The sequence below is a fragment of the Micromonospora inyonensis genome, assembly GCF_900091415.1.
Taxonomy (GTDB): Bacteria; Actinomycetota; Actinomycetes; order Mycobacteriales; family Micromonosporaceae; genus Micromonospora; species Micromonospora inyonensis.
Genome location: NZ_FMHU01000001.1, coordinates 1,755,072 through 2,677,817, shown reverse-complemented (window position 1 = coordinate 2,677,817; position 922,746 = coordinate 1,755,072). Strand labels below are relative to the sequence as shown.

General features: G+C 70.9%; 781 protein-coding genes, 6 tRNA genes, 37 pseudogenes and 1 riboswitch (2 of these 825 running past the window's edge). Of the genes and pseudogenes, 350 read left to right on the top strand and 474 right to left on the bottom strand.

The annotated features are described in order from the left end of the window. The 4 genes and pseudogenes from GA0074694_RS12100 to GA0074694_RS12085 all read right to left on the bottom strand — a co-directional run. Nucleotides 1-72, bottom strand: partial view of an aggregation-promoting factor C-terminal-like domain-containing protein gene (locus GA0074694_RS12100; protein WP_091457106.1) — the 5' end (the start) only. Its footprint begins 624 nt before the window's first position; 72 of the gene's 696 nt are visible here — the first part of the coding sequence; it begins with the start codon at nt 70-72; its stop codon lies off the left edge, out of view. A 276-nt stretch (nt 73-348) separates the two neighbouring features. After that, nucleotides 349-1,755: an RNA 5'-3' helicase PhoH2 gene (gene phoH2, locus GA0074694_RS12095; RefSeq protein ID WP_091457103.1), complete on the bottom strand. Its 1,407-nt coding sequence runs from the start codon at nt 1,753-1,755 to the stop codon at nt 349-351. 579 nt (nt 1,756-2,334) lie between these two features. Continuing rightward, nucleotides 2,335-2,655, bottom strand: a pseudogene (locus GA0074694_RS12090) (hypothetical protein); the annotation flags it as partial. Between the two features lie 37 nt (nt 2,656-2,692). Further along, nucleotides 2,693-3,037, bottom strand: a complete 345-nt coding sequence (locus GA0074694_RS12085) for a hypothetical protein (protein WP_091459030.1) — start codon at nt 3,035-3,037, stop codon at nt 2,693-2,695. 263 nt (nt 3,038-3,300) lie between these two features. Here GA0074694_RS12085 and GA0074694_RS12080 point away from each other — a divergent pair, with 263 nt between their 5' ends. The 3 genes from GA0074694_RS12080 to otsB all read left to right on the top strand — a co-directional run bounded on the left by GA0074694_RS12080 (nt 3,301) and on the right by otsB (nt 5,156). Further along, nucleotides 3,301-3,741 (top strand): helix-turn-helix domain-containing protein, encoded by a 441-nt coding sequence (locus GA0074694_RS12080; protein ID WP_091457097.1) that lies wholly within the window; start codon nt 3,301-3,303, stop codon nt 3,739-3,741. Nucleotides 3,742-3,901: 160 nt separating this feature from the next. Next, nucleotides 3,902-4,255, top strand: a complete 354-nt coding sequence (locus GA0074694_RS12075; RefSeq protein WP_091457093.1) for a hypothetical protein — start codon at nt 3,902-3,904, stop codon at nt 4,253-4,255. Between the two features lie 76 nt (nt 4,256-4,331). Further along, nucleotides 4,332-5,156, top strand: a complete 825-nt coding sequence (otsB, locus tag GA0074694_RS12070; protein WP_091457089.1) for a trehalose-phosphatase — start codon at nt 4,332-4,334, stop codon at nt 5,154-5,156. 111 nt (nt 5,157-5,267) lie between these two features. Here the strand turns inward: otsB and GA0074694_RS32240 are convergent, their stop codons facing one another. The 5 genes from GA0074694_RS32240 to GA0074694_RS12045 all read right to left on the bottom strand — a co-directional run bounded on the left by GA0074694_RS32240 (nt 5,268) and on the right by GA0074694_RS12045 (nt 13,875). Beyond that, nucleotides 5,268-8,792, bottom strand: a complete 3,525-nt coding sequence (locus GA0074694_RS32240; RefSeq protein ID WP_218105675.1) for an RICIN domain-containing protein — start codon at nt 8,790-8,792, stop codon at nt 5,268-5,270. 207 nt (nt 8,793-8,999) lie between these two features. Then, nucleotides 9,000-9,770 (bottom strand): isoprenyl transferase, encoded by a 771-nt coding sequence (locus GA0074694_RS12060; RefSeq protein WP_091459025.1) that lies wholly within the window; start codon nt 9,768-9,770, stop codon nt 9,000-9,002. Nucleotides 9,771-9,816: 46 nt separating this feature from the next. Beyond that, complete coding sequence (locus GA0074694_RS12055) at nt 9,817-10,944, bottom strand: geranylgeranyl reductase family protein (RefSeq protein ID WP_091457086.1); 1,128 nt, start codon at nt 10,942-10,944, stop codon at nt 9,817-9,819. A gap of 54 nt (nt 10,945-10,998) precedes the next feature. After that, nucleotides 10,999-11,856, bottom strand: a complete 858-nt coding sequence (locus tag GA0074694_RS12050) for a hypothetical protein (protein WP_091457082.1) — start codon at nt 11,854-11,856, stop codon at nt 10,999-11,001. Between the two features lie 177 nt (nt 11,857-12,033). Then, on the bottom strand, nt 12,034-13,875 hold the full coding sequence (locus GA0074694_RS12045) for a phosphoenolpyruvate carboxykinase (GTP) (protein WP_091457079.1): 1,842 nt from the start codon (nt 13,873-13,875) through the stop codon (nt 12,034-12,036). Between the two features lie 373 nt (nt 13,876-14,248). Here GA0074694_RS12045 and GA0074694_RS12040 point away from each other — a divergent pair, with 373 nt between their 5' ends. The 4 genes and pseudogenes from GA0074694_RS12040 (at nt 14,249) to GA0074694_RS12025 (ending at nt 17,321) form a co-directional block, all read left to right on the top strand. Beyond that, nucleotides 14,249-14,836: a GtrA family protein gene (locus tag GA0074694_RS12040; protein WP_176737879.1), complete on the top strand. Its 588-nt coding sequence runs from the start codon at nt 14,249-14,251 to the stop codon at nt 14,834-14,836. A 63-nt stretch (nt 14,837-14,899) separates the two neighbouring features. After that, nucleotides 14,900-15,466, top strand: a pseudogene (locus tag GA0074694_RS12035) (GtrA family protein); the annotation flags it as partial. Nucleotides 15,467-15,723: 257 nt separating this feature from the next. Beyond that, complete coding sequence (locus tag GA0074694_RS32235) at nt 15,724-16,623, top strand: MaoC/PaaZ C-terminal domain-containing protein (RefSeq protein ID WP_218105674.1); 900 nt, start codon at nt 15,724-15,726, stop codon at nt 16,621-16,623. Nucleotides 16,624-16,721: 98 nt separating this feature from the next. Next, nucleotides 16,722-17,321 carry a signal peptidase II gene (locus tag GA0074694_RS12025; RefSeq protein ID WP_091457071.1) on the top strand — a complete coding sequence of 200 codons (600 nt, stop codon included), beginning with the start codon at nt 16,722-16,724 and terminating at the stop codon, nt 17,319-17,321. 131 nt (nt 17,322-17,452) lie between these two features. Here the strand turns inward: GA0074694_RS12025 and GA0074694_RS12020 are convergent, their stop codons facing one another. Continuing rightward, the gene (locus GA0074694_RS12020; RefSeq protein WP_091457067.1) at nt 17,453-18,025 is read right to left on the bottom strand and encodes a PH domain-containing protein; all 573 of its coding nucleotides are present in this window, start codon (nt 18,023-18,025) and stop codon (nt 17,453-17,455) included. Between the two features lie 103 nt (nt 18,026-18,128). Beyond that, on the bottom strand, nt 18,129-19,004 hold the full coding sequence (locus tag GA0074694_RS12015) for a biotin--[acetyl-CoA-carboxylase] ligase (RefSeq protein ID WP_091457063.1): 876 nt from the start codon (nt 19,002-19,004) through the stop codon (nt 18,129-18,131). A gap of 111 nt (nt 19,005-19,115) precedes the next feature. Between GA0074694_RS12015 and GA0074694_RS12010 the strand changes: the two genes are divergently transcribed. Further along, complete coding sequence (locus GA0074694_RS12010) at nt 19,116-20,699, top strand: acyl-CoA carboxylase subunit beta (protein WP_091457059.1); 1,584 nt, start codon at nt 19,116-19,118, stop codon at nt 20,697-20,699. Nucleotides 20,700-20,847: 148 nt separating this feature from the next. Here the strand turns inward: GA0074694_RS12010 and GA0074694_RS12005 are convergent, their stop codons facing one another. Both GA0074694_RS12005 and GA0074694_RS12000 read right to left on the bottom strand, forming a co-directional pair. Further along, nucleotides 20,848-21,732 (bottom strand): hypothetical protein, encoded by an 885-nt coding sequence (locus tag GA0074694_RS12005; RefSeq protein ID WP_091457054.1) that lies wholly within the window; start codon nt 21,730-21,732, stop codon nt 20,848-20,850. After that, nucleotides 21,725-22,225, bottom strand: coding sequence for a SigE family RNA polymerase sigma factor (locus GA0074694_RS12000; protein WP_091457051.1), 501 nt, complete (start codon nt 22,223-22,225; stop codon nt 21,725-21,727). The genes GA0074694_RS12005 and GA0074694_RS12000 overlap by 8 nt, the downstream gene beginning before the upstream one ends. 114 nt (nt 22,226-22,339) lie before the next feature. Between GA0074694_RS12000 and GA0074694_RS11995 the strand changes: the two genes are divergently transcribed. After that, nucleotides 22,340-22,810 (top strand): GNAT family N-acetyltransferase, encoded by a 471-nt coding sequence (locus GA0074694_RS11995; protein ID WP_091457047.1) that lies wholly within the window; start codon nt 22,340-22,342, stop codon nt 22,808-22,810. Nucleotides 22,811-22,852: 42 nt separating this feature from the next. Here GA0074694_RS11995 and GA0074694_RS11990 read toward each other — a convergent pair whose 3' ends face one another. Continuing rightward, entirely contained in the window at nt 22,853-23,638 is a 786-nt protein-coding gene (locus GA0074694_RS11990) for a M50 family metallopeptidase (RefSeq protein ID WP_091457043.1), read from the bottom strand. Between the two features lie 177 nt (nt 23,639-23,815). Here GA0074694_RS11990 and GA0074694_RS11985 point away from each other — a divergent pair, with 177 nt between their 5' ends. Beyond that, nucleotides 23,816-24,568 (top strand): GH25 family lysozyme, encoded by a 753-nt coding sequence (locus tag GA0074694_RS11985; RefSeq protein WP_091457039.1) that lies wholly within the window; start codon nt 23,816-23,818, stop codon nt 24,566-24,568. Nucleotides 24,569-24,773: 205 nt separating this feature from the next. On the opposite strand, the gene GA0074694_RS11980 is transcribed toward GA0074694_RS11985, so the two are convergent. Together GA0074694_RS11980 and GA0074694_RS11975 are read right to left on the bottom strand one after the other, a co-directional pair. Further along, the gene (locus tag GA0074694_RS11980) at nt 24,774-25,031 is read right to left on the bottom strand and encodes a hypothetical protein (RefSeq protein ID WP_176737878.1); all 258 of its coding nucleotides are present in this window, start codon (nt 25,029-25,031) and stop codon (nt 24,774-24,776) included. Nucleotides 25,032-25,135: 104 nt separating this feature from the next. Continuing rightward, nucleotides 25,136-27,070 carry a serine/threonine-protein kinase gene (locus tag GA0074694_RS11975; protein WP_091457035.1) on the bottom strand — a complete coding sequence of 645 codons (1,935 nt, stop codon included), beginning with the start codon at nt 27,068-27,070 and terminating at the stop codon, nt 25,136-25,138. Nucleotides 27,071-27,162: 92 nt separating this feature from the next. On the opposite strand from GA0074694_RS11975, the gene GA0074694_RS11970 reads away from it, so the two are divergent. The 5 genes from GA0074694_RS11970 (at nt 27,163) to GA0074694_RS11945 (ending at nt 31,897) form a co-directional block, all read left to right on the top strand. Then, entirely contained in the window at nt 27,163-27,372 is a 210-nt protein-coding gene (locus GA0074694_RS11970; RefSeq protein ID WP_091457032.1) for an acyl-CoA carboxylase subunit epsilon, read from the top strand. Nucleotides 27,373-27,492: 120 nt separating this feature from the next. Then, nucleotides 27,493-27,957, top strand: a complete 465-nt coding sequence (locus tag GA0074694_RS11965; RefSeq protein WP_091457029.1) for a hypothetical protein — start codon at nt 27,493-27,495, stop codon at nt 27,955-27,957. A 1,387-nt stretch (nt 27,958-29,344) separates the two neighbouring features. Beyond that, a complete protein-coding gene (mycP, locus tag GA0074694_RS11955; RefSeq protein WP_091457026.1) occupies nt 29,345-30,460 on the top strand; it encodes a type VII secretion-associated serine protease mycosin in 1,116 nt (371 codons plus the stop codon). Between the two features lie 78 nt (nt 30,461-30,538). Further along, complete coding sequence (locus GA0074694_RS11950; protein WP_091457023.1) at nt 30,539-31,192, top strand: Maf family protein; 654 nt, start codon at nt 30,539-30,541, stop codon at nt 31,190-31,192. A gap of 51 nt (nt 31,193-31,243) precedes the next feature. Further along, nucleotides 31,244-31,897, top strand: coding sequence for an O-methyltransferase (locus GA0074694_RS11945; RefSeq protein WP_091457019.1), 654 nt, complete (start codon nt 31,244-31,246; stop codon nt 31,895-31,897). Between the two features lie 96 nt (nt 31,898-31,993). Here GA0074694_RS11945 and GA0074694_RS11940 read toward each other — a convergent pair whose 3' ends face one another. Both GA0074694_RS11940 and GA0074694_RS11935 read right to left on the bottom strand, forming a co-directional pair. After that, nucleotides 31,994-32,749: an ABC transporter permease gene (locus tag GA0074694_RS11940; RefSeq protein ID WP_091457016.1), complete on the bottom strand. Its 756-nt coding sequence runs from the start codon at nt 32,747-32,749 to the stop codon at nt 31,994-31,996. Nucleotides 32,750-32,767: 18 nt separating this feature from the next. After that, nucleotides 32,768-33,727: an ATP-binding cassette domain-containing protein gene (locus GA0074694_RS11935; protein WP_091457012.1), complete on the bottom strand. Its 960-nt coding sequence runs from the start codon at nt 33,725-33,727 to the stop codon at nt 32,768-32,770. 203 nt (nt 33,728-33,930) lie between these two features. Here GA0074694_RS11935 and GA0074694_RS11930 point away from each other — a divergent pair, with 203 nt between their 5' ends. Beyond that, nucleotides 33,931-35,682, top strand: coding sequence for an acetyl/propionyl/methylcrotonyl-CoA carboxylase subunit alpha (locus GA0074694_RS11930; protein ID WP_091457008.1), 1,752 nt, complete (start codon nt 33,931-33,933; stop codon nt 35,680-35,682). Nucleotides 35,683-35,817: 135 nt separating this feature from the next. Here the strand turns inward: GA0074694_RS11930 and GA0074694_RS11925 are convergent, their stop codons facing one another. Then, a complete protein-coding gene (locus GA0074694_RS11925) occupies nt 35,818-36,714 on the bottom strand; it encodes a LysR family transcriptional regulator ArgP (protein WP_091457004.1) in 897 nt (298 codons plus the stop codon). Between the two features lie 69 nt (nt 36,715-36,783). Here GA0074694_RS11925 and GA0074694_RS11920 point away from each other — a divergent pair, with 69 nt between their 5' ends. From GA0074694_RS11920 to GA0074694_RS34150, 5 genes and pseudogenes are all read left to right on the top strand, one after another. Continuing rightward, complete coding sequence (locus GA0074694_RS11920; RefSeq protein WP_091457000.1) at nt 36,784-37,389, top strand: LysE/ArgO family amino acid transporter; 606 nt, start codon at nt 36,784-36,786, stop codon at nt 37,387-37,389. Between the two features lie 102 nt (nt 37,390-37,491). Next, nucleotides 37,492-38,931 (top strand): GuaB1 family IMP dehydrogenase-related protein, encoded by a 1,440-nt coding sequence (locus GA0074694_RS11915; RefSeq protein ID WP_091459016.1) that lies wholly within the window; start codon nt 37,492-37,494, stop codon nt 38,929-38,931. Nucleotides 38,932-39,074: 143 nt separating this feature from the next. Further along, nucleotides 39,075-39,587 carry a MarR family winged helix-turn-helix transcriptional regulator gene (locus GA0074694_RS11910; protein WP_091456998.1) on the top strand — a complete coding sequence of 171 codons (513 nt, stop codon included), beginning with the start codon at nt 39,075-39,077 and terminating at the stop codon, nt 39,585-39,587. After that, nucleotides 39,581-41,309 (top strand): annotated as a pseudogene (locus GA0074694_RS34155) (ABC transporter ATP-binding protein). The gene GA0074694_RS11910 and the pseudogene GA0074694_RS34155 overlap by 7 nt, the downstream one beginning before the upstream one ends. Nucleotides 41,310-41,347: 38 nt before the next feature. After that, a complete protein-coding gene (locus GA0074694_RS34150; RefSeq protein WP_091456996.1) occupies nt 41,348-43,423 on the top strand; it encodes an ABC transporter ATP-binding protein in 2,076 nt (691 codons plus the stop codon). A 59-nt stretch (nt 43,424-43,482) separates the two neighbouring features. Here GA0074694_RS34150 and thrS read toward each other — a convergent pair whose 3' ends face one another. Beyond that, a complete protein-coding gene (gene thrS / locus GA0074694_RS11895; protein ID WP_091456993.1) occupies nt 43,483-44,682 on the bottom strand; it encodes a threonine--tRNA ligase in 1,200 nt (399 codons plus the stop codon). A 541-nt stretch (nt 44,683-45,223) separates the two neighbouring features. Here thrS and GA0074694_RS11890 point away from each other — a divergent pair. Continuing rightward, entirely contained in the window at nt 45,224-45,907 is a 684-nt protein-coding gene (locus GA0074694_RS11890; RefSeq protein ID WP_091459013.1) for a DedA family protein, read from the top strand. 27 nt (nt 45,908-45,934) lie between these two features. On the opposite strand, the gene GA0074694_RS11885 is transcribed toward GA0074694_RS11890, so the two are convergent. Continuing rightward, nucleotides 45,935-47,338 (bottom strand): NAD(P)H-quinone dehydrogenase, encoded by a 1,404-nt coding sequence (locus GA0074694_RS11885; protein WP_091456989.1) that lies wholly within the window; start codon nt 47,336-47,338, stop codon nt 45,935-45,937. A gap of 107 nt (nt 47,339-47,445) precedes the next feature. On the opposite strand from GA0074694_RS11885, the gene GA0074694_RS11880 reads away from it, so the two are divergent. After that, nucleotides 47,446-47,901, top strand: coding sequence for a gamma-glutamylcyclotransferase (locus GA0074694_RS11880; RefSeq protein WP_091456986.1), 456 nt, complete (start codon nt 47,446-47,448; stop codon nt 47,899-47,901). Nucleotides 47,902-48,008: 107 nt separating this feature from the next. On the opposite strand, the gene GA0074694_RS11875 is transcribed toward GA0074694_RS11880, so the two are convergent. The 3 genes from GA0074694_RS11875 to GA0074694_RS11865 are packed head-to-tail and all read right to left on the bottom strand — an operon-like array spanning nt 48,009 to nt 50,479. Next, nucleotides 48,009-48,779: an SCO6745 family protein gene (locus GA0074694_RS11875; protein WP_091456983.1), complete on the bottom strand. Its 771-nt coding sequence runs from the start codon at nt 48,777-48,779 to the stop codon at nt 48,009-48,011. A 43-nt stretch (nt 48,780-48,822) separates the two neighbouring features. Then, a complete protein-coding gene (locus GA0074694_RS11870; RefSeq protein ID WP_091456979.1) occupies nt 48,823-49,842 on the bottom strand; it encodes a serine/threonine-protein kinase in 1,020 nt (339 codons plus the stop codon). 4 nt (nt 49,843-49,846) lie between these two features. Continuing rightward, complete coding sequence (locus GA0074694_RS11865; protein WP_091456976.1) at nt 49,847-50,479, bottom strand: MBL fold metallo-hydrolase; 633 nt, start codon at nt 50,477-50,479, stop codon at nt 49,847-49,849. A gap of 142 nt (nt 50,480-50,621) precedes the next feature. Here GA0074694_RS11865 and GA0074694_RS11860 point away from each other — a divergent pair, with 142 nt between their 5' ends. Next, nucleotides 50,622-51,761 (top strand): DUF4349 domain-containing protein, encoded by a 1,140-nt coding sequence (locus tag GA0074694_RS11860; RefSeq protein ID WP_091456971.1) that lies wholly within the window; start codon nt 50,622-50,624, stop codon nt 51,759-51,761. Here the strand turns inward: GA0074694_RS11860 and GA0074694_RS11855 are convergent. Next, nucleotides 51,718-52,977 (bottom strand): amidohydrolase, encoded by a 1,260-nt coding sequence (locus GA0074694_RS11855; RefSeq protein WP_091456967.1) that lies wholly within the window; start codon nt 52,975-52,977, stop codon nt 51,718-51,720. The two genes, GA0074694_RS11860 and GA0074694_RS11855, sit on opposite strands and share 44 nt — an antisense overlap. A gap of 560 nt (nt 52,978-53,537) precedes the next feature. Next, nucleotides 53,538-55,121, bottom strand: coding sequence for an acyl-CoA mutase large subunit family protein (locus GA0074694_RS11850; protein WP_091456963.1), 1,584 nt, complete (start codon nt 55,119-55,121; stop codon nt 53,538-53,540). Between the two features lie 208 nt (nt 55,122-55,329). Here GA0074694_RS11850 and GA0074694_RS11845 point away from each other — a divergent pair, with 208 nt between their 5' ends. Both GA0074694_RS11845 and GA0074694_RS11840 read left to right on the top strand, forming a co-directional pair. Then, the gene (locus tag GA0074694_RS11845) at nt 55,330-57,525 is read left to right on the top strand and encodes a protein kinase domain-containing protein (protein WP_091456960.1); all 2,196 of its coding nucleotides are present in this window, start codon (nt 55,330-55,332) and stop codon (nt 57,523-57,525) included. A 47-nt stretch (nt 57,526-57,572) separates the two neighbouring features. After that, on the top strand, nt 57,573-59,246 hold the full coding sequence (locus GA0074694_RS11840) for a phospho-sugar mutase (RefSeq protein ID WP_091456955.1): 1,674 nt from the start codon (nt 57,573-57,575) through the stop codon (nt 59,244-59,246). Nucleotides 59,247-59,322: 76 nt separating this feature from the next. On the opposite strand, the gene GA0074694_RS11835 is transcribed toward GA0074694_RS11840, so the two are convergent. Then, nucleotides 59,323-60,003: a GOLPH3/VPS74 family protein gene (locus GA0074694_RS11835; protein WP_091456951.1), complete on the bottom strand. Its 681-nt coding sequence runs from the start codon at nt 60,001-60,003 to the stop codon at nt 59,323-59,325. 386 nt (nt 60,004-60,389) lie between these two features. Next, on the bottom strand, nt 60,390-61,022 hold the full coding sequence (gene upp / locus GA0074694_RS11830) for a uracil phosphoribosyltransferase (RefSeq protein ID WP_091456947.1): 633 nt from the start codon (nt 61,020-61,022) through the stop codon (nt 60,390-60,392). A gap of 155 nt (nt 61,023-61,177) precedes the next feature. Between upp and deoC the strand changes: the two genes are divergently transcribed. The 9 genes from deoC to cydC all read left to right on the top strand — a co-directional run bounded on the left by deoC (nt 61,178) and on the right by cydC (nt 71,877). After that, nucleotides 61,178-62,137 (top strand): deoxyribose-phosphate aldolase, encoded by a 960-nt coding sequence (deoC, locus tag GA0074694_RS11825; RefSeq protein ID WP_091456943.1) that lies wholly within the window; start codon nt 61,178-61,180, stop codon nt 62,135-62,137. A gap of 5 nt (nt 62,138-62,142) precedes the next feature. After that, entirely contained in the window at nt 62,143-63,573 is a 1,431-nt protein-coding gene (locus GA0074694_RS11820) for an aldehyde dehydrogenase family protein (protein WP_091456940.1), read from the top strand. Then, nucleotides 63,566-64,390 carry an aldehyde dehydrogenase family protein gene (locus GA0074694_RS11815; protein ID WP_091456937.1) on the top strand — a complete coding sequence of 275 codons (825 nt, stop codon included), beginning with the start codon at nt 63,566-63,568 and terminating at the stop codon, nt 64,388-64,390. The genes GA0074694_RS11820 and GA0074694_RS11815 overlap by 8 nt, the downstream gene beginning before the upstream one ends. 105 nt (nt 64,391-64,495) lie before the next feature. Next, nucleotides 64,496-64,948, top strand: a complete 453-nt coding sequence (locus tag GA0074694_RS11810; protein WP_091456934.1) for a BlaI/MecI/CopY family transcriptional regulator — start codon at nt 64,496-64,498, stop codon at nt 64,946-64,948. Nucleotides 64,949-64,958: 10 nt separating this feature from the next. Further along, nucleotides 64,959-65,864 carry a M56 family metallopeptidase gene (locus GA0074694_RS11805; protein WP_091456932.1) on the top strand — a complete coding sequence of 302 codons (906 nt, stop codon included), beginning with the start codon at nt 64,959-64,961 and terminating at the stop codon, nt 65,862-65,864. A gap of 165 nt (nt 65,865-66,029) precedes the next feature. After that, complete coding sequence (locus tag GA0074694_RS11800; protein ID WP_091456929.1) at nt 66,030-67,283, top strand: cytochrome ubiquinol oxidase subunit I; 1,254 nt, start codon at nt 66,030-66,032, stop codon at nt 67,281-67,283. Between the two features lie 10 nt (nt 67,284-67,293). Further along, entirely contained in the window at nt 67,294-68,301 is a 1,008-nt protein-coding gene (locus GA0074694_RS11795; protein ID WP_091456926.1) for a cytochrome d ubiquinol oxidase subunit II, read from the top strand. A 7-nt stretch (nt 68,302-68,308) separates the two neighbouring features. After that, nucleotides 68,309-70,075, top strand: coding sequence for a thiol reductant ABC exporter subunit CydD (cydD, locus tag GA0074694_RS11790; protein ID WP_091456922.1), 1,767 nt, complete (start codon nt 68,309-68,311; stop codon nt 70,073-70,075). Next, on the top strand, nt 70,072-71,877 hold the full coding sequence (gene cydC, locus GA0074694_RS11785) for a thiol reductant ABC exporter subunit CydC (RefSeq protein ID WP_091456919.1): 1,806 nt from the start codon (nt 70,072-70,074) through the stop codon (nt 71,875-71,877). Before cydD ends, cydC begins: the two co-directional genes overlap by 4 nt. A gap of 107 nt (nt 71,878-71,984) precedes the next feature. Here cydC and GA0074694_RS11780 read toward each other — a convergent pair whose 3' ends face one another. Continuing rightward, the gene (locus GA0074694_RS11780; RefSeq protein ID WP_091459010.1) at nt 71,985-72,326 is read right to left on the bottom strand and encodes a PadR family transcriptional regulator; all 342 of its coding nucleotides are present in this window, start codon (nt 72,324-72,326) and stop codon (nt 71,985-71,987) included. Nucleotides 72,327-72,442: 116 nt separating this feature from the next. Between GA0074694_RS11780 and GA0074694_RS11775 the strand changes: the two genes are divergently transcribed. Together GA0074694_RS11775 and GA0074694_RS11770 are read left to right on the top strand one after the other, a co-directional pair. Next, on the top strand, nt 72,443-73,399 hold the full coding sequence (locus GA0074694_RS11775) for a DNA primase (RefSeq protein WP_091456915.1): 957 nt from the start codon (nt 72,443-72,445) through the stop codon (nt 73,397-73,399). A 55-nt stretch (nt 73,400-73,454) separates the two neighbouring features. Next, nucleotides 73,455-75,833 carry a serine/threonine-protein kinase gene (locus GA0074694_RS11770; protein WP_091456912.1) on the top strand — a complete coding sequence of 793 codons (2,379 nt, stop codon included), beginning with the start codon at nt 73,455-73,457 and terminating at the stop codon, nt 75,831-75,833. A 244-nt stretch (nt 75,834-76,077) separates the two neighbouring features. Here the strand turns inward: GA0074694_RS11770 and GA0074694_RS11765 are convergent, their stop codons facing one another. From GA0074694_RS11765 to GA0074694_RS11750, 4 genes are all read right to left on the bottom strand, one after another. Next, nucleotides 76,078-76,674, bottom strand: a complete 597-nt coding sequence (locus GA0074694_RS11765) for a GTP-binding protein (RefSeq protein ID WP_088980735.1) — start codon at nt 76,672-76,674, stop codon at nt 76,078-76,080. Nucleotide 76,675: 1 nt separating this feature from the next. Further along, nucleotides 76,676-77,053 (bottom strand): DUF742 domain-containing protein, encoded by a 378-nt coding sequence (locus GA0074694_RS11760; RefSeq protein WP_088985313.1) that lies wholly within the window; start codon nt 77,051-77,053, stop codon nt 76,676-76,678. Nucleotides 77,054-77,155: 102 nt separating this feature from the next. Then, nucleotides 77,156-77,560 carry a roadblock/LC7 domain-containing protein gene (locus GA0074694_RS11755; protein WP_091456908.1) on the bottom strand — a complete coding sequence of 135 codons (405 nt, stop codon included), beginning with the start codon at nt 77,558-77,560 and terminating at the stop codon, nt 77,156-77,158. Beyond that, a complete protein-coding gene (locus tag GA0074694_RS11750) occupies nt 77,557-80,838 on the bottom strand; it encodes a sensor histidine kinase (RefSeq protein ID WP_091456906.1) in 3,282 nt (1,093 codons plus the stop codon). The genes GA0074694_RS11755 and GA0074694_RS11750 overlap by 4 nt, the downstream gene beginning before the upstream one ends. Before the next feature lie 194 nt (nt 80,839-81,032). Here GA0074694_RS11750 and GA0074694_RS11745 point away from each other — a divergent pair, with 194 nt between their 5' ends. After that, nucleotides 81,033-81,638: a uridine kinase family protein gene (locus GA0074694_RS11745; RefSeq protein ID WP_091456903.1), complete on the top strand. Its 606-nt coding sequence runs from the start codon at nt 81,033-81,035 to the stop codon at nt 81,636-81,638. 35 nt (nt 81,639-81,673) lie between these two features. On the opposite strand, the gene GA0074694_RS11740 is transcribed toward GA0074694_RS11745, so the two are convergent. After that, a complete protein-coding gene (locus tag GA0074694_RS11740; protein ID WP_091456899.1) occupies nt 81,674-82,753 on the bottom strand; it encodes an adenosine deaminase in 1,080 nt (359 codons plus the stop codon). 45 nt (nt 82,754-82,798) lie between these two features. On the opposite strand from GA0074694_RS11740, the gene GA0074694_RS11735 reads away from it, so the two are divergent. Then, on the top strand, nt 82,799-83,743 hold the full coding sequence (locus GA0074694_RS11735) for a putative RNA methyltransferase (protein ID WP_091459008.1): 945 nt from the start codon (nt 82,799-82,801) through the stop codon (nt 83,741-83,743). Between the two features lie 102 nt (nt 83,744-83,845). Here the strand turns inward: GA0074694_RS11735 and GA0074694_RS11730 are convergent, their stop codons facing one another. From GA0074694_RS11730 to GA0074694_RS11720, 3 genes are read right to left on the bottom strand one after another with little or no spacing between them, the layout of a single operon-like run. Then, nucleotides 83,846-84,529, bottom strand: a complete 684-nt coding sequence (locus tag GA0074694_RS11730; protein ID WP_091456897.1) for a DUF4272 domain-containing protein — start codon at nt 84,527-84,529, stop codon at nt 83,846-83,848. A gap of 15 nt (nt 84,530-84,544) precedes the next feature. Then, entirely contained in the window at nt 84,545-85,825 is a 1,281-nt protein-coding gene (locus GA0074694_RS11725; RefSeq protein WP_091456894.1) for a thymidine phosphorylase, read from the bottom strand. After that, nucleotides 85,822-86,547: a cytidine deaminase gene (locus tag GA0074694_RS11720; RefSeq protein WP_091456891.1), complete on the bottom strand. Its 726-nt coding sequence runs from the start codon at nt 86,545-86,547 to the stop codon at nt 85,822-85,824. Before GA0074694_RS11720 ends, GA0074694_RS11725 begins: the two co-directional genes overlap by 4 nt. Before the next feature lie 258 nt (nt 86,548-86,805). Between GA0074694_RS11720 and GA0074694_RS11715 the strand changes: the two genes are divergently transcribed. Next, nucleotides 86,806-88,002 (top strand): MFS transporter, encoded by a 1,197-nt coding sequence (locus GA0074694_RS11715; protein WP_091456888.1) that lies wholly within the window; start codon nt 86,806-86,808, stop codon nt 88,000-88,002. Nucleotides 88,003-88,129: 127 nt separating this feature from the next. On the opposite strand, the gene GA0074694_RS11710 is transcribed toward GA0074694_RS11715, so the two are convergent. The 9 genes from GA0074694_RS11710 to GA0074694_RS11670 all read right to left on the bottom strand — a co-directional run bounded on the left by GA0074694_RS11710 (nt 88,130) and on the right by GA0074694_RS11670 (nt 100,277). Continuing rightward, nucleotides 88,130-89,410: an ABC transporter permease gene (locus tag GA0074694_RS11710; RefSeq protein ID WP_091456885.1), complete on the bottom strand. Its 1,281-nt coding sequence runs from the start codon at nt 89,408-89,410 to the stop codon at nt 88,130-88,132. 59 nt (nt 89,411-89,469) lie between these two features. After that, nucleotides 89,470-90,879: an ABC transporter permease gene (locus GA0074694_RS11705; RefSeq protein ID WP_091456882.1), complete on the bottom strand. Its 1,410-nt coding sequence runs from the start codon at nt 90,877-90,879 to the stop codon at nt 89,470-89,472. Beyond that, on the bottom strand, nt 90,876-92,417 hold the full coding sequence (locus tag GA0074694_RS11700; protein ID WP_342670933.1) for an ABC transporter ATP-binding protein: 1,542 nt from the start codon (nt 92,415-92,417) through the stop codon (nt 90,876-90,878). The genes GA0074694_RS11705 and GA0074694_RS11700 overlap by 4 nt, the downstream gene beginning before the upstream one ends. A 243-nt stretch (nt 92,418-92,660) precedes the next feature. Further along, nucleotides 92,661-93,725, bottom strand: coding sequence for a BMP family lipoprotein (locus GA0074694_RS11695; RefSeq protein ID WP_091456874.1), 1,065 nt, complete (start codon nt 93,723-93,725; stop codon nt 92,661-92,663). Nucleotides 93,726-94,005: 280 nt separating this feature from the next. Beyond that, the gene (locus GA0074694_RS11690; RefSeq protein ID WP_091456870.1) at nt 94,006-94,347 is read right to left on the bottom strand and encodes a hypothetical protein; all 342 of its coding nucleotides are present in this window, start codon (nt 94,345-94,347) and stop codon (nt 94,006-94,008) included. Between the two features lie 141 nt (nt 94,348-94,488). After that, on the bottom strand, nt 94,489-96,342 hold the full coding sequence (locus GA0074694_RS11685) for a glycoside hydrolase family 13 protein (protein WP_091456866.1): 1,854 nt from the start codon (nt 96,340-96,342) through the stop codon (nt 94,489-94,491). A 154-nt stretch (nt 96,343-96,496) separates the two neighbouring features. Then, on the bottom strand, nt 96,497-97,393 hold the full coding sequence (locus GA0074694_RS11680; protein ID WP_091456863.1) for a sugar ABC transporter permease: 897 nt from the start codon (nt 97,391-97,393) through the stop codon (nt 96,497-96,499). Next, nucleotides 97,390-99,024, bottom strand: a complete 1,635-nt coding sequence (locus GA0074694_RS11675; RefSeq protein ID WP_091456860.1) for an ABC transporter permease subunit — start codon at nt 99,022-99,024, stop codon at nt 97,390-97,392. The genes GA0074694_RS11680 and GA0074694_RS11675 overlap by 4 nt, the downstream gene beginning before the upstream one ends. Further along, nucleotides 99,024-100,277, bottom strand: a complete 1,254-nt coding sequence (locus GA0074694_RS11670; protein ID WP_091456857.1) for a sugar ABC transporter substrate-binding protein — start codon at nt 100,275-100,277, stop codon at nt 99,024-99,026. The genes GA0074694_RS11675 and GA0074694_RS11670 overlap by 1 nt, the downstream gene beginning before the upstream one ends. 200 nt (nt 100,278-100,477) lie before the next feature. On the opposite strand from GA0074694_RS11670, the gene GA0074694_RS11665 reads away from it, so the two are divergent. Both GA0074694_RS11665 and GA0074694_RS11660 read left to right on the top strand, forming a co-directional pair. Further along, nucleotides 100,478-101,563 (top strand): LacI family DNA-binding transcriptional regulator, encoded by a 1,086-nt coding sequence (locus tag GA0074694_RS11665; protein ID WP_091456854.1) that lies wholly within the window; start codon nt 100,478-100,480, stop codon nt 101,561-101,563. Nucleotides 101,564-101,717: 154 nt separating this feature from the next. Beyond that, on the top strand, nt 101,718-103,361 hold the full coding sequence (locus GA0074694_RS11660) for a glycoside hydrolase family 13 protein (RefSeq protein WP_091456850.1): 1,644 nt from the start codon (nt 101,718-101,720) through the stop codon (nt 103,359-103,361). Between the two features lie 167 nt (nt 103,362-103,528). On the opposite strand, the gene GA0074694_RS11655 is transcribed toward GA0074694_RS11660, so the two are convergent. Genes GA0074694_RS11655 through GA0074694_RS11630 form a run of 6 tightly spaced genes read right to left on the bottom strand, consistent with a single transcriptional unit; the run spans nt 103,529 to nt 108,524 of the window. After that, nucleotides 103,529-103,987: a hypothetical protein gene (locus tag GA0074694_RS11655; RefSeq protein ID WP_091456846.1), complete on the bottom strand. Its 459-nt coding sequence runs from the start codon at nt 103,985-103,987 to the stop codon at nt 103,529-103,531. A gap of 56 nt (nt 103,988-104,043) precedes the next feature. Then, the gene (locus GA0074694_RS11650) at nt 104,044-104,703 is read right to left on the bottom strand and encodes an SRPBCC family protein (protein WP_091456841.1); all 660 of its coding nucleotides are present in this window, start codon (nt 104,701-104,703) and stop codon (nt 104,044-104,046) included. Between the two features lie 18 nt (nt 104,704-104,721). Then, complete coding sequence (locus GA0074694_RS11645) at nt 104,722-105,660, bottom strand: YihY/virulence factor BrkB family protein (RefSeq protein WP_091456837.1); 939 nt, start codon at nt 105,658-105,660, stop codon at nt 104,722-104,724. A 55-nt stretch (nt 105,661-105,715) separates the two neighbouring features. Then, a complete protein-coding gene (locus GA0074694_RS11640) occupies nt 105,716-106,315 on the bottom strand; it encodes a 2'-5' RNA ligase family protein (RefSeq protein WP_091456834.1) in 600 nt (199 codons plus the stop codon). Between the two features lie 10 nt (nt 106,316-106,325). Next, the gene (gene trpS / locus GA0074694_RS11635; protein WP_091456830.1) at nt 106,326-107,351 is read right to left on the bottom strand and encodes a tryptophan--tRNA ligase; all 1,026 of its coding nucleotides are present in this window, start codon (nt 107,349-107,351) and stop codon (nt 106,326-106,328) included. Between the two features lie 33 nt (nt 107,352-107,384). Next, a complete protein-coding gene (locus GA0074694_RS11630; protein WP_091456827.1) occupies nt 107,385-108,524 on the bottom strand; it encodes a hemolysin family protein in 1,140 nt (379 codons plus the stop codon). A 179-nt stretch (nt 108,525-108,703) separates the two neighbouring features. Between GA0074694_RS11630 and galE the strand changes: the two genes are divergently transcribed. Further along, nucleotides 108,704-109,687, top strand: a complete 984-nt coding sequence (galE, locus tag GA0074694_RS11625) for a UDP-glucose 4-epimerase GalE (RefSeq protein ID WP_091456824.1) — start codon at nt 108,704-108,706, stop codon at nt 109,685-109,687. Then, entirely contained in the window at nt 109,684-110,859 is a 1,176-nt protein-coding gene (gene galK, locus GA0074694_RS11620; RefSeq protein WP_091456820.1) for a galactokinase, read from the top strand. The genes galE and galK overlap by 4 nt, the downstream gene beginning before the upstream one ends. A gap of 141 nt (nt 110,860-111,000) precedes the next feature. Here the strand turns inward: galK and GA0074694_RS11615 are convergent, their stop codons facing one another. The 8 genes from GA0074694_RS11615 to GA0074694_RS11580 form a co-directional block, all read right to left on the bottom strand. Continuing rightward, nucleotides 111,001-112,296: a sulfate adenylyltransferase subunit 1 gene (locus GA0074694_RS11615; RefSeq protein ID WP_091456645.1), complete on the bottom strand. Its 1,296-nt coding sequence runs from the start codon at nt 112,294-112,296 to the stop codon at nt 111,001-111,003. Beyond that, nucleotides 112,296-113,207 carry a sulfate adenylyltransferase subunit CysD gene (gene cysD / locus GA0074694_RS11610; protein WP_091456818.1) on the bottom strand — a complete coding sequence of 304 codons (912 nt, stop codon included), beginning with the start codon at nt 113,205-113,207 and terminating at the stop codon, nt 112,296-112,298. Before cysD (GA0074694_RS11610) ends, GA0074694_RS11615 begins: the two co-directional genes overlap by 1 nt. A 73-nt stretch (nt 113,208-113,280) precedes the next feature. Continuing rightward, a complete protein-coding gene (locus GA0074694_RS11605) occupies nt 113,281-114,120 on the bottom strand; it encodes a 3'(2'),5'-bisphosphate nucleotidase CysQ (RefSeq protein ID WP_091456814.1) in 840 nt (279 codons plus the stop codon). A gap of 80 nt (nt 114,121-114,200) precedes the next feature. Then, complete coding sequence (gene pth, locus GA0074694_RS11600; RefSeq protein WP_091456810.1) at nt 114,201-114,791, bottom strand: aminoacyl-tRNA hydrolase; 591 nt, start codon at nt 114,789-114,791, stop codon at nt 114,201-114,203. A 111-nt stretch (nt 114,792-114,902) separates the two neighbouring features. Then, nucleotides 114,903-115,592, bottom strand: a complete 690-nt coding sequence (locus GA0074694_RS11595; protein WP_091456807.1) for a 50S ribosomal protein L25/general stress protein Ctc — start codon at nt 115,590-115,592, stop codon at nt 114,903-114,905. 312 nt (nt 115,593-115,904) lie between these two features. Further along, on the bottom strand, nt 115,905-116,885 hold the full coding sequence (locus GA0074694_RS11590) for a ribose-phosphate diphosphokinase (RefSeq protein ID WP_091456805.1): 981 nt from the start codon (nt 116,883-116,885) through the stop codon (nt 115,905-115,907). Nucleotides 116,886-116,924: 39 nt separating this feature from the next. Then, nucleotides 116,925-118,451, bottom strand: a complete 1,527-nt coding sequence (glmU, locus tag GA0074694_RS11585; RefSeq protein ID WP_091456802.1) for a bifunctional UDP-N-acetylglucosamine diphosphorylase/glucosamine-1-phosphate N-acetyltransferase GlmU — start codon at nt 118,449-118,451, stop codon at nt 116,925-116,927. Between the two features lie 73 nt (nt 118,452-118,524). Then, nucleotides 118,525-118,595: transfer RNA gene (locus tag GA0074694_RS11580), tRNA-Gln, on the bottom strand. A gap of 400 nt (nt 118,596-118,995) precedes the next feature. Here GA0074694_RS11580 and GA0074694_RS11575 point away from each other — a divergent pair. Further along, nucleotides 118,996-119,682, top strand: a complete 687-nt coding sequence (locus tag GA0074694_RS11575) for a TetR/AcrR family transcriptional regulator (protein ID WP_091456797.1) — start codon at nt 118,996-118,998, stop codon at nt 119,680-119,682. Nucleotides 119,683-119,758: 76 nt separating this feature from the next. On the opposite strand, the gene GA0074694_RS11570 is transcribed toward GA0074694_RS11575, so the two are convergent. The 6 genes from GA0074694_RS11570 to GA0074694_RS11545 all read right to left on the bottom strand — a co-directional run bounded on the left by GA0074694_RS11570 (nt 119,759) and on the right by GA0074694_RS11545 (nt 126,053). Next, entirely contained in the window at nt 119,759-120,229 is a 471-nt protein-coding gene (locus GA0074694_RS11570) for a DUF4383 domain-containing protein (protein ID WP_091456794.1), read from the bottom strand. 97 nt (nt 120,230-120,326) lie between these two features. Next, the gene (locus GA0074694_RS11565) at nt 120,327-120,782 is read right to left on the bottom strand and encodes a DUF4383 domain-containing protein (RefSeq protein ID WP_091456791.1); all 456 of its coding nucleotides are present in this window, start codon (nt 120,780-120,782) and stop codon (nt 120,327-120,329) included. A 112-nt stretch (nt 120,783-120,894) separates the two neighbouring features. Beyond that, on the bottom strand, nt 120,895-122,697 hold the full coding sequence (locus tag GA0074694_RS11560) for an ABC-F family ATP-binding cassette domain-containing protein (RefSeq protein ID WP_091456788.1): 1,803 nt from the start codon (nt 122,695-122,697) through the stop codon (nt 120,895-120,897). A 325-nt stretch (nt 122,698-123,022) separates the two neighbouring features. Then, nucleotides 123,023-123,973 carry a 4-(cytidine 5'-diphospho)-2-C-methyl-D-erythritol kinase gene (locus GA0074694_RS11555; protein WP_091456785.1) on the bottom strand — a complete coding sequence of 317 codons (951 nt, stop codon included), beginning with the start codon at nt 123,971-123,973 and terminating at the stop codon, nt 123,023-123,025. 146 nt (nt 123,974-124,119) lie between these two features. Then, the gene (rsmA, locus tag GA0074694_RS11550; protein WP_091456781.1) at nt 124,120-124,992 is read right to left on the bottom strand and encodes a 16S rRNA (adenine(1518)-N(6)/adenine(1519)-N(6))-dimethyltransferase RsmA; all 873 of its coding nucleotides are present in this window, start codon (nt 124,990-124,992) and stop codon (nt 124,120-124,122) included. 173 nt (nt 124,993-125,165) lie between these two features. Continuing rightward, nucleotides 125,166-126,053 carry a TatD family hydrolase gene (locus GA0074694_RS11545; RefSeq protein WP_091456779.1) on the bottom strand — a complete coding sequence of 296 codons (888 nt, stop codon included), beginning with the start codon at nt 126,051-126,053 and terminating at the stop codon, nt 125,166-125,168. Between the two features lie 95 nt (nt 126,054-126,148). Here GA0074694_RS11545 and GA0074694_RS11540 point away from each other — a divergent pair, with 95 nt between their 5' ends. Together GA0074694_RS11540 and GA0074694_RS11535 are read left to right on the top strand one after the other, a co-directional pair. Then, nucleotides 126,149-127,390: a hypothetical protein gene (locus tag GA0074694_RS11540; protein ID WP_091456775.1), complete on the top strand. Its 1,242-nt coding sequence runs from the start codon at nt 126,149-126,151 to the stop codon at nt 127,388-127,390. Nucleotides 127,391-127,491: 101 nt separating this feature from the next. Continuing rightward, nucleotides 127,492-128,343, top strand: coding sequence for an alpha/beta fold hydrolase (locus GA0074694_RS11535; protein ID WP_091456771.1), 852 nt, complete (start codon nt 127,492-127,494; stop codon nt 128,341-128,343). 107 nt (nt 128,344-128,450) lie between these two features. Here GA0074694_RS11535 and metG read toward each other — a convergent pair whose 3' ends face one another. Genes metG through GA0074694_RS11520 form a run of 3 tightly spaced genes read right to left on the bottom strand, consistent with a single transcriptional unit; the run spans nt 128,451 to nt 132,661 of the window. Beyond that, nucleotides 128,451-130,253 carry a methionine--tRNA ligase gene (metG, locus tag GA0074694_RS11530; protein WP_091459006.1) on the bottom strand — a complete coding sequence of 601 codons (1,803 nt, stop codon included), beginning with the start codon at nt 130,251-130,253 and terminating at the stop codon, nt 128,451-128,453. A 15-nt stretch (nt 130,254-130,268) separates the two neighbouring features. Next, a complete protein-coding gene (locus GA0074694_RS11525; RefSeq protein WP_091456766.1) occupies nt 130,269-132,290 on the bottom strand; it encodes an amylo-alpha-1,6-glucosidase in 2,022 nt (673 codons plus the stop codon). Further along, nucleotides 132,287-132,661, bottom strand: a complete 375-nt coding sequence (locus tag GA0074694_RS11520; protein WP_091456763.1) for an SCP2 sterol-binding domain-containing protein — start codon at nt 132,659-132,661, stop codon at nt 132,287-132,289. The genes GA0074694_RS11525 and GA0074694_RS11520 overlap by 4 nt, the downstream gene beginning before the upstream one ends. Nucleotides 132,662-132,926: 265 nt before the next feature. Here GA0074694_RS11520 and GA0074694_RS11515 point away from each other — a divergent pair, with 265 nt between their 5' ends. Further along, nucleotides 132,927-133,253: a transposase family protein gene (locus tag GA0074694_RS11515; protein WP_176737875.1), complete on the top strand. Its 327-nt coding sequence runs from the start codon at nt 132,927-132,929 to the stop codon at nt 133,251-133,253. Nucleotides 133,254-133,260: 7 nt separating this feature from the next. Here the strand turns inward: GA0074694_RS11515 and GA0074694_RS11510 are convergent, their stop codons facing one another. Together GA0074694_RS11510 and GA0074694_RS11505 are read right to left on the bottom strand one after the other, a co-directional pair. Next, nucleotides 133,261-133,629: an oxamate carbamoyltransferase subunit AllG family protein gene (locus GA0074694_RS11510; RefSeq protein WP_091456760.1), complete on the bottom strand. Its 369-nt coding sequence runs from the start codon at nt 133,627-133,629 to the stop codon at nt 133,261-133,263. A 28-nt stretch (nt 133,630-133,657) separates the two neighbouring features. Then, the gene (locus GA0074694_RS11505; protein ID WP_091456756.1) at nt 133,658-134,545 is read right to left on the bottom strand and encodes an alpha/beta fold hydrolase; all 888 of its coding nucleotides are present in this window, start codon (nt 134,543-134,545) and stop codon (nt 133,658-133,660) included. A gap of 806 nt (nt 134,546-135,351) precedes the next feature. Between GA0074694_RS11505 and GA0074694_RS11495 the strand changes: the two genes are divergently transcribed. The 11 genes and pseudogenes from GA0074694_RS11495 to GA0074694_RS30855 all read left to right on the top strand — a co-directional run bounded on the left by GA0074694_RS11495 (nt 135,352) and on the right by GA0074694_RS30855 (nt 144,593). After that, nucleotides 135,352-136,044 carry a hypothetical protein gene (locus GA0074694_RS11495; protein WP_091459004.1) on the top strand — a complete coding sequence of 231 codons (693 nt, stop codon included), beginning with the start codon at nt 135,352-135,354 and terminating at the stop codon, nt 136,042-136,044. Between the two features lie 92 nt (nt 136,045-136,136). Further along, nucleotides 136,137-137,849, top strand: coding sequence for a dolichyl-phosphate-mannose--protein mannosyltransferase (locus GA0074694_RS11490; protein ID WP_425413591.1), 1,713 nt, complete (start codon nt 136,137-136,139; stop codon nt 137,847-137,849). 496 nt (nt 137,850-138,345) lie between these two features. Then, nucleotides 138,346-138,714 carry a hypothetical protein gene (locus GA0074694_RS32820; protein ID WP_245714758.1) on the top strand — a complete coding sequence of 123 codons (369 nt, stop codon included), beginning with the start codon at nt 138,346-138,348 and terminating at the stop codon, nt 138,712-138,714. A gap of 132 nt (nt 138,715-138,846) precedes the next feature. Beyond that, a complete protein-coding gene (locus GA0074694_RS32815) occupies nt 138,847-138,999 on the top strand; it encodes a hypothetical protein (protein ID WP_245714652.1) in 153 nt (50 codons plus the stop codon). Between the two features lie 249 nt (nt 139,000-139,248). Continuing rightward, nucleotides 139,249-139,911, top strand: a complete 663-nt coding sequence (locus tag GA0074694_RS11480; protein WP_091456748.1) for a 4'-phosphopantetheinyl transferase family protein — start codon at nt 139,249-139,251, stop codon at nt 139,909-139,911. A 547-nt stretch (nt 139,912-140,458) separates the two neighbouring features. Further along, nucleotides 140,459-140,719 (top strand): annotated as a pseudogene (locus tag GA0074694_RS34145) (hypothetical protein); the annotation flags it as partial. A gap of 163 nt (nt 140,720-140,882) precedes the next feature. Further along, nucleotides 140,883-141,269, top strand: coding sequence for a DUF4352 domain-containing protein (locus GA0074694_RS34140; protein WP_425413615.1), 387 nt, complete (start codon nt 140,883-140,885; stop codon nt 141,267-141,269). Nucleotides 141,270-141,573: 304 nt separating this feature from the next. Then, nucleotides 141,574-142,299, top strand: coding sequence for an LPXTG cell wall anchor domain-containing protein (locus GA0074694_RS11470; RefSeq protein WP_091456744.1), 726 nt, complete (start codon nt 141,574-141,576; stop codon nt 142,297-142,299). 255 nt (nt 142,300-142,554) lie between these two features. Next, nucleotides 142,555-142,944, top strand: a complete 390-nt coding sequence (locus GA0074694_RS11460) for a nuclear transport factor 2 family protein (protein WP_245714650.1) — start codon at nt 142,555-142,557, stop codon at nt 142,942-142,944. 37 nt (nt 142,945-142,981) lie between these two features. Further along, nucleotides 142,982-143,683: pseudogene (locus GA0074694_RS34135) on the top strand (phosphopantetheine-binding protein); the annotation flags it as partial. 223 nt (nt 143,684-143,906) lie between these two features. After that, complete coding sequence (locus GA0074694_RS30855; RefSeq protein WP_141714057.1) at nt 143,907-144,593, top strand: alpha/beta fold hydrolase; 687 nt, start codon at nt 143,907-143,909, stop codon at nt 144,591-144,593. 86 nt (nt 144,594-144,679) lie between these two features. Here the strand turns inward: GA0074694_RS30855 and GA0074694_RS32230 are convergent, their stop codons facing one another. From GA0074694_RS32230 to GA0074694_RS11395, 13 genes are all read right to left on the bottom strand, one after another. After that, nucleotides 144,680-145,132 (bottom strand): 3-oxoacyl-[acyl-carrier-protein] synthase III C-terminal domain-containing protein, encoded by a 453-nt coding sequence (locus GA0074694_RS32230; protein WP_218105673.1) that lies wholly within the window; start codon nt 145,130-145,132, stop codon nt 144,680-144,682. Beyond that, the gene (locus tag GA0074694_RS32225) at nt 145,077-145,712 is read right to left on the bottom strand and encodes a beta-ketoacyl-[acyl-carrier-protein] synthase family protein (protein ID WP_218105672.1); all 636 of its coding nucleotides are present in this window, start codon (nt 145,710-145,712) and stop codon (nt 145,077-145,079) included. Before GA0074694_RS32225 ends, GA0074694_RS32230 begins: the two co-directional genes overlap by 56 nt. Beyond that, nucleotides 145,709-146,392, bottom strand: a complete 684-nt coding sequence (locus GA0074694_RS11445) for an alpha/beta fold hydrolase (RefSeq protein WP_218105671.1) — start codon at nt 146,390-146,392, stop codon at nt 145,709-145,711. Before GA0074694_RS11445 ends, GA0074694_RS32225 begins: the two co-directional genes overlap by 4 nt. A 473-nt stretch (nt 146,393-146,865) precedes the next feature. After that, entirely contained in the window at nt 146,866-148,011 is a 1,146-nt protein-coding gene (locus GA0074694_RS11440; protein ID WP_091456733.1) for an RNA polymerase sigma factor, read from the bottom strand. Further along, nucleotides 148,004-148,426 (bottom strand): YciI family protein, encoded by a 423-nt coding sequence (locus GA0074694_RS11435; protein WP_091456729.1) that lies wholly within the window; start codon nt 148,424-148,426, stop codon nt 148,004-148,006. Before GA0074694_RS11435 ends, GA0074694_RS11440 begins: the two co-directional genes overlap by 8 nt. Nucleotides 148,427-148,688: 262 nt before the next feature. Then, nucleotides 148,689-149,162 (bottom strand): hypothetical protein, encoded by a 474-nt coding sequence (locus GA0074694_RS11430; protein WP_141714055.1) that lies wholly within the window; start codon nt 149,160-149,162, stop codon nt 148,689-148,691. A 124-nt stretch (nt 149,163-149,286) separates the two neighbouring features. Then, on the bottom strand, nt 149,287-149,763 hold the full coding sequence (locus GA0074694_RS11425) for a DUF4279 domain-containing protein (protein WP_091456720.1): 477 nt from the start codon (nt 149,761-149,763) through the stop codon (nt 149,287-149,289). Nucleotides 149,764-149,865: 102 nt separating this feature from the next. After that, nucleotides 149,866-149,939 (bottom strand) — tRNA-Ala (locus GA0074694_RS11420). A gap of 278 nt (nt 149,940-150,217) precedes the next feature. Continuing rightward, nucleotides 150,218-151,063 carry a divisome protein SepX/GlpR gene (gene sepX, locus GA0074694_RS11415; protein ID WP_176737874.1) on the bottom strand — a complete coding sequence of 282 codons (846 nt, stop codon included), beginning with the start codon at nt 151,061-151,063 and terminating at the stop codon, nt 150,218-150,220. Between the two features lie 180 nt (nt 151,064-151,243). Beyond that, nucleotides 151,244-151,885 carry a GNAT family N-acetyltransferase gene (locus tag GA0074694_RS11410; RefSeq protein WP_091458996.1) on the bottom strand — a complete coding sequence of 214 codons (642 nt, stop codon included), beginning with the start codon at nt 151,883-151,885 and terminating at the stop codon, nt 151,244-151,246. A 16-nt stretch (nt 151,886-151,901) separates the two neighbouring features. Next, a complete protein-coding gene (locus tag GA0074694_RS11405) occupies nt 151,902-153,218 on the bottom strand; it encodes a molybdopterin molybdotransferase MoeA (protein WP_091456714.1) in 1,317 nt (438 codons plus the stop codon). Next, a complete protein-coding gene (locus GA0074694_RS11400) occupies nt 153,215-154,177 on the bottom strand; it encodes a UTP--glucose-1-phosphate uridylyltransferase (RefSeq protein ID WP_091456710.1) in 963 nt (320 codons plus the stop codon). Before GA0074694_RS11400 ends, GA0074694_RS11405 begins: the two co-directional genes overlap by 4 nt. A gap of 9 nt (nt 154,178-154,186) precedes the next feature. Further along, on the bottom strand, nt 154,187-156,367 hold the full coding sequence (locus tag GA0074694_RS11395; protein ID WP_176737873.1) for a diguanylate cyclase: 2,181 nt from the start codon (nt 156,365-156,367) through the stop codon (nt 154,187-154,189). Nucleotides 156,368-156,450: 83 nt separating this feature from the next. Between GA0074694_RS11395 and GA0074694_RS11390 the strand changes: the two genes are divergently transcribed. The 3 genes from GA0074694_RS11390 to GA0074694_RS11380 all read left to right on the top strand — a co-directional run bounded on the left by GA0074694_RS11390 (nt 156,451) and on the right by GA0074694_RS11380 (nt 158,307). Further along, nucleotides 156,451-157,071, top strand: a complete 621-nt coding sequence (locus tag GA0074694_RS11390) for a 5-formyltetrahydrofolate cyclo-ligase (protein WP_091456707.1) — start codon at nt 156,451-156,453, stop codon at nt 157,069-157,071. Between the two features lie 39 nt (nt 157,072-157,110). Beyond that, nucleotides 157,111-157,551 (top strand): FmdB family zinc ribbon protein, encoded by a 441-nt coding sequence (locus GA0074694_RS11385; RefSeq protein ID WP_245714649.1) that lies wholly within the window; start codon nt 157,111-157,113, stop codon nt 157,549-157,551. A 195-nt stretch (nt 157,552-157,746) separates the two neighbouring features. Then, entirely contained in the window at nt 157,747-158,307 is a 561-nt protein-coding gene (locus GA0074694_RS11380; protein WP_091456704.1) for a flagellar biosynthesis protein FlgA, read from the top strand. Nucleotides 158,308-158,322: 15 nt separating this feature from the next. Here GA0074694_RS11380 and GA0074694_RS11375 read toward each other — a convergent pair whose 3' ends face one another. Then, a complete protein-coding gene (locus tag GA0074694_RS11375) occupies nt 158,323-158,502 on the bottom strand; it encodes a hypothetical protein (protein WP_091456701.1) in 180 nt (59 codons plus the stop codon). A 136-nt stretch (nt 158,503-158,638) separates the two neighbouring features. Between GA0074694_RS11375 and GA0074694_RS11370 the strand changes: the two genes are divergently transcribed. After that, nucleotides 158,639-158,959: a hypothetical protein gene (locus GA0074694_RS11370; protein WP_091456699.1), complete on the top strand. Its 321-nt coding sequence runs from the start codon at nt 158,639-158,641 to the stop codon at nt 158,957-158,959. 4 nt (nt 158,960-158,963) lie between these two features. On the opposite strand, the gene GA0074694_RS11365 is transcribed toward GA0074694_RS11370, so the two are convergent. Next, nucleotides 158,964-159,446 (bottom strand): DUF2231 domain-containing protein, encoded by a 483-nt coding sequence (locus GA0074694_RS11365; protein WP_091456695.1) that lies wholly within the window; start codon nt 159,444-159,446, stop codon nt 158,964-158,966. A 175-nt stretch (nt 159,447-159,621) separates the two neighbouring features. On the opposite strand from GA0074694_RS11365, the gene GA0074694_RS11360 reads away from it, so the two are divergent. Continuing rightward, nucleotides 159,622-160,050, top strand: a complete 429-nt coding sequence (locus tag GA0074694_RS11360; RefSeq protein WP_091458990.1) for a Fur family transcriptional regulator — start codon at nt 159,622-159,624, stop codon at nt 160,048-160,050. A gap of 44 nt (nt 160,051-160,094) precedes the next feature. Next, entirely contained in the window at nt 160,095-160,958 is an 864-nt protein-coding gene (locus GA0074694_RS11355) for an oxygenase MpaB family protein (protein WP_091456692.1), read from the top strand. A gap of 12 nt (nt 160,959-160,970) precedes the next feature. Here the strand turns inward: GA0074694_RS11355 and GA0074694_RS11350 are convergent, their stop codons facing one another. The 10 genes from GA0074694_RS11350 to GA0074694_RS11310 all read right to left on the bottom strand — a co-directional run bounded on the left by GA0074694_RS11350 (nt 160,971) and on the right by GA0074694_RS11310 (nt 168,843). Then, on the bottom strand, nt 160,971-161,810 hold the full coding sequence (locus GA0074694_RS11350; RefSeq protein ID WP_091458988.1) for a RecB family exonuclease: 840 nt from the start codon (nt 161,808-161,810) through the stop codon (nt 160,971-160,973). Nucleotides 161,811-161,951: 141 nt separating this feature from the next. After that, nucleotides 161,952-162,566 carry a MarC family protein gene (locus GA0074694_RS11345; RefSeq protein ID WP_091456688.1) on the bottom strand — a complete coding sequence of 205 codons (615 nt, stop codon included), beginning with the start codon at nt 162,564-162,566 and terminating at the stop codon, nt 161,952-161,954. Nucleotides 162,567-162,606: 40 nt separating this feature from the next. Then, nucleotides 162,607-163,488 carry a PHP domain-containing protein gene (locus tag GA0074694_RS11340; protein ID WP_091456685.1) on the bottom strand — a complete coding sequence of 294 codons (882 nt, stop codon included), beginning with the start codon at nt 163,486-163,488 and terminating at the stop codon, nt 162,607-162,609. Nucleotides 163,489-163,546: 58 nt separating this feature from the next. Next, complete coding sequence (locus GA0074694_RS11335; protein WP_091456682.1) at nt 163,547-164,797, bottom strand: hypothetical protein; 1,251 nt, start codon at nt 164,795-164,797, stop codon at nt 163,547-163,549. Continuing rightward, the gene (locus GA0074694_RS11330; protein ID WP_091456679.1) at nt 164,794-165,570 is read right to left on the bottom strand and encodes a SigE family RNA polymerase sigma factor; all 777 of its coding nucleotides are present in this window, start codon (nt 165,568-165,570) and stop codon (nt 164,794-164,796) included. Before GA0074694_RS11330 ends, GA0074694_RS11335 begins: the two co-directional genes overlap by 4 nt. Before the next feature lie 97 nt (nt 165,571-165,667). Continuing rightward, on the bottom strand, nt 165,668-166,549 hold the full coding sequence (locus GA0074694_RS11325; RefSeq protein ID WP_091456675.1) for a PH domain-containing protein: 882 nt from the start codon (nt 166,547-166,549) through the stop codon (nt 165,668-165,670). 6 nt (nt 166,550-166,555) lie between these two features. After that, on the bottom strand, nt 166,556-166,714 hold the full coding sequence (locus GA0074694_RS31580) for a hypothetical protein (protein ID WP_170107933.1): 159 nt from the start codon (nt 166,712-166,714) through the stop codon (nt 166,556-166,558). Between the two features lie 131 nt (nt 166,715-166,845). Next, nucleotides 166,846-167,541, bottom strand: a complete 696-nt coding sequence (locus tag GA0074694_RS11320; protein ID WP_342670921.1) for a DUF6758 family protein — start codon at nt 167,539-167,541, stop codon at nt 166,846-166,848. A 97-nt stretch (nt 167,542-167,638) separates the two neighbouring features. Next, entirely contained in the window at nt 167,639-168,262 is a 624-nt protein-coding gene (locus tag GA0074694_RS11315; RefSeq protein WP_091456668.1) for a TrmH family RNA methyltransferase, read from the bottom strand. A gap of 32 nt (nt 168,263-168,294) precedes the next feature. Continuing rightward, nucleotides 168,295-168,843 carry a hypothetical protein gene (locus tag GA0074694_RS11310; protein WP_176737871.1) on the bottom strand — a complete coding sequence of 183 codons (549 nt, stop codon included), beginning with the start codon at nt 168,841-168,843 and terminating at the stop codon, nt 168,295-168,297. 563 nt (nt 168,844-169,406) lie between these two features. Here GA0074694_RS11310 and trxA point away from each other — a divergent pair. From trxA to GA0074694_RS11295, 3 genes are all read left to right on the top strand, one after another. Next, nucleotides 169,407-169,769, top strand: a complete 363-nt coding sequence (trxA, locus tag GA0074694_RS11305) for a thioredoxin (protein WP_091456661.1) — start codon at nt 169,407-169,409, stop codon at nt 169,767-169,769. A 139-nt stretch (nt 169,770-169,908) separates the two neighbouring features. Continuing rightward, nucleotides 169,909-170,349, top strand: coding sequence for a hypothetical protein (locus tag GA0074694_RS11300; RefSeq protein WP_091458986.1), 441 nt, complete (start codon nt 169,909-169,911; stop codon nt 170,347-170,349). Continuing rightward, complete coding sequence (locus GA0074694_RS11295) at nt 170,346-171,242, top strand: HTTM domain-containing protein (RefSeq protein ID WP_091458983.1); 897 nt, start codon at nt 170,346-170,348, stop codon at nt 171,240-171,242. Before GA0074694_RS11300 ends, GA0074694_RS11295 begins: the two co-directional genes overlap by 4 nt. 10 nt (nt 171,243-171,252) lie before the next feature. Here GA0074694_RS11295 and GA0074694_RS11290 read toward each other — a convergent pair whose 3' ends face one another. Beyond that, entirely contained in the window at nt 171,253-171,672 is a 420-nt protein-coding gene (locus GA0074694_RS11290) for a thiol-disulfide oxidoreductase DCC family protein (protein WP_091456658.1), read from the bottom strand. A gap of 192 nt (nt 171,673-171,864) precedes the next feature. Between GA0074694_RS11290 and GA0074694_RS11285 the strand changes: the two genes are divergently transcribed. Both GA0074694_RS11285 and GA0074694_RS32805 read left to right on the top strand, forming a co-directional pair. Further along, entirely contained in the window at nt 171,865-172,269 is a 405-nt protein-coding gene (locus GA0074694_RS11285; protein ID WP_091458981.1) for a CoA-binding protein, read from the top strand. Nucleotides 172,270-172,630: 361 nt separating this feature from the next. Beyond that, a complete protein-coding gene (locus tag GA0074694_RS32805) occupies nt 172,631-173,026 on the top strand; it encodes a DUF4190 domain-containing protein (protein WP_091458979.1) in 396 nt (131 codons plus the stop codon). 2 nt (nt 173,027-173,028) lie between these two features. On the opposite strand, the gene GA0074694_RS11275 is transcribed toward GA0074694_RS32805, so the two are convergent. Next, nucleotides 173,029-173,865, bottom strand: coding sequence for an SDR family NAD(P)-dependent oxidoreductase (locus tag GA0074694_RS11275; protein ID WP_377465567.1), 837 nt, complete (start codon nt 173,863-173,865; stop codon nt 173,029-173,031). A gap of 184 nt (nt 173,866-174,049) precedes the next feature. Between GA0074694_RS11275 and GA0074694_RS11270 the strand changes: the two genes are divergently transcribed. After that, nucleotides 174,050-174,580 carry a DUF4190 domain-containing protein gene (locus GA0074694_RS11270; RefSeq protein ID WP_091456651.1) on the top strand — a complete coding sequence of 177 codons (531 nt, stop codon included), beginning with the start codon at nt 174,050-174,052 and terminating at the stop codon, nt 174,578-174,580. 174 nt (nt 174,581-174,754) lie between these two features. Here the strand turns inward: GA0074694_RS11270 and GA0074694_RS11265 are convergent. Then, nucleotides 174,755-175,006 (bottom strand): annotated as a pseudogene (locus GA0074694_RS11265) (aldolase/citrate lyase family protein); the annotation flags it as partial. An 82-nt stretch (nt 175,007-175,088) separates the two neighbouring features. Between GA0074694_RS11265 and GA0074694_RS11260 the strand changes: the two are divergent. Then, a complete protein-coding gene (locus tag GA0074694_RS11260) occupies nt 175,089-175,931 on the top strand; it encodes an SDR family NAD(P)-dependent oxidoreductase (protein WP_176737870.1) in 843 nt (280 codons plus the stop codon). A 144-nt stretch (nt 175,932-176,075) separates the two neighbouring features. On the opposite strand, the gene GA0074694_RS11255 is transcribed toward GA0074694_RS11260, so the two are convergent. The 12 genes from GA0074694_RS11255 to GA0074694_RS11200 all read right to left on the bottom strand — a co-directional run bounded on the left by GA0074694_RS11255 (nt 176,076) and on the right by GA0074694_RS11200 (nt 198,960). Beyond that, entirely contained in the window at nt 176,076-177,371 is a 1,296-nt protein-coding gene (locus GA0074694_RS11255; RefSeq protein ID WP_091456645.1) for a sulfate adenylyltransferase subunit 1, read from the bottom strand. Next, entirely contained in the window at nt 177,371-178,285 is a 915-nt protein-coding gene (gene cysD / locus GA0074694_RS11250) for a sulfate adenylyltransferase subunit CysD (protein WP_091456643.1), read from the bottom strand. The genes GA0074694_RS11255 and cysD (GA0074694_RS11250) overlap by 1 nt, the downstream gene beginning before the upstream one ends. After that, nucleotides 178,282-179,145, bottom strand: a complete 864-nt coding sequence (locus GA0074694_RS11245) for a 3'(2'),5'-bisphosphate nucleotidase CysQ (RefSeq protein ID WP_091458977.1) — start codon at nt 179,143-179,145, stop codon at nt 178,282-178,284. Before GA0074694_RS11245 ends, cysD (GA0074694_RS11250) begins: the two co-directional genes overlap by 4 nt. 38 nt (nt 179,146-179,183) lie before the next feature. Continuing rightward, the gene (locus GA0074694_RS11240) at nt 179,184-180,005 is read right to left on the bottom strand and encodes an ABC transporter permease (protein ID WP_091456640.1); all 822 of its coding nucleotides are present in this window, start codon (nt 180,003-180,005) and stop codon (nt 179,184-179,186) included. Next, nucleotides 180,002-181,123, bottom strand: a complete 1,122-nt coding sequence (locus GA0074694_RS11235; RefSeq protein WP_091456635.1) for an ABC transporter ATP-binding protein — start codon at nt 181,121-181,123, stop codon at nt 180,002-180,004. Before GA0074694_RS11235 ends, GA0074694_RS11240 begins: the two co-directional genes overlap by 4 nt. Before the next feature lie 36 nt (nt 181,124-181,159). Beyond that, nucleotides 181,160-182,245, bottom strand: coding sequence for an extracellular catalytic domain type 1 short-chain-length polyhydroxyalkanoate depolymerase (locus GA0074694_RS11230; RefSeq protein WP_245714648.1), 1,086 nt, complete (start codon nt 182,243-182,245; stop codon nt 181,160-181,162). 131 nt (nt 182,246-182,376) lie between these two features. Continuing rightward, nucleotides 182,377-184,194 (bottom strand): hypothetical protein, encoded by a 1,818-nt coding sequence (locus GA0074694_RS11225; RefSeq protein ID WP_245714647.1) that lies wholly within the window; start codon nt 184,192-184,194, stop codon nt 182,377-182,379. Between the two features lie 82 nt (nt 184,195-184,276). Next, on the bottom strand, nt 184,277-185,236 hold the full coding sequence (locus GA0074694_RS11220) for a sulfotransferase domain-containing protein (protein WP_091456630.1): 960 nt from the start codon (nt 185,234-185,236) through the stop codon (nt 184,277-184,279). A 26-nt stretch (nt 185,237-185,262) separates the two neighbouring features. Then, nucleotides 185,263-186,141, bottom strand: a complete 879-nt coding sequence (locus GA0074694_RS11215; RefSeq protein WP_245714739.1) for an alpha/beta fold hydrolase — start codon at nt 186,139-186,141, stop codon at nt 185,263-185,265. 2 nt (nt 186,142-186,143) lie between these two features. Continuing rightward, on the bottom strand, nt 186,144-186,458 hold the full coding sequence (locus GA0074694_RS11210) for an acyl carrier protein (RefSeq protein ID WP_091456623.1): 315 nt from the start codon (nt 186,456-186,458) through the stop codon (nt 186,144-186,146). A 41-nt stretch (nt 186,459-186,499) separates the two neighbouring features. Further along, a complete protein-coding gene (locus GA0074694_RS11205) occupies nt 186,500-191,305 on the bottom strand; it encodes a type I polyketide synthase (protein ID WP_218105670.1) in 4,806 nt (1,601 codons plus the stop codon). A gap of 5 nt (nt 191,306-191,310) precedes the next feature. Next, nucleotides 191,311-198,960, bottom strand: coding sequence for a type I polyketide synthase (locus GA0074694_RS11200; protein WP_218105669.1), 7,650 nt, complete (start codon nt 198,958-198,960; stop codon nt 191,311-191,313). Nucleotides 198,961-199,784: 824 nt separating this feature from the next. On the opposite strand from GA0074694_RS11200, the gene GA0074694_RS11195 reads away from it, so the two are divergent. Beyond that, nucleotides 199,785-200,708 carry a sulfite exporter TauE/SafE family protein gene (locus GA0074694_RS11195; protein WP_091456620.1) on the top strand — a complete coding sequence of 308 codons (924 nt, stop codon included), beginning with the start codon at nt 199,785-199,787 and terminating at the stop codon, nt 200,706-200,708. A 40-nt stretch (nt 200,709-200,748) separates the two neighbouring features. On the opposite strand, the gene GA0074694_RS11190 is transcribed toward GA0074694_RS11195, so the two are convergent. The 3 genes from GA0074694_RS11190 to GA0074694_RS11180 form a co-directional block, all read right to left on the bottom strand. Then, a complete protein-coding gene (locus GA0074694_RS11190; protein ID WP_091456616.1) occupies nt 200,749-201,693 on the bottom strand; it encodes a DMT family transporter in 945 nt (314 codons plus the stop codon). An 18-nt stretch (nt 201,694-201,711) separates the two neighbouring features. Further along, nucleotides 201,712-202,227, bottom strand: a complete 516-nt coding sequence (locus GA0074694_RS11185; protein ID WP_091456612.1) for a hypothetical protein — start codon at nt 202,225-202,227, stop codon at nt 201,712-201,714. A 114-nt stretch (nt 202,228-202,341) separates the two neighbouring features. Next, nucleotides 202,342-203,211, bottom strand: coding sequence for a PhzF family phenazine biosynthesis protein (locus GA0074694_RS11180; RefSeq protein WP_091456608.1), 870 nt, complete (start codon nt 203,209-203,211; stop codon nt 202,342-202,344). A gap of 33 nt (nt 203,212-203,244) precedes the next feature. Here GA0074694_RS11180 and GA0074694_RS11175 point away from each other — a divergent pair, with 33 nt between their 5' ends. The 3 genes from GA0074694_RS11175 (at nt 203,245) to GA0074694_RS11165 (ending at nt 206,351) form a co-directional block, all read left to right on the top strand. Continuing rightward, entirely contained in the window at nt 203,245-204,555 is a 1,311-nt protein-coding gene (locus tag GA0074694_RS11175) for a magnesium transporter MgtE N-terminal domain-containing protein (protein ID WP_091456605.1), read from the top strand. After that, nucleotides 204,548-205,120: a DUF1003 domain-containing protein gene (locus GA0074694_RS11170; protein WP_091456601.1), complete on the top strand. Its 573-nt coding sequence runs from the start codon at nt 204,548-204,550 to the stop codon at nt 205,118-205,120. The genes GA0074694_RS11175 and GA0074694_RS11170 overlap by 8 nt, the downstream gene beginning before the upstream one ends. An 82-nt stretch (nt 205,121-205,202) precedes the next feature. Continuing rightward, entirely contained in the window at nt 205,203-206,351 is a 1,149-nt protein-coding gene (locus GA0074694_RS11165) for a P-loop NTPase (protein ID WP_091456597.1), read from the top strand. A 44-nt stretch (nt 206,352-206,395) separates the two neighbouring features. Here GA0074694_RS11165 and GA0074694_RS11160 read toward each other — a convergent pair whose 3' ends face one another. From GA0074694_RS11160 to GA0074694_RS31565, 3 genes are all read right to left on the bottom strand, one after another. Then, nucleotides 206,396-206,800, bottom strand: a complete 405-nt coding sequence (locus GA0074694_RS11160; RefSeq protein WP_091456593.1) for a twin-arginine translocase TatA/TatE family subunit — start codon at nt 206,798-206,800, stop codon at nt 206,396-206,398. Between the two features lie 74 nt (nt 206,801-206,874). Beyond that, entirely contained in the window at nt 206,875-208,284 is a 1,410-nt protein-coding gene (locus GA0074694_RS11155; RefSeq protein WP_245714646.1) for a S1C family serine protease, read from the bottom strand. Nucleotides 208,285-208,471: 187 nt separating this feature from the next. Further along, a complete protein-coding gene (locus GA0074694_RS31565; protein ID WP_176737868.1) occupies nt 208,472-208,612 on the bottom strand; it encodes a hypothetical protein in 141 nt (46 codons plus the stop codon). Between GA0074694_RS31565 and GA0074694_RS11145 the strand changes: the two genes are divergently transcribed. Continuing rightward, on the top strand, nt 208,566-209,174 hold the full coding sequence (locus tag GA0074694_RS11145; protein WP_091456587.1) for an O-methyltransferase: 609 nt from the start codon (nt 208,566-208,568) through the stop codon (nt 209,172-209,174). The two genes, GA0074694_RS31565 and GA0074694_RS11145, sit on opposite strands and share 47 nt — an antisense overlap. A gap of 190 nt (nt 209,175-209,364) precedes the next feature. Here GA0074694_RS11145 and GA0074694_RS11140 read toward each other — a convergent pair whose 3' ends face one another. Both GA0074694_RS11140 and GA0074694_RS11135 read right to left on the bottom strand, forming a co-directional pair. Continuing rightward, nucleotides 209,365-210,831 (bottom strand): leucyl aminopeptidase family protein, encoded by a 1,467-nt coding sequence (locus GA0074694_RS11140; RefSeq protein ID WP_091456584.1) that lies wholly within the window; start codon nt 210,829-210,831, stop codon nt 209,365-209,367. A gap of 117 nt (nt 210,832-210,948) precedes the next feature. Beyond that, nucleotides 210,949-211,116, bottom strand: coding sequence for a DUF3117 domain-containing protein (locus GA0074694_RS11135; RefSeq protein ID WP_007455245.1), 168 nt, complete (start codon nt 211,114-211,116; stop codon nt 210,949-210,951). Between the two features lie 191 nt (nt 211,117-211,307). Here GA0074694_RS11135 and GA0074694_RS11130 point away from each other — a divergent pair, with 191 nt between their 5' ends. Both GA0074694_RS11130 and GA0074694_RS11125 read left to right on the top strand, forming a co-directional pair. Continuing rightward, nucleotides 211,308-212,126, top strand: a complete 819-nt coding sequence (locus GA0074694_RS11130) for a PaaX family transcriptional regulator (RefSeq protein WP_091456581.1) — start codon at nt 211,308-211,310, stop codon at nt 212,124-212,126. Between the two features lie 4 nt (nt 212,127-212,130). Then, nucleotides 212,131-212,922 (top strand): enoyl-CoA hydratase-related protein, encoded by a 792-nt coding sequence (locus GA0074694_RS11125; protein WP_091456578.1) that lies wholly within the window; start codon nt 212,131-212,133, stop codon nt 212,920-212,922. Between the two features lie 193 nt (nt 212,923-213,115). Here the strand turns inward: GA0074694_RS11125 and GA0074694_RS11120 are convergent, their stop codons facing one another. The 5 genes from GA0074694_RS11120 to GA0074694_RS11100 form a co-directional block, all read right to left on the bottom strand. Next, nucleotides 213,116-213,709 carry a hypothetical protein gene (locus tag GA0074694_RS11120; protein ID WP_091456575.1) on the bottom strand — a complete coding sequence of 198 codons (594 nt, stop codon included), beginning with the start codon at nt 213,707-213,709 and terminating at the stop codon, nt 213,116-213,118. A 4-nt stretch (nt 213,710-213,713) separates the two neighbouring features. Further along, the gene (locus tag GA0074694_RS11115; protein ID WP_091458967.1) at nt 213,714-214,295 is read right to left on the bottom strand and encodes a DNA-3-methyladenine glycosylase I; all 582 of its coding nucleotides are present in this window, start codon (nt 214,293-214,295) and stop codon (nt 213,714-213,716) included. A gap of 63 nt (nt 214,296-214,358) precedes the next feature. Continuing rightward, entirely contained in the window at nt 214,359-215,219 is an 861-nt protein-coding gene (locus tag GA0074694_RS11110) for an inositol monophosphatase family protein (RefSeq protein WP_218105668.1), read from the bottom strand. Between the two features lie 36 nt (nt 215,220-215,255). Continuing rightward, nucleotides 215,256-216,263, bottom strand: coding sequence for a quinolinate synthase NadA (gene nadA / locus GA0074694_RS11105; RefSeq protein ID WP_091456572.1), 1,008 nt, complete (start codon nt 216,261-216,263; stop codon nt 215,256-215,258). A 317-nt stretch (nt 216,264-216,580) separates the two neighbouring features. Next, nucleotides 216,581-217,504 carry a phosphotransferase enzyme family protein gene (locus GA0074694_RS11100; protein ID WP_218105667.1) on the bottom strand — a complete coding sequence of 308 codons (924 nt, stop codon included), beginning with the start codon at nt 217,502-217,504 and terminating at the stop codon, nt 216,581-216,583. Nucleotides 217,505-218,029: 525 nt separating this feature from the next. Here GA0074694_RS11100 and GA0074694_RS11095 point away from each other — a divergent pair. Genes GA0074694_RS11095 through GA0074694_RS11085 form a run of 3 tightly spaced genes read left to right on the top strand, consistent with a single transcriptional unit; the run spans nt 218,030 to nt 220,797 of the window. Then, nucleotides 218,030-218,458 (top strand): PPOX class F420-dependent oxidoreductase, encoded by a 429-nt coding sequence (locus GA0074694_RS11095; RefSeq protein WP_218105666.1) that lies wholly within the window; start codon nt 218,030-218,032, stop codon nt 218,456-218,458. Between the two features lie 59 nt (nt 218,459-218,517). Further along, a complete protein-coding gene (locus GA0074694_RS11090; RefSeq protein ID WP_176737867.1) occupies nt 218,518-219,249 on the top strand; it encodes an HAD family hydrolase in 732 nt (243 codons plus the stop codon). Between the two features lie 60 nt (nt 219,250-219,309). Beyond that, nucleotides 219,310-220,797, top strand: a complete 1,488-nt coding sequence (locus tag GA0074694_RS11085) for a UbiD family decarboxylase (protein WP_091456566.1) — start codon at nt 219,310-219,312, stop codon at nt 220,795-220,797. 18 nt (nt 220,798-220,815) lie between these two features. Here GA0074694_RS11085 and GA0074694_RS11080 read toward each other — a convergent pair whose 3' ends face one another. Continuing rightward, the gene (locus GA0074694_RS11080) at nt 220,816-221,313 is read right to left on the bottom strand and encodes an SRPBCC family protein (protein ID WP_091456562.1); all 498 of its coding nucleotides are present in this window, start codon (nt 221,311-221,313) and stop codon (nt 220,816-220,818) included. Beyond that, complete coding sequence (locus tag GA0074694_RS11075) at nt 221,310-221,972, bottom strand: DivIVA domain-containing protein (protein ID WP_091456559.1); 663 nt, start codon at nt 221,970-221,972, stop codon at nt 221,310-221,312. Before GA0074694_RS11075 ends, GA0074694_RS11080 begins: the two co-directional genes overlap by 4 nt. A 151-nt stretch (nt 221,973-222,123) precedes the next feature. On the opposite strand from GA0074694_RS11075, the gene folP reads away from it, so the two are divergent. Continuing rightward, complete coding sequence (gene folP / locus GA0074694_RS11070) at nt 222,124-222,993, top strand: dihydropteroate synthase (protein WP_091456556.1); 870 nt, start codon at nt 222,124-222,126, stop codon at nt 222,991-222,993. A gap of 65 nt (nt 222,994-223,058) precedes the next feature. Here folP and ndhC read toward each other — a convergent pair whose 3' ends face one another. Next, nucleotides 223,059-223,436, bottom strand: coding sequence for an NADH-quinone oxidoreductase subunit A (ndhC, locus tag GA0074694_RS11065; protein WP_091456552.1), 378 nt, complete (start codon nt 223,434-223,436; stop codon nt 223,059-223,061). 174 nt (nt 223,437-223,610) lie between these two features. Here ndhC and GA0074694_RS11060 point away from each other — a divergent pair, with 174 nt between their 5' ends. The 3 genes from GA0074694_RS11060 to GA0074694_RS11050 all read left to right on the top strand — a co-directional run bounded on the left by GA0074694_RS11060 (nt 223,611) and on the right by GA0074694_RS11050 (nt 228,161). Continuing rightward, nucleotides 223,611-224,990 carry a hypothetical protein gene (locus tag GA0074694_RS11060; RefSeq protein ID WP_245714645.1) on the top strand — a complete coding sequence of 460 codons (1,380 nt, stop codon included), beginning with the start codon at nt 223,611-223,613 and terminating at the stop codon, nt 224,988-224,990. A 296-nt stretch (nt 224,991-225,286) separates the two neighbouring features. Next, entirely contained in the window at nt 225,287-227,134 is a 1,848-nt protein-coding gene (locus GA0074694_RS11055) for a 2-oxoacid:acceptor oxidoreductase subunit alpha (protein WP_091456547.1), read from the top strand. Then, nucleotides 227,127-228,161 (top strand): 2-oxoacid:ferredoxin oxidoreductase subunit beta, encoded by a 1,035-nt coding sequence (locus GA0074694_RS11050; protein ID WP_091456544.1) that lies wholly within the window; start codon nt 227,127-227,129, stop codon nt 228,159-228,161. The genes GA0074694_RS11055 and GA0074694_RS11050 overlap by 8 nt, the downstream gene beginning before the upstream one ends. An 81-nt stretch (nt 228,162-228,242) precedes the next feature. Here the strand turns inward: GA0074694_RS11050 and GA0074694_RS11045 are convergent, their stop codons facing one another. From GA0074694_RS11045 to GA0074694_RS33620, 6 genes are all read right to left on the bottom strand, one after another. Continuing rightward, complete coding sequence (locus tag GA0074694_RS11045) at nt 228,243-229,412, bottom strand: trypsin-like serine protease (RefSeq protein ID WP_091456542.1); 1,170 nt, start codon at nt 229,410-229,412, stop codon at nt 228,243-228,245. Between the two features lie 61 nt (nt 229,413-229,473). After that, a complete protein-coding gene (locus tag GA0074694_RS11040) occupies nt 229,474-230,364 on the bottom strand; it encodes an IS3 family transposase (protein WP_091455425.1) in 891 nt (296 codons plus the stop codon). Continuing rightward, nucleotides 230,361-230,657 (bottom strand): transposase, encoded by a 297-nt coding sequence (locus tag GA0074694_RS11035; RefSeq protein ID WP_091458880.1) that lies wholly within the window; start codon nt 230,655-230,657, stop codon nt 230,361-230,363. Before GA0074694_RS11035 ends, GA0074694_RS11040 begins: the two co-directional genes overlap by 4 nt. Before the next feature lie 46 nt (nt 230,658-230,703). Then, complete coding sequence (locus GA0074694_RS11030; protein WP_091456538.1) at nt 230,704-231,138, bottom strand: trypsin-like serine protease; 435 nt, start codon at nt 231,136-231,138, stop codon at nt 230,704-230,706. Nucleotides 231,139-231,472: 334 nt separating this feature from the next. After that, nucleotides 231,473-232,486 carry a potassium channel family protein gene (locus tag GA0074694_RS11025; RefSeq protein ID WP_091456535.1) on the bottom strand — a complete coding sequence of 338 codons (1,014 nt, stop codon included), beginning with the start codon at nt 232,484-232,486 and terminating at the stop codon, nt 231,473-231,475. After that, on the bottom strand, nt 232,483-232,614 hold the full coding sequence (locus tag GA0074694_RS33620; RefSeq protein ID WP_281189877.1) for a hypothetical protein: 132 nt from the start codon (nt 232,612-232,614) through the stop codon (nt 232,483-232,485). The genes GA0074694_RS11025 and GA0074694_RS33620 overlap by 4 nt, the downstream gene beginning before the upstream one ends. A 23-nt stretch (nt 232,615-232,637) precedes the next feature. Here GA0074694_RS33620 and GA0074694_RS33915 point away from each other — a divergent pair, with 23 nt between their 5' ends. The 3 genes from GA0074694_RS33915 to GA0074694_RS31560 all read left to right on the top strand — a co-directional run bounded on the left by GA0074694_RS33915 (nt 232,638) and on the right by GA0074694_RS31560 (nt 234,559). Then, nucleotides 232,638-233,198 carry a helix-turn-helix domain-containing protein gene (locus tag GA0074694_RS33915; RefSeq protein ID WP_425413590.1) on the top strand — a complete coding sequence of 187 codons (561 nt, stop codon included), beginning with the start codon at nt 232,638-232,640 and terminating at the stop codon, nt 233,196-233,198. A gap of 157 nt (nt 233,199-233,355) precedes the next feature. After that, entirely contained in the window at nt 233,356-233,934 is a 579-nt protein-coding gene (locus tag GA0074694_RS11015) for an ATP-dependent Clp protease proteolytic subunit (RefSeq protein WP_091456530.1), read from the top strand. A 448-nt stretch (nt 233,935-234,382) separates the two neighbouring features. Continuing rightward, a complete protein-coding gene (locus GA0074694_RS31560; protein WP_176737725.1) occupies nt 234,383-234,559 on the top strand; it encodes a hypothetical protein in 177 nt (58 codons plus the stop codon). Between the two features lie 162 nt (nt 234,560-234,721). On the opposite strand, the gene GA0074694_RS11010 is transcribed toward GA0074694_RS31560, so the two are convergent. From GA0074694_RS11010 to GA0074694_RS10995, 4 genes are all read right to left on the bottom strand, one after another. Then, nucleotides 234,722-236,695, bottom strand: a complete 1,974-nt coding sequence (locus GA0074694_RS11010) for an N-acetylmuramoyl-L-alanine amidase (protein WP_091456526.1) — start codon at nt 236,693-236,695, stop codon at nt 234,722-234,724. A gap of 101 nt (nt 236,696-236,796) precedes the next feature. Then, nucleotides 236,797-236,991, bottom strand: coding sequence for a hypothetical protein (locus tag GA0074694_RS11005; RefSeq protein ID WP_141714054.1), 195 nt, complete (start codon nt 236,989-236,991; stop codon nt 236,797-236,799). A gap of 80 nt (nt 236,992-237,071) precedes the next feature. Beyond that, nucleotides 237,072-238,382 carry an ISAs1 family transposase gene (locus tag GA0074694_RS11000; RefSeq protein WP_091450652.1) on the bottom strand — a complete coding sequence of 437 codons (1,311 nt, stop codon included), beginning with the start codon at nt 238,380-238,382 and terminating at the stop codon, nt 237,072-237,074. Nucleotides 238,383-238,612: 230 nt separating this feature from the next. Then, nucleotides 238,613-239,122, bottom strand: coding sequence for a hypothetical protein (locus GA0074694_RS10995; protein WP_091456519.1), 510 nt, complete (start codon nt 239,120-239,122; stop codon nt 238,613-238,615). A gap of 140 nt (nt 239,123-239,262) precedes the next feature. Here GA0074694_RS10995 and GA0074694_RS10990 point away from each other — a divergent pair, with 140 nt between their 5' ends. Together GA0074694_RS10990 and GA0074694_RS10985 are read left to right on the top strand one after the other, a co-directional pair. Beyond that, entirely contained in the window at nt 239,263-239,883 is a 621-nt protein-coding gene (locus tag GA0074694_RS10990; protein WP_091456516.1) for a YdeI/OmpD-associated family protein, read from the top strand. Between the two features lie 319 nt (nt 239,884-240,202). Then, nucleotides 240,203-240,424, top strand: a complete 222-nt coding sequence (locus GA0074694_RS10985) for a hypothetical protein (protein WP_245714644.1) — start codon at nt 240,203-240,205, stop codon at nt 240,422-240,424. Nucleotides 240,425-240,470: 46 nt separating this feature from the next. On the opposite strand, the gene GA0074694_RS10980 is transcribed toward GA0074694_RS10985, so the two are convergent. The 5 genes from GA0074694_RS10980 to GA0074694_RS10960 form a co-directional block, all read right to left on the bottom strand. After that, on the bottom strand, nt 240,471-242,072 hold the full coding sequence (locus tag GA0074694_RS10980; protein ID WP_218105665.1) for a gamma-glutamyltransferase: 1,602 nt from the start codon (nt 242,070-242,072) through the stop codon (nt 240,471-240,473). A 31-nt stretch (nt 242,073-242,103) separates the two neighbouring features. Next, the gene (locus GA0074694_RS10975; protein ID WP_091456512.1) at nt 242,104-243,801 is read right to left on the bottom strand and encodes a dipeptide ABC transporter ATP-binding protein; all 1,698 of its coding nucleotides are present in this window, start codon (nt 243,799-243,801) and stop codon (nt 242,104-242,106) included. Continuing rightward, nucleotides 243,798-244,646: an ABC transporter permease gene (locus GA0074694_RS10970; RefSeq protein ID WP_176737866.1), complete on the bottom strand. Its 849-nt coding sequence runs from the start codon at nt 244,644-244,646 to the stop codon at nt 243,798-243,800. The genes GA0074694_RS10975 and GA0074694_RS10970 overlap by 4 nt, the downstream gene beginning before the upstream one ends. A gap of 71 nt (nt 244,647-244,717) precedes the next feature. Next, nucleotides 244,718-245,674, bottom strand: a complete 957-nt coding sequence (locus tag GA0074694_RS10965) for an ABC transporter permease (RefSeq protein ID WP_091456504.1) — start codon at nt 245,672-245,674, stop codon at nt 244,718-244,720. A gap of 41 nt (nt 245,675-245,715) precedes the next feature. Continuing rightward, complete coding sequence (locus GA0074694_RS10960; protein ID WP_176737864.1) at nt 245,716-247,323, bottom strand: ABC transporter substrate-binding protein; 1,608 nt, start codon at nt 247,321-247,323, stop codon at nt 245,716-245,718. 168 nt (nt 247,324-247,491) lie between these two features. Here GA0074694_RS10960 and GA0074694_RS30845 point away from each other — a divergent pair, with 168 nt between their 5' ends. Then, nucleotides 247,492-248,814 carry a LacI family DNA-binding transcriptional regulator gene (locus GA0074694_RS30845; RefSeq protein WP_176737863.1) on the top strand — a complete coding sequence of 441 codons (1,323 nt, stop codon included), beginning with the start codon at nt 247,492-247,494 and terminating at the stop codon, nt 248,812-248,814. On the opposite strand, the gene GA0074694_RS10945 is transcribed toward GA0074694_RS30845, so the two are convergent. From GA0074694_RS10945 to GA0074694_RS10930, 4 genes are read right to left on the bottom strand one after another with little or no spacing between them, the layout of a single operon-like run. After that, the gene (locus GA0074694_RS10945; RefSeq protein ID WP_091456492.1) at nt 248,765-250,399 is read right to left on the bottom strand and encodes a hydantoinase B/oxoprolinase family protein; all 1,635 of its coding nucleotides are present in this window, start codon (nt 250,397-250,399) and stop codon (nt 248,765-248,767) included. The genes GA0074694_RS30845 and GA0074694_RS10945 overlap by 50 nt on opposite strands. Continuing rightward, entirely contained in the window at nt 250,396-252,570 is a 2,175-nt protein-coding gene (locus tag GA0074694_RS10940) for a hydantoinase/oxoprolinase family protein (protein WP_218105664.1), read from the bottom strand. Before GA0074694_RS10940 ends, GA0074694_RS10945 begins: the two co-directional genes overlap by 4 nt. After that, nucleotides 252,456-253,325 (bottom strand): PfkB family carbohydrate kinase, encoded by an 870-nt coding sequence (locus GA0074694_RS10935; RefSeq protein ID WP_091456485.1) that lies wholly within the window; start codon nt 253,323-253,325, stop codon nt 252,456-252,458. The genes GA0074694_RS10940 and GA0074694_RS10935 overlap by 115 nt, the downstream gene beginning before the upstream one ends. Before the next feature lie 20 nt (nt 253,326-253,345). Beyond that, complete coding sequence (locus tag GA0074694_RS10930; protein WP_091456482.1) at nt 253,346-254,371, bottom strand: SIS domain-containing protein; 1,026 nt, start codon at nt 254,369-254,371, stop codon at nt 253,346-253,348. Nucleotides 254,372-255,010: 639 nt separating this feature from the next. Here GA0074694_RS10930 and GA0074694_RS10925 point away from each other — a divergent pair. From GA0074694_RS10925 to GA0074694_RS32795, 3 genes are all read left to right on the top strand, one after another. Beyond that, nucleotides 255,011-255,430 carry a hypothetical protein gene (locus GA0074694_RS10925; RefSeq protein ID WP_091456478.1) on the top strand — a complete coding sequence of 140 codons (420 nt, stop codon included), beginning with the start codon at nt 255,011-255,013 and terminating at the stop codon, nt 255,428-255,430. Nucleotides 255,431-255,658: 228 nt separating this feature from the next. Further along, nucleotides 255,659-256,597: a site-specific integrase gene (locus GA0074694_RS32800; RefSeq protein WP_245714643.1), complete on the top strand. Its 939-nt coding sequence runs from the start codon at nt 255,659-255,661 to the stop codon at nt 256,595-256,597. Then, a complete protein-coding gene (locus GA0074694_RS32795) occupies nt 256,582-256,743 on the top strand; it encodes a site-specific integrase (protein ID WP_245714642.1) in 162 nt (53 codons plus the stop codon). Before GA0074694_RS32800 ends, GA0074694_RS32795 begins: the two co-directional genes overlap by 16 nt. Nucleotides 256,744-257,389: 646 nt before the next feature. Here GA0074694_RS32795 and GA0074694_RS10915 read toward each other — a convergent pair. Then, entirely contained in the window at nt 257,390-258,283 is an 894-nt protein-coding gene (locus GA0074694_RS10915) for an IS982 family transposase (RefSeq protein ID WP_091456472.1), read from the bottom strand. Between the two features lie 432 nt (nt 258,284-258,715). On the opposite strand from GA0074694_RS10915, the gene GA0074694_RS10910 reads away from it, so the two are divergent. From GA0074694_RS10910 to GA0074694_RS10890, 5 genes are all read left to right on the top strand, one after another. Beyond that, entirely contained in the window at nt 258,716-259,981 is a 1,266-nt protein-coding gene (locus tag GA0074694_RS10910; protein ID WP_091456469.1) for an ATP-grasp domain-containing protein, read from the top strand. 113 nt (nt 259,982-260,094) lie between these two features. Continuing rightward, complete coding sequence (locus GA0074694_RS10905) at nt 260,095-260,853, top strand: HalD/BesD family halogenase (RefSeq protein WP_091456465.1); 759 nt, start codon at nt 260,095-260,097, stop codon at nt 260,851-260,853. A 241-nt stretch (nt 260,854-261,094) separates the two neighbouring features. After that, nucleotides 261,095-262,240 carry a methyltransferase domain-containing protein gene (locus tag GA0074694_RS10900; RefSeq protein WP_176737862.1) on the top strand — a complete coding sequence of 382 codons (1,146 nt, stop codon included), beginning with the start codon at nt 261,095-261,097 and terminating at the stop codon, nt 262,238-262,240. After that, nucleotides 262,237-263,415: a GNAT family N-acetyltransferase gene (locus GA0074694_RS10895; RefSeq protein WP_091456456.1), complete on the top strand. Its 1,179-nt coding sequence runs from the start codon at nt 262,237-262,239 to the stop codon at nt 263,413-263,415. The genes GA0074694_RS10900 and GA0074694_RS10895 overlap by 4 nt, the downstream gene beginning before the upstream one ends. Beyond that, the gene (locus tag GA0074694_RS10890; protein WP_176737861.1) at nt 263,412-264,671 is read left to right on the top strand and encodes an MFS transporter; all 1,260 of its coding nucleotides are present in this window, start codon (nt 263,412-263,414) and stop codon (nt 264,669-264,671) included. The genes GA0074694_RS10895 and GA0074694_RS10890 overlap by 4 nt, the downstream gene beginning before the upstream one ends. Before the next feature lie 519 nt (nt 264,672-265,190). Here GA0074694_RS10890 and GA0074694_RS10885 read toward each other — a convergent pair. Continuing rightward, nucleotides 265,191-265,266, bottom strand: a tRNA-Arg gene (locus GA0074694_RS10885). A 476-nt stretch (nt 265,267-265,742) separates the two neighbouring features. Here GA0074694_RS10885 and GA0074694_RS10880 point away from each other — a divergent pair. Continuing rightward, nucleotides 265,743-266,132, top strand: a pseudogene (locus GA0074694_RS10880) (IS110 family transposase); the annotation flags it as partial. A gap of 355 nt (nt 266,133-266,487) precedes the next feature. Here the strand turns inward: GA0074694_RS10880 and GA0074694_RS10875 are convergent. The 4 genes and pseudogenes from GA0074694_RS10875 to GA0074694_RS10860 all read right to left on the bottom strand — a co-directional run bounded on the left by GA0074694_RS10875 (nt 266,488) and on the right by GA0074694_RS10860 (nt 268,868). Next, complete coding sequence (locus tag GA0074694_RS10875) at nt 266,488-266,922, bottom strand: transposase (RefSeq protein WP_176737860.1); 435 nt, start codon at nt 266,920-266,922, stop codon at nt 266,488-266,490. Nucleotides 266,923-267,123: 201 nt separating this feature from the next. Continuing rightward, the gene (locus GA0074694_RS32790) at nt 267,124-267,945 is read right to left on the bottom strand and encodes a hypothetical protein (RefSeq protein WP_245714641.1); all 822 of its coding nucleotides are present in this window, start codon (nt 267,943-267,945) and stop codon (nt 267,124-267,126) included. Between the two features lie 199 nt (nt 267,946-268,144). After that, nucleotides 268,145-268,546: pseudogene (locus GA0074694_RS34130) on the bottom strand (competence protein CoiA family protein); the annotation flags it as partial. Nucleotide 268,547: 1 nt separating this feature from the next. Further along, nucleotides 268,548-268,868 (bottom strand): site-specific integrase, encoded by a 321-nt coding sequence (locus GA0074694_RS10860; protein WP_218105707.1) that lies wholly within the window; start codon nt 268,866-268,868, stop codon nt 268,548-268,550. 330 nt (nt 268,869-269,198) lie between these two features. On the opposite strand from GA0074694_RS10860, the gene GA0074694_RS10855 reads away from it, so the two are divergent. Beyond that, a complete protein-coding gene (locus GA0074694_RS10855) occupies nt 269,199-269,705 on the top strand; it encodes a GNAT family N-acetyltransferase (RefSeq protein ID WP_091456444.1) in 507 nt (168 codons plus the stop codon). Between the two features lie 415 nt (nt 269,706-270,120). Here GA0074694_RS10855 and GA0074694_RS10850 read toward each other — a convergent pair. Next, a pseudogene (locus tag GA0074694_RS10850) lies at nt 270,121-270,942 on the bottom strand (IS5 family transposase); the annotation flags it as partial. A gap of 110 nt (nt 270,943-271,052) precedes the next feature. Then, on the bottom strand, nt 271,053-272,489 hold the full coding sequence (locus tag GA0074694_RS10845) for an NF041680 family putative transposase (protein ID WP_091456437.1): 1,437 nt from the start codon (nt 272,487-272,489) through the stop codon (nt 271,053-271,055). Nucleotides 272,490-272,572: 83 nt separating this feature from the next. Here GA0074694_RS10845 and GA0074694_RS33615 point away from each other — a divergent pair. Beyond that, nucleotides 272,573-272,863 (top strand): annotated as a pseudogene (locus GA0074694_RS33615) (transposase); the annotation flags it as partial. A gap of 29 nt (nt 272,864-272,892) precedes the next feature. Continuing rightward, nucleotides 272,893-273,186 (top strand): annotated as a pseudogene (locus tag GA0074694_RS10835) (transposase); the annotation flags it as partial. Between the two features lie 311 nt (nt 273,187-273,497). Here the strand turns inward: GA0074694_RS10835 and GA0074694_RS32785 are convergent. Further along, complete coding sequence (locus GA0074694_RS32785) at nt 273,498-276,041, bottom strand: aminotransferase class III-fold pyridoxal phosphate-dependent enzyme (RefSeq protein ID WP_245714640.1); 2,544 nt, start codon at nt 276,039-276,041, stop codon at nt 273,498-273,500. Nucleotides 276,042-276,313: 272 nt separating this feature from the next. On the opposite strand from GA0074694_RS32785, the gene GA0074694_RS10820 reads away from it, so the two are divergent. Then, a complete protein-coding gene (locus GA0074694_RS10820; RefSeq protein WP_176737859.1) occupies nt 276,314-277,321 on the top strand; it encodes a Gfo/Idh/MocA family protein in 1,008 nt (335 codons plus the stop codon). A 125-nt stretch (nt 277,322-277,446) separates the two neighbouring features. On the opposite strand, the gene GA0074694_RS10815 is transcribed toward GA0074694_RS10820, so the two are convergent. Genes GA0074694_RS10815 through GA0074694_RS10775 form a run of 9 tightly spaced genes read right to left on the bottom strand, consistent with a single transcriptional unit; the run spans nt 277,447 to nt 287,131 of the window. After that, entirely contained in the window at nt 277,447-277,986 is a 540-nt protein-coding gene (locus tag GA0074694_RS10815) for an AAA family ATPase (RefSeq protein WP_141714049.1), read from the bottom strand. A 44-nt stretch (nt 277,987-278,030) separates the two neighbouring features. Then, nucleotides 278,031-278,876 (bottom strand): nucleotidyltransferase domain-containing protein, encoded by an 846-nt coding sequence (locus GA0074694_RS10810; protein ID WP_091456416.1) that lies wholly within the window; start codon nt 278,874-278,876, stop codon nt 278,031-278,033. Between the two features lie 32 nt (nt 278,877-278,908). Beyond that, nucleotides 278,909-280,174: an MFS transporter gene (locus tag GA0074694_RS10805; RefSeq protein WP_176737858.1), complete on the bottom strand. Its 1,266-nt coding sequence runs from the start codon at nt 280,172-280,174 to the stop codon at nt 278,909-278,911. Continuing rightward, nucleotides 280,171-282,081: a maltotransferase domain-containing protein gene (locus GA0074694_RS10800; RefSeq protein ID WP_176737857.1), complete on the bottom strand. Its 1,911-nt coding sequence runs from the start codon at nt 282,079-282,081 to the stop codon at nt 280,171-280,173. Before GA0074694_RS10800 ends, GA0074694_RS10805 begins: the two co-directional genes overlap by 4 nt. Nucleotides 282,082-282,098: 17 nt before the next feature. Then, complete coding sequence (locus tag GA0074694_RS10795; RefSeq protein ID WP_141714047.1) at nt 282,099-283,031, bottom strand: DUF6734 family protein; 933 nt, start codon at nt 283,029-283,031, stop codon at nt 282,099-282,101. Continuing rightward, nucleotides 283,028-283,849 carry a methyltransferase domain-containing protein gene (locus GA0074694_RS10790; RefSeq protein ID WP_091456402.1) on the bottom strand — a complete coding sequence of 274 codons (822 nt, stop codon included), beginning with the start codon at nt 283,847-283,849 and terminating at the stop codon, nt 283,028-283,030. Before GA0074694_RS10790 ends, GA0074694_RS10795 begins: the two co-directional genes overlap by 4 nt. Continuing rightward, nucleotides 283,849-284,997 carry an aminotransferase class V-fold PLP-dependent enzyme gene (locus tag GA0074694_RS10785; RefSeq protein WP_176737856.1) on the bottom strand — a complete coding sequence of 383 codons (1,149 nt, stop codon included), beginning with the start codon at nt 284,995-284,997 and terminating at the stop codon, nt 283,849-283,851. The genes GA0074694_RS10790 and GA0074694_RS10785 overlap by 1 nt, the downstream gene beginning before the upstream one ends. Then, nucleotides 284,994-286,040 carry an NAD-dependent epimerase/dehydratase family protein gene (locus GA0074694_RS10780; RefSeq protein WP_091456393.1) on the bottom strand — a complete coding sequence of 349 codons (1,047 nt, stop codon included), beginning with the start codon at nt 286,038-286,040 and terminating at the stop codon, nt 284,994-284,996. Before GA0074694_RS10780 ends, GA0074694_RS10785 begins: the two co-directional genes overlap by 4 nt. Continuing rightward, complete coding sequence (locus GA0074694_RS10775; RefSeq protein ID WP_176737855.1) at nt 286,037-287,131, bottom strand: NAD-dependent epimerase/dehydratase family protein; 1,095 nt, start codon at nt 287,129-287,131, stop codon at nt 286,037-286,039. Before GA0074694_RS10775 ends, GA0074694_RS10780 begins: the two co-directional genes overlap by 4 nt. Nucleotides 287,132-287,636: 505 nt before the next feature. Here GA0074694_RS10775 and GA0074694_RS10770 point away from each other — a divergent pair. Next, a complete protein-coding gene (locus GA0074694_RS10770) occupies nt 287,637-288,191 on the top strand; it encodes a helix-turn-helix domain-containing protein (protein WP_091456387.1) in 555 nt (184 codons plus the stop codon). Nucleotides 288,192-288,341: 150 nt separating this feature from the next. Here GA0074694_RS10770 and GA0074694_RS10765 read toward each other — a convergent pair whose 3' ends face one another. Next, nucleotides 288,342-289,205 (bottom strand): endonuclease/exonuclease/phosphatase family protein, encoded by an 864-nt coding sequence (locus GA0074694_RS10765; protein ID WP_176737854.1) that lies wholly within the window; start codon nt 289,203-289,205, stop codon nt 288,342-288,344. Between the two features lie 194 nt (nt 289,206-289,399). On the opposite strand from GA0074694_RS10765, the gene GA0074694_RS10760 reads away from it, so the two are divergent. Genes GA0074694_RS10760 through GA0074694_RS10750 form a run of 3 tightly spaced genes read left to right on the top strand, consistent with a single transcriptional unit; the run spans nt 289,400 to nt 292,328 of the window. Further along, nucleotides 289,400-290,116, top strand: a complete 717-nt coding sequence (locus GA0074694_RS10760) for an SDR family oxidoreductase (protein WP_176737853.1) — start codon at nt 289,400-289,402, stop codon at nt 290,114-290,116. Next, nucleotides 290,113-291,066 (top strand): ACP S-malonyltransferase, encoded by a 954-nt coding sequence (locus GA0074694_RS10755; protein ID WP_091456374.1) that lies wholly within the window; start codon nt 290,113-290,115, stop codon nt 291,064-291,066. Before GA0074694_RS10760 ends, GA0074694_RS10755 begins: the two co-directional genes overlap by 4 nt. After that, nucleotides 291,063-292,328 carry a glycosyltransferase gene (locus tag GA0074694_RS10750; protein WP_091456371.1) on the top strand — a complete coding sequence of 422 codons (1,266 nt, stop codon included), beginning with the start codon at nt 291,063-291,065 and terminating at the stop codon, nt 292,326-292,328. The genes GA0074694_RS10755 and GA0074694_RS10750 overlap by 4 nt, the downstream gene beginning before the upstream one ends. Here GA0074694_RS10750 and GA0074694_RS10745 read toward each other — a convergent pair. From GA0074694_RS10745 to GA0074694_RS10720, 7 genes are all read right to left on the bottom strand, one after another. Further along, nucleotides 292,314-293,636 carry a class I adenylate-forming enzyme family protein gene (locus tag GA0074694_RS10745; RefSeq protein ID WP_091456367.1) on the bottom strand — a complete coding sequence of 441 codons (1,323 nt, stop codon included), beginning with the start codon at nt 293,634-293,636 and terminating at the stop codon, nt 292,314-292,316. The genes GA0074694_RS10750 and GA0074694_RS10745 overlap by 15 nt on opposite strands. Then, the gene (locus GA0074694_RS10740) at nt 293,633-294,535 is read right to left on the bottom strand and encodes a hypothetical protein (RefSeq protein ID WP_091456362.1); all 903 of its coding nucleotides are present in this window, start codon (nt 294,533-294,535) and stop codon (nt 293,633-293,635) included. The genes GA0074694_RS10745 and GA0074694_RS10740 overlap by 4 nt, the downstream gene beginning before the upstream one ends. Further along, the gene (locus tag GA0074694_RS10735) at nt 294,532-295,929 is read right to left on the bottom strand and encodes a beta-ketoacyl synthase N-terminal-like domain-containing protein (protein ID WP_176737852.1); all 1,398 of its coding nucleotides are present in this window, start codon (nt 295,927-295,929) and stop codon (nt 294,532-294,534) included. Before GA0074694_RS10735 ends, GA0074694_RS10740 begins: the two co-directional genes overlap by 4 nt. A 169-nt stretch (nt 295,930-296,098) precedes the next feature. Beyond that, nucleotides 296,099-297,034, bottom strand: a complete 936-nt coding sequence (locus tag GA0074694_RS30840; protein ID WP_176737851.1) for a cysteine peptidase family C39 domain-containing protein — start codon at nt 297,032-297,034, stop codon at nt 296,099-296,101. A gap of 88 nt (nt 297,035-297,122) precedes the next feature. Further along, nucleotides 297,123-297,371 (bottom strand): acyl carrier protein, encoded by a 249-nt coding sequence (locus tag GA0074694_RS10730; RefSeq protein WP_091456355.1) that lies wholly within the window; start codon nt 297,369-297,371, stop codon nt 297,123-297,125. Between the two features lies 1 nt (nt 297,372). After that, a complete protein-coding gene (locus GA0074694_RS10725) occupies nt 297,373-298,488 on the bottom strand; it encodes a 3-dehydroquinate synthase II domain-containing protein (protein WP_176737850.1) in 1,116 nt (371 codons plus the stop codon). Further along, nucleotides 298,485-299,450 carry a class I fructose-bisphosphate aldolase gene (locus tag GA0074694_RS10720; protein WP_091456346.1) on the bottom strand — a complete coding sequence of 322 codons (966 nt, stop codon included), beginning with the start codon at nt 299,448-299,450 and terminating at the stop codon, nt 298,485-298,487. Before GA0074694_RS10720 ends, GA0074694_RS10725 begins: the two co-directional genes overlap by 4 nt. Before the next feature lie 486 nt (nt 299,451-299,936). On the opposite strand from GA0074694_RS10720, the gene GA0074694_RS10715 reads away from it, so the two are divergent. Further along, complete coding sequence (locus GA0074694_RS10715) at nt 299,937-300,887, top strand: hypothetical protein (RefSeq protein ID WP_091456343.1); 951 nt, start codon at nt 299,937-299,939, stop codon at nt 300,885-300,887. A gap of 190 nt (nt 300,888-301,077) precedes the next feature. On the opposite strand, the gene GA0074694_RS33610 is transcribed toward GA0074694_RS10715, so the two are convergent. Next, nucleotides 301,078-301,200 carry a hypothetical protein gene (locus tag GA0074694_RS33610; protein ID WP_281189868.1) on the bottom strand — a complete coding sequence of 41 codons (123 nt, stop codon included), beginning with the start codon at nt 301,198-301,200 and terminating at the stop codon, nt 301,078-301,080. Nucleotides 301,201-301,307: 107 nt separating this feature from the next. Beyond that, nucleotides 301,308-302,618 carry an ISAs1 family transposase gene (locus tag GA0074694_RS10710; protein WP_091450652.1) on the bottom strand — a complete coding sequence of 437 codons (1,311 nt, stop codon included), beginning with the start codon at nt 302,616-302,618 and terminating at the stop codon, nt 301,308-301,310. A 502-nt stretch (nt 302,619-303,120) separates the two neighbouring features. On the opposite strand from GA0074694_RS10710, the gene GA0074694_RS10705 reads away from it, so the two are divergent. From GA0074694_RS10705 to GA0074694_RS10695, 3 genes and pseudogenes are all read left to right on the top strand, one after another. Further along, a complete protein-coding gene (locus GA0074694_RS10705) occupies nt 303,121-304,368 on the top strand; it encodes an IS4 family transposase (protein WP_091458950.1) in 1,248 nt (415 codons plus the stop codon). A 328-nt stretch (nt 304,369-304,696) separates the two neighbouring features. Then, complete coding sequence (locus GA0074694_RS10700; RefSeq protein ID WP_141714129.1) at nt 304,697-305,962, top strand: IS701 family transposase; 1,266 nt, start codon at nt 304,697-304,699, stop codon at nt 305,960-305,962. Between the two features lie 215 nt (nt 305,963-306,177). Then, nucleotides 306,178-307,379, top strand: a pseudogene (locus GA0074694_RS10695) (IS256 family transposase). Here GA0074694_RS10695 and GA0074694_RS10690 read toward each other — a convergent pair. The 4 genes from GA0074694_RS10690 to GA0074694_RS10675 all read right to left on the bottom strand — a co-directional run bounded on the left by GA0074694_RS10690 (nt 307,376) and on the right by GA0074694_RS10675 (nt 311,190). After that, the gene (locus tag GA0074694_RS10690; RefSeq protein WP_245714737.1) at nt 307,376-308,335 is read right to left on the bottom strand and encodes an ISAs1 family transposase; all 960 of its coding nucleotides are present in this window, start codon (nt 308,333-308,335) and stop codon (nt 307,376-307,378) included. The pseudogene GA0074694_RS10695 and the gene GA0074694_RS10690 overlap by 4 nt on opposite strands. A gap of 48 nt (nt 308,336-308,383) precedes the next feature. Next, complete coding sequence (locus GA0074694_RS10685) at nt 308,384-309,607, bottom strand: IS110 family RNA-guided transposase (RefSeq protein ID WP_141714041.1); 1,224 nt, start codon at nt 309,605-309,607, stop codon at nt 308,384-308,386. An 89-nt stretch (nt 309,608-309,696) separates the two neighbouring features. After that, the gene (locus GA0074694_RS34125; protein WP_425413589.1) at nt 309,697-310,095 is read right to left on the bottom strand and encodes a transposase family protein; all 399 of its coding nucleotides are present in this window, start codon (nt 310,093-310,095) and stop codon (nt 309,697-309,699) included. 123 nt (nt 310,096-310,218) lie between these two features. Further along, on the bottom strand, nt 310,219-311,190 hold the full coding sequence (locus tag GA0074694_RS10675; protein WP_091456332.1) for a hypothetical protein: 972 nt from the start codon (nt 311,188-311,190) through the stop codon (nt 310,219-310,221). Nucleotides 311,191-311,343: 153 nt separating this feature from the next. Between GA0074694_RS10675 and GA0074694_RS10670 the strand changes: the two genes are divergently transcribed. After that, complete coding sequence (locus GA0074694_RS10670; protein WP_091456330.1) at nt 311,344-312,186, top strand: transposase family protein; 843 nt, start codon at nt 311,344-311,346, stop codon at nt 312,184-312,186. Here the strand turns inward: GA0074694_RS10670 and GA0074694_RS10665 are convergent. The 4 genes from GA0074694_RS10665 to istA (GA0074694_RS10650) all read right to left on the bottom strand — a co-directional run bounded on the left by GA0074694_RS10665 (nt 312,169) and on the right by istA (GA0074694_RS10650) (nt 315,386). Beyond that, the gene (locus GA0074694_RS10665; protein ID WP_091456327.1) at nt 312,169-312,384 is read right to left on the bottom strand and encodes a hypothetical protein; all 216 of its coding nucleotides are present in this window, start codon (nt 312,382-312,384) and stop codon (nt 312,169-312,171) included. The two genes, GA0074694_RS10670 and GA0074694_RS10665, sit on opposite strands and share 18 nt — an antisense overlap. Before the next feature lie 598 nt (nt 312,385-312,982). Then, entirely contained in the window at nt 312,983-313,807 is an 825-nt protein-coding gene (gene istB / locus GA0074694_RS10660) for an IS21-like element helper ATPase IstB (protein WP_091456176.1), read from the bottom strand. Further along, a complete protein-coding gene (locus GA0074694_RS10655) occupies nt 313,807-314,142 on the bottom strand; it encodes a hypothetical protein (RefSeq protein WP_091453986.1) in 336 nt (111 codons plus the stop codon). Before GA0074694_RS10655 ends, istB (GA0074694_RS10660) begins: the two co-directional genes overlap by 1 nt. Continuing rightward, nucleotides 314,142-315,386: an IS21 family transposase gene (istA, locus tag GA0074694_RS10650; protein ID WP_091456172.1), complete on the bottom strand. Its 1,245-nt coding sequence runs from the start codon at nt 315,384-315,386 to the stop codon at nt 314,142-314,144. The genes GA0074694_RS10655 and istA (GA0074694_RS10650) overlap by 1 nt, the downstream gene beginning before the upstream one ends. Nucleotides 315,387-315,792: 406 nt before the next feature. On the opposite strand from istA (GA0074694_RS10650), the gene GA0074694_RS10645 reads away from it, so the two are divergent. The 4 genes from GA0074694_RS10645 to GA0074694_RS10630 are packed head-to-tail and all read left to right on the top strand — an operon-like array spanning nt 315,793 to nt 318,849. Then, nucleotides 315,793-316,770: an NAD-dependent epimerase/dehydratase family protein gene (locus GA0074694_RS10645; protein ID WP_091456320.1), complete on the top strand. Its 978-nt coding sequence runs from the start codon at nt 315,793-315,795 to the stop codon at nt 316,768-316,770. Between the two features lie 52 nt (nt 316,771-316,822). Further along, on the top strand, nt 316,823-317,284 hold the full coding sequence (locus GA0074694_RS10640; RefSeq protein ID WP_091456317.1) for an S-ribosylhomocysteine lyase: 462 nt from the start codon (nt 316,823-316,825) through the stop codon (nt 317,282-317,284). Next, nucleotides 317,277-318,449 carry a sedoheptulose 7-phosphate cyclase gene (locus GA0074694_RS10635; protein WP_091456311.1) on the top strand — a complete coding sequence of 391 codons (1,173 nt, stop codon included), beginning with the start codon at nt 317,277-317,279 and terminating at the stop codon, nt 318,447-318,449. Before GA0074694_RS10640 ends, GA0074694_RS10635 begins: the two co-directional genes overlap by 8 nt. A gap of 52 nt (nt 318,450-318,501) precedes the next feature. Continuing rightward, nucleotides 318,502-318,849 carry a transposase gene (locus tag GA0074694_RS10630; protein WP_091456304.1) on the top strand — a complete coding sequence of 116 codons (348 nt, stop codon included), beginning with the start codon at nt 318,502-318,504 and terminating at the stop codon, nt 318,847-318,849. Between the two features lie 738 nt (nt 318,850-319,587). On the opposite strand, the gene GA0074694_RS10625 is transcribed toward GA0074694_RS10630, so the two are convergent. The 5 genes from GA0074694_RS10625 to GA0074694_RS10605 all read right to left on the bottom strand — a co-directional run bounded on the left by GA0074694_RS10625 (nt 319,588) and on the right by GA0074694_RS10605 (nt 324,485). Then, on the bottom strand, nt 319,588-320,373 hold the full coding sequence (locus GA0074694_RS10625) for a methyltransferase domain-containing protein (RefSeq protein ID WP_091456300.1): 786 nt from the start codon (nt 320,371-320,373) through the stop codon (nt 319,588-319,590). Between the two features lie 138 nt (nt 320,374-320,511). Further along, the gene (locus tag GA0074694_RS10620) at nt 320,512-321,747 is read right to left on the bottom strand and encodes a histidine decarboxylase (protein ID WP_091456296.1); all 1,236 of its coding nucleotides are present in this window, start codon (nt 321,745-321,747) and stop codon (nt 320,512-320,514) included. After that, nucleotides 321,744-322,433, bottom strand: a complete 690-nt coding sequence (locus GA0074694_RS10615) for a hypothetical protein (RefSeq protein WP_245714638.1) — start codon at nt 322,431-322,433, stop codon at nt 321,744-321,746. Before GA0074694_RS10615 ends, GA0074694_RS10620 begins: the two co-directional genes overlap by 4 nt. Nucleotides 322,434-322,746: 313 nt before the next feature. Continuing rightward, the gene (locus tag GA0074694_RS10610; RefSeq protein WP_245714637.1) at nt 322,747-324,210 is read right to left on the bottom strand and encodes an APC family permease; all 1,464 of its coding nucleotides are present in this window, start codon (nt 324,208-324,210) and stop codon (nt 322,747-322,749) included. Continuing rightward, nucleotides 324,207-324,485 (bottom strand): hypothetical protein, encoded by a 279-nt coding sequence (locus GA0074694_RS10605; protein ID WP_141714037.1) that lies wholly within the window; start codon nt 324,483-324,485, stop codon nt 324,207-324,209. The genes GA0074694_RS10610 and GA0074694_RS10605 overlap by 4 nt, the downstream gene beginning before the upstream one ends. A gap of 309 nt (nt 324,486-324,794) precedes the next feature. On the opposite strand from GA0074694_RS10605, the gene GA0074694_RS30830 reads away from it, so the two are divergent. The 9 genes from GA0074694_RS30830 to fxlM (GA0074694_RS10560) all read left to right on the top strand — a co-directional run bounded on the left by GA0074694_RS30830 (nt 324,795) and on the right by fxlM (GA0074694_RS10560) (nt 336,181). Continuing rightward, nucleotides 324,795-326,177 carry a helix-turn-helix transcriptional regulator gene (locus GA0074694_RS30830; RefSeq protein ID WP_483819079.1) on the top strand — a complete coding sequence of 461 codons (1,383 nt, stop codon included), beginning with the start codon at nt 324,795-324,797 and terminating at the stop codon, nt 326,175-326,177. A gap of 10 nt (nt 326,178-326,187) precedes the next feature. Beyond that, complete coding sequence (locus GA0074694_RS10595) at nt 326,188-326,703, top strand: NUDIX domain-containing protein (RefSeq protein WP_091456282.1); 516 nt, start codon at nt 326,188-326,190, stop codon at nt 326,701-326,703. 276 nt (nt 326,704-326,979) lie between these two features. Then, nucleotides 326,980-328,188, top strand: a complete 1,209-nt coding sequence (gene fxlM, locus GA0074694_RS10590; RefSeq protein WP_091456279.1) for a methyltransferase, FxLD system — start codon at nt 326,980-326,982, stop codon at nt 328,186-328,188. A 78-nt stretch (nt 328,189-328,266) separates the two neighbouring features. Then, nucleotides 328,267-328,434 (top strand): FxLD family lanthipeptide, encoded by a 168-nt coding sequence (locus GA0074694_RS10585; RefSeq protein WP_091456276.1) that lies wholly within the window; start codon nt 328,267-328,269, stop codon nt 328,432-328,434. 170 nt (nt 328,435-328,604) lie between these two features. Then, nucleotides 328,605-331,619, top strand: a complete 3,015-nt coding sequence (locus tag GA0074694_RS10580) for a lantibiotic dehydratase (RefSeq protein ID WP_176737849.1) — start codon at nt 328,605-328,607, stop codon at nt 331,617-331,619. After that, nucleotides 331,616-332,836 (top strand): lanthionine synthetase C family protein, encoded by a 1,221-nt coding sequence (locus tag GA0074694_RS10575; RefSeq protein WP_091456270.1) that lies wholly within the window; start codon nt 331,616-331,618, stop codon nt 332,834-332,836. The genes GA0074694_RS10580 and GA0074694_RS10575 overlap by 4 nt, the downstream gene beginning before the upstream one ends. A 16-nt stretch (nt 332,837-332,852) precedes the next feature. Further along, complete coding sequence (locus GA0074694_RS10570; protein WP_091456267.1) at nt 332,853-333,674, top strand: thiopeptide-type bacteriocin biosynthesis protein; 822 nt, start codon at nt 332,853-332,855, stop codon at nt 333,672-333,674. Continuing rightward, the gene (locus GA0074694_RS10565; protein ID WP_091456264.1) at nt 333,671-334,762 is read left to right on the top strand and encodes a hypothetical protein; all 1,092 of its coding nucleotides are present in this window, start codon (nt 333,671-333,673) and stop codon (nt 334,760-334,762) included. Before GA0074694_RS10570 ends, GA0074694_RS10565 begins: the two co-directional genes overlap by 4 nt. Before the next feature lie 213 nt (nt 334,763-334,975). Continuing rightward, complete coding sequence (fxlM, locus tag GA0074694_RS10560; RefSeq protein WP_091456261.1) at nt 334,976-336,181, top strand: methyltransferase, FxLD system; 1,206 nt, start codon at nt 334,976-334,978, stop codon at nt 336,179-336,181. Between the two features lie 289 nt (nt 336,182-336,470). Here fxlM (GA0074694_RS10560) and GA0074694_RS10550 read toward each other — a convergent pair whose 3' ends face one another. From GA0074694_RS10550 to GA0074694_RS10515, 8 genes are all read right to left on the bottom strand, one after another. Continuing rightward, nucleotides 336,471-336,686, bottom strand: a complete 216-nt coding sequence (locus GA0074694_RS10550; protein ID WP_091456254.1) for a hypothetical protein — start codon at nt 336,684-336,686, stop codon at nt 336,471-336,473. A gap of 260 nt (nt 336,687-336,946) precedes the next feature. Further along, nucleotides 336,947-338,410 carry a tyrosine-type recombinase/integrase gene (locus GA0074694_RS10545; protein WP_091456250.1) on the bottom strand — a complete coding sequence of 488 codons (1,464 nt, stop codon included), beginning with the start codon at nt 338,408-338,410 and terminating at the stop codon, nt 336,947-336,949. 202 nt (nt 338,411-338,612) lie between these two features. After that, nucleotides 338,613-338,930: a helix-turn-helix domain-containing protein gene (locus GA0074694_RS10540; RefSeq protein ID WP_245714636.1), complete on the bottom strand. Its 318-nt coding sequence runs from the start codon at nt 338,928-338,930 to the stop codon at nt 338,613-338,615. 227 nt (nt 338,931-339,157) lie between these two features. After that, nucleotides 339,158-340,039 carry a hypothetical protein gene (locus GA0074694_RS10535; protein WP_245714635.1) on the bottom strand — a complete coding sequence of 294 codons (882 nt, stop codon included), beginning with the start codon at nt 340,037-340,039 and terminating at the stop codon, nt 339,158-339,160. After that, the gene (locus tag GA0074694_RS10530) at nt 340,008-340,559 is read right to left on the bottom strand and encodes a DNA cytosine methyltransferase (protein WP_091456246.1); all 552 of its coding nucleotides are present in this window, start codon (nt 340,557-340,559) and stop codon (nt 340,008-340,010) included. The genes GA0074694_RS10535 and GA0074694_RS10530 overlap by 32 nt, the downstream gene beginning before the upstream one ends. Next, nucleotides 340,556-341,422, bottom strand: coding sequence for a hypothetical protein (locus GA0074694_RS10525; RefSeq protein ID WP_091456242.1), 867 nt, complete (start codon nt 341,420-341,422; stop codon nt 340,556-340,558). The genes GA0074694_RS10530 and GA0074694_RS10525 overlap by 4 nt, the downstream gene beginning before the upstream one ends. After that, the gene (locus tag GA0074694_RS10520) at nt 341,419-342,381 is read right to left on the bottom strand and encodes a TRM11 family SAM-dependent methyltransferase (protein ID WP_091456239.1); all 963 of its coding nucleotides are present in this window, start codon (nt 342,379-342,381) and stop codon (nt 341,419-341,421) included. The genes GA0074694_RS10525 and GA0074694_RS10520 overlap by 4 nt, the downstream gene beginning before the upstream one ends. Next, nucleotides 342,365-343,300 carry a hypothetical protein gene (locus GA0074694_RS10515; protein WP_091456235.1) on the bottom strand — a complete coding sequence of 312 codons (936 nt, stop codon included), beginning with the start codon at nt 343,298-343,300 and terminating at the stop codon, nt 342,365-342,367. Before GA0074694_RS10515 ends, GA0074694_RS10520 begins: the two co-directional genes overlap by 17 nt. Before the next feature lie 268 nt (nt 343,301-343,568). Here GA0074694_RS10515 and GA0074694_RS32780 point away from each other — a divergent pair, with 268 nt between their 5' ends. The 7 genes and pseudogenes from GA0074694_RS32780 (at nt 343,569) to GA0074694_RS34455 (ending at nt 351,509) form a co-directional block, all read left to right on the top strand. After that, on the top strand, nt 343,569-343,958 hold the full coding sequence (locus GA0074694_RS32780) for a hypothetical protein (protein ID WP_245714634.1): 390 nt from the start codon (nt 343,569-343,571) through the stop codon (nt 343,956-343,958). After that, complete coding sequence (locus tag GA0074694_RS32215) at nt 343,901-344,332, top strand: TnsA-like heteromeric transposase endonuclease subunit (RefSeq protein WP_218105663.1); 432 nt, start codon at nt 343,901-343,903, stop codon at nt 344,330-344,332. Before GA0074694_RS32780 ends, GA0074694_RS32215 begins: the two co-directional genes overlap by 58 nt. Before the next feature lie 38 nt (nt 344,333-344,370). Further along, complete coding sequence (locus GA0074694_RS10505; RefSeq protein ID WP_218105662.1) at nt 344,371-346,407, top strand: DDE-type integrase/transposase/recombinase; 2,037 nt, start codon at nt 344,371-344,373, stop codon at nt 346,405-346,407. Then, on the top strand, nt 346,404-347,006 hold the full coding sequence (locus GA0074694_RS10500; protein WP_218105661.1) for an AAA family ATPase: 603 nt from the start codon (nt 346,404-346,406) through the stop codon (nt 347,004-347,006). The genes GA0074694_RS10505 and GA0074694_RS10500 overlap by 4 nt, the downstream gene beginning before the upstream one ends. Nucleotides 347,007-347,282: 276 nt before the next feature. After that, nucleotides 347,283-348,287 (top strand): tyrosine-type recombinase/integrase, encoded by a 1,005-nt coding sequence (locus tag GA0074694_RS10495; RefSeq protein WP_218105660.1) that lies wholly within the window; start codon nt 347,283-347,285, stop codon nt 348,285-348,287. Next, nucleotides 348,287-350,284, top strand: a pseudogene (locus tag GA0074694_RS34460) (tyrosine-type recombinase/integrase); the annotation flags it as partial. The gene GA0074694_RS10495 and the pseudogene GA0074694_RS34460, both read left to right, overlap by 1 nt. A 631-nt stretch (nt 350,285-350,915) precedes the next feature. Then, nucleotides 350,916-351,509 carry a DUF6262 family protein gene (locus tag GA0074694_RS34455; protein ID WP_091456218.1) on the top strand — a complete coding sequence of 198 codons (594 nt, stop codon included), beginning with the start codon at nt 350,916-350,918 and terminating at the stop codon, nt 351,507-351,509. 494 nt (nt 351,510-352,003) lie between these two features. On the opposite strand, the gene GA0074694_RS10480 is transcribed toward GA0074694_RS34455, so the two are convergent. Beyond that, nucleotides 352,004-352,582: a DinB family protein gene (locus tag GA0074694_RS10480; protein ID WP_091456214.1), complete on the bottom strand. Its 579-nt coding sequence runs from the start codon at nt 352,580-352,582 to the stop codon at nt 352,004-352,006. Between the two features lie 191 nt (nt 352,583-352,773). Here GA0074694_RS10480 and GA0074694_RS10475 point away from each other — a divergent pair, with 191 nt between their 5' ends. The 5 genes from GA0074694_RS10475 to GA0074694_RS10455 all read left to right on the top strand — a co-directional run bounded on the left by GA0074694_RS10475 (nt 352,774) and on the right by GA0074694_RS10455 (nt 357,502). Continuing rightward, entirely contained in the window at nt 352,774-353,181 is a 408-nt protein-coding gene (locus tag GA0074694_RS10475) for a hypothetical protein (protein ID WP_176737848.1), read from the top strand. Next, complete coding sequence (locus GA0074694_RS10470) at nt 353,178-353,981, top strand: TniQ family protein (RefSeq protein ID WP_091456207.1); 804 nt, start codon at nt 353,178-353,180, stop codon at nt 353,979-353,981. Before GA0074694_RS10475 ends, GA0074694_RS10470 begins: the two co-directional genes overlap by 4 nt. Nucleotides 353,982-354,735: 754 nt before the next feature. Continuing rightward, on the top strand, nt 354,736-355,614 hold the full coding sequence (locus GA0074694_RS10465; protein ID WP_091456203.1) for a hypothetical protein: 879 nt from the start codon (nt 354,736-354,738) through the stop codon (nt 355,612-355,614). 592 nt (nt 355,615-356,206) lie between these two features. Next, a complete protein-coding gene (locus GA0074694_RS10460; RefSeq protein WP_091456199.1) occupies nt 356,207-356,584 on the top strand; it encodes a pilin in 378 nt (125 codons plus the stop codon). Between the two features lie 6 nt (nt 356,585-356,590). Then, nucleotides 356,591-357,502 carry a conjugal transfer protein TrbL family protein gene (locus tag GA0074694_RS10455; RefSeq protein WP_091456196.1) on the top strand — a complete coding sequence of 304 codons (912 nt, stop codon included), beginning with the start codon at nt 356,591-356,593 and terminating at the stop codon, nt 357,500-357,502. Between the two features lie 221 nt (nt 357,503-357,723). Here the strand turns inward: GA0074694_RS10455 and GA0074694_RS10450 are convergent, their stop codons facing one another. From GA0074694_RS10450 to GA0074694_RS10435, 3 genes and pseudogenes are all read right to left on the bottom strand, one after another. Then, complete coding sequence (locus GA0074694_RS10450) at nt 357,724-358,383, bottom strand: DUF6461 domain-containing protein (RefSeq protein ID WP_091456193.1); 660 nt, start codon at nt 358,381-358,383, stop codon at nt 357,724-357,726. A gap of 78 nt (nt 358,384-358,461) precedes the next feature. Then, nucleotides 358,462-359,727, bottom strand: a complete 1,266-nt coding sequence (locus GA0074694_RS30825) for a NucA/NucB deoxyribonuclease domain-containing protein (RefSeq protein ID WP_141714034.1) — start codon at nt 359,725-359,727, stop codon at nt 358,462-358,464. Between the two features lie 378 nt (nt 359,728-360,105). Continuing rightward, nucleotides 360,106-360,445 (bottom strand): annotated as a pseudogene (locus GA0074694_RS10435) (transposase); the annotation flags it as partial. Between the two features lie 360 nt (nt 360,446-360,805). On the opposite strand from GA0074694_RS10435, the gene GA0074694_RS10430 reads away from it, so the two are divergent. The 4 genes from GA0074694_RS10430 to GA0074694_RS10415 all read left to right on the top strand — a co-directional run bounded on the left by GA0074694_RS10430 (nt 360,806) and on the right by GA0074694_RS10415 (nt 366,782). Next, nucleotides 360,806-361,738 (top strand): PrgI family protein, encoded by a 933-nt coding sequence (locus tag GA0074694_RS10430; RefSeq protein ID WP_091456183.1) that lies wholly within the window; start codon nt 360,806-360,808, stop codon nt 361,736-361,738. Then, nucleotides 361,735-363,522, top strand: a complete 1,788-nt coding sequence (locus GA0074694_RS10425; RefSeq protein WP_091456179.1) for a VirB4 family type IV secretion system protein — start codon at nt 361,735-361,737, stop codon at nt 363,520-363,522. The genes GA0074694_RS10430 and GA0074694_RS10425 overlap by 4 nt, the downstream gene beginning before the upstream one ends. A 110-nt stretch (nt 363,523-363,632) precedes the next feature. Further along, a complete protein-coding gene (locus tag GA0074694_RS10420) occupies nt 363,633-366,035 on the top strand; it encodes an ATP-binding protein (RefSeq protein ID WP_245714632.1) in 2,403 nt (800 codons plus the stop codon). 207 nt (nt 366,036-366,242) lie between these two features. Next, nucleotides 366,243-366,782 carry a replication-relaxation family protein gene (locus GA0074694_RS10415; protein ID WP_245714631.1) on the top strand — a complete coding sequence of 180 codons (540 nt, stop codon included), beginning with the start codon at nt 366,243-366,245 and terminating at the stop codon, nt 366,780-366,782. Between the two features lie 29 nt (nt 366,783-366,811). Here GA0074694_RS10415 and istB (GA0074694_RS10410) read toward each other — a convergent pair whose 3' ends face one another. From istB (GA0074694_RS10410) to istA (GA0074694_RS10400), 3 genes are read right to left on the bottom strand one after another with little or no spacing between them, the layout of a single operon-like run. Next, the gene (gene istB, locus GA0074694_RS10410; RefSeq protein ID WP_091456176.1) at nt 366,812-367,636 is read right to left on the bottom strand and encodes an IS21-like element helper ATPase IstB; all 825 of its coding nucleotides are present in this window, start codon (nt 367,634-367,636) and stop codon (nt 366,812-366,814) included. Next, complete coding sequence (locus GA0074694_RS10405; RefSeq protein WP_091453986.1) at nt 367,636-367,971, bottom strand: hypothetical protein; 336 nt, start codon at nt 367,969-367,971, stop codon at nt 367,636-367,638. The genes istB (GA0074694_RS10410) and GA0074694_RS10405 overlap by 1 nt, the downstream gene beginning before the upstream one ends. Further along, nucleotides 367,971-369,215: an IS21 family transposase gene (istA, locus tag GA0074694_RS10400; RefSeq protein WP_091456172.1), complete on the bottom strand. Its 1,245-nt coding sequence runs from the start codon at nt 369,213-369,215 to the stop codon at nt 367,971-367,973. The genes GA0074694_RS10405 and istA (GA0074694_RS10400) overlap by 1 nt, the downstream gene beginning before the upstream one ends. Before the next feature lie 79 nt (nt 369,216-369,294). On the opposite strand from istA (GA0074694_RS10400), the pseudogene GA0074694_RS10395 reads away from it, so the two are divergent. The 22 genes and pseudogenes from GA0074694_RS10395 to GA0074694_RS32745 all read left to right on the top strand — a co-directional run. Continuing rightward, nucleotides 369,295-369,669, top strand: a pseudogene (locus GA0074694_RS10395) (replication-relaxation family protein); the annotation flags it as partial. A 430-nt stretch (nt 369,670-370,099) separates the two neighbouring features. Then, nucleotides 370,100-370,816, top strand: a complete 717-nt coding sequence (locus tag GA0074694_RS10390; protein WP_091456169.1) for a hypothetical protein — start codon at nt 370,100-370,102, stop codon at nt 370,814-370,816. 29 nt (nt 370,817-370,845) lie between these two features. Beyond that, nucleotides 370,846-371,280 (top strand): hypothetical protein, encoded by a 435-nt coding sequence (locus tag GA0074694_RS10385; RefSeq protein ID WP_091456166.1) that lies wholly within the window; start codon nt 370,846-370,848, stop codon nt 371,278-371,280. Between the two features lie 435 nt (nt 371,281-371,715). After that, a complete protein-coding gene (locus GA0074694_RS10380) occupies nt 371,716-372,843 on the top strand; it encodes a hypothetical protein (protein ID WP_091456161.1) in 1,128 nt (375 codons plus the stop codon). Then, nucleotides 372,840-373,181, top strand: coding sequence for a hypothetical protein (locus GA0074694_RS10375; protein WP_091456158.1), 342 nt, complete (start codon nt 372,840-372,842; stop codon nt 373,179-373,181). The genes GA0074694_RS10380 and GA0074694_RS10375 overlap by 4 nt, the downstream gene beginning before the upstream one ends. 220 nt (nt 373,182-373,401) lie before the next feature. Then, nucleotides 373,402-373,617, top strand: a complete 216-nt coding sequence (locus GA0074694_RS10370; protein WP_091456154.1) for an Lsr2 dimerization domain-containing protein — start codon at nt 373,402-373,404, stop codon at nt 373,615-373,617. Nucleotides 373,618-373,738: 121 nt separating this feature from the next. Further along, complete coding sequence (locus GA0074694_RS10365; protein WP_091456150.1) at nt 373,739-374,638, top strand: hypothetical protein; 900 nt, start codon at nt 373,739-373,741, stop codon at nt 374,636-374,638. 91 nt (nt 374,639-374,729) lie between these two features. Next, nucleotides 374,730-375,407 carry a GGDEF domain-containing protein gene (locus GA0074694_RS10360; protein WP_091456147.1) on the top strand — a complete coding sequence of 226 codons (678 nt, stop codon included), beginning with the start codon at nt 374,730-374,732 and terminating at the stop codon, nt 375,405-375,407. 101 nt (nt 375,408-375,508) lie between these two features. Continuing rightward, the gene (locus GA0074694_RS10355; protein ID WP_245714630.1) at nt 375,509-376,102 is read left to right on the top strand and encodes a hypothetical protein; all 594 of its coding nucleotides are present in this window, start codon (nt 375,509-375,511) and stop codon (nt 376,100-376,102) included. Nucleotides 376,103-376,304: 202 nt separating this feature from the next. Further along, the gene (locus GA0074694_RS10350; protein ID WP_091456140.1) at nt 376,305-376,721 is read left to right on the top strand and encodes a hypothetical protein; all 417 of its coding nucleotides are present in this window, start codon (nt 376,305-376,307) and stop codon (nt 376,719-376,721) included. 49 nt (nt 376,722-376,770) lie between these two features. Then, nucleotides 376,771-377,811 carry a hypothetical protein gene (locus tag GA0074694_RS10345; protein ID WP_091456136.1) on the top strand — a complete coding sequence of 347 codons (1,041 nt, stop codon included), beginning with the start codon at nt 376,771-376,773 and terminating at the stop codon, nt 377,809-377,811. Between the two features lie 113 nt (nt 377,812-377,924). Continuing rightward, a complete protein-coding gene (locus tag GA0074694_RS10340) occupies nt 377,925-378,338 on the top strand; it encodes a hypothetical protein (RefSeq protein ID WP_091456134.1) in 414 nt (137 codons plus the stop codon). 127 nt (nt 378,339-378,465) lie between these two features. Then, nucleotides 378,466-379,554, top strand: a pseudogene (locus tag GA0074694_RS32765) (M23 family metallopeptidase); the annotation flags it as partial. Between the two features lie 18 nt (nt 379,555-379,572). Continuing rightward, nucleotides 379,573-380,439, top strand: coding sequence for a TnsA-like heteromeric transposase endonuclease subunit (locus GA0074694_RS32760; protein ID WP_342670931.1), 867 nt, complete (start codon nt 379,573-379,575; stop codon nt 380,437-380,439). After that, nucleotides 380,436-382,412, top strand: coding sequence for a Mu transposase C-terminal domain-containing protein (locus tag GA0074694_RS10325; RefSeq protein WP_091456130.1), 1,977 nt, complete (start codon nt 380,436-380,438; stop codon nt 382,410-382,412). The genes GA0074694_RS32760 and GA0074694_RS10325 overlap by 4 nt, the downstream gene beginning before the upstream one ends. After that, nucleotides 382,409-383,506: a TniB family NTP-binding protein gene (locus GA0074694_RS10320; protein ID WP_091456128.1), complete on the top strand. Its 1,098-nt coding sequence runs from the start codon at nt 382,409-382,411 to the stop codon at nt 383,504-383,506. Before GA0074694_RS10325 ends, GA0074694_RS10320 begins: the two co-directional genes overlap by 4 nt. Beyond that, on the top strand, nt 383,503-386,052 hold the full coding sequence (locus tag GA0074694_RS10315; protein ID WP_091456125.1) for a TniQ family protein: 2,550 nt from the start codon (nt 383,503-383,505) through the stop codon (nt 386,050-386,052). Before GA0074694_RS10320 ends, GA0074694_RS10315 begins: the two co-directional genes overlap by 4 nt. 336 nt (nt 386,053-386,388) lie before the next feature. Then, the gene (locus GA0074694_RS10310) at nt 386,389-387,267 is read left to right on the top strand and encodes a hypothetical protein (RefSeq protein WP_091456122.1); all 879 of its coding nucleotides are present in this window, start codon (nt 386,389-386,391) and stop codon (nt 387,265-387,267) included. Between the two features lie 91 nt (nt 387,268-387,358). Next, complete coding sequence (locus GA0074694_RS10305; protein ID WP_091456118.1) at nt 387,359-388,363, top strand: hypothetical protein; 1,005 nt, start codon at nt 387,359-387,361, stop codon at nt 388,361-388,363. A 360-nt stretch (nt 388,364-388,723) separates the two neighbouring features. Then, entirely contained in the window at nt 388,724-389,824 is a 1,101-nt protein-coding gene (locus GA0074694_RS10300) for an AAA family ATPase (RefSeq protein ID WP_091456115.1), read from the top strand. A gap of 10 nt (nt 389,825-389,834) precedes the next feature. Further along, nucleotides 389,835-391,472: a VWA domain-containing protein gene (locus GA0074694_RS33600; RefSeq protein ID WP_091456112.1), complete on the top strand. Its 1,638-nt coding sequence runs from the start codon at nt 389,835-389,837 to the stop codon at nt 391,470-391,472. Nucleotides 391,473-391,629: 157 nt separating this feature from the next. Further along, nucleotides 391,630-392,706, top strand: coding sequence for an HAD domain-containing protein (locus GA0074694_RS32745; RefSeq protein WP_245714629.1), 1,077 nt, complete (start codon nt 391,630-391,632; stop codon nt 392,704-392,706). Between the two features lie 385 nt (nt 392,707-393,091). Here GA0074694_RS32745 and GA0074694_RS10280 read toward each other — a convergent pair whose 3' ends face one another. The 3 genes from GA0074694_RS10280 to GA0074694_RS10270 all read right to left on the bottom strand — a co-directional run bounded on the left by GA0074694_RS10280 (nt 393,092) and on the right by GA0074694_RS10270 (nt 396,136). Further along, entirely contained in the window at nt 393,092-393,685 is a 594-nt protein-coding gene (locus tag GA0074694_RS10280; RefSeq protein ID WP_141714033.1) for a hypothetical protein, read from the bottom strand. Then, nucleotides 393,682-395,193, bottom strand: a complete 1,512-nt coding sequence (locus GA0074694_RS10275; RefSeq protein WP_091456105.1) for an RNA-directed DNA polymerase — start codon at nt 395,191-395,193, stop codon at nt 393,682-393,684. Before GA0074694_RS10275 ends, GA0074694_RS10280 begins: the two co-directional genes overlap by 4 nt. A gap of 79 nt (nt 395,194-395,272) precedes the next feature. Continuing rightward, complete coding sequence (locus GA0074694_RS10270) at nt 395,273-396,136, bottom strand: IS5 family transposase (RefSeq protein ID WP_091456102.1); 864 nt, start codon at nt 396,134-396,136, stop codon at nt 395,273-395,275. Nucleotides 396,137-396,470: 334 nt separating this feature from the next. Here GA0074694_RS10270 and GA0074694_RS10265 point away from each other — a divergent pair, with 334 nt between their 5' ends. Next, nucleotides 396,471-397,655 carry an ISAs1 family transposase gene (locus GA0074694_RS10265; RefSeq protein ID WP_245714628.1) on the top strand — a complete coding sequence of 395 codons (1,185 nt, stop codon included), beginning with the start codon at nt 396,471-396,473 and terminating at the stop codon, nt 397,653-397,655. A 311-nt stretch (nt 397,656-397,966) separates the two neighbouring features. Here GA0074694_RS10265 and GA0074694_RS10260 read toward each other — a convergent pair whose 3' ends face one another. The 8 genes from GA0074694_RS10260 to GA0074694_RS10225 form a co-directional block, all read right to left on the bottom strand. Continuing rightward, nucleotides 397,967-399,496, bottom strand: coding sequence for a hypothetical protein (locus GA0074694_RS10260; RefSeq protein WP_091456098.1), 1,530 nt, complete (start codon nt 399,494-399,496; stop codon nt 397,967-397,969). Then, entirely contained in the window at nt 399,493-402,444 is a 2,952-nt protein-coding gene (locus GA0074694_RS10255) for a BTAD domain-containing putative transcriptional regulator (protein WP_245714627.1), read from the bottom strand. Before GA0074694_RS10255 ends, GA0074694_RS10260 begins: the two co-directional genes overlap by 4 nt. Nucleotides 402,445-402,709: 265 nt before the next feature. Beyond that, nucleotides 402,710-404,752: an AfsR/SARP family transcriptional regulator gene (locus GA0074694_RS10250; protein WP_091456095.1), complete on the bottom strand. Its 2,043-nt coding sequence runs from the start codon at nt 404,750-404,752 to the stop codon at nt 402,710-402,712. A 25-nt stretch (nt 404,753-404,777) separates the two neighbouring features. Continuing rightward, nucleotides 404,778-406,454 (bottom strand): Hsp70 family protein, encoded by a 1,677-nt coding sequence (locus GA0074694_RS10245; RefSeq protein ID WP_245714626.1) that lies wholly within the window; start codon nt 406,452-406,454, stop codon nt 404,778-404,780. 517 nt (nt 406,455-406,971) lie between these two features. Next, the gene (locus tag GA0074694_RS10240) at nt 406,972-409,869 is read right to left on the bottom strand and encodes a Z1 domain-containing protein (RefSeq protein ID WP_091456088.1); all 2,898 of its coding nucleotides are present in this window, start codon (nt 409,867-409,869) and stop codon (nt 406,972-406,974) included. After that, on the bottom strand, nt 409,866-410,852 hold the full coding sequence (locus GA0074694_RS10235) for a PD-(D/E)XK motif protein (protein WP_141714031.1): 987 nt from the start codon (nt 410,850-410,852) through the stop codon (nt 409,866-409,868). The genes GA0074694_RS10240 and GA0074694_RS10235 overlap by 4 nt, the downstream gene beginning before the upstream one ends. Next, a complete protein-coding gene (locus GA0074694_RS10230) occupies nt 410,849-412,363 on the bottom strand; it encodes an ATP-binding protein (protein ID WP_091456081.1) in 1,515 nt (504 codons plus the stop codon). The genes GA0074694_RS10235 and GA0074694_RS10230 overlap by 4 nt, the downstream gene beginning before the upstream one ends. Nucleotides 412,364-412,394: 31 nt before the next feature. Continuing rightward, on the bottom strand, nt 412,395-414,380 hold the full coding sequence (locus GA0074694_RS10225; RefSeq protein ID WP_091456078.1) for an AIPR family protein: 1,986 nt from the start codon (nt 414,378-414,380) through the stop codon (nt 412,395-412,397). Between the two features lie 524 nt (nt 414,381-414,904). Between GA0074694_RS10225 and GA0074694_RS10220 the strand changes: the two genes are divergently transcribed. Both GA0074694_RS10220 and GA0074694_RS10215 read left to right on the top strand, forming a co-directional pair. Then, entirely contained in the window at nt 414,905-415,309 is a 405-nt protein-coding gene (locus GA0074694_RS10220) for a very short patch repair endonuclease (RefSeq protein WP_091456075.1), read from the top strand. Between the two features lie 44 nt (nt 415,310-415,353). Then, nucleotides 415,354-416,664: an ATP-binding protein gene (locus GA0074694_RS10215; RefSeq protein ID WP_091456072.1), complete on the top strand. Its 1,311-nt coding sequence runs from the start codon at nt 415,354-415,356 to the stop codon at nt 416,662-416,664. A 34-nt stretch (nt 416,665-416,698) separates the two neighbouring features. Here GA0074694_RS10215 and dcm read toward each other — a convergent pair whose 3' ends face one another. Next, nucleotides 416,699-418,597, bottom strand: a complete 1,899-nt coding sequence (gene dcm, locus GA0074694_RS10210) for a DNA cytosine methyltransferase (RefSeq protein ID WP_281189854.1) — start codon at nt 418,595-418,597, stop codon at nt 416,699-416,701. Between the two features lie 658 nt (nt 418,598-419,255). Here dcm and GA0074694_RS10205 point away from each other — a divergent pair. The 4 genes from GA0074694_RS10205 to GA0074694_RS10185 all read left to right on the top strand — a co-directional run bounded on the left by GA0074694_RS10205 (nt 419,256) and on the right by GA0074694_RS10185 (nt 429,842). Beyond that, nucleotides 419,256-423,983, top strand: coding sequence for an N-6 DNA methylase (locus tag GA0074694_RS10205; RefSeq protein WP_091456065.1), 4,728 nt, complete (start codon nt 419,256-419,258; stop codon nt 423,981-423,983). 551 nt (nt 423,984-424,534) lie between these two features. Further along, nucleotides 424,535-425,452, top strand: coding sequence for an IS5 family transposase (locus tag GA0074694_RS10195; protein ID WP_091453098.1), 918 nt, complete (start codon nt 424,535-424,537; stop codon nt 425,450-425,452). A gap of 11 nt (nt 425,453-425,463) precedes the next feature. Further along, on the top strand, nt 425,464-429,243 hold the full coding sequence (locus GA0074694_RS10190) for a PIN domain-containing protein (protein ID WP_091456057.1): 3,780 nt from the start codon (nt 425,464-425,466) through the stop codon (nt 429,241-429,243). A gap of 287 nt (nt 429,244-429,530) precedes the next feature. Beyond that, nucleotides 429,531-429,842 (top strand): hypothetical protein, encoded by a 312-nt coding sequence (locus GA0074694_RS10185; RefSeq protein ID WP_091456053.1) that lies wholly within the window; start codon nt 429,531-429,533, stop codon nt 429,840-429,842. 13 nt (nt 429,843-429,855) lie between these two features. On the opposite strand, the gene GA0074694_RS10180 is transcribed toward GA0074694_RS10185, so the two are convergent. Beyond that, nucleotides 429,856-430,677, bottom strand: a complete 822-nt coding sequence (locus GA0074694_RS10180) for a transposase family protein (protein ID WP_091453025.1) — start codon at nt 430,675-430,677, stop codon at nt 429,856-429,858. Nucleotides 430,678-430,844: 167 nt separating this feature from the next. Between GA0074694_RS10180 and GA0074694_RS10175 the strand changes: the two genes are divergently transcribed. After that, complete coding sequence (locus GA0074694_RS10175) at nt 430,845-431,951, top strand: hypothetical protein (protein WP_141714029.1); 1,107 nt, start codon at nt 430,845-430,847, stop codon at nt 431,949-431,951. A 433-nt stretch (nt 431,952-432,384) separates the two neighbouring features. On the opposite strand, the gene GA0074694_RS30820 is transcribed toward GA0074694_RS10175, so the two are convergent. The 3 genes from GA0074694_RS30820 to GA0074694_RS31550 are packed head-to-tail and all read right to left on the bottom strand — an operon-like array spanning nt 432,385 to nt 435,139. Next, nucleotides 432,385-433,845: an ApeA N-terminal domain 1-containing protein gene (locus GA0074694_RS30820; RefSeq protein ID WP_141714027.1), complete on the bottom strand. Its 1,461-nt coding sequence runs from the start codon at nt 433,843-433,845 to the stop codon at nt 432,385-432,387. A gap of 44 nt (nt 433,846-433,889) precedes the next feature. Next, nucleotides 433,890-434,747, bottom strand: a complete 858-nt coding sequence (locus GA0074694_RS30815; protein ID WP_141714025.1) for a hypothetical protein — start codon at nt 434,745-434,747, stop codon at nt 433,890-433,892. After that, nucleotides 434,744-435,139, bottom strand: a complete 396-nt coding sequence (locus tag GA0074694_RS31550) for a RusA family crossover junction endodeoxyribonuclease (RefSeq protein ID WP_245714624.1) — start codon at nt 435,137-435,139, stop codon at nt 434,744-434,746. Before GA0074694_RS31550 ends, GA0074694_RS30815 begins: the two co-directional genes overlap by 4 nt. A gap of 900 nt (nt 435,140-436,039) precedes the next feature. Here GA0074694_RS31550 and GA0074694_RS10165 point away from each other — a divergent pair. Beyond that, nucleotides 436,040-436,861, top strand: coding sequence for an HARBI1 family protein (locus GA0074694_RS10165; protein WP_091456042.1), 822 nt, complete (start codon nt 436,040-436,042; stop codon nt 436,859-436,861). A gap of 20 nt (nt 436,862-436,881) precedes the next feature. Here the strand turns inward: GA0074694_RS10165 and GA0074694_RS10160 are convergent, their stop codons facing one another. Continuing rightward, the gene (locus GA0074694_RS10160) at nt 436,882-437,913 is read right to left on the bottom strand and encodes an IS110 family transposase (RefSeq protein WP_091456038.1); all 1,032 of its coding nucleotides are present in this window, start codon (nt 437,911-437,913) and stop codon (nt 436,882-436,884) included. Between the two features lie 534 nt (nt 437,914-438,447). On the opposite strand from GA0074694_RS10160, the gene GA0074694_RS31545 reads away from it, so the two are divergent. Then, entirely contained in the window at nt 438,448-439,008 is a 561-nt protein-coding gene (locus GA0074694_RS31545) for a hypothetical protein (protein ID WP_176737845.1), read from the top strand. A gap of 15 nt (nt 439,009-439,023) precedes the next feature. Here the strand turns inward: GA0074694_RS31545 and GA0074694_RS10145 are convergent, their stop codons facing one another. Together GA0074694_RS10145 and GA0074694_RS10140 are read right to left on the bottom strand one after the other, a co-directional pair. Continuing rightward, nucleotides 439,024-440,511, bottom strand: a complete 1,488-nt coding sequence (locus tag GA0074694_RS10145) for an NF041680 family putative transposase (protein ID WP_091456034.1) — start codon at nt 440,509-440,511, stop codon at nt 439,024-439,026. Between the two features lie 112 nt (nt 440,512-440,623). Beyond that, nucleotides 440,624-441,721 (bottom strand): IS630 family transposase, encoded by a 1,098-nt coding sequence (locus tag GA0074694_RS10140; protein WP_091456031.1) that lies wholly within the window; start codon nt 441,719-441,721, stop codon nt 440,624-440,626. Nucleotides 441,722-442,288: 567 nt separating this feature from the next. Here GA0074694_RS10140 and GA0074694_RS10135 point away from each other — a divergent pair. The 3 genes from GA0074694_RS10135 (at nt 442,289) to GA0074694_RS10125 (ending at nt 446,592) form a co-directional block, all read left to right on the top strand. After that, a complete protein-coding gene (locus GA0074694_RS10135) occupies nt 442,289-443,206 on the top strand; it encodes an IS5 family transposase (RefSeq protein ID WP_091456027.1) in 918 nt (305 codons plus the stop codon). 378 nt (nt 443,207-443,584) lie between these two features. After that, on the top strand, nt 443,585-444,997 hold the full coding sequence (gene ltrA / locus GA0074694_RS10130; protein WP_091456023.1) for a group II intron reverse transcriptase/maturase: 1,413 nt from the start codon (nt 443,585-443,587) through the stop codon (nt 444,995-444,997). Between the two features lie 107 nt (nt 444,998-445,104). Then, a complete protein-coding gene (locus tag GA0074694_RS10125; protein WP_091455223.1) occupies nt 445,105-446,592 on the top strand; it encodes an NF041680 family putative transposase in 1,488 nt (495 codons plus the stop codon). A gap of 238 nt (nt 446,593-446,830) precedes the next feature. Here GA0074694_RS10125 and GA0074694_RS10120 read toward each other — a convergent pair whose 3' ends face one another. The 7 genes and pseudogenes from GA0074694_RS10120 to GA0074694_RS10095 all read right to left on the bottom strand — a co-directional run bounded on the left by GA0074694_RS10120 (nt 446,831) and on the right by GA0074694_RS10095 (nt 452,434). Next, nucleotides 446,831-447,310: a hypothetical protein gene (locus GA0074694_RS10120; protein WP_245714623.1), complete on the bottom strand. Its 480-nt coding sequence runs from the start codon at nt 447,308-447,310 to the stop codon at nt 446,831-446,833. A gap of 269 nt (nt 447,311-447,579) precedes the next feature. Next, complete coding sequence (locus tag GA0074694_RS10115) at nt 447,580-448,731, bottom strand: hypothetical protein (protein ID WP_091456020.1); 1,152 nt, start codon at nt 448,729-448,731, stop codon at nt 447,580-447,582. Nucleotides 448,732-448,737: 6 nt separating this feature from the next. Then, nucleotides 448,738-449,016 carry a calcium-binding protein gene (locus tag GA0074694_RS33900; protein WP_218105704.1) on the bottom strand — a complete coding sequence of 93 codons (279 nt, stop codon included), beginning with the start codon at nt 449,014-449,016 and terminating at the stop codon, nt 448,738-448,740. A gap of 78 nt (nt 449,017-449,094) precedes the next feature. Then, nucleotides 449,095-449,802: pseudogene (locus GA0074694_RS32200) on the bottom strand (class I SAM-dependent methyltransferase); the annotation flags it as partial. A gap of 74 nt (nt 449,803-449,876) precedes the next feature. After that, nucleotides 449,877-450,080 carry a cold-shock protein gene (locus GA0074694_RS10105; protein WP_091456013.1) on the bottom strand — a complete coding sequence of 68 codons (204 nt, stop codon included), beginning with the start codon at nt 450,078-450,080 and terminating at the stop codon, nt 449,877-449,879. 192 nt (nt 450,081-450,272) lie between these two features. Further along, nucleotides 450,273-451,700: a DEAD/DEAH box helicase gene (locus GA0074694_RS10100; RefSeq protein WP_091456008.1), complete on the bottom strand. Its 1,428-nt coding sequence runs from the start codon at nt 451,698-451,700 to the stop codon at nt 450,273-450,275. Between the two features lie 554 nt (nt 451,701-452,254). Beyond that, nucleotides 452,255-452,434: a hypothetical protein gene (locus GA0074694_RS10095; protein WP_091456004.1), complete on the bottom strand. Its 180-nt coding sequence runs from the start codon at nt 452,432-452,434 to the stop codon at nt 452,255-452,257. 285 nt (nt 452,435-452,719) lie between these two features. On the opposite strand from GA0074694_RS10095, the gene GA0074694_RS10090 reads away from it, so the two are divergent. Then, a complete protein-coding gene (locus GA0074694_RS10090; RefSeq protein ID WP_091458926.1) occupies nt 452,720-452,938 on the top strand; it encodes a hypothetical protein in 219 nt (72 codons plus the stop codon). A gap of 10 nt (nt 452,939-452,948) precedes the next feature. Here the strand turns inward: GA0074694_RS10090 and GA0074694_RS10085 are convergent, their stop codons facing one another. Together GA0074694_RS10085 and GA0074694_RS10080 are read right to left on the bottom strand one after the other, a co-directional pair. Continuing rightward, complete coding sequence (locus tag GA0074694_RS10085; RefSeq protein ID WP_091456001.1) at nt 452,949-453,251, bottom strand: DUF4193 domain-containing protein; 303 nt, start codon at nt 453,249-453,251, stop codon at nt 452,949-452,951. A gap of 482 nt (nt 453,252-453,733) precedes the next feature. Continuing rightward, on the bottom strand, nt 453,734-453,967 hold the full coding sequence (locus GA0074694_RS10080) for a hypothetical protein (protein ID WP_141714024.1): 234 nt from the start codon (nt 453,965-453,967) through the stop codon (nt 453,734-453,736). 855 nt (nt 453,968-454,822) lie between these two features. On the opposite strand from GA0074694_RS10080, the gene GA0074694_RS10075 reads away from it, so the two are divergent. From GA0074694_RS10075 to GA0074694_RS10060, 3 genes are all read left to right on the top strand, one after another. Continuing rightward, nucleotides 454,823-455,143, top strand: coding sequence for a MerR family transcriptional regulator (locus tag GA0074694_RS10075; protein ID WP_091455994.1), 321 nt, complete (start codon nt 454,823-454,825; stop codon nt 455,141-455,143). 438 nt (nt 455,144-455,581) lie between these two features. After that, nucleotides 455,582-455,785 carry a cold-shock protein gene (locus GA0074694_RS10070; protein ID WP_088983346.1) on the top strand — a complete coding sequence of 68 codons (204 nt, stop codon included), beginning with the start codon at nt 455,582-455,584 and terminating at the stop codon, nt 455,783-455,785. A gap of 784 nt (nt 455,786-456,569) precedes the next feature. After that, nucleotides 456,570-457,799, top strand: a complete 1,230-nt coding sequence (locus GA0074694_RS10060) for an IS110 family RNA-guided transposase (protein ID WP_091455990.1) — start codon at nt 456,570-456,572, stop codon at nt 457,797-457,799. A gap of 81 nt (nt 457,800-457,880) precedes the next feature. Here GA0074694_RS10060 and GA0074694_RS10055 read toward each other — a convergent pair whose 3' ends face one another. The 8 genes from GA0074694_RS10055 to GA0074694_RS10020 form a co-directional block, all read right to left on the bottom strand. Further along, nucleotides 457,881-458,570, bottom strand: a complete 690-nt coding sequence (locus tag GA0074694_RS10055) for a response regulator (protein ID WP_091455985.1) — start codon at nt 458,568-458,570, stop codon at nt 457,881-457,883. Further along, nucleotides 458,567-461,119, bottom strand: coding sequence for a DUF4118 domain-containing protein (locus tag GA0074694_RS10050; RefSeq protein ID WP_091455981.1), 2,553 nt, complete (start codon nt 461,117-461,119; stop codon nt 458,567-458,569). The genes GA0074694_RS10055 and GA0074694_RS10050 overlap by 4 nt, the downstream gene beginning before the upstream one ends. A 134-nt stretch (nt 461,120-461,253) precedes the next feature. Continuing rightward, entirely contained in the window at nt 461,254-462,135 is an 882-nt protein-coding gene (locus GA0074694_RS10045; protein WP_091455977.1) for a potassium-transporting ATPase subunit C, read from the bottom strand. Continuing rightward, nucleotides 462,135-464,324 carry a potassium-transporting ATPase subunit KdpB gene (kdpB, locus tag GA0074694_RS10040; protein ID WP_091455974.1) on the bottom strand — a complete coding sequence of 730 codons (2,190 nt, stop codon included), beginning with the start codon at nt 464,322-464,324 and terminating at the stop codon, nt 462,135-462,137. Before kdpB ends, GA0074694_RS10045 begins: the two co-directional genes overlap by 1 nt. A gap of 20 nt (nt 464,325-464,344) precedes the next feature. After that, nucleotides 464,345-466,000: a potassium-transporting ATPase subunit KdpA gene (gene kdpA / locus GA0074694_RS10035; protein WP_091455970.1), complete on the bottom strand. Its 1,656-nt coding sequence runs from the start codon at nt 465,998-466,000 to the stop codon at nt 464,345-464,347. After that, nucleotides 466,000-466,089 (bottom strand): K(+)-transporting ATPase subunit F, encoded by a 90-nt coding sequence (gene kdpF / locus GA0074694_RS10030; protein ID WP_074475088.1) that lies wholly within the window; start codon nt 466,087-466,089, stop codon nt 466,000-466,002. Before kdpF ends, kdpA begins: the two co-directional genes overlap by 1 nt. Nucleotides 466,090-466,384: 295 nt before the next feature. Next, nucleotides 466,385-467,416 (bottom strand): magnesium and cobalt transport protein CorA, encoded by a 1,032-nt coding sequence (locus GA0074694_RS10025; RefSeq protein WP_245714622.1) that lies wholly within the window; start codon nt 467,414-467,416, stop codon nt 466,385-466,387. 317 nt (nt 467,417-467,733) lie between these two features. Further along, nucleotides 467,734-469,797, bottom strand: coding sequence for an APC family permease (locus GA0074694_RS10020; RefSeq protein ID WP_245714621.1), 2,064 nt, complete (start codon nt 469,795-469,797; stop codon nt 467,734-467,736). A 493-nt stretch (nt 469,798-470,290) separates the two neighbouring features. Here GA0074694_RS10020 and GA0074694_RS10015 point away from each other — a divergent pair, with 493 nt between their 5' ends. Then, nucleotides 470,291-471,247: a KUP/HAK/KT family potassium transporter gene (locus GA0074694_RS10015; RefSeq protein ID WP_218105657.1), complete on the top strand. Its 957-nt coding sequence runs from the start codon at nt 470,291-470,293 to the stop codon at nt 471,245-471,247. Next, a complete protein-coding gene (locus GA0074694_RS10010) occupies nt 471,244-471,630 on the top strand; it encodes a hypothetical protein (RefSeq protein ID WP_091455963.1) in 387 nt (128 codons plus the stop codon). The genes GA0074694_RS10015 and GA0074694_RS10010 overlap by 4 nt, the downstream gene beginning before the upstream one ends. A gap of 57 nt (nt 471,631-471,687) precedes the next feature. On the opposite strand, the gene GA0074694_RS10005 is transcribed toward GA0074694_RS10010, so the two are convergent. Continuing rightward, on the bottom strand, nt 471,688-472,836 hold the full coding sequence (locus GA0074694_RS10005; RefSeq protein WP_091455959.1) for a hypothetical protein: 1,149 nt from the start codon (nt 472,834-472,836) through the stop codon (nt 471,688-471,690). A gap of 6 nt (nt 472,837-472,842) precedes the next feature. Beyond that, the gene (locus GA0074694_RS10000) at nt 472,843-473,154 is read right to left on the bottom strand and encodes a hypothetical protein (protein WP_091455957.1); all 312 of its coding nucleotides are present in this window, start codon (nt 473,152-473,154) and stop codon (nt 472,843-472,845) included. 61 nt (nt 473,155-473,215) lie between these two features. Between GA0074694_RS10000 and GA0074694_RS32740 the strand changes: the two genes are divergently transcribed. The 8 genes and pseudogenes from GA0074694_RS32740 (at nt 473,216) to GA0074694_RS09965 (ending at nt 480,331) form a co-directional block, all read left to right on the top strand. Further along, nucleotides 473,216-474,337 (top strand): TOTE conflict system archaeo-eukaryotic primase domain-containing protein, encoded by a 1,122-nt coding sequence (locus GA0074694_RS32740; protein WP_245714620.1) that lies wholly within the window; start codon nt 473,216-473,218, stop codon nt 474,335-474,337. After that, on the top strand, nt 474,243-475,565 hold the full coding sequence (locus tag GA0074694_RS32735) for a DEAD/DEAH box helicase (protein WP_245714619.1): 1,323 nt from the start codon (nt 474,243-474,245) through the stop codon (nt 475,563-475,565). The genes GA0074694_RS32740 and GA0074694_RS32735 overlap by 95 nt, the downstream gene beginning before the upstream one ends. Nucleotides 475,566-475,588: 23 nt before the next feature. Next, complete coding sequence (locus GA0074694_RS09990; protein WP_176737844.1) at nt 475,589-476,299, top strand: DUF433 domain-containing protein; 711 nt, start codon at nt 475,589-475,591, stop codon at nt 476,297-476,299. Beyond that, nucleotides 476,296-476,736: a PIN-like domain-containing protein gene (locus GA0074694_RS09985; RefSeq protein ID WP_091455948.1), complete on the top strand. Its 441-nt coding sequence runs from the start codon at nt 476,296-476,298 to the stop codon at nt 476,734-476,736. Before GA0074694_RS09990 ends, GA0074694_RS09985 begins: the two co-directional genes overlap by 4 nt. Before the next feature lie 338 nt (nt 476,737-477,074). Then, nucleotides 477,075-477,641 (top strand): hypothetical protein, encoded by a 567-nt coding sequence (locus GA0074694_RS09980; protein WP_091455946.1) that lies wholly within the window; start codon nt 477,075-477,077, stop codon nt 477,639-477,641. Nucleotides 477,642-477,643: 2 nt separating this feature from the next. Next, the gene (locus tag GA0074694_RS09975) at nt 477,644-478,291 is read left to right on the top strand and encodes a nucleotidyl transferase AbiEii/AbiGii toxin family protein (protein ID WP_091455941.1); all 648 of its coding nucleotides are present in this window, start codon (nt 477,644-477,646) and stop codon (nt 478,289-478,291) included. A gap of 572 nt (nt 478,292-478,863) precedes the next feature. Beyond that, entirely contained in the window at nt 478,864-479,142 is a 279-nt protein-coding gene (locus GA0074694_RS31540) for a hypothetical protein (RefSeq protein WP_176737843.1), read from the top strand. Nucleotides 479,143-479,187: 45 nt separating this feature from the next. After that, a pseudogene (locus GA0074694_RS09965) lies at nt 479,188-480,331 on the top strand (IS3 family transposase). 229 nt (nt 480,332-480,560) lie between these two features. On the opposite strand, the gene GA0074694_RS09960 reads toward GA0074694_RS09965, so the two are convergent. From GA0074694_RS09960 to GA0074694_RS32730, 7 genes and pseudogenes are all read right to left on the bottom strand, one after another. Further along, the gene (locus tag GA0074694_RS09960; protein ID WP_141714023.1) at nt 480,561-481,211 is read right to left on the bottom strand and encodes a hypothetical protein; all 651 of its coding nucleotides are present in this window, start codon (nt 481,209-481,211) and stop codon (nt 480,561-480,563) included. 21 nt (nt 481,212-481,232) lie between these two features. Further along, nucleotides 481,233-482,054, bottom strand: a complete 822-nt coding sequence (locus tag GA0074694_RS09955) for a transposase family protein (protein WP_091453025.1) — start codon at nt 482,052-482,054, stop codon at nt 481,233-481,235. A gap of 153 nt (nt 482,055-482,207) precedes the next feature. Further along, entirely contained in the window at nt 482,208-491,510 is a 9,303-nt protein-coding gene (locus GA0074694_RS09950; RefSeq protein ID WP_141714021.1) for a hypothetical protein, read from the bottom strand. Nucleotides 491,511-491,608: 98 nt separating this feature from the next. Then, a pseudogene (locus tag GA0074694_RS09945) lies at nt 491,609-492,103 on the bottom strand (transposase); the annotation flags it as partial. 664 nt (nt 492,104-492,767) lie between these two features. Beyond that, on the bottom strand, nt 492,768-493,589 hold the full coding sequence (locus GA0074694_RS09940) for an HARBI1 family protein (RefSeq protein ID WP_091455926.1): 822 nt from the start codon (nt 493,587-493,589) through the stop codon (nt 492,768-492,770). Nucleotides 493,590-493,728: 139 nt separating this feature from the next. Continuing rightward, a complete protein-coding gene (locus GA0074694_RS09935) occupies nt 493,729-494,112 on the bottom strand; it encodes a transposase family protein (RefSeq protein WP_245714618.1) in 384 nt (127 codons plus the stop codon). Beyond that, the gene (locus tag GA0074694_RS32730; RefSeq protein ID WP_245714617.1) at nt 494,109-494,279 is read right to left on the bottom strand and encodes a hypothetical protein; all 171 of its coding nucleotides are present in this window, start codon (nt 494,277-494,279) and stop codon (nt 494,109-494,111) included. The genes GA0074694_RS09935 and GA0074694_RS32730 overlap by 4 nt, the downstream gene beginning before the upstream one ends. 549 nt (nt 494,280-494,828) lie before the next feature. Between GA0074694_RS32730 and GA0074694_RS09930 the strand changes: the two genes are divergently transcribed. The 8 genes from GA0074694_RS09930 to GA0074694_RS09895 are packed head-to-tail and all read left to right on the top strand — an operon-like array spanning nt 494,829 to nt 507,164. After that, on the top strand, nt 494,829-496,397 hold the full coding sequence (locus GA0074694_RS09930; RefSeq protein ID WP_091455923.1) for a TIGR02677 family protein: 1,569 nt from the start codon (nt 494,829-494,831) through the stop codon (nt 496,395-496,397). Next, on the top strand, nt 496,394-497,794 hold the full coding sequence (locus tag GA0074694_RS09925; RefSeq protein ID WP_091455918.1) for a TIGR02678 family protein: 1,401 nt from the start codon (nt 496,394-496,396) through the stop codon (nt 497,792-497,794). Before GA0074694_RS09930 ends, GA0074694_RS09925 begins: the two co-directional genes overlap by 4 nt. Nucleotides 497,795-497,805: 11 nt before the next feature. Continuing rightward, nucleotides 497,806-501,930 carry a TIGR02680 family protein gene (locus GA0074694_RS09920; protein ID WP_091455915.1) on the top strand — a complete coding sequence of 1,375 codons (4,125 nt, stop codon included), beginning with the start codon at nt 497,806-497,808 and terminating at the stop codon, nt 501,928-501,930. Next, nucleotides 501,927-503,213: a TIGR02679 family protein gene (locus GA0074694_RS09915; RefSeq protein ID WP_091455911.1), complete on the top strand. Its 1,287-nt coding sequence runs from the start codon at nt 501,927-501,929 to the stop codon at nt 503,211-503,213. Before GA0074694_RS09920 ends, GA0074694_RS09915 begins: the two co-directional genes overlap by 4 nt. 24 nt (nt 503,214-503,237) lie before the next feature. Further along, nucleotides 503,238-504,413 (top strand): ABC transporter substrate-binding protein, encoded by a 1,176-nt coding sequence (locus GA0074694_RS09910; RefSeq protein WP_091455908.1) that lies wholly within the window; start codon nt 503,238-503,240, stop codon nt 504,411-504,413. Next, on the top strand, nt 504,410-505,213 hold the full coding sequence (locus GA0074694_RS09905; protein WP_091455905.1) for a class I SAM-dependent methyltransferase: 804 nt from the start codon (nt 504,410-504,412) through the stop codon (nt 505,211-505,213). The genes GA0074694_RS09910 and GA0074694_RS09905 overlap by 4 nt, the downstream gene beginning before the upstream one ends. Beyond that, nucleotides 505,210-506,316 carry a FecCD family ABC transporter permease gene (locus GA0074694_RS09900; RefSeq protein ID WP_091455902.1) on the top strand — a complete coding sequence of 369 codons (1,107 nt, stop codon included), beginning with the start codon at nt 505,210-505,212 and terminating at the stop codon, nt 506,314-506,316. Before GA0074694_RS09905 ends, GA0074694_RS09900 begins: the two co-directional genes overlap by 4 nt. Next, nucleotides 506,313-507,164: an ABC transporter ATP-binding protein gene (locus tag GA0074694_RS09895; RefSeq protein ID WP_218105656.1), complete on the top strand. Its 852-nt coding sequence runs from the start codon at nt 506,313-506,315 to the stop codon at nt 507,162-507,164. Before GA0074694_RS09900 ends, GA0074694_RS09895 begins: the two co-directional genes overlap by 4 nt. Nucleotides 507,165-507,751: 587 nt before the next feature. Here the strand turns inward: GA0074694_RS09895 and GA0074694_RS09890 are convergent. The 3 genes from GA0074694_RS09890 to GA0074694_RS30810 form a co-directional block, all read right to left on the bottom strand. Then, nucleotides 507,752-508,423: a GNAT family N-acetyltransferase gene (locus GA0074694_RS09890; protein WP_176737841.1), complete on the bottom strand. Its 672-nt coding sequence runs from the start codon at nt 508,421-508,423 to the stop codon at nt 507,752-507,754. Between the two features lie 792 nt (nt 508,424-509,215). After that, nucleotides 509,216-509,330: transfer RNA gene (locus tag GA0074694_RS31535), tRNA-Arg, on the bottom strand. Between the two features lie 244 nt (nt 509,331-509,574). Beyond that, nucleotides 509,575-509,784 carry a hypothetical protein gene (locus GA0074694_RS30810; RefSeq protein WP_141714017.1) on the bottom strand — a complete coding sequence of 70 codons (210 nt, stop codon included), beginning with the start codon at nt 509,782-509,784 and terminating at the stop codon, nt 509,575-509,577. A 144-nt stretch (nt 509,785-509,928) separates the two neighbouring features. On the opposite strand from GA0074694_RS30810, the gene GA0074694_RS09880 reads away from it, so the two are divergent. Next, complete coding sequence (locus GA0074694_RS09880; RefSeq protein ID WP_091455895.1) at nt 509,929-511,176, top strand: PP2C family protein-serine/threonine phosphatase; 1,248 nt, start codon at nt 509,929-509,931, stop codon at nt 511,174-511,176. 7 nt (nt 511,177-511,183) lie between these two features. Here GA0074694_RS09880 and GA0074694_RS09875 read toward each other — a convergent pair whose 3' ends face one another. Continuing rightward, nucleotides 511,184-511,534, bottom strand: coding sequence for an STAS domain-containing protein (locus tag GA0074694_RS09875; protein WP_091455891.1), 351 nt, complete (start codon nt 511,532-511,534; stop codon nt 511,184-511,186). 235 nt (nt 511,535-511,769) lie between these two features. Here GA0074694_RS09875 and GA0074694_RS09870 point away from each other — a divergent pair, with 235 nt between their 5' ends. After that, a complete protein-coding gene (locus tag GA0074694_RS09870) occupies nt 511,770-512,192 on the top strand; it encodes an ATP-binding protein (protein WP_091455887.1) in 423 nt (140 codons plus the stop codon). A 207-nt stretch (nt 512,193-512,399) separates the two neighbouring features. Here GA0074694_RS09870 and GA0074694_RS09865 read toward each other — a convergent pair whose 3' ends face one another. Both GA0074694_RS09865 and GA0074694_RS09860 read right to left on the bottom strand, forming a co-directional pair. Beyond that, nucleotides 512,400-513,410, bottom strand: a complete 1,011-nt coding sequence (locus tag GA0074694_RS09865; protein WP_091455884.1) for an alcohol dehydrogenase catalytic domain-containing protein — start codon at nt 513,408-513,410, stop codon at nt 512,400-512,402. 197 nt (nt 513,411-513,607) lie between these two features. After that, nucleotides 513,608-514,357: a DNA-formamidopyrimidine glycosylase family protein gene (locus GA0074694_RS09860; protein ID WP_091455880.1), complete on the bottom strand. Its 750-nt coding sequence runs from the start codon at nt 514,355-514,357 to the stop codon at nt 513,608-513,610. A 114-nt stretch (nt 514,358-514,471) separates the two neighbouring features. Between GA0074694_RS09860 and GA0074694_RS09855 the strand changes: the two genes are divergently transcribed. Further along, nucleotides 514,472-515,548: a spore photoproduct lyase family protein gene (locus GA0074694_RS09855; protein WP_218105655.1), complete on the top strand. Its 1,077-nt coding sequence runs from the start codon at nt 514,472-514,474 to the stop codon at nt 515,546-515,548. A 31-nt stretch (nt 515,549-515,579) separates the two neighbouring features. On the opposite strand, the gene GA0074694_RS09850 is transcribed toward GA0074694_RS09855, so the two are convergent. From GA0074694_RS09850 to GA0074694_RS09835, 4 genes are all read right to left on the bottom strand, one after another. Continuing rightward, entirely contained in the window at nt 515,580-516,293 is a 714-nt protein-coding gene (locus GA0074694_RS09850) for a polyamine aminopropyltransferase (protein WP_091455877.1), read from the bottom strand. Between the two features lie 113 nt (nt 516,294-516,406). After that, nucleotides 516,407-517,684: a serine--tRNA ligase gene (gene serS / locus GA0074694_RS09845; RefSeq protein WP_091455873.1), complete on the bottom strand. Its 1,278-nt coding sequence runs from the start codon at nt 517,682-517,684 to the stop codon at nt 516,407-516,409. A gap of 176 nt (nt 517,685-517,860) precedes the next feature. Beyond that, nucleotides 517,861-518,412: a DUF5872 domain-containing protein gene (locus GA0074694_RS09840; RefSeq protein ID WP_091455870.1), complete on the bottom strand. Its 552-nt coding sequence runs from the start codon at nt 518,410-518,412 to the stop codon at nt 517,861-517,863. A gap of 120 nt (nt 518,413-518,532) precedes the next feature. After that, the gene (locus GA0074694_RS09835; RefSeq protein ID WP_141714015.1) at nt 518,533-519,249 is read right to left on the bottom strand and encodes an RICIN domain-containing protein; all 717 of its coding nucleotides are present in this window, start codon (nt 519,247-519,249) and stop codon (nt 518,533-518,535) included. A 184-nt stretch (nt 519,250-519,433) separates the two neighbouring features. Here GA0074694_RS09835 and GA0074694_RS09830 point away from each other — a divergent pair, with 184 nt between their 5' ends. Then, the gene (locus GA0074694_RS09830) at nt 519,434-519,802 is read left to right on the top strand and encodes a hypothetical protein (RefSeq protein ID WP_091455863.1); all 369 of its coding nucleotides are present in this window, start codon (nt 519,434-519,436) and stop codon (nt 519,800-519,802) included. 54 nt (nt 519,803-519,856) lie between these two features. On the opposite strand, the gene GA0074694_RS09825 is transcribed toward GA0074694_RS09830, so the two are convergent. From GA0074694_RS09825 to GA0074694_RS09805, 4 genes are all read right to left on the bottom strand, one after another. Next, the gene (locus tag GA0074694_RS09825) at nt 519,857-522,736 is read right to left on the bottom strand and encodes a hypothetical protein (RefSeq protein ID WP_245714615.1); all 2,880 of its coding nucleotides are present in this window, start codon (nt 522,734-522,736) and stop codon (nt 519,857-519,859) included. Between the two features lie 3 nt (nt 522,737-522,739). Next, complete coding sequence (locus tag GA0074694_RS09820) at nt 522,740-524,527, bottom strand: HSP90 family protein (protein WP_091455857.1); 1,788 nt, start codon at nt 524,525-524,527, stop codon at nt 522,740-522,742. A gap of 171 nt (nt 524,528-524,698) precedes the next feature. Next, complete coding sequence (locus GA0074694_RS32725) at nt 524,699-526,153, bottom strand: amidohydrolase family protein (protein WP_245714614.1); 1,455 nt, start codon at nt 526,151-526,153, stop codon at nt 524,699-524,701. A 147-nt stretch (nt 526,154-526,300) separates the two neighbouring features. After that, entirely contained in the window at nt 526,301-528,301 is a 2,001-nt protein-coding gene (locus GA0074694_RS09805; protein WP_425413588.1) for an ABC transporter ATP-binding protein, read from the bottom strand. A 500-nt stretch (nt 528,302-528,801) separates the two neighbouring features. Between GA0074694_RS09805 and GA0074694_RS09800 the strand changes: the two genes are divergently transcribed. After that, nucleotides 528,802-529,182 carry a YccF domain-containing protein gene (locus GA0074694_RS09800; RefSeq protein WP_176737840.1) on the top strand — a complete coding sequence of 127 codons (381 nt, stop codon included), beginning with the start codon at nt 528,802-528,804 and terminating at the stop codon, nt 529,180-529,182. Nucleotides 529,183-529,197: 15 nt separating this feature from the next. Here the strand turns inward: GA0074694_RS09800 and mnhG are convergent, their stop codons facing one another. Further along, nucleotides 529,198-529,818 carry a monovalent cation/H(+) antiporter subunit G gene (mnhG, locus tag GA0074694_RS34120; protein ID WP_425413587.1) on the bottom strand — a complete coding sequence of 207 codons (621 nt, stop codon included), beginning with the start codon at nt 529,816-529,818 and terminating at the stop codon, nt 529,198-529,200. 11 nt (nt 529,819-529,829) lie between these two features. Further along, nucleotides 529,830-530,345: a Na+/H+ antiporter subunit E gene (locus tag GA0074694_RS09785; protein WP_091455846.1), complete on the bottom strand. Its 516-nt coding sequence runs from the start codon at nt 530,343-530,345 to the stop codon at nt 529,830-529,832. A gap of 474 nt (nt 530,346-530,819) precedes the next feature. Here GA0074694_RS09785 and GA0074694_RS09780 point away from each other — a divergent pair, with 474 nt between their 5' ends. Continuing rightward, entirely contained in the window at nt 530,820-531,566 is a 747-nt protein-coding gene (locus GA0074694_RS09780) for an SAM-dependent methyltransferase (RefSeq protein WP_091455843.1), read from the top strand. A gap of 37 nt (nt 531,567-531,603) precedes the next feature. Here GA0074694_RS09780 and GA0074694_RS09775 read toward each other — a convergent pair whose 3' ends face one another. The 9 genes from GA0074694_RS09775 to GA0074694_RS09735 all read right to left on the bottom strand — a co-directional run bounded on the left by GA0074694_RS09775 (nt 531,604) and on the right by GA0074694_RS09735 (nt 541,414). Beyond that, a complete protein-coding gene (locus GA0074694_RS09775; protein ID WP_091455839.1) occupies nt 531,604-532,686 on the bottom strand; it encodes a polyprenyl synthetase family protein in 1,083 nt (360 codons plus the stop codon). 406 nt (nt 532,687-533,092) lie between these two features. Next, nucleotides 533,093-534,598 carry an aldehyde dehydrogenase gene (locus GA0074694_RS09770; RefSeq protein WP_091455835.1) on the bottom strand — a complete coding sequence of 502 codons (1,506 nt, stop codon included), beginning with the start codon at nt 534,596-534,598 and terminating at the stop codon, nt 533,093-533,095. After that, nucleotides 534,567-535,403: an inositol monophosphatase family protein gene (locus GA0074694_RS09765; protein WP_176737839.1), complete on the bottom strand. Its 837-nt coding sequence runs from the start codon at nt 535,401-535,403 to the stop codon at nt 534,567-534,569. The genes GA0074694_RS09770 and GA0074694_RS09765 overlap by 32 nt, the downstream gene beginning before the upstream one ends. Continuing rightward, nucleotides 535,394-536,545 carry a phosphotransferase gene (locus tag GA0074694_RS09760; RefSeq protein WP_176737838.1) on the bottom strand — a complete coding sequence of 384 codons (1,152 nt, stop codon included), beginning with the start codon at nt 536,543-536,545 and terminating at the stop codon, nt 535,394-535,396. Before GA0074694_RS09760 ends, GA0074694_RS09765 begins: the two co-directional genes overlap by 10 nt. A gap of 79 nt (nt 536,546-536,624) precedes the next feature. Then, nucleotides 536,625-537,632: an ABC transporter substrate-binding protein gene (locus tag GA0074694_RS09755; RefSeq protein ID WP_091455828.1), complete on the bottom strand. Its 1,008-nt coding sequence runs from the start codon at nt 537,630-537,632 to the stop codon at nt 536,625-536,627. A gap of 8 nt (nt 537,633-537,640) precedes the next feature. Continuing rightward, nucleotides 537,641-538,732 (bottom strand): ABC transporter permease, encoded by a 1,092-nt coding sequence (locus tag GA0074694_RS09750; RefSeq protein WP_176737837.1) that lies wholly within the window; start codon nt 538,730-538,732, stop codon nt 537,641-537,643. Then, entirely contained in the window at nt 538,729-539,493 is a 765-nt protein-coding gene (locus tag GA0074694_RS09745) for an ATP-binding cassette domain-containing protein (protein WP_091455821.1), read from the bottom strand. Before GA0074694_RS09745 ends, GA0074694_RS09750 begins: the two co-directional genes overlap by 4 nt. Beyond that, entirely contained in the window at nt 539,490-540,359 is an 870-nt protein-coding gene (locus GA0074694_RS09740) for a PfkB family carbohydrate kinase (RefSeq protein WP_176737836.1), read from the bottom strand. The genes GA0074694_RS09745 and GA0074694_RS09740 overlap by 4 nt, the downstream gene beginning before the upstream one ends. After that, nucleotides 540,356-541,414: an SIS domain-containing protein gene (locus tag GA0074694_RS09735; RefSeq protein ID WP_176737835.1), complete on the bottom strand. Its 1,059-nt coding sequence runs from the start codon at nt 541,412-541,414 to the stop codon at nt 540,356-540,358. The genes GA0074694_RS09740 and GA0074694_RS09735 overlap by 4 nt, the downstream gene beginning before the upstream one ends. Nucleotides 541,415-541,531: 117 nt before the next feature. Between GA0074694_RS09735 and GA0074694_RS09730 the strand changes: the two genes are divergently transcribed. Continuing rightward, nucleotides 541,532-542,644 carry a LacI family DNA-binding transcriptional regulator gene (locus GA0074694_RS09730; protein ID WP_091455810.1) on the top strand — a complete coding sequence of 371 codons (1,113 nt, stop codon included), beginning with the start codon at nt 541,532-541,534 and terminating at the stop codon, nt 542,642-542,644. Nucleotides 542,645-542,812: 168 nt separating this feature from the next. Here GA0074694_RS09730 and GA0074694_RS09725 read toward each other — a convergent pair whose 3' ends face one another. Both GA0074694_RS09725 and gabT read right to left on the bottom strand, forming a co-directional pair. Continuing rightward, nucleotides 542,813-544,216, bottom strand: coding sequence for an NAD-dependent succinate-semialdehyde dehydrogenase (locus GA0074694_RS09725; RefSeq protein ID WP_091455806.1), 1,404 nt, complete (start codon nt 544,214-544,216; stop codon nt 542,813-542,815). 232 nt (nt 544,217-544,448) lie between these two features. Beyond that, entirely contained in the window at nt 544,449-545,792 is a 1,344-nt protein-coding gene (gabT, locus tag GA0074694_RS09720; protein WP_091458914.1) for a 4-aminobutyrate--2-oxoglutarate transaminase, read from the bottom strand. A 178-nt stretch (nt 545,793-545,970) separates the two neighbouring features. On the opposite strand from gabT, the gene GA0074694_RS09715 reads away from it, so the two are divergent. The 6 genes from GA0074694_RS09715 (at nt 545,971) to GA0074694_RS09695 (ending at nt 552,003) form a co-directional block, all read left to right on the top strand. Then, nucleotides 545,971-546,858: a LysR family transcriptional regulator gene (locus tag GA0074694_RS09715; RefSeq protein WP_091458911.1), complete on the top strand. Its 888-nt coding sequence runs from the start codon at nt 545,971-545,973 to the stop codon at nt 546,856-546,858. After that, on the top strand, nt 546,855-547,001 hold the full coding sequence (locus GA0074694_RS31530; protein ID WP_176737834.1) for a hypothetical protein: 147 nt from the start codon (nt 546,855-546,857) through the stop codon (nt 546,999-547,001). Before GA0074694_RS09715 ends, GA0074694_RS31530 begins: the two co-directional genes overlap by 4 nt. A 56-nt stretch (nt 547,002-547,057) precedes the next feature. Next, complete coding sequence (locus GA0074694_RS09710) at nt 547,058-547,882, top strand: ABC transporter ATP-binding protein (RefSeq protein ID WP_091455801.1); 825 nt, start codon at nt 547,058-547,060, stop codon at nt 547,880-547,882. A 34-nt stretch (nt 547,883-547,916) separates the two neighbouring features. Further along, entirely contained in the window at nt 547,917-548,903 is a 987-nt protein-coding gene (locus GA0074694_RS09705) for an ABC transporter substrate-binding protein (RefSeq protein ID WP_091455797.1), read from the top strand. Continuing rightward, nucleotides 548,900-551,008, top strand: coding sequence for an iron ABC transporter permease (locus GA0074694_RS09700; protein WP_091455792.1), 2,109 nt, complete (start codon nt 548,900-548,902; stop codon nt 551,006-551,008). Before GA0074694_RS09705 ends, GA0074694_RS09700 begins: the two co-directional genes overlap by 4 nt. Before the next feature lie 62 nt (nt 551,009-551,070). Beyond that, a complete protein-coding gene (locus tag GA0074694_RS09695) occupies nt 551,071-552,003 on the top strand; it encodes a siderophore-interacting protein (protein ID WP_091455789.1) in 933 nt (310 codons plus the stop codon). On the opposite strand, the gene GA0074694_RS09690 is transcribed toward GA0074694_RS09695, so the two are convergent. Both GA0074694_RS09690 and GA0074694_RS09685 read right to left on the bottom strand, forming a co-directional pair. Further along, nucleotides 551,973-552,581: a GNAT family N-acetyltransferase gene (locus GA0074694_RS09690; protein ID WP_091455784.1), complete on the bottom strand. Its 609-nt coding sequence runs from the start codon at nt 552,579-552,581 to the stop codon at nt 551,973-551,975. The genes GA0074694_RS09695 and GA0074694_RS09690 overlap by 31 nt on opposite strands. Continuing rightward, the gene (locus tag GA0074694_RS09685) at nt 552,565-554,610 is read right to left on the bottom strand and encodes a penicillin acylase family protein (RefSeq protein ID WP_091455781.1); all 2,046 of its coding nucleotides are present in this window, start codon (nt 554,608-554,610) and stop codon (nt 552,565-552,567) included. The genes GA0074694_RS09690 and GA0074694_RS09685 overlap by 17 nt, the downstream gene beginning before the upstream one ends. A 202-nt stretch (nt 554,611-554,812) precedes the next feature. Between GA0074694_RS09685 and GA0074694_RS09680 the strand changes: the two genes are divergently transcribed. Genes GA0074694_RS09680 through GA0074694_RS30800 form a run of 5 tightly spaced genes read left to right on the top strand, consistent with a single transcriptional unit; the run spans nt 554,813 to nt 560,389 of the window. Then, nucleotides 554,813-556,369 carry a pyridoxal phosphate-dependent decarboxylase family protein gene (locus GA0074694_RS09680; RefSeq protein ID WP_091455776.1) on the top strand — a complete coding sequence of 519 codons (1,557 nt, stop codon included), beginning with the start codon at nt 554,813-554,815 and terminating at the stop codon, nt 556,367-556,369. A gap of 32 nt (nt 556,370-556,401) precedes the next feature. Next, nucleotides 556,402-557,694 (top strand): lysine N(6)-hydroxylase/L-ornithine N(5)-oxygenase family protein, encoded by a 1,293-nt coding sequence (locus GA0074694_RS09675; protein WP_091455773.1) that lies wholly within the window; start codon nt 556,402-556,404, stop codon nt 557,692-557,694. Further along, nucleotides 557,691-558,293 carry a GNAT family N-acetyltransferase gene (locus GA0074694_RS09670; protein WP_091455769.1) on the top strand — a complete coding sequence of 201 codons (603 nt, stop codon included), beginning with the start codon at nt 557,691-557,693 and terminating at the stop codon, nt 558,291-558,293. The genes GA0074694_RS09675 and GA0074694_RS09670 overlap by 4 nt, the downstream gene beginning before the upstream one ends. A 59-nt stretch (nt 558,294-558,352) precedes the next feature. Then, the gene (locus tag GA0074694_RS09665) at nt 558,353-560,149 is read left to right on the top strand and encodes an IucA/IucC family protein (protein WP_245714733.1); all 1,797 of its coding nucleotides are present in this window, start codon (nt 558,353-558,355) and stop codon (nt 560,147-560,149) included. Nucleotides 560,150-560,206: 57 nt separating this feature from the next. Continuing rightward, nucleotides 560,207-560,389 carry a YciI family protein gene (locus tag GA0074694_RS30800; protein ID WP_141714011.1) on the top strand — a complete coding sequence of 61 codons (183 nt, stop codon included), beginning with the start codon at nt 560,207-560,209 and terminating at the stop codon, nt 560,387-560,389. A 25-nt stretch (nt 560,390-560,414) separates the two neighbouring features. On the opposite strand, the gene GA0074694_RS09660 is transcribed toward GA0074694_RS30800, so the two are convergent. Further along, the gene (locus GA0074694_RS09660) at nt 560,415-560,864 is read right to left on the bottom strand and encodes a DUF4383 domain-containing protein (protein WP_091455763.1); all 450 of its coding nucleotides are present in this window, start codon (nt 560,862-560,864) and stop codon (nt 560,415-560,417) included. 193 nt (nt 560,865-561,057) lie between these two features. On the opposite strand from GA0074694_RS09660, the gene GA0074694_RS09655 reads away from it, so the two are divergent. Further along, complete coding sequence (locus tag GA0074694_RS09655) at nt 561,058-562,206, top strand: polysaccharide lyase family 7 protein (RefSeq protein ID WP_091455759.1); 1,149 nt, start codon at nt 561,058-561,060, stop codon at nt 562,204-562,206. Between the two features lie 96 nt (nt 562,207-562,302). On the opposite strand, the gene GA0074694_RS09650 is transcribed toward GA0074694_RS09655, so the two are convergent. Beyond that, entirely contained in the window at nt 562,303-562,902 is a 600-nt protein-coding gene (locus GA0074694_RS09650; protein WP_091455755.1) for a hypothetical protein, read from the bottom strand. Nucleotides 562,903-563,283: 381 nt separating this feature from the next. On the opposite strand from GA0074694_RS09650, the pseudogene GA0074694_RS32720 reads away from it, so the two are divergent. Beyond that, nucleotides 563,284-563,574: pseudogene (locus GA0074694_RS32720) on the top strand (DinB family protein); the annotation flags it as partial. 18 nt (nt 563,575-563,592) lie between these two features. Here GA0074694_RS32720 and GA0074694_RS09640 read toward each other — a convergent pair. The 5 genes from GA0074694_RS09640 to GA0074694_RS09620 all read right to left on the bottom strand — a co-directional run bounded on the left by GA0074694_RS09640 (nt 563,593) and on the right by GA0074694_RS09620 (nt 567,758). After that, complete coding sequence (locus GA0074694_RS09640; protein WP_091458909.1) at nt 563,593-564,027, bottom strand: hypothetical protein; 435 nt, start codon at nt 564,025-564,027, stop codon at nt 563,593-563,595. A 62-nt stretch (nt 564,028-564,089) separates the two neighbouring features. Beyond that, nucleotides 564,090-564,263, bottom strand: a complete 174-nt coding sequence (locus GA0074694_RS09635; RefSeq protein WP_091455747.1) for a CsbD family protein — start codon at nt 564,261-564,263, stop codon at nt 564,090-564,092. Nucleotides 564,264-564,383: 120 nt separating this feature from the next. Then, complete coding sequence (locus tag GA0074694_RS09630; protein WP_091455743.1) at nt 564,384-566,639, bottom strand: heavy metal translocating P-type ATPase; 2,256 nt, start codon at nt 566,637-566,639, stop codon at nt 564,384-564,386. 13 nt (nt 566,640-566,652) lie between these two features. Continuing rightward, nucleotides 566,653-567,552 carry a hypothetical protein gene (locus tag GA0074694_RS09625; RefSeq protein ID WP_091455739.1) on the bottom strand — a complete coding sequence of 300 codons (900 nt, stop codon included), beginning with the start codon at nt 567,550-567,552 and terminating at the stop codon, nt 566,653-566,655. Continuing rightward, entirely contained in the window at nt 567,549-567,758 is a 210-nt protein-coding gene (locus GA0074694_RS09620; protein ID WP_091455734.1) for a heavy-metal-associated domain-containing protein, read from the bottom strand. Before GA0074694_RS09620 ends, GA0074694_RS09625 begins: the two co-directional genes overlap by 4 nt. Nucleotides 567,759-567,848: 90 nt before the next feature. On the opposite strand from GA0074694_RS09620, the gene GA0074694_RS09615 reads away from it, so the two are divergent. The 5 genes and pseudogenes from GA0074694_RS09615 (at nt 567,849) to GA0074694_RS09595 (ending at nt 572,059) form a co-directional block, all read left to right on the top strand. Continuing rightward, nucleotides 567,849-568,145: a metal-sensitive transcriptional regulator gene (locus tag GA0074694_RS09615; protein ID WP_091455731.1), complete on the top strand. Its 297-nt coding sequence runs from the start codon at nt 567,849-567,851 to the stop codon at nt 568,143-568,145. 116 nt (nt 568,146-568,261) lie between these two features. Continuing rightward, on the top strand, nt 568,262-569,104 hold the full coding sequence (locus GA0074694_RS09610) for an IS5 family transposase (protein WP_091453604.1): 843 nt from the start codon (nt 568,262-568,264) through the stop codon (nt 569,102-569,104). A gap of 277 nt (nt 569,105-569,381) precedes the next feature. After that, on the top strand, nt 569,382-570,662 hold the full coding sequence (locus GA0074694_RS09605) for an IS256 family transposase (protein ID WP_091455728.1): 1,281 nt from the start codon (nt 569,382-569,384) through the stop codon (nt 570,660-570,662). 139 nt (nt 570,663-570,801) lie between these two features. Beyond that, nucleotides 570,802-571,643, top strand: a pseudogene (locus tag GA0074694_RS09600) (IS5 family transposase). Then, nucleotides 571,640-572,059, top strand: coding sequence for a hypothetical protein (locus GA0074694_RS09595; protein ID WP_091455724.1), 420 nt, complete (start codon nt 571,640-571,642; stop codon nt 572,057-572,059). Before GA0074694_RS09600 ends, GA0074694_RS09595 begins: the two are co-directional and overlap by 4 nt. Nucleotides 572,060-572,461: 402 nt before the next feature. Here GA0074694_RS09595 and GA0074694_RS09590 read toward each other — a convergent pair. From GA0074694_RS09590 to GA0074694_RS33590, 7 genes and pseudogenes are all read right to left on the bottom strand, one after another. After that, nucleotides 572,462-573,216, bottom strand: a pseudogene (locus GA0074694_RS09590) (IS5 family transposase); the annotation flags it as partial. A 182-nt stretch (nt 573,217-573,398) separates the two neighbouring features. Continuing rightward, nucleotides 573,399-584,555 carry a hypothetical protein gene (locus GA0074694_RS09585; RefSeq protein WP_141714009.1) on the bottom strand — a complete coding sequence of 3,719 codons (11,157 nt, stop codon included), beginning with the start codon at nt 584,553-584,555 and terminating at the stop codon, nt 573,399-573,401. Between the two features lie 340 nt (nt 584,556-584,895). Continuing rightward, a complete protein-coding gene (locus GA0074694_RS34115) occupies nt 584,896-585,363 on the bottom strand; it encodes a DNA cytosine methyltransferase (protein WP_425413586.1) in 468 nt (155 codons plus the stop codon). Nucleotides 585,364-585,383: 20 nt separating this feature from the next. Continuing rightward, nucleotides 585,384-585,575 carry a DUF397 domain-containing protein gene (locus tag GA0074694_RS09575; RefSeq protein WP_091455714.1) on the bottom strand — a complete coding sequence of 64 codons (192 nt, stop codon included), beginning with the start codon at nt 585,573-585,575 and terminating at the stop codon, nt 585,384-585,386. A gap of 235 nt (nt 585,576-585,810) precedes the next feature. Next, nucleotides 585,811-587,208 carry an IS1380 family transposase gene (locus GA0074694_RS09570; protein ID WP_091455710.1) on the bottom strand — a complete coding sequence of 466 codons (1,398 nt, stop codon included), beginning with the start codon at nt 587,206-587,208 and terminating at the stop codon, nt 585,811-585,813. Nucleotides 587,209-587,267: 59 nt separating this feature from the next. Next, on the bottom strand, nt 587,268-587,627 hold the full coding sequence (locus GA0074694_RS33595; RefSeq protein ID WP_281189836.1) for a DUF5753 domain-containing protein: 360 nt from the start codon (nt 587,625-587,627) through the stop codon (nt 587,268-587,270). After that, complete coding sequence (locus GA0074694_RS33590; protein WP_281189835.1) at nt 587,566-588,045, bottom strand: Scr1 family TA system antitoxin-like transcriptional regulator; 480 nt, start codon at nt 588,043-588,045, stop codon at nt 587,566-587,568. The genes GA0074694_RS33595 and GA0074694_RS33590 overlap by 62 nt, the downstream gene beginning before the upstream one ends. A 157-nt stretch (nt 588,046-588,202) precedes the next feature. Between GA0074694_RS33590 and GA0074694_RS09560 the strand changes: the two genes are divergently transcribed. From GA0074694_RS09560 to GA0074694_RS09540, 6 genes and pseudogenes are all read left to right on the top strand, one after another. Next, nucleotides 588,203-588,655: a hypothetical protein gene (locus GA0074694_RS09560; RefSeq protein ID WP_141714008.1), complete on the top strand. Its 453-nt coding sequence runs from the start codon at nt 588,203-588,205 to the stop codon at nt 588,653-588,655. A gap of 126 nt (nt 588,656-588,781) precedes the next feature. Next, nucleotides 588,782-588,853: pseudogene (locus tag GA0074694_RS33585) on the top strand (DivIVA domain-containing protein); the annotation flags it as partial. Nucleotides 588,854-588,865: 12 nt separating this feature from the next. Beyond that, nucleotides 588,866-589,000 (top strand): hypothetical protein, encoded by a 135-nt coding sequence (locus GA0074694_RS33580; protein ID WP_281189834.1) that lies wholly within the window; start codon nt 588,866-588,868, stop codon nt 588,998-589,000. After that, nucleotides 588,997-589,236, top strand: a complete 240-nt coding sequence (locus GA0074694_RS09550; protein WP_091458907.1) for a hypothetical protein — start codon at nt 588,997-588,999, stop codon at nt 589,234-589,236. Before GA0074694_RS33580 ends, GA0074694_RS09550 begins: the two co-directional genes overlap by 4 nt. Nucleotides 589,237-589,395: 159 nt before the next feature. Then, nucleotides 589,396-590,712 (top strand): YibE/F family protein, encoded by a 1,317-nt coding sequence (locus GA0074694_RS09545; protein WP_091455697.1) that lies wholly within the window; start codon nt 589,396-589,398, stop codon nt 590,710-590,712. A 166-nt stretch (nt 590,713-590,878) separates the two neighbouring features. Next, a riboswitch (cyclic di-AMP (ydaO/yuaA leader) is annotated at nt 590,879-591,009 on the top strand. A gap of 4 nt (nt 591,010-591,013) precedes the next feature. Then, a complete protein-coding gene (locus GA0074694_RS09540; RefSeq protein WP_091455694.1) occupies nt 591,014-592,024 on the top strand; it encodes a coiled-coil domain-containing protein in 1,011 nt (336 codons plus the stop codon). 127 nt (nt 592,025-592,151) lie between these two features. Here GA0074694_RS09540 and GA0074694_RS09535 read toward each other — a convergent pair whose 3' ends face one another. Then, complete coding sequence (locus GA0074694_RS09535) at nt 592,152-592,838, bottom strand: carbonic anhydrase (protein ID WP_281189833.1); 687 nt, start codon at nt 592,836-592,838, stop codon at nt 592,152-592,154. Between the two features lie 169 nt (nt 592,839-593,007). On the opposite strand from GA0074694_RS09535, the gene GA0074694_RS09530 reads away from it, so the two are divergent. From GA0074694_RS09530 to GA0074694_RS09505, 6 genes are all read left to right on the top strand, one after another. After that, the gene (locus GA0074694_RS09530) at nt 593,008-593,361 is read left to right on the top strand and encodes a helix-turn-helix transcriptional regulator (protein ID WP_091455688.1); all 354 of its coding nucleotides are present in this window, start codon (nt 593,008-593,010) and stop codon (nt 593,359-593,361) included. 182 nt (nt 593,362-593,543) lie between these two features. Then, nucleotides 593,544-593,921, top strand: coding sequence for a hypothetical protein (locus tag GA0074694_RS09525; protein WP_091455684.1), 378 nt, complete (start codon nt 593,544-593,546; stop codon nt 593,919-593,921). A 156-nt stretch (nt 593,922-594,077) separates the two neighbouring features. Next, on the top strand, nt 594,078-594,863 hold the full coding sequence (locus GA0074694_RS09520) for a hypothetical protein (RefSeq protein WP_091458905.1): 786 nt from the start codon (nt 594,078-594,080) through the stop codon (nt 594,861-594,863). Nucleotides 594,864-594,936: 73 nt separating this feature from the next. Beyond that, the gene (locus tag GA0074694_RS09515) at nt 594,937-595,356 is read left to right on the top strand and encodes a pyridoxamine 5'-phosphate oxidase family protein (protein WP_091455681.1); all 420 of its coding nucleotides are present in this window, start codon (nt 594,937-594,939) and stop codon (nt 595,354-595,356) included. Between the two features lie 230 nt (nt 595,357-595,586). Then, nucleotides 595,587-596,339 carry a C39 family peptidase gene (locus GA0074694_RS09510; RefSeq protein ID WP_245714612.1) on the top strand — a complete coding sequence of 251 codons (753 nt, stop codon included), beginning with the start codon at nt 595,587-595,589 and terminating at the stop codon, nt 596,337-596,339. 188 nt (nt 596,340-596,527) lie between these two features. Then, nucleotides 596,528-597,133 (top strand): hemerythrin domain-containing protein, encoded by a 606-nt coding sequence (locus GA0074694_RS09505; protein ID WP_091455678.1) that lies wholly within the window; start codon nt 596,528-596,530, stop codon nt 597,131-597,133. 107 nt (nt 597,134-597,240) lie between these two features. Here GA0074694_RS09505 and GA0074694_RS09500 read toward each other — a convergent pair whose 3' ends face one another. The 3 genes from GA0074694_RS09500 to GA0074694_RS09490 form a co-directional block, all read right to left on the bottom strand. Beyond that, nucleotides 597,241-597,468 (bottom strand): ferredoxin, encoded by a 228-nt coding sequence (locus tag GA0074694_RS09500; RefSeq protein ID WP_091455674.1) that lies wholly within the window; start codon nt 597,466-597,468, stop codon nt 597,241-597,243. Between the two features lie 16 nt (nt 597,469-597,484). Next, the gene (locus tag GA0074694_RS09495; RefSeq protein WP_176737833.1) at nt 597,485-598,681 is read right to left on the bottom strand and encodes a cytochrome P450; all 1,197 of its coding nucleotides are present in this window, start codon (nt 598,679-598,681) and stop codon (nt 597,485-597,487) included. A gap of 140 nt (nt 598,682-598,821) precedes the next feature. Continuing rightward, nucleotides 598,822-599,004, bottom strand: coding sequence for an antitoxin (locus tag GA0074694_RS09490; RefSeq protein WP_091455669.1), 183 nt, complete (start codon nt 599,002-599,004; stop codon nt 598,822-598,824). A 204-nt stretch (nt 599,005-599,208) separates the two neighbouring features. Here GA0074694_RS09490 and GA0074694_RS09485 point away from each other — a divergent pair, with 204 nt between their 5' ends. Further along, nucleotides 599,209-600,363 (top strand): AI-2E family transporter, encoded by a 1,155-nt coding sequence (locus GA0074694_RS09485; RefSeq protein ID WP_091455665.1) that lies wholly within the window; start codon nt 599,209-599,211, stop codon nt 600,361-600,363. 29 nt (nt 600,364-600,392) lie between these two features. Here GA0074694_RS09485 and GA0074694_RS09480 read toward each other — a convergent pair whose 3' ends face one another. Continuing rightward, on the bottom strand, nt 600,393-601,055 hold the full coding sequence (locus tag GA0074694_RS09480; RefSeq protein WP_091455662.1) for a dienelactone hydrolase family protein: 663 nt from the start codon (nt 601,053-601,055) through the stop codon (nt 600,393-600,395). Between the two features lie 210 nt (nt 601,056-601,265). Next, complete coding sequence (locus tag GA0074694_RS09475; RefSeq protein ID WP_091455658.1) at nt 601,266-602,357, bottom strand: IS630 family transposase; 1,092 nt, start codon at nt 602,355-602,357, stop codon at nt 601,266-601,268. A 461-nt stretch (nt 602,358-602,818) separates the two neighbouring features. On the opposite strand from GA0074694_RS09475, the gene GA0074694_RS09470 reads away from it, so the two are divergent. From GA0074694_RS09470 to GA0074694_RS31525, 3 genes are all read left to right on the top strand, one after another. Then, the gene (locus GA0074694_RS09470) at nt 602,819-617,758 is read left to right on the top strand and encodes a hypothetical protein (protein ID WP_091455654.1); all 14,940 of its coding nucleotides are present in this window, start codon (nt 602,819-602,821) and stop codon (nt 617,756-617,758) included. Further along, entirely contained in the window at nt 617,743-617,931 is a 189-nt protein-coding gene (locus GA0074694_RS30795) for a hypothetical protein (protein WP_141714006.1), read from the top strand. The genes GA0074694_RS09470 and GA0074694_RS30795 overlap by 16 nt, the downstream gene beginning before the upstream one ends. 273 nt (nt 617,932-618,204) lie before the next feature. After that, nucleotides 618,205-618,381 (top strand): hypothetical protein, encoded by a 177-nt coding sequence (locus GA0074694_RS31525; RefSeq protein WP_176737832.1) that lies wholly within the window; start codon nt 618,205-618,207, stop codon nt 618,379-618,381. A gap of 142 nt (nt 618,382-618,523) precedes the next feature. Here GA0074694_RS31525 and GA0074694_RS09465 read toward each other — a convergent pair whose 3' ends face one another. The 9 genes from GA0074694_RS09465 to GA0074694_RS09425 form a co-directional block, all read right to left on the bottom strand. Continuing rightward, nucleotides 618,524-620,896, bottom strand: coding sequence for a glycoside hydrolase family 65 protein (locus tag GA0074694_RS09465; RefSeq protein WP_091455651.1), 2,373 nt, complete (start codon nt 620,894-620,896; stop codon nt 618,524-618,526). Beyond that, the gene (locus GA0074694_RS09460) at nt 620,893-621,645 is read right to left on the bottom strand and encodes a beta-phosphoglucomutase family hydrolase (protein WP_091455647.1); all 753 of its coding nucleotides are present in this window, start codon (nt 621,643-621,645) and stop codon (nt 620,893-620,895) included. Before GA0074694_RS09460 ends, GA0074694_RS09465 begins: the two co-directional genes overlap by 4 nt. Before the next feature lie 96 nt (nt 621,646-621,741). Further along, nucleotides 621,742-622,206, bottom strand: a complete 465-nt coding sequence (locus tag GA0074694_RS09455) for a DUF4442 domain-containing protein (RefSeq protein WP_091455644.1) — start codon at nt 622,204-622,206, stop codon at nt 621,742-621,744. 81 nt (nt 622,207-622,287) lie between these two features. Further along, complete coding sequence (locus tag GA0074694_RS09450) at nt 622,288-623,598, bottom strand: ABC transporter ATP-binding protein (RefSeq protein ID WP_091455642.1); 1,311 nt, start codon at nt 623,596-623,598, stop codon at nt 622,288-622,290. A 139-nt stretch (nt 623,599-623,737) separates the two neighbouring features. Further along, on the bottom strand, nt 623,738-625,966 hold the full coding sequence (locus GA0074694_RS09445) for a bifunctional glycosyltransferase/CDP-glycerol:glycerophosphate glycerophosphotransferase (RefSeq protein ID WP_091455637.1): 2,229 nt from the start codon (nt 625,964-625,966) through the stop codon (nt 623,738-623,740). Between the two features lie 37 nt (nt 625,967-626,003). Next, entirely contained in the window at nt 626,004-627,911 is a 1,908-nt protein-coding gene (locus GA0074694_RS09440) for a DUF5941 domain-containing protein (RefSeq protein ID WP_091455634.1), read from the bottom strand. Further along, a complete protein-coding gene (locus tag GA0074694_RS09435) occupies nt 627,908-628,651 on the bottom strand; it encodes an ABC transporter ATP-binding protein (protein WP_091455631.1) in 744 nt (247 codons plus the stop codon). Before GA0074694_RS09435 ends, GA0074694_RS09440 begins: the two co-directional genes overlap by 4 nt. Nucleotides 628,652-628,692: 41 nt before the next feature. After that, complete coding sequence (locus GA0074694_RS09430; RefSeq protein ID WP_245714611.1) at nt 628,693-629,523, bottom strand: ABC transporter permease; 831 nt, start codon at nt 629,521-629,523, stop codon at nt 628,693-628,695. A gap of 74 nt (nt 629,524-629,597) precedes the next feature. After that, a complete protein-coding gene (locus GA0074694_RS09425) occupies nt 629,598-630,968 on the bottom strand; it encodes an L-serine ammonia-lyase (RefSeq protein ID WP_091458896.1) in 1,371 nt (456 codons plus the stop codon). A gap of 265 nt (nt 630,969-631,233) precedes the next feature. On the opposite strand from GA0074694_RS09425, the gene GA0074694_RS09420 reads away from it, so the two are divergent. Further along, entirely contained in the window at nt 631,234-631,437 is a 204-nt protein-coding gene (locus tag GA0074694_RS09420) for a PspC domain-containing protein (protein ID WP_091455626.1), read from the top strand. Between the two features lie 561 nt (nt 631,438-631,998). Here GA0074694_RS09420 and GA0074694_RS09415 read toward each other — a convergent pair. Continuing rightward, nucleotides 631,999-632,760 carry a DUF4230 domain-containing protein gene (locus GA0074694_RS09415; protein ID WP_091455623.1) on the bottom strand — a complete coding sequence of 254 codons (762 nt, stop codon included), beginning with the start codon at nt 632,758-632,760 and terminating at the stop codon, nt 631,999-632,001. Between the two features lie 123 nt (nt 632,761-632,883). Next, nucleotides 632,884-633,372 carry a MarR family winged helix-turn-helix transcriptional regulator gene (locus tag GA0074694_RS09410; RefSeq protein WP_091455619.1) on the bottom strand — a complete coding sequence of 163 codons (489 nt, stop codon included), beginning with the start codon at nt 633,370-633,372 and terminating at the stop codon, nt 632,884-632,886. Between the two features lie 103 nt (nt 633,373-633,475). Here GA0074694_RS09410 and GA0074694_RS09405 point away from each other — a divergent pair, with 103 nt between their 5' ends. Continuing rightward, nucleotides 633,476-634,111 carry an FMN-dependent NADH-azoreductase gene (locus GA0074694_RS09405; protein WP_091455616.1) on the top strand — a complete coding sequence of 212 codons (636 nt, stop codon included), beginning with the start codon at nt 633,476-633,478 and terminating at the stop codon, nt 634,109-634,111. Between the two features lie 24 nt (nt 634,112-634,135). Here the strand turns inward: GA0074694_RS09405 and GA0074694_RS09400 are convergent, their stop codons facing one another. Further along, nucleotides 634,136-635,356, bottom strand: coding sequence for a helix-turn-helix domain-containing protein (locus tag GA0074694_RS09400; RefSeq protein WP_091455613.1), 1,221 nt, complete (start codon nt 635,354-635,356; stop codon nt 634,136-634,138). 388 nt (nt 635,357-635,744) lie between these two features. On the opposite strand from GA0074694_RS09400, the gene GA0074694_RS09395 reads away from it, so the two are divergent. From GA0074694_RS09395 to GA0074694_RS09385, 3 genes and pseudogenes are all read left to right on the top strand, one after another. After that, nucleotides 635,745-637,112 carry an NsdA family TPR-like regulatory protein gene (locus GA0074694_RS09395; RefSeq protein WP_091455610.1) on the top strand — a complete coding sequence of 456 codons (1,368 nt, stop codon included), beginning with the start codon at nt 635,745-635,747 and terminating at the stop codon, nt 637,110-637,112. A gap of 89 nt (nt 637,113-637,201) precedes the next feature. Beyond that, nucleotides 637,202-637,339 (top strand): annotated as a pseudogene (locus GA0074694_RS33895) (uridine kinase); the annotation flags it as partial. Nucleotides 637,340-637,509: 170 nt separating this feature from the next. Beyond that, on the top strand, nt 637,510-637,968 hold the full coding sequence (locus GA0074694_RS09385; RefSeq protein ID WP_091455607.1) for an NUDIX hydrolase: 459 nt from the start codon (nt 637,510-637,512) through the stop codon (nt 637,966-637,968). Nucleotides 637,969-638,156: 188 nt separating this feature from the next. On the opposite strand, the gene GA0074694_RS09380 is transcribed toward GA0074694_RS09385, so the two are convergent. The 6 genes from GA0074694_RS09380 to pdxH form a co-directional block, all read right to left on the bottom strand. After that, a complete protein-coding gene (locus tag GA0074694_RS09380) occupies nt 638,157-639,317 on the bottom strand; it encodes an acyl-CoA dehydrogenase family protein (RefSeq protein ID WP_091458894.1) in 1,161 nt (386 codons plus the stop codon). Between the two features lie 58 nt (nt 639,318-639,375). Continuing rightward, a complete protein-coding gene (locus GA0074694_RS09375) occupies nt 639,376-639,681 on the bottom strand; it encodes a type II toxin-antitoxin system VapB family antitoxin (protein WP_091455602.1) in 306 nt (101 codons plus the stop codon). A gap of 147 nt (nt 639,682-639,828) precedes the next feature. Beyond that, a complete protein-coding gene (locus GA0074694_RS09370) occupies nt 639,829-640,467 on the bottom strand; it encodes a nitroreductase family protein (RefSeq protein ID WP_091455599.1) in 639 nt (212 codons plus the stop codon). Between the two features lie 67 nt (nt 640,468-640,534). Then, nucleotides 640,535-641,464 (bottom strand): aldose 1-epimerase family protein, encoded by a 930-nt coding sequence (locus tag GA0074694_RS09365; RefSeq protein WP_091455596.1) that lies wholly within the window; start codon nt 641,462-641,464, stop codon nt 640,535-640,537. An 81-nt stretch (nt 641,465-641,545) separates the two neighbouring features. Further along, the gene (locus GA0074694_RS09360; protein WP_245714730.1) at nt 641,546-642,793 is read right to left on the bottom strand and encodes an MFS transporter; all 1,248 of its coding nucleotides are present in this window, start codon (nt 642,791-642,793) and stop codon (nt 641,546-641,548) included. Nucleotides 642,794-642,945: 152 nt separating this feature from the next. Further along, nucleotides 642,946-643,605, bottom strand: a complete 660-nt coding sequence (gene pdxH, locus GA0074694_RS09355) for a pyridoxamine 5'-phosphate oxidase (protein WP_245714610.1) — start codon at nt 643,603-643,605, stop codon at nt 642,946-642,948. 248 nt (nt 643,606-643,853) lie between these two features. Here pdxH and GA0074694_RS09350 point away from each other — a divergent pair, with 248 nt between their 5' ends. From GA0074694_RS09350 to sepH, 3 genes are all read left to right on the top strand, one after another. After that, nucleotides 643,854-644,960 (top strand): citrate synthase 2, encoded by a 1,107-nt coding sequence (locus tag GA0074694_RS09350; protein WP_091455589.1) that lies wholly within the window; start codon nt 643,854-643,856, stop codon nt 644,958-644,960. A gap of 281 nt (nt 644,961-645,241) precedes the next feature. Further along, nucleotides 645,242-646,369, top strand: a complete 1,128-nt coding sequence (serC, locus tag GA0074694_RS09345; protein ID WP_091455585.1) for a phosphoserine transaminase — start codon at nt 645,242-645,244, stop codon at nt 646,367-646,369. Between the two features lie 183 nt (nt 646,370-646,552). Beyond that, on the top strand, nt 646,553-647,626 hold the full coding sequence (sepH, locus tag GA0074694_RS09340) for a septation protein SepH (protein WP_091455582.1): 1,074 nt from the start codon (nt 646,553-646,555) through the stop codon (nt 647,624-647,626). Nucleotides 647,627-647,663: 37 nt separating this feature from the next. Here the strand turns inward: sepH and thpR are convergent, their stop codons facing one another. The 5 genes from thpR to GA0074694_RS09315 form a co-directional block, all read right to left on the bottom strand. Next, nucleotides 647,664-648,227 carry an RNA 2',3'-cyclic phosphodiesterase gene (thpR, locus tag GA0074694_RS09335; RefSeq protein ID WP_091455580.1) on the bottom strand — a complete coding sequence of 188 codons (564 nt, stop codon included), beginning with the start codon at nt 648,225-648,227 and terminating at the stop codon, nt 647,664-647,666. Nucleotides 648,228-648,243: 16 nt separating this feature from the next. Next, nucleotides 648,244-648,753 carry a hypothetical protein gene (locus GA0074694_RS09330; RefSeq protein ID WP_091455577.1) on the bottom strand — a complete coding sequence of 170 codons (510 nt, stop codon included), beginning with the start codon at nt 648,751-648,753 and terminating at the stop codon, nt 648,244-648,246. A gap of 65 nt (nt 648,754-648,818) precedes the next feature. Further along, a complete protein-coding gene (locus tag GA0074694_RS09325) occupies nt 648,819-650,153 on the bottom strand; it encodes an MFS transporter (protein WP_091455573.1) in 1,335 nt (444 codons plus the stop codon). 60 nt (nt 650,154-650,213) lie between these two features. Then, nucleotides 650,214-650,663, bottom strand: a complete 450-nt coding sequence (locus tag GA0074694_RS09320; RefSeq protein ID WP_176737831.1) for a MarR family winged helix-turn-helix transcriptional regulator — start codon at nt 650,661-650,663, stop codon at nt 650,214-650,216. 74 nt (nt 650,664-650,737) lie between these two features. Continuing rightward, on the bottom strand, nt 650,738-652,216 hold the full coding sequence (locus GA0074694_RS09315; protein ID WP_091455566.1) for an NCS2 family permease: 1,479 nt from the start codon (nt 652,214-652,216) through the stop codon (nt 650,738-650,740). Between the two features lie 90 nt (nt 652,217-652,306). Between GA0074694_RS09315 and GA0074694_RS09310 the strand changes: the two genes are divergently transcribed. Then, on the top strand, nt 652,307-652,555 hold the full coding sequence (locus GA0074694_RS09310) for a DUF2530 domain-containing protein (protein WP_091455564.1): 249 nt from the start codon (nt 652,307-652,309) through the stop codon (nt 652,553-652,555). Between the two features lie 49 nt (nt 652,556-652,604). Here the strand turns inward: GA0074694_RS09310 and GA0074694_RS09305 are convergent, their stop codons facing one another. Further along, nucleotides 652,605-653,441, bottom strand: a complete 837-nt coding sequence (locus GA0074694_RS09305; RefSeq protein ID WP_091455560.1) for a DUF3027 domain-containing protein — start codon at nt 653,439-653,441, stop codon at nt 652,605-652,607. Between the two features lie 87 nt (nt 653,442-653,528). Here GA0074694_RS09305 and GA0074694_RS09300 point away from each other — a divergent pair, with 87 nt between their 5' ends. Together GA0074694_RS09300 and GA0074694_RS09295 are read left to right on the top strand one after the other, a co-directional pair. After that, complete coding sequence (locus GA0074694_RS09300; protein WP_091455557.1) at nt 653,529-655,103, top strand: MFS transporter; 1,575 nt, start codon at nt 653,529-653,531, stop codon at nt 655,101-655,103. Next, nucleotides 655,100-655,795, top strand: a complete 696-nt coding sequence (locus GA0074694_RS09295; protein WP_091455554.1) for a futalosine hydrolase — start codon at nt 655,100-655,102, stop codon at nt 655,793-655,795. Before GA0074694_RS09300 ends, GA0074694_RS09295 begins: the two co-directional genes overlap by 4 nt. A gap of 201 nt (nt 655,796-655,996) precedes the next feature. Here the strand turns inward: GA0074694_RS09295 and GA0074694_RS34110 are convergent, their stop codons facing one another. Continuing rightward, entirely contained in the window at nt 655,997-656,356 is a 360-nt protein-coding gene (locus GA0074694_RS34110) for a hypothetical protein (RefSeq protein ID WP_425413614.1), read from the bottom strand. 485 nt (nt 656,357-656,841) lie between these two features. Between GA0074694_RS34110 and GA0074694_RS09285 the strand changes: the two genes are divergently transcribed. Then, nucleotides 656,842-657,729: a 1,4-dihydroxy-6-naphtoate synthase gene (locus GA0074694_RS09285; protein ID WP_091455547.1), complete on the top strand. Its 888-nt coding sequence runs from the start codon at nt 656,842-656,844 to the stop codon at nt 657,727-657,729. On the opposite strand, the gene GA0074694_RS09280 is transcribed toward GA0074694_RS09285, so the two are convergent. Both GA0074694_RS09280 and GA0074694_RS09275 read right to left on the bottom strand, forming a co-directional pair. Continuing rightward, nucleotides 657,690-658,076: a cold-shock protein gene (locus GA0074694_RS09280; RefSeq protein ID WP_091455543.1), complete on the bottom strand. Its 387-nt coding sequence runs from the start codon at nt 658,074-658,076 to the stop codon at nt 657,690-657,692. The genes GA0074694_RS09285 and GA0074694_RS09280 overlap by 40 nt on opposite strands. Nucleotides 658,077-658,112: 36 nt before the next feature. Then, the gene (locus GA0074694_RS09275; protein ID WP_091455539.1) at nt 658,113-658,727 is read right to left on the bottom strand and encodes an HAD family hydrolase; all 615 of its coding nucleotides are present in this window, start codon (nt 658,725-658,727) and stop codon (nt 658,113-658,115) included. 83 nt (nt 658,728-658,810) lie between these two features. Between GA0074694_RS09275 and GA0074694_RS09270 the strand changes: the two genes are divergently transcribed. Continuing rightward, the gene (locus GA0074694_RS09270) at nt 658,811-661,288 is read left to right on the top strand and encodes a helicase-associated domain-containing protein (RefSeq protein WP_091455537.1); all 2,478 of its coding nucleotides are present in this window, start codon (nt 658,811-658,813) and stop codon (nt 661,286-661,288) included. A 4-nt stretch (nt 661,289-661,292) separates the two neighbouring features. Here the strand turns inward: GA0074694_RS09270 and GA0074694_RS09265 are convergent, their stop codons facing one another. Both GA0074694_RS09265 and GA0074694_RS09260 read right to left on the bottom strand, forming a co-directional pair. Then, the gene (locus tag GA0074694_RS09265) at nt 661,293-661,529 is read right to left on the bottom strand and encodes a hypothetical protein (RefSeq protein ID WP_091455534.1); all 237 of its coding nucleotides are present in this window, start codon (nt 661,527-661,529) and stop codon (nt 661,293-661,295) included. An 83-nt stretch (nt 661,530-661,612) separates the two neighbouring features. Continuing rightward, complete coding sequence (locus tag GA0074694_RS09260) at nt 661,613-662,470, bottom strand: L,D-transpeptidase family protein (protein ID WP_091455531.1); 858 nt, start codon at nt 662,468-662,470, stop codon at nt 661,613-661,615. A gap of 167 nt (nt 662,471-662,637) precedes the next feature. On the opposite strand from GA0074694_RS09260, the gene GA0074694_RS09255 reads away from it, so the two are divergent. Beyond that, entirely contained in the window at nt 662,638-664,317 is a 1,680-nt protein-coding gene (locus GA0074694_RS09255) for a DNA repair helicase XPB (RefSeq protein WP_091455528.1), read from the top strand. A 119-nt stretch (nt 664,318-664,436) separates the two neighbouring features. On the opposite strand, the gene GA0074694_RS09250 is transcribed toward GA0074694_RS09255, so the two are convergent. Beyond that, a complete protein-coding gene (locus GA0074694_RS09250; protein ID WP_141714005.1) occupies nt 664,437-665,042 on the bottom strand; it encodes a hypothetical protein in 606 nt (201 codons plus the stop codon). A gap of 158 nt (nt 665,043-665,200) precedes the next feature. Beyond that, a complete protein-coding gene (locus GA0074694_RS09245) occupies nt 665,201-665,422 on the bottom strand; it encodes a winged helix-turn-helix domain-containing protein (protein WP_091455521.1) in 222 nt (73 codons plus the stop codon). A gap of 378 nt (nt 665,423-665,800) precedes the next feature. On the opposite strand from GA0074694_RS09245, the gene GA0074694_RS09240 reads away from it, so the two are divergent. Both GA0074694_RS09240 and GA0074694_RS09235 read left to right on the top strand, forming a co-directional pair. After that, nucleotides 665,801-666,118: a DivIVA domain-containing protein gene (locus GA0074694_RS09240; RefSeq protein ID WP_091455516.1), complete on the top strand. Its 318-nt coding sequence runs from the start codon at nt 665,801-665,803 to the stop codon at nt 666,116-666,118. After that, on the top strand, nt 666,115-666,393 hold the full coding sequence (locus tag GA0074694_RS09235; RefSeq protein WP_091455513.1) for a hypothetical protein: 279 nt from the start codon (nt 666,115-666,117) through the stop codon (nt 666,391-666,393). Before GA0074694_RS09240 ends, GA0074694_RS09235 begins: the two co-directional genes overlap by 4 nt. A 99-nt stretch (nt 666,394-666,492) precedes the next feature. Here GA0074694_RS09235 and GA0074694_RS09230 read toward each other — a convergent pair whose 3' ends face one another. Further along, nucleotides 666,493-666,750, bottom strand: coding sequence for a hypothetical protein (locus GA0074694_RS09230; protein ID WP_091455509.1), 258 nt, complete (start codon nt 666,748-666,750; stop codon nt 666,493-666,495). 604 nt (nt 666,751-667,354) lie between these two features. Here GA0074694_RS09230 and GA0074694_RS09225 point away from each other — a divergent pair. Then, a complete protein-coding gene (locus GA0074694_RS09225) occupies nt 667,355-668,365 on the top strand; it encodes a 3-oxoacyl-ACP synthase III family protein (protein WP_091455505.1) in 1,011 nt (336 codons plus the stop codon). 131 nt (nt 668,366-668,496) lie between these two features. Here GA0074694_RS09225 and ligD (GA0074694_RS09220) read toward each other — a convergent pair whose 3' ends face one another. Both ligD (GA0074694_RS09220) and ligD (GA0074694_RS09215) read right to left on the bottom strand, forming a co-directional pair. Then, nucleotides 668,497-669,411 (bottom strand): non-homologous end-joining DNA ligase, encoded by a 915-nt coding sequence (gene ligD / locus GA0074694_RS09220; RefSeq protein ID WP_091455501.1) that lies wholly within the window; start codon nt 669,409-669,411, stop codon nt 668,497-668,499. Beyond that, nucleotides 669,401-670,345, bottom strand: coding sequence for a non-homologous end-joining DNA ligase (gene ligD / locus GA0074694_RS09215; RefSeq protein ID WP_091455497.1), 945 nt, complete (start codon nt 670,343-670,345; stop codon nt 669,401-669,403). Before ligD (GA0074694_RS09215) ends, ligD (GA0074694_RS09220) begins: the two co-directional genes overlap by 11 nt. Nucleotides 670,346-670,432: 87 nt before the next feature. On the opposite strand from ligD (GA0074694_RS09215), the gene ku reads away from it, so the two are divergent. Further along, a complete protein-coding gene (ku, locus tag GA0074694_RS09210) occupies nt 670,433-671,440 on the top strand; it encodes a non-homologous end joining protein Ku (RefSeq protein ID WP_091455494.1) in 1,008 nt (335 codons plus the stop codon). Between the two features lie 16 nt (nt 671,441-671,456). Here ku and GA0074694_RS09205 read toward each other — a convergent pair whose 3' ends face one another. Then, nucleotides 671,457-671,849: a PPOX class F420-dependent oxidoreductase gene (locus tag GA0074694_RS09205; protein ID WP_091455491.1), complete on the bottom strand. Its 393-nt coding sequence runs from the start codon at nt 671,847-671,849 to the stop codon at nt 671,457-671,459. Nucleotides 671,850-671,999: 150 nt separating this feature from the next. Here GA0074694_RS09205 and GA0074694_RS09200 point away from each other — a divergent pair, with 150 nt between their 5' ends. The 4 genes from GA0074694_RS09200 to GA0074694_RS09185 all read left to right on the top strand — a co-directional run bounded on the left by GA0074694_RS09200 (nt 672,000) and on the right by GA0074694_RS09185 (nt 675,649). Further along, nucleotides 672,000-672,653 carry an FKBP-type peptidyl-prolyl cis-trans isomerase gene (locus GA0074694_RS09200; RefSeq protein WP_091455490.1) on the top strand — a complete coding sequence of 218 codons (654 nt, stop codon included), beginning with the start codon at nt 672,000-672,002 and terminating at the stop codon, nt 672,651-672,653. Between the two features lie 278 nt (nt 672,654-672,931). After that, nucleotides 672,932-673,756, top strand: coding sequence for an SCO6745 family protein (locus GA0074694_RS09195; RefSeq protein WP_091458890.1), 825 nt, complete (start codon nt 672,932-672,934; stop codon nt 673,754-673,756). A 47-nt stretch (nt 673,757-673,803) separates the two neighbouring features. Then, nucleotides 673,804-674,451 (top strand): HAD family hydrolase, encoded by a 648-nt coding sequence (locus GA0074694_RS09190; RefSeq protein ID WP_091455486.1) that lies wholly within the window; start codon nt 673,804-673,806, stop codon nt 674,449-674,451. A 184-nt stretch (nt 674,452-674,635) separates the two neighbouring features. Continuing rightward, nucleotides 674,636-675,649, top strand: a complete 1,014-nt coding sequence (locus GA0074694_RS09185) for an NADPH:quinone reductase (protein WP_091455483.1) — start codon at nt 674,636-674,638, stop codon at nt 675,647-675,649. 203 nt (nt 675,650-675,852) lie between these two features. Here the strand turns inward: GA0074694_RS09185 and GA0074694_RS09180 are convergent, their stop codons facing one another. Then, a complete protein-coding gene (locus tag GA0074694_RS09180; RefSeq protein WP_091455479.1) occupies nt 675,853-677,502 on the bottom strand; it encodes a fatty acid--CoA ligase in 1,650 nt (549 codons plus the stop codon). A 55-nt stretch (nt 677,503-677,557) separates the two neighbouring features. On the opposite strand from GA0074694_RS09180, the gene GA0074694_RS09175 reads away from it, so the two are divergent. The 4 genes and pseudogenes from GA0074694_RS09175 to GA0074694_RS09160 all read left to right on the top strand — a co-directional run. After that, nucleotides 677,558-678,049, top strand: a complete 492-nt coding sequence (locus GA0074694_RS09175) for an NUDIX domain-containing protein (protein ID WP_091455476.1) — start codon at nt 677,558-677,560, stop codon at nt 678,047-678,049. 134 nt (nt 678,050-678,183) lie between these two features. Continuing rightward, complete coding sequence (locus tag GA0074694_RS09170; RefSeq protein ID WP_245714609.1) at nt 678,184-679,479, top strand: MFS transporter; 1,296 nt, start codon at nt 678,184-678,186, stop codon at nt 679,477-679,479. Nucleotides 679,480-679,779: 300 nt separating this feature from the next. Further along, a pseudogene (rfaE2, locus tag GA0074694_RS09165) lies at nt 679,780-681,576 on the top strand (D-glycero-beta-D-manno-heptose 1-phosphate adenylyltransferase); the annotation flags it as partial. A 320-nt stretch (nt 681,577-681,896) separates the two neighbouring features. Then, nucleotides 681,897-682,754 (top strand): annotated as a pseudogene (locus tag GA0074694_RS09160) (glycosyltransferase family 2 protein); the annotation flags it as partial. 187 nt (nt 682,755-682,941) lie between these two features. Here the strand turns inward: GA0074694_RS09160 and GA0074694_RS09155 are convergent. The 3 genes from GA0074694_RS09155 to GA0074694_RS09145 are packed head-to-tail and all read right to left on the bottom strand — an operon-like array spanning nt 682,942 to nt 685,214. Beyond that, nucleotides 682,942-684,054, bottom strand: a complete 1,113-nt coding sequence (locus GA0074694_RS09155; RefSeq protein ID WP_091455472.1) for a glycosyltransferase family 9 protein — start codon at nt 684,052-684,054, stop codon at nt 682,942-682,944. Nucleotides 684,055-684,057: 3 nt separating this feature from the next. Beyond that, nucleotides 684,058-684,711, bottom strand: coding sequence for an Hsp20/alpha crystallin family protein (locus GA0074694_RS09150; RefSeq protein ID WP_091455468.1), 654 nt, complete (start codon nt 684,709-684,711; stop codon nt 684,058-684,060). Then, nucleotides 684,708-685,214, bottom strand: coding sequence for a DUF2231 domain-containing protein (locus GA0074694_RS09145; protein ID WP_091455466.1), 507 nt, complete (start codon nt 685,212-685,214; stop codon nt 684,708-684,710). The genes GA0074694_RS09150 and GA0074694_RS09145 overlap by 4 nt, the downstream gene beginning before the upstream one ends. Before the next feature lie 166 nt (nt 685,215-685,380). Here GA0074694_RS09145 and GA0074694_RS09140 point away from each other — a divergent pair, with 166 nt between their 5' ends. Both GA0074694_RS09140 and GA0074694_RS09135 read left to right on the top strand, forming a co-directional pair. Continuing rightward, nucleotides 685,381-686,037, top strand: coding sequence for a pyridoxamine 5'-phosphate oxidase family protein (locus GA0074694_RS09140; RefSeq protein WP_091455462.1), 657 nt, complete (start codon nt 685,381-685,383; stop codon nt 686,035-686,037). Nucleotides 686,038-686,166: 129 nt separating this feature from the next. Then, nucleotides 686,167-687,339 carry a phospholipase D-like domain-containing protein gene (locus GA0074694_RS09135; protein WP_091458884.1) on the top strand — a complete coding sequence of 391 codons (1,173 nt, stop codon included), beginning with the start codon at nt 686,167-686,169 and terminating at the stop codon, nt 687,337-687,339. Between the two features lie 65 nt (nt 687,340-687,404). Here the strand turns inward: GA0074694_RS09135 and GA0074694_RS09130 are convergent, their stop codons facing one another. After that, nucleotides 687,405-687,776, bottom strand: coding sequence for a DivIVA domain-containing protein (locus tag GA0074694_RS09130; protein ID WP_245714607.1), 372 nt, complete (start codon nt 687,774-687,776; stop codon nt 687,405-687,407). Nucleotides 687,777-688,108: 332 nt separating this feature from the next. Between GA0074694_RS09130 and GA0074694_RS09125 the strand changes: the two genes are divergently transcribed. Next, nucleotides 688,109-688,327 carry a winged helix-turn-helix domain-containing protein gene (locus GA0074694_RS09125; RefSeq protein WP_176737828.1) on the top strand — a complete coding sequence of 73 codons (219 nt, stop codon included), beginning with the start codon at nt 688,109-688,111 and terminating at the stop codon, nt 688,325-688,327. Between the two features lie 162 nt (nt 688,328-688,489). Continuing rightward, nucleotides 688,490-689,223, top strand: a pseudogene (locus GA0074694_RS32190) (class I SAM-dependent methyltransferase). A gap of 38 nt (nt 689,224-689,261) precedes the next feature. On the opposite strand, the gene GA0074694_RS32715 reads toward GA0074694_RS32190, so the two are convergent. After that, entirely contained in the window at nt 689,262-689,528 is a 267-nt protein-coding gene (locus GA0074694_RS32715; protein WP_245714606.1) for a GNAT family N-acetyltransferase, read from the bottom strand. 637 nt (nt 689,529-690,165) lie between these two features. Between GA0074694_RS32715 and GA0074694_RS09110 the strand changes: the two are divergent. Next, a pseudogene (locus GA0074694_RS09110) lies at nt 690,166-691,110 on the top strand (RNA polymerase sigma factor); the annotation flags it as partial. 75 nt (nt 691,111-691,185) lie between these two features. Here the strand turns inward: GA0074694_RS09110 and GA0074694_RS09105 are convergent. Further along, nucleotides 691,186-691,749 (bottom strand): winged helix-turn-helix transcriptional regulator, encoded by a 564-nt coding sequence (locus GA0074694_RS09105; RefSeq protein ID WP_091455453.1) that lies wholly within the window; start codon nt 691,747-691,749, stop codon nt 691,186-691,188. 73 nt (nt 691,750-691,822) lie between these two features. Between GA0074694_RS09105 and GA0074694_RS09100 the strand changes: the two genes are divergently transcribed. Continuing rightward, a complete protein-coding gene (locus tag GA0074694_RS09100; RefSeq protein WP_091455449.1) occupies nt 691,823-692,467 on the top strand; it encodes a dihydrofolate reductase family protein in 645 nt (214 codons plus the stop codon). 133 nt (nt 692,468-692,600) lie between these two features. Beyond that, the gene (locus GA0074694_RS31520; RefSeq protein ID WP_176737827.1) at nt 692,601-692,756 is read left to right on the top strand and encodes a hypothetical protein; all 156 of its coding nucleotides are present in this window, start codon (nt 692,601-692,603) and stop codon (nt 692,754-692,756) included. Between the two features lie 766 nt (nt 692,757-693,522). Here GA0074694_RS31520 and GA0074694_RS09095 read toward each other — a convergent pair. From GA0074694_RS09095 to GA0074694_RS09065, 7 genes and pseudogenes are all read right to left on the bottom strand, one after another. Next, complete coding sequence (locus tag GA0074694_RS09095; protein WP_091455446.1) at nt 693,523-695,097, bottom strand: class I adenylate-forming enzyme family protein; 1,575 nt, start codon at nt 695,095-695,097, stop codon at nt 693,523-693,525. A gap of 378 nt (nt 695,098-695,475) precedes the next feature. Further along, a complete protein-coding gene (locus GA0074694_RS09090; protein WP_091455443.1) occupies nt 695,476-696,339 on the bottom strand; it encodes an alpha/beta fold hydrolase in 864 nt (287 codons plus the stop codon). Next, nucleotides 696,336-703,850 (bottom strand): type I polyketide synthase, encoded by a 7,515-nt coding sequence (locus GA0074694_RS09085; RefSeq protein WP_091455440.1) that lies wholly within the window; start codon nt 703,848-703,850, stop codon nt 696,336-696,338. The genes GA0074694_RS09090 and GA0074694_RS09085 overlap by 4 nt, the downstream gene beginning before the upstream one ends. A 32-nt stretch (nt 703,851-703,882) precedes the next feature. Further along, nucleotides 703,883-704,833 carry a prenyltransferase/squalene oxidase repeat-containing protein gene (locus tag GA0074694_RS09080; protein ID WP_176737826.1) on the bottom strand — a complete coding sequence of 317 codons (951 nt, stop codon included), beginning with the start codon at nt 704,831-704,833 and terminating at the stop codon, nt 703,883-703,885. A gap of 109 nt (nt 704,834-704,942) precedes the next feature. Then, the gene (locus GA0074694_RS09075) at nt 704,943-706,010 is read right to left on the bottom strand and encodes an NAD(P)H-dependent flavin oxidoreductase (protein WP_091455433.1); all 1,068 of its coding nucleotides are present in this window, start codon (nt 706,008-706,010) and stop codon (nt 704,943-704,945) included. Between the two features lie 197 nt (nt 706,011-706,207). Beyond that, nucleotides 706,208-707,281: pseudogene (locus GA0074694_RS09070) on the bottom strand (IS110 family RNA-guided transposase). Nucleotides 707,282-707,858: 577 nt separating this feature from the next. Beyond that, nucleotides 707,859-708,134, bottom strand: a pseudogene (locus GA0074694_RS09065) (transposase family protein); the annotation flags it as partial. Between GA0074694_RS09065 and GA0074694_RS09060 the strand changes: the two are divergent. Further along, nucleotides 708,083-708,514: pseudogene (locus tag GA0074694_RS09060) on the top strand (tyrosine-type recombinase/integrase); the annotation flags it as partial. The pseudogenes GA0074694_RS09065 and GA0074694_RS09060 overlap by 52 nt on opposite strands. Before the next feature lie 139 nt (nt 708,515-708,653). On the opposite strand, the gene GA0074694_RS09055 reads toward GA0074694_RS09060, so the two are convergent. Beyond that, nucleotides 708,654-708,727 (bottom strand) — tRNA-Thr (locus tag GA0074694_RS09055). 147 nt (nt 708,728-708,874) lie between these two features. Between GA0074694_RS09055 and GA0074694_RS09050 the strand changes: the two genes are divergently transcribed. Then, complete coding sequence (locus GA0074694_RS09050) at nt 708,875-710,707, top strand: metallophosphoesterase family protein (RefSeq protein ID WP_091458882.1); 1,833 nt, start codon at nt 708,875-708,877, stop codon at nt 710,705-710,707. A 15-nt stretch (nt 710,708-710,722) separates the two neighbouring features. Here the strand turns inward: GA0074694_RS09050 and GA0074694_RS09045 are convergent. Beyond that, a pseudogene (locus GA0074694_RS09045) lies at nt 710,723-710,926 on the bottom strand (regulatory iron-sulfur-containing complex subunit RicT); the annotation flags it as partial. A gap of 90 nt (nt 710,927-711,016) precedes the next feature. Here GA0074694_RS09045 and GA0074694_RS09040 point away from each other — a divergent pair. Next, on the top strand, nt 711,017-712,564 hold the full coding sequence (locus tag GA0074694_RS09040) for a recombinase family protein (RefSeq protein ID WP_091455429.1): 1,548 nt from the start codon (nt 711,017-711,019) through the stop codon (nt 712,562-712,564). 166 nt (nt 712,565-712,730) lie between these two features. Here GA0074694_RS09040 and GA0074694_RS09035 read toward each other — a convergent pair whose 3' ends face one another. The 4 genes from GA0074694_RS09035 to GA0074694_RS09020 all read right to left on the bottom strand — a co-directional run bounded on the left by GA0074694_RS09035 (nt 712,731) and on the right by GA0074694_RS09020 (nt 715,194). Further along, nucleotides 712,731-713,621: an IS3 family transposase gene (locus GA0074694_RS09035; RefSeq protein ID WP_091455425.1), complete on the bottom strand. Its 891-nt coding sequence runs from the start codon at nt 713,619-713,621 to the stop codon at nt 712,731-712,733. Continuing rightward, nucleotides 713,618-713,914, bottom strand: a complete 297-nt coding sequence (locus tag GA0074694_RS09030; protein WP_091458880.1) for a transposase — start codon at nt 713,912-713,914, stop codon at nt 713,618-713,620. The genes GA0074694_RS09035 and GA0074694_RS09030 overlap by 4 nt, the downstream gene beginning before the upstream one ends. Nucleotides 713,915-714,235: 321 nt before the next feature. Next, nucleotides 714,236-714,430: a DUF397 domain-containing protein gene (locus GA0074694_RS09025; RefSeq protein ID WP_091455422.1), complete on the bottom strand. Its 195-nt coding sequence runs from the start codon at nt 714,428-714,430 to the stop codon at nt 714,236-714,238. Continuing rightward, complete coding sequence (locus tag GA0074694_RS09020; RefSeq protein WP_091455417.1) at nt 714,427-715,194, bottom strand: helix-turn-helix domain-containing protein; 768 nt, start codon at nt 715,192-715,194, stop codon at nt 714,427-714,429. The genes GA0074694_RS09025 and GA0074694_RS09020 overlap by 4 nt, the downstream gene beginning before the upstream one ends. A 161-nt stretch (nt 715,195-715,355) precedes the next feature. Between GA0074694_RS09020 and GA0074694_RS32705 the strand changes: the two genes are divergently transcribed. Continuing rightward, nucleotides 715,356-715,664, top strand: coding sequence for a hypothetical protein (locus tag GA0074694_RS32705; protein ID WP_091455413.1), 309 nt, complete (start codon nt 715,356-715,358; stop codon nt 715,662-715,664). Here GA0074694_RS32705 and GA0074694_RS09010 read toward each other — a convergent pair. The 6 genes from GA0074694_RS09010 to tmk form a co-directional block, all read right to left on the bottom strand. Continuing rightward, nucleotides 715,622-716,476, bottom strand: coding sequence for a PSP1 domain-containing protein (locus GA0074694_RS09010; RefSeq protein ID WP_091455408.1), 855 nt, complete (start codon nt 716,474-716,476; stop codon nt 715,622-715,624). The genes GA0074694_RS32705 and GA0074694_RS09010 overlap by 43 nt on opposite strands. Before the next feature lie 147 nt (nt 716,477-716,623). Continuing rightward, the gene (locus GA0074694_RS09005) at nt 716,624-717,292 is read right to left on the bottom strand and encodes a hypothetical protein (protein WP_091455405.1); all 669 of its coding nucleotides are present in this window, start codon (nt 717,290-717,292) and stop codon (nt 716,624-716,626) included. Next, entirely contained in the window at nt 717,292-717,597 is a 306-nt protein-coding gene (locus GA0074694_RS09000; RefSeq protein ID WP_091455401.1) for a hypothetical protein, read from the bottom strand. Before GA0074694_RS09000 ends, GA0074694_RS09005 begins: the two co-directional genes overlap by 1 nt. Nucleotide 717,598: 1 nt before the next feature. Beyond that, nucleotides 717,599-717,928 carry a YbaB/EbfC family nucleoid-associated protein gene (locus GA0074694_RS08995; RefSeq protein WP_088981034.1) on the bottom strand — a complete coding sequence of 110 codons (330 nt, stop codon included), beginning with the start codon at nt 717,926-717,928 and terminating at the stop codon, nt 717,599-717,601. Nucleotides 717,929-718,066: 138 nt separating this feature from the next. Continuing rightward, the gene (locus GA0074694_RS08990; protein WP_091455396.1) at nt 718,067-719,326 is read right to left on the bottom strand and encodes a DNA polymerase III subunit delta'; all 1,260 of its coding nucleotides are present in this window, start codon (nt 719,324-719,326) and stop codon (nt 718,067-718,069) included. Then, nucleotides 719,326-721,389 carry a dTMP kinase gene (tmk, locus tag GA0074694_RS08985; protein ID WP_091458878.1) on the bottom strand — a complete coding sequence of 688 codons (2,064 nt, stop codon included), beginning with the start codon at nt 721,387-721,389 and terminating at the stop codon, nt 719,326-719,328. Before tmk ends, GA0074694_RS08990 begins: the two co-directional genes overlap by 1 nt. Nucleotides 721,390-721,697: 308 nt before the next feature. Between tmk and GA0074694_RS08980 the strand changes: the two genes are divergently transcribed. Beyond that, complete coding sequence (locus GA0074694_RS08980) at nt 721,698-722,906, top strand: amino acid deaminase/aldolase (protein ID WP_091455393.1); 1,209 nt, start codon at nt 721,698-721,700, stop codon at nt 722,904-722,906. Between the two features lie 11 nt (nt 722,907-722,917). Here the strand turns inward: GA0074694_RS08980 and GA0074694_RS08975 are convergent, their stop codons facing one another. Next, a complete protein-coding gene (locus GA0074694_RS08975) occupies nt 722,918-723,577 on the bottom strand; it encodes a TetR/AcrR family transcriptional regulator (protein WP_245714729.1) in 660 nt (219 codons plus the stop codon). Nucleotides 723,578-723,794: 217 nt separating this feature from the next. Here GA0074694_RS08975 and GA0074694_RS08970 point away from each other — a divergent pair, with 217 nt between their 5' ends. Beyond that, nucleotides 723,795-725,111, top strand: coding sequence for a D-arabinono-1,4-lactone oxidase (locus GA0074694_RS08970; RefSeq protein WP_091455384.1), 1,317 nt, complete (start codon nt 723,795-723,797; stop codon nt 725,109-725,111). Nucleotides 725,112-725,167: 56 nt separating this feature from the next. On the opposite strand, the gene topA is transcribed toward GA0074694_RS08970, so the two are convergent. The 6 genes from topA to GA0074694_RS08940 form a co-directional block, all read right to left on the bottom strand. Then, nucleotides 725,168-727,990, bottom strand: a complete 2,823-nt coding sequence (gene topA / locus GA0074694_RS08965) for a type I DNA topoisomerase (protein WP_091455381.1) — start codon at nt 727,988-727,990, stop codon at nt 725,168-725,170. Nucleotides 727,991-728,413: 423 nt separating this feature from the next. After that, nucleotides 728,414-729,067, bottom strand: coding sequence for a hypothetical protein (locus GA0074694_RS08960; RefSeq protein WP_091455377.1), 654 nt, complete (start codon nt 729,065-729,067; stop codon nt 728,414-728,416). Further along, nucleotides 729,058-729,600: a hypothetical protein gene (locus GA0074694_RS08955; RefSeq protein WP_091455287.1), complete on the bottom strand. Its 543-nt coding sequence runs from the start codon at nt 729,598-729,600 to the stop codon at nt 729,058-729,060. Before GA0074694_RS08955 ends, GA0074694_RS08960 begins: the two co-directional genes overlap by 10 nt. A gap of 154 nt (nt 729,601-729,754) precedes the next feature. Beyond that, the gene (locus GA0074694_RS08950) at nt 729,755-732,118 is read right to left on the bottom strand and encodes a sodium-translocating pyrophosphatase (protein ID WP_091455283.1); all 2,364 of its coding nucleotides are present in this window, start codon (nt 732,116-732,118) and stop codon (nt 729,755-729,757) included. Between the two features lie 370 nt (nt 732,119-732,488). Beyond that, nucleotides 732,489-732,926 carry an ATP-binding protein gene (locus GA0074694_RS08945; protein ID WP_091455280.1) on the bottom strand — a complete coding sequence of 146 codons (438 nt, stop codon included), beginning with the start codon at nt 732,924-732,926 and terminating at the stop codon, nt 732,489-732,491. Further along, complete coding sequence (locus GA0074694_RS08940) at nt 732,923-733,279, bottom strand: STAS domain-containing protein (protein ID WP_091455277.1); 357 nt, start codon at nt 733,277-733,279, stop codon at nt 732,923-732,925. Before GA0074694_RS08940 ends, GA0074694_RS08945 begins: the two co-directional genes overlap by 4 nt. A 141-nt stretch (nt 733,280-733,420) precedes the next feature. Here GA0074694_RS08940 and GA0074694_RS08935 point away from each other — a divergent pair, with 141 nt between their 5' ends. From GA0074694_RS08935 to GA0074694_RS08925, 3 genes are all read left to right on the top strand, one after another. After that, nucleotides 733,421-735,805 (top strand): DEAD/DEAH box helicase, encoded by a 2,385-nt coding sequence (locus tag GA0074694_RS08935; RefSeq protein ID WP_176737825.1) that lies wholly within the window; start codon nt 733,421-733,423, stop codon nt 735,803-735,805. Between the two features lie 56 nt (nt 735,806-735,861). Next, a complete protein-coding gene (locus tag GA0074694_RS08930; protein WP_091455268.1) occupies nt 735,862-736,065 on the top strand; it encodes a hypothetical protein in 204 nt (67 codons plus the stop codon). A 94-nt stretch (nt 736,066-736,159) separates the two neighbouring features. Next, nucleotides 736,160-736,777, top strand: coding sequence for an LURP-one-related family protein (locus tag GA0074694_RS08925; RefSeq protein WP_091458876.1), 618 nt, complete (start codon nt 736,160-736,162; stop codon nt 736,775-736,777). A 79-nt stretch (nt 736,778-736,856) separates the two neighbouring features. Here GA0074694_RS08925 and GA0074694_RS08920 read toward each other — a convergent pair whose 3' ends face one another. The 7 genes from GA0074694_RS08920 to ssd all read right to left on the bottom strand — a co-directional run bounded on the left by GA0074694_RS08920 (nt 736,857) and on the right by ssd (nt 742,140). Further along, entirely contained in the window at nt 736,857-737,234 is a 378-nt protein-coding gene (locus GA0074694_RS08920) for an Rv3654c family TadE-like protein (protein ID WP_091455264.1), read from the bottom strand. 26 nt (nt 737,235-737,260) lie between these two features. Next, on the bottom strand, nt 737,261-737,668 hold the full coding sequence (locus GA0074694_RS08915; protein WP_425413585.1) for a TadE family type IV pilus minor pilin: 408 nt from the start codon (nt 737,666-737,668) through the stop codon (nt 737,261-737,263). Next, entirely contained in the window at nt 737,665-737,820 is a 156-nt protein-coding gene (locus GA0074694_RS08910) for a DUF4244 domain-containing protein (protein WP_172900371.1), read from the bottom strand. The genes GA0074694_RS08915 and GA0074694_RS08910 overlap by 4 nt, the downstream gene beginning before the upstream one ends. Before the next feature lie 36 nt (nt 737,821-737,856). Next, nucleotides 737,857-738,531: a type II secretion system F family protein gene (locus GA0074694_RS08905; RefSeq protein ID WP_091458872.1), complete on the bottom strand. Its 675-nt coding sequence runs from the start codon at nt 738,529-738,531 to the stop codon at nt 737,857-737,859. Between the two features lie 167 nt (nt 738,532-738,698). Next, nucleotides 738,699-739,646 carry a type II secretion system F family protein gene (locus GA0074694_RS32700; protein ID WP_425413613.1) on the bottom strand — a complete coding sequence of 316 codons (948 nt, stop codon included), beginning with the start codon at nt 739,644-739,646 and terminating at the stop codon, nt 738,699-738,701. 149 nt (nt 739,647-739,795) lie between these two features. After that, on the bottom strand, nt 739,796-741,043 hold the full coding sequence (locus GA0074694_RS08895) for a TadA family conjugal transfer-associated ATPase (RefSeq protein ID WP_091455261.1): 1,248 nt from the start codon (nt 741,041-741,043) through the stop codon (nt 739,796-739,798). After that, nucleotides 741,040-742,140, bottom strand: coding sequence for a septum site-determining protein Ssd (gene ssd, locus GA0074694_RS08890; RefSeq protein ID WP_091455258.1), 1,101 nt, complete (start codon nt 742,138-742,140; stop codon nt 741,040-741,042). The genes GA0074694_RS08895 and ssd overlap by 4 nt, the downstream gene beginning before the upstream one ends. Nucleotides 742,141-742,436: 296 nt before the next feature. Here ssd and GA0074694_RS08885 point away from each other — a divergent pair, with 296 nt between their 5' ends. Next, the gene (locus GA0074694_RS08885; protein WP_141714001.1) at nt 742,437-743,090 is read left to right on the top strand and encodes a VHL beta domain-containing protein; all 654 of its coding nucleotides are present in this window, start codon (nt 742,437-742,439) and stop codon (nt 743,088-743,090) included. A 105-nt stretch (nt 743,091-743,195) separates the two neighbouring features. On the opposite strand, the gene GA0074694_RS08880 is transcribed toward GA0074694_RS08885, so the two are convergent. Continuing rightward, nucleotides 743,196-744,029 (bottom strand): alpha/beta fold hydrolase, encoded by an 834-nt coding sequence (locus tag GA0074694_RS08880; protein WP_091455250.1) that lies wholly within the window; start codon nt 744,027-744,029, stop codon nt 743,196-743,198. Between the two features lie 169 nt (nt 744,030-744,198). Between GA0074694_RS08880 and GA0074694_RS08875 the strand changes: the two genes are divergently transcribed. After that, the gene (locus tag GA0074694_RS08875; RefSeq protein ID WP_218105702.1) at nt 744,199-745,191 is read left to right on the top strand and encodes a sigma-70 family RNA polymerase sigma factor; all 993 of its coding nucleotides are present in this window, start codon (nt 744,199-744,201) and stop codon (nt 745,189-745,191) included. 75 nt (nt 745,192-745,266) lie between these two features. Here GA0074694_RS08875 and GA0074694_RS08870 read toward each other — a convergent pair whose 3' ends face one another. Beyond that, nucleotides 745,267-745,548 carry a hypothetical protein gene (locus GA0074694_RS08870; RefSeq protein WP_218105651.1) on the bottom strand — a complete coding sequence of 94 codons (282 nt, stop codon included), beginning with the start codon at nt 745,546-745,548 and terminating at the stop codon, nt 745,267-745,269. A gap of 1,181 nt (nt 745,549-746,729) precedes the next feature. Between GA0074694_RS08870 and GA0074694_RS08865 the strand changes: the two genes are divergently transcribed. Next, a complete protein-coding gene (locus GA0074694_RS08865; protein ID WP_091451445.1) occupies nt 746,730-747,572 on the top strand; it encodes an IS5 family transposase in 843 nt (280 codons plus the stop codon). A 206-nt stretch (nt 747,573-747,778) separates the two neighbouring features. Here the strand turns inward: GA0074694_RS08865 and GA0074694_RS30765 are convergent, their stop codons facing one another. Further along, nucleotides 747,779-748,513: a hypothetical protein gene (locus GA0074694_RS30765; protein WP_141714000.1), complete on the bottom strand. Its 735-nt coding sequence runs from the start codon at nt 748,511-748,513 to the stop codon at nt 747,779-747,781. A gap of 621 nt (nt 748,514-749,134) precedes the next feature. Between GA0074694_RS30765 and GA0074694_RS30760 the strand changes: the two genes are divergently transcribed. Next, entirely contained in the window at nt 749,135-750,148 is a 1,014-nt protein-coding gene (locus GA0074694_RS30760) for a DUF6414 family protein (RefSeq protein ID WP_141713998.1), read from the top strand. A 295-nt stretch (nt 750,149-750,443) separates the two neighbouring features. Here the strand turns inward: GA0074694_RS30760 and GA0074694_RS31515 are convergent, their stop codons facing one another. The 4 genes from GA0074694_RS31515 to GA0074694_RS08850 form a co-directional block, all read right to left on the bottom strand. Then, a complete protein-coding gene (locus GA0074694_RS31515; RefSeq protein ID WP_176737824.1) occupies nt 750,444-750,614 on the bottom strand; it encodes a hypothetical protein in 171 nt (56 codons plus the stop codon). Between the two features lie 377 nt (nt 750,615-750,991). Then, nucleotides 750,992-751,354: a hypothetical protein gene (locus tag GA0074694_RS08860; RefSeq protein WP_141713996.1), complete on the bottom strand. Its 363-nt coding sequence runs from the start codon at nt 751,352-751,354 to the stop codon at nt 750,992-750,994. A 70-nt stretch (nt 751,355-751,424) separates the two neighbouring features. Then, nucleotides 751,425-751,970, bottom strand: a complete 546-nt coding sequence (locus GA0074694_RS08855) for a GNAT family N-acetyltransferase (RefSeq protein ID WP_091455244.1) — start codon at nt 751,968-751,970, stop codon at nt 751,425-751,427. A 15-nt stretch (nt 751,971-751,985) separates the two neighbouring features. Further along, nucleotides 751,986-753,302, bottom strand: coding sequence for an NsdA family TPR-like regulatory protein (locus GA0074694_RS08850; RefSeq protein ID WP_245714604.1), 1,317 nt, complete (start codon nt 753,300-753,302; stop codon nt 751,986-751,988). A 647-nt stretch (nt 753,303-753,949) separates the two neighbouring features. On the opposite strand from GA0074694_RS08850, the gene GA0074694_RS08845 reads away from it, so the two are divergent. The 8 genes and pseudogenes from GA0074694_RS08845 (at nt 753,950) to GA0074694_RS08810 (ending at nt 759,499) form a co-directional block, all read left to right on the top strand. Then, entirely contained in the window at nt 753,950-754,258 is a 309-nt protein-coding gene (locus GA0074694_RS08845) for a hypothetical protein (RefSeq protein WP_176737823.1), read from the top strand. Between the two features lie 20 nt (nt 754,259-754,278). Next, nucleotides 754,279-754,560 (top strand): DivIVA domain-containing protein, encoded by a 282-nt coding sequence (locus tag GA0074694_RS08840; RefSeq protein ID WP_091455239.1) that lies wholly within the window; start codon nt 754,279-754,281, stop codon nt 754,558-754,560. A 64-nt stretch (nt 754,561-754,624) separates the two neighbouring features. Beyond that, nucleotides 754,625-755,353 carry a GntR family transcriptional regulator gene (locus tag GA0074694_RS08835; protein WP_091455236.1) on the top strand — a complete coding sequence of 243 codons (729 nt, stop codon included), beginning with the start codon at nt 754,625-754,627 and terminating at the stop codon, nt 755,351-755,353. 113 nt (nt 755,354-755,466) lie between these two features. Further along, nucleotides 755,467-755,900, top strand: a pseudogene (locus tag GA0074694_RS08830) (hypothetical protein). A 98-nt stretch (nt 755,901-755,998) separates the two neighbouring features. Further along, nucleotides 755,999-756,298, top strand: a complete 300-nt coding sequence (locus tag GA0074694_RS08825) for a hypothetical protein (protein ID WP_245714603.1) — start codon at nt 755,999-756,001, stop codon at nt 756,296-756,298. Further along, nucleotides 756,289-757,719, top strand: coding sequence for an FtsK/SpoIIIE domain-containing protein (locus GA0074694_RS08820; protein ID WP_091455226.1), 1,431 nt, complete (start codon nt 756,289-756,291; stop codon nt 757,717-757,719). The genes GA0074694_RS08825 and GA0074694_RS08820 overlap by 10 nt, the downstream gene beginning before the upstream one ends. Next, nucleotides 757,716-757,901, top strand: a pseudogene (locus GA0074694_RS08815) (DUF2637 domain-containing protein); the annotation flags it as partial. The gene GA0074694_RS08820 and the pseudogene GA0074694_RS08815, both read left to right, overlap by 4 nt. Before the next feature lie 110 nt (nt 757,902-758,011). Further along, nucleotides 758,012-759,499: an NF041680 family putative transposase gene (locus tag GA0074694_RS08810; protein ID WP_091455223.1), complete on the top strand. Its 1,488-nt coding sequence runs from the start codon at nt 758,012-758,014 to the stop codon at nt 759,497-759,499. Between the two features lie 20 nt (nt 759,500-759,519). Here GA0074694_RS08810 and GA0074694_RS08805 read toward each other — a convergent pair whose 3' ends face one another. Further along, nucleotides 759,520-760,437 carry an IS5 family transposase gene (locus tag GA0074694_RS08805; protein WP_091453098.1) on the bottom strand — a complete coding sequence of 306 codons (918 nt, stop codon included), beginning with the start codon at nt 760,435-760,437 and terminating at the stop codon, nt 759,520-759,522. Nucleotides 760,438-760,565: 128 nt separating this feature from the next. Between GA0074694_RS08805 and GA0074694_RS08800 the strand changes: the two are divergent. From GA0074694_RS08800 to GA0074694_RS08785, 4 genes and pseudogenes are all read left to right on the top strand, one after another. Then, nucleotides 760,566-761,069, top strand: a pseudogene (locus GA0074694_RS08800) (DUF2637 domain-containing protein); the annotation flags it as partial. Next, nucleotides 761,066-761,926, top strand: a pseudogene (locus GA0074694_RS33890) (replication initiator); the annotation flags it as partial. The pseudogenes GA0074694_RS08800 and GA0074694_RS33890, both read left to right, overlap by 4 nt. Beyond that, on the top strand, nt 761,905-763,071 hold the full coding sequence (locus GA0074694_RS08790) for a tyrosine-type recombinase/integrase (protein ID WP_342670929.1): 1,167 nt from the start codon (nt 761,905-761,907) through the stop codon (nt 763,069-763,071). The pseudogene GA0074694_RS33890 and the gene GA0074694_RS08790, both read left to right, overlap by 22 nt. Nucleotides 763,072-763,132: 61 nt before the next feature. Further along, nucleotides 763,133-763,936, top strand: a complete 804-nt coding sequence (locus tag GA0074694_RS08785) for an HAD family hydrolase (RefSeq protein WP_091455220.1) — start codon at nt 763,133-763,135, stop codon at nt 763,934-763,936. A 68-nt stretch (nt 763,937-764,004) separates the two neighbouring features. Here the strand turns inward: GA0074694_RS08785 and GA0074694_RS08780 are convergent, their stop codons facing one another. Continuing rightward, complete coding sequence (locus tag GA0074694_RS08780; protein ID WP_091455216.1) at nt 764,005-764,751, bottom strand: Fic family protein; 747 nt, start codon at nt 764,749-764,751, stop codon at nt 764,005-764,007. Nucleotides 764,752-765,026: 275 nt separating this feature from the next. Between GA0074694_RS08780 and acs the strand changes: the two genes are divergently transcribed. From acs to GA0074694_RS08755, 5 genes are all read left to right on the top strand, one after another. Next, a complete protein-coding gene (acs, locus tag GA0074694_RS08775) occupies nt 765,027-766,991 on the top strand; it encodes an acetate--CoA ligase (protein WP_091455212.1) in 1,965 nt (654 codons plus the stop codon). A 343-nt stretch (nt 766,992-767,334) separates the two neighbouring features. After that, nucleotides 767,335-770,127, top strand: coding sequence for an immune inhibitor A domain-containing protein (locus tag GA0074694_RS08770; protein ID WP_091455209.1), 2,793 nt, complete (start codon nt 767,335-767,337; stop codon nt 770,125-770,127). A gap of 408 nt (nt 770,128-770,535) precedes the next feature. Continuing rightward, nucleotides 770,536-771,618 carry an immune inhibitor A domain-containing protein gene (locus GA0074694_RS08765; protein WP_091455205.1) on the top strand — a complete coding sequence of 361 codons (1,083 nt, stop codon included), beginning with the start codon at nt 770,536-770,538 and terminating at the stop codon, nt 771,616-771,618. Nucleotides 771,619-771,868: 250 nt separating this feature from the next. Next, nucleotides 771,869-774,259 (top strand): immune inhibitor A domain-containing protein, encoded by a 2,391-nt coding sequence (locus GA0074694_RS08760; protein WP_091455201.1) that lies wholly within the window; start codon nt 771,869-771,871, stop codon nt 774,257-774,259. Between the two features lie 122 nt (nt 774,260-774,381). Next, nucleotides 774,382-775,314, top strand: coding sequence for an alpha/beta fold hydrolase (locus tag GA0074694_RS08755; RefSeq protein WP_091455198.1), 933 nt, complete (start codon nt 774,382-774,384; stop codon nt 775,312-775,314). A gap of 17 nt (nt 775,315-775,331) precedes the next feature. Here GA0074694_RS08755 and GA0074694_RS08750 read toward each other — a convergent pair whose 3' ends face one another. Beyond that, nucleotides 775,332-775,697, bottom strand: a complete 366-nt coding sequence (locus tag GA0074694_RS08750) for a hypothetical protein (RefSeq protein WP_091455195.1) — start codon at nt 775,695-775,697, stop codon at nt 775,332-775,334. Beyond that, nucleotides 775,694-778,159, bottom strand: a complete 2,466-nt coding sequence (locus tag GA0074694_RS08745) for an SseB family protein (protein WP_091458859.1) — start codon at nt 778,157-778,159, stop codon at nt 775,694-775,696. The genes GA0074694_RS08750 and GA0074694_RS08745 overlap by 4 nt, the downstream gene beginning before the upstream one ends. A gap of 152 nt (nt 778,160-778,311) precedes the next feature. Between GA0074694_RS08745 and mycP (GA0074694_RS08740) the strand changes: the two genes are divergently transcribed. Then, entirely contained in the window at nt 778,312-779,502 is a 1,191-nt protein-coding gene (gene mycP / locus GA0074694_RS08740; RefSeq protein ID WP_091455192.1) for a type VII secretion-associated serine protease mycosin, read from the top strand. Between the two features lie 62 nt (nt 779,503-779,564). On the opposite strand, the gene GA0074694_RS08735 is transcribed toward mycP (GA0074694_RS08740), so the two are convergent. After that, the gene (locus GA0074694_RS08735) at nt 779,565-779,858 is read right to left on the bottom strand and encodes a WXG100 family type VII secretion target (protein ID WP_091455188.1); all 294 of its coding nucleotides are present in this window, start codon (nt 779,856-779,858) and stop codon (nt 779,565-779,567) included. 27 nt (nt 779,859-779,885) lie between these two features. Continuing rightward, nucleotides 779,886-780,203, bottom strand: coding sequence for a WXG100 family type VII secretion target (locus GA0074694_RS08730; RefSeq protein WP_091455184.1), 318 nt, complete (start codon nt 780,201-780,203; stop codon nt 779,886-779,888). Nucleotides 780,204-780,454: 251 nt separating this feature from the next. Here GA0074694_RS08730 and eccE point away from each other — a divergent pair, with 251 nt between their 5' ends. The 4 genes from eccE (at nt 780,455) to rarD (ending at nt 784,329) form a co-directional block, all read left to right on the top strand. Continuing rightward, nucleotides 780,455-782,350: a type VII secretion protein EccE gene (gene eccE, locus GA0074694_RS33575; RefSeq protein WP_281189792.1), complete on the top strand. Its 1,896-nt coding sequence runs from the start codon at nt 780,455-780,457 to the stop codon at nt 782,348-782,350. A 97-nt stretch (nt 782,351-782,447) separates the two neighbouring features. Beyond that, nucleotides 782,448-782,825: a phage holin family protein gene (locus GA0074694_RS08720; RefSeq protein WP_091458855.1), complete on the top strand. Its 378-nt coding sequence runs from the start codon at nt 782,448-782,450 to the stop codon at nt 782,823-782,825. An 80-nt stretch (nt 782,826-782,905) separates the two neighbouring features. Beyond that, the gene (locus GA0074694_RS08715; protein ID WP_091455179.1) at nt 782,906-783,349 is read left to right on the top strand and encodes a GNAT family N-acetyltransferase; all 444 of its coding nucleotides are present in this window, start codon (nt 782,906-782,908) and stop codon (nt 783,347-783,349) included. Further along, a complete protein-coding gene (gene rarD, locus GA0074694_RS08710; RefSeq protein ID WP_091455174.1) occupies nt 783,346-784,329 on the top strand; it encodes an EamA family transporter RarD in 984 nt (327 codons plus the stop codon). Before GA0074694_RS08715 ends, rarD begins: the two co-directional genes overlap by 4 nt. Here rarD and GA0074694_RS08705 read toward each other — a convergent pair. Together GA0074694_RS08705 and GA0074694_RS08700 are read right to left on the bottom strand one after the other, a co-directional pair. Further along, the gene (locus GA0074694_RS08705) at nt 784,314-784,997 is read right to left on the bottom strand and encodes an anti-sigma factor family protein (RefSeq protein ID WP_091455170.1); all 684 of its coding nucleotides are present in this window, start codon (nt 784,995-784,997) and stop codon (nt 784,314-784,316) included. The two genes, rarD and GA0074694_RS08705, sit on opposite strands and share 16 nt — an antisense overlap. After that, nucleotides 784,994-785,488 carry a sigma-70 family RNA polymerase sigma factor gene (locus GA0074694_RS08700; RefSeq protein WP_245714727.1) on the bottom strand — a complete coding sequence of 165 codons (495 nt, stop codon included), beginning with the start codon at nt 785,486-785,488 and terminating at the stop codon, nt 784,994-784,996. The genes GA0074694_RS08705 and GA0074694_RS08700 overlap by 4 nt, the downstream gene beginning before the upstream one ends. Nucleotides 785,489-785,710: 222 nt before the next feature. On the opposite strand from GA0074694_RS08700, the gene GA0074694_RS08695 reads away from it, so the two are divergent. Continuing rightward, nucleotides 785,711-787,831 carry a PhoX family protein gene (locus tag GA0074694_RS08695; protein ID WP_091455162.1) on the top strand — a complete coding sequence of 707 codons (2,121 nt, stop codon included), beginning with the start codon at nt 785,711-785,713 and terminating at the stop codon, nt 787,829-787,831. A gap of 115 nt (nt 787,832-787,946) precedes the next feature. Here GA0074694_RS08695 and GA0074694_RS08690 read toward each other — a convergent pair whose 3' ends face one another. Then, on the bottom strand, nt 787,947-788,729 hold the full coding sequence (locus GA0074694_RS08690) for an IclR family transcriptional regulator (protein WP_091455159.1): 783 nt from the start codon (nt 788,727-788,729) through the stop codon (nt 787,947-787,949). 186 nt (nt 788,730-788,915) lie between these two features. Here GA0074694_RS08690 and GA0074694_RS08685 point away from each other — a divergent pair, with 186 nt between their 5' ends. Beyond that, a complete protein-coding gene (locus GA0074694_RS08685) occupies nt 788,916-790,250 on the top strand; it encodes an MFS transporter (RefSeq protein WP_091455156.1) in 1,335 nt (444 codons plus the stop codon). Here the strand turns inward: GA0074694_RS08685 and GA0074694_RS08680 are convergent. From GA0074694_RS08680 to GA0074694_RS08575, 21 genes are all read right to left on the bottom strand, one after another. Continuing rightward, nucleotides 790,176-791,261: a polyprenyl synthetase family protein gene (locus GA0074694_RS08680; protein ID WP_091455152.1), complete on the bottom strand. Its 1,086-nt coding sequence runs from the start codon at nt 791,259-791,261 to the stop codon at nt 790,176-790,178. The genes GA0074694_RS08685 and GA0074694_RS08680 overlap by 75 nt on opposite strands. A 240-nt stretch (nt 791,262-791,501) precedes the next feature. Then, a complete protein-coding gene (gene nuoN, locus GA0074694_RS08670; protein WP_091455144.1) occupies nt 791,502-793,055 on the bottom strand; it encodes an NADH-quinone oxidoreductase subunit NuoN in 1,554 nt (517 codons plus the stop codon). Next, nucleotides 793,052-794,584 carry an NADH-quinone oxidoreductase subunit M gene (locus tag GA0074694_RS08665; protein WP_091455141.1) on the bottom strand — a complete coding sequence of 511 codons (1,533 nt, stop codon included), beginning with the start codon at nt 794,582-794,584 and terminating at the stop codon, nt 793,052-793,054. Before GA0074694_RS08665 ends, nuoN begins: the two co-directional genes overlap by 4 nt. Nucleotides 794,585-794,651: 67 nt before the next feature. After that, nucleotides 794,652-796,577, bottom strand: a complete 1,926-nt coding sequence (gene nuoL / locus GA0074694_RS08660; RefSeq protein WP_091455138.1) for an NADH-quinone oxidoreductase subunit L — start codon at nt 796,575-796,577, stop codon at nt 794,652-794,654. Nucleotides 796,578-796,590: 13 nt separating this feature from the next. After that, on the bottom strand, nt 796,591-796,890 hold the full coding sequence (nuoK, locus tag GA0074694_RS08655; protein WP_088981076.1) for an NADH-quinone oxidoreductase subunit NuoK: 300 nt from the start codon (nt 796,888-796,890) through the stop codon (nt 796,591-796,593). 58 nt (nt 796,891-796,948) lie between these two features. Further along, on the bottom strand, nt 796,949-797,719 hold the full coding sequence (locus GA0074694_RS08650) for an NADH-quinone oxidoreductase subunit J (protein WP_091455135.1): 771 nt from the start codon (nt 797,717-797,719) through the stop codon (nt 796,949-796,951). Next, nucleotides 797,716-798,366 carry an NADH-quinone oxidoreductase subunit NuoI gene (gene nuoI, locus GA0074694_RS08645; RefSeq protein ID WP_091455132.1) on the bottom strand — a complete coding sequence of 217 codons (651 nt, stop codon included), beginning with the start codon at nt 798,364-798,366 and terminating at the stop codon, nt 797,716-797,718. The genes GA0074694_RS08650 and nuoI overlap by 4 nt, the downstream gene beginning before the upstream one ends. A gap of 1 nt (nt 798,367) precedes the next feature. Beyond that, nucleotides 798,368-799,723, bottom strand: coding sequence for an NADH-quinone oxidoreductase subunit NuoH (nuoH, locus tag GA0074694_RS08640; protein ID WP_091455129.1), 1,356 nt, complete (start codon nt 799,721-799,723; stop codon nt 798,368-798,370). Next, nucleotides 799,720-802,233 carry an NADH-quinone oxidoreductase subunit G gene (locus GA0074694_RS08635; protein WP_091455126.1) on the bottom strand — a complete coding sequence of 838 codons (2,514 nt, stop codon included), beginning with the start codon at nt 802,231-802,233 and terminating at the stop codon, nt 799,720-799,722. Before GA0074694_RS08635 ends, nuoH begins: the two co-directional genes overlap by 4 nt. Next, complete coding sequence (gene nuoF, locus GA0074694_RS08630; RefSeq protein ID WP_091455121.1) at nt 802,233-803,549, bottom strand: NADH-quinone oxidoreductase subunit NuoF; 1,317 nt, start codon at nt 803,547-803,549, stop codon at nt 802,233-802,235. The genes GA0074694_RS08635 and nuoF overlap by 1 nt, the downstream gene beginning before the upstream one ends. After that, entirely contained in the window at nt 803,546-804,598 is a 1,053-nt protein-coding gene (gene nuoE, locus GA0074694_RS08625) for an NADH-quinone oxidoreductase subunit NuoE (RefSeq protein WP_091455117.1), read from the bottom strand. The genes nuoF and nuoE overlap by 4 nt, the downstream gene beginning before the upstream one ends. 109 nt (nt 804,599-804,707) lie before the next feature. Then, nucleotides 804,708-806,033 carry an NADH-quinone oxidoreductase subunit D gene (locus GA0074694_RS08620; protein ID WP_091455114.1) on the bottom strand — a complete coding sequence of 442 codons (1,326 nt, stop codon included), beginning with the start codon at nt 806,031-806,033 and terminating at the stop codon, nt 804,708-804,710. Then, complete coding sequence (locus GA0074694_RS08615; protein ID WP_091458854.1) at nt 806,030-806,767, bottom strand: NADH-quinone oxidoreductase subunit C; 738 nt, start codon at nt 806,765-806,767, stop codon at nt 806,030-806,032. Before GA0074694_RS08615 ends, GA0074694_RS08620 begins: the two co-directional genes overlap by 4 nt. A 112-nt stretch (nt 806,768-806,879) precedes the next feature. Continuing rightward, entirely contained in the window at nt 806,880-807,557 is a 678-nt protein-coding gene (locus GA0074694_RS08610; protein ID WP_091455110.1) for a NuoB/complex I 20 kDa subunit family protein, read from the bottom strand. Nucleotides 807,558-807,571: 14 nt separating this feature from the next. Then, complete coding sequence (locus tag GA0074694_RS08605; RefSeq protein ID WP_091455106.1) at nt 807,572-807,937, bottom strand: NADH-quinone oxidoreductase subunit A; 366 nt, start codon at nt 807,935-807,937, stop codon at nt 807,572-807,574. 89 nt (nt 807,938-808,026) lie between these two features. Continuing rightward, a complete protein-coding gene (locus tag GA0074694_RS08600) occupies nt 808,027-809,301 on the bottom strand; it encodes a geranylgeranyl reductase family protein (protein WP_091455103.1) in 1,275 nt (424 codons plus the stop codon). A gap of 136 nt (nt 809,302-809,437) precedes the next feature. Further along, a complete protein-coding gene (locus GA0074694_RS08595; protein WP_091458853.1) occupies nt 809,438-809,668 on the bottom strand; it encodes a hypothetical protein in 231 nt (76 codons plus the stop codon). 60 nt (nt 809,669-809,728) lie between these two features. Further along, the gene (locus tag GA0074694_RS08590; protein WP_091455100.1) at nt 809,729-810,439 is read right to left on the bottom strand and encodes a demethylmenaquinone methyltransferase; all 711 of its coding nucleotides are present in this window, start codon (nt 810,437-810,439) and stop codon (nt 809,729-809,731) included. Between the two features lie 161 nt (nt 810,440-810,600). Continuing rightward, on the bottom strand, nt 810,601-811,794 hold the full coding sequence (locus GA0074694_RS08585; protein WP_091455097.1) for an LPXTG cell wall anchor domain-containing protein: 1,194 nt from the start codon (nt 811,792-811,794) through the stop codon (nt 810,601-810,603). Nucleotides 811,795-812,077: 283 nt separating this feature from the next. Continuing rightward, a complete protein-coding gene (gene mqnC, locus GA0074694_RS08580) occupies nt 812,078-813,268 on the bottom strand; it encodes a cyclic dehypoxanthinyl futalosine synthase (protein WP_091455094.1) in 1,191 nt (396 codons plus the stop codon). A gap of 82 nt (nt 813,269-813,350) precedes the next feature. After that, complete coding sequence (locus tag GA0074694_RS08575) at nt 813,351-813,557, bottom strand: helix-turn-helix domain-containing protein (protein WP_281189787.1); 207 nt, start codon at nt 813,555-813,557, stop codon at nt 813,351-813,353. A gap of 207 nt (nt 813,558-813,764) precedes the next feature. Here GA0074694_RS08575 and GA0074694_RS32690 point away from each other — a divergent pair, with 207 nt between their 5' ends. From GA0074694_RS32690 to GA0074694_RS08560, 4 genes are all read left to right on the top strand, one after another. Further along, on the top strand, nt 813,765-813,971 hold the full coding sequence (locus GA0074694_RS32690) for a hypothetical protein (RefSeq protein ID WP_245714602.1): 207 nt from the start codon (nt 813,765-813,767) through the stop codon (nt 813,969-813,971). Between the two features lie 74 nt (nt 813,972-814,045). Beyond that, nucleotides 814,046-814,258 (top strand): hypothetical protein, encoded by a 213-nt coding sequence (locus tag GA0074694_RS32685; RefSeq protein ID WP_245714601.1) that lies wholly within the window; start codon nt 814,046-814,048, stop codon nt 814,256-814,258. 108 nt (nt 814,259-814,366) lie between these two features. Next, the gene (locus GA0074694_RS32680) at nt 814,367-814,942 is read left to right on the top strand and encodes an ATP-grasp domain-containing protein (protein WP_245714600.1); all 576 of its coding nucleotides are present in this window, start codon (nt 814,367-814,369) and stop codon (nt 814,940-814,942) included. A 214-nt stretch (nt 814,943-815,156) separates the two neighbouring features. Then, nucleotides 815,157-816,074, top strand: a complete 918-nt coding sequence (locus tag GA0074694_RS08560; protein ID WP_245714599.1) for a type IV toxin-antitoxin system AbiEi family antitoxin domain-containing protein — start codon at nt 815,157-815,159, stop codon at nt 816,072-816,074. On the opposite strand, the gene paaE is transcribed toward GA0074694_RS08560, so the two are convergent. Genes paaE through paaA form a run of 5 tightly spaced genes read right to left on the bottom strand, consistent with a single transcriptional unit; the run spans nt 816,062 to nt 819,807 of the window. Then, nucleotides 816,062-817,177: a 1,2-phenylacetyl-CoA epoxidase subunit PaaE gene (gene paaE / locus GA0074694_RS08555; protein ID WP_091455086.1), complete on the bottom strand. Its 1,116-nt coding sequence runs from the start codon at nt 817,175-817,177 to the stop codon at nt 816,062-816,064. The genes GA0074694_RS08560 and paaE overlap by 13 nt on opposite strands. Then, entirely contained in the window at nt 817,174-817,698 is a 525-nt protein-coding gene (paaD, locus tag GA0074694_RS08550; RefSeq protein ID WP_091458849.1) for a 1,2-phenylacetyl-CoA epoxidase subunit PaaD, read from the bottom strand. Before paaD ends, paaE begins: the two co-directional genes overlap by 4 nt. Before the next feature lie 5 nt (nt 817,699-817,703). Then, on the bottom strand, nt 817,704-818,456 hold the full coding sequence (gene paaC, locus GA0074694_RS08545; RefSeq protein WP_091455084.1) for a 1,2-phenylacetyl-CoA epoxidase subunit PaaC: 753 nt from the start codon (nt 818,454-818,456) through the stop codon (nt 817,704-817,706). Then, nucleotides 818,453-818,740 carry a 1,2-phenylacetyl-CoA epoxidase subunit PaaB gene (gene paaB / locus GA0074694_RS08540; protein WP_091455081.1) on the bottom strand — a complete coding sequence of 96 codons (288 nt, stop codon included), beginning with the start codon at nt 818,738-818,740 and terminating at the stop codon, nt 818,453-818,455. Before paaB ends, paaC begins: the two co-directional genes overlap by 4 nt. Then, nucleotides 818,737-819,807 (bottom strand): 1,2-phenylacetyl-CoA epoxidase subunit PaaA, encoded by a 1,071-nt coding sequence (gene paaA / locus GA0074694_RS08535; RefSeq protein ID WP_091455078.1) that lies wholly within the window; start codon nt 819,805-819,807, stop codon nt 818,737-818,739. Before paaA ends, paaB begins: the two co-directional genes overlap by 4 nt. Nucleotides 819,808-820,174: 367 nt before the next feature. On the opposite strand from paaA, the gene GA0074694_RS08530 reads away from it, so the two are divergent. Both GA0074694_RS08530 and GA0074694_RS08525 read left to right on the top strand, forming a co-directional pair. Next, nucleotides 820,175-821,113, top strand: a complete 939-nt coding sequence (locus tag GA0074694_RS08530; RefSeq protein WP_091455076.1) for a hypothetical protein — start codon at nt 820,175-820,177, stop codon at nt 821,111-821,113. Continuing rightward, nucleotides 821,113-822,066, top strand: a complete 954-nt coding sequence (locus GA0074694_RS08525; RefSeq protein ID WP_091455073.1) for a serine hydrolase family protein — start codon at nt 821,113-821,115, stop codon at nt 822,064-822,066. Before GA0074694_RS08530 ends, GA0074694_RS08525 begins: the two co-directional genes overlap by 1 nt. Nucleotides 822,067-822,097: 31 nt before the next feature. On the opposite strand, the gene GA0074694_RS08520 is transcribed toward GA0074694_RS08525, so the two are convergent. Together GA0074694_RS08520 and GA0074694_RS08515 are read right to left on the bottom strand one after the other, a co-directional pair. After that, nucleotides 822,098-822,946: a menaquinone biosynthetic enzyme MqnA/MqnD family protein gene (locus GA0074694_RS08520; protein WP_091455070.1), complete on the bottom strand. Its 849-nt coding sequence runs from the start codon at nt 822,944-822,946 to the stop codon at nt 822,098-822,100. A gap of 33 nt (nt 822,947-822,979) precedes the next feature. Further along, entirely contained in the window at nt 822,980-824,254 is a 1,275-nt protein-coding gene (locus GA0074694_RS08515; protein ID WP_091455067.1) for an MFS transporter, read from the bottom strand. Between the two features lie 205 nt (nt 824,255-824,459). Here GA0074694_RS08515 and GA0074694_RS08510 point away from each other — a divergent pair, with 205 nt between their 5' ends. Further along, a complete protein-coding gene (locus GA0074694_RS08510; RefSeq protein ID WP_091455064.1) occupies nt 824,460-826,502 on the top strand; it encodes a HelD family protein in 2,043 nt (680 codons plus the stop codon). Between the two features lie 151 nt (nt 826,503-826,653). Continuing rightward, complete coding sequence (locus tag GA0074694_RS08505; RefSeq protein ID WP_091455061.1) at nt 826,654-827,418, top strand: VOC family protein; 765 nt, start codon at nt 826,654-826,656, stop codon at nt 827,416-827,418. A 3-nt stretch (nt 827,419-827,421) separates the two neighbouring features. Here GA0074694_RS08505 and GA0074694_RS08500 read toward each other — a convergent pair whose 3' ends face one another. The 4 genes from GA0074694_RS08500 to GA0074694_RS08485 all read right to left on the bottom strand — a co-directional run bounded on the left by GA0074694_RS08500 (nt 827,422) and on the right by GA0074694_RS08485 (nt 832,493). Next, nucleotides 827,422-828,219: an ABC transporter ATP-binding protein gene (locus GA0074694_RS08500; RefSeq protein WP_091458847.1), complete on the bottom strand. Its 798-nt coding sequence runs from the start codon at nt 828,217-828,219 to the stop codon at nt 827,422-827,424. 122 nt (nt 828,220-828,341) lie between these two features. After that, nucleotides 828,342-829,406, bottom strand: a complete 1,065-nt coding sequence (locus tag GA0074694_RS08495; protein ID WP_091455058.1) for a FecCD family ABC transporter permease — start codon at nt 829,404-829,406, stop codon at nt 828,342-828,344. Nucleotides 829,407-829,516: 110 nt separating this feature from the next. Beyond that, nucleotides 829,517-830,455: an ABC transporter substrate-binding protein gene (locus GA0074694_RS08490; RefSeq protein WP_091455056.1), complete on the bottom strand. Its 939-nt coding sequence runs from the start codon at nt 830,453-830,455 to the stop codon at nt 829,517-829,519. Between the two features lie 337 nt (nt 830,456-830,792). Then, nucleotides 830,793-832,493: a M14 family metallopeptidase gene (locus GA0074694_RS08485; protein ID WP_091455053.1), complete on the bottom strand. Its 1,701-nt coding sequence runs from the start codon at nt 832,491-832,493 to the stop codon at nt 830,793-830,795. Nucleotides 832,494-832,708: 215 nt separating this feature from the next. Between GA0074694_RS08485 and GA0074694_RS32675 the strand changes: the two genes are divergently transcribed. Both GA0074694_RS32675 and GA0074694_RS32670 read left to right on the top strand, forming a co-directional pair. After that, the gene (locus GA0074694_RS32675; RefSeq protein ID WP_245714598.1) at nt 832,709-833,347 is read left to right on the top strand and encodes a hypothetical protein; all 639 of its coding nucleotides are present in this window, start codon (nt 832,709-832,711) and stop codon (nt 833,345-833,347) included. Continuing rightward, a complete protein-coding gene (locus GA0074694_RS32670) occupies nt 833,344-834,054 on the top strand; it encodes a C39 family peptidase (RefSeq protein ID WP_245714597.1) in 711 nt (236 codons plus the stop codon). The genes GA0074694_RS32675 and GA0074694_RS32670 overlap by 4 nt, the downstream gene beginning before the upstream one ends. Before the next feature lie 13 nt (nt 834,055-834,067). Here the strand turns inward: GA0074694_RS32670 and GA0074694_RS08475 are convergent, their stop codons facing one another. The 3 genes from GA0074694_RS08475 to mqnE all read right to left on the bottom strand — a co-directional run bounded on the left by GA0074694_RS08475 (nt 834,068) and on the right by mqnE (nt 836,108). Beyond that, nucleotides 834,068-834,376, bottom strand: a complete 309-nt coding sequence (locus GA0074694_RS08475; RefSeq protein WP_091455049.1) for a DUF4229 domain-containing protein — start codon at nt 834,374-834,376, stop codon at nt 834,068-834,070. Nucleotides 834,377-834,448: 72 nt separating this feature from the next. Then, nucleotides 834,449-834,880, bottom strand: coding sequence for a hypothetical protein (locus GA0074694_RS08470; RefSeq protein ID WP_091455046.1), 432 nt, complete (start codon nt 834,878-834,880; stop codon nt 834,449-834,451). Nucleotides 834,881-834,938: 58 nt separating this feature from the next. Continuing rightward, nucleotides 834,939-836,108, bottom strand: coding sequence for an aminofutalosine synthase MqnE (gene mqnE / locus GA0074694_RS08465; protein ID WP_091455042.1), 1,170 nt, complete (start codon nt 836,106-836,108; stop codon nt 834,939-834,941). Nucleotides 836,109-836,337: 229 nt separating this feature from the next. Between mqnE and GA0074694_RS08460 the strand changes: the two genes are divergently transcribed. The 4 genes from GA0074694_RS08460 (at nt 836,338) to GA0074694_RS08445 (ending at nt 842,194) form a co-directional block, all read left to right on the top strand. Beyond that, nucleotides 836,338-837,861: a C40 family peptidase gene (locus GA0074694_RS08460; protein ID WP_091455039.1), complete on the top strand. Its 1,524-nt coding sequence runs from the start codon at nt 836,338-836,340 to the stop codon at nt 837,859-837,861. A gap of 107 nt (nt 837,862-837,968) precedes the next feature. Then, nucleotides 837,969-839,537, top strand: coding sequence for a hypothetical protein (locus GA0074694_RS32665; protein WP_091455036.1), 1,569 nt, complete (start codon nt 837,969-837,971; stop codon nt 839,535-839,537). A gap of 276 nt (nt 839,538-839,813) precedes the next feature. After that, entirely contained in the window at nt 839,814-841,397 is a 1,584-nt protein-coding gene (locus GA0074694_RS08450) for a DEAD/DEAH box helicase (RefSeq protein ID WP_091458845.1), read from the top strand. Between the two features lie 164 nt (nt 841,398-841,561). Then, entirely contained in the window at nt 841,562-842,194 is a 633-nt protein-coding gene (locus GA0074694_RS08445; RefSeq protein WP_245714596.1) for a putative glycolipid-binding domain-containing protein, read from the top strand. On the opposite strand, the gene cds1 is transcribed toward GA0074694_RS08445, so the two are convergent. From cds1 to GA0074694_RS08430, 3 genes are read right to left on the bottom strand one after another with little or no spacing between them, the layout of a single operon-like run. Next, nucleotides 842,191-843,285, bottom strand: a complete 1,095-nt coding sequence (gene cds1 / locus GA0074694_RS08440; protein ID WP_091455033.1) for an L-cysteine desulfhydrase Cds1 — start codon at nt 843,283-843,285, stop codon at nt 842,191-842,193. The two genes, GA0074694_RS08445 and cds1, sit on opposite strands and share 4 nt — an antisense overlap. A 44-nt stretch (nt 843,286-843,329) precedes the next feature. Continuing rightward, nucleotides 843,330-843,671, bottom strand: coding sequence for a hypothetical protein (locus tag GA0074694_RS32660; protein WP_245714595.1), 342 nt, complete (start codon nt 843,669-843,671; stop codon nt 843,330-843,332). A 41-nt stretch (nt 843,672-843,712) separates the two neighbouring features. Then, the gene (locus GA0074694_RS08430; protein ID WP_091455030.1) at nt 843,713-844,171 is read right to left on the bottom strand and encodes an Lrp/AsnC family transcriptional regulator; all 459 of its coding nucleotides are present in this window, start codon (nt 844,169-844,171) and stop codon (nt 843,713-843,715) included. Nucleotides 844,172-844,441: 270 nt separating this feature from the next. On the opposite strand from GA0074694_RS08430, the gene GA0074694_RS08425 reads away from it, so the two are divergent. Then, nucleotides 844,442-844,711: a BldC family transcriptional regulator gene (locus tag GA0074694_RS08425; RefSeq protein ID WP_088981116.1), complete on the top strand. Its 270-nt coding sequence runs from the start codon at nt 844,442-844,444 to the stop codon at nt 844,709-844,711. A 69-nt stretch (nt 844,712-844,780) separates the two neighbouring features. Here GA0074694_RS08425 and GA0074694_RS08420 read toward each other — a convergent pair whose 3' ends face one another. Beyond that, nucleotides 844,781-845,410 carry a UbiX family flavin prenyltransferase gene (locus GA0074694_RS08420; RefSeq protein WP_091455026.1) on the bottom strand — a complete coding sequence of 210 codons (630 nt, stop codon included), beginning with the start codon at nt 845,408-845,410 and terminating at the stop codon, nt 844,781-844,783. 194 nt (nt 845,411-845,604) lie between these two features. On the opposite strand from GA0074694_RS08420, the gene GA0074694_RS08415 reads away from it, so the two are divergent. Then, a complete protein-coding gene (locus GA0074694_RS08415; protein WP_091455023.1) occupies nt 845,605-846,561 on the top strand; it encodes a terpene synthase family protein in 957 nt (318 codons plus the stop codon). Nucleotides 846,562-846,609: 48 nt separating this feature from the next. Here the strand turns inward: GA0074694_RS08415 and mqnP are convergent, their stop codons facing one another. The 9 genes from mqnP to hemL form a co-directional block, all read right to left on the bottom strand. After that, nucleotides 846,610-847,512, bottom strand: a complete 903-nt coding sequence (gene mqnP / locus GA0074694_RS08410; RefSeq protein ID WP_091455019.1) for a menaquinone biosynthesis prenyltransferase MqnP — start codon at nt 847,510-847,512, stop codon at nt 846,610-846,612. After that, entirely contained in the window at nt 847,509-848,972 is a 1,464-nt protein-coding gene (locus tag GA0074694_RS08405) for a menaquinone biosynthesis decarboxylase (RefSeq protein WP_091455014.1), read from the bottom strand. The genes mqnP and GA0074694_RS08405 overlap by 4 nt, the downstream gene beginning before the upstream one ends. A gap of 201 nt (nt 848,973-849,173) precedes the next feature. After that, on the bottom strand, nt 849,174-850,334 hold the full coding sequence (locus tag GA0074694_RS08400; RefSeq protein WP_245714594.1) for an AAA family ATPase: 1,161 nt from the start codon (nt 850,332-850,334) through the stop codon (nt 849,174-849,176). 325 nt (nt 850,335-850,659) lie between these two features. Continuing rightward, nucleotides 850,660-851,664: a c-type cytochrome biogenesis protein CcsB gene (gene ccsB, locus GA0074694_RS08395; RefSeq protein ID WP_091455011.1), complete on the bottom strand. Its 1,005-nt coding sequence runs from the start codon at nt 851,662-851,664 to the stop codon at nt 850,660-850,662. Further along, on the bottom strand, nt 851,664-853,379 hold the full coding sequence (resB, locus tag GA0074694_RS08390) for a cytochrome c biogenesis protein ResB (protein WP_091455007.1): 1,716 nt from the start codon (nt 853,377-853,379) through the stop codon (nt 851,664-851,666). Before resB ends, ccsB begins: the two co-directional genes overlap by 1 nt. Further along, a complete protein-coding gene (locus GA0074694_RS08385) occupies nt 853,379-854,314 on the bottom strand; it encodes a cytochrome c biogenesis CcdA family protein (RefSeq protein WP_091455003.1) in 936 nt (311 codons plus the stop codon). Before GA0074694_RS08385 ends, resB begins: the two co-directional genes overlap by 1 nt. Next, complete coding sequence (locus tag GA0074694_RS08380) at nt 854,314-854,874, bottom strand: TlpA family protein disulfide reductase (protein ID WP_091455000.1); 561 nt, start codon at nt 854,872-854,874, stop codon at nt 854,314-854,316. The genes GA0074694_RS08385 and GA0074694_RS08380 overlap by 1 nt, the downstream gene beginning before the upstream one ends. Beyond that, the gene (locus GA0074694_RS08375) at nt 854,874-855,509 is read right to left on the bottom strand and encodes a histidine phosphatase family protein (protein ID WP_176737933.1); all 636 of its coding nucleotides are present in this window, start codon (nt 855,507-855,509) and stop codon (nt 854,874-854,876) included. The genes GA0074694_RS08380 and GA0074694_RS08375 overlap by 1 nt, the downstream gene beginning before the upstream one ends. Before the next feature lie 20 nt (nt 855,510-855,529). Next, nucleotides 855,530-856,867, bottom strand: coding sequence for a glutamate-1-semialdehyde 2,1-aminomutase (gene hemL / locus GA0074694_RS08370; RefSeq protein WP_091454992.1), 1,338 nt, complete (start codon nt 856,865-856,867; stop codon nt 855,530-855,532). A 157-nt stretch (nt 856,868-857,024) separates the two neighbouring features. Here hemL and GA0074694_RS08365 point away from each other — a divergent pair, with 157 nt between their 5' ends. Then, a complete protein-coding gene (locus GA0074694_RS08365) occupies nt 857,025-857,357 on the top strand; it encodes an STAS domain-containing protein (RefSeq protein WP_091454988.1) in 333 nt (110 codons plus the stop codon). A 3-nt stretch (nt 857,358-857,360) separates the two neighbouring features. Here the strand turns inward: GA0074694_RS08365 and GA0074694_RS08360 are convergent, their stop codons facing one another. Next, nucleotides 857,361-857,918, bottom strand: coding sequence for a response regulator (locus GA0074694_RS08360; RefSeq protein ID WP_091454985.1), 558 nt, complete (start codon nt 857,916-857,918; stop codon nt 857,361-857,363). Then, entirely contained in the window at nt 857,915-862,282 is a 4,368-nt protein-coding gene (locus tag GA0074694_RS08355) for a HAMP domain-containing protein (protein WP_091454982.1), read from the bottom strand. Before GA0074694_RS08355 ends, GA0074694_RS08360 begins: the two co-directional genes overlap by 4 nt. A 238-nt stretch (nt 862,283-862,520) precedes the next feature. On the opposite strand from GA0074694_RS08355, the gene GA0074694_RS08350 reads away from it, so the two are divergent. Then, a complete protein-coding gene (locus GA0074694_RS08350; protein ID WP_091454978.1) occupies nt 862,521-864,611 on the top strand; it encodes a SpoIIE family protein phosphatase in 2,091 nt (696 codons plus the stop codon). A 100-nt stretch (nt 864,612-864,711) separates the two neighbouring features. Here the strand turns inward: GA0074694_RS08350 and GA0074694_RS08345 are convergent, their stop codons facing one another. Then, the gene (locus tag GA0074694_RS08345) at nt 864,712-866,259 is read right to left on the bottom strand and encodes an FAD-binding protein (protein WP_091454974.1); all 1,548 of its coding nucleotides are present in this window, start codon (nt 866,257-866,259) and stop codon (nt 864,712-864,714) included. A gap of 93 nt (nt 866,260-866,352) precedes the next feature. Between GA0074694_RS08345 and GA0074694_RS08340 the strand changes: the two genes are divergently transcribed. Next, nucleotides 866,353-868,452, top strand: coding sequence for a S9 family peptidase (locus tag GA0074694_RS08340; protein WP_091454971.1), 2,100 nt, complete (start codon nt 866,353-866,355; stop codon nt 868,450-868,452). 276 nt (nt 868,453-868,728) lie between these two features. Here GA0074694_RS08340 and GA0074694_RS08335 read toward each other — a convergent pair whose 3' ends face one another. From GA0074694_RS08335 to GA0074694_RS08290, 10 genes are all read right to left on the bottom strand, one after another. Then, entirely contained in the window at nt 868,729-869,682 is a 954-nt protein-coding gene (locus GA0074694_RS08335; RefSeq protein WP_091454967.1) for a threonine ammonia-lyase, read from the bottom strand. Between the two features lie 118 nt (nt 869,683-869,800). Then, entirely contained in the window at nt 869,801-871,951 is a 2,151-nt protein-coding gene (locus GA0074694_RS08330) for a bifunctional polysaccharide deacetylase/glycosyltransferase family 2 protein (protein WP_091454964.1), read from the bottom strand. Between the two features lie 4 nt (nt 871,952-871,955). Beyond that, complete coding sequence (locus tag GA0074694_RS08325; RefSeq protein ID WP_091454962.1) at nt 871,956-872,384, bottom strand: hypothetical protein; 429 nt, start codon at nt 872,382-872,384, stop codon at nt 871,956-871,958. 184 nt (nt 872,385-872,568) lie between these two features. Beyond that, complete coding sequence (locus GA0074694_RS08320) at nt 872,569-873,141, bottom strand: TIGR03086 family metal-binding protein (RefSeq protein ID WP_091454959.1); 573 nt, start codon at nt 873,139-873,141, stop codon at nt 872,569-872,571. 124 nt (nt 873,142-873,265) lie between these two features. Further along, nucleotides 873,266-874,804: a SpoIIE family protein phosphatase gene (locus GA0074694_RS08315; protein ID WP_091454955.1), complete on the bottom strand. Its 1,539-nt coding sequence runs from the start codon at nt 874,802-874,804 to the stop codon at nt 873,266-873,268. Between the two features lie 2 nt (nt 874,805-874,806). Then, nucleotides 874,807-876,177 carry a sensor histidine kinase gene (locus GA0074694_RS08310; RefSeq protein ID WP_091454951.1) on the bottom strand — a complete coding sequence of 457 codons (1,371 nt, stop codon included), beginning with the start codon at nt 876,175-876,177 and terminating at the stop codon, nt 874,807-874,809. Next, nucleotides 876,174-877,184 carry a SpoIIE family protein phosphatase gene (locus tag GA0074694_RS08305; protein WP_091458840.1) on the bottom strand — a complete coding sequence of 337 codons (1,011 nt, stop codon included), beginning with the start codon at nt 877,182-877,184 and terminating at the stop codon, nt 876,174-876,176. Before GA0074694_RS08305 ends, GA0074694_RS08310 begins: the two co-directional genes overlap by 4 nt. Further along, the gene (locus GA0074694_RS08300) at nt 877,181-877,600 is read right to left on the bottom strand and encodes an ATP-binding protein (RefSeq protein WP_091454948.1); all 420 of its coding nucleotides are present in this window, start codon (nt 877,598-877,600) and stop codon (nt 877,181-877,183) included. Before GA0074694_RS08300 ends, GA0074694_RS08305 begins: the two co-directional genes overlap by 4 nt. Continuing rightward, entirely contained in the window at nt 877,597-878,007 is a 411-nt protein-coding gene (locus tag GA0074694_RS08295; RefSeq protein WP_091454942.1) for an STAS domain-containing protein, read from the bottom strand. Before GA0074694_RS08295 ends, GA0074694_RS08300 begins: the two co-directional genes overlap by 4 nt. Beyond that, on the bottom strand, nt 878,007-878,873 hold the full coding sequence (locus GA0074694_RS08290) for an STAS domain-containing protein (RefSeq protein ID WP_091454939.1): 867 nt from the start codon (nt 878,871-878,873) through the stop codon (nt 878,007-878,009). Before GA0074694_RS08290 ends, GA0074694_RS08295 begins: the two co-directional genes overlap by 1 nt. Before the next feature lie 165 nt (nt 878,874-879,038). On the opposite strand from GA0074694_RS08290, the gene GA0074694_RS08285 reads away from it, so the two are divergent. Beyond that, nucleotides 879,039-879,392: an STAS domain-containing protein gene (locus tag GA0074694_RS08285; RefSeq protein WP_091454936.1), complete on the top strand. Its 354-nt coding sequence runs from the start codon at nt 879,039-879,041 to the stop codon at nt 879,390-879,392. 31 nt (nt 879,393-879,423) lie between these two features. Here the strand turns inward: GA0074694_RS08285 and GA0074694_RS08280 are convergent, their stop codons facing one another. Next, nucleotides 879,424-880,734: an MFS transporter gene (locus tag GA0074694_RS08280; RefSeq protein WP_091454933.1), complete on the bottom strand. Its 1,311-nt coding sequence runs from the start codon at nt 880,732-880,734 to the stop codon at nt 879,424-879,426. Between the two features lie 49 nt (nt 880,735-880,783). On the opposite strand from GA0074694_RS08280, the gene GA0074694_RS08275 reads away from it, so the two are divergent. The 4 genes from GA0074694_RS08275 (at nt 880,784) to GA0074694_RS08260 (ending at nt 882,682) form a co-directional block, all read left to right on the top strand. Next, complete coding sequence (locus tag GA0074694_RS08275) at nt 880,784-881,464, top strand: FadR/GntR family transcriptional regulator (protein ID WP_091454930.1); 681 nt, start codon at nt 880,784-880,786, stop codon at nt 881,462-881,464. A gap of 36 nt (nt 881,465-881,500) precedes the next feature. Then, on the top strand, nt 881,501-881,974 hold the full coding sequence (gene mscL / locus GA0074694_RS08270; RefSeq protein ID WP_091454927.1) for a large conductance mechanosensitive channel protein MscL: 474 nt from the start codon (nt 881,501-881,503) through the stop codon (nt 881,972-881,974). Nucleotides 881,975-882,053: 79 nt separating this feature from the next. Next, entirely contained in the window at nt 882,054-882,287 is a 234-nt protein-coding gene (locus GA0074694_RS08265) for a hypothetical protein (protein ID WP_091454923.1), read from the top strand. 29 nt (nt 882,288-882,316) lie between these two features. Continuing rightward, entirely contained in the window at nt 882,317-882,682 is a 366-nt protein-coding gene (locus GA0074694_RS08260) for a hypothetical protein (protein WP_091454920.1), read from the top strand. 47 nt (nt 882,683-882,729) lie between these two features. On the opposite strand, the gene GA0074694_RS08255 is transcribed toward GA0074694_RS08260, so the two are convergent. Further along, nucleotides 882,730-884,001, bottom strand: coding sequence for a benzoate/H(+) symporter BenE family transporter (locus GA0074694_RS08255; protein WP_091454916.1), 1,272 nt, complete (start codon nt 883,999-884,001; stop codon nt 882,730-882,732). 59 nt (nt 884,002-884,060) lie between these two features. Between GA0074694_RS08255 and GA0074694_RS08250 the strand changes: the two genes are divergently transcribed. The 5 genes from GA0074694_RS08250 (at nt 884,061) to GA0074694_RS08230 (ending at nt 888,517) form a co-directional block, all read left to right on the top strand. Continuing rightward, a complete protein-coding gene (locus tag GA0074694_RS08250) occupies nt 884,061-884,645 on the top strand; it encodes a helix-turn-helix domain-containing protein (RefSeq protein WP_091454914.1) in 585 nt (194 codons plus the stop codon). Nucleotides 884,646-884,717: 72 nt separating this feature from the next. Further along, nucleotides 884,718-885,437, top strand: a complete 720-nt coding sequence (locus GA0074694_RS08245; protein WP_091454909.1) for a PP2C family protein-serine/threonine phosphatase — start codon at nt 884,718-884,720, stop codon at nt 885,435-885,437. Between the two features lie 60 nt (nt 885,438-885,497). Next, nucleotides 885,498-886,697: a GNAT family N-acetyltransferase gene (locus GA0074694_RS08240; protein WP_091454905.1), complete on the top strand. Its 1,200-nt coding sequence runs from the start codon at nt 885,498-885,500 to the stop codon at nt 886,695-886,697. A gap of 56 nt (nt 886,698-886,753) precedes the next feature. After that, entirely contained in the window at nt 886,754-887,185 is a 432-nt protein-coding gene (locus GA0074694_RS08235; RefSeq protein WP_091454900.1) for a hypothetical protein, read from the top strand. 234 nt (nt 887,186-887,419) lie between these two features. Then, complete coding sequence (locus GA0074694_RS08230) at nt 887,420-888,517, top strand: ice-binding family protein (RefSeq protein WP_245714593.1); 1,098 nt, start codon at nt 887,420-887,422, stop codon at nt 888,515-888,517. A 97-nt stretch (nt 888,518-888,614) separates the two neighbouring features. Here the strand turns inward: GA0074694_RS08230 and GA0074694_RS08225 are convergent, their stop codons facing one another. Both GA0074694_RS08225 and GA0074694_RS08220 read right to left on the bottom strand, forming a co-directional pair. Continuing rightward, complete coding sequence (locus tag GA0074694_RS08225) at nt 888,615-889,697, bottom strand: NAD-dependent epimerase/dehydratase family protein (protein WP_091454897.1); 1,083 nt, start codon at nt 889,695-889,697, stop codon at nt 888,615-888,617. A 60-nt stretch (nt 889,698-889,757) separates the two neighbouring features. Further along, nucleotides 889,758-890,060: a hypothetical protein gene (locus GA0074694_RS08220; RefSeq protein ID WP_091454894.1), complete on the bottom strand. Its 303-nt coding sequence runs from the start codon at nt 890,058-890,060 to the stop codon at nt 889,758-889,760. A 119-nt stretch (nt 890,061-890,179) separates the two neighbouring features. Here GA0074694_RS08220 and GA0074694_RS08215 point away from each other — a divergent pair. Next, nucleotides 890,180-890,251: transfer RNA gene (locus GA0074694_RS08215), tRNA-Lys, on the top strand. A gap of 685 nt (nt 890,252-890,936) precedes the next feature. Here the strand turns inward: GA0074694_RS08215 and GA0074694_RS08205 are convergent. The 3 genes from GA0074694_RS08205 to GA0074694_RS08195 are packed head-to-tail and all read right to left on the bottom strand — an operon-like array spanning nt 890,937 to nt 896,627. After that, entirely contained in the window at nt 890,937-893,147 is a 2,211-nt protein-coding gene (locus GA0074694_RS08205) for a DEAD/DEAH box helicase (RefSeq protein WP_218105649.1), read from the bottom strand. 4 nt (nt 893,148-893,151) lie between these two features. Next, nucleotides 893,152-894,450 carry an ATP-binding protein gene (locus tag GA0074694_RS08200; protein WP_091454884.1) on the bottom strand — a complete coding sequence of 433 codons (1,299 nt, stop codon included), beginning with the start codon at nt 894,448-894,450 and terminating at the stop codon, nt 893,152-893,154. After that, nucleotides 894,447-896,627, bottom strand: coding sequence for a TerB N-terminal domain-containing protein (locus tag GA0074694_RS08195; protein ID WP_176737820.1), 2,181 nt, complete (start codon nt 896,625-896,627; stop codon nt 894,447-894,449). Before GA0074694_RS08195 ends, GA0074694_RS08200 begins: the two co-directional genes overlap by 4 nt. 61 nt (nt 896,628-896,688) lie before the next feature. On the opposite strand from GA0074694_RS08195, the gene GA0074694_RS08190 reads away from it, so the two are divergent. From GA0074694_RS08190 to GA0074694_RS08170, 5 genes are all read left to right on the top strand, one after another. Continuing rightward, nucleotides 896,689-897,570, top strand: a complete 882-nt coding sequence (locus GA0074694_RS08190) for a hypothetical protein (RefSeq protein ID WP_091454877.1) — start codon at nt 896,689-896,691, stop codon at nt 897,568-897,570. Continuing rightward, nucleotides 897,567-898,544 carry a BREX system ATP-binding domain-containing protein gene (locus GA0074694_RS08185; RefSeq protein ID WP_091454873.1) on the top strand — a complete coding sequence of 326 codons (978 nt, stop codon included), beginning with the start codon at nt 897,567-897,569 and terminating at the stop codon, nt 898,542-898,544. The genes GA0074694_RS08190 and GA0074694_RS08185 overlap by 4 nt, the downstream gene beginning before the upstream one ends. Beyond that, nucleotides 898,544-899,791 (top strand): BREX system ATP-binding domain-containing protein, encoded by a 1,248-nt coding sequence (locus tag GA0074694_RS08180; protein WP_091454870.1) that lies wholly within the window; start codon nt 898,544-898,546, stop codon nt 899,789-899,791. Before GA0074694_RS08185 ends, GA0074694_RS08180 begins: the two co-directional genes overlap by 1 nt. Before the next feature lie 590 nt (nt 899,792-900,381). Continuing rightward, nucleotides 900,382-900,657, top strand: coding sequence for a type II toxin-antitoxin system Phd/YefM family antitoxin (locus tag GA0074694_RS08175; protein WP_091454867.1), 276 nt, complete (start codon nt 900,382-900,384; stop codon nt 900,655-900,657). Continuing rightward, a complete protein-coding gene (locus GA0074694_RS08170) occupies nt 900,654-900,911 on the top strand; it encodes a Txe/YoeB family addiction module toxin (RefSeq protein WP_091454864.1) in 258 nt (85 codons plus the stop codon). Before GA0074694_RS08175 ends, GA0074694_RS08170 begins: the two co-directional genes overlap by 4 nt. 48 nt (nt 900,912-900,959) lie before the next feature. Here GA0074694_RS08170 and GA0074694_RS08165 read toward each other — a convergent pair. Then, a pseudogene (locus GA0074694_RS08165) lies at nt 900,960-901,607 on the bottom strand (site-specific integrase); the annotation flags it as partial. Nucleotides 901,608-901,798: 191 nt separating this feature from the next. Between GA0074694_RS08165 and GA0074694_RS08160 the strand changes: the two are divergent. Further along, the gene (locus GA0074694_RS08160; protein ID WP_141713994.1) at nt 901,799-902,494 is read left to right on the top strand and encodes a hypothetical protein; all 696 of its coding nucleotides are present in this window, start codon (nt 901,799-901,801) and stop codon (nt 902,492-902,494) included. A 691-nt stretch (nt 902,495-903,185) separates the two neighbouring features. On the opposite strand, the gene GA0074694_RS08155 is transcribed toward GA0074694_RS08160, so the two are convergent. The 11 genes from GA0074694_RS08155 to aceB are packed head-to-tail and all read right to left on the bottom strand — an operon-like array spanning nt 903,186 to nt 914,159. Next, entirely contained in the window at nt 903,186-903,923 is a 738-nt protein-coding gene (locus GA0074694_RS08155; RefSeq protein ID WP_091454857.1) for an urease accessory protein UreD, read from the bottom strand. Beyond that, nucleotides 903,923-904,651 (bottom strand): urease accessory protein UreG, encoded by a 729-nt coding sequence (ureG, locus tag GA0074694_RS08150; protein WP_281189769.1) that lies wholly within the window; start codon nt 904,649-904,651, stop codon nt 903,923-903,925. Before ureG ends, GA0074694_RS08155 begins: the two co-directional genes overlap by 1 nt. After that, nucleotides 904,641-905,324, bottom strand: coding sequence for an urease accessory protein UreF (locus tag GA0074694_RS08145; protein WP_176737819.1), 684 nt, complete (start codon nt 905,322-905,324; stop codon nt 904,641-904,643). Before GA0074694_RS08145 ends, ureG begins: the two co-directional genes overlap by 11 nt. 2 nt (nt 905,325-905,326) lie before the next feature. Further along, nucleotides 905,327-907,030: an urease subunit alpha gene (locus GA0074694_RS08140; RefSeq protein WP_091454845.1), complete on the bottom strand. Its 1,704-nt coding sequence runs from the start codon at nt 907,028-907,030 to the stop codon at nt 905,327-905,329. Then, the gene (locus GA0074694_RS08135) at nt 907,027-907,359 is read right to left on the bottom strand and encodes an urease subunit beta (protein ID WP_091454841.1); all 333 of its coding nucleotides are present in this window, start codon (nt 907,357-907,359) and stop codon (nt 907,027-907,029) included. The genes GA0074694_RS08140 and GA0074694_RS08135 overlap by 4 nt, the downstream gene beginning before the upstream one ends. Then, nucleotides 907,356-907,658 carry an urease subunit gamma gene (locus GA0074694_RS08130; protein ID WP_088984062.1) on the bottom strand — a complete coding sequence of 101 codons (303 nt, stop codon included), beginning with the start codon at nt 907,656-907,658 and terminating at the stop codon, nt 907,356-907,358. Before GA0074694_RS08130 ends, GA0074694_RS08135 begins: the two co-directional genes overlap by 4 nt. Continuing rightward, nucleotides 907,639-908,763 carry an allantoicase gene (alc, locus tag GA0074694_RS08125; RefSeq protein ID WP_091454839.1) on the bottom strand — a complete coding sequence of 375 codons (1,125 nt, stop codon included), beginning with the start codon at nt 908,761-908,763 and terminating at the stop codon, nt 907,639-907,641. Before alc ends, GA0074694_RS08130 begins: the two co-directional genes overlap by 20 nt. Beyond that, nucleotides 908,760-910,115: an allantoinase AllB gene (gene allB / locus GA0074694_RS08120; RefSeq protein WP_245714592.1), complete on the bottom strand. Its 1,356-nt coding sequence runs from the start codon at nt 910,113-910,115 to the stop codon at nt 908,760-908,762. Before allB ends, alc begins: the two co-directional genes overlap by 4 nt. Before the next feature lie 40 nt (nt 910,116-910,155). Further along, complete coding sequence (locus tag GA0074694_RS08115) at nt 910,156-911,298, bottom strand: RNA-guided endonuclease InsQ/TnpB family protein (RefSeq protein WP_091454831.1); 1,143 nt, start codon at nt 911,296-911,298, stop codon at nt 910,156-910,158. Between the two features lie 9 nt (nt 911,299-911,307). Then, nucleotides 911,308-912,567: a DUF6986 family protein gene (locus GA0074694_RS08110; RefSeq protein WP_091454828.1), complete on the bottom strand. Its 1,260-nt coding sequence runs from the start codon at nt 912,565-912,567 to the stop codon at nt 911,308-911,310. Then, nucleotides 912,567-914,159, bottom strand: coding sequence for a malate synthase A (aceB, locus tag GA0074694_RS08105; RefSeq protein ID WP_091454823.1), 1,593 nt, complete (start codon nt 914,157-914,159; stop codon nt 912,567-912,569). Before aceB ends, GA0074694_RS08110 begins: the two co-directional genes overlap by 1 nt. 155 nt (nt 914,160-914,314) lie before the next feature. Between aceB and GA0074694_RS08100 the strand changes: the two genes are divergently transcribed. After that, nucleotides 914,315-915,520, top strand: coding sequence for an RNA-guided endonuclease InsQ/TnpB family protein (locus GA0074694_RS08100; RefSeq protein WP_091454819.1), 1,206 nt, complete (start codon nt 914,315-914,317; stop codon nt 915,518-915,520). A gap of 14 nt (nt 915,521-915,534) precedes the next feature. Here GA0074694_RS08100 and GA0074694_RS08095 read toward each other — a convergent pair whose 3' ends face one another. From GA0074694_RS08095 to GA0074694_RS08075, 5 genes are all read right to left on the bottom strand, one after another. Continuing rightward, entirely contained in the window at nt 915,535-916,920 is a 1,386-nt protein-coding gene (locus GA0074694_RS08095) for an 8-oxoguanine deaminase (protein WP_091458836.1), read from the bottom strand. Nucleotides 916,921-916,943: 23 nt separating this feature from the next. Next, nucleotides 916,944-917,798, bottom strand: a complete 855-nt coding sequence (pucL, locus tag GA0074694_RS08090; protein ID WP_091454814.1) for a factor-independent urate hydroxylase — start codon at nt 917,796-917,798, stop codon at nt 916,944-916,946. Between the two features lie 4 nt (nt 917,799-917,802). Next, nucleotides 917,803-918,162 (bottom strand): hydroxyisourate hydrolase, encoded by a 360-nt coding sequence (gene uraH / locus GA0074694_RS08085; protein ID WP_091454811.1) that lies wholly within the window; start codon nt 918,160-918,162, stop codon nt 917,803-917,805. After that, nucleotides 918,149-918,655, bottom strand: coding sequence for a 2-oxo-4-hydroxy-4-carboxy-5-ureidoimidazoline decarboxylase (uraD, locus tag GA0074694_RS08080; protein WP_245714591.1), 507 nt, complete (start codon nt 918,653-918,655; stop codon nt 918,149-918,151). The genes uraH and uraD overlap by 14 nt, the downstream gene beginning before the upstream one ends. Nucleotides 918,656-918,810: 155 nt before the next feature. Continuing rightward, the gene (locus GA0074694_RS08075; protein ID WP_218105648.1) at nt 918,811-920,010 is read right to left on the bottom strand and encodes an RNA-guided endonuclease InsQ/TnpB family protein; all 1,200 of its coding nucleotides are present in this window, start codon (nt 920,008-920,010) and stop codon (nt 918,811-918,813) included. 27 nt (nt 920,011-920,037) lie between these two features. On the opposite strand from GA0074694_RS08075, the gene tnpA reads away from it, so the two are divergent. After that, nucleotides 920,038-920,454 (top strand): IS200/IS605 family transposase, encoded by a 417-nt coding sequence (tnpA, locus tag GA0074694_RS08070; protein ID WP_091454804.1) that lies wholly within the window; start codon nt 920,038-920,040, stop codon nt 920,452-920,454. A gap of 90 nt (nt 920,455-920,544) precedes the next feature. Here the strand turns inward: tnpA and GA0074694_RS08065 are convergent, their stop codons facing one another. Together GA0074694_RS08065 and GA0074694_RS08060 are read right to left on the bottom strand one after the other, a co-directional pair. Next, nucleotides 920,545-921,651: an XdhC family protein gene (locus GA0074694_RS08065; protein ID WP_091454800.1), complete on the bottom strand. Its 1,107-nt coding sequence runs from the start codon at nt 921,649-921,651 to the stop codon at nt 920,545-920,547. After that, complete coding sequence (locus tag GA0074694_RS08060) at nt 921,644-922,270, bottom strand: nucleotidyltransferase family protein (RefSeq protein WP_245714590.1); 627 nt, start codon at nt 922,268-922,270, stop codon at nt 921,644-921,646. Before GA0074694_RS08060 ends, GA0074694_RS08065 begins: the two co-directional genes overlap by 8 nt. A gap of 421 nt (nt 922,271-922,691) precedes the next feature. Between GA0074694_RS08060 and GA0074694_RS08055 the strand changes: the two genes are divergently transcribed. Next, nucleotides 922,692-922,746: the start of an FAD binding domain-containing protein gene (locus GA0074694_RS08055; protein WP_091454793.1), read on the top strand. The gene runs 776 nt beyond the window's last position; the window shows 55 of its 831 coding nt (coding positions 1-55); it begins with the start codon at nt 922,692-922,694; the stop codon falls past the right edge of the window.

Genomic DNA, 922,746 nt, shown 5'->3' with positions numbered 1-922,746 from the left:
GCCGGCGACACCCACGGAGAGCAACGCGACAGCGGCGGTTCGGGCACCCAACCGGCTCCACAGCCGACTCACGAAGAGGTCCCTTCGTCGGGGGCAAGGACACGGCGCGGCCGATCCCGGTCAGCACCGGGCGGACCCGCGCCGTGAGCGCCCCGACCGTGCCGGTCACCGCCGGCACCGTGGGCCGGTGATCCCCGGCCCCTGTGACGAATGATCACCAACGATCTTTCTGGTGCGCGGGCGCTCGTGGGACACCATCGCGCACCGTGGGGCCGTTGGGAAACCACACGCCGCAAATGTGATCTGCACCACTATGCAAATAGTGGCAAAATAGGTTTTACTCGGCAGTCAGCTCGGGATGTCCTCCAACAGGTCCGTCACCACCGCCGCGATCGGCGACCGCTCCGAGCGGCTGAGCGTGACGTGCGCGAACAGGGGATGCCCCTTCAGCGCCTCGATCACTGCGGTCACCCCGTCGTGCCGACCCACCCGGAGGTTGTCCCGCTGGGCGACGTCGTGCGTGAGCACCACCCGGGAGCCCTGGCCGATCCGGGAGAGGACGGTGAGCAGCACCCCCCGCTCCAGCGACTGTGCCTCGTCCACGATGACGAACGCGTCGTGCAGGCTCCGCCCCCGGATGTGGGTCAGCGGCAGCACCTCCAACATGCCCCGGGAGGTGACCTCCTCCAGCACGTTCTCGTGCACCACCGCGCCCAGGGTGTCGAAGACCGCCTGCGCCCAGGGCGACATCTTCTCCGCCTCCGAGCCCGGCAGGTAGCCCAGCTCCTGACCGCCCACGGCGTAGAGCGGCCGGAACACGACCACCTTCTTGTGCCGGCGGCGTTCCATCACCGCCTCCAGGCCCGCGCAGAGGGCCAGGGCGGACTTCCCGGTGCCCGCCCGGCCACCGAGCGAGACGATCCCCACCGACTCGTCGAGGAGCAGGTCCAGGGCGATCCGCTGCTCCGCGGAGCGTCCGCGCAGGCCGAACGCGTCCCGGTCACCCCGGACCAGCCGTACGGTCTTGTCCGGCAGGACCCGGCCCAGGGCCGAGCCGTTGCCCGAGTGCAGCAGCAGACCGGTGTGGCAGGGCAGTCCGGCCGCGCCGTCCAGGTCGAGCGTCTCACCGCCGTACAGCTGGCCGATCTGCTCCTCGGCGACCTCCAGTTCGGCCATGCCCGTCCAGGTCGGGTCGCTCGCCTGGCCGTGCCGGTACTCGTCGGCCCGCAGCCCGACGGCGGCGGCCTTGACCCGCAGCGGCATGTCCTTGCTGACCAGCGTCACCCGCCGCCCCTCGGCGGCCAGGTTGAGCGCCACGGCGAGGATCCGGGCGTCGTTGGACTCGGTCCGGAAGCCGGGCGGGAGGACGTTGTAGTCGGTGTGGTTCAGCTCGACCCGCAGCGTGCCGCCCTCGTCGTTGGCGGACACCGGGTGGTCCAACCGGCCGTGGGTGATCCGCAGCTCGTCGAGCATGCGGAGGGACTGCCGGGCGAACCAGCCGAGTTCCGGATGGTGCCGCTTGCCCTCCAACTCGGAGATCACCACGAGGGGGAGGACCACCTCGTGTTCGGCGAACCGGTGGAACGCCGCAGGGTCGGAGAGCAGGACCGAGGTGTCCAGGACGAAGACCTCTGGTCGGGGCTCCCCGGGCTCGGCGGCGCCCGTCGCCGCACGGCGGCTCCGGGTCGTCCGGCGGGTGTTCGTGGTCGCGGCCGGGGTCTGATCGCCACCGGCGGGGGTACGACGAGTCGTCACAGGCCTGCTCCGACGGATGGGCACCCGCCACCCGCGTTCCGCCTCCTCCGGTGCCCGGGGACACGGGGTCGGATGCGGGCCCCGTGCGCGAGGTCGCAGATCCGGGCTGGCCGGCTGGCCCGGGAGAACCCCGCGCCATGACTAGACGCTAGCGTCGCCGCGCCCGTTCCGGCTAGAGGCGAAGATGGATCTCAATCGAGCAGTGGACGAACATCCTGGTCGGCGACGGGTTCGATGGTCGTGGTCGCCTCCACCGGAGGGGCGACGCGGACCCGTTCGGGCCCGGGTGCCCGGCCCGGCCCGCAGATGGCTGCGGGCACGGTGTCCGGGGACGCCGGCCGGGATGTGTGCCCCCTGCGCGCACCCCGGCCGGCCCCGGCCCCGCGCCCGGTGGGACGCGGGGTCCACGGCGCGTCGCGGGCGACGCTCCGGGTCCGCCGGGCGGCGGTCGTCGTCGGCTCAACCGTGCCGGCTGGCCAGTGTCCCGGTCGGGTACCGTCCGCCGACGGTCACGGTCGACTGGCCCGCGCCGACGGTCACGGTGGGACGGCCGACGCCGACCGCCGCGCCCGGCCGACGCCCTCCGGGGTACGCCCCGGCCGCAGCCCCCCGGGTGGTTCCGGCCGGCGCGAACGCCGATCCGGTGTACGTGGTGCCCGCCCGGGTGACCGGGGCGCCGGACCGGGCGGCGGCACCGGGCGGGACGGCCAGCGCCGAGGCGAGGGCCGCCTGCGCCTCCCGACGCCTCCGGTTCCACGCACCCCGGTCCCCGTCGAAGTAGCCCTGGCGATAGCCGAACCGGTAACCGATCCGGTAGCTGAGCTGGCCGTGCAGCCGTCCGGCCGCATAGCTGGTCGAGCCGAGCAGCAGGACCAGGAACACCGCGAAGAAGGGGCTCATCCGGCGGCTCCGGCGGGGCTCGGGCCGGGACGGGCCATCATCGCTCCTCCGGGGCGGGCGGGGCGGGGTCGACGACGAGCAGCCGGTCCAGGTCGTCGGTGCTGACCTCCTCGACCAGTTCGACGCTGATCCGGCAGCCGTCCACGAGGACTTCCGCCACCGAGGCACGCCGGATCTGGCCCCCGGCGTCGTAGACCCGGACGCTCAGCTCCGGGCAGCCGAGATGGGCACGCCAGGCGTCCCACTCGGTGCGGTCCGCGACGTTCAGCGAGACGTGCCGGCACCCCCGGGCGAGGTAGAGGCGCCACGGGGCACTCAGACCCGCGGCCACCCCCTCCGCCACCAGGCCGAACGCCTGGGCACGGGTTGCGAGTTCGGTCACCACACCCCCCTCGTAGCTGGCGTGGCGGCGTGGCCGGGACGGGTCGCCCCAGACACGCGACACACCGCAAATTGTCCCATAGGCGTGACAGTAGCAGCTTCCGATGTGTTTGGGACCACACTCGATATCACGACTCCCGCCCATGTCACGGCAGTAGCACCGGGATCCGCCCGCCGGGGTCGAATGCGAAGACGGTGTCACATCTACGTGACAAGAGCGCGTCTCACGACGACACGGCGGACGGCTGGCCGTACCGTCGTCGGGTGACCGACCACGCCCACGCGCGCAAGATCGAATTCGCCGCCTTCGTGCGCCGGGCGCTCGACGACGTGCGGGCGACCCGGGCCTGGAGCGGCACCGAGGTGTCCCGCCGGACCGGCATCTCCCGGCAGACCATCAACCGGTGGGTCCGCGGCGACTGGAGCAGCGACCCCGAGGCCGCCCGGGTGGTCTCCTTCTGCGAGGGGCTCGGGCTGGATCCGGCGGCGGCCTTCGCCGTGCTCGGCTGGGACCGGACGGGCCCGTTGCGCCGCCGGCCGGACACCCCGCCGATGGACCCGGACGTCGAGGCGCTGTTGCGCCGCCTGGTCGACCCCGGAGTCTCCGACCTCGAGAAGTTCCACATCCGGGAGACCGTCCGGTACCTCGCCTACCGTCCGCCGCTGCCGGGGAGCGCCCGGAATACGGACAAACGGGCCGGCTAGTTCTCCAGATGGTGAAAAGAACCCCGACTGGTAAATCGCCGTTCCGCATCGGGCGGCAGGTTCGCGCGCTAGCGTCCCCCTAACTGCTTGGGCTCGTCGTCGGCGGGGGGACGGGACAAGGCCGAACCCAGCCCTGCGGGACAGAAGGAGGGGTCTGTCCATGACCCTGAAGTGGTTGGCAGTCCTGGTCGCGACGGTGTCCGTGACACTGTCGGTGACCGGCAACGTGGTGATCGGCGCGATCGACGGCGGGCAGCTCCCTCTGATCGTGAACCTCTTCGCGCTGACCACGGCCGGCACGGCGGTCGTCCTGGCCGTCCTCGCCGACCTCTACGACCGGCTCAACGACCGGCTCACCGCGCTCACCGAGTTCCTGGTGGCCCGGCTCAACGAGATCGAGGCGCACACCGGCGACCGGAACGCCGGTTTCGTCGAGGGCTACCTGCTCAGTCACGACCGGGAGGCCGCGGTGGTGCCGTTCGGGCGGCGGGGACGCGGAGCCGCCGAACGCTGAGCGCCGCCACCGGGCGGAGCGGACGCGCTTCTCGCGACCGCGAATGCACCGCCCTCCTGCGGGTACGCTGACGCGCGTGCCGCCGTTGAATCCGGGCAACCAGGAGCCGCCGACGCCGCTCGACGCCGCCCGTGCCTGGGCCGTGACCGCCGAGCGGGCCGGCGACTACGTGTTCTTCTTCGACTTCGACGGCACTCTCGCCCCGGTCGACGAGGATCCCACCGCGGTCGAGCCCGCTCCGAAGGTCCTCGCCGCGCTCGAGGCGCTCGCGCCCGTCGTTCGTCGGGTCGCGATCGTCTCCGCCCGCCCGGTCGAGTTCCTGCGCGACCACTTCGGCGGGCTTGTCGGTATCGACCTCTACGGCCTCTACGGGTTGGAGCACAGCCACTCCGGCGGCGAGACGGTCACCGAGCCGGCTGCCCTGCCCTGGGTGCCCACCATGGCCGAACTGGCCGATCTGGCCCGTGGTGAACTGCCCCCGGGCACCCTGGTGGAGTTCAAGCGCCTCTCGGTGGCCCTGCACTACCGCACCGCGCCGCATTTGGCCGAGGCGGTGGAGAGCTGGGGCCGGGCCCAGGCCGACCGCCTGGGGCTGCGGGTGCAGGCCGGCCGGATGGTGCTGGAGATCAAGCCCCCGGTCGACCGGGACAAGGGCATGGTGATCGACGAGGCGGTCCGCTCGGCCGCCGGAGCCTGGTACTTCGGCGACGACGTCTCCGACATCAAGGCGTTCACCGCGCTGCGCGCCCGCGCGGCCGCGGATCCCGACTTCGTCGGGGTCTGCGTGGCGGTGGCCAACCAGGAGACCGGGCAGGAGGTCGCCCTCGCCGCCGACCTGACCATCGACTCACCGGCCGCCCTCGGCGACTTCCTCAGCGACGCCGTCACCCGGCTGCGCTGACCCGTCTGCCGGTCACCGGCGCGGGCCGCGCCGACGCTCTCCTTGAGGCCGGAGGGGATCCCCCGCCCCGGGGTGGGCGGAGGATCCCCGGTCAGATGGTCCCGTCGACGGTCAGGCCGGCAGGGTCCACTTCTGGTTCGCCCCGGCGCCGCACGTCCACAGGTGGACGAGGGTGCCGTCGGCGGAGTTGTTGTCGGCCACGGTCAGGCACTTGCCGGACTGCGGGCTGCGCAGGGTGCCGTCGGGGTACGGCTGCCACTGCTGGTGGACGAGTCCGTGACAGGGCCACAGGATGATCGGAGTGCCGTCCGCGGAACCGCCGCCACTGACGTCCAGACACTGGCCCATCGACATGACGGTGCGGTTCGGCATCAGCGCCCAGCCCTGGGGGCCGGAGTTGTCGCAGGTCGAGATCTCGGTCGCCGCGCCGTCGGCGTGCGGGGCCCGGGAGTCCAGGCACTTGCCGGCCAGCCCGGTCACCGCGCCGACCCGGGCGGTGGTTCCCGTCGGCCCGTTCTTGGCCACCGTCTCGGCGATCCGGATGCCCTGCATCAGGTCGTCCACCGCCGGGATGCCCTCGGTGAGGGTCACCTGGTCGGCGATCCGCTCGCTGGCCAGTTCGAGCCGCTGCTTGAGCTGGTTCGACCGGTGGACGACCGCCCAGCTGAGGCAGCGCTCGACCGGGTCCCACCGCTCCGCCCAGTTGCAGGGCGGCAGCAGGTACGGGTCCGGGGTGGTGTCCGGCGGGTCCGCCAGCGGGTTGGGCTCCGGTACGCCGCTCTTCTCCGGCTTCACCACGCACCGGTCGTTCACGACCGTCTCGCAGTAGTTCTTGTAGGCCCGCTCGAAGCCGGCGGTCACCCGCTTCGCCGGGGTGATGCCACCGGAGTGGCCCTCCCGACCGTTGACCACGTTGGCCTCCAACTGCCCCTGGTCGAACGGGATGCGGGTCTGCCCGAAGAGGTGGATGCCGATGGTCTGGTCCTGCTCCAGCGAGCGGGCGAACCCGAGCTTGGTGTACGACTGGAGCAGCAGCGCCGCCCGGGTGAGCTGTTTGTTCAGCTCGTACAGTTCGGTACCCGGCTTCTTCAGGTCCCGGGTCACCTCGTAGTAGTACTGCCCCGCCTGGCCGTAGAGCCAGTCACGGACATTCGTCTTGATCGTCGCGTCGTTCGGAGTCCGGGTACGGCTCACGGTCTGCTCGAAGTCCGCCTTGACCCCGCCCCACTTCTCCGACATGGCCTGGCTGAGGGTGCGCCGCCAGCCCTGCCGGGGGTCGTCCGGCGGGTAGTACTGCTGGATCTTGCCGTACGGGTAGACCTTGCTCCACGTGGAGGCGGTGAGCCACTGGCCGTCCCACCGCTGCCGCAGCTTGAAGGTGATCTCCAGGTCGGCGTAGACCGCGTACGGCTTGTCCCCGTCCGGGTCCGGCGGCTCGGACTCGTTCGCCCAGGCCGGCTCGTAGCAGAGCTGCGCGGGGGTGTCGGGACGCCCGTAGTCGGCCAGCCAGATCTCCTTGGCGTCCTTGCTGACCACGTTGCCGGGCCGGCTCGCCTGGTAGGTGACGCTGGTGGAACACGGCGGGACGGACGTCGGTTCGGTGGTGCTGGCGCCCTCCACGTCCTGGGTGGGCAGGCCGAACATCGTGTAGCCCAGGCGGTGGTTCTGGATCGCGTTCCGCTTCTCGTGCATCTTGCCGAACAGCGTCTCACCCGTGGTCCGGTAGTCGCTGATCAGCTTGATGAACATCGGGTTGAGCTGGTCGGGCTTGTCCCAGCCCTGCGGGGCGCTGAACCGCCGGACGGCCGTCTGGATGGCCCGACCGGACGCGAGGATCTCGTCGGTGGTCAGGTTGACCTGCGCGGCATAGCCCGGGTTCTGCGCCACCATGTGCTTGTAACCCTCGGCGGCGAGCATCCAGTGCTCCACCGCCGGCACCGGTGGCGCCTGCACCCGCACGCCGCCGCTCTCCAGGTACGGCAGGTGCAGGTTGTTCTCCGCGTAGTCGGTCAGGTAGCGGATCGAGCCGTGGTAGCCGAACGCGCCGAGGTTGTTCTCCGGATACTGGTCGCCGAGGCCGGCGGTGAACGGCGCCGCCTTGCTCTGCACGCTCGCCGCCGTGTTCAACGCCTCCACCGTCGCCTTGTACTCGTCCCAGGTCAACGGGGTCTCGGGATACCGGGCGGAGTGACTGACCCGCTGGTTGATCAGGCCCTTGAGCTGGGACACCTGGGTCTCCTGGAGGGACCGGAGGATCGAGCTGCCCCAGAAGTCGACCTGCTGGGTGACCAGCGCGAGCTGCGAGACGACCTTCTTCAGCTCGTCCTGGATCAGCCAGACCTCGGTGAGCAGCCGGTTGAACTGGGCGTCCATCTGGTCGTAGATCTGCACCAGGGCCACCTCGATCCGGTCGAACCGCTCCTTCATCTCGTCGCGGAACTCCCGCAGCTCCATGCGGAGTTCCTTGAGCTCGTCGAGGATCTGCTGGTCGACGGTCGGACCGGTGCCACCGAAGAGGGGCACCAGCGACTGGATGGCACCGAGCACCGCGCCGGCCATGCCGATCCCGCTCGCCGAGAAGAGCGCCGCCTTCAGGCCGTTGGCGGCGAGCGTCGGGAGCCAGTCACTGACCGCGGTGGCGATCTGGACGGCGGCCCGCCCGGTGCCCATCACGATCGCGCCGACCTTCGGGTCGGCGACTCCGACCAGCTTGCCGAAGAGGTCGATCGCACCGGCGGCACCCTCGAGCCACTTCTTGCGTTCCTCGGCCTTCGCCTTCGCCTGCTCCAGTTCGGCCGGGGTCGCCTGCCGCCCGTCCACCGGGAGGGCCGCGTTCATCGCCTCGACGTCCGCGTTGGCGGCGTCGGTCCGTACGTTGATCTCGTTGAGCAGCGCGGTGATCTGCCGGTTGCCCTCGTCCAGATAGTTCTGGAGGTTGTTGGTGTGCTCCAGCAGGGCCTCGACGTTGACGTACGTCGCGATCAGCGGGTCGGCCATCAGCTCGTCGGAGGTCGCGTTCGCCACGACGTTGTACTTCGCGCCGAAGTAGCCGTTCCACGCCGCGGTGAAGGTCGGGTCGATCGCGCCCCGACCGGCCACCTCACCCCAGATCTTGTTCTGGTTCTCGAAGACCTGGTTGATCACCGAGTTGTGGCGCTGCGCGGCGTGGATGTCGTCGAGCGTCTCGCCGAGCGCCTTGATCTCCTTGCCCAGCGTCGACTCGGCCAGCTCCTTGAAGATCGGTGCGGCCACCGCGCCGGACGGGTGCAGCGCCGACAGTTCCAGCAGCTTCACCATGAGCTGGTACGTCGGCCGGGCCAGGTCGTCGGCACCGAGCTGGCTGGTGTACCACTGGTTCATCGACGCCGTGTGCTGCACGAGCTGTTGCGACGTGGCGCCGGGGTGCTGCTGCCGGTAGCCGACCATCGCCGCGCTGAGGAACGTCTGCCGCAGCCCCTCGGCCCCGGTCGCCCGGGACCGCATGTACGCCGCGAACAGCCCCCGCCGCTGCGTGTCCTGGTCGACCACGACCGGACCCGACGCGTACGCCGACGGCGACACCGCGACGTTGCCCACGGCGGCGACCATCACCACCGCCACGACGGCGCAGAGTCTCCCCCACCGACCGGCGAACACGCGTCGCCGTCTCGTTGTCGGTCCTCTTCGGATCATTGCCACTCCTCCCGGTGCCGCCCACGGTCGGACGACGCGAAGGAGGGTCACCGGAGGATCGTCCCGACCGGAAGGGACAGGTGTCCCGGGTGGCCGGGCATGGTCGGAACGCCGACACTTCCGCGGTACGGATCGTTGACCGTTGTCCTGGGACAACGGTCGGACGAGGAGTCAGATGCCGTAGCGGCGTTGCCGGCTCGCGTACGAGCGCAGCGCCCGGAGGAAGTCCACGCGACGGAAGTCGGGCCAGTTCAGCTCGCAGAAGTAGAACTCCGAGTGCGCCGACTGCCAGAGCATGAAACCGGAGAGCCGCTGCTCCCCGCTGGTACGGATGACCAGGTCCGGATCGGGCTGGCCCCGGGTGTAGAGGTGCTCGGCGATGTGCTCGACGTCCAGCACCTCGGCCAGTTCCTCCAGGGTGCCGCCGGACGCCGCGTGTTCCAGCAGCAGCGAGCGGACCGCGTCGGTGATCTCACGCCGGCCGCCGTACCCGACCGCGATGTTGACCTGGGCCCCACCGCAGCGATCCCGGGTGCGCTCCTCGGCGGCCTTCAGCGCGGTGGCCGTCTGCGCCGGGAGCAGGTCGAGCGCGCCGACCATGCGCAACCGCCACGGGTTGCCCTCCTCGGCCAACTCGACCACGAGATCCTCGATGATCTGCAACAGCGGGTCGAGTTCCCGGGCCGGACGACGCAGGTTGTCGGTGGCCAGCAGGTAGAGGGTGACGTGCCCGATGCCGGCCTGGTCGCACCAGCCGAGCACGTCCTTGATCTTGGCGGCGCCGACCCGGTGGCCGTCGTTGGGGTCGACGAAGCCCATTTCCTTGGCCCACCTGCGGTTGCCGTCGCACATCACGCCGACGTGCCGGGGCACCGGCTTGCCCGCGAGGCTCGCCGTCAGTCGACGCTCGTACACCGAATAGAGCAGGTTCCGCAGAGTCATCACCATGCAGCGTAGCGACCCGGTCGGGGAACGGGCACGTCCCACCTCAAACCCGTCCGGCCAGTCCCCACCCGATCATCGTCAGGGTCCGTGCGTCCAGCCGGCCGTCGCCGAGCCCCAGCTCCACCACGGTACGGAAGACCCGGTCGTCGCGGCGGGCCGCGCGGACGGCCCCGTCCACCACCTGTCGCCGCCGGGCCAGCCAGGCCGCCGCCGAGCTGTGGCGCAGGTGGGGGCCGAGACGGCGACGCAGGGTGGCGGCGTACCGGTCGGCGGCCCGGTCCGGGCTGCGGGCCGCCGCCGTCCCGGCCAGCGCGCCGGAGAGCAGCGCGTAGAAGATGCCCTCCCCGGTGAACGGGTTGATCAGCGACAGCGCGTCGCCGGCCAGCGTGACCCGGCCCCGCCCGGCCGGCGGGCGGTAGGTCGACAGCGGCAGGTGGTGGGCCCGCAGGTCGGTCACCGTGGCCGCGTCGGTGCCCGGCAGCAGGACGGCGAGGCGGTCGAGCAGGTGCGCCCGGCTCAACGGCTCGCCGCGCAGCACCTCCCCGTACCCGACGTTCGCCCGGCCGTCCCCGATCGGGAAGGACCACGCGTACGCCGGCCAGCGCGCGGCCGAGGTGACGATGAGCTGCTCCGGCGGGCCGGACCGGGCCGGGGCGTAGCCCCGGATGGCGAGCGCGAGGTGACGTTCCGGATTGATCGGGTGGCCGAGACCACGCCGCACCACCGAGCCGGCCCCGTCCGCACCGACCACCGCCCGCGCGGTGAACGCGTCGTCCAGCAGCACCCGGTCGCCCCGGTCGACGACCCGGCGGACGGTGTGCCGGCGCAGTTCCACACCGGCCGCCACGGCCGCCGCGACCAGTCGGGCGTCGAACACCGTCCGGGGCACCGTGTACGCCGGCCGGGGCAACACCCGGGCCACCGTGTCGCCACCCGGGGCGACCAGGCGCAACGCGGGCAGCGGAGGGTAGCCGGCCACCGCGTCGGCGACGCCGAGCCGGGCGAGCACGTCCAGCGCGTGCGCGGCGATCCCGTCCCCGCACGCCTTGTCCCGGGGGAAGTCGGCCCGGTCCAGCAGCAGCACCCGCGTCCCGGCCCGGCGGGCGGCCAGCGCGGCGGCGGCCCCCGCCGGACCGGCTCCCACCACCGCGACGTCGTACGTCTCGCTCACGCGGCACCACCTCCGCTCCCGTTCCGACCGGCACCACGGCGACGTGCGCCTCGCTCACGCCGCGGCACCGGTCCCGGCCCGACCGCTCCGCCACAGACCGTAGAGGGCGAGGGCACCCGCGGTCACCAGCGGCGCGCCGTCCCGGACCAGACCGTCGACGCCGAGCAGCCACCAGCACAGTGGCAGGTCCACGGCGAGCACGCCGAGGGTCACCGCCACCAGCAGTCCGCGTGCCCAACGCCTGCCCCGCAGGAGGAAGAAGGTGCAGAACAGCACCGCGTAGCTGGTGGCGAAGGCGAAACCGCACCAGGCCAGCACCACGGGTCCGGCGGCGAGCCGGCCGTCCAGGATCGTGCCGGCCGCCACGAACGCGGGGACGAGCATGAGCGGCGTGTACGTGAACGCGGCGACCCGGACGGTGAGCAGCCAGCCGGCGACCGGCGGGCGGCGCGGCGGGGTCTCCCGCCAGGAGATGCCCTGCCGGTCGATGACCAGCCGGCCCCGGTGCCGGGTGAGATGCCCGGCGACCGCCGGGGAGCGGTAGAGCAGCCAGAGCACCGCCAGACAGAGCAGCATCAACAGGCCGAAGCCGAGGATCCCGGGCAGCGGGGGCACTCCCCGCCGGGGCACGACCAGCCGCCCGACCGCGAAGACGGTCGTGACGACGAGGATCAGCCCCAACGGCCGGGCCAGTGTCCGCCCGCTACGGACGTGTCCGGCCAGCAGCACGAAGCCGAACGCGCGCAGCAGCGCCCAGCCGGTCCGCACGGCCAGGCCGAAGCCCCGCTCCGGGGCGTACCACCAGTTGAGCAGGTCGACCGCGACGGTGGCCGCCGCAGTCGCCGCCAGCAGGAGGGTGAGTGCGCGGACGGCGGACGGCCGCCGGACCTCGGTCGGGGCGGCCGTCCTCATGACTGCTGATGATGCCCGCCGCAGCCGCCCCGCACACCTGCCCCGCCGGTTCACGCCCCGCCGCGGCGCTGGTTGTGGCGGTGGTTGGGGTGGTTGGGGTGGTTGGGGTGGTTGCAGGGGTCCCCTGCTCTACACGAGGTGGTAGCAGGGGACCCCTGCTACCACCTCGGCGCACGGTCAGCGCCCCGGCACGGCGTCCAGGCGGGCGCGCAGGGCGTCCAGCTCGGACCAGAGCACGCCCGGCAGCTTGTCACCGAACTTCTCGAACCACTCGTTGATCAGCGGCAGCTCGGCCCGCCACTCCTCCGGGTCGACCTTGAGCGCGATCCGGACGTCCTCCGGGGTCATGTCGAGCCCCTCGACGTCCAACGCGTCCTGGGCCGGGACCATGCCGATCGGGGTCTCGACCGCGTCGGCACGCCCCTCGATCCGCTCGACGATCCACTTGAGCACCCGGGAGTTCTCGCCGAAGCCGGGCCAGAGGAAGTTGCCGTCGGCGTCCTTGCGGAACCAGTTGACGTAGTAGACCTTGGGCAGCTTCGAGGCGTCGCCGTCGGCGCCCTTGCCCATCTCGATCCAGTGCCGGAAGTAGTCCCCGGCGTGGTAGCCGATGAACGGCAGCATCGCCATCGGGTCGCGGCGGACGACGCCGACCGCGCCGGAGGCGGCGGCGGTGGTCTCCGAGGAGAGCGTGGCGCCCAGGTAGACCCCGTGCACCCAGTCCCGCGCCTCGGTGACCAGCGGGATGGTGTCCTTGCGCCGGCCACCGAAGAGGATCGCGTCGATCGGCACGCCGTTCGGGTCGTAGTAGTCCTCGGCCAGGATCGGGCACTGCGTGATCGGCGTGCAGAACCGGCTGTTCGGGTGCGAGGACGGGGTGTCGCTCTGCGGCGTCCAGTCGTTGCCCTTCCAGTCGGTCAGGTGGGCGGGCGGCTCGCCCATCCCCTCCCACCAGATGTCCCCGTCGTCGGTCAGCGCGACGTTGGTGAAGACGGAGTTGCCCCGGTCCAGGGTGCGCATCGCGTTGGCGTTGGTCTTCCAGTCGGTGCCGGGCGCGACGCCGAACAGGCCGTACTCGGGGTTGACCGCGTAGAGGCGACCGTCCGGACCGAACCGCATCCAGGCGATGTCGTCGCCGATCGTCTCGACCTTCCAGCCCGGGATCGTCGGCTCCAGCATGGCCAGGTTGGTCTTGCCGCAGGCGGACGGGAACGCGCCCGCGATGTGGTAGACCTTCCCCTCCGGCGAGGTGATCTTGAGGATCAGCATGTGCTCGGCCAGCCAGCCCTCGTCCCGCCCCATCACGCTGGCGATCCGCAGCGAGTAGCACTTCTTGCCGAGCAGCGAGTTGCCGCCGTAGCCGGAGCCGTAGGACCAAATCTCCCGGGCCTCCGGGAAGTGCGAGATGTACTTGGTCTCGTTGCACGGCCACGGCACGTCCTGCTGGCCGGGCGCGAGCGGCGCGCCGATCGAGTGCAGCGCCTGCACGAAGTCGGCGTCGTCCCCCATCGCCTCGAGGATCTTCGCGCCCATCCGGGTCATGATGCGCATCGAGGCGACCACGTAGGGACTGTCCGTGATCTCCACGCCGAACATGGGATGCTCGGCCTCGAGCGGACCCATGCAGAACGGGATGACGTACATCGTCCGGCCGCGCATGCACCCGCGGTAGAGGTCGGTCATCACCCGCTTCATCTCGGCCGGCGCCATCCAGTTGTTGGTGGGGCCCGCGTCCGCTTCGTCGACGGAGCAGATGAAGGTGCGCTCCTCGACCCGGGCGACGTCGCCGGGATCGGTCCGCGCGTAGAAGGAGTTCGGCTTCTTCTCCGGGTTGAGCCGGATCAAGGTGCCCGCCTCGACCAGTTCGTCGGTGAGGCGACGCCACTCCTCGTCGGAACCGTCCACCCAGACCACGCGGTCGGGAGTGGTCAGTTCCGCGACTTCCCGGACCCAGGCGAGTAGTTTGGCGTGGGACGTCGGGGCCTGATCGATACCCCGAACAGCAGCCGGAGCAACCATGACACATCTCCTTGTGGTCGACGCTGACCGATCTATGGGATGCACGAGTCGTGGCGGGCGCCAAGCGCGTCGCCGTCGTGGAAACCTGGAATTCCGCTCAGCGTAAACCGGGCGGCCCCGAGCGGCAGTGGGACTGGTTGTGAAGAAATGCACAAAGTGCGGCTAACCTGCGGCTTCACGAGCTGATACCCGCTTTCCCGCGCAGTTTCACGCACATTCCCCGGATGACCTTCAACGCACTACGGCAAGCCGGACCCGGCTGCGCGCGGGCGTACGGACACGCCACCACACCACCTCCACCGATCGCGATCCGTCATCTCGTCGTCGACATCACCCTCCGTCACCGTCGGGACCTGTTTACCCGCTGTCGACGTTGCTACCCGTCCGGGAAGCGGCCAGCCGGTACGCTTCCCCCGTGGCTGCGACCGTGACGGGGGACCAACCGGGTACCCCGCATGCCCGCCCGGGTCTGGTGCGGTCGCTGCTCGACCGGTTCGGCCACCTCCTGCGCGAGCTGAGCAAGTTCGCCACGGTCGGCGGCATCGCCTTCCTCATCGACCTGGCGCTCTTCAACCTCTTCACCACCGGTCGGGGGATGGAGCCGGTCACCGCGAAGACGATCTCCACCGTGATCGCGGCAACGATCGCCTTCCTCGGCAACCGGTTCTGGACCTGGCGGCACCGCGAGCGCTCCAACCCGGTCCGCGAGTACGCCCTGTTCTTCCTGTTCAACGGGGTGGGGCTGGGCATCGCGGTGGCCTGCCTCGCCATCAGCCGTTACGGGCTGGGCAGCATCTGGCCGGAGGTCTTCCAGACCACGCTGGCCGACAACATCGCCAGCTTCCTCGTCGGCACGGGCCTCGGCACACTGTTCCGGTTCTGGTCGTACCGACGGTTCGTCTTCGTCGAAGCGGGAACCCGACGGGTTCCACGAGGACCCGACCCAGATTCCCAGGCGTGACCTGGGGCCCATCCCGTCCGGCCGACAGGCCGGGAAGCCACGACCGACCTTAAGGTGTTCCGCATGCGTCTTGTCCGCCTCCTGCCCGAGCGCTGGCAGAAGTTCGTCCACGAGGCGCTCAAATTCGGCATCGTCGGTGGCATCAACACCGTCATCAATTACGCCGTGTTCAACGCACTGGCACTGACCGTATTCGCCGACGGGCAACTGAAGGCCGCGGTCGTCGCGACGATCGTCGCCACCATCACGTCGTACCTGATGAATCGGCACTGGACGTACCGCGACCGGCCGAGATCAGCGATGCGTCGGGAATATGCCCTCTTCTTCCTGTTCAACGCGACCGGGCTGCTCATCGAACTCGGCGTCCTCGCCGCCGCGAAGTATGGCCTCGGCATGACCAGCCTGCTCGCGCTCAACGGGGCGAAGACCGGCGGTGTCGTGCTCGCCACCCTGTTCCGCTTCTGGTCGTACCGGACCTTCGTCTTCCAGCCCGCCCCGGTCACCGAGCCCGCCTCGAAGCGGGACGACCACGAGGCGGTCGCCGAAATGGACCCGGTGGCCGAACTCGCCGAGTCGGTCACCGAACTCGAGGAGGCCCAGCCGGAGCCGACGTCGCCGCCCGAGGTCCGGCCACGGCCGGCGCTGCGACCCCGCTCCCGGGTCACGCCGGGCCCGACCGCGGGCCCCGGTCGGGCGGCCAAGCCACGTCCGGCGGGTGTCGGCGACGGGGCCGCGCCCCGCACGGCGGCCGGGGACGACGCCCGACCCGGTCCCTCCCCGTTCGACCGGCTCAACCCGCTCGACCCCGGGCTCGTCGCGATCGACAGCGAACTGGAAGCCGAACTCGCCGCCGAGCTGCACGCCGCCTCCCGGCGTGCTCCGCGCCGGTGAGCGCCGAGACGGTCCGCTCCGGGACCGGGGCCTCGGCCGAGCTGTTCTTCGAGGACCTGACCCCGGGCCGCTGGTTCGACCTGGGCGTAATCACCGTCGACGGGGACGAGATGGTCGCCTTCGCCCGGCGGTTCGACCCGCAGTGGTACCACGTCGACGAGGAGCTGGCCGGGCAGAGCCACCACGGCGGCCTGATCGCCAGCGGGTTCTTCACGGTCAGCCTCTTCATGCGGGCGTACGTCGACCACGTGCTCTCCCGCGCGGCGGCCGACGCCTCCCCCGGCCTGGAGGAGTTGCGCTGGCTGGCCCCGGCGCGGGCCGGTGACCGCCTCGCGGTGCGCCTCGACGTCGTGGGAAGCAAGCCGTCCACCGCCCGGCCGGGGCTCGGCACCGTCACCCTGACCGGCACGATGCTCCGCCTCGACCCGGACGGACGCCCGGAGTGCGAGGTGCTCCGCACCCGCTTCCGGGGCTGGTTCACCCTGCGTGTCCAGCCCGAGCCCGTCGACGCCACCGAACCCGACGGTGCCGTCGACGGGGACGACCCGCTGCCCGACCGACCGGATCCGGCCGCCACCGGCGCCGGTGCGGATCCGAGCACCGAGGCCACTCCGGATGCCCTGCCCGGACCTGCCCCGGCCTTTGCCGCCCACCCCACCGTGACCCCGACCGGACCGGCCAGCCCAACCGGCCCGACGGCGCCGCCGGTCAACTCGCTGGATGCCCCCACGGCAGTCCTGCCCGGCCCGGTGGTGTCCGCCCCGCCGGCACCCGCGCCGGCCGGGCCGGCGGGCCGGTACGGCCCGGACACCCCCACCGCCGTCATCCCGGCTGCCCGCGAACCCCACGGTCCGCCCGAGCCGTCGTACCGGCTCCATCCGGCCGAGGCCACCTGACGGGGCCCGCGACCCTGGCCGGGTCGACGGCGTCGACGATCGCGCGGCCGCCTGTGACGTGGGCGGCGGGGTCACGACCGCGTGAGAGACTTGCGGGGATGAGCGAGCAATCCGCGACCGACGGGTCGCCCCGGGTCGCCGGTGACGCACCGGCCACCGCGCCCCGGGCGCAACGGTGGACGCGCCGCGCCCCCTGGCTGGCGGGTGGCACGGCACTCGTCGTGGTCGTCACCGACCAGCTCTCCAAGCTCTGGGCCGAGCGCAGCCTCACCCTGGGCGAGCGCATCCCGGTGCTCGGGGACGCGTTGGGCGTCCAGCTCATCTACAACCCGGGCGCGGCCCTGTCGATCGGCGCGGGCTCGACGTGGATCTTCACGATCGCCACGGCCATCGGCGTGGTCGCCGGCCTCTGGTACGCGTGGCGGGTGCGGTCCCGTGCCTGGGCCCTGGCCCTCGGGCTCATCCTCGGCGGGGCGGTCACGCACCTCGGCGACCGGCTCCTGCGGGAGCCGTCGTTCGGGCAGGGTCACGTGGTCGACTTCATCGCGTACTTCGACTGGTTCGTCGGAAACGTGGCCGACATCGCGATCGTCGTCGGCGCGGGCACGTTCCTCGTCCTCACCGCGCGGGGCACCACGATGCGACCGGAGGACACCGGAACGGCGGAGCACACCGTCGTGCCCGGCGTCGAACACTGACCGGCCCGGACCGGGACCGGCGTGGCGGCCGGTCGCCGGTGCCGATGAGGACGTCCCGGTAGTGCTCCAGGACGGCCGCACGGGGTCGCGGTCAGGCCGTGGGGTCGCGGTGTCAGGCCATGGGGTCGCGGTCAGGCCGTGGGGTCGCGCAGCAGTCGGCCGTCCCGCATGTCGGCCATGATGTCCCGCATCTCGCCGTCGCCCAACGAGTGCCGGTCGTGGTGCGCCTCGGCCAACTCGTAGAGCCGGGTCTGCACCTGCTCGACCCGGGGCACGTCGACCAACACCGACTGCCCGCGTTCCCCGGCCGACTCGATGGTCAGCGTCCCGCAGCCGAAGAGCCGCTCGACGAACCGCTGGTTCATCGAGTGGTCGTTGATCCGGCCCAGCGGGATGTCCCGACGGTCCCGGGAGAGGATGCCCTGTTGCAGCAGCACCCGTTCGGTGGTGAAGAGGTAGTGCGTGCTGCGCCAGGTCAGGTACGGCACCAGCGCGAACACCACGGCCAGCACCAGGACGAGCCCGGCGACCAGGTAGAGACCGATCCGGCCGGCCTCACCGTCCGGCAGGAGGATCCCAGCGGCCACCACCGCCGCCACACCCAGCACCAGCACCAGTACGGGCCGGACCAGGGCCTTCCCGTGCGGGTGCAGGTGGAGCACGACCTCCTCGTCCTCGGTGAGGACGTCATCGGGGAACGCCACACGAACCTCCTCGCAGGTACTTCGACGCGCTGACGGTAGCCTGCCGCCGCCCGTACGCGCCGCAAGCCACGGTCGGCGCGGGCGGGTGTCCGTGTGGAGCGGTTCAGCGCAGGTGCAGGACGTCCCCGGCGGCGAGACTCCGCTCGCCCCGCCCGGTGTCGACCAGGAGCTGCCCGTCGGCGTCGATGCCGGTGGCCGTACCGGTCACCTCGTCGCCCGCGGGCAGGAGCACCCGGACCGGACGGCCGACCGTGCCGCAGACGGCCAGGTACGCCTCGCGCAGCCCACTGGCGACCGCGTCGCCCCGGGCGGACCGCCAGCGGTCGTACCAGTCGGCGATCGCGCGGAGCAGGGCACGCAGCAACGGGTCGCGGTCGGTGGCGGCGGCCCCGGCGAGTTGCAGCGAGGTGGCGGGCAGGCCGGTCGGGTTCTCCGGCAACTCGTCGGCGCGGAGCGTCACGTTGAGACCGACGCCGAGCACCACCGCGGACGGCTGGGCGAGCGTGCCACCGGGCACCGTCTCGGCGAGCACCCCGGCACACTTGGCGTCGCCGAGCAGCAGGTCGTTGGGCCACTTCAGCCGGGCGTCCAGCTCGGCCAGCCGGGTCACCGCCTCGACCAGGGCGACCCCGGCGAGCAGCGGCAGCCAGCCGTACCCGGTGGTGGGGACGGGTGACCAGTCACGCTCCGGGACGGCCTCGCCGGGCCGGAGCAGGACGCTGGTCGCGATGCCCGCCCGGGGTGGCGACTGCCAGACCCGGCCGCGCCGGCCGCGTCCGACGGTCTGCCGCTCGGCGACCACCACCAGGCCCTCCGGCTCGCCGGTCCGCGCGGCCTCGGCCACGTCCGCGTTGGTGGAACCGGTCTCCGCGCACAGCTCCAGTCGCCGCCACGGCCCGTGCGGGGCAACCAGCGCGCGCCGCAGCCGGGCCGCGTTCAGCGGCGGTCGGTCCAGGTCGGTGTACGGGGAGCCCGGCATCCCGCCAGCCTACGGCCCCGGCGCCGGTGCCCCGGTGAGCGGACGCGGACGACCGTGCGTGAGGCGAGGCGCACACCGACGCAGCACCTGAACCATCGTTATATTCCCTGGGTGACTACCGAGACCGGGATCAACATCCACACCACCGCCGGCAAGCTGGCGGACCTGGAGCGACGGGTCGACGAGGCGGTGCACGCGGGCTCGGCGCGCGCCGTGGAGAAGCAGCACGCGCGGGGCAAGAAGACCGCCCGGGAGCGAATCGATCTGCTGCTCGACGAGGGTTCCTTCGTCGAGCTGGACGAGTTGGCCCGGCACCGCTCGACCAACTTCGGCCTCGACCGCACCCGCCCGTACGGGGACGGCGTGGTCACCGGGTACGGCACCGTCGACGGCCGGCAGGTCTGCGTCTTCGCGCAGGACTTCACGGTCTTCGGCGGCTCCCTCGGCGAGGTCTTCGGCCAGAAGATCGTCAAGGTGATGGAACTGGCCATGAAGATCGGCTGCCCGGTCGTCGGCATCAACGACTCCGGTGGCGCGCGGATCCAGGAGGGCGTGGTCAGCCTCGGCCTGTACGCCGACATCTTCTTCCGCAACGTCCGGGCGTCCGGGGTGATCCCGCAGATCTCGCTGGTGATGGGGCCGTGCGCGGGCGGCGCGGTCTACTCCCCGGCGCTCACCGACTTCACCGTGATGGTCGACCAGACCTCGCACATGTTCATCACCGGTCCCGACGTGATCAAGACGGTGACCGGTGAGGACGTGGCGATGGAGGAGCTGGGCGGGGCGCGCACCCACAACACCCGCAGCGGCAACGCCCACTACCTGGCCAGCGACGAGGACGACGCGATCGACTACGTCAAGGCGCTGCTGTCGTACCTGCCGGCGAACAACCTCGACGAGCTGCCGGCCTTCCCCGTCGACGCGGACCTGACCGTCACCGAGGAGGACCGGGAACTCGACACGCTGATCCCCGACTCGGCGAACCAGCCGTACGACATCCGCCGGGTTGTCGCGCACGTCCTCGACGACGGGGAGTTCCTGGAGGTCCAGTCCCTCTACGCGCAGAACATCGTGGTCGGCTTCGGCCGGGTCGAAGGGCGGCCGGTCGGCGTGGTCGCCAACCAGCCGGTGCACCTCGCCGGCTGCCTGGACATCGCCGCCTCGGAGAAGGCAGCCCGGTTCGTGCGCACCTGCGACGCGTTCAACATCCCGGTGCTGACGTTCGTCGACGTACCCGGCTTCCTGCCCGGCACCGGTCAGGAGTGGGACGGCATCATCCGCCGGGGCGCGAAGCTGCTCTACGCGTACGCCGAGGCCACCGTCCCGAAGCTCACGGTGATCACCCGCAAGGCGTACGGCGGGGCGTACGACGTGATGGGCTCCAAGCACCTCGGCGCGGACCTGAACTTCGCCTGGCCGACCGCGCAGATCGCGGTGATGGGGGCACAGGGCGCGGTGAACATCCTCTACCGCGCCGAACTGGCCGCCGCCGAGGATCCGGCCGCCGTCCGCGCCGAGAAGATCGCCGAGTACGAGGACACCCTGGCCAACCCGTACATCGCCGCCGAGCGGGGCTACGTCGACGCGGTCATCCCGCCCCGCGAGACGCGCACCCAGATCGTCCGTGGGCTACGCATGCTGCGCACCAAGCGGGAGACCCTCCCGCCGAAGAAGCACGGCAACATCCCGCTGTAGCGGCGGCGCGACTGCGCTGGGGTGGTAGCAGGGGTCCCCTGTTACCGCTTTTTGAGGAGCAGGGGTCCCCTGCTACCACCCCAGCCCACCCCAGCCCACCCCACCCCGCACACCCGGCCAAGCCGGCTGCCCCGGTGCGCGACCCCCGTCAGCAGGGCGGGTTGGCGGCGCGGCACAGTCGGGTGGCGGCGACGCGGGCGAGCCGGGTCAGCTCGTCGTCCGACATGGATTGTCCCGGCATGATCACGGTGACCAGATCGCGCACCCGGACGATCGCCAGGCTCGTCTGCCGGGGCAACCCGCCGAGCGGCTCGCCGGTGGCCCGGTCAAGGGGTTCGGAGACCGAATGGCGCAGCAGCGCCGCCTCGTCGCCGACGAAGTCGCGGTCCGCCAGGACCCACCGGTGCACCGCCTCCCCGGTGACCGTCCGGCCCTGCCAGTCCGTCGGGCCGACCGAACGCCAGGTGGCGCACGGGGCGACGAGCCCTTCCAGGCCGCGGAAGAAGTTCCCGGCCACCTCCGGCGTGACCCGGTGGACGTCCTGGGTGAACAACACGTCGCTGGGCGGATGGTCGTAACCGTCCGGACGGTCCCGCAGGATCGCCTGCGAACGGGACCAGAGCGAGGTCTCCCACCGGGTCGGCAGGCCCTGTGCCGCGCGGCAGGCCGCGAGGCGGTCGTCGAGGCGGATCGACTCGCCGAGGCCCGACGCGGTCAGCGGCAGGTCGGACTGCTCCCGCAGGTCGGTCGGGCGCAACAGCACCTCCGGCGGGATCTCGCCGCGCACCGCCGGGTCCACCATCGGGGTGACCACCAGCGGCGGTACGGCCACCGGGGGCGGTGCGACGCCGTCCGTCGGGCGGAGCACCGCGACGACTCCGACCGTCACCAGCACCAGGGCGACCGCCGCGCCGACCATCTGCCGCCGGGCCCGCCGACGGGCGCGGGCGCGGATCTCCGCCGGCTCCGGCCAGCGTACGGTGGCCAGGTCGACCGCGATCCGGTCGGCCAGGGTGGGCTCGTGCTCACGCATCGGCGGCCTCCTCCAACTCCGGGACGGCGAGCAGTCCGGCGAGCGCGGTACGCCCCCGGGAGAGCCGGGCCTTGACCGTGCCGACCGGGGCGTTGGTCTCCCGGGCGACCTCGGCGACCGGCATGCCGAGCAGGTAGTACAGGGCGAGGGCGGTGCGCTGCTCCTCGGGGAGCCGGCGCAGGGCGGCCACCACCTCGACGGTGTCGGTGTTCGGGGCGGGGACCGTCTCGGTGGCCCCGTGCCGCAGGTACGCCCGGGCGCGACTGCGCAGGCTGCGCCAGCGGCTCACCGCGATCCGGCTGGCGACCACCCGTACCCACGCCTCCGGGTCGTCGTACCGGCCCACGGTGGACCAGCGCTGCCACGCGCGCACGTACGCCTCCTGGACGGCGTCCTGGGCCTCGCCGAGGTCGCCGGTGAGCGCGTAGACGAACCCGAGCAACCGTTGTCGGCTGCCCCGGTAGAACTCGTCGAACCCGTCGACGTCCGACACCTGCTACCTCCCCGTGGCCGCTCGCAGGTGACACGCACCCGGGCAGCGGCACGGTTGCCGTCGACGCCGAAAAATGAGCTGCGCCCGTCGGGGCGTACCGGCACGATGCCGAGCATGCCGACCGCGCGTGTGATCCGCCCGTACCGTCCGGACGACTGGACGGCGATCGCCCGGATCCACGACGCCGCCCGCCTCGACGAACTCCGCCCCACCGTCGGGGTCGCCGCGTTCCTCTCCCTGGCCGACACCGCCGAGGGCGAGGGACTCTTCGACGGGGACGTCTGGGTGGCCGAGCAGTCGGGCGAGGTCGTCGGTTTCGTGGCGTTCGCGGACGACGAGGTCACCTGGCTCTACGTGGACCCGGCCCGGTACCGGCAGGGGCACGGCCGCGCGTTGCTGCGGCACGCCCTGGCGGCGGCGGGAGAACGGCCGGTCGAGACGACCGTCCTGGTCGGCAACGACGGCGCGCTCGCGCTCTACCTCGCCGAGGGGTTCCGGATCGAGGCGACGAAGACCGGCCGCCTCGCGGGCAACGAGGCGTTCGCCGCCACCGGGCACATCATGGTGCGGCCGGGTCCGGCCTGAGCGCCTTCACCGAGCAGCCAGGGCAACCGGTTCGGCCACCGTTCACGGCGTCCCGCCGACGTCGGTGAGCGTCCCGCCGACGTCGGTGAGCGTCCCGCCCACGTCGGCGAGCGCCGGGCCGGCGAGCAGTGCCGCCCCGACCACCAGGGTGAGCAGGTTGGCCAGGGCGAAGAAGGTCACCCAGAGGAACGCCGGGAACGGGGTCAGCCCGGCGAGCTGGTCGGCGTCGGACGCGGGCATCCGGCCCCGGCCGCGCAGCCGTTGCAGTTCCACCACCGGGCGCACCCCGCCGAGCAGCAGGAACCACACCCCGGTGTACGCGAACGCCGCCTGCACCTGCGGCGGGGCGTACCAGGAGACGGCGAGCACCAACCCGCCGGTGACCACCAGCGACACCACGCCGAACGCGTTGCGCACCATCACCAGCATGGCCAGGAGCAGCGCCACCGCGACCCAGAGCAGCAGGGTGATCCGGTTGCCGCCGAGCAGCCAGGCTCCGGCGAGCCCGATCAGCGGCGGGGCGACGTAGCCGGCGAGCAGGGTGAGGATCATCCCCGGGCCGGTGGGTCGCCCGGCCGAGAGGGTGAGGCCGGAGGTGTCCGAATGCAGCCGGATGCCGTGCAGCCGGCGGCCGGTCAGCAGGGCGGCCAGCGCGTGCCCGCCCTCGTGGGCGATGGTGATCGCGTTCCGGGCGATCCGCCAGGGCAGCCGGGTCGACACCACGACCAGTGCGACGGCGGCGGTGGCCAGGACGAGCCACGGTGGCGGGTCGGGTTGCGCGCCGAGGAGCCGGTCCCACAGGCTGCCCAGGCCGTCGATCGGCGTCATGGGCCGGCAGCCTACCGTCCCGGCGCACCTCCGGCCGTCCAGCGGACCGTCATCGGGAACCGGCCGGGTGCCGGACAGCGAGCACCCTCCGGCAAGTCCTTCAACAGGTATTGCTATCTCAGGTGGATTCCTTCAATGATGTTCGTCAATAGACGAACACCCCCGGAGGGAAGCCTCATGTCGCGTACCCGCCTCACCCTGCGCCGATTGGTCGCCACCAGCCTGACCGCACTCGCCACCGCCGCCGTCGGCCTGATCGCCACCACGACCCCGGCCTCCGCCGCGACCGTGGCCGGCGTCGACGTCTCGCACTGGCAGGGCTCGATCAACTGGACCAGCGTCCGCAACTCCGGCATCGAGTTCGCCTATATCAAGGCCACCGAGGGTACGAGCTACAAGGACCCGCAGTTCAACGCGAACTACACCAACTCCTACTACGCGGGCGTGATCCGGGGGGCGTACCACTTCGCCCGGCCGAACATCTCCTCCGGCGCGGTCCAGGCCAACTACCTCGCCAGCAACGGCGGCGCGTGGTCCGCCGACAGCCGTACCCTGCCCGCCGCCCTCGACGTCGAAGGCAATCCCTACAGCGGCGGATACTGCTACGGCCTGAGCACCACCGGCATGCGCAACTGGATCCAGGACTTCCTCAACACCTACCGCTCCCGCACCGGCCGCTACGCCGTCATCTACACCACCACCAGCTGGTGGAACCAGTGCACCGGCAGCTGGACCGGCCCCTGGGGCAACCACCCGCTCTGGATCGCCCGCTGGTCCAGCAGCCCCGGCGCCCTCCCCGCCGGCGCCCCCTTCTGGAGCTTCTGGCAGTACACCGACTCGGGCACCGTCTCCGGCATCAGCGGTGGCGTCGACCGCAACTACTGGAACGGCGACCGCTCCCGCCTGATCGCCCTGGCCAACAACACCTGATCCCGTACCGCGCCCGGCCGGACGGCACCGCACCTCGCGGCCGTCCGGCCGCGCCTTTCCCGATCGGGTACGCCGACGTGGCTCCACCCTTCGGCGTCGACCCGTCGGACATGGTTGGCGGCAGCAGGATCGGCTGTCAACCGGCGGGTGGACAACTGCTCCGACTGCCGCCAGTGTGCTGCGTTCGGTCGTCCGGCTCGCCGCGTCAGGCCTTCTGGCGCCGGGTGACCGGCACGGTGACCGGGACCGAGACCCCGTCAGCGGCGGACACGCCGTCCGGTACGGACGCGCCACGCCGCAGCACCAGCCGCCCGCCCACCACAGCGGCGGCGATGGCCACGACGCTGGCCAGGGCGACCAGCGCCGAGATGCCGACACTCGCGAGGAGCAGGACGGCGTCGCCGAGGGCGACGAGCATCCACAGTGCCACCGAGGACTTCGTGGTCTTCCGTCGGTAACCCATCGGTCGTACCTCCCTTCCGTCGTCACGGATGAGGTACCCCGATCGGCGGGAGGTCATGCGAACGGATGTCGCACCGGCCCGGAATCCCAAGCTCAGCGGGCTGATCAGTCCTGCCGGTCGGGCTTGAATCCCTTCGCGATGAGATCGAACTCGTCGAGGTTCTGCTCCCACTCGCTGGCGGCGACCTCCCACCGGAGGGCGTAGCCCCGGTTGCTGGCGGTCACGAACCCCCGGTTCCGGACGTGGATCCGGGTGCCGTCGCGGGTCTCCAGCCACTCCCAGTCCGCGCAGGTCTTCCAGTAGTCGCACCGCTCGATGCTGAGGTACTGGTAGTCCCGTACGTAGTTCTTGCGGGCCGGCTCGTTGCGCTTCCAGTCCGCGTACGCGTCGGGCTTCGGGTTGGGCGTCCACTGGACGAGCAGTTCGCCCACGCCGTCGGACTGGTCGAAGACGACCGTGTCGCTTCCGGCACTCCGGCGGACCCAGCCCGGTGGCAACGGCAGTTGGAAGCCGTTTGGATCCTTGTGCATCTTCCAGCCGGCCGGCAGCGTCAACCCCGAGGCGCTGGGGCTGGGCGTGGGGCTGGGCGGAGGCGTGGTCGGCGACGCCGGGGCGGACGCGCTGGTCGGCGCGGCGGACGACTGGCCGGTGGGGGCCGTCGTACCGCCGGTCTGCGGACCGGTCGCGTCGTCGCCGGCGTTGCCGAGGAGCATCGGCACGACGAGCACCGCCGCGAGCAGCAACACCGCCACCAGCGCGCCGATCACCAGGTTGCGGCGGCGGTTGTCCGGCGGCGTCGAGGACGGCGGCGGCACGACGGCCCGCCCGGACATCGACGCGGGTGGACTCACCGGGGCCGGCATGACCGACGTCGGATTCTGCGCCGGTGGCGCCACCCGGGTCGGCGGCCCCGCGTCCGCAGGCGGGCCGGCCGGCACCACGGCGGTAGGCCCGGCGTCCGAGGTGGAGGTGACGTTCTCCGGCGCGACCTTCGCCGTCGCGTCGTCCCCCGAGCCGGCCACGTCGGAGGTGGCCTTCACCGTGGCGTCGCTGTCGTTCAGGGCGGCAACACCCGCCGCTGCTGCGGCGGCCGGGGGCACCGAGCGCTCACCGCTCGTCTCACCGGATCGTGGACCGGGCACCGCCGAGGGCCGCGGCTCACGGGGACCGTTCGGCCCCGGCCGGCGTACCCCGTCGAGCAGCGAGATGCCCCGGCTGCGCTTGCCGCCCGCGCGGCGCAGCAGACGTTCGGCCACCTCGGCGTCGATCCGTTCGGCCGGATCCTTGCGGAGCAGTCCGTTGAGGACCGACTTCAGCGGACCGGCGTTCTTCGGCGGCGGCATCGGCTCGGTGGCCAGCGCCGCCAGCGTGGCGATCGCCGACGGCCGGGCGTACGGGGACTTGCCCTCCACGGCCGCGTAGAGCGTCGCGCCCAGCGACCACAGGTCGGCCTCCGGGCCGGCCGTGCCGTCCCGCGCGCGCTCCGGCGCGATGTACGCGGGTGAACCGAGCACCATGCCCGTCCGGGTGACGTTCGGGTCACCGGGGATGGTGGCCAGGCCGAAGTCGGTCAGCACCACCCGGCCGTCGTCGCCGAGCAGCACGTTGCCGGGTTTCACGTCCCGGTGCATCACGCCGGCCTTGTGGGCCGCGTTGAGCGCGCCGAGCACCCCGAGGCCGATCTCGACGGCACGGGCCGGCGACACCGGACCGTCCTCGGCGAGAGTGTCCTGAAGCGACTTCGAGGGGACGTACTCCATGACGATCCACGGGTCGCCGTCGGTACGCAGCACGTCGAAGATGCGCACGACGTTGATGTGGTTCAGTCGGGCGATGGCCCGCGCCTCCCGCAGCGACCGTTCGCGCATCTCCCGACGTTCCTCGTCGGTGAGGCTGGGCGGCGGGACCAGTTCCTTGATCGCCACGTCGCGGTGCAGCACCTCGTCGCGCGCCTTCCAGACCCGACCCATGCCACCCTGACCGAGCGGCGAGATGAGCCGGTATCGGTTGGCGACGAGTTGGGGAAGCGCGTTCGACATTGCCGAGACGGTACCCGGCGCGGCGGACCCTCACACCGCCGGCACGCCACTATGCGGGATAGGTCAACTTGGCGACGCGTACCCTTGACACCATGTCTGCCGACGAGCCGCTGTTCCGGATGGTCCGGGGTGTCCCCACCCCCGAGGAGTTGGCCGCCCTCGTAGGCGCGATCCTCGTCCGGCCACGTCCGGCCACGCCGGCCCCCATCGATCCGTCCACCTGGGCACGTAGCGGCCGACCCCGTACCGCGCCCCTCGTCGCCGGTCCCGGCGCATGGCGCGCGTCCGGCCTGCCCCACTGACGGAACGTATCGACATACTCACTGCAGTGACCTGAGCCACCCCGGTGCGGGGCTGCCCGTCGTCACACCGACCGATTAACCTCACTCAGGGACACCGGGCTGTGACGGGCGGGAGGGCCGATGATCCCTGAGGAAGACCTCGGACCGAAATGGCTGCGCGACTACGGCGACATCGAGGCCGACATCCGCCAGATGCGGGAGTTCGCCACCCGGCTCGAAGCCGAGGTACGCCGTAACTACGCACCCCACCTGGCGTACATCGCGGACGACATGTCGGTGAAGCTGCCCGACCCGTGTGACGCCTTCATCGAGCTGGTGCACTTTCTCACCGCACACCAGCAGGTCCAGCAGGACTCGACGAACCGGGTCTACGACGTGGCCAGCTACACCGGCGGCCTCGCCAACGCCGCCGGCACGATCAGCCAGCGGTACGAGGGCAGCGACGCGTTCGCCCAGGCCCGGGTCCAGGACGTCGAACGGGCGCTGCGCGGGGTGCAGGGGCCGGTACGCGGCGACCAGCCCTCAGGTCCACCCACCGTGCCCGACCCGGCCGGTGCGCCCACCACGCCGGAGGTGCTGCCGTGATCGAACAGGGTGGCGGCCCGACGTCCAACCTGACCAACTGGCACAACATGGACGTGGCCACCATGTGGGCCACCCTTCAGGACCACGGGACGGACAACCACTGGCGGCAGGTCGCCGGCTGGCGCAAGACCAGCGAACTGGCGCTGACGCACCTCAGCCGGCTCCGGGAGTACCGGCGAGGGCTCGCCCAGGCGTGGCCACCGGAGAAGAGCGCCGCCTCGCGGACGTACCTGGCCGAACTGGACCAGCTCATCGACACCGTCCAGCAGACGTACGACGCCGCGGTGGCCAACTACACCGCACTCTCCGCCGCCACGAGCGCCATCGGCAGCACCCGCATCGAACTGAAGAAGATCCATGACCGGTACGCCGAGAAGGTCCGGCTCAAGCAGGCGTACGAAGCGACGCTCGACCAGCGTCCGCTGCACCGGGTCGGACGGTCCACCCCCGCCCGGCCACCGGTCACCGACGCTGAACTGGAGCAGTTGAACGGCCAGGCCCGCTCCCTGATGTACGGCCTCAGCGGCGAACTCCAACAGGCCCAAGCCATGCTCAAACCACCCCCGCCAGTGCCAAAGGGAGTAAGCAAGGACCCTTCAAACCCCGACGTCTACGGCGGAGGGGCACCTCCAACTATCCCGCCGATCGTCCCGGTACCCTTGTCGACCCCCGATTCGGCCAAGCCGGTCAACAGGTCCGCACCTGTGGCACGACCGGCGCCAATGCCGCCCGCGCCCGGCTTAGGCCCGATTCTCGGTGGGGCTGGCCCCAATGTGTTGCCGCCTCAGGCAAATCCGACGATGCCTCCAGTCACGCCTCCGATGCCGCCACTCAACCCGGGCATCAATCCTGGTGCGGTGCCTCTTCCCCCGGTGTCCGCTCCTCCGCCACGGGGTCCTCTGGGCGCGCCGAGCAGGGGCGGTATAGCCGGCCCGGTCAGCAAGCCTCCTGCCGGAGGCCCCGCAGCCGGGCCTCGGCCGCTGCCACCAGGTGGCTTGATCGGCGGGCCGCCGGGAATGGGACTGGGTCAACCTGCTCCCGGAGCACCCACGCCACGCAGGGTGAACCCAATCGGTGGCGTGATCGGCGGCGGTGGTGCGGGCACTGCTCCCAGTGGTGGCGCAGGATCACGGCCCGGCTCCGGGCGTGGACCATCGATCAGCGGCGTGCACGGCATGAGTCCCTTTGGCGGCCCGCCTGGGCTTACCCCGCAAGCGGGCCGACCTGGGCGACGCGAGCCGGACGAGTTTGACCCGCGCCGTTGGGATCCCAACAACCCGTGGGAGACCGCTCAAGGCGTGGACCCAGTAGTCCGACCGCCGGACGAGGAGGGCCCAATTGATCCAGGTCCGGCGATCGGCCTCGACCGGTGAGGACAGCTGCCGCAATGGCGGCACTGGCGGTGGCGGCAACCATCGTCCTGCCAGCCACCCATGCGCACGCAGATCGTATCCGCGACGACCAGTGGCACCTGCGTTTTCTCAATGTGGCCGAGGCGCATCAGATCACCCAGGGTGAGGGCGTAGTGGTCGCGGTCCCAGACACCGGCGTGGACCCACACCCCGACCTTCGCAACAACCTGCTGCCGGGAACGGACATTATCGCGGGCGGCTCCGGTGACGGCCGTCAAGATCCAAATAGCCACGGAACTGGCATGGCTGGCTTAATTGCAGCACATGGTCGAAACAATGCTGATGGCGCTCTAGGCATCGCACCGAAAACGCGAATACTGCCAATCACTTCCACTGCCGCTGACAACCTAAGCAATCCAGACGACTTAGCGGCGGGCATTGAATTCGCCGCGCGATCAGACGCTCAGGTAATCAGCATCTCCACTGGCGGTGGATCAACACTTCGCCTTAGGCAAGCGATCGATGCTGCGCTTGCTGCGGACATTGTTGTGGTTGCTGCTGCGGGCAACCATCCTCAGGACTTCGTCGTGGGGTATCCGGCGCGGCATCCGGGGGTGGTTGCGGTGGGTGGGGTCGATCGGAAGGGGAACCACGCCGCCGTCTCGGTAACCGGGCGGGAGGTCGACGTAGTCGCGCCAGCCACCGACATCTACAGCACCAGCATGGACGGCAAGTACCGCAAGGGCACCGGCACTTCAGACTCGACGGCGATCGTGGCCGGGGCGGTGGCGCTGATCCGGGCACGGTATCCGGACCTCTCGGCGACCGAGGTGGTGCACCGGCTGACCGCCACCGCCGTCGACAAGGGCGCACCGGGCCGGGACGACGAGTACGGATACGGCGTCATCGACCTGGTGGCGGCGCTGACGGCAGACGTACCACCGCTTGGCGCGCAACCGTCGACGGCGAGTGCCTCGGCCGACGCTGCGCCGACCACGACGGCGGCCGGGCCCGGGTCGGATGACGACGGGGTGGTCGGGTGGCTGCTGGCAACGGGCGGCCTGGCGGCACTCGGTGGAGGCGCGGCGTGGGCGCTGGCCGCCCGGCGGCGTCGACGGGACGGCGCGGTGTCCTCAGCCGGGGCCCGCTGACCGGGCGGCGCGGGAACGAGCGGACACTTTCGGTGTGCCGGCGATCTGCCGTTTGTCGGCAGTCGGTACCCTCCCGGCGTGCCGAACCAGACAGTCCGCCTCGTGCTCGCCTCGGCGAGCCCTGCCCGTCGCAAGCTCCTCCAGGCCGCCGGTATCGAACCGGAGGTTCTGGTCAGTGGGGTCGACGAGTCCCAGGAGAAGACCGACCAGCCGGAGGAGTTGTGCCTGACCCTGGCCCGGCTGAAGGCCATGGCGGTGGCCGAGCGGCTACGCCCGGCCGTGGGTGACCGGCCGTTGGTGCTGGGATGCGACTCGGTGCTCGCCTTCGACGGCGAGATCCTCGGCAAGCCCGCCGACGCGGCGGATGCCACCCGCCGGTTGGAGCGGATGCGCGGTAACAGCGGCGTGCTGTACACCGGCCACTGCCTGGTGGACCTCATCATGGAGAGCCGGGTGGAGGCGGTCGCGGCGACGACCGTGCACTTCGCCGACATCAGTGACGAGGAGATCGCCGCGTACGTGGCGACGGGTGAACCGCTGGCGGTGGCCGGCTCGTTCACCATCGACGGTCTGGGCGGGGCGTTCGTGGAGCGGATCGAGGGCGACCCGGGAACGGTGGTGGGTCTCTCCATGCCGCTGCTGCGCAACCTGTTGATCGAGCTGGAGCTGAGTGTCACCGACCTGTGGACGCAGCCCGCGCCGGGCGGTCAGACGGTGCAACCGCTGGGCTGACCGCAGCGGGTCGGGGCGGGTTGGGGTGCGCAGGTCAGCTAGCGTCCGGCCATGAGTGTGAAGTCTCTGCCACTGACCGACGAGTTGCACGAGTACCTGGTCGCGCACGGTTCCCCACCGGACGAGATCGTCCGCGAACTGGTCGAGGAGACCCGGGCCGCGTTACCGGCCGAGGCGCAGATGCAGGTGGCCCCGGAGCAGGCGGCCCTGCTGACCTTCCTGGCCCGTCTGGTGGGCGCGCGGCAGGCGGTGGAGGTGGGCACCTTCACCGGCCTCTCCTCGCTGGCGATCGCCCGGGGCCTGGCCGACGGCGGGCGGTTGACCTGCTTCGACATCTCGGCGGAGTACACGTCGGTGGCCCGACGGTACTGGGCGCGCGCCGGGGTGGACGACCGGATCGAGCTGCGCATCGGCCCGGCCGCCGACGGGCTGCACGACCTGCCGCACGAGCGCTACCTGGACTTCGCGTTCATCGACGCGGACAAGGTCGGCTACCCGGTGTACTGGTCGGAGCTGGTGCCCCGGATGCGTCCCGGCGGGTTGATCGCGGTGGACAACGTGCTGCGTGACGGCCGGGTGCTCGCCCCGCAGGACGAGGCGGACCGGGCGATCGCCGCGTTCAACGACGAGGTGCTGGCGGACGTGCGGGTGGACCTGGTGATGCTGCCGGTCGCCGACGGCCTCACCCTCGCCCGGGTGCGCTGAGACCGTCGGGGCCGCGACCTGCCGTGGAGGTTTGCAGGGGTCCCCTGCTCGACAAAAATGCACTGCAGGGGGCCCCTGCTACCACCAAGCGCGGGGTCAGCGGACGCTGCGGGCGAAGGCGCGGGCCGCCCAGCTGACGGCGAGCACAGTCAGCACGGTGATGATGCCGAGGCCCTGCCAGACCCGGTCGTTGCCGAGGTCACCGGCGAACAGGGCACGGGTGCCCTCGACCGCCCAGGAGAACGGGTTCCACTTGGCGATGCCCTGCAACCAGCCAGGAGCGAAGGTGAGCGGGAGCAGGATGCCGGAGAGCAGCAGCACGGGCTGGGCGACCGTGTTCATCAGTGGGGCGAGCGCCTCCTCGCTGCGCACCAGCAGCGCGACGCCGTAGGAGACCGCCGAGGTCATCAGCGCGATCAGGGCGAGCATCAGGTACGCCAGGAGCAGGTCACCGATGATCACACTGAGCCCGAAGGCCAGGGCCAGCAGTGTGATGAGGACGGCCTGCACGAGCAGCGAGACGACGTCCCGCAGGGACCGGCCGAGCAGCAGGGCGAGGCGGCTGACCGGGGTGACCCGCGAACGTTCGATGACCCCGGCGCGCAGTTCGGCGAGGAGGCCGAAGCCCTGGAACAGGCCGCCGAAGATGGCGAGCAGCACGAGCAGGCCGGGTACGAAGATCTTGTACGCCTCGGCCTGGGTGGGCGCGTTCAGGGCGGGCTTGAGCAGCGGGGCGAACAGGAGCAGGTACATCACCGGCTGGAAGACACCGACGAAGACCCACACCGGGTTGCGGAGCAGCAGTTGGATCTGACGTTGGAAGATCAGCCAGGTGTCGCGGGCGAGTTTCATGTGCGGTCTCCTAGGTGATCAGGACTCGCGCAGCGAGCGGCCGGTCTTGGTGAGGAAGACGTCGTCGAGGCTGGGGCGGTGCAGTTCGATGGAGCGCAGGTCGAGTCCGGCGCCGTCGATCCGGCGGAGGATCTGCGGGATGGTGGTCGCGCCCTCGCCGACCCAGAGGCGCAGGCCGCCCTCGTCGAGGCTTTCCAGCCGGTTGACGTAGACCTCGCCGTTGAAGAGCCGGTACGCGGCCGAGGTGCTGGCCCGGTCGAGTCCGACGACCACCACGTCCCCGGAGATCTCCCGCTTCAGCTCGGCCGGGGTGCCCTCGGCGACGATCTCGCCGTGGTCCATGATCGCGATCCGGTCGCAGAGGGCGTCGGCCTCGTCGAGGTAGTGGGTGGTGATGAAGACGGTCATGCCGTCGCCGCGCAGCCGCCGGATCTCGTCCCACATGTGGGCGCGGCTCTGCGGGTCGAGCCCGGTGGTGGGCTCGTCCAGGAAGACGATCTTCGGTTCGTGGATGATGCCGAGGGCGATCTCGACGCGCCGCCGCTGGCCGCCGGAGTAGGTCTTGCACTTGCGGTCGGCGTACTCGGAGAGCTGGAACGCGGCCAGGGCGCGATCGGTGCGCCGCTGGGCCTCGGCCTTGCCGATGCCGTACATCCGGGCCTGGAGGACGAGTTCCTCCCGGGCCGTCGACTCGTCCCAACTGCTGCCGCCCTGCGGGACGTACCCGATGCGGCGCCGCACCCCGGCGGGGTCGGAGCGCAGGTCGGCACCGGCGATGGTGGCCTCGCCGCCGTCCGGTTCGATGAGGGTGGCGAGCATCCGCAGCGTGGTGGTCTTGCCGGCCCCGTTCGGGCCGAGGAATCCGAAGATCTCCCCTTCGGCGACGTCGAGGTCCACGCCCCGGACCGCGTCGACCGTCCCGGCCTTACGGCCCGCCCGGGATCGGTACGACTTGCGCAGTCCCCTGGTCCTGATCATGCCCTGCTCCCACCCGTTCGTCGGTTTCGTGGTGCCGAAACCGGTTCGGTCCAGTTCAGCAGACCGGATCCGGCCGGGTTACCGGGACACGGGGCGTGGCGACGCACCGGAACAGTGCGGCAGACCACACTTAGCGATCGTTAGGGTCTGTCCGGTGACCGTTACACTCCCCGGCAGTAGCCTCCCGGGAGGAGTCACCGAAGGTGCGCAAGGTACTCATCGCCAACCGAGGCGAGATCGCCGTCCGCGTCATCCGTGCCTGCCGCGACGCCGGCCTGGGCAGCGTCGCCGTCTACGCCGACTCGGATCGGGACGCCCTGCACGCCACCCTCGCCGACGAGGCGTACGCCCTGGGCGGTGACACCGCCGCGGAGACGTACCTGCGCGTCGACAAGCTGATCGAGGTCGCCGCGAAGGCCGGGGCGGACGCGGTCCACCCCGGGTACGGTTTCCTCTCCGAGAACGCCGACTTCGCCCAGGCGGTGATCGACGCGGGCCTGACCTGGATCGGCCCGACCCCGCAGGCGATCCGCGACCTCGGCGACAAGGTGACCGCGCGGCACATCGCCCAACGGGCCGGCGCGCCGCTGGTGCCGGGCACCCCCGACCCGGTGGGCAGCCCGGACGAGGTGATGGCCTTCGCGGTCGACCACGGTCTCCCGGTGGCGATCAAGGCCGCCTTCGGCGGCGGTGGGCGGGGTCTGAAGGTGGCCCGCACCATGGAGGAGATCCCGCAGCTCTTCGAGTCGGCCACCCGGGAGGCGGTCGCCGCGTTCGGTCGGGGCGAGTGCTTCGTGGAGCGGTACCTGGACCAGCCGCGCCACGTCGAGGCGCAGGTTCTCGCCGACCAGCACGGCAACGTCGTCGTGGTGGGTACCCGGGACTGCTCGCTCCAGCGCCGGCACCAGAAGCTGGTCGAGGAGGCCCCCGCCCCGTTCCTCACCGACGCGCAGCGCGCCCAGATCCACTCCTCGGCCAAGGCGATCTGCCGGGAGGCCGGCTACCACGGCGCGGGCACGGTGGAGTACCTGGTCGGCGCGGACGGCACCATCTCCTTCCTGGAGGTCAACACCCGGCTCCAGGTGGAGCATCCGGTGACCGAGGAGACCGCCGGCATCGACCTGGTCCGCGAGCAGTTCCGGATCGCCGACGGCGAGAAGCTGCGGTTCACCGACGACCCGGCGCCGCGCGGGCACTCGATCGAGTTCCGGATCAACGGCGAGGACCCGGGCCGCAGCTTCCTGCCCGCCCCGGGCACGGTGACCGCGCTGCGCCTGCCGTCCGGGCCGGGCGTACGGGTGGACACGGGCATCTCCGCCGGTGACGTGATCGGCGGCAACTTCGACTCGCTGCTGGCCAAGGTGATCATCACCGGTGAGACGCGCACCGAGGCCCTGGAGCGGGCCCGGCGCGCGCTGGACGAAATGGTCGTCGAGGGGATGGCCACCGCGCTGCCGTTCCACCGCCTCGTCGTCCGGGACCCGGCGTTCACCGCTGAGCCGTTCACCGTGCACACCCGGTGGATCGAGACCGAGTTCGACAACACCGTGCCGCCGTTCACCGCCGCCGCCGGCCCCGCCGAGGGTCCGGCCGGGCGCGAGACCGTCGTGGTCGAGGTGGGCGGCAAGCGGCTGGAGGTCACCCTCCCCGCCGGCCTCGGCGCGGGTACGACCACCGCGTCGCCGGCCGCACGGAAGCCGGCCCGTCGCAGCGGTGGGGCGGCGGCCGGCGCGGCGGTCAGCGGTGACACGCTCACCTCTCCGATGCAGGGCACCATCGTCAAGATCGCCGTGGCCGACGGGGACACGGTCGCCGAGGGCGACCTGGTGGTCGTGCTGGAGGCGATGAAGATGGAGCAGCCCCTCCACGCCCACAAGGCCGGCACGGTCAGCGGACTCTCCGCCGACGTCGGCGCGGTGATCACGGCCGGCACTGCCATCTGCACGATCGCCTGACCGTCCGCCGCAGCGTTGTCTGGTGGTAGCAGGGGACCCCTGCTCATCAAAATGCGGTAACAGGGGACCCCTGCTACCACCACAGCCCGAACCACCACAGCCCGAACCACCGCCGCGCCGACGGGCGGGGCACGGTCAGCGGAGCGATTCGGCGGCGACGGCGTGCACGGCGGTGGTGAGCGCGCCCAGCACGGTCGCCTCCAGCCGCCAGTGCTGCCAGTACAGCGGCACGTCCAGGTGCCGGCCGGGGGCGATGTCGACGCACCGGCCTGCGGCCAGGTCGTCCCGGGCGAGCTGTTCGGGCACCAGGCCCCAGCCGAGCCCGAGCCGGACCGCCGCCCCGAACGCCGGCACCGACGGGACGTAGTGCACCGGCGGGTCGAGTCGCTGCCCGGTGACCGTCTCGGCGAAGCGGTGCTGGATCCGGTCCTTGCGGTCGAAGACGACCACCGGTGCCTGCGCCAGCGCCTCCGGGGTGGGTCCGTCGGCGAGGTGCCGGGCGGTGAACGCCGGGGCGGCCAGGGCGAGGTAGCGCATCGCGCCGAGCGGCTGGGACCGGCAGCCCTGCACCGGTTCGCGCTCGGCGGTCACCGCCGCCGTCACCGTGCCGTCGCGGAGCAGCTGCGCGGTGTGTTCCTGGTCGTCCTGACGCAGGTCGAACGAACAGGCCAGGTCCGCGGGCAGCCGGGCCAGGGCGGCCGGGAACCAGGTGGCGAGGGAGTCGGCGTTGACCACCACGGCGACCCGGACCCGGGTACGACCACCGGCCAGCGGTGCCCGCGCCTCGGCCAGCGCCTCCTGTTCGAGCAGGGCGACCTGCCCGGCGAGCCGCAGCAGCGGCTGCCCCGCCGAGGTGGCCCGGCACGGTTTGGCCCGGCGCACCAGGACCTGCCCGACCGCCTCCTCCAACGCCTTGATCCGCTGGCTCACCGCCGACGGGGTGACGTGCAGGAGGGCGGCGGCGGCCTCGAAGCTGCCCTCCCCGATCACGGCGGCGAAGGTGCGGAGGTGGGTCGAGTCGAGACCGCTCATCAGATAATCTTAACCGTGTGCGGAAAGATTAACTGGACTTAAGTGCACGCCGGCTCCTAGCCTCGCTCCGTGTCCACCGCCCTCACCTCCGCCGTCGCCGGGTTCTCCGTCTCCCTCGCGCTGATCGTCGCCATCGGCGCGCAGAACGCGTTCGTCCTCCGCCAGGGGTTGCGGCGGGAGCACGTCGTACCGGTGGTGGTCACCTGCGCCGTGTCCGACGCGCTGCTGATCCTCGCCGGGATCGCCGGCCTGGGTACGGCGGTGGCCAGCCAGCCGGTGCTGCTGAACGTGATCCGGTGGGGCGGGGCGGCGTTCCTGCTCTGCTACGCGGCCCTGGCCGCCCGCCGGGCGGTGCGTCCGGGGCGGCTCGTCCCCACCGAGCGGCCGCCCGCCACGCTCCGGGCGACCGTGCTGGCCTGCCTGGCCTTCACCTACCTGAACCCGCACGTCTACCTCGACACCGTGCTGCTGCTGGGTGGGATCGCCCAGCAGCACGAGCACCGGTGGCTGTTCGGGGTCGGGGCGACGTCCGCCAGCATCGTCTGGTTCACCCTGCTCGGCGCGGGCGCGCACCGGTTCGCGCCGCTGCTCGCCCGTCCCGCCGCGTGGCGGGTGCTGGACGGCGTGATCGCGGTGGTGATGGCCGCGGTGGCGGTGGCGCTGCTGCTGGGGTGAGTGGCCCCGCCGGGGCCGGGGCGGGCCACCGCACGACCCGGCGTGGACCGCCGCCGGTCGGCACCGGCGGCGGAACCGACGGAGAGCAGGAATGATGTCGAGGTGCGGTTCCTTCATGGCGCGGCTCCCGCGCACGACCTGACCTACAACGACGTCTTCATGGCGCCGGCCCGCTCCGACCTGGGCTCCCGCCTCGACGTGGACCTGGCCACCGCCGACGGCACCGGCACCACGATCCCGCTGGTGGTGTCGAACATGACGGCGGTGGCGGGCCGGCGGATGGCCGAGACGGTGGCCCGGAGGGGTGCCGTCGCGGTGATCCCGCAGGACATCCCGCTCGAGGTGGTGGCGACCGTCGTCGCCTGGGTGAAGCAACGGCACCTGGTGCACGACACGGCGATCACGCTCGGCCCCACCGACACCGTCGGTGACGCGATCCACCTGCTGCCGAAGCGGTCGCACGGGGCGGTGGTCGTGGTCGACGCCGACGGCCGACCGGTCGGGGTGGTGACCGAGGCGGACACCGTGGGCGTGGACCGGTTCGCCCAGCTGCGGCACGTGATGTCGACCGAGCTGCACACGGTGCCGGCGGACGCGGACCCGCGTACCGGCTTCGACCGGCTGTCGGCGGGCCGCCGCCGGCTCGCTCCGGTGGTGGACGGCGAGGGCCGCCTGGTCGGCGTACTGACCCGGCAGGGGGCCCTGCGTGCCACCCTCTACCGCCCGGCGGTGGACGATCGGGGACGGCTGCGCATCGCCGCCGCGGTCGGCATCAACGGCGACGTCCGGCGCAAGGCCGCCGCGCTGCTGGAGGCGGGGGTGGACACGCTGGTGGTGGACACCGCCCACGGCCACCAGGAGCGGATGATCACCGCGCTGCGGGCGGTACGCGGACTGGACCCGGCGGTGCCGGTGGCGGCCGGCAACGTGGTCACCGCCGAGGGGGTACGCGACCTGGTCGAGGCGGGGGCCGACATCGTCAAGGTCGGCGTCGGTCCGGGCGCGATGTGCACCACCCGGATGATGACCGGGGTGGGACGTCCGCAGTTCTCCGCCGTGCTCGACTGCGCGAAGGCAGCCCGGGAACTGGGGCGGCACGTGTGGGCCGACGGTGGGGTGCGGCACCCCCGGGACGTGGCGCTGGCGCTGGCCGCCGGGGCGTCCAACGTGATGGTCGGCTCCTGGTTCGCCGGCACCTACGAGTCCCCCGGCGACCTCTACACGGACGCGGACGGCCGGCGGTACAAGGAGAGCTTCGGGATGGCCTCGGCGCGGGCGGTCAGTGCGCGGACGGCCGACGACAGCCCCTTCGACCGGGCCCGCAAGGCGGTCTTCGAGGAGGGCATCTCCTCGGCCCGGATGTACCTGGACCCGAACCGTCCCGGCGTGGAGGACCTGATCGACGAGATCGTCGCCGGGGTGCGCAGCGCGTTCACCTACGCGGGGGCGCGCAACCTGACCGAGTTCCACGAGCGGGCGGTGGTCGGGGTGCAGAGCACGGCGGGCTACACCGAGGGGATGCCGCTGCCGACGAGCTGGTGAACGGTGGCGGACGACCGGCGACCCGCTCGAGTCGGGTGGCGTCGGACCGGTCGGGCCGGCGACGGCGACGGCGACGGCGACGGCGATCGGGCGCGCGGTAATTCCGTTTGGGCCCTGACTGTCAGGGAGCTAAGGTGTCTCCCATGGACCTCCCCGACCTACGGGACGCGCCCCTCGGCCGTCTGCTGGTGGTGGCCGGGCATCTGGTGGCCCAGCGGTGGAACCGCAGGCTCACCGAGGAGTACGGCCTGACCCAGGCCGGCCTGGCCACCCTGATGACCCTCGACCGGCACGGCGCGATGACCCACCGCGCGGTGGCCGAGCGGTGCTTCGTCCGCCCGGCCACCCTGACCGGCATCGTCGACACCCTGGAACGGGACGGGCTGGTCAGCCGGCAGCGGGACGAGACCGACCGTCGGGCGGTACGTCTCGCCATCACCCCCGCCGGCCGGGAGAAGATCGCGGCGCCCGCCGGGCTGGTCGCCACCAACCCGCCGCTGACCTCGGTCGACGCCGACCCGGCCCGGGCCGCCGTGATCCGCGAGTTCCTGCTCGAGGTGATCGGCAGCGGCGACCCACGGGTCGGCGACGGCGAGCCCCGGACCGGCAGCGGCGAGCCGACGGCCGATCCGAGCCCGGGGGGTGCGTCGTGCTGATCCGGCTCCTGCGGCGGCACCTACGCCCGTACGCGCGACCGCTGTCGGCGGTGGTCGTGCTCCAGTTCGTCGGCACGATGGCCTCGCTCTACCTGCCACGCCTCAACGCCGACGTCGTCGACCGGGGCATCGCGCGGGGCGACACCGACCTCATCGTCCGGCTCGGTGGGTGGATGCTGCTGGTCAGCGCGGTCCAGGTCGGCTGTGCGATCGTGGCCGTCCGGTACAGCGCGCTGGCCGCCATGGGCTTCGGCCGGGACGTGCGGGTCGCCGTCTTCCGGCACGTCACCCGCTTCTCCGCCCGCGAGGTGGCCCGGTTCGGCGCGCCGTCCCTGATCACCCGGAACACCAACGACGTGCAGCAGGTGCAGATGCTCGTGCTGGTCGCCGGCTCGATGCTGGTGACCGCACCGATCATGAGCGTCGGCGGGCTGGTGATGGCACTGCGCGAGGACGTCGGGCTCTCCTGGCTGGTGGTGGTCAGCATCCCGGTGGTGACCCTGGCGATCAGCCTGATCACCCGGCGACTCGTGCCGCTCTTCCGGCGGCAGCAGACCCGGATCGACGCGGTCAACCGGGTGCTGCGCGAGCAGATCAGCGGCATCCGCGTGGTGCGGGCCTTCGTCCGCGAGCCGTACGAGACGGAGCGCTTCGCCGCCACGAACGCCGACCTGACCGACACCGCCCTGCGCGCCGGCCGGCTGCTCGCGACGATCTACCCGGTGATCCTGCTGGTGCTCAACGTCTCCAGCGTCGCGGTGCTCTGGTTCGGGGCGCTGCGGGTCGAGGCCGGCCAGATCCAGGTCGGCGCGCTCACCGCGTTCGTCGCCTACCTCACCCAGATGCTGATGGCGGTCATGATGGCCACGCTCACCCTGATGATGGTGCCCCGCGCGGCGGCCTGCGCCGAGCGGATCACCGAGGTCCTCGACACCGAACCGTCGGTGGCCCCGCCCCGGGAGCCGGTCCGCCCCACCGGGGCGTGCGGCGTGGACCTGCGCGACGTGCGCTTCCAGTACCCGGGCGCGGCCGCCCCGGTGCTGCGTGACGTCTCCTTCCGGGTCACCGCCGGCACCACCACCGCGATTGTCGGCAGCACCGGCGCGGGCAAGACCACCCTGGTGTCGCTGATCCCCCGGCTGGTCGACGTGACCGCCGGCGCGGTGCTGGTCGACGGGGTCGACGTCCGGGACCTCGACCCGGAGACGCTGTGGAGCCGGATCGGGCTGGTGCCGCAGCGGCCGTACCTGTTCACCGGGACGGTGGCGAGCAACCTGCGGTACGGCAACCCGGACGCCGACGACGAGGAGCTGTGGGCGGCGCTGGAGATCGCCCAGGCCCGGGAGTTCGTCGCGGCGATGCCGGGTGGGTTGGCCGCCGAGATCACGCAGGGCGGCACCAACGTCTCCGGCGGCCAGCGGCAACGGCTCGCCATCGCCCGCGCGCTGGTCCGCCGCCCCGGGATCTACCTCTTCGACGACTCCTTCTCCGCTCGACCTGGGCACCGACGCGCGGCTGCGCGCGGCGCTGCGCCCCGCCACCCGGGACGCCGCCGTGCTGATCGTGGCGCAGCGGGTCTCCACGGTCGTCGACGCCGACCAGATCGTCGTCCTGGAGGACGGGGCCGTGGTCGGGACCGGCCGCCATGCCGACCTCCTCGACACCTGCCCGACGTACGCGGAGATCGTCTCCTCCCAGCAGACCGTGGGAGCGACGGCGTGAGCGCGCGGGCCGTACCCGGTGAAAAGCGGAAGGGACCGATGGGCGGGGACGAGCGGACGCCACGGCGGCTCCCGCCGGGTGCCCGGCGCGGCGGGCCGATGACCGGCGTGGGCGTACCAGCGGAGAAGCCGCTGAACTTCGGACCGTCGGCCCGCCGGTTGCTCGGCCTGCTCCGGCCGCACCGGGGGCGGCTCGTCGCGGTGGTCGCCCTCGCCGTCGGCGGCGTGGGGCTTAGCGTGGTCGGGCCGCTGATCCTCGGGTACGCCACCGACCTGATCTTCGGTGGGGTACTCAGCCGGCAGGTCCCGGCCGGGCTGACCACCGAGGAGGCTGTCGAGCGGGCACGCGCCGCCGGTGACGACACCCTCGCCGGCATGCTCGCCCGGATGGACGTGGTGCCCGGCGCGGGCATCGACTTCGGCCGGCTCGGACGGGTGCTGCTGCTCGCCCTGGGGCTGTTCCTCCTGGCCAGCCTGCTGACCTGGATGCAGGGGCACCTGCTCACCGCGGTGGTGCAGCGGACGGTGCAGCGGCTGCGCGCCGACGTGGCGGCGAAGCTGCACCGGTTGCCGCTGCCCTACTTCGACCGGCAGCCCCGGGGCGAGCTGCTCAGCCGGGTCACCAACGACATCGACAACGTCGCGCAGAGCCTGCAACAGACGCTGAGCCAACTGCTCACCTCGGTGCTCACCGTGCTCGGGGTGGTGGTGATGATGGTCGTGGTCTCGCCGCTGCTGACCGCGCTCACCCTGCTGGCGGTGCCGGCGTCGGTGCTGGTCACCCGGCAGGTGGCGAAGCGCTCGCAGCGGCAGTTCGTCGCCCAGTGGACGCACACCGGGCAGCTCAACGCCCTGGTCGAGGAGGCGTACACCGGGCACGAGCTGGTCCGGGTCTTCGGCCGCCAGCGCGAGGTCGAGGCGGCCTTCACCGCGAAGAACGAGGAGCTGTACCGGGCCGGCTTCGGTGCCTACTTCGTCTCCGGGATCATCATGCCGTCCCTGATGTTCATCGGGAACCTCGGTTACGTGCTGGTCGCGGTGGTCGGCGGCCTGCGGGTGGCGGCGGGGGCGATGAGCCTGGGCGAGGTGCAGGCGTTCATCCACTACTCGCGGCAGTTCACCCAGCCGCTGACCCAGTTCGCCTCGATGATCAACCTGCTCCAGTCCGGGGTGGCCTCGGCCGAGCGGGTCTTCGCCGTCCTCGACGCGCCCGAGCAGACCCCGGATCCGGTGGCCCGGACCCCGGAGCTGCCGGCCACCGCCCGGCCTCCGGACCTGTCGGCCACCGTCGCTCGGCTTCCGGGGCCCGCCGGGGCGGTGGTGGCCCAACGGACCGGTGGCGCCGGGCGCGTCGCCACCGGCCGGGTCGAGTTCGAGAAGGTCTCCTTCCGGTACGACCCGGACCAGCCACTGATCGAGGAGCTGTCGCTGGTCGCCGAACCGGGGCACACGGTGGCGATCGTCGGGCCGACCGGAGCGGGCAAGACCACCCTGGTCAACCTGGTCCTGCGCTTCTACGAGCTGGACGCCGGCCGGATCACCCTGGACGGGGTGGACGTCACCACGATGCGCCGGGACGAACTGCGCAGCCGCATCGGCATGGTGCTCCAGGACACCTGGCTGTTCGGCGGGACCATCCGGGAGAACATCGCCTACGGCCGGCCGGACGCCGGCGAGGAGGAGATCCTGGCGGCGGCCCGGGCGACCTTCGTGGACCGGTTCGTCCGGAGCCTCCCGGACGGGTACGACACGGTCATCGACTCCGAGGGCGGCAACGTCAGCGCCGGCGAGAAACAGCTGATCACCATCGCGCGGGCCTTCCTCGCCGAGCCGTCGCTGCTCATCCTGGACGAGGCGACCAGCTCGGTGGACACCCGCACCGAGGTGCTGGTGCAGCAGGCGATGGCGGCGCTCCGGTCGGACCGGACCAGCTTCGTCATCGCCCACCGGCTCTCCACCATCCGGGACGCCGACCTGATCCTGATGATGGAGCGGGGCCGGATCGTCGAGCAGGGCACCCACGAGCAGCTGCTCGCCGCCCGGGGCGCCTACCACCGCCTGCACCACGCCCAGTTCTCCGCCCCGCTCCAGGATCCCTCGGCACCGGTGGGGTGACGCCCGCACCGCGGGCCAGGGGCGGCCGGCACGCGGGCGGGAGCGACGGCCGCCGCCGGTCACTCCAGCGGTGGCTGGGCGGCGGCGGTGACCAGGTCGAGGGCGGCCGGGACGGGCAGCGGGTCGAGGAGTCGGCCGTCGCGCTGGCGCAGGCTGACCCGGCCCTCGGCGGCCTCGCGGGGCCCGACCACCGCGACGTACGGGATGCGGCGGCGGGCCGCGTCCCGGATCCGCGCACCGAGGGAGCCGGCCCCGTCCACCTCGGCCCGCAACCCGGCACGGACGCAGTCCCGGGCGAACCCGACCGCCGGGTCGGCCTGCCGGTCGTCCAGCGGGAGCACCACCACCTGCACCGGGGCGTACCAGGCCGGGAACGCGCCCGCGTGCTCCTCGATCAGGTACGCGAAGAGACGTTCCATGCTGCCGACCAGACTCCGGTGCACCATCACCGGTCGACGTCGCGCCCCGCCCGCGTCGACGTACGACAGGTCGAACCGCTCCGGTTTGTCGAAGTCGAGCTGGATGGTGGAGAGGGTGGACTCCCGCCCCGCCGCGTCCCGCACCTGGATGTCGATCTTCGGTCCGTAGAAGGCGGCCTCGCCGGGCGCCTCGGTGTGGTCGATCCCGGCCAGGGCGGCCCGCAGCAGCTCCTCGGCCCGACGCCACTGCTCCTCGTCGCCGACGTACTTCTCCCCCGGCCCGCGCAGCGACAGCCGGAACCCGGCGACCCGTACGCCGAGCGCGGCGTGCGCCGCCCGGATCAGTCCGAGGATCTCCGCGACCTCCGCGCCGACCTGCTCGAGGGCGCAGAAGTTGTGCGCGTCGTTGAGGAAGATCGCCCGGACCCGGGACAGTCCGCCGAGCACCCCGGAGCGTTCCGCCCGGTACATACCGCCCAGTTCGGCGACGCGCAGCGGCAGTTCCCGGTAGGAACGGCCCCGGGCCCGGTAGACCAGGGCGTGGTGCGGGCAGAGCGCCGGGCGCAGGACGAACTCGTCGTCGGCGCTCAGCCGTACCGGCGGGAACATGTCACCGGCGAAGTAGCCGAGGTGCCCGGAGAGCGCGAACAGTTCCCGCCGGCCCAGCGGCGGGGTGTGGACGTGCTGGTAGCCGGCCCGCCGCTCCAACTCCCGGAGGTACTCCTCGACCGCGTGCCGGGCGGCCGCGCCGGCCGGCAGCCAGAGTGGCAGTCCGGCGCCGCTGAGCGGGTCGGAGGCGAAGAGCTCAAGCTCGCGACCGAGCCTGCGGTGGTCGTTCATCGGGTTCTCCTGGTTCGGGTACGGCCCGGGAGCGACCAGCCGGAGCGCGACGAGAAGAGCCCCGGGGCGGATCGCCCCGGGGCCTCGTCGACGCATCAAATCAGCGCGGCGTGCCGGGGTCTCCCGGCGTCGTCGTCACCACCGCGCTGCGCATGCGGCGACGCTACCTGTCCACCCGGCCCGACGCACCCGATTTCACCACTCCCGTCGATCATGGAGTTGTGGTGTGCGATTGGTGATGATCGCGAGGTTTGGGCGGTGCCCCAAGTCCATGATCGACGGGGTGGACCGGGTTGGGCGGGCCGCCGGCACGGGACCTGCCGGCGGCCCGCGAGCGACCCGCTCGTCGGAAACGGGGGACCCGACGCGATCGGACCGCGCTGTCAACGGTACGCGCGCGGCGACCGATCCGCCGACCGTCACGGGACCCCACGACGCCGCCGCTTTCCGTAACCTCTGCGATAGCTCGTCGTTGTACCCGGGTGGCTCCGCCGGTGGTGGGGGTCACCACCGGCCGGGGCTGTCCGTGGTGACGCGGCACATGCCGTCAGGCTCGGTACACCCCGATCGGCCGAACCGCGAGGTGGCAGTGGCGCCCGACCTACTCACCGACGTGGCGTCACCCGCGTGGGCCTACCTGATCCTGCTCGGGCTCCTGGCGGTGGACGCCTTCGTCCCGGTCGTCCCGACGCAGGCCGTCATGATCACGGGCGGCGCGTTGACCGTGTACGGCGAACTGAGCCTGCCCCTGATCATCGGGATCGGCGCGACCGGGGTGTTCGTCGGCGACCTGGCCTGCTATCTGCTGGGCCGGCGGACGCCGGAGCGGGTGGTACCCCGCCAGCGACGGCCGGGCCGGGCCCGACGCGCCGCCGGTCGGTTCACCCAGGGGCTGCGCCGCCCCGGGCCCCTGGTCATCCTGCTCTGCCGGTTCGTACCGGGCGGACGGATGGCGGCCTGCTTCTCCGCCGGCCGCAGCCGCTACCCGTACCGGCTCTTCGTCTGCTACGAAGCGGTCGCCGCGCTGGGTTGGGCCACGTACGGCGGACTCGTCGGCCACCTGGGCGGCGCGGCGCTGACCCGGTCGGCCTGGCTGCTGGCGCTGATCGCGGCCGGGGCGGCGGCGGGGTTCGCGGCGGCCGGCTGGGCGTTGAACCGGGTCGCCGCCCGGCAGGCACGCCCGGACGGAGAGCAGGAGCCGGTCGGGGCTCCCGGCGTCGGCTGAGTGGTCACGCCGGGAGCCCGGCGGCGCTCACTCCAGCTCGTGCAGCATCAGCTGCCGGGCCGCCTCCGCGATCGAACCGGACAGCGACGGGTAGATGGTGAAGGTCTGCGCCAGCTCGTTGACCGTCAGGTTGTTCTCCACGGCCATGGTGATCGGCAGGATCAGCTCGCTCGCCTTCGGCGCGACGACCACCCCGCCGACCACCTGACCGCTGGCGGGCCGGCAGAACAGCTTGACGAACCCGTCGTTCAGGCCGGCCATCTTGGCGCGCGGGTTGCCGGCGAGCGGCAGCATCACCTGCCGGGCGGGCACCTTGCCGGCGTCCACCTCGTTCTGCGACACCCCGACGGTGGCCAGCTCCGGGTCGGTGAAGACGTTCGCCGAGACGGTCCGCAGACGCAGCGGCCGGACCGCCTCGCCGAGCGCGTGCCACATGGCGATCCGCCCCTGCATCGCGGCGACGCTGGCCAGCGGGAGCAGCCCGGTGCAGTCACCGGCGGCGTAGATGCCGGGCACGCTGGTGCGGGAGACCCGGTCGACGGTGACGTACCCGCCCTGGGCGAGCTGGACGCCGTACTCGGCCAGGCCGAGGCCGGCGGTGTTCGGCACCGAGCCGACCGCGATCAGCGCGTGCGAGCCGTCCACGACGCGCCCGTCGGAGAGCTGGACCTCGACGCCGCCGCCGGTCCGACGGACCGCCTCGGCGCGGGAGTTGTTGAGGATGGTCATGCCCCGGGAGCGGAAGACCCGCTCGATGGCCATGGCCGCATCGGCGTCCTCGTGCGGCATGACCCGGTCCCGGCTGGAGACCAGGGTGACCTCGACGCCCATCGCCAGGTACGCGCTGGCGAACTCGGCACCGGTCACGCCGGAGCCGACCACGATCAGGTGTTCGGGCAGCTCGGGGAGGTCGTAGACCTGCCGCCAGGTGAGGATGCGCTCGCCGTCGGACACGGCGGTGGGGAGCTGGCGCGGGGTGGCGCCGGTGGCGATCAGCACGGTCGACGCGGCGATCGAGTACTCCGGTTCGCCGTCGGCCGGGGTGACCACTACCCGGTGGGTGTGCCCGAGGGTGTCCTCACCGAGCCGGGCACGGCCCTCGACGACGTGCACCCCGGCCTTGACCAGCTTGGTGTTAATGTCGGCGGACTGCGCCAGGGCGAGCCGCTTGACCCGCTCGTGGACGGCCTGCGCGTCGACGGTGACCGCCTCCAGGCCGTCCGAGTCCACTCCGAACTCCTCGGTGTCCCGGTAACCGGTGACCACCTCGGAACTGGCGATGAAGGTCTTCGACGGGACGCAGTCCCAGAGCACGCAGGCACCGCCGGCCCCCTCGGCCTCCACCACGGTGACATCGGCGTCCAACTGGGCGGCGACCAACGCCGCCTCGTACCCCGCCGGCCCTCCGCCGATGATCACGATCCGGCTCACAGCGCCCGCCCTCCGTCGCTTCCCATGATGGTTTTCTTCACTCCAGACTGCCCGACACGCACCGTTCGTATTCTCCCCCGCCCGTCCGCCGGGCTATCGTCATCGCTGTGCGTCATTACGCCGCCTACGGCTCAAACCTGGATCCCGCCCGGATGCGCGCCTACTGCCCGCACTCGCCGATGGTCGGCGTCGGCTGGCTGGAGGGCTGGCGACTCACCTTCGCCGGTGAGGGCGTCATCGGCTGGGAGGGCGCGGTCAGCACCGTCGTCGAGTCCCCCGGCGACCGGGTGTTCGTGGCGCTCTACGACATCCACCCGTACGACGCCGCCCAGCTCGACGAGATCGAGGGGGTGACCGCCGGCACGTACCGGAAGCTGCACGTACGGGTCTCGACCCTGGACGGCGACGTGACCGCCGGGATCTACGTCTTCGCCGGGTACGAGGGCGGGCTCCCCACCGCGTGGTACCTCTCGGAGATCGCCAACGCGGCCGAGAAGGCGGGTGCGCCCGACGACTACGTCAAGGAGCTGCGGTCCCGGCCCACCGGCACCGCGTCCGCGTAGCACGTCCGACACCCCCTCAGTCTGCGCTCGTCGCCGCCGGCCCGACCGACCGACCCCGCTTCCCGCCGGACGGCGCACCCGGGAAGCACCCGACGAGTGGGGAAACGTCACGCCACTGCGCCGGGCCCGGGTCGGTCGCTGGCGGCGTTCACCCGCTGGTGGAGGGCGGTGAGCAGGTCGACCAGCTCGATCCGCTCCGCCGCCCCCAGCGCCCGGAAGGCGGAGGAGACCAGCACGTCGGTCGCGGCCTCCGCCCAGAGCCGCCGCCGCACCAGCGGACCCACCGGCGGGTACGGCCGGGGCCAACCGCCGGCCATCGCCCCGGCCTCCCCCTCCGTGCCGGCGAGCACCGCCTCCAACGGGGTCATCCCACTGACCCGGACGGCGAGCAGGTACGCGCCGAGGTACAGCTCCCGCAGCAGGTGCAGTCCCACCGCGACCCGGGCGCCCGGCGCGTCGTCCGGCACCGGCATCGCCCGCCAGGCCGCGAAGAGGGGCAGGCCGTGCGCCTCGGCGGCGGTCACCGCCCGGTGCATCAGGTCGGCGAGGCGGGCCGCGCCGGGAGCGTCGTCCAGGTGCTGGCGCCCCCAGCGGCAGCACTCGGCGAGGCCGGCGGCGGCCACCTCGCGCGGGCCGGTCACGCGGGCCGCGGCGTCCCAGCCCTCGGCGACCGCGCCCGGGGCGATGAAGCCCAGGCAGGCGGCGGCGGTCTCCGACCCGACGTCACCGAGCGCGCCGCCCCGGGCGGTGACGTAGAAGGCCCAGCCGGAGATGCCGAGCAGCCGCGCCCGGCGGCGGGTGGTGGGGCACTGGGTGTACGCCTCCCCCAGCTCGACCACGATCACCCTGCTCGCCGCGGCGGCCTGTTCCGGCGTCATCCGGCCCGTCCACGACGGGTCACCAACCGTACGTCCATCCGGTTTAGTGTGCCGTGTCGGCACCCGGGTCCGCAGTCCCCTCTTCGGCGAGAAGCGCCTCCCACGCCCCCTCGATCTCACCGGCGTGCCGCCGGGCCGCGCTGGCGGCCCGTTCGGCGGCTCGCCGGGCCAGCTTGCGCCGGCTCACCTCCTGCTCGGCGCCGGCCCGTCGGCGTTCGACCTCGGCCAGCTCGGCCTCGATCGCGGCGAGCGTGTCGGCGGCGTCGCGTTCGGCCCCCGTCGCGCCGGTCAACTCCGCCTCGGCCCGGTCCTGGTCGGTCCGCGCCCTGGCCAGCTCCCGTTCCAGCGCCCGCCGCCGCTTCGCCCGTTCGGCCCGCTCGGCCCGTTCGGCCTCCCTGGCCCGTGCCGCCCGGTCGGCTTCCCCGGCCGACGCCGCCCGGTCGGCCTTCCCGGCCGACGCCGCCCGGTCGGCCTCCCGGGTCCGGCCGGTCCGCTTCGCCGGTGCCCCCGGGGCCGGACGCCCGCCACCCGACGGTTCCCCGGCACCGCCGGTGACCAGCCGGAGCTGCGGCCGGGGCACCTCGCCGAACCCGGCGTAGCTGGCGGCCCGGAGCAGCCGGCCGGAGCGGACCTGGGCGGCCACCTGCGGGTCGGCGAGCGCGGCGTTCAGCGTCGCCTCGACCTCGGCCAGTGGCAAGCGGTTGGCCGGAGGTGCGTCCTCGGTGTCGGCGGCCAGCGTCCGGGCCTCGGCCACCAGGGCGGCGACCACCGCGCGCCGCTGGGCGGAGAGTTCCCGCAGTTTCGGCCCCCGCAGGTCACGCTGCGCCGCCCGGAGCGCCTCGGCCAGCTCCCCCAGGCCGGCCACCAGCGCGGGACGGCGGAGGGCGAGCAGGTTGACCAGCCACGCCGCCACGGTGGGGCGACGCAGCTTCGCGATCTCCCGGGCGGTCGCCGGGTCGCCGGTCCGGCGCGCCTCAACCACGGCGGCGTCCCGGGCGGCCACGAACCGGTCCGGCGGCGTGCCGTAGAGCTGCTCGATCAGGTCGCGGGAGGGGCCGGGCATCGGCTCAGACGTCGATCCGGGTGCCCGGCGTCAACCGTTGGTAGTCGACGGTGGAGAGCCGCCGGAAGTTGCCCTCCAACACGGCGAGCCCGTTGGCGTTGAGCAGCCCGTCGTGCAGGGCGTAGGCCCGACGTGGCGCTACCGCCCGGAGGAAGTCCAGGGACTCGGAGAACTTCGCCCACGGTGCGTGGATCGGCAGGAAGAGGGTGTCGACCGGCGCGTCGTCCGGGGCGACCAGGGCGTCACCGGGGTGGTAGACCGTCTCGTCGACCAGGTATCCGAGGTTGTCCACCACCGGGATGTCCGGGTGGATCACGGCGTGCCGTCCGCCGTAGGCGCGGACCGGGATGCCGGCGGCGGTGAACGACTGCCCCGGCTCGACCGGGCTCAGCACGTCGGGCAGGCCGTCCACGGTGGTGGCCAGCGACGCCGGCCCGTACAGGGTGAACGGGCGCCGGTCGAGCTGGCGGGTCAGCGCCGCCACGTCCACGTGGTCCGGGTGCTGATGGGTGATCAGCACCGCGTCCACCCCGTCGAGCGCCTCGGCGGTCTCGCTGAACGTTCCGGGGTCGATGACGAGCACTGCCCCGTCGTGCTCGACCCGGACGCAGGAGTGGCCGTACTTGGTCAGTCGCATTCGTGACTCCTCGACAACCAAATTGTGATCTCTTCAGCGCAGTTTGCCGGAACGGAGACGGCACCGCGCCCCGTCTGATCGATCGCCTCGGCGGATGCAGTCAGCACATCAGACGGCCGGGGTCACAGGATCGGAGATAAAAATGGTGAATATCGGACGGCGGCGGCGGTGGGGCGTTCCGCTGGTGACCCTGGGCCTGGTGGCAGTGGTCGCCGTGGGCGGGTGCTCCGCCGACAGGGACAGCAGCAGCGCGCCGGCCGCGGACAGCGCGGCCGGGGGCGCACCCGCACCGGAGGCGGCGGAGCGGGGGGACACCGGCGCGAAGGACACGCCGGGCGGCGCTGGCGGCGTGGACCTGCGGGTGGACCAGCGCGCCATCATCTACACCGGGTCAGTGCGGGTGCAGGTCAAGGACGTGGACCAGGCTGCCCGGGACACGATCGCGCTGGTCACCGCAGCCGGCGGTTTCGTCGGCGGGGACGAGCGGCGCGGGGTCGACGAGTTCGCCCGCGCCAACCTGGAGCTGCGGGTGCCGGCAGAGCGGTTCACCGGGGTGGTCGACGGGATCGCCAAGCTGGGTGAGCAGCAGTGGCGGGAGGTCCGGACCGAGGACGTCACCGAGGAGACGGTCGACCTGGACGCCCGGATCATCACCCAGCGGGCCCGGGTGGAGAGCGCCCGCCGGCTGCTGGCCCGGGCCTCCTCGATCAGCGATCTCGTGTCGCTGGAGAACGAACTGGGCCGACGGGAGGCCGACCTCGCCTCGCTGGAGGCGAAGAAGCGCCGGCTGGCCGACCTCACCGCGCTCTCCACGATCAACGTCTCGCTCTCCACCGAGAAGGGCAGCCGCACCAGCGACGAGCGGGAGGAGACCGGTTTCCTGGCCGGGCTCGCCGCCGGCTGGCGGACCTTCCTGGACTCGGTGACGGTCCTGGTCACCGTGCTCGGCGCACTGCTGCCCTGGCTGGTCGTGCTCGCCGTACCGGTGGTGCTGGTCTGGCGGGCGGTGCGCAGGCGGCGCAGGCGGCGGGCCGCGCAGGTCGTTTCCGGCGCTCCGGCCTACCCGATGATGCCCGCTCCGGTGCACGCCGGGGTCGGTGCCGCCCCACGGCCGGCGACGCCCGCCCAGCGGTCGGCCGGGGGCGGCACGCCGCCGGGCGGGAGCGGTAACCTGGCGCAGCCGGCGACGCCCGCACCGCCGTCGGCCGGGAGCGGTACGCCGCCGTCGGCGGGTGGGGTCAGCGAGCCTCCGCCAGCGCCCGGAGCGCGGTCTGCACCATGAGCCGGACGCCGACCGCGATGGCGCGCTCGTCCACGTCGAACGACGGGCGGTGCAGGTCGAGGCTGGGCCCGGACCGGCCGACCCCGAGCCGGGCCAGCGCGCCGGGGACGTACTCCAGGTACCAGGAGAAGTCCTCGCCGCCCATGCTCTGCGGGGTCTCGGCGACCCCGTCGGGACCGAGCGCGGTGATCGTGGCGGCGGTGAGCACCTGGATCGCCCGCGCGTCGTTGCTGACCGGCGGGCGGCCCCGCAGGTACTCCAGGTCGACCGTGGCGCCGGTGGGGGCGAGGACGTCCCGGACCACCTGGGCGACGATCTTCGGCGCCTCCTCCCAGGCCTCCCGGGTCATCGCGCGCAGGGTGCCGGAGGCGACCGCCTCGGACGGGATGACGTTGTAGCGGGTGCCGGCCGTGGCCTGACCGAACACCAGCAGCAGGCCACTGTTGGCCGGCACCCGGCGGCTGACCAGCGCCGGGACCTCGGTGACCAGTCGGCCGAGGGCGTCGACCATGTCGACGGTGAGGTGCGGCCGGGCGGTGTGACCACCCGGCCCACTCAGCCGGACGGTGACGTTGTCGGCGGCGGCGGTGATCGGGCCCACCCGCAGGCCGATCCTGCCGACCGGCAGGTTGGGGTCGCAGTGCAGGGCGAAGATCTGGGTGACGTCCTCCAGGCCGCCGGCCTCGATGACCTCCAGCGAGCCGCAGGGCAGGATCTCCTCGGCCGGCTGGAAGATCAGCCGGACCCGGCCGGGCAGTTCGCCGAGGTCGGCGAGCTGGGCGAGGAGCATGCCGACCCCGAGCAGGACGGTGGTGTGCACGTCGTGGCCGCAGGCGTGGCAGACGCCGTCGACCGTGGAGCGGTACGGCACGTCCTTCACGTCGGTCAGCGGCAGCGCGTCGATGTCGGCGCGCAACGCGACCACCGGTCCGTCCGGGCGACCCTTGATGTCGCAGATCACCCCGTTGCCCTTGGGTAGCATGCGGGGTTGCAGCCCGGCCAGGGAGAGCTCCCGGGCGATCAGCGCGGCCGTCTCGAACTCCTCGCCGGAGAGTTCCGGGTGCGAGTGGAGGTGCCGACGGGTGGCGATGAGGCCGGGTGTCCGGAGCGCGAGCAGATGGTCGAGCTCGAACGGCAGGGGCTGGGATCCCGGCGGCGCCTCGTGCCAGGACGACGCCAGATGGCTGCCGTTGGGCAGCGTCAACGCACTCGTCACGTCGATTTCTCGATCACTGTGGATGGGATGGGACTCGGACAGCCTAGACCTTCGGCGGTGACGCTGCGCAATTTCATTACGGTGGCCGTCGGGGCGCGGAGCGTCACGAAAGTCCTGGTGGGAGCGCTCGCACACCTGCGGGACAGCAGGTGGATCGCCGTCAAGAGCCTTCATACGCCCCACACCTCCTACACCGTGTAACCGCTTCGGACCGGCGACAACGGCGTCGACCGCCCACCCGTTACTTCCGAATTGTCGCATTGGTCGACCTGGTGGCGGGCGCCTCCGACAACGACCCGACAGCGGACGTCCCGGCATCCGGGGCGGATGGGGCGCACGGAAGATCCCGAAGGTCCCACGACCGGACGTGCGCCCACCGCACAGGCTGTCCGTTCCCGTCCCCCAGGGGATTACCCGCCCGGTCCGGGACACTCACCCACCACGCCCCTTCTCGTCGCGTTCGTGCGCCCGACGTGCCACCGCCGGGTGGCCGGGACCGGGGGCTTTGACGCCCTCTGGCCGTCAGCACTGGGCGGCGGGGAACGGTCGGGGCGGAGGCGTCAGAAACGGTCGCTGGGCCGGTACGTCCCCCAGACCTCGCGCAGCGTCCCACAGACCTCGCCGACCGTGGCCCGGGCCCGCAGCACCTCGCGCATCGGGAGTAGCACGTTCTCCGTACCCGAGGCGGCGGCCCGCAGCTCGGCGAGGGCCCGCTCGACGGCGGCCGAGTCCCGCGAGCGCCGCAGCGTCGCCAGCCGCTCGGCCTGGGCCGCCTCGATCGCCGGGTCCACCCGCAGCGGCTCGTACGGCTCCTCCTCGTCGACCGCGAACCGGTTGAGACCCACCACCACCCGTTCACCGGAGTCGATCTCCTGCGCCATCCGGTACGCGGACTGCTCGATCTCGCGCTTCTGGAACCCGGCCTCGATCGCGTCCACCACCGAGCCGTGGTCGGCGACCCGGGTCATCAGATCGTCGACCGCCGCCTCGATCTCGGCGGTCATCGCCTCCACCACGTACGACCCGGCGAAGGGGTCGACGGTCGCCGTCAGGTCGGTCTCGTACGCCAGCACCTGCTGGGTACGCAGGGCGAGCCGGGCCGCCTTCTCGGTGGGCAGCGCGATGGCCTCGTCGAAGCTGTTGGTGTGCAGCGACTGGGTCCCGCCGAGCACCGCGCCGAGCCCCTGGATCGCCACCCGGACCAGGTTCACCTCGGGCTGCTGGGCGGTGAGCTGCACGCCCGCGGTCTGGGTGTGGAAGCGCAGCATCAGCGACTTCGGGTTCTTCGCGCCGAACTCGTCACGCATCAGCCGGGCCCAGATCCGCCGGGCGGCGCGGAACTTCGCGACCTCCTCCAGCAGGGTCGTGCGGGCCACGAAGAAGAACGACAGCCGGGGGGCGAAGTCGTCCACGGCCAGCCCGGCGGCGATCGCGGCACGGACGTACTCCACCCCGTTGGCCAGGGTGAAGGCGATCTCCTGCACGGGCGTCGCGCCGGCCTCGGCCATGTGGTAGCCGGAGATGGAGATGGTGTTCCACTTCGGCACCTCCGTGCGGCAGTACGCGAAGGTGTCGGCGACCAGCCGCAGCGACGGCTTCGGCGGGAAGATGTACGTGCCCCGGGCGATGTACTCCTTGAGGATGTCGTTCTGGATCGTGCCGTTGAGGTCCGCGCCGGCGACCCCGTTCTCCTCGGCGACGAGCTGGTAGAGCAGGAGCAGCACCGAGCCCGGCGCGTTGATCGTCATCGAGGTGGAGACCTTGTCCAGCGGGATGCCGTCGAACAGCGTCCGCATGTCCTCGATCGAGTCGATCGCCACCCCGACCTTGCCGACCTCGCCGTGCGCGATCGGGTCGTCGGAGTCGTACCCCATCTGGGTGGGCAGGTCGAAGGCGACGGAGAGGCCCATCGTGCCGGCCCGCAGGAGCTGGTGGTAGCGGGCGTTGGACTCGGCGGCGGTGCCGAAGCCGGCGTACTGCCGCATGGTCCACGGTCGCGAGGTGTACATCGTCGGGTACACGCCCCGGGTGTACGGGAACTCGCCCGGCCCGCCGAGACGGGCGTCCAGGTCTGCGGGGAGGTCGTCCGCCGTGTAGACGTCCTTGATCGGGAAGCCGGACTCGCTTGACCGCCGTTCGCTCATCCTGAGGATGGTAGGACGACCGGCTCGACGCAGGGATGAGGGATTGGGCACATCTTGCTCGACGAGGCTCGACGGGCGACGCTGGGACCAGCACATATGGTCGTCGGTGAAAGAACGCCCGCCGCGTCGGCTTTCGCATCGGGTGTCGGAACCCGCAAGATAGGGGGGTTGTGTCCCAGCCCCCTCGATTTACTCCGGTGGCTTTTCTGTGACTCAGATCCCGACGTGGAGCGGCGGACCGGCCAGTCCCCCCAACGGGCGTGCAGCCCCCGGCACCACCATCGGTGGTCGCTACGAGCTGCGCTCCCCGGTGGGCAACGGCGGCATGGGGACGGTCTGGCGGGCCACTGACACACTTCTCCGACGTGACGTGGCGGTCAAGGAGGTCGTCCTCCCGCCGGGCCTGGCGCCCAGCGACCGCGACGCGATGTACGAACGCACACTCCGCGAGGCACGCGCCGCCGCAGCCATCCAGCACCCGGCCGTGGTGCAGGTCTACGACGTGGTCACCGAGGGTGGCCGGCCGTGGATCGTGATGGAGCTGCTCGACGCCCGCAGCCTGGCCGACATGGTCATCGAGGACGGACCGGTCGCCCCACGCGCCGTCGCCAAGATCGGCATCGCGCTGCTCGGCGCGCTGGAGGTGGCGCACGCGATGAGCGTGCTGCACCGGGACGTGAAACCGGCCAACGTGCTGATCTGCACCGACGGCCGCTGCGTGCTCACCGACTTCGGCGTCGCCCGGATGCCCACCGACGTCCAGCTCACCACCCCGGGCATGGTGCTCGGCTCACCGCACTTCATCTCCCCCGAGCGGGCCATGGGGCAGGACTTCGGTCCGCCGAGCGACCTGTTCTCGCTGGGCGTGACCCTCTACACCGCGGTCGAGGGGCGTCCCCCGTTCGACAAGGGCGACCCGATCGAGACCATGCACTCGGTGGTCGAGGACGAGCCGGCCCCGCCGACCCGCAGCGGGCCGCTGACCCGGGTGCTGATGGGGCTGCTGGAGAAGGACCCGGCCCGCCGCTTCGACGTGCACACCTCCCGGGCCATGCTGCGGGAGCTGCTCGCCGGCCCGCTGGCGAGCAACGCGGCGGCGGTCAACTCGGTCACCGACCCGTACGCGGTGGTGCCGGTGCAGCGCCCCGCCACGCCGCACCCGATCCCGGTCGAGGCCGAGGCCGAGGCCGAGGAGCCGAAGCCGACCGGCCAGATCGGCGGCCGGGCCATGCTCGCGCCCGGGGAGTCGCTGACCGACCGGCTCGCCGCACTGCGGCGGGGCGAGACGCCGAAGGCGATCACCCCGGCACCGACCGCCGCGCTGGAGGACACCAGCGCGGACGCGCTCGCCGGACCGCTGCACACCCCGACCGGCGCGATGCCCCCACCCAGCGCCCGCGCCGAGCGGTCGGGCACCACCTACGGCGGCCCGGCGACCGGCGACGCGCCGCCGTCGGTCGTCCGGGAGGACACCTCGCCCACGGTCAACCTCGGACGCGCCTGGGCGAAGGGCGGCTTCGGCGCGGACCCGACGGTCAACCTCGGCCGGCGGACGGAGACGCCCCGCCCGGTGACCTACGGCCGGGCGGCGGACGCCACGCAGCAGGTCCCGGCGGGCGGCTCGCCGGAGTCCACCCAGCGCCTCGGCTCCCCGTACGGGTCCACCTACGGCGCGCCGGCCGGCAACCAGTGGTCGGTGCCGGGCACCGGGCAGCCGTGGGCCGTACCGGCCGCCACCGGGCCGGGCACCACCCCCGCCGCCGACGGCGGTCGGGGTGGCGTGGGAGGGGTGCTGGAGCAGGTCCGTCGCTGGCCGCGCAAGGTCCAGCTCGCCGCCGCCGGTGGGCTGGCCGTGGTGCTGCTGATCGGCCTGGTCGCCGTGTTCAGTGGCGGCGACCAGGAGCCGCCGGCCAACCCGCAGACCCAGCCGAGCGCCTCCGCGCCGGCCGCACCCGCCCTGGAGATGCAGGAGCACTCCGCCCGCGGCATCGCGATGCTGGTGCCCAAGGGCTGGAAGAAGGCCAGCGGCGGCAGCTACACCGACTACACCGACCCGGAGGACAGCGGCCGACGGGTCCGCATCATCACCGAGGACTTCTCCGCCACCTCCACGTCGATGCGGTGGGCGGAGATCGCCGCGGACGGGCTACGGACCCGGAACTCCTGCGCCAAGCCGTACAACCAGCTCGCCATGGACGAGCAGGAGTTGGCCGGCAAGCCCGCCGCCCAGCTCGAGTACACCTGCGGCTCGGGCGAGACCATGCGGCACGGGGTGTGGCGCGGTGTCGCCCACGACGGAAAGGCCTACTCGTTCTACCTGACCGCCAACGACTCCCGCTTCGCGGAGAGCAGGCCGATCTTCGACCAGATGGTGAAGTCGTTCCAACTGACCGACGCCGGCTGAGTCGAGCCGACGGGACGTGGTGATCCGCCGCCGTGCTATCAAGGGGCATGGCGGCGGATCTCATTGACACCATCGACGACCTTCGCGAGCGCGCCCGGCGCTGGCTCGACGACGACCCCGACCCGGCCGGCCGGGAGGAACTCCAGGCCGTGCTCGACCGGCTCCCGGAGAGCGCCCCCGAGCTGGCCGACCGGTTCGCCGGGCCGTTGACCTTCGGCACGGCCGGGCTGCGCGGTCCGCTGCGCGCCGGCCCGAACGGGATGAACCTCGCGGTGGTCACCCAGGCCGCGGCCGGGCTGGTCACCTGGCTCGCCGCCGAGGGCGCCACCGGCCCCCTGGTGATCGGGTACGACGCGCGACGCGGCTCGAAGGAGTTCGCCGAGCGCACCGCGGAGGTCGCCACCGGAGCGGGTCGGCCCGCCATGCTCCTGCCCCGACCGCTGCCCACCCCCGTGCTCGCGTACGCGGTGCGGCACCTCGACGCGGCGGCCGGGGTGATGGTCACCGCCAGTCACAACCCGCCCGAGGACAACGGCTACAAGGTCTACCTCGGCGCGCGGCTCGGCGGGGCCACCGGTGCGGGCGCGCAGATCGTGCCACCGGCCGACCGGGGCATCGAGGCGGCGATCCGGGCGGTCGGCCCGCTGGCCGAGGTGCCGCTCGGCCCACCCGGGCAGGTGCTCGGCGACGACCTGGCCGTCGCGTACGTCCGGCATGCGGTGGAGGTGATCGGCCCGGACGGGCCCCGGAGCCTGAAGGTCGCGTACACGCCCCTGCACGGGGTGGGCGCGGCGGTGCTCACCGCCGCCTTCAGCCGGGCCGGTTTCGGGGTGCCCGGGGTGGTGCCCGAGCAGGCCGAGCCGGACGGCACCTTCCCGACCGTCTCCTTCCCCAATCCCGAGGAGCCGGGCGCGGTGGACCGACTGGTCGCGCTCGCCCGGTCGACCCGGGCGGACCTCGCCATCGCCAACGACCCGGACGCCGACCGGTGCGCCGTGGTGGTTCCGGACGTCGCGGCCGGCGGATGGCGGATGCTGCGCGGTGACGAGGTCGGGGTGCTTCTCGCCGACCATCTGATGCGCCGGGGCGTCCGGGGCCTGTACGCCACCACCATCGTCTCGTCCGCGCTGCTGCGGGCCATGTGTGCCGCCCGCGACCTGCCGTACGACGAGACGCTGACCGGGTTCAAGTGGATCGTCCGGGCCGGCGACGGCAGCGCGCCGCTGGTCTTCGGGTACGAGGAGGCGCTCGGCTACTGCGTCGCGCCGGAGCACGTCCGGGACAAGGACGGCATCACCGCCGCGCTCACCGTCGCCGAACTGGCCGCCGGCCTGAAGGCGGAGGGTCGTACGCTCACCGACCGGCTGGACGAGCTGGCCGCCGAGTTCGGCGTGCACCACACCGACCAGTACGCCGTCCGGGTGACCGACCTGCGGCTGATCGCCGACGCGATGGCCCGGGTCCGGGCCGCCACCCCGACGACGCTGCTCGGCCGTCCGGTCACCGAGACCCGGGACCTGCTCCCCGAGGCCGACGTCGTGATCCTGCGGACCGACACCGCCCGCGTGGTGATCCGCCCCTCGGGCACCGAGCCGAAGCTGAAGGCGTACCTGGAGGTGGTGGCACCGGTCGCGGACGGCGACGTGGCCGCGGCCCGGGAGCGGGCCAGGACCGCCGTCACCGCCCTGCGCACCGAGGTCGCCGCCGCACTCGGCCTGTAGACCGCCCGCGGCCGCCCGCCGGCCGGCTCCGCGGTCACCCCGGGTGGCCGGCGGATCGAGCGGGCGGTCGCCCGGGTCAGGCCCGCTTGCCGAGCGCCTGGTCGACGGCCCGCCCGAGGGCGGCGATGACCAGCGCCACCGAGGGGCGGACAATGGAGTCGTCCATGCCGACGGTGCCGGAGAACCCGGCCCCGCCAGCGATCTCCTCCAACCGGCGGTGGGCGTCGGCGGCGGCGTCCCCGGTCAGCCCGAGGACGGACTCCATCCGCACCGCGCAGACCAGGGTGGCCAGGGCGGCGGTCCGCTCGTCCGGCACCGGACCACCGGTGAGCGCGTCGGCGAGGCGACGTCGGGTGTCCTGCTCCACCGACGGGTCGACCATCGGGTAGCGGTGGACGTGGATGTAACCCAGTTCGGTCTCGTCGACGTCCCGCACCACGCCGCGCCCGCAGAGGTCCCCGAGGATCCGGTCCCGCAGGCCGTGGCGGAGCCGCTGCACCCAGGAGGAGGGGCTGCGGGGGCTGTCGTCGGCGGCGATCCGGGCCAGCACGTCGTCGATGATCGGCTCACCGGTCGGGGACGGGTCGGCCACCACCAGGGAGCCGTCGGAGTAGGCGATCCGGCCGGCGAGGGCGAGTTCCACCAGAACCGCGGCGGCCATGCCGAGGTCCAGGCTGATCCGCGGCATCGTCGCCTTGCCGGTTTCGTCGTCGTAGGCGAGGAGCAGCAGCTCCTCGGCAAGCGCAACACCAGTCATCAACAAATTCCCTTCCGGGGATACTCCGGCTTCCGGCCGGGGAGGAAACGGAACCACTGCGAAGCAGGACAGGGACAGCCAACCACCGCTTGGGCTGTGCCGGTGCGGCACGACCCACGACCGCGACGTCAACGCGGCACGGAACATCCTGGTTGCCGGGCTGGCGGTAACGGCCTGTGGAGCTGGTGTCAGACCTCAATGGGATACCTCCCGGACGGGGCAGTCGGCGACGAAGCAGGAAACCCCTGGGGCGACCCCGAGAATCCCCCGCCTTCAAGCGAGGGAGGATCTCAAGGCCGGAGACGATAGCGGGTTGACGCCGCCTCCCGCACCCGTCTGGCGCGAGCCGTCGCCCGGAATCCCGCTCCGGGCGACGGAACCGCTGGTCAGAAGCGCGGCATGCCGCCGAACTGCCGGTCCCCGGCGTCCCCCAGACCGGGCACGATGAACATCTGGTCGTTGAGCCCGTCGTCGATCGAGGCGGTCACCAGGCGCAGCGGCAGGCCGGACTGCTCCAGCCGGGCGATCCCGGCCGGCGCGGCCAGCACGCAGAGCACGGTGATGTCGGTGCAGCCCCGGTCGGCGAGCAGCCGGCAGCAGTGCTCCAGCGAGCCCCCGGTGGCGAGCATCGGGTCGAGCACCAGCACCGGGAGACCGGCCAGGTCCCGGGGGAGGGACTCCATGTAGGCGCGGGGCTCGTACGTCTCCTCGTCCCGGGCCAGCCCGACGAAGCCCATCGAGGACTCCGGCAGCAGGCCGAGCGCGGCGTCGGCCATCCCCAGACCGGCCCGGAGTACCGGCACCAGCAGCGGCGGGTTGGCCAGCCGGGTGCCCTCGGTGTCGGTGACCGGCGTACTCACCGAGTACTTCTCCACCGGGAAGGAGCGCGCGGCCTCGTACACCAGCATGGTGGTGAGTTCGTGCAGCGCCGCCCGGAACATGGAGGAGTCGGTGCGGGCGTCGCGCATCGCGGTGAGCCGCGACTGGGCGAGCGGATGGTCGATCACGTGTACGTCCACGGTCGTCCAACCTACCGAACGCCTCGCCGACGGGCACCGGCCCCGGCGGAGCCGACCAGCGCTTTCACTGCCGCGTCCGGCCCGCTCCGGCGGTCCGGTCGACGGCGGGCACGTGATCAGGATCACCGATGTCCCGGGTGCGTAGACTTCCCGGCATGACGGCGACAGCGACGTCGGCCCGGTCGGACCTCTCCGAGCTGGGACGATCCGAGACCGCTCTGCGGACCTTCCTGCATGGCCTGCCGGGCGTGGACCAGGTCGGCGCGGAGCAGCGGGCGGCCCAGCTCGGCACCCGCTCCATCAAGACCACGGCCAAGGCCACGGCGATCGACCTGGCGATCCGGATGGTCGACCTGACCACGCTGGAGGGGGCGGACACCCCCGGCAAGGTCCGGGCGCTGGCCGCCAAGGCGCTGCGCCCCGACCCGGCCGACCCGTCCTGCCCGCACGTCGGCGCGGTCTGCGTCTACCCGGCGATGGTCCCGTTCGTGGCCGAGGTGTTGCGGGGCTCCGGGGTGCACCTGGCCAGCGTGGCGACCGCCTTCCCGTCCGGGCAGGCCCCGCTGGAGGTCAAGCTCGCCGACACCCGGGCCGCCGTCGCGGCCGGCGCGGACGAGATCGACATGGTGATCAGCCGGGGCGCGTTCCTGGCCGGTCGGTTCACGGAGGTCTACGACGAGATCGTGGCCACCAAGGAGACGTGCGGCGACGCCCACCTCAAGGTCATCCTGGAGACCGGTGAACTGGTCACCTACGACAACGTGCGCCGGGCCTCCTGGCTGGCGATGATGGCCGGTGCCGACTTCATCAAGACCTCGACCGGCAAGGTGCCTTCGGCGGCCACCCTGCCGGTGACGCTGGTGATGCTGGAGGCGGTCCGCGACTTCCGGGCCGCGACCGGCCGGCAGGTGGGCGTGAAGCCGGCCGGCGGGATCAAGACGACCAAGGACGCCATCAAGTACCTGGTGATGGTCAACGAGACGGTCGGCGCGGACTGGCTCGACCCGGACTGGTTCCGGTTCGGCGCGTCCAGCCTCCTCAACGACCTGCTGATGCAGCGCACCAAGCTGACGACCGGCGTCTACTCCGGTCCCGACTACTTCACCCTGGACTGAGAGCGATGTTCGAATACGCACCCGCCCCCGAGTCCCGCTCGGTGGTGGACATCAAGGCCTCGTACGGGCTCTTCGTCGACGGTGCGTTCGTCGACCCGGCCGACGGCGGCAGCTTCAAGTCGATCAACCCGGCCTCCGAGGAGGTGCTGGCCGAGGTCGCCGAGGGCGGCGCGGCGGACGTGGACCGCGCGGTCCGCGCCGCGCGGAAGGCGTACGAGAAGGTCTGGGGTCCGATGGCGGGCCGGGACCGGGCCAAGTACCTGTTCCGGATCGCCCGGATCATCCAGGAGCGCTCCCGCGAGCTGGCGGTGCTGGAGTCGCTGGACAACGGCAAGCCGATCAGGGAGTCCCGGGACGTCGACCTGCCGCTGGTCGCCGCGCACTTCTTCTACTACGCCGGCTGGGCCGACAAGCTGCCGTACGCGGGTTTCGGCTCCGACCCGAAGCCGCTCGGGGTGGCCGCCCAGGTCATCCCGTGGAACTTCCCGCTGCTCATGCTGGCCTGGAAGATCGCCCCGGCGCTGGCGGCCGGCAACACGGTGGTGCTGAAGCCGGCCGAGACCACCCCGCTCACCGCGCTGGTCTTCGCCGAGATCTGCCAGCAGGCCGACCTGCCGCCCGGCGTGGTCAACATCGTCACCGGCGCCGGCGAGACCGGCCGTGCGCTGGTCGAGCACCCGGGGACCGACAAGGTCGCCTTCACCGGCTCCACCGAGGTCGGCCGGGCCATCGCCCGCGCGGTCGCCGGCACCCGCAAGAAGCTCACCCTGGAGCTGGGCGGCAAGGCGGCGAACATCGTCTTCGACGACGCGCCGGTCGACCAGGCGGTCGAGGGGATCGTCGACGGCATCTTCTTCAACCAGGGGCACGTCTGCTGCGCCGGTTCCCGGCTGCTGCTCCAGGAGTCGGTCGCCGAGCCGGTGCTGGAGTCCCTGAAGCGACGGATGGCGCAACTGCGGGTCGGTGACCCGTTGGACAAGAACACCGACATCGGCGCGATCAACTCGGCCGCCCAGCTCGCCCGGATCACGGAGCTGTCCGAGGCCGGCGCGGCGGAGGGCGCGCAGCGCTGGTCGCCCGCGTGCGAGCTGCCCGAGCGGGGCTTCTGGTTCGCCCCGACGATCTTCACCGGGGTCACCCAGGCGCACCGGATCGCCCGGGAGGAGATTTTCGGCCCGGTGCTCTCCGTGCTGACCTTCCGGACCCCGGCCGAGGCCGTCGAGAAGGCCAACAACACGCCGTACGGGCTCTCCGCCGGCATCTGGACCGAGAAGGGCTCCCGGATCCTCTGGATGGCCGACCGGCTGCGCGCCGGGGTGGTCTGGGCCAACACGTTCAACAAGTTCGACCCGACCTCGCCGTTCGGCGGCTACAAGGAGTCGGGCTACGGTCGCGAGGGCGGCCGGCACGGGCTGGAGGCGTACCTCAATGTCTGAGCGGGTCGCGGTACGCAAGACGTACAAGCTCTTCATCGGCGGGAAGTTCCCCCGCAGCGAGTCGGGACGGTCGTATCCGGTGCAGAACGCCAATGTCGCCCTCTCCTCCCGTAAGGACGTCCGGGACGCGGTGGTCGCCGCCCGTGCCGCGATGAAGGGCTGGTCCGGCGCGACCGCGTACAATCGGGGGCAGATCCTCTACCGGGTCGCCGAGATGCTGGAGGGGCGGCGCGAGCAGTTCGTCGCGCTCGGCGTGCCGGGCGACGAGGTGGACGCGGCCACCGACCGCTGGGTCTGGTACGCCGGCTGGTCCGACAAGCTCCCCCAGGTGTACGGCGGCGCGAACCCGGTCGCCGGGCCGTACTTCAACCTCTCCGCGCCGGAGCCGACCGGCGTGGTGGGCGTGGTGGCCCCGGAGCGGCCGGCGCTGCTCGGCCTGGTCAGCGTGATCGCCCCGGCGATCGTCAGCGGCAACACGGTGGTGGTGCTCGCCTCGCCGACCGAGCCGCTGGCCGCGACCACCCTGGCCGAGGTGCTCGCCACCTCGGATCTCCCGGGCGGCGTGGTCAACCTGCTCACCGGCCGGATCACCGAGACGGCCCCGACGCTCGCCGGTCACATGGACGTCAACGCCCTCGACCTGACCGGTGTCACCGACCCGGAGCTGGCCGCCGACCTGGAGGTCGCGGCCGCGCAGAACCTCAAGCGCGTCCTCCGCCCGGCCCCGGCCGACCACGACTGGTCCGCCGACCCCGGTCTCACCCGCATGACCACCCTCCTGGAGACCAAGACGGTCTGGCACCCCAAGGGGGTGTGACCGCGGTTCTTGCCGTGTGGGTTTCGGTGCGGTCCGCGTGGTGGAGTCGGCTTGCGGGGTGCTGCCCCCGGAAGGGGCTTCTACTACGGGGGGTAGGATTGGCGCGTGACGCGGCTGGGGGACCTTGAACGAGCGGTGATGGACGTGCTGTGGGACGGCGCGTCCGGTGACACCGAGGGCGGGGCGACCGTCCGCGAGGTGGCCGACGCGCTGGCCGCCCGCGAGCTGGCGTACACCACGGTGATGACCGTGCTGGACCGGCTCGCGGGCAAGGGCATGGTGGAACGCGAGCGGGAGGGGCGGGCCTGGCGCTACCGCGCGGCCGCCACCCGCGAGGCGCACATCGCCCAGCTCATGCTCGACGCGCTCGACCTCGGCGGCAGCCGGGACGCGGCGCTGGTGCGCTTCGCCCGGTCGGTCACCGGCACCGAGGCCGACGTGCTCCGGGCCGCGTTGAACGCGCAGGCGGGCCGGGCGACCGGGCCGGGACGCCAGCCGACCGACCCGGTCGACGCGACACGGGAGCCGACGCCGGTCGACAAGAGCCCGGACCGGTAGGGCGCGGGCCGTGGCGTACGCCCTGCACTTCGCCGTGACGGTGCTGGCCTGCTGGCTGACCGCCCAGGTGCTCGCCGCCGCCAGCTGGCCGGGACGCAGTCCCCGGGTGGCCATCCTCTGCTGGCAGGGGGTCGGGCTGGCGCTCGGCCTCTCCGCCATGGGGGTGCCGATCGCCCTCGGGCTGGCGCCGTACGGCCTGCCGACCGGAAGTGCGCTGCTCGCCCTCGCCGACGACCTGGTCCACGACACCCTGCCGCCCGGCCTCGGGGTGTTCCACCTGGCGGGGGTCGGCATCGGGTTCGGCATCGGCACGATGCTGCTGGCCACCACCGTCCGCAGCGTCGTCGGCACGGTACGCGCCCAGCGCCGGCACCGGGACCTGCTCGCCCTGGTCGCCCGGGACGACCCGGCGGTCCCCGGCGCGCTGGTGCTCGACCACCCGTGCGCGGCGGCGTACTGCCTTCCCGGGATGCGACCCCGGGTGGTCGTCAGCGCCGGCACACTCGACCTGCTGGACCGCGCCGAGCTGGCCGCCGTGCTCGCCCACGAGCGGGCGCACGCCCAGGAGCGGCACGATCTGGTGCTGCTGCCGTTCACCGCGCTGTCCCGGGCGCTGCCGTGGTTCGACTGGGTCCGCGCCGCACACGAGCGGGTGGCGCTGCTGGTCGAGATGCGCGCCGACGACAAGGCCCGGCAGGCGCACACCGAGGTCCCGCTGGCGGATGCGCTCCGCCGGTTCGCCGCCGCTGGCAACCGGGTCACCCCCGCCGGCGCGCTCGGGCTCGGTGACCGCGACCTCGATCTGCGGGTACGACGACTGCTGGTCGCGCACCGGCCACCCCGGCTCCTCGGGGCCACCGTGCTCGCCCTGACCACCACGCTGGCCGCGCTGCCGGTCACCCTGTTCCTGAGCTGAACCCCGGCCGGCGTGGCCGCCGGTGGACCCGGTCCGACCCGGTGACGGACGTCGAGCCGCCGGGCGACACGCCGAGAACTACAACTCGTAGTAAAAGATGTGCATAAGTAGGTGATCTACCTGTAGGCTCCCGGGAAAAAGCGACACTCCCCATTGGAGCCGGCCATGGACCCGCTGCTGTTAGCGCGACTCCAGTTCGCCACCACGACGTCGATCCATTTCCTCTTCGTCCTCGTGACACTGGGCCTGATCACGTTACTCGTCTACCTCCAGACGGCGTGGGTTATCACAAAGAAACCGGTCTACGAGCGGATGACCCGCTTCTGGGGCACGCTCTACGTGATCAACTACGTGCTCGGCATCGCCGCCGGCGTGGTCCTGGAGTTCCAGTTCGGGCTGAACTGGAGCGGCCTGTCGAAGTACGTCGGCAACGTCTTCGGCGCGCCGCTGGCGATCGAGACGCTGACCGCGTTCTTCCTGGAGTCCACCTTCCTCGGCATGTGGATCTTCGGCTGGCACCGGCTGCGCCGGGGCGTCCACCTGGCGCTGCTCTGGGGCGTGGCGCTGACCGCGTACGTCTCGGCCTTCTGGATCATGGCCGGCAACGCCTGGATGCAGAACCCGGTCGGGTACGAGATGCGCGACGGCATCGCCCACCTCACCGACTTCTCCGCCCTGGTGACCAACCCGGCCTTCACGATGGCCTTCGTGCACGCCACGCTCGCCGCCCTGGTCACCGGCGGCATCCTGATGGCCTCGATCAGCTCCTGGCACCTGATCCGACGCACGGCCGACTTCGAGCTGTTCCGCAAGTCACTGCGGATCGGCCTGGTCACCGCCGCGGTCACCGTCGGCCCGCTGCTGCACTTCGGCTTCATCCAGCTCGCCGACATGACCCCGCTCCAGCCGACCAAGTACGGCACCCCGGAGCAGAAGGAGGCCAAGATCGCCGAGCTGACCGCCACCTTCGGCCCCGGCGACTACGAAGCGCCGACGGCCTTCCTGCACAGCCTCAGCTTCATGTTCATCATCGGCTTCCTGCTGGCGCTGATCTGCCTCCAGTTCGTGCTGCTCCCCAAGGACCGGCTGATCCGGCTCCGCTTCCCGCTCTGGATCCTGCTGTTCGCCCTGCCGCTGCCGTTCGTCGCGGCCATCCTCGGCTGGCTCGCCCGCGAGATCGGCCGTCAGCCCTGGGCGGTGTACGGGGTGCTCCGGGTGGAGGACGCCGTCTCACCGGTCAGCGGCGGGATGATGCTCACCTCGTTCCTCGGCTTCACCCTGCTGCTCGGCACCCTCGCGGTCATCAACTGGACCCTGATCGCCAAGCACGCCGCCCGGGGTGCCCACGACGACCTAGCCCTCGGCCGCCCGCCCGAGCAGCATCCCGCCGACGACCGTCCCGACCCCGCCTTCGTCTGAGGAGCCGACCGTGGAACTCGCCTGGTACGCCCTCCTGGGCGCCTTCTTCGCCGCCTACCTGGTGCTCGGCGGCTACGACTACGGGACCGGCCTGATGCTCGCCCGGACCGGTGACCCGACCGCCCGGCGGGGCCTGCTCAACGCGGTCGGCCCGTTCTTCCTCGGCAACGAGGTCTGGCTGATCGCCGCCGTCGGCATCCTCTTCGGCGCGTTCCCGATCCTGGAGGGGGAACTCCTCGCCGGCCTCTACCCGGCCTTCGCCGGGGCGCTCACCGGCGTGATCCTGGTCACCGCCGCCGTGCAGTTGCGCAGCCGGCCGGCGGGCGACCGGGCGCGTGCCGCCTGGGACCGGGTCATCGTCGTCGGCTCCGCGCTCGCCGCGCTGGGCTGGGGCGCGGTGCTCGCCGGCATGCTCCAGGGCGTACCGCTGAACGCCGAGGGCAGGGTGGTCGGCATCGGCCACCTCTTCACCCCGTTCGCGCTGGTCGCCGCGGTGACCATGGTGGCGCTGGTGGCCGTGCACGGCGCGGCCTTCCTGGCCCTGCGGCCCCCGACCGACGAGGCCGGGCCGATCACCGCGCTGGGCCGCCGGCTGGTACCGGTGGCGCTGGCCGCGAGCGTCGTCACCACCGCCGTGGGTCTGCTCTCCGACCGGGTACGCGACGCGGCACAGCAGCCGGCTGCCGCGATCGCCATGCCCGTATTGCTGGTGGTGGCCCTGCTGGTGGCCCTGGTCGGGTTCGGCCGCCGGAGCCCCGGCCTGGCCTTCACCGCCACCAGCGCGGCGCTGGCCCTGCCGGTGCTGCTGGTCGGGGCGACCCTCTGGCCCAACGCGCTGTACTCCACGATCGACCCGGCGGCCAGCCTGACCGTCGCCGACGCGGCGGCCAGCGGGCCGACCCTGCGCCTGCTGGGCTGGCTGACGGTGCCGCTTCTGCCGGCCCTACTAGGCTTCCAGGTGATGTTGTGGTGGGTCTTCCGCGGACGGACCGGCGGCAGGGCACCGGTGTACTGGTGATGCATCGGTGAACCGTCGTCCCTTCGACCCGCGTCTGCTGCGCCGGGTCCCCGCGGTCCGGCGTCACCTCGCCGTGCTCGGCGGGCTCGGCGTACTGACCGCGCTCCTGGTCGTCGCCCAGGCCACCGCGCTGGCCGTCCTCCTCGCCACCGCCTTCGACGGGCGGCTGCACCGGGGGGCGCTCGCCGGCCTCGTCGCGGCGGTCGCCGCCCGCGCGGCGGTGGTCTGGGCCCAGGGGACGGTGACGGCACGGGCCGCGGCGACGGTCAAGGCCACCCTCCGCGCCGACCTGCTCGGCGCGGTGGGGCGGCACGGACCGGGCTGGGTGGCCGGGCAACGGGCCGGGCAGCTCGCCACCCTGGCCGGGCGCGGCCTGGACGCCCTGGACGCCTACTTCACCGGTTACCTGCCCCAGCTCGTGCTGAGCGTCACCGTGCCGGTCGCGGTGCTGGCCCGGCTGGTCCTCGCCGACTGGAGTTCGGCGCTGATCGTCCTGGCGACGCTGCCGCTGATCCCGATCTTCGGCGCGCTGCTCGGCTGGCAGGCGCAGGCCGCCACGGAACGGCAGTGGCGTCGCCTCTCCCGCCTCGGCGGGCACTTCCTCGACATGGTGGCCGGGCTGGCCACCCTGCGGGCCTTCGGCCGGGCGCGGGCCCAGGTGGACGTGGTGCGGCGGATGGCCGACGGGCACCGGGTCGCCACCATGCGCACCCTGCGCATCGCCTTCCTCTCCGGGCTGGTGCTGGAGCTGGTCGCCACCCTCTCGGTGGCGCTGGTCGCCGTCCCGGTCGGCGTACGGCTGCTCGGCGGCGGGCTCACCCTCACCACCGCGCTGCTGGTGCTCCTGCTCACCCCGGAGGCGTACCTCCCCCTCCGGGCGGCCGGTGCCCGGTTCCACGCCAGCATGGAGGGGCTGAGCGCACTCAACGACGCCTTCGCCGTGCTGGAGGGGGCGGACGCCACGCCTGAGGCACCGACAGATGAGGCACCGGCCCCCGAGGTGCCGGCTGGTGAGGTGCCTGCCGCCGAGGTGCCTGCAGGGGCCCCCTGTTCGACAAAAAGCGGTAGCAGGGGACCCCTGCTACCACCCCACCCCGGCGAGATCCGGTTCGAGGCGGTCACCGTGGCCTACGAGCGGACCATCGCGCTGCGGGACGTCACGCTGACCGTCCGCCCCGGCGAACGGATCGCCGTCGTCGGGCCGAGCGGGGCCGGCAAGAGCACCCTGATCGGCCTCCTGCTGGGCTTCGTCACCCCGACCAGTGGCCGGGTCACCGTGGACGGCGTCGACCTGTCCACCGTCGACCTGGACGACTGGCGTCGCCGGCTGGCCTGGGTGCCCCAGCGGGCCCACCTGTTCGCCGCCACGCTGGCCGACAACATCCGCCTCGGCGCGCCGGAGACCCGTCCGGGTGCGCTCGCCGCCGCGGTCCGGGCCGCCGCGCTGGACGAGGTGGTCTCCGCGCTGCCCGACGGGCTGGAGACCCGGCTCGGCGAACGCGGCCACGGCCTCTCCAGCGGTCAGCGGCAGCGGGTGGCGCTGGCCCGGGCGTTCCTCCGGGACGCCCCCGTCGTGCTGCTCGACGAGCCCACCGCCCGGCTCGACACCGCCTCGGAGGCCGTGGTGCTGGACGCGACCCGTCGGCTCGTCGCGGGGCGTACCGCTCTGCTGGTGGCACACCGTCCGGCGTTGCTCGCCGACGCCGACCGGATCCTGCGGGTGGTCGACGGGCGGGTCACCGAACTCACCCGGACCGGAGAGGTTGTCGGATGAGCCAGCCGGACGCCGGGTCACCGGACGGATCCGCCACGCCCCTGGCGGGGGTGTCGGGGCGACTGGGGGCCGAACGGGCCGTCCTGCGGCTGGCCCGGCCGTACCTGCGCCGGCTGCTCGGCGCGGGCCTGCTCGCCACCGCCACCGAACTGGCCGCCCTGGCCCTCATGGCCACCGCCACCTGGCTGCTGATGAGCGCCGCCGGCCGGCCGCCCCTGGACCGGCTGACCGTGGCGATCGTCGCGGTCCGGGCGCTCGCGATCGGCCGGGGCGTGCTGCGCTACACCGAACGGCTCGCCGGGCACGACGCGGTGCTCCGCATCGTCACCGACGTGCGCGCCCGGGTCTTCGCCACTCTCGCGGCCCGCCGGCCGACCGCCGAGCAGCGCTCCGGGGACACCCTGAGCCGGCTGGTCTCCGACGTGGACACCGTCCAGGACCTGCTGCTGCGGGTGCTCGTACCGGGAGCGGCGGCGGCCCTGGTGAGCGTGCTCGCGGTCGTCGGGGCGGCGCTGGTGTCCCCGGCAGCGGCCGGCTGGCTCGCGGTGGGTCTGCTGGTGGTCGGCGGCGCGCTGCCGCTGCTGGCCGCGGTGCTGACCCGGCGCGGTGCCGCCGAGGTGGCACCGCTGCGCGGCGCGCTCGCCTCGGACGCGGTGGACCTGACCCACGGTGCCGCCGACCTGGCCGCCTTCGGGGCGACCGGTGCGGCCCTGCGCGCGGCGACCGAGCGGGCCGACCGGCTCGCCCGGTTGGAGCGTCGCCTCGCCACCACCGGCTTCGCGGTGGACGCCCTCGGCGTGCTGGTCGCCGGGGCGACCTGCGCGGCGGTCGTGGTCGCCGCCCTCCGGGCCGACGTCTCCGGGGTGCTGGTCGGAGTCCTCGCGGTGGGCACCCTCGCCGCTGCGGAGGTGACGTCGGCGCTGGTCGGGGCCGCTCGCCAGTGGACCGGGCTGCGGGCCGGGCTGAGCCGGGTCGCCGCGTTGCTGACCGCCCCGACGGATGCCCCGTCGACCGGGGACCGGCCGGTGCCCGGCGCAGCCGGACACCACGTACGCCTCGACCGGGTGAGCGTCCGTTACCGGGACGGTGCCCCACCCGCGCTGGACGGGGTGGACCTCGATCTTTCCGCCGGCCGCCGGGTCGCCGTCGTCGGGCCGAGCGGGGCCGGCAAGAGCACGCTGGCGGCCGTGCTCACCGGCGTGGTGCCACCGGACCGGGGCCGGGTGACCCTGGACGGGGTCGAGCTGTCGGCGTACCAGGCGGAGGAACTGCCCCAGGCCATCGGCGGCCTGTTGGCCGAGGCGCACGTCTTCCACGCCACCGTCCGGGAGAACCTCCTCCTCGGCCGCAGTGGGGCCGACGACGCGGCGCTCGACTCGGCCGCCCGGGCGGCCGGGCTGCTCGACTGGGTACGCGATCAACCGGAGCAGTGGGACACCGTGGTCGGCGAGGACGGCGGGCAGCTCTCCGGCGGCCAGCGGCAGCGGCTGGCGCTGGCCCGGGCGCTGGTGGCCGCGCCGGGTCTGCTGGTGCTGGACGAACCAACCGAGGGACTCGACCCGGTCGCCGCCGACGCGGTGCTCGCCTCGACGCTGGCCGCGGTGCCCGCCGAGCACTCGGTGCTGCTGATCAGCCATCGGCTCAGCGGCCTCGCCGGCTTCGACGAGGTCGTGGTGCTGGACGCCGGCCGGGTGGTACAGCGGGGGCGCCACGACGAGTTGGTGGCGACGCCCGGCTGGTACCGCGACCAGTGGCTGATCCAGGCTGCGGCCGAACAGGGCTACCTGGCCCTGGCCCCCTGACCGAGGGCGGACCGGCGGCGGACCGGCGACACGCCCGGGCCGGGGCAGGCGGTCGCCGGGCCGGTCGGGGTCAGGCCGTCGGCGGTGGCGCGTCCGGGCCGGTCGGGTCAGGCCGTGGCCGGCGGCGGCGCGTCCGGGTCGAGGAACCGCCCGACGGTGGAGCTGAACTCACGCCAGCCGGCCCGCTCGCCAGCCAGCGCCCGCCGCCCCGCGTCGGTGAGCTGGTACGTACGCCGCTCCCGCCCGTTGACGGTGTGCCAGGAGCTGGCCACGTAGCCGGCGCGTTCCAGCCGGCGCAGCGCCGGGTAGGTCGTGCCGGTGGGCAGATCCAGGCTGCCGCCGCTACGGACCCGGAGCGCCTCGATGATCGCGTATCCGTGCAGCGCACCATCCTCGAGCACCGCCAGGAGCAGGGCGTCGAGGTGTCCGTGCAGCGTCTGGCCCTTCACGACACCCACGCTACTGACTGTCCGGGACGTAGCCAACGGGGTGCGGGCACCGGTCCCGCCGGATCGCCCACTAGGGTATGTGCGCAGAGTCACCCGGCGGCACGGACTACCGCCGGGTGGGCAGCCCGAAGCACACGGAGGTCAGCGTGGCCCGCCAGTCGCCCCAACGGCCCGACGCCGACGAGCCCCAGCTCGACGAAGCGACCGCACCGACCGAGCCGGAGGAGGCCGGCGACACCGTCGCCAGTGCCGGCGAGCCGGACCGGTCGCTCTGGGAGGAGCTGCGGATCGCCCCGGTGGAGATCGCGCTGCCGGCCGGTTCCGGCTTCACGCTGCGCGCGTACCGGCCGGCCCGGGAGCTGACCCCCACCGACGTCGCCGAGCGGGACTCCGACGACCCGTTCCTGGCCCGCGGCCGGGAGGTCGTCGAGGAGGATGAGGACGACGAGACCGTCGTGATCCTCGACGAGGAGCTCGCGGATGAGTTCGCCGAGGCCGACGAGGAAGAGAAGAAGGCCGCCCGGAAGGACGACGAGCCCGAGGCGGACGCCGAGGACGAGACCGAGGACGAGGACGCCGCCGGCGACGAGGAGGTGCCCGTCTTCCTCAGCCACCGGGGTCGGCTGCTGTTGTTCAAGACGCCCGAGTCCCTGGTGAGCTTCGTCCGCTCCGGCGCTCCGCACGACATGTCCCAACTGGACAGTTGGGATGAACTGTCCGAACGGGTGGAACCGGCGGACATCGTCCCCCTCGACGAGGACGCCTACGAGCTCGACCTCGTGGTGGAGAACCTGCGCGGCGGGCACGACACCTGGGACGCGACCCTGCTCATCGAGGCCGGCGAGGTGGCCCGCGACCTGGCGTACGCGCTGCGGCTCCCCGCTGTGCTCGACATGCTCTCCGCCGGGTCCAGTCTGGACGACCTGGACGAGGCCCTGCGCGCCACGGTCGGCGGCGGGATCGGGGGCTTCATGGGCCGTCGGCGGCTGAAGAAAATCGGCGCCCAGACCGCCAGCCTGGGGTGGCGGACCATTGTCGGGAAGATCTCTGCGGTCGTGGACTGGCGCGACTGAGCTGTAACAGGGAGCATCAGTCTCTGGCACAGAAACCCGGGAGGAGGACGACGCCGTGGCGCTTGTGCGCGTGTACTGCGGTCTTGCCTCGGCCGACTCAGCAGACCGACCGGCTTCGGCCAGTTCGACGCTGACGTCCGCCGTGGTCGACGACGCAGGCCGGCTGCTCCACGTCTGCGAGATCGGCGACGATCCGGCCGGCTACGCCCGGCTCGTGGCGTTGCTCGTGGAACGGTCAGGCGGCCCGAGCGGTGCGGCGATCGCCGCCGACAGCGACGACCACACGGTCACCTCGCTGCTCAGCGCGGCCGGTCGGCCGCTCGCGATAGCCGACGACGACTCCGTCGACGACTTCGCCGAACGGTTCGCCGACGACGACTCGCTGGAGGAGATGCAGTCGCCGCCGGCGCAGCGCCGGGCGGTCGGGCTGGCCCGCGCGCTCCAGGCCGGCGCGCTCTCCGCGGTCACCCTGCCGGCCCCCCGCGACCTCGCCGGATACAAGCAGGTCCTGGCCGCGCACGCCGCGCTCGCCAACGGCCGGCACACCGCCGCGGTGGCCCTGCGTGAGGTGCTGCGCGAGCTCTATCCGGCCGCCCTGCGCGCCTACCCCGACCCGGCCGAGCCGGTCTCGCTGGCCGTGCTCGACGCCCTCCCGGAGCCCGGCATGCTGGGCGGCACCGTCGCCCGTGGCCGGGACGTCTCGGTCGCCGCGGACGCCATCGTCGCCCACCTGGCCGCCGACGGGGTGGCCGACGCCGACTCGATCAACGACGCGGTGACCGCGCTGCGGGTGGCCATCACCGAGACCCCGCGCCGGGCGGCGGTCAGCCGGGCGCTCACCTCCGCGGTGGCGGAGACGGTACGCCAGGCCGTCGCCGCCGTCCGCGCCTGCGACGCCGGGTGCGACGCCCTCGTCGGGGCGCTCGGTGCCCGGATCAGCGCCCCCACCCCGGTGTCCGGTCGGCGCGCCGCGCCGGTCGACGCCCGCACCGAGGTGGGCACCGGCGGCGGACTCCGCGCCGTCGACCCGGCCCCGCCGCAGCCGACCGGGCGACGTAGCCGGCCGGAACCCGTCGGTGGCGGTCTGCCCACTCCGCCGCGTCCGCTCGGCCCGCCCCCGGTGGCTCCGGCCCCGGTCGCGCCGCCACCCTCCGCGCCAGCTCCGGTCACTCCGGCAGCCTCGGTCAAGCCGCCGGTCAACGGCGCGCCGGGGCGAGGCGACACCCCGGTTCTCCCGGCGGCCCGCCGGGTGGACGGGCCGACGAACCGGCCGGTGTCCGCGCCGCCGCCACCCCCGCCCGGCATCACCCCGATCGCTCCGGCCCAGCGGGGCAACTCGCCGGCCGACGCGGGTGAGCCGTTCCGTCCCACCCTGACCACGGCCGCGATCAACAACGCCCGGGCCGAGCGGCAACGGACCATCATCCCGCCGCGTCCGAAGACCACCGGGGACTCCCCGACCGGCGGGTTCGCGGTCACCGACCTCAGCGTGCCGGTGCCGAACCCGGAGCAGGAGGCACCGCCACCGGGGTCCCGGGCCAACTGGCCACTGGTCAACAACCCGGAGGACCCGGCCGACAGTTCGCCCCGCAACCCGGTCGCGCAGTCCGCCCACGAGCGGGGCGAGCGGCAGATCGACGCGCACACCGACCCGGGGCGCCCGGAGGGCCGGGTCACCCCGCCCTGGCTGGCGGACGACCTGCCCCCGGAGCCACCGATGCTGCGCCTGGTGGAGCAGCAGGTGCCCGGCCAGGCGGACGCGCAGTCGGCCCCTGGCCCCCGGACCGCCCCGCGTACCGAGCGCGGCGGCGACCCCGTCGGCCCGAACGCCGACCGCAACGCCCGCACCGGGTTCGTGGCCCCGGCCGACGACCGGACCGTCGTCAATCCCCCGGCTGCTTCCCGCCCGGAGAACCCGCCGCTGCGGCTGGTGGACCGGAAGGACGCACCCCGTCTCCCCGAGCGGCCCACCGCCGAGCGCCGCCGGCCGCCGGTCTCCGACGAGAACGACGGTGACCTGCTCATCTTCGCCCAGGCCAAGTCCGCCTGGTTCGTCGGGCACTCGGACGACACCGACCTCGAATGGTCCAGCACGGCCGACAGCGGCTGGCAGGCCGCGGAGCAGGCGGCGAAGCCGGTCAAGGGAGACGAGACGCCGGCCGGGCTCCCCCGGCGGGTCCCCCAGGCCAACCTGGTGCCCGGCTCGCCGCTGCGCGAGGAACGTCCGCTGCGGATCGTCCGGGACGCGGCGCGCATCGCCGAGAACACCACCGGCTACTTCCGGGGCTGGCGTCGCGGGCAGGAGATCGGCGGATTCGCGGTGGGCGGTCGGCCGGGTCGTGAGGCCGCCGGTGGCTGGGACTTCACCCGCGACCACGGCGACCGCGACGACGACCGGGAGTACGAGTACCGCTCCGCCGGCCACCGCTCCTGACCCGACCGAGCCGCTTCCGTCCGGCGCGCCCCGCTCCGGCACGTGACGGTGGCTGGTCACGGGCGGCACTTCTGCGGTAGGCCCGCAGCGGTGTCGCCCGGCGGAGGCCGTTGGCGGACCGCCCCGGGGCGGCACGGCGACTCGGCGTACCGGCCCGTTCAAGGCTGCGTGCGCCGTACCGCCACCGAAGACGACGCACCGCCCGGCGCCGGCCGGAGCCGGCACCGGGCGGTGCGTGGGTCGATCAGGCCGGGGCGACCGCGCGCGAGCGCCGCATGGTGAGCACGTACTCGACCAGCGAGATCAGCACGTGCTTGGTCGACTCCCGCTGCCGGGCGTCACAGGCGACCACCGGCACCTCCGGGGAGATCGCCAACGCGTCCCGGACGTCCTGCGGGTCGTGGTACTGCATCCCGTCGAAGCAGTTGATGGCGATCAGGTACGGCAACCGCCGGTGCTCGAAGAAGTCGATGGCCGCGAAGCAGTCGGCCAACCGGCGGGTGTCCACCAGGACCACGGCGCCGATGGCGCCCCGGACCAGTTCGTCCCACATGAACCAGAACCGCGTCTGACCCGGTGTACCGAAGAGGTACAGGATCAGGTCACGGTCGATCGAGATACGACCGAAGTCCATCGCCACCGTGGTCGTCGTCTTGCCCGGCACCTGCCGAGTGTCGTCGACGCCCACACCGGCCGAGGTCATGATCGCCTCGGTGGTCAGTGGCGTGATCTCCGAAACCGAGCCGACCAGCGTCGTCTTGCCAACGCCGAACCCACCGGCGATTACGATCTTCGCCGATGTCACGCGCCCGCTCGACGGAGTCGGCGGCCGGTGCGACATGTCAGAGCCTGCGAAGTCCACTCAGCACCCTCTCCAGCAGTTCAGTGCCCACCGCGTCGTCGGAGTCGTCCAGGATGGTCGGCTCGTGCACCGCGACCAGGCCGTCCGTAGCCATGTCGGCAATGAGCACCCGGGCCACCCCGAGTGGCAGCTGCATCCGCGCCGCGATCTCGGCGAGTGACTGCAGCCGGCCGTCACACAGCGCGGCGATGTACTGGTGCTCCCGGCCCTGACCACCGTTGCCGTTGGCAGCAGTCCGACCGCGCACCGTCGTCTCGACGAGCGCTTCCAGCGCGATGTCGAGGCGGGGACGGGTACGACCGCGGGTGACGGCGTATGGACGGACCAGTGCGCCGGTCGGCTCGTCACGATCGACCATGTCGCCGCTCACCTCCTTCCGCGTACCCGCCACCGACTCGCTGCGGTGGAACCCGTCGACTCATTCGTAGTTGGTCCGCCGACCCTACGGTCAGCGCCCGTGTCAACCCAGCATTCCCGCGGCGGCGCGCGGCTGCGGGGTCAACGCGTCGCCGACCCGGTCGACCAGCAGCGCCATTTCGTACCCGACCTGCCCCACGTCACAGCTCCTGGCAGCGAGCACCGCGAACGACGACCCGTCGGAGATGGACATGAGGAACAGGAAGCCATTGTCCATCTCGACCACTGTCTGGAGCACCGCACCACCCTCGAAGCAGCGAGCCGCTCCCTGGGTGAGGCTGACCAGGCCGGACGAGATCGCCGCCAACTGGTCGGCGCGGTCACGCGGCAGGTCCCGTGACGACGCGAGGAGCAGACCGTCCGCGGAGACGGCGACCGCATGCGCGACGCCGGGCACCCGGTCGGCGAAGTTGGCCAGCAGCCAACCGAGATCCTGCGTAGTTGTCATCCTTCATGCTCCTTCTGCCTGCTCCCGGCCAGTGGGCCTGAGCCAGACTGCGAGGACTGCTGCCTGCCCGGAGCCGCCTCCAGGCCGGACGAGGGGCTGTCCGCGTGGTTGCTTCGGCCGCGTTGCACGCCACGATGGTATGCCGAGAGAAGTCCGCGTACCGCCTCCGGCGTACGGCGTTGCACAGACGTCACCGGCTTCTCGACCCCACCCGGCACGAGCTGCGCCATGGGGACCCGCTTGGGCAGGCCGGTCTGCGTGGTCTCGACCACCGGCACCTCTTTGGCCGCGATGGCGGCACGCCAGCCGTCGTCCGCCGCGGTCTGCCAACCGCCGGTCGGCTGCGGGGTGCGCCGGCCGGCAAGGCTCTCGGCGTACGCGGAACCGTCGCTCCCGTTGGTCGCCGCACCGTTGTCGTGCGACGTGCCTCCGGTGTTCGTTGCCATCGGTGCGTTACCTGTCGTCCCTGCTGGTTTCTGGACAGCCGGACGGCTCCGCTCGACCGCAGCGAACTGCTGCGTCCGGGCGTCGTCAGGGCCCCCGAGGGAGGCCCGGGCACCGCCGGCCGTCTCGTCGTTGACCGATCGCCGGGTGCGGAACCAGGCGGATTCCAGCTCCCGGAAGATCGGCAGTTCCATCGTCTCGTCCGCGTACCGCTGCCGGCCGTGGACCGCCGGAGCGGACGCCGGCTGTCCGGCCGGGGCGGAAGGGCCGTTCGGAGCGGCCGGCGGATCCCCTGCCGAACGCGGCAGCCGGGGCAACTCGGTGGTCATGTCGAGCGCCGCGGCGAGCCGCTCGGGCACGGGTGGGGTGGGTACCTCCCGCTCCGTCCCGGCCACCGGCGGCCAGGCCGGCGGAGCCGGTGCGGCCGGGGCCGGCCGGGGCGGCGGTGCGGACACGGGCGGGGCCGACATCGGCGGACCGGAGACCGGCGGCTGACCGCCCCCGGTGGGCTCCTCGTCAGCGGTCGCGCGGCGCTGCGGCAGCGCGTCCGCCTGCTGCCCGGTGGCCGGACGCGGAGTGAAGGCGTCGCTGCCGTTGGCCCGGACGTCCACACCGGTCAGGTCGGACCATGCGGGCAGCGGCCGGCCGGTGCTGCCCGGCGTGCCGTTGCGCGGCCCGGGCTCGAACGGCCGTCCACCGAGGGTGACCTGGTTGCCGGAGCCTCCGGGGCGCGGTGCCGGTGCCGGCGACGGGGCGTTGCCCAGCGCCGGCAGCGTACCGATGGTGGGCAGCGGGGTGGCCGGAGCGGGGCCGGGGGCGGGCAGCCCCGCCGGCTGCTGCACCCGACCGGAGAGCGTACGCGGCACCAGGACCGAGATGGGCAGGTCTACCTCGGCGACCATGCCCCGCTCGGTGCCGGGCCGCAGCTCGACCCGGACCCCGTGCCGGGCGGCCAGCCGGGCGACCACGACCAGGCCCATCATCCGGGAGACCGCGACGTCCACCTGCGGCGGCGTGGCGAGCCGCTGGTTCAGGTCGGCGAGCTGCTCGGCACTGATGCCGATGCCCCGGTCCTCGACGTAGAGGGAGGCGCGGTCGCCCACCCGGCGGGCCTCCACCATGACCTGGGAGTCCGGCGGGGAGAACGCGGTGGCGTTGTCGAACAGCTCGGCGACCAGGTGGACCAGGTCGTTGACGGCGTGCGCGGCGACCTCGAGGTCCCGGTCGATCACACCGAACTCGATCCGGGTGTAGTGCTCCACCTCGGACTGCGCGGCCCGGAGCACGTCGATCAGGGCGGCCGGCTGCCGCTGTACCCGGGTGGAGTCCGCACCGGCGAGGACCAGGAGGTTCTCGTCGTTGCGGCGCATCCGGGTGGCCAGGTGGTCGAGCTGGAACAGCTCGGCCAGCCGGTCCGGGTCCTCCTCGCCGCGCTCGAGCCGGTCCAGGTGGCCGATCAGCCGGTCGACCAGGATCTGGGACCGGCGGGCCAGGTTGACGAACATGGTCGCGACGGAGGCGCGGAGCGCGGCCTGCTCGGCCGCCGTCCGGACCGCCTCCAGGTGGACGGCGTTGAACGCCTCGGTCACCTGGCCGAACTCGTCCTTGCTGCGCACCGGGAGCGGCTCGGCGATCTGGTTGGCGAGCTGCATCGGGGTGAGCTGACCGGTGACCTTCGGGTCCCGCAGCCGGGCCACCGCATGGGGCAGGCCGTACTGGGCGATGGAGAGCGCGCCCTGCCGCAGGTCACGCAGGGAGCGGGCCATCGACCGGGCCACCAGGTAGGCGAAGAAGATCGCCAACAGCAGCATGCTGAGCAGCAGGCCGGTCTCCAGGAAGACCCGACGCTGCACGTCGGAGCGGAGCTGGTCGGCCAGGCGGACCACGTCGCCGTCGAGCTCGGCCTCGACGGTACGGATCAACTTGGCGTTCGCGACCATCGCGGCGTCCCACTCGTTCGCCCCGAACGGCGCACCGGTCATGCTGTCGGTGGTGTTGCCGTTGATCCAGCCGAGGTAGTTCTCGACCTGGCGCTGGTCCGAGCCGGCGACGGTCTGCTGGTACAGCTCGGACTCGGCCTGGTTGGCGACCGCCTGGAAACTCTGTAGGGCCTGCTGCTGTCCGGTGCCGGTGGCGATGTAGTCGGTGCGGAGCACCGGGCTCATCGAGCCCTGGATCAGCGCCCGGTGCACCACGACCCGGCGGACCGAGAGGAACTCCTTGGCCCGGGCGCTGGCGGCCACGGCGCGCATCCGCTCACTCAGGTCGGTGTCCCCGGCGAGCTGGCTCGCCGAGTCCCGGATGTCCAGCAGGTCGTTGATCAGACCCTCGTAGGACCGGGCCGCGTCGGTGAGCGGGAGCTTGTTGTTGAAGACCTGGCTACGGGTGCCGGGCAGGTCTCCGAGGCCCTGGTCGATCCGGTCGAGGACCTTCTCGAAGTTGTTGGGCAGCCCGTCGAGTCCGGCCCGCTGCCGGGAGTACGGCCCCCGGGCCCGGTCGACCCGCTGGTGCACCTCGGTGTAGGCCTTGTTGTACTGCTCCCGGGTCTGGGCGTTCGCTCCGAGCAGCAGCACCGCGGCGGCCCGCTCGTCCTGGAGGGTGTCGACCAGCTCACCGGAGTAGCCGGTGAGGTTCGCCAGGTCACCCGCGCGGTTTGCGTTGTTCAGCGTGTCCAGGTGATCGATCAGACCGTTGGTGCCGACGACGACTGTGGCGATGATCGGCACGATCATGATGAGGCCGAGCTTCGACCAGATCGGCATGTCGCGAAGCCGACCAGCTGGCCGGCGCATTCGCGACAGGAAGGAGCCCGCCGTCTTTGGTCGTTTGCTCACGTCACCGCCCTCGCGATCTCAGCATCCGCCGCGTTGCTCCGGGCAACGCCCAGCGACCGACCCGACGGGTCGGACCTCCGAGATTCCATCACGCCGCCTCTCAAAGAGAAAGCCCAGGTTGTCCCTCGCCGGGAGTGTGATGAGATGTTGAGACAGTTTGATCGCAGCCCGTCTGGCCGGAGTCACCTACCGTAATGGAAACCCCGCACCGTGTCGTCCTGCTCGCCGGCCCTTCGGGCTCCGGAAAGTCCTACATCGCGCACCGAACCGGACTTCCGGTGCTCTGCCTGGACGATTTCTACAAGAATGGCGACGATCCTACGTTGCCCCGCCGACACGGCCGAATCGACTGGGATTCGCCGCACGCCTGGGATGCCGGGTCCGCCGTGGAAACCATTGCTCGACTGGCTCACGACGGCAAGGCCGAAGTGCCGGTTTATGCGATCGGCGAAGACCGTCGAGTAGCCACCCGGACATTCGATCTCGCCGGGTCGCCATTCTTCGTCGCCGAAGGGATTTTCGCCGCCGAGATCGTCGCCGAATGCCGTGAGCTGGGCCTTCTCGCCGGTGCATACGCTCTTCGCCGGCCGCGTGGCGCGACTTTCGTCCGCCGCCTGAGCCGGGACCTGGCGGAACAGCGCAAGGCACCGCGGGTGCTCCTCCGCCGCGGCCTGACGTTGCTGCGCGAGGAACCCGCGGTGTTGCGCCGGCAGACCGGACTGGGCGCGGAGGCGGCGAAGGCACGGGAGGTGTTGCGGCGGGTGGCCGCGTTGCTCTCCGGCCACCCGCACCAACCCTGAGCCCCACCCGGCCGCCACCGGGCGGGCGGCCGGGCTCAGGAGAGCAGCTTCGCGTACGCCGGCTTGATGACGTCGTCGATGATCCTGAGCCGCTCGTCGAACGGGATGAAGGCGCTCTTCATCGCGTTGATGGTGAACCACTGGAGTTCCTTCCAGCCGTAGCCGAAGGCGTCCACCAGCAGCGCCATCTCCCGCGACATCGAGGTGCCGCTCATCAGTCGGTTGTCGGTGTTGACCGTGACCCGGAACCGCAGGTCGCGCAGGAGGCCGATCGGGTGTTCGCCGATCGACGGCGCGGCACCGGTCTGCACGTTGGACGACGGGCACAGCTCCAGCGGGATCCGCTTGTCCCGCACGTACGCGGCCAGCCGGCCGAGCTGCGGATGGTCGTCGCCGACGGTGATGTCGTCGACGATCCGCACCCCGTGCCCGAGGCGGTCCGCGCCGCACCACTGGATCGCCTGCCAGATCGACGGCAGGCCGAACGCCTCACCGGCGTGGATGGTGAAGTGGAAGTTCTCCCGCTGGAGGTACTCGAAGGCGTCCAGGTGCCGGGTGGGCGGGAAGCCCGCCTCGGCACCGGCGATGTCGAAGCCGACCACGCCGGTGTCCCGGTGCCGGACGGCCAGCTCGGCGATCTCCTGCGACCGGGCGGCGTGCCGCATCGCGGTGAGCAGCGTGCCGACCCGGATCGGGGTGCCGGCACGGGCGGCCAGCTCACTGCCCTCGGCGAAACCGGCGAGCACCGCCTCGACCACCTGGTCGAGGGTGAGGTCCTGCTCCAGGTGCTGCTCGGGTGCGAACCGCACCTCGGCGTAGACCACCCCGTCGGCGGCCAGGTCGAGCGCGCACTCCCGGGCCACCCGGGTCAACGCCGAAGCGGTCTGCATGACCGACACCGTGTGGGCGAAGGTCTCCAGGTAACGCTCCAGTGAGCCGGAGTCCGCCGCCTCGACGAACCACCGGCCCAGCGCCTCCGGGTCGGTGGTGGGCAGCTCGTGGCCCACCTCGGCGGCCAGCTCGACCACCGTCGCCGGCCGCAGGCCGCCGTCGAGGTGATCGTGCAGCAACGCCTTCGGGACCTTGACGATGTCCTCGTATCCGATCGCGACCATGCTCAGACACTAGTCAGCCGCCGCACGGACCGTACGATGGCCTCCGTGGATCCGGAGATCGTCAGCCGGCTGCGCTGTCCGGTCTGCGCCGGGTCGCTCGCGTCGGCCACCGCCGGCACCGCGCAGGCCCTGCGCTGCCCACGCGGCCACAGCTTCGACATCGCCCGCCAGGGGTACGTGAACCTGCTGGCCGGGCGCACCCCGCACACCGGGGACAGTGCCGCGATGGTCGCCGCCCGGGCGGACTTCCTCGCTGCCGGACACTACGACGTGGTCTCGTCGGCGCTCGCCGACGCCGCCGCACGGGCACTGGCCGACCACCGGCCGAGCACCGGAACGCCGACCGACCGGGCGACGCCGACCGACCCGGCCCCGGCTCGGCCGACACCGACCGACACGGTGCCGGCCGGTGGGGCGTACCCGCTGGTGGTGGAGCCGGGGGCGGGCACCGGCCGGCACCTGGCCGCGGTGCTGGCGGCGCTGCCCGACGCCGTGGGCCTGGCGCTCGACGTCTCGAAGCCGGCGTTGCGCCGCGCGGCCCGCGCCCACCCCCGGGCCGGCGCGGCACTCGCCGACACCTGGCAACGGCTTCCGCTGGCTGATGCCTCGGTGGCCGTGCTGGTGAACGTCTTCGCCCCCCGCAACGGGGCGGAGTTCCGCCGCGTCCTCGACCCGACCGGCACGCTGCTGGTGGTCACGCCGGTCGCGGATCATCTGGCCGAACTGGTCGACGCGCTCGACCTGCTGCGGGTGGACCCGGCGAAGGCCGAGCGGGTGGCCGGCAGCCTGGCCGGCCACTTCACCGGGATCGGCACCACGCAACACCGGGCGCGGCTCACGCTGACCCGGTCGGAGGTCGAGACGCTGGTGGGGATGGGGCCGAGCGCCTGGCACACCGAGCCGGCCCGGATCGCCGCGCGGATCGCCGCCCTGGCCGAGCCGGTCACGGTGACCGCCGCCGTCCAGCTGTCCCGCTACCGCCCGGCCTGACCGACGACCGTCCCGAGCGGAACCGTCGACCGCCCCGAGCAGAGAGCCGGACCGGGCGGCCCGAGCAGAGAGCCGGGCGTCCCGGGGAGCCGGTCGGCGGTCTCAGGTGGAGAGGTCGACCTCTTCCCACCCCGGGGGCGGGTCGTGGTACTGGCCGCGCAGCACCACGGCCCACTCCAGCGCCCACCGTCGCTGCCCGATGGAGTGCGAGTCGATCTCCCCCGGCAGCGGCAGCCCTTCCCGCTCCGACTTCAGGTACGCCCAGTCCAGGCAGTAGTGCAGGTCCAGCAGGGCCGCCGCGTCGGCCGGATGCTGCGGGGCGACGAGCAGCCGTCCCCGCCACCTGTCGAAGGTCTCCCCGCCGACGATGTTCGGCAACTTCGCGACCAGGTCCTGGTCGACCGGCAGGGACGGGTCGAGCTGCCTGGTCAGGCCGAGCACCCAGGTCAGCGCGAAGAGGGCGTCGTGGTGCAGGACGAACGACCGGTGGTCGCCCTTGCCGGCGGTGACGAAGTCCCATTCCGGTGGGGTGACCGAGTCCACCAGCCGCGAGGCGAGCAGCCAGCTCATCGCCGCCTCGGTGGACATCCCGAAGCAGCGGGCCAGGATCAGGTGGAGTACGGCGATCCGCGCCTCGACCTCCACGGTCGGCCGCAGCTCGACCTCGTCCCCCGACTCCCACACCAGCGGGAAGTTCTCCGGCGGCAGGGGCAGTCCGAGCCGGCCCAGCTCGTCGAGGCTCGCCTCACGGACGGCCCCCGGATCGGGTACGGGTACGGCGGTCACCTCGGCCCGCCCGCCTCAGGCGATCCGCTCGATCACCAGCGGCGTCGCCGCCGGCGCGGTCGGGGTGATCCGGACCGCCCCCGCCGCCTCGGCCAGCGCGGCCGGGATCCGGCCGGCGTCGGAGGCGCGCAGCTCGTAGAGGGGGTCGCCGGCCCGGACCGGATCGCCGGGGCGCTTGTGCAGCACCACCCCGGCCGGGACGCTGACCGGGTCCTCCTTGCGGGCCCGGCCCGCGCCGAGCCGCCACGCGGCCACCCCGACCGCGTACGCGTCCACGGCCGCGACGAACCCGTCGGCGTCGGCGCGGACCACCTCGACCTCGTCGGCCTTCGGCATCGGGGCGTCCGGGTCACCGCCCTGCGCCCGGACCATCGCCCGCCAGGAGTCCATCGCCCGACCGTTCCGCAGCGCGGCGGCCGGGTCGGCGTCCGGCAGGCCGGCGGCGTCGAGCATCTCCCGGGCCAGGGCCAGGGTCAGCTCGACGACGTCGGCGGGGCCGCCCCCGGCGAGCACCTCCACCGATTCGGTCACCTCGACGGCGTTGCCGACCGCCAGACCGAGCGGGGTGGACATGTCGGTGAGCAGGGCGACGGTCCGCACGCCGTGCGCGCCGCCCAGCTCGACCATGGTGCGGGCCAGCTCGCGGGCGTCGTCGACGGACTTCATGAACGCCCCGGAGCCGACCTTCACGTCGAGCACCAGCGCGCCGGTGCCCTCGGCGATCTTCTTGCTCATGATCGAGCTGGCGATCAGCGGGATGGCCTCGACGGTGCCGGTGACGTCGCGCAGGGCGTAGAGCTTGCGGTCGGCCGGGGCGAGTCCCTCCCCGGCGGCGCAGATCACCGCGCCGACGTCGCGGAGCTGGGCGATGAACTCGTCGTTGCTCAGCGCGGCCCGCCAGCCTGGGATGGACTCCAGCTTGTCGAGGGTGCCTCCGGTGTGTCCCAGGCCCCGCCCGGAGAGCTGCGGCACCGCCGCGCCGCAGGCCGCGACGAGCGGGGTCAGCGGCAGGGTGATCTTGTCACCGACGCCGCCGGTGGAGTGCTTGTCCACCGTGGGCCGGTCGACGGCGGAGAGGTCCAGCCGCTCGCCGCTGGCGATCATCGCGGCCGTCCAGCGGGCGATCTCCGGGGCGGTCATGCCGCGTAGCAGGATCGCCATGGCCAGCGCGGACATCTGCTCGTCGGCCACCAGCCCCCGGGTGTACGCGTCGACCACCCAGTCGATCTGCGCGTCGGAGAGCACCCCGCCGTCCCGCTTGGCGCGGATGACGTCGACTGCCGCGAACCCGCTCATCGCTCTTCTCCTTCGGACTCGCCGGGCCACCGGACCGGGATCTCCACCGGTGGTTCGCCCTCGCCGGCCCAGTAGATGGTGCCGCCCGCGTCGACCACCACCACCCGGGGCGTCCGGGCGAGCCCCCAGGTGATCGCCGCAGCCGGGTCGTCCCAGTTCGGGGCCTCCTCCAGCACGCCGGTCTCGGCGCCGACGTCGTCGCCGGCCGACCGTTCCCAGTACGCCGTCCAGACCTGCTGCCCGGCGTCGAGGTCGGGATGCACGAAGACGGTCCCCCGGCCCCGCCAGGCGGCCAGCCGCTCCGGCACCACCGGCACCGGAGCCTCGCCGACCACCGCCTCCAGGTCGTTCACGTCGAACGCGTGCGGCAGCAGCTCGGCCATCCGCAGCGGGCCGCCCTTCGCCTCGATGAGGCACTCCGGGCCGCCGTGCTCCCAGAGCAGCTGCCGGCACCGGCCGCACGGCATCAGCGGTTCGCCGGTGGCGTCCACGCAGGAGAGGGCGAGCAGCCGCCCGCCACCGGAGGAGTGCAGCGCGGAGACCACCCCGCACTCGGCGCAGAGCACCACGCCGTACGCGGCGTTCTCGACGTTGCAGCCGACCACCACCCGGCCGTCGTCGACCAGGGCGGCGGCCCCGACCGGGAAACGCGAGTAGGGCACGTACGCGTGCCGCATGACCTCGGTGGCGGCGGCACGCAGCCGTTCCCAGTCGATGTCCATGCCCCGGATTCTGCCGTACCCGCCGGTTGACCTGCGGTCGGGTCAGCGGTGGTGCGGTACGGGCGAGCCGGGGTCCGCAACAGTTGACCGTAGGGCAGCGTGCCGGTCCATCTTCTCGGGGGAAGCCGGCCGACGTCACAGAGAAGAGCATCCTCCGAGGGCTCCCACCGCATCTACAGTTGACGACGCCTGTGCCGCTTCGCGTGCGTCTGCGGCTGGATCGGCCGCAAACGCTGGAAGCAGTCGGGAGGCAGAGATATGGGATATCTGGAACTGTTGCGCGCCACGCATGTGTTGCGGCTGCTGACGGGCACCCTGACAGGCAGACTGCCCAGCGCGATGGCGACCCTCGCCATTCCGCTCGCGCTACGTGAGGCGGGTGCCTCGTACGGGTTCGTCGGCATCGCCACCGGAACGTTCGCCATCGCGACCGCAGTTGGTGGCCCACTCCTGGGCCGGGCGGTCGACCACGTCGGGCAGCCGAAGGTGCTCGTTCCCACGGCCGTTCTCGCGGGGATGGGCTTCACGTTGATCGGTGTGGTGCCGGGGAAGCCGGCCTGGGTGCTGGTGGGGGCGGCACTGGCAGGCGTCGCGACGCCCCCGTTGGAGCCGTGCCTGCGGGTGCTCTGGCCGAGGATCCTCCCGGCAGCCCGGCTGGACCGGGCCTACGCCCTGGACGCGGGCGCACAGGAGTTGGTCTTCGTCGGTGCTCCGCTGATGGTCGCGGGCACCGTGGCCGTCACGTTCCCGGCCATGGCGCTGTGGCTGGCGGCTCTGCTCGGCGCGCTCGGTGTACTGATCGTGGTGACCGCGGCACCCTCGCGGGAGTACCGCGCCGAAGAACGTGCCGCACACTGGCTGGGCCCGCTGCGCAGCAGGGGTCTCGTGGTGCTCCTGACCGGCCTCGTCGGCACCGGCGTTGCCATCGGCACCCTGAACGTCCTGGTCATCTTCTATGCCGAGCAGCACCGGCTGCCCGGTGGCGCGGGGACGTTGCTGGCCCTGAACGCCGCAGGCGCACTGGTCGGCGCGCTCGGCTATGGAGCGTTGCGCTGGGAGATGCCCCTGCCGCGCCGTGGCCTTCTGCTGGCTGGCGGGATGACGATCGGCTACGGCCTGCTCATCCTCCTGCCCGCACCGCCCCTGATGGCCGTTCTCATGATCCTTACCGGACTGTTCCTCGCCCCGCTGCTGACCGTGAGCTTCGTCCTGGTGGACCGGCTCGCCCCGCCGGGCACCGTCACCGAGGCGTTCGCCTGGCTGATCACCGTCTTCACCAGTGGCATTGCCCTCGGGGCCGCCGTGGCGGGTGCGGTGATCGAACGGGCTTCCCCGACCTGGGCCGCCGTCGGCGGTGCTCTGGCCACCGTCGGTACCGTCGTCGTCCTGCTCGCCGGACGGAACACGCTGGCCGGTCGGGTCACCGTGCCGGCCACCGACCGGGTGCCGGCGTGATCGCGGCTCCCGTTGCCCGAGGTCGTCCGTCGGCACGGGAAGCGGCCGGCGCGGGACGCCCCGCTGCGGTCGGGGCGGTCGGCCCGGTGCGACGTGCCGCACCGGGCCGAACCGGGAGGGGCTGAGATCAGCCCTTGATGTACGGCTTGCCGTCGGCGGCCGGCGCACGGACCTTGCCGACCAGCCCGGCCACCGCCAGCATGGTCGCCAGGTACGGCAGCATCGCCAGGAACTGGCTGGGGATGATGCTGTTGATCGCGCCGAGGTAGGTGCCGAGCTGGTCGGCGAAGCCGAAGAAGAGCGCGGCGAGCAGCGCCCCGGTCGGGCTCCACCGGCCGAAGATCAGCGCGGCCAGAGCGATGAAGCCCTTACCGCCGATCATGTTCTTGGTGAAGGTGTAGAGCGCCAGGGTGTACGACGCGCCACCGATGCCGGCCACCATCCCGGCCAGGATCACGTTCCGGTACCGCAGCGCCAGCACCTTCACGCCGAGCGTGTCGGCGGCGGTCGGGTGCTCACCCACCGCCCGGGTCCGCAGCCCCCACCGGGTCCGGAACAGCGCGACGTGGATGACCAGGACCAGGACCAGCCCGAGGTAGAGGAAGATGTTGCCCCGGAACAGCGCCGGCCCGATCACCGGGATGTCCTCCAGCACCGGGATCGCCCAGGTGCCGAAGCGCGGCGGCTGGTTGTAGCTCTGGGTGTCGGTCTGCATCAGCCGCTCGTAGAGGAAGCCGGTCAGGCCGAGCGCGAGCAGGTTCAGCACGATGCCGATGACCACCTGGTCGACCAGGTAGCGGATGGCGAAGACGGCCAGCAGCAGCGAGATGAACGCGCCACCGATCGCGGCGGCCACCAGGCCGACCCAGACGCTGCCGGTCATCGTGCCGAACAGGGCACCGGCGAAGGCCCCCATCAGCAACTGGCCCTCGATCGCCACGTTCACCACGCCGGAGCGCTCGCAGAGCACCCCGGCCAGCGCACCGAAGATCAGCGGCAGGGCCAGGATGAAGGTGCCCCGGACGATGTTGACCATCGGCATGAAGTTCTGCCCAGCCGGCGCGGCGGAGACCTGCCAGCAGAGGAACGACGCGACGAAGCCCACCACGCCGACCGCGAGCACGGTGGTGAACCAGCGCTTGGGTACGCCGGCCAGCAGGGCCGCCCCGGCGACGACCGCGAGCACGCCGAAGACGATCGCGCCGATCGTGCCGTCGACGGCCAGCGCCGCGCCCTCGGCGTCCTCGCTGAGCGTGAAGCGCGCCTGCTCGTCGGTGGCGAGCGCGCCGAAGAGGATCGCCGCGAGCAGGCCGAGCGCCAGCAGCACCACGCCGATCTTGCGGTTACGGGTCCAGAAGCCCTCGTGAACGGGGGCGACGGCGACGTCGTCGACAGCCATCGTGGACATCAGCTCGGGTCTCCGTTCACGACTGCGGGACTCGTCGGCTCACTGATCGTGTGCACCGGTCACCAGCCCTTCGCGAGGCTCGTCTGCAACCGGGCGGCGCGGGCGGCCCGGAGCCGGAAGATCGCCTTCACCAGCGCGGGGGCGGCGATGAAGATGACGATCAGCGCCTGGAGCACGGTGACCAGCTCCAGCGAGATGCCGGAGTAGGACTGCATCCGGTTGCCGCCGGCCTGGAGCGCGCCGAACAGCAGCGCGGCCAGCAGCACGCCCCACGGCTTCACCCGGCCGAGCAGCGCCACCAGGATGCCGTCGAAGCCGATCTGGGCCACCACCAGCGGGGTCAGCGCGGCGGCGGTGGTGCCGAGCACCATCTGCGCGCCGCCGAGCCCGGCGAGCGCCCCCGCCAGCGCCATCATCAGCGCGTACGTCTTCCCCACGCCGATGCCGGCGGTGCGGGCGGCGTCCGGGTTGGCGCCGACCGCGCGCAGCTCGAACCCGAAGGTCGAGCGGTTGAGCAGCCAGCCGACGAACCAGGTGGCCGCCACCGCGAGCAGGATGCCGGCGTGCACCCGCAGGTCGGCCCCGAGCAGTCGGGGCAGTTGGGCGGAGCCGTCCACCGAGCGGCTGATCGCGTCGGTGCGCTCCGGGTCCTGGACGCCGTTCTGGACGATGATCCAGGAGAGGAAGTAGACGCCGACGTAGTTGAGCATGATCGTGTTGATCACCTCGTGCGCCCCGGCGCGGGCCTTCAGGATGCCCGGGATGAATCCCCAGATCGCGCCGCCGAGCGCACCGGCGATCACCGCGACGAGCAGGTGCACCACCGGCGGCAGCGGCAGCAGGAAGCCGGTCAGCGCGGCGAGGATGACGCCGATGGTCGCCTGGCCCTGGGCACCGATGTTGAACAGGCCGCCCCGGAAGGCGAGCGCCACCGAGAGGCCGGTGAAGACCAGCGGGGCGGCGTAGGTGAGCGTCTCGGAGATCGGCGCGAAGACCGGCTCCCAGCCGTTGCTGCCGTTCAGCCAGCCGGAGAACGCCTCCGGGTCGAAGACCGAGCCCTTGAAGAGGTTGGCGTAGCCCTCGCTGACCGCTGCCCAGCTCGCGTTGATCGCGTCCGAGGGCCGGGCGGTGATGTAGCTGTAGGTGGCCAGCACCTCCGGGTCGGAGATGATGATCAGGACCGCGCCGACCAGCATCGCCAACACCAGCGCGAGCACCGTCACGGTGACCGTGTTGGCGGCCCAGAGGTTGGCCAGGAAGAGCTGGCCGAGCGAGGGGCGTGCGCCGTCGTCCCCGGGCCGCTTCGCTCCGGCCGGCGTGGTCGTGGCCGGCTGCTTCGTCCCGGCCGGCGTGGTCGTCGCCGTCGGGTCGGCGGCCCGGCCGGTGCCGCCCGCCGCGTCACGGGCGGCCTGCTCCGGGGTCGCCGGCGCCTTGTCCGGGGACCCGGCGTCGGGGTTGGGGTTGGTCATGCCTCGTCCTCGTTCACTGGGCCGTCGGACGCCGGGGTGGCCGTCGCGCCGTCGGTCGTGGCGTCGCCGGACCGGGCATCGGTGCCCGCCTGGTCCGGGGTGATGCCGGCCATCAGCAGGCCGATCTCCTCACGCGGGGTGTCCGGGGGGACGATCCCGATGATCCGCCCCCGGTACATCACCGCGATCCGGTCGGCCAGGCCGATCACCTCGTCCAGTTCGCTGGAAACCACCAGCACGGCGGTGCCGGTGTCCCGCTCCCGGATGATCTGGCTGTGGATGAACTCGATCGAGCCGACGTCCACGCCCCGGGTCGGCTGCGCGGCGATGAAGAGCTTGAGCGGCCGGGAGAACTCCCGGGCCACGATCACCTTCTGCTGGTTGCCGCCGGAGAGCGTGCCGACCGGCGCGTCCGCCGAGGAGGTCCGGATGTCGAACTGCGCGATCCGCTCCCGGGCCGACTTGGCGATGGCGTCCGGCTTCAGCGCCAGGCCGGAGGCGAACGGCGGCTGGTCGTAGAGGTCCAGGACCAGGTTCTCCGCGACGGAGAACTCCTTGACGATGCCGTCGACGCTGCGGTCCTCGGGGACGTAGCCGACCCCGGCGCGGAGCACCTTCTTCGGCGACCAGCCGTCGATCCGCTCCCCGTTCAGCGAGACGCTGCCGGCGAGCACCGGCCGCAGCCCCATGACCGCCTCGACCAGCTCGGTCTGTCCGTTGCCCTGCACACCCGCGACGCCGAGCACCTCGCCCGCGTGGACGGTCAGGTCGACGCCGTCGACCGCCCGGATCTCCCGGTCGTCGTCGACGACCAGCCCGGCGACCTCCAGGACGGGCGCGCCCGGCTGCGCCGGCTCCTTCTGCACGGTCAGGTGCACGCTGCGGCCGACCATCAGCGCGGCCAACTCGTCCCGGCTGGCGCTCGGGGAGGCGGTGCCCACGGTCTTCCCGCGCCGGACCACGGTGATCCGGTCGGCGATCGCCTTGACCTCGCCGAGCTTGTGGGTGATGAAGACGATGGACTTGCCGGCCGCCTTCAGCGACCGCATGACGGTCAGCAGCTCCTCGGTCTCCTGCGGGGTCAGCACCGCGGTCGGCTCGTCGAGGATGAGCAGGTCCACCTCGCGGGTGAGCGCCTTGACGATCTCCACCCGCTGCTGGATGCCGACCGGCAGGTCCTCGACCACCGCGTGCGGGTCGACCCGGAGGTTGTACTTCTCGGAGACCTCGGCGACCTCCCGACTGGCCCGACGCCGGTCGAGGAAGCCGGCGAGCCCGCCGCGCACCTTCTCCGCGCCGAGCATCACGTTCTCGGCCACCGTGAAGACCGGCACGAGCATGAAGTGCTGGTGCACCATGCCGATGCCGGCCGCGATCGCGTCCGACGGCCCCCGCAGCTTGAGCGGCTTCCCGTCGACCAGGATCTCGCCCTCGTCGGGCTGGTAGAGCCCGTAGAGGACGTTCATCAGGGTCGACTTGCCCGCGCCGTTCTCGCCGAGCAGGGCGTGAATCTCTCCAGGCTCCACCGTCAGGTCGATGTGGTCGTTGGCGACCAGATCACCGAACCGCTTGGTGATGCCGCGCAGTTCGAGTCTCAGCGCAACCTCCTGGAGTGCGAGCCGTGGAGCGACCTGGTCGCCACGGGGTGGCCGTCGGCCGCGTGGTGGGGGACGTCGTGCAGATCGGCCGCTCCGGCGGCAGGGATTCGCATCCGTGCCGGCCGGAGCGGCCGTCGTGGTGCGCGACCGCCGGTCACCCCTTCCGCGGTGACCGGCGGCGGGTCACTTCGGCTGGGCCGGCGAGGTGACCTGGACGGTGCCGGCGGAGATGTCGGCCTTGAGCTTGTCCAGCTCGGCCTTCAGCTCGGCCGGGACCTTGCCGTCGAACTCGTGGAACGGGGCGAGCGAGACGCCGTTGTTGGCCAGGGTGCCCAGGTAGCCCGGGGTGGCCACCAGCTTCTCGCCCTTGGCCGCCTTGACGACGGCCTCCTTCACCGCGTCCGGGATGTTCTTCACCACGGTGCTGACGATCGCCGGGCAGTTCGGGGTGCTCTCGCAGCCGTCGACGTCCACCCAGATGGTGTTGTACTTGCCGCCGCTGGCCTGCGCGGCGGCGGTGGTGCCGAGCCCGGCGCCACCGGCGACCGGCATGACGATGTCGGCACCCTGGGCGACCAGGGCGTCCCCGACCTTCTTGCCCTCGTCCTGCTTGACGAAGTCGTTGGTGAACGACCCGTTCTGGGTGGCCTTGTCCCAGCCGAGCGCCTGGACGTTGGCGCTCTTGGTCTTGTTGTAGTGGGCGACACCGTCGACGAAGCCGTCCATGAAGATGGTCACCGGCGGGATCTTCATGCCCCCGTAGGTGCCGACCTTCTTGCTCTTGCTCATCCCCGCCGCAAGGTAACCGGCGAGGAAGCCGGCCTGCGCGGTGTCGAACTGCATCGGGTAGACGTTGGTCTCCGGCACCTTCGCGTCGACGATGCCGAACTGCTGGTTCGGGTTCGCCTTGGCGATCTTCGACGTGGCGGTGCCCATCAGGCCACCGACGGCCAGGATGAAGTCGCACTTCTGGTTGACGTACTGGGTCAGGTTCGGCTCGTAGTCGGCCTCGGCCTTGGACGCCACGTACTTGATGTCGATGTTGCTGTTCTCCGCCTCGGCGGCCTCCAGGCCCTTCCAGGCCGAGGTGTTGAACGACTTGTCGTCGATACCGCCGACGTCGGTCACCATGCAGGCGCTGAACTTCTTGCCACCGTCACCGGCGCCGTCGTTCTCCTCCGGAGCCTCGCCACACGCGGCGGCACCGAGCACCAGCCCACCGACCGCGAGCGCCGAGACGACCCGCATCCCACGCACAGAGCGCAAGACGACTCCCTCCCCATCGCCACCGCGCCAACGGACGGTGACAGTCATCAAGCCGGCCTGCGCCTTGCCGCCGGCGTCTCACGTTACGGACGCGAAGCGTAGCCGCACGCCCTCCCGCCGGCCGACAATCGTGCGCGACTGTTGGGCGGCCGTTACCGCTACGTGACCCTCGCGTGCGGCAGGTCACTCGTCGGGTGCACGGCAACCCGCCGGGCTGTCACTGGACGCCGGCTCCCACGCCGGCGCCCGGCCGCCCGGAGCGTCACCGCCAGAAGACCGCCACCGCCGCGTTGACCAGGGTCAACCCGACGATCGCCAGGAAGTGCCCACGATTGACCGAATCCCGCTTCCGGGAGAAGAAAACCATGACGAAGATGAGCAGCGCGAGCACCAACTTGGTAACAAGCTTCGCCGGGGCGGGCTCGTCGCCGTCCCGGAGCGGGGCGGAGAGGCCCAGCCCGGTCAGCAACTGGACGACCGCCCCCCAGAGCATGGCGGGGTTGATCTTGATCCGCCCGGAGACGAGCTGGGCGACGCTACCCCCGAGCAGCAGCGCGAACCCGATCAGGTGGGCGTAGAGCAGTACGAGCCGGATAGCTTCCACGCCGGACATCCTCCCCTATCAACGACACGTCGTAGTAGCCGCCCCTCGGGCGACTGGTGGTTGCAGGGGACCCTTCCTCGACAAAATGCGGTAGGAGGGGGCCCCTGCATCCACCCCAGCCCGGCGCGGCCGGGTGTCGGCTCAGGTGGTCCGCCAGACCTGGAAGGTCGGGCCGTCGGCGGGGAGGGTGAGGGTGCCGTCGGCGTCGGGGCGCAGGGGCGGCGCGCCGCCGTACACGTTGTCGGCGGGCGGCAGGCCGGTGAGGCGGACCGGACTGCCGGGCGCGCGGCGGGCCAGCACCACGGCCGTGCCGTCGACCGCCTCCCGGGCGAAGACCACGGTGTCGGCGTCGGCGTGCAGCCAGCGCAGGCCACCGTGGCGCAGCGCCGGCTCCGCCCGCCGCAGCGCGATCAACGACCGGTACGTCTCGAACGTCCGGTGGTCCCAGGTCTCCGGCCGGTGCCAGGGCATCGGGGTACGGGAACCCTCCCCGTTCGTCCCGGTGAGTCCCAGCTCGTCCCCGGCGAAGATCATCGGGGTGCCGGGCATGGTGGCGAGCAACCCGGCCGCGACCTCCTGCCGGGCCGCGTCCCCGACCACGGTGCGGATCCGGGCCGAGTCGTGCGAACCGAGCAGCTGCCACGAGTGGGTGTACGACCGCCAGGACACCAGCGACCGGTATGCGTTCATGGTGGCGAGCACGGCGTGGGCGTCGCGCCGCACGACCCCACCGGGGGTGCCGAGGAAGTTCGGCACCGGGTCGTCCCCGGCCCGCAGCCAACTCCACACCGGGTCGGTGAAGCCGACGTAGTTCATCGTCCCGTGCCAGCCGTCGCGGTCCAGGTCGCCGGTGTGGTCGTGACCGTGTTCGGCCATCACCAGCGCGTCCGGGCGGGTGTCGGTGGCCACCGCCCGCAGCAGCGCCGCCACCTCGTGGGTGTACGCGTCGGTGCCCCGCCGGCCGGTCATGTTCGCCACGTCCACCCGCCAGCCGTCCAGCCCGTACGGCGGGCGCAGCCAGCGGCGCAGCAACGAGTCCGGGTCGGTGGCGAACCGGCGGCGCAGCTCGGCACTGCCCCAGTTCAGCTTCGGCAGCGACCGGACCCCGTTCCAGGACTCGTACGACGGCTCCAGATCGCGGCGCGGCGTCAGACGCGCCGAGCTAAAATTGTCGCAGCCGTCGGCGTCGAAGTAGTACAACTCCCGCTCGGGGGCGTGTGCGTCGGCGCGGGCCCGGACGAACCACTCGTGCCCGTCGCCGGTGTGGTTGCTGGTGATGTCGCCGAGCACCCGCCAGCCGCGCGCGTGTACGGCGTCGGCGAGCCGGGCCAGCGCGGCGTCGCCGCCGAGCAGCGGGTCGACGTGGTCGAAGCTGGCCGCGTCGTACCGGTGGTTGGAGCGGGCCGGGAAGACCGGGGTGAGGTAGACGGTGTTCACCCCCAGCCGGTCCAGGTGGTCCAGGTGCCCGGTGATCCCGTCCAGGTCACCGCCGTAGAACTGGTAGGGGGTCTCCGGGCCGCGCCCGACGACCGGGGTGTCCCAGTCGCAGGGGACCGCCCAGTCCGGGGCCGGCCGGGTGGCAGCTCCCGCCGAGCGGGCGAAGCGGTCCGGGAAGATCTGGTAGATCACCGCGTCCCGGGCCCAGGCCGGCGGCGGATCGTACGTGACGAGCTTGAAGTCACCCGCGTCCGGCACGTCGTGGTCGACGTGACCGGCGGCGTTCAGCCAGCGGGTGCCGCGCCGGCCGGTGAGCAGGAACCGGTAGTTGGTGACCGGGTTGCGGACGGAGACGTCGGCCCGCCACCAGACGTCGTCGCCCTCCCGCCGGTCGACGACGGCCTCGGCGAAGCGCGGCTCGCCGTCCGGGGTGGTACGCAGGTGCACCTGGCGTACGTCGGCGTCGGCCGGGACCCGGACGTGGACCGGCACGGTGTCGCCGATATCCGGCGTCTGCTCGGGTACGTAGCGGGCGGATCCGTCGTGGTGCGGCTGCATGCTGGAGCCCTTTCCGGGTGGGGTACGGGGAAAGAACGAGCTGCCCGCCGGGTCGGGTGACCCGACGGGCAGCTCGTGACTGCTCCGGTGTACGTCGTCGCCGACGCCCTTGCCGGTGGGCCGTGGAGGGCGAGCCCTCGACCGCGCGCGGCGGTCAGCCCTTGACCGCTCCGGCGGTGAGGCCGGAGACGATGTAGCGCTGGACGAACTGGAAGACCAGCACCGTCGGGATCGCGGTGAGCAGGGTGCCCGCCGCGAAGATGCCGAAGTTGTTGTTCCGCTCGCCGGCCACCAGACCGAACATGCCCACCGCGAGGGTCTTCGACTCGGCGTCGGTGAGGAACACGTTCGCCATCAGGAACTCGTTGATCGTGCTGATGAAGGCGAGCAGGCCGGTCACCGCCAGGATCGGTGCCACCAGCGGCAGCAGGATCCGGAAGAAGACCTGGGAGTGCGAGGCGCCGTCCATGGTCGCCGACTCGTCCAGCTCCTTGGGGAGCGTGTCGAAGAAGCCCTTCATCAGCCAGGTGTTCACCCCGAGCGCCCCACCGAGGTAGAGCAGGAGCAGGCCCCACGGGGTGTTGAAACCGATCGCGGGCCACAGGTCGGTCACCGTGGTGAAGATCAGGAAGATCGCCACGATCGCCAGGAACTGCGGGAACATCTGGATCAGCAGCAGCGCGAGCAGCCCCGGCCGCCGGCCGGCGAACCGCATCCGGGAGAACGCGTACGCGGCCAGCGCGGAGAGGAAGACCGATACGAAGCTGGCCAGCCCGGCCACCAGCAGAGAGTTGAGGAACCACCGCTCGAAGGCGGTCCGCTCGAACAGGCCGGTGAAGTTCTCGAACGACACGCCCTCGGTGGGCACCAGGTCGGTGGAGCTGAGCGTGCCCAGCGGGTTGAGCGCGGCCGAGAGCACGAACAGGATCGGGAAGAGGCTGAACGCCACCGCGGCCACCCCGACCAGGTGCCGCCAGCCGACCTGGGCGAACCAGCGGCTCCGGCGTCGGCCGGCGGTCCGGTTGGCGACCGGCGCCTGTGCGGATGTCACGAGTACACCTCCTCCTGCTGCCGGGTACGCCGGAAGCTGACCGCCGAGACCACCGCGACGATGGTGAAGATGAAGATCGACACCGCGGCGGCCAGGCCGTACTCCGCACCCTGCGCGCCGAAGGCCAACCGGTAGGTGTAGGTGATCAGCAGGTCGGTGGCACCACTGGTCGGGTTGTCCGCCGGGAACGGCCCACCCTCGGTGGTCAGGTAGATCGCGTTGAAGTTGTTGAAGTTGAACGCGAACGACGAGATCAGCAACGGCGAGAGCGCGACCAGCAGCAGCGGCAGCGTGACCGATCGGAACGACTGCCAGGCCGACGCCCCGTCGACCGAGGTCGCCTCGGTCAGCTCCCGGGGGATGGCCTGCAACGCGCCGGTGGCGACCAGGAACATGTACGGGTAGCCGAGCCAGAGCTGCACCAGGATCACCGCGACCCGGGCCGACCAGTCCTGCCCGAACCAGTCCACGCCGAGCCCGAACAGGTTGTTGATCAGGCCGAAGTCGGTGTTGAACATGTCCCGCCAGACCAGCAGCATCGCGAACGACGGCATGGCGTACGGGAGGATCAGCAGGACCCGGTAGATGTTGGTGCCGCGCATCCGGGGCGAGTGCAGCGCCAACGCGATGGCCATGCCGAGGACGAACGTGAACCCGGTGGAGCCGAGCGCGAAGGCGAAGTTCCAGAGCAGGGTGCCGAAGAACGGCCCGGAGATGTCCGGGTCGGTGAGCACCCGGCTGAAGTTGCGCAGCCCGACGTTCACCTTCCAGCCCTGGGCGAGCCGCTCGCCGTCGGCGGCGACGAACGCGCCGGTATCGGCGTCGGCCGTCCAGGTCTTGCCGCTCTCGGCGTCCCGGATGCAGTCGCAGCCCTTGTCGTACGCCCGGACCGCCTTGCCCTCGTAGGCGCGGGAGAGGCCGGACGAGCGCAGCGCCCCGGAGTCGGTCGGCACCACCAGGGCGGTGATCTCCTCGCTCCGCGCGCTGGCCTGACCGACGTTGAGCACGGTGTAGCCCTCGGCCGCGGTGACCTTGCCACCGGCGGCGACGGTGACGTCCGCGGCGTCCAGTTCCCGCAGGCCGCTCGCGTCACCCGCGGAGACCTTCCCGGTCTGCGGGTCGCTGACCAGGAAGACCAGCGCTCCGGTGGCCGGATCGCCCTGGGTGGCGACGGAGAGGGCGTACTCGCTCGAGCCGGGCACCTGCTTGACCGAGGCGATCTGGATGGCGACGATCGCGGCGTCCTTGGTGCCCCGGTGGCCGTCGCCGAAGTTGGTGAACGCGGTGCTCGCCGTGTAGAGCACCGGGACGATCTGGAACGCGATCAGGAAGAGCGTGCCGGGGACCAGGTACTTGGCCGGGACGTGCCGACGGGTGAGGTAGAGGTAGAACAGGCCGGCGGTGGTCGCCAGCAGCAGGGCCAGTCCGGCCCACCTCTCGGCGTCGATGAGCGGGAAGGCCGCCCAGACCGCGATTCCGGCGGTCAGTCCGAGCAGGATCACCTTCACCGCGAGGCCGGTGAGGGTGATCGGCGCGTCGTGTGACGAGGCGCGGCGCGCGGGCCGGGAGCCCGTGGGCTCCCGGCCCGGGGTCTGTGTGCCAGACCCCGAGCCGGACAGCGAGGTGGTCATTACTTGATCTGGCCGGCGATCGTCTTACCGGCGGCGGTGACGGTCTTCGCCGGGTCGGCGCCACCGATGATGGCGGCCTCGGCCTTGCCGAACGGGTCCCAGATCGCGGCCATGGCCGGGATCGCCGGGAGCACCTGGCCGTTCTTGCCGGCCTCCTGGAACTTGGCCAGGTCCGGGTCGGTCCCCTTGACCTGGTCGAGGGCGGCGGTCAGCGCCGGCGGACGCGGCTCGGCGTTGTAGAGCGCCACGGCCAACTCGGGGGTGCTGACGCGGTTCGCCACGAACTCCTGCGCCAGGGCCTTGTTCTTGCCCTTCGCGGCGACGTAGAACGCCTGCACGCCCACGAACGGCTGGGCCTCCTTGCCACCGGCGAAGCCGGGGACCGGGGAGATGTCGTACTTGATGCCGGCCTTCTTGGCGTCGGTGACGGCCCACGGCCCGGAGACCAGGAAGGCGCACTTCTTGCCGGTGAAGGTGGCGATCGAGTTCTCGCCGGTGATGGAGCGCTTGAGCGCGCCCTCGCCCTTCTCCCCCAGCTTGGCGATCTTCTGGAACGCCGCGATCGACTCCGGCTTGCCGACGCCCAGGTCCTTGGGGTCGTAGTCGCCGTTGGCGGCGGTGCCGAAGAGGTAGCCGCCGGCCGAGGTGTACAGCGGGTAGATGTGGTACGCGTCGCCGTTCTGGCCGGACTGGAGGCAGAGGATCTCGGTGGCCTTCTTCTCGGCCTTGAGCTTCTTGCCGGCGGCGACGAGGTCCTCGATGGTCTTCGGCGCCTCGGGGGCCAGCTCGGTGTTGCGGATCAGCGCCAGATTCTCCATCGCGTACGGGACGCCGTAGAGCTGGCCGTTGAAGGTGACCGCCTTGATGGCGGTCTCGTTGAAGCCGCTCTTCTGCTCGGCGGCGAGCTGCACCGGCTCGATCGCACCGTTCTGGACCATGTTGCCGATCCAGTCGTGCGCGCCGACCACGACGTCCGGGCCACTGCCCTGCTGGGAGGCGGTGACGAAGTTGATCTGGAGGTCCTTGGAGACGGCCTGCACCTCGACGGTGACGCCGTTCTCGGTGCCGAACTTCTCGGCGTAGGGCTTGAGGGCCGCGGCCCGCTTGTCGTCGGCCCAGATCACCAGCTTGCCACCAGAGGCCTTGGCGGACTCCTTCGCGGCCGGCTCGTCGTTGTTGTCGCTGCCGCCGCAGCCGGAGGCGGCGAGCGCCAGCGCGACGGCGGCGACCACACCCGCGGTACGGATGCGCATCGGTACTCCTGTCGTCATGGCAGGCCCGCCGGGGGAAGGGCGGCCCGCCAGGGGGAACGTCGGTAGAATTTGTGTCAACCGGCGCGGTGTGCTGCGCCGCTGCTCTCGCGTGTTGCCGGGACGTTAGCAAGACGTTGCAGACAATGGAAGTGCTTGCAGAGGTGTTCGCAAGAAGTTGCGGTTGAGCTAGAGTGCGGCCCATGCGCGCTCGACTGTCCGACATCGCCCAACAGGCCGAAGTCAGCGAGGCCACGGTGTCGCGGGTGCTCAACGACCGCCCCGGCGTGGCCCCCGAGACCCGGCAGGCTGTGCTGACCGCCCTCGATGTACTCGGTTACGAGCGCCCCGCCCGGCTGCGCAAGCGCAGCGCCGGGCTGGTCGGGCTGGTCGTGCCGGAGCTGGACAACCCGATCTTCCCCGCGTTCGCCCAGACCATCGAGTCCACCCTGGCCCAGAGCGGGTTCACCCCGGTGCTCTGCACCCAGACCCCCGGCGGGGTCACCGAGGACGAGTACGTCGAGATGCTGCTTGACCGGCAGGTCTCCGGGATCGTCTTCGTCTCCGGCCTGCACGCCGACACCGCCGCCAACCACGACCGGTACCGCGCGCTCATCGGCCGGCCGCTGCCGATCGTGATGATCAACGGTTTCGCGCCCGGCATCGCGGCGCCCTTCGTCTCCTGCGACGACCGCGAGGCCACCGAGCTGGCCGTGGCCCACCTGGTCGCCCTCGGGCACCGGCGGATCGGCCTGATCACCGGCCCGGACCGGTTCGTGCCCGTCCAGCGCCGGGTCGCCGGCTACAAGGCCGCCATGCGGCGCCTGGTCGAGCTGGACGAGGCCGAGCTGGAGCCGCTGGCCGAGCTCTCCCTGTTCGGCGTGGAGGGCGGCGAGGCCGCCGCCGCCCGGCTGCTCGACCGGGGCGTGACCGGCATCGTCTGCGGCTCCGACCTGATGGCGCTGGGCGCGATCCGGGCCGCCCGGCAGCGTGGCCTCTCCGTGCCGGCCGACCTCTCCGTGGTCGGCTACGACGACTCCCCGCTGATGGCCTTCACCGACCCGCCGCTGACCACGATGCGGCAACCGGTGGTGGCGATGTCGGTCGCCGCCGTCCGGGCCCTGGTCGACGAGATCAACGGGCACGGCGCCCCGCACTCGGAGTACCTCTTCCGCCCGGAGCTGGTGGTCCGTGGCTCCACCGCGGTCGCGCCGGCCGACACGGCCCGACCCGGCCCGGTCCCGACCCCGCAGCGGCCGGTCCCGCCCGCGCTGGCCGTACCGGCCTGAGAGGGAGCGGCGCCGGGCTCGGGCCCGGCGGGTGGCGACATTTCTTGCGCAAGTCCTGCTTGACTCTTGCAGCGCCGGGCCGGCATTCTGCACGCACACCCGCGCCGGCTCGTCGCGGGTCGCCGTCCCGCGCCAGAGAACGGGGTACGCCACCGTGACCGCCATCCGCCCGACGCCGCCCGCCACCGACCTCGACTGGTGGCGCTCCGCGGTCGTCTACCAGGTCTACGTCCGCAGTTTCGCCGACTCGAACGCCGACGGCGTGGGCGACCTCCAGGGCATCCGGGAACGGCTGCCCTACCTGCGGGACCTGGGAGTGGACGCGCTCTGGCTGACCCCCTTCTACACCTCCCCGATGGTCGACGGTGGCTACGACGTGGCCGACTACCGCGACGTCGACCCGATGTTCGGCACCCTGGCCGACTTCGACAACATGATCACGGATGCGCACGCCCTCGGCCTGCGGATCATCGTGGACCTGGTGCCGAACCACACGTCCGACGCCCATCCCTGGTTCCAGGCCGCCCTCGCCGCCGGCCCCGGCTCCCCCGAGCGGGCGCGCTACCTATTCGCCGAGGGCAGGGGTGAGGACGGCGACCAGCCTCCGAACGACTGGGAGAGCATCTTCGGCGGCCCCGCCTGGACCCGCGTCCCCGACGGCCAGTGGTACCTGCACCTGTTCGACCCGGCCCAGCCCGACCTGAACTGGCGGCATCCCGAGGTCCGCGCCGAGTTCGAGGACATCCTGCGGTTCTGGCTGGACCGGGGCGTGGACGGTTTCCGGATCGACGTGGCGCACGGCATGATCAAGGCCGAAGGGCTGCCGGACGTCGGGTTCAGCACCATGACCACCGGCCAGCGGCAGGTGGAACTGCTCGGCAAGGGGCGGCTCCCCTACTTCGACCAGGACGAGGTGCACGACATCTACCGCTCCTGGCGGCCGATCCTGGACAGCTACCCCGGTGGGCGGATGGCGGTGGCCGAGGCGTGGGCGGAGACCCCGCAGCGACTCGCCCGCTACATCGGCCCGGACGAGCTGCACCAGGCGTTCAGCTTCGACTTCCTCGACGCCACCTGGTCGGCCGACTCGTTCCGCAAGGTGATCGACACCGCGCTCGCCGAGTCGACCATCGTGGGCGCGCCGACCACCTGGGTGCTCTCGAACCACGACAAGAAGCGGCACGTCAGCCGCTACGGCGACGGCGAGGTCGGCCTGCGCCGGGCCCGCGCCGCCACCCTGCTGATGCTTGCCCTGCCCGGCTGCGCGTACGTCTACCAGGGCGAGGAACTGGGCCTGCCGGAGGTGCTCGACCTCCCGGACGAGTTGCGGCAGGACCCGTCGTTCCTGCGCACCGGCCAGAGCCGGGACGGCTGCCGGGTGCCGATCCCGTGGAGCGGCCAACTCGCGCCGTACGGCTTCGGCCCGGAGGGCAGCGAACTGAGCTGGCTGCCGGCCCCCGCCACCTGGGCCGCCCTCTCGGTCGCCGCGCAGACCGGCGTGCCCGGCTCGACGCTGGAGCTCTACCGCACCGCGCTGCGGATCCGGCACGAGCACCCGGCGCTGGCCTCCGTCGACGGCGGGATCACCTGGCGGGAGACCGACCCCGGCGTGCTGGCCTTCAGCCGCCCGGCCGACGACGTCGAGCTGACCTGCGTGGTCAACCTCAGCGGCGCACCGACGCGGATCAGCGGGTACGGCGAGCCGATCGTCGCCAGCGCGCCGCTCACCGACGCGAGTGACGGGTATCTCCTGCCGATCGACGCCGCAGTGTGGTTCGAGCGGCACCTGGTCGGGTAGACCTGAACTCACCTGGTCGTTCGCCGAGCTTCGCGCCGTCGGGCGACTGGGGCAGACGACCCCTTGTGGTGGGGGGTGAGGGCACCGGCGGCCCCGGGGAGGCTTCCCCGGGGCCGCCGGTGTCCGTCCGGGGCTCTCGCGACGACGACCGGTCGGGACCGGTCGCGCTAGCCCTCGGGGCGGCTCTCCGTCCGATCGGTGAGCCGGGCGGCGATCCGCCGGAACCCGGCCCGCAACTGCTCCTCGGTCGGCGGGGTACGCGGCTCGCCGTGCGGCTCCCGGGCCGACGCCTCCTCCAGTTCGTCGTCGATGGTGTCCTCGAAGTCGCCGTACAGGTCGGACTCCTCGATCCGGGCGCTCTCGTCCTCGGCGGCGATCCGCGCCGAGGTGATCTCGCCCCGGATCTCGTCGGCGGAGACCGCCGGCAGCAGCGGCTCGACCACCGCCATCAACTGCTCGTCGGCGACCACCGACTCGGCCAGGGCCAACGCGTGCGGGCGCTCGTACGGCCCACAGACCACCGGCTCCCACTCCTCGGTGTCGCCCAGGGGGCCGAAGGTGATGATCCACGGCAGGCCGAGCATCGGCGAGTCGTCCGGCAGGTCCAACGTCACGAGTGCGCCCACGCGCCCATCATCGTCCCTGCGGCGGGATGATGAGTCCGGTTCGCCCCGATTATCGGCTATGCGGGGTCCAGTTCCCCGTCCGGCACGGCGGCCCGCCACCGGCGCGTCCACTCCGCGCGCAGCCGGTCCAGGCCGGCGTCGTCCAGCCCGTACGCGCTGACCACCAGGCTGACCGGGCCGGCGGCATCGTCGGTCAGCGGGGTCTCCGCCATGGCGGCCAGCAGCCGCCCCTCGGCGTCCACCACGATCCGCTGGAACCGGCTGTCGTGCCACTCCTGCGTCGGCCCGGCCTCGTCGAGGACGGCGAGCAACTGCTTCCCGGTGGCCCCACCGGCCAGCCGCACCGTGCGCCGCTGCCCCGCCGGGCGCCGTTCCAGCAGGTACCGCAGCTGCTCGAAGAAGGTCCGCCAGCCCTCCTCCAGGCCGTCGTACCCGTCGGCCAACTCGCCGTCCAGCGCCCCGGGCATCACCGCCCGCACCCGGGTCCGCTCCCCGTCGGCCTCCGCCTGGAGCTCCTGGCCGGCCTCCAGCGCGATCCGGTCCGGCGGGTACGCCTCGGCGTGGTCGACGAAGATGTGCCGGATCTCCTCGGCCAGTCCCTCGAAGTCCCAGCCGAACCACTGCCCGATCAACTCCGGCTCGGTCAGCGCCGACCAGACCGTCTGTTGGTCGGCCGCCACGACCACCTCGACACGGAACGGCTTCGGCTCGGTCATCTGCGACACCTCTCAGATTCAATCGCTGGTCGGGGGCGCGGAACGGTCCGGGGTGCCGGGCCGGACGCCACCGACCGGAGCGACGACCCTACCCCCGTCGGCCAGATCCAACACCCGTCCCTGCTCACTGGTCGCGGCCAGCGCCGCGCCGAAGAGCACCAACTGGTTGAGCAGGTAGAGGTAGAGCAGCAGCCCGACCGCGCCGGCCACCACCGCGTACGCCGGGTTCCGCTCGGCGCGGACCACGTAGTACCGGCCGACCGTGTTGATCAGGGTGATGCCGACGGCCACCACCAGCACCACCGGCCGCAGCCGGCGGCGGCTCATCCGAAGCCGGGGCACCAGCACCAGCAGAGCACTGGCCAGTACCAGGTTGATCAGGACGCTGAGCAGCGCGCTCACCGTGGTCAGCGCGACCGAGCCGGTGCTGCGCAGCAGCCAGCGCAGCAGGGACTCCAGCGCGTCGACGGCGGCCACCGACACCCCGATCAGCACGAAGAGCGCGACCAGGATGCCCAGGTCCACCAGGCGGCGGACCACCAGGTTGCCCGGCTGCTGGTTGAGGCCGTAGATCAACCGCTGCGACGAACGGATCGACTCCACCCAGCCGATGCCGGTGAACGCCAGGATGACCAGGCCGATCACGCCGACCCCGCCGCTGCTGTCGGCGATCTGCACCGGGTCGAGGAAGGGCAGGTTCTCCCGGAGGAAGTCGGCCGCCGCCCGGCTCACCTCGCGGTTGTCCTCGATGATCGCCCCGAAGACCGCGTAACCGATCAGGGCGAGGGCGAAGGCCGCGAAGAACCCGTAGTAGGCGATGGCCGCCGCGAGCCGCCCGGCGAGCACGTCGTTGTAGCGCATCCCGGCCCGCCAGACGTGGTCGAACGCACGGGACCGGCGTCGCAGCCCGGTGATCCACCGGTCGGCCTCGGTCTCGATCCGCCCGAACACGTTCACACGATCATCCTCGCCGATCCGCGTCCCCGCCGTCGGCCGGTACGCCTGTGCGGGTTCAGCCGCCGAGGCGGAAGTCGCGGCGGGGTCGCCAGCGGATCTGACCGGAGTGTGAGAAGAGGGTGAAGGCCTCCACCTCGAAGATGGCGGAGAAGTCGGCCAGGTCCTCGTAGACCCGGTCCAGCGCCTCCGGCGGCACGTCCTGGGCGACCGTCACATGCGGGTGGTACGGGAAACGGGTCTCCCGGTGCAGTTCGGGGGCGGCGCTGATCGCCTCGGCGAGCAGCTCGCACTCGCTGATCCCGGCGGCCACCGCGACGAAGACCACCTGGGTCACCGGGCGGAAGGTGCCGGTGCCCCGCAGGTGCAGGCTGAACGGCAGGTGCGCGGCGGCCACCTCGGCCAGGTGCGCCTCGACGACCGGCATGGCGTCGACCGGGATCTCGGTCGGCCCGAGCAGTGTCACGTGGGCCGGGATGTGGGCCGCCAGCGGGTCACCGGCCTCCGCCCGCCGACGGGTGAGGAGAGAACCCCACGGCTCCGGAATGTCCACCGCCACGCCGATCTGGGTGGTGGCGGCCGTGCCTGCCGTCGCGCCCCTACGATCCACGCCCCGCGCCACCCCTCCGGTCGCTGACCCGTCCACCGTCGACGTCATGACACCGACGTCACCCGACGCGTACCGGTGGGAAGAACCCGACCCGTTCGTACGCGGCCGCCAGCGTCCGGGCCGCCACCGCGCGGGCCTTCTCGGCACCCTGGGCGAGCAGCTTGTCGAGCTGGGCCGGGTCGTCCAGGTAGCTGCGGGTGCGCTCCTGCACCGGCCGGACGAACTCCACCACCACCTCGCCGAGGTCCTTCTTGAGATCGCCGTAGCCCCGGCCGGCGTACGCGGCGACCAGGTCGTCGATGCTCCGCCCGGTCAGCGCCGAGTAGATGGTCAGCAGGTTGGCGATGCCCGGCTTGGCCTCGGCGTCGAAGACGATCTCCCGGCCGGTGTCGGTGACCGCCGAGCGGATCTTCTTGGCCGAGCGGGCCGGCTCCTCCAGGAGGTTGATGATGCCGGCCGGCGAGGACGACGACTTCGACATCTTCGCGGTCGGGTCCTGAAGGTCGGTGATCTTCGCGGTGTCCCGGACGATGTGCGCCGCCGGCACGGTGAACGTCCGACCGAAGGTGGTGTTGAAACGCTGGGCCAGGTCCCGGGTGAGTTCCAGGTGCTGGCGCTGGTCCTCGCCGACCGGCACCGCGTCCGCCTGGTAGAGCAGGATGTCGGCGGCCTGGAGGATCGGGTACGTGAAGAGGCCGACGCTGGCCCGCTCGCTGCCCTGCTTCTGCGACTTGTCCTTGAACTGGGTCATCCGGCTGGCCTCGCCGAACCCGGTGACGCAGGAGAGGATCCAGGCCAGCTGGGCGTGCTCGGGCACCTGGGACTGGACGAACAGGGCGCAACGCTCCGGGTCCAGCCCGACGGCGAGCAGCTGCGCGGCAGCCGTCCGGCTGCGCTGGCGCAGCGACCTGGCGTCGTGCCCGGCGGTGATGGCGTGCAGGTCGACGACGCAGTAGAAGGCGTCGTGGGTGTCCTGGAGGGCCACCCAGTGCCGTACCGCGCCCAGGTAGTTGCCGAGGTGGAACGAGTCGGCCGTCGGCTGGATGCCGGAGAGGACGCGGGGGCGGGCAGGCACGTCGGACATGCCGGCAATTCTGTCAGTAACACCCGGCGTACGTCATGACGGGCCGGTGGTCGACTTCCCCACCACGGCGGCCGGCGACGGCTGGCGTGCAGGAGCCGGAGGAACGGGAGGCACGGCGGGAGTCGGTGCGGCGGCCGGCTGGTTGACGGCCGGCAGCGTCGGCCGTCCCGCGACCGCCACCCGGGCCACCCGGCGTCCCTCCAGCGCGAGCACCCGCAGCGACCAGCCGGCCGCCGGAGCCGGTTCCGCGACCGGGTGCGTCGTTCCGCCGCCCGGCGACCGGTTCGCGGCGCCGGCCGCGCGTCGGCCGGGCTCGGCGGCCACCGGCACCTCGTCGCCGACGACCGGCAGCCGACCGAGGGCGGCCATCACGTACCCGCCGACCGTCTCGTACGGACCGGTGGGCAGGACCACCCCGGTGCGCTCGGCGAAGTCGGCGAGGTTCAGCCGGCCGTCCACCACGCCGGGGAGGCCGGCGTGCACCGGGTCGGGATCGGTGTCGTACTCGTCGTGGATCTCCCCGATCAGCTCCTCGATCAGGTCCTCCAGGGTGACGATGCCGGCGGTACCGCCGTACTCGTCGACCACCACCGCGAGGTGGTGCCGCTCCCGGCGCATCTCGGTCAGGGCCGCCAGCACCCGCTTGCTGCCGGGGAGGCGCTTCACCTCGCGGGTCAGCTCGCCGACGGTCGTCCGGGGGTCCGGGTCGGGCCGGAGCAGCAGGTCGCGCAGGTGCACGAAGCCGACCACGTCGTCGTGGGTGCCGTCGATCACCGGGTAGCGGGTGTGTGTCTCGGTGCGGGCCAGTTCGGCGGCCTCGGCGACGGTGAGCCGTGCCGAGAGGAAGACCACCTCGGTACGGGGCATCATCACCTCGCGGACCAGGCTCGCCCCGGCCGCCAGCACCTCGTCGATGATCCGGCGCTCGTCGGCGTCGAGGAGGGTGTTGGCGGCGACCAGGTCGCGCAGGTCCGCCTCGCTGATCCGCTCCCGCCCGGCGGTGGGGCCCGCGCCCAGCAGGTGCGTCACCAGCCGGGTCGCCCCGTCCGCGGCCCGGACCACCACCCCGGCCACGGCCCGCGCCACCGGCCCCGGTTCGCGTCGCGGTCGTCCCGTTCGTCGTGACCGTCCCGGCGGTTGTCGCCGGGACCGGGAACCGCCCGTCTCCCGCATACCAGAGATGGTAGACACCCGGCCCCTCAGCGGATCCCCGGTGTTCGACTCTGTTCGACCCTGGAAGTTCATGGTGGAATAGCTCCCGGCGACGGACCGGGCCGCGCACGGCCGTCGGTCGTAGGGTGAGCTACGGAACGCGGCCACCAACCCGAGGTCGCCGTCAGGAGGGGGCCGACGTGAAACTGCTCGTCACCGGGGGGGCCGGCTACATCGGCAGCGTGGTGACCCGGATGCTGCTCGACGCCGGGCACGAGGTGGTCGTCCTGGACGACCTGCGCACCGGTCACCGCGAGGCGCTCGCCCCCGAGGCGACCCACGTCGAGGTCCCGGTGCACGAGGCCGCCCGCGTGCTCACCCCCCGGGCCGGATTCGACGGGGTGCTGCACTTCGCCGCGTTGATCGCCGCCGGGGAGTCCATGGTGCGGCCGGAGCTGTACTGGCACACCAACACCGTCGGCTCGCTCGCGCTGATCGACGCCGTCCGCGCCGCCGGAGTGCCGCGCCTGGTCTTCTCCTCCACGGCCGCCGTCTACGGCAACCCGGTCGAGCTGCCCATCCCGGAGACGGCGGTCAAGGCCCCCACCAACACGTACGGCGCGACCAAGCTCGCCGTCGACATGGCGCTCACCTCCGAGGCGATCGGGCACGACCTGGCGGCGGTCTCACTGCGCTACTTCAACGTCGCCGGGGCCTACCTCCGGGGCGATCTGGCCATCGGCGAACGGCACGACCCGGAGACCCACCTGATCCCGATCGCGTTGGAGGTCGCCGCCGGGCGGCGCGACAAGCTCCAGCTCTTCGGCGACGACTACCCCACCGTCGACGGCACCTGCGTCCGCGACTACATCCACGTCGAGGACCTCGCCCGCGCCCACCTGCTCGCGCTGGACGCGGCGACCCCCGGCCAGCACCGGATCTACAACCTCGGCAACGGCAACGGCTTCACCAACCGGCAGGTCGTCGAGGTGGTCCGTGAGGTCACCGGCCACCGGGTCCCGGTCGAGATCGCCGCGCGCCGCGAGGGCGACCCGGCCGAGCTGGTCGCCTCCTCCCGGCTGGCCCGCGCGGAACTCGGCTGGGTGCCGGAGAAGCCGACCCTGCACGACATGGTCGGCGACGCCTGGGCCTTCTACCGCACGCACATCCTGGAGCGGTCGTGACCACGCACCCCGTCCTCGCCGGTGACGTCGCCGACCGCGCCACCGCCGGCTTCCGGCAGCGGTACGCCACCGAGCCTGCCGGCCGCTGGGCGGCTCCCGGACGGGCCAACCTGATCGGCGAGCACACCGACTACAACGACGGTTTCGTGCTCCCCGTCGCCCTCTCCCTGCGGACCGTGGTGGCCGCCGCCGGGCAGCCCGACGGGGTCTGGACGGTCTGCTCCGAACTGGCCGACGAGTCGGTCGAGTTCACCGCCGACGACCTCGCCCCGGGCCGGGTCACCGGCTGGGGCGCGTACGTCGCCGGGGTGGTCTGGGCGCTGCGCGGGGCGGGGTACGCCGTACCGGGCGCGCGGCTCGCCATCGCCAGCGACGTACCGCTCGGTTCCGGCCTCTCCTCCTCGGCCGCGCTGGAGGCCGCGGTGCTGGCCGCCCTGGTCGACCTCGGCGGGCTGGACCTTCCCGCCGAACGACGGCCCCGGCTGGCCCAGCGGGCCGAGAACGCCTACGTCGGCGCGCCGACCGGGATCATGGACCAGTCCGCCGCGATCCGCTGCCGGGCCGGGCACGCGCTCTTCCTCGACTGCCGCACCGAGGAGGTCGAGCACATCCCGTTCGACCTCGACGCCGCCGGGCTGGCCATGCTGGTCGTCGACAGCCGGGCCCCGCACCGGCACGCCGACGGCGAGTACGCGGCCCGGCGCAGGTCCTGCGAGCAGGCCGCCGGTCTGCTCGGGGTGCCTGCCCTGCGGGACGTACCCGCTGCCGATCTGGACGCGACGCTGGGCCGGCTGCCCGACGACGAGACCCGGCGACGGGTCCGGCACGTGGTCACCGAGGACCAGCGGGTCCTCGACACCGTCGCGCTGCTGCGCGCCGGCCGGGTACGCGACATCGGCCCGCTGCTGACCGGGTCGCACGCCTCGATGCGGGACGACTTCGAGATCACCGTGCCGGAGATCGACCTCGCGGTCGAGGCGGCGCTGGCCGCCGGGGCGCTCGGTGCGCGGATGACCGGGGGCGGCTTCGGCGGCTGTGTGCTGGCGCTGGTGGAGGCGGCCTCGGCCGACACGGTCGCCGCCGCCGTCACGGCCGCGTACGCCGAGCGCGGCTTCGCCGCACCCGGTCACGTCCGGGTGCGGCCCGCCCCAGGTGCCAGCCGACTCGACTGAGGCGCTTGCCGGTACGCCCGCTCATGGTGGGCGCACGGCCGCAGCGCTGCGTGGTAAGTGTCGTGCGCTGTTCGGGTGGTTGCAGGGGGCCCTTCCTACCGGTTTTTGGTGAGGAAGGGCCCCCTGCATCCGGGGTGGGGGTTAGGTGGTTTCGACGATCATGGCGGCGGCGACGGTGCGGTTGGTGGCTTCGTCGATGATGATGAATCCGCCGGTGGTGCGGTTGCGGCGGTATTCGTCGGCGAGGAGTGGCACGGTGGTGCGGAGTCGGACCCGGCCGATCTCGTTGAGTGTCAACTCGGTGGCGGTGTCGTCGCGGTGCAGGGTGTTGATGTCGAGGCGGTAGTGCAGGTCCCGGACGATCGCGCGGGCGGTGCGGGTGGTGTGTTTGATGGTGTACCGGCCGCCGATCTGCAACGGTCGGGTCTCGTCCATCCAGCAGACCATCGCTTCCACATCCTGGGTGGGGGTGGGGGCGTTGTTGGGTCGGCAGATCATGTCGCCGCGGGAAATGTCGATCTCGTCGGTGAGGCGGACGGTGACGGACATGGGTGGGAACGCCTCGGCGACGGGTCCGTCGGCGGTGTCCACGGCTGCGATGCGGGAGGTGAACCCGGACGGTAGGACCATGATCTCGTCGCCGGGTTTGATCACGCCGGAGGCGACCTGCCCGGCGTAGCCGCGGTAGTCGGTGACGGTGGTCGACTGGGGGCGGATGACGTACTGGACGGGGAACCGCACGTCGACGAGGTTGCGGTCGGAGGCGATGTGCACGTGCTCCAGGTGGTGGAGCAGGGAGGGGCCTTCGTACCAGGGGGTGTTCTCGGATCGGGTGACGATGTTGTCGCCCTTGAGCGCGGAGATCGGCACGACCGCGAGGTCGGGGACGTCGAGTTTGGCGGCGAAGGCGGTGAACTCGTCGGCGATCTGGTCGAACACGTCCTGGGACCAGTCGACCAGGTCCATCTTGTTGACGCAGAGCACGAGGTGCGGGACGCGGAGCAGACTGCACAGGAAGGCGTGGCGGCGGGACTGTTCGACCAGGCCCTTACGGGCGTCGACGAGGATCAGGGCCAGGTCGGCGGTCGACGCGCCGGTGACCATGTTCCGGGTGTACTGGATGTGCCCGGGGGTGTCGGCGATGATGAACTTCCGCCGTGGGGTCGCGAAGTACCGGTAGGCGACATCGATCGTGATGCCCTGTTCCCGTTCCGCCCGCAACCCGTCGGTCAACAACGCCAGGTTCGTGTACTCGTCACCCCGCGCCGCCGAAACCGCTTCCACGGCCTCCAACTGATCCGTGAACAACGACTTCGTGTCATACAACAACCGGCCGATCAGCGTCGACTTGCCGTCGTCGACGCTGCCGGCGGTGGCGAAGCGCAACAGGTCCATCGGGCGGGCCGACGTCTCCGGGGCGATCGTCTCGGCACTCATCAGAAGTAGCCCTCCCGCTTGCGGTCCTCCATGGCGGCCTCACTCACCCGGTCGTCCCCCCGGGTCGCACCCCGCTCGGTGACCCGGGTCGCCCCGACCTCCTCGATCACCAACTCCACCGAGTCCGCGTCGGAGCGAACGGCAGCCGTGCACGAGGCGTCGCCGACGGTCCGGTACCGCACCCGCGCCTTGAACCGCTCCTCGCCGGCCCGGGGCTGGATGAACTCGTTCACCGCGTAGAGCATGCCGTCCCGCTCGATCACCTCACGCTCGTGCGCGAAGTAGATCGACGGCAACGCGATCCGCTCCCGAGCGATGTAGTGCCACACATCCAACTCGGTCCAGTTCGACAACGGAAACACCCGAATCGACTCACCCGCATGATGCCGACCGTTGTACAACGACCACAACTCCGGACGCTGATTCTTCGGATCCCACTGCCCGAACTCGTCCCGGAACGAGAACACCCGCTCCTTCGCCCGCGCCTTCTCCTCATCCCGACGCGCCCCACCGAACAACGCATCGAACCGGTGCTTCTCCACCGCGTCCAGCAACACCGGCGTCTGGATCCGGTTCCGGGTGCCGTCCGGGCTCTCCCGGACCAGGCCGCGCTCCAGCGCCTCGGGGACGCTCGCCACGATCAACTGGAGACCCAGCTCGGCGACCCGCTGGTCGCGGTACTCCAGGACCTCGGGGAAGTTGTGGCCGGTGTCGACGTGCATCACCGGGAACGGGATGTTCGCCGGAGCGAACGCCTTCTCCGCCAACCGGAGCATCACGATCGAGTCCTTGCCACCGGAGAAGAGCAGCACCGGCCGCTCCATCTCCGCCACCACCTCACGCATCACGAAGATGCTCTCCGCCTCCAACGCGTCCAGGTGGGAGACGCGGTAGGCCGTAGGGGCGGTCATGACACGGGCCCGCTTCGGGCGGATCGGCTCATGGATTCCAGACCTTTCCGGTCGGACACCTCAGGAAGTCGGGTCAGGCTACCCCGGAATGCCTCTGCAGCGCTGCAAGCAACCGGCTGGCGAGATCCTTGCGACAGACCAGCAGGTCAGGCAGGCGCGGATCCGCCTCGTTGTATTTCAGCGCAGATCCGTCAATCCGGGAAGCGTGCAGTCCGGTGGCCGTCGCCACAGCCACCGGCGCGGCCGAGTCCCACTCGTACTGCCCCCCGGCGTGGATGTACGCATCCACCTCACCAGTCACCACCGCCGCGATCTTCGCCCCCGCCGACCCCATCGGCACCAACTCCGCACCGATGTCCTCGGCCAGGTCGGTCAGGAAGACCGGCGGGCGACTGCGACTGGCCGCCAGCCGCAGCGTCCGTCCGCCCCGCGCGGTCGCGGCCTCCACCGTCATCGGCGGGTACGCGGGCGGTTGGTCGGTACCGAGCACCCGGTGCTGCGCCGGCAGCGCCACCGCCCCGGCGACCAGCCCGTGCGAGGCGGACCCGTTGCGCGCCCAGAGCGCCACGTGCACCGCCCAGTCCGACCGGCCCTCCTCGGAGAACTCCCGGGTCCCGTCCAACGGGTCGATGATCCACACCCGGTCGGCGGTGAGCCGGGAGACCGCGTCCGTCTTCACCTCGGCCGCCCAGGCCAGGCGGGAACCCTCGTCCTCCTCGGAGAGCACCGCGTCCGCCGGGCGCCAACGCGCCAGTTCGGTACGGATCAGATCGTGCGAGATCTTGTCCCCGGCCGCCTTCAACGCGCCCTGGTCGGTGAAGCCCAGCTCGGCCCGGAGGTCCAGCAGGGCCTGCCCGGCCCGTGCCGCCAACCAGCGGGCGAACGCACCGTCGATCATCGGAGGACTGCCCATGCCACACTCCCGCCGTTCGGGCCACGCCAAAGCCGCAGACTACCGGCCGCCGGCACCCCCGTCGGCACGGCCCGCCCGGCTCAGCTGCCGTGATAGGCGTTCTGCGTCCATTCGACGCCCCGGCTGATCACCGACTCGACCGCATCCGCCGCCCGGTCGACCAGGAACTCCAGCTCCTTGCGCTCGACGCTGGAGAAGTCGGACAGGACATAGTCGGCCGGGTCCTGCCGCCCCGGCGGGCGACCGATACCGAAGCGCACCCGGACGTAGTCCTTGGTCCCCAGCGACTTCGTCATGGAACGCAGGCCGTTGTGGCCACCCTCACCGCCACCGCACTTCACCCGCAGCTGGCCGTACCCGATGTCCAGCTCGTCGTGCACGGCGATCACCTGCGCCGGAGGGATCTTGTAGAACTGGGCCAGCGCGGCCACCGGGCCACCGGAGAGGTTCATGTACGTCAGTGGCTTGGCCAGCACGAGCTTCGGCCCGCCGAACCCGAGCCGCCCCTCGGCGGCGTCGGCCATCGCCCGCCGGTGCCGCCCGAACCTGCCACTCACCCGGCTGGCGAGCAGATCAGCCACCATGAAGCCGACGTTGTGCCGGTGACCGGCGTACTCCCGGCCCGGGTTGCCCAGGCCGACCACCAGCCACGGCCGGTCCTCGTCCGTCACGTACCGCCCTCCCGTCCCGACAACCACGGCGGCATTCCGCCGGTTCCGCTGGCCGTGATACGACGACAGGCGCCCCCGAAGCGATCGGGGACGCCTGCCACACGGCTTCGATCAGGCCTCGGTGCGCCCCTCGGCCGGGGTCTCCTCGCCCTCGGCGGCCGGGGTCTCGGCACCCTCGGCCGCCTCACCCTCGGCGACCTCGGCCTCGACGGGCGTCGCCTCGGTCTCGGGCAGGGTCGCCTCGAGCTGCTCGGCGGTCGGCGCGGCGGTCACCGCGGCGACCGACAGCTCCGGGTCGGCGACCAGCTCGACACCGGCCGGCAGCTCGACGTCGGCGGCGGTGACCTGGGTGCCGGCCTCAAGGCCCTCGATGGAGGCCTCCAGGTGATCCGGGACCTTGGTGGCCTCGGCGGTCACCGTGAGGGTGTCGTGGTCGTGCACGATCAGGGTGTCCTTCGCGGCGTCACCGGTCAGCTGCACCGGCACCTCGACGGTGACCTTCTCGCCCCGACGGACCAGCAGCAGGTCGATGTGCTCGAAGGTGTCCTTGATCGGGTCACGCTGGATCGCCTTCGGCAGCGCGAGCACCTGGGTGCCGTCGCTGACCTCGATGGCGAAGAGCTGGTTGGCCCCACCCTTACGGATCGCCGCGGCGAACTCGCGGGCCGGGAGCGCGATGTGCTTGGGCTTCTCGCCGTGGCCGTACAGCACGGCGGGCACCTTGCCGGCCCGGCGGGTACGACGGGCACCACCCTTGCCGAACTCGGTGCGGGGCTCGGCGCTGATCTTTACCTCGGACACGGGGAAACTCCTGAATGCTTTCGCTGCGGCGGCTTTTAGTCGTCTGGCGGTGCTGGGGCGAGGGGCTCGCTGGGGCGCATGCGTCTGAACGACTGCCCGGAGCACCGCGTCGATGACGGTGCCTCCGTGCGGCGCTTCTCAGCAGCCCGCAGGGCACCCTCGCCGTGGCAACCGGACCAGTCTACCCGAGCGCATTCCGGGCTCTTCACCAGTCCCCACACTTCACCGCCCCGCCGGCCCGGGGCCGGCGGGGAACGGTGGCGCGACGTGGGCCGCACCGGCGGCGGGGCCCGCACCCCGCCGCCGCTTTCGTCAGCTCAGCCCACCGAAGAGGGTGGTCACCGACCCGTCGTCGAAGACCTCCCGGATGGCCCGGGCCAGCAGTGGCGCGATCGACAGGACGGTGATCTTGTCGAGCTGCTTCTCCGGCGGCAGCGGCAGCGTGTTGGTCACCACCACCTCGCTGATCGGGCTGTTCTTCAGCCGCTCGGTGGCCGGGTCGGAGAGCAGGGCGTGCGTGGAGGCGACGATGACGTCGGCCGCACCCGACTCGTGGAGGATGTCGGCCGCCTTGGCGATCGTGCCGCCAGTGTCGATCATGTCGTCGACGATCAGGCAGACCCGGCCCTCGACGTCACCGACCACCCGGTTCGCCACCACCTGGTTCGGCTTCATCGGATCCCGGGTCTTGTGGATGAAGGCCAGCGGGCAGCCGCCCAGCCGGTCGGTCCACCGCTCCGCGACGCGCACCCGGCCGGAGTCCGGCGCCACAACGGTCATCGGCCGGCCCGCGTACTTGCGCTCGACGTACTCGGCGAGGATGTCCATCGCGAAGAGGTGGTCCACCGGACCGTCGAAGAACCCCTGGATCTGCGCGGTGTGCAGGTCGACGGTGAGGATCCGGTTCGCCCCCGCCGTCTTGAGCAGGTCGGCGATCAGCCGGGCCGAGATCGGCTCCCGGCCCCGGTGCTTCTTGTCCTGCCGCGCGTACGGGTAGAACGGCAGGACCACGGTGATCCGCTTGGCCGAACCGCGCTTCAGCGCGTCGACCATGATCAGGGTCTCCATGACCCAGGTGTTGACCCCGTGCGTCACGGACTGGACGACGAACGCGTCCGACCCACGTACCGAGTCCTTGTACCGTACGAAGATCTCGCCGTTGGCGAACTCGTACGCGTCGGCGGAAGTCGGCGCGACGCCGAGCACCTCACCGATCTCCCTGGCCAACTCCGGAAACCCTCGTCCAGAGAAGAGCATCATGCTCTTGCGGTTTTCGGCGACGATGCTGCCCATGGCCCGTCTGCTCCCGTGGGTAGAGGTGGTGGTCCGGGACTACTCGGTTGCAGTATCTACCTCGCCGCCGGCCGTCCGAACCGGCTCGGCACCGCCGTGGATTGCCTCACCCTCGCGCGCGCCCGGCCCCTGTCCGGAAGCAGCCTCCGTGGCCCGCCGTGCGGCTTCTGCGGCGGCCGTACCGGCGCGGCGCATGGCCACCCAACCCGTGATGTTGCGCTGCCGCGCCCGGGCCACTCCCATCGCTCCCGGCGGCACGTCCTCCACGATGACCGAGCCGGCGGCGGTGTACGCCCCGTCGCCCACCTCGACCGGGGCGACGAACATGTTGTCCGCTCCGGTCCGGGCGTGGCTGCCGATCACCGTGCGGTGCTTGCTCACCCCGTCGTAGTTCACGAAGACCGTCGCGGCGCCGATGTTGCTCTGCTCGCCGATGGTGGCGTCCCCGACGTAGGTGAGGTGAGGGACCTTGGAGCCGGCCCCGATCTCGGAGTTCTTCACCTCGACGAAGGTGCCCACCTTGGCCTTCTCCGCCAGCTTCGCCGCCGGGCGCAGGTACGCGTACGGGCCGACGCTGGCCCGGGGACCGACCTCGGCGCCCACCGCGTGGCTGCGCACCACCGTCGCCCCCGCGCCGACCACGGTGTCCTCCAGCGTGACGTCCGGCCCGACCAGCGCACCGGCCCCGACCACACTGGCACCCTTGAGCTGGGTGTTCTGGTCGATCACCGCGTCCCGCTCCAGGGTGACCGTCACGTCGATCCAGGTGGTCTCCGGGTCGAGCAGGCTGACACCGGTCCGCATCCAGCTTTCGTTCACCCGGTCCCGCAGCAGCCGGCGCAGCCCGGCCAGCTCGACCCGGTCGTTGCAGCCCAGGGTCTCGACGTGGTCGGCGGCGACGTGCACCGCCACCGGCTCACCGGCCGAGGCGAAGAGCCCGAAGACGTCGGTGAGGTACTCCTCGCCCTGGTCGTTGTCGGTGCAGAGCTTGCCGAGCGCATCCCGCAGCCGCACCACGTCGAAGGCGTAGATGCCGGCGTTGATCTCGCGGATCGCCCGCTCCCCGGGGGTGGCGTCCCGCTCCTCGACGATCCGCTCGAGGCGGCCGGTGGAGTCGCGGACGATCCGCCCGAGGCCGGTCGGGTCGGGCACCTCGGCGGCCAGCACGGTCGCCGCGGCACCCGCGTCCTCGTGCGCCCCGACCAGGGCCGCCACCGTCTCCGGCCGGAGCAACGGCACGTCGCCGTTGATCACGACCACCGTGCCGGTCGCGTCGGGGACCGCCTCCAGGGCGATGCGGACGGCGTGCCCGGTGCCCAATTGCTGGGCCTGGAGGACCGGGGTCGCCTCCGGGGCGACCTCGGCCAGGTGCGCCCGGACCTGGTCCGCACCGTGCCCGACCACGACGACCGTGCGCTCCGCGCGCAGCGGCGCGGCGGCGGTCAGGACGTGGCCGACAAGGGTGCGGCCCAGCAGCGGGTGCAGCACCTTGGGCAATGCCGACTTCATCCGCTTGCCCTCACCAGCGGCGAGCACGACAACGATGCGGGGGTGCGGCTGGGACACGACGAATGCTCCCGTCGGCAGTCGGACAGTCTGCGGCCATGCTAACCACGCATCATCCGCTCATGTGTACAAGCTCCCGGGAGAGGACTCGAACCCCTACAATCAGGACCAAAACCTGACGTCCTGCCATTAGACGACCCGGGAAGGTCTGAAGCGGACAAAAGCCCGCGGCCCGCAACGCTCCCTACACCTTAGCGCCCCGACTCCGGATGCTCATCGCTCATTCCCGCCGATCTTCCGGGCGCGGGTCCCGGGAGGCGCCGTGTACCGGAGCAGACCGCTGCCAAACTGCGCAAACCCGACCGGGGAGCGGTAAACCGATCGATGCCGCCCCACGGGAACCTGGCAGTATTGCCGGGTGACCGAGCGCAGCGGGGGCGAACGCGGGCGGCCCGGGAGCCGCGCCGAGGGGGCGCCCTCCGGGTACGGTCGGTCCTTCCAGGACCGCGATCCGGACCGGCGCCAACGGCGCGAGCAGGTGAACGCGCCCAGCGGGGGCACCGTTCCACGACAGGGCGTCACCGAGCGTCCGCGAGGTGATGACATGGCGAGCGTCCCCGACGGCGACAGCGGTCCGGCCCGACGGCGGGCCGTGCCGCCATCGGCGAAACCGGTGCCCCGGGTACGGATGCCCGCGGCCCAGCGTCGTGAGCAACTCATCTCGATCGCACGGCAGATCTTCGCCGAGCGTGGTTTCGACGCGACCTCGATAGAGGAGGTGGCGGCGAGAGCGAAGGTCTCCAAGCCGGTGGTCTACGAGCACTTCGGCGGCAAGGAGGGCCTCTACGCGGTGGTGGTGGACCGGGAGGTCCGCTCCCTGCTGGACCGGATCACCACGGCGCTGACCGCCGGCCACCCACGGGAGCTGCTGGAGCAGGCGGCCATGGCGCTGCTCAGCTATATCGAGGAGGATGCCAGCGGCTTCCGGGTGCTGGTCCGGGAATCGCCACTGCTCTCCGCCACGGGCAACTTCAGCAGCGTGCTCAACGACGTCGCGCACCAGGTGGAGCACATCCTCGGCGCCGAGTTCAAGAGCCGGGGGTACGACCCGAAGCTGGCGGAGCTGTACTCGCAGGCGCTGGTGGGCATGGTGGCGCTGACCGGCCGCTGGTGGCTGGAGGTGCGCAGGCCACGCAAGGAGACGGTCGCCGCGCACCTGGTCAACCTGGCCTGGAACGGCCTGTCGCACCTGGAGGCGAAGCCGGGGATGATCACCGTGCGCGGTCGGTGAGGCGGGCCGTCGACGGCCCCGTGGTGGGAACGGTGCGTCCGCGTCGCCGCCGCCCGGAGCTGGACCGGCCGCCCGCTCAGCGGGGACCGGTGATGACGTGGTTCCGCTCGCGTCGTTCGCTCTCGGCGTACTCGGGCGGGCCGACCTTGTCGTAGAGGCCGGTGGCGAGGAGCAGCAGCCCGAAGACCATCGAGACGATGACCGTGGACATCGAGAAGTTCAGGATGTTCGCGTCGGTCTGGAGCACGCTCATCATCAACACACCGGTGACCATGAAGACCACCCCGGCCGTGAGGTTCATGTAGTGCCCGAGGTTGCTCCGGCGGGACGCGCCGATCAGCAGCACGATGCCGAAGAGCACCGAGGCCAGCGAGAAGGCCGGGTTGGTGCGTAGCCCGAGGGCCCAGTGGCTGCCCCGGTCGAAGAGGGGCTCGCCCCACGTCTGCACGACGCCCCAGACACCGAAGACCAGGATGTAGAAGCCGACGAGGCCGGCGAAGACCCGGTAGAGCGGGCGCGCCGGATGGTTGACCGGGAAGTGCGGCATGACACCCTCCTCCGAATCCGGGAGCAATCTCTGCGGATTGTCACCCGGAACGGGGGAGGGTGTCCGACGAACCGCCGAGGCCGGTGCCGGAATCGCCTCAGAGCAGCAGCCGGGCCTCCTGCCAGGCCTTCTGGTCCTCCTCGGTGCCGACCTTGCCGTACATGCCGACCATCAGCAGAACCAGGCCGAGGACCATGGTCACGATCACGGTGGCGATGGTGAAGTTGAAGATGTTGACGTCGGTCTGGAGGAAGGCCAGCTCGAAGAGGCTGAGCGCCAACAGCCCGTACGCCGTCCACTGGTTGATCGCGACGTCGCGGTTGCGGCCGAGGGCGGTGCCGGCCAGCACGGCGGCGCCGATCACGATGGTGAGGAGGGAGAATCCGAGATTCGTCCCCTGGCCGAGGACCTTGGTGTCATCCTGGGCGAAGAGCTCGTCGCCCATCGTGGTGACGACACCGAGGACACCGAAGACCACCAGGTACAGACCGGTCAGCCCGCCGATCGCCCGGTAGATCGGCCGCGCGGGGTGGTTGACGGGGGTGTGGGCCATGTCTGAGTCTCCAACGCCGGTCGGTTGAGGGGTTCGTGAGTGATTCTCCCGCATACCGTGTGGTGACGCCGCAACGGACCCCGCCTTTGTGACCGTGGGCGGCCGGACGTGGTCAGCTCTCCGGGATCTCCTCGGCGAGGCCCAGCCACGACTCCTCGGTCCGCTCCCGCTCCGCGCGTACCTCCTTGAGCTGCGCGTCGAGGTCGGCGACCCGGGCGTAGTCGGTGGCGTTCGCGGCGAGCTGGTCGAGCAGAGCGGCCTCCTTCTGCTCCAGCTTGCCGATCTGCCGTTCCAGCCGGGCGAGTTCCTTGCGGGCCTGCCGGGCCTCGGCGGCGGACATACCGGCGGCGGCGGAGGCGGTGGACGTCGTGGCGCTGGTGAGGGCCGGAGCCGGCGCGGCCCGCCCGGCGGCCCGGGCGAGGTACTCGTCGACACCGCCGGGCAGGTGCACCAGACGGCCGTCGCCGAACATCCCGTAGACCACGTCGGTGACCCGTTCGACGAGGTACCGGTCGTGGCTGGCCACGACGATCGTGCCGGGCCAGGAGTCGAGCAGGTCCTCCAGGGCGGCCAGGGTGTCGGTGTCCAGGTCGTTGGTGGGCTCGTCGAAGAGGAGCACGTTCGGCTCGGCGGCGAGCAGGCGGAGCATCTGGAGCCGGCGCCGCTCCCCGCCGGAGAGGTCGCCGACCGGCGTCCAGAGCCGCCGGTCGTCGAAACCGAAGGTCTCGGCGAGCTGGGCGGCGGAGAGTTCCCGGTCGCCGAGCTGCACCCGGCGGGCGACCTCCTCCACGGCCTCCAGCACCCGCAGGTGGCCGGGGAGTTCGGCCAGCTCCTGGGAGAGGAAGGCCGGCCGGACCGTGGAACCGGTGACCAGGCGACCGCCGTCCGGGCGGGTCACCCCGGCGAGCATCCGCAACAGGGTGGTCTTGCCGGCCCCGTTCGCGCCGAGAATGGCGATCCGGTCGCCGGGCCCGACCTGCCAGGTGACGTCGTGCAGGATCTCCTTGGGGCCGGCGTGCAGGTCGACGTGCTCCAGGTCGTACACCTGCTTGCCGAGCCGGGCGGTGGCCAACCGTTGCAGCGACATGGTGTCGCGCGGCGGTGGCACGTCGGCGATCAGCGCGTTGGCGGCGTCGATCCGGAACCGGGGCTTGGAGGTCCGGGCCGGCGGGCCGCGCCGCAGCCAGGCGATCTCCTTGCGGAGCAGGTTCTGCCGGCGGGCCTCGGTGGCGGCGGCGACCCGTTCCCGCTCGGCGCGGGCGAGCGTCCAGGCGGCGAAGCCGCCCTCGTAGGCGCGGACGGTCTGGTCGGCGACCTCCCAGGTGGTGGTGCAGACCGCGTCGAGGAACCAGCGGTCGTGGGTGACCACGACCAGCGCGCCCTTCCGCCCCACGAGATACCTGGCCAGCCAGTCGACGCCGCCGACGTCGAGGTGGTTGGTGGGCTCGTCGAGGATGAGCAGGTCGGACTCCCGGACCAGCAGCGCGGCCAGCGCCACCCGGCGTCGCTCGCCACCGGACATCGGACCGACCGGCTGGTCGAGGCCGAGGTGTGGCATGCCGAGGCCGTCGAGGATGGCCCGGACCCCGGCGTCGCCGGCCCACTCGTGCTCGGCGCCCATGCTCTCGCCGAGCCAGGCGGTGCCGAGGACCACGTCCCGCACGGTAGCGTCCGGGGCGAGCGTCAGGGTCTGCGGCAGCCAGGCGACCCGCAGGTCGCGCCGGTGGGTGACCCGGCCGTCGTCCGGCTCCTCCTGCCGGGTGAGCATCCGCAGCAGGGTGGACTTGCCGGCCCCGTTGAGCCCGACCACGCCGATCCGGTCGGCGTCGTCGAGACCGAGCGAGACGTCGGTGAGCAGTGGCCCGGCGGCGCCGTACCCCTTGGACACCCGGTCCAGGTTGACGATGTTGGCCACTCCCCCACCTTTCATGATCAAGGCGCCCCGGTGCCGGACGGGCACCACGGGACGCCGGCCCCAAGCGTAGCCGCCCCGACCGTCCCGCCCACCGGCCCCGTGCCACGCCGTGCCACGCCGCCCCGCGCCGTGCCGTTCCGCGCCGTGCCCTCCCGCCCCACGCCGTGCCCTGCCGCGCCGCCCTGCCGCGCCGTGCCCTGCCGCGCCATGCCGGCTTCCGCTCCCGCTTGGGGCACGTCGGCGAGACGCGCGGCGTCGTCAGCCCCGGATACCGCAGATCGGGACGCCGGCCGCGGACGGCCGGGGGGAGCGGCAGGCGGTGGGGTCAGCAGATGCGGGCGCCGGCGACCGGGCCGTGGGCGGGACGGGCCTGGCGGCACACCCCGGCGGCGGTCAGCTCCCCGGCCACCCGTTCCGCGTCGTCGGCGTCCTTGGTCAGGAAGACGCAGGTGGGGCCGGAACCGGACACGATGCCGGCGAGCGCGCCGGCCGCCTCCCCGGCCCGGAGCGTGGCGGCCAGCGTCGGCCGCATGGACAGGGCGGCGGCCTGGAGGTCGTTGCCGAGCACGGCGGCGAGCACGGCCGGGTCCCGCTGACGCAGGGCGGCGAGGAGCGCGTCGGTGCTGCCGATCGGACCGGGGGCGTCGCCCGTGTCGCGGAGCCGGTCGAGTTCCCGGTACGCCTCGGGGGTGGAGAGCCCGCCGTCGGCGATCGCCACCACCCAGTGCCAGGAGGTGGGGCGGACCAGCACGGGGCTGACCGCCTCGCCCCGGCCAGTGCCCAGCGCCGTCCCGCCGTGGATGAGGAACGGCACGTCGGAGCCGAGGTCGGCGGCGATCGTGGCGAGCTCGTCGCGGGACAGGCCGGTGCCCCAGAGCGCGTCGCAGGCGACCAGGGTGGCCGCGGCGTCGGCGCTCCCACCGGCCAACCCGCCCGCGAGCGGGATCTGCTTGCGCAGGTGCAGTCGGGCGTGCGCCGGGCAGCCGGTGTGCGCGGCCAGCGCCCGGGCTGCCCGGACCACCAGGTTGGAATCGTCCAGGGCCAGCTCACCGGCGCCCTCGCCCTCCATGGTGAGGGTGAGGGTGTCCCCGCGACGGGCGGTCAGCTCGTCGTGGATCGAGATGGCGTGGTAGACGGTGTTCAGCTCGTGGTAGCCGTCGGCGCGGAGCGGCCCGACCCCGAGATGCAGGTTGATCTTGGCGGGTACCCGGACCCGGACCGGACCACCGGCCCCCTGCTGCTGGTCGTCCTCGTCCGGTCGCCATGCCCCGGTCACGGGGTGACGTCCCGGACGCGCAGGCGGATGTCGAACGGCTCTTCCACGGTCAGCTCCTCGGCGAAGTCGGGGGCCGGCTCGTGGTGGCCCTCGACCAGGTCGTCGGTACCCGGGTCCGCCCGGCGGGGGCGGACTCGCGGGTCAGCCTACTGTGCGGGCGGCGTACCGGCGGGAGCCGACGCGGCGATCGCGGCGAACTGCTCGACGGTGAGCTGCTCGCCCCGGGCGCCGGGGTCCACCCCCGCCGCGGTGAGCGCCGCCGCGGCCCGGTCCGCGCTCCCCGCCCAGCCGGCCAACGCGGCGCGCAGGGTCTTGCGGCGCTGCGCGAACGCCGCGTCCACCACGGCGAAGACCCGCGTCCGGGGTACGTCCGGCCGGGGCGGGTCGTGCCGGGTGAAGGCGACCAAGCCGGAGTCGACGTTCGGGACCGGCCAGAACACGTTCGGCGGGACGCGGCCGGCCGACCGGGCGGACGCGTACCAGGCGAGCTTGACCGAGGGAATGCCGTACACCCGGGAGCCGGGACCGGCGACCAGCCGGTCGGCGACCTCCTTCTGCACCATCACCAGGCCGCTGCGGAGGCTGGGCAGCTCGGCGAGGAGGTGCAGCACCACCGGCACGGCCACGTTGTAGGGCAGGTTGGCCACCAGGGCGGTCGGGGCCGGGTCGGCCAGCTCGGCGGCGGTGACCCGCAGCGCGTCGGCCCGGTGCACGGTGAGCCGGGCGGCGTCCGGCCCGGCGAACCGGGCGGCGGTCTCCGGCAGCGCCCCGGCCAGCGTCGGGTCGATCTCCACGGCGTGCACGTGCGCGGCGGCCGGCAGCAGCCCGAGGGTGAGCGATCCGAGGCCGGGGCCGACCTCCAGGGCCACGTCGTCCGGGGTGAGCCCGGCGGCGGTGACGATCCGGCGCACCGTGTTCGGGTCGTGCACGAAGTTCTGGCCGAGCTTCTTGGTCGGTGCCACGCCCAGCCGGGCGGCCAGATCCCGGATCTCCGCCGGGCCGAGCAGGTCTACGGCCATGGCCCCACACCCTACGTCGCCGCCCGCCGCCCCTCGGCCGGGGTGGTGGGGGAAGGTGGGGGGCAGAGGTGGGCCGGGGCGGGCCGGGGCGGTAGCAGGGGTCCCCTGCTACCGCTTTTTGTCGAGGAAGGGTCCCCTGCAGACACCCGGCACCCCCGCACCGCCCCGTGAACTCACCGCCACGGGCCGAAGACCCGTTCCCCGTTCGCCGACAGGTGCGCGCACAGGTCCGCCAGGTCGGTGCCGGTGGTGGCGGCCAGCGCGCGGACGGTCAGCGGGATCAGGTAGGAGGCGTTGGGCCGCCCCCGGTGCGGCATCGGGGTGAGGTACGGCGCGTCGGTCTCCACCAGCAGCTGCTCCGGCGGGGTCGACGCGGCGGCCTCCCGCAGTGCCCCGGCGCTGGCGAAGGTGACCGTACCGGCGAAGCTGAGCAGGTAGCCCCGGCGTACGCACTCGGCGGCGAAGTCCGCGTCGCCGGAGAAGCAGTGCAGCACCACGGTGTCCGGCGCGCCCTCGTCGTCGAGGACCCGCAGCACGTCGGCGTGCGCGTCCCGGTCGTGGATGACCAGCGGCTTGCCGTACCGCTTGGCGATGGCGACGTGCGCCCGGAAGCTCGCCTCCTGCGCGGCGCGCCCCTCCTGGCCGGTACGGAAGAAGTCCAGTCCGGTCTCGCCGATGCCGCGTACCCGGTCCCGGGCGGCCAGCGCCTCGATCCGCCGCAGCGCCTCGTCCAGGTCGGCCAGGCGGGGGGCCTCGTTGGGGTGCAGGGCGACGGTGGCGACCACCGCCGGGTACCGGACGGCGACCTCGGCCCCCCAGACGGAGGAGTCGACGTCCACGCCGACCTGGACCAGCCGGTCGACGCCCACCCCGGCGGCCACTCCGATCGTCGCCGCGACCGGGTCGTCGGCGGGACCACCGGGCGTGCCGGCCTCGCTGACGGTGATGTCGAGGTGGGTGTGACTGTCCGGGACGGGGTGGGGCAGCGGCTCCGGGGCGGGCGGGAACTCCCCGGCCCGGCGGGCGGCACGCTGACGGCGGGATTCGGTCGGCTCACTCATCGTCGATGAGCATCACACACCATCCGCGACCGCCGTCCCCGACCCGCAATCCACTGTTAATCCCTGCGGTACCCAGGGCCTTTACCGTTCGGCTGGTGACTGCCCCCACCCAGACCGACGACGCCACCCCGGCGCGGGTCGGGCCGCGCGTGACGTACCGGGGCGCGGTGTACCCGGCGGAGCAGATCGCCCGGGGTGCCGCGTACGAGATCTTCAGCGGGGTGGAGCTGCCCGGCTTCGCGTGGGCGCCCCGCCCCGGCGCGCCCCTGCCGTGGCGACGCTTCGTCCACGCGACCGAGGTGACGGCGGTGCAGGATGGACCGGGGCAGGCGGACGAGGAACCGGACGCGCCGCTGCTGGTACCGCTGCACCGGGACCGCACCTGGACGCAGATCCAGCAGCTCACCCAACAGCCGTCCGCCGCCGGGGACCCGGTGCTCGCCACGCTGCGCGCCTCGGCCGTCATCCGTCGGGGCACCCGGATGGTGAAGGTGCTCTCCGCCCGCCAGCTCGCCGGCCACGTACGGGGACTGCTGCCGCACGGCTTCTGCCACCGGGAGCACGACGTGGCGCATCTGCGTACCCCGTCGGCGCTGGCGGTGCTGCGCACCGACGACGGTCCCGCGCCGGACGTGGTGTACGCGCTGCGCTGGCGGGCGGCCGACCCGGCCGACTACGACGCGCCCGCCGGCGGGGCGCACCGGGGACTGGTGGAGCTGGCGGCCGGGGAGCGGGTCGGCGCGGCGGTGCTCGGCACCGGCTTCGCGCCGAGCAGCACCCAGGTGGTCCCGGAGTTCGTCACCCGCGACTTCGCCGACCTGCCGATGCCGGCGAACGCCACCCTGGTCGCCTACCCGGCCGAGGGGGTGGAGGTGGTGCTCTACGCCTACCAGGCCGAGCAGCGGGGCTGGCTGCGGATGGTCGGGCCGCGGTGGCGGCACCTCCTCGCCACGGTGCCGGGCCTCTCCTCCGAGCAGGAGTACGTGCCGATCGCCGAGCCGGCCGCCTCGACCCGGCTGGTCGGCGGCTACGCCGGCAGCGAGTACGAGGCGGTGGCCGACCTGCCCGGGGGGTTCCGGATGCAGGCGTTGACCCGGACCGCCCGGTACCCGGTGGAGTCGGTCGCCCGGCGACTGCGGTACGCCCGCTGGCGCGACGTGGACTGCGTGGTGCTGCGGGAGGAGACGGGCTGGCTGCGGCTGCGGCTGTGCCGGCCGGGACCGGAGGCGGTGGCGGCCACCGGCGCGCAGTGCCACGAGCGGGGCGTCTACGAGGCCTGGGCCCCGGCCACCGAGGTCACCGACGACCGCGTCGTCGACCTGCCGTACCCGCTCTGACGGTCGGGGTGTCCCAGCCCGCCGGAGCGCGGTCGACGGGCATAACCCCCGGCGGTACGGGAAGACGCCGACGTCCGACCGTCCCGTCTCGGGGAGACCACATGCCCTTCGTCACCGTCGACTCGGAGAACTCCGGGCCCATCGACCTCTACTACGAGGACCACGGCACCGGGCAACCGGTGGTGCTCATCCACGGGTTCCCGTTCAACGGCGCCACCTGGGAGAAGCAGACCCTCGCCCTGCTGAACGCCGGCTACCGCGTGATCACGTACGACCGGCGGGGTTTCGGCAATTCCGGCCAGCCCACCAACGGGTACGACTACGACACGTTAGCCGCCGACCTGAAGATGCTGGTGGACCAGCTCGACCTGCGCGACGCGGTGCTGGTGGGGCACTCGATGGGCACCGGTGAGGTCACCCGCTACCTCGGCGCGTACGGGTCGGACCGGGTGAGCCGCGCGGTGCTGCTGGCCCCGCTCGCACCGTTCCTGCTGAAGACGCCGGACAACCCCGAGGGCGTCGAGCAGCAGCTCTTCGACGGCTTCAAGCAGGCGATCGCGGCCGACCGGTTCGCCTTCCTGACCAGCTTCTGCGACAACTTCTTCAACTACCAGCAGAACAGGGGCCGGCTGGTCAGCGAGGAGGCGTACCGGGCGCACTGGCACATCGGCGCGCAGGCGTCGGCGAAGGGCACCCTGGACTGCGTGGACGCCTGGCTGACCGACTTCCGCGCCGACCTGCCCCGGATCGACGTGCCGGTGCTGATCGTGCAGGGCGACGCGGACGCCGTCCTGCCGTTCCCGGTCACCGGGCAGCGGCTGGCCTCGATGCTGCCGGAGAGCACCCTGGTCACGTTGCGCGGCGCGCCGCACGGCATCCCGTGGACCAACGCCGACGAGGTCAACCGCGCCCTGATCGAGTTCATCGGCACCCGCGCCATGGCCCATGCCTGACCCGACCGCCGGACGGCTCGGGGCCGTCGGCGAGCCGCCGAACGGTCCCGGCCCGACGGTGCCCGTGGATCGCCCCCGGGACCCCTGGCCCCGGGGGCGCGTGGCGGTCAGCCGGCGAGGCGGGCCAGTTCCTCGTCGACGATCGACGGGTCGAGCTTGCGGAAGACCGGCTTCGGCGCGGCCAGCGGACGGCCCACCTCCAGCGGTACGGACGCCCAGCGCGTGCCCTGCGTGTAGTCACCGGTCAGCACCGGGTACGCCGGCCCGCCGTCGAGGTCCTCGACCTCGACGATGGACGGCATCGGCGCGTGCACCCCGGTGCCGCCGAGCAGTTCGTGCACCTTCTGCGCGGAGTGCGGCAGGAACGGGGTGAGCAGCGTGTTGGCGTCGCTGACCACCTGGAGGGCGACGTGCAGGATCGTGCCCATCCGGGGCTTGTCGTCCTCGCCCTTCAGCTTCCACGGGGCCTGGTCGGAGAGGTACCGGTTGGCCTCGGCGACCACCTTCATCGCCTCGCCGATGGCCTGCTTCTGCCGGTGCCGGGCGATCAGGTCGCCCACCGTGTCGAAACCGGCCCGCGCCACCGCGAGCAGCGCCTCGTCGGCCCCGGTGAGCCCGGCCGGATCGACGGGCGGGATCGCCCCGAAGTTCTTGGCCGCCATCGAGATGGACCGGTTGACCAGGTTGCCCCAGCCGGCGACCAGCTCGTCGTTGTTCCGGCGGAGGAACTCCGCCCAGGTGAAGTCGGTGTCGTTGCTCTCCGGGCCGGCGACCGCGATGAAGTAACGCAGCGCGTCCGCGTCGTACCGTTCGAGGAAGTCCCGCACGTAGATGACCACCCGGCGGGACGAGGAGAACTTCCGTCCCTCCATGGTCAGGAACTCGCTGGAGACCACCTCGGTGGGAAGGTTGAGCCGCCCCAGCGCGCCGGGTTCGCCGTCCTTCGCCCCCTGGCCGGAGTAGCCGGAGAGCAGCGCCGGCCAGATCACCGAATGGAAGACGATGTTGTCCTTGCCCATGAAGTAGTAGGCGAGGGCATCCCTGCCCTCGGCGTCGGTGGACCACCACTTCCGCCACGCCTCCGGGTCACCGGAGCGCCGGGCCCACTCGATCGAGGCGGAGAGGTAGCCGATGACCGCGTCGAACCAGACGTAGATGCGCTTGTCGGGACGGTCCCGCCAGCCGTCGAGCGGGATCGGCACGCCCCATTCCAGGTCCCGGGTGATGGCCCGGGGCTGGAGGTCGCCGAGCAGGTTCCGGGAGAACCGCAGCACGTTGGGACGCCAGCCCTCCCGGGTGTCCAGCCACTGCCGTAGCACGTCGGCCAGGGCGGGCAGGTCCAGGAAGAAGTGCTCGGTCTCGACGAACTGCGGGGTCTCGCCGTTGATCTTCGACTTGGGGTTGATCAGGTCGACCGGGTCGAGCTGGTTGCCGCAGTTGTCGCACTGGTCGCCCCGGGCGCTGTCGTAGCCGCAGATCGGGCAGGTGCCCTCGATGTACCGGTCGGGGAGGGTCCGCCCGGTGGACGGGGAGATCGCGCCCATGGTGACCTTCGGGACGATGTACCCGTTGCGGTACATCCCCTCGAAGAGTTCCTGCACCACGGCGTAGTGGTTGCGGGTGGTGGTCCGGGTGAAGAGGTCGTACGACAGCCCGAGGCCGTGCAGGTCCTCGACGATCACCCGGTTGTACCGGTCGGCGAGGTCACGGGCGGTGACGCCCTCCGCGTCGGCCTGCACCTGGATCGGCGTGCCGTGCTCGTCGGTGCCGGAGACCATGAGCACGTCGTGGCCGGCCATCCGCATGTACCGGGCGAAGACGTCGGATGGGACGCCGAAACCGGAGACGTGGCCGATGTGGCGCGGGCCGTTGGCGTACGGCCAGGCTACCGCCGCAAGTACGTGACTCATGACCAGCAAGCCTAGCTAGCCCGATGTCGCGCTCGCGTGCCCCCACCGTCCGGGAATGTTGCGCAGCTCGATCCGGCCGATGCTGGTGGGCACTGCCGGTTCGACCAGCAGCCGGTCCCCGTCCGGCTCCAGGCCGAGGATGACGCGCAGTAGCAGCAGCGGGGTACCGGTCGACCAGGCCTGTGGGCTGCAGGCGGTCGGGTACTCGACGGGATAGCGGGTCAGTTCCCGGTCGTAGCCGGCGAATGCCTCAGGCAGCCGGCCGTGGAAGAACTCCGCGGCGTCGATCATGCCCGCGGCGATGCGTCCCGCCTCGGCCCGGAAGCCGTAGCGCCACAGCCCCCAGGCGATGAGCGAGTTGTCGAACGGCCAGACGGTGCCCACGTGGTAGCCGATGGGGTTGTAGCGCCCCTCATCCACGGCCAGCGTCCGCACCCCCCAGCCGGAGAACAGCCGGGGCCCGAGCAGATGCCGCGCGACCGCCTCTGCCCTGGACGGATCGACGATTCCGCTCCAGAGGAGGTGCCCCATGTTCGACGACAGCGAGTCGACCGGCCTGCCGTCGGGATCCAGGCCCAGGGCGTAGAACTCCCTGTCCTCTACCCAGAAGTCGCGGTTGAACCGCGCCCGGAGATCGGCGGCCTCCCGCTCCAGCCGGTCCGCGTATTCCGGGTCGCCCCAGAAGTCACGGGCCAACCGGGCGCCCCGCACCTTCGCGTCGTACGCGTACCCCTGAAGTTCACAGGTCGCGCGAGGAAAGTCCGGCAGGCGCCCGTCGTGGAAGGAGATCGAGTCCCAGGAGTCCTTCCAGCACTGGTTCACGAGGCCGCTCCGCTCGTTTCGGGTCTGGTACCGGATGTAGCCGTCGCCGAGCAGGTCGCCGTACTCGTCGATCCAGTCGAGTGCGGCACGGGCCTCCGGCTCCAACAGTCCGACCAGGTGGCTGTCGCCGCTCCAGCGCTCGTACTCGTCCAGCAGGATCACGAACAGCGGCGTGGCGTCAGCGGTACCGAAGTACGAGGTGTGCGGCTGCTCCTCGAACGCCGCCGACTCCCCGTACCGCCACTCGTGCATGATCTTGCCTGGTTCCTCGTCCCGGAAGTCATACAGCTTGTTGCCCTGCATGCTCGCCATCAGCGTCAGCGTGTTGGCGGCGAGGTCCGGCGTGAACGGCAGGGTCTGCAGGCTGGTGAGGATGCTGTCGCGGCCAAAGATGGTCATGAACCACGGCAGGCCGGCCGCGGGTATGTTGATCGTACCGTGGAGGAGCGGCGTGAGCTGGAGCGCGGCGAGGTCGACCAGACTGCGTCGGTACGACCGCTGTAGCGACTCGTTCTGGCAGGTGAGGTCGGGTGCCCGCGCCAGCCAACGCTCCAACTCCCGGCGCATCTGCCGTCTGGCCGGCGTGGGCTGGCCGTGCATGCTACGGCGAATCTCGCTTCCACGCGTTCCCAGCGTCGCCACGTGCAGCCGGGTCACCCACTTGCCGTGCGGTTGGATGCGGACATCGAAGGTCACCCCGTTTTCGTCGAACGTGCCGGGTACGGTCGACGAGACCAGCGTCTCCCGCCGGAAGGTCTCCCGTTCGTAGCCCAACCGCAGACGCCCGTGCTCGAGCCGGACGTACACGTTGCCCTTCTTGTGCCTCGTATCCTTGATCTCGAACAGGTCGGCGAAGTCGCTCTCGATATCCAACCGGATCATGAGGTCCACCGGCTCACGGCTGTGGTTGAGTACCGTCAGTTGCTCGTCGAGGCTACCGCCGACCGAGCGCTGGCGGATGACCGACACCTTGGCGTCGACGTAGTGGGTCGGTTTGCCCGGGACCAGGAAGAAACGTGTCTCGAAATGCTGCAGATCGTCGACTGACAGCGCCTGGAGGCGCTCGCCGTTGACGCTCAACTCCCACTTCGACAGGAATCGGGTGTCGAACGAGAACAGACCGGTCGGAAACTCCGGAGACGGGGTGATGTCGCCCTGCCTGTCGCTGACCACGAAGGTGTTGCCGTTCAGGATCCTGACCGTGTCCTGGCTCATCGCCGCAGCTCTCCGCGTCGCGCGACCGCTCGCGGATCCCGGGCTCCAGGTGGCCCCGGAAGGACCCGCTGGAAGATGACGAGCATGTACAGCCGGCCCACGAGCTCAACCTCGTTACGCAGCCAGGCCGCGTAGACGTCCGTCTCGCCGCGCACGATGCGCGCGAACAACGCCTCGTCGAGCCGGACGGTGCAGTCAGCGCGGCGGTTTTCCCGGGACACCCTGACGTCCCCCTTCTCGATCGTCATGAGCCAGTGGGTGGTGTGATGATCTCGTACGAGGTCGAAGCGGATCGTGCCCGTGACCTGCTTGAGCCGGTCGTACCTGCGGCGTACGACCCCGGCGAAAAACTCCGCAATGGGATCCGCCATCGATTCCTCCCCTCTCGGCTATCCCGACTAGCGTCCGACACCAGCGGAAGCCAGCCGGCATCCGAGACATCGCATCCAGGACCGAGTGACAGCCTCGCCCCGACCAGGGTGGGTGCGCATCACCCGGGTTGGGTGATATCAGCCGGGGCAGGGCCGCCGACATTCCTTCGCCTCGGCCGGGCTGACACAGAGCGGGGAGCCCACCCGGACGATTGGTGCAGCGATGCCACTCAACAGGTCATCGCGACTTCGGCACCAGTTGCCCGTGAGCTCGGCCGCCGCCCTGAACTGGTCCGCCGCCGAACTCGACCTGCCTACCCTGGCCGATTCCGGCTACGAAAGCGCAGGCCACCGCATCAAGACCCCGGTCAAGCAACCTGCCGACGGCCGCCGGCTCGCACCCGACAACCGCGCCTACAACCGACTACTACGCGGCCTGCGTTGGCAAGGAGAACGCGGCTTCGCGATCCCGACCGGACGCTGGAAAACGCTACGCGATACGACGGTCAGCCCACGCCGCATCGGTGACATCGTCGCCGGGGCCCTGCACCTGACCCACTTCGAGTACAAATACCTACCGGAAAGTCGATGAGATCACTTCAGTGCCCACGAGTCCCTGTCGCCCGGTCCTCGACGACCCAGACCGGCATCGACGCCGAAGTCACACTGGTCACAAATCCGACGCACGCGTGATCGTGGCAAGGCTTGACCACGATCTCCCCAGCGGCCAGAAGCGCGTCAGCCTCCTCGGTGGTCGCAGCCAAACCCTCGTACAAGGCAGCACCGAGGATTGCGCGTCGCTGCCCTCCCTGGTACTCCGACCAGGCATGTGGCGCTATGGTGTGCGTCGTCATGCCGGGCAGCGCATGCAGGGCTGGCACCACGTCAACCAACACCGGGTCCGTAGCGAGCAATTTCGTCACCGCCGCCTGATTGGCCGCAGCGCGTATCTCCGTGAGTCCGGACATCAGAGGAAGACCTTTCAACGCAGCCTGATCAGGACCATCGGCTGACGAAGTCTGTCACGGCCTGGTTCACTTCAGCGGGCTTGGAAGCACTCAGGAAGTGGTGCCCACCCTCGACGATCTCAAGCCGCGCGTCCACCGAATGGGAGAACAGCTTCACTTCCTGCTCTGCGTTCGCGACCGAGTACACCTGATCTGCCGTACCGTGCAGCCACAGCAGAGGTGTGGTCACCTCGTCGAGGCGCCCATACAGTCCATCGCGATCACGCAGGTTGATCGTGCACAGTCGCAGCCGGTGACGACCATCATCGCCCGCGAAGTTGCTGCGGTAGGTGGTCAGCCAGAACGCTCGTTCCTCGCTCGTCAGCCCACCGAGGGCAGCATCGAAGGTGTCGTCAACAAACTGGTCCGGGACAACCCAACTATCATCCACCGGATGCCCGAACTGGTCGATGAAGGGAGTGCAGAACGCAGGCCCGTCCCAGCAGCCGAGGTCCCGACTGCGCTGGCTCTCCCGATCCATGGACGTGCCCAGAGGGATCAGTCCCTGAACGACGTGGGGTGCGAGAAGTGCCATGCGGGTCGCGATCCAGCCGCCCTGAGAGGTTCCGAGGACGAATGCCTTGTCGATCTTGAGCGCCTCCAGGACCTGCAAGTTCGCGACTGCGCTGTCCCAGTAGGTGAAGTGCCGATAGGTAGCCCTGGTTCGGCCGTGGCCATAGGGCTCCAGTGCGAGCAGGTTCATCCTGCTGTTCAGCTCCTCGTCGCTGAACTGTGGGCGGTACAGCTCCGCAGACGTCGTGTAGGAGTTGATCATCACCAGCGTCGGCAGATCCGGGCTGTACGGCTTGGCGAAGGTGGCCCCGACAGTCGAACCACCGAGGTGGGAAATGCCCACGGTCAGTTCAGTCTTGCTCATGTCGGCTTTCCATTCTTCGGGTGAAGGTGATCGGTGGCTCTTCGGGTGAAGGTGATGGGTGGCGGTATGCGACGCCGTAGACGCCAGGCGGGGGACTCAGAATCCGGCTCACACCTGGCGTGCAGCCGTCACTGCTCTGCTTTAGATTAGCTAGTGACCACCGGGAACCGGTCGCGAACCAACAGGCCGGCCCGGGCCGCTCGACCGGTCCGGGCCGGCCGGACGAGCGCCGCACTTCCTGTCCGCTTTGGTCGCCGACACGCGGCCTGAGCTGCGTGTTCGCGGCGACGACTCGGTGTCCAATGAACGTCGTGACTGGCAGAGGAGCCGCCCGCGAGCACGAGCAGCCACCCCCCGGTCGCGTCGACCGCGAGCACGGGGAACCATCCCCCGGCCGCGCCGATCCCGAACCCGGGCTGCCCTTGCCCGAACACGCCGACCACGAGGCCAGCCGCGCTTCTGGAGATCGACATACCCGCCAACCTCATGATCCGCGGAGTCAGGGCGGCGGGCCCCCACGGCCCCGGCCACACCCTCCGGAGGCGCCACCGCCGGACCGGGCCCACACCAGGGTCGTTCCCGAACCGGCGACCAGAACGACGAACGGCGGACCAGCGGTCACCGCCACCGGGCTCGGGACGACGACCAGCGAACGGGAAACCACCTCCGCCGAGGCCGGGACGAAGACCGGCGCGCCGCACGCCACGGGGACCGGGACGGCGACCGGCGGGTCGACGCTGACAGCGGCGACCGGGGTCGAACCCACCACCGGTGCGCCGGTGGGGGCGCTGCCGCACCGGGTACCGATGCGGCAGCACCTCGGCTGGCCGCGGCCGGACGGGCCGGACGAGGGCGGTTCCGGCACCGACGGGAACGACCTCTGGCTACCGATCGAAGAGGTGCACTGGGACGGCACCCCGATCCGGGCCGAGCAGGCGATCGACGACGGATTCGCGGCGTCGGCCGTCCGGGACCGCGCCCGTCGCCGGACGAGACCCCGGGTGGTCCGGCAGCGGGACCCCGTGCCCGGGTTGGCGGGGCTGCTCGGCCTCGGCCTCCTGGCGGCCTTCTTCGCCTGGGTGAGCGCGGAACCGTTTTGGCTGGCCGTGGGGCATGGCACGACCGGCACGGTGGTGGGTGAGTGCACCGGCGGCGGCCTGGCCCAGCGGTGCCGGGGCACCTTCGTCGCCGCCGACGGCCGGTTCGTCGCGCACGGCGTACGCATCGGCGGGCTCGACACCGCCGGCCTGCGGACCGTGACGGCGGTGCCGGCCCGGATGACCGGGCCGGAGGGCGCCACGGCGTACGCGGACCGTGGCGGCACCCTGCACCTGCGCTGGTTACTCGGGTTCGGTCTGGTGGGGGCGTGCGCGGCCGGCATCGTCCGGGTGACCGGTACGGCGGGATTGTCCGGGCAGCGGGCCCGCCGGTGGGCGATCGCAGCGGCCGTCGGCGGACCGCTGCTGGTGACCGTGGGTTTCCTGGTCGCCGCGTTCTGAGCCGTCTCCGGCCACCGGGAATACTCATCGACACACGTCCCGGCAATGGAGACACGGCCTCCACCGGGCACCGGGCGGCCTACGATTCCGTGGTGACCCAGGCGTCGACAGCGCAGAGCGCGAGCGAAGGCCAGCCGGAGAGCGGCCTGGCGGAGCGGACCGACAACTCCGCCATGCGGTCCGCCGCCGTCCCGCCCGACGACGCCGGGGGTGGCCGGCTGCCGGAGGTCGTCCGCCGCCGTCTGGCCACGGTCGACGACCGGCTGGACGGGCGTTCCTGGCTCGCCACGGCCGTGGTGGTGGCGATCGCCGCGATCCTGCGGCTGGTCGGGCTCGGCGACATCAAGGGAAAGATCTTCGACGAGATCTACTATGCGCGGGACGGCTGGGGCCTCGTCGAGCACGGGGTCGAGTGGAACTTCAAGGACAACGCCCCGTCGTACGTGGTCCACCCGCCGCTGGGCAAGTGGCTGATCGGGCTCGGTGAGTGGGCCTTCGGCTACCAGGACACCGAGCACAACATCACGGTGCCGGGCCAGCTGCTGACCACCACCCCGGAGTTCGGCTGGCGGATCTCCGCCGCCGTCGTCGGCACGCTCTCCGTCCTGCTGCTGGTGCGCATCGGCCGACGGATGTTCCGGTCCACCGCGCTCGGCTGCGCCGCCGGCCTGCTGCTCGCCCTGGACGGCTTCCACCTGGTGCTCTCCCGCACCGCCCTGCTCGACATCTTCCTGCTCTTCTTCGTCCTCGCCGCGTTCGGGGCGCTGGTGCTCGACCGGGACGCGCGACGGCGACGGTGGGCCACCGCGCTCGACGCCGGTCTCGACCCGTCCCGCCCCGGCCGCGCCGGCCGACCGCCGTTCACCGTCCCCTGGTGGCGGCTCGCCGCCGGGGTGCTGATCGGGTGCGCGGTCGGGGTCAAGTGGAGCGCCCTCTACTTCGTACCCGTCTTCGCCCTCATGGTGGTCCTGTGGGAGGTCGGGGTCCGCCGGTCGGCGGGGGTCCGCCGGCCGTGGCGGGACGCCCTCCTCGACGAACTGCCCTGGCTGGTGCTCGCCGGGGTGGTGATGGTCCTCGCCTACCTCGCCACCTGGACGGGCTGGTTCCTCTCCGACGACGGTTACTACCGCACCCTGGCGCGCTACCCGAACACCCCCGGGCTGAGCGACACCCCGGTCCTCGGCGCGTTGCAGAACCTCTACACGTACCACCGGGCGGCGTTCGACTTCCACACCGGGCTGAGCACCCCGCACAAGTACCAGTCCTGGCCGTGGCAGTGGCTGCTGCTCGGGCGTCCGGTGGCCTTCCACTGGACGTGCCAGGGCACGTGCGCGGGGACCGCCCCCACCAGCGAGATCCTGCTGCTCGGCACGCCGGTGCTCTGGTGGTCGTTCCTGCCGGCGCTGGCCGCCGTGGTCTGGCTGGGCATCGCCCGGCGGGACTGGCGGGCCGGGGCGATCCTGCTCGGCGCGGCGGGCGGCCTGCTGCCCTGGTTCTGGTTCGCCCTCGACGGGCGGGTGATGTTCTCGTTCTACGCCGCGCCGGCCCTGCCCTTCCTGGTGCTGGCGGTCGTCTACGTGCTCGGGGCGATCATCTCGCCGGCCGGGGCGCGGGCGCCGGCTCCACCGGGGTCGGCCGCCGCGCAGGAGGCGTACGACCGGCGGCTGTTCGGTGGTGTCGTCGCGGGAGGGTACGTGCTGCTGGTGGCAGTCTGTTTCGCGTACTTCCACCCGATCTTCGTAGGCACACTGCTCCCCTACGCCGACTGGTCGGCCCGGATGTGGCTGGACGGTCGCTGGATCTGATCACCGCTGCCCCGAGGTGGTAGCAGGGGGCCCTTGCAGTACAAAAAACACCTGCAGGGGACCCCTGCTACCACCAAGGCGAGCGCGCGGCCCATGCGGAGAAGTGGGCACGGCGCGTGCGGAGAAGGGGCACGGCGAGCGGGTGCCGCGATGCGGACACAGAGAGACGCGCCCCTATCGCCTGCCACGGGGGAAGCGGGCGATTGGGGCGCGCAAGAGAGAGCTTAACCACGTCTGGTTCGCCGACACAACGGGTGCATCCGGTTCAGATTCCCGCCCCACGCCCCGCCCGGCAAATAGTTTACATCCGGCACATAACGGTCCGCGTCCCCGCACGGACGCCGGGACCGCTCCCAGCCACCCCACCATCGCCGCACCTCTATCGACCTTGCGGCAAGATATAGATAAATCTCTCTATCAGTTCCCGCGGTCGGGGAGCCGCCGGCATCTCCGGACACGTCAAATGACGGCAATACCGCGATCAGATGGAGATGTCATGAGTCGTGCCCTTCGTTGGGTCGGCGGCCTGCTCGCCGCCGTCACCGTCGCCTCCCTCGGCCTCACCGCCCCCGCCCAGGCGGCCACCGTGTCGGTGCCGCTGCGCACCCTCATCGCCGACCTGCCGGTGGCCAGCGAGAACCGTACCGGCTACTCGCGGGACCTCTTCCCGCATTGGATCGACGCCGACGGCGACGGCTGCAACACCCGGTACGAGGTGCTGATCGCCGAGGCGACCACCCGTCCGTCCGTCGGTTCCGGCTACACCCTCTCCGGCGGCCGGTGGTACTCCTACTACGACGCCACGTACTGGACCGTCCCGTCCGACCTGGACATCGACCACATGGTGGCGCTCGCCGAGGCGTGAAACTCCGGTGCCCGGAACTGGACCACCTCCCGCCGCCAGTCCTTCGCCAACGACCTGGGCGACGCCCGCTCGCTGGTCGCCGTCACCGACAACGTCAACCAGGCCAAGGGTGACCAGGACCCGACGACCTGGATGCCGACCCACGAGCGGTGCCGGTACGTCGCCGAGTGGGCCGCGGTGAAGACCCGCTGGCGGCTGACCGTCGACACCGCCGAGAAGAGCGCGCTCACCAGCCACGCGAACTCCTGCTCGAACATCCTGATCACGGTGACCCACGCGTTCTGACGCCCCGGTACCTGCTGGACCGGCCGTCGGGCGTCGACGCGCACACCGTCGCCGCCCGGCGGGCCGGCAGCTGACCTCAGCAACGCCACCGGAGGGATCCTCCTGGCGGCGACCGGGGAGGACGGTCGGCACCGGGAAGCGACACGGCCAGGAGCCGGTGGTCGATGGCCGGCCCGGGTCCGCCGGTACGGTGGGACCGGCTCGACGTCGACGCGGCCCGGCTTCGGTCGTACCTGGGAGGGGAGCCTGATGCGTGACCTGCTGCCACCGCCGGTCGCCGTGGTCGTGGCGGGGCCGGCGGACTTCACCGGCGAGTTGCTCGCCGCCGAGCAGGCATGTCTCGGCGAACGCGCGGTGGAGAGCCGCCGGCGTGACTTCACCGCCGGCCGGGTGTGCGCCCGACGGGCCATCGCCGCCCTCGGGCTCGCTCCGGTGCCGGTGCCGTCGGCGGCCGACCGGTCCCCGGTCTGGCCGACGGACGTGGTCGGCACCATCACCCACACGAGGGGCTACTGCGCCGCCGCCGCGGCCCGCGCCGACGAGGTCCGGTCGGTCGGCATGGACGCCGACCAGCACAAGATCCTCGACGCCGGGGTACGCCGGTTGATCCTCCGGCCGGAGGAGGTGGAGCGCTACGAACGGCTGCCGGCCGGCACCTCCTGGCCGGCGCTGATCTTCAGCGCAAAGGAGACCGTCTACAAGGTCTGGCATCCGGTGGTCGGCACCTACCTGGATTTCCAGGACGCGTCGGTCGAGATCGACCCGGACTCCGGTTCCTGGATTGCCCGGATCTCCCCGGCGAAGGTCGAGGCGGCTCGGGAGAAGGTCACCGACCCGCCCAGCGTGATCACCGGACGGTTCACCGTGGACGCCGGCCTGGTCCGCACCGCCGCCGTACTGCCGCACCGCTGACCGGCCCGCCGACGCTCCCACCAATGCAACGTGGGGCGTGCCGGGCGACAGGAGCCCACATCGCGATCAGTGACGGCAACGGCGGAATTCCGGACAAGCAGGGTCGGTCAGGCCACACGAACGACCCGTTCAGCCGACGACCATCACGGCGCGGCAGGGAAGGATGGTTCGGTGCGTCGGCGCGCCCGTGGGAGCACGTCGAGCTTTGACCCTCTGCATCCGGGAGCACCGTGAGTCACCCCCCAGGCCCGCCGCAGGATCCCTTCCCGGGCCCGCCCCAGGATCCGTACCAGCCGGACCCTGATCCGTACGCGTACCCCGATCCGCTGTTCTACCCGGATCCCACCTCCGCGCCACCGCCGCACCCCGGGCCGCCGGGCGCCGGCTCGTCGTACCCGGGGTATCCGCCGGAGCAGAGCACGCCGGTGCCCCCGCACCCGACCAGCGGGGCACCCGACGCGCAGTACCCACCGACCTCCGGTGCCCCCGGTTACCCGCCACCCCACTCGGGAGGGCCCAGCTATCCGCCGCCGACCTCGGGGGCGCCCGGCTATCCGCCACCGAGCTCCGGGGCACCCGGCTATCCGGAAGCACCGGGGCACCCGGCCGCCTCCGGCGTGCCCTATACGCCGGGGCCGACGCCGATGGGGTCCTACCCACCCGGCCCCGCCGGGCCGTACCCCGGCCTGCCCCTGCCGCCGTCGACCGGCTCCGGCGGGAAGAGCGCCGCGCTGATCGTGATCCTCGTCCTGGTCGGCGTCCTCCTGCTCTGCTGCGTCGGTGGGATCGTCCTCGCGCTGCTCGGTGACGACAGCGCCAGCCGGGACACCGGCCTCGGCCGGGCGGCCACGCCGCGGAACTCGTCCGCCCCGCTGGTCCAACCGACCGACGACCGGCCGCTCGGCGCGGCTGCCCCGACCACCGCAGTCCCGCAGCCGAGCAGCAGCGGGAAGGACGGCGAGACCTTCAACATGAAGGTCGGCGACACGCTGGTGATCACCGACGACGAGGGCACCGTCGAGATCACGATCACCCGGTTCACCACCTCGAACAAGGGTTGCCGGTCCTTCGCACCCGACCCGGACGAGGGGCTGTACCTGATCGCCGACGTGACGGTGCGGGTGATCAAGGGCACGGCCTCGGTGAACCCGTTCTACTTCGAGTGGGTGGCCGAGGACGGCAAGACCGCCAACGGACTGGTGGGCGCGCTGTCCGGCTGCGGTACCCCGCTCTCCTCGGGGGTGAACCTGCGCACCGGCAGCAAGCGCAGCGGCACGGTCGTCTTCGACGTGGCCGACCGGAAGGGCGTCGTCGAGTACCAGCACAACTTCGAGGCCGCGGGCTCCTGGAAGCCCTGACACCCTCACCCGACCGGGGCCGGTCCGCCTGTGCGGACCGGCCCCGGTCGCGTCGTCCGTGCCGTACGCGGCGTGGGTGAGACCGGCCAACCGGACGTCCCGGCCGTGGCCGAACGCCCTCGGCAGGTCGTGCGTCCTCCCGCGCGCCCGGTCCGGTACCCGTACGCGTTCGGGGGCTCCGCGGAACAGCCGTCGGTCACCAAAAGAGGTTATAGGCGACCAAGGTAGCAAATCGCCCGATAAGCACCGGTAGCGTTCCTGCTGCACCGCCCGACGAACTCTCGACACGCCCAGGAGACACACGATGCGAACACAGCTGAGCCGCGCCCTCGCGGTGGGGGCGATCGCGGCCGGGCTGCTGCTCTCGACCGGAGCACCCGCAGCAGCCCAGACGACGATCGATATCAACCCGGGCAACGTGCCCTCGAACGCCACCGACTTCCCGCAGAACTGCGACCCGAACCTCGGCGGCGGGCCCTACCCCGGCGAGGACGTCTGGGTGTTCAACCTGCCCGGGGACCCGGAGACCAGCGGCGTCTTCGAGTCGGTGACGGCCACCTTCGACACGCCGGACGGTCCGCTGACCGTCACCATCCCCGACGACGGCGGCGCCATCGTGAACAACATGGGGACGAGCAAGGCGTGGATCCGGGTGCCCGCCGGTGCCACGCTGGTGGAGGCGACCGCCGTCATCTCCGGTATGGCCGACTTCTTCGTGCTCTCGTCCACCTGCGCGGCGCTGCAACCGACGCCGACGCCGACGGCCACGCCCACGCAGCCGCCGACACCGACCCCCACTCCCACCGCGACGCCCACCCAGCCGCCGACACCCACGCCGACGGCCACGCCCACGCAGCCGCCGACACCGACCCCGACGGCCACCTCGTCCGTGCAGCCGACACCCACCAAGACGCACCTGCCGGTCACCGGCGTGTCGAGCAGCTCGACCCTGGTGCCGCTGGTCACCCTCGGTGTGGGGGCGATCCTCATGGGCGCGACACTGCTCGGCCTGCGCCGCCGACGCGGCTGACCCGTCCGGGACGCCTGGTCGCCGGCACGCCCGGCGGTGACGCAACGGTCACCGCCGGGCAGCCGGCGATCCGGCGTGCCGGCCCGACGACCTGCCACGCCTCGTACGGCCCGGTCTCGGAACCCGTCACCGGGTCCAGGTCCTTCTCCCGGTCGCACCCCGGGAACGCCAGGTAGGCCAGGCTGCCGATCATGGAGCGAAAATGAGCAGGGTACGCCTACCCGGACCGCGCCCGACCGTGGAAGGAGCGCTTCGGTGATCGATAAGTCCAGCGTGGTGACCTGGGTCCGGCGCTACGAGCGCGCGTGGCGGAGCGCGGGCACGAACCAGCTCGACGGGCTGTTCACCGCCGACGCCACGTACCGGATGACGCCGTTCGCGCCGCCGCATCGCGGTCTCGACGCCCTCCGCGTCCTGTGGGACGCCGAACGTGCCGGCCCGGACGAGGAGTTCGTGATGGACTTCGACGTCGTCGCGGTCGACGACCCACGGGCGGTGGTGCGGCTGGAGGTGCGCTACGGCCAGCCCGACCCGCAGCACTTCCGCGACCTGTGGATCCTCGACTTCGCTCCCGACGGCCGGTGCCGGGCCTTCGAGGAGTGGCCCTTCCGCTCCGAGCGTCCCGCGTCGCACCCGGCCCCCTGACCGGGCGCCACCTCCGCGACGCGCTGCGTTCCACTCTCCGCAGATGGACCCGATGCTCGCCGCGTTCGCGCACGAGATCGACGGTGTGTCGGCGGCGGCCGGCCGGGTGCCGGTGGTGTCCAACCTGACCGGGCTGCCGCTGGCCGCCCCGGACGCCGGCTACTGGGCGCGGCAGGTGCGCGGCACGGTCCGGTTCCGGGACGGGGTTCGCTGGCTCGCCGCGGCGGGCGCGGGCACCTGGGTGGAGTTCGGGCCGCACGGCGTGCTGACCCCTGCGGTGCGGGACTGCCTGCCGGACAGCGGAGCCGCCCTGCTGGTCCCGACGTTGAGCGCCCGGCGGCCCGAGGTCCGGTCGGTACTGACCGCCGCCGCCGAACTCGACGTGGCCGGAGTCGAACTGGACTGGCCGCAGGTGCTGCGCGGTGACCAGCCCCGCCCGGTGCCGGTACCCACCTACCCGTTCCAGCACCGGCGGTTCTGGCCCGAGGCCCGGCCGGCGGGGCTGGCCAGCGTCGGGCCGTCCTCAGCTGGGCACGGCCCGGCCGAGGACGGCCCCGTACCGGCCACCTCGCTGCCGGACCGGGCGGCGGTGGCGGCGCTCGTCACCGGCCAGGCCGCCGGCGTGCTCGGGCACCCTCCGGGGACGGCGGTTCCCGGCGACCGCCCACTGCTCGAACTCGGCTTCGACTCGATGGGCGCGGTGCACCTGCACCGGCGGTTGGCCCGGGCGACCGGGCTCGACCTGCCGCCCCGCACGCTCGTGGAACACCCGACGCTGGACCGGCTGACCGACCACCTCTGGTCCCGACTCGGCCGGCCGGAACCGACAAGTGGGTCCGGGCCGTTCACCGCGATGCTGCGTACCGCCGCCGACGCGGACGACCTGCCGCGCGCGGTGCGGTGGCTGAGCGACTCCGCCCGCTACCGCCCCAGCTACCACCGCGTCGGAGGGCCCGGCGCCGGTGAGCGTGCTGATCTCCGACGGGACGGCACCCACCCTGGTATGTCTGCCGTCGTTCCTCGCCGGGTCAGGGCCGCACCAGTTCGCCCGGTTCGCGGCGGCCCTGCCGGCCAGGCGGCGGACGACGGCGGTGCAGCTACCCGGTTTCGGCCCCGGGGAACGGCTCCCCCGCGACTGGGACACGCTGATGGACAGCCTGTGTGCCGCCGTCCTGCACGCCGCCGGGGCTGGCGAGTTCCTGCTGGTCGGATACTCGATCGGTGGAGTGCTGGCGCAGGGCGTGGCGGGCCGGCTCGCCGGCACCTCCCGGGCCCCCCGGCGGGCTGGTCATGCTCGACACGTTCGAGCCGGGGCGGGCCGACGGGGCCGACACCTTCGCCTGGGCGATGGACGCGATCCTGGACCTGGATCACGAGTACCTGTCGATCGACGACGACGTGGTGCTCGCGATGGGCGGCTACCTGGGGCGCTGGACGGCTGGACGGCCGAACCGGCCCCGGTGCCGACGCTGCTGGTGCACGCGCAGCCGACCGACGGCTCGGACCGGTGGCCCCGCTGGCAGGTCGCCGGCACGGTGGCCACCGTCGCCGGTGACCACTTCTCGCTGCTCCAGGAGGACGTGAAGGCGACCGCCGCAGCGGTCGACGCGTGGCTGACCGGGCGGGACGGCAGGCCGGACGGTCGGTGACCCCGCCCTGCACGGCTGACGGGGCAGCACGACGGCCGGACCGGCGGTGACCCGCCCGGCCAGCGGGGTCACCGCTCCGGGACGGGTCAGGCCCCGGCCTGCCAGCGGAACGCGGCGGCGGCGGCGAAGTCCCCGGCGTGGGCGAACCCGGCCACGACCACCAGGTCACCGGGACGGACCCGGCCGCCGCGCAGCGCGTGGTCCAGGGTCACCGGCAGCCCCGCGCCGTAGAGGTTGCCGAGAGTGTCGTAGGTGTCCACGTGCCGCTCGGGTGGGATGCCGAGGGCGTCGCGCCAGTTGCGCAGGAAGGTCCGGTTGGGCTGGTTGGTGATGAACACATCAATGTCGTGCACCTGGACGTCGATGTTCTCGCACAGCTCACGGACCACCTCGGGCACCACGCGGTTGCCGAGGTCGAGGGTCTGCTGGGTGCGGGCCGGGTCGAACCGGACGTCGACCTGCCCGGTCCCCGGCTCCCAGTACTTACGGCCCTCGGCAGCGACGCGCAGGTCGGCCGCCGCCGACGGGGTGTTCCGCACGGCGGTCCCGAGCAGTGGTGACCGGTCGTCGGCGGTGAGCGCCGCCACCCCGCAACCGTCGCCCGGCGTACGGGCATGCGGCAGGAGGCGGACCTCCGACTGGCTGAAGACCTGACCGCCGGCGTTCTGCACGTTGGCCAGCAGCGCCGTCCGCGCCTGGCCGGTGGAGATCAGCGCACCGGGCCAGCCGCATCATGTACGCGAACGAGGCGCAGCCGGTGTTGTGCAGGTCGATCGTCCATTCCGGGGCGCAGCCGAGCAGCGCGGCGGTCTCGGCTCCGCACCCGGTGAACAGCTCGTCGGGCACCAGCACGTTGGTGAGCAGGATGTCGATGTCGGTGGCGGCGATCCCGAGGCGCCCGAGCAGCGGCGTCGCCGCCCGGTGGATCATCTCGCTGGCCCGTTGGTCGGGTGCGACGTGGTGGCGCAGCGGGGGCGGCCCGACCAGCGGGCTGTGCAGCATCGGGTCGTCCGGCAGCGGTCCGTCGAAGAAGAAGTCCAGGCCCACCACCTTCTCCGGCAGGTAGGCACCGACCCCCGCGACGCTGACCGCCCGGCCGGCAGTGGACCCGCCGGTCACTGCGTCGCCCGCCCTCGCCGGTCCGCGTCGTCGGTCCGGCGCAGGAACTCGCGCAGCGCGGCGACGAGCGCCTCCGGCCGGTCCTCGGGGATGAGCGCGTACGAGTCGTCGATCTCGACCAGCTCCGCGTCGGGGCACTCGCGGGCCAGGCGACGGCCGTGCTCGACCGGCATGACCCGGTCCTCGGTCGCCCACACGATCAGGGTCGGCCGCTCGAAGGTGACGGCGCGCGTGGCGATGTCGGCGAGCTCCGCCTTGTCGGGGACGCTCAGCACGTACTTGCGCAGGTCGCGGCGGATCGCCGGATCCGTCTGCATCGGCTGTGACCAGCGGGCCATGACGTCACGGGGCACCGGGCGCTTGGCCATCAGGCCGAACGTGGTGGGCAGCCGCTGGAGCAGCCGGAAGCGCAGGGCGGTGGCGGCGAGCAGGAGCCCCCCGGGCAGCTTCGACATCTGGAACAGCGACTTGCCCGGCTGGCCGGGCGGGTAGTTGTCGTACACCTCGCACGAGGACAGCACCAGCCGGCCGACCCGGTCGGCGAGCCCGTCGGCGATGAGCACCTGCGGCCCGCCCCAGTCGTTGGCGACCAGCGCGACGTCACGCAGGTCGAGCGCGTCGAGGAACTCCGCGACCAGCTTCACCATGCCGTGCATGCCGAGGTCGGCGTCGGGGCGCATCGGCCGGCGGTGCCCCCCCGAGCGGCAGGGTCGGGGTGACGCAGCGGTATTCCGGGGCCAGGGCCGGCACCACGTTGCGCCACAGGGAAGCGTCCATCGCCACCCCGTGCAGGAACACGACAACGGGCCCGGCGCCTCCGGTGTCGTCGTAGTCGATGGTGCCCGCGGACAGGGTCACTTCCGGCACGTGGCCTCCTCGGGTCGCGACCGGACCTCCGGCACCGACAGCCCGATGCCCGGCGTCACTCTTCCAACAGCGGCAGAGGGCTGGCGACGTGTCGGAGAACGGGGCGACTTCTGCCGCCAACCGGCCCGATGAAGCATCGCATCCCGCACCCGATCATGCGCGCCGATCGTATCCCGGGCGGGTCGGGCGGGCCACCCGTACCGGCGCGGGTGTTCCTCATTGGAGGGAGCCGTCATTCCCTATTGGAGGACCGCGGGCCGGGCGCCGACGGTCCGAGCGTGTTCCGTCAGCGGCACCGGCGGGCGTTGAGTCGGGCGGCCTGGCGCGTCAGGTGGCCGCGTTCGGCGAGGTTGGGGGCCTTCCGGGCCGCCTCGGCGTACAGTCGTGCCGCCGTCGCCGGGTCGCCGTCGCGCTCGTGCAGGTACGCCGCCACGGCCGCGTGGCGGGGCAGTGAGTCGTCCAGCGCCGCGAGCACCGCCAGCCCGGCACGCGGTCCGTCGGCCTCGCCGACGGCCACCGCGCGGTTGAGCCGGACGACCGGGCTGTCGGTCAGGCGCGCGAGTTCGTCGTACCACTCGACGATCTGCACCCAGTCGGTCTCCTCGGCGGTGGGCGCGTCAGCGTGCAGTGCCGCGATGGCAGCCTGGGCCTGGAACTCGCCCAGCCGGTCGCGGGCCAGGGCCGCCTGCAGGATCTCGACGCCCTCGGCGATCGACGTCGTGTCCCACCGGCCGCGGTCCTGCTGGGCGAGCGGCACCAGACTGCCGTCGGGCGCGGTGCGGGCGGCGCGTCGGGCGTGGTGGAGCAGCATGAGGGCGAGCAGCCCCGCCACCTCGGGGTGGTCGATCGCGGCCGCGAGCTGGCGGGTGAGTCGGATTGCCTCGGCGGCGAGGTCGACGTCGCCGGAGTAGCCCTCGTTGAAGACCAGGTAGAGGACGCGCAGCACGGTGGCGACGTCGCCGGGCTGGTCGAACCGTACGCCGGAGACGGTGCGCTTGGCCCGGCTGATGCGCTGCGCCATGGTCGCCTCGGGCACCAGATAGGCCTGGGCGATCTGGCGGGTGGTCAGCCCCCCGACGGCGCGCAGCGTGAGCGCGACCGCGGACGCCGGTGTCAGCGACGGGTGGGCACACAGGAAGTAGAGCTGGAGCGTGTCGTCCACCGCGGGCGCGGGCCCGGGAGCCGGCTCCTCGTCGACGAGGTCCTCACGGCGGCGACGGGCGGCGTCCGCCCGGGTCGTGTCGAGGAACCGGCGCCAGGCCACGGTGACCAGCCAGCCCGTCGGGTCCCGTGGCGGGTCGGCCGGCCAGGCGCGGACCGCCTCGACCAGCGCGTCCTGCACGGCGTCCTCGGCCGCCGCGAAGTCGGCTCCGCGGCGGACGAGGATGCCGAGCACGCTCGGCGTGAGGCTCCGGAGCAGAGCCTCATCCATGCGCGTGGCACTCCGTGATGGTGGGCGCCGCGCCCAGGAACGGGCGCACCTCGAGCCACTCGTGAATCGGCTTTCCGCCCGCTCCGGGGGCGGCCGACAACTCCCCGGCCAGCTCGATGGCGCGCTCGTAGCTGTCGACGTCGATCACCATCCAGCCGGCGATGAGATCCTTGGTCTCGGCGAACGGGCCGTCGGTGACCGGCGGGCGCCCCTCACCGTCGTACCGGACGAAGGTCCCCTCCGGGGCGAGTGCCTGGCCGTCGACGAACTCGCCGGTCCCCTCGAGCCGGGCCGCGAAGTCGTTCATGTACTGCATGTGCGCCGAGATCTCCTCCGGCGTCCACTGGTCCATCGGTACGTCGTTGACCGCAGCCGGAGCGCCGCGGTAGTGCTTGAGCAGCAGGTACTTGGCCATCGTGGTTCTCCTCGGTGCTGGTGCGACCCATTCTGGTCAGCTTCACCCCAGGGACGGAGCCAGCCACGGTTTCTCGACATCACCGCCCGACATTTCTCGGCCCTCGCCACGGGTCCGGGTGATTCGTCCGCAATGTCCGGTTGAACGGGCGGCGCGAGGGCGGGTGGCCCCGTACTGGCGGCCGACCACCGTCGGCGAGCTGCTGTTCAACTTCTGGGACTGAACAGAAGTGACCTGGGCACACGCACACCGACGCTCGCCCTCAGCCCTGGACCGACGTGCCGGGTCCGGTCGGTTCCCGCCGTGTCCGGCACCGGCTGGCTATCGCGTGGACCAGGCTGGCCACCCAGCCGATCGCGGCAAGCACGCCGGCCACGGCGAGCCCGGTGAAGAGCAGCCAGGTGCCGCCGCCCTGGGCGGCGAAGACACCCCTGCGGGCACCCGTGTCGCGGGCCGCCACCGTGGCCCCCGAGGTCAGGTCGTCCGGCCCGTCGTAGACGATGACGTCGTTACGCGGCGTCCCGCCCCCGTCCGGGACGAAGTCGCCATGCCAGGTGCAGTTGCGGCCGCACGTCTCGTAGCGCGCGATGAAGGTGCCCGCCGTGCCGTCACCGGACTTCGCCTGCCAGGCCGGAGCGACGTCGGGCACGCCGAGGGCCAGCCCGAGGAGGGCGAGGAGAGGAAGCCCGACCCAGAGCAGGAACTTCATCCCCCAGCCAGCTGTCGCATTCGCCACGGGCACACCGTAACGAGACCGGTCCAGCTCTCACGACTCACTGCCCCGCAGCACCGTTCAGTGGTCTCGACGTAGGCTCCGGCTCATCCGGCCTGCTGCGGCTCGTCCGGGTCCGGAGCCAGCCTCATCCGTAGGCGTACTCGTCCACGTCCAGCTCTGCTCGCGTCAGGCGGAGGAACTCCAACACCCGGGCATCCACGTGCCAGCCCAGCAACTGGTGCTGACCGGGGAGCTTCTGCAGGCCTCCCACCCGGCTGGTCAGATCTTCTTCCTCGCCGTCCGGATGCTCGAACACGCGGACGATTTGCAGCATGCTCGCGCCCGGCCCTCCATCGGTGTCGTCCAGCTCGACGGCCAGTTCACCGATGCGTTCCGCGTGACCGAAGAGCCGCTCCACGATCCGGTCGACCTGTTCGTTCACCGTCAGCCCCGCCTTGCGGCACACGACCTTCCATCGGTGCGCGGCGGGCCTCGCAGGGCTGGCCAGACGGCTGCCACGAACGACGATCTCGTCCGGTTCGATGCCGAGCCTCGCGGTCATCTCGGCGGTCGAAACCCGCTTCGAACTCAGCGCGAAGTACGCGTACTGAGAGATGATCACCGGCGGACCCTACCTGCACGAGCACCGACAGCGCTGCCGGGTTACTGCTGTACAAGATCAAAAAGGCCGTCTCCGACTGACGGAAACGGCCTTCGAGCTGGGTGGAGCTGAGGGGATTTGAACCCCTGACCCCCTCGATGCGAACGAGGTGCGCTACCGGTCTGCGCCACAGCCCCTCCGCCGGAGAACCGGCTTCGGTCCCACCCGGCGTTCACCGGGCGGGCCGGCGACAAGGCTAACAGGTTCCCCGCCTCCAGAGCGAATCGCCCCACCCCTCCCCGGCGGGGAGGGGTGGGAGGGGCCGGAAGCTGCCATGATCCCGGACGACGACGCGCACGGGCCGGTGCCCCGTCCGTGCGGGCAGCTCCAAAGGACCGCCTACCCGACCGTCCGCCCGTCCGCCAGACCCGCGTCCCGGCCCGGACCTCTGGGTGGAACGGTCCGCGGAGCGGGATCAGCGGCGGGACTGGTAGGGGCGGCCGCGCAGCCCACCGGTGCGGCGGTAGGAGACCGAGCCGCCCCCGCTGGCCGCCGCCGGCAGGTCGTCGGGGCGGTCCAGGCCCATGGCGGTACGCCGTACCGCCTCGCGCTGGGCCGCCAGGCGGCGCTGCTGCTCCCGGCGGGCGGCCGCGCGGCGGGCCTGTTCCCGGCGCACCTCGGCCTGCCGGGCGGCCAGCCAGGCCGCCTCCCGGGCCCGTGCCCGCCGCCGACGGCGCTCGGCCACCGCCCGCGCCCGCAGGTGGACGACGTACGCGACGAGCAGGGTGCCGGTGACCGAGACACTGATCCAGAACCCGGGGCCGGCCACGACCACCCCGATCAGCTCGACGACGTTGAGCAGCAGCAGCGCGGCCAGCACCCGGCGACGGCGGTAGATCACCGGGGGGTGCTGCCGGCGCGGCGGTCGGCGGCGGGGGCGTCCGGGGGCGGGGGGCACGGCGCGTAGCCGCCCGGAGCGGCGGCCGGAGCCCCGGCCGGGTGAGCCGGCCCGGGGCGTACCCGATCCGGCGGCGGTCGGCGCGACGGCCGACGGACCGGCGGTCGACGCGGAGCGGACGGCGGTGGTCCCGCCCGCGCCGTCCGGACCGAGCGTGACCACCAGGGAACGGGACGGGTTCACCGGGCGGCGTCCGGGCACAGTACGGCGCCGTCGGCGGCGCTGGAGCACCCGCGCCGTCGACTGCGCCCGCTCCGCCACCAGCCGCTCGGTGGCGTCGTACCGACGCACGAGCGCCGGGGCGAGAGCCAGCAGGCCGGCGGCGGCGAGGACGGCGAGGAGCACCGAGGTCGGCACCCTCACCCCTCCCGTCACCGAAGTTCGGACATCCGCGCGCCGGCCGCACGATCTTCGACCGGACATCGCCCGTTCCGCCGATCATGCGGTCACCGCAGCGCTTGCCACAGCTTGCAGTTACTTGAGGTTACGGGCGACCGAGCAGGAAGATTGTGCGCCGCGCCGGATTGTCGACGGTGGGACAGATCATCCGGCGGCGGCGCGTACCCGGTGCCAGCGGGCCAGCAGGCCGCCCTCGGCGGCCACCTCCTCGCTGGTCATCGCGTATCCGATGTGGTCGCGCCACGCACCGTCGATGTGCATGTACCGCTGGTGGTACGCCTCCTCGCGGAAGCCGAGCTTCTCCACCACCCGCCGGGACGGCCCGTTCTCCGGACGGATGTTCACCTCGACCCGGTGTAGCCCACCCGGGCCGAAGGCATGGTCGACGGCGAGCGCCATCGCGGTGGGGATCACCCCGCGCCCGGCCACCCGACTGTCCACCCAGTAGCCGACGTAGCCGGAGCAGAACGCGCGCCGGACGATGTTGCCGATGTTCAGGTGTCCGACCAGGCGCTCGCGCCCGTTCTCGTGCAGGCACACCGCGAAGGGCATCCCCTCACCGACGCGCGCGGACCGGCGCTGGTCACGGTGGACGTAGCGGAACGCGTCGGGTGAGTTCGTCTCGTCCCAGCGGCCGGGCACCGAGGACTCCCAGGGCGCCAGCCAGGCCCGGTTCGCCCGGCGTACCTCCGACCAGGCTGCCGCGTCCGAGCGGCGGTACGGCCGCAGCACCACCGGGCCGTCGGCGAGGACGGCCGGCCAGCCGGGGACGTTGCCGAACAGCATCCCGATCATCGCCCGTTCACCGGCGACGGTCCAGCAGCAGCACGTCCACGGTGGAACCGGCCGCGGCCGTGGTGACCCGCTCGCCGAGGACCATCAGCCCGTTCGCCTCGGCCAGTCCGGAGAGGGTGAACGGACCGCCCGGCAGCGGCTGGACGGTGTAGCCGCCGCCGCGCCGCTCGGCCACGTGCGCGGGGCGGAACTCCCGCAGCCCACCGGGGGACGTGATGGTTTCCAGCAGGTGCGCGCGGACGCTCGGCCGGAACACCGGTTCCGCCCCGGCGAGCAGGTTGATCGCGGGACGGGCCAGCACCTCGAAGCCGATCATCGCGGCACCGGGCTCACCGGGCAGACAGACCACCGGCACCTCCTCGGCTCCGACCGTACCGAATCCGAGGGACGTACCGGGATAGAGGGCGACCTCGGTGAAGGTGACCGGGCCGGCCCGGCCCCCCTCCCGACGGGTGAGGATCCGGCGGACCATGTCGCCCGGCCCGGTGCCGGTGCCGCCGGTGGTGATGATCAGGTCGGCCCGCAGCGTCTGGTCCTCCAGCAGGCCGCGCAGCGCCTCCGGGTCGTCGTCGCAGATGCCCACCCGGTACGCCAGCGCGCCCACCTCCGCGGCGGCGGCCGTCAACGCGTGCGAGTTGGCGTCCACGACCTGCCCGGGCTGGCTGCCCCGGCCCACGTCGACCAGCTCGTCCCCGGTGGCCACGATGACCACCCGGGGGCTGGGGCGGACCACCACGTGCCCGAGCCCGGTGGCGGCGAAGACCGCGACCAGCGCCGGGGAGACGTACGTGCCGGCGCGGGCGAGCAGCGTGCCGGCGGGCAGCTCCTCACCGGCCCGGCGGACCCCGTACCCGCGCTTGGGGACGCGGAAGATCTCGACGGCGGCCATGCCCTGGTCGGTCCACTCCACCGGGACCACCACGTCCGCGCCGGACGGCAGCGGCGCGCCGGCCGCCACCGAGAAGCACGAACCGGGGGTGAGCCGGACCGGCCGCCAGCTGGCCGCGCCGAGGTCACCGACCACGTTCAGCCGGACGGTACGGCCGCTCGGCGATCCGGTGCGGCCCGGGGCGTACCCGACGCCCCGGCCCGCACCGGAACCGATGTCCTCCCAGCGTGCCGCGTACCCGTCGACCGCGGCCTGGTCGAAGGCCGGGTACGAGTGCGGCGCGACGACGTCCTCGGCGAGGACGTTGCCGTACGCCTGGGTGAGGTCGAGGTCGAGCGGAGGCAGCGCGCGTAACCTGCGCAGCACGCTGCCCAGGTAGTCGGCGAGCGGCGTCAACTCGTTCGCGGCCGCCTCGGCGTCGGCCGTCGCGGTCATGTACTAGGACCGCCCGACGCGTCGGAGGCGACGAACTCCCCCAACCACTTGCGGAACTCGTCGCCCAGGTCCTCCCGCTCACTGGCGATCTGCACCACGGTCTGGAGGTAGCCCAGCGGCATGCCGGTGTCGTAGCGGGTGCCCCGGTAGACGATGGCGTGCACCGGTGTGCCCTCGCTGCGCAGCAGCTCCATCGCGTCGGTGAGCTGGATCTCCCCGCCGCTGCCCGGCCCGGTCCGCCGGATCGCGTCGAAGATCGTGCCGGGCAGCACGTACCGGCCGAGGACGGCCAGGTTGCTCGGGGCCTCCTCCGGCTTCGGCTTCTCCACCATGCCGGTCACCCGGACGACCTCGCCGACGTCGGTCAGCTCCGGCTCGGCCGGTTCCACCGAGGCGATGCCGTACCGCTTGGTCTCGGCCGGGTCGACCTCGAAGAAGGCGAGCACGATGCCGCCGGTGCGGGCCTGGAGCTCCAGCATGGCCGGCAGCAGCGGCTCGGACGGCTTGACGAACTCGTCGCCGAGGAGCACCGCGAAGGGTTGGTCGCCGACGTGCGACTCGGCGTACCCGACGGCGTGACCGAGACCGAGCTGCTCGGGCTGCCGGCAGGTGTAGATCTCGGCCAGCTCGCTGGGGCGACGGACGGCGGCCAGCCGCTCCGCGTCCCCCTTCTCCTCCAGCCGTGCCTCCAGGTCGGGTCGGCGGTCGAAGTGGTCGACCATCGAGGTCTTGCCCCGACCGGTGATCAGCAGGACGTCGCCGATCCCGGCCTGGGTGGCCTCCTCGACGATGTACTGCAACACCGGCCGGTCGACCACCGGCAGCAGCTCCTTGGGGACCGCCTTCGTCGCAGGCAGGAACCGGGTGGCCAGACCGGCGGCCGGGATGACGGCCTTGACCGCCCTCGGGCGGCCGGTCGAGGTGGACGCCGTTGAAGGATTCGCTGGTTGCTCCGACATGTCGCGAGACTATCGGCCACGGCTCTGCCGCGGCGGGTGTGGCCCGGAAGACGCGCCGCCGTCGGCCACGTGACGCGTACCTCCCCCGGCACCCGCGCGGGGCATACCGTCCTCGGGTGGGGCCGCTCCCGCCCGGACCGTGATCTCCTCGGCCGTGGGGCGAACCGGCACCGGGGCCACCCGGTACGTGTCCCGGCCGGCCGCCTTCGCCGCGTACAGGGCGGCGTCGGCGGCGTCGAGCACCTGCTGGGCGGTGCTGGCGTGGTCGGGGTAGACGGCGATGCCCACCGACACGGTCACCGGGATCCGCACCGGTCCGGACCCGGGCCCACCGGACCGCGACTCCGTGACGATCGGGCTGTCCCGGACCGCCGCGCCGAGCCGCTCCGCCACGATCGCCGCGCCCCGCGCGTCGGTCTCCGGCAGCAGCAGCACGAACTCCTCGCCGCCCTGCCGGAAGGCCAGGTCCACCTCGCGGATCTCGCCGCGTACCCGGCGGGCGAACTCGACCAGCACGGCGTCGCCGACGGCGTGCCCGTACGTGTCGTTGACCTTCTTGAACAGGTCCAGGTCCAGGGCGAGGACGCTGAGCATCCGGCCGAACCGGCTGGCCCGTTCCACCTCCCGACGGATCGACTCGCGCAGGTAGCGGTAGTTCCAGAGCCCGGTGAGCGGGTCGGTCAGCGAGAGCCGCTGCGCCTCCTCGTGGACCCGGACGTTCTCCACCGCCACCGCCGCGTGCCCGGCGAACGTCCGCAGGGTCACCAGGTCGTCGTCGTCGAACCCGTCGGCGCCGAGCCGGTCGTAGAGGACCAGCACGCCGAGCGTGCCCGGGGCGGCCTCCCCGGTGACAGCGGCCCGCCCGGGGACGTCGGCCGCCGCGCCGGGCGCGGCGAAGGGCACCGCCACGTACGTCCGGCCCGGCTCGCCCGGTGGCGCGTCACCCGGTTCGACCCGGCCGCGCCGGGGCTCGCCGGTGGCCGCCACCGCTCCCACCACGCCACTGCCCACCGGCACCCGCAGTGCGGCTGGCTCCGGGGCTTCGTCGTCGCCGTCCGACCCGGCCAGGCACCGTCCGACGAGGATGTCGTCCTCCTCCACCAGCAGCACCGCGCCGGACCGCGCGCCGGTCGCCGCGATCGCGCTGTGCAGGATGACCCGGAGGATGCGGTCCAGGTCGTGGGTGCTGGCGAGGGTGTCGCCGAGCACGGCGAGGTGGCCGCGCATCTGGTCCCGGCTGCTGGTCAGGGCGGCCACGTAGGACTGGGTCTCCCGGGTCATCCGGTTGAACGTGCCGGCCAGCCGGCCGATCTCGTCGTGGCTGCGCACCGGCACCCGGGCGGTCAGGTCCCCCCGGGCGACCCGGTCGACGGCGTGCGCCAGCTCGGCCAACGGTCGGGTGGTCACCCGGGCCAGCCGCCCCGCGGCGAGCACGGCGAGCAGCCCGGCGAGCAGGGCCGCGGCGACCAGGGCCGCGTGCAGGCCCGGTGACTGGTCGCTCGGGACGGAGAGGAGCAGGGGCAGCGGCTGGCCGGGGACCGGGCCCGCACGACGGACGTACCGCCCGGCACCGGTGCCGGTGACCCGGTCGTCGCCGACCGGGGCGGCGGCGGCCAGCACCTCGTCACGTACCCCGGCCGCCTCGGTGGTCTGCGCGATGCCGGCGTCGCCGGTGAGGAGCGTGATCTCGACGCCGGTGACCGCGGCGAGCCGGGCGACGAAGCCCGGGTCGACGAGCTGGGCGGCGGCGACCCGGCCCAGCATGGCCCCGGCCCGGTCGCGCAGCTCCACCTCGGCGGTGAGCGCCCGGATCGGGCCGTCGAACCGGCGAGGGCCGGCGCAGTCCAGCCAGGGCCGGTCCGGCGCGCCGGGCGTGGTGTAGGCGGTCTCCCCGGTCACGTCGGTGACCAGGACGGCGGCGGCCAGCCCCCGGCTGACCACCTGGGTGGCGGCACCCGCCCGGCCGACCGGGTCCGCGCCGCGCAGCGCCACCGCGTCGGCGGCGGCCCGCAGTTGCTGGCAGAGAGCGTCGACGGAGGTCCGGACGGCCCCGACGGCCAGCCCGAGCCGTTCGGCGGAGCGCCGCTGGTCCACCGTGGCCAGGGTGGTGCCGACGAAGAACGCCCCGAGCAGGACCGGACCGAGCACCACCGTGAGGAAGGCTGCGGTCAACCGCCCGCGTAGCGTCACTCTTCCCCCCGGAAGTCCTACGCCCGATGCTGCGATGCTGACACAGCGGCACCGCGGAACGAGCGTTGCGTCAGGAGTGTTGCGTGACGGATTTTTCTGATGAAGCGGAAGCGACCTCCGGGACGAAGCCCCGGACCCGCGCGGAGCTGCTCGCGCGCCGCCGGGCCCTGGGTGCCGTCGAGCGGGCCGCCGCAGCCGCCGCCGTCGGGGACACGCTGGTCGATCTGGTACGCCGGCTGCGTCCGCGCCGGATGACCGGGTACGTGCCGGTGGGCTCCGAGCCGGGCGGGCCCGACCTGCCGGAGGTGCTGCGCGGGGCGCTCCCGGAAGGGGCGGAGCTGCTGCTGCCGGTGCTCCGGGCGGATCTCGACCTGGACTGGGCCGGGTACGCCGGTCCGGACGCCCTGGTCGCGGCGGGCCGGGGGATGCGGGAGCCGGCCGGTCCCCGGTTGGGGCGGCAGGCGGTGGCCGGGGCGGAACTGGTGGTGGTGCCGGCGCTGGCGGTGGACCGGCGGGGGATCCGGCTCGGTCGGGGCGGCGGGTCGTACGACCGGGCGCTGGCCCGGGTGCCCGCCGGAGCCTGGACGGTCGCCCTGCTGCACGACGGCGAGTTGATCGACCGGCTGCCCGCCGAGCCGCACGACCGGCCGGTCCGGGCGGTGGTCACGCCGACCGGCGGGCTACGGGAGTTGACCACGGCTTGACCACACCGGCTGGACGAACCCGGGTCGGATGACGCACCATTGGCACTCGAACAGGTCGAGTGCCAACAGGCCGTGCCAGATCCGGAGGAGAACGTGCCCACGTACCAGTACGCCTGCACCGCGTGCGGCCACCAGCTCGAGGCGGTGCAGTCCTTCTCTGACGAGCCGTTGACCGAGTGCCCGGCGTGTACGGGTCGGCTGCGCAAGCTGTTCAACTCGGTCGGCATCGTCTTCAAGGGCTCCGGCTTCTACCGCACCGACTCGCGTTCCTCGGGTTCGGACTCGCTGACCGGCGGCAAGGCGGGCAAGTCCGAGTCGTCGTCGAACGGCTCGTCCAGCGGCGACTCCGGCTCGTCGTCCTCGTCGTCCTCGTCGTCCTCCTCGTCCTCGTCGTCCTCCCCCGCCAGCGGCAACGGCTCCGGCAGCTCGTCGGGCAGCTCCTCCACGGCCAAGGCCCCCGCCGCCAGCTCCTCCTCCTGACCGCCTCCGGCACCGGCCCTGCCATAGCAGATCCACTCCCCCGCCGGGCGTCGTCCACAGGCACGCGGGTCGTCCACAGGCGGCCCGCGTCGCCGTCTCCCGCCGCCTAACCTGCTGACCCGGCGCGTTCCCGCGTCGATCCGGCGACGACCGGGGCGGGCCAGCGGATCGCCGCCACGGGTGAGGGAGGCGGGCATGCGCTTCGGCCGTACGGTCGGCGAACGGTCACTGCGTCCGGTCCGGTGGCCGGCCCGGCCCGGTCCGGGCACGCTGCTGCGGGCGGGCCTCGTCGCCGCGCTCCTCGGGCTGGCCGTCACGATCCTTTACACCCCGCCCGGATGCACGCCGGTCCCCGGTGCGGCTCCCCCCGGCACGGCCGCCCCGACCGGCTCCCCGGCCCCGACCGGTACCGACCCGTCCGGCCCGCCGGCGGTGGCAGCCAGGGAAGGGCGCGGGGACCGGACCGGTGGGTCGCTCCCGCTGCCCGACGGCACGGTCGGGGTGCCGGTCCGCCTGGCCGAGCCGGCCGCCCTCGCCGTCGTGGGCCCCGGGAGCCGGGTGGACCTGCTGGCGCTGCCCGCCGCCGGACCGGTCACGACCGTCCTGCTCGCCTCCGGGGCGCTGGTCCTCGACGTGGTCGGCGCGGGCGAACTGGACGGCTCGTCCGCGCTCTACCTGGCGCTCGCACCACCGCAGGCGCAACGGGTGGTGGGGCAACCGGAGGGGAGCCGGTTCGCGGTCGTCGTGCGCGGCTGACCGGCACGGGGGATCTCAGTCCCAGTGCGGCGGGCGCTCGGCGAGCAGCCGGTCGTCGTTGCCGCCGGTGGACTCACCCCAGCCCCGGTCGGTGTCGTCCGTGGTCTGCTCGGGCAGCACCACGAAGTCGTCGCCCAGGTCGACGACGCGGTCGTCGTCGCCGGGCGTGTGCAGCAGCCGATCCTCCGTGCTCACGAGCAGAGCGTAACCGAGCGCGCGGTGGTGCGGCCCGGGACCGGGCGGGACGACCGCCCACGGCGCGGCCCCGCCACGGTCGTCCCGCGCGCCGCGTCCCGGTGCCGCGCGCCGGCTCCCGGTAGCGTCGGACGGCGTGACGACGCCCCACGGTTCCGAGGACGACTACTGGCGTCGGCCGCCGGACGGTGAGCCCGCGCCACCGGCGACCCCGCCGACGGCCGCCCCGCCGGCCAGCGGTTACGCCGGTCCCCCGCCCACCACCGCGCCCCCGCCGGGCTGGCGTCCACCGCTGCACCTGCTACCCCCGCCGCCACGCCGGCTGCCGGGGCAGGACGCGGACGCGCTGGACGCCGCCGAGCAGCGGGCCCAGCGGGTCACCCAGGTCGTGGGAGCGGTGGCCGGGGTGGTGCTGCTGGTGGTGATCTGCCTGCTCTGCTCGCGGGTGCTGTCCTGAGGGGTCAGGCCACGCCGTCCCAGACCGCGCGGGCACCCGTCTCCCCGGTCAGGTAGACGTAGGCCATCGCGAGCACCGCCAGGGCGACCACCACGACCGTCAGCACCACCGGCAGCCAGGACGGCAGTGACCGGGCGCGGGCCCGCCCGCTCGTCACCAGCAGCAACGCGACCGCCGCGACGGCCAGCCCCAGGGTCGCCCGGAACAGCAGGTCGCCGTAACCGGAGTGGGTCTCGACCTGGGAGAGGATCTCCGGCGGGTAGCCACCGTCCCGGAGCATGTTCTCGAACGCCTCGCCGGACTCGGTCGCCACCCAGGCGACCACCGGCGTCACCACGGCGAGCACCCCCACCGCCCAGCCGAGGCGGTCGCGCCACCGGGGCAGCACCCCGTACGCGACGGCGAGCAACGCCAGCAACGGCACGAACACCACGACGGCGTGCACGACCAGGACGTGTACCGGCAACCCTGCGACCGTCTCGAACACCCGCCACCTCCGATGGTTCCGCGCCCGGCAGCGTACGTCGCCCCCGGTCCCGCCCGCATACACGCGTTCCGTGGGGGTCCGGTTCAGCGCCACCTGCGGTGACCTGGGCTGTGGCCGGGGCCACGTGCTCCGGAGGCGGGGCGGCGGCCCCACGGCGGCGTGCTGTGATGTGCTCATGTCCGGTGCCGAGGAACTGCTCAGGTCGAAGGGCCTGCGGGTCACCCGACCCCGGCTCGCCGTCCTCGACGTCCTCGCCGCCGGCGGGCACCTCGATGTCGACGAGATCACCCGGCGGGTCCGTGAGCGGTTGGACTCGGTCTCCACCCAGGCGGTGTACGACGTGCTCGGCGCGCTCTCCCGGGCCGGCCTGTCCCGCCGGATCGAACCGGCCGGCAGCCCCGCCCGGTTCGAGGCACGCGCCGGGGACAACCACCACCACGTGGTCTGCCGTGGCTGCGGCGACATCGCCGACATCGACTGCGCCGTGGGCAGCGCCCCGTGCCTCGACCCGAGCACCGCCCACGGGTTCCAGGTCGACGAGGCGGAGGTCACCTTCTGGGGGCTCTGCCCCGCCTGCCAGGCCCGCCGCCGGGCCGACGTCTGACCCGACGCCGGCCGCCCCGTCCACCGGCGTGGCACTCTTGATCGGTGGAATCCGATGACCTCGGCCTCTTCGGTCCCGACTCGGTGACCTGGAAGGTCCACGGGGAACCCGTCCTGCTCGTCGCCGGCCTGCGTGCGCTCTACCTCCAGGCCCTGCACCCCCGGGCGATGGCCGGGGTGGCGCAGAACAGCAACTACCGCCGGGACTCGTGGGGCCGGCTGCTGCGCACCGCCACCTACGTGGCGACCACGATCTACGGCACCACCGCCGAGGCGGAGGCGGCCGGCCGCCGGCTGCGGAGGCTGCACGCCCGGCTCCGGGCCGTCGACCCGGGCACCGGGGAAGAGTTCCGGATCGACGAGCCCGACCTGCTCCGCTGGGTGCACGTCACCGAGGTCGAGTCGTTCGTCAGCACCGCCCGGCGGGCCGGGCTGTCGTTGACCGACGCCGAGGTGGACGGCTACTACACCGAGCAGCGCCGGACGGCGGCCCTGGTCGGGCTGGACCCGGAGACCGTCCCGGGCACAGCGGCCGAGGTCGACGACTACTACCGGCGGATCCGACCGGAGCTGCGGATGACCCGGGAGGCGGCAGAGACCGCGCTCTTCCTCACCGCTCCGCCGCTACCCGGGAGGTTCAGCCTCCCGGTGCGGCTCGGCCTCACCCTCGGCCCGCCCCGCTGGGCGTATTTCGGCGTCGCCGGTACGGCGCTGGGCCTGCTGCCCGGCTGGGCCCAGCGGCTCTACGGCGGGCTGGGGCTGCCCACCACCGCCCTCTCGGCCGAGGTGGGCCTGCGGGCGTTACGGCTGGCACTGGCCGCCGTTCCCCAGCGTTACCGGGAAGGCCCGCTCCAGCAGGCCGCCAAGGCCCGCGCCGCCCGGCTCGCCGGCCCGGCCGTGCCGGCCTGAGCGGCCCTGCGGTCAGTCCCGTGGGGTTGCCGCCAGGGTCCGTTCCACGGCGGCCCACGGCTCCTGGCCGGGAGCCCGCGCCCCGTCGGGACAGATCCGCCGGAAGTCGCACCAGCCGCAGTGCGTGCCGGGGAGGGTGGGGAACGCCGCGTCGGGGCCGGCCCCGTCGGCGACGGACCGCTCGGCGGCCATGATGTCCCGCGCGGTCTGCTCGGCCCGGTCGACCTGCCGGGCGAGGGACTCGGGGGTGTGCTCGTGGGCGGCGACCGTGCCGGTGGGCAGGTGGTGCAGCTCGACCCGACGGCACGGCCGGCGGAACACCCGCTCGGCGGCGTAGGCGTAGAGCGCCAGCGCCTGCGATCCCCGGGCGTCGTCGGCGTCCAGCCCGGCGCGGCCGGTCTTGTAGTCGACGATGACCAGCTCGGGGCCGTCCGGGCCGGGGCGGGAGTCGATCCGGTCGGCGCGGCCGTTGAGCGCCAGCACGGCGGTCTTCGCCGCCACCGTCCGCTCCACCCCGACCGGCTCGTCGGCCGGGTCGAGGGTGTCGACGTACCCCTCCAGCCAGGACAGCGCCCGCCGGAAGGCGGCCCGCTCCTGCTCGTCGTCGCGGTAGCCGTCGCGGACCCAGGTGCCCTTGAGCAGGGCGGCCAGCGCCTGCGGGTGACGCCGGTCGACGGGGATCGCGTACCAGTTCTTCAGGGCGGTGTGCACGCTCGCGCCGAGGGAGTTGTGCGCCCACGGCGGCCCCTTCGGCGGGGCGGGACGGTCGACGTAGGAGTAGCGGTAGCGACGGGGGCAGTCGGCGTACGCCCCGAGCTTGCTCGGTGTGCAGACGAAGAGCCGCTCCGGCATGCCGGCGAAGCCGAGCTGCTCGGGCTGCCCGGCACGGGGACGGGGCGGGGTGCCTCCGGCGGCGCGGCCGGACCGGTCGGCTGGGGAACGTCGCACTCCGCGATCCTGCCATCCGAGTACGACAGGTAGGTAACCGGCGAGTCAGGTCAGACTGGCGTACTGCGTCACGAACGCGGCGATGGCGTCCGCGATGAGCTGGACGGCGATCGCCGCCAGCAACAGGCCGGCGATCCGGGTGAGCACCTCGATCCCGCCGGGGCGGAGCACCTTGACGATCCCACCGGAGAAGCGGAGCACGACCCAGACGGCGACCATCACCGCGACGATGGCGGCGGCGATGGCGGTGACGTCGGCGGCGCCGTCCGCCTGCTGGACGAAGAGCATCGTCGCCACGATGGCACCCGGTCCGGCCAGCAGCGGGGTGCCCAGCGGCACCAGGGCGATGTTGGTGGTGGACTGTTGGCTGGGGTCGTCCGCCTTGCCGGTGAGCAGTTCCAGCGCGACCAGCACCAGCAGCAGCCCACCGGCGGCCTGGAGGGCCGGCAGGTCCACGTGCAGGTAGTCGAGGAGAGTCTGCCCGGCCACCGCGAAGACCACGATCACGCCGAGGGCCAGCGCCACCGCCTGCCAGGCTGCCCGATGGCGGTCCCGGGCCGACATCGGGCCGGTCAGCGCGAGGAAGATCGGCATCATGCCCGGCGGGTCGGTGATGACCAGCAGGGTCACGAAGACCTCTCCGAACAGCTTGGCGTCCACCTGATCACGGTAGCGACGCCCTGGCCAGGCCGAACGCGGGTCAGCCCGAAGCGACCGGGGTCACCCCGCCGGCCTGCGCGACGATCCGCTCGTACGCCTGCGGACTGGTGGTGTGGGCACCCAGCCGGACGGTCTTGTGCGTGCCGTGGAAGTCCGACGAGCCCGTCACGATCAGGCCGAGCCGGTCCGCGAGGGCCCGGACGTGCTCCCGTTCGGCCGGCGAGTGGTCCTCGTGGTCGGCCTCCAGCCCGGCCAGGCCCGCCCCGGCCAGCTCGACGATCAGCTCGTCCGGCACGATCCGGCCCCGGCGGGTGGCCCGGGGGTGGGCGAAGACCGGCACCCCGCCGGCCGCCCGGACCAGCTCCACCGCCCGGAAGACGTCGATGTCGTCCTTGGCGACCCGGTACCGGCTGCCCAGCCACTGCGGGCCGAACGCCTCGGTGGTGGTCGCCACCAGCCCGGCGCGGATCAGTGCCGCCGCGATGTGCGGGCGGCCTACGGAGCCACCCGCGGCGGCGGTGTGGATCTCCGTCCAGCTCACCTCGATCCCGTCGGCCCGCAACAGCTCGACGATCCGCTCGCCACGGGCCTCCCGGGAGGCCCGGACCCGGGCCAGTTCGGCGGCGAGCGCCGGGAAGTCCGGATCGAACAGGTACGCCAGCAGGTGCAGCGACACCCCGGGCCGCACCCCGTTCCACAGGCAGGAGATCTCCGCGCCCCGGATCAGGGTGAGTCCGGGCGGCAGCGCCCGGCGCGCCGGTTCCCAGCCGGCGGTGGTGTCGTGGTCGGTGATCGCCACGACGTCGAGCCCGGCGTCGGCGGCGGCCCGCACCAGTTCGGCCGGGGTCAGCGTGCCGTCGCTGGCGGTGGAGTGGGTGTGCAGGTCGATCCGGCTCGGGGCGGACGATGGTCGCGGGGTCACGATCCGGACGCTACCGGCTGCGGGAGCCGGGGTGGGCGGTCGGTCGACGGGCTGCGCCTCAGAGCGTCGCCGCGGTGACGAGCGCCGGCCACTGGCCCGCCGGCAGTCCCGGCACCGCCGCCGCGGTGGCCCGCACGGGGTTCCGGTCGGGGTCGAACCGCACCAGTGTCCCGTCGACCGCCGGGTACACGACCTCCTCCGCCACCGCCGGCCACGCCGCCGCACCGGCCACCCCCGGGCCGACGGGGCGGACCACCGGTTTCGCGCCGAACGCCTGCCCCAGGTCGACCAGCAGCGCCGTGCCGTTGGCGGACCGGCTGTCGGCGGCACCGTTCACCAGCAGCCACCGCCCGTCCGGGGAGACCGATCCCGGCCCGTCCCCCAGTGGGGGCACCGTGCACCCCGTGACGGACGCGGCCAGGGCACGGGCCGGGTCGAGCAGAGCCAGGCACTGCTTCTTCGACGCGCCGGTCACCCGGGCGACCAGCCGCCCGTCCGGAAGGCGGCCGTAGACGTCGAGGACGGCCCGGTCCGTACCGACCCGGAACGGGCTGCCGTCGGCCCGCCAGAGCACGAAGCCCGGCCCGTCCGGACGCACCCGCACGAGGACGTCGTCGCCGACGAACCCAACCGGCGTCGCCGACACGGGCACCGTCGTGCGCAGCCCGGGGAGCAGCTGACCGTTGGCGATCGTCGCGACGAGGAGTTCGGTTCCCTCCCGCCAGACGAGCCGCCGGCCGGTCGGGTCCGCCGCCACCGCGTCCGCCCCGGCGAGCAGAACCCGGGACGTGCCGTTCGAACCCACCAGCCAGACCGTCCGGCCGGCCGCGCCGGGCGTGCCGATGAACAGCCAGCCGTCCCCGGTACGCAGTCCGCGCGCGACCGGACCGACCGCGCCGAGATCCGTCCCGCGGCCGTCGACGACCAGGGTGGAGCCGGTGACCAGCGACAGCCCCTCGAAGACCGGCCCGTCGAGCTGCACCGCCGGCACGGCCGACGTGGCGGGCGGTCCGGTCGGGTCGCCGAGCACCACGGTCGGACTGGTGTACCGGGCGGTGCCGGTGCCCAGCTGCGCCATGCCGGTGCTGACCGCCACGGTCGCGACCGCGGCCAGCGCCACCCCGGCCAGGGTCCGTCGGCGTTGGAGCCGCTCGGCACGGCGTACCGCCCGGCCGGCGGGGTCGACCGCGAGCGGCCGGGGCGTGCCGGCCTGGCGGGCCAGGGTCTCCCGCAACGCCTGCTCCAGGTCCTCCCGAGCCACACCGATTGGACGCTGCGGATCGGCGCGCAGGTTGTCGGGACGGTTCACCGGTGTTCCCCGGTCGACGCGGGCAGCCCGGTGGCGAGCACCGGTGGTCGGGCCGGGAGCACCGGTGCCGGCCCGGAAGCGCCGCCGAGGCCCACCGGGGCTGCGCTGTCGGCGACGGGTCGCGGCACCACCGGCCGCACCGGGGTACGCGGCACCGGGCGGGACCGGGCCGCCGGGGCGGGTGCCGCGCTGCCGTCCGGGGCGGGTGCCGCGCTGCCGTCCGGGGCGGGTGCCGCGCTGCCGTCCGGGCTGGTCGCCCCGGCGGACAGGCCGAGGGCGTCCTCGCTGCCGAGCCGGCGGCGCAGCGTGTTCAGGGCCCGGGAGGTCTGGCTCTTCACCGTCCCGACGGAGATGTTCAGCAGGGCCGCCGTCTGCGCCTCGGAGAGGTCCTCGTAGTAGCGGAGCACCAGCACCGCCCGTTGCCGGGCCGGCAGGGCACGCAGGTGCCGCCAGAGCGCGTCGCGGTCGAGCTGCTGCTCGATCTCGTCGGTCGCGGGCCGTTCGGGGAGCACCTCGGTGGGGCGTTCACCGTGCCAGCGCCGACGCCACCAACTCGTCGACGTGTTGACCAGCACCCGCCGGGCGTACGGCTCGACGGCGTCGATCCCACCGTGGCGCTTCCAGGCCAGGTAGGTCTTGGTCAACGCGGTCTGGAGCAGGTCCTCGGCGGTGGCCCAGTCCCCGGCGAGCAGGTAGGCGGTACGCAGCAGGGCTCCGGAGCGGGCCGCGACGAACTCGCGGAACTCCTCTTCCAGGTCGTCCCTGCCGGCCACCACTCACCTCCCGCCCCTCCTGCTGGCAGGCTGCCACGCTCCGGGGGTCGGGTCGAGGGCAGAAAGGTGCGTGTTCCTCCGATGTTCGGACGAAAACCTACGCCCCGTCGTCCGCCTTCGCCTCGTCGGCCTCCTTGCCCAACCGGGCCTCCACCGCCTGCGGCTCGTACATCTCCTCGACCACGCGCAGGTAGAGCTCGTTCGGGTTCGGCAGGTTCTTGATCTCGCGGAGTGCCTGGTCCTGGCCGGCGGACTCCAGCACGAAGGTGCCGTAGTTGAGGGCCCGACCGGTCGGCGTCTGCTCGTACTTCATGTCGGTGACCCGGGCCAGCGGCATCATCGCGACCTTGCGGGTGATGATTCCGTTGACCACCATGACCCGCTTGTTGGTCAGGATGAAGCGGTCGTACCACCAGTCCGCGACCTTCCACGCGACCCAACCCATCACCGCGAACCAGAGCAGCACCGCGATGGTGGTCAACGGGCCGATGTTCCGGTTGGCGAGGGCACCGGAGAGGTAGCCGAGGACGAAGGTCGCGGCCACCCCGATCAGGATCGGGGTGGTGAGGTGGATCCAGTGCCGTTTCCACTCGCCCCGGTACCGCTCGGTGGGGAAGAGGTAGCGGGCGACAAGTGAGCTGGGCTCGTCCTCCAGGGGCAGCACCCGGCGCGGCGCCGAGCCGGCGGCGTCCGCCCGGAGGCCGGCCAGCTCGTCGTCACTGAAGACCGGTGGCTGGTACTCGGCCTCCGGGTCGCGGACCCAGGTGCGGCCCGACCGGGCGTCGTCCGGATAGGGCGGCCCGTCGGCGGGGTAACCGAGGTCGTCCGGATAGGACGCCCGGTCGCCACGCCCGGGGCCGTAACCCGGTGGCCGATCGTCGTCGTCCCCCCGGTACCGGGGGATCGGCTCCGTGTCGCGCTCCCGGCGCTCCCGGTCGGGATCGTCGGGGTCTGGGGGCAGGCCGGAGGGGCTTCCCATCGCGGGTTAGGCGAAGAGGTTGGTGAAGAAGTCGCCGAAGCCCTGCGCAATGTCCATGATGCCGCCGCCGAGCGACTTGAAGACGTCAGCGGCGGAGTTGGGCTGGAACGCGATGAAGAAAATCAAGAACGCGACTCCGGCCCAGGTGAGGACCTTCTTGACCATGACGGGCCATCCTCTCGCGCGGTGCCGGGTCCCATACCGCAGCGGCACCCAGAGTATCAGTCAGGTGTCGTACGGTGAATACTGCGTCTGTTCTCCGACATTCCGGGACACTTGTCAAGCCTCGTCGCTCGTCAAGCCTTCCCGTGCAGGTACGGAGAGGGCGCACCGTACACGAGCTCGGGCGGAGTCCACTCGGTCAGGTCGTGGAGGACGACGTCTTCCGCGAGGAGGTGACCCGCGCTCGCCGGCCAGGCTATCGCATGAAGCCACATTCCCCGAGCCTCGCCGGCGTACGCGCTTCGATCCGGTGAGGAGTCGACGGGCCACAGTGGAGTCGGATGGCCGCCCACCCTGATCTTCGCCGTGGCGACGTGCTCGGGATGACCTGGGCCGGGGTCGGCCAGCGCCTCGGTGAGCCGGGGGCCCGGGTCCGGACCGGGCATGCCGGCGAGGCGGGTGCCGAGCCCCACGCCGGGCTCCTCGGCGACGAAGACCACGTCGGCGGGGCCACCGCCGAGCGGGGCGGGGCCGGCGCAGGCGACCACGGTGGCGCGGACCCCGGTGCGGTCGTCGCCGGCCCAGCCGACCCCGGTCACCGTCCAGCCGGGCGGCAGTGGCCAGGGGGACCAGAGCGGGACGGCCGGGGTCCCCCCGGTCGGCCCGGCCATGATCCGCTCCACCACGCTCGACACGATCTCCGGGCCGATGTGCTCCGGGACGTGCAACGGGGGGACGGGCCCACAGGCCAGACAACGCGACTCCGTGTGCATCAGGTCCGGCCCCCGGACCGGTCCGCCACACCGCGGACAACTCACCGAAACACTCATATCCACACGGTCACCCCGGATCGTCACCCCGTCAAGCGGAGCGGCCTTTTCGGTCACGTCCGGTCCGCCACCTGGTAACGGCTCGGGAAAGCGCAGGTCAGGCCGGTGGCACGTCGGCGTACGCCCGGATCCAGGCGTGCATCGCGATGCCGCTGGCCACACCGGCGTTGATCGACCGGGTCGAGCCATACTGGGCGATCGAGAAAAGCTGGTCACAGGCGGCGCGGGCCGCCTCGGAGAGGCCGGGACCCTCCTGGCCGAAGAGCAGCACGCAACGCCGGGGCAGCGTGGTGGTCTCCAGCGGACAGGACCCGGGCAGGTTGTCGATGCCGACCACGGGCAGGTCCCGCCCGGCCGCCCAGGCGACGAACTCCTCGATCGTCTCGTGGTGCCGGACGTGCTGGTAGCGGTCGGTGACCATCGCGCCGCGCCGGTTCCACCGCCGCCGCCCGACGATGTGCACCTCGGCGGCGAGGAACGCATTGGCGTTTCGCACCACGGTGCCGATGTTGAAGTCGTGCTGCCAGTTCTCGATCGCCACGTGGAAGTCGTGCCGGCGACGGTCCAGATCCTCGACCACGGCCTCCCGCCGCCAGTAGCGGTACCGGTCGACCACGTTGCGCCGGTCGCCCTCGGCGAGCAGCTCCGGGTCGTAGCGGGGGTCGTCGGGCGGATCTCCGGGCCACGGGCCCACACCGACGTCGAGCTGGTCACCGGTCACGCTGGCACAGCGTACGGTGCCCGCCCGGCCCCTCAGCGCAGGCCCAGCGCCGCACCCAGCCGGTCGAGGAAATGCTGGTCGGCCGGGCTGAGCGTGGGCCCGCTGGGAACCGCCCGGCAGACCCGGGCCGCGACCGTCTGCACCCACTGGCGGTACGCCGCCGAGTCGGCCGGGTCGGCCCGGCGCCGGAGCACCCGGGCCGCCGTCCGGCAGTCGGCGAGCAGGTCCGCCGGGTCGGTGGGGGCCGATCGCCCACGGCGACGGCCCTGGCCGGTCCGAGCGGGTGGGGCGGGTTCGTCGTGGCGGGCGTAGATGGTGGCGACCACGGCGCGTACGAGGTCGCTGTCGAAGGCCCGTCCGGCGGCCACCGCCTCCAGGCCGGCGAGCCCGGCGGCGACCCCACGCAGTGGCCGGCCGGGGGCCGGGGCGGTGGCGACGACCACCACCCGACCGGGTAGTCCGGTGAGCAGATCCCACTCCACGGCGGAGTAGACGGCGGTGGTCAGCGGGGCGGCGCGACGGCCGGCGGCGGGCGGCTCTCCGGCGAGGGAGTGGCTCATGGGAACCTCCGGCGTCAGCATATGCCGGCCACCGGGCGACCGGACGCCGGACCACCCTCGGACTCCTCGTGGTAGCGGCCGACCTGGATCCTGAGCACCGTGGTGCGGGCGACGGAGGTCGGCACGGCATGCCTTATCGATAGTTAAGGCAGCTCTGGAAGGGTGCGGACGCAATGAGCGGCGGGGCCCTCCCCGGCACCCGCCGCCCACGCTCTGATGGGAAAGATTCTGCCCCACGTGATGTAACACAGAACAGAGATGCAAGTCACATTTATCTTTTCGTTATCGCACGTAGAGTGACCGAGATCCACCGACGGAGCGATCACCGCAGGTGAAATACCTCCTTGCCAAGGGGGAGTCGATGGAACATCGAACGGGATGATCGCCAATCCCCGTGGGATCGCTCCCATCACGGCTTGTCACGCAAGTGCAGTCTGCAAGTGCAGAAGGCACACCACTCGTTAACAGACGTTTTTCGATCCCCCCGGTGAGCTGCCGAGTTTCGACACCGCACCCACGGGAATTCGGAACGACCCCACCCGGTTCCACCTGACGTACGTAATCCGCGCTGATCGGAGACTCGAATGGCAACCGTTGAGCTGACCACGGCGAACTTCGACGAGGTGACCGGCCGGGACGGCATCGTCCTGGTCGACTTCTGGGCGGAGTGGTGCGGCCCGTGCAAGCGGTTCGCCCCGGTCTTCGAGCGCTCCTCGGAGAAGCACCCGGACATCGTCTTCGGCAAGGTCGACACCGAGGCGCAGCAGGCTCTGGGCGCGCAGTTCGACATTCGGTCGATCCCGACCATCATGGCGATCCGCGACGGGGTGATCGTTTTCGCCCAGCCGGGCGCCCTTCCCGAGTCCGCCCTGGAGAACCTGATCGAGCAGGTCCAGGCGCTCGACATGGCGGACGTCCGCAAGAAGCTGGCCGAGCACCAGCACTGACCCGACGCGCACCGGCTCCGGACGGGCCCGGCCCGTCCGGAGCTGACGCCTGCCCGCGACCTCCTGGCGACACGGACCGCCACGGATGGACGACGGAGGGATCCCCGACGGGCGGAACATTCCGTATCGTCGCGATGCGATGGAGACCTTGACCCCGCAGGGCCGGGCCGTCCGGCTGGGCGTCACCGCGCTCGGCCTCGCACTGCTGCTCGCCGGCACCCTCGTCGGTTCCGACGACCACTTCCCGTTCGGGCCGTTCCGGATGTTCGCCACCACCAACTCGCCGGACGCCCCGGCGCCGGACACCCGGGTCGAGGGGGTCGACGCGACCGGCGCGCTGATCGAACTGGGTCAGGACGCCACCGGCATCCGCCGTGCCGAGATCGAGGGTCAGCGCGGCCGGTACGAGGCCGACCCCGAACTGCTCCGTGAGGTCGCCGACGCGTACGCCGACCGCCACCCGGGCGCGCCCGAGGTGGTCGAGGTCCGCATCGTGGTGCGCTGGCACGGCATCGAGGACGGACGCCCCACCGGTCGGCACGTCGACGAGACGGTGGTCCGGTGGGAGGCGGCCCGATGACCGCCGTCGGCCGGTGGCTGACCGAGGCGGTGCCGCTCGGCCGGATCGCGGCCTTCCGGACCCTGGTCTCCCTCTTCGTCGCCGGTGACCTGGTCTTCTTCACTCCCTGGGTGCGCACCCACGGCAACGTGCCGGGCGAGCTGTACCGACCGCTGTTCGTCAGTCGGCTGCTGCACCTGCCCACCCCCACCGAGTGGCTGATCACCGGGACCTTCTGGACGCTGCTCGTGCTCGCCCTACTGGCCGCGACCGGCCGGGCGCCCCGCCTGCTCGGCTGGTCCGTCTTCGCGCTGTACCTGTACTGGATGATCATCGCGATGAGCTACGGCAAGGTCGACCACGACCGGTTCGGCCTGCTGGTGGCGCTGGCCGTGCTCCCCACCGCGGGTCGGGCCCGGCACGGCGACCCGACCCGCACCGAGGCGGGCGGCTGGGCCCTGCGGGTCACCCAGATCGCCGTGGTCTGCACGTACTTCCTCGCCGCCTGGGCGAAGCTGCGCTTCGGTGGCCCCGACTGGATGACCGGCTCGGTGCTGGCCCGGGCGATCCTGCGGCGGGGTACCGACCTGGCCGACCTGATCGCCCAGGTGCCCTACCTGCTGATCGCCGCACAGTTCGGGATCATGGCCTTCGAGCTGCTCAGTCCGGTGGTCTTCCTGCTGCCCGCGCGCTGGCGTACGGCCATGGTCGGGTTCTTCTACTCGTTCCACGCGGTCACCATGGCGACCATCACCATCTCGTTCGCGCCGCACCTGGTCGCGATGGCCAGCTTCCTGGCACTGGAGCGGGTCCGCCCCCTCGTCCTGCTCCGTCGGCTGGCCCGCCGCGCCGGTGGCGCGACGGCGACCGAGACGTCACCTCCGCGCATGACGACCGGCCCGACCGGACGGTGAACGGTCCCGGTCAGGCGGTGGTGGGCGGGCCGCCCGTCGGCCCGTAGAGCCGTTCCCGGACCTCCTGCGGCAACGAGCAGGCCGCCGTCCCACCGGGCAGGCGGTGCCGGTTCCGGGCCACCCAGCGGTACACCGGCCAGGCGGCGAGGCGGACCGGCGGCAGGCGCAGCACGGCACCGGCCGCCCGCCAGCCGACGGTGCTGGCGCCGAGCAGCCGGGCGATGGCGTCCGGTCCGGCTGCCCGGCCGCCGTCCGCGCCGACCCACTGCACGGCCTCCTCGCACTCGGCGACGGTCAGGCCGAGGGCCGCCAGGTCCGCGAACTGCCAGGGCAGCACCCGGACGTCGGTGGGGATGCGCCGCTCGATGAACTCGGCACACCGGGTGCAGAACGCACAGTCCCCGTCGTAGACGAAGGTCGACCTCTCCATGTGCCCATCCTCCCCGCCCGGGGCTCCCGCCGCGGCACGGGGCTCGCGCCCGGCGGCGGGCATGAAATCGGGGATCTCGTCCGGGCAAAGGGCATCGAGGCACGGTGGCACGGTCCGGCGACGATGCCGCCGGGCCGGGGTCACAACGCGGCCGCCAGGCCGGGTGACGGCCGCCGGGGTTACAGTCGGCTCGTGCGTACTGCCCAGCAAATCCTCGCCGACGCCGCCGTGATCGCCGTCGTGGGCGCGTCCCGTGATCCCCGCAAGGCCGCGCACAGCGTGCCGGCCCAGATGCAGCGGTACGGCTGGCGGATCATCCCGGTCAACCCGACCGCCGACGAGCTGTTCGGTGAGCCGGTGTACCGGTCCCTGGCCGACATCCCCCACCCGGTGGACCTGGTGGACGTCTTCCGTCCGGCCGAGGACGCCGTCGAGGTGGTCCGCGAGGCGGTGGCCATCGGCGCGCCGGCGGTCTGGTTGCAGCTCGGAATCGTCTCGCCCGAGGCCCGCCGGATCGCCGAGGAGGCGGGCATCGACTACGTCGAGGACCGGTGCCTGATCGTCGAACGGGCCGCCGCGGGCCTCAGCCGCCGCTGAACCGGTTGCCCCGTCGAACCACGAGCCGCGGGCCCGAGCCGTTGCCCTGAGGCTCAGAGCCGGTACTCCCGGAGCAGCCCGGGAGATGATCGTCTTCTGGCTCTCCGAGGTGCCCTCGCGATCAGCGGGAACGTGGCCTCCCGCATCAGCCGCTCGATCTCGTCTTCCTGGAGTGGCCACGTCGGAACCGCACTCCGGTCCGGACCATGGGAACGCGCCCCGCACCCCGGACGGCTTCCAGGATCGACCGCTGCACGTCGGTCGGACCGGGGGTCCACACAACCGCTGTGACAAGCTTCACCACGACTGCTAGCGTCCGGCAGGTGAGAACGTTCCGCCCGTGGGCGGCGAGGAGGAAGTCTTGAGTTACCCGCCACCGTCCGATCCGGGTTGGGGCGAGCAGCCGCACAAGGGCGACCAGCCCCACTGGGGCGAGCAGCCACAGCCCTACTGGGGCGGGCAGCCGCCGTACCCGCCGCCGCCTGCCTACGGGCCCTACGGCCCGGCGCCCGCCAGCGGGACCATGAACGTGATGGCGATCCTCTCGCTGGTCTTCGCGTTCGTGTTCGCCCCGGTCGGCATCCTCCTCGGGCACATGGCCCGCCGACAGATCCGGCAGACCCACGAGCAGGGCGAGCAGCTCGCCTTCTGGGGCCTGATCGCGAGCTACGTCATCACCGGGCTGTACCTGCTGTTCTGCTGCGGCTGGCTCAGCCTGGTGGTGTGGGCCGGCGCGAACAGCGGCACCACCACCTGACGTCAGCGGAACTGCGCCTCGCGGACGCTGTTCCCGCCGTCCACCACGAGCATCTGCCCGGTGATGTACGAGGCGGCCGGCGAACAGAGGAAGACGATGGCGGCGGCCACCTCGTCCGGCGTACCGGGCCGGCCGACCGGGGTGCCGAGGCCATGCCGGATCTCCGCCACCGTTGACGCCGCGGTGTGGATGGTGCCCGGGGCGACCGCGTTGACGGTCACCCCGTCAGCGACCATCTCCATGGCCAACGCCCGGGTCAGGCCCACCACCCCCGCCTTGGCCGCCGAGTACGCCGCCTCGGTGGGCAGGGCGTTGACCGCCCCGGCGGTGGCCGCGAGGTTCACTATCCGCCCCCAGCCGCGTTCGGCCATCCCCCCGATGAACGCCCGGCTGCACAGGAACGCGGTGTTCAGGTTCCGGTCGATCTCCGTACGCCACTCGTCGTAGCTGAGCTGGGCCACCGGGCGGAGCACCTCCGGGCTGGCCCGGCTGGCGAGACCGGCGTTGTTGACCAGGACCTCCACCTCGCCGAGCTGGTCGGCGACCGCGTCGGCCAGCGCGCCGACCTCCGCCTCGTCGGTGAGGTCGGCGACGAATCCGGTGGCCCCGAGTTCGCTGGCCCGCTCGTGGATCCGCCGGGTCGTGGAGACGATGGCGACCCGGGCGCCGAGGTCGGTGAGCCGACGTGCCGTGGCGTACCCGATGCCGTCCGGACTGCCGGCGCCGGTCACCAGCGCCACCCGCCCGTCCAGTCGCATGGTCACCGGCTCGGGCAGGGGCACCGGCTCGTCCTGGTCGGTCAGGGCCGCCGCGAGCGCGGCACGGCTCCGCCGGGCCACCCCCGGTCGGCTCACGTCCCGACGGGATCGGCCGGAACGGTCCGCGGCACGCGCGTCAATCGCCATGCCGCGATCCTGCCCGCTCGACGGGGGTCCGGGCAACGCGGCACCACGCGGTGGTCCGCTTTCGCCCCGGGTGACTACCCTGACGGCGCAGCCCGGACTCGACGGAGAAGAAGACCTCATGACATATCCCTCGCCCTCCCAGTGGCAGGACCCGGCCCGGTCGGATCCCTCCTCCGCCCCACCGGTCGACCCGACCCGGTCGATGACCGATCCGCCCGTACCGGCACAGCCGACCGGGCCGGACCCGTACACGCCGGGCCAGCCGGTTCCCGGGTACCCCGTCGCCGACCCGTACGCGGCCGCCGGCTACCCGGCTGGCTACGCCGCTCCGCCGGGCTACCCGGTTCCCCCGGCGGGTTACGCGCCGTACCCGTATCCGCCGGTCCGCCAGACGAACAGCCTCGCCCTGGTGTCGCTGATCCTGTCCGTGATGGGGGTCGCCTCCTGCGTCACGGCTCCGATCGGCGCGATCCTCGGGCACGTCGCCCGGCGGCAGATCCGGGAGCGGGGCGAGGACGGCGACGGTCTGGCGAAGGCCGGGATCATCGTCGGCTGGGTGCTCACCGGTCTCATCGGCCTGGCGATCGTCGCCTACATCGCGCTCATCGTCTTCGCGGTGTCGCAGACGGACACCACGTCCACCTACTGAACCCACGTGGGCTCGGGGACACACGGACCGTACGGGTGCCGGACCGACCGCACCGGACCGGCACCCGGTCCGGCTCGGCGTGGTCGCAGTCGGCCCGGGCCGGCGAGTACACCTCGTTCGCGGCGTCGATCTGGCCCGGGTGCGGCACCCACTGGCCGTCGAAGCCGAGCGCGTCAGAACGTAGTGGTACGTCCACGGGGTGGTCAGGTCGTTGACCCGGACCACGCGGGTCTCGCCGAACCAGTCACCCTCGTTGAGCGCGGCGACGACGTTCTTCCGGCGCGTCCGGCTTGGCCAGCGGGGCGACCGCATCCTCAAGGGCCAGGAAGACCTGGTCGGCCGGGAGGCCCTGGGCCTTGCCCAGCATCTTGACGCCGGAACCGGCACCGCGAGGCAGGACCGGCGGGGACGTCCAACGCCGGCCATCGACTACGCTCCTCGTCCCGCCCGAGGACGGCGGCGGACGTGACGACACGGGGGCCCGGCTACGTCACGGTAACCTCGCGCCATGACGCGGGAGAACGCACCTGGGGAAGATGTCACGCGACGTCGACTGGTGGTGGTGACCGGTGCCAGTTCGGGCATCGGCCTGGCCGCCGCCGTGGCCCTGGCCCGCCGGGGCGACCAGGTGGTGCTGGTCGGCCGCGATCCGGCCCGGCTCACCGCCGCCGGGGAGCGGGTACGGGAGGCGGGCGGGGAACAGCCCGAACTGTTCCGGGCCGACTTCGCGGTGCTGGACGACGTACGCGGGCTCGCCGAGCGGCTGCGTGCCGCGTACGACCGGATCGACGTACTGGCCCACAACGCCGGCGCCATCGTGTTGCAGCCGGTGACCACGATCGACGGGTTCGAACTCTCCATGCAGGCGAACCACCTGGCCCCGTTCCTGCTGAGCAACCTGCTCCGGGACCGGATCGGCCGCATGGTGGTGACCGCCTCCGCGGCACACCGCAGCGGGGCGCTCGACCCGGACGACCTTAACGCCACCCTGCGTCGGTACCAGCCGTTGCGCGCATACGGCACCAGCAAGCAGGCGAACATCCTGTTCACCGCCGAGGCCGCACGCCGGTGGCCGGAGGTGCCGGCGCACTGCTTCCATCCGGGCGTGGTCCGGACCCGCTTCGGCAACGAGAGCCGGCTGGTCGCGTGGGGCATGCGGATGCTGCCGTTCCGGAGCCCGGAGCGGGGCGCGGACACGCTGGTCTGGCTGGCCCACGAGGATCCCGGGCGGCTCGTCGACGGCGGCTACTACGTCGACCGGCGCCCCGGCCGTCCGCGGCCGAAGGCCGCCGACCGCCAACTGGCCGCCCGACTCTGGACGGCCAGTGCTCGGGCGGTCGGCTGCGGCTGAGGCATCGCCGCCGAGGTCGGTCGTCGCGGCCGCAGCGCTGCGTGCTGGGTGTCTGTCGGGGTGTCGTGCGCTGTTCGGGTGGTTGCAGGGGGCCCTTCCTACCGGTTTTTGGTGAGGAAGGGCCCCCTGCATCCGGGGTGGGGGTTAGGTGGTTTCGACGATCATGGCGGCGGCGACGGTGCGGTTGGTGGCTTCGTCGATGATGATGAATCCGCCGGTGGTGCGGTTGCGGCGGTATTCGTCGGCGAGGAGTGGCACGGTGGTGCGGAGTCGGACCCGGCCGATCTCGTTGAGTGTCAACTCGGTGGCGGTGTCGTCGCGGTGCAGGGTGTTGATGTCGAGGCGGTAGTGCAGGTCCCGGACGATCGCGCGGGCGGTGCGGGTGGTGTGTTTGATGGTGTACCGGCCGCCGATCTGCAACGGTCGGGTCTCGTCCATCCAGCAGACCATCGCTTCCACATCCTGGGTGGGGGTGGGGGCGTTGTTGGGTCGGCAGATCATGTCGCCGCGGGAAATGTCGATCTCGTCGGTGAGGCGGACGGTGACGGACATGGGTGGGAACGCCTCGGCGACGGGTCCGTCGGCGGTGTCCACGGCTGCGATGCGGGAGGTGAACCCGGACGGTAGGACCATGATCTCGTCGCCGGGTTTGATCACGCCGGAGGCGACCTGCCCGGCGTAGCCGCGGTAGTCGGTGACGGTGGTCGACTGGGGGCGGATGACGTACTGGACGGGGAACCGCACGTCGACGAGGTTGCGGTCGGAGGCGATGTGCACGTGCTCCAGGTGGTGGAGCAGGGAGGGGCCTTCGTACCAGGGGGTGTTCTCGGATCGGGTGACGATGTTGTCGCCCTTGAGCGCGGAGATCGGCACGACCGCGAGGTCGGGGACGTCGAGTTTGGCGGCGAAGGCGGTGAACTCGTCGGCGATCTGGTCGAACACGTCCTGGGACCAGTCGACCAGGTCCATCTTGTTGACGCAGAGCACGAGGTGCGGGACGCGGAGCAGACTGCACAGGAAGGCGTGGCGGCGGGACTGTTCGACCAGGCCCTTACGGGCGTCGACGAGGATCAGGGCCAGGTCGGCGGTCGACGCGCCGGTGACCATGTTCCGGGTGTACTGGATGTGCCCGGGGGTGTCGGCGATGATGAACTTCCGCCGTGGGGTCGCGAAGTACCGGTAGGCGACATCGATCGTGATGCCCTGTTCCCGTTCCGCCCGCAACCCGTCGGTCAACAACGCCAGGTTCGTGTACTCGTCACCCCGCGCCGCCGAAACCGCTTCCACGGCCTCCAACTGATCCGTGAACAACGACTTCGTGTCATACAACAACCGGCCGATCAGCGTCGACTTGCCGTCGTCGACGCTGCCGGCGGTGGCGAAGCGCAACAGGTCCATCGGGCGGGCCGACGTCTCCGGGGCGATCGTCTCGGCACTCATCAGAAGTAGCCCTCCCGCTTGCGGTCCTCCATGGCGGCCTCACTCACCCGGTCGTCCCCCCGGGTCGCACCCCGCTCGGTGACCCGGGTCGCCCCGACCTCCTCGATCACCAACTCCACCGAGTCCGCGTCGGAGCGAACGGCAGCCGTGCACGAGGCGTCGCCGACGGTCCGGTACCGCACCCGCGCCTTGAACCGCTCCTCGCCGGCCCGGGGCTGGATGAACTCGTTCACCGCGTAGAGCATGCCGTCCCGCTCGATCACCTCACGCTCGTGCGCGAAGTAGATCGACGGCAACGCGATCCGCTCCCGAGCGATGTAGTGCCACACATCCAACTCGGTCCAGTTCGACAACGGAAACACCCGAATCGACTCACCCGCATGATGCCGACCGTTGTACAACGACCACAACTCCGGACGCTGATTCTTCGGATCCCACTGCCCGAACTCGTCCCGGAACGAGAACACCCGCTCCTTCGCCCGCGCCTTCTCCTCATCCCGACGCGCCCCACCGAACAACGCATCGAACCGGTGCTTCTCCACCGCGTCCAGCAACACCGGCGTCTGGATCCGGTTCCGGGTGCCGTCCGCCGGTTCGGTGACCAGGCCCCGGACCAGGGCCTCCGGCACGCTGGCCACGATCAGGTGCAGGCCGAGTTCGTCGACCCGCCGGTCGCGGTACTCCAGGACCTCGGGGAAGTTGTGGCCGGTGTCGACGTGCATCACCGGGAACGGGATGTTCGCCGGAGCGAACGCCTTCTCCGCCAACCGGAGCATCACGATCGAGTCCTTGCCACCGGAGAAGAGCAGCACCGGCCGCTCCATCTCCGCCACCACCTCACGCATCACGAAGATGCTCTCCGCCTCCAACGCGTCCAGGTGGGTCGTCTGGTACAGCGCCGATCCGCTGTTCATCGCTGTTCCTTTCCGAGCAGGGACGTCTCCGGTGCGGCCGTCCCGGCGGCAGCCGTGGACAGCTGTCGGCTCAGGGCCTCCAGCAGCGGCGCGGCCAGTTCCGGGCGGCAGACCAGCAGGTCGGGCAGGCGCGGATCCACCTCGTTGTAGCTCAGCGCGCTGCCGTCGATCCGGCAGGCGTGGAACCCGGCCGTCGTGGCCACCGCCACCGGCGCCGCCGAGTCCCACTCGTACTGCCCCCCGGCGTGGATGTACGAGTCCACCTCACCGGTCACCACCGCCGCGATCTTCGCCCCCGCCGACCCCATCGGCACCAACTCCGCACCGATGTCCTCGGCCAGGTGGGTGAGGAACGCGGGGGGACGGCTCCGGCTCGCCGCCAACCGGATCGGACCGTCGACGCCGGCCCGATCGGTGCGCGGGCGCAGCGGGAACTCCGTGGTCAGCACCTGCCCCTGGGCGGGCAGCCCCACCGCCCCGGCGACCAGCCGGTGCGGGGTGGAGGCGTGCCGGTGCCAGAGCGCCACGTGCACCGCCCAGTCCGACCGGCCCTCCTCGGAGAACTCCCGGGTCCCGTCCAACGGGTCGATGATCCACACCCGGTCGGCGTCCAGCCGGGTCGGCCCTCCACCGGTCGACACCGAGCGGCGGGAGTCGTCGTCCTCCTCGGAGAGCACCGTGTCGGTCGGCCGCCAGCGGGCCAACTCGGCGAGGAGGAACTCGTGGGAGGCCCGGTCGCCGGCCGCCTTCAGCGCGGCCGGGTCCGCGTGGCCGTGCTCGGCACGTACCGCGAGCAGGAGCTCGCCCGCGCGGGCCGCGAGCCAGTGGGCCAGCCCGCCGTCGGACTCCGGTGGATTCATCGACATGTGCGCTCCTCGTACGGGATCGGTGGACGGGGTCACTGGACGGCCCGCCGGGTGAAGGACCGGACGCTGAGCCAGGTCAGGGCGGCGGCCATCCCGGTCAGCGCCAGCAGGCAGACCCAACCCGGCATGTGCGGTACGTCGGGCAGCATCGCGCCCCGCACCCCCTCCGAGACGTACGTCATCGGGTTGAAGGCGGTGACCACCTGGAACCAGCGCATCGACTCCAGCCGGGGCCACGGGTAGTGGATGCAGCCGGTCCAGATGATCGGCGTGACGATGACCGAGAAGGTGACGTTGATCCGCTGGATCGGGAGGATGGTGGAGAGGGTCATCCCGATGCCGCCGCCCACCCACGCGCCGAGCAGGGCCACCAGCAGGGCGGTCGGCAGGCCCTCCAGCCGCCACGGCGCGGAGCCGACCACCAGGGCCCCGAGCGGGTACATCAGCACCGCCGCGAGCAGGCCCCGGATGGTGGCGACCACCAGCTTCCCCACCGCGACCAGGCTGGTGGGAAGCGGGGCGAGCAGCCGGTCCTCGATCTCCATGGTGAAGCCGAACTCCTTCACCAGCGGCAGGGCGGTGCTCTGCAACGCGGTGGTGAGGGCGGCCAGCGCGATCACGCCGGGCAGGAAGAGGTTGGCGAACGACCGTTCGACGATGCCCTGCCCGCCGAGGATCGTGCTGAACACGAAGAGCATGAACAGCGGGGTCATGCCGACCTGGATCAGGATCACCCACAACTCCTTGCCGGTGACCAGCAGGTCACGGCGGAGCAGGGCGAGGAAGACCCGGGCGGCGGGCGGGCGGTCCCGGACCTCGCGGCGTACCGGGGTGGGGGTGTCGAGGGCGGTCACCGCGGATCCCTTCCGGTGAGTTCGATGAAGACGTCCTCCAGGCTCGGCTCGCCGATGTGGATGTCGTTGAGCGTCGCCGACCGTCCGGTGAGCACGGCCAACGCCGGACCGAGCAGCGCGGCGGGGTCGGTGGCCAGGTGGAGGCGTACCCGGATCCGCCCCCCGCCGGCCCCGGCCAGGGTGGCGGTCGACGCGTTGCCGTTGGCCCGCGCGCGGGCGGCGAGCGCGGCCAGTGCGCCCGGTCCCAACGTGGCGAGCGCGGCCCGGCCCGCACCACCCCGACCCGCGCCGGCCGCGCCGACGGGCAGCGGCCGGCGCTCCGCCTTGCGTACGCCGTCCAGCTCGCGCAGCGCGGCGACGACCTCGTCGGCGTCGTCGCGGGCGGTCGGGGTGACCGTGAGGTCCAGGATGGCCTGCCCGGCCAGACCCCGGACCAGGTTCTGCGGGGTGTCCAGGGTGAGCAGCTTGCCGTGGTCCACGATGCCCACCCGGTCGACCAGGTTGGCGGCGTCGTTCATCTGGTGCGTGGTGAGCACGATGGAGACGCCGCGCTCGCGCATCTCCCGGATCCGGCTCCAGATCAGCAGCCGGGTCTGCGGGTCCAGCGCGTTGGTCGGCTCGTCGAGGAAGAGCACCTCGGGCTCGTGCATCCAGGCCCGCGCGATCATCAGCCGCTGCGCCATCCCGCCCGAGTACGCCTCGATCCGCCGGTCCGCGCGCTCGGTTAGGCCGAAACGGTCCAGCAGCACCTTCGCCCGTTCCTCGGCCTCGGCCCGGGGCACCCCGTGGTAGGCGGCGTGGTAGAGCAGGTTCTGCCGGGGGGTCAGTGCGCGGTCGAGGTTGTTGTGCTGGGGCACCACCGCCAGGTTGGCGCGGGCGCCGACCGGGTCCCGGCTGACGTCGACGCCGCCGACCAGGGCCCGGCCGCCGGTGGCCCGGAGCCGCGTGGTGAGGATGCCGATGGTGGTCGACTTTCCGGCCCCGTTCGGCCCGAACAGCCCGAAGGTCTCACCCGGCGCGACGGTGAACGACAGTCCGTCGACGGCGTTGGTCGTGGCCCGGGGGTAGCGCTTGACGAGGTCGACGACCTCGACCGCCGGACCGTCTCTGCTGGGCATGCCTTCTCCTGTTCTCGGTGCGGGTGCCGGTCGGCGTCAGGAGCCGGCCGGTCGGGGGTGCGCGCTGAAGAACTTCCAGATCTCCGCAGTCGCGTCCAACGCGGTCGAGGGGGGTTCGAGGCCGAGAAGCTGCTCGGCGCGGGGGTTCGGCTTCCCGCCCGGCCACTGGTGGCCGGCGTCGGCGATGGTGATCAGGTCGACGGCGCGGCCCTGCGGGCAGGACGTCGTCGACCGGGTCACCGGCCCGTCGGTGCGCTCCGTCGGTGCGGGGCAGTCGTCCACCGCGCGCCACGTCGCCATCAGCTCGGTCAACGGCGGCCCGTCGATCTTCACCGGATTGCGGCCGGTACCGCCGTTGTCACGCTTGCCCGGACCACCCCGGTACGGCATGGTCTCGTCGCGCAGTCCGTGGATGTGCAGCACGCTGACCGGGGCCGGTGACGCGCACTCGCCGGCCAGTGTGGTCGCCACCGCGCCGACCGCGGCGAAGAGGTCGGTGTCGCAGGCCAGCCGGTACGCCAGCAGCCCGCCGTTGGAGATCCCGGTGACATAGGTGCGGGCCGGGTCCACCTGCACCCGGTCGCGGAGGGCGCCGACGAGCGCCTCGATGAAGGCGACGTCGTCGACCCCCTGCCGGGCCGGTTGACCGCAGCAGTGTTCGCTGACCGCCCAGGCCCGCTTCAGTCCGTCCGGGAAGGCGACCACGAAGCCGCCCCGGTCGGCCTCCTCGGTCCAGCCGTACGCCTCCTCGGCCTGCTCGCCGGTGCCGGCCGCGCCGTGCAGCATGACGACCAGCGGCACCGCACCGGTCAGTTGGAGCGAGGCCGGTCGGTACAGCCGGTAGGTGCGCTCCCGGCCGTCGACGGTGAGGGTGTGCTCGCTCGACCCGGCCGGCACGTCGGAGCCGGACGCGCGCCCGGTGGCGCTCGGTGCCGGCGCACCGTCGCCGCCGCGCCGGTCGTCGCCGCCGTTGCCGGTGCACCCGGCGAGGGCGGTCAGTCCGACCAGGGCGACGAGGAGCCCGGCGAGCAGGGACGGGGAGCGGAGCCGGCGGGTGCCGGCGGGGGCACCCGCGGTACGGGAGGTCGTGGCCTCCCGGCAAAGGGCAGTCAAAAGCATCATATGCCCACTTTCACCGGCAAACGTTCGAGGAGTGTTAAGACTTCGCCACGCACCGTGCAAAGTCAGGTCGGGTCGGGCCCCGGCGGTGGGATCTGCGCCGCGCAGCACCGCCGGGACCCGGTCAGGCGTGACTACCAGCGGCGGGTGTCGTACCGGATCAGTTCCCAGCCACCCTCGGGCACGTCGTCGGTCGGGTCGGCCCGCAGGTTCATCGGGTTCGCCATGCCGAGGTAGAGCGTGGCGCCGTCGGTGACCATGTTGCGGATGCCGTAGTTCAGGTAGTTGCCGACGCCGGAGTCGCTGACCAGCTTCGCCGGCTCGTGGGTGGACTCGAAGACCATCAGGTCACCGCCGTAGACCGGCTCCGGCAGGGGCGGCTCCTCGTCGTCGGCCGCCGCTGCCAGCGACGGGCCGCTGAGCGCCTCGGCGGCCGCCTCGACCGACAGGCCGGACATCGCGGCGGCCTCCTGGCTGAGTTCCTTGGCCAGGTAGCTCCAGTCCATCGTGCCGACGTAGAGCTTGCCGCCGGCCACCGCCATCTTCCAGGTGTAGTTCAGGTACGGGTTGCCGAAGCCGGACGCGCCGTAGAGCGGGGTCTGCCCGGTCGAGACCTTCGCCCAGGCACCCGCACCGGCGTTCGCCGCCGGGTCGTACGCGGGCAGCTCGGTCGCCCCGTAGAGCAGTTCGATCTTCTGCTTCGGCTCACCCAGCCGCTTGCCCCGGTAGATGCTGATCGACCGCTGGGTGTTCTGGATCGTCGCCTGCCTCGCCTCGTCGGTGGCCGGCGGGTAGGCCAGCAGGTGCTGCCTCGTCGCCTTCAGCGGCACGTGCATGGTGCCCCAGTAGAGGTACCCACGGAAGGAGACGAGGCCGCCCAGGCCGTAGCCGCCGGCCACCACCGGGTCCGGCTCGTACGTGGAGACGTCCCAGACCTGCTGCCAGCCGTCCGCGTCGTCCGGGGTGAGGCCGGGCGCACCGTTGGCGAGCACCGGGCTCATCCAGACCGCGGCGAGCTTGCTCGGCGGGGCGGGCTCGTCGTCGGCGGCGCTGGCCAGTTCGCCGTCCGAACCGGGCCAGGTGCTGACGACGACCCGGCCGTCGTGGACGGTGATGTCGGCGGCCTGCGCCGGCAGGTTGGCGACGACCTGGAAGTTGAACGGATCGGTCTTGCTGCCGACCCAGCGCAGCACGTGACCGCGCAGCGAACCGTTGGCGCCGACACCGACACCCGCGTACAGCGCGCCCTCGGCCACCGTGAAGTGCCGGATGTTGCCGAACTCGGGGAAGTTCCGCGAGCCCAGGAAGGCCCCGGTGTCGGTGTCGAAGGCGAACATGTTGATGGACTTGCCGATGGCCGGGCCACCGAGCAGGGCCACCCCGCCGAAGCTGCCGGCCGCCCGGATGCCGGTCGTGCTCTTCAACCGGTCCGCGTGTTCCTTCGCGGCACCGGTCACCAGGTCGCTCTTCTCGGTGAGCTGCCTGGTCTCGGTGTCGTAGCTGTAGAGCCGCGGCATCCGGTGGTCACCCAGATATCCCGGTAGCTGCGGGTTGGTCTTGACGATCTGGCTCTCCTGGTACTCGCAGACCCAGTCGTCGTTGAGGACCGGCTCGTTGCTGCCCAGTTGCCGTCCGCTGGTGAGGCAGTTGACGTTCGCGCCGGTGCCGAAGTAGAGGTTCCTTCCGGCCCGGGTCATCCCCCACAGGTAGCCCTGGTTCACCTTGGCCTGCCCGGAGGCGCACGGCGGTCCCGCCGGGTAGGGCTGGCCGACGCCGGCGAAGCACTCGTCCGGTTCGGCCTTCGCGATCACCTGCGGGTTCGGCTTCTGGTGCCGGTCGGCCTCGGCGGTCGGCGCGCCCAGCGCGGTCGCCGGGGCCGTGAACGCGGTCCCGAGCCCCAGTACGGCGACGGCCGCCCAGAGCCGCCGCGAGTGGATCCGGATTGGTTTCACACTGTCTCGCTTTCGTGCAGGGTTATCGGAGACGGTCCGGCCGAGACGGCCGGACCGGGGGCTGGGAGGTCGACGGGCCCGGTCAGCCGACCGGCTGACGGGCACGGGACGGGTCGACGACGCGGTCGGCGACCCGCTCGGCCCACCCCTCGGCGTCGTCGAAGTCGAGGAAGCGACCGAGCCGGCCCAACTCGGCGACCGGATCGGCGACCAGTTCCTCGTACCGCATGGTCAACAGGTGGGCGGGCTTCTGGTCGGCCAGCGCCTGCTCGGCCTGCGCCGCCATGAACGCGCAGAGAGCGACGTAGCGGCGCAGGTTGTGGCCACGCTCGCGGAGCGCGTCGGGGGTCAGCCGGTCCGGCAGGTACTGCTCCAGCTCCTCCGGTACGGCGTCACCCGGCTGCAGCCGGAACGGGTCCAGCCCGCACCGGCCGAGGAACTCCACGCGGATCTGGAGGAGTTGGAACGACGAGTGCCGGCTCATCGACTTCGCGGTGGGCTCCCAGTCCCGGGTCAGGTAGACAATCTTGGCCGCCGGGAAGCCCCGGAGCAGGTACGGGGCCACGTGGCTGGAGCCTCCGGAACGCTCCACCCAGCGCTTCCTGCCGGTCAGCACGGCCAGCAGGTCCAGGAAGTCCTGGTGGTGCCGGGCCACGCTCTGCTCGGGGAAGTCGGGCACCCGGCGGGCCAGCTCGTCGAAGAGGGCGTCCGGGTCGTCGGAGACCTTCGACAGGGTGATCGCCAGGATCCGGGGCAGCTCGGTCATCCGGTCGCCCCACCGGCCGGTGGACGGGTAGTGCAGCTCCTTCGGCGACAGCCCGATCCGGAACAGCGTGGCCAGTTCCGCCTTGGGGCTGGCCAGCACCTCCCAGTACTCCGCCCCGGTGATCACCTCGGCGCTGCGCGCCCAGGGTGCCACCGACATGAAGAACTCCTGGGCGGAGAGCGTGTCCGGCTCCTCCGCGATCAGGTCGGAGAGGAGCGTCGACCCGCACCGTCCACTGCTGATGATGATCGACCGACCGGTGATCGGGGTGTCCATCGGGAGTCCTCCTGCGAGTTGCGTGGTCATGAGGTGGTGGTGTGGTCGACGGCGAGCCCACCCGCGGCGGCGACCCCGGGTCCGGCGGGAGTCCCTCCTCCGACGGGCGGCGGGCACTCGGCGGTCAGCCAGTCGAAGACGTGCCGGCGTACCTGCTCGGGCTGGTCGATCAGGACGGTGTGCTTCTCGTCCGGGAGAACGACCGTGCGGGCCTGGGGAAGCAGCGATCGGACCGCCGGGGCCAGCTCGTGCACGGCGGACCGGCCGCCGTAGACGCAGAGCACCGGGCAGCCGATGGCCGCGAGCTGCTCGCCCGGCGGCAGCGCGCTGGCCGGCAGCTCCTCGGCGAGCGTGGTGCTGGTCAGCATCCGGCGGGTGTCGTCGGCCCGGCGGGCGGCGAGCCGCCCCCGCCGGAGCCCGATCTCGGCCACCGTGCCCTCCCGGGGGAGCCGGTCGACGACCCGGGCGAGGCGGACCTTCACCCGGGCCATCCACTCCTCGATCGGCGGGGCCGACTCGACCGCCACGATCCCGGCGACCCGCTCCGGGTGCCGCGCCGCGTACCCGAAGGCGATCGTGCCGCCGAAGGAGTTGCCGCAGAGCAGCAGCGGACCGGTCACGTCCAGCTCGGTGAGCAGTCCCGCCAGGTCGTCGACGAAGTCGGCGAGGGCGTACCCGGTGGCCGGGCGGTCGCTGCGACCGTGCCCGCGCAGGTCGTACAGGAGCACCGGGAAACCGGCGGTGGCCAGCGGCTCGGCAAGCGTGAAGTACCAGCTCGCCATCGTGTCCGAGGCCATGCCGTGGATCAGCACGGCGGTCGGCATCGGCGCGGAGCCGTCGGCCGGCGGCGGGTGGGGCGGGTCCAGGCGCTGCGTGTGCAGCGTGATCCCGTTCGCCCGGACCATGGTCACCGGGCGGCCACCTCGACCGTGCCGCCGGCCTTCGCGTCGAGCGCGTCGGCGATGTGCGTGACCAGGTGCCCGACGGTCAGGTCGGCGACGTTCTCCAGGTCCAGCTTGGCGACGAAGTGCGCGAAGTTGACGGTGTCCCCGTACCGGGTCTGGAGCCGGCCGGCGAGGGAGACCACGTCGATGCTCTCCATGCCGAGCTCGTCCCGGAAGGTGGTGTCCATGGTGATCTCCTGGTCGGCGACGAAGTCACCGAGCACGGCCTGGATCATCTGGGTGATGTCGGCGAGGACCTTGGCCTGCGTGGCGGACATGGGGTTGCTCCTTCTCGTGTCAGCTGATCGGTGCGCGGGGGTCAGGAACGGGTGCCACCGGGGGCGGTGGCGGGCTCCGGACCCCAGGTCCAGGCCACGACGTACCGCCGGGGCGGCAGGTCGTCGGGGTTGGCGACCTCCCGGTGGCCGACCCGGTAGGTCCGGCCGGCGACCTCGACGGTGAGCGCCTCGTCGGTGGCCGCCCGGACGGCGATCGGGTGCGGGCCGCCGGCCGGGCCGACGCCCTCCGCCTTGCCGACCGTCTCCCGGGCCGCCCGGAACCGGGTCGCCCAGAGCTGGCGTCGCGCGGCGTCCGTGCCGGCCAGCGACTCCAGCAGCGCGGTCTCCGCCGGGTCGAGCACGCAGCCCGCCGGCAGGTCGGCGATCTCCGCGACGTCGATGCCGACGCCCGGTCCACCGATCGGTTCACCGGGGGTACGCGGCTTCGCGATGGCCACGCCGATCTCCTGGCAGTGCGCCAGCGAGACCTCGCAGTCGCGCATGCCCCGACCCTCCCGGCCCTTCACCCAGGGGCGGCCGTCCGGGTCGTTGCCGACGGTCAGCTCGATCGGATAGATGTCGGTGTGCCCGTCCTCCCAGAGGCGGGCCCGGACGGCGTCCTTGGCCGCGATCCGGCCGAGCATCCACTGCTTGCGGGTCTTCGCCGGCTGCCGTTCGTACTCGGCGTTGGCGGCGCCACCGAGGATGCCGCGGGCGGCCATGCCCCGGGTGACCAGGTCCGTCCAGCAGTCGAAGGCCATCGTCCAGCCCTCCGGCTGGAACAGCGACATCGGGTACTTCTCCGGGAAGCGCTCGGCGACCCGGGCCTGCGGATGGCTGTCGAAGCGCCGGTCCACCGCGCCGTTGATCTGCGCCCAGACCCGGCCCTGGTAGCTGAGCTGGGTGTCCGCGACGAGTTGCCCGTCGTCGATGGAGCGGACCCGGGCGACGCACTCGAACGCCCGACCGGCGGGCGGGGGCGGCCCGAAGAACTGGACGTTCCGGAGACCGACCGGCAACGCCACGGTCCGGATCGGCTGGGTGGTGATCAGCCAGTTGCCGATGACCTGGAGCGCGTTGTCCAGCAGCGCACCGGGCGGCACCGGGGCGGTGACGACGCCCCGCACGTGCATGTCACCGATGGCGTGGATCGTGGTGACCCCCTGGAACTGCGGACCGTGGAACATCAGCCGCTCCGCGTACATCTCGTCCGCGGGGAGGGTGGTCGGACGCTCGGTGGCCGGGTCGTGCGTCCAGGGCTGCTCGGTCGGCTCCGGGTAGGCGGTGGCCATCTCGACGGTGGCCCGGGCGTACGAGCCGATCGCGCAGGTGTACCGGTTTGCCCCGGCCTCCCGCACGGTGATCTCGACGTCCTGGGCCGGCTCGGCGATCAACCAGCGGTTGAACTTGGCGTCGTGCACCTCGATCACCCGCTGGCCGGGCAGCAGCTGCTCGGCGGCGTCCATCATGTGCTGGACCAGGGCGGTCGCCGGCACCACCGGCCAGCGGTCCTCGATGTTCGGCCAGTCGTCCGGCTGCACGAAGAAGCAGTGGTCCCGCAGGTACGGCATGGTCTCGATGGAGACCCGCAGGGTGACCCGACCGACCTCCCGGCTGGCGGCCGGTGCCGGGCGGGCGGCCTGCGGGGTGGCCGGCCGCTGTGCGGCGACGGTCGGCGGGGTGGCCCGGACCGGCGTGACCGGACGGGCTCCGGCGACCGGCGGGGTGCCGGGCCGGGGCGGGGTCGGTGCGGTGCCCGGTCGGGGTGCGGCGGCCGGCGCGGTTCCGGCACGGGGGGCGACCGGTGGCGCGACGGACGACCGGGGCGCGGCGGCCGGCGGGGTCGCCGCAGTGGCGGGACGCGGCCCGACGGGCGCGGCCGTGCCACCCGCCTTGGCCAGCACGCTCGCCGTGCCCTGGGCGGTGTCCCGGAGCAGGGCGGCGAGTTCCGCGGCGGCCCGGGAGTGCCCGGCGAGCTGGTTGAGCGCGGCCAGTGCCCCGGCGGTCTCGCCGGTCGCCGCCGGAGCGGCGGGCTGGGCGGCAGCGGCCGGAGCGGCGGCGACCGGGGACCCGTTGCCCGAGGTCGGGAGGCCGAGCAGGCCGGCCGCGTCCTCGCCGAGCCGGACCAGCGGCCCACCCAGGTCGAGCTTGATGGTCGGGCCACGCTTGCCGCTGCCCACGGTGCTCTTCGCCGCCGGGGCGCGGCCGCCCGGGGTGGACAGCACGCGCAGGTCCGGCGACCCGCCCTCCACCCAGAGCGCGGTCGCCACCCGGCGGAGCTGGTTGAGCCCGCTGCGGTGCGAGACGTTGACCGGGATCGCCAGGTGGTCCTTGCCGCGCAGGTTGTCGTCGACGAGCGAGGCGAGCTGCCCGGCGCCGACCTGGAGGAAGACCCGGAAGCCGGCGTCGTACATGTTGGCGACGGTCTGCCGGAACCAGACCGGCTCCATCATGTGCCGGATGAACAGGTGGCGAATCTCGTCGATGTCTTCGGGACACGGCGCGGCCAGGGTGCCCGACCAGATCGGCAGCTGGCTCGGCTGCACCCGCAGCCGGCCCAGCGCGTCGCCGATCGAGCGGAGCCCGTCACCGAAGATCGGGGTGTGGAACGCCGACTTGAAGGGCAGCTTCTGGCAGAAGACGTTCCGCCCGCGCAGCACCTCCACCAGCCGGTCGACCTCGGTCTCCGGCCCGTTGACCACGCACTGCTGGGGCGCGTTGTCGTGCGAGAGCACCACCCCGGGGAAGTCGGACAGCAGAGGCGTGACCTGGTCCGCCGCCGTGGCGGCGGCGGCGAAGACGTACCCGGAGATCTCCACCGACTCGGCGCTGAACATGGCGAGGAACTCGTCCATGCTGGCCCCGTCGGCCTGGCCGCTGACCGCGGCGGCGGTCCACTCGCCGATGCTGTGCCCGGCGACCGCGTCCGGCGTCACGTTCATCCGGCGCAGCGCCTCGTGCAGGATCTTGCCCACCTCGATCAGGCCGGCGCCGTGCTGCCCGAGGTCCGCCATCGACCAGGGGCGGTCCGGCAGGCCGAAGTGGGCGGCCAGGTCGGTGGTCCGGGGCGCGAACTCCGCCTCCAGGCCCGGGAAGACCGAGATGAGCTTGCCGCCACCGGCCAGCAGCGGGTCCGGGGTGAACCAGATGTCCCGGCCGCCCCGCCACGCCTGGCCCCGGGCGACCGTCTTGCGGGCCACGGTCAGCAGCTTGTCGCTGGGGTTGACGATGCCGAGCCGGACGCGTTCGGAGCCGTCGACCGGGCCGGGCACGGCCTGGGCCCGCTCGGCACCGAGCCGGCGTACCGTCGCGTCGTCGGCGGCGAGCAGTTCGGCGAGCGCGGCCGGGGTCGGCGCGGCGAGCCAGAGCACCTGGTCCGGCTCGTCCACCACCACCCTGCCGTCGGCCGTCGCGGTCAGCCCGGACGTCGGCAGAGCGACCCCGGCCGAGTCGGACACCTGCTCGACGATCACGTGGGCGTTGATCCCGCCGAAGCCGAAGGCGTTCACCCCGGCCCGGCGTGGGCCGTCGCTCTCCCAGGGCTGGGCGGAGGTGATCGGCGCGAACCGGGTTCCGGCCATCTCGGCCCGGGGGTTCTCGCAGTGCAGGGTGGGCAGCAGCACGCCCCGGTAGACGGCGAGGGTCGCCTTGATCAGGCCGGCGGCGCCAGCCGCCGGCATGGTGTGGCCGATCATCGACTTCACCGAGCCGATCACCGGCTTCGGACCGCCCCGGTACGCCCCGAAGGTCTGCCCGATGGTGGTCAGCTCGGCCGCGTCGCCGGTGGGGGTGCCGGTGCCGTGCGCCTCCAGCAGGCCCACCGCGTCCGGCGCGGTCGGGTCGAGCCCGGCCGCCGCCCAGGCCCGTTCGATGGCCAGCACCTGACCGGAGACCGCCGGGTTGAACATGCTCGCCGACTTGCCGTCACTGGAGACCCCGCTGCCCCGGATCACCGCGTAGACCCGGTCGCCGTCGCGCACCGCGTCGGCGTACCGCTTGAGCACCACGATGCCGGTGCCCTCGCCGATCAGCAGCCCGTCGGCGTTCGCGTCGAACGGCCGGATCTCGCCCTGCCGGGACAGCGCCCGGAGCTGGTTGAACACCGACCAGAAGCTGATGTCGTGCACGTGGTGCACGCCGCCGGCCAGCACCGCGTCCAACCGGCCGTTCTGGAGCTCGGTGATGCCCTGGTCGACCGCGATCAGCGACGAGGCGCAGGCCGCGTCGATGGTGTACGCCGGACCGCGCAGGTTGAGCCGGTTCGCCACCCGGGAGGCGGCCAGGTTCGGCACCAGGCCGATGGTCCCCTCCGGCTGGTACGGGCCGAGCCGCTCGTCGAACTTCTTGCGCAGCATCTCGAGCCGGGCCGGGTCGACGTCCGGGATCAGTTCCCGGAGGATGCTGATGACCTGGCTGGACATCCGGACCCGCTGGGCGTACCGGGCCTGGGCGGGGCTGAGGATGCCACCCCGGCCCAGGATCACCCCGACCCGCTCCCCCGACGGGAGCCGGTCCGGGCCGCCCGCGTCGTCGATGGCCTTCGCGGCCACCTCGAGCGTGATGAGCTGGTCGGGCTCGATCTCGTGCACCGACGCGGGCATCACGCCGAACTTCAGCGGCTCGAAGGTGGCGTACTCGTCGACGAAGCCGCCCCGCCGGCAGTACATCCGGTCCGCCCGGTGGGCCTGCTCGGGGTCGTAGAACTCCTCGTCCCAGCGGTGCGTCGGGACGTCGGTGATCGCGTCCACCCCGGCGACCAGGTTGTGCCAGTAGCTGTCCAGGTCGCCGGCCCCGGGCATGAGCGCGGCCATCCCGACGATCGCGATCTGCTGATCGGGCTTGGTCACGGCGGTCACCACCCCGACGCGGTGTAGACGACCGAGGTGTCGCCCGGCTCGGCCCAGGCCAGCTCACGGAGCAGGCTGAGCGCGCCCTCCTCCGGGTCGATCAGGCCGATGCCGCGGCGGGCGTACTCCCGGCTCAGCTCGGCGGTGACCATGCCGCCGTGGCCGGCACCCGGGGCCCAGGGGCCCCAGTGGACGGTCAGGCAACGGATGCCGGTGCTGGTGGACCAGCGGGTGCCGATGGTGTCGAGGGCGTCGTTGGCGGCGGCGTAGTCGGACTGGCCCCGGTTGCCGTAGGCGGCGGCGATGCTGCCGAAGAAGACCACGAACTTCGGCTGGTCGGGCAGGTCGTCGAGACCGGCCAGCACGGCCCGGGCCCCGTCGACCTTGACGTCGAAGACCCGGGTGAAGGACGCCGGGTCCTTCTCGGCGATCAGTTTGTCCTCGATGATGCCGGCCGCGTAGACCAGGCCGTCGAGCCGTCCGTGGTGCCGGTGGATGTCGGCGAGCAGCGCCTTCGTCGCGTCCGCGTCCCGTACGTCGAGGGTGTGGTAGCGCACCTCGCCGCCGAGTTCGGTCAGTTCGGCGATGGTCGCCTCGACCTCCCGGCCGGCCAGGATCGCCGACGCCCGGCGCTCGATCTCGGCCGGGGCGCGCAGCCCCTGCCTGACCAGTGCCGCGCGCAGCTCGGTCTTGTCGCGGGCGGCGGCCAGCTCCGCGTCCTCCGGACCCGTCGGCCGCGGGGTACGACCGACCAGCTCGATCCGGCACCGGCCGGCCGAGGCGAGACTGCGGGCGAACCAGGGGGTGATGCCCCGGGCCCCGCCGATCAGCACGACCACCGACTCGTGGCTGAGGCCGAGCGCGGCGACCTCGGCGGCCCCGTCACCGGCCGGGCCGGCACCCCGGGCGGCCAGCGCACCCAGGTCCACCTGGACCAGGTCGGCGACGTACCGCTCGTCGCCGCGCCGGGCGACGACCGGGGGCTTCTCCTCGCCGACGGTCAGCAGCTCGTCGAGGAGCTGCCGGGCCAGGACCTCCGGTTCCCCCTCGGCGTCCAGCTCGACGAAGCGGGCGGTCAGGTCCGGGTACTCCCGGGCGATGGTGCGGAACAGGCCGGGCATGCCGTCGGCGGTGCCACCGGCAGCCGGTGCGCCGGCTCCGATCAGCCACCGCGGGTTGGTCGCCAGAACCCGCTTGACCAGCGGGAACACCGATGGCAGCAGCGGTCCTTCGGTGCGGGTGAGCCCGTCGAGCAGCAGGAACCCGTCGAAGCCCTGGTCGGCCTGCTCGCTGTCGAGGACACCGAGCTGTCCACCCGCGCCGTGCTCACCGAGCAGCTCCGCCAGGTGCGCCCCGACCGCTCCGCCTCCGGTGATCAGGAACTGCTTGCCGGCGAGGAGTTCGGCGGGGTCGCCGAGGGGCGCGGGCCGGACCGACTCCCGGGGCACCAGCCGCTTGGGCGGGATGCCGGGGTTCGCCAGTTCCTCGGCCGCTGCCGGGGCGGCAGCCGGGGTCGGCGCGACCTCGGCCGGGGCGGCCGTGGCGTTCATCTTCTGGTCGAGCCAGGTGACCATGGCGCGGACGGTCCGCGCCTTGACCAGGTCCTCCAGCTCCGACTCGTCACCCTCCACCGCGAGATCCAGACGCTGCGCGACCTCACCGGCCACCTCAGCCCGCTTGATCGAGTCGATCGACAGATCCGCCTCCAGATCCAGATCCAACTCGATCAGATCCACCGGATAACCCGTCCGCTCACTGATCACCGCAAGGATCGCGGCCTGGAAGTCCGCCAACGACGCACCACCCACCGGAGCAGCCGGAGCCGCGACAGCAGGGGCGGCGGGAGCGGCGGCGACCGGCGCGGAGACCGTGACGGTGGCCGACATCTTCGCCTCGAGCCAGGTGACCATGGCGCGGACGGTCCGCGCCTTGACCAGGTCCTCCAGCTCCGACTCGTCACCCTCCACCGCGAGATCCAGACGCTGCGCGACCTCACCGGCCACCTCAGCCCGCTTGATCGAGTCGATCGACAGATCCGCCTCCAGATCCAGATCCAACTCGATCAGATCCACCGGATAACCCGTCCGCTCACTGATCACCGCAAGGATCGCGGCCTGGAAGTCCGCCAACGACGCACCACCGGCCGGAGCAGCCGGACCAGCCGGAGCCGCGACGGCGGGGGCGACGGCGACCGGCGCGGCGGTGCTGCCCATCCGCTGGTCGAGCCAGGTGACCATGGCGCGGACGGTCCGCGCCTTGACCAGGTCCTCCAGCTCCGACTCGTCACCCTCCACCGCGAGATCCAGACGCTGCGCGACCTCACCGGCCACCTCAGCCCGCTTGATCGAGTCGATCGACAGATCCGCCTCCAGATCCAGATCCAACTCGATCAGATCCACCGGATAACCCGTCCGCTCACTGATCACCGCGAGAATCGCGGCCTGGAAGTCCGCCAACGACGGACCGGCCGGGGCGGCCGGGGCGGGTGCCGGCGGGGCGATGGTGGGCGCGGGAGCGTACGTGGCGGTCGCGGCCATCGCGGACCCGCCGTTGGTGGAGACCGCCATCGCCGGAACCGGCGTCGGTTCGGCCGCCGGGACGTACTGCGCCGGGGCGTACTGCGCGGGTGCCGGCTGCGCCGGAGCCAGCGCCGAGCCGTTCGGGTACCCGTCGGTCCGGTGCGGTTCGGCCGGCTGCCAGACCAGGCGACCACCGCTGCCACCGTCGCCACCGTCGCCGAGGAAGGCGAGCATGATGTCCCGCTGCGAGGCGATCATGTCCCGGGTGGTCCGCAGGAACTCGCCGAGCAGCTCGCCCCGGATGTCCTGGACGACGTGCTGCACGGGGGCAGGGGCAGGGGCGTGGGCACCGTTCGAGGGGCTCATCGGCAACTCCTTGACGATTCGGGGAGGGGTCATGCCACCGGGGAGGCAGTCGCCGTTCTGGTCGCGGACGAGCTGCCCGTCGACCGTCCAGATCGGACGGCGGTGCGGCACGGCGTCGCGGCGCGGACCGCCGACCCGTCCGTGGAACAGCCAGTCGGTGCGGATCGGCACGCCGGCGCAGGCGATCTCGCCGACCGAGATGAGGAATCCGCGCAGTCCCTCCGCCGGTCCGCGCTCGGTGGCGACGGCCCGGTAGGGCCGGTCGCCGAGCACCGCCTTCACCAGCTTGCTGAGCACCTGGCCGGGGCCGACCTCGACGAAGGTGCGGGCACCCGCGGCGTACATGGCCTCGATCTGCTCGACGAAGCGGACCGGTTCCCCGATCTGCTCGGCGAGCTGCTGGCGGAGCTGGTCGAGGTTGTCGACGTAGGGGGCGGCGGTCAGGTTGGACCAGACCGGGATGCGCGGCTCGCTGATCCGCCGGTCGGCGAGCACCTCGGCGAAGCGCTCCACCGCACCGGCGACCAGCGGGCTGTGGAAGGCACAGGCCACCGGGATGAGCTTCGCCGAGAGGCGAGCCTCCTTGAGCGCCACCACCGCCGCCTCGACCTTGGCGGTCGGGCCGGAGATGACGATCTGCTTCGGCGCGTTCCGGTTGGCGAGCACCACCTCGCTGGTCAGCCCGGCGCTGGCCAGCACCTGGGCCACCTGCTCGGGCGTGGCACTGACGGCGGCCATGGTGCCCGGGTCCTCGCCGGTCGCGCCGAGGATCGCCGCGGCCCGTTCCCGGCTGAGGTCGAGCAGGGTACGGGCGTCGAACGCACCGGCCACGCAGAGCCCGACGAGTTCGCCGTAGCTGTGCCCACCGGTCATGTCCGGCCGGACGCCGAGGCGGCGCAGCAGGTGGTCGACGGCGAGTCCACCAATACCCAGCACCGGCTGGGCGACCCGGGTGTCGCGGACCCGGTCCTCCTGCCGCCTGCGGCTCTCCTGGTCGAAGGCGGTCGGCGGGAAGAGCAGCTCCGCCGCGTCCCGGTCCAGTTCCAGGTAGTGCCGCAGCTCGGGGAAGGTGACGAACAGTTCGGCGAGCGCACCGGGTCGCTGGCTGCCCTGGCCGGGGAAGAGGAAGGCGACCTTGCCGGGGTCGGCGTCCCCGGTCGGTTGCACCAGACCTCGCGCCGGGTCGTGCTCACCGGCGAGGGCCCGGCGCAGCAGGGTGTCCAGCTCGGCGGTGTCCCGGGCGACGATCGCGACCCGGGTGGGTCCCCGCCGTCCGGCGGCCTCCCCGGCGACCTGGGCGGCCAGTTCGGCCAGCCGGCCCGGGCGGTCCCGGTCGGTGTCGGCGGCGAGCCGGTCTGCCAGCTGCACGATCGCCTGGTGGGCGGCGGCGGAGTCGACGCCGGGGAAACAGAACAGCTCCGCCGGCCAGGTCCGGCGCGCGTGCCGGGGCTCCGGGGCGTCGCCGTACGCGGCGAGCACGGTGTGGAAGTTGGTGCCGCCGAAGCCGAAGGCGCTCACCCCGGCGATCCGCTCCCGCGCCGGGACCGGCCAGGGGCGGGCCTCGGTGTAGAAGGCGAACGGACTCCGCTCCGGATGCCAGGCCGGGTTGGGCCGCTCCAGGTGGATGGTCGGCGGCCGGATGCCGTTGTAGAGGGAGAGGGCCACCTTGATCACGCCGGCCAGGCCGGCGGCGCACTTGGTGTGCCCGATCTGCGACTTCACCGAGCCGAGCGCGCAGCTTCCGGGCTCCGCGCCGGCCTCGGCGAACATCTTCGTGAGCGTCTCCAGCTCGGTCCGGTCGCCGACCACCGTGCCGGTGCCGTGCGCCTCGACCAGGCCGACCTCGCGCGGCGAGACGCCGCTGCGGCGGTACGCCCGGTCCAGGGCCCGGCGCTGCCCGTCCGTCCGGGGCGCGGTGAGGCCGAGGGCGCGTCCGTCGCTGGAGCCGCCGAGGCCCTTGACCACCGCGTAGATTCGGTCGCCGTCCCGCTCGGCGTCGGCGAGCCGCTTCAGCACGATGCAGGTCACGCCCTCGCCGAGGGCGATGCCGTCACCGGTCGAGTCGAACGGGCGGGACCGGCCGGTCGGCGAGAGCGCGTGCGCGGAGGTGAACATCAGGTAGTCGTTGATGCCGTTGTGCAGGTCCGCGCCGCCGCAGATCATCATGTCGCTGTCGCCGCTGAGCAGTTCCTTGCAGGCGGCGTCCATCGCGGCCAGGGACGAGGCGCAGGCCGCGTCGATGGTGTAGTTGGGGCCGCCCAGGTCGAGCCGGTTCGCCACCCGGCCGGCGATCACGTTCGCCAGGACGCCGGGGAAGCTGTCCTCGGTGACCGTCGGGAGCAGCTCCTCCATCTCGGCGGGCACGTCGCCCAGGTACGCCGGGAGCATGGTGCGCAGGGTCTGCGCGTGTCCCATGTCACTGCCGGCCTCCGCGCCGAACACCACGCCGGTGCGGGAGTGGTCGACGCCCGGCGCGTCGTAGGCGTACCCGGCGTCGACCAGCGCCCGGTGGGAGATCTCCAGGGCGAGCAGTTGGGTCGGGTCGATACTGGCCAGGGCGGCCGGGGGGATGCCGTAGCCGATCGCGTCGAAGGGCACCGGCTCGATGAAGCCGCCCCACTTGGAGACGCTGATCCGGCCGGTCTGCCCGGGGCCGACCTCGGGGGCGTAGTAGAGATCGGTGTCCCAGCGCTGCGGGGGCACCTCGCCGACGGCGTCCGCGCCGCTGAGCACCGTACGCCAGAAGCTCTCCAGGTCCGGCGAGCCGGGCAGGATGCAGGCCATCCCGACGATGGCGATGTCCAACGGCGCGGGGGCGTCCTCGACCTCGGCGGGCGGCGCCAGCCGCTCCCGGATCGCGTCGAGGCTGTTCCCGTGGTACTCGCGGGCTCCGGCGCTGACCGAGTCGTGCAGCCCGGCGATGGTGGTCGCGTCGTCGCGCAGCACGACGATCTGCCCGGCCATGAACATGCCCTCGGCGGCCTGCTCGTCCTCGCCGACCGAACGCAGCGTGTCGCCCTCGCGCACGATCCCCTTGCTGGCGATCCGCGCCCGCCCGATGTTGAGCTTCTCCAGCTCCTGCCACGCGTCGCGGCTCTCCATCCCGGACTCGCGCAGCTCCTCGCGGCGCTGGTAGAAGTCGTCGACGAACGGGGTGGGCAGGCACCGGGTGACGTGCCCGGGGGCGGTCTCCAGCAGCGCGGTCCGCTCGGCGGCGATCGCCTCACGCTGGAAGAGCGGCTGGACGGCGTTGTGTTCCACCGCCTCGGCGGTGAAGAGGTACGCGGTGCCCATCAGCACACCGATCCGCGCGCCCCGACGGGCCAGCGGCGACGCCATGGTGGCGACCATCGCGGCCGAGCGGGCGTCGTGGATGCCACCGGCGAAGAACACCTGGAGTGCCGTGGCCGCGTCCGGTTCGGCGTCGAGGTACTCCTCCAGCACCATGAGCTGGGCCTCCCAGAGCGGGAAGCTGGCCCGGGGTCCGGTGTGGCCGCCGCACTCGGCGCCCTCGAAGATGAACCGGCGGGCCCCGGAGCGCAGGAACTGCCGCAGCAGCCCCGGCGACGGGACGTGCAGGAACGTGGTGATCCCCTGCTGCTCCAACGCCTTCGCCTGCGGCGGCCGGCCACCGGCGATGATCGCGCAGGCCGGACGCAGCTCCCGGATGACCTCCAGTTGCGCCTCGCGTATCTCCTCGGGGGCGAAGCCGAGCACGCCGACGCCCCAGGGCCGGTCGCCGAGGCGGGCGGCGGTCTCGGTGAGGATGCGGCGGGTCTGTTTCGCGCCATTGAGGGCGAGCGCGACGAAGGGCATGCCACCGTCCTCGGCGACGGCGGCGGCGAAGCCGGGCTCGTCGCTGACCCGGGTCATCGGCCCCTGGGCGACGGGCACCCGGATGCCGAGGTCCACGGCCAGCGGCGATCCCGGCGCCAGCACCTCACCGGCGGCGTCGTCGGTGGCGGCGTCGAGCATCAGGTCCCGGATGCCCCGGACGGCGGCGGCGGTGTCCGGCCAGCGCTCGGCGAAGACGGAGGCGAGCCAGCCGTCCTGGCCGATCGGCACCAGCTCGGAGGCCTCGTCGTGCGGGCCGCCGCGCCGGATTCCCCGGACGCCGTCGACCAGCACTGTCTCGGAGCCGTCCATCCGCCGGATGGCGGTCCGCACGTCGGTGGGCAGCTCGGACTCGGGCATCAGCGCGAGCTGACTGTCCAGGACGACGCCGGCCGCCCCGCCGACCAGACAGGCGGCCGCGGTGCGGGGGCCGACACCACCGGCGACCCAGACCGGCAGGTCGAGGGTCTCGTCGGCGACGAGCTGCTGGAGCAGGACGAAGGAGCTGAGGTCACTGCCCCGTCCACCGGCCTCCATGCCCCGGGCGATCAGTCCGTGTGCGCCGGCCTCGGCGGCGGCGCGGGCCTCGTCCCGGCTGGTCACCTCGACCAGCACCCGGTAGCGGGGGGCGGTCTCGGCCACGTCCCAGGGCGAGTCCGACGTCAGCACGACCAGGTCGACCCCGTCGGGCGCGATCCGCTCCACCTCGCCCAGGGTGGCCTGGCACCCGGCCGGTACCCGTACCCCGAGCGGCCCGGGCGACCAGGCGACGGCCTGGGCCAGCGCGCGCAGCGCCCAGTCGTCGCCGCCCGCCAGATCCAACACTCCCACCCCACCGCCGACGCGAGCGGCGGCGGCCAGCCGCGGGGCGGGCTCCAGGGCACCGCCGGGATTGACGACCATGACGAGGTCGCGCGTGTACGTTGCAGTACTCATCGGGCTCCCACTTCGTTCGCGAGGGTCTCGCGTTGCGACGGGCTGGATCGGTCAAACCACGAGTGACCAGAACCGAATTTGCATGAATCGATGTTGCGCTCCGTAACAAGCTAGTGGCAGCTTGTTACCGAATGATTAACACGATCCCGGACGTGAAGAAGCCTCGTAATCCCTACCGAGCAGGCGGGATATGCCTCAACCGCTGCCAGGAAGAACCGACGAGAACCGGTCGAGAACCACTGGAGGCGGGGTCGGAGCGGACGGCGAGAGGGTTGTTAATTACTCACGAAACAACTAGCCGACCAGGGCCCCAATGACCGGAAACGTGAGACACATCAATCCGTCTCAATATCTGGACGGGCTCTTGTCAGGGCGACCGGCGGCCGTGGACGATCCCTTTCCGTCCCCCCAGCCGCCATTCCCTATCGAATAGCTCTGACTTACCCGAGAGTGGGGTGAGGAACCCGGACGACCGGATGCCCTGATCAGCCGACCGACATGGCCCGCCACCTGCCGCTTCGGCTGACCGACGACCCGCAGGAGCGCCCCCTGGACGCCGGGACCACCCCTCCCGCCGCCTCCCACCTAGTGATAAGTGGCCCACGCCACAGATCATGCGGCGCCCGATTAAACACTTAACAATCGTTTTTCCCGCCACGTCCGGTGATCGCCGCGTCGCCCTACCGTCGGCGGCCGCCGCACGGGCCGGCAAAGCCCCCGTCACCAGCACGAACGCTCGACCGTCCGGCCCCGAAGGGATTGCCGACGCGCTTGCGTGACGAACCCGCTAACTCTGATTACCTCTTTATGATCGGCGGTTAAAAGTGCGTAAACTCATCCTGCTCGCCCTGGTCGGCTTTGGCGCACAACTTGTTGACGGCAGCCTGGGGATGGCATACGGAGTGACATCCACCACATTGCTTCTCGCCATCAACACCAGTGCTGCCAGCGCGTCCGCGACCGTTCATCTGGCCGAAATCGGCACGACGCTCGTCTCCGGGGCCGCCCACTGGAGATTCGGCAACGTGGACTGGCGGGTGGTGCGCCGGGTCGGCGTACCGGGAGCCCTCGGAGCCTTCCTGGGCGCGACCTTCCTCTCCGGTCTCTCCACCGCCGCGGCCGCCCCGCTCATGTCGCTGATCCTGCTGGCCCTCGGCAGCTACGTGCTGATCCGCTTCACCGTCGCCGGGCTGCCCACCGGACGCGTCGGGCTGCCGCTGCGCAAGCGCTTCCTCGGCCCGCTGGGCCTGGTCGCCGGTTTCGTCGACGCCACCGGCGGTGGCGGTTGGGGCCCGGTCGGCACCCCCGCCATCCTCGCGAGCGGCCGGATGGAGCCGCGCCGCGTGATCGGTTCGATCGACACCAGCGAATTCCTGGTGGCGGTCGCCGCCAGCCTCGGCTTCCTGGTCGGCCTCGGCTCGCAGAACATCGACTACGGCTGGGTGGTCGCGCTGCTGCTCGGCGGCATGGCCGCCGCACCGCTCGCGGCGTGGCTGGTCCGGAAGGTCCCGCCCCGGGTGCTCGGCTCCGCGGTCGGCGGCATGATCATTCTCACCAACGGCCGGACTCTGCTGCGCAGCGAGTGGATCGACGCCCCGGCGGCTGTCCGGTACGTCTGCTACGCCGTCGTGACGGTCACCTGGGCGGCGGCGGTGGTGTGGTCGGTCCGGCAGCATCTCGCCACCCGGGACGCCGCGGCAGCCGCTCCCGCCGAACGGGCCGGGCTGGCCGACGGGGTCAGCTCCTGACCTGGCTCCCGACCGGACAGGACTCGTCGCCCGGGGTCGGTCAGGCCCGCCCAGCGGTGCCCGGCCTGCCGACCCCGGGGCGACGCGGTCGCGCCCGCCCCACCACCACCACGACCGTGCCGACCAGCAGCACGCCCAGACCGGGCAGGGCGAGCGGCTGCGGGAGCTGCCCCAGCCAGAGCCAGCCGATCAACGCCGCGCCCGGCACCTCCAGCAGGATCAGCACGCTCACCGTGGTGGCCGAGACCCGCCGCAACGCGTAGTTGAACATCGAGTGCCCGAGCAGCTGCGCCCCGGCGACCAGCGCGAGGATCACCAGCCAGGTGTCGGTGTCGTATCCGCCGAGCGGTATCCCACCGACCAGGCAGACCACCAGCAGGACGGCGGCGCAGACGCTGTAGCAGATCGTGGTGTAGGTGGTGGTGCTCTGCGTGGCGCGGGCCCGCTCGCCGAGGGCGGTGTAGCCGGCGATGAAGACGGCGCCCGCGATGGCCAGCAGGTCACCGGCGAAGGCCCGACCGGAGACGGCGAAGTCCGCACCGCTGGCCAGCACCGCCCCCAGCACCGCGATGCCGATGCCGACCCACACCGGGCCCGGCAGCCGCCGCCCCTGCCAGCGGGCGATCAGCCCCTGCCAGACCGGCTGGGTGGCGCCCAGCGCGGTCGCGGCGGCGACCGAGGTGAGCTGCGCGCTCGGCATCCAGGTGGCGAAGTGCCCGGCCAGCGCCACCCCGGAGAGCACGCAGTACCAGCCCTCGCGCCGGCCGGCGTCCGACCCCAGGGCCCGGAACTCGGCACGGCGGCGGAGCAGCGCCCACGGCGCGACGACACCGGTGCCGAGCAGGTTCCGCCAGAAGGCGATGGCCAGGGCGGGCGCGGTCGCGAACGCGATGAGCGGCGCCGACGAGGAGACCGCCGCGACGGCCACCACGATCGCCCCGGTGGTCAGCGGATCGAGCGGCGGATGCCGCGGTGACGGGTGCACGGGGAACGGGCCGGCGGGTCAGCGGCGGCGCACCCGGTGCAGACGGAAGGGCTTGCGGGTCCGGCGCACGGCGGGCGTGTCCCGGGGCGGCTCGGCCAGCGAGTCGTCCGGCAGGGCGGACCCGGCGAGCGGCGTCCCCGCCGGCTCCAGCCGGCTCAGCACGCAACCGTCCGCAGCCCACCGACCCACCAGGTCGGTGGCGGAGCCGGACGCGTTCAACCGCTTGCCGGCCACCGCCGGGGCCACCGTGGCCCACAGTTCGCTCTCCGGGTCGACCCGGGAGACCCGCGCCGGGAAGGTCACGATCCGGCCGCCGTGGTCGCCCCGGAGGGTCACCTCGGCCTCCGCCGCCCCAACCAGGTCGGGCGCCGTCTGCTCCCCCGGGCCGCTCACCACGAACAGCGCCCCCTCCAGGGGTACGCACCAGAGCGCGAGCGCAGGGCCGCCCGACACCCGGACCCAGGCCACGGCGGCCTTCTTCGACGCCTCGTCGACCAGGGGCGTGGCCGCCCGCTCCTCCACCTCGTCGCTCACACCGGGAATCCTGCCCTACCCCGGACCCGCCCGCCGGACGGACCTCCCGGCCCCGCACGGCCGACCACACGGGTGGCGACGCCCCGGCGGCTCCGCGTCGGTGCGGGCGGGGGATCAGCCGAGGAAGGGCGGGATGTTGATCTCGCCCCGGGCGACCGGCATCACCTGGCCGCTGACCGTCGCGCCCAGCACGGTTCCGCCGGCCGCGGTGACCGTGCAGGTCAGCACGGACGGGCGGTTCAGCTCGAAGCCCTGCTCGACGGTGTACGACGACCGCCCCTCACCGGGTAGCAGGCCACTGGCGACCAGCCACACGCCCAGGCCGAGAGCGGCCGAGCCGGTGGCCGGGTCCTCGGGCACCCCCATCCCGGGCACGAACACCCGGGAGCGGGCGGTTTGCGTACCGGCGTCCCAGGAGAAGACGCTGACATGCTCCACCCCGTACCGTTCCGCCGCCCTCACGTCGACCCGCGCGCGGGCCAGCGCGTCCGGGCGGACCGGCAGGTAGGGGAACTCCAGCCCGCAGCCGGCCACCCGCGGCGCCGGTCCGGCGTGGTCACTGGCCCGCAGCCCGGCCACCTCCAGCAACGGTTCTACGTCCAGCTCCGGTCCGAGCGTCGGCATCCCGCCGGTCAGCGTGGCGGCCGTCCCGGTCACCTCGACCGGCAGCACCCCCGCCCCGCACTCCTGAGTCACCGCACCGATGTCGAACCAGCCCCGCCGGCACGCGGTCACCGCCGCGCCCACGCTCGGGTGGCCGGCGAAGGGCAGCTCCGCCGCCGGGGTGAAGATCCGGGCCCGGTACGTCGCACCGGCCTGGGTGGCGGGCAGCACGAACACCGTCTCGGAAAGGTTGAACTCCCGCGCGAGCGTCTGCATCTGCTCGGTGGCGAGTCCGTCCGCGCCGAACACCACGGCCAGCGGGTTGCCGGCGAACGGGCGGTCGGTGAAGACGTCCACGATCTCGTAGGCCAAGGTCGACATGTTGATAAACACTAGGCGCATAGGCTGGTCGACGTGAGCACGCCGACCCGGGTCTACATCGCCCGACTCGCCGGAGTGGCCGTATTCGACCCGAACGGCGACCAGGTGGGGCGGGTCCGCGACGCGGTGGCCCGGCTCCGGCCGACCAACCGGCCGCCCGAGGTGGTCGGACTGGTCGCCGAGATGCCGATGCGCCGACGCATCTTCCTCTCCATCAACCGGGTCACCACCCTCGAGGCGGACGCGGTGGTGCTCGGCACCGGGACGCTGAACCTGCGTCGCTTCGAGAAGCGGCCCAACGAGCTGCTGGTCCTCTCCGAGCTGCTCGACCGCCGGGTGGACCTCGACCCCGACGGGCAGTCCGGCACCGTGGTCGACGTGGCGATGGAGTGCACCCGGGGCGGCGAGTGGTCGCTGAGCCGGGTGGCGGTCCGGGAGCAGACCGGCCGGCTCACCCGCCGGGGCCACCTGCACCAACTCGACTGGGACAAGGTGCGGGGGCTCACCGGCTTCGCCGACACCCGGGGGACGGCCAACCTTCTCGCCGTCCTGGAGGACATGCGCCCGGCCGACCTGGCCAACGCCCTCCAGGAACTGCCTGACCTGCGCCGCAACGAGGTGGCCGCGGCCCTGGACAACGAGCGCCTGGCGGACGTGCTCAGCGAGCTGCCCGAGCACGACCAGGTGGAGATCCTCTCCGCCCTCGGCCGGGAACGCGCCGCCGACGTGCTGGAGGAGATGGACCCGGACGACGCGGCCGACCTGCTCAACGAGCTGCCCCCGCCGGAACAGGACGTGCTGCTCGACCTGATGGAACCGGACGAGGCCGACCCGGTGCGCCAGCTGCTCAAGTACACCGCGGGCACGGCGGGCAGCGTGATGACCTCCGAGCCGGTGATCCTCCCGCCGGACGCGACCGTCGCGGAGGCGCTGGCCCGGATCCGGGAGCCGCAGCTCTCCCCCGCCGTGGCGGCGCAGGTCTTCGTCACCCGCGCCCCGATGACCACCCCGACCGGGCGCTACCTGGGGATGGTGCACTTCCAGCGCCTGCTCCGGGAGCCGCCGGCCGACCTGCTCGGCGGGGTGGTGCTCAACGACATCGACCCGCTGCGCGAGACCACCCCGCTGCCGGAGATCACCCGCCGGATGGCGACCTACGACCTGGTCGCCATGCCCGTGGTGGACCGCAACAACCGGCTGGTCGGCGCGGTCACCGTGGACGACGTGCTGGACCACTCCCTGCCCCGGGACTGGCGGGAGCGGGACACGGCCGCGGACCTGCCCGCGGAACCGCTCGCCGGCTCGCCGACCGGGTACCGGCTGACGGACGGTGGGCATGGCTGAGCAACGCCGCCCCGAACGGCTGGACCAGCCGGCGGAGCCCCGCACCGTCAAGCTGCCCCGGTTCGACCCGGAGGCGTTCGGGCGCTGGTCCGAGGGGATCGCCCGGGGCATGGGTACGGCGAACTTCATCGTCTACATGACGGTGGTGATCGCGGCCTGGTTCGGCTGGAACACCCTGGCCCCCGCTGACCTGCGCTTCGACCCGTACACCTTCACCTTCCTCACCCTGATCCTGTCGTTGCAGGCGTCCTACGCGGCCCCGCTGATCCTGCTCGCGCAGAACCGGCAGGCCGACCGGGACCGGGTCTCGCTCGAGGAGGACCGCCGCCGCGCCACCATGCAGAAGGCGGACACCGAGTACCTGGCCCGGGAGATCGCGGCGCTGCGGATCGCCATGGGGGAGGTGGCCACCCGGGACTTCCTCCGCTCCGAGCTGGCCCGGCTGGCCGAGGAGCTGGACGAGGCCCAGCAACGCCGCCACCGGCTGGAACGCCGCCAGCAGGAGAGGCCCGGCCAGCGCCCCGATCCGCTCGACGAGCCCCGGGACGAACCGGACGGATTCTGACCGGCGCACCCGGGCCGCCGACTCGCTCACACCGCCCCCGCGGCCCGTGGTCCCGGACGGACACCGACGTAGCATTGCCGGCATGTCAGCACCCGTCAGCACCGTCTCCGACGCCGTCCAGGCCGCGCTGGCCACCGTCGACGACCCCGAGATCCGCCGGCCCATCACCGACCTCGGCATGGTCCGCTCCGCGGTCGTCGGCGACGACGGCGTCGTCCGGGTCGAGCTGCTGCTCACCGTCGCCGGCTGTCCGCTGAAGGAGAAGCTGCGCAGCGACATCACCGCCGCCGTCGGCGCGGTGCCCGGGGTCACCGGGGTGGAGATCGAGTTCGGCGTGATGAGTCCCGAGCAGCGGCAGTCGCTCCAGGCGAAGCTGCGCGGCGGCGGTTCGGCCGAGGAGCCGGTCATCCCGTTCGCCCAGCCCGGCTCCCGGACCCGGGTGTACGCGGTGGCCAGCGGCAAGGGCGGCGTCGGCAAGTCCAGCGTGACGGTCAACCTGGCCGCGGCGCTCGCCGCCCGGGGGCTCGCCGTCGGCGTGGTCGACGCGGACATCTACGGCCACTCGGTGCCCCGGATGCTCGGCGCGGACGCCCGTCCGACCCGGGTGGAAGACATGATCATGCCGCCCCAGTCGCACGGCGTGAAGGTCATCTCGATCGGCATGTTCACCGCCGGCAACGCCGCCGTGGTGTGGCGCGGCCCGATGCTGCACCGGGCGTTGCAGCAGTTCCTCGCCGACGTCTACTGGGGCGACCTGGACGTCCTCCTGCTCGACCTGCCCCCGGGCACCGGCGACGTGGCGATCTCGCTGGCCCAGTTGCTGCCGAACGCGGAGATCCTGGTGGTCACCACCCCGCAGGCCGCCGCCGCCGAGGTGGCCGAGCGGGCCGGGGCGATCGCCCTCCAGACCCACCAGCGGGTGGTCGGCGTGATCGAGAACATGTCCTGGCTGGAGCTGCCGGACGGTTCCCGGATGGAGGTCTTCGGCGCAGGTGGCGGGGCGACCGTGGCCGAGTCGCTGACCCGCACCATCGGCGCGCAGGTGCCGCTGCTCGGGCAGATCCCCCTCGACACCCGGGTCCGCGAGGCCGGCGACGCCGGCACCCCGATCGTGCTCGCCGAGCCGGCCGCCCCGGCCGCGAAGGCACTGGACGCGGTCGCCGACCGGCTGGCCCTCCGCCGCGAGTCGCTGCTCGGCAAGCCCCTCGGCCTCAAGCCCGCAGGCCGCTGACCGACGCCTCACCCGATCCCCGCCGCGGCGCGGCGCGGCGGGGATCAGGTGGCGTCGCTGTCGAAGCTGCGGGGGCGCGGCGGCGTGGCGGCCGGGGTGCCACCGGATCGCAGGTCCGCCGCCGTGGCCACGTCGTTCAGCTCCTTGTGCACGCCGGTGACGTCGGCACGCAGGTCGTCGTAGATGCCCTGCAACGGCTTCCGGATCACCTGCTCGTCCTCCTCGCTGAGCAGGTGCTTGCGGATGAACGCCTTGGGATGCAGGTCCTCCAGCTGGATGTCGGTGCCCAGTTCCCGGCTCAGGTCGGTGGTGGCGTTGCGGGCCATGTTGCGCAGGTTGCGCACCATCCGCAGGCCGTCGCTGATGACCGTGGGCAGCCGGTCACCGAAGATCAGCAACGCGAGCAGCAGCAGCGCACCGACCTCGAACGCGCCCAGGTTGTCGAACACGCGCAGCCTCCTCCTCGGCGTCTGCGGGCAAGCGTACGCACGCCGGAGGGCTTCCGGGAGGGGGTGGCCGTCGCCTACTTGGCGTCCGCGGCCAACGTCACCGAGGCGGTGTCCAGGGACGACCCACGCCGGTACTCGACCGTCACCACCGAACCGGGGGCGAACTTGCGGACCAGGGCGATCAGGTCGGTCGGCTCGGACAACGGACGCCCGGCGAGCTTGAGGATCACGTCCCCGGCCTTCAGCCCGGCCCCGGCCGCCGGCCCGGAGGGCTCGACCGTGACCAGCCGTACGCCCCCGGTGGCACCGGGGGCGGTGCCCGGTCCGGGCACCTCTGCGCCGATCACCGTACGGCGTGCCTTGCCGGTGCCGATGATGTCCTGGGTGATGCGCTTGGCCTGGTTGATCGGGATGGCGAAGGCGAGGCCGATGTTGCCGGCCTCCTGCCCCTCGGAGACCAGCGACTTGATCGTCGAGTTCACCCCGATGACCCGCCCCGCGCCGTCCACGAGTGGGCCACCGGAGTTGCCGTGGTTGACCGCCGCGTCGGTCTGGATCGCCGCGTAGTAGCGGACCGGTCCGCCCGGCTCACCGGCCCGCATGGTCCGGTCCAGGGCGCTGACGATGCCGGCGGTCACGGTGTTCGCCAGGGAGAGCGGCGAACCGATGGCGAGCACCGGGTCGCCGACCGCGAGGGCGTCCGAGTCGCCGAACTCGACCGGCCGCAGCCCCGTCCGGGCGACCTTGATCACAGCGATGTCGGACTCCGGGTCCTGCCCGACCAGGTTGGCCGGGGCGGACGAGCCGTCGTTGAAGATCACGGTCGCCTTGCCGTTGCCACCGGCGATCACGTGGTCGTTGGTGATCACGTGTCCGTCGGCGCTGGCGATGAAGCCGGAGCCCTCGCTGGTGCCGGCGGCACTGCCGACCCGGACGGTGACCACGCTGGGCAGCACCCGCGCGGCGACCCCGGCCAGGGAGTCCGGCTTGCGCTGGGCGGCCACCGGCGGGTCCTGTGACTGGGCCCCGAGCACCGTCCCGCCCGCGCCGCCGCGCACCGCGAACGCGTAGCCCAGTGCCCCACCGAGGGTGCCGGCGAGCAACGCGGCGACCACGGCGATCAGCAACGCCTGGCGCAGCGCCGGTCGGCGGGGCGTGTCCGGGTCGGTCACCGGTTCGGGTTCCGCCCCCCGCACCGGCGCGGCCGGCAGCACCACGGCGGCGGGTGCCACCGGGTCCCGCCACGGGTCGGCCAGCGCGTCGGACCACCACGGCGAGGTGGCGGCCGTGGTGTGCACACCGCCGACCGGTACGCCCCGGCCGTTCGCCGGTCCGCCGTACCCGCTGCCGTTCGCCGGTCCGCCGTACCCGCCGCCGTTCGCCGGTCCGCCGTACCCGCCGCCCGGTGGCGCTCCCCCGGCCACCGGCGACTGCGGCGGTGCGGGGTTCGCGGCGGGCCGGCGCCAGTCCCAGCCGTCGGTCACGTCGGTGCCTCCCAGTCCGTCCCGAGCCCCGTGCACCGGGGGCGGACCGGCGGCACCGGCCCGGCCGCGACGGACGGGATCACCATCCAGGATTGCACGGATACCCGGCCCCGGGCCGACGGTCGTACCGGGCGTACCCCACACCGACCGACCGCGTGGCTGCGTCCCTCGACCGTCGCCTCTAGGCTCATACGGCGAACCCGCCCCGCTCCACTCCCGCCGCCCCTCGGAGGTGCCCCATCGCCACGGCCGCCAGTTCCGGCAGTTCGACGGCGCAGGCCCTGCAGTTCGCCGAGTCGTACGTCGCCGAGGACCTCGTCCTGCGCACCGCCCGCAGTCTCGCCGAGGAGGTGGGCGTCGACGCGGTGACCACCGGGACCGGCGCCGCCCTGCGGCTGCTCGCCGCCGCCGGCAGCGCCCGGGCGGTGGTGGAGATCGGTACCGGTACCGGGGTGAGCGGCATCTGGTTGCTGCGCGGCATGCGGGCCGACGGCGTGCTCACCACGATCGACGTGGAGGTCGAGCACCAGCGGATCGCCCGCCGGATCTTCGCCGAGGCGGGCTTCCCGGCGGGGCGGACCCGGATCATCACCGGCCGTGCCCTGGACGTCCTGCCCCGCCTCGCCGACGGCGCGTACGACCTGGTGTTCGTCGACGCCGAGGTGACCGGGGTCAGTGCCTGCGTGGACGCCGCGCTGCGACTGCTCCGCCCGGGTGGGGTGCTCGCCGTCAACGGTGCGCTCGCCGGCGGACGAATCGGTGACCCGGCCGCCCGCGACATGGAGACGGTGACCCTGCGCGAGGCCATCAAGGCCCTCCGGGAGTCGGACGAGTGGGTGCCCGCCCTGCTCCCGGTCGGCCACGGCCTGCTGGCCGCCATCCGCTGCTGACCACCCCACCCGCCAAGGCCCTCCACCCACCGCCGGCTGCACCCACCGCCGGCTCCGGACGCCGCCGGCTCGACGCGCCTGCGGCTTCAGGTGCCGCCGGCTTCATGTGCCTGCAGGGGTCCCCTCCTCACCAAAAAAGCGATAGGAAGGGCCCCCTGCAACCACCTCAGACAAACACCTGGGCGACCGCTCAGCCCAGTGTCGCCAGCCAGCGGAGCAGGCCCCGGACGCCCCAACCGGTGGCACCCTTGGCAAGTTCCGCCTTGGCGTCGGACGACCAGGCGGGCGCGGACATGTCGAAGTGCACCCACCGGTCCCGCAGGTCACCGGTGAACTCCCGCAGGTACAGGGCGGCGACCACGGAGCCCGCGCCCCGGTTCGGGGCACTGTAGAAGTCGGCCAGGTCACTGCCGAGGTACTCGACGTAGTCGCCGACCAGCGGCATCCGCCACGACCGCTCGCCCGCCTCGGCGGCGGTGGCGACCAGCGCCTCGGCCAGTTCGTCGTTCTCGGTGTACATCGCGGCGGTCCGCGTACCCAGCGCGATCGAGTTGGCCCCTGTCAGAGTGGCCAGGTCGACCAGCACGTCGGGGGCGAGCCGGTCCACCGCGTACGCGAGCGCGTCGGCGAGCACCAACCGTCCCTCGGCGTCGGAGTTGGTGGACTCGCTGGTCAGCCCGCCGTAGTGGTGGATCACGTCGCCCGGACGGAAGGCCGAGCCGCTGACCATGTTCTCGGCCAGCGGGGCGAGGGCGGTGATCCGGACGGGGAGGCGCAGCGCGGCGGCTCCGAGGGTCGCGGCGACCACGGCGGCGGCTCCCGCCATGTCCTTGCGCATCAGCTTCATGCCGGAGAGCGGCTTGATCGAGATGCCGCCGGTGTCGAAGGTGATCCCCTTGCCGACCAGCACCACGTGGGTCGTCGCGCCGGCCGGGTGCCAGCCCAGCTCGACCAGACGGGGGCCCTTGGCCGAGCCGCCGCCGACGGCGAGGATGCCGCCGAAGCCCGCCTCGGCGAGTTCGTCGGGCTGCCAGACCCGCAGATCCACCTCGGGCAGGTCGGCGGCGAGCCCGGCGACCTGGTCGGCGAACCACTCCGGGTTCTTCACCGACGACGGCATGTTGGTCAGGTCCCGGGCGAAACAGGTCATCCGGGCGGTGGTCCGTCCCGTGTCGAGCGCGGCGTCGTACCGTCCCGGCTCGTCGACCGCGACCTCCAGCTCGGCCAGTGCCGGGCTCGACCCGGCGTCGGTCAGCCGGAACCGGTAGGACGCCAGCAACGCCCCCTCGGCCAGGCCGCGGACCGCCTCCGGCGGCGCGTCGGCCGGCAGGGCGACGGTGACGCTGGTCTCCTCCGCGAGGGCACGGACCAGCGCGGCCCCGGCGGCCCGCCAGCCGGTCTCGTCGCCGTCACCCACGCCCAGCATCAGCAGCCGTACGGGGGTGGCCAGTGGCCGCAGGTGGAGCCGTGTCTCACCGGCGGCCCCGGTCAACGCCGCCGCCGATACCAGGGCGGTGGCCTCCGTGACCAGGTCGTCGGGGAGTGTTACCGCCGTCGGGACCAGCGACGCCGGGGCGTCCGTCCCCTCGACGCTTCGGACAGGTAGGACGAGGGTGTCGAACCGGCCGGGACCGGTCACCAGGCGGATGTCCAGCACGCTTTGCCGTACCTCCAGGGATTCTCAGGACACGAAGAGCCTGAGCCACCGGTGTACCGGTGGCTCAGGTTCTTCCGGACCACCCGGGCGGCGGACGCCGCCCGGGCCACTCCTCCATCAGCCGGCGGCTGCCTTCAACGCGTCACCGAGCGCGTTGGCCTCGTCGGGAGTCATCTCGACGACGAGCCGGCCACCACCCTCCAGCGGAACCCGCATGACGATGCCCCGGCCCTCCTTGGTGACCTCCAGCGGACCGTCGCCCGTCCGCGGCTTCATCGCCGCCATGTTGTCTCCCCTCAGACCTACACCAGGGTCGGTGGGTTGCCCCACAGCCACTACGCGTTAAACCCACCACGCGCGGACGCGCGGTGCTGACCAACGATTTTCCCTGATGAACACCGCCGGACCCAAACCGAAGCAACCTAGATATAACAGCACCTAGCATATCCCGAGATAGCCTGTCACAATGTGCGGTCATGCAGGCACGGTCGGCTCTCTTCGACCTGTACGGCGACCACCTCCGCCCCCGGGGCGGCAGGGCACCGGTCGCCGCCCTGGTCAAACTGCTCGCGCCCCTCGGTATCGCGCCCCCGGCCGTCCGTACCGCGGTCTCCCGGATGGTGCGCCAAGGGTGGCTCGATCCGATCCGGCTCGCCTCCGGACCGGGCTACGCGATAACCCCGAAGGCGGCCCGGCGACTGGACGAGGCCGCGTCCCGGGTCTACCGCACCGCCCGGACCGGCTGGGACGGCCGGTTCGACCTGATCGTGCTCGACGCGCCGAACGGTCGCCGGGAACGGCAGCGACTCGCCACCACCCTACGCTTCCTCGGCTACGGCACCCTCGACGAACAGACCTGGATCGCCACCCGCGCCGCCGAGGACGTCGACGCCGTGCTGGCCGAGGCCGGTGTCCAGTACGAGCGCTTCACCGCCGCCCACGCGGCCGGCACGCCGGGTGCGGTGGCCATGGTCCGTCGCGCCTGGGACCTCGTCGAGATCGGCCAGGCGTACGAGGACTTCGTCACCGAGCAGCGTCCGCTGCTGGCCACGGTCACCGCCCGCAGCGGTGACGAGGAGGCGTACGCGGCACGATTCCGGCTGGTGCACGCGTGGCGTACCTTCCTGTTCAAGGATCCGCAGTTGCCCCCGGCCCTGCTGCCCGAGCGCTGGCCCGGTACCAGCGCCGCCAGTTTCTTCGACCGGCACGCGGCCCGGCTCCGCCCGGCCGCCGACCGGTACGTGGAACAGTGCCTCGACCTGGGCAACCGCGCCGTACGACAGAAGGGTCGTTAGACACGTGACCGAGCCGCTCCTGGTCGACCGCACCGACGCGGTCGTCACCCTGACGCTGAACCGCCCCACGGCCTTGAACGCGCTCGACGTCGCGCTCAAGGAGGCCCTGCGCGACACCCTCGCCGAGCTGGAGACCGACCGGACCTGCCGGGCGGTGGTGCTCGCCGGGGCGGGCGGGCAGTTCAGCGCCGGCCAGGACCTGCGTGAGCACGTGCAGACGCTGGAGTCGACCAAGGGCGACCCGCTGGCGACCGTCGGCGCGCACTACAACCCGATCGCCGCCCGCCTGGCCAACCTGCCCAAGCCGGTGGTCGCGGCGGTACGCGGCATGGCCGCCGGGGCCGGGGCGTCGCTGGCCTTCCTCGCCGACATCCGGATCGGCGGGCCGAAGACCACATTCCTGATGGCCTTCGCCAAGGTGGGGCTGGCCGCCGACACGGGCGCGTCCTGGACGCTGCCCCGGCTGGTCGGGCACGCCAAGGCGGTCGAGCTGCTGATGCTGGCCGAGCCGGTGGGTGCCGAGGAGGCCCGCCAGCTGGGCCTGCTCAACCAGCTCGTGGCGGACGACGAGCAGGTGCTGCCGACCGCCCAGGAACTCGCCGCCCGGCTGGCCGCCGGCCCGACCGTCGCGTACGGGGCGATCAAGCGCCAGCTCTCCATCGCCGACGCGGGCACGCTCGCCGACGCGCTGGCCGCCGAGGCGCAGGCCCAGACGATCTGCGGGGGCACCGCCGACCACCGCGCCGCCACCCGCGCCTTCGTCCGCAAGGAGCAGCCGGTCTACGAGGGGCGCTGAACCGGCCCGGCCGGTCCACCCGGTCCCGTTCCCGCTGGTTCCGCCGGTGCCGTCCGCACCGGCGGAGCGAGCGGGCCGGACGACCACCGGGGTCGGGAAACGCGTCGGTGCTCCTCGCGGTCGGTGCTCCTCGCGGTCGGTGGCCGGGGGTCGCGTGCCGGGAAGCCGGCGGCGTCACCCGCGCCGGAGGACGTCAGTCGTCCTCCTCCGGGTCCTGGTTGGCCTCGGCGCCCAACACGAACGCCTGCATGGCCAGCTCGTCCCCGCTCGGCGAGACGTACGCGGGCAGTTCCCGGGGGCCCAGCTCACGCACGTACGACCAGAAGATCCGCACCGCCTCGGCCGGGCTCGCCGCCTCGATCGGCAGGTCCAGGCTGACCAGCCAGGTCCGCCGGGGCGGCGGTGGCCCGAGCCGGTCGGCCAGGCCGCGCCAGCGGTCGACGGCGAGCGGGGTGACCGGACCGGCGGGCACCAGCCCGTCGACCGGCAACGGATCGTCGAAGACCCGCCGGGTGTACGACACGACCAGCGGCGTCCGCGCACCGTCGGCGTCGGGATCGTCCGGATCCTGCTCGGTCCCCCCACCGGAGGCGACCCGGCCGAGCGCGACCAGCGACGGTGGTTCCCCGTCGACGACCACCGCGACCGGATCGCCGGGAGCCGGGCGAAGGTCGGTCTCCAGTCCGGTCAGCGCCAGCGTGTCGTGGTGGACGAGCCGCTCCGCCTCGTACCGGTCGGCGGGGAGCAGCACGGCCCAGGCGCGGTCGGTGTCGGTCATGTCCGTCATCCCATCACGCCGCCGGGGCGAGGACGACGTGACAGCCGGCGAGGTGGTCGTCGACCATGCCGGTGGCCTGCATCAGGGCGTACGCGGTGGTCGGTCCGACGAAGCGGAAGCCGCGCTTCTTGAGGGCCTTGGCCAGCGCGGTCGACTCCGGCGTCACCGCCGGCACGTCGGCCAGCCGGCCGGGCCGGGTCGACCGGGCGGGCGGGGCGAAGGACCAGAGCAGCGCGGAGAGCCCCGCCGGCAGGTCGAGCGCGGCCCGCGCGTTGGCGATCGCCGCCTCGATCTTGGCACGGTTGCGGACGATGCCCGCGTCACCGAGGAGGCGGGCCACGTCGGCCTCGCCGTAGCCGGCGACGGTGGTGATCCGGAAGTCGTCGAAGGCCCGCCGGAAGGCGTCCCGCTTGCGCAGGATGGTCAGCCAGGAGAGGCCGGACTGGAACGCCTCCAGCGTGATCCGCTCGTAGAGCGCGTCGTCACCGCGCAGCGGCCGGCCCCACTCCCCGTCGTGGTAGGCCGCGTAGTCAGGGGTGCTTGCGCCCCATCCGCAGCGGGCCAGCCCGTCGGCACCGGTCACCAGGTCGTCCACGCCGTCCACGGTAGGTCACCCTGTTCCAGACCATTCCCTCGGCCCGCCGGGCTGTCCCCTCGCTCAGGCGATTCCGCCATCGCGCGCCGAAACGTCCTCAGCCTCGACCGGCCAGTAGCGGGTGCCGCGCACGATTTCGAGAACCGACATCATGGCACCACGCAGTGCCGGGGTAACCGCGATGGCGCACCGTGATCGAGTTGAGTGTGGGCTTCCGTCAGCATCCATGACGACCGCACCTGCCTCACGCGCGATGACGGCGCCAGCCGCGGTGTCCCATGTCCCGTTCCAGATGCTGATGCTGGCATCGAGGGAACCTTCTGCGACGAAGGCCAGCTCGATGGCTGTCGAGCCCAACCGGCGCAGCCCCTGGGTGCGAGTGGTCAACTCGCGATCCAGATCCCGGCACAACAGATCACCGATCTCCGGCTGGGGTCCGCCGTAATCGGTGAGCGCAACCAACGCCGTGGACAGATCGGCCGTCGCGGAAACCTGTAGACGCGCACCGTCGCGATAGGCACCGCCACCGTGCGTGGCCCAGTACCGACGCGCGAGGAACGGGGCTGCGATCACGCCGAGAATCGGGAAGCCGTCGTGCACCAGGCCGAGCGAGATCGAACTCAGCGGCAAATTGTGGCTGAAATTGGTGGTGCCGTCGATGGGGTCGAGCACCCAGTAGGTGTCGGGGTCACCCACTGCGCCGGTCTCCTCGCCGAGAAAGCCGATCCCTGTGACGCTCTGGGACAACGCGGCGTGCACGAGGCGTTCGACGGCGACGTCGACGTCCGTCACGATCTCGTGGGCGTCCTTCTGCCGAACAGCGGTGAAGGGATTCGTCAGGACATAGTCGACCGCCTTGTCGATGGCGTCATGCGCGACCGGCAACAGCGCATCAGGGTCAGGCCGTGGCATGAGCTGGCGCAACTAAGTATCCTTGTCCTTTTCCGGCAGGCGCAGCACTCATTCGCCGCCTCCTGGGGTGCCGATCTCGATCATCCGCTGCACCGAAGCCCGCGCCCGCACCGCGACGTCAGGATCGACATGTACCTCGTCGGTGCCTTCGCGCAGTGCCCGCAGCAGAGCAGCCGGCGTGATCATCTTCATGAACCGGCACGACGCGCGGTCGTTCACGGCGCGGAACTCCACCGACGGGGCGGCCTTACGCAGTTGGTGCAGCATGCCGACCTCGGTAGCGACCAGCACGGTGCCGGCACTGGTCCTACGCGCTGCCTCGACCATGCCGCTGGTGGACAGGATGTGGACCTTCTCCTTCGGCACCACGCCTTCGCCGGCGAGGTACAACGCCGATGTGGCGCATCCACACTCCGGATGGATGTACAGGTCGGCACTCGGGTTCGCCGCCGCGCGCGCGGCGAGTTCCGGACCGTTGATGCCGGCATGGACATGACACTCACCCGCCCACACGTGCACGTTCGCCCGGCCCGTCTCCCGCTTGACGTGGGCGCCGAGGAACTGGTCCGGGCAGAAGAGCACCTCCTGATCCGGTGGGAAGGAGGCGACCACGTCCACCGCGTTGGAGGACGTGCAGCAGATGTCCGTTTCGGCCTTCACCGCAGCGGTGGTGTTGACGTAGGACACCACCGCCGCGCCAGGGTGCTCGCGCTTCCACGCGCGCAGTTGGTCGGCGGTGATCGAGTCGGCCAGCGAGCATCCCGCGCGAGCGTCCGGGATGAGGACGGTCTTCTCCGGCGCCAGGATCTTGGCGGTCTCGGCCATGAAGTGCACACCGCAGAAGACAATGGTCGATGCGTCGCTCGTGGCCGCGATCCGCGACAGGGCAAGGGAGTCGCCGACGTGGTCGGCCACGTCCTGGATCGCCGGCAACTGGTAGTTGTGTGCCAGCAGCACCGCGTCGCGTTCAGCCGCCAGAGCGCGGATCTCCTCCGCCCAGGCATCGTCGGGCTCCACGCCCCCAAGTGGTTCCAAGTTCTCGGCCGGGACAGCCATCGGGCCCTCCTCACATGGAGCGCTCCGCAGTGGAGCGTCCAACGCTCACGGACGCCTGCTCTCGCGGGTGTAGAAGCCTGCCAGCCACTTCCACTCCAGGCATGTTCCGAGAGCTGGTGCTCGCTTGGCCTCCCTGTCGGCCAGCATCGCTGCTGGTCAGTTGTACCGGCGGCCCTGTGACCTGTCAACGAATCCTTTCGCCGTCACGGCGCGGTGACGGACGGTACGGCTGGGCGGCGGTGACGCAGGGCGAGGCTTCCGACGAGACGGCGGTGGCCGAGTTCCGTGAGCGCCAGCACCGGAAGGCCAATCCTGCCTCAGCCGTCCTGGTGCCAGAGGAATGGTGCCCACAGTGCTCGTGAGGAGCCCGTGCGCAACGTCCTGACTCTCTTGACGAGCTCCTGCCCCGCTCTTTCGTCCTGCCCCGCATTCTGCGCGAGCCAGGTGACCATCTCGACTTCGAGGGCATCCGCCATCAGGTCGTAACCAGGCCAGCCGAGCACGTCGAAGCCGTAGCTGTCCGCGAACTCCCGATACTCGCTGACCGAGTGCCATCCGAGCCGGTCGTAGTAGAGCGCGGCGGGTACGAGATCCAACTCGCGCGGCCCCACCGCCACGGTGTCCAGATCGCCCAGCACCGGCCTGCCACGGCGATCCCGGAAGACGTTGCACACATTCGCGTCGCCGTGGACGACACCCGGCCGGAGTGCGAACGTCAGCCCGGTGTACCTGTCCGCCAGACGGTCCAGCAGAGCGCCGATGAACAGCCTGTCCTCGTTGGCCAGCGCCGTCGCGTTCGCGAGACAGCAACGCGCTCGGCGGAACGGGTCCGCACGCGGCAACGTGACGTCGGCAGGCGGTTCCAGGGCATGCAACTGCCGGAGCAGGGACGCCAACTCCGCCGGGGTGCCGTAGCTGATCTCGTCTCCCACCGACTCCCACAGCGTCACGAAGTGGTCGCCGACGCGCAGTGGCTGAGCTATCTCAAGGGGACGAACCGTGGGAACCGACGCCCCGGCCAGCCATCTGGCGACCCTGATCTCTCGCTCGGCCTCGGCCGCGCGCGCGTCCCCCCGCCCGACTCGCGCCACCACAGTTCTCGAGGAAAGCCAGAAAACCGCGTTCTCACCGAGGCGGATCAACTCCCCGCCGGAGATGCTCACGTGATTCGTCGAGCACGCCTCGCGCAGAATCAGCCACGCGCGCTCTGCGTCGAATGAATCGTTCGGGACCCGTGCCATATAACGCCCCTTGTCGGTTCGCCACGCTTCCGCGGTTTCGCCATGCGCACGCGCACCGCGTTGCCGCGAGGGCAACACTCAGGGTCACGTCGACGACGCCGGTAGGCGCGCTGTGTTCAGTACGCATGAAAACGGTAAGGCAGGTGCCCCACCGGGTCGGCACCAATACCCGAGAACCCGACAATGTGCCGTACGCCCCATTGCTCGATAAAAGCTTCGGTCTGGTCGGAAAAATGGAATATCAACACAGTTTATGGTGATCTAGGGCGGAATGCCCGTCGCAGAAGGCGGTGGGCTACCCGGTCCCACGGCCTGGTTCGACCATCAGATGGGAGTTGTCGAGTGTGGATGTTGCCAGCCTGACAACTTTGAGGCACGCTTCTGCTGCCGCACGGGAGCTGACCTGGGCGCAGATGGTCGAGACCGTGGGCGCCTGCCCGGACCTGCGGGTCGCTGCCCACTGCGCTTGACGGCCAGACGGGCACGTTGCCACCCACGCGCACCTAGGGGCACGAGGAGCTTCTCATGGGTGTCACCAGCAGCCTCAAGAACAACAGCCTTACGGTAGTCCCCTCGCATCTGGAAAAGATGGCACGCCTGTTCCGGGCCCCGGTCATCGCGTCGCTTGCCACAGTGAGTCCGGCCGGACAGCCGCAGTCCAGTCCCCTGTGGGTGAAATTCGACGATGGCGAGGTCCTGTTCTCCACAGCGGCGAACCGGCTGAAGGTCCGCTACATGCTGATCAACCCCCGGGTCAGCCTTCTTGCGTGGGATCCGGAGGTCCCGGGTAGCTACATCGAAGTACGCGGCACCGCCTCGATGTCGTCTGAGGGTGCGATGGAGCTGATCGACGAACTGTCGCTCGCCTACCGCGGCACGCACTGGGTTCCCCAACCGGACGAGACGCGGGTCCTGGTTCGGGTGACCCCTACGAAGACCTTCTCGCGGGCCTGACATCCACTCCACAAGGCAACGTCGCCACACGAGGAGGGCTCGTGCGCACGGTAAGAGCAGTGCTGTTTGATGTCGACGACACGCTTATCGACTACGCAGGTGCGGAGCACGACGGGATCGTCAGCTACCTCCGCTCCCTCGGGGTGGAGATCGATATTGACGTTGCGGCGGCCAGATTCGGGGAGCTGCAGGAGTTCCACTTCAACCGCTTCCTCGCCGGCCGGACCGACTATGTGGGGCAGGCGCGCTCGCTCGCGAAGGACATGATCGCCTGGATGAAGGTGCGCTCGACGGGTGATCCGTACCGCTGGTTCCTGGGCTATCGCGAGCGTTACGAAGCGTCGCTGCGGCTTTTCCCCGATGTCCTTGATGGGCTCGCCGCGCTGGGCAACGTGCCCCTGGGGATCGTGAGCAACAGCGACACCGCCTTTTCGCGGGTCAAGCTCCAGCGGGTCGGCCTGCTCTCCCGGTTCAACTGTGTTGTCGGCGTGGACGCGGCGGGCGTGTCGAAACCGCACCCCCGCATCTTCCACACCGGCTGCGCGGCCTTGGGGTACCCACCGGCTGTGACGGCGTATGTGGGCGACAACAGGCTTGGGGACGCAGCTGCTGCCGACGCAGCCGGTCTCCTCGGCGTGTGGGTCAACAGGTCCGGTGCCGGCGGCGGCGGGGTGACCGACCTCCGGCAGCTTGCGGCGACGCTGGAGCTGGATCCCGGCCTGGCCGCAACGGCTCCGCAACGGCAAGATCGGTCGGAGTGGCGGGAACCGCTCACGCCACAGTCCGTTTGACGTCACTGTCGAACAGTTCCGCCCAATTGCCGGAGATTGAGATGATCGGAGAACCCGCCCATGGATGAGCCCCCATTCCCGAAAGACCGCCCCAGGAGCTTTCGTGAATACCTGAGCCGTCTGGATGAGCTTGGAGACCTGCGGGAGATCGAGTGGGAGGTGGACACCGCGTTCGAAATCGGCGCGGTCACACGCCACAGCAGCGAGGTGTGCGCACCGGTTCCGCTGTTCACCAACATTCGCGGACACAGCGGGTTTCGCATGGCGGGGGCGCCCCTCGCTTACAGTTCCTCCGCCGAAACCCGGATGGCCCGGATAGCGATCGCCCTCGGACTGCCTCCGACGACCCCCGGCGAACGCATCGTCGAAGTACTCGCTGCGGCGATGCACCGGGAGCCCATCGCACCGGTTGTCGTGGACGACGCGCCGTGCCATGAGAAGGTGCTGGTCGGCGACGCGGCGGACCTGACGAAACTGCCGAACCCGCTGCTGCATGTCGGAGACGGCGGCCCTTATATCAACACCATCGGCATCTTCGTGGTCGCCAGCCCGGACCGAAAATGGACGAACTGGTCGGTCGCCCGGGCGATGCTGATCGACGGCAAGCGGATGACCGGCATCGTCAGTGCCAGCCAGCACAACAACGTGATCCGTCGGATGTGGCAGCAACGCGGTGAGCCGATGCCGTTCGCACTTGTTCAGGGCCCCGAGCCAAGCGCGATGTTCGTCGGCGGTATGCCGCTGCCCGACGGGGTGGACGAAGCAGGTTTCCTCGGTGGACTGTTCGGCGAGCCGATGAAGACCGTGCGCTGCAAGACCGTGGATCTCGAGGTTCCCGCAGATGCCGAGCTGGTCATCGAGGGCTATTTGGCCAGCGACGAGACATGGCTCGAGGGGCCCACTGGCGAATACCACGGATATCTGCCGAATGTTCGCAGACAGCGCCCCGTTTACCACGTCACCGCGATCACTCACCGGGAGGAGCCGATCCTTCCCGTCGTCTGCGGGGGCAAACCGGTTGACGAGGACCACACGATCTGTGGCCCCGGGGTCGCAGCCGTCCTGCTGGAGGAACTGCGTCGCGTCGACCTGCCAGTCATGTCAGCCTGGGTCGTCCCAGAAAGCGCCTGCACCCTGCTGGCCGTTCGCGTCTCTCCGGACTGGGCGCAGCGCACGGGGTTGACCTCGACCGACCTCGCGCGGCGCATCCTCGACGTCTGCAAGGCTCCGAACGCCGCTCACGCCGGTTGGTGGATCAGCAGGCTGATGGTCGTCGACCACGACATCGACCTCACCGACATGCGCGACCTGCTGTGGGCCTGGTCCACCCGGTGCCATCCGGTCACTGGCCGGGTGGCCGTCATGGACCAGCCGATCCCGGCCGGCGTCGTGTTCTATTCGGACGCCGAACGTAGCGCGGCACGCGGTCCGGTCGAAGTGCTGGACTGCCTACTGCCCATCGGAGACAAAGCGCCGCGCAGCACCGCCTTCTCCGTCAACTTTCCGCCGGACCTGCAGCGGCGGGTGCTGGAGAGGTTGACCGACTGACGTCCGCCGCCTCGTCGGTCAGGGCAGGCGGCCCTGCTCGACGAAGCGGCCGAACTTCCGCAGGGCCCCGGTCAGGCTGACCTTCGAGCCGGGCCAGAGCACCGGCCAGGCGACCCGGCCGGCGGCGCCACCCGGCAGGTGGAACCACTCGTGCCACACCACCTGGGTCCGGTCGCCCCGCATCGGGGTGCAGCGCAGCACGCCGGGGCCGCGCAGCAGCCGCCCGCAGTGCACCACGCCCACCTCGTACGGCGCGTCGACCCGGACCACCCGCATCTCGTCGCGGAGCGCCGCGGGGCCGATCGCGGTGACCGCCTCGATCAGGCTGCCCTCACCGCCGTCCCCCTCGACGACCCGGACCCGGGTGAACGGGATCCACTCCGACTGCCGTTCCCACGCGGTGAAGGCGGAGAAGACCCGCTCGGCAGGCGCGTCGACGATCACCGTCGCGGTGACCTCACCGGCGCCGGGCTGGGCCGCCTCCCGCAGTTCGTCCGAGCCTCCCGGTGCGGTCACGCCGACTCCGACCGTACGGCGACGTCGGGCTGACCGGCCGGGCGACGGTCCGCCCCGGCGTCGCCCGTGCCACCGCTTTCCGCCGTGCCGCCGCTGTCGACGGCGGTGGTGGTCCGGGCAGCGGGGGTGACGGCCTCGGGTGCGATGTCGGGGGCGGCGTCCGCGTCGGGGGCGGCGTCCGCCTCTCCGGTGGGGGCGGCGTCGGTCGTCGGGTGGGTCGGGTCGCCGGCCGCCGGGGTCACCGCACCGGCCGACGCGGCACCGGCGGGGAAGGCGTGGGCGACGGGGGCCGGCGCAGCGGCCAGGGCGGCCAGTCGGGCCTGCCGCAGCGCGTCGGCCTCGGCCGTGCGTCCCTCCCGCAAGGCGGCGACCTCCGCTTCCAGCACCCCGATCAACTCGGACTTGTACCCGATGTCGTAGGCCGCCCGGCGCAACGCCTGGTCGACCTGGTCCATCCGGTACCCACGGAGCGCGGTGTCGAAACGAACCGCGCCGATGTCGGACTCGGCGAGTGGACGGCCGCCGGGCAGCGGGACCCCCCGACCGTCCGGTTCGGCCGGGACCAGGCCCGGATCGCGGCCGGTGACCAGAACCGTCACACCGAACACCAGCGCCGCGACGGTCAACGCCACGACCAGCAGGAGCAGAAGCTGACCCATGCACAGATCGTGGCATGACGATCGCCGTCGGGCGAGCCCCGCACCTCAGCGTGCCGTCGATCGGCCCGGACGGCGGGCCGGGGGCACGCGGTCACGGGCGGACCGGCTAGCGTCGCAGACAGTCGGTCACGGGCGGGGTTCGGGAGGCGGCATGGCCAGGACACTGCGGCTCGGTGCGCGTACGTTCACCCCGGACGAGCTGGTGGTGATGGCGATCGTCAACCGCACGCCGGACTCGTTCTTCGACCGGGGGGCCACGTACGCCGCCGACAGCGCCCTGCGGGCCGTGGAGCGGGCCGTGGGCGAGGGCGCCGAGATCATCGACATCGGTGGGGTGAAGGCCGGCCCCGGCGACGAGGTGGACGTCGCCGAGGAGATCCGCCGTACGGTCGACACGATCGCCGCCGTCCGCGCCGCCTTCCCCGAAGTGGTCATCTCGATCGACACCTGGCGGGCCGAGGTGGCGGTGGAGGCGGTCGCGGCCGGGGCGGACCTGCTCAACGACACCTGGTCCGGCGCGGATCCGGCGCTGGCCCGGGTCGCCGCCGAGACCGGCGCGGGGCTGGTCTGCTCGCACGCCGGCGGGCTGGCGCCACGGACCCGGCCGCACCGGGCGGCTTTCGACGACGTGGTGGCGGACGTGCTGACCACGGTGACCGGGCTCGCCGACCGGGCGGTGGGGCTCGGGGTGCGCACCGACGGGATCCTCATCGACCCGGCGCACGACTTCGGCAAGAACACCCGCCACTCGTTGGAGATCACCCGGCGGCTCGACGAGCTGGCCGGCACCGGGTGGCCACTGCTGGTCGCCCTGTCGAACAAGGACTTCGTCGGGGAGACCCTCGACCTGCCGGTGTCCGAACGGCTGGAGGGGACGCTCGCCGCCACCGCCCTGTCGGCCTGGCTCGGCGCGCGGGTGTTCCGGGCGCACCAGGTGCGGCAGACCCGGCGGGTGCTGGACATGGTGGCCTCGATCCGGGGGGACCGCCCGCCCGTCCTGACCCGACGCGGCCTGGCCTGAGAACCCGGGCCGCCCCGGGCCTGAACCGCACCCCGCCGGCCCGTGCCGGCCCCGGCCGTCGCCGGTCAGCTCCAGCGCAGGATGTTCCGCCGCCAGGCGTAGAGGATGCCGAGCGCGAGCACGGCCACGAAGACGCCCATCTCGGCGACGGTGACCAGACCGAAGCCGGGCCGGTCGAAGACCACCGCCCAGGGGAAGAGGAAGACCGCCTCGACGGCGAAGAGCACGTACAGGTACGCGTAGACGTAGTAGCGGATCTGCATCTGGGCCCAGTCGCCGCCCACCGGGTCGAGGCCGCACTCGTAGCTGGTGCGCTTGCCCGGCGGATCAGCCGGACGGGCAGGCCGTAACACCCGGTTGGCCGAGAACGCCACAACGAAGAAGAGGACGCTCGCGGCCAACAACAGCCCGAGCGTCGCGTACGAGCCCAGGTATCCGCCCACGATCCGACAGCCTACCGGCCGACCACCGGCCCGACCCGTTACGCAACTGTTTCCCCGCGGACCAGTGTCGTACGACAACTGTTACCGAATAATGAACCCTCATCCGCTGTGACCGGAGGAGAGATGACGCGCCCCGACGCACGCCCGGCTGGGCGCCTCCGCGACCGATGGCTGGTGTCCCTGCTGTCGGTCTCGCTGGCTGTCGGCGGGGCCGCCGCGGCGGCGGTGTCCCCGAGCCTGGCCACCGCCACGCCGGTCTCCGCCGGTCAGGCCAATGCCCCGGCCACCGATCCGGCGGGGAACGGCGATCCGGAGCCCCCGACCGACCCGCCCACCCCGACCGAGCCGGTGCCCACCACCGCACCGCCGACCGTCGAGCCGCCGGTCGAGACACCTCCACCGCCGACCACCGGCGCACCGGATCCGCTACCCACCGTAGTCGTCACGTCGGCCGCGCCGCTGCCCACCGCCACCCGGACCCCGACGCCCCGGCCGCCGCTGCCGACCCGGTCCCCGCCGTCGACGCCCGCCCCCGGGCAGCCGGCTCCCGGCCGGCTCGGTGTCCGGGTCACCACCGGGGACGTCCACCTGCCCACCGGCTTCTGGAACGCCGCGAGCACCACGACCACCCTCCAGGTCACCGTGACCAACACCGGCGGGGTGACCGGCCAGGTCGGCCTGGCGTACACCCTGCCGGCGGGGGTCACCGACGCCGGTACGCCAGGGTGCGCCCCGGCCGGGGACCGCGACTACCGGTGCGGTGCGTGGACGACGGCCCCGGGCGCGCGGTTCAGCAGCCTCATCCGGCTCCGGGTCAGCGGGGACGCCTGGCGGCGGATGCCGCTCAGCGGCACGGTCACGGTCACCGCGACCTCCCCGGGCGAGGCCGCCCCGGTAGGCGACGACGAGGGCTTCGCGGTCCTCTTCCCGCCCGGCCCGCCGGTGCCCGGCATCGCGCTGGAGGCCGACGAGCTGGCCTTCGACGTCGACGGCGGGCCGAGTGCGATGGAGGTCCGGCTCGGCAACACCGGCACGGTGGACGCCGCCGGCCTGGTCGAGGTGGTCCTTCCCGACGGGGTGAGCGTCCCCGAACCGCCGGCCGGCTGCGTGTCCCAGCCGACCACCGGGCGTACCCGCTGCGAGGTCGGTGCGGTGCCGGCGGGCCGCACGGCCGTCCTGCGGCTGCCGGTGGCCGCGACGCCGGAGGCGCAGCTGCGGGCACCACTCTCCGGTGGCGTGGTCGGCCAGCTCGACCCGCGCAACGGCCAGAGTCGCCGGGTGCAGATGAGCTTCCGGATCACTGCCGCCGCCGCGCTCGCCACCCCGGTGGCCGGGACACCCCAGCCGACCGGCTCGCAGGGCGTCCTCACCGGTTCGACCAGAGGCTCGGGCCCGGACGGCGGATTGAGTACGGCGCAGCGGACCGCGATCATCCTGATCGTCGTCTCCGGTCTTCTGGTGGTGCTGGCACTGACGCTCGCGACCACCTCGCTGCGCCGGCGGTTGACCGGACCGCCGGGCGGAGCGACCGGCACCGGAGGCGGTCCGAAGTGATCTCCATCGATCAACTGACGGATCCCCGACCGGTGATTTCGATTACGGCCCTAGTCCTAAAACGCCACAAAACCGTACAATTCACTGCGTAGGACGGTCCCATTCGGCGGACCTGCGGCCCGATGGGACCCCCTACCCGACGTAGGCTCCTAGATGTTGAGCGGAGCGGGCCGGGCCGGTTGTCCGGAGGGCCCGCCCCAGCAGTGCGTCCAAGGAGGTCAGGTGGCCGGGCAAGGCGAGGCCAGCATCAGGTTCGGCCGCCCGCGCGACCGGGCCGCGCGAAACGAGGTGCAGGCGTGACCAAGCAGATCCGCCAACTCGACCGGGTGGTGATCCGGTTCGCCGGTGACTCCGGCGACGGCATGCAGCTCACCGGCGACCGGTTCACCTCGGAGACGGCGCAGCTCGGCAACGACATCTCCACGTTGCCGAACTTCCCCGCCGAGATCCGGGCCCCCGCCGGCACCCTGCCCGGAGTCTCCAGCTTCCAGGTCCACTTCGCCGACTACGACATCCTCACCCCGGGTGACGCGCCGAACGTCCTGGTCGCGATGAACCCGGCCGCCCTCAAGGCCAACCTGCACGACCTGCCCCGGGGCGCGGACATCATCGTCAACACCGACGAGTTCACCAAGCGCAACCTGGCCAAGGTCGGCTACCAGACCAACCCGCTGGAGGACGACACCCTCGCCGGCTGGGTGGTGCACCCGGTCGCGCTGACCTCGATGACGGTCGGCGCGCTCGCCGACCAGGCCGTGTCGAAGAAGGACGCCGAGCGGGCCAAGAACATGTTCGCCCTCGGCCTGCTCTCCTGGATGTACTCCCGGCCGTACGACTCCACGCTGCGCTTCCTGGAGCGCAAGTTCGCCAAGCGTCCCGAACTGGTCGCCGCGAACATCGCCGCCTTCAAGGCCGGCTGGAACTTCGGCGAGACCACCGACTCCTTCTCGGTGCGCTACGAGGTCAAGCCGGCGAAGATGCACCCCGGCACCTACCGCAACATCACCGGCAACGCCGCCCTCTCCCTCGGGCTGGTCGCCGCCGGGGTCCGCTCCGGGCTGCCGGTCTTCCTCGGGGCGTACCCGATCACCCCGGCCTCGGACATCCTGCACGAGCTGAGCAAGCACAAGCGCTTCGGCGTGACCACCATGCAGGCCGAGGACGAGATCGCGGCGGTGGGCGCGGCGCTCGGCGCGTCGTACGGCGGTGCCCTCGGCATCACCACCACCAGCGGCCCGGGCGTCGCGCTCAAGAGCGAGACGATCTCCCTGGCGGTGGCGCTGGAGCTGCCCCTGGTGATCGTCGACGTGCAGCGGGCCGGCCCCTCCACCGGCATGCCGACCAAGACCGAGCAGGCCGACCTGAACATGGCCCTCCACGGCCGGCACGGCGAGGCCCCGGTCGCGGTGATCGCCCCGAAGTCGCCCGCGGACTGCTTCCACGCGGCCATCGAGGCGGCCCGGATCGCGCTGACCTACCGCACCCCGGTGCTGCTGCTCTCCGACAACTACGTCGCCAACGGCTCCGAGCCGTGGCTGCTGCCGGAGGTGGACTCCCTGCCCGACCTGCGGGTCGAGTTCGCCACCGAGCCCAACGGCGAGGACGGCAAGAGCTTCCTGCCGTACCTGCGCGACCCGGAGACGATGGCCCGGCCGTGGGCCATCCCGGGCACCCCCGGCCTGGAGCACCGGATCGGCGGGCTGGAGAAGGCCGACAAGACCGGCGACATCTCCTACGACCCGGCCAACCACGACTTCATGGTCCGCACCCGGGCCGCCCGGATCGAGACCATCCCGGTGCCGGAGGTCGAGGTCGAGGACCCGGACGGCGACGCCCGGGTGCTGGTGCTCGGCTGGGGCTCGACGTACGGGCCGATCGGCGCGGCCTGCCGCGGGCTGCGGCAGCGCGGGCACTCCATCGCGCAGGCGCACCTGCGGCACCTCGCCCCGATGCCGGCCAATCTCGGTGAGGTGCTGCGCTCCTACGAGCGCGTGGTCATCCCCGAGATGAACCTCGGCCAGCTCGCCCAGGTGATCCGGGGCCGTTACCTGGTCGACGCGATCGCGTACAACCAGGTCCGGGGCCTGCCGTTCACCGCCGCGGAGCTGGAGACGATGCTGGAAGAGGTCCTGAAGAATGTCTGAGCCCGTCGCCCTCAAGCTCACCGCCAAGGACTTCAAGTCCGACCAGGAGGTGCGCTGGTGCCCCGGCTGCGGTGACTACGCGATCCTCGCCGCGGTGCAGCAGTTCATGCCCGAGCTGAAGATCCCCCGCGAGAACATCGTCTTCGTCTCCGGCATCGGCTGTTCCTCGCGCTTCCCGTACTACATGAACACCTACGGGATGCACTCGATCCACGGCCGGGCCCCGGCGATCGCCACCGGGCTCTCGGTCAGCCGCCCGGACCTGTCGGTCTGGGTGGTGACCGGCGACGGTGACGCCCTCTCCATCGGCGGCAACCACCTCATCCACGCGCTGCGCCGCAACGTCAACCTCAAGATCCTGCTCTTCAACAACCGGATCTACGGGCTGACCAAGGGGCAGTACTCGCCCACCTCCGAGGTCGGCAAGGTCACCAAGTCGACCCCGGCGGGCTCGGCGGACGCGCCGTTCAACCCGATCTCGCTCGCCCTGGGCGCGGAGGCGACCTTCGTCGCCCGCACCATCGACTCCGACCGCAAGCACCTCCAGTCGGTGTTGCGGGCCGCCGCCGAGCACCAGGGCTCGGCGCTGGTGGAGATCTACCAGAACTGCAACATCTTCAACGACGGCGCGTTCGACCCGCTCAAGGAGCCGGACACCCGCGACGACTTCCTGATCCGGCTGGAGCACGGGCAGCCGATCATGTTCGGCAAGGACGACCAGTTCTGCGTGGTGCACCCGCCGGGCGGCTTCGGCCTGGAGGTCCGCAGGACGGACCTCACCCCGGCCGAGCACATCCTGGTGCACGACGCCACCGTCGCCGACCCGGCGTACGCGTTCGCGCTGAGCCGGCTGCCCGGGCTGGACCTGAGCAACACCCCGATCGGCGTGTTCCGCTCGGTCAACCGCCCCACCTACGACAGCGTGGTGCAGACGCAGGTCGCGGAGGCCAGGGCCGCGGTCTCCGAGACGCCGGAGCAGCAGCTCGCCGGTCTCCTCAACAGCGGGGACACCTGGACGATCCTCTGACCCGAACCGCCACCGGCGGCAGAACACGGACCGGGGCCCGCAACCGATCGGTTGCGGGCCCCGGCCGTTCCACCTGCCCGGTCAGAAGACCAGGTTGAAGTAGTCCCAGTCGGTGGAGATGGTCTTGCCCTTCGCGTCGAGCCACTGGCCGTAGCCGTTGGTCGTGTAGATCCGCATCTGGTGGAGGCTGTTGACACCCAGCATGTCCACCATGTTGTCGCCGTCCCAGTCACCCGGGGTGATGATGTTCGTGAAGCCGCCCCAGCCGCTGCCGATCAGGTCGCCCTTCGGGTTGGTCCACCCGCCCGCGCCGTCGGACTGGTACAGCTTCAGCTCACCGACCGAGGTGCGACCGATGATCACCTCACGCCCGTCGCCCTTCCAGGCACCCGGCGTCAGGAACAGGTTGAAGGTGTTCCAGCCGGTGCCGATCAGGACACCCCTCGGGTTCTCCCAGCCGCCCGCACCGTTGCTGGTGTAGCGGACCAACTCGCCGTTGGACCGGCGGACCAGCAGGCTCGGCCGGTTGTTGCCGACCCAGTTGTTGGTCACCATCAGGGCGGTGAAGTTCTGCCAACCGGTGCCGATCAGCTTGGCCCCGCCGACGAACTTGCCCGCGCCGTCGGTGTCGTACCGGTACAGCTCACCGTTCGGCCGCATCGCGAAGATGGACGGCTTGTTGTCGCCGTTCCAGTTGTAGACGCGGAAGATGCGGCTGAAGCCGCTCCAGCCCGAGCTGATCGGGCGGGACATGTAGAAGCCCCCGTACCCGTTGTTGCCGAAGCCGCTGCCGTAGTGCAGCCAGAGGTCGCCGGCGGCGTCCCGGGACATCAGGTCGGTGTGACCGTCACCGGTCCAGTCGGCGTTGATCAGCGGCGGCCGGGTGAAGTCCGCCTTCACCACGTTGACGTAGTTGTTCAGCCGCACGTAGTAGCCGGGGTACACGCCACAGGGCCGGAAGCCCCAGCTGGTCACGCCCACCTGCTTGCCACCGACGACGAGCGGTCCGCCGGAGTCGCCGTTGCAGGTGTCGCTACCCAGGTTCGTCTCGGTGCCGCCCGTGCCGGCACAGATCATCTCGGCCGGGTAGTAGAGGCCCGTGACGTTGCAGTCGGCGTCGGACCGCATCGGGACGGTGGCCTTGCGCAGCCGGCTGTCCGAGAGCGCGTCGTCGGACGACGTCTTGCCGTAGCCGGCGATCACCCCGGTCGTGCCGACCGCGTACGGCACCTGGTCGCCCTGGTTGCCCATCGCGATCGGGGTGTACTCGACGGGCAGGTTTTGTCAATCCCCTGGAAGCGTGGAGGGCTGTTTAAGCTGCCTGAGCCAGGCGGGCTTGGGCGATGAAGCGTTCGTAGTCGATGGGTGACATGCCATCGCAGGCGCTGTGGCGTCGGCGGGTGTTGTAGAAATCGACGATCCAGGTGGCGATCTTGAGTCGGGCTTCGGCGCGGGTGCGGAACCGCTGCCGGTGGATGTACTCGACCTTGATGGTGGAGTTGAACGCCTCCGCGGCGGCGTTGTCCAGGGCGCAGCCGACCCGGCCCATCGATTGCAGGACACCCAGCCGGCGGCAGGCGGTGGCGTATTCGGCGGCGGTGTACTCGCTGCCGCGGTCGCTGTGGAAGATCACTCCGTCCACGGTGCCGCCGCGGGTCGCGGCGGCCATGCTCAGGGTGGCCTGGGTCAGGTCGGCGTCGTGCCGGTCGCCCATGGCGTAGCCGAGCAGCCGGCGGGAGTGCAGATCGATCACCGTGGCCAGGTACAGCTTGCCCTCGTCGGTAACGATCTCGGTGATGTCGCCGCACCACAACACGTCCGGTGCGACGGCGGTGAACTGCCGCCGGACCCGGTCCGGTGCCACCGGCCGTTTGCCCTGCTTGGTGAGGGCGCGTCGGCGGCGCGGGGTGCGTCCGGCCAGACCCAGCCGCGCCATGCGGGCCGCGACGGTGTTGACCGACACCTGCCACCCGTCGGCGTGCAGGTCCTGGGTCACCCGCGGGGAGCCGTAGGTGCCGCCGGAGGCGTCGAACGCTGCCCGGATCGCCTCGTCGAGGGCATCGCGGCGGGCCTGCCGTGCGGTGGGTCGCCGGTCACGCCACTTGTAGAACCACGACTGCGACAGCCCCAGCGCCCGGCAGGTCACCGCGTGCGGCACGGCATGCTCGGTCCTCTGGGCGGCGACGAAGCGGGCCACGGTCACTTCGTCGCCTCCTTGACCCACAGGACCACGGATCGCTTGAGGACATCACGCTCCATCGCCAGCTCAGCGTTTTCCTTACGCAGCCTGGCCAGCTCGGCGCGTTCGTCCTCACCGAGACCACCCGCGGCGGCCTCGCCCCGAGCCCGACGCTCCTGCGCCACCCAGTTCGCCAAAGTGCCGTTGTTGATACCCAGATCCCGAGCGACCTGCGCGATCGGCTTACCCGTCTCCCGCACGATCCGCACGGCGCCCTCACGGAACTCCCGGTCGAACCGTCTCCTCGTTTCAGCCATGACCATCTATCCCCTTAGGTCCGGCCTCCACGCTATCGGGGGAACCTCAGTCGAAGATCTGGTCGTTACCGGCGATGACCCGGGTGGTGCCCGGCCCGTCGGTGACGCAGTGCGCGGCCGTCAGCACCTTGTTGCCGGCGATGATCGTGCCGGTGCAGTAGTACCAGTAGGACTCACCGTCGACCTGGAGGGTGGTGACGATCCCGACGATGTACGGGAACTCCGAGGCACTGGCGAGTTCCCCCTTCACGATGCGGGGTGACGCCGCGCTGCCGGACTGGAACCGGGGTCCCTTGGCGCCCGGCTCGGGGAGCTTCAGCTCGCCCTTTCGCAGGTTCGGCAGCATGTCCAGGCTTCTCTTCCCGGACCCGCCCGCCGCGTCGTACACGCCGTTCCCGGCGGGGGCGGCCTGCGCGACGGTCGCGGGCGCGACAGCCACGACCCCGGCGAGGGCCAGGCCCGCGACGATGCCGGCCGACAACCGCCGTCTGACTCCTGCGGATGTTGCCACTTCAGCCACTGATGGTTTCCCGTCGTTCGATTACGAGGCACTTGGAACAGCTCAGCTGCAATGCCCGACCGGACGGGGAGACGGCGATCGACGCCCGAGCCCGAAGAGCCCCGCGCGAAAGATATTGCCCCCGTCGCCTGAGCCAGTGATGGTGCGTCGACTGCGGTCGATTGTCACACCCGTTGGCGATTCCAAGCCGTCGAACCGTAGCAAGCATCCCAGCGGGGAGAAAGAACCGTAAAGGTAATTCTGCGATCAACCCAAGGGTCTGACCGGGGGACACACCCTCCGGGCCCGGGACCGGTCAGGGTGCGACGGTCGCCTGAGGACGGTCGTCGCGGACGTACACCAGCATGTCGCCGGTCTCGATGAGGGCGCCGGCCTGGTCGGAGAGGGTGACCACCTTGCCCCGGCGGACCAGCGCGATGACCAGCGACTCCAGCTCCCGGGGCGAGCGTCCCACCTCGGCGCGTTCCGCCGAACGCATGGCGAGCGCCATGCCCTGACCGGGGGTGAGCAGGTCCTCGACCACGTCGATCAGGGGTGGCGCGGAGGTGGAGAGGCCGAGCAGCCGGCCGGCGGTGGCGGAGGAGACGATCACGTGGTGCGCGCCGCTCTGCTTGAGCAGCGGGGCGTTCTCGGCCTCCCGGACCGCGGCGATGATCCGGACCTGCCCGGCGGTGAGCTGACGGACGGTCAACGCCACCAGCACGGACGCGTCGTCGCTGTCGGTCGCGATGATCACCGCCTTGGCCGACCGGACGTGCGCCTCGTTGAGCACCGCCGACCGGGTGGCGGACCCCTCGATGGCGACCAGCCCGGCCGAGGTGGCCTGTCGGATCGCCGCGCCGCTGCGCTCCACCACGACGATCCTGGACTTGTCCAAACCGTTCTCCATCAGGGCGGAGATCGCGCTGCGGCCCTTGGTGCCGTAGCCGCAGATGATGACGTGATCCTTCACGGTTCTCCCCCACCGGCTCAGCCGACGGCCGGTCCGGTACTGCTCGGTCAGGACTTCCAGGGTGGTGCCGACCAGGATGATCAGGAAGATCACCCGGGCCGGCGTGACGAAGAGGACATTGATCAGCCGGGCCGAGTCCGAGGCCGGCGTGATGTCGCCGTAGCCGGTGGTGGAGAGCGAGACCACCGCGTAGTAGAAACAGTCGAGGAGGGTCAGGCCGTCCTCGTTGACGTCGCGGTAGCCGTCGCGGTCCAGGTAGACCGCGCCGACCACGGCGAAGACCAGGGCGACGGCGGCGGCCAGCCGCAGGCTGAGCGCACTGAGCGGCCCTCGCCGCTGCGCGGGAAAGTGAATCACCGTCGGGCCCGCCCCGCCTCCGCTGCCGCCTGCACGTGCACAACATAGCCGGTACGCCGCAGGTCGGCCGCCGAGGTGGCCACCGCCAGGTTCTCCCCCGTGGTGCCCACGGTCCGCCCAGGGGCCACCGCAACCGGCGGAAACCGGCACAATGAGCAGGGTCGGAAGCCGCACCACCGACGAGGAGGCCCGGATGTCGTTGCTACGGCGAGTGATCGGCGGGGTCCTGCGCCGGCTTCGCGTCCGGCAGGGCCGCACCCTGCGCGAGGTCGCCGAGGTGGCCGGGGTCTCGGTGCCCTACCTCTCCGAGGTCGAACGGGGGCGCAAGGAGGCCTCGTCGGAGGTGCTCGCGGCGATCTGCCTGGCCCTCGGCATCCGCCTCTCCGACCTGCTCGAGGAGGCCCGCGACGACCTGCGCCGCGTGGAGCCCCGCACCCCGGTCACGCCGCCCCGGGTTCCGACGGGTCGACGGGTCCTGCCGACCGGTCCCCGTCCCGCACCGGCCGCGTCCCGGCCCACCCCGGTCACCCGTCCAGCCGCCGGCGGATCCACCTGTCCGTCGAACCGGGTCCCGAACGCCCGGGCGGCGGTCGGCGGTCGTCCCGCCGTGACCACCGGCACGGGCTCCTTCGGGCGGTCCCGCCGGCCCGTCCGGAGCGGCGTCGGGCAGCACCGCGTCCTGCTCGTCGTCGGTCGCTCACCCCGCTGCTGACCGGCTTCTGCTCTCGGCAGATATGCCGGCGGCAGAAACCCTCGGTCGTCGGGCCGCGTGGACCGCACGCTTGACGGGCCGGTCCACCGGGCGGTGAACGTCGCCCGCCGGCAGGTTCGCGGGGAGGTCCACGGTGACTGTCGGTTACACGGTGCGCATGTTGGAGGTCAACCAGCCGTCCTTCGGTGACCAGGTGTTCGAGCGGCTGCTGCGGGAGCGGATCGTCTTCCTCGGCACCGAGGTGACCGAGGCGTCGGCCAACCAGGTCTGCGCGCAGATCCTGCTGCTCGCCGCCGAGGACGCCGAGCAGGACATCTTCCTCTACATCAACTCACCGGGCGGCTCGGTCAGTGCCGGGCTGGCCATCTACGACACCATGCGCTACGTCAAGAACGACGTGGCCACCCTGGCGCTCGGCTTCGCCGGCTCGATGGGGCAGTTCCTGCTCTGCACCGGGACGCCCGGGAAGCGGTACGCCCTGCCCCACTCGCGGATCATGATGCACCAGCCCTCCGGCGGGTTCGGTGGCACGGCCGCCGACATCACCATCCAGGCCGAGAACATGCTGTTCGTCAAACGCACCATGCAGGAGCTGATCGCCCAGCACAGCGGCCGCTCCCTGGCCGACATCGAGCGCGACTCGGACCGGGACCGCTGGTTCACCGCCGAGCAGGCCCGGGAGTACGGGCTGATCGACCGGGTGCTGGAGCACGCCGCGCAGCTCCCCACGAACTGACCGTTCCCGCCCGGCCGGCACGGGGCGGCCGGGCGGGAACAGGTCCCTCGACTCATCCAGCCCCGCCAGGGGGCGGAGCCTGTACCCGGCAGAGGCGGGTGCAGGCTCGCGGTTTTCCAGGAGTCTTCGCCGCACGTCGCCGTGGGATGTCCGGTCACACCCGGGCCCGATCGCCCGCCGCGACGGCACTCACGCATCCGCTAGGTAGCGGTCACGTTCCGCTGTACGACTGCACGAGGATTCGGCGCGATGCAAGGACTTACGCCGATATTTTCTCAGTGTATTACATCGGACTGTCAGCTACCCGACAGTGAAAACTCGACCCTTGTGATAGCCGCCCAGCAGGAGGATGCTCGAACGGTCGAACGGCACAGCGTCGCCCAAAAAGGCGGCGCCCGGCTGGCACCGGACGCCGCATTCGACTCGACCGCTCGCGACGGAAGGAGTCATGTTGACTGTAGCCCCTCCTGGGCCGGACTTCGAGACGACGGATCCCGACGAGGAGCCCGCTGCCGAACCGGAAGGGCGGCACCGGCTCATCCTGGCGTACATCAAGGCGCTCAGCCCCATCATCGCCGCGATGGTCGCCAGCATCGGAACGTTGGTGACCGTTCTGGCCCGCTGACCGGCAGGCCCCGCGTCCCGTGCCCGGACGGGTGCGAGGCATCCCTCCCCTTTCCCGCGCGGCCGTTCACCGGCCCGGCAGCGCCCCCGACCCGACCACGGGGCGCGCCCGCGCGGCGGAGGGTTCCCGGCCGGACGGCCGGGAACCCTCCGAGCCCCGCAACTACCGGGGCGCGCCCAGAGCCGAAGGCAGGATCTGCACGTCGTCCCGGTTGACGAACATCACCCGGTGACCGAACTGGATCTGCACGTACTGGTTCTCGCCCCGGATCACCGTCCAGTCGCCCGGTGCCGAACCGTCGAACGTGGTCGCCCGGTAGTACTCCCCGGGCAGCACGTTGCCGACGGCGTACCGCTGACCGGCCGAGAGCGTGTACTGCAGGGGCGAGATCGTCTGGTACGGCACGCCCGCCGGGTACGCCGCCTCCTCCGGGTACGCCCGCCCGTAGACCGGGATCGTCGTCTTTCCCGGCTTCGGGGTGGCGACCAGGCCGACGGTCCACTGCGCGGTCGGCGCGTCGGCCGGGTTGTGGAACCACGCCTTCTGCCCGAGGTACCAGATCGCCGTCCAGTCACCCTGCCGGTCCGCGATCGCGTACGTCTGACCGGTCGACGCCCGCGCGCCGTGGTCGGAGATGTGCGTGGTGTTCGGCGTACCGTCCGGGCGCAGGGCGATGTCGTTGACCAGCGGCGCGTCCGGGCTGGGCGCGCTGCGCAGGATCACCGACGACGAACCGCGCGAGGGGCACGGCACCCCGGCGGTGACGCAGCCGGTGAAGGCCGGCCGGTTGGTGGCGAAGTCCGGCTCGATGCGGACCAGCCCGGTCAGCGGGGTACCGGTGTTGATCTCCGGCGCCTTCATCAGCTCGAAGTAGTGGTCCCAGTCCCAGTACGGTCCCGGGTCCCAGTGCATGCCGCGCACGTTCGCCGCGACGGTGCCCGGGATGTTGTCGTGGCCGATGATGTGGTGCCGGTCCATCGGGATGCCGAGCCGCGTCGCGAGGTGCCGCACCAGCTTCGCCGAGGTCCGGTACATCGCCTCGGTGTACCAGGTGCCCTGGGCGGCGAAGCCCTCGTGCTCCAGACCGACGGACTTGGCGTTGACGTACCAGTTGCCGGCGTGCCAGCCGACGTCCTTGGTCTTCACGTGCTGGGCGATGTGCCCGTCGACCGATCGCAGCGAGTAGTGCCAGCTCACGTACGTCGGGTCCTGGACCAGCTTGAGCGTGGTCGCCCAGGTCGCCTCGGTGTCGTGGATGACGATGTACTCGATCTTCTGCCGGTTGGGCCGGTCGGAGAGATCGTGGTTGCCGTAGTCCCCGTTACCGAGATCCTGGTAGGGGGCCGGGATCCACTCGCAGGAGATGTCGTTCGGGCACTCCAGGCCGTCCGGGCGCGCCAGCTCGCGCAGGCCGAGTTTGTCCAGCCAGGACGTCACCGGGACCAGGTCGGCGTGCGGGGTGAGGGTGATCCGCTGGCCGTCGTCGGTGGTCCGGCTCGCGCCCTCGCGGATCGTGCCGTACACCTCGTTGGCGAAGGCGGCCGCGGCGTCCGCGCTGTCCGCGCCGGAGTAGCGGGCCACCGCGCCGTACCAGGCAGCCGGGTCGCTCGTGCTCCCGGTCGGTCCAGCCAGTTCCCGCTGGTACGACGCGAGCAGGGCCGCACCGCCCCGGATGTTGGCCGCCGGCTCGCCGCGCAGCGTCTCCTCGCTGGTGCCGGTGAGCGTCGCGGCGGCGTCGAGGGTCTGGAGAGACTCGGCCGGCGGCGCCTTCTCGGTCGAGTCGACCGGGTGCGCCGGCCGCGAGTCGTCGCCGCGCGGGTCCTCGTCCTCGTCGTGGTGGTGTCCCCCGGGCAGGGACATCACGTACTCGGCGTCGGTCAGGTGCATGGGGCCGTAGCCGCCGCTGGTGCTGGGCGTGCCGGCGTTGGTGTCCCACCGGGACTGCAGGTAGGAGACGCCGAGCAGCACGCTCTCCGGCACTCCGTACTCCGCGGCCGCGGCCGCGTACTGCTGCTGCCGGGTGACGGACGCATCGGCCGCCGCAGGGGTGGTGGTGGGGGGAACGATCGCCGTGGCAGCGGCCACGGCGGCCGCGAGCAGAACGCGTCTGCTCGTCGGGGACGTCACGCTGGGCATCGAGCCTCCAGGTCAAATTGATGACTCCGAGGCTCACCCTTACCTGGCAACCAGTTCGGGTCAATACCCTTCGATGTATCACCTTGCGACGAAAAAAATCTTCAGGGGTGTGCCCTGACGGCCGTCGACGCCGCCGCGCCGATCGACAGCCACCCCGCCCTCGATCGTGCGCCCCGGCCGTGGTGGAGGGCGAACGCCACCCGCACCGCCAGGATCACGGCAGCCAGAGCGAACACCGGCCAGGCCAGCATCAGCAGCACCAGGCCGAGAAAGAGGTGATCCATGACGGTACGCATGACGTCGGTCACCGGACCCGGGCCGGCCCGTCCGCACGGCCCCGGCGTTGTTCTTCTATGCCCGCTTTCATCGTGGTTTGCTAGATGCCGTAGGCGGCGAAGGCGTCGGCGCGGTCGTGGAGGTCGCGGCGGGCGTGGGCGATGTTGACGCGCCCGGCGAGGCGGAAGGTGTTCATGGCCAGGTTGCGCATGGCGGCCAGGTTGCGGGGCGCCGCACTCGTCCTGAGTTGGGAATCGTCCTCGCTGAAGGTGACGTCTCGGATCCAATGCAGACGATTTTCAACAGACCAGTGTCCTCTCGCATAGGCGTTGAGGTGCTGCGGGCTGGCCTGTTCGGCATCGAGGCTGACGATGCCGTAGATGATCTGTTTGCTGGTGCGCACGCCGTCGAGTCCGCCGGTGTCACGGCGGAGCCGGAACACTTGCCGGGCGCCGGGGAACAGCCGGCCGTCACATGGTGCGACGCGGATCGTGCGGCGTTCGGTGCGTCCGTGCCCGCGATCGGAGTCGATGTTCATGCTGCCGGTGAAGACTGTGTCGGTGCCGGACAGCAGCGCCTGGGCGGCCTGCAGGGCGAGCGGCTGATTCCCCTTCAAGATCAGCAGATAGTGGGCGTTCAACGGTCCGGTGATCAGCCGGGCGGTCTTCTTCGTGGTGTGCAGGGCGTCCAGGGTGAGCAGCATGCCGGCCACATCCAACGGGGCGAGCAGATTTTCGGTCACGGTGGTCTCGCCGCGCTTGCCGGCGACCTGGCGCTGGCCCAGGATCACCGCCCGGTCATGCGTGACCGCGGCGACCAGGAACACCTGCCCGGTCTCGGTGCGGGTGCCGTGCAGCAGTTTCCCGTCGATCGCGACCGCGGGCAGCAGCCCGGCCGGTGCGGGGTGGGTCACCGCCCGCGTCGCGGCGCGGCGCTGTTCACGCTCGGCGGGCTCGTCGGTGGCGGTGGGGATCTGCGGGGCCGGGACGTCGCCACGCAGCACGTCGGCCGTGTAGCCGCAGGTCGCCGCGTCGAGAGCGTCGCCGTCGACCGCGGCCAGGACCCGCCGGAAGGTGCGCTCGCTGGGCACCAGATAGCGGCCGGTCAGTGGGTTACGGCGGGCGCCGAGGCGGTGCAACACGTCCTGCGGAGTCCGGGCCGCCCACTGCCGGATCGCGGTCAGGCCGTCGTTACCGACCACGAGGGTGGCGCACGCGGTCAAGACCAGGATCACCAGCAGCGGATGGCGCAACCCACGCGGCCGTCGCGGATCCGGTACCTGAGCCAGCCGTGCCGCCAGCGGGGACACCACCCGCAGCGGATCGGCCGAAACCGCGGCGAGTTCGGCTTCCCACAACGCCAGATCGGCGAGGTGGTCAACAACAGGGTCGATCAGGGAAGATGACGTCACGAGCGCGGCTCCAGCGATGAACTTCGAGGCTAGTCACCCGAAAGATCATCAGGAGCCGCGCTCATCCTGCAACTCGCCCCGTGTCCAGTTCCCCACACGGACATAACCGCTCGATTGGGAACAACGCCGGGGCCGTGGGCCCGTCCGGGGTCTGGGACGGCGTCCGCCACCACTTCCCACGCCTCGGCACGGGCGGGCCCGGCGGCACATCCGCCAGTGTGGACGTCGGCCTACCGATCGTGCCCACGGCGCGGAGCCCAGTCGACATGCCACCCGAGATGCCGTTCGAGCAGCCGGGCGACCGGGTGCGCCCGCCGTTCCCTGCGCTGCTCCCGGGCCGCGCGCTCCACCTCCGTCCGGTAATCCTCGGCGTCGAACCGGAACTCCGGTAGGCCCACCTCCTGCTCGTCGGGATTTCGCCAGCCGCTCCAGACCACGTGGCCGCCCTCGCGACGTACGGTCACGTAGAGGGCCCCACAGCATGCTTCGGTGCACTCCGCCGCAGCCAGTCGCACCTCGTGCGGTTCGACGTCAGCGAGCAGAGACCCGTCCGACCCCAGCAGCTCCCCCGGATCACTGCCGGGCCCCGCCGCGAACGCCTCGGCGAGAACGTCCCGCCCGTCGATCCAGGGCCGGACCTCGACGGCTGCCCCCCGGGTCGGATCGGGAACGACGGTCTCAAGGACAAGGCGCGACATCTCGTACGGCACGACCCGATTGTCGACCTGTGCCTCACGCACCGCATCATCGTTCTTCCGTCGAGCCATCATCGGTGGCCGGTGTCCGGAGCGTTTCCGCGGAGCGGGCGTGCGGTGGCAGCCCGGCGGGTCGGGTTGGCCACAGGCGGCCGCGGGCAACGGCGCAGCGATAGTCTGCCGTGATGGCGAGTGACGAACTTGACGAATTGATCGTCGCGGACGCCGACGCGCTGCGCACGTGGTTGTCGGCCCACCACGTCACGTCGCCCGGCGTCTGGCTCGCCCTGACCAGGAAGGACGGCACCGTCACCACGCTGACCTGGCAGCAGGCGGTCGACGAGGCCCTGTGCTTCGGCTGGATCGACGGGCAGGCCCGCAAACGGGATCAGGAAACCTCCTGGATCCGGTTCACCCCCCGCAGGCCCCGCAGTTCCTGGTCACAACGTAACGTCGCCCACGTGGCCCGGCTGGAAGCCCAGGGGCGAATGCAGCCCGCAGGTCGCGCCGCGGTAGAAGCCGCCAAGGCGGACGGACGGTGGGCAGCCGCGTACGCCCCGCCGTCCGAAGCCGAGGTGCCGGCCGACCTCCTCGCCGCCATCGCCGCCAACCCCGCCGCGCAGGCCATGTTCGACGTACTCACCAAAACCAACCGGTTCGCGCTCATCCACCGCCTCAACGCCCTCAAACGGGCGCAGACCCGCGAGCGGAAGATCGGCGAGTTCGTCGCCATGCTGGCCCGTCACGAGACGATCCACCCGCAGAAGGCCAAGCCGCCGAGCTCGCCGTCATCGACAGCCACATGATTTTCCGCACTCATCTGCCGCCGAGAACACGCGAGCCGCTCGCGGTCTGACCTGATCTGTCCGGTACGCCTGGTCAGCGGTGGGGCCGTGCTGCCCGATCATGACCGCTGCTGACCGTCCGGGACACCGGCTACTGGCACGTGGCTGGCACGGCGGCGCGGTGGGCGCGCGGCTGTCCGGCAGCGTACGGCTTACCGCCCCCGGCCTGTCGGGCCGGGGGCGGCTTGCCGTTTCGCCGGCTCACCGTGTGCCCGGGAGACAGGTTTGCGGTCCTGTCCGTGCGAGAATGGGAGCCGCTGTGCGGTGGAGGAGGTGAGCCGTGACCTCGAGCAACGCCGAGCAGATGCCCGAGTGGCCGACCGCTGAGCACGTGCCGGCGGAGGAGTTGGCCCGGCGGCAGGGTGTCCGGCCGATCGTCTCCGTCGACGACCTTGCCCGGCCGGATCTCTTCGAGTCCGACGACGAGTTGGACGACTTCCTCGCCGACCTGTACGCCCTCCTGCCGGCACGGTGCGGACCCCGGCCAGCGCTCGGCGGGTGATTCGCGGGCGAGTCGTTTGGCGGGAGTTTGCGGGTCATCACCGCAGTCACGCCGCGACGGCCGCCCCCATCCGACGCGGATCGGCACAGGAGCGCATGAGTCCGGATCCGGGATCGATCGTGATGCCGTCGAAGTTGCCGGTCATCGAGTTCCACGGTCCGATCTCGCGCATCCACAGACGATTACGGCTCGCCCACCCTCGAACCTCGTGCCGCACGTTCTCGGCGAAGCCCGATTCGATCGTCGTCCCCGGCACCCAGCCTCGCGACGGATCGTGCGGACGGACACCGAACCGCGGCTCGGCGACACTCTGCTCGATCGTCATCCCGAAGTCCATGAGGTTTACGAGATTCTGCAGCACGCATGCGACGAGCGAGACCGACGGGGAACCGGACACGATCACGGGCCTGCCGTCGCGCAGCACCATACTCGGCGCGAGATAGATCGTCGCTCGCTCCCCCGGCTGCGGCATCACCCGCTGGAAGAACGAACCACCGCCCGCGAGCTGGAACCCCTCGGCGTACAGCCCGTTCACCCACGGCGAGGCCATGTGCGAGTGCGTCAGGGTCGCCACGTTGTGATCGGCGTCCACCACCGAGAGATGGATCGTCCCCGGGGTGGGTGGTGCCGCAGCCACCGGATTCGCGAGCGTGTCGAGCAGTTCGGAGCGCTGACGCCCGTACTCCTTCGACAGCAGCACGTCCATCACGCGCCCGCTGTCACGGAAACGCCGCTCGCGGGGAGCGGCGTAGTACACCGCGTTGTGGGCTGCGATGAGCGCGGACAAGGTCTTCGGAGACTGGCTGGCCGGGCCCAGGGCCGGGAGATCCAGGTTCTCCAGGATGTTGAACGCCTCCACCAACTGCAGTCCGCCGTCGTCCGGCGGCGCCGACCCGATGACCTCGAATCCGCGGTAGCTGCCACGCACGGGCGCGGCCCATTCGGCGCGATACGCCTCGAAGTCGTCCAGTGTGATGACCCCGCCGTCGGAGTCGCTGGCGGCGCAGAACGCCCGGGCGAAGTCCCCGAGGTAGTAGCTCATCCCCTCGTCGCGCAGTCGTTCGAGTGTGCGCGCCACGCGCTCCTGCACCAACGGCTGGCCGGGACCGATGATCGAACCGTCACGGAAGAACATCTCCCGGGACTGTGGATTGCGGCCAAGGTTCTGCCGCGCGTGATACATCTCCCCGAACAGGTACGAGGAGACCGCGAACCCTTCCCGCGCCACGTCGATCGCGGGCTCCAGGAGGCGGCCGATCGACAGGGAGCCGAAGCGCTCATGAGCGGCCAGGAAGGCCGGCCACCACCCCGGAACAGGAACGCCACGAGCACGATGGAGATCGGCTCCGACGAAGTCGGCCAGCTCCGCCAACGGCGCGTTGATGTTCCCCGACAGATAGGATGCCTCTCCCGTGGCGGCCTCGCGGTACACCAGCGAGATGCCGCCGGTGATGGAGGTCATGTGCGGTTCGGTGACCAGCTGTGTGGCCGCGACGGCGAGCGCAGCATCCAGCGCGTTTCCGCCCTCGCGCAGCACCGCCGCCCCCGCCTCGACCGCGATCGGCTCGGAGCTGACGACCATCCCGCGGGTTCCGGTGGCGACCTGCTTGACCCCGTAGCGCCCGGGCGTCGCGTACTCGCTCTTCACGATTGAGACTCCTGTCCCTTCCTGTGCACGCTCACTGCGCCCCAGCGAGTTCGCGACGCCCGCGCTGCACGACCGGGTCCGGAACCGGGATGGCACCGAGCAGCGTTCTGGTGTACTCGTTCTCGGGGTTGTGGATCACCTCGTCGGTGGGTCCGGTCTCGACCACCTGCCCGTCCTTCATCACGAGAACGCGGTCCGAGATGGTCGAGACCACGTAGAGATCGTGGCTGATGAAGATGCAGGCGAAGCCGTGCTCCCGCTGGAGGCGTGCGAGCAGATCCAGAACCTTGACCTGGACGGTGACATCGAGCGCCGACGTCGGCTCGTCCGCGATGAGGACATCGGGCCGGTGCGAGATCGCCCGCGCGATCGCCACCCGCTGCCGTTGCCCGCCCGACAGTTCGTGCCTTCGCCGAACGATCCACGCCGGATCCAGATCCACGTCGACGAGGAGCTCTTCCGCCCGACGGCGGAGCTCGCGCGCGTCGCGTACCTTCCCGCTGCGCCAGAGCGGCTCGGTGACCACCCGCCACAGCGGAAGGCTCGGATCGAGGGACGACGTCGGGTCCTGGAAGACCACGCCGAGCCGGGAGAGCGCACGTCGGCGATCACGTCCGCGCAGCCCGACCATGTCGACTCCGGCGATGGAGACCGACCCTGATGTCGCCGGGGTGAGCCCGAGAATCGACCGGGCGATCGTGGACTTGCCGGAACCTGACTCCCCCACGATCCCCAGCGTCTCGCCGCGGGCCACGGTCAGGTTCGCGTCACGAACAGCGGCTCTGCGACTCTCCTCCGTCCGCCGACGACGAAGACCCGTCCGTCGGTACTCCACGACGAGATCGCGGACCTCCAGCACAGGCGGATCCACGGCACCGGTGCCTGCCGGTGTGGCGGGCTTCTCGGGAGCCCCCGCAGCAGCCGGAGAAGCGGCATCCGCCTCCGAGGTGTGCAGCGCCCGGGCAGCCGAGAGCAGAGACCTCGTGTACTCGTGCGCGGGCCGAGCGAAGATCGAGTACACGTCCCCGGTCTCCACGACCTTGCCGTTACGCATGACGACCACGGAATCGGCGATGTCCGCCACCACGCCCATGTCGTGGGTGACGAAGATCATCGACATCTTCTCGCGCTCGACGAGTTCCCGGAACATCGCGAGCAGGTTGCGCTGCGTCGTCACGTCGAGTGCCGTCGTCGGCTCGTCGGCGATCAGAAGCTTGGGCTCCCACGCGACCGCCCCTGCCGCCATGATCCGCTGCCGCTGCCCGCCCGAGAGCTGGTGCGGATAGCGCCGCAGCAGGTCGTCGTAGCCGCCGAGGCCAACCAGATCGAGAAGCTCCTGCGGACGGCGCTGCCCCCCGCGCGCACCGGTCGCATGCGATCGGATCGCCTCCGTCAGGAAGTCGCCGACGGTGTGCAGGGGGTTCAGCGCCGTCATCGGCTCCTGGTAGACGCACGCGATCTCCGCCCCGCGGTAGCGCCGCATCCCGGCATCCGACACCTCGAGAAGCTCGTCGCCGTCGAAACGGATGGATCCCCGGCGGGTCGCGCCAGGCGGCAACAGGTGCGGGATCGCCATCGCCGTCATCGACTTACCGGCACCGGACTCACCGACGATCGCCACCACTTCGCCCTTGGCCACCGAGAACGATGCCCCTTCGACGATCGACTTCCCCGACACCTCGATGTCGAGGTCTTCGACGGTCAGGAGAATGTCGTCACGTGCGTTCATGCGCCGGCCCCCTGTCCGAACGACATACCGTTGCGGCGTTGCGCGAAGCCCGTGCGGGCCCCGCGCCGAACGCGGGTGACGCCGCGTGGATCGAGGAGGTCCCGCACCCAGTCGGCCACGTATCCGAGCGCGACCAGCAGCACCACGAGCACGATGCTGGGGATGAGCAGCTGCCACGGGCTCTGCATGAAGTACTGCTGCCCGGTGGCGATCATCAGTCCGAGCGAGGGCGACGGCGGGGTGATGCCGAGGCCGAGGAAGCTCAGTCCGGATTCGAGTCCGACCGCGAATGCGAGCGTCAGGAACGCCTGCGCCAGCACCAGCGGTCCGACGCCCCGCAGGAGAGGGCCGCGGATGACCTGCAAGCGCGTTCCGCCGAACAGCTCCGCCGACTCCACGTACAGCGCCCGCCGGAGCGAGAGCACCTCGCCGTAGGTCAACCGGGCGAAGTTCGGGAAGAAGGCCATGGCGCAGACGGCGACGACGGTCAGATCACCGGCACCGTACAGCGCGACGATGAGCATGGCGAAAACGAGGTTCGGGAAGGCCAGGACGATGTCGACCGCGCGCATCATCAGGAGATCGGAAAGGCCCCGGAAATAGGCGGCGAGGATGCCCACGAGGGTGCCGACGACCGCCGCCAGCAAGGTGCCGGCCGCGCAGACGAGGATCTCGGTGCGCAGACCGAGGACCAGCCGGGCGAGTGTGTCCCGACCCAGGTTGTCGGTGCCAAGCACGTGCCCGGGCGTTCCGATCGGCGCGAACGCGTTCTCGATGTCCTGGGTGAGCGGATTGACGCTCGTGACCAGCGGGTAGATGAAGATGAAGCAGAGCACCAGGAACATCGCGCAGGTGGTGACGGCGAGTCCTGGAGTCGATCTGCTCCACAACGATCGGACCGTGCTTTTCATCGCGATCAACCCTCCACCCGGGGGTCCAGGAATCGGTACATGAGGTCGACGAGCAGATTCGTCAGGATGAACACGACGGCGAAGACGATGACGATTCCCTGCACCAGCGGATAGTCACGTCCGTTGATCGCGTTCAGCAGGGTGCTGCCCACACCCGGCCAGTTGAACACCTGCTCCACGAGGACGGTCGCGCCGAGAAGGCCACCCAGCTGTAGTCCTGAGACGGTGACCACCGGGTTGATCGCATTGCGGAACACGTGGCGGCGGAACACCCTGCTCCGCGACAGCCCCATGCCCCGTGCCGTGCGCACCCAGTCCTCGCGCCGCACCGACAGGATCGATGTCCGCGTCACTCGGCCGACGAGGGCGAGGAACCCGAAGGACAGCGCCAGGCTGGGAAGGAACGCGTGGTAGAGGAAGGGCCCGAACCCGTCCTCGGGCGGCTGGTATCCCAGCGATGGGAACCACCCGAGCCTCATTCCGATGAACAGCGAGAGAAAGATGGCGATCACGAACCCGGGCGTCGAGACGGCTACGGAGAGCAGCCCGGACAGCACCCGGTCCAGCACGCTCCCCGGCCAGTTCCCGGAGAGGACGCCGAAGGAGATGCCGACCAGGCATCCGATGACGATCGCGATGACGACCAGGATCGCCGTATTGCCGAACGGCGCCGCGATGATCTCGGACACCGGTGCGGAATACTTGATCGAGTCGCCCAGGTCACCCGTGAGCAGGTCGCCGAGATACGTCACGTACTGCACGAACAGCGGCCGATCGAGGCCGAGCTCCTTCTCCAGGGCGGCGACGGCGGCGGGATTGACTTCCCCGCCACCGGCACCGCCCTGGAGGATGACCGACGCCGGCCCGCCCGGGACCGCGTGCAGGGCCAGGAAGACGGCCGTCACCACACCCCAGACGGTGACAACACCCATTCCGAGACGAACAAGGATGTATCGAATCATTGTGAACCCATTCGACTAGTCAGGGTGCGCCGCCGTGGAGGTCAGTCCGAGAGCTGTACCGTCGCCATGCTGTAGAGCGACGAGTAGACGGTCGGACCGCTGAGCATCTCGAACCCCTTCAGCGCATCCGTGTAGGCGTACGCTGCGGTTCCCATGCCGAAGGTGACGAACGGGACGTCCTGGAGATAGATGTCACCGATCTTCTGGTAGATCGCCTTGCGCTCCGGCCCGTCCGGGGTCTGCGCACCCTTGTCGAGGAGCTGGGCGTACAGGTCCTGGTTGATTCCGGCGGACCTCACGAACGTGGGTCCCCCGATGAACGCCCCGGTCAGGGCAGACGGGTCGCTGATCGCTGCCGGCGGGCCGCCGATCATCAGGTCATAGGAGCCGCTGTTGCCCTTGGCGATCTGGTTCGCGTAGTCGCCGGTCTCGAGTTCGACGGTGATACCGATCTTCTCGAGGTCGCTCTTGACGACCTGGGCGCGCTCCGTGAAACCGAAGTACTGCGAGTTGGTCAGCAGCTTGAGGCTGAACCCGCCGTTCGGATATCCGGCCTCGGCGAGGAGGCTCTTGGCCTTGCCGACATCCTGCGCGAAGTGATTCGCCTGCTTCTCGTCGTAGTACTCGCTGTCCACGGGGATCGGCAGTCCGCCGTTCGCCGTCCCGTAGCCCAGCGTTCCGGCCTGGTTCTGGGCCTTCAGGTCGAGGGCGTAGGCAATGGCCTGCCGCACCTTGGGCACCGCCAGCGGCCCCTTGGTCAGGTTGAACTGGAGTGCGCCGTAGAGCCCGTGGGAGGTGTCGAGCTTGACGCCCTTGGCGTTCTCGAGAGTCTTGTAGTCCGCCGCCGGGACGTAGTCGATGAACTGAACCTGGCCGCTCACGAGCGCCTTCACTCGCGTCTGTGCGTCCGGCATGAAGGTCATCTCGATCTCTTTGAGCTTGACCGAACCGGCGTCGTAGTAGTTCGGGTCGGCCTTGAGCTTGTACGAGACGCCCTTGCGGTACTCCGAGACCATGAACGGCCCCGCCCCGATCGGGGCCCCGTTTGCATCGACGGCATTTTCCGGCACGATCGCCGACAGCGGACTGGCGATCACCTTAGGCAGGGCGGTCTGCGGCTTCTTCAGCGTCAGCACCACGGTCGTTTCGTCCGGAGTGCCGATACTCGCGATGTTCGCGAACGAGGTCTGGTCGGCGGCACCGTTACCGGGAACCGCGAGGTACTCGAAGGTCCTCTTCACGTCTTCGGCGGTCAGCGGATCGCCGTCGGAGAACTTCAGATCGGGGCGAAGAGTGAAAGTGTAGGTGAGGTTGTTATCGGACACCTCATATTTCGACGCCAATGCTGGTACCACTTTGCCGTCGGGGCCGTACGAGAGCAGTCCGCGGCGAACGAGTGTGATCAGCTGCTTGTTCGCGGACCCCTGGTCGACACCGGTCTTGAACCCAGGCGGTTCTGCGGAGAAGCCGATCTTCAGCGTCTGGCTGGCCTCGGTCCCTCTACCGTCCGTCGACCCGCCTTCTGCGGAGCAGCCGGTGAGGCCGACCGCCAGCGCCAGGGTGGCCGCTCCCGCGAGTGCGATGAGCCTCGGGCCACGTCGGAGTGGGGAACCGCTCGCACGCGAGCTTTGAGCCTTGAGATTGATCATATTGAGAGTCCGTCTCTTTAGGGCCCGAGGGCGCGGAGAAGAGAAAGTGACAATGCTGCAAAGCAGGGACGGGGAGGGACACAGCGCGTAGGTCGCATCGTCGCCGTGTCGTTCCACGTCCTGCCTTGGACCTCCTACTGACGTATTCGTCGGATGGGAAGAATCTGTATGTCCAGTGCCGGGTTGGGAACGTTCCACCTCGGCGTCGCCAACACTCTCGCGCATGTTGGGAACGATGTCAAGATTGCCGAGGAAGATTTACCGCACGGTGATATGGCACGAAGCCGCAGGCAGCGCGTCCGCTACGATGCCGTCGATGGAGAGGGGCGACGCATGGCACGCGGAGCAGTGACGATCATCGACGTCGCGCAGGCAGCGGGGGTGTCCAAATCGGCGGCCGCCCGCGTGCTGGCGCGGAATGGTTCGGTCAGCGACAAGACCCGTATGAAGGTCCTCGAGGCCGCGGCACGACTGGGCTACCGGCCGAACCACGTCGCTCGGGCGATGAAGTCGGGCGCGACCAACACGATCGGCATCGTCGTTCCCGACGTAGCTCTCCCCTTCTTCTCGGCGGTGCTGCGCGGCCTGGCGGACACAGCGCGGGCGGCCGGCTTCGAGGTGCTGGTGAGCAACACCGACAACGACGCCGACATCGAGGCGCGTTCGCTGGAGCTGCTGGCCGAGCAGCGCGTCGACGGCGTCGTGATCGCCCCGGTGTTCCAGGAGAACCCGGCGGCGATAGTCCGCCTCGATCGCGAAGGCATGCCGATCGTGCTTCTCGACAGGCGGATGCCCGGACTCGAGCATCTGCCACTGGTGTCGCTCGATCACGTCGACGCCACTGAGCGGGCCATCCGCTCGCTCATCGAGGGCGGCCACCGTCGCATCGCCCTGGTCACCGAGGCGGCTCAGGTGCGCTCGACGCTGGAGAGCCTGACCAGTCGAACCTCGGAGAGTTCCGACCTGTCTCTGTTGCGCCCCTCCGCGCAACGCTTCGTCGGCTATCTGCGTGCACTCCACCGCGCCGGCTTGGAGATCGACGACGAGCTCATCATCCGCTCCGGGTACACGACCGGCGATGCTCAGCAGGCCGTGGAGGCCTTCCTCGACCGCGACACCGGCGCCACCGCCCTACATGCCACCGATGCCGTGCTCAGCTCCGGCGCGTACCGCGGCATCCGCGCCTGCGGCTTCTCGATCCCGGACGACCTGTCGTTCATCGGCTTCGACGACGAGGACTGGACGACGATGGTCCAGCCTGCCGTCACGGTCGTCGAACAGCCTCGTCAGCGCCTGGGGGCCACGGCGACCACAGCGCTCGTCGGCATCATCCGCGGTGGGGCGGCGGAACCGCGCGAGCAGCTGCTCGAGGCCGAGCTGGTCGTGCGGGGCTCCGTCGCCGCCGCCTCCCTCCCGTCCCACACCTTGAGGTGCGAGCCGATCAGGACCGGTGTTTCCGCGCCGTCTCCTTCGACATCCGGCCGTCTCTGACGTCGGCCTCGATCGCAGCATCCGGCCGTGCAGCCGGGTCGCCGTATCCGCCAGCGCCCGCAGTCTCGATCGAGGCCCACTGCCCCGGTTGCAGGACGGTGTAACCGTGATCGATCGGCGTCGCGTCCTCGCTCAGCAGGCACCGGGCTGATGCACCGGGGCCACCGCCGAACACTCCCCACGGCTGCGACTTCTGCCTGCTGGTGTCGAGCCAGAAGTGCACGTCCTCGGCTTCGACGCGGATGCGGCGACGGATGCCCATACCGCCGCGGTACTCGCCCGTACCACCCGAGTCCTCAATGAACTCGTAGGCCTCGACCATGAGCGGGTACTCGGTCTCCAGGCTCTCCACGGGCAGATTGGAGGTGTTCGTCATGTGCACCTGCACACCGTCCAGGCCATCCTTGTTGTAGCGCGCACCGCTGCCACCGCCGATCGTCTCGAGGTAGACGAAGTCGCGGCCGCGGGCCCGGTCGTGACCGGAGAAGTGCACGCCGGTGTTCGCGCCGTTGGACGCACCGGTGACGCGCTCGGGAACGGCGGGCGCGAGCGCCCCCTGGATCAGATCGACGATGCGCTGGCAGGTCTCGCTGCGTCCGTTGACCGCCGCGGGCGCCGAACAGTTGATGATCGAGCCTTCCGGTGCTTCGATCGTCACTGGCCGGTACAGTCCCGCGTTCGGGGCGATGTCCGGGTCGATGAGGGTCTTGATCGTGTAGTACACCGCCGCATACAGCCCGGTCCAGACGACGTTCACGCTGGCGCGTACCTGCGGCGGATTGCCGGCGAAGTCGAAGAGCATCTCGTCGCCGCGGACGACGATGCGCACCCGGAGGGTCAGCTCGTCGTCCAGCTCCGGGCAGTCGAAGCGGTCCTCGAAGAGGTACTCCCCGTCGGGGAACTCGGCGATGGCCGCCCGCGTACGTCGCTCGGTGTAGTCCAGCAGCTCCGCGCCGATCGCGCGTACGACGTCGGCGCCGTGGCGTTCGCACAGCTCGCCGTATCGTGCCACCGCCACCCGCAGCGCTGCCTCCTGCGCGCGCAGGTCTGCGATGCGCTCGTCCGGGACCTGGCAGTTCAACAGGATCAGCTGCAGCAGCTCCTCCTGACGCGCACCCTCGCGCACGAGGTGAACGGGCGGGATGCGGATGGCCTCCTGGAAGATGTGGGCATGTCCGCGATCGCCGAAGTCGGCATGGTGGGCCAGCGTGGCCGCCCAGGCTGTCAGCTCACCCTCGATGAAGATGGGCGTGGCCAGCACGATGTCCGGCAGGTGGGATCCGCCGCCGGTGTAGGGGTCGTTGCCGATGAACACGTCGCCGGGCCGGATCTGCTCCAAGGCGTACCGCTCGCGCAGTGCAGCCACGATGCCCATCAGCGAGCCCAGGTGGAGGGGCGACCCGCCCTCATCCTGAGCGATGGCCTGACCCTCGGCATCGAACAGGCTCGCCGTGCAGTCGCGGCGCTCCTTGATGTTCGGCGAGTACGCCGCCTTCACCAGCGTCTCGCTCATCTCCTCGACGATGGTCGACAGGGCCGAGCCCACGACCTCCACCAGCACGGGGTCCAGCTCTACAGCCGTCATGCCTGGTCTCCGATCTCGACAATCAGATTGCGGTAGGCGTCCACCCGACAGACGTCGGACGGAAGCAGCACGGTCGTGGTGTCCATCTGCTCCACGATCGCGGGGCCGGAGATCACGTCACCCGGGGTGAGGCGTACTCGGTCGTAGACGGGGATGTCGACATAGCCCTCGACGGGATCGAAACAGGTGCTCCGCGTTCCGACCACCGCCTTCGCCGGATCGGATGCCGTGACGTCGTCGCGGCGCACGTCGACGTGGGCCGCAGACCCCGATGCCTCCAGGCGGAAGGTGACGACCTCGACCGGGGCGTCCTCGGAGCGGTACCCGTAGACACGCTCGTGGGCCTCGTGGAAGAGCTCGATGACCGCTTCGGTGCCGTCGGCGGCGAAGCGGTGCCCTTCGGGCAGGTCGACGGCGAGTTCGAAGTTCTGCCCGCGGTAACGCAGATCCATACTGCTGCGCAGCGCGCGTCCCGCCTCGTCGACCTCCTCCGCGACGAACCACTCTGCCGCCCGCGCGGTGAGCTCGTCGAACACCTCGTCGAGCGCCGCCTGCGTCGTCGCGTCGACGGACGTGATCTGGGTTCGCATGAAGTCGGTCTTCACATCCGTCATCAGCAGACCCAGCGCCGACTGCGCCCCGGGGACCTCGGGCACGACGATCGTGCGCATCCCGAGTTCACGCGCCAGACGCGACGCATGCAGGGGCCCCGCGCCGCCGAAGGGGACCAGTGCGTATTCCCGCGGGTCGTATCCGCGCTGCACGCTGACGACGCGGATCGCCCGGGCCATGTTCGCCGTCACGACGCGGAGGATGCCGAGTGCCGTCTCCTCGACGCTGAGCCCGAGCGGGGTCGCCAGTCGCTTCACGGCGGCGATCGACGCCTCGCGGTCGATCTTCATCTGGCCGTTGAGCAGATACTCGGGATTGAGCATCCGCAGCACGACGTTCGCGTCGGTGACCGCGGCTTCGTCGCCGTTGCCGTAGCAGGCGGGCCCGGGGAAGGCTCCGGCGCTCTGTGGGCCGACCCGCAGGTGGCCGCCGCTGTCGATCCAGGCCAGGGATCCGCCTCCGGCACCCACGGTGTGGATGTCGAGCATCGGCGACCGCACCGGCCGACCGTCGAGTTCCATCCCGGCGGTGACCTTGGGCCTGCCCCTCTGGACGAGGGAGATGTCCGATGACGTTCCGCCCATGTCGAACGTGATGATGTCGTCGAACCCGGCTGCCGAGCAGATCTGCGCTGCTCCCACCACACCGGTGCTGGGACCGGAGAGTACGAGCCGAACGGGAAGCGACTCGGCGGTGGAGAACGGAATCACTCCGCCGTTGCTCTGCGTCACGTGCGGCACGGCGGTGAGCCCCCGGTCGGCGAGCACCCCTCGCAGCCGCGCGAGGTAGTTCGCCACCACCGGACCGACGTACGAGTTCGCCACGACCGTCGACAGTCGCTCGTATTCACGGAACTCCGGGAGGACGTCGCTGGAGAGCGAGACGTAGACGCCCGGCATCTCCTCCCGGATGATCTCGCCGATACGCTGCTCGTGATCGGCGTTCAGGTAGCTGTAGAGGAGGCAGACGGCGATGGACTGCACCCCCTCCTCCTTCAGCTCCCGCACGGCGCGGCGCACGTCATCCTCGTCGAGCGGTGTCTCCACGGCACCGGTGTGCCGCACCCGTTCGCTGACCTCCTTGCGCAGGTGCCGGGGCACCTGCGGCGTGGGCTTGTCGGCCTGCGGGTCGTACATGCTGGGGCGGCGGCCGCGCCCGAGTTCGAGCAGGTCGCGGAACCCGCGCGTGGTGATGAGGCCGGTCAGCGCGCCTCGGCCGGTGAGAAGCGCGTTCGTCCCGACAGTCGTGCCGTGCGCGAAATAGCCGACCTCGTCGATCGTGCGGCCGCCGATCTGGTCGAGGATCTCGACGACCCCCTGCAGGATCGCGCGCCCGGGGTCGTCAGGGGTGCTGGACACCTTCCGCACGTGCACGGACCCCGTCTGCTCGTCGAAGGCGCAGACATCCGTGAACGTGCCGCCCGTGTCCACGCCGATGCGCAAGGTCATGCCCTCACCGCTTTCTGATCGTCCTTGCTGTTGTCGTCTGGCGCGTGCTCGGCCCGCACGGCATCCGCGTCGAACGGGATGCCGCGCTCGAATGCGCCGTTGACCTGGCACACCTGCGCCGCCTGCGCACTCGCCGCGACGAGCGTGGAGCGGATGTCACGACCCGCGCCGAGCCCGACGAGCACCCCCGCGATGAAGGCGTCGCCGGCGCCGAGGGTGTCCCGGGCGTTGACCCGGTCCGCCTGCTGATAGCGGATGCCCGCCGACGAGCCGAGCAGCGCACCCCTCGAGCCGAGGGTGACCAGCGCGTACTCGGCGCCGGCGTCGAGGATCCGCCGGACGAGCGCGCGGGCTTCGGGTTCGCCGAGATGGCTGCCCGAGAAGCTCGCGAGGTGTAGGTGCGTCAGGTACGGCTCCGCCTCAGCCAGTTCGAACCTGCTGCCGAAGTCGAAAGAGACCCGGGCGCGCTCGGCGATCTCGGGGACGCGGGGCAGCAGAGAGCCGGCGTACCCGGAATGCACGACGTCGTAGTCGGCCATCGCCGCCAGCTGCGCGTCGTCGAGCTCGAACAGGGCCGTCGTACGATCCGACCGCAGGAAGACCCGGTCGTTGCCGCGCAGCTCGACGTCGGCGGTGGCGTTGGGACCGTGCACGACGCGGGTCAGCGACGTGTCGACGTGCTCTGCCTGCAGGACCCGCAGGATGTGACGGCCGGCCGCGTCGTCGCCGAGGACGCCCAGATAGCCTGTGCGCGCTCCGAGCCGGGCGGCGAAGACGGCCACATTCAACGCGTTGCCGCCCGGGTACAGCATTGCCTGATGCAGATACCGATCGGCGACGTTGTCACCGGCACCGAGGACTCTCATCCGAAGTTCCTGTCCGCCGCTCAGTAGACGATCTTGTACATGTAGCGGCGCTGGGACGTGTCGTGCCCGCGGCGCGCGGCGACATGGTCGAGCACGCGGCGCTCGGCGCTCATCAGGGCGATCACGCTCAGGTCCGGGCGCGCTGCGGCAGGGATGCCGGGAAGGGACAGGGTGGCTGTGTCGACGGCCGCAGAGTTTCGGGTCTGGTTCTCGGCGAAGCGGATGACCCGCTCGCCGAGAGCGCGACTCGCGTCTTCGGCAACAAGCGTGACGACCGTGGTGTCTTCGAGCACCATCTCCAGCGGCCCGTGGAAGAAGTCACCGGCGTTGATGGCGGCCGAGTTCATCCAGCTCATCTCTTGGAAGTAGCACCATGCCATCATCTTCGCCATGCCGTAGGCGGGTCCACCGCCGACGACGTAGCTGAGAGGCGCGTCCGTGGGGGACAGCAGATCGGCCACGCGCTCACCAGCCTCGGCGACTTCGTCCTTCACGGCGCGGAGGGCACCGGGAAGGGCGGGGATGCCGGCGCGCAGTTCGGCAGCCTTCTCCGGAGCGCCGTACGCGTCGAGGAGCGCGACCGCGATCTGCTCGTTGTGCACGAGCTTCGGCTCGGTGATCGAGATGGTGTCGGGGTAGTCGAGATGCACGTCGCCGAGGCGCGAGAGTCCGTTGTCGCCCTGGCGCGAGATGGCGGCGACAAGTGCGCCCTTGCTCTTCGCGAACTCCGCAGCTGCCACCGTCTCGGGCGTGTTACCCGAGTGCGACGCCGCGACGACCAGCGCCTTGCCGTCGAGGCCGATCGGGTTACGCGAGGTGAGCTCCGCGCTGGTGATGCGCTGGGTCACGATGCCGGGAGCGTAGCGATCGAGGAGGTCGAACGCCGGGTAGGTGCCGAAGTGCGAACCTCCGCAGCCGACGAGGTAGACGCGCTCGACGCCCCGCTCCACGGCGCGCTCGACGAGTGCGCGAGCCTTGTTGTCCTGATCGATCGCGTGCTGAACGCACGCCTCGAAGTCGTCGGGGACGGGAATCAGCTCGCTCATCGGTATCGCCTTCTGTACGTCGGATCGTCTGGCCTGAAGAGAAAGTGGAACGTTCCCACTGACGCCTACTCTCCCCCAGTTTGGGAACGGTGTCAACGTCCGTGCCGACCCACGCGTCCCGATCCCGTTTCCCACCGTGATGATCTTCGGCCCGGAGCAGTGGTGCTCGGCAACGTCGACGTGCCCCTGTTCGTCGGTGCCAACGAGCTCGACGGTCGTCCCCTCAACTGACCGTTCGTGAGCTGGGCCGGAACGTCAGTTTGGAAGATCGTTCTCGGCTGTCGTGATCTGTCCGGTACGCCTGGGCAGGGGCCGGGTCGTACTGCCCGATCATGACCGGTGGTGACCCTCCGGGACACCGGCTACTGGCACGGCGGCACGGCGGGCGCGCGGCTGTCCGGCGGTGTGCGGCTCACCCCCCCGGCCTCGGGCCGGGGGGCTTGTTGTGTCTCCGTGCGCCGGGACCCTCGGGGCATCCGATGGCACGCCGCGAAGCGGCGCGGCAGCGATCGCCCCGACATCAACGGCGAGCAGCCACACTCACGATCGTCGCGGCGTTGCGTCGTACGGCACGGGTAGGCAGCTCGGAGGAAAGCCTGCCATGATCACACCCCGAGCCCGCCCAGGAGAAGGGACGCGATGGAGCAGGCGACGGTACGCCGGAACCCACTCAGCCTTCGCCGCATCGCACCCGTCGCGCTGGCCCTGGCTGTGCTCGCATCGTGCGCCGGCCCCATGGTGGTCTGGCGGGCCTACAACATGTGCGACGTCGGAGTGAACGCGACAGCGAACATGTTCGGGCTAGTCCTCGTGGTGCCCGTCCTGCTTCTCACACATGCGGTGGTTCTCAGCCTCGGACACTCGCTACTTAAGAAGTGGGTCGCACCAGGCCGGGCGCACGCCGCATCCGCCGTGCTCCTCAGCCTCGGTGCGGTCGCCGCCGTCTCGTGGGCGTACTTTGTGCTGGCCGGTCTGCCGCTACAGAACGCCCTGTGCCCGGCCGGCGAGCCCCCATGGTGGCCGAACTGGATTCCTCCACGCCACGATGTCTATCCCTGATCTCGCGCCGTAATGTGCCGGGCCGCGTGGCCGATGCCGGCCGGAGGTCGCCAGCAGGCCGGCGCGGGTCGGCCCGGCGGCGCGCTCGCGCGGCGTCCTTGATCGCCGCCACCGGCCTGCCCGACTCGATGGTGGAAAGCAAGGCCGCCGCGTCGTGGCTGGAGTTCGTCCAGGAGTACCTCGACATGAAGTGGCCCGGGGGGCACGGCGGCGAAAGTCCCGGGAAGCATGGTCGACGCCTTGGTCACGGTGACGCCGGTACTGGTACGCGACCAGGCGGGGCGATCATCGGCGGACGAGCTGCGGCGGGTGCTGCGGGATCACCTGCTGCCGCCGGCTCTCGGGGAAGCGGACGTCCCGGCGGAGCTGGGTCCGACGTTGCGGTGGTTGCGGGGGGCTTCGCTTCCGGTGACCGAGGTGGGTGAGCTGGCGACCGTACGGGCCGCCCTGGACCCCTTGGCGCTGCGCCTCGACGGACGGCCGGCGACAACGACCACGGCGCGTCGGAAGCGGTCGGTCTTCTACAACGTGCTTCAGTACGCCGTCGAGCTGGAGGCGCTGGCGTTCAACCCGGTCAACAAAATCCGGGTACGGGCACAGCGGACGACGGTCGCCGAATCAATCGACCGGCGGGTGGTGGTCAACGGTCGCCAGGCGCGGGAGCTGCTGACCGCCGTGTCCTACGCCGGTGAGCGGGGCCGGGTCGGTCGGGGTGAGCGCCTGGTCGCGTTCTTCGGCTGCCTGTACTTCGCCGCGCTGCATCCGAGCGAGGCGCTGGCCCTGCGCGAGCAGGACTGCCACCTGCCGGCAAGCGGCTGGGGCCGCCTGGTGCTGGTCGACAACCGGCCCCAGGCGGGCAAGCGGTGGACCGACAGCGGCGAGGTGCACGACCGGCGCGGGTTGAAGCACCGGGCGGCGGCAGACTCGCGAGTCGTGCCGAGCCCGCCGGAACTGGTGGACATCCTGCGGCGGCACGTCGACCGGTTCGGCGTCGCCGACGCTGGGCGGCTGTTCCGCAGCGCGGGAAGGGCAACGTGGTGGCCGCCTCCACGTACTCGCGGGTGTGGAAGGCCGCACGGAAGCTGGCGCTCACTATGGCTCAGGTGGCGTCGCCGCTCGCCGGTCGGCCGTACGACCTGCGGCACGCGGCGGTGTCGCTCTGGCTGAACTCCGGTGTCCCCGCGACCGACGTCGCGGCCCGCGCCGGGCACTCCGTCGACGTGCCCCTGAAGGTGTACGCGAAGTGCATCGACGGCCAGGAGGTGACCGTCAACCAACGGATCGAGACTGCGCTGCGAGGCTCGGATGCGTAGTCTCGGCGGCGTCCCGGCCAGTCCGAATCTTGGCGGAAGAAGCGGGTCTGACCTGGGAAGACTCCGTCAAGATCAGTCCGTGAATAGTCCGTGGACGGCGACAAACAGCGGCTGCGGGCGGCACACCACTGCACAGATCGACCGATCGACGCGGGAACGAACGCGCTGCTCAGATGACATTCTTACTGATCTTCGAGGTGCCCCCGGCAGGATTCGAACCTGCGACACACGGTTGTCAACCAACGCCCTCAGGAGCTTGCCGTTGATTGTCAATAACCAGCGCTGGCCAGCATGAACGCAGTCAACCACCGACCATCGCTTGTCGTTAGTAGTCAACATCCAGCGGGGGTTTTCGGGGGGTAATCGGGGGCGATATCCCGGTCCCTTGCGGGTCCCGGACCAGACTGATGGCGCAGCTGGTGCCTGCCGGGGGCACGTCACAGTCCTGCGCAGCGCCAGCAGGCACGCTGGCGGTAAAGGGGCGAACAGAGAACCCAGTTCGCCAGCCGAGGGCACAACGAACCGGTCCGGCGTGGTCGTGGGCGGCACGGCGACCGCGGCTGCGGTTGATCGTGCCGGGGACCGCCGCTATCACCCCGCATCAGCGTCGAGCCGGACGTGCTAGACGAGTAGTTCCGAAACCCGGTCAGTGGTCGTAAGCGATCAGTGACCGGGTGACGGGGGCGCCGGTCTTGTTGTTGTGCCAGATCGCGGCGGCCATGGCGAGCAGGCGTTGGGCGACACGGACAGCAACACCGGCGAAGGTCCGTCCGCCGTGTTGTTCCAGGTCAAGCTGACCCTTGAGGGTGTCGTTGACCGACTCGATCAGTTGTCGGACCTTCTTGAGCATCGGCTCGCCGTAGCGGGCCTTCTCCCGCTTGCGCGACGGGCGCAGCAGTTCGATGCCCTGCTCGGCCAACTGCCGCTCGAACGGCTTGGAGGCGAAGCCCTTGTCGCTGATCAGCAGGATCCCGTCGTGCTCGGCGACCACGCCGGCCTCGACGTCCAGCATCGCGGCGAGGACCTCGCGTTCGCCGATCTTCGGGTTGGCCAGGGCCCACAGGATCGGCATGCCGGTCGGGGTGCACACCAGGTAGAGCCGCAGGCCCCAGAAGAAGCGGGAGTGTGAGGCGCAGTAGCCGTATCCGGCCCAGCCGGCCAGGTCGGAGCGTTGCACGGTGGGGCGGGACAAACCGCAGGGTATCGGCGTGGAGTCGACGATCCAGTGGTTGTCGAACCAGAAGTCACTGTCGCGGGCCAGGTCCCGGATCGCCTTCTTGATCAGTGGGAGGGCGGCGCGGAGCCGTTTGTTGTAGCCCGATCGCTGCGGCAGGTAGGGGAACATACCGGCCAGGTGGATACGGGCGTAGCGGATCCAGTGGGCCTCCGAACGGGCACCGAGCAGGACCTGCGCCATGGCCAGGCAGACCAGCTCGGAGTCGGTGAGCAGCGGTGGCCGGCCTCGCCACCGGGGCGTCCGGATGGTGTCGTCGATCTTCACGTAGAGTGCGGTCAAGAGGGTGTCCGAATCTTGCGTCACAACACGATCTTGGACGCCCTCTCTTCATGCCCAGACATCGACCTCCGACATCGGAACTACTCGTCTAGTGGAGATCGAGGCGTGCGCCGTCCTCCACGACGTCCGCTGCGGGAGTTCGGGGGCCGGTACCGGAGACCCTTCTTCTCACGATACAAGACACAGTGAGTGATGCAGTCAACACCCTCATATCGGCGCCCGTCACCGAGAGTGCGCATCGAAAGCCATCACCTCGAATGCCGGATCGATCACCTACTCCGGGTGACAGCACTGGCGATGGTCCGTCACCTCGCGGGGCCGCCACCGACAACCCCCACAACGAACCATCACCAAAAGTGACCGATCCCCGTTCTGAGTAGCCGCGCTGTCAAATGGGGCACACTTTCCGCAGCTCCTTCCTGCTAGCGTACCCATCGCCTCTAGACAACCTGATCTATGAGGCAAGAGCACCGCGTCAAACGGGGGGGGGACATCATGGACACCAGGGGCCTTTGTGTGCTACTGGGTGCCGGAGATCCCTATTATCGCGAGTACGCATTAACGGCACTCGGAGAATTCTGCGATCTCGTACTGGTGGCCCCGCAAGAGCCAGAGTGGGCGACGCCACACATTCACTCATTGGTGCTCGCCGACCCGCGTGATCCATTGGCGACTTTGGCGGCATTACGAGACAGCGGGCCGATGGGCCTGGCCGGTGTGGTGACCTACGACGAGTTCAGCGTGGAGTCGGCCGCCCGGATCGCCGTAGAGTTGGGACTGCGGGGTTCCTCGCCAGCGGCCGCCGCCCGGTGCCGGGACAAGCGGCAGATGCGGGCGGCCTTCGAGGCGGCCGGGGTCGCCTCTCCAGTCAGCGTCGCGGCCACCACACTAGCCGAGGTGACGGCCGCGGCGCAGAGAACCGGTTTTCCGCTGGTCCTCAAGCCAGTCGATCTGGCGGGCAGCATCGGCGTGGTGCTGGTGCGGCAGCCGAACGAGCTGCGTGAGGCGTACCGCAGGTGCCGGGCCTCGGGGCGGGCTGAGTATGGCGCCGTTTCCAACGCGATCTTGGTCGAGGAGTACGTCGAAGGTCCAGAGGTCAGCGTGGAGTCACTGGTCAGGGCCGGTGAGGTGCAGACCGTGGCGATGACTCGCAAGAGGCTGGTGCCACCGCCGTGGTTCGAGGAGTCCGGTCACGTGGTGGTCGGCGGTCCGGTGCCGGAGGAGATCGCGCGGCTGGCCGAGCGGGCACAGCGGGCGCTCGGCATCCAGTGGGGTGCGACGCACACCGAGATCCGGCTGGGCGCGGTCGGCCCCCGGGTGATCGAAGTAGCCGCGCGGCCGGCCGGCGACGTCATCCCGCTGCTGGTGCTCCTCGCTACCGGCGTCGATCTGACTGTCGCTTCGGCGGCCGCCGCGATGGGCCGGCCGGCGCCGGCGGCCCGGGAGCCGGTGGCACCGGCGGCCGCGGTCCGGTTTTTCTCCCCTGGTAAGGACATGGTTTTCCGGTCGGCGTCCAGCGAGGTCGCCGCGGCGGCACCGGAATGGCTGGTGTCGTTTGTGATCGAGGCGGCGGACGGCGATGTTCTGCGCCTGCCACCCCACGGCTTCCTCGATCGTGTCGGATACGCGATAGTGACCGGCGCGAACGAGGCAGAGTGCGAACAACGACTGGACGAGCTGGAACTCTCCCTGCACATCTCAGCCGATCCGTTCGTCGGCTGAATTCAACCTCGGTTCCGAATTCCGAGCGAGCAGGCTCTCGATGATGCGGGCCCGCAAGGCATTTTTAGTGCCCAGAAACGGCCCGGGGCAATGGTTTAGCGGAGGGAAATGCGATGACCTTGACACTCAACGTCAACGACCGGTTGAAGAAGCACTTCGCGGGATTCGCCGGGCAGCTGTCCGACCTCCGCGATCGCTACAAGACCGAGCACTACATCGAAATCGACCCGTTCGTACCGGAAGATCTGCAGGCCGCCGCCCACACCGAGCTCGAGGCTCTCTTCGCGGCGAACGCCCGCCGCCGCGACCTCATCGTCGCCCAGTCCGGCAACACCCCGCGGCGCTACAGCAACATCGACCGAGACGCGATCCACCAGGACGGCGGTATCATTCCGGCGATCTATCGCGCGCCGGCGCTGTACGAGCTGCTGGAGAGCATCGTCGGCGAGCGGGTACTGCCGGTGCCCTACACCCCGGAGGAGTACATCGCGTCGCGGCTGCACGAGCCGAACGACGTGCACGGCTGGCACTGGGACGACTACACATGGGCGATCGTCTGGGTGTTCAAGATGCCCCCGGCCGAGCACGGCGGCAGCCTCGAATACATCAAGGACGCCCCCTGGGACCGGGAGAACCCGCAGCCGGAGAAGCTCGTTGCGCAGGGCCCGGTCTGGACCCGGCACCCGGGCGTCGGCGCAGCGTACCTGCTGAAGGCGGACACCGCGCTGCACCGGGTCAAGCCACTGTCGGTGGCGGACGAGCGAATGATCGTCTGCTACTCGTTCGCCACCGAGGCGGACCTGCAGCGCCCGGTCGACCACTCGTCGATGGCGGCGCTCTATCCAGAGTCGCACGCCAGGCACGAAGACTGAGCGGGTCCCCATGACCGGAACCGGCCTCGCCAGCGCGGCCTTCGCCGCCACGATCGAGCTAGCCCGCTCCCGGCACCTAAACGTCTGGGAGCCATGGCTTCCAGCCGAGGTAGTGCCGCCGGGGGCAAGCCTTCTGCGGCTGTTGCACCTCGGCGTCGAGGTGCCCGCCAGCGCGGTCGACCCGGCCCAGGCCGAGCTGATCGTTCAGCTCGGCCTGGGCCGGCGGGAATCCGACCGACTGGTGGCCGCGTCGTGGGCGGTAACGGCGTTCCGTGGCGTCCTCGCCGCCGGCCACCGGGAGTACGGTTCCGGCACCGGCGACATCCACATCGGCGAGGATTCGCTGCGCTTCGCCTCCGCAGTGCTCGCCGCGGCGCCGCGCGGGCGAGTGCTGGACATCGGCTGCGGATCGGGCCTCGCGAGCATGGCCGCCGCCCGCACCGCCCACCAGGTACACGGGCTCGACGTGCTGCCAGCGGCGGTCGAGGCGTTCAGAATATCGGCGGCTCTCAATTCCGCCGTGGCCGACTGCCGAGCCGAGGTGGGCGACTTTCTCGACCTGGACCGCGGCGACGGGTACGACGCCGTGGTGGCCAACCTGCCCGGAGTGCCAGTACCGGACGGGGTGCCGTACCCGACGGCAGGAGACGGCGGTCCGGACGGGCTGCGGCTGATTCGGGCGCTCTGGCGGTGGTACGCCACCATGAGCACCGCCGACAGCCTGGTCATGCGCTTTCAATGCCCGGGTGGCCCGCGGACGCCGATCGCCGTGACCGAGCTCGCCGGCCTCATGCCACCGGGCTGTGACATCCTCGTCGTTACCGACAGTGCCGTGCCGATGCTGGTGCGCAATGCCATCACCGCGGCACGTGCCTCCACGCTGGACGGTCAGCGCGACGCCGAGGAGATCACCGAGGAGTTGCAGCGGCGCTGCGCGGAGCGGGGCTGGACCCACTACCACTGTTCGACGCTGCGGATCCGACGAAACGGCAGCGGCATACGCGCCCACGTGCCCGCTCCGGACCTGATCGATACGCGGCAGTCGTACCGGGGCACCGGCCGGAGCCTGCCCGTCGAGGAGTTGGCGCTGAAGGTCGGTGCCGAACTGCGGCGGATGCCCGACGAGTTCTGGTCGGTGGCGGGCCTCAGCGCCATCCAGGATGCTTCGGCTCATCTGGAGCGCATATATACTGACCTCGGTCAGGGGGCTACCGAGCGTCAAATCGCATCGTCGCTCTCTGACGCCGGCAAGCCGCTCGATCAGGCGGCGGCGGTGTTGGCGGTCTCGGCAATCACCCGGGTCATGGTCCGGATGTCCCTGCTGATTCCAGTCGTCGGCGTGAACGCACCCGCAGCCGAAGGGCGTAGTGGAATGAGGAGTGCATGAGCGACGGCTGGCAGGTCATTGACTCCATCGATCACGTCGATCCAACGGAATGGAACGAGGTGGTCGACGCAGCAGGGGGTTCCGTCTTCTCCACGGTCGAGTGGCTCAGTGCCTATGAGAAGGAGCCGCCCGCGCCGCTGCACGCCGTCCGCCACCTGGTGTGGCGCGAGAATGGCAAGCTGCGGGCCGTCGCTCCGATGTACTACGCGTCGGAGGACCCGCACTACACCGGCTACGGGCCGGACTACGGATTCGATCACCCGATCCTGCGGGCCCGGATGCTCGTCGGGCACTCGTTCTACTCATACTTCAACGGGATCTGTTCCACGCTGCCGGCCGCCGAGGTCGCGCCCGGACTGGTCGCGACGATGCGCGAGGTCGCCACCGACCTCGGCAGCCCGCTTTACGGCTTTCCCGGCGTGCCGGAGACAGATCCGCTCTGCGACGAACTCGACCGCCTCGGCTTCGTGAGCATCTACACCGAGGCGACCAGCGGGGTGAACTTCGTGGGCACCGCCGAGGCGCATCTAGCCGGTCTCAAGAACAAGGTCCGCCGGGAGTTCGGCCGGCTGCGTCGTCGTTCGGAGCGCCTGGGCGTCACGGTACGCACGGATGTGGACCCCGGATACGTCGATGCGTTCGCAGGGCTCGTGGAGGATGTCTGCGCCCGCCACGGCATCCCTACGATCAATCCGCCCGACAACATCCGCAGCATCTTCCGGCACCTTCGTGAGCAGTTGCACTTCCTGACCATCTGGAAGGACGACGTGCTGCTGGGTGGGTTCATCCTGCTGCACCGCGCTGACACCCTGTACGCGTGGATCGCCGGCCTGAACTACGACTTCCACAAGGCGTACGCCACCTACTACGCGCTCTACGCCAACACGTTGGATCTCGCGGAGCGGCTCAGTGTCCGGCGCATCGAGATGGGCCGCAGCATGTACGGCTTCAAGGTCCGGGTGGGATTCCACCCTCAGCTCCTGGTCTCATGGTTCGACGCGACCGACGACGCCAGCCGGGAGATGCTTACCGGCGGGGCCGAGGCGCTCGAATCGAACTGCCGCACCCGGCAGCGGATCGCGGAGGCGTACGAGGCGGTCGACCTTATCCCCCCGGCGCCCCTGCTCGGCCCGCCCCGGTTTCCCCGTTCACTAGCTCCGGCCATCCACCAGTGACCGCCGCTGACGAGACGCGCCGGAGGCGCCAAGGATTCCTAAGCCGCTGGCGGGTCGCGTTCGCCAGCGGGATCGTGCTCGCCGCCGTGTTCGGAGTGGTGGAAGGCTTTTCCATTTTCTACTCGTCGTTCGTGGTCGATCTCGGGTTGGACCGCGCGCAGGCGTCCGGGATGTTCGCGGGGTACCTGCTCGCCAGCATGGTCGCCGGCCCGTTCGCGGGACGTGTCGTCGGCCACTACGGCGCACGCCGGATCATCTTGATCTTCCTGCCGCTCTTCGCGGCGGCCGTCGCGGCGGCGTCGCTGCCGACCGAGCTGTGGCAGTTCTACCTTCTCTACATGGTGGTGTTGGCGCCAGCGACTACGATGCTCGTCGTGGCCAGCCAGGTGATCATCACCAGCGGCTACGCCGAGGACCGGGGCCGAGCGACCGGAATCGCGTACGCCTGCCTCGGGGTCGGCAACTTCCTGCTCTTCTCGCTGCTCGCCCTCGTTGTTCAGGAGTACGGCTGGCGCGCCGGCTATCTGGTGGCCGGCTGCCTCGCCGCGCTGGGCACGGTCGGCTTTCTCTTCATGGACCAGCCCGGGGCCGCCGGCGCGGTGATCGAGGAGACGCCGACGCCGATGGAACGCGCGACGAACCTGTTCCGTAGTCCGGTGTTCTGGTTAGTCTGCCTCGCCGCCCTGACCGCTAGCGTCACCGACTTCTTCACCTTCCAGACCATCGTGCCATTTCTGACCACCGAGGGGCACGGTGTCGCGATCTCCGGGCTCCTGCTAGGCATGACCGGCCTGAGTTACGCTGGCGGTCAACTGCTCGGCGGCGTGCTCTCCGACCGCACAAACCGGGAGTTGACCGCCACTGTCGGCGCGATCGCCTTCCTCGCGGGTCTCGGCCTACTCTGGATCCTACCGCCGACACCGTTGCTGGTCCTGGCGATTCTTCTGCTCGGCTCCGGGGTTGGCATGATCATTGGAGCCCGGATCGCCGCCGTCGGCGACCTCTTCACCGGTTCCCGCCTCGCTCGGGCAATCGGCTTCTTCCAGGTTGCCAGCGCCATCGGCTCAGCCTTCGCGACCTGGTTTGGTGGCTTCAGTTACTCCGCGACCGGCAGCTACGGGCTGAGCTTTGTGGTCGCCGGCGGGTGTGCGCTGCTCTGGATCGTCATCATCTGGCTCGCGGCCCCCCGACGCGCCGCGGTGCCCCAGGCGGATGCGACCGGGACGCCGGAGGCGGTGCCGATCGGGGGCACCTGAGGTCCTGCCGACCGGGCGACCGGCCGGCAACGCCGCTCTCGCCGACGGGCCGGTTAGCCTGTCCGGGTAGACGCAGTGCCCCTCGCCCTCGCTACCTTTTTCGTGCTCCCCGTCAGCGACTGCCTGGTCACCTGGCCCGGTATGACCGGTTGCCCCTGTCGTTCGCATGATCCGGGGGTTGTCGCCGGGCCTGGTGGCGCCGTCCGACCGCTGATAGGGACCGGGTCGCCTTCCGGTAGATCTCCTCGTAACTTGGGTGCCGGCGGTCGGCACCATACCGGTGACCGGGTCCATGTCCACCCCCTCTTGGCGCCTGTGACGAGACAGGACGTGCCACGGTGAGGCTACGCGGTGTTCCTGGTCCTGGATGTCGGCAAGGGCGAACACCACGCGGTGTGATCTCCATCAAACCCGGGGCTTGACACCCACCGGGTTACCGGGTTTTTCGGGGGACGATTCAAAATCGCATAGATAAGCATCTAGGCCCTGACCGGCTTCCTGCTGGTCAAGGCCTTACGCTGGTGCCCCCGGCAGGATTCGAACCTGCGACACACGGTTTAGGAAACCGATGCTCTATCCCCTGAGCTACGAGGGCGCGAGTGCCCAGTCTAGCGACCTGGCGGTTCACCTGGGGTGGCAGGGAGTGGCCCACGTTCACCCACGTCACCCGCACCCCTGTTCTCCCAGCCCAGGACCACACCCGGAGCACACGAACCCCGGTTTGCGACCGGCAGTCGGCTGCGGTGACCCGCGTTGGCACCGGTTGACCCGGGTTGGCATCCGCTGGAGAGCACACACCGCGCACATCATCCAAGATCATGGGTGTCGCCCGCCCCTTACCTTTTTGATCGTCCCCAGCCGGGGACTCCTCGGTCGCCCGGCCCGGTATGACTTCCTGCCCCTGTCGTACGAATGATCCAGGGGGTGTTGTCGCCGGGTCGGGTGGCGTCGGCGGACCGCTCATAGGGACCCGGCCGCCCCGTCTGGGGTTGGTCTCTTCGTAACGTGGCTGCCGGCAGTCCGACGCCGTTGACTGTGGCCGAGGCGGTGGCGAGGTGTGGAGGCGGGCTGGTGTACGGCGGATACGGCGTCTTCCTGGGCTTGGACGTCTGCAAGGGTGATCACCATGCGGTCGGGTTGGCTCCGGACGGCAAGCGGCTACACGATGCGCCGTTGCCGAACACGGAGGCCCGGCTGCGGCAGCTGTTCGACAAACTCGCCCGCCACGGGACGGTTCTGGTCGTAGTCGACCAACCCGCCTCGATCGGCGCCCTGCCCGTCGCGCTCGCGCGTGCCTGCGGGCACCAGGTGGCCTACCTGCCCGGGCTGGCGATGCGCCGCATCTCTGACCTGCACCCCGGCAGCGCGAAGACCGACGCCCGGGACGCCTACGTCATCGCCGATGCCGCCCGCACCCTGCCCCACACGCTGCGCCGGATCGACACCGGCGACGAGCCCCTGGGACGCACCCGTGGCGGGTGGGTGACCTGCCGGCGTCGTTCGCGGACCTGCCCGGCGGTGCGGGCGATGCGATACATCGTCGACAGGGAGCACCAGTACCGGCCCTCGTCGAGTTCCCGAGCCCAGACCTGCGGAATCGCCAAATCGGCATACACCGCACTGTTCAACACGTCGAGGATGCGGGCCCGCTCGGTGTCCGACAGCGCCGACGGCGGCGGGGTCCGCGGCAGCCACGGCCCGTGCACCGGCCCCAGCCCGCTGCGGCGGCGGTAGTGGGTCGCGCGTGAGGTCCCAGTCAGCTCGCAGCCGCGTTGCACCGCTATCCCCGCCGATCGCAGGTCGGTGAACGCCGTGGTCAGGACCTGCTCGGCGGCGGATCGTTGTCCGCGCTCTCGGAGAGTTCTTCCAAGAGCGCGTGTGCTTTTCCCATGATGTCCAACGCCATCCGGGTCTTCTTCAGATCAGCCTGCAGTTTCTCGTTCTGCCGGCGCAGCTTCTCCACCTCGATCTGCTCAGCCGTCTTCCGAGCCGGCCGCCGCGATCCCGCGGATGAATCCCCGTCGCTACCGCTGCCGGTCAGAGCCCCGGCGTCGCGGGCTCTCGCCCACTCGATCAGATGCGACGAATACAACCCTTCCCGCCGCAACACAGCCGCTTTCTCCCCATGCGGGGCATTCTCATACTCGGCGAGGATCCGCAGCTTGAACTCCGGACTGAACGCCCGCCGCGACGGCCGCGGCGCCGGATCAGACCCACCCGGCACGGGCTGGTCCGCAGAAGATGTCGACACGTACACCAGGATCTCCGATCCCGCCCTCGGTCAGCACCCGACCCCGAGCAACCGCAGGACCGACCAGCGCAGGCCGAAGACCAATACCATCGCGATCACGGCGAAGGCCACAAACACCCTTCTTGCGGGCGCCTCCGATGGCCGGGGCACACCGGCCGCACTCGTTGGTTGTCCCTTCTCGCGGCAGCCGCTGGTGACGGGTCACATGAGCGACATCTGTTCGTGGTCGGGGAGGTCGAAGTGCACGACGCGGGCGGGATCGATGTTGCCAGTGCTGACGAGTTCGTGGGCTTCGCGGGCGTTGCGGACGTAGACAGGCACCACGGGCGGGAGCCTCCCCAGCGAGGCGGGGCTGGGACGGAGGACGCCGTGTAGCCGGCGGCGGACGTAGATGGCGATGCCGTAGGCGCTGTCGACGGTGACGCCCAAGGGGTCGAACTCGACGCCAGTTGCCTCTCTCCCCCATAGCGGCTCGGCCACGGCGTCACGCAGCTGGCCAATCTGCACAGACGACAGCCCCGTCCACCACCGGCCTGCGGCTAACTCTTCCTCACGCTCCTGCCGCAGCCGTTGTTCCTCGGCGGCGCGGGCCTGCTCCTGGCGCCGTCGTTCCTCGGCTTCACGCCGCTGCCGGGCCTGCTCGGCTTCGATCTCCCACTGCCGCCGCTGTTCTGCCCAGCGGGCGGCCTCTCCTGCTGCTCGGATCTGGCGCTGCCGTTCCTGTTCTTGCCGTTGGGCCTCGCGTTGGCGTTCTTCTTCCTGCCGGCGGGCCTCTGCTTCGGCCTGGCGTTGTTGCTCGGCTCGGCGTTCTTGCTCTTCCCGTTGGCGTTTGCGCTCGTCCTGCCGTTGCCGCATCGCCTCGTGCCGGGTCTCGGTGTCGACGTGTCGGCTGGTGGTCCAGATCAGGTTCCGGCGGCGGTGACTCTCGCTGGTGGGGTACCAGATCCGCCGGTACCGGGGGCGGACCCAGTGGGGAATCGTCTGCCCGTGCAGGACCCAACGGATGAAGGCGGTCAGTTGCACGTCTTCGACGGCGACCCAGGTGTTGTGCTTGAAGTAGAAGGCGGCGGGCCCGTCGGCGACGGTCCACGGGCCGGTGATCGCGCGGCTCTTGGACCCGGATCGACGGCACGTCGCCGATCCAGGGCGCTTTCCCGCCGGGGCTGACCCAGCACACGTCGATGCCTTCGGCCCAGTACCGCTCGGTGCGCTCCTGGACGTCCTCGGCGGTAATGGGTGACAGCTGGGCCTCCCAAACGACACGCTGGGTGCCGTCGTGGGATGAGGCGAGCACGTCGGCGCGCCAGGTGCCGTCGGGGGCACGGACCTCCAGTTCGGCGTGCCAGACGGCGGCGCGGATCGCGGTCGCGAGTTCCAACTTGAGCAGGTGATGCTCCAGGGACTCGTTCAGCCAGGCGCAGTCGGCGGGCCGACCGGGGTCGTGGGCGAAGTACCGCAGCTTGCGGGCGGACACCTTGGCGTGCACTCCGTGGCCGCACTCAGCGCAGCGCAGCGCGACCCGGGGCCGGGTCTTGTGCACCTGGTCCCAAGTCAGCCCGCGACCGAGGTCGGGCAGGGTGGCGTCAATGCGGCCGGCCTCAGGGTGGATCGCCGCGAACGCCATGTCACCGGCCCTGCCACGTCCGGCGGCGGGCGGCCGGGTCGGTCGCGGCGAAGTGCGCGGCGACGGCTTCCGGGCCAGGCCGGGCGTAGCGCTCAAGAGAGCGGACGGAGGCGTGTCGGGAACGGGCGAGCTGGATGACGGTGTGGGTTCCGTTCTCGGCTTCATGGGTGAGCATCGCGTGGCGCAGCTGGTGCAGCGTGCAGCCCTGCGTCCGATCGACCGGGCCGGCGAGGGGTCGGGTGGCGTGCTCGAAGATCTCGGCGGCGCGCCGGTAGGACAGCCGTGCCCAGCCGGTGACGGGGCACAGGTCGACGGTGGCCACGGCCCCGGGTCGACTTGCGGCCGGCGAGGATCACCGGTCCATGGGCACGGCAGGCGAGCAGCCAGGGCAGCAGCATGGCGGCACCGGTCTGCCCGAACACCCGTCGTACGATAGCCGTAGTCGTCGCTGCGCCGGGAACGGGAAGCTTCTGGGTCGCGATCAAGAGCTTTCCGAGGTAGGGGTAACGGGCAGGACGGGACCGCAGATGATCATCCGCCGGATGGCTTGCCTTCCTCGCAGTCGCTGATCGGTCGGATGGTGACGCGGTCGAGCAGACCCACACGGCGACGTCGCTGATGAGGGGTGGCGCGCCGCACCTACCCTGGTCTGATGCTGCTACGCAGGTCCAAGCCCGGCGACTACCGACAGATGGCGGACATCCTCTACGGCATGGGCCACGATCAGGAAGGCTGGGACTACCAGTATGCCGCCGAGGGAGGCCCTGAACCGTCCCTGCCGAGCTGGGTGGCCGTCGACGGGGACGAGGTTCTTGGCCTGGTCGAGGGCCGCTTCGACTCAACTTATGACGAGCGCATCGAGCAGCCCGGCCATCCCTTGCCGCACGCGTGGATCTACCTGATTGGTGTCCGCCCCGACGCGCAGCGGAAAGGCGTCGGCACAGCCCTGCTACGCTGCTTTGCCGAGCAGGCAGCCATGGCAGGATGCTCCTTCGTCGCCATGTCGCCTGACCAGAGCGATGGCGACGTTTTCAAGCGAGTGGCCTTCTTCCGGTCCTGTGGTCTCATGCCCTTGGTGGACAGTGATCCTGAAGACGTTCACGGGGCGCCTCTTGCCGAATTGCTGACCCATCTGAGAGAGCTGACCGGCAAAGGCTGAGATGGTGCGACGCCATGCGGGATCGGTTGGTGCTCGGATGTTCGGCACCCTACGAGCACGATCGCGGCTAGTTCAGCATTGCGGCATCGCCACCACCAGCCGCCTTCCCGGACCCGTTGGCTGGAGCGCGCGGACCAGCCGAAACGAAAAGATCTCCGCGTGGACGGAGTGCTTGCAAACGGTTGCGTCCACGGGAGTGGTGTACGACTTGCCCGTGATGGGCGTGTTGCGTAGATAGGAGACGGCCACCGCGTTGATCCTTCAAGACGACCAAGTCAGAGAAGGAGAGAGAACGCGATGGCCGCATCTGAGAGACTGTCGGGTAACCAGACAGCTACACGGCGAGAAGTCGTTCAGCGTTGATGCGTCGGGCGGCTTCGCGGTCGATGGCGTTGTTCCACCGGATCGTCTGTCCGGCCAGGCGTATCGTCATGAGTCGAATCATCGCGACCTTGATCATGGCCTCTGAGTTGACGGTCAGCCGTTCGTAGTCCCGGGCCAGGCGCCGGTTACGGACCAGCCAACCCAGCGTCCTCTCTACCACCCACCGGCGCGGTAGGACCTTGAAGCCCTTGACGTCGTCGTTGCGCTTGACGATCTGCACCAGGATGCCGAGCTGCTCTTTCGCCCAGGTCAGCAGAGTGGAGTCGATGCTGTTGGCGTAGCCGCCGTCGGCCCACACGAGGGCGATGGTGGTGAACGCCTCGGCCAGCCGCGCCAGGATCCGCCGGCCACCGGGACGGTCGTTGACGGAGGCGGAGGTGACCATCACCACCAGGATCAGCCCCATCGTGTCAACGACCAGGTGCCGTTTGCGGCCGGTGGTCTTCTTCCCCATGTCGAACCCACGGCATTCGCCACCCTCACTGGATTTGATCGACTGTGCGTCCAGGACCGCCGCGGACGGCTCTGGCTCACGACCAGCGGCCACCCGCACCCGCCGGCGAAGCTCGTCATGGATCGCATCCCACGTCCCGTTCTTCCGCCACGTCGTGAACCAGCGATGCGCCGCGTCCGGCGGCGCCAGATCGCGAGGCATCATCCGCCACGGACAGCCCGACCGCAGCACATAGAAGATCGAATCCAGGATCAGCCGATCGCCGTACTTGCGGGGCCGGCCGCCTTTACGCAGGTCGCGTACCGGCATCAAGGGCGCGAGGACCGCCCACATCGCATCGGTCAAGCTCGACGGATAGCATGAACGAGCGTCATCCCCGCCACAGTCGCAGTTGCGCACACAACGCGATCATGGCGGGGATGATCCATTTGTCGAGCACTTGACATCGACGTGTCTCGCCGTAACGCAACGCCCCGGACTGGTTACCCGACAGTCTCTGAGCTTGTCGTTTAACCCTTCTGATCTCGTCGTTCGGCGATGGTGAGGGCGCGTTTCACGGTCTTCCCGACGTCGTAGCTGGGTGCGGGCTGTCGGTTCTTCGATCCTCGGGGGCGTCCGGGTCCGGCCTTGCTGGGTTTTGGTGCGCTGGCGGGGTGGGTGGTCTTCGGGTGGATGTGGCGGAATCCGCGGCGGACCCGGGCCGGGGTGAGCCGGTCCGGGTCGGTGGGTCGTTCCCAGGGTCGGCGGAGGTCCTGGGCGAGGCCGCGGGCGAGGCGTAGCTGGGTGTGGCAGGCGATGACCAGCCAGGTCCACCGGTCGGCCGCGTCGGGTGTGCGGATCTTGGGTCGGGTCCAGCCCAGCGTTTGTTTGAGGAGCCGGAAGGTGTGTTCGAGGTCGAATCTGCGCAGGTAGGACTGCCAGCTGCGGTCCACGTCCGCGGCGGTGGCCGCGGTGATGGAGGTCCACAGCCAGACTGGTTTCGGGTGGCGGTCGCCGGGCAGGTGGTCGACCTGCAGCCGGATCAGGGTGCCTTCGATGATCGGCAGGTCGCCTTGGTGGTCGAGCCAGCAGGTGCGGCGGGTCAGCCGGGGGTGGACCCGGTCCCAGGCGGTCGCGGTGGCGGTGCCGTAGCGGGCGGTCTGCGTGGTGGTGACGGTCTGCGGCGCCGGCCAGGTGTCGGGGTCGGCGAGGGCCAGTTCGGGGCCGTGTTTGGGTGGACGGCCCGTCGTGCCTGGTCGGCGTGGGGGTGGTGGCAGTGCCATCACCCGGTCCGAGCGCAGCCGTCCGAGCAGGTCCACGGGCAGGTCGGCGAGGAGGAACGCCAGGCGGGGGATGTCGTAGCCGGCGTCGCACACGATCAGGATCCGCCGATCGCCCGGTGCGTGGTGGCCGGCCGCGATGAGGCGTTGCACGACGGCGCGTAGCTGGTCGGCGGTGACAGCGGCCGCGTCGTCGGCCGGTCCGAGTCGCACCGCGTCGAGGATCGCCGTCCACGAGGTCCGTCCGGCTTCGAGGGCCGCGATGAATGAGTACGGCCAGCCCGGGATCAGCTGCGACTGACTCTTTGCACGGCCGTAGACGTGGCAGAACAGTCGGTCCGGGCTGGTCTGGGCGTCGGAGCGCAGCCACGGGCTGACGTCGACCGCGAGAACGATCCGCCCGTCGGCGGCCCGCGGCACCGGCAGGCCCGCCAAGCTGCGCCGCAGCCGAGCGACGTCGACGCGTCCGCAGTTCAACCCGTCGTACATGCCGCCGTGGCCACGGCGGTGCTCGGGCGCCAGCACCAGATCGACCAGCGACCTGACCGGCCCGTCCGTGCACAGCAGCGCGTCAGTCACCTCGAACAGGGCGTCAGCCCGCGCGGTCAGACAGCGGTAGAACTCGGTCCGGAACGTGGACAGCACCGCTAAAGCCTCGACGCGGGCGGCGTCATCCAGCACACTCATCCTCACGGCCTTGGTGTCGATCGTTGATGTCTCAGCAACATCCATGATCACGCCAAGGCCGCCTGCTGTCCACAGTGCACGGATTGACTCGGAGCCAAACCCGCAGCTCATCGGGCCGGCAGGTTAAACGACAAGCTGAGAGTGCGAACCCTGCCGACCTGCTGCGCGAGCAGATCGAGGGCGCGTCGCCGGACCTGTTGCAGGCGATGGTGAAGACCTTCGCGCAGGCGTTGATGTCCGCCGAAGCGGACGCGATCTGCGGCGCCGGCTACGGACAGCGCAGCGACGAGCGGGTCAACTCCCGCAACTGCCGGCATCGGGAGTGGGACACCCGGGCCGGGACGATCGACCTGGCTACAGATCATGAAAGACATCCCAGGAGCTTGAGTGTCAAAGCAGGGCCCTGGCCAAGACCTGGGTCGACGCCGGCTTCAAGAAGCGCGTGATCGAACACGGCGCCGCCCTCGGCATCGACGTCGAAGTCGTCACCAAAGACCCACAGGTCAGAGGATTCTCCGTGGTCAAACGGCGATGGGTCGTCGAACGCACCCTCGGCTGGATCATGCTCCACCGACGCCTCGCCCGCGACTACGAGGCCCTACCCGGCAACTCCGCCAACATGATCCGCATCGCCATGATCGACAACCTCACCAGACGCCTCACCGACGAAACCACCCCAACCTGGCGAGACACTTAAACGTGCATTACTCACGAAAGACGTGAATCAGACGCCCTCTGAGGTCGACAAGTGGTGGCCCTGACCGTGCAGTGACCTGTCGCATGTGACGAGGGTGTCCCGGTGCTGCAGCGCTCGCCGCAGCACCGGGACACGCACCAAGACCTGCGATGGTCAACAGGGTGGGCGCAACGAGCCCCGATCCGACCATGACACTGCCGTTGCAGAACCAAGGCCGTTCTCGGCCAACGGCTCGTCGTCGCGAAGGGTTGTCGGTGGCGGCCGAGTGACGGCTCACGGCGGTGCGTACCAGCTGCCACAGATCGGCGAGGTCAGCCACGACTCACTGCCGCCTCGGCCGCCATGAACCCGGCCGCCGTGGCATCGAGCAGGGCGGCGATGTCGTCGGCCGTCGTCGTCCCGCTGATGTACCAGTGATGGTTGGGATGAAGGAGGATGCCTCTACGGATCGTCTCCGTGTAGAAGGCGTCCTGAGCCAGCTGCCGGAGCCGCTCGTCCGCGTGGTGGAACCGCATGAACGGCATCTGCGGCACACCCAGCACGTGAGCCTCGACCGCCCCGGCCGCGATCTGCTCCGCGAGCCCGCGTTGCAGCATGGTGCCGAGCGTTTCCACATCCTTCAACACGGATGTGTCCCTCAGCCGGCCGATGGTCGCCACAGCCGCTGCCATCTCGGCACCGTTGATGTGGAATGTCGACCCGATGTGGACGTTAACGACGGTCCGCATGACCTCTTCGCGCCCCACTAGCGCGGAGATCGGGTATCCGTTGGCCATGGCCTTGCTGAAGGTGACGAGGTCGGCCCGTACGCCGTATCTCTCCTGCGCGCCGCCCAGTGCCACCCGGAAGCCCGACCGCATCTCGTCGAGAACGAACAACGCGCCGTTCTCGCGGGCCAGATCGGCAGCGCCCTCGAGAAAGCCCAGAGCCGGAGGCACCTCCTCAAAAGGCATCATGAGCAGGCAGGCGACCTCTCCCGGATAGCGATCGAACTCCAACCGGAGGCTGTCCAGGTCATTGAAGTCGAACGTGCTCACACTCTGGCGAGCCGATTCCGGAACCCCATTCGGCCGGTTGGCGCACCAGTCGTGCCAGCCGTTGTATCCCCACCGGATGACGCGTTCCCGCCCGGTGTGGGCCCGGCTGAGGCGCACCGCCGCGCTGGTGGCGTCGGACCCGCTCTTGAGCAGGAACACGCGCTCGGCGTATGGCACGACATCGGTCAGAAGCTCCGCCAGCTCTACCTGGACTTTCTTACGCAGGGTGATGGCGAAGCCGTCACGGATCTCCCGGACGACGGCCTCGGAGACCACCGGATCGACGTGACCGAGGATGATGGTTCCGCCGGCCAGGAACAAGTCCAGGTAGCGATTGCCGTCGACATCCCAGATGTACGAGCCCTGTGCACGCTCGCCGTACATCGGGTACTCACCCGGCACCATCTGATCGCGCGGGAGCACGTAGCCCGAATATGCCATGGTCGCGTCGACCCGCGCGGCACGGGCCAGCAGCTCCTGGGACCGGGTGAGCGCCAGTGGTGGACTGAGAGAGATCATGGGGAGCCCTCCTGCGTTCGTGTCGGAAGTGGGGGCGGCCACGTCCTCGGCGAAGCACCACCGGCTTGTGCGCGCCACTCGCTTCCACAGCGCCTCCGGATCGCCCGGCCGCTGTGTCCGGTAGCGGCCCAGCCGGTGGTGCACCACGTCCGTGTATTCGTCGAGGGCCGTCCGCAGACGGAGGAAGGAATCGATGGCTGGCTCGTAGACGCTCCGATCGTCCGGCCGGTCGCCCGCATAGCGGTGCGCCGCGAGCAGCAGCCTGCCGAGGTGTCGGGCCCCCGCCGCGGCGCGCCCGGCGGCCGCCGTGACGTCTGGAAACTCCTCGGCCACGGCCACGCTGGTCAGGTAGAGATTGGGCTGGATCTCGCCCAGTGCGACGACATGCAGCCCCCGGGCGAGCGGACCGGTGAGCCCCTGTTTCCTCCACGATTCAGCGAAGCCGGATACCGCCGGCATGTCGGCTGAAAGCCAGTCGGCGCCGGGCGCCAGCAGCGTCTCGCGGAGCGTCTCGGCGGTGTCGCGCGGCGAAGCAAAATGGATAGTGGCGAATCGACAAGCACCGCGCATCAGCTCCGGGGTGACCGCCAGCGGTCGGCGGTAATCGTCAGCGGGCGGCGCGTCGGTGTCGAGCACGACCAGGCGGGTGTCGTTCAAACCGACCGCCAGCACCATATGGTCCAGGAAGTGCCGACGTCCCTCGAACTCGTCGCCCGGCCAGTAGTAGCGGTCCGGCATGAGCAGCACCGGCTGGCCGGATCTGACCAACCGGCGGAACTCGTCCCAGTGCGTGCGGCCGTCCACGGCGTTTCGCCAGGCCAGCCATCCGCTGCGGAACCGACCAGGCTGCCGTCGTCTGCCCGCGAGGTCGACCGGGAGAGCCAAGGCCCGCGCCACCTCGAGTCGGGTCAGCCCGCGCGCCCGCAACACCGCCTCGACGCAGCGCAGCAGGCAGCTCAGGCCGTCGATCGGGCTGCCTTCCCAGCCGAGGGACAACGCGGGGTCGAACACCAGGGGCTGGGGCCGGCGCTCAGCCATGGACCCGGTCGCCGATCGGGGAGGCGAGCTCGCCGGAGCTGTGCCGGTGACCGTCGACGTCGTCATCCTCGAGGCCCGCGTCACGGCACAGCGGCTTGGTGTGGCAGCAACCGCCGTCAGATGTCGGCCGGGCGCGCTGTCGACGAGGTTGCCATTGGCGTCCATCCGGCGGACAGGCGAATCGTCCCGCGCCATCGTGTTGATGGTCGCGCCGCCGGCCTGGCGAGGAATCATGCGAAGCGGCCCCGGCTCGGTCTTCACCAGGCAGCCCCCGGTGGAGGTGGAGCCGACCAGCCTGCCCTCGTCCGGCCCGCGGATCGCCGCAGCGAACTCTGCGATCTACCGCCACGATGTCCTCCCGCAATAGTCGTAGCCTTCCACAGCTTTGCAACGGCTCTGCGCGGGCTCCTTCGCCTGGCATGAACCTGCCATCCCTCGAGGGATGGCACACGGCTTCCGTAGGCTCATCCGCACCGAACGCGGACCCGGGATCAGCCTGGCCCGCTTCGAAACGTCGAGCGTTCGGAGAAGAAATGACGGCAATCGCGGTGCTGGGTACCGGCCGCATGGGTACCGTCCACGCACGCAACCTCCGCGCGGCGGACCCTACGCTTGAACTGGTGTTTTTTGATGTTTCCAGGAACGCGGCGACTGCGTTGTGCGCGCACGTCGCGGGTCGTGTCGCGGATACGCTGGCCGATGCGCTCACCGGAGTGGACGGGGCCGTTGTTGCGACGCCTTCCGATAGTCATTACGACGTGGCGCGGGCCGCGATCTCCCGCGGCATTACCGTCTTCTGCGAGAAGCCGATGGTTATCGGGCTCACCGAAGCCGACAAGATCGTCACATTGGCGGAAAGGTTCGACGTCCAGGTCCAGGTCGGATTCCAGCGCCGGTGCGACCCTGATTACGTGGCCTTGAAGAACGCCGTCCGCAGTCTCCGCCACGGCGACCCGTTGCTGATTCGCGCGGTCGCCGCCGACCGGTGGCCACCGTCGACGGAATTCATGGCGCATTCCGGTGGAATCGTTCGTGACTGTCTGATCCACGACTTGGACGTGGTGCCGTGGATGACGGGGCGCGATGTGAGCTCGGTCTACGCGCAGGGGGCAATCCTCACTGCCGGATCCTACGCGGAGCATGACGACCATGACATGGTGACCGTGGTGCTGACCCTTGACGGCGGCGCGCACGCGGTGTTGACGGCCAGCCGGACGAACCCGCTCGGGTACGACCACCGCATCGAATTCCTGGGCACCGCCGGCACGGCGAGCGTCGGCCTGGACCGTCGAACCCCGATCCGCCGGACCGACGAGGAGTGCCGTCCGGAGACGGTGTACGAGGACTTCAGAGAGCGCTTCGCGGCCGCGTACGCCGCAGAGATGATGGCATTTCTGCGGTTGGTCGCCGGCGACGGCGAAAATCCCTGCCCGGCCCGCGAGGCCCGGAAAGCGCTTGTTCTCGCGGAGGCCGTTGAGCGGTCGATCCGGCTCGGTCGCCCGGTGAATTTGACCGGACCCGTGCGAACATCCGGATTGTGAGTCCGCGCTGGTCGGGCATGTCTGGGAACCCGAAGGCGATTACCGGATCACGCGCGCGAGACGATCGCCGGTCGCAGTAGGCGAGGCCCCATCCGGTGCCGCGCCCGCGACGACGTCGTCCTGAGTCACGCCGAAGATTGATGTGAGATGCGAGCTGTCCTCGACCCGGCGTGGATCTGCCGAACGGTCTCCTCGACGCTCAGCCCGGTGTTGTCGAGCCAGAGTCCGGTCCCGGACAACTCTGCACGGATCTCGTCGGCCAAATGCCGCCACGCGGGCAACACCCTCTTCGTCGTCCTGGCAAGGTCGCGGGCCTCCGCGGTCTCCATCGAGGGACAGAGCACCACCAGGGCGACCTGTTCCGGGGCGAGGAGGCCGAGATACTGATCCAGGCGGCGCCGGTTGGCCACCACGTAGTCGATGACCACCGCGAACGACTCCGCCCGGAACGACCGAGCGAGCATGCACTGATGCCGGATGTTCAAGCCGATCTGCCGCTCGGACTCGGCGTCGGCCTCGGGCCGAGGCGGTACACCACCACTGACGATCATCCGTTGCAGGAGATCGCCCTCGATGTGCACCCCCCGCCCGACGCTTCGTGCCAGGGCCCGCGCGGTGGTGGATTTGCCGGAGCCCGGGATCCCCGTGACGAGCCACAGTGCCATGTCGGTCGCCGGCCTGGGGCCGGGAACGAGGTCGGACGAAGGCGTCACGAGCCTCCGCCAAGCGACATCGTCTCGGCATGGAGGTCGTGCAACAGATCCAGGGCGCCGATCGACGCTTCCGGGGCCGCCGACGTCAGGGCGATCGCCTGGTTGACCCGGGCCACATAGTCGGTGGGAACGAGGGGCATCCCGCCAGCGATTGCCAGGGCCCCCTTCTCGTTGGTCAGGTACTCACCGTTGAGCGCGAAGACTACCTGGTTCAGGCAGGCAATCGAGCGAAACACACAGCCGATCACGTAGGCCGCGTCGCCACGCTTGGCGGCGCTCGTGGCCGTGCCGAGCGCGAAGCCCGCCTCCCAGCCGAACTGGTCGAGGATCGCCCGCCGGAGCGGTTGCGGGTAGGGCCGGGTCAGCGCACGAAGCTCCTCGAGCCGGTGCTGCGGATCGTGTACCAGCTGGTTGTAGGAGACCTCTCCGGCGTAGATGACGGTACAGAAGCCGTGCGGGTGACCGACCTGGTAACAGATCTGCGGCCGCCCTGCGACGCACTCGCGGACCACGTCGTCCACCCGCTCCAGCTCGCGCAGCAGGATGTCGGTCTTGCGCCCGGCGACCTGCAGCCAGGCACCGCCGTTGATCCAGGGGCCCCAGTCGCCATACCCGCCGACGCCTGCTGGTGCGCCGGCGTCGTCCAGTGCGGTGAACACCTCGCGGAGGAGCTGCATGTCCGGCCGCTCGTTCCGATGGTAGTAGAGCCCAACGTCGATGTCGGAGTTGGCGTCCGCAGTGCCCCGCGCGTGGGATCCGCCAAGCGCGATTCCGGCGATCCCCGGTAGATCGGCTACGCCGTCCCGGACCCGGTCCAGCACAATCTTGACGCTCGGTTCCATGCTTCCTCCGATGTCCGTCTCGACGGCGGCCTTCAGGTGTCTACGCCGGCCGATCCTACCGAAGGCTGGGCCAGTCTGCGCCGGTGCAGGACGAAGTAGACCGCTCCGGCCATCAGGCAGACACCAGCGATTGTCATCGTGGCTGAGGCACCCAGACTATCGGCCAGCCCGCCCCAGGCAAGTGAAGCGGTTGCCAGGCCGACCCCCTGCGCGATGAACGTCAACGCGGCAGCCTGCCCTCGTGCGTCCGGCGACGTGGTCTGGACCCGGGCCGTCAACGCCGCGGAGACGATCGCACTCGCGAAGCCGTACAGCACGAGCAGGACGACCAGCCAGGGCACCGCCTGCGCGAGTCCGATCCCACCCACCGTCGCGGCCAGCCCGAACAGCAGGACGGACCGGACGATCCAGCGCCGGTCCCGATCGACGACGACGAAGCCGATCGGACCGGCGAGCACCGACCCGATCGCGGGCACGGACGCCAGCAACGCGTAGGTCTTCATCGACAGCCCGAGGTCGAGGTTGATGAGGACAGGCAGCAGGCGTAGGGGCGCGGTGGCGAACGCGGCGACCACGGCGATCAGCACGATCTCCACTCTTAGCCGCTGTGCCAGGGCGCGTAGCGAGGGTGTCGGTCCGGTCGCGCGCCGGGTCGGCCGGGCTCGGTCGGGGGCGATCCGGATGGCCGCGGCGCATCCCGTGATGACAAGCAGGAAGCTGATCGCGTCGAGCAGGAAGACGGCGGCGGGTCCGCCCACCAGCAGCAGGCCCGCGCCGACGGCAGGCCCCGCGATCCGGCTGATGCGCAACTGGAGTGACTCCATCAGCATCGCCTGCTCCCGGACCTGGTCGGAGACGAGGTCGTTGAACAGCTTGTTCCAGGCCGGTCCGCCAGCCCCAGCCACGACACCGCCCACTGTGGCCAGCAGCAGGAGGACGAGCACGTCCCGGCCACCCGACATCCAGTAGCCGGCTCGCGCCGCTCCCAGCACCGCGAGTACCGTGAGCGAACCGAAGAGCAGCCCCACGGCGCCGTGCCGGTCCACCAGTCGCCCCCCGATCGGAGCGCTCACCAGCGACAGCATTGTGGGCACGGCGATCAGGGCCGTTGTCCAGGCGGCGCTCTGGCTGACCGTCACCACGACCGCCGGCGTCACCGTCGACTCCGCCCAACTACCCACGTTGGACAGAAAAGCGCCGGTCCAGAACACCCAGAACGCTCGGCCGAACGCCAGGGAGCGGCGGCGCTGGCCGGCTGTCTGCTCCGCATCAGCGGCCTGGCCCGCAGCGGCCGTCACGGCTGCTCGTACAGGGTGAGCACGTGTGCGGGACGGACGGCCGGATCGAGGTGCACAGTCTGACGCCCGCTCCAGTCGTACGTCTCACCAGTGAGTTCGTCGTGCGCCCGCAGGCGTGTGCCGTCGCCAAGGCCCAGCTCGGCGAGGTCGAGGGTCACCGTGGCCCGTTGTGCGTTGGCCGGATCAAGGTTGACCACGACCAGCACGATGTCCGCCTCGAACTGCCGGGAGAAGACAAGGATTTGATCGTTGTCCGCCCGTTGCAGCCGCAGCTGGCCACGCGGACCGAGTGCGCTGTGTGCGTGGCGTATGGCGTTGAGTCGGGTCAGCAGTGGTGAGAGCGGCGCCGTCCGGCGGTTGCGGGGCCGGTACTGGTACTTCTCGGAGTCGGCGTACCGATCCTGGCGCGGGCCCCGTGCTCGGCGCTCGGCGAACTCGAACCCCGCGGACATTCCCCAGTTCGGTGATGCCATGCTGGCGATCACCGCCCGCACCCGGAACGCGGGCTCGCCGCCGTCTCGTAGGTAGGGCATCAGATAATCAGGGGTGTTCACAATGAGGTTCGGCCGGAAGAAGGCCGAGCGTTCGCCGTCCAGCCCGGCCAGAAACTCCTCGAGCTCCGCCTTGTCCGTGCGCCACGTGAAGTAGGTGTAACTCTGGCTGAACCCGATCTTCGACAGCCAGTCCTGCACGGTCGGGCGAGTGAGCGCCTCAGCCAGGAACACGACCGCTGGATGCTCGTGTCGCACCTTGTCCATGACGTCCTGCCAGAATCGCAGTGGCTTACCGTGCGGCATGTCCACCCGGAATGCCGCCGCTCCGAGGCCGATCCAGTGATTCAGGATCCTGACCGTTTCTGCCTTGATCTCCTCACTGGCCGGGCCGGTCACATCAAGGGTGACGATGTCCCGGTAGAGGCCGCTGTCGCTTTCCGCGCAGCGCAGGGAGCCGTCCGGCCGTTGGTGGAACCAGTGGGGCCGCTCGCGGACCCAGGGATGGTCGGGCGAGCAGTTGAGGGCGAAGTCCAAGGCCACCCGCAGGCCGAGCGAGCCCGCCCGGTCGACGAAGGCGGCGAAGTCGGCCAGGGAACCCAGGTCGGGATGGGTTGCGAGATGGCCGCCCTCCGCGGAGCCGATCGCCCATGGACTGCCGGGATCACCAGGGGCGGCCACCGGCGCGTTGTCGCGTCCCTTCCGGTTGGTCCGGCCGATCGGATGGATCGGCGCGAGGTAGACGACGTCGAACCCCATCGCCGCCACTTCGGCCAGCGCATCGGCGGCGCTGGCGAAGGTGCCGCTGACCGTGCCGTCCGATCCTTCCGATCGGGGAAACATGGTGTACCAAGCCCCGTGACCGGCGAGCGGCGCCTCGACCAGCAGGGGGTGGCTTCGGCTGAGGACGTCCGCACCACGCAGGCTCTGCGCAGCCGGCTCCAGCGCATCGCACAGCAGCAGCGCCGTTTCGCCGCGTTCACCCCTGCTCGTCGCCCGGTTCACCCGCTCCAGCAGGTCGGTGAGCTGGTCCGTCGGCAGCCCCGCGCGCCCTTCCCGCACCACCTCGGCCAACCAGTCAAGCTCGGTGGTGGGGTCACCGCCGGCGGCCTGCTTGCCCAGCAGTGACCTCCGGCAGGTGGCCAGCGGGTCGATCCACGCCTCGATCCGGAAGGACCAGGGACCGAGTTCGTCCGGCTCGAAGGCCGCGTGCCAACGGTCCATGCCCGCACCGACCGGGTGCATCGGCCGCAGGAGTTGGCGTCCGCTGGGCGCGACGACATGAACAGCGGCGGAGATCGCGGTGGACTCCTGATCAGCGAAGATCGTTGCCTGTACGTCGACTGGGCTGTGCAGCAGTGCCTTGGCGTTCCACCGCCCATCGTCCACGCAGGGTGACACCGCCGCGATGACCACCGGTTCGATCTGTCGGATCATCGGGGGTCGACCTCGGCGAGCACGCGGGCGGCGGCGAAGTACGGCGCCAGAGAGGGGATCCGCCGTAGCCGGGGTATTTCTCCGGGGTAGCGCAGGGCGAGCTCGACCAGAAGGCGGAGGCAGTACGCGTCTCGATGGCGGTGGTAGTTCGCGAGGGACCGCTTGTGATGCCAGGTGTGGTGGAAGTACTTTTCGGGCGACGGCCCGATCCAGACACTGTCTCGGGAGTTCCACATGCCGGGCATGACAGGGGCGACCCGGATGCCCAGCCGCGCCGCCTCTCGCAGCACCAGACGCTGTTCGCAGAACGCCGGGAGCGCGACCGGCGGCAGATCGCCCGGATCCGCGTTCCCGTCCATGAACGACAGCGCGGCGTCCGTGAAGGCCCTGAGGTGGCGCTCGTCTCCGAAGACCGCCACGGCCGTGTTGCAGGCGCGCTCGGGTAGTGGCGGCGCTCCGTCGATGAATCGCTGCGCACCGGGAAGCCGGTCGGCCGCCGGATAGGTGTCGCTGTCGGTCGTTTCCCAGTGGGCAAACAGGAAGTCCGCCGTGCCAAGGGGCAGCGGCTCGCGTAGGAACAGGTCGAGGTCGACCATGGCGACCGGGGCGTCCTCGGCGGCCAGCGCCACGATCTTTCCGCCGGTGTAGTAGATGACCGGGTCGACGGCGACCGGATCCACCGCCTGCAGGCTCGGCCGCACCTCATCGTAGAGGTCGAGCAGGCCGAGCGCGTCCAGGGTGGCGCTGCCGAGGTCGTCGGTGTGCAGCCGAACCGGCCCGTGGAACTCCTGCCACGAGCGCACCGACAGGACCAGCGTCAGCAGCTCGAACGGCGGCGGCGCGAACGTCCCGCCACGGGCCGTCGCAGGCGCCGTCCACAGCACGTGGATCGCGGAAAGGTCGGTGGCTGGCGATACGCCGTCCCTCATGCCTTCACTCCGACGAGATGGATGTGGCGGGCCACCCGGTGCAGCACGGGGTCGTCGGTGACGGCCAGTTCCAGTTCGAGCAGGTCCGCCGGTGTAGGCGGAGCGTCCTCGGTCTCAGGCTGTCCGATCAGGTCACTCAGGACCCGTACGCCGTAGCGGCCGACGACCGTGACGTCACTGTGTGCGAGCTGCTGCTCGACCTCTTCCGAATAGAGCGCCGGGCGGGGAAAGCGGCTGCCGGCCAGGCCGACGACCAGCGAGCGCGACCGCAGTCGTGCCGCGAGTTCCCGTGCCGGTGTGCCGCGTCCCGCCTCCGCGACGAGCTGGCCGTAAATGTTGCTGAAGACCACCGAGACCAGCGAACCGGGGGGCAGCGGACCGACGGAGAGGGCCAGCGCCGCCCGCCAGTCGGGGGTGTATTCGAGAACGTTGTGCAGGCTGAGTCCGGCGAAGTCGGCCGCCGGCGCCATGAGAGCAGCCCAATCGACTGTCCCGGACACCAGCGTGCAGCGGTCCAGCAGGCCGGCCTCTGTCAGCCGCCGCTCGGCGGAGGCGAGCAGATCGGTGGCCGGTTCCACGAGCGTGACGTTTCGGCCGCCCGCTGCCAGGTACGCCGCCAGTTTGCCGTCGCCCGCGCCCACGTCGATCCAGCTGCGGTGGTGCGGGGCGAGGTGGCGGTCCAGGTTCTCGACGATGACCTTGTGGCGGAGCAACTGCCATGGAGCCTCCTCCAAGGCGACGTACTCGTCGGCCCGTCCCTGGAAGTAGTTGTCCGGTATGTCCGGGCGGAAGTGCAGTTCTGTCCGGCGTCCCTGCATCACAGGACCTCCCAAAGTCGGGCCAGGTCGGCGTCGGTTGTGTAGAAGTGCGGTGCCAGACGGACGTGGTCGTGCCCGTCAGGGGCCGCGCGGACCGACACCGCCACCCGGTGGGCCAGCAGGCTCGCGGCCAGCATCGAGGTATCCGTTCCGGGCCGCCGGAAGCTGGTGATTCCACTCCACCGCCTGGCAGGCGCGCCAGGAACGTCGTATCCCCGAGCCAGTAGCCCCTCCACCAGTCCGCGGCGTACGCGGTCCAGCCGCTGGTTCACCGCGTCGATGCCGACCCGGTCGAGCAGGCTGAGAGCGGCGTGCAGCCCGACCAGGCCGAGCATGTTGAGAGAACCCGGCTCGAAGCGACGGGCGCTGTCGGCCAGGGCGGCCTCGCCGACGTAGCGTTTCGGCTCACAGGTGCTGTGCCAGCCGACCAGGGGCGGGCGCATCTCGGCCAGCCGATCGCGGCGGACGTACAGGATGCCCATGCCCTTGGGGGCGAGCAGCCACTTGTGGCCGTCGGCGGCGAGAAAGTCGACCTGGCGCGCGTCGACCGGGGTGACGCCGAGCGTCTGGATCGCGTCCACGGCGACCAGCACACCGCGACGGTGTAGCTCGGCGGCGACCGTTGGCAGGTCGAACACCGGTCGGCCGGTGGCGAAGTTCGCGGTCGACAGCGCGACGAGCCGGGTGCCCGGTCCCACCTCGGCGAGCACTTCGTCGCAACTGATCGGCGTGTTCCGGTAGGGGATCGCGGTGACTCGCACACCCCGATCGCTCAGTCGTCGCCACGGCAGCAGGTTGCTGGGGAAATCGCCGGCCATGACCACCACGTGGTCGCCGGGATGCCAGTCGAACGACTCCGCTACGAGGCTCAGCGATGCTGAGGTCGACGGGGAGAAACAGATCTCGTCGGTGGACACGCCGAGCAGGTTAGCGGCCAACCGTCGGGTGTTCTCTTCCAGGCCGGCGCAGATCATGTCGAACTGGCCGGTATGCTGCGCCCGAGTCAGGTATCCGGTGATCGCCTCGGCGACCGGCCGGGGCAGCGGCGCGACTGCGGCGTGCGCCAGGAAGGCCCATTCCCGAGTAACCGGGAAGTCGCGTCGGCGCAGGTTCTCGTCGTTCAGGTACTGCTCGAGCAGATGGCTCACCGTGGCCATCCGCGGGCGTGGCTCAGCGTCAGGTCGAGCCCCTCGGCGAGCGACACCCGGGCCTGCCAGCCCAGCTCTGTGGCAGCGCGAGTGACGTCGAGCCGCTTGCGTAGCGAGCGCGTTCGGGGTGGCCCGCCGAACGTCGGCTCCCGCCGGACGCCGTCGTACCGTTCGCTCACCATCCGGGCGACGTCGGCGATGCCGGTCGCCGTGCCGGTGCCGAAGTTGTAGCAGGAGCCGGGCGCGATGGCGAGCCGTTCGGCGGCGGCGAGATAGCCCTCGACCATGTCACTGACGTAGAGGAAGTCGAGCTGGGTGGAGCCGTCGTCGCGGTGGCCGAATTCGTACGGCTTCCCGGCGGCCAGGGTACGGATGGCGTGCGGGATGAGCCGCCCCTTGTTCTGGTCTCCGGGGCCGTATGTGTTCATGAACCGGCACACCGAGGCCGGCAGACCGTACGTGCGGGCGTACGCCTGCACGGCCATGTCCGCTGCGATCTTCGAGGCTCCGTACAGGTTCCGACCCACCCGGGCCGGGTCGTCCTCGCGCAGCGCCCGGTCGTCGTGGTGTTCCCCGTAGTAGGCGCCGCTGGACGCGAAGACGAACGAGGCGATCGTTCCCGCCCGGCGGACCGCCTCCAGCAGGATGAAGGTGCCGTTGGCGTTTACGTCCAGGGTCTCGGCCGGCTCGGCGACGCTGAGCGGCACCAGAGGCTGGGCTGCCAGGTGGAAGACGTCCTGGACGCGGTGCGTCGCGATGACCTGCTCGACCGTCGCGGCGTCCCGGATGTCCGCCTGGACGATCGTGACGTGCGGCTCCAGTCCAGCGCGGGACAAGTAGCTCTCCGGTCGCCGTACCCGGTCGAGCACCACCACCGATGCTCCCAGTTCGAGCAGCCGCGCTACAAGGTGGCTGCCGCCGAAGCCGTACCCGCCGGTTACCAGGCACCGTCGGTCCGCCCAGAAGCTGAAGCCGCCGCCCGGTGTGTCTCGCTCCCGCCGTCCATCGGTTTCGTCGCCGAACAACCGCTCCTCGCCGCTCACGCCGTACCCACCTTGGCTGGCGCCGGACGATAGTGTCGCCGACGGGCGAACTCGACCGCCGCAGTCAGCGCAGTGCCGAAGTTCGTCGCCGGCCGGAAGTTGACCCGTTCGGTGAGCTTCGTGCCATCGACACGCTGACGGTTGATCGCGGTGGCACCGGTGATGCCGTCGCGCACGGTGACCCGGAAGCCATTGTCCAGGATCGTCGCAGCCCGGTCCGCGTCAAATGTCGACTCGTGCTCGGCCGCCACCTGTACTAGCTGATGCATCACTTCTGGAGTTCTGAGGCTGGCGCAGCCGGGAACGTTGAAGACGTCTCCGCGGCAGGCTGGCTGTGACGCCGCCAGCAGGAGAGCGCGCACGGCGTCGTCGATATAGAGATAGTCCCGCTCGTGTTGTATCGAATCAAAATACAGCTCCGGCGGGCGTGGTCCGCTGCGGTCGAAGACGTAGGACAACGAACGCGGCACCAGGCGGTACTGGTGATTGTAGTCGTGCGGGCCCAGCAGATTGCACAGCCGAAGAACGACAGTCGATATGCCAAAGGACTGGTTGTAACTCTGGGTGAGAACGTCCGCGCCCAGCTTGGCGGCGTCGTAGATCCCGACACCGCGCAGCGGGCTCTGTTCGGTGTAGCGGTCGCCTTCCAGTTCGCCGTATACCTTGTCGGTGGAGGAGACGATCACCGCCTCCGGCCGTGCCGAGCGGTGCCGGCGCAGCACCTCCAGGAGGTTCACCGTCCCCATGGTGTTCGTGGCGATGGCGTTGATCGGGTGTTCCGCCGCCTTCTCGATCATGGAGTACGCCGCGAGGTGGAAAACCGACTGGTAGGGGCGGTCCAGTAGCACCGCCTCCAACTCCTGGTAGCGGGTCACGTCCCCCTCCCGGACACGCAGCACGTCCGGCCCGGCCGGCAGTTCAGCGAGGAGCGAGGGGCGGGTGGGGCGGCAGTCGGCGTCGAAGACGGTGACACGGGCACCCAGCTCCGTCAACCAGCGGGTCAGGTGACCACCAAGGAAACCGAACCCTCCGGTCACCAGCACCTCCTGCCCTCCGAAGTAGCGGGTGAGCGCCTCAGTCTCCGCTGGCACGCCGGTCTCCCTCCACGTCTGTGGCTGCTTCCGATACAGCTGACAGGATGAGTTGACCGAGTCGGTGGACGGTGGCAGGAACCTGCCGCCAGCGTCTGCGACCCCCGGCGTGGGCGGGGAGGGATGCGCCGGAGTCGCTCGCCGCGTTGGCCGTTCGCGTTGGCCGTCCGTGCGGGGAAGCCGGCGACTGAAGCGTTCCAGTGACAACGGAAGAATGTCGGGACATTGAAGGATGTGCTAGGTTGGCGCTGGTCGTGGCCTCGTCATCGGTTGCGGGTAACCGCCTAGCTGGTTATGTTGGAACGATTCGTCGGCAACAATCCCTCGTGCGGCTATATGCATCAGGATTGGAGGTGACACCACTCAACATTGCTTGAGTATCATGCTGCGCGCAAGTCTATCCAGCGATTGCAATTCACGGGGGAATCAGATGAGGATGAACTTTGTCAATGCGTTGCAGGTCCGACAGGTAATTCATGGCGCTCGGAACGATGTTCATCTCACCATGGTGGGCGGTGACTCGTCACCGGCCACTGGCGTCGACGTGGCCGCGGCGCAGGTCGTCGCCGCAGATGGGGTGAGGGTACGGGTGTACGTGCCGGAGGCAAGGCGGGGAACGGACGGGCTGCCCGAGGCGGAACTGACCCAGTTGGCCCGGGCCGGGGCCGAGATCTGCACCACCCTCAACGAACTGCCGAGGATGACCGTGGTGGACGGCTCGATCCTGCTGTTCGCCTGCGACCGCACGGACTACGGCAACGGCGCCGTCATCGGCCGTGACCTGCCCTTCATCCCACTGCTTGTCAACTTCCTGCAGGCTGAAAGCGGGCGGCCGGACCCGGACACCGAGCGCCACGCCGCTTCCCCGCGCCAGCCCAGCCCGCTGGACCGGGAGGTGCTGCGGCAGCTCATCGCGGGGGTGAAGGACGAGTCCGCGGCCCGGGAGATGGGTCTGGCACTGCGTACCTACCGGCGCGCCGTGGCGCGGGTGATGACCCTGCTCGACGCCCGCAGTCGGTTCCAGGCCGGCTACATGGCCGCCAAGCACGACTGGTTGTGAGCCCGCCATCGCGCATGCGGCCACTCAGCCCTGTGCCGATGGCATGAACCGGCCATCATCCGCTGCACCCGACAAGCGTCCCCTAGCGTGACGAGGCAGGTCCACTCGATCCGGTACTGTCCTGAAAGGCTGGCCCAGGTGAATCTGGCACTAGTACGAAAAAGGTCGTGCCGGTTCGAGGTCGACTGCCACGCCGACGTGGTCCGAGGCGAACAGACCGGTGCCGTCCGGTCGGGTGCCAAGCAGGCAGGCGCTTCCCGGAACCGGCCGCATCCCGTCTTGTCGCCGCAGCAGGACGTAGTCCAGCCGCCAGGTGGGCGTCGGCAGCGGCATGGTGCACGTCTCGACGGCGCCGCCGGCGGCTGGCCACGTGTCGTCGATCCGGCCGTCATCCAGCAACCAGCGGATCTGCCGGCTCGATGCCTGGCAGTTGAGGTCGCCACAGATGAGCAGCGGGACGTCGGTACGGGCGCTGGCAGCCCGCTCGGCAAGTTCCCGGACGCAGGCATCCTTCACGGAATCCGGACCGACCGGCAGGTGGGTCGTCCAGATCGTGGCCACCGCTGTGGCGACCTCCAGCACCACGGGGTACCCACCGAACCCGTCGGCTGCGGCGTCCAGCGCGAATTCGCGTTGCGACTGGATCTGCTGCCGGGTGAGGACGGCTGTGCGGCTGCCGTCACCGAACGTGGAGAGCGCCACCTGATAGCGTTCCCCGCTTCCGCCGATGTCCCGGGCCAGCACGCTGGCCCGGTCTTCGCGGCCTGGCTGCGGGGCCGGCACCTCCTGCAGTGCCACGATGTCTGGACGTGCGTCGCGCAGCGCGGTCGCGAGCAGCGCGCGTCGTCGTCGCCAGATCGTCGACTCGTCGGACTCGGTCAGGACTGGGGAGCCAGGCCGCGCACCGCGCAATTCGCTGCGGTCCTGCCAATAACGGTGTGGTGTCGACGCCCCCCAGATGTTGTACGTCGCCACTCGGATCCCGCGGGCCGAAACCTGTTCCTGTCGAGCCACTCGACCGATTCTAGTGAAGGGTGGAACGGATGGCGCAGCGTGCGCTGCTCACCGGTGCTGGTGGATTCATCGGTAGTGAGGAAACGCAGGAGTTCCACGGACTTCTGCGTCGAATGACGGACCCCGGGTGGCAACGGCTGGACCTGCCTGACCCGAGCCGGCACGGCGGCAGCATGAGGCGGCGCACGGTGTTGGTGACAGGTGCCACAGGCACGATCGGACAGGCCGTCGCGACCCGGATGTGCGACGACCAGACCACTGTCGTGCTGCACTTCCACCGGGACAGGGCCGGGGCGTTGGCGTTACGGGAGAAGCTACTGTCGCGCGCAGCCGACGTGGTGACCGTCCAAGCCGATCTCAGCCAGCCAGAGCGGGTGGAGGCGCTGCTGGACACGGTTGCCGAGCGGACCGGCATGCCGAACGTGGTGGTCAGCAACGCCGCCGTCCTGCGCCCCGCAGCCGTCCACCGCGTCCGGATGGCGGACTGGTCAACGAGCCTGGCGGTCAACCTGACGGCTCCCCTGCTGCTGGCCCGGCGTACGGTGCCCGCGATGGCAGCCCACGGCTGGGGCCGAATGGTCTTCGTCACGTCCGTCGCAGGCCTCGGCGGCTGGCCGTTCCAGAGCGGCTACGCCAGCTCCAAAGCCGGCCTGATCGGTCTGGCCAGGACGATCGCCCGTGAGGTGGGCCGCTTCGGCGTCACCGCGAACGCCGTCGCGCCCGGATACGTGCCGTCGTCGATGAGCGCCACCGGTGGCGACCGGGCGCGGACGGCTGCGCTGGCCGCCACCCCGATGCGGCGGGCCGGCCGCGCCGAGGAGGTCGCCGAGGCGGTCGCCTTTCTCAGTTCGGAGGGTGCCTCGTACATCACCGGCCAGGTGCTTGCCGTGGATGGAGGAGCCAGTCTGTGACACCACAATCCATCGTCGAGCCGTACGCCGTCCTCTTCCCTGGGCAGGGGGCACAGTTCCCGGGCATGGCACAGCGCTGGCACGACGAGGTGCCAGCTGTGCGGAAGCTGTTCAGCGAGGCGGAGGCGCTGGCCGGGCTGCCGCTGCGTGAGCTGCTCCTCACCATGGCGAGGGACGCCCAGGTCAGGACGGACTGGACCCAGCCCTGCGTATTTGTGGCCAGCCTCGCCGGCTGGATTGCGCTGCGGGAACGGCTCGCGCGGACCGGGACGGGACAACCGGCGTACCTGTTGGGACACAGCCTGGGACACTTTACGGCCCTGGTGGCGTCCGGTGCGGTCGATCTCGACGCGGGGCTGCGCCTCGTACGACAGCGGGGAGAAATCATGCACCGGTCCGGCCAGCGCAGTCCTGGCGAGATGCTGACCGTTGTCGGGCTGCCCGCCGACGAGATAGCGGCCATGCTCGAGGGCGAGCACGGACGAAAGGTGTACGTGGCCGCCGTGAATGGCCCGGACCAAGTCGTCCTCTCCGGAGACCGGCCGGGCATCGCCTGGGCCGAGGCGACGGCACTGGCGCGTGGCGCGGCGCGTACGGTGCCGCTGGCTATCGGCATCGCCGCCCACTCGCCGCTGATGGCCGAGGCGCAGACCGAGTTCGCCGCCGAGCTGGCCAATTTGGTGATCCACCCGCCGCGCACGCCGGTGGTGCTGAACACCACCGCCCGTCCCAGTACCGATCCGTCCGCCATACGGGCCGACCTGCAGCTGCACATGTTGGAGCCGGTGCGCTGGTGGGAGTCGATCCGGTCGCTGCGCGACACCGGGGTCCAGCGGTTCGTGGACGTGGGACCGGGACGCACGCTGTGCAAGGTGCTCAGCCGTTACCTGCCGCCGGAGGAACTGCTGGCCAACGACCGTCGAGGTGGACTTGAGGTGCTTGCGAGATGAAGGCCCGCGTCCTGTTCTTTCCCTGGTCCGCTGGAGGCGGCGCCGGCTACACCGGCCGAGGGCTGGCCGCCGCTGGGCGGCTCGGCGACGGGTTCGTGTGCGCCTTCGGGCCGTCGGCTGTGGCGCAGATGGTGGCTGAGGCGGGCTACCCGATAGTGGGCCTCCCTGGTCCGGAGAAGCGACCGGAGCGCGTTCCGGCGTTCCTTCCGTTCGCCAACGTCGAGCGAGTTTACGCGGTCGCCGCCCGGTACTACCGCACCCCGGTCGTCACCGCGCACCTGCGTCGCGACCTCGCCGCGATCGACGAGTTCCGGCCCGACATCGTGGTGACCGACATGCAACCCACGGCGGTCCTCGCGGCCCGGATCCGGGGACTGCCGGTGCTCTCCCTGGCCGACACCGACTTCCTTTCCTCGAATCCCCTCGCCTGGATGCCCTGGAGCGCTGCGGCGCCGAGCGTACTGCTGCCGCATCCCGAGGCGTTGCCGGTGCTCAACGAGGTGGCCGCCGAGCACGGCTTGGCCCCGGTCGGCCATGTGAGCGAGCTGCTCTGGGGCGATCGCGTGCTCGTGCCCAGCGCGCCCGAGGTGGAGCCGCCGGTGCCGCCGCCAGCCGGACACGCCGAGGCGGTGTACGTCGGACCGCTGTACTGGGATCCGCCCGGCGCGCCGTACCAGCCGGTCCGCCGGTCGGGCACCCGCCATGTGTACGTCTCCCTCGGCAGTGGGGCGATGATCGGCGAGCGGGCGTTGCGGGAGGTGCTGGCTGCCCTCGACCGGCCGGGTGTCACGGTCTTTCTGTCCGCAGGCATGCGACCGGCAGCGTGGATGCGTGAGTTCGGCAACGTGGAGGTAGGCGGGTTCACCGGGATCACCGGCCCGATCCGCTGGGCGGACCTGGTGTTCAGCCACGGCGGATACTCGACGGTCATCGCGGCTCTGGCACACGGCCGGCCGCAGCTGGTTCTGCCATCGATGTCCGAGCAGGAGGCCAACGGCCGCGCGTTCCTGGCGGCGCACGGAGCCGGGCTGGTGGCGCGCACCTCCCAGGCAGACCCGGTGACGGGTGCACTCGTCCATCAGCACCGGCACGGTGCGGAGACGACAGACCCCGTGACGCCCGCCGCCGCACTGGCACGTACGGTCGACGAGGCGTTCGCCGAGGAGAGGCTGGCGCACCGGGCGGCTTACGCCCAGGCAGCGCTAGCCAGGGAACAGGCGGCAGCCGACCTGCCGGAACTGTTCCGGTCAATACTGGGATGACGGTGACAACGCGCCCCGCAGGATCTTCCCGGATGAGCTGCGCGGCAGCCGCTCCACGCGCTTCACGACGGTCGGCACCTTGTAGAGGGCCAGCTGCGCGGTGAGGTGGGCGATGAGCGCACGCCGGTCGAACTCGTCCGTCGCCTCCACGAAGGCGCACACGCGGACGGGGCCGCCGCCGGTGGCCAGGCCGACAACCGCGCAGTCGAGGATCGGACCGTACCCCCGGATCGCCTCCTCGACCTCGGTGGCCGAGACCTTGTTACCCGCCACGTTGAGGGCCGTGCCCCGCCGGCCCGACAGCCAGAGTGCGCCCGTGCCGTCCACTCGGCCCAGGTCTCCGGTCGGCTGCCAGCCGGACAGTTCCCGGACGGCCGCCGTGCCGGCTGCGGCAAAGGCGTTGATCAGCCTAGGCGAGGGGCCGGCCACCCGGGCCAGTACTTCACCGGCCTCCGGCTCTTCTCCGGGGCGTACCGCCAGCTCGACGCCGTCGATGGCAGCCCCGACGGAACCGGGCAGACCCACCCGGTCCAGCGTGAGCATACCGAGTTCCGAGGTCCCGTAGTGCTCCCGCAGCGGCCAGCCCACGCCGGCCTGCCAGCTCGCCCGGTCGGTCGCTGGTAGGGCGGAGCCGGCGGAGACGCAGAGCCGGGGCCGACGTGACGTGGGCACCCCCGCCGCCCACCACCGGTACAGCAGCGGGACGGACAGCACCACGCTCACCGGCAGCTCGTCGACCGTCCGAGCCAGGCCGCTGGGACCGATCCTCGGCCCCATTCCCAGGTAGCTGGCGCCGGCGAGCAGGGCGGACACGATTCCACCGCAGACGGCGTAGCTGTGATGTGGGGGCGTGGTGCAGAGCGTCACGTCGTCCTCGTCGAGATCGAGAGCATGGCTGAAGCTGGCGGCGTTGGAGATCACTGTCGCCCAGGGGCGCTCGACGCACTTGCGGCGGCCGCCGACCCCCGACGTGGTCAGTCCCAGCCCGGACGTGGCGCTACTCTCGTCTACCGCAAGGAACGCGGCACGCACCGATGCGTGTTCGGCATCCGGACCGGCCGCGTCGAGCAGCAGCAACGACACCCCGGCCAGCTCCGCAGCGGCCACCTCCACCGCGACCTCCACCGCGTCGCCCGCCAGGACAGCCGCCCTGGGACGGGCACCGGCCGAGGCCCGATGGGCCGCCGCCCGGGCGTCCACCCGACGGGCAAGCTCCGCGTATGTCAGTCGGTCATGACTGGTCAGCACCGCCAGCCGGTCCGGACGGGCGGCGGCGACCTGTTCGATCCGGTCGCGCAGTGTGGTCATGCCAGCAGCACCGCCGTCCAGCCCGACGCCTGGGACCTGCTGAGGGCCAGCACCGCGCCGGACGGTGCGGTGCCGACCGCTGCCGCGACCGCACGCAACGGCGCGGTGACCGGGGTGACGGCGTTCGTCGCCACCACCTCCACGTCGCCGAAGGCGGCCAGTAGATCGTCGTCTGGCTCGGTGGCGGTCTGCACCCGTGACAGTGGTCGCGTGGTGGCATCGGCGAATTGACGTACCGCGTCCAGGTTGGCCAGCCGGCGTGCCAGCCGGATCGTAGGACCTGACGCTTCGGCGCCGCTGTCGAGCAGCAGAGCTACTGCTTCACCGGTCGAATCGTCGGCCGCCACACCGAGCGCGGCGAGCGCGGCGGCGGCGAAGCCGGTCACCGCGTCGTATGCCGTGACCAAGCAACGGCTCGTCCGGCCGCTGGAAAGCCGCCGAAGGGCATGCGCGAGTGCCTGACCGCCCGCGTCGAGGCCGAGCAACGTGCTGCCGGCCCCGCTGAGGCCGTGCGTCTTCGCCGCCAGCGACGTCGGCGCGTGTGGGGAGTAGTAGGCGAAGGACTCGGGGTCCAGCCAGCGGGGCCCCGCCTCGGCGAGCTGCTCGTGCATCACCTCGGCGACGTGGGCCATCCCGTAACAGGTGCCAGTCACGATCTCGGTGGCGTCGTTTGCGACGCGGCCCTCGGGCGGGACGGCGAGGGGCTGGCCCTCGTCGGGTGCTCGCGGCGCCAACGCCGCACCGACGGCGTCGGAGAGGCGCTGCGCGACCTCCCGGGTGAAGGCGGGTTGCGCCGGCCAGCCTTCGGCCCCGCGCCGCCGCGCATCCCGATAGGGGGTCAGGTCCCATGACACCGCGCCGACACCCGCCAGTCGGATCGGTGGCCCGGAGAAAGTCATGCGGCCTCCCAGATCAACGCGGTGTTGACGCCGCCGAGCCCACACGAGATCGACAGCGCGTAGCGGCCGGTGACGGCGCGCGGGGACGTGACGATGTCCAGTTCGGACCAGGCCGGGTCCAGCGGGGTGCCGGCGGTGGTGGGAGTGACCGTGCCGTGCTCCAGGCAGAGCAGGCACACGAGGGACTCGATCACGCCAGCTGCTCCCTGACAGTGCCAGAGCAGCCCCTTGGAGCTGTTCAGGGGCGTGTGCGGCAGTCGGTCCCCGAAGACCGAGCGCAACGCCTGGATTTCCGCCGTATCCCCCAGTCGGGTGCCTGGGCCGTGTGTGTTGACGAAGGCTACGTCCGTGACGTCGATGGCTGCCTCGGCGAGTGCCCTGCGGACCGCCAGCTCGATGCCGGCCGACTCCGGAGCCACCAAGTTGGTGGTCCAGCTGCTCGCCCCGTACCCGGCCAGCCGGCCCGATGGGGCGCCGGCTGGCCCGGCCTGGCTTACGCCGCCACGCAGCAGGATGGCCGCCGCGGCCTCCGACACCCCGATCCCTTTGCGGTCCCGACTGAACGGCCGGCACCCGTCGGTGGCGAGCGTACGCAGCGCGGCTAGGCCGTGGAACGCGCTGGCCGAAACGGAGTCGACACCCACCACCAGCACCTGCTCCGCCTCCCCCGCACGCAGCAACTCCTGGGCGTGCCCCAGGGCCACCGCCCCCGAGGCCGACGCGCTGCCCACGGTGGTGGCGCCGCCGCCGACACGCAGGGACTGCGCCGCACGGTCGGCGACGGTGGCCACCAGCGCATCCCCGCATGGACGTTTCCTGTCGAGGGCGTCGCCGAGTGCGTTGCCGCCGGTGTCGGTCGTGCCAACCACAAGGTGGACCGTCCGCCGGTCGGTGTCGTCGAGACCGACCAGGGCCTGTTCGGCGACGGCGACGAGGAGCTCCATGAGCCGGTCCGGCGCGGTCAGCCGGTCCGATGGCGCTCCGGGCACCGCCCCGACTCGGTACCGGCGAGACGTCGGATAGGGCGCGTCGACCCGATGCGCGCGCTCGGTGAGCAACGCGTCCCACAGCTCTTCGACGCTGCGCCCAGTGGGCGCGACCACCCCCGTCCCAACCACCATGATCTCGTCCGTTGCGGGAACCTCGATCGGTCGACCGGTCAGCGCGGCTGCAAGTGAGGCAATGGACACGTTCGGGGCGAGGACCACCTCGTCTTCGATGGTGACTCCGTAGCGGTGCTGCAGGTCCGCCGCGAGGGAGATCAGCGTCACCGAGTCGACACCCAGGAGGGCCAGCGGCTCGTCCTCGGCGATCAGCCGGGGATCGTCGATGCCGGAGACTCGGCCCATGAGTACCTCGCGGACCAGCGCGGCCGCGTCCGCACGCTCCGTCACGGCTGGCCGCCTCCCCAGGCCGCCCGGCCGGGTTCGCCGTACACCGGGCGCTCCTCGTCGACGAGACGGCGCCAGGATGGAACGTGGCCAGCGCAGGCGAGGTCCGCGATGCCCGCCGCAGCGCGGCTCGGCAGCCGTCGAGATGCGACCAGGCCTGATGCAAGGTCCGTCACGTCGTCTCCTCCGTTGCCTCGGGTGCGGCCACCTCGTCGGCGAAGCACCATGCCTGCATCCTGATGACCCGCTGGCGGAGCCGGTCGTCGCGGACGTGTCCCACCGGGGCGGCATCCACCTCGCCGACCTCCCGCTGCAGTAGGCCACAGAGGTTCCGTAGGGCCGCCTCCGTGTCGAGGTACGTTCCCAGAACGGGCCGGTAGACCGTGGCGTCGTCGGCGTCGGGTGCGTAGCGGTGGGCCCCGAGCAGCAGTTCGCCGAGCGACTGTGCGCGGTCGGCGGCTGCCGTGGCCGCAGCCGCCACCGCCAGGAACGCCTCCGCCACGGCAGCGCCGGTGAGGAACAGATTGGGCTGAAGCTCGCCGAGAACCAGCACGTGCAGAGCTCGGGCGAGTGGCCCGGTGATGCCCTCGACCCGCCACCCCTCGCCAAACTCAGCCACCGCGGGAAGGTCGGCCACCAGCCAGCGTGCCGTGGGCTCGAGCAGGGTGAGCCGCAGCGTCTCGGCGGTGTCGACCGGCCGCTCGAAGTGCGCGGTGGCGAAACGGCAGGCGCTGCGTACGACAGCGGGCGTGACCGGGACGACCCGCGTGTAATGGCCCTTGGCCGGAGCGTTGGTGTCCAGCACGACCAGACAATCGTCGTCCGCAGCAACGACCAATACCATGTGGTCCAGGAAGTGTTGTCGTCCCTCGAACTCGTCCCCTGGCCAGTAGTAACGGTCCGGCATCAGAATGACCGGCGTTCCGGCACGGACCAGAGCGGTCAGTTCTGACCAGTGCTTGCGACCGTCGGCGGTGTTTCGCCAGAGAAGGTGGCCACTGCGGTATGCGCCGGACGATCGCCGTCCGCCGGTGAGGTCGACGGGCAGCGCGAGCGCTCGGGCCACCTCGTGCCGGTTGAATCCCTGCGCCCGCAGGACGGCCTCCACGCACCGCAGTAGGCAGCTAAGCCCGTCGAGGGGTCCGGACCGCCAGCCCAGGGAAGCGGCCGGTTCGAATACCGGGCGGACGACCAGCTCACCCACGAAGCCGGACCTCGATCATGACGGCCAGATCACGGACGGTCTCGTACCTCTCGTAGTCGAAGTCGCTGTCGGCGAAATCGACGTCGTGTTCGCGTTCGAAGGTCGACAGGATGTAGGCCATGTCGATCGAGTCGATGCCGAGGTCACTGATGCGTCGATCGGCGGTGACGGACGGAGCGAACGCGTCGGTGCGGTCGGTGAGTAGGGTGATCAGCCGGTCGAGAGGACTCGATTGCGACATGTCAATGCTCCAAAATTGATTCGGACACGGAGATGCCGACGTGTCTGCCTGGAGTGTCAAGCCGAGCCATCAGGCGGTCTCCCGGCTTGATGTCGGTGCAGTTGCGGACCTTGCCATCGGCGTCGAAGAGCCGGACGTGCCAGTCGTCCTGCACCATCGCATTGATGAATGTGTCCTCAACTCGGCATCGCAGCAGCCTCAGGGGTCGTACTTCGTTCTTTATCCGACCCACCACGACCGGCCGCGCGGTGCCGCTCGTGGAGACCGCGAGCGCCGTTTCGCCAGCCCGCAGATCGGTGATGTACGCCGTTCGTCCGTTGGGGGCCCACACGTAGGAATGCACGCCGCCGGCGTTGACCCGAAAGGGCCGCAGGTTCATGTACGGCAGGTGGTGGACCTCCGCGCAGACGAGCAGCGCACCAGCGGAGGTCGAGCCGACGAGCATGCCCTCGTTCTCTTCGAACGTCGCGGCGGCGTCGACGCAGCCCCGCATCCCCATACCGATCGAGCGACTCTCGACCACCTCGGCGTCGACCAGCTCCAACCGGTCCGTGCGTCGCTCGGCGAACGTCCGGGCCAACTGGTCGATCTCGGCGATGGTGGACACCGGCAGTAGCACCGCGTGCGGGCCGTGTTCGAGTACGCCCATGGTGACCAGGGCGTCGTTGGCGGACGAGATGTTCTTCACCACCACCGTGCGCCGGGACTGGGCCTCGGCGATGAGCAACTCCAGCGGGATGTTGGTGGCGTCGGCGAAGTTCAACATGACCACGTCGGCGAGGTCCAGCGTCCGCACCGCGTCCCGGAGCCCATCCGCGTCGTCGATGTCGATCCACACACCCCGCGACCACCGGCCGGGAAGACGGCCGAGGGTGACGCCGGGGGCGCTTACGACGGTCAGTGGCCGCTCCGGGTCCAGGTCGTCGAGTTGCCCGGTCTCGTCGACCATGACCATCGTCCGGACCCGTTCGGGCAAGTGGTCGGCCGGCAGTTGGGCGGGGCGGAGCAGGACACCGCTGACGGGCGTATGGAGCACCTGGGTCAGTCGCGCGGGCAGATCGCCGTCGAGGTGACGCAGATCGCACCAGACGGGAATGCTCTTCAGGCTCTCGGTCATCGATGCTCCCCGCTTCCGTCGTGGACGGCGGCACGCAGCTGTGCCAACGCCTGCCCTGGGTCGTGGTGTTGGAAGATGTTGCGTCCGACACATGTGCCGGCGGCACCGACGGACATGGCGTCCTTGACCATCGATGGCACCGCCTCCCACTGGTCCGCCTGCTCACCCCCGGCGACCACGACGGGTGCGAAGCAACCGGTGACCACCTCTTCGAAAGAGTCGGGGGTCCCGGTCCACGGCACCTTGACGATGTCGCTGCCCAACTCGGCGGCGACCCGCGCAGCGTGCGCGACCTTCGCGGGTTCCGCAGTCGGATCCACGCCATGGACGTAGGTCATCGCGAGCACTGGCATACCCCACTCCGCGCAGGCGTCGACGACTCGCGCGAGTTCCGTCAGCATCGTCAGTTCTTCTGGGGCGCCGAAGGTGACCTGCACGGAGACGGCGTCGGCACCGAGCCGGACCGCCTCGACCACAGTGCTGCTCGGCACCTTGACATGCCCCCGGCCGGACAACGAGGTTCCCACGGAGAGGTGCATCACTAGGCCGATCCGTTCGCTGAGCTCGACGGGCACCCGGCGAATAACTCCCCGGTGCGCGATCACCGCTGTCGGCGCGCCTTCAAGAAGGACCGGCAGTGCCTGGTCGATGTCGGTGAGACCACGTATCGGACCCAGCGTGACCGGCTGGTCGATCGGCAGGAGCACGGTCCGACCGGACCGGGTCGGCAGCAGCCTTTGGAGCCGGCGTTCCCGGCCGTTTACCACCACATCTGCTCCCCGGCGTTGGAATCCACTGTCGATGGCTACTTTTGCGCGGTGAGAGCCCGGGGCAGTGCCGCCTGGCAAGAACCTGCCAGGCGCAGCGCCTCGAATACCCGCCGTCAATACGGTCGGCTGTATGAAGCCGAGTGACGCGCCGACGCGAGAGTCCGTACACGGCTGCGGGACATGATCGATCATGGGAACTCCGTCGGCTGTTCACCCGTCCGGGCTACCGCATTCGACCACGAGCTACCACGGCCGGAACACTTGGAGCGGTCCGGTGGGATCGCCGCGGACTGCCTGATCCACGGCTTGGACGCCGTCCGTGGCTGACCGGGCGAGACATAGCGGAGGCGTACGTCGACGGCACGGTCCATACGGCGCGGACGTGCCCCGCCCTCGGCGGCTACGCGGTCACGCCCAGCCCCTGCTCACCGACCGAGTGCACGGCATGCCAAGCGCGACAGCGAGGCAGTCGACTGCGCCCTGACGAACGCTGCACGGCGCCGGTGGGGTGTACGCCCGATGGCCATCGCGCGGGCCGATCGACGGCCGAGTTCGCAGACCGGACAACGACGGGGGACGTTGATGACAGGGAATGTTCGGCGAGTGCCGGCGGTTCATGCTTACTGGTCGGCTCCGCGGCAGGACGACACCGCCGTCGCCAGGGCTTCCGGCAGGTGGATGCCGCCGATCGAGGAGATCGTCACGGCAGTGCACAGCGCGCTGTCGTGGCGCCGTTTCCACGGTCCGGTGACGCTGTACGCCGACACGTCGACCGCGCGCTACTTCCACGACCACGGGCTGGCAGACATCTACGACTCGATCAGGACCAGCGAGGTCGACGGGATCGACACTAGCCGTTTTTCTCCGACCGTGTACTTCTCACTGCCGAAGATCGTCGCACTGCGGCACAGCGCGGCACCGGTCGCGATCCTGGACCTGGATTTCTTCCTACGGGGACCGATCCGTCCGCCGGGAGACCGCGAGTTCGTCTTCGCGCACCACGAGACCTTGGACCGTCGGATCTATCCGAGGTTCACCGACCTGACCAACCCCCACAACCTGCAATTTCCGGGCTGGCGAGACGATCTGCCCGCCTGCAACATGGCATTCGCGGCTTTCGGTAGTCAGGCGCACCTCGACGCGTACACCGAGTCCGCTCTGGCTTACGCCGAGGACAACGCCGCGCCGGGCGACCTTCACCCGGTGGCCCGCGTGACCTTTGCGGAACAGCGCTTGGTCGCGTATTGGGCGGACCGGCTCGGGCTGACCATGCGGCCGTTGACCGCCTCGACGTGGGACGTCGGTGCGGGAAAGTGGACCCGGGGCGAACCCGACGCGATGTTCCACCACACCTGGCACGCGAAGCGACTGCTCGACCCGTCGGGCCGTGACCGACTGCGTGCACGGCTGGTCCAGGAGTTGCTCGACCGGTTTCCGGACGCGGCCCGTCTGCTGGCCGGGGTGCCCGAACTCGGGCCGTTCCTTCGTAGGCAATCGCCACGATCGGCCACGGCCGGGACCGTACCGCCCGCAACTCCAGACACGCATCCAACGACGCCACACCGAAGTGCGCGACAAGATCAGCAGCCGTACGCTGCCGAAACCTCGCCGCCAACGGCGACAACCTGACGGGAAACCCAGCCCACCTGTGTGGACTTCTCCCTGAGTCGTGGACACCCCGAGACTGGACGTTGGTCCCGAGGAAGGGGTGCCCCCTGTTGGGGCGTCCGCACGTTCTCCGACGGCTCGGATGCGGGCATGGCCACGGTTGACGGCCCCACCACACAACCCGTGACCAGCACCGTCACGATGGAGGGGCTCAGTTCCCGAGCTGTGCGCGGAAGCGCTCCTCGTCGGCCTTCTTGCGGTTCTTGACGACTTCCACCGCGTTGATCTGCGGATCGTTTCTGTCGAAGACCGCCTTCTTTCCGTCGGGGCTCACGAGCAGCGGTACCGTGGCGCCGACCGCGCCCCCGAGGGTGTGGGAGTCCTCCGGGACCTCGCACGGCCCCGGCGTTGTTCTTCTATGCCCGCTTTCATCGTGGTTTGCTAGATGCCGTAGGCGGCGAAGGCGTCGGCGCGGTCGTGGAGGTCGCGGCGGGCGTGGGCGATGTTGACGCGCCCGGCGAGGCGGAAGGTGTTCATGGCCAGGTTGCGCATGGCGGCCAGGTTGCGGGGCGCCGCACTCGTCCTGAGTTGGGAATCGTCCTCGCTGAAGGTGACGTCTCGGATCCAATGCAGACGATTTTCAACAGACCAGTGTCCTCTCGCATAGGCGTTGAGGTGCTGCGGGCTGGCCTGTTCGGCATCGAGGCTGACGATGCCGTAGATGATCTGTTTGCTGGTGCGCACGCCGTCGAGTCCGCCGGTGTCACGGCGGAGCCGGAACACTTGCCGGGCGCCGGGGAACAGCCGGCCGTCACATGGTGCGACGCGGATCGTGCGGCGTTCGGTGCGTCCGTGCCCGCGATCGGAGTCGATGTTCATGCTGCCGGTGAAGACTGTGTCGGTGCCGGACAGCAGCGCCTGGGCGGCCTGCAGGGCGAGCGGCTGATTCCCCTTCAAGATCAGCAGATAGTGGGCGTTCAACGGTCCGGTGATCAGCCGGGCGGTCTTCTTCGTGGTGTGCAGGGCGTCCAGGGTGAGCAGCATGCCGGCCACATCCAACGGGGCGAGCAGATTTTCGGTCACGGTGGTCTCGCCGCGCTTGCCGGCGACCTGGCGCTGGCCCAGGATCACCGCCCGGTCATGCGTGACCGCGGCGACCAGGAACACCTGCCCGGTCTCGGTGCGGGTGCCGTGCAGCAGTTTCCCGTCGATCGCGACCGCGGGCAGCAGCCCGGCCGGTGCGGGGTGGGTCACCGCCCGCGTCGCGGCGCGGCGCTGTTCACGCTCGGCGGGCTCGTCGGTGGCGGTGGGGATCTGCGGGGCCGGGACGTCGCCACGCAGCACGTCGGCCGTGTAGCCGCAGGTCGCCGCGTCGAGAGCGTCGCCGTCGACCGCGGCCAGGACCCGCCGGAAGGTGCGCTCGCTGGGCACCAGATAGCGGCCGGTCAGTGGGTTACGGCGGGCGCCGAGGCGGTGCAACACGTCCTGCGGAGTCCGGGCCGCCCACTGCCGGATCGCGGTCAGGCCGTCGTTACCGACCACGAGGGTGGCGCACGCGGTCAAGACCAGGATCACCAGCAGCGGATGGCGCAACCCACGCGGCCGTCGCGGATCCGGTACCTGAGCCAGCCGTGCCGCCAGCGGGGACACCACCCGCAGCGGATCGGCCGAAACCGCGGCGAGTTCGGCTTCCCACAACGCCAGATCGGCGAGGTGGTCAACAACAGGGTCGATCAGGGAAGATGACGTCACGAGCGCGGCTCCAGCGATGAACTTCGAGGCTAGTCACCCGAAAGATCATCAGGAGCCGCGCTCATCCTGCAACTCGCCCCGTGTCCAGTTCCCCACACGGACATAACCGCTCGATTGGGAACAACGCCGGGGCCGTGCGGGACCTCGAGCTTGGTTTTCTGTCCGTTCGGCCCCGCGAACTGGACGATGTAGGCCCACTTCACGTCCGAGTTCCGGACGCTGGGGAGCGGGACTGCGTAGATTTCCGTGTTTGACCTGGGTGTGGTCCGTTGGACAGGACGTCGATCCTGTCCGGGAAGGACCACGTTATGGCAGACAAGAAGAACGCTGCTCAGCTTCCGCAACCGACGGCGGCAGAGATGGAGTTCGCTCAGCAGTTGGTCGAGCGGGCCAAGGCCCAATGCCACGTAGCCTAATTTGATCATGGGGTTGGACTGGGTCTTTGTGGATGGTCGGCGTGGTGGCGTGACCGGCAGGTCGGGTGCTGGTGTGCTTGCCGGTCATGTCCGAGACGGTGGCGGTGACGGCGGATCAGGTGTCGTTGGGGGTGCTGGTGTCCGCGGTGCCGCGGGATGCGGTGGACGCGGCGGTGGCCCGGTTTGGGGTTGGGGCCAAGCGGTCGGATGGGAAGCTTCCGCCGCATGTGGTGGCCTATCTGACGATGGCGTTGTGCCTGTTCGGTGAGGATGACTACGAAGAGGTCGCCACGAAGGTCACCGGGGCGTTGACCCGGTTCGGCTGCTGGGACGCCGCTTGGTCGGTGCCGACCGCGTCGGGGATCAGCCAGGCGCGGCAGCGGCTGGGCGCGCCGGTCATGGAGGAGATCTTCGAGTCGGTGGTGCAGCCGGTGGGCACGACTGATACGCGGGGGGCGTGGCTGCGGCGGTGGCGAGTCCTTGCTATTGACGGCTTCGATGTGGACCTGCCGGACACGCCGGGTAACGCCGCCGAGTTTGGCTACGCCGGCTCGGGGGGCAACCGGTCGGCGTATCCGAAGGCGCGGGTGGTGGCGTTGGCCGAGTGCGGCACGCACGCGTTCCTGGCCGGGGAGGTGTCCGGCTATGGCACCGGGGAGCAGACATTGGCGATGCGGCTGTACCCGCGGCTGCGCCGCGATGAGCTGCTGACCGCCGACCGGGGGTTCTACTCCTTCGACGCCTGGTCTGCTGCGGCGGGCACCGGGGCGGCGTTGCTGTGGCGGGCGCCGACCGGGCTGCGGCTGCCGGTCGTGCGGGTGCTGGCCGACGGCACGTATGTGTCCGTGGTGATCAACCCGAAGATCCGCGGCGCCCGCCGGGACCGCGTCGTCGCCGCTGCCCGCGCTGGGCAGGATCTGGCCCCTGAGCTGGCGTATCTGGTACGAGTGGTCGAGTACGACGTGCCCGACCGCGACGGCAACGGCACCGGCGAGCTGATCGTGCTGCTGACCACCGTCCTCGACCCGGCCGAGGCCCACGCGGACGAGCTGGCCGAGGCCTACCACCTGCGCTGGGAAGAAGAGACCAGCAACGACCAGCTCAAGACGCACCTACGCGGCCCGGGCCGTCTGCTGCGCTCAAGGCTGCCGGAGCTGGCCTACCAGGAAATCTGGGCCTGGCTGATCGTCCACCACGCCCTCGCCGCGTTGATCACCCGCGCGGCCGAGGCCGCCGACCTCGACCCCGACCGGATCAGCTTCACCCGCGCGCTGCGAATCGCCCGCCGTACCGCCACCGGGACGGCGGGCATTCCCCCCTGGAGACTGGACTGACCACCTGCCCCACGCACTCGCCGAGCTGGGCCGCAAGCCGCTACCGCCCCGCCGGCACCGCAGCTGCCCCCGGGCGGTCAAACGAGCCCGCCACAACAGCTACCGCGTCAAGAAACACCACGAACCGGCCAGCATCCGCCACGACGGCCCAGCGACCATCCGGTTCTAGTACGGCAGCCGCCGTTTGAGATGTTGCTGGTGAGGCGCGGTGGACGTGAGGCGGCCACCGCGTGATCGTCTGTGCGTTGTGGACACAACTTCAGATCTTGCGGTGGCCGCGTGCCACAGCGTAGCTGTTGGTCGGTGGGATCGGGTGCTGGCCGAGGTGCTGGGCTGCTTCGCGGGCCGGTTCGGGCGGGTGGAGCCGCGTCGTGCGGCGGGGCAGTTCGTGACGGGGCTGCTGGCCGACATCGAGGTCAAGACGTGTTGGCAGTTGGCTGAGCAGGCCGGGCATTCCCGGCCGGATGCGATGCAGCGACTGTTGTACCGGGCGGTGTGGGACGCCGACGCCGTCCGCAACGACCTGCGGCAGTTGATCACCTCCCGGTTCGGTGGGCCGGACGCGGTCCTGGTCGTTGACGACACCGGGGACCTGAAGAAGGGCGTGCACACGGTCGGGGTGCAGCGGCAGTACACCGGCACGGCGGGGCGGGTCGAGAACAGCCAGGTCGGGGTGTTCCTCGGCTACGCCGGCGTCGATGGGCACACGCTGATCGACCGGCGGGTGTATCTGCCGGTGTCGTGGACCGAGGACCGGGACCGTTGCCAAGCCGCCGGCGTGCCCGACGAGATTGAGTTCGCCACCAAGCCGGAGCTGGCCGCCGAGATGATCACCGCCGCACTGGCCGCCGGAGTGCCGGCGGGCTGGGCCACCGCGGACGAGGCTTACGGCAACAGCGCCACCTTCCGCGCTGGCCTGCGCGACCACGAGATCGGCTACGTCTTGGCGGTGTCCCGCAGCCACCTGGTACCGCTCGACGGCGGTAAGACCCGGGTCCGCGTCGACTGGATCGCCGCTGACCTACCGGACTCGGCGTGGCAGCGCCGCTCAGCCGGCGCCGGGTCGAAAGGGCCGCGTCTCTACGACTGGGCCTGGCTCGATGACGTGTGCACCGATGCCGACCCCGACGACGGCGGCCGACACAGCCTCCTGATCCGCCGCAACACCAGCACCGGTGAGCTGGCCTTCTACCGCTGCTGGACCCCCAGGCCAGCCACCCTCGCCCAACTCGTGCGGGTCGCCGGCATCCGCTGGACCATCGAAGAAGCCTTCCAGGCCGCCAAGGGCCAGGTCGGCCTGGACCAGCACCAGGTCCGCCGCTGGGACTCCTGGCACCGCTTCACCACCCTCGCCCTGGCCGCCCTCGCCGTCCTGGCCATCTGCGCCGCCGACGCCACCCACGACGAGCCCAGCGACACCGGGCTGATCAAGCTGACCGTCAACGAGGTCCGCCGCCTGACCAACGCCTGCATCATCCGTCCGATCATCGACCTCGCCCACCGTTTGCACTGGTCAGGCTGGCGACGCCGCCATCAAGCCCGAGCCCGGCGAGCCCACTACACACGCCGCCTCAACCTGGAACTTCAGCCATGATCCCGAACGGCGGCTGCCGTACTAGGGCCTCAAACCCCCACCACCGGCGGACCCGCCCGCCGCCACCAGCCAGAAAGGACTACCAGAAACACCCGGCCAGACCCGCCCAGCCAGCCGGCGTCAACACCACAGCCCGGACACGCTGACCCGCCCGCCGCACCACACCCGCCGGAAGCCCGTCCGGGCACAAACGACCAGCACAACAACATGATCAAATTAGGCTACGTGGCATTGGGCCAAGGCCGACGGGGTGTCCCTGGTCGGGCCGGGTGGGCTCCTCGCGGGAATCACCCGCACCGTGCTCGAGTCAGCCCTCGATGCCGAGTTGGATGCTCACCTCGACGGGGCTGGTGTCGACGAGCAGTCCGGTCGGCGGGCCAACGTCCGTAACGGGCATGGGGCGAAGACGGTGCAGACCGAGGTCGGCCCGGTGCGGATCCAGGTGCCCCGGGACCGGGCCGGGTCGTTCACCCCGCGGATCGTGCCGAAGCACGCCCGCCGTCTGGATGGGTTCAACGAGGCGATCCTGTCGCTGTACGCGAAAGGTCTGACGACCGGGGAGATCTCCGCTCATCTCGCCGACGTGTACGACGCCGACGTGTCCCGGGAGTTGATCAGCAGGGTCACCGACAGCGTCGTGGACGAGATGGAGGCCTGGCGGCAACGGCCCCTCGACAGGATCTATCCGGTGGTGTTCATCGACGCCCTGGTGATGAAGATCCGGCAGGGGCAGGTCGCGAACCGGCCCGTCTACGTCGTGGTCGGCATCAGCCTCGACGGGGAACGTGACGTCCTCGGTATGTGGGCCGGCACCGGCGGGGAAGGCGCCAAGCAGTGGGCCGGCTACCTCACCGAACTACGCAACCGGGGTGTCGAGGACGTGTTCATGGTCTGCTCCGACGGGCTCAAGGGCATGACCGACGCGATCGAACAGGTCTGGCCACAGGCGGTGCACCAGCAGTGCGTCGTCCACTTGGTGCGGGCCAGCCTGCGCTACACCAACCGCAAGGACTGGCAGAAGATCACCCCGGCGTTGCGGGAGATCTACACCGCCCCCACCGTCGCGGCTGCGGAGGCCCGCTTCGAGGCGTTCGCTACCGAGTTCGGCGACCAGTACCCGGCCGTGATCCGGCTCTGGCGAACGTCCTGGCCGCAGTTCGTCCCGTTCCTCGACTACGACCACGAGGTCCGCAAAGTCCTCTACACCACCAACATCATCGAGAGCCTGAACGCCCGGTTCCGGCAAGCCGCCCGCCGGCGCGGGCACTTCCCGACCGAGCAGGCCGCGATGAAGGTCCTCTACCTCGTCGTCCAGCAGAAACGCCGGGGTGGTGGGAGCATCACCGGCCGGGTCTACGGTTGGGCCAAGGCCCTCAACGCCCTGATCCTCGCCTACGGCGACCGGATCACCATCTAACAACCTCGATCACACCACAGGCCCAAACACGGAAATCGACACACTCCCGGTAACCCCCTACTGGTCACGGCCTGGATGAGGTCGTCTGGTCGGCGGTCGGCGCGTCGGGTGGCGCGGGCGATGTTGGCGTCGTCGTTGACGCGGTGGTAACCGATCGCGGTGTTACGTAGGGTTGCCATGATGGCGGGTCCGGTGCCGGTCCGGGCCTGGTGAAGATCCTCACGGAATGTCATGTCTCTGACGTGATGCACCTGATTCTCGATCAACCATTCTGGTCTGGCCCATGTTTGCAGGTCGGCGGGCTGGGCGTCGGCGGCGGGCAGTGACACGACCAGGTACGCGGTTTCGCGGCTGGTCTTGCCGCTGGTGGTGCGGGTGCGGGTGATCCGGACGGCCTGAGCGGCGTGCGGGAAGCTGATGCCGCCGGGAGTCTGCAGCGTGACGGCTTTGACGGTGCGGGTCTCGGGTCGGCCGTGTCTGCGGTCGCGGGTCTGGTCCCCGATCGGGATCTGCGCCCAAGGCAGTGCCTTGACCTGCCGGAACAGGGTGGGCTGGTTGGCCTTGGCAGGCAGTAGCAGGTGCGCGCCGCGGGCGGTGATCTGCTGAGCGTGCCCGGTCTGGGTGTGCAACGCGTCGGCGACGAAGACCACCCCGGCCAGGCTGCCCAGCACGGCCTCGACCGCGTCCAGCAGCGGGCCGAAGGCAGGGATTTCATTCGATTTCGCGGCCACGGTGACCTGCGCGAGGACGATGCCGGTGCTGGTGTCCAGCGCGGACAGCAGGTGCACCTGCCCGCCGTCGGGCCGGCGGGCGCCGCGCAGCGTCTTGCCGTCGATGGCGATCACGGTTCGGTACCGGTGCGGCCGGGAGGCCACCGGCTTCACCCGGGTCAGTAGCCAGCCGGCCAGGACCGTGGCGAGCAGGCCGTCGTCCAGCCTGGTCAGCAGCCGCCACACCGTGGTCCCGGCCGACACGCCCCGGGGGGGGTGTCCCTATGGGTTTCGTCAAGCGGGGACGGGCGTGCTTGGGCGGGGTTGGTAGGGGATCTTGTCGCGGAGCATGGCGAACAGGACGTCGCAGCGGCGTCGGGCGAGGCAGATGAGGGCGGCGTTGTGGCGTTTGCCTTCGGCGCGTTTGCGGTCGTAGTAGGCGCGGCTGACCGGATCGGCGAGGGCGGCGAACGCGGCGAGGAAGAAGGCTCGTTTGAGCTGCTTGTTGCCGCCGCGGGGTGGGTGTTCGCCGCGGATGCTGCTGCCGGATCGTCGGGTCACTGGGGCGAGGCCGGCGTAGGCGGCGAGGTGCCCGGGGGTGGCGAAGGCGGTGCCGTCGCCGACTTCGAGCAGGATCCGGGCGGCGGTCCTGACTCCGATGCCGGGCATCGAGGTCAGGACCGGGGCGAGAGGGTGCGCATCAAGCATCCCTTCGACCTCGCCGGCGACCTGGTCGCGCTGGCGCAGGACGTCGCGGAGGCTGTCGGCGAGGCGGGGCAGGATCGTTTCCGCAGCCTGCGTGCCGGGGACGGTGACGGTCTGTTCGTCGAGTGCGCTCATGACCTGCTCGACCAGCCGGTCGGCCAGGCGAGGGGCGTGGGGCCCGGCGATGGACAGCAGTTTGCGGCGGCCAGCCCTGCGTAGCCCTGCTGGTCCGCCGCACCGGGACAGCAGCTCCAGCACGGCCTTGTGCTGCACTTTCGGCCCCAGCACTCGTTCCAGGGCAGGATGGATCTGAGTCAGCAGCCCACGGATCCGGTTCGAGATCCGGGTGGCCTCGCCGGCTAGATCGTCATCGAAGCCGACCAGGACTTCCAACTCGGCCAGGGCCTCGTCGCCGACGTCGACCCGCCGCAGCGTATGCGGAAGGGTCCGGGCGGCGTCGGCGATGACGTAGGCATCACGGGCGTCGGTCTTCGCCGTGCCCGGGTGCAGGTCAGCGATGCGACGCATGGCCAGGCCGGGCAGGTAGGCCACCTGATGACCGCGGGCCCGAGCGACCGCGATCGGCAGGGCGCCGATCGAGGCGGGCTGGTCGACCACCACCAGAACCCGGCCGTGCCGGGCGAGTTTGTCGAACAACTGCCGCAGCCGAGCCTCCGTGTTCGGTAACGCCGCGTCATGCAGCCGCTTGCCGCCCGGAGCCAAACCGACCGCGTGGTGATCACCCTTGCCGACGTCCAAGCCGAGGTAGACGCCGTATCCGTCGTTCACCAGACCCGCCTCCACGCATCGCATCGTGGCCTCGGCCGCAGTCAGGGCGTCGGACTGCCGGCAGCCACGTTACGAAGAGACCTACCCCAACAGAGCGGGTGGCCGTGTCCCTATCAGCGGTCCGCCGACGCCACCCGACCCGGCGACAACACCCCCCGGATCATCAACGACAGGGGCAGGAAGTCATACCGGGCCGGGCGACCGAGGAGTCCCCGGCTGGGGACGATCAAAAAGGTAACGGGGGGGAAACCCAGCCGGACCTGTGCCGGCTCGTCCAGGTCGTACAGCCAATCGGTGATCGCGGCGAACGACGACGCCCCGGCCAGGACCGCGCACACCGCGACCGTCAGCAGCGCGGCCAGGGGGTAACGCACGCCGCGCGGGTTCCGCGGGTCCGGAATCGCGGACAACGCAGCCAGCAGCCCACGGCGTTCACCGTCGGTGACCGGCGCGGGGAGGACACCGCTGCCGGGGGTTGTCACGGTCAGTACGGGAATGAGGGATGATGCCATTGCGGGTGAGGTCTCTTCTGGTGTCGTGAAGCGTCGAGAACTCCATGATCATCTTCGAGGTCTCACCCGCCTCACTCGCCTCCACAGAGGGCACTCACCCGCTGAAACCCCAGCTCACACACCTTACCCTCGAGTACGCAACGGCCCTGAGTGTGCGGCCCCGCGGGCTCGCTCCAGCACGTCCAGCCACTGACGCATCAGGTGGGAGATCTGATGCATGAATCCGCGAATCTCGTGATCCCAGTGCGGGCCCGACATGTGCTCCACGGCGTCCTGCATCTGGTACGAAAGAGACCGATATGCCTCCGCGTAGGTCGAGCCGTTCAGATCGCAGCCCTTCAGCCAATCCAGGAGGTCGTCGAGAATCGCAATCGCGGACATTTCCTGCCGCAGGTCGTCGATCAGGTAATGAACGTTGCGCTTGTGATCGGCAAGCGGAGAGCCGAACCGGATGCCGTGCCCGAGATGCCGCGCACACGCCTGGACGAAGTAGCCGCTAAAAATGTCCGCGTATCGGTCGACCTTCTGCCCTCGATAGTAATAACCCATCCGGGGAAAATAGTAAGCCGGCAGGGTGTCCCGGTGGAGCGCCGTGTTCTGCGAATTGATCGGAGCCCAGGTGCGCGACCCGAGCACCGCCTCCTTACGCCGCAACGCACGAGAGGTCGGCCCGATCGCCATCCTGGTAATGGCATCCACATCGGGATCACCGAGCCACAGCCCCGCATTCACCCGGACGTCGACCGTCGCCACCTGCTCGACCACCTCACAGACGCGCCGATGCTGGTAGGGGAACCCCCGCGGATAAACGGCCAGCGGTGCGATGTCGAGTTGGTCACAAGGGTTCCACCAGCCGCTCGCGGTGTCGATGGTCAGGTATCGTCGAGGACCGGCGGTCACGACGAGATGTTCGGTGAAGAATTCGGGGCCTACGGGGAAGTTGTCGTCGTCGACGCTGATCACCAGATCGGCGTCCCCCATCCAGGAGAGCAGATAGCCGACGTTCCTGCGGTTGTCCGAGTCATAGGGGATCAGGCCGGGCGCACCAAGCCGGTGCAGCAGAGCGTCCTGTTCGGCGATCGTCGGGCTGAGCACGTCGAGCCCTTCACTGAGGTGATCTCAGCAACGCATAAGGGTTGATTGGCGCGACACGGTCGAAGGCGGCGAGTCGGGCGGCAGTGGATACAGGCGTGGAGCCATCGATAGACAGGTTCTTGCGACAGATCCACGTCTTCGAGAGGGCTCCACGTGATTGCCTATCGTGCCATGGTCGACGTCCCGAGGGAACTCGTGCAGCACGTGGCGCGTCTGCTGTACGCGCAGCGCCGGGCCTGCGGCACCCGTCGGGGCGCGCGGGCGTTGACCTGCTTCTACCAGGCCCTGATGGTGCTGGTCTGGTTCCGCAAGGGTGAGGACATGACCCTCCTGGCCGCCGGGTTCGGCATCTCCCGGGCGACCGCCTACCGCTACCGCGACGAGGGCGTCACGGTCCTTGCCGCCCAGGCGAGCGATCTGCACACCGCGCTGCGTCGGGCCGCCGCCGACGGCTGGTCGCACGTGATCCTCGACGGCAAGCTGTTCGACTGCGACCGGGTCACCGAGACGACCCTGTCGGTCAAGGGTGAGGTGATCGACGCCTGGTTCTCCGGAAAGCACCGCGACTTCGGCGCGAACATCCAAGCCGTCATGCGCCCGGACGGGCTGCCAATCTGGACATCGGCGGCGATGCCGGGGCATCTGCACGACACCAGTTGCGCCCGCGACCGGGGCGTCACCGCCGCCCTGAACTGGTCCGCCGCCGAGCTGGGCCTGCCCGCTCTGGCCGACTCCGGCTACGAAGGCGCAGGCCACGGCATCAAGACCCCCGTCAAGCAACCCGCCGACGGCCACCACCTCGCGCCCGACAACCGTGCATACAACAGACTGCTACGCGGCCTGCGTTGGCAGGGAGAACGCGGCTTCGCCATCCTCATCGGACGCTGGAAGACGCTACGCCACACGACCATCAGCCCACGACGAATCGGCGACATCATCGCAGCCGCGCTACACCTGACCCATTTCGAATACAAATACCTACCGCAAGGTTGTTGAGATCACTTCACTACGCGCCCTCTCGCAGACCTCGAGGAATTCCGGCGGTGTCTTCCGGTCGGGGATTACGATGAACCGCACCCGGATGGGACCGTCCTGCCGTACGACAAGGTCACTGTAGGACTTGAAGAAGGCCTCAGCGTCACCAATCGTCGTCATCACCACATCGATGCCGCGTGGCGTATCGGTCGCCGCCATCGGTGAGACCCTCCTTCATGTCATACATCGTAGAATTCTTTGCGCCTGCAAGTGCGTGGCCGTCGGCATATTCCGAAGACCACCGGTGGTGACGCAGACGAGATCGGGCTTGACTTCGGGCGTTCTGGGGCGGTGACGTACAACGGCTCGAGGCCAGGACGCCCCTGCCGGTTTCCGGCATGGGTTTCTGTTGCTCCCGCAGGCGGTAGCGCTCGTGCCAAACAGGACGGGACCGAGGTGCGGCGATCCCAGACCAGCTCTGCCGCGAGCTCACCTCGCGTGAGCCGACCTGGTCTCCCTACAAGGGTGCTGATACCGGCGATGGCTGACAGCCGAGCGCACGGGCTGACATCCGGAAACACCTCACCACCTCCGCCTCATAGCACCCGTCCCCCGGCCGACGTTAGAGGGGGGCAAGGTGTCCGTCACGACACTTGGCCATTTCCTGCCATGCGACCCCACCGGATCGGTCGAAGCAGGTTGACCGGACGGCGGGGTAGCCCGTGTGAACCGGCCACCGGCGTCAAGACGACCCATCTGTCAACGACATTCGAAATTTGACCCTTTAGCGGCGGCCGAAATTTGACCCCCTGGTTGTTCATCGGTCGTCGTCGTTGGTGGCTGCGGGGACGCGGCCGAGGTCGCGGTCTTTGAGGCGGTAGCTGTCTCCTTTCAGGCTGATGACTTCGGCGTGGTGGACGAGGCGGTCGATCATGGCGGCGGCGACGGTGTCGTCGCCGAAGACCTCGCCCCAGCGGCCGAAGGGTTTGTTCGAGGTGACGATGAGGCTGGCGCGTTCGTAGCGGGCGGAGACGAGTTGGAAGAACAGGTTCGCGGCTTCGGGTTCGAACGGGATGTAGCCGACCTCATCGATAATTATCAGTGGGATGCGGCCGAGTTTGGTGATCTCGTCCTGTAGTCGGCCGGCGTTGTGCGCGGTAGCCAGTCGGGCGACCCATTCGGCGGCGGTGGCGAACGCGACGCGGTGGCCGGCTTGGCAGGCACGGATGCCCAGGCCGGTGGCGAGGTGGGTCTTGCCGGTGCCGGGAGGGCCGAGGAACACCACGTTGTCTCGGGCGGCGACGAAGTCGAGGGTGCCCAAGTGGGCGAGGAGGTCGCGTTTCAACGAGCGCTGGTGGTCGAAGTCGAACTCTTCCAGGGCCTTCCGGGCGGGGAAGCGGGCGGCGCGGATGCGGCCCTCACCGCCGTGGGACTCCCGGGCGGCGACCTCACGGTGGAGGCAGGCGGCCAGGAATTCCTCGTGTGTCCAGTTCTCGGTGCGGGCGCGGTCGGCCAGTCGGGTGACGGCGTCACGCAGGGTCGGCGCCTTGAGCGCGCGGGTCAGGTAGGCGATCTCGGCGGTGGTGTCCCGGCTGGTCGGCGTGCCGGTGCGGCCGGGGTGGGTGGTGGTCTTGGTGGGCATCAGGCCATCGCCTGTCGCGTGGCCGGTTCGACGTCGGCGATGGTCCAGACGTGGACCGGGTGGCCGGCGATGGTGCCGTGGGCCTCGATCCACGTGTGCGGGCCGCCGGCGCGGCGCTGCACCGGCGTCGACAACGCGTGGGCGTAGGCGGCCACGACCGCCGCCCGGGCCGCTTCGGTGCCGGTGCGGGCCGGGACCTGGATGTCGATGTCGATGTCGGCCACGGTCACCGACACGCGTTGCGCGCCGACGGCGTCCATCAACGCGGCGGTGGCCAGCAAGGACGCGGCGGCGGTCAGCGCACTCGCCTGCGCCGCCGTGGTGGTGGGGGTCATCAGGCCACCTCCGCCAGGTCGTCGCCGCTGGTGCCGAGGATCCGGTCGTAGTCGGCCAGGTCCCGACACGCGACCTGGGCCGCGGCGCGGCCTCGGGGCCGGTCTTGATACGCCTGCCGCATCACCGCGGCCGCCTTCGTGTGCTCGGGGTCGGTGATGGTCTGCTGCCGGGCCCAGCACCGCTCGTGCTCGCCGACCAGAACACCGGAGCGCAGGACGCGCACGGTGTGCAGATCGGCGGTGACCTCGACCCGGTGCCCCACGGCGTTCGGGTGCACCGAGTAGTCGCAGCTGTCGAGCCGGACGTAGTGGTCACGTCCGAGTCGTACCGTGTGCCGCCAGCCGATCGCCGTGGCCTCGATCGGCGGCAACGCGCCCATCGCGGCCCGGTCCGCGCCGATCCGATCGGCCGGCGCCGCCGCATCGAGTGCCCGCTTCGGCCGGGTGTTGGCCAGGGCGATCCAATCAGCCAACTGGATGTTGAAATCGGCCACGCTGGCGAACCGGCGTCCGGGCAGGAAGGAGGTCTCCAGATAGCCGTTGGCACGCTCGACCAGGCCCTTGGACTCCGGATCCCGCGGGCGCAGGATCCGCACCCTGGTGCCCACCATCCCGCGTAGCACGCTGAACTGCGCGGTGAGTTTGGGCTGCGCGCCACCGTAGCGGCCCACCCCGGACTCGTTGTCCCACACCAACTCCCGCGGCACCCCACCCAGCTGACCCAACACCGCCCACTGCCCCAGGACCAGATCCTCCGCGGACCGCGTCGGGATCGTCGTCGCGCACAACCAGCGGGAATAGCCCGACACCATCACCAGCACCGGCGGGGTGGCCACCTGCCCGAACCCCAACGGAACCGGCGCCGGCGGGAACCACAGATCACACTGCGCCCGCTCGCCAGGCCCGTAGACAGTGCGCGAAGCCGGATCAACCGGCGCATACACCGGCCGCAACTCACGGACCCGTTCCTTGAGCACCGTCAACGACCGCGTCCAACCGATACGCTCCGCGATCACCGTCGCCGGCATGTCCGGAAACTCCTTCAACAACGCCCGGATCCGCGGCTCGGCCGCGTCCACGATCGAGCCCTTCGCCGCCCGCACGTACTTCGGCGGCTGCACCGACCGAACCGCGCTACGGACCGTGTTACGCGACAGCCCGAGCCTGCGTGCGATCGCCTTGATCGGCATCTGCTCGGCCAGGTAGAGCCGGCGGATTTCCGCCCAATCCTCCACTTTGATCACCCTCCATGTCTTAACTCAAGATCACTGAAGGGGGTCAGTTTTGACCCGTCGACACAGGGTCATTTTTCACGCGTCGTCGACACCATCAGACGCGCGGCTGTTCGCCGGCACACAGCACGATCCTCCGCCTTCTCCGGGGGCCGCCTCGTTCTTTGCGCTTGCCACAGCTGACGCGGAACTTCGCCCGCTGACGGCCCATTCAGCACGTCGGCCGGGCCCCAGGAATCCGGCGCACGCGCCGAGGAGCTTCCGACTCATACTACGTGCGCGACGGCCAGGTAAAGCAATGGCATCTTCCTGCCATCGGTTTCCGGCCGGGCGGTTGGCAGGTTACTGCCACCCGACGTCCACAGCACACAACCTTTTCCTAGATTCCTGCCAATGCATTGCGGCGAGGAGCGGGTACATGTCTGGAGCTGATGTCATAGTTACCGGTGCCGGTGGCTTCATCGGCGGTCACCTTGTGCAGGCCCTGATTGCGGAGGGACGAAGAGTCCGCGCGGTCGATCGGAAGCCCCTGTCCGCGTGGCACCAGGTACACGGACGCGCGGATAACATGGTCCGCGACCTGTCGACCCTGGAATCCTGCCAGGAAATCCTGTCCGGCGGGGCGCAGGAGGTGTACAACCTCGCCGCCGACATGGGAGGAATGGGATTCATCGAGTCACACAAGGCGTACTGCATGCTGTCTGTCCTGATCAACACACACATGCTCATGGCCGCCCGCGACAACAAGGCGGAGCGGTTCTTCTTCTCCTCGTCCGCATGTGTCTACCCGGCGGACAAACAACGCGACACCGAGGTCGTCCCCTTGCGCGAGGAGGACGCCTACCCGGCTATGGCCGAGGACGGGTACGGCTGGGAGAAGCTGTTCAGCGAACGAATGACCCGCCATTTCCGGGAAGATTTCGGATTGTCGACCCGGGTGGGTCGCTACCATAACGTCTACGGGCCCAAGGGCTCCTGGTGCGGCGGACGGGAAAAGGTGCCCGCTGCGGCCTGCCGGAAGGTCGCGGTCGCCGCGCTCGCCGGCGGCCAGGAGGTGGAGATCTGGGGCGACGGCAGGCAGATGCGGTCATTCATGCACGTTGACGATTGCGTCACTGGATCCATCGCTCTCACCCGCAGCGACTACGCTGATCCGCTGAACATCGGCAGTTCCGAGGCGGTCAGCATCAACGATCTCTACCGCCTGATTCAGGAAATCGCTGGCACGAGGTTGCGGGTCCGGCACGTCCCGGGCCCTCTCGGCGTCCGGGGCCGCAACAGCGACAACGCCCTGATCCACAAGGAACTCGGGTGGGAGCCGTCCATCAGGCTGGCAGAGGGTCTCGAATCGACTTATCGATGGATCTACGACCAGGTCAAGGCGCAACTCGGCTGACGCCCGGACCACCACACACCTGACAACCTGTTGCGACCTGTGAGGAACGGACATGGCAGACATAGATCACCGATACATGGCTCCCCCGTTCCTGCGGGTCATGGAGCGACGACGCGGCCGGCACGGCGACGAAACGCTGCTCTGGGATCTTCGCGTCGCACAGCCGAACGTCAGCAGCATGGCGATGCCTGCGATTCACTCGGTCGAGCATTTCCTATCGACCCGGCTGCGAGCCAACTCGGACAACATCCTCGCCGTCGCGCCGATGGGATGCCAGACGGGGTTCTACATCGTTACCGTCAACCTGACGGACCGCGAACAGCTTTCCGCCCTCCTTGCGGACGCGCTCGCCGAGGTGCTGACCTCGCGTGAGGTGCCGTTAGCGGACAACGTCAACTGCGGCTGGGCCCTCAACCACAGCCTGACCGGCGCTCAGGAGATCGCCGAATGGCTCCTGAGACACCGGGCGCGATGGCACATCCCGGGCGTTCTCGAGGAGGACGGCCGTGCCTGAGTCCGGTCTGCCCACGGGACTCCGCCCCGAACACTCCGGACCCGATCCCGAGTTGGAGCGGAGCGAGCCGATCGCCAACTGGGTGATGATGGATGATGAACCGCGCTCATACGTCATCAGGCGGACAGCGAACGTGTTCGACACCGCCAATCCCGACCTCGCGGCCGGCGGGCGACTGCCGGGCCGCCGATTCGTCATCGTCGACAGTGGAGTCGAGCGTCATCGACGCGAACTGGATAACTACTTCGCTTTCCACGGCCTGAAGGCCGAGTTCCTCTTCCTGCCCGGCGGTGAGGCGTGCAAGGAGATGGACACCGCGCTGAAAATCATCGACGGGTTCGAGCGCTTCGACCTGGACCGACGGGAAGAGCCGGTGATCGCCATCGGTGGTGGGGCGGTGCTCGATGTGGCTGGCTTCGCCACGAGCATTTACCGTAGGGGGGTTCCGCTGATCAGGGTGCCGACGACTCTGTTGGCATACGTCGACGCCTCCATCGGAATCAAGACCGCGATCAACTTCATGGGTCGCAAGAACCTGGTTGGCACCTTCACTGCCCCGAGCGCGGTCCTGCTGGACCACACGCTCCTGAACTCCCTTCCTCCCGCAGAGGTGGCCAGCGGCCTGGGCGAGATCCTGAAACTAGGTCTCGGGTGCGACGCGCAAATATTCACTTTGCTCGAACAGCAGGTCGACGCCCTGCGCCGCGGAGCGCTCGACACCGACGACGTCCAGGCGCTGCTGCGACGGGCCATCGAAGTGATGCTGAGCGAACTCCGACCGAACCTGCGCGAGGCCAACCTCGCCCGGGCCGTCGACCTCGGTCATACCTTCTCCCAGGCGTTCGAAATGAACGTGACCAGCGGCCCGCTGCGGCACGGTGAGGCGGTCGCCCTGGATCTGAACCTGTCAGCCGTCATCTCGAACCGGCGTGGGCTGTTGTCGTCCGAGCAGCTGGGCAGGTTCCTCCGACTGAGCCGGCGGCTCGGCCTGCCGACGGCGATTCCACCAATCGGCCCAGGAAGACTCTGGGAGTCGGTGCGAGAACGCACTCGTCACCGGGCCGGACGCCAGCGCATTCCGCTACCGCCGAGAATCGGGGAGTGCATCTTCATTGACGACCTCACGCCCGACGAGCTGGCTGCCGCAGCAGACGCCCTGGAATGACACACGTTGCGACGCGAGCAACGGCACATCGGTGTGAGCTACCCCCGCTTTCATGGAGCTTCTTGATCATGGTCTGATGGCCGTGGGGAGGAAGTCGTCCGTGGCAGCACCGAAGAAGTACCCCGACGAGCTACGTCAACGCGCTGTGCGCTTGTATCGCGAGTCGGACCCGAAGCCGGTGATCCGGCGCCTGGCCGAGCAGTTGGGCGTGCATCACGAGGCGTTGCGGAACTGGATCCGGCAGGCCGAGGCCGACGCGGGTGAGCGCATTGATCGGCCCACCAGCGAGATGGCCGAGGAGAACCGCCGGCTGCGCAGGGAAGTCGCCGAGTTGCGGCGGGCGAATGAGATCCTGAAGGCGGCGAGCGCGTATTTCGCGGCGGAGCGGTGCGCCACGTAGCGCTGATTGATCGAGGAGGGTGAGAGACCTTCCCGCCGGGCTGTCGCAGCGGCCCGGTCGAAGCCTGAGGGCAGCCTGACCTGCGCAATGGGGGGGTGGCAAGCGGCCCTGACAAAGGCGGGACGTGCCGGGACTGCCAGACGGTGCGGGTTCGTCGAGGCGAGGCCAGAAGGTGTAACGCGAGTGAACCAGTGTCTGACGCTCCGTAACAGCGAAGTCGGCTCCAATCTGGTGGATACGGGCCGGTGAGCAGCGCACGACCCCGAGGCTTCGGCCGCCGGGGTGGACTCCGAAGCCGTTTAGTTCCGCCACGGTGAAGGCCTGCGGCGTAGCCGTGGCGATGCTGCCGGAGTAGAGCTGGGCATCTCCCTGGCTGATCGATCATTTGGTGAACGTGGGAACCGACCGGCGTCCGCCGGGTTTCCGTCCTTCCAGGGCGGGGCCGGGCAGGTGTGTTGCCGCTGATGGGTGACCGGTTGGGGCGGAGGCCTCGTAGTAGTCGCGGGCGTGACGACCCGCCGCCGGGGTCCGGGAGAGCCGGACACAGGGCGAAGGGGGCCAGCAAGTCAGGCAGGGCGGATGCTGGAATGCCAGGAGGGATGTCGCCGGTGCGCGATCGTCGGGGTGTCGACCGGCACGGCGGGGCGGATCGGGATCGTCGTCAGCGGTGGAAGTAGCAACAGGGTCTCCGGAGCAGGTGCGGGGTATGCGGTGTCGTGGCCCGCCCGTCTGGTCGGGTTAGTGGGGTTTGCGGGCGGTGGTGGACGCGAACTGGTAGCCGCGTACGAGCACGGCGGGGTCGGTCATGAGTTCGGCGAACCGGTCCAGGTCCTGGTGGGACAGGCCTTCGCGGAGGAGCTTGTGGTGCAGTTGGTGGGCGTTGTCGGCGAGCAGGCGGCAGCCCGGGCTGCCGCCGGTCCACGTTTCCGCGATCCATCGGGTTCGTGTCTGCTCGAAGCCGTTGCCGAGGAGGATGCCGGGGGTTTTGTCGCCCCAGTGCAGGTCGACGCCGTGGGCGGAGAGCACGTCGAGGATGGCGTGCGCGACGTGGATGATCAGGTCGGTGTCGGCGCTGCGGGGTGCGTGGGCGGCGACGGGGGCGTAGACGATCTCCCCGAGGACGAGCCATCCGCCGGGCCGCAGCGCGGTGATCATCTGGTTGAGCAGGGCGTGTCTGTTGGGCAGGTGTTCCAGCACGCAGCGGGCGGTGGCCACGTCGATGCTGCCGGGCGTGACCGGGAGAGGCTCGGCGCGCAGGTCGCGTTGGTAGACGTCCAGGACGCCGGTGGGGTCGAGCAGGCGGGTGTCGATGTCGACGGCCATGACCTTCCCGGTCGGACCCACCAGGTCACACAGGCGGCGGGCGATGGATCCGGCTCCGGCACCGACCTCCAGGGCGGCCTGCCCGGCGGCGATCTCCAGGCAGGCCAGCTCGTCGACGGTGATCGGATCGAGGATCTCCTGCAATGGGTGCAGGTGGTCGATGTGGTTGCGGAACTGGTAACGGCTGCTACCGGTGGTCATCGGGAATACTCCTTCGGTCGTAGGCGGCCGGATGTCGCAGGGCAGGGCAATGCGGCCAGGCGAGAGCGGTAGAAGGTGACGGTGGGTTATCGGGGCAGCCCTCGATCGGCATCGGGAAGGCGCCGGAAGACGAACCCGTCAGTGCCCAGGGGCGCTGGTGGGCGATTCGGGCGAGAGCCGGGGCCGTGGGATCGGTCTCGGCGGTGCGGTGGCGGCGATGTCGGCGACGAAGGCGTCGATCTGGCCGCGGGTGATGCCGGGCATGCAGATGATGTGGCTGGTGTCGCCGTCGGTGGCGAGCAGCCACTTCTTGCGTACGGGTTCGGGTGGGGTGGGCAGGACGACGGTGAAGGCGTGGGGGTGCCGCCAGGCGGGCCATCCGGCGGCGGTGAGTTGGTAGACGGTGTAGGCGGCGAGGGTTCGGGCTTCGCTGGCACGCCAGCGGTGTCCTTCGCGTCCGTGGGTGGCGATGGCGTGCCAGAGCAGTGCGGCGGCCAGGCCGCAGCGGGAGCCGGTGATCGTGGTGTCGACGGTGTCGGTGTAGGCGACGTGGCTGCCATGGGTGCGGACGCTGTCGCGGATGAGTGCGACCCCGCACGGGGTCGGCGCGCCGAGGAACTTGTGACCCGATATCGCGATGCTGCCGATGCCGCCGGCGTCGTCGAAGCGCAGCCGGCCGTCGAGGGCGAGCGGGATACCGGACAGGGCGGCGTCGATGTGCAGGTGCCCGGCAACGCCGTGTTCGTTGAGGACACCTTGGATGCGGGTGCTGTCGTCCACCGCCTCGGTGAGGGTGGTGCCGGCGGTGGCCACCACGATGGCGGGCCACCGCCGACGCTTGCGGACCTGCCCGGCCAGATGCGCGTAGTCCATCTCCCCGTCCGGACGGGCGCCGATGAGCACACCGCGCGCCCCGAGGATCTTCACCGCCTTGGGGATCGAGTAGTGCGCGGCGGTCGAGTAGTAGATCCGTGCGGTCGGATGGCGGCGGTGGGCGGCGTGCAGGGCGGACAGGTTGCCCTCGGTGCCGCCGGTGGTGACGTAGCCCCACCTGTCGTCGGCGGGCATGGCCAGGATGTCGGCGACCCAGGCGATGACGGCACGCTCCAGGGCCCGCGTGTGAGTACCCGCGCCCGGATCCTGCGGGTCGCCGATGTTGTTCCACAACCGTCCGCCGAGGCGGGCCATGACCTCGGTCTGGTCGACGTCCACGGCCCCGGGGAAGCCGATGCTCGTCGCCGCCGCGGCGTCGGCCTCGCGCGTCAGGTGGTCGAGGACGGCGGTGACGTCGATCGGCGCCTGGTTGAGATCCGCGGCATCGGCGAGGCTGAGGGCCGGAGTCTGGGTCGGGGTCGGGGTCGGGGTCGGGGTCACGCTGGTCGTCCGGCGAGCAGGTGGGTGGCGAGGATGGTGTTCAGTGCGATGAGCCGCCGCCACACCGCCCGGGTTTCGTCGTCGCCCTGCTCGGTCAGGTTGGCGTAGGGGTTGTGGTAGGTGATGCGTTCCGGGTCGAGGGGCTTGTTGCAGCGGATCCCGGTGTCGCCCAGGCGGGCGTCGGGGTCGCGGTCGATGTGCAGGGCGGTGCCGTCGACCATCACCGCGTAGCACTGGCCCTTCAGGTGGAAGGCCGACATGTAGCGGCCGTCGACAGCCGCTTCGCGTAGCGTCGCGGCGACCTCGTACCAGCGGCCGCGATCGGAGTCGAGGATGCTGACACCGACACCGACGTAGGTGGCGCCGGCTGGCAGGGTCATATCCCCGCCGTTGACCATCGAGCCCCGGGGTCCGAGAGGGCTCCAGGCACGCCCGAGAGCGGCGATGTTGTCCGCCGCGACGTCCGTCAGGTCGCCGAGCAGCCTGGGTAGGTCGTCGGAGTCCGGTGACTGCGGCCAAGTACGAGTGGCGGTGTACAGCTTGTAGCCGTGCGGCTCGGCCGGAGCGTCGCAGGTGAAGAACAGCATCACGGCGTGTGGGCTGACCGCGTCGCGCCGGCCGAACGCCTGGTCGGCCGCGATCAGGTGGCTGATGTTGGCCCGCTTGCACCGATACGCGATCTGCATCCGCAGATCAGCCTGACGGCGCACCCTCGCCGACGGCCCGTCATCGACATGCCTGGCCCCACCCGGGGCCAGGGGCGGACTCGCACTCGGGGGCAGAGGCGGGGGAACAGCCGCGGCTGGGGGCCGCTGGTGCTCGACAGGAACCCGGGCAGCTCCGTACGCCGGCGGTGGTACGTAAGCCGAAGGCGTCTGCCGGACAGCGGGTGACACCGCCGACGGGTTGGTCGGCCGCCAGGCGGGGTCCAGGGGATCGACACCGTAGTGCCCGCCAGGTGAGGGCATGGCAGCACGCGCTCTGGTCATCGCTCCCGCCTCAGATCGAAATGCTCATCGCGTCGGGCACGGCATGGGTTGCCGGGGTGCCACGGCCGATACCCGCGTAGACCTCAGGCCGCGACCGCCGCAGACTCGCCGCCCACACCCCACCGATGACAGCCGTCGCCGCGAGGATCACGGGCAGCAGGAACGGATACCGCGTACCCGGCGCCGCACCGAGCAGCGAACCGACGTTGCCGACCATCAGGGCCAGCACCACCAGCCCGCCGAGGACCCCCAGCACGGGCGCGAGCCGCCACTCCCACACCCCCGGCCGGAGCCCGCGCACGCTGGCCGGCGCCCGCAGCGCGGCCACCGACGCGGCCAGCAGCAGAGACAACAGCCCCATCGCACCCAACGTCGACAGCCACGTGAACACCACCGACATCGGGTCAGCGCCGACGAGCGCGAACCCGCCCACCACCACCGTGGCGACACCGGTCTGCGTCAGCGACCCGCCGCGCGGCGCGCGCACCCGGATGCCGCCGCTGGCCCGCGCCAGCCGGGCGGGCAGGACACCTTCGCGGGCCATCGCGAATACATACCGCGCGATCACCGCGTGGAACGCCAGCATGCAGGTGACCGCGGCGGCGGCCAGCATCAGCTCACCGAGAACGCTCCACCCGGCGCCGAGACGGTCCAGAAGCGAGAACGGCAACCCTCCCACTGGATCCGCAGCCACCCCGGCAACGGACCGCGGACCGACCGCCACCCCCATCGCCCACGCCGCGACCGCATACACCCCGCCCAGCATGAGCAGGCCGCCGACCGTGGCCCCGCTGACCGACCTGCGGTCGATGGCCTCCTCGACGAACGAACCCACCCCGTCGACGCCCATGAACGCCGCCACACAGAAGGCAACCGCGCCGCCAAGGCCACCGACCGCCAGCCCCGAGGCGTCGAAACCCTCCCAGGACAACCCACCGTCCGCCGGCTGCCCGACACCGGCCACCACGAACGCCGCCACGATCAGCAGCGACACCACCAGCACCACGACCAGAACCCGGGTGGCCAACGCGATCGCCCGCACACCCAACACCCCGACCACCGCCAGAGCGAGGCCCGCCCACACCCACCAACTGCCGCCGAGATGCGCGGCGACCGTCGCCCCGAACAGCCCGTACAAGCTGATCTGAATCGCGTTGTAGGCCACCAGGGCGACCAGGCCGGCGGCGACACCCCAACCACGACCCAGACCCCTCGCCAGAATGCCGTAGTAGGCCGCCGGATGCCCGACCTGACGCGCCATCGCCGCGTACCCGGTCGCCAACAGCGCCACCACCCCCGCCACCAGCAGGAACATCAACGGCAGCGCCACCACCTCCGTGGTCGCGTAGACCCCGACGATGCCACCGGCCAGCACCACCATCGGCGCCGACGCCGCCGCCCCGAACACCCACAACCCGAACGGCGTCAACGTCCGCCGCGCCAAACCCACCTGCTGCACACGCGTCGACCTCACCGCCACTCCCCCACCCTCGGAGAGTCCGGGCACGACACCATCCGACAGCCGTCCACCGGATGCCGGTTCACGTCGACGGCATTGGCGGCCACCAGATACACGGCCGCCGGCCGCATCGGACCGGTGCGCCAGTAGCCCTGGTCACGGTCGAGCCGACGCTGCGCGATCGCGGCGTCGGGCGTGAACCCGAACAGGTCATGAGCACCGCTCGACCACTCCCGCCGAACCGCGTACCCCCACGCGTAGGCGTCCGACGTCACGCCTCCCGCGTCCATGACGGCGGCACCAGCACGCGCGACGGTCAACTCCGCCGGCGACCACCGTCCGGCATTGAGACATCGCGGTGGAGACGCGGTGAGAAAACGCGTAGTCAGAGTCAGCATGAAGGGTTACCTCCTTGATAGCAGGGTGTCGGAGCGAGTACGGGCTCCTATACGCCGCAGACACCCAGCAAAGCCGACACCGCAAACGCGCGGCAGGGTGACCGCACAGGACGGGCGAGACTCTGGGGGACAAGGAGTGACGGGGGGTGACGCACTGCTTGCGTCAGCGCCCGCCGTAAGACATGTTGATGTCGGCAGTACATGTCGACCGAGCACCAAGTGAGGATTCCTATGCGACCACTGCGGCAGGTCCGCCAAGAACGGGGGTGGTCAAGGGCGCGTCTTGCGCATGAACTCGAACGGCGGGCTGAAGGTCTCCATACGCTCGCCAAACGGGTGAGTTTGGTGCGAATGATTTCCGCTTGGGAAAGCGGCGAACGTGACCCATCCGAACCATATCGGTCACTCCTGTGCGCAGCGTACCGTCGTAGCGCCGAGGAGCTGGGGCTAGGGGGCGAGGTCAACCGTTACCGGTCGGACATCGGCTTGACCTACAGCCCCTCCTTACACGAAACTGTCCTGACACTCCGCGGTCTGGCACACCTTGACGAAATAAAACACACCGCGGTCACCCACGGGAAATACATGCCCGAGGCGCTCAATTCCGCTTGTCTTGACTGGCTGTTCGGAGACGCCGTCAACGATCTCCCTCAACTTGAGATCAAGTCAGTAACGTCGCATGATGTGGACGAGATACGAGCAATGACACGTGCGTTCGATGGGCTTGACCGGAGTTTCGGCGGAGAGCATTGCCGAATGCTTGCGGTCCGATACCTTCAGGACCGCGCAATCCCCATGCTTAGGGCACCGAAACCTGCCAGGATCGAACGGGAAATGTTCGACGTCGCAGCCATCCTCTGTGAACTCATCGGGTGGATGGCATACGACACGTCTCGGCATTCACTTGCGCAGCGCTACTTCACTCAAGCGCTGCGCCTTGCTGAGGCGGCAGGCAATCGCGCCTATGCCGCCTACGTCATCGCAAGCATGGCAGACCAAGCCCTATACCTTGCACGCCCTGGTCAAGCACTCCGACTTGCTCAAGTCGCCGGAAACATCAGCAATCGGGTGGGCGTGCCGGTCGTGACCACCGAAGCTCTCATGCTCGAAGCGCGTGCCCATGCCGTCCAAGGCGATGCGCAGGCATGCAGGGCAGCCCTCGAGAGGGCTGAGAGGAGCTTCCATCGAGGAAGACCGGAGATCGCACCGGAGTGGGCCAGCCACTGGGATGACAAGCTCTTCGCTAGCCATGTCGGCACCTGCTGGCTTGAACTGGGCGAACTGAACGCAGCGCGCACTTTCATGGGAACCGCCTGGGACAGGGAGGAGAAGCAGGGGCGCCGCTACGTCTATGCCGCCTCCCAACTGGCTCATGTAGCGCTGCTTCAGGGCGAGATCGAAGAAGCTGCCAGCCTCGCCACAACAGCAGTCCAGTCGGCTCGAGGGCTCACGTCTCATCGATCGAAAAGTCATCTCACTGCACTGCGAAAGCAACTGCTTCCGCATGCGCAGGTCGCTTATGTGCGGGAATTCGAGCAGAAGACCCAGGCCCTAGAAGGAAGGCGAAGTAGCTTACTGCAGTAAGCTACGCACTGTGACGTTCGATGATGATCTCTGCGCCGAGGGCGCGCCAGAGCCCGAGTTCAACCCAGGCATTGCCGAACGGATTCCCAAGAAGCGGGTCGCTGGAGGGGCATTGATCCGCGACCACGCTGAGCGAATCCTGTTCGTGACCCCTGGATACAAGCCATTTCTTGAGATTCCAGGTGGAGTAGCCGAGTCGAACGAGTCGCCTCTTGCCGCCTGCCGCAGAGAGGTTCGGGAGGAGATAGGGCTAGATCTCGCAATCAGCAAGCTTCTGGTAGTCGACTGGATGCCAGCGCACGGAGTCTGGACCGACGGCGTGATGTTTATTTTTGACGGCGGGCAGCTCAACGAAAGCCAGTCGGCCACACTCAAGATCGAAGACCCCGAACTCACTGGATTTCGCTTTCTCACACTTGAAGAATCGACCCCCTTCCTGCGCCCATCAATGGTCCGGAGGATTGCTTCAGCCTTGGCCGCCCTGAATGACGGAAGCCCTCGGTACGCAGAGTTCGGACGCACCTAACGGAAAACTCAGGACGGGGTCAGCCTCGTCGCATGAACTTAATTCACTGCAAAGCGCCTCAGCGATTGCCGGCCACGCTTGGGCGCTGGAGCCAGATTCCTGCTGACGCCGCTGTCATGCGCAGGCGCACGGTGTGGTCGCGATCTCCTGGCCCAGGAGCAGCTGACGCTGGCCTCAGCCGCAGCCCCGCTGGGACAGGTTGCAACAACCTAATAGGCCAGACCAATAGGGCGAAGCGGGATGTGAGTCCGGCAGCCCTTGACCCGAAGGATTCCGATGACACTGCAGGTCGACGACGCCATCACCTTGCGCCGGGCCATGGTGGCCACGCTGCGCGACGAGGGTCTGATCACCACCGACAGCGTCGCTGCGGCTATGAACGCGGTGCCCCGCCACGACTTCGCACCCGGTGAACCGCTGGAGAAGGTCTATCAGACCAGCACCACCCTGGTTCCGAAGCTCGACGCTCGGGGACGGCAGACCAGCGTGGTCTCGGCCTCGCACATTCAGGCCATTCAGCTCGAACAGGCCGAGGTGCGGCCGGGCATGAACGTGCTGGAGATCGGCTCAGGCGGATACAACGCCGCCCTGATCGCGGAGATTGTCGGGCCGACCGGCTCGGTGACGACCGTGGACATCGATGCCGACATCGTTGACCGTGCCCGCGCGGGCCTGCGCCGGGCCGGCTACGAGCAGGTCAACGTCGTGCTCGCCGACGCCGAGCACGGCGTGGCGCAGCACGCGCCGTACGACCGGATCATCGTCACGGTCGGGGCGTGGGATATCCCGCCCGCCTGGCTCGACCAGCTCACCCCAGACGGCCGGATCGTCGTGCCGCTGCGTTTCGCCGGGATAACCCGGCTCATCGCCTTCGATCGCGCCCCTGACGATCCGGTGCTGACGGCCAGCAACTACCGGCTCGGCTCGTTCGTGCCGATGCAGGGCGACGGCGCCGCCGACGAGCAACTGATCCCCATCACCCCCGACGTCGGACTGCGCCTCGATCAGAACAGCCCTCTCACCTTCGATGTGCCGGCGCTCCGCAGGGCGCTCAACACCACGCCGGCGGAGAGCTGGTCGGGCACGCCGTTCGACATGCCCGACGAGCTGGAGCTGTTCCTGCTGACCAACGGGCCGGAACTGCCCATGCTGCACGCCGCGCAGGCTGCCGTCGATCAGAGCGTGGTGAACCGCACGGTGCGTATCGGCACCCCGGCGTTGGTGCGTGGCGGCACGTTCGCCTATCGGATCAAGCGGGAGAACCCGCAGATGGTCAGCGGCTTCGAGACCGGTGTCATCGCCCACGGACCGGAGGCTGAGCAGGTCGGTAGCGAGCTGCTCGACATGATCCGTGCTTGGGCGGGCGGCTATTACCGGCGCGGCGCTGCCCACATCGCCTACCGCCCGAACACGGCCGACACCAGCGGCTTGACCGGGTGGCACACCACCAAGCGACACGGCGTTCTCGCTGTCGCCTGGCTCTAGAAGCTTCGGCGCTGACCTCGGCGGCCCACGCCGGGGAAGTGCCGGGGAAGCCCTATCACCCGAAACAGGGAGGTTGTCATGACCCAGCTCGCCACGGTCCAGCCCGACATCGTCGAAGGCGGCACCCTGGACGACTTCGATCTCGACATCGAGTTCATCGAGGCCGGCGGCACCGTCGAGCACATCATCAAGATGACCCAGGACAACTGCGGCACCACCTGTGAGTCAGCCTGCACCAGCTGCTGAGCAGTCGCATCCGCTGGTGGCTCGTGCTCATGACCAGGCCGGTCCAGGTGGGCAGGCACTGAGAACGAGCCATCGAAATCGGGTCAGGAGTGTCCGGCCTGGGAGACATGCTCTCGAGGTCGGGCACTCCTCACCCGCAGACAGATGATCACGCCGTGGGGAGGCTGGGTGTGTATCGCAGCGTGAACGACGCCTTGATGCTCCGGGCGGCCGTACTTCGCCCCGGCCAGCTCGGCGCATGGCCTGACCTGACCAGCAGCGACGCGGCGGCCAGTTGGCGGCCGTGGCTTGCCGAGACGTTGACCATTGCGGGATTCGGAGCGGCCTTGGCCCACGCGTCACCGGAACTCGCCGAACGAGCCACCACCGCCGTCAGCGGGAGCGTGTCGCAAGTCGACGCCCGCCGGGTGGTGCTCGCGATCATGCGTTACCTGCTGCGGGCCTCCACCCGTGCCACACCGTACGGGTTGTTCGCGGGCATTGCCCCCGTCACCACGAGCCGCACCGGCAGCATCCGCTGGGGAAGCGCTCACCGGCCTTTCGCCCGCCTCCAGGCGCCCTGGCTGGCCACCGTTCTGGATGGCCTGGAATCCGACGCGCGGCTCCGCCCTCATTTGATGGTTCGCGCGAACAACCTGCTGGTGGAGCGGGCTGGGAAGGTGGTGCTGGAGTATCGCGCCGCCACGAGCGATCCCCGAGGTGCGCCCACGCATCTGCGTATCAAGGCCAGCGACATGATCCGCGTGGCTCTGGCGCTGGCGGCTGAACCGATCCGGTGGGCCGACCTCACCGGCAAGCTGACGGCCAAATGTGGGGCACCTGCGGAGGGCGCTGAGCGGCTGACGGGCCAGATGGTGTCGCAGCGGTTGCTGCTGACGAACCTGCGACCGCCGTCAACCGAGACCGACCCCCTGACGCATCTCGTGGATCAGTTGGAGACCGCCGCAGCCGAAGGCGGCGACGTGGGCGAGCTACTTGCTCCGCTACGTCGCGTTCGTGACCTCAAGGCCCGACACGACGGCGCGCCGGACGAGGCCACAGCTGACGCCCGACGCCGGGACCTCGGCGCGGCCACCGCCTTGGCCCACCCCGGGCACGCGGTCGGGGTCGATCTGCGGCTGGACTGCGACCTCGTGGTGCCGACGACGGTAACGGTCGAGGCATGCCGCGCCGCTGCTGCGCTGACCCGCCTCGCCCGGCCGACATCGGCGGGGTGGCGGGACTGGCACGTGCGTTTCTTGAACAGGTACGGCCTGCATGCCCTCGTTCCGCTCCTCGATGCGATCGATGCTCAGGTGGGCCTGGGCTACCCGGATGGCTTTACCGGCGAGCCAGCCAATGATTTGGCCGTCTTGACCGACAGGGATCGGGGGTTGCTCGCCTTGGCGCAACGCGCCGCTCTACGCCGTGAACACGAGGTCGTCCTCGACGACACCCTGCTGGAGAGACTGGCCGGTGCCGCGCCGACCGAGATCCCGCCGACCGCCGAGCTCACCGTGCGCGTACACGCCGACTCCCTCCAAGCCATTGCGGACGGGGACTTTCAGCTGTCGGTCGTACGGGCGTCGGCGCAGGCATTCTCGACCGCGGGCCGGTTCCTGGACCTGCTCGGCGAGACTGAGCGGCGCCGGTTCGCGTCGTGTGCCACCGACAGCTCACCAGCCAGCGGTGGGGCGTTGCTGGCCCAGCTGTCTGCGGTCACTCGCTACACCATCAGCTTGGATGTCAACCGTGCCTCCCAGGTGCTGCCGCACCTGATCCCTGTCGGCGAGTACCACGCGCCGTCACAGGCCGCGATCGGCTTGGACGACATCGCGATCACGGCAGACGCGCACCGCCTGTACCTGGTGTCGATCTCCCGTCAGCGGGCGCTGCAGCCGGTCGCGGTCAACGCGGTCGAGCCGGTACGGCACGCCCACCCGCTTGCCCGTTTCCTGGCCGAAGCGCCCGTGGCGCTCGCTACTCCGTGCTCACCAGTCGAGTGGGGGCCAGCGGCCAAAGGTTTGCCCTTCCTGCCCGCGCTGCGGTACGGACGGACCCTCCTGAGCCCCGCGCGGTGGCACCTGACCGCCGCCGAACTGCCCGACCGGAAAGCCTCCTGGCAGCACTGGAACCAAGCGCTTGCCGCCTGGCTGGAGGCCACCGGCTGCCCCACCGCCGTCTCGCTCGGTACCGGCGACCAGACCATCGGCGTCGACCTGGACAAACCCGCCCACCGGGCGCTGCTACGCGACCATTTGACCCGCAACCCCACCGCCCTGCTGCGCGTCATTGCCGAAGGCGACGGCTGGATCGGCGGGCATCCGCACGAGATCGTCATCCCGTTGACCGCCACCACCCCGAGACCACCAGCACCCCGCCTCGGCAGCCCTCCGGTCGATGTCCGTACTCACGGCAGCCTGCCTGGCAGCGACCACCACTACCTGAAGATCTACGCCCGGCCGGAGGAACAGACGACCATCCTGAGCGCCCATCTGCCCAGGCTTCTGTCCCAGCGCCCGGAAGTGGGCAGGTGGTGGTTCCTTCGTCACGCCGACCCCGAGCCGCACGTGCGGCTTCGGATCAGCGGCCTGCGCATCGACGCCATCAGCGGCTGGACGCGGGAGCTGACCGACGCCGACCTGACCCGGCGAGTCCAGTGGGACACCGACTTCGCGGAGCCCGGCCGCTTCGGCAGCCTGGCCGCGTACCGGGCGACGACCGCCGTGTTCGCCGCAGACTCCGCAGCCGCGCTCGCCCAACTGGCCGTCACCCAGCGACGTCCCGCCCTCGGCTGGCAGGCATTGACCGCCGCGAGCATGGTCGACCTCGTCACGGCGGTCATCGGCGACCCGCACGATGCCCTGCGATGGCTGGTAGCCCGTACCCGCACGCACCGGCCGGCACCTCCACGAGCCGTCTACGACCAGGCTATCCGCCTGGCCAACCCGTACGACCCCACGGCCGTGGCGTCCCTGCCCGACGGCGAGAACCTGATGAACCGGTGGGCCGAACGACGCCGCACCGTGGCCGCTTGGCGCGACAGCCTGCCCGCCGTCAGCACCGTCCCGCCGGCCGAGCTGCTGCCCGACCTGCTGCACCTGCACCACGTCCGCGTCGCCGGACTCGACCTCGACAGCGAACGAGCCTGCCTCCACCTCGCCCGCGCCGCCGCGCTGAGCTGGACGACAAGGAGCACCCCATGACACCCCCGGCCATCACTAGCTCCTTGGACCTGCTCGCGGCGGTCTGCGCCAGACTCGCCAGCCCCTCCATCGTCGGCCCGTCACTCGACGGGCGGACCCGACCACAATCGCTGGCCGGAGGCGCGGTGGGCATCGCCCTCCTGCACATCGAGCGAGCCGTCTCCGGACACGGCGACGAAGCCACCGCCCACCGCTGGATACGCGCCGCAGGTAGCGAGCCGGTCAGCATCGGCCGCAACTCCGACCCCTTCCATGGCGCCCCCGCGCTGGCGTTCATGCTGCACACCGCCCGCCCCCTCGGCGGCTACCGCCGCGCCTTCGCCAGCCTCAACGACGCCACGATCACCCTCACGCGCCAACGGCTGGCCGCCGCCCATGCCCGCATCGACCGCCGTGAACCACTGACCATGTACGAGTTCGACCTGGTCCACGGTCTGACCGGGCTCGGCCTCTACCACCTACACGCCCACCCCGACCACCCGCTCAGCCAGGACCTGGTCGGCTACCTCGCCCGCATCACCGAACCCCTCAGCGGCACCACCGCCCAACCGCCGTGGTGGCTGCCCTCCGGGCTCGGCGGAACACCCCACCCCGACTTCCCCCACGGCCACGGCAACATCGGCACCGCCCACGGCATCAGCGCGGTCATCGCCCTGCTCGCCTACGCCATCCTCCACGGCCACGACACTCCCGCAGCCCGCGACGCTCTCGCCGACCTGTGCGACTGGACCGACCACCACCGCCAAGAGGACCCGGCTGCAATCTGGTGGCCCGGCTACGTCGCCCCCGACACCACCCCACGGCGACACCGACCCTCCTGGTGCTACGGCACCCCAGGCATCGCCCGCGCCCAGCAACTCGCCGGCATCGCCCAACGCGACACCACCCGCCAGCAACAGGCGGAGAACGCGATGCTCGCCGCACTACGCGACACCACCCAGCGCGACCGACTCCCCGAGATCGGCCTCTGCCACGGCAAAGCCGGACTCCTCCAATCCGCCTGCCGCATGGCCGCCATCAGCACCGGCCCACACCGCTCGGCCCAGCTCACCGCTCAGCTACCTGGCCTTGCCGCAGAGCTCTCCAGCCAGCTCGCCGCCGACATCCACGGCGACCCCGAGTTGATGAACGGCACCGCCGGAGCCGCGCTCGCCCTCCACACCGCCGTCATCGGCGCCCCGGCCACCGGCTGGGACGCCTTCCTCGCCCTCGCCTGAACGAGGGAAAACGCTGATGACGGCACCCGAATGGCGGCAGACCACCATCGCCTTTCCTGACCCCCATGCCGCAGAGCAGGCAGCCATCACACACCTCGCGCCGATCCTGAACGAAGGCGAAGCCCGCCACCTCATCACCACCTGGTTCTACGTACGCAAGGACAACTGGCGGCTGCGCTACCTCCCCGCCGCCACCACGACCGACGCCGACCGCTACCTGACGAGCGAGCTGGAACGGCTAATGCACGGCCGCCACATCCGCGTCGCCGTCCCCGGCATCTACGAGCCCGAAACCCACGCATTCGGCGGCCCCGAGGCCATGGACGCCGCCCACTGGCTCTGGCACCACGACAGCCGCTACCTACTCACCCGCAGCATCGACGACATATCCACGCGCCAACGCGAGCTGTCGATCATGCTGTCGGCGGCGATGATGCGGGCGGCGGGCCTCGACTGGTATGAGCAAGGCGACGTATGGGCGCGCGTCGCCGACCACCGAGACCCACCCCAGCTCGATCTTGTCGATGCCTTGCGTAACGCCGCGAGAAGGCTCCTCACGGTGGATCCGGCCGGCCTCACCCGCCGCGAAGCGCCGTTGGCCGGTTGCCGCAGCTTGTTCGAGGCTTACACGTCCGCCGGAGACGCCCTCCGGCAGCTCAACCAGACCGGGCGGTTGCGCCGTGGCCTGCGAGCCACCCTCGCACACCACGTGATCTTCACATGGAACCGGCGCGGTGTCCCTGGCATGCACCAGGCGGTCCTCGCCGCTGCCGCCAAGACCATCATCTTCGGCCCCGCCCGCACGCTTGGCGCTCTCACCCCAGGCGGTGACTCATGAACCCGGCCGTTGCCCGCAGATTCCCGCTGATCGCCCGACCTCGACCCGTCTGCACGCCCCTGGCCCAGCGCGTGTTCGACCTCCAGGAACGCGCGGACATAGCCCAGCGCAGCGGTGACATGGCCGCCGCGACCGCAGTCTTCAACCTCGCCGCGCTCCTGGCATCCGACTGCGGCATCCCCGACCTGGCCCACACCTGGTGCCACCGGATCGCCGCCGTCGCGCTCGCCCACGACAGCGAGCCCCAACACGCACTCGAACCCATCGTGAACCTCGCCCGCCTCCACATTCGCGCAGGCGACGGCCCCGCCGCCTGGACCCTGCTGGAGACCCTCTTCCAGGCGATCGACACCCGCACCGACACCACGATCGACGGCCTCACCATCCCCGCCGCCCGCCTCACCAACACGCCCAGCGCCCACACCAAAGCCCGAACGTGGCTGTGGAGCGTCCTGCTCGGCACCGGCGCCCAGGCCCTCGCCACCGCCGGCCGATGGGACGAAGCCAGCCACCGCCTCGCCCGATACAAGGGAATCGGCACGCGCATGCTCGACGGCAGGCAGATCGCCGTCATCGCCCACGCCACATCGGGCCGCTACCAACAGGCCCGCGCGATGCTTGGCGCTACTCGCCCCGGCGAGCCATGGGAGAACGCCGTCACCGCCTGCCTGTATCTGCATGTGCCGGCCAGCGATCCGGCCGACGCGCTGACTGCCGCGCTGACCGCTTACCATGCACTCGGCCCTGCCGAATCCGGGCTAGGCGTCTTCCGTACCCGGCTTGGCCTCACTCTCGTTGACGCCCTCGACGTCGGCGACCGTGAGGCCGAGCAGATTGCCATGAAGCTGGTCCGCCACGCCGCCAACAACGGCTACGCCGCTCGGGACGTCCTCGCCCACCCTGGCTGTCTCAGCGTCGCCACCAGCCGCCAGACTGGCCAACTCACCAATCTCGTCTCCGAATGCGGACTCGGTCACGGAACCATACCCGCACCACACCTCGTCAGCCTCAACCGCGCCCTCGATACAGCCGAATCGGCCATCACACGCCGGAGCCGAAGCCCCCTGGACGCGGTTCAACCCGGATGACGCTGACCGTCAACGCCTGCTGGTGGTACCCGAGGTGAGCCGCGTCGGTGAAGGGCCGGAGCCGAGCGCCATCGTGAACCCTCGGCCGCGCTCGGCTCGGTGAGGCTCCGCGCGACAGCCGGCCGCTCACCCGTCCTTCTGTCAGCGTCGCGGGAGAGCAAGACGCCGTTGTTCGATCGGCAACAGCCAGCCAGATAGCTGAGGTGGAATCACATGACAGCCACAAGCGAGCCACGTGCTCAGGATCCTGCGGTGTTGCGGGCGGCGATGGTGTCCGAGCTGCGGGAGGACACCATCGCATCGGAGGCCCTGGCCGGGGCGTTCTCTGTCGTCCCACGCCATCTGTTCGCTCCCGGCGAGCCATTGGAGATGGTGTACGACTCGGATACCGCGCTGGTGACGAAGACCAGTTCCGACGGCACGGCGCTCAGCTCCGTCTCGGCCGCGCACATCCAGGCCGTGATGCTGGAGCAGGCCGAGATCGAGCCGGGTATGCGGGTACTGGAGATCGGCTCGGGTGGGTACAACGCGGCCCTGATCGCGGAGCTGGTCGGTCCTGACGGCTCGATCACGTCGGTGGACATCGACCCCGAGATCGTCGCTCGGGCCCGTGCCTTCCTGCGGGCAGCCGGCTACGCGCGGGTGCGGGTAATGCAGGCTGACGCCGAGTACGGCGTGCCGTCGCACGCGCCGTATGACCGGATCATCGTCACGGTGGGAGCGTGGGACATCCCACCGGCCTGGATCGACCAGCTCTCCACTCAGGGCAGAATCGTCGTGCCGCTGCGGTTCGCCGGGCTGACCCGCTGCGTCGCGTTCGACCGGGCTGAGACCGGACTGGTCAGCCGCAGCTACTGCCTCGGCGGTTTCGTGCCGATGCAGGGCGAGGGCACGTTCACCGCAACGCGTGTGCCGATCGACGGCGACGCGACCCTGCGCCTCGACGGGCCCAACCCGGGCTTCGACGTGCCGGCGCTGCGCAAGGCGATCCACGGGCCAAGGATCGAGCGATGGTCCGGGGCGGCGTTCGACCTGCCCGACGAGCTCGAGTTGTTTGTGGTGACAAGCGCGCCGCAGGTGCCGTTCCTCTACGCCAGCCAACGCCTGGTGGACCAAGGCGTGTTCACGCCGGCGGTGACCTTCGGCGCTGCCATCCTGCTCGAGGGTGCCAGCTTCGCCTACCGCACCAAGCGCGAGAACGAGAACACCGGCGGGTGGGAAAGCGGTGTCTTCGCGTACGGGCCACACGCCGAAGCCGTCGCCGAGCGGTACGTGGAGCTGCTGCGACGCTGGGCAACGGAGTACCGCCGTCGCGGGACCGCGCGTATCGATTACATCCCCGCCGCTGCGAGCGGGGGCACACCGACTGGCTGGTACGCGCCGAAGCGCCACGGCGTCGTCGCGGTTTCCTGGCCCTGACAGCGACCGGCTCCCGAGCTGGGGCGCCGGAGGCACCACCACCACGGATCTGCCCTACTTGGAAGATCACTTCACCGGTTGCACCACCCGGATGTGTCCGAGTGGTGCAACCAGCGTTTGTCGGCCTCAGCCGTGATGGGGCGCGCCAAGCGCCGCACGCCGATGATCGAACCGGTCATGTCTCGCGCGGTGTCATGCGGGACCAGCAGGTCGTCTCGGTGCTGGGCGGCGAGCCCCACCACGAGGGGCACCAGGTAGAAGGTTCCCGGTACCGGGGGCGGCAACGGGGTTATGCCGGTGCCGAAGGCGACCCTGTGCACGGGACCTCGAGATCGATGTTCTCGTCCTCGATGACCCGGTACCCCAGTCTGGCCGGCTGGTGCCGGTCCGACGGGGCGATGACGCACAGCGGGGTGACGCTGCCCGGCTCGATGCGGTCCGGAGTGGCGACCGGGTAGACGTGGACGGGGTGCGGCGTCAGGTTGACGACCGTGTTGTGGAGCATGCTGTTACCTGCCTCTCTGGCAACGGGTGCCGTGAAGGGGAAGCCGGCCCACCGGACACATGGGCGACGGCTGGGTGGACTGGCCGGCGTGACCAGCAGGGATACGCCGCGCGATGCGGGCACCGACCGGCCGAGGGGCGGGTGGGTGACGGGCACCGATGGGTGCGGCGCATTCCCTGTGGTGGGACCGGGCCGGGTGGAGCGATATGGGAAGGTGCGATTGGTGCCGAGGGACATCTGGCACGCGCCCTTGTCGGCGCTTATGCGGTCTTGCGGCGCTTGTTTTTGATCTTGTTGGCGACGGCGTCGGCGGCCTCGTGGTGGAGTTCCTTGCTGACGCTCTGGTAGGTGTCGCGGGTGAGGGTGGTGGTGGAGTGGCCGAGTTGTACGGAGACGACTTTGATGTCGACGCCGGCGTCGAGGGCCAAGGTGGCGGCGCTGTGGCGCAGGTCGTGTAGACGGATGGGTGGTAGTCCGGCTTTGCGGATGAGTTTGCGGAATCGTTGGGTGACGGCGTTGGGGTGCCAGGGGCGTCCGTCGGGGCGGACGAAGAACAGTCCGGTGTCGGGCCAGGCCGCGCCGGCGGCGAGGCGCCATTCGGCGCGGCGGGCCCTGTAGGCGGCGAGGACCTTGGCGGTGTCGGCGTCGAGGACGACGTCTCGGTTGCCGGCTCTGCTCTTCGGGGGTTTCTGCACGGGGGTGTAGCCGTGGGTGGCGATCTGGTTGTTGATGGTGGTTTCCCGGCGTTGCAGGCGTACCTCGCTGTCGCGTAGTCCGCAGGCCTCGCCGCGTCGGGGTCCGCGGTAGGCCATGTAGTGCCACATGGGGTACAGGTCGGGGGCGTGCTGGGCGGCGTAGTCGAGGAACTCCACGACCTGGGCATCGGTCCACACCATCACCGGTCCGGGGACTTTGCCGGTTGCCTTCCAGTGTTGGACGCGTTCGTCTTCCCAGATGATCGGTAGGGGCCGGTCGCCGGGAACCTTGACCAGGGTGGCGGGGTTGGTGCCGACGATCAGTTCGTCGGCGAGGGCATCGTTGATGGCCTTGCGCAGGCAGGCGCGGATGCGCTGGCGTGTGGTGGGGCCGGTGGGCCGTACTCCTGTGACGGAGCTCCGGACGGCCGGGTCGGGGCTGGCCTTCGCCGTGCGGATGTCGTCGTTGCGGCGTTCGATCGCGGCGAACATGCCCCGGATGTGGGTGGTGCGGAGCTTGTCCAGCGGGACGTCACCCAGGTGTGGAATGAGGTGCACGCGGACGATCGATTCGTAGCCGCGCACGGTGTTGTCGTCCACGCTCAGGTGGGTCAGCCAGCCGGTGAGGTAGTCGCCGACGGTGGGCATGTCCGTGAGGGCACCGCCGCCGCGCAGCCGCTGACGGATGCGGTCGACGTCGGGCAGGGGCCGTTTGGCGCGTACGGCGGTCTGGAGCAGGTCGCCGATCTCGGTGCGTCGTCGGCGATCTTCTCGGGGTGCGAGGGCGAGCAGTGCGCGGGCGTGGTCGAGTTCGTCGGCGGCGGCCTGCCGGGTGGGCAGGCCGGAGCGGCGTAGTTGCCGACGCTGGCCACCGGCGGTGGGTGGCAGTTCGAGTTGGTAGGTCCAGTGGCCGTGGTCGGAACTCCAGGCGCGGTTCGCGCGGCGCAGTTTCGGGCAGTCGTTTCCGTAGGGCTTGCCGGTGTCGGGGTGGCGGCAGCCGCAGCGTTTGAAGATGCTTCCGTCAGGCATGGCAGGTGGTGCTCCTCGATCAGGTGGTGAGGGGTGCATCGGTTTCGCCGATCGACATCCACGCGTGACGCGCGGGCGTGATCAAGTCGCCGGACCCGTCCTCGTAGACGGGTCCCGGCCCTATCGGCTACGGGGTCCCGGTGGGGCGAAGGCGTCGGCTGGGTGGCCGCCGTTAGTAGGTGTTCCGCCTGCGCCGGGACAACTACGTGGGAACGTCGGTCCCGGTGGACCCTTCGTCATTGGGCGTGTCGAGCAGGTGCAGGGCGGCCAGCAACGGCGTGGTGGGTATCCGGTAGTGGGCGCCGATCCGGAAGTACGGCACGGGGAACGCGTCGCGGCGGATCAGCTTGTAGGCCGTGGAGCGGGACATGCCCAGCACCGAGGCCGCGGTGGCGAGGTCGGTGCTGGCTCCCAGGGCGCGGATCCGTTCGGCTGTCCATACCTGCTGCGGCTCGGTGGCGGCGGGCTTTTCAGCCGGCTGTGGTGCCGGACGGGTGCGTCCGGACGATCGCATGGTCATCTCCTCAAACGGTGGGCGTGAGCGCGCGGACAGCAGGTCGGTGCGGCGCGCTGAGCGAATCGGGGCGAGGGCTGGCGCCCGGACACGGACGCCGGCCCTCACTGGCGGGTCGGGAAATGCGGCGACGGGTGGGGAGGGGCACGTCGGCCGGCGGTGCCCGAGGCGCGGCGTGACCGGTCAGGCCGGCGGTAGTCGTACCCGGCCAGCAGATTCCGGGTGGACGGCCTCTATGCCGGCGTCTTCCACTGGTTCGGGCACAGCAGCAGCCGCAGGGCGGCGGCTGCCTGTTGCGGGACGACGCCGTTGCCGAGGACCCGTAGCGCGGCGGTCCGTGGCAGCCCCAGCACGGGACTGGTTACCCGGTGTTCGTCGAGGCCCATGAGCCATTCCACGAACGGCGGTGCCAGGACCGGCTTGCCGTGCCGGCCGGGTTGGGTCGGCTCGGGCGCGGGGCGGCCGAGCAGTAGTTCCCAGCGGGCCACAGCGGGGGCGTAGACGCCCCACCGGTTGGTGTCGGGCTGGCCGAGGCCGGCGATGGTGGTGCGCAGGTCCGCTCCACCGTCGCCGTGCCGGCCGGGTCCACGTGCGTCGGAGGCGCGCGGGGTGGGCAGGGTCCGGGCCGGTACCCGCACCGCCGCCGACGGCAGGGTGAGGTCGCCGTGCGAGCCGCGCTGCCCGGGGCAGCCCTTCGTTCCGTCGGTGGCCCGTGGTGTGGGCAGCAGCACCTGCGACAGCGGCGGCCGGAATCCGGCGCCGGCCCGCCGGCCTGCGGTGCCGGTGTCACTGGCCCTCGGTGTCGGCAGTAGCCGTGCGGCGTCGGGCAGCGTCCTGTGCTGGTGTCCGGTAGGCGTGACACCTCCGGCGTTGGCGGCGACCGGAGACCGGCTGTCGGCCACCGGCGCGGCCGGTGGGAGGTTGGTGGCGATGCCGGCCAGGCTCGGCCGTCGGGCCGCTCCGGCCGAGGGCGACATGTTCGACCCGTAGGCCACTGCGGTGGATGTTGAGAGGAGATCGTGGGTCGAGCCGGTCGGTTCGATCAGGTCGGGCAGCCCGTACTGGTGGCCCGGCCCCTTGCCGTCACGGGCGCACGGCGTCGGCAACGTCCGCACCCCCTTCCCGTCGGTCGGTGGGGGTGGCCAGCAGGAACAGCCGGTCCCGTCGGTGAGCGGCGCCGATGTCGGATGCGCGTAGGCATAGCCAGCTCGTGTCGTACCCGAGCGCGGCCAGGTCGGCGTGGACGACGTCGAAGCCCCGGCGCAGGAGCGCGGCGACGTTCTCCACGAACACGAGCGGGGGTCGAAGGTCGCGAACGGCTCTGGCCACGTGTGTCCAGAGGCTGGAGTGCTCGCCGGTGATGCCGACGCGTTTTCCGGCGTTGCTGATGTCCTGGCACGGAAACCCGGCGGTGAGGATGTCGACCGGTTCGACCTGGGTCCAGTCGACGGCGCGGATGTCACCGAGGTTGGGAATCTCGGGCCAGTGGTGAGAGAGGACGGTGGTGGCGTGCCGGTCGGTCTCGGCGTACCAGGCGAGGTGGCCGCCGAGCACCAGCTCGACGGCCAGGTCAAGTCCCCCGTAGCCACTGCAGAGGGATCCGATCCGTGGGCCGGTGGTGTGCGCAACGCTCACGCCACCTCCTTGTGCGCGGCGTCGACCGCGGCCGGCGCTTCGTGCGGGCAGGTCCACGGCCCGCAGCCGAGCGTGTCCCCCGCCTGTGGGCGTGGACGCAGGACCACCTCGTCGAGGGGCGCCCGCTGCCGGTGCAGGAAGAACCGGCCGCGCAGCGGGTGCCCTTCGGCGTTGGCCCGGGCGGAGCCGTCGCGGATGGCGTGGTCGAAGGCGACCGCGTCCGCCCATTCGGCTGGGCTGTTGGCCTTCAGGCCGGCCCAGAAGCGGTCGTCGTGGAACGGGCAGCCCACGCACGACGACTTCGGGGTGTCCCCGAGGCCCTGCTGGCTCAGGTAGCGGAGGCAGTCGTCGCGCCGCCAGCCCAGGTCGAGCAGCGGGAAGACGTTGCGCATGTAGCCGACGTCGGAGTCCCGGGCCCGGCCGATCTCGTCGACGCTGATCCCGATCGCCATGTCCGCCCGGACACCGGCCGGCACTCGCATCGGGTGCGGGTAGCCGAGCCGGCGTCGCACCTCCGCCTTGATCGGTTTGATCTTGTACTCGGAGGTGCACTGCCGACGCGCCATACCCCGCTCGCCGTTCGGCCCGAGCGTGAACAGCGGCATGCTCGCGAAGCGGTGCGCCGGATCGAGCGCGTCAGCCCGAATGTCCCCGGCGCTGACCCGCACGACCTCGATCCCCGCCCGCTCGGCGATGCCGGTCAGGCGGTCCAGGTGCCGGTAGACCGCAGCCGGCTCCCATGAGGTGTCGGCGAAGATCGCCGCGTCAAACGAGGGGATCCTGTCCTGCGCGGCGAGCAGCAGGAGCGTGGAACTCTGCACCCCGGCACCGAGGGAGAGGAAGCGGTGGGTGGGTGCGGTCACGCCACCACCTCGGTTCCGCTTCCCGACGGCCCCTTAATGAAGATCAGGACGTCCTCGTGGGCGATGAGGTGCATCGGCACCCCACCGGCCCTGGCCTTGCGCACCTGCTGGAGTTGAAAGAAGGACGGGCGGGCGACGAGGTGCCCGTCGCGGACGGCGGCGAGCAGCGCGACGCACCGCTCGGTCGGGGTCAGGCCAGCGCGTAGGCCGGCGGCGATGACGGCGCTGGGCAGGTCGACCAGTTCGCCTCGTTTGCGCCACGGGCGGGCGGTGACCACGACCGCCCCTCCGGGGCGGAGCAGGGTGGCGCAGCCGGCCAGGATCTGGGCGAATCCGTCGGCGAGGCCGGTCAGGTCGCGGTAGGCGAGGTTGCCCTTGTCCTCGCCGTACCGGTCGTCGTACTTGACGACCCCGTCCGCGCCGGGACGGACCAGGCCGTGCACCGTCGGCCCGTAGGGCGGTGAGGTGACGACGAGGGCCACCTGCCCGTTGAGCGCTGCTGGGACGAGGGACATCAGTCGGGTCGCGTCGCCGCGGATCACCGATGCCCGGCCAATCGCGCCCTGGTCGTGAGCGTGGCGGATGTTGGCGTCGGCGATGTTGCTCCACCGCGGTTCGTACTCGATACCGAAGGCGTCGCGGCCGGCGTGGACCGCTTCGACCAAGGTGGTGCCGATGCCGCACATCGGGTCCAGGACCAGATCACCGGGCTGGGTGTAGGCGCGCACGGCGTGGGCGGCGATCGCGGGCAGCATCCGGGCGGGGTGCTTGACCGACTCCGGCACGTACCGGCCGCGTCGCTGGACGGGTCCGGTGGACTGGGCGGTGGCCCAGACGGACAGGCCGCCGGGGTCGGCCCGATGCCGGCCCGGGTAGTCCTCGCTGGCGGCGGGGCGGGGGACGTGCGGCTCGTTCGGGTCGGGGTGGCCGGTGGCGGTGTGCTCAGGCACGGCGATCACCGCCATCGCGGTCGCGGCGCCGTCCTGACTGGGCTGCCGGGGTCGGGTGTGGGGTGAAGACCAGCAGGTCGGCGTGAACCCGCAGGTGGGCGACCGACCACTGCTCGGGGTTGGCGTGGGCCAGGGTGAGCAGTTCCTCGTCGGCGCTGTGGTAGTAGATGAACTGGTCGCCGTCGGTGTCGGCCTCGACCGCGACGATGTGCTGCAGGTAGCTGAGCCCTGCGCGGGAGGCGGCGGATACCAGCGGACCGAAGTCCTCCGGCGTGGGCTGTGTACCGGCGGGCACGCCGACGACGAGGACGAGGCAGCCACCGGGTCGCAGGAGCCGCGCGCAGGTCGCGAGGAGCCAGGCGAGGCGGATCCGGGCGGGCTTGTCCGCTTCGTGCAGCGGCCAGCATGCGACCACCAGGCTGGTAGCCGCCTCCAGCGGACCGTCATCCGACGGATGGACGACCGAGGTGTCCGTGCCGGACAGGTCGGGATCGGTGAGGTCGTCGCCGAACCACTCGGTCAGCTCGGGCGGGTCCTCGCCTTCGCCGTCGATCGGGTCGGACTGCTCGGTGAGGGGGTTGGGGTCGGGCGTGGCCGTGGCCTGGTCCGTGGTGTTGGGGCCGATGATCAGGCTCGACCTGTCGGTGAACCAGGCGCGGTGGTGCCGACGCCCACCTCGGGCGCAGATCGCGGTCAGGGCGTGGTCGGTGGTGAGGTCGACGACCGCCTCGCCGGGCCGGCTGTAGGCGGCGACGAGACGGTAGGCGAGACGGGCGGGCAGGCTGGCGTGGATCTCGGCACCGGTACGGGCCGTGCGCCAGACCGTGATCGGTACCGGCGGGTTGCCGGCGATCAGGTCGATGAGTGCGGGGTCGGCCGGCTCGATGTGGGCGGCCTGGTGGTGCGTGTGCGGCGTGTGCTCGCTCATGTGGATGTCGGCTCCGCGCCGCGCCGTGAAGCGCTGACACCCCCAAACCGGGTTCTGTGAGTTCTGGCGAACGCTTGTCGAACTCACAGCCGCTCACAGCCGCCGATGGGCGGCAGCACATCCCGTCTGTCCTTTCTCAGTTGACCTGCTCTTTTCTCACTCGAGGTGATCCGACTGGAGGGTTTTCTCAGTTGAGGTGATCCGGCTGCTTGTGACCGGGTTGCCGTGAGGCGGTTTCTGTCAGCGCCGTCGCTCGTTTGTCAGCTTCGTGAGCACTGCTTCGGATTCCGTCGCCCCTGTCGGTGTCGTCGACGCGGACGAGTTCATGATCGAGTTCGTGGGCGTGGACGGTGAGGTGCGCTGTGAGCCGTTGGCGCGGTGCGGCGGGGTGCGGTTCGAGGACGTCGCGCCGGCGCGGGCGTTTCCGATGTTCAAGGGTCAGCGGAACTTCCCGGGCCGGTGGTGGTCATCCACAGTGGGCCGGCATGTGGGCTACGAGTCGTGGCTGGAACGTGATCATGTGATGCTGCTGGACTTCGATCCGGCGGTGGTCGGGATCGCGTCGCAGCCGTTTGGCTGTCCTGGCCGGAGGCGGGTGGGGTGCGCCGGCATTTGCCGGACTACTTCGTCCGCCTCGAGGACGGCAGTGGGTTGGTGATCGACGTGCGCCCTGATGAGCGGGTCAAGGTTCGCGATGCGGAGGCGTTCGCGGTGACGGCCGCAGCGTGTCGGACGGTCGGCTGGCGGTTTCGTCGGATCGGTGTCATGGAGTCGGTGTTCGCGGCGAACGTGCGCTGGCTGTCGCGGTATCGGCATCCGCGTTGCGGCCGGCGCGAGGACGTCACAGCCCGGTTGTTGGAGGTGTTCGCCCAGCCGGCGCCGTTGTTCGAGGGCGCTGGGCGGGCCGGGGATCGGCTGTTGGTTCTGCCGGTGCTGTTCCACCTGCTCTGGCGGCACGTGCTGACGGGGGATCTGGTCGGTGCGCTGCTGGGCCCGGCGACGGTGGTGCGGGCGTCGGGGTCGTCGTGGTGAGCGGTCGGCGGTTGCCGCGGCTTTGTCCGGGGGATCGGGTGCGGGCCGCCGGGGTCGTCCGGACCGTGGTGGGTTGGTCCGGGACGCTGGTGCTGTTGACCGACGAGGCCGGCCAGACCGAGGGAGTCCGGTTGGCTCATCTGCTGTCGGAGGCGGACTTCGCGGTGCTCGGACAGCGCAGCGTCGCCGCTGGGGTGGGGTCGGCGGCCGTGCTGGACCGTCTTCCCGGCGAGGTGACTGAGCGGGCGTTGTGGTGGGAGCGCCAGGTGTTGGAGGTCATCCACGGCCTGGCGCCGGACGCGCCGGCCGGGGCGGTGGCCCGGCCTGGCTTCGATCCGGCGGTGACGACGGTGACCAGTCGGGAGCAGGTCAAGGCCGCCGAACTGCGGGCGGCCGGACACGCGGTAACGGTGCCGACGCTGAAGCGTCAGCGGCAGCGTTACGAGGCCGGCGGGGTCGCGGCGCTGGTCGATCAGCGGCTGTTGCGGCAGCCGTCGCGGTTCGGCCGGGTCGACGCGCGGGTGGTGGAGGCGGTGCGGGCGGCGGTCGCCGAGGCCACCGACGACTCGACCCGCACGGGTGGTTATCTGTTGTGGCGGGCGCGGCAGATCCTTGATGAGTGCCACCACGGCCTGGTGGTGATGCCGTCGCAGGCGACCTTGTATCGGTTGTTGGACAAGCTGGCCGTCGGGCTGCACACGACGGGTTCGGCCCGCAGTCGCCGCTCGGTGGCGTCGGCACCGTCGGCGCCGTTCTCCCGGCCCCGGGTGTTCGCCCCGGGTGAGCTGATGGAGATGGACTCCACACCGCTGGACGTGCTGGTTCTGCTTGACGACGGCACACCGGGGCGCGTGGAGCTGACCGGGGTGATCGACGTGGCCACCAGAACGGTGACCGCGGCGGTGCTGCGCCCCACCACGAAATCGGTCGACGCCAGCATCCTGCTGGCCCGGGCCCTGACACCGGAGCCGATGCGGCCCGGCTGGACGCAGGCTTTGGCGATGTCGAGGTCGGTGTTGCCGCACCGGCGGCTGGCCGACATCGACGAGCGGCTCGAACACGCCGCGGCCCGTCCGGTCATCGTTCCGGAGACGATCGTGGTCGACCAGGGCAGCGTGTTCCTGTCGCGCAACTTCCGCTCGTCCTGCGCGTTCCTGGGGATCAACTTTCAGCCCACCCACCCCGGCTCGCCGGCGGAGAAGCCGCACGTCGAGAAGCTGATGTCGGCGGTCGGGACGCTGTTCGCCCAGTTCGTGTCCGGCTACGCCGGTTCCAACACGGAACGGCGGGGCCGCGGCCTGGAGGCCAAGGCGTTGTGGTCGATGCTGGAACTGCAGAACCTGCTCGACGAGTGGATCGTCGCGGCCTGGCAGAACCGCCCCCACGACGGCCTGCGCGACCCGGCCACGCCGGGACGCACGTTCACCCCGAACGAGAAGTACGCGACGCTGGTCGAGTCGACCGGCTACCTGCCGGTCGCGTTGTCCGGCGACGACTACATCGCGCTGCTGCCGACCTGCTGGAAGGCGATCAACGCCTACGGCATCAAGCACCGGCACCGCACCTACGACGCCGAACAGCTCAACCCGCTGCGCCGGCAGCCGTCGGGAAACACCGCCCACAAGAACCTGTGGCAGGTCCACCACGACCCCTACGACGTGTCCCGGATCTGGATACGTGACCCGGATACCGGCGGCTGGATCACCGTGTTCTGGACGCACCTGCACCGCGACGGGCTGCCGTTCGGGGAACTGGCCTGGGACCACGTCCGCGCGAAGCTGCCCGACGCCACGCAAGCCGAGATCGCCGAGGCGGTGCAGGCACTGCTGCGACGCGCCAACCGCGGCCCCGACCCGACGCCTTCGACGTCCAAGCGGGACCGGCGGGTCCGCGCCCGCACCCGCTCCACCACCCCACCGGCCTGGCCACGTCCCGAACCGGCGGCCACGCCGGAGCCCGACACCGGCACCACCCCCACCGGCGCACCCGACGGCGACGACACCGGGCAAGCACTGGCCGAGGTCATCCCTCTCGGCGTGTTCGACCCATACCTGGAGGCAACGAAACGATGGTGACCGCGGCCCACGCCCCCGCCGCCCCGCCGCCCCAACCCGACAGCACCGACGCCGAACATCTGCAGCTCACCACGCTGCGGGGATGGCGACGGTTCGTGCATACCACCCCGCACGTCCCGGACCTGCTCGACCACGGCCGACTGACCACACTCACCGCCGGCCAGCGCCTGGCCTACGACGAGGCCCGACTCACCCACCACGCCCAGCTGGTGGTGATCGCCACCGCCACCATCCGCCGCGTGACCCTCGAAGGCCGCCGGCTGACCTACCTCAACCGGCGCGCGGAAACCGGACGCTGCGGGCTGATCGTCTCCGGCCCCGCCCGCACCGGCAAGACCACCGCGATCATCCAGATGGCCAAGACCCTTGAGGTCATCCACCGGCAGCGCCACCCGCACAACGGCGGTGACATCCCGGTCGTCTACATCACCGCCCCACCCGCCGCCACCGGACGGATGATCGCCGTCGAGTTCGCCCGGTTCCTCGGCATCCCGCTGCTACGCAAACCCAACATCACCGAGGTCATGGAAGCCGTCTGCGGCGTCTGCCTCGACGCCCGCACCAGCCTCATCGTCGTCGACTTTACCGACCGCGAGTAGCCCTGCCCGTGGTGTCCGTCTGGGACTGTGACCAGCTCGTCCCGGGCTCTTTTACCGACCGTGTCCGGGGCGTGTGTCATGTTCTGGAGTCGGTACGGAGGACCAGTGGCGCGGCACGTGGTGATTGGGGACTTGAGGGTCCAACAGATCGAGCGGAGGGACGGACGGCGGTCGTGGACAATCGCGTGGCCCGAGGGGACGGTCCATCAGGAGGCGGACCGGTTCCTGCGGCAGCATGACGGTTCGGGGACGCAGAGGACTTACGCGTACTACCTGGTGGATCACCTGCGATGGCTGGAGCGCGAGTGCCTGGCCTTCGACAAGGTTCAGCTGCGGGACCTCGAGCGCTACATGGGCATCGTCGGCGCCGAGGTTCGTATGCCCCTGGGAGAGCCGTGGCGAGTCGGCAAGCACCCCTACGGACGCTCAGCTCTGTCGACGGCGGCGGCCTGCCTGAAGGGCTTCTACCTGCACCAATCCTGTCTCGGGATCAACGGCGAGCTCGGCAAGAAGCTCGACACGTCCCGGCTGCCGTCGCGAGCGGACCGGGCCCGTTCCTTTCTCGGGCATGTGAAGTCACCGTTGCCGACCAACCCGCTCGCGCCCTCGGGGCCGCACCGTCGGCATCCGAAGATGCTGCCCGACGGCGCGAGACAGAAGCTGCTGGCCACCGTGTCGGCTGCCCGGGACCGGCTGGTGGTGACCTGGCTCGCGGACGGCGGCCTGCGGATCGGTGAACTCTGCGGGCTGCACCTGGTCGACCTGCACCTGCGCGAGAACGCGGCCTGCGGCGAGTGCCGCGCCCCGCACCTGCACGTCTGTCACCGCCCGGGAAACCCCAATCGGGCCGAGGCGAAAACCAAGCACCCGTGGCGGGTCGAACACGGCATCGTGACCGGCGGGCTGATCAAGCGGGTCAGTCCGGCGATGGTGCACACCTACTTCGAGTACGTCACCACCGAATACCCGCGCGACGCCGACCACGGCATGCTCCTGGTCCAACTGCACGGCGCCGATGCCGGCCAGCCGTGGGCGCCGGTCGGGGCCCGGCGGATGCTCAACCGGGCCGGGAAACGCGCCGGTCTGGGGATCGTGAAGCCGCACGCCTTCCGGCACTCGTTCACCTCCGCGGTTCTGGAGGCCGCGGACGGAAACCTGCTGATCGCCCGGGACGCGGGCGGCTGGGCATCGGCTGCGATGGTCGATGAGGTCTACGGGCACATCGACGTCCACGACCCGGCCTTCGACGCCGCGCTGCGCGCGGTCTGGGGTGAGGCGTGATGCGGCGGCAGGAGTACCTGCGGCCGCTGTTCGCCGAGCGCCCGGACCGGATCGGCCGCGACCGGCTGGAGATCCTGACCGCGCTGATCAGCGGGCCGTCCTTTGACCCGATCTTCCGACCCGATGTCATCGTGATCCCGCGCGGCCACGCGATCTACCGGTGGGACTGTGTCGTCGAGCGGTGCGAACGCAGCCGCACGGGCGGGTCGGAATTGTGTTCCGAGCATCAGCGGCAGTGGGCCCACGACAGCGAGCACGGCGTGGGCCGGGCAGCCTTCGTGGCCGCCGCCCAAGGGCTGGACCGACACGTCGGGGCAGAAGAGATCATCTGCCGGATCTGCCCTGAACGGCCCGCGGCACACAACGATCTGAGTTTGTGTCAGCGGCATCTGGGCCGGTGGTCCGCGCGCAGGAGCGAGGCAGACGACAGCGACTCCTTCGCCACGTGGGTGAGCGGCGAACAGGCGTGCCCCGGCTACGGGCCCTGCGGCGCGGTCGTCTGCCCGAATCTCGCCGACTCCCCGCTGGGATTGTGTTCGTGGCACGGCACCCGCTATCACCGTGACGGCAGACCCGGCGACGCCGCGATGCCGCCCAGCTGGTGGCAGCGATACGAGAAACTCGGCAAGACCGTCCCGATCGAGTACCGCGACCAGGTGGCGTTCCGACACTGGTGCGCGACCGTTGCGGCGCAACCGTGGCCGGGGCAGATCAACCTACGCGGGCTGCGGCCTCTGGTGCGAGCCGAGATCCGGTGGGGGCTTTTCGTCCACACCCGCCGGGCCCGGCCCAGCCGGTGGGATCTGGGTTGGATCCGGTCGCTGGTGACCACCTGCCGCGCGCTGGAGGTGAACTCGCTGGTCGATTTCGAGTTCGGAGCCGGTGGGTCCGCCGCGTTTACCGGGGCGATCGCCAAGGAGATCCTGCACGAGCTGCGGCTGGTCTACTTCACCCCCGAGCAGGCCAAGGACGCCGGTTTCCTGGAGACCGAGCACTTCGGGGTGCTGTTCGCGCACCGGATGAGCCACATCGACCTGACCGGCATCCCACAGCGCTGGCTGCGGGATCTGACCTGGGACCATCTGGCGGACCTGCTGCGGTCACCGCGCTGCCCGCGCTCGGCCAGCCCGATCGACGACCTGCGCCGAGCCGCCGTCGAGTTGGGAGCCTTCCTGGAGCTGGAGGCTCCCAGTGGTGGCCACGACCCGGCGATGCTGCGGGAGGAGCACGCCCAGCGGTTCGTCGCCGACCAGCGCCATCGCGAGCGCGAAGGGCTCCCCTCGCTGGCCGTCAAGCGGCCGGACGGGACGGCGAGCATCGTCACCACCGTCACCCGGTCGGTGGTGTTCAACGCCGTCCGCAAGTTGATGCGAGAGGCCCTGGACACCGGCGCCGCCGAACGGCTGGGCCTGGCACGGGAGTTCATCATCGTGTTCCCGACTGCCGGCGCCACTACCGGCCGGACCGCGCGTCGGCCCTTTCCCGACGAAGTCGCCCGGGCACTGGCCGACGAGGCGAATCTGGCCGAACTGGCCGCCACCTACGACGTCAACGACAACGGTGTCCGCGACATCTGGGAGACGACCGTCACCACCGGCCGCCGCATCGGCGAGGTGCTTAAGGTGCGATGGGACTGCATCGGCCGTTACGGCGGCCTGGCGATGTTCTGGCACGACCAGACCAAGGTCGGCAACTACGACGCCGCGATCCGCATACCCGAACGCCTCTACGGCATCCTCGCGGAGCGCCAGCGCAAGACCCTGGACCGTTTCACCGCCCGCTACGGCTACCGGCCGACCGGTGCCCAACGCGCCGGGCTGGCCCTGTTCCCGACGACCTACCGCAGCCACGACGGGACGGTGTCGCTGACTCACCAGTGGTTCTACACCCGGTTCCGGCCCTGGGTCGACGCGATGGACCTCGGCCACTACGTCCCCCACCAAGCCCGCCACACGTTGGCCACCAACCTGTTACGCCACGGCGCCACCCTGACCCACATTCGCCGCTACCTCGGACAGGTCAGCGAGCGGATGGCCGAGCACTACGTCCACCTGACCAGCTCCGATCTGGAGAACGTGCTCCAGCACGTCTGGGTCACCGGCCCCGGCACAGCCCAACCCGGCGAGCTCCTGGCCGGCGACGCCGTCCCGCTCACCCGCCAACAGGCCCAGGCTCTCTCGATCGACCTGTCACGCCGCAGCACCCCGGCCGAAGGCGGCTTCTGCACCTTCCAACCCGTCGTCGACGGCGGCGCCTGCCCCTGGAACCTGGACTGCCACAACTGCGACAAGTTCGTGCTCTCCGGCGCCGACCTGCTCTACTGGCGCCGCAAACGCGAGCAATGGCGGCAGCTGGCCGAAGGCGCCCCTGACGACGCCACCGCCGACTACCTCCACCGCTACTTCGAACCCACCGCCCGCGCCATCGACGGCCTGGAGAAAGCCCTCGCCGGCCTCGGCCTCCTCGACGACGCCCTCGCCCTGGACCTCCGCAAACCCCAGGACTACTTCCACCGCGTCTGGTCCACCGCCTTCCGCGCAACGACCTCGCCGACGCGGCCGACGACCAGCAGGCAGAGCACCGGGATACGTCCACAGCCGACAGCGGCGACCCCGAACAGGAAATCGCATGACAACTCGCACCATCGCCCCGTCCCGCACTGCGGCGGCACACGCCGCCCGACGCCGCAAGACCGAGACCGCTCTCGATCGCATCCGCCAGTCCATCGCCCGGCTCCAGCGCGAGAAAGCCCAGATCAGCGTCGCCACCGTCGCCCGCCGAGCCGACGTCTCGCGCACCTTCCTCTACGACAACGCCGAGGCCAGAGCCATCATTACCGCAGCGATCGCTGCGGCCGGCGAACGCCGGATCCAGCTACTCACCGACCAGGACGACGCCCGCGAGGCGACCTGGCGCGAGCGGGCCCTCAACGCCGAGGAAGCCCTCAAGGCCGCCCACACCGAGATCCTCACCCAACGCACCCACATCAGCGAACTGCTCGGCCAAATCCGCGACCTGGAAGCCGAATGGACTCAAGAAGCCGTCCAGCGGATCACCACCGAGAACACCACCCTCAAACAGCGCGTCCGCCAACTCACCACCGACAACCGCGCCCTCGACGAACGCCTCAAGGCCGCCCGCTCCAACCTGCGCTTCCAAGACCGCCGCGTCGCCGACCTCGAAGCCCAACTTGCCGACCCGTCAACGAGAGTTCAGCAGTGACACCGTCGGCGCCAACCAAGCCGGTCTGATCGGCACGACTCGGTCCTGGAGCCCGGCCGCCCACCGGCGGCCGGGCTCCACGCACAAAGATCACCAAAGCTGGCGCGAGAGCCGCAACCTGCCGTTGACTACGTGCTGTAACACCGAGCAGCCGGCCAACGCGAGGATTGTGACAAATCCGCGCATGTGAACCTGGCTTCAGGCTGCGGCGGCCGCTGGCGGAATGCGATTGCGCGAAGGTCACGCCCTTGTGCTGGCTGTATTGACGCAGAAGCGGTAGCCGGAAGCGCGACCGTGCTCGCGGTGCCTCGGAGCCGCAAAACGTCAGCGACAGAGCCGTGGAGCCGTCGGATCGGCGTTGTCCGCCGCCGTGATGGACGGACGCCTGGACATGCCGGCCGTCACCAGCACGACCTCGGCCGCGATCACCGTGGCCGCCATGGTCGTGGCAGGAGCCCTCACGATCGACGCTCTTACCGTCATCGATACCGAGCTCAGGCGAACTCACGCGCAGTGGACTCCAGCCGCTCGCGGTAGGCGGCCCACCACGCCTCGTCGCCCTCGACCACGTTGTCGCCGGGCCGCCGCCAGCCGACCTGGCCGTCGACAAACTCGCGCACGATGTCTGCGTGTCCGGCGTGCCGGTTCAGCTCGGCGAGCACGTGCACGAGGATGAGGTGCAGCGTCACCGGCGTGTCGCGCCACCACCGGACCGAGCCGGGCGCGTCGATCGGGAGCGCCTCGATTGTCGCGTCCGCGTGCGCCCACGCCCGGCGCCACAGGCCGATGACGTCGTCGCGGGACTCGTCGGCGGAGGCCCACATGTCCGCGTTTGGCTCGGCGTCCTCGTCCATACCCGGGACGGGCTCGGGGAAGGGCCGGTCGAACACCTCGCCGAAATACCCGGCGGTCACCGAGGCCACGTGCTTGACCAGCCCGAGCAGGTTCGTCCCGGTCGGCACGAGCGGCCGCCGCACGTCGTACTCCGACAGCCCGTCGAGCTTCCCGAGCAGCGCCTCACGCGCCTCCCGCAGGTACCGATGAAGGTTCGCCTTGGCGTTCAGGTCAGTCATGGCGCCCAGAGTCTCATCGCCGCAGCCGCCGCGATGCCCCGACCCAAGTTCGCCGACAGCGAGTGTTGAACCAACGTCACGGACATGTATTCTAAGAGTCGTCGCAGTTCAGAGCCGGTATCCGAGCTCCTGCGGTCGGTAAAGTCGACGAGATCCACAACATCAGCCTGGCCACCCGCAACGGCGCCGAGGTGTCCGACACCCTCAAGTACTTCGCCGAACGCATCCCCGCCACGTTCGTCTACGCCGGCATCAACGTCGAACGCAACGGCCTGCTCTCCGGCACCCGAGGCGAGCAGATCGCCGGCCGCTTCGGCATGGTCCCCACCGGCCCGTTCCCTAACGGACCCGACTGGACAGCCCTGGTCAGCGCCGTCGAGGCCAGCCTGCGCCTACACCACCACAGTCCCGGCGCCCTGGCCGACCTCGACCGCTACCTGCATCAACGCACCGCCGGCATGATCGGCAGCCTCCTACGGCTGATCCGCAGCGCCGCCATCCAGGCCGTCATCGACACCACCGAAGCCATCACCCGCGACAGCCTCGACAGCATCGAGGTCGACATCGCCGCGGAGACCAACCGCAGGACCCGTCGATGACCAGCCCCGACAACGCCGACATCCTCGCCGACCGGCCCCAGCCACTGCCCGTCATACCCCGCCCACAACGCGACGAGACCGTCGGCTCCTACGTCCGCCGCCTCGCCCACGCCAACCACCTACGACCCAGCTACCTGCGCCAATACCTCTGCGCCCCACCCGGCTACCAAGGATCAGTGCGCGCCGCGCGTCTGGCCGTGGTCACCAACCGCACCGTCGACGCCCTGACCCGCCACTTCACCACCCTGCAAACCGAGGCCCGACCCCACCGCCTACACCCCAAACCTAACGCGCCCACACCGCCCGAGCCCCAGCCCGACGAACCTCCGCGTCGGCCGCGCAGCATCGCCAACCTGGTCAAGAAACGCGGCCAGAAAGGCGCCCGCGAACTCCTCGACGCCATCCGCCACGAAGCGAAGACCAACCCATCCCTACGCTCCATCACCCGCAAATTCAGAGTCCAAGCCGACACCGTCCTACTCGCCCTCACCACCGACCCGAACCCGCCGTCGTTCAGGCGCACACCACCCCGACGCAACCGCATCTTCGATCCCTACGCCCACATCATCGACGACCTCCTCGCCCAAGACCCGCCCATCTCCCGGTGGGCGATCTGGGAACACCTGGTCGACGAACACGGCGCCGAACTGTCCTACGGCTCCGTCCGCGACTACATCGTCGGCAAGGTCCGCGACCAAACCGTTCCCCGGAGCAGACCAACTGAGAAAACCAGCCCGAAACGCCCACACGGATCAAGTCAACTGAGAAAACCCGACCACCCGCTTTCTCAATCGAACTGATCCGCCCAGCTCAGCGCACTCCTCCCGGATCAACTTCACTGAGAACGGACACCGTCCCGTGCGGGTTCGCCGGTCGGCGCGACCTGGCGGCGAGCAGTTACTCCAGCGCTGACACGGGGGAGCTCTGCGAAGCGATCCCCTGAGCCCTCGCCGCTTCCGTCAGTCACGGTGCGTTACTGACAGGGTCCCGAGCGGATGGCGGCATCAACCCGTAGGGACACCCAGCCGTCGATGTGGATCACTGCGTTGAGCAGCGCTGTGAGACATGCGCGAGCGTCACCGGCTCGACCCGATCCCACCGGTGGGGCTGCGGCTGTCACAGGTTCAAGTGCCGCCGGGTGGCAGAAGATCCGTGACTGCCGCAGGCGCGTGGTGAGCTGGCGCGGCTCGTCAGGCGGCCGCCGGTGCCACCGGTGCTGCGAGCGGGCCGGGCTGTCACGGGTTCCGTATGCGACCGCTGTAAGCGGGCCAGCACGGTGTCACGGCAGCGCCACCGAAACGGGCTGTCGGAGGCTCTGTCAGCGTGTCACAGGGCAGGTCATCCGGGCTTTGCCCGGAAGCTACATCAGCGATCACAGTCGATGACATGTCTCGGGGTGAGCCGCTGACAGTGGTCGGGCGGGAGGCGGCCAGCGGGAGCCTGAGCAGCCCTGTCAGAGCCGTGTGAGGCGTCTGTGGCGGAATCGGTGCTATCGCTCGCCGCGACAACACCGGCGACGTCATCGAATTTCTTCGCTGTCATAGGAGTCTTGACATGAGCGTGTGCGACGCTACGAACTGGCCTTCCTCCGCTCTCGACGCGGCCGCGACCGCGTTCGCCGCGCTGACCTGCGAGCCCGCCCCGCTGGTTCTCGACTGTGCGGCGCTCGGCCCCGACACGGGTCTCCCGCAGCAGGTGATGCCGCTGGCCGCGCTACGGGACTGGCTGTTGCGCCACCCCCGCGCCTATACGGCGCGTGACGAGGTGTGGCGGGAGCTGATCCGTCGCGCCCGGCTCGACGGGCCGCACTGGGTCGTCGCCGCGGTCGGCATGGCGATGCCGGCGCTGCAGCAGTACGCGGCCCAGTTGTCGAAGGGGTATGACGGTGACCCGGCGGACGTCGACGCCGAGATCCTGACCGGCTTCCTGACCGCGCTGCGCGACCGGGCGGACCTGACCAGGCCCGCGCCGTACGCGAGCCTGTGCAAGGCAGCGTGGCGGGCCGGGCGGGACCTGCGGCTGCAGCAGCAGGAGTATCTGCCGGTGGAGGACATCGAGCACGTCACGTCCGGTCCCCGCACTCCGAAAGTGCCGTACGGGCATCCGGACCTGCTGGTCCGCCGCGCGGTGACCCTCGGGATCCTCGACCCGGAGGACGAGCAGGCCTACATCGACGTGCGGCTCGGACGCCGGGCGATCGAGCCCATCGCCGCCGCGCTCGGCGTCAGCGTGGACGCGCTGCGGATGCGGCTGTCGCGGATCGACAGTCGTATCGCCGGGGCCCTGGCGGACGGGCTGCTGACCGGGGTCGCGTCACCGGAGACCGTGGCGCAGCTGCGGCTGCGGGCTGGACAGCGCGGTCAGCGACGGGCGGGCCGTGCCGCAGCCGCCCGCCGCAAGGCCGCCCAGACACAGGCCGCGGCGGCTGCCTGACGACTTCCCGTCTGATCCGGCCAGCAGCGGCTGTGGCCCGACGTGCGCAACGTCGGGCCACAGCCGTTTCTGCGTCCAGGCCGATGCGCGCTGCGCGGCGTTGTCAAGGGCTGTGAGCCCTGGCAGCGCCCACGCGACCTCACGGCCGACCGGGTTCGTTCCATCGGCGAGCCCTCGTCCGTGAACACGCTGCCTGATGGAGACAAGTCCCCTGACCTGCGCTGTGGGCCTTCACCCAGGTGGTGCGAGCGGCCTGTGAGCGCGGCGAGTGTTCGCCAGGGCTCACAAGGCCCGGTTTGGGGGTGCGGGATCCTTCGCGAGCCGTACCGCTCGCTGGTCCCGCCCGCCGCCGGGCGACACGAGAAAGCTACGCGATCCGTGTGCCTCGGGTGCCGCGCCAGTTGATGCGCTGACACCACATTGATGACCGCACCCCACCCATGAGGGAGGACGAGCTCCTCCCGGGGCCACGCGGATCGTTCCGCCTTCTTTCGTCTGCGCCCGGCGGCGGCCAATCTTTCGGACTTCGAGAATCGCCGCGCCCCGGCGACGCCGTTCCGCGTCGCCGGGGCGCGGCGGGAGGTGAACCGTCATGTCTCGCATCCCACGTCGTCTTCGCACCATGCGAGCCGTTCGTCTCGGGCTCCGTCTGGCCGTGCCGCTGGCCGGCGTCGGCCTCGCACTCGGTCTTCCGGCCGTCGCCTACGCCGGCCCTGGCGAGGCTGTCTACCTGGTGGCGAACGAGCTGCCGGTGGTGATCGCCAACCTGCGGGCCTGGGTCATGGGGATCCTCGCCGCGATCGCGACCCTTTTCCTGGTTCTGGCCGGCGTGTACTGGACCACCGCTGGCGGTGACCCGTCGCAGGTCGAGAAGGCCAAGCTCGCCCTGCGCAACGCCCTGGTCGGCTACGGCCTGGCCGTGCTCGCGCCGATCCTGCTGCAGGTCATCCAGGGCATCGTCGGGGGCTGACCCGTCATGGGATGGATCCTCGACCAGGCCCTCGATTGGCTCATCACGGCGATCCTGGCCTGCCTCGACGCGGTCTTCGACGTCGTTACCGGCATCATGCTCACCTCGCCGAAGGTCACCGCGCTTCCGCAGGTGCAGGCACTCACGGTCCGGTCTGTCTGGATCGTGGACACCGTCTTCGTCCTCGTTTTCGTCGCCGCCGGCGTCCTGGTCATGGTCGCCGGCGGCGGCGAGCAATCCCGGTACACGGTCAAGGATCTGCTGCCGAGGCTGGTGGTCGGTTTCACCGCCGCGCACTTCTCCCAGCTGGCCTGCGCCCAGCTCATCGACGTCGCCAACGCCCTGACCGGGGCGATCAGAGACAGCGGCGACGACGGCGACGGGGCGTTCGCCGCGATCCAGACCCATCTGCGCGCGAACCAGGACCGGACTGTTCCGCTGTTGTTCCTGGTCCTGATCCTGATCATCACGGTGCTGGTCGTGACGACCGCGTTCCAGATGATCGGCCGGTTCGTGGCGCTGCTGGTGCTGACGAGCATCGCGCCGCTGGCGCTGGCCTGCCACGCGCTACCGCAGACCGACGGCGTCGCCCGCCTGTGGTGGCGCGCCTACACCGGATGCCTGGCGATACCCGTCGCGCAGGCGTTCCTGCTCACCGCCGGGCGGCAGGCGCTGCTCGAGCCGGCGGCGATGCTGCCCGTGCTCGGCCTGCCCGTCGATCCGGGCGGCACGCTGAATCTCCTGATCGTGGTGGTCCTGCTGTGGACCACCACCAGGATCCCCGCGCTGATGGCCCGCTGGGCGGGCCATCCCGGACCCGGCGCGAACATGCTCGGCGCGGTCGTCCGCGTCGTCGTGGTGCAGAACCTCGCCCGCACCATCCCCGGACTCAACACCCTGAGGAGGACCATCGCTTGACGTCTCCACCTGCTTCGGTCACCGACCTGCGGATACCAACCGTCGGGATCGCACCACGCGTCGAGCAGCCTGGCGGCTCGCTTCTCAAGCCGGCTATCCGTCGTTCCGTTGGTGGCGATACCGTTCCGTCAAATGGCACGGCGCAGGCTCCTGGTCGCATCAGGATCACCGGGGCGGCAAGACACGACTCAGGCAGCCACAGGCGGTACTGCCCCACGACCTCAGGGTTCGCCGGCGCCGGGAGGGCGGGGCGGGTCGAGAGTCGTGGGGTCGAATGATCCAAGGAAGCGCCCTGGTGGATTTCGCTGCGGCGTGGGGATCGGAGCTGAGGGTCTGGGATCGGTGAGGTAGGCGGTAAGTAGCACCCCTTCCAGCAGATCCTGGCCTAACCGTGCACCGATTCGCTCCTCAATGGCCTCAAGCGCGGCCCGGTTCGGGGGCAGGGACTTGTTGCGGGCCAATTGTTCGGTTCTGGTCCAGAGCGCGTGGGGTTGCTGGCCTCGGACCGAGTAGGCGAAGCCAGGTTCGAAAGACTCGATGCGCAGCCCATTCCGGAAATACTGTAGTGTGCTCTTTCCCGACATCTTGAAGAACGAGAAGACCTCGGTGCGGGCCGACAGCATAGTGAGAACCTCGGGTCGGATGCCCTGATAGCCAATCTCCTCAAAACAAAACCCCCAGCCGTTCAGTGTGCCGGTACGCAGCTGGGTGCCGCCGTGATTAGGCGGGTACTTGTCCCACGCCTCCTGCCGGGTGAGCAGCTCCGCCCTGGCAGGATCCGCCCCATAGCCGGCGAGGACGTCCTCGGGAACCAGGTCGAGGCTGAAGGTGACAGTGAAGCCGAGATCAACCCACTTCCAAGGCCCAAGATCAGCGTTCATTATGTCCTCCTTCGGAAGCGGGGCCGCGCTCCGGATGGTACCCGGCGCGCGGCCCACGATGGTGCCGTCAATCTGTCGCTACTGCGTGATCAGGACCGTGTATCCTTCCAGGTCCATCACCCGGTCGGTCTGCGCGAAGCTGCCGAGCTTTCCACCCGCCGCCTTATTCTCCAGCTCGGGAACGTGGCCGCGGATGCAGGGTTCGTTGAACGTGACCGGCTTGGCGTTGTTCGCCTGGTAGAAGGTCCACACACCGTTCTGCAGCAGCGGCACGACGTCGGCGCACATAGAGCCGGTCGTGCCACCCTCCAATGTTCTGGCGAACGGGAATTCGTCGCAGGAGTCGTCCACCACGACGCTGTCGCCGAACGGAATGAACGGATCGAGCGGGGTGTAGCAGGTCGCGTTCCGGTTGGCATCCGCGGTCGCCTCGCTCGCGATCCTGTGCAGGGGACTGTCTGCCGCACCCCAGTGATCGATGAGATTATTCTGGGCCCAACCATATGTCGCAGCAGCCGCGCCATACTGGCTCAGCGGCAGAACGAGTTGGGCTTTGATGTCGGGGTAGACGCAGCCTGCGGAGGAGCCGACGGCTCGGTCGCAGCGAATCTGCCGAGGGTTCGTCCAGTTGTAGTTCGGCTGGGTTGGGATGGCTCCGGTCGCGACTACGTACATGTGGTATTTGGTCGAGAAGCGGTCCTGGGCGCCGGACGCCGGCGAATCGGTGTACGTGACCGTGCCGGATGCTGACTGATTCATTGCGAGAGTTCGCGGACCGGCCCACGGCGAGGGCGTGGACATGGCACACGGGGCGTCGCATCCTGCGTCCATCGAGATGTCGAGGGACGTGATCGAGCCCGTCGTGTTCGTCACCTTGACGGTGAGCAGCTCGCTCCAGGTGGAACTGGTGGGATTCAGCGTCATGCTGCCAGTTACGGTCATGGTGGCGGTACCGGTCGTGGCGCCATTGCTATTGACGAGAGTGTACGTGGCGACCAGGTCCTTGAAACATGATCCGAATCGCTGATACCACCAAGACGCGGGGTTGGTGATACTGCATACGTCGGCGGCGATCGCTTGCGCCGTGCCGCCGGGTGCACCGGACACAATGCCGGTGCTGATCTGGGACGACATCTGCGTACAGGCCCGTACTGCTCCCTGACGCCGCTCTTTGGATCCGGCAGCGGTGTCAACGCAAGTTGTCGTTGCGGCGATGTCGGCTTCGGAGAGGGTTGCTCTGCTCTGTTGGCTGAGCTCCTCTGGGGTGAAGGTGCCCAGGAATTTGCCGAAGGCAGGGGAACCGACATCAGCCGAAGCGGGGTGGACAGGCAGGACGGCCAGCACGGCAACCAGTCCGACCAGCCCAGCGATAACCTTTGGTCTACGCAAGAATCATCCTCTCGACAATCACAACGGGGCGGCCCAACCCTGCGCCGCGTGTCGGGTCACGTCTCCCCGACCAGCTTCGAAGCCCGATCGCTCCTCACTTGGAACATTCAAGTTGACCTAGACCCGTATTGAAACCCGTGCCAGCAGTGATCATTTTCACCGGGTGGTAGCTGAACCATAACGGAGCGCAATTGACTGTTGAGGCTGTGGTCGCACACCATGTCGGCAGCCGCGCTTCGTCTCCAGCGTCGTTGCCACCAATGATCTACGCTCCGCCACTCAGGGGGCGGCCTTGCCGCCCCGCCGCGCGGTGGATGCGTCCACCCCACAACCGAGCAGTTGTGTACCGATCGTGTTGTCGGTGACCGACGTTGCGGTCACCACGACGGCGATGATCAGACCGAGGGTGTCAATGGCCAGGCCCTGTTTGCGGCCCGGTACCTTCTTGCCAGCGTCCTTGCCGCTCGTAGCGCCCAGGACGTGGTTCGCCGCGCGGATCGACTGGGCGCCCAACACGACCGCGCTCGGGTCCGCAGTCGGCTCGGCACTCTCCTTCGCCTGGCAGCGCAGCAGATCATGGATCGTCTGGTCGGTGCGGTCGTCACGCCACAAGGCGAAGTAGCAGTAGGCGACGGACTTCGGGGGCCAGATCGTGCGGCAGACACGCCCACTGAAGCAGGGGAATTCAACGCTCGCGGGTTGAGCTTTCTGCGTCACCGACCACAGCCGACCCCGGAGTACCGGCGAGGGAAAGGTGTACCGCCCATCGGTCTTACACAGTCTCCACAGACGTCACTTCCCGCCCGGCGGTAGGCCCGAACAGCTTGGTTATCACCGGCCAGGCCACGGAGATCAGCCCCATGTTCAGTCACGCACCGCAGACATTCGACGCCGGTTTGCCTCGGCGGCGAATCGGCCTTTCCCGTCCTGCTCCGCAGGCGAACCGTTTCCTCCCCCGCCTCAAGGCGGGAGTTTCCACGGAAGGCAATAGATGACCCCATCCGAAACCGACAGGGCGTCGACCAGGGCACGGATGCCCGCCGACGTCGACGCCCCCGACAAAGTCGCCTACGGCCTGACGTTCCACCAGCTGGCGATCGTCGCCGCCGGAGCCCTGATCTTCTACGGCATCTGGCGGACCCTGCACGGCGTCGTACCGGCGCCGGTTCTCATCGGTGTCGGTGTGGTGCTCGGTGGGCTGGTCATCGGCCTGGCGCTCGGTCGCCGCGACGGGCTGTCCATGGACGTGTGGCTGCTCCACGCGATCCGCCACACCCGCGCACCCCGGTCCCTGTCGGCCGCCGCCCCGGCCGGCGGCGCCGGACTGCCGGACTGGATCGAGGCACCCGCCAGCGGTCGGATGCCGATGCCGGCGCCGTTGCGGCTGCCCGCTGACGCCATCGACGACGACGGGGAAATCCGTCTCGACGGGGGACGGGCGGCGATTGTCGGCACCACCACGGTGAACCTGGCGCTGCGTACCCCTGACGAGCAGGCGGCGCTGATCGACGGGTGGGGGCGGTGGCTCAACAGCCTGTCGACCCCCACCCAGATCGTCGTCTCCGCGCAGCCGGTCGACCTGGCCTCCCACAGCCGCTCCCTCGCCGCCGCCGCAGGCGGCCAGCCGCATCCGCGGCTGGCCGCGGCGTGCGCCGACCACGCCGACTTCCTCGCCGACCTCGCCGTCCGCCGGGACCCGCTGCGTCGGCAGGTTCTCGTCGTCACCCGCACCGCCGCCGGCGAGCGCGGCCATCACGCCGCGCGGCGCCGCGCCGACGACACCGTCCGCGCGCTGTCCGGCATCGGCGTCACCCCGCGCGTGCTCGACGGGCCGGCGGTCACCGCCGCCCTCACCTGCGCGGCCGACCCCTACCGGCCGCCGCGCCCCGGCGGCCTGGCCGCGCCCGACGCCGTCATCACCGCAGCCGCACCACCCCACACCCAGAAGAAGAGGAAGACGTCATGATCAGGAAACGACGGTCCGTTGGCGGCGGCCGGCAGCTACAGCTGGATTCGCTGGCGGCGGCGGTCGCGCCGGCCACGGTCGAGGTCACGTCCCGCTGGCTGCGCGTCGGCGACGGGTACGCCGCCACCCTGGTGGTGACCGGCTACCCGGCCGAGGTCGGACCCGCCTGGCTCGAGCCCCTGCTCAGCTGGCCGGGTCGCCTCGACCTCGCGATGCACATCGAGCCGCTGCCCGCGCCGATCGCCGCGTCCCGGCTCCGCACGCAACGCGCCCGCCTGGAGTCGTCCCGGCGCGCCGACGCCGAACGCGGCAAACTGCCCGACCCCTACGTCGACGCCGCCGCGCACGACGCCGGTGATCTGGCCGAACGACTCGCCCGCGGTGCCGCGAAGCTGTTCCGGGTCGGCCTGTACCTGACCGTGCACGCCCGCAGCGAAACCGAACTGACCGAGGCGTGCGCTCAGGTGAGGGCCGCCGCCGCCTCGACCCTGCTCGAGGTGCAGCCGGCGACGTGGCGGCAGCTTCCCGGCTGGACCACCACCCTGCCTCTCGCCTGGGACGGACTGCGGATGCTACGCACGATGGACACCCAGGCCCTCGCCGCCGCCTTTCCCCTGGCCAGTCCCGACCTGCCCGCCCCGCTGCCCGGGGATCCGCCGGCCACCGGTGGCGTCCTCTACGGCGTCAACCCCGCCAGTTCGGGGATCGTGTGGTGGGACCGGTGGGCGCAGGAGAACCACAACTCGATCGTCCTCGCCCGCTCCGGGGCGGGGAAGTCGTACTTCGTGAAGCTGGAGATCCTGCGCAGCCTCTACCAGGATGTGCAGGTCGCGGTGGTGGACCCCGAGGACGAGTACACGCGGCTCGCCGACGCGGTCGGCGGCAGCATCGTCCGCCTCGGCGTACCCGGTGTGAAGATCAATCCCCTGGACCTGCCCACAGGTGACCGCCGGCCTGACACGCTGACCCGCCGCGGCCTGTTCCTCCACACGCTCATCAGCGTGCTGCTCGGGCAGCAGCCGCCACCGGCGGAACGGGCCGCGCTCGACCGGGCCATCCTCGCCGTCTACCGGCAGGCCGGCATCACGACGGATCCGGCCACCCATCACCGGCCGGCCCCGCTGCTGCGCGACCTGGCCGCCGCGCTGCGCGGCGACGACGACCCGGCGGCGGTGACCCTGGCCGCCCGGCTCGCCCCCTGGGTGGATGGCAGTTTCGCCGACCTGTTCGACGGGCCGACCACCCAGGCGCCGGTCGGGCACCTCGTGGTGTGGTCGCTGCGTCACCTGCCCGACGAGCTGCGCACCGTCGGCACCCTGCTCGCGCTGGACTCGATCTGGCGCACCGTCGATGCCCCCACCCGGCCGTCACAGCGGCGGCTCGTCGTGGTCGACGAGGCCTGGCTGCTGATGCGCGATGGCGAGGGCGCCCGCTTCCTGTTCCGGATGAGCAAGGCTGCTCGTAAGCGCAATGCCGGGCTGACCGTGGTCACCCAGGACGCCGCTGATGTGCTGGGCACCGACCTCGGGCAGGCCGTCGTGTCCAACGCCTCCACACAGATCCTGCTGCGGCAGGCGCCGCAGGCCATCGACGCCGTCGGGGAGGCGTTCGGGCTCACCGGCGGCGAGCGGCGCTTGCTGCTGTCGGCCCGCCGAGGCCAGGGCCTGTTGATCTCCGGGGTGAGCCGCACCAGCTTCGAGGCGATTTCCTCGCAGGCGGAGCACGCGCTGTGCACCACATCCCCGGCTGAGCTGGCCGACCTCGACGAGGAGGACGACCTGTGACACCACCGCTCGGAGCGCTGATACCAGCGCTCGCATCGCCGACGTCGGCGCCCAGCCCCACCTCCGGGCCGGGCGCCGATGCCATTCCACCCCCTACCGGCCCCGGCGGCATGCTGATCGAGGCTGCCGTGTGGGCCGCGCAGCGGCCGTGGCTGGCCGCTGTCGCCGCCAGCGTCCTGGCGGTGTGGATCGCCGCCCACAACCTGGTGGAGGTGTGGCGGCACCGCCACCATGCCCACGGCGCACGGCTCGTGACGATCGCGCCGCCGCCCGAGGTCGACCCGCACAGCGCGGCGGCGTTGTGGGCGAACCTGGCCGGCGTGCTGACCCCGTCGCGGCGCCGTCGGCTGCTCTACGGCGCCCCGCACGTCGTGTGGCAGTACACGTGGTCCGGCCGGCAGCTGCTCATCTCGATCTGGGTGCCCGGCACCGTGCCACCCGGGGCGGTCGAGGCGGCGGTGCGTGCCGCGTGGCCCGGCTCGGCCACCATCACCGAAGACAACCCCGGCCCGCCGATCCCCCTGGACGCGCGCCCGGCCGCCGGTGGGCATCTCCTGCCCGTCCACGCCGAGTGGCTGCCGCTGGGCACCGACCACGACACGGATCCGCTGCGCCCGCTCATGTCCGCGGGCTCCCAGCTCAAACCGGGCGAGTACGCCTGCGTGCAGGTCCTCGCCCGCCCAGCCAGCCCACGGCGGGCGGCACGCGCCCGCCGCGCCGCCGGACGGCTGCGGGCCGGCAAGACCGCCGTACCGGCGGTCAACCCGGCCGCGCCGCTGTTGTGGCTGGTGGAGGCGTTCCTGCCCGGCGGCGGCACCGGTCGCTCCGCAGTCCCTGCCTCCCGGCGGGATCCCACCGTCGAGCGGGACGTGCGGGCGATCCTGGACAAGACGACGCACCCGCTGTGGCAGACCGGCATCCGCTACGGGGTCGCCACCACGAGCAGGCGACCTGGGGCCGATCCGCGTGGCCGGCTTCGGGGCGTCGCCGACACCATCGCCGCGGCCTTCGCCGTCCACACCGGCCGCAACCGGCTCACCCACCGGGCCCGGATGCCCGCGCCGGTAGCCGTCCTCGCCGCCCGCCGGCTCGGCCCCGGCTTCCTCACCTCCACCCCGGAACTCGCGGCACTGGCCGCCCTCCCCCAGGATCTCGCCGTGCCGGGCCTGGACCGGGCGCGGGCCGCGTCCATGCCGGCTCCGGTCGCCATCCCCGGCGGTGGGCGTGGGGTGAAGATGCTCGGCGACGCCGAGATCGGTGGCCACAGCGTCGGGCTGTCGGTGACCGACGCGAGGTATCACCTGCACGTGATCGGCTCGACCGGCAGCGGGAAGACAACGTTGCTGGTCAACATGGCCGTCGACGACATCAAGGCCGGTCGGGGCACCGTCGTCATCGACCCGCACGGCGATCTCGTCCTGGACATCCTCGACCGGCTCCCCGCCACCGTCGCCGACCGTGTCGTGATCTTCGACCCCGACCAGCCCAACCCGCCGACGTTGAATCCGCTCGAGGGCGACGATCCCGACCTGGTGGTCGACAACCTCGTGTCGATCTTCGGGACCATCTTCGCCAAGGCGTGGGGTCCGCGCATGGACGACGTCATGCGGGTCGCCTGCCTGACCCTGCTGCGCCACCACAACGTGACCCTGCAGCACATCCCGCCGCTGCTCAACAGCTCCCAGTTCCGGTCCGCGATGACGGTGGACCTGGACGACCCGGCGGGGTTGAGCGGCTTCTGGCAGTGGTACGACGGCCTCAACGACAGCCTGCGGTCGCAGGTCATCGGACCGGTCCTCGCCCGGCTGAGGGCCTTCCTGCTACGCGACTTCGTCAAGCGGACGATGCGGTATCCGAAGTCGAGCTTCGACATAGGCCGCGTGCTGGACGGCGGGGTGCTGCTCGTGCGGATCCCCAAGGGCGTGCTCGGCGAGGACACCAGCCGGCTACTCGGATCCCTCGTCCTCGCCCAGGTGTGGCAGGCCGCCACCGCCCGCGCCGGCATCGAACCCGACCGGCGCCGTGACGCCACCCTCATCATCGACGAGGCCCAGAACTTCCTGACCCTGGCCAACTCGCTGGACACGATGCTCGCCGAGGCCCGCAAGTACCGGCTCTCGCTCGTCCTCGCCCACCAGGACCTGGCCCAGTTCCCCCGCGACCTGCTCGCCGCCACCTCCGCCAACGCCCGCAACAAGGTCTACTTCACCTGCGCGCCCGAGGACGCGAGGGTGCTTTCCCGGCACACCCTGCCCGAACTCGGTGAGCACGACCTCGCCCACCTCGACGCATACACCGCCGCCGCGCGTCTGGTCGTCAACGGCCGCCAAACGCCCGCGTTCACGATGAAGACCCGGCCGCCGAAGCCGACCGTTGGTGAGGCGACCGCGATCCGGCAGGCGGCAGCGGCGGCGGTACCGAGCCAGGACACCAGCGCCGTCGACGAACTCGTCGAGCGACTCAGCCGCAAGCCCGACCAGCGGCCGACCCGCCCGCAACGCGACCGCACCTGACCAGTCCGTCAGCCGATGGCGTCGCCCGGATCGTCTGCCGGATCGTCACCGGGATCGCCACCGGAGACCGCCGGACACCCGCCGCACCGTGCTGACCTGGGCTGTCAGTGCCGCACACACCCCCTGACAGACCCTCCGCACCACTCTCCCGCCCGCCAGACACCCTCCCGATCGGGAGGGAACCCTCATCCTCCCTAGGAGCAACCCGTGTACTCCCGTGTTCCGTCCGCCTCCAGCAAACCGGATCCGCTCGCGGTCTTCGGTCGCGTCGTCCCCCGCGACCGCGCCCTCCTGGCGCTGCTCGCCGAGCACTACCTGCTGTCCACCGACCAGATCACCAGCGCCTTCTTCGACAGCCGCCGCACCGCGCAGCGCCGGCTCACGATCCTGCACCGCCTCGACGTGCTGCACCGCTTCGGCCGCAGCAGCCACGCCGGCCGGTACGGTTCCCTGCTCTACACCCTCGGCCCCGTCGGACTGCAACTGCACCCCACCGCCTACCACGATCCGGCAGGCCTCGGCGGCAAGCCGCCGCGCAGCTCCCTTGAGCGCGCCAAACGCATCGCCGCCAGCGGCCAGGTCAACCACCTGCTCGGGGTCAACCAGTTCTTCACCGACCTGATCGCCACCGCCCGCCGCACCGCTGACGCCCGCCTGTCCCGCTGGTGGTCCGAACAGCACGCCACCACCGTCTACGCCCAGGCCGGCATCCGCCCTGTCAACGACATTCGAAATTTGACCCTTTAGCGGCGGCCGAAATTTGACCCCCTGGTTGTTCATCGGTCGTCGTCGTTGGTGGCTGCGGGGACGCGGCCGAGGTCGCGGTCTTTGAGGCGGTAGCTGTCTCCTTTCAGGCTGATGACTTCGGCGTGGTGGACGAGGCGGTCGATCATGGCGGCGGCGACGGTGTCGTCGCCGAAGACCTCGCCCCAGCGGCCGAAGGGTTTGTTCGAGGTGACGATGAGGCTGGCGCGTTCGTAGCGGGCGGAGACGAGTTGGAAGAACAGGTTCGCGGCTTCGGGTTCGAACGGGATGTAGCCGACCTCATCGATAATTATCAGTGGGATGCGGCCGAGTTTGGTGATCTCGTCCTGTAGTCGGCCGGCGTTGTGCGCGGTAGCCAGTCGGGCGACCCATTCGGCGGCGGTGGCGAACGCGACGCGGTGGCCGGCTTGGCAGGCACGGATGCCCAGGCCGGTGGCGAGGTGGGTCTTGCCGGTGCCGGGAGGGCCGAGGAACACCACGTTGTCTCGGGCGGCGACGAAGTCGAGGGTGCCCAAGTGGGCGAGGAGGTCGCGTTTCAACGAGCGCTGGTGGTCGAAGTCGAACTCTTCCAGGGCCTTCCGGGCGGGGAAGCGGGCGGCGCGGATGCGGCCCTCACCGCCGTGGGACTCCCGGGCGGCGACCTCACGGTGGAGGCAGGCGGCCAGGAATTCCTCGTGTGTCCAGTTCTCGGTGCGGGCGCGGTCGGCCAGTCGGGTGACGGCGTCACGCAGGGTCGGCGCCTTGAGCGCGCGGGTCAGGTAGGCGATCTCGGCGGTGGTGTCCCGGCTGGTCGGCGTGCCGGTGCGGCCGGGGTGGGTGGTGGTCTTGGTGGGCATCAGGCCATCGCCTGTCGCGTGGCCGGTTCGACGTCGGCGATGGTCCAGACGTGGACCGGGTGGCCGGCGATGGTGCCGTGGGCCTCGATCCACGTGTGCGGGCCGCCGGCGCGGCGCTGCACCGGCGTCGACAACGCGTGGGCGTAGGCGGCCACGACCGCCGCCCGGGCCGCTTCGGTGCCGGTGCGGGCCGGGACCTGGATGTCGATGTCGATGTCGGCCACGGTCACCGACACGCGTTGCGCGCCGACGGCGTCCATCAACGCGGCGGTGGCCAGCAAGGACGCGGCGGCGGTCAGCGCACTCGCCTGCGCCGCCGTGGTGGTGGGGGTCATCAGGCCACCTCCGCCAGGTCGTCGCCGCTGGTGCCGAGGATCCGGTCGTAGTCGGCCAGGTCCCGACACGCGACCTGGGCCGCGGCGCGGCCTCGGGGCCGGTCTTGATACGCCTGCCGCATCACCGCGGCCGCCTTCGTGTGCTCGGGGTCGGTGATGGTCTGCTGCCGGGCCCAGCACCGCTCGTGCTCGCCGACCAGAACACCGGAGCGCAGGACGCGCACGGTGTGCAGATCGGCGGTGACCTCGACCCGGTGCCCCACGGCGTTCGGGTGCACCGAGTAGTCGCAGCTGTCGAGCCGGACGTAGTGGTCACGTCCGAGTCGTACCGTGTGCCGCCAGCCGATCGCCGTGGCCTCGATCGGCGGCAACGCGCCCATCGCGGCCCGGTCCGCGCCGATCCGATCGGCCGGCGCCGCCGCATCGAGTGCCCGCTTCGGCCGGGTGTTGGCCAGGGCGATCCAATCAGCCAACTGGATGTTGAAATCGGCCACGCTGGCGAACCGGCGTCCGGGCAGGAAGGAGGTCTCCAGATAGCCGTTGGCACGCTCGACCAGGCCCTTGGACTCCGGATCCCGCGGGCGCAGGATCCGCACCCTGGTGCCCACCATCCCGCGTAGCACGCTGAACTGCGCGGTGAGTTTGGGCTGCGCGCCACCGTAGCGGCCCACCCCGGACTCGTTGTCCCACACCAACTCCCGCGGCACCCCACCCAGCTGACCCAACACCGCCCACTGCCCCAGGACCAGATCCTCCGCGGACCGCGTCGGGATCGTCGTCGCGCACAACCAGCGGGAATAGCCCGACACCATCACCAGCACCGGCGGGGTGGCCACCTGCCCGAACCCCAACGGAACCGGCGCCGGCGGGAACCACAGATCACACTGCGCCCGCTCGCCAGGCCCGTAGACAGTGCGCGAAGCCGGATCAACCGGCGCATACACCGGCCGCAACTCACGGACCCGTTCCTTGAGCACCGTCAACGACCGCGTCCAACCGATACGCTCCGCGATCACCGTCGCCGGCATGTCCGGAAACTCCTTCAACAACGCCCGGATCCGCGGCTCGGCCGCGTCCACGATCGAGCCCTTCGCCGCCCGCACGTACTTCGGCGGCTGCACCGACCGAACCGCGCTACGGACCGTGTTACGCGACAGCCCGAGCCTGCGTGCGATCGCCTTGATCGGCATCTGCTCGGCCAGGTAGAGCCGGCGGATTTCCGCCCAATCCTCCACTTTGATCACCCTCCATGTCTTAACTCAAGATCACTGAAGGGGGTCAGTTTTGACCCGTCGACACAGGGTCATTTTTCACGCGTCGTCGACACGCCCCGACGGACACGGCATCTGGACCACCGGCGGCACCTCGACGGGGTTCTTCCTGGAACACGACAACGACACCGAGAACCTCGCCCGTGTCGTGGCCAAGCTGCGCGGCTACGAACGCCTCACCACCTTCGGGCCCGCCTACCCCGTCCTGTTCTGGGTCCCCAGCCGCCGCCGCGAGGCCAGCCTGCTCCGCGTGCTCGCCGGGCTGCGCACCGCCAGCCCGATCGCCACCGCCGTCCACGGCCCCGACCCGGCCGGCAGGGTCTGGACGCTGGTCTCGGACCCCACCCACCGGCGGCACCTGCACGAGCTGCCCTCCGACCACGGCCCCGACACGGCCACCAACCCGCAGCGCTTCGACCACCTGTAGACACCACCAGGTCGACCACCGTCCGCGTCTGTCACCGGTCACGGTCGGCTGTGAGGGTCGCGGAGTCTCACAGCGACCGCGCCGCCGCCGGCCCACAGCGGGCCGGAACCTCTCACAGCGCAGGCCAATGCCACTCTTCGGCGATCATCTCGCCGGAACGGCCTGACAGAACAGGCCACTACCGTTCACGGCACCAACAGCACCTCTATATATCTCCACCCCGGTTCGGTCCCACCTCGGAACCACCGCCGCACCTTGCCGGTGCGCCACGCCCACCCGCCCAGCCCGGGCCGGTCGGCGCCGCGCCGCGCGGCGACCCCGAGGTCGCACCCCACCAACCCGCACCACACCTCTCCCTCAGCCGACCCACGCAACCGGTGGGCCGGCTATCCCCGCGCGCCCTGACGCGCCCACATCAAGGAGGACATTCATGGGCAAAAACCACCGCACGGTCACCCGCACCCCGGCTGTCAAGCCGACGGCCACGATCCGCACCATGATCCTCTGCATCCCGGACGAGCTGCCCCGCGAGGCACTGACCGCGCACCAGCTCGACCGCAACTTCGGCGTCCAGGGCACCCTGTCGCCCCGCTTCTGGGCCAGCACGTCCCTGCGCTTGTGGCACCACCAGCAGATGATCAGCCTGCGTAAGGGCCGCCCGGCCTACTGCGCCGGCGGACCGGTACGGCTGCTCGACCTCGACGGCATGCTCCAGGCCGCCGCCATGGGGGCGGGCATCCGCCACCAGGTGTTCAGCCGGGTCGTGCACGGCACCCGCGACGCCACCCCGTGGCACGTCTACGAGTCCCGCCACCTGGCGGACCCGGACAAGTACCCGTACGACGCCGCGGTGGCGGCCTTCAACAACCAGCCCCGGGTCAACGCGATCCGGATGCACAACGCCGCCATGTACGGCGCCGGGCAGATCGCCCTCGACGAGCTGGAGATGTACCAGGCCGGTTTCATGGCCTACCAGCACTACAGCGCGCTGTCCGCGGTCGCGGGCGACGCGGTGATCACCGTCGAGGGAGCCAAGCTGGCTCCGGCCAGCGACGCCATGGCCGACCGGGTGACCTACCTCGAACAGGCCAACCGCCTGTTCGCCGCCATCGACCCCAACCAGCGACTGCTCGCGGTCGCGCTCTAACCCGAGTCGGGACAGGAAGGAGACCCCTCATGGGTCGCGTCATGTTCCTGCTCGACGAGGTCGAGCACCTCGCCGACGCATGCATCCGTGCTCAGCGCATGGGCAGCCTCGAGGCAGCCCCACCGGCACCACCGGCGCTGCGGCTGCTGCACGACGAGTTCCACCACATCTACCTGAGCAGCAACAGCCCTCACGCGAGTGAGCGCCACCGCCTACGGCCCGTCGCCTACAGCCTTCTCGGCTGGCAGGAGACACCGGTGCTCGCCGAACAACTGACCGGCAAACGCTACCGACGGCTGTACCCGGGCCGTCTCGGCGACATCCCGCTACAGGATCCGGAGCGCAATCTGCTCCACCTCATCCAGCGGGGTGTCGACGCCGGTTGGAGCACCTTCGTCGTCGACTACGTCGACGACACCGTCATCCCCGGTGTCGGCCGCGGACGCTTCCACGCCCCGCACTGACACCTCCCCGGAACCGATCGGGCCAGCAGCCGCCACTCCTTGTACCCGAAGGACGCGCTGCTGCCCGATCGGCTCCACCAACCCACCCGTCGCCTCCCCAGCAGGAGGCGCCCCACCACCATGAACCCGGTCTTCCGGTTCACGCCCGCCGCCGCCCCGGACCTCGCCGAGCACCCGTCGCCGCCACCCCGCGCACCGGTCGACAACGAGCTTGTGCCCGAGGCACCCCACCTCACCTGAACCCGCCGGCCGCCCCAGGGCCGGGGCGCGCCGTTCGCGCGACCGGCCAGCGACACGGCCGCCCTTTCCCTCTTCCAAGACCAGCACGGCATCGCAATCACCGGTCACTGACCTGGTCCCACCCCCGACCAGAAAAAAGCCCACGGCGATCAATCCCGGTCGCCGTCATCCCTCTGTCTGAAAGGACGAAGCACCATGATCCGACTCCCGATCTGCCCCTTCTGCGACGAACCGGTAGTTGACCAGCCCTTCCAGAGCTGGGCCACCGCCTACCGCGGCGGCGGAGCCACGTGGTGGCACCTGCCGGACAACACGCCCATCTGCCCCACCGAGGACGGACGCCACTCCCAGCCGGTGTTCGTCGAGGACCGGCTTCCGTTCGACACGGAGACCAACGCCTGGGTCGACGCGATGAACGTCCTGTTCGCGACCGACGGCCCCCACGATCCGGCCCGTCTGGGCAGCGCCATCATCGCCGCCGAGCACCTCCACCGCTGGCTCCACACCGCCACCGGCCCGTTCAGCGCCCTGACGGCCCTGCCCACGCCCTCCGACGTCGCGCACCTCGTCGGGCACCTGCACCGCACCACACGGCTGCTCGCCCGCATCCACGTACAGACCGGGACCTACATCCACGAACAGGCCCGCCAGTCACCGTTCACCGGACTCGACGACCACAGCGAATCCCGGGGCGACGCCATCGACGGGGCCGACGAGGTCCAGACGCTGCTCTACGACGCCGCCGACTGGTCCGCCCAGTCGGCGCAGGCAACCGGCGGCGCCTGGTCCCACGCCCGCAAGGTCGCCGCCCTGACCGCTCGCGCCGGAGCGGACGAGCACGCATCCCCTGCGCTTCCCGCCACCGCCTCGAACACGGATCCCGAGCCGACGACTCCCGAAGCACTACAGGAGCCGACAAGCCTGTCTCCCGCGCACCTGGCCGAGCTGATCGGGTCGGCGTTCAGCGACGAGGCCGGCTTCAGCCCAGACCTGACCCGGACGGCCACGAGGCTCCTCGGGACCCTCACCACCTACCTGTCGAACTGCCTCGGCCCGGCCAGGACCGTCGCCCTGCCGACGCCGCAGGACCTCGCCGACCTGACCACCTCGCTGACCTACCTCACGAACACGTTCCACACCGCCCTGCGGCACGTCGTCGAGCGCCCCACGGACAGCGACACCGCAGGCCTCGACGAAACCCACAAGGCGGCGCTGCGCCAGACGCTCGCCCACGCGAGCGAAGCGCTCCGCCGTGCCGCACAGCACCTCGCCGCCGCCTCGTACCACGCCGCCGGCCTCGACCTACCCGAGGAGCAGCGGTGACCAGCGGCCGCCAGGACGACAAGGTCAAGACGACTCACCGTGGTACGACGCTGGTCGACCGCACCTTCGGCGAGCACCGGCAAGGCTACGACCTCACCGAAATCCGCCGAACCCACGGCAATCTCCTGCGAGTCCGGATCCACCGCGACGCCTACCAACACCAGAGCTACGCCCTCGTCGAGGTCTTCACCCCCGCGATGACCTGGACCCAACTCGCCAACGAACCACCATCGACCTGGCACGCCGGCACCCCATACCGCAGCACCAGCCCGACACCGCTGGAGAACCTCGCCGAGCGGCTCTTCCAACGGGCCGACGCGATTCTCCGCGCCGAGTAGGCGGCCCAGAGCAGAAGTAACCGCCAAGGCGCTCCGCGCCCCAGCGTTGACCGATGGCGCCCTGAGCGTCCCCTCTCGCTCACGACACCCCGCATCACACCAACTCCGGCCGACGCCGGGCCGAGCACACGCGATCAGCGCGCCTTGGGTACGGCCGCGCCGCGCGGCGTCGTACCGGGCCCGGAGGCGTCGCCGTATCTCTACGAAAGGAATAAAGACCATGGCAACTAAGAGAATCGTGCTGGTCACGGACGACATGGACCACAGCCGGGACAACGTCGGCACCTATCGATTCGCCCTCGAAGGTGTCGAGTACGAGATCGACCTGGCCCCGCACAACCTCGCCCGGATGCGGGAGGCGCTCGCCCCCTACATCACGGCCGGACGGCGGCTCCCGAAGCGGACCGCCGCCCGACGGCGCAGCCCCCGCCACTGAGACGACCGCTCCGACGGCGTCCCGAGATCCGGTCATCCGACTTGATCACGAGGCGCCGTCGAAGCGTGCATCAGTGCACGCCATATCCAGGCAGATCGAACAGCAGAACAGGGGAGGACAGATGGACAACAACCCGGAGCAGACCACGGCGCCCACCGCGCTCGACAAGGTCGCCGCCGCCCTGGCGGAACTCGGCCAGGGAACGGCCGCCGCGATCGCCGCACGAGCCGGTGTGGGGTACTCGACGGCCACCAAACGACTTCGGTTGTTGGAAGAGGCTCGTCAGGCCGAGACGTTCCGCGCCGACGACGGCCGCACGCTCTGGCGACAGGCCGCGAAGGCGGGAACCAGCGACCACGACGACGCGCCGGCCACCACGACCAACGCCGACGGCGACGGCGGGGACGACGGCGAGCTGCCGAGCAGGCCAGCACGGACCGAGGACGGTGCGGACGAGCCGGAACAGCCGGACGAGCCTCCGGCACCGCCGCAGAAGACCGGCGCCGCTGGCGCGGCCGAACCGGACGACGAGCCAACCAGCGTCCAACCGGCCTCAGCAGACCCGCCGCGTCCGGGCGGCAGCCCGAGCGGACCGACCGCGTCCGAAGCCGAAGGTGAGAGCGAGGCGGTCCTCGCCACCGCCGATGCCGAGGACCCGGCGGTTGCCGAGGCAGCCGACGCGTCGGAAGACCCGCCCAGCCCGGAGCCGGCGACCACCGACGCCTCCACCGCGACCACCGGGCAGGCCGAGGCGGCGAACCCATCAACCGGTGGGAGGTCACGGCGGTCGAAGGGCACGCTGCGCGGAGCGATCCTCGACGTGTTCGAAGCCCATCCCGACCAGCAGTTCAAGACCAGCCAGTTGTGCAAGGCCATCGACAAGGCGAACGAGGGCAGCGGCTCGGCCAAGGCCAGCGCGGGCGCGGTCGTCAACGCCGTGCACAAGCTCGTCGCCGACAGCCACGTCGTGCAGGTCGTCGAGAAGCCGGCGACCTTCCAACTCGCCCCGAAGTCCGACTAGCCCAACCCACCCTGGTAGCCCGGGGCGGGCGTCGAACTTGGCGGAACCACGCCCACCCCGGTGCTCCTTCACACACAAGGAGCGACGTCAAGTGTCCCACCTGGATTCCTATCTCACGGCGATCGGCGGAGTCCTCGCCGGCCTCGCCGCCGCGGCACCCCTGCTCGCCTGGCAGCGCCGGACCCTTCACCAGCAGCGTCGGGCCCTGGCCTTCCGCGAGCGTGACCGGTCCCACTGGCTGCGCCTCGCCACGCACAGCGACACGACCGAACTGCCGAACCGGCGGGCCCTGCGGACCCACCTCGAGGCCACCTTCTTGCTCGGGGAACCACTCGGGCTCGTCATCATCGACCTCGACCGGTTCAAGCACGTCAACGACACCTACGGCCACGAGCACGGCAACGACCTGCTGTACGCCGTCGGCCGCCGGCTGGGTGCCCTCGGGACACCGGTCGCGTTGGCCGCACACCTGTCCGGCGACGAGTTCGCCCTCGTCGTCCACGGCAACCACGCCGACGTCAAAGCCGCCGCTGACGCGGCCCACCAACGCGTCTCGAACCTCCCGTACGACATCTCCGGCCAACAGGTGACCGTCACCGCCAGCGTCGGATACGCCGTCGCCGAACCGGACATGCTGCCCCGCGACCTTCTGCACGCAGCCGACCAGGCCATGTACCTGGTCAAACACACACGCGGCGGCGCCCACGCCCACGACCCCAGCCACCCCGCACCCCCGGGCCCCGTCACCCGCTACCGCGACCTCCGATAGCACGCCCAGACACCGCCAGCACCACACCATCACCACGCCAGAAGCCCCGCAGGCCGACCAGCCTGCGGGGCTTCCACCAGTCAAAGGAGCCACACAGCGTGATGTCCTTCGCCGCAGTCCACACCCTGACCGGACTCCTCCTGAACGTCGAAGCCAGCGCCGACGGTCTCGGCTGGGGCCGCCCGCCACTGTTGCTGCTCGTGCAGGACCGGCCCTCACCGTCAGCACCTCACGGCACGAGACGCCAGGCGCGCGCCGCCCCGCTGCCGGTGCACGGTCGACGCGTGGGCCGGTACCGCGCCGGACTGCCGGAGTTCCTGCGGGATCTCGCCGCCGCTCTTCGCGCCGACCGGCCGGTCGGGCGGCCCACCCTGGCCGCCTGCGTCGATCTCGGCCTGATCGGGGACCTGGTCGCCGATCCCACGCCGGGACTGCGGCTGTTGGCCTGGGCCGTCTGTTACGAGGACGTGCTCGTCGAGTCCGACGAGCCGCACGAGATCCGGCGGGTCGACGCGGTCGATGTCGACGGTCGCGGCTACCGGATCACGAGATCGCGGGGCGAACCGCACCCGGTGGTTGTCGTCAATGATCGGCCCGAACGCGACTACGAGCCAGCTACCCGACCGGGGCTGGCGGGCCTCGTCGAGGCGACCAACCGGCCCGGCCCATCCAGCCAGGACCCTGGCAGCCGCTAACGGCAGCCCAGACGCGAAAGCCGGCCTCGCGGTCGCGTCGCTCCCCGTGCTCCTCGGCACCGCTCCAGGCGAACGACTTGACCTTCACCGAGAGATAAGCGTCGATCGTCATGGTCATCGCGCGAGCCGTTCATCAGGCACAACACGACCTGCCCCGCTCGGCGGTGACCGCTGTACCCAACTCATCGGAAGGTCATCCGTCATGCTCGACCGAAGCCGCACCCGCCCATCCCACCGTGCGCTCGTACCTGACAACGTCACCGATCCCCTGCTGTGGCGGCTGGCCGTTGACGTCCTCACCGCCCACCAGCCCGGGCCCGACGACCGGTGCGTCAACCTGCAGTGCGCTGACCAGACCGGCCCCTGCATGGCCGCCAGGCTGGCACAACGGGCCATGCGGCTCGCGCGGGCCGCGGTACCGCAACCACCACGCCTGCCGCAGCAGCCCGCTATCGACCGGCGACGAGCACCGCAGCGACCTGTCCGCGAGTCTGGCGGATTCGTCGGCTGGTTCACCGCCGGCATCACCGCCACCGCCGCCCACCTGCGATCGCGGATCCCGCAACGACTACCGCGCCGCGTCCCCGGCGCGACCCTCACCGCCGCCTACGCCGCGTAGCCCCAGACCGAGCCGAAACGACCAACCCCAACTCTGATCAGGAGGACACATGACCTTCCGTACCGAGAGCACCCTCGCCGGGTACGCGCGGGCGGCCGTCGAGATGAAGACCCGCATGCACGAGTACTGCGCCAGCACCGCAGGCGGCGAGTACATCCGAGCCTTCGTCGCGACCCGCTTCGCGGGCCTTCCACCGGCCGACAACGACGACGAGACCCATCCGGACCGGAAACTCGTCGACGTGCTCCAGCGCGCCAGCGGCGCGGTGTGGGCACAGGGAGAGGCGTACGTGCTCGCCCCCGCCATGACCGCCATCGTCGCCGCCGCGGCGGAAGCCCTCGACCTCGCCGGCGACCTGCTCACCGCCGACGCCGCCCCCACCGACGGCAGCGTGCTCTTCCTGCCCGAACCGATCTACCACCGCACCCTGTCCGGCCAGGTCAGCGGCGTCGCCGCGATCACCTGGGCCACCATCGCCGCCCCCATAGGCCGGTCATGGCTGATCTGCGGATGGGCCGACCGCGACGACCCCGAGGATCCCCACGCCGCCCGCATCCAGCGTTACGCCCGGCAGGATCCGACCCTGCTGTCGCGGCTCGGCCCGTACGTGATGACGAACCTGGACGTGCTGCCGATCGCCGCACCGGTACCCGCCGTGCAGCAACCGGACATCGACGAGCCCGACCGCGACTGGGAGACCGCACCCGACGGGCGGTACGTCATCGCCGACGCCACCGCCCGCACGCGCCCGTGCGCCGCGATCGCCTACGCGTTCTGGCGCATACAGGCCCAACCCATCGCCGTCGCCGCACCCGCGCCACTGGACCGGCCCGCCCGCCGCCGCGCCGCACGCGCCTCCATCGTTCACGACACCCGGGTCGTGATGCTGCGGCGCACCTCCACCCCGACCGAACCCGACGACGGGCACCCGAAGTGGCACTACCGGGTCCGGTTCGTCGTACGCGGCCACTGGCGCCGACTGATCGACAAACAGGGGCAGGCGTACCGGATCTGGATCAACGCCCACATCAAGGGACCCGACAACGCGCCGCTGCTGCACGGCGAGAAGGTCGCCGTTCTCGCTCGCTGACCCGACATCTGAACCCAACCCGCCACACCGACGACCGCGCGGTCACCCCAACCGCGCGGTCGTCGGTGTGCCCGCATCCCGACCGCGAACCAACCCCAAGGGAGACACCAGCCGTGGGAACCCCCTGCTACGTCGGCGCGACCGACCCCGACCAGCCGACCATCGTCCGCGCCCGCTACGTCCACTTCGACGGCTACCCCGCATCGCTCATCCCGCAACTGCGGGGCATCTGGGCCAACACCACCCGCCGCGACACCACAGCCCTCATCGACGCGGTCCTCGCCCACGACTGGGAGTACCTCGGACCCGACGTCATTGAAGGCACTCATTCGTTCCCGGACCAACACCCCGTCGCCGGTGTCGGCATGACGCTCGACGACAGCGACCCGGAGCCGGCCACGGTCTTCCCGCTCAGCCGCGCCATCGACCTCGCCGCCTCGTGGATCTACGTGATCAACCCCGCCGACAACACCGTGATGGTGCACAGCGGCGACGGTGAACCCGTTGGAGCCCACCCGCTCGCCTAGCCGCCATCACCGACTAGGAGGAAAACATGGTGTTCCGCCCCGTCCAGCGACTTGTCACGCCTGGCCGCGCCAACGCCGCGCGGCCATCCCGGGCCTGCCACCTCGGTTTCGCCCGCAGGGAGTCGGGATGAAGCTTCGATCACTGGTGGCACTCGTCGTGGCGCTCGTCGCCGTGTTCATCCTCTGCGCCGGCGGCCTCGGCGGATTCCTCGGCGGCGGCAGCGCCAACGCCGGCTGCATACCCATGGCCGCCCCGCCCGCTGCCCCGCCGTCCGCGTCGCCCCCGACGTCTCCGTTCGCACCGCCGACCGTATGGCCGGCGATCGGTGACTGGGACAGCGACCAGGTCGGCAACGCCGCCGCGATCGTCACCACCGGCGCCCGTCTCGGGGTACCAGGCCGCGGGTGGGTGATCGCGGTCGCCACAGCAATGCAGGAAAGCACCCTGAGAAACCTGGCCGGCGGTGACCGGGACTCGGTCGGGCTGTTCCAGCAACGCCCCAGCCAGGGCTGGGGCACCCCGACCCAACTCCAAGACCCCGCCTACGCGTCGGAGAAGTTCTACCGCGAACTGATCACGATTGGCGGCTGGCAGACGAAGCCGCTGACCGAGGTGGCGCAGGCCGTGCAGATCTCCGCCTACCCCGACGCGTACGCGAAGTGGGAAGGACCGGCCACCCGGCTGGTCACCGCGATCGCCGACGCCGCAGGCCTACACACGGACGGCCTGGGCAGCTGTGGGGCCATCGGGCCATGGACACAGCCGGTGCTCGCCCCCGTCGGGTCCGGGTTCCGCACCTCGGACCGGCTTGGCCACGACGGCGTCGACCTGAGCGCCCCACGGGGAACGATCATCCGCGCCGCATCCACCGGAACCGTCCGCACCGTCCGCTGCGACGCCGCCTACGCCAGCGCGGGCGCGCCGTGGGGCTGCGACCGCGACGGCCATCCCACCTTCACCAGAGGCTGTGGCTGGTACGTCGACATCGACCACGCCGGTGGCCTGCTCACCCGCTACTGCCACATGGACAAGCCACCCATGGTGGCGGTCGGGCAGCAGGTCGCCGTCGGCCAGCCGATCGGCGTCGTCGGCTCCACCGGCCACAGCTCCGGCCCGCACCTGCACTTCGAGGTGCATCAGAACGGCGACGCCAGCGCGAACAGCGCGATCGACCCGGTGCCGTTCATGACCGCCCAGAACGCCCCGCTCGGCAAGCCGCCCTGTAGGTTCTCAATGAATCTTGCACTGTCTCATCGATCTGTCACTCGGCGTGTCACTTTGCGACATGTCTCTGAGACGTGTTCGGCGTGGCGGGGGATGTTGATGTTCTCGTCGGTCGATCCTGCGGTCATGTCAATCGATGTTGAAGATCGCCTTTCCTCTGTTGAGGTGTGGTATCGCCCTGCTGCGGGCGAGGACCTGGTGACTGCTGCTTTGGGTCGGGTGTCGCTGACGGAGTTGATGGCGGCACGGCCGGTGCGAGAGTTCCGCTGGTACAAGGGTCGCACGTTTTACTCGGGGTGGTACTGGTCTGCCACGACGGGTGGGCATGTCGCGTACGAGAGCCGCCTGGAGCTGGCACGGATTCTGCTGGCTGATTTCGATCCCGATGTGTGCGGGATCGTCGCGCAGCCGTTCCAGGTCCGGGGACGGGTCGGTGATAGGGACCGGCGGCATGTCCCGGATCTGTTGCTCGGCCACCGCGATGGCCGCGTCACGGTGGTGGACGTGAAACCCGCCCACCGGGTGGCGGATCCCGTGGTGCGGGAGGTGTTCGCCTGGACCGCGGAGCTTGTCGGGCTACGTGGCTGGACGTTCGAGGTGTGGTCGGAGATCGATCCGGTCCGGCTGGCCAACATCAGGTTCCTGGCGGGGTATCGGCGTCCGTTCACCGTTGACGGCGGCTTGTGCGCGCCGGTGCTCGACATGGTGGACGGTCAGGTCACCGTCGGCGGTGTCGAACGGCTCGCGCGGTCGATCGCGGCGCCGGAACGGATACGGCCGGTGTTACTGCATCTGTTGTGGTCAGGGCAGCTCGGTGGTGACCTGTCGGTGCCGTTGGGCGCCGGGTCGCTCGTCTGGCGGACGGAGCAGCCGTGAACGGCAACCTGGTGAGCGTGCGCGTGGGCGCGCAGGTGCTGTTTGACGGTGACGTGGTGCGGGTCGTCGAGTTCGATGGCGTCGGGGTGACGGTGCGGGAGGAGCGATCGGGCCGGTTCCGCACGCTGACGCTGGCTCGGTTCGTGGCCGGCTGCGCAGCGACCGAGGCGCCGGAGGAGACGCTGGCGGCCGGCAGTGTCGGGACGACTCTGGCGGGGCTGACCAGGGCCCAGGTGGAGCAGGTCGCCGCGCGGGCCGGGCATGTCCGTGACGTCTTGATCGAGGACGGGTCGCCGCTGCGGGATCGGTTGCGGGTCAAGGCGGCGGAGTTGGGGCTTGCGGTTCGTACGGTGCAGCGGTGGGTCGCCGCCTACCGCCGTGACGGCGAGGCGGGTCTGGTGGATACCCGGGTGATCTGCGGTCTGGGAAGCCGGGTGGATCCCCGCTGGGACGACGCGGTCCGCGCGGTGATGGCCGCGAAGGTGAACGCTTCGACACCGACCCGGTCGGCGCTGCTGGCGGCTGTGTCGGCTCTGTTGGACGAGCGGCACGGGGCGGGTGTGGTTCCGCGGCCGTCGCGGGCGACTGCCTATCGGCGGCTGGCGGAGTTGGCCAAGGGCACGAACGCGGTTGCGGGCAGCGCGAAGGGCCGCCGGTCGATCGCGGACCGACCGCAGGGCGCTTACGGTCGGCTGCGGGCGACCCGGCCGGGTGAGTACGTGGTGCTCGACACGCAGGACCTGGACGTGTTCGCGATGGAGCCGGTGACGAGCCGGTGGGTGCGAGCGCAGCTGACGGTCGCCCTGGACCTGTTCACCCGCTGCGTCGTCGGGCTGCGGGTGACCGCGGTGTCGACCAAGGCGGTCGACGTGGCTGGGGTGCTCTACGAGAGCGTCGCGGGCCGGCCGGCGCCGATGTCGTGGCCGGGTGATGGGGCGTGGCCTTATCACGGTGTTCCGCAGAACCTGGTCTTCGACGAGGGCATGCCGGCTGGTGATGGGCCGGTCTGTGCGCCAGAGACGTTGGTGGTCGATCACGGCAAGGTCTTCCTGTCCGCGCACGTGATCGCGGTCTGCACCCGGCTGGGGATCTCCATCCAACCGGCACAGCCGCACAAGCCGACTGACAAGCCCACGGTCGAGCGGTTCTTCCGAACCTTGCGGGAGGGGTTGACCCAGCATCTGCCCGCCTACAAGGGCCCGGACATCCACGCACGGGGGGAGCGGGTCGAGGACGAGGCGTTCCTGTTCCTGCACGAGATGGAGGACGTGATCCGCGAGTGGATCGCGACGGTCTATCACCGCGCGAAGCACGACGGCCTGGTGGTGGCTGAATGGCCGCACCTGCAACTGTCCCCGGCGGAGATGTTCGCCGTTGGGGTCGGCAAGGCGGGTCTGCTGCGGATCCCGGCGGCCCCTGGGCTGGCGCTGGATTTCCTGCCGGTGGTCGTCCGCACGATCCAGCACTACGGGGTCGAGGTGCATGGGTTGCGCTACAACGGTTCTGCGCTGGACGGCTACCGCAACGCCCGCAGCCCTTATGGTGGTGTGCTGGCCGGGAAGTGGCCGGTGCGGGTCAACCCGGACGACGTGCGGCATGCCTGGTTCCAGGACCCGGCGGACCAGCGATGGCATCGCCTGGACTGGGAGCACGGGCCGCTGCTGGACACCCCGTTCTCGGCGGAGGCCGCCGCGCACGCCCGACGCCTCGCGGTCGCTGGCGACGGCGGGTTCGAGCCGGCCAAGGCGATGGTGGAGCTGCTGCACCGCTGGGACGCCGGTCTGGTGACCGACCGGCGCGAACGGCGCATGGCGGTGCGTCTGTCGGCTGAGTACGCGGCGCTGCCTGCCGCTGACCCGCCGGTCCCGGCGCCGCGGGCGGCGCCGGCTTGCGCGGTGTTCGCCGACAGCGACGATGACGACGGTGACCTGGACGACGGGTTCTACGACGACGCGTTCGAGGTGCTGTCGTGACCGGCGCCGGGGATCTCTACACGCTGTCGCGCAAGGAGGGTTGGCGTCGCTGGGTCGACGCCGCCGCACGGGTGCGTCCTGATCCGTTGACCGCCGGTCAGCTACGCCGCCTGGGCACCGATGCCCGGGCCGACTACGACGACGCCCGGCATGACTGGCACGCCAACTTCGGCACCATCAAGACCCCGCAGCTGGCCGGGATCCACGACGAGCTCGACCAGATCGTCGCGACCAACCGGCAGGACCCGGACCGGGTGCGCGGCGCGGCGGTGATCGACGCGCTGCCGGGCTTGGGCAAGACCACGATCGCGAACACGTTCGCCCGTGATTTCGACCGCGCCCAGCGACGCCGCCACGGCGAGCGCACCAACGCCGGCCATGAACGTCTTCCGGTGTTCCGGGTCGGGCTGACCTCCCGGACCACGCTGCGGACGCTGAACCGGATGATCTGCGAGTTCTACGGCCACCCCGGCACCGATCGGGCCAACGCCGCGCAGTTGGCCAGCTTCGCCGTCGACTGCGTCCTGTCCTGCCACACCCGCGTCGGGATCATCGACGACCTGCACTTCATCGACCCGAACCGCCGCGACGGCGTCGACGTGGCCAACCACCTGAAGTGGCTGGCCAACGAGTTGCCCGTCACGTTCGTCTACGCCGGGGTCGGGTTGGCCGAACGGCGGCTGCTCGCTGAAGGGCTGACCGGTGACAGCGCGGTCATGGCGCAGACCGCCCGCCGGTGGACCCGGCTGGAACTGCCTCCGTTCCAGGTCGCTGGTCAGGCCGGACGGCGGCACTGGCGCAGCCTGCTCAAGGCCACCGAACGTCAGCTGGTGCTCGCCGACGCCCGTCCGGGCATGCTCTCGGACCTGGAGACCTACCTGTTCGCCCGCAGCAGCGGGCACATCGGCTCGTTCATCACCCTGATCACCCGCGGCTGCTACAAGGCGATCCGCAGCGGGGAGGAAACCCTCGACCAGGCGTTGCTGGACACGATCCGCATCGACGAAGCCTCCGAAGCCGCCCGCCACCAGTTGCAGGCCACGCTGTCCGCCAGCCGTCGTCCCCGCCGCCCGGCGCCGGCCGAGGCCGGGTGATCGCCGTGGACATCGCCCGCACCTTGCCCCTGCGCGTCGGCCTCGGAACCGGCGAAGCCCTCGACTCGTGGCTGTTCCGGCTCGCCCACCGCAACGGCCTGCCGTTTCTCTGGCTGGCGCCGACCCTGGGTTTCGGTGACCGGCTGCGCGTCTGGCGCAACTACGCCCTGAGCTGGAAGCTGCCGCCCAGCCTGCTACGCCGCGTCGAGGCCCAGACCGGACTACCGCATGCGGCACTCGACGCCGCCGTGCTGGACCAGTTCGACGCGCTGGGCTGGAAACCCATCCCCGGCTCCCGGTTCTGCCCCGCCTGCCTGCACGAGTCCGACGGCCAGTGGCTGATCCGGTGGCAACTGCCCTACACCTTCGCCTGCCTCGCCCACCGATGCCTGCTCGCGGTGCTCTGCCCCCACTGCCAGCGCGTCCCGCGCAGCGGCATCTCCGAACGAGCCGGCCTGGCCCCACCGACCCACTGCACGCTCGGCGCCACCCGGCACAGCAGAGGCTGCAACGGCGACCTGCTGACCCGACCAGCGCCGGCCCTGTCCGGCGGCGATCCGCGCCTGTCCGCTCAGGCGTGGGTCAACGACCGCCTGGACCGCACCGACCCGGCCGCGGTCACCGACCTGCGTGACCTCGACGCCCTCGCCACCTGGTTCCGGCACCGCATCGACCCGGACGAGTTACGCCACCTCGGCCAGGACACCGTCACCGCGATGATCACCTACCGGGACGGCAACCACGCCATCAAGCTGCACCACCCCACCGGCGCGCTGATCGCCGCCGCCCTGACCTGCCAAGCCATCGACCTGATCACCGCCGAACAGGCCGACGACCGCCGCCACCGGCTCGCGCCGCTGCTCCGCGACGTCCACACCCAACCCCGCAGCACGCCCGCACGACCGGACCGCGGACCGATGATCCTGTCGCACCGGCGCCTGACCGGACTGTCGCAACCCCTGCAACACAAAGTGCTGCAGTGCATCGACGGGCAGCTACCGGTCACCGAGCGGCTGCGCTACCGCACCCGCACCGCCACGCCCCGGGCACCCCAGCCGGACTTACCGGCATCCGACCGAGCCCGGTGGATCCCGCAATACCTGTGGCCTGACTGGCTCATCCGGTTCCTACCAGCACACGGCGCGCACGCCACCGACGTCGCCATCGACATCGCCAACGCGCTGCTGATCCCCGGAAACCCCGTCCGCAACCTGCACGCCACCGGCGAACTGACCGCATGGCGCAACAACACCAGCATCTTCCTCAGCGAACGCGCCGCCCACCATCCAGACACCCTGACCGCCATCTGCGCCCTGGCCGACTACCTCGACACCCACGGCTCACCCATCGACTACCGGCGACGCCGAACCGTCTTCACCGACGTCACCCTCACCGAGACGCAATGGCGCGAACTCACCCACCAGACCGGCAGCCACCCCGGCAGAGCGGGACGCCTGCGCAGCGCCCGCCGCTACCTCTACCAACTCCTCACCGGCGCCGACCTCGACAACCGTCGACACCGGCTCGCGTTCACCACCGCAGCCGCCAAGACCGGGCTCCAGCAGTTCCACCGCGCCCTCAACACACCGCTGCGCGCAGCACTGCACCGTCACGGCGCGCAACTGCTGCAGACCGCGGGCATCGACGAACCGCTCACCTGGAGCCCCCCAGCCCACTGCGTCACCGGACTGACTCTGCCCGGCCGGGAACCCCACGACATCGACCTGACCGCCCTGCGGCAACTCCTCGACGTCGAGCACGTCACCATCACCACCGCCGCGCGCCGCCTCGGCGTCACCGCCGAACACGTCCGCTACGCCCAACAACAGCTCCACCGGCCACCGGACCCGCTCGCCCAGCCACCCTCGAAGACCGCAGCACGACGCAGACGCGAACGGGCCGCCGAGCTGCTCACCCGGAAGTTCGACGACAACGCCACGAACCGATCAGAGGCCCTCCGGCCCTCCCGGAGCACCATCCGGACCCCACGCCCGCGGACAGCGCAGACCGCCGCCCGCCAACCGCTCATCGATCCCGACTGGCTACGCGAACAGGCCGGCACCCTGCGACGCACCAACAGCGACATCGGCGCCGAGCTCGGCATCAGCCACGAAACCGTCCGCCGACACCGCCAACGCCTCGGCATCCCGGCACGCGCGACAGGATCCGCCGGCCACACCGTCTCCACCCGTCGCCACCCCCACCTGCCCACCGACATCCGACACGCCGTCGAAGGCAAACGCCACGGCTGGCAACGACTACGCCGCTTCGAGCAGGTAAGCGCCCACGACAGCATCAACACCGCCGCGACCACGCTCGGGCTGCACCACCAGAACCTGTTTCACCAACTGAACCGGCTCGAAGCCGACATCGGCGCCGCCCTCATCGACCGCACCGACAACCGCTACCAGCCCATGAAAATCACCGCCCGCGGAGCGGGCCTGCTCGACCTACTCACCGAGCCGGACGTCCGACAACTCCTCGACCACTACGCCCCACCCAAGCCCGGCAACGCGGTCGCCAACTCAAGGTCATCAAGAAAGTGACAAACCGATGAGACAAAACCAGCGACAGAACGATGAGACGCCACCACCGCGGCCCAGGTCACCCGCCTTACGGACCGACAAGATCAACGAGAACCTACACGCCCGCCTGATCGGCTGGCCCAGTCGCCCACCCCGCGTTCCCGCCCGGTCCGAACGGATCCTCTCGCACCTTCTGCGAGAGGAACAGCGGGATCACCCACGAGGACGCGCGGTGGAACAGCCACCCCGAGATCGTCCGCCACTGATCCGGCGGACGCCGTACCGACACCACGAACCGGCGAGACGGGCCCAGCACGGGCTCGCCCCGCAACCACTCAAAGAAGGGAAGCCCAACGAATGCCCGACCCCAACGAGCACGACACCAGCCCTCGCAGCGACGAGGAACCGACGAACTGGCCCGATCTCGGGCGCCGATTCCAGGGGATCCAGGCACGGCTCATCCACGGCGACCGCGAGCCGGTCCTCTCCGGCGACGACTTCTACGGCGAAGCGCTGCGACGCCTGCTCACCCGGAGCGACTCCGGCTGGATGACCCGCGCCGACCACGACCGGCTCATCCGGGCACACCACGTCTTCAACGGATCGGCGACGGAGGAAGCCCGGCGGCAGGCCCGCGAAGCGCGGGCACGGTACGCCGTTTCCGGCCGGGCGATGCGCGCCGAGCTGGCTGCCTGGCTGCGCGAGGTCGCCTCCAACGAGCGGATCGTGCCGAGCCGGTACCGCCGCGACGGTGTGCTGCTCGCCGCCGACTGGATCGACCCCGCCACCCCGGCGTGGCCGTACACACTCGCCGAGCGGGACCGGGAGTCCCCGCCGCCCCCTCCCGGGGACCACCAGTGGTCCCAGGTGCTGGAGGCGCTGCGCGCGGCGGGCGAGCAAGACGGCAAGCAGGCCGCCGCCTGGTGGGAGCAGTACACCATCGGCGGCTCCAGCCGAGGCGACGCGATCACCGTCGCCCGCACCGTGCTGGCCGGCATCGACGCCTGCGACCCCGCCGTCCTCGACTTCCTGCCCGCCTTCGACCTCGCCGGCTACGACGCCGACCGGTACCGCATCCAGGCACCACCCGATGCCCCGGAATGGGACGACCTGTCCGACGCCGACCAGGCCGCCGCGATCGACGCCGCCCGCGACGGCTTCACCACCGCCGTCGAGGACGGCGTGGCCGCCCGCTGCGCGGCCCTGCTCGACGGCGACACGCACCCCACCGCGTGACCGCTTCGCCCGCCACCCGGCAGGCACCACCCGATTCCGTTGCCCTCGGCCGTCCGGCCGAGGGCATTTCCAACTGCAGAAGGAGTAGCACGTGAGGAAGCTCTGGTTCGACCTGCGGAGGTCCCTCCAGCAGGCCGAAGAGACCACCACCGTCGACCACGCCGTCAGGACGAGCGAGCCGCCCGAGCCGTGGCTCGTCCTGGACGTCAACACCGGGCGGCTGTGGTTCACCCCGGTCAACGCGCCACGCCCCCGCAGCCTCGCCATCGCGGCCACCCACATCGACGGGCCACCGCCCGCCGACGAGCCGTGGCCGCTGTACCGGCAGCCCCTGACCGAGCCCGACCCGAACCACGACAGCGTGCTGAACCGGCTACGCGCCGCCGCGCAGCAGGGACACCGGTGGCTCGTGGCCGACGTATCGACGCCACCACGGCTGCACACCACCAGCGCCTACGACACCGACACGGTGCCGGACACGGCGGTCTGGAGCCCCGCCTGGCTCACCGCCGGCGACCTCGGCCCCTACCCGGGACAGATCGCCCACGGCTACCAGCACAACGGCTCCGTCATCGCCCGCTTCACCAAAGCGACGGTGCAGCGGATCGCCGCCGACGCCGACGCCCGCGCCGCCCACACCCCGGGGCGGGACGCCGACCTGCTGGCACTGCGGGACTACGGCAGCGGCATGGAAGTGTTGATGGTCCGCGCGCCCGCCACGCCCGCCGGCCCCGTCCCCGGCGATGAGTCGTCGGCGGTCGGGATGCGACACGTCACCGCCGACCCCGACGGCTGGTACCGCCTCACCGACGACCGCTGGCCCTGGCGCCACGCCACCCCACCCACCCAGCCGCCCAACCGCACACGAGGCGCGCACGAGCACGACCCGGACGTGTTCGAGCCGAATGGGCACGACGGCAGCAGGTGCACGGTGTGCGGAGCGACCGGCTACGACATCACATACGAGGAACTGCCGTCGATGGCCGGATACGGCACCGACACCACCATGTCGTGCCGGATCTGCCACTCCTCGGAAAGCTACGCCGAAGAGATCGGCTGGAGCAGGCGCCGCGCGCCCTGGCCACCCACTCTCTAGGCGCTTCGAAGATCAACTGCGCCGCCAAACGGTAGGCGCCCCGGCCTGAGCACCGCTCCGCGTAGCCGATGACGGCTCCGCGCGCTCTCCCCGCCCGTTGTGGCTCACCTATGCCGCCGCGCGCCCCGGGAAGGGGCGCGCGGCGGCTTCATTCGCCCAGGAGCACCCCATGTCACACCTGACCCGCACCACGATCCGCCATCCCCTGACCGGTCACACGCCCGTGCCGGAGCTGCGCGGACGCGACTTGATCACCTCCGAGACCGCAGGTATCGGTTGCACGCCGACCGCAGCCATCGTCGGAGGTGCCCGGTGACCTCGCCCGCTCGACCCGCCAAGCCGAAGGCCAGGCCGCGCCCCATGTTCGGGCCGGTCCTCGCTCTCCTCGCGGCCGAACCGCACCGCGCCTTCTCCATCACCGACCTGGGCAGGGAACTGCCCGGACGCTCCTCCGGGGCGATCGGCTCCGTGCTGAACCGCCTTGTCGACCGGAAATGGGCGACCTTGTCGACCGGGTCACCGCGCCGGTACACCATCACCGCCGAAGGCATCGACGCGTTCACGGCCGGAGCCGGCGCCAGCCGCGCCCCCAAGGCCACCGCCCCCACGCCGACGGCACCGACCACGCCGGCACCTGCCCCCACGGGTCCTGTCCCGCCGCGTCCCGGCGCGGTGCTGCGGCCGAACGGTATCTGGTACCTGCCCCGCCAGCTCGGCGACAGCACCGACGTCGAAGTGCTACGCCGGCTGCGGCGGGACAACATCGCGGTCCTGCTCTACGGGCCACCCGGCACCGGCAAGACCAGCCTCATCGAGGCCGCCTACGCCGACGCGATCACCGTCGCCGGCCACGGCGACACCACCGTCGAGGACCTCGTCGGCAACTACGTCCCGCTGCCCGACGGCGGCTTCGAGTTCGCCTACGGCCCGCTCGTGACCGCGATGCGCGAGGGCCGCGCCCTGTTCATCGACGACGCCACCCTCATCCCACCCCGCGTCCTCGCCGCCCTCTATCCGGCGATGGACGGCCGGGCCACCATCACCATCGCCGCCCACCACAACGAGGTCGTGACCGCCGTCGACGGGTTCTTCGTCTGCGCCGGCCACAACCCCGGCGTCCACGGCGCCATCCTCACCGAAGCCCTCGCCTCCCGATTCGCCGTGCACATCGAGGTCACCACCGACTTCGACCTCGCCCGCTCCCTCGGCGTCCCGAACGGCGCGATCGACGCGGCGGTCACCCTCAACCAGCGGCTCCGCAAACACGAGATCGACTGGGCGCCTCAGCTGCGCGAGCTGCTGGCGTTCAAGCGCATCACCGCGAGCCTCGGCCTCGCCGCCGCCGTGGCCAACCTCGCCGCGATCGCCCCCGAACCCGACCGCCCAGCGGTCGTCGATGCCCTCCAGCGGGCCTACCGCGGCGCCACCATCACCCCGCTCACCCTCGGCAAGCAGAAGTAAGGACCCCGCCATGACCAGCGTTTCCGCGCACCTGAGCACCTCCGGCACCGGCCCCGTCTCCCCGACCCTGGCGACCTCACCCTGGGCCGCGTGGTCGGCGGCCTGGACCCGACAGGCCGCCCGGCTCACCAGCCGACCCGACGCGACCGTCACCGTCGCCCCCGCCACCGGTGGCCCGCCCGGGCTCAGCTACCCCGCCACCGCGCAGATCCAGATCGACGCCGACCTCATCCCCGACCCGACGATCGCCGACCCCCGCCGCCCCGCCCACCGGTCGAAGGTCCCCGTCGCCTACGGCGTCCTGCTGCACGAGGTCGCCCACGTCATCCACTCCCACTGGGATCCACCACCATCGGTGCCGCCCGTCGTCCGTGAAGCCGCGCTCCTGCTCGAGGAGTCACGGATCGAAGGACGCTACCGGGCGGCCCGGCCCCGCGACCGGCGGTGGCTACGCCGCGCCGTCACCAGCATCATCGACCCCACCGACACCCGCACCGACACGAAGTGGAGCGCCGCCTACGCCGCCGGGCTCCTCCTCGCCCGCATCGACGCGAAGATCCTCTACCCCGGCGACGTCCGCGAGCCGAGACGCGCGATCACCAAGATCCTCGGCCGCAAGCTGCTCAAGGGACTACGCGACATCTGGCGGGAAGCCCACACCGTCGACGACACCGACACGACACGAATGATCCACCTCGGTGAGCGGTGGTGCCGCCTGCTCGGCATCGACCCCACCCGCACCCCAGGCCTACCCGCCAACGACGCGGCCACCAGCACGATCGCGGCGGCCATCGCCGGCGCCCTCGACGCCATCCTCCACAACCCCGCCGACTACCCACACCCGGGAAGCGCCGAACCCCGGATCGACAAGCCCGGCATCCACGTCGACACCGACATGCCGATCACCTGGACCGAACGCGCCGCCCGCGACGCCGAACGCCAGGCCGCCAACCGGCTCACCGCCCTGCTACGCCGCGCCCGACACCGGGAACCCGCCCGCACCCGTGAACCCAGCAGCGCACCGCCCGGACGGCTACGCACCCGCGCCGCGGTCACCCTCGCCGCCCAACGAGCCAGCGGCGCCATCCCCACCGCCCAACCGTGGCAGCGCACCGTACGACGCCCCGTCCCCGATCCCGAGCTGACCGTCGGCATTCTCATCGACGCGTCCGGCTCGATGCGGGACTTCGCGAAACCCATGTCCTCCGCCGCGTGGATCCTCGCCCACGCCGCCACCCGCGCCAGCGCCACCACCGCGTCCCTCGCCTTCGGCGACCGCATCACCGTCCTCATCCCACCCGGCCGCCGCCCCGCCAAGGTCCGCGACATGCGCGCCGACGCCGGCACCGAACGCTTCGTCGAAGCCTGCGCCGAAGCCGACCGGCTCCTCCACCTGACCACCCCCGGCACCGCACGACTGCTCGTCGTCGTCTCCGACGGCCACTACGTCAACCCCGACGAAGCCCAGGCCACCATCACCCGACTCCACCACACCGGCTGCGCCGTGCTCTGGCTCGCACCCGACCACAAAAGCTGGCCGGCCAAGGTCTACGACAACACCACCACCATCACCATCACGGTCGACGACCCCACCACCTGCGTCAACCTCATCGGCCAAGCAGCCATCGACGCCCTGACCAAGGCCTGAGCCGAGCGCCCGTCACGCGGCAACCGTCACACGCGCAGCGGGATCGGCTCCCCACACCTCGTCGGGAGCCGATCCCGCCTACCCGGCCACCAGCCGCCGGACCCACGCCATCCCACAAACCCCAACGGCCTCTCGCAACCTCGAAACGGAGAGCAGCATGCCCGACGCCACGTTGCCCTTTCCCACCTCCAATCCCCGCGACCGCGTGTACCCCCGGTTCCGCGAACCCCTGCCACACCCCGGCCACCCGGCACGACCTGTGATCGCCATCGACGTCGACGGTGTCCTCAACCCCGACCACCCGCCCACCGCCCGCCAACTCGGCTACCGCCCGCACCGCTACGACGGACCCGGCCCCACCGGTCAACACGTCTCCGGCGACGTGTGGCTACACCCCGACCACGGCGCCTGGCTTAACGAACTCACCTCCAACGCCGACCTCGTCTGGTGCACGAGCTGGGGCCAGATCGCCGCCACCTGGATCGGACCCCGGCTCGGCCTCCCCGCCGACCTGCCGGTCATCGACGCCGGACCAGGCGGCATACGGTTCGGCCGCCAACTCAAACTCGCCGCGCTGTACCGCGCCATCGGTACACGGCCGGTAGCCGTCCTCGACAACGAATTCGGCGGCCGGGACCCCGTCGAGGCCGCTGACCGCACCGCACGCGGCAGCGCCACCCTCCTGGTCCCCGTCAACAGCGCCAGCGGCCTGCAACGCGAACACATCGACCAGGTCATCCACTGGCTTGACCAGGCAGCCGCCTCCCAGGAGCCGTCGCGGAGGCCAGGTGATACGGCGACCGGTTGGACAGCGCTTGGACGAGGCGATGATGAATTGCGCGACGACGGGTACGACCTCAGTGTGGGCGATCCGGTGCTGCGGAAATCCCGACTGCTGTCCAAACAGTGCGCCACCTGCGTCTTCCGCCCCGGCAACTTGATGCGCCTCTCCGACGGCCGCCTACGCGACCTGGTCAATCAAGCCCGGCGCAACGAATCCTTCATCGTCTGCCACGACACCCTCCCCCACCACCGGTACCCGGACGTCAAGCCCGCCATCTGTCGAGGGTTCGCCGACCGCTACTCCACCCAGGCACTCCAGGTGATCGAACGGATCTTCGGGTTCATCGAGGTCGACCCACCCAGCTGGAACACAGGCCAGACCGACGGCTCCCCAACGACGGGAGACGACGCCACTATGTCCGCTGAGCCTCGGACGGCATCGGCGGACTGACGGCATCGAGGGCGGGGCTGGGCACGCCGACGCCCAGCCCCGCCCTCGATGCTCGAAGCAAGAAGCCGGTCCCTTTCGCGTTTGTCTGCTTCATCGCACACGCCCTTGTCGGCGTACCGACTCCGGCGCAGGAACGGGTACGACTTGACGTACAACGCCTGCATGGATTAGCGGGCCTCCCGCTGATCGGCTACCGTTACGCTGTAGGCCCAGCCAGACCGTCCGGTTGGTTACGTTGCGTAACGGGCGACCATCCAGCAACGTACGGTCCGGCGTCCGGATCTGCCGAGATTAGTACATCCTTCGCTTCTGCCCGAGTAGGTCAGAAGTCGGGTATCGATACGAACTTTCGGCGTCTGCACCAGTGTCGATACTCGCGGTTCCGTTAGGCGCCTGCCTTCTCGTCCAGCCACGTGATATAGTCAATGGTAAGCTTGGATAGAGTCACCAGACTCTGCTCTGTAATAATCACTCTACGGTCTTGAATTCGCACGCCTATCAAACTCAGCTGGCTACCTAAGCGTGAATTCTCCATCTCCTTGCTGGTAATGCGACCCAGGCCGTGAGCTACGATGTTCCGCACACGCTTAGCGGCATTTAGCTCGGCGTTCCTATCGAACTCATCCAACTTGATTCCATGTAGTCTGTTGAAGAACTCGCTGCGCCGAGGCCAGCTTGACGACGACGCAAGTTCAGCCGTTGCCATAAGCTTGGCGATCAGCTCGTCGTTGGTGGGTAAGCGTTCGCCGAGGAGTTCTGACATGAGGACGTCAGTATAGATCTCGGCGATGCTAACCAGGCGGAGGTAATGTGCTTGCTTCAGTGCATCGGCCAAATCTTCGCTACCGAAGACCGAGGTCGCGCGGACGATCCTGCCAACCGGAACACGGACCATGGCGGATTGTATGTCGGCAGCCGTAAGGCGTATGAGGCGAATCGCCGCCTCAGTTGAGTTGCGCGGAACGTGACGGCCCGTCATCCGAGTATCCAGGTGTTGAACTTCGACTCGCTCTTGGCCGCATCTATGATCTTGCGCGATCTGGCGTCAGCATTAGGGGCTAAGTCACCCAGAGCTGCAAGGTGCCACGCGGCAAGACAGGTCGGCGAATCGCGCATCGACATCTCAATCTCTTCAGCGCCTATGCGAGCACTGCTGGCCAAGGCTGCCACCGCCTGCGCTCGTACCGCGTACGAGCGATCGGAAGAAGCCAGCCCTCGAGCCCACGCCAAACGCCGCTCCGACTTGCCGGCTGACGTAGGCGAAAGGGCACCGAGTTGGTGGATTGCTTGAATGAACCAGAGTTTCTGCCATTCGTTGAGGGAAACCTCGTCGATGATTATATCGAGGACGCCGATCACTTCAGGACTGTTGTCCAACTCAATCAAGTACTTCGCGACCGCAGGGGTCAACGCGGCGACGTAGCTCACAACGCGCACCACGTCACTGAGTCCGTATATGTCTCCACGGTAGGCGAGGGCTGCGATTGCGCGTCGCAGTGACCGGACATCCTGGCTGCTTGGCCGGCGGAGATCGATGGGTGAATCGTCGGTGAGGCCAGCACCGCCAAGGATGTCATAGGCCTCGACCGGATCGGGTTGATCCACATCCTCTCCAAAATAGTCAGCTATAGAGTCGATCACGCCTATCTCTTGTGGAATTGGATCGCTGACGGCTAGTCCGGTTGTGTCCCGGAGGTACGTCTCGAATGTCGGCGTCGATGTCTTGTTCTCGCTTATCGTAAGTCCGACTTCCCGACTGACCGAAGAAATTTCGTCGATGGCCGCCAGCGCAGCAGGATAGTTGCAGGCCGCAATGCGGAAGTCGTCATTAAATCGCCATATGGCGAATCCGTTTCGGATCATGCGGCGCTCGATAATATCTGCATAGTACTCTGCAAGCTGGTGGGAGGCGGTAAGTTGCTGGGGAATTCCGAACCGTCTGCCCTGTGTCTCGGCGAGAAGGTTCGTGAGAGCACTGACTGCCTCGAACTCACCTGCTTGAAGCAGCAGTTCGTTGGCTAAAATCTCATGGTCGATGTACTGGTAGAAGGCGGCGATATCGGTCTTGACGATATACTCGACGTCACTCCGCCATTGCCTTGCCGCATTCCCTCCAGATTCCAAGATTGAATATTTGACCGGAGCAAGGATAAATTGTTCGTACTGTTCTCGCGAGCGGTCAACCGTTGCGCGGCCTGCGGTGATCAGCTCGACCAACGCTCGGTACACGATTCGGTCAAGCGGGTGCATGATTGCTACCGGCCGCACGCCATGTCCGGCCTTCCTAGCTCCGACAACGACATCTCGGGAGGTCGGATAGCCGGCACGCAGTTGCGCACTGACCCATGTCTGCACATCTTTCTGATGCCGTACTAGCCTCTCCCAGCCCGGCTCGGCCGGCATCAGCTCGCGGCTTTCGCCAGCTTCCATGTGTATGGCTTTTTGCAGCTGCAAACGGCTGATGAGATCCTGCGGCAGGGGTTGCATGAGGACGACTGTAGAACTTCGTTGTCGCTCGTAGCGAGCGCCAACGCGGACCTACCCATCAGCTCAGAGGACGTCTGATTCACGTATTTTGCGTGTGTTGTGTTTTTAGGGGTTCTCGCCAAGTTGGAGTGGTTTCGGCGGTCAGGCGTTTGGCGAGGTTGTCGATCATGGCGAGGGTGATCGTGCTGGCGGAGTTGTCGGGTCGGGCTTCGTAGTCGCGGACGAGTCGGCGGTGGTGCATGAGCCAGCCGAGGGTGCGTTCGACGACCCATCGGCGTTTGACCACGCTGAAGCCCTTGATCTGGGGGTCTTTGGTGACGACGTCGACGTCGACGTCGACGCCGAGGGCGGCGCCGTGTTCGACGACGCGGTTCTTGAATCCCGCGTCGACCCAGGTCTTGGCCAGGGTGGGGTAGGTGGCGGTGGCCTGGCCGAGCAGGTCCATGCCGATGGTGTTGTCGCTGGCGCTGGCGGCGGTGACGGCGAGGAGCAGGCCGAGGGTATCGGTGATGATGCCGCGTTTGCGGCCGACGATCCTCTTCCCGGCGTCGGTGCCCTGTGTGGACAGTGGCACGTTGGTGGAGGTCTCCACGTTCTGGCTGTCCATGATGGACGCGGTGGATTCGATGGTGCGGCCGTGGTGGTCACGGACGAGGCCGGTGAGCTGGTAGTTCAGTTCGGTGAAGATGCCTTCTCTGCTCCAGGCGGCGAAATAGCCGTAGACCGTCGGGTGGGGCGGGAAGTCGTGGGGCAGGTAGCGCCAGGCGATGCCGGTGCGGTTGACGTACAGGATGGCGTTGAAGATCTCGCGTAGGTCATGGGTGGGGGTGCGGCCGCTGACGCCGGCGTCGGTGCGGGCCTGGCGCCAGGCGGTCAGGCGGGGTGCGATCAGGGCCCACCGGGCGTCGGACAGCTCGGATGGATAGGCTCGCCGTGCGGTCATGGTGCAGGCATACGGCGTCCGGGTGCTGACTCGGCGGACGTCATGTCCGTCGATGTCGGGTGAAAGTGAATCAGACACGATCGCGGGGTGAAACGCTCCGATTCTGGTCAGGGTTGAGTCAGTCGGGATGCGTTCATTCCGGGTCAGGTCGGTCATCTTGCACTACCGAGGCCGAGACGTGAGTCGGCCGCTACCAGGGCCCTTGCAAGGTTGAGATATGACCGGATAGTCGGTTGCGGGGTAGTCACGCCGGTTTTTGCGGGTACATAGAAGAACGCGGCCTTCTGGTGATCATTCAGGTGTCTAGGCTGGATGATCGAGAAGGACCGCGTTCGTGGAAGCATCATCGTTGATCGACGGGTTGTCCGCACGTCTGTGCGGCGTGTCGCCGCTGTCGGAACAGGACACGCCGGGGTTGTTGCAGGCCCTGGCCCAGGTGCCGGACCCACGGGACCCGCGCGGCCGGATCCATCCGCTGCCGGGACTGCTCGCGATGGCGATCGCGGCGGTGGTCTCGGGATCCAGCCGGGTCGTGGAGATCGTCGAGTGGGCCGCCGACCTGCCGGACGTGGTGTGGGATCGTCTCGGCGCCACCCGCGACGCGTTCACCGGTGCCCGGCGGGTGCCTGACGACAGCACCGTGTCGCGGGTGCTGACCGGCATCGACGCCGACGCCCTCGATGCCGCGGTGTGCCGCTGGCTGCTGGGCCGGGCGGGTCTGGCCGGGGCGGGTCGGCGGGTGATCGCGGTCGACGGCAAGACGCTGCGCGGCAGTGGCCCGGCGGGCGCCCAGGTGCATCTGCTGGCCGCGTTGGACCAGGCCGAACAGATCGTCCTGGCGCAGATCGATGTCGATGGGAAGACGAACGAGATCAGCCGGTTCGTGCCGCTGCTCGACGGTCTGGACCTGGCCGGTGCGATCATCACGGCGGACGCGTTGCATACCCAGCGCGAGCATGCCCGCTGGCTGGTCGAGGAGAAGAAGGCCGGCTACGTGTTCGTCGTCAAGCGCAACCAGCCACGACTGTATCGGCAGGTCAAAGCCCTGCCCTGGGCGAAGATCCCGGCGCTGGACGAGACCCGCGATCGTGGGCACGGCCGCTACGACATCCGGGAGTTGCAGGCCGTCACCTGCCTCGGAGCATTGGCGCTGGACTTTCCGTACGCGGTTCAGGCGCTACGGATCCGGCGCCGCCGGTACAACATGGCCACCGACCGCTGGTCCACCATCACGGTCTACGCCATCACCAACCTCACCGCAGCTCAGGCCGACCCCGACGAGCTGACCGGCTGGCTACGCGGACACTGGGCCTTCGAAGTTCTTCACCACATTAGGGACACCACCTACCGCGAGGACGCCAGCCGACTACGGACCGGCAACGCACCCCGCGCCCTGGCCACCCTGCGCAACACCGCGATCAGCCTTCTCCGCCTGGACGGCGTCACCTCGATCGCGCCAGCCCTGCGCCGAAACGGCCGAGACCCGTACCGATCCCTACGAATCCTCGGACTCACCTAAAACGGTCATATCTCGACCTTGCGAAAGCCCTGCGGCCGCTACTGCCGCGAACGCGAAACAAACGTCCAGTCAGACCTGGCAGCCCAAACCGCTGCTTGCCGTCCGAACGCGTACACGCCGCGACCGTAGTCGTTCGCCAGTGGAACCCGTAGCTGCCAGAAATGGTGGCAGCGTGATCGGAAGTCACCACTGCCTGAGTGGCGATGGGAGCTCCGGTTTGCCGTCTCGGGGCTTCGTTTGTCATGTCGATCTTTGTACGTCATGGCGTACCTGCCTTTGCACTCGAACCTGTACGCCGGCACCCGTAGGCGTCACTCGCTCTGGCTGAGACGCCGAGCGTGGCTTGGCCGTCGTGGTGTCCGATCTCTCGGGACTCCTGGCCGGCGGGGGTAGTCCGCCGGTAGGTACCGGTAGACCGACCGCAGCGACTTGCCGATTTTCGCGGCGAGTAACTCTGGTTCCATGTTCGGTTCGCGGCGTAGCCAGTAGGCCACGGCCTCTGCGGTTCCCTTGGGCACCTCCGAGCTGCCGCCGTCCTCGTTCACTGCTTCGCTGGCGGCTCCCTGATCGTCGTTCGTCTCGTCCTGGACGTTGTTGCCAGCGACACCGGCGTCACCCTCACCTCGGCCTGTCCAACCTGTGTTGGCGGGTTCGTCCGTCGGCGGCACCGCTGGTGGCGGGACAGGACCGTAGCTCTGCGCGGCATACTCGTCGTTCGGAGTGGGCTCGTTGCGCTTCGGTTCTGGATTCGACTCCTGCCGTCCGGCACCTGGCGTGTCCGCTGCGGGCTGGCTGTGCGCACATGACGGAGGCGGGGTGGGATCGGTCGTCGACGACGCGGCGGGGCGGTCTTCTCGCCGCAGCCAGCGACGGCGGCGATCGACGCTGTGGGCAGTGAGGATCCGTTCTGGGGCGAGGTCCGTGGCTAGGAGCGTCGTGAGCGCGTGGTAGTCGGCGGTGGCCGCGAGGCGTGCCGCGATCTCGTTCAGGTCGTAGACCTGTACGGCGATGTCGGCGGTGGTGGTGTCCACGGCGGCGCGGATCTTGCGGTGTAGCACTGCGGCGATCGCGGCGTCGCGCCGTTCACGGGCGATCGTGGCGCGGGCTGTTTCCAGGGACTCGTACAGGTCGAGGCCTTCGGCCTTGGCGATGGCGCGTGCCCTCGATGTGATGACAGGGTGGCGCATCCAGTGCGCGAACAGCTCGTAGGCGGGTGGGGTGGGTGGCAGGTCTCCGGTCGCGCGTAGCCGGTCGCGACGTTGGTTGCCGGCGTGCATCAGCCAGACGAGGTAGCCGAGGGCGGACATGCCGGCGTAGAAGCCGCCGACGAGGTGGTCGGGGTGGACTACCCAGTTGAAGGTCACGGCTGCGGCGGCGATCGCGGCGGACAGGAGGCGGGAGGCGATCGCCCGCTCGCCGAGCCGGCGTCGCACGTCGGCGTTGGCCATCACCACGACGCCGCCCAGTTCGAGCGCGGCGACGGCCGGGATCGCGACGATCACCGGGATGCCGAGCGTCTGCACGGCGCCGGTGACCTGGCCGACGAGAGCGACCAGCAGCACCAGCACGTAGAAGGCCTGCCGGGTCCGGGCGGTGCGGTGGACGGCGTTGGCCAGGTCGGCGTCGAGCGCGTCGCGGGTCAGTGGGCCGGTGGTACCGCGGCTCGGCGGTGCCGCCTGGCGGCCGGGCTTTATCGGGATGCCGTTGCCGGTGGTGGGTGCCGTTGTCGGCTGGGCGGTGCTGTCACGGCCGACGTTTGCCGCGTGCACGGCGGCACCACTGCGCTGGGCGGTGTGGCTGCTGTGGGTCGCCTCGGGTGGCGCCGGAGGGTGGAGCGTCACGGACGTCCTCCGTGGTGGTCCGGCTGTTCGGCGGGGCGGCGCTGTCGCAGACCGGCGATGAGCCGGTCGGCGAGGGCGGTGGTGTCCTCGCTCGGCTCGGTGTCGATCTCGTCGAGGCGGCGGGTGAGGGTCCGGCGCAGGGCGCGGATCTCGTCGAGGTGTCCCAGCGCGGCGCGGGCGCGCATCGCCTGCTGGTAGAGCGGCTCGCCGTAGGGGTCGTGGCGGATCGCGGCTTCCAGCACCGTCAGGGCCTCTGTCGGGTCGGTGGTCGCGGTGGCGAGGGCGAGGTGGGCGTCTAGGGCCTGCCGGCGGATGCCCTCGCGGTGTGCCTCGATCCATTCGTAGTCGAAGCCTTCGGCGAGACCGCCGCCGTAGGCGTTGACGGCGGCGCGGAGCGCGGCGAGCCGGTCGGCGTCGCTGGTGGCCCGTTCCGCGTCGCGCAGCGCGTCGCGCATCCGCCACAGGTCGACGTCGAGCGCCTCACGGTTGAGCGCGTACCGGCGGGCCGGGTGGGTGAGGTAGCTGCCGGTGCCGCCGGTACGGGCGAGGGTCTTGCGCAGCGCGGACACGTAGGTGTGCAGGCGGTGCGGGGCCTTCGACCGTGGAGCGTCGGGCAGTAGATCGTCGAGGATCGCGTCCTGGCTGGCGTCGCCGTCGTGCACCGCGAGGTAGACGAGCAGTTCGAGAGACTTGGCCCGCAGTGGCACGGTGGTGTCCATGTCGACGATGCGCGCGTCCCCGAGTACCCGCACCGCAATGCGCCCGCCCGGCTGAGGCGACGGGTCCTCGCGGTCGCCGCTGCCCGGCTCCTCTCCGGGAGCGGCAGGGTGCGAGTGCGTGCTCGAGTGCGAGGCGGCATGAGCGGGAACCTCGGCGACGGATTGGTCCGGCACCGTCTCGGCGTCTGTGGGCACTGGCTCGGTGGGCTCGTCCTGTCCGAGCTGTGCGAGTTCGTCGACATCGTCTGTCTCGGCCAGCGCTGGCGGCGGATTCCATGCGCTGACTGGACCGGTGGACTCCGCCGCCAGCGCCTGATGTTCGTCGGGGTGCGCCTCGGCGAGCACGGTGATCACGTCGATCGTCTCCGCCGGGGTAAGGACGGCCAGCCGGCCACCGTGGGCGGCCTGCGTGCCGTGGCGGGGTTTCCCGTCGGTGGGGGTGGTGGTGCCGTCGGTGTCGACGACGACCGTGTCTCCGTCAGGCCAGGCAGCCAGGAGAACGCCGTGGATGTCGAGGCGTTCTCCCTGCGCCAGGATCGCGGCGATCCGGGTGCGTTCGTGGCTGGCGGCCTCGTCGGCGATGAACAGGATGCGTGGCAGCGGTTCGTCCCAGGGGCCGGACCGGCGTAGCGCGGCGACGGTGTCGATCTCGTGCTGGTCAACAAGCCGGCTGCGGTGCATGGTCTGCGTCTCGAGGACCTGTAGGGCTTCGTCGAGGCTGGTGGTGACGGTCAGCCTCGGTGTGCGCGGCAGGGTGACGGCGGTGCCGAGCAGGGCCGCCGCGGTCGTTGACCGCATGACCACGTGGGTGCGCGCGTCGGGGTGCTCCGTGCGGTCGGCTGCGAGGGCGGCGGTGAGGAGTCCGCGGGCGGCGGCGTGCGCGCCGGGCCCGGTCAGGCCCAACCCGGTGGACGGCCACACCGCCGACGGCCGGTGCGCGAGAGCGGGCGCCACCGGCACTGTTCCGGCGGTGTCCGAGGCTTCCTCGCCGTCGATGGCCATAACGGACGGGCTGCCGCCGGCACGGTCGACGACACCGATGTCGTCAGTGGCGTGAGCACCGTCCTGGTCGCCGACGTTCCCATCACGCGGGTCGCGGGCGTCATGAACTGTGGTGTCGGAAGGGACAGCGCGGCGCAGGCCATGGCGGATCTGCCTGACCACATGGGGCATGGGCGTCAGGTCCGAATCGTCCAAGCGGATCGCCGACGATGGCGTGGTGCGGGGGACGTAGCGGTGTTGCCGGTGCGCCCAGACCAGCGTCACCGCGGCGGCGATGGCCGCGGCGAGGCCGGCATCGACCCAGCTTCCGCCGGGTAGTGACACACCGCGTGCGGGCCACCTGCCCTGGGTGTCGCCGGCTGGGGCGGGGCTGGCGGTTTCGCAGGTAGCGGTCGGTGCTGTCGCGAGGCCGGGGGCTTCCTGGCCGATGTCGGAAGCGTGCGGCGTGGTGGGGGCTGCTGGCCCGGTGTTCGGCGCGGTGGTGGTGGGTGCGGGCGTCGGCGATTCGGGTGCTGGCTGCGCGACAGCGGGGGGCTCTGGCGGATCGGGGCGGGGCTGCTGTCTGTTGGGCGGCGTGGCCGTGTTGACGGGCAGGTCGAGGATCCAGCCGGGGTGGATGACGTCCGGGTCGGTGAGGGCTCCGCCAACGGGGAACCGGGTGCCGCGGTTGAGGGTAAAGATGTCGTCCCAGCGGTCGCGGTCGCCGAGGCGGTGCTGGGCGATCGTGGACAGGGACTCGCCCCGGCGGACGGTGTGGGTGGGGTTCCGATCGACGCCGGACCGGTCCACCGGCCGGGTGGTGGTGTCGACCGTCGTGCTCGCACCGTGTGGTGCGGGTTCGTGGAGCGTAGCGGTGGCGGGTGCCGACGCGGCTTGAGCGGCCAGACCGCTGGTCGTGATGGCAGAGGCGCCGAGGATCGCCGCGGTCAACCCTTGCAGGGGTCGGGGCAGGTGTATCGGCGGCAGCCAGCCCGCCAGCCGGGTGGTCCAGGTGTAAACGCGAACGGCGACGGCGGTGGCCAGTAACGCCCAGACCAGCCATGCGGCGGTCAGCACGAGCGCGGCCAGGAAGCCGGGAGTGAGGGGTTGGTGGATCCACTCCCGCAGCAGAGCCGTCGAGGGACGCGGGACAGTGTCGTTGCCGACACGTACCAGGATGACGGGCACCACGGTCACGACGACGGCCACTGCCATCGTCCGGATCAGGGCGGACCACCTACGTGCCACGGGGTGCCTCCTTCAGCAGGGTGCGAGAAGCCGACCCGGCCGGGCAGGTATGCCAGACCCGGCGGGCGACAAGGGGGTATGCGGTGCCGTCGACGGTATGACCACCGCGTGGCACCCGGACATAGTCGGCGGGCTCACAGCACCTCACACGGCCTTACACAGGCTTACAACCCCAGCTCAGGAGCCTCACCACAGCCGTCACGCCCGACGGGTTACGTCAACGAGACCGGTGCCCAGCAGCAGGCGGATGGCCGTCGCCCGTCGTTCAGAGGTCCTGATGCCCCGTCCCGCTGAGCAGATGGGTGGGCGTGAGTCCGGCCTGGGCGAGCCGCTGGGCGTACGCGTCGAGAAGCTCGCTCGCGGCGGCGTGATCGCCGAGGGCTGTAAGGATCTTCGCCGCCCGCCGGTGCAGGTCCTCGTTGTAGGGGTCGACGCGGATCGCGTCCTGCAGCAGCGCCAGCGCCTGACGGGGATCGGCTTGCCCATCAGCCAGGGCGACGTGGGCGTCGATCACGTGCCGACGGACGACCTCACGGTGGGCCTCGAGCCACGGCCAGGTGTAGCCGTCGGCGAGGGCGCCCCCGTACTCGTCGATGACCGCCTGCCACGCTCGCGTCCGGTCGGTCACTGCGGTCGTGGCCTGCCGCACCGCGTGGTGCAGCCGCCACAGATCCACGTCCAAGCCCGGGTTGAGCCGGTAGCGGTCGTTGACATGTTCGATGGGCGCCGCACCGCAGGCCTCGCGCATCGCCTTACGGAGGTCGCTCATGGTCGTGTACAGGCGGCCGGTGACCCGGTGGGCGGGCAGTCCTGGCCAGATCGCCTCGACGAGGTCCCGTCCGGTGGCACCGTGCGGGTGGACCGCGAGGAAGACCAGGGCCTGCAGGGCGGCGCTACGGCGGATCACCACCGGTGTGCCCTGGAAGGACACGGTGACGCCGCCCAGGACCCGTAGCCGTAGCACCGGCGCATCCGACCGACGCGGGGTGGTGCTTGTTTCGTCGTCCGTGTGGTGAGGAGTTCGGGGACGGGGCACCAGCGGTGGAGGGGAAGGCGTTCTGGCGGCGGTGTGGACGTCGGCGGGACTGATTACCGTCAGGAGGTCCCTGGCGGCGGCCATGTCGAGAACGCACAGGCGCCCTCTGCGGCGAGCTGGGTCGTGGTGGCTGTGGATGTGCCCGGCCGAGTCCACGCTCCAGTTATCGCTGGCCGGTAACTCTCCGACCACGATCAAGGCGACGTCGGTGCGGGCGACGATCTCCGCGAGACGGCTGCTGGCCTGTGGGCTGGTGGGGGCGTGGGTAAGTAGCAGCAACCTGTCCTGACCCGTCTGGTCCTCGCCACGGTGCACGGGCGACGGGGCGGGGCGCGATGTCACTGCGGTTATGGCGTCGTCGACTGTCGGTGCCACGTGGATTCCCGCCACGCTCGCCGTCCGAGGGTGTGGGTTGAGGAGCACGTCGACATCAGCGTGCGTGGTGACGAGACGGACCGACTGTCGCGGATCACGTAGCGCCTGCAGGGCGGCGGTGATCAGGATGCCTCGGGCGGCGTCGGACGCGCCCGGCCCGGTCAGGCTCACGCCGCCGGGAGGAAACACCACGACCGACGCGTCACCGTCCTGCCGGCCTGCCCCTGGAGTGCCCTGTCCGGTGCTGCCACGCGGTCCATCGGGCTCGGTGGCGACGGCCGTCTGGGCAGCGGCGACCACGGCGGGAAGCGGCACCAGGTCGGCGTCATGGCGTGCCGGGTCAGGGACATCCGGTCGGTAGCTGCGGCGTCGCCGCAGCCACAGCAGCGCCCCGGCAGCGGCGATCTGCTCGGCGGTCTCCTGGGGCAGCCAGCCACCCGGCACCACCACGCCCGCTGCCTCAGCGGGCTGGTCAGGCGCCTGCCGGCTCTGCGGCTCGCGGAGATCACCCCGGTCGTTGTCGACGGTTGGAGTGGTGGTCGCGGGCTGACCCAGCACCGGCGTGCCGGCCGTGCCGGTATGAGTGCCGAGAACGGCGACGCCCGCGAGCCCGGTAGCCGTGGCCTGCAGCGGAGTCGGCAATGGCATGCGCCGCATCCACCGCGCGGCCGTCCGCACCCGCGCCAGCAGACGCAGGGCGATCGTTCCGACCATCAGCAGCCAGAGCAACCACGCGACCACAGTGAGCGCACCGGTCACGGTCTGCGTGGTGATCGGATCCGCCACCCACTGCTCAACCTGCGCCAGGCTCGGCCACGCCGGCACAGGCCAGCCGGTGAGACGGACCAGCAGCAGCGGAGGCGCCACCAGAAGCAGCAGGAACGCCGCCACGGACACGACGCGTCTCGGCCAGCGCACCGCTTCATCGCCTCGCAACGGCTGCAGCGGGCAGCCCTGAGATCACCGGGCCGTCGTCCCGGGCATCGGGCGGGGCGACCCGCGCGATCCTGGTCCACAGCCGCTGCACCCACCACACCGCCACGGCGATCGCGTAGACGGCTCCGAGGATGCCCGAGGCCCGCCAGCTGACGATCGCCGCGCTGATCACCGCCACCGGGGCGGCCAGGACCAGCCGCAGCATCAGCGGCCCCACCACCGCCATCACCGTCGCGACACCCAGCAGAGCGCCCCCGACGCGGCCGGCCAGGTCGATCCACAGCACCATGTCCGGCCACCGGTCCGCGGTCAACGAGTACTGCACCAGCACCATGCCCGCCGCCGCCGTCACCACCGACCCGTTCGGAAACGCCAGGAACTCCGCCCAACCAGCCGCCGGGGTCCGCCACCCCCTCGCCGCGACCACCGCCGCCACCAGCGCACACACCAACACCGGCGCGACCGGCAGCAACGTCCACCGCAGGAACGGACCCACCTCCAGGCCGAGGTAAAGGCTCCCCACGATCGCGTACATGCCGGCGACCGCGACACCCAGCGACACCGCCGCAAGGATCCCCGTGCCGACCTGCCCACCGGTCGACCGGCTGCCACCGGCAGACGAGGTACGGGCAGCGGACAACGCGCCCAGAACGGTGCCGGCGTTCAGCGCCGCGACGACCGCAAGCACGGCGGCCAGGGCGAGCTCACCCCAGTTCAACAGCGCCCACCTGTACACGAGCGCGCCGTTCCACTCCGCCGTGAACAGAAACTGCGCCACCAAGCCCAGCGACACGAACCCCGGGATTACCATCGCCGCCGCCCGCCGCACCGACGGCACCGCCACCGCATCCGCGACCTCGGTGGGCGGTGCGGGCATGCCCACACCGGCGGCCCCTCGCACGGCCTCGGTCACCGGGTCGGTTACGACCACCGGTGGCACCTTCGCCGCCTCACCGATCACGGCGGCGGTCATCGGCAGCAGGGACATGCCGCCCACGCAGTAGACGCCCGAGATGTCGTCGGGCAGCAGATCCGCCGCCGCGATCACCTCCGCGGTCAGCCGCCCCGCCCGCTCCACCACCGGCAGCGCCACCCGCTCCAGCATCACCCCGTTCACCACCACACCGGCCCCTGACGGCAGAGGAACCGTCACCGCCGGATGCCACGACAACGACTCCTTCGCGGCACGCACGCTCGCCAGCACCGCCCACCGGCCGTCACCAGCCACACCCAACTGGGCGTCGCCGCTGCTTTCGGCCAACGCGTCGGCCAAGGCCCGGTCCACGGCATCGCCACCAGCGTCCGCGTCGGCGAGGGTGGCCAGGACCTCGAACCCGGTCGGGCCCCGCCGCAGCACCGTCACCTCCGCGCCAGCGCCGAGGTCACAGACCACGGCGAACGCGCCCACCACCACCTGCATGCCAGCCGCCAGCAGGTGCTCGACGACGGCGACCGGAGCCTCCACCAGAGTGGGCTGACCCAACCCCGCCCGATGCGCGGCGTGACGCATCCACGTCCGTCGCCGAGGCCCCCACCCCGCCGGCACCACCAACCGCACCTCGCCCACCGGCCCACCGACCAGCCGCGCCGCCTCATCAGCCACCCGACGCAACACCGCGGCCATCACGTCGACCGACTCCACCTGACCATCGCCCACGGTCACCTGGTCACCAGAAGCGACGGGCGACGCGATGAACCGGTCGGAAGACGTCGAAGCGGCCCGCCATGCCGCCTGCCCCGTCAGGAAAGAGCCGTCCTCGGCCACCGCCACCGCGCTCGGCAACACCGGCCCGCCATCGAACATCAGCGGCGTCCAACCGCCATCCGGGCACGCGACGACCGCCACCACCCCGGCCCGGCCGACATCGATCGTCAGACGTGCTTCCGCAGGTCGCATGCGAGGTAGTCAAACATGAATCTCTCACTCATGTCACTCCGTCCATGACCCTCGCAAGCGACAGAGCGTGCAGCAGTCGAGAGGGCAGAGGAGGGCTGCTCCCGAATGCCTTCAGATGGTGGGCCACCGAGGCTGGCGACCGAGACCGTCATGATGGCCCGCGTGACAACGCCGGGGAGCAGTATGAGGAGTTCTCCCGTCTGCCGGCCGATCTGTTAAGAGCAGTCGAGGACGAACATGTTCAGGGTCATGTGCGGACGGCGGTAGATCCACACCGCGTGGGTCATACCTCCGGCGGGGCGTCGATGACGACGTCGTTCGGCCTGCCACTGTCCATGGTCGTCCAGATCAACCGTTTACTGCCTCCACCAGTGCTCAACGGGGTGATGGCACGGAACCCGATCGTGACCAGCTCCGGATCGACCCGATCGCCGCGCACACCCGTCAACGTCTCCGGCTTGACCGAGGGGTACAGGGTGAGTACCGCTGTGCAAGGTTCCGCCAGCTTGTCGGCGGCCGGATCAGGATATGTGCCTTCGAGACCCGCGATCCGCGCTGCCGCATTGCGGTGGCGGCTTTCGCTGATGGCACTGAGAACTCCCGTTTCGCTCCGCTTCCTGTCGAAGATGCTGAACGGTCCGTGTCCAAGGATCATGCGGCCGGTGGCGGGGTCCACCTGCTGGGGAAGCAGCACGACCCACTGCCGCAGCTGGCTCGGGGCGAGCGAGTTCAGCCAGGTACGTTCCGGGACGAATATGTCATCGCGCAGCCACTGCAGACGGTTCAGTACCGCCATCATCTCGCTATGCGGCAATACCGTGTGATACGCCGCATACGTTGCCTTAGCCTTGGTTGCCTTGAATGTAACCGTGCCGGTCGCCGCAGCGGCGGCCAGGACAGGTTCCCAGAGTCTGATGTTCTGCAGGGCCCGCTTACCTCTGTCCGGGTGCGCGACCGGCTCCATGGGTTCACCTGGCGCGCTGCGCGAGACGAGGCGGGCGTTCCACATCTTGTTCCGGCCGGTCGGCCGCAGGTCAGGACGGTGCTGTTCGACCAGCGGAGGAACCCGACTCGGCGTCAGGCGCGATTCGGGAGCGGTCTCGGATGAGTATTTGCGGAGGTCATCACGCAGGGACTGTTCGTCCTGGCATGCGGCACCGAACATCGCGTGCAGGTCCGGGGTCGTGTACAGGCGGACCAGGTCGCGGTAGCCGGATCGGAAGCCGAACCAGCGGCCCATCTGCATCAGGGTGTCGACCTGTTTGGTTGCGCGGCGGTAGTAGGTGACGGTGAGGCCTTCGACGGTGAAGCCGCGCGCGAGCTTGTTGCCGCCGACGAGGATCCGCCACACTCTGTGCTGGTCGAAGTCGAGATCCTCCTGGTGCTTCTCCAGGTCCGGGTCGCTGTTGACGATGATGACCGGAGTGCCGTGACGGTCGGTCGGCTGGATCAGGCCGATCGCGCCGGCGATGTCGTCATGCAGTTCGTCAAAGCTGCCCGGCATGGCTGCCTCGGGTGCCTGTGCGGTAGTGACGGGGAGAATGTCGGTCTCGTACAGCTCCCTGAGTCGCAGAAGGCCTGTCGAGCTGTGGTAGCCGGCAGTTGCCCAGAGATTCTCGATGAGACGCGCGGTTTCGCGGTGGGATTCGCGGCCCATCGCTTCGTGTACGAGCATGGTGTGGTGCCGGTAGCTACCGGCACCGGTCCGTTCGCGGTGCACCTTGAGCCCGCCGGTGAGTACGTACATGTCCAGGGCGGCGAGCAGCTCGTGGTCCGTGGGCTCGTCGCTGAGGTAGCGCACGTGGGCGCGTTCCTTCGATGTCTGCAACGGTCGCTGTTCGACTGGGCGGTCGTCGTCGAAGTCGTGGAAGTCGTCGGCGCCCATGTAGCCGAGCGGTCGGGGCAGCGAGACGATGAAGTCCTTGGGGAAGATGTCCTCGACGTCGGACGGATCGATGAAGACGTTGGCGTACGGGGTGGCGGTGTAGCCAACGTACTGGGCGCGCGGCAGCATCGTCAGAAGCTGGGCGATGAGCCGGTTGATCGCGGTGCGTTTTTTGCTGTCCTCCTTCCACTTGGCGGGGCTGGTGGTGTTGACGGACGCCTGGTCGGACTCGTCGTCGATGATGAGCACGGGGATCTCGCCGAGCCGCGCGCTGACCTTTTTCAGGTCGGTGACGAGGTTGGTGAGGACGGACGCGTTCTTCTTCGCCACCACCAGACGGGCGTCGCTGGTGTAGAGGTTCGCGGGGTGGAAGAACTCCTTGGTGGCGTCGTGCCGTTTGAACCGCAGCGCCGAGATGCCCTGCTTGAGGCGCTGGTAGTCGCCCGCGTAGTTGCTGAGCCGTTCGATGTCGGGATGTCCGGAGTCGGACGGCCTGCCACCGTGGTTGATGAACTTGTGGCGTTTCCAGTCCTCGTCGTTGCGGTACTCGTGTGCGGTGGGATCATGGTCCGGCTCGATGTTCTCGCGTCCGCACAGTTCCATGTCGAGTCGCCGCTGGGTCTGGGCCCTGAGCATGTTGGTGGTGCCGGTCAGGACGATGACCATCCGGTAGCCGGCGTCGATGGCCTTTGCGATCACGCCGGTGAAGTTGGCGGTCTTTCCGCTCTGCACGTATCCGACGACGAGACCCTTGGCCTGGTAGGCGACGTTGCGGGTCGGGTCGGAGACCCGCCGGACGACCTCCTCCGTGGCCTCGTCGATGCCGGCTACGGCGGCCGGGTCCCAGCCGTTGGTCAGCAGGTTGGCGCTGTAGTGGGCCCAGTAGAAGTCACGTTCGGTGCGCCGCTGCGGGGTGCGCCATTCCTCGAAGTGGTCGGCGATGACGATGGGCGCGTCGATCGCGGCCCAGGGGATGATCTCGGAGAGGAGCGCCTCGGTGGCCCGGTCCAGGCCGAGCGCGCGGCAGATGGCGGCCCGCCGTTCGGCGGTGTGGCGCGCTGTACCGGCGACCCACGGTCCATCGTCTGCGTGGTCCCAGGACGACAGCTGGTAGGCGAGGCGTTGGCGCAGAGCGTCGTCCGGGCCGGCGCTCTGCAGGTGCGCGAGGAGTGCGGTGCCGTCGGCCAGCGACGCGTCCCTGGCGAAGAGCGCCGCGAACTGGTGCAGCGGTCCAGGGCCGGCAGTCTTCATGCCGTCGAGGGCAGAGCTGTAGCCGGTGGTGACGGTGTCGCTCATCGCAGCTCCTGTTGTCCGGCGGTCAGGGCGGTGCGCAGCAGGTCCGGCGGGTTGTCCTCGGGCCGGCCGGTGAGGTCGGTGCGGTAGCGGACGTCGGTGACCCGGGCGAGATCGGTCTGCGCTTGCAGCATGGCGGGCGTGATGCGGGGGAAACCGGCGTCGACGGTGAAGCTCGCCGGCGGTGTCCTGAGCCGCCAGCGGGTGCCGCAGGAGATGGTGTGGCGTTCCGCCCAGCCTGCCGCGTACAGCAGTTCGTCGAACCGCATTCGGTCGGCTCCAGGGCTCAGCAGGGCCCGGGTCCGGCCGATGAGGTCCGGCAGGGTGGTGCCGTCGTGACCCGCGACGGTGATCTGGACGGAGACCAGCCACAGCGGCCGCGTGCCGGTCGGCACGAGCTGGGTGAGTGATTCGATGGTGTGCCGACGGTGTTCGTAGGTGGTGGTCTTGACCTCCACGTCGTAGCCGGGAAAGCCGAAGTCGTGCTCCTCCGACAGGGCCCCACGCCACGCCTGCAGGGCCACCGCCGGTCCTGCGGTCAGGGCCACGCCGGTGAACAGGCACAGCTCGCCGAGCAGGCCGATCTCGGTGGAACGCCGCAGGGTGGCTTCGGGCTGCAGGAGATGCCCCAGCTGGCGAAGAGTGTCGCGGACCGCTGAGGTCATCGGCTGATGGCCCAGCTGGATCCGGTCGGCGACAGCCCGCAGCAGAGGATAGGCGTCGAGGAATACACGGGGATCCGTGATGACCAACTCGATCATCCGTCGCCCATCGTGGTGGACGATGCGGACAGTGACGTGTTCCAGCCCGGTGGGTGCCGGCTGCTCCCCTGGGCGTGCCGGCCCGCGCAGCCCGACTCGGGCACCAGGAACAGTGAACAGCACCAGCCGGGGCTCGCCGGGCACCGGGTGGTCCATCGGCGCCGTATGACGCAGATGCCCGGCGAACGTCTCGCTACTGATATGGCGCAGGCTGGACGTGCTCACCGGCGCTCCTCGTAGGCGGCGCGTTCGGCGCGGGCGGCGGTGGTGAGCAGGCCCTGCCAGAGTTCGATGTTGTCCTTGTCCCTGGGGCCGAGGTGGGCTCCCTGGAACGTGTTCTCGGCGAGCAGGTACAGCAGCGTCTTGAGTACCGGCAGGTCGTTGAGGCCGCCGCGTCGGCCGCCGAGCAGCGCGGCACGGTAGTTCCTGTTCAGCCAGAGGGTGTTCGTCTCACGGTCGACCTCGATGAACTGGTTGTCCGGGAGCGCCTTCCAGAGGATGTTGACGGGCTCATCGGTGAGCTGCGGCAGCTCGTCGCGGATCTCGCGGGTGACCTTCGGGTGCAGGCCGCGGCCGGGCGGGACCACCGGCCGGCGTCGGGCGGTGGTGCGCTGGTTCGTGGTCGTCCAGGTGGCTTCGGCGGCCTGCAGGTAGGTGGTGATGTCGGTGCCGTCGTCGGCGCGGGCGCGGGCGACGGTTCCGGCGAAACGTGGGCCGGCTGTGACCCGGGTCTTCTCCGGGTTCATGGTGAACAGGCCGGGGGTGTCGCCGTCGATGTCGATCTCCACGCGGGCGAGCTGGAGTCTGCGGTCCGCGGCGTGGACGCCTTCCCATCCGCCAGCGTGCAGGAGCCGGTCGTGGCGGTACACGTAGAGGCCCTGGCGCTGCTCCGCACCGCCGGGGAGCCGGTACTGCGGCAGGTTCGACCGGCCGGGCCAGATGTGGCAGCGCAGTACGACGGGGTTGCCGTCGAGGTCGGCCCGTAGCTCCTTGGGCCAGCCGGGTGGCGTCCCGGGGTAGGCGAAGGGGTCCAGAGCGTTGACGGTGCTGGCGATGCCGGCGCCGAGTCCGGTGTCCTCGACGTCGATGCTGATGCGGATGTTCCTACGCGTGATGATGCGGTGGAATGTGAGGCCGAGGTGTCCCTGCAGGTGGGAGATGGTCCGGGTAAGGAACTCCTCGACCTGGGCCGGGTCGTCGGTTGAAGGGAATCCGACGACGTCGTCCCAGCGCACGACGGTCCCGCTGGGGGTGGTGGGCACCGGCCAGTTGCGGTCAAGTTCCGCGGCGGCGAAGTCGCTGGTGACGATGTCGCACCGATAGTCACGGCGGTTTCCGTTCAGCAACCACCGGCGTCCGACGGGTGGGTGGCCCGCGGCGCGGGACATGACGGTGAGGCTGGCGGCCTGACTGAAGGACGCGGCCTTAAGGCCGACACCGAACCGGCCGAGGTCGGTGCCGGAGTAGTCCCGGCGTCCACCGACCGTCATCGCGGCGTCGATGGTGTCGGGTCTGATGCCGGTGCCGTTGTCGACGACGTAGAGACCGACGAGCCTGGTGCGGTGCCGGATGAAGCGGATCCGGATGCGGTCGGCGTCAGCGTCGATGGAGTTGTCGACGAGGTCGGCGAGAGCGGTCTCGAGGGAATGGTTACGGCCGAGGGCGTCGAGGGCACGCGGGTCCGGTGGGAGTTCGGTTGTTCCCTCGACGGGTACGTCGCGGGTCCACACGGACATGGTGGCGCCACCTCTCGGTTGTGGTCGTGGGTCAGAACCCGGCGACGGGCCGGAAACCACGTCGGCGTGCACGGCGCATGAGCGGTACTGCGGCGAGGACGTCCCTGCCGGCGGGTGTCCACCGCTCGCGGAGCGCCTCGGCGACGTTGGCGGCGGTGCGTTGGTCGGCTCCGTCGAGTGTGCCGGTGGAGCGCCCCCAGTCGACCAGGTCCGACCAGTCCTGTGCGGTGGTCCCCTGGATGAGCTGCAGGTCCTCGGCGTAGGTGTCGACGTCGACCAGTTCCGCCTCGAGCGCCGGTGAGGGTTGCCAGTCCAGGTCACGGACCGCGTCCCAGCACTCCGGACGCTTCGCCCACTCCCCGACGTGGACGCGTCCGTCCGGCGGGGACGTGATCACCTTCTGGGTGAGCATCGAGACCTCGACGATGGCCTCCCTCAGCGCCGGCGACAGGTCCTGGTCGCGCCAGATCCTGTCGAGGTCGATGCGGCCGCGGGTGGCGTGAACGAGGAACGCGATGGTGTACGCCACGATATTGATCTTGTAGCCGCCGAAGTCCTGGTCGCGGACGATCCGGTCGGTACGGCGGAACAGGATCGCCTTGGCGACGAGCCTGCGGCAGTAGGACTTGTCCACAGTGACCGGCTCGTCCTTGAGGCGCCCCTGGAAGAGCACGAAGTTCTTCTCGCCGCCGCGGCTGACCAGGTGGGGGTAGCGTGCCCACGACTGCTCGAACCTCGCCAGGTCGGCCTTGTCGAACTTCTGGTCGGGCGGGTTCGACGCGCGGAAGGTGGCCCGTCGTGCGGGTGTCGTCTCCCTGGCGATGGCGTCGGCGTACTGGCCGCGGGCCCGTTCGTAGTACCAGTGGGTGTCCACGCGGTGCACCGGCCCAGGCGGCGCGAGGAGCGTCCGCATGATCCGCTCCACGTCGATGTGGAAGCCGCTGTTGGCGCGGAGATCGGATGCGGTGACCTTGTTCTGGGTGTTCGAGTACTGGGAGATGCGGGGAACGATCTCGTCCAGCCGGTCCGGGGACACGACGGTGAGCTTCATCTGTACGTGCACGTTGTCGACCGGGACGCCGTTGCGGCGCGCATGGTGGATCGATGCGGTGGTCTGGCCGCCGTTGACGATCTGCAGGCCGTGGATCCGCCGGATGACGGTCTGCCCGTTGGTCCCCCGGTCCAGGTCCACCCGGGCAGCCGTGGCCGCGATGCCGTTGTTGTAGGCGAGGAACCGGTCCGGTGTGGTCCGCAGCGTCTCCTGTATGCCCTTGTTGACCGCGCCCTTCGTCTGCAGGAAGGACCGCACGTTGAGCTCGAGTAGCCGACCGCCGTGCTCGGCGTACAGCGCGGCCAGGTCCGCGCCGGGCACGATGGCCAGGAACACTGAGTAGTCCCCCGCCGTCAGCGGTGCGGTCAGACACGGCAGGCCGTCTGGGAACTCGGCGATGATCGGTTCCGCCTGGGTCCCGGACACCGACCACGCGGCCAGGCGACGCAGGTCCCACAGTTCCCGGACGACCTTGCGGCCTTCGACCTCCGTCGTCATGCCGGGATCCCGCACGACACTGCGGGCATTGGTGACGATGATGAAGCGGATCCGGTCGACCTGGTGGAACTTCTCCGCGACCGCCCGTTCCATACCGAGCACCTCGGATGAGAGGTTCCTGCGACGTGGGGTGCCCGGCACCGCCCTCAGCAGGAAGTTCTGCAGCCGCCGGGTCACCGCGTCCAACTCGGGACGGTTGATCTTGTGTGCATCGTCCGCCCGAGGGCTGTATACCGTCGCGAACAGATCCAGGCACCGGTCATCGGAGGAGAGCCCGTAACCGCTGATCTCCACCCCATGGTCGCGGTACATGACGACAGTCGCGTCCTCGGTGTAGCCGTCCAGGCTGAACTGGTCCAGCATCATCCGTGCGAACGCCTCCGCCAGGTCACAGCCGTCGGCGTCCGCCTGCGCCCGGACGTCCTCGATGAGGGTGTGCGCGAATGCACTCACGTCCACGTCAGGCATGATTCGACTCCAGCAGGGCGCACGCGACCGCCGTTACGGATAGGACCGCCAGAGGTGAAGATTCAGACATCGTGCAGTCTTCCGGGACGAGGGGCGGTTGCCGGGCGGGGCATGGGGGTGGTCGGCATGGGTGACAGTGCTCTTCAGCATATTCGTCCGACGGTTGAATCCGGGAAACTCCGGATCCCGGTGTCACGGCGACTTTCAACGTACCGGATCGCCCCTTACTACATGGGCCGGTGGTCGCCGCGCCGGTACCGGCACCTGTCCGGCCCTGGTCCGGGCCGCGCCGGCGGTGAATCCGCCGGTTGTGCATCCGTGCCCCGACCCGGACCTTCGGCCCGTTCGGCTGACATCGATGTGTACGCAGATGCCACCGCCCACCGGGCGGTCGGCCGGTCACGACCGGCGCGCTGCCACCGGATCCGTCCGGACGGCCGGAAGGCACCTCACCCGCGACGGGGGGCGCTTTGACATCCACCGGTCGCCGACCGGCACCCCTCAACGCGCTGGTGTCAGCGCAGATGAGCCGGATGCCACGCGCCTCCACACGCCCGGAACTCCTCATCCGTCGTGAACTGCACCGTCGGGGGATGCGGTACCGGGTCAACCACAAACTGCTGCCCGGACGGCCCGACATCGCCTTCACCAGAGCGAAGCTCGCCGTTTTCATCGACGGATGCTTCTGGCACATGTGTCCCTTGCACGGCACGCTCCCCAAGAACAACTCCGCTTGGTGGGCCGCGAAACTGCAACGCAACGTTCAGCGTGACCGCGAGAAGGACGACCAGCTTTCCGCACTCGGCTGGACGGTCGCGCACTTCTGGGAACACGAGGACCCCGTCGACGTCGCGGACCGCGTCGAAGCACTCTGGCAGCGGAAACGGGGGGCACCGGAACGCGGTACAAGATCACCACGTCATGTGTGACATCCTGGTCCTGAAGCTGCCGTCGTACACCGGGGAGGAAACCGATGCCGGCCGGATCATGGTTCCAGGTGCCGCCCTCGGCGGCGAGACTGACCGGTTCCCTGCGCGACATCGGCTACGAGTTTTCCACCGCCGTGGCCGACATCGTCGACAACAGCATCGCCGCAGGAGCGACCCACGTCGACGTCAGCATCGAGTTCGACGGCGCCGACTCACGGGTCTTCATCATCGACGACGGCTCGGGCATGACACCCAACGCGCTCCTCGAGGCCCTCCGTCTCGGGTCACGACGCGGCTACGCCGACGGTGACCTCGGCCGGTACGGGCTCGGACTGAAGACCGCGTCGCTGTCGCAGTGCCGGTCAGTCACCGTGATCACCCGGAGCACACCGAAGATCTTCCGTACCTCCGCCCGCAGCCTCGACCTCGACATCGTCGAGGAATGGGACGAGTGGGTCATCGTCGACCCCGGTGCCGATCCCGACGTCATCCGTGCCCGGAAGTGGCTCGCCGAGGGCACCGGCACGGTGGTGCTCTGGCGCAGCCTCGACAGGGTTCTCCCAGAGCGCCGACCCGAAGGCGGCTGGGCCAAACGGCGCATCGAGACGCTCGCCACCCGCACCGCCGAACACCTCGGGATGGTGTTCCACCGCTTCATCGAAGGCACCGGCGGGGGCCGGCAGGTCGTGATCTCCGTCAACGGGCAGAAGGTCCGCGCCTGGAACCCGTTCGCACCGGATGAGGTGGCCCGGCAGGAACTGCCGCCCCAACGCTTCGAGGTCACACTCGGCGACGCCGGGGGCCACGTGACCCTGCGCCGCTACATCCTGCCCTCACGCGACGGCTTCAGCTCCCCCAGCGAGTTCGAACGGCACTCCGGACCGCTCAACTGGAACCGCCAGCAGGGCCTGTACATCTACCGCGCCGACCGCCTCGTCCAGTGGGGCGGTTGGGGCGGCATCCGCGGCATCGATGAACATACGAAGCTCGCCCGGGCCTCCGTCGACTTCGGCACCGGCCTCGACTCCGCGTTCAACATCAACGTCGCCAAGATGCGGGTCGCGATCCCCGCCCAGCTCCGCCAGATGCTCGAAGCACCGATCAACGAACTGTGCATCTACGCCAACGACGCCTACCGCAAAACCCCCCGCACCACCGCGACGCCACGGCCGGTCCCTGCCGGTCTCGGTGCCCCGCCCGAGGTCCGCGCCGCCACGCATGCCGCCGCCACCGCCGGACTCGCCCTGCGGGCCGCAGCTATGCAGGCCGGGGAATGGGCCGCCTGGCAACGCATCACCGCCGTGCTGAGGGAACAGTCGCCGGACGTGCTGAAGACCCTCGGTCTGGACACCTGAGGCCGTCCCGCAGGGAAGGCCGGACGACTGCCGGTCAGAAGAGCCGGAGGCTTCCGGCCTGGCTGCTGCGGCACACCTTCTGCAACGGACACGCGTCACACGTCGGCTCGACAGGCCGACACAGTGTGTTGGCCAGCTCGATGAGACCCAGGTGCGCCCTGCGGGCGTCGCTGTCGTCACCGATCATGCGGGCCACCGCCAGCCGGCCGTCCGTGAGCCGGTTCCTCCGGTCGACCGGCTCACCGAGGTAACGGGCAGCCACCCGCAGCACACCCTTCGTGGACAGAACCGGCTCCTCCGAATCGTCCTCGCCCGCACTGGGCACGACCAGGATCGCCAGATCCGCCAACGCCTCGTGTACCCCGGGGATGCTGCGTACCCCGGCGTCGTCATCGAGGACCGCCGGATTGTCGGCCAGCCGCCCTGCCAGCTCGACGATCCGACCCGCGCGGACCTCCTTGCCCGTCCACCGCCCGATCTCGCTCAGCTCCGCCTCTGCGAGCACCGTTGCCTGCGGGGAGGTCCACCTCGCGATCAGCGGCCAGAGCGGACGTATGACGTCCACGGAGGCGCGGTCCAGCAGCATCTCCGCCTGGATCACCTGCCATCTCGTGGTCGCCCGTAGCCAGGGGAGGCCACGGACCTCAGCGCTGTCGAACCATCCGGCGAGCAACGCCGCGACCTCCCGTGTGGAGGTCTCCGCCGGCCGCGCGGCGGCGACGCTCCGGCGCACCGCGCCCGCCAGGTGCTCGGCGAACAGCGGTGGCACCGCGTTGCCGATCTGACGGAACGCCGCCGACGGTGGTCCGGCGAACCTGAACCAGTCGGGGAAGGTCTGCAACCGGGCCGCCTCCCGCACGGTCAGCGTCCGACCCTGCCGCGGATGGATGTACCAGTAGCCGTCCTTCGCGATGTGCGCGGTGATCGTCCGGGAGAGGCCGTCCTCGTCGAGGCGCTTGTACTTGTCGTCGAAGATGTCGTCGCGGTACCGCCTCATCTCCTCGGGAAGGTCCGAGTAACGGGTGGTAGCGTCCATCAACTCGAACGCACGGGCGTCGTCCTCGCGCACAGGTCGGGTGATGTGATCGAACACCTTGCGCTTGTCAGCGTCCGTCACCTCCGCCCGCATGTTGCGCTGATACTCCGTCACCGGCTCCGCGTAATCGGTCCATCCCTCGGCGCCGCCCTCAGGGCGCCAGCCACCCTCCACCGGCGGAAGATCACCGATCGCGTTCCACACGGTCACCCGCTCGAGTGCATGCGGCGGCCACTCGAACAAAGCGCCGTCGGCCAGGGCGACCACGATCAGGCGCTGCCGGAACTGGGGGACCCCGTACCGCCACGTGTCGACCACCTGGGCCTGGACTGCGTAGCCCATCGACTCCAGCTCGTGGACCATCGTCCGGAAGATGAACATCTCCTTGTCCAGCGCCATGTCCGGAACGTTCTCCATCAGCACGGCCGGCGGCCGGGCGAGCCGGATCACCTCGATGAACGACCGCCACAGGTCCCGACGCTCGTCGTACGGGTCGCGCTCTGCATAGCGGACTCGGTGACGGATCATCGACCGGCCGGCCTTCGAGAACGGCTGGCATGGGGGACCGCCAGCGAGCAGTTCGATCTGGCAGTCGCGCACAAGATCAGCAACTGTGCGGATCACAGCAGGGTCACCGAGGTCCCAGTCGACGCTGAGGCCGCCGTGGTGATGCCGGTGCGTCTCGACCGCCTCCGCGTCGTGATCAACACTCAGCACGACCTCGTAGCCGGCCTTCTGCAGACCAAGACTCAAACCACCCGCACCGCTGAACAGGTCGGCGGCCAACGGTCTCCCGCTGCGGCGGACACGAGCTGCATAGGCGGGTAGATCAGCAGCCCCTTCGCAGCTGTCCGGATGTGGGGCCAACCGCACGAACGGGCCTCTGACCAGCTTCACGCCATACCCCTCACGCTTCCTGGGCTTACGGGTACGGGCAGGATCAGCGGCGGTCACGGTGGTGCACGCTACCGCCGGCGGGGCGCGCAAAGCCAGCGACGACGCGGAGCCTGTGTAGGGTCACGATCACGTTACCCACTGGCCCCGCCGGCTTGCCGGTACGAGCGACGGTGCCCGCGACAACCCGCCGCCACGACCAGATCACAACTGGATACCGATCCCATGTGCTGAACTTGACATCCTGGGGTTGGGCAACACGACCGGCTGCTGCTCGACTGCATGCAGGTCCTCCTCGCCGCCAGCGCTGTTGCCGGATTTGTCCGGCAACAGCGCTCCTCGAACAGCGCCAGCTGCACGGCAGCCTGTAGGCGTTCACGGCGGACGATGGCCCGCATTCCGGCCAGCCAGCCGTCGCCCAGCCACAAGTCCGATCAGCTCATTGACCTACGCATGTGACATTTTCGGTCGCCGACCAGTCGACGGAGTACCCCACCCGCCGGTCGGTGTTCTAGCTGGTGAGCCGGTCGAGTATCGCGTGGGTCGTCGCTTCGTTGCCGCCGCGCGCCGAACCTCGACCCCGGACACTCAGCCCGGAGGTCCTGGCAAGGGCTAGCCTGTGAGGCCAACTCTGAGATGTCGATGCCATAGGACGAGACTCGTGATAACCGCTGAACTGAAGAGCAAGGTGGACCGCATCTGGGATGCCTTCCGGGCGGGCGGCATCTCCAACCCGCTGGAGGTAATCGAGCAAATCACCTACCTGCTCTTCATCAAGGAACTGGACGAGACTGAGACGCGGGAGAGGAAGAGGGCGGAGCGCTCCCCGAGCGCCTCGGTCAACCTAAGGTTCCAGCCGGATCAGGAAGACCTCCGATGGTCCCGGCTCAAGGACCGGGCCCCGGAGACGATGTACCAGATCGTCGCGCACCAGGTGTTCCCGTACCTCCAGCAGCTCGGCAGCGACGGGTCGGCCTACTCGCACAACATGCGGGATGCCCGATTCACCATCCCCAGCCCGGCCTTGCTCGCTCGTGTGGTCGAGATGATCGACCAGATTCCGATGGCGGACCGGGACACCAAGGGTGACCTCTACGAGTACATGATCAGCAAGATCGCCATGGACGGTCACTACGGACAGTTCCGTACCTCCCGGCACATCATCCAGCTCATGGTCGAGATGACGGCTCCCACGCCGTCCGACCAGATCTGCGATCCGGCCTGCGGCACTGGAGGCTTCCTCGTCGAGGCTGGCGAGCACATCCGGCGGGTCCACCCAGACGTGCTGCACGACGTGGTGCAGCGGAAGCACTTCCACGAGAGCATGTTCCACGGCTTCGACTTCGACAGCACGATGCTGCGAATTGGCAGCATGAATATGCTGATGCACGGCGTGGAGAACCCCGACATCCGCTACCGAGACTCGCTAGCCGAGAGCGTCGGCAGCGAGTCGGAGAAGTACTCGCTGATCCTGGCCAACCCACCCTTTGCCGGCAGCATCGACTACGAAAGCACGTCCAAGGATCTCCAGCGGATCGTCAAGACCAAAAAGACGGAGCTTCTGTTCCTTGCCCTCTTCCTCCGGCTACTCAAGCCCGGCGGCCGTGCCGCCGTCATCGTGCCCGAGGGCGTGCTCTTCGGATCGAGCAGGGCACACAAGGAACTGCGCCGGATGCTGGTCGAGGACCAGAGGCTCGACGGTGTGGTGAAGCTGCCGAGCAGCGCCTTCAAGCCATACTCCAGCATTTCTACGGCGATCCTGCTTTTCACCAAGACCAACAGCGGCGGCACCGACAACGTCTGGTTCTACGAGGTGACCGCCGACGGCTGGAGTTTGAACGGCAAGCGCACGCAGCTGCTGCCTGCCGAGAAGCTTGGAGCAGTGCCTCAGGTGGCCTTGACGGAGGACGAGCACGCGAAAAACAGCCTGCCGGACGCCCTAAGGCGATGGTTCCATCGAGACACCACCGAGCTTGCGCGGGAGCGGACTGAACAAAGCTTCTGCGTACCCAAGCCCGAGATCATCGAACAGGGATATGATCTTAGCTTTAACCGGTACAGGATGGTCGTCCACGAGGCGGCAGAAGCCATGGAGCACGGTCCCGGGCAATATCAGGTTGCAGATACGAGAAATGCTTCAACATCTGATGGCCAGGCTGGCCCGCATAATCTGTCCGACGACCTCGGCTTTATCCGTTGGGATGACTCGGACCGAGCATTCGTCGGCCGGCTCTGGGATGTCTTCGCGGAGTCAAATCAGCTTACACCGCAGTCAAGGCTGTTTGACATTGGGGAACAGGCGGCTCAACCGCCGGAAACCAGCTCACCGCAATTTGCTTCCACCACACCTGATAGCGCCCGTACCACCGATCAGGGCGGACCCGACAACGTTCGCTACCGGCAGACATCAGTCGAATCCGGACAGTTGCTGGAAGAGGCAACGGCTCGGCTTTTTGCGCACTTCTTCTCGTTGAGTCCAGAGAACCGAGGCGACCTGATCGGCGGTATCCGGCAACAGTCCTCGGGCTCGCAGTTCGGATATGACGTCAAGATTACCTGCACGGTGGCCGGAAGCTCGAAGGTTGTGTGCCACGTAGAGTGCAAGAACTTCGCGAGGTCGAGCCGTGTCGCCCTCCGGGACGTTGCCGATAAACTCATGCAGAACAAGATGCACTATCGGGATGCGCCTTTTGACCACTGGATCCTTATCTCGCCACACGCAGATCCCTCTAATGAACTGCAGTTGATGCTTGATCACTGGAACCGGGTTGGAGAATTCCCATTCAATGTGCAGGTGTGGAGTCCGCAGACCGGCATTCGCGAATTCTTCTCCTTGGAACCTAGCCTGTACGAGGCGCTTTATGGAGTGGCCCCACCCGAATCAGTACAGAGCATCGTCGATATCATCCGCGACCGGCTCGCGCCCCGCGTACGCTTAGCCCCAGTGTGGCAGAACTATCTCCGCCTACCCGCGCAGCACTGTATCGGTAGCGAGCGGGCCGACCACTTCGCCGATTTGATGAATAACCATGTTAACGTCAGGGCCACGGATGTCAACGGCTCGGTCCTTGACGGCACCCTGTTGGACCGAGTGCTTGCATGGATGGATGGGCCGAGCAGTGGCAACCTTCTACTGCTCGCCGACTTCGGTGAGGGGAAAAGTTTCTTCACGTACATGCTCAGCCGTCGCCTTTGCGAGGATTTTCTCACCGACCCGAACTCTGGCGTCATTCCCCTGCGCATCCCACTCGGGCGGTTCAAGACTGTCCGAGACGGGCGTCTGCTGTTGAAGCAGCGGCTCGATGAAATCGGCGCGACGCTCGCCGAATGGCGTGACCTAACTGCCTCGAACCGCTGCCTGGCAATCCTCGATGGGTTCGATGAGATGTCTACCAGCCTATCCAACGAGGACATTGAGGAGAACATCGCCGGCCTCGAGTCATGCCTTGCGGAGTTGACCGGCCCGCAACTACGAATCATCGTGACCTCACGTGGCCGTGTCCTAGATGTAGGGCGTAATCGTGCACGGATCCTCGACCGCTTGGACCAGCCGCACATATTACACCTATCGCCGGTGCCGCGCGCCGACCGCATCCGCTACCTTGAGAGCTTCATGAATGATCCGCAGGATGAGCAGCGACTCAGTGCTCTGCGTGCTCTGTACGACCCAGTCGGCCTCGCCGCAAAGCCTCTCTTTCTGCAAATGATCCGTGAAACTCTTGCGGACCTCCCAAGAAACAAGTTCAGTGAACTCATCCTTTACCGTACCTATGTGCACAAGAGCCTGTCGCGGAAGCTTGATTACCTTCGGGCAGGGCAGGTTACCAACAACGAGCTGATCGAGAATCTTCTGCGAATCCTGGAGAGGATCGCCGTTCAGCTACAGACTTCAGATCAGCCCTACGTCTATCTCCGCGATGCGGGCGAGGCCGACAGGAGATTGGCCGAGATGCTATGGCAGACACGCGATGGTGTCGCGCAGCCGGCCTCAGGCGACGGGATTGACGCGACAGCTCGTGTCAGTATCCGGTCCTTGCTGAAGGCTGCGTCCGCACCAGAAGAACCTCGCTGGCCGGTCACCTTCTTCCACCGCTCCATGCAGGAGTACTTCGTGGCGTGCGCACTGGTTCGAATGCTCCACGAAGACCGCGAGAAGGCCCGGAACGTTCTTGACAGTCTGCCTCCTCTGCCGGAGATCATCCACTTCACCGCGTCAATGATTCGCGAACTGCCCGACACAGCGGCGATCTGGGACCTGCTCGAGAGCTTTACCCGATCGGCTACCGTGAAGCTCCAAACCACCTATCTCGGCGGTCACGCGATCACACTGCTGCATACCAGCGGTGGCCCGGTGCCGAAGGATGACTGCTCCCGATTGCGGCTCGACTACGCCAACTTGAACGGCGCCGACCTCAGTAACGCACGGCTCGTCAGCGCCTCGCTGCGGAACGCCAACCTGGACAACGCCAACCTTGAGTTCGCCGACCTTAGTGAAGCTGATCTAGAAGGCGTACGGCTGGAGGAAACCTCAACTGTGGTGGATCTGGCTGTTCTCGATAATCTAGGAGTTGCAGCAGGATATGACGATCGGTCGATAAGGATATGGCAACGGAAACCCGGCGGCCAGTGGGGGACCCAGCTTGTGGGCCATGCCAGCCATGCTATCGAACGCATCCAGGTAACACCTCGTGGTCGATTGCTCGTTTTTGGCGATAACCAGCTTAGTGTGCTCTCACGAGAAGGATCCGGGTGGATTTGTGATACCAGATTTGCGACGAATTCGGCACTGCGCCCACCTGCTGCAGGGCCGACGACAATCCTCTATGAGGAGGAACTATCCGGAGGAGTTACGAGGATAGCTTGGATGGAGCTGACAAGCTTGGATCGGTACAGGCTTGAAGCCGCAGATGAAACCGTAGTGTGCTATGCACAGCTCGATGGTCGGGCTTCTGCCGTCGCTCACGAGTCAGAGGTGCAGTTGGCGCTATGGGTCGAGGACGGCGCTAGGTTGGCAGCACGGATCGACCTCCGCAGCGTCAACTGCATGGACATCCGGTCGTCGCCACAAGGAGGGCTCCTCCTGGTTTGCGGGCACCGAAATGGCGATATCACATTGCTCCAGTACAAGCTGGACAGGGTCAACCCGTGCTGGCGCAGCCGCCGGCACGAAGCAATGATCACATCGGTGGTGTTTGTCGGCGACGACTGCATCGTCAGCGGAGGCATCGACGGTTCGGTTAAGGTTACGATGGTCGCCACGGGCATCGCTCCCGATGAAGAGCCGGTCATGCGTCTCACTCTGCGCTGTACTGGCGTCAGATACGACGGCGTGCAGACCGAGCGCGAACGTCAATTGCTTGCAGCAGCTGCGGCAGGTCGACCAAGGTAGGGGCAGGAGTCACGTCTGCGGGTGTCGTGCGTGATACGTCTCCGCCGGAGCTGTCGTACCGGTGCGCCATCATGGTCGTCGGGGCCCCGTCAGGAGGCGGGTGACGGCGGAAGGAGTGGCACGACCAAGTGGGGCCAACCAACCGCGGGTACGCCAGCCCTTACTCCACGGGCGGTGGCGGGACCACCTTGGAACATGCATACGGGGCGGTGTTGCTAGCCGCGTTATTGCTGCGGCATCCCGTTGTCGGTCTCGGCGACGAGTTCACCGTTCGTGAGGTCCGGTTCCAGCAAGGCGCCACATGCCCTGTCGACGATCTCGTCGTGCTCGGCGACTGCCCGCCGGTCTCGCGCACCATGTATATCGGGGTCCGTCGAACGCCGACCATCGGGGGCGGCAACGCCTCCTTCGTCACACTCCTAGGCCGTGTGTCATAAGTGCCCGTGGTCCTGGCTGTGAGGTTGATCGGCTGGGCGTGTCGGTGATCGATATGCGGTGAGGTCTCCGGTAGATGGGTTATCGACCAAGACAACCATCTGCACGGAGACCTCGTGGCCAGCGTAGCGGTGACGAGGCGGCACGACCTGACTGACGCGCAGTTTGCGGTGTTGGAGCCGCTGCTGCCCAGACCGAAGAAGGCAGGTCGACCGCCGAAGTGGAGCAAGCGGCAGCTCATTGACGGGATCAGGTGGCGGGTCCGCACGGGTGCGCCGTGGCGGGACGTGCCGGACTGCTACGGGCACTGGCGCACGGTGTACGGGCTGTACCGGCGCTGGCAGCGGGCCGGTGTGTGGGCGCGGATCCTGGCCGGGTTGCAGGGTAGGGCCGACGCGGTCGGGTTGATCACCTGGGACGTGAGCGTGGACTCCACGATCGCCCGGGCGCATCAGCACGCCGCCGGTGCCCGCCGGGACAGTCACACGCAGGTCGAGCCGCCGGGCGGCAGTGACGCCGTCGAGCCGGCCGATCACGCGCTGGGCCGCTCGCGTGGCGGTCTGACGACGAAGCTGCACCTGGCCTGCGAGCAGGGCCGCATGGTGCTGGCGTTCGTCATCACCGGTGGGCAGCGCGGCGACAGCCCGCAGTTCACCACGGTGCTGCACCGCATCCGGGTGCCTCGCCTCGGCGTCGGCCGACCCCGGTGCCGGCCGGACCGGGTCCTGGCCGACAAGGCGTACAGCAGCAAGGCCAACCGGAGCTACCTGCGCCGGCGCGGCATCGGCTGCGTCATCCCGGTCAAGGCCGACCAGGCCGCGAACCGACGCAAGAAGGGCTCGGCGGGTGGCCGTCCACCCGCCTTCGACCCCAGCGCATACCGGCAGCGTCACGCCGTGGAGTGCGGCATCAACCTGCTCAAACAGCACCGTGCCGTGGCCACCCGATACGACAAGCTCGCCGTGCGGTACGAAGCCACCGCCACCATCAGCATGATCGACATCTGGCTCCGACGCCTCGAACGGCACTTATGACACACGGCCTAATGGACTACCTGAGGATGGTGAGCGACCGGCATGGCGGGTTCGACACCGACAGCGAACGGCTCGGGCTGGCCGTCGCTGCCCCGCACGCCGGCGCCGTCGAGGTGGCACAGCTGGCATCGCTGGCGCGCCGGCAGCCGGACAGCCCCGCGTTCCGCGCAGCCGTTGTCGCGCCGCGGGCAACTAACGCCAAGGTTCGTGCACGGCTAAAGAACCTTGACGACGCGGTGACAGCAGCAGCTGCGCAAGGCGGTATATCGCTGCGGGACACCGCGGCCCGGGACGCGCTAACGTGGCGGCTGCTGAAGGCTCTGCGCATCATCGAACTGCGGCTGGAAGGTGACGACCAGGCCGACCGCACCGGTGTGGTCAGCCGGCTGGTGTCGCTGGCGGGTGATCCGGCGCGAGCCGTGGCGGTCTGGCGACGGCTGCGGGAGCTGTCGGCCGAGTACGCGCAGACAGCCGCGACCGTGACCTACGAGATGGTGGTGCGCGACGTCGCCACCGTCGTGTCGATCAGCCCGCTGACGTCGGCTTCCACTCCGGTCGGTGTACGGGACGAGCAGATGTATGAGCGGCTGCGGCAGTTGCCGGCGCTGAACGGCCCCCGGTTACTCGCGGCCTGGCGCGACGACCAGACCCTGGCGTGGCGACTGATCACCGCGGTGACCTCCGTCGAGGACCGCCCCGGCGAGGTGCTGCGGCAGTGGCAGGCCAGCCGACCGGTATGGCTGGTCACGGCCTCCTGGCAGGTTCAACTCGCCGCCGGTGAACTGGCCGCCTCCTATGGCGCCCGCATCCTGGCGGTGGACCTGTTCACGGCCGCGGCGAGTCAGGGTGCTCCGCGCCGTGCCTTTTGGCTCGCTCGCGCTGCCATGATCTACGACGAGAACGGCGGCGACGGACGGCCGGCCGCGCTTGCGTGCCTGCCGACATTGTTGGCGGACAGCGAGCCATATGCCGGTGCAGTGGTGGCGCTGCTCGGCGGTGACCGGGACACCGCAGCGCGCATCGTCGGAGCGTGGGCACCCGAGGAGCCGAGCGACCAAACCCTTCGAGCGGTACTTCGCCTCCGGCTCGCCGCACCGGCTGACGCGCACGCTGTGTTGGATCGCCACACCATCGACCGCGGCCTGCACGTGCTCGCCGAGGCGCTGCGCGACCAGTGGGCGGCCGGCTTGGCCGTGGCCCGCGCCCAGATGCTGATCACCCGCGCCCGTCGGGGCGAGTCGCCGAACTGGGACGTCGACCTGCGCGAGGCCCGGTCCCTGGCGATCCGAGCCCGTGATGATCGACGCGCCTACCGCGGCGACAGCGCGGAGGCGGTCGCGGTGGCCTGCCACGCGAGTATGCTGCTCATGGATCTACGCCGAGTCCTCGAGCTCGGTGCCCCCGACGGTGAGGCGAACGCCTACGAGGCAGCCTCGGCGGAGGTGTGCCAGTGCGTCGCCATCGCAGCGATCCAGATCGGTCAGCTCGACCTGGCCCGGCAACGCGCCGAACATGTCCCCGACGGGCCTGGGAAGGCGCGGATCGACGCCTACCTGGCGCAGGCCGACGGGCAGGACCCGCAGCCGCACTGGTGGCGGGCTGCCGAACTGGCGGGCGGTAGCGACGAGCAGCTCGCTCAGGCGCTGCTAGGCCTAGCCCAGATCGGCGTCGACGGGCTGGCCCGGTACCCAGCCTTCGCCCACCGCCACCCGGATGAGGCTGTCGAACTGCGCGCCATGACGGAGCTGGCCGCCGGCCGGCCCGGGTCGGCCATCGTGCAGCTGCGCGATCGTCGACGCTCGTCGGTCACCGCCGCGCTCAACCTCGCGCAGGCGTACCAGGCAGCCGGCCAGATTGACGATCAGGTCCAGACCCTCCGCGACGCCGCAGACCACTTCGGTGACCGATCGCTGCGCCACTCCGCAGCGGAGGTCCTCGCCCGCGCCGGGCGCACCGCTGAGGCCGAACAGGAACTCGATGCGCTGCTCGCCGCAGCGGAACCGGATTGGAGTGGCAGGGCTGACGCGCTGCGGCTGGCGGCGCAACTCGCCAACGATAGTGGCGGGTTGGACCGCCTCTGCCATCTGCTGCGCACGGTGGTGCAGATCGAGCCGGAGGACATGAGGTCCCGCTGGGCGCTAATCCGCACCCAGATGAACCGTGGCGACGTCACCGAAGCGTGGCGGGCCCTGCACGAGGCACCCCAACCGCTCGACCCGTCGAACACCGCCGACGCCCGAGCCTGGATACAGCTGCACCGTCGACGGGGACAGCAGGTGGAGACCGTCACGGGATGCCTGCGCCTGCTGCGCCGCTTCGGCGACGACGAACAATTCGTCGCGTTCGCGCTGATGAACCTGATGCTTCCGTGGCCGGAATCCGTGGAACTGCCCGACCGGCTCCGCGCTCAGCTCGCCGCGGAGTCGGAACAATTCTTTCAACGTTGGCCCGACAGCCGGTACCTACGCCGCTTGCAGAGCTCCAACCTCGACCAGCTGCGAACCGACATGATCGTCATGATGCGTCGCACCAGCGACCAGCAGCTGGTCTGGCGCCGCCTCGCGCGCAGCCTTGCTCGTGGCCAAGTTCCGCTCGCCGTGCTCGCGGCGGCGGGCCGGCGCAGCTACGCCGAGATCTGTCTGCGCCGCGGCGACGGCGTCCTACCTGCCCACGTCCCCGACCACCGCGAGTTCAACGCCTGCGTCAAGGCGGCGCAGGCGGCCGAAGACCACGACGTCGTGATCGACACACCGGCGGCCACGGTACTACTCACGCTGCCCGACAACGTCCGTCGCGCCGCGATGAGTCGATTCGCTCGAGTTTTGACCACCGACGACGTCATGCTCGACTCCCTCGCCGCCGAGGACACCCTGGCGCTCCGGACCACCGGCTCCTTGCGGTACGAGGACCAACATGATCGCCTACTGCTGGACGAGACCACCGAAGCCGAAGGGGACCGGCTGGCCCAAGACGCCAGAGGGCTCCACGCCGCGATCGAGGCGCTTACCCGCCGGACCGCCCCACTCACCGGACGTACCTTCGACGAGCCAATGCCCGGCCCGTTTGGCGTCTGGGTGTCGCCTCTCGACCTCGCGCGCGCGGAACATGCCGTGCTCTGGAGCGACGACCCAGCCCTTCGTGCCCTCGCCCGCGGCACCGGCGTCCGGGCTGCATCCACCTTGGCCGTCCTGCACCAGTTGGTCACAACCGGTGCGATCACCGAGGACCAGCACGAACACTGCATCAGACGACTGATCAAGGCCCGTATCGGTCACATCCCGCTTGATGAGCGGCGCCTGCTCGAGCTCGCCGAGGAGGACAACTGGCACGCTACCGCCGTTGCCGCAGCACTCGCTCGGCCGACGACTTGGGCCGACGCGCGCCGCACCTTGACGTTCTACCAACACGTCACCAATCAGGTCCGAACCCATGCACCGGCCACACTCCATGACTGGCTCTACTGTGCCGTGCGCGGTGCCAACACGTTCCTTGCAAGGCCAGCCCCAGCGGCCGGCGTTGCCGCCTGCCTGCTCGCCACCACGATCGAGATCGCCGCCGCCCAAGGTAAACAGGTCGACCATCTGGTCGCTGCGACTCGCCAGGCTCTCGCCGACACCGATGACCCCGACGGAATCCCAGCGGCAGACCCCCTGCCCATCGCCGCCGTCCTCCTACGGGACGCTCACGCCAAAGGCTCGTCACACAAACTCGCCACCTGTTTCGTCATCGAGACTTTCGCCGCGCTCAGCGAGATCGACAAGGACATCCTCATCCGGGTGCTTCTTGAGTAACAGGGTGAACTGCCGACAGTGCGTGGCTGTTGGACGACGGTCCCCATCGAAGTGTCCGGCCGAGAGGGGTCACTCCACTACCGGTTAAGAACTCTGGTGTGGACGCGTGCCAACAGAAAGGTCGCTGTAGCCCAACGTCACCTTCCTACAGGGACCGCCCGCAACTTCAACCAGGGCAAGCACTCCACCGTGTGGATCTCCATCGCATCCGTGCAGGTCAGGTAAGTGTCACAAAGTTCGTTCCGCGCCCGACGGGCCGCGTGTCCACCTCGGCCAGCGGATGCGGGATGACTGAGCGCACCGACTGGGATACTTGCGCAGTGATAATTGACCAGCCGCCGCAGAGCGACGCGGACCTCGTCAGCCGGTACGGTGACTTGCGCAACCAGGTCGGCGGGATGAGTGAGTCGTTGCGTGGGATGCGGTTCAACGCCCTGCTCGCGAACGCGCTCGTCCGCGACGGGATCGAGGCCGACGCCGATCAGCGGGGTCCGCACGGCGAGGTCGATGTCGCGTTCTGCTACGACGGCACATGGTGGCTGCTGGAGGCGAAGTGGTACGCCGACCCGGTCAATGAGCCATTCCGCGCAAGGGGCTGACTACTGGAGGTAGTCATGTTGTGCGGGTGTGCTCGATGTGGAGGATGACGAGGGCCGCGGCGACGATCTTTCCGATCCGCCATGGGTCCAGGCTGATGTTGCGTAGCGCCTTGAAGGTTGTCTTGAGCAGCGAGTTGCCGCGTTCGCCGATCGCGCGGACGCTGTTGTGGGCCTTGTTCAGCTGCTGTTGTGCCAGGGTGAGCTGGCCGCCTTTGGGTCTTTTGAACGCGACGGTGATCGTGTCGGACTCGCCCTCGTAGCCGAGGTCGCCGAGGGTGCGTAGGTCGTCGCCGGCGTTGGCCAGGGTCGGCAGGATCTCGGTGTGGGCGCGCAGCGCGGTGGTGTCATGTTCGCGGCCGGGCCGCACGGGCGAGGTCCAGATCGGCCAGCCGTCGCCGACGGTGACGACCTGGACGTTGCCGCCATGGTTGTCGTGTTTGCCGGACCACCAGAGGTCAACGCCGGGGGTGGGGCCTGGGGTGCGACACCGGTCGGTCTCGATCAGCATCCCGTCGATGTTGACGTGGCCGTGGCCGGCGGCTTTCGCGGCCAGCAGCGCTCCGTGCAGGCTCGGCGAGCGGGCCGCGAGCACGTCGATGCCTTCGTGGAGGTAGTCGTAGCCGGTTGACTTGCCGATGGCGTTGTCCTGGGCCAGTTGCCTCATCCGGGTGCCGTCCAGGAACCAGCGAAGGACCAGTATCGCCTGGTCTCGCACTGACAGTGAACGGGTGTTGGCGCGGGTGCCGCGCCGGACGCGTTCGTTCGTCAGCAGGTTGGCCAGAAAGCTCACGGTCTCCTCGCGTGCTGGCAGCACCGCGGTGTATGTGACACTCATCGTCGACGCAGAACCCTTATGAAGTTGATCTTTGGAAGGACCACCTTCATACCGGGGTTCTGCGTCTTCTCGTTGCACGACACCAGATCCGGCGTGTCACCGCCCCGGCCGACGGTCGGTTACCCAGCGCAACCCTTCGTTACGCGGAATGACTCAATGACGAGCCGTTGCGTCACCTGTGCGATGTGCTGACCGAGCGGCGGCCGGGCACCGTGGGGATTCTCGCGTCGTGGTCTGGGTTCGCCACCAGCGCGCTACGGCGGGCCGAGCGCTCCCGCAACGTCGTGCTGCTCGACCGCACCCACCTGGAAGCATTGATCAGCGGCACGGTGTCGGGGCCCGAGTTGATCGGGGCGGTGAACCGATCGCTGTCGGTGTTCGGCCGCCCGCACCTGCCGTTGGCGGCGCTGCTGCGCTCACGGCGTCCGACGCCGGAACTGCTACGGCGGGGCAGCCCGGACGGGTTCACCCCGGCAGCCGTCGCAGCACCCGACGCGGTAGATCCAACTGTCATCGCGTACGGCCCCATGCTTGCCGGCATCGCCAGCGATGGCAGCCGGCTCTTCGTCACGGTGAATGACGGCGTAGTGGATCTTGCATTGGGTGGCCGGTCGCAGTTTCGCCGACGTCTGGAACTTACCGACTGTGTCGGCAGCCCGTTGGCCACCGCCGATGGTGATCTCTTCGTGGTGCGCAGCGGTGGCGTCCTGCGTAGCCGGGAGGACGAGCTGACGGTGGTCGCGGGCGGTTTCGCGCGTCCGCCGGTACTCGTACCTGGACCGGAGGGTACGCCGTGGCTCCTCGACCGCTACACCGTCGGCTGGCCCGGCAAGGAGCACGCCAGCTTGGTGCAGATCGGGGAGGGACTCGGCGACGAGCAGCGGTGGCCGGCTGGGCTCCCGGCGGGCGCCTGTGAGGGGGCATGTTGGCTCCGTGAACGCACGTTCTTCGTCCTCGGTGACGGGAGCAGTGCGGTCATCGATGTCGACACCGGCGAGTACCGGTGGGTGATCACGCCGGTCGGTCGGCCGCAAGGCCTGATTCGCCTCGACGAGCGCCGGGTCCTGATCGTCGGTGCCGACCGCCACGTCCTCGTCGCGGTCCTCGACACCGCCACGGGGCAGGCCACGCCGCCGACGCCGGTCAACCTCACCGGCCCAGTACGCGGAGCAGCGCGCGTCGGTGATGCGCTGCTCATCATCGCCGGCGCCCCAGTCGACCATGCGACCGTCGTACTGGTGATCGCTCGCCTCGACCTCGCCAACCTGGTGTAGACGGCAGCCGAATCTTCCCCGGCTCAGCGCGGATCGAGGAGGAGGCCCGTCAGTAGCGTAAAGAGAGTGCCCTCGTGCCCCGTTCGCTGAAGGCCCGCGCTCGCGGCTTTTGGAGAACTAACTTTGACAGGAACGGAAGCCGCTTCACCTCTGTCAACATGGAGGCCAGGGTCTGGGCACGGCAGTGGTTATTAGGCGTCGTTGCCGTCCGCGTTGCCGTCAAACGAGACCATAAACCTGGGGAGCTGTCATGTGGTGCCTGACGCCGGGATCTCGGCGGATGAGTGGGGACGCCTCTAGGCCGCCGCCGCACCTCCATGGCCGGACGAGAAGTGGCGATGTATTTGTGCAATCCTTCGGATTGGAATCGCAGAGAGGCCCTCCAGCCAGAACAAGGGCGAGGCGGAGGCAGGGACATCCAGGATTCCACAAGTCATCCGTAGATATTCGGCAGGCTTTCCTTCGCATTCATCAAGAAATGGTTGTATTTCCTGAACTCAGCTAGCCGCTGCGCAAGCAACTCAGCAGGCACACCGAGTTCCAGCAAGATGCGTCCGGTCAACAGCCATCGGAGCGACTTATGCAATGCCGCATAGCCAAGAATTTTAGCCTCGTCACTTTCCTTACTCACGAGGAAATGCGCAAAGCCGTTTCGCGCATCGCAAACAGCCGACTTCCATTTGCCCGGCTTTCCGGTAACACCAGGCATCGCAGACGAGACATCCTCTGAAAGCTGCCTCAGTCGCTGCGGGAAGCTCACATCCCACAGGTATGTTCCCATAGCGCTCCGCAAGACTTCCTTTGCCGCAGGATTGAGGTCCAACTCCTTCAGTGCTTCTAGCGCCTCGCTCGTTTCCTGCTCCGTTAGCCTGCGAGAGCCTGGATACAACCTTCGGTGAATGCCTTCCGCCGCTGCCGCCAACTCCAGCAAGAGACTCTCAACGGCTCTGCCCGTCGCTTGGACTGCATCAGCCACTACGTATGGGAGTGGCGCCAACCTATGCGCAAGATCAAACCAGGCTGCAAGTCTCTCCAACCCGAGTTCGCTCCGAGTGAGCAGAGCTGGCTCGTCAATCTTCGGCGACCTGACATCTGACGGGTCGGACACCAATCCAGGCATGTGAACTCGGTACCACTTACCAGATGCGACGTCTTGCACCTCGAACTCAGTCGGCTTGCAGGCCTTATCGTGCAGTAGCGTCAGGAGGGCACTGGCCGAGAGAACAAATCTTGCCCATGCCGCTCGAACTGTGACACCTTCATCCAACTCTACTTTTAAATACGTACGCGTGAGAATATAGGCACCCGCTACACGCAAAGGTGAGATAGCACTAGCCGCCTCAAGCGTAAGGTGGCCATCACCGCCAGGAAGTGGAACGACGATCGGTTCTGGCATGGCGTAGTTCATCGAAACGGTACGATTATGCGGATCAGGATTGATCGCCATCGACAGACCCGACAATTGCGCCCATGCATCTTGGAAGCACAGCCGAAAGTGAAGCGCCGAGAACGGCACGTCAGCGTCTTGCGCATGCACGCCAAGGATCGCGTACTCGCCTTCAAGAATCTGCTGCTGTAGGCCACCAGACGACCCATCCGACCACGTGGAAAGCACGTCTCCCGTTTTGTGCACTTGATACGCATCTATAACGGTGACACGTCGGGCGATCCCTAGAACCTCACCGTAGAGCGTCTGCGGTTTGGGAGGTGGTGCATTAACAAATTGGCTTATGCCCGGCACCCCGCTCGGCACTTCACGAACGGAGGACGAGAGAGCCCCATGCAGTTCGACGCGGGGCCGCTCGCCGGTAAGGTCAAGGCGCCCGGGAACCACCAAGTCGGGATTATTCGCAAACCAAAATTGTCCGATCATCAGACGCTCATTGCTTGGCACCCCAGAAGCCTCCCCGCACGATGCCTGAAATCCACTCACATGCCTTAGCGACGGTTTGGCTTTTGGATCCAATCAACAGAAATACCGTTTAGAATGCGGGCGGCTTCGCGAATCGAGTGCTCTGAAGCGTGGGGGAACTCCTCGCGTAGTACCTCATCCGCGTCGTACGGCCCATCACCTTGATACTGGTAGCCACCCTCCGCACCGTCGTACGGCAATTGATTGGCCGGATCCTCATAGGCATCAAGGAACCAGCTGACCATGTCATCCACAGAGAAATACTGTCCTGATGCCATGCGCTTGGCTATGTCAACCAGGAAGGAAACGTCTTCATTAGAGGGCTCTATCGGGCTACCCTGATGGGCAATCTCGTGGCGAACACGCCGGAGATGAGTTAGACGCGAAAAGTCCGCCTCGTCAACATGACCAAGGCTGCATAGCTGTCCTAGCGCTTGCCATGGAAGAAAACCGGCTCGCGACTCTTGCAGTATGCTCTCCAAAGAGAAATGCGTAATCGCTGCTTCGAGCGCCGCCCAAGCTAGTAAGAAGCTGCCACGCGCCGAGTGTGGGTAAATCCGTACTGCCTCAACGGCGAACTGTTCCACATTATCTGGCAGTGGTGGGCTTTCAGCGAGGTCACCAAGCCAATAGACTTGGAGGCGCGCATTAGGGATGCCTTCAGCCAGACGTGCCAACTGTTGGAGCGCATCATGCTCAACCGTGTCCCGTGATGCAATTTCGCCGATAAGCATTTCGTCGCCACGCCGCGCAACGAAATCAGCGACTAAACCGCTTGGCAGGGTTCGGTCCTCTATCGTCACAGTCCAACCAGCCAGCCGCAACTCCTCAACAACATGCTGCAGTCGGTTGGCAAAGAGATTGGCCCTGCGCTTAGGACTCATGGCAGCCTCCCTGGCGAGGGAGGCGATTCGATCCTGACATGCACAAAAGGCCCATTTGAGACGAATCCTGCAGCTTGCGCCGGTGTCATGCCCCTCACCTCGTACTGACCGTTGACGTCGCGAAGATGTCCGTGGCAGTCGAGAAGCTGCTCATCATCGACGTACACGAGGCCGTTGAGGGCGTCCTGGATCGGCTTCAGCATGTTGTCCACGTCCAACGGCGGGGCGCTGTCGTGGTAACAGGTGACGTGGATCTGGAGCTTGTCCTGAAGGGGCGGACTGTCGGCTGGCCATGCTGCTTCGGCTGCAGCCCGTACGAAGCCTTCCAACGCGCACGGCTCGTCGACTTGGCCTGCACCGACACCGGCACACCAAGCACGACGAAGTCCCATGGCAGGGAAGGCACGTAGCGATCCTATGTGGCTTGACCACCAACTCAGCACCACCCCACGCCCGGCACGCTGCCGACCACAGTAACTAGCAACAGCCCAGGTTCCACGTGCCCCGGCTCCACCGCTGCCTGCAGTACAAAGACCCAAGCCATGAGCCACCCCCGCTTTCATGGAGCTTTTTGATCATGGTCTGATGGCCGTGGGGGAGGAAGTCGTCCGTGGCAGCACCGAAGAAACTCGCCACGCTGCTGACCCAAGCACTTGCGGCACCGTAGACTAACGCGGCGCGGCAACTTTGCGAGATCTCGGCAAGGACGCGTCGAACCGACCAAGGCAGTGCCTGAGCAGGACTTACACCTGTTCTGCTGATCTTCGACAAGCGAGCACAGCAACGGGCGCGTGCGACCCAATAATGGGAAAACCGAATAAGAACCCGCAGGCCATCAGCCAATGGGTACAGATGGAGCGTCGTCTTAGGAAACCGATGCTCTATCCCCTGAGCTACGAGGGCGCGAGTGCCCAGTCTAGCGACCTGCGGGTTCACCTGGGGTGGCAGGGAGTGGCCCGCGTTCACCCACGTCACCCGGACCCCTGTTCTCCCAGCCCAGGACCACACCCGAGTCTCCATGTGACTCCGGTTGATCTTGGTGGGCAGGTTGGAGCGGCCGGCGGGACCGGGGGCGCGTCGGCCGGAAGCGGGTTGGTTCAGGCTGCGGCGCGGATCTCTGGTGCTGGTCGGGTGAATGAGCCTTTCCGCGTAACGGTGTGAGTGCGGCGCGTAGCGGCGTTGGTGGGCGGTGCGGACACGCCCGGACCCGTTGTGGTGCAAGGGAAAGACGCAGAGCCCCGGTATGAAGTGGTCCTTCCACAGATCAACTTCAGTAGGGGCCCTGCGTCGCCATGAGTGTCACATACACCGCCGAGCTGTCCGTGCGCGAGGAGACCGTGTTGTTCCTGTCCGGGCTTCTGCATGGGCAACGGCAGCGGCTCGGGACCCGTTCCGGGACGCGGTCGCTGAGCTGCTTCAAGCAGGCGATCCTGGTGATCCGCTGGTTCCTCGACGGCACTCGGGTCAAGCAGTTGGCCATCGACAACCAGGTCAGCTCGTCGACCGGCTACGCCTACCTGCACGAGGGCATCCGGGTCCTCGCCGCGCACGCGCCGGGCCTGGAATCGGTGCTGTTGGCGGCGAAGATGGCCGGCTACGCCCACGTGAACATCGACGGGACCCTGATCGAGACCGACCGGTGCCGCACACCGGGGCCGACGCCGGGAGTGGACCTCTGGTGGTCCGGCAAACACGACAACCACGGCGGTAACGTGCAGGTCATCACCGCCCCGGACGGGTGGCCGCTGTGGACCTCACCAGTGCGTCCCGGCCGGGAACATGACACGACCGCCCTGCGCGAACACGGCATCCTGCCCCTGCTGACCGCCTGGACCAACGACCAGCGGCGGGTTCTCGGCGACCTTGGCTACGAAGGCGAAGCCGACACGATCACGACCGCGTTCAAGAAGCCGCGCAACGGCACCTGCACCGACGTGCAGCAGCAGTTCAACAAGGCCCACAACGGTGTCCGCGCCATCGGCGAACGCGGAAACTCCCTGCTCAAGACCACCTTCAAAGCGCTGCGCAACGTCAGCCTGTGCCCGTGGAACATCGGCAGGATCACCGCGGCGGCCCTCGTGCTCCTGCACGTCGAGCACAACCGCACAACCTGATCACCCAACGCCACGACCCGTTACGCGGAAAGGCTCAATGTCTTGCGGTCCCGTACGAGTGCCCAGAGGACGTCGACGCGTCGTCGGGCGAGGGCGAGCATGGCTTGGCGGTGGTGTTTGCCTTCGGCGCGTTTCTTCTCGTAGTAGGCGCGGGAGGTGGGGCATTCCCGGACGGCGGTGAAGGCGGCCATCCACAGGATGTGTCGCAGCCTGCGGTGGTAGCGGCGGGGCTGGCGATGGTTACCGGAAACCGTTCCGGAGTCGCGGGAAATCGGTGCCAGGCCGGCGTGGGCGGCGAGTTTCGCCGGGCTGTCGTATTCGGTCATACCGGCGGTGTGGACAAGCAGTTCGGCGGTGAGCAGGGGGCCCATGCCGGGCAGACTCCCGACGATCGGCGCCAGAGGGTGCTGGTCGAGCTGCTCGGCGATGAGGTCGTCGACGGCGGCGATGCGCTGCTCGAGAGCGAGGATCTCGGTGGCCATCTGCCCGACCACCACGGCGGCGGCGCGTTGGCCTGGCAGCGTGACGGTCTGCTGCCGCGCTGCGGCGACCATCGCCTCGGCGACCTGGACGGCGTTCTTGACATGGCCGCGCCGGAGCAGGGCGGTGATCCGGTCGACGCCGACGTGCCGGATCGCCGCCGGGGTCTGCCAGCAGGCGAGCACCATCATCGGGCCCTTCCGGTTCAGGTCCACGGCCCGTTCGAGCGCGGGGCTGATCCCGGTGAGCAGCTCCTGGAGGCGGAACAGGGTGGCGACGCGCTGCCCGACGAGGTCAGCGCGGTAGCCGGTCAGGACGGTGAGTTCGGCGAGGAGCCGGTCGGAGACCTGCCGCCGCCACAGCAGGGTCAGCAGCAGCGCGGACAGGCCGGTAGTGACGTCCACCGCCCAGCAGACAGGACGGCCGTGTGTCGAGACCTCGGCCATGACGGCGAGCAGAGAGGCTTCGTCGTTGGCGACGCGACGGGAGTAGACGAGCCGGCCGTCACCGTCGACGGCGGCCACGTGGTGGTGGGTCTTGCCGATGTCCACGCCGATCCACAGCGTCCCCACCGTCTCGCCTCTCCGTCGTTGATCGGTTCTCTCGGATGGCCCTCGTCTGCGGGTTCGGGATTGCCGGCACCTTCTAGCGATGCGATCAGGTCGCGGGTCTCCATCAGCGGTCTACCGGATTCACAGACGACGAAGCGGCGGGTGGCATCTCCTACCGTCAGCCAACAAAGTTCGGCGAAACACACGCAGCCATACCCACCGCTTCCCGGGCAACAGGGTCTACGGCTACCGGTGCCGCGCCCGTTCAACCAGCCCACCCACAAGGCGGGAGCGGGGGGCACCTCGATCGTCAGCCACAGGCACGGCGGAACACACAGAGCCATCCCCACTCCCGGCCCTACGGGCACGGCAGCGCCAGCCTGCCGCCGTCGCCGGCAGACACCTCGGACACGATGTGCGAGACCCCGTAGAGCATCAGCCCTTCCATCGAGCGCGGGGAAAGTCTGCGGTGTGACTGCCCATAACGGCCGCCGGCCGTTCTGCGACCAGCCTGATTCCCACGCCAACCGTCGCTGCAGCCGCTTGAATAGTGGTGTGCAGGTCAGCAAGGACGGGCGGAGTTGGCGCATCGGCGCTGCCGCCGACGTGAGTTGGATCGCTGGTCACACCACTGCCGGCGTCTCGGTCACCACCGCCATCCCTCCGATCTTCGACGCCTACGCCACCACGTACCAGGCCGACGACGTCACCGCCGCCGCCTACGAGAACGTCCTGATCGAGGACCTCAGCATGTACACTCCCGACCAGCCATGGTGGGTGGCTTACCTCGACACCGGCGCCCACGACGTCGTCTTCCCCGACGCCCCGAGGGTGTCGCTCAACTGGAACTGGCCGTACGTGCTGGTCGAGGCCGGCCCCCAGCAAGCCCTCACCTGGCGCACCGGCGGTCACATGCGCCACCCTCACGGAGCGCTACCCGACCTGTTCTTCCCTACGGACCGCTCATGGCTGGTCTCCGCACTCTGGGACGACACCTGGACCTGCGTCGGCGGCCCGGCACCACTGATCCACACCCTCGAACGCGACCCCGTGGCCAACGCACGCCGGGTCCAACCCGACGAGGACTCGCTGCCACCGGGGCTGACCCGCGAGTGACGACTAGCTTGATCTTTAACCTGTGCGGCGCGGCCGGGGATTGGCCGATTTCTTCTTCGAAGAGGTTGTCTTCCTGGTCGCGTTGCTGGTGGCGATGTGGACGTCGTAGCGGCGGGTGGGATGGCGGTTGGGTCGTCCGGGTGGGCGGCCGGGTCCTGGTCGGGTGGGTTTCGGTGCACCGGCGGGACAGGGGCTGTTGGCGCGCAGGTGCCGAAATCCGCGGCGGACCCGGGCGGGGGTGAGCCGTTCGGGTGGGGCTGGTCGTTCCCAGGGGCGACGCAGGTCGGAGGCGAGGGGGCGGGCTAGCCGTAGCTGGGTGTAGGCGGCGATGATCAGCCAGGTCCAGCGGTCGGCGGCGTGCGGGTCGCGCAGTTTCGGCACGCACCAGCCGAGGGTCTGCTTGAGCAGCCGGAAGGTGTGTTCGATGTCGAAACGGCGTAGGAACGCCTGCCACAGCAGGTCGATCATGGTCGGGTCGGGGTTGTCGCCGCCGGACTGGTGGCCGAGGCCGGTGAACCACCACAGCCAGACCGGCTTCGCGGTCGCGCCGGAGGGCAGCCGTTGCACGTCCAGGCGGATGAGGGTGCCTTCCAGGATGGGCAGCTCAGGGCAGTCGGCCCAGGCGGCGCGGCGGGTCAGCCTGGGGTGCAGCCGGTGCCAGGCACGGGCGGTCGCGGTGCCGTAGAGGCGGGTCTCGGTCACGGTGGTGACGTCCGGGGTGCCCCAGCTGGCCGGGTCGCCGAAGATGAACTCGCTGCCATGCCGTGGTGGCCGACCGCACTTGGGGCCCGGTATCCATGGCCCCGGCGGGCGGCGCAGCACCCGGTCGGATCGCATCCGGGCCAGGACGCGTACCGGCAGGTCCCGTAGCAGCCAGGCCAGCCGGGCCGCGTCGTAGCCGGCATCCATCACCACCCAGACCGCCGGGTCACCAGGCTGCCAGTGCCCGGCGGTGATCAGTCGGTCCACCACCGCGCGCAGCTGCTCGGCGGTGACCGCGGCCAGCTCGGTGCCCGGGGCCAGCCGGACCGCGTCCAGCGGCGCGGTCCACGAACTGCGCCCGGACTCCAGGGCCACCACAAACGAGTACGGCCAGCCCGGCACACCGATGTGCTGGTCTTTGCCACGGCCGTAGGTGTGGCACAGGATCCGCTCCGGCACGGTGTGCGCTTCCGGCCGCAGCCAGCAGGTGACATCCACGGCCAGGACGATCCGCCCGTCGGCGGCCCGTGGCATCGGCATCGAGGCCACCACGGTCCGCAACCGTTCCACATCGATCCGACCGGCGCCAAGCGCGTCGTACAACGCGCCGTGACCTCGACGGTGCTCCGCCACCAGGGACAAGGCCGGCAGCGACCGTACCGGCCCGTCCGCGCACAACACCGCGTCGGCCAACTCGAACAGCGCATCAGCTCTGGCGCTCAGACAGCGATGCAGTTCCGTACGGAACGTCGCGAGGTCCCCAACCGCGCTTCCACGCCCGGCGTCATGCACACTGATCATCCCGCAGCCCTTGGTCCCGATCTTCTTCCCCAGACAAGAGGAATGATCGATCAAGGGCTGCGGCCATGATCGCCCGGGGGGCGATGCAACCGACCCCAGGTTAAAGATCAAGCTAGTGTGCTGAGTCGTTAATTCGTTGGCAATATGCGGCGATCGTTTCGAGGATGTTGTCTGCCGTCTTGGTCCACACGAACGGTTTCGGGTCGGCGTTCCACGCCTCGATCCAGGCGGTGACGTCGGCTTCCAGTGCGGCGATACTGCGGTGGGTCGATCGGCGGAGTTTGCGGTTGGTTAGCTCGGCGAACCAGCGCTCGACGAGGTTGAGCCAGGACGAGTAGGTCGGGGTGAAGTGCAGGTGGAACCGGGGGTGCTTGAGTAGCCACTGCCCGATGGCGGGCGTCTTGTGGGTGGCGTAGTTGTCCAGCACGAGATGCAGCTCCAGGTCGGGCGGGGTTGCCCGGTCGATGGTGCGCAGGAAGCGCAGGAACTCCTGGTGGCGGTGTTTGCGTTGGGTTTGGCCGATGACCTTGCCGGTGGCCACGTCGAGGGCGGCGAACAGGCTGGTGGTGCCGTGGCGGACGTAGTCGTGGGTCACCCGGCCGGGGACACCGGGCAGCATCGGCAGCATCGGCGCGGTCCGATCCAGGGCCTGGATCTGCGATTTCTCGTCCACGGCGAGGACCATGGCGGCCTCCGGCGGGTCCAGGTACAGCCCGACGATGTCGCGGACCTTGTCGATGAACAGCGGGTCGGTCGACAGCTTCCAACTCTGGACCTGGTGCGGTTTGAGGCCGAACGCCCGCCAGATCCGCGAGACCGCGGTCTGGTTCAGCCCCACCGCCGTGGCCATCGACCGCGTCGACCAATGACTGTCCTGATCGGGCGGCAGCTCCTCGAGCGTCTTCGTGATCACGGCCTCGACCTGGGCGTCGCCGATCTTCCGTGGCGCGCCCGGTCGCGGCTCGTCGCGCAGCCCGTCCACCCGATCGGCCACGAACCGCTTACGCCACTTGCCGACCGTCGGCAGCGACACCCCAAGCCGGCGAGACACCTCGCTGTTGGACAGGCCTTCCGCGCAGGCGAGGACGATCCGCGCCCGCACCGCCAGCGCCTGCGTCGTCTTCGGCCGCCGAGCCAGCCCTCGTAGCGCCTCCCGCTCCTCGGCGGTCAACTCCAGCGGCGCCAGCTTCGGACCACGGCCATCACCCATACCCGCAATCTACCAACGAATTAACGACTCAGCACACTAGGCCGTGTGTCATAAGTGCCCGTGGTCCTGGCTGTGAGGTAGATCGGCTGGGCGTGTCGGTGATCGATACGCGGTGAGGTCTCCGGTAGATGGGTTATCGACCAAGACAACCATCTGCACGGAGACCTCGTGGCCAGCGTAGCGGTGACGAGGCGGCACGACCTGACTGACGCGCAGTTTGCGCCGTGAGGCGCTGTTGATTCGAGTGGAGGTGGAAGTCCTTCATCGCTGTCCCTGTCGCAGCAGGGCGGTGGAGCTGAGGGCAGCCTGATCCGGGTGGTGCCGGGGAGGGTGGGAGCAGCCCTGACAACGCCGGGACGTGCCAGTACTGCCAGATGGTGCGGGTTCGGTAAGCGTGGTGGAGAGGAGTACGAGAGGAACCGGCGTTGTTACGTCCTAGGCCGTGTGTCATAAGTGCCCGTGATCCTGGCTGTGAGGTAGATCGGCTGGGCGTGTCGGTGATCGATACGCGGTGAGGTCTCCGGTAGATGGGTTATCGACCAAGACAACCATCTGCACGGAGACCTCGTGGCCAGCGTAGCGGTGACGAGGCGGCACGACCTGACTGACGCGCAGTTTGCGGTGTTGGAGCCGCTGCTGCCCAGACCGAAGAAGGCAGGTCGACCGCCGAAGTGGAGCAAGCGGCAGCTCATTGACGGGATCAGGTGGCGGGTCCGCACGGGTGCGCCGTGGCGGGACGTGCCGGACTGCTACGGGCACTGGCGCACGGTGTACGGGCTGTACCGGCGCTGGCAGCGGGCCGGTGTGTGGGCGCGGATCCTGGCCGGGTTGCAGGGTAGGGCCGACGCGCTCGGGTTGATCACCTGGGACGTGAGCGTGGACTCCACGATCGCCCGGGCGCATCAGCACGCCGCCGGTGCCCGCCGGGACAGTCACACGCAGGTCGAGCCGCCGGGCGGCAGTGACGCCGTCGAGCCGGCCGATCACGCGCTGGGCCGCTCGCGTGGCGGTCTGACGACGAAGCTGCACCTGGCCTGCGAGCAGGGCCGCATGGTGCTGGCGTTCGTCATCACCGGTGGGCAGCGCGGCGACAGCCCGCAGTTCACCACGGTGCTGCACCGCATCCGGGTGCCTCGCCTCGGCGTCGGCCGACCCCGGTGCCGGCCGGACCGGGTCCTGGCCGACAAGGCGTACAGCAGCAAGGCCAACCGGAGCTACCTGCGCCGGCGCGGCATCGGCTGCGTCATCCCGGTCAAGGCCGACCAGGCCGCGAACCGACGCAAGAAGGGCTCGGCGGGTGGCCGTCCACCCGCCTTCGACCCCAGCGCATACCGGCAGCGTCACGCCGTGGAGTGCGGCATCAACCTGCTCAAACAGCACCGTGCCGTGGCCACCCGATACGACAAGCTCGCCGTGCGGTACGAAGCCACCGCCACCATCAGCATGATCGACATCTGGCTCCGACGCCTCGAACGGCACTTATGACACACGGCCTAACTCGGTCACCGACTCCAACCTGGTGGATATGGGTCGGGTGCGGTGCGCACGGCTGCCCGTGTGGTGGCCGGAACCCTTGGGTTTCTTATTGCGGTTGCCCGGGAGGCCACGGGGAAGGTCTGCGGCGTACTCGTGGCGATGCCGCTGGGACACAGCCGGGCTCCTACTTCGCCGAGCGAATCACAGTGAACACGGGAACCGCCGTCTGCGGCTCCTGGACGAGTGGGCGGCCAGCTCACTGTCCGGGATAGGCACACCGACTGCCGAACGGGGCGAGCGGGGCGGAGCCGCCGTAGTACTCCGAGCCGGGGAGAGCCCGGTGCATGGGGAAGGGCGGCAGCGGATTTGCGAAGGGAGGAGGCTGTAATGCCGAAAGATGCCTCGGTGAACACCGGGGCCGCGCAGGAACAGGGCTCGTCAGGGCCGTCCCGGCGGGTATCGGAGATGCAGGCCAAACTTCACCGTTGGGCGGTGGCCGACTGTGGCCGCCGGTTCGACGACTTGTTCAACCTCGTGCACGATCCGGCGACGCTGATCATGGCATTTGACCGGGTCGCCGGCAATCAAGGAGCACGAACCGCCGGCGTGGACGGCCTCACGGTCGCCGACGTCGAAGAGCGGATCGGTGTTCCGGGGTTCCTGGACGATCTGCGGGCCCAGCTGAAGGTGGGCACGTTCCGGCCGCTTCCGGTGCGGGAGAGAAAGATTCCCAAGCCGGGTGGGTCGGGGAAGGTACGGCGGCTGGGGATTCCCACGATCGCCGACCGGGTTGTTCAGGCCGCGTTGAAGCTGGTGCTGGAACCGATCTTCGAGGCCGACTTCAAGCCGGTCTCTTACGGGTTCCGGCCCAACCGGCGGGCTCAGGACGCCGTCGCTGAGATCCACTTCTTCGGGACCCGGGGTTACCGCTGGGTGCTGGACGCGGACATCCACGCGTGCTTCGACGAGATCGAGCACGTCGCGGTGATGGACCGTGTCCGAAAGCGGATCAAGGACAAGCGGATCCTGTCCCTGGTGAAAGCGTTCCTGAAGGCCGGGGTCCTCACAGAACTCGGTGGACATCAGGACACACACACCGGGACTCCGCAGGGCGGCATCATCTCGCCTCTGCTGGCCAACATCGCGCTGTCGGTGCTCGACGAGCACATGCATGCGACCTGGGAGCCGGGCGGGATGATGTCGACTCAGGATCGCCGGAGGCGACGACGCCTCAAGGGATTGCCGAACTGGCGGATTGTCCGCTACGCGGACGATTTCGTGGTCTTGGTCCACGGGACCGAGCCAGACGCCGAAGTGTTGCGCGAGGAGATCAGTCAAGTCCTACGACCCGTCGGTCTGCGGCTGTCTCCAGCCAAAACTAGGGTCGTGCACATGAGTGAAGGGTTCGACTTCCTGGGGTTTCACATCCAGTGGCGCCGCAAGCGAGGAACGAGTAAGTGGTACGTCTACACCTTCGTCGCCCAGCGACCCTTGCGGTCGGTGAAGGCGAAGATCCGTGCCCTGACCCACAAGACGTCGCAGCAGGACCTGGAGTACGTGCTGACCAGCTTGAACATGGTCATGCATGGCTGGGCCAACTACTTCCGACACGCCGTCGCGAAGAACACCTTCGGCACCGTGGACAACTTCACCTGGTGGAGGCTGATCCGCATGCTGCGCGAACGGCATCACTGGACGTGGTCGGCTCGCCGTGCGGTACGAAGCCACCGCCCCCATCAGCATGATCGACATCTGGCTCCGACGCCTCGAACGGCACTTATGACACACGGCCTAACTTGATCTTTAACCTGGGGTCGGTTGCATCGCCCCCCGGGCGATCATGGCCGCAGCCCTTGATCGATCATTCCTCTTGTCTAGGGAAGAAGATCAGGACCAAGGGCTGCGGGATGATCAGTGTGCATGACGCCGCGCGTGGAAGCGCGGTTGGGGACCTCGCGACGTTCCGTACGGAACTGCATCGCTGTCTGAGCGCCAGAGCTGATGCGCTGTTCGAGTTGGCCGACGCGGTGTTGTGCGCGGACGGGCCGGTACGGTCGCTGCCGGCCTTGTCCCTGGTGGCGGAGCACCGTCGAGGTCACGGCGCGTTGTACGACGCGCTTGGCGCCGGTCGGATCGATGTGGAACGGTTGCGGACCGTGGTGGCCTCGATGCCGATGCCACGGGCCGCCGACGGGCGGATCGTCCTGGCCGTGGATGTCACCTGCTGGCTGCGGCCGGAAGCGCACACCGTGCCGGAGCGGATCCTGTGCCACACCTACGGCCGTGGCAAAGACCAGCACATCGGTGTGCCGGGCTGGCCGTACTCGTTTGTGGTGGCCCTGGAGTCCGGGCGCAGTTCGTGGACCGCGCCGCTGGACGCGGTCCGGCTGGCCCCGGGCACCGAGCTGGCCGCGGTCACCGCCGAGCAGCTGCGCGCGGTGGTGGACCGACTGATCACCGCCGGGCACTGGCAGCCTGGTGACCCGGCGGTCTGGGTGGTGATGGATGCCGGCTACGACGCGGCCCGGCTGGCCTGGCTGCTACGGGACCTGCCGGTACGCGTCCTGGCCCGGATGCGATCCGACCGGGTGCTGCGCCGCCCGCCGGGGCCATGGATACCGGGCCCCAAGTGCGGTCGGCCACCACGGCATGGCAGCGAGTTCATCTTCGGCGACCCGGCCAGCTGGGGCACCCCGGACGTCACCACCGTGACCGAGACCCGCCTCTACGGCACCGCGACCGCCCGTGCCTGGCACCGGCTGCACCCCAGGCTGACCCGCCGCGCCGCCTGGGCCGACTGCCCTGAGCTGCCCATCCTGGAAGGCACCCTCATCCGCCTGGACGTGCAACGGCTGCCCTCCGGCGCGACCGCGAAGCCGGTCTGGCTGTGGTGGTTCACCGGCCTCGGCCACCAGTCCGGCGGCGACAACCCCGACCCGACCATGATCGACCTGCTGTGGCAGGCGTTCCTACGCCGTTTCGACATCGAACACACCTTCCGGCTGCTCAAGCAGACCCTCGGCTGGTGCGTGCCGAAACTGCGCGACCCGCACGCCGCCGACCGCTGGACCTGGCTGATCATCGCCGCCTACACCCAGCTACGGCTAGCCCGCCCCCTCGCCTCCGACCTGCGTCGCCCCTGGGAACGACCAGCCCCACCCGAACGGCTCACCCCCGCCCGGGTCCGCCGCGGATTTCGGCACCTGCGCGCCAACAGCCCCTGTCCCGCCGGTGCACCGAAACCCACCCGACCAGGACCCGGCCGCCCACCCGGACGACCCAACCGCCATCCCACCCGCCGCTACGACGTCCACATCGCCACCAGCAACGCGACCAGGAAGACAACCTCTTCGAAGAAGAAATCGGCCAATCCCCGGCCGCGCCGCACAGGTTAAAGATCAAGCTAACGCCGAAGCCGCGGTCAGCCTCCGACGGTGGCTACCCTCGCCACTTCTCGGCGGGCCGGCAGTCGCTGGTCGGTTTGCCGTAGATCCGCTTTTCGTCCTGGCTGGCATTGCAGTACTCCAGTTCGTCTTCAGCCTGGAACAGGACGCCTGTCGATTTCTGCCCCGCGGACGTCGTAGCTGACCAGTTCGGGGGCGTTGCCAGCCCTGAGGCGAGCGCCGGTCGTCATCAGGCCGAACGCGCCACCGGAAACCGGGCTGCTGTGGTGTGGCCGTCACCGTGGTCGAGCACTATCTGGTGGACACGCCCGCTGACCCGGCTGCTGACGCTGACGTCCCCGCCGTCGAACTCGGTGGAGGTCAGCAGCAGCCGCTGCACCGGCCCGGGCAGCCAATCACCGTGCGGCCACGGCTCGGTGGCGCCCCCTCCGGACTCCCGGCCCGTTCCCGGCGACTCCACGTCGCAGGTGGCGTAGCCGACGTCGTTAATGAACAAGACCAGTGCGCGGTCACCCCGCTCGGTGGCCACCGCCAGGTCGGCCAGGGACACCGGGGCGGGCGGATCGCTTGCGTTCTGCCGGGTCTGCCGTTGCGGGGAGTTCCACCGGAGGGACCGCTCGGCCGCGTCCCTCAGCGTCGGCGACAGCTCACCGGGCCCCATGGCCAACACCTGCACGGTCGAGCGGTCCGGCCGACCCCACACCATCATCGCGACACCGGACGCGCGTGCCCGGCGGGCAGCCCCACGGTGGCCGCCGTCACACTGCGGGCACGATGACTGCCTCTCAACGGCTCGCAAACCGAACACCTGTGACCGCATTCCGAACACGGATCGCGCCGCAAACCGAAAGCCGACCTCGCACCCGCACGACCGGGCGGCTCTGGGGCAGATATAGCTGCAACTTGATGGTGTGGTGGTGGATCGCGTCGCGAGAAAACTGGGACATGTGTGGGTGGGCGGCGGTCGCTCCAGTCTGTTCAGGTGTCGAGGCCTGCGAGGTTGAGACGTTCGAGCAGGCTGGGCTTGCGGGCGTGCGCCGCCCGTAGGTCGGCCAGCCGCTGTTGGAACAGCCCGCTGTCTCCGTCGCGTTCGGCGAGGTCGCGCAGCTCGATGAGGAGTTGAACTGCGGTGTCGTACTCGCGGGGTTTTTTCGTGGCGATGAGTTCGTCGACCCGCTGCCATGCGGCGGGTTGGTCGACCGCGAGAGTGTCGAGGTGCCGTTGCCGGGCTGCTGCGGCGGACCGTTCGCGGCGAACCCGCTCGCGTTCGCGCTGCTCGGCGTCCTGTCGATCCCGCTCGGCGCGCAACTCCGCGGCGGTGGCGAGCAGTTGCCCGGCGGTACGAGCGGCCGTCGGGGTGGACGCGTCGGTGGGATGCGCGTCGCGGTAGCGGCGCAGCAGTCGGCTGCGTAGGTGGCTGTCGCCGCCGGTGATCAGGTCGGTCAGGATCGCGTCCTTGTCCCGGGCGGGCAGCCCGACGACCCAGGTGCGTAGTTTCGCAGCGGTCGGTTCACCGGAGGCGACCGGTGACGACCCGGCCGCCGCAGCCGCGATCAGATCGGAGTCGACGCGCAGGAACTCGGCGACGGCGGTGAGGGACTCGTCGAGGGTGCCCAGTCCGGCTGGGACGGGCGGTTCGGCCTCGTCGTCGGCGATCTCCTCGGACTGTATGCAGCGGAGCCAGGCCAGGTACAGCAGGCGCAGGTCGCCGGCGGCAAGGCTGGCCCGGACCGGGATGATCGAGGTGAGCAGGCCGTGGCCGTCGAGGTCCCACTCGTCGACGCCGTCCTCGTCCTCGTCGTGGAGGTCGATGATGACGTGCTTGCCGGCGGTCCAAGCGGATGCGCTGCCACTCTGGCAGTACTGGGCGACGGTTACGGGGTCGAGCAGGTGTTTCGGTAGCCGCAGCATGAGCTGGTGGGTGCCCCAGTTCGCCAGGTACAGGTGCGCGTCGAAGTACCGTTCCATCAGCGTGCGCGGGTCGCCCTTGAAGTTGCCCCACTCGTAGGTGTTCACGAAGCTGGTGGCGGTGATGTCGGCGCGGGTCGACAGCGACCGCAGGTCGGCCTGGTCTCGGCCGGTGAGGGGCCGGTCGACGGCGGTGAATTCGTAGTACTGGTACTCGCTCATCGCGGCCTACCTTCCGGCCCAGTGCCGGTAGGCGTCGATCCACGCGGTGCCGTCCGGCGCGGGGGTGGGGAGCGGCAGGTCGAGGAGGTCGATCCTCTGTCGGTGGCAGCCTCGGGCGCAGACCGCGACGATGCTGTCCGCGGTCAGGTCAATCTTGTACACGCTGACCTCGACACCGAGGACGGTGGTGGTGAACGGCACCGCCAGGTGCTCTTCGATCATGGTGAACAGGCCGGTGAGCTGCTCGTCGCCGCCGTACGCGTCGACGGTGGCTTCCTCGATCATCGCCTCCAGCGCGGCGTTGCCCTTCGATGCAGTGGTGCGTGTGGCCCGGCCCCGCCGGTCGTCCACCTTGTCGCGTCGTGGCTTGAGCACGCTCGTCAGGTGAAGCTGCGCGTCTTCCGGAGCGCCGCTCATCGGCACCTCGTACGTCGCCACCCACTCCAGCCAGTCATGGGCCAGGTGGCCCCGGTCCGGATCGCCAACAAGGACCCGAGCGCCCTTCGCCACGACGCGGGCGAGGAACGGCAGCATCCGGGCCGCCACAGACGGGTGGTAGAGCGCGTCACCGGCCAACACCACATCCACGCCGTCAACGTCGCCGTCAAGCAGGTCACTCGACGACAGGGTCAACTCGACGCCGTTGGCGTGGGCGTTGGCGTTGATTGCCGCGATCGAGTAGGGGTCGATGTCGTTGGCGGTGACCCCGGCGGCGCCAGCTATCGCCGCGGCGATAGCGACCAGTCCGGAGCCGGATGCGACGTCGAGGACATGGCAACCGGCCACGGTGTCCGGGTGATCGAGGATGTAACGCGCGAGACCCTGCCCGCCGGTCCAGGCCGACGCCCAGAACGGCGGCGGGAGGACGTGGCCCGCCTCGGCTTCGAGTCGTGCCCAGAGGACGATCGCGTCCTCGGCCATGACCAGTCGCAGCTCCGGCACCAGCGGCACCGGGGCCAGCCGGAGCCGGTCGATGCTGGCGGTCCCGGCCGCGTACTCGGGGGCGGACAGCGCTTGCAACACCAGCGGTTTGAGGCCGGGAAGGACCGCGGTGTCGGAACGGACCGGCATTCGCCGGTCCGTTTTCTCAGCCACCGCCGTGGCGACGGGCGAGGCTCGTCGCCCACGGCTTGGCGGAGTCAACGTCAGACCAGGCGGATGTTGGCGGCCTGAAGGCCCTTCTGGCCCTGCTCGACGTCGAACTCGACCCGCTGGTTCTCTTCCAGGCTGCGGAACCCGCTCGATGAGATGGCCGAGAAGTGGGCGAAGACGTCAGCGCCGCCACCATCCTGTGCGATGAAGCCGAAGCCCTTGTCCGCGTTGAACCACTTGACTGTGCCGAGTGCCATGTCTTCTCCTTTGAGTAGCGGATGGAGCCAGGTACGGGCCCTCGGTTGCCGCCGCTGCTGGTCCGGAAGAACCGGCAGGACAAAAAGCGCCTGGCGGGTTAGATACCCACCAGGCGCTGGCAAAGTATGCGAAAAACCGAAGGTTGCAACCCGGTGAGGCTAGCACGGGCGCGCCGCGCGGTGTCTTCGCTGTCAGCGCTGACCGCGCCGGCTACCAACCCGCGTGCCGGCAGAGAACGCCGCCGCGCCCCGTGTCGTTGACGTGGTTTCCGCGGCGCTCGCCCGACGACTTTCCGAGCCTCTCCCGCGTGTTGCGCTGGCGGTCGATCCGCCCGTCGTTGTGCGCGGATTCGGGCGCCGCGTGGCGCTGTGGCCTCGTCCGTGATGTGGCGCCGTCGTCGCTACGGGAGGCGTCACGAAGCGACGCTCACCCGGGGCGAGTTCGGTGAGCAGCGAGTCACCGGGCCCAAGCCGGGTGATCGTCGGGTTGATGCCGGCCTGGCGGGTGAGGTCGCGCACGTCGGTGACCTGGTCGTCGGTCATCAGGGTGACGACGGTGCCGCTCGCTCCGGCACGCGCGGTCCGCCCCGAGCGGTGCAGGTATGCCTTGTGCTCGGCGGGCGGGTCGGCGTGGATCACGAGAGCTACGTCGTCGACGTGGATTCCGCGCGCCGCGATGTCGGTCGCGACGAGCGTGCGGGCGTCGCCGGCGGAGAACGCCGCCAGATTGCGGGTGCGGGCGTTCTGCGCCAGGTTGCCGTGCAGTTCCACGGCGGGCACGCCCGAGGCGACCAGTTGACTGGTCAGCTTCTTGGCGCCCCGCTTGGTGCGGGTGAATACGAGCGTTCGCCCCGGGGCGGCCGTCAGGTCGATCAGGACGGGGAGCCGGTCATCGTCACGCACCCGGAGCACGTGGTGGGTCATCGCGGCGACCGGGGACATCGCGGAGTCGACGCTGTGGGTGACTGGGTTGGAGAGGTACCGCCGCACGAGGACGTCGACGCCCGCGTCGAGCGTCGCCGAGAACAGCAGCCGCTGGGAGCGGGGCGGTGTCTTGTCGAGGAGTCGCCGTACGACCGGCAGGAAGCCCAGGTCGGCCATGTGGTCCGCCTCGTCGAGCACCGTGACCTCGACGGCGTCGAGGATCGCGTGGCCGTTCGAAACGTGGTCGGCGAGCCGGCCGGGACAGGCGATGAGGATATCGATCCCGGCACGCAGTGCACCGACCTGCGGCCGCGCGTTCACCCCACCGAAGATCGTCAGGGTCCGCAGCGACAGCGCGGTGGCCAGCGGTGCGATCGTCGCTTCGATCTGGGTCGCCAACTCGCGAGTGGGCGCCAGAATGAGCGAGCGCGGGCGGCCGGGCAGCCGCGGAGACGTGGCGGCCGAGAGCCGGGCGAGGACCGGGAGAGCGAAGGCGTATGTCTTGCCCGATCCCGTCCTGCCACGACCCAGCACGTCGCGTCCGGCGAGTGAATCCGGGAGCGTCGCGGCCTGGATCGGGAATGGCGTGCTGATGCCCACCTGCTCGAGCGCGGCGACCAGGTAACCGGGCACGCCAAGGTCGGCGAAGGAGGTGGATGTGACAAGGGGTGTCTTGCTGGGGCGGCGTGCCACCATGGGAGTCTCCGAACGTGAAAGGGGTCGCCCTGCACGGCGCTGACCGATTGGTCGCGGCGCGTGGTGGTCGACATCAGAGGCAGGCCGTGGTCGGAAAACCGGCGGACTGGTTGATCAATCTACCCGCACCCCGGCCCAGGCCGTACACGATGGCTTTCTGGGTTAGGGTTCGACAGGCCGAGCGAAACGGATGCAACGCCCCCGGCGAGCGGCCGGATCCGCCCCGCTCATTCTCGGCACCCGGCTTGCATGTGTGAGCGGGTGGGTCGCGCGTTGGCGCGCAAACTTGGAGCAGCTCTTGACTGATGTAACCGCGCATGACTCGAATTTGTTCCGTCAAGCACCGGGAGCAAATGCGGCTTTCGACCACACCCCTGCCGTCGACGTAGGTTCGGCTGCGATGACCCGCCTGCGCACCCCGTTCCGTGTCGAGGTGACGCCGACCGGAAGCCAACGACTCGTCAGGCATCACGACGCAACGGAGCCCAGTCGGTAAGGGCCACCACCCGTATCGGTTCAACGCGCCGCAGGTACCGACGTCCTGTGCAGGTGGATCAGCACGTCTCCACGACGGGACCACCAGATCGGGCGGTGGCGGTGCACCGCCACTCGGCCTTGCCCACGCATGTTGTCGCGTCGGCCATCCCGATCAACGTGTCCCCGTCGAGGGTGTTGCCGCGACCCGCGACCGCCGCACCCATCGTGACCCGGTCGGGGTGGCCGCTCCAGTGCAACAGCGCACGGTGTAGACGCCGCCCGTCTCGGCGTCGGTGACGGAACGTGGTCGCCGTCGGCGCGCTGTTGAATCGCTTCGATCGGTCCGTGGATGCGCTCGCCGGACATCCGCTGCGAAGGACATACGCGCGGCGTCGCGAAGGCGGCGCTCCGCGGATGCGTCCTGTGCCAGCCCGGTCAGGTCTCTCAACTCTCGTCCACAATTCGCGGTCTCCCGATCACATGACCGTCTTCCCAAGATCATCATGGTTCGTCTTTCCGCAAACGTGCTATACGGTCAGCAGATGAGAATCGAGCGTCACTGGTGGAACGGGGACCGGAGTCCGCGGGGACGTCGCGACGTCTACATCCGCACCGACGGCCAGCGATGGGAGGTAGAGGCGCAGACCGGCGGCATCGCAGGTCGGTCGAAGCTCCACCCCTGTCCGGGTCGGGCGTCTGCGGAGATCCTCGCCGGCGCATGGCTGGGTGGGCGTCCGGAGTGGCGGGAGATGATGGCCTGACAGTGGGACGTCAGGAGCACTCCTGGCAGACGTCCCGGCCGTCGGCCTGCGCGGCGAGCTGGCTGCGGTGGTGCACCAGGTAGCAGCGCGCGCATCGAAACTCGTCCGGCTGCATTGGCACGACCGCCACGGTCAGTTCCTCGCCGGACAGGTCCGCACCGGGCAGCTCGAAGTTCTCGGCGGCCTCGGCCTCGTCGAGGTCGACACTTGCTGACTGCGGCGCCGCGCCGCGCGCCTTGAGTTCCTCCAGGCTGTCGTCTTCAGCGTCAACGGCCGGTCGGCGCGGTGCGTCGTAATCGATGGGCTTGGTCATCGTGATGGCCTCTCCGGCTTTGGTTCACGGGTGTCGCGTCGGTACGCGGCCCATGTCGTGGCGCTCAAGCGAGCGGTGGAAGGGTAGCGCTCGCCCTTGGATGCGAGGGGCGCCATAGGCAGGGATCGCCATCCCGGCGGAGAATGACTCCCCACTCCCCCGGCCATGGCCTGGCCGGCCCCCGACAGGCACCGTGAGACGATGTCCCGGACCGGTCGTTGCCGTCTGTCGCCCTCACGAAGAGGCAATCCGTGACCGCGACGCGAAGTGCGCGCCCGCGTTCTTGCCTCCGAAGGCATCGACATCCTGCGTACCCCGCCGCAAGCGTCGAGGCCAACGCGTACGCGGAGAGACGGGTGCGCACGGTACGGCACGAGTGCCTCGACGGATCACCCCCGGCACTTGCTGACGACCCTGGCCGAATACGTCACGCATTACAACGAGCACCGACCCATCAGGCCCGATATCAAAGCATCCGCGGATCAGCCGCTTCGGCGGTTGCCCCACTGGCGCGGGCTCTGGACCGAGCCCCGGCCGTCGAGGCGCTGACCCTTTCCATGGTGTTGAGGCAAGGCGACCTTGCCCTTCCCGCGTCGGGCAGCCCGATTTTCGTAAACGGCAGGCTCGTCGGTCTCGGTCTCGGTCTCGGTCTCGGCCGTGGTTGTCGTGTCGACATCCTCGGCGTGGGCGTCCTGAACGGGCTCAGGCTCCGACATCGGTATCTCCCTGGATTCGTGGGGCTTCCTGCGGACCATCGCCAGCCGGCGGACGCAGGCTGCTCCGGAAGCTCGGCGAACTGCGTGACGCCGGGATCTTAGTACTGCGCCTCAGGCCGACGCGCGCCAGATCAAACGCGGAACCCGGACGCGGTGCGGAAAGCCGGGCGGGTTCGGTCAGCAGGTCCAGCGCGGCAGCCACCGTCCGACCAGCCGCCGATGCGTCCTGAAGCCTCGGGCAGCCACCGAGAAAATCTGGTCTCCGGCGACTAGACATTATCGGTGGGGCTGGGTAGTGTTGCCTCCGTTGACGACAGAGATCGGGTAAGAACGCCGACGGAACACGCCGAGCTTCAAGCAGAGCCCGGAACCTTCGTGGCTCGCTCGGCAACTGCGGTGGAACCGCATCACCGCACGAGCAGGGCAAGGTAAGTGCACGTGAAGACCTTGACGTAACTCCAGGTCAAGGCAGCCGCAGGCAGGGCCGATGCAGGTTCGTGGCTCCGCCTGATGCAGGAAAGATCCGCCGCACGTGTGCGGGGCCGTGAAGTTGCGTGGGGCTCCGACACCGGCGGGTAGCACCACTGGTAATGAAAGTAGAGGAAAGGGAGGGCTGGACGCCGTTGGATCGCCCGCCGTCAGGACGTAGTTGCAGTTCTGCGGTGGACACCGTAGTCCCACCGAATGTGAGGTGGTCTCCGGTCACGCTTACGCGGTCCTCGCACCCCATGCCGCTGATAGCGGCACGGTGTGGAAACGAGAACCCGACGAACCTGTCGGTAGATGGTGTATTCAACCCGTAACCCCGGGCCCCGGCGCTTCCCGCGCCGGGGCCCTCGTCACGGAGAGGTATGTATGGCCCAACCCGACGACATGCTCAACGACGATGACTACCCCGCCTACACGATGGGTCGCGCCGCGGAGATCGTGGGCGCCTCGCAGGACTTCCTGCGCCGCCTCGACGAGGCGAAACTGTTCACCCCGTTCCGCTCGGCCGGCGGACACCGCCGCTACTCCCGCTACCAGCTACGCCTGGCCGCACGAGCCCGGGAGATGGTCGACCACGGCACCGCCCTCGAAGCCGCCTGCCGGATCATCATCCTCGAAGACCAGCTCGAGGAAGCCCTCCAGCACAACCGGAACCACCAGCGCCGCCAGCAAGCCGGTGCCGCCTGACCCACGCCTCACGGTCCTTCTCCACCTTTGAGGGGGACCGTTTGTCGTACCCGGATCCCCCCGCCCGCCCGCCTGCAAGGGGGAGTTTCTTGGCAGCCCATCGAGGCGGGCGCGCGACGCGGTGCTGACACAGCAACCCGTGGCCAGCACACCGGACAACGCCGGTCGAACCGATGAGCCGGCAGCGGGACTCCGGGTACCGGGCTGATGCTGTGACAGGGACCACGCATCAGGGTGCTGGCCCGAACTGCCGTAATCTGTGCTACGGTTGCCCAGTTGCAGTTTTGATTTCCTTAGACGTTTTCGGCGCCTGATGGGGTTATCTGAAACCCATCCAGGCGCTTTTTTCGTTTGTCGTGTCGGTTCCGGCGCGGGTGATCAACGCGGTGGCATAGGGTCCGCGCAGTGCGGTCTCTAACAGCCTACGAAGGAGCAGACATGGCTACAGGTACCGTGAAGTGGTTCAACGGCGACAAGGGCTTCGGTTTCATCGCCCAGGACGGCGGCGGCGCCGACGTCTTCGCCCACTTCTCCGGGATCTCGGCGAGCGGTTTCCGCAGCCTCGATGAGAACCAGCGGGTGGAGTTCGACATCACCCAGGGCCAGAGGGGCCTGCAGGCGGAGAACATCCGCTCGCTCTGATCCGCAACTTCGCGAACGGCGGCCCGACTGGTTCAGCGGGCCGCCGTTCGGCGTTCCCCTACGCCTACCGGGACCTGCACGCCGATTTCAGGCGTGCCCGACTGACAGGGTCATGTAATCCAACTGTCTCGTATTCCTGCCTGCGGTCCTTCCCGTGGTCGCTGACCGTGACGACTACTTCGAGGGCTCCGCTGCTGGTCGGACGAAGAATGTGATGTCGCTGCTGGTGGCGATGACGAGGGTGTGCCCGGAGGGAGAGAATCCTGCGGCGCGCAGCTCGGAGTAGTTCGCATGGAAGATGTGCCACCAGTGCTCGCCAGCAGGGCCTCGGCAGAGGCCGCCGTCGTCGGACAGCAGCACGCGGTGGTGGGGCCAGTCCGGTGCGACGACGTCGAGGGTCCAGCCGTCATCAGTGGTGGTATGCAGGCCGCCGCCGAACAGGCCAGCGATGCGAACCTGCGAGCCTGTGAGTGGGCCGATGCCAGGGCAGGACAGGTCAGGGCCGGTCGGAGTCTCTAGATCGGGGTTCGGATCGCGGTCGCGGGCGATCCTTTTGCCGTGGGCGCATCGAAGAGTCCGTGTCTAGCCGCCAGTCGATGAGCACTCGTTGGTCCTGGACGTCGAGTCCTGACGAAAGATCGTGCCCCGGCTGGTCGGTGTGGAGAGTTGATCGCTGATGGGATGTCGTGCCCGCCCTTTTGCGGCGTGAGCACTGCTTCATTAGGTCGCTGATGGTTCTCCTCCTGGCTACCGGTAGTGATCGGTTCGACAGGCGGGAAACGCGGTGCTGTTCATAGGTGATGACTGGGCGGAGGACCACCACGACGTTGAGTTGATGGACGCCTCCGGGCGCCGGCTGGCGAGAGCTCGGCTGCTGGAGGGCATGGCGGGTATGACACGGCTGCACGCGATGATCGGTCAAGCGCTCGGCGACGACATCGACGCCGAGGACGCCGCGCTGGTGAAGATCGGTATCGAGACCGATCGGGGTCCTTGGGTGCGGGCGCTGGTCGCGGCCGGGTACACGGTGTACGCGGTGAATCCGTTGCGGGCGGCCCGTTGCCGGGAACGGCTGGCGGTGTCCGGGGCCAAGAGTGATGCGGCGGACGCGCACATGCTGGCCGACATGGTGCGCACCGACTCGCACCAGCTGCGCCCGATGGCCGGCGACAGCGCTGACGCGGAGGCGGTCAAGGTAGTCACCCGGATGCACAAGACGCTGATCTGGGAACGCACCCGCGCGGTGCAGCGACTGCGGCATGCGCTGCGGGAGTACTTCCCGGCCGCGCTGAACGCGTTCGAGGACCTCGACGCCGCCGACACCCTGGAACTGCTCGCCAAAGCCCCCGACCCGGCAAGCGCTGCCCGGCTGAGCATCAACCAGATCAGCGCGGCCCTCAAACGGGCCCGCCGGCGTGACGTCGAGGCCAAGGCTACGGCGATCCAGGCCGTACTGCGCGGCGAGCATCTCGGTCAGTCCGCGGTGGTCGCCGCCGCGTACGCCGTTTCGGTGCGTGCTCTGGTCGCGTTGCTGGTCACCCTCAACGAGCAGGTCAAGGCCCTGAAAGGGCAGGTGGAGGCCCATTTTGGCCGGTACCCGGACGCTGAGATCATCCTGTCTCAGCCCGGACTGGGGCCGGTTCTCGGCGCCCGGGTGCTCGCCGAGTTCGGTGACGACCACGCCCGCTACGCCACCGCGAAGGCCCGCAAGAACTACGCCGCGACAAGCCCGATCACCCGGGCCTCCGGGAAGAAGAAGACCGTCGCGGCCCGGTTCGTGCACAACGACCGGCTCGTCGACGCCCTGATGACACAGGCGTTCGCGTCGCTGCGCAACTCGCCCGGCGCTCGCGCCTACTACGACCGGCAACGCGCCCGCGGTGCCAGCTACAACGCCGCGCTGCGGCAGCCCGCCAACCGGCTCGTCGGCATCCTGCACGGATGCCTCAAAACCGGCACCCCGGACGACGAGGCAACCGCCTGGTCGCATCACCTCATCGAGGCCGCTGCTTGACATTCAAGCTCCTGGGATGTCTTTCGTGACCGCCCGGGTCATGGCGGGACGAGCCGGGTGAGCCTGAGGGAGGGAAGGGGGTCAGGGCCGGTAGCGGTAGCCCATGCCGGGTTCGGTGATGAGGTGCTGCGGGCGGGCGGGGTCGTCTTCGAGTTTGCGCCGTAGCTGTGCCATGTACTGGCGCAGGTAGTTGGTCTCGTGCTGGTATTCCGGGCCCCACACGTCATGCAGGAGCTGGCGTTGGCTGACGAGTTTGCCGGGGTGGCGGAGCAGCAGCTCGAGCATTCTCCACTGGGTGGGGGTGAGCTTGACCGCGGTGCCGTCGTCGCGGGTGACGGTGTGGTCGGCGAGGTCGACGGTGTGCCGGCCGAGCCGGTGCGTGGCGGCCGGGGGTCCCGTGTCGGCTGTGGCGGTGAGCCGTCGGGTGACCGCGCGGATGCGGGCGAGGAGTTCGTCGATGCCGAAGGGTTTGGTGACGTAGTCGTCGGCGCCTGCGTCGAGCGCGGCGACCTTGTCGGCGCTGCCGGCGCGGCCGGAGAGGACGATGATCGGCACGGTGGTCCAGCCGCGTAGTCCCCGGATGACGTCGACGCCGTCGAGGTCGGGCAGGCCCAGGTCGAGGACCACCAGGTCCGACGGATGGCTGGCGGCGGCCTTGAGGGCGGCCGTGCCGGTGGCGGCGACCTCGACGTCGTAGCCGCGGGCGCGCAGGTTGATCCGCAGGGCGCGCAGGATCTGCGGCTCGTCGTCGACAACCAGGATGCGGGTCATTCCTGCGGACCTTCCATGCCGGTCGGGGCGGCGGCCGGCAGCCGCAGCACCATGGTCAGCCCGCCACCGGGGGTGGTCTCCGGGGTGATGCTGCCGCCCATCGCCTCGGCGAGGCCACGGGACAGGGCCAGTCCGAGGCCGACGCCGGTGGTGTTGTCCCGGTCGCCGAGGCGCTGGAACGGCAGGAAGACGTGCTCCCACTGGTCCTCGGGAATGCCCGGTCCGGTGTCGATGATCCGCAGCTCCACCTGCCCGCCGTGGGCGCTGGCGGTGACGGTCGGCGGTTGCCCGGGCGGGCTGTGCCGCAGGGCGTTGGCGACGATGTTGACCAGGACCCGTTCCAGCAGGCCCGGATCGGCGCTGGCGGCGGGCAGGTCGGCGGGGATGTCGGTGGTGACCTCGGCCGCCGCCGGCCCCAGCTCGTCGAGAGCGCGGGGTACGGCGTCCTCCAGCCCGATCGCCGTCGCGGTGACGCCCAACGCGCCGGCCTGCAACCGGCTCATGTCCAGCAGGTTCGCCACCAGCCGGCCCAGCCGGTCCAGGGATTCGTCGGCGGTTGCGAGCAACTCCTCGTGGTCGTCGGCGTCGAACTCGACGTCGTGGCTGCGCAGGCTGCTCACCGCGGCCTTCGCCGACGCCAGAGGGGTACGCAGGTCGTGGCTGACGGCGGCGAGCAGCGCGGTGCGCATCCGGTCGGCCTCCGCGAGGGGTCGGGCGGTGGCGGCCTCCTCGGCGAGGCGTTCCTGGCGCAGCGCGACGGCGGCCTGCGCGGCGAACGCCTCGACCACCCGCCGGTCGGCGGCCTCCAGTCGCCGGCCGGACAGCACGACGGTGAGCCGGTCGTCCACGGGTACAGCGGTCTCCCCCGCGCTGGGACTGCAGGGTGGAGCGTCTCCGACGCTGGCCACGACGCGCCAGGCGCTCTCCTCCCGGGCACGGGCGGGGCGACCCTCGGCCTCGGCGGCCAGTTCCAGCACGCTGACCGCGCGCAGGCCGAACGTTTCCCGCAGCCGGTCCAGCAGCGCGGGAAGCGGACGCTCCCCGCGCAGCACGCCGCCGGCAACGGTGGCCAGGGTCTGCGCGTCGGCGGAGGCGCGGGCCGCCTCGCGGGTACGCCGGGCGGCCACGTCGACGACCCAGCTGACCGCGAGAGCGACGCCGACGAAGACGCCGAGGGCGAGCAGGTTGTCCGCCTCGGCGATGGTCAGCGTGTAGTAGGGCGGGGTGAAGAACCAGTTCAGCAGCAGGGAGCCGCCCAGCGCGGCGACCAGGGCCGGCCACAGGCCGCCGACCAGCGCCACCCCGACCACGGCGGCCAGGAAGATCAGGATGTCGTTGGTCAGGGTGATGTCCGGTAGCGCCCACAGCGCCAGAGTGAGCAGCGGCATGCCCAGCCCGGCGAGCGCGAACCCCAGCAGGCGACGCCGCCGGGACAGCGCCGCCGGCACACCGGTGACCCGCCGGCCCTGACCGGCCTCGGCGTGGGTGACCAGGTGTACGTCGATCGGCCCGGACAGTGCCGTGGTGGTGACTCCGACACCTCGGGAGAAGATCTGCGCGAACCGGCCGCGACGGCTGGCGCCGAGGACGAGTTGGGTGGCGTTGACACCTCGGGCGAAGTCCAGCAGCCCGGCGGGGACGTCCGTGCCGAGCACCTGGTGGTAGGTGCCGCCGAGGCTCTCCACGAGCACCTGCTGGCGGGCGAGCTGGGCCGGGTCGGCGCCGGCGAGTCCGTCGCTGCGGGCGACGTGCACGGCGAGCAGGTCGGCGCCCTTGCTGCGGGCGGCGATCCGGGCCGCCCGGCGGACGAGGGTCTCACCCTCCGGGCCGCCGGTGAGCGCGACGACGACCCGCTCCCGGGCCTCCCAGGTGGCCAAGATGCCCTGCTGGGCGCGGTACCGGTCGAGCTGATCGTCGACCTTGTCGGCGAGCCAGAGCAGGGCCAGTTCGCGCAGCGCGGTGAGGTTGCCGACCCGGAAGTAGTTGCCGAGCGCGGCGTCGATCTTGTCGGGGCGGTAGATGTTGCCGTGGGCCATCCGGCGGCGCAGCGCCTCGGGGGTCATGTCGACGAGTTCGACCTGTTCGGCGGCACGGACGGCCTCATCGGGCACGGTCTCCCGCTGGGTGGTGCCGGTGATCTGCGCGACGACGTCGTTGAGCGACTCGAGGTGCTGGATGTTGACCGTGGACAGCACGATGATGCCGGCGTCGAGCAACTCCTGGACGTCCTGCCACCGCTTGTCGTTGCGAGATCCGGGGACGTTGGTGTGGGCCAGTTCGTCCACGACGGCCACCTCGGGCCGGCGGGCGAGCACGGCGTCGAGGTTCATCTCGGTGAACTCGGCGCCCCGGTAGGTGATCGTGCGCCGGGGCACCTGCTCGAGGTCGCCGATCATCGCGGCGGTGTGTTTGCGGCCGTGGGTCTCGACGAAGCCGATCACCACGTCGGTGCCGCGTTCGGCCCGGCGGTGGGCTTCCTCCAGCATGGCGTAGGTCTTGCCCACGCCGGGGGCGGCCCCCAGGTAGATGCGAAGTTCTCCGCGCGACACGCAGTAGATCCTTCCTGAGTGGGGGCCGCTGGTGAAGCAGTCCGGGCAGGGGCTTCGTCCGGCAGGGCTGTCCGATGGGAGGGGCACCGGGCAGGGGCGGCCCTCGACCGACCCTGCCCGATTGGGGGGGGGTGTCAGCCGACGGGGAACCGCTCGTCGAGGGCGAGGTTGAGCTCCAGCACGTTCACCCCGGGTTCCCCCATGAAGCCCAGCGAGCGACCCGTGGTGTGCTCGGCGACGAGGCGGCGGACCGCCGCCGGGTCCGCGCCCCGCTCCCGCGCCACCCGAGAGACCTGGACCTGAGCGTACGCGGGGCTGATGTGCGGGTCGAGGCCGCTGCCGCTGGCGGTGACGGCGTCGGCCGGCACCGCCGGTTCGGCGGGGGCGTCGCCGCGGATCGGGGTGACCAGCCCGCCTGCGGCGACGTAGTCCTCACCCGGTGTCGCCAGTTCGACGGAGACGCCCTCGTAACTGGCGAGGAACGGGGTGGCGGGCGCGACCTGGTTGACGCTGACCACGCGGGTGACCGGGCCGGTCAGGCCGTCGCGCCGGAAGACGGCCAGCACCGCGCCCACCCCGTCGGTGGTGCAGTACGGCCGCCGCCCGTCCACGCCGTCGAGTTCGCCGACGACCTTGCTCCGCTGGCAGACCTGGGTGAGCAGGCTCTGCGCGGAGGTCTCCTGGTCGCTGGTGATGGTGTCGATGACGCTCTCCGGGCCGAGGTTGCTGGCGGCGGTGGCGGTGGGGTCGTAGCCGTCGCCGGCCGCCGAGGGGCGGGACTGGAAGTAGCGCGGGACGGGGTTGCCGTCGGCGTCGGTGAAGGACTGGCCGATCAACGCACTGCCCACCGTCCGTCCGTCGACGGTCAGCAACGACCCGTCGGCCTTGTCGGCGAGGCCGGGGATCCGACCGGCGGCGACCAGCGCCAGGGGGTAGGCAAGGCCGAGCAGGACGGTGAAGACGAGCAGCGCGCGCAGCGCGGCGAGATGTTGGGCGAGCCAGGTGGGGAGGCGCATCACGAGATCCCTGGGATGAACTGGATGAGCAGGTCGATGAGCTTGATGCCGAGGAACGGGGCCACGATGCCGCCGAGGCCGTAGACCAGCAGGTTGCGGCTGAGCAGCGTCGAGGCCGACGCCGGCCGGTAGCGGACGCCGCGCAGGGCGAGCGGGATCAGCGCGACGATGATGATCGCGTTGAAGATGACCGCGGAGAGGATCGCCGACTCCGGGCTCGCCAGGCGCATGATGTTGAGGGCGTCCAGGCTTGGGTAGATGCCGGCGAACATGGCCGGGATGATCGCGAAGTACTTCGCGATGTCGTTGGCGATGCTGAACGTGGTCAGCGCCCCGCGGGTGATCAGCAACTGTTTGCCGATCTCCACGATCTCGATCAGCTTGGTCGGGTCGGAGTCGAGGTCGACCATGTTGCCGGCCTCCTTGGCGGCCGACGTGCCGGTGTTCATCGCGACCCCGACATCGGCCTGCGCGAGGGCGGGCGCGTCGTTGGTGCCGTCGCCGGTCATCGCGACGAGCCGGCCGCCCTCCTGCTCCTTGCGGATCAGGGCGAGCTTGTCCTCCGGGGTCGCCTCGGCGAGGAAATCGTCGACCCCGGCCTCGTCGGCGATGGCCTTCGCGGTGCGCGGGTTGTCGCCGGTGATCATCACGGTGCGGATGCCCATGGCGCGCATCTCGTCGAACCGTTCCTTCATGCCGGCCTTGACCACGTCCTTGAGGTGGATGACGCCGAGAGCGCGGGCCGGCTGCCCGTCGAGGTGCTCGGCGACGACCAGTGGGGTGCCGCCGATGCCGCTGATCTCGTCCACGAGCTGGCCGACCTGCTCTGTGGGGTGGCCACCGTTCTCGCGTACCCACTTCATCACCGCGGCGGCGGCGCCCTTGCGGATGCGGCGCACGCCGCCGTCCACGGCCTCCGCGCCGAGGTCGACACCGCTCATCCGGGTCTGCGCGGTGAACGGCACGAACGTGGCGTGCGGGATCAGGCCCGGCTCCCGCTCCCGGAGACCGAACTCATTCTTGGCGAGCACGACCACCGAGCGGCCCTCCGGGGTCTCGTCGGCGAGGCTGGACAGCTGCGCGACGTCCGCGACCGTGGCCGCATCGACGCCCTCGACCGGGAGGAACTCGGCGGCCTGCCGGTTGCCGAGGGTGATGGTGCCGGTCTTGTCCAGCAGCAGGGTGTTGACGTCGCCGGCGGCCTCGACCGCCCGGCCGCTCATCGCCAGGACGTTGCGCTGCACGAGGCGGTCCATGCCGGCGATGCCGATCGCGGACAGCAGCGCCCCGATGGTGGTGGGGATCAGGCAGACCAGCAGGGACACCAGCACGATCCCGCTGACGCCGGCGTCGGTGATCGCCTGCGTGTCGGGGGCCGCGCCCTGGTAGCCCTTCGAGAAGATCGCCAGCGGCTGAAGGGTAACCACCGCGAGCAGGAAGATGATCGTGAGCGCGGCGAGCAGGATGTTCAGCGCGATCTCGTTCGGGGTCTTCTGCCGGTTGGCGCCCTCGACCAGGTTGATCATCCGGTCGATGAAGCTCTCACCGGGCTTCTGGGTGATCTTGACGATGATCCGGTCGGAGAGGACCTTCGTGCCGCCGGTGACGGCGCTACGGTCGCCGCCGGACTCCCGGATCACCGGGGCGGACTCGCCGGTGATGGCGGACTCGTCGACGCTGGCGATGCCCTCGACCACGTCCCCGTCGCCGGGGATGATGCCGCCGGCCTCGACCAGGACGATGTCGCCCTGCTTCAGCTCGGGCGCCGGTACGGCCTGCTCCCGGTAGGCGTTGGCCCGCGCGCCGGGCGTCCACCCGGTCAGGCGGGTGGCGATGGTGTCCGTCTTGGCCTTGCGCAGCGCGGCGGCCTGCGCCTTGCCCCGGCCCTCGGCGACGGCCTCGGCGAGGTTGGCGAAGAGCACGGTCAGCCAGAGCCAGCCGGTGATCGCGAGCGCGAACACCGACGGGTCGGCCACGGCGAGCACGGTGGTGAAGACGGCGCCGATCTCGACGATCAGCATGACCGGGTTGCGCCACAGGGTGCGTGGGTCGAGCTTGCGCACCGCGTCGGGGAGCGACGTGATCATCTGCTGGGGGTCGAGCAGGCCGGCCCGGTTGCCGTGCGTGGCCGGGGTGCCGGCGGTCGCCGCGTCGGCGGTGCCGTGCGGTGCCGGCGTGGGGGTGGTCATGTCCTTCTCTCTCATGGTGGTCACAGCCCTTCGGCCAGGGGGCCGAGCGCGAGGGCGGGCAGGAAGGTCAGCGCGACCAGGATCACCGTGACGCCGACGACCATCCCGACGAACAGCGGCCGGTGCGTGGGCAGGGTGCCCTCGGAGGCGGGGGTGGGTTGCTGGCGGGCCAGGGAGCCGGCCAGGGCGAGCACGAAGATGATCGGCAGGAACCGGCCGAGCAGCATGCACAGGCCCAGGGCGGTGTTCCACCAGGACGTGTTCACGGTGATGCCGGCGAACGCCGAGCCGTTGTTGTTGCTCGCCGAGGTGAACGCGTAGAGCACCTCGGACAGACCGTGCGGGCCGACGTTGAGCGCGGTGGCGTGGTTGCCGGTGGCGAACGCCGCCGCCGTGCCGATCAGCACCAGGGCCGGGGTGACCAGGAAGTACAGCGAGGCGAACTTGATCTCCCGGGAGCCGATCTTCTTGCCCACGTACTCGGGGGTCCGGCCGACCATCAGGCCGGCGACGAACACCGTGATGACGGCCAGGATCAACAGCCCGTACAGCCCGGCGCCGACGCCGCCGGGTGCGACCTCGCCGAACATCATGTTGAGCAGCAGCATCCCGCCGCCCAACGCGGTGTACGAGTCGTGGAACGAGTTCACCGCGCCGGTGGAGGTGAGCGTGGTCGCGGCGGCGAAGGTCGCCGAGTTCGACACGTCGAACCGCACCTCCTTGCCCTCCAGGGCCGCGCCGACCGCCTGCGGGACGGTGCCGTTGCCGGACAGCTCGAACACGTTGGTCAGGGTGACGCTGGCGATCGCGAGGATCGCCATGACGGCGGCGATCGCGTAGCCCTGCCGGGTCTGCCCGACCATCCGGCCGAAGACCCGGGGCAGGCTGAACGGGATCACCAGGATCAGGAAGATCTGCAGCCAGTTCGTCCAGGCGGTCGGGTTCTCGAACGGGTGGGCGCTGTTAACGTTGTAGAAGCCGCCGCCGTTCGTGCCCAGTTCCTTGATCACTTCCTGGCCGGCCACCGGCCCGCCGGTGATCGTCTGCGACCCGCCGGTGAGCGTGGTGACGTCGGTGCCGGCCGAGAGGTTCTGCACCACCCCACCGACCATCAGGGCCAGCGCGCCGAGCACCGCGATCGGGAGCAGGACCCGCAGGGTGATCCGGGTCAGGTCGACCCAGAAGTTGCCCAGGTCGCCGGTGCGGGAACGGGCGAAGCCGCGCACCAGGGCCGCCGCGACGGCGATGCCGACGGCGGCGGAGACGAAGTTCTGCACCGCCAGACCGGCCATCTGGACCAGGTGGCCCATCGTGGACTCACCCGAGTACCACTGCCAGTTCGTGTTCGTCACGAACGACACGGCGGTGTTCCAGGCGCCGTGCGGCACCACCGGGTCGTGGCCCAACGACAGCCACAGGTGGTTCTGCAGGCGCTGGAACGCGTGGAGGAACAGGACCGAGACGGCGGAGAAGGCCAGCACACTGCGGGCGTACACGCCCCAGGTCTGCTCGGCCGCCGGGTTCACCCCGACCAGACGGTAGACGCCCCGCTCCACGCGGGACTGCCGCTGACCGGATACCACCCGGTACAGGTAATCGCCGAACGGCTTGTGCACGACGACCAGTGCCACCACCAGCGAGCAGAGGAACAGCACACCGGCTGTCGTCACGGTCATCAGAACCGCTCCGGGAACAGCAGGGCGACCACCAGGAACACGGCCAGGCCGATCGCCAGCACCAGGCCCACGGCGTTGACGGCGCTCACCGCTTCTCCACGCCCCTCACCAGCAGGGCGAGCGCCGCGAACAGCGCCACCGTCACCACCACGAACACCACGTCAGACACGTCTGACTCCTCGATTCGGAACACCTCGTCACGGCCCGGTGGCCGCTCCGGGCAATCACATCGCCGGACGGATCGGGTGGCCAGGGCTATAACGCGACCATGACGTGCGCGGGGCGGTTTTTGACGCGGTCTTGACGCCCGCACCGCACCAGGTGAATCGGCTCACCCACCGCGCACTCGGTGCGCGCGGTCCGGAGGACGGAGACCTCCGCTTGCTACAGCCAGCCGGAGCGGCGGAAGAGGCGGTACAGGGTGAGAGCGGCGACGGCCATGAGGGCGAGGGCCCCGAAGTAGCCGTACCGCCAGGTGAGCTCCGGCATGTGGGTGAAGTTCATGCCGTAAATGCCGGCGATGGCGGTCTGGACGGCGGCGATGGCGGCCCAGGAGGCGATCTTGCGCATGTCGTTGTTCTGGTCGACCGACAGTTGCGCCAGGCGGGCCTGCAGGACGGAGTTGAGCAGGTCGTCGAAGGCGGTGACCCGGTCGACGGCCCGGTCGAGGCGGCCGTCGAGGTCGGCGAAGTAGGGCCGCAGGGTGGCGGGCAGGACGTCCCGGCGTCGGTCGGCGAGCCAACGCAGCGGCCCCCGCAGGGGCATGACCGCTCGCTTGAGTTCGACCAGTTCCCGTTTGAGCTGGTAGATCTGGTGGACGTCCGCGGTGCGGCGGTCGCGGTCGAACACCGCCTCTTCCACGCGTTCGAGGTCTTTCTCCACCTGGGTGGCGACATCGAGGTACGAGTCGACCATGCGGTCGCACACCGCGTAGGCGACGGCCCACGGCCCCTGGGCGAGCAGGGCGGGCTGCCGCTGAAGTTCGTCGCGTACGGCGCGCAGGGCGCCCGGGGCGCCGTGGCGGACGGTGATGGCGAACCGGTCGCCGAGCAACACCATCACGTCGCCGGTATCGACGACCTCGGAGGAGGCCGTCAGCTCGGCGTGCTCGACGTAGCTGGCGGTACGGCACACCAGCAGAGTCACGTCGCCGTGCTGCTCGATCGCCGGGCGGTGCCCGTCCGTGAGCGCCTGATCGATGGTCAGGCCGTGCAGTTGGAAGGTCGCGGCCACCGACGCCATGGTGGCGGAGTCGGGGTCGTGCAGGCCGAGCCACACGAACCCGGAGCGCTGCCGGCGCGCCCGCTCGTAGGCGTCGGCGTAGTGCGGGCGGCCCGGCTGCCGTCGTCCGTCGAGGTAGACGGCGCAGTCGACGACCGCGTCCGGGTTGGGCCGGTCCACGGGCAGTTCCGGCACGTCCGGTCGGTCCGGTAGGACTCTCGCCAGAAGTCCGGATCGGAGGAGATCCCGCACGACCTGCCCCGGGTGGTGCCGTCGGTCGCGGCGCATGACGTGGCCTCCACGGTGTCGCAGCACAGGAACGGTGAACCGAACCCGATCTTTCCTCATCCTCTCCGGCCGTGCGCGCCGAGACGCGGACGCCTCAGGCACCACCGCCCGGCCCACCGGCAGCAGGCCGCCCACCGACCGGCCTGCGCGTCAACCGATCGCAGGTACGCCGCGCCCGCCGAGCGCCCGGGGTGGCCCCCGGAACGGGCGACCGGCCCCGGGGATCAGCCGCCGACGTGGATGCCGGGACGGCGGACCGGGTCCCGCTCGGCCTTGCGCAGGATCTCCCGCACCACCGGCGGGGTGTCGCCCCGGCCGAGGATGAGGTAGCGCATCAGGTGCGCGATGGGGTTGCCCTCGGACCACTCGAAGTGCGCGTGCGGGCGGATCCCGGTGGCGTCGCGCAGGGCGAGCAGGATCGCCGCGATCGCGTTCGGCACCGCCGGGCTCTGCACACGCAACACCCGGTGCCCGCCGACCTCGAGGCCGCGTACCCGCAGCACGTCGCTGAAGTCCGACGGGTCGATCACCTCGATCTCCAGGAACAGCACGTCCGCCGCCCCCGGCACCGGGTTCATGCCCCGCTGGGAGCGTTCCTTGGCCCGGTACTCGGCCCCGGAGGCCACGTCCGGGCGGTGCGCGATGATGTCCAGCCGGCCGTCGTACTCGACCGAGTCGGCGACGAACCGCCGCGCCGCCTCGTCGAACTCGATCCGCTCGGCCCGCAGCTCCGTGGTGCGGGACACCCGCGAGACCAGCGACACGACGATGATGCCGGCGATGAACAGGCCGGAGATCGCGATCCCGTCGGGCTTCTCGATGATGTTCTCGACCAGCGCGTACACCAGCACCAGGGTGAGCACCGCGAACCCGGCGGTGACCAGCCGTTGCCGGCGGCGCAGCGCGGAGATGGTCACCGCGACCGCGCCGGAGACCATCATCGCCAGGATGCCGGTCGCGTACGCCCCGGCCTGGGCGTTGACGTCGGCCCGGAACGCGACGGTGATCGCGATGCTGATCAGCGTGTAGACGATCACCACCGGGCGAACGGCACGTCCCCACTCCGGAGCCATGCCGTACGAGGGCAGGTAGCGGGGCACGATGTTGATCAGGCCGGCCATCGCCGAGGCACCGGCGAACCACAGGATCAGCACGCTGCTGATGTCGTAGACGGTGCCGAACGCCTCCCCCACGTACTCGTGGGCGACGTAGGCCAGGGCCCGGCCGCTGGCCTCGCCGCCCGGCTGGAACTCCTCGGCCGGAATCAGCACGGTGGTGACGAACGTCGTGGAGATCAGGTACGCGGACATGATCAGCGCGGCGGCGGTCAGCAACCGCTTGGTGTTACGGACCCGCGCGGCCAGCCGCGCCTGCGCGTCCGCACCGTCGCCGCGGACCAGCGGCATCATGCTCACGCCGGTCTCGAAACCGGACAAACCCAGAACCAGCAACGGGAAGGCCAGCACCGCCGGACCGATGATGTCACCGACGCCGTTCGTCCCGGCGGTCAACGCGTCGGTCCAGCCCGCCAGCAGGGCCGGATCCTGGACCACCCGGACCAGTCCGACGCCCACGATGATCGCATTCAGCAGCAGGAACACCCCGACCAGGGGAATCGCGACGCCGACGGCCTCGCTGAAGCCGAGCAGGAACACCCCGCCCAGGATCAGCAACAGCACGACGGTGACCACGACCGCGGCGGTGGTGCCGTGCGGGAACCTGTCGGGCAGGACCGGATTCTCCAGCAGGTGCACCGTCGCATCCGCCGAGGACAGGGTGATCGTGATGATCCACGAGGTCGCCACGAACCCCAGCAGCACCAGGACGAACAGCTTGCCCTTCCAGAACGGCAGCAGCCGCTCCAGCATCGCCACCGACCCCTGCCCGTGCGGGCTCTCTCGGGCCACCCGCCGGTACACCGGCAGCACCCCGAACAGGGTCAACGCCACGATCAGCAACGTCGCCAGCGGCGACAAGGCTCCCGCCGCCAGCGCGGCGATGCCCGGCAGATACGACAGGGTGGAGAAGTAGTCCACCCCGGTCAGGCACATCACCTTCCACCAGGAGTGCGGGGTGGCGTGCGACTCCCCGGTCTCCGGGCCGGCCGGCTGCACCCGGTGACGCAACAACCACCGGCCCAGCGGGCTCGCCACCGGGCCGGCAACCGCCGGCGCGTCCACGCACTCCGGCACCACCGGTCGCGCCGCCCCCTGCAGCGGCCTGCCGTCGCCCACGCCGACGCCGAGTGCAGCGCGCGTCGCCGTACGCCTCGATCGGCCGGTAGCCATCCGTAGCCCCTGTCCTTGGTCGGGTCGGAGGCGCCCACACGGGCGCGCCCCTCGGGCAGCGCACAGACTACCCATCGGCCACCACCGGCACGCCGCCGGCGACGGGACGGATCACCATGCCGCCGGCGGGGCCCCGGCTCGGGTCAGGCCGGGTGACGGCGCACGGCACTCGCGTGGGTGAACACCGGCGGAACAGCGCTGCCCCGCCCACGGAGGCGATGAGTGTCGTGCCGTTGTCGACCGACGCGGGGTGGCGAGTCGTCCGCTACAGGTGTGCCACATCCCGAGGCCGCGGTCGCCGTGCCGGGCGGTACCGGTGAAGGAGGCTCGGGTGCCTGACGACGTGCCGGCCGGGCGTTCCTCGGTGGACCCGACGTCGTCCGGGCCGCGCTCGTCGTCGCCGCGCTCGGGGTCGTGTTCGGCGAGATCGGCACCAGTCCCATCTACACCATGCAGACCGCCTTCAACCCGGCCGACCCACATCCGGTCCCTGTTGCGCCGTCGCCGCACGCGCAACACCGGACGCGTCGGTGCGGCACTGGCGACGGCCGGCGTCTTCGGCGCCGCGCTGTTCTTCGGCGACAGCATGATCACCCCAGCGATCTCCGTGCTGTCCGCGGTGGAAGGACTCAAGGTCATCCAGCCGTCGACGGCGAGTCTCGTCGTGCCGATCACCGTACTGATCATCCTGTTGTTGTTCGCGCTGCAGCGGCGCGGCACCGCCACCGTCGGGCGCCTGTTCGGACCGGTCATGATCGTCTGGTTCGCGGTGATCGGCCTCTGCGGCGCGGCCGGCATCGCCCGGCAGCCGGCGATCCTCGCCGCCCTGTCACCCACCCACGCGGTCGGTTTCCTCGCCGGCCGCTTCGACATCGCCTTCTTCACCCTGGCCGCCGTCGTGCTCGCCGTCACCGGCGCCGAGGCCCTGTACGCGGACATGGGACACTTCGGCCGCCGGGTCATCACCCGCGGCTGGCTGTTGCTGGTGCTCCCCGCCTGCACGCTCAGCTACTTCGGTCGGGGCGCGCTCATCGCGTCGCCTAACGCCCGGTTTCCGGCAAGCCGCCCGCCGCTCCAGAGTGGCACTGAGCAGCTTTTACACACCTCTGCTGATCCTCAGCAAGCGATCGCAGCAACGCCCTGGCGCGACCGACACACGCAGGCGGAAAACCACAAGACCGCACGTCATCAGCCTGCGGACACCGGCGGAAGCGTGCAGCCGGGCAGCGACGGGCCTCACGGAAATCGTCCGCGGACTTCGGAGGCTGAATCAGCACGAGGCCGACGCGTGCCGGCGTTCGGCGGAGCGGGTGAGCCATTGCCCGACGATCTCCTGATGGTCCTAAGCTTGCCGGTCAGGGTTGACGTTTGTCCTGGCTGGTCCGCGGGCGGGCGGGCCGGGATCGGCGTGTCGGGCGGCTCGTTCTCGCATGGGAAACTCTCGCCGTGAGCTCAGGTGTTCCCCGGACGATCAAGGCTGTCGACACGTCAGAGTTGATCCGGCTCGACTCCGAGGCGATCCATTGCGGACTGACTCGCAACCACGGGGCAGGGTGGTTGGCGGAGTTCGCCGGTCCAGCAGCGGTGCACTATCTGTGGCCGGTACTGGTGCACCGATTGGGCCACCGGCCTGAGTCTTCGCCGCACTGGCGATGCATGCTGCTTCTGACGGTGCGGGACGGCCAGCAGATCTTTTCCCTCCTGGATGTCCTGCCCGCCTCGTTCGAGGATCTACCCGAGACGCTGGATGCGGCCACGAAGACCGAGGTCGCCCACCGGCTGGAGCATGAGGGCCTGCTGACGCAGGCGCAGTGGGCCGACCTGAACCCCTGATCCGGGTACTGCTTGGCGGTGATACACAGCGGCGGATGTCGGGCGGCGAACAGTGCGTCAGGTGTCGAGGGCTGCGAGGTTGAGGCGTTCGAGCAGGCTGGGCTTGCGGGCGTGGGCCGCCCGTAGCTTGGCCAGCCGCTGTTGGAACCCGCTGTCTCGGTCGCGCTCGGCGAGATCGCGCAGGTCGACGAGGAGTTGAACTGCGGTGTCGTACTCGCGGGGTCTCTTCGTGGCGATGAGTTCGTCGACCCGCTGCCATGCGGCGGGTTGGTCGCTCGCGAGGGTGTCGAGGTGCCGTTGCCGGGCTGCTGCGGCGGACCGTTCCCTGCGAACCCGGTCGCGTTCACGCCGCTCGGCGTCGAGGCGTTCCCGTTCGGCGCGCAGGTCGGCGGCGGTGGCGAGTAGCTCCCCGGCGGTGCGGGCGGCCGTCGGGGTGGACGCGTCGGTGGGATGCGCGTCGCGGTAGCGGCGCAGCAGTCGGCTGCGCAGGTGGCTGTCACCGCCGGTGATCAGGTCGGCCAGGATGGCGTCCTTGTCCCGAGCGGGCAGCCCGACGACCCAGGTGCGTAGTTGCGCAGCGGTCGGTTCACCGGAGGCTGCCGGCGACGACCCGGCCGCCGCGGCCGCGATCAGGTCGGGGTCGATGCGCAGGAACTCGGCGACGGCGGTGAGGGACGCGTCGAGGGTTCCCAGGCCGGCCGGGACGGGCGGTTCAGGCTCGTCGTCGGCGATCTCCGCGGACTGTACGCAGCGCAGCCAGGCCAGGTACAGCAGGCGCAGGTCACCGGCGGCGATTCCGGCCCGGACCGGGATGATCGAGGCGAGCAGACCGTGGCCGTCGAGGTCCCACTCGTCGACGCCGTCCTCGTCCTCGTCGTGCAGGTCGATGATGACGTGCGTGCCGGCGGTCCACGCGGATGCGCTGCCACCCTGGCAGTACTGGGCGACGATGGCGGGGTCGAGCACGTGTTTCGGTAGCCGCAGCATGAGCTGGCGGGTGCCCCAGTTCGCCAGGTACAGGTGAGCGTCGAAGTACCGCTCCATCAGCGTTCGCGGGTTGCCCTTGAAGTTGCCCCACTCGTAGGTGTTCACGAAGCTGGTGGCGGTGATGTCGGCCCGGGTCGACAGCGACCGAACCGCGGCCCGCTCCCGGCCGGTGAGGGGTCGGTCGACGGCGGTGAATTCGTAGTACTGGTACTCACTCACGGGGGCCTACCTCCCGGCCCAGTGCCGATAGGCGTCGACCCACGCGTTGCCGTCCGGTGGCGGGGTGGGTAGCGGCAGGTCGAGTAAGTCGATCCTCTGCCGGTGGTGGCCTCGGGTGCAGATCGCGATGATGGTGTCCGCGGTCAGGGCGATCTTCCGCACGGTCACCTCGACGCCGAGGACGATGGTGTGGAACGGCACCGCCAGATGCTCCTCGATCATGGTGAACAGGCCGGTGAGCTGTTCGTCGTCGCCGTACGCGTCGACGGTGGCTTCCTCGATCATCGCCTCCAGCGCGGCGGTCTCCTTCGATGCCATCGGCGGAGGATACCGGACCGGTGTAAGGGTGTTCGGAGCCCGATGCGCGGGGATGGTCGGCATGGGTTCGGTGGCCGAGTTCGTCGATCTTCGGCGGGAGGTGGAGCGGCTACGGGCGGAGAACACCCGACTGGCACGTCTGCTGAAGCTGCGCGGCCAGGACACGACTGCGGCGCCGGAGCAGTTGTCCGCGCCAGTTGAGCCGCCGGGGCTGGTCACCATGGCTTCGCCGACTCGGGACAACCTGGCGTTGTTCGCCGACCGGTTCCGGGCCCGGGCCGACGTGTACGCCGTGCGGTGGGACAACGCCCGTACCGGCGCTGCCGGGTGGATGCCGGCGGTCGCGGGCGGTTGGCGTAAGGGTAGGGACCGGCGCGGTGCCACCTACCTGCCCCGGACGACGGAGGTCGTCGCGGCGCATCTCGTCGGCGACGTGTTCATGGGCCTGTACCCGCTGATGCCCGGCAACACCTGTCACTTCGTCGTGGCCGACTTCGACGGGCCGACGGCGGTGCTCGACGCCCTCGCGTACGCGAAGGCGGCACGAGCCAGCGCGCTGCCCGCCGCGTTGGAGATCTCCCAGTCGGGTCGCGGAGCCCACGTGTGGGTCTTCTTCACCGGCGCTGTTGCCGCGGCCACCGCGCGGGCCGTGGGCACGGTCCTACTGCGTGAGGCGATGGTGCTACGTGGGTCGATGGATCTGCGGTCGTACGACCGGCTGTTTCCCAACCAGGACGTCCTGCCCGACGGTGGCTTCGGCAACCTCATCGCCGCACCCCTGCAGGGCCGCCGCCGCAAGGACGGACTCACCACCTTCCTCGACCTCGGCACCCTCGAGCCGCACGCCGACCAGTGGGCGTTCCTGTCGACGCTGGACCGCCTCAGCCCCGGCGACGCCGAACACATCGCCCGGCAAGCGAAGCAAGCCGTCACCGGTGCCGACATCGCCACGATGAGCCGGTCCGCCGCGACGCAGGTCCATCCTCCGCTACCTCCGGTGGTCCACGCGAAAGGCCGGCGCCGGGCTGAGTATCGACGCCGGACAGCTCACCCCCGCCGCGCTGGCCACCTTCAAGCACGCCGCCGCCATGCTCAACCCGAAGTTCTACGAGCTGCAACGGCTCCGCAAGTCCACCTGGGACACCCCACGCTTCATCCAGGGCTACGACCTCACCCTCGATGACCACCTGGTCCTCCCGCGGGGCCTGCGGCAAACGATCGCCACGATCGTCGAACACGCCGGGTCACGGCTGGCCGTCACGGACGCACGAAACGCCGGGACCGAGATCGACACCGCGTTCACCGCCGAACTCAGCAGCAGGCAGGCCAGCGCGGTCGGCGCGCTTCTCGCTCACGACGACGGGATCCTGGTCGCGCCACCGGGCTCCGGCAAGACCGTCATGGCCTGCGCCGTGATCGCCGAACGCAACACCTCCACCCTCGTCCTCGTCGACCGCAAAGCCCTCGCCGACCAGTGGCGCACCCGCATCCAACAGTTCCTCGGCATCAAGCCCGGCCAACTCGGCGGCGGCCGACGCAAGCTCACCGGCACGGTAGACATCGCGCTGCTGCCCTCCCTCACCCGACGCGACGACGTCGCCACCCTCACCCAGGGGTACGGGCACGTCATCGTCGACGAATGCCACCACCTCGGCGCCGCAGCCTACGAGCACTCAGTCAAACGGATCGCCGCGCAGTTCTGGCTCGGCCTCACCGCCACCCCCACCCGACGCGACGGCCTCGGCCAACTCGTCACCTGGCAACTCGGACCCGTCCGCCACACCCTCACCGACGAGGAACAAGGCACCCTCACGGCAGCCATGCACGCCGACGCCGGACCCCGTCGAGCGCTGCACATCCACGAAACCACCTTCCAACCCGGCGACATCGACCTGGACGCACCCGGCGCACTCGCCGAGGTCCACCGAAGGCTGGCCCTCGACGAGCCCCGCAACACCCAGGTCGCCGATGACGTCGCCGCAGCCCTGACACGCGGCCGCAACTGTCTCGTCCTGACCCGACGGGTCGCCCAAGTCGAGGCCCTCAAGGCTCTGCTCGCCACACGAGGACACCAGCCGCTCGTACTCCAAGTCGCGATGAGCACCCGCGACCGGCGGACCATCGTTGACCGGCTCGACGGCGCGAAGGCCGGCGACGGACTGCTCGTCATCGGCACCACACCGTTCATCGGTGAAGGCTTCGACGCCCCCGCCCTCGACACCCTCTTCCTCGCCGGCCCGATCTCCTACGACGGCCTACTAATCCAATGCGCCGGCCGCGTTATCCGCGCCGCACCCGGCAAGGACCTCGCCGAGGTCCACGACTACCACGACCCGGCCGCACCCATCCTCGCCGCCTCCCTCCCGCGCCGTATGCCCGGATATCGGGCACTCGGCTTCTCCCGAACATGAACGCACCGCACAGGGGGTCTGCCATGACCCACGAAGAAGTCGACGCGTGGGAGACTGGCAAAGTGGTGAGCGTCCTGGAGCGTGAGGTCTTCTCGGAGGCGGAGGCTGCCCGGCTGCTGCGGCTGGCGCAGTCGACGCTGCACTACTGGCTGGAGGGCGACGAGCGTAAGGGGCGCCGCCACAAGCCCGTGCTACGCACGGAGCCGCGCGGCGGCCGTTCGGTCACGTGGGCCGAGTTCGTCGAGGCCGGGCTGTTGCGGGAATACCGACGCACCCACCGGGTGCCGATGGTCGAGTTGCGGGCGTTCATCGACCTGCTCCGCGAGCAGTTCGGGGTGCCCTACCCACTCGCCGACCGCCGGCCCTACGTCGCCGGCAAGAAACTAGTGCTGGAAGCGCAGGCCGAGGCCGGCCTTGACCCGGAATACTGTCTCGTGGCCGCGGTCGGGAACCAGTTGCTGCTCACTCCTCCGTCGGCGGCGTTCGTCGAGCGGGTCACCTGGGACGGCGATATCGCCGCCGGCTGGCGACCGGACCCCAACCCTCAGTCACCGGTGCGTATCCTCCCGGATGTCCGGTTCGGTCGACCGTCGATCAAGGGGATCAGCACCGAGGTGCTCTGGGAGCAGGACGAAGCAGGGCTAGACGTCGAGGAGATCGCCGAGACGTACCAACTCGACGTGCCTGACGTGCGGTGGGCGCTGGCGTACGAGAACTCCCAACGCGCGGCGTGAGCAGGATCAAGCCTGCCGAGGTCCGATTCTACATCGATGCCGACCTCCTCGGCCTCGCGCGCGTCCTCGCCGGACTCCGCTCCGACGTCACCTACCCCGGCGACCCCGGCACGGTCATCCACAAACGCCAACGGCCCCCGTGCCCCATCGCCTCGCCCGCAGTGAAGGACTCGGAGTGGATCCCTGAGGTCGCGGGCCGCGGCTGGCTGATCATCACCCGGGACTGCCACATCCAGGAACACCGACTGGAAATCGCCGCCGTGCGAGAGCACCAGGCCAGGATGGTCGCCCTGACAGCGGCCGACGCAGGCAGCGTCTTCGGCCAGTTGGAGGTCGTGATGAGCCGCTGGCGCGATATCGAGCGCTGCCTCGCCGAGCCGCCACCCTTCATCTACGCAGCCACCCGAACCACAATGCGGCAGATCCCGCTGACCTGACACGGTCGTGAACTGATCATCTGGTACCCACGCCAACCGTCGCTACAGCGGCTTGAGTAGCGGTGTGCAGGTCAGCAAGGACGGGCGGGACTGGCGCGTCGGCGCCGCCGTCGACGTGGGCTGGATCGCTGGTCACACGACTGCCGGCGTCTCGATCACCACCGCCATCCCACGCCCCGAGGGTGTTCCTCGCGGACACCCATGACGTCGCCGTTCCGGCGGCGACTCAAGCCCCTCCATTCGCGCCCCGGCGCATCTCGTCCCGCCACGCTGCCGACCACAAATCCCGTAGTTGAAGGAGCCAAGCGTGCTTGGCCTAGCGTAGTAGGCTGGCAGGCATGGGCCGGTTCTCCGAGGATGAGCTACATGCGGTTGTCTCCCGGTACGAGGCGACGCGGGCGCAGGCATTGACCGAGCGGGACGAGCAGCTACGGGCGTTCCATGCGGCCGGCTGGCGGCCGGTGGATCTGCAGCGGGTCACCGGCTACAGCCGGGAGACGATCCGCCAGGCGCTACGACCGGAAGTCCGGCGGGCGACCAACATCAGCCGACGCAGGACATCACCCCGGCCGCCTGCGGACTACCAACCCTACGGCGACCGCAAGCCCTACCTGGTGGCCGAAACTTTTGCCCAACTGCAGGGCCCGACCGAAGGCACGGTGACGCTCCCGCGGCATCTCGACTGGTCCGGGCACGCCGAGTACGACCTGAACCGGCCCGCACGCCTGGCCAGCATGTACAAGGTGGTGCTCACCGAAGCCAGCACCGTCGAGGACCTGAACACCTGGCTCGACGCCGACCTCCTCCGGCGACTCTGGCCCACCCTCTGGCTGCCACCCCAGCTCCGCCAACGCTGGGAGGAAGCCTTCCCCGACCTCGCCGCGACCCGCAGCAACGCGGCATAGCGGTGGACCCCTTCCACGAACGCCTCGCCCGTACCGGGCTCGCGGCAGCCGAACGATACGGCTTCGCGCTGGCCGGCGGCTACGCGGTCCAGGCCGCCGGGCTTCTGGAGCGGCCCAGCGAGGACGTCGACCTGTTCACCGCCTGGGACCGCCGGCAGGAGTTCACCGCCGCGGTCACCGCCGTCGTGCACGCCTACCGAGACGACGGCCTGACCGTCGAGACCGAGCGGCAGTACGACACCTTCGCCCGGCTGGCTGTCACCGACGGCGTGCGCGTTTCCAAGGTCGAACTCGGCGTGGACTGGCGCGCCAACGAACCGATCCTCATGGCGATCGGACCGGTCCTCCACCCCGACGACGCGGTCGCGAACAAGATGAGCGCCCTCTACGGGCGAGCGTTCGCCCGGGACTTCATCGACATCGACGCCACCCTCCGATCCGGCCGCTACACCCGCGACGCCCTTCTCGCTCTCGCGCAGCGCGCCGACCGGGGCTTCGACCCGCGCATCTTCGCCGACGCCCTCGGACAAGCCACCCAGCTCGATCCCGACGACTTCGCCCAGTACGGCGTCACCGGCCCAGCGCTGGACGATCTCCGAAGCCGATTCGCGGAGTGGCGCCGCGAACTGCTCGACGACGAGGAAGGGTGACTCGGTCCCGACTCGCGGCAACGTTAAGCTGCACCCGCAGGACCCACAACGGTCCAGCTGATCTTCGGCAAGCGATCGCAGCGAGCCCGCGAAGCGACCGCACGCAACGGGGACGATAGGAAAGCCGCAGGTCATCGGCGTGCGTACACCGGCGGAGCGTCGGGTTAGGAAACCGATGCTCTATCCCCTGAGCTACGAGGGCGCGAGTGCCCAGTCTAGCGACCTGGGGGTTCACCCGGGGTGGCAGGGAGTGGCCTACGTTCACCCACGTCACCCGGACCCCTGTTCTCCCAGCCCAGGACCACACCCGGAGCACACGGACCCCCGTTTGCGACCGGTCGTGCGCCACGGTGACCCGCGCTGGCACCGGTTGACCCGGGTTGGCATCCGCTGGAGAGCACACACCGCGCACATCATCCAAGATCATGGCGTCCGCTCCTTCGGCCCAGGACCCACCCACCGGGAGCACGGCTCGGCGGCGACCCATCCGCCAGCTTCGTACGCTGGCCCAGGTCATGGCGCTGACGCGGGGTCAGCGTTCGGGATGAGACCCGCACGACGCTCAGCGCCTGATGAGCTACGGGCTGCGCTGGGCCCGCTCCCGCAGCCCTGAGCTGATCCACGCCCATCACCAGCGACCGTCATTGTGCCGTGTGCTCTGCCTCGTCAAGCCGGTTCAGTGTCCGACGGACGTGCGCGACGAGAATGGGCTCGGCACGCTGGATCGCCCGGTGGACCAGGCTCTGGACAGGGTACCGGCGGAGGACTTCCTCGATGCGCTCGTCGATGTCGAGGCGTTGTTCATCCGGATTGGCCGTGAGGTCGGCGGGGACTGCCACCGGTTCGGTTGACTCCTGATCTGTGAGGATGTGTTCCTCGCGGGAAGGATGTCTGCCATGCCGAAAGCGTTCCCCCTGGAGTTCCGTCGTGATGTGGTCGCGGTCGCCCGTAAGGGCGAGGCGTCGTTGAGGCAGATCGCGAAGGACTTCGGGATCTCCGAGGCGTGCCTGCACCGTTGGCTCAAGCTCGCCGACGTCGAAGACGGCGTCCGCCCGGGTGCCACCAGCAGTGAGTCGGCCGAGCTGCGGGAGCTGCGCAGGCGGAACAAGATCCTGGAGCAGGAGAACGAGATCCTGCGCCGCGCCGCGGCCTACTTCGCCAAGGAGATCTCCCCAAAATGACATACCCGCTGGTCGGTGACCTGGCCGCGGACGGGATCCTCGTCGCGGTGACCTGCCGGGTGCTGGGGTTCAGCAAGCAGGCCTACTACGCGTGGAAGACGAACCCCGTCACCCGACGCGACCTTGAGGACGCTTATCTGATCAACGCCGCCGTCGACATCCACGTCGACGACCCGGCGTTCGGCTACCGGTTCATCGCCGACGAACTACCCGCCCACGGGATCACCGCCAGCGCGAACCGGGTCGCCCGGCTGTGCTCACAGCAACGGATCTGGTCGGTGTTCGCCAAGCGCAAGGGCCTGACCAGACGGGCCGGACCGCCCGTGCACGACGACCTGGTGCGACGCCGGTTCACCGCCGACGCACCCCACCAGGTGTGGCTGACCGACATCACCGAACATCCCTCCGCCGAGGGCAAGCTGTATCTGTGCGCGATCAAGGACGTGCACTCCGGTCGGATCGTCGGCTACTCCATCGCCTCGCGGATGAAGGCCTCCCTGGCCGTCGCGGCGCTGTCCAACGCGATCCGGCTGCGCGACCCGGCCGGCACGATCGTGCACTCCGATCGTGGTAGCCAGTTCCGGTCCCGGAAGTTCGTGAAAGCGTTGCACCGTAACGGTTGGTCGGCTCGACGGGCCGGGTCGGCGCCTGCGGAGACAACGCCGCGATGGAGTCGTTCTTCGCCCTGCTGCAACGCAACGTCCTGGACCGGCAACGCTGGCACACCCGCCAGGAACTGCGCCTGGCGATCGTGACCTGGATCGAACGCACCTACCACCGCCGCCGACGCCAACAACGCCTCGGACGGCTCACGCCCATCGAGTTTGAGACAATCAACAGGCCCGCACACGCGGCCTGAACCACTCAACCCCGCGAGTCAACCAAACCCGGGGCAGTCCCGAACTCCAGTGGGACGCTTCGTTCGGGCTCCTATCAGGCCACATCGACCCCGGCCGGCGGCGGCACGGCGACGTCCTCCCGCCGGTCGACGTATCGCTAACAAGGCACCGCGGCCCGTTGTTTTTCGGGTCAGACCGCCGGGAGGACGTCGGCGATCATGATGCCTGGAGTTGTTTTTGGTCCGGAAACTACGGGGACCCCTGGAGGGTCGCGGGTCCATCCTCACCGGGCCGCCAATGGGCCACGTGATCCGGCGGTTCTGGCAGCGGCGCCGCCTCCCGCCAATATCTCCCGACCGTGCTCTTGATGATCAGGTTGCCGGACAGTGTGACTACCGCGCCCTGGGTGTAGGGGTGGCCGTAGGGGGTGGTCTCACCCCGCAGTCCCTGTGCCCAGGCTTTCACCCAAGCGGCCATCCCCAGCCCCAACCTCCCCTTTTTGTCGGGGTCCAGGGACACCCGGTCGGGGAGTTCCACCGTCTCCAGGTATGCGCGGAGGGTCACGGGCCCATCCCCACCGGGCCGCCAATGAACCACGTGATCCGGCGGCGGGGGCAGCGGCGGCGCCACCTCCCGCCAATAATTCCCCACCGTTGGCTTGGTGGTCAGGTTGCCGGACAGTGCGGCTACCGCGTCCAGGGTGTAGGGGTGGCCGTCGGGGGTGGTCTCACCCCGCAGTCCCTGTGCCCAGGCTTTCACCCAAGCGGCCATCCCCAGCCCCAGCGCCCCCTTCTTGTCGGTGTCCAGGGACACCCCGTCGGGGAGTTCCAGCGTCTCCAGGTATGCGCGGAGGGTCGCGGGCCCATCCTCACCGGGCCGCCAATGAGCCATTCCGCGCAAGGGGCTGACTACTGGAGGTAGTCATGTTGTGCGGGTGTGCTCGATGTGGAGGATGACGAGGGCCGCGGCGACGATCTTTCCGATCCGCCATGGGTCCAGGCTGATGTTGCGTAGCGCCTTGAAGGTTGTCTTGAGCAGCGAGTTGCCGCGTTCGCCGATCGCGCGGACGCTGTTGTGGGCCTTGTTCAGCTGCTGTTGTGCCAGGGTGAGCTGGCCGCCTTTGGGTCTTTTGAACGCGACGGTGATCGTGTCGGACTCGCCCTCGTAGCCGAGGTCGCCGAGGGTGCGTAGGTCGTCGCCGGCGTTGGCCAGGGTCGGCAGGATCTCGGTGTGGGCGCGCAGCGCGGTGGTGTCATGTTCGCGGCCGGGCCGCACGGGCGAGGTCCAGATCGGCCAGCCGTCGCCGACGGTGACGACCTGGACGTTGCCGCCATGGTTGTCGTGTTTGCCGGACCACCAGAGGTCAACGCCGGGGGTGGGGCCTGGGGTGCGACACCGGTCGGTCTCGATCAGCATCCCGTCGATGTTGACGTGGCCGTGGCCGGCGGCTTTCGCGGCCAGCAGCGCTCCGTGCAGGCTCGGCGAGCGGGCCGCGAGCACGTCGATGCCTTCGTGGAGGTAGTCGTAGCCGGTTGACTTGCCGATGGCGTTGTCCTGGGCCAGTTGCCTCATCCGGGTGCCGTCCAGGAACCAGCGAAGGACCAGTATCGCCTGGTCTCGCACTGACAGTGAACGGGTGTTGGCGCGGGTGCCGCGCCGGACGCGTTCGTTCGTCAGCAGGTTGGCCAGAAAGCTCACGGTCTCCTCGCGTGCTGGCAGCACCGCGGTGTATGTGACACTCATCGTCGACGCAGAACCCTTATGAAGTTGATCTTTGGAAGGACCACCTTCATACCGGGGTTCTGCGTCTTCTCGTTGCACGACACCAGATCCGGCGTGTCACCGCCCCGGCCGACGGTCGGTTACCCAGCGCAACCCTTCGTTACGCGGAATGACTCAATGAACCACGTGATCCGGCGGCGGGGGCAGCGGCGGCGCCTCCCGCCAATATCTCCCGACCGTTTGCTGGTTGGTCAGGTTGCCGGACAGTGTGACTACCTCATCCTGGGTGTAGGGGTCGCCGTCGGGGCTGGCCTCACCCCGCAGTCCCTGTGCCCAGGCTTTCACCCAAGCGGCCATCCCCGGCCCCAACCTCCCCTTTTTGCCGGGGTCCAGGGACACCCCGTCGGGGAGTTCCACCGTCTCCAGGTATGCGCGGAGGGTCGCGGGTCCATCCTCGCCGGGCCGCCAATGAACCACGTGATCCGGCGGTGGGGGCAGCGGCGGCGCCGCCTCCCGCCAATATTTCCCGACCGATGCCTGGTTGATCAGGTTGCCGGACAGTGCGGCTACCGCGTCCTGGGTGTAGGGGTGGCCGTCGGGGGTGGTCTCATCCTGTAGTCCCCGCACCCAGGCTTTCACCCATGCGGCCATCCCCGGCCCCAGCTTCCCCTGTTTGTCGGGGTCCAGGGACACCCGGTCCGGGAGTTTCACCGTCTCCAGGTATGCGCGGAGGGTCGCAGGCCCATCCTCACCCGGCCGCCAATGGACCACATGATCCGGCGGTTCTGGCAGCGGCGCCGCCTCCCGCCAATAATTCCCCACCGTTTGCCGGGTGATCAGGTTGCCGGACAGTGTGACTACCGCGTCCTGGGTGTAGGGGTGGCCGTCGGGGGTGGTCTCACCCCGCAGTCCCCGCACCCAGGCTTTCACCCAAGCGGCCACCCCCGGCCCCAACCTCCCCTTTTTGTCGGGGTCCAGGGACACCCCGTCGGGGAGTTCCACCGTCTCCAGGTATGCGCGGAGGGTCGCGGGCCCATCCTCACCGGGCCGCCAATGAACCACGTGATCCGGTGGCGCCGGTAGCGGTACCGCGGTTGTGGATGTGGATGTGGGTGGGGGTGGGGGTAGTGAGGACTGCGGGGTCACCGGTCGGGCCGCAGGGGCCGGCATGGACGCCGCCGGCGTCTGCAAAGCTGCCGGGCCGGGGGGCATGACCTGAGTGTCCGAGAGGTCCAGGGCAACCGTCCTGGGATACCCGGATCCGACACCATGGTCACCGTGGAATCCCGACCCGGCCGAGGTCACCGCGATGGTGACTTCATACACCTCCGACATCAGACGTAGCAGCACCCCCTCAAGGTGAGGAACGGACGTCCCACGCGTGTCCAGGGCCTGCCGCAGCATCGCCACATCCGCCGTGGACAAACCGTTCTCCTCCACGAAGCCGGTTCTGCCCACGACGTGGTCGAACTCCACTCGCAGACGATGACGCACATCCTCAGCCCCCGACGCCAATGTCCGCTCACCCGCTGCGGACCCCAGCCCCAGCACACCGGCGAACCGCGTGAACAACCGGTCCCACTCGTCCGACCACGACAACCCGGCCGGCCCGGACGGCAACAGGACAGCAGCGGAAACAGCGGCGTTGTAATGGTTGTAGAGGGCGGGATTCGCCGGGTCGCCAGCGACGTAATACAAGCTGACCCCCCGGCCGTCCAACGGCCCGAACACCGCCACCGGGCTCACCCCCCACCCGGTGCGCTGCAACACCGTGATCCGACTACCCGTGGCATGAGCCAACAACGGCAGCAGGAACTCCCCACCCGGCCCACCCCACCGACGACCCCAATCAGCCACCGTCTCCACGACCTCGGCGAACTCGTCCGCCTCCAACGGCCCATCAGACGTAAGCAACACATGCACCAGATAGTCACGCGCCCGCTCCGGCGCCAACAACGCCACCTGAAAACCCCGACCACGCTCATTGACAAAATCCAACTGCTCCTGCGGCACCTCCGTCACCGGACCCGGATCCCACCCCAACCCGACCAACTCCGCACGCGCCTCCTCATACCGCTGCCCGACCCGCCCCACATCCAGAAACCCAGCCTCAGTCACCACACCACCCCCCAACACCCCCTGACCACCCAGACGTTCCACCAACCGCGCCACCACCTGCCCATCACTGAGCCCCCGCACCTGCCGCCACGGCTCCCCCTGCGGCAGAAACACCCGCCGCATCACCACATCCGCCGGCAACCCCCCGACCCGAGCACCCAGATACGACAGGACAAGCCCCTGCAACAACCCATCCACCCGGCCCAACTCAGACCCGACCGGCACCACACCACCCAACCGCCCCACACCGACACGCACCCCACCAGGATCAGACAGCCACGCATACAGATCCGCCGGCAACACCCCCGCCCCCGCCAACACGTCCCGCACCCACACCGGATCAGCCACCACCAACGCCGACAACACACAAAACCCATCAGCCGGCACCGGAAACTCCCACCCAGGCTGGGCAACCCCACCCACACCAGCCGCAACCCCCTCCCGCGCAACCCCCACCGGCGCCGGGCCCCCCACCACCGACGACACCCACGCACCATCCACCCCTGGCGCCCCCGACAGCGGGGACTCGACCTGTCCGGTGTCCCGCGCCGGCCCCCACCCGTCGTCGAGCTGTGGTATGACCAGATCCATCCCCTCCAGATCCGAGGGGACGACATCCGGGAACGCCTGAACACCAAACGCCAGACCAGGACCAGACGAACCGACCTGATCGGTGCCGTCCGGTGGCGTCCACCCCCAGCCCGGCGGCGATGCCGACAGATCCACGCCTGCCGGACCCAGACCCACGCCCGGGTCCAGGTCCGGCATCCCCGGATCCTCCACGAATGCCGGGTCAAGAAGCGCCGGGTCAAGAAGCGCCGGGTCGCGTTGAGACGGGTCGTGGTCTCCCGCGTCCCGCTGGTACGGGACCGCCACGGTCGCGGTGTCCTCCACTGCTGAGAGCGCCCACGGACCATCCAGCCCGGGCACTCCCGTCAGCGGGAACTCGGCCTGTCCGGTGTCCCGCGCCGGCCCCCACCCGCCGTCGAGCTGTGGTATGCCCAGATCCATCCCCTCCAGATCCGAGGGGACGACATCCGGGAACGCCTGAACACCAAACGCCAGACCAGGACCAGACGAGCCGTCCTCGCCCACCGGACCGGACCTCGGGGAGTCGACCGGGTCGGCAACGGTGGTGTCAGCCCGCATCGCGGCCCACGGACCATCCAGCCCGGGCACCTCCGACAGCAGGTACAGAGAACCGACCTGATCGGTGCCGTCCGGTGGCGTCCACCCCCAGCCCGGCGGCGATACCGACAGATCCACCCCTGCCGGGCCTAGACCCACGCCCGGGCCCAGGTCCGGCAACCCCGGATCCTCCACCAATGCCGGGTCAAGAAGCGCCGGGTCAAGAAGCGCCGGGTCAAGGAATTCCGGGTCGAGGAGTTCCGGGTCGAGGAGTTCCGGGTCGAGGAGTTCCGGGTCGAGGAGTTCCGGGTCGCGTTGAGACGGGTCATGCCCATCCTCGCCGGGCCGCCAAGTGGCCACGTGATCCGGCGGTGGGGGCAGCGGCGGCGCCACCTCCCGCCAGTATTTCCAGACCGTGCTCTGGTTGATCAGGTTGCCGGACAGTGCGGCTACCGCGTCCTGGGTGTAGGGGTGGCCGTCGGGGGTGGTCTCACCCCGCAGTCCCTGTGCCCAGGCTTTCACCCAAGCGGCCATCCCCGACCCCAGCCTCCCCTGTTTGTCGGTGTCCAGGGACACCCCGTCGGGGAGTTCCACCGTCTCCAGGTATGCGCGGAGGGTCGAGGGCCCATCCCCACCGGGCCGCCAATGAACCACGTGATCCGGCGGTGGGGGCAGCGGCGGCGCCACCTCCCGCCAATATGTCCCGACCGTTTGCTGGTTGATCAGGTCGCCGGACAGTGCGGCTACCTCATCCTGGGTGTAGGGGTGGCCGTCGGGGGCGGTCTCACCCCGCAGTCCCTGTGCCCAGGCTTTCACCCAAGCGGCCATCCCCAGCCCCAACCTCCCCTTTTTGCCGGGGTCCAGGGACATCCCGTCGGGGAGTTCCACCGCCTCCAGGTATGCGCGGAGGGTCACGGGCCCATCCCCACCGGGCCGCCACTGAACCACGTGATCCGGCGGTGGGGGCAGCGGCGGCGCCGCCTCCCGCCAATATCTCCCGACCGTTTGCTGGTTGATCAGGTTGCCGGACAGTGCGGCTACCGCGTTCTGGGTGTAGGGGTGGCCGTCGGGGGCGGTGTCACCCCGCAGTCCCTGTGCCCAGGCTTTCACCCAAGCGGCCATCCCCGGCCCCAACCTCCCCTTTTTGCCGGGGTCCAGGGACACCCCGTCGGGGAGTTCCACCGCCTCCAGGTATGCGCGGAGGGTCACGGGCCCATCCCCACCGGGCCGCCAAGTGGCCACGTGATCCGGCGGTGGGGGCAGCGGCGGCGCCGCCTCCCGCCAATATTTCCCGACCGATGCCTGGTTGATCAGGTCGCCGGACAGTGCGGCTACCGCGTCATGGGTGTAGGGGTGGCCGTCGGGGGTGGGCTCATCCTGTAGTCCCCGCACCCAGGCTTTCACCCATGCGGCCATCCCCGGCCCCAGCTTCCCCTTTTTGTCGGGGTCCAGGGACACCCCGTCGGGGAGTTCCACCGTCTCCAGGTATGCGCGGAGGGTCACGGGCCCATCCTCACCCGGCCGCCAAGTGGCCACGTGATCCGGCGGCGGGGGCAGCGGCGGCGCCACCTCCCGCCAATATTTCCCGACCGATACCTGGGTGATCAGGTTGCCGGACAGTGCGGCTACCGCGTCCTGGGTGTAGGGGTGGCCGTCGGGGGTGGTCTTACCCCGCAGTCCCTGTGCCCAGGCTTTCACCCAAGCGGCCATCCCCGGCCCCAACCTCCCCATTTTGTCGGGGTCCAGGGACACCCCGTCGGGGAGTTTCAGCGTCTCCAGGTATGCGCGGAGGGTCGCGGGCCCATCCTCACCGGGCCGCCAATGAACCACGTGATCCGGCGGTGGGGGCAGCGGCGGCGCCACCTCCCGCCAATATTTCCCGACCGATGCCTGGTTGGTCAGGTCGCCGGACAGTGTGACTACCGCGCCCTGGGTGTAGGGGTGGCCGTCGGGGGTGGTCTCACCCCGCAGTCCCTGTGCCCAGGCTTTCACCCAAGCGGCCATTCCCGGCCCCAACCTCCCCTTTTTGTCGGGGTCCAGGGACACCCCGTCGGGGAGTTCCACCGTCTCCAGGTATGCGCGGAGGGTCGCGGGCCCATCCTCACCGGGCCGCCAATGAACCACATGATCCGGCGGCTCCGGTAGCGGGGCAACCCCACCCACACCAGCCAGAACCCCCTCCCGCGCAACCCCCACCGGCGCCGGGTCCCCCACCACCGACGACACCCACGCACCATCCTCATCAAGCGTCGGCACACCCAATCGACCCAGATCCAGATCCAGATCCGGGTCCGGGTCCGGGTCCAGATCCGGGCCCAGGTCCGGCATCCCCGGATCCTCCACGACCGCCGGGTCAAGAAGCGCCGGGTCAAAGAGTTCCGGGTCGAGCAGTGCCGGGTCGAGGAGTTCCGGGTCGCGTTGAGACCGGTCGTGGTCTCCCGCGTCCCGCTGGTGCGGGACCGCCACGGTCGCGGTGTCCTCCACTGCTGAGAGCGCCCACGGACCATCCAGCCCGGGCACTCCCGTCAGCGGGAACTCGGCCTGTCCGGTGTCCCGCGCCGGCTCCCACCCGCCGTCGAGCTGTGGTGTGCCCAGATCCATCCCCTCCAGATCCGAGGGGACGACATCCGGGAACGCCTGGACACCAAACGCCAGACCAGGACCAGACGAGCCGTCCTCGCCCACCGGACCGGACCTCGGGGAGTCGACCGGGCCGGCAACGGTGGTGTCAGCCCGCATCGCGTGCGACGGGCCGCGTGGCGTGCTGGTCGAGGCGAGCAGGAACCCACCGACATCGGTACCGGCCGCGGTGACCGGCCGCCGGTGCCCGCCGGTCCGGCCGAGGAGACCGCTGATCGTGGTGGGCCGCCCGTCCCCATCGAACACCGCCACCCGGGTACCGGATACGAACAGATGCCGCAGCCACGGATCACGTACCGGATCCTCCGGCTCGGGCCGGTCCACCGCCCCGGGCACCAGAGGATCCCGCACCCGGATCCTCGCCGGCCCGGAACCCCGCGGCTGGCTGGAAAGAGCGAACACATGCTGCGGTTCGTTCGGTGGCGCGACCCTGACCACGACCATCGACCCCGGCACCGCCCGCAACCCCGCCAGCACATCCTCTCCCGTAACCCCGCCCGGCTGAGCGACACGCTCCGGTACCGCATCGAGGATCTCCATCAGCTGCGACCAACCCATAGTCGGCGCGAGCCGCCCATCCGCTCCCATGACCCGGTCGTCGAACACCACCCGGTTACCCAGCCGCCCGTACTCGGCCCGGAACACATCGAACGTCGCCGCCACACACCACCACCCGTCACCGCCGCCGGGACGCACCTGCTCCGCGATAGCCCAGTCACCGCCCCGCCGCCCGGACTCGACCATCCCCACGGCCAGCCCAGTCGCCGTTACGGCCGGCTCACCGCGTCCGCCAGGCTCACCACCGATCGGTTCGTCCCACAAGGACACGCCACTGAACGAATCCGTGTCGCTGACTTCGCCCTTGACGGGGTCGCGGCTGATCGGCTCGTCCCGCGAGGAGAGGTCACCGACCGCCAGGGTGTCGTGGAAACTGCTGTCGCGGCTGAACACGTCGTCACTGGAGACGGACATGTCACCGACCGACATCCGATCGCTGGCGTTGTCGTGGATCGGCGTGCCGTCGGTGCGGGAGACCGCGCCACCCGGCACCGGACTGCGGCCCCCGGCCGCATCCGGCACGCCCGGCGCACCCGGCGTGCTGGGCGCACCCGGCGTGCTGGGCGTGGCCGGCACGCTGGGCGTGGCCGGCACTCCGGACGTGCCTGCCGCGCCGGGGGTGGCGGTGGCCTGGGCGAGTACCTGGTGGTATCCGTCGACCCAGTCCTGTCGGAAGGACCCGGCGAGGGCGTCGTGGTTGGCCGGCTCAACGCCGTACTGGTCGGCCAGGTCAGCGAACTGTTTTTCCGCCAGGCTGGTCGCTGCTGCGGTGTGCTGCTCCGGGGTCACCGGCACCGTCGGCACATCGGTGCGCCGATTTGCCGGGGTGTCCGTGCCGGCTGGGGTGGCCTCCGGTCCAGTGGTGTCCGGTCCGGTGGTGTCCGGTCCGGTCGCGGCCGTGAAGCGGGCGGGCAGGTCGGTGACCACCTGCCGGACCACGTCCGCCACGGCGTTGACCTGCGCGACGCCCGGACCGGCCACCGCAGCCGACGGCACGGTGAGCGGTGCGGTGAGCGGTGCGGTGAGTGGTGCGGTGAGCGGTGCGGTGAGTGGTGGGGTGGTGCCGAGGATCGCGTCGAGGCTCCGGTCCACGTGGGCCCGCACGTCACGCGCGACCGCGGCGCGCACGGCGTCCGACGGCACCGCCGCCGCCCCGGCGGCCCCCGGCACCCCAGCACCGCCCGGCACCCCACGGGCCCCCGGCACCCCAGCACCGCCCGGCACGCCAGCCCCTCCCGGCGGGTGAGCGGCCTCTGGCGGGACCACTGCGCCGGGCAGGGTGGCGGGCGTCGGTGTGCCGGTGGTGAGGTACTGGTCGATGTGGTGCTGGGCGGCCAGATGCACAGCCGCGCGCAACGCCTGCCGGTCGAACTCCACCGGCAGCGCGGCGACGACCAGCTCCGGCCGCACCCCCGCCGGGATCTGCCCGCCGGTGGTGACCGCCCCCGCGAGAGTCTCGGTGACACGGGCGACGGCCTGGTCCCGGACCCCGAACAGGTACCGCTCGGTGAGCGCGGTGGCGGGCAGGCCGATCCGGAACAGGAAAGCGGGAACGGCCGGGTCGTTCTGCCGAGCGTCGGCCCACTCGGTGAAGACCTGCTCGACCGGCACGGGAAGCGCGGCCAGCAACTGCCGCGCCTGCCCCGTCCCGGCAAGCAACCCACCGTAACGGTCCACCAGTTCCCGCTGGAACCGCTGCCACTGCTCCACCACCGGCGCGCCGGCGACCGCGACCCACTCCGGCACGGGCACCACCGGCACCGGCGGCACCGGCGGCACCGTCGGCACCGAGAAGTTCGGCACGGACCACGACGGCACCGGCAGGTCCGGCGTCGACCACGACGGCACGGACAGGGTCGGTGCCGACCACGCCGGTACCGGCGGCAACAGCGCCGGTGCCGACAGCGCCGGGGCCGGCACCGGCGGGACAGGCACCGGGGCCTGCCCCCCGGAGCCCGCACCCGCCGGATCACCGACCTCCGGCTGATAAGCGGACGGGTCCGCAGTGACCGGCGGGGGCGGCGGCACCGGCGCGACGGGCCTACCGTCCGCGGTGAAGCCGGTGCCAGCCGGCATCCGCCACCGGGGCCGCGTCGGGTTGAACCCCAGACCCACCGCGCCACGACGCGCACCCATCCCGGCCCCGGTCGCGGCCATCTCACCCGACCCCGACAACGCCCCGGAGAGCGCGTCCGGCCCGAGACTGCCCGTGTCGTAATGCCCGTCGACGATGTAGCTGGCACCGATACCGCCGACCACCTCCATGCCGACCTCCGACACCGGCACCATCGACAGGCTGGTCAACAGGTCACGCGTGGAACCCGAGACCCCGAGGTGCGACAAACCACCACCCACGGCACCGGCGAACCGGGCCAACGCCGGCCCGGCCGCCGTGGTCACACCCGCCACCGCCAACCCGTACAACGCCTGCTTACCGACCTGCCCCCAGTCGACCCCCGGCACCAGACCATCAGCCAACATGCTGATCTGCGCCAACAACGACGACCCCGGCATGAACAACATCTGAATCGCCGTGCTACTCGCCGCCGCCCGCACCATCGACGACCGCAGAATCGTCTGAATGATCGTCCGAACCTTCACGATGTGCGCCGCCGCCTCCACCGGCAGGAAGAACGCCATCGCGAACGCGACCGCCAACTCCGTCATCATGAAAATGAACATGACCAGCGCCTGACGATCCGTCAGCTCCATCTGGTTCAGAAAGCCCCGCATCGCCTGAGCCACACCGACCTTCACGTCGGCGACCCCGTCCAACAACTCCACGAACGGAGCCGTCTGCGCCACGAACCGGTCGAAGACCTCACCCTCCCCCGCCGCCCGAACCGCCTTGATCACCTGGGCCAGCTCCGGAACCAACAGGGCCCGCACCCGATCCGCCAGCGTCTCCAACGCGTTCAGGTCATACGCCAACACCGGCAGATTCGACCGGTGCAACCGCATCCCGGTGAACGCCTCCAACGCCCGCTTCGACGACTCACTGAGCCCAACGGAAGGAACGGCGGCCTCACCCATCGCGTAACGCCCCCTCCCCACCCCGATCAGAGGCACCCAATGCGAATCACCCAGCGGCCCAGACCACGGGGCTTGGCCCCTGATCCTGGACACGGGGTTTATGCGGCCGTGACCAGCGTAGCTGGCGTTGGGCGGGTGTTCTTCTCGTAGGTGATCGGTGGTTGCTGTCCGAGCCGGGAGTGGCGGCGGATGGTGTTGTAACGGTGCAGCCAGCGGAACGCGGTCAGCCATGCTTCGCGTTCGTTGGTGAAGGCGCGGCGGCCCTGGAGGGTCTCCCGCTTGAAGGTGGCGTTGAACGACTCCGCGGCGGCGTTGTCGGCGGAGCTACCGACCGCGCTCATCGACTGCCGGACCCCGGCCGCGTCGCAGGCGGCGGCGAGGCCCGAGACGTGTACTGGGCTCCGTGATTCGGTGTGCATGATCGCCCCGTCGAGGCTGCCTCGGGTGCGCCCGGCGGCGTGGAAGGCGTCGATGACCAGGTCGGTGCGCATGTGGTCGGCGATCGCCCAGCCCGCGAGGCGCCGGGAATGCAGGTCGAGGACGGTGGCCAGGTAGAGGAAGCCGCGCTCACCGACCGGCAGGTAGGTGATGTCAGTGTGCCACGAACGCAGGAGGAGAGGTGCGTATGTTGAGGTAGGTGCCTTTTCGGCTGCGGTGCTGCGCGATTGATGAAGGTATGGCCCTTCGGAGTCGCCCTGCGGGGGAGGCTTCAAACCGCCACATGCTGCGTTGGCTGAAGACGGTCGTGGTGAGCGATGTGGAAAAGGCGTCGTGAGAGGCGTCAGGTGGGGACCAGGAAGGCGAGCGTAAGCGAATCGCTGAGGACGTGTCGAAAACCTATGAGATGGCATCGAAACTGGGGGTGTAGATATGGCTCCAGGACAAGTCTGGCGGAAACCCGTCTACTGGCCAGATGGTGCCCGGCATGGAGGCGACGCGAGCCTGGTCTGCTGCTTTCGCGTGGAACGTGGGAAAGCGAGTCCCGATAGTTCTGCCATGGGGCAGGGAAAGGAGGCGTCCCGCAACGGCGGAAACCGTGAGGGATTGAGTACCGGTGCGGGGCTCGCTGGCGGACCGGCCTGTAGTAGTGACGAAGCCTCTGTAATGCCGGGTAGACGGCGGGGATTTCACCCGCCGTCCCCCACAGATCCGGACGTAAGCCTCTCGGCTTATCCGGCTCGTGCCGTTCAGGTGGTCAGGTCGTGTATCGCAGCGCCCAGTGAGCCTTTCCGCGTAACGGGTCGTGGCGTTGGGTGATCAGGTTGTGCGGTTGTGCTCGACGTGCAGGAGCACGAGGGCCGCCGCGGTGATCCTGCCGATGTTCCACGGGCACAGGCTGACGTTGCGCAGCGCTTTGAAGGTGGTCTTGAGCAGGGAGTTTCCGCGTTCGCCGATGGCGCGGACACCGTTGTGGGCCTTGTTGAACTGCTGCTGCACGTCGGTGCAGGTGCCGTTGCGCGGCTTCTTGAACGCGGTCGTGATCGTGTCGGCTTCGCCTTCGTAGCCAAGGTCGCCGAGAACCCGCCGCTGGTCGTTGGTCCAGGCGGTCAGCAGGGGCAGGATGCCGTGTTCGCGCAGGGCGGTCGTGTCATGTTCCCGGCCGGGACGCACTGGTGAGGTCCACAGCGGCCACCCGTCCGGGGCGGTGATGACCTGCACGTTACCGCCGTGGTTGTCGTGTTTGCCGGACCACCAGAGGTCCACTCCCGGCGTCGGCCCCGGTGTGCGGCACCGGTCGGTCTCGATCAGGGTCCCGTCGATGTTCACGTGGGCGTAGCCGGCCATCTTCGCCGCCAACAGCACCGATTCCAGGCCCGGCGCGTGCGCGGCGAGGACCCGGATGCCCTCGTGCAGGTAGGCGTAGCCGGTCGACGAGCTGACCTGGTTGTCGATGGCCAACTGCTTGACCCGAGTGCCGTCGAGGAACCAGCGGATCACCAGGATCGCCTGCTTAAGGCAGCTCAGCGACCGCGTCCCGGAACGGGTCCCGAGCCGCTGCCGTTGCCCATGCAGAAGCCCGGACAGGAACAACACGGTCTCCTCGCGCACGGACAGCTCGGCGGTGTATGTGACACTCATGGCGACGCAGGGCCCCTACTGAAGTTGATCTGTGGAAGGACCACTTCATACCGGGGCTCTGCGTCTTTCCCTTGCACCACAACGGGTCCGGGCGTGTCCGCACCGCCCACCAACGCCGCTACGCGCCGCACTCACACCGTTACGCGGAAAGGCTCAGTGTGGCGGTCACCCCGAGTTCGCGGGCGCAGCTGGTGTCGTGCAGGTGCCCGGGCATCGCCGCCGATGTCCAGATCGGCAGCCCGTCCGGGCGGATGATCGCTTGGATGTTCGCGCCGAAGTCTCGGTGCTTTCCGGAGTACCAGGCGTCGATGGTCTCGCCCTTCACGGACAGGGTGGTCTCGGTGAGCCGGTCGCAGTCGAACAGCTTGCCGTCGAGGATCACGTGGGACCAGCCGTCGTCGGCGACTCGACGCAGCGCGGCGTGCAGATCCTGCGCCTGCGCGGCGAGCACGGCGATGCCCTCGTCGCGGTAGCGGTACGCGGTCGCTCGGGAGATGCCGAACCCGGCGCCGAGCAGGGTCACGTCCTCGGCCTTGCGGAACAGACCAGCACCAGCAGCGCCTGGTAGAAGCAGGTCAACGCGCGGGTGCCGCGCCGTGTCCCCTTGGCTCGGCGTTCCGCGGCAAGCAGCCGGCCGAGGTACCGCACGAGTTCCCTCGGGACGTCGACCATGGCACGATATGCGATCACGTGGGGTCCTCACCGTGTGGGTGATCTTGTGGTGAGAACTACCTACCGAGGGCCTCACGTCCACTTCCAGCACCGTCCGGCCTGAGTGTCTTCATCCGTGTCGCACCAATCAACACTTTCGCGTCGCTGAGATCAGCTCACTGCTCCGAGGTAAAGAACAGCTAACGAAGTTGCCAGCCGAGCCATCCTCGCATCCTCACTGGTCTACGGGCTCTGGGACGACACCTGGACCTGTGTCGGCGGCCCGGCACTGATCCACACCCTCGAACGCGATCCGGTGGCCAACGCCCGCCAGGTCCGAGCCGACGAAGACGCGCGGCCAGCGAGTGACGGCTCACGTCCCGAGGGCCGCGGTCACCCTTCGACGAGGACTACCCCTGCCACTCCTCGGGGTTGGCAGCCGCTGGTCGGCTTGCCGTAGATCCGCTTCCCGTCCGGGCTGCGACCACGACCACAGGACAGGCTGCCGCCGATCCCTGCGCGCCCGGCTGCCGTGGTGGCTCTCCCGGGTAGGGTGGGTGGCTGTCCGCGTCCCGTGGGAGGTAGATGATGACGGCGCAGCCATCTCGACCGACGTTCGGGCTGGACGACTTCGCGCTGGACGACCGGATGCGGCTGTTCGGTTACGTGACGGCGGAGAACCGGTTCGCCTACCTGTGGCTGCTACGGGCGTTCGACTCGGCACGGTCCAGCTACCACGTGGTGCTGCACACCTCCGACGTGGCCGCGGCGCTGGCGACGTTGCACGAGGCGGACGCCGACTGCCCGGATCCGGCACGGCTGGAGCTGCCGCGGCTGCTCGACGCCCTGGTGGAGTGGGGGGTGCTCGACCGTGGACAGGACGGTTCGCGGGCCACGACGCTGGCGGAGTATCGCAACCGGCACTCGGTGTACCAGTTCACCGAGGCCGGGTACCGGGCTCACCGGGCGGTGGAGGCGGTGTTGTCGGCGAGCATGGACGACTCGACGTTGTCCCGGCTGGTCTTCGCCGACCTGTTGGCGGACCTCAACGCGCTCGCCGCGGCAAATGAGGCTGGGGACGCCGAGGAGGTCTACCGCAAATTCAACCGGCTGGACCGGGCGTTGGCCGACATCGCCGAGCGGGCGGCCCGCTTCTACCACATGCTGGGTGACCTGGGGCGGACCAACGACGTGCGGCCGGAGGTGTTCCTCGCGCACAAGGACGCGCTGCTGGCTCATCTGCGGGACTTCCACGACGAGTTGCAGCGGTACACTCCCCGGCTGCGCGCGGCCGTGCACGAGGTCGAGGCGACCGGCCTGGACCGACTGATCGAGGCCGCCGCCGAGGCCGACGAGCGGCTGTTCCACACCCCCGTGCAGCGGCTGGAGGACTGGCGGCGGCGCTGGGCTGGGTTGCGGTCCTGGTTGGCGCCGCCGGGCCCGGAGCAGCCCAGCGAGGCGGACCGGTTGTCGGACGCGACCATCGCCGCGATCGGTGACGTCCTGGCCCTGCTGCGCCGAGTCACCGAGGCGCGTCGCGGTGGGGTGAGCCGGGAGTCGCAGTTGCGGCACCTGGCCGCGTGGTTCACCCGAACCGGCACCCAGGAGGCCGCGCACGCCCTGTTCGACGCCGTCTTCGGCCTCGGTGCTCCCCGCCACGTCGGCGTGGCGCACCCGGATCCGGAGGCGATCGCCAGCCGGCTGTCGTGGTGGGAGGCACCGGCGGTGGAGCTGTCCCGAACCCTGGTGACCACCGGCCGGTCACCGGGGCAGGGCCGGGGTCGACCGGCCCGGCTGGACCGGGTCGACGAGCGCCGGCACAGGTTGCGCGGCGATCAGCTCGCCCGGGAGCGCCGGTTGGCCGACGCGGCGACGGCGCTGGCCGACGTGGGCGTGGACGATCACCAGTTGGACCGGTCGCAGACCCAGGTCCTGCTGCGCCTGCTCGACATCGCACTCGCCGCCCGGGTGGGTGGCAGAGCCGGGGTGCCGCTGGCGGCCGCCGCGCACGGCGTCCGGCTGACCCTCACCCCGACGCCGGGCCGGTTCACCACGGTGCGCACCGCCGAGGGCCGGCTGCATCTGGACGGGTACGCGTTGACGGCCACCGCCGCGCAGCACACCGCGGTCCGCCGTCCCGAGTTGGTGCCGGCGTGACCGCGGAGGCGGGGGCGCCGCGGTCGGCGGCGCACCGGTTCGCCGTCGACGTCCCGGAATTGGAGTTGGCGGACTACCAGCGGGCGGTCCGGTTGGTCCTGCGTCACCCGCTGATCACGGCGACCTGGCCCGACGAGCGGGCACTGCCCCGGGTACGGCGGTTCTCCCCCACCCTGCGCCGGGATCTCGCCGAGGCGTTCGGCTACCGACTGGAGCTGCACGGTTCCACGGCCCGGCTGGTGCGGGCGCAGGACCGGCTCGACGGCACCCAGCCGGCGGTGTCGCGCACCGGGCGGCCGTTCGACCGGCAGCGCTACGCGTACCTGTCGTTGTGCCTGGCGGTGCTGGGCCGCGCCGGGATCCAGATCACCCTCAGCGAGTTGGCCGACTCGGTGGCCGACGCCGCGAACCGCATCACCGGCCTGGGGTTGGATCCCGACCATGGCCCGGACCGGCGCGCGTTCGTGGACGCGGTCGGCTGGCTGGAGGAGCGGGGCGTGCTCCGGCTGGCCGACGGCTCCAGCGCCGCCTGGGCCAGTGACCCGGGGGCCGGGGAGGCGCTGTACGACGTGGCGCGGGACGTGGTGTTCGCGCTGTTCCGGCCGGCCCGGGTGCTGCAGCACATCGACTCGGTGTCGGCGCTGCTGGACAGGGCGGTGAGCAGCAGCGGCAACGCCGAGCGCCGGCAGGCGGCCCAGGCGGCCCAGGCGGCCCGGCGAGCGGTGGTGGAGTCACCGGTCGTCTACCACGCCGACGTCGAACCGGCGGTCGCCAACCATCTGCGCGGCTCTGCACTCGCCACCGATCTGGCCCGGCTGACCGGGCTGCGGGTGGAACGGCGGGCCGAGGGCGTGCTGCTGGTGGACACCGCCGGGTTCACCGCGGAGCGATTCCCGGGCACCGGCTCGGTGGCGCAGGCCGCGGTGCTACTGGCGGTGGAGATGGCCGACCGGGTGGCGGATCCCGACGGCCGCCGGGTCAAGCGGCTGCCCCCGCCCGACGGGCACGCCCGGCAGCAGGCGTTGGCGAGTCACATCGACGCCGGCCTGCCGACGGCCACCCTGGTACGCCTCGGCGACGCCGGTCCGGACGAGCCGTGGACCGCCGAGGACCGGGGTGACCACGACGAGGCCGACGGTGCCGGCCGGTTGCCGTTCATCACCGACAGCTTCCTGCGTACCGCCGTCGGGGAAATCCTCCAGCGGTACGGGACCGCGTTCGGGGCCCAGTGGCACACCGACCCGGACCGGCTGCGATTCGAGGCGGTCGCGCTGCTGGAACGCTTCGGCGCGGTCACCGCCGCGCCGGGCGGGGTGCTCGTCCGGCCGCTGGTGGGGCGGTACCGCCACACCGTTGCCAAGGTCAAGCCCCGCGCCACCACCGAAACCCTGTTCTGAGGAAGCCCTTCGTGATCGAGCAACGCGCCGTCTGCCGGTTCGCCCCCACCCGGGCCGGGATCATCAACCTGTGGGACTACCGGGACGAGGAGTTCAGCTTCGTCGACGGGTGGCTGGTGCTGCGCGGGCCCAACGGATCTGGCAAGACCAAGGCGCTGGAGGTGCTGTTCCCGTTCGTTCTCGACGGGCGGATCGAACCGCGCCGGCTCAACCCGTTCGCCAGCGAGGACCGGACGATGAAGTCGAACCTGCTCTACCGGGGGCAGGAGGTCACCCACGCGTACGTGTGGATGGAGTTCGGCGATGGCGAGCAGTACGTGACCGTCGGCATCGGGTTGCGGGCGCACCGGCACGTCGACCGGGTCACCCGCTGGCACTTCGTCGTCGACGGCCGGGTGGGGGTGGACTTCTCCCTGCTGGACGCCGACGACCGGCCGCTGACCCGCCGCGACCTGATCGACCGCTTGGGCGCCGACGCGGTGCGGGACTCCGCAGAGGACTACCGCCAGCTCGTCGACGCCCGGCTGTTCGGCCTCGGCCCGGCCCGCTACGAGCAACTGCTGGATCTGGTGCTGACCCTGCGTAAGCCGCAGCTGGCCAAAGACCTGAACCCGGTCGAGCTGTCCCGCACGCTGCAACGGGGGCTGCGTCCGGTCGAGGACCACCTGCTGGTGGAGGCCGCCCGCTCGTTCGACGACATGGAGGCGGTCGCCCGTACCCTCGAAGGGCTGGTGGCGGCGGACGGTGCCACGGTCGCGTTCCTGACGGTGTACTCGACCTACCTGCGGACCCACGCGCGGGCCGCCGCCGACGCCCTGGCCGCCCGCCGCGACGCGGTCGCCAGCCGGTCGACCGCACTCGATGACGCCCGTCACGCGGCCGACGCGGCGGCGGAGGCGGAGTCCGCGGCGGGTCAGCGGCTACGGGCTGTCGAGGGCGAGCCCGGACGGCTCCGCGCCCACCTGGACAGCCTGAAGGCCTCGGCGGCGTACCAGTCCCACGAGCAGCTCGCCGACCTGCAACGGCACGTGCGGGACCTGGCCGAGGCTGCCGGGCGGGCCGACGAGGCCGTCGTCGCCGAGGAGAGCGCGGTGGCGCGGCGGCGTACCGAATCAGAACGGGCGACGGTCGCGGCTCGGGACACGCGGACGGCGGCCGACCGGCTCGCCGACGATCTCCTGCTCGACGCCGAGGCAGCCGGGATCACCTGGAGCGCCGACGACGCCGCCCCGGACGACCTGGCGGCCCGGATCACCGCGCGGGCCGCCGGCCGCCGCGACGACGTGCGCGCCGTCCGCGCACAGGTGGCGCGGCACGACCAGGCCGACCGGGACCACGCCCGGGCCGCCGCCGACGCCGCCGGCGCCACGGCCGCCGCCGCCGACGCCGAGCAGGCCGAGCGGCGCGCCGAGGAGGCCGTCGCGCAGGCCCGCGCCCGGCTGCGCGCCCAGCTGAAGCAGTGGGAGCAGGGCAACGCCGGGCTGCTGGCTGACATCGCGCGCCCGGACCTGGCCGCCGGGCTGAGCGCCGCCGTGGGCACCACTGGCGAGCCGGGCGCGCGGACCCTGCGCGAGGTGTACGCCGAGGCGACGGCCGCCGCGGTGGCACAGCGGCGGGACCGGCTCGCGGCGCTGGCGGCGCAGCGCGCGGCGCTGGCCGACGGGCGGGCCGAGGTGGCCGCCGAACGGGACCGGATCGCCGCCGAGCACGACGACGCGCCACCCGTTCCGGTGACCCGGCCGGCGCCACGTGCCGGCCGGCCAGGCGCGCCGCTGTGGCGGCTGGTCCGTTTCGCCGACGGGGTGACCGGCGCGGACGCGGCGGCCGTCGAGGCGGCGCTGCACGCGGCCGGGCTACTGGACGCCTGGCTGCACCCCGACCCCGGGACGGCGACGACCGCGCTGGCCGGCGACGACCTCGACGGCTACCTGCTGCCACTGCCGCCGCACCGGCGGCCCACCGGGGCCACCCTCGCCGACGTGCTGGCCCCCGAGGAACAGGACGACGTGCCCGCCGCGCGGATCATCGAGGTGCTCACCTCGGTGGCGCTGGCCGACGTGACCACACCCAACGCCGCGCCGGTCATCGGCGTGGACGGCCGGTACGCCCAGGGCATCGCAGCCGGCCGGTTCGCCAAGACCGCCTGCGAGTACATCGGCGCGACCGCCCGGGCCACCCGACGCGCCGCCCGGGTCACCGAGTGCGAGCGGCTGCTGGTCGTCATCGATGCCGACCTCGGCGCGGTGGACCGCGAGCGGACGTCCGGCGAGGCGCTGCTGGCGGCGGTGGACGCGGCCGCTGCGCAACTGCCGGCCCCCGCGCCGGTCCACACGGCGCTGCGTGAGCTGGACCGGGCGGCCGCAACGCTGCGCGCCCTTCAGGAGGCCAGTGCGGCCGCCGCCGCCCGCCTCGACCAGGCCCTGGCCGAGCGGGCCGCCGCTGCGGCCGCGCTGCGCCGGAGCGCGGCGGAGCGGTCGCTGCCGGTCGACCGGCTCGATGACACCGCCGAAGCGGTGAGCCGCTTCGAGAAGCGAGGCGTACGCCTGGAGGGCGCGCGGACAGCCGCCATGCGCGCCGCCGAGCAGGAGGACCAGGCCTGGCAGCGCCACGACGAGGCCGTCGACCGGTTCACCGCCGCAGCGGAGACCGCACGCACCGCCCGCGCGCGGCACCAGGAGAAGGCGGAGGCGTACCGGACGTTGCGCGACAGCGTGGGCGCCGACGCGGAACAGGTGCTGGCTGACGTGGCCCGGACCGCCGACGCGATCGTCGAAGCGGAGCAGGCCGTCGAGCAGGCCCGTACCGCACTCGGCGCCGCCCGGGAGCAGCGGGTCGCCGCGCTGACCCGGGTGGAACTGGGGGAGCAGGCCCTGACTGCCGCCGTCGCCGAGGCGCAGCACGACGCCCAGCGGCTACGCCCGTACGCCCAGCCGGACCTGCTGGGCCTGTTGCGCTGCCCCACCGACCTACGCTGGCCGGCGCAGACCCCGGACGACGAATTGCATCCGCAGGTGGCAGCCCTGCACGAGGCGATCCTCGCCGCCACCCGGGAGCTGAGCCCCACCGAGACGTCGCTGAAGCAGAGCGCCACCCGGCTCACCGGCGCGCTGACCGACCTGCAGGCGCAACTTCCCGCCGCCGGCCTCGACCACCGGCCCGAGTGGGACACCGACGACGGGGTGATCGTGGTCCGGGTCGCCGACGAGCAGGGCCTCACCCCCGTCGCCCACTTCGCCGACCGGATCGCCCGCGAGCGTCGCGACCAGGAGCAACTACTGACCGACTCCGAGCAGCGGGTGCTGGAGGACGCCCTGCTCGGGCAACTCGCCCGGCAGATCCACCACCGCACCATCGAGGCCCGCGACCTGGTGGCGGCGATGGACAGCCAGATGCGCGCCCGGCGCATGTCTTCGGGGCTCACCGTCGGCGTCGGCTGGCGGCTCGCCGACGACCTCGACGCCGAGCAACGCGACGTGTGCAAGCTCCTCGAACGCGACCCGGCCCGGCTCGGGCCGGCCCAGCTCACCGCCATGCGCCGGCACTTCGCCGCCCGGATCAAGACGGCGCGGGCCAGCGCGCCCGAACGGCCCTACCGGGAACTGCTCGGCGACGTCCTCGACTACCGGCAGTGGCGGACGTTCGCATTCACCCTGCACCGGCCCGGCGGCGGGACAGAGGCGCTGACCCGGGCCCGGCACAGCCAGCTCTCTGGCGGCGAACAGTCGGTCTCCCTGCACCTGCCGCTGTTCGCCGCCGCCAACGCCCTGTTCGGCTCGGCGCGACCAGATGCACCCCGGCTGCTCGGCCTCGACGAGGCGTTCGCCGGCGTGGACGACACCGGCCGGGGTGAGCTGATGGCGCTGGCGAAACAGTTCGACCTGGACCTGTTCATGACCGGCTACGACCTCTGGGCCACCCACCCGGCGGTCAGCGGCGCCGCCCACTACGACCTGTCGCACTCCGCCGTGGAAAACGCCGTGTCCACCGTGCTGCTGGTCTGGGACGGCTCGACCAACATCGCCGACTTCGACGGAACCCTGGCCCGGGCGCTCGGTTCCCCGGAGACCCGCCGCGCCCCCGGTGATCCGGACGAAACCGACCGGAGCGGCGTCCTGCTCGACCTCACAGACGAATGACCGACGGTCGCGGCGAACCGCCGTCGGACCGGTCCGCCGCACACCCGTCGCTCGTGCCGACCGGGCGGCACCGGCCGGACGGTCCGGCGGATCTCGTGGATCAGCCCGGCTGGCGGCGGTTGCTGGCGGCCGCCCGGCGCAGCATCGAACGCACCGGTGGCAGGCTCGACACCACCGTGACGCTTTCCACCCCCACCGACGGCGAACGCCTCGTGATCATCGGCATCACCGGCACCCACCGCTCCGCCGCTGCGGCCCGTCTCAGCGTCCGACTCAGCGAGGTGGACGAGCACCTACGCGCCGCGCACGGAGTCGGCCTGATCGAGGTGCTCACCACGACGGCCCCGCTGCGCAACCGACCGTCCGACCTCAAACGCGAGGCCGTGGCCCGCGACGCCGTCCTCGCAGTGGCCAAAGACGGCCGGCATGCCAACACCGCATGGTACGCCGAATGGCTCGACGGCCTGCGCCGCGACGGCACCCTGACCCGCGTCGTCCGCACCGGACTGCCGTTCGAGGACGTGATCCGCGTCCTGGACGCGCTGCCCGCGGCCGACGAGCCGATACCGGTCTTCGCCGACCGGGTGCTGGAGGACACGAAGGCCCTCACCGACGGGCCGCTGCGGGGGCTCGTCCTCCGTGCCGTCGCCACCTGGCAGCAGGCGGCGCTCCCGGTCGACGGTGAGCGGGAACGGGCGTTGTGGGAATCAGTCGGTCTGGTCCCGGACGATCTCGCCAGCCAGGTACTGGTGCTCAACGTACCGGCCACCGGCGGGCTGGTCGGGCGGTGGCTGACGGAGGCTGCGCAGGCGGGCCTGCCGATGCGAGTCACCCTGCACCAACTACGCCTGGCACCGCTGGCCCTGACCTGCGGCGAAGTTTACGTCTGCGAGAACCCCGCCGTGCTGCGCGCGGCCACCACCGCGCTCGGTGCCAAAGCCCCGCCGCTGATCTGCACCGAAGGGGTGCCGTCGGTCGCCGTTCACACGCTGCTGCGTGCCGCTCGGGGAGCGGGGATCCGGTGGCGCAACGACTTCGACTGGGCCGGCGTACGACTGACGGCGGCGGCTCTCCAGCGGTATCCGGGCGCGGTCCCGTGGCGGATGGCCGCGGCTGACTACCTGCCGGCGGCGGGCACCGGTACGGCACTGCTCGGTACGCCCACCCAAACGCCGTGGGACGAGTCGCTGGGCGAGGCGATGCGGCGCACCGGCCGAGCGGTGATGGAGGAACGGCTGCTCGACCGGCTCATCGCCGACCTACGCGCGGCCGGAGCCAGATAGCGGCTGGCACACGTTGCTCGTTGGATGCCGAAGGCCGAACGTCGCGAGCCCTCGTATCCAACACGGCTGCTGGGTGGGTTCGGCATCCGTGCCGACGAACAGCAGGTCTCCGTTTCTGTGCAGGTCGGTGCCCCTGGTTGCGGAGTCCTCGACGAGCCACTGCTACTCTTCCCGGTCATGAAAACGGTTTTTATTACTGCTGGGCTGTGTGTGGTGCTGGCCGCCACCGGCTGTTCCGGTAGCGAGGCCGCCACACCGAGCGGTCCGACCGGTCCGGCCAGCCCGGTCCAGCTGACCAACTGCGGGCTTCCCCTCGGCATCGGCGCGCCGCCCAAGCGTTCGATAACGCTGGAACAGAACGCCACCGAGATCATGCTCAGCCTCGGTCTCGGCGACCGGATGGTCGGCACCAGCTACCAGACCGACCCGGTGCTGCCTCAGTTGCGGTCGGCGTACGAACAGGTGCCGGTACTGGCCAAGCTGTACCCATCGCGGGAAGCGGTCCGAGCGGCGAACCCCGACTTCGTCTACTCGACCTACTCGTCCGCATACGCCCCGGACGCCGCCGGCTCCCGCGCCGACCTGGTCAAGCTCGGCGTGCCTGCGTACCTCTCCCCATTCGCCTGCGAGAACGCGGCGGACGCGATCCCGACGGTGAGCTTCGACAGGATCTTCAGCGAGATCCGCGACATCGCCGCCGTCTTCGGCGTACCGGAGCGGGGTGAAAAGCTGATCCGCGAACAGCAGGGCCGGCTGGACACCGCCCGGCGGCGGGTCCCCACGGCTGTGCCGAGCGCTACCGGGCAGCCGAGCGCAGACCCCTCCCTGCTCTGGTACTACTCCGGCACCACCACTCCGTACGTGGCCGGGCACGGAGGCGTACCGGACGCGGTCAGCTCGCTTCTCGGAGCTCGCAACGCGTTCACCGACGTCAACCAGAAGTGGCCCGCCGGTAACTGGGAGGAGATCGCCAGACGCAACCCAGACGTGATCGTGGTGGCCCACCTGACCCGGGGCGGCGACGGCGACAGCGCCCAGTCGAAGATCGACTTTCTGCGCCGCAACCCGGTGACGTCCAAGCTGGACGCGGTGGTCGGCGGACGGATCATCACGGTGTCCGGATCGTCGATGGATCCGTCGATCCGCAGCGTCGAGGCGGCCGAGCTGGTCGCCGCGGGCCTGCGCGGGTTCGTCCGATGACCGCGCGGGATACCGCCGACGCCAGCGCGCGGGCCGCCGGGCTGCTGGACCAGGCGGCCGCCCGGCGCCTGCTCCAGCTCTGGGACGACCAGCAGTCCGCGTACGTGGCCCACCGTGACCTGCGGTTCGAGGCGATGTTCGACGTGCTGCGGCTGCACTGCCCGGACGACCTGACGATCCTGGACCTGGCCTGCGGTCCCGGCGCGATCAGCGACCGGGTACTAGCCGGCTTCCCGCAGGCCGCCGCTGTTGCGGTCGACTACGACCCGATGCTGCTGACGGTGGCCCAGGGTGCGCTCGATCGGTACGGCTCCCGGGCCGAGGTGCGCGACGTGGACCTGGCGACCGAGGACTGGGAGAAGCCGCTGGCCGGGAGGAGGATCGACGCCGTACTCAGCTCGACCGCGCTGCACTGGCTCTCACCGGCACAGCTGCTGCGCGTCTACACCGCCGCCGCTCGGCTGCTGCCGGCCGGTGGTGTGCTGCTGAACGCGGACCACCTCCGGTACGACGGGTCGGCTCCCACGCTGAGCGACATCGCCCGCCGGCACGACGAGCGAGTGCAAGAGGAGACGTTCGCCGCCGGCGCGCTCAGCTACTCCGCCTGGTACGCCGAGGCGGCCCGTCATCCGGAACTGGCGGGACTGGCCGCCGAGCGGGAACGGCGGTTCGCCGACCGACCGCCGCAGGCCCTGGCCCCGCTGGAGTTCCACCTCGCGGCACTGCGTACGGCCGGCTTCGCCGAGGTCGGCACCGTCTGGCAGTACCTCGACGACTACGTGGTGTTCGCCCGCCGATGAGTCCACCGATCGCACCATCCCTCGCCCGGGCACCCGATTCCGGTGCCGGGGCGAGGCGAGCCTCGTTCACCCCTGCTGGCGCCTGGCGGCCGGGGGGCCGGTACGTTCTGCCGCTGGCCGTGTTCCTGTTGCTCACCAGCATCGCGGCAGCGGTCGCCGTGGGCTCGGCCGATCTCTCCGCCGCCGACGTACTGCGTTCCGTGGGCACCCATCTGGGCCTGCCGGCCCGCCCGCTGCCGCCGCTGACGGACAGCATCGTGTGGGACCTGCGGCTGCCCCGGGTGCTGCTGGCCGGGTTGGTCGGTGCCGGCTTGGCCGTGTGCGGCGCGGTGCTGCAGGCGCTGACCCGTAACCCGCTGGCCGACCCGTTCCTGCTCGGCGTCTCCTCCGGCGCCTCCACCGGCGCGGTGGCGGTGCTGGTGCTCGGAATCCACGTCGGCGCGGGCCCCGTCGGCCTGACCACCGGCGCGTTCGCCGGCAGCCTGGTCGCGTTCGGCGCGGTGCTGCTGCTGGCCGGTCGACGAGCCGTCGAGCCGACCCGCATCGTGCTCGCCGGGGTGGCCGTCTCACAGCTGTTCAGTGCGGTGACCAGCCTGATCGTGATCTCCGACGCGCACACCCAGGACACCCGCGGCGTGACGTTCTGGCTGCTCGGTTCGTTGACCGCGGCCTCATGGCCGGCGGTGGCGCTGTGCGCCGTGGTGACCGGCGTTGGCCTGCTGGTCTGTTGGGCCGCCGCGACGGCGCTGGACGCCTTCGCGTTCGGCACCGACACCGCACGATCGCTCGGCTTCTCCACCGGGCGAACCCGGCTGCTGCTGTTCGGCGTCACCGCGTTGGTGGCGGCCACGCTGGTCGCGGCGAGCGGGGCGATCGGGTTCGTCGGATTGACGGTGCCGCACGCGGTACGGTTCATGATCGGTTCCGGGCACCGCACGCTGCTACCCGCCTGCGCGGTCACCGGCGCGACCTTCCTGATCTGGGCGGACACCGCGGCGCGGACCGTGTTCTCGCCGCAGGAACTGCCGGTGGGCGTGCTCACCGCAGTGCTCGGCGTGCCGGTGTTCGCCCTGGTCATGCTGCGTCGGACGGCTACGCCGTGACCGGCTGGGACGCCACCGGCGGCGGGCGGGCAACCCGAGACGGCCGGGACGGCGGCCGGCACGTCGCGGGCCCGCGTCCGGCTCTGCTGCGCGCCGACCAGATCGGATGGGGCGTAGCCGGCGTGCGGATTCTGGCGGAGGTGGCGCTCACCGCCGAACCGGGTGCCACGGTCGGACTGCTCGGGCCGAACGGCTCAGGCAAGTCGAGCCTGCTGCGGCTGCTGGCCGGGCTGGCGCGACCCGACTCCGGGCTGGTGCTCCTCGACGACGTCGCGTTGAGCGCGCTGTCTCGGCGCGCACTGTCCCGGCGGATCGCGGTAGTCACCCAGCAGGCGGTCACCGACGTGGAGATGTCCGCCCTGGAGGTGGTCCTGTTGGGCCGAATCCCGTACCGCCCACGTCTCGCCGGTGTCGCCGCTGCCGATGTGGCCCTGGCCCGGCACGCGCTCGCCGAGGCCGGTCTGGCCGGGTTCGAGCAGCGGCGCTGGTCCACCCTGTCCGGTGGGGAGCGGCAGCGGGTGGACCTGGCCCGCGCCCTGGTTCAGGAGCCGGACCTGCTGCTGCTCGACGAGCCGACGAACCACCTGGACATCCGGCACCAGCTGGACCTGTTGCAGTTCCTCTCGGAGTCGGCGACCACCGTCGTGGTGACCCTGCACGATCTCAACCTGGCCGCACAGTACTGCGACCGGCTGGTGCTGTTGCACGCCGGCCGAGTTGTCGCGGCAGGTGCGCCCGCCGAAGTGCTCACCGCAGACCGGATCGCGCAGGCCTACCGGGTACGGGCGGACATCGACACGGCGGCTGACGGCCGGCCCCGGGTCCGCTACCGCCGGCCCGGCTCCTGATCCGTCTCAGGCTGTCGTAGGTGGCTACAAGGATCGCGGCCGTGACTGGTTGGATCTACAACGATCGCCCTGAAGGCGTGCGGTTCCTGGCCGAGCGGATCGCGGATCCGGGCCGTGGGGAGATTGAGAACGAGATCTGGGACTGGGTCGTGCGTGGCGAGGACGACGCCGACGAGTTCGCGCTTGATCTCCATGAGCTGGGCGTGGTGATGATTCGGACGACTCCGGAGAGTTACGCAGAGTGGTTCGACGTGGAGGTCGGTCAATGCCATACGGCAGGGGGAGTGCCCATGCGCGCTCTAGCGGTTACCGACCGTGAGTCAAGGGTTAGTCGATCCCGTTGGCTATATTCCCGGATGGTGGACATCATGTCGCCGTGTCGCTGCGGTACGTCCCGCCGAAGTGCATGCCGAACGGCGCCGCACTCGGATGGGTGGACGGGCACGCCCGGATCGGTCCCGCGCGTCGGCGACGGGACGGCGGCGGGTGCGGGGCGGCCGGGCAGGCCCGCTCGACGTCGGAACCTCGTACCGGCCGGCCTTCTCGTGCTGATCAGCGCACCGTGTCGCTCAGCCCCGAGCCACGGATCATCCGTCCGAAACGGGCGAGCGCATGTACCACGTGGCCGTGGCGACGGACCGGAAGTCCAGGGACTTGTACAACGACAGCCCGGCGTCCGTGGCGACGAGCGTGAACGGCCGATCCGGGTAGGCGCGGACGGCCCGGGTCAGCAGTGCCCGGGCGAGCCCGGCCGATCGATGTTCAGGGGACGTGACCAACCAGTAGAGGCCGACTGCGCGACCGTCGTCGTAGGTATACCCGGCGGCCACCGGCTCACCCTGCCGGTATGCCAGCCAAACCTTCCAGTGGGAAACCCGCAGCAGATGCGGGGGAAGTGCCTCGCCCCTGCGCCACGGCAGCAGCGCGGAGACCGGGAAGCCTTCCACGATGATGCGCTCCGCCACCACCAACTCGTCAGGATGCTTGACCTCGACGATGCGCACGGTCTCGTCGGCGGCGGCCGGGACCGTCCCCGCAGGACGTACCATCACCGGCATACGCAGGATGCGTGCCGCCGAGGCGGGCAGCGCGGTGTGACCACCGAACACGTCCTCCACGACCACGCTCTTCGTTGACGGCGCCTGGTCCAGGAGACGCGACACGCTCTCCGCCGACATCGGCTCGCGCAGGACCAGACGCGTCATCCGAGGCAGATCAGCCCGGGAGTACGCCTGCACCAGATGGGTGTCGGGGGCCACGGCCCGCCACATCGCCGAAGCGTTCTCGACGTAGATATCCGGTCCGACCACCTGGCGGAGCCTAACATTCGCGCCAGGCCGCGGCCGGTGGTCTCGTCCCGGGTTCGATGCGTGGCGGCAGCCATGTCGCTCTCGGCGTCATCCTGACAATACGCTGGATCAGACGCGGGTCTCCGAACTGGAGGCCGGCGTGGCAGAACTGTCCTCCGAGCCGCCGTCAGTCGGATCGCTTCGAGCCTCGTCCCGCGCCTCGGCATCGGTTGTCGTCCGAAGCCGGCGCACGGCCCCCGGCTGGCCAACATGCCAAGGACGGCGAGGACGACCGATGCGGCGAGAATCAGCAACGTGACCTGGGTGCCGATCACCGCGCTGAGCGGTGCGACCGCGATCTGACCGAGTGGGACGGCGATCCAGGAGCCCAACATGTCGTAGGAATAGACACGGGCCAGGGCCAACCCCAGCAGCAGAAACGACTCGGCGAACATGCAGAGCACGCCGAGCAGCAGCAGTCTGCGTACCCGTATCCGTATGGCTATCAGGCCGCCGACAACCATGCCGACGGTCTGTGCGGCCAGCACCAAGCCCCATCCGCTCCGGCCGATGGTCTCCTCCGCAACGGCCGGCCCCAGTACGTTGACGCCGCCGGCGAGAGCCGCGTTGAGGATCATGAAGCCGAGTACCACCACCCAGACCCAAGTGCGCGCCGTGAACTCGGTCCATCCCTCACGACTTCTTATGCCCTCCAATCGCCGGCATAGAACTCCTGTGGCGTCGATGTGCGGGTCTGCAGCATGGCCGCGAAGCGACCGGCACGCATAGGTGGATAACAAGAGCTCGCAGGTCATCGACCTACCGACACCGGCGGAGCGTCGGGTTAGGAAGCCGATGCTCTATCCCCTGAGCTACGAGGTTGCTGGCCTCGGACCGAGTAGGCGAACCTCGGGTCGGATGCCCTGATAGCCAATCTCCTCAAAGCAAAACCCGCAGCCGTTCAGTGTGCCGGTACGCAGCTGGGTGCCGCCGTGATTAGGCGGGTACTTGTCCCACGCCTCCTGTCGGGTGAGCAGCTCTGCCCTGGCAGGGTCCGCCCCATAGCAGGTGAGTAGGTCCTCGGGAACCAGGTCGAGGCTGAAGGTGACAGCGAGCCGAGATCAGCCCATTTCCAAGGACCGTGTATCCGTCCAGGTCCGTCGCCCGGTCGGTCTGCGCGAAGCTGCCAGCTTTCCACCCGCAGCCTCATCGTGCAGCTCGGGAACGTGGCCGCGAAAACAGGGTCCGTTGAACGTGACCGGCTTGGCGTCGTTCGCCTGGTAGAAATCCCACACACCGTTCTGCAGCAGCGGCACGATGTCGGCGCACATAGAGCCGGTCGTGCCACCCTCCAGTGTTTCGGCAGCGGCGTCGAACGTCGTGGGTTCTCGTGTTGGATCGCTGGCGGGCAGTCGCCCGGCGGCCCACTGTCGGCTCGCGGAGCGTCCGGCGGAAGGGGTGCCTATGCTCGACGGGTGGAGGACAGCGAGCAGGCGGTGCTGGCCGGGATGTTGCAGTCGGCCGAGGACGCCGCCCCCGTGGAGGCGGTCGAGGCCGTCACGGGTGCCATCGCCATGGCACTGGGCGCGCTCGGTGTGTCGCTGTTGATCGTCGACCTCGGCGGTCGGGCGCTGGTCCGGCTGACCCACCAACCGATCGCCGGTGGTCCCGGTCGGCGTCAGGACGAGGAGGCCGCAGAGGTCCTGCCGTTCGACGGCGGCCCGCACGAGCAGGCACTGCGCCAACAGAGCACCCAGGTGATCCCCGGCGACGGCCGGTGGACGGTGCTCGCACCGGTCACCGAACGCGGCGAGGCGATCGGCCTGCTGGAGATCGATCTTGCCGCCGAACCGGACGCCGCCGTGGTCGCCCAGGTCGCCCGTACCGCGCACGCGCTGGCGTTCGTGGTCATCGCCAGCCGCCGGCACACCGACCTGTTCGAGTGGGGCCAGCGCAGCACCCCCTTCACGCTCTCCGCCGAGATCCAGCGCCGGCTGCTGCCCGCCTCGTTCACCTGCGAGGCCGGCGCGTTCGCCCTGTCCGGGTGGCTGGAACCGGCCGCGAGCGTCGGCGGGGACACCTTCGACTACAGCCTCGCCCGCGACCTGCTGCATATCAGCGTCACCGACGCGATGGGTCACGGCGTGGCCAGCGCGCTGACCGCCACCCTCGGAGTGGGCAGCCTGCGTAACACCCGCCGCCGCGGTGACAGTCTCGTCGCACAGGCCGAGGAGGCCAGCCGGGCCGTCGCGGAGCACGCGAACGTACGCGGCACCTACGTGACCGCCGTGCTCGGACGCGTCGACCTGCCCACCGGGCGCTGCGAGCTGCTCAACGCGGGGCACGTCCCGCCGATGCTGGTTCGTCACGGTCGGGTCGTACCGGTGGAGCTGCCCGGCAATTTTCCGCTGGGTATGTTCCCCGACGAGCGCTACCGCAGCGCGGAGATCCCCCTGTTGCCGGGCGACCGGTTGGTCGTCGTCACCGACGGGATGCGGGAACGCAACGCCGCCGACCTGGACCTGACCGCCGTCCTGCTCGGGATCGCTGATCTGCATCCCCGCGAGGCGGTCCGGGCGCTGTCCGACGCGGTGCTGGCGGTCGCCGGGCCGGTCCTGGCCGACGACGCGACCATGCTCATCATCGACTGGTACGACGGTCACGGGCCGCGACGCACCGCTGATGGCGCCGACGTCGCCCGCGCCAGCAGCCACCCGGGGTGAAGGCTGCTCAGGGCGCCGCCGGGAATGCCTCCTCGGCGTCCTGCACGGTGTCGAAAAGTGCGATGACCCGGTCCACCGAGGTGACCGAGAACACCTTCCGTACCGGCGGACGGACTCCGGCCAGACCGAGCCAGCCGTCCCGCTCCCGCAGCTCCTTGTAGGTGACCACGAGGGCGCCCAGGCCACTGGAATCCATGAACCCGACGTCGGCGAGGTCGACCACCACCACCCGGGCCCCGCCCTCCACGACCTCGGACAACCGGTCGCGCAACTGCGGTGTGGTGCTCATGTCCAGATCACCGGCGACTTCCACCACGGTGCCGACACGCCCCGGCCGGGTTGTCAACGCGAAATCCACAAGTCCCCCTCAATGCGGTACACCCGACCGCTCCGCGGTACCTGTTCCCCGCTCGTACCCCACCGTGCCAGATCCCTGCCCGGACCGCCTCCCGTAGGGTCTGCGGCCGGTTGGGGAGGAACGTGGCGCCCGCACTGCTGGCCGGGCTCTCCCGGCACCGTGAATCGGAGGGCCCTGCCCTGGGTATGGCAGGGTGGTCGGCGGGTGACGCACGGGACCGGGGGGGAGCTGCGCGATGCGGGTGAGCATGACGCTGTCACTCCCCCGCCAGCCGTCCTCGGCGACCGGCGCCCGCCACATACTCACCAGCCTGCTGAGCCTCACCGACGCCAGTGAGGACGCCCGCGCCAACCTGGCCGTGCTGATCAGCGAGGCGTGCTCGAACGCAGTGATCCACGCCGCCCCCGGCAGCGACATCACCATCACCATCGCCATCAACGACGACGTCTGCCTGCTCGAAGTCGGCAACCGCGGCAACACCCCCGACGACACCAGACTCGACGCCGACCTTCCGGCCCCGCTCACCATCGGCGGCCGTGGGCTGCCCCTGATCGCCGCACTCTCCGACACGGCCGCCTTCATCGCCGGACCACCGGACCAGGTGCTGCTACGCATCACCAAACACCTCACCGACGTCCGAGCAGCACCGAACTGCTGACCGGAAGCCCGCCGGTGCCGGCCGTACGGCCCCTGCCCGTCTGGCCGTCGTCGCGACCGCGGACACCCTCCCCGCACATGCCGGCTACCGGCTGCCGGTACGGAGGTCGCGGCCCCGACGTCCCGGTCGGCTGGCGCGGTCGAGCAGCGACTGACCCGACTCGGGCAGAAGCAGTTGGTCCTGTCGTCGCACCCGGCGTGGCGTGGTTCAGAACTCGAAGACCACGCGGGCGGTGACCCTGCCGGCGAGGACGTCCTCCATGGCCTGGTTGACGTCCTCCGGCTTACGGATCTGCGACTCCACCCTGGTACGGCCGGCGGCGTGTAGCGCGAAGACCTCGGCCAGCTCGGCGCGGGTGCCGACGATGGACCCGAGCACCGACCGTCCACCCATGATGGTTTCGAAGATCGGTAGCCGCATCGTGTTCTCCGTGGGCAGCGACACCAGCACCAGCCGGCCGCCGCGGCGCAGCGACGCGTGCGCCTGCTCGAACACCTTGGGGGGCCCGGCCAGGACCACGGCCACGTCGGCCCCGCCCAGCGCCTCGATCGCCGCGACGGGGTCGCTGTTCGCGGCGTTGACCGTGTGCCGGGCACCGAGGTCGCGGGCCAGAGCGAGCTTCTCGTCGGTGACGTCGACCGCGATGGCCTCCCCGCCGAAGACCTGCGCGTACTGCAACGCCAGGTGACCCAGGCCGCCGATGCCGAAGATCGCCACCCGCCCGGTGGGGCGTACGTTCGCCACCTTGATGGCCTTGTAGGTGGTGAGGCCGGCGCAGGTCAGCGGCGCAGCCTCCAGCGAACTGATGCCGTCGGGCACCTTGACCACGTACCGGGCGTACGCGACGGCGTACTCGGCATGCGCGCCGTCGATGCCGTAGCCGGTGTTCTTCTGCGACTCGCACAGGGTCTCCCAGCCGCTGACGCAGTAGTCGCACACCCCGCAGGCGTAGCCGAGCCAGGGGATCGCGACCCGGTCACCGACGGCGACCTCGGTGACGCCGGTCGCGGTCTGCTCGACGACGCCCACACCCTCATGGCCCGGAATCAACGGCAACGTCGGCTTGACCGGCAGGTCGCCACGCGCGGCATGGATGTCGGTGCCGCACAGACCGCTGGCCTCGATCCGCACCAGCACCTGCCCGGGGCCCGGTGTCGGGACCGGCCGTTCCTGGATCTGCAGTGGCGCGTCGAAACTGGTGATGACCAACGCTCTCATCGCGGCCTCCTCCTTCGTCGCGTGTCCGGCGCCTGTCTCACCCGACGACGCGAGCACCGGTCAGGCCCTCAGGCTCCAGGTCAGGTTAGCGAGGGAATCAGCGGCTGGTGGCGGCTTCGGGTAGGAAGGGTCGCAGGGACGGGGCTCCTCGCGGGCGCAGGACGAACCCCGGCTGGCCGTCCGGGGTGCGGGGCGGGTCAGCTTGGCAGCTGGTCGACCGGGCAGGCGTACGCCGAACGGCCACCCAGCTTCCACACGCGCACGGGTGCGCCGCAGCGCCGGCACACCGGCCGCTTGTACACCCACCGCTCGTCCGGCGCGGTCGGGTCGCTGACCACCTGGCCGGCGTCCCGGCCCAGGGCCAGGTACCGCACTGCGAGGTCCCACACCCGGCGTGCCGTCTCCGGTCCCACGCCCCGGCTGTCCGGGTCGAGACCGGCGAGGAAGAGCAGCTCGGACCGCCAGGCGTTGCCGATGCCGGCCCAGACGGCCTGGTCGAGCAGTGCGGCGCCGACCGCGCTCCGGGCGGCGGCCAGCCGGCGTACCGCCTCCGCCGGGTCGGCGTCGGCGCGCAGCGGGTCCGGCCCGAGCGAGTCGCGAAGCGCCCGCTCGCCGTCGGCCGCGAGCGGCGCGCACCGGATCGGGGCGATCAAATCGTACGCGACGGCAACGCCGGCCAGCCGGAGCCGCACTCCGGGCCGTGGGGTGGCCGTCGGGTCGTCGTACCGCAGGAACAGCCCACGCATGCCGAGGTGCACGTGCAGGGTCGGGCTGCCGTCGAGGTGGTAGAGCAGGTGCTTGCCGTACGCCTCCACCGCGCGCAGCCGCCGTCCGTCGTACGGGCCGGGGTCGAAGCGGCCCTGCGGGCTGGAGACGGCCAGCACCTGCCCGGCGAGCGCGGTGTGCTGCTCGCGGGCGTACCGGTGGATCAGGTGCCCTTCGGGCACGTCAACGCTCTGCGCGGAACAGGGCCGACATGCTGGCGGCTACCCGCCGGACCGGAGCAGAAACCCTGGGCGTCGACGGGATTAGGGACGGTGGGTCCGCAGTTGTACCAGTTCGTGACTGACGTCGTCCCGCCCCCCTCGGTGCTCGACATCCGGCGGATCTTCCTGGAGCCGCAGGCCGCCGCGCTCCCGCGCGGCCAGCAGGTGCTGGCCCGGTTCCCCGACGCCGAGCGCATCGAGATCGACAGCCACACCCGCATCCCCGAGCTGTACGGCGACGAGACGAACGTGGCCCGCTGGGTGCGGATCAAGACCGAGACCCTCGTCCTCGGGGTGAAGAAGTCGCTCACCGCCCGGCCGAACGGCCGCTCCGCCGACTTCATCGCCCCGTCCACCGCCAACGGCTGCGCGATGGCGTGCGCCTACTGCTACGTCCCCCGGCGCAAGGGCTACAGCAACCCGGTCACGGTCTTCACCAACATCGAGCGGATCACCGGCTACCTGTCCCGCCACGTCGCCCGGCAGGGTGTGAAGGACACTCCGGACCAGTGCGACCCGCACGCGTGGGTGTACGACATCGGCGAGAACTCCGACTGCTCGCTGGACGCCCGGGTCAGCGACAACGTCCGGGACCTGGTCGCCTGCTTCCGCGACCTGCCCACCGCCAAGGCCAGCTTCGCCACCAAGCACGTCAACCGGGACCTGCTCGACTGGGACCCGCGCGGGCGGACCCGCATCCGGTTCTCGCTGATGCCCGCCACGGACGCCAAGCTGCTCGACATCCGCACGTCACCGGTCGCCGAGCGGATCGCCGCCATCGACGACTTCGTCGCGGCCGGCTACGAGGTGCACGTCAACTTCAGTCCGGTGGTGGTGCGCGACGGCTGGCTCGACGACTGGGCGGAGCTGCTCGACCACCTCGACGCCGGGATCGGTCCCCGGGCTCGGGCACAGCTCGCCGCCGAGGTCATCTTCCTCACCCACAACGACCGGCTGCACGAGGTCAACCTCGGCTGGCACCCGAAGGCCGAGGAGCTGCTCTGGCGTCCGGACCTCCAGCAACCCAAACGCTCGCAGAGCGGCGGTTGGAACCTGCGCTACCGCACCGGGCACAAGGGCCGCTACGTCGCCGCGTTGACCTCGCTGATCGCGGCCCGCACACCGTACTGCCGCATCCGCTACGCCTTCTAGGCGCTCGCCCCCGCGCGGAGCCGCGTCCCGGCTACCGGCTCGCCACGTAGACCGTGTTGGCGGCCTCGCCGCCGGTCAGGCAGTTGTCGAACCTGACCACGTGGGCCCGCACGGCGACGAACACCTCCTCGAGCATGGCGGTGAACTGCTCGTCGGGCGCGGCGTCCGACCACAGCGCGAAGACACCCCCGGGCCGCAGCTGGGCGGCGAGCCGCCGCAGGCCCGCGGGGGTGTAGAACGCGGCGTGGCGGGGATGCAGGACATGTCGGGGCGTGTGATCGATGTCGACCAGGATGGCGTGGAAGCGCCGGTCAGGCAGCTGGGGGTCGAGGCCGGCCGGGTCGTTCACCATCGCGAAGAAGTCACCCTGCACCAGACGACTGCGCGGGTCCCCGGTGATCCGACCGGCCATCGGCAACATCCCGCGCCGGTGCCAGGAGATCACCTCACCGAGCGCCTCGACCACGGTCAGCGACCGTACCCGCTGGTCGTCGAGGACGGCTGCGGCGGTGTACCCGAGGCCGAGACCTCCGACCACGACGTCGAGACCGACCTCGGGCAACTCGGCCAGGCCGAGCCGGGCGAGCTCGACCTCGGCCACCGTGAACAGGCTCGACATCAGGTACTCGTCGTCCAGCTTCACCTCGTAGACGTCGACGTCGAGCGTCGGGTCCAGCCGGCGTCGCAGGCTGATGGCGCCGATCGGCGTCTCACTCCAGTCGAGTTCCTCGAAGCGGCGTCCCATCGTCTTTCCTCACTCTCACACTTCGGCGCGGGGAGCCTGGAAGACCGCAGCGACGACACGGTGGCCCGCCGCACGGTGGCGCGCACCGCGCGGCGGGACCCGACCACCCGTCGTCACCGTCGGGGCGACGGCCTCAGGAACTCGCCACCCATGTACGGCCACAGCGCCTCGGGCAGCCGGACCCGGCCGTCCGGACGTTGCCCGTGCTCGATCAGGGCCGCCCACACCCGCGGGGTGGCCATCCCCGAGCCGTTCAGGGTGCGGACGAACCGGGGCCGCCCGTTCTCGGCCCGGTAGCGGATGTTGCTGCGACGCGCCTGGAAGTCGGTGAAGTCCCCGACCGACGAGACTTCCAGCCACTTGTCGACCCCCGGCGAGTAGACCTCCAGATCGAAGATCCGCGACGAGGAGAACGTCAGGTCGCCGGTGCACAGGTCCACCACGCGGTAGGGCAGCTCCAGGGCGAGCAGGGTCCGCTCGGCGTCCGCGAGGAGGGCCGCGAGTTCGGCGGCCTCCTCCTCCGGACGGCAGATGCGCACGAGTTCCACCTTGTGGAACTCGTGGAGGCGCTGCATTCCCCGGGTGTCCTTGCCGGCGCTGCCGGCCTCCCGGCGGAAGCAGGCCGTGTGGGTCATGTACCGCAGGGGAAGCTGTGCGTCATCGAGCAGCTCGTCGCGGTGCAGACCGGTCAGGGGGACCTCACCCGTCGGTACGGCCCACAGGTCGTCGACCGTCGAGTACGTGTCGTCGCGGAACTTCGGCAGGTGACCCGTGCCCACCATCGTGTCGCCCCGGACGAAGTGCGGTACGACGGTCTCCTCGTAGGTGTCCCGGTTCAGGTCGAGGCCGAGCTGCACCAGAGCCCGGAGCAGGCGTGCCCCGTCCCCGCGCAGCACCGAGAAGCCGGACCCGCTCAGCTTGGCGGCCCGCTCCGGCTCGAAGATCCCCAGCTCGCCGGCCACCTCCCAGTGCGGCCGGGCGGACGGGTCGGGCTTGGCCTCCGGACCGCCGTACCGGAGCACGACGTTGTGGCTCTCGTCGCTGCCGACCGGCGCCTCGGGAGCGGGCAGGTTGGGCAGTACCAGCAGCAACTGACGCTCGTGCTGCTCGGCCTCACGGAACCGCGCCTCGGCGTCCGCGACGTCCCGCTTCAGGCCGATCAGTTCCTGGCGGATCTTCTCCGCCTCGGCACCACCCTGCGCGATGATCTTGCCGGACTCCTTGGAGCGGCGGTTCATGGTCTCACGCAGACCGTCGAGCTCGAGCCGTACGGCCCTGCGCCGTTCCACGGCGTCCCGGGCGGACAGCACGAGAGACTTCTCGACCCCCTTGGTCGCCAGCCGGTCGGCCACAGCTTCCGTGTCTGTCAGCAACTGCGTGAGGTCAAGCACCGCTTGTCCGTCTCTTCCCATGAGTTTGGAGCACATACGCCGGAGTAAGGAAGCATAGCGGCTGGACCTCGTCCGGCCCGGCCGGACGGTCCTCGCGCCCCCGCCTCCCGGCCGGTCCCACCCCGTACCCCTGGTTGCGGCCGGCCGCCGTGGCCGCGCCCCTGCTGCTCTGACGGTCAGCGCCGGTTCAGCTCCGACTCGATGCGTCGGATGAGGGTCTTGCGGGCCCGTCCACCACGCTCGCGGCGCAGTTCCGTCCTCAGCTGACGCGTGTCGAGGCCACGGACGAGTTTGCCCGCCTCGGCGACCGTCAGGTCCGACAGTCGCTCCGGCGCGGTGACCTCCTTGCGGGCGCGCCTGGCCGGCCCCGTGTTGCCGACGTACTGCTGGCCGCTCCGGGAGGCCTTCCGCTTCCTGGTGTCGGTCGCGCGCCGTTCCTCGGCGGAGAGCCGCTCCCAGGCCCGCTTGGGCAGGTACCGGCTCGTCTCGCCGTTCTGGCGTGCCTGGGCGGAGCCCTCCTTCGTCTGCCACTCCTCGGCACCCCACCGCCGCAGGGACCTCTGCCGTTCGTCCCGGGGCCCCTGGTAGCCGCCGCCGCGCTTCTGGTACTCCTTGGTGAGCAGCTGCGACTTGCGCGCCGACCACTGCCCCCGCCTGCCGCCCCGGTCGGAAGCCTTGATCTCCTCTTTGATCTGCTCCCTCAGTTCCGGTTTCGTGTACCGCGCCATACCGTGCCATTACCCGGCGTCACGCGAAGCGAACATCACGCCTGCCGGCACCGTCACCGGGATCGTGGCGGTCGCGCCGGTGGGCCGGACACCCCGGCCCGGCCCACCGGCAGCACGTCACTAGTCGAGTTCCGGCAGCGTGGCCTTGCCGTTGTCGACGAAGGCGAAGGTCGTCCCCGGTCCCCCGGCATCCGCAGCCTGGGCCACCAGACCGTTACTGGCGGTGGTCCGCAGGTGGACGTTCCCGTCACCACGGATCGCGTACGTCGGGCGGCCCTGCTCGTCCGTGGCCCGCGTCCGCTCCAGCGTGAAGAGCTGCCCGGCCGACGACGTGTCGCAGCCGGCCGCCACGACGGTGGCCGGGCTGGTGCCGTTGTCCCGCAGGCCCATGCAGAAGGGCTCACCGCCGCTGCCGGCCTTCGCCGTCTTGATCTGATGCCGGCCCCCGCCCACCGGGTCCAGGACGAACAGGGCGTACTCCGCCTCACCGTCGGTCAGGTTGAGTCGCCCCTTGGCGTCGACGGCCAGGACCGACTCGAACGAACCGACCGGTGCGATGACGACCTGACGTTCACCCCGCAGGATGGCCTCGTTCCCCCCGCCGCCACCTCCCGCGGCCGGCGGACCGGTGGTCGCGGACGGCGTGGTCGCGGGCGGTGTGGTCGCGGACGGCGTGGCCTGCGGGTCACCGGTCAGGGCACCTGCCGTCGAGCCGGACGACGATGCCGCCGGCTCACCGTCCGGGTCGGCGGCACACGCCTGCTGGGTCAGCAGCAGGCCGGCGCAGAGCGCCGCCGTCATGCCGGCGCGGGTGGAACGGGCGATCGGACGTTGCATTTCCGGTGCCTCCTCGATCGGTGGAGCCGTCCGGTTGGACGGCGCATCGTCGAACATTTCGTATGCTCGTTTCCCGGCGGACTTAAACCCGACGAAGGTCACAGGCGACACCGGTGGCGCCAGCGGTTCCGCCGCTGTCCGATACCCGTCACCGGGGTCAGCGGCATCGGCGCAGCATCGAACGGTGCCCCGACGCCGCCACAAGCTGGGACGAACCTGGCAGGCGGCCTGCCCCGCGGGCAGCCTGCTGATCGCGGGTGGCGGTCGGCTCAACGGCGGGGACGGCCAGGTCCTGATGGACACCATGGTGCCGGTCTTCGGTGCCACCGACGTCTACTCGGTGACCGGCCGGGAGGACGACGCCCCCGGATTCGCCGGCAACTGGTCGATCACCGCCACCGCCCTCTGCGCGCAGCCGCCGGCCGGCTGGGAGCACGCCGAGATGACCGGGGTCGACCTGATCTCGGACACCCAGGTCCGGATGACCGCCGCCGAGGACGAGGACGGGTTCGCCGGCAACTGGGCACCCCGGGCGTACGCGATCTGCGCCTGAGCCGCTGTGCCTCGGGGACGAGGCACCCGGCCGCCGCCGGCCGGACGGGTACGGTCACTCGTCGAGGTCGTGTTCCTTGCGGATCTCGCTCGCCTCGTCCGGCCGGCCCAGTTCGTCCAACGCCTGGGCCAGCAGCCAGGCCGACTGCTCCGCCAGCCGCGATCCGGCGGGCAGCCCGCCGAGGACCCCGCGCAGCAGCCGCTCCGCCTCCGCCGGCCGGTCGAGGCGGAGCAGCACATCGCCGGTGAGGACGTCCACCTGCGCAGCCTCGCCGAACGCCTCGATCGACCGGAGCCGGTCGGGCAGCCCGGCCAGCCGGTCGAGTGCCTCGTCCAGCCGGCCCGCGTCGGCCAGCACCCGTGCCCCGGCCTCGGCCGCCAACGCCAGCTCGTACGTCACCGGCGGCTCCTGGTCCGGCTCCCCGGCGAGCGTCGCCGCGAGGCGGTCCACCTCCCCGACCGTCCGCACCGCCGCCGCGCTGTCGCCGGCCCAGAGCCGGGCGTACGCCTCACGGCGGCGCGCCCGTAGTTCGTCGAGCGCCAGCCCGGCCAGTTCGTACGCGTGCGCCGCCTCGGCGAACCGCTGCGCGGCCTGGGCGTCCCGGTCGGCGTCGTAGAGGATGCCGCCGGCCTCCTCCAGCACCTGGGCCCGGTGCGGGAGGTTGTCCGGTCCGTCCAGGTTCTCGGCGAGCTGGGCCAGCAACGCCAGCGCCGGATCGATCTCGCCCAATCCCTGGTAGATGCCGGCGAGCAGGTGCCGGCAGCGGTCCGCCTCGGCCTGCGCGCCGAGCCGGTCGAGCCCGAGCACCGCCTCCTCGGCGACCTCGGCGGCCTCGCCCAGCCGCCCGGCGACCCGGTACGCGTTGGCCAACTCCCAGCGCAGGAAGGCGTCCCCCTCCGCGCCCCGTTCCACGCAGAGCGTCACCGCCTCGGCGAAATCGTCCACCGCCTCGCCGGCCCGCCCGGTGGCCATGAGCGCCCGGGCCCGGGTGACCCGGGTCGGCAACGACACGCCGGCCGACGCCACCGCCAGCGCCTCGTCGCAGGCGGTCACCGCCTCCGCCGGGTCGTCCGCCGACCGGGCGTACGCCAGGCAGGCCGCCGCCAGCAGGTCCCCGACGCCCAGCTCGCGGCCGAGCCACCGGGCCTCCTCCGCCGCCGCGCGGCACTCCTGTGGCCGCTCCAGCGCGTCGAGCGCCTGGACACGGTGCAGCGCCACCCGCGCCGCCAGGTACGGGTCGCCGCCCGCGCCGGCCGGCACCCGGTCCAGCGCGTCGAGCGCTTCCGCCCAGCGCTGCCCGTACAACAGGGCCAGCGCGACCCGGTCGTGGGCGGCGGCGCGGAGCCGGTCGTCCCCGCTCCGCTCCAGCGCCTCGGCGGCCGCGCCCACCAGCGCCAGCCCTTCCTCGGTGCCCTCCTCGGTCATGGCGAGCAGGACGCCGACCCGGCCGGCCACCACCTGGGCCCGGACCTCGTCGCCCAGCTCCCGGTACGCGGTCAGCGCCGCCCGACCGGCCTCGATCGCGGCCGGGATCTCCTCGGCGTCGCTCAGCTCGGCCGCCCGCAGCTCCAGCCGGTGTGCCGCCGTCGCCGGGGGCGGTTCGGTCCCGCCGAACCGTCCGTCGTAGGCGGCCAGGGCTGCCCGGAAGGTGACCGGGTCGTGCCGGCGCCACCGCTCCTCGGCAAGGTCCAGCAGCTGGTCGGGGCTGGCGTCGGCGGGGATCTCGGTCGCGGCGGGCGGCTGTCCGCCCGCCGCCGTGACCCCGCTCGCCGTCGCCGCCGGGCCGCCCCCGGCGGGGGTGGCGGTCGGGCGGACCGGGCGGCGGCGCAGGCTCGCCGAGAGCGGCAGGTGCTCGCCGGCCGGCCGGGCCGCGAGGCGCTGGGCGATCAACTCGGACTGGTGGGTGGTCCCGTTGCGGGCGTCGAAGCGGGCGGCCAGCGCGGTGGCGGTCTCCGCCAGCTCGGCGGCGAGCCGCCCGGCCGGGACGTCGGCCGCCGGCCGGTCGGTGGCGGCCCGCCGGTAGACCGTCAGCTCACCGTCCACCTGCCGCAGCGCGGCGGACGCGGCGGCGGCGAACTGCATGGCGGCGGCGGGCGACGGTGCCCGGTCCAACCAGTCCAGGTGCCGCTCGACCAGCTCCAGGGCACCGGCCTCGTTGCCGGTGAGGGTGCGGAACTCGACGTGGTCCGCGATCTCCCACAGGTCGGCGAGGTTCCCGCGCAGCCGGCGGTACGCCTCCCGGTGCGCGTTGCGCGCGTCGTCGTGCCGGCCGGTGCGCAGGTACGGCACGAGGAGCGTAGTCAAGATCGCCTGCGGCTGCTCGTTGCAGTTGAGCCGCCCGGCGAGCACCGGCTCGGCCAGGGCGACCGCGTCGGCGTGCTGGCCGGTGTCGGCGAGGTACCGCACCTGGGTGGTGGGGTCGCAGCCGGCGCAGTCGGAGAGGTCGTCACGCGGAGTGGTCTGCCAGAGCCGGTACCAGTGCGCCGCCGCCTCGGCGTCACCGACGTGGTCGGCCACCATGAACCGGTGCTTGTGGACGGCCTGGAGGCTGTGTCCGCCCGCGCGGTAGCGCCGCTCCATGTCGTCGAGTACCGCACGGGTGCGGTCCAGCGGCACCTCGGGGAAGTTCAGCAGGGCGTTGATCATGTACTTGAAGTGCCACAGCAACTGCCGGGCGGCGCGGGCGTGGTAGGGCTGCGGGTCCCGGTCGAACTCGGCCAGGCACCAGGAGAAGGTGACGAACGACTTGGCCGGCTCGCCACCGTAGACGTACGCGGTGGTGGCCTGCATGCGGGTGACGAAGGCGAGTTGCCGGTCGTCGGTGGTGTCGACCCGCCGGATCAGCTGCTCCAGCGCGGCGATCTGCCCCGCCCCGTACGGCATGTTGTCGATCTCGCGGAGCACCCGCCACAGGTCCTCGTCGGTGGTGGACACCATTCACTCCCGTCCGGGTACGGCCCGGCCGAGCAGGCCGAGGAAGGAACTGTTCAGCAGCGCGGCGTCGGCCGCGCGGATCGGGTGGTGTCCGAGCAGCAGCGCCTGGCCGTACAGCGCCTCGACGGCGAGCCCGACCAGTTCCGGGTCGGTCAGCGTGCTGACCCGGCGGACCAGCGGGTTGCGGTGGTTGAGCACCAGTTGCGGGCGGTCCGGCGGGGCGGTGGCGGCGAGCGCGTCCAGCACCCCGCCCCACAGTTCGTCGGCCCGGTCGCGGCTGGCCGCGAGCTGGTCGTTGAACGCCGCCGACCGGCTGACCAGGTAGAGCGCCGGCAGTGACACCGGGTCGTACGCCCGGAACACCACCTCGCAGCCGGTCCGCTCCAGCGCCCGCTGGGCGGCGACGAGGAACGGCCGCAGGGCCAGCTCGACCTGCGGGTCGAGGCCCTCGAAGCGGGTGGTCAGGTCGCTCGGCTCCAGCCGCTCGATGAGCACCGACCGGTCGACCGTGGGCAGGCGCTCGATCAGCTCGGTGTCGTAGGTGTAGCCAGCGTTGACCACGGGCAGGTCCTGCGCGGCAGCCACCGCGGCGAGCTGACGGAACTCGTCCAGGCTGGCGGCGTACCGGACGAGGCCGTGCCGTTGGCGGAACTCGGCCAGGGTCAGCGTGCCCACGTTGGTGTCCATCGGCCACCACTGGTCGACCAGGCGCAGCATCTCGTCGTCGTGCAACGCCAGAGCCTTCACCCCGAGGTGGTGCACCTGGAGGAACTCGGCCAGCCGGCGCGGGGCGTGCTGCGCCAGCCGGACCAGCCAACCGCGCACCTGGTCGCCGAGCGCCTCGCGCGTGGCGGTGAGCAGGGTGTCCTCGTAGAGCGCCTCCCGGCTGGCGGTCGGCCGCAGCTCGCCGGCGTCCACCACGCAGTGGGCGAAGAACGCCCAGTCCGGCAGCAGGCCGTCAGCGTGCTCGGCGAGCAGCATCCGCTTGAGGTACACCCGGTGACCGGCCCGGGCCGCCGGGTTCACCGGCTCGGACAGGATGAACGCGACACCGGTCAGCCCCGCCTCCGGCACGGACAACGGCAGCACGTCGAACGGGTCGACGCCGAGCGTCTGTCGCGCGTACCGGACCAGCGCGGCGCGGTCCACCGGCGCGCCGGGCGTGGTCGGCCACGGCGGCGGGCCGGCGGTGGTCACCACGTCGCCGACCCGGACGGTGACCGGCAGCAGCGAGCCGAAGAGCCGGGCCAGGTCGGTGACGGTCGGGGTGGCGAACCACTGCTCGGCGTCCCGGCGCGGGACCAGCGTGACCGTGGTGCCCGGCTCGCTCCGCCCGGCTCCCGGTGGGGCCGGCGCGACCGCGTACCGGCCGTCGGAGTGGCCGGTCCAGCACACCGTCGGCTGGTCGCCGTGCCGGGTCACGACCCGGATCTCGTCGGCCACCAGGAAGCAGGAGAGCAGCCCGATGCCGAACTGGCCGAGGAACTCGTGCCGGGAGAAGCCCAGCTCGTCCCGTTTGGAGCTCCGGCCGATGGTAGCCAGCAGCTCGTGCACCTGATCCTCGGTGAGGCCGATGCCGGTGTCGTGCACCCGTAGCGTCCCGTCGCCGGTCAGCTCGGGCGGCTCGATCCGGATCAGCGCGGGCGCGTCGGGCTCGACCGCGCGCCGCGCGGTGATCGCGTCCACCGCGTTCTGCATCAGCTCGCGGACGTACACCCGCGGACTGCCGTAGAGATGGTGACTGAGCAGGTCGACCACGCCACGGAGGTCGACCTGGAAGGTGTGGTCCACGCCTGAGTGCTCCCCGTCCAAGGTCGGCGACCACCGTACCCATGGGCCCCGACAGTCCCCCGACCGCCCGGCGGATCGTCCGGGATCAGGTGCCGCGCGGCCCCGGGCTACCCGATCGGACGTGGACGGCACCGGGCCGGTGGCCACCGGGACGCCGGGCTCCGCGCGGGGTCAGCGTTGCCAGCGGACCACGCCGCCGACGACGGTCAGCGCCACGGTCAGGTCACGCAGGTCGGCCGGCTCGACCTGGTACGGATCGGCCGGCAGCGCGATGAAGTCGGCGAGCATCCCCGGGCGTAGCCGTCCCTTCAGGTGCTCCTCGTAGGAGGCGTAGGCGCCCGCGGCGGTGAAACCGTGCAGCGCCGCGTCCAGGTCGAGCCGCTCGTGCGGGTCCACCCCGCCGGGCGGGGTGCCGTCGGGCTGCTGCCGGGTCACCGCGGCATGGATGCCGTAGAAGGGGTCCGGGTCCTCGACCGGGGCGTCCGAGCCGAACGCCACCGTCGCGCCGGTGTCCAGCAGGCTGCGCCAGGCGTACGAGGCGAGATCCCGACCGGCGAGCATCCGGCTGGTCAGGGGGATGTCGCTGGTGCAGTGGGTCGGTTGCATCGAGGCGGTCACGCCCAGCCGGGCGAGCAACGGGACGTCCGCCGGGCGCAGGTGCTGGGTGTGTTCGATCCGGTGCCGCAGTCGTGGCACCGCCCCGGCGGCGGCGGGATCGGTGCACGCGGTCTCCTGCCACCGGGCGTACGCGCGCAGCACCATCCGGTTCGCCGCGTCACCGATGGCGTGCGCCGCGCCGTAGAAGCGTTCCTCCTGGACGCCCCGGCTGCGGACCAGTTCACCCAACTCGGGACTGACGAAGTCCAGCGCCTTCTGGAAGTTGCCCGGCACGTCGGCCCGGAATTCCCGGGACCAGTCGCTCGGCCCCCAGACCAGCACCATGTTCTGCTCGAAGTTGGTCGGCACGACCGCGCAGGCGAGTCGGCCCCGCCGGTGGATCTGCCCGGGGCCGGGGTCGAAGCCGGAGAAGTAGCTCCAGTAGGCGAAGGTGCACCGGGGCCGCTCGTCGAACTTCGGCAGGCCGAGGGTACGGGCGACGAACGAGTTCCGCCCGTCGGCGCCGATCACGACGCGCGCGCGTTCCTCGACCGTCTGCCCGTCGACGGACCGGCCCCGGACACCGACCACCCGACCGTCCTCGATGATCAGTTCCCGTACGGAGAAGCCGGTCCGCACCTCCGCGCCGGCCTTGGCCGCCGCCTCGACGAGGATCTGGTCGAGCACCCGGCGGCGCACGGAGGCGTAGCTCTGCACCACCCCCGAGTCGTCGCCGTGCAGGTCCCGGAAGTACTCCCGCAGCAGCTCCGGCGGCACCGAACCGGTCAGCCGGATGCCGTCGTTGACCAACTCGATGGCGGTGTACGTGGGAGTGACCGCCTTGACCTGGTCCAGCACGCCCCACCGGTTCAGGTAGGACATCCCGTGCGGCCAGAGGAAGTGCGTCGAGATCACGTCGCTGGGGATCGACGACCGGTCCACCACGAGCACCCGGTGCCCGCGCCGGGCGAGCAGCAGGGCGGTGGAGGCGCCCGCGCAGCGCGCGCCGACGACTATCGCGTCGTACATGTTTGTCTCGATCCTTCGATGGGCTCCGTGTCCTCCGCCGGCTGGGTCACGGGAGCTGGGCGACCGGCCGGCGGGAGGCGCCGCGCGGGGTGGTCACCGATCGCGCGGCAATGGTGAGACACGGTGCACAGTGGATCGTCATGGGTGTCAGGTGTCGGTCAGGCCGTGGCGGCCCGGGGCGACGGCGGGACGGCTGGCGTCCGGTCCGCCCTCCGGGTCGTACCCGGCGGCCTGGAGGGCGAAGAGTTCGGCGTACCGGCCGCCCGCCGCCGTCAGCTCGGTGTGGCTGCCGGCCTCGACGAGCCGGCCGTGGTGCAGGACGAAGATCCGGTCGGCGTGCCGGACGTTGGCCAGCCGGTGGGTGATCAGGATGGTGGTGGCCCGCCCCTGCCGGTCCCGGATCGCCTGGAAGAGGGCGTCCTCGGCCCGGGGGTCGAGCGCGGAGGAGGGCTCGTCCATGATCAGCAGATCGGCGTCCCGGAGGAATCCCCGGGCGGCGGTGATCCGCTGCCACTGGCCGCCGGAGAGGTCCTGCCCATGGGCGAAGGTCCGGTCCAGCAGCGTCTCGTAGCCGTACGGCAGGTCACGGATCATGTCGTCGGCCACCGCGCGGGCGGCGGCGGCCTCGATCCGGTCCTGCCGGGCCTCGGTGTCCACGTCGCCGAGCGCGATGTTCGTCGCGGCCGTGAAGGGCCACTTGTGGTACTCCTGGGTCACCACGGCGATGCGTGCCCGCAGCCCGTCGGCGTCCCACTCCGCCAGCGGCCGTCCGTTCCACTCGATCACGCCCGCGCTCGGGCTGCGCAGCATGGCGATCATCGCGGCCAGGGTGGACTTGCCGGAACCGTTCTCCCCCACGAACGCCACGGCCTGCCCGGCCCGGACGGTCAGCGTGACGTCGTCGACGGCGGGCGTGTCCCGGTCGGGGTAGCGCAGGGTGACTCCCCGGACGGCGATCTCCCGCAGGGGTTCCGGGGTCGCCCGGTCACCGCCCGTCTCGGGCAGGTGGTCGGCGGCGCGGGCCAGGAAGCCGGTGTAGTCGCCGACGTGCTGCCCGTCGGAGTAGACCTCGTCGACCTGGTAGGTGACGGTGGACAGGGAACGCTGCGCGGACTGCACCGCGACCACGCAGGTCGCCGCCGCCGCGAGCGGGATCTGCCCCTCGACGAGCAGGAAACCGAGCAGGGCGTAGACGACGCCGGTGGCGAGCCCGCCGACCACCGCGCCGACGCTGGTCATCGTGGTGACCCGGCGGGCCAGATCGAGCTGGATGTCGGTCTCCACCCGCATCACCCGGTCGTACTGGTCGAGCAGGAACCGGCGCAGCCCGTACGAGCGCAGCTCCGGGGCGGAGTCACGTTCGGCCATCAGCCGGTGCAGCAACCACTGCCGGCGACGGCGCACCGACCCGGCGGTGTACGTCTGGTACCGCAGGTGCCCGGCGCGCAACGTGGCCCACGCCTTCGGCAGCGTCGCCATGAGCAGCGCCAGCAGCAGCAGGGGGTGGATCACGAGCACCGCCACGGCCACCGCGAGCAGGCCGGCCAGACCGGCGAACAGGTTCATCGACGCCCGCACCAGCGAGATCACCGAGTCGCTGCCCCGGGACGCCCGTTCCATCTCGTCGGCGAAGGCGTCGGCGTCGAACGCGTCCAGCCGGACCGCCGTGGTCACCTCGAACAACCGGCGCTCCACCGCCCGGCTGACCCTCGGGGTGAGCCCGTTCTGGGCGTACCCGGTGGCGATGCCCATGCCGGCCCGGACGGCCGTCACCGCCGCCAGGGCCAGCAGCGCCGGCAGCGCGGCGACCACCCGGTCGGCGGTCGGGCCACCGGCGAACAGTTCCACCAGCACCCGCTGGGTGGCGAGCAGCCCGAACGCCGACATCACCCCACCGCCGACCGTCGCGACGGCCACCACGGAGGTGCGGAAGCAGTCGGCCCGCCAGCTGACCCGGACCGCCTCGGCCACCAGCCGGGGCAGTTCGGCCAGGACCGCGAAGAGCCCCGCCTCGGCGCGCGCCCGTACCCCGGTCTCCCACCACATCGCCCGCAGCTCGGGCAGGACCGACTCGCCGGACGCACGGCCGAGCCGTCCGGGATCGTCCCCGCCGGCCGGGCGGGCGGATTCGACGGCGGATCCGGTCACGGACGCTCCTCGGAGGTGTCGGGACGACGGGCGCACGGCCACCGTCACGACCGGAGCGGCCCCGGCAGCGGGCCGCTCTCGACACCGACAGCGCCGACCCCACCACTTAACGCCATCGGGGCGGCCGGGGAAAGCAGTTGGCTCCTGCGGAAAGGGCCGACGGGTCGGGGCGAACCTCACGGGATGTCCGGTGGCCGGGAGGACCCGACTCCACGGCCACCGGACGGCTCCCGGCGTACAGCGCGACCCGGGCGCTGTGGGCCGGAAGTACGGTGACGACCGCGACGCGCAATTCCCGCCGCGATCGTCGCGACACAACGGAACCAGTGGCCATCCGATGTGGACCCGTGGTGCCGGAACCGTAGCATCGAAAACTGGGAAATCGCTGACAGGATTCGCGCGTCCCGGCCGCGACGCGCATTTCCGGGCCGGTCACCACCGCCGCCACCAGCGGAAACCGGCCGGCGGGACGACTGGCGCGGGCCGGTCATGATGAGCTGATGATTCGCTTTCTGTTGAACCTGCTCTGGCTGATCTTCGGTAGCGGAATCGTGCTGGCCATCGGGTACGGAATCGCGGCGCTGGTCTGCTTCGCGCTCGTCGTCACGATCCCGTTCGGGGTCGCGGCGTTGCGGCTGGCCCGGTACTCGCTCTGGCCCTTCGGACGCACCCTGGTCGACAAGCCCGACGCCGGTCTGCCCTCCGGGGCGGCGAACGTCGTCTGGCTGCTGGTGGCCGGCTGGTGGCTCGCCCTGGCGCACGTCCTCGCCGGGGTGGCCCAGTGCGTCACCATCGTCGGCATCCCGTTCGGGGTGGCGAACTTCAAGCTCGTCCCGGCCGCACTCTGGCCCCTCGGGCGGCAGGTCGTCGAGAGCCCCTGACCGGCGTCGCGCGGGTCAGGGGCGTTCGCTGATCCGGTCCAGGTGCGCGGCGAGTTCGTCGGTGACCAGCAGGTCCGTCCGGATCTGGTCGTGCGGGTACGCGGCCCGTCCGACCATGTGCGCGGCCACCGGCGCACTCGCCAGCTGGAATGCCCCGACCAGCACGAGGGTGGTGATGTCCACACCGGTACGCAGCCGCAACGCGCAGCCGAGCAGGACCAGCAGCAGGCCGAGGACCTGGGGTTTGGCGGCGGCGTGCATCCGGGAGAGCAGGTCCGGGAAACGGACCAGGGCGATCCCGGCGGCGAGGCTGAGCAGCGCCCCGGTGATCAGACAGACCGCGGCGGTGGCGTCGAGGACGGCGTCGAGACTCACTTCGGGCTCCTCCGCGCGGCGAAGCGGGCGACGCTGACCGAGCTGACGAAGCCCGAGGATGGCGAGCACCACCAGCACGGGCAACGCGGTGGCGTCCCGGCTGTACGCGGCCTCGGTGGCGATGGCGGCGACGACGACGGCCAGGAGCACGTCGGTGGCGACGGCCCGGTCGAGGATGGACGGTCCCCGGATGATCCGGATCAGGGTCAGCCCACCGGCCACGGCGAGCAGGACGGTGACGGTCACGGCTACGGCGGTCATCTCGGTGCCCCTTACCGCTCGGCCGGCGGTGACGTGCCGGTGTGGGTGGCTTCGATCATCAGGCGGCGTTCTCCCTCGGAGCCGACGGCGGCGATGATCCGCTCCTCCAGCTCCAGGACCCCGCGCCGGAACCGCTCGACATCCTCGATGGTGCGGACGCCGAGCACGTGGATGTAGAGGGTGCCGGTGGCCCGGTCCGCCTCCATGATGAGGCTGCCCGGCACCAGCGACAGGGCCTCGGCGGTGAGGGTGAGGTTCAGGTCCGTGTTGACCCGCAGCGGCACGGCGATGATCGCGCCGCGCGGCTCGTGCCCGAACCGCAGGGCCAGCCAGGCGATCTGGAGACTGGCCACCACCAGGTCGTAGAGGACGCGGAGCCCGAAGCGGAGCAGCCCCAGCGGGTGCAGCCGACCGGCGAAGGTCACCGGCGGCAGCGGGAAGACGGCCAGCAGCACGCCGGTCACGAGCAGCCCGCTGACGCCACCGGCGTTCCGGCCGGTACGCCCCCGCCGGCGCTGTCCGGTCAATCATGAACGGTGCTCACTGCGGCGCAGGCCACCGGGGCAGGCGGAATCCGGTTGCGTGGTGACCGGCGGGTTTCAGTAGTGTCGGTGGCATGTCGAGCCCTGAGGCATCCAAGGTGGGGGCTTTCGGTCACGCCGTCAGCCCCCTGAACCGTTGAGTTCGTAGTCCGCCTGCCAGCAGTCTTCGCTGCCTGGGACGGGTGCGCGCACCCTTGGGGCGCTGGCCGCGGCGCTCAACATCGGTGCTGCTGGCGGCCCCGTCGTCGCGGCAGCGACCCTCGGGGCCGACGCCGGCGCCCTCGGCCCGGTGTGGGTCAGCGTCCTCCTGGTCGCGGTCACCCTGCTCATCGCCCGGCCGCTCCTGCGAGTCGTCACACCCCGCGTCGATTCGGCGATCCGTTGACCCACCCGAGCGCCGGGCAGCAGCCGACGGCCCGCCCGGCCCCAACCGTAACCGCGACCTGAGGAGCGACCTCGTTGGATCTCGACCGCAGTCACGTCATCCGCGAGGGTGACCTGCGCATTCTCAACCCGTTCGACGCCGACAAGCTGGCCACGCTCGGGCGGGCCATCCGGCTGCGCCCCGGGACGTCCGTCCTGGACCTGTGCAGCGGCAAGGGTGAGCTGCTCTGTACCTGGGCCCGGGAGCACGGGATCCACGGCACCGGCGTCGACGTCAGCACCGCCTTCACCGCCGCCGCCCGGGACCGTGCCGCCGAACTGGGAGTGGCCGACCGGGTCCGGTTCGTGCACGGCGACGCCGCCGCCCACGTACCCACGGAACCCGTCGACGTGGCCGCCTGTGTCGGTGCCACCTGGATCGGCGGGGGTGTCCCCGGCACCCTGGAGATCCTGGAACGCGCCCTGCGTCCCGGTGGGATGCTGCTGGTCGGCGAGCCGTACTGGCGACGTACGCCCCCGGACCAGGCGACCGTCCAGGGGTGCCACGCCGCCTACCGGGACGACTTCCAGGACCTGCCGGGGCTCGTCGAGCTGTTCCAGCGGTGTGGCTGGGACCTGGTCGAGATGGTCCTCGCCGACCAGGACAGCTGGGACCGGTACGCGGCGGCGCACTGGCTCAACCTCCGCCGTTGGCTCGACGACAACCCGGACGACGACCTCGCCCCGCAACTACGTGCCGAACTGACCGAGGACCCGGTCCGCCATGTGCGGTACGTCCGGGAGTACCTCGGCTGGGGGGTCTTCGCGCTGCTGCGCCGCTGACCGCTCCGGGCGCCCGGCGGACAGGCCCCTGTGGTCGTCAACGGCTCCGGACCGAGAGCCTACGTGCCAGCTCGATCAGCTCCGTCCGCGCGTCGTCGACGATCGGCGCGTCGCGGAGCGCGGCCACGGCCTCCTCGGTCCGGGCGGCGATCATCTCCTCCACCCGGCGCAGGCTGCCGGTGTCGACGATGACCTCCCGGAGCACGTCCGCGCCGGCCCGGTCGAGGTGCGGGTTGCCGTGCCACCGGTCGATCGCGGCGGCCTGCGCGGTGGTGGCGGACTGCCGGGTGAGCGCCATCAGCACCGTCGCCTTGCCGTCGCGCAGGTCGGTCAGGTTGGACTTCCCGGTGTGCGTGTCGTCGCCGAAGACGCCCAGCACGTCGTCGCGGAGCTGGAAGGCCTCGCCGAGCCGCGCACCGACCCGGGAGATGAGGGCCAGCTCGGTGCTGCCGGCACCGGCCCACGCGGCCCCGATCTGGAGCGGGTGCTCCACCGTGTAGCGGGCCGACTTGTAGCGCAGGATCCGCAGGCAGTCGGCCAGCCCGGCACCGGCGGCCTCACCCCGGACGTCGAGGTACTGCCCCATCACCGCCTCGGCACGCATCCGCTGGAACAGCGTCCGGACCCGGGACACCCCGTCGGCACCGGCGCTGGCGAACAGTTGCTCGGACCAGACCAGGCAGAGGTCGCCCCAGAGGATCGCGATGTTGCGGCCGAACCGCTCCGCGTTCCCGCGCCAGCCCCGACGCCGGTGCCGGTCGGCGATGCTGACGTGCAGGGTCGGCCGGCCGCGCCGGGTGTCGCTGCCGTCCATGACGTCGTCGTGGATCAGCGCGAAGGCGTGGAACAGTTCCAGGGCGGCGGCGGCGCGTACCACCCCGGAGCCGGTGCCGCCGTAGGCCCGCCAGCCCAGATGGCAGAAGGTCGGTCGGGTCCGTTTGCCGGCCGCGCCCAGGACGAAGGACCGGAGAAGTTCGACATCGTGCCGCCAGTCCTCGTCGCCGGCCGTGTCGAGGTGGGCGCTGAGGAAGTCGTCGAGCACGGCGTCCACGTCCCGCCGGAGTGCCACGACGCCGGGACCGGGGTACGCCGCCACCGTCGACCCGCCCACCTCGGTCATGCCTGTTCTCCCCTCGTCACCGGGAACGGCCGCCGGCAGCGCCCCGCGCGCCCACCAGCAAAAGTCTTCGCATTGACCGCTTTCGTTCCAATTTCCACTGGTCGCAGGGATTCACCCGAGCACCCCCACCACTGCGTGGCAACCGGCACACAGTCAGTCACCGCGTTCACCCACCTTATTGCGTGGAGGGCCGTCAGGCGGTACACGCACGCCTGCGCCGACCGGGACCCGGAGCCACAGCAGCGGACGCGACCAGCGACTTCATGCCGAAACGCGAGGCAGCGCAATCACGAGAGTGGCACTGGATAAAATTCGGGCCGCCCGCCTACCTCGACTTTCGCAGTTTCGCGGGCGCGCGCGGGTGCGGCCAGCCGTGTGTGACGCGGTGGTGATCCGTGCGGATTCCTCACGCTCGCGGGTGCTGGCTGAGGTCGACCCAGAGGGTCTTGAGGTTCGTGTACTTGTCCATGGCATGCAGGCTGCGGTCCGCTCCGATGCCGGACTGCTTGTACCCGCCGAACGGCAGGGAGTTGTCGCCCTTGTCGTAGCAGTTCACGTAGACGGTGCCGGCCTTGAGCTGCCGCGCGATCGTGAAGGCGCGGGTGACATCGGAGGTCCAGACGGCGGCGGCGAGGCCGTAGACGGTGGCATTTCCAAGTTCGACCGCCTCCTGGGCGGAACTGAGCCGAACCACGGACAGCACCGGACCGAAGATCTCCTCCTGCGCGAGGCGTGAGGCGTTGTCGACGTCGCTGAAAATGGTCGGCTCGAGGTAGTAGCCACCGGTCTCCTCAAGCGTCCGCCGTCCTCCGGTTTCGAGCCGGATGCCGCTGGCCCGGCCCTCCTCGACGAACGACATCACCCGGTCGAGCTGGCGTTGGTCGACGAGTGGGCCCATCCGCGAGGTCGGGTCGAGCGCGTCGCGCGGCTGCCAGTGTGCGGACTCCTCGACCACCTTCCCGACCACCTCGTCGAAGACAGCGTCTTCGACGAGGAGCCGCGACCCCGCGTTGCAGACCTCACCGGCGCCATGGAAGATACCTTCGGCCGCTGCCCGCGCGGCGACGTCGAGGTCGGGCGCATCGGCGAGCACGATGTTGGGCGACTTCCCGCCGCACTCCAGCCAGACCGGCTTCATGTTGGACTCGCCGGAGTAGACCAGCAAGCGCTTGCCCACCTCGGTAGACCCCGTGAAGGTCAGCACGTCGACGTCGAGGTGACGGGCGAGGTGCTCGCCGGCCGCTGGCCCCCCAGGCACCACGTTGAGGACTCCGTCCGGAAGGCCGGCCTCGCTGGCGAGCGCGGCTAGCCGGACCGCCGCCAGCGCTGACTGCTCGGCTGGCTTGAGGACCACCGCGTTGCCCGCGGCGAGGGCGGGTCCGAGCTTGTAAACCGGCATCATCACCGGGAAGTTCCAGGGAGTGATCGCCCCGACCACACCTGCCGGCTCACGCGTGACCATCCCGAGGGCATACGGAGCCGTCGGGGCCACGTCGCCGTACACCTTGTCGACCGACTCCGCGAAGAATCGCAGCTCGCGGGCGCTCGACTCGATCTCGCGACGGGCATCGGAGATCGGCTTGCCCATGTCGGTGGTTATCAGCAGAGCCAACTCGTCTTGGTGCTCGAGCAGCAGGTCGGTGAACCGGTGCAGGACGCGCTTGCGATCGCGTGGGTGCGCGTCCGCCCACTGGCCCCGATCGTGGGCACGCCGCGCGGCCCGGACAGCACGATCAATGTCCTCGCCGTCACCGTCGGCGACCGCCGTGAGCCGCAGACCGCTTAGCGGGGTGATCGTGTCGTAGGTGCGGCCGCTGGCGGTCTCGACGTACGCACCGTCGATGAATGCTCGCCCCTCGGGACGCTGGGCCAGGGCCCGGTCATACCACTCGTCGGTCGTCGCGCTGCTCATCGGTAGTACCTCCGGTCGTTCGGGTGGTGCGGGTTAGCTGGTCGAGCGGTGGCCACTCGTCGCTCTCGTGGAACGACGTCACCAGCTCACGGCCGCCCGCGAGGACGAGGCCCGGGAATCCGGCGAGCGGCTCGACCACGCCGCCGGCACGTGTCACCAGAAGCTCGCCACCCGCGTAGTCCCAGAGCTTGCCGTTGTGCTCGTGGGCCGCGAGCTGGAGCCGGCCGGTGGCCACCCAGGCGAGGTCGAGGGCCATCGAGCCGGTCTCGCGCAGCCCGCGAGAGCTGTGCATGCGGCACGCGATACGGGGGTCGGTACGAGCGGCGTACGGAAGGTTCGAGGCGACGAGCGCGTCCTGGACCGCGGAGGTAGCCGCGATGCTGATCTTCCACCCGTCAAGCTGGGCGGGACCGTCGTACAACGCAGTGAAGAGCTCGTCACGCGAGGGGTCGAAGGTGACCGCGAGGACCGGCCGGTCGCCGATCAGGAGCGACAGCGCCACCGCCCAGTGCGGGATACCGGCAGCGAAGTTCGCGGTGCCGTCGAGCGGGTCGATGCACCAGCGACGCCCCGAACCACCGTCGCGGTTGCCGCTCTCCTCGGCGAGGATCGCGTCCTCGGGGTACGCCGCGGCCAGCGCGTCCACCAGGACCTTCTCGGCGGCGATGTCGGCGTCGGTGACGACGTCCTGGCGCCGGCTCTTGCTCCGCGTGTTGAGCGTGCCGGCGTCGAAGTGCTCGACGAGGACGGCACCGGCGCGGAGGGCGATATCGCTAGCCAGGCGTAGCTCGGCGTTCAGGTCCACTGGCCCTCCTTGAGCGCGTGTACGGCGAGGGCGAGGACATCGTCCGCGACGGCCTCCCGCGCGTCGGGCTCGAGCATCGTCAGCTGCTCGCACGCGCCGACGCCGATCATGCGGCGCAGGAGCTCCAGCCCGGCGAAGCGGACCGCGAGCGTGCGTGTCTCTTCCAGCCACGCCTCGAGCCAGCCGTCGGTCAGGCTGGCCGCGCGTCTCTCGGGCCAGTGGGCGCGCAGCTCGTCCGTGAAGCCGGCCCACGTAGCCGACACCAGGTCCGGGGCCGACTCCCCTGGCCGCCGGACGTCCAGGCTGCGTCGAGCCAGCACCAGGTGCGCCCAGAGCTCACCGAGGTCCCAGGCGACCGGCCCGTAGCGGGCGAACTCGCCGTCGATCACGCGGACCTGGTCGCCCGCCACCATGACGCTGCCGGTGTGCAGGTCCCCGTGGAGGAGCGCCTCCCGCCGGGTGCCGTAGCACCATCGCAGCTCAGCCACCCGGGTCAGCACAGCCTCGTCGGCCCGAACCTTCTCACGCCACCGCGTCAGCTGCGGGTCTGTGCTGTTGCGAGCGTCCACGGTGAACGGGATGTCGAACACGACATCTTGCATCATCTGGTCCATGGCCGGGTTGGCCGAGCGGGCGACGTCACGGGCGTGCGCCTCGGCGTCACGACCGAACGGCGAGGTGTGGAAGGCGGAGCGGGCAACCATCGTGCCCGCACCCGTCGCCGCCGCCGCGCTGACGCGGCCTTCGTGGAGGGCGGTCCGCCACAGCTCGTACCCGGTGAGCTCCTCCATGGCCAGGGTATGCGCGCCATCGTCATACCCGTAGGACTTCGGCACGTGGGCAGCGTTGAAGTCCGCCCAGGACTCGAGGAACCACGCCTCCCGCTCGACGCGGTGCACCGTCAGTGCCCAGTTCGGAAGAACCCGGATCCAGGGCAGGGCCTGCTTGAGTACCAGCGACCCACGGTCACCGCGGACGCCGAAGACGGCGTTGATCTTGCCCTCGCCGAACGTCTCGACCTCGATCACGGTGCCCACCACCCTGGCCAGGTGGGAGCGAGCCGCGACGTAGCGGGCGACTCCTTCCGGATCGAGCACCTCCGACACGGCGGCGACATGGGACTCGCGTTTGGGGTCGCTCACCCGGGTATCTCCTTGCTTGTCGCGGTTGGTCGGCAGCCGGTGGCCGGCGCTGCGCGGTCGCGGCGCCGGCCGGGGTCCGTCACTCGGCCGGGTAGAGGTACTTGCGGACGTCGGCCTCGGCGAGATTGTCGCGGGTCACCGCGACATAGTCGGGGTAGGTGTCACCGTCGGGCTTGGTGCCGTCCTTGGCGTACGCCACGGCCTGCTTGATCGCCAGCTGGCCCATCTCGTAGGCCTTCTGGACCACGAGCAGGTCGAGCGAGTTGTCCTTGAGCGCCTGGACCTCGTCCGGAGCGCCGTCGAACGCGACGACGGAGACACGGTCCTGGGCGTGGGCTTCGCGGATCGCCGCCGCTGCACCGATGGCGTGCGCCTCGGCACCGGCGAAGATACCGGCGAGGTCCGGGTTCGCCCGAAGGGCCGCGCTGACCTGGCCCGCGGTCACCGACTGGTCGTCCGCGCTGTATTGGGCACCGAGGTACTCGATGCTCGGGTAGGTCTTGATCTGCTCTTCGAAGCCCTTGCGGCGCGCGTCGGTCCCGGCGAGGCCGGGCTTGTAGCCGAGGTAGAGGACCTTGCCCTTCTCGCCGATCCGCTCGGCGAGCTGCTCCGCGGCGAACTTGCCGCCCGCCTCGTTGTCGGAGGAGATCAGGCCCAGCCGCGCCGAGGGGTCGCTGAGGTCGCTGTCGACGGTGATCGTGGGCGTGCCCTTGTCGGCGAAGTGCTTGACGACCGGCAGCAATGCGGCCGGGTCGAAGGGCTGAAGGACCAGCACGTCCGGATTGTTGGCCAGCAGTCCGTTGAGCTGTTGGATCTGGCCGGCGGTGTCGGCGGTCTTCGGCGAGACCACGGTAAGGTCGACCCCCAGGTCCTTCGCCGCGGACTCGGCGCCACGCTGGATGGAGATGCAGAACGGGCACCCGCTCTGCACGGCCAGTGCCAGCGTCACCTGCACCGCAGCGTCGTCGCTCTTGCTGTCGGATGCCGTGCCGTCGCCCGCGTCACTACCACAGGCAGTGAGCATCATGACGAGCGCGGCGCCCACGGCGGCGAGCCGGAGCCCACCACGTCGGTTCACGTTTTCCATCGCGACTTCTACCCTTCTCTGTTGTGAGCTCCCCGACGGAGCTGGTCGATGTATACGGCTAGGACGAGGACCGCACCCACGGCGACGTTCTGCCAAAACGGGTCCACCTGGACGACGACGAAGCCGTTGGCCAGCACCGCCGGAATGAAGACGCCGATCACGACGCCGGACATCCGGCCGCGTCCGCCGAACAGCGAGACACCGCCGATCACGACCGCGGCGATCGCGTTCAGCGCGTCCTGGGTGTGGCCGGAGAGCGACGCCGTGCCGAACCGACTCAGGTCGATGAACGAGACGACGCCCGCGAGCAGCCCGACGAGTGTGTACAGCGCGAGCATGTGCCGTCCGACGGGGATGCCGCTCCGGGCGGCGGCTTCGGCGTTGCTGCCGATCGCGTAGGTGCGCAGGCCGAACCGCATCTGCGAGAGCACCACCCAGAGCACGGCCACCACCACGGCGGCGACCACGACCGGCCACGGCACGACGTCGAAGGCCTTGGCCCCACCGAAGTGCTGCTGGAGCTGGATCGGCAGGCTACTCACGTTGACGCCCTTGCTCACGACCTGCGCCAGTCCGGTGGCGGCGCTGAGCGTGGCGAGGGTCGCGATGATCGGCGGCACCCGCAGCTTCAGGGTGATCAGAGAGTTGAGCGCCCCCCAGGCCCAGCCGCTGAGCACCGCGACGCCGAGACCGGCGAGCACCGCAGGCAGCAGTTGGCCGGCAGATTTGGTCACCGATTCCTCGACCGGTCCCGCGATCGCGAGCATCGTCTTGCCGGACACGATCGCGGAGAACACGACCACCGCACCGACGGACAGATCCAGCCCGCCGGCGATGATCAACAGTGCGACACCGCTGGAGAGAATCAGCAGCTGTGAGGCGTCCAGTGCGATGTTGCTCAGGTTGTCGCTGGTCAGGAACGTCTCCGGCGGCGCCCACAGCGTGAAGATGGCCAGCAGCGCGACCAGCACCAAGCCGATGTAGAGGTTCTCGAACCGGACCGACAGTGCTCCCCACCGGGACGTGACCGATGTCCGGGCGGGGCCAGCGGCGGGCGACCCGGTCGGCTGCTCGGCGTGTGGTTCGCTCGCGATGCTCACGGTGCCTCCTTCACGCCCGCCATGACGAGCGTCAGATTCTCGATGCTGGTCTTCGAGATGTGGCAGTCGAGCACCACCGCACCCAGCCGCAGTACCGTCACACGGTCGGCCACCGCGAAGACGTCGGGCAGGTTGTGCGAGATCAGCAGGACCGCCGTGGCGCCCCGCGTCCGGACTCGTCGGATGAGCTCCAGCACCTGCTCGGTCTGGCGGACGCCGAGCGCCGCGGTCGGCTCGTCGAGCATGAGCATGGCGCTGCCCCACACCGCGGCGCGGGCGATCGCGACCGCCTGGCGCTGGCCCCCGGAGAGGGATCCGACGGGGACCCTGAGGGACGGGATCGTCGAGCCGAGCGCGGCGATCTGCTCCTGGGTCCGCCGGCGCATCTCCGCCCGGTCGACGAACCCGAGCCGGCCGAGCAAACCGGGCCGGGTGATCTCCCGACCCAGGAAGACGTTCTCCCCCGCGTCGAGGGAGGGTGCCAGCGCCAGGTCTTGGAACACCGTGGCGACGCCCGCGGCCTGCATGTCGCGGGGGCTGCGTGCCGTTACCGGCTTGCCGCCGACGCGGATCTCGCCCGAGTCTGGGGCGGTGACCCCGGCGAGGATCTTCATGAGCGTCGATTTGCCGGCGCCGTTGTCGCCGAGCAGGGCATGGACCTCGCCGGTCCGCACCTCGAGGTCGACGCCGCGTAGGGCTTGGACGTGGCCGTAGGCCTTGCGGACCCCGGATACCTGAAGGAACGGCTGGGTGCCGGTCATCGCTGCTCACCCCTCGCATCGGTGTTCGGGTCGGCGGTTTCCGACGTGCTGGTGACCATCGACCGTGCATGGCCGAAGGCGCCGAAGCTCTCGCAGACCCGGGCCGCAAACCCGGCGGCCGCGGCCGCTGCCTCCTTGGCCTCCTCACCGCGGAGCAACCCGATCAGGAAACGCGCGGCGAAGGCGTCGCCCGCGCCGAGCGTGTCGACGACGTCTGCCGGGGCAGCAGGCTCCTCGTGCAGCACGCCGTCGACCGCCACGACGGCGCCCTGGGCACCGCGGGTCACGAGGACGACCTTCGGGCCTCGGCCCTGCGCGGTCGTCGCCAGCTCGCGGGCCTGGCCCGCCGTGAGCCCGGCTCCGGAGAAGGTCGCCGACCACAGGTGCGGAAGCAGGGGCTCGGCGTAGTCGAGGCCCCTGTAGGAGAAGTCGAAGGAGACCAGAGCCAGCTCGGCGAGGGACGGGACCAGCGATTCGGTGAAGCTCGCGTGACCGGTGTGGACGAGGTCGGCGCGGGCGACCAGCTCTCGATCCTCGGGCTCCAGCGTCAGCCGGTCGGGGATGGGCTCCCACGCAGCGAACTCCCGGTTCCCGCCGGGCGTGAGGTGAACGACGGCGTACGAGTTCGGCCCCGGCACCCGGCGCACCCTCGACACGTCGACGTCCTCGCGTCGCAGCACGTTGACAAGGTGATCGCCGGACGCGTCCGCGCCGACGATGCCCAGGTAGGCGCCAGCAGCGCCGGCACGCCGCGCGAAGACGGCGACGTTGTACGCGTTTCCGCCCGGGTATTCGAGGCCCGTGTCCGGGTAGCGGTCGACGACGTTGTCGCCCACCCCACAGACGAGCAGTGGTCGACTGCTCAATAGTCCACCCGCCCCATGTAGCGGCGCTCGTCGAGGCTGTGCCCGGAGACTGCCTCGAAGTGCTCGGCCAGGCGGCTGCACAGGACGCCGAGCGCGATCGGGGTGACCTCCGACCGCAGCTCCGGCGCGATGCCCGGCAGCGACAGCATCGTGGTATCGAGAACGTGCGAATGCGGGCTGACCTGCTCGGCGAACCGAACCGCCCGCTCGGACACCGCCCGGCTCGCGTCCTCGCCGACCAGGTGGATGATGCCGGCGTCGCCATGGAGCATCTCGAACGCGCCGTGGAAGAACTCACCGGCGAGGAACGACGCCGAGTAGCGCCACTGCATCTCGACCAGGTAGCACATCGACAGTAAGTACGAAGCCCCCGCGTTGGGCCCGGCACCGAGGACGTAGAGAAACGGGTTGTCGGCCAGTGCTCGCGCCGTGAGGGCCAGGTGGTCGTCAGCCTCGTCGAGCGCAGTGCGCAGCGCCACCGGCAGCGCGTCGTACGCGGCCCAAACCGGACCCGGATCGGCGATGGCGCCGGTTTCAGTCAGCAGCGACCAGGTCAGGTGGGAGAGAAGGGTCTGCTTCGGCGAGGTGATCGTGTGATTGCTGCGGTAGGTCAGCTCGAGGTCCGCGAGCTCGCCGAGTGCAGAGCCCTCGGGGTGGGCGAGCGTCACGATCCGGGCTCCGGCCCTCTTGGCCAGCCGGACCGCGGCGACCGTCTCGGGCGTACCGCCAGAGTGAGCAGACGCGATCACGAGAGTGCCGGGACCCAGCCGGGCCGGGAACCCTTCGCCGACCTCAGAGCTGCGGACGTTGCTCACGTGGAGGGCGCGACCCAGGCGCTGCAACGTGTGCGCGGCGTGCACGCTCGAAGCCCATGATCCTCCGCAGCCGAGGAACAGCACGTCGCGAACGCCGTCGGTGATCGCCTCGGCGACGAAAGCGCGGGCGGCGTCACGCTGACTCAGGGCGTGGTCGAGGGTCGGCAGGAAGTCATCGGCGATGGGACGCAGTCGCAGCTCGACATCCGTGCGGACGGGCGTTCCGGTGCCCACATCCATAGACATACAGCGAAACCGATCTCTCGTTGAGAACGTTGTCAGGAGCAAGGTTTGACAACGTTCTCACCAGCCGTGCAGGCTGTCAAGCAGTTCGCACAGTCGAGTCGAGGGAGCGCCATGGCGAAAGGACCTGCCACGATCCCGGACGTCGCGAAGGCGGCCGGCGTCAGCACCGCCACAGCCGCTCGGGCACTCGGCGGCTACGGTCACGTCAGCGAGCGATTCCGGGAGCGCGTACTCGCGGCAGCCGAGGAGCTCGGCTACCGTCCCAATGCCCTGGCTCGCAGCATGATCACCGGACGGACCCAGTCGCTGGGTCTGGTGGTCGCCGACATCGAGAACCCGTTCTTCGCCGCCGTGACCCGCGCGGTCGGCGATGCCGCGCGCGTCCACGGCTACGAGGTGCTGCTCGCCAACTCCGACGAGGACGTCGCCACGGAACGCAGCTCCGTACGCCTCTTCCTCGACAAACGGGTCGACGGGATCATCGTGGCGCCCGCCTCGAGCACGGATGTCGAGCACCTCCGCGAGGCACAGGCCGCCGGCGTGGCCGTCGTCGCCATCGACCGCCGGGTCACCGGCATCGCGGCCGACAGCGTGACGGTGCACAACCGGGCAGCCGCTGCAGCCGCTGTAATGCACTTTCTCGCCGCCGGCCACACAAGAATCGGCTATCTGCGCGGCACAGTGTCCCCTGGGGAGCACGACGGGCTCGGAAGGCGGATCTCGACCGGTGACGAGCGACTGCTCGGCTACCGCGAGAGCCTGCGGTCGGCTGGCCTCGATCCCGACCGCTACGTACGGGTCGGGTGCCTGGGTCGCAAGGAGGCGCTGCACGCGATGCTCGACCTACTTGGCCAGCCCGATCCCCCGACGGCGGTGCTCACCCCGGACAGCATCCTCGCCCTGGGCGTTCTGCTCGCGGCACGCGAGCGCGGTCTGGCGATCCCCGACGATCTGTCGGTGATCTCCTTCGACGACACCGATTGGGCCGACGTCGTCACTCCTCCTCTATCGGTGATCTCGCAGCCCGTGCACGCGATGGGGGCCCGCGCGGTAGAGCTACTGCTCGACCGCATAGACCGCGCGCATGGACGAGCCCGGCACGTGCGCCTGCGCGCGCGCATGGTGGAGCGCGCCTCCGTCGGTCCGCCGCCAGGTGTCAGCTCTAGATCATCATCGGAAATCCACCCTGACCAGCAGGGGCTGGTGATCGTAGGCAATCAATAGTGTGACGGGTGCACCGACCGGTTCGAGCCCGCCCGGTGCCGTAGAGACAGGTGTCGGTGATCGTGGCCGCGTCGGGTCCGCCCCAGGTGGCGGGAGCACCGACGGCCAACCCTGGCATCCGGAAACGGCCACCAGCCGGTTCGACCGGCTCGTCGAATGAGATGCGTTCTAGAGCAACGACTCCCGCCAGTCGACCGAGAGATACTGGGTTTCGCAGAACTCCTGCAGCCCCGCGCGGCCGCCCTCGCGCCCGAGCCCGGACTGCTTCATGCCACCGAACGGCGCGGCCGGGTCGGAGACCAGCCCGCGATTGATGCCGACCATCCCGGCCTCGATCGCCTCGCCGAGGCGAAGCGCGTAGCCGAGGTCACCGGCGAAGACGTACGCCGCGAGCCCCATCTCGGAGGCGTTCACGGCACGGAGCATCGCGGCCTCGTCGGTCCAGGCCACGATCGGGGCGACCGGCCCGAAGATCTCCTCGTCGAGGATGTCGGCGTCCGGGGGGACGTCGGCAAGGACGGTCGGCGGGTAGAAGGTGCCCTTGGCCGCGACCGGGTCGGCGGGGAGCGCCGAGCGGTGGGCGATGCGGGCGCCCTGGAGGACGGCCCGGTCGACCAGGGCGGTGACGGTGTCGACGGCGGTGCGGGAGATGAGGGGGCCGATCGCGGCGCCGGTGGACGCCGGTCCGACGGTGAGCGCCTCGACGGCAGCGCCCAGCCGGGCGGTGAACTCCTCGACCACGTCGGCGTGCACGTAGAACCGGTTGGCGGCCGTGCACGCCTGTCCGCCTCCGCGAAACTTGGCGACCATGGCGCCGGCGACTGCGGCCTCCAGGTCGGCGTCGGCAGTGACGACGAATGGCGCGTTGCCGCCAAGCTCCATGCTCGCGTTGATCACCCGGCCCGCGGCCTGGCGCAGCAGCAGCCGACCGATGCGGGTGGAGCCGGTGAAAGAGATCTTGCGGACCCGGGGGTCGGCCAGCCAGGTGCTCACGACCTCACCCGGGTCGCTCGTGGTGACCAGGTTGACCACGCCGTCCGGCACGCCAGCTTCGACCAGCAGGTCGGCGACCGCGAGCGCGGTCAGCGGGGTCTCGGCCGCCGGCTTGAGCACCACGGTGCAGCCGGCCGCCAGCGCCGGGGCGATCTTGCGGGTAGCCATCGCGGCCGGGAAGTTCCAGGGCGTCACCAACGCGGCCACGCCGACGGGGCGGTATGTGACCAGGCTCCGGGTGCCGCCCGCTGGTGACGGGCCGTAGTCGCCGCCGGGGCGGACCGCCTCCTCGGCGTACCAGCGGAAGAACTCGGCGGCGTAAATCACCTCGCTGCGGGCATCGGCCTCGGACTTGCCGTTCTCGGCGCAGATGAGCGCGGTGAGCCGGTCGGCGTCGCGCAGCATCAGCTCGTAGGTTCGCCGCAGCAGCTCCGAACGCCGGCGAGCCGGGGTGGCGCGCCAGGTGTCGAACGCCGCGTGCGCGGCGTCGACGGCGTCGGTGGCGGCGCGGGCATCGCCGTCGGGAACGGTGCCGACGACCGCTCCGGTGGCGGGGTCGAGGACGTGGATCTCGGTCACGGGTAGTGGCCCCTCTCTACAGGTGGACGTCGGCGACGCGCGGTATGGCCCGGCTGGTGGCCGCCGACGGAGGTCGGGAAGTGGCGGCGGGCGTGATCGCGGACTGATCCCAAGCGGCGATCATCCGCTCGGCCGGGCGGGCCTCGGCCTCAGCTCACTCCAGCCCGGCGAACCGCAGTCCGCCCTTGCCGGGCACTGCGGGAGTGGGCCTGGGCATCGTCGAGCCGCCCGGTCACCTCGGCACCGTGGTCAAGGTGGACTCCAGCACGTCGAGCGCCTCGCCCAGCAGGGCGTCGGAGATGGCGAGCGGCGGCAGGAAGCGCAGCACGTTGCCGTAGGTGCCGCAGGTCAGCACGATCACCCCGGCGCGGTGCGCGGACTGGGCGACTGCGGCGGCCAGCGTGGGATCGGGCTCGGTGGAGCCGGGGCGGACCAGTTCGACCGCGATCATCGCGCCGCGGCCACGAACGTCGCCGAGACGGTCGTCCTTCTGTCGCAGGACATGCAGCCGGGGCTTCATCAGGCCCTCGATCTCGCGGGCCCGGGCGATCAGGCCGTCCTCCTCGATGGTGGCGAGAGCCGCGAGGGCGGCGGCGCAGGCGAGCGGGTTGCCGCCGTACGTGCCGCCGAGGCCGCCGGTGTGCGGGGCGTCCATGATCTCGGCGCGGCCGGTGACCGCGCTCAGCGGCAGGCCGCCAGCGATGCCCTTGGCGGTGACGATCAGGTCCGGGACGACGCCCTCGTAGTCGCAGGCGAACATGTCACCAGTACGGGCGAATCCGGTCTGCACCTCATCGGCCACGAACACCACGCCGTGCTCGCGGCACCACACGGCGAGCGCCGGCAGGAAGCCGGGCGCCGGCTCGATGAATCCGCCCTCGCCCTGGATCGGCTCGATCACCATGGCCGCGAGGTTCTTCGCACCGATGTGCTTCTCGATGCTGGTGATCGCTCGGGCAGCCGCTGCGGCGCCGTCACCACCGCCGTCTGGGGCGGTGTCACGGAAGGGGTAGGACGATGGTGCCCGGTAGACCTCGGGCGCGAACGGGCCGAAGCCGTGCTTGTACGGCATGCTTTTCGCCGTCATCGCCATCGTGAGGTTGGTGCGGCCGTGGTAGGCGTGGTCGAAGACGACCACCGCGTTGCGGCGGGTGTGGGAGCGGGCGATCTTGACGGCGTTCTCGACCGCCTCGGCGCCGGAGTTGAACAGCGCGGTCCGCTTCGGGTGGGCTCCCGGGGTGAGCCGGTTGAGCGCTTCGGCGACCGCGACGTAGGACTCGTAGGGGGTGACCATGAAGCAGGTGTGCGTGAAGGCCGCGACCTGCTCGGTCACTGCGGTGACCACCCGTGGCGCGCTGCTGCCCACCGTCGTGACCGCGATGCCGGAGCCGAGGTCGATGAGCCGGTTGCCGTCGACGTCCTCGATGATCCCGCCGGCCGCGCGGGTGGCGAAGACCGGCATCGTCGTACCGACGCCGGCAGCGACGGCGCCGGTCTTGCGGGCCATGAGTTCCCGGGAGCGCGGACCGGGGATCGCGGTGGCGAGGTGGCGGGTCTGGGGCAGCGGATCGTGCATGAAGACCTCGAGAAGTAGTTCGGCGGACGACCCGGGGCGGCCGGGGTGCTCTGAGTGTGCGGACTCCACGCCTATACAGTCCAAGACCTGTTTGGCCTACAATCCATGCCTGGCGGATCTAGGATTCGTGGCGTGGAAGGCGCTCGGCGAGCACACCCGGGTGCGGAAGGGGCCTCGCTTGGACCTGCGGCATCTGAGGTACTTCGTCGCGGTCTGCGACGAAGGGACCGTGAGCGCCGCAGCCGACGCCGTCCATGTCGCGCAACCAAGCTTGTCGCGACAGCTTCGCCAACTCGAAGACGAGCTTGGGGTCGCGCTGTTTCGTCGCGCCTCCGGGCGGCTGACGCCATCCCCGGCCGGACTGGCCCTCCTTCCTCAGGCTCGCGATCTACTCGCGCGTTGGGACTCTTTCCGGACGTCAGCGACGCTCCACGCCGAGGGTCGGCTGGACCGCCTGACGATCGCGGCGCCGTCGGTGACGATGACCGACATCGTCGCTCCGTTCGTCGCCACCCTGGGTCCCGATAGCCCAACGACGGACGTCCTCGGCGCCGACGGTACGGAGCCGGCAGCCCTTTTGGCGCGGGGAACTGATCTGGTGGTCACCAGCACGAGTCCGGGCCCACCGTTCCGCGCGCTCCGGATCGCGGAGCTACCGGTGTGGGCGCAGCTCCGCCGCGACCATCCCTTGGCCTCCCGCGAGGTGTTGCCCATCGAGTCCCTGCTCGACAGCAGCATCGTGCTGCCGCCACCGGCGACGAACGCTCGGGCGGTCTGGGACAACGCCGTTCAGCTCGCGGGCCTGTCGTTCTCCGGGGTGATCGAGGCAGCCAGCAGCACCATCGCGCAGGCCCACGCTGCTGCTGGACGCGGGATAGCGGTTGCCTCCGACGACCCGCGGTTCGACCTCGTTGCGATACCACTCGTCCACGGCGCCCCGGCGCGACGGTTGCTTGTCCGCCTCATCGCCGTCTGGGACGGGCGGCATCCTGCGGCAGCGATCCTGAAAGAGACCGCCGAGCGGCTCCGCGACTTCACCCACCTGCGCTACGGGGCACCCGAATGATCAACCGTCGGAATCAAACGGACCTGCGTCGGATGCAGGCCGCCGGGGTCACGACGACCGCCGGCACCTACTCGAAGGGCAGCGCCCGCTCCGGCGACCTGCCCGGCCACGCCACCAGCGCCGCCGCCACGGCGCCCGGGTGATGCGGTGAGCTGACCACCACCTTGACAACAAATAAGGTTAGGTTAACCTAACCTCCATGAGTGGTCGGGACAGTCGCGCCGAGGGGCTGCAGGGCGTCGATCTGCGTCTGGGCTACCACGGTGCGACCGTGGTCCACGACGCCGCCATCACGTTGCGCCCCGGGGTCGTGACGGCCCTGGTCGGTCCGAACGGCAGTGGCAAGTCGACGCTGCTGCGCGGGCTGGCCCGGCTGCACCCGCTGGAGCATGGCGAGGTGCAGCTCGCCGACGGCACCGCGGCCCGGGCGCTCACCGCCCGTGAGTTCGCCCGCCGGGTCACCCTGCTGGCCCAGAGCCGCCCCACCCCCAGCGGCGTCACCGTCCGCGACGTGGTCGGCTACGGCCGGCACCCGTACCGGGGACGTTGGCGCGCCGGCGACCCCGACGGCCCGGCCATGGTGGACCGGGCCATGGCGACAACCGGCGTGACCGCGATGGCGGACCGGCCGGTCGACGAACTCTCCGGCGGGGAGTTGCAGCGGGTCTGGCTGGCCACCTGCCTGGCCCAGGACACCGGCGTGCTGCTGCTCGACGAGCCGACCACCTTCCTCGACCTGCGCTACCAGGTCGAGATCCTCGACCTGATGCGGGACCTCGCCGACGACGACAACGTCGCGGTCGGCGTCGTCCTGCACGACCTGAACCAGGCTGCCGCCGTCGCCGACCAGGTGGTGCTCCTGCACGGCGGGCGCGTCCGGGCCACCGGCGCGCCGAGCGACGTCCTCACCGAGGAGGCCCTGACCGAGACGTACGGCATCCGCATCGAGGTGACCGTCGACCCGATCGACGGTCACCTCTCCACCCGACCCGTCGGCCGGCACTCGATCCGGGCCCTCGCCTGACCCGCCAACCGATCCACGAACAGAGAAGACCGTCATGATGCGTACCCGTGCGACCCTCCTGGTCGCCGCCGTCGCCGCGCTGGCGCTGAGCGCCTGCGGCACCACCGAAGACCCGGCCGCGAGCCCCACCGCCTCCGAGGGCGCGTCGAGCGGCCCGATCACCGTCACCGACAGCCGGGGCAAGGCCGTCACCCTCAAGGCGCCGGCCACCAAGGTCGTCGCGCTGGAGTGGGCCGAGGTCGAGACGCTGGTCGCCCTCGGCGTCATGCCCGTCGGCGCGGCCGACACCAAGGGTTACGCCACCTGGTCCCGCGCCGCCAAGCTCGACGCCAGCGTCAAGGACGTCGGCACCCGGTCCGAGCCGAGCGTCGACGCGATCGTCGCGTTGCAGCCGGAGCTGGTGGTGATGGAGGCCGAGCGGGGCGCCACGCTCGTCGACCAGCTGGAGAAGTACGTGCCGGTGCTGGTCACCAAGGGCAGTGACGCCAAGGACAACCTCGGCCGGATGCGGTCCGACGTCACCATGATCGCCCAGGCGACCGGCAAGGCCGGCGAGGGCGAGAAGCTGCTCGCCGACTTCGACGCGGCGATCGCCGACGGTAAGAAGAAGATCGCCGACGCCGGGGCCGCCGGGAAGCAGTTCACCGTCGCCGACGGCTGGAAGGACGGCAGCAACATCACCGTCCGGATGTTCGGCCAGGGCGCGTTCGTCTCCCAGATCGGCATCCAGCTCGGGCTGAAGAACGCCTGGACCGGCAAGGTCGACGAGATGTGGGGTCTGGGCCAGACCGACGTCGAGGGGCTGACCGTCCTCAAGGGCCAGGACCTCACCTTCTTCTACAACGCCTCCGACGGCGACGACGTCTTCAAGCAGGGCCTGTCCGGCAACGCGATCTGGAAGTCGCTGCCCTTCGTGCAGCAGAACAAGCTGCACCGGTTGTCCGACGGCATGTGGACCTTCGGTGGGCCGCTCTCCGGCAAGCAGTACATCGACGAGTTCGTGAAGGTCTACACGGCTTGAGCCAGCTCAGCGCCCCCGTCAGGTCGGGGTCGGCCACGCAGCCGACCCCGACCGGACCACTCGCTCCCACCCGGGTCGTCACCGCCTTCGTCGTCGCCACCGCCCTGCTTCTGGTGGTCACGGCGGTGCACCTCACCCAGGGCACCTCCACCGTCGGCGCGCTCGACCTGCTGCGCCTGCTCACCGGGTCGGACGACGAGGCGGCCCGGGTGCTGGTCGCCTCCCGGATCCCCCGCATGCTCGCCGGGCTGGCCGTCGGTGTCGCGCTCGGTTTCGCCGGAGCCGCGCTCCAGTCGCTGGCCCGCAACCCGCTGGCCTCCCCGGACACCCTCGCGGTCAACGCGGGGGCGCACCTGGCCATCGTCGGTGTGGCCGCGTTCGGCATCTCCCTGCCCGCCCTCCCGGCGGGCGGTCTGGCCTTCTGCGGCGGCCTCGTGGCGGCCGGGCTGGTGATGGCGCTGGCCACCGGCGGTCAGGCCGCCACGACCCGGCTGATCCTCGCCGGCTCGGCCACCGCGCTCGCCCTGAACTCGTTCACCATGCTGCTGATGCTCCTGTTCGAGCAGGCCACCATCGGCCTGTTCGCCTGGGGCAACGGCTCGCTGGTGCAGGCCGACCTGACGGCGTTCACCCAGCTCGCCCCGGTGATCGGGATCGCCGTCGCGCTGCTGGTGGCGCTCGGGCACCGGATGGACGTGCTCGCCCTCGGCGACGACACCGCCACCGTGCTCGGGCTGGACGTCCGGCGCACCCGGCTCGTGGTGATCCTCCTCGCCGTCCTGCTCTCCGCCGCCGCGGTGACCCTGGCCGGGCCGATCGGCTTCGTCGGGCTCTGCGCGCCGGTGATCGTCCGGCTGCTCGGCCGGATGGTGCCCGGGGTGCACCGGCACCGGGTCCTGCTGCCGCTCTCCGGCATCGTCGGCGTGCTCATCGTGCTCGGCTCGGACGTGCTGCTGCGGGCCGTGCTCGGCGGCCAGGCCGGCGTGGACGTGCCGACCGGCGTGGTCACCACGCTTTTCGGCGCGGTGCTGATGGTCTGGCTGGCCCGCCGCTACCGGGACGCCGGCCCCACCCGCCGGCCCCCGGGCGGGCACGCCGCCGTCCGCTCCCGCTCCTTCCACCTCGGCGTGGTGGCCACCGCCGCCGCGGTGACCGTCGGGGCGGTGGTACTCGGCATGCTCGCCGGGGACACCTGGGTCCTGCTCGGCGACGTGGTCAACTGGGTGCAGGGGCGCACCGGACCGGCGTACACCTTCGTGCTGGACCAGCGCTGGCCCCGGGTCGCGGCGGCGCTGCTGGCCGGCGCGGCGCTCGCGGTCGCCGGCACCACCGTGCAGGCGGTCTGCCGTAACCCGCTCGCCGAGCCGGGCATCCTCGGCATCACCGGCGGGGCCGGCATCGGCGCGGTGGCGCTGCTGACCTTCGTCCCACTGGCCGGGGTCGCGGCCATCTCCGGTGCGGCCGGGCTCGGCGCGCTCCTGGCGTTCGCCCTGGTCTACGGCCTGGCCCGGTACGGCGGCCTGAGTTCCGACCGACTGGTGCTGATCGGTTTCGGGGTGTGGCAGGGCGGCACTGCCGTCATCACCTTCATCATCGTCACCTCCGACCCGTGGAACACCGGCAAGGCGTTGACCTGGCTCTCCGGCTCCACCTACGGCCGGACCGGTCCGCAGGTGCTCCCGGTGGCGATCGCGCTGCTGCTGAGCATCCCGGCCGTCGTCGCGGCCCGGCGGGAACTCGACCTGCTGTCGTTGGACGACGACACGCCCCGGGTGCTCGGCGTCCGGCTGGAGCGCACCCGGCTGCTCGCCCTCGGCGCGGCGGCGCTGCTCACCTCGACCGCCGTCAGCGCGGTCGGTGTGATCGGCTTCGTCGGGCTGGTCGCCCCGCACGCCGCACGGGCCCTGGTCGGTGGCCGGCACTCGCGGGTGCTACCGGTCGCCGTGCTGCTCGGCGCGGCCCTGGTCAGCCTCGCCGACACCCTCGGCCGCACGGTCATCGCCCCCGCCCAGGTGCCCGCCGGCCTGGTCACCGCCATGATCGGCACCCCCTACTTCGTCTGGTTGCTGTGGCGCTCGCGCGGCGCGGCGACCGGTCCCCGATGAGCTCCCGACCGGTGGTCCGGCACACGCGCGGACCCACCGGCCACCGATGAAGGAAGGCCGCCATGCCGAGCACCCTCTCCGTCGCGCCCTGGCGCGTCTTCGCCGTCGAGGTCCGTGCGCTGCGCCGGCTCAGCCCGTCGTTCCTGCGGGTCACCTTCGCCGGCCCGGACCTCGACCGGTTCGCCGACAACGGGTACGACCAGCGGATCAAGGTGGCGCTGCCGCGCACCGGGGAGACGGTGGCCGAGTTGCCGTACGGCCCCGACTGGTACCAGCAGTGGCGGACACTGCCCGAGGAGGCGCGCTGCCACATCCGTACGTACACGGTCCGGGCGGTCCGGCAGGACGTCCAGGAGGTGGACGTCGACCTGGTGCTGCACGGCGTCGGCGGACCGGCCACCCGGTGGGCGCGACGGGCCCGGCTCGGTGACCGGCTCGCCCTGGTCGGCCCGGACGCCGGTTACGACGGGGTGCACGGCGGCGTCGAGTTCCGGCCCCCGGCGGTCGGGACGCTGCTGCTCGCCGGGGACGAGACCGCCGCACCGGCGATCTGCGCCATCCTGGAGCGGCTGCCGGCCGACGCCCGTGGTCACGCCCTGATCGAGGTGCCCGACACCCGTGACGTCCTGCCGGTGACCGCTCCGTCCGGGGTGACCGTGACCTGGCTGCCCCGGATCGGCGCGGCCCACGGCAGCCGGCTCGCCCCGGCCGTGGCGGCGCTGTCCGGGGAAGTGCTGCCGGCCGTCCGGCCCGCTCTCGCGCTGGCCGGCGGGGTCACCGCGGCACCGGCCGGTTCGCTGGCCGAGGTGGATGTCGACCGGGACATCCTCTGGGAGGTGCCGGACGTGCCCCCCGCCGCCCCGCTCTACGCCTGGCTGGCCGGTGAGGCGGCGATGATCCGGGGACTGCGCCGGCACCTGGTCACCGAACGGGGACTCGACCGGAGCGCGGTGGCCTTCATGGGCTACTGGCGGCTGGGCCGCACCGCCGACTGACCCGGGCCCCCGACCGAGCCGGCCCGGTCGGAAACGTCCAGGAAGAGGAGTTGGGCGCGTTTGTCCGGCAGGTCGACCTGCGGGCCGGGGACGAAGCCCGCGCGGACCAGCCGGGCGATGGCCCGGTCGTTACGGGCGTCCGGCTCGGCGACGATCCGCCGCCGGGACCCGTCGGTCAGGACGAAGTCGAGGAACGCGCCCAGCACGGTGCCGGTGAAGCCCGGCTCGGCGCCGCCGTCCGGCGGGCCGACCATCAGATGGATGCCGAAGTCGCCGGGGCGCACCTCGTAGCACTCGCCCACCGGGTCGGCCGCCGGCTCGTACGTCTGGAAGAGCCCCACCGGGCGGCCGTCCCGGTGGATCAGGTACGCGTGGTGGGTGGTCAGCGAGTCCACGTAGGCGTAGATCTCGCGCACCCGCTCCCGGCTGGCGTCCCGCATGCCCCAGAACCGGGACCGTTCCCGGGTGACCCAGTCGTGGATCAGGTCGGCGTCGGCGGCCGGGTCGACGGGTCGGATCGTCACCTCCCCGAAGCCGTCGACGTGCCGCCGCCAGACCGGGTCAGAAGGTGTCGTCACCGCGCTCCTCGGTGAGCTGGTCCCAGTCGGTGACGATGGGTACGAGATCGCCGCGCAGCCAGTACGGCAACTGGTCGCGGTGGTGCGGGCCGGGCACCCCGGACGCCCCGAACGGCACGATCCAGCGGCTGTCGTCGCGCCGGCCCAGGTCCCAGACGTAGCGGGCGGCCGACGCCCGGAAGCAGCGGTGGGTGGCACCGGGAATGCTGGAGGTGGCGAGCACGCAGTCGTGGTCGCCGGACAGGCCCGGCCACCACGCGTGCGGGTCGGGCAGGGCCGCCCAGGGGGCGAGCAGGTGCATCTCCCCCCATGAGACCCGGGGGGCGTCGGCCACCTCGTCGAGCGCGGCACGGACGGCGGCGACCCGGTCGGTCGCGGGGAGGAGATCTGCGGTGAGGAGGCTCTCCAGCGCGAACCCGACCTTCGGTACCAGGGCGAGCCAGGGCTGGAACCGCGCAGGATACTTGGTCTGGTCGGCCAGGGGGGTCAGCGTCGGGTGCGCCGCGAGACGGCGTACCACCCCGGCCCGGACGGCGGCGAAGGCGGCGGCGTCGACGCTGTCGTCGCGCATCTCGCGGTCCCAGCTAAGCAGGCGATCCTGCAGGGCGGCGGCGTCCGGGGTGAGCTCGTCCAGGCCGGCGAGAAGGGCCAGCAGCGGCTCGGCGGACCCCAGCTGGGTGTCGGTGTGGACGATCGTCTGGTCGTCGACGGTCCAGTCGTCGAGGGCGTCGAGCAGTTCCCGGATGCGGTTCGCCCGGTGCGGCGGGGCGAACTCGACGCCGAGCGGCTCGGCGATGCCCCGCTCGTTGGCCATCACCGCGAGGTCGTGCACCTCGGCGCGGGGCAGGTCGTGCCAGCCCTGCCACTCGTGGCCGGGCTCCCAGGCCGGGACGACGCCCAGCCCGTTGGCCCGGTCCCGGGCCGGGACCGCCCCGGCGACCCGGTGCAGCAGGCCGCCTTCGGTGTCGGCGGCGAGCACCACGTTGACTGGCTCCACCCAGTGTTCACAGGCGGCGTCCACGTCGGCTACCCGGGTGGCGGCGAGCAGGGCGGGGAGCGCGGCGAAGCCGATGTCGCCGAAGAACCGGGGCGGGTAGCGGAGGCTGATCGCCTGGTCATCGTCGGGACCTCCGATGATCACCGGACCGCGGTCGGTCTCGATCACCTCGACCTCGACCGGGTCGCCGCCGGCCACCTCGACCGTCTCGACGTGCCGTTGCGCGGGTTGCCAGCCGTCCGGGCCGAACGCCTCGACGGTGTCGCCCTGGCGACGCAGCCGCTCGGCGTAGAGGTCCTGGTAGTCGGCCATCGCGTTGGTGATCGCCCAGGCCACCGTGCCGGTGTGTCCGAAGTGGGCGATGCCGGGCACGCCCGGCACGGCCAGCCCGACCACGTCGTACTCCGGGCAGGCCAACCGGATCTGCTGGTAGACGCCGGGGTCCTCGATGAACCGGTGCGGGTCCCCGGCGACGATCGCCGCCCCGCTGGCGGTCCGCGCACCAGTGAGCAACCACCCGTTGCTCCCGGCGGTGTCGGCGCCGTCGGTGGCGAAGAGGGCTACCGCGTCCTCGCCGAGGTGGCGGACGACCTCGGTCCGCCAGAGCTTGCTCGGGAAGCCGGCGAAGAGCACGTGCTGGGAGAGCCAGACGGCGAGCGGTGTCCAGGGTTGCCAGCGGCCGGGGAGGAGTCCGACAGTGGCGAACTGCGGTGCCCGGAGGGCCCCGTGGTCGAGGCCGGCGTTGACCCCGTCGACGTACGCCTGCACCCAGGCGGCGGTGGCCGGGTCGAGGTTGTCGTGGCAGCGGCGGGCGGTGTCGTCGAGCCGGGCCTGCCGGGCGAAGGTGTCCCATTCGAGCGCCTCGGTGCCGAGGAAGGACGCGCCGGTCCCCTGTGACCGGTGCCGCTCCACCTCGATCTGCCAGGCGCGGTCGATCGCCGCGTTGTACCCCTGGGCGAAGGCGAGAGCCAGCGGATCGCCGGCCCGCAGGTGTGGAATTCCCCACGCGTCACGGAAGACCTGATGTTCCACCCCTGACCTCCTCCATTGGCAAGGCTCGCCCAACCTACGTAACCGAGGACTCGCGCACAATCCCAGTGACGGTACGCCATTCGACCACAACTCCTTGACAAGAAGTTAGGTTAGCGTAACCTAACCACGGCTTGTTGCCGGTTGTCCGTCACGGACCACCGGCCGGCTCTGACCGTCTCCACGCGACCGTTGAGGAAACCGTATGAACCTCCAGGGGCACGAGGCCGCGCCGATCGCGGCGCGACGCCGGCCGACGGCCGCCCGCGCGTACCTGCTCAACCAGGGCACGGTGGACGACTACCGCCGGACGGTGAGCGCGGGCGTCGACCGGGTCGCGGGCCGGGTCGCCGGCGCCGACCGCCCCTTCACCGGGATCACCCCGGACCGCCTCGCCCCCGAGATCGACCGGATCGACCTGGACCGGCCGCTGCACGACCCGGCCGCCGCCCTCGACGAGCTGGACTCGGTCTACCTCCGCGACGCCGTCTACTTCCACCACCCCCGCTACCTGGCCCACCTGAACTGCCCGGTGGTGATCCCGGCGCTGCTCGGCGAGGCGGTTCTCAGCGCGGTCAACTCCTCCCTGGACACCTGGGACCAGAGTGCCGGCGGGACGCTGATCGAACGCCGTCTGATCGACTGGACGGCCGACCGGATCGGCCTCGGCCCGACCGCCGACGGGGTCTTCACCAGCGGCGGCACCCAGTCCAACCTCCAGGCCATGCTGATGGCCCGGGAGGAGGCCTGCGCGAACCAGCCGCTGCCCCGGGCGGAGCTGCTGCCCCGGCTGCGCGTGCTCGCCTCCGAAGCCGGCCACTTCAGCGTGCAGAAGTCGGCCAAGCTGCTCGGGCTGGCCCGGGACGCGGTGATCACCGTCGAGACCGACCCGGACCGGCGGATGCGCCCGGAGGCACTGGCCCGCGAACTCGACCGCTGTCACCGGGCCGGACTGATCGTGATGGCGGTGGTCGCCACCGCCGGCACCACGGACTTCGGCACCATCGACCCGCTGCCGGCCATCGCCGAGCAGTGCCGGGCCGCCGGGGTCTGGCTGCACGTCGACGCCGCGTACGGCTGCGGGCTGCTGGTCTCCACCACCCGGCGGCACCTGCTCGACGGCATCGAGCAGGCCGACTCGGTCACCGTGGACTACCACAAGTCCTTCTTCCAGCCGGTCAGCTCCAGCGCGGTGCTGGTACGGGACCGGCGGGTGCTGCGGCACGCCACCTACCACGCCGAATATCTCAACCCGGCCCGGATGGTCGAGCAGCGCATCCCCAACCAGGTCGACAAGAGCCTCCAGACCACCCGCCGCTTCGACGCGCTGAAGCTCTGGCTGACCCTGCGCATCATGGGCGCGGACGCCCTCGGTGAACTCTTCGACGAGGTGGTGGACCGGGCCGCCGACGCCTACACGCTGCTGTGCACCGACCCACAGTTCGAGGTGGTCACCCGGTCACAGCTCAGCACCGTGGTGTTCCGGTACCTGCCGGCGGAACGTCACCTCGCCGACGACGCCAACCTGCACGCCCGGGAGGCGCTGGCCGCCTCCGGTGCCGCCGTCGTCGCCGGGACCAAGGTGGACGGCCGGCACTTCCTGAAGTTCACCCTGCTCAACCCGGAGACCACGATCGACGACATCGCGCACGTCCTCGACCTGGTCGCCGCGCACGCGAGCCGGTACATCCGGGCGCGGACCGCCGCCGAGGTGTCGGTGCCGGCCCCCGGCGTCGTCGCCGAACCCTGCCACGTCGGCTGACCGCCCTCGCCCCTCGTTCCCTGGAGAGCCGCATGTCGACCCACGACTTCATCGCGATCGGGCTGGGCCCGTACAACCTGGGCCTGGCCTGCCTGACCGAACCGATCGCCGACCTGGACGGCGTCTTCCTGGAGGCCCGCCCGGACTTCGACTGGCACCCCGGGATGCTGCTGGAGGCCACCCGGCTCCAGACGCCGTTCATCGCCGACCTGGTCACCCTGGCCGACCCGACCTCGCCGTACTCCTTCCTCAACTACCTCAAGGAGTCGGGGCGGCTCTACCCGTTCTACATCCGGGAGAGCTTCTTCCCACTCCGCCGGGAGTACAACGACTACTGCCGCTGGGCAGCCGGCAAGCTGGGCTCCCTCCGCTTCGGCCAGCAGGTCACCTCGGTCGAGTACGCCGACGGCGGCTACACCGTCCACGCCACGGTCACCGCGACCGGGGAGGCCGTGGAGTACCGCGCCCGGCACCTGGTGCTGGGCACCGGCACCCCGCCGTACCTGCCGCCGGCCTGCGCCGGGCTCGGCGGGGACATGATCCACAACGCGCACTACCTGGAGCACCGGGCCGCCCTGCGGGCCAAGCGGAGCATCACCGTCGTCGGCAGCGGGCAGAGCGCGGCGGAGATCTACCACGACCTGCTCGGCGACCTCGACGGTCACGACTACCAGCTCAACTGGGTGACCCGTTCGCCGCGCTTCTTCCCGCTGGAGTACACCAAGCTCACCCTGGAGATGACCTCCCCGGACTACGTGGACTACTTCCACGCCCTGCCCGAGGAGACCCGCTACCGGTTGGAGTCGGAGCAGAAGAACCTGTTCAAGGGGATCAACTCCGACCTGATCAACGAGATCTTCGACCTGCTCTACGCCCGCAGCCTCGACGGCCCGATCCGTACCCGCCTGCTGACCAACACCGAGCTGACCAGCGCCGCGTACGACGAGGCGGCCGGCAGCTACCGGCTCGGGCTGCGCCACGTCGAGCAGGGACGGGACTTCGCCCTCGACACCGAGGGGCTGGTGCTGGCCACCGGCTACCACTACCGGGTGCCGGACTTCCTCGAACCGGTGCGGGACCGGATCCGCTGGGACTCCCACGGCCGCTTCGACGTGGCCCGCAACTACACCGTCGACCACGCCGGGCGGGAGATCTTCCTCCAGAACGCGGGCACCCACACGCACAGCATCACCTCGCCCGACCTGGGCATGGGGCCGTACCGCAACTCGTGGATCATCCGGGAGCTGACCGGCCGGGAGCACTACCCGATCGAGAAGCGCATCGCCTTCCAGGACTTCGGGACGCCGGCGGGTACGGGTTCGTGACCAGCGTCGTCTACCGCCGGGTCGACCACCGGCTCGGCGCGTTCGCCCTGCGTACCCTCGATCCGGACGCGGACGCCGCGCTGCTGCACGGCTGGGTGACCCACCCGAAGGCCGCGTACTGGCTGATGCTCGACGCGGACCTGGCCCGGGTCGCCGCCGAGTACCGCCGCATCCACGAGCACCCGCACCACGACGCCTTCGTCGGGCTGTGGCGGGACCGGCCGGCGTTCCTCGCCGAACGGTACGACCCGGCGCGGGTCGAACTCGTCGGCCTCCACGACGCGGCCGAGGGGGACGTCGGCATGCACTTCCTCTGCGCGCCCGCCGAGACGCCGGTGCACGGCTTCACCCTTGCCGTGATCACCACGGTGATGGCCTGGCTCTTCGCCGACCCGGCGACCCACCGGGTGGTGGTCGAGCCGGACGTGCGCAACACGGCGGTGCACGCCCTCAACGCGGCGGTCGGCTTCGAGGTGGTCGGTCCCGTCGCCAAGCCCGAGAAGGAGGCGCTGCTCAGCGTCTGCACCCGGGCCATGTTCGAGCAAGCCACCGGCCTGGACACCACGGTCCGGCCGTCCCCGGAGGAGTCCCGCACGTGAACCCCGTCGAGTCCGTCGCCGCCCCGGCTCCGGAGCCGTCCGTCGGCCTCAACCCGGAGTTGTCCGTCGCCCACCTGACCCCGGAGCACTGGGCCCGGGCCAACCGGCTGCTCGTGCGCAAGGCGCTCGCCGAGTTCGCCCACGAACGCCTGCTCGCCCCCGAGCCGGTCGGCGACGACCCGGCCGGTCCGAGCGGGCGTACCTACCTCGTCCGCAGCGACGACGGCAGTGTCGAGTACCGGTTCGCCGCCCGGCTGCTCTCCCTGGAGCACTGGCACATCGACCCGGCGAGCATCACCCGCCACCGCGACGGCGCGGAACTGCCGCTGGACGCCCTGGACCTCTGCACCGAGCTGCGCGGCGCGCTCGGCCTCTCCGACCGGGTGCTGCCGGTCTACCTGGAGGAGATCACCTCCACCCTGGCCGGGACCGCGTACAAGCTGAGCCGACCGGAGGTGAGCGCCGCCGAGCTGGCCCGCGCCGACTTCCAGGCGATCGAGACCGGCATGACCGAGGGGCATCCCTGCTTCGTGGCGAACAACGGCCGGCTCGGCTTCGGCATCCACGACTACCACCGGTACGCCCCGGAGGCGGCCCGACCGGTCCGGCTGCTCTGGCTCGCCGCGCACCGCGACCACGCCACCTTCACCTGCGCCGCCGACCTCGACTACGACGCCCTCGTGGCGTACGAGCTGGGCGGGGAGACCCGGGACCGGTTCACCGCCACGCTCACCGGCCTCGGCCTCGACCCGTCCGACTACCTGCTGATCCCGGTGCACCCCTGGCAGTGGTGGAACCGCCTGGCGGTCACCTTCGCGGGCGAGGTGGCCCGGCGGCGGCTGGTCTGCCTCGGCGAGGGACCGGACGAGCACCTGGCGCAGCAGTCCATCCGCACCTTCTTCAACGTCAGCACGCCGGAGCGGCACTACGTCAAGACCGCGCTTTCCGTGCTGAACATGGGCTTCCTGCGCGGGCTCTCCGCCGCGTACATGGAGGCCACTCCGGCGATCAACGACTGGCTCGCCGAGCTGTTCGACGCCGACGAGGTGATCAAGGAGACCGGCCTGACCATCCTGCGCGAGCGGGCCGCCGTCGGCTACCGGCACCGGCAGTTCGAGACGGCCACCGACCGGTACTCCCCGTACCGGAAGATGCTCGCCGCGCTGTGGCGGGAGAGCCCGGTGCCGGGCCTGGCCCCGGGCCGCCGCCTGGCCACCATGGCGTCCCTGGTGCACGTCGACGCCGACGGCCGCTCGCTGGTCGCCGCGCTGATCGGAGAGTCCGGGCTGGCCCCCGAGGTGTGGCTGCGCCGCTACCTGGACGCGTACCTGGTGCCGCTGCTGCACGCCTTCTACGCCTACGACCTGGCGTTCATGCCGCACGGCGAGAACGTCATCCTGGTCCTCGACGGCGGCACGGTCGAGCGGGCGATCTTCAAGGACATCGCCGAGGAGATCTGCGTGATGGACCCGGCGGTGGAGCTGCCGGAGCAGGTGCGCCGGGTACAGGCCGAGGTCCCGGAGGACATGCGCCTGCTGTCCATCTTCACGGACGTCTTCGACTGCTTCTTCCGGCACCTGAACGCGGTGCTGGCCACCGAGGGCGTGCTCGACGAGGAGACCTTCTGGCGGACGGTGGCGGAGTGCGCGACCGCCTACCGCGACCGGGTGCCGCACCTGGCCGAGCGGTTCGCCCGGTACGACCTCTTCGCCGACGACTTCGCCCTGTCCTGCCTCAACCGCCTCCAGTTGCGCAACAACGAGCAGATGGTCGACCTCGCCGACCCGTCCGCCGCCCTGCAACTGGTCGGCACCCTCGCCAACCCCCTCGCCCGCTTCGCCCCGCCGGCCGGGTGAATCTCCGGGATTCCTCCGGCGCGGATGCCGAGATCACGGTTGGTGGCGCCGACGGGCGTGACGGCACCGAGAATGGTGCGGTGGCTCCTCGCCGGCTACTGGATCGTGGACGTCGCGTCCCCCGAGCGGGCCGTCGAGATCGCCACCACCACCTCGGCCGCGCCCGGTCCCGACGGATGCCCGGTCAACATGCCGATCGAGGTGCACCCGGTGCTGTCCGCGCCGCCGCACGACATGTGACAGCCGGGCGTCCCGGGACGCGGATTCAACGTCGCGCGCGGTCGCCTCGGGTCAGCAGGAATCCGAGGGCGATCATGCCGAGGCCGAGGAACAGGTGCAGCCAGTTGTCGGCGCTGTTGAGCGGTACGAAGTTCGCGCCACTGTCGTGGTCGATCACCAGTCCGTACAGCCAGAGCACCAGATAGAGCGCGCCACCGCCGACCAGGTACGTCCGTGCGCCCGAAACGGTACGCGCCAGAGCGAGCCCGGCGACGCCGAACGCGAGGTGCACCAGGTTGTGCAGGATCGACACCTGGAACAGGCCGAGCAGTTTCGCCTCGGACTCGTGCCCGGCGAACGTCATCGAGCCGTAGTCGCTGGTGATGCCCGGAATGAAACCGAGCACCCCGACCAGCAGGAAAACCACGCCGACCGCCTGGGCGGCCCGGCGTACCGGGTGGGGGGCCCGGGTACGGGCGCTGGTTCTGGTGGCCATCTCCGTCACCTCTCCGTCGAGGAATCCGGTGGCTTCTCCCCTTTTCCGCCCGCCCGAAACCAGGGCCCGGCCAACCACTCCGCCGGCCGGGGGGGCCGGACCTCCAGGGCATTGACGCTGAGCGAAGCCATGATTATCGTCCGTCATCGTTCCCCGCTCCGTCCCCGTCCTTCGAGCGCAAGCGAGGTTCCCGATGCGACGACCCGTGGCCAGCATCCTCTCCCTGGCACTGCTCGGTGTGGGGCTCGCCGCCACGCCGGCCCAGGCGGCGACGACCCTGCCGGTCGCCGGTGTGACCGCCAGTTCGCACGACGGCAACGTGCCGGCCAACGCGATCGACGGCGACCTGAACACCCGCTGGTCGGCCGAGGGCGACGGCTCCTGGATCCGTTTCGACCTCGGGGCGAGCACCACGGTCGGCTCGATCGCCATCGCCTGGCACCAGGGCGACACGCGGGTGCAGACGTTCGCCGTGCAGGTCTCCGCCGACGCCGCCACCTGGAACACGGTCGTCAGCCAGCGGACGAGCAGCGGCAGCACCCTGCAACTGGAGACGTACGGCTTCACCGACCGCACCGCCCGGTACGTCCGGGTGCTCGGCTACGGCAACACGTACAACGACTGGAACAGCATCACCGAGGCACGGGTGTACGGGGCGGACGGCAGCGGCGGGACCTGCGCCGTCCCCGCCGACGTGCTCGACCTGACCAACTGGAAGATCACCCTGCCGATCGGAGCGTCGGAGAGCCCGACGGAGATCAAGCAGCCCACGCTGGACAGCTACCAGATCTCCCCGTGGTTCGTCACCGCCGACTCGTGCCGGGCGGTGCAGTTCCGCGCCCCGGTCAACGGGGTGACCACCAGCGGCTCCAGCTACCCCCGCTCCGAGCTGCGCGAGATGACCTCCAACGGGACGGCCAACGCGGCCTGGTCCTCCACCTCCGGCACGCACACCCTGACCGTGGACCTCGCCTTCACCCGCCTGCCGGCCACCAAGCCGCACGTCGTCGGCGCGCAGATCCACGACGGCAGCGACGACGTGACCGTGTTCCGGCTGGAGGGGACGAACCTGTACGTCACCAACGGCGACACCACCCACCACAAGCTGGTCACCAGCGGCTACCAGCTCGGCACCCGCATCCAGGTGAAGTTCGTGGTCGGTGGCGGGCAGGTCAGGGCGTACTACAACGGCGTCCTCCAGACCACGCTCAGCCGGAGCTTCTCCGGCGCCTACTTCAAGGCCGGCGCGTACACCCAGGCCAACTGCACCAACTCGTCGCCGTGCAGCAGTGACAACTACGGCCAGACGCTCATCTACGGCCTGAGCGTGACGCACTCCTGACCGCCTGGCGCGACCCGACCTCCGCCGATGCGTGCACACCGACGAGGGCCCCTTCCCGGATCGGGAAGGGGCCCTCGTGGTTGTCCTGTCCGGTCGTCACCTGGTCCAGAGTTCGGCGACGAGGTCGGCGGCCTGCTTCTCCCACTGGGCGTAGTGGTCGGGGTAGGCCGACACCTGCACGGTCTGGGCGGCCTGGGTCAGGGGCAGGTCCTGCCAGCCGTCGACCTGCTTCAGACCGGTGAGGAACGCGGTGGTGGCGTACTCGGGGTCGGTGATCTGCTCGACCGTGCCCCACCCGCTCGACGGGCGCTGCTGGAACAGGCCCTGCGAGTCGTGGTCGTTGCGGTCACCCAGGTGGCCCAGGTTCTCCAGCTTCGACTCCTGGAGGGCGGTGGCGATGGCGACCACGGCGGCCCGCTCGTCCATGCCGTTCTTCTTGGTGGCCTCGATGATGGCCTTGGCGTTGGCCTTCTGCTCGTCGGTCAGGGGGACCGTCGACTGGCCGGCGGGCACACCGTTGGGCAGCAGCTTGTCCGTCGACACCGGCTTGTCTGCCGTCACCTGCTGGGTCGCCGCGACCGGCGTGGTGGTCACTGCCGGGGTCGTGTCCTGCGACAGGCCCGGACCGGCGGCGATTCCGGCTGCGGCGGTCAGACCTGCGATGGACAGCACACCACGCTGGATAAGCTTGTTCATGGTCAAAGCTCCGTTCGGGGGTCGACGCACACATCCGGACATGCCGCCCAGGCGGGCGGGGAGGGAGCGGACGGTGCGTGAGCACCACACGTAAGGGCGCTCTGAGAACGTTCCGGGGGATTTCGCGACGCACCGGAGAGGGGATCGGGGGATCCACCGGGCCCGCCGGGCGGGCTGCTCCATCGGCGTCGACATGGTGTAACGACCGGCGGGCCGACCCCATTCCCGGGGCCACCCGACCCACCCGCGCGCTCACCGGCGGCGGGTCACGGCCGCACGGGGACACAACCGACGCGCCCCCACCGCCATTCCCGGGTCTCCGGCGTGACGGCGGACCATACTCGGTCGACCGGCGGGGCGACGCGGTGGCATGGTGTCCGGATGCCGGTACCTTTCCCCACGCTGACGCGGGGGCAGTTCGACCTGACCTGGTCGTTGTTCGAGTACCACCTGGAACGACTCGAACCGGAGGACTTCCGGTGGGAACCCGCCCCACTCTGCTGGACGATGCGGGGCGGCCCGGCCGGCGGGTGGGTGCCGGACTGGGCAGACACCGAGCCGGACCCGGTCCCGGTGCCCACGATCGCCTGGCTCACCTGGCACCTCGGCTGGTGGTGGAGCGTGACCATGGACCATCTCCAGGGCCGTCCGCCGCGCGAACGCAGCGACATCGCCTCTCGGCCGACCTGTTCAGCCTGTCGGCGGCAGATGGTCGTGGAGGGCAGCGAACTGGGCCACGGTCAGGTAGGACGGGTTGGCCCCCTGCGGCTGGCGGAAGACCTCCGCCGCCGCCAGGCGGGCGTCGGCGCGTAGGGCATCGCGACGGACCCGGCGCTCGGGGGCGAGGACGGTGAGGTCGAGCGGCACCGTCCACGGCCCGTCGCCGTGGGGCACCGGCGGGCCGGTGAGCCGGCCGACACCCCAGACGCCGTACGGCGGACCACCCCGGCTTCCGCTCGCCCAGAGGACGACCGGCTGCCCGTCCGCCATCAGCCGGGCCCGGTAACCGGGGCGGACACACCACTCCCGCACCCGGGGATCACGGGCGAACCGGCTGGTCAGGTCGGTGGTGTCCGCGTTGCCCTTGAGCAGCCACGCACCGAGGTCGTCGAGGGTGACCGGCATCTTCCCTCCCGTACGCGCCGCGTCGGGCCGACCGGGGTCGACCCGACGCGGAAACGCGGACATCAGCTGCGGAACACGTCCTTGATCTTCTCGCCGGCCTGCTTGAGGTTGGCGCTGGCCTGGTCCTTGTGGCCCTCGCTCTCCAGCCGCTCGTCGCCGGTCGCCCGGCCGGCACCTTCCTTGACCTTGCCGGCCGCCTGCTCGGACGCGTTATTGATCTTGTCATCGATACCCATGCGGCACCTCCGGGGTCGCGGGTGTGGAACCTCGTCGTCCTACCCGGTGATTCCTACCCCCACCGCCCCCACCCAACCCTTTTCCCTGTTCGCCAGGCGTGGCCGGGCCAGTCGGACCGGCTACGCCACCGGGCGGAAGCCCCGCAGGCGCAGGCTGTTGGCGACCACGAAGACCGAGGAGAAGGCCATCGCGGCTCCGGCGATCATTGGATTGAGCATCCCGGCGGCGGCCAGTGGCAGCGCCGCCACGTTGTAGGCGAAGGCCCAGAACAGGTTGCTCTTGATGATCAGCAGCGTCCGGCGGGAGAGCCGGATCGCGTCGACCGCCGTCATGAGGTCACCCCGGACCAGGGTCAGGTCGGACGCCTCGATCGCCGCGTCCGTGCCGGTGCCCATGGCCAGTCCCAGGTCGGCCTGGGCGAGCGCGGCGGCGTCGTTCACCCCGTCCCCGACCATGGCCACGACCTTCCCCTCGGCCTGGAGCCGTCGGACCATGTCCACCTTCTCCGCCGGCAGCACCTCGGCGATCACCTCGTCCACCCCCACCTCGGCGGCGACCGTGCGGGCCACGGCGGAGTTGTCCCCGGTCAGCAGCACCGGAGTCAGACCGATCTCACGGAGCCGGGCGATCGCGGCCCGGCTGGTCGGCTTGACCACGTCGGCGACGACCAGGACGCCACGCGCCCGGCCGTCCCAGCCGGCCAGCACCGCCGTCCGCCCCTCGGCCTCCGCGTCACGCACCGCCCGTTCGACCCCCTCGGGTACGTCGAGACCGCGCTCGCGCAGCAGCCGTACCCGGCCGACCACCAGCTCCCGGCCGTCGACCGTGCCGGTGACGCCGAGCCCCTCGGCGTTGGCGAACCCGGTCACCGGGGGCAGAGTGCCGGCACGGGCCGCCCCGGCGGCCACCGCCCTGGCGATCGGGTGTTCGCTGGCCGCCTCCAGCGCGCCGGCCAGCCGCAGCAGTTCGTCGGCGTCCTGTCCGTCGGCCGGGAGCGTGTCGACCAGGGTCATCCTGCCGGTGGTGACGGTGCCGGTCTTGTCCAGCACGACGGTGTCCACCCGCCGGGTCGACTCCAGCACCTCCGGCCCCTTGATCAGGATGCCGAGCTGCGCGCCCCGGCCGGTGCCGACCAGCAGGGCGGTCGGGGTGGCCAGACCGAGCGCGCACGGGCAGGCGATGATCAGCACCGCCACGGCGGCGGTGAACGCGGCGGTCAGGCCAGCGTCGCGGCCGAGCCAGTAGCCGAGGGTGCCGACCGCGAGGGCGATCACGATCGGGACGAAGACCCCGGAGATCCGGTCGGCCAGCCGCTGCACCGCGGCCTTGCCGGTCTGCGCCTGCTCCACCAACTGCGCCATCTGGGCGAGCTGGGTGTCCCCGCCGATCCGGGTGGCGGTGACCACCAGTCGGCCGCCCGCGTTGACGGTCGCCCCGACCACGGCGTCCCCCGGCCCTACCTCGACCGGCACCGACTCGCCGGTGAGCATGCTGGCGTCGACCGCCGAGGTGCCCTCGGCCACCACCCCGTCGGTGGCGACCTTCTCGCCGGGCCGGACCACGAACCGGTCCCCCACCGCGAGCCGGTCGACCGGGATCCGGACCTCCGCGCCGTCCCGCAGCACGGCGACGTCCTTCGCGCCCAGTTCGAGCAGGGCGCGCAGGGCCGCCCCGGCGGTGCGCTTCGCGCGGGCCTCGAAGTAGCGGCCGGCGAGGATGAACGTGGTCACCCCGGCCGCCGTCTCCAGGTAGATGTTGCCGGCCCCGTCGCTGCGCGCGACGTCGAAGGTGAACGGGTGGGTCATCCCCGGCGTGCCCGCGTCGCCGAGGAAGAGCGCCCAGAGCGACCAGCCGAACGCGGCGAGGGTGCCGAGTGAGATCAGCGTGTCCATGGTCGCCGCGCCGTGGCGCAGGTTGACCAGGGCGGCCCTGTGGAGGGGCAGCCCGCCGTAGGCCACCACCGGGGCGGTCAGGGTCAGCGAGAGCCACTGCCAGTAGGTGAACTGCCAGGCCGGCACCATCGCCAGCAGGACCACCGGCACCGTCAGCACGGCCGACACCCACAACCGGGTACGCAGCCCGCGCAGCTCGTCCACCGGCTCGGTGGTCCCCTCCGCGCCGGCGGACGGCGTGGGCGGGGGCGGCAGCGCGGCGGTGTAGCCGGTCTTCTCGACCGTGGCGATCAGATCCTGTGGCGTGACGGTGTCGTCGTACCGGATGCTCGCCTTCTCGGTGGCGTAGTTGACCGTGGCGGTGACACCGTCGATGCGGTTGAGCTTCTTCTCGATCCGGGAGGCACAGGAGGCGCAGGTCATCCCGCCGATGGCCAGCTCGATCCGGTGGGGTGCCACCCGTAGTGGCTCAGCGGTGGACATCGGGTACCTCCGGTCAGTCGTGCGCGTGGTCGGATGCGCCGGCCACGACCGTGAACGCGGCGGTACGGACCGTGCCGCCGTGTTGGAAGTCCAGGAAGAGGCGGTACGTCCCGGCGGACGGCACCTCGGCGCGGAAGCGCACCTCCGGGCCGGGACGGGTCCGCCCGTCGCCTGGGCCACCGTCCGGGTGCACGTGCAGGTACGCCAGATCGCCCTGGCGCAGCGCCACCAGGTGCCCGTACGCACCGAGGTAGGGCTGGAGGTCGGTGACCGGTACGCCGTCGCGTCGGACGGTCAGGGTCAGCCCGCTCGTCCCGCCGGGCCGCAGCTCACCGGCGAGGGTGACGGCGTACCCGTCGACGGTGGTGGTGACCGCCGGGGCGGGGAGCGCCCGCGGGGTGAACGCGCCGGGGACCGCGACGTCGACCCCGAGGGTGAGCGGTTCCGCCCCGGTCGGGGTGAAGTCGGCAAAGGCCCGCCAGATCCCCGGCTCGCCCAGCGGGGAGTCGACCCGCCAGGTGCCGTCCGGATCCATCGCCGGGTGCACGTGCCGGAACGCGGCGAGGTCCCGCCGGGCGACGATGAGGTGCATCCGCTTGTCGTGTGCCTCGTCGAAGGAGGTGACCGCGTGCCCGTCCGGGCCGGTGACCCGGAAGGCGAACTCGCCGCCCGACGTGGAGACGGGGGTGAGCGTGTAGCCCCGGTCGGAGACCAGCAGGCCGCCGGGGAGGTGGTCCTCGGCGCCGCCCGGGGCGTCCTCGTGCCCGCCCTCGGGGCCGGCGGTCGCGTGCCCGATGGTGTGGCCGCTCTCGGCGGGGGTGACGGGGCCGGTCAACTGCCCGACCCCGTACGCCGCACCGACAACCGCCACGAGGCCGAGGGCGAAACCGCTCAGCTTCGTCGCTGTGTTCATGCTCCGACGAGCTCGAATCCGGCCTCGTCGACCGCGGCGCGGACCGCCTCGGTCTCCAGCGGGACGTCGCTGGTGACGGTGACCTGCCCCGAGGCCAGGTCGACCTGGACGTCGGTGACGCCGGCGACCGCCCCGAGCTCGCTGCTGACCGCGCTGACGCAGTGTCCGCAGGTCATGCCCTTCACCTGGTACGTCTCGGTGGCCATCGAAACTCCTCTCGACGATGGATACCCGCCTGGGGTATCCCCTCGACTGGACCGTAACATACCCCCGGGGGGTACGCTATCCTCGACACCATGAGCACACCCACACCGATCCGGGGATACACGGCCACCAAGGACCAGTTGCTCGCGCGGCTACGCCGCGTCGAGGGGCAGGTCCGGGGCATCGAGAAGATGGTCGACGAGGACCGGTACTGCATCGACGTGCTCACCCAGATCTCCGCCATCCAGGCCGCCCTGGACAAGGTCGCCCTCGGCCTGCTCGACGACCACGCCCGGCACTGCATGCACGAGGGCGCCGCCGAGGGGCGTGCCGACGAGATGGCGACCGAGATGATGGCGGCGGTCGGCCGCCTGATGAAGCGCGGCTGACGCCGGGAGTCTTAGAGGTCGCGCGGAATGGTGGGTTGATCGGCGCGCCTGAACGGATGCAGGCACAGAACTGGTGATCATGAAGTTGCTGACGCTCCGTGATCACGGGAGGTTCTGTGCCTGCCATCCCAGCATGGCTGATCGAGCCGTTGTGGGTCCAGTTCGCCGCGCTGCTCCCCGATCGGCCGACCTACCAACCGACACATCCGCTGGGCTGTCACCGCAAGCGGATCGATGACCGCATCGTGTTCGACAAGCTGGTCCAGGTGTTGCGGTTCGGCTGCGCCTACGAGGCGATCGCCGATGCCACCTGTTCGGCCACCACGATCCGCGGCCGCCGTGACGAGTGGATAGAGCTTGGGGTGTTCGCCCAGCTCAAACAGATCGCCCTGGACGCCTACGACCGGCTCGTCGGCCTGGTCCTCGACGACATCGCCGTGGACGGCTGCATCACCAAGGCTCCCGGCGGCGGCGAGGCCGCCGGACGCTCACCGGTCGACCGGGGCAAGCAGGGCATGAAACGCTCGTTGATGGTCGACGGCTACGGCATCCCCCTCGGCCGGGTCCTGGCCGGCGCGAACCGACACGACTCACCCCTGCTCGGCCCCACCCTCGACCACCTCGACGACCTCGGCCCACTACCCCAGGCCATCACGGTGCACCTCGACGCCGGATACGACTCCCAGGTCACCCGCGCCCTGCTGGCCGAGCGCGGCCTGACCGGTGAGATCGCCCACAAGGGCGACAAGGCGCCCATCCAGGCGAGCCAACGGTGGCACGTCGAACGGACGAACAGCTGGCACAACGCGTTCAACCGGCTGCAACGCTGCTACGAACGAACAGAGAAGGTCATCGACGCCTTCTTCGACCTCGCCGACGCGATCATCACCGTCCGCAGCCTCATCCGGCGTGCATGGACCCTCTACCGGTGGAACAACCGACCCGCCCGCCGCCGATGATCAACAACCATTCCGCGCGACCTCTTACTCGTATGGTGCTCGCATGGCGGTCAAGAAGGTAACGGTCACCCCACGTTCCCCTACAGCAACGGCCCCACGAAGGCGTCAACACCAAGACCAAACGAACCGCATGCCAAATGCACGGACGAGCAGGCTTCACCTGCTCCGCCACCGCATCCTCCTCGGGTAACAGCACCTTCCGTCACCACCGAATATGAGAGGGCGGTTGGGACTGTACAAATAACGGCTGATCGACCGATCAAGGGAGAGACGCCAGATGACGACCGAGACCACTGTGGGACAGCCGGCCGCCGGGCCGGTGGGTGCGGTCACGGATGAGCAGCTGATCGCGATGCTGGTCGATCGGGCTCGTGGTGACGGGTTGAAGCTGACCGGTGAGGGTGGGCTGCTGCAGCAGCTCACGAAGCGGGTCCTGGAGTCGGCCCTGGATGGTGAGATCACCGACCACGTCGGCTACGACAAGCACGACCCGGCGGGTCGGGGCAGCGGGAACACCCGTAACGGCAGCCGGACCAAGACGGTGCTGACCGACATCGGCCCGGTCGAGGTCCGGGTGCCACGCGACGCCGCCGGGACGTTCGAGCCGCAGATCGTGCGCAAACGCCAGCGGCGTCTGTCCGGCGTCGACGACATGGTGCTGTCGTTGTCGGCCAAAGGTCTCACCCACGGGGAGATCGCCGCGCACCTGGCCGAGGTGTACGGCGCGGAGGTGTCGAAGCAGACCATCTCCACGATCACCGACAAGGTCATGGACGGGATGGCCGAGTGGCAGAACCGGCCCCTCGACAGGGTGTATCCAGTCGTGTTTATCGACGCCATCAACGTGAAGATCCGCGATGGTCAGGTCGCGAACCGGCCGATCTACGTCGTCATGGCGGTCACCGTCGACGGGCACCGCGACATCCTCGGGATCTGGGCCGGTGACGGCGGTGAGGGCGCGAAGCACTGGTTGCATGTGCTCACCGAGCTGAAGAACCGCGGTGTCCAGGACGTGTTGATGCTCGTCTGTGACGGGCTCAAGGGCCTGCCGGACGCGGTCGCGACGGTGTGGCCGCGCACGATCGTGCAGACCTGCGTGGTGCATCTGCTGCGCAACTCGTTCCGGTACGCGGCTCGCCAGGACTGGGACAAGATCGCGAAAGCGCTCAAGCCGGTCTACACCGCGGCGACCGAGGACGCTGCGACCGAAAGGTTCCTCGAGTTCGCCGAGACCTGGGGCCGCAAGTATCCGGCGATCGTGAAGCTGTGGGAGAACGCCTGGGCCGAGTTCGTGCCGTTCCTCGCCTTCGACGTGGAGATCCGCAAGGTCATCTGCTCCACGAACGCGATCGAGAGCGTGAACGCCCGCATCCGCAAGGCCGTCCGCGCCCGAGGACACTTCCCCAACGAGCAAGCCGCGCTCAAGTGCGTCTACATGGCGTTGATGAGCCTCGACCCGACCGGCACCGGACGCCGGCGGTGGACCATGCGCTGGAAGGCGCCGCTGAACGCCTTCCAGATCGCCTTCGAGGGTCGGCTCACCCCGGCCAACGACTGACCACCTCAACAAACCAAGATCAGCCGTTAACTTGACAGACCCGGGCGGTCGGTAGCCTTTGCCCATTGTGGGTTTGGTTCAGTATGTGAATGCGAGCGATGGTCGTAACCGGTGAGGTCCCCGCCGCGTTGGGTCGATCATGGGCGAGCGAGCGGCATATCCAGCGACCTGACCGACGAGCAGTGGGCGGTGGTGGGACCGTTCCTGCAGGCGTGGAAACACCGGCACCCGTCGGTGTCGGGGCATCAGGGCCGCTACGAGTTGCGGGAAATCGTGAACGCGATCTTCTACCAGAACCGGACCGGTTGTCAGTGGGCGTACCTGCCGCACGACCTGCCACCGAAGTCCGCGACGTACTACTACTTCGCCTTGTGGCGTGATGACGGCACCGACCAGGTGATTCATGATCTGCTGCGCTGCCAGGCGAGGGAGCGGGCCGGCCGGCGGGAGGACCCGACCGCGGTGGTGTTGGACACCCAGTCGATCCGGGCGGCCAACCACGTCCCGGCCGCGACAACCGGTAAGGACGCCGCGAAGAAGGTCCCGGGCCGTAAGCGGGGCCTGGCGGTGGACGCCCTGGGGTTGATCATCGCGGTGGTGGTGACCGCGGCGTCGGTCACGGACAACGCGATCGGCGTGCGACTGCTGGACAACGTCGTGGCCCACACCCCTTCGGTGACCAAGGCATGGGTCGACGCCGGGTTCAAAGACGACGTGCAGATCCATGGCGCGGTGAACGGTATCGACGTCGAGCAGGTCAAACGCACCGACACGGCCGCCGGTTTCGTGCCGATCGCCCGCCGGTGGGTGGTGGAACAGACCAACGGCACGCTGATGCTGCACCGCCGTCTGGTCCGCGAGTACGAGAGCCGACCCGCCTCGGCGGTGTCACGCACCTGGTGGGCGTCAACGGCGAACCTGGTCCGCCGGCTGACCGGCACCGCCACCCCGTCCTGGCGCGACCCAGGCCGCCAGCGGTGACCCAGCCGCCGCTGCTGAACCTGCTCACCGAACGCGAGACCGCCGCCGGCATCACCGTCGATCGGCTCCGCGAGCAGATCGCCACCCTCACCGACCAGCTCACCGCAGCGGAGACCGAACTGACCGAACTCGCCATCACCCGCAAGACGCTGCTCAGCCTGATCGGCCACGCCGACCCGACGTCACCCGCTGACGCGACCGTCGCCAGCCCGGCCTACCAGCAGATCCTCGCCGTGTTCCACGGCGGCACCGCGCCGATGCGCGCCAAGGACATCTGCCACACCCTCGGCACCGGCACCACCGCCAAGGACACCGAGAATCTCCGCGCCAAGCTCAAACGCCTCGTCGCCCGCCAGATCCTCACCGAACCCGAGGCCGGCCTGTTCACCCTCGCATCGCCATCGCCATCCGCGTAGCACCACGAGCAGGACCTCTACCCCGCGGCCAAACCCACAACGGACATGCCCTTCCGAACCACCCTCTGAAACAAGGCCGTTATTTGTACAGTCCCCGCCAAGCCCAAACGCCTCGTCGCCCGCCAGATCCTCACCGAACCCGAGGCCGGCCTGTTCACGCTCGCCGCGCCTCCGCCGTCCGCGTAACCCCCACCACCAGGGCCTCTAACGAACCCCCAAGCCCACATAGGACATAGCCTACCGAACCACCCTCTGAAACGCCAGAACACGCGAAATACGTGAATCAGACGCCTTCTAAGAGACCGTCGGGTAACCGGGTGACTACGTGGCGAGAAGTCGCTCAACGTTGATGCGTTGGGCGGCTTCGCGCTCGGTGGCGTTGGCCCAGCGGACTGTTTGACCGGCCAGACGTATCGTCATGAGTCGAATCATCGCTACCTTGATCATGGCCTCGAAGTTGGCGGTGAGCCGCTCGTAGTCGCGGGCCAGACGCCGGTTGCGCACCAGCCATCCGAGAGTCCTCTCACCATCCACCTGCGTGGGAGGACCTGGAAGCCCTTGACGTCGTCGGTGCGCTTGACGATCCCCAGCAGGATGCCGAGCTTGTCTTTCGCCCAGCCCACCAAGGTGGAGTCGATGCTGTTGGCATACCCGCCGTCGGCCCAGACGAGGGCGATGGTGGTGAAGGTCTCGGCCAGTCGTTGCAGGATCCGGCGGCCGCCGGGACGGTCGTTGACCGAGGCGGAGGTGACCATCACGACCAGGATCAGCCCCATCGTGTCCACCACCAGGTGCCGCTTGCGGCCGGTGGTCTTCTTGCCCATGTCGAACCCGCGGCATTCGCCGCCCTCACTGGATTTGATCGACTGGGCGTCCAGCACCGCCGCTGTCGGCTCCGGCTCACGACCGGCCGCGACCCGCACCTGCCGGCGAAGCTCGTCGTGGATCGCGTCCCACGTCCCGTTCTTCCGCCACGTCGTGAACCAGCGATGTGCCGCGTCCGGCGGCGCCAGATCCCGCGGCATCATCCGCCACGGACAGCCCGACCGCAGCACATAGAAGATCGAATCCAGGATCAACCGATCTCCCCACTTGCGCGGCCGGCCGCCTTTACGCAGGTCACGGACCGGCATCAAGGGCGCGAGGACGGCCCACATCGCATCGGTCAAGCTCGACGGATAGCATGAACGGGCGTCATCCCCGCCACAGTTGCAGTTGCGCACACAACGCGATCATGGCGGGGATGATCTATTTATCGAGCACCTGGCATCGACGTGTCTCCCCGTAACAGAACGCTCGGAGCTGGTTACCCGACGGTCTCTAAAGCAGAAGGTGTAAATTAAACATCTTGACCCGTTCCGGGTGGCGGTGGAGGGAGCGACGGTGCCGCCTCCCGCCAATATGTCCCGACCGTTCGCCGGTTGATCAGGTCGCCGGACAGTGCGGCTACCTCATCCTGGGTGTAGGGGTGGCCGTCGGGGGTGGTCTCACCCTGCAGTCCCTGTGCCCAGGCTTTCACCCATGCGGCCATCCCCGGCCCCAACCTCCCCTTTTTGTCGATGTCCAGGGACACCCCGTCAGGGAGTTCCACCGTCTCCAGGTACGCACGAAGGGTCACGGGCCCACCCTCACCGGGCCGCCAACGAACCACATGACCCGGCGGTGGGGGCAACGGCGCCGCCACCTCCCGCCAATAATTCCCCACCGTTGGCTTGGTGGTCAGGTTGCCGGACAGTGCGGCTACCGCGTCCTGGGTGTAGGGGTGGCCGTCGGGGGCGGGCTCATCCCGCAGTCCCTGTGCCCAGGCTTTCACCCAAGCGGCCATCCCCAGCCCCAGCGCCCCCTTCTTGTCGGGGTCCAGGGACACCCCGTCGGGGAGTTCCAGCGTCTCCAGGTATGCGCGGAGGGTCGCGGGCCCATCCCCACCGGGCCGCCAATGAACCACGTGATCCGGCGGCGGGGGCAGCGGCGGCGCCACCTCCCGCCAATATGTCCCGACCGTTTGCTGGTTGATCAGGTCGCCGGACAGTGTGACTACGGCGCCCTGGGTGTAGGGGTGGCCGTCGGGGGTGGTCTCACCCCGCAGTCCCTGTGCCCAGGCTTTCACCCAAGCGGCCATCCCCAGCCCCAACCTCCCCTGTTTGCCGGTGTCCAGGGACACCCCGTCGGGGAGTTCCAGCGTCTCCAGGTATGCGCGGAGGGTCGCGGGCCCATCCCCACCGGGCCGCCACTGAACCACGTGATCCGGCGGTGGGGGCAGCGGCGCCGCCTCCCGCCAGTATTTCCCGACCGTTCGCTGGTTGATCAGGTTGCCGGACAGTGCGGCTACCGCGTTCTGGGTGTAGGGGTGGCCGTCGGGGGTGGGCTCATCCTGTAGTCCCCGCACCCAGGCTTTCACCCAAGCGGCCATCCCCGGCCCCAACCTCCCCTTTTTGTCGGGGTCCAGGGACACCCCGTCGGGGAGTTCCACCGTCTCCAGGTATGCGCGGAGGGTCACGGGCCCATCCCCACCGGGCCGCCAATGAACCACGTGATCCGGCGGCGGGGGCAGCGGCGGCGCCACCTCCCGCCAATAATTCCCCACCGTTGGCTTGGTGGTCAGGTTGCCGGACAGTGCGGCTACCGCGTTCTGGGTGTAGGGGTGGCCGTCGGGGGTGGGCTCATCCTGTAGTCCCCGCACCCAGGCTTTCACCCAAGCGGCCATCCCCGGCCCCAACCTCCCCTGTTTGTCGGGGTCCAGGGACACCCCGTCGGGGAGTTCCACCGTCTCCAGGTATGCGCGGAGGGTCACGGGCCCATCCCCACCGGGCCGCCAATGAACCACGTGATCCGGCGGCGGGGGCAGCGGCGGCGCCGTCTCCCGCCAATATTTCCCGACCGATACCTGGGTGATCAGGTTGCCGGACAGTGCGGCTACCGCGTCCTGGGTGTAGGGGTGGCCGCCGGGGGTGGTCTTACCCCGCAGTCCCTGTGCCCAGGCTTTCACCCAAGCGGCCATCCCCGGCCCCAGTGCCCCCTTCTTGTCGGGGTCCAGGGACACCCCGTCGGGGAGTTCCACCGTCTCCAGGTATGCGCGGAGGGTCACGGACCCACCCTCACCAGGCCGCCAACGAACCACATGACCCGGCGGCGGGGGCAACGGCGCCGCCACCTCCCGCCAATATTTCCCGACCGATTGCTGGGCGATCAGGTCGCCGGACAGTGCGGCTACCGCGTCCTGGGTGTAGGGGTGGCCGTCGGGGGTGGTCTTACCCCGCAGTCCCTGTGCCCAGGCTTTCACCCAAGCGGCCATCCCCGGCCCCAGCTTCCCCTGTTTGTCGGGGTCCAGGGACACCCCGTCGGGGAGTTCCACCGTCTCCAGGTATGCGTGGAGGGTCGCGGGTCCATCCTGACCGGGCCGCCAATGAACCACGTGATCCGGTGGCGCCGGTAGCGGTACCGCGGTTGTGGATGTGGATGTGGGTGGGGATGTGGGTGGGGGTGGGGGTGGGGGTGGTGAGGACTGCGGGGTCACCGGTCGGGCCGCAGGGGCCGGCATGGACGCCGCCGGCGTCTGCAAAGCTGCCGGGCCGGGGGGCATGACCTGAGTGTCCGAGAGGTCCAGGGCAACCGTCCTGGGATACCCGGATCCGACACCATGGTCACCGTGGAATCCCGACCCGGCCGAGGTCACCGCGATGGTGACTTCATACACCTCCGACATCAGACGTAGCAGCACCCCCTCAAGGTGAGGAACGGACGTCCCACGCGTGTCCAGGGCCTGCCGCAGCATCGCCACATCCGCCGTGGACAAACCGTTCTCCTCCACGAAGCCGGTTCTGCCCACGACGTGGTCGAACTCCACTCGCAGACGATGACGCACATCCTCAGCCCCCGACGCCAATGTCCGCTCACCCGCTGCGGACCCCAGCCCCAGCACACCGGCGAACCGCGTGAACAACCGGTCCCACTCGTCCGACCACGACAACCCGGCCGGCCCGGACGGCAACAGGACAGCAGCGGAAACAGCGGCGTTGTAATGGTTGTAGAGGGCGGGATTCGCCGGGTCGCCAGCGACGTAATACAAGCTGACCCCCCGGCCGTCCAACGGCCCGAACACCGCCACCGGGCTCACCCCCCACCCGGTGCGCTGCAACACCGTGATCCGACTACCCGTGGCATGAGCCAACAACGGCAGCAGGAACTCCCCACCCGGCCCACCCCACCGACGACCCCAATCAGCCACCGTCTCCACGACCTCGGCGAACTCGTCCGCCTCCAACGGCCCATCAGACGTAAGCAACACATGCACCAGATAGTCACGCGCCCGCTCCGGCGCCAACAACGCCACCTGAAAACCCCGACCACGCTCATTGACAAAATCCAACTGCTCCTGCGGCACCTCCGTCACCGGACCCGGATCCCACCCCAACCCGACCAACTCCGCACGCGCCTCCTCATACCGCTGCCCGACCCGCCCCACATCCAGAAACCCAGCCTCAGTCACCACACCACCCCCCAACACCCCCTGACCACCCAGACGTTCCACCAACCGCGCCACCACCTGCCCATCACTGAGCCCCCGCACCTGCCGCCACGGCTCCCCCTGCGGCAGAAACACCCGCCGCATCACCACATCCGCCGGCAACCCCCCGACCCGAGCACCCAGATACGACAGGACAAGCCCCTGCAACAACCCATCCACCCGGCCCAACTCAGACCCGACCGGCACCACACCACCCAACCGCCCCACACCGACACGCACCCCACCAGGATCAGACAGCCACGCATACAGATCCGCCGGCAACACCCCCGCCCCCGCCAACACGTCCCGCACCCACACCGGATCAGCCACCACCAACGCCGACAACACACAAAACCCATCAGCCGGCACCGGAAACTCCCACCCAGGCTGGGCAACCCCACCCACACCAGCCGCAACCCCCTCCCGCGCAACCCCCACCGGCGCCGGGCCCCCCACCACCGACGACACCCACGCACCATCCACCCCTGGCGCCCCCGACAGCGGGGACTCGACCTGTCCGGTGTCCCGCGCCGGCCCCCACCCGTCGTCGAGCTGTGGTATGCCCAGATCCATCCCCTCCAGATCCGAGGGGACGACATCCGGGAACGCCTGAACACCAAACGCCAGACCAGGACCAGACGAACCGACCTGATCGGTGCCGTCCGGTGGCGTCCACCCCCAGCCCGGCGGCGATGCCGACAGATCCACGCCTGCCGGACCCAGACCCACGCCCGGGTCCAGGTCCGGCATCCCCGGATCCTCCACGAATGCCGGGTCAAGAAGCGCCGGGTCAAGAAGCGCCGGGTCGCGTTGAGACGGGTCGTGGTCTCCCGCGTCCCGCTGGTACGGGACCGCCACGGTCGCGGTGTCCTCCACTGCTGAGAGCGCCCACGGACCATCCAGCCCGGGCACTCCCGTCAGCGGGAACTCGGCCTGTCCGGTGTCCCGCGCCGGCTCCCACTCGCCGTCGAGCTGTGGTGTGCCCAGATCCATCCCCTCCAGATCCGAGGGGACGACATCCGGGAAAGCCTGGACACCAAACGCCAGACCAGGACCAGACGAGCCGTCCTCGCCCACCGGACCGGACCTCGGGGAGTCGACCGGGTCGGCAACGGTGGTGTCAGCCCGCATCGCGGCCCACGGACCATCCAGCCCGGGCACCTCCGACAGCAGGTACAGAGAACCGACCTGATCGGTGCCGTCCGGTGGCGTCCACCCCCAGCCCGGCGGCGATACCGACAGATCCACCCCTGCCGGGCCTAGACCCACGCCCGGGCCCAGGTCCGGCAACCCCGGATCCTCCACCAATGCCGGGTCAAGAAGCGCCGGGTCAAGAAGCGCCGGGTCAAGGAATTCCGGGTCGAGGAGTTCCGTGTCGCGTTGAGACGGGTCATGCCCATCCTCACCGGGCCGCCAATGAACCACGTGATCCGGCGGCGGGGGCAGCGGCGGCGCCACCTCCCGCCAATATGTCCCGACCGTTCGCCGGTTGATCAGGCCGCCGGACAGTGCGGCTACCTCATCCTGGGTGTAGGGGTGGCCGTCGGGGGTGGTCTCATCCTGCAGTCCCTGTGCCCAGGCTTTCACCCAAGCGGCCATCCCCGGCCCCAACCTCCCCTGTTTGTCGGTGTCCAGGGACACCCCGTCGGGGAGTTCCACCGTCTCCAGGTATGCGCGGAGGGTCGCGGGCCCATCCTCACCGGGCCGCCAATGAACCACGTGATCCGGCGGTGGGGGCAGCGGCGGCGCCACCTCCCGCCAATAATTCCCGACCGTGCTCTTGTTGATCAGGTCGCCGGACAGTGTGACTACCGCGTCATGGGTGTAGGGGTGGCCGTCGGGGGTGGTCTCACCCTGCAGTCCCTGTGCCCAGGCTTTCACCCATGCGGCCATCCCCGGCCCCAGCTTCCCCTTTTTGTCGGGGTCCAGGGACACCCCGTCGGGGAGTTCCAGCGTCTCCAGGTATGCGCGGAGGGTCGCGGGCCCATCCTCACCGGGCCGCCAATGAACCACGTGATCCGGCGGCGGGGGCAGCGGCGGCGCCACCTCCCGCCAATAATTCCCGACCGATGCCTGGGTGGTCAGGTTGCCGGACAGTGCGGCTACCGCGTCCTGGGTGTAGGGGTGGCCGTCGGGGGTGGTCTCACCCCGCAGTCCCTGTGCCCAGGCTTTCACCCATACGGCCATCCCCGGCCCCAGCTTCCCCTGTTTGTCGGTGTCCAGGGACACCCCGTCGGGGAGTTCCACCGTCTCCAGGTATGCGCGGAGGGTCGAGGGCCCATCCTCACCGGGCCGCCAATGAACCACGTGATCCGGCGGTGGGGGCAGCGGCGGCGCCGCCTCCCGCCAGTATCTCCCGACCGATACCTGGGTGATCAGGTTGCCGGACAGTGCGGCTACCGCAGCCAGGGTGTAGGGGTGGCCGTCGGGGGTGGTCTCACCCCGCAGTCCCTGTGCCCAGGCTTTCACCCATGCGGCCATCCCCGGCCCCAGCTTCCCCTTTTTGTCGGGGTCCAGGGACACCCCGTCGGGGAGTTCCAGCGTCTCCAGGTATGCGCGGAGGGTCGAGGGCCCATCCTCACCGGGCCGCCAATGAACCACGTGATCCGGCGGCGGGGGCAGCGGCGGCGCCACCTCCCGCCAGTATCTCCCGACCGATGCCTGGTTGGTCAGGTCGCCGGACAGTGTGACTACGGCGCCCTGGGTGTAGGGGTGGCCGTCGGGGGTGGTCTTACCCCGCAGTCCCTGTGCCCAGGCTTTCACCCAAGCGGCCATCCCCGGCCCCAACCTCCCCTTTTTGCCGGGGTCCAGGGACACCCCGTCGGGGAGTTCCACCGCCTCCAGGTATGCGCGGAGGGTCACGGGCCCATCCCCACCGGGCCGCCAAGTGGCCACGTGATCCGGCGGTGGGGGCAGCGGCGGCGCCACCTCCCGCCAATATGTCCCGACCGATGCCTGGTTGGTCAGGTCGCCGGACAGTGTGACTACGGCGCCCTGGGTGTAGGGGTGGCCGTCGGGGGTGGCCTCACCCCGCAGTCCCCGCACCCAGGCTTTCACCCAAGCGGCCATCCCCAGCCCCAGCGCCCCCTTCTTGTCGGGGTCCAGGGACACCCCGTCGGGGAGTTCCAGCGTCTCCAGGTATGCGCGGAGGGTCGCGGGCCCATCCCCACCGGGCCGCCACTGAACCACGTGATCCGGCGGTGGGGGCAGCGGCGCCGCCTCCCGCCAGTATTTCCCGACCGTTCGCTGGTTGATCAGGTCGCCGGACAGTGCGGCTACCTCATCCTGGGTGTAGGGGTGGCCGTCGGGGGTGGTCTTACCCCGCAGTCCCTGTGCCCAGGCTTTCACCCAAGCGGCCATCCCCGGCCCCAGCGCCCCCTTCTTGTCGGGGTCCAGGGACACCCCGTCGGGGAGTTCCACCGTCTCCAGGTATGCGCGGAGGGTCACGGGCCCATCCCCACCGGGCCGCCAATGAACCACGTGATCCGGCGGTGGGGGCAGCGGCGGCGCCACCTCCCGCCAATATCTCCCGACCGTTTGCTGGTTGGTCAGGTTGCCGGACAGTGCGGCTACCGCGTTCTGGGTGTAGGGGTGGCCGTCGGGGGTGGTCTCACCCCGCAGTCCCTGTGCCCAGGCTTTCACCCAAGCGGCCATCCCCAGCCCCAACCTCCCCTTTTTGTCGGGGTCCAGGGACACCCCGTCGGGGAGTTTCAGCGTCTCCAGGTATGCGTGGAGGGTCGCGGGCCCATCCTCACCGGGCCGCCAATGAACCACATGATCCGGCGGCTCCGGTAGCGGGGCAACCCCACCCACACCAGCCAGAACCCCCTCCCGCGCAACCCCCACCGGCGCCGGGTCCCCCACCACCGACGACACCCACGCACCATCCTCATCAAGCGTCGGCACACCCAATCGACCCAGATCCAGATCCAGATCCAGATCCAGATCCAGATCCAGATCCAGATCCAGATCCAGATCCAGATCCAGATCCGGGTCCGGGTCCAGATCCAGATCCGGGTCCAGATCCGGGCCCAGGTCCGGCATCCCCGGATCCTCCACGACCGCCGGGTCAAGAAGCGCCGGGTCAAAGAGTTCCGGGTCGAGCAGTGCCGGGTCGAGGAGTTCCGGGTCGCGTTGAGACCGGTCGTGGTCTCCCGCGTCCCGCTGGTGCGGGACCGCCACGGTCGCGGTGTCCTCCACTGCTGAGAGCGCCCACGGACCATCCAGCCCGGGCACTCCCGTCAGCGGGAACTCGGCCTGTCCGGTGTCCCGCGCCGGCTCCCACCCGCCGTCGAGCTGTGGTGTGCCCAGATCCATCCCCTCCAGATCCGAGGGGACGACATCCGGGAACGCCTGGACACCAAACGCCAGACCAGGACCAGACGAGCCGTCCTCGCCCACCGGACCGGACCTCGGGGAGTCGACCGGGCCGGCAACGGTGGTGTCAGCCCGCATCGCGTGCGACGGGCCGCGTGGCGTGCTGGTCGAGGCGAGCAGGAACCCACCGACATCGGTACCGGCCGCGGTGACCGGCCGCCGGTGCCCGCCGGTCCGGCCGAGGAGACCGCTGATCGTGGTGGGCCGCCCGTCCCCATCGAACACCGCCACCCGGGTACCGGATACGAACAGATGCCGCAGCCACGGATCACGTACCGGATCCTCCGGCTCGGGCCGGTCCACCGCCCCGGGCACCAGAGGATCCCGCACCCGGATCCTCGCCGGCCCGGAACCCCGCGGCTGGCTGGAAAGAGCGAACACATGCTGCGGTTCGTTCGGTGGCGCGACCCTGACCACGACCATCGACCCCGGCACCGCCCGCAACCCCGCCAGCACATCCTCTCCCGTAACCCCGCCCGGCTGAGCGACACGCTCCGGTACCGCATCGAGGATCTCCATCAGCTGCGACCAACCCATAGTCGGCGCGAGCCGCCCATCCGCTCCCATGACCCGGTCGTCGAACACCACCCGGTTACCCAGCCGCCCGTACTCGGCCCGGAACACATCGAACGTCGCCGCCACACACCACCACCCGTCACCGCCGCCGGGACGCACCTGCTCCGCGATAGCCCAGTCACCGCCCCGCCGCCCGGACTCGACCATCCCCACGGCCAGCCCAGTCGCCGTTACGGCCGGCTCACCGCGTCCGCCAGGCTCACCACCGATCGGTTCGTCCCACAAGGACACGCCACTGAACGAATCCGTGTCGCTGACTTCGCCCTTGACGGGGTCGCGGCTGATCGGCTCGTCCCGCGAGGAGAGGTCACCGACCGCCATGGTGTCGTGGAAACTGCTGTCGCGGCTGAACACGTCGTCACTGGAGACGGACATGTCACCGACCGACATCCGATCGCTGGCGTTGTCGTGGATCGGCGTGCCGTCGGTGCGGGAGACCGCGCCACCCGGCACCGGACTGCGGCCCCCGGCCGCATCCGGCACGCCCGGCGCACCCGGCGTGCTGGGCGTGGCCGGCACGCTGGGCGTGGCCGGCACGCTGGGCGTGGCCGGCACTCCGGACGTGCCTGCCGCGCCGGGGGTGGCGGTGGCCTGGGCGAGTACCTGGTGGTATCCGTCGACCCAGTCCTGTCGGAAGGACCCGGCGAGGGCGTCGTGGTTGGCCGGCTCAACGCCGTACTGGTCGGCCAGGTCAGCGAACTGTTTTTCCGCCAGGCTGGTCGCTGCTGCGGTGTGCTGCTCCGGGGTCACCGGCACCGTCGGCACATCGGTGCGCCGATTTGCCGGGGTGTCCGTGCCGGCTGGGGTGGCCTCCGGTCCAGTGGTGTCCGGTCCGGTGGTGTCCGGTCCGGTCGCGGCCGTGAAGCGGGCGGGCAGGTCGGTGACCACCTGCCGGACCACGTCCGCCACGGCGTTGACCTGCGCGGCGCCCGGACCGGCCACCGCAGCCGACGGCACGGTGAGCGGTGCGGTGAGCGGTGCGGTGAGCGGTGCGGTGAGTGGTGCGGTGAGTGGTGCGGTGAGTGGTGCGGTGAGTGGTGGGGTGGTGCCGAGGATCGCGTCGAGGCTCCGGTCCACGTGGGCCCGCACGTCACGCGCGACCGCGGCGCGCACGGCGTCCGACGGCACCGCCGCCGCCCCGGCGGCCCCCGGCACCCCAGCACCGCCCGGCACCCCAGGGGCCCCCGGCACCCCAGCACCGCCCGGCACCCCAGGGGCCCCCGGCACCCCAGCACCGCCCGGCACGCCAGCCCCTCCCGGCGGGTGAGCGGCCTCTGGCGGGACCACTGCGCCGGGCAGGGTGGCGGGCGTCGGTGTGCCGGTGGTGAGGTACTGGTCGATGTGGTGCTGGGCGGCCAGATGCACAGCCGCGCGCAACGCCTGCCGGTCGAACTCCACCGGCAGCGCGGCGACGACCAGCTCCGGCCGCACCCCCGCCGGGATCTGCCCGCCGGTGGTGACCGCCCCCGCGAGAGTCTCGGTGACACGGGCGACGGCCTGGTCCCGGACCCCGAACAGGTACCGCTCGGTGAGCGCGGTGGCGGGCAGGCCGATCCGGAACAGGAAAGCGGGAACGGCCCGGTCGTTCTGCCGAGCGTCGGCCCACTCGGTGAAGACCTGCTCGACCGGCACGGGAAGCGCGGCCAGGAACTGCCGCGCCTGCCCCGTCCCGGCAAGCAACCCACCGTAACGGTCCACCAGTTCCCGCTGGAACCGCTGCCACTGCTCCACCACCGGCGCGCCGGCGACCGCGACCCACTCCGGCACGGGCACCGGCGGCACCGTCGGCACCGAGAAGTTCGGCACGGACCACGACGGCACCGGCAGGTCCGGCGTCGACCACGACGGCACGGACAGGGTCGGTGCCGACCACGCCGGTACCGGCGGCAACAGCGCCGGTGCCGACAGCGCCGGGGCCGGCACCGGCGGGACAGGCACCGGGGCCTGCCCCCCGGAGCCCGCACCCGCCGGATCACCGACCTCCGGCTGATAAGCGGACGGGTCCGCAGTGACCGGCGCGGGTAGCGGCGGCACCGGCGCGACGGGCCTACCGTCCGCGGTGAAGCCGGTGCCAGCCGGCATCCGCCACCGGGGCCGCGTCGGGTTGAACCCCAGGCCCACCGCGCCACGACGCGCACCCATCCCGGCCCCGGTCGCGCCCAGCTCACCCGTCCCCGACAACGCCCCGGAAATCGCGGCCATACCGAGACCACTGGGGTCGTAGGTCCCGTCGACGATGTAGCTGGCGGCGATGTCGCCGACCACCTCCATGCCGACTTCCGACACCGGCACCATCGACAGGCTGGTCAACAGGTCACGCGTGGAACCCGAGACCCCGAGGTGCGACAAACCACCACCCACGGCACCGGCGAACCGGGCCAACGCCGGCCCGGCCGCCGTGGTCACACCCGCCACCGCCAACCCGTACAACGCCTGCTTACCGACCTGCCCCCAGTCGACCCCCGGCACCAGACCATCAGCCAACATGCTGATCTGCGCCAACAACGACGACCCCGGCATGAACAACATCTGGATCGCCGTGCTGCTCGCCGCCGCCCGCACCATCGACGACCGCAGGATCGTCTGGATGATCGTCCGGGTCTTCACGATGTGCGCCGCCGCCTCCACCGGCAGGAAGAACGCCATCGCGAACGCGACCGCCAACTCCGTCATCATGAAAATGAACATGACCAGCGCCTGACGATCCGTCAGCTCCATCTGGTTCAGGAAGCCCCGCATCGCCTGAGCCACACCGACCTTCACGTCGGCGACCCCGTCCAACAACTCCACGAACGGAGCCGTCTGCGCCACGAACCGGTCGAAGACCTCACCCTCCCCCGCCGCCCGAACCGCCTTGATCACCTGGGCCAGCTCCGGAACCAACAGGGCCCGCACCCGATCCGCCAGCGTCTCCAACGCGTTCAGGTCATACGCCAACACCGGCAGATTCGACCGGTGCAACCGCATCCCGGTGAACGCCTCCAACGCCCGCTTCGACGACTCACTGAGCCCAACGGAAGGAACGGCGGCCTCACCCATCGCGTAACGCCCCCTCCCCACCCCGATCAGAGGCACCCAATGCGAATCACCCAGCGGCCCCGACCACCACCCCAGCCCTCGGCCATCTCGCCTCCGCGGATCAACCCCGCGTGCCACCACTCATGTCCGCAACCAGCTCGGCACCGGTGGCCTCGGCGTTCACCCCGACACAGCGAACCAGGTCCACCTCCTCGCCCTGAAATCCACCGCCGCACCCATCTCCACCAACAGCTCCTCGTCGCTCAACGCAATCATCCCGTCACCCTCATCTGTTACCTCACGACTGAAGCGCGGCAGTGGGTTCACCACCCCGACCGCACGTTCCGAACAACGATGAATATCAGACCGCGCGGGCTCCGACCTGCTCAGCCTCGGCGCGAGCCTCCCCGCTTTGCTGCCGCTCGTGCACTAAAGGACGTCTCGTAACTCGGTGAAAGCGGCCAGGCAAGGGGTCGGCGCTCAGCCGGCGACGATGATGTTGTGAGATGAGCGATGCCGGAAGCGGTGTCGGCCAATGTGCTGGCGGCACGCCGGGTAGTCCCGCAGGATCTTGAAAGTCTTCATGCGGGCCAGGGCCTGAAGGATGGACGCAGGTTCCCCGGACGTTCTCGCAGATCACGGCTCTGGGCTGCTGGATCTGGCGGATCGCGCGGAACATCTCCGGGAACATGTTGCGCTTGTCCTCATCACCCCTGGCGACACCGCCCAGGCTGAACGGCTGACAGGGGGGCCACCAGCGAGAAGGTCCACGCGGTCCCACAGGTAGTCGAACCCCACCTGGCGCACGTCGCCCTGGACCAGAGGCCATCGCTCCGGCCGCGAATGCTGTTACCGCCGCCCAGGCACCTGGGCGACGAACGCGCGCCAGGACTCGGGGGTGAAGGCGAGCGTGCCGCCCGACCGGTCCTTCGTGTCCCGCACGAGAACCACCCCGCCCAGATTGTCCGCCACCTCGACGCAGGCCCCACCGTTAGAGGACGAACGGCTCGCCTTGCGCCACTTCGGGCCGGTCACGTCCATGTCTTCGCCACTTCCCTGAGGAGGTCGAGACTCTGCCTACCGGGAAGCGCCTCGCCGCGCAGCGCGTCCCATGCGAGAGCCAGCCTAGCGCCTCGGTCTTTCATTTGGGCGGCCGTTCATAGCTGCTATTCGATGAAGTCGGTTCGGGGTTCGGGCGTCAGCTTGGTTGGCATGCTGACGGCCCGGCGCGGGGCCGGGTTCCTCCGTGTTGCTGGTCGGGGCGTGGGGTGTGGGGTCAGCCGGCGGGTCTCGGTAGTCCGGCGAGGCGGTGGAACGCGCTGGTCAGAGCGTTGGTCCAGGGCCAGTTGGCGGCGATGGCGAGTCGGGTCCGGCGGGCGGTGCGGGTGAGGCGGGCGGCGACGTGGAGCAGCCGGTAGCGCAGTTTCTTCGGTTCGGCGGCGGCGAGGTCACCGTCGAGGAGCAGGATGCGGGTCCAGGCGAGCAGGTCGATGCCGGTCAGTGCGAGGTGCAGCCAGGCCTGGTTGATGGCGAAGTGTCGGGACGGGAACCGGCCGAAGCCGGTGTCCTTGCCGGTGCGGATGCGGTCCTCGACGCGGGCGTGAGCCCGGTGCCGGGCCTCCAGGTGTTGGATGCTGCCGTTGCCGGGCGGGGTGTCGGTGGCGACGACCTGATGCCGCCAGCCTTCGATGGTGTCGAACAGCGATAGTTGGGCGCCGGGGTGTGGGCGTTCCCGGCGGACCAGGAACCGGGTGCCGGGCGGCCAGCCGGCCGCGTCGAACAGGCCGGTGATCTCGCAGACCTCGGCATGTTCACGTAGGTCACCGGCGGTGTCGACGGCGGGAATCCAACCGGTCGCAGCGCGGATCGCCGCCCGCACAGGTTCGGTGATCGCGGCGCCGACGGAGAACCGGATGTCCAGGTGCTGGTCGCGCAGGCTGCGGATGTGGGCGAGGAACCCGTGGGTGGAGCCGGCCGCATCGGCGCGCAGCAGGATCGGGGTGCCGTGCCGGATGGCGTCGGGGATCTGGGCGAGGGCTTGGTCGAGGACGGTGATGTGGTCGGCGGTGGTGTTCGACCCGGCTCGGCCTTCCCGCAGCACACCGGCGAGGGCTTCGCCGGTGTTGTCCAGGAAGCACAGCAGCGGGTGGTAGCCGAACGTCTTCTTCCAGGTCCGGGTCGCTGCTTCCTTCTCCGAGTGGCAGAGCACGATCGTCGCGTCGATGTCCAGGACCAGACCGTCGACCCGCCGGCCGGCCACCATCGGCTGCGGCAGGTCACCGCGGGTGTCGGCGTGCTGGGCCCAGGCGATCTCGCGGGCTCGGGCCCGCGCGGCCCGCAGCTCGGCCAGCATCGGCTCGTCCAGTCGGGACAGCAGCCGCCAGGCGGTCGGGTCGGAGGCGACCGGCCCGAACAGGGCGGGCTGGTCCCGCAGCACCGCGAGATCAGCGATGGCCTCGCCGCCGTCGGCGAGCATCACCGCCAGGTCCACGGTGACACGGCCCGGATCGTGCCCGCCCTGCCGCTGCCGCAGTCCTGCCAAGGCCTCACCGAACGCGCTGGTCAGCCCGGTCACGTCGGCCAGATCCGCAAGCAGGCGGGCACCGACGTGGCCCACCACGCCCCGTCCACCACCGGTGACCGCGATCTTCGGACGTGTTGCGGTAGCCTTCACCCAGCAAGTGCCTTCCGTGACAGGAACATCGGACCCTCAGCAAGTCCCATTTTCCCTGATCAAAAGGCACTTCTTTGCTTCCTGCCCACCCTGTGGACCGCCCTTAACGAAGGGCCGAGCCTAGCAACGTCATCAGGCCGATCAACGACTTGGCCAGACAGTTGGTTGTCGATGTAGCCGGCTCTGCCGCTGTCTGGCAGATCCGCCACGATGAAGCCTCCCGCAAGGGCGGGATAGAGGCCAGCCGATAAGGGCACGACATGCACCTGAATATTCGGCTGTTCGGCGAGGCCGATCAAATGATCGACCTGCTCCGCCATGATCTTCGTGCTACCGCAGGTCCGCCTAATGACCATCTCATCCAGGACCAAGAAGAGTTGCGGAACCGGACTGCGTGTCAGACAGGACTGGCGACCCATGCGGGAACTCCACTCGCTGATCAACGTCTTCGGCTGACAGCCAGCCGTTCGACAACGCCGCTCGGGCATACGCCTCGGTCTGGAGCAACCCTGGGACATACGCGGGCTCGTACCAGCACAGAATGACAGCTTCGCGCTCGTACTCGATCCACTCCCGCAACCAGACCGGCGTGCCCGCGTCTTTCACCAGGTCTTCCCAGAGGCTGAGCAGGATTCCGCCGGTCTCCAGGGCTTCGTCCACGGCCTTGAGGTACTCCGGCTTGGGCGGCTTGACGCCGGTCTCGATCGCGCTGACGTGCGTGTTCGAGTAGTGCACCCGCTCACCCAGCGCGTCCTGGGTCAGTCCGGCGGCCATCCGCCGCCGACGCAGCTCGCGCAACAGGAACTCGGACGGCGAGATTCCCACATGTTTCTCCACTCTCCTCGGTCCACGTCGCCGTACCCCCACCCAGCCCGAGACGGTCACCCACGGTCGTCATGACAAAGCGGAGTGTTCGGAATCCTGGGGCGAGGCGGGCACGCTGTACACCCACGGTCACCACGACATCGTCGAAATGCCGAAAGAGGGAGGTCCCGTGCCCCGACACCATTCCGTCCCGCTCGCTCCGCGTCACCGCCGCGACTGGCGTACGGCCTGGCGGCGCTGTGGCTGCGGCTGCGCCTGGCCCTGCCCGGACCGGTACCTGTCGGTGCCGGTCGAGCCGGCCGTCGCGCCGGTGCCGCCCGCGTACCCGCAGGTCAGAAACGTGCCGGTGGCCAGTGCCGCCTGGGCGGTGTCCGGGGTGGCCGACGAGTTGCGGGAGGCGTACGTCGCGGTCGGCGCGGCCGTCGTCCTGCTGGAACGGGTGCGGGTCGGGGCGACGAATCCCGCTCTGCGCGCGGCGCAGCGGGGTGCCGATCACGCGCTGGACCTGGCCGACGAGGCGGAGCGGCTGCCGGGGAACAGCTCCGGGCCGCCGGGGAGGACGGCCCGACCGTCGAGGCGGCGACCGGGGAATGAGCACGGGCCGCCGGGCAGCTCGAACTGACCGCCGCCGCCCTGCGGGAGACCGTCGCCGCGCTCGCGGCGCAGTTTCCCGCGAACGCGGCGGACCCGGCAGGGAGAGGTCGACGGCCGTGATCTACCTGACGGCAAGCGGCTCGGGCCGCACCAGATCCGGAGCGTTGAATTCGACCGGTGCTGGCGCGGACTCGCACCGGACCAGGTCCGCTCCCATCTCGACCGGGTCGCCGGGGAGGTGGAGCGGCTGCACCGGCACATCCGGGCCGTGGAGGCCGACGGCGACCGGATTCGTCAGGCGCTGCGCCGCTGGCAGTCCGAGTACACCCAGCGCCGGCCGGCGGACTCCGGCCCTCGGCACGGGCGGTGGTGACGTTGAGCCGTTGGGTCCTGCACCTGCCGCTGACACTGCCCAGCCGGGCGTACGCCGTCGCCCTCGTGGTCGCGCTGCGCGACTCCCTCGGGCACGTGCCGGAACTGGACTTCGGGGAGGCCACCGTCAGCGCGGAGGACGACCAGTCGCGGCGTACCCGGATCTGGTGTGACGCGCGGCTGGGCGCCGGACGGCGGTGTGTGCTGCCGATCGGGCACGACGGGAGGTGCCGGTGACCCGGCGGGCGCATGGACGGGGCAGCTCCACAGCGTGCCGACGAACTTCCCACCGAGCGGACCCGGGCCGGGCCGCCGAACAGCCTGCGAGCTGCCGCTTCGGACCCGGCAGAATGGTCCGGCCAGGGCACCCGCCACGCCAGGACCGTTGGGAGAAGCATGGGCCACGACCACAGCCGTCCCACCGCCGCCGCGCCGCCGCGCGTACGGCGTGTCCTGATCGCGACCGTGGTCCCGCTCTTCCTGGTGACCCTGGTCGCGGCGCTGGTGCTCTGGCCCCGGGACACGCCGTCGGTCGGCGGCGGCGAGGACGCGCCCCGCTACCACGGCACGGTGACGCGGGTGGTGACCGAACCCTGCCCACCTGCCCCGGAGACCCCGGAGGGGACGACGGAGGGGCCGTGCGGGACCGCCACGGTGACCGTCGACACCGGGCCGGACGCCGGGCAACAGGTCGAGACGGCGCTGCCCGCCGGGCCGGGGTCGCCCTCGGTGGAGGTCGGCGACGAGATCGTCCTGGTGGTGCTCACCGACCCGGCCGACCCGACAGTCAGCGCCTACAGCATCGCCGCCCACCAGCGGGGCAAGCCGCTGATCTGGCTGGCCCTGGCGTTCGCCGTCGCCATCGTCGCGTTCGGCCGGTGGCGCGGCCTGGCCGCGCTCGGCGGGCTGGCGGCCAGCTTCGCCATCCTGCTCACCTTCGTCCTGCCCGGCATCAGCGCCGGGCAGGCTCCACTGCCGGTGGCGGTCACCGGCGCCGCGCTGATCATGTTCGTGGTGCTGTACCTCACCCACGGGGTCACCGCGCAGACCTCCGTCGCCGTCCTCGGCACCCTGGCCAGCCTGGTGCTCACCGGCCTGCTCGGCAGCCTGGCGACCGCGTTCACCCACCTCACCGGGTACGGCTCCGAGGACGCCACCACCCTGTCGATGTTCCAGGCCGACGTGGACCTGCACGGGTTGCTCCTGGCCGGGATCATCATCGGCTCCCTGGGCGTCCTGGACGACGTCACGGTCACCCAGGCGGCCACGGTCACCGAACTGGCCCACGCCAACCCCGGTCTCACCCGGCTCCAGCTCTACCGGGCGGCCACCCGGGTCGGCCGGGCGCACATCGCCTCGACGGTCAACACGATCGTGCTCGCGTACGCGGGCGCCTCGCTGCCCCTGCTGCTGTTGCTGACCGCCGACGCGCGCGGAGTCAGCGAGATCGTCACCAGCGAGTTCCTCGCCCAGGAGATCGTCCGCAGCATCGTCGCGACGCTCGGCCTGATCGCCGCCGTACCGATCACCACCGGCCTGGCCGCCCTGGTGACCACCGCCGGCCGGGGTGGTACGCCGACCCGCCGGCTGCCCCGGCCCGCCGGCGAGCGGGACGAGGCCCTCGCCGCGCTGAGCGGCCCCCGGGCCGCCACCGGAGCGACCGATTCCGCACCCGCTCCGGGCCGCCCGGCGAACACGGATCCGACCTGGTGACACTCCATAACGTCACCGCCATCCGGCCTGATCTTGACAAATGTGACAGGAGCGACGGAGAACAATAGGGAAATAACGCTTTTGGTCGGGATCCGGGCGTAGAACCCCATGCCCGCCGTCAGGTAACCTCGCTGCCGGTTACCGCCGAAGGCGCGCACCGGCGCCAGCGGGGCCACCGCCTAATCGCCCACCGGCGAACCGGGGAACCAGGTTCATGGGGTGCATCCGCGTCAGCGGTAGGGGCCACTTCCGCCCCGAACCCGTCAGCTAACCCGGTCGGCGGTCGACGGAAGGGAAAACTGTGACGGCACCCCTACGCCGCTGGCTGAAACCTGTCGTGGCCGTGCTCGCCGCCCTCGCCGTGGCCGCCGGGCCCGCGCCGGCGCTGGCTGAGCCGTCGAGCCCGTCGGGGCACGACGGAGAACAGCCCAAGCTCCTCAACGAGGTCATCGAGGAGGCGAACCGCAGCTACACCCAGGCCCAGGCCAAGCTGAGGGCCTCGACGGACCGTCAGCTCGCCCTCGCCTTGGAGGTCGAGCGGACCCGGAACGAGTTGAAGGCGCTCACCCCGCAGGTGGCCAAGATCGCGGTGCGGTCCTACATGACCGGCCGGGTCGGCCCCACCTCCATGCTGCTGGACAGCGACACGCCCGACTCGTTCGTCAGGCGGGCCGGCGCGCTGGACGAGATGAACATGGTCAACAACAAGAAGGTCGCCGCCGTCGCCGCCGCCAAGGAGCAGGCGGAACGGGCCAAGAAGGCGCTCGACGCCGAGGTGCTGGAGGAACGGAGGCAGGCCGACATCCTGAAGAAGCGCCAGCGCGAGGCGGAGCGGTCACTCGCCCTCGTCGGCGGCGTCGGGTTGACCGGTGGCCTGGTGGACGCCACCTCCCCGATCGCCCGGCCCGGCCCCGGGCGGGACAGCAACGGCAACTGGCGCCCGCTGGGCTGCACCGAGGACGACCCGACCACCGGCGGTTGCATCACCCCACGCACCCTGCACATGTACAGGGAGGTCAAGCGGGCCGGCTTCAACCTGTTCGTCGGGTGTTACCGACCGGGCGGGCCGTACGAGCACCCGAAGGGGCGGGCCTGCGACTGGTCGCTCCAGAAGTCGGGGTTCAGTAGCTGGGACACCAAGGCGGAGCGGATGTACGGCAACAACCTCACCGCGTTCCTGGTGCGTAACGCCGACCAACTCGGCATCTACTACGTGATCTGGAACAAGCAGATCTGGTTCCCGGCGACCGGCTGGAAGTCGTACAGCGGCCCCTCCGACCACACCGACCACGTACACGTGTCCATGCTCTGACCCCGAGCCGAACGAACACGGGCCCCGCCTCCACACATCCGGGAGAGCGGGGCCTGTTCGCGTGACCGGGTCGACGCCGGTGGGCCACCAGGGCCGCCGGCCACCCGCACCGCCGGCCGGGCGGAGGTCAGCTGCCGGAGGGGGCCGTGAAGGCGGCCGGGCCGGCGACGAGGGTGACGTCCTCGCTGGCGGGCATCGCGCGGACCATCCGCACCTCGCCGGCAGCCAGGCGGTACGACATGCCGACCACCGCGCACCGCCCGTCCCGCACCGCCCGATTCAGGGTCACCGAGCGCTCCAGCAGCAGTTCGATGGTGTGGTCGATGTGGATGTCGACGATCCCGTCAATGTCGTCGACGCCCTCCCTGGCGGCCCGGCGGAGGCTCGGCACCACCGCGCCGACGACCGCCCCCAGGTAGCCGGAGGGCGTCGCCCCGGTGCCGTCGGCCTCCCGGGCGGCCTGCACGGCGCCGCAGGAGTCGTGGCCGAGGACGACCACCAGTGGGGTCTCCAGGACGGTGATCGCGTACTCGACGCTGCCGAGCACCTCGGCCCCGACGGTGTGCCCGGCGGTCCGGACGACGAAGAGGTCCCCGAGGCCCCGGTCGAAGATGATCTCGGCGGCGAGGCGGGAGTCGGAGCAGCCGACCAGGACCGCGAAGGGATGCTGCCCGTCGGCGACCGCGGTTCGGTGACCGGCGTCCTGGTTGGGATGCAGCGGGCTGCCGGCGACGAAACGCCGGTTGCCCGCAAGCAGCTCGTCCAGCGCCTGCGCGGGACTCGTCGGAGGCTGCTGCATAGCAGGAACGGTCATGACTTCCCCACCCCTTCTCCGGGCCGGCCCGCACGGACGCATGACGAGGGCGGACACGGCTCGCCACCACGGTCACACGGAGCGCAAACCACGTCAAGGGATACGTGATATGCGTTTCAGGTGTTGACACCGGAGGGCGCGGCGGTGAATGCGAAACGAAGGTCATAACATGACGGTCATGGCGACGACTCAGCGTGAGAACGGGAGCCAGCGCAACTGGACCTTCCTCACGAACCACGCACACGTACTGCTCGCCATCGCCCGCAACCCCACGGCCCGGCTTCGAGACGTCGCCGACGAGGTGGGCGTCACCGAACGGGCCGCGCAGGCGATCGTGGCCGACCTGGAGGCCGGCGGGTACCTCCGACGCACCCGGGTCGGTCGACGCAACGAGTACACGGTGAACCCCGCCGGGCGGTTCCGGCACCCCGCCGAGGCGTACCAGCACGTCGGAGCCCTGCTCGCGCTCTTCGCCGAACCGGGCGACGAGGAGCCGACCCCCGCCCCCTCCTCCGCATCCTGAGACCGCCCGGTCGGCTCTCAACCGTCCGCTGTGGAGCGATGCTCCGCACGGCGCGCCGGACGTGGCGGGCGGGCCGCGTCCCCGGCTCGAACAGCGGCGACGCGTCCGGGGACGGGCGGTGGATCCGGTCACACCACGGTCGCCGACGGGCGACCGGGCGGTCCGACCGATAGGTTGGAACGGTGCAGCCGCCCGCCTTCGTCCGCCCGCTCCGGCCGACGATGCTGCGCGCCCTGCGCGTCCTCACCCGCCTGGCACTGACCGCCCTGGTCCTGACGCTGACCTTCGGCGGGACGACCGGCGCCCCGGCCGAGGCGCCGCTGGCGTCCGCGCCCCAGCTCCGGCCGGTCCCGGTCGCCGTCGTCCCGCAACCGACCGTCCGGCCGGTCAGCGCCCCGGTGTCGTCCCGCCCCGTCGGGGACCGGTGCGACACCGGACAGCCGCCGGTTTGCCCGATCGACGATCTGGGCACCGCCCCCCGGGTGGGCACCCTGCTTCCGCCGCCGGCCGCCGACCCGGGGCAGCGGCTCCCGGGCCGACGCGCACCGCCCCGGACCTGACCGACCGCCCGCGACCGACCGCCCCGGACGTTCCTGTCCTCCGCCGGTCGACGTCCGCCGTGGGCGGGGACTCCCGAGGCGCTCGCGCCCCCGTGCCCGTCCGGACCGGGCACCCGTCGAGTCCTGTCCCGTCCGTCCCGTCACGAGGTGCTGGTGATGCAGACCGTCCTCTCCTCCGTCCTGATCGACGTGCCCCGCGCCGCCGTCATCTGGCTGGCCCTCCTCGGCGTGGTCGTGGCCGCCGTCGCCACCCTGCTCGTCCGCCCGGACTGGTTCCGCGCGGCCAGCCGGATCCGACAGGCCGTCCTCCCTCCCCATCTGGAGGTGGCCCGGGAACGACAGGACCTCGACCGCTACACCGAGGAGGTGGCGGTCGCCGCCGAGCGGGCCACGGTGACCGCCGAGCGCCGGCGGGCCGAATGGCTCGCCGCCCAGGAGGCGGTCGAGGCGGCCTGGCAGTCGTGCCAGGACGCCGAGGCGGCGCTGCGCCGCCTGGACGCCGCCGCGGCCCTGCCCCTGCCGCGTACGCCACAGACCCCGGCCGAGTACGCCGACCGGGAGCGCTACCTGCACCAGGCCGCGCTGGCCGCGCACGGGCGTCAGGAGCTGTCGAAGGAGCAGCTCGACGACGCCATCGCACACCGCAACGGATGGGACCCCCGACGGCACCCGGTCGAGCAGGAGCTGGTGCTGCGGCGGGCCGCCCGGGACCACCTGCTCGCCCGGCACCGCGCCGCCGCCGAGCGGGAACGGGCGGCGTGGCACGACGCGGAGCTGGCCGCCGCGTCCGCCCGCAGTCTGCGGGAGGAGGCGTACGCCGCCACCGGCCGGAGGCCCGAGACCTCCGACGTACTCCCCCTGCCGGGGACCGAGCAGCCGACGCTCGCCGGGAACCGCCCGGTCCGGGCGGAGTTCCACCAGGGTCGCGCCGCCGTCGCCTGACCACGGACCGGACATCCGCCCCGGGCCCGGACGATCGTGCCATGATCGCGGTGACCGGCAGACAGGGGACGACATGCGGCAGCGCACCGGGGGCGGGCACCATCTGGACCCGCACGACGAGCGGGTCGCCGCGTTCTGCCGGGAACGGCACCTCGCGACGCTGACCACGTTGCGCCCCGACGGCACTCCGCACGTCGTACCGGTGGGGGTGACCTTCGACCCGGAGGCCGGCCTGGCCCGGGTGATCACATCGGGAACGTCCCACAAGGCCCGTCACATCGCCGCCGCCGGGCCGGCGGGGACACCGGTGGCGGTGTGCCAGGTCGACGGCCGGCGCTGGCTCTCCATCGAGGGCCGGGCGGTGGTCCGCACCGACGCCCCGGCCGTGGCCGAGGCGGAACGCCGCTACACCGAGCGGTACCGCCCGCCCCGCCCCAATCCGGCCCGCGTGGTCATCGAGATCAACGTCGTCCGTCTTCTCGGGAACCTCTGACTCGGCACCGCGGACTCCCGGGCTGATCCCCGACACCCCGGCCGGGCTGCCCTGGCGGCGGTGCGGCGAACTCCCGGGCGGACGGGCGGAATGGCTGGCCGGGGCGGGCCGTTGACACCTCGGTACGCCCCGGCAGGGGCGATCCCCTGGACAGCCGAAACGCCTGACTCGGTGCAGGTGCCCGCGCCCCGGCCCCCGGCGCGGACGTCAACCCCCGAAGGAGCTTCGACATGAACCGGATGCTGCGCACAAGCATGCTGTCGGTCGCCGGGCTGGTCCTCACCGGCGGCGCGATCGCCGGACCGGCCGTGGCCGCCCAGGCCGCCGCGCCCCCGCCGGCCGAACGGTTCCCGGCCTCGTCGCCCCGCGCCGACCAGGGTGACCGGAATGACCGCCGGGACGACCGGGACCGCCGGGACGAGGGCCGGGACCGCCGGGACGAGGGCCGGGACCGCCGGGACGACCGTGCCGACCGGGACCGCCGGCGTGAGCGTGCGGTCGGCATCGAGTACCAGGCCCAGCCGAACTTCTACTACTGCGGACCGGCCGCGACCCGGATCGCCCTCACCGCGGCCGGCAAGCACCTGAGCCAGCACGAACTGGCCAGGAGGCTCGGCACCACCGAAGCGGGCACCAACTCGGCCGAGGACGTCACCCGGGTGCTCAACGAGCTGACCGGCGGCTACCGGACGACGGAGATCCGGGAGTCGGCGGCCAGCCGTGAGCAGATCGAGCGGCTGCGCGCCGACGTGGTCGACGCGTTGGAGGCCGGGGATCCGGTCGTGGCGAACATCAAGGGCAGCGCGGTCGACACCGACGGCCGGGTGCACTCGTTCCCGGGCGGCCACTACCTGACCGTGGTGGCATACCGCGACGGCGGCGACGTCGTCCGGATCGCCGACCCGGCCGACCCGGTGGGCGAGTACTGGATGACCACCGAGCGGCTCGCCCACTGGATCGCCGAGCGCGGGTACAGCTCCTGACCGGAGCGGACGTCGCGGTCGTTCAGCCGGACCGCCACCGGGGCCGGTCTCCTGTCTCAGGAGACCGGCCCCGCGTCGTGTCCGGCCCTGCCGGCGCACCGGATTCACCCGACGTCGCGGATTGATCGACGGAACGCAGGGTACCGAGGGAGCATCCGCAACGATTCGCACCGGCAGGGGGCAACGACATGACCAATCCACAGGCCACGGCGGGCCGGGACGTCATCGACGTCCTGACCAGCGACCATCGCGAGGTCGAGGCACTCTTCGTCGAGCTGGAGAGCCGGCAGGGCACCCCGGAGCACCGCCGGCAGCTCGCCGACGTGGTGATCGCCGAGCTGGTCCGGCACAGCGTCGCCGAGGAGGCGTACGTCTACCCGGCTGCCCGGAAGGCACTCCCCGACGGCGACCAGGTCGCCGACCACGAGATCTCCGAGCACTCCGAGGCCGAACGGACGATGAAGGAACTGGAGTCGGCCGACCCCACCGACCCCCGCTTCGACCAGATCCTCGCCCACCTGACCAGCACGATCCGGCACCACGTGCAGGAGGAGGAGGCCGACCTCTTCCCCCGCCTGCGGGCCGCGGTCGCGCACGAGGAACTGGTGGAGCTCGCGGAGAAGGTCGAGGCGACGAAGAAGATCGCCCCGACCCGTCCGCACCCGGCCGCTCCGGACCACCCGCCCGCGAACAAGCTGCTCGCTCCCGGCACGGGCCTGATCGACCGGATGCGGGATGCGCTCAGCGGGCGTCCCACCAGCAGGGAAGAGCTGCGGGAGAAGCAGCGCCACTGACCGGACACCGGCCGAGGCGGCACCGCCGTCGTCGCCGGTCCTCTGTCGCGGCGCCTCCGGGGGCGGGCACGGCCCACGGGGGCGCCGCACCACGCGTCGTCCCGGCCTCACATCTCCGGGGCGATCCGCCGGTCGCTGGCCGCGTCGGAGACCCGGATGGCCTCCATCGGGCAGGACTCGGCCGCGTCGATCACCGGATCCGCCGGCTCGATCAGTTCCTTCCGGGGACAGGACAGACTGTCGACGAGGACGAAGTGGTCCGGCGCAGCGCCTGTGCAGATGCCGGATCCGATGCACCGGGTGGGATCGACACTCACCCGCCACGACGAGGTCACCGGGGTCTCCTCTCGCTCACCAGCTCACCGGCAGGCTGGTCAGGCCGCGTACCAGCAGGCCGGTCTTCCAGGTCAGTTCCGGTTCGGGTACGGCGAGCCGCAGGCCGGGCGTCCGTTCGATCAGGGTCTCCAGGACGACCTGGAGTTCCATCCGGGCCAGCTGCGCGCCGACGCAGTGGTGCACGCCGTGCCCGAAGGCGATGTGGGGGTTGACCGGGCGGGCCAGGTCGATCCGGTCCGGCTCGGCGAAGACCCGCTCGTCCCGGTTGGCGGAGTGGATCGAGACGACCACCGGTTCACCGGCCCGGACCAGCACGCCACCCACCTCGACGTCCTCGATGGCGTAACGGGGGAAGGCGGCGGTCGCGCCCAGCGGGACGAACCGCATCAGCTCCTCGACGGCGCTCGGCACCAGACCGGGCTCGGCGCACAGTCGCGCCCACTGCTCGGGGTTGGTCAGCAGCACGTAGACCAGGTTGGGAATCTGGTTCACCGTGGTCTCGTGCCCGGCGGCGAGCAGGCCGGCGGCGAGCCTGACCAACTCGTCCTCGCTGAGCCGGTCGCCGTCGGAGTCGCGCATACGCACCATCGCGCCGATGAGGTCGTCGGTGGGGGTCGTCCGGCGTTGCTCGACCAGCCCCGCCATGTACCCGAGCAGGTTGTCGACGTACTCCCGGGCCCGTTCCGGGCTGAGCGCGGTGGTCGAGACGATCGCCTCGGACCAGGTGTGGAACCGGTCCTGGTCGCTGACCGGCACACCGAGCAGGTCGCAGATGACCCGGATCGGCAGCGGTGTCGCCAGGTGGACGACCAGATCGGCGGGGGCGCCGGCGGCGATCATCCCGTCGACCAGGTCCCCGGCGACCCGGCGGGTGCCCGGCCGGAGCTGCTCGACGCGGCGGGCGGTGAACGCCTTCGCCACCACCCGCCGCAGTCGCGTGTGCTCCGGCGGATCCATCCCGAGGATGCCGGACTCCCGCTGCTCCGGCACGTTACGCGGCTCGTCCCGCCCGACCGAGGCGGCCCGGCTGAACCGGGGGTCACCGAGGATCATGCGGACGTCGGCGTGCCGGGTGGCCAGCCAGGCCGGCTCGCCGTAGGGCAGCTGGACGCGGACGAGTGGCTCGTCTCGGCGGAGTTCGGCGTACCGGGGATCGAGGTTGAGCCGGTCGGGCGGGCTGAAGGGATACGGGTGCGCGATCGTCTCGGTCACCGGATGACGTCCTCTCGTCGGCGGCCGCGCGAGCGCGGCTACGTCCGCGGCCCACGACCCGACGTCGAGTCATGGCCTGACTGCGGATAGTAGCGAGAGTGGTCGATCCTGGCCAGAGCCCCCGGCCCGCCCCGGAGCCTTCAGCGCACCTGGTCGCCCTCGCCGGTACGCGTCTGGGCCTGGTCCACCCCCTTGTCGATCTGCTCGTCGTACGTGCCGCCGGTGCGCTGGTCGATCATGTCGCCGCCCTTCTCCAGCCCCTGGTCGACCTGCTTGTCGTGCTTGTCGGCCAGGTCCTTCGCCTTGTCCATGAAGTCACTCACGGCTTTCCCCTCCCGGTTGTCGGTCCCTGCCTTCCCTCGGGCCGGAGGGGCAAACAGTTCGCCCTGCCCGCCGACCGACCACGCTTCCTCCGCGGTCTGCGGACAGACGGATCGCGCCCGTGACGGACCGGGATCATTCCGCCGGGGGTGTCGGGAGCGGGACGGACGGGTACCTCCGGGCCGGGATCGAGGAGGGCCGACGTGATGAATGGCGACGAGGGACGTACGGCGGACCGGCCCGTGGCGGGCGGACTGCGGGGAACGTGGGACCGGTTGCCCTGGCTGGTGCGCTCGATGGTCATGTGGAGCGCCTGCCTGGTGCTGGTGGTCGCCGCCCTCTACCTGCTCGGCAGGATCGCGGTGCTGCTCGCCCCACTGGCCATCGCGCTGGCCGTGACGCTCTTCCTCACCGCGCTGCTCGACCCGGTGACCCGGCTGCTGCGCCGGCTCCGGTTGCCCGCCTCGCTCGCCGCGCTGCTCACCGTGCTGCTGCTGCTCGGCGTGCTGTTCGGCACGGCCGCGCTGGTCTGGAGCCTGACCGCCGGCCAGTTCCGCGACCTGGCCGGCGAACTCGACCAGGGTGTGCAGCGGACCCGGGACTTCGTCACCACTACGCTGCCGGTCAGCGAGGCACAGCTCGACCGGCTGACCGAGCAGGCGCGCGCCGGCATGGACCGCAGTTCGCCGGATCCGGTGTCCGGCGCCCGGACCGCCGCCGAGGTGGCCGGGTCGGTGCTGCTCTCCCTCGTCCTGCTCTTCTTCCTGCTCAAGGACGGCCGGGCGATGTGGCACTGGGTGCTGCGGCGGATCTCCGAGCGGAACCGGGCGATGGCCGCCGCCGCCGGGCGGGCGGGCTGGCGCACGCTCGGCGCGTACAGCCGGGGGACGATGATGATCGCCCTGATCGACGCGGCCGGCATCGGGCTGGCCCTGGTGCTGCTCGGTGTGCCGTTGGCCTTCCCGCTGGCGCTGATCACCTTCATCGGCGCGTTCGTGCCGATCATCGGGGCCACCGTGGCCGGCACGGTCGCCGTCCTGGTGGCACTCGCCGCCAACGGTCCCGGCACGGCGCTGCTGGTGCTCGCGGCGGTGATCGCCGTTCAGCAGACCGAGGGAAACCTGCTGGAGCCCTTGATCATGAAGCGCCAGGTACGGCTGCACCCGGCGGTGATCCTGGTGGCGGTGACCGCCGGCACGCTGGTCGCCGGTATCGCCGGCGCCTTCGTGTCGGTGCCGATCGCCGCCGTCGCCTACCGCGTGGTGGACACCATCCAGCGGTACCGCCAGCAGGCCGCCCGTCAGCAGGCCCTCGGCCTGCCGGATGTCGCCGGGCCCGGCCCGGAGGCCGGCCCCGCCTGACGCCGGCCCCGGCCCTCCGGGGGTCGGGCTCAGCGCAGGTGGGTGGTGAACCAGCCACCGGCCTCGTCGGCGACCTGTTCCAGGGTGCCCGGCTCCTCGAAGAGGTGCGTCGCGCCGGGCACCACCCGAAGCTCGCCCACCCCGTCGAGCCGGGACAGGGCGGACTCGTTCAACGCCAGCACCTGCTCGTCCCGGCCGCCGACCAGGAGCAGGCTCGGTGCACGTACCCGGGACAGGGCGGCACCGGCCAGGTCGGGGCGACCGCCCCGGGAGACCACCGCCCGGACCAGGTCCGGCCGGTCCGCCGCCGCGACCAGCGCCCCGGCCGCCCCGGTGCTCGCCCCGAAAAGGCCGATCGGCAGCCGCCCCAGCGCGGGCTCGGCGGCCAGCCAGTCGACGATGCCCACCAGCCGTCCGGCGAGCAGGCCGATGTCGAAGCGGAGTTCGGCGGTCCGCTCGTCCACCCGCTCCTCCCCCGGGGTCAGCAGGTCCACCAGGACGGTGGCGAGCGCCCGGTCGTTGAGCGTGTGCGCCACGGCCATGTTGCGCGGACTGCGCCGGGAGGAACCGCTGCCGTGCGCGAACAGCACCACCCCGACCGGTTCGGCGGGCACGAACAGGTCCGCGGTGAGCGCAGCCCCCGAGGGTGCGTTCGCGACGGGTATCGCCGTCTCGGTGGTGCGTACGTCCATGGTCCGACCTCCGCAACCGCCGGCCGCTGCGCCGGCTCCGCGTGCGTTACCCGGCTTGGCCGCCGGCACGCCCGCCACCGGGCCACGACGAGGTACGACCCACCACGGGTCGCTGGCCGGCGGTGGCGGGTTTGCCGGTGCTGCGCCCGGGTAGCCGTGGGCGACCGGCGGGCGACGTCCGCCGCGGCAGCGGTGGCGGCGTGCTGGTTGCTAGTGTTCTGCGCCGGAAATTCGCCTACAAAATCGGGCGAGTGAGTCGAGGATCTCTTCGGCGGTCTTGGTCCAGACGAACGGGCGTGGATTGCTGTTCCAGTCCGCGATCCACGCCCGGATGTCGGCCTCGAGACTCTGGACGCTCTTGTGTGCGCCTCGGCGGATCTTTTGTTCGGTGAGGTAGCCGAACCAGCGTTCGACCTGGTTGATCCACGAGGGTCCGGTCGGCGTGAAGTGCATGTGGAAGCGGGGGTGGCGGGCGAGCCAGGCGCGGATGGCCGGGGTCTTGTGAGTTCCGTAGTTGTCGCAGATCAGGTGCACGTCGAGCTCGGCTGGCACGGTCTTGTCGATGGTGGCCAGGAACTTCTTGAACTCGGTGGCGCGGTGCTGGCGGTGCAGTTGGCTGATCACGGTGCCGTCGGCGATGTTGAACGCGGCGAACAGGCTGGTGATGCCGTTGCGGGCGTAGTCGTGGGTGCGGCGCTCGGGCATGCCGGGCATCATCGGCAGCACGCGCTGTGAGCGGTCCAGGGCCTGGATCTGAGATTTCTCGTCCACGTACAGCACGACGGCCCGTTCGGGCGGGTTGTGGTAGAGGCCGACGACGTCGACGACCTTCTCGATGAACTGCGGGTCGGTGGACAGCTTGAACGTGTCCGCCCGGTGCGGTTTGAGCCCGAAGTCCCGCCAGATCCGGCCGATCGTTGACTTCGACAGCCCCGACCGCTCGGCCATCGACTTGCGGGACCAGTGGGTGGCGTTGCGCGGTGTCCGCTCCAGGGTGGCGACCACCACTTGTTCGACCTGGTCCAGGCTGATCGACGGGGGCCTGCCCGGCCGCTGCTCGTCGATCAGCCCATCAAGGCGTTCGCGCAGAAACCGCCGCCGCCATTTGCCCACGGTGGACAGATGCACACCCAGAGCGGTTGCCACATCCGTGTTCGACGCGCCTTCCGCGCACCCCAAAATGATCTTCGCGCGCATCGCCAGGACCTGCGCGGACTTCGCCCGCCGTGACCAGCGCACCAACGTCGCGCGTTCCTCGTCGGACAACACCAGCGGCGGGATGGGACGCCCGGTCCTCGGCATCCCACCACCCTACACCCACTTATGAGGCGAATTTCCGGCGCAGGACACTTAGTGCACGAGCGGCAAAGCAGGGAGGCTCGCGCTGAGGCTGAGCAGGTCGGAGCCCGCGCGGTCTGATATTCATCGTTGTTCGGAACGTGCGGTCGGGGTGGTGAACCCACTGCCGCGCTTCAGTCGTGAGGTAACAGATGAGGGTGACGGGATGATTGCGTTGAGCGACGAGGAGCTGTTGGTGGAGATGGGTGCGGCGGTGGATTTTAGGGCGAGGAGGTGGACCTGGTTCGCTGTGTCGGGGTGAACGCCGAGGCCACCGGTGCCGAGCTGGTTGCGGACATGAGTGGTGGCACGCGGGGTTGATCCGCGGAGGCGAGATGGCCGAGGGCTGGGGTGGTGGTCGGGGCCGCTGGGTGATTCGCATTGGGTGCCTCTGATCGGGGCGGGTGGGGAGGGGGCGTTACGCGATGGGTGAGGCCGCCGTTCCTTCCGTTGGGCTCAGTGAGTCGTCGAAGCGGGCGTTGGAGGCGTTCACCGGGATGCGGTTGCACCGGTCGAATCTGCCGGTGTTGGCGTATGACCTGAACGCGTTGGAGACGCTGGCGGATCGGGTGCGGGCCCTGTTGGTTCCGGAGCTGGCCCAGGTGATCAAGGCGGTTCGGGCGGCGGGGGAGGGTGAGGTCTTCGACCGGTTCGTGGCGCAGACGGCTCCGTTCGTGGAGTTGTTGGACCGGGTCGCGGATCTGAAGGTGAACGTGGCTCAGGCGATGCGGGGCTTTCTGAACCAGATGGAGCTGACGGATCGTCAGGCGCTGGTCATGTTCATTTTCATGATGACGGAGTTGGCGGTCGCGTTCGCGATGGCGTTTGTCCTGCCGGTGGAGGCGGCGGCGCACATCGTGAAGGTTCGGACGATCATTCAGACGATTCTGCGGTCGTCGATGGTGCGGGCGGCGGCGAGTAGCACGGCGATTCAGATGTTGTTCATGCCGGGGTCGTCGTTGTTGGCGCAGATCAGCATGTTGGCTGATGGTCTGGTGCCGGGGGTCGACTGGGGGCAGGTCGGTAAGCAGGCGTTGTACGGGTTGGCGGTGGCGGGTGTGACCACGGCGGCCGGGCCGGCGTTGGCCCGGTTCGCCGGTGCCGTGGGTGGTGGTTTGTCGCACCTCGGGGTCTCGGGTTCCACGCGTGACCTGTTGACCAGCCTGTCGATGGTGCCGGTGTCGGAAGTCGGCATGGAGGTGGTCGGCGACATCGCCGCCAGCTACATCGTCGACGGGACCTACGACCCCAGTGGTCTCGGTATGGCCGCGATTTCCGGGGCGTTGTCGGGGTCGGGTGAGATGGGCGCGACCGGGGCCGGGATGGGTGCGCGTCGTGGCGCGGTGGGTCTGGGGTTCAGCCCGACGCGGCCCCGGTGGCGGATGCCGGCTGGCACCGGCTTCACCGCGGACGGTAGGCCGGTCGCGCCGGTGCCGCCGCCCCCGCCGGTCACTGCGGACCCGTCCGCTTATCAGCCGGAGGTCGGTGATCCGGCGGGTGCGGGCTCCGGGGGGCAGGCCCCGGTGCCTGTCCCGCCGGTGCCGGCCCCGGCGCTGTCAGCACCGGCGTCGGGGGCGCCTGAACCGGTGCCGTCGGCACCGGCGCTGTTGCCGCCGGTACCGGCGTGGTCGGCACCGACCCTGTCCGTGCCGTCGTGGTCGACGCCGGACCTGCCGGTGCCGTCGTGGTCCGTGCCGAACTTCTCGGTGCCGACGGTGCCGCCGGTGCCCGTGCCGGAGTGGGTCGCGGTCGCCGGCGCGCCGGTGGTGGAGCAGTGGCAGCGGTTCCAGCGGGAACTGGTGGACCGTTACGGTGGGTTGCTTGCCGGGACGGGGCAGGCGCGGCAGTTGCTGGCCGCGCTTCCCGTGCCGGTCGAGCAGGTCTTCACCGAGTGGGCCGACGCTCGGCAGAACGACCCGGCCGTTCCCGCTTTCCTGTTCCGGATCGGCCTGCCCGCCACCGCGCTCACCGAGCGGTACCTGTTCGGGGTCCGGGACCAGGCCGTCGCCCGTGTCACCGAGACTCTCGCGGGGGCGGTCACCACCGGCGGGCAGATCCCGGCGGGGGTGCGGCCGGAGCTGGTCGTCGCCGCGCTGCCGGTGGAGTTCGACCGGCAGGCGTTGCGCGCGGCTGTGCATCTGGCCGCCCAGCACCACATCGACCAGTACCTCACCACCGGCACACCGACGCCCGCCACCCTGCCCGGCGCAGTGGTCCCGCCAGAGGCCGCTCACCCGCCGGGAGGGGCTGGCGTGCCGGGCGGTGCTGGGGTGCCGGGGGCCCGTGGGGTGCCGGGCGGTGCTGGGGTGCCGGGGGCCGCCGGGGCGGCGGCGGTGCCGTCGGATGCCGTGCGCGCCGCGGTCGCGCGTGACGTGCGGGCCCACGTGGACCGGAGCCTCGACGCGATCCTCGGCACCACCCCACCACTCACCGCACCGCTCACCGTGCCGTCGGCCGTGCCGTCGGCTGCGGTGGCCGGTCCGGGCGTCGCGCAGGTCAACGCCGTGGCGGACGTGGTCCGGCAGGTGGTCACCGACCTGCCCGCCCGCTTCACGGCCGCGACCGGACCGGACACCACCGGACCGGACACCACTGGACCGGAGGCCACCCCAGCCGGCACGGACACCCCGGCAAATCGGCGCACCGATGTGCCGACGGTGCCGGTGACCCCGGAGCAGCACACCGCAGCAGCGGCCAAACTGGCGGAAAAACAGTTCGCTGACCTGGCCGACCAGTACGGCGTTGAGCCGGCCAACCACGACGCCCTCGCCGGGTCCTTCCGACAGGACTGGGTCGACGGATACCACCAGGTACTCGCCCAGGCCACCGCCACCCCCGGCGCGGCAGGCACGCCCAGCGTGCCGGCCACGCCCAGCACGCCGGGTGCGCCGGGCGTGCCGGATGCGGCCGGGGGCCGCAGTCCGGTGCCGGGTGGCGCGGTCTCCCGCACCGACGGCACGCCGATCCACGACAACGCCAGCGATCGGATGTCGGTCGGTGACATGTCCGTCTCCAGTGACGACGTGTTCAGCCGCGACAGCAGTTTCCACGACACCCTGGCGGTCGGTGACCTCTCCTCGCGGGACGAGCCGATCAGCCGCGACCCCGTCAAGGGCGAAGTCAGCGACACGGATTCGTTCAGTGGCGTGTCCTTGTGGGACGAACCGATCGGTGGTGAGCCTGGCGGACGCGGTGAGCCGGCCGTAACGGCGACTGGGCTGGCCGTGGGGATGGTCGAGTCCGGGCGGCGGGGCGGTGACTGGGCTATCGCGGAGCAGGTGCGTCCCGGCGGCGGTGACGGGTGGTGGTGTGTGGCGGCGACGTTCGATGTGTTCCGGGCCGAGTACGGGCGGCTGGGTAACCGGGTGGTGTTCGACGACCGGGTCATGGGAGCGGATGGGCGGCTCGCGCCGACTATGGGTTGGTCGCAGCTGATGGAGATCCTCGATGCGGTACCGGAGCGTGTCGCTCAGCCGGGCGGGGTTACGGGAGAGGATGTGCTGGCGGGGTTGCGGGCGGTGCCGGGGTCGATGGTCGTGGTCAGGGTCGCGCCGCCGAACGAACCGCAGCATGTGTTCGCTCTTTCCAGCCAGCCGCGGGGTTCCGGGCCGGCGAGGATCCGGGTGCGGGATCCTCTGGTGCCCGGGGCGGTGGACCGGCCCGAGCCGGAGGATCCGGTACGTGATCCGTGGCTGCGGCATCTGTTCGTATCCGGTACCCGGGTGGCGGTGTTCGATGGGGACGGGCGGCCCACCACGATCAGCGGTCTCCTCGGCCGGACCGGCGGGCACCGGCGGCCGGTCACCGCGGCCGGTACCGATGTCGGTGGGTTCCTGCTCGCCTCGACCAGCACGCCACGCGGCCCGTCGCACGCGATGCGGGCTGACACCACCGTTGCCGGCCCGGTCGACTCCCCGAGGTCCGGTCCGGTGGGCGAGGACGGCTCGTCTGGTCCTGGTCTGGCGTTTGGTGTCCAGGCGTTCCCGGATGTCGTCCCCTCGGATCTGGAGGGGATGGATCTGGGCACACCACAGCTCGACGGCGGGTGGGAGCCGGCGCGGGACACCGGACAGGCCGAGTTCCCGCTGACGGGAGTGCCCGGGCTGGATGGTCCGTGGGCGCTCTCAGCAGTGGAGGACACCGCGACCGTGGCGGTCCCGCACCAGCGGGACGCGGGAGACCACGACCGGTCTCAACGCGACCCGGAACTCCTCGACCCGGCACTGCTCGACCCGGAACTCTTTGACCCGGCGCTTCTTGACCCGGCGGTCGTGGAGGATCCGGGGATGCCGGACCTGGGCCCGGATCTGGACCCGGATCTGGATCTGGACCCGGACCCGGATCTGGATCTGGATCTGGATCTGGATCTGGATCTGGATCTGGATCTGGATCTGGATCTGGATCTGGGTCGATTGGGTGTGCCGACGCTTGATGAGGATGGTGCGTGGGTGTCGTCGGTGGTGGGGGACCCGGCGCCGGTGGGGGTTGCGCGGGAGGGGGTTCTGGCTGGTGTGGGTGGGGTTGCCCCGCTACCGGAGCCGCCGGATCATGTGGTTCATTGGCGGCCCGGCGAGGATGGGCCCGCGACCCTCCACGCATACCTGGAGACGCTGAAACTCCCCGACGGGGTGTCCCTGGACCCCGACAAAAAGGGGAAGCTGGGGCCGGGAATGGCCGCATGGGTGAAAGCCTGGGCACAGGGACTACAGGGTAAGACCACCCCCGACGGCCACCCCTACACCCTGGCTGCGGTAGCCGCACTGTCCGGCAACCTGACCAACCAGAGCACGGTCTCGAGATATTGGCGGGAGGCGGCGCCGCCGCTGCCCCCACCGCCGGATCACGTGGTTCATTGGCGGCCCGGCGAGGATGGGCCCGCGACCCTCCGCGCATACCTGGAGACGGTGGAACTCCCCGACGGGGTGTCCCTGGACCCCGACAAACTCGGAAGGCTGGGGCCGGGGATGGCCGCTTGGGTGAAAGCCTGGGCACAGGGACTGCAGGGTAAGACCACCCCCGACGGCCACCCCTACACCCTGGCTGCGGTAGCCGCACTGTCCGGCAACCTGATCAACCAGCAATCGGTCGGGAGATACTGGCGGGAGGCGGCGCCGCCGCTGCCCCCACCGCCGGATCACGTGGTTCATTGGCGGCCCGGCGAGGATGAACCCGCCACCCTCCGCGCATACCTGGAGACGCTGAAACTCCCCGACCGGGTGTCCCTGGACCCCAACAAACAGGGGAAGCTGGGGCCGGGGATGGCCGCATGGGTGAAAGCCTGGGCACAGGGACTACAGGATGAGACCACCCCCGACGGCCACCCCTACACCCAGGACGCGGTAGCCACACTGTCCGGCAACCTGACCAACCAGCGAACGGTCGGGAAATATTGGCGGGAGGCGGCGCCGCCGCTGCCCCCACCGCCGGATCACGTGGTTCATTGGCGGCCCGGCGAGGATGAACCCGCCACCCTCCGCGCATACCTGGAGACGCTGAAACTCCCCGACCGGGTGTCCCTGGACCCCGACAAAAAGGGGAAGCTGGGGCCGGGGATGGCCGCATGGGTGAAAGCCTGGGCACAGGGACTACAGGATGAGACCACCCCCGACGGCCACCCCTACACCCAGGACGCGGTAGCCACACTGTCCGGCAACCTGACCAACCAGCAATCGGTCGGGAAATACTGGCGGGAGGCGGCGCCGCTGCCCCCACCGCCGGATCACGTGGTTCATTGGCGGCCCGGCGAGGATGAACCCGCCACCCTCCGCGCATACCTGGAGACGCTGAAACTCCCCGACCGGGTGTCCCTGGACACCGACAAACAGGGGAAGCTGGGGCCGGGGATGGCCGCATGGGTGAAAGCCTGGGCACAGGGACTACAGGATGAGACCACCCCCGACGGCCACCCCTACACCCAGAACGCGGTAGCCACACTGTCCGGCAACCTGATCAACCAGCAATCGGTCGGGACATATTGGCGGGAGGCGGCGCCGCCGCTGCCCCCACCGCCGGATCACGTGGTTCATTGGCGGCCCGGTGAGGATGGACCCGCCACCCTCCACGCATACCTGGAGACGCTGAAACTCCCCGACCGGGTGTCCCTGGACCCCGACAAACAGGGGAGGTTGGGGCCGGGAATGGCCGCATGGGTGAAAGCCTGGGCACAGGGACTGCGGCGTAAGACCACCCCCGACGGCCACCCCTACACCCAGGACGCGGTAGCCACACTGTCCGGCAACCTGATCACCCAGGCATCGGTCGGGAAATATTGGCGGGAGGCGGCGCCGCCGCTGCCCCCACCGCCGGATCACGTGGCCACTTGGCGGCCCGGCGAGGATAGGCATGACCCGTCTCAACGCGACACGGAACTCCTTGACCCGGAATTCCTTGACCCGGCGCTTCTTGACCCGGCGCTTCTTGACCCGGCATTGGTGGAGGATCCGGGGTTGCCGGACCTGGACCCGGGCGTGGGTCTAGGCCCGGCAGGGGTGGATCTGTCGGTATCGCCGCCGGGCTGGGGGTGGACGCCACCGGACGGCACCGATCAGGTCGGTTCTCTGTACCCGCTGTCGGAGGTGCCCGGGCTGGATGGTCCGTGGGCCGCGATGCGGGCTGACACCACCGTTGCCGGCCCGGTCGACTCCCCGAGGTCCGGTCCGGTGGGCGAGGACGGCTCGTCTGGTCCTGGTCTGGCGTTTGGTGTCCAGGCGTTCCCGGATGTCGTCCCCTCGGATCTGGAGGGGATGGATCTGGGCACACCACAGCTCGACGGCGAGTGGGAGCCGGCGCGGGACACCGGACAGGCCGAGTTCCCGCTGACGGGAGTACCCGGGCTGGATGGTCCGTGGGCGCCCTCAGCAGTGGAGGACACCGCGACCGTGGCGGTCCCGCACCAGCGGGACGCGGGAGACCACGACCGGTCTCAACGCGACCCGGAACTCCTCGACCCGGCACTGCTCGACCCGGAACTCTTTGACCCGGCGCTTCTTGACCCGGCGGTCGTGGAGGATCCGGGGATGCCGGACCTGGGCCCGGACCTGGACCCGGATCTGGATCTGGACCCGGACCCGGATCTGGATCTGGATCCGGATCTGGATCTGGATCTGGGTCGATTGGGTGTGCCGACGCTTGATGAGGATGGTGCGTGGGTGTCGTCGGTGGTGGGGGACCCGGCGCCGGTGGGGGTTGCGCGGGAGGGGGTTGCGGCTGGTGTGGGTGGGGTTGCCCAGCCTGGGTGGGAGTTTCCGGTGCCGGCTGATGGGTTTTGTGTGTTGTCGGCGTTGGTGGTGGCTGATCCGGTGTGGGTGCGGGACGTGTTGGCGGGGGCGGGGGTATTGCCGGCGGATCTGTATGCGTGGCTGTCTGATCCTCGTGGGGTGCGTGTCGGTGTGGGGCGGTTGGGTGGTGTGGTGCCGGTCGGGTCTGAGTTGGGCCGGGTAGATGGGTTGTTGCAGGGGCTTGTCCTGTCGTATCTGGGTGCTCGGGTCGGGGGGTTGCCGGCGGATGTGGTGATGCGGCGGGAGTTTCTGCCGCAGGGTACGTCTGATGGGCCGTTGGAGGCGGACGAGTTCGCCGAGGTCGTGGAGACGGTGGCTGATTGGGGTCGTCGGTGGGGTGGGCCGGGTGGGGAGTTCCTGCTGCCGTTGTTGGCTCATGCCACGGGTAGTCGGATCACGGTGTTGCAGCGCACCGGGTGGGGGGTGAGCCCGGTGGCGGTGTTCGGGCCGTTGGACGGCCGGGGGGTCAGCTTGTATTACGTCGCTGGCGACCCGGCGAATCCCGCCCTCTACAACCATTACAACGCCGCTGTTTCCGCTGCTGTCCTGTTGCCGTCCGGGCCGGCCGGGTTGTCGTGGTCGGACGAGTGGGACCGGTTGTTCACGCGGTTCGCCGGTGTGCTGGGGCTGGGGTCCGCAGCGGGTGAGCGGACATTGGCGCCGGGAGCTGAGGATGTGCGTCATCGTCTGCGAGTGGAGTTCGACCACGTCGTGGGCAGAACCGGCTTCGTGGAGGAGAACGGTTTGTCCACGGCGGATGTGGCGATGCTGCGGCAGGCCCTGGACACGCGTGGGACGTCCGTTCCTCACCTTGAGGGGGCGCTGCTACGCCTGATGTCGCAGGTGTATGAAGTCACCATCGCGGTGACCTCGGCCGGGTCGGGATTCCACGGTGACCATGGTGTCGGATCCGGGTATCCCAGAACGGTCGCACTGGACCTCTCCGACACTCAGGTCATGCCCCCCGGCCCGGCAGCTCTGCAGACGCCGACGGCGTCCATGCCGGCCCCTGCGGCCCGACCGGTGACCCCGCAGTCCTCACCACCCCCACCCCCACCCCCACCCCCACCCACATCCACATCCACATCCACAACCGCGGTACCGCTACCGGCGCCACCGGATCACGTGGTTCATTGGCGGCCCGGTGAGGATGGGCCCGCGACCCTCCGCGCATACCTGGAGACGGTGGAACTCCCCGACGGGGTGTCCCTGGACACCGGCAAAAAGGGGAGGTTGGGGCCGGGGGTGGCCGCTTGGGTGAAAGCCTGGGCACAGGGACTGCAGGGTAAGACCACCCCCGACGGCCACCCCTACACCCAGGATGAGGTAGCCGCACTGTCCGGCAACCTGATCAACCAGCAATCGGTCGGGAGATATTGGCGGGAGGCGGCGCCGCTGCCCCCACCGCCGGATCACGTGGTTCATTGGCGGCCCGGCGAGGATGGGCCCGCCACCCTCCGCGCATACCTGGAGACGCTGGAACTCCCCGACCGGGTGTCCCTGGACACCGACAAACTCGGAAGGCTGGGGCCGGGGATGGCCGCTTGGGTGAAAGCCTGGGCACAGGGACTGCAGGGTAAGACCACCCCCGACGGCCACCCCTACACCCAGGGCGCGGTAGTCACACTGTCCGGCAACCTGATCAACCAGCAATCGGTCGGGAAATATTGGCGGGAGGCGGCGCCGCCGCTGCCCCCACCGCCGGATCACGTGGTTCATTGGCGGCCCGGCGAGGATGAACCCGCCACCCTCCACGCATACCTGGAGACGCTGGAACTCCCCGACCGGGTGTCCCTGGACCCCGACAAACAGGGGAAGCTGGGGCCGGGGATGGCCGCTTGGGTGAAAGCCTGGGCACAGGGACTGCGGGGTAAGACCACCCCCGACGGCCACCCCTACACCCAGGACGCGGTAGCCGCACTGTCCGGCAACCTGACCAACCAGCAAACGGTCGGGAAATACTGGCGGGAGGCGGCGCCGCCGCCGCCCCCACCGCCGGATCACGTGGTTCATTGGCGGCCCGACGAGGATGAACCCGCCACCCTCCACGCATACCTGGAGACGCTGGAACTCCCCGACCGGGTGTCCCTGGACCCCGACAAACAGGGGAAGCTGGGGCCGGGGATGGCCGCATGGGTGAAAGCCTGGGTGCGGGGACTACAGGATGAGACCACCCCCGACGGCCACCCCTACACCCAGGACGCGGTAGCCGCACTGTCCGGCAACCTGATCAACCAGGCATCGGTCGGGAAATATTGGCGGGAGGCGGCGCCGCTGCCCCCACCGCCGGATCACGTGGTTCATTGGCGGCCCGGTGAGGATGGACCCGCGACCCTCCGCGCATACCTGGAGACGCTGGAACTCCCCGACCGGGTGTCCCTGGACACCGACAAACAGGGGAAGCTGGGGCCGGGAATGGCCGCATGGGTGAAAGCCTGGGCACAGGGACTGCGGCGTAAGACCACCCCCGACGGCCACCCCTACACCCTGGACGCGGTAGTCACACTGTCCGGCAACCTGATCACCCAGCAATCGGTCGGGAAATACTGGCGGGAGGCGGCGCCGCCGCTGCCCCCACCGCCGGATCACGTGGCCACTTGGCGGCCCGGCGAGGATGGGCCCGCCACCCTCCACGCATACCTGGAGACGCTGAAACTCCCCGACCGGGTGTCCCTGGACCCCGACAAAAAGGGGAGGCTGGGGCCGGGGATGGCCGCATGGGTGAAAGCCTGGGCACAGGGACTGCGGGATGAGACCACCCCCGACGGCCACCCCTACACCCTGGCTGCGGTAGCCACACTGTCCGGCAACCTGATCACCCAGGTATCGGTCGGGAAATACTGGCGGGAGGCGGCGCCGCCGCTGCCCCCACCGCCGGATCACGTGGTTCATTGGCGGCCCGGCGAGGATGAACCCGCCACCCTCCACGCATACCTGGAGACGCTGAAACTCCCCGACCGGGTGTCCCTGGACACCGACAAACAGGGGAGGCTGGGGCCGGGGATGGCCGCATGGGTGAAAGCCTGGGCACAGGGACTGCGGGATGAGACCACCCCCGACGGCCACCCCTACACCCTGGACGCGGTAGCCGCACTGTCCGGCAACCTGATCACCCAGCAATCGGTCGGGAAATATTGGCGGGAGGCGGCGCCGCTGCCCCCACCGCCGGATCACGTGGTTCGTTGGCGGCCCGGTGAGGATGGGCATGACCCGTCTCAACGCGACCCGGAACTCCTTGACCCGGCGCTTCTTGACCCGGCATTGGTGGAGGATCCGGGGTTGCCGGACCTGGACCCGGGCGTGGGTCTAGGCCCGGCAGGGGTGGATCTGTCGGTATCGCCGCCGGGCTGGGGGTGGACGCCACCGGACGGCACCGATCAGGTCGATTCTCTGTACCCGCTGTCGGAGGTGCCCGGGCTGGATGGTCCGTGGGCCGCGATGCGGGCTGACACCACCGTTGCCGACCCGGTCGACTCCCCGAGGTCCGGTCCGGTGGGCGAGGACGACTCGTCTGGTCCTGGTCTGGCGTTTGGTGTCCAGGCGTTCCCGGATGTCGTCCCCTCGGATCTGGAGGGGATGGATCTGGGCACACCACAGCTCGACGACGGGTGGGAGCCGCCGCGGGACACCGGACAGGCCGAGTCCCCGCTGACGGGAGTACCCGGGCCGGATGGTCCGTGGGCGCCCTCAGCAGTGGAGGACACCGCGACCGTGGCGGTCCCGCACCAGCGGGACGCGGGAGACCACGACCCGTCTCAACGCGACCCGGAACTCCTCGACCCGGCACTGCTCGACCCGGAACTCTCTGACCCGGCGCTTCTTGACCCGGCGGTCGATCCGGGGATGCCGGACCTGGGCCCGGACCTGGGCCCGGATCTGGACCCGGATCTGGATCTGGACCCGGACCCGGACCCGGATCTGGATCTGGATCTGGATCTGGATCTGGATCTGGATCTGGATCTGGATCTGGATCTGGATCTGGATCTGGATCTGGATCTGGATCTGGATCTGGGTCGATTGGGTGTGCCGACGCTTGATGAGGATGGTGCGTGGGTGTCGTCGGTGGTGGGGGGCCCGGCGCCGGTGGGGGTTGCGCGGGAGGGGGTTGCGGCTGGTGTGGGTGGGGTTGCCCAGCCTGGGTGGGAGTTTCCGGTGCCGGCTGATGGGTTTTGTGTGTTGTCGGCGTTGGTGGTGGCTGATCCGGTGTGGGTGCGGGACGTGTTGGCGGGGGCGGGGGTGTTGCCGGCGGATCTGTATGCGTGGCTGTCTGATCCTCGTGGGGTGCGTGTCGGTGTGGGGCGGTTGGGTGGTGTGGTGCCGGTCGGGTCTGAGTTGGGCCGGGTGGATGGGTTGTTGCAGGGGCTTGTCCTGTCGTATCTGGGTGCTCGGGTCGGGGGGTTGCCGGCGGATGTGGTGATGCGGCGGGAGTTTCTGCCGCAGGGGGAGCCGTGGCGGCAGGTGCGGGGGCTCAGTGATGGGCAGGTGGTGGCGCGGTTGGTGGAACGTCTGGGTGGTCAGGGGGTGTTTGCGGGTGGTGTGGTGACTGAGGCTGGGTTTCTGGATGCGGGGCGGGTCGGGCAGCGGTATGAGGAGGCGCGTGCGGAGTTGGTCGGGTTGGGGTGGGATCCGGGTCCGGTGACGGAGGTGCCGCAGGAGCAGTTGGATTTTGTCAATGGGCGTGGTCGGGGTTTTCAGGTGGCGTTGTTGGCGCCGGAGCGGGCGCGTGACTATCTGGTGCATGTGTTGCTTACGTCTGATGGGCCGTTGGAGGCGGACGAGTTCGCCGAGGTCGTGGAGACGGTGGCTGATTGGGGTCGTCGGTGGGGTGGGCCGGGTGGGGAGTTCCTGCTGCCGTTGTTGGCTCATGCCACGGGTAGTCGGATCACGGTGTTGCAGCGCACCGGGTGGGGGGTGAGCCCGGTGGCGGTGTTCGGGCCGTTGGACGGCCGGGGGGTCAGCTTGTATTACGTCGCTGGCGACCCGGCGAATCCCGCCCTCTACAACCATTACAACGCCGCTGTTTCCGCTGCTGTCCTGTTGCCGTCCGGGCCGGCCGGGTTGTCGTGGTCGGACGAGTGGGACCGGTTGTTCACGCGGTTCGCCGGTGTGCTGGGGCTGGGGTCCGCAGCGGGTGAGCGGACATTGGCGTCGGGGGCTGAGGATGTGCGTCATCGTCTGCGAGTGGAGTTCGACCACGTCGTGGGCAGAACCGGCTTCGTGGAGGAGAACGGTTTGTCCACGGCGGATGTGGCGATGCTGCGGCAGGCCCTGGACACGCGTGGGACGTCCGTTCCTCACCTTGAGGGGGTGCTGCTACGTCTGATGTCGGAGGTGTATGAAGTCACCATCGCGGTGACCTCGGCCGGGTCGGGATTCCACGGTGACCATGGTGTCGGATCCGGGTATCCCAGGACGGTTGCCCTGGACCTCTCGGACACTCAGGTCATGCCCGGCCCGGCAGCCTTGCAGACGCCGGCGGCGTCCATGCCGGCCCCTGCGGCCCGACCGGTGACCCCGCAGTCCTCACCACCCCCACCCCCACCCCCACCCACATCCCCACCCACATCCACATCCACAACCGCGGTACCGCTACCGGCGCCACCGGATCACGTGGTTCATTGGCGGCCCGGTCAGGATGGACCCGCGACCCTCCACGCATACCTGGAGACGGTGGAACTCCCCGACGGGGTGTCCCTGGACCCCGACAAACAGGGGAAGCTGGGGCCGGGGATGGCCGCATGGGTGAAAGCCTGGGCACAGGGACTGCGGGGTAAGACCACCCCCGACGGCCACCCCTACACCCAGGACGCGGTAGCCGCACTGTCCGGCAACCTGATCGCCCAGCAATCGGTCGGGAGATATTGGCGGGAGGCGGCGCCGCCGCTGCCCCCACCGCCGGATCACGTGGCCACTTGGCGGCCCGGTGAGGATGGGCCCGCGACCCTCCGCGCATACCTGGAGACGCTGGAGCTCCCCGACGGGGTGTCCCTGGACCCCGGCAAAAAGGGGGCACTGGGGCCGGGGATGGCCGCTTGGGTGAAAGCCTGGGCACAGGGACTGCGGGGTAAGACCACCCCCGACGGCCACCCCTACACCCAGGACGCGGTAGCCGCACTGTCCGGCGACCTGATCAACCAGGCATCGGTCGGGACATATTGGCGGGAGGCGGCGCCGCCGCTGCCCCCACCGCCGGATCACGTGGCCACTTGGCGGCCCGGTGAGGATGGGCCCGCGACCCTCCGCGCATACCTGGAGACGCTGGAACTCCCCGACGGGGTGTCCCTGGACCCCGACAAACAGGGGAGGTTGGGGCCGGGGATGGCCGCTTGGGTGAAAGCCTGGGCACAGGGACTGCGGGGTAAGACCACCCCCGACGGCCACCCCTACACCCAGGACGCGGTAGCCGCACTGTCCGGCAACCTGATCACCTATGTATCGGTCGGGAAATATTGGCGGGAGGTGGCGCGGCCGCTGCCCCCGCCGCCGGATCGTGTGGTTCATTGGCGGGCCGGTGAGGATGGACCCGTCACCCTTCGCGCATACCTGGAGACGGTGGAACTCCCCGACGGGGTGTCCCTGGACCCCGACAAAAAGGGGAGGCTGGGGCCGGGGATGGCCGCATGGGTGAAAGCCTGGGCACAGGGACTGCGGGATGAGACCACCCCCGACGGCCACCCCTACACCCTGGCTGCGGTAGCCGCACTGTCCGGCAACCTGACCAACCAGAGCACGGTCGGGACATATTGGCGGGAGGCGGCGCCGTCGTTGCCCGCACCGCCGGATCATGTGGTTCATTGGCGGCCGAGTGAGGATGGGCCGGGCACCCTCCACGCATATCTGAAGACGCTGGAACTTCCCGACCGGGTGTCCCTGGACACCGACGGGCAGGGGGCGCTGGGGCCGGGGATGGCCGCTTGGGTGAAAGCCTGGGCACAGGGGCTGCGGGGTAAGACCACCCCCGACGGCCACCCCTACACCCTGGCTGCGGTAGTCACACTGTCCGGCAACCTGATCAACCAGCAATCGGTCGGGAAATATTGGCGGGAGGTGGCGCCGCCGCTGCCCCCGCCGCCGGATCACGTGGTTCATTGGCGGCCCGGTGGGGATGGGCCCGTGACCCTCCGCGCATACCTGGAGACGCTGGAACTCCCCGACGGGGTGTCCCTGGACCCCGGCAAACAGGGGAGGTTGGGGCTGGGGATGGCCGCTTGGGTGAAAGCCTGGGCACAGGGACTGCGGGGTGAGACCACCCCCGACGGCCACCCCTACACCCAGGACGCGGTAGCCGCACTGTCCGGCAACCTAATCAACCAGCAATCGGTCGGGAAATACTGGCGGGAGGCGGTGCCGCCGCTGCCCCCACCGCCGGATCACGTGGTTCATTGGCGGCCCGGCGAGGATGGGCCCGCGACCCTCCGCGCATACCTGGAGACGCTGAAACTCCCCGACCGGGTGTCCCTGGACACCGACAAACAGGGGAGGCTGGGGCCGGGGATGGCCGCATGGGTGAAAGCCTGGGCACAGGGACTGCGGGGTAAGACCACCCCCGACGGCCACCCCTACACCCTGGCTGCGGTAGCCGCACTGTCCGGCAACCTGACCAACCAGAGCACGGTCTCGAGATATTGGCGGGAGGCGGCGCCGCCGCTGCCCCCACCGCCGGATCACGTGGTTCATTGGCGGCCCGGCGAGGATGGACCCGCCACCCTCCACGCATACCTGGAGACGCTGAAACTCCCCGACCGGGTGTCCCTGGACACCGACAAACTCGGAAGGCTGGGGCCGGGGATGGCCGCTTGGGTGAAAGCCTGGGCACAGGGACTACAGGATGAGACCACCCCCGACGGCCACCCCTACACCCTGGCTGCGGTAGTCACACTGTCCGGCAACCTGATCAACCAGGTATCGGTCGGGAAATATTGGCGGGAGGCAGTGCCGCCGCTGCCGGATCACGTGGCCACTTGGCGGCCCGGTGAGGATGGACCCGCCACCCTCCACGCATACCTGGAGACGCTGGAACTCCCCGACCGGGTGTCCCTGGACCCCGACAAACAGGGGAAGCTGGGGCCGGGATGGCCGCATGGGTGAAAGCCTGGGCACAGGGACTACAGGATGAGACCACCCCCGACGGCCACCCCTACACCCTGGACGCGGTAGCCACACTGTCCGGCAACCTGATTAACCAGAGCACGGTCGGGAAATACTGGCGGGGCGGCACCGTCGCTCCCTCCACCGCCACCCGGAACGGGTCAAGATCCTGAGTTGCCGTTTAATTTACACCTTCTGCATTAGAGGACGTCTGATTCACGTATTCCACGTGTTTTGGGTTTCAGAGGGTAGTTCGGGAGGCCATGTCCGATGTGAGCTTGGGGGTTCGTTAGAGGCCCTGGTGGTGGGGGTTACGCGGACGGCGGAGGCGTGGCGAGCGTGAACAGGCCGGCCTCGGGTTCGGTGAGGATCTGGCGGGCGACGAGGCGTTTGGGCTTGGCCACGAGGCGGCCGGCACACGGCTGCCACGAGACGGGGAGGACGGCATGGGTCAGCAGCAGAAATCCCGCAAGGAGCGCACCGACGAGCAGCCGCGTCGGGAGGACGAGGAGCGCGGCCGGGACTGGGCGGACGAGGCGGCCCAGGCGCGTACCGCCGACGACCCGAGGGCGATGGCCCCGCACGACGCGGCCGGCAAGCCCACCACCGGCGGCCACCTCTGACCCCCCGGCCCCCGGCCCACCCCGCCGATCATGAAGTTGTGGCGCCCTGACTCATGGCTTTCGCGAAGCTTGTCCGGTGCCCGAAGTCCATGATCGACGGGGCGCTGGGGGCGGGGGGTAGGGGAACGCGGGGGGCTGGGGGTTATTCGCGGATCTTGTCGGCCTGGCGCAGCGGTGCCCGGCCGGGCGGCTGCACCGGGGGTGGTCCGGGCGGACGGGGCGGCGGCACCGGCATGGTGACCGGCTGGTCGCAGGTGACCCGGACCGGCTGACCGTAGTGCCGCAGCTCCAGGGCCGCGTCCGGCCCGCCGTGCCGCAACGAGTACGTCGTCTGGTGTGCCCGGATGTCCACCCGCAACCGGAGCTGCCGCCACTGGAGCGAGAACTCCAGCCGACTGAGCCGGCTGGAGAGCCGGGGGCAGAAGGTCAGCTCCTCGTCGTGGTCACGGAGTCCCCCGAACCCCGCGACCAACGCGATCCACGCCCCGGCCAGTGAGGCCATGTGCACGCCGTCGCGGGTGTTCTCGTTGAGGTCGTGCAGGTCCATCAGCGCGGCCTCGCGCAGGTAGCTGTGCGCCAGCTCGGGATGGCCCACCTCGGCGGCGAGCACCGCCTGGGTGCAGGCCGACAGGGACGAGTCCCGGACGGTCCGCCGCTCGTAGTAGAGGAAGTTGCGCAGCTTCTCCTCCGCGGTGAACGCGTCCCCGCGCCAGTGCATCGCCAGCACCAGGTCCGCCTGCTTGACCACCTGCTTGCGGTACAGGTCGAAGTACGGGTAGTGCAGCAGCAGCGGGTACCGGTCCGACGGCGTGTGCTCGAAGTCCCACTCCTCCTGCCGGGTGAACCCCTCGACCTGTTCGTGCACCTCGACCTCGTCGTCGTACGGGATGTGCATCGCGTGCGCGGCGTCCCGCCAGGCCGCGGCCTCCTCCTCGGTGACCCCGAGCCGGATCGCCTGGTCCCGGTAGCGCATCGCCACGTCGGCGGCGGTGAGCAGGTTCCGCTGGGCCATCAGGTTGGTGTAGACGTTGTCGTCCTTGACCGCGGTGTACTCGTCCGGGCCGGTGACCCCGTCGATGTGGAACTGGCCGTGCCGGTCGTGGTGCCCGAGCGAGCGCCACAGCCGGGCCGTCTCGATCAGCAGTTCCAGCCCGATCGACTGTTCCAGTTCGGCGTCCCCGGTGACCAGGACGTAGCGGCGCAGCGCGTCGGCCACGTCGGCGGCGATGTGGAAGGCGGCCGTCCCGGCCGGCCAGTACGCCGACGACTCCGGCCCCTCGATGGTGCGCCAGGGGAATGCCGCACCGTCGAGGTACAACGTCCGGGCCCGCTCCCGGGCCTGGGCGAGGGTGGAGTGCCGCCAGTGCAGGGCGTCCCGGACGGCGCCCGGCTGGGTGTAGGTGAGCACCGGCAGCACGAACATCTCGGTGTCCCAGAACGCGTGTCCGTCGTACCCGGGACCGGTCAGTCCCTTGGCCGAGATGGGCCGCCGTTCGGCACGGGCACCGGACTGCAACACGTGGAACAGCCCGAACCGGACCGCCTGCTGCACCTCGGGGTCACCCTCGACGCGTACGTCGGCGGCGTCCCAGAACTCGTCGAGGTATTCCCGCTGCTCCCGGCGCAGGCCGTCCCAGCCGTCCAGTTTGGCCGCCGCGAGGGTCGCCCCGACCTGGTCGCGCAGCGCCGGCAGCGACCGCTGGCTGGACCAGCTGTACGTGAGCAGCTTGACCACGCGCAGCGTCTCCCCCGGCTCCAGCACGCAGCCGATGGTGGTGCGGACCCAGTCGTCGTACCCCTCGGTGCTGACCGTCACGTCGGCCGGGGCCTGCACCTCGTGGTCCATCGCGGCGGCCACCCGTAGGCCGCTCACCTTGGTCCGGTGGATCAGCAGCCCGCCCCGGCTCTGGGTGAGCTGCTCCTCGGCGAGCAGGGGCGACTCCAGCACCGCCGCCACCCGGGGGTCCTTGCTCTGCGCGGGCAGGGCCTCGTTGGCCACCAGTTCGGACTGGACGATCAGCCGCAACGGGCCGTCGACCGCCTCGACCTCGTAGTTGATCGCGGCGGCCGAGCGCTGGCGGAAGGAGACCAGCCGGGTGCTGCGGAGCTTGACCTCCCGACCGGCCGGGGAGCGCCAGTGCACGTACCGGTGCAGGGTGCCGGCGCGCAGGTCGAGGATCCGCTCGTGGTCGAGGAGTTCGCCGTACCGGACGTCGAACGGCTCGTCGTCGACGAGCAGCCGGATCAGTTTGCCGTTGGTGACGTTGACGATGGTCTGCCCGGACTCCGGGAAGCCGAACCCGGCCTCGGCGTACGGCAGCGGACGCAGCTCGTAGAAGGAGTTCAGATAGGTGCCGGGCAGGCCGTGCGGTTCGCCCTCGTCGAGGTTGCCGCGCAACCCGATGTGCCCGTTGGAGAGCGCGAAGATCGACTCGGACTGGGCCAGCACGTCGAGGTCGAGCAGGACCTCCCGCACGTGCCACGGCTCGACTGGATACGCCCGTTCCCGGATCACCCGCGGAACTCCTCGTCGATCAGGTCACCGAGGTCGGGCACCACGATGTCGGCGCCCTGGGCACGCAGGTCGTCGGCCTGCCCGACCCGGTCGACGCCGACCACGTAGCCGAAGCCGCCCGCCCGGCCGGCGGCCACTCCCGCCAGCGCGTCCTCGAAGACCGCCGTCTGGGCCGGTACGACGCCGAGCTGCCGCGCCCCGGCCAGGAAGGTGTCCGGGTGCGGCTTGCCCCGCAGCCCCTCGACCCGCGCGACCACTCCGTCCACCCGGGCCTCCAGCAGGTGTTCCAGGCCGGCGGCGGCGACCACCTCGCGGCAGTTGGCGCTGGCCGAGACGACCGCGCGGCGCAGCCCGGCGGCGGCCGCCGCCTCCAGGTACGCCACCGAGCCGGGGTAGACGTCGACGCCGCTGGTGCGCAGCCGGTCCAGCAGGACGACGTTCTTGCGGTTGCCGAGGCCGTGCACGGTGTCCGCCCCGGGCGGGTCGTCCGGTGCCCCCTCGGGCAGGGCGATGCCCCGGGAGGCGAGAAAGGTGCGGACCCCGTCGGCCCGGGGTCGACCGTCGACGTAGCGGTTGTAGTCGTCCCCGGGATCGAAGGGGCGGTACGGCTCGCCGGTGGCGGTGGCCCGCGCGCGCAGGAACGCGTCGAAGGTCTCGGTCCACGCGGCGTTGTGCACCCGGGCGGTCTGGGTCAGCACACCGTCCAGATCGAAGAGACAGGCGGTCACATGATCGGGTAGGCCCAGCACCCCATGAATCTAACCAGCGGACAGTGCCGACAAACCCGATTCCGTCCCCACCCGCCGCCCCGCCCGGTCGTGGCGGTCGCCGGGGCCCGGCCGGGGTCAGTGGGGACGCAACGTCCAGACCACCGTCATCGTGCCGGTGACCGTGCCGTCGGCGGTGGTGATCTCGATCGGCACCGGGAACTCCGGCCGGCGGCCGGCCTCCAGTTCGGCGACCACCTCGACGACCGGACGGCCGAGGCGGGCGGTCGCGGTGACCGGCCCCATGGCGAGCCGGCGGTAGCCGATCTCGGCCCGGACGGCGAGCGGCGTCGCCCGGTCGAGCAGGTGGCCGAAGGCGGCGAGCACCACCGCGCCGGAGGCGCTCTCGCCGAGGGTGAACATCGCCCCGGCGTGCGGGCCGCCGACGTGGTTGTGGGTCGGTGCGGTGTCGGGCAGCCGCAGCACGGCCCGGACCCCGCCGTCGGCCTCGGGCGCGACCTCGACGACCTCCAGACCGAGGGTACGGACGAACGGCACCGCCGCCAGCAGACCGGCAGCCACCTGACGCGAGTCAATCGACATACCCGATAGGCTACTGGCCGGTAACTTGCCCGGCAAGGGCGGCCGGTGAGCCCGCCGGCACACGTGGCGCGGCGGCCCCGCTCAGCGCCAGCCCACGTCGATCCGGTCGCCCCGGTCGTCGAAGAAGTGCACGGCGTCCATCCGAACCGAGACCGCCAGTTGCTGGCCGGCGGTGACCGCCGGGTACGGGGCCAGCCGGACGGACAGCTCCGCCGGCCGGCGGTGGTGCCGCCCCGGGTCACCGAGCACGCTCGCCTTGCTGTCGCGGGTCACCGGCTCCTCCGGCGGCGTCTCCACCGACCGGCCGGTGAGCCGCTGCACCACCTGGCTGAGCCCCCGGCGCAGGCTGCGCGAGCCGACGTCAGGCTCCTCGACGACCCGGCTGCCCATCTCGTCCACCACCACCGCCGTCGCGCCGATGTCGAGGAAGGCCAGCGACTCGTGTCCGTGGTGTTCCAGGAAGCGGATCCGTCCCCGCAGGACGTCGCCCGGCGCGTCCGGCGCGACCGGGGTCAGTGCCTCGGCACGCATCCCGACCACGATCCGCTCACCGTGGTAGTGGGCCACCGCCCGGCTGCGGATGTCGCCCCAGGGCAGGTAGAGCGACTGCTCGCCGAGGTTCAACGCGACGTACCGGTCGAGGTGGACGTAGACCGACGCCTCCAGCAGGTTCATCTTGGGGCTGCCGAGGAAGGCGGCGACGTACAGGGTGGCCGGGCGGCCGTACACCTGGGTGGGGGTGCCGACGTCCTGGAGCACCCCCTTGCGCATGATGGCGACCCGGTCGGCCATGGTCAGCGCCTCGGCCTGGTCGTGGGTGACGTAGATGGTGGTGACGCCCAGCTCACGGGTCAGCCCGGAGATCTCCGCCCGCAGTTCGGCGCGCAGGCCGCTGTCGAGGTTGGACAGCGGCTCGTCCATCAGGAAGAGGCGCGGCCGACGGACGATCGCCCGACCCATCGCTACCCGCTGCCGCTGCCCACCGGAGAGCTGGCTCGGCCGGCGGCCCAGCACGTCCCCGATGCCCAGCGCGGTGGCCACGCTCGCCACCCGTTCCTCGCGGGGGGTCGACTCCATCCCGGCCAGCTTCAGCGGGAAGGCGATGTTGTCCTCGACGGTCATGTGCGGGTAGAGCGCGAAGTCCTGGAAGACCATGGCGATCCGCCGGTCGGGCGGGGTGAGGTCGTTGGCGTACTCACCGTCGATCATCACCGCGCCGCTGGTCGGAGTCTCCAGTCCGGCGACCATGCGCAGCACCGTCGACTTCCCGCAGCCCGACGGCCCGAGCAGCACCATGAACTCGCCGTCGTTCACATCGAGGTTGACGTTGTCCACCGCGAGCGTCCCGTTCGGGAACACCTTGGAGACATCCTTCAACGCGACGGTGGCCACCCGTCACCTCCCGCTGGTCGTCGCGGACACCGCATTGACTGTGACCAGCATCAAGGGTTCGGGACATCGGGTAAACGTGCCATGTTCGGCTCGTGACAGGCCTATTACGCCGGTCCCTCCCGTCGACCCGCATCGCGCGTCATCGCACGTCACCTGGCTCGTCGCCACCGGGCTCACCGAGGAAGACCCGGCGGACCACCCGCTCGGCGGCGTGCCCGTCGTCCCAGACGCAGAACCGGGCCCGGAACCGCTGCCGGTCCGCGGTGGCGACCGCCGAGTCGACCGTCCCGGAGCGGAACACGTCGAGCAGGCCGGCGAAGGTGGTCGCCACCGCGCCCGGCGGCTCCGCGGTCACGTCGAGGTACACCCCGCGCGCCAGCCGGTACGCCTCCCGGTCGGGCGCGTACAGCACGATCGGCCGGTCCAGTACGGCGTAGTCGAACATCGCCGAGGAGTAGTCGGTGACCAGCACGTCGGCGGCGAGGTAGAGGTCCTCCACCGGGTCGTACCCGCTGACGTCGGTGACGCGGGGGTCGTCGGACGGCCAGCCGGACGCGCCCTGCGGCTCGCGGTCGTGGAAGTAGTGGCTACGCACCAGCAGCCGTCCGGCCGGGCCGAGCACGTCGAGAAGCCGGTGGGGGTCGAACGGGGGGTGGTAGCCGGGCAGGTGCTCACGGTGGGTGGGCGCGTAGAGCACCATCCGTTCCCCGGGCCCGGCGCCGAGCCCCGCCCGGATCTCGGCGATCTCGTCGGCCGTGGCGGTCACCAGCCGGTCGTTGCGTGGGTAGCCCACCTCCAGCGTGGTGTACGCCGCCGGGTACGCCCGCTCCCACATCTGGGTGGAGAAGCTGTTCGAGGAGATGCTGTAGTCCCACCGGTCGACCCGGCGCAGCAGCGCGGCGAAGTCCATTCCGGGCGCGCCGAGCGGGTACCGCCGCTGGTCCAGCCCCATCACCTTGACCGGGGTGCCGTGGTGCGTCTGCACGTGCACGGTGCCGGGCCGTTTACGCACGTGGTCCGGGAAGTTGACGTTGTTGACCAGCCACCGCGCCCGGGCCAGCGCCCGGAAGTAGGCGGCGGTGCCGGCCACCACGTACTCCAGGCCGGGCGGCAGCGAGTCGAGCCGGTCCCGCCGGACGATCCACACCCCGCGCACGTGCGGGGCCAGCCGCCGGGCGGCGGCGTGGATCGCGGCCGGATTGCAGGCGTACCCCCGGTACCAGTACGCGGCGTAGAGGGCGAGCGTCGGGTCGACCGGCCGGCGCAGTTCCGCCCGGTAACCGGCGAGCAGCGCGGCGTCCCGGGTCAGTCGTGCCGCGCCGAGCAGCACCGGAGCGCCCCGTCGCCGGGCGGTACGCGCCGTCCGGCGTACGGTCAGGCCGGTCCGGTGCGCGCCGCGCAGCGCACTGAAGGTACGCCACCGTCCGGTTGCCACCAGCCGGTGCTTGAGCCCCTCGATCCCGTCCGGCATCCGGTACCCGCCCGGTGGCCGCCACCGCTCGTGGTCGGCGACGATCCGGGCGAAGAACGCCGCCCGCACCTGCTGGGCGATCCGCGCACCGTTGCCGAGCACCGTCAGGTAGTGCCAGACCATCCGCTCGAAGAGCACCGGGTGCAGTTCCCCGGCCCCGTGGACGGCCGGGTGGTCGGCCAGGAACCGGAACACCCGCTCCCACTGCGCGAAGACGTCGAAGTGCCGGTCCCCCGGGGTACGGGTGATCGCACCGGTCCGCCGCTGCCGGTAGTTGACGCAGACCCGGTCGAGCAGGCCGATCCGCTCGGCGGCCAGCAGCACCGGGTAGCTGAACGAGACGTCCTCGTACCAGCCGGACGCGAAGCGCAGCCCGAGAGAGACCAGGAACTCGCGTCGGACCAGCTTGTTCCAGGCGGTGTGCAGCAGCCCGACGACCTCGGGGCGGTCCCGCAGCCGGAACGTCTCCGCCCCGACCGGCTCCGGGTACACGTCACGCAGGGCGCTACGGGTGACGCTGTCGTTCCAGTGCACCCGGACGTGGTCGACCAGGAGCACGTCCGGCCGGGTGGCGCGGAGCCGCTCGGCGACCACCGGCAGGCACCCGGGGGCCAGCCAGTCGTCGCCGTCGACGAACCAGACGTACTCGCCGGTGGCCCGGTCCAGCCCGACGTTGCGGGCCGGGCCGAGCCCGACGTTGCCGGTCAGCCGGACCAGCCGGACCCGGGGGTCGCGACCGGCGTACCCGGTGAGGATCTCCGGGCTGGCGTCCGGCGAGCAGTCGTCGACGGCGATCACCTCGACGTCGTCGAACGCCTGCCCGAGCAGGGAGTCCAGGCACTCGCGCAGGTACCCCTGGACCCGGTGGACCGGTACGACGAAGCTGATCAGCGCCATCCCGGGCCCCCCGGTCAGGCCACCGCGCGACGCCCCCTCACCGCGCCGGGGCGGTACGCGCGGCGCGGGTGGGACGCCTCACCCAGGCGGCGACCACACTCATCACGAAAATCACCAAAAGGTACGAAGTGAGTGTAGCCATCCCCACCCACGCGAATCCGGCGATCAGCGCCACGACCAGCAGGACCGAGCGCCCCTCCCAGCCCAGCGTCGCATCGTGCAGCGGCGGGGCGGGCTGTCGCTTCTCCAACCGGGCCACCAGGTCGTAGTGGAGCAGGGTGAGCACGAAGACGTACCCGAAGACCAGCGGCAGCGGCACGTCGCCGGCCACCCCCACGGCGATCGCGAAGACGTACTCGGCCGCCCGCAGCGCGGCCGGCACCAGCCAGTCCAGCGCGCCGTCGGCCCGGCCCCGCGCGCCGAGTCCGGCGGCGAGCAGCACCAGCAGGGCCACCGGGGCGGCCCAGCGGACGGTGTCACCGCCGGTCAGCGCCACGCCGAGCAGGCCCAGTGCGGCCAACGCGGCGAGCACGGCGAGCGGGAGCTGCGCCGGGATCCGCCCGCCGAACCGGCGCACCAGCGGACCGTCGTCGCGGTGCAGGCCGGCGTCGACCGTGCCGAGCACCGGCACCCGCATGAACCGGGCCCGCAGGGTGCGCAGCGCCCCGGTGTACGCGAACGCCAGGACACCCCAGACCAGCACGGCGATCAGGGCGACCCGGGCGTCGAAGAGCGCGGCGGTGAGCGCGATCAGCGCCCAGCGCTCCCCGATCGGGAACACCACGGTCCGCTTCAGCCAGTACGACACCGAGCCGGTGTCGGCCTGCACCCGGTTGGAGGCGGCGTTGAGCTTGTCGCCGATGCCGCCGCCGGGGCTGGCCGCCTTCGGCCGGCGGGCCGCCTCGTCGTGCAGCACCCCGTACCACGCGTCGGTGTGGTGCCGGACGGTCTGGAGGGTCATCGCGGCGAGCGCCAGCACCCAGCCGTCGCCCAGCCCGGCGTGCGTCGCCCCGAAGCCGAGCCCGGCGTAGACGACGTACTCCTTGGCCCGGTCGGCCATGGTGTCCAGCCAGCCGCCCCAGGGGCTGAAGTCGCGGGTGTACCGGGCCAGCTGCCCGTCCACGCAGTCGAGCATGAACCCGAGGTAGAGCAGCACACCACCGGTGACCAGCGCGGGCCGCCCGCCGGCACCGAACAGCACCGCCGCGACCACGGCGAAGAAAACCGAGATCATGGTGACCCCGGTCGGCGTCAGCCCGAGCCGGGCGCAGGCCTTCGTCACGTACGGCGACCAGGAGCTGACGAAGTACGTGGTGAAGAAGTCGTCCCGCTCCTTGACGGACAGCCGCAGCTCGGCCGCGTCCTCGTCCACCCCGGCCAGTTCGGCGCGGGCGGCGGCCAGCCCGGCCGGGTCGACGGCCCGGTGCGCGACGAGCAGGCGTACCCGGTGGGCGAAGGTCAGCGCCCCGGTGGCCGTGAACGCGGCGACGAGGCCGTCCAGGTCGGTCCCGCCCGACCCGGCGGCCGTCCGGGCGGCGGCGACCAGCGCGGGCAGGTCCGCCGCAACGACCCGCAGCGCGCCGCCGAAGCTGCCGGTGGCGTCGGACAGCGTCCGGGCCGGTCCGGCGGCCACCACCTGGCCGCGTTCCTCGCGGACCGCAGCGTGGCCGGCGGCCGGCGGGTCGGCCAGCACCAGCGCGGCCGTGCCGGCGACCGGGCTGGTGGCCAGGTGCTTCAGCACGGTGGTGTGGGCCACCAGGTCGGCACCGGAGACCAGTACCGGCCCGGTCGCGCGCTCGGCCAGGGCGGCCAGCTCGGGCAGGTCGGTGGCGACCCGGACCTCGGTCGCTCCGGCGGCCCGCCACTGCGCGACGAGGTGGCCGACGGTGTCGTCGGGGAGATTCGCCGCCGGGCCCCCGGTGGCGAGCACGATCGCCAGGGTCACCGCGCGACCGACCGGTGGTACGCGGCGAGCGCCTCGTCCAGCGACCCGTCGACGGTCAACCGGCCACCGTCGAGGTAGAGACCCCGACGGCAGAACCGGGTCAGGTCCTTCTCGTTGTGTGACACCAGCACCAAGGTGCGCCCCTCCGCGAGCAGTCGGTCGATCGTGGCGTAGCACTTCGCACGGAACTCCGCGTCCCCGACGGCCGTCACCTCGTCCATCAGCAGCACGGGGTGCGGCAGCCGGCTGACGATCGCGAAGCCGAGCCGGATCTTCATCCCCGAGGAGTAGTGCCGCACCGGGGTGTCGACGGCCCGCTCGACCTGCTCGCCAGCGAAGGAGATGATGTCATCGAAGTGCCGCCGGAGGTAAACCGGAGAGAGCCCGTGCAGGCCACCGACCAGGTGCAGGTTCTCCCGCCCGGTCAGGTCGCCGGCGAAGCCGGCGGAGAGTTCCAGCAGCGGGGCGACCGCACCACGCACCCCGATCCGCCCCTCGTCGGGGATCAGCACCCCGGCGATCAGCCGCAGCAGGGTGCTCTTGCCGCTGCCGTTGCGCCCCAGCACACCGACCCGTTCCCCGGCGGTGATGGTGAACGAGACGTCCCGCAACGGCCAGAACCGCCCACCGTCCGGGTTCCGGCCACCCCCGTGGACGACCAGCTCGCGCAGGCGCAACTGCCGCCGCCGGTTGCGGGCGAACCGGATGCCCAGGCCGTCCGCCTCGATGATCGCCGTCATGACCGCGGCCCTCCGGCCGCCCCGTTCCCCGGCCGCACGCCTCAGAGCTCCTTGAGCACGGCCGGTTCGAGCCGGCGGAACGCCAGCCGGCCGACGACCAGCACCAGCAGGCTGCCGGCGACCGAGGTGACCAGCAGCCGGGCGTCCGGGAACTCGTCCGGGTACCAGGCCGCATGGTGCAGCTGCACGATGCCGACCAGCGGGTTCAGCTCGTAGAGCGCCTTACACCAGCCGGGGGCCGCGGAGTCCCGGACCAGGCTCAGCGGATAGATGATCGGCGTGGCGTAGAAGAGCAGCCGCAGTACCAGGCGCATCACCCGTTCCACGTCGCGCAGCAGCACGTTCAGCGCGGAGAGCAGCAGCGCCACCCCGACCAGCAGGACCGTCTGCACCAGCAGGGCGAGCGGAAGGGCGAGCAGCGCGAACCCCGGGTCGATCCGGCCACGTACCGCGTAGACCGCCGCGACGCCGACCAGGATCGGCAGGCCGGCGACGTACTCGGCGAAGCGGCCGGCGACCCGGCCGACCGGGAAGATCTCCCGGGGCACGTTCAGTACGGTGATCAACCGGGCCTGGCCGGTGAGCGCGTTGGCCGCCTCGGTGATCGCCGAACCGGCCCACTGCCAGGCGAAGATCCCGGCGACCAGGAACAGCGGATACGACCCGGCCGCCTCGCCCAGGTGCCGGCCGGTGTCCCCGGCGTAGAGCACGCCGAAGACGAAGTAGTAGACCGCGCCCAGGCCGAGCGGCTCGATCAGCGACCAGAGGTACCCGAGCACGGAGCGTTGGTACTTCACCGCCAGGTCGCGACGGACCAGGATGCGCAGCGCGTTGCGGTGCGACCACAGGGTCGCGGCACCACCGGTCGTCACCGTCGCCTCCCGCCCCGGCGTGCCCCGGCGACCGGCTCGCCGGAACCGCTACGCGGGTGGCCCGGCCCCCGGGCTCAGCACTCGATCACGTTGACCGCGAGACCCCCGCGTGCCGTCTCCTTGTACTTGACCTTCATGTCGGCGCCGGTCTCCCGCATCGTCTTGATCACCTTGTCCAGGGAGACCGCGTGCACCCCGTCGCCGCGCAGCGCGAGCCGGGTCGCCGTGATCGCCTTGATGCTAGCCACCGCGTTCCGCTCGATGCAGGGGATCTGCACGAGACCCCCGACCGGGTCACAGGTCAGGCCGAGGTTGTGCTCCATGCCGATCTCGGCGGCGTTCTCCACCTGGGCCGGGGTGCCGCCCAGTGCCTCGGCCAACCCGGCCGCCGCCATCGAGCAGGCCGAACCGACCTCGCCCTGGCAGCCGACCTCGGCCCCGGAGATCGAGGCGTTCTCCTTGAAGAGGACCCCGATCGCGCCGGCCGCCAGCAGGAAGCGGACCACGCCCTCGTCGTCCGCGCCCGGCACGAAGCGGGTGTAGTAGTGCAGCACCGCCGGGATGATCCCGGCCGCCCCGTTGGTCGGGGCGGTGACCACCCGGCCGCCGGCCGCGTTCTCCTCGTTCACCGCGAGGGCGAAGAGCGTCACCCAGTCCATCACCCGCAGCGGGTCCGCGCTGCCCGCGTCCGCCTCGAGGCCCCGGCGCAGTTCCGCCGCGCGCCGCCGGACCTTCAACCCACCCGGGAGTACGCCGTCGCGCTCGCAGCCCGAGTCCACGCACTCCCGCATCACCCGCCAGATTTCCAGCAGCCCGGCGCGGATCTCCGCCTCGCTCCGCCAGGACCGCTCGTTGGCGAGCATCACCTCACTGATCGACAGGCCGGTGGCCGTGGTGACCTCCAGCAGTTCCACGCCGGTGGCGAACGGGTACCGGACCGGGGTGGTGTCCGGCCGGATCCGGTCCGCGCCGGCCGCCGCCTCGTCCACCACGAACCCGCCCCCGACCGAGTAGTACGTCCGGGTGCGCAGCTCACCCCCGTCGGCGTCGTACGCGGTGAAGGTCATTCCGTTCGGGTGGTACGGCAGCGACCGGCGCCGGTGCAGCACCAGGTCCCGGTCGGGGTCGAAGTCGATCTCGTGTACGTCGAGCAGGGCCAGCCGCCGGTCGGCGTGGACCCGGTCGATCCGGGGACCGACCCCGTCGGTGTCGACCGTCTCCGGCACCTCGCCGGCGAGCCCGAGCAGCACCGCGCGGTCGCTGCCGTGCCCATGTCCCGTCGCGCCGAGCGACCCGAACAGCTCGGCCCGCACCTGTGCGGTGCCGGTGAGCAGGCCGTCGGCCTTCAGCCCAGCCACGAAGGTCCGCGCGGCCCGCATCGGCCCCACCGTGTGGGAACTGGACGGCCCGACGCCGACACCGAAGAGATCGAAGACGCTGATCATGACCGGCACTTCTCCCCTCGGCCCCAGTGGCGTCGGCGGGGCCGCCGGCGAGCGTACCCGCCCTGGTCACGGATTCCCCGCCCGGCCGCCGATACACCCAGGGCGGTCGATGCCGGAAGGGACGCGTCACCCCGACCCGGGACGGGTAACCACCTACGGGTACGCCGGTGGCCAATCCACCTCGGGGCTGAGGGCGCGGTGGCACGCCCCACCTACCGTGGATTACAGAGGCGGCCAAAGCGCCGCAGAGTGGGAGTAGACGACCATGAGTCGCAAACTGGTCCGGCCCCGTCAGGGGCGCATGTTCGCCGGTGTCTGTGCCGGCCTGGCCCAGCGGTTCGGCAGGTCCCCCGGTTTCGTCCGACTGTTGTTCCTGCTGTCGTTGCTGCTGCCCGGCACCCAGGTGATCGTCTACCTGGTGCTCTGGCTCCTGATGCCCAACGAGGACCGGTACGCCGTCCAGTACTGACCCGCACCGCCACGACGACATGGCACGGCCGCCACGACCAACGGCGCCCGCCCCGACTCACCGGGGCGGGCGCCGCGTCCGGTGCGGGGCGTTCCGAGCGCGGTGCGGTGTGCCACACGGACGCCCCGGCGAGGATGGCCCTACGACGCCAGCCATCCATAGTCACGCTGCGTCCAGGCGTTCGGAGTGGCTTCCGGTCTCACGGTGGGTGACCCTTCACCGGGACACGCCATCCCCGAGTTTTCCCTTTGCTCTGCACCCAGATATGCGACACCGACTATGAGCAGGGGCTGCAGCGTCAACGGGAGCCAGCGTACAAGAACGCGCGCTCACCGAGAGTGCCTGGCGCGTATTGGGGTGCAGAGCAAAGGGAAACCGGAGGATGTGGGCCTGCGGGCCCGGGGTCACTCGGAGTGATATGGCCACCGTCTGCCGACGACAAGTCCTGCGCGACAGACGCCCCAACCGGCGCCCAATGACCGTGCCGCCGCCCACCGGGGCGTCGCGGACCAGGAACGGGCAGTCGGCGACGGACACACGGCAGGCGGCGGTTCGGACGGGTCAGGGCGCGGCGTAGGTGACGGTGACCGTCTGGTAGCCGAGCGAGCGGAGCAGCCCCTCCAGCATCTTGCGGGTGTTCGCCTCGGCGCGAGCGGTGAGCCCGCTGTCCCGGGCGGCAGTGGTGATCCGCTCTTCGGCGAGACGGTAGACCTCACGTTGCCGGTTCGGGTCGTCGGCGAAGACGTCCCCGAGCCGGTTGAGCAGGCCGCGCTTCTCGGCGAAGACGTAGCTCTTCTCGATGTCGAGGTTCGTCTCGCCGAGTTGCGGGGCGGGCAGGACGATCTCGGCGGACTTCCCGTCGGCCGACTGCTTCACCGCCCCCTCGGCGATCTTCGAGAAGTCGACGTACGCCTCCACCCGGCCCGCGCCGACGAAGAGGGTGCGCTCGTTGAGCAGGAAGTCCGGGACGTACTTCCGGTCGGTCTCCAGATCGACGACGACCTGGAAGTTGCCCTCGGCGGCCACGTACCGGCTGAGGTCCCGGATCGACTTCAGCAGGGGCGGCTGGCTGCGATCGGTCGTCTCCTCGGCGAACGGGTTGCGCCAGCTCGGCCAGAGGCCGGCCGCCTGCGTACCGAGCAGGACCACCACGGCCAGCGCGGCGGCCCCCAGCACCAGGATCAGCCCACGCGGCAGGCCACGACGACCGGCGTCGGCGGGTCCGTCGCTTCCGACGGCGGTTGCCGGATCGGTCGACGACGGGCCGGCCGGGTACTCCGGGAACTCACGCGTGGGCTGGTTGACTTCGCCCTTGCCGGACATCGCCCTCACCGTCCTCGGTCATGACATCACTGCCTGAGACGACGGTACGTCCCCACTACGACACCCGCCCGTTGAGCGGTACTCGGAGACCAACAGCCGACACCGTGCAGGGTAGCCGTCCCGTCAGCAACCGTGGACCGTTCCGGAGTGCGGTAGCTGGCACCAGCCGGCGGCGGCCACGACCCGTTCGGCGATGGCGGTCAACTGGGCGATCTCGTCCTGGTCGAGCTGGTCGACGAGGACGTTGCGGACGGTTTCGACGTGGCCCGGCGCGGCCGCGACGACGGCGGCGTAGCCCTGGTCGGTCAGTCTGACCATGGTGCCGCGGGCGTCGGCGGAGCATTCGAAGCGGGTGATCAGCCCTCGTTGTTCCATGCGGCGAAGCTGGTGTGCGATGCGGCTACGGTTCCACCCGAGCCAGATGGCCAGGTTCCGAACGCGCATGGTCCGCCCCTCGGCTTCGGAGAGCGGTACCAGCACCTCGTAGTCGGGGCGGGAGATGCCGGCTTCGCTGAGCTGGCGGTCGACGGCGACCTCGACGGCGCGGTGCATGCGCAGGTAGGCCCGCCACATGCGGCTCTCCTGCTCGTCCAGCCAGCGCGGCTCGGTCATACATCACACTCTACCCCCGCTTTGTTGACGCGTCAGCAACTTCCGTCGTAGGTTCGCTGACGCGTCAGCAATTCACTGCTGGCCATGTCTGAGGGAGATCACCATGTCGTTGTTCCGGCTCGACTCGAGCATCCGGGTCGAGGGTTCGCACAGCCGAGAGATCGCCGACATCGTGGAAGATGAATGGCGCGCCGCGCACCCGGACGGCACGATCGTGCGCCGCCATCTCGGTACCGAGCCGCTGCCCTCGACGACCTGGGCCGACGCGGTGACGGCCGGCTTCGTACCGGCGGAGAAGCGCACGGCCGAGCAGCAGACGGCGGTGGCGCTGGCGGCACAGCTGACCGACGAGTTGGTCGCCGCCGACGCGTTGCTGTTCGCGGTGCCGCTCTACAACTACGGTGTCTCCCAGCACTTCAAGACCTGGGCCGACACGGTGATCACCGACCCGCGAATGGCCTCTGGCGCCACGCCGGTCCTCGCCGGCAAGCCGGCCGTGCTGGTCACGGTGCGCGGCGGCGCCTACGGAAGCGGAACTCCCCGGGAGGGCTGGGACCACGCCACGCCGTGGATGCGCCGCATCCTCGCCGACGTGTGGCAGCTCGACCTGAAGGTGGTCGAGGCCGAGTTCACCCTCGTCGGCGTCAACCCTGCCCTGGACCAGTTCAAGGACCTGGCCGCGCAGTTGCGCACCCAGGCCGAGGACCTCGCCCGCTCACACGGCCGCGCCCTGCGCTGAAAGCCGACCCCACCCCGCTGGTGCTCAGCCCGCCGCGTGGGGCCGGGCCAGGCCGATGGTGGCGGCAAGGCGGGTGACGTCGGCCGGGGTGGGACCGGCACGCAGCACGGCGGTCAGTACGGCGTGGGCAGCGGGTCGGAGCCGTACCTCGGCGGGGGCAATCTGGTCGGCGGCGGCCAGGGCACCGCCGGCGGCATGCTGGTCGCCGACGTCGAGGTGCACCCGGGCGATGTCGATCAGGTGGGCGGCGCGGTGTTCGGCGGGTAGCCGCCGCCAGCCGTCGCCGCTGGTGGCACGCAGATGCAGGGCGACGGCCAGGTGGTTGTCGCCGAGGCGGGCGGTGGCCAGCGCGCGGGCTAGGTCGACTACTACCGGCCCGAACCCGCTGCCGTCGTCGGGGCAGTGTGCGGCGAGGTGGGCCGCACGGTCAATCAGGTCGTCCACGGTGGCGGCGTCTGCGTAGGTGGCGGCGGCGAGGGCGGCCTCGGTGAGCAACGCCCCGGCCAGGGCGAGATCGTCCGGCGGGGACGACGGCGTCAGGTCGAGCGGGCGTACGGCGGTGGTGGCGGCGGTCATCGCCAGTCGGCCCCGGTTCAGCGCGCGCAGCGCCTGCACCAGTGGGACGGCGGCGAGGGCGGTGTGGCGTGGGTCGTCGGCGGCGGTGGTCATCGCCCGGTCGGCGACCAGCCAGCCGAGGTGCGCCTCGCCAAGTTTCACCAGCACCTGGGCGGCGAGCCGGTACACCCGTACCAGCAGCCCGGCGACTGGTCGCGCACCGCGTGTCGAGGCTTCGGGGCGGGCGGCGTGGCGGGTGGCGGCGAGCAGGCCGGGCAGCATCCGGAGCACCTGCGGATGGTGGGCGTGCCGGTACGCCGTCCACGCGTACCCAATCTGCCGGTCGAGTTCCGCCACCGACGACGGCCATTCCCGGCTCGGGGTGTCGTAGCAGGCCAGCGCCTCCCGCACCTGCTCGACGGCGGCCGTGACGTCGGTGCCCGATGACCGCTGGACCTTCCGCCCGACCAGGACACCCGGGGCGACACCGAGGGCGGCGGCCACCGTCTCGATCATCGTGAGCCGATCGAGGGTACGCACCCCACGCTCCACCTTGTCGACCCAGCTCTTCGACCGGCCGACCCGGTCAGCGAGAACCTGCTGACTCATGCCCCGCCGTACCCGCAACTGCGCCACCCGCCGGCCGATCGGCAGATCCCGGCGACCGTCCCTGCTGGCCGGCGCACTCATCGCTGATCCACGCGGTGCAGGGCTTCGGTGGACCCACCGCAGCGCGGACACCACCGGGACTTGACCCGGAACGCGAGGAGACCAAGCAGGAACCCTGGCACCAGGCCACCGAACACGACCGGCACGATCTCGGAAATCACGAGCACCCTCACCTTCTGGCAAGGCCGGGAGCCGGGGGCGTTGCCCCGCCACGGCCCACGGCCGTTTCACCGAGACTTGAACCGGACTCATCGCTCCGTTCCAAGGTGTCCAGTTGACCCCGGCAGCGCCGTGGTGAAAGGAGGTGCGCGTGGTGCCTACTGGTGCGGACCGGTGCCGGGGTCCTGAGCCGACCGACAGCTCCGCTACTGTGCGTATGAGCGACCGCTACGCATGAAGGGTCGATGACGTGGCACCCAGCGGAGAGGCGATCACCCACCTGCTCGGCGAGGTGGGCTGGCAGCCCGAGCAACTCGCCCGGCGACTCAACGAGTGCGCCGAACGACACGGCCGCTCAGAGCGGTTGCACCTGAAGACGCCGTACAAGTGGAAGAAGGGCGACGTACCCCGCAGTCCGTGGCCCTCGCTGACCATGGCGCTGTTGTCCGAGCAGTTGCAGCGGACGATCACTCTCGATGAATTGGGTTGGCCTGACGACGGGTTCGAGGCCCTACCCGCCTCGGCCGGTCTGGAACTTCCCTGGTCACCGGCGGGGGCCTTGCAGGCTGCCGAGGTTGTGAACGAATCTGAGGGAATGATGCACCGACGGATGTTCCTGACTCTGCTCGGTTCCGCACTGACGTCCCCGGCACACGAGTGGTTGATCACGCCGCCATCACGAGCCGCCGCGTCCACGACGGGTCGTCCACTCTCCCCGGAGGTCGTCGACCACCTCGACGCGGTCACCGCCAGCCTCCGACGCATGGACGACCACCTCGGCAGCGGTCAAACCCTCGGCCTGGTCCGTCAACACCTGAGCACGGTGGTCGGCGTGCTGCGCGATCGACGCTACGCCGACAGTGTCGGCCGACGCCTCCACGCCACCGCCGGTGAACTGCTGCGCCTCGCCGGCTGGCTCTCCTTCGACAACGGTCATCACAGCCAGGCCCAACGGTTCTGGATCGCCGGCCTCTACCAGGCCCACGCCGCCGGTGATCGCGGACTCGGCGCGAACATCCTCGGCTTCATGTCCTGCCAGGCCAAGGACCTCGGTCAGCTCCGCCAGTCGATCACCCTCGCGGAAACCGCGCGAGCCAGCTACCCCGCCACGAGCCCGAAGGTCTCCACCATCCTCGACCTGCGGGCCGCCGAGGCTTACGCCAACAACCGATCGGTCACCGACACCCGCCGCGCGCTCGACAGCGCCTTCGACCGGCTCACCGACACCCGCCCGGACCACGGCGACCCCGACTGGTCCTACTGGGTCAACGAAGCACAGGCCCACGCCCAGGCCGGCTACTGCTACGTCAAGCTCGAAGACTGGTCCCGTGCTCGGGAACACCTACGGGCGGCACTGCGCCTCCAGAGCAACGAGTACACCCGCGAGGGCGCACTGCGAAACGCTCTACTCGCCACCACCTACGTACAGCAGGCACAGCCCGACCTGGACAAGGCACTCGCCCTCGGCGACCAGGCCGTCCAGACGCTCACCGGCCAGGTCACCTCCGCAAGGTGTATCAAGCACGTACGCAACCTGGTCGGCGCTCTCGGCCCCTACCGACGCACCCCTGCCGTCCGCGCCTTCTGTCAGGACGCCAAAGACCTCATCGCCACCTGACCACGTAGCCCTTCAACTGCGCTGCAACTGTCTGCTGCGCATACAGGGCAGTGGTCGACTTGACGCAAGCAAGTGCGTCAACTTGAAGGGCCGGCGCGCAGGCCGAGGCGGTTCACCGTGATCGTTACCTGGTGGCTGAACGGCTGTACCTGGCCCAGGTGGATCCGCTGCGGCTGGTCGACGTGGTGATCGACAACGCCGTCTTTGACCAGCCGCGCATCTCGTGAGGCCGGGCGGTATGCCGCTCAGGATCGCCGCACGGTTGAGGGCCGGACTGCACGAACCGCGCCGTCCTCGAACGGGTGGCGTACGGCAGGATTTCGCCGGCGGAAGCCCGACCAAGGCTAGGCGGTAGGTCAGGGTTCCGCTGAGATCCTGGGACGGTGAGGGGCTGCGGTTGCCGGACTACATCAGATGGCTGCGACAGCAGGTCGGCCAGGAACCGGTCTTCCTGAACTTCGCCGGTGCCTGTGTGCCGCACCACGGCCAGGTGCTCCTGCAACGCCGCAGCGACGACGGCTGCTGGGGACTGCCCGGTGGCGCCCTGGAACTCGGCGAGTCGGCCGAGGAGGCGGCGGTGCGGGAAGTCGCCGAAGAGACCGGACTGCGGGTGCGGATCGACGGCCTGTTGGGCGTGTACACCAAGTACCGCCACGTCTACCCGAACGGCGACGTCGCACAGCCGATCACGGTGTTCTTCCGCTGCTCCGTCGTCGGAGGCCAACTGACCGAGGGCGACAGGGAGACCCGGGAGCTGCGCTTCTTCGCGTTGTCCGCCCTGCCTCCGCTGGGCCACCAACAGCACACCGACGCGCTCGCGGACCTGCGGGCGGGCCGAGCCGGCGTCTACCGATAGCCGACGCGCCGCGATCAAGCCGCTCGCACGGCCGCGCCCTCCGCTGAAAGCCCGTCCCACCCCTCCCCCCTACCTCCGCCCCGTCGATCATGGAGTTAGGGCGCCGCCCAAACCTCGTAATCGCCACCAATCAGGCGCCACAACTCCATGATCGACGGGGTGGTCTTCGGGACGGGAGCGTATGAGGGTCAGGTGAAGGCGGAGACGCCGGTCAGCCGCTGGCCGATGACCAGCTGGTGGATCTCCGAGGTGCCCTCGTAGGTGAGCACGCTCTCCAGGTTGTCGCCGTGCCGCATCACCGGGTACTCCCCGGAGACGCCGTTCGCGCCGAGGATCGTCCGGCACTTGCGGGCGATGGCCAGCGCCTCCCGGACGTTGTTGAGCTTGCCGACGCTGACCTGCTCCGGGCGGAGGCCACCGGAGTCGGCCAGCCGGCCGAGGTGCAGGGCGAGCAGGTAGCCCTTCTGCCACTCCACCGCCATGTCGGCGAGCTTGGCCTGGGTGAGCTGGAAACCGGCGATCGGTCGACCGAACTGGGTGCGCGTGGTCGCGTACCGCAGGGTGGTCTCCAGGCAGTCCCGGGCCGCGCCCAGCGCGCCCCAGACGATGCCGAACCGCGCCTCGGTGAGGCAGCTCAACGGGGCCTTCAACCCGGCCGCCTCCGGCAGCAGCGCGTCCGCCGGGAGCCGGACGTCGTCGAGGGAGATCTCGCCGGTCACCGAGGCGCGCAGCGACATCTTGCGCCGGATCTCCCGGGTGGTCACCCCGGGCGTGTCCAGCGGTACGGTGAACCCGCGCACCCCCTCCTCGGCCCGCGCCCAGATCACCGCCACGTCCGCCACCGGCGCGTTGGTGATCCACATCTTCCCGCCGGTCAGCACCCAGTCGTCGCCGTCCCGGCGGGCCCGGGTCGCCATCGACGCCGGATCGGACCCGTGGTCCGGCTCGGTCAGCCCGAAGCAACCGATCGCCTCACCGGCCGCCATCGGAGGCAGCCAGCGCTGCTTCTGCTCCTCGCTGCCGTACCGCCAGATCGCGTACATGGCCAGCGAACCCTGCACCGAGACCAGGGACCGTACGCCCGAGTCACCGGCCTCCAGTTCCAGGCAGGCCAGCCCGTACGCGACCGCCGAGGAACCGGCGCAGCCGTACCCGGTCAGGTGCATCCCGAGCAGCCCGAGCTTGCCGAACTCCCGGGCCAACTCGCGGGCGGGCACCTCGCCCCGCTCGTACCAGTCGGCGACGTACGGCCGGACCCGGTCGTCCACGAGCCGGCGCACGACGGCGCGGATCTGCTGCTCCTCCTCGTCGAGCAACGAGTCCAGGTCGAGCAGATCGATGGCGGGCAGGCTCATCCCGTCACCCTAAACGACTCCTCAGGCGAGCCACGCGTCGTCCGCCGTCGCGCTACTCCGGGTGGTCGCTCAGCACGAGCACCCGGGCGTGGATCTGGTTGCGCTGCTGGAGGGCGGCGCGCAGCGCCCGGTGCAGCCCGTCCTCCAGGTAGAGCCCGCCGTTCCACTGCACCACGTGCGGGAAGAGGTCGCCGTAGAAGGTGGAGTCCTCGGCGAGGAGCTTGTCCAGCGCCAACTCCCGCTTGGTGGTGATGAGCTGGTCGAGGCGGAGCGGACGCGGCGGGATCTCGGCCCACTGCTTGAGGGTGAGGTGGTGCTCCGGGTAGGGACGCCCGTCCCGGACCGCTCTGAAGATCACGACGGCACGCTCCCCTCCCCTTGCCGAGCCGGCCGGCACCCGCCAGCCGAGGGCCGCGGCGTGACACCGCGACCCAGCGGTATTCGATGACCTTGCCAGCCTAGCGGCCCCCGCCACTTCGCATTTTGCTCCCTCTTGTCAGCTTCGCTACTCGGCCGCGTACCCACCGGCCGGAGTGTCCGGCCGCCCCCAGCGTCCCCGGTGCACCACCTCGTCGACCGGGCGACGCCCCCGACGTAACGACGGTGACCGCTGGTCGGGTGCCCGGTAACCGATGGTGAGCGCACCGATCGGCGTGAACTCCGCCGGGACGTCGAACGCCGCCCGGTACGCGGCGGTGCGCTCCGGCGGGATGCCGAAGAAGCACGCCCCCAGCCCCTCGTCCACGGCGGTGAGCAGCATCAACAGCGAGGCGAAGCCGGTGTCGACATACCAGTACGGCACCGGCCAACGCTCCTCGGCGCGGTCCGTCCAGCCCTTGTCCGGCTCGGCGTACCGGTCGAGGTAGACGGAGCGGTTGGCGTGCGGCACCACGACCAGCGGAGCCCGCCGCATCCCGGTCAGCCAGCGGGTCCGGCCGCCCCGTCCGGGTGTGGCCGCGGTCCAGAACCGCTCCCGGTCGGCCGGGTCCTCCAGCACCAGGAACCCCCAGCCCTGGGCGAAGCCGGCCGACGGCGCGCGGACCGCGTGGTCGAGCAACCGGTCCACCACCTCCGGCGGGACGGGGCGGTCCGGGTCGTAGTTGCGCACCATCCGTCGTCGCCGGACGACCTCCGCGAACTCCACGCCGCGCCTCCCTACTTCGTCTGTCGGCTCAGACCCCGGCCGTTCTCCCGGGATCCGGCTGTCTTCCTCAGGCTCCGGGCCGGATGCCCCAGGTGCCCCGCCAGGTCTGCCCCGGGGCCAGCGTGATCAGGTCCCGTCCGGAACGGAACGCGTCCGGCGGGCAGGTCATCGGCTCCACCGCCACCGACCGGCGGTGCCGCTCGCCGGACAGCGCGTCGCCGGTGAAGACCTGCCACCAGCCGAACTCCGCGTCCGCCCAGAGGCGCACCGCGTCCGCGCCGTCCGGGGCGGCGAGGGTGACCGCCGAAGTGCCGTCGGTGTCCCGGACGACGTCGCCGAAGGTGTTGTCCAGCACCGCGTCCGCGATCGGGCGGGGCACGGTCCAGTCGTACTTCGTGCCGGCCACCGAGGCCGCCCCGACCGGCAGCAGCCGGCCGTCCACCAGCAGCCGGTTGCGGGCGGGCACCCGCATCAGCAGGTCGTCCACGGCAACCCCGGGCAGCCGCAGGTACGGGTGCACGGCGAAGCCGAACGGCGCCGGTTCGGCGGCGAGGTTCGTCACCTCGTGCTCGGCACGCAGGCCGTCCGTACCCACGCTCCACCGGCTGCGCAGCCGCAGCGCCCACGGGTATCCCGGGTGCGGCGGCAGGTCGTAACCCACGGTGACCGCGTCGCCGGTCTGCTCGACCACCCGCCACGGCACCCAGTTCACCAGGCCGTGGATGGCGACGTGCCGGCTCGGCTCGGTCAGCGGCAGCGCGCACGAGCGCCCGCCGAAGGTGTACGCGCCGTCCCGGATCCGGTTCGGCCAGGGGGCGAGCACCTGCCCGGCGCACCCGGGGCAGATCTCGTCGGGGCGGTAGCCGTCGACGTAGTCGACGCCGTCGCGACGGTACGCCCGCAGCCCACCTCCCACCTCCACGATGACAGCCTCGTGGCCGGCGGCGGCGATGGTCCACTGCGCTCCGGAGGGCGGAGTGGGCTGGGTGGTCTGCATGCCGGCGACCCTAGTGCCTGGACCCGCACCGCGCCCGACGGCTCCGTCGCTGCCGCCCCGCCCGCTGCCGCGCCGGTCGCCTCAGGGCTGTCGGCTACCGGCGACCGGGCCGGTCCGGTAGCGGACCAGGGCGGGGAAACCGACCGCGAGCAGTACGGCCAGCACCACGGCAGCCAGACCACCGCCGACCCAGGCGACCCCGCTGCCGAGGCCGGCGGCCATCGTCCCGGCCCGGAGGTCGCCCAGGCGGGGCCCACCGGCGACCACCACGGTGTTCACCCCCTGGAGCCGCCCCCGCATCCGGTCCGGCGCGTGCACCAGCAGCATCGACTGCCGTAGCACCGCGCTGACCAGGTCGGCGGCGCCGGCCACCGCGAGCAGTCCGACGGCCAGCCAGAGGTGCCCGGCGAGCCCGGCCAGGGCGACCGCCACGCCCCAGCCGACCACCGCGCCGACCAGCGCCAGCCCCTGCCGCCTGATCCGGCCGATCCAGCCGGAGGTGAGCCCGCCGAGCAGCGCCCCGAACGCGATCGCGCTGAACAGCCAGCCGACCGCCGCGCCGCCGCCGAAGCGCTCCTCGGCGATCTCCGGGAAGAGCGCCCGGGGCATGGCGAGGATCATGGCGATCAGGTCGATGGCGAACGACAGCATCAGCACCCGGGTGGTGAACAGGTACCGGAAGCCGTCGACCACGCTGGCCAGCCCCCGCCGGCGCGGAGTGCCGTCCGGGTCCGGCTCGGGCGGCAGCGCCGGGAGCCCTCGGGCGGCCCAGACCAACGCGGTGAGCAGCAGGGCGTCCGCCGCGTACGCGATCGGCAACCCGGTGCCGGTGCCCCAGACACCGAAGATCAGCCCGGCGATCATCGGGCCGGCCACCGTGGCCGCGGTGTTGGTGGTGTAGTTCAGCGTGCTCGCCGCCGGCACCAGGTCGAGCGGCACCAACCGGGGCAGCATCGCGCTGCGCGCCGGTGAGGCGATCGCGAACGCGGTGGACTGCACCGCCACCAGGGCCAGCAGCAGCGCCGGACTGCGCGCCCCGAGCAGCGCCTGGACCAGCAGGCCGAGCGTCGCGAGCCAGAGCAGCAGGGAGCCCACCAGCAGCACCTGGCGACGGTCCCGGCGGTCCGCCACCACCCCACCCCAGAGCCCGAAGACCAGCAGCGGCAGGAACGCGGCCACGCCGATCAGCCCGACCCAGAACGAGTCACGGGTCAGCGCGTACATCTCCACCGGTACCGCGACGGCGGTGAACTGGAAGCCGAACATCGCCACGCTGTTGCCGGTCCAGAGCCGCCGGTACGCCGGCACCCGCAGCGGACGCAGGTCGATCGCCCAGCGACGGGCACTGCCCGGCTCGGCCTGCGCCGCCCCGGTCGCGGCCTTGACCTCGCCGGCCGCCTTCACCCGGTCACGCCCTTCACCCGGTCACGTCCTTCGCCTGTGTCACGGCCTCCACCTGCTGGGTCACGCCGTCGCGCGGGTCACGGCGCGAGCCGCTCGACGACCCACTCGTCCTGGCCGGTACGGCGGTAACGGAACCGGTCGTGCAGCCGGTTGGCCCGCCCCTGCCAGAACTCCACCGCGTCCGGCACGACCCGCAGCCCACCCCAGTGCGGTGGGGGCGGGATCGGATCGGTGCCGGCGAACCGCTCGGCCACCTCCCGCTCGCGCTCCCTGAGGTAGTTGCGGTCCGGGATCACCTGGGACTGCGGGCTGGTCCAGGCACCGAGCTGCGAGCCGCGCGGCCGGGTGGCGAAGTAGGTCTCCGTCTCGGCCCGGTCCACCGGCACCACGCTCCCGGTGACAATCACCTGCCACCCGAGGGCGAACCACGGAAAGACCAGGCTGACGTACGGGTTGGCCAGGGCCTCCGTCCCCTTGCGGGAGGTGTGGTTGGTGAAGAAGACGAAGCCGGCGGGGTCGTACCGCTTGAGCAGTACGGTCCGTCCGCTCGGACGGCCGGCCGCGTCCGCGGTGCCGACCACCATCGCGTTCGGCTCGGGCAGCCCGGCGGCGGCCACGTCGCGGAACCAACGGTCGAACTGAGTGCACCAGTCGGCCGCCAGGTCCGCCCGGGAAAGCCCTTTCTCCTCGACGTTCCCGACCGGCCCGACATCCGGGACCGCTGTGTCTCCCGTCACGTTCCCCTCCTTCTCGCCTGCCGATACCGTGCCATACGCCGCTGACCAGCACGTTGTGCCCCAGGTCACCACCATGTTGCGGATGGCCACACCGCAGGATGTCGCCTGTAGCACAGTGGTTGCGGGTCGCAAACCCGGTTGCCACCAGGCAAGATGTTCCGAACGCATTCCTGAGGGTCGCCTAAGGCGCTCGGCCGGTTGGCCGGATGAGCCCAGGCGGGCGCACCGAGCAGATCCAAGGAGACGACATGGCCGACTTCAAACCGGGCCTGGAGGGCGTCGTAGCCTTCGAGACCGAGATCGCCGAGCCGGACCGCGAGGGTGGATCGCTGCGCTACCGCGGGGTCAACATCGAGGACCTCATCGGCCAGGTCTCCTTCGGCAACGTCTGGGCACTGCTCGTCGACGGCCGGTTCGGTCCCGGCCTGCCGCCGGCCGAGCCGTTCCCGGTCCCGGTGCACTCCGGTGACATCCGGGTCGACGTGCAGTCCGCGGTGGCCATGCTCGCCCCGTACTGGGGGCTCGACCAGCTCCTCGACATCTCCGACCAGCAGGCCCGCGAGGACCTGGCCCGGGTCTCGGTCACCGCGCTCTCCTTCGTCGCCCAGTCCGCCCGGGGTCTCGGGCTGCCGGCCGTGCCGCAGAAGGAAATCGACAAGGCCTCCACCATCGTCGAACGGTTCATGAAGCGCTGGCGGGGCGAGCCCGACCCGCGCCACGTCAAGGCCGTCGACGCCTACTTCATCTCCGCCGCCGAGCACGGCATGAACGCCTCCACCTTCACCACCCGGATCGTCGCCTCCACCGGCGCCGACGCCGCCGCCTGCATCTCCTCCGGCATCGGCGCGCTCTCCGGCCCGCTGCACGGTGGCGCCCCCTCCCGGGTGCTGACCATGCTCGAGGCGGTCGAGCGCAGCGGCGACGCCGAGGGCTACGTCAAGGGCGTACTCGACCGGGGTGAGCGGCTGATGGGCTTCGGCCACCGGGTCTACCGGGCCGAGGACCCGCGGGCCCGGGTGCTCCGCCGTACCGCCCGCGAACTGGGCGCGCCCCGCTTCGAGGTGGCCGAGGCGCTGGAGAAGGCCGCACTGGCCGAACTCCAGGCCCGCCGTCCGGACCGGGTCCTCGCCACCAACGTCGAGTTCTGGTCGGCCGTGGTGCTCGACTTCGCCGAGGTGCCGGCGCACATGTTCACCTCGATGTTCACCTGCGCCCGGATGGGTGGCTGGAGCGCCCACATCCTCGAGCAGAAGAGGCTCAACCGGCTGGTCCGGCCGTCCGCCCACTACGTCGGCCACGGTCCGCGCAAGCCGCAGGACGTCGACGGTTGGACCGCCATCCCGCACGGCGTCTGATCACCGGCCGGCTCACCCCCCGTCGGATGGTAGGAGGGGTCCCCTGTTACCGCTTTTTGGGTAGCAGGGGACCCCTCCTACCACTTCAGGCGCAACAACCGCGCCACCAGCGTGACCGCGAGCAGCCGGGTGACCCGCGTCGGCGATGTGGGCAGCGCCTCACCGCCCAACGAGAGACGGAAGAGGTTCCACGCGGGCGCGGATGGGAGGATGGGGGCTCGGCAGCGCCGCCGGAAAACCGCACCCCGGTCAAGTGGCCCACAGAAGGAAGCCTGATCACCGTGGCTGATGTTTCGACCATCCGGATTCCCGACGAGATCAAGCCCGCCGACGGCCGGTTCGGCTGTGGGCCGTCCAAGGTCCGCCCGGCGGCCGTGTCCGCGCTCGCCGACGTCGCGACCAGCTACCTCGGCACCTCGCACCGGCAGAAGACCGTCCGGGACCAGGTCGCCCGGCTGCGTCGCGGTCTCGCCGAGTTCTTCTCCCTCCCCGAGGGGTACGAGGTCGTCATCGGCAACGGCGGCACCACCGCGTTCTGGGAGGTCGCCGCCTTCGGCCTGGTCCGTGACCGGGCGCAGTTCGCCAGCTTCGGCGAGTTCGGGGCGAAGTTCGCCAAGTCCGTCAAGGACGCTCCGTTCCTCGGCGAACCGACCGTCCGCAAGTCCGAGCCGGGCAGCGCGCCGTCGCTGGTCGCCGAGGCCGGGGTCGACGTCTACGCCACCCCGCACAACGAGACCTCGACCGGCGTGGCCGTGCCGATCGCCCGGGTGGACGGGGCCGACCCGGGATCGCTGCTGCTGGTCGACGCCACCTCCGGTGCCGGCGGCCTGGACGTCAACGTCGGCGAGACCGACGTCTACTACTTCGCCCCGCAGAAGTGCTTCGGCTCCGACGGCGGCCTCTGGATCGCGCTGATGTCGCCGGCCGCCCTGGAGCGGGCCACCGAGATCAAGGCGTCGGGCCGCTACGTCCCGGCCTTCCTCGACCTGGTCACCGCGATCGACAACTCGCGGCTGGAGCAGACCTACAACACCCCGGCGCTGGCCACGATCTTCCTGGCCGCCGAGCAGACCGACTGGATGAACGCGCAGGGCGGGCTCTCCTGGGCCGCCAAGCGCACCGCCGAGAGCGCCGGCACGGTGTACGGCTGGGCCGAACGGTCCACCGTCGCGACCCCCTTCGTCACCGACCCGGCGCTGCGCTCCAACGTGGTCGCCACCATCGACTTCGCCGACGGGGTGGACGCCTCGGCGATCGCCAAGGCGCTGCGCGCCAACGGCATCGTGGACACCGAGCCGTACCGCAAGCTCGGCCGCAACCAGCTGCGGGTGGCGCTCTTCCCGGCGGTGGAGCCGGCCGACGTCGAGGCCCTGACCGCCTCGATCGACTACGTCGTGGAGCGGCTCTAGCCGCTATGGTGGGGGGCGTCGCCGACCGGCGGCGTCCCCTGCGACTGTGATCCCTGACCTGCTCAACCGCGACATGCGGGCGTGGCATCCCCCACCCGCCGACGGATGGGCGTACCGTGTTGACCAGACGCCCGGGTGGCTGACCCTGGCGTGCGGCCAGCGAAGCGGGACGGAGGCAACGTCATGCGCCCAGTACGCTTCGTCGCCCTCTCCGAGGACGGCCAGGCCCTGGTGCTCGCCGACGAGGTGGGGCGGCTGCTAGCCCTGCCCATCGACGAGCGCGTCACCAACGTGCTGCACGCCGAGCCCGGCGCGCCGCCGCTGGCCGTCGCGACCGAGCGGGCCCCCGACCCGATCCCTTCGCTCTCCCCTCGGGACATCCAGGCCCGGATCCGCTCCGGCGAGTCCGCCGAGGACGTCGCCCGGATCGCCGGGGTCCCGGTCGACCGGGTCCTCCGGTACGCCGGCCCGGTCCTCCAGGAGCGGGCCATGCTCGCCCAGCACGCCCGCCGCACCCGGCTCAAGGGTGCCGAGAAGCCCACCCCGCTCGCCGAGGTGGTCAACGGTCGGCTGGCCCAGCACGGGATCGACACCGAGAAGATCTCCTGGGACGCGTACCGCCGCGACGACGGCACCTGGCGGATCATCGCCACCTGGCCCTCCGGCAAGGCCACCGCCCAGGCCGTCTGGGATCTCGACAAGATCCGGCAGAACGTCACGCCGCACGACGACATGGCGCAGTACCTCTGCGCCGAGCGACCCACCCCGATCCTCGGCCAGGAGCCGGCACCGGAGCGGGGTCACGCCCTGCCCGGCCCGTCGCGCGGCGAGCCGAGCCGGGGCGGCCACGGCCTGCCGGCCCCCGTCGAGCGCGCCCGTCCGGGCCGTGACCCGATCCGCGCCGGCCGGGACGCCCTGCTCGCCTCGCTGGACCGGCCGCTCGGCTCGACCTCGGGCCGGGGCCTCGAACCGCGTACCCCGGCCGCCCTCGGCGACCAGGAGTCGCCCCGTCAGCGGGCGATCAGCGGTGGCGCGGCGGCCCTGCTCGGTGGTGGCCAGGGTTCGGCGTTCGACGACGACTCGGACGCGCCGAAGGAGGTGCCGGCCGTGCCGTCGCTGGCGGTGCTCCGGCCCCGCCGCACCGGCGCACCCGCCGCCGAGGCTCCCGCCGAGGCCGCAGGCAAGCCGCGCAAGCGGCTGCCGAGCTGGGACGACGTGCTCTTCGGTTCCGGCCCGGCGGCCCGCGAGTCCTCCTGACCCGCTGGGTCGGACGGCCGCCGCCTGGCCGGCTCGCTCACAGCGGCCAGGCCGCGAGGTGGTCGTACCGGCGGACCGGGCCGAGGTGGCTGCGGACCAGGACCACCTCGGTCGCCCGCCAGCTCGGCCCGAGGTATCCGTCCAGCGTGATCCGGTCCTCCTCGACGTCGATCCGGTCGCCGGGGCGGGCGATGGTGAGGTGGGGCCGGAACGGCCGGTCGTCGTGCGGCAGTCCGGCGGCGCACAGCTCGTCCCGGATCCGGCCGGCGAGCGTCGCCAGCCGCTCCACCTCACCGAGCACGTCCACCCAGAGCACGGTGCGCCGGCCGTACCCGAACCGGCCGCCGCGTCCGAGCCGGAGCCGGGGCGGTTCCGGTCCCCGGCACGGGCCGGCCGCCCGGTCCAGCGCGTCGCGTACGGCGGGCAGCCGGTCGACCCCGACCTCGCCGAGGAAGGCGACGGTCACGTGCACGTCCGCCGGGTCGGCCAGCCGGACGTCGGTGCCGGCCGCGGCGGCCAGCCCGATCCGCAGCCGGGCGACCTGCGCGGCGAGATCGGCCACCGCCTCCGGCGGCGGGTGGACCGCGACGAAGAGCCTCATCGGCGACGGCGTCGGGTCACCGGTGTCGTTGGCGGTGGTCGGCGGTGGCCGCCGGCAGCGGCAGTCCGGCGGCGTGCAGCGCCCCCTCGACGCGCACCCGCTCGATCTCCCGGTCCACCCCTTCCAGCTCGGCCAGGTGCTCGGTGACACCGAGGCACCGGCACGCCAGTCGGAGCCGGTCGTCGTACGTTTGGATCAGCAGCAGCGGCCAGACGATCGGCCGTCCGCCGCGTCCCAACCGGTAGGCGCGGAGCCGCCACAGGTCGGCGGCGACCTGTTCCAGCGACCGGCGGTCCGGCCGGTCGAACTCGGTGAGGTCGATGTCGCGGGTGAGGTCATCGGCGTCGATCGCCCGGTCGAGCTGGGCGATCGTCCGGCGGTCGCGGCGGCGGGCACGCCGACGCGACCAGGCACCGGCGATCCGGTCGAGGCGGTCGTCACCGCAGCACACCAGGGCGACCGCGGCCGGCACACACACCACGAGGAGGATCGCCAGTACGAGCAGCATCGCCCGACCGACCTCCACGTATCGACGCTAAGCCCCCGTGACCCGCTGTGCCAGCGGAATGCCGGGATCCGGTCGGGGAGGGTTCACCGCACACCGGCCTCCGCGGGCCACCGCGTCTGGCACCGGCCGCGAGCGGCCGTCGGGGGCGAAACGACGTAGAGCCGGGGCAACGGGCGGATCCGCAGCCGGATGCGGGCACCGGAGCGACGCAGTTGCCAGGTCAGGGCCAGTCCGGCGGCGGTGAGCGAGATCAGCCCACCGGCCCAGATGCTCGCCCCGGCACCGTAGGTCTCCGCGACCCAGCCGACGAGCGGCGCGCCGACCGGGTTGGTGCCGAGGAATACCAGCACCCACAGCGCCATCACCCGGCCCCGGAAGGCGGCGTCGGTGCCGAGCTGGACCCGCTGGTTGGCGGCCTGGGCGAAGAAGATCACGAAGAACCCGGTCGGCAGGAGCAACGCGACGACCAGCCAGTACCCGGGCGCGAGCCCGACCAGGGTGCCGAACACGGAACAGGTGACCGCCGCGCCGAGCACCACCCAGACCGATGGGCGGCTACGCCGTCCGCTTCCGGCCAGCGCACCGGCGAGCGAGCCCACCGCGAGCGTGGTGGTGAACAGTCCGAACGAGGCCGCTCCGGTGTCGAAGACGGTCTTGGCCAGCGCGGCGAGCGTGATCTGGAAGTTGAACAGGCTCATCCCGATGACCGACATCAGCGCCATGGGCAGCAGCAGGTCGGGGCGCTTCGCGACGTAGCGCAGCCCGTCGACGACCTTGGCCGAGTCGCGCTCCTCCATCGGGGGCAGCGCCTCGCGGTACAGCTCGGCGGGGTTCATCCGGACCACGTTGGCCAGCGGGGCGAGCGAACTGAGCGCGCTGACCAGGAAGACCGGGCCGACGTCGACGAGGGCGATCGCGACACCGGCGACGGCGGGGCCGATGATCCGGGCGCTGTTGAAGGTGGCCGCCGAGAGGGCGAGCGCGTTCGGCAGCAGCGGCGTGCCGACCAGCTCGGAGACGAACGCCTGCCGGACCGGGGTCTCCACCGCGTTGGCGACGCCCAGCAGGGCGGCGAAGACGTAGACATGCCAGAGCTGCACCAGGCCGGTGACGACCAGCACGCTCATCCCGAGCGCGAGCACACTCCAGAACGCGTTGGCGACGAAGAGGAGCAGGCGCTTGTCGTACCGGTCGGCGAGGCGGCCGGAGAGGAGGGTGAGGAGCAGGACCGGGGCGAACTGGAGCGCGGTGACGATGCCGAGCGCGGTGGCGGAGTCGCCGGAGAGTTCGAGGACGAGCCAGTCCTGGGCGATGAACATCATCCAGACGCCGATCAACTTGATCAGCTGCCCGGACGCGAAGAGCCGGTAGTTACGGATCTGCAGGGACTGGAACATCGTGCTCAGTTTCGTCCGCACGCTCGGTGCGCCTCCTCGGGTACGCGTCATCCAGGGCGGACGGTGCGGACCCGGTGGCGTTCAGCCGCGGGCGAGCCGCTGCAGGATCTCGGCGGCGTGCCGCAGGGTGTCGCGTTCCTCTTCGGTGAGGTCGGCCAGCCGGTTGGCCAGCCACTCGTCGCGGGCCCGCTCGAACTGGTCGAGCACGGCCTGCCCCCCTTCGGTGGCCGCCAGGATGACCTGCCGGCCGTCGGTCGGGTGGGGGGTGCGGCGAACGAGGCCGCGCTCCTCCAACTTCGCGACGATCCTGGTCATCGTCGGCGGTTGTACCCGTTCGACGTCGGCCAGCTCCCGAGGGGTCAGCGCGCCCGCCAGCCGGAGGCTGGTCAGGGCGGAGAGCTGAGTCACCGTGAGGTCACCCACCGGCCGGGCCTGGCGGACCCGCCGGTTGAGTCGGGTGAGCGCATCACGCAGTTGTTGCGCCAGTTGCGTCGGTGCCACGCGTCTCGTCGTCACCGTCCGCTCCGTCACGTTGGTTAGCCTAGCTAATGAGCCAAGCTAACGACATCCGATATGAGCATGCTCACCAGGAGGTTTACACCGGGTCACAGGAGGACGGACTCGACCGGCCCTCGCAGGAAGTACACCACGAAGAGGGCGGCCACCCCGTACAGCAGCGGGTGGACCTCCCGGGCCTTCCCCTTCGCCAGCTTCACCACCACGTACGTGATCAGACCCGCGCCGATCCCGTTGGAGATCGAGTAGGTGAAGGGCATCAGCACGATGGTGAGGAACGCCGGGATGGCGATCTCGTAGTCGGTCCAGTCGATGGTCCGCACCGCGGTCATCATCAGGAAGCCGACCACGACCAGCGCCGTCGAGGCCGCCTCGAACGGCACGATCACCACCAGCGGCGCGAGGAACATCGCCAGCAGGAACAGGGCACCGGTGACCAGGTTGGCCGCGCCGGTCCGGGCACCCTCCGCGACACCCGCGGCGCTCTCGATGTACGAGGTGTTGCTGGAGGTGCTGGCCGCACCACCGGCCGCCGCCGCGATCGAGTCGACCAGCAGGATCTCCCTGGCGCGTGGCGGGGTGCCGCGCTCGTCGAGCAGGTCACCCTCCTGACCGACCGCGACCATCGTCCCCATCGTGTCGAAGAAGTCCGTGATCAGCAGGGTGAAGACGAACATCAGCACGACCAGCCAACCGGCCCGGCCCCACGAGTCCAGCACGTTGAAGTTGCCGAGCAGGGAGAGGTCCGGCACGTCCACCACGGTCTTCGGCAGTTCCGGCACGTTGAGCGCCCAGCCCTTCGGGTTGGGCCTGCCGTCGACCACGGACGGTCCGACGTTCGCCACCGCCTCGACCACGATCGCCAGCACGGTGGAGGCGAGGATGCCGATCAGGATCGCGCCCCGCACCTTGCGCACCACCAGCACCAGGGTGACCAGCAGACCGAGCACGAAGACCAGCATCGGCCAGCTCACCAGCTTGCCGCCGATGCCCAGCCCGACCGGGACGGTGGTGTTCGCCGCGTCCGGCACCCGGCGGACGAAGCCGGCGTCAACCAGGCCGATGATGGTCAGGAAGAGGCCGATGCCGACGCCGATGGCCGTCTTCATCTGGGTCGGCACCGAGCGGAACACCGCCGTCCGGAGCCCGGTGAGCACCAACGCGGCGATGATCACACCCTCGATCACCACCAGGCCCATCGCGTCCGCCCAGGTCATCTGCGGTGCGATCTCGTACGCGACCAGCGCGTTCACGCCGAGCCCGGCGGCGAGCGCCAGCGGGAAGCGGCCCACCACGCCCATCAGGAGGGTCATCAGCCCGGCGACCAGCGCGGTCGCCGCCGCCAGGGCGGGAATCGCCAGCTTCTTGCCGTCGCCGTCCACCGCACCGCCGATGATCAGCGGGTTCAGCACCACGATGTAGGCCATCGTGAAGAAGGTGGCGAGCCCACCACGCACCTCGCGGCCCACCGTCGAGCCCCGGGCGGAGATCTCGAAGAACCGGTCGAAGCCATTGCGGGGGCGGGGGGACTCGGAGAGTGTTCCGGTCTCGGGCGACGCTTTGTCCATCGGATCCTCGCAACTGATCTTCCGTCGGTCCGGGCGCATCGTCGCAGATCAGGGGCTACCAGCAAAAGTTGATCGAGGTACGCTTCCCAGGTGCCCAGACAACAGCCACCGCGGCCGGAGCCGCTCGACCCGCCGATGGTGCCCTTCGCCCTCGCCGGGTTGGTGATCTGGGCCGTCGCCGGGCTGGTGCTCCTGGTCTTCTTCCGCGACTGGATCACCACGAACGGTCACGAGAACTGGCTCTGGACCTGCCTGGCCGGCTTCCTGTGGGGGTTCCCCGGTCTGGCGGTGATGATGCGGCACGACGCGAACCGACGACGCCGCCGCACCCACCGCTGAGCTGCGTGCCTCCGACGGGCCGTCACCGGACGGTACCCGGCGCTGCGGGTCAGGAGTGCCCGTACGGCTCCGCCGGCTCGGTCGCCTCCACCGAGCCCGGGGCGCGGCTCACCGACATCTCCTCCACCGCACTGTCGTCGTAGATGGTGGGCAGCTCGTCGACCTGGGACTCGGGTGCGTCGGCCAGGGCCTCGGAGTGTGCACCGCACCCGTGGTCGGCACTGACCACCCGACCGTCGTCCGGGGCGTAGAAGTTGCCGCAGGCGCCGAAGGACTGCCGCAACGCCCCGGCCAGCGGGAGGTAGAACCCGCACGAGCCGCAGCGGGCGGCGGCGGGAGCGGCGACCGAGATCGCCGCACCGGGACCGTGGTCACCGTCGTACCAACGCTGAGCGGTGTCCATCCGCCCCTCGCGGGAGAAGACCCGGGTACGGCCGAGCCCCAGTTCCCAGGCGGGCTCCTCGATCGCCGGGTCGTCGGAGAGCAGGTAGCCCGGAGCCAGGCGCTCGTCGTCCGGCGGGGTGGGCAGCAGGTCGCCGGGGCCGAGGTCGCCCGGCTGGAGCCGCTCCTGCCAGGGGAGCCAGCCCGGGGCGAGCAGCGCGTCCGGGCCGGGCAGCAGGACGGTCTCGCAGACCGTCACGTTACGGCTGCGTGGGACCCGGGTGACGGTCACCGCCCAGCGCCAACCCCGGTAGCCCGAAAGGCGGCACTCGAAGTAGTGAGTGACGATCCGGTCTCCCTCGGCGACAGCCTTGAGGTGGTCCCCGACGTCCGAGGGCTCCACCTCGGTGATGCCTTCGCGGGCCACCTCGACGGCGGCGGCACAGACCTGGTCGAGGCGGGCACGGGTGGAGGCGGGCCTGGTCACCTTTCCATTGTCCCCCATGCACGTCGCCGGCCGACAGGGACTCCCCGACACACGTCTTCCCGGGCAGATGCGGCAACGGTCCGGGCGATGGGCAAGGATGGGAACATGCCGCTGTTCTCCCGCTCCGGACGGTCCGTCCTCGGGACGACCGTCGGTACGGGCGTCCGCACCACCCGCAGGCTCCTCCGCGGGTCGGTCGACGGCGGTCGGTGGATGGGACGGCGGTTCGGTCTGGCCAGGGCCCGCAGCGCCGGGGGCGAGGTCGGCATGATCCGCCTCTTCGACCTGCACGCCGTCTCGTGCGCCGGGGACACCCTGATCGCCATCGGCCTGGCCGGAACGATCTTCTTCAACGTGCCGCTCGGCGAAGCCCGCAGCAAGGTCGCCCTCTACCTGCTGGTGACGATGGTGCCGTTCGCGATGCTGGCGCCGGTGGTCGGGCCACTGCTCGACCATTTCCGGCACGGCCGGCGCTACGCTCTCGCGGCCACCATGCTGGGCCGGGCCTTCCTGGCCTGGATGATCTCCGACTACATCCACGGCTTCGGGCTCTACCCGGCGGCGTTCGGGGTGCTCGCCCTCTCCCGCGCGTACGGGGTGGCCCGTTCCGCGGCCGTGCCCCGGTTACTTCCCGAAGGGCTCGGCCTCTCCCAGGTCGGCGCGCGGGCCAGCGTCTACGGCACGGTCGCCGGCGGCCTGGTCGCCCCGATCGGGCTGGCCGCGTTCTGGTTCGGCCCGCAGTGGCCGCTCCGGGTCGCCTCCCTCATCTTCCTGGCCGGCATGGTGATCGCCCTACGGCTGCCGCCCCGCGCCGACTCCGAGCCACCGGAACGGGTGCCCCGCCCGCTGCGCCGGGCGTTCGGCCGCGACGGTGAACGGCCGCTGGGCCGTGGCGGCCCGGCGGGCCGACTGGTGCTGGCCACGCTGATCGGCGCCGCCACTCTCCGCGCCGTGTACGGCTTCCTGCTGCTCTTCCTCGCCTTCGCGATCAAGGCTGGCGACCTGACCACCGTGCTCCTCGGCCGGGATCTCGGGGACGAGGTCGCCCTCGGCCTGGTCGGCGCGGCGCTGGCCCTCGGCGCCTTCCTGGCCACCGCCGTCGGCACCCGCCTCCACATCCACCACCCGGCGCTGATCCAGTCCAGCGGCATGGTCATCGTGGCCGGGGTGGCGGTGCTCGCCACGATCCGGTTCTCCCTGGCGATGGTGGCCGCGCTCTGCCTGGTGGCCGCCCTGACCAGCGGTGTCGCCAAGCTCGCCGTCGACGCGTCGATCCAGGAACGTATCCCGGAGCGACTGCGGGCCAGCTCCTTCGCCCACTCCGAGACGGTGTTGATGCTCGCCTTCGTGGCCGGCGGCGGCCTGGGGCTGGTCCCCTTCGACGGGCGGATCGGCATCGGTGTGGCTGCCGCCGTCGGCACGCTCGCCGCCCTCCGGGGCATGCTCGTCACCCGCCGGTTACGCGGCGAACGCCTGCTCGGCCGCCCCGTCGGCGACGACGAACTCGTCGACCCCGCCCCCGCCGGCACCACCGGCCACGACCCCGCTCCCGCTCCCGCGCCCACCGCGCCGGAGGACGAGCGGCTCATTCCACCCGGCTACCACATCTACCGTCCCTCACCGGTGGCCGACCGCTCGGAGGACGAGGACCGCCAGGACTCCCAGGGGCCGGTGGCATGACGGGTCTGCTCGTGGTCACCGCGGTGCCCGCCGAGGCGGAGGCGGTCCGTACCGGCCTGACCGACCCGACGGCGACGGTCGTCCCGGTCGGCGTCGGACCGGCCGTGGCGGGGGCGGCCACCGCACGTCTGCTGGCGCTCGCCGAGGCCGCCGGACGCCCGTACGGTGGCGTGGTCAGCGCCGGCGTGGCCGGGGGCTTCGCCCATCGGGTGGCGGTCGGCGGGACCGTGCTCGCCGGCCGTAGCCTCGCGGCGGACCTGGGTGCGGAGTCGCCGGAGGGGTTCATCCCGATCGACGAGCTGGGCATGTCTCCCGAGCAGCTCGGCGGCGAGGTCGCGGTCGCGGCGGATCCGGCCCTGCTCGCCGCCCTGCGGTCGGCGCTACCGGACGCGGTGGTCGGCACGGTGCTGACCGTCAGCACCGTGACCGGCACCGCCGACAGCACCCGGGCCCTCGCCGACCGACACCCTGACGCGGTGGCCGAGGCGATGGAGGGGTACGCCGTCGCGGTCGCCGCCGCCCAGGCCGGGGTCCCCTTCGTGGAACTCAGGACGATCTCCAACCCGATCGGGCCCCGCGACCGGGGCGCGTGGCGTCTCCGGGAAGCACTCACCGCCCTGGGCTCGGCGGCCGCGGCCCTCGACGCCCTGGGTCCGGCGGCCCTCGACGCCCGGCGGACCGACAGAGCCTGAGCGCCCGCGGCCTGGTCCACCCCATCTGGAAGTCGCAGGCGTGCGGGAATGCGATCTCACCGCCCTCGGCAACCGCGTGGACCGTGCCGATCCCGGACCGATCCATCTCCGCCGTGAGGAAGGTGACCAGCCGCCACGCGGTGGCGGGCAGGCCGGCACCGTCCCCGCCGGTAACGAATCTGCTGGAGGATCCGGTCGATCTCACGCCGCCGGTCTCGACCACGCCGGTCGAGGTCGTAGGTCGCCGGGGGCACCGGCAACGGCCACCGCTCCGGCGGCAGGTTGTACCAGTCCGCCCACCAGGCCCCCGGCCAGTCCTTCAGGGTGCGGACCTCCCGTACGTCGAGGTGGGCGGGGTAGTGCCGACCCGCGCCGTCCCGACATCCGTCGTGCGGCACGGCCGGGACCGCCGCCGGTCGTTCCCCACCCGCGACGCCGACCGTCACCTCGCCCCCGGCCGCACGGACCAGCCGCTCGACCGTACGGAACCGTGGTTCCGGCCGCCTCGCCCGACTCGATCCGGGCCACGGTGCTCTTCGGCACCCCGGCCCGCGCGGCCAGCTCGCGCTGGCTCAGGTCCGCAGGGCGCGCAGCACCGCCCCGAGCTCGACACCCGCCCCGGTCCGTCCGGCCCCGGCCCCGACACCCGCCCCGGCCCCGGCGTCGGCTTTGCCCTGCCCGTCAGCGGCTCCCCAGTCGGGCCGTCCGGGATCACCGCACGCTCGGTCACACCCTGATCGTCCGAAAGCTCGCCGCCGTTCTCAACTACCTCCCGCACTCCTGTGGACAAGCCTGTGGACAACTCGCCCCGGCGGTGGAGGTGGTTATCGGTCGAGCCCTTTCGAGCTGCCCCGTCTGTGCGGGCAGCTCCAAAGCGCGCCAAGGGCATGTCGCCGAGGAGCAGGGACCTACCATCCGGACCAACCGGCAGCCCGGCCGAGGGAGGCGGCAGCCCGGCCGAGGAGGGCGGCAGCCCGGCCGAGGAGGGCGGCAGCCCGGCCCGGGGGCGCGGCCGGAGTGCCAGGTCAACGGGCTACCGTGAAGGCGTGGCGCTCTCGCTGGCGATCTCGCCCTGCCCCAACGACACCTTCGTGTTCCACGCGCTGGTGCACGGCCTCGTGCCCGGCGCACCGCCGGTCGAGGTGACCTACGCCGATGTGGACGTCACCAACACCGCCGCCGAGCGGGGGGCGTTCGACCTGGTCAAGGTGAGCTACGGGGCACTGCCGTGGCTGCTGGAGGACTATCACCTGCTGCCCTGCGGCGGGGCGCTCGGCCGAGGGTGCGGCCCGCTGCTGCTCACCCGCCCCGGAACCGGCGAGGCGGGCGCGGGCGACCCCGGCGAGGCGAGCGGGGGCGACCTCGGCAGCACGGGCGACCTCAGCGGCGCGACGGTCGCCGTACCGGGTGACCGGACGACGGCGTACCTGCTGTTCCGGCTCTGGTCGGCCGAACGGCCGCCGGCGCGGATCGAGGTGGTGCCGTTCCACGAGATCATGCCGGGCGTGGCCGCCGGCCGGTACGACGCCGGCCTGGTGATCCACGAGGCCCGGTTCACGTACCCCCGACACGGGTTGACCGCTCTGGTCGACCTGGGCGAATGGTGGGAGCGCACCGCGGGCCTGCCGATCCCGCTCGGGGCGATCCTGGCGAAGCGCGGCGTGGTGGACCCGCAGGCCGCCGCCGGGTGGATCCGCGCCTCGGTGGAGCGGGCGTGGGCCGACCCGGCGGCCACCCGGGACTACGTGCTAACCCATGCCCAGGAGATGGAGCCCGACGTGGTGGACCGGCACATCGGCCTCTACGTCAACGAATTCACCGCCGACCTGGGAGCGGACGGTTTCGCCGCCGTGGAGGCGCTGCTGCGCCGGGCCGCCGACGCCGGGCTCGTGCCTCAGACCTCCAGCTCGCGCGCGACCGCGTGGACGAGCTGAGCGATCTTCTGCGCGGTCTTCCGGTCCGGGAAGCGGCCCCGCCGCAGGTCCGGCTGGACCTTGGCCTCCAGCACCTTGATCATATCCTCGACCAGTCCGTGCAGCTCCTCCGCCGGCCGGCGGCGCAGCTCCGCAACGGACGGCGGGGCGTCGAGCAGCTTGACCCCCATCGCCTGCGCGCCCCGGCGGCTGTCCACGACGCTGAAATCGACGCGCTGGCCGCCCTTCAGATCGGTGACCCCTGCCGGCAGCGCGCCCTTGGGCAGGAACACGTCGCCACCTTCGTCACTGGTGACGAACCCGTATCCCTTGGCCGCGTCATACCACTTCACTCGACCCGTCGGCACCTGAGAACCCCTGCTTCGTTGAGACGTCTACTCCCCTCAGGCTAGCCGGATCAACCGCCCCGTCGCCGCTGGGAATCCGGTGAGATCGTCGAGTACCAGGTCGGCTCCGGCGGCGCGCAGTTCCTCGGCCGAGCACGGGCCGGTCGCCACCCCGATCCCCGGGATCCGGGCCGTCCGGGCGGCCACCATGTCCGCCACGTGGTCGCCGACGTAGTGGGTCGCGCCGTGGGTGACCAGCGCGGTCGCCTTCTCCTCGGCGAACAGGTCGCCGACCAGCTCGTCGACGGCCAGCCCGAGGTGGTCCAGGTGCAGCCGGGCCAGCCGGCCGAGTTTCGCGGTGACCACCAGGACCCGTCCGCCGTGGGCACGGACGGCGTCGAGGGCGGCGACCGCGCCGGGCAGCGGCACCGTCGGGGTGATCGCGTACGCCGGGTAGAGCTTGCGGTAGAGGGTGACCATCGAATCGACCTCCGCCGGCGGGAACCAGCGGGCGATCTCGGTACGCAGCGGCGGCCCGAGCCGGGCCACCGCGGACTCGACGTCCACCGGCACCCCGGTGCGGGCGGTGAGCGCCCGGAAGGTGGCGGCGATGCCGGGACGTGAGTCGACCAGGGTCATGTCGAGATCGAACCCGACTGTCAGAGGGGACATGCCGTGAACCTACCGTCGGCGGGGATACCGGCCGGACGTCCGAGGGGCGGGACCACCCTTCGGCCGGCTAGCGTGGAACGACGATGACCACCTCACTCGCGGACCACCTGCGCACCCTCGGCGACGAGGCGCTCGCCGCGCTGCTCGCCCGGCGGCCGGACCTCGTCGTACCGGTCCCCGCCGACCTCTCGGCCCTCGCCGTCCGGGCGCAGTCGCGGGTCTCGGTGGCCCGCGCGCTCGACGGGTTGGACCAGTTCACCCTCCAGATCCTCGACGCCGCCCGCCTGACCCGGCGTCCCGACGGCGGTGGCACCTCCGTCGAGACGGTGCTCGCGATGGCCACCGCCGGTCCGCGCCCACCCGCGCCGACCGCCGTCCGCACCGCCCTGTCCCGGCTGCGCGAGCTCTTCCTGCTGTACGGCCCGGAGCACGACCTGCACGTGGTGCCGAGTGTGGACGAGGTCTCCGCGCACCCGGCGGGGCTGGGCCGGCCGGCGGCGGAGCTGGACCCGGCCACGGCCACGCTCTGCGCCGACCCGGCGAAGCTGCGGCGGACGCTGCTGGCCGCTCCCCCCTCGGCGCGGGCGATCCTGGACCGGCTCGCCGCCGGCCCACCGGTCGGCACGGTGCCTCCGGGTGCGCTGCGTGCCCCCGCCACCGGAGTGGAGGACGTCGTCCCCGCCGACCTGACCAACGGTGGCGCGCCCACCGGCTCCCCGGTGCGCTGGCTGGTCGACCACCGGTTGCTGGTGCCGGTCTCCGGGGCGGAGTCCGGCGGGGCGGGCGCGGTGGAACTGCCCCGCGAGGTCGGCCTGCTGCTGCGTCGGGAGACCGGTCCGCTCGGTCCGTTGCGGACCGAACCGCCGGCGGTGGCCGCCGCGACCCGGGAGCCGAAGGTCGTGGACAACGCCGGGGCCGGACAGGCCATGGAGGTGGTCCGCCACACCGAGGCGTTGCTGGACGCGCTGGCCGCCGACCCGGCGCCGGTGCTGCGGACCGGCGGGGTCGGGGTGCGGGACCTGCGCCGGCTGGCCAAGGGCACGGGGCTGGACGAGGCGACCACGGCGCTGCTGCTGGAGACGGCGTACGCGGCCGGGCTGCTCGGCGAGCTGGATCTGCCCGGGGCGACCACCACCCGGTACGGGGCCGACCAGCAGGTCCTGCCCACCGGCGGGTACGAGGTGTGGCGGGCGGTCTCGCTGGCCCGGCGCTGGGAGCAACTGGCCCGCGCCTGGCTGACCATGACCCGGCAGGTCGGGCTGGTCGGGCAGCGGGACGACCGGGACCGGCCGATCAGCGCGCTCTCCGCCGAGGCGGAACGAGCCGGCGCGCCGGCCGCCCGCCGGGCCGTGCTCGGCGTCCTCGCCGACCTGCCCCCGGCTACCGCCCCCACCCCCGACGAGGTGCTGGGGCTGCTCGACTGGCGGGCACCCCGGCGCAGCCGGGGACGGGAGACGGCGCACCGGGAGGTTCTGGCGGAGGCGGCCACGCTGGGCGTGACCGGTCTCGGGACGCTCACCTCATACGGGCGGCTGCTGCTGGTTGACACGGAGTCCCAGGGAGGAACAGGGACCGACGACCCGCTGGGGGTGCGCACCGATCCCGACGAGCAGTCGACCGCTGTCCGGGCCCTGGACGCGCTGCTCCCCGAGCCGGTCGACCACTTCCTCGTCCAGGCCGACCTGACCGTGGTGGTGCCGGGTCCACCGGAGCCGACGCTCGCCGCCGAACTGGACGTGGTCGCCGAGCACGAGTCGGCCGGCGGGGCGAGCGTGCACCGGGTCACCACGGCGAGCGTCCGCCGGGCCCTGGATGCCGGCTGGTCCGCCGAGGACCTGCACGACCTGTTCCGTCGCCGGTCCCGGACCCCGGTCCCGCAGGGGCTGACGTACCTGGTGGACGACATGGCCCGTCGGCACGGCGGGTTGCGGGTCGGTTCGGCCGGGGCGTACCTGCGCAGCGACGACGAGGCGCTGCTGGTCGAGGTGCTCGCCGACCGGCGGTTGGAGTCGCTCTCGCTGCGCCGCCTCGCCCCGACCGTGCTGGTGACGCCGTACCAGGTGGGGCGGATGCTGGGGGCGCTGCGCGACGCCGGCTACGCGCCGGTACCGGAGGACCCGGCCGGTGCGGCGGTGCTGGCCCGACCGAAGGCGCGCCGGGCCCCCGCCCGGATGCCGGTGTCCACCCGCTCGGTCGACCCGCTGGCCGGGCCCCGGCTCACCCCGCCCCGGCTGCTCGGCATCGTGGAGCAGATCCGGCGGGGCGAGGCGGCGGCGCGGGCGGCCCGCCGGGCTCCGTCGGTGCTGCGTGGCGTGGCACCGGAGGGGGGCGGCCCGGCCGCGGTGCCGGGTCACCGGGACACACTGGCGGTGCTGCAACAGGCGGTGCGGGACAAGGCCCTGGTCTGGGTGGGGTACGTGGACGCGCACGGCGCCACCGCGTCCCGGCTGGTGCGTCCGGTGTCGATCGGGGCGGGTTACCTACGCGCCGAGGACGACCGGACGGAGATGCTGCACACCTTCGCGCTGCACCGGATCACCGCGGCGGTGCGGGAGGAGTAGCTGCTCAACCGGCCGGCGGGCGGCGTCGGCCGCGCCGGACGGTGCCGACGATCGAGACGATCAGCAGCAGGGCGAAGGCCGCCCCGGCCGACTCGCCGACCGAGTCGACGAATCCCTGCCGGAGCACGAGCCAGCCGAAGAGGAACCAGCCGAGGACCGCAGCGCCGGCCACCGCGTACGCCACCACGGTCGCGGTGGACACGGTCGACGTCCCGGCGGTGGTGTCCCGGTCGACCGTCATCTGCTGACCTCCCGTCGCCGCCCCCCGCGTCCACCCTGTCACCTGAGGGGACGAAGTGACAGGGTGGACGCGGTCGGATCGGATCAGGTGCCGGGCCGGCGGCCGAAGACGACCACCCGGTAGCCGACCTTGCCCCAGTCCCAGAACCGCTTGGCGTCGGCCGGGAGCAGGTTGATGCAGCCGTGCGAGCCGATCGACTTGTCGTGCAGGTAGGTCGTGGTCTGGTGGTAGCCGATGCCACCCACGAAGCGCTGCCAGTACGGCAGCCACACCTCGTACGGGTTCGACCACTCCTTGATGTTCCGCTTGTTGATCTTGTAGGTGCCGGTCGGGGTGGCGTAGCCGCGCATCCCGGTCCGGGTCACCGTCGGTGGGATGACCACCTTGCCGTCGCGCATGGCCCAGGTGGTCTGCCGGGTCAGGTCGATGCAGAACGTGACACCGGAGCCGGTCTTGCAGCTCTTCACGTTCGTGGTGGCCAGCCGCTTCGACACGTCGTGAGTGGTGGGTCCGGCGCGACCCTGGACGGGACGGATGTCGTACCGCTGCTGGAACTTCTTGATCGCGGCGCAGTCGGTGGCGGACTGCTTGCCGTCCACGATGACCTTGCCGAAGGTGCCCAGCTTGGCGAGGTACGTCTCGACGGCCCTCTGGTACTCACCCTGGGGGCAGGTGCTGCTGGCCGTGGTCTTGTTCGAGGTGGTCTGGACGGTGGTGCGGGTGGTGCCGAGTGTCGCGGTCGCCTTCCTGGCGGGTATCGGGGCGGTCAGCTGGTCGGAGCCGGGCGAGGCGCGCTCCCCCGATAACCCACCCGACACGCTGACCGCGGCGAGATCGTCGCCGGCCGGATCAGCCTGCGGGTCGAGCGCGCACGCGCCCGCACCGACCAGCGTGACCACTGCCAGGGCGGCGACCCCGATGGTGGACCGAACTCTGTTCATGTGTCCTCCTAGGGGCGCAGCCGTCCCTTCGCTAGACGTATGCGAGTGCCGCGAAGGTTGCACCCTGTGGTGAATTTTTCTGCCTGATCCCGCCGCGTGCAAGACTGGATGGTCGCCCCGGAGGCCGTCGGGCGACGTAAGACCTGGTGAGAGCGGGAGGACCCGGCGTGAGCGGTGGACCACTGATCGTGCAGTCGGACAAGACCCTGCTGCTGGAGATCGACCACCCGGACGCCCAGGCCTGCCGGATGGCCATCGCGCCCTTCGCGGAGCTGGAGCGCTCCCCCGAACACGTGCACACCTATCGGCTCACCCCGCTCGGGCTGTGGAACGCCCGAGCCGCCGGGCACGACGCCGAGGGTGTGGTCGACGCCCTGCTCAAGTACTCCCGCTACCCCGTGCCGCACGCGTTGCTGGTCGACGTGGCCGAAACCATGGACCGGTACGGCCGGCTCCAGCTCGCCAACGATCCGGTGCACGGGCTGGTGCTGCGGGCGCTGGACCGGTTGGTGCTGATCGAGGTCGCCAAGAGCAAGAAGCTCGCCGGAATGCTCGGCGCGAAGCTCGACGACGACACGATCGCGGTGCACCCCTCCGAGCGGGGTCGGCTCAAGCAGGCCCTGCTCAAGCTCGGCTGGCCAGCCGAGGACCTGGCCGGATACGTCGACGGCGAGGCGCACCCGATCGAGCTGGCCGAGGCCGGCAAGGACGGCGGGAAGCCGTGGACGCTGCGGTCGTACCAGCGGGCGGCGGTGGAGGCGTTCTGGGCCGGTGGATCGGGTGTGGTGGTGCTGCCCTGCGGCGCGGGCAAGACCCTGGTCGGGGCGGCGGCGATGGCCGAGGCGAAGGCGACCACGCTGATCCTGGTCACCAACACGGTCGCCGGCCGGCAGTGGAAGCGCGAGCTGGTCGCCCGCACCTCGCTGACCGAGGACGAGATCGGCGAGTACTCCGGCGAGCGCAAGGAGATCCGCCCGGTCACCATCGCCACGTACCAGGTGCTCACCTCGCGGCGCGGCGGCGCGTTCACCCACCTCGACCTGTTCGGAGCCCGCGACTGGGGCCTGGTCATCTACGACGAGGTGCACCTGCTGCCCGCGCCGATCTTCCGGTTCACCGCCGACCTCCAGGCCCGTCGCCGGCTCGGCCTCACCGCCACGCTGGTCCGGGAGGACGGCCGGGAGGGCGACGTGTTTAGCCTGATCGGCCCGAAGCGGTTCGACGCGCCGTGGAAGGACGTCGAGGCGCAGGGCTGGATCGCCCCGGCGCTCTGCACCGAGGTACGGGTCACCCTGACCGACGCCGAGCGTCTGGCCTACGCGACCGCCGAGAGCGAGGAGCGCTACCGGATGGCGGCGACCGCCCGGACCAAGCTCCCGGTGGTCCGCGCGCTCGTGCAGCGGCACCCGGACGAGCAGGTGCTGGTGATCGGCGGCTACATCGACCAGCTCCACCAGCTCGGCGAATACCTCGACGCGCCCATCGTGCAGGGCTCGACCACCAACAAGGAGCGGGAACGGCTCTTCGACGCCTTCCGCTCCGGCGAGATCCGGACGCTGGTCATCTCGAAGGTCGGCAACTTCTCCATCGACCTGCCCGAGGCGGCGGTGGCGATCCAGGTCTCCGGCACGTTCGGCTCCCGGCAGGAGGAGGCGCAGCGGCTCGGCCGGGTGCTCCGCCCCAAGGCCGACGGCCGCCAGGCGCACTTCTACACGGTGGTCTCCCGGGACACCATCGACACCGAGTACGCCGCCCACCGGCAGCGCTTCCTCGCCGAGCAGGGGTACGCGTACACGATCGTCGACGCCGACGACGTCCTCGGCCCGAAGCTGCCCACCGTCGACTGAGCCCGGCGCGGGCGGGTCCGGCTGAGACCTGCTCGGGACGGTCCGCGCCCTGCCGAGCCCCGGGGGTTCCTGGTCCGGGTCCTTTGGAGCTGCCCGCACAGACGGGGCAGTTTCCCGCCTCAGCTCGGCCTGACCGACGCGGCCAGAACCCCCCGACGGCTCCTCGCACGCATGATCAACACAGTGGCCGCCGCCGCCGACAGCCAGACGGTCAGCCGCACCGGCTGCGCCATCAGGCTGTCCGGCGGCGGAGGCAGGACCACCATCTGCAGTGCGGCGCCAGCCGGCACCAGCAGGGCGGCGAGGGTCCCGACCGGACCGGGTCGCCGGATCGACGCGCCCACGATCCCGAGCGCAGGGCCGAGCACCACGCTGCCGATCAACCAGTACCGGGTCGCCCTGTACCACCACGCGCCGCCGTCGAAGATCACATCCATGCCGTAGTAGGCGGTGGTGGCGAAGAGCAACGCGAGGGCCCCGGCCACCGCGCCGCGCAGCACGCCCGTAGCGGGTCGCGTGTGCCGGCTGACCAGCCAGCCCACCAGCACGGCCGTCCCGGCCCACGCCCAGCCGGCGTCGAGGATGAGGCTGGCGAACTCCGCAGCCTGCGACCAGGCACCCCGCTCGGCCCGCGCCGTGCCGACCTCGCCGAGCCAGATCGGCACATGGTTCACCACAGAGTCGACGGCACCCAACGCCATCCCGACGACCGGCCCAGTCGCCACCCACCGCACACGATCACGCCCCCGCATCATGACAGTCAGTGTGACGGGCCATCCGCTCCGATAGGTTCTCCACCTCCGCCGCAGGAGCCAGGAAGCCGTCGACGTGCGCCGGAGAGGCGGGTACCACCGTCATCCGACCAGTGTCACGGATCCAGGGTTCAGGAACGGTCGGCCACGAACACGCCCTTGCCCTGATGCCCCTCCACCAGACCTTCCGCTTGGAGGATGAGCAGGGCGGAACGGACAGGCTCTGCCGAGACGCCGTACTGCGCGATCATCTCGCGCAACGTCGGTAGTTTCGCACCGGGTCCGTACTCGCCGGAGGCGATCTTGTCACGGATATCTTGGGCGATGCGTTGACGGTCTGAGACTCGGGGCATGGGCAACTCCTGGTAGGCCCCAAGATCTTCCCATGGCCGCCACCAGCCATCCAACACTTTGCGTGGTAACCATACTCAGCCTTGCACTTTGCATGGTTTGCATTGTATGTTCGTGACGGGTTCCTGGCGGCGGATCGCCTGGTAGGCAACCGGCCTCCCGGTTGGGTGCCCACAGTGCTGGCACGGCTGAATCCTCTCGTCAGCCGTGCCAGCACCCGACCTCACCAGACACCACACGTCCGGTCGCCGTACTGCGGAATGGGGGCTGCGGTGGTCGGGCCGGGTGGTCTCCGGCGGACCCGAACGCCGGAGACCACCCATCCATCCGAACGACAGATTCGACAGACGAGAGCGGACACCCCGAAGGGCGGTCACCTGATGCGCACACTCCTGCGTCGCCTGCTCGGCCGGCAGCATCGGCGTCGGCCGGCGTACCGGCACCCCGTCAACGCGGCCCCACCGTCCGCATACCGACCGTTGCGCCCCTGGCAGGTCCGCGCCCGCTGCTTCGCCACCCGCCGCCACGGGCTCGACCCGGAGGAGATACGCGCGTTCCTGCACCGCGTCGCCGACGAACTGGCCGTCGCGCAGACGGCGCTGGACGCCGTCCTCGACGAGAACAAACGGATCAAGGACGCGCTCCGCGACTGGCAGACCACGTACGCCCTGCGCCCGACCGCCCGGGACCAGCGATGACCGCGTCCGAGGAACGATGGGTGATCCACGTGCCGGTCGTCGTACCCGACCTGAGCCGCGCCCGGATCTTCGCCCGCACCGCCACGCGCGCCCTCGCTCTGCTCACCACACGGATCGACGCCGGAGAGGTGACCGTCTCGACCGAGGACGCCCAGGGCGTACGGCATCGGGTCTTCTGTGACCGGCAACTGACCGGCGGGGGCCGGTGCACCCTGCCCACCGACCACCTCGCACCCTGCGCCCGATCCGGTCCGACCCGGCACCGGCGGCCCTGACCCCCGCAATCGCCCGCACCGTGCGGGATCGGCGGACAAACGCCGGTGCCCCGCACCGTCGCCCTCGCGGGCGAGCGGTGCGGGGCACCGGTCGACGAATCAGTTCTTGACGATCTTGCCGCCGAGGATGTCCAGGCAGTCGGCCTCGCCGTGCTGGTTGAGGTGCTCGATCAGCGCGTTCACGTCGACGATCCCGCAGACCGCGGCGGCCACGTCGACCTCGACGTCGTTCAGGACGACGACGTCACCGACGGTGACGTCCACCAGGTCCCCACTGGCCGAGGCCGGGGCGGCAGCGGCGAACATCCCACCGACGGCCAGGGTGGTGGCGAGCAGGGTCTTGGTGATACGGCCCATTTCTGTTTCCCCTCTCTCTGACACCCTTTTCCGGGTGCCATTCCGGCTGGCTGAGGAAAAGTTATGCCAGCCATTCGGCCGCGTCAACGTCCGCCCAACGGTGTGAAGTTGTGCTCTCGATTTGCGAAGTCCCGGACACGGCCCTACGATCCTTTGCCCCGCCTTCATCCGAACCGGTTGCAATTCACATCTCGGCAGCTCAGAAGGGTCGAGCCGGACGCGACACCGCGCCACACCGGCCAGAACGGGGTCGGTTCGAGCCTCGACGGAAGGGCCTTGATTTCACCATCCGCACAGTGCATTGATTTGTCATGCGCAATGCACGCACCAACCATGACATCTGTCCTGGTCCACTGTGCACGGTGGGTTCCAATAAGGGACCCGGTCACCGTTCCCGCAATCCCGGCGTCCCCCGACCGGGCCGGGACGCCACGACCGGCGCGGCGATCGTCGGGGGTCTACTTGTGCGGAGCCGGGTTCCCGGCGACGATGATCACCAAGCGAAGGACGTCCGCAGAACCGCACGACAGGGGCGATCCTCGATGAGTAGACCCGACCCCCGGTTCCGGCTGGTCAGTCACCCCCACCGAGCCCGGGAGGGCGCGTGAACCCGGTCAGTCTGGTGGACGTCGGCAGCTACCTGCCGGAGCAACGGGTGACCGTGGACTTCTACGGTGGCGACGACGACGCGCTCCGGGAGAGCGTGATGTTCAAGTCGCCCCGGTACCGCCGGCACGTCGCCCCGGGTGAGACCGCCGTGGACATGATCGAGAAGGCGGCCCGGCCGGTGCTGGACCGCGCCGCCGCCCGGGGTGACGGACCGCTGGACGTCCTGCTCACCAACGTCCAACTGCCCGACCTGCCGTGGACCGGCGCGGGAGCGGCGGTGGCGCACCGGCTCGGGCAGGACCCGGGCTGGGTCCTGGACGTGCACAACGGCGGCTGCGCCTCCTTCGTCCACATGCTCCGTACCGCCCGGCAGATCCTGCGCACCGGCGAGGCCCGCACCGCGCTGATCTGCTGCGCGCAGAACACCGCCGGGCAGATGTTCGCCCAGTCCGAGGTCCGCCGTCGGTCGCATGCCTCGGTGCCCGGCGACGGCTGCGGGGTCGGCTATCTGCGGGTGGGGGACGAGTCGCCGATCCTCGACATCGAGCTGCGCAACATCGGCGAGTTCGCCGGGGACATGGGTGTCCGGCTGGAGGACGGCCGCCGCTACTGGGAGCCGGGACGCAGTCAGCTCGACGTCTCGTTCACGCCGGACAAGGTCCGGAAGATCATCGAGCGGGGCAACGCCCTCGTACCGGAGGTGGTCAACCTGCTCTGCGACCGCCTCGACGTCCCCACCTCGGCGATCGACCTGCTGGTCACCAACCAGCCGAACCGGCTCTTCCTGGCCAACTGGCGGGAGTCCCTGGGCGTCGACGCGGCGCGGCATCCGGACACCTTCGACGAGTACGGCAACCTCTTCGGCGCGGCGGTGCCGGTCACCCTGCACGAGACGCTCCGGCAGGGTCGCCCGCGACCGGGGGACCTGGTGGTGCTGGCCGGCTTCGCGCACGCCGGTGACCTCGCCGCCGCCGCTGCCGTCCGCTGGCACCCCGACGCTGCCTGACCCTCCACCGCTGCCGCCCGACAGCAGCGATCCTGGACACGTGCCGTCCGTATCGAGCGGCAAGTGGCCAAGATCTGCACGGCGAGGGGCGAGCCCGCGCTTGCGCGAACGTCAGGTAGCAACCGGGGTCGTCAGCGGGTGGGCAGTTCCGGACCACCGTCGAGCAGCGGGGCGAGCAGGTCGCCGTGCTCGTCGACCCGGGTCAGGACCTCGACGGCGGTGAACTGACGCAGCCGGCGCCGACCGTCACCGACCACCGCCTCCACCTCGTCCCAGGTCAGCGGTGTGGAGACCGAGGGCACCGGCTGGGCCCGCAGTGAGTACGGCGCCACCGTCGTCTTGGCCGCGTTGTTCTGGCTCCAGTCGATGAAGACCTTCCCGGGGCGCAGATTCTTCGCCATCTTCGACACGACCAGCTTCGGGTGGACGCCTTCCAGCTCACGGGCGATGCGGTGGGCGTACCCGGAGACCACCTCGGCGGACTGGGTGCCGGCCACCGGGCAGCAGAGCTGCATCCCCTTCTTGCCCGAGGTCTTCGGGTAGGCGTCCACGCCGTCGTCGGCGAGCCGGTCGCGCATCAGCACCGCCACCTGGCTGCACTCGCGCAGTCCGGCCGGCGGCCCCGGATCGAGGTCGACGACCATCATGTCCGGGTCCGCCCCGATCCGCCACTGCGGCGTGTGCAGTTCCAGCGCGGCGAGGTTGGCCAGCCAGACCAGGGTGGGCAGGTCGTCGGCGACCACGTAGTCGATGGTCTCCCGACCCTTGGTCGAGCCGGGCGCGGGCAGGGTCGCCACGCGTACCCAGTCGGGGGTGGCGGCGGGCTTGTTCTTCTCGAAGAACGACTTGTCGGCCACCCCGTTCGGGTAGCGGATCCGGGTCAGTGCCCGGTCGGCCAGGTGCGGCAGGAGCACCGGGGCGATCCGGGTGTAGTAGTCGATCACCTCACCCTTGGTGAACCCGACGTCCGGGTAGAGCACCTTGTCCAGGTTGGACAGCTCCAGCGAGCGCCCCTCCACCTCCACGCGCAGCCGCTCACCCGGCATCGTCGACCTCCTCGGGGGGCTTGTCCGGACGCAGTCGCAGTACCCGGGGGAAGCGCAGTCGACCGTCCGGGGTGCGCTGGCCGTACTTCACCTCGACCACCACCCGCGGCGTCACCCAGATCGCCCCCCGGGCGTCCTCCCGGGGCACGTCGCCGCCGAACGGCGAGCCGGTGGTGCGCAGCGGCTCCAGCTCGGCCAGGAGCGCCCGCTCCAGGGCCGCCCCGATCCCCCCGCCGACCCGGCCCCGGTAGGCGAGCCGGCCGTCCGGGCCGGGCACCCCGACCAGCAGCCCGCCGATCTTCCGCGCGCCGGGCCGCCAGCCACCCACCACGAAGTCCCCGGTCACCTCCAGCTTGACCTTCACCCAGTCCGCCGAGCGCACCCCCGGGCGGTACGGCGCGTCGAGGCGCTTGGCCATCACCCCCTCCAGCCCGTGTTCAGCGGCCGCCTCGTAGGTGGCCGGCCCGTCCGGGAAGGCCGGCGGCACCGCCCACCGCGCGCCGCCGATCCCGAGGGCCTCCAGCTCCGCGCGCCGCCGGGCATACGGCCAGCCGGTCAGGTCCGCGCCGCGCAGCCGCAACAGGTCGAAGATCATGTACGTCACCGGAGCCACCGCCGCCAGCCGCGCCGCCCGGTTCCGGTCCCGCACGTGCATGCGTTCGGCCAACGCGGTGAACGACGGTTGCCCGGCGGTGCCGAGGAGGACCACCTCCCCGTCGAGCAGGACGTCGTCCACCTGCTCCCGCAGGCTCGCCAGTTCCGGGTACGCGGCGGTGATCTCCACGCCTGAGCGGGCGTAGAGGCGCTGGTCGTCCGCGGAGATGTCGGCCAGGGCGCGCACCCCGTCCCATTTGAACTCGTACGTCCATTCCGGTCCCGCCGGCAGCGGTCCGGTCGTCGCGAGCATCGGCTTCAGCGGCGGGCGCCCCGGCACGTGAGTGACTGTAGTTCGCCCGCGAACGGCGCGCGCCATCTTCGATCATTTGCGATCCTGGTCAGAAGCGGGGAGAGGAGCGCCAGCATGCGGGCCATCTGGAAGGGGGCCGTCTCGTTCGGTCTGGTCTCGATCGCGGTGAAGCTCTACTCCGCCACCCAGGAGAAGGACATCCGCTTCCACCAGGTACACCGAACCGACGGCGGCCGGATCCGGTACAAGCGCACCTGCTCGGTCTGCGGCGAGGAGGTCAGCTACGACGACATCGCCAAGGGGTACGACGTCGGCGGCGGCGAGATGGTGGTGCTGACCGACTCCGACTTCGCCGACCTGCCGCTGAGCACCTCGCACGCGATCGACGTGCTGGAGTTCGTGCCGGCCGAACAGGTCGACCCGATCCTCTACAACAAGGCGTACTTCCTGGAACCGGAGGGGACGGCGACCAAGCCGTACGTGCTGCTGCGGGACGCCCTGGTCGACGCGGAGCGGGTGGCGATCGTCAAGGTGGCGCTGCGTCAGCGGGAACAGCTCGCCACCCTGCGGGTCCGGGAGGGCGTGCTGTTGCTCAACACCATGCTCTGGCCGGACGAGATACGCCAACCGGACTTCGGTTTCCTGGACGAGGACATCACCGTCCGCCCACCGGAGCTGGCGATGGCCAGCTCGCTGATCGACTCGATGGCCGGCGAGTTCCAGCCGGACGCCTTCACCGACGACTACCGGGCGGCATTGCAGGAGGTCATCGACGCCAAGGTGGAGGGGCGGGAGGTGATCGCGCCGGAGGAGGTCGAGGAGGCCCCGGCCGCGGCGGTGGACCTGATGGCCGCGCTCCGGGCCTCCGTGGACCGGGCCCGGGCGGCCCGGGGCGAACAGCCTGCGGCCGGCGAGCCGACGCCGATCTCGGCCGCCAGGTCGGCGCAGCAGACGGCCGAGAAGAAGGCCCCGGGGAAGAAGGCCCCCGCGAAGGCCGCCCCGAGGAAGACGGCGGAGAAGAAAGCCGCGGAGAAGAAGGCCGAACCGGCGGAGAAAACGACCGGGAAGAAGACCGGGGCCAGGAAGGCCGCGCCGAAGAAGGCGGCCCGCAAGACGGCCTGACCCCGGCCGCCGTACGTCAGCCCTGGCTGAGCCGCTGCGTCGGGGTGACCCTGACGATCACGCGCTCCTCCCCCGGCTTGTGGAACGGGTACGTGTCCTTGCCGAGGTACTTCTTGGCCATCCTGTCGATGTGCTCGTCGGCACCCTCGGTGATCAGCTCGACGGTGCCCTTGATCCACAGCGTCCGGTAGTCGTTCGCCCGGTCCGAGACGGAGATCGCCACCACCGGGTTGCGCTCCATGTTCCGGTGCTTCACCCGCCCCTTGGCGGTGTTGAAGACGACGTGCTCGCCGTCGGTGTCGACCCAGACCGGGGTGACGTGCGGGGTGCCGTCGGCTTCGATCGTGGCCACGTGGGCCAGCTGCGGCTCGTTCAGGAGGGCAATGTCGTCTGCGGTGAGGAACGCCATGGGTCCGAATCTACCGCCGGCCCAGCACCCGCACCCGCCCGACGCCGCTGCTGGGCCCCTGCCTGCGAGACATCGATCCAGGTACCGTTTGCGTCGACTTCGGCCCGGCACCGGTGCCGACCCACCTCATCGCTACAGGGAGTCCTCGACGTGAGTGAGCGCACGGAGAAACGGTCCCCGGGCCAGAGCCCGGCGAGCAAGTCGGAGCGGCGGCTCGCCGCCAAGCTGGCCGCCCAGAAGGCCGCCGAGGCGAAGCGTCGCCGGCAGTCGATGCTCGGCGCGCTCGCGGGCCTGGCCGTGGTCGGCGTGATCGTGGCGACCTTCGTGGTCTTCGGGGGCGACGACGAGCCGGCGGACCAGGCCGCGACATCCCCGTCGGCGAGCGCCTCGGCGGGCGCGGGGGGCGCGACCGCCCCGCAGCTGCCCCCGGGCACCGACCCGGCGCTGGGCAGCAAGCCGGCCGTGACCAAGGGCTCCGGCAAGCTGACCAAGCTCACGGTCACCCCGCTGGTCAAGGGCACCGGCCCGGCCACCAAGGCCGGCCAGCAGCTCACCGTCAACTACGTCGGGGCCTTCTACGCCACCGGCGAGGAGTTCGACGCCTCCTGGAAGACCGGCCAGCCGTGGACCTTCCAGGTCGGTGCGGGCCGGGTGATCCCGGGTTGGGACCAGGGCCTGGTCGGGGTGAACGTGGGCAGCCGCGTCCAGCTGGACATCCCGGCCGAGCTGGCGTACGGCGACGGTGCCGGCGGTCGGCCCGCCGGTCCGCTGCGCTTCGTGGTGGACGTCCTCGCCGCCCAGTGACCGGCGGTCCGGTGGCGTCCCGCCCACCCGGGCCGGACGCCACCGGCACCCGGCACCGGCACTCCGTCAGCGGACGCCACCGGACTCCCGGCGGGCGGACGCACCGACAGCGAGGATCGGCGGAACGTCCCGTGCGGTGTGGACCACAGGAGGCTTCCGGCAACTCGGCCGGTGGCAGTAAGTTCAGGATCCACCACGCAGCGCGGCGTGGTGACCACCCGCCGGACGCGGAGGTGCACGTGACGTCACTGGACGATCCGGGGCGGACCGCCCGGTTGATGTGGACCCACTACGAGCCGCTGCACGCGGTGACCTACTTCCACCCCCGGTCCCAGGCCGCCTACGAGGCGATCGGGCTGCGCGGGTACTGGCGTGGCTACTTCGCCGGGCGGGCGGCGCCGCTGGGCGAGACCGACGCCGCACCGGTGATCGCGGTCTTCTTCACCTTCGCCCCGGCCATGGTCAGCCGGGCGATACCGGCCGTCTGGCAGCTGGTCACCCCGGCGGAGGCGCTGCGGGCCCGGCTCACCGGGGCGGTGCAGGCGCTCGCCGAGCTGACGTACGAACTGCCCGAGGGACACCTGGACGAGGCGGCGGACCTGCTGGAGGCCGCCGCCGAGGCGGTGGAGCCCGGCGGCCGGGTGCTGGGCGCGGCGAACGCCGCCCTGCCGCGCGCCGGGTACCCGCTGGCCCGGCTCTGGCAGGCGGCCACCACACTGCGCGAGCACCGGGGCGACGGGCACGTGGCGGCCCTGGTCGCCGCCGGCCTCGACCCGGTGGAGACGCTGGCCTGGCGGGTCGCCGACGGCATGGCGCCGTTCACGCTGACCGGCCGGGGCTGGACCGAGGAGCAGTGGCGGGCAGCCCACGGCCGGCTGGTCGAGCGCGGCTGGCTGACCCCAGAGGGGAAGCCCTCCGAGGAGAGCCGGGCCGGGTTCCGGGCGGTCGAGGAGGCCACCGATCGGACCGCCGCCCACCCGTGGCAGGCGCTCGGCGCGGAGCGTGTGGAGCGGCTCCGGGAGCTGCTCGACCCGCTGGCCCGCCGGTGCCACACCACGATCCCCCCGGGCAACCCGATCGGCCTGCCGGCCCTGCCGGACTGACCCGCCCTGCCGGCCCTGACCGGCCCCGGGCACGGCAGGATGGAGCCGTGACGGATGCGGTGGTCTTCGACCTGGACGGCGTGATCGTGGACTCCGAGCCGGTGTGGGAGGAGGTCCGCCGCGCATACGTGGCGGCGCACAGCGGCACCTGGCAGCCGGACACCCAGCGCCGGCTGATGGGGATGAGCACCGGCGAGTGGTCCCGCCACCTCAGCGACGACCTGGGCGTGGACCGGACCGCCGAACAGGTGGCCGCCGAGGTGGTCGGGGAGATGGCCCGGCGGTACGCGCAGCGCGTACCGCTGATCGACGGGGCCGACGAGGTGGTGCGCCGGCTGGCCGCGCGCTGGCCGCTGGGGCTGGCCAGTTCCTCACCGACCCGACTGATCGCGGCGGCGCTGGCCGCGACCGGCCTGACCGACGCGTTCGGCGCGACCCTCTCCACCGAGGAGACCGCGCACGGCAAGCCCGCTCCGGACGTCTACCTGGCGGTGGCCGCGCGCCTCGGCGTGGAACCGGCCCGTTGCGTGGCGGTGGAGGACTCCTCCAACGGGGTGCGCTCCGCCGCTGCGGCGGGGATGCGGGTGGTGGCGGTGCCGCACGCGGCGTACCCGCTGGACCCGGAGGCCGAGCGGCTGGCTGCCGTGGTGCTCCCGTCGATCGACGCGCTCACGCCGGAGGTCGTCGCCGGCTGATCCACCCCGCGCGCTGCGGTAACCCGGCGACCCCGACGCGACCTGCGGCCGGCCGGCCCCGACGCGATCCACCGTCGGCCGGCGGGCCCCGGCGCGATCCCCGGCGGGGCCTCGGCGGGCCGCCGAAGCCGGCATGATCGGGGCACTGCCGGGTACGGCAGCGCGACCGGGAGGAGAGGACGGGATGAAGGCGATCGTGTACGAGCGCAACGGTGACCCCTCGGTGCTCCAGGTGGTCGACCGGCCGGTGCCGGAACCCGGTCCCGGGGAGGTGCTGGTGCGGCTCGCGGTCGCCGGGGTGAACCCGACCGACTGGAAGGGCCGCCGCAACTGGGCGGTGCCCGACGGCGGGCAGACCCCGGGCCAGGACGGCGCGGGGGTGATCGAGGCGGTCGGCAACGGGCTGGACCGGCACCTGATCGGCGAGCGGGTCTGGGTGTGGGAGGCGTCCTGGCAGCGTCGGTGGGGCACCGCCGCCGAGTACACGGTGGTGCCGGCCCGGCAGGCGGTGCCGCTCGGCGACGCGTCCTTCGACCTGGGGGCCTGCCTCGGCATCCCGTTCCTCACCGCGCACCGCTGCCTGACCGCCGGGGAGACGACGCCGCAGCGGCTGCACGCCGGGGCGCTGACCGACCGGGTGGTGCTGGTGCAGGGTGGGGCCGGGGCGGTGGGGAACGCGGCGGTGCAGCTCGCCCGCTGGGCGGACGCCACGGTGATCGCCACGGTCAGCGGCCCGGAGAAGGCGCTCCTCGCGGCGGCGGCCGGTGCCGACCATGTGATCAACTACCGGGAGCAGGACGTGGCCGAGGAGGTCCGCCGGATCTCGCCCGACGGGGTAGACGTGGTCGTGGAGGTGTCCGCCGCCCGGAACGCCGCCGCTGACGTACGGATCCTGCGGACCGGCGCGGTGGTCAGCGTCTACGCCGACGACGGCGGCGACGAGGTGACCCTGCCGGTCCGGGCGCTGATGCTGCCGAACGCCCGCTGGCAGTTCGTCCTCGTCTACACCACGCCCTGGCCAGCCAAGGAGCAGGCGATCGCGGACGTGACGGCGGCGGTCGCCCAGGGGCACGTCGGGGTGGGTCAGGAGGCCGGGCTGCCGCTGCACCACTACCCGCTCGACGCCACGGCCGCAGCGCACCGCGTGGTGGAGGACTCGGTGGTCGGCAAGGTGCTGATCAGCACCAGCGCGGCCTGAGCGGCGATTCGGCGGAGCTTCCGCCGACCGGGGGACGACTCCACCGACCGCCGGAGAACGTGAAGAAGTTTCGCGACAATGCAGTGGCGGGCACGACCCGTGTGAGCGGGCGGCCCCGGCGCGGTGCGAACGCCGGGGCCGCCCCTGGGGAGGGGAGCAGGAGTCTCGCCCTACCTCTACATGCGCCGTGGCACGCGAGACCGTTACACCACCGTGACGGTGTGCACGGCGAGCGCGCCGTCGGCGTACCGGGCGCGGACCACCTTCTTGTCGAACTTGCCGACGCTGGTCTTCGGCACCGCCTCGATGAACGCCCAACGCTCCGGCAACTGCCACCGCGCCACCGACCCGGCGAGGAACTCGCGCAGCTCTTCCGGCGCGGCCGAGGCCCCCTCGCGGAGCACCACCGTGGCGAGCGGTCGCTCGTGCCAGCGCTCGTCCGGCACGCCGACCACACACGCCTCGAGCACCGCCGGATGGGCCATCAGGACGTTCTCCAGCTCCACCGACGAGATCCACTCGCCGCCGGACTTGATCACGTCCTTGGACCGGTCGGTCAGCGTGATGTAGCCGTCCGCCGAGAGCGTACCGACGTCGCCGGTGCGCAACCATCCGTCGCGGAACTTCTCCCCGTCCGGGGTCTCGTCACCGAGGTAACAGGCGGTCACGCAGGGACCCTGCACCTCCAGCTCACCGACCGAGGTGCCGTCGGCGGGCAGCACCTCGCCGTCCGGCCCCACGATCCGGGCGGCCACCCCGGCGTGCACCCGCCCCTGCGTGTAGCGGTAGCGCCAGGCGTCCTCGCCGGCCACCCCGGCCGGTGGGCGGGCCACCGAACCGAGCGGTGACGTCTCGGTCATCCCCCAGGCGTGGATCACCTCGACGCCGTGCCGCTCGCCGAAGGCGTGCATCAGGGCCGGCGGGCAGGCCGAGCCGCCGACCACGACCTCCCGCAGTCCGGAGACGTCGACGTCGTGGGTGTCCAGGTAGGCCAGCAGGTCGGTCCAGATGGTCGGCACCGCGGCGGCCATCGTCGGCCGTTCCGCGGCGATCATCTCGGCGATCGGCGCGGCCTGGAGGAACCGGTCCGGCATGAGCAGGGACGCGCCGGACGTGAACGCCGCGTAGGGCAGCCCCCAGGCCATCGCGTGGAACATCGGCACGATGACCAGCTCCCGGCTGGTCGCGTCCAGCCCGAACGCCTCCGGCATGCAGATCTGGAGCGAGTGCAGGTAGATCGAACGGTGCGAGTAGGCCACCCCCTTCGGGTGGCCGGTGGTCCCGGAGGTGTAGCAGAGCGCCGCCGCGTCGCGTTCGTCGGACTCCGGCCAGTCGTAGACCGCCGGGCGGTCGGCCAGCAGCGCGTCCCAGTGGTGTACGGCGATCCGGTCGCCGGCCGCCGCCAGCAGCGGTGCCGGGTCACCACCGCCGACCACCACCACGTGCCGCACGGTGACCATCTCGCCGATCACCCGGGACAGCAGCGGGATCAGCGTGCCGTCGACCAGCACCACCCGGTCCTCGGCGTGGTTGGCGATGTAGGCGAGCTGCTCCGGGAAGAGCCGGATGTTCAGGGTGTGCAACACCGCGCCCATGCTGGGCACCGCGAAGTACGCCACCAGGTGCTCGGTGTTGTTCCACATGAAGGTGGCGACCCGCTCGTCGCCGGTCACCCCGCACTCGTCGCGCAGCGCGTGGGCGAGCCGGGCCGCCGTCCGGGCCACCTCGGCGTACGTCGTGCGGCGGGGCTCCGCGCCCGTCCAGGTGACCACCTCGGCCGAGCCGTGCACGGTGGCGCCGTGCTCGAGGATCCGGGAGACCTGGAGCGGAGCGTCCATCATCGTGCTACGCATGGGTAGGAAACTAGTGTCGCGCGTGTCACGTTGGGAACCCCCGTAGATTGGCCCGGTGAGCGTTTCCTGGGCCGAGTCGTACGTCGGGCAGCTACGCGCGCTGGCCGGTGACCGCACCCTGATGTTCGTGGGGGCGCGCGCCGTGCTGCGGGACCAGCGCGGGCGGGTGCTGCTGATCCAGCGCTCGGACAACGGTCACTGGTCGATGCCGGCCGGCGCGATGGAGCTGGGCGAGTCGATCGCCGACTGCGCCGTGCGCGAGGTCCGCGAGGAGACCGGTCTACGGGCGCTGCGGGTCAGCGCTTTCGCCCTCTACACCGGCCCGGACCGCATCCACACCAACATGTACGGCCACACGTACCAGGTCTTGACCGCCGCGTTCCGGGTCGACGAGTGGGACGGTGAGCTGCTGCGGGTCACCGACGAGACCACCGACGCCGGGTTCTTCCACCCGGGCGCCTTCCCCGCCCCGCTCTCCCCCTCGGTCACCGAGACCCTGGCCGACCTCGCCGTCTTCGAGCAGACCGACCGGCTCATCCTCAAGTAGCCCCGCACGGGGCACCCGAGGACGAGCCGGTCGGACGATCAGACGTACCGACAGGTGCGGGCGATGGTTAGGTTGCCCTCACCCACCCGAAAACCCCTGGACAGGGACGCACCGGACCGACGAGCATCCGGCACGTGCTGATCCGCCTGCTCCGTCGTACGGCGCTGGACGTGACGCCGTTGCGGACCTCACGGGACTACCGGCTGGTCTTCACCGCAGCAGGCGTGTCCAGCTTCGGGTCCTTCATCACCTACGTCACGCTGCCGTACCAGGTCTACCAGCTCACCGGGGATCCCCTCCTGGTCGGGCTGATCGGCGTCTGTGAGCTCGTACCCCTGCTGGTGATGGCCTTCGTCGGCGGCGCGCTCGCCGACTACCTGGACCGTCGCCTGCTGGTGCTCGGCGGCGAGGTCGGGTTCACCCTGCTCTGCGGGGTGCTGCTCGTCAACTCCCTCGGCGACAAGCCCCAGCTCTGGTTGCTCTACCTGGTGGCCGCGCTGACCGCGGCGCTGGACGGGCTGCAACGACCCGCCATGGAGGGGCTCACCCCGCGCATCGTCGCGCCGGACCAGATCCCGGCGGCCAGTGCGTTGAACTCGCTACGGATGCAGCTCGCCCAGCTCGGCGGGCCGGGCATCGCCGGGGTGCTGATCGCCAGCGTCGACCTGGCCTGGGTGTACGCCTTCGACCTGGCCACCTTCGCGGTCTCGCTGGTCTGCCTGGCGATGGTCCGGGCGGTGCCGCCGCCCCCGGCCGCCGACCGGCCGTCGCTGCGTTCGGTGGCCACCGGCCTGCGGTACGCCCGCAGCCGCCCCGAACTGCTCGGCACCTACCTGGTCGACATCAACGCGATGTTCTTCGGCATGCCGCAGGCGCTCTACCCGTTCATGGCCGAGAAGCTGGGCGGGCCGTCGGTGCTGGGCCTGCTCTACGCCGCTCCGGCCGTCGGCTCGATGGTCGCCACCGTCGGCTCCGGTTGGACCGCCCGCGTGCACCGGCACGGGCTGATGGTGGTGCTGGCCGCCGGGGCCTGGGGACTGGCCATCATCGGCGTCGGGCTGGTCAACTCGCTCTGGCTGGCGCTGTTCTTCCTGGCCCTGGCCGGTGCGGCGGACATGGTCTCCGGCCTGTTCCGCATGATCATCTGGAACCAGACCATCCCCGACCACCTGCGCGGCCGGCTCGCCGGCATCGAGATGCTCTCCTACTCGACCGGCCCGCTCCTCGGTCAGCTGCGCTCCGGCCTGGCCGCCCGCTGGGTGGGAGTCAACGGCTCGATCGTCTCCGGCGGCGTCCTCTGCGTGGTCGGCACCGTCGCGCTCGCCGCACTGCTGCCCACCTTCGTCCGCTACGACGGTCGCAACGGACTGGCCCGCAAACAGGCCGAGGACGCGGCCTGGGCGGCCGCCGCCGACCGCGCCCCGGCCTGACGGGCACGGCCCTCCCCGTCGCCCCCAGCGGGCGAACTCCTCGACGATCGTCGCGAGAGGGCCGGCGGGTCGTCCTGCTTCCGGCTTCCGGCTGCTGACGATGCCGCCGTCGGCCACGCACTCCCGCGCCGCGTCCGGGTCGGCCCGCAGGAAGTCGGGTTCGCCACGCCCCCGGCAGCACCAGCGCGTTCTCCGTGCTCGCTGGTGGTGTTCCCGGGGGTGGGAGGGACAGAACGCGTCACCCGGGTCGCCCCGTCGGATGCGGGTTTGACCCGCCGAGGCGAGGGGATCCGGCAGGGCATGGCAGGAGCAGCAGCGGAACAGCGCCGGCTCGCCACCGTCGTGGAAAGCTGGCGGGGACGACCCGTCCTGGTCATCGGCGACGCGATGCTCGACGAGTGGCGATTCGCCGACTCCGACCGGCTCTGCCGGGAGGCTCCCGCCCCGGTGCTCACCCTGCGGCGGCGGATCTCCGCAGCGGGCGGAGCGGCGAACACCGCCGTGAACCTGACCGCCCTGGGTGGCCTCGCCGCGCTGGTCGCCCCGGTCGGCGCGGACGTCGCCGGGGACGAGCTGCACGACTGCCTGGACCGGGCGGGCGTCTGGGACCGGACGGTCAACCAGCCCGGCCGGCCCACCCCGGTCAAGCGCCGGATGCTGGCCGGCAACCAGATCCTGCTACGGGAGGACTCCGGCGACCCGGACGACCTGCTCACCGACGACGGGGTAACCCGGCTGCTGACCGCCGTGGGGTGCGCGGTCGAGGAGCTGCGCGCCGCCTCGGCCGGAGCTCCGCCGACCCTGGTGGTCTGCGACTACGGGCTCGGTGCGCTGTCCGCGCCGATCCGGGCCTGGCTGGTCGCCAACCGGCACCGCTTCGCCACCGTCGCCCTGGACGCACACGACCTCGCCGACTGGCGCGGGCTCGCCCCGACCGTGGTGACGCCGAGCTTCGCCGAAGCTACCCGGCTGCTCGCCCGCGCCTCCGGTGCCGCCACCCGGGCCGCCGGCGTCGACGTCCTGCACCTCGACCACGCGGACCCGCCGGACGGTCCCTCCGAACTCGTCGTCGGCACCGCCCCGGGCGAAGGACGGCTCAGCCGGACGCCCACCATCCCCGGCAGCCCGCGACCCACCGAACCGGACGGGGTGACGGCCCCCGGGACCAACGTGCCGCCCACCGGACCCACCGGGGAGCCGACTCCCGGCGAGGAGCGGGTGGCGCTGAGCGGGGACGGTTTCAGCATCACCGGCACCGGCGTGACCGTCTCCGCCGACGGCACCGGCACGGACCGGGCGCGACTCGCCGAGTCCCGCCTGGCCGATCTGCGCGCGCACACCGGGGCGGACGTGGTGGCGGTGACCCTGGACACCGAGGGTGCCGTGGTGGGCGGCGCGGAGGGCTCGCCCCGGCGCAGCCACGCCACCCCCGTGCCGGCCAGCCATGCGGTCGGAGCCGGGGACGCCTACCTGGCCGCCATGACGCTGGCCCTCGCCGCCGAGGCCCCACTGTCCACCGCCGCCCACCTGGCGCAGCTCGCCGCGACCATCACCGTCTCGGACACCGGCACCTGTGTCTGCCGCCGACAGGATCTGCTCGCCGCGCTCGGCGTCACGACCGACGTCGGCGGCCGACCAGTGGTGGTCGGCCCGGAGGACCTGGCCGCGATCCTTGCCGCGCACCGGGTCGCCGACCGGTCGGTGGTTTTCACCAACGGCTGCTTCGACGTGCTGCACCCGGGGCACGTGCGCTACCTGGAACAGGCAGCGGAGCTGGCCGACCTGCTCGTCGTGGCGGTCAACTCGGACGACAGCGTCCGCCGGCTCAAGGGCCCGGACCGGCCGGTGAACCCGGTCGAGGACCGGGTCGCCCTGCTCGCCGCACTGGCCTGCGTCGACCACGTGGTGGTCTTCGAGGAGGACTCCCCGGCCACGCTGATCGAGACCATCCGTCCCGACGTGTACGTCAAGGGCGGCGACTACCCGCCCGAGATGGTGCCCGAGGCCCCCCTGGTCCGCCGGCTCGGCGGAGAGGTCCGCACCCTCGGCTACGTCCCGGACCGCTCCACGTCGGCGATCATCGAGCGGATCCGCGCGCAGCAGGTCGGCGGGGCACCGCCTGCCAACAACGACGTCCCCGTCCCCGGCCACGGTCCCGACGACGCGCACGGCCCCGACGCCCACGGGCACGGCCCCGGCCACGGTCAGGGTCATCCGAACGGCAACGGACACCATCACGACAACGGACATCCGAACGGCAACGGCCACGGCAAGGGGAACCGGGGTCCCTTCCTCACCGGCCGGACGTCGTGAACCAGCCGCACGTCGAGGCCCCACCCGGTGCCGTGCACCAGCCGCACGTCGAGGCCCCACCCGGTGCCGTGGAGCGGTCGGATGCCGTCGGCCCGCCGGACGTCGTGGACCGGCCGCTCGACCGCGGCTCGCCGGACGACTTCCGCCGCGAGCGCACCCTGGACGTGCTGATCCCCACCCGGAACAGGGCGGCCGAACTCGCGGTCACCCTCTCCGGGCTGGCCGCCCAGGAGGGCGTACCCGGTTTCGGGGTGGCGGTCAGCGACCAGTCCGACGGCGCGCCGGCCTTCCGGCACCCGGCGGTCGCCACCATGGCCCGGGTATTGCGCCACCGGGGACATCCCGTGCTGCTCACCCGACGGCTGCCCCGGCGCGGCCTGGCCGAGCACCGGGCGTACCTGCTGGACCGGTCGACGGCCCGGTACGTGCTCTGCCTCGACGACGACGTCTGGCTCGAACCGGGGACCCTGCACCGGCTGGTCACCGCAATCACCGAGCTGGACTGCGGGTTCGTCGGCAACGCCGTACACGGTCTGTCGTACCTCGACGACGTCCGGCCGCAGACCCACCGGCACTACGAGGAGTGGAGCGGTCCTCCCGTCCCGGAGACGGTACGTCCCGGCACCCTCGAATGGCAGCGCGCGACCATCCACTCGGCGGCGAACCTGCTGCACGTGACCGGACGCCTCACGCTGCCGGCCGGGGCCTGGCGGGCGTACAAGGTCTCCTGGATCGGAGGCTGCGTGCTCTACGACCGGGTCCGGCTGGTCGAGGCGGGTGGCTTCGACTTCTGGCGTCGGCTACCCGAGGGGCACCAGGGCGAAGACGTGGCGGCCCAGCTCGCCGTGCTGGCCCGGTACGGCGGCGCCGGCATCCTGCCCAGCGGGGCGTACCACCTGGAGTCGCCGACCACGGTCACCGAGCGCGACGTGGAGGCCTGGGAACTCGTCCTCGCCGACGCCGACGCCCCTACCCGTTCCGCCGAAGCCCATCCCGGTGCCGCCGACACCCACGCCGGTGCCGGTGCGCATCCCGGTGCCGTGCGCCCTGCCCGCTGAGGTGTTTGCAGGGGCCCCCTCCTCGACAAAAAGCGGTAACAGGGGACCCCAACCCCAACCCCAACCCCAACCCCAACCCCAACCCCGTCGTCTAACGGCTGGTGGCGAGCAGTTCGCGGGCCGCCTCGACGACCTCCACCGTCGGCACGTCCGTGACGAACGAGTCGCGGTGCGGGCACTCGCCGTCGCCCGGCCGCGCCGGATACACCCCGGGGGTGCAGTCGACGCCGCAGACGGGGCAGTGCACCGTCCAGGACATGATCGGCCGGTGCCGGTGGCGCAGCGGGTGCCCGGTGTTAATCAGATTGCCGACCCAGTAGACGCCGACCGTCGGCGCACCGACCGCCGCCGCCAGGTGTAGCGGGCCGGTGTCGTTCGACACCACCAGGGCGCAGTCGGCGTAGCAGGCGGCCAGCGCGCCGAGGCTGAGCGTGCCGACCTGGGGGCGCACCGGCACCCCCGCCGCCGCGACCACCCGGTCGACCACCTCCTGCTCGGCGGGGGTGCCGGTGACCAGCACCTCGTACCCGTCGGTGACCAGTTCCCGGGCCACCTCGGCGAACCGCTCCGCCGGCCAGCGGCGGCGGGTGTCGGTCGCACCCGGATGCAGTGCCACCCGGGGCCGGGCCGGTTCGCCGAGCACCGACCGCGCCTCGGCCCGGTCGGTGTCGGTCACCGCGAGACTCGGGAGGACGGTGGTGGCCGGGGCTCCGACCAGCGCGGCCACCTCCAGATAGCGGATCACCTCGTGCTGGTAGTAGACGTACCGGATCCAGCGGTCCAGCGGTGGCGCGTCCTCGGCGCGCAGCCCGGCGGTGACCCGCGCGCCGAGGCCGGCGACGATCGGGTTCGAGTTCGCGCCGCCCCCGTGCACCTGCAGGGCCAGGTCGAAGCGCTCGGCGCGGGCGGCGGCGAGGAAGTCGTCCAGGCAGGACTCGGGCTCGCCCGGGTCGCGGCCCCGGATGCCCGGTGCCGGCGGAACCACCAGTACCCGGTCCACCGGGCCGGGCCGGTCGCGGAACAGCTTCGCGTGCCACGGCGCGCCGAGCAGCACCAGCTCCGCCTCCGGGTACGCGGCCCGCAGCGCGTCCAGCGCCGGCAGGACGAAGATGAAGTCGCCGAGCGCGTTGGCGCGCAGCACGGCGATCCGGGCGACGTCCGGCACGTGCCCGGCGACCGGGCCGAGCAGGGACGGTTCGACCATTCGCTACGGCCGGTCGATCTCGCCCGTGCCCTCGGACGGGCCGGGTCGGTCGGGGTCGGGTGGGCCGGAGCCGGTGCCGACGTCCGGGTGGTGCATCTCCCGGTCCGCGGCCGGGTCGACGGGGGGCGCACCCCGCTCGGGGCGGCCGTCGGCGGCGCGTGCCGGCGTGGCGTGGGGCGGCGCAGCCGGTGCCGGACGGGGCGGGGCGGACACCGGGGCCGGCGGTCCGACGGTGATGGTGCGCGGCGCGGGGCGGGTCGCCCGGGGCAGCCGGACCCGGAGCAGCCCGTGGTCCATGACGGCGTCGATCGCCTCCGGGTCCACCCGGGCGGGCAGGTCCACGCGGTACTCGAAGCCCCGGGTCTCCAGGCCGCCGGGGATGCCGTGGTCGGCGTTGACCTCGGCCTCCGAGCGCGCCCGTACGCAGAGTTCCCGGTCGTCGAGTTCGACGGCGACCTCCTCGGGTGCCACGCCCGGCAGCCGGACGACCACCTCCCACCCCTCGGCGGTCTCGGTCAGCTCCACCTCCGGCGGCCCGGAGGGGCCACCGACCAGGCGGGCCAGCTCGGCGCGGAGTGCCTGCAACTCACCCATCGGGTCCCAGCCCGCCGACCGGCCACGCCAGCCCCGTCCGGAACCGCCGCTCTGCTCGCTCACCGCATCTCCCCGATCCGTGTGGTGGTTGCCGGCGGCCGCAGTGAGCTGGAAGCGTCCAGGCCGGCCTCCGGGTCGACCCCGACGCCGAGCCGGTCGACCAGTTCACCGCCGAGCCAGCCGCTGACGCCGAGGATGGCCAGGGCGACCACCTCGATGGCGATGAGCGCGCCGCCGGCCGCCCGCGATTCCGCGTTGAAACGCACCGCCCAGACGGCGGCGAAGAGCAGGATCACCGCGAGGTTGGCGGCCGCGTGGGTGAGTGCCACCCGCTTGGCCCGGGTGCCGGCCGGTATGGCGAGCAGATCGAAGGTGCCGGCGATCGCGGCGAGCAGGCCCATGACCAGCCCGACGGTGATGTTCCAGTACGCGATCTCCCCGAAGACGGCCGATCCGCCGAGCGTGTCGACGACGTCGAAGAAGACCGCGGTCACCAGCAGGCCGAAGGGGAACATCACCAGCATCGGGTGCACAGGGTGCCCGAGCACCTTGAGTCGGCTCTCCATCTCCGACCTCCCGGGGTCTTCTGGGTCGTGGACGCGCGGCCCGCTGCGTGGGGCGGTACCCCCGCCTCTGGTGGACAAACCTCGCCGTGGTCCGCCCGGCGTACGCTGGCGGCGCCTGCCTCGGCGCGGGTGCTGTCACCGGGGTCAACGCACGGGGGAGGACAACGTGACGACGGAGATCACCGCGCCGGAGGAGCTGCGTGAGCTGCTCGGTGAGCCGAACGCCCGTGCGGTCGCCAAGGAGCGCCGCGTCCTGCACGAACTCGACCGGCAGTGGCTGGCCGCCTCGCCGTTCTGCCTGATCGCCACCTCCGGCTCGGACGGCTCCTGCAACGTCTCACCGAAGGGCGACCCGCCGGGCTTCACACTGGTGCTGGACGACCGGACCATCGTCGTCCCGGAGCGTCCCGGCAACCGGCGGGCCGACGGCTTCCACAACATCCTGGAGAACCCGCACGTCGGGCTGGTCTTCCTGGTTCCGGGCCGGTCGGACACGCTCCGGATCAACGGTCGGGCGACCCTGGTCCGGGACGCGCCGTACTTCGACCGGATGGTGGTGCAGGGGCACCGTCCGCAGCTCGCCATCGTGGTGGAGGTCGAGCAGGTCTTCTACCACTGCGCCAAGGCGTTTCTCCGTTCGGAACTGTGGCGACCGGAGACCTGGCAGCCGGACGCGCTGCCGTCCCGACCCCGGATCGTCAAGGCGGTCGAGGCCCCCGACATGGAGCTGGCCGCCCTGAAGCGCCACTACGGCCCCGACTACGCCAGGACGATGTACGCCTGGCCGGTCCAGCCGACGCCGGTCCCACCCGCTGTTACCTGATCTTTCACCTGCACGCCAATGGCCGTACCCCTGGCCGGGTTTCGCTGGGCTCTTACGCCTCTAACCTGCGGTTTGTTCACCGCCGGCCAGGTGCGTCAGGACCCGATCGACGAATCCGGAAGGAACACCATGCGTGCCACCTCAGTGCTGGCGCCCACACTCCTCGCGGCGGTGGCCGCGGTGACGATGCCAGCGGCCACCGCCACCGCCGCCGACGGCACCAGCCCGTGCCGGGACGCCGCCGTCGTACCGGTGCGAACCGGCGCGGTCTTCAACAACCCGGCTGCCGGGGATCCGACCGCCGTCGTACGCCAGGTGTGCAACCTGGTGAAGCAGGCACCCGCCGGCTCCCGGATCCGCATCGCCCACTTCGTCGTCTCCGGCGAGGCGGGGCTCGACTTCGCCACCGAACTGGTCGCCGCCCACCAGCGCGGTGTTCACGTCCAACTCGTGCTGGACGGCTGGCAGGTTCCCAACCCGGCGGTCGAGGCACTGCGCGCCGAGTTCGGCACCGACCGCTCGGCGCCCTCGTTCCTGCACGTCTGCTCCCGGCTCTCGCCGGAGGGGAACACCGCCTCCTGCCTCGGCACCAAGGGGAACCACAACAAGTTCTACCTCTTCTCCGAGACCGGCGGCCGGTCCGACGTGGTGCTCCAGTCGTCGGCCAACTTCACCGACCTGAACTCGCGCACGTACTGGAACAACGCGGTCACCTTCGTCGAGAATCGCCGCCTCTACGCGGCGTACGACCGCTACTTCGGGGAACTGGCCGCCGAGCAGCACGCCGACCACCACGACGACACGGTGACCACCGGGATGCCGGGTGGCTCGGTGACCGCCTACTTCTTCCCTCGCGTCGAGGGCGACCCGGTAATCGACCACCTGGCCAAGGTGGGCTGCACGACGGCGGCCACCATCCGGATCGGCATGTCGGAGTGGGACACCTACCGCCTGCCGATCGCGCAGCGGCTGGTGGAGTTGGCCGGACAGGGCTGCCAGGTCCGCATCGTGCACGGTCTCATGGCCGACGAGGTGCGCACCGTGCTCTCCGCGCACCCCAACATCGCCCTGCGCGAACTGGACTCGGCCAACGTCCTGCCCGGCCGGATCCACTCGAAGTACCTGCTGGTCGAGGGGAACGTCGATGGGGACACCGACGCCCGCTGGGTGCTGACCGGCAGCCCCAACTTCAACCAGACCTCGTTGCGTCGCAACGACGAGGCGATGGTGCGGACCAACATCCGCTCGGTCTACCAGCAGTACCGGAACAGCTTCGAGCAGATGTACGCAGCGGCGCTCTGACCACCGGCCGGACCGGGCGATGCGGGCGACGCCCGGCCGAATCCGGACCGGGCGACGCGGGCGCTTCAGCGGAACCGGTCCGGATTCGGCCGCCGCCGCCGGGCGGTGCAGGGCACGCTGTGCTCGGTGGGCAGCGCGCACCGGCCGCCGCCGGGCAGCAGCCGGTCGCAGAACACCCGGTGCCGTACGCCCTGGGCGTCCTCCTGGGAGACGGTCACCTCACCGGCGTCCACGCACCCGGTGACCTGGGTGAGCGCTCGGGCGTCGGTCAGGGCGGTCCGGGCGACGGCGAGTTCGTCGGCGACCCGGGCGAGGAAGGCGGCGATCTCGTCGGGGTCGAGTCCCCGGCGGCGGGTGGTGAAGCGATGGTCCCGGATGCGGTCCGGGGTGAGCGGTTTTTGGGGGTGCCCCTGCTGGTTCGGGTCCGGACGGGACACCCCGCCCTGCCGTGCACGGCGTCGAGCCGCGCGCGACGACAGGGCCGCCCCGATCCCGGGGGAGCGGGCGGTCGGCCGGGGGAAGTGACGACCACCCCGAACAGGGCAGCTACGTGGAGTTCGCTGATGACAGTCCGTACAAGAGGTGCCAACCGACCGCCGGTGTCGCATCGCGACGACAACTCTACTCAGAGCTACAATCTCCGTCAACGCTTCCCTCCTGGCTTCCCTCTTCTTTTGTCGCCCTCCTCACCCCCTTGCTCCTTGTGGTTGCTCCGTCACGAAACGGTGATCGATACTGGTGGTGCCAACCGACCTCAAGGGGCCTCGACGTGCCGATTCCACCCACCATGGACGAGCTGCTCGCCGACATCCTTCGTCGGATCGAGAACGGCGAGTTCCAGTCCGGCTCGCAACTGCCGTCCACCCGGGAGCTCTCAGCCCACTACGACCTGTCGCACTCGACGATCCACCGCGCTGTGGCCACCCTGCGCGGGCGGGGAATTCTGATCGGGCGGCCGGGGCGGGGCGTCTTCGTCGCCGAGAAGTAATCGCGATCGTGGTGGCTTCCAGCCCGCCTGGGCCACTTCCCACCACGATCTCCTGACCTGATCGGGGGTCGTGATGCGACACGGGGAGTTCGAGGATCCCAGGCTCGTCCCGGTCACGACGCCGAGTGCCCATGGGGGCCGGACGACGACTTCTTCCTCACCGTGGTCGACGAGACAGCGCAGGCCCGTGTCCTCGGCGACGTGCCGCCCCAGGCCCGTATCCCCGGCGGTGTGCGGCCGCAGGTTCGTGTCCTCGACCTGGGCTGCGGCACCGGGCGGCTCACCCTGGCCCTGGCCGCCGCCGGGCACCAGGTCACCGGCGTCGATCCGGCCCGCACCTCGCTGGACGCCGCCCGCGCCAAACGGGTGCGGACCGGGTGACCTGGATCGAGGGCACCGCCACCGTCCTGCCCGACCGGTCCTTCGACATAGCGTTGATGACCAGCCACGTCGCCCAGTTCTTCGTCACCGACGAGGAGTGGGACGCCGTCCTCACCGACCTCCACCGGGCGCTCGTACCGAGCGGGCGGCTGGTCTTCGACTCGCGCGACCCGGCCGACCGGCGCTGGGAACGGTGGAACCCGGTCGACTCACGACGTCATCCACGCCTGCCGGACGGCCGCACGGTCGAGGCATGGACCGAGGTCACCGCGATCCGCGATGACCTGGTCACCCTCACCCACCACTACCTCTTCCCGCCACCAGCCGATGCACCGCCCGCGGACACCCGCCCGGAACTGCTCAGCTCGGCCACCCTGCGGTTCCGGACCGAGGCCCGGCTCCGCGCCTCCCTGCGGGCACGCGGGTTCGTCGTCGAGCGGGTTCGTGGCGGGTGCCGGAATGAGCCCGTCGGGGCGGGGGACGGCGAATTCGTGGTGGTCGCCCGCGCCACCTGAGCGGTCGCTTCGCCAGCGCCGGGGCATGGGTGGTCGTCTCAGCCGATGCCGAACAGGTCCAGGCAGGGCTCCAGGCCGCTGATGGTGACCGCCGGTCGGTCCGTCCGGTCCCATATCTCCCGGGTCAGGCGGAGCCGCTGGGAGACGAGGACCTCGCCGTCCCGGACGTCCCGGGTGATCCCGTCCGGCTGGTAGCCCAGCTTGCGGGAGACGGCGAGCGGCGCGGCGTTGTCGACGAAGGAGGCGCTGGTCGCGTGGGTGGCCCCGAGACCGGCGACGGCCAGGTGCAGCGCGGCGGCACGCATCTCGGTGCCGATTCCCCGACCGTGGTACGCCAGGCCGAGCCACGAGCCGTCGCCACCTCACGGCGTACCGGGAACTCCCGCGCCCAGACGTCCTGGACGCCCACCGGTCGCCCTTCGACGAAGACGACCAGGTCGAGCGACCATGATTGCGGGGTCCAGTCGCCTCGGTTACGCCAGTGGGTCTGGACCAGGGCTCGGGCCCGCTCAGCCGGCGCCCCCTCCGTCCACGACACCAGGAAGCGCCGTACACCCGGCTCGTGCACGCCCCGAGCGGCGACCGCTGCCAGCTCGGCCAGTTCGTCCTCGTTGGGCAGTCGAAGTTCCAGCCGGGCGGTCCGTACCCGTAGTCCCACCAGGGGCCAGTGATCGATGAGCACGAGGCATTGTCCCGGCCGGGCCTGGCGTACGGCACCGGATTTCCGCCCCGGTCCCCGACGGCCTCCGGCCCGACCCGGCCCGACACGGCCCGACACGGCCCGACACGGCCCGACACGGCCCGACACGGCCCGACACGGCCCGGAGCCGGTCTACCGGCTCGGGGCCGGCTTCCACCTCAGCCACTTCCGTTCGACCTCGGCGTGCAGGTCGACGCCGTGGTGCCGGGCCATGACCAGCACCTGGCACAGCACGTCGGCCTCCTGAGCCACTCGGCGCCATCGACGACGATCGGCTCCGCCTCATCTTCACCTGCTGTCACCCCGCTCTCGCCATGGAGATACGGGTCGCGCTGACCCTGCGGATGGTCGGCGGGCTCACCGTGCCCGAGATCGCCCACGCGTTCCTGGTCCAGGAGAGCACCATGGGCCAACGGATCACCCGCGCGAAGGCGAAGATCAAGGCGGCAAGGATCCCTTACGGCGTGCCGCTACGGGCGGACATCCCGGCCCGGGTCACCGGGGTGCTCGCCGTTCTCTACCTGATCTTCAACGAGGGCTACCTGGCCTCGGCCCCCGGAAAGGAGGCGGTCCGCGGTGACCTGACCGCCGAGGCGATCCGGCTGACCCGACTGGTCCGTGCCCTGCTGCCGGCGGACGGCGAGGTCGCCGGACTCCTGGCGCTGATGCTCCTGACGGAGGCCCGCCGGGCCGCGCGGGTGTCGGCGAGCGGGGAACTGGTCACCCTCGGCGAACAGGACCGTGGTGCCTGGGACCGCCAGCTGATCGCCGAGGGCCACGCCCTGGTCCGCGAGCGCCTCGCCTCCGGCCAGGCGCCAGGGCGTTACCAGATCCTCGCCGCGATCAACGCCGTCCACACCGCCGCCCGGGACGTCCGTGACACCGACTGGTCGCAGGTCGTCACGCTCTACAACCAGTTGCTCCGCCTCGACCCCTCGCCGATCGTGCGGCTCAACCGGGCGATCGCGGTCGCCGAACTCGACGGCCCGGAGGTCGCCCTGGCGGAGGTGGACGGTCTGCCCCTGGAGGGCTACCACGCCTTCCACGCCACCCGCGCCGACCTGCTGCGCCGGCTGGGCCGCAGCGAGCAGTCACGGGCGGCGTACGACCGGGCCATCGACCTGGCCGGCAACACCGCCGAGACGGCGTACCTCATCCGTCGCCGCGACCAGCTGACCGGCTCGTAACCGCACCACCCCGGTCACCTCTCAGCCGCACACCCCAGCAGCGGCACGCCTCTCGGCACCTTCCGTCGCGGATGGTCAGCGCTCGCCCTCCTGAGGACCGGATGAGGGCTGAGGCAGTACAGCGGCAGCCGCAGTGCGCTCGTAGGCCAGGGTGAGTTCGGCGAGGACGCCGTCGGCGGGTTGCGGATGGCCTTCGAGGTGCATGGAGCGGAGTTCGTCCATGAAGCTCTGCCACATCTCAGGACCGCCGTCGACAAGAAGTTGGGCACGGATCGACAGCTCGGATGATGTGGGGAGCCATCGAGATCCCCAGGCACCGAGGTGCGCCATGACCGGAACGAGTTCGATCGCTGCCTCGGTCAGGCGATAGTCGATCTTCTGTCTGTGGCTCGAGTCACCGTGGCGGCTGAGCAGGCCCGAATCCACGAGCTTCGACAGGCGGCTGGCGAGGATGTTCGAGGCGATGCCCTCGATCGAGTTCGTGAGTAGTTCACGGAAATGCCTGTGACCGCCGAACATGACGTCCCGTAGCACGACCAAGCTCCATCGGTCGCCCAGCAGCTCGACCGTCAGATTGATCGGGCACCCCGATCTCCCTTGTGGCACGGGCAGGCGACCGGCCCCCACTGGTTGCGGCATCCCAACATGGTAGTACGGTACAACCGGTTGCAATTTGCCACCGGAAGGTGCTCACCAGCTACAAGGAGGATTCGTGCCCCAGTTGTTGAGGGTGCAGTGCTTCAACGTGTCGCGTGACGGGTTCGGTACCGGTGAGGGGCAAAGCCTGGAGCGGCCCTTCGGCCACGCCGACCCCACCCCACTGTTCTCCTGGCGTGCCGCTACCGCCAGCTTCGTGTACCGCACCGAACCCGGCGGCACGCGTGGGCTGGACGACTACATGACCCGCGACTACGACCACAACATCGGCGCGGAGATCATGGGTCGAAACAAGTTCGGCCCCCAGCGCGGCCCCTGGGAGAACCACGAGTGGCAGGGATGGTGGGGGGACAATCCACCGTTCCACACGCCGGTCTTCGTCCTCACCCACTACGAACGCCCGTCGTTCACCCTGGCTGACACCACATTCCATTTCCTCAATGCCAGTCCGGCCGAGGCGCTGGCACGCGCGAAGCAGGCCGCCGCAGGCCGGGACGTGCGCCTCGGTGGCGGGGTCGCCACCATCCGCGAGTTCATCGAGGCCGACCTGGTCGACACGATGCACATCGCCGTCGCACCCGTCGACCTCGGCCGAGGGGAACGGCTGTGGGACAGCCACACGGATCTTCTCGACCGCTTCCACCTCGAGTCGGTGCCGAGCCCCAGCGGAGTCACTCACCTCCTCTTCTGGAGACGCTGACCACCCCTCAGCGCGATGGCTGCACATGCCGCAGGCCGGTGAGCCCGTCAGGCTCACGCCCGGCCGGAGGTCGCCGGCAGGCCGGGGCCGGGCCGGCACGGCTACGGGCCCCGTTGATCTGCTGCGGTGGCGGGTGACCGTCGCGGTGGCCTTCGCGGAGGCTGGCGGCGAGCTGGTGGAGGGAACGCCGACGAACCACCAGCGCCGGTCGGTGCCGATTCCGCGGTTCCTCGTCGACGAGCTGGCCCGCGTGATCGACCTTGAGAAACGGCGAAGCCCGGGTCGTTGACCTGGGCTTCTTCACCGAGCCGCCTGACGGAATCGAACCGTCGGCCTACGCTTGTCGACCGCTGTGACGCCGGGCTTGTCATTGATGGTCAGCCCTTGGCGCTGAGCTGCATAAACGCCGTCGCCCGCTGATCGATACCGGTCGCATATGGTCAACGCTTGGATGGGGTTTTCGGGGGGTAAACGGGGGTCACATCGCGGCGTCCGATGCCGTCGGGCAGCGGGATGGCGCGCAGGTTTGTGCCGTGCCGGGGGCACTCACAGAACTGTGCAGTGCCATCGGGGACGCTGGTAGTGGAGGCCACGTATCCGCTGGCACCGCCCGCGGCGACGACCGACGCCGTCACCCAACCGGGTCTCTCGCCCCGCACGACGGCCCGCCCCGCGTCCGGACCGCAGGTCCCCGCTCACCTCGACCGGTGCGCCGCTCGCCACCAGTGAACGGGCCTGCACGAAAGACCTGACCCCCACGGCCTCACACACCGCCGCCTCATCAGCCGCCAGCATCAGCCACGCCACAAGAACCTCCGCCAGCTCGGTGATCGGACATCAACGCTACCGACACACCGTGGCCCGAGGCGCCACCCTGCGCACCCAGCTGACTGCAGCCCGCCCAGTTCCGCAGGCTCGTCCGACTTGTCGCCGAACGCGGCGGACGGCCGTCGGGTGATCATGTCATCGGACCAATTGGCATCCGGTCGCCGACGAGCCGGCCAGGACGGCACACGCGTGTGCCGTCCGGCTCCTCTGTTTACGGCATCCGAGCGTCAGGAACTGCTGCAACTGACGGATGACAAGCGGTCCCACGCCGTGTCCAGGTTGAAGCCCTCGACGATCGCGACACGGTCAAGCTTGCCGTTACCGAGCCGAGGCAACGCTGACTCGGTAATCACCATGAACCTGGGCAGCTTACGGGCAACGATCCGGTCGGCCGCCGTGCCCAGGATCTCCGCAGGCGACACCGGATGACGAACCACGACCAACGCGGCCACCTCCTCGGTGCGAACCTCGTCGGGGACTCCGAACGCGAACGCCTCCACCACAGCGGCGTGCGACATCAAGGCGTCCACCACCTCGTCCGGACTGATGTTCTCACCAGATCGCTTGATCATGCTCCGGGTGCGGCCGAGAAAGTAGACGGAACCGCTATCGTCGACCGCGCCCTCGTCTCCCGAGCACACCCAGCCGTCGACCAGGACCTGCTCGGTGGCTGCTGGATCGCGCAGATACCCCAGCATGACGTGCCGGTGCCGAAGCCGGATCTCCCCGATCTCGCCCGTCCCGAGCCTGGTGCCGTGGTCGTCAAAGACGCCGACGTCGACCTCGGACATCGGGTGCCCCACGAAACCCGCTGGGCGATGGCGCGCCGCGCCGGGCTCGCTTCCGGTCGCCATGGCTCCGGTCTCGGTCATTCCCCATACCGTCGCCAACTCCACACCGAACCGTTGCGCAAAGCGCTCGCTCCAGGCATGGGTGATCACCAGCCGGAGCGGGGACTCACCGGGTGCCGGTGCGTCGGCCTCCGCGCCCAGAAGGAGGTTCAGGTGCGCCGGGAAGAGGATCGAACACGTGCCGCCAGCCTCGGCAACCTGTCGCCAGAACGTCGACGGGCTGAATCTGTCCACTACGGTGATCGCGGCGCCCGTCGTCACGGCCACCGCTGGAGCAACCAGGGCGCCGATGGCGTGCGCCATCGTCAGTGGCAGGAAAAAATTGTCGGAGGCGGTAATCCCGAACCGCTCCGCGAAGCCGCTGCCCACGCTGGCGAACGAGCCGGCGCGCAGCACCACTCCCTTGGGCCGTCCGCTGCTTCCCGAGGTGTAGAGGACGAGGGCGGGAGAGTCCTCCGTGTACGCCTCAGGCGGCCCGCCCGGCAGCGGGTCGTGCCGCAACAGGCATGCCAGCTCGGACACCGCCAGTCCGTGACGCTCGCCCGCGACGTCCGCTACCACCTGCTTCACTGCTGGGCAGTGGTGCAGCTCGGGCAGGACCGTGCGGGCCAGAGCACCGTCCGCGATAAGCAGCTCGGCCATGCTGTGGTTGATCTGATGCCGTAGCTCCTCGAACCGCAGATCGCTCTGCAGGGGTATCGCGATCGCGCCGAGCTGCATCAGGGCGAAGTGTACGAACAACGCCTCCGGCCGGTTGCTGAGGCCGACGAGGACGGGGCTTCCTACCCCGACGCCGAGCTCAGCAAGGCCTGCCGCGACTTTCCGCTTGGTTTCGTCGAAGTCTGCATAGGTCCAGCGTCGCCCCTCGTGATGCAGGAACACCCTGTCCGGAGTTTGCGCGACCCGGTGCTGCCAGAGATCGTGGCCGGCCCGATAGTCCGTGAGGATCATGAGGTCTCCTACCTTCCTTCTCGGGTCTGGACTGGTCGTTCGTAAGATCGGTGGGCCCAAGGGTCCTGGGTATGGCTGTCATGGGTGAGCCGTGTTGATGGATACCAGGCAGCGGCGGCCATTCGTACGGGCGCTAAGCGGATCGAGACCTGATCGGCCCTGGTCAGCCTGCGATGCTGCCCGGCCTCGAAGGCGGACTGCGACCGCAAGCTCCGCCAGGGGAAGGCGCACAAACAGGCGCTGCTCGCCCTCGCCCGCCGTCGTGTCATCGTCTCGTGGGCGATGACCCGTGACGGGAAGCGCTACCATGCTTCGCCCTCCGCACTGCCGCGGTTTGACATCACGATTGGGAAGCTCCTTGCTCCGCCCCGCCGGCGGTCAGTTCTCTTCGAGGAACTGCCTGATCACAGCCGACACGGGTCTTGGGTTCTCCATGTGGAGGTGATGGCTTCCTGGCAGCCTGACATGCCGCAGATTCTGGACGGCGGCGATTCGCCCGGCGTAGAAGTCCTCTACGAGAGCGGTCCGGGTGGCGCTGACCAGCAGCGTGGGAGCGCGGATGGCCCGGATGAACTCCAGGACCTGCTCCTCGCTGAACAACGGCGCGGACGGGTACTTCAGCCGGCGATCGGTGCGCCAGGAGAACCCGCCGGGTACCGCGATGAGATCGCGTTCGACGAGCCGCTCCGCAGTATCGGTCACGATGTCGGCCAGCTGCACTCTGGCGAGCACCGCCTGTTCCACCGAGGCGTACTCGGCTTGCGGCCGGTCGGCCAGGTAGGCGCGCAGATATCGCGCCGCCGTCATCGCCAACCCGGCGGGCGTGGCCGACATAGGTCCGATCGCATCGATCAGCACCAGCCGGGAGACCAGATCCGGAAACAGCCCAGCGATCAGTGTGGATAGCGCCGCCCCCATGGAGTGGCCGATCAGGCGAACGTTGTCCCAGCTCTGCTCGTGCAGCAGCTCCAAGATCGCAGCTACGTAGTCCAGGTAGGAGCAGGTGAGCGAGGAGATTGGGTCCGAGAGGCCGTGGCCGGGGAGGTCGATCGCGACGAGGCCGAGCCCAGGGGTCCACTCGCGCAGCGGGTCGAAACTGGCGCAGTTGTCCAGCACGCCGTGCAGGCACAAGGTCACCGGCCCGTCCGTCCCGGTGGTCTGCCACCCGCGCAGGGTGATTCCCGCCCGGGGCAGTTTGACTGTAAAGTCCGCTTTGCCATACTTGCTAGCGATCTTCATCATGCGACCACCGCTGCCGTCTCGGTGCCCCGGCGTCGGCGGAGCTGGTCGACCAGCTGGTCGACCAGCTGCCGAACGCTGGGTCCCTTCATCAGTTCCATGATCGTGACCTTGACTCCCACGTCTCGCTGGATCCAGGAGCTGATCTCCACCGCCAGCAGGGAGTCCAGGTAGTCCATGAGCGGCATGGTGTCGTCGAGCGCGTCGGGCGGTACACCGAGCACACTGATGACCCGGGAGCGCAGCCGGTCGGTGAGTGCAACCTCCAGCTCCGCGTCGGTCAGCGCCTCAATCTGCTGACGCAGGGAACTCGCCGTGACCGTCACCGAGGCTCGACCGTCGGTGGTTGCCCCCACTGCCGCGTACCGCGGTCGCTGTGCCGGTTCGAGGCCGTGGTGGCGGAAGAACGCGGCCCAGTCCATCGGCAGCACGGCCATCTGCGGCGGCGCGCCACCGAGTAGGGAACGAAGCGCCTCGAACGCCTGCTCGGCACTGAACTCACCCATGCCGGTCTCCGCGACCAGCCGCCTGACCTCTTCGTTGCCGGCGACGTAGCCAGCGTCGGACACCGCTCCCCAGTTGACCGCCAGAGCCGGTCTGCCCTCGGCGCGCAGGGCTGCCGCGAAGTGATCGAGAAAGGCGTTGGCCGCGGCATAGTTCGCCTGACCGACGTTACCGACGAAGGATGTGGCCGAGGAGAAAAGCACAAAGGCTTCCAGCGGTAGGTCTCTGGTCAGCTCGTGCAGGTGCCAGGCACCGAGGATCTTCGGCCGCAGAACTCGCTGCAGACGTTGTTCGGTCATGCCAGCCAGCAGGGCGTCGTCAAGGACCATCACCGAGTGCAGGACGCCCCGCAACGGTGGAAGCCGATCGGCGATCCGATCCAACAACGCCTTGACCTGATCCCTTGACGTGACGTCCACCGAGTCGACCACGACCTCGATCCCGCCGGCACGCAGCCGGTCGATGCGCTGTGCGGTCTGGTCGTCGGGTACGCCCCTCCGACCGACCAAGACCAGATGCCGAGCCCCCCCGTTCGCCAGCGACTCGGCCATGGACATACCCACGCCACCGAGACCACCGGTGATCAGCCACGTACCCGGGAACGCCTCGCCGGCTGGCCGCGTCTTGGTCACGGGCAGGTCCTCGTGGTTCGCCGCGATCACGATCTTGCCGAGGTTCTTTCCACCGGCCAGCTGACGGAACGCGGCGGTAGCCTGACCCGCGTCGTACACCCGATATGGCAGCGGTCGCAGCGCACCAGCGGCGAAGGCGTCAAGCAGGCGTACCAGCTCGGTACGGACCTCGGCAGGCCGATCCACGATCATCTGGCGCAGGTCCAGGCTGAGGTAGGCCAGATTACGCAGGAACGGCCGTAGCCCCAGCTTCTGGTCGCCCATCAGGTCGCGCTTGCCGATCTCGACGAAGCGGCCGTAGGCGGCGAGACAGGACAGGCTCCGGGCGGCCATCCCGGCACCCGACGCGCCGAGCACCACGTCGACGCCACGGCCGTCGGTGGCCGCGAGGACGCCGTCGGCGAATCCGGTCGACCGGGAGTCGAAGACGTGCTGGACTCCGAGCGCGCGCAGCAGCGCACGCTTCTCCTCGGTGCCCGCGGTGGCCAGTACCTCGGCGCCGAGCATGCGGGCGATCTGGACAGCGGCCAGTCCGGTGCCGCCCGCAGCGGAGTGGATGAGCACCCGCTCTCCCGGCCTGGTCCTGGCGAGCTTGTCCAGTGCGATCGACGCGGTCAGGAACGCGATCGGCAGGCCGGCCGCCTGCTCGTCGGTCAGTGCCTCCGGCCGCGGGACGACCAGTTCGGCGTCGAGGACGACATGCCCGGCGAGGAGGCCCTGAGCACTGCTCATCGCCACCACCGGGTCACCGATGGCAAGCCCGGCAACTCCCTGGCCCACCTCAGTAACCACCCCGCTGCACTCGGCTCCGAACAGGTGCTCCCGGGCAGAGTCCAATGTGGGCACCTGGCCCAGGGCGAGCATGACGTCAAGAAAGTTCAGGCCGGTGGCGGTGACCCGGATCTGGACCTCACCGGCTCCGGGAGTGCGCCGGGCGCAGGCCACGTACGCGAGGTTGTCCAGCGAACCGGGCGTGGCCGTGGTGAGCCTGAAGGATGTGGTTGCGGACAGCTCGCGGGCGGGTAGCGGGGCGTGGAGGGCGTCGAGCGGTACGGGCACGACTCGACGGACGAACGGCTCGCCCCCGCGCAACGCGAACTCCCGTTCGCCGTCCTGCCGCCACAGCTGCGCGTACACGGCGTCGGCCTCGCCCGCGTCGGGATCGCCGTCGAGGTCTATCACAGTGCAGCGGCTCTGGGGCAGCTCAAGTCCCGCGACGAGGCTAAGCCCCCAGACGCACCCGCCGGTGGGACGTGGAGTCGGGTTGCGGAAGGCGTGTGCTCCCCTGGTCACCAGGAACAGCCGGGGCCAGACAGCGGGTGCGGCGCGGGTCAGTGCCTGGATCAGGTCGGTGACGGTGCGGCTGCTACGCAGGGCGGCCTCGTCAATGTCCGCGGCGGTGCCCTCGGCCAAGGCAGGGCCAGGTGCCAACAGCACGATGATGCCGGTTGGCTGGACGGTGGAGAGCAGTTGGTCCCACTCTTCGGCATGTCCCATACCCTGCGGAACGACGACGGCACGGCCGCCTCGATCGATGATCCGGGCGGCGAGCTCGTCAGCCAGGTCTGGGCCGCTGGCGAGGATCAGCCAGTCCCCCGCCTGCTCGTTGGGTGCTGTGGCGTCGTCGTCCGGCCTGGCGGGCGCCCGGCCGATGGCCACGGTCTGCTCAGCTGGCACCGCGCTATCCGGACCGGTCAGCGTGAGGACGTCGTGATATCCGGAGTCCCGCAAGGCGGTCTCCCATTCGGGGGCACTGAGCAGGGGCCCGTCGGGGCGGCGCGCGAGATCACGGAACGACCACCACCCGGTGGTGAGGCCAAATGTCAGCTCCAGCCACCGGTTGTCGGGGGTGGCCTCGACCAGGACCAGCACGCCCTCGGGCGTCAGCAGAGCGCGTAGCCGCTTTAGCGTTGCACGCAAGTCAGAGGTGGCGTGCACGACGTTGGCTGCGAGGATGATGTCGACGCTGGCCGGTGCAAAGCCCTGCGCGGCGAGATCGTTCTCCAGGTCCAAGGTCTGGTAACGCAAGAAGTCGAACTCGGCAAAGCGTTCGCATGCCGACTGCAGGAACACTTGCGAGACGTCGGTGAAGGTGTACTCACACCGGTCGGCGGGCAAGACGGGCAGGACACTCGCGGTGAGACCGCCGGTGCCCGCGCCGACCTCCAGCACGCGCAGCGTACGTCGGGAGTCGCCCTGCTCGATCAGGCTCCGGATCGCCTCACGCGCGGTGGCGTTGGCCAGCCGGCTGATGGGAGAGGTCTCGTAGATCGGGGCGATGTGCGCGCCGCTGCCCTCCGGAAACAACACGGTCAGCGGGTCGACATCCCCGGTCAGAATCCTGTGCAACTGCCCACCGGTCTCCCGCACCAGCAGCAGCTCCCAAATCCGTTCCGGGTGAGCGGAGCACAGCGCCGCCCACGTCAGCTCCGGATCGTTGACGATCGCGCGGCGTACCTCGTAGCGGTCGCCGATCGCCTCGAGCACACCATCGGCAACGAGGAAACCGAGATGGCGCTCGAACGCCTGCCACAGTCCCTGCCGCAACCCGACACAGTGCGCCAATGAGAACCTTGCCCCTTCGGCGAGCGGGACACCGAAAGCGGCCAGGGCCTGCCACACATACTGTGCGCACAGGTCCCGGACCCCGGCGCGAAAGGCGGCGTCGCTGCCGTGCGGGTCGAGGTACGCGGCGAACGGGGTGAGTACGGAATTCTGCCGCGCCACCAACTCGTCGGGACGCAACCGGAGGACGCGGGTGCCGAGGGCTGCGGCAGTCACTCCCGCCGATTCCCAGTTGAGGGTGTAGAGGTGAGACCCGACCTGGTCGGGCTCATGGGTCTCAGCCTGCCACACGGCCTTTCCACGCAGCCCGCGGTAGGTAGCCAGGACAACACCGTGGTCATCGGTGACGACAACATCCACGTACAGGCCGCCCGCGTCGTGCTTGTGCGCGACCGAGTGGCACCAGACGGGCAGCCTGACCTCACCGTACACACGCGCCTGCTCGATCTGGGTCGGCAAGAAAGAGAATGGCAACAGCTTGCCGGGCTTGTCCTCACGGGGGTGCAGAATGGCGCTCTGGAAGCACGCGTCCAGCACGGCCGGGTGGAACAAGTAATCCCCGACTGACTTGCGGACGGTGCGCGGAACGTCCACCTTGGCGAGGGTTTCGCGCTCGCCAACGTACAGCGTCGAGATCCCGCAAAATGCCGGACCGTAGACGTACCCCTTCTCGCGGAAGCTGCCATATACGTCGAGTGCCGAGTGAACGGCGCGGCTGCGGGCCCGGATGGCATCCAGGTCCACGGTCTCGCGCGGCAGCCCGGTCGCCGAAAAGAACCGGCCCCTGGCGGCACGCACCCAGGCGACCTTGCGAATCGGGCGATGGTGAAGCTCGAACGTCCCGGCCTCGGGGTCGATTTCCAGCCGAGTCACCTGCCGCTCGTCGGGGTCCAGCACGCAGGCACGCTCGAACTCGACATACTCAAGCGCGCAGTCCGTCTCGGCCACCTCGCGTGCGGCGACCAGTGCGGCCTCCACGTAGGCGGCTCCCGGCACGATCACCGACCCGAGCACATCGTGTTCCCTTGCCCAGCTGAGCCGGTGGTCGTCCCACTTGATCTCCCAGGTCGGGCGGGCCGCGTCGATCCGGCGGAGCATCGGATGGGACTGGGCGTCCACCCGGGCGCGCTGGGAGGCCTCACTTTCGTTCCAGTACGGCTGCTCCTGCCATGGATAGGTGGGCAGATCCATCGCCGCAACCGGCCCGGAGAACCGGCGGGACCAGTCGGTGCGACAGCCGGCGGACACCAAGGTGGCGAAAGCGCTGAGGAAGGTCTCCCAGTCATCCGTCTTCCGGGCAAGGGAGGACACGACCACTGCGTCATCCCCGGTGTCGTCCAAGATTTCCTTTACCGAGTTCACCAAGACCGGGTGCGGGCTGAGCTCGACGAAGGTGTCGTAGCCGTCTGCCAGCATCGCGCGGATCGCCGGCTCGAACAGCACCGGCTGCCGGAAGTTGCGCCACCAGTACCGAGTGGAAAGTTCCTGGCCGTCGATCGGTCCTCCGGTGACCGTCGAATACAGGTCGATCGTCGTGAGGCGGCCCGTGACCTCGCCCAGGTCCGCGAACAGTTCGGCCCGCAGCGGGTCCATGTCAGAGCTGTGGCAGGCGCAGTTGACCCGGAGTACCCTGGCGAACACGCCTTGCTGTTTGAGCTCCTCCTCGAGCTGTCTCAGCAGGGGCAACCGGCCGGAAAGTGTGCAGGCGCGCGAACTGTTCTCGGCGGACAGCCACAGTTCGTCGTGACGGTCGCACAGCTCGAGCGCTTCGGCCTTGGGCATTGCGACGAACATCATCCCGCCGGAGGGATCGGCGTGGTCCTGGATGCGCGCTCGGTTGCAGATCACCTTGAGCGCACTGTCCAGGTCGAGTCCACCGCTCACATGGGCCGCGGCGATCTCGCCCATGCTGTGCCCGACCACACCGTCAGGTCTCACCCCCCACGACCCCCACAGCTCGGCCAGCGCGACCTGCACCGCGAACATCGTGGGTTGCAGGCAGTAGGTGCGGTGCACAAGCGAGGACTGCTCATCCGGGGCTCGCAATGCCTCCCAGATCGACCAGCCCAGGTACTTCGATGCGATCTCATCGCACTCAGCGATCTTGGCAGCGAAGACCGGGCTGCTCTCGATGAGCGTGCGGCCCATCGCAAACCATTGTGGCCCTTGACCGTTGAAGAGGAAGGCGATCTTGCCCCGCCCCGATGCCCGCACCGTTTCGGTGAAGACGCCGGGAGTGGCGTTGCCGCTGGCGAACTCGCGTAGCTTGCTGACGGCCTCTGCCGAGTCGCGCGCGAGGACCGCCACGCGGTGAGGGTGGTGGGACCTGCGCAGAGCGATATTCGCTGACAGCGCGTCGAGATCGGGGGCATCCCGCTCCAATAGCCCGATGTAGCGCTCGGCCAGCTCGATCAGGGCCCGCTCGCTGCGTGCGCTCAGGGTGAGGACGGCCGGCATGCCGCGGCTGGGGACAGGCGGGACGGGCCGGCTAGGCGGCGCCTCGCTTACCACCACATTGGCATTGGTGCCACCGAAGCCGAAGGAGTTGACGCTCGCGACCGCGCGCTGGAGGTGCTCGGGCCATGCACGCGAACCGGTCGGTACCTCGATTCGCCACCGATCGAAGTCGATGTTCGGGTTGGGCGCGTCGAAGTGCAGGCTGGCCGGGATTCGCCGATGCTTGACGGCGAGCACCGCCTTGAGTAGACCCGCTATCCCGGCAGCTGCCTCGAGGTGGCCGATGTTGGTCTTGATGGACCCGATGTAGGCGGTGGTCTGCTCGGCTCGCCCGTCGGTGAGTACCCGGCCGAGGGCCTCTGCCTCCAGCGGATCACCGACCGGAGTCCCCGTGCCATGCGCCTCGACGTAGCCGACCTCCCCGCCGGCAAGTCCGGCCGCAGTCAGTGCCGCCCGGAAATTCTCCTCCTGCGCCGCGCTGTTGGGCACGGTGATGCCCTGCGTCCGACCGTCCTGGTTGACCGCCGAGCCGAGGATGACGGCATAGACTCGGTCTCCGTCGCGCTGGGCGGCGCTCAGCGGCTTGAGCAGGACGACGCCGGCACCCTCGCCACGCACGTATCCGTCTGCGGCGGCCGCGAAGGCTTTCGACCGACCCTGCGGCGACAGCATCGACGCCTGACTAAGCGCGATCCCGAACTGAGGGGTCAGCATGAGGTTCACGCCACCCGCGAGCGCGAGGCTGCTCTCCCCGCTGAGCAGGCTCTGCACAGCCAGGTGCACTGCAACAAGAGAGGAAGAGCAGGCGGTGTCGATCGTCATGCTCGGACCGAGCAGATCGAAGGTGTAGGACAACCGGTTCGCGACGATGCTCATGAACGTGCCGGTCGCCGTATGCGCCCCAGCCCCGTCGATCTCAGCTGCCGACATCTGCAGGTTGCCATAGTCCTGGCTGCAGGCCCCCATGAACACGCCCGTCCGGCTGCCCGCTAGGTCCGACGGTGGCACACCGGCGTCCTCCAGCGCCTCCCAGGCGACCTGGAGTAGCAGCCGTTGTTGCGGATCCATCTGCTCGGCGATACGTCCGGAGATGCCGAAGAAGGCCGCGTCAAAGCCGTCGACCCGGTCGAGGAAACCGCCTTCGCGAGCGTTCATTCGGCCGGCCTGCTGGGACTTCGGGGAGTAGTGCGCAGCGATGTCCCAGCGCTCTTGTGGCACAGGGACGATGGCATCACGACCGTCCTCCAGCAACTGCCACAGCGACGAGGGATCTGTCACGCCGCCGGGCAGCCGACAGCCAATGCCAATGACCGCGATCGGTTCCGCGGCCGCCTGATCCGACATGGGGTAGACCATTACGACAGCTCCTGACGGGTGTACACCCGGCTCTAACGGGTGAGCTGGTGAACGAGCGCGAGCACCTGCGAGGTCGCGTAGACGTCCTGCAGAGCCTGGAAGTCCTGATAGCTCTCAGTGTCGGGATAGGGGTAGGGGCCACCACTCCACGAACCGTCGGCGCGCTGGCGGTCCAACAGCCATACCAGTCCCCTGCGCACCGCCGGGTCATCGGATCCGGCCCCGGCACAAACGAGCGTCTGCAGGGCCAGGGCGGACTGCAACTCCGGTGAGGAAGTGGCATCGAACCCGTCGACCCGCACGAACCAGCTTCCATCCGCCCGCTGCTGGGAAAGAGTGAACTCACGCACCGCGGCGACTGCCGAGTAGCAGCCGTACGCGGCGAGCGCCGCCGTGGCCGGGCGGGTGAGATAGTAGTGAGTGTTGTAGTAGAACCAGTTGATGCCAAAATCGCCCGCGCTGGTCTGCAGGTTGGCCAGGTGGTCGAGCGCCTCGTCAAGGTACAACGGCTCGATGCCCAGTTCGACCAGGGCCATCATCGCGAAGCCGGTGACCGAGGCCACGGTCTGGAACGCTTTGGGTACGTGTGGGTGCACCTCCGACCACGCGCCACCGGGAAGCTGCCTACTACGCAGAAAGTTCGCCTTCGTGGTCGCCTGCTCGGTCAGCCCGAGGTGGGTCAGCGCCGAAATGTACTCGCTGCTGGTCTCGGTGCAGAACTCGGCGGGCGACACCTCGAAGGTCCCCCAGCTGATCATGCCGCTGGGCTTCTCGCAGGAGCGCAGGAAGGCGAGGACCCTGTCGATGGTGCCGCCGTCCTCGTACGGCACACGATCGCGCCACAGGGCGATTGCCTTGAGGGCGTTGACGGTGTCCCAGTTCTTCAGCAGGTTGGCGGTCGGAAAACGGGCAATAGACGCATCGGGGATTGCCCCATCGGGCAGTTGGCAGCGCTGGAAATACTGCAGGGCACTGTTAATCATCTGGACAAGGTCCGACCCGGAGAGTACTCCTACCGTCAACATAGGGGGCATTTTTGTCTCCGATAACGCTGCGATATCACTACGTTTCTTCACCGACCCCTGGGCCGGCTCAACGGATGATGCAGTCCCGCACTCGGTCAAGGGATTCCTCGGCCTCGGCGGCCACCCGTCTGACAATCTCGGCCGCAGGCAGGATCTCCCGCACCCGGCCGATGCCTTGTCCGCCGACCATCATCCCCGTCTCGAGATCACCTTCGAGTGCGCCTCGCCGCATTGCCGCACCCTCGACCCGCATTCTCTCCCGCGTCGATATGTTGTTCGCTTCCATGCGGCGGATCTCTTCGGTAAATCCGTTCTTGATGAAGCGCCCCGGGCCGTAGAAGGCAGGAACGACCTCAGTGTCGGTTTCACTGGCGCTGACAATGAGCTTCTTGTTAGCGTCGTTGTACTCCGACTCCTCTGAGGCAAGGAATCGCGAGCCCATGTAGCCCATTTGCGCACCGAGGGTGAGAGCCCCGGCCAACGCGGCCCCGTCGACCACACCGCCGGCACACAGCACGGGCAGATCCACGGCAGCGACGACCGATGGGACTAGGACGAACGTGTGCACAGGCTGGTGGCCCACATGACCGGCGGCCTCGAACCCGGTCGCGATCACACCATCGACGCCCTCGGCCTGAGCCGCTAGCGCGTGGCGAACGTTAGACACGGCATGGAAGTGCAGCATCCCAGAGTCTCTGAACAAGCCGTTCATACCGTACATCCGCGGATGGCCACCGGAGGTGGTCAGCACCCGCAACTGCTCGCGCACCCGCGGATCGCGCTCACGCTCCTCGAGAATCGCCCGTAGCACCGCAGGAGCATCGGGCTGCTCTTGAGCGATACGGACGTTGATTGCGAGCGGCTTACTCGTGAGCGAGACCGCCAGGCGGATCCCCTCTCGAACCTGCTGCACGACCTCGGCAACACACTTGTCGATATGCTCTTCGTCCAGCTCCGACACTTCGAGAACCAACGCCGGGTGAGCCACCGTGCCAAGCGCTCCGGCCTCCGAGATAGCCGCCGCCAGCCGCGCCAGGGTGATTGGACCAATGCCCCCCATTCCGGATTGCATGAGGGGAATATCTACGCCAATTTGCTCCGACAGTCTCGTGCGCAAGGCCATAAAACTCTCCATGCCCGGTCGTTGGAGTCACACAAATTCGCGGCGTACATACGCAGCCTGAACACGCACAACCCGCACCTTGCCACGCCTTCAAATGCGCTATTCGCAGCGTAGACGCTCGCTTGCCAATGTCAAGCGATGCTTACTCTTGGGGAATATCTCAAATATATAGTGCGACAATCTCGTCTATAATATTTTTTAACGGTATATTAATGGCAATTCGTGGCCATTGAGACGCTTCTATAACTGTCAAGGGTTGGTTCCTGCCGTGTGCCGGCGGCCAGGGTCCGGAAGAGCTGCCTGCTGATGTAGCGCATGAGGTTGCGCATGACCTCGCGTTTGGTGCGTCCTTCGGCGGTGCGGCGGGTGACGTAGGCGCGGGTGCGGGGGTCGTGGCCCATGCGGACCAGGGCGACGGTGTAGAGGGCTCGGTTGAGGCGGCGGTCGCCGCCGCGGTTGAGTCGGTGTCGGGTGGTGTTGCCTGATGAAGCTGGTAGTGGTGATGCGCCGGCGAGGGCGGCGAACGCGGCCTCGGAGCGGATGCGTCCGGGATGGGACCAGGCCAGCAGGACGGTTGCGGCGACGACGGCGCCGACGCCGGGCAGGCCGAGCAGTTGCGGTGCCTGCATGGTGACGGCTTCGTGCAGGGCGGTGTGGTTGGCGGCGAGTTCGGCGTCGAGGGCCCGGATGCGTCGGGCCAGGCGGATGGCCTCGGCTCGGCAGACGGCAAGGGCCGGATTCCCGTCTCGGGTGCGCCAGGCCGCGATGGTGGTGATGGTCGTGGTGGTCGGGGCGCGGCGGCCGTCGATGCCGAGGTCGACGGTCCGCAGCAGTGCGGTCAACGCGTTGACGGCCCGGGTGCGTTCGCCGCTCAACTGTTCACGGGCGACGGTCAGGACCCGCAGGGCGGTGCGGGCGCCGGTCGCGCGGGGCCAGCGCAGTTCGTTGATGTTCAGGCCGCGGGTTGCTTGGGCCATCGCGATGGCGTCCAAGGCGTCGCTTTTGCCGTGGCGGCGCCTGCTGATGGCGGGGACGTCGGATGCTTCGGAGACGCTGAAGCCAGCTGTGGTGAGCTACTCGGTGAAGGTGGCACCATAGGAGCCGGCGCCGTCGATGACGATCAGCGTTGTCGCGTCCTGGGTGTGGCGTTGGATCCAGCCGGTGGCGCGGCGTAGCCCGGCCGGGCTGGTCGGGAACTGGGCGTGCTGCTGGACTGCGCCGGTGCCGGCGGTGATGAGTGCGAGGGTGTGTGAGGCGGCGTGGGTGTCTACGTCGATGATCAGATGATCAGATGATCAGGTCGTACCGGTCTGCGACGATGGTCATTGCGGCGGCCTGCCTTCCCGGGAGACGTCGTGACGGCGCCGGCCCGGGAAAGTGCTCTCGCGGTAGGACTGTGATGGGCCACGACCTGCGGCCACGGGTCGGGCAAGCTTCTGATCAAGCCACCGAGAGGGGCAGGGCCGGCGCCCCGACCACGAACCGGGTGGGCAGATCTCACTGAGAGCACCCAGCGGGGGCCACCATTTTCATGAGCCACACCCAGGCCCGCGATCATGACGCCGACCCTGCCAGCCAGCCCCAGGCCAGCCAAGAGCAACCTTCGCAGCCATTTTCATCGTGATCAAGAAAGCCTGAGCAGGTAGGCTTGAGCGTGTCGGCGCTCCAGAAAGGACGAAGCTCCCGGTAGGACAGCAGTCGACCAAGACGCACTGCCCCGCACAGGAGCTTCGTTGCCGACCCATCCTGCCAACATCCCGCTGTCCACGCGCAGCCTGACCCGCCTGACCGAGCTAATCCGCGACCGGCGCCGCACCGCTCGGCGGCCGTTGACGCCGGCTGTCTGCGCAGCAGCAGGCGCTAAAGGGTGTCTCGTAACTCGGTGAAGGCGTCGAGGTGGGCGATGCCGGATGCGGTGTCGGTCAATGTGTGGGCGGCGCGGCGGTAGTCGCGCAGGATCTTGAAGCACTTCATGCGGGCCAGGGCGTGTTCGACCTGGGCGCGGACGGTGCGGTGTTGCTTGTTCAGGTCCGCCTTCCACTCGGGTAGCTCGCTGCCGTCGGCGGGTTTGCGGTACGGGATGGCAGGACTGGACGAAGACCGACGCCGGTTTCCGAACGGTCGTCCTGCCTCGGTTCGCGGTCGGGATGCTGATGGGTCGCAAACTCAACGCCGCCGACAATCCCCACGACGCGATCTTTGCCTCCCGGCGCGGCACCTGGCTGTCACCGCAGAACGTGCGCCGCCAGTGGCGGCAAGCCCGCGCCGACGCCGGCCTCGAATGGGTCACCCCGCACACCTTCCGCAAGACTGTCGCCACCCTGATCGACAAGGAGGCCGACGCCAAAAGCGCCGCAGCCCAGCTCGGGCACGCCACCGAGCAGGTCACCAACAAGCACTACATCGTCAAGTCCGCCCTCGCCCCGGACAGCTCCGACATTCTCGAACAGCTTAGGGCAGATCCGGAGATAACTGGCCCTGCGCCTCAAGATCGCGGGAAGCGCAGGGCCAAGTAGACCCTGCACCCCCGCTGGCAGGCACGCGGAACCTGATCGCCGGTAGGCGTTTGTGGGGGGTTTTCGGGGGGCGATTCAAAGCCGCATCGATGAAAATGAGGCCCTGACCAGCGCTGATGCTGGTCAGGGCCTCTCTCTGAGCCGCCTGACGGAATCGAACCGTCGACCTACGCATTACGAGTGCGTCGCTCTAGCCGACTGAGCTAAGGCGGCAACGATCGTCAAGTGTACGGCACGCTCCCCGCCGCAGTCTCCCGGGATCCCCCGCCGCCGCCCCTCCCTGCCCGGAACAGTCGCCTCCTGCCGGCCGAGGTGGAAGCAGGGGCCCCCTGCTACACAAAAAGCGGTAACAGGGGGCCCCTGCTTCCACCCGGCCCGGCGAACCGGACGACGAATCTCGAACCGTCCAGCACCAGACAGCGGCACCCATCGGTGCCCGTTACGCTCCGCGGAGTGAGTGACCACCACCCCTCGCCCCCCACCCCGCCCGAGACGACCAGCGCCGACGAGGGCCACCCCCGCCGCCCGCGCAGCACCGAGCCCCGGGAGCTGGGGTTCACGCCCCGCAGGGCGGTGCCGTGGCTCGCGCCGTTCCTGCTGATCAGCACCGGCATCCGTACGTTGCTCGCGATGTTCTTCGGGGCGTACCTGGACAAGCGGGAGTTGCAGAACGCCTTCTCCGACGGGGTGTTCCGGCAGGTCGGGCCGGACGGCGGGCTCTGGCTGGACTACGTCGCCGACCTGGGCGACGGGTTCGACGCCACGTACTCGGTGGCGTACCTGATCGCGCAGCCCGAGTTGGAGGTCGACGGGCACCGGCTGCCCCGGGCGCAGGCCCTGGTCATGGGCGGCGACCAGGTCTACCCGTCGGCCGGCTACGAGGCGTACGAGGACCGTTGCAAGGGGCCGTACCAGGCGGCCCTGCCGCTGGCCACGCCGGGCGGGCCCACGCTGTTCGCGGTGCCGGGCAACCACGACTGGTACGACGGCCTGACCGCGTTCCTGCGTCTCTTCGTCCGCTCCCGGGACCAGTACTTCGGCGGCTGGCGTACCGAGCAGTCCCGCTCCTACTTCGCCGTCGAGCTGCCCGCCGACTGGTGGCTGTTCGGCCTGGACGACCAGTCCGGGTCGTACCTGGACGATCCGCAACTCACCTACTTCGAGACGGCCGCCGCGCGGCTCGGCCCGCAGTCGCGGGTGATCCTGGCGGTGCCGGCACCGACCTGGGTGCGGGCGGTCGACACCCCCACCGCGTACGACTCGCTCGACTACTTCATCCGGACGGTCGTCGCGCCGACCGGAGCGACGGTGCGACTGGTGATCACCGGGGACCTGCACCACTACGCCCGCTACGCCGGCCCCGACCGGCAACTGGTCACCTGTGGCGGCGGCGGGGCGTACCTCTACCCGACGCACAAGCTCCCGGAGCGGATCGAGGTGCCGCCGCGCGACACGCTCGCCCGGCGGGCCAGCCACTCCGAGCCGTACGACCTGGCGGGCCGCTACCCCGACGCGGCCCGCTCCCGCCGGTACGGCTGGGGGATCTTCGGCCGGCTGCCGTTCCGCAATCCCGGCTTCGCCGCGCTGCTCGGCACCCTGCACACGCTGCTGATGCTGGCGATGGCCGGGGTCGCGGCGAACCGGGCGGACAGCGTCGAGCAGCGCCTGTTCAGCGTCCCCCTGATGGCGATGCTGCTGGTGACGGTCCTCGGTGCGGGCTTCTTCGCCAAGCCGCCCAGCGCGAGCGGCAAACGACACTCCCGGCACTGGATCCTGGGGATCACGCACGGGCTGGCGCACGTCGCGCTGGCCGCCGCCGGCACCTGGGTCTGGTTGCAGCTGCCGTTCTACCACTGGCCGTGGCCGCTGCCCGTGGTCGCCGCCGCAGTGGTCTACGGACCGGTGATCGGACTCGTGGCGAGCGAACTCACCGCCGCGTACCTGCTGGTCGCGGGAAGTTTCGGGGTGAACGTGAACGAACTCTTCGCCGGCCAGGGCATCGAGGACGCGAAGTCGTTCCTGCGCCTGCGGATCGACCCGGACGGCACGCTGACGATCTACCCGATCGCCGTCGACCGGGTCTCCCGGCGCTGGCAGGTCAACCCGGACCAGTCCCCCACCGCCTCCTGGCTGGTCCCGGACGCGCCCCTCGCCCCCCGTCTGGCCGAACCCCCGGTCACCCTGCGCCCCTGATCCGTCGCGAGCGGGTCAGGAGGTGTAGTGCTGGTCGTGGGCCTGGCGCGGGGCGCAGACGCTCGCCCGGGAGCAGGAGCAACGGGAACCGTCGGCGTCCATCCGCACCGTCACCGAATCCTTCGGGACGCTGTGGCCGACCACCTTGCCGTCACCCGACGGGGTCGACACGCGGGTGCCGACGGCCGGGGCCGACTCCTGGAAGCGCTGGTAGAGGGGGTCCCCTCACTACACCTAAAGCAGTACATCTGCTAGCTTGGTCGGCATGCAGATGCGCGAACGAGTCTCCACGACTCGGCGGGGTGCAGCATGACCCCCGCAGCCCCCCGTATCAAGAGCCTCGCCCGACGCCGCGCCATGAGGGGCGGGGCCGGCGTCATGGCCAACGCCAAGCGGGCCGTGATCTATTGCCGGATCAGCCTCGACAAGACCGGCCTGGGCGTCAGCCTGGAGAGCCAAGAGACCGCATGTCGAGCACTCTGCCTGGCGCAAGGGTGGTCCGTAGCGAGGGTAGTTACGGACACCATCACCGCCTCCGACGACGACCTCCCTCTCGACGCCCGCCCGGACTGGAAGACCGTGGTCCAGACCATCGAGTCCGGCGAGGGTGACGTTATCGTCGCCGCCCACATCGACCGGGTCATCCGAGGCAACATCGACCTCGAAGTGGTCATCAACCTGGCCAACGAGCACGGTATCGGGCTGGCCACGGCCACTGGGGACATCGACCTCACCACGGACGTTGGTCGAATGGTCGCCCGCATCCTTGCGGCAGTGGCGCGCGGCGAGGTCGAGCGCAAGGCCGAGCGGCAGATCCTCGCCAACGACCGACGGGTGGCCGAAGGTAAGCCGCAGTGGATCCGCCGGCCCTTCGGCTACGAGCTGGACGGCACGCTTCGCCGGGACGAGGCGGCGGCGGTCAAGAAGGGGTACCAGGATGTACTCAAGGGCAAGGCGTTGTCGGCCGTTGGGCGAGAGTGGAACGAGGCCGGCTTCCGCACGTCGGCCCCGAGTGCGGAGACGGCCCGCTCCCGAAAGCCTCGCAAGCGGGAGTACAACCCGACCGGGCTCTGGAACGGCGTCGCTGTGCGGGAGTTGCTGCGCGCCCCGCGCAACATGGCGAAGTCAACGCTGTATGGCGAGATCATGGGGGACGGCAACTGGGAGGAGATCGTGGACGAGACGCTGTGGCGGGCGGTGAACGCGAAGCTGGCCGACCAGGAGCGGCCGGACTCGGGCGGGGGCAAGCTGTCCAACCTGCTGTCCGGCATTGCTACCTGCTCGGCCTGCGACGGGACGATCGGCGTCGACCGCCGCAAGAACGGGGAGAAGGTCTACGTCTGCAAGGGGTCGACCCGGCAGCCCGAGGTCGGTCGGGGGCACTGCTCGATCGGTATCGACTTCGCCGACGGACAGGTCGTCCGCCGGCTGATCAAGCAGATGGAGGCCACCGGCCGGGTCTCGTTCCACCCACTGCCGGCCACGGTCGACACGACGGACCTGGTGAACCGGGAGGCCGAGATCGCCCGACTCATGGCCGAGCTGGTCGAGGACCGGACCCAGGGGCTGATCGACCGGGCCGCCCTGCGGGACGGGACGGCGAAGCTGCGCGCCGAGCTGGCCGATGTCCAGGCCGAGCTGGCAAAGGCCGGCGGGTACGGCCCGGTCGAGGAGGTCGACGTGGAGGCGGCGTTCGAGGAGTTTGACAAGCTGGATCTGGGTGAGCAGCGCAAGATCCTCCGGGATGCCTTCGAGTCGATCGAGGTGATCCCTCGCGGCAAGGGCCGACGCAAGGCGGGCGAGCCGGCATGGCGGCCCGAGCTGATCAGGACGGAGTTCACCCCCGCCTGGTCCTGAACGACAAGAAGCCCCCTCCCACCCGTCTTGGGCGAGAGGGGGCTTCTGCCTACTTCTTGCGCAACTCCAACCGGATTACGTTGCTGACCTGCGGGATGACGATCATCGGGCCGCCGGCCTGGGGGGAGGTGACGACTGTCAATCCCCTGGAAGCGTGGAGGGCTGTTTAAGCTGCCTGAGCCAGGCGGGCTTGGGCGATGAAGCGTTCGTAGTCGATGGGTGACATGCCATCGCAGGCGCTGTGGCGTCGGCGGGTGTTGTAGAAATCGACGATCCAGGTGGCGATCTTGAGTCGGGCTTCGGCGCGGGTGCGGAACCGCTGCCGGTGGATGTACTCGACCTTGATGGTGGAGTTGAACGCCTCCGCGGCGGCGTTGTCCAGGGCGCAGCCGACCCGGCCCATCGATTGCAGGACACCCAGCCGGCGGCAGGCGGTGGCGTATTCGGCGGCGGTGTACTCGCTGCCGCGGTCGCTGTGGAAGATCACTCCGTCCACGGTGCCGCCGCGGGTCGCGGCGGCCATGCTCAGGGTGGCCTGGGTCAGGTCGGCGTCGTGCCGGTCGCCCATGGCGTAGCCGAGCAGCCGGCGGGAGTGCAGATCGATCACCGTGGCCAGGTACAGCTTGCCCTCGTCGGTAACGATCTCGGTGATGTCGCCGCACCACAACACGTCCGGTGCGACGGCGGTGAACTGCCGCCGGACCCGGTCCGGTGCCACCGGCCGTTTGCCCTGCTTGGTGAGGGCGCGTCGGCGGCGCGGGGTGCGTCCGGCCAGACCCAGCCGCGCCATGCGGGCCGCGACGGTGTTGACCGACACCTGCCACCCGTCGGCGTGCAGGTCCTGGGTCACCCGCGGGGAGCCGTAGGTGCCGCCGGAGGCGTCGAACGCTGCCCGGATCGCCTCGTCGAGGGCATCGCGGCGGGCCTGCCGTGCGGTGGGTCGCCGGTCACGCCACTTGTAGAACCACGACTGCGACAGCCCCAGCGCCCGGCAGGTCACCGCGTGCGGCACGGCATGCTCGGTCCTCTGGGCGGCGACGAAGCGGGCCACGGTCACTTCGTCGCCTCCTTGACCCACAGGACCACGGATCGCTTGAGGACATCACGCTCCATCGCCAGCTCAGCGTTTTCCTTACGCAGCCTGGCCAGCTCGGCGCGTTCGTCCTCACCGAGACCACCCGCGGCGGCCTCGCCCCGAGCCCGACGCTCCTGCGCCACCCAGTTCGCCAAAGTGCCGTTGTTGATACCCAGATCCCGAGCGACCTGCGCGATCGGCTTACCCGTCTCCCGCACGATCCGCACGGCGCCCTCACGGAACTCCCGGTCGAACCGTCTCCTCGTTTCAGCCATGACCATCTATCCCCTTAGGTCTGGCCTCCACACTATCGGGGGAACCTCACACCTTCGGTAGCCAGGAGGAGAACCATCAGCGACCTAATGAAGCAGTGCTCACGCCGCGACCGGGCGGGCACGACATCCCATCAGCGATCAACTCTCCACACCGACCGACAGCGGCACGCTCTTTCATCAGGACTCCACGTCCAGGCACCACGAGTGCTCGCCTGCCGGCGGCTACCTACCCACCAGGAGTTTGCCGGATGGCTCACTCCCAGAACTCATTAGGCCCCTCAGCGCGATGCTGGGGGGCCTTTTCGTGTATCCGGGGGGAGGTCAGCCGACCGGGCCGATCCGCTTGGCCAGGTCAACGAACCCCTGCCACTGCGCCGGGGCGAAGGCGAGGGTGCCACCCTCGCGGTCCTTCGTGTCTCGGACGAGTATGACGCCGGCCAGGTTGTCGGCGACCTCTACGCACGACCCGCCGTTGTTCCCGCTGTAGGTGCTCTTGCGCCAGCGCGCTCCGGTCATGTCCATGATCTCGCCGCTTCCCTGATCAGGTCGAGTGAATGACTGCGGGGGAAGGCTTCGCTCCTGATGCGCTCCCACCTGCGGTTCAGGGTAGCAACCTCGGACGCATCATTTACGATCTGCGCTTTCGCCTGACTATCAACATGCGCAACATGCTCGCCGCCCGGCAGCTCGGCGACTATGAAGGGCCCACCCAACCCCGGGTACATGCCGACGCCCCTGGGCACGATGAGCACCTGGACGGACGGCAGGCCGGCGCACTCCACCAGGTGCTTGACCTGCTCGCGCATCAGCTCGCGGTCGCCGTATGCCGACTGGTAGAGCACCTGCTCGTGCATGACGGCCACCAAGAGGGGTGGACGCTCCCGGTGGAGTATGCCCTGCCGTTCGATGCGGGACGCCACTATGTCCTCGACCTCGGCCGGCGTCAGCGCCTCGCCCCGCAGAGTCGCCCGCGCGTACGCCTCGGTCTGGAGTAAGCCGGGCACCCAGGTGTGCTCGAACCACCGCAGGGCGGTCGCTTCCCGCTCCCAGTCCACCCAGGCACGCAGCCACTGCGGCTCGCGACGTCTCAGGACGTCCGGCCATAGGTCCCCAACGTCCCGTCCGAGGAGCGCGGCTATCGCTACGCGTCGGCGGGGTTGCGGCACACGTCCCGGAGAGATCCACCGCGCTGCGGTCTTCGGGTCCACCCCCGTTTGAGCTGCGAGGCTCTCCGCTGTCTCGCCGGCCTCGGCCATGGCTGCTTGAAGTGCGTGGTTCATCCCGCCTCCACGATGGACGTCCCGGACGTCCCTGAGCATAGATCAACGTCGTATACTGATCCCATAGCTGAGGAGCTGGAGCGACGCGGCTTGGAGCCGGATCTGGAGCTGGAGACGAGGCACCTCGGCTGGGTCGAGCTGGTCGCCCCGGGGGAGGTCCCGTGAGCTGCGGGGCGCTCGGTCGGAAGCCGAGGGCCGGCGAAGTCCTGCACATCACTCGGGCCGCCAGCGTGCAGTTCGTCCGCCCGTTCATGTTCCGAGTCATCCGCACGCTCGACGACATGCTGACCTACGACGGGTGGCTCTGGATCGAGGGCTATCAACTGGCCCCGTCGGGTGACGCGGTGGCTCGACGGTCCCTCTACGTGATGCCGGCGGGCTTGGTGTGGATGAGGACCGTGGATCCGAGGCCGAGGCAGGCCGCCCGTCAGTCGGTGAGTCGAGGTTCCGTCCGACCCTCGTCCTCGTAGGCGCGGCGCGAGCCGCAGACCTCGGACAGGGAGCACCTCTTAACCGCGCCGTCGGAGAGCTGCCGCACCGTGACGGTCTCGCTCGGGGGATGCTTGGACACGACTTTCCCCAGGCCATCGGGCGTCTCGACTCTCTGCCCCGGCGTCGGGTAAGTGCTGCTTCCGTCGTACAGCGGGTGTTCGTACTTCAGGCAGCACATCAGCCGGCCACACGCCCCGGAGATGCGCAGCGGGTTCAGCGGCAGGTCCTGGTCCTTCGCCATCCGGATGGTCACCGGCTCGAAGTCGTTGAGGAAGGTGGCGCAGCACAGATCCCGGCCACAGGAACCGATCCCGCCCTGCACCCGGGCCGAGTCGCGGGCGGAGAGCTGACGCAGCTCGACCCGGCAGTGCAGGGTCGCGCCGAGGTCGCGGACCAGGGCGCGGAAGTCCACCCGGTGCGGCGCGGTGAAGTAGATGGTGGTGCGACCGCTGCCCCCGGCCTCGGCACCGAGGACATGGTCGACGGCGACCACCTTCATCGGCAGCCCGTGCTCGCGGATCAGGCGCTTCGAGGCGACCTTCGCCTCGGCCTTGCGCTTGCGCAGCAACTCGTCGCGGCGCAGGTCCTCCTCGTCGGCGAGGCCGGCGAGCTTGGGGAAGCCGTCGGTGTCCTCGCCGACCCACTGCGCCGCCCAGACGCACTCGGCCACCTCGGGACCGTCGTCGGTGGGCACCAGGACGCGGTCGCCCACCTGCGGGCGGAACTCGCCCGGGTCGAGGTAGTAGAGGCGGCCGTACCGGTTGAAGCTGACCGCGCAGAGCATCCCCATGCCCTTCACCCTACGACCACGTGCCGCCTCCCACCGACCCCGGCGTCGTCACCCGGTTACCCAATGCGACGCCCCGCCCGGGACAGGGCGTCAGATGCCGCAGTTCGGGGCGACCCAGCTCCAGCCGGTGTCGGATCACGGCAGGGGTCAGTAACGGATGCGGGTGACCGTGTCGTAGCGGGTGGGCCCGAACGCCGGGCCCCGCCAGCTCACCTCGGTCAGGCTCGGCGACCACTGGCGTAGCAGCGTCTCCGCACCGTCGTACGCCACCCCCAGCACGGCCAGGACCCGGTGACCGATGTCGGCTGCGGCGAGCAGTGCCGTGCCGCTCGGCTCCACTCCGGGGGCGGTGGCGACCCGCACCCGGACCGCCTCTGCGGAGCCGAGCACGTCGGCCAGGGCTCGGGCCAACGCGCGGCGGCTGCTCTCCACCCAGTCAGCCAGCGCGTCCGCGTACCCGGCTGTCGACTCCAGCCGGCCGACCAGGCTCTCCGGCCCCTCGTCGAGGTGCCGGAGCAGCGCCGTCCGCGTCTGGTCGTACGCGGAGGCGGCCGGACCGGACCAGCTGACCGGATCGGTCAGGACGCCGCAGACACCGTCGTACGTGGGAACGAGCTGACGCACCGCCCGGCCGGCATCGGCCAGCGGCGCCGGATACAGGTCGAGGAAGCCGCGCACCGCCGTGCCGGGCAGCACTCGCATCCGGCGCAGCAGCGGCCACAGCCGGTGCCCGTCCGGGGCACCGGCGGCGAGCAGCTTGTCGACCCGGCCGAGCAGGTCCAGCCCGGGCTCGGCCAGGCGGTCCAGGGCATCCATCACACCTCCCGGCCCAGTCGCCGCCGAACGGTGTCGTCGGTCTCCACGTACCGGTCGGCAGCGCCCCGGATGGCGGACGCGGCGGCGGCCAGTCGTGCCGCAGCGATGGTCGCCTCCCGGGCCCGGTCCTCGGTGGCCTCGAGCCACCGGCGGTGCAGTGCCCGGCCGACCTCACCGGCCCGCCCGGCAATGTGCACGCCGAAGGCGGGATGCGGTGGATCGTTGGCGGTCGCCGCCCGGGCCAGGGCCTCGATGGTCGCCGCCGCCTCGTCGAGGCGGGCGGCCAGGGCGTGCAGGCTCTCCACCTCAGGCCCCCGCCAGCGGTCGGTACGCGGCGAACGTCTCGTTGTGCAGCTTCTCCCGCGCCCACTGTGCGGCGTCGGCCGCCGCGGTGACCGCCGCCTGGACCGAGTTGGCGACGTCCCGGGGATGGCGGTTGTGCAGCGGACCGAGGAAACGGACGTCGGTGATCGTGCCGGCGGCGGTGACCACCACCTCGACCAGCCCGTCGGGGGACCGCACGGTGACCTGGACTCCTGCGACCGCCGCGTCGAACTCGGCCTGGAGGGACTCGATCCGGCGGTAGCGCCGGACGGCCTCCTCGATCCAGGCTTCGTCGATCTCCCCCCGCGGCATGGGCGGACTCCTCCCGCAAGCGGTGTCACTGAGGGTGCCGTCACCGTCACCACGGCACAGGGACCGTACCGCAATCAATCGACACTGTCGATGGCCGGGGGAGCAGGGGAAGTGCCGGTCCAGCGGTACCGGGTCAGCTCAGCCCCTCCACAGGGCGAGCATCATCGCCTCCACCGCGATCCTCGGCTTGACGTTGGCTTCGATCGCCGCGCGGCACTCCAGCACCGCCTCCAGGCGGCGCAGGGCCCCCTCGGCGTCCCACTTCTCCGCACCGGCGCGGGCCATCGCCACGACGTCGGCGTGCACCGGCGCGACCGGGGCCCGCAACGCCGTGACCAGGGCGTCCCGGTAGAACCCGGCCAGGTCGACCAGGGCCCGGTCCAGCGCGTCCCGCTGCGCCCGGGTGGCCCGGGCCTTCTGTCGTTTCTCCAGCTCCTTGAGCTGCCCGGCGGCTCCGCGCATCGCACCCGCGGCGCCCCGGCCGGTGCCGCCCGCGCCGAGCGCGGTCTGCAACGCGGCCTTCTCGGCGGCGTCGGTCTCCGCGACGGCCGCGGCGGCCTCCGCCTCGGCCGCCTCGATCAGCGCGGACGCGGCGTCGAAGGCGGCCCCCACCCCGGTCAGCCGGCGTGGCACCGCCAGCACCGCGTCCCGCCGGGTGCGGGCCTCCGGGTCACCGGCCAGGCGGCGGGCCCGGCCCACGTGCCCCTGGGCGGCCGACGCCGCCCACTCGGCCACGTCGGGGGCGATCCCGTCCCGCCGGACCAGCATCTCGGCCACCGCGCCGGGCGGTGGCTGCCGCAGCGGTACGACCCGGCAGCGCGACCGGATGGTCACCGAGATGTCGTCCGGATGAGTGGACGGGGCACAGAGCAGGAAGACGGTCCGTGGGGGCGGCTCCTCGATCGCCTTGAGCAGCGCGTTCCCGGCCGCCTCGGTGAGCCGGTCGGCGTCGGAGATGATCACGACCTGCCACCGCCCGCCGGACGGGGTGCTCGCCGCCCGCAGCACCAGGGCGCGCATCTCGTTCACGCCGATGGAGAGCCCGTCGGGCACGACCAGCCGGACGTCGGCGTGGGTACCGGCCATGGTGGTGTGACAGCCCGCGCAGGTGCCGCAGCCGGTGCCGTGCACGCACTGGAGGGCGGCGGCGAAGGCGCGGGCGGCCTCCGAACGGCCCGAACCGGGCGGACCGGTGAAGATCCAGGCGTGGGTCATCCCGGCACCCGGGTCAGGCCCCGCCCCACCGTCCGGGCCGGTCCCGGCGTCTCCGGCGGCGGGGTCGGTGCCGACGGCGGGTCGGGTGCCGGCACGCAGCACGGCGGCGGCCGCGGCGGCGGCCCGGCGCAGCGTGTCGACCGCCTCGTCCTGCCCGACCAGCTCGGCGAAGACCTCCGGCATCAGGGGCGTTGCTCCATCGTCACCAGCTCCGCGTCGGATAACTCCGGTTGCGTCGAGGTGTCCGGTTGTTTCGCCGGAGCCGGGTGCACGATCGCGGACGGGTCGACCAGCATCTCCCCGACCCGTCCGGCAACCTGGGCGGCGATCTCCTCGGCCGGGCGGGACGCGTCGAGCACCAGGTAGCGCTTCGGGTCGGCGGCGGCGAGGTCGAGGAAGGCGTACCGGACCCGTTCGTGGAAGGCGATCGACTCGGCCTCGACGTGGTCGGTCTCCCCGCCCCGGGCGGCGACCCGGGACAGACCGGTGCGCGGGTCCACGTCGAGCAGCACCACCAGGTCGGGCTTGAGGCCGCCGGTGGCCCAGGAGGAGAGCCAGGAGACCTCGTCGACCGGCAGGGTCCGCCCGGCCCCCTGGTACGCCAGGGAGGAGTCGACGTACCGGTCGCTGACCACGACCGCGCCGCGTACCAGCGCGGGCCGGACCACGGTGGCCACGTGGTGCGCCCGGTCGGCGGCGTAGAGCAGCGCCTCGGCGCGCGGTGACGGCGTGTCCGAGCCGGGGGCCCCGAGCAGCAGGGTGCGGATCCGCTGGCCGACCGGGGTGGCCCCGGGCTCCCGGGTGACCACCACCTCGCGCCCCTGCCCGCCCAGGGTCTCGGCGAGCCGGGTGACCTGGGTGGACTTGCCGGCACCCTCGCCGCCCTCGAAGACCACGAAGAGACCGGACGAGACGAAGGGCTCGGCCGGGGTGAGCGGACGCCCCCGCATGGAGCCCCACAGGTCGGCGAGGACCGGGACGCCCTTCTTGTCGTCCATCTGCCGGAAGGCGCTGATCCCGGCGAAGATGCCGGCCAGGCCGGCGGCGAGCAGCAGCAGCCGGGTGGAGGAGATCGAGATGCCCAGGTCGGCGATGCGCAGCTCCCGGGAGCCACCGACGCCGACCAGGAGGCTGCTCAGCGCGATGGCGAAGATCAGCACGAGTCGGGTGCCGATCTGCACCACCGCGAAGACCCGGCCCCGGACCTCGTCGGCGATCTCCCCGCCGAGCAGGGTGGTACCGGCGAGGAAGGCCATGCCGGCACCCGCGCCGACCAGGATCGCGCCGAGCATCGCCATGGAGAGGTGGATGGCGAAGGCGAGCGCCAGCACGGACGCGCTGGCGAGCACGATGCTCATGCCGAACCAGCGCCGCCGGGACAGGTCCCGGACGATCATCGGACCGCCGCCGATGCCGATCGCCAGGCCGACGAAGATCGCGCCGAAGAGGAGGTAGAAGGCGGCGTCACCGGCACCGAGGGAGGCGGCGAAGAAGCGGGCGGTGCCGATCACGATGCCGCCACCGGCGAACGCGCCGAAGATGCCGAGCACCAGCCCGCGTACCAGCGGGGTCCGGCCGATGAACCGCCAGCCGTCCTTGAACTGGCGGAGCATGCTCTGCTCGGTGCGCGCCTGTTCGCTCGCCTGCCCCTGGCTGATCTCCTTGATGCCGAAGGCCACCACCAGCGCGGTGGCCAGCCGGGAGAGGGCGTTGAACCAGAGCGCGAGCTTCGCCGGCTCGGACCAGGAGGGCACCTCGCCACCGGTCGCGGCCCGGACGCTGGCGTCGAGCACCGCGATGCTCAGCGCGGCCATGATCGGGGTGAGGCCGTAGGTGGTGATCAGGGTGAGCTGGTTGGCCATCTCCAGCCGGGCGCGCGGGATGAGGTTCGGCACCGCGGCTTCCTTGGCCGGGATCCAGAGCAGGGTGATCGTCTCGATCAGGAAGGTCGCCACCGTCGCCCAGCCGACCACCACGCCACCGCTGGCGCCGAGGAGCGCGACCAACGGGATGGACGCGAAGAGCAGGAAGCGGAGCACGTCGCAGATGACCATCGTCCAGCGCCGGTCGAACCGGTCGGCGAAGACCCCGGCGATGGGGCCGAGCACGAGGGCCGGGAGCAGCCGGATCGCGATGACGGTGCCGAACGCCGCACCCTTGGCGGTGCTCCCCTCGACCTGGCCGGCGGCGAAGATGGAGGTGGCGAGGAGACCGAGCCAGTCGCCGTACGAGGCCGCGCCGAGCACGATCCACAGCCGGCGGAACGGCCGGATCCGCAGCACCGAGCGCAGGGCGGCGTAGCCCGTCCGGTCGACCTGGTTCGGCGACGACACGCCGGCCGACTCGCCGTTCTTCTGGCTTTCGATGGCCGTACCTCCACGTGCCGGCCCATCACTGGGCTTCCCCGGTGTCACACTCTAGTCGCGGTGGGCAGTCATCCCACCCAGTGACATCCTGCTGCTCGCGAGCCTAGGGCCTGGACGCACCGCCACCACACGTCAGGTCGGACACGAGGGTGTTTCGCATTAGCCGTTCCCACAGTTAGCGTGCTCACGTGGCCATCGAACGCGATCTGCTCCGCGACCGCCTCGACCGGGCGACCGCCCACCTCGACCCGCCATTCGTCGTCGTGGACCTGGCCGCCTTCGACACCAACGCCACCGCGCTGGTCGACCGGGCCGCCGGCAAGCCGCTCCGCGTCGCCAGCAAGTCGGTCCGCAGCCGCGACCTGCTCACCCGGGTTCTCGACCGGCCCGGCTGGCGGGGCGTGCTGGCGTTCACCCTGCCCGAGGCCATCCGGCTGGTCCGCACGGGCGTCAGCGACGACGTGGTGGTCGCGTACCCGACCGCCGACCGGGCGGCCCTGGCCGAACTGGCCGGCGACCCGGAACTCGCCACGGCGGTGACCCTGATGGTGGACGACCCGGCGCAACTCGACCTCGTCGACGCGGTGACCGGCCCGGGGCACCGCCCCGACCTGCGCGTCTGCCTCGACCTGGACGCCTCCTGGCGACCGCTGCGCGGACGGGTGCACGTCGGCGTGCGCCGCTCCCCGGTGCACAGCGTGGCGGCGGCCGGGGCGTTCGCCGCCGTTGTCGCCGGGCGGAGCGGCTTCCGGCTGGTCGGGGTGATGGCGTACGAGGCGCAGATCGCCGGGCTGGGCGACGCCCCGCCCGGACAGGCGCTGCGGGGCACCGCGATCCGGGCGGTGCAGCGCCGGTCGTACCGGGAACTGCTGGCCCGCCGGGGCGCGGCGGTGGACGCCGTCCGGGCGCACGGCGACCTGGAGTTCGTCAACGGCGGTGGCACCGGCAGCATCGCCGCCACCAGCGCCGACCCGGCGGTCACCGAGGTCACCGCCGGATCCGGGCTGTACGGGCCGGCGCTCTTCGACGCGTACCGCGCCTGGCGCCCCACCCCGGCGGCGTTCTTCGCCTGCGCGGTGGTCCGCCGACCCGCTCCCGGGGTGGCCACGGTGCTCGGCGGTGGCTGGATCGCCTCCGGTCCCGCCGAGCCCAGCCGGCTCCCCCGGCCCTGGCTGCCGGCCGGGTTGCGGCTGGTCGGCACCGAGGGCGCGGGTGAGGTGCAGACCCCGCTGACCGGCGCGGCGGCCGACCGGCTCCGGGTGGGTGACCGGGTCTGGTTCCGCCACGCCAAGGCCGGCGAGGTCTGCGAACGGGTGAACGAGCTGCATCTGGTCGACGGGGACGCGGTCGTGGCGAGCGTCCCCACCTACCGGGGTGCGGGATGGGCGTTCCTGTGACCGGGCGGGCGTCAGCCGGCGTCGGCGGCCACCGTGGCGGCCGAGGCACCGGCACGCCCGTCGGTGTTCGCGCTCTCCCCGGAGCTGCCGCTGTCGTCCGCGTCGTCGGGCTCGGCGGCGTTTGCCTTGACCTGGCGGTGCAGGTACTCCCGGATCAGCGCCTTGGCCTCGTCCAGCACCCGCTCGTCCCCCTCCGGCTGGCGGCGGAACGCGAGCTTGATCAACGCGTCGGCCGCCTCGACGGCGATCTCCAGGATGAACCGCAGCCGGGGCCCGTCGGCCAGACCGAACCGCTCGGTCAGCACCCGGGCCAACTGGTCGGCGATCACGCCGTTGTTGTCCCGTTGCTCGTCGAGCAGGTGCAGGTCGACCACATCGCCGAAGTGCAGGGTACGGAATCCGGGGACGGTGCGGTGCATCGTGATGTACTCGTCGATGGCCGCGTCGACGCCGTCCCACCACTCGGTGAGATCGTCCGAGGCGAACCGCGCGTCGAGCCGCTGGAGGTAGGACTCCATCGTGCGCAGGGTCAACGCCTGCACGATCGCCCGCTTGTCCGGGAAGAACTGGTAGACCGATCCGATCGCCACCTCGGCCCGCTCGGCGAGGAGAGTGGTGGTCAGCCCTTCGTACCCCACCTCGTCGACGAGCTCGGCGCAGGCGTCCAGCATCCGCTGGACCCGCGCGACACTTCGCCCCTGCACCGGAACCCTGCGCAGCGGCCCGGTCGTGGCGGCTGGTGTGGACACTCGACGCCACCCCCCTTCGACGGATGAACATTTCTGCACGTCACCGAAGCGTGACGCTACCGGTATCAACGATCGGGCCGGCGATGTGGTGTTTACCAGGCACGACGTTCTGATGGTTCCCTGGCGTACGGAGGCGCAGATGACGCGGACGGTCACGGTCGGCACCGCTTGGACAAACTGGGCGGGTAACCAGCGCAGCGTCGCCGCGGCGGTGCCGCGCCCACGCGACACCGGCGAGGTGGCCGAGGCGGTGCGGGCCGCCGCCGGGGCGGGCGTCCGGATCAGGCCGGTGGGCAGCGGCCACTCCTTCACGGCCATCGCCGCCACCGACGGGCACCGGCTGGAGCTGGCCGGCCTCGCCGAGCCGGCCCGGGTGGACCGGGAGCGCCAGCTGGTCACCGTACCGGCCGGGATGACCCTACGGGCGCTCAACGAGCTGCTCGCCGGGCACGGTCTGGCCATGCCCAACCTCGGCGACATCGACGCGCAGACCATCGCGGGGGCGATCTCCACCGGCACCCACGGCACCGGCGCGCGACTCGGCTGCCTGGCCACCGCCGTCGAGGCGCTGACCCTGGTCACCGGCACCGGGGAGGTGCTGCGCTGCTCCGCCGACGAGAATCCCGAGGTGTTCGCCGCCGCCCGGGTGGGGCTGGGCGCGCTCGGCGTCCTGACCGAGGTGACGCTGCGCTGCGTGGACGCCTTCACGCTGCTCGCCCACGAACGACCGGCGCGGCTGGCCGACGTGCTGGCCGACCTGCCCGCGCTGGTCGACGGGCACGACCACGTCGAGTTCTACTGGTTCCCGTACACCGACCGGGTGCAGGTCAAGACCAACGACCGGGTGGCCGTCGACGACCGTCCGCTGCCGGGGTGGCGGGGCTGGCTGGACGACGAGTTCCTGGCGAACACCGTCTTCGAGCGGGCCTGCCGGCTGGGCCGGGCGTCGTACCGGCTGGTCCCGGCGATCAGCGCGGTCAGCGCGCGGGCGCTGACCGAACGCCGCTACACCGGCCGCTCGGATCAGATCTTCTGCACTCCGCGCCGGGTCCGCTTCGTGGAGATGGAATACTCCCTGCCGCGCGCCGCGCTCGGCGAGGCGCTGGACGCGCTCCGGCGGATCGTCGACGGGCTGCCGTTCCCGGTGCTCTTCCCGGCCGAGGTGCGCTTCACCGCGCCGGACGACATCTGGCTGTCGCACGGGTACGGGCGCGAGTCCGCGTACATCGCCGTCCACCAGTACGTCGGCATGCCGTACGAGCCGTACTTCCGGGCGTTCGAGGAGGTGGCCCGGGGGCTGGCGGGTCGGCCGCACTGGGGCAAGCTGCACTACCGTGACGCGGCGTCGCTCGCCCCCACCTACCCCCGTTTCGCGGACTTCCAGGCCCTCCGGGACACCCTCGACCCCGCCCGCGTCTTCGCCAACCCCTACCTGACCCGCGTCCTCGGCCCCTGACCGACGTGATCGTGGTGGCGAACGGCCCTCCGGGCCCGTCGCCACCACGATCCGCGCTACTCCGCGTCCGCGACCGCCTTGCGGGGCGCGGCCTTCTTCGCCGGTGCCTTCTTGGCGGGGGTGGCCTTCTTCGTGGCGGTGCTCTTCGCGGCGGTGGTCTTCTTGGCCGCCGTGGCCTTCTTCGCGGCGGGAGCCTTCTTCGCCGCCGTGGTCTTCTTCGCGGTCTTCTTCGGCGCCGGCCCCTTCGCCCGCTTCTCGGCGAGCATCTCGGAGGCCTCCTCGATGGTCAACGCCTCCGGTGTCTGCCCGCGCCGCAGTGACGCGTTCGTCTCGCCGTCGGTGACGTACGGGCCGAACCGGCCGTCCTTGATCACCAGCGGCTTCTCGGTCAACGGGTCGACGCCCATCTCGCGCAGCGGCGGCGCGGCGGCCCGCCGTTGCCGGGTCTTCGGGGCGGCGAGCAGGGCCAGCGCCTCGTCCAGGGTGACCGTGAACATCTTCTCCTCGGAGTCCAGCGACCGGAACTCCTCGCCCTGCTTCACGTACGGCCCGTAGCGGCCGTTGTTGGCGAAGACCTCGCCCCCCGGGCCGACCCCGACCAGCCGGGGCAGGCTGAGCAGCTTCAGCGCCTCGTCGAAGGTCAGCGTGTCCGGCGACTGCGAGCGCAGCAGCGAGGACTTCCGCTCGCCGCTGGCCACGTACGGGCCGAACCGGCCGGACTTCAGCAGGATCGGCTCCCCGGTCGCCGGGTCGTCGCCGAGCTTGCGCTCACCGCCGCCGCCGAGGAACAGCTCGTGCACCTTCTCCGGGGTCAGCTCGTCAGGAGCCAGCCCCTCCGGGATCGGCGCCCGGTCGCCGGGGGTACCGCCCTCCTCGCCCTCGGCGGGCCCCGCCGGGGCCTCGCCGGGCACCGCCCGCTGGAGGTACGGCCCGTACCGGCCGACCCGGACGACCACCTCCCGGCCCTCGTCGTCGGTGAAGAGCGGGATGGAGTTGACGCTGCGCGCGTCGATCTCGGTGAGGTTCTCGGTGACCAGCTTCTTCAGCCCGCCGGAGCGGGCGATGTCCTGGTCGCCGGCACCGTTGGTGCTGCCGAAGTAGAACGCGGTGAGGAAGTCGACCGCCGCGTGGTCGCCACCGGCGATCTCGTCCAGCTCGTTCTCCATGCTGGCGGTGAAGTCGTAGTCGATCAGGCGCGGGTAGTGCCGCTCCATCAGTCCGATTACCGCGAACGCCAGGAACGACGGGATCATCGCCTGGCCGCGCTTGACGACGTACCCCCGGTCCTGGATGGTCTGCATGATCGACGCGTACGTCGACGGCCGGCCGATGCCCAGTTCCTCCAGGGCCTTCACCAGCGACGCCTCGGTGTAGCGCGACGGCGCCTGGGTGTGGTGCCCCTGCGCGGCCAGCTCGTCGGCGGTGAGCGGCTGGTCCTTCGCCAGGTTGGGCAGCCGGCGCTCGGCGTCCTCGGCCTCGGCGTTCTCGTCGTCGCTCGACTCGACGTACGCCCGCAGGAAGCCCGGGTCGGTGATGGTCTTGCCGGTCGCGCCGAAGTCGGCCTCCTCCTGCGCGCTGGAGACCGCGCGGATGCGCACCGAGACGCTGGAGCCGACCGCGTCGGTCATCTGCGAGGCGATGGTGCGCCGCCAGATCAGCTCGTAGAGCTTGAACTCGTCGCCGGAGAGTTCCTTGGCGACGTCCCCCGGGGTGCGGAAGTTGTCCCCGGCGGGGCGGATCGCCTCGTGCGCCTCCTGCGCGTTCTTCACCTTGCCGGTGTAGCGACGCGGCTCCGGCGGCACGCTGCGCTCGCCGTACAGCTCGACGATCTGCTGACGGGCCGCCGCGATGGCGGTCTCCGACAGGTTCACCGAGTCGGTACGCATGTAGGTGATGTAGCCGCTCTCGTAGAGCCGCTGCGCGGTGCGCATCGTCTGCTGCGACGAGAAGCGCAGCTTACGGGCGGCCTCCTGCTGGAGCGTGGAGGTGATGAACGGCGCGTACGGGCGGCGACGGTAGGGCTTCTCCTCGACCCGGGTGACGGTGAACGGCCGCCCCTCGAGGCGGGCGGCGAGCCCGCGCGCTCCGCTCGAGTCGAGGTGGACCACACCCGCGCCCGGCCGGACGCGACCCGTGGTCGGCTCGAAGTCCTTGCCGGTGGCGATCCGGTCGCCGTTCAGCGCGACCAGGGTGGCGTGGAAGGTGCGCGGCCCCTGGCCCGGCTCGGCCACCGCGAGAGTGGCGAGGATGTCCCAGTACTCCGCGCTGCGGAAGGCCATCCGCTGCCGCTCGCGCTCCACCACGATCCGGGTGGCCACCGACTGGACCCGGCCCGCCGAGAGCCTCGGCATGACCTTCTTCCAGAGCACGGGGGAGACCTCGTAGCCGTAGAGCCGGTCGAGGATCCGCCGGGCCTCCTGGGCGTCGACCAGGGCGCGGTCGATCTCGCGCGGGTTGGCCACCGCCGCCTGGATCGCCGGCTTGGTGATCTCGTGGAAGACCATCCGCTTGACCGGCACCCGGGGCTTGAGCGTCTCCACCAGGTGCCAGGCGATCGCCTCGCCCTCGCGGTCCTCGTCCGTGGCGAGGAGGATCTCGTCGACCTCCTTGGCCAGCCGGATCAGCTTTGTGATCTGCTGCTTCCGGTCGGCGGAGACCACGTAGAGGGCGTGGAAGCCGTTGTCGACGTCCACCCCGAGCCGGGCCCAGGGCTCGCCCTTGTACTTGGCCGGCACGTCGGCGGCGTTGCGGGGCAGGTCGCGGACGTGCCCGAAGCTGGCCTCCACGACGTATCCCGGGCCGAGGTAGCCCGAGATCGTCTTGGCCTTCGCCGGTGACTCGACGATGACCAGACGGGTGGTCCTGGCGTTGCTCGGCACGTCTCCTGCGACCTCACTCCTGATCGTGGCCCGACCGCCTCCGGGCGGCACCGCCGTGGTCCCGGGCCGCCGGCGGTCCGGATGTCCAACGTAACGCGCCGCCCGCATTCGGGGTTTCGTGGGCGGCGAAGCCACCCGACAGCGGCGGTCGCCTCCCGACGCGGCGCGGACGCATGTGCCGGACGGCGTCACCGTACACCGCGGATCCGCCCTCGGGCGGGTCACTGTGTCGAACGTCGACCCGTGACCGACCCCCCGGGGGCTCACCCGGGGACGCCGCCCGACCACCGGCTGTCCCCTACCCGACAGCAGGCCAGAGCAGTCCCGAGCGGGCCGGGAAGATCGTTTCGAAACACGCCCCGGGTCACGACCACGGTCCGGTTCGCACTTTCTGCGGGCAATCGAACACGCCGGGTGATCGATTCAGGTCGGGCCGGACGGCCACTCGGCCGCCGGCGCGGCGGCCGGACGGTCCCCGACCAGCTCAGCCAACCGGGCCAACCGGCGCCGACCACTGATCCGGTACGTCGGCCCGTCCACCCCGGCATCGAGGAACACCCCGGGGAGCCCGATCGCGGCCAGCGCCCGCCCGACCGGCGCCCGGCAGGGCCCGTCGGCCGGGCCGAGGTGCAGCCGGAAGCCGGACGGTTCGGCGACACCCGCCGCGGCCAGCCAGAGCCGCAGCCGGCGGCCGTTGAGGTGGAAGGCGACCGGCGGGCGTTTGCGCACCAGGTCCGGACCGGCCGCCGGGCCGTCGGCGTCGGGGAGCCAGGCAGCCGCGAGCGGGGCCAGGACACTGGTGTACGAGGTACGGACGCGGTACCGGTCCCCGGTCGCCTCCCAGCTCGCGTGCACCCCGCGTCGGGCCAGCTCGGCGACGAGCACGTGCACCCGCCAGGCGACGTCCACCACGACCGACAGTCGGGCGGTGCCGCCCATCCGGACGATCTCGGCCGGCCCGGCGAGCAGCCCGGCCAGGTCGGCGGGGGACGGGTCGGCCGCCTCCGTACCGAACAGGGAGAGCTGGCGGACCGGTCCGGGACCGGCCGGTGCGTCGGATGGCGGCGTCAGCGACACTCCGGGACCTCGTCGAAGGCCTGCTTGAGTTCCTCCGAGTTGAGCTTGCTGGTGTCCAGCGCGCTCGCGTCGTACTCCTTGTTGAGGGTGTCCACGGCGCCCCGCACCCCGTCGTAGAACGCGGTCGGCTGGCCGGTGCCCAGCCCGGCGATGGTCTTCCGGGCCCGCCCGTAGGCGTCCCGGACCTTCTCCAACGAGCTGAGGAACCCGGCGGAGACCTGGTCACCGTGCTCGGTGTCCGGCACGCCGGCCGCCTCGACCCTGCGGCGGGCGGTCTCGCTGGCCTTCTCGGCCCCGGCGAAGAGCCGGACCAGGTTCTCCTTGGCCTGCGCAGGGGTGGTCTGCGCGGTCATCTGCTGTTGTGTGCTGCTGGTCAGCTTGTTGATCTCCGCGCGCCAGGGGGTGAGGGCCTCGCAGACCGCCGCGGCCCAAACCCGGGGCGCCGGGCCGGCACCGCACGCGCCGACCACGAGGACGATCGTGGCCAGGACCACCGTGAGCTTTCCGGCGGTCGCCGCCCGGCACGTACGCATGCGTTGCAGCGTACGGCCTCCGTCGTGATGCGCCACCCACCCATCGATGCCGGGCACCCGGCCGGCGTGGGCGCACCCGGTCGTCCGGTCACCGGCCGACCCACCGGTCCCCGGTCGGAGACGTCGCCGACCGGGGACCGGTGGGGTGCCGGAATCAGGCGCGGGCCGGCTCCGGCCGCTGGTCCGGGCTGCCGGCGGCGGTGCCGCCCGAGCCCCCGTCGGCGTCGGACATGGCCACGCCCTTGCGCTTGCTGAACAGCACCGCCGCGACGATGACCAGCGTGGCGACGACCGCGATGGTCACCCGCAGCGGGGTGTTCCGGTCGGCACCGATGCTCCAGGCCACCACGGCCGGGGCGATCAGCAGCGAGACCAGGTTCATCACCTTGATCAGCGGGTTGATCGCCGGGCCGGCGGTGTCCTTGAACGGGTCACCGACGGTGTCGCCGATCACGGTGGCGGCGTGGGCCTCGGAGCCCTTGCCCCCGTACGCGCCGTCCTCGACCATCTTCTTGGCGTTGTCCCAGGCGCCACCGGAGTTGGACAGGAAGACCGCCATCAGGGTGCCGGCGCCGATCGCCCCGGCCAGGTACGACGCGAGCGCGCCCGGCCCGAGGCCGAAGCCCACCGCGATCGGGGCCATGATGGCCAGCAGGCCGGGGGTCATCAGCTCGCGCTGCGCGTCCCGGGTGCAGATGTCGACGACCTTGCCGTACTCAGGGCGCTGGGTGCCGTCCATGATCCCGGGCAGCTCGCGGAACTGCCGGCGTACCTCCATCACCACGGCACCCGCCGAGCGGGAGACCGCGTTGATGGCCAGTCCGGAGAAGAGGAAGACCACCGCCGCGCCGATGATCAGGCCGACCAGGTTGCGCGGGTTGGCGACGTTGAGCGCGTTGAGGATCTCCGCGCCGACGTCCCCCACCCCGGCGTCGGAGTAGGCGGAACGCAGCGTGTCGGTGTACGAGCCGAACAGCGCCGTGGCCGCGAGCACCGCCGTGGCGATGGCGATGCCCTTGGTGATCGCCTTGGTGGTGTTGCCGACCGCGTCCAGCTCGGTGAGGGTCCGCGCGCCGTGCTCGTCGATGTCACCGGACATCTCGGCCACGCCCTGCGCGTTGTCGGAGATCGGGCCGAAGGTGTCCATGGCCACGATCACGCCGACGGTGGTGAGCAGGCCGGTGCCGGCCAGCGCCACCGCGAACAGGGAGAGGGTGATCGAGCTGCCGCCGAGCAGGAACGCGCCGAACACGCCGGCACCGATGAGCAGCGCCGAGTAGACCGCCGACTCCAGGCCGACGCTGATGCCGGCGAGAATGACGGTGGCCGGGCCGGTCTGCGAGCTCTTGCCGATGTCCTGCACCGGACGCTTGTCGGTCTCGGTGAAGTAGCCGGTCAGCGCCTGGATGGCGGCGGCCAGCACGATGCCGATGACCACCGCGCCGATGGCGACCAGACGCGGGTTCCGGTCCACGTCGGTGAGGCCACCCTCGAGGTCGGCGAAGCTCGCCGGCAGGTACGCGAAGGCGGCGATCGCCACCAGCACGGCGGAGATCACCGCGGAGAGGTAGAAGGCCCGGTTGATCGCGGTCAGGCCGGAGCGGTCCGAGGCGCGCAGCCGGGTGATGAAGACACCGATGATCGCGATGACCACACCGATGGTGGAGATGATCAGCGGGAAGACCAGGCCCTCCTCACCGAACGCGGCCCGGCCGAGGATCAGGGCGGCGACCAGGGTGACCGCGTACGACTCGAACAGGTCGGCGGCCATGCCGGCGCAGTCACCGACGTTGTCGCCCACGTTGTCGGCGATGGTGGCCGCGTTGCGCGGGTCGTCCTCGGGGATGCCCTGCTCGACCTTGCCGACCAGGTCCGCACCGACGTCGGCGGCCTTGGTGAAGATGCCACCGCCGACCCGCATGAACATGGCCAGCAGGGCGGCGCCGAAGCCGAAGCCCTCCAGCACGGTCGGCGCGTCACCCCGGTAGAGCAGGACGACCAGCGCCGCGCCGAAGAGGCCGAGGCCGACGGTGAGGAAGCCGACCACACCACCGGTGCGGAAGGCGATCTTCATCGCCGCCTCGCGACCTCCCTGCCGCTCCCGGGCCGCCGCGGCGACCCGCAGGTTGGCGCGGGTGGCCAGCCACATCCCGGCGCCGCCGATGAAGGCGCTGAACACGGCGCCCACGACGAAGAAGGCCGACCGGCCGATCTTCACCATGGTCTCGCTGCCGTCGGTGTCGTGCACCGGCAGCAGGAAGAGAAGCACGACGGCGACGACCACGAACACCGCGAGTGTCCTGAACTGCCGGAGCAGATAGGCCGAGGCGCCCTCCTGGACGGCCCCGGAGATCTCCTGCATGTTGGTGGTGCCCTTACCGGCTGCCAGTACCGCCTTGGTCAAGGCGGCGGCGAAGACGAGCGCCACCAGCGCGATGACCGCGGCGATGACGACGTACGACACGTTGGCGCCGGTAAGGGAGAGCTTGCCGCCGTCGGCGGCCAAGATCCCGGACATCTGTGTCCTCCTGTACCGAACACTCGCGTCGGCCGGTGGGACGTACCGGCCGGACGCCTGGATGCGGACTCGCAAGTGTCAGCCGGCCCACCACCGACACGCGGACAGCGAAGATCACCTATAGCCGCTGGTGATGGGCGGGACACTTGCTGACAACCCGCGTACTGTAGCCCCATCCAGTGTCAGAGGTCACACCGAGGGTACGCCTCGCGTGGATGATCTTCATCGCTGTGATATGCGAGGAAATCTGATATAGGCGGTCATCACGACGAGAAGGCCGCGCCCCGTCGGCGGGGACACGACCTTCGTTGATGGACTTGAGACGTCGTGAGCGGCCGCGGTCGGCGGCGGCGCTCGGAAGCTGCGGGCGTCAGCGGCCGACGGGCCAGACCATCCGGACCTCGGTGCCGACGCCCTCGTCCACCGGCCGCACCTGGAGGTCCTCGACGAAGCCCGCGAGCAGGGCGAAGCCGACGCCGGTGGTGAGCGCCTCGTCGGTGAGGGACTCGTTGGCCAACTGGTCGGCGTCCAGCGCGGCCAGGCCGAGACCGGCCTCGATCGGAGCCCGGTCGACCACCCGCACCGCGTACGCCCCACGGTCCGACATCTCCACCAGCACCGGGTCGGGGATGTCGTACTGCCGGTGGAGGGCGACCGCCCGGGTGCACGCCTCACCGATGGCGAGGCGAACCTCGTCCAGCAGGTCCTCGCGGACCCCGGCCCGTCGGGCGACCGCCACGCCCACCAGTCGGGCGGTGCGGACGTGGACCGGCGCGGGCGAGAAGGAGAGCCGGACCGTGGCCATCACGCGCCCGGGGCGGACGGGTCGGCGGCGACCGCCGCGTCGACCGTCGGGTGCAGCGGGAAGACCTGGTCGAGCGCGGTGATCCGGAAGATCTTGAGCAACGGCTCCTTGTCGCAGACCAGAGCGAAGGTGCCGCCGGCCGACCGGAGCCGCTTCAGCGCCCCGACCAGCACTCCGAGACCGGTGGAGTCGAGGAAGTCGACCCGGCCCAGGTCGACCACCACCCGGCGCGCACCGCCGTCGATCAGCTCGATGAGACGCTCGCGCAGACGGGGGGCGGTGTAGACGTCGACCTCACCACCGACCTCGAGCACCGTGTGCTCCCCCACGGCGCGGGTCGCCAGTGACAGCTCCATCGGTCCCTCCTCGCAAGAGCCCAAACTCTCCTGGGCATCTAACCATCTCCGCCGCCGCGCCGAACGGGTCACCGGTGGCGGGAACCTCCTTACCCGGGTCCGGGTGGTCGAATTCCGGGTTCCGGTGCGAGAGTGCACGATGTGACCTCCGCAGCCACCGTCTCGACCGGCTCCGGACCCGGGCCCGCCCCGGCCGAGCTGCTGCGCCGGCTGCGCGCCCGGAGCGCCGCCGACCCGGTCACCCACGTCGAACGGGTGCCACCCCGGCCGGGCGTACCGGTGCCGTGGCCGCTGTGGGTTCCGCCGGAGCTGCGCGCGGCGTTCGAGCGGCGCGGCGTGGTCGCGCCGTGGCGGCACCAGGCGGAGGCGGCGAGCCTGGCGTACGACGGCCAGCACGTGGTGGTCGCCACCGGCACCGCGTCCGGCAAGTCCCTGGCGTACCAACTCCCGGCGCTGGCCACCCTGCTGGCCGACCCCCGGGCCACGGTGCTCTACCTCGCGCCGACCAAGGCGCTCGCCGCCGACCAGTTCCGTGCCGTAGCCGAACTGGAGCTGGACGGCGTACGCCCCGCCTGCTACGACGGGGACACTCCGCGCGCCGAGCGGGAGTGGATCCGCCGGCACTCCCGGTTCGTGCTGACCAACCCGGACATGGTGCACCACGGGATCCTCCCCGGGCACGCGCACTGGTCCGGCTTCCTGCGCCGGCTGACCCACGTCATCGTCGACGAGTGCCACACCTACCGGGGTGTCTTCGGCTCGCACGTCGCCCACGTGCTGCGCCGGCTGCGGCGGCAGTGCGCCCGGTTCCGGAGCGCCCCGGTGTTCGTGCTCGCCTCGGCCACGTCCGGCGACCCGGCTACGGCGGCCGGACGACTCACCGGACTGCCGGTGGCCGCCGTCACCGAGGACACCTCGCCGCGCGGCGGGGTGACCTTCGCGCTCTGGGAGCCACCGCTGCTGCCCGCCACCGCCGACGACGCGTCGCAGGACCTGACCCCGACCCGCCGGTCGGCGCTGCGCGAGACCGCGGACCTGCTCGCCGACACGGTCGCTGCGGGCGTACGCACCCTCGCGTTCGTCCGGTCGCGGCGAGGTGCCGAGGTGGTGGCGAGCACCGCCCGCCGCGCCCTCGACGAGGCGGTGCCGGGGCTCGGCGCGCGGGTGGCCGCGTACCGGGCCGGCTACCTGCGCGAGGAACGGCGGGCGCTGGAGCGGGCGCTGCTCGACGGCGACCTGCTCGGGCTCGCCTCGACCAACGCGCTGGAGCTCGGCGTCGACCTGGTCGGGCTGGACGCGGTGCTGATCTGCGGGTACCCGGGCACCCGGGCCTCGCTCTGGCAGCAGGCGGGGCGGGCGGGGCGCTCCGGTGGCGAGGCGCTCGCCGTGCTCATGGCCCGGGACGACCCGCTCGACACCTATCTGGTGCACCATCCGGAGGCGCTGTTCGGGGCACCGGTCGAGGCGACCGTGCTCGACCCGGCCAACCCGTACGTGCTGGCCCCACAGCTGGCCTGCGCGGCGGCCGAAGCCCCGCTGACCCCTGCCGACCTGGAACTCTTCGGCGAGGGGGCGAAGGAGGCGGTGGACACGTTGGTCGCGGCCCAGGCGCTGCGGCAGCGGCCGACCGGCTGGTACTGGCGGCACCGGGAACGACCCGAGGTGGACCTGCGCGGCTCCGGCGGCGCCCCGGTCTGCGTGGTGGAGTCGGCGACCGGACGACTGCTCGGCACGGTCGACGGAGGCTCGTCGCACTTCCTGGTCCACCCCGGCGCGGTCTACCTGCACCAGGGCGTCTCGTACGTGGTGGACGACCTGGACCTCGCCGACGGCTGCGCGCTGGTGCACGCCGAGGAGCCGGACTGGTCCACCCACGCCCGGGACGTCACCTCGCTGTCGGTGGTGTCGGTCCGCTCGTCCGTCGACGCCGGACCGGTGCGGTTGTTCCTCGGCGAGGTGGACGTGACCAGCCAGGTGGTCTCGTACCAGCGGCGGCGGCTCTCCTCCGGTGAGGTGATCGACACCCGGCCGCTGGACCTGCCGGCCCGCGAGTTGCGGACGGTCGCGGTCTGGTTCACCGTCAGGCCGGAGGCGCTGGCCGGGGCGGGGGTGGAGCCGGCCGACGTGCCGGGCGGACTGCACGCCGCCGAGCATGCGGCGATCGGCCTGCTGCCGCTGGTGGCGACCTGTGACCGGTGGGACATCGGCGGGCTCTCCACGGCGCTGCATCCGGACACCGAGGCGCCAACGGTGTTCGTCTACGACGGGCATCCCGGCGGGGCGGGCTTCGCGGAGCGGGCGTACGGGACGGCGGCGGCGTGGCTGCGGGCGACCCGGGACGCGATCGTCGAGTGCGGCTGCGAGACCGGCTGCCCGTCCTGCGTCCAGTCCCCGAAGTGCGGCAACGGCAACAACCCGCTCGGCAAGGCGGACGCGGTGCGGGTCCTCGACGTGGTGCTGGCGAACCTGCCGGACGCAACGGGCGAACCTTCGACGACGGTGCCGGTCCATCGAACGCAGGCATAGATCGACCCCGTTCGGGGCATCCGACATGGGAGCGCTTCCATGCCCGAGGAGGAGTTGTGGCCGACACCATCAGCGAGACCGTCGACCTGCTCTACGCGGTCGACCAGGAGAACCTGACCCGCGACCAGCAGATCGCCCTCGGCGCGGCGCTGGCCCAACTCGCCCAGGCCGAACGACTGGAACAGATCAACGAGCGACTGCGCGCCATCCACCAGATCCTCAACACCTGGGTCCTGCGCGCCGCCACCGACATCCGCTGAGGACCCGGTCCGCTCTGCCGATCATGGAACTGGTGCCGCCGCGCCCGTGTGTCACGAGGTCGGCTTCATGATCAAGTGTGTCTGGTGGGCGGAGATGTGCAAGAGTCGGGCGCATCGGACGGAAGGAACCTTCACGCAGCTCGACCAGCTTCAAGCCCAACAGCGGTTCCACATCCGGCAACGCCTGCGGTTCATGGTCAACCAGTACGAGGTCCACGCGGTCGCGCCGGACGGCTCCGAGGGTGGCCTGCTCGCCTTCGCGCAGCAGAAGCGGCTCGCCTTCAAGGAGCAGGTGACCCTCTACACGGACGACATTAAGCAGCAGCCCCTGCTCGGCTTCAAGGCCCGGCAGCGGCTCGACATCGGGGCGACGTACGACGTCACCGACCACCTCGGCAACCCGATCGGGCTGTTCCGCAAGGACTTCGCCCAGTCGCTGCTGCGCTCCACCTGGCACGTCGAGCAGCCCGGCCTGCCGCCGGTGACCGGGCAGAAACGCAGCATGCCGGTGGCCCTGCTGCGGCGGTTCGTCGACTCGCTCTCGTGGCTGCCGTACCACTTCGACTTCGTCGCCGGGGGTCAGCCGATCTTCTCGGTGGTCAAGCAGTGGGGGCTGGGTGACCGGTACACCGTCGAGGTGACGCACCCGCAGATCGACCGTCGCCTCGTCATCGCGATGGCCATCGGGCTGGACGCCCTCCAGGGCCGCTGACGCCGGGGAAGGTCGCCGTCGCCAGCGGCCGTGCTGCTGTTCGCCGTCACCTGCCCCCGGGCCGGGACGGTGCGCCGGCTCAGCCACGTACCGGGCCGGCACGGGAGGTGGCGGCGGCCTTCCGGTGCAGCCCGGGCAGCGGTGCGATCGTCACCTCCACCGTCACCTGGAGGTCCAGCCCGTCCAGAGCGCACCCGACCACCTGAGCACCGTTGGCGACGGCCAGTTCGGCGGCCCGGCGGCAGGCAATCTCCTCGCCCCGGAGACTGATGCCCGCCCCGGCCAGGGCCGCGAAGTCGGCCGCCACCCGCGCCTGCTGCCGAGCCGTACGGGCGACGCCGGTCGCCGCGCCGAAGAGCCCGACGAGCAGGACCACCAGTCCCACCGCGAGCAGCAGGACACTCGCCCCACCCCGATCCCCCGCTCTCGCCGTCTCCTCGTTCCTCCTGCCGCGCAAGCGCTTTCCCCTCCGACGCGGAACCGTCACGACGCGGGGAACGGGGTGCCGGGCTCGACGGCGGCGACGGCCGTCGCGGCCACCGTGATCCGGGGCAGGTTCGCGCCGAGCGCCCGCACCGGGGCCCGTACCGTCACGGTCACCCGGTCCTGACCCACCTCGACCGCGATGTCGGCCCCGGCCGGGGCGACCCGGGCCCCGGCCGGCCGCCCGCTCTCGCCCCGGGAGGCGGCGAGCGCCGCCTCCCGGGCCGCGTCCAGACAGGTGGCTTTCGTGGTCGCCGCGCTGACCACGGTCAGCCCGGCCAGGAGCAACAGCATCAGCGCCGGCAGGCCGGCCGCCAGTTCGGCCGTGAACGAACCCCGCTCACCAGCGGTCGGTGCTGCGGCGATGCGCGGGGCACGGGCACGGCCGGCCCACCGGCGGCCGGTCACTTCAGGGCCCGGTCGATCACCGCGGTCAGCGCCGACTGCACGTTTCCGCTGGTCAGAACCTTCAACAGGATGCCGGCGAAGGCGACGGCGGCGAGGGTACCCACGGCGTACTCGGCGGTGTTCATCCCGGCGTCCCCGCGCAGGCGGGCCATCAGTTTGCGCACGTTACGGTCCTTTCTCGACAGTTGTCAGAGCACGTCACCGAGGACGGCGACGATCACCGGCACCAGGCCGGCGAGAATGAAGGCCGGCAGGAAGCAGAGCCCCAGCGGCAGCACGATCAGCACGCCCGCCCGACGGGCAGACGCCTCGGCGGCGACCGCCCGGTCGGTCCGGAGGTCGTCGGCCAGGCGGCCCAGGGCCCCGGCCAGCGCCGCGCCGCTCTGCGCCGAACGGACGGCGGCGTTCACCAGTCGGTCCGCCCCGGCCACCGGGGCGAGGTGGACCCACGCCTCCTCCGGCGTCCCACCCAGCAGGAGGGTGCGGCCGACCCGACCGAGCCGATCGGCAAGCGGCCCACCGAGCGCCTCCGCCACGGCGATCACCGCCCGGTCCACGGGTGCGCCGGCGCGCATCGCCGCCGCAAGCAGGTCGGCGGCGAGCGGCAGGTCGGCGACCTCGGTGAGTCGTCGGTTGCGGACGGCCGGCGGCTCGATCCTGCGGAGCAGCCGGTCGAGGGTCGCCCCAGCCAGAGCTCCCCCGACCAGCCCGGGCCAGCCGCCGACGACCACGGCGACCGCGATCCCGGCGAGACCGGCGGTGAGCCGGACGACGTCCGGCCGTCGTCGGGACGTCGCCTCAGCATCCGGGCCCGACGGGCGTCTCCGCTGGCCGGGGGAACGGTGCGAGCGTCGGTGTGCCATGGCGACGACCAGCGCCGCGACGACCAGGCAACCGGCGGCGGCGAGCTGAGCGGCACCGGCCGGACCGGCGAAGGCCACGGGCCCGGGAGCGAGAAGGGAGGAGTCGTCGACCAGGACGGAGACGTCGACGATGTCGCCCCCGAGCCGGGCCGTGAGCCGGACGCCCATCAGGTCGCCCCACCGGGGGTCGCGCCGAGCCGTTCGGCCCAGAGCAGTCCGACGACCTGGAGGAGGGTTGCCACGACCGCGCAGCCGGCACCGACCGGGGTGTGCAGCAGCACCCGGACCGGGTCGACGCCGATCCCGTATCCGAGGGCGATGCCGCCGAGTGGCAGCGCGGCGAGCAGCCAGGCGGTGGCCCGCGCCCCGGCGGCCTGGGCGGCTGCGGCGGCCAGGCCACGATCCATCGCCCGCATGTCGGCCTCGATCCGCTCCACCAGTTCGGCCAGTGGCGCACCCGTCCGGTCGGCGAGGCGGATGGCCGCCCGGGTCAGCCGGTCGATCCGATCGAGAGGGGCCGGACCGGCGGCGTCGTCCACAGAACGCTCCGGCCGGTCGGCCGGGTCCACACCGTCCGGGGCAGCGGGTCCGTCGCCCACGCGGGCCGGGACCGACCGACCGGCCCCCGACAGCGCGGATTCGTCGGTGAGGGTGGTCGGGACCGGCAGACCGGCCCGCAGGTCGGCGGCGAGCGCGCCGAGCTGGTCCAGCCGATGCCGCCGGAGTCGTTCCGCCGACCGGGTCAGCCGACGCCGGAGCAGGGCCCGCATGCCCAGGGCGCTGTACGCGGCAGCCACCAGGGCGGCCACCGGCCCGGCGAGCAGCCCACCGCCGACCGCCCCGACACCGGCTGTCAGCACCATGTTCCGTCTCGGCGACGCCGCCCAGCGGCTGGTGACGCCCCCACCGGCATCGACGAGCCGCCGGGCCGCGTCGGTGGCCGTTGCCGGCATGGTCGGCCCGATCCCGGCGTGCCCACCGGTGGTGCCCGGTCCGCCTTCGCCGACCGGGCGAGACGGGTCGCGGCGGTTGGGTGGCCCCGCCGCAGCCCGCCCGCCGCTGGCACGCCCCGGACCGGACCGCCGGAACCCGGGGAGGTGGACGACGTGCCGCAGGTAGGCCCTGACGTCCCCGTCGACCGGAGGGGAGACCTGACGCCCGGATCGGAACAGCGCCCGGTACCGGGACCGGGCGCCGCCCGTCGGCCAACCGATGACGGCGGCGGCGGCGAGCACCAGCAGCACCACCGGCCAGGCGGCGGCGCTCACGACGGCGTCCCCGACGCACCGGGCCACGGTGGGGACAGGATCGGCGGCACCGGCACGCCGCGCTGCTGGAGCAGCGCCCCGAGGTTACGGGCGGCCCGTCCCGGACCACGTCCACGTACCCAGGCCGGCACGACCGTGACCAGGCGGTCCGGCCCGTCGGGCAGGAGCAGCGAGACCGACTCCAGCACCCGGCCGCCACGCCCCCGCCGCATCTGGAGCAGCACCTGGAGGGCGGCGGTCACCTGGGCGTGCAGGGCCGCGCGGGGCAACCCGCCGAGCAGACCGAGGGCCTCCAGCCGGGCCGGTACGTCCGACGGCGCGTTGGCGTGCAGCGTCCCGGCCCCACCGTCGTGGCCGGTGTTCAGGGCGGCGAGCAGGTCGACCACCTCACCGCCCCGGCACTCCCCGACCACGAGCCGGTCCGGCCGCATCCGCAGCGCCTGCCGCACCAGGTCGGCCAGGCCCACCGCACCCGACCCCTCCACGTTGGCGGTCCGGGCCTGCAACCCGATGACGTGCGGATGCACCGGGCGCAGTTCGGCGGCGTCCTCGACCAGGACGATCCGTTCGGTGACCGGCACCAGCCCGAGCAGGGTGTTCAGCAGAGTGGTCTTGCCGGAGCCGGTGCCCCCGGTGACCAGGTACGCCAGCCGGGCCGCCACGACGGCGGCGAGCAGCGGGGCCACCGGCGGGGACACCGTGCCGTGATCCACCAGCTCGTCGAGGGTGAACGGACGCTGCCGGAAGGTCCGCAGCGACAGGTAGGGCCCACTGGTCGCCACCGGGGGCAGAACGGCGTGCAGCCGGGTTCCGTCGGCGAGCCGGGCGTCCACGAACGGGGAACCGTCGTCCAGCCGCCGGCCCGCGCCGGCCGCGAGTCGCTGTGCCAGCCGGCGCACGTCGTCCACCGTCCCGACCGGGACGGCCACCTGCCGCAGGCCGTCGCCCCGGTCGATCCAGACCCGGGTGCCGTTCACCAGCACGTCGGTGACCTGCGGGTCGGCCAGCAGCGGCCCGAGTGGCCCGGCCCCGACGAGGTCGTCGTGCACCCGGTCGGCCATCCGCAGCACCACGGTGTCACCGAGGACGGCGGCAGCGGGCTCGGCGCGTACCGCGGAGACGACCGCGGCCGGGGTGACCGGGGTGGCCTCGGCGGCGAAGCGCTGGCGTACCCGGGCGGAGAGTTCGCCGACGGCGGCCGGACGGTCCGCCGGGTGGTGCGGCGAGCGGGGGTGGTCGGTCATGCCGCACCTTCCACGGACCGGCCGGTCAGGTCGGCGACGATGCGCTGGCAGAGGATGGCGAGCGGGCCACGGCCGGTCGCCGCCGGGGCCTCGCCCCGCTCCAGGCCACGCGAGATGCCCGGCTCGGGTCGAAGCGTGCCCGCGAGCGGCAGGCCGAGTGCCCGGGCCACCTCGGCGGCCCTGAGCCGCCCCGGCGCGGGGCCCCGGACGATCACCGCCAGGTCGGTGCAGTGCGGTGCGGCGGCGGCTGCCACCTGGGCCGCTGCGGCCGTGGCCCGCAGCTCGGCGGGGACCACCAGGAACACCCGGTCGGCAGCTTGCAGCGCGAGCACGGCGGCGTCGTCGAACTGGCGGGGCAGGTCGACCACGACCAGGTCCCGGCCTCGGCGGGCGGCGTCGAGCGTTGCGGCCATCGCGGGTGCGGGCAGCGGCAGCGGGTCGCCCCGGTCCCCGGAGAGGACCACCAGATCGCCCCGGCTGGGCAGGGCCTGGACCAGAGCGGGCGGATCGACCCGGCCGTCGGCGTCGGTGAGCGCCGGCCAGCGCAGCCCCTCCAACTGCTCCCAGCCGAGCACCAGGTCGAGGCCGCCACCGAGCGGATCGGCGTCGACGAGGAGGGTCCGGAGCCGGGCCCGGGCGGCGGTGACCGCCAGACCACCGGCGAGGACGCTCGCGCCCGCGCCACCCCGGCCACCGAGCACGGCCACCACCCGGGCATCGGCGGTGGCCTGCTGGGGCGCGCACTCGGCGAACCGGTCGACGAGCCATGGTTCGGCCGCGGGCAGGGTCGCGACGTGTTCCGCGCCGATCAGCTCGGCGACCTCCCAGCCGGGGTCGGCCGCGCCGGTGTGCCCGACCAGCACCAGCCGGGCCCGACGCGGCAGCCGGGCACGCAGGCAAGGCTGCGCCTGGTCACCGCCGACGAGCACCAGCGGGGCCGGCGACCACCGGGACCGGGCCGCCGCCGGGTCGGCAGCCACCTCGACCTCCGTACCGCCCGCTGCGGCGAGCCGGAGGAGGTCGTCGAGGAGGTCGACGTCCGCGGTGACGACCAGCGGGAGTCGTCGGTGCGGCCGGACATCGGTACGGGGTGGCATCGCGGCCTCCAGCAGTCAGGCTCGGGGGTGCTGCCGAGAGACTGCGCCGCCGGAGGCTCCTTCCGCTGGCGTGACCGCCGTACCTGTGGACAACCGGAGCGCCTGTGGACAACGCCCGTTCCCGCCGCCGATCTGCTATGGGGACGGCCTTCGGATCGCCTGTCCGCGCAGCCCCCGCCATGATCAGAATCGGCCACGCCGACAGGGTCCATCGACGCATGCAAAGATCGCTTCTGGATAATCGTGGGCCCGTGCGGCCCTGCCCGGGGCAGCACCCGAGGGGAGATCGGCCACTGATGACTCGTGCGGCAGGATCCGGACCACAGGAGACCGGCGGGCGGCGGCTCCGCTCGTCGTGGTGGGCGTACTCGCTGGTCGCGGCCATAGTGGGGGCGGTGACCGTGGCGGTGGTCTGGGCACTCGGCACCACCACCACGCCCGTACCCGGGCCGGTGGCGGACCCGTCGGTGCCGGCGATCCCGCTGCCCACCTTCGTCGGTGCGACCCCGCAGGCGGCGGCGGCCACCGCCCGGACCGTCCCGACACGATCCGTCTCCCCGACCCCTGCCTCCCCGTCACCCGCCACCCCGACGCCGTCTTCCGACCGGAGCGCCACCGCGAGCGGCAGGCCGGGCTCCGCCCCGAGCCGGTCGGCCACGCCGGGTGTCGTGGAGCTGACCCCGCTCCCCGCCGAGCAGGAACGCGACCTGCGGTCGGTCGACGGCGGGGCGGACACCACCGTCGAGTTCGTCAACCGGCGAACCGGACAGGTGACCGTCTACTGGCTCAACCAGTGGGGTTACCGGGTGCGCGTCGAGCGGCTGTCACCGGGCGAGTCCCACCGGCAGGACACGCAGGTCGGTCACCCCTGGGTGGTCACCGACGGCAACGGCCGGGCGTCGGCCGTCTTCCAGCCGGTCGCCATGCCGGGCCGGGCCACCGTCCGGTAACGGGCCGGGCATCCGTCGGGCCGGACCAGCGACCGACGGGCCGGCCGGGCGGATGCCCGCCCCTCCTCCCCCGTCGGTGTGCCGACCCGTACCTGCCGGTTCTGCTCACCCCTCGGCCAGGACCTCGCGCAGCCGGACGGCGAACCGCTCCGGATCGCCGACGAAGCCGATGTGGTCGCCGGGAAACATGGTCGGCGCGACGCCGAGCCCCGCCGCGAGCGCCCGCGAGGTGCGGTCGCAGAGCTGACCGCCGGACTCCTCCCCGATGCCGACGACGATCCGGGTGGCACCGGACCGCAGGGCCGGCAGGTCGGGCTGCCAGCGGGTGGTCGGGATAAGCATGTGCGCGTACTGGAAGTGCTCGTCCGCCACCGCCTGCGGGTCACGTTCCCCGCCGAACATCGCCTCGACCATCTCCTCGGGCATCTGGATGTTCGCCACGGCCAGGAACTGCCGCCACGCGCCCGCGGTGTCACCGGTCAGGTAGGTGGCGACCATCTCCTCGATACGGGCCCGCAACTCCTCCCGGTCGTCGAGCAACTCGTCGAGCGGCGGTTCGTGCGCGACGACGGTGTGCACCTGTCCGGGATGGGCCTGCGCGAGCGCCAGCGCGCTGACCGCGCCGCCGCTGGAGCCGAGGACCGCCGCCGGCCCGGCGTCCAGGTGGGTCAGCAGTCGGGACAGGTCGTCGGCGCGCAGTTCGGGGGTCGAGTCGCGGTCGGGGTCGTCGACCGGACTCCGGTGGATGCCCCGGGGGTCGGTGGTGAGCACGGTGTGGTCGACGGCGAGCAGGTCGGCCAGGGGCGCGAACGACGCGGCATCCATGGGCGCGCCGACCAGCACCACCAGCGGGCCCCGGCCGCGTACCTCGTAGTGGAGGGTGGCGTCGGGGACGCGCAGGGTGCCGACGGTGACGGAAGCGGTCACGGTGGGGTTCATCAGGTCCTCCGGTCGTGCGGGTGGATCGTTCGGTCGAGAAGGTGACTCCCGTCGTGGGGCAGAATCGTCCCTCGTGGGGAACATTTCTCGGACGGCCCCGGGCCCGCCCTCCGACCCGGCGGCCGGCCCTCCTCCGGGCCGACCGGCCGACGCGTCGACCGATCCGGTCCTGAACCGGGCACGGGCCGGCGACGACGAGGCGTTCGATTACCTCGTCGCGCCCCTGCGTCGGGAGCTGCACGCCCATTGCTACCGGATGCTCGGTTCGACCCACGACGCCGACGACGCACTCCAGGACGCCCTGCTGCGCGCCTGGCGGGGACTCGCCCGTTTCGAGGGGCGCAGTTCGCTGCGCTCCTGGCTGTACGCGGTGGCGACCCGGGTCTGCCTGGACACGGTGGCGGCCCGGGGGCGACGCGCACTGCCGGTGGACCTCGGTCCGGCCAGCGACAACCCGGTACTCGGCGTCGCGCCGCTGGGCCGGGTCGCCTGGCTCGGTCCGTACCCGGACGGGGAGTTGACGGACGGTCCGGCACACCCGGGCGCACGCTACGAGCAGCGGGAGGCCGTCGAACTCGCCTTCGTCGCCGCCCTCCAGCACCTACCGGGCAACCAGCGGGCGGCGCTGCTGCTCTTCGAGGTGCTCGGTTTCTCGGCCGCCGAGATCGCCACCATGATGAACACGTCGACCACGTCGGTGAACTCGGCATTGGCGCGGGCCCGTCGGCTCGTCGCAGAGCGGGTCGGCCCGTCCAGCCAGCAGCACACGCTGCGGAAGATCGGTGACGCGCGGCTGCGACAGATCGTCGACGGGTACGCCTCGGCGCTGGAGAACGCCGACGCGGACGCCCTGGTCGCGCTGCTGACCGAGGACGTCACCTGGTCCATGCCGCCGCTGCCCGCGTGGTACGCGGGCATCCGGACGGTCACCGACTTCGCGGTACGGGTGCCGTTGACCGGGTGCGGGACATGGCGTCACCTGCCCACCCACGCCAACGGGCAACCCGCCGTGGCCAGTTACCTCGACGCCGACGGCAGCGGTACGCACCGCGCCTGGTCGATCGACGTGCTGACCCTGCGCGGTGACCGCGTCGCGTCGATCACCTCGTTCCTGGATCCCGGGGTGTTCCGCCGCTTCGGCCTCCCGGCCAGCCTTCCCTGACCTGGCAGCTCGTCGGCCCCACCCCGGTCGGCCTGGCGGCCCCACCCCGGGTCGGCCGTCGGGACCGGTGGACGGTCACTCCGCCAGGTATCCGGTGGCGGGGTCGATCTGGGCGAGGAAGTCGCGGGCGGCTTCCGTCATCTCGGCCGGGCTCATCGTGAAGCCGGCCGCTCCGGAAAGCCCGAAGCCGTAGTCGTGCGGCCCGGTGAGCCAGTCGAAGTCGTAGGTGCCGGGCTCCTCGGCACGGGCACGGACGCGGAACTCGTGTCCGTCCACCACCAGCCTGACCGGTTCACCCTGGTACCTGATGGTTCGCAGGTGCTCGGGGGCGAGGCCGGGCTCAGGTGCGGTCGACATGCCTGCTCCTCTCCTCAGCCGCCAGGCAGGAGGACGCGCGATGGCGCGCTTCCACCTGGTCGAGGTGCTGGTCGTCCGACCGCCATTGTGCCGGCCGGCAGCGGGCACCTCGCCGGTCGCGACGGGAGTGACGAAAGGGACGACCCCCGTCGGGGGGAAAGTGACCTGACGTAGCAGCGAGTGCGATCAAGTGCCGTGCCGCGTGGTCAGACACCCCGGTCGTGTCGTCCAGCATGATCGAGAGTCATCACGCGGTACGGCGTTCGCTGACGATCCGCTGACTTTGGATGACGCGCTGCGGGTGCCCGAGGACGGCCGGAGGCCGCCCGCAGGGGCAGCACGCAGCGCAGAGGGCAGAGGTTTGAACCCCTAAGCCGCGAGCGGCCCTCGCATCGGGCCGAACCGGACTCATCGACGCTCCGACCTCGGCCGGACCGATGAGCGCCTCTCGACGTTTCACACCCCTTGCCACGCTCACCTGTACTGAGGTTGTACTAGTTGATCATTGAGGGCACATCGACGGGTGAGTCCCGCTTTGCAAAGATCAAGACTCTTGTCGGCCGGCGTCAGCTACTGCTGCTGACCTGCTCGTCTCGTCGGCTCGCGCCGATGTACGCCCGGCCCGGTCTGCTGGCTTGGCTGTACGTGTGGCTGTACAGCCACCCGGTTGGACCTGGCAAGATCACGGCGTGCCCGACCCCGAGCCCACCGACGGAAGTCCGTCGCCAGAGCCGTCTGCTCCGACGGCACGCAGCGAGCTGCTCACGCTACTCACACTGCTCCTCGCCTCGGCCGTTCTACTGGCGCTGTGCGTCGGCTGTGCCGTCCTCTGGCTGTACAACTAACTGGTCGCCTTTGGGGCCTATACAGCCAGGCCGGCCTCTTCGGTGTGACGCCAGCACGGCGCACCGTGGCCTGTCGTCCGCTGTCGTCCCGTGCCGCTGAGCATAACCGCTACGCCGACCAGCGGCAGACGTTGTCGACAGCAACCAGCCGTCTCGCTGCTCCCTCGCCGCCTCCGAACAGCGGATTAAGAGTGCTGTCTCTCGATCCTGGCTGTCCGTGCTGACCTCGCCTTAGAGGTCGCGCGGAATGGTGGGTTGATCGGCGCGCCTGAACGGATGCAGGCACAGAACTGGTGATCATGAAGTTGCTGACGCTCCGTGATCACGGGAGGTTCTGTGCCTGCCATCCCAGCATGGCTGATCGAGCCGTTGTGGGTCCAGTTCGCCGCGCTGCTCCCCGATCGGCCGACCTACCAACCGACACATCCGCTGGGCTGTCACCGCAAGCGGATCGATGACCGCATCGTGTTCGACAAGCTGGTCCAGGTGTTGCGGTTCGGCTGCGCCTACGAGGCGATCGCCGATGCCACCTGTTCGGCCACCACGATCCGCGGCCGCCGTGACGAGTGGATAGAGCTTGGGGTGTTCGCCCAGCTCAAACAGATCGCCCTGGACGCCTACGACCGGCTCGTCGGCCTGGTCCTCGACGACATCGCCGTGGACGGCTGCATCACCAAGGCTCCCGGCGGCGGCGAGGCCGCCGGACGCTCACCGGTCGACCGGGGCAAGCAGGGCATGAAACGCTCGTTGATGGTCGACGGCTACGGCATCCCCCTCGGCCGGGTCCTGGCCGCCGCGAACCGACACGACTCACCCCTGCTCGGCCCCACCCTCGACCACCTCGACGACCTCGGCCCACTACCCCAGGCCATCACGGTGCACCTCGACGCCGGATACGACTCCCAGGTCACCCGCGCCCTGCTGGCCGAGCGCGGCCTGACCGGTGAGATCGCCCACAAGGGCGACAAGGCGCCCATCCAGGCGAGCCAACGGTGGCACGTCGAACGGACGAACAGCTGGCACAACGCGTTCAACCGGCTGCAACGCTGCTACGAACGAACAGAGAAGGTCATCGACGCCTTCTTCGACCTCGCCGACGCGATCATCACCGTCCGCAGCCTCATCCGGCGTGCATGGACCCTCTACCGGTGGAACAACCGACCCGCCCGCCGCCGATGATCAACAACCATTCCGCGCGACCTCTTACCCCGCCCGCGAGACGTGCTCGCGGTGCTCCTCTTGCGGTCCGTTGGGGTCGCGTAGGGGTCACCCCTTCGGTCACCCTTACCGAGCCGCAACCCGGTCTGAGAGTGCGGGAGTACTGTCGACCAGCGCCGACCTCCCTCATCGCCCAGAAGCCAAGCAGAGAATCAGCCACAATGCGATCACTTCTTCCATCCACTCAAACTTGACCGGAACGGCATATCTCTGAGCCAGTCCTTGTCGTACACGCTTGGCGATGCCGTTGAAATCAGACCTCCAAGCAACAGCAGGAAGATGGATGCAATGAGTGAAAGCCAGACAGGCAGACTGCCCACCCCTTCCGTTCTGACAAGTTGCACGAATGCGTACAGACAGAATGCGGGTGGCACGGCGTGAAAGAATAGCCCTTCCAGGACTGCCGCCAGGTCAACTGTCCAGCTACGCCAAGGGACCACGAAACTCGATGGAATTCGCGAAACCAGCGGCCCGGATGAATAGGTGAAAATCCGGTCCAGCTCTGATCGATATAAGCCCTTGAACTTCGATCTAGAAAACCGGTACACGATCTGCACATACACAGCCCGATCGCGACCAATTGCCATGAGGCGAAGAAAAAGGTAGCCTGCAATCACAGGTGCCAGAACCCTAAGGAAGTCCAACTTGGCGAGCTTAAACCCACCGAGCGCGGTTTCACTTACAAGCCTTCTATTGAGCAACTCGAAAACAAGAAATACAGCCAAACCGTATAACGCGGCACGCCTCTGAAACGAGGTCATTTCCCTGAGCTGATCAACGATCCTCCAGAAACACTCACGGATGAACTCAGGATCACTATCCTTCGCTAACAGGAACTCGTCTACTTGGCTCTGAAGGTCGCGATCCCTGGGACGCTCATCCAGGTCGGAATCGTTAGGCACGACGATAGAGCATATAGGCGGCCTCATCCATTCGCCATCCCGCCTGCCGCCGACCCACACCACTGTGGAGCGAACCAATGCCAGGGCGACAAGATGGAGCAGCCAACCGGACGAACGACCTTGTCACCCTGGCCCCGGTCCGCTCGGCTTGCATGGGCCGGTGGCTGGCGGGATGGCATCCCACCTCAAGCACCCACCCACCCGAACCGTTCGGCAACTCGGCGGTGCTTGCGGTGCTCGTCTTGCGGCCGTTGGGTCGCGTAGGGGTCGAACCCTCGGCCACTCTTCCCGGCCGCAACCCCGGCCTTGCAAAGATCAAGACTGCTGTCGGCCGGTGTCGGTGACTGCCGCTGGCCTGCTCGCTGTGTCGCCCATCGTCGGCCCCGGCCCACGTCCGTCGGTCGTCTTGGCTGTACGGATGGCTGTACAACCTGAGCCTCTTCGCGATACGCCGGCCCGTCGCCCCCAGCTCGCGCCAGCCGGCTTAGGATGCCCTCCTTGACGCACCGGTCCATAATGGACGAGCGGGTGTGGACGGATTGCGCTGGGGCGAGATCACGGGTTTAAGCCTCTGGCACTTAGTACACGCGGCTGCGGCGAAACCTGAACCTGGGAGTTGGATTGATACTTCGCGAGTTCCTCTATGTTGACATTGAAAAAGTTCGCGGAATGCTGGCGCAATTAGACGGAGGAATCGCCGAGGAAGCGCGAAACACGACTAAGAATGATAAGCGGACTGAGGCTGGCGTTAAAGGATTTGCAGGACATTATCAGGGCTGGGGCGAGGAGAATTACACCACAAAGTCTCTCGGCGACGCCCTATTTCCCACCCTGGAAGATGCGCTGGATTCAAGTGGCCTAATCAAGGACCTCTCTGACCAACTGCAGAGTGCGCCCTTCTGGACCTCCACTGAGTTGCGAGAATCAACACCCCCAGGCACCCTCGTGCGCATAGCCGCCCCAGGGTCACTCTTCGACGCTCGATACGTCGCGGCAAGTCTAGCGGGATTCGCATCGACTCATTCAGGCCTAGAAGGCATAGGTGCGGCAACCGCTACTTCCTCCTCTCCACCTGCACGCCAGGGCAAGGGCCGACCAGCAAGAGCAAAAGGGGATAAATCACCCGAAACAATTAATCAACTTGAAGACACGATCCCCGACTTCAACCCCATGAGGAACACCGACGGAAGCCAGGGAATCGGACCCGAGTTCTTTCGCGGGCTCGTAAAGATTGCTCGCGGACTATTCACGCCCGGACTACACCTGAACCTATACCCAACCGATAACGACACCCACAGCATCGGTGTACGACTTCAAGAAGGGAGGCAGTTCCTCGACGGCGACCCGGAAATACTTTTTGCTCGGTATGGGACAGGCAACCAAAACTGGACTGTTGTTGGGACCATCGGACACTATGCAAATGCCAAAGATCGGGTCTCTCCAGAGTATGCAGACATCACTGACGGGGCTGGCCAGGTAGTTCGAGGACGGACCGCTGCTTTCGTCAACTCGTACATGCGTTTCCTAGGAGCGCTGGGATTCGCCGACGTTCCCCAATGGCCTGGCTTTAATGTCGTCCCGTTGGCCGTCTATCGCATTATCGCATCCTCAGCCAGCGAAGTCGAAGCTCCTTAACCACGCGGCGGCCATCCCGTCTGCCGCCGACCCACACTCCGTGGAGCGGGCCAGGGCCAGGGCGACAAGGTGGAGCGCCCTACCGGACGAACGACCTTGTCGCCCTGGCCCTGGTCTGCTCGGCTCTGCCTGGGTCGGTGGCGGGCGGGATGGCATCCCTCCTCAACCACCCACCCACCGGAACCGTTCGGCAACTCCATCCCGGAGTCGTCTGGCCCCCGCCGGAGGCGCTCCGACCCGGCGTCCGCCGGCCGCCTGCGCAGCCCGTGGAACCGTTCGGCAACTCCACCTCGGGTTAGACCAGCCACCGAATGACCACCCCGACGTACCCGGCGGCCGTCCGACCGGCGCGAGGAGTCACCTCGACCGGGCCGGCGGGTGACCACTCCTCACGGTTCTTCAAGCCGGGCACCTCCACCACCAGGCAGTGACGCGCGGGCAGCTCCCCACCCTGCCCATCTCCCACCCCGCCCCCTCACCCTCTCCCCGCCCCCGGATACCGAGCGGCCTCGCGTTCCGTTCGGCAACTCCACCGCCGGCGTCCCCGGTACGGCTTCGAGGCTCGTCGGGTGGATGCGACCGGCGGTAGGGCTTCGTCGCGTCGCCCTGGTCGAGCCAGGCTCGTCACCGGGTCACCTCACTGACCCCGGGGATGACGCGCGGGGCGTGGTTTGCGGGCCGGCTGACTTTCCGCCCCGGCGCCGTAGGCGGCCGGGGCGGCGGCTCCGCAGGAGCCGGTTGCCGCGCCCCGCGCCGCGCGTCAGCGCCTTGATCTCTACTGAGATCGTTTCGGCAATGAACTGGGCTGAAGCCACCAGCCGACGTGATCGGAGCTTTCGGCGCTTACCTGGGTAGGGACCGGCGGAGGCGTTCGACGGCGACGAAGATCTGTTGCTCGGGACCGGGCCGACCGGGTCGCCACTCGGTGAGCAGCGGCCGGACGGCTTCCACAAGCTGGGCCACAGCTACCGCGCTGTCCGGCTCGGGCATCGACTCGACGGCACGGAACACGTTCACGGTGGTCTCGTAGCGGTGGACGTTCGCGGGAGTGTTCTGCCAGCCTGGCTGGCTGCGCCACTCGCGTACGCGGGCGTGTACCTCGATGACGGCGGCGCGGATGGCCCTCGCGCGCTGGCGAGCGGTGTGGCCGTCCAAGTTCTGGTGGCGGTCGTCGGGTTCTTGCGGCGGCGTGTCGGCGTCGCGCATGGCGGCGATGGTACCGGCGAGCATGATCAGCTCGTCCGGTCCGCCGTCCTGGCAACCGGTACGGACGGCGTCAGCCTTCCTCGTGGCTCCACTCTGGCGCGAGGATGGAGTAGAGCAGGGAGTCGCGCCAGGCACCGTTGGTGAAGACGTGATCCCGGAGGCGGCCTTCGTACTGCATGCCGAGTCTCTCGGCAACGGCGATGGAGGCGGCGTTGTCGGGGCCGATGGCGGCGGTGATGCGGTGGAGCTTCAGCTCGCGGAAGCCGTAGCTGACGATGGTGCGGGCGGCGTCGCTGGCGTAGCCGTGACCCCAGTGGTCGGCGCTGATGGCGTACCCGAGCTTGGCGGCCTGGTGGCCGGTTAGGCCGAGTCGGGCAAAGCCGATCATGCGATCCGTGCTGTCGGCGACGGCTAGGTAGTACTCGGTCCGGGGTTCGAGCTGGGCGCGGGTGATGGTGCCTTCGATCATGGCTACGGTGGCGGCCTGGTCGCGGCTGTCGAAGGAGAGCCAGCGGGTGACGCGGTCGTCTCCGACGATCGCCAAAGCGTCGGCCGCGTCATCGGAGCGCATCTCGCGCAGGTTGATGACGCGGCCGGGGATGGTGATCGGGTACATGCCCCCGATGGTGCCTTATCGGGGCAGGGCGTTCGCGGGGGCGTGGGTGAAGTGCTCGATGCCGTCGATGAGTTCGCGGGCGTCGCCGGCGAGACCGTTGCGGATGATCGCCTGGTGCACCCGGCGGACGGAGTGCATGATGCCGTTGATGCGCTGCTCGGCGGGCAACTCCAGGACGGGGGCCAGGGCGTCGGTGGCGGCGTCGAGTTCCCGGTTGGCGACTCGGGCTATCGCCAGGTTGGTGTGGGAGCCGGCCTGGTCGCCGAAGGCCCATGCGGGGTCGTTCGGGTCGGCGTACGCGTGGACGGCGCGTAGGGCGTACTGCTCGGTGTTGCGGGCCTCACCGGGGAGCCAGGCGAGAGCATCGCTGGCGTAGTACAGAGTCCGGGGCTGGTTGAAGGTGCAGATGCCGCCCATCTCGTCCATCTCGTCGGGCATCACGCGCGACCAGGCGTCCTCGGCCTCGGTGATGGCGGCCTTGGCCTGCTCTGCGTTGCCCAGGGCGGCGTAGGCGCGAGCGGCACTGACCGGAAGCCAGACGGCGGTGGTCCCGCCGGCTCGGGTGGCGAACTTCCGGCCGGCTTCGGCGTAGCGGACGGCCTCGGCGTACCTGCCGGCCCAGTAGGCGACCAGCGATTGCATCCCGCGCAGCCACGCCTGCAATCCGGGGTGCCCGGCCTGGTCGGCGCAGAGCACGGCGGTACGGGCCTGGAGCATCGCGGAATGCGGGTCGGCCATGTCGTGCGAGACCTTGGCGAGCAGGCCGCTCGCAATGCCGGCGAGGAAGTGCAGGTTCCGCGACTGGGCCGGAGGCTGGCGGCGTTCGAGGAGCGTGAACAGGGTGTCCTGGGTCTCGACCAGGTCGGAGAGGATGTGACTGACCGGCCGCTGCGGGTAGGCCAATGCGAGGCGCTGCACCTCCTCGGCGAGTTGGTCGATGGCTGCCGGGGAGGTGGCTTCGGCGGCGAGCATGGCGTACTGACGGGCGCGTTGTGCGGCCATGGCGAGGAGGTTCCTTTCGGTGCCGGCGCCGACGGGCTCGACCACGAGGTGACGGTCCGGCGCGGGGATAAGAGAGGTGGAAGTCCAGGGGCGCTGTAGTTCGTCGACGGACTTGCCGAACATGGCCTGCATCGCGCGCCGGGTGGCGGGCGTGGATGAGGCCAGGTCACGTTCGCCGCGTGCCAGCCGCCCGAGGTGCCGCGCGCTGATGGCAGCACGCGGATCCATCCGGGAGAACTCGTCGGCCAGTTCCTCGTAGGTGCGGTCACTCTGCTGGATGAGGTGCTCCAACACGGTGCGAGGTTCGCGGCGTTCTCGTGCCATCGTCATGCCTTCCTGATGGGCTGTCTCCACGCTCGCCTGGTGAGGTCCCTCGGGACAATGCAGGTCCCCATGGTGTCCACTCGATGTCCCCCAGAGGTGCCTGTCCGGGTCCTCGATCGGTCTCCATCGTCCGACGGAAGATCTCCACCATGGACGCCTCACCCACCGCAATTGTCCACGTACTTGCCGCTGACGCACATGGGCTGATCCGTCGTCGGCCTGGTCGGGCGCGAGTCGGCTCGGTCATCGACCCCGGCACCGTTCCGGGAGGCGTCCGCCTGGTCCGGTGCGTGGACGGCTCGCGTTCGCAGCCGGGGCCGTGCCGGTCGTCGCCGCCGGCTCCCCCGGTCTGTCGAGCGTGTGAGGGCCGGGGATGGAAGATCGCGAGTCCGCGCCGGGCACTGCGGGCACCGTGCGACCCGGACCGGTTGCAGCGGCGGCAGTGCCCTGACTGCGCCGGTACCGGCCGGGGTTTCCAGCAACCGACGGCGGTGACGGCTCCGGCGGGATAGCCGCTGACGGACGGCGGTAGGCGTACGTCCCTCGAAGCAGGGCACCGGGGCGGGTGCCGGCAGGAAGCGCGGTGTCGGCCGTGCTCGTGAAGCCCGCTCGCCTCGGTGCCCATCCACATCATCCGGCGAAGGTGACCCTCGATGGACCCGAAACCGGGCGAAGTCGTCCTCTTGGATGCGCGGGCCTCGGTGCAGTTCGCCGGTACCCGCGCCCTGGTCGTCCGCGTGATCAAGGTGGAGGAGCGTCCGCCGTACGACCGGTGGGGCTGGATGACCGGCTACGTGCTCGACGACGTCGGTACCGCGACCGACCGTCGGGAGCTCTACGTCCAGTTCGAGGGACTGACCCGAGTCACGTCACCGCTCCAGACGGTGGCACGCCGGCAGCGCGTTCCCGAATCACCGGCAAAGCGGAACAGGCCGGCTCGCAAGGCAACGACAGGTTCCTGAACTTTGACAGGAGGGCTCCCATGGCGAATCGAGCAGTAGGAGTTTTTCGGGCATCTTCCCGGCTGGCACGGCTCTGCCCTGACCAGGTCAGGAGGACCCGCTTTCGCCGCACGGGGCTCGGCCGGCGCGGCTTGGCCGAAGATCACGTCTATGCGTTCCTCCGTCGGATCGCCGACGAGCTGACCGCCAGGAATGCGGCCGAAGCGGGACTCCGAGAGGAGAACGCGCGACTCAAGAACGCCTTACGTGAGTGGCAGAGTCTTCACGGATCGAAGCCGCGCCACCTGGCTGACCAGGGCTGATGGACAAATCCTGAACAGCACAGATAGCCTGTTGACAAGCTGAGTTGCCGTCTGGGGTGAAACGGTGCCGATCGAAGTTGCGCCGCCGAAGTACGTCATGATCGTCAATGCGGTGCAACAGCGCATCGATGACGGCACGTACCCATCGGGAACGATGCTGCCCAGCGAAACCGAGTTGATCCGGGAGTTCGGTGCTTCCCGGCCGGTTGTGGTCCGGGCGTTAGACCTGCTCCGGCAGGATGGCTGGATCGAGAGCAGGCAGGGCAAGGGCCGGTTCGTGCTCGGTCGGCCTGGTGGGGGCCAACGTCAGCGGGAACGCCGCTACGGGGTGCTGGAGGACGACGAGCGGGCCGAGTCAACGCTGCTCGATGCTGGGCCAACGACTGCCACGCCACGAGCGGCGGCAGCCCTGGGGCTGAAACCGGGTGCGCCGGTGGTCGCGCGTCGTCGCCTGATCACCGTTGATGGAGTCGGCCCGGTCGAGCTGGGTACGGCGTTCCTCCCCGCTGATCTGGCGAAGGGTACCGGCGTGGGAGGGAAGGACGCGCTGCCCGACGGGCTGCTCCGGCACGTGGCATCCCGCAAGCGGGTGCGCTTCGACCACGTGACCGAGCGGATTTCGGCGCGACTGCCCACACCGGAGGAAGCCGGATTGTTGCAGGTGGACGCGGCCGAACCTGTCCTTACCGTCCTACTGTCCGTTTGCGACCGGACCGGGAAACCGCTCCTTGGCGTGGACCTGCTCCTTCCGCCATCGCGGCACGATCTCGAAGACGTGTACCCCCTCGACTGATCCAGGTAGATACCTCACTTGACAAGTCGAGTTCGACGGCCCCATCTTTGACTCAACTTAACAAGTCAAGTTGTTGAGTTAGCGAGTGAATGTGGAGGCTTTCCGTGGTTCCGATGACGTTGAAGGTGCCGGTCCCGTTCGAGTACGTCTTCCCGGCCGGGGCGCTGTGCCTGGGTGTGGCGCCGCAGGTCGACTTTGATCGTCGGGGTGAGGCGGACAACCAGGCGCGGGACAAGGAGACCGGTGAGCGGGTGTGGGTGGTGCGGGTGATGGATCTGGACCCGGAGGCCGGGAAGTTCGGTCGGTCGACCGAGGTGAAGGTGAAGGTGAAGGTGGTGGCGGCGCATCAGCCGGTGCCTCCGGCGTCGACGGTGCCGGGTTACCCGCCTGCGGTGCAGTTCGAGGTCTGACCCTGACGCCGTACGTGGATTCGCAGCGGTGCAAGCCGGGGCGTTCGTCGGGTGAGTGCCGGTCGCGGATGGCGTACTCGCTGCGGGCGATGGCAATGCGTCCGGCGGCGGTGGCCACCGGCTCGGCTGCGGCCTGACTGCCTGCTCTCTTCTGCGCGCGGGGCGGGTCGTTTCCCCGCCAAGAGTCCCGGCCCGTCCCGCGCTCTCCCATCCCTCACGTGTGAAGGAGGGCGTGATGCCCACCGTAGTTCAGCCTGCCCTGATCCCCCTCACGCTCCTGCTGCTCGTCGGGGCGGCGGTCGTGTTCTCCCGCCGTCCCCTCGTCGCCCTGCGGTACGCCTTCCGGGAGATGGAGGCGGTCGTCCGGTCGGCGCTGCGGCTGCCGCCGGCTGCGGCGAAGGTGTGCGCGATCCGCTGTCCGCGTTGCCGCCGTTGGGTGAAGCCGCGCCGGTTCGACCTACAGCGGATGGCCTGCCGGGGATGCCTCATCCGGTTCGGCGCGCGGTCGGTGCGGGGCGGTGACTTGTGCCTCTGATCAACATCATCCCCGGCGACAAGATCCCAGTAGCACCGATGAACCTGCGCCTGCCGGCGTGGCGGGTACCGGGTTGGCTGCTGGTGTTCTGGTGGCTCCTACGCGGCCTGGTCCGGGTGACGGTCCTGGCGGTGCGGTACTGGTGGCTGACCGTCCCGACCGGGCTCGCTCTCTGGCTTCGGTTGGAGTATGGCGGCCTGCTCCTCGCCTCCGTCGCACTGGCCGTTGCCGCCGTCTGCCTGGCCTGGTGGCGGTGGCATCCGGTGTCATGGCTGCGGTTCGGCTGGTATCCGATGGTCGCCCGGGTGCGGGCGCTGCTGATCTACCGGGTCCGGTGGGCGTCGGTGATGGCGACGTGCGGTCTGGCGACGGTGTTCGGCGGTGACCGGTACGTGCCCCGGCTGCTGCGGGTGCGCTGCGACCGGTTCGGCGATGAGCTGACGGTGCGGATGCTGCCCGGCCAGATCCCCGACGACTGGGCACAGGCGGCCGAACGCCTCGCGTACGCCTTCCGGCTCCGCGACGGCCACGCCCGGTCGACCAGCCGCCCGGATCGGGTGGTGGTCCGCTTCCTACGCCGCGATCCCCTTGCCACGACCATCGATCCGCTGCCCGTGCCCGACGTGCCAGACCTCGACGGTCTGGCACTCGGGGTGCGGGAGGACGGGCTGCCGTACCGGCTGCGCCTAGCCGGTAGTCATGTGCTCGTCGCCGGGGCGACGAATGCGGGGAAGGGCTCGGTCCTCTGGTCGCTGATCCGCTCTCTGGCCGGTGGTATCCGGTCGGGGTTGGTGGAGGTGTGGGCGTTCGACCCCAAGGGCGGCATGGAACTCGCCGCCGGTGCCCCGCTGTTCGCGCGATTCGTCTACGACGACCCGGACGGCATGGCCGGCGTCCTGGAAGAGGCCGTCAAGCGCATGCGGCTACGGGCCGCCCGGCTGCGTGGGGTCACCCGCCAGCATGTGCCGTCGGTGGAGGATCCGCTCCTGGTACTGGTGGTCGACGAGCTGGCCGCGTTGACCGCGTACCTGACCGATCGGAAGGTCCGCGACCGGATCAAGGAAGCCCTCGGCCTGCTCCTCTCTCAAGGCCGCGCGGTCGGAGTGCACGTGATCGCGGCGTTGCAGGACCCGCGTAAGGACGTGCTGCCGTTCCGGGACCTGTTCCCCACCCGCATCGGCCTGCGGCTGACCGAAGCCGAACAGGTGCACATGGTCCTCGGCGACGGCGCACGCGACCGGGGCGCTCTCTGCGACCGGATCCCCGACTCCCTGCCTGGGGTCGGCTACGTCGCCCTCGACGGCGTCCGGGAACCCGCTCGGGTGCGGTTTTCCTACCTCACGGATGACGACATCCGGCAACTGGGCCGGGACTACCAACGGCACGACCGCAACGACGACGACCAGGAGGTGACCGAGTGAAGACGCACGCGGACCGGGTAGAGGACGTAATCCTGGTGCTCATCGTCCTCGTCGTCGGCGGGCTCGCCGGGGCGGCGTCGTTCACCCACGTCCACGACTGGACCATGGCGAACTCCCCAGCCGGTACCGGGGACTGGTTCGGGTGGGCCAACGCCGCGATCTCCGAACTGCTGCCCCTAGCTTGATCTTTAACCTGGGGTCGGTTGCATCGCCCCCCGGGCGATCATGGCCGCAGCCCTTGATCGATCATTCCTCTTGTCTAGGGAAGAAGATCAGGACCAAGGGCTGCGGGATGATCAGTGTGCATGACGCCGCGCGTGGAAGCGCGGTTGGGGACCTCGCGACGTTCCGTACGGAACTGCATCGCTGTCTGAGCGCCAGAGCTGATGCGCTGTTCGAGTTGGCCGACGCGGTGTTGTGCGCGGACGGGCCGGTACGGTCGCTGCCGGCCTTGTCCCTGGTGGCGGAGCACCGTCGAGGTCACGGCGCGTTGTACGACGCGCTTGGCGCCGGTCGGATCGATGTGGAACGGTTGCGGACCGTGGTGGCCTCGATGCCGATGCCACGGGCCGCCGACGGGCGGATCGTCCTGGCCGTGGATGTCACCTGCTGGCTGCGGCCGGAAGCGCACACCGTGCCGGAGCGGATCCTGTGCCACACCTACGGCCGTGGCAAAGACCAGCACATCGGTGTGCCGGGCTGGCCGTACTCGTTTGTGGTGGCCCTGGAGTCCGGGCGCAGTTCGTGGACCGCGCCGCTGGACGCGGTCCGGCTGGCCCCGGGCACCGAGCTGGCCGCGGTCACCGCCGAGCAGCTGCGCGCGGTGGTGGACCGACTGATCACCGCTGGGCACTGGCAGCCTGGTGACCCGGCGGTCTGGGTGGTGATGGATGCCGGCTACGACGCGGCCCGGCTGGCCTGGCTGCTACGGGACCTGCCGGTACGCGTCCTGGCCCGGATGCGATCCGACCGGGTGCTGCGCCGCCCGCCGGGGCCATGGATACCGGGCCCCAAGTGCGGTCGGCCACCACGGCATGGCAGCGAGTTCATCTTCGGCGACCCGGCCAGCTGGGGCACCCCGGACGTCACCACCGTGACCGAGACCCGCCTCTACGGCACCGCGACCGCCCGTGCCTGGCACCGGCTGCACCCCAGGCTGACCCGCCGCGCCGCCTGGGCCGACTGCCCTGAGCTGCCCATCCTGGAAGGCACCCTCATCCGCCTGGACGTGCAACGGCTGCCCTCCGGCGCGACCGCGAAGCCGGTCTGGCTGTGGTGGTTCACCGGCCTCGGCCACCAGTCCGGCGGCGACAACCCCGACCCGACCATGATCGACCTGCTGTGGCAGGCGTTCCTACGCCGTTTCGACATCGAACACACCTTCCGGCTGCTCAAGCAGACCCTCGGCTGGTGCGTGCCGAAACTGCGCGACCCGCACGCCGCCGACCGCTGGACCTGGCTGATCATCGCCGCCTACACCCAGCTACGGCTGGCCCGCCCCCTCGCCTCCGACCTGCGTCGCCCCTGGGAACGACCAGCCCCACCCGAACGGCTCACCCCCGCCCGGGTCCGCCGCGGATTTCGGCACCTGCGCGCCAACAGCCCCTGTCCCGCCGGTGCACCGAAACCCACCCGACCAGGACCCGGCCGCCCACCCGGACGACCCAACCGCCATCCCACCCGCCGCTACGACGTCCACATCGCCACCAGCAACGCGACCAGGAAGACAACCTCTTCGAAGAAGAAATCGGCCAATCCCCGGCCGCGCCGCACAGGTTAAAGATCAAGCTAGGCCGTGTGTCATAAGTGCCGTTCGAGGCGTCGGAGCCAGATGTCGATCATGCTGATGGTGGCGGTGGCTTCGTACCGCACGGCGAGCTTGTCGTATCGGGTGGCCACGGCACGGTGCTGTTTGAGCAGGTTGATGCCGCACTCCACGGCGTGACGCTGCCGGTATGCGCTGGGGTCGAAGGCGGGTGGACGGCCACCCGCCGAGCCCTTCTTGCGTCGGTTCGCGGCCTGGTCGGCCTTGACCGGGATGACGCAGCCGATGCCGCGCCGGCGCAGGTAGCTCCGGTTGGCCTTGCTGCTGTACGCCTTGTCGGCCAGGACCCGGTCCGGCCGGCACCGGGGTCGGCCGACGCCGAGGCGAGGCACCCGGATGCGGTGCAGCACCGTGGTGAACTGCGGGCTGTCGCCGCGCTGCCCACCGGTGATGACAAACGCCAGCACCATGCGGCCCTGCTCGCAGGCCAGGTGCAGCTTCGTCGTCAGACCGCCACGCGAGCGGCCCAGCGCGTGATCGGCCGGCTCGACGGCGTCACTGCCGCCCGGCGGCTCGACCTGCGTGTGACTGTCCCGGCGGGCACCGGCGGCGTGCTGATGCGCCCGGGCGATCGTGGAGTCCACGCTCACGTCCCAGGTGATCAACCCGACCGCGTCGGCCCTACCCTGCAACCCGGCCAGGATCCGCGCCCACACACCGGCCCGCTGCCAGCGCCGGTACAGCCCGTACACCGTGCGCCAGTGCCCGTAGCAGTCCGGCACGTCCCGCCACGGCGCACCCGTGCGGACCCGCCACCTGATCCCGTCAATGAGCTGCCGCTTGCTCCACTTCGGCGGTCGACCTGCCTTCTTCGGTCTGGGCAGCAGCGGCTCCAACACCGCAAACTGCGCGTCAGTCAGGTCGTGCCGCCTCGTCACCGCTACGCTGGCCACGAGGTCTCCGTGCAGATGGTTGTCTTGGTCGATAACCCATCTACCGGAGACCTCACCGCGTATCGATCACCGACACGCCCAGCCGATCTACCTCACAGCCAGGACCACGGGCACTTATGACACACGGCCTAGCGGCGCTGTTGACCATCCGGCGTCGACGCCGCACCGGCGGACCGATCGGCTACCCCATGTTCCTCCTTGTCGCTGCTGTCGCGCTCTCCTTGGCAGCGCAACTGGCGGTGGCGAAACCGGGCCTGTCCGGGTGGCTGCTCTCGGCCGTGCCCGCGCTGGCGTTCCTCGGCCTGACCAAACTCGTCTTCTCCAGCACCCCGACCCCCGTCGCCGCACCCCGGGCAGACAAGCCGGCCGACGACGGCGGTTGGGCCGCTGTACCTCCCGAGGTCGTTGACGACCAGGCGCACACCGACACCGACGGGACGGCGACCGTTGATCAGTGGGAGCGTGGCGACCAGGCCGTGACGGTCGACCAGCCGGACGGCGACGGCCAAGCGGTGACCGTCGAACCGATCCAGCCGGTGATGCCGGTCCGGCGTGCGGGTCTGGTGCCGGTGTCGGCGGCGGCGTTCGTCCCGCGTAACGGGTCGTCGTTCGCCTCGGAGGGCGGCCGATGAGTCAACTCGAACTGATCCCGTCGACCCCGGCCACCGAGGAGCCTCGGCCAGGGTCGCGGGCGGCCCGGATGCGCCAACCCCTCGCCAAGGAAGCCCTCAAGCAGCTCGCCGAACAGCATGGCGTCTGTGTCCGCCCGCTCGCCCTGCGGCGCATCGACACCGTCACCGGTCTGACCGAGGTGGTGGAGGTCCCGTGCGGGGCGACCCTCGCGGTGAAGTGCAAGCCCTGCGCCGAGCGGGGACGGCGGCTGCGTATCCAGCAGATCCGGGAAGGCTGGCACCTCGCCGACGAACCCGCCGTACAACCCGACCGGCCCGGTGAGGACGCGCTCGCCCTGGTCCGCGTGCGGGCGCATCTGGAGTTCGAACGTGAGGCGTTGAACTACCAGCCGATGCACCCCGACCAGCGGGCCGCGCAGATCGCCGACGTCGACGCCGCGATAGCCGAACTGGACGAGGCACTCGCCGAAACCAGCCTCCGTGGTCACCTGACGCCGAAGGATCGCGACGAGCGGCCACGCCGGAAGCGGTCGACCCGACGGCGGCAGGACTCACCCGACCTGCCCCGGCTGCCCGTCGACCCGCGCACCGTCGGCCGGGCCTACTCCGGGCGGTCCGGCAAGACCCACCGGCCGTCGATGCTGGTCACGCTGACGCTCGGCTCGCACGGGCCGGTGCACTCCCACATCCGGCGGGGCGCCTACGTCGCGCCGTGCGAGTGCGGGCAGCGGCATGGGCCACACGATGACCTCCTCGGCACCCCGGTCGATCCGACCAGCTACGACTACCGTCGCGCCGCTCTCGACGCGATCCACTTCGCGCGTGTCCTCGACCGGTGGTGGCAGAACGTCCGCCGGGCCGCCGGCTGGAACGTCCAGTACGCCGGAGCGGTCGAGCTGCAACGCCGACTCGCCCCACAGGTGAGGCGCGGCCGAGCACGATCAGTCGGGAGACCTTCCTCGGTCGGCTGCTTCCCGCTGTTCCGGCAGAGCACCGGGCGATCGTCTGCGCCGCCGCCGGGGCGGGACTGCGCTGGGGTGAGTGCGCCGGCCTGGCCTGGTCCGCCGTCGACCTGGATCAGGGGGTCCTGCGGGTCGTCCAGGTGGCGATCGAGACACACTCCGGGATCATGCTTCGGACGTACCCGAAGAGCCGGGCGGGACTGCGGACGGTGCCGCTGCCGGGGTTCCTGGCGGACGCGTTGCGCCAGCGGCGCGGGGCGACCGACCCGGACGGGCGGGCGTTGATCTTCGCCGATCGGGACGGCGGGCCACAACGCCGGTCGAACTTCCGGCGGCGGGTGTGGTTGCCGTCCCTGGTGCGGGCGGGGCTGCTCGGTCGGGTGGCCGAGATCGGGCCGGGCCGGTGGGTGGCGCAGTGGCCCGACCGGGCCGGCGCCGAGCACCAGGCGGAGTTTCCCAGCGAGGCGGCGGCCGTGGCCCAGGTAGCGGCGGCGGCGTATGGCGGGCTGCGCTTCCACGACCTGCGGCACTCGTACGCGACGTGGCTCGTTACCGACGGGGTACCGATCAACATCGTCCAGCGGGTGATGGGGCACGAGCAGGCGTCGACGACCCTCGACCGGTACACCCACACGCCCGACGGCTACGCCGACCGGGTCCGGCAGACCTTCGCTGACGATCTGCTGACTTTCCGGCCTCTCACGCCGTCTCAGGAGCGTGGATCGGGGGCAGAAGGTGGCGCTGACCAGGAACGTGAACCGGAGCGGAAAAAGGGACGACCCCCGTCGGGGGGAGACGGGGGTCGTCGGGGAGTTCGGCTCCGGGGGGGATTGAGCCGAACTCGCTCAGCGGTTACGGGGGGTGCAACCGCCGAGGGTCCGTGTTGTTGTACACATGCGAAAAGTCGTCGCAAGTACAAGCATGCCGTAGCAGACCTGCTCACGTCGAGTGGCGCAACCTCCACTCCCTGCGAAATTATGCCTACGGGGTGTGGCCGTGATCACTCCGATCGAGGGGCTTCGAAGCATGTTCGCAGGTGAGTGAGCTTCGCCACCCCCGGGCACCCGCCGACCCTAGACCATCGGGCTAGACTTTCGCGCCGTGGGCCGAGGTGCCGCTTTCTTCGATCTGGACAAGACCGTCATCGCCAAGTCAAGTGCCCTGGCGTTCGGTCGGCCGTTCTACCGGGACGGCCTGATCACCCGTCGGGACGTGGTCAAGTCCGCGTACGCCCAGCTCATGTTCCGGCTCGGCGGCACCGACGAGCAGACCATGGCCCGCACCCGGGACTACCTGGCGACCCTCTGCAAGGGCTGGCAGGTGGAACAGGTCCGGCAGATCGTCGCGGAGACACTCCACGAGCTGATCAATCCTTACGTGTACGCCGAGGCAGCCGCCCTCATCGAGGAGCACCAGGCCGCCGGCCGGGACGTCGTCCTGGTCTCCGCCTCCGGCGAGGAGATGGTCCGTCCGATCGGGGAACTGCTCGGCGTCACCGACGTGATCGCCACCCGCATGGCGGTACAGGACGGCCGGTACAGCGGCGAGGTCGAGTTCTACGCCGCCGGTCCGAGCAAGGTCGACGCGGTCGGCGAGCTGGCCACGAAGCGGGGCTACGACCTGGCCGAGTCGTACGCGTACTCCGACTCGTACAGTGACCGGCCCCTGTTGGAGTGCGTCGGGCATCCCACGGTGGTGAACCCCGACCGACAGCTGCGCAGGCTGGCCACCGAGAACTCCTGGCCGGTGCTGGAGTTCCGGCACCCGATCCCGCTGGGCCGCCGCCTGCGGGAGCGCCCGGGGGTTCCGGTGGCCGCCGCCGCGCTCGGCGTCGGCGTGGGGGTCGCCATCGGCATCGCCTGGTACGGCCGGCACCGCCGCACCCGCATCGCCCCGGTCGCCTGACCGGTCACGCGCCCCCGCACACCCGCGACCCGCACCTTCTCAGGCCCGGCCGGCGGCGGCACGGCGGTTCAGGAAGCGGCGAGGATCTCGTCGCCGACGAGGGTGAGCTGGTCGGCGGCGACCTCGATGGCGGTCGTGTAGTGGCGCAGCCAGGACCGTAGCCCGTCCGGGGTGCCGGTGGCGAAGGCTCCGGCCGAGCCGACGTACTCGGGCTCCCGCTCGCGGTGCCCGACGTCCACCGCCACCAGGCCACGTGGGTCCAGGCCGGTCGACATGAGCACCAGTCGGGCAGCGGCGCGGGCCACCACACCCGACGGGCCGGCGAACGGCCGGAGCGCCAGCAGCTCTCCGTGCACCACGGCGGCGAGCAGCAGCGGCGGGGCCTTCGTGCCCCCGGCGACCAACCCGGCCAGGCCGTCCAGCCGGGCCCCGACCACCGGGTCGGCGACCGGCCGCCCCAGTTCCTCCTCGGCCACCACGTCCCGGGCGGCGAGCACGTGCAGCCTCGCCAGCACCTGCCTGGGCGCCCTCGACCAGCGTTCGGTCAGTCCTGGCAGCGCCCCGGCCACCCGCAGCGCCCCCTGGAGCACCGGGTCGGTGACCGTGCCGGCCCGGACCGCCTCGCGCTCGTGGGCGTACCCCTCGAGGGCGGCGCTGGCCACCGCGGACCGCAGGCTCACCTCGGCGGCGACCTGCCCGCCGTGCCGGCGCAGCGCGCGGTGCCGCATCGCCTGGTCGACGTGGTCGCGGGCGCGCTCGACGGCGGGTCCGACGTCGGCGAGCGTGAGGAGCGGGGCGAGCGGGTCGGAGGTCACCCGCCCACGCTAGCGACCGGCTCGGACGGGCCGACCGGCAACGGGTCGGGTTGCGGTGCGTCGCGCGGCGCTGGGGTGGTTGCAGGGGGCCCTTCCTCGACAGAAAGCGGTAGCAGGGGACCCCTGCAACCACCCCAGCCCGCCGGCCACGCCGATCGGCGCGTCGGATGGGCCGCTGGGCGCGTCGGTGACGATGGCAGTCGCGGGGGCTGGCCGGCGAAGTTAACCTCTCTGCAACGAGACGCAGGTCATCCGAGCGACGAGGAGTCACGCCCATGAGCGAGGCCTTGGCCAATTTGCTGAACGAGACGCGGCAGTTCCCGCCGCCGGCCGCGCTCGCCGCGAACGCCAACGTCAAGGCCGACGCGTACGCCGAGGCCGCGGCCGACCGGCTCGGTTTCTGGGAGCGACAGGCCCGTCGGCTGACCTGGACGAAGGAGTGGGACCAGGTGCTCGACTGGTCCAACCCGCCGTTCGCGAAGTGGTTCGTCGGCGGCCAGTTGAACGTGGCGTACAACTGCCTGGACCGGCACGTCGAGGCGGGGCTGGGTGACCGGGTCGCCATCCACTGGGAGGGCGAGCCGGGCGACACCCGCACCATCACCTACGCCGAACTGCACAGGCTGACCTGTCAGACGGCGAACGCCCTGACCGACCTGGGCGTGGTGGCCGGTGACCGGGTGGCGATCTACCTGCCGATGGTGCCGGAGGCGGCGGTCGCGATGCTGGCCTGCGCCCGGATCGGGGCGACGCACAGCGTGGTCTTCGGAGGTTTCTCCGCCGACGCGCTGACCAACCGGATCCAGGACGCCAGCGCCAAGGTGGTGATCACCGCCGACGGTGGTTTCCGCCGGGGCAAGCCGTCGGCGCTGAAGCCGACCGTGGACGAGGCGCTGGCGAACTGCCCGTCGGTGGAGCACGTGCTGGTGGTCCGCCGGACCGGCGAGGAGGTCGCCTGGTCGGAGAAGGACCGCTGGTGGCACGAGACGGTGGAGACTGCCTCGACCGCGCACACCGCCCAGCCGTTCGACGCCGAGCACCCGCTGTTCATCCTCTACACCTCCGGCACCACCGCCCGCCCGAAAGGCATCCTGCACACCACCGGCGGCTACCTGACCCAGACGGCGTACACCACGCACGCGGTGTTCGACCTGAAGCCGGAGACCGACGTCTACTGGTGCACCGCCGACATCGGCTGGGTGACCGGCCACTCCTACATCGTGTACGGCCCGCTGGCCAACGGCGCCACCCAGGTGATGTACGAGGGCACCCCGGACACGCCGCACAAGGGCCGCTTCTGGGAGATCGTCGACCGGTACGGGGTGACCATCCTCTACACCGCGCCGACGCTGATCCGCACCATGATGAAGTGGGGCGAGGGCATCCCGGCGCAGCACGACCTGTCGTCGCTGCGGCTGCTCGGCAGCGTGGGCGAGCCGATCAACCCCGAGGCGTGGATCTGGTACCGCCAGCACGTCGGCCGGGGTGAGCGGCCCATCGTCGACACCTGGTGGCAGACCGAGACCGGGGCGATGATGATCTCACCGCTGCCGGGGGTGACCGAGGCCAAGCCGGGCAGCGCGATGACCCCGCTGCCGGGGATCAGCGCGGACGTGGTGGACGACCAGGGCCAGTCGGTGCCGAACGGCGGCGGCGGTTACCTGGTGCTGCGCGAGCCGTGGCCGTCGATGCTGCGGACCATCTGGGGCGACGACAACCGGTTCATCGAGACGTACTGGTCGCGGTTCGAGGGCATGTACTTCGCCGGGGACGGCGCGAAGCGCGACGACGACGGGCACATCTGGCTGCTCGGCCGGGTGGACGACGTCATGCTGGTCTCCGGGCACAACATCTCCACCACCGAGGTCGAGTCGGCGCTGGTGTCGCATCCGTCGGTGGCGGAGGCGGCGGTGGTCGGCGCGACCGACCCGACGACCGGGCAGGCCATCGTCGCGTTCGCCATCCCGCGCGGCACCGTGGACACCTCCGGCGAGGCGGGCGAGCAGCTCATCGCGGACCTGCGCAACCACGTGGCCCGTACGCTCGGCCCGATCGCCAAGCCCCGGCAGATCATGCTGGTGGCGGAGCTGCCGAAGACCCGCTCGGGCAAGATCATGCGTCGGCTGCTGCGGGACGTGGCGGAGCACCGGTCCCTCGGTGACGTGACCACGCTCCAGGACTCCTCGGTGATGGAGTTGATCTCCTCGGGCATGGGTGGCGGGAAGTCCGACGAGGACTGACGCTGCGCGTACCCCTTCCGGTGGGTGATGGTCCGCACGGGCCGTCACCCACCGTCTTTTTCGCCGGAGTACGCCCTCCGGGTGGTTGCAGGGGTCCCCTGCTACACGGAAGGCGGTAGCAGGGGACCCCTGCAACCACCAAAGCACCGGCGCCGAGCCAGGTGGACCGTCGGGTTCGGACGGTCGGGTGAGCCCCGGCGGGCTGATCGGGTGGAGAGCGCCCGGGGACCTGTCCCCCGGTCGATTTCTGAATTACGTTCACGCCGTCGGACCCGTTGACGTCGGTCGTTGCACGACGTCGACGATTCCGGCGTTCTCTCCCCATGCCCAGAATTGGAGTGGCATGCACCAAACTGGTCCGCAACGCGGGTCGCGGCGACGTCTGCTCGTCGCGCTGCCCGCGATCGCGCTCGCCGCCTCGGCACTGGTCGTGCCGGGCAACGCCTCGGCCGAGCAGGCCGAGGGAATCCGCGCCAAGATCGGCACGGACGAGTTCTACATCAACTACGCCGAACCCGCGGTCCAGCCGGACAGCGAGGGTCGGGAGGTCAAGGGTGCCGGCGGCATCCACGCGCCGGCGGTCGACTCGGCCCGCGCGTACGACCGCAAGTACGCCCGGGGCAACCCGTTGGCCGCCCGTGAGCTGGCGCGCAACGAGGCTCGGGCGATCCGTACCGGCAAGAGCCCACGGCAGTTCAAGAAGGCTCCGCAGACACAGACCGCCAAGCTGCTGACCCTGCTGGTGGAGTTCAACGACAAGGCGAACGACGACTTCACCGGCACAATGGTGCCGAAGACGGTCTTCGGTGACCGGAGCTGCGTTCCCGGAACAGTCCAGAACGGCCCGTTGCACAACAACATCCCGAACCCGGCCTCGTACGCCAACGAGGACAACAACTCGTTCTGGGTGCCGAACTTCTCGCCCGAGCACTACAACAAGATGCTCTACAGCACGGAGGGCATCACCCAGCGGGTCCGCACCGACCTGACCGGGCCGGACGGCAAGCCGGGCATCGACATCTCCGGCCGCAGCATGCGCAACATGTACCTGGAGATGTCGAAGGGGGCGTACACGGTCGACGGGCAGGCCAGCCCGTGGATCAAGCTGCCGCACTCGGAGGGCTGGTACGCCGCGTCCCGCTGCTTCCAGGACGAGAACGGCAACTGGGTGGCCGGTCGCGAGCAGTCGCACAACGGGCACCCGGACAACCCGCTCGGCGCGGGCCGGCTCGCCACCGACGCGGTGGACGCGCTGGCGCAGATGGACCCGAGCTTCCCCTGGGCCGACTACGACATCGAGGACCAGGGCGACCGGGACGGTGACGGCAACGTCAACGAGCCGGACGGCGTGATCGACCACCTGGTGCTGGTGCACGCCGGCCAGGGCAAGTCCCGGGGCGGCGGCGCGCAGGGCACGTACGCCATCTGGGCGCACTCCTCGGCGGTGGCCGGCGGCTACCGCATCCCCGGCACCAACCTCCAGGTCTCGAACTACATCGTGCAGCCGGAGGACGCCGGGGTCGGCGTCTTCGCCCACGAGTACGGCCACGACCTGGGCCTGCCGGATCTCTACGACACCTCCGGCAACGCCGACTCGGACGTCGACTTCTGGGACCTGATGAGCTCGGGCTCGCACGCCGGCGAGGTGTTCCAGGCGCTCCCCACCCACATGGGCATCTGGGACAAGTGGGTGCTCGGCTGGGCCGACCCGCTGGAGATCCCGGTCGGCGCGGACCCCCGGACGGTGCTGCTCGGGCAGACCTCCCGCACCCCGCGCGGCGCCAAGGACGGCCTGAAGGTCAACCTGCCGGACAAGGTGATCACCCTGGCCACCCCGCACAGCGGGGCGAACATGTGGCACAGCGGCGGCGACCAGGACTGGGCGGACGTCAAGCTCAGCCGCGAGGTGGCCGTACCGGCCGCCGCGGACGCGAAGTTCTGGATGTGGAACAACTACACCATCGAGGAGGACTGGGACTACGGCTTCGTCGAGGTGTCCACCAACGGTGGCTCCACCTGGACCGAGCTGAAGGTCTACGACGAGGCCGGCAACCTGGTCAGCACCAACGACGGCTACGCCGACCCGAACGGCCGGATGGCCGACTACGGCGGCAAGAAGTACGGCCTGCACGGTGACTCGCACGGCTGGCGGCACGACTACGTCGACCTGTCCGCGTACGCGGGCAGCACCGTGCAGGTGCGGCTGCGCTACGCCACCGACGCCGCGTTCGCCGATCGTGGCTGGTTCGCCGACGACTTCTCGGTCACCGGCGGCGGGGCCACCACCTGGAGCGACGACGTCGAGGGTGGCGCGAACGGCTGGACCCAGACGGGTGGCTCGTTCACCGACACCACCGGCGGCGGCTGGCGGATCGACACCGGCACCCGGGTGCAGGCGCACTACTACCTGGCCGAGTGGCGCAACCTCGACGGCTTCGACAAGGGCCTGAAGTACACCTACGACACGGTGTACTCCAACGAGGCCTGGAAGGTCGACCGGATCGCGTACAACGCGCCGGGCATGCTGGTCTGGTACCGGGACACCACCCTGGGAGACATCAACCACGTGACCGCGCAGATGACCGCGCTGCCCAGCTACGGCGCCAAGGGCGGGCTGCTCATCGTCGACTCGCACTTCGACCCGCTGCGCCGCACCGGCGAGGCAGCCGTGAAGGACCCGTCGACGCTGGACAACCTGCCGAGCCGTCCCCAGTCCTCGAACGCGGCGTTCGGGCTGCGCCCGACGTCCCCGTTCACCGAGTGCCTGGAGGCGACCGGGGAGCCGTACAGCGAGTACTGCACCAGCTTCCCGTCGCAGCCGGCGGTGCGGGGCTTCACCGACGCCAAGGGCTGGTACCCGGGCATCGAGGTGCGCAACGGTTCGCAACTGTTCGCCCGGGACAACGACGCCTCGGTGGTCGTGCCGTCCCGGGACGGCACGCCGTACACGACCCGGGTGGTCAACCCGGACGGCACCCCGGCGACCGGACTGTACGGACAGGACCTCGGCTTCACCATCCTGGGCACGGGCAACCCCGGCGACCAGGGCGTGAGCTACGGCGTCTCGATCACCATCAAGCGCACCGCGCGGGACAACACGTACGCCTCGGTGTACGTCACCCCGGCCACGAGGTGACGCCCGCCCCGTGAGGGGCAACCCGGTGGGTGGCTGTCGGCCGTCCCGCCAGCGGCCCGCTCGGAGCAGTCTGCTCCGGGCGGGCCGCGCCCGTTCCGGCATGTGACGTTTTCGCTCGCCTCGACGCTCCCCTAGGGGAACCACATAATCGCGATCACCTTAAGTGATCGTGGCCAAAACGTAACGTTACAGATTTTCTGGCACGCCTCTCATTTCGAGCGCTTTTGCCCTGATTGATGCAGCAGTAGAACACCCATCCATCGACGTTTGGCGGATGACAAGCACCATCCCGTCTGCAAGGGTGAGTGCCGCATCACGTGACAGTGCCCCCCACAGGCTGCCCTGCCATGTAACAGGTCCACAAAGGGGGAGAACCTCTGAGGAGACGGCAAGGGCACCACCACCCAGGTGACCCTCGGTCCGGCCGGTGACAGCGACGGGCCGAAGGCCCAGGCGGTCGTGGTCAACCTGCCCCCGCAGACCCAGACCACCTCGTACAACACCCCCTACGCGGGCTCGTACGAGTGGTGGGGCGGCAGCGCGGACGACCTCAACACCACGCTGACCCGCACGCTGGACCTGACCGGGACGACGTCCGCGTCGATCACGGCCAAGGCGTGGTACGACATCGAAGAGGACTACGACTACCTCTACGCCGAGGTCTCCACCAACGGTGGCTCCTCCTGGATGGCGCTGGGCAACGCGGGGATCGACGCGGGCGAGACCGGCGTCGACGGTTCGAGCAACGGCGCGTGGGTCGACCTGACCTACGACCTGTCCGCGTACGCCGGCCAGACCGTGCAGTTCCGCTACCGCTACCAGACCGACGGCGGCGTGCACCTCGCCGGCGCGTTCCTGGACAACGTCTCGCTGGTCTCCGGCGGTGCCACCGCCTGGACCGACGACGCCGAGACGCTGGCGGCGGAGTGGACCGCCCGGGGCTGGACCCGCAGCACCGGTTCGGTGACCGACTCGTACCCGCGCTACTACATCGCGGAGAACCGCACCTACGTCGGGTACGACGACAACCTCCGCACCGGTGGCTACAACTTCGGGTTCAACAACACCCGGCCGAACTTCGTGGAGCGGTTCTCGGTCCAGCCGGGCATGCTCGTCTGGTACGTGAACACCGCGTACGGCGACAACAACACCTCGGAGCACCCGGGCTACGGCCTGAACCTGCCGGTGGACGTCCGCCCGAGTGCCATCAAGGTCCCGGGGCAGGGCACCATCACCAACCGGCGTGGCGGCTACGACGCCACGTTCAGCAGGTTCGCCAAGCCGGCGCAGACCTTCCACCTCAACGGGGTGCCGGTCACCGTGCCGGAGCTGGAGCCGAACCCGGTGTTCAGCGACAGCGGGGCGAACCGCTACTGGAACGCCAACAACCCGCAGAACTCGGTGAAGGTGGCCGGCACCGGCACCCGCATCGAGATCATCGAGCAGGGCACCAACCCGACCGACGACATGGTCGTGCGGATCGGCAACTGACGATGGTTCCCCACGGGGCCGGTGGCGATCACGCCACCGGCCCCGTGCCGTACCGGCGGAGCACGGTGAATGTGACACTCATTTACATCCAGGACCGGGCTGTGCAACAAATCGACGTCAGTGTCTTCCCCGCGGTCCCAGCAGTGTCTATGTTCACAGTGGTCCCACTCGTGGGATCTCTTCCACCGGCCCCGAACCCCGATCGGGTCGGTTTCCCTTACACCGGAGGTACCACGTGCGCAAAGTCGCAGTGGGTCTGCTCGGGTTGACGCTGACGGCCACCGGCTTGACGGTTGGCACGACCGCCAGCGCCGCGCCCCCGGCCGGCACGCCGGGAGCGGCCCCGTCGGCCGCCGAGTCCGCCCATGCCGAGCACGACCTGCCCAACCCGCTGGAGAACAAGCGGCGCGCGCTGCGCCAGGAGGGTCTCAGCGAGGTCCTCTCCGGCCGGGTCAAGGCCGAGCGGATCAACGGCAGCACCGTCGTCAAGGTCGGCAAGACCCAGGCCACCAGCGGCCCGTCCGCCCGGTCCGCAACCGGCGCCAGCCAGACCCGGGACCAGTACGTCGAACTGGCCCGCGAGCAGACCGACCGGATCTTCGTGATCCTCGCCGAGTTCGGCAACGACCGGCACCCCAGTTACCCGGACCAGGACACCGACCCGGACACCCCGGGACCGGCCCGCTTCGACGGTCCGCTGCGCAACGAGATCCCCCAGCCGAACCGCGCGGTGGACAACTCCACCGTCTGGCAGGCGGACTACAGCTCGGACTACTTCCGCAAGCTCTACTTCGGTACCGGCGAGGGCGACGAGTCGCTCAAGCAGTACTACGAGGCCCAGTCCTCGGGTCGGTACACCGTCGACGGCACCGTCACCGACTGGGTGAAGGTGAAGTACAACGAGGCCCGGTACGGCCGGTCCAACGGCTACCCGTGCGACGACACCACCTGTAGCAACGTCTGGGCGCTGGTCCGCGACGCCGCGAACCAGTGGGTCGCCGACCAGAAGGCCGCCGGCCGCACCGACGCGCAGATCGCCGCCGACATGAAGTCCTTCGACAAGTGGGACCGGTACGACCACGACGGCGACGGGAACTTCAACGAGTCGGACGGCTACATCGACCACTTCCAGATCGTGCACGCCGGTGGCGACCAGGCCGACGGCGACCCGTACCAGGGTGAGGACGCGATCTGGAGCCACCGCTGGTACGCCTACGCCAGCGACCAGGGTGTCACCGGCCCGCCGAACTTCCCGGCCGGCGGTACCCAGATCGGCAACACCGGCATCTGGGTCGGCGACTACACCATCCAGCCGGAGAACGGCGGCCGGAGCGTCTTCTACCACGAGTACGCTCACGACCTGGGCCTGCCGGACGACTACAACCTCTACAACGGCGGCGACAACAACAACGAGCACTGGACCCTGATGGCCCAGAGCCGGCTCGGCGCCAAGGGTGACGAGGGCATCGGCGAGCGCGGCGGTGACCTCGGCGCGTGGAACAAGCTCCAGCTCGGCTGGCTCGACTACGAGGTGGTCGTGGCCGGGCAGAAGCGCACCATGACCCTCGGCCCACAGGAGTACAACTCCGACAAGCCGCAGGCCGCCGTGGTGGTCCTCCCGCAGCGGGACTACACCTTCGACAACGGCAAGCCGTTCGAGGGCACCAAGCAGTTCTTCTCCGGCAACGACGACGACCTGAACAACACGATGACCCGGACGATCGACCTGACCGGGAAGTCGTCGGCGTCGCTGTCGATGAAGGGCCGCTACAACATCGAGGCCGGGTACGACTACCTGTTCTTCGAGGCCTCGGTGGACGGTGGGCAGACCTGGGCCGCCCTGCCGGGCACGGTGAACGGGCAGCCGCTTCCCGAGGTCGCCCCGGGCCGCCCCGCGCTGGACGGCTCCAGCGACGGTCAGTGGGTCGACATCGCCATCCCGATGGACTTCGCCGCCGACAAGACGGTGCAGTTCCGGCTCCGGTACCAGACCGACGGCGGTGTCTCCTCGGGCGGCTTCTACGGTGACGCCATCACCGTGACCGCCGACGGTGCGACCGTCTTCTCCGACGGCGCCGAGAACGGCACCGCCGGCTGGACCGTCGCCGGCTGGTCGGCCGTCGAGGCGACCTACACCCGGGCGTTCGACAACTACTACATCGCCGGTCACCGCTCGTACGTCCAGTACGACAAGTACCTGAAGACCGGCCCGTACTACTTCGGCTACGCGAACACCCGCCCGGACTACGTGGACCACTACGCGTACCAGGAGGGTCTGCTGATCTCGTACTGGAACCTGCGGTGGCCGGACAACGACACGTTCGAGCACCCGGGTGAGGGTCGCAACATGATCATCGACGCGCACCCGCGGCCGATCTACAACCTGACCGGGCAGCCCTGGCGGGCCCGCGTCCAGGTCTACGACGCGCCGTTCAGCCTGAAGAAGGCGGACTCGTTCACGCTGCACCACAACAGCCAGCCGCAGTACATCCGCGGCCAGGCGGCGCAGCCGCTGTTCGACGACACCTTGCAGTACTGGTACCCGGAGCTGCCGAACCACGGCGTCAAGCTCCCGGCGACCGGCACCAAGATCAAGGTGCTGGAGCAGGACGGAACCTCCATCAAGGTCCGCTTCTCCTGATCCGAGAAGGTCATCGACGGCGCCCGGGGCACCCGCCCCGGGCGCCGTCCCGTTTTCCCCTCAGCCGATCCGCCCGACCCGCCCGAGCAGGCATGATGCCTGCGGGCCCTAGGCTTACCGACATGACCGACCAGCATGACGGGCCGATCGACGAGTCCTGCGTCCTGACCGACGGGCCGTGGACGCACCGGTTCGTCGGGGCGAACGGCAGCCGGTTCCACGTGGTCGAGGCCGGCACCGGCCCGATGGTCCTCTTCCTGCACGGGTTCCCCGAGTTCTGGTGGGCGTGGCACGAGATGCTGCCCACCGTCGCGGACGCCGGCTTCCGGGCCGTCGCGGTGGACCTGCGCGGCTACGGCGCGACCGACAAGCCACCCCGGGGGTACGACGGCTACACCCTCGCTGCCGACGTCGCCGGCCTGATCCGGGCCCTCGGCGAGCGCTCCGCCACCGTGGTCGGCACCGGGGCCGGCGGGCTGCTCGGCTGGACCGCCGCCTCGTTCCACCCACGACTGGTCCGGCGGCTGGTGGTGCTCGGCGCACCGCACCCGCTGCGGCTGCGGGCGGGCATCTTCGCCGACCCCCGGGGGCAGTTCAGCGCCGCCACCCCGACGCTCAAGTTCCAGCTCCCCCGCTACGAGCACCTGCTCACCCGGGACGACGCGGTCCGGGTCGAGGAGATGCTGCGCCGGTGGGGCGGCCGGCGCTGGGTGGACAGCCCCTCCTTCGCCCCGTACGCGGCCCGTTGCCGGGAGGCGATGCGGATCCCGCAGGCCGCCTTCTGCGCCCTGGAGGCGTACCGGTGGGCGTTCCGCTCGGTGCTGCGGCTACACGGGTACCGCTTCGTCAAGCTGATGCAGAAGCCGTTGGTCACCCCGACCCTGCAACTGCACGGCGCGGAGGACGTCGCCTCGCTGCCGCGCACCGCCCAGGGTTCCGGCCGCTACGTGCTGGCCCCGTACGAGTGGCGGCTGCTCGACGGCGTCGGGCACTTCCCGCACCTGGAGGCACCGGACGTGGTGCTCGGCGAGATCCTCCGCTGGGCGAAGTCCTGACCGGGCCGGATACCGGGTCAGACCCGGTGCTCGCGCAGGTCGGCGACCTCACTGGCCGGGGCCCAGCCCTGGTACACCCCGAAGTCGAAGACCTCCAGCCCCATCGACTGCGCCACCGGCCAGCGCCCACCGGTGTACTCCACCCGTAGCCAGCCGTCGTGCTCGGCGAGGACGATGAACGGCTGTCCCTGCCAGGTGCAGGTGGTCCGGATGTACGCCAGGTCGTCGACCTCGTCCACCGGCAACACCCGCACGTAGCGGCCGGGACGGACCTCCTCGAAGCCGTCACCCGGTTCCGGCTGGTAGATCCGGACGTCGCTGCCGTCCGGGCTGGCCTGGTACTCCCGCCCGCGCCAGCGGGCCACGTAGCCGTCGCGCATCACCGCTCCCCGGCCTGTCGCCAGAGCAGGGCGTCGGTGTCCAGGGTGGCGACCACCCGCTCGCTGCCGTCCGCCCCGATCCGCCAGAGCTGCGCCCCGTGCGGCAGCCGGGCGCTGTCCACCTTGAACTCGGCCACCACGTCGCTGCTCTCTCCCGGGGCGAAACCGTTGCCCCGGAACGGTGGCCGCTCGATCACCCAGCCCTCCATGGCCCGCATCGCGCTCTCGTTCTGCCCGCCGTACGGAATCCGGTAGAGGCTCGGCCGGTACGCCGGCCAGCGCAGCACGTAGATCTCCTCCGCGTCGGGGGAGAACGGGGAGTCGGGGTACGCGAGACCGAGCGCCGCGTGCAGCTTCGCCGGGGTGTTCAGATGGGCGACCTCGCCGGCCCGGTGCACGAAGCCGGAGACCCGGTCGTAGCCCCGATCCAGGTAGTAGGCGAGCTGGCTGGGGGCGACCGCCTTCTGCATCATCGGCGGACGGTTCGGGTCCTCCGGCGTGGTGGCGTACCGGGCGGGGCTGGCCGGCTCCTCGGCCGGCGGGGCGGTGACCGGTTCCGGCTCCACGTCGTCGCCCAACCCGACCTCGGCGGCCCAGTTGGCCAGCGCGACGATCTGCTCACCGGGCAGCTTCGCGCCGACCGGGGTGCCCGGGTTGACGGCGAACGACCACTGTTCGTCCGGCCACCGCCGGATGAGCTGGACGAACTTGACCAGGACCGTCTCGACCGGCGTGTCGACATGGTCGGCCAGCCGCTCCGGCGAGGTGTAGACGACCACGTACGGCTCGCCGTCGAGCTGCTCGGTCCGCCACACGAAGCCACTCTCGCCGGGGCGGGCACCCGGCGCGGAGTCGGGGGCGACGGGCAGCAGCACGCGGGCCAGGAGAAGGGTGGACAGGAACGTGTCGGTGCTGCCGGTGCCGGCGGCGGAGAGCAGTTCCTCCTCGACGTCGTTGGCGGGACGGAAGTCGAGCGCCGGGGACACCGGAGGAGGCGGACCGACCACCCCGGCACCGGCGTCCGGGTCCGCCGGTACCGGGTCGACGAGGTCGTGGGACTCGACGACGGTCCCCTCGATGACCAGCGGCGACGGCGACCGGGCCGGCTCGGGCCCGGCGTACCCCGCCGGTTCGGCGGTCCCGACGTCGGCGTAGGTGCTCGACGCGGTGGGCTGCCCGACCTCGGCGTGGCTGACCGGCTCGGCCGGCGGCGGGTCGGCGGGGTGCACCGGTCCGGAAGGCTGCGGGATCGGCTGGGTCGGCTCCTGACCCGCCATCTCACTGCCGCCCGGTGGCACCCGTCGGGGCAACAGCTGGGTGGGCTCGGCTGCCGGCTGGGGCGGCACCCGGCGGGGCAGGGCCTGGGTCGGCTCACCGACGGCCGGGTCCGGTCGCGGCTGGCGCCGGGGCAACGCCTGGGTCTGTTCGGCCGCCGGGGTCTGAGTCGGGAACCGGTCCGGCGGTGGGGCGGGCTGCTCGGCCGGAGCCGACTCGGCGAACCGGAACGCCCGGGTGGGCTCGTCCCCGGCCTGGTCCGGTCGGTAGGGCCGCCGCCGGGGGAAGGCGCGGCCCGGTTCGCCCAGCCGGGACGGGGGAACGGCCCGGTCCTGCGCCCGCAGCGGGGAGATCGGTGCCGGGCCGGTGCCGCGACCCGGCGGTGCCGGATCGAAGAACGAACTCCGGCCGGCGGGGTGGCCGTTGGACGGTGGGGTCGCTCCCGGGTCAGGGGGTGCCTGCTCCGGGCGGAGCTGGCGGCGTGGGTTGGTCAACCAGCTCGAGGTCGGCTCGGTGGCCCCGTTCGACGACGGGGGTTCGGCCGCACCGCGCGGGTCGGGCTGCCCCGTGCGGAGCGCCTCCGTGGCCTCGTCGGACTGGTCGGGCAGATCCCGGCGGGGCGGCGTCGCGACGGGCTGCCGGTTGGCTCCGTACGGCGGGGCCGGCGGCGACGCCCGGGGCGGCTCCGGGGCCGACGACGCCCGGGGCGGCTCCGGCGCGGGCGGCTCGCCACCGGTCGCCCGGCTGCGGGCGAGCTGTTCCATCTGCTCCAGGCGCGCCCGCGCGCCCAGGGTGCGGCCGGGTAGCCGGACGTCGCCCCGGGAGAGCTGCGACACGAACCAGGCCGGCAGGTAGCCCTCGATGGGCAGGCCGGGGTTGACCGCCAGCCACCACTCGTGGTTGGGCCAGCCCGCCGCCAGGTCGTGGTAGGCGCAGCGCCGGCTCGACCCGCCGGTGGAACCCAGGCAGGCCCGGAGGGCGGCGTCGGAGGTGAAGGCCAGCACGTGCGTCCGGCCGTTGGTGGTCCAGGTGCCCCAGCCCATCGGGGCCTGCCCCGCCAGGGCTTCCGCGGAGATCGGCAGCAGCAGGTCCGTGCGGGCCAGGATCCGGAAGTAGAGTTCCTGGTCGTTGGAGCGAAGCGCGTCCCGCATCGCCGCCTCGGCCTCGGTAGCCGGCTCCCAGTCGGTCACGGCCACCTCTCCTCCCGTGAACAGGCCATAGGCATCGCGTACAACCTACAAGGTAGTAACAAGATCACAATGTCTGGCCGGTGCGATCCGCGTCGATGACTTCGGGGGCGATAACATGCCGTCCCGGAGCCGACACGATACGGAGGCGACGAATGCCGCGATCGACTCCACGTCCGGCCGCCGCCGCGCTGGTCGCCATCCTGGCGGCCGCGCTCCCGGCCGCACCGGGCTCGGCCGCACCGGGCTGCACCGCCCCGCTCGCGCCGACCCGACCGGTCGCCGAGGCACCTTGGCCACAGTTACGGTACGCCCCCGACCGGCTGACCCCGTTGGCGACCGGTGCGGGAACCGTCGTCGCGGTGATCGACTCGGGGGTGGACCGCCGGCACCCGCAGCTCGCCGGCCGGGTGCTCGACGGTACGGACTACCTCGACCCGGGCGACGACGGCGGGCGGGACTGCGCCGGGCACGGGACCGGGGTGGCGAGCGTCATCGCCGCCGCGCCACGGGCGGGGGTCGCCTTCCGCGGGTTGGCCCCGGGGGCCCGCATCCTGCCGGTACGCGTCAGCGAGCAGCAGGTCGTCGACGGCCGCGAGTCGGGGCGCACGGTCAGCGCGGCGGTCTTCGCCCGGGCGATCCGGTGGGCCGTCGACCGGGGCGCGGACGTGCTCAACCTCTCCGTCGTGCTGTACGCCGACGACCCGGCCGTCCGCGCTGCCGTCGCGTACGCGGTGGAACGGGACGTGGTGGTCGTGGCCGCCGCCGGCAACCTGCACGCCGAGGGCGACCCTCGCCCGTACCCGGCTGCCTACGACGGTGTGATCGGGGTCGGCGCGATCTCCGCGAACGGGCTCCGGGCCGACTTCTCGCAGGTCGGTGGCCATGTCGATGTGGTCGCCCCGGGCAGCGACGTGCTGATGGCCGCGCCCGGCCGGGGCCACCGGCGCGCGGAGGGGACCAGCTACGCCACACCGTTCGTGGCGGCGACCGCCGCCCTCCTGCGCGACTACCGGCCGGAGCTGACCGCCGCCCAGATCGCGCAGCGGATCGTGGCCACCGCCGACCCCGCTCCCGGGCGGGGGGCCGGGTACGGCGCGGGGGTGCTCAACCCGTACCGGGCGGTCACCGGGACCGGGGCCGGGACGACCGGCACGTCCCGCCGGGCCGACGCGCTCCCCGCCGAGCGGGTGGACCCGGCGCGGCTGGCGCGGGACGCCCGGCGGGCCGACACCCGCGAGCGGGCCCTGCTGGTCGCCGCCGTGACCGCCGCCCTAGCCGTCACCGCCCTGCTGCTCGCGGTGGTCGTGCCGCGCGGTTCCCGCCGTGGCTGGCGGCCGGGCTGACCCGGACCGCGTCACCGGCGGGCGCGGTCCCGGCCGGGGCACCCCGCCGGGACCGCCCGGTCCTACTGGAAGAGGTTGACGTTGCGCTTCTCCGTGTTGAGGTAGTCGGCGGCGGAGTCGTCCACGGCGACCTTGATGTCCCGCAGCATCGCCTGGAGATCCTGCGAGGCGGAACGCCACCGGGTCTGACGCACCGAGTACGCCTCCCGCGCCTCGCCGGTCCAGCTCGCCACGAGCGGGGCGGCGTCCCGCTCCAACTGGCCGAGCTGCGAGTCGAGCGTGTTCAGCGCCCGCTGGATGTCCGCGCCCGCCTGCTGGAGCGCGGCGAAGTTGACGACCAGCACACCGTTGTCCATCAGTTCTTCCCCTCAGTCGCGGATCGGTCAGAGCGGCAGCTGGATGCCACGGTTGGTGCCGGCCACCCGGCTGGCCGCCTCGGCGTCCGACGTGTCGTACTGCGTACCGGCGGTACGGATGGCCTGGGCGGTCTCCCGCAGGGCCCGCTGCAACGCCGCCTGGTCCTGCGACCACTGCTGCCGGACCTGCTCGAACGACCGGCCCCCGGCCCCGCGCCAGGCCTGCTGCAACACCTCCAGCTCGGCCATGAGCTGGGTCAGCATGGTCTGCAACGACTGGTCGACCTGCTCGAACTTCGCGGCGGTCTGCTGCATCACCGCGGCTTCTGCCTGGGTCTGGGACACCCGGACGTCACCTCGTCTCGTGTGGTCGTGGCTGCCCGCCGACGCCCGGTGCGGACGCGTCGGCCGCCCGCCGTGGTGACGGGCCATGGTGGATCGGGCCAGCGGAACTCGTCGCTGACGGTAGCGGGTGTCATCTGCTACTGCTACCCCGCCCCGGTCGCCTGTGGACAGTGCGCTGTCTCCACCCGGTCGTCCGAACCCCTACCATGGGCCGCTGTACCACGTAATCGTGACGGCGGAGGAGGCGCACGGTGACGGTGGCGACGACCCGCCGGCCGACCCCGGCAGCCGGCGTTCCGGCCCCGACCGGGCCGGCGGACCGGAGCGGGACGCCCACCACGCCGGGCACCGGATCCGCGTCCCGGCCACCGCGGCCGGCCCGGTGGACCGTACGCCGGTCCCGCCCCGCACGCGGGGTCCGGGCCGGACAGGTCGTCGCCGCCCAGGTGGCGCTCGCCCTGGTCGGCGCCGCCCTCGGCCGGGGTGTCCCGGCCACCGCCGGTGCGGTGCTGGTCGCGGTGCTGCTGCTGGCGGTCGCCTGGCTGCGGATCCGACGACGGTGGCTCTTCGAATGGCTGGGCACCGCCACCGGTCACCTGACCCGACGCCGGGTCCTGCCGCCGGCCACCGCCCCGCCCGCACTGCTCGCCCTGGTCGCGCCGGACGCCTCGGTCCACGGTGCCGAACTGGCCGGCGACCCCGCTGCGGTGGTAAGTGATCCCGAAGGGCTGACCGCCCTGCTCGAACTGACCGACCCGGGCGGCATGCTCGGTGACGGCGAGCGGAACCTGCCCGATCCGGCGGCGCTGCTCCCCCCGGCCGGCCCGGACACGCCGCCGCTGCGGATCCAGCTGCTGCTCGCCGGCACGCCCGCCCCCGGCCCGGGGGCGGGGGGCAGCCAGGTGGCGGCCTCCTACCGCCAGCTCACCGAGGGGCGGGTGCCCGGCTATGAGCGGGCGGTGCTGGCCGTGCGGGCGTTGCGGGTGGACGGCTGGTCCGACGAGGAGCTGCGCCGGGCCCTCTCCGGTGCGGTACGCAAGGTGGTCCGCCGTCTCTCGCCGGTCACCGCCCGCCCGCTGGGCCCGGAGGCCGCGCTGCGCGTACTCGGTGAACTGGCCCACCACGACGGCGGCCAGCCGGGCCGGGAGAGCTGGCAGGTGCTCCGCCTGGGCGGCCTGTTCCAGTCCACCCACCGGCTGCGGCGCTGGCCCGACCTGCGCACCGAGGGCGGTCGGCAGCTGGTGCCACGGCTGCTGGGACTGCCCGCCTCGGCAATCACCGTCTCGCTCTGCGCCGGTCCGCGCGGCGGCGGTCAGACGGCGCTGCCGGTCGAGCTGTCGGTACGCGTGGCCGCCGACACCCCCGGTGACCTCTCCGTCGCCGAGCAGGCGCTGCGTCGACTGGTGGACGGCCTGGGCGGGGAGGTACGCCGGCTCGACGGGGACCAGCTCCCCGGGTTGACCGCCACGCTGCCGCTCGCCCGCGCCGGGGTCGGGGGGCCGACCGCCACCGGGCCCCTCGACGGGGTGGTACTGCCGCTCGGTACCGCCGGTCTGGTGATCGGCGCGAACCGGCACGGTGGCCCGGTCACCCTGCGGGTGTTCCGCCCCGAGGCCACCCGGATCGTCCTGGCCGGCGGGGTACGCGCCGCCCAACTGGTCGCTCTGCGGGCGATGGCGCTCGGGGCCCGGGTCGTGGTGCAGACCGCGCGCCCCCGGGCCTGGGAACCGTTCGTCCGGGGGGTGGGCGTGCCGGGCGGCGCGGTCGCGATGCTCCCGCCCGGACGGCCGCCGGGCGGGGTGCCCGGCTCGCCGCTGCACCCGCTGCTGGTGGTGGTGGACGCCGGCCCGGTGACCGCCGACGCCGCGCCCGGTCCGGGCTGGCAGACCACCCTCGTCGTACGGGACGAGCTGACCCCGGCCGACGGTGACGCCCTCGCCCGGGCCGACCTGGCGGTGCTGCAACCGCTGAATCCGGCCGAGGCCGCCGTGGCCGGCACCGCGCTCGGGCTGGGCGGCTCCGCAGAGTGGCTGACCCGGATCCGGGAGGACATGGTGGCGGTGGTGAACCGGCGGGCGCTGCGCTGGGCGCTGATCGCTCCGACCCCGATCGAGGCGCAGCTGATCGGCCCGCCCAGTCGCCGCTGACCGGTCCACCCAGTGACCGCTGACCGGCCCGCCCAGTCGCCGCCGGCCCGTACCGCACGGGTTCCGTCGGTTGGCCGGGCGTGGCACCATCGCCGCCATGACGTCTCTGCTGATCCGGTTGGGAAGCACGGTGGTGGCTCTCTGGCTGGCCACCCTCCTGATTCCCGGGATCGCCCTCAACTCCGACTCGACCACCGAGACGGTCACCACGCTGGTCCTCGTCTCGGTGATCTTCGGCGTGGTCAACGCCGTGCTCCAGCCGATCATCAAGACCGTGGGCTGCGGCTTCTACCTGCTGACGCTCGGTCTCATCGCGCTGGTCGTCAACGGACTGCTCTTCCTGCTCACCAGCTGGATCGCCGGCCAGGCCGGGCTGCCGTTCGAGGTGGCGAACTTCTGGCCGGCGGCGGTGCTCGGCGCGCTCCTGGTCAGCGTGGTCACCTGGCTCCTCGGCGCCCTCCTCGACCGGGAGTGAGCCCGCCGCCCCGGGTGGCGCGAGCCGCATCCCGGGAAGTGGCTGTTCCACCCCCTGGTCGTCGGGGTTAGCCTCGCCACGTGCTGAACCTGACCCGCGCCGACGGCTACCAACTCTCCACCGACCCGGCCCGCCTCGACCTGGACCGCGTACACCACTGGCTCTCCACCGACGCGTACTGGGCGCTGGGGCGGGACCGGGAGACGGTGGTCCGCGCGTTCGCCAACTCGCTGCCGTTCGGGGTGTACCGGCCGGGCGACGGCGTCCAGGTGGCGGTGGCCCGGGTGGTCACCGACCGGGCCACCTTCGCCTGGCTCGCCGACGTCTACGTCGACCCGGCGGAGCGGGGCAGCGGGCTGGGCACCTGGCTGGCCGGCGCGGTCCGCGACCACGTCAGCGGGTTCGGCGTGCGCCGGCTGGTGCTGGCCACGAACGACGCGCACGGGGTGTACGCGAAGGTCGGGTTCGGGCCGCTGGACCGCCCGGACCGCTGGATGCAGCTCGCCCGGCGCGCCGGGTCGTGACGCCCCTGCGGCTGGGCTACCTGTACGCCCTCGGGGCGTACCTGGTGTGGGGCTTCTTCCCGCTCTACCTGCGCCTGCTGCGCCCGGCCGGACCGGTCGAGGTGCTCGCCCACCGGATCGTCTGGTCGGCGGTCGTTGTCGCGTTGCTGCTGGCCGCGCTGCGCCGGATCGCCGTCCTGCGGGACCTGCTGCGCCGCCCCCGCACCCTTGCCGGGGTCGCGCTCGCCGCCTCGCTGATCGCGGTGAACTGGGGCGTCTACACCTACGGGGTCGACACCGACCAGGTGGTGGAGACCGCGCTCGGGTACTTCGTCAACCCGCTGGTGTCGGTGCTGCTCGGGGTGACCGTGCTGCGGGAGCGGATGCGGCCCGCGCAGTGGGTGGCGGTGGGCGTCGGCGGGCTGGCGGTCGCCGTGCTCACCGTCGACTACGGCCGCCCGCCGTACCTGGCGCTGATCCTCGCGCTCAGCTTCGGCGGGTACGGCCTGGTCAAGAAGCGACTCGGGCTGCCCGCCGCCGAGGGCCTGTTCGTGGAGTCGGCGGTGCTGCTGCTGCCCGCCGTCGGCTACCTGGCCTGGCTCTGGTCCGCCGGTGGGCTCACCTTCGGCCGGATCTCGGCCGGCCACACCGCCCTGCTGGTGCTGACCGGCGCGGCGACCGCCGTCCCGCTGCTCTGCTTCGCCGGGGCGGCCAACCGGCTGCCGCTGACCGCGCTCGGCATGATGCAGTACCTCACGCCGACCCTCCAGCTCGCCTGCGGCGTGCTGATCCTGCACGAGCCGATGCCGCCGGCCCGGCTGGCCGGCTTCGGGCTGGTCTGGGCGGCCCTGGTGGTGTTCACCGTGGATGCTCTCCGGCACGCCCGCCGACGCCGCGCTACGGCGGCACCGGACGGTCCCGCCGTCGGTCCGGCCGACGTGGACGCGACCGGCGGCTCGCGCGACGTGTCCCCGCCCCGCCCGGCTCAGCGGACGTCGTAGCCGAGCACGGGGGTGCCGTCGGCGCGCAGCAGTTCCAGCCGGACCAGTTCCGCGTCGGTGAACCGGGTCGCCCCGGTGAACCGGACCTCGTCGCCAGGGGCGGCCACCCAGGACCCGACCTGCTCCGACGCCCCGCCCGGCCCGTACGCCACCAGCCGGAAGACGTACGCCTTGACGTAGTCGGGACGCGGGTCGTACCCGCAGCGCATGGTGATCTCGGTGCCCCACTCGGTGTCGGTCAGCCCGATCTCGGCGCGCACCGGGGCAGCCCCGGCGACCGGCCGCATCGCCACCATCCGGACCCGGTCGTCGGGCTGCCCGGCGGGGCGCAACGCGGCCACGCCGAAGCCCACGACCAGCGTGAACACGGCAGCGGTCAGCACGGTCACGGCATACCGCCAGCGGTTCCGCCGTCGCTCGCGGCGACGCTGCTCGTCGGCGGCGGCGAGCAGCGCCGGCACCCGGGGTTGTTCCGGCGTCGGCACCAGGTGCTCCACCTCGGCCGCGTCGAGGCGGCCGAGCAGGCCGGGCAGGGCGGCCACCTCGGCCACCGCCGTCCGGCAGTCCGCGCAGCCGGCCAGGTGCCGTTCGTACGCGGCCCGCTCGGCGGGAGCGAGGGCACCGAGCACGTACGGGCCGTCGTCGTACGCGAACTCGCAGCCCCTCACTTCGTCACCCCCATCTCGGCCAGCACCAACCGTAGTGACCGCAACGCGTAGTGGGTGCGGGACTTGACCGTCCCGGGCGGCACACCGAGCCGGGCCGCCGCCTCGGCCACCGAACGCCCCTGGTAGAAGCACTCGACCAGCACCTCCCGGTGGGTCGGGCTGAGCCGGGAGAGCGCCTCGGCGATCGTCCACGCCTCCACCGCCCGCTCGGCCTCGTCGACCGTCGGCGGTGGTTCGGGCAGCGCGTGGGTGACCACCTCACCCACCCGGGTCGACCGCCGCCGCCACGCGTCGATGGCCAGGTTGCGGGCGGTGGTGAAGAGCCAGGCCCGCACCGAACCACGTTCCGGGTCCAGGGACGCGGGACTGCGCCAGGCCCGGAGCAGGGTCTCCTGCACCAGGTCCTCGGCCCGTTGCCGGTCGCCGTCGACCAGGCGCAGGGCGTACGCGTGGAGCGCGTCGGCGTGCTCGTCGTGCAGGGCGCGGAGCAGGTGGGCGTCGTGGTCGCTGATGGCGGTCTCCTCGCAGTCGCCGCAGCGGGGCGTACGCCGCAACATACGCGCCACCGGCCGGACCGGTTCACTGAGCTGGAGGTGTTCATGTCCGGTTCACGCCGAGGCCGACGTCCGCTCAACCAGCCCTCCTAGCGTCCGGCAGGACACGCGCCCAGAGTCGTCCTGCGCGCGCACCCACCCTCCAGGAGGCTCCTCCCCATGAGCGACCGACGCCGGCTGCTTCCCCTGCTGGGCGCGAAACGCCACGGCAACCGCGACTCGATGACCTGTCTGTACCGGTGCGGCAACGCCTGCGACCACCCGGTCCCCAACACCTCCGACAACCCGTACCTCGGCGACATGGTCAACGCCGAGGTGTCCCGGCGCGGGGTCGTCCGGGCCGGCGCGGTCGGCGCGCTCGTCCTCGGGGTCGGCGGCACGCTCGTCCGAGCCGGCGTGGCCTCCGCCGCCCCGGCCGGTGCCGCCGCTCCCGCACTACCCGAGGTGGAGAACTTCGCCGCCCGCCAGCGGACCGGCAACGGCGCGCTGACCTTCCGGGCCGTCCCGCCGAACAAGCTGGACACCTTCGTCGTGCCGAACGGCTACGACCACGCGGTGGTGATCCGCTGGGGCGACGAGGTCGTGCCGGGCGCGCCCGAGCTGGACGTGCACCACCAGACCGGGGCCAGCCAGTCGAAGCAGTTCGGCTACAACAACGACTTCGTCGGGGTGCTCCCGCTGGACCGGCGCGGCCGGCGCGCGCTGCTCGTGGTCAACCACGAGTACACCAACGAGGACCTGATGTTCCCCGGCTTCACCAGCCAGGACGCGCTCACCGTGGAGCAGGTGCGGGCCGCGATGGCCGCACACGGCCTGTCGGTCGTCGAGATCGAGCGGGTCGGCGACACCGGCCGGTGGCAGCCGGTGGCCCGGGGTGCCCGCCCGTACAACCGGCGGATCACCGCGCTGGCGACGAAGTTCGACGTGACCGGCCCGGCCGCCGGCTCGGCGTGGCTGAGGACCGCCGCCGACCCGTCGGGGCGGACCGTCGTCGGCACGCTGAACAACTGCGCCGGCGGGATCACCCCGTGGGGCACCGTGCTCTCCGGCGAGGAGAACTTCAACCAGTACTTCGTCGGCGGGGACGCCGTGTCGGAGGAACTCAGGCCGAAGCTGGCCCGGTACGGCATCGACACCGCCAAGCGGTACCCGTCCGGCAGCCGGAAGTGGGAACGCGCCGACGAGCGGTTCGACCTGGCCAGGCACCCGAACGAGGCGAACCGGCACGGCTGGATCGTCGAGGTCGACCCGTTCGACCCGGACGGTCGGCCGCGCAAGCACACCGCGCTCGGCCGGTTCAAGCACGAGGGCGCGAACGTGATCGTCGCCAAGGACGGCCACGTGGTGGCGTACATGGGCGACGACGAGCGGTTCGACTACCTGTACAAGTTCGTCGCGGACAAGAAGTACCTGAAGGGCAACTCCTGGCACGCCCGCCGGCACAACCTGACGCTGCTCGAGTCGGGCACGCTCTACGTCGCGAAGCTGGAGTACACCAGCGCCGACGAGGTCGACGGCTCCGGCAAGCTCCCCACCGACGGCGCGTTCGACGGCCGGGGCCGGTGGATCAAGCTGGTCAGCGGCAACCGCTCGTACGTCGACGGGATGACCGCCGCCGACGTGCTGACCTTCACCCGGCTCGCCGGTGACCGGGTCGGGGCCACCAAGATGGACCGCCCGGAGGACGTCGAGCCGAGCCTCGCCACCGGCAAGGTGTACGTCGCGCTGACCAACAACTCCAACCGGGGCGTCGGCAGCAACCCGAAGGCGGACGAGGCCAACCCGCGTACCGCCAACAAGCACGGGCACGTCCTGGAACTGGTGGAGGACCGGGGAGACAACACGGCCGAGACGTTCGCCTGGTCGCTGCCGATCGTCTGCGGCGACCCGACCGACCCGTCGACCTACTTCGCCGGGTACGACAAGACGAAGGTCTCGCCGATCTCCTGCCCGGACAACGTCGCCTTCGACAGCGTCGGCAACCTCTGGATCTCCACCGACGGCAACGCGCTGGGCAGCAACGACGGTCTCTTCGCCACGCCGGTCGAGGGCCCGGAGCGGGGTCACCTGAAGCAGTTCCTCACCGTGCCCCTCGGCGCGGAGGCCTGTGGCCCGTTCATCACCACCGACGACCGCTCGGTCTTCGTCGCCGTCCAGCACCCCGGTGAGATCAGCGGTGCCTCGATCGAGAACCCGGCGTCGAACTGGCCGGACGGCGACTTCGCCAAGCCGGGCGTGGTCGTGACCTGGCGCCTCGACGGCGGCCACATCGGCGCCTGAGGTGGAAGCAGGGGTCCCTTGTTACACAAAAAGCGGTAACAGGGGACCCCTGCTACCAAGCAGCCGAGGGCGGGGCGGACCGGCGGCGGAGGGCAGGGTGGGGCGGGCCGAGGGCTCAGTGTTCGGCGGTGAGGCCCTCGGCGACGGTCCGGGCAACGGTGAGCAGCTTGGCGCGGACCACCCGGGCGGAGGTCATCAGCTCACCGGCCGGCATGGCACAGGCGAGCACCACCCGACGCTCGATGTCCTTGTCCGGCGCGACGAGGACCGCCGCGCAGGCCACCCCCTGCCGGAACTGGCCCAGTTCCATCTGCATGCCGCGCCGGTCACCGGCGGTCAGGTCGGCCTCGAACGCCTCGACCGTGGTCAGCGTGGCGGCGGTGAACGGACGCATGCCGTACTCCCGCAGGTAGCGGAAGCGTTGCTCGGCGGTGAGGGTGGCCAGCATGGCCTTGCCGAGCGCCGTGGCGTGGGCGGCCTCGTCGAACCCGGGCATCAGATCCTCCAGGTACGGCGAGCGCGCCCCCTCGGCCACCGCCGTGACCGCCACCTGGCCGCCCACGAACCGGCCGAGGAAGTGGCTGTAGCCGCTGTCCAGGGCCGCCCGGCGCAGCGTCTCACCGACCACGCTGGGGCCGCGGAAGGCGGTCACCAGTTCCCGGTACCGGTCAGCGATCTCCAGCCCGACGATGTACGTGCCGTCCTCCCGCCTGATCACGTATCCCTCGTAGGCGAGGGTCCGGACGAGATGGTAGGTGGTGGCCACCGTCAACTCGCAGCGCCGGGCGATCTGCTTGACGGTCAGGCCCTTTGGGGCGCGACCGACCGCCTCGAGCACTCGTAGCGCGCGGGACACGCTCCGGATGAGATCGGAAGGTTCCGCCAAGGGGTCGCGCACAACCACCTCCGCCGCCGGGGATCTACACCATATGAAAAACAGGCCTCGTAGGAAATGCCTGCCCGATCGAGGATGCCAGATATCCATCGACTGTGTGTGCACCGACAGACACCGTGGGTTGATCGACTGTGATCCGCCCGGCGAATTCATCGGGAGTTGACCCCCGCTGGGTAGGTTGGCCGCACCATGACCGACACCGTCCCCGCCGCTGCCGTCCACCCGGCCCCGGCCCGACCGGTACGCGTCGGCGTCGGCGCGGTCACCACCACCGTCGCCTGCGTGCTGCCTGTCTTCCTGGTCGGCGGCCTGGCCGTGCAGATGGGCTCCGAGCTGGGCTTCTCCGCCACCGGGCTGGGCATGGCCGTCGCCGTCTACTTCGGGGTGAGCGCGCTCGCCTCGGTCCCCTCGGGGGCGCTGGTCGAGCGGTACGGCCCCGCCCGGATCGCCCGGGCCGGCATCCTGCTCGCCGCCGGGTCGCTGCTTGCCGTGGCCACGGCCGCGCGATCGTACCCGGTTCTGGTGGCTCTGCTGGCGGTGAGCGCCGCCGCGAACGCGCTCGGCCAGCTCGCCAGCAACGCCGCCCTGGCCCGGCACGTGCCCACCCGCCGGCAGGGGCTGTCGTTCGGCGTGAAACAGGCCGCCGTACCGGTCGCCACCCTGCTGGCCGGTGCCGCCGTACCGGCGGTCGCGTTGACCGTCGGCTGGCGCTGGGCGTTCGTCGTCGCGGCGGGCGCGGCCGTGGCCGCGTTGTTCGCCGTACCGGGTGGGGAGGCCGGCCCGGTACGGCGTGACGGCACCGGCCGGTGGAGCCGGGCCCCGGCGCCGCTGGTGCTGGTCGGGGTGGCCGCGACGCTCGCCGCCGCCGCCGCGAACGCGCTCGGCACCTTCCTCGTCGACTCCGCCGCCGCCCGTGGACTGGATCCGGGGCTGGCCGGTCTGACGCTGACCCTGGGCAGCGCGGTCTGCGTCCTGGCCCGGGTGTCGGCCGGTTGGCTCGCCGACCGGCGCACCGGCAGTCACGTGGCGGTCATCGCCGGGATGCTGGGCGTGGGCGCGGTGGGGCTGGCGCTGCTCGCCGTGGCCGGCACGGTCCCGCTGGTGGCCGGCGTGGTGCTCGGCTTCGGTCTGGGTTGGGCGTGGCCCGGGGTGATGACCTTCGCCGTGGTCCGGCTCTACCCGCCGGCCCCGGCCGCCGCCACCTCGATCACCCAGACCGGCGTGTACGCCGGCGGCTGCCTCGGCCCGCTGGTGCTCGGCCTGCTGGCCGACCGGTTCGGCTACCACGTCATGTGGGCCACCGGCGCGGTGGCGATGCTGCTGGCCGCCGCCCTCATGCTCACCGCCACCCGTACGCTCCCCCGCCCGTCGACCAGCGAGCCCCCAGGCCCGTCGACCACGACGGTGGCGGGGCGATCGGTGACCGGGAACGCCGCCGCGGCGGGTGGGTCAGCTGGTGCGGTCGGCCACGAAGTCGCAGAGGGACTCGAGGGCCCGGCGGGCAGGACCGTCGGGGAGCGGTGAGAGCTGCTCCCGGGCCTCCTCGGCGTAGCTGCGCACCGTCTCCCTGGCCCGCTTCAGAGCCGGACTCTCCCGCAGGAGGCCGAGCGCCTCGGCGTGCAGGTCGTCGTCGGTGAGGGGGCCGGTGGCCAGGATCTCCCGCAGCCGCACCGACGCGGCGTCGGCGTCGTCCGAGGCCAGCGCGTAGAGCACCGGCAGGGTGGGGACACCCTCGCGCAGGTCCGTACCCGGGGTCTTGCCCGACTGCACCGACTCCGACGAGATGTCGAGCAGGTCGTCGGAGAGCTGGAAGGCCAGGCCGATGGTCTCGCCGTACCCGGCGAGCGCCTCGACGTGGGCCGCCGGGGCACCGCCGAACATGCCGCCGAACCGGGCCGAGGTCGCGATCAGTGACCCGGTCTTCTCCGCGATCACCTGAAGGTAGTGCTGCACCGGATCGTCCCCGGGGCGCGGGCCCACCGTCTCGGCGATCTGGCCGTGCACTAGGCGGGCGAACGTGCGCGCCTGGAGGCGGACGGCCTCGACGCCCAGGTCGGCCGCGATGTCCGCGGCGCGGGCGAAGAGGTAGTCGCCGACCAGGATGGCGATCGAGTTGGTCCACCGGGAGTTGGCGCTGGGCGCGCCCCGGCGCACCGCGGCCTCGTCCATCACGTCGTCGTGGTAGAGCGTGGCCAGGTGGGTGAGTTCCATCACCACCGCCGCCGGGACCACCTGCGGGCCGGTCGGGTCGCCGAACTGCGCACCGAGCGCCACCAGCAGCGGCCGGAACCGCTTGCCGCCGGCCTCCACCAGGTGCCGGGCGGCCTCGGTGACGAGCGGGTTGGCACTTGCCACGCTCGACCTCAGCTCGGCCTCGACCGTCTCCAGCAGTCCGAGGACGGACGCCTCGACCCTGGCGTCCGCGAGGTAGAGACCGAGCGAGTCGAATTGCCCCGTTCCCGGCCGGCTCCGACGACCGCCGGAGCCGGGGGCACCTGTTCGCTGGCCAGCCGCTGTCTCCACGCCCTCAACCATGCCACACCCGCTCGACCAGGTCCGGTCGGGGCGGTCCCGGCGGCACCCGGCCGACCATCGGCGCGACCGTCCCGGCCGCCACCTCGGAGACCCGCCGGGGCTGCCGACCGGTCAGAACCGGCCGGACGGGACTCAGGGGCGGGAAGGGGCGTACGAAACGGCCGGCCGGTCCCGGCCACTGCCGTGGCGTCCGGTGGACCGGAGGCGACGACGGTGGCCGGGACCGGCCGGCCGGACGGATCATCGAAGGAACTGGGCGGCACCGTCTGCCAGGTCGAGCAGCGGAGCCGGGGCCACCCCGAGGAGCACGGTGGCGGCCACACCGATCATCAGGGCGGCGGCGGTCAGCCCACCGGGCACGGTGACCGTCGGGGTGGAGTCACCCGGCTCGGAGAGCCACATCATCACCACGACCCGCAGGTACGGGAAGGCGAGCACCATGCTGGTCAGCACACCGGCGATCACCAGCCACGCCTGCCCGCCGTCCAGGGCCGGACCGAAGACCGCGACCTTGCTCATGAAGCCGCTGGTCAGCGGGATACCGGCGAATGCCAGCAGGATGAGGGTGAAAAGGGCGGCGTAGAACGGCGACCGTCGCCCCAGGCCCGCCCAGCGGGACAGGTGGGTGGCCTCACCGTCGGCGTCGCGCACCAGGGTCACCACGGCGAACGCGGCGAGCACCGAGAAGCCGTACGCGACCAGGTAGAACATCGTGCCGGAGAGACCGTCCCGACCCGGGGCGAGCACCCCGACCAGCAGGTAGCCGGCGTTCGCGATGGACGAGTACGCCAGCAGCCGCTTGATGTCGGTCTGGGTGACCGCCAGCACCGCGCCGATCAGCATGGTGAGCACCGCCACCGCGCCGAGCACCGGGGTGAAGTCCCAGGCGGCCCCGCCGAAGGCGACGTGGAAGATCCGCAGCAGCGCGCCGAAGGCGGCGACCTTGGTGCAGGCGGCCATGAAGCCGGTGATCGGGGTCGGCGCGCCCTGGTACACGTCCGGGGTCCAGACGTGGAAGGGGGCCGCCGCGGCCTTGAACAGCAGGCCGATGGAGAGCAGGGCGATACCGGCGAAGAGCAGCACCCGACTGGAGGTCGACTCGCCCACCGCCGCAGCCACCGTGTCCAGGTCGACCCCGGCGTCCCGGCCCGGCGTGCCGGAGGTGAAGCCGTAGATCAGCGCCACACCGAACAGGAAGAACGCCGAGGCGTACGCGCCGAGCATGAAGTACTTCAGGGCGGCTTCCTGGCTCAGCAGCCGGCGCCGGCGGGCCAGCGCGCAGAGCAGGTAGAGCGGCAGCGAGAAGACCTCGAGGGCGATGAACATGGTCAGCAGGTCGTTCGCCGCCACGAAGATCAGCATGCCGGCGATGGCGAAGGTGGTCAGCGGGAAGACCTCGGTCGCCCCGTTCTGCCCGTCCGCCTGCCGCCGGTCCTCGGTCGACTCGGCCCGGACCGCGGCCTGGGCCACGAACGCCCCGCCCCGCTCGACGGTCCGCTCGCCGATCAGCAGCAGCGCCACCGCGGCGAGGAGCAGGATGCCGCCCTGGAGGAACAGGGTCGGCCCGTCCACCGCGATCGCCCCGCCGGCGGTGATGCCGCGCCGGTCGTCGGCGAGGACCACCGCCACGAAGGCGGCCACCACGGCCGCCAGGGCGAGCAGGAGCTGGACCGGGTGGCGACCCCGGCGCGGCACGAACGCCTCGACCAGGACGCCGAGCAGGGCCGCGCCCAGCATGATCAGAATCGGCAGGAGCGCCCGATAGTCGATCGAGGGCAACTCGAGTTCGGTCACTTTGCGGCCTCCTGGACGCTGCCGACCGTCGGGGCGGGGTCGGTCTTGCCGACGTCCTGCATGGTCGCCTGGACGGCGGGGTTGATGACATCGGTGAGCGGCTTGGGATAGAAGCCGAGCAGCACGATCAGCGCGATCAGCGGGGCGACCACGACCTTCTCGCGCAGGTTCAGGTCACGCCGCATGCCCTCGACCTCGGTCAGCGCCGGGTTCAGCGTGCCCTGCGTGGTGCGCTGCACCATCCAGAGCACGTACGCGGCGGCCAGGATGATGCCGAGCGTGGCGATCACCGCGACCGGCTTGTTCACCGTGAAGGTGCCGACCAGCACCAGGAACTCGGAGATGAACGGCGCGGTGCCGGGCAGTGCCAGCGAGGCGAGACCGGCGAAGAAGAGCACCCCGGCCAGGACCGGGACCAGCTTGCCCGCACCGCCGAAGTCGCTGATCAGGGCAGAGCCACGACGGGCGATCAGCATACCCACCACCAGGAAGAGCAGGCCGGTGGCGAGCCCGTGGTTGACCATGTAGAGCACCGCGCCGGTGCCGGCCTGGGTGGTGAAGGCGAAGATGCCGACCCCGATGAAGCCGAAGTGGGCGATCGACGTGTACGACACCAGCCGCTTCAGGTCGTTCTGCCCGACCGCCAGCAGCGCGGCGTAGACGATGCCGATCAGGCCCAGCGCCAGCGCCCACGGCGCGAACCACTTCGACGCCTCCGGGAACATCGGCAGGCAGTACCGCAGGATGCCGAAGGTGCCGACCTTGTCCATGACGCCGACCAGCAGCGCGGCGGAACCGGCCGGAGCGGCGCCACCGGCGTCCGGGAGCCAGGTGTGGAACGGGAAGAACGGCGCCTTGATCGCGAAGGCGACGAAGAAGCCGAGGAAGAGCCAGCGCTCGGTGCCGGCGGAGATGTCCGCCTGCACCAGCGCCTGCCAGTCGAAGGTCTTCCCGCCGACGACCCAGAGGCCGATCACCGCGGCCAGCATGAACAGGCCGCCGACCAGCGAGTAGAGGAAGAACTTCACCGCGGCGTACTGGCGCTGGTGGCCGCCGTAGCTGCCGATGAGGAAGTACATCGGCACCAGCATGACTTCGAAGAACACGTAGAACAGGAAGACGTCGGCGGCGGCGAAGACGCCGATCATCGTGCTCTCGAGCACCAGCAGCAGGGCGAAGTAGGCCGGCACCGACCGCTTCGAGGCGTCCGCGTCGTGCCAGGAGGCCAGGATCACCAGCGGCACCAGCACCGCGATCAGCATCAGCATCACCAGGGCGATGCCGTCGGCGGCGAAGGTGAACCGGGCGTCCCACTGCGGGATCCAGGTGTAGGACTCGCGGAACTGGAACCGCTCGCCACCGGCCTTGAACGCCACCCACATGCCGACGGTCAGCGCCAGCACCGCCAGGGACCAGACGAAGGCCACCTGCTTGGCGAACTCCGGTCGGCTACGCGGCAGGAAGGCCACGATCAGGGCGCCGACCAGCGGCGCCACGGTCAGCACCGAGAGGAAGGGGAAGTCGGACATTATGCGGCCTTACCTCCGTCGTGACTGCGCGGTCCGCCGGCGGCGGCGACCGCCGGGAAGAGGTCGATCACGCCAACCACCCCGCCTGTACGGCCAGGAACGCCGCCACCACCAGCAGCGCGCCGGTCAGGATCGACGTCGCGTACGACCGGACGAAGCCGGTCTGGAGCCGCCGGAGCCGGCCGGAACCCCCGCCGACCGCTGCGGCGAGACCGTTGACCAGCCCGTCGACGCCACGGTTGTCGAGGTAGACGAGCGCCCGGGTGAGGAAGATGCCCGGCTTCTCGAAGACCGCCTCGTTGAACGCGTCGGTGTAGAGGTTGCGCCGGGCGGCGGTGACCAGCACCCCGGCCGGCTGTGGCGCGGTGGCGGTGCCGTTGCGGAACAGCATCCAGGCCAACCCGGCACCGAGCACCGTGACCAGGAGCGAGAGCACCGTGATGACGGTGTGCGACAGGACCGCCTCGTGGTGCCCTTCCTCGCCGCCCAGGCCGGCGGTGGCGGTCAGCCAGTCCGGCACGGAGGTGGAGAGGAGGAAACCGGCACCGACCGAGCCGGCGGCCAAGAGGATCAGCGGGATGGTCATCAGGGCCGGCGACTCGTGCGGGTGCTCGATGTCCTCGGTCCACCGCTTCGGGCTGTGGAAGGTGAGCACGAAGAGCCGGGTCATGTAGAAGGCGGTCAGCCCCGCGCCGAGCAGCGCCGCGCCACCGAACAGCCAGGCCGTCCAGTCGTCCCGCTCGAACGCGGCCACGATGATCGGCTCCTTGGAGAAGAAGCCGGAGAACGGGAACATGCCGATGATGGCGAGCCAGCCCATCATGAAGGTGATCCAGGTGATCTTCATGTACTTCGACAGCCCGCCGAAGCGGCGGATGTCCACCTGGTCGCGCATGCCGTGCATGACCGAGCCGGCCCCGAGGAACATGTTGGCCTTGAAGAAGCCGTGCGCCAGCAGGTGCACGATGGCCAGCGCGTACGCCGCGCCGCCGAGCCCCACGCCGAGGAACATGTAGCCGATCTGGCTCACCGTCGACCAGGCCAGCACCCGCTTGATGTCGTCCTTGGCCGCGCCGATGACGCAGCCGATCAGCAGGGTGAGCGCACCGACGCTGACCACCACGAGCTGGAGGGTCTCGTTGGCCGAGTAGATCGGGTTGGAGCGGGCGATCAGGTAGACGCCCGCGGTGACCATGGTGGCCGCGTGGATGAGCGCGGACACCGGGGTCGGGCCCTCCATCGCGTCCGGGAGCCACGCCTGGAGCGGGAACTGGCCGGACTTGCCGGTCGCGCCGAGCAGCAGCAGCAGGCCGAGGAGCAGGACGGTCCCGCCGGCGAGGCCGCCCACCCCGTTGAACACCTCGTCGTACTGGGTGGTGCCGAGGGTGGCGAACATGATGAAGATGCCGATGGCCAGGCCGGCGTCGCCGACCCGGTTCATCAGGAACGCCTTCTTGCCGGCGGTGGCCGCGCTCGGCCGGTCGTACCAGAAGGAGATCAGCAGGTACGACGCCAGACCGACGCCCTCCCAGCCGAAGTAGAGCATCACGTAGTTGTTGCCGAGCACCAGCAGGAGCATGGCGGCGACGAACAGGTTGAAGTACGCGAAGAACCGCCGCCGACCCGCGTCGTGCGACATGTACTCCACCGCGTACAGGTGGATCAGGAAGCCCACGCCGGTGATCAGCAGGACGAAGACCGCGGCCAGCGGGTCGAAGAGCAGGCCGAAGTCCACCCGGAAATCCCCGACGGCGATGAAGTCCCAGAGGCTTCGCTCGACCGACTTGTTCTCCAGGCCACGCAGCTGGAAGAAGTAGGTGAGGCCGAGGACGAACGCGGCACCGATGGCGGCCACGCCGAGCCAGTGCCCCCAGCGGTCGGCCCGCCGGCCCAGCAGCAGCAGGATCGCCGCGCTGACCAGGGGGATGGCCACCAGCAGCCAGACGCTGCCGAGCAAACCCGTGGCCTCTGCGTAACGCACAGTTTCTTCCACTGCGTCGGCCCCTCTAGTACTTGAGCAGGTTGGCGTCGTCGACGCTCGCCGAGCGTCGAGTCCGGAAGATCGACATGATGATCGCGAGTCCGACCACGACCTCGGCGGCGGCCACCACCATCACGAAGAAGGCCATGATCTGCCCGTTCAGGTCACCGTTGATCCGGGCGAAGGTGACCAGGGTCAGGTTGGCCGCGTTGAGCATCAGCTCGATGCACATGAACAGCACGATCGCGTTGCGTCGGATGAGCACCCCGACCGCGCCGATGGTGAAGAGCACCGCGGCCAGGATCAGGTAGTAGTCCGGAGTCATCCCTGAGCCTGCCTTTCGTTCGCGACTGCGGGGCTCCGCTCCGCTGCACTCCTCGCGCTCACCGGTCGGTTCCCTTCAGCGTCGTCTCCTCCGCGCTCAGCTCCCGGACCGGCATGATCTCGGGGATGCTGCGCTCGGTCAGCCGGCCGTCGGGCAGGCGGGCCGGAGTGGCCACCGACGAGGAGGTGGCGAACACACCCGGGCCCGGCTTCGGGCCGGGGTAGTTGCCGGGGGCGAAGCGGGCCGTCATGGTCGCTATCTGGTCCATCTTGTCCTCCCGGCGCCGCTCGACGTGCGCCAGCACCATCGCCCCGACCGCAGCGGTGATCAGCAGCGCCGAGGTCAGCTCGAAGGCGAAGACGTACTTGGTGAAGAGCAGCCGGGCGATGCCCTGCACGTTCCCCTCGGCGTTGGCCTCGTCGAGGCCGACCGGCGTGGTGCCGTCGAGCGCGCGGGCCAGACCGCCGGCGACCAGGCCGGCGAAGCCGAGACCGAGCAGGATCGCCGCGACGCGCTGGCCGCGCAGCGTCTCGATCAGCGAGTCCGACGAGTCCCGGCCGACCAGCATCAGCACGAACAGGAACAGCATCATGATCGCGCCGGTGTAGACGATGATCTGCACCATGCCGATGAACGGGCCCGCCTGGAGCACGTAGAACACACCCAGGCAGAGCATCGTCAGCACCAGCCAGAGCGCCGAGTGCACCGCGTTGCGTGCCCAGAGCATGCCGATCGCGCCGAGCAGGGCCAGCGGGGCGAGGATCCAGAAGGTGATCTCCTCACCGCCGGACACCTCGCCCGCCGCGGCCAGCACCGTAGACGTGGTCATGCCCTGTCTCCCTTGCTGCCCTTGGCCGCCTCGGCCCGCTGGGCCGCCTGCTCGGCGCCGGGGAACGTCACGCCCGGGGTCTCGTCGAGCGCGTACCGGCCGGGCCCCATCGGGGAGCGCTCGGCTCCGGCCGAGGTGCCCGGGTTCTCCAGCGCGCCGACGTAGTAGTCCTTCTCGCTGTCGCCCAGTCGCATCGGGTGCGGCGGCTGCTCCATCCCCTCGAGCAGCGGCGCGAGCAGCTGCTCCTTGGTGAAGATCAGGTCCTGCCGGTTGTCCCGGGCCAGCTCGTACTCGTTGCTCATGGTCAGCGAACGGGTCGGGCAGGCCTCGATGCAGAGCCCGCAGAAGATGCAGCGGGCATAGTTGATCTGGTAGATGCTGGCGTACCGCTCACCCGGCGAGAAGCGCTGCTCGTCGGTGTTGTCGCCACCCTCGACGTAGATCGCGTCCGCCGGGCAGGCCCAGGCGCACAGCTCGCAGCCGATGCACTTTTCCAGCCCGTCCGGATGCCGGTTGAGGATGTGCCGCCCGTGGTAGCGCGGCGCCGGGGTCGGCGGCTTGAACGGGTAGTCGGTCGTGACGACCTTCCTGAACATGTGCGAGAAGGTGACGCCGAAGCCCTTGAACGTTCCGGTGATCCCGCCCACGTCACACCTCCTTCGAGTCCGGGCCGGCGCCGATGTTGGCCGGCTCCCGCTCGGCCACCACCCGCTTGGTGCGCGGGCTCGGTGGCACCTGCAGGTCCATGGGGGGCACCGGGAAACTGCCGTGCGGCCGGCTGTCGACCTGCTCCTGCAGACTGGGCTTGCGCACCGGCTTGCGACTCGGCCAGAGCAGCACGGCCAGGAGCAGCACTCCGGCCAGCACACCGACGCCGGTCAGCCGGCCCCGGGTGTCCCAGTCCTCGATCGAACGCAGCCAGGCCAGCACCAGGATCCAGACCAGGTTGATCGGGAGCAGGACCTTCCAGCCCAGCCGCATGAACTGGTCGTACCGGAGCCGGGGCAGGGTGCCCCGCAGCCAGACGAAGACGAAGACCAGCATGACGACCTTGGCGAAGAACCAGAGCATCGGCCACCAGCCGGAGTTCGCCCCCGCCCAGAAGGTGGTGATCGGCGCGGGCGCCCGCCAGCCGCCGAGGAACAGCGTCACGGTGAAGGCCGACATGGTCACCATCGCGACGTACTCGGAGAGCATGAAGAGCGCGAACTTCAGTGAGCTGTACTCGGTCATGAAGCCCGCGACCAGCTCCGACTCCGCCTCCGGCAGGTCGAACGGTGCCCGGTTGGTCTCACCGACGGTGGCGATGAAGAAGATGATGAAGCTCGGCATGAGCAGGATCGCGTACCAGCCCGGGGCGGAGAACTCCTGCCCGAAGACGTTCAGCTGGGTGCCGTTGGCCTGGGCGGCGACGATCCCGCTGGTGGACATCGTGCCGGCGGTCATGAAGACGGCGACGATGCTCAGTCCGAGCGCGACCTCGTACGAGATCATCTGGGCACTGGAGCGGAGACCACCGAGCAGCGGGTACGTGGACCCGGAGGCCCAGCCACCGAGCACGATGCCGTAGACCGCCATCGAGGAGCAGGCCAGCACCACCAGCACCGCCACCGACACGTCGGTGACCTGGAGCGGCGTCCGGTGGCCGAAGATGCTCACCATCGGGCCGAACGGGATCACCGACAGCGCGGTGACCGCGCAGATCACCGAGACGGCCGGGGCGAAGAAGTAGACGACCTTGTCCGCCGCCTTCGGGAGGATGTCCTCCTTGAAGGCCATCTTGAGACCGTCGGCGAGGGTCTGGAGCAGACCGAACGGCCCGATCTGGTTCGGGCCCGGCCGGACCTGCATGTAACCCACCACGCGGCGCTCGAACCAGACGCCGAGCAGGGTGGCGAGCAGGCCGAAGGCGAAGGCGAAGACGATCTTGATCAGGACCAGCCACCACGGGTCCCTGCCGAAGTCGGCCAGCGTCGGGTCCTGCGCGAGGTAGACCGCGTTCACTGGGATACACCCCCGGTGTTGAGGAGCGGACCCGGGCGGTCGGCGGCGTCCAGGGCCACGCGTTCCGGCGAGGTGGACGGCCCCGCCGCAGCGGAGACGCGTACCACCGCGCCGGACGTCGCGCCGAGGCTGCGCCGGACGGTCGAACCGGGTGAATTGGTTGGCAGCCAGACGACGCCCTCCGGCATCTCGGTGATGGCCGCCGGCAGGGTCAGTGCCCCCCGGTCGGTCCCCACCGTCACCGCGTCACCGTCGGCGACGCCGAGCGCCTCGGCGGTGCCCTTGCCCAGCCGCACCACCGGCGTCCGGGCGGTGCCGCCCAGGTGCTCGTCACCGTCGATGAGGCTGCCCAGGTCGACGAGCTGGTGCCAGGTGGCGAGAACCGCCTCGCCCGCGCCCGGCTGGGGTGCCGGCTGTGGCTCCACGGACGGCGCCGACGGCCGGTCGGTCCGGGTGGCCGGCAGGGAACCCAGCTCGCGGCGGACGCTCAGCACGTCACCGGTGCCGAGTCGGACCCCGAGCCGGTCGGCGATCGCGTCGAGCACCCGGCCGTCGGACATCGCCGGGGTCTGGAGCACCGCGTCGAACGGCCGCAGCCGCCCCTCCCAGTCCAGGAAGCTGCCGGCCTTCTCGACCACCGGGGCCACCGGGAGGACCACGTCGGCCCGGCGGGCCACCGCGCTCATCCGCAGCTCCAGGCTGACCAGGAACGGCACCTCGTCGAGGGCCTGCTCGGCCAGTCGCGGGTCGGCCAGGTCGGCCGGGTCGACCCCAGCCACCACCAGCGCGCCCAGCGTGCCGGCCGCCGCGGCGGCGATGATGCCGTCGGTGTCCCGACCGGCCTGGCTCGGGATCACCCCGGCCGCGATGTCCCACGCCTCGCCCAGCTCGGCGCGGGCCGCCGGCTCGGTGACCAGGCGCCCGCCGGGCAGCAGGTTCGGCAGGCAGCCGGTGTCCACCGCGCCCCGGTCACCCGCGCGCCGCGGCACCCAGGCCAGCTTCGCACCGGTACGCCGGGCCACGTCGGCAGCGGCGGAGAGGCCACCGGGGACGGTGGCCAGCCGCTCGCCGACGAGCAGGATCGCGCCCTCGGCGCTCAGCGCCTCGGTGACCGTGGCGTGGTCGGCCAGCAGCGGCGCCTCCTCGCCCGGCACCACCCGGGCGAGCTTCGCGCCGAGCTTCTCCAGACCCCGGGTGGCGAACGGCGCCAGCGCGTAGATTTTGAGCTTCTTCTTCAGGTACGCCTTGCGCAGTCGCAGGAAGAGGATCGGGCACTCCTCCTCCGGCTCCAGGCCGGCCAGCACCACCGCCGAGGCGTTCTCGACGTCGGCGTAGGTGACCTCGGTGATCCCGGCGACGTTGCTGGCCAGGAACTCGGTCTCCTCGCGGGAGACCGGGCGGGCACGGAAGTCGATGTCGTTGGTGTTCAGGGCGACCCGGGCGAACTTGGCGTACGCGTAGGCGTCCTCGACGGTCAGCCGGCCACCGGTGAGCACCGCGGTGCCCTGCCCACCGTCGCGGGCGGCGGCCAGCCCCTCGGCGGCCACGGTGAGCGCCTCGCTCCAGGACGCCTCGCGCAGCTCACCGGTCTTGGCGTCCCGCACGAGCGGGGTGGTGATCCGGTCGAAGGCGCGGGCGTACTGGAAGCCCCAACGGCCCTTGTCGCAGTTCCACTCCTCGTTGACCTGCGGGTCGTCACCGGCCAGCCGGCGCAGCACCTTGCCCCGTCGCCAGTCGGTGCGCTGGGAGCACCCGGCCGAGCAGTGCTCGCAGACACTCGGGGTGGAGACCAGGTCGAACGGGCGGGCCCGGAAGCGGTACTGGGCCCCGGTGAGCGCGCCGACCGGGCAGATCTGCACGGTGTTGCCGGAGAAGTACGAGTTGAACGGCACGTCGCCGTCGTCCTCGCCGTCGGCGGCACCGTACGCCTCGTCCCGGTAGATGTTGATCTCCTCGGCGGAGGAGCGGCCCATCAGGTCGATGAACTTGTCCCCGGCGATCTCCTCGGAGAAGCGGGTGCACCGCTGGCAGAGGACGCACCGCTCGCGGTCCAGCAGGACCTGGGTGGAGATGTTCAGCGGCTTCTCGTACTCCCGCTTGTGCTCGTGGAAGCGGGAGTCGGCGCGGCCGGTGGACATCGCCTGGTTCTGCAACGGGCACTCGCCGCCCTTGTCGCACATCGGGCAGTCGAGGGGGTGGTTGAGGAGCAGCAGCTCCATCACCCCCTCCTGCGCCTTCTTCGCGACCGGGGAGGTGAGCTGGGTGCGGACCACCATGCCCTCGGCCACCGTCTGGGTGCAGGAGGCGACCGGCTTGCGCTGCCCCTCCACGTCGACGAGGCACTGCCGGCACGCGCCGGCCGGGGCCAGCAGCGGGTGATCGCAGAACCGGGGGATCGCGATGCCCATCTGCTCGGCGACCCGGATCAGCAGCGCCCCCTTCGGGGCGGTGACCTGGACGCCGTCGATGGTGAGGGTGACGGTCTCGGTCTGCTTCGCTACGTCGGTCATCAGTGCGCTCCCACCAGCTGCTTGGCCGACAGCCTCGGCGCGGTACGTCCCTCGATGTAGTCGAGGTAGTCCTGCTTGAAGTACCTAAGGGACGAGGTCACCGAGCTGGTCGCACCGTCGCCCAGACCACAGAACGAGCGGCCGAGGATGTTGTCACAGGTGTCGAGCAGGGTGTCCAGGTCCTCGTGGGTGCCCTGGCCGGCGAGGATCCGCCGGTAGACCCGGACCATCCAGTAGTTGCCCTCGCGGCACGGGGTGCACTTGCCGCACGACTCGTGGTGGTAGAACTCCAGCCACCGGTAGACCGCGTAAACCGGGCAGTCCTGGTCGGAGAAGATCTGCGTGGCGGTGGTGCCGAGGATCGAGCCGGCCGCCGCGACGCCCTCGAAGTCCAGCGGGACGTCGAGGTGCTCGGCGGTGAGCAGCGGCGTCGACGAGCCACCCGGCGTCCAGAACCGCAGGTTGTGGCCGGGCTGCATGCCGCCGGCCAGCTCCAGCAGCTCGCGCAGGGTGATGCCCATGGAGCACTCGTACTGGCCCGGGTTGGCGATCCGGCCGGAGAGCGAGTAGATCATCGGCCCGGAGGACTTCTCCGTGCCCATGGTCTTCCACCAGTCGGCCCCGCCCAGCACGATGTACGGCACGCTGGCGATGGTGCCGACGTTGTTGACCACCGTCGGGCTGGCGTAGAGGCCGTGCGTCGCCGGGAAGGGCGGACGCAGTCGGGGCTGGCCCCGGAAGCCCTCCAGCGAATCCAGCAGCGCGGTCTCCTCGCCGCAGATGTACGCGCCCGCGCCCGAGTGCACCACCAGGTCCAGGTCGAACCCGGAGCCGAGGATGTTCCGGCCGAGGTAGCCCCGGTCGTACGCCTCCCGCACCGCGTTGCGCAGCCGGCGGGCGGCGTGCACCGCCTCACCGCGGATGTAGATGTACGCGCGGCTGGCCCGGATCGCGTACGACGCGATGATCACGCCCTCGACCAGCGAGTGCGGGTCGTGCGTCATCAGCGGCAGGTCCTTGCAGGTGCCCGGCTCGCCCTCGTCGGCGTTGACCACGAGGTAGTGCGGCTTGCCGTCGCCCTGCGGGATGAAGCCCCACTTCAGGCCGGTCGGGAAGCCGGCGCCACCCCGACCGCGCAGCCCGGAGTCCTTGACCAGCTGGATCAGGTCGTCCGGGTGCGCCCTGAGCGCCTTGCGCAGGGCGGCGTAGCCGTCCAGCCGCTGGTAGGTGTCGATCCGCCAGGCGTCCGGCGAGAGCCAGCGCTTGGTGAGCACCGGGGTCAGCTTGGCCAGCGTCTCCGGCCGAGGCGTGGTCACTTGTTGGCCTCCGCTTCCTTGAGCGAGCGCTCCTGCGCAGCGGCGTTGTCACCGGCGGGCTTGCCGTCGCCCGCCGGTGCGTTGGCCGCCGCGCCCTCGGCCTCGGCGGCCCGCGCGCCGCGGGTGTCCGGCGAGGTGCCGTCGGCCGGCACCTTGGCGCCGGGCGCGTCCGCGACGGCGGTCTTCGCGTCCGGCTGCCGGGTCTCGGCGGCGCGCACCTCGGGCGACTTGGCGTCGGGGGCCTTCACGTCGGGCGCGGTGCTGCCGGTGGCCGCCTGCGGCGACGCCGGGGCCGGCTGGCCCGCCGGGGCCGGCTTCGCGGCCTCGGCCCGGGCCTTCGCCTCGGCGGCGACCCGGTCGGCCTCGGCCTTGCTGCGGATCGGGGTGTTCGGGTCGAAGCCCGGCACCGAGATGCCGTGCTGCTGCGCCAGGCGCAGCCCGCGCAGGGTCGGCTCGCCCGGCCCGCCGTCGGCGACCGCGCCCTCCCGCTCGTCGGCGAAGCCGGCGAGCTGGACCGCCATCTCCTTGAGGGTGCAGAGGCGGGCGCCCCGGGTCGGCATCGGCCGACCGCCGGAGCGCAGCTCCTCGACCACCCCGAGCGCCGCCTGCGGGTCCACGCCGTCGAAGAAGTCGTAGTTGACCGTCATCACCGGGCCGTAGTCGCAGGCCGCGAGGCACTCGGCGTGCTCCAGGGTGATCTTCCCGTCGGCGGTGGTCTCGTCGTGCCCCACGCCCAGGTGCTCGGCGAGGGTGTCGTAGACCTCCTGACCACCGAGCACGTTGCACATCGTGTTGGTGCAGACGCTGACCAGGTAGTCACCGGTCGGGCGGCGCTTGTACATGGTGTAGAAGGTGGCGACCGCGCCGACCTGGGCCTTGTTCAGGCCGAGCACCTCGGCACAGAACTCGACCCCGGCCGGGGAGACGTACCCCTCCTCGGACTGCACCAAATGCAGCAGCGGGAGCAGCGCGGAACGCGACCGGTCGGCCGGGTAACGGGCGATGATCTCCCGCGCCCGGGCCCGGGTCTCTTCGGTGAAAACGCTCATCGGTGCCGCCCTTCGTTCGCGACTGCGCAGTCCTCTGCCCGCGACTGCGGGGCTCGCTCCGCTCGCTCCTCGCGCGGGCGACTGGGGCTCGCAAGCTCACTCCTCGCGCTCACCGGTCACAACCACCCATCACGGGGTCCAGCGAGGCACCACCGGCGATCACGTCGGCGATCAGGCCACCCTCGGCCATGGCCGGGAGCGCCTGGAGGTTGACGAAGCTCGGCTCCCGGTAGTGCACCCGGTACGGCCGGGTGCCGCCGTCGGAGACCGCGTGCACGCCCAGCTCGCCGCGGGGCGCCTCGATCGCCACGTAGACCTGGCCCGGCGGGACCCGGAAGCCCTCGGTGACGAGCTTGAAGTGGTGGATCAGCGACTCCATCGACTGACCCATGATCTTCGCGACGTGCTCCAGCGAGTTGCCCATGCCGTCGACACCGATGGCGAGCTGCGCCGGCCAGGCGATCTTCTTGTCGGCGACCATCACCGGGCCCGGCTTCAGCCGGTCGAGGGCCTGCTCGACCAGCTTGAGCGACTCCCGGATCTCGGCCAGCCGGACCTGGTAGCGGCCCCAGACGTCGCCGTCCGGGTGGGTCGGCACGTCGAACTCGTACGTCTCGTAGCCGCAGTACGGCATGGTCTTGCGCAGGTCCCAGGGGAGCCCGGCGGAGCGGAGCACCGGCCCGGTCACGCCGAGCGCCACGCAGGCGGTCACGTCGAGCACGGCGACGTTCTTCGTCCGCTCGGTCCAGATCGGCTGCCCGGAGAGGAGGTCCTCGTACTCCTTGAGCTTCTTCGGCATCTCCTTGAGGAACTTGCGGATCTTGACGATCGCCTCGTCCGGCACGTCCTGGGCGACGCCGCCCGGTCGGACGTACGCGTGGTTCATCCGCAGGCCGGTGATGATCTCGAAGATCTCGAGGATGTACTCCCGCTCCCGGAAGCCGTAGAGCATGATCGAGATGGCGCCCAGCTCCATGCCGGTGGTGGCCAGCCAGACCAGGTGCGAGGAGATCCGGTTCAGCTCCATCATCAGGACCCGGATCGTGGTGGCCCGCTCGGTGACCTGCTCGGAGATGCCGAGCAGCTTCTCCACCGCCAGCGCGTACGCCGTCTCGTTGAAGATCGGCGCGAGGTAGTCCATCCGGGTCACGAAGGTCGAGCCCTGCACCCAGTTGCGGTACTCGAGGTTCTTCTCGATCCCGGTGTGCAGGTAGCCGACGACCGAGCGCGCCTCGCGGACGGTCTCGCCCTCCAGTTCGAGGACCAGCCGCAGCACCCCGTGCGTGGACGGGTGCTGCGGACCCATGTTGACCACGATCCGCTCGTCGTTGATCGGGTCGGTGCCGGAGACGACCTGGTCCCAGTCCCCGCCGGTGACGGTGAAGACCTTGCCCTCGGTCGTCTCGCGCTCGGTGGCGTAACTCGGGGTGCTCACTGGTAGGACCTCCGCTGGTCTGGCGGTGGGATCTCCGCGCCCTTGTACTCGACGGGGACACCGCCGAGCGGGTAGTCCTTGCGCTGCGGGTGCCCCTCCCAGTCGTCCGGCATGAGGATCCGGGTCAGGTTGGGGTGGCCGTCGAAGACGACGCCGAACATGTCGTACGTCTCCCGCTCCTGCCAGTCGGCGGTCGGGTAGACGGCGGTCACGCTCGGCAGGTGCGGGGCCTCGGCCGCGACGGCGGCCTCCAGCCGTACCCGACGGCGGTAGGTCATCGAGGTCAGGTGATAGACCACGTGCAGCCGGCGCTCGTCCGCGCCGAGGTAGTCCACCCCGGAGACCGAGGAGCACAGCTCGAAGCGGAGGGCGAGGTCGTCCCGCATCACCTGGCAGACCTCGGCGATCTTCTCCGGGCGGACGTGCAGGGTCAGCTCGCCCCGGTCGACGACGACCTTCTCGATCGCCTCGTTGAAGGCCGGGTACGCCTCCTCCAGCGCGTCGCGGACCTCGTCGAAGTAGCTGCCGTACGGCCGGGCGGCCTCCTCGATCGGTCGGCGCGGCCGGACCAGGCCGCCGAAGCCGGAGGTGTCACCGGAACCATGGATGCCGAACATGCCCCGGCCGGCCGGGCTGGCCGGCGGGTACTCGGCCGGCGCGGTGCTGCTGGCACCGGCCGGCGTCACCGGCACCGGGACGCCCCCGTCGTTCGGCTTGTCGTTCGGTGCGGTCACCGTACCCACCTTCCGTTCGCGACTGCGGGGCTCGCGCACTCACTCCTCGCGCTCACCGCAACCCACCCTCCGTTCGCGACTGCGGGGCTGCGCTCCGCGGCACTCCTCGCGCTCACTTGATGCCCCGGGGTGGCTGGAGGTGGTTCTGGGCCTTCATCCAGTTCTCGATCCGGAGCTGCTCCTCGCGCCCCTCCCGGACCGCCTGGGTCCACTCGGCGCGGCGGGCCTTGTCCTCCCGGTACGAGGACGGCATGGAGCCGTAGGGCACGACCGGGACGTCACCGCGGGCCTGGCGGGCCTCCAGCATCTTGCGGCCGTTCGGGCCGAGCGGCTCGTGCCCGATCTTCTCGCGGAGCTTGAGGACCGCGTCGATCAGCATCTCCGGCCGGGGCGGGCAGCCGGGAAGGTACATGTCGACCGGGACGACATGGTCGACGCCCTGGACGATGGCGTAGTTGTTGAACATCCCGCCGCTGCTGGCGCAGACGCCCATCGAGAGCACCCACCGGGGCTCGGCCATCTGGTCGTAGATCTGCCGCAGGACCGGGGCCATCTTCTGGCTCACCCGGCCGGCGACGATCATCAGGTCCGCCTGGCGGGGCGAGGCCCGGAAGACCTCCATGCCCCAGCGGCCCATGTCGTAGTGCGGGCCACCGGCGGCCATCATCTCGATGGCGCAGCAGGCCAGGCCGAAGGTGGCGCCCCAGACCGACGACTTCCGCGACCAGTTGACCAGCTTCTCCACCGAGGTCAGCAGGATGCCGGCGGGAAGCTTCTCCTCGATACCCATGTGAGGTTCCTCCCTCAGTCCCAGTCCAGGCCGCCGCGCCGCCACACGTAGGCGTACGCGACGAAGACCGCGACGATGAACAGGACCATCTCCACGAAGCCGAAGATCGGCAGGGCGTCGAACGAAACCGCCCAGGGGTAGAGGAAGATGATCTCGATGTCGAAGACGATGAAGAGCATCGCCGTCAGATAGAACTTGATCGGGAACCGGCCACCGCCGACCGGCTGCGGGCTCGGCTCGATGCCGCACTCGTACGCCTCGAGCTTGGCCTTGTTGTAGCGGCGCGGGCCGGCGAGGCGTGCGGACGCGATCGAGAAGAGCGCGAACCCCGCAGCGAGGGCGAACAGCCCGATGATGGGTGCGTAAGGCGAGAGCGTCATCGTTGTCTCCTGCTCGTCCTTCCCTGCCCTCGGTCGATGGCGAAATCACACTATTCACTTCACCTCCGGCAACCGTCGCCGGGGTGTGGCTAGACCGCTGGAGCCACCTTCGTCATCGCGTTGATGACCCGGTCCATCGCGTCCCCGCCGCGCGGGTCGGTCAGGTTGGCCAGCAGTTTCAGCACGAAGCGCATGAGCATCGGGTGCGGCATGCCGTGCTTGGTGGCGATCCGCATGATCTCCGGTCGGCCGATCAGCTTCACGAAGATCCCGCCGAGCCGGTAGTACCCACCGAACCGCGCCTTCAGCTCGGTCGGGTACGCCGTCAGCGCCCGCTCGCGCTCCGCGCCCGCCGGACGGGCCAGCGCCTGCACCGCGATCTCCGCGGCCAGTTCGCCGGACTCCATCGCGTACGCGATGCCCTCGCCGTTGAAGGGGTTGACCATTCCGCCGGAGTCGCCGACCAGCAACACACCCCGGGTGTAGTGCGGCACCCGGTTGAAACCCATCGGCAGCGCCGCGCCGAGGATCGGACCGTCGGCGTTCGACTCGTCGGTCATGCCCCAGTCTGCCGGGGTGTTGGCCAGCCAGTCGGTGAGCAGTCGCCGGTAGTTCGTCTTACCGAACGCGGAGGAGGAGTTGAGCACGCCCAAGCCCACGTTGACCCGGCCGTCACCGAGGCCGAAGATCCAGCCGTACCCGGGCAGCAACGCGTCGCTGCCCTTGCTCCGCAGTTCGAGCCAGGACTCGAGGTAGTTGTCGTCGTGCTTGGCCGGGCACCGGTAGTACCGCCGGACCGCCACGCCGATCGGACGGTCCTCCCGCTTGGCCAGGCCGAGCGCGAGGGGGAACCGGCCGGAGACGCCGTCGGCGGCGACCACCAGCGGGGCGTGGAAGGTGGCCGGGGTCTTGTCCGGGCCGACCTCGGCCTCGACGCCGGTGACCCGGCCGGTGGGGTCGAGCACCGGGCCCATGACGTTCACGCCGGTGCGCAGCTCGGCGCCGGCCGCGACGGCACGCCGGGCGAGCAGGTCGTCGAAGTCCAGCCGGGTGCGCACGAGACCGTAGTTGGGGAAGCTGGCGAGGTCGGGCCAGTCCAGCTCCAGCCGCAGGCCACCACCGATCACCCGCAGGCCCTTGTTCTGGAGCCAGCCGGCCTCCGGCGAGGTGTCCACGCCCATCCGGATGAGCTGCCGGACCGCGCGCGGCGTCAGTCCGTCACCGCAGACCTTCTCGCGGGGAAACTCGGTCTTCTCGAGCAGCAGCACCCGGACCCCGTGCCGCGCCAGGTGGTACGCGGTCGCCGAGCCGCCTGGACCGGCGCCCACGACGATCACGTCGGCGTCGTGTTCCACCGCCGTCATCCGGGCCTCCTCCCCATACGCTCGTGAAACGCTTCACAAGCCAGTCGGGGAGGAGTCTATGACCGTCTTTACCCTCACCCAGGGTTAGGTGACCCTAACCTCCCTGGAGGGGGGTGTCGGGAGTCTGAGTGAACGCTCAGGGATGACCGGGAGCCGCCCTGTCCAGCCCCGCGTCGAGCCGGATCGCCTCGGGCAACTGGTCGCGCAGCGCCCCGCCGGCCACCCGGTCCAGCGCCGTCAACACCTCCAGCACCACCTGCCGGACGGTGGCCGGGTCGGCGCCCGCGAGCTGCCGAAGCTGGGCGACGAGTTCACGCGTGTCGTCCTCGTCCGCGGTGACCCCGTACGCCTCGTCTGCTCCCGTCATGGCGGACAGCATACGGGGACAAAGAGCAGCTAAAACGGATAACACGGAACACGAGGGCGCTTAGCTGCGAACCGCCCGGTGCAGCGCCGCGATGCCGCCGGTCAGGTTGCGCCACGCCACGCGGCCCCACCCCGCAGCACCGATCCGCGCGGCCAGTGCCGGCTGGTCGGGCCAGGCCCGGATCGACTCGGCCAGGTAGACGTAGGCGTCCGGGTTGCTGGAGACCGTCCGGGCCACCGCCGGCAGGGACCGCATCAGGTACGACAGGTAGAGCGTGCGGAACGCGGGGTTGACGGGGGTGCTGAACTCGCAGACCACCAGCCGGCCGCCGGGCCGGGTGACCCGGGCCAGTTCACCCAGGGCCGCGTCCGGATCCGACACGTTGCGCAGGGCGAAGGAGATGGTCACCGCGTCGAAGGTGGCGTCGGCGAAGGGGAGGCGCAGCGCGTCCCCGGCGAGCAGCGGCACCTCCGGCCGCACCCGCCGACCGGCGGCGAGCATGCCCAGGCTCAGGTCGGCACCGACGGCGTAGGCCCCACTGCGGGCCAGTTCCTCGGTGGACACCCCGGTGCCGGCACCCACGTCCAGCACCCGTTCGCCGGGCTCCAGCGCCAGCGCGGCCCGGGTCGCCCGCCGCCACCCCCGATCCTGGCCGAAGGAGAGCACGGTGTTGGTCAGGTCGTAACGGGCGGCCACGCCGTCGAACATCGCGGCGACCTCGTGCGGCTGCTTGTCCAGGCTGGCGCGGTGGCCCTGCGGGGTACGGCTCACTCCCCCACTCTGCCAGCCCGGTGCACACGAAGGCCGGGCGGGATGGTCCGCGGTCCGGACGGGACCGCGCCTGGAAACAGTGGGGGCGGGATGGTCACCCATCCCGCCCCCACTGCGGTGCGTTATGTAGACGGCCCGCACGGGCCGGTTGAGGACGACCGTCAGACGGTCGACTTCTCGTCGCTCGGGGTCACCAGGACCACCCGGCGACGACGGGCGGCCAGGAACATGGCGCCACCGGCGAGCAGGACCGCGCCGCCGATACCGCCGATCAGGCCCGCCTGCGGACCGGTCACCGGCAGGCTGCCCCCGTCGCCGCCACCGGAACCGCCCTTGGCGGCGACGACGACCGCGTAGCCGTCGGTGTTGTCACTCGCGTCCACGTCGGTGGCCCGGATGCCGGTCATGTTCTCCGGCAACTTGGTGGCCTCCCGGGCGGTGCCCCGCAGGGCGCTCTTCGCCACGATCGGCTCGACGGTCACGCTGCCGCCGGTGAGGCTGCCGGCCTTGACGTCCGCGCCGACCGAGAGCAGGTGGAAGAAGTCACCGCCGGAGATGACGTCGTCGTTCCCGCCGGTGTCCTCGTCCGCCGGGACCAACGGGAGCTGACGGTAGGTGCAGACGGCCTCGGTCTTTGCCGCGTCGTACTCGCAATCCGGCTCCACCTCGGGGAAGGTCACACCCTTGGGGAGCTTGACCGTGACGGTGAGACCTGCGGTCGCCTGGTCGCCCTGGTTGACCACGAAGTACTGGAGCATCCCGGTCTGGCCGGCGTGCAGGTCGCCGACGATGCTGAGTTCGCCACCCTCGCCGACCTTGACCGCCTGCTTGACGTCACCGGCGAGCACGAGCAGGTCCGGGCCGCTCTCGTCGGTGAGCTCGATCGTGGCGGTCCTGCTGTTGTTGCTGGCGTCGGTGTCGTCGGTGGACGTGATGGTGAAGGTGACCGACGCCTTGTACGTGCCCTCGATGTCGTCCTGCTTGAAGAGCACCACCGGGATCTCGGTCGTCTCGCCCGGACCCGGCACCAGCTCTGCCGGGACGTCGCAGGTCCAGCCGGCGACGTCCAGGTCGCAGTCGGACATCGCGGGGACGGGGACGGCCTTGTTGGTGTCCAGCTTCGACAGGTCCGCGTTGATCGAGAGGGCGCTCGGGGTGTTCTTGCCGTTGTTGGTGACCTTGGCGAAGGCCACCTTCCCGGCGGTACCGGCGGCAACCCGGGTGCCGACGACGTCCAGGGAGAGGTCGGTCTCGGTGCCGGCGGCCCGGGCCGGAACGCCGAGCGCGGTGAACACGCCGGAGGCCAGGAGCGCGGCAGCGCCGACCCGCGTGAGCGCTCGGTTACGGAAGATCATGAAGACGTTCCCCCATGGAAGACGGGAAGAGGATGCGCCCGGGAACAACGTCCGCCCGGGGCCGCCGACCGCACGTTATCGGTCGACGATCGCCCCCGCCACCCCTTCGGGAAACCGGGGTGAGCTGCTTACCTAAGAATCACTTAAGGATTGTCCGAATTGATGCGCTTGCCGGACGGATCCGCAGTTCACAGTGGTCCCAATGGTCACAGCGATCAACCCTCCCGCCGGACAACCACTACCCGTTCGGTCGACCCCGAAAAGGGCGATGATTACCGACCGTTCACTGGGCATCAACCAGAGGAAGCGGACGGCCGACCCCGCCCCCCGCAATGGCGATCGACGAGAAATGCGACACGACGCGGTCGTCGGTCGGGTCGTCCGCCGGAGTGTGATGAATGGTCAACCGACGGTAGAGGGTGTCCCGCTGCGCCGGGATCCGGTCGGCCGACCGGATCATCCCGATCAGCTCGTGCAGGTTGGACCGGTGTCGCGCGCCGGCCGAGGAGATGACGTTCTCCTCCAGCATGATCGAGCCGAGGTCGTCCACCCCCATGTGCAGGGCCAGCTGGCCGACATCCTTGCCGGTGGTCAACCAGGACGCCTGGAGGTGCGGCACGGTCTCGAAGAAGAGCCGGGCCACCGCGACCAGGCGCAGGTACTCCAGGGTCGTCGCCTGGGTGCGCCCCTTCAGGTGGTTGTTCTCCGGCTGGTACGTCCACGGGATGAAGGCACGGAAGCCCTGCGTCCGGTCCTGGACGTCGCGGATCATCCGCAGGTGCTCGATCCGCTCGGCGACGGTCTCGCCGGTGCCCATCATCATGGTGGCGGTCGACTCGACCCCCTGCCGGTGCGCCAGCTCCATGACCTCCAGCCAGCGCTCGCCCGACTCCTTCAACGGCGCGATCGCCCTGCGGGGTCGCTCCGGGAGCATCTCCGCCCCGGCCCCGGCGATCGAGTCCAGCCCGGCGGCCTTGATCCGGGCGATCGCCTCGTCCAGGCTCACCCCCGAGACCTTCGCCATGTGCAGGATCTCGCTCGGCCCGATCGAGTGGATGGCGAGCTGCGGGAACGCCTTCTTCACCGAGGAGAACAGCTCCTCGTAGTACTCGACGCCGTAGTCGGGGTGGTGGCCGCCCTGAAGCATCACCTGCGTCGCGCCCAGGTCGACCGCCTCGCCGCAACGGCGCAGGATCTCCTCGGTCGGGTGGGTCCACCCCTCGCGGTGCTTCGGCGCGCGGTAGAAGGCGCAGAACTTGCACGCGGTGACACAGACGTTGGTGTAGTTGATGTTGCGGTCGATCAGGTACGTGACGATGTTGTCCGGGTACCGCCGCCGCCGTACCGCGTCGGCCGCCTCGCCGAGGGCATGGAAGGGCGCCTCGGTGTAGAGCAGCAGCGCCTCCTCGGGCGTGATCCGCCCGCCGTCCGCGCCGCGCTGCAGGATGTCGTCGATCTCCCGGCTCACACTCACACCTGCGAGCCTACGTCGGTCGTTCGATCACCGGCACGCCCCTCCGACCAGGGTGACCCAGGCCGCCGTAGGCCCCAGTCGGTCAACCCGCTGGACCGGACAGCTCCGACGTACCCTCGTCGCCCACGCGATCCGGGCGATCCCGGTAGTCGCCCAGCACGTCGGCGAGTTCCGCCCGGCTGCTGATTCCCAGTCTGGTGTTGATCCTGTAAAGGTGGTTCTCGACGGTGCGCACCGGCACGACCAGCCGGGGCGCGATCTCTCGGGTGGACATGCCCGCTCTCCACAACGCATCGATCCCTTACGATCTTCGCCATGCCTGCCGAGAGATCCTCAGCCGACCCTGGCGCGCTGACCGGCCGCCGCGCCGACCCGCCGGAGGCATGATGGCCACCACTCCCTGGCTCGCCGACGTACTCCGCACCGCCGGGGTCCAGGTGGTCGAGCACGGCAACTGGCTCGGCGGCTCGCCGGCAGTTCGTTCAACCCGATCGGCGTGCTCTGGCACCACACCGCGGCGACCTCCAGTGCCAGCAACCCGCACCCCGCGCTGAACATCCCCGACTACTTCCGGCAACTGCGCAACGACGAGGAGGTGCACGCCGCCGTCGCATCGGCCGGCAATCCCCTGGTCGGCAACGACCGTCAGTTCGACCTGTGGCGCAGCATCGCCTACGACGGTCAGGTCAAGGCCCCCAGCTGACCTGCGTGACTCCGGCGCGACGCGGCCGCCGGTGACCACGCTCCGAGGTGGCGGCGTCCGGCGAGGATGGCGGGATGCTGCTGCTGGTACCCGCCGACCCGCTCCGCGCCCACCGTCCCGACCCGCACTTCGCGCCGGAGGCGACGACCGCCCAGGAGGCCGGCGTACCGGTCGCGGTGGTGGACCACGACGCGCTCGCCCGGGGCGACGCGTCTGCCGCGCTGCGGCGCCTGCCAGAGGCGGGCGAGGCGGTCTACCGGGGCTGGATGCTCCGCGCCGAGCGGTAGCCGGCCTTCGCGGAGGCGCTGGCCGCCCGGGGCGTCACCCTGCGCACCGGAGCCGCGCAGTACCGGCGGGCGCACGAACTGCCCGGCTGGTACCCGGAACTGGCGTCGGTGACCCCCGCGACGACCTGGACCGCAGGCGACGCGCGTGCGGCCTTCGACCGGGCCCGCGCCGAGCTGGGCGACGGCCCGGCGGTGCTCCGTGACTACTGCAAGTCGATGAAGCACCACTGGGCCGAGGCGGCGTTCATCCCCGACCTGGACGACCCCGAGGCCGCCTGGGCGGTGGCCCGCCGGTTCCGCGAGCTGCGCGAGGACGACTTCGTCGGCGGGTTCGTACTGCGCCGCTTCGAGCGGTTCACCTCGGCGGAGGTCCGGACCTGGTGGCTGGGCGGTCGGTGCGTACTGGTCGGCCCGCACCCGGACACCCCGGACCGACCACCCGTCGCCGACCCCGACCTGGCCACTGTCGCGCCGCTCGTCGCCGCGCTGGCGCTGCCGTTCGTCACGGTCGATCTGGCACCACGCTACGACGGGGTCTGGCGGGTAATCGAGCTGGGCGACGGTCAGGTCAGCGACCGGCCCGCCACCGTCGACCCGGCCCGCCTCCTCACCCCGCTCCTCACCCCACCCCCCTCCCCCCTCCCCCTCCCCCCACTCCGTCGATCATGGATTCGTGGCGCCTGACTAGCGGCAATTGTGAGGTTTGGGCGGTGCCCGAAGTCCATGATCGACGGGGTGGGGGTGGGGTGGGGGTGGGGGTGGGGCGGGGGTGGGGTGGGGGTGGGGTGGGGTGGGGTGGGGGTAGCAGGGGTGGGGGGTGATCAGGGGGTTTTCCACAGGGGGCGGAGTTGTCCACAGGTGGGGCGTCGGGGGTGGGAGGAGCGGTGAGGATCGCGGTGTGGCCGATGACCTGTATCGCTATCCGGAGTTGCGCTCCGCCGGCAACACCCGCGGTGCCGTGCGGCACGCTGTCGAGGCCGGACGCCTTCGCCGGGTGACCCGGGGGATCTACACCGGCTCGAACCGCGAGCCTGGCGAGCAGTTGCGGGCCATGCTCATGCGGCTGCCGGCCGGGGCGGTGGTCGGTTTCCACACCGGAGCCCACCTACACGGGTTCGGTGACGTGTCGCAGGATGACCTGCACGTGATCGTGCCGGCCGGGTCGGTCGTCCCGAAAATCACCGGGGTGGTCGTTCACGAGGTGGTGCTGCCGGTACCCGATCCGGTGATGGTCTCCGGCGTACCGGTCGCCCCGGCCGCCCGCTGCGCCATCGACCTGGCCCGCACGCTACGGCGGATCGAGGCTCTGCCCATCCTCGATCTTGCGCTGCGATCCGGCGCTTGCCGGCTGGGTGACCTTGAGCGGGAAGTGAGGCGACACGACCGGTTGCGCGGCGTGCGTCAGGCCCGACAACTCGTACCCCTGGCGGACGCCAGGTCGGAGTGCCGGCAGGAGAGCCAGCTACGTCTCGTGCTCGTCGACGGCGGCCTGCCTCCCCCCGAGCCGCAGATCTGGATCAGCGACGAGTGGCGACGCCGGACCTTCCGGCTCGACCTGGGCTACCGCGCCCACCAGGTCGGCGTCGAGTACGACGGCGGGTCCCACCTGACCCGCGAGCGCCTCCGGAGCGACCGCGCCAGGATGAACTGGCTGTCGGCCCGTGGCTGGACCATGCGCTACTTCACCGATCGGGACCTCTACCTCCGCCCGGATCACATAGTCCGAGAGGTCCGCCAAACCCTCTTGCTAGCCGACGCGACCCACCACCGGCGCTGGGGACCGGACCGGCGGTGGTCGACCGGTCAGGCGTCGTAGTCGATGACGACCTGGTCGGTGGTCGGGGACGACTGGCAGGTCAGGATGTACCCGGCGGCCACCTCGTCCGGTTCGAGGGCGTAGTTGCGGGCCATCGACACCTCACCGGAGACGACCTTCGCCCGGCACGTCGAGCAGACCCCGCCCTTGCAGGCGTACGGCAGTTCGCCCCGCACCTTCAGGGCGGCGTCGAGCACCCGCTGCTCGCGTCCCATGGTGAAGGTCGACGCCCGGCCGTCCAACAGGATGGTGACCTCGGCACCGGTCCCCGGCGCGTCGACCGCCCGGCGTGGCGGCTCCGGTGGTGCGTCCACGTGGAACAGCTCGGTGTGCACCGCCGACGCCGGGACGCCCCGGTCGGCCAGGACCGCCTTCGCGTCGACCACCATGCCGTACGGGCCGCAGAGGAACCACTCGTCGATCACCGCGCCAGGCACGATGCTGTCGAGTAGCCGGCCGAGCCGGTCGGCGTCGACCCGCCCGGAGAGCAGGGGCGACTCGCCCTGCTCCCGGGAGAGCACGTGCACCAAGTGCAGCCGGGTGGGGTGACGGTCCTTCAGGTCGGCCAGCTCCTCGGCGAACATCACGGTGTTCGCCGTGCGGTTGCCGTACACCAGGGTGAACGTGCTGGCCGGTTCGACGGCCAGCGCGGTCGCGACCAGCGCGAGGACCGGGGTGATCCCCGACCCGGCCACCACCGCGCCGTAGTGGCGGACCCGGTCCGGCGCGAACGCCGTGGTGAAGTGCCCGAGCGGCGGCAGCACCTCGACGGTGTCGCCGGAGCGCAGCGCGCCGCAGGCGAAGGTGGAGAACGCCCCGCCGGGGACCTCGCGCACCCCGATCCGCAGCCGCCCGTGCCGGGCCAGGTCGTCCGGGGTCGAGCAGATCGAGTACGACCGGCGCACGTCGGCGTCGTCGGCCCCGCCGTCGGGCAGCCGCACGGTGAGGTGCTGGCCGGCGCGGAACGCGAAGGTGTCCCGCAGTTCCCCGGGCACCGCGAAGGTGATCGCCACTGCGTCGTCGGTGAGCCGGTCGACGGCGGCGACCGGCAGCGGGTGGAAAACCGGCCGGCGACGGACCGGGCGGGTGATCGTGACAGTCACAGCGCCTTCAGGTGGTCGAAGGGTTCCAGACAGGACCGGCAGCGCCACAACCCCTTGCAGGCGGTGGAGCCGAACGGGCTGACCTGCTCGGTCTCCGGTGACCCGCACCGTGGGCAGCGGACCGTCAGGGCCAGCGGCACGGGACCGTCGGCCCGGACCGGGGCCGGCGGGGCGATGCCGGCGGCGGCGAGCTTGGCCCGACCCGCGTCGGAGATCCAGTCGGTGCTCCAGGCCGGGCTGAGGACGGTACGGACCTCCGCGTCGGCGTGGCCGGCGGCGGTGAGCGCCCGGCGGATGTCGGCACGGATCACGTCCATCGCTGGACAGCCGGTGTAGGTGGGGGTGATCGTCACGACGACCTGACCGGTGGCCGGGTCCTCGTCGACCGACCGCAGGATGCCCAGCTCGTCGATGGTGACCACCCGGATCTCCGGGTCCACCACCGCTGCCACGGCCGCCCTGGCGTCCGACGGTGCCGCCTTCCGTTCCGCGGCTGCGGGGAACCGCTGCGCTGCACGTATCACGGTCACCACTTCGCCCCCGGGTGTGCGCGGTGCAGCACCTGCATCTCGGCGAGCAGGTACGACAGGTGCTCGGTGTGCACGCCGTCGCGACCGCCGGAGGGGCCCCAGCCGTCGGCCGGGCGGGTCAGCGTCGCGTCGGCGAGCACCGGCTCCACGGTCTCCCGCCACCGGTCGCGCAGGGTCGACGGGGCGGCGGCCAGCCCGGCCGCGTCCAGCCGGGCGGTCAGCTCGTCGGCGGCGAACAGCTCGTGGGTGTACGGCCAGATCTCGTCCACGGCCGCCTGCATCCGGCGGTGCGACTCCTCGGTGCCGTCACCGAGCCGCCGCACCCAGAGCGCGGCGTGGTCGAGGTGGTACGCGGACTCCTTGCGGGTCTTCGCGCCGATCGCGGCGAGCCGTTCGTCGGCGCATCCGGCCAAGGCGGTGTAGAGCGGGAGCTGGTAGGCGGCGAGGAGGAGCAGCTTCGCCATGGTCACCGCGAAGTCGCCGTTGGGCAGTTCGACCAGGAGGCAGTTGCGGAACTCCCGGTCGTCGCGGAGGAACGCCAGCGCGTCCTCGTCCCGCCCGGCCCCCTCCAGCTCACCGGCGTAGGTCAGCAGCAGCCGCGCCGCGCCGAGCTGGTCGAGGGCGATGTTGGCCAGCGCGACGTCCTCCTCCATCTCCGGCGCCCGGGTGGTCCACTCGGCGAGGCGCTGGGCGGCGACCAGGGCGTCGTCGCCGAGCCGGAGGGCGAACTCGTGCAGGTCGCGGTTCACAGGTGGGCCACTCCATCCGGCACCTCGTAGAACGTGGGGTGGCGGTAGACCTTGTCGGCGGCCGGGTCGAAGAAGGCGTCCTTCTCGTCCGGGCTGGACGCGGTGATCGCACCGGCCGGAACCACCCAGATCGAGACCCCCTCCTGGCGACGGGTGTAGAGGTCCCGGGCGTTACGCAGGGCCAGCTCGGCGTCGGGGGCGTGGAGGCTGCCGACGTGCGTGTGCGACAGGCCGCGCCGGGCGCGCACGAACACCTCCCACAGCGGGGACAGTTCCTGACTCATGCGGCGACCCGCTCCTTCTTCCGCTCCGCCTGCTTGGCCGCGTATGCCGTGGCGGCCTCGCGCACCCAGGCCCCGTCGCTGTGGGCGCGGCGGCGGTGTTCGATCCGCTGCCGGTTGCACGGTCCCTCGCCCTTGATGACCCGCATCAGTTCGGCGTAGTCGGGCTGGGTGAAGTCGTACGCCTGCCGCTGCTCGTTCCAGCGCAGGCCGTCGTCGGGCAGGGTCAGGCCGAGGATCTCGGCCTGCTGCACGCACATGTCGACGAAGCGCTGGCGCAGCTCGTCGTTGGAGAAGCGCTTGATCTTCCAGGCCATGGACTGCGCGGAGTGGGTGGAGTCGCCGTCCGGCGGGCCGAACATGGCCAGGGACGGGTACCACCAGCGGTTGACGGCGTCCTGGGCCATCGCCTTCTGGGCGGGCGTGCCGTGCGCGATGGTGTGCAGGATCTCGTAGCCCTGCCGCTGGTGGAAGGACTCCTCCTTGCAGACCCGGATCATCGCCCGCGCGTACGGGCCGTACGAGCAGCGGCACAGCGGCACCTGGTTGACGATCGCGGCGCCGTCCACCAGCCAGCCGATCGCGCCGACGTCGGCCCAGGTCAGGGTCGGGTAGTTGAAGATCGAGCTGTACTTCTGCCGGCCGGAGACGAGCATCTCGACCAGTTCGTCGCGGCTGGCCCCGAGGGTCTCGGCGGCGGAGTAGAGGTAGAGCCCGTGCCCCGCCTCGTCCTGCACCTTGGCCAGCAGGATCGCCTTGCGCTTGAGCGACGGGGCCCGGCTGATCCAGTTCCCCTCCGGCTGCATGCCGATGATCTCGGAGTGGGCGTGCTGGGCGATCTGCCGGATCAGCGTCTTCCGGTACGCCTCGGGCATCCAGTCGCGGGGCTCGATCTTCTGGTCGGCCGCGATCACCTCGGCGAAGTACGCCTCCAGGTCGGTGCCGGGTGGGACACCGTCGGGACGCCCCCGGGCGGCAGCCTCCCGCAGGGCCGCCTCCGCCGCCTCGACCTGATCGAGCAGGCCCCCGCCGGGGGCCTCGTCCGGGTTCGCGAAGTCGTTGCCGCACACGGTCCAAGTGTTACAGCTTGCCGTAGCGTGCGCCAGAGCCATGTAACAGCGATCAGGACCGGACGTCCCACCACCGGACGACCACCTCCAGCCGGACCGAGCGGGAGAACCGGGAGACAGTGGGACATGTCACACCGAAGAACCCGAACAAAATGCATCAATGAGCCGGATGTCCCGGTTTTCCGCGCGTCGGCCGGCCACGGGTTCTGGTGCGGCCGGGTTCCGGACGTAGACTTTGCCGGTCACACCGATCGGTTGCGGGCGAACGCCGTCCCCGACAGGCCGCATCCCCCGGCCTCGGCCGTCCCGCCGACACACATCGGAAAAGCTGGTCCCCCGGCCCTGACTTCTGGGAGTTCGCCCACTCATGCGTCCCCGCGTGACCCTGGTGCTCGCCGTCCTGGCGGTTCTGCTCGGCGGCGGCATGCTGGTCCCCGCCGCATACGCCCGCCTCGCCGATGACGACGGCGGCGCGGGCGGCGGCACGGAGAGCGTCGCGGTTCCGCCGCCCGCCGCACCGCAGCCGCCCACCCTGACGAACGCCCCCGTGTCGGTGCCCTTCGACGGCAAGTACTTCTCCTGGGCGCTGATGGACCGGGAGACCGGCACCATCTCGGGCGCGAAGAACCTCACCACCACCAACTCCACCGAGTCGATGATCAAGACCTGGATCGTCGCCGACTACCTGCGCCGTCTCGGTGACGCGCCACTCCCCGCCGAGCGACGCAAGCAGGCCGTCGTCGCGATCCGGGACAGCAACGACACCGCCGCCCAGTCGCTCTACCGCGCCGGCGGCAGCCGGGCCGTCCTGGAACGGCTGATCAGCATGTGCAAGCTGACCGACACGCGGATCGACGCGCAGGCCAAGTGGGCGTACACCCAGATGTCGCCCCGGGACGCGGTCCGGATGGGCGACTGCATCGCCGACGGCACGGCCGCCGGCCCGAAGTGGACGCCGTTCCTGCTGAAGGAGATGGCCAGCGTCCGGGGCACCACCGCCCCCGAGGACCAGCAGCTCAAGGAGGGCGGCGGCCGGTGGGGGATCATCGACGGCCTGCCCCCGTCGATCACCGCCCAGGGCCCGGTCAGCATCAAGAACGGCTGGACCATGCTCTGGGCGGACCTCCAGTGGCACCTGAACTGTCTGGCCGTGACCGACAAGTGGAGTCTCGCGGTGATGATGCGGTACCCGAAGGACCACGGGCTGGACTACGGCGCGCAGGTCTGCCAGAGCGTGACCACGCAGCTCGTCACCCCGCAGCCGGGTGCCGCGCTCAAGGTCCCGCAGCCGATGGCGAAACCCTGATGGCGGGCAACCGCCGGGGCACCCGGTCGGCCGGCGGCGACCCCTCGCCGCTGCGGCTGATCGGCGTCGCCGTCGTCCTGATCGGGCTGGTGCTGGTCGCCCTCCGGCTGCTGCCCGGATCGCCTTTCGAGTCGGACGTCGCCGCCCGCTGGGGCGTCAGCGGCGACCCGGCCGCGCGGGTCACCGACGGGGCCACCGACCGCAGCACGCGCAGCACCCCCACGCCGACCCCGTCGCCCGAGCCGCCGCCGCTGCCGCTGCGGCCGACCACGGTCAAGCTGGACGCCGAGGGCTGGTGGAGCTGGAGCCTGCTGGACACCCGGACCGGCGAGATCGCCGGCTCGGCGAACATGAGCGAGACCAACACCACCGCCTCGCTGATCAAGGCCTGGATCGTCGCGGACTACCTGCGTCGCGCGGACGAGGCCGGTCGCACGGTGAGCGAGGCGAGGCTCGACGACGCGACCAGGATCATCCGGGACAGCGACAACACCCGGACCCAGCAGTTCTACGAGACCCTCGGCGGCGAGCCCTCGATCAGGCGGCTGATCACCACGTGCAAGCTGACCGACAGCAGCCCGGCCGCCGACGGGGGCTGGAGCCGGACCAACCTCTCCGCCCGGGACACCGCCCGGATGGGAGCCTGCATCGCCGACGGCCGGGCCGCCGGCCCGGAGTGGACCGACTGGCTGCTCAACGAGATGAAGCTCGTCCGGGGCACCGGTGACTTCGGCATCCGCAAGGCGTTCCCGACCGCCGAGCAGAAGCGGATCGCCATCAAGAACGGCTGGGTCGACCGGACCCGCGAGCAGGAGATCCACGTCAACTGCCTGGCCATCGGGGAGGGCTGGACCATGGGTGTGATGGTCCGGTACCCGATCAACCTGGGCTACGAGTACGGCATGGACAACTGCGAGAAGGTCGCCGAGCAGCTCCGGGCGGCCGCCACCTGACCTCGTCGGGACGGCCGCCGGGGCGGCTCCCTCAGCCGGCAAAGAACTCCGGACCGCCGGCCGGCAGCGCCGGGGCCTCGCCCGCCTCGGCGGCACGGCGGGCGAACTCCCGCAATCCCGCGACCTGGCGGTCCCCCAGGGAGAAGTCCAACACCCGGAAGTACGACGCCAGCGTCTCCGCGTCGAACGGCTCCCACCGGGCGGCGGAAGCCGCGACGTCGTCCAGCTCGGCCAGGCAGAGGTCACGCGAGCGCAGGAACGCTTCGTGCACCCCCTTGACCAGGCCCGGGTGGGCAGCGGCGAAGTCCCGGCGTACCGCCCAGACGGCGAAGACCATCGGCAGGCCGGTCCACTCCCGCCAGGCCTGCCCGAGGTCGGTCACCGCCAACCCGCGCCGCGGCGCCTCGTAGAGGGCGCGCAGCGCCACGTCGCCGATCAGCACCCCGGCGTCGGCCTCCAGCAGCATCTGCGTCAGGTCGGGCGGGCAGCGGAAGTACTCGGGATGCACCCCGTACCGCTCACCGAGCAGCAGCTGGGCCAGCAGCACCCCGGTCCGCGAGGTGGAGCCGAGGGCCACCCGGCGGCCGTCCAGCTCGGCCAGCGGCCTGGTGGAGACCATGTTGACCGACAGCACCGGGCCGTCGCTGCCGACCGCCAGGTCGGGCAGGGGCAGCAGTTCGTCGGCGTGGCGCAGGTACTCCACGTGCGAGATGGGCCCGATGTCCAGGTCACCGGCGACCAGCGCGGCGCTGAGCCGGTCCGGCGAGTCCTTGTGCAGGTCGACATCGATCAGCGCGCCGGAGCGCATCAGACCCCAGTAGATCGGCAGGCAGTTGAGAAACTGGATGTGCCCGACCCGGGGGCGTGCGACGCGGTCCATGCCCCGACCGTAACTCCGCCGGGAACCACCGGCTCACCGGGCGGGGGTGGGAGTGGTCGACCCCGCACCACCGGCCGCGTCACGGTCGACGCGGACCGCACGGACGACCGGCGCCACGGCGACGGCCACCACCAGCAGGCCCGCCACGCCGCAGGCGGCGACCAGCAGACGGGGCTCGGCCACCGCCATCGCGAGCCCGCCGACCAGGTAGCCGACCATCGCGGCCCCCTGGGTGGCCCCGCCGAAGACCGCGAAGGCCCGGCCCCGGTTCGCCTCGGGCACCCGGCGGGCCAGCAGGAGGTTGTTCAGCACGCTGTCGCCGCCGTTGGCCACCCCGCCCAGCAGCCAGCACGGCACCACCAGCAGCGCGATCGGCACCGCCGCCCCGGCCAGGACCATCAGACAGCAGACGGCCAGCAGGACCAGCCCACCCCAGAGCAGCGTGACGTCGTCGGTGAACCGGGGGGCCAACCGGGCCAGGAGCCACGCCCCGGGCAGGATGCCGAGCGGCCAGGCCGCGGTGACCACGCCGAACACGGTCGCGGAGGCGTCCAGGGTCTCCCGGAGGTAGAAGACCTCGACCACCCCGAGCGCACCGAGCGCACCGACCACCGCGGCCATCGTCGCCACCATCGCCACCAGCAACGGATCGCTGCGCAGCCGCCACGCCGGTGTCGGGCGGTCGGGCCCGGACGCCACCGACGACACGGACCGGGAGCCACCCCGGCGGGTACGGATCACCAGCCCGGCCAGCACCAGCGCGAGGTAACTGGCAGCGTCGACGAGCAGGGGCACCCGGGTGCCGAACTGCCCCACCAGCAGCCCGGCCAGGGCCGGGCCGCCGAGCATGCCGATGGTGGCGGCGGTCTGGTTGAACGCGCTGGCCCGGGGGAAGTCCTCCGCGCGGACCATCGCGGGCAGCAGCGCGGCCAGCACAGGCTGGGTGACCGCGAGACCGCTGGCGAGCAGCGCCACCAGCGCGACGATCAGGACGGGGTGCCCGGCGTACGCGAGGCCCAGACAGACCGCGGCCTGGGCCAGCCCGGCACCGACCAGCAGGGTGCGACTGTCCACCCGGTCGGCCAGTCGCCCGGTCAGCGGGGCGAGAACCACCAGCGGCAGCGTCGCGGCGAGCAGCAGCGCCGACACCGCCAGCCCACCGGCCCCGGCGGACTGGAGCGCCAGGGTCAGCGCGGTGGCGGCGAGGAAGTCCCCGCAGGTCGAGACGCCCCGGGCGACGGTCGCGAAGCCGACGTCGGACCAACGGGAGAAGGGCGGGCACGCCGACAGCGCGGAGGGGGAGGGCATTTCGCGGAATGTAGTGGGGCGCGCGCGGCCGGGACAACCGGTTAACCCGGGGATATTCGGCGGCTGTGGCGGGCGGGGTGGGCGTAGACTCTTCGTTCCGCCGACGGCCGCGGTGATCGAGCACCGCAGCGGACGTCCCGCGCCGACCGCACGGTCGGAAACGCGAGCGGCAGTCTCTTCTCCCCCGTGTCGAGGAGTACGTCGGATGTCCCTGCACGCCCCCGTGTCCCTGGCGGACGAACTCGCCGCCGAGCAGGCCCACCTGGCCGCGTCCCGTACGGCGCTGCGCCGGATGCGCGAACGCGCCGAGGTCCTCTTCGCCGGTGGCGACAAGGTCGCCGGCGACGCCTACACCGCCGAGCAGCTCGGCCGGCACATGGCCCGGCGGGTCGCGGAACTCGCCGACGATCCGACCACCCCGCTCTTCTTCGGCCGCCTCGACTTCGCGGACGCCGACCCGGACCACGCCGGGCACCGCTACCACGTCGGGCGGCGGCACGTCACCGACGAGGACGGCGAGCCGCTGGTGCTGGACTGGCGGGCCCCGGTCTCCCGGTCGTTCTACCGGGCCAGCGCCCGCGACCCGCAGGGCGTGGCGACCCGACGCCGGTTCGGTTTCAGCGCCGGCACGCTGACCAGCTTCGAGGACGAGCACCTCGACCGGGGCGAGGAACTCGGCACCACCAGCCGGATCCTGACCGCCGAGATCGAACGCCCCCGCGTGGGCCCGATGCGGGACATCGTCGCCACCATCCAGCCCGAGCAGGACGAACTGGTCCGCGCCGACCTGGCCGACTCGATCTGCGTACAGGGCGCGCCGGGCACCGGCAAGACGGCCGTCGGTCTGCACCGGGCCGCGTACCTGCTCTACCTGCACCGGGAACGGCTGCGGCGGTCCGGGGTCCTGATCGTCGGCCCGAACCGGGCGTTCCTGTCGTACATCGCGGCGGTGCTGCCGGCGCTCGGCGAGGTCGAGGTGGAGCAGGCCACCGTGGAGGACCTGGTCGCCCGGGTCACCGTCCGGGCGGTCGACGATCCGGCGGTGGCGACGCTCAAGCACGACCCGCGGATGGCCGAGGTGCTGCGCCGGGCGGTCGGGGCGCACGTGGGCGAGCCGACCGAGCCGATCGTGGTCTCGGACGGGTCGTTCCGCTGGCGGATCGGGCTGGACCCGCTGCACCGGGTGGTCGAGGAGACCCGACGGGAGGGGCTGCCGTACGCCACCGGGCGGGAACGGGTCCGGGCCCGGGTGGTGGGGCTGCTGCAGCGGCAGGCCGAGGCAAGGCGTGCCGAGTCACCGGGCGACGCCTGGCTGCGCCGGATGGGCCGGGCCCGGCCGGTCACCGCGTTCCTCGACGCGGTCTGGCCGGCGCTCACCCCGGAGGGGCTGGTGCACCGGCTGCTCGCCGACGCCGGGTTCCTGGCCGAGGCGGCCGACGGCCTGCTCGGTCCGGCCGAACAGGCCCTGCTCACCTGGGCGAAGCCGGCCCGGACGCCGAAGGCGACCCGGTGGAGCGCCGCCGACGCGGTCCTCGTCGACGAGGCCGCGGGCCTGATCGAACGCCCGACCGGCTACGGACACGTGGTGGTGGACGAGGCGCAGGACCTCTCCCCGATGCAGTGCCGGGTGATCGCCCGGCGCAGCGAGCACGGCTCGATCACCCTTCTCGGTGACCTGGCCCAGGGCACCGCCCCGTGGGCCGCCACCGACTGGCGGCAGACCCTGGCCCACCTGGGCAAGCCGGACGCGGTGGTGGTGCCGCTGACCATCGGTTTCCGGGTGCCGGCCGTGGTGGTGGCGTTCGCCAACCGGCTCCTCCCGGCGCTCGCCGTGGAGGTACCACCGGCCGAGTCGCTGCGCCGCGACGGCGCGCTCGACGTGCGTACCGTGACCGACCTGGCGGCGGCGACGGTGGCCGAGGTGCGCGCGGCGCTGGCCCACGACGGCTCGGTCGGTGTGATCGCCGCCGACGACGCGGTCGACGGGCTGCGCGCCGCCCTGGGCGCGGCCGGTGTCGCGACCGGATGCGTGGACGACGTCGAGGCCGCCGCGAGGGTCACCGTCGTTCCGGCTACGCTCGTCAAAGGCCTGGAGTACGACCACGTGGTGGTCGTCGAGCCGGCGGCGATCGTCGCCGCGGAGCCGCGTGGCCTGCACCGCCTCTACGTGGTGCTCACCCGGGCGGTCTCCCGCCTCGCCGTCCTGCACACCACTGGCCTCCCCGCCCCCCTCACCGAACCGGCGTAGCACGGCGGGCTACCGACGGGACGAGGGTCGACGCTTCCGGTGAGGGGCGGTTCCTGACGTTCTGCCCGGTATTCCGGACGAGGCCCGCCCGGCGGTGTGAGGATGCCCGCAGGGCGTGCCGCCGGGGCGCGCCCCGGCGAGAGGGGATGCGGTGCACGGTTCCGCGCCGCCGGGTACGCCCTGCTGGGCCGACCTGGCCACCCCGGATCTGGCGGACGCGCGGCGCTTCTACCCGGAGCTGTTCGGCTGGACCGCGCACGTCACGCCGGAACCCGAGGCACAGGGGTACACGATCTTCCGACTCGGCGGCCGGGCGGTCGCGGGTGCGGGGCCGCCGGCCGCCCCGGACCAGGTGCCGATCTGGTCCACGTACGTGGCCACGGACGACGCGGACCTGCTCGCCGGCCGCGTCACCGCGGCGGGCGGCCTGGTGTTCGTCCCGCCGTTCGATGTCTTCGACCAGGGCCGGATGGCGGTCTTCAGCGACCCGGCGGGGGCGGTGCTGTCGGTGTGGCAGCCGATGGCGATGCCCGGCGCGGAGCTGCTCGGCGTCCCCGGCTCGATGGCCTGGAACGAGCTGGTGACCCCCGACCCGGAGCGGGCGAAGGTCTTCTACGAGCTGGTCTTCGGCTGGCACCCGGAGGATCGGCCGATGGACGGTCCGTACACCGGCTGGCGGCTCGGGGAGCGGATCGTCGCGGGCATGACACCACCGCTCGGGGACGGTTTCCCGGCCGACCTGCCGGCGTACTGGGCGGTGTACTTCGCGGTGGACGACGCCGACGCGACCGCCGACCGCGCGGTCCGGCTCGGCGGGGAGGTGCTGGTGCCGCCCGGGGACGCCCCACCGGGCCGGTACGCCGCCCTCCGCGACCCGCAGGGCGCGCTCTTCTCCGTCGTCGCGATGGCCGGATAGCTGTCAGGACGTCGTGGACGGCAACCGGGCGGGACGCACCGGCACGACCAGGGGACCGTGGCTGCCGTCCACGACCCGGACCCGGGCCCGGTAGTGGGTGGCGAGCAGTTTCTCGGTGAGCACCTCGCCGGGAGCGCCGGTGGCGACCGCCCGCCCCTCGGCGACCAGCACCAGGCGGTCGGCGTACTCGCCGGCGACGGTGAGATCGTGCATGGTGGCGAGCACGGTCAGCCCGTGCGCGTGCCGGAGCTGGTCGACCAGCTCGAGCACCTCCTGCTGGTGGCCGATGTCCAGGGCGCTGGTCGGCTCGTCGAGCAGCAGCAGGGTCGCTCCCTGCGCCAACGCCCGCGCCAGGAAGACCCGCTGCCGTTCCCCGCCGGAGAGGGTGGCCAGCTCGCGGCGGGCGAAGCCGGTCAGGTCCAGCCGGTCGAGCACCTCGTCCACGGCGGTCAGGTCGGCGGCGGACTCCCGGCCCAGCGGCGGGATGTACGGGGTCCGCCCGAGCAGCACGTAGTCGAACACCGACATGCCGGCCGGAACGGCCGGGGACTGCGCGACCGTAGCCACCACCCGGGCCCGCTCGCGGCGGCGCAGGGCCGCGCTGGGCGTGCCGAACAGGGAGATGGCGCCGGACGCGGGCAGCAGGCCGCCGACGGCGCGCAGCAGGGTGGACTTCCCCGCGCCGTTCGGGCCGATCACGGTGACCCACTCGCCGGCGGCGACGGTCAGGTCGACGCCGGTGAGGATCGGGACGCCGTCCAGGCTGACGTGCAGCCCCCGCACCTCGACGGCGGGACGCACGCCGGCATCCGCCGGGCCGTCGATGCCCGCCGGGGCGTCGATGCCCGCCGGGGCGTCGATGCCCGCCGGGGCGTCGATGCCCGCCGGGGCGTCGATGCCCGCCCGGACGGGCCGGTCGGCGCTCACGTGAGCACCCGGCGGGCGGTCCGCAGCACCAGGACGAAGAACGGCCCGCCGAGCAGGGCGGTGACCACGCCGATCGGCACCTCGGCGGGGGCGGCGGCGGTCCGGGCGATCACGTCGGTCAACGCCAGGAACGCCCCGCCGAAGAGCATCGACAGTGGCAGGATCGCCCGGTAGCTGGAGCCGGCGAGCAGCCGTACGGTGTGCGGCACGATGATCCCCACGAAGCCGATCAGGCCGGAGGCGGAGACGGCGGCGGCGGTGCCGAGCGAGGCGGCGGCGACCAGCAGGTACCGGGAGCGCTGCGGGTGCAGGCCCAGGCTGCTCGCCTCGTCGTCGCCGAGGGCGAGCACGTCGAGTTCCCGTCGGTGCAGCAGCACCACCACGGCGGTCAGCGCGAAGTACGGCAGCACCAGCAGCACGTCGTGCCAGCCGGCGGTGGCCAGCCGCCCGAGCAGCCAGGAGTAGACCTGCTGGATGTTGTCCGAGTTGCGTTGCAGCACGAAGGTCTGGCCGGCCGAGAGGACCGCCGAGACCGCCACCCCGGCCAGGATCAGGGTCGCCGGGGAGCGGTCGCGTCCCCCGGCGGCTCCGAGCAGGTACGTCATCGCCACCGCGCCGAGCGAGCCGACGAACGCGGCCAGCGGAATCGTGAACGGCAGCCGGGTCAGCGCGCCGTCGGTGCCGCCGAGGGCGATCACCGCGGTGACCGCCAGGCCCGCGCCGGCCGCCACCCCCAGCAGGTACGGGTCGGCCAACGGGTTGCGGAAGACGCCCTGGTAGCAGCCGCCGGCCAGGGCGAGCAGCCCACCGACGAGCAGACCGAGCACCGCGCGGGGCAGCCGCAGCTCGGTGATGATCGCGATCTCACGCTCGGTGAGCCCGCTGTCGAGGCGTACCCCGGGGATCAGGTTGAGAAGTTCGAGCGCGACGCTGCCGGGCGGCAGGCTGACCGGGCCGAACGACACTCCGGCGATGAGCGCGACCAGGACGGCGGCGATCCCGGCTGCCAGCCACGGCAGGCGCAGCCCGGCCGGCCGGGCCCCCGCCCGACCGGCCGCCACCGCCGAACCCGCGGAGCCGCCCCGGTACGCGGAGCCGCCCCGGTGTGAGGAGGGGTCCCCTGTTACCGCTTTTTGCACTGGAGGGGACCCCTGCTACCAACTCGGCACGGTCACGCGACCGGTGCCTTGGCGACGGCGTCGACGATCGCGCGGAGCAGGTCGACCACGCGCGGCCCCCACCGCGAGGCGATGTCGTCGTCGAGCGGGACGATCCGGTTGTTCTTCACGGCGGTGAGACCGGCCCAGCCACCGCGCGCCCCGACCGTCTGCGCGCTCTGCTGGCAGCACTTGGTGTCGGCCAGGAAGATGAAGTCCGGGTCGGCGGAGACGATGACCTCCTGGGAGAGCTGCGGGTAGCCGCCGCTCTTGCCGTCGGCGTCGGACGCGTCGGCGATGTTCTCCAGCCCGACCAGCGCGTACAGCGAACCGATGTAGGTCTTGCTGGTCGCGGTGTACAGCTCCGGGCCCAGCTCGTGGTAGTAGGTGAGCTTCTCGGCGCGCTTCGGCAGGTCCTTGACCAGCTTGGCGATGTCGTCCTTCATCCGCCGGGTCAGGTCGGCCGCCCCGTCGACCTGACCGGTGAGCTGGCCCAGCTCGCCGATCTGCCGGTACGTGTCGTCGAGGGTCTGCGCCGCCGGGGTGAGGTGGACCGGGATCTTCAGCGCGGTGAGCTGGTCGACGATCTTGTTCATGTCGTCGGAGAGCACGACGAGGTCCGGGTTCTTCGCGGAGATCGCCTCGGCGTTCGGCTGGAAGCCGGAGAGGTCGGTCTTCGGTGCCTCCGGCGGGTGGTTCGACCGCTCGTCGACTGCGGTGACCTGCGCGCCCGCGCCGATGGCGAAGAGCATCTCGGTGGCGGTGGCGGAGAGCGAGACGATCTTCTCGGGCCGCTTCTCCAGGGTCAGCTTGCCGACCGTGACCGGGAACTGTCCCGCCGCGCCACTCGCGCCGGGGGTCGGTTCGTCGTCGTCCGGCTCGGCGCAGGCACCGAGCGCGAGCGCGGCGACCGCGAGCGCCACGGTGAGGAGCCGGGGGGTACGTCGTGTCATCTGGCCTCCTGTCGGTCGAGGAGTGTGCTTCGCCGACAGGGGCCGTGGGCCCGACCGCCCGCGAGGCGCCCTTCCTCGAGAGCGCGTGTCGCGACCCTCCGCAGGCGGCCTGGCTCGTCCTCCCGCTCGGCTCTGGCCGGTGACCCGGCGGGGAGCGAGCGTCCCGGCCAGGAGGCCGGAAGGCGCCCGGCCGGCGGGCCGGGGCGGAAGGCGTCACAGTTGCGGGACAGCGCCGGGTTCGGACCGGCTTCGCTGCGGGTGGTCCGGGGGAACGGTAGCGCACCACGGACGGTGCGGGCGGACCGGCGTGGCCGGCCCGCCCGCACCGTGTCGCTGGTCAGACCGTCAGGGTCCAGGAGTTGATGTGACCGGTGTCGGTGGTGTAGATGTCGCGCACCTGCAACCGCCAGCTGCCGTCGGCCGTCTCGCCGGACACGTCCACCGTGTAGGTGGCGTCGATGTTGTCCGCGCTGTCCGAGCTGCTGGAATTCTTCAGCCGGTAGGCGGTGCCGTCCGGAGCGAGCAGGTCGACGACCACGTCACCACGGTAGGTGTGCGGGATGTCCACGGTGACCGTGGCGGTGGCCGAGGCCGCCCGGCCGCAGTCGGCGATGGTGATCGCGCTGGTCACCGCCGAGCCGCCGTCCGGGATCGCGACGTCGGTGTCGTTGGTGCCGGTGCAGCCGGTCGGGTCCGGCGGCGGGGTGCCGGTGCCGCAGTAGGTGCCCTGCTTGCCGATCGCCCGGTACGGGCAGTCGGCGTACTCGCTGAGCAGCAGCACGGCGTCCTTGTTCCGGGCGGTCTCCCGCGTGATCACCTCGTCGGGCGGGTAGAAGCCGCCGCTGAAGGCGTTCTTCGGGTACATCTCGAAGGTGTACGCCCAGATCTTGTGCTGCCCCCACATCCAGTCCAGGCTGTCACCGTCGGTGATGTAGAGGTCGCTGGACTGCTCCGGGGTGTAGCCGTTGAGGTTCGCCATCTGCTGGCCGATGGCGGCGAAGGTGTTGTACTGGTCGGTGGTCATCCCCGGCGCGGTGTTGTTGTAGGTGTAGCCGAACGGCCAGAGCACCAGCTCCGAGTACGTGTGGAAGTCGATGTTCGCCTTGATCTGCTGGACGCCACCGATCACCCGGCTGTTCACGAAGTCCCGGAACGCCGCGGTCTCCGGCGCGGAGAACGCCGACGGGCCACGGTAGGTGTCCGACCCGGGCGAGCCGGAGGAGCCGCCGCAGCAGCCCCACTGGTAGCCCCAGTTCCGGTTCAGGTCGGTGCCGACCGCCGTCGAGCCGCTGTTCGGCTGCCGGTTCTTCCGCCAGGACCGGTACGAGCCGGTGGCGATGTCGTACTCGCTGCCGTCCGGGTTCACGGTCGGGATGATCCACAGCTCCCGGCTGTTCACCACGTTGGTGACCCGCGAGTCGGTGCCGTAGCTGTCGGTGAAGAGGTTGAGCAGGTAGATCGCCATCTCGACGGTGAGGTGCTCTCGGGCATGCTGCTGGGAGTTGAACACGATCTCCGGCTCGTTCTCGTCGGTGGCGACGTTGTCGGAGATCTTGACCGCCATCAGGTCGCGTCCCTCGTACGAACGACCGATGCTGATCTTGCGGGCGAGGGTGGGGTGGTCGGCGACCACCTTGTTGACCACGGCGGTCAACTCGGCGTAGTCGTGGTAGTTCGAGTCGGCCGGCGGGAAGGCTGCGGTGCCGGGATCCGCCGACTCGGTCGAGTGGTCGTGCGGGTCGGCCATCGGGTCGAGCCGGAAGCCGAGCTTGGTGATCGCGGCGGCCTCGGCCGGGGTGGCCGAGACGACCAGCCGGCCGTGCTCGATGCCGTCGATGCTGGCGCCGGTGCGGGCCACCGCACTGCGGTCGTCGACGGTACGCGGACCGTGCACCTGGTACTGCGTGGTGGTCGGTTCGGACCGCTCGGCGCGGGGCTCCGCGGAGACCGGTCCGGCGACCACGGCGAAGAGTCCCACCGCGGCACTGACGGCGAGCACCACTCCACGACGGAGTGTGACGGATTTTCGGAAGGCCATGCCAACCTCCTGACGGCGCGGAGTGTCTCCGCTGGTGGATCACACTTCACCACCGGCCCCATGGTCATATCAATATTGACACCTTTCTCTTTCATGCCAAGCGGATCCTCACATCGGCAAAAATTTTCCCCTCAATGGACATCTGGCGAAACTTCCCGCCGAACGGGATAGTGATACCAAACGATGCACCCCCTCCTACCAGCAGCGGAGCTTCCATGGCCGGACCACGTCTACGCGCGGTCGCCGTCGTCGGCGTCACCGCGTTCGCCCTCCTCGCCACCATGACCACCGCCACCGTCGCCGCCCCGGGGTCCGCCCCGGCGGGCCAGACCACTCACGACGAACAGATCACCTGGCAGGACTGGACCGGGACGGCCGACTGGAGCCGGGGCACCGCCGCCGGCACGGTCGCCACCCCCGCCGGCCTCACCCTGGGCGTCCCGGCCGGAAGCACCACCTACCGGGACCCGCACACCGGGATCAAACGCACCTGGGCGTACGGGACGTGGACCTCACCGGTCACCCCGATCGGCTTCGACGCCAGCGAGATGATCGCCTCCTGGAACGCGACCACCCCGGCCGGCACCTGGATCCAGGTCGAGTTGCAGGGCCGCTACACCAGCGGCTCCTCGACCCCCTGGTACGTCATGAGCCGCTGGGCCTCGGGCGACGCCGACATCCGCCGGGCCAGCGTCGACAAGCAGGGGGACAAGCACTCCGACGTCTGGACCGACACCCTCTCCGTCCGGGACGCGGCAGCCGGGCCGCTGCTGCGCGCGTACCAGCTCCGGCTGACCCTGTACCGGGCCCCCACCAGCAGGCCGCCCCGGTCGTCCGGATGGTCGGCGCGATGAGTTCGTACGTCCCGGACCGGTTCACCGTCACCCCGAGCGCCGGGGGCATCGCCTGGGGCGTCGAGCTGCCGGTGCCCCGCTACTCCCAGATGGTCCACTCCGGCCACTACCCCGAGTACGACGGCGGTGGTCAGGCGTGGTGTTCCCCCACCTCGACCGAGATGGTGGTGGAGTACTGGGGACGCCGCCCGAGCGCCGAGGAGACCTCCTGGGTCGACCCGACGTACCCGGACCCGACGGTCAACCACGCCGCCCGGAGTGTCTACGACCACACCTACTCCGGGGCCGGCAACTGGCCCTTCAACACCGCGTACGCGGCCAGCTTCCCGGGCCTGGAGGGACGGGTGACCCGGCTGCACTCACTGGACGAACTGGAGCGCTTCATCGCCGCCGGCATCCCGGTCGTGACCAGCCAGTCGTTCCTCGCCAGCGAACTCGACGGGGCGAACTACGGCACCGCCGGCCACCTCTTCGTGGTGGTGGGCTTCACCGCCGACGGCGACGTCATCGTCAACGACCCCGCCTCGTCCAGCAACGACGTGGTCCGCAACGTCTACAAGCGGGAGCAGTTCGAGCAGATCTGGCTGCGGACCAAGCGGACCACCGCCAGTGGTGGCGTCGCCGGTGGCCCCGGAGGCGTCGCTTACCTGATCAAGCCGGTGGACCGCCCCTGGCCGGCACTGCCGGCCGGCTCCACCAACTGGTAGTCCGGTCCGCCGGTCACCGACGGTCGTCGGCGGGCGGGGCGTCAGACCCGGGCGTGACGTCGGACGTGGTGTCGGTCTGGTCGTCGCCGGCCAGGGCGGAGCGAAGCCGCTCCTTCTCGGTCCGGCGGCGATCGGCCGCGCCCGCCATCTCCTCGGCCATCTCGTCCCGCCAGGCGCGCAGCAGGAAGAAGGAGAGCGCGGCGGAGAAAGCCAGCGCCACCATCAGCTTGATGAAGATGTTCAGCTCGACCGGCCAGAGGGCGAGCAGCACGACAGTGAACAGCCCGATCCGGCCCAGGGTGTACTTGACCGCCGCGCTCACGTTCCCACTCCTGTTCTCCCGCGTCGGGCGTGTGCCCGACGCGAGGTCTCGACCTGTCCGGCGGGCCGGTGTTCAGCCCGTCCGGCGGGCCAGCCAGTGCACGCCGTGGAACCAGACGACGGCGTAGACGACGGTGAAGACCGTCGCCGCCAGCGTGCCGGAGACCAGCGGCGGCAACCCGTCGGCCAGCCCCGCCACCAGCAGGCCGCCGGCCACTCCCAGCACCGCGGCCAGCAGCGCGGCGACCACCCGGGCGGCCCCGAAGCTCCAGGCCCGGAAGTCCTCCAGGAAGAGCCAGGCCGGCAGGATCACCGCGAGCCAGCCGTTGGCCTGACCGAAGTCGCCCGAGCCGATCAGCTCGAACGTCCAGTCGAACAGGACCAGGGCCAGGACCCCGATGACCACGCCGGCCAGGGTCACCCCGAGCAGGTCACCCAGGGCGACGACCCGCCCCTCGGCGTCCCGCCGGGGAAAGCCGTCCCGTGCCTCGTCGCGCTCGCTCATGTCGCTTGCAGGGTACGTGAGCAGGCCGGCCGCCCGACGGCGACCGGCCCGGCGACGGTCAGGCCCACACCTGCTGCGGCTCGGAGCGCCGCTGCGCCAGCGACGGGGCCGGGTCGTACTCCCGGACGACCTCGTAGCGGGTGTTCCGCTCGACCGGGCGGAACCCGGCGTCCCAGATCAGGTGGAGCAGGTCGTCGCGGTGCATGGTGTTCGGCGTGCCGTAGGAGTCCGCGTCGTGGGTGATCTTGTATTCGACGACCGAGCCGTCCAGGTCGTCCACGCCGAAGTTCAGCGAGAGCTGCGCCACCGAGAGGCCGTGCATCACCCAGAAGCACTTCACGTGCGGGACGTTGTCGAACAGCAGCCGGGAGACCGCGAAGGTCTTCAGCGACTCGGCCGGGGATGCCATCGTGGTCCGTGCCTGGATCCGGTTACGGACCTTGCCGTCCGCCGAGTCGACGAAGTCGTGCTGGTAGCGCAGCGGGATGAAGACCATGAAGCCGCCGGTCTCGTCCTGGAGTTCGCGCAGCCGCAGCACGTGGTCCACCCGGTGGCGGGGCTCCTCGATGTGGCCGTAGAGCATGGTCGACGGGGTCCGCATGCCCTTGCCGTGGGCCAGTCGGTGGATCCGGGACCAGTCCTCCCAGTGGCAGGCGTGGTCGACGATGTGCTGCCGGACCTCCCAGTCGAAGATCTCCGCGCCGCCCCCGGTCAGCGACTCCAGACCGGCGTCCATCAGCTCGTCGAGGATCGCGTCCGCGGGCAGGCCACTGATCTTCTCGAACCACTGCACCTCGGTCGCCGTGAACGCCTTGAGCTTGACGTTGGGCAGCGCGGCCTTCAGCTCGCGCAGCACCTTCGGGTAGTAGCGCCAGGGCAGGGTCGGGTGCAGGCCGTTGACGATGTGCAGCTCGGTGAGCTGCTCGTCCTCCATCTCCTTGGCCTTGCGGACGGCCTCGTCGATCCGCATCGTGTAGGCGTCCTTCTCGCCCGGCTTGCGCTGGAACGAGCAGTACGCGCACGAGGCGGAGCAGACGTTGGTCAGGTTGAGGTGCCGGTTGACGTTGAACATCACCCGGTCGCCGTTACGCTCGGTACGCCGGTGGTGCGCCAGGCGACCCAGCCAGGCGAGGTCGTCGCTGTCGTAGAGGGCGACACCGTCCTCCCGGGTCAGCCGCTCACCCGCGTACACCTTGGCTTCGAGCTCGCGCTTGAGTCCGGCGTCCATGAAAAGCCCGTCCTTCCACCTCGGTCCGGGTCGAGCCTACGTCGCGGGGTCCCCCTTCCGTCGAGGGCGGGCGTCCGCAGCGACGTAGTTCACCGGACTCTCAGGCTGTCGTTACCGCCACACCATCGACACAACCGAAACATTGAGGTAAGACAAAGTGGGACGCGCGACACGCGTCCGGACGCCGCGCTCCACGAGCGCGGCTTCACCACGCCGGACGGGGAGCGGAATGACCGACAGCAAGCGCACGGGACGGCCGCGACGGAGGACACCGCTGATCTCTCCGGTGCTCCGCCCCAAGCTGTGGTCCGCGCTGCTCGGCATGGTCGCCGCAGCGGCCATCGCCACCCCGGTCTTCGCCGACCCCGCCCTGCCCCAGTCCGTCCCGGACACCGGTGCCCGGCCGGTCCCGGCCGGACCGCTGTACCTGCCCGGCGGGCCGACCGGCGGCAACGGCCCGCTCGGCACCGTCCCGGTCGCCCCGATCGGCACCGGCCCGCTCGCCGCGCAGATCGCCGCCGCCGAGGCACAGGTCGGACTGCTCGGGCAGGAACTACTCAAGCTCGAACAACTCCAGACCGAGGCGAAGACCCAGCTCGCCACCGCCGAACGCGACCTGAAGCTCGCCCGGGACACCCTTGCCGTCGCCCAGCGGGAGGCCGACGCCGCCGCAGCCGAGGCGATCAAGGCCGCCGCCAAGCTGCCCCCGGGCAGCCTCGGGACCGACCTGCACGGGTTGAGCGTGCTGGAGCGGATCTACCGGGGCGAGCAGGTAGAGGGCACCACCACCGCCGCGACCGGCGAGCTGAACCGGGCCCGTACCACCGAGCAGGCCGCGAACCAGGCGTACGTGGCGGCGGAGGGCCGGCTGCGTACCGCGACGGAGCAGTTCACCACCGCGCAGCGGAACTACCGCACCCAGGAAGCGGCCCTGCTCAAGCTGCGCCGGGACAACGCCGCCCAGCTCGCCGAGATCGAGCGGCAGCAGGAGGCCGCCGAGCAGCAGCTCGGTGAGCAGTACATCCAGGGCGCGACCGCCAACGGGCTGACCTCCCCCCCGCGTGCGATGGCCGCCGTCCGGTACGCCCTGGCGCAGCTCGGTGACCCGTACCTCTGGGCGGCCGAGGGGCCGGACCGGTTCGACTGCTCCGGCCTGGTCTGGGCCGCGTACCGGTCGTCGGGCGCCGACTACACCGGGCTGCCCCGGGTTTCCCGCGACCAGTACAACGCCACCCGGTCCCGGACCGTCAGCCGCAGCGCCCTGCTCCCCGGTGACCTGCTCTTCTATGCCTCGGGCAGCAGTTGGACGACGATCCACCACATGGGCATGTACATCGGCAACGGCAAGATGGTGCACGCCCCGACCACCGGCGACGTGGTCAAGATCTCCAACGTCCGCTGGTCGCGCCTGTACGCGGCCACCCGGGTCATCGACGCGGTGCCGGCACCGGGGGCCACCCCGTCGCCCACCCCGACCCCCACCAAGTCGCCCACCCCGAAGCCGACGAACTCGGCGACGCCCAAGCCCACCGGCAGCCCGACCCCGAAGCCGACCGGTACGCCGTCCACGTCGCCCACCCCGACGCCCACGACGACCCCGTCGACCAACCCGACGCCGAGCGTCACGACCGCGCCGGAGCCGAGCACCAGCAGCACGACTGGTGGCGAGCCGAGCGCCTCGGCCAGCGGCACCGGCGAGCCCGGGGGCACCCCGGCGCAGAGCGGGTCGGCGAGCCCGAGCACCGGTGGCTGACGGGTAACCCCACTCCGGCTGTGCGGCCGGACCGGAATATGGCACCGTGAGAGCCAGGCACTCCCGGCTCGGCGCCACGGGTCCGGGTGCGAGCACGGAGGACGAACATGGGCGAGCAGCAGGTTCCGGCGGCAACTGTCGAGGCCGGTGCCGGGTCCCGCCCGGTGACCGGTCCGCCCGGTGACGGCGACACCCCGCTGGGCGGTTCCGTCCCGGCCACCGCCGGCAGCACGTCCACCGCCGCCGGGAGCGCCCCGAACGCCGCCGGCACCGCGCCGTCCGGCGCCGCGGCCCTGGACGGTGGAGCCGCCGAGGTCGGGCGGCAGTCGGGCACGGCTGCCCCCGCCACCACGGCGCGGGGCCGGGCCAGCATCGTCGTCGCCAGCCCACCCGCCGGTATGGCGGACGCGCCCGTCGTGCCGGCCCCGCGCAGTCCCACTTCCTCGGCCCGGGCCAGTGTCGCCGTGCCGGGCCGGCAGCGGATGTCGCCGGAGGAGGCCGGAATCGCCGCTGGCGTGCGTACCGGTGGGGCGAAGGTGTACCGGTCCGCCGAGTCCACGTCCGCCGGGTCCACCGGCACCGCCCCGGCCGCGCCCACCGGCGCCCCGTCTCCCCGGCAGCCGGAACCCGCCACGCCACCCGTACCGGCCGAGCCACCGCCCCCGCCCACCCCCAGTCCGGTCCCGGAGCCACAACCCGAGCCGCTGCCCGAGCCCCCGGTGCCGACACCCGCACCGCCCCTGCCGAAGCCTCCGGCACCACACCCGCCCGGTCCGGCCCCCACGCCACCCGGTCCGGTGCCGCCGACGCCGGGCCCGCCCGCACCGCCGCCCGGCCCGCCGATTCCCCCGCCGCCGGCACCGCCCGGACCGATGCCGGCACCGCCTTTCCCGCCGCCCCCGGCCTCCGCCACCCCGGTCCCGGGCGTTCCGTCCGGCGGACCGAAGGCTCCGGTCGTCCGGGGCAGCGCCCGAGTGCCGGCACCGCCGACGCGAGGAACGCCGGCCACCGTGGACACACCGGCCGCCTCGGGTGGCTCACAGGCCGGCGGCCCGGCCACCCCGACCCCCACTCCGCCCGCCGCATGGGCCACACCGACCTCCGGACCACCCGCCGCGTGGGCCCCACCGACCTCCGAACCACCCGCCGCATGGGCCACACCGACCTCCGAAGCGTCGGCACCACCGGTCGTCCCGGAGCCGGCCCTGCCCGCCTGGCCGCCGCCGACCGGGCCGCCCGGACGCGGCGGGACCGCCCCGGGCGGGTGGTCCGCGCCGGCAGAACCCGCACCCCTCACGCCCACCAGCGGTGGGCCGGTGCACCACCACCTGCCGCCCAACGGGATCCCGGCCGCCGGGGACCACGCCGGCGCCGACGACCGTCCGGGTACCTCCGCCCAGCCCGGGACGGTCTACGGCGGTTCGGCCACCGACGGGCCCGGTTTCGCCACGGTCGCCCTGCCCAGCGGGAACCCGGTCGAGAACACCGGTTCCCTCACCGGGCACATCCTCGCCCAGGGCTGGACGGACACCCCCACCGAGCGCTCCCGTTCCACCACCAGGGTGGTGATCGTGCTGGCCGCCTCGCTCGTGCTGCTCGTGGCGATCGGCCTCCTGGTGGTCCTGATAGCGAACGACGCGATGGGTGGCCTCATGGGAAACCTGATCAACGGGTGAACCGCCGCCCCGGAAGCGCCCCCGGAGCCGATCGCTCGGGGTGAGCCCGCCCACTACCCGTCGCGTCGTGGTGGCCCACCGCGCGGAGCGCCGTACACTGTCTATCGATCACTGACCTGGTGCGCGTCGTCGCGTGCCCATGGGCGATCTTGCGGGCGAACCGGCGGCGTCACCTTCCGCGGCGGGCCATCGCGAAGATGCGCCCCGCTGGAGAGGTATTTCTTGACGACCTTTGCTGACCTCAGCACGTCCCCGTCCGCCTTCGACACCCCGCTGGTGACCCCCGGCGACCACGCCGCCACCACCGACGGCACCGACCACGTCGACTTCGCCGCGCTGGGGCTCCCCCAGCCGCTCGTCCGGGCGCTGGCCCGGCAGGGCATCAACGCCCCGTTCGAGATCCAGCGGGCCACCGTGCCGGACGCCCTCGCCGGACGGGACGTCCTCGGCCGTGGCCAGACCGGCTCGGGCAAGACCCTCGCCTTCGGCCTGCCGCTGCTGGCCCGGGTCGCCGACGGTGGCCGGGCCCGGCCGCTGTATCCCCGAGCCCTGATCCTGGTGCCCACCCGGGAACTCGCCATGCAGGTCAACGACGCGCTCGTGCCGCTGGGCAAGGCGGTCGGGGTGTTCCTCAAGACCGCCGTGGGCGGTGTGCCCTACGACCGCCAGATCGACGCCCTCCGGCGCGGTGTGGAGATCATCGTGGCCACGCCGGGACGACTCGGCGACCTGATCTCCCGGCAGGTGTGCCGCCTCGACGACGTCGAGATCACCGTCCTGGACGAGGCCGACCAGATGGCCGACATGGGCTTCCTGCCCGAGGTCACCGAGCTGCTGGCGAAGACGCCGGCCAACGCTCAGCGACTGCTCTTCTCGGCCACCCTGGACAACGACGTCGACTCGCTGGTCAAGCGGTTCATGACCGACCCGGTCACGCACTCCACCGCCCCGGCCACCGCCGCCGTTTCCACCATGGACCACCACCTGCTGCTGATCCCGCCGCACGACAAGTTCGCGGTGGCGGCGTCGATCGCGGCCCGCCCCGGGCGGACCATGATGTTCGCCCGTACCCAGCTCGGCGTGGACCGGTTGGTGGAGCAGCTCGGCGCGGTGGGCGTGCGGGCCGGCGGCCTGCACGGCGGCAAGACGCAGCGGATGCGTACCCGCACGCTGGCCGAGTTCCGCGAGGGCCGGATGAACGTGCTGGTCGCCACCGACGTGGCCGCCCGCGGTATCCACGTGGACGGCGTCTCGCTCGTGGTGCACATCGACCCGCCGAAGGACCCGAAGGACTACCTGCACCGGGCCGGGCGTACCGCGCGGGCCGGTGAGTCCGGCGCGGTGGCCACGCTGGTCCTGCCGAAGCAGCGACGGACCACCCTGGCCATGATGGAGAAGGCCGGTGTCGAGCCGGGCCAGCTGCGGGTCCGGCTCGGTGACCCGGAGTTGACCGAGCTGACCGGTGCCCGGCAGCCCAGCGGCGTGCCGGTGTCCAACGAGCCGCAGGAGCCGCGCCGGTCCGGCGACCGCTCCAGCGGTCCCCGGCGTTTCGACGACCGCGACGGCCGGGGCGGGCAGCGGTTCGGCGAGCGGCGCTTCGGTGACGACCGCTCCGGTCACCGCAGCCGCACCGACGAGCGCCCCGCCTACCGCAGCCGCACGGAGGACCCCCGGGGCTACCCGGTTCGGACCGACGACCGTGGGGCCTACGCGGGACGGTCCGACGACCGGCGCGGATTCGCGGGCCGCACCGACGACCGCCGGGGCTACGCCGGCCGGAGCGACGACCGGCGCGGACTCCCGGGACGGACCGACGACCGGCGCGGATTCGGCGGACGGGCACCCGCGCGCAGCTACTGAGTCAGCCGGACGCCGCCGTGGTGCACCTGTCGCCACGGCGGCGTCCGTGTCGTCTCCACACGCAGCGTTCCGCGTCGTCTCGCCAGGACCGTGTCGCCGGGCACCGTCGGCGGGGTCCCGCGACCCGGGTGCCGGTTCTGCCGGCCTGCCGTAGTGTCCGGCTCATGCCGACCATGCCGAAGTCGCTGTTCTGGAGCCGCACCGACACCACCGGCTGCGAGCACGCCCTGCTGGACGACGCCCAGGGGCTCACCGCCCGGGGGACGGCACAGGCCGTCGACACGGTCCCGTACACCTGCCGGTACGCCCTGACCACGACGCCGCAGTGGGCGACCGTCCGGCTGGAGGTCGAGGTCGAGGGGGCGGGTTGGTCGCGCGGGGTCCGACTGGAACGGCAGCCGGACCGTTGGCGGGTCGTGACCAGCGAGCAGGGCGACCTCGACGCCGTGCTCCGCGCGGCCGGCCGGCCACCCGTCGGGCTGCCCGGCACCGACGATCCCGATCGGCTGGCCGACGCGGTGGACGTCGACCTGGGCGCGTCCCCGCTGTTCAACAGCCTCCCGGTACGTCGGTTCGGGCTGGCCGACGCCGCGCCGGGCACCGAACGGCGGATCGAGGTCGTCTGGGTGCTGGTGCCGAGCCTGCTGGTGCTGCCCGCCGAGCAGACGTACACGGCGCTCGGTGGCGGACGGGTCCGGTTCGCCAGCGGCGACTTCACCGCCGACCTGGACCTCGACCCGGACGGCTACGTGCGGCACTACCCGGGGCTCGTCGATCGGGTCGCCACCGGGCGCTAGCCGACGGGCCAGGCCCCGGTGCTCAGGAAGCGCTCGACGGTGGCGAGGTGCGGGGCGAGGTCCAGCCCCTGCGCGGCCACCCAGTCGTCGGCGTAGTACGTGTCGGCGTACCGGTCGCCGGCGTCGCAGATGAGCGTCACCACCGACCCGGTCCGCCCCTCGGCGAGCATGGCGGCGATCAGCCCGAACGCGCCCCAGAGGTTGGTGCCGGTCGAGCCGCCCACGCGCCGGCCGAGCACGGCCGAGCCGGCCCGCATCGCGGCCAGCGAGGCCGCGTCGGGCACCTGCACCATCCGGTCGACCACGCTGGGCAGGAAGGACGCCTCGACCGTCGGCCGGCCGATCCCCTCGATCCGGGAACCCCGGCCGGTACGGACCGACCAGTCCGCCGCCTGCCAGGCGGGGTAGAACGCGGAGTTCTCCGGGTCGACCACACAGAGCTTGGTGGGCAGCCGGCGGTACCGGGTGAACCGGCCGATGGTGGCACCGGTGCCGCCGGTGCCCGCGCCCACCACGATCCAGGCCGGCACCGGGTGCCGCTCCAGGCTGAGCTGGGCGTAGATCGACTCGGCGATGTTGTTGTTGCCCCGCCAGTCGGTGGCCCGTTCGGCGTAGGTGAACTGGTCCATGAAGTGCCCGCCCGCGTCCTCGGCCAGCCAGCGAGCCTCGACGACCACCTTGGCCGGGTCGTCGACCAGGTGGCACCGGCCTCCCTGGAACTCGATCTGGGCGATCTTCTCCGGGGACGTGGAGGCGGGCATCACCGCGATGAACGACAGTCCCAGCATCCGCGCGAAGTACGCCTCGGAGACGGCGGTCGAGCCGGAGGACGCCTCGATGATCGTGGTGTTCGGGCCGATCCAGCCGTTGCAGAGCCCGTAGAGGAAGAGCGAGCGGGCCAGCCGGTGCTTCAGCGAGCCGGTCGGGTGCACCGACTCGTCCTTGAGATAGAGGTCGATACCCCACTCCCTGGGGAGGGGGAACGGCAGCAGGTGGGTGTCGGCCGACCGGTTCGCGTCGGCCTCCACGGCGGCGATCGCCTCGGTCCCCCACGCCCGGACAGCCTCGTCGCACCGGTCGAGATGAGTCACGACGAGAAACTAGCAATCTTCACGTCCGGCCGGTACCGGCCGGTTCACGTACCGTCGATCCGGCGGCGCTGGCGGCGCTGCCCGGCCCGGCCGGCGGCGCGGACCAGCGGGGCCAACCGGAGCGCGAGCCCCGGCAGGGCGTCGAGCAGGCGGACCTGCGCGCCACGCCAGCGGGGCAGCGCGACCACCGGTCGGGGCCACCGGGCCAGCCGGGCGGCCCGGCGGGCCAGCCGCCGAGCGGGCCGGCGACGGCGGCCACCGCCCCGGCGTCCAGGTCGGTGAGGAGGCACCCGCCAGCCGTCGGCGTGCAGCGCGACGGCGATGGCGCGGCCGAGCCCGCCGGCCGCACCGGTCACCACCGCCGTGCCGGGAGTCCGATCCGTCACCGCCGCACCGTACCGCGCGGGCACTGCATCGGCGGGGCCGCTCAACCGGCGGGTGGGGCACCCGGCTGGGGACGGTTCTCCCACTTCGTCGACAGGGCGATGCCGGTGCGGGTGGAGGCCACCCCGGGGGTACGGTTCAGCCGGAGGATGAGCCGCTCCAGCTCGGCGATCGTGGTGACCCGGGCCTTGAGCAGGAAGGACTCCACGCCGGCCATGAAGTAGCAGGACTCGATCTCGGGCATCTGCCGAAGGGCCTCCAGCACCTCGTCGGTGTCGGCGGTGGAGTCCTCGACGATGCCGATCAGGGCCGTGACGGCGAGCCCGATCGCCTCTGGCTCGACCTCCGCCCGGTACGCCCGGATGACTCCGCCCGACTCCAGCTTGCCGACCCGTTCGTGTACGGCGGGAGCGGAGAGACCCACCTGCCGGGCGAGTTCGGCGTACGACAGACGGGCGTTGGCCCGCAGCAACTCCACGAGCCTCAGGTCGATGGCGTCCACGGACTGTAGACCCTAGTCGTGGAAGGGCTGCGCGAACCGGCCGGCGTCGGACATCCTGACGGCACGTGTCCGTCCGGCAATCGGAGCGTCGGGGTGCCCCCGGTCGTCCCACCGTTCCCCCGTTCCCAACCAGTGCTTTTTTCGCGTTTGGCGGACCGCGTCACCTCGCCGGTGCTGTAATTGCCATACGTCCCTCATGACGGCTCTGGGCTCGCACCGGCCGGGGGCAGTGTGTTCAGCCGAGGGCTTCGTCGACGCGAGGAGGGGGCTGTGGACACTGGAGATCGCCTGCTGACGCCGGGCGAGGTGGCCGCGCTGTTTCGGGTGGACCCGAAGACCGTGACGAGATGGGCGGCAGCCGGCCGGATCGGCAGCATCCGGACGCCGGGCGGGCATCGCCGGTTCCGGGAATCCGAGGTGCGGGCGCTGCTTGAGGGGGAGGGCATGCTCGACGAGGGGGAGGACGTGGCGAACCGGCCACGCAACGTCGGACCGACGGCCTCCACCGGCCCGGGTCCGGCCAACGCCGGCATGTACTGACGGGTGACGGGTCACGCGGACCGGGCGGCAGGTCGCCGGTCCGTGTCCCGTCGCACCACGGCTGGCCAATCAGCCCAGGGTCGCGCCGAGTTCCCCGGACCACCGGCGGAAGAGCGTGTGCGGTACGCCCAGCGCGTCCAGCACCTTGCCGGCGACGAAGTCGACCAACTGCTGGGCCGAGGCCGCCGCCCCGGCACCGTAGAAACCGGGGCTGGCGGGGAGCACCACCGCACCGGCGTCGTGCAGCGCGATGAGGTGCTCCAGATGACTCCGGGTCACCGGGGTCTCCCGGGGCACCACGACCACCGGCCGCCGCTCCTTTAGGTTGACCTCGGCGGCACGCTGCAACAGGTCCTTTGAGAGCCCGATGGCGATGCCCGCGCAGGCCGCCGTGCTGGCCGGCACCACCGCCATGCCGCGTACCCGGTAGGAGCCGCTGCTCGGGCCGGCGGCCAGGTCACCGGCGGGCCAGTACCGCAGGTCGGCCCCGGCGAGGTCCCGCCCGAGCCAGTCGCCCAGGTCGTCGCGCCAGTGCCCGTCCCGGAACGGTCGGCCGGTCTCGTCGAGAACGGTCAGCCGGGCCGCCCGGGAGACGATCAGGTCGACGGCCGACCCGGCGTCGAGGAGCCCGCGCAGGACCGCCGCCGCGTACGGCGTACCGGAGGCCCCGGAGACCCCGACCACCCATGGTTCACGCATACCGACAAGCGTGCCTGGTCGTCCCCGCGGGGTGTTCACCGCCCCCGCTTGTGGTTGCAGGGGTCCCCTACTACCGCTTTTTGGGTAGCAGGGGACCCCTGCAACCACCTCAGCCGCCCCGGGTCGACTGACGGGAGAGCGCTTGCACCTGGCATGCTGCAGGGGCATAACGTACAGCGGGGAAGGAATCGGTGATGACCGGCGGATCCCTCGGATCGCCACGGTTCGACTGCCCCATCCCGCCCCGGCTGTCGCCGCACGCCGACGCCACGCAGGAGTGGCTGTCCACCTGGCTCGCCCGGTTCGACCTGCCGCTGGACCGGGATGCCCTCGACCGGCTGGACCGGGCCGGCATCGCCCGGTACGCGGGCCGGATCTACCCGGACGCCAGCCCGGCCGACCTACGCACCCTCGCCGCCCTGTTCACCTGGTGCTTCCTGGTCGACGACTTCTGCGACACACCGCACCGTTCGACCCCGGAGGAGGTCGACGGGCTGCGCCAGGGGGTGATCAGGCTGTTGCGGACCGGGCCGCGCTCGCGCCACCCCGGTTTCACCGGCCCGTTGCGCCGGATGCTGGTGGACGCCTGGCGGGCTCCCCGGGCACGGATGCCCGCCCGCTCGCAGGTCCGCTTCACCGACGCGATGGCCCACCACCTGGACGGGACGTGGCGCGAGTCGGTCAACAAGGCCGCCGGTCGGGTGCCGACGGTCACCGAGTACGTGCCGCTGCGCCGGGCCACGTCGGCGGCGTACGTCTCGTACGCGCTGGTGGAGTTCGCCACCGGCCAGGTGCTGCCGGACGCCGTCTACCACCATCCGCTGCTGGTCCGGATCGCCGAGACCGCGAACGACCTGCTCTCCTGGTTCAACGACGTGGTCTCGCTGGAGCGGGACCGGGTCGGTGCCGGCGGGCACAACCTGGTGCTGGCCACCGCACACGAGCACGGGGTGCCGGTGGAGACCGCGGTCGCCCTGGTAGCCGACGGGTGGCGGGCGGCGATGGACCGGTTCGTGGCGCTGCGCGCGGCGGTGCCGTCGTTCGGGCCGGAGGTGGACCCGGCGGTCGCCGTCCACCTGGACGCGGTCGCGAACTCCGTACGCGGCACCATCGACTGGACGCTGGAGAGCCCCCGTTACCCGGCGCCCTGACGGGAAAGCGCCCGCTACCCCGTGCCCTGAGGCGACCGGCGGGTGGGCTCAGGCCCCCAGGCCCTGCCGGAGCACCAGGTCGAGCAGGGCGAAGAGGAAGAGCGCGATCCCGACGAACCCGTTCGCGGTGAAGAACGCCCGGTTGACCCGGCTCAGATCGGTCGGGCTGACCACCACGTGCTGGTAGCCGAAGGCGAGCGCGGTCAGCGCCAGTCCGACCCACCACGGCCAGCCGAACCCGACCAGCGTCCCGAACCAGACGAAGAGCGCGAAGGTCACCACGTGCGCCACCGTCGAGGCGTGCAGGGCGAAGCGCAGCCCGTACCGGGCCGGGACGCTGCGGACCCCGATCTCGCGGTCCACCTCGGCGTCCTGGCAGGCGTAGATCAGGTCGAAACCGCCGATCCACAGGCCCACCGCGACACCGAGCAGCCAGGCCGGCCACGAGCCGGCGAAGGTGCCGGTGACGGCGAGCCACGCGCCGACCGGGCCGACCGCCTGGGCGACCGCGAGGATCGCGTGCGGCCAGTCGGTGAACCGCTTGCCGTACGGGTAGACGACCAGGGGCACCACGGCCAGCGGCGCGAGCACCAGACAGAGCGGGTTGAGCAGGGCGGCGGCGGCGAGGAAGACCACCAGCGCGACCACCGCGCCGGTCCAGGCCGTCCGCACGCTCACCGCCCCGGTCACCAGTTCCCGCCCGGCGGTACGGGGGTTCCGCGCGTCGATCCGCCGGTCGATGATCCGGTTGGCGGCCATCGCGAACGTCCGCGCCCCGACCATCGCGACGGTGATCAGCAGCAGGTCGAGCCAACGTACCCGCCCGCCGTCGAGCCGCATCGCGGCCAGCGCGGACAGGTACGCGAAGGGCAGCGCGAAGACCGAGTGCTCGATGGCGACGAGCCGGAGGAAGGACTTCACCCGACCGGGTCGTTCGGTGACCGCGGTCATCGGATGCCGTACTCCTTCCAGCGCTTGTCCACCAGGGCGACGACCTCCGGCGACATGGTCATCTCCTCCGGCCAGCCCCGGGTGTAGCCCTCGGTGGGGAGCTTGCGGGTGGCGTCGATGCCCGCCTTGCCGCCCCAGAACTGCTGGTACGACGAGTGGTCCAGGTGGTCCACCGGCCCCTCGGTGAGCAGCAGGTCCCGCGAGTAGTCGACGTTGCCGAAGGCCCGGAAGGCGACCTCGTGGTAGTCGTGCACGTCGCAGTCCTCGTCCACCACGACGATCAGTTTGACCAGGGACAGCAGGTGGGCCCCCCAGATCGCGTTCATGATCTTCTGGGCGTGCTTCGGGTACCGCTTGCGGATCGAGACGATCACGCAGTTGTGGAAGACCCCGGCGGCCGGCATGTCGTAGTCGACGATGTCCGGGATCAACATCCGGAGCAGGGGCAGGAAGATCCGCTCGGTGGCCTTGCCCGGGCCGTGGTCCTCCTGCGGCGGCTTGGACGTGACGATCGTGTGGTAGACCGGGTCGCGCTGCATGGTCATCGCCTCGACGTGCATCACCGGGAACGGCTCGACCGGCGTGTAGAAGCCGGTGTGGTCGCCGAAGGGGCCCTCCGGCAGCCGCTCACCGGGCTCGATGTAGCCCTCCAGCACCACCTGGGCGTGCGCCGGCACCTGGAGCGGCACGGTCAGGCAGTCGACCATCTCCGTACGCTCGCCGCGCAGGAAGCCGGCGAACAGGTACTCGTCGATGTCGCTGGGGAGCGGCGCGCTGGCCGCGTAGCTGACCACCGGGTCGCAGCCGATGGCGATCGCCACCGGCAGCCGCTGCCCGAGCCGCTCGGCGACCGCGTGGTGGGCGGTGGAGTCCTTGTGGATCTGCCAGTGCATGCCGATGGTGTTGTGGCTGTGCTGCTGGAGGCGGTAGAGCCCGAGGTTGCGCTTGCCGGTCTCCGGATGCTTGGTGTGGGTCAGCCCGTAGTTGTGGAAGACCCCGCCGTCGCCGGGCCACACCTGCAACCCGGGCAGCCGGTTGAGGTCGACGTCGTCACCGCGGTAGACCACCTGCTGGCAGGGGGCGGTCTTCACCTTGCGCGGAGGCAGCGACTTGAGCTGCATCACCTTGCCGAGCCCGTCCCGGATCCCGGACCAGCCGACCGGCAGCTCCGGCTTGATCATCGCGCCGATCCGGTCGCCGATCTCGTCCAGCGACTCGACGCCGAGCGCCATCGCCATCCGCTTCTCGGTGCCGAAGAGGTTGACCGCCACCGGCATCTCGCCCCGGGTGGGACGCTCGAAGAGCAGCGCCGGCCCGCCCGCCCGTACCGTCCGGGTGACGACTTCGCTGATCTCCAGCGTCGGGTCCACCGGCACGCTCACGCGCCGCAGTTCCCCCGCGCGCTCCAGCGCCTTCAGGAAGTCCTTGAGATCGGTGTACGGGAAGCCACGAACCGCCATACCCCCAGTGTCCCGCACCGCCAGAGCCCCATCCCACCCGGTCCTCACCACCCGGAAGCCGCCGAGCGGGGCGGGCGTGATCCAGGATGCAGGACCGGCAGACCACTCGCCGATCATGAAGTAGTGGCACGTGATTGGTGGCGATTGTGCGGTTTGGCCAGTGCCCTGAGTCCATGATCGACGAGATGGGGGGCGTGGCTGTCAGTCGCCGGAGTAGAGCCGTTCGGGGTCGACGACGAGGACGTCCGGTCGTCGGGCGGTGATCTGCCGGAGTTCGTCGGTGAAACCCTCCCCGCTGGCCAGTAGCAGGCGGGCGTGCCCGGCGTCCCAGCCGGGTCGCGCGGTGAGCAGGGCCCGGGCCCGCTCCAACCGGTCCAGGTCCGGCCGGCCGAGGGTACGGCCCCACTTGACCTCGCCGATCGCGAGCAGCGGCCGTGGTCCGTGTCCGGGCGGTGGCTCCCCCAGCGCGACGAGATCCAGTTTCTGGCTGGTCCGGCTGGCTGGGTCGGTCAGGGTCGCCTCGCTCGCCTCGGCGACGATCCCACCGAAGGTCTCCGGTGCGGCGAAACGGAGCGCCCACTGCCGGACGGTCTCCTCGAAGCCCGGCCCGAGCACCGCGCTGGCGTACCGGCGTTGGGAGCGGCGCCAGACGTCCGCGCCACGCCGCTGCTCCAGAGCGGTCCAGGCCGGACGCATGACCGCCTGGTAGAAGGTGATCAACGGCTCGGTGATGCGGTACCGGCTCCGACCGCTGCGCAGCGGATCCGGATCTCGGGCCAGCAGGCCGGCGTCCTGCAGCACGGTCAGCGGATGCTGGAGGTCGGTGGCCTTGCGGCCGATGTAGCCGGCGATCCCACCCCGGGTGCCGTTCCCCTCGGCCACCGCCGCGAGCACGGAGTGGTAGAGCGCGGCGTCCCGGAGATCCGGATCCTCGGCGAGGAGGTACCGGGCCTCCCGGAACAGCGGCCGGGCCGGATTCAACACCGCCCGCACCACCCAGTCGTCGAAGTCGTCGGGGCCGCTTGGCGCGTCGTCCTGGACGTACTCGCGGCGGTAGGCCGGGGTGCCCCCGACGATGGCGAACAACCGGGTGGCGATGAGCGGATCGTCGATTCCCCAGAACGCTGCCGCTGCCCGGTAGTCCAGCGGTGCGACCGGGAGTTCCAGGCCCGCCCGTCCCCGCAGGGGTGCCGATCCGGCGAGCAGTCCACCCATGAAGGAGAGGGCGGAACCGCAGAGCAGCAGGCGGGTTCGGGACTCCGTACGCTGCGGTCTGCCCGGGGTGAGTGCGTGCTGGATGGTCGACGGCAGGTCCCGACTCGCCCGGGCCAGGTAGGGAAACTCGTCGACCACCACGGTCACCGGTCGGTCCCGGCCAAGGGCGAGCAGCGCGTCGACGGCCTCGGTCCAGTCGGTCAGCCAGACCGGCCCCGGTGCCTCGGTGTACCGACCGATCGCCTCGCCCAGCCGGCGGAGCGACTCCGCCGGGGTCGCCTCCGTTGCGCCGAAGTAGAAGCCGTTGGTCGCCTGGGCCAGCTCGTACAGGAGAAGGGTCTTCCCCTGCCGGCGACGGCCGGTTGTCAGGGAGCCTGGTCCAGCAGATGTGGCTGGGTCGAGTTGCCGGAGTTGCCACAGGCCGCGACGTGCTGCCCCGCCGTCACCTCCGCCGGCCCTGCCACACTCACGTTCAGTCGAGGCCGCCGTACGAGTGCAGGCCCTCGAAGAAGATGTTCACGCCGAACAGGTTCATCAGCATGGTCAGGAAGCCCAGCACCGCGATCCAGGTGGCGACGTTGCGCTTCACGCTCGGCGTGGCCCGGGCGTGCAGGTAGCCGGCGTAGATCACCCAGGAGATGAACGACCAGGTCTCCTTCGGGTCCCAGCCCCACGGCCGACCCCAGGACGCCTCGGCCCAGATCGCCCCGGCGATCACCGCGAAGGTGAAGACCGGGAAGGCGAACGCGTGCAGCGCGAAGGTCAGCCGCTCCAGGCTCTCCGCCGTCGGCATCCGCTTCGCCAGCGTGTACGGGAAGCTCCGCTTGCCGCGCTCGTACCCGGCGCGCATCAGGTAGGTCACCGCCGGCACCGCACCGAGCAGGAAGATCCCGGAGGCGAAGACGACCGTCGAGACGTGGATGACGAACCAGTACGAGTTGAGCGCCGGCACCAGCGGCACCACCGGCACGTAGAGCACCAGCTCGGCGGTGGCCAGCAGGAGCACCATGACCAGGGTCAGGAACAGCCCGAGGCGGCGCAGCGAGGGGCGCTTCCAGAGCACCGCCAACCAGCCGGCGACCCCGATGAACGAGACCGTCAGCACGAACTCGTACATGTTGCCCCAGGGCATCCGGTCGGCGGCGATGCCCCGGGTGACCAGGCCCGCGAGGTGCAGCAGGGCGGCGACCGCAGTGGCGACGACCGCGATCCGGCCGGCCAGTCGGGCCCGGCCGCCCGGACGCGCCGGCGGTTTCGCACCAGCCGGCCGGTCCGTCGGGGCGTCCGCGCCCGCTTCGGTGCCGGTCGTGCCCCCGCCGGACCCGCCGACCCCCGCGCCGACCAGCTCGCGGGCGGGCGTCTCGGCCACCACCCGGGTACGGGCGTTGCCCAGGGCGTACTCGACGGCGTGACAGATCATCGCGACCAGGTACGCGAGGATCGCGAAGGTCACCAGCTGATCGGAGAGCGCGGACATCACTCAGTCCCTTCTCGCGAGCCCGGGGCGGCCTGTTCGGCGGCACCGGTCCCGCCGCTGCCCCGGACCGCGTCGACGAGCTGCGAGAACTCGTCGGCGAACCCGGGGTACTCGGTGCGCGGCAGCCCACCGGCCTGCACCAAACTACTACCGTCTGTCGTGGATCTTCCGGCCGGGGCGTCGGCGTCGTCCGTCGTCACACCGGCGGGGCCGCCTGTACCGGCCGGGAGGACCGCGTCGCCGGAGCCGCCCGCCCCGGCCGGGACCACCCGGAACCACACCCGTCGCCGTCGGCCGAAGAGCGAGCCCATCAGGCCGATCAACAGCACGCCGGAGCTGACCAGCATCAGCGTCGAGCCCGGGTCGTGCCGGACGGAGAGGGTGACGAACGGCTCGGTGCCGAGGAACTCCACCGAGGTGCCGTCGTCCAGGGTCCATTTCTCGCCCGGCTTGAGCAGCTTCGCGTCGCCGAGTTGCTTGAGCTTGCCGGTGCGGACCTGCCGCTGGTCGAGTTGGTACACCGAACCGGGGATGCCGGCGTCCACACCCAGGTTGCCCCGGTACGCGACCAGGAAGACCGCCGGGTTCCGCTCGGTCGGGTGCTCCGACCGCACGTACGGCGGGGCGTCCGGCGCGGTCGGCAGGTAGAGCCCCTCGAAGGCGACCTGGAGGTTCGGGTCCCGCTTCCCGGTCGCCGGGTCGGCGTTGACGTCGGGGAACAACGCCACGCCCTCACCGGTGAGCGTGTTGTCCATGGTCAGGAACGGCACCGTCGAGGTCTGCGAATCGCCGTTGCGGTCGGTGTACCGGATGATCGGCGCGTACCCGTGGCCGAGCAGGTAGACGCTCGCCCCGTCGAGCCGCAGCGGCGAGTTGACCGAGAACTTCTCCCGGCGCGCCTGACGCTCCTCCTCGGCCACGGTGACCGTGGCGCTGTAGAACTCCGGCTGGCCGGACTCCAGGAACCGGGCCTGGAAGTCCTCCAGGGTCAGGCAGAACGGGGGCAGGTCGGGGCTCTGCACGCGGGAGCCGAACTTCGACTCGGCGTACTGGAACTGGGTGTTGCAGAAGGCGTTGTCCGCGCCGGCCACCAGGAGCCGGTTGCCGCTCCAGCCGTACCACGAGCCGAGCGCGACGCCGATCAGCACCGCGATCATCGAGGTGTGGAAGAGGAGGTTCCCGGTTTCCTTGAGGTACCCCTTCTCGGCGGAGACCTCGTTGCCCCGGACCACCACCCGCCACCGGCGGCGGCGCAGCACCGCCGCGATGGCCTCCGGGTCGCCGTCGTGACCGGTCAGGACCGCGTGCTGCGGCAGCCGCTCCAGCCGCTTCGGCGCGGCGGGCGGGGCGGCCCGCAGGGCGCGGACGTGGTCGCGGAGCCGCAGCACGATGCAGCCGACCAGCGAGGTGAACAGCAGCAGGTAGATCGCGGAGAACCAGACCGAGCCGAAGACCTCGAACCCGCCGATCCGGTCCAGCGCCGGGCCCAGGTCGGGGTGCTCGACGAGGAAGTCGTCCACGTCCTCCGGGTTGACCCCGCGCTGCGGCAGCACCGAGCCGGGAACGGCGGCGACCGCGAGCAGGAAGAGCAGGATCAGCGCGGTACGCATGCTGGTGAGCTGCCGCCAGGAGTTGCGCAGCAGGGCCAGCACCGGGTTGGGGCGGCTCGGGGCCGGCGGGGTCGAGGTCGCCGGCCGGTGGTCGACGAGTGCCATCAGATGCTCACCTCGCCCACCCCGAAGGTGGTCTGCAACCAGATCACGAAGCTCTGCCAGCCCCCGGTGACCAGGGCCAGGCCGATCAGGACCAGCAGCACCCCCCCGATCCGGGTGACCCAGCGGCTGTTGCGGCGGATCAGCCGGAAGACCCCGAGCAGCCGCTGGAACGCCAGCCCGAAGACCACGAACGGCAGCCCCAGCCCGAGGCAGTACGCCACGGCGAGCACCACCGCCCGGTCGGTCTGTCCGCCGGCGGCGGCCATGCCGAGCACCGCGCCGAGGGTCGGGCCGGTGCAGGGCATCCAGCTCAGCGCGAAGACCGCGCCGAACACGGGTGCGCCGAGCAGGCCGGCGCTGGGCAGCCGGTGGATCCGGAACTCCCGCTGGAGGCCGGGCAGCACTCCGACGAACGCCAGCCCCAGCAGGACGACCAGCGCGCCGATGCCGATCTCCAGCGCCCGCTCGTACGCGAAGAGGACCTTGCCGACGCTGGCGAAGAGGATCGCGGTGGCGGTGAAGACCGCGGTGAAGCCGGCGATGAACAGCAGCGTCCCGGCGAGCACCCGCCCCTTCACGGCGGCGGTCGACGCGCGCTCCCGTACCGCGAGCGCGGTGCCCCCATTACCCGGGGCGGTGCCCGCTCCGCCGGAGGCGGTCGCCCCGGCGCCGGTGCCGCTGCCGCCGGCTGGGGTGGTTGCAGGGGGCCCTTCCTCGACCGAATCCGGTAACAGGGGTCCCCTGCTACCACCTCGGCTGCCACCACCCCGGCCCTCCAGGTCGGCGCCGGCCAGGCCGGTGACGTAGGAGAGGTAGCCGGGGACGAGCGGCAGCACGCAGGGCGAGAGGAAGCTGACCAGCCCGGCCAGGGCCGCCGCGCCGATCGCCAGCAGCAGCGGACCGCTCTCGGCGAGGGTGCGGAAGGTCTCACCCATCAGCGGGCGCCTTCGGCGACGATCCGCTCCACGACCGGTTGGAGGGCATCCTGGATGACCGCGCCGCGACGCACCGCCGCGATCCGGCCCTCCCGGTCGAGGACGATGGTCGCCGGGATGGCGTTGGGCGCGATGTCGAAGTCCAGGGCGGTACGACCGGGCGGGTCGAAGAGGCTCGGGTAGGTGACCCCGAAGTTCTTCTCGAACGCCTTCGCCTTGTCCCGGCTGTCGGTCACGTTGATGCCGAGGAAGGTGACCTCGGCGCCCTTGGTCGCCTGGAAGGTCTTCTCCAGGTCGTCGGCCTCCGCCCGGCAGGGGTTGCACCAGGAACCCCAGAAGTTGAACACGACGACCTTGCCCCGGTCCTGGGCGAGGTCGTAGCTGCCGCCGCCGAGGAGTTCCCCGGTGACCTTCGGTGCGGTGCCGCGCCGGTCGGGGGCGCACTCCAGGAAGCCGTCCCGGGTCGCGCAGCGCTGCTCGTCGCCCTTGGCGGCGCAGCCGGCCAGCGCCACCGTGGCGACGGCGACGAGCAGGGCGGCGGTCCACCTCCGGACGTTCATCAGGCTCCCTTGGCTGTCCTGGCGGTCGGCGACATGGCGATCAGGTGGGCGGCCGGCTCGGAGTAACCGACACCGACGATCTTGGCTCCCTCGAAGTGGAACGAGGTGAGGCTGGCCAGGCCGCACTGCCGGCGACGCGGATCGTGCCAGAGCCGCTTGCGCTCGGCGTACCGGCGCAGCGTCCAGATCGGCAGCTGGTGGGAGACGCAGACCGCCTCCCGCCCCTCGGCGGCGACCCGGGCGGCGTGCAGCGCGGCGAACATCCGCTCCGCGATCGTCCGGTACGCCTCGCCCCAGGAGGGGGTGACCGGGTCACGCAGCACCCACCAGTTGCGCGGGTCGCGGAAGGAGCCGTCACCGGGCGACACCTTCTTGCCCTCGAACCAGTTGGCGCTCTCGATCAGCCGCTCGTCCACCCCGACCGGGAGGCCGAACTGGGCGGCGATCGGCTCGGCGGTCTGCTGGGCGCGCTCCAGCGGGCTCGCCACCACGTGCACGACGTCCCGGTCGGCCAGGCCCTGTGCGGCGGCCTTGGCCATCTGCACCCCCAGCTCGGAGAGGCGGAAGCCGGGCAGCCGACCGTAGAGGATCTTGTCGGGGTTGTGCACCTCGCCGTGTCGCAACACGTGGACCACCGTCTTGCCGCTCACCGCACCTACCCTCCGTGGCCTGCCGCCGCCGCTGCGTTCGCCGCCGCCGGAAGGGCTGCGGCGATCTGTTCCAACGCGGCGTCGTCCAGCGCCGCCGACACGAACCACGCCTCGAACGCGCTCGGCGGCAGGTAGACCCCGCCGGCCAGCATCGCGTGGAAGAACGCCGTGAACGCCGGCACGCGCTGGGTGCGGGCGCTGTCGTAGTCGACCACGTCGGCGTCGGTGAAGAAGATCGAGAACATGTTGCCCGCGTACGACAGCCGGTGCGGGACCCCGGCGGCGGCCAGCGTGTCGCCGGCCAGCTTGCCCACCACGGCGGCGGTCTCGTCGAGGCGGCGGTACACGGCGTCGTCGGCCAGGCGCAGGGTGGCCAGGCCGGCGGCGCAGGCCAGCGGGTTACCGGAGAGCGTGCCGGCCTGGTAGACCGGGCCGGCGGGGGCCAGCCGGGCCATGATCTCCGCACGCCCGCCGAAGGCCGCGGCCGGAAGCCCGCCCCCCATGACCTTCCCGTACGTCCACAGGTCGGCGTCGACCGGGTCGAGGCCGTGCCAGCCGGAACGGGAGACCCGGAAGCCGGTCATCACCTCGTCGAGGATGAGCAGGGCACCGTGCGCGTGCGCGATCCGGGCGAGATGGGAGTTGAAGCCGTCCCGGGGGGCGATCACGCCCATGTTGCCGGCGGCGGCCTCGGTGATCACCGCGGCGATGCGCGGCCCCTCGGCGGCGAAGACCTCCTCCACCGCGGCGAGGTCGTTGTACGGCAGCACGATCGTCTCGCCGGCCGCTGCGCCGGTCACGCCGGGCGAGTCGGGCAGGCCGAGAGTGGCCACGCCGGACCCGGCGGCGGCCAGCAGCGCGTCGACGTGACCGTGGTAGCAGCCGGCGAACTTCACGATCTTGGACCGGCCGGTGAAGCCCCGGGCCAGCCGGATCGCCGACATGGTCGCCTCGGTGCCCGAGTTGACCAGCCGGACCTGGTCGACCGGGGCACGGTCGACGATCTCGGCGGCCAGCTCGACCTCACCCGGTGTCGGGGTGCCGAAGCTGGTGCCCCGCGCGGCGGCGGCCTGGACGGTCGCGACCACCTCGGGGTGCGCGTGCCCGAGGATCAACGGCCCCCAGGAGCAGACCAGGTCGACGTAGCGCCGCTCGTCCGCGTCGTACAGCCAGGGACCCTCCCCCCGGACCATGAAGCGCGGGGTGCCACCGACGGCGCGGAAGGCACGCACAGGGGAGTTCACCCCGCCCGGCACGAGGGCGCGGGCGCGGTCGAACAGGGCCTCGGAGGCCGGTGCGTCGGCCGGGTAACGGCCGGTTCCGGCGGAGTACGTATCCGTCACGATGCGGCCATTGTGTCAGCGACGGGGGGCCGATCGACAACCGCCCCTGGTCAGGGTTACCGGACTCACCCCACCGCCGGCCCCGGTCGCCACCCCACGCGGGGGACCGGATCGACCTCGGCAGGCCAGGTCACCCGGATCGCGCTAGGCTGACCGGGTGGATCGTGCCGAACTGTCCATCACGGTACACCGGACGGCCGACGAAGTGGTGTTGCGCCTGGTCGGTGAGATCGACATGCTCACCGCAGCCCAACTCTCCAGCGCGGTGAACGAGATTCTCGCCGATCCACCGCCACGCATCGTCCTCGACCTCGGTGGCGTGACCTTCTGCGACTCGCAGGGGCTCGGCACGCTCGTGGTGCTGAGCCGGAAGGCGAGTCACGCGCAGAGCCTCCTGGTGCTCACGCAGGTCGGTGACTTCCTGCTCCGGGTGCTGGACATCACCGGCCTGCGCTCCGCCCTCATGATCCGTAACCAGTCCACCCTCTGAGGCTCAGAGGGGATTGCCCCAGCGGGCCTGCTCCAGCAACTCGACGGCGCGGTCCCGCGCCTCCGGGTCGTCGTCGGAGCGCAGCAGCGCGGTGGCCTCGTCGACCGCGTCGGTGAGCACCCGCCACTGTGCCTCGCGCTCGCGGACCAGCTCGGACTGGGCGGCGAGCTGCCGGGTCTTGGACCACAGGTCGACGAAGACCGACACCTTGGCCCGCAGCACCCACGGGTCGAACGGTTTGGTCAGGTAGTCGACCGCGCCGACCGCGTACCCCCGCAGGGCGAGCTGGGCGTCCCGGTCGGCGGCGGTGAGGAAGATGATCGGGATGTGCCGGGTCCGCTCCCGGCGCTTGATGTGCCCCGCCGTCTCGAACCCGTCCATGTCCGGCATCTGGGCGTCCAACAGGATCACCGCGAAGTCGTCCACCAGGAGCTGTTTCAGCGCCGCCTCGCCGCTCTCGACGGCCACCGACTGCACCGGCAGGCCCTGGAGGATCGCCTCCAGTGCCATCAGGTTCTCCCGTCGGTCGTCCACCAGCAGCGCCTTCGCCATCTGGGTCACTGGTTCTCCTCGCGTCCGCTGCCACTGATCCAGGACGACATCAGCTCGATCAACTCGTCCAGGTCGACCGGCTTGGTGATGTAGTCGCTGCCACCCGCCGCCAGCGCGGACTCCCGGTCCCCGGGCATCGCCTTCGCGGTCAGGAAGACGATCGGCAGGTCGGCGAAGCGGTGGTTGCGCCGGATCGAACGGGTCGTCTCGTACCCGTCCTGGTCGGGCATCATGGCGTCCATCAGCACGATGTCGACCTCCGGATGCTCGGCGAGCAGCCGGATACCGTCCGCCCCGTTGTCCGAGTACAGCACGGTCATGCCATGCAGCTCCAACGCGCTGGTCAGGGCGAAGACGTTACGGACGTCGTCGTCGACGATCAGCACCGTGGCCCCTTCCAACCGCCGGGTCGCCGGGCCCTCCGGCGGCTTGGGCACCTCGGGCGGGGGCATCAGCAGCGACGAGGGCAGCCCGGCCCGGGCCGGCGAGGGCGGCAGCGGGGCGACCACCGCGTCCGGGGCCAGTACGTCGGGGACGAAGAGGGTGAACGTGGATCCCTGTCCGGGCGTGGAGGCCACGCTGATCGTGCCACCGAGCAGGCGGGCCAGGTCCCGGCTGATGGAGAGCCCGAGCCCGGTGCCGCCGTACCGGCGACTGGTGGTGCCGTCGGCCTGCTGGAACGCCTCGAAGATCAGCGACAGCTTGTCGTCCGGGATGCCGATCCCGGTGTCGGCCACCGTGAACGCGATCACCTGCCGGGCGTTGGTCAGCGCCGGCACGTCGAAGACCTCGTTCTCCGCCGCCGGTCCGATCCTGAGGGCGACCGTCCCGGTGTCGGTGAACTTGACCGCGTTGGAGAGCAGGTTGCGCAGGATCTGCTGCAACCGCTGGGCGTCGGTGACCACGGTGGTCGGCAGGTCCTGGGCGATCTCGACCTGGAAGTCGAGGCCCTTCTCCTCGGCCTGCGGCTTGAACGCCTGCTCGACGTAGCCGCGGATCTCGGAGAAGCGCACGTCGACCGGCTGGACGTCCATCCGGCCGGCCTCGATCTTCGACAGGTCGAGGATGTCGTCGATCAGCGAGAGCAGGTCGGAGCCGGCGCTGTGGATCGTCCGGGCGAACTCGGTCTGCTTCGGGGTGAGGTTCTGCTCCGAGTTCTCGGCGAGCAGCCGGGCCAGCAGCAGCAGCGAGTTCAGCGGCGTCCGCAGCTCGTGGCTCATGTTCGCCAGGAACTCCGACTTGTACGCCGATGCCCGGGTGAGCTGCTGCGCCTTCTCCTCCAGGCCGAGCCGGGCCAGCTCGATCTCCCGGTTCTTGGTCTCGATGTTGCCCTTCTGCTCGCTCAGCAGCTGGGCCTTGTCCTCCAGTTCGGCGTTGGTGCGCTGCAACTCCGCCGACTGCTCCTGCAACTCCAGGGCGAGCCGCTGTGACTGGGCGAGCAGTTCCTCCGTACGCCGGTTGGCCTGGATGGTGTTGACCGCGATGCCGATGGTCAGCACCAGCCGCTCCAGGAAGGAGAGGTGCAGCTCGGAGAAGGTCGCCACGCTGGCGAACTCGATCACCCCGAGCAGTTCCCCCTCGAAGAGCACGGGGAGGACGACCAGGTCGGCCGGGTTCGTCTCGGCCAGGCCGGAGCGCAGGGTGATGGTGCCGTCCGGCACGGCGCTGACCCGGATGGTGCGGCGGGAGAGGGCGGCCTGTCCGACCAGGCCCTCGCCGGGGCCGAAGGTGACCTCGTGTCCCCGGGCGACGTACCCGTAGGAGGCGGTGAGCCGCAGTCGCGTGACGCCGTCCGAGGTCTCGGCGAGGAAGAAGGCGCCGAGCTGGGCGTCGACCAGCGGCGTCACCTCCATCATGATCATGCGGCAGACCTCGCCGAGGTCGCGCTGCCCCTGGAGCAGACCGCCGATCCGGGCCTGGTTCGAGTCCAGCCAGCCCTGCTCGGCGTTCTTCTTCGTCGTCTCCCGGAGGGTGACGATCATCTGGTTGATGTTGTCCTTCAGCTCGGCGACCTCGCCCTGCGCCTTGACCGAGATCCGCTGGGTCAGGTCGCCACGGGTCACCGAGGTGGAGACCTGGGAGATCGCGCGGAGCTGGGTGGTGAGGGTGGAGGCGAGCTGGTTGACGTTCTCGGTGAGGTCCCGCCAGGTGCCGGACACCCCGCGCACCTGGGCCTGACCACCGAGCTTGCCCTCGATGCCGACCTCCCGGGCCACCCGGGTCACCTCGTCGGCGAACGACGACAGCTGGTCCACCATCGTGTTGACCGTGTTCTTCAGCTCCAGGATCTCGCCCTGCGCGTCCACGGTGATCTTCTGGCCGAGGTCGCCCTTCGCCACGGCGGTGGTCACCGAGGCGATGTTGCGCACCTGCGACGTCAGGTTCGACGCCATCGAGTTCACGTTGTCGGTCAGGTCCCGCCACGTACCGGACACGCCCTTGACCTGCGCCTGACCACCGAGCTTGCCCTCGGTTCCCACCTCACGGGCCACCCGGGTCACCTCGTCGGCGAACGACGACAGCTGGTCCACCATCGTGTTCACGGTGTTCTTCAGCTCCAGGATCTCGCCCTGCGCGTCCACCGTGATCTTCTGCGACAGGTCACCCTTGGCCACCGCCGTCGAGACCTGGGCGATGTTCCGGACCTGGGCGGTCAGGTTCGACGCCATCGAGTTCACGTTGTCGGTGAGGTCGCGCCAGGTGCCGGCCACTCCGCGCACCTGGGCCTGCCCACCGAGCTTGCCCTCGGTGCCCACCTCGCGGGCCACCCGGGTCACCTCGTCGGCGAACGACGACAGCTGGTCCACCATCGTGTTCACGGTCGACTTCAGCTCCAGGATCTCGCCCCGGGCGTCCACCGTGATCTTCTGCGACAGGTCACCCTTGGCCACGGCGGTGGTCACCGAGGCGATGTTGCGCACCTGCGACGTCAGGTTCGACGCCATCGAGTTCACGTTGTCGGTCAGGTCCCGCCACGTACCGCTGACGCCCTTGACCTGCGCCTGACCACCGAGCTTGCCCTCGGTGCCCACCTCGCGGGCCACCCGGGTCACCTCGTCGGCGAACGACGACAGCTGGTCCACCATCGTGTTCACGGTGTTCTTCAGCTCCAGGATCTCGCCCCGGGCGTCCACCGTGATCTTCTGCGACAGGTCACCCTTGGCCACCGCCGTGGAGACCTGGGAGATGTTGCGGACCTGGCTGGTCAGGTTGCCGGCGAGCTGGTTGACGTTCTCGGTGAGGTCGCGCCAGGTGCCGGACACCCCGCGCACCTGGGCCTGACCACCGAGCTTGCCCTCGGTACCCACCTCACGGGCCACCCGGGTCACCTCGTCGGCGAACGACGACAGCTGGTCCACCATCGTGTTCACGGTGTCCTTCAGCTCCAGGATCTCACCCTGCGCGGCAACGGTGATCTTCTGGGAGAGGTCACCCCGGGCGACCGCGGTGGAGACCTGGGCGATGTTGCGGACCTGGGCGGTCAGGTTCGACGCCATCGAGTTGACGCTGTCGGTCAGGTCCTTCCAGGTGCCGGCGACGTTCGGCACCTCCGCCTGGCCGCCCAGCTTGCCCTCGGTACCCACCTCACGGGCCACCCGGGTCACCTGCTCGGCGAAGAGCCGGAGCGTGTCGGTGAGCCCGTTCATGGTGTGCGCCAGCTCGGCGACCTCGCCCTTCGCCGACACGGTGATCTTCTGCGACAGGTCGCCCCGGGACACCGCCGTGGCCACCTGAGAAATCGACCGCACCTGGTCGGTGAGGTTCAACGCCATGGTGTTCACCGAGTCGGTGAGGTCCTTCCAGGTGCCGGCGACGCCGCGCACGTCGGCCTGGCCGCCCAGCTTCCCCTCGGTGCCCACCTCCCGGGCCACCCGGGTCACCTCGCTGGAGAACGAGGAGAGCTGGTCCACCATCGTGTTCACGGTGCGGCCGATGTGCAGGAACTCACCGCGCAGCGGCCGGCCGTCCATCTCCAACGCCATGTGCTGGGAGAGATCACCGTCGGCGACCGCCACGATCACCCGGGCGATCTCGGTGGTGGGCCGGCCCAGGTCGTCGATGAGCGAGTTGACCGCCCGCTGCCCCTCCGCCCAGGAACCGTCCAGCCCCTCCTCGTCGAGCCGCTCGGTGAGCCGGCCCTCCCGGCCGACGATCCGGCTGATCCGGCGCAGGTCGAAGTACTGCCGCTCCTGCAACGACACGACGTCGTTGAAGGCGTCGACCACGTCACCGGCGACGCCCGCCCGTCGGGGAAGCCGTACCTTGAAGTCACCCTGACCGACCCGGCGCAGCGCCGCCGCCAGCTCGCCGAGGACAGCCTCGTGGTCGGACGCCGCGGTGTCCGCGCCGACCGGGGTTCTCGCCGTCGTCATCGTTCCTCGCTCAGCTCGGGGGCCTCCAGGCTCGTGCCGGCCATCCCATCATTGTGCCCGTACCAGGGCTGCGCATCCCCGCGCCGCACCCGGGCGCTCCCGCCCGTCGATACATCGCCGCAGATCGCCCGGGACGGGCCGGGCCGGAGTGACGCGCGGGGCGGACGACGCGCCCGGGGGGTGAGACCGGGGGTCGACCCGCTTGGCTTGCCGGCAAACGGGAGGGGAGGATACGAGGGTGGCAGCGGAGGCGGGGCCGACGACGGCCGGTGGCCCGGACGAGCACGTCCGGCGGGTCCGGCTGCCCGCCGACCGCCGAACACCCGCCACCGCCCGGGCCATCGTCCGGTCGGTGCTCGCTGAGGCGCGCCTGGAGGAGCTGCTCAACGAGGCGCTCCTGCTGACCACCGAACTCTCCACCAACGCGGTCGAGCACGCCCGTACCGAGCTGGACATCGAGGTGGTCGCGGACCGGGTGGGCCTGAGCGTGATGGTCTCCGACTACGCGCCGGGGCCGGTGGACGAGCTGACCGTCGGGGTGCGCAACGACTCGGCCGACATCGCCGAGGTCGCCGAGCGGGGCCGCGGACTGCTCCTGGTCGACCACTTCGCGAGCTGCTGGGGGACGACCTACCTCCCCTCCAGAAAGGGCGTCTGGTTCCGGCTGGACCGCCCGGACAGCACCCCGCCACGCCGGGACGCGCTCGCCGAAGGCCGCCGGCTCTCCCCCTGCACGACGGCGGGAGACGTCGACGGCAACCCGGCGGCGACCACCGGGCCGAGCGCAGCCGCCATGAGCGAGCTGATGCAGACCCGCCCCGACCCGTACGCCGACGACCCGCTCCCCGACTTCGCCACCGACCTGCTCGCCCGGCTCGCCACGATGGTGGGAGCCACCGGTGGACTGGTCCGACTGGACCGGGGCGACGGGCAGGGCACCCAGGTGCTGGCCCGGTACGGTCGGCCGCCCCGCACCGACAGCGAGCTGCTCCGGGTGCCGCTGGCGGTGCAGCGGCCGTACTCCGGCGAGTTGGAGCTGGACGCGGTGCCCTCGGCGTACGCGCGCCCGCTGGCCGCGTTGACCGCCGAGCGGCTCTCCCTGTACCTGGAGAACGACCGACTGCGGCGGGCCGACATCCGCCGGCAGGCCTGGCTGACCTTCCTGGCCGAGGCGAGCGAACTGCTCGCCCAGTCCCTCGACGTCGAGTTGACCATGGCGCTCGTCCCGCAGCTCGTGGTCCCCCGCCTCGGGCAGTGGTGCGCGGTGCACATCACCGACGAGTGGGGGCGGCTCAACCTGGCGGCGGCGAGCCATGCCGACGAGTCCGTCCTGCCGCAGCTGCACGAGGTGCTCCGGGAGACCGGCGCGGAGTCGATCCAGGCCCGGCTGCGGGAGGCGATCCGGATCGGCTCGCAGGTGCCGCTCAACGGGCTGATGGAGGGGTTCGCGGTGCCCCTGGTCGCCCGGGGGCAGCGGCTCGGCACCCTCGCGGTGGGCCGGCACCAACGCCACCGGCACGACCCGGACGAGGTCGCGGTGCTGGAGGACGTGGCCCGGCGGGCCGCGCTGGCGATCGAGAACGCCCGCATCCACGCCGAGCGACGCCGCGTGGCGCACACCCTGCAACAGTCGCTGCTGCCACCGGTGCTGCCGGTGGTCGAGGGCATCGGCTTCGCCGCCGAGTACGTCCCGACCGGCGACGACGCCGAGGTCGGCGGCGACTTCTACGACGTGCTGCCGCTGCCGGACGGCCGCTGGCTGGTGGTGATCGGGGACGTCTCCGGCAAGGGCGTCCAGGCGGCCGCGGTGACCGGGCTGGTCCGCGACGTGATCCGGGTGCTGGTCGGGGACGGCAAGCCGCTGCCGGAGGCGCTGGCCCGCCTCAACGAGACCCTCGTCGAGCGGGGCGGGGGGCGGTACTGCACGCTGGCGCTGGCGGCGGTCGGGCCGGGTGAGGGCAACCAGCTCGACGTGTCGCTGCACCTCGCCGGCCACGACCGGCCGGTGCTGCTGCGCAGCGCGGACGGGGCGTCCTTCGTCGGTAACGGCGGGACCGCGCTCGGCCTGCTCGACACGATCACCTCGCCGACGTCGGTGATCCCGCTCGACCCCGGCGACGCGCTGATCTTCTACACGGACGGCGTGACCGAACGGCGCCGTGGCCGGGAACTCTTCGGCCCGGACCGGCTACGGGGGGCCGCCGCCCCGCTCGCCGGTTACTCGGCGGACGTGGTCGCCGCCCGGCTGCGGTCCACCGCGATCAACTTCTCCGCCGAGCCGCCCCGGGACGACATCGCCGTGCTGGTCATCCGGAACGACGCGGTCTGAGCGTTCGCCTCACCACCGCTTGGCACCACGCGCCCCTGGCGCTGCGTGCAGGACTGTCACGCGGGTCGTTGGGTGCGGGGCTGCCCTCGGCCGGCGGAGGTCACAGTCCGCCGGGGAGGCGGCCCGGGGCGAGCCGGTGGTGCGGGTCGAGGTGTTGCTTGGCCGCGCGGAGCCGGGGCAGGACGGGCAGGTCACCCCAGAGGTCGACACCCTGCCGGACGGCTGGCGGCGCGGCCAGCACCACGCAGCGACCCTCTCGGGCCAGGAGCACCTGTCGGACCGCAGCCAGGATCGAGGCCACCCGCTCCACGGGCGTGCCGCCGGGCAGCACCGCGTGGGCCACGCCGAGTCCGACCGAGCCGCGCACCGGCACCGGGGTGCCCATCGCGTCCCGCAGCGCGTAGATGGCGGCGTGCAGGTCGGTGAGGGGGACGTCGACCCGGAGCGCGATGTCGTCCGGGCGGAACGGGTAGTGCCGCCACCACTCGGGCGGGGAGTCGGCGACGGTGGCCCCCTCGCCGAGCAGTTCGACCAGGCGGTGGGTCCGCTCGGCCACGTCTGCCGGGCCTCCCTCCAGGAGCATCACCAGGTCACCGGCGGCGGGTGGGGCGGATCTGCCCGACCTCGCGATCGGGCCGGGCCGCCCCGAGCCGGCCGGGTGGGCGGCCCGTCCGGAACCGGCCGGGTGGGCGGCCCGGGCCGAGCCCGCCGGATGGCCCAACCAGGCAGGGCCGCCGACGGGGGCACGTGGTGCCGGAGGCCGGCGCACGGCGGGCAGGTCCAGCTCGATCGCGGCTGGCCGCAGCCCGGCGGCCAGCACGTCGCGGATCAGCTCGTGCACCTCCAGCGGCGTCCAGACCGGCCGGGTGACCCAGGCACGCCGGGGTGGCACGGGCTGGACACGCAGGGTGGCCGAGACGAGCACGCCGAGCCCGCCGTGCGAGCCGCAGAGCAAACGGGCCAGTTCCGGGCCGGACGCGCCCGCGCCGGCCTCGACCAGTTCCCCGTCGGCGGTGAGGTAGCGGAGGTCGACGAGCTGGTCGCCCGGAGTGCCGTACCGCAGGCGCAGCGGACCGCCCTCGTCGGCGGCGAGCACACCGCCGACGGTCGCACCGGGCGAGGGGGCGTCCAGTGCCAGGCGGCGTCCCGTCCGCTCCAGCGCCGCCTGCACGGCGCGCAACGGGGTGCCCGCACCGATCTCGACCACCGAACCGGACGCTCCGGGACCACCCTCCCCGGCCCGGCGGTGCCGGCCCCCGAGGGGCCCGGCGGGGGTCGCCGGGGCGCCTCCGACGGGCCCGGGTCGGGCGGAACCAGTCGACCCGTGCCAGCCGGCGTCGGTCGGGTGACGGATGCCGGCGAGCCGGCCGGTGTCGAGCATGATGTCCACCCGCTCCGGCACGGCACCCCAATCGATCTTGGTGCCGGCGCCCCGGGGCACGACGGTCAGATCGTGCGCGGCGGCCAGCCGCAGCACCTCGGCGGCGGCGCGGGCGTCACCCGGCACCGCAACCCAGCCGGCCAATCGGCCGGCGACCTCGTCGGCCGGGCCGGCGGGACGGGTGAAGGACGGACCGCAGATCTCGACGAGCCGACGGGTGATGTCGGTCGAACCGGAACGGTGGGTCGAACGCAGGGATCCCGACATGGCGGTAATCGTACATGTGTACGAACAGCTGTGGGTCGAAACCGGGCACCGGCGTGTACCCGGTCGCGGCTTCCCGGCCGGTAACGTGACGACGTGACCACCGAGACCCCCGCCGCACCCGTCGCCAAGCGCGTCCCCACCGAGCGTGTCCACCACGGTGACACCGCGGTCGACGAGTACGCCTGGCTCGCCGACAAGGACGCCCCGGAGACCATCGCCCACCTGACCGCCGAGAACAGCTACACCGAGGCACGCACAGCCCACCTGGCCGACCTGCGCGCCACCCTGTTCGAGGAGACCCGGCGGCGCACCCAGGAGACCGACCTGTCGGTGCCCGCCCGCAAGGGCGGCTACTGGTACTACAGCCGCAGCGTCGAGGGCCAGCAGTACGGCATCCAGTGCCGCCGCCCGGTCCGCGACGGGGAGACCGAGCCGCCGGTCAGCGTCGACGGAGCCCCCCTGGACGGGGAGGAGGTGCTGCTCGACGGCAACCAGCTCGCCGAGGGGCACGACTTCTTCTCGCTCGGCGCGTACGACGTGAGCCCCGACGGGCGCTGGCTGGCGTACTCGACGGACTTCACCGGCGACGAGCGGTACACCCTGCGGGTCAAGGATCTCCAGACCGGTGCGGTGCTCGCCGACGAGGTGCCCGACACCTTCTACGGCACCGCCTGGTCCGCCGACGCCTCCGTCCTCTTCTACGTCACGGTGGACGAGTCGTGGCGGCCGTACCGGGTGTGGCGGCACACCGTCGGCACCCCGGCCAGCGAGGACGTCGTCGTCCACGAGGAGCCGGACGAGCGGTTCTGGGTGGGCGTCGAGCTGACCCGCTCCGAGCGGTTCATCCTGATCGACATCCACAGCAAGATCACCAGCGAGGTACGGGTCGTCCCGGCCGGCAACCCGACCGGTGAACCCGCCGTCATCGCCCCGCGCCGGCAGGGCGTCGAGTACTCCGTCGAGCACCACGGGCACCGCTTCCTGATCCTGCACAACGACGGCGCGGAGGACTTCGCCCTGGCGTACACCTCGGTGGACGCCCCCGGCGACTGGGTGCCGATGATCGAACACGCTCCCGGCACGCGGCTGGAGTCGGTCGACGCCTTCGCCGACCACCTGGTCATCTCGCTGCGCACCAACGGGCTCACCGGCCTGCGGGTGCTCACCGACGGCAGCACCGACTGGTACGACATCGACCTCCCGGAACCGCTCTACAGCGTCGGCCTCGACGCCAACCCGGATTACCGCACCGGGCGGATCCGGTTCCGCTACAGCTCGCTGGTCAGCCCCGATTCGGTCTACGACTTCGACCTGGTCACCCGCGAGATGATCCTGCGCAAGCGGAAGCCGGTGCTGCCCGGCCCGGACGGGCGGGAGTACGACCCGGCCGAGTACGAGCAGCACCGCGACTGGGCCCTCGCCGACGACGGCACCCGCATCCCGATCTCGCTGGTCTGCCGGGCCGGCACCCCGAGGGACGGCTCCGCCCCGTGCCTCGTCTACGGCTACGGCTCGTACGAGGCGAGCATCGACCCGTGGTTCTCCCTTCCCCGGCTCTCCCTGCTGGACCGGGGCGTGGTGTTCGCGGTGGCGCACGTCCGGGGCGGCGGTGAGCTGGGCCGGCGCTGGTACGAAGAAGGCAAGCTGCTGGCCAAGAAGAACACCTTCACCGACTTCGTGGCCTGCGCCCGCCACCTGGTCAAGGCGGGCTGGACCGCTCCGGACCGACTGGTCGCCCGGGGCGCGTCCGCTGGTGGCCTGCTGATGGGCGCGGTGGCGAACCTCGCCCCGGACGCCTTCGTCGGCATCGTCGCGCAGGTGCCCTTCGTGGACGCGCTCACCAGCATCCTCGACCCGTCGCTGCCGCTGACCGTCACCGAGTGGGAGGAGTGGGGCAACCCGCTGGACGACCCGGAGGTGTACGCGTACATGAAGTCGTACACCCCGTACGAGAACGTCGCGCCCGTCGACTACCCGGCGATCCTCGCGGTGACCAGCCTCAACGACACCCGGGTGCTCTACCACGAGCCGGCCAAGTGGATCGCCCGGCTGCGCGCGGTGGCCCCGCAGGGCGACTACCTGCTCAAGACCGAGATGGGCGCCGGACACGGCGGCCCGAGCGGCCGGTACGACGCCTGGAAGGAGGAGGCGTTCGTCAACGCCTGGATCCTCGACCGACTCGGCCGCCGCTGAAGCACCCGCGGGCCGGGTGGGTAGCTGCCCTGCGGGGTGGAAGCAGCACTGTGGAGGACCGGCCTCTGGTGGTAGCAGGGGTCCCTTGTTACCGCTTTTTGAGGTGCAGGGGTCCCCTGCTACCACCCCGCGAGCGCGGTCGCACCACCCGGCGAGCGCGGTCGCACCACCCGGCGAGCGCGGTCGCACCACCCGGCGAGCGCGGTCGCACCACCCGGCGAGCGCGGTCGCACCACCCGGCGAGCGCGGTCGCACCATCGGCGAGGGCGGCTGCTCTCACCCTGGTGGGGCGGACAGTGCGGCGGTGAGCACGTTCGGGTCGACGTTGCCGCCGCTGACCACCGCCACGGTACGACCGGTCGGCAGCTCGTCGGCGTGGAACAGCCGGGCGGCGAGCGCCACCGCGCCGCTCGGCTCGGCCACCAGCCGGGCGTCCCGGGCCAGCCGCCCCATCGCCGCCCGGATCTCGTCCTCGGTGACCGTGAGGATGCCGTCGAGACGGGCCCGCAGGTGGGCGAAGGTCAGCGGGGACAGCGGCAGCCGTAGCCCGTCGGCGCAGGTCCGGTAGGTACGTTCCTCGCCCCAGACCACCACCTCGCCCGCAGCGAGCGAGTCCCGCGCCTCGGCGGCCAGCGCCGGCTCCACCCCGACCACGACGGCGGACGGGCGCAGCGCCCGCACCGCCGTGGCGACCCCGGAGGCGAGCCCGCCCCCGCCCACCGGCACCAGTACCACGTCCACGTCGGGCAGATCCTCGACGACCTCCAGCCCGACCGTGCCCTGGCCGGCGATGATCCGCCGATCGTCGAAGGGCGGCACCAGCACCGCGCCGGTCGCGGCGGCGATCCGGTCGGCCTCGGCACTCCGCCGTTCCCGGGGCACCAGCACCACCTCGGCGCCGTGCGCCCGCATCTGGTCGACCTTGACGGTGGGCGCGCCCTCCGGCACCACCACCGTGCAGGGGACTCCGGCCGCCCGGGCGGCGTACGCGAGAGCCTGGCCGTGGTTGCCGGAGGAGTGGGTGACCACACCGCATCCCCGTCGGGCCGGGTCGAGGCAGGCCACCGCGTGGGCCGCGCCCCGCAGCTTGAACGAGCCGACCGGTTGCAGGCTCTCCGGTTTCAGCCACAACCGGTCGTCCCACCGCGTGGGCAGCAACGGGGTACGCAGCACGGTCGGCGCGACCGCGCGGGCGGCGGCACGGATGTCGGCGAGCGAGACCAGGTCCATCCCGCCATCCTGCCGCGCCTCCGTCAGCGACCGGACGGAACGATCGACACCGTCGTCAACGACACGATCGACACCGTCGTCGACGACCGGACCGGGGCGACACCGGCCCGCACCGGCGTCAGCGGCCCGGCGGGACCACTCCGACCAGTGCCGCCGCCTCCCCGGTCCGGACCATCCGCTGCCACCGCAGCCGGTTGCCGACCAGGGCGGTGACCGTCGACTGCACCACCACCAGGTACATCAGCTGTCGGTAGACGAGCTGCTGTAACGGCAGGGCCCAGATCGGCCCGTACCGCTCCCCGTCGAGTCGCAGGGCGTACGCGGCGGTGAACGCCTGGAGCAGCAACAGCCCCACCCAGGCCAGGACGAGCGACGACCAGGGCAGGAAGAGCAGGCCGTAGACGGCGAAGACGTCGACCGCCGGCGCGGTGAGCGGCAACACGATCTGGAACACCGCCAGGTACGGCAGCCCGCGCCGGCCCAGCTTCCCACCGGCACCGGCACTGACGGCGGCACGCCCGCCCGCCGCCGGCTCGCGCAACGCGTGCCGGTGCTTCCACATCGCCTGCATCGTGCCGTAGCACCAGCGGTACCGCTGCCGCCACAGTTGCCGCAGCGACGAGGGTGCCTCGGTCCAGGCGATGGCCCGCTCCTCGTACACCACCCGCCAGCCGGCCCGCAGCACCTTCATGGTCAGGTCGGTGTCCTCGGCCAGGGTGTCCGACGGAACGCCACCGACGGTGAGCAGAACCTCACGGCGGAACGCGCCGATCGCCCCGGGGATCGTCGGCATGCACTCCAGCACGTCGTACATCCGGCGGTCCAGGTTGAAGCCGATGACGTACTCCAGGTGCTGCCACCGGCCGAGCAACCGCCGACGGTTCGCGACCTTGGTGTTCCCGGAGACGGCCCCCACGGTCGGGTCGGCGAACCCCTGCACCAGCCGGTGCACCGTGTCCGGCTGGAAGACGGTGTCCCCGTCCACCAGCACCAGCAGGTTGGCCCGCGCGGCCCGGATGCCGGTGTTCAGCGCGGCCGGCTTGCCCGCGTTCGCCTGCCGGATCACGCGTACGCCACGCAACCGCATCCGCTCGACGATGTCGGCGGTGCCGTCGCTGGAGCCGTCGTCGACCACGATCACCTCCAGTGCCGGGTAGGCGCTGGCCACCAGGGACCGCACGGTCGCGGCGATGTTCGCGGCCTCGTTGTACGCCGGCACGATCACCGACACCGGAACGTCGACCACCCGACGTGGACCGCGCGGACGGCGGACCCGACGGACGTGGATCTGGGCGCAGACCACCTGCACGACCAGCCGTCCGACACCGAGCCCCAGGGCGACGGCCAGCAGCACGTTCATCCCGCCGGCGACCCAGCCCGCGCCGCTCTGGGTCCAGCGCAACGCCGTACCGCCGAGTCGGGAGTCGACGGCCGCGGGGACGGTGGAGGCCGGCGCCCCGATGCCCGCCGAGACGGTGGTGAAGCGGTATCCCTGGCCGGTCAGGGCAGGGATCAGGGTGTCCAGCGCGGCGAGGGTCTGGCTCCGGTCGCCGCCGCCGTCGTGCATCAGCACCACCGCGCCCCGGCCCCGTTCGGGCGTGGCCGCGGCCACGATCTCCGGTACGCCCGGACGCTGCCAGTCCTTCGTGTCCCGGTCGGCGAGTACGGCCACGTGGCCGGTTCCGGCGGCCTCCCGGAGCGCGGCGTACTCGGGTGCGGTCAACGCGGCGGGCTGCGAGGAGAAGGGCGGCCGGAACAGCGTCACCTCTCGGCCGGTGACCCCGGCGATCGCCTTGCGGGTCAGCGACAGCTCCAGCTCACGCCGCCAGCCGGGTACGGCGGCCAGGTCGGCGTGGGTGTAGGTGTGCGAGCCGATCTCGTGCCCCTCGGCGAGCATCCGCCGGACCAGTTCCGGGTGCTCGTTCACCCGCGCCCCGACGACGAAGAAGGTGGCCCGTGCGCCGTGCCGCTTGAGCAGGTCGAGAACCTTCGGGGTCCACTCCGGGTCCGGGCCGTCGTCGAAGGTCAGCGCGACGGTCCGTTCCGGCATGGCCCGGGTGACCGGTTCGGGCTGGTCCAGTCTCAGCACCGGGCCTGCCGAGGTGACCTCCTCGGGGGCCGGCCCGGCGACGCCGTCCGCCCGCCCCGAACCGCCGGAGACCCCGGTGACCAGACCGTGGAAGCTCAGCGCCGCGAGCAGCACCAGCAGGCCGAGCAGGAGCAGTACCCAGTGTGCCCGCGGATCGGGGCGGGCGGCGTGTCGGGACATCGCGTCACCCCGGCCGGCCGGGGGACCGGCCCGGCTTGACGGTCCGCCGCTCGTCGCCCTGTCCCGGCCGCTCGCTGCCGGTCACCTGCGGGCCGGTTGTCCTGTCGGACGGTGCCGAGGTGGGGGTCACCGCCCCCGTCGGTGTCGGACGGACCGGGGCGGTGCTGGTCACCGGCGACGGCCGGGACGACACGGTGGGCGAGGCGCCGAGATCACCCGCCCCGTCGACGCCGGCCTCGATCGGCTTCCGGTGCTGGTTGTCGGACCAGCCCGGCAGCGGTACGGACGAGCTGGTGAAGAGTCCGGCGGCGATCAGACCGAGGCTGGCGAGCAGCCCCAGGCCCAGTCCTGTGCCGGCGAGGATACTGAGGCGGCGGCGCCGTCCGGTCCGGTCCACGAACACCGGCGGCGCGCCGCCCGGCTGGGTGTGCATCTGCCTCACGTCTCCCGCTGCCAGCGCACGGCGACCACGGTCGCCGGCTCGGGCCCGCTTTCCCGGGCCTTCCGCGCCAACAGCGGCGCACTCCCCCGCCGCGTTACATGCTTCAGGCACATTTCAGGCAGCGGGTGCCGCCCCACCGCCGCCCCGGCCCCGCGACAGGGCGGCGGGACGGTCATCAGCCCACCGGCGTCCAGGCCGGGTCGCGACCGGTGAGGCAGAGCAGACGGGCGAGGTCGTCGCCGGTGTCGACGGGCTCCACCGCCGCGCCGAACACGCCCCGCTCGCGGGCCGTCGGTGCGAGTCGGGCGGCCAGGTCGAGCAGCTCGGCGACCACCGCGGGTTCGGTCCGGTACGGCTGGCCGGTCGACCGGGCCAGGTCCCACCCGTGCACGGTCAGGTCGAGCAGCAACATGCCGCCGACGACCTCCTGCGGCATGCCCATCCCCGGGGACACCCCCTCCAGGGCGGACGGCTCGGACCAGGCCCGGATGACGAGTTCGACCTCGTCTGCGAACCGGTCCCGCCAGTCGCCGGTGAGGAAGTCCGGCTGCTCCGACCAGTCGACAGGACGTCGGGCGGCCAGCCCCTGGAAGTTGACCACCACCTGGAACAGGTGACCGAGCAGGTCGCGTACGGCGTACTCCTGGCACGGGGTGGGCCGGTCGAGTTGGTCGTCGGTGATGCCCCGGACCACGGCCACGGCCTGCGGGGCGGTGGCCGTCAGCAGATCACTGGTCTTCGTCGTCATGCGGGCAGCGTACGAGGGTGGTTCTCCCCTCCTCCGCGCCAGGCGGTAGGAAGGGCCCCCTGCACGACAAATTGCGGTAGCAGGGGTCCCCTGCTACCACCGCACACACCACCAGAGCGCAGCCTCAGTGACGGCGGAGGGCGAGCACGGCGACGTCGTCGTGGATCTCCGAGGGTGCGAGTTCGCGCAGCAGGCGGGCGCAGAAGGCGTCCAGGTCCGGCTCGACCCGGGCGCCCTGGGCGGCCAGGGCGGCCAGCCCCTCGTCGATGGTCGCGTCCCGCCGTTCGATCAACCCGTCGGTGTAGAGCACCAGCGTCGCCCCGGGTGGCACCACGAACTCCAGGTCCGGCGGGCGGGCCGCCCGGACCCCGAGCAGCGGGGCGGAGTGCTGGAGGAACTCGACCCGTCCGTCCACGGTGAGCAGCGGCGGCAGGTGGCCGGCGCTGGCCATCCGGACCTGGCCGGTGGCCGGATCCAGCAGCAGCACGCAGATGGTGGCCAGCTCGTGCGGGAGCAGGCGGCGCATCAGCTCGTTGACCCGGTGCAGGATCTCCCCCGGCTGGTGCCCCTCGACCGCGTACGCGCGGACGGCGTGACGCAACTCCGCCATCACCGTGGCCGCGTGCAGGGAGTGCCCGGCGACGTCGCCGACCGCCATCAGCAGGTGCCCGTCGAGCATCACCAGCTCGTAGAAGTCACCGCCCACCTCGGTCTGCGCGCTCGCCGGCTCGTACCGCACGGCGAGGTCCAGGCCGTTGATCGTCGGGATCAGGCGCGGCAGCAGACTGCGCTGGAGGGTGACCGCGATGCGGTGCTCCTGGTCGTAGGAGCGCTGCGCCTCCACGGCCGCCGCCACCGCCTGGGCGAGTTGCACCAGCACCGGCATGCCCGGGACCTGCACCCCGGCCGGCACCACCACGTAGAGCGGGGCGCGGTCCTCCCGCAGCCGGGCCGCGGCGACCGCCAGCCGGTCGTCGGCGGGCCAGTCGGTCAGGTTCCAGGCGGACGGCTCGTCGACGCGTACCGTCGTGCCGGTCGGCACACCGGTGTCGTCCACCGTCCACCCGACCACGCCACCCGCCTGACCGGGACCGGGGCAGACCCCGGCCAGGCAGTCCCCGTCGAAGGTCTCGGCCACCACCGCGGCGGGGGTACGGAAGATCTCCGCCGCGCCGACGGCCGCCTCCTCCAGCAGACGGGCGAAGGTCGGTGCGGCATGCACCGCCACGGTGGTCTCGGCCAGCCGGGCGAGCCGCTCGGCGAAGAGTTCGGCCCGTCTGCGGGCCCGGTAGTAGCGCAGCACCGCGTGGGCGGTGGCGACCAGTTCGTCCGGTTCGATCGGCTCGGCCAGGTACGCGTCCGCGCCCCGGGTCAGGCCCTGCGCCCGGTCGACCACGTCGACGGCGTGCGCGGAGACGTGGATGACCGGCAGGGCGGGATGGCTGGCCTTGATCCGTTCACAGACCTCGAAGCCGCTCAGGTCGGGCAGGCGCACGTCGAGCACCACCAGTTCGACCGGGTCGACACCGACCCGTTTCAACGCCTCCGCGCCGGTCTCCGCCTCCAGCACCTCGAAGCCGGCCCGGGTCAGCCAGCTCACCAACAGGTAGCGTTTGGTGCGGCTGTCGTCGACCACCAGCACCGTCGCCGGACCACCCTCCATCGTCACGCCCCGTCCACGGGAAGGTCGAGGGTGAACACGCTGCCCCGGCCGGGCTCGCTGGTCACCCCCAGGGCGCCGCCGAGAAGGTTGGCCAGCCGCCGGGCGTACGGCAGACCGAGGCCGGTGCCGGCGCCGGCGCCGGCGCCGCTCGCGCTTCCGGGCACCTGGTAGAACTCCTCGAAGATCCGTTCGTGCTGGTCCGGCGGGATGCCGATGCCGGTGTCCGAGACGGCGATCCGCCACCGCCCGTCGACCAGGCCGGCGCGCATCCGCACCTCGCCCCGTTCGGTGAACTTGAGGCCGTTGTGCAGCAGGTTGCGCAGCACCCGGGTCAGCAGGGCCTCGTCCGACCGGAGGGCCGCCGGGGGCGGCGGCTCCTCGAGCACCAGTTCCACCCCGGGCCGGGTGGCCAGCGCCCGCAACGTGCCCCGGAGCTGACCGAACACCACCCGCAGGTCGACCTCCGCCCAGTCCGGCTCGATCCGGCCGGACTCGGCCTTGGCCAGGTCCAGCAGGTCGTTGACCAGGGTCAGCAGGTCGGTCGCGGAGGACCGGATCAGCCCCACCTGGCGGGCCTGCTCGCCGGTGAGCGGGTCCGAGGCGGAGTCGGCGAGCAGTCGGGCCAGCCCGATGACGGCGGTGACCGGGGCGCGCAGCTCGTGGCTGACGTTGGCCAGGAACCGGCTCTTCGACTCGCTGGCCGCCCTGAGCTGCGCCGACTTCTCGTCCAGCTCGGCGTAGAGCGCCACCACGCCCCGGTTGGTCTCCTCCAGCTCGGCGGAGAGCTGGTTGTAGAGCGCCAGCACGCCCCGGTTGGTCTCCTGGAGTTCCTCGTTGAGCACGGCCAACTCGTCACGTTGGCTGCGTACCTCGTCGAGAGCGGCGACGAGCTGCTCGTGCTGGACGGTGAGTTCGTCCAGCGCGCTGCCCGGGGCGCTCTGTGCCAGCTGGGCACGCAGTCCCGCGAGGCGCTGCGGGGTCAGCGCCTCCGCGTTGGCCGGAATGCGTCGGGACATCCGTATGACGGTAACCCCCTCGGCGGGTGTCAGGGCGAGACTGTCGACGAGCCGGGCCACCGCGCCGGAGGCCGGCTGGTACCCGTCCGGGCCGAACGGTCGCAGCGGGGCGAGGTCGACCCGCAGGACCGGACGCCCCTCCTCCACCCCGGCGGCGTAGAACCCGACGTCCGCGCCGCCGACGGTACGGACCAGGTCCCGGGCGACTTCGCTCAGCGCGGTGGCGATCCGGACCTGGTCCTGGTACTCCAGGCCGACGGCGGTGGCCACCTCCCGGCCCCGCTGCCGCAGCACGAAGATGTCGGACTCGACGCGGAGCGCCATCTGCAACAGCGGTGCGGAGACGGGAGCGCTCATGCCGGAGCCCGGGCGACGAGGACCCCGGCGTCGTCGCGACGCACGCCGTAGTCGCGCAGGATGGTGGCGGCGGTCAGCAGTGGAGCCCGGTCGGCGAGCCCCGGGTAGTCGGTGAGCTGCCAGCGGTCGGCCACCCCGTCGGTGTGCATGACCAGCAGGGCGTCCCCGCCGAACGGGTACTCGTACTCCCGGACCACGGGCCGCTGGTGGCCGGCGATGCCGGGGAGCGAGACCAGCCCGCGCCGCCGGCCGTGCTCGACCACCGCGGCGGCGATGTTGCCCAGTCCCGCGTACCGCAGCCGCCCGGCGGACGGCTCGAGTTCGGCGACGGCGAGGGCCGCCCCCCGGGTGTGCGTGAGCGACCGGTGCAGGTGCTCCACCAGCGCCTTCGGCGATCCGACGGGCGCGGAGCGGAACGTGGTGACGGCGGCGTCGGTCGCGGCGGCGGCCAGCGGGCCGTGCCCGAGCCCGTCGCAGACCAGCACCTGCGGACGTCCGTCGGCCAGCCGCACGGCGAAACCGTCCCCGCACCGGGCCTCCCCGGTCAACGGCCGGGTGAGGCCGGCCGCCCAGCCGGGGGACGGCGCGGCCGACGGCCAGACCTGCACGGCGAGCACCGTGCCCCGGCCGGACTGCGAGTACCCGTCGTACCAGCTGGCCTGTCGGGTGATCGCGCCGAGGCCGATGCCGAGGGTGCCGGTGGTGGAGTGCCCGTCCCGCGAGGAGACGGTGAGGTCGGCCATGCCGGGCCCGGAGTCGACGGCGACCAGTTCCACGCCGACCTCGCCACCGCGTCGCACCGGACGGAGCAGGAGCACCCCGTCCTGGGCGTGCTTGACCAGGTTGCTGCTCAGTTCGGCGGCGACGATCGCGAGGTCGGCGGTGCGCCGGTCGCCGAGGTGCAGCTGCCCGCCGAGCCGCTCGGCGGCCCGCCGTACCGCGCTGGCCGCGCTGCTCGTCTCGACCCGGAACCAGAGGCCCTGGTCGGAGACGGGCTCGGTCGTCATCGGGACCACTTGGTCACGGTGATCCGGGTGCCCTCGCCCACTGCTGTCTGGATGTCGAACTCGTCGACCAGGCGACGGGCGCCACTGAGACCGAGGCCGAGGCCACCGCCGGTGGTGTAGCCGTCGGTGAGGGCCAGGTCGAGGTCGGCGATGCCGGGGCCCGCGTCGGCGAAGACGATCCGCACCCCGCGCCGTACGCCGTTGTCGACGATGGTCACCTCGACGTCGCCACCGCCGCCGTAGACCAGCGTGTTGCGGGCCAACTCGCTGGCGGCGGTCACCAGCTTGGTCTGGTCGACCAGGGAGAGCTTGACGGCGACCGCGACGGCACGCACCAGCTGCCGGACGCGGACCACGTCCTCGTCGCTCCGGATCGCCTGCGCCTGCGGGCGGCCCAGGTCGATACCGGCGGTCATGGCGACGTCGCCGGCTCGGCGTCGGTGGGGTCGATGTCGAGGTCGTCGTCCTCGGCCCGGGCCGCCGCGATGAGTTCGATGCCGCGTTCGACGTTCAGCGCGGTCCGGATGCCGTTGAGGGACAGCCCCAGCTCCACCAGGGTGATGGCGACCGCCGGGCGCATTCCGACCACCACGGTCTCGGCGTCGAGGACCTTGGAGATGGACGCGATGGTGGAGAGCATCCGGCCGATGAACGAGTCGACGATGTCCAGCGCGGTGATGTCGATGATCACGCCGTGGCAGCCCGTCGCGACGATCCGCTCGGCCAGGTCCTCCTGGAGTTGCAGTGCGGTCTGGTCCTCCATGTCCACCTGGATGGAGACCAGCAGGATGTCACCGATCTTGAGGACCGGCACCCGCTCCATCAGACCTCCCGACGTGCGCGGCGGTTGGCGGCGGTCTCGACGCCGGTGAGCCGCAGCACGTGGCGCAGCGCGTCGGCGAGACTCGCCTTGGTGGCGATGTCACCGAACTCGATGCCGAGCTCCACGATGGTCTGGGCGATCTGCGGTCGGATGCCGGAGATGATGCAGTCGGCGCCCATCAGCCGGGCGGCCACGACGGTCTTCAGGATGTGCTGGGCGACCTGGGTGTCGACGGCGGGCACACCGGTGATGTCGATGATCGCGTACGGCGAACTGGTGTCGACCAGGGTCTGGAGCAGGCGTTCCATCACCACCTGGGCGCGGGCCGAGTCGAGGGTGCCGACCAGCGGCACGGCGACGACGCCCTCCCAGAGCTTGACCACGGGAGTGGAGAGTTCGAGGAGCTGCTCGGCCTGGTCGGCGATCAGGCTCTCCCGGGTGCGGACGTAGCTCTCGAAGGTGAACAGCCCCATCTGGTCGATCAGGCCGGAGAACGCCACGAAGTCGCGGAGCCGGTTGCCGTCGTCGGGAAGGCTCTCCATCAGGTCCAGCAGCACGTCCTTGAGGGCGTGGATGCTGACCGCCGTCTCGGTGGCGGTGAAGCCCTGACGGGCCCGGCCCCGGGACAGCTCGGCGAGGACGGCGCGCAGTTCGGTGGCCTGCTCCGACTCCAGGTCGATGGTCCCGCCCTCACCGGCGACGACCATGCCGCGGTGCAGGTCCTGCACCTGGCCGCGGAGTTCCGCCTGGCTGAGTCGGCCCCGCAGCGAGGCCGCGACCGCCTCCGTCCAGCGCTGCGTGACCAGCTCGGCATGCTCGGTGAGCAGGCAGGCGAGCCGTCCGCTTACTTCCGGGCTCAGCGCCATCGGATAACCCCCTCCACCAGGACCGGGGCGGACTCTATCACCGGCCCTGGCCCGACTAGTTGTTGCAGGGCAAAGAACCGACGTCCGGCCACAGAGGGCGGCTCCCGTTCTGCGTGGGACCCCGCCGGTGGGATACGGTTCCACCGACAACAGGAGGTCTGGCGGATGTCGTTGACGGTGCACACGGAACAGCGCGGCGACGTGGTCGTGGTGTCGGTCGGGGGCGAGCTGGACATGGCGACGGCCCCTCAGCTCCAGGACCAGATCACCGACCTGCTCGACAAGGGGCGCAGCCGGCTGGTCTTCGACCTGGCGGAGGTCTCGTTCTGCGACTCGACCGGGCTCTCGGTGTTCGTGCGCGCCAAGAACAGCTGCGACGAGGCCGGTGGCGTGGTGCGCCTCGCCGCGCCGCAGCGCGGGGTGCTGCGCATCCTCGAGGTCAGCGGACTGGTCGAGGTGTTGCAGACGTACCCGACGGTCGACGAGGCCGTGGCGGGGGAGCCGACCCCGGCCTCCTGAGCGCCCGCCGTCCCACGCGCCGCCCGTCCGGTCACTCGTCCTCGATGTAGCGGGGACGGGAGATCGCCAGCCCGGCGCAGGTCTGCACGACGAGGGCGACGAGCAGGAAGGCGATCGGCGCCTGCCAGCCCCCGGTCGCCTCGTAGAGGATGCCGACGAGCAGTGGGCCGAGCCCGGCGATGACGTACCCGGTGCTCTGCGCGAACGCGGAGAGCTGCACGGTTCCCTCGGCCGTGCGGGCCCGCAGGCCGATAGTGGTCAGGATCAGCGGGAACGCGCCCTGGCCGATGGCGAGCAGGAGCACCCAGAGCAGCGCCAGGTCGTGCGGTGCGAACGCGAGGCCCAGGTAGGACAGGGTCGCCGCCCCCGACAGGAAGAGCACCAGCGGGCGCAGGGTGCGCAGCCGGGTGGCGATGGCGGGCATGACCAGGGCCACCGGCACGCCGAACGCGGTCACCCCGGCGAGCAGCAACCCGGCGTCCTGCGGCTGGTAACCGGCGTCCCGGAAGAGCTGGGCCAGCCAGCCCATGACCACGTACCCGCTGAGCGACTGGGCCCCGAAGTACAGCGCCATGGCCCACCCGAGCCGGGTGCGTTCCGGCCGGATCCGCGACCGGGGGGACGCCTGTGCCGTCCGTCCCGCCCGCCGCGCGGCAGCCCGGGCCCGCAGTGCCAGCGGCGTCCACGGGAGTACGGCCACCAGGGCCAGTCCGGCCCAGACCCCGAGTCCGACCCGCCACGACCCGAACGCGTGGGCGACCGGCACCGCCGCCGCGGCGGCCACCGTCGTGCCGAGGGTCAACGCCACCGTGTACGCCCCGGTGACCAGCCCGGTGCGGTGCGGGAAGTACTGCTTGACGAGCATCGGCAGCAGGATGTTCGCCACCGCGATCCCGGCCAGCGCGAGCGCGCTGGCCATCAGGAAGACCAGGGCGGAGTCGGTGAGGACCCGTAGCAACTGCCCGAGGGCGAGGGTGACCATCGCCACGACCAGCACCCGGGCCGGGGCGACCCGCCGGACCAGCCACGGCGTGAACGCGCCGAACACGGCGAACGCGATGGTCGGCAGCGTGGTCACGAACCCGGCCACCGCGCCGGAGAGCGCCAGCCCGGTGCGGACCTCGTCGAGCAGCGCGCCGAGGCTGGTGATGGCGGCCCGCAGGTTGAGCGCGACCAGGAGCATCCCGGCGAGCACCAGCAGGCCCCCGGTACCCGGACGGACGCCCCTGGCGGAGGTGTCGGTGGTGGCCCGTGTGTCGGGGCGCTGTGCGGCGGCGGGCGTCGCCACGGGGGCGTCGGGGGCCACGTCGGGTCCCGCGAGGGCGGCTGTTGGCGGGGTCATGACCTCGAACCTACAATCATGGGATGAATTCCGGCGTGGGTTGTAACCAGTGACACCGTCCGGCCATTCCCCACCCGTGCCGCCGCGCGGGCGCCGGGTGAGCGAGACGATCGAGCAGCTCAGGGGGAGGATCCTCGGCGGGGAGTGGCCGCTGGGCGGGCGGATACCGACCGAGCCGCAGCTCGTCGCCGCGCTCGGTGTGGGGCGGAACACCGTCCGGGAGGCGGTCCGCGCACTGGTGCACGCCGGGGTGCTGGAGTGCCGTCAGGGCTCCGGCACGTACGTGGTGTCGACCGACGAACTGGCCCCGGTGGTGGCCCGCCGGCTCACCGACGACCGGATGGCGGAGGTGGTCGAGGTACGCCGCGCGTTCGAGGTGGAGGCGGCCCGGCTGGCCGCGCTCCGGCGTACCGAGGAGGACCTGACGGCGCTCGACGCGGCGCTGGCCGAGCGGGAGACGGCCTGGCGCGACGGCCGGTTCGAGGAGTTCGTGGAGGCCGACGCCCGGTTGCACGTCGTGGTGGTGGCCGCCGCCCACAACACCATGCTCGCGGAGCTGTACGCCTCGGTGGGCACCGCGATGCGGGCCTCCGTCGCCCAGGCGAGCGGCTCCCTGGAACCCGAACGGTACACCGACCACAGCCGCCTGGTGGCGGCGATCCACGCGGGCGACCCGGAGCGGGCGGCGCACGAAGCGGGCGCGTTCCTGGAGCACCAGGCCGGGGCATAGGTTGTCCGGAACCGAGACCGGACGTGGGAGTGGTAGATGCTCAAAGGGTTCAAGGACTTCATCATGCGCGGCAACGTCGTCGACCTGGCGGTCGGCGTCGTCATCGGTGCCGCGTTCACCGGGGTCGTCACGCAGCTCACCAAGTCGTTCCTGGAGCCCCTGGTCCGGGTGCTCATCGCGCTGCTCACCGGCAGCAAGAACGGCCTGAAGGGCTCGACCCCGATGTTCCGGGAGATCCCGTTCGACTGGGTGGCGTTCGTGAACGCGCTGATCACGTTCCTGCTCACCGCGGCGGCGCTCTACTTCCTGGTCGTCTTCCCGATGAACAAGCTCGCCGAGCGGCGCAAGCGGGGCGAGGAGCCGCCGCCGAAGGCACCGAGCGAGGAGGTCCGGCTGCTCACCGAGATCCGGGACGCCCTGGTCGCCGCCGGGCACACCACCCCTGGGCAGCAGCGCGGCGCGCTGGACGACGTGCTCGGCCGCCGGCCGGAGCCGCCGGCCCCGCGCTGACCCGCCGATGCACACCGGCCCCTGCGGGATTCCCGCAGGGGCCGGCATCTTTCGTACGCGTGTTCGATATCGTGCCGCCATGGAGCAGCGGAAGCACTGGTGGAACGGCAAATGGGGGCGGCTGGCCCGGCGGGACGTCTTCCTCCGGGTCGACGCCGACCGGTGGTACGTCGAACAGCGGGCCGGCGGCGCCGAGGGCGTCTCCCGGTTCTACGAGTACGACAGCGCCGAGGAGGCGGAGGAGACGGTCCGGGCCCTGCTCGACGGCACCGACACCTGGCGTGAGCTCTCCCCGCGCCCGCCCGGCGTTTAGCGGCGTGGCCGGCTGGGAACCGCGCCACCATGACGCGACAGGGCACCGACACGCAGACGACCATCGGACGGGTCACCACCGGCATGCGGGTCGTCGACGCGACCGGCACCGAGGTCGGCACGGTGGACCTCGTTCAGCGGGGTGACCCGAACGCGGTGACCGTGGAGGCCCCGACCGCCGACCCGGGCAGCAGCCTGGACGAGCTGATCGAGTCCGTGGCGGCCGAGGAACCGGACGTGCCGGCCGACCTGGCGGCCCGGCTGCTGCGCAGCGGCTACTTGAAGATCGTCGGATCGGACGGGGCGACCTACGCACTCGCCGAGCAGATCGCCGCCGTCTCCGACCGGCAGGTACGTCTCACCGTCCCCGCCGCCGACCTCGCTCGCGAGGAGTAGTCCGTTCCGGCGGGTTGCGGGTGCCGGAGCCGCTGGTGGCCCAGCGGTCAGTCTCGCGGTGCCCCGTCTGTGCGGGCAGCTCCAAAGGCACTCTCCAGGGACCTCCCCCGCTCCGGCTTCTCCCCCTGCTCCGGCTCGGAGCGACGGTCCGGCGGGACGGGGCGCTCCGGCCTGCGGCGGAACAGGAGGAGCATCACCCCACCGGCCAGCAGTCCCCAGAAGGCACCGCCGATCCCGAGCAGGGTGACTCCGGCGGCGGTGACCACGAAGGTGACCACCGCCGCCTCGCGCGCGTCCGGCTCGGCGACGGCCGCGGTCAGGGCGGTGGCCAGCGCCCCGATCAGCGCCAGGCCGGCGACCGCCTCGATCAGCACCGGGGGCGAGAGCAGGACCAGCGTGGTGGCCACCCCCGCGCCGAGGCCGAGCACGGCCAGTCCGACGCCGGCGGTCACCGAGGCGATCCAACGGCGGTCCGGGTCGGGATGGGCGTCCGGGCCGGCGGCGAGCGCGGCGGTGATCGCCGCCAGGTTGACCGCGTGCCCGCCGACGGGCGCGGCGGCCATGCTGGCCAACCCGGTGACCCGTAGCGCGGACCCGAACGGGGGACGGTAGCCGTACCCGGTGAGCACCGCCATGCCCGGTACGTTCTGCGCGGCCATGGTGACCAGGAACAGTGGCACCGCCAGCCCGGCCAGGGCCGGCAGGCTCCAAGCCGGCGACGTCGGGTCGAACACCGGCCCGAGCCCGGCACCCCCGAGCCGACCGGGCGGCGTGGTCGACGCGATCGCCACCACCGCGACGACGAGTGCCCCCGGCACCGCCCAGCGGCGGGCGAAGCGGTGCAGCAGCAGCCAGACCACCACCACCGGCCCGGCGAGCGCGGGCACCTCGACCAGCGCCCGGACCGGTGCCGTGCAGAGCGGCAGGAGGACGCCGGCCAGCATCGCGCCCGCGATCGGCTTCGGGATCGCCGCGACCGCGCGGCTCAGCGGTGGAAAGAGACCGGCCGCCACGATCAGCAGGCCGGAGACCACGAACGCGCCGACCGCCGCCGGCCAGCCGCCCGCCACCGGACCGGTCGCCACCAGCAGCGCGGCCCCCGGCGTGGACCAGGCGATGCTCATCGGCAGCCGGTGCCGCAGACCGAGCCACACGGCGCTGGCTCCGGACGCGACGCAGACCGCGAGCAGCCCCGAGGCGGCCTGCGTCTCGGTGGCACCGACGGCCCGGAGCCCGGCCAGGACCACGGTGAACGAGCTGGCGAAGCCGACCAGGGCGGTCACCACACCGGCCAGCACGGGTTGCAGGACGCCCGCCATGTCGCCTCCCTCCGCGGCTGTTCCGTATACGGAACAGCCGCATGATGCACGATAGCGGGATGCCGACCGCCGACCGACCACCGGTCCCCCAGCAGGAAGCCGCCGACTCCGGCCGCCTTGAGGAGGGTGCCGCCGCCATCGGCCGCCGGGTCCGACTGCTCCGGGAGGAACGGGCCATCTCGCTCTCCACCCTGGCCCGGTCGGCCGGTGTCGGCAAGGCCACCCTCTCCGGCCTGGAGAACGGCACCCGCAACCCGACCCTGGAGACGCTCTACGCGGTGACCGCGCAGCTGGGCGTACCCCTGGGTGCGGTGCTGGCCGGACCGGCGAGCGCGCCCTCGGTACGCGGGGCCGCGGTGCGCGCCACCCTGCTCGAGGTGTTCACCGAGGCCGGGGCGACGTACGAGCTGTACCGGATGCGGGTCGCCCCCGGCCCGGGCCAGGTGTCGCCCCCGCACCGGGCCGGGGTCACCGAGCACGTCACCGTCTTCGCGGGCGTGCTCCGCGCCGGTCCGGTGGACGCGCCGTTGTCCGCCGCCGCCGGCGGGCACCTGCGCTGGACGTCGGACGTGCCGCACTGCTACGCCGCCGTGGGTGACGAGGAGGTCACCGCGAGCCTCCTGTTGCGCTATCCACGCGACTGAACGGGAGCCACGCCGGCCCGGGGCGACCATGGGGTGGAGACGCGGGCACGGTCTTCTTGGCAGACTTCACCTATGAAGCTGATCCTCCGCTCGGCCATCCTGAACGACGTCGGCCTGGTCCGGACCAACAACGAGGACTCCGCCCTCGCCGGGGAGCGGCTGGTCGCGGTGGCCGACGGGATGGGTGGACTGCCGGCCGGGGAGGTCGCCAGCGAGATCGTCATCCGGATCCTGGACGAGCTGATACCCCCCGAGACGCCGGACGAGGCGGAGAACGCGCTCCGCGCCGTCGTGCAGACCGCCAACCTGCGCATCCGCGCGGCCATCGACGCCGAGCCGGCACGCGAGGGCATGGGCACCACGCTGACCGCCGCTCTGCTCGCCGGGGACGTCCTGGTCGTCGCCCAGGTCGGCGACTCCCGGTGCTACCTGCTCCGGGAGGGTGCGCTGCACCAGCTCACCAGGGACGACACCTTCGTCCAGGCCCTCGTGGACCAGGGGACCGTCACTCCCGCCGCCGCCCGCCAGCACCCCCAGCGGTCCCTGGTCACCCGGGCGGTCCAGGGGATCGACGCGCCGCCGTCGATCGCCCGGTACAGCGTCCTGCCCGGTGACCGTCTGCTGCTGTGCAGCGACGGGCTCTCCGACTACGTCGACGACGGCACGGTCGCGAACACCGTGTTCACGTACGGGGACCGCCAGCAGTGTGCCGAACAGCTGGTGAAACTGGCCCACCAGGCGGGCGCGCCGGACAACGTCACGGTCGTGATCTCCGACGTCACCGAGGTCTGAGCCGACGGCCGACCAACGAATCGGGTTGCGGGGCTCCGGGAGCGGGGTTGGGATGGACACATGAGCATCCGTCGCCTTACCGCCGAGGAACGCCTGACCACCAGCTTCCCGCTCCAGGCGTACTCCTTCGACGAGACGCCCCGGGCGGCGGACGACGCCGAGGCGATGCGGGACTGGCTGCCGTACCAGGAGGGCAACCGGACGCTCGTCGCCGAGGCGGACGGCACCACCCTGGCCTGCGCCTCCGCCGTCCCGATGCGGCAGAACCTGCGCGGCAACGTGCTGCCGATGGCCGGTGTCGCCGGGCTCGCCAGTCATCCGCTCGCCCGCCGCCAGGGCCACGTCCGGGCGCTCATGCACCAGCTGCTCGACGAGATGCGCGACGAGGGGCACGTGCTCTCCGCGCTCTATCCGTTCCGACCCTCGTTCTACGAGCGGTTCGGCTACGTCAACCTCCCCGCGCCGCGTACCGCCACGTTCCCTCCGGGCGACCTCGCCGAGCTGTTGCGTGTGGAGCTGCCGGGCGAGCTGGCCTGGCAACGGACCGGTACCGGATACGACGAGTACTCCGCCTTCCACGAGCGCTGCCTGGTGCAGCGGCACGGCTTCGCGGTCCTTCCCGAGTACCGCCGCATCCGGGTGCGCGAGGACGACAACCGCTGGCTGGTGACCGCGCGGGTCAACGGGGTGACCGAGGGCCTGCTCACCTACCGGATCGACGGCTACGGCGGCACTCTGGACGGTGGACACCTGCTCGCCGTCAGCCCTCTCGGCCGCGCGTTGCTGTTGCAGTTCCTCGCCCGGCACGTCGACCAGGTCGAACGGGTGAGCGTGGTGGTCGCCCCGGACGAGCTGCCCGAACTCTGGGCCACCGACCTGGGCGTGGTCTGCGAGACCCGGGTGACCAGGCCGGACGAGTCCGCCCCGATGGCCCGGGTGCTCTCGATGGACGCGCTGGCCGGGCTGCCCGCCGGGGCCGGGTGCTGCCAGGTCGAGCTGATCGGGGACCGGTGGCTCGCCGGGACGTTCCTGCTGGACGGAACGACCGGGCAGCTGGAGATCCGTTCCGGGGCGTCCCTCGGCGCGGTCGACCCGCCGGCCGCCACGCTCACCGCCGCCGGACTCTCCGCCCTGGTGTACGGGGCACTCGACCCGGCCGAGGTGGTGGTGCGGCAGCTCGGTGACGTACCGGTCGACGCGATGCTGGAGTTGCGTCGCCTCTTCCCACGCGAGCTGCCGTACCTCTGCGCCGGCTTCTGACCTCCCGCGCCTGGGTAGGTGGCCGGCACCGGAGCGCCTAGCATCGACCGGCGCGCATGACACCCGCCGTCGCCCTCCTCGTCCTCGCGACCGTCGCCCTCGCCGGCTGCGGCCCGTCCGGGCCGGGCGGCGAGCCGGCCACCGAGATCCCGGTCGCCGCCGCGTCCGCCACGGCCGCCGCGAGCCCCGGTGCCGTACGGAGGGCGTCGGTCGGCATGGGCGGCCGGAGCGCGAGCCCGGCCCCGAAGCCGTCCCGGCCCGGTGGTGGCGTCCTGCGGGCCGGCAACCCGAACGGCGGCGCGGCCGTGCCGGCCGAGGCACGCATGGTGGACACCTCCCGACCGACCCGGGTGGTCGGTAACGGCACCGCCGCGAGCTGCACCTCCGACGCGGTGGTGAAGGCGGTGGCGGCCGGCGGCACCATCACCTTCGACTGCGACCCGGAGCCGGGGCGCAACCCCACGGTGACCGGTTCGAAGCTGGGCTGACGTCCGGTCAGCGTTCCGACCACATACGCCAACCCCAAACCTTCGAGCCGTTCTGTAGGTTTCTGTCACTCTTGTGAGTTTGATGTGCAAAAGTCCGATTAAGGACATCTGCACTTCCGTGTGTCTTGGCCGACCGCCGTCATGGCGGCCACTGCCGAAGTCGCACCATGAGAGGGCCACATCGTGACAGTCATTCCGATCCTTCACCGTCGACTCCGTCTGCGTCGGCGCGTCGTGCTGCCGGCACTCGCGGCCGTCACCGCCGGCTGCGCCGCCACCGCGGTGCTTCTCCTCAGCGGAACCGGCGCCAGCGCGCAGGTGGCGCCGGTCGGCCTGGGCACAGCGGCGAACTTCTCCGTGCTGGCCGGCTCCACGGTCACCAACACCGGCCCGAGCTTCCTGGGGCAGGACCTCGGCGTCCACCCGGGCAGCAGCGCCACCGGCTTCCCACCGGGCCTCGTCGCGGGCGAGATCCACCTCGCCGACGCCGTCGCCCTCCAGGCTCAGAACGACCTGACCACCGCCTACAACGACGCCGCCGGCCGGACCCCGTTCACGAGTCTTCCCTCGGAACTCGGCGGAACCACGCTCACTCCCGGGGTGTACCGGATCGCAGCCGCCCAACTCACCGGCACCCTGACGCTGGACGCCCAGGGCAACCCCGGAGAGGCGTTCATCTTCCAGATCGCCTCGACCCTCGTCACCGCGTCCAACAGCAGCGTGGTGCTCATCAACGGCGCCTCACCCTGCAACGTCTTCTGGCAGGTCGGCAGCTCGGCCACGATCGGCACCGGCACCCGGTTCGTCGGCAACATCCTGGCCCAGACCTCGATCACCATGAACACCGGCGCGACCCTCCAGGGCCGTGCGCTGGCCCGGACGGGTGCCGTCACCCTGGACACCAACACCATCACCGCTCCGGTCTGCATCCAGCCGACGAGCAGCCCCACCGCGACTCCCACGGGCAGCCCGACCGGCCAACCCACCGGGACCCCCACGGGCACCCCCACCGCAACTCCGACCGGCCAACCCACCGGCACGCCCACCGGGACCCCCACCAGCACTCCGACCGGCCAACCCACCGGCACCCCGACGGGCACCCCCACCGCAACTCCGACCGGCCAACCGACCGGGACCCCCACGGGCACCCCCACCGCCAGCCCGACCGGCCAGCCCACGGGAGCCCCGACGCCGACCCGCACGGAGCTGCCGGTGACCGGTGCCAGCGGCGGCGGTGCGCTGGTACCCGTCCTGACGGCGTTCGGCAGCGTCGCCGTCGCCACCGGCGCGGCCCTGCTTCTCCTCTACCGACGCAGGACCTTCGAGTCCTGACCCGCACCGACCCCGGCGGCCGGTCACCGGCCGCCGGGGTCGGCACGGCACGCCCACCTCGGGTCGCCGTGTCGTGCCGGGCCGGTGGCGTTCGCCGCTAGTACGGGTTGCCGTGCCCGGCCGGCCGTCCCAGCAGCAGCCCACCCGGGCGGCCGGCGAGGTCGTGACGGGCGGTCATCGGCGGGCTGGGCGTGTGCCCACCGTCGGCCATCCCGGCGAAGAGTTCCCGCAGCGCGGTCAGCGCGTCCCGCTCCGGCCGCCAACCCAGCTCGGTCTCGGCCCGTTGGCTGGACATCAGCGGGACGCCCAGGGCGAGCTGCACCCAACCCGGGTCGACCGGCTGCAACCGGGCCCGCCAGGTCAGCGCCGCCGCCGTCCGGAGCAGCGGGGCGGCCACCGGCACCGTCCAGCCGTGGAAGTGCCGGGCCACCAGTTCCGGCGTGAGCACCGGGTCGGCCGCCACGTTGAACGCCCCGCGCGCATCGGAGAGGACCGCGCGGGCGTACGCGTCCGCGACGTCGTCGGCGTGCACCGCCTGCATACGCAGCCGACGGTGGGTGGGCACCAGCGGCAGCCGGCCGTACCGCAGCAGCCGGACCGGCGCGAACGGCCCCAGGAAGTACCGGGTGATCTCCGTGGCCGCGTCCCGCTGGAAGACCAGCCCCGGGCGGAGCCGGACGACCCGCAGCTCGGGGTGCTCCCGCTCGACCCCGTCGAGCAGTTCCTCCACCTGCGCCTTGTGCCGGCTGTACGACGAGGCGCGCACCCCCGTCGTCGGCCAACGCTCGCTGACCGGGTGGTCCTTCGGGCCGGGCGCGTACGTGCCGACCGACGAGGCGTGGACCAGGGCGGAAACCTTCGCCCGGAGCACCGCCTCGACCACCGCGCGGCTGCCGCCGACGTTGGTCCGGTGCAACTGCCGCTGGTCGTGACTGGGCTGGATCTGCCAGGCCAGGTGCACCACCGCGTCGGCACCGGCGAAGACCCCGGCGAGCTGGTCGACCGCCCCCGGTTCCCCGATGTCGCAGGAGTGCCACTCCACCGTGTCGTACGGCGGGCCCGCCGACGGGTCGGGGAATCGGCGCGCCACCCCGACCAGGTCCAGCCCCGATTCCCGACGCAACCGACGCAACAGGGCCGTTCCGACGTTCCCGCTGGCCCCCACCACCACGATCCGCATGCCCGGTCGCGTACCCGGTGCGGCACGCTCCAACCGTGCCCGCCGACCGGCGAAGGATGCTCAGGGGCGGGGTGATTGCCGTTCCCAGCTCTGCCGGTGACGGCCCCCGCGCCCACCGGCGGCGGCCAGGCAGCGCGGACAGATCCAGCCGACCGGGTCGGCTCCGGTGAGCTGGTCGGTTGCGGAGTAGTCGAAGGGCACGTGCGGAAAGCGACGCAGCCGGGTACGACTCAGCGGCAGCCCGCACAGCGTCTGGTTCTGCCCCGGCAGCCAGGCGTGCACCTCGCCGCCCGGATGGCGTACGCCGTCGTCACCCGGCACCTCGCTCGACGCGGCCACGGCGGGGGTCCTGGCGATTCTCATGCCTCCCACGGTTCCCGAGGATCGCCTGATGCATGCCGCCGGAGTCCTGCCCGGCTGCGGCCGACACCCACCGGAAGCGACGAGCGGTCAACACGCGTTGTCCGGTAGCCTGAGCGCGCGGGCCGCTAGCTCAATGGCAGAGCTGTGGACTTTTAATCCATAGGTTCAGGGTTCGAGTCCCTGGCGGCCCACCGCATAACGTGATCTCGTTCTTGACCTGTGCTTTCGTGGTTCGCATGACCGAGACGACATGCTCGCCGAGACAGGTCCGGGTCTGGGGCGTCCGCTGGTCGACCCTCAGGGTTCGAGCATCAGCAACCTCAAGGAGCTGCCGCCGAGATCTGGCCGCGACGTCGCCTACGGGGGTTGGCTTGCCTTCGAGAGGAAACGGAGGGAAAGCTGATGAGCGACTTCCATGACTGGGACGACATCCGTGCCGAGTTGCACGATGGGGATGACGACGCGCTCGATGGGAACGCGCCCGCACCGAGGCGTGGGTCAGTGCGTTCCACCTCGCCGAGGAGCGCAAGCGTCTCGGTTTCACCTAGCGGAAGGTGGCCGAGGTGATGGGAGTCACGCCCGGCCGGGTGAGCCAGATCGAAAACGGCGACCTGGATGCCAACGAGGTGGCGACTCTGAGCTGAGCCGGTACGCGCGAGCACTGGGCGCCCGGTTGCGCATCATCTTCGACTACGGCAGCGACCTCCGTCAGATCGTCTGATCCCCGCGAGCCTCAGACGACATCGTGTACGGCGAGGCCCGTCGCTTCGGGCGAACCGCACCGGCAGCGCCGACGTGGTCCAGGTGCTTTCGGATCCGGGCGAGGTGCTGGGCTACGGCACCCCTGCAGGAGGGGTGTCACGCCGGCCGCATCCGTCAGCCCACGGTGTCGCAGTCCGCGAGGTCGGACAGACAGGCCCAGGCTCCGGGTACGTCGAGCGCGCGCGCCGCGTACCCGAGGTTCAGCAGATTCTCGCTCAGGTAGCGGTCGTACTTGTCATGTTGCTTCGCGCGCACCGCAGCCGCGATGGCGACGGGATCCGGGGCCGGGCCGGTAGCCAGGCTACGGATCACGGGAAGCAGCCGAGCCGGTGTGCAGTCACGAATCGTGATCGCCAGACCGTCCTGGCCCACGACCAGGCCGCGCATACCGAGGACGGCGGCGAGCGTGTTCATGATCCGGTCGCCGCGCCAGGGAAACAGAAGGGTGCCGGCTTCCTGGGCGAAGACACGGCGAGTCGCGTGACCGTACGCGTGGAAGGCGGCCCGGCCCTCGGCCAGCAGTGTCCGTGCGGTGGCGTCGAGGTAGTGGGGAATCTCTGTGGAACGGTACAGCCGGAACATCGCCCGGCGAACCTCGTCGGCGATCTCACCGCCGGTGCCCGGGAACACGGGCGGTCTGCCGGCTTCGGCGGCGGTCAGTTCGATCACCCGCTGGGCGGTGTCCACGGAGAGGACCCGCCAGCGCGCCCCGCTGAAGATGAGCATCGTGCCGGGAAGGATCGGGCGGTCCACCGGGAGCGAGCCGAGGGTGTATCCGTCGGCGACGAGACGGTAGTTCAGTGAGGTGTGAAAGGACGCGTAGAAGCTGTAGTGGCCCAGTAGCCGCTCGCCTTCCCGGCCCGGAAGCAACTCGCCGCCGGGCTGTTGCTCAAGGAGCCGGTGCTGGCCCATGTCGCGCAGGAGTTGCGCGAATACGGCCCGGTCGACGCGCCGGAACGGGCCGGTGTCACAGAGTGTCGCGAAGAGGCGGCTGGCCCGCGCGCCGCCGTGCTGCGCGCAGATCGACAGGATCTGCTGAATCAGTGCAGACAGGTGCAGGCCGGTGTCGTCCGGCGGTTCGTACCAGGCTGCGGTCAACAGCTCGACCATGGCGACGGTCTGGAACAGTTCGGGGCGTAGCGCGTCGGCGGGGGCGATTCCGGCGTTGAGTTCCGGCTCCGCAACGTAGACGCGCAGGACGGCCGGCTGGCCCGGCCGGCGTCCCGAACGGCCGAGCCGCTGGCGGAGGCCGGAAACCGTCGGCGGGGCGCCGATCTGGGCGACCGAGTCCACCGAGCCGACGTCGATGCCGAGTTCGAGGGTAGAGGTGCAGATCGCGGTAATCGGGGCGGCCGGATCCTTGAGTCGTTCCTCGACGTGTTCGCGTACCTCCTTGGAGAGACTGCCGTGGTGGGCGAGGAAGCGGGCCCGCACCCCGGCCTGGGTGGCGCGCTGGGTGAGCATGTCGGCGTACACCTCGACGGCCGCGCGCGAGTTCGCGAAGACCAGGTTGTCGGTTTCCCGTAGGGTCCGGAACAGATGGTCGGCGATCGCCGCACGGTCGGCCCGTTCCCTGCCTGGTTCCGGTGGCCGGGCCGGGTCGACGTACCCGCGGACCTGGAGCCGGATCTCGCCGCCGGGTTCGGTGGAGCAGACGACTGCGGCCTCCGTGCCGCCGCCTGGCCGGAGGAACTCCGCGGCACCGCCGAAGTCACCGAGAGTCGCGGAGAGCGCCACTCGTGGCACCCGCCTGCCGGCGGCCTCCTCCACACGGTGCAGTAGGGCCTGGAGCTGGGCTCCCCGTTCGGTGCCGATGAACGAGTGCAACTCGTCGACGATCACGTGTCGCAGGCTCCCGAAGACGCGTCGTGCCCGGTCGCCGTGCCGGACGAACAGCGCCTCCAGGGACTCCGGCGTGATCAGCAACAGTCCCTGCGGCGCCCGCAGGACCCGGGCCTTGCCGGACGCCGGCGCGTCGCCGTGCCATCGGTGCACCTGCAGGCCGAGCGGGCCGGCCAGATCGGCGATCCGGCCGTACTGGTCGTTGATCAGCGCTTTCAGCGGGCTCACCAGCAGCGCCGCCACACCGGCACCGAGCCCCTGCTTCTGCCGGACGGCGAGGACCGAGCAGATCGGCAGCAGTGCTGCCTCGGTCTTCCCGCTGGCCGTGGCCGAGGCGATGATCACGTCACGCTGCCCGGCGCGGATCAACCCGGCGGCATGTTCCTGGACGTCACGCAGCCGTTCCCAGCCCTGTTGGTAGATCCACTGCTGGACGGCGGGGTGATAGAGGGCGTACGCCTGCGACGGCGGGTTCTCGCTCACCGAATCACAGCTGGAAGGAGGCGAGTTCGTCGTCCTCATCACCGGCGGCAGCGATTTCGAGCTTTCCGATGAGGGCGGACCAGTGCAGTTCAGGATGCTGCTCGAGCATCGCGAGCAGGTCCAGGAAGCTGCGGATGGTCTCCCTCGGGGTACGGAAGTAGGCGTCACCGAGCCGTGCGGAGCAATGTGCCATGTACGCGGTGAGCGCTTCGTCGGGGAGCAGGTACCGGGACGGATCGCCGGCGGCGAACACGTGCCGGAGCCTGGTCAGCAGGACGAAGACGTCCTCCGGGGTCAGGTTGCCGAGCCGGATCACCGGACCGGAATGATCGATGCGGTCGGGCCCGGCGAAGCGGTTCGGCACCAGACGGGAGGCCAGCGCAGGGTACGAGAACAGGCCACGCCGGGGATCGAGCAGGAACTCAGGTGTCCCGCCGAACAGGAAGCCGATGTGCTCGGCGCCGCCCTGGGCCGTGTCGTTGACGATGCGCAACAACTGCTCGTAGTTGGCGTTGCGGGCCGCCGACCCGGTGATCTTGTACAGGTTGACCATCTCGTCCAGACAGACCAGAAGGCCGTCGAATCCAGCGAGAAGGACGAAGCGGGCCATCAGCCGCAAATGGTCGTAGAAGCTGCTGTCGTCGACGATGGTGCGCACGCCCAGCGCGGTGCGGGCATCCACCCGGCTGGTGAACTCCCCGCGCAGCCAGCGCACGGCGTCGGCACGCAACTGCTCGTCCCCGCTGTCGTATCCCCGCCAATAGGCGCCGACCACCGCTGCGAAGTCGTAGCCACCGGTCATCTCGGTTAAGGATGCCAGCCTTGCCCGGATGGCCCCGGCCGGGTCGGCGCCGGCATCGGCCGCCTCCCGCAATGCCCCCGTGACGAACCGTTCGACAACGCTGGCCAGCGCCGTCCCGTCCGGCCGCGCCCTGGTGGCCAGGCTGCTCATCAGTTCGGCGTACAGGCCACGTGCCTGCCCCGAGGCCGCGTGCAGGCGCCGGTCCGGCGACAGATCCGCGTGCACGGTGACCAGCCGCCGTTCCAGAGCGACCGAGCGAACCAGGTGCAGGAAGAAAGTCTTGCCCGAGCCGTACTCGCCGATGACGAACCGGCACCCGGCGCCACCGTCGGCGATCCGGTCGATGTCGCGCACCGCCGCCTGCACCTCGGCTGCGCGGCCGACCTGGATGTGCTGCTGCCCGACGCGCGGGACCATGCCGGCGCGCAGCGACGCGATGATCGCATCCCGTTCGCGTGGCCGGATCCGCCCGGCTGCGGTCGAGGTGCTGGGGTGTGTCATGTGAGCAGCTCCAGGAGGACATCGTCGGCTACGGCGAGCATCGTGTCACCCTCGAGAACCGGGGCTCCGGTGACGTCGATCGCCGCCTCGTTCAGCACGTCGAGCGCACCGTCCGGCAGAACCCCGTGTGCTGCGGCGAGGGCATCGAACTCCGCACGGCTCCAGGCCGGGCGTTCGCCGAGGGCGTGCAACAGAGCTCCGTGCATCCGGTCCAGGCCCGGAACCGCGGGCTGCTCACGAATCGGGCACGGCGGTTGCGGGTTCGCGTACCCGGTTTCCTTCTCGTCGAAGATCGTGCTCAGCAGCGCGGCAGCGGTGTCACTGTCGGCGACTTTTCGCTGGACCAGAGCGTGGTCGAGCCGGAACCCGGCGGGCGCCGGCTCGGCCGCCACCGCCCACGGCAGCGCATACCCGGTCGGCCGGTGATCGCCGGCCTGGACGACGACCGGTTCATCCGGCTGTTCGGCACCGGCCGCCGAGGCTCGCCGCCGGTCCGGAAGGGGCAGTTGCTCGGCGCTGGCGGTCCGGGGGAGAGACGGCACGATTCCGGTGCCCCGTTCGTGGAGCCGCTGGAAGACCAGGTCCACCGGTAGACCGAGGATCCGGTACACCCGCGTCAGCACGGCGACGGTGGCCGGGCCGATCACCGGATCGGCCGTGACCGCCACGGTGGCCAGGTAGTGGCCGGCGATCTCCCGCTCGACCGGCGTCGTCACCGCCGTCTGCCGGGCGAGCCGATCCACTTCCACCCGCGTGGTCAGAAGCCAGCTCAGCCGTGCCGCCAGCCGAAGGTCCTCGCCCGGAGCCAGCCGGAGAGCGGCCGCGAGATCGGGGACGGTGCCGACCAGCGCGGCGCCGGCCAGCCCTTGGGGGTCGACCGGCCCGGCCACCGAGGCCACCGCGACGGCACACCGGACTATCGCCGCGGCGGAGGCGAAGCGCGGTCCCGGCCCGCCGGCCGCCGGTCTGCCGAGACGGAACAGGGTGGCCGGGCCACGAGCCAGCGGCGGCGCACCGAAGCGGACGTCCGGCTCGATGCCGAGATCGAGTCGTGCCAGCACGGACAGCAGGGCGGTGGTCTCGTCGGTGGCCATTCGATGCGGGTCGGCAGCCGACCAGAAGTCCCAGAAGTCGCCGCCGTCGACCATGACGCGGGCCCGCCCGTCGAGCCGGCGCTCGGCCCAGACCCGTAGCGCGCCGAGCCTGCCGTGGCGGGCGTCGACCAGTTCCGCCGGTAGCAGCGGCACGGCGGCGAGCGAGTCCCGGCCCTGCGGGAACCGGACAAGCCATCGACGGTACGGCTCGAGGTCGGCAGCCGTCTCGTCCCGCAAGGCCGCGAGCGCCCGGATGCTGTGCCTGTCGGCCAGCAGATCGGGCAGGTCCGCGCGCCAGACGAGGGCGGTGGCCAGACCCGGATGGGACGGGCGGTAGCCCAGCCGAATGCCGGTGCCGTCGCTGGGCGCGACCACCCCGCGACCGTACCGCTCGCGGTAACGCATGGTGAACAGCCGCTCGAACTCGGCCGGACAGTCGATCTCACTTCGGCACGGGCCGAGCGATGGGTGGTGCCGTGTCCAGGCGCGGGCCCAGACTGCAGGCAACGGGGTCGAGGAGACCGCGAACCTGGCCAGTGCGATCTTCACGGCCGCCGGGGTCTCCCGGTCGGGTCCGGCCCCGGGCACCGTGCGCTCGGCAGTCAGCAGCTCAAGCAGGTCGAGCAGGTGGTCCAGCGTCTCTCGCAGGGCCGTCGTGTCGCCATACCGGACCCGCAGCCGGCGGACCTCGGCGGCGATCGCCGGCAGTTCCCGCTGCACCGCGGGATCGACGTCCCCGTCGACCAGGATCCGTCGTTCCAGGCCGAAGCAGAACAGCCGGACCAGACTGGGCGCGACGTCCGATCGCCGGCCGCCGGCCAGCCAGACCAGGTACGCCTTACGGGTGAATGGTGAGAGCAGGTGGTACGCCGGATTCTGGCCGCCGCCGGGCAGACCGTGGCGACCGGGGGAGCTGGCAACCGGCAGGTCGGGATCGACGAGAGACGGCTCCACCGGGCCGGACGCGCCGGGCAGCTGCCTGCCTCGATAGAACAAGCCACCCGGTATAGCATGGCCGCCGACCTCTGTGGGCTCCCCAGGGGGGACCCAGCGCCCGATGGTGGAGTGCAGCGGGGTGACCACACACCACACTGTATCCACCGGGCGATGTCCCAGCTCCGGGGCGGCCACTACTCTCCGCAAGATGGGATCCCCACTCGTGTCAGAACCGGGCTTCGCTGAGCCGATCGGCGACCTTCACACCCCGGCAGCCCAGCCGGACGCCACGGAGGGCCTGGAGAGTGCGCTCGCCGTTACCGAGCGCACGCTCGAAGAAGCCCTGCGTGGCGCCAACGCTACGGTGCGGGAACTGAAGCGGGCGCGCGCCGCCGCCCACACCGGGCAGATCCGCGACCTCCGGAAGGCCCTGGCCGGCGCCCGGACAACGGCCGACAAGCTCGCCGCAGACACCCGGGCGATCGGCGACGCCTTCACGTTCGACGAGCGCGCCTACCTGTCCTCGGGTGGATATGTCAAGGAGTTGCTGGCGGAGGCAGAGGCCCGAGGGCTCGCGATCGTCGAGGGCGACGACGACCGGCTCCTGTGCTACCCGTCTCTGCTGCGGGTGCTCCCCGGCGACGCCGCGATCGAGATCGACAAGGCACGCGACCGGCGACTGCGGCCCTCGGTGCTGGTCAGCGCGCTGGCTCGGGCGCAGGAACGGGGAACACGTTTCAAGGCTGAGCAGTTCCTCGACAGTCTCCGGTCGGCCTACGAGCTTCGCGTCGCAGCTGACGGCAAGCGCGCCGATGCGGTGATCCGCCTGGCCGACATCTGGACGGTTCTGACCATGATGCCGGGCCAGCGCACCCAGTACTCGCGGCAGGAGTTCGCCCGCGATCTCTACCTGCTGGATCAGAGCGGCGTCCTCCGTACCGAGCGGAGCCCGCGGGCTCTGCGCTGGGCGGCCAGCACCGGCACCAAGGGCTCCGGGGTGCTGACCACAGTGGCGCGCAACGGTCAGGAACAGCGGTACTGGGGTGTGTCGTTCACCGGTGAGGACACCGAGCCGGGGCCGCAGGAGTGAGCGCCGCCGAGATCGACGTCGACGACTACCTCCAGTTCGTCGAGCGGGAATACCTGACCGGGTACATCGCTGGCGGCGGCGCCTCGGTCAAGCTGTTGTGCCCGGCGGACGGCACCGTGCGGGACCGGCTGGCCGCCGCGCTCGCCGAGATCGGACAGGGTTTCGCGTACGCCGAAGTGGATGCCGCAACCACCAGAGTCCACCTGATCGACCAGGTGTTCACCACCGTCGCCCGCCAGATGGACTGGGTCGGGCTCGCCGCTTCCGTCGTGCGCGCCGCTCTGGACCGCGCGGGTTTCCCGGTGCCCGCCGACACCGATGGCATCGACCTCGGGGTGATCGCCCGGCACCACGATGTCGACGCCGCGGAGCTGTACCGCAGTGCCCGCCGCGCCGTCGAGCAGCTGGTCCTGCGGGACACGGAGATGAGCCACGAGTTCCGGGTGTCGATGTTCCGGCTCTGCCAGGAACGCCTCGGCCGGGGTGACGTCACCGCCGACGAACGGCAGACTGTGATCGGCTGGTTGCACGGTGAGCGGTTGCCCGCTGCGGACCTGCGTCGGGTAGGCCTGAACACGAAGGTGAACCGCTACAACGCGCGGCCGCTACTGGTGTCACTGACCCGCTGGCTGCGGATCGCCGGCCGGCCGGGTCTGGTGCTGCGGCTCGACCTGGACCGGCTGGCCGCGATCCGGCGCCCGCCCGCCGGCTTGCGGGACGGCTTCTACTATGCGAAGGCGGCGACGCTCGACGCGTACGAGCTGGTCCGTCAGCTGATCGATGCGGTCGACGAGATCGAGGGGCTGTTCGCGGCCGTGCAGGTGCCGCCGGTCCTCGTACATGACGAGGCACGCGGGCTGCCCGCGTACACGGCACTGCAACTGCGGGTCGCCGACGAGGTGCGCGACCGGCGCCGGTCGAACCCGTACGCCGCGCTGGTGCGTATCGGTTCCGACTCCGTGGAGGTGTCCTGATGATGATCGGCATGACCGACGGGCGATCCCCTGCCGTCGTGGCCCGGCGCGCGATCGAGGCGCTGCGTGCGGGAGTGCCCAGCCGGGACGCGGTGGCGGCACTCGGCAGTGGACAGTCGGCGATCGAGGACCGCTTCGAGACGATGTGCGCCTCGGCTGCGGCGGGTTCTCCCGCGAGCATACTGATCGGAGGCGGATTCGGCGCGGGCAAGAGCCATCTGCTCGAGCACCTCGCCCGGCTGGCGCTGAACAACGGATGGACCGTCAGCCGCGTCGTAGTCAGCAAGGAGACGCCGCTGTACGACCCCGCGAAGGTCTTCCGTGCGGCGGCCGACTCCGCGCTGCGCGACGGGCAGGTCCGGCCAGCGATCATCGAGGCAGCGGCCGGGCTCGACCTGGACGGCCGCGCCTGTGCCGAGCTGCTGCGTTGGGCGTCGTCGAGCGGATCCGAGCTGAACGAACGGTTCCCTGCGAGTCTGGTGCTGTTCGCTCACCTCCGTGAGCGCGACCCGTCGTTCGCCGAGACCGTTCTGCGTTTCTGGTCGGGTGATCCGATCGCGATCCCGGAACTGCGCCGACGGATGCGGGAGGTCGGCGAGCAGCGACCCGTCTTCGCGCCGGTGGCGGCGGCCGAACTGGCCCGGCAGCGGATGCGGTTCGGGGCCCGTCTGCTGGCTGCCGCAGGGTCACCCGGTTGGCTCGTCCTTTTCGACGAGGTCGAGCTCATCGGACGGTACTCGCTGCTCCAGCGCGCCAAATCGTATGCGGAGCTGGCCCGGTGGATGCGAGGTGAGAACGGCAGAGGCACCCCGATGGCTGCGGTGCTCGCCATGACCGACGACTTCGAGGCGGCCGTGATTACCGGGCGCAACGATCGGCACGTCGTCCCGGAGCGGCTGCTGGCCAAGGGAACGCCGGACGCGGCCGAGCTCGCGGCCGCCGCCGAACTCGGCATGCGGATCATCGACCGGGAGACACACCTGCTCACCCCGCCGGACGACGCCGAGCTCAAGCAGGTGTACACGCAGCTGCGCGAACTGCACGGGCAGGCGTTCGGATGGCATCCGCCCGACGTGGCCGGGCTGGAGAGGCTGGGCGCTACCCGGATGCGGCAGTACGTGCGGGCCTGGATCAACGAATGGGACCTCGTGCGACTCGACCCCGGATATCGGCCGGAAACCGAAGCCGTCACGGTGATCAGCGATTATCGCGAGGACCCTGACCTGGAGCACACCGGCTCCGAGTAGACGGGCTGTTGCCGGCCCGGGCCTGACCACCCGGCCCGGCCCGCAACGATCGTCAGCAGATCGCTGAGCAGCCGGGTTGAACAGCGCCACCCATTCGTCGAGGCGTCCTGCGTCGGTGCGGCATGGATACGTCGTGGCGGCGATCGGTGATGCGCGCGACTCGGCCACGGCGTGCTGTGCAGCGGCGCTGCCTGCCGCGACTCACAATCATCTTCGACTACGGCAGCGACCTCCGTCAGATCGCCTGATCCCCGCGCGCCTCAGGCGACATCGCGTAGGGCGGGGCCAGTCGTGCCGACGAACCGCACCAGTCGGCAAGTCGAGGTCATCGAGCACCGTCCGACGCCCGTGGGCTGGGCAGACCTAGGGGCAGCGGATCGCCTGCGATGGTGGCGGTGTGGTTCGCATGGTGGTACCTCCGGCCCACTCCTCCACAGGTCAACGCCCCTTCGCGGGACCGCTTGAGCCGCACTCTCAACTCGTACAGCAGCGGAGTACAGCAGTACCCGTGGGTGCACCGCCAGGTCGGCCATGAGTGATACGCAGGTCCTCCTGAGGTACAGTTTTCTGTACTTGCCCTGGAGGTGGTCATGCGGACCGTGAACTTCACCCAGCTACGACAGAACCTGGCCGCCGAACTCGACAGCGTCATCAACGACGCGGAGGAGGTGGTGGTGACCCGGTCCGGACACGAGCCCGTGGTGATCGTGTCGCTCGCCGAGTACGAGTCGATGAAGGAGACCGAGTACCTCCTGCGCAGCCCGAGCAACGCCGCAGCTCTGCGCCGATCGATCGCGGAGCTTGAGCAGGGCGACACGGTCGAGCGGGATCTGGTCGACCCGGCCACCGTCCGGGACGTCGCGTGAGGCTGGTCTTCACCGCGACGGCCTGGAATCAGTACCTCAGCCACACACACCGAAAGCTGGTCAAGCGCATCAACGATCTCATCGCGGACGTGATGCGCAACGGATACGAGGGCATCGGCAAACCGGAACCCCTTCGGGGAGAGCTGTCCGGCTTCTGGTCCCGCCGGATCGATCGCGAACACCGCCTGGTGTATCGGATCACCAAGAACGACGTCGAGATCATCGCCTGCCGGTACCACTACGTCGACCGGTAGCGGACCGGACCCCAGGGGCGTCGGCCGTCCTGACCGAATCAGTACGTCCTACCGGTCCAGCGCGCTGCCGAGCCGCTTGAGTGCGTCGCGGGTGGCCGCCGAGGAGACCACCGTGTAGATCTCCATGGTGATGGCGAACTGAGCGTGCCGGAGGATCTGCATCGCCACCCGAGGGTGCACGTCCAGGTCCGCCAGGAGAGAGGCACAGGTCCGCCGGGCGTCCCGGACGGTGATCCGCCGGACGCCGGCCGCGTCGCAGCGCCGGCCCCAGAAGCGGTTCACGTTGCGCGGCTCGACCGGCCGCCCGTACCGGGTAGTGACGATCAGGTCGGAGAGCTGCCGGGCTGGGCCGGCGGCATCCCGGGCGGCGGTCTGCGCGGCACGGCGGCGGTCGAGTGCCACGGTGCAGATGTCCGGCAGTGGCAGGGTGGCGTCCGAGGCGGCAGTCTTCGCCTCCCGGTGCAGCAGTTCGACACCGGCCCGCTGGAGTTGCCGATCGATGGTCAACTCCTCCGTGTCGAGGTCCACGTCCGGCCAGGTGAGGCCCAGCATCTCACCCTTGCGCAGACCGAGCACCAGGACCAGGACGTACGCGGCGTAGAGCGGGTCGTCGTCGGCGCGGGCCGACTCCAGGAAGCGCCGCGCCTCGTCGCTCGTCCACGCCTTCCGCTTGCGCTTACGTACCGGCGGCAGCTGGGCTTCCCCCTGGGATGTGGACACCCTGAGACTGGACGTTGGTCCAGAGGAAGGGGTGTCCCCGTCGGGGTGACCAGCAGCGTAGCGCGTCGTTCATGGTGCGTTTCTCCGAAGCAGGTTTGCGGGAGAGGACGAACATCGTGCCCGGCGCTTATTGTCGCGATCGGGACGCCGTTGCTTCGATGCTCGATATGGAAAGCAGTTCCGAGGCGCAGATGCGCGCGGTCCGACAGGTCAGGCGGCACGGGCGCTGGGGGGCGATCACGCACCGCACGTTGCTGGACGCCCTGGCCGCGTCCGTACCCGTCATGCCGTTCGCCTGGGCGGACGCCGCGCTCGTCACCGGTCTCCTCCGGCCTGTGCAATGGGACTGCGCTGGCCAGTGGGCGAGTGTCGCCTCGACGATCTACGCCGAACTCGCGATCAGGACGGCCAGTGTGATCCGCACGGCCGTTCCGGAGGCCACGACGACTTGCCAACCGTCCCGCCGCGCCGGCGCCGACCGGGCTAGCTTCGAGGTGCTCGTGCCGGCGTCGGAGCTGAAGGCCGCCACCGACCTGCTTCAGCAGTTGCGAAGCTCTCTGCCCGGGAAGCTGCACCGCCAGTGTCCGGACGCGGTGCCACTGGCGCGAACCGTGTGGCGGACCTCGCTGCTGGTGTCCAGCAGCGACCGGCGACGCACCCAGCTGCGCGTGCGGGTACCCGACGCCCTGCTGTCCGACGTCCTGGTCCGCGCCGGCCGGCTGCTCGATGTCGACGTCCGGCACCACCGCGCCCGCCAGCACGTACACGTCGTGACCGTGGACGACCCACGGGACGCCGTCACCGTCCTGCGTGCCGTCGGCGCCGGCCCCCGAGCCGAGGCGTGGGTACAGGCGATCGGTTGACCGCAGGGGGCGACGTGCAGCCTGTCCTTGAGCGCGTAGACGAACCGGGTCGTCCGGCCCCTTTCACCCGCGGACGGTGGCCGACGTGCCGGTCGGCGGGCGGCGGGCGGTGGTCCGTGTGCGGGTGCGGTGTCTGGGATGTCCCACACGCGGCTGCCGGCAGACCTTCCGCCACATGCACGGACGAGCAGGCTTCACCCTGCTTCGCCACCACATCCTCCTCGGACAACAGCACGCTCCGTCACCACCGAATGTGAGACAGGGTCCAAATAACGGCGATTCACGGTCCGCCGGGGAGTGTCCGCACTGGAAGCGGATGCCGACCCGATGCCGATCGGGCGGGTCCGCCGGGTCGGTGGCGCGCCAGAGGCCGACTGGACTACCCACATGCCACGCGCCTGCTGATCACCGCGACGACGACGATCGTCCGCAGCCAGCCGGCAAGCCGTCCCGCAGCCAGCCGGCAAGCCGTCGCGCAGCCCGCTCCATGGTGCTCCCCCCTCGTGTCGCACGTCGTCGGACGGGCTCCGACGGGGTCCCACGCCCGTGCCGTCGTACTCACCACGGCCCGGCGCACGGCTGGTTCGATCGCCGTAAGGCGGGCATGGCGGTGGCGAGCGCGGCCGCAGGAGGGCTGGGCCCGCTCGCGGAGCGCCGGGGTACGCCATCGGACCCGGCCGACCGGACAGCGTCACGGCAGGCCGGGCCAACGTTCGGACGTGAGATGCTCCCGAAGGGTGTGCGCGTCGCCGGCGGTGGCGGTGAACAACACGGCCGGACCGCCCACCAGCGGCACCCGCGCCGCCGTCCCCCGGACCACCGGAGGCAACGCGGCGGCGGCGGGACCGACCTGAAGCAGGGAACCGGTGGCCCGAGCTCCGCCCAGTACCGCCGGACCGGCCCAGCCGTCGGCGGCCGGTCCCACGGTGAGCGACTGCCGTAGCAGCGCCCGGCCATCGTGGTCGACCGACATCGACACGGTCGCGTCGCCCGACGGTTCGGCGTGCCGGCCACAGACGAGCTCCTCGCGCCAGGTCAGGGTGGCCCCGGCGGCCAGGCTGATCTCGGCGTGCGAAATGTGTGCGCACCCGGCGGCGGCGACCAACTGCTCCGGTAACCAGTCCAAGCTCCCACCGGGGTGCACGAGCGCCCGTACACTGGACCGCGACGGCGCGCCGGAGCGTCCCGGCAGGGCGACGGACGCCGCGAGGGTGCGTACCCGGAGCGTAGCTCCCGCCTCCACCTCGATGTCCAGCCGGAGGTCGTCGCCACCGAGCGGACCGGCCGCGCCAGCGACCAGGTAGACCGCGGCGGCGCCGTGGTCGTCCGGGACCTGGCGTAGCACCAGCGGCGGCTCGCCGTGCAGGTCCGCCAGGACGGTACCGCCGTGGCGGTCGGGGCTCGCCCGCACGCGGGCCGCGGCGAACATCAGGCAATGCCGGCGGCGGCCCCGCCGGTGTGGTGCGCGAGCTGGTGGCGTACCCAGGCGGCGACCTCGGCGGCGCCGCCGTCGCGCACGATGGACAGGAAGACGGTGGGCAGGTCCCCACGGCGGGCCCGGGCGTCCCGGTCCATCACCGCCAGGTCCGCGCCGACCAGGGAAGCCAGGTCGGTCTTGTTGATCACGAGCAGGTCGGCGGCGGTGACCCCGGGGCCACCCTTGCGGGGAACCTTGTCACCGCCGGCCACGTCGACCACGAAGATCTGCTGGTCGACCAGGCCGCGACTGAACGTGGCGGTCAGGTTGTCGCCGCCGCTCTCGACGAGGACCAGGTCAAGCGGGCCGACCTGGTCCGACAGCTCGTCGATGGCGTCCAGGTTCGCCCCGATGTCGTCCCGGATCGCGGTGTGCGGGCAGCAGCCGGTCTCCACCGCACGGATCCGATCCGGGTCGAGGACCCCGGCGCGCTTGAGGAAGTCGGCGTCCTCGGTGGTGTAGATGTCGTTGGTCACCACACCCAGCCGCAGCTCGTTGGCGAAGGCCCGGCACAGCGCGGCGACCAGGGCGGTCTTTCCGGAGCCGACCGGCCCGCCGATGCCGATCCGCAGCGGCCGGGCCGAGTGGGGCAGCGCCGGGTGCGGATCGACATCCGGGGCGGGGTGGGTGTGCGGGACGGACTCGTCGTGCGAGTCAGACGGAGTGGTTTCAGGACGCAAAGAGACGCACCTCCCAGGTGGCGTGGGCTTCGGCGAGGACATCGGTCAGCGGCGCGGCGGCACAGGGCAACGCGGCCGGTGGCTCGGCGGCGGCCCGGACCGCCGCAGCGGCGATCCGGTCACCGGTCGGGGCTAGACGGACCAGCAGCGCCTGGACCTCGTACGGGTCGAGGCCGAGCAGCCGCACGGCGGCGTTGGCGGGCCCGGTCACCGTGCCGTGGACGGCCAGCAGGGCGACCTGCGACGCGTCGAGTCCGGCGGCGACGCCGATCGATCCGAGGACGAGTGGCTGGTGCGGACCGCCCGGCTCGGCCGGCAGGTCGGTGAAGCGCCCGCCCGGCCAGACGGTCCGGCCGGCCCGGAGCAGCGCCCGGCCCTGCCGGCGGGAGACCGCCCGCAGTGCGGGCGCGGCGGTGCGGGCGTCCAACTCGGCGTCGAGTTCCGCCAGCCGGCCGGGCCGCTTCCCCGCCGGCAGCGTGTCGGCGCGGTGGGCCGCCACGGCGAACGCCGCCGTGACCAGCCCGGCGGTGGCCAGCCGCCCACGCAGGAACGCTTCGACGTCGCGCAGGTCGGTGACCCGTCCGGCCGCGACCGCGGCCTCGAGGCCGGCCGAGTGGGCGTGCGCACCGGCCGGGAACCGGCCGTCGGCGAGCAGGAGCAGGGTGCTGTCCATGGTCAGAACAGGTGGTACCGCTGTGCCATGGGCAGCTCGGTGACCGGGTCCGGCTCGACCACCACGCCGTCGATCCGGACGGTGAAGGTGTCCGGGTCCACCTCGATCCTCGGCATCGCGCCGTTCTCCGGCAGGTCGGCCTTTCCCCGCGACCGCACGTCACCCACCGGCACCAGCGGTCGCCGTACGTCCAACCGCAGTCCGGCCTCGAGCGCGGCCGGCGCGACGAACGCCACGCTGGTCGCGGCGGGCACCGCCCCGTACGCACCGAACATCGGCCGCGGCAGCACCGGTTGCGGGGTGGGGATCGAGGCGTTCGCGTCGCCCAGCTGCGCGTACGCGATCATCCCGCCCTTGATCACCAGGTGCGGCCGGACGCCGAAGAAGGCCGGCTCCCAGAGCACCAGGTCGGCCAGCTTGCCCGGCTCGACCGAGCCGATCTCCCGCTCCAGGCCGTTGGCCATCGCCGCGCAGATGGTGTACTTCGCGACGTACCGGCGAGCCCGGTGGTTGTCGGCCCGCCCGTCCCCGGGCAGCGGACCGACCCGCCGCTTCATCACGTGGGCGCTCTGCCAGGTGCGGGTGACCACCTCGCCGATCCGGCCCATGGCCTGTGAGTCGGAGCCGATGATGGAGATCGCGCCGAGGTCGTGCAGCAGATCCTCGGCGGCCATGGTGGACGGCCGGATCCGGCTCTCCGCGAAGGCGAGGTCTTCCGGCACCGCCGGGTTGAGGTGATGGCAGACCATCAGCATGTCCAGGTGCTCGGCCAGGGTGTTGCGGGTGTACGGGCGGGTCGGGTTGGTCGACGACGGCAGCACGTTCGGCTCGGCGGCCAGGGTGATGATGTCCGGGGCGTGCCCGCCGCCAGCTCCCTCGGTGTGGTAGGAGTGGATCGCTCGTCCGCCGATCGCGCGCAGCGTGTCGGCGACGAAGCCGGCCTCGTTGAGGGTGTCGGTGTGGATGGACACCTGCACCCCGGATGCGTCGGCCACCCGCAGGCAGGTGTCGATCGCAGCCGGCGTGGTGCCCCAGTCCTCGTGCAGCTTGAACCCGCCGGCCCCGGCACGTAACTGCTCCCAGAGCGCCTCGGTGGAGACCGTGTTGCCTTTGCCCAGCAGCAGCACGTTGACCGGGAACGTGTCGAGGGCCTCGTGCATCCGCGCCAAATGCCAAGCGTTCGGGGTGACCGTGGTCGCCTTGCTGCCCTCGGCCGGGCCGGTGCCGCCCCCGACCAGCGTGGTGATCCCGCCGGCGAGCGCCTCTTGGACGAGCTGTGGGCAGATGAAGTGCACGTGGGTGTCGATGGCGCCCGCGGTGAGGATCCGTCCGTTGCCGGCGATGACCTCGGTGGCCGGGCCGATCACCAGGTCAGGGTGCACGCCGGTCATGGTGTCCGGGTTGCCGGCTCGGCCGAGCGCCACGATCCGGCCGTCCCGGATGCCGACGTCGGCCTTCACCACGCCCCAGTGATCGAGCACGACGGCCCCCGTGATCACCGTGTCGAGGGCACCCTCGGCCCGGGTGGCCCGGGACTGCCCCATCGACTCCCGGATCACCTTGCCGCCGCCGAAGACCACCTCGTCCCCGCCGAAGCAGTGGTCGACCTCCACCTCGATGAGCAGGTCGGTGTCGGCGAGCCGGATCCGGTCGCCGGTGGTGGGTCCGTACAGCTCGGCATAGCGCCGACGGTCCAGTTCGATCATGGCGCCGTCCCCGTCCCGTCGTTGTCCAACGAACCGGCAACCTCGCCGCGCAGCCCCGCCACGATCCGGGCACCGCCCAACGGAACCAGGTCGACGGTGCGGCTCACCCCGGGCCCGAAGCGCACCGAGGTGCCGGCCGGGACGGCCAGCCGCAGCCCGTACGCGGCAGCCCGGTCGAAAGACAGCCCCGGGTTGGCCTCGAAGAAGTGGTAGTGCGAGCCGACCTGGATCGGACGGTCGGCGGTGTTGACGACCAGCAGGCTGGTCACCGGCAGTCCGACGTTGACGCGGACCGGACCGTCGCCGGGCAGCATCTCGCCGGGAATCACGGGATCGGGTGGTGCACCGTAACCAGCTTCGTGCCGTCCGGAAACGTCGCCTCCACCTGCACCTCCTTCAACAACTCCGGGACGCCCTCCTGGACGTCCTCGCGGGTCAGCACGGTCCGCCCGGCCGACATCAGGTCGACGACCGAGCGGCCGTCGCGGGCGCCTTCGAGCAGGAACGCGGTGATGGTCGCCATCGCTTCCGGATAGTTGAGCCGTAGGCCGCGGTCGCGCCGCCGCCGGGCGACGTCCGCCGCCGTGTGGATGAGCAGACGCTCCTGCTCATGCGGGGTCAGAAACATCAGTGCTCCTGGTGCTGTCGCGGTGCGGTCGGTTCGGTGCCAGATCCGTGGCTCCGGCTCCTCGTGGTGCGGCGGGGGCGGGTCCGGCCGCCGGTAGCCGGGTGCGCTCCCGCAGCGCGGCGAGCACGGCCCGTGCGGTGGGGTCGGCGCGGCCGGTCACCCGCAGCCGGGCCATGCCGCCGTCGGGGAAGATGTCCAGTCGGACGTGGGTGGCGGTGCGGGGTTCGGTGACCGGGAAACGATGCCGGGTGTCCGGCCGGAGCCGGGTGTCCGGCAGCAGGGGGAACCACGTCCGTGGGTCGTCGAGGTCGCCGTAGCGCGCGTCGGCGGCGCGCAGGGTGGCGCTGCCCGGGGCATTGCCCTTGAAGTGGCTGGTGTCGAGGTCGACGAAGTGCACCGTCCCGGGCAGGCCCAGCCGGACCAGCACCCAGTCGTTGCCGTCGTCGCGCCGTCGGGCGGTCTCCCAGCCTTCCCCCATCGTCCGGGCCGGGCCGGGGGCGAGCAAGTTCTGCGGAGCGCCGTAGAACCGGTCGCTGCACGCCTCGATCCACCCGCCGTGTTCGGCCGCCGCCAGGTCGAACACCTCCGGCAGTAGCGCCGGGTCGGGTACGACGTCCCCGTACACCCGCAGCCGGGCCACCCCGCCGTCGGGAAAGATGGTGAGCCGCACGTGGGTCAGGTGGTAGGGCACGGCGACCGGGAAGGCGTTGCGGCTGTCGCCGGCCAGCGGCGTACGCGCGAGCAGTGGCACCCAGCGCGCCCGAGCCAGCTCGGCCGGCCCCGGATGGCCCTCGACGGCGCACCCGTCGACGGCGGCGTACGGCGGGTAGTTGCCGGTGAAGAAGCTGGTGTCGATGACGAGCAGGCGCACGACGCCGGGCAGCCCGAGCCGGACGATGGCGTGGTCGGCGCCGGGGTCCCGACGCCGACGGGTTTCCCAGCCGTCGTACACCTGGCCCTTGGCGGCGAAGGTACTCGGCTGGAACGTCGGTGGCCGCGGATCGACGAGGTTGTCCGCGGCGGCGAAGAACTCGTCGTTGGCCGCGACCACGCCCCCGCCGAAGGTTCGCGACGCCAGGTCGGGCAGGTCGGGCAGGCCGCTCATGCCGCACCCGCCCGCAGCAGCCGGCCGCGCGGCGTCCGACCGGTGACGGCCTGACCGCGCAGCCAGGTGGTCCGGACGACACCGGTCAACCGCTGCCCCGCGTACGGGGTCACCGGATGCCGGTGATGCAGCCGGCCGGGGTCGACGTGGAAGTCGGCGTCGGCGTCGAACGCCACCAGGTCGGCCTCCCCGCCCACCGCGATGCGACCCTTGCCGGACAGTCCGACCAGGTCGGCCGGGCCGGTGGCCATCCAGCCGACGACATCGGCGAGGCCGTGCCCGCGGCGGCGGGCCTCGGTCCAGACCACCGGCAGACCGAGCTGCACCGACGCGACGCCACCCCAGGCCGCGGCGAAGTCGCCGGTCTCGGCGTGTTTCAGCGCAGGCGGGCAGGGCGAGTGGTCGCTCACCACGCAGTCCACCGCACCCGCGGCGAGAGCGGCCCAGAGACGGTCCTGGTTGGCACGGTCCCGGATCGGCGGGCAGCACTTGAACTCGGTCGCGCCGTCCGGCACCTGTTCGGCGGTGAGCGCCAGGTAGTGGGGGCAGGTCTCCACGCTCAGCCGCACCCCGTCGGCCCGCGCGGCCACCAGGTCGGGCAGGGCCTCCACGGATGACAGGTGCAGCACGTGGACCCGGCCGCCCGTGCGGCGGGCGGCAGCCACGACGGCGGCGACGGCGGACCGCTCCGCTGCCGGTGGCCGGGAGGCGACGAAGTCGGCGTAGCGTGCCGACGGGGGCGACTCCCGCACCGACCGGGGGTCCTCGGCGTGCACGACGAAGAGCGCGTCGACCATTCCCAACGCCCGCCCCAGCAACTCGGGGTCGACCGGCGGGAACTCCGGCACGCCGGAATCGACCAGGAACGCCTTGAACCCGAACACCCCGTCGCGGTGCAGCTCGGCGAGGTCGGCCAGGTTCGTCGGCACGACACCGCCCCAGAAGCCCACGTCCACGTGGCAGCGGCCGGCCGCAGCGGCACGCTTGACCGCCAGCGCCTCGGCGGTGACGGTCGGCGGGACGCTGTTGAGCGGCATGTCGATGACGGTGGTGACCCCGCCCGCGGCGGCCGCCCGCGTCGCGCTGGCGAAACCCTCCCACTCGGTGCGGCCGGGCTCGTTGACGTGCACGTGCGTGTCCACCAGGCCGGGCAGCAGGGCCACGTCGCCCAGGTCCTCCTCGGCGGCGGCGTCGAGCGGGTCGGCATAGCCGGCGATCGTGGCGATCCGCCCGTCGCGCACGCCGACCGCCGCCGGTCGCTGCCCGTCCGGCAACACCGTCCGCCGGGACCGCAGCACCAGGTCGTACTTGACATCCTCCCCACGGCTAAAGCCGGGGGATTCCAACCTCACGGTTGGATCTTCCTGTTTCATCGACGGTCGCCTTCCCGCGCTAGACGCGGGACGGTCTCACACCATCTCCGCAGGCTGACACGGCGAGCCCCGCCGCCAAAATCGCCTTCGCCGCATTCACATCCCGGTCGTGGGTCACGCCGCAGCGACACACCCACCCCCGGACGCTCAACGGCAGCTTCTCCACAACCACGCCGCACGCCGAGCACGTCTTGCTGCTCGGATAGAACCGGTCGATCGCGATGACCGTGCGTCCGTACCAGTCGGCCTTGTACTCCAACTGTCGCCGCAACTGCGACCACGCCGCGTCCGAGATCGCTCGGGCAAGGCTGTGATTGCGGACCATGTTGCGGACCGACAGGTCCTCGATGACCACCGTTTGGTTCTCGCGGATGATCCTCGTGGACAGCTTGTGCAGGTGATCCCGCCGCCGGTCGGCGATCCGGGCGTGCACCCGGGCCACCTTGAGCCGCGCCTTGGCCCGATTGTTGGAGCCCTTCGCCGTGCGGGCCAACCGCCGCTGCGCCACGGCCAGCCGCTCCCGATCCCGCTGCTCGTGCCGCGGATTGGTGACCTTCTCCCCGGTGGAAAGGGTGACCAGCGAGGTGATCCCAGCGTCGATCCCGACCGCCCGGGTTGCCGGCGGCAGAGCCACGATGGTCTCTTCCACCAGGATCGAGATGTGCCAGCGGTTCGCCGCGTCGCGGGACACCGTGACCGTGGACGGTTGAGCGCCCTCGGGCAGGGGCCGGGACCACACGATGTCCAGCGGGACGTCCGTCTTCGCCAGTTTGATCTGCCCGTCGCGGAACGAGAACCCTGACGTGGTGAACGTGGCTGACGCCTTCGACGTGCGCTTGGACTTGAACGTCGGATACGTCGCCCGCTTCGCCCAGAAGTTCACGTACGCCTGCTGAAGGTGCTGCAACGACTGCTGAAGTGCCACGTTCGACACCTCGTACAGCCAAGCCGTGTCGGGCTCGTTCTTCCATGCGGTGAGCATCCGGCAGGTTTCGGCGAACGTGACCCGCCGCTGTTCCTGTGTCCAGGCGCGGGACCGCTCGGCCAGCGCCCGGTTGTAGACGTAGCGCACGCAGCCGAACGTCCGGTTCAGCAGCTCCCGCTGCTGGTCGGTGGGGTAGAAGCGGAACCTGTACGCCCGCTTCACCACTCGACTCGACATACTGAAACACTAGCACACCACCGTTTCAGTTGATGCGCCAACCCCACCAGCCCCACGGCTGAAGCCGGGGGCTTGCGCGCTACGCACTTGAGTCAAAATCCGCAGCTCGCCCGGTTCGAATCCCGCCTGCTCGGCGCCCAGCGCCCCGCAGTCGACCCCGCGCAGCAGGAAGCCGGCGAGCGCGCGCCGGGTCGCCGGTTCGTCGAGCACCCCGTCGCAGCGTTGATCGAGGTGGGCGCGCAGCCGCCGGGCCGCGTCGGGCGCGTTGTCGCGGAAGAAGGCGTAGGTCGCGGCGAACCGGGTCGGCAGCTGCGCCGGGTGCAGGTCCCAGCCCTGGTAGAAGCCGCGTTCGAGGGAGCGGCGGACCAGTCGCGCGTGCAGCGTCCACGCGGCTCGCACCGCCGGGGCCGCGCCCACCGGCAGCACGTTGGTGGAGCCGTCGGAGACGGGCACACCGGCCACGGCAGCGGCCACCTGCATCACGGCCTTGGCGTGGTCGGCGGCGGGGTGCTCCATGCTCTGGTACGGGCCGGCGATCCCGCACGCCGCGCTGTAGTCGTAGGTGCCGAAGTGCAGCCCGGCGCAGCGGCCGTCGGCGGCGGTGACCAGCCGGGGCACCGTCGCGGTGCCGTCCGGGCCCAGCACGGCCCGGGGCACCTCCACCTGGATCTCGAACCGCAGCGTCCCGTCCGGCAGCCCGTAGGCCGACTCCAGGCGTGCGCAGAGCACCACCATCGCCTCGACCTGCGCGGGATGGCTGACCTTGGGCAGGGTCACCACGAAGCCGGGCGGTGCCCCGCCGCAGGCGTCCAGGAACAGGTCGAGGCTGCGCACCGCCCGCCGCCGGGTGGCCGCCTCCAGGCTCTTGACTCGGATCCCGACGAGTGGCGGCGCGATTCCCTCCGCCCGAGCGTCGACCAGCGCCCGGCCCGCCGTCCGTACCGCCCGGTCCTCGTCGGCGTCGTCACGGGTTCCGAAGCCGTCCTCCAGGTCGATTCGCAGGTCTTCGATCGGTTCCCGGGCCAGCTTGCCGGTGACCGCCTCGCACAACTCCTCGGCGAACGGCGGCGGCGGGCAGCCCCGCAGGGCGGCGAGGGCGGCGGCCCCCCAGGTGGGGACGAGACGTGTGGTGACCCGATCGGCGGGGACGTAGACGGTGTGCACCGGCTGCCGGCCGCCGGCCCGGCCCGGGTGGGCTGCGCGCAGCTCGAGGTCGACCGCAGCCAGCCGGTCGTCCAGGTCGGTGTACACCTCCGTGCGGAGGCGCATCAGTCGACCAACTCGTACGCCGGGATGGTGAGGAAGTCGACGAACCCGATATCGAGGGCGATCCGTTCGAAGAGCCCTCGGGCGTCGTCGAAGCGGGACCTCGCCCAGGCCGACTGGCCCAACTCGGCCCGGATCGCGGCGAGTTCTTCGTCCTCGATGCCGCGGACCAGCTCGGCGGTCACCGGTGTGCCGTCGGACAGGCGTACGCCGTGGTGGATCCACTGCCAGATCTGTGACCGGGAGATCTCCGCGGTGGCGGTGTCCTCCATCATGCTGTTGATCGCCACCGCGCCGTTGCCCCGTAGCCAGGCTTCCAGGTAGCGCAGCGCCACGCCGACGTTGGCGCGCAGGCCGGCTCCGGTGGCCTGTCCGGGTATCCCGCGCAGGTCAAGCAGCTGCTCGGCGGTGACAGCCACCTCGGGCCTGCGCCGGTGCAGTTGGTGGGGACGGTCGCCGAGGGCCCGGTCGAAGACCTCCCGACAGATCGGGACCAGGTCGGGGTGGGCGACCCAGGAGCCGTCGAAGCCGTCGGCCGCCTCGCGTTGCTTGTCGGCGCGGACCTGGGCGGAGGCTCGCTCGGTGGCGTCGGCGTCTCGCCGGTTGGGGATGAAGGCGGACATGCCGCCGATCGCGCTGGCCCCCCGTCGATGACAGGTGGCGACCAACAGGTCGGTGTACGCGCGCATGAAAGGCGCGGTCATGGTGACCGCCGAGCGGTCGGGCAGCAGGAATGACGCCCCGGCGTCGCGGAAGGTCCTGATGATGCTGAACAGGTAGTCCCACCGGCCCGCGTTGAGTCCGGTCACGTGGGGGCGCAGTGCCCACAGGATCTCGTCCATCTCGAACGCGGCGGTGATCGTCTCGATCAACACGGTGGCCCGGATCGTCCCGCGGGGCAGGCCGAGCAGCTCCTGCGCGTGGTCGAACACGTCGTTCCAGAGCGCTGCCTCGTCGCTGCTCTCCAGCTTCGGCAGGTAGAAGTACGGGCCGCTACCCCGGGCCAGCAACTCGTCGGCGTTGTGGAACAGGTAGAGCCCGAAGTCCACCAGCGCGGCGACTGCCGGCGCCCCGTCGACCGGCAGGTGCCGCTCGTCGAGATGCCACCCCCGGGGCCGGACGACGATCGTCGGGTACGGTCCGGGGCCCAGTTCGTAGCGCCGGCCGCCGGTGTCCACAGAGATGGTGCGGCGTACCGCGTCACGAAGATTGCGCTGCCCGTCAAGGACGTTCGTCCAGTGCGGGGTGTTGGCGTCCTCCAGGTCGGCGAGCCAGACCTGGGCGCCCGAGTTCAGCGCGTTGACGGTCATCTTCCGCTCGGGCGGCCCCGTGATCTCCACCCGCCGGTCGGTCAGGTCGGCCGGCGGGGGCGGTACCGTCCAGTCCGCGTCGCGGATCGCCGCAGTGTCCGCAGGGAATTCGAGCCCTCCGTCGCGGGCTGCCTCGGCACGGCGGACCGCCCGGCGGGCGAGCAGGTCGGCTCGGCGGCCCGCGAACCGCCGGTGCAGGGCGGTCACGAAAGCGACCGCGTCCGGAGTGAGGATGTCACCCCCATCGGCGTCTGCCCGCGCGGACGGCGCCTGAGCTTCGGTCATCGCAAACCTCCGTGGAAACCCCCGGCTTTAGCCGTGGGGAGGAAACGGAACTCCGGCGGAGCCGGGCGGGGAAAGCCGGCCCGTCGCCGAGGCGGGTCGGTGTCCGTCCCCATGTCACCGGAGTGCTTACCAGCTAGCTTGTTAGGCTGTGAGCCGTGACCAGGGCCGTGAAGCGGGCATTCAAATTCCGCTTCTACCCGACCGACGCGCAGGCCGCCGAGCTTGCCCGTACGTTCGGCTGTGTCCGGCTGGTCTACAACATGGCGTTGGCCGCCCGCACCGAGGCGTGGACGCTGCGCCAGGAACGGGTCAACTACAACGCCACCTCGGCGATGCTGACCACGTGGAAGAAGACCGACGACCTGGCGTTCCTCAACGAGGTGTCCTCGGTGCCGTTGCAGCAGACCCTGCGACACCTGCAAGTCGCGTTCACCAACTTCTTCGCCAAGCGTGCCCGGTACCCCAGCTTCAAGAGCAAGAAGAAGTCGCGCCGGTCGGCGGAGTACACCACCAGCGGGTTCCGATACCGAGACGGCCAGCTCACCCTGGCGAAGATGGCCGAACCGCTGGACATCGTGTGGTCCCGGCCGCTTCCCGAGGGCGCGAGGCCGTCCACGGTCACCGTGTCGCAGGACGCGGCCGGACGCTGGTTCGTGTCCCTGCTCTGCGACGACGTGATCGAGCAGGCTCCGGCTTCGGGCATGGTGGGCGTTGACGCTGGGCTCGACAGCCTGCTGACCCTCTCTACCGGAGAGAAGATCGTCAACCCGAGGTATGAGCGCCGCGACCGGGCCGCGCTCGCCAGGGCCCAGCGGGAACTGGCCCGCAAAGCCAAGGGGTCCCACAACCGGGCCAAGGCCCGGCTCAAGGTCGCCCGCGTGCACGCCCGCATCACCGACCGCAGACGGGACCACCTGCACAAGCTGACCACTCGGCTCGTTCGTGAGAACCAAACGATCGTCGTCGAGGATCTGACCGTGCGCAACATGGTCACGAGTCACAGCCTGGCCCGCGCCATCAGCGACGCGGCCTGGCGGCAGTTCCGCACCCTGCTCGAATACAAGGCCGACTGGCACGGCCGCGACCTGGTGGTCGTGGACCGCTGGTTCCCGTCGTCCAAGCTGTGCTCGGCGTGTGGTGCGCTCGTTGAGCGGATGCCGCTGAGCATGCGGTCGTGGACATGCCGATGCGGGCAGATCCACGACCGTGACGTCAACGCGGCCCGCAACATTCTCGCGGAGGGGCTCTCCGTGATTGCCTGTGGAGGCGGTGTAAGACCCCAACGGACGAACGTCCGGACGGGGCGGTCGTCGACGAAGCAGGAAACCCAGCGGGCGACCGCTGGAATCCCCCGCCTGTAGGCGCGGGGAGAAAGTCAACGATCGTCTCCTGTCCTCGTCGACCCCGCCTCGGCCAGCGCCAGCAGCTTCCGGTGTGCCCGGCTGGCCCGATCGGTGATCGTCCCCACGTCGGCCGTGCGCAGCTCCCCGGCCTCGACGACGGTCCGGCCGCCGACCAGCAGCAGCGCCAGCGGGGCGGGTGGACCGAGCACCAGCGCCGCCACCGGGTCGTCGATGCCGGCGTGGCCGAGGCCATCCAGGCGCCACAGCGCGACGTCGGCGAGTTTGCCCACCTCCAGCGAGCCGATCTCGTCGGCTCGACCCAGGCATTCGGCGCCCCCGACCGTGCCGAGGGCCAACGCCTGCCGGGCGGTCATCGCCGCCGGGCCGCCGCGCAGCCGAGCGGCGTACAGGGCCTGCCGCAGCTCCGCGCCGAGCTGGCCGGCCTCCTGAGAGGCGGCGCCGTCCACGCCCAACCCCACCGGCACGCCGGCGGCGAGCAGGTCGGGCACGCGGGCGGTGCCGGCGCCCAGGCGGGCGTTCGAGCTGGGGCAGTGCGCCACGGCCGTGCCGGTGGCGGCCAGCCGGGCCAGCGCCGCGTCGTCGAGATGCACGCCGTGGGCCAGCCACACGTCGTCACCGAGCCAGCCGAGTCGCTCGGCGTACTCGACGGGGGTGCAGCCGTGGGTGGCCCGGCAGTACTCCTCCTCCTCGACGGTCTCGGCGAGGTGGGTGTGCAGCCGGACCCCGCGCCGCCGGGCCAGCGCTGCGGCCTCCCGCATCAAGGTGGCGGTGACCGAGAACGGCGAGCACGGCGCCACGGAGATCCGCAGCATCGCCCCCGGGGACGGGTCGTGGTAGCGGTCGATCGCTGCCTCGGTGGCCAGCAGAGCCGCCTCGGTGCCCTCGACGAGCGAGTCGGGGGGCAGGCCGCCGTCGGACCGGCCCAGGTCCATCGACCCGCGACTGGGCTGGAAGCGCAGCCCGATCCGGCGGGCGGCCTCGATCGTGGCGGCCAGCGGATCGTCTCGGCCCGGTGGGAACACGTAGTGGTGGTCGGTGCTGGTCGTGCAACCAGACAGGGCGAGCCAGCCCAGGCCGGCCGCCGCCGCGGCGTGCACCATCTCGGCGTCCAGGTGGGCCCAGACCGGGTACAGGGTGGTCAGCCAGCCGAACAAGTCGGCCTCCTGGGCGAGACCCCGGGTCACCCACTGGTAGAGATGGTGGTGGGCGTTGACCAGACCGGGGGTGGCCAGGCAGCCGGTGCCGTCGACCCGTCGGGCCGACGGGTCGACGGCACGGGCCGGACCCGGCCCGACCGCGGTGATCCGGCCGTCGGCGCCGACCACGACGTGCCCGTCACGGTATTCGGTCCACCCGCGGTCGACGGTGGCGACGGCGCAGTTCTCGATGACGATCATGATTGCCTCCGGCGGGGACGCCGTCACCACTCGCCGACCGCGGCCGGGACGTCGTCGCGGCGGATGGTGCCCTCGATGACCCCGTACGGGCGGTCGGTGGCCACGAACACGGCGTTCGGATTGTCCAGGCCGAACGGGGACAGGTCGACCGGCAGGTGGTGCCGGTTGGGCAGGACCAGGCGGATCTCCGCCAGCTCCGGCCGGGTGTCGAGCACCCGGCGGCCCATCTCGTACAGGGTCTGCTGCAGCGAGTAGCTGTAGCTCTCGACGAACGCCGCGACCAGCGCATCGCGCACCTGCTGGTAGGCGAGATCCCAGTCGGTGTCGGGGTCGAGGTGCCGCCAGCGGGCGTCCACGGCGGTGGCCAGGATCCGGTCGGTCGTCTCCGGCAGGGTCGTGTACTCGTCGCGTACGTAGCCGTGGAACTCGGAGTCGGTGGTGTTCATCAGCACCAGGCCGGTGATCCCGGAGACCACCTGGGCGCGGTCACCGTCGTAGCTGACCTCGGCCGTGCGGATCTCCTCGCCGCGGCGCTGGAAGGAGTGCGGCGCGAGCCGCTGCCAGAGTTGCTCCCGCACGCTCACCCGGGCCTGCCGGATGGCCGCCTGACTGTGCACGAAGTGCTCGGCCAGCAGCAGCGCGAACGCCTCAGGCGAACCGATCCCGTGCCGCCGGGCGAAGGCGTAGACGGTGTTCTTCTGCGAGTCGGTGGGCAAGACCTGGCTGTTGTCGCCGGTGAGGTGGGTGGCGTCCAGGTCCCCGGCGAGGGCGGTGCTGACGTCGAGGTCGCGCAGCGTGTGCCGGTCGCCGTCGCGGGCCACGTGGACGACGCGTACCTCAGCCTTGCCGTACCGGTTGGGCCCGAGCACGATACCCATGTAGTCAGCTCCCTCGATAGGTGGTGTAGCCGAACGGACTGAGCAGCAGCGGCAGGTGGTGGTGGGTGGCGGCGTCGCCGACCCGGAAGGACACGACGGCTTCCGGATAGAAGGAGTCGGCCCCGAGGTGCCCGCCGAGGTCGAAGACGAGCCGGTAGCGCCCGGCCGTCCACTGCCGCGCCGGCACCCAGTCGCGCAACCGTCCGTCGGCGTCGGTGTGCCCGGCTCCGACCTGCCGCCAGCCGGTTCCGTCGAGCCGGTCGAGCCGCACAGGTATGCCAGCGGCGGGAGCCCCGACGACCGTGTCGAGCACGTGGGTGGAGACCGGCGCGAAGCCCACCACGTCCCGGTCAGGCCGGCTCATCGAGCAGCTTCCCGATCCGCAGCGCAGCGATCTTCCGTAGTTCCTCCCGGACCACGGCCTGCTCGATGTCCGGGTCGTTGCCGAGCCGGTCATGCAGCGCGGCAAGCAGTTGCGTGTCGCTGCATCCGGTGGCGCAGACCAGGAAGCGGTGACCGAACCGACGCTCGTACTCCGCGGTGGCCTCCGCGATGGCGGCGCGGGCCTGCTCGGTCGCGCCGTCGAGGCCGGACTGTTCCCCCCGCGACCAGCGGTCCTCGCGGCGCTGCCCGTCCGGTCGCTGGCCGATACGCGGGTGGGCGTCGACCGCCGTACGCACCTCCGCCCAGGTGAGCTGGGCGTTGGCAGCGTCCGCCGCGGCCAGCAGCGCGGCCAGGTCGGGGTACGGCCGGCCGGCGACGAGCAGACGAGCCCAGCGGGGCGCCGCACAGCAGGCGATCAGCTCTCGCTCGGCCCGCTTGGCGGCGAGCCCGTTGAAATCCTCGATCCGAGCCACCCCTGCTCCTCCCCGCTCGTCGAAAGGAGTCAAGCAGCCGCCGCGAGGGCGGGGACAGCGCCGCGATGACCAAACCCGGCGAGGTTGGCGGTGCCGCTGTCGTACGTTCCTCCATTGACGTCCTCCCCGCCGTGAACGACGGGGATTCCGGTCTGCTACACCCCCGACGGGGCAAGCTCCCGGTGGGTTACCGCTTCGTCGCGCGGTGCCGGCACGGATGCCGGTCTTACCTGCGCTCCACGGTCGTTGAGGTCCGCCCGTCCGGCGGCCCTGATGTTGCGGGCGGCGTTCACATCCCGGTCGTGGACGCTGCCACACGGGCACGTCCACGACCGGACGTGCAACGCCAGCTTGTCGGCGACCCTCCCACAGTCCGAGCACATGCGGGTCGACGGGAACCAGCGGTCCACCCGCCCGAACGTCCGCCCGTACCGGGCAGCCTTGTACTCCAGCATGCCGACGAACGTGGACCAGCCGGCGTCGTGCACCGACTTGGCCAACCGGGTGCGGGCGAGACCGGCCACGGCGAGGTCTTCCACGTACACCGCTTGGTTGTCGCGGACGATCGTGGTTGACAGTTTGTGCAGCCAGTCCCGCCGTGTGTCCGCCACCCGGGCGTGCGCCTTGGCGACCTTCACGACGGCTTTCTTCCGGTTGTTGCTGCCCTTCTGCTTGCGCGAGAGGTCCTGTTGCAGCCGCTTCAACGTGCGGGCGGCGCGGCGCAGGAACTTCGGCGCTGCCACCTTCATGCCGTCGGACAGGACAGCGAAGTGCGTCAGCCCCAGGTCGATACCCACCTCGGACGCCGACGCCGGCAACGGCTCGTCGGTGGTCTGCACGACGAACGAGGCGAAGTACCGGCCCGCCGCGTCCTTCACGACCGTCACCGACGATGGATCGGACGGCAGCGACCGGGACCAGCGCACCACCACGTCCCCGACCTTCGGCAGGCGTAGCCGACCGTTGTCCAGCACCCGGAACCGGGAGTTCTTGGTGAACCGGATGCTCTGCCGGTTGTCCTTGCGGGACCGGAACCGGGGCGGGGCCACCGTGCGGCCCTTACGTTCGCCGGTGATCGAGGCGAAGAAGTTCCGGTAGGCGGTGTTCAGGTCCGCCAGTGCTTGTTGCAGCACCACCGACGACACCTCAGACAGCCACGCCCGCTCGGGGGTCTTCTTGGCTTCGGTGATCAGCCGTCGGGACAGTTCCCCGTCGGTGATGTACGGCGTCCCGTGTTCGCGGGTTTGCTGCCGCAGACGCAGTCCGTCGTTGTACACCACCCGCGCGCACCCGAACGCCCGCGCCAACGCTTCCTGCTGGCCGGGCGTCGGGTAGACGCGGAAGTTGTACCGCAACTGTATGGCCACATTCTATATTGGTTTATGGCTGAGATTGAAGGCGTACGCACTGGCAGGCATTGCGTTTTCGCTCTGCACGCTCACTTGGTTTTCGGCACGAAGTACCGGCATCCGGTGTTCACCGACCGGCACCTCACCCGCGTGGAACAGGTAATGCGGTCGGTGTGTGAGGACTTCGCCGTCGAGCTGGTCGAGTTCAACGGCGAATCCGACCATGTGCACCTGCTGGTCAACTTCCCGCCCACTGTCGCGGTGTCTCGGCTGGTCAACTCCCTCAAGGGCGTGTCCTCCCGGAGGCTGCGGCAGGAGTTCCCTGATCTGATCGACCACTACTGGCGTGCACGCCGCCTGTGGTCTGGTTCGTATTTCGCAGGCTCGGTGGGTGGAGCACCCCTGTCGGTGGTGCGCCAGTACATCGACAGTCAACGGAGTCCCGCCTGACAGCGGGGTCAGGAACACGGCTTCACCTCCGCCGTGAACGACGGAGCACTGCCGTGTCTCTGGTAGCCGGGTGCGGTGGCACGCGGGCCGTCAGCCGTGGATGCTGCCGGTGCCGTCGCGCAGCCGGCCGCCAGGCCGGCCGTGCCGCACCGCGACCAGTTCCGCGGCGATGCTGAGCGCCGTCTCGGCGGCGGTTCGGCCGCCCACGTCCAGGCCGATCGGGGACGCCAGTCGCGCCAGCGCCGACTCGCCGACCCCGGCCGCCCGCAGCCGGCCGAGCCGGTCGTGGTGCGTACGCCGGGATCCCAGCGCCCCCACGAATGACAGGTCGAGGTCTTCCAGGGCCAGCCGCAGCACCGGCACGTCGAACTTCTCGTCGTGCGTGAGCACGCAGACCGCCGTACGGGCGTCCAGCCGGCCCGCCCGGGCCTCGCCCGCGAGATACCGGTGCGGCCAGTCGACTACCACCTCCTGCGCCAGCGGGAACCGACGCGCGGTCGCGAAGACCGGGCGGGCGTCACAGACGGTGACCCGGTAGCCGAGGGCGGAGCCGAAGCGGGCCAGCTCGGCCGCCACGTCGACCGCGCCGAACACGATCAGCCGGGGCGACGGGGCGTAGGCGCGCACCAGTATGCTCACCGGCTCCGCCCGGCCGTCGGACGAGAGGTCCACCCGTGCGCTCTCCCCGGCGGCCAGCAGCCGGCGGCCCGCGTCCACCGCCGCGCGGTCCAACCGGGTGTCGCCGAACGTGCCGTGGTGGGTGTCCGGCCCGGCCACGATCCGGCGGCCGCGTTGTTCCGGTGTTCCCCGCACGCAGGTCAGCACCGCCGCCGGGGCGGCCGACCGGACGGCCTCGGCCAGCACCGCCATCCCGGGGAAACCGGCGCGGTCGACCCGCTCGACGAACACCTCGATGGTGCCGCCACAGGTCAGCCCCGCCTCGAGCGCGTCATTCCCGGTCACCCCGTAGCGGAGCAGGGATGGCGACCCGGTCCGGAGGACCTCCTGGCAGGCTTCGTAGAGCGCCGCCTCGACACACCCGCCAGAGACGCTTCCGGTCATGGCGCCGTCCGGCGCGACCAGCATCGCGGTGCCGATCGGATAGGGGGCGCTGTGCCAGGTCCCGACGACGGTCGCGAGGCCGACGGCGGCACCGGTGTCGCACCAGCGCAGCAGGTCAGCGAGCAGCTCATCCACGGTGGTCCTCGATTCCGTCGACCGGCACGTCGAGGTCCCGGTCGTCGGCCACGTCGGCGCAGGGCACGATCCTCAGCCGGTCACGGTGGGCGCGCAGGTAGCCGGCCGCACCTGTGTCGCCGACGGCCGATTCGAGCACCCCGGCCCAATGGTTCCGGCCCAGCAGCACCGGATGACCCCGCCGGCCGGGCGCGTAGCCGGCCGCGGCGAGCACGTCCGGGGTCGCCGCCGCCGCGACTCGCCGCACCGCCTCGGCGGTGATACCGGGCATGTCCACGAGGAGCACCACCACCGCCACGCTGCGCGTGGCGGTCAGCGCCGTCAGTCCCACCCGTAGTGAGGAACCCATGCCGCTGGCCCAACCGGGGTTGTCGACCACCCGGACGCCGCCCAGGTCAGCGACTGCGCGAACCTGTTCGCCCGCCGCGCCGAGCACCACCAGGACCGGGTCGCATCCCCCCGCCTGCAGGGTCCGGCCCGCCCGCTCCACGAGCAGCGAGCCGTGGTGGCACACGAGAGCCTTGGGCCGGCCGTACCGGCGGCCGGCACCGGCGGCGAGGACCAGACCGGCGACGGTCCCGGGGACATTCCGGGAGCCGAACCTGCTGTTGATCTGCACGACGTCTCCCTCGAGCGGGAACTGGGGAACCGCGGCTCGCTCGACCCTGGCGTCCGTGGTCTTCCACGGCGCCCGGTCGTCGCGGGCGCACCGGGGCGGGTGGCGGATCAGATCACCATGCGGAGCGGGCCGCCACGCTGTCAAGGCGGGTTCGCGCTGCTCCCGGGCCTGCCCATCGGAGCTTGGAGGTTCGTCCAACGGGGACGGACCGATGCGGGCGGCGTTGTCAAGGACGCTCATTGCGCGATCGGCGCTGGGGAGGCAGCCCTCGGCAGGGTACGCGGAGAGGTTCATCCCGGGCGTGGCGCCGGCGGGCCTGTACCGCGCTCGTCAGTTCGTCCAGCCGGGGCCGCTCGACCGACCCGTTTGTTGTAGGAGCGACGAATTGTCGGCCCCGGTCCGCGATTGATGCGATCGACACGTGGATCTTCCGACTGTCGAGGCCGTGGTGCCCGGCGACGAAACGGACTGGCGCC

Coding starts and splice junctions, on each gene's coding strand:
- GA0074694_RS12075 (WP_091457093.1), top strand. CDS start 3,902: ATGACCCTGAAGTGGTTGGCAGTCCTGGTCGCGACGGTGTCCGTGACA.
- GA0074694_RS12060 (WP_091459025.1), bottom strand. CDS start 9,770: ATGACTCTGCGGAACCTGCTCTATTCGGTGTACGAGCGTCGACTGACG.
- GA0074694_RS12050 (WP_091457082.1), bottom strand. CDS start 11,856: ATGAGGACGGCCGCCCCGACCGAGGTCCGGCGGCCGTCCGCCGTCCGC.
- GA0074694_RS12045 (WP_091457079.1), bottom strand. CDS start 13,875: ATGGTTGCTCCGGCTGCTGTTCGGGGTATCGATCAGGCCCCGACGTCC.
- GA0074694_RS12025 (WP_091457071.1), top strand. CDS start 16,722: ATGAGCGAGCAATCCGCGACCGACGGGTCGCCCCGGGTCGCCGGTGAC.
- GA0074694_RS12015 (WP_091457063.1), bottom strand. CDS start 19,004: ATGCCGGGCTCCCCGTACACCGACCTGGACCGACCGCCGCTGAACGCG.
- GA0074694_RS12005 (WP_091457054.1), bottom strand. CDS start 21,732: ATGCGTGAGCACGAGCCCACCCTGGCCGACCGGATCGCGGTCGACCTG.
- GA0074694_RS11995 (WP_091457047.1), top strand. CDS start 22,340: ATGCCGACCGCGCGTGTGATCCGCCCGTACCGTCCGGACGACTGGACG.
- GA0074694_RS11990 (WP_091457043.1), bottom strand. CDS start 23,638: ATGACGCCGATCGACGGCCTGGGCAGCCTGTGGGACCGGCTCCTCGGC.
- GA0074694_RS11985 (WP_091457039.1), top strand. CDS start 23,816: ATGTCGCGTACCCGCCTCACCCTGCGCCGATTGGTCGCCACCAGCCTG.
- GA0074694_RS11980 (WP_176737878.1), bottom strand. CDS start 25,031: ATGGGTTACCGACGGAAGACCACGAAGTCCTCGGTGGCACTGTGGATG.
- GA0074694_RS11975 (WP_091457035.1), bottom strand. CDS start 27,070: ATGTCGAACGCGCTTCCCCAACTCGTCGCCAACCGATACCGGCTCATC.
- GA0074694_RS11970 (WP_091457032.1), top strand. CDS start 27,163: ATGTCTGCCGACGAGCCGCTGTTCCGGATGGTCCGGGGTGTCCCCACC.
- GA0074694_RS11965 (WP_091457029.1), top strand. CDS start 27,493: ATGATCCCTGAGGAAGACCTCGGACCGAAATGGCTGCGCGACTACGGC.
- mycP (WP_091457026.1), top strand. CDS start 29,345: ATGGCGGCACTGGCGGTGGCGGCAACCATCGTCCTGCCAGCCACCCAT.
- GA0074694_RS11945 (WP_091457019.1), top strand. CDS start 31,244: ATGAGTGTGAAGTCTCTGCCACTGACCGACGAGTTGCACGAGTACCTG.
- GA0074694_RS11940 (WP_091457016.1), bottom strand. CDS start 32,749: ATGAAACTCGCCCGCGACACCTGGCTGATCTTCCAACGTCAGATCCAA.
- GA0074694_RS11935 (WP_091457012.1), bottom strand. CDS start 33,727: ATGATCAGGACCAGGGGACTGCGCAAGTCGTACCGATCCCGGGCGGGC.
- GA0074694_RS11925 (WP_091457004.1), bottom strand. CDS start 36,714: ATGAGCGGTCTCGACTCGACCCACCTCCGCACCTTCGCCGCCGTGATC.
- GA0074694_RS11910 (WP_091456998.1), top strand. CDS start 39,075: ATGGACCTCCCCGACCTACGGGACGCGCCCCTCGGCCGTCTGCTGGTG.
- GA0074694_RS34150 (WP_091456996.1), top strand. CDS start 41,348: ATGGGCGGGGACGAGCGGACGCCACGGCGGCTCCCGCCGGGTGCCCGG.
- thrS (WP_091456993.1), bottom strand. CDS start 44,682: ATGAACGACCACCGCAGGCTCGGTCGCGAGCTTGAGCTCTTCGCCTCC.
- GA0074694_RS11890 (WP_091459013.1), top strand. CDS start 45,224: ATGCCGTCAGGCTCGGTACACCCCGATCGGCCGAACCGCGAGGTGGCA.
- GA0074694_RS11875 (WP_091456983.1), bottom strand. CDS start 48,779: ATGACGCCGGAACAGGCCGCCGCGGCGAGCAGGGTGATCGTGGTCGAG.
- GA0074694_RS11870 (WP_091456979.1), bottom strand. CDS start 49,842: ATGCCCGGCCCCTCCCGCGACCTGATCGAGCAGCTCTACGGCACGCCG.
- GA0074694_RS11865 (WP_091456976.1), bottom strand. CDS start 50,479: ATGCGACTGACCAAGTACGGCCACTCCTGCGTCCGGGTCGAGCACGAC.
- GA0074694_RS11860 (WP_091456971.1), top strand. CDS start 50,622: ATGGTGAATATCGGACGGCGGCGGCGGTGGGGCGTTCCGCTGGTGACC.
- GA0074694_RS11850 (WP_091456963.1), bottom strand. CDS start 55,121: ATGAGCGAACGGCGGTCAAGCGAGTCCGGCTTCCCGATCAAGGACGTC.
- GA0074694_RS11840 (WP_091456955.1), top strand. CDS start 57,573: ATGGCGGCGGATCTCATTGACACCATCGACGACCTTCGCGAGCGCGCC.
- GA0074694_RS11835 (WP_091456951.1), bottom strand. CDS start 60,003: ATGACTGGTGTTGCGCTTGCCGAGGAGCTGCTGCTCCTCGCCTACGAC.
- deoC (WP_091456943.1), top strand. CDS start 61,178: ATGACGGCGACAGCGACGTCGGCCCGGTCGGACCTCTCCGAGCTGGGA.
- GA0074694_RS11820 (WP_091456940.1), top strand. CDS start 62,143: ATGTTCGAATACGCACCCGCCCCCGAGTCCCGCTCGGTGGTGGACATC.
- GA0074694_RS11815 (WP_091456937.1), top strand. CDS start 63,566: ATGTCTGAGCGGGTCGCGGTACGCAAGACGTACAAGCTCTTCATCGGC.
- GA0074694_RS11800 (WP_091456929.1), top strand. CDS start 66,030: ATGGACCCGCTGCTGTTAGCGCGACTCCAGTTCGCCACCACGACGTCG.
- cydC (WP_091456919.1), top strand. CDS start 70,072: ATGAGCCAGCCGGACGCCGGGTCACCGGACGGATCCGCCACGCCCCTG.
- GA0074694_RS11765 (WP_088980735.1), bottom strand. CDS start 76,674: ATGTCGCACCGGCCGCCGACTCCGTCGAGCGGGCGCGTGACATCGGCG.
- GA0074694_RS11760 (WP_088985313.1), bottom strand. CDS start 77,053: ATGGTCGATCGTGACGAGCCGACCGGCGCACTGGTCCGTCCATACGCC.
- GA0074694_RS11755 (WP_091456908.1), bottom strand. CDS start 77,560: ATGACAACTACGCAGGATCTCGGTTGGCTGCTGGCCAACTTCGCCGAC.
- GA0074694_RS11745 (WP_091456903.1), top strand. CDS start 81,033: ATGGAAACCCCGCACCGTGTCGTCCTGCTCGCCGGCCCTTCGGGCTCC.
- GA0074694_RS11740 (WP_091456899.1), bottom strand. CDS start 82,753: ATGGTCGCGATCGGATACGAGGACATCGTCAAGGTCCCGAAGGCGTTG.
- GA0074694_RS11725 (WP_091456894.1), bottom strand. CDS start 85,825: ATGAGCGGGTTCGCGGCAGTCGACGTCATCCGCGCCAAGCGGGACGGC.
- GA0074694_RS11720 (WP_091456891.1), bottom strand. CDS start 86,547: ATGGACATCGACTGGGAACGGCTGCGTGCCGCCGCCACCGAGGTCATG.
- GA0074694_RS11715 (WP_091456888.1), top strand. CDS start 86,806: ATGGGATATCTGGAACTGTTGCGCGCCACGCATGTGTTGCGGCTGCTG.
- GA0074694_RS11710 (WP_091456885.1), bottom strand. CDS start 89,410: ATGTCCACGATGGCTGTCGACGACGTCGCCGTCGCCCCCGTTCACGAG.
- GA0074694_RS11705 (WP_091456882.1), bottom strand. CDS start 90,879: ATGACCAACCCCAACCCCGACGCCGGGTCCCCGGACAAGGCGCCGGCG.
- GA0074694_RS11695 (WP_091456874.1), bottom strand. CDS start 93,725: ATGCGGGTCGTCTCGGCGCTCGCGGTCGGTGGGCTGGTGCTCGGTGCC.
- GA0074694_RS11685 (WP_091456866.1), bottom strand. CDS start 96,342: ATGCAGCCGCACCACGACGGATCCGCCCGCTACGTACCCGAGCAGACG.
- GA0074694_RS11675 (WP_091456860.1), bottom strand. CDS start 99,024: ATGACCACCTCGCTGTCCGGCTCGGGGTCTGGCACACAGACCCCGGGC.
- GA0074694_RS11670 (WP_091456857.1), bottom strand. CDS start 100,277: ATGCGCATCCGTACCGCGGGTGTGGTCGCCGCCGTCGCGCTGGCGCTC.
- GA0074694_RS11665 (WP_091456854.1), top strand. CDS start 100,478: ATGCGCGCTCGACTGTCCGACATCGCCCAACAGGCCGAAGTCAGCGAG.
- GA0074694_RS11650 (WP_091456841.1), bottom strand. CDS start 104,703: ATGACCGAGCCGAAGCCGTTCCGTGTCGAGGTGGTCGTGGCGGCCGAC.
- GA0074694_RS11640 (WP_091456834.1), bottom strand. CDS start 106,315: ATGACGTCGACGGTGGACGGGTCAGCGACCGGAGGGGTGGCGCGGGGC.
- trpS (WP_091456830.1), bottom strand. CDS start 107,351: ATGTCCGACGTGCCTGCCCGCCCCCGCGTCCTCTCCGGCATCCAGCCG.
- GA0074694_RS11630 (WP_091456827.1), bottom strand. CDS start 108,524: ATGCGGGAGACGGGCGGTTCCCGGTCCCGGCGACAACCGCCGGGACGG.
- GA0074694_RS11615 (WP_091456645.1), bottom strand. CDS start 112,296: ATGAGTGCCGAGACGATCGCCCCGGAGACGTCGGCCCGCCCGATGGAC.
- cysD (WP_091456818.1), bottom strand. CDS start 113,207: ATGACCGCCCCTACGGCCTACCGCGTCTCCCACCTGGACGCGTTGGAG.
- GA0074694_RS11605 (WP_091456814.1), bottom strand. CDS start 114,120: ATGGGCAGTCCTCCGATGATCGACGGTGCGTTCGCCCGCTGGTTGGCG.
- GA0074694_RS11590 (WP_091456805.1), bottom strand. CDS start 116,885: ATGGGCAGCATCGTCGCCGAAAACCGCAAGAGCATGATGCTCTTCTCT.
- GA0074694_RS11575 (WP_091456797.1), top strand. CDS start 118,996: ATGGCGAGCGTCCCCGACGGCGACAGCGGTCCGGCCCGACGGCGGGCC.
- GA0074694_RS11570 (WP_091456794.1), bottom strand. CDS start 120,229: ATGCCGCACTTCCCGGTCAACCATCCGGCGCGCCCGCTCTACCGGGTC.
- GA0074694_RS11565 (WP_091456791.1), bottom strand. CDS start 120,782: ATGGCCCACACCCCCGTCAACCACCCCGCGCGGCCGATCTACCGGGCG.
- rsmA (WP_091456781.1), bottom strand. CDS start 124,992: ATGGCCGTAGACCTGCTCGGCCCGGCGGAGATCCGGGATCTGGCCGCC.
- GA0074694_RS11545 (WP_091456779.1), bottom strand. CDS start 126,053: ATGAGTGAGCCGACCGAATCCCGCCGTCAGCGTGCCGCCCGCCGGGCC.
- GA0074694_RS11535 (WP_091456771.1), top strand. CDS start 127,492: ATGCCCTTCGTCACCGTCGACTCGGAGAACTCCGGGCCCATCGACCTC.
- metG (WP_091459006.1), bottom strand. CDS start 130,253: ATGAGTCACGTACTTGCGGCGGTAGCCTGGCCGTACGCCAACGGCCCG.
- GA0074694_RS11525 (WP_091456766.1), bottom strand. CDS start 132,290: ATGAGCCAGGACACGGTCAGGATCCTGAACGGCAACACCTTCGTGGTC.
- GA0074694_RS11520 (WP_091456763.1), bottom strand. CDS start 132,661: ATGGCGGATCCCATTGCGGAGTTTTTCGCCGGGGTCGTACGCCGCAGG.
- GA0074694_RS11510 (WP_091456760.1), bottom strand. CDS start 133,629: ATGTCCGGACTCACGGAGATACGCGCTGCGGCCAATCAGGCGGCGGTG.
- GA0074694_RS11505 (WP_091456756.1), bottom strand. CDS start 134,545: ATGAGCAAGACTGAACTGACCGTGGGCATTTCCCACCTCGGTGGTTCG.
- GA0074694_RS11495 (WP_091459004.1), top strand. CDS start 135,352: ATGCGGCAGCACCTCGGCTGGCCGCGGCCGGACGGGCCGGACGAGGGC.
- GA0074694_RS32820 (WP_245714758.1), top strand. CDS start 138,346: ATGAGTCGTGCCCTTCGTTGGGTCGGCGGCCTGCTCGCCGCCGTCACC.
- GA0074694_RS32815 (WP_245714652.1), top strand. CDS start 138,847: ATGCCGACCCACGAGCGGTGCCGGTACGTCGCCGAGTGGGCCGCGGTG.
- GA0074694_RS11480 (WP_091456748.1), top strand. CDS start 139,249: ATGCGTGACCTGCTGCCACCGCCGGTCGCCGTGGTCGTGGCGGGGCCG.
- GA0074694_RS34140 (WP_425413615.1), top strand. CDS start 140,883: ATGAAGGTCGGCGACACGCTGGTGATCACCGACGACGAGGGCACCGTC.
- GA0074694_RS11470 (WP_091456744.1), top strand. CDS start 141,574: ATGCGAACACAGCTGAGCCGCGCCCTCGCGGTGGGGGCGATCGCGGCC.
- GA0074694_RS11445 (WP_218105671.1), bottom strand. CDS start 146,392: ATGCGCCCCGACGCCGACCTCGGCATGCACGGCATGGTGAAGCTGGTC.
- GA0074694_RS11440 (WP_091456733.1), bottom strand. CDS start 148,011: ATGGATGAGGCTCTGCTCCGGAGCCTCACGCCGAGCGTGCTCGGCATC.
- GA0074694_RS11435 (WP_091456729.1), bottom strand. CDS start 148,426: ATGGCCAAGTACCTGCTGCTCAAGCACTACCGCGGCGCTCCGGCTGCG.
- GA0074694_RS11410 (WP_091458996.1), bottom strand. CDS start 151,885: ATGCTGTTCGGCAACGTCCCCGGCTGGCCGGCCGTCCTCGCCGACGGC.
- GA0074694_RS11405 (WP_091456714.1), bottom strand. CDS start 153,218: ATGACCGCGACGGCCGACGCCGAGGCGGCCGCGAACGAGTTGACGCCG.
- GA0074694_RS11400 (WP_091456710.1), bottom strand. CDS start 154,177: ATGTCGGAGCAACCAGCGAATCCTTCAACGGCGTCCACCTCGACCGGC.
- GA0074694_RS11380 (WP_091456704.1), top strand. CDS start 157,747: ATGCGCTTCGGCCGTACGGTCGGCGAACGGTCACTGCGTCCGGTCCGG.
- GA0074694_RS11360 (WP_091458990.1), top strand. CDS start 159,622: ATGTCCGGTGCCGAGGAACTGCTCAGGTCGAAGGGCCTGCGGGTCACC.
- GA0074694_RS11350 (WP_091458988.1), bottom strand. CDS start 161,810: ATGCCGGAGCGGCTCTTCGTCTGCACACCGAGCAAGCTCGGGGCGTAC.
- GA0074694_RS11325 (WP_091456675.1), bottom strand. CDS start 166,549: ATGGGAAGCCCCTCCGGCCTGCCCCCAGACCCCGACGATCCCGACCGG.
- GA0074694_RS31580 (WP_170107933.1), bottom strand. CDS start 166,714: ATGGTCAAGAAGGTCCTCACCTGGGCCGGAGTCGCGTTCTTGATTTTC.
- GA0074694_RS11320 (WP_342670921.1), bottom strand. CDS start 167,541: ATGAGTGTTTCGGTGAGTTGTCCGCGGTGTGGCGGACCGGTCCGGGGG.
- GA0074694_RS11310 (WP_176737871.1), bottom strand. CDS start 168,843: ATGCTGACGCCGGAGGTTCCCATGAGCCACTCCCTCGCCGGAGAGCCG.
- trxA (WP_091456661.1), top strand. CDS start 169,407: ATGGCAACCGTTGAGCTGACCACGGCGAACTTCGACGAGGTGACCGGC.
- GA0074694_RS11300 (WP_091458986.1), top strand. CDS start 169,909: ATGGAGACCTTGACCCCGCAGGGCCGGGCCGTCCGGCTGGGCGTCACC.
- GA0074694_RS11295 (WP_091458983.1), top strand. CDS start 170,346: ATGACCGCCGTCGGCCGGTGGCTGACCGAGGCGGTGCCGCTCGGCCGG.
- GA0074694_RS11290 (WP_091456658.1), bottom strand. CDS start 171,672: ATGGAGAGGTCGACCTTCGTCTACGACGGGGACTGTGCGTTCTGCACC.
- GA0074694_RS11270 (WP_091456651.1), top strand. CDS start 174,050: ATGACATATCCCTCGCCCTCCCAGTGGCAGGACCCGGCCCGGTCGGAT.
- GA0074694_RS11260 (WP_176737870.1), top strand. CDS start 175,089: ATGACGCGGGAGAACGCACCTGGGGAAGATGTCACGCGACGTCGACTG.
- GA0074694_RS11255 (WP_091456645.1), bottom strand. CDS start 177,371: ATGAGTGCCGAGACGATCGCCCCGGAGACGTCGGCCCGCCCGATGGAC.
- cysD (WP_091456643.1), bottom strand. CDS start 178,285: ATGAACAGCGGATCGGCGCTGTACCAGACGACCCACCTGGACGCGTTG.
- GA0074694_RS11245 (WP_091458977.1), bottom strand. CDS start 179,145: ATGAATCCACCGGAGTCCGACGGCGGGCTGGCCCACTGGCTCGCGGCC.
- GA0074694_RS11235 (WP_091456635.1), bottom strand. CDS start 181,123: ATGCCCAGCAGAGACGGTCCGGCGGTCGAGGTCGTCGACCTCGTCAAG.
- GA0074694_RS11230 (WP_245714648.1), bottom strand. CDS start 182,245: ATGATGCTTTTGACTGCCCTTTGCCGGGAGGCCACGACCTCCCGTACC.
- GA0074694_RS11220 (WP_091456630.1), bottom strand. CDS start 185,236: ATGGACACCCCGATCACCGGTCGGTCGATCATCATCAGCAGTGGACGG.
- GA0074694_RS11215 (WP_245714739.1), bottom strand. CDS start 186,141: ATGGTCCGGGCGAACGGGATCACGCTGCACACGCAGCGCCTGGACCCG.
- GA0074694_RS11210 (WP_091456623.1), bottom strand. CDS start 186,458: ATGTCCGCCACGCAGGCCAAGGTCCTCGCCGACATCACCCAGATGATC.
- GA0074694_RS11200 (WP_218105669.1), bottom strand. CDS start 198,960: ATGAGTACTGCAACGTACACGCGCGACCTCGTCATGGTCGTCAATCCC.
- GA0074694_RS11180 (WP_091456608.1), bottom strand. CDS start 203,211: ATGTCGACCTTGGCCTACGAGATCGTGGACGTCTTCACCGACCGCCCG.
- GA0074694_RS11170 (WP_091456601.1), top strand. CDS start 204,548: ATGGCTGAGCAACGCCGCCCCGAACGGCTGGACCAGCCGGCGGAGCCC.
- GA0074694_RS11165 (WP_091456597.1), top strand. CDS start 205,203: ATGTCAGCACCCGTCAGCACCGTCTCCGACGCCGTCCAGGCCGCGCTG.
- GA0074694_RS11135 (WP_007455245.1), bottom strand. CDS start 211,116: ATGGCGGCGATGAAGCCGCGGACGGGCGACGGTCCGCTGGAGGTCACC.
- GA0074694_RS11130 (WP_091456581.1), top strand. CDS start 211,308: ATGCAGGCACGGTCGGCTCTCTTCGACCTGTACGGCGACCACCTCCGC.
- GA0074694_RS11120 (WP_091456575.1), bottom strand. CDS start 213,709: ATGACGGACATGACCGACACCGACCGCGCCTGGGCCGTGCTGCTCCCC.
- nadA (WP_091456572.1), bottom strand. CDS start 216,263: ATGGCTGTCCCGGCCGAGAACTTGGAACCACTTGGGGGCGTGGAGCCC.
- GA0074694_RS11100 (WP_218105667.1), bottom strand. CDS start 217,504: ATGGCACGGGTCCCGAACGATTCATTCGACGCAGAGCGCGCGTGGCTG.
- GA0074694_RS11095 (WP_218105666.1), top strand. CDS start 218,030: ATGGGTGTCACCAGCAGCCTCAAGAACAACAGCCTTACGGTAGTCCCC.
- GA0074694_RS11085 (WP_091456566.1), top strand. CDS start 219,310: ATGGATGAGCCCCCATTCCCGAAAGACCGCCCCAGGAGCTTTCGTGAA.
- GA0074694_RS11075 (WP_091456559.1), bottom strand. CDS start 221,972: ATGGGTCAGCTTCTGCTCCTGCTGGTCGTGGCGTTGACCGTCGCGGCG.
- folP (WP_091456556.1), top strand. CDS start 222,124: ATGGCCAGGACACTGCGGCTCGGTGCGCGTACGTTCACCCCGGACGAG.
- GA0074694_RS11050 (WP_091456544.1), top strand. CDS start 227,127: ATGTCTGAGCCCGTCGCCCTCAAGCTCACCGCCAAGGACTTCAAGTCC.
- GA0074694_RS11045 (WP_091456542.1), bottom strand. CDS start 229,412: ATGGGCAACCAGGGCGACCAGGTGCCGTACGCGGTCGGCACGACCGGG.
- GA0074694_RS11035 (WP_091458880.1), bottom strand. CDS start 230,657: ATGGCTGAAACGAGGAGACGGTTCGACCGGGAGTTCCGTGAGGGCGCC.
- GA0074694_RS33915 (WP_425413590.1), top strand. CDS start 232,638: ATGAGCAGGGTCGGAAGCCGCACCACCGACGAGGAGGCCCGGATGTCG.
- GA0074694_RS11015 (WP_091456530.1), top strand. CDS start 233,356: ATGTTGGAGGTCAACCAGCCGTCCTTCGGTGACCAGGTGTTCGAGCGG.
- GA0074694_RS31560 (WP_176737725.1), top strand. CDS start 234,383: ATGTTGACTGTAGCCCCTCCTGGGCCGGACTTCGAGACGACGGATCCC.
- GA0074694_RS11010 (WP_091456526.1), bottom strand. CDS start 236,695: ATGCCCAGCGTGACGTCCCCGACGAGCAGACGCGTTCTGCTCGCGGCC.
- GA0074694_RS11005 (WP_141714054.1), bottom strand. CDS start 236,991: ATGCGTACCGTCATGGATCACCTCTTTCTCGGCCTGGTGCTGCTGATG.
- GA0074694_RS10990 (WP_091456516.1), top strand. CDS start 239,263: ATGGCGAGTGACGAACTTGACGAATTGATCGTCGCGGACGCCGACGCG.
- GA0074694_RS10975 (WP_091456512.1), bottom strand. CDS start 243,801: ATGAACGCACGTGACGACATTCTCCTGACCGTCGAAGACCTCGACATC.
- GA0074694_RS10970 (WP_176737866.1), bottom strand. CDS start 244,646: ATGTTCCTGGTGCTCTGCTTCATCTTCATCTACCCGCTGGTCACGAGC.
- GA0074694_RS10965 (WP_091456504.1), bottom strand. CDS start 245,674: ATGATTCGATACATCCTTGTTCGTCTCGGAATGGGTGTTGTCACCGTC.
- GA0074694_RS10960 (WP_176737864.1), bottom strand. CDS start 247,323: ATGATCAATCTCAAGGCTCAAAGCTCGCGTGCGAGCGGTTCCCCACTC.
- GA0074694_RS30845 (WP_176737863.1), top strand. CDS start 247,492: ATGTCCAGTGCCGGGTTGGGAACGTTCCACCTCGGCGTCGCCAACACT.
- GA0074694_RS10945 (WP_091456492.1), bottom strand. CDS start 250,399: ATGACGGCTGTAGAGCTGGACCCCGTGCTGGTGGAGGTCGTGGGCTCG.
- GA0074694_RS10935 (WP_091456485.1), bottom strand. CDS start 253,325: ATGAGAGTCCTCGGTGCCGGTGACAACGTCGCCGATCGGTATCTGCAT.
- GA0074694_RS10930 (WP_091456482.1), bottom strand. CDS start 254,371: ATGAGCGAGCTGATTCCCGTCCCCGACGACTTCGAGGCGTGCGTTCAG.
- GA0074694_RS10925 (WP_091456478.1), top strand. CDS start 255,011: ATGGAGCAGGCGACGGTACGCCGGAACCCACTCAGCCTTCGCCGCATC.
- GA0074694_RS32800 (WP_245714643.1), top strand. CDS start 255,659: ATGGTCGACGCCTTGGTCACGGTGACGCCGGTACTGGTACGCGACCAG.
- GA0074694_RS10910 (WP_091456469.1), top strand. CDS start 258,716: ATGAGGCAAGAGCACCGCGTCAAACGGGGGGGGGACATCATGGACACC.
- GA0074694_RS10905 (WP_091456465.1), top strand. CDS start 260,095: ATGACCTTGACACTCAACGTCAACGACCGGTTGAAGAAGCACTTCGCG.
- GA0074694_RS10895 (WP_091456456.1), top strand. CDS start 262,237: ATGAGCGACGGCTGGCAGGTCATTGACTCCATCGATCACGTCGATCCA.
- GA0074694_RS10855 (WP_091456444.1), top strand. CDS start 269,199: ATGCTGCTACGCAGGTCCAAGCCCGGCGACTACCGACAGATGGCGGAC.
- GA0074694_RS10845 (WP_091456437.1), bottom strand. CDS start 272,489: ATGAGTGTGCTGGATGACGCCGCCCGCGTCGAGGCTTTAGCGGTGCTG.
- GA0074694_RS10820 (WP_176737859.1), top strand. CDS start 276,314: ATGACGGCAATCGCGGTGCTGGGTACCGGCCGCATGGGTACCGTCCAC.
- GA0074694_RS10815 (WP_141714049.1), bottom strand. CDS start 277,986: ATGGCACTGTGGCTCGTCACGGGGATCCCGGGCTCCGGCAAATCCACC.
- GA0074694_RS10810 (WP_091456416.1), bottom strand. CDS start 278,876: ATGGAACCGAGCGTCAAGATTGTGCTGGACCGGGTCCGGGACGGCGTA.
- GA0074694_RS10795 (WP_141714047.1), bottom strand. CDS start 283,031: ATGAGGGACGGCGTATCGCCAGCCACCGACCTTTCCGCGATCCACGTG.
- GA0074694_RS10790 (WP_091456402.1), bottom strand. CDS start 283,849: ATGCAGGGACGCCGGACAGAACTGCACTTCCGCCCGGACATACCGGAC.
- GA0074694_RS10770 (WP_091456387.1), top strand. CDS start 287,637: ATGGTGGGCGGTGACTCGTCACCGGCCACTGGCGTCGACGTGGCCGCG.
- GA0074694_RS10750 (WP_091456371.1), top strand. CDS start 291,063: ATGAAGGCCCGCGTCCTGTTCTTTCCCTGGTCCGCTGGAGGCGGCGCC.
- GA0074694_RS10745 (WP_091456367.1), bottom strand. CDS start 293,636: ATGACCACACTGCGCGACCGGATCGAACAGGTCGCCGCCGCCCGTCCG.
- GA0074694_RS10740 (WP_091456362.1), bottom strand. CDS start 294,535: ATGACTTTCTCCGGGCCACCGATCCGACTGGCGGGTGTCGGCGCGGTG.
- GA0074694_RS10730 (WP_091456355.1), bottom strand. CDS start 297,371: ATGTCGCAATCGAGTCCTCTCGACCGGCTGATCACCCTACTCACCGAC.
- GA0074694_RS10725 (WP_176737850.1), bottom strand. CDS start 298,488: ATGACCGAGAGCCTGAAGAGCATTCCCGTCTGGTGCGATCTGCGTCAC.
- GA0074694_RS10720 (WP_091456346.1), bottom strand. CDS start 299,450: ATGATCGATCATGTCCCGCAGCCGTGTACGGACTCTCGCGTCGGCGCG.
- GA0074694_RS10715 (WP_091456343.1), top strand. CDS start 299,937: ATGCCGCCGATCGAGGAGATCGTCACGGCAGTGCACAGCGCGCTGTCG.
- GA0074694_RS10705 (WP_091458950.1), top strand. CDS start 303,121: ATGTCCGAGACGGTGGCGGTGACGGCGGATCAGGTGTCGTTGGGGGTG.
- GA0074694_RS10685 (WP_141714041.1), bottom strand. CDS start 309,607: ATGCGATGCGTGGAGGCGGGTCTGGTGAACGACGGATACGGCGTCTAC.
- GA0074694_RS34125 (WP_425413589.1), bottom strand. CDS start 310,095: ATGGCATCATCCCTCATTCCCGTACTGACCGTGACAACCCCCGGCAGC.
- GA0074694_RS10665 (WP_091456327.1), bottom strand. CDS start 312,384: ATGGCGGCGACCGATACGCCACGCGGCATCGATGTGGTGATGACGACG.
- istB (WP_091456176.1), bottom strand. CDS start 313,807: ATGCCCACCAAGACCACCACCCACCCCGGCCGCACCGGCACGCCGACC.
- GA0074694_RS10655 (WP_091453986.1), bottom strand. CDS start 314,142: ATGACCCCCACCACCACGGCGGCGCAGGCGAGTGCGCTGACCGCCGCC.
- GA0074694_RS10645 (WP_091456320.1), top strand. CDS start 315,793: ATGTCTGGAGCTGATGTCATAGTTACCGGTGCCGGTGGCTTCATCGGC.
- GA0074694_RS10640 (WP_091456317.1), top strand. CDS start 316,823: ATGGCAGACATAGATCACCGATACATGGCTCCCCCGTTCCTGCGGGTC.
- GA0074694_RS10630 (WP_091456304.1), top strand. CDS start 318,502: ATGGAGCTTCTTGATCATGGTCTGATGGCCGTGGGGAGGAAGTCGTCC.
- GA0074694_RS10625 (WP_091456300.1), bottom strand. CDS start 320,373: ATGACCACCGGTAGCAGCCGTTACCAGTTCCGCAACCACATCGACCAC.
- GA0074694_RS10615 (WP_245714638.1), bottom strand. CDS start 322,433: ATGCAGATCGCGTATCGGTGCAAGCGGGCCAACATCAGCCACCTGATC.
- GA0074694_RS10605 (WP_141714037.1), bottom strand. CDS start 324,485: ATGGACGCGGGAGGCGTGACGTCGGACGCCTACGCGTGGGGGTACGCG.
- GA0074694_RS30830 (WP_483819079.1), top strand. CDS start 324,795: ATGTCGACCGAGCACCAAGTGAGGATTCCTATGCGACCACTGCGGCAG.
- fxlM (WP_091456279.1), top strand. CDS start 326,980: ATGACACTGCAGGTCGACGACGCCATCACCTTGCGCCGGGCCATGGTG.
- GA0074694_RS10585 (WP_091456276.1), top strand. CDS start 328,267: ATGACCCAGCTCGCCACGGTCCAGCCCGACATCGTCGAAGGCGGCACC.
- GA0074694_RS10575 (WP_091456270.1), top strand. CDS start 331,616: ATGACACCCCCGGCCATCACTAGCTCCTTGGACCTGCTCGCGGCGGTC.
- GA0074694_RS10570 (WP_091456267.1), top strand. CDS start 332,853: ATGACGGCACCCGAATGGCGGCAGACCACCATCGCCTTTCCTGACCCC.
- GA0074694_RS10565 (WP_091456264.1), top strand. CDS start 333,671: ATGAACCCGGCCGTTGCCCGCAGATTCCCGCTGATCGCCCGACCTCGA.
- fxlM (WP_091456261.1), top strand. CDS start 334,976: ATGACAGCCACAAGCGAGCCACGTGCTCAGGATCCTGCGGTGTTGCGG.
- GA0074694_RS10550 (WP_091456254.1), bottom strand. CDS start 336,686: ATGCTCCACAACACGGTCGTCAACCTGACGCCGCACCCCGTCCACGTC.
- GA0074694_RS10545 (WP_091456250.1), bottom strand. CDS start 338,410: ATGCCTGACGGAAGCATCTTCAAACGCTGCGGCTGCCGCCACCCCGAC.
- GA0074694_RS10540 (WP_245714636.1), bottom strand. CDS start 338,930: ATGACCATGCGATCGTCCGGACGCACCCGTCCGGCACCACAGCCGGCT.
- GA0074694_RS10515 (WP_091456235.1), bottom strand. CDS start 343,300: ATGAGCGAGCACACGCCGCACACGCACCACCAGGCCGCCCACATCGAG.
- GA0074694_RS34455 (WP_091456218.1), top strand. CDS start 350,916: ATGACAACTCGCACCATCGCCCCGTCCCGCACTGCGGCGGCACACGCC.
- GA0074694_RS10480 (WP_091456214.1), bottom strand. CDS start 352,582: ATGACTGACCTGAACGCCAAGGCGAACCTTCATCGGTACCTGCGGGAG.
- GA0074694_RS10470 (WP_091456207.1), top strand. CDS start 353,178: ATGACCAGCCCCGACAACGCCGACATCCTCGCCGACCGGCCCCAGCCA.
- GA0074694_RS10465 (WP_091456203.1), top strand. CDS start 354,736: ATGAGCGTGTGCGACGCTACGAACTGGCCTTCCTCCGCTCTCGACGCG.
- GA0074694_RS10460 (WP_091456199.1), top strand. CDS start 356,207: ATGTCTCGCATCCCACGTCGTCTTCGCACCATGCGAGCCGTTCGTCTC.
- GA0074694_RS10455 (WP_091456196.1), top strand. CDS start 356,591: ATGGGATGGATCCTCGACCAGGCCCTCGATTGGCTCATCACGGCGATC.
- GA0074694_RS10450 (WP_091456193.1), bottom strand. CDS start 358,383: ATGAACGCTGATCTTGGGCCTTGGAAGTGGGTTGATCTCGGCTTCACT.
- GA0074694_RS10430 (WP_091456183.1), top strand. CDS start 360,806: ATGCCCGCCGACGTCGACGCCCCCGACAAAGTCGCCTACGGCCTGACG.
- GA0074694_RS10425 (WP_091456179.1), top strand. CDS start 361,735: ATGATCAGGAAACGACGGTCCGTTGGCGGCGGCCGGCAGCTACAGCTG.
- GA0074694_RS10420 (WP_245714632.1), top strand. CDS start 363,633: ATGCTGATCGAGGCTGCCGTGTGGGCCGCGCAGCGGCCGTGGCTGGCC.
- istB (WP_091456176.1), bottom strand. CDS start 367,636: ATGCCCACCAAGACCACCACCCACCCCGGCCGCACCGGCACGCCGACC.
- GA0074694_RS10405 (WP_091453986.1), bottom strand. CDS start 367,971: ATGACCCCCACCACCACGGCGGCGCAGGCGAGTGCGCTGACCGCCGCC.
- GA0074694_RS10390 (WP_091456169.1), top strand. CDS start 370,100: ATGGGCAAAAACCACCGCACGGTCACCCGCACCCCGGCTGTCAAGCCG.
- GA0074694_RS10385 (WP_091456166.1), top strand. CDS start 370,846: ATGGGTCGCGTCATGTTCCTGCTCGACGAGGTCGAGCACCTCGCCGAC.
- GA0074694_RS10380 (WP_091456161.1), top strand. CDS start 371,716: ATGATCCGACTCCCGATCTGCCCCTTCTGCGACGAACCGGTAGTTGAC.
- GA0074694_RS10370 (WP_091456154.1), top strand. CDS start 373,402: ATGGCAACTAAGAGAATCGTGCTGGTCACGGACGACATGGACCACAGC.
- GA0074694_RS10365 (WP_091456150.1), top strand. CDS start 373,739: ATGGACAACAACCCGGAGCAGACCACGGCGCCCACCGCGCTCGACAAG.
- GA0074694_RS10355 (WP_245714630.1), top strand. CDS start 375,509: ATGTCCTTCGCCGCAGTCCACACCCTGACCGGACTCCTCCTGAACGTC.
- GA0074694_RS10350 (WP_091456140.1), top strand. CDS start 376,305: ATGCTCGACCGAAGCCGCACCCGCCCATCCCACCGTGCGCTCGTACCT.
- GA0074694_RS10345 (WP_091456136.1), top strand. CDS start 376,771: ATGACCTTCCGTACCGAGAGCACCCTCGCCGGGTACGCGCGGGCGGCC.
- GA0074694_RS32760 (WP_342670931.1), top strand. CDS start 379,573: ATGAATCTTGCACTGTCTCATCGATCTGTCACTCGGCGTGTCACTTTG.
- GA0074694_RS10310 (WP_091456122.1), top strand. CDS start 386,389: ATGCCCGACCCCAACGAGCACGACACCAGCCCTCGCAGCGACGAGGAA.
- GA0074694_RS10300 (WP_091456115.1), top strand. CDS start 388,724: ATGTTCGGGCCGGTCCTCGCTCTCCTCGCGGCCGAACCGCACCGCGCC.
- GA0074694_RS33600 (WP_091456112.1), top strand. CDS start 389,835: ATGACCAGCGTTTCCGCGCACCTGAGCACCTCCGGCACCGGCCCCGTC.
- GA0074694_RS32745 (WP_245714629.1), top strand. CDS start 391,630: ATGCCCGACGCCACGTTGCCCTTTCCCACCTCCAATCCCCGCGACCGC.
- GA0074694_RS10280 (WP_141714033.1), bottom strand. CDS start 393,685: ATGACGGGCCGTCACGTTCCGCGCAACTCAACTGAGGCGGCGATTCGC.
- GA0074694_RS10275 (WP_091456105.1), bottom strand. CDS start 395,193: ATGCAACCCCTGCCGCAGGATCTCATCAGCCGTTTGCAGCTGCAAAAA.
- GA0074694_RS10270 (WP_091456102.1), bottom strand. CDS start 396,136: ATGACCGCACGGCGAGCCTATCCATCCGAGCTGTCCGACGCCCGGTGG.
- GA0074694_RS10240 (WP_091456088.1), bottom strand. CDS start 409,869: ATGAGCGACACCGTCACCACCGGCTACAGCTCTGCCCTCGACGGCATG.
- GA0074694_RS10230 (WP_091456081.1), bottom strand. CDS start 412,363: ATGTCCGTGTGGACCCGCGACGTACCCGTCGAGGGAACAACCGAACTC.
- GA0074694_RS10225 (WP_091456078.1), bottom strand. CDS start 414,380: ATGCCTGACGTGGACGTGAGTGCATTCGCGCACACCCTCATCGAGGAC.
- GA0074694_RS10220 (WP_091456075.1), top strand. CDS start 414,905: ATGAGCCGGATGCCACGCGCCTCCACACGCCCGGAACTCCTCATCCGT.
- GA0074694_RS10215 (WP_091456072.1), top strand. CDS start 415,354: ATGCCGGCCGGATCATGGTTCCAGGTGCCGCCCTCGGCGGCGAGACTG.
- GA0074694_RS10190 (WP_091456057.1), top strand. CDS start 425,464: ATGGACTACCTGAGGATGGTGAGCGACCGGCATGGCGGGTTCGACACC.
- GA0074694_RS10185 (WP_091456053.1), top strand. CDS start 429,531: ATGACTGAGCGCACCGACTGGGATACTTGCGCAGTGATAATTGACCAG.
- GA0074694_RS10180 (WP_091453025.1), bottom strand. CDS start 430,677: ATGAGTGTCACATACACCGCGGTGCTGCCAGCACGCGAGGAGACCGTG.
- GA0074694_RS30815 (WP_141714025.1), bottom strand. CDS start 434,747: ATGAGTCCTAAGCGCAGGGCCAATCTCTTTGCCAACCGACTGCAGCAT.
- GA0074694_RS31550 (WP_245714624.1), bottom strand. CDS start 435,139: ATGGGACTTCGTCGTGCTTGGTGTGCCGGTGTCGGTGCAGGCCAAGTC.
- GA0074694_RS10165 (WP_091456042.1), top strand. CDS start 436,040: ATGAGTGTCACATACACCGCCGAGCTGTCCGTGCGCGAGGAGACCGTG.
- GA0074694_RS10145 (WP_091456034.1), bottom strand. CDS start 440,511: ATGATCAGTGTGCATGACGCCGGGCGTGGAAGCGCGGTTGGGGACCTC.
- GA0074694_RS10140 (WP_091456031.1), bottom strand. CDS start 441,721: ATGGGTGATGGCCGTGGTCCGAAGCTGGCGCCGCTGGAGTTGACCGCC.
- ltrA (WP_091456023.1), top strand. CDS start 443,585: ATGCCGAAAGATGCCTCGGTGAACACCGGGGCCGCGCAGGAACAGGGC.
- GA0074694_RS10125 (WP_091455223.1), top strand. CDS start 445,105: ATGATCAGTGTGCATGACGCCGCGCGTGGAAGCGCGGTTGGGGACCTC.
- GA0074694_RS10120 (WP_245714623.1), bottom strand. CDS start 447,310: ATGATGGTGTGGGGTCGGCCGGACCGCTCGACCGTGCAGGTGTTGGCC.
- GA0074694_RS10115 (WP_091456020.1), bottom strand. CDS start 448,731: ATGAGCGAGTACCAGTACTACGAATTCACCGCCGTCGACCGGCCCCTC.
- GA0074694_RS33900 (WP_218105704.1), bottom strand. CDS start 449,016: ATGATCGAGGAAGCCACCGTCGACGCGTACGGCGGCGACGAGCAGCTC.
- GA0074694_RS10105 (WP_091456013.1), bottom strand. CDS start 450,080: ATGGCACTCGGCACAGTCAAGTGGTTCAACGCGGACAAGGGCTTCGGC.
- GA0074694_RS10100 (WP_091456008.1), bottom strand. CDS start 451,700: ATGGTGGCACGCCGCCCCAGCAAGACACCCCTTGTCACATCCACCTCC.
- GA0074694_RS10090 (WP_091458926.1), top strand. CDS start 452,720: ATGAGAATCGAGCGTCACTGGTGGAACGGGGACCGGAGTCCGCGGGGA.
- GA0074694_RS10085 (WP_091456001.1), bottom strand. CDS start 453,251: ATGACCAAGCCCATCGATTACGACGCACCGCGCCGACCGGCCGTTGAC.
- GA0074694_RS10080 (WP_141714024.1), bottom strand. CDS start 453,967: ATGTCGGAGCCTGAGCCCGTTCAGGACGCCCACGCCGAGGATGTCGAC.
- GA0074694_RS10075 (WP_091455994.1), top strand. CDS start 454,823: ATGGCCCAACCCGACGACATGCTCAACGACGATGACTACCCCGCCTAC.
- GA0074694_RS10070 (WP_088983346.1), top strand. CDS start 455,582: ATGGCTACAGGTACCGTGAAGTGGTTCAACGGCGACAAGGGCTTCGGT.
- GA0074694_RS10055 (WP_091455985.1), bottom strand. CDS start 458,570: ATGACCCGCATCCTGGTTGTCGACGACGAGCCGCAGATCCTGCGCGCC.
- GA0074694_RS10045 (WP_091455977.1), bottom strand. CDS start 462,135: ATGCGCCTCCCCACCTGGCTCGCCCAACATCTCGCCGCGCTGCGCGCG.
- kdpB (WP_091455974.1), bottom strand. CDS start 464,324: ATGACCACCCCCACGCCGGCACCGCACGGCACCGCCGACGCGGCGACC.
- kdpA (WP_091455970.1), bottom strand. CDS start 466,000: ATGACCGTGACGACAGCCGGTGTGCTGTTCCTCTGCTCGCTGGTGGTG.
- GA0074694_RS10020 (WP_245714621.1), bottom strand. CDS start 469,797: ATGGCTACCGGCCGATCGAGGCGTACGGCGACGCGCGCTGCACTCGGC.
- GA0074694_RS10000 (WP_091455957.1), bottom strand. CDS start 473,154: ATGGCATCGAAGGAGACCGCCGCGCTGGAGGCGATGATCGAGGAAGCC.
- GA0074694_RS32740 (WP_245714620.1), top strand. CDS start 473,216: ATGGGTTCGGTGGCCGAGTTCGTCGATCTTCGGCGGGAGGTGGAGCGG.
- GA0074694_RS32735 (WP_245714619.1), top strand. CDS start 474,243: ATGCTCAACCCGAAGTTCTACGAGCTGCAACGGCTCCGCAAGTCCACC.
- GA0074694_RS09990 (WP_176737844.1), top strand. CDS start 475,589: ATGACCCACGAAGAAGTCGACGCGTGGGAGACTGGCAAAGTGGTGAGC.
- GA0074694_RS09980 (WP_091455946.1), top strand. CDS start 477,075: ATGGGCCGGTTCTCCGAGGATGAGCTACATGCGGTTGTCTCCCGGTAC.
- GA0074694_RS31540 (WP_176737843.1), top strand. CDS start 478,864: ATGAGCTACGGGCTGCGCTGGGCCCGCTCCCGCAGCCCTGAGCTGATC.
- GA0074694_RS09955 (WP_091453025.1), bottom strand. CDS start 482,054: ATGAGTGTCACATACACCGCGGTGCTGCCAGCACGCGAGGAGACCGTG.
- GA0074694_RS09950 (WP_141714021.1), bottom strand. CDS start 491,510: ATGGGTGAGGCCGCCGTTCCTTCCGTTGGGCTCAGTGAGTCGTCGAAG.
- GA0074694_RS09940 (WP_091455926.1), bottom strand. CDS start 493,589: ATGAGTGTCACATACACCGCCGAGCTGTCCGTGCGCGAGGAGACCGTG.
- GA0074694_RS09930 (WP_091455923.1), top strand. CDS start 494,829: ATGACGGCGCAGCCATCTCGACCGACGTTCGGGCTGGACGACTTCGCG.
- GA0074694_RS09915 (WP_091455911.1), top strand. CDS start 501,927: ATGACCGACGGTCGCGGCGAACCGCCGTCGGACCGGTCCGCCGCACAC.
- GA0074694_RS09910 (WP_091455908.1), top strand. CDS start 503,238: ATGCCGAAGGCCGAACGTCGCGAGCCCTCGTATCCAACACGGCTGCTG.
- GA0074694_RS09905 (WP_091455905.1), top strand. CDS start 504,410: ATGACCGCGCGGGATACCGCCGACGCCAGCGCGCGGGCCGCCGGGCTG.
- GA0074694_RS09900 (WP_091455902.1), top strand. CDS start 505,210: ATGAGTCCACCGATCGCACCATCCCTCGCCCGGGCACCCGATTCCGGT.
- GA0074694_RS30810 (WP_141714017.1), bottom strand. CDS start 509,784: ATGTGCGCCGACATCGTGCCGCTGCTGCAGAACGGTGTGTGGGATTTC.
- GA0074694_RS09870 (WP_091455887.1), top strand. CDS start 511,770: ATGCGGGTGAGCATGACGCTGTCACTCCCCCGCCAGCCGTCCTCGGCG.
- GA0074694_RS09865 (WP_091455884.1), bottom strand. CDS start 513,410: ATGAGAGCGTTGGTCATCACCAGTTTCGACGCGCCACTGCAGATCCAG.
- GA0074694_RS09850 (WP_091455877.1), bottom strand. CDS start 516,293: ATGGGACGCCGCTTCGAGGAACTCGACTGGAGTGAGACGCCGATCGGC.
- GA0074694_RS09840 (WP_091455870.1), bottom strand. CDS start 518,412: ATGGCGCGGTACACGAAACCGGAACTGAGGGAGCAGATCAAAGAGGAG.
- GA0074694_RS09835 (WP_141714015.1), bottom strand. CDS start 519,249: ATGCAACGTCCGATCGCCCGTTCCACCCGCGCCGGCATGACGGCGGCG.
- GA0074694_RS32725 (WP_245714614.1), bottom strand. CDS start 526,153: ATGTACGACGCGATAGTCGTCGGCGCGCGCTGCGCGGGCGCCTCCACC.
- GA0074694_RS09800 (WP_176737840.1), top strand. CDS start 528,802: ATGATTCGCTTTCTGTTGAACCTGCTCTGGCTGATCTTCGGTAGCGGA.
- mnhG (WP_425413587.1), bottom strand. CDS start 529,818: ATGACCGCCGTAGCCGTGACCGTCACCGTCCTGCTCGCCGTGGCCGGT.
- GA0074694_RS09775 (WP_091455839.1), bottom strand. CDS start 532,686: ATGACCGAGGTGGGCGGGTCGACGGTGGCGGCGTACCCCGGTCCCGGC.
- GA0074694_RS09770 (WP_091455835.1), bottom strand. CDS start 534,598: ATGAGCAGCGCGACGACCGACGAGTGGTATGACCGGGCCCTGGCCCAG.
- GA0074694_RS09755 (WP_091455828.1), bottom strand. CDS start 537,632: ATGGAAAACGTGAACCGACGTGGTGGGCTCCGGCTCGCCGCCGTGGGC.
- GA0074694_RS09745 (WP_091455821.1), bottom strand. CDS start 539,493: ATGACCGGCACCCAGCCGTTCCTTCAGGTATCCGGGGTCCGCAAGGCC.
- GA0074694_RS09735 (WP_176737835.1), bottom strand. CDS start 541,414: ATGGATGTGGGCACCGGAACGCCCGTCCGCACGGATGTCGAGCTGCGA.
- GA0074694_RS09730 (WP_091455810.1), top strand. CDS start 541,532: ATGGCGAAAGGACCTGCCACGATCCCGGACGTCGCGAAGGCGGCCGGC.
- gabT (WP_091458914.1), bottom strand. CDS start 545,792: ATGCACGATCCGCTGCCCCAGACCCGCCACCTCGCCACCGCGATCCCC.
- GA0074694_RS31530 (WP_176737834.1), top strand. CDS start 546,855: ATGATCAACCGTCGGAATCAAACGGACCTGCGTCGGATGCAGGCCGCC.
- GA0074694_RS09710 (WP_091455801.1), top strand. CDS start 547,058: ATGAGTGGTCGGGACAGTCGCGCCGAGGGGCTGCAGGGCGTCGATCTG.
- GA0074694_RS09705 (WP_091455797.1), top strand. CDS start 547,917: ATGATGCGTACCCGTGCGACCCTCCTGGTCGCCGCCGTCGCCGCGCTG.
- GA0074694_RS09695 (WP_091455789.1), top strand. CDS start 551,071: ATGCCGAGCACCCTCTCCGTCGCGCCCTGGCGCGTCTTCGCCGTCGAG.
- GA0074694_RS09680 (WP_091455776.1), top strand. CDS start 554,813: ATGAACCTCCAGGGGCACGAGGCCGCGCCGATCGCGGCGCGACGCCGG.
- GA0074694_RS09675 (WP_091455773.1), top strand. CDS start 556,402: ATGTCGACCCACGACTTCATCGCGATCGGGCTGGGCCCGTACAACCTG.
- GA0074694_RS09660 (WP_091455763.1), bottom strand. CDS start 560,864: ATGGCCACCAGAACCAGCGCCCGTACCCGGGCCCCCCACCCGGTACGC.
- GA0074694_RS09655 (WP_091455759.1), top strand. CDS start 561,058: ATGCGACGACCCGTGGCCAGCATCCTCTCCCTGGCACTGCTCGGTGTG.
- GA0074694_RS09650 (WP_091455755.1), bottom strand. CDS start 562,902: ATGAACAAGCTTATCCAGCGTGGTGTGCTGTCCATCGCAGGTCTGACC.
- GA0074694_RS09640 (WP_091458909.1), bottom strand. CDS start 564,027: ATGCCGGTCACCCTCGACGACCTCGGTGCGTGGCTGCTCAAGGGCAAC.
- GA0074694_RS09635 (WP_091455747.1), bottom strand. CDS start 564,263: ATGGGTATCGATGACAAGATCAATAACGCGTCCGAGCAGGCGGCCGGC.
- GA0074694_RS09630 (WP_091455743.1), bottom strand. CDS start 566,639: ATGTCCACCGCTGAGCCACTACGGGTGGCACCCCACCGGATCGAGCTG.
- GA0074694_RS09625 (WP_091455739.1), bottom strand. CDS start 567,552: ATGAACACAGCGACGAAGCTGAGCGGTTTCGCCCTCGGCCTCGTGGCG.
- GA0074694_RS09620 (WP_091455734.1), bottom strand. CDS start 567,758: ATGGCCACCGAGACGTACCAGGTGAAGGGCATGACCTGCGGACACTGC.
- GA0074694_RS09615 (WP_091455731.1), top strand. CDS start 567,849: ATGAGCACACCCACACCGATCCGGGGATACACGGCCACCAAGGACCAG.
- GA0074694_RS09605 (WP_091455728.1), top strand. CDS start 569,382: ATGACGACCGAGACCACTGTGGGACAGCCGGCCGCCGGGCCGGTGGGT.
- GA0074694_RS09585 (WP_141714009.1), bottom strand. CDS start 584,555: ATGGGTGAGGCCGCCGTTCCTTCCGTTGGGCTCAGTGAGTCGTCGAAG.
- GA0074694_RS34115 (WP_425413586.1), bottom strand. CDS start 585,363: ATGGCCTCTGGTCCAGGGCGACGTGCGCCAGGTGGGGTTCGACTACCT.
- GA0074694_RS09575 (WP_091455714.1), bottom strand. CDS start 585,575: ATGGACGTGACCGGCCCGAAGTGGCGCAAGGCGAGCCGTTCGTCCTCT.
- GA0074694_RS33595 (WP_281189836.1), bottom strand. CDS start 587,627: ATGGGTCGCCAGTCCTGTCTGACACGCAGTCCGGTTCCGCAACTCTTC.
- GA0074694_RS09545 (WP_091455697.1), top strand. CDS start 589,396: ATGGGCCACGACCACAGCCGTCCCACCGCCGCCGCGCCGCCGCGCGTA.
- GA0074694_RS09535 (WP_281189833.1), bottom strand. CDS start 592,838: ATGACCGTTCCTGCTATGCAGCAGCCTCCGACGAGTCCCGCGCAGGCG.
- GA0074694_RS09530 (WP_091455688.1), top strand. CDS start 593,008: ATGACGGTCATGGCGACGACTCAGCGTGAGAACGGGAGCCAGCGCAAC.
- GA0074694_RS09520 (WP_091458905.1), top strand. CDS start 594,078: ATGCAGACCGTCCTCTCCTCCGTCCTGATCGACGTGCCCCGCGCCGCC.
- GA0074694_RS09515 (WP_091455681.1), top strand. CDS start 594,937: ATGCGGCAGCGCACCGGGGGCGGGCACCATCTGGACCCGCACGACGAG.
- GA0074694_RS09510 (WP_245714612.1), top strand. CDS start 595,587: ATGAACCGGATGCTGCGCACAAGCATGCTGTCGGTCGCCGGGCTGGTC.
- GA0074694_RS09505 (WP_091455678.1), top strand. CDS start 596,528: ATGACCAATCCACAGGCCACGGCGGGCCGGGACGTCATCGACGTCCTG.
- GA0074694_RS09485 (WP_091455665.1), top strand. CDS start 599,209: ATGAATGGCGACGAGGGACGTACGGCGGACCGGCCCGTGGCGGGCGGA.
- GA0074694_RS09480 (WP_091455662.1), bottom strand. CDS start 601,055: ATGGACGTACGCACCACCGAGACGGCGATACCCGTCGCGAACGCACCC.
- GA0074694_RS09475 (WP_091455658.1), bottom strand. CDS start 602,357: ATGCCGAGGACCGGGCGTCCCATCCCGCCGCTGGTGTTGTCCGACGAG.
- GA0074694_RS09470 (WP_091455654.1), top strand. CDS start 602,819: ATGGGTGAGGCCGCCGTTCCTTCCGTTGGGCTCAGTGAGTCGTCGAAG.
- GA0074694_RS30795 (WP_141714006.1), top strand. CDS start 617,743: ATGGCCGCATGGGTGAAAGCCTGGGCACAGGGACTACAGGATGAGACC.
- GA0074694_RS31525 (WP_176737832.1), top strand. CDS start 618,205: ATGGGTCAGCAGCAGAAATCCCGCAAGGAGCGCACCGACGAGCAGCCG.
- GA0074694_RS09455 (WP_091455644.1), bottom strand. CDS start 622,206: ATGTCGATTGACTCGCGTCAGGTGGCTGCCGGTCTGCTGGCGGCGGTG.
- GA0074694_RS09445 (WP_091455637.1), bottom strand. CDS start 625,966: ATGGCGCTGATCAGCTTCGTCGTACCGGTCCACCGGGTCCAGGGGTAC.
- GA0074694_RS09435 (WP_091455631.1), bottom strand. CDS start 628,651: ATGACGGCGATCATCGAGGCGGACGGCCTGGGCATCCGGTTCGCCCGC.
- GA0074694_RS09425 (WP_091458896.1), bottom strand. CDS start 630,968: ATGATCAGCGTCTTCGATCTCTTCGGTGTCGGCGTCGGGCCGTCCAGT.
- GA0074694_RS09420 (WP_091455626.1), top strand. CDS start 631,234: ATGAGTCGCAAACTGGTCCGGCCCCGTCAGGGGCGCATGTTCGCCGGT.
- GA0074694_RS09415 (WP_091455623.1), bottom strand. CDS start 632,760: ATGTCCGGCAAGGGCGAAGTCAACCAGCCCACGCGTGAGTTCCCGGAG.
- GA0074694_RS09410 (WP_091455619.1), bottom strand. CDS start 633,372: ATGACCGAGCCGCGCTGGCTGGACGAGCAGGAGAGCCGCATGTGGCGG.
- GA0074694_RS09405 (WP_091455616.1), top strand. CDS start 633,476: ATGTCGTTGTTCCGGCTCGACTCGAGCATCCGGGTCGAGGGTTCGCAC.
- GA0074694_RS09400 (WP_091455613.1), bottom strand. CDS start 635,356: ATGAGTGCGCCGGCCAGCAGGGACGGTCGCCGGGATCTGCCGATCGGC.
- GA0074694_RS09365 (WP_091455596.1), bottom strand. CDS start 641,464: ATGCAGACCACCCAGCCCACTCCGCCCTCCGGAGCGCAGTGGACCATC.
- GA0074694_RS09350 (WP_091455589.1), top strand. CDS start 643,854: ATGGCCGACTTCAAACCGGGCCTGGAGGGCGTCGTAGCCTTCGAGACC.
- sepH (WP_091455582.1), top strand. CDS start 646,553: ATGCGCCCAGTACGCTTCGTCGCCCTCTCCGAGGACGGCCAGGCCCTG.
- thpR (WP_091455580.1), bottom strand. CDS start 648,227: ATGAGGCTCTTCGTCGCGGTCCACCCGCCGCCGGAGGCGGTGGCCGAT.
- GA0074694_RS09315 (WP_091455566.1), bottom strand. CDS start 652,216: ATGGACAAAGCGTCGCCCGAGACCGGAACACTCTCCGAGTCCCCCCGC.
- GA0074694_RS09305 (WP_091455560.1), bottom strand. CDS start 653,441: ATGGGGGACAATGGAAAGGTGACCAGGCCCGCCTCCACCCGTGCCCGC.
- GA0074694_RS09300 (WP_091455557.1), top strand. CDS start 653,529: ATGCCGCTGTTCTCCCGCTCCGGACGGTCCGTCCTCGGGACGACCGTC.
- GA0074694_RS09295 (WP_091455554.1), top strand. CDS start 655,100: ATGACGGGTCTGCTCGTGGTCACCGCGGTGCCCGCCGAGGCGGAGGCG.
- GA0074694_RS09275 (WP_091455539.1), bottom strand. CDS start 658,727: ATGTCCCCTCTGACAGTCGGGTTCGATCTCGACATGACCCTGGTCGAC.
- GA0074694_RS09270 (WP_091455537.1), top strand. CDS start 658,811: ATGACCACCTCACTCGCGGACCACCTGCGCACCCTCGGCGACGAGGCG.
- GA0074694_RS09265 (WP_091455534.1), bottom strand. CDS start 661,529: ATGACGGTCGACCGGGACACCACCGCCGGGACGTCGACCGTGTCCACC.
- GA0074694_RS09260 (WP_091455531.1), bottom strand. CDS start 662,470: ATGAACAGAGTTCGGTCCACCATCGGGGTCGCCGCCCTGGCAGTGGTC.
- GA0074694_RS09245 (WP_091455521.1), bottom strand. CDS start 665,422: ATGCCCCGAGTCTCAGACCGTCAACGCATCGCCCAAGATATCCGTGAC.
- GA0074694_RS09240 (WP_091455516.1), top strand. CDS start 665,801: ATGCGCACACTCCTGCGTCGCCTGCTCGGCCGGCAGCATCGGCGTCGG.
- GA0074694_RS09235 (WP_091455513.1), top strand. CDS start 666,115: ATGACCGCGTCCGAGGAACGATGGGTGATCCACGTGCCGGTCGTCGTA.
- GA0074694_RS09230 (WP_091455509.1), bottom strand. CDS start 666,750: ATGGGCCGTATCACCAAGACCCTGCTCGCCACCACCCTGGCCGTCGGT.
- ligD (WP_091455501.1), bottom strand. CDS start 669,411: ATGCCGGGTGAGCGGCTGCGCGTGGAGGTGGAGGGGCGCTCGCTGGAG.
- ku (WP_091455494.1), top strand. CDS start 670,433: ATGCGGGCCATCTGGAAGGGGGCCGTCTCGTTCGGTCTGGTCTCGATC.
- GA0074694_RS09205 (WP_091455491.1), bottom strand. CDS start 671,849: ATGGCGTTCCTCACCGCAGACGACATTGCCCTCCTGAACGAGCCGCAG.
- GA0074694_RS09195 (WP_091458890.1), top strand. CDS start 672,932: ATGTGGACCCACTACGAGCCGCTGCACGCGGTGACCTACTTCCACCCC.
- GA0074694_RS09185 (WP_091455483.1), top strand. CDS start 674,636: ATGAAGGCGATCGTGTACGAGCGCAACGGTGACCCCTCGGTGCTCCAG.
- GA0074694_RS09180 (WP_091455479.1), bottom strand. CDS start 677,502: ATGCGTAGCACGATGATGGACGCTCCGCTCCAGGTCTCCCGGATCCTC.
- GA0074694_RS09155 (WP_091455472.1), bottom strand. CDS start 684,054: ATGGTCGAACCGTCCCTGCTCGGCCCGGTCGCCGGGCACGTGCCGGAC.
- GA0074694_RS09145 (WP_091455466.1), bottom strand. CDS start 685,214: ATGGAGAGCCGACTCAAGGTGCTCGGGCACCCTGTGCACCCGATGCTG.
- GA0074694_RS09135 (WP_091458884.1), top strand. CDS start 686,167: ATGCGTGCCACCTCAGTGCTGGCGCCCACACTCCTCGCGGCGGTGGCC.
- GA0074694_RS32715 (WP_245714606.1), bottom strand. CDS start 689,528: ATGCGTGCCGCCGCGCTGCACCTGGCCGTCGCCGGTCTCGGGGCCACC.
- GA0074694_RS09105 (WP_091455453.1), bottom strand. CDS start 691,749: ATGCCGCAACCAGTGGGGGCCGGTCGCCTGCCCGTGCCACAAGGGAGA.
- GA0074694_RS09095 (WP_091455446.1), bottom strand. CDS start 695,097: ATGATCCTCACGGACTATCGGGCCGGCCACGATCTCTGGCAGCACCGG.
- GA0074694_RS09090 (WP_091455443.1), bottom strand. CDS start 696,339: ATGATGAAGATCGCTAGCAAGTATGGCAAAGCGGACTTTACAGTCAAA.
- GA0074694_RS09085 (WP_091455440.1), bottom strand. CDS start 703,850: ATGGTCTACCCCATGTCGGATCAGGCGGCCGCGGAACCGATCGCGGTC.
- GA0074694_RS09080 (WP_176737826.1), bottom strand. CDS start 704,833: ATGATTAACAGTGCCCTGCAGTATTTCCAGCGCTGCCAACTGCCCGAT.
- GA0074694_RS09075 (WP_091455433.1), bottom strand. CDS start 706,010: ATGGAGAGTTTTATGGCCTTGCGCACGAGACTGTCGGAGCAAATTGGC.
- GA0074694_RS09040 (WP_091455429.1), top strand. CDS start 711,017: ATGACCCCCGCAGCCCCCCGTATCAAGAGCCTCGCCCGACGCCGCGCC.
- GA0074694_RS09030 (WP_091458880.1), bottom strand. CDS start 713,914: ATGGCTGAAACGAGGAGACGGTTCGACCGGGAGTTCCGTGAGGGCGCC.
- GA0074694_RS09025 (WP_091455422.1), bottom strand. CDS start 714,430: ATGACCGGAGCGCGCTGGCGCAAGAGCACCTACAGCGGGAACAACGGC.
- GA0074694_RS09020 (WP_091455417.1), bottom strand. CDS start 715,194: ATGAACCACGCACTTCAAGCAGCCATGGCCGAGGCCGGCGAGACAGCG.
- GA0074694_RS09010 (WP_091455408.1), bottom strand. CDS start 716,476: ATGGGGATGCTCTGCGCGGTCAGCTTCAACCGGTACGGCCGCCTCTAC.
- GA0074694_RS09005 (WP_091455405.1), bottom strand. CDS start 717,292: ATGGATGCCCTGGACCGCCTGGCCGAGCCCGGGCTGGACCTGCTCGGC.
- GA0074694_RS08995 (WP_088981034.1), bottom strand. CDS start 717,928: ATGCCGCGGGGGGAGATCGACGAAGCCTGGATCGAGGAGGCCGTCCGG.
- GA0074694_RS08990 (WP_091455396.1), bottom strand. CDS start 719,326: ATGCCGGAGGTCTTCGCCGAGCTGGTCGGGCAGGACGAGGCGGTCGAC.
- GA0074694_RS08975 (WP_245714729.1), bottom strand. CDS start 723,577: ATGCTGGACGCCTGCGCCGAGCTCGTCGACGAGGTGGGGTACGAAGGG.
- GA0074694_RS08970 (WP_091455384.1), top strand. CDS start 723,795: ATGACGCGGACGGTCACGGTCGGCACCGCTTGGACAAACTGGGCGGGT.
- GA0074694_RS08955 (WP_091455287.1), bottom strand. CDS start 729,600: ATGCGTACGTGCCGGGCGGCGACCGCCGGAAAGCTCACGGTGGTCCTG.
- GA0074694_RS08950 (WP_091455283.1), bottom strand. CDS start 732,118: ATGTCCGGGATCTTGGCCGCCGACGGCGGCAAGCTCTCCCTTACCGGC.
- GA0074694_RS08940 (WP_091455277.1), bottom strand. CDS start 733,279: ATGGAGCTGTCACTGGCGACCCGCGCCGTGGGGGAGCACACGGTGCTC.
- GA0074694_RS08925 (WP_091458876.1), top strand. CDS start 736,160: ATGTGCAAGAGTCGGGCGCATCGGACGGAAGGAACCTTCACGCAGCTC.
- GA0074694_RS08910 (WP_172900371.1), bottom strand. CDS start 737,820: ATGGCCCGCCTGCGCGGGGACGCCGGGATGAACACCGCCGAGTACGCC.
- GA0074694_RS08905 (WP_091458872.1), bottom strand. CDS start 738,531: ATGGCACACCGACGCTCGCACCGTTCCCCCGGCCAGCGGAGACGCCCG.
- GA0074694_RS08895 (WP_091455261.1), bottom strand. CDS start 741,043: ATGACCGACCACCCCCGCTCGCCGCACCACCCGGCGGACCGTCCGGCC.
- ssd (WP_091455258.1), bottom strand. CDS start 742,140: ATGCCACCCCGTACCGATGTCCGGCCGCACCGACGACTCCCGCTGGTC.
- GA0074694_RS08885 (WP_141714001.1), top strand. CDS start 742,437: ATGACTCGTGCGGCAGGATCCGGACCACAGGAGACCGGCGGGCGGCGG.
- GA0074694_RS08880 (WP_091455250.1), bottom strand. CDS start 744,029: ATGAACCCCACCGTGACCGCTTCCGTCACCGTCGGCACCCTGCGCGTC.
- GA0074694_RS08870 (WP_218105651.1), bottom strand. CDS start 745,548: ATGTCGACCGCACCTGAGCCCGGCCTCGCCCCCGAGCACCTGCGAACC.
- GA0074694_RS08860 (WP_141713996.1), bottom strand. CDS start 751,354: ATGCGCGACGCCGACACGCCGCCGCAAGAACCCGACGACCGCCACCAG.
- GA0074694_RS08855 (WP_091455244.1), bottom strand. CDS start 751,970: ATGTACCCGATCACCATCCCCGGCCGCGTCATCAACCTGCGCGAGATG.
- GA0074694_RS08850 (WP_245714604.1), bottom strand. CDS start 753,302: ATGACGATGGCACGAGAACGCCGCGAACCTCGCACCGTGTTGGAGCAC.
- GA0074694_RS08845 (WP_176737823.1), top strand. CDS start 753,950: ATGGACCCGAAACCGGGCGAAGTCGTCCTCTTGGATGCGCGGGCCTCG.
- GA0074694_RS08840 (WP_091455239.1), top strand. CDS start 754,279: ATGGCGAATCGAGCAGTAGGAGTTTTTCGGGCATCTTCCCGGCTGGCA.
- GA0074694_RS08825 (WP_245714603.1), top strand. CDS start 755,999: ATGCCCACCGTAGTTCAGCCTGCCCTGATCCCCCTCACGCTCCTGCTG.
- GA0074694_RS08810 (WP_091455223.1), top strand. CDS start 758,012: ATGATCAGTGTGCATGACGCCGCGCGTGGAAGCGCGGTTGGGGACCTC.
- acs (WP_091455212.1), top strand. CDS start 765,027: ATGAGCGAGGCCTTGGCCAATTTGCTGAACGAGACGCGGCAGTTCCCG.
- GA0074694_RS08770 (WP_091455209.1), top strand. CDS start 767,335: ATGCACCAAACTGGTCCGCAACGCGGGTCGCGGCGACGTCTGCTCGTC.
- GA0074694_RS08755 (WP_091455198.1), top strand. CDS start 774,382: ATGACCGACCAGCATGACGGGCCGATCGACGAGTCCTGCGTCCTGACC.
- mycP (WP_091455192.1), top strand. CDS start 778,312: ATGCCGCGATCGACTCCACGTCCGGCCGCCGCCGCGCTGGTCGCCATC.
- GA0074694_RS08735 (WP_091455188.1), bottom strand. CDS start 779,858: ATGGACAACGGTGTGCTGGTCGTCAACTTCGCCGCGCTCCAGCAGGCG.
- GA0074694_RS08720 (WP_091458855.1), top strand. CDS start 782,448: ATGACGTCTCTGCTGATCCGGTTGGGAAGCACGGTGGTGGCTCTCTGG.
- GA0074694_RS08695 (WP_091455162.1), top strand. CDS start 785,711: ATGAGCGACCGACGCCGGCTGCTTCCCCTGCTGGGCGCGAAACGCCAC.
- GA0074694_RS08685 (WP_091455156.1), top strand. CDS start 788,916: ATGACCGACACCGTCCCCGCCGCTGCCGTCCACCCGGCCCCGGCCCGA.
- GA0074694_RS08680 (WP_091455152.1), bottom strand. CDS start 791,261: ATGGTTGAGGGCGTGGAGACAGCGGCTGGCCAGCGAACAGGTGCCCCC.
- GA0074694_RS08665 (WP_091455141.1), bottom strand. CDS start 794,584: ATGTCCGACTTCCCCTTCCTCTCGGTGCTGACCGTGGCGCCGCTGGTC.
- nuoK (WP_088981076.1), bottom strand. CDS start 796,890: ATGACTCCGGACTACTACCTGATCCTGGCCGCGGTGCTCTTCACCATC.
- GA0074694_RS08650 (WP_091455135.1), bottom strand. CDS start 797,719: ATGACCACGTCTACGGTGCTGGCCGCGGCGGGCGAGGTGTCCGGCGGT.
- GA0074694_RS08635 (WP_091455126.1), bottom strand. CDS start 802,233: ATGACCGACGTAGCGAAGCAGACCGAGACCGTCACCCTCACCATCGAC.
- nuoE (WP_091455117.1), bottom strand. CDS start 804,598: ATGAGCGTTTTCACCGAAGAGACCCGGGCCCGGGCGCGGGAGATCATC.
- GA0074694_RS08610 (WP_091455110.1), bottom strand. CDS start 807,557: ATGGGTATCGAGGAGAAGCTTCCCGCCGGCATCCTGCTGACCTCGGTG.
- GA0074694_RS08605 (WP_091455106.1), bottom strand. CDS start 807,937: ATGACGCTCTCGCCTTACGCACCCATCATCGGGCTGTTCGCCCTCGCT.
- GA0074694_RS08600 (WP_091455103.1), bottom strand. CDS start 809,301: ATGACGGCGGTGGAACACGACGCCGACGTGATCGTCGTGGGCGCCGGT.
- GA0074694_RS08595 (WP_091458853.1), bottom strand. CDS start 809,668: ATGACGGGAGCAGACGAGGCGTACGGGGTCACCGCGGACGAGGACGAC.
- GA0074694_RS08585 (WP_091455097.1), bottom strand. CDS start 811,794: ATGATCTTCCGTAACCGAGCGCTCACGCGGGTCGGCGCTGCCGCGCTC.
- GA0074694_RS32685 (WP_245714601.1), top strand. CDS start 814,046: ATGCTGCTGCTGGTACCCGCCGACCCGCTCCGCGCCCACCGTCCCGAC.
- paaB (WP_091455081.1), bottom strand. CDS start 818,740: ATGAGTCAGGAACTGTCCCCGCTGTGGGAGGTGTTCGTGCGCGCCCGG.
- GA0074694_RS08530 (WP_091455076.1), top strand. CDS start 820,175: ATGCGTCCCCGCGTGACCCTGGTGCTCGCCGTCCTGGCGGTTCTGCTC.
- GA0074694_RS08525 (WP_091455073.1), top strand. CDS start 821,113: ATGGCGGGCAACCGCCGGGGCACCCGGTCGGCCGGCGGCGACCCCTCG.
- GA0074694_RS08520 (WP_091455070.1), bottom strand. CDS start 822,946: ATGGACCGCGTCGCACGCCCCCGGGTCGGGCACATCCAGTTTCTCAAC.
- GA0074694_RS08515 (WP_091455067.1), bottom strand. CDS start 824,254: ATGCCCTCCCCCTCCGCGCTGTCGGCGTGCCCGCCCTTCTCCCGTTGG.
- GA0074694_RS08510 (WP_091455064.1), top strand. CDS start 824,460: ATGTCCCTGCACGCCCCCGTGTCCCTGGCGGACGAACTCGCCGCCGAG.
- GA0074694_RS08490 (WP_091455056.1), bottom strand. CDS start 830,455: ATGACACGACGTACCCCCCGGCTCCTCACCGTGGCGCTCGCGGTCGCC.
- GA0074694_RS08485 (WP_091455053.1), bottom strand. CDS start 832,493: ATGGCCTTCCGAAAATCCGTCACACTCCGTCGTGGAGTGGTGCTCGCC.
- GA0074694_RS32675 (WP_245714598.1), top strand. CDS start 832,709: ATGGCCGGACCACGTCTACGCGCGGTCGCCGTCGTCGGCGTCACCGCG.
- GA0074694_RS32670 (WP_245714597.1), top strand. CDS start 833,344: ATGAGTTCGTACGTCCCGGACCGGTTCACCGTCACCCCGAGCGCCGGG.
- GA0074694_RS08470 (WP_091455046.1), bottom strand. CDS start 834,880: ATGAGCGAGCGCGACGAGGCACGGGACGGCTTTCCCCGGCGGGACGCC.
- mqnE (WP_091455042.1), bottom strand. CDS start 836,108: ATGGACGCCGGACTCAAGCGCGAGCTCGAAGCCAAGGTGTACGCGGGT.
- GA0074694_RS08460 (WP_091455039.1), top strand. CDS start 836,338: ATGACCGACAGCAAGCGCACGGGACGGCCGCGACGGAGGACACCGCTG.
- GA0074694_RS32665 (WP_091455036.1), top strand. CDS start 837,969: ATGGGCGAGCAGCAGGTTCCGGCGGCAACTGTCGAGGCCGGTGCCGGG.
- GA0074694_RS08445 (WP_245714596.1), top strand. CDS start 841,562: ATGCCGACCATGCCGAAGTCGCTGTTCTGGAGCCGCACCGACACCACC.
- GA0074694_RS08420 (WP_091455026.1), bottom strand. CDS start 845,410: ATGCGTGAACCATGGGTGGTCGGGGTCTCCGGGGCCTCCGGTACGCCG.
- GA0074694_RS08415 (WP_091455023.1), top strand. CDS start 845,605: ATGACCGGCGGATCCCTCGGATCGCCACGGTTCGACTGCCCCATCCCG.
- mqnP (WP_091455019.1), bottom strand. CDS start 847,512: ATGACCGCGGTCACCGAACGACCCGGTCGGGTGAAGTCCTTCCTCCGG.
- GA0074694_RS08405 (WP_091455014.1), bottom strand. CDS start 848,972: ATGGCGGTTCGTGGCTTCCCGTACACCGATCTCAAGGACTTCCTGAAG.
- ccsB (WP_091455011.1), bottom strand. CDS start 851,664: ATGTCCGCGCTCTCCGATCAGCTGGTGACCTTCGCGATCCTCGCGTAC.
- resB (WP_091455007.1), bottom strand. CDS start 853,379: ATGGCACTCGTCGACCACCGGCCGGCGACCTCGACCCCGCCGGCCCCG.
- GA0074694_RS08385 (WP_091455003.1), bottom strand. CDS start 854,314: ATGGGTGAGACCTTCCGCACCCTCGCCGAGAGCGGTCCGCTGCTGCTG.
- GA0074694_RS08380 (WP_091455000.1), bottom strand. CDS start 854,874: ATGAACGTCCGGAGGTGGACCGCCGCCCTGCTCGTCGCCGTCGCCACG.
- GA0074694_RS08355 (WP_091454982.1), bottom strand. CDS start 862,282: ATGACGACGGCGAGAACCCCGGTCGGCGCGGACACCGCGGCGTCCGAC.
- GA0074694_RS08345 (WP_091454974.1), bottom strand. CDS start 866,259: ATGTCGGGATCCCTGCGTTCGACCCACCGTTCCGGTTCGACCGACATC.
- GA0074694_RS08335 (WP_091454967.1), bottom strand. CDS start 869,682: ATGGACCTGGTCTCGCTCGCCGACATCCGTGCCGCCGCCCGCGCGGTC.
- GA0074694_RS08330 (WP_091454964.1), bottom strand. CDS start 871,951: ATGTCCCGACACGCCGCCCGCCCCGATCCGCGGGCACACTGGGTACTG.
- GA0074694_RS08325 (WP_091454962.1), bottom strand. CDS start 872,384: ATGCACACCCAGCCGGGCGGCGCGCCGCCGGTGTTCGTGGACCGGACC.
- GA0074694_RS08320 (WP_091454959.1), bottom strand. CDS start 873,141: ATGACGACGAAGACCAGTGATCTGCTGACGGCCACCGCCCCGCAGGCC.
- GA0074694_RS08315 (WP_091454955.1), bottom strand. CDS start 874,804: ATGGAGGGTGGTCCGGCGACGGTGCTGGTGGTCGACGACAGCCGCACC.
- GA0074694_RS08310 (WP_091454951.1), bottom strand. CDS start 876,177: ATGAGCGCTCCCGTCTCCGCACCGCTGTTGCAGATGGCGCTCCGCGTC.
- GA0074694_RS08305 (WP_091458840.1), bottom strand. CDS start 877,184: ATGACGACCGAGCCCGTCTCCGACCAGGGCCTCTGGTTCCGGGTCGAG.
- GA0074694_RS08300 (WP_091454948.1), bottom strand. CDS start 877,600: ATGACCGCCGGTATCGACCTGGGCCGCCCGCAGGCGCAGGCGATCCGG.
- GA0074694_RS08295 (WP_091454942.1), bottom strand. CDS start 878,007: ATGGAGCGGGTGCCGGTCCTCAAGATCGGTGACATCCTGCTGGTCTCC.
- GA0074694_RS08290 (WP_091454939.1), bottom strand. CDS start 878,873: ATGGCGCTGAGCCCGGAAGTAAGCGGACGGCTCGCCTGCCTGCTCACC.
- GA0074694_RS08285 (WP_091454936.1), top strand. CDS start 879,039: ATGTCGTTGACGGTGCACACGGAACAGCGCGGCGACGTGGTCGTGGTG.
- GA0074694_RS08280 (WP_091454933.1), bottom strand. CDS start 880,734: ATGACCCCGCCAACAGCCGCCCTCGCGGGACCCGACGTGGCCCCCGAC.
- mscL (WP_091454927.1), top strand. CDS start 881,501: ATGCTCAAAGGGTTCAAGGACTTCATCATGCGCGGCAACGTCGTCGAC.
- GA0074694_RS08265 (WP_091454923.1), top strand. CDS start 882,054: ATGGAGCAGCGGAAGCACTGGTGGAACGGCAAATGGGGGCGGCTGGCC.
- GA0074694_RS08260 (WP_091454920.1), top strand. CDS start 882,317: ATGACGCGACAGGGCACCGACACGCAGACGACCATCGGACGGGTCACC.
- GA0074694_RS08255 (WP_091454916.1), bottom strand. CDS start 884,001: ATGGCGGGCGTCCTGCAACCCGTGCTGGCCGGTGTGGTGACCGCCCTG.
- GA0074694_RS08250 (WP_091454914.1), top strand. CDS start 884,061: ATGCCGACCGCCGACCGACCACCGGTCCCCCAGCAGGAAGCCGCCGAC.
- GA0074694_RS08245 (WP_091454909.1), top strand. CDS start 884,718: ATGAAGCTGATCCTCCGCTCGGCCATCCTGAACGACGTCGGCCTGGTC.
- GA0074694_RS08240 (WP_091454905.1), top strand. CDS start 885,498: ATGAGCATCCGTCGCCTTACCGCCGAGGAACGCCTGACCACCAGCTTC.
- GA0074694_RS08235 (WP_091454900.1), top strand. CDS start 886,754: ATGACACCCGCCGTCGCCCTCCTCGTCCTCGCGACCGTCGCCCTCGCC.
- GA0074694_RS08225 (WP_091454897.1), bottom strand. CDS start 889,697: ATGCGGATCGTGGTGGTGGGGGCCAGCGGGAACGTCGGAACGGCCCTG.
- GA0074694_RS08220 (WP_091454894.1), bottom strand. CDS start 890,060: ATGAGAATCGCCAGGACCCCCGCCGTGGCCGCGTCGAGCGAGGTGCCG.
- GA0074694_RS08200 (WP_091454884.1), bottom strand. CDS start 894,450: ATGACACACCCCAGCACCTCGACCGCAGCCGGGCGGATCCGGCCACGC.
- GA0074694_RS08190 (WP_091454877.1), top strand. CDS start 896,689: ATGGGATCCCCACTCGTGTCAGAACCGGGCTTCGCTGAGCCGATCGGC.
- GA0074694_RS08180 (WP_091454870.1), top strand. CDS start 898,544: ATGATGATCGGCATGACCGACGGGCGATCCCCTGCCGTCGTGGCCCGG.
- GA0074694_RS08175 (WP_091454867.1), top strand. CDS start 900,382: ATGCGGACCGTGAACTTCACCCAGCTACGACAGAACCTGGCCGCCGAA.
- GA0074694_RS08160 (WP_141713994.1), top strand. CDS start 901,799: ATGGAAAGCAGTTCCGAGGCGCAGATGCGCGCGGTCCGACAGGTCAGG.
- GA0074694_RS08155 (WP_091454857.1), bottom strand. CDS start 903,923: ATGTTCGCCGCGGCCCGCGTGCGGGCGAGCCCCGACCGCCACGGCGGT.
- GA0074694_RS08145 (WP_176737819.1), bottom strand. CDS start 905,324: ATGGACAGCACCCTGCTCCTGCTCGCCGACGGCCGGTTCCCGGCCGGT.
- GA0074694_RS08140 (WP_091454845.1), bottom strand. CDS start 907,030: ATGATCGAACTGGACCGTCGGCGCTATGCCGAGCTGTACGGACCCACC.
- GA0074694_RS08130 (WP_088984062.1), bottom strand. CDS start 907,658: ATGTTTCTGACCCCGCATGAGCAGGAGCGTCTGCTCATCCACACGGCG.
- alc (WP_091454839.1), bottom strand. CDS start 908,763: ATGAGCGGCCTGCCCGACCTGCCCGACCTGGCGTCGCGAACCTTCGGC.
- GA0074694_RS08115 (WP_091454831.1), bottom strand. CDS start 911,298: ATGTCGAGTCGAGTGGTGAAGCGGGCGTACAGGTTCCGCTTCTACCCC.
- GA0074694_RS08110 (WP_091454828.1), bottom strand. CDS start 912,567: ATGCGCCTCCGCACGGAGGTGTACACCGACCTGGACGACCGGCTGGCT.
- aceB (WP_091454823.1), bottom strand. CDS start 914,159: ATGACCGAAGCTCAGGCGCCGTCCGCGCGGGCAGACGCCGATGGGGGT.
- GA0074694_RS08095 (WP_091458836.1), bottom strand. CDS start 916,920: ATGATCGTCATCGAGAACTGCGCCGTCGCCACCGTCGACCGCGGGTGG.
- pucL (WP_091454814.1), bottom strand. CDS start 917,798: ATGGGTATCGTGCTCGGGCCCAACCGGTACGGCAAGGCTGAGGTACGC.
- uraH (WP_091454811.1), bottom strand. CDS start 918,162: ATGAGCCGGCCTGACCGGGACGTGGTGGGCTTCGCGCCGGTCTCCACC.
- tnpA (WP_091454804.1), top strand. CDS start 920,038: ATGGCTGAGATTGAAGGCGTACGCACTGGCAGGCATTGCGTTTTCGCT.